At 40.0% G+C, this 922746-nt stretch carries 838 protein-coding genes, 4 tRNA genes, 1 other RNA gene and 41 pseudogenes (2 of these 884 running past the window's edge); 450 read left to right on the top strand and 434 right to left on the bottom strand.

Annotated elements, in window-relative coordinates; translation table 11 throughout:
- The 4 genes in view from ACE1CA_RS18715 to ACE1CA_RS18700 are tightly spaced (at most 46 nt apart) and all read left to right on the top strand, a layout consistent with a single transcriptional unit that may run on beyond the window.
- On the top strand, positions 1-70 hold the final stretch of the coding sequence (locus tag ACE1CA_RS18715; RefSeq protein ID WP_486517442.1) for a hypothetical protein. Its footprint begins 1313 nt before the window's first position; only the last 70 of its 1383 coding nucleotides appear in the window; the start codon falls outside the window, past its left edge; it ends in the stop codon at positions 68-70.
- Positions 71-116: 46 nt separating this feature from the next.
- Entirely contained in the window at positions 117-1463 is a 1347-nt protein-coding gene (locus ACE1CA_RS18710) for a DUF1822 family protein (RefSeq protein WP_413281814.1), read from the top strand.
- Positions 1464-1508: 45 nt separating this feature from the next.
- A complete protein-coding gene (locus tag ACE1CA_RS18705; protein WP_413281815.1) occupies positions 1509-4001 on the top strand; it encodes a CHASE2 domain-containing protein in 2493 nt (830 codons plus the stop codon).
- Positions 3994-4734, top strand: a complete 741-nt coding sequence (locus tag ACE1CA_RS18700; RefSeq protein WP_413281816.1) for a DUF928 domain-containing protein — start codon at positions 3994-3996, stop codon at positions 4732-4734. The genes ACE1CA_RS18705 and ACE1CA_RS18700 overlap by 8 nt, the downstream gene beginning before the upstream one ends.
- 64 nt (positions 4735-4798) lie before the next feature.
- Here ACE1CA_RS18700 and ACE1CA_RS18695 read toward each other — a convergent pair whose 3' ends face one another.
- Entirely contained in the window at positions 4799-5767 is a 969-nt protein-coding gene (locus ACE1CA_RS18695) for a tetratricopeptide repeat protein (protein ID WP_413281817.1), read from the bottom strand.
- Between the two features lie 294 nt (positions 5768-6061).
- Between ACE1CA_RS18695 and ACE1CA_RS18690 the strand changes: the two genes are divergently transcribed.
- The 3 genes from ACE1CA_RS18690 (at position 6062) to ACE1CA_RS18680 (ending at position 11115) form a co-directional block, all read left to right on the top strand.
- The gene (locus tag ACE1CA_RS18690) at positions 6062-7840 is read left to right on the top strand and encodes an alpha/beta hydrolase (RefSeq protein WP_413281818.1); all 1779 of its coding nucleotides are present in this window, start codon (positions 6062-6064) and stop codon (positions 7838-7840) included.
- A 114-nt stretch (positions 7841-7954) separates the two neighbouring features.
- Positions 7955-8524 (top strand): DUF2127 domain-containing protein, encoded by a 570-nt coding sequence (locus ACE1CA_RS18685; RefSeq protein WP_486517441.1) that lies wholly within the window; start codon positions 7955-7957, stop codon positions 8522-8524.
- A 26-nt stretch (positions 8525-8550) separates the two neighbouring features.
- Positions 8551-11115: a CPBP family glutamic-type intramembrane protease gene (locus ACE1CA_RS18680; RefSeq protein WP_486517440.1), complete on the top strand. Its 2565-nt coding sequence runs from the start codon at positions 8551-8553 to the stop codon at positions 11113-11115.
- 16 nt (positions 11116-11131) lie between these two features.
- On the opposite strand, the gene ACE1CA_RS18675 is transcribed toward ACE1CA_RS18680, so the two are convergent.
- The gene (locus tag ACE1CA_RS18675) at positions 11132-11521 is read right to left on the bottom strand and encodes a hypothetical protein (protein ID WP_413281821.1); all 390 of its coding nucleotides are present in this window, start codon (positions 11519-11521) and stop codon (positions 11132-11134) included.
- Positions 11522-11788: 267 nt separating this feature from the next.
- A complete protein-coding gene (locus ACE1CA_RS18670) occupies positions 11789-12415 on the bottom strand; it encodes a DUF938 domain-containing protein (protein WP_413281822.1) in 627 nt (208 codons plus the stop codon).
- A 19-nt stretch (positions 12416-12434) separates the two neighbouring features.
- Here ACE1CA_RS18670 and ACE1CA_RS18665 point away from each other — a divergent pair, with 19 nt between their 5' ends.
- The 4 genes from ACE1CA_RS18665 to ACE1CA_RS18650 all read left to right on the top strand — a co-directional run bounded on the left by ACE1CA_RS18665 (position 12435) and on the right by ACE1CA_RS18650 (position 18074).
- On the top strand, positions 12435-12875 hold the full coding sequence (locus ACE1CA_RS18665; RefSeq protein ID WP_413281823.1) for a response regulator: 441 nt from the start codon (positions 12435-12437) through the stop codon (positions 12873-12875).
- Between the two features lie 357 nt (positions 12876-13232).
- Complete coding sequence (locus ACE1CA_RS18660; protein WP_413281824.1) at positions 13233-15566, top strand: ATP-binding protein; 2334 nt, start codon at positions 13233-13235, stop codon at positions 15564-15566.
- Positions 15520-15966, top strand: a complete 447-nt coding sequence (locus tag ACE1CA_RS18655) for a response regulator (protein ID WP_459563732.1) — start codon at positions 15520-15522, stop codon at positions 15964-15966. The genes ACE1CA_RS18660 and ACE1CA_RS18655 overlap by 47 nt, the downstream gene beginning before the upstream one ends.
- A gap of 11 nt (positions 15967-15977) precedes the next feature.
- Entirely contained in the window at positions 15978-18074 is a 2097-nt protein-coding gene (locus tag ACE1CA_RS18650; protein WP_413281826.1) for a hybrid sensor histidine kinase/response regulator, read from the top strand.
- A gap of 42 nt (positions 18075-18116) precedes the next feature.
- Here ACE1CA_RS18650 and pta read toward each other — a convergent pair whose 3' ends face one another.
- From pta to ACE1CA_RS18630, 4 genes and pseudogenes are all read right to left on the bottom strand, one after another.
- The gene (gene pta, locus ACE1CA_RS18645; protein ID WP_413281827.1) at positions 18117-20207 is read right to left on the bottom strand and encodes a phosphate acetyltransferase; all 2091 of its coding nucleotides are present in this window, start codon (positions 20205-20207) and stop codon (positions 18117-18119) included.
- Positions 20208-20595: 388 nt separating this feature from the next.
- Positions 20596-20952 (bottom strand): phage holin family protein, encoded by a 357-nt coding sequence (locus ACE1CA_RS18640; protein WP_413281828.1) that lies wholly within the window; start codon positions 20950-20952, stop codon positions 20596-20598.
- 308 nt (positions 20953-21260) lie between these two features.
- A complete protein-coding gene (locus ACE1CA_RS18635) occupies positions 21261-21950 on the bottom strand; it encodes an ExbD/TolR family protein (RefSeq protein WP_413281829.1) in 690 nt (229 codons plus the stop codon).
- Positions 21951-22624: 674 nt separating this feature from the next.
- Positions 22625-23240 (bottom strand): annotated as a pseudogene (locus ACE1CA_RS18630) (MotA/TolQ/ExbB proton channel family protein); the annotation flags it as partial.
- A 247-nt stretch (positions 23241-23487) separates the two neighbouring features.
- On the opposite strand from ACE1CA_RS18630, the gene ACE1CA_RS18625 reads away from it, so the two are divergent.
- From ACE1CA_RS18625 to ACE1CA_RS18605, 5 genes are all read left to right on the top strand, one after another.
- The gene (locus ACE1CA_RS18625; protein WP_413281830.1) at positions 23488-23808 is read left to right on the top strand and encodes a YkvA family protein; all 321 of its coding nucleotides are present in this window, start codon (positions 23488-23490) and stop codon (positions 23806-23808) included.
- Between the two features lie 51 nt (positions 23809-23859).
- On the top strand, positions 23860-24054 hold the full coding sequence (locus ACE1CA_RS18620) for a hypothetical protein (RefSeq protein WP_413281831.1): 195 nt from the start codon (positions 23860-23862) through the stop codon (positions 24052-24054).
- Positions 24045-24830, top strand: coding sequence for a hypothetical protein (locus ACE1CA_RS18615; RefSeq protein WP_413281832.1), 786 nt, complete (start codon positions 24045-24047; stop codon positions 24828-24830). Before ACE1CA_RS18620 ends, ACE1CA_RS18615 begins: the two co-directional genes overlap by 10 nt.
- A gap of 222 nt (positions 24831-25052) precedes the next feature.
- Positions 25053-27539 carry an HAD-IC family P-type ATPase gene (locus ACE1CA_RS18610; protein WP_413281833.1) on the top strand — a complete coding sequence of 829 codons (2487 nt, stop codon included), beginning with the start codon at positions 25053-25055 and terminating at the stop codon, positions 27537-27539.
- Between the two features lie 24 nt (positions 27540-27563).
- The gene (locus ACE1CA_RS18605) at positions 27564-28175 is read left to right on the top strand and encodes a hypothetical protein (RefSeq protein ID WP_413281834.1); all 612 of its coding nucleotides are present in this window, start codon (positions 27564-27566) and stop codon (positions 28173-28175) included.
- Between the two features lie 154 nt (positions 28176-28329).
- On the opposite strand, the gene ACE1CA_RS18600 is transcribed toward ACE1CA_RS18605, so the two are convergent.
- The gene (locus ACE1CA_RS18600; RefSeq protein WP_413281835.1) at positions 28330-28719 is read right to left on the bottom strand and encodes a hypothetical protein; all 390 of its coding nucleotides are present in this window, start codon (positions 28717-28719) and stop codon (positions 28330-28332) included.
- A 69-nt stretch (positions 28720-28788) separates the two neighbouring features.
- Complete coding sequence (locus tag ACE1CA_RS18595; RefSeq protein ID WP_413281836.1) at positions 28789-29349, bottom strand: hypothetical protein; 561 nt, start codon at positions 29347-29349, stop codon at positions 28789-28791.
- Positions 29350-29665: 316 nt separating this feature from the next.
- Here ACE1CA_RS18595 and ACE1CA_RS18590 point away from each other — a divergent pair, with 316 nt between their 5' ends.
- Together ACE1CA_RS18590 and ACE1CA_RS18585 are read left to right on the top strand one after the other, a co-directional pair.
- A complete protein-coding gene (locus tag ACE1CA_RS18590) occupies positions 29666-31630 on the top strand; it encodes an FAD-dependent oxidoreductase (RefSeq protein ID WP_413281837.1) in 1965 nt (654 codons plus the stop codon).
- A 252-nt stretch (positions 31631-31882) separates the two neighbouring features.
- Positions 31883-34642 (top strand): PAS domain-containing protein, encoded by a 2760-nt coding sequence (locus ACE1CA_RS18585; RefSeq protein WP_413281838.1) that lies wholly within the window; start codon positions 31883-31885, stop codon positions 34640-34642.
- Here the strand turns inward: ACE1CA_RS18585 and ACE1CA_RS18580 are convergent.
- From ACE1CA_RS18580 to ACE1CA_RS18560, 5 genes are all read right to left on the bottom strand, one after another.
- Complete coding sequence (locus ACE1CA_RS18580; RefSeq protein ID WP_413281839.1) at positions 34575-36368, bottom strand: cyclase family protein; 1794 nt, start codon at positions 36366-36368, stop codon at positions 34575-34577. The two genes, ACE1CA_RS18585 and ACE1CA_RS18580, sit on opposite strands and share 68 nt — an antisense overlap.
- 116 nt (positions 36369-36484) lie before the next feature.
- Positions 36485-36865 carry a hypothetical protein gene (locus tag ACE1CA_RS18575; protein WP_413281840.1) on the bottom strand — a complete coding sequence of 127 codons (381 nt, stop codon included), beginning with the start codon at positions 36863-36865 and terminating at the stop codon, positions 36485-36487.
- Positions 36866-36880: 15 nt separating this feature from the next.
- A protein-coding gene (locus tag ACE1CA_RS18570; protein WP_486517407.1) for an IS630 family transposase occupies positions 36881-37944 on the bottom strand; the annotation gives its coding sequence in 2 pieces (ribosomal slippage) (positions 36881-37488 and positions 37488-37944; 1065 coding nt in all).
- 56 nt (positions 37945-38000) lie between these two features.
- Complete coding sequence (locus ACE1CA_RS18565; RefSeq protein WP_413280101.1) at positions 38001-39464, bottom strand: EcsC family protein; 1464 nt, start codon at positions 39462-39464, stop codon at positions 38001-38003.
- 122 nt (positions 39465-39586) lie between these two features.
- Positions 39587-40456 carry an Rpn family recombination-promoting nuclease/putative transposase gene (locus ACE1CA_RS18560; RefSeq protein WP_486517439.1) on the bottom strand — a complete coding sequence of 290 codons (870 nt, stop codon included), beginning with the start codon at positions 40454-40456 and terminating at the stop codon, positions 39587-39589.
- A 163-nt stretch (positions 40457-40619) separates the two neighbouring features.
- On the opposite strand from ACE1CA_RS18560, the gene gntT reads away from it, so the two are divergent.
- Positions 40620-42026 (top strand): guanitoxin biosynthesis MATE family efflux transporter GntT, encoded by a 1407-nt coding sequence (gene gntT, locus ACE1CA_RS18555; RefSeq protein ID WP_413278076.1) that lies wholly within the window; start codon positions 40620-40622, stop codon positions 42024-42026.
- Between the two features lie 138 nt (positions 42027-42164).
- On the opposite strand, the gene ACE1CA_RS18550 is transcribed toward gntT, so the two are convergent.
- Positions 42165-42773 carry a hypothetical protein gene (locus ACE1CA_RS18550; RefSeq protein ID WP_413278077.1) on the bottom strand — a complete coding sequence of 203 codons (609 nt, stop codon included), beginning with the start codon at positions 42771-42773 and terminating at the stop codon, positions 42165-42167.
- 713 nt (positions 42774-43486) lie between these two features.
- On the opposite strand from ACE1CA_RS18550, the gene ACE1CA_RS18545 reads away from it, so the two are divergent.
- A complete protein-coding gene (locus ACE1CA_RS18545) occupies positions 43487-43888 on the top strand; it encodes a XisI protein (protein WP_413278078.1) in 402 nt (133 codons plus the stop codon).
- Here the strand turns inward: ACE1CA_RS18545 and ACE1CA_RS18540 are convergent.
- The 13 genes from ACE1CA_RS18540 to ACE1CA_RS18480 form a co-directional block, all read right to left on the bottom strand.
- The gene (locus tag ACE1CA_RS18540) at positions 43847-44086 is read right to left on the bottom strand and encodes a hypothetical protein (RefSeq protein WP_413278079.1); all 240 of its coding nucleotides are present in this window, start codon (positions 44084-44086) and stop codon (positions 43847-43849) included. The genes ACE1CA_RS18545 and ACE1CA_RS18540 overlap by 42 nt on opposite strands.
- Positions 44067-44345, bottom strand: coding sequence for a BrnT family toxin (locus ACE1CA_RS18535; protein ID WP_413278080.1), 279 nt, complete (start codon positions 44343-44345; stop codon positions 44067-44069). Before ACE1CA_RS18535 ends, ACE1CA_RS18540 begins: the two co-directional genes overlap by 20 nt.
- Before the next feature lie 41 nt (positions 44346-44386).
- Positions 44387-44515, bottom strand: coding sequence for a hypothetical protein (locus tag ACE1CA_RS18530; protein ID WP_413278081.1), 129 nt, complete (start codon positions 44513-44515; stop codon positions 44387-44389).
- On the bottom strand, positions 44515-44742 hold the full coding sequence (locus ACE1CA_RS18525) for an addiction module protein (protein ID WP_413278082.1): 228 nt from the start codon (positions 44740-44742) through the stop codon (positions 44515-44517). Before ACE1CA_RS18525 ends, ACE1CA_RS18530 begins: the two co-directional genes overlap by 1 nt.
- Before the next feature lie 64 nt (positions 44743-44806).
- The gene (locus tag ACE1CA_RS18520) at positions 44807-45025 is read right to left on the bottom strand and encodes a BrnA antitoxin family protein (RefSeq protein WP_413278083.1); all 219 of its coding nucleotides are present in this window, start codon (positions 45023-45025) and stop codon (positions 44807-44809) included.
- On the bottom strand, positions 45022-45315 hold the full coding sequence (locus ACE1CA_RS18515) for a BrnT family toxin (RefSeq protein ID WP_413278084.1): 294 nt from the start codon (positions 45313-45315) through the stop codon (positions 45022-45024). The genes ACE1CA_RS18520 and ACE1CA_RS18515 overlap by 4 nt, the downstream gene beginning before the upstream one ends.
- 108 nt (positions 45316-45423) lie before the next feature.
- Entirely contained in the window at positions 45424-45642 is a 219-nt protein-coding gene (locus ACE1CA_RS18510) for a hypothetical protein (RefSeq protein WP_413278085.1), read from the bottom strand.
- Positions 45643-45682: 40 nt separating this feature from the next.
- Entirely contained in the window at positions 45683-46018 is a 336-nt protein-coding gene (locus tag ACE1CA_RS18505) for a XisI protein (RefSeq protein ID WP_413278086.1), read from the bottom strand.
- Positions 46019-46138: 120 nt separating this feature from the next.
- Entirely contained in the window at positions 46139-46750 is a 612-nt protein-coding gene (locus ACE1CA_RS18500; RefSeq protein ID WP_413278087.1) for a hypothetical protein, read from the bottom strand.
- 9 nt (positions 46751-46759) lie between these two features.
- Positions 46760-47488 (bottom strand): Tat pathway signal protein, encoded by a 729-nt coding sequence (locus ACE1CA_RS18495; protein WP_413278088.1) that lies wholly within the window; start codon positions 47486-47488, stop codon positions 46760-46762.
- Positions 47489-47490: 2 nt separating this feature from the next.
- A complete protein-coding gene (locus ACE1CA_RS18490) occupies positions 47491-48012 on the bottom strand; it encodes a hypothetical protein (protein WP_413278089.1) in 522 nt (173 codons plus the stop codon).
- Between the two features lie 421 nt (positions 48013-48433).
- Entirely contained in the window at positions 48434-51058 is a 2625-nt protein-coding gene (clpB, locus tag ACE1CA_RS18485) for an ATP-dependent chaperone ClpB (RefSeq protein WP_413278090.1), read from the bottom strand.
- A gap of 120 nt (positions 51059-51178) precedes the next feature.
- Positions 51179-51898, bottom strand: a complete 720-nt coding sequence (locus tag ACE1CA_RS18480) for a Uma2 family endonuclease (protein ID WP_413278091.1) — start codon at positions 51896-51898, stop codon at positions 51179-51181.
- A 225-nt stretch (positions 51899-52123) separates the two neighbouring features.
- Here ACE1CA_RS18480 and ACE1CA_RS18475 point away from each other — a divergent pair, with 225 nt between their 5' ends.
- The 6 genes from ACE1CA_RS18475 to ACE1CA_RS18450 all read left to right on the top strand — a co-directional run bounded on the left by ACE1CA_RS18475 (position 52124) and on the right by ACE1CA_RS18450 (position 58599).
- Positions 52124-53959: a WD40 domain-containing protein gene (locus ACE1CA_RS18475; RefSeq protein WP_486517438.1), complete on the top strand. Its 1836-nt coding sequence runs from the start codon at positions 52124-52126 to the stop codon at positions 53957-53959.
- 604 nt (positions 53960-54563) lie between these two features.
- Complete coding sequence (gene bchL / locus ACE1CA_RS18470; RefSeq protein ID WP_413278093.1) at positions 54564-55430, top strand: ferredoxin:protochlorophyllide reductase (ATP-dependent) iron-sulfur ATP-binding protein; 867 nt, start codon at positions 54564-54566, stop codon at positions 55428-55430.
- A 34-nt stretch (positions 55431-55464) separates the two neighbouring features.
- The gene (locus ACE1CA_RS18465) at positions 55465-56361 is read left to right on the top strand and encodes a DUF5331 domain-containing protein (protein WP_413278094.1); all 897 of its coding nucleotides are present in this window, start codon (positions 55465-55467) and stop codon (positions 56359-56361) included.
- Between the two features lie 193 nt (positions 56362-56554).
- Positions 56555-57955, top strand: a complete 1401-nt coding sequence (locus tag ACE1CA_RS18460; protein WP_413278095.1) for a ferredoxin:protochlorophyllide reductase (ATP-dependent) subunit N — start codon at positions 56555-56557, stop codon at positions 57953-57955.
- A gap of 78 nt (positions 57956-58033) precedes the next feature.
- Entirely contained in the window at positions 58034-58366 is a 333-nt protein-coding gene (locus ACE1CA_RS18455; RefSeq protein ID WP_413278096.1) for a Tse2 family ADP-ribosyltransferase toxin, read from the top strand.
- A gap of 20 nt (positions 58367-58386) precedes the next feature.
- Positions 58387-58599 carry a hypothetical protein gene (locus ACE1CA_RS18450; protein WP_413278097.1) on the top strand — a complete coding sequence of 71 codons (213 nt, stop codon included), beginning with the start codon at positions 58387-58389 and terminating at the stop codon, positions 58597-58599.
- Positions 58600-58659: 60 nt separating this feature from the next.
- On the opposite strand, the gene ACE1CA_RS18445 is transcribed toward ACE1CA_RS18450, so the two are convergent.
- The 3 genes from ACE1CA_RS18445 to ACE1CA_RS18435 form a co-directional block, all read right to left on the bottom strand.
- Positions 58660-58863, bottom strand: coding sequence for a hypothetical protein (locus ACE1CA_RS18445; RefSeq protein ID WP_413278098.1), 204 nt, complete (start codon positions 58861-58863; stop codon positions 58660-58662).
- Positions 58860-59204 carry a hypothetical protein gene (locus tag ACE1CA_RS18440; protein WP_413278099.1) on the bottom strand — a complete coding sequence of 115 codons (345 nt, stop codon included), beginning with the start codon at positions 59202-59204 and terminating at the stop codon, positions 58860-58862. The genes ACE1CA_RS18445 and ACE1CA_RS18440 overlap by 4 nt, the downstream gene beginning before the upstream one ends.
- Positions 59205-59442: 238 nt before the next feature.
- Positions 59443-60042, bottom strand: a complete 600-nt coding sequence (locus ACE1CA_RS18435) for a hypothetical protein (protein WP_413278100.1) — start codon at positions 60040-60042, stop codon at positions 59443-59445.
- 90 nt (positions 60043-60132) lie between these two features.
- On the opposite strand from ACE1CA_RS18435, the gene ACE1CA_RS18430 reads away from it, so the two are divergent.
- Genes ACE1CA_RS18430 through ACE1CA_RS18420 form a run of 3 tightly spaced genes read left to right on the top strand, consistent with a single transcriptional unit; the run spans position 60133 to position 62758 of the window.
- Positions 60133-62091 (top strand): protein kinase domain-containing protein, encoded by a 1959-nt coding sequence (locus ACE1CA_RS18430; RefSeq protein ID WP_413278101.1) that lies wholly within the window; start codon positions 60133-60135, stop codon positions 62089-62091.
- Between the two features lie 24 nt (positions 62092-62115).
- The gene (locus ACE1CA_RS18425) at positions 62116-62463 is read left to right on the top strand and encodes a type II toxin-antitoxin system RelE/ParE family toxin (protein ID WP_413278102.1); all 348 of its coding nucleotides are present in this window, start codon (positions 62116-62118) and stop codon (positions 62461-62463) included.
- Complete coding sequence (locus ACE1CA_RS18420; protein WP_413278103.1) at positions 62435-62758, top strand: helix-turn-helix domain-containing transcriptional regulator; 324 nt, start codon at positions 62435-62437, stop codon at positions 62756-62758. Before ACE1CA_RS18425 ends, ACE1CA_RS18420 begins: the two co-directional genes overlap by 29 nt.
- Positions 62759-62767: 9 nt before the next feature.
- Here the strand turns inward: ACE1CA_RS18420 and dprA are convergent, their stop codons facing one another.
- The 3 genes from dprA to ACE1CA_RS18405 are packed head-to-tail and all read right to left on the bottom strand — an operon-like array spanning position 62768 to position 65448.
- Positions 62768-63895 carry a DNA-processing protein DprA gene (gene dprA / locus ACE1CA_RS18415; RefSeq protein WP_413278104.1) on the bottom strand — a complete coding sequence of 376 codons (1128 nt, stop codon included), beginning with the start codon at positions 63893-63895 and terminating at the stop codon, positions 62768-62770.
- A 56-nt stretch (positions 63896-63951) separates the two neighbouring features.
- Positions 63952-64614: a DUF2301 domain-containing membrane protein gene (locus tag ACE1CA_RS18410; protein ID WP_413278105.1), complete on the bottom strand. Its 663-nt coding sequence runs from the start codon at positions 64612-64614 to the stop codon at positions 63952-63954.
- A gap of 45 nt (positions 64615-64659) precedes the next feature.
- The gene (locus tag ACE1CA_RS18405) at positions 64660-65448 is read right to left on the bottom strand and encodes an SAM hydrolase/SAM-dependent halogenase family protein (RefSeq protein ID WP_413278106.1); all 789 of its coding nucleotides are present in this window, start codon (positions 65446-65448) and stop codon (positions 64660-64662) included.
- Between the two features lie 226 nt (positions 65449-65674).
- Between ACE1CA_RS18405 and pirA the strand changes: the two genes are divergently transcribed.
- Positions 65675-65824: an arginine synthesis PII-interacting regulator PirA gene (pirA, locus tag ACE1CA_RS18400; RefSeq protein WP_413278107.1), complete on the top strand. Its 150-nt coding sequence runs from the start codon at positions 65675-65677 to the stop codon at positions 65822-65824.
- Positions 65825-65921: 97 nt separating this feature from the next.
- Here pirA and ACE1CA_RS18395 read toward each other — a convergent pair whose 3' ends face one another.
- A complete protein-coding gene (locus ACE1CA_RS18395) occupies positions 65922-66125 on the bottom strand; it encodes a hypothetical protein (protein WP_413278108.1) in 204 nt (67 codons plus the stop codon).
- A gap of 161 nt (positions 66126-66286) precedes the next feature.
- Here ACE1CA_RS18395 and ACE1CA_RS18390 point away from each other — a divergent pair, with 161 nt between their 5' ends.
- The 3 genes from ACE1CA_RS18390 (at position 66287) to hetL (ending at position 69374) form a co-directional block, all read left to right on the top strand.
- Positions 66287-67681, top strand: a complete 1395-nt coding sequence (locus tag ACE1CA_RS18390) for an aromatic ring-hydroxylating dioxygenase subunit alpha (RefSeq protein WP_413278109.1) — start codon at positions 66287-66289, stop codon at positions 67679-67681.
- A gap of 90 nt (positions 67682-67771) precedes the next feature.
- The gene (locus ACE1CA_RS18385; protein ID WP_413281000.1) at positions 67772-68626 is read left to right on the top strand and encodes an alpha/beta fold hydrolase; all 855 of its coding nucleotides are present in this window, start codon (positions 67772-67774) and stop codon (positions 68624-68626) included.
- 19 nt (positions 68627-68645) lie between these two features.
- Complete coding sequence (gene hetL, locus ACE1CA_RS18380) at positions 68646-69374, top strand: heterocyst differentiation pentapeptide repeat protein HetL (RefSeq protein ID WP_459563707.1); 729 nt, start codon at positions 68646-68648, stop codon at positions 69372-69374.
- Positions 69375-69499: 125 nt separating this feature from the next.
- Here the strand turns inward: hetL and ACE1CA_RS18375 are convergent, their stop codons facing one another.
- Positions 69500-69769, bottom strand: a complete 270-nt coding sequence (locus ACE1CA_RS18375; protein ID WP_413280998.1) for a hypothetical protein — start codon at positions 69767-69769, stop codon at positions 69500-69502.
- Between the two features lie 199 nt (positions 69770-69968).
- Here ACE1CA_RS18375 and hemN point away from each other — a divergent pair, with 199 nt between their 5' ends.
- Together hemN and hemJ are read left to right on the top strand one after the other, a co-directional pair.
- Positions 69969-71354, top strand: coding sequence for an oxygen-independent coproporphyrinogen III oxidase (gene hemN, locus ACE1CA_RS18370; protein ID WP_413280997.1), 1386 nt, complete (start codon positions 69969-69971; stop codon positions 71352-71354).
- A 252-nt stretch (positions 71355-71606) separates the two neighbouring features.
- Complete coding sequence (gene hemJ, locus ACE1CA_RS18365; RefSeq protein ID WP_413280996.1) at positions 71607-72179, top strand: protoporphyrinogen oxidase HemJ; 573 nt, start codon at positions 71607-71609, stop codon at positions 72177-72179.
- Between the two features lie 110 nt (positions 72180-72289).
- Here hemJ and ACE1CA_RS18360 read toward each other — a convergent pair.
- The 3 genes and pseudogenes from ACE1CA_RS18360 to ACE1CA_RS18350 form a co-directional block, all read right to left on the bottom strand.
- Positions 72290-73088, bottom strand: a pseudogene (locus ACE1CA_RS18360) (DevA family ABC transporter ATP-binding protein).
- 15 nt (positions 73089-73103) lie between these two features.
- Positions 73104-74279 carry an ABC transporter permease DevC gene (devC, locus tag ACE1CA_RS18355; protein ID WP_413280994.1) on the bottom strand — a complete coding sequence of 392 codons (1176 nt, stop codon included), beginning with the start codon at positions 74277-74279 and terminating at the stop codon, positions 73104-73106.
- Positions 74276-75700: an ABC exporter membrane fusion protein gene (locus ACE1CA_RS18350; protein ID WP_413280993.1), complete on the bottom strand. Its 1425-nt coding sequence runs from the start codon at positions 75698-75700 to the stop codon at positions 74276-74278. Before ACE1CA_RS18350 ends, devC begins: the two co-directional genes overlap by 4 nt.
- 160 nt (positions 75701-75860) lie before the next feature.
- Between ACE1CA_RS18350 and ACE1CA_RS18345 the strand changes: the two genes are divergently transcribed.
- Both ACE1CA_RS18345 and ACE1CA_RS18340 read left to right on the top strand, forming a co-directional pair.
- Positions 75861-76487, top strand: a complete 627-nt coding sequence (locus ACE1CA_RS18345) for a TetR/AcrR family transcriptional regulator (RefSeq protein ID WP_413280992.1) — start codon at positions 75861-75863, stop codon at positions 76485-76487.
- A 126-nt stretch (positions 76488-76613) separates the two neighbouring features.
- A complete protein-coding gene (locus tag ACE1CA_RS18340; RefSeq protein ID WP_413280991.1) occupies positions 76614-77270 on the top strand; it encodes a DUF1361 domain-containing protein in 657 nt (218 codons plus the stop codon).
- 18 nt (positions 77271-77288) lie between these two features.
- Here ACE1CA_RS18340 and ACE1CA_RS18335 read toward each other — a convergent pair whose 3' ends face one another.
- From ACE1CA_RS18335 to ACE1CA_RS18310, 6 genes are all read right to left on the bottom strand, one after another.
- The gene (locus tag ACE1CA_RS18335; protein ID WP_413280990.1) at positions 77289-79184 is read right to left on the bottom strand and encodes a sensor histidine kinase; all 1896 of its coding nucleotides are present in this window, start codon (positions 79182-79184) and stop codon (positions 77289-77291) included.
- A complete protein-coding gene (locus ACE1CA_RS18330) occupies positions 79181-80200 on the bottom strand; it encodes an ATP-binding protein (RefSeq protein WP_413280989.1) in 1020 nt (339 codons plus the stop codon). Before ACE1CA_RS18330 ends, ACE1CA_RS18335 begins: the two co-directional genes overlap by 4 nt.
- 45 nt (positions 80201-80245) lie before the next feature.
- A complete protein-coding gene (locus ACE1CA_RS18325; RefSeq protein WP_413280988.1) occupies positions 80246-80659 on the bottom strand; it encodes an anti-sigma regulatory factor in 414 nt (137 codons plus the stop codon).
- Positions 80656-81030 (bottom strand): STAS domain-containing protein, encoded by a 375-nt coding sequence (locus ACE1CA_RS18320; protein WP_413280987.1) that lies wholly within the window; start codon positions 81028-81030, stop codon positions 80656-80658. The genes ACE1CA_RS18325 and ACE1CA_RS18320 overlap by 4 nt, the downstream gene beginning before the upstream one ends.
- A gap of 12 nt (positions 81031-81042) precedes the next feature.
- Complete coding sequence (locus ACE1CA_RS18315) at positions 81043-81954, bottom strand: STAS domain-containing protein (RefSeq protein WP_413280986.1); 912 nt, start codon at positions 81952-81954, stop codon at positions 81043-81045.
- A 239-nt stretch (positions 81955-82193) separates the two neighbouring features.
- The gene (locus tag ACE1CA_RS18310; RefSeq protein WP_413280985.1) at positions 82194-84701 is read right to left on the bottom strand and encodes a putative PEP-binding protein; all 2508 of its coding nucleotides are present in this window, start codon (positions 84699-84701) and stop codon (positions 82194-82196) included.
- Positions 84702-85026: 325 nt separating this feature from the next.
- On the opposite strand from ACE1CA_RS18310, the gene ACE1CA_RS18305 reads away from it, so the two are divergent.
- The 3 genes from ACE1CA_RS18305 to ACE1CA_RS18295 all read left to right on the top strand — a co-directional run bounded on the left by ACE1CA_RS18305 (position 85027) and on the right by ACE1CA_RS18295 (position 87663).
- On the top strand, positions 85027-85419 hold the full coding sequence (locus tag ACE1CA_RS18305; RefSeq protein ID WP_413276648.1) for a lipopolysaccharide assembly protein LapA domain-containing protein: 393 nt from the start codon (positions 85027-85029) through the stop codon (positions 85417-85419).
- A gap of 24 nt (positions 85420-85443) precedes the next feature.
- Entirely contained in the window at positions 85444-86394 is a 951-nt protein-coding gene (locus ACE1CA_RS18300; RefSeq protein WP_413276649.1) for a segregation/condensation protein A, read from the top strand.
- 102 nt (positions 86395-86496) lie between these two features.
- A complete protein-coding gene (locus ACE1CA_RS18295; RefSeq protein ID WP_413276650.1) occupies positions 86497-87663 on the top strand; it encodes a nucleotidyltransferase family protein in 1167 nt (388 codons plus the stop codon).
- Positions 87664-87874: 211 nt separating this feature from the next.
- On the opposite strand, the gene speA is transcribed toward ACE1CA_RS18295, so the two are convergent.
- A complete protein-coding gene (gene speA / locus ACE1CA_RS18290) occupies positions 87875-89875 on the bottom strand; it encodes a biosynthetic arginine decarboxylase (RefSeq protein WP_459563548.1) in 2001 nt (666 codons plus the stop codon).
- Positions 89876-90054: 179 nt separating this feature from the next.
- Here speA and ndk point away from each other — a divergent pair, with 179 nt between their 5' ends.
- From ndk to ACE1CA_RS18270, 4 genes are all read left to right on the top strand, one after another.
- Complete coding sequence (gene ndk / locus ACE1CA_RS18285) at positions 90055-90504, top strand: nucleoside-diphosphate kinase (protein ID WP_413275804.1); 450 nt, start codon at positions 90055-90057, stop codon at positions 90502-90504.
- A 142-nt stretch (positions 90505-90646) separates the two neighbouring features.
- Complete coding sequence (locus ACE1CA_RS18280) at positions 90647-91345, top strand: Uma2 family endonuclease (protein WP_413275802.1); 699 nt, start codon at positions 90647-90649, stop codon at positions 91343-91345.
- 115 nt (positions 91346-91460) lie between these two features.
- Positions 91461-91580 carry a DUF6888 family protein gene (locus ACE1CA_RS18275; protein WP_486517437.1) on the top strand — a complete coding sequence of 40 codons (120 nt, stop codon included), beginning with the start codon at positions 91461-91463 and terminating at the stop codon, positions 91578-91580.
- On the top strand, positions 91577-91789 hold the full coding sequence (locus ACE1CA_RS18270; protein WP_413275801.1) for a DUF6887 family protein: 213 nt from the start codon (positions 91577-91579) through the stop codon (positions 91787-91789). Before ACE1CA_RS18275 ends, ACE1CA_RS18270 begins: the two co-directional genes overlap by 4 nt.
- A gap of 85 nt (positions 91790-91874) precedes the next feature.
- Here the strand turns inward: ACE1CA_RS18270 and ACE1CA_RS18265 are convergent, their stop codons facing one another.
- Complete coding sequence (locus ACE1CA_RS18265; protein ID WP_413275800.1) at positions 91875-92618, bottom strand: TerC family protein; 744 nt, start codon at positions 92616-92618, stop codon at positions 91875-91877.
- A gap of 301 nt (positions 92619-92919) precedes the next feature.
- Between ACE1CA_RS18265 and psaM the strand changes: the two genes are divergently transcribed.
- Both psaM and ACE1CA_RS18255 read left to right on the top strand, forming a co-directional pair.
- Positions 92920-93015, top strand: a complete 96-nt coding sequence (gene psaM, locus ACE1CA_RS18260; protein ID WP_073596774.1) for a photosystem I reaction center subunit XII — start codon at positions 92920-92922, stop codon at positions 93013-93015.
- A gap of 383 nt (positions 93016-93398) precedes the next feature.
- Positions 93399-93800 carry a slr1601 family putative cell division protein gene (locus ACE1CA_RS18255; protein WP_413275799.1) on the top strand — a complete coding sequence of 134 codons (402 nt, stop codon included), beginning with the start codon at positions 93399-93401 and terminating at the stop codon, positions 93798-93800.
- An 82-nt stretch (positions 93801-93882) separates the two neighbouring features.
- On the opposite strand, the gene ACE1CA_RS18250 is transcribed toward ACE1CA_RS18255, so the two are convergent.
- Positions 93883-94617 carry a tetratricopeptide repeat protein gene (locus ACE1CA_RS18250; protein ID WP_413275798.1) on the bottom strand — a complete coding sequence of 245 codons (735 nt, stop codon included), beginning with the start codon at positions 94615-94617 and terminating at the stop codon, positions 93883-93885.
- 358 nt (positions 94618-94975) lie between these two features.
- Here ACE1CA_RS18250 and ACE1CA_RS18245 point away from each other — a divergent pair, with 358 nt between their 5' ends.
- The 3 genes from ACE1CA_RS18245 to galT (ACE1CA_RS18235) all read left to right on the top strand — a co-directional run bounded on the left by ACE1CA_RS18245 (position 94976) and on the right by galT (ACE1CA_RS18235) (position 97315).
- Complete coding sequence (locus tag ACE1CA_RS18245) at positions 94976-95440, top strand: hypothetical protein (RefSeq protein WP_413275797.1); 465 nt, start codon at positions 94976-94978, stop codon at positions 95438-95440.
- 23 nt (positions 95441-95463) lie between these two features.
- Positions 95464-96018: a glutathione S-transferase family protein gene (locus ACE1CA_RS18240; RefSeq protein ID WP_413275796.1), complete on the top strand. Its 555-nt coding sequence runs from the start codon at positions 95464-95466 to the stop codon at positions 96016-96018.
- Positions 96019-96316: 298 nt separating this feature from the next.
- Positions 96317-97315, top strand: coding sequence for a galactose-1-phosphate uridylyltransferase (gene galT, locus ACE1CA_RS18235; protein ID WP_413275795.1), 999 nt, complete (start codon positions 96317-96319; stop codon positions 97313-97315).
- Positions 97316-97341: 26 nt separating this feature from the next.
- On the opposite strand, the gene ACE1CA_RS18230 is transcribed toward galT (ACE1CA_RS18235), so the two are convergent.
- Complete coding sequence (locus ACE1CA_RS18230; RefSeq protein WP_486517436.1) at positions 97342-97725, bottom strand: EAL domain-containing protein; 384 nt, start codon at positions 97723-97725, stop codon at positions 97342-97344.
- 58 nt (positions 97726-97783) lie between these two features.
- Here ACE1CA_RS18230 and ACE1CA_RS18225 point away from each other — a divergent pair.
- Positions 97784-98847, top strand: a protein-coding gene (locus ACE1CA_RS18225) for an IS630 family transposase (RefSeq protein WP_486517407.1) whose coding sequence is annotated in 2 segments (ribosomal slippage) — positions 97784-98240 and positions 98240-98847 — 1065 coding nt in all. Because the reading frame shifts where the segments join, the coding sequence is not laid out codon by codon here.
- On the opposite strand, the gene ACE1CA_RS18220 is transcribed toward ACE1CA_RS18225, so the two are convergent.
- The 4 genes and pseudogenes from ACE1CA_RS18220 to argJ form a co-directional block, all read right to left on the bottom strand.
- Positions 98833-100230, bottom strand: a complete 1398-nt coding sequence (locus ACE1CA_RS18220; RefSeq protein ID WP_413278184.1) for an EAL domain-containing protein — start codon at positions 100228-100230, stop codon at positions 98833-98835. The two genes, ACE1CA_RS18225 and ACE1CA_RS18220, sit on opposite strands and share 15 nt — an antisense overlap.
- A gap of 59 nt (positions 100231-100289) precedes the next feature.
- Positions 100290-101327 (bottom strand): PAS domain-containing sensor histidine kinase, encoded by a 1038-nt coding sequence (locus ACE1CA_RS18215; protein ID WP_486517435.1) that lies wholly within the window; start codon positions 101325-101327, stop codon positions 100290-100292.
- 15 nt (positions 101328-101342) lie between these two features.
- A pseudogene (locus ACE1CA_RS18210) lies at positions 101343-101441 on the bottom strand (hypothetical protein); the annotation flags it as partial.
- Positions 101442-101815: 374 nt separating this feature from the next.
- Positions 101816-103057 carry a bifunctional ornithine acetyltransferase/N-acetylglutamate synthase gene (gene argJ / locus ACE1CA_RS18205; RefSeq protein ID WP_413278186.1) on the bottom strand — a complete coding sequence of 414 codons (1242 nt, stop codon included), beginning with the start codon at positions 103055-103057 and terminating at the stop codon, positions 101816-101818.
- A 60-nt stretch (positions 103058-103117) separates the two neighbouring features.
- Here argJ and ACE1CA_RS18200 point away from each other — a divergent pair, with 60 nt between their 5' ends.
- A complete protein-coding gene (locus ACE1CA_RS18200; RefSeq protein WP_486517434.1) occupies positions 103118-103483 on the top strand; it encodes a hypothetical protein in 366 nt (121 codons plus the stop codon).
- Here the strand turns inward: ACE1CA_RS18200 and ACE1CA_RS18195 are convergent.
- The 6 genes from ACE1CA_RS18195 to alaS form a co-directional block, all read right to left on the bottom strand.
- Positions 103480-103851, bottom strand: coding sequence for a four helix bundle protein (locus ACE1CA_RS18195; RefSeq protein ID WP_486517433.1), 372 nt, complete (start codon positions 103849-103851; stop codon positions 103480-103482). The two genes, ACE1CA_RS18200 and ACE1CA_RS18195, sit on opposite strands and share 4 nt — an antisense overlap.
- Positions 103852-103881: 30 nt before the next feature.
- Positions 103882-104028 carry a hypothetical protein gene (locus ACE1CA_RS18190; protein WP_486517432.1) on the bottom strand — a complete coding sequence of 49 codons (147 nt, stop codon included), beginning with the start codon at positions 104026-104028 and terminating at the stop codon, positions 103882-103884.
- Between the two features lie 180 nt (positions 104029-104208).
- Positions 104209-105687, bottom strand: a complete 1479-nt coding sequence (gatB, locus tag ACE1CA_RS18185) for an Asp-tRNA(Asn)/Glu-tRNA(Gln) amidotransferase subunit GatB (protein ID WP_413276110.1) — start codon at positions 105685-105687, stop codon at positions 104209-104211.
- Positions 105688-105849: 162 nt separating this feature from the next.
- Positions 105850-106266, bottom strand: coding sequence for a TFIIB-type zinc ribbon-containing protein (locus ACE1CA_RS18180; RefSeq protein WP_413276111.1), 417 nt, complete (start codon positions 106264-106266; stop codon positions 105850-105852).
- Between the two features lie 16 nt (positions 106267-106282).
- Positions 106283-106675 carry a VanZ family protein gene (locus ACE1CA_RS18175; RefSeq protein ID WP_413276112.1) on the bottom strand — a complete coding sequence of 131 codons (393 nt, stop codon included), beginning with the start codon at positions 106673-106675 and terminating at the stop codon, positions 106283-106285.
- 362 nt (positions 106676-107037) lie between these two features.
- Positions 107038-109674, bottom strand: coding sequence for an alanine--tRNA ligase (alaS, locus tag ACE1CA_RS18170; RefSeq protein WP_413276113.1), 2637 nt, complete (start codon positions 109672-109674; stop codon positions 107038-107040).
- A 1399-nt stretch (positions 109675-111073) separates the two neighbouring features.
- On the opposite strand from alaS, the gene ACE1CA_RS18165 reads away from it, so the two are divergent.
- On the top strand, positions 111074-111976 hold the full coding sequence (locus ACE1CA_RS18165) for a WGxxGxxG-CTERM domain-containing protein (protein ID WP_486517431.1): 903 nt from the start codon (positions 111074-111076) through the stop codon (positions 111974-111976).
- 50 nt (positions 111977-112026) lie between these two features.
- Entirely contained in the window at positions 112027-112491 is a 465-nt protein-coding gene (locus ACE1CA_RS18160; protein ID WP_413276115.1) for a hypothetical protein, read from the top strand.
- A gap of 281 nt (positions 112492-112772) precedes the next feature.
- Here ACE1CA_RS18160 and ACE1CA_RS18155 read toward each other — a convergent pair whose 3' ends face one another.
- From ACE1CA_RS18155 to ACE1CA_RS18115, 9 genes and pseudogenes are all read right to left on the bottom strand, one after another.
- On the bottom strand, positions 112773-114140 hold the full coding sequence (locus ACE1CA_RS18155) for a cobyrinic acid a,c-diamide synthase CobB (RefSeq protein WP_413276116.1): 1368 nt from the start codon (positions 114138-114140) through the stop codon (positions 112773-112775).
- Between the two features lie 97 nt (positions 114141-114237).
- Positions 114238-115605, bottom strand: coding sequence for a glucose-6-phosphate dehydrogenase assembly protein OpcA (gene opcA / locus ACE1CA_RS18150; RefSeq protein WP_413276117.1), 1368 nt, complete (start codon positions 115603-115605; stop codon positions 114238-114240).
- A 173-nt stretch (positions 115606-115778) separates the two neighbouring features.
- Positions 115779-117308, bottom strand: coding sequence for a glucose-6-phosphate dehydrogenase (gene zwf, locus ACE1CA_RS18145; RefSeq protein WP_413276118.1), 1530 nt, complete (start codon positions 117306-117308; stop codon positions 115779-115781).
- A 342-nt stretch (positions 117309-117650) separates the two neighbouring features.
- Complete coding sequence (tal, locus tag ACE1CA_RS18140) at positions 117651-118796, bottom strand: transaldolase (protein WP_413276119.1); 1146 nt, start codon at positions 118794-118796, stop codon at positions 117651-117653.
- Between the two features lie 86 nt (positions 118797-118882).
- Complete coding sequence (gene fbp / locus ACE1CA_RS18135) at positions 118883-119941, bottom strand: class 1 fructose-bisphosphatase (RefSeq protein WP_413276120.1); 1059 nt, start codon at positions 119939-119941, stop codon at positions 118883-118885.
- 583 nt (positions 119942-120524) lie between these two features.
- Entirely contained in the window at positions 120525-120743 is a 219-nt protein-coding gene (locus tag ACE1CA_RS18130; RefSeq protein ID WP_413276121.1) for a ssl0294 family protein, read from the bottom strand.
- Between the two features lie 101 nt (positions 120744-120844).
- Positions 120845-121139, bottom strand: a pseudogene (locus ACE1CA_RS18125) (hypothetical protein).
- A 440-nt stretch (positions 121140-121579) separates the two neighbouring features.
- Entirely contained in the window at positions 121580-121762 is a 183-nt protein-coding gene (locus ACE1CA_RS18120; RefSeq protein WP_486517430.1) for a DUF6887 family protein, read from the bottom strand.
- Positions 121763-121766: 4 nt separating this feature from the next.
- Positions 121767-121910 (bottom strand): DUF6888 family protein, encoded by a 144-nt coding sequence (locus tag ACE1CA_RS18115; RefSeq protein WP_486517429.1) that lies wholly within the window; start codon positions 121908-121910, stop codon positions 121767-121769.
- A 321-nt stretch (positions 121911-122231) separates the two neighbouring features.
- Between ACE1CA_RS18115 and ACE1CA_RS18110 the strand changes: the two genes are divergently transcribed.
- The 10 genes from ACE1CA_RS18110 to hypB all read left to right on the top strand — a co-directional run bounded on the left by ACE1CA_RS18110 (position 122232) and on the right by hypB (position 132472).
- Complete coding sequence (locus ACE1CA_RS18110; protein WP_413276124.1) at positions 122232-123077, top strand: hypothetical protein; 846 nt, start codon at positions 122232-122234, stop codon at positions 123075-123077.
- 3 nt (positions 123078-123080) lie between these two features.
- Positions 123081-123377, top strand: coding sequence for a hypothetical protein (locus ACE1CA_RS18105; protein ID WP_413276125.1), 297 nt, complete (start codon positions 123081-123083; stop codon positions 123375-123377).
- 86 nt (positions 123378-123463) lie between these two features.
- Positions 123464-125410, top strand: coding sequence for a hypothetical protein (locus ACE1CA_RS18100; RefSeq protein ID WP_413276126.1), 1947 nt, complete (start codon positions 123464-123466; stop codon positions 125408-125410).
- Between the two features lie 412 nt (positions 125411-125822).
- Positions 125823-128177 carry a carbamoyltransferase HypF gene (hypF, locus tag ACE1CA_RS18095; protein ID WP_413276127.1) on the top strand — a complete coding sequence of 785 codons (2355 nt, stop codon included), beginning with the start codon at positions 125823-125825 and terminating at the stop codon, positions 128175-128177.
- Between the two features lie 28 nt (positions 128178-128205).
- Complete coding sequence (locus tag ACE1CA_RS18090; RefSeq protein ID WP_413276128.1) at positions 128206-128385, top strand: type II toxin-antitoxin system HicB family antitoxin; 180 nt, start codon at positions 128206-128208, stop codon at positions 128383-128385.
- Positions 128386-128422: 37 nt separating this feature from the next.
- On the top strand, positions 128423-128689 hold the full coding sequence (locus ACE1CA_RS18085; RefSeq protein WP_413276129.1) for a HypC/HybG/HupF family hydrogenase formation chaperone: 267 nt from the start codon (positions 128423-128425) through the stop codon (positions 128687-128689).
- Positions 128690-128827: 138 nt separating this feature from the next.
- The gene (hypD, locus tag ACE1CA_RS18080; RefSeq protein ID WP_413276130.1) at positions 128828-129964 is read left to right on the top strand and encodes a hydrogenase formation protein HypD; all 1137 of its coding nucleotides are present in this window, start codon (positions 128828-128830) and stop codon (positions 129962-129964) included.
- A gap of 277 nt (positions 129965-130241) precedes the next feature.
- A complete protein-coding gene (hypE, locus tag ACE1CA_RS18075; RefSeq protein WP_413276131.1) occupies positions 130242-131309 on the top strand; it encodes a hydrogenase expression/formation protein HypE in 1068 nt (355 codons plus the stop codon).
- Positions 131310-131654 carry a hydrogenase maturation nickel metallochaperone HypA gene (hypA, locus tag ACE1CA_RS18070; RefSeq protein ID WP_413276132.1) on the top strand — a complete coding sequence of 115 codons (345 nt, stop codon included), beginning with the start codon at positions 131310-131312 and terminating at the stop codon, positions 131652-131654.
- Complete coding sequence (gene hypB, locus ACE1CA_RS18065) at positions 131645-132472, top strand: hydrogenase nickel incorporation protein HypB (protein WP_413276133.1); 828 nt, start codon at positions 131645-131647, stop codon at positions 132470-132472. The genes hypA and hypB overlap by 10 nt, the downstream gene beginning before the upstream one ends.
- A gap of 156 nt (positions 132473-132628) precedes the next feature.
- Here the strand turns inward: hypB and nrdJ are convergent, their stop codons facing one another.
- The gene (gene nrdJ / locus ACE1CA_RS18060; protein WP_413276134.1) at positions 132629-134926 is read right to left on the bottom strand and encodes a ribonucleoside-triphosphate reductase, adenosylcobalamin-dependent; all 2298 of its coding nucleotides are present in this window, start codon (positions 134924-134926) and stop codon (positions 132629-132631) included.
- Positions 134927-135217: 291 nt separating this feature from the next.
- Between nrdJ and ACE1CA_RS18055 the strand changes: the two genes are divergently transcribed.
- A complete protein-coding gene (locus tag ACE1CA_RS18055) occupies positions 135218-135829 on the top strand; it encodes a hypothetical protein (protein ID WP_413266210.1) in 612 nt (203 codons plus the stop codon).
- A gap of 90 nt (positions 135830-135919) precedes the next feature.
- Positions 135920-136501, top strand: coding sequence for an Npun_F5749 family FMN-dependent PPOX-type flavoprotein (locus ACE1CA_RS18050; RefSeq protein WP_413276135.1), 582 nt, complete (start codon positions 135920-135922; stop codon positions 136499-136501).
- A 113-nt stretch (positions 136502-136614) separates the two neighbouring features.
- Here ACE1CA_RS18050 and cysE read toward each other — a convergent pair whose 3' ends face one another.
- The 6 genes and pseudogenes from cysE to ACE1CA_RS18020 all read right to left on the bottom strand — a co-directional run bounded on the left by cysE (position 136615) and on the right by ACE1CA_RS18020 (position 140095).
- Entirely contained in the window at positions 136615-137376 is a 762-nt protein-coding gene (cysE, locus tag ACE1CA_RS18045; RefSeq protein ID WP_413276136.1) for a serine O-acetyltransferase, read from the bottom strand.
- Between the two features lie 42 nt (positions 137377-137418).
- Entirely contained in the window at positions 137419-137595 is a 177-nt protein-coding gene (locus ACE1CA_RS18040; protein ID WP_486517428.1) for a hypothetical protein, read from the bottom strand.
- Between the two features lie 22 nt (positions 137596-137617).
- Positions 137618-138082, bottom strand: coding sequence for a hypothetical protein (locus ACE1CA_RS18035; protein ID WP_413276137.1), 465 nt, complete (start codon positions 138080-138082; stop codon positions 137618-137620).
- A 298-nt stretch (positions 138083-138380) separates the two neighbouring features.
- Positions 138381-139583: a Coenzyme F420 hydrogenase/dehydrogenase, beta subunit C-terminal domain gene (locus ACE1CA_RS18030; protein WP_413276138.1), complete on the bottom strand. Its 1203-nt coding sequence runs from the start codon at positions 139581-139583 to the stop codon at positions 138381-138383.
- 55 nt (positions 139584-139638) lie between these two features.
- Positions 139639-139761 (bottom strand): annotated as a pseudogene (locus ACE1CA_RS18025) (putative toxin-antitoxin system toxin component, PIN family); the annotation flags it as partial.
- Between the two features lie 94 nt (positions 139762-139855).
- Complete coding sequence (locus ACE1CA_RS18020; protein ID WP_413276139.1) at positions 139856-140095, bottom strand: hypothetical protein; 240 nt, start codon at positions 140093-140095, stop codon at positions 139856-139858.
- Between the two features lie 133 nt (positions 140096-140228).
- Here ACE1CA_RS18020 and ACE1CA_RS18015 point away from each other — a divergent pair, with 133 nt between their 5' ends.
- Together ACE1CA_RS18015 and ACE1CA_RS18010 are read left to right on the top strand one after the other, a co-directional pair.
- On the top strand, positions 140229-140435 hold the full coding sequence (locus ACE1CA_RS18015) for a type II toxin-antitoxin system HicB family antitoxin (protein WP_413276140.1): 207 nt from the start codon (positions 140229-140231) through the stop codon (positions 140433-140435).
- On the top strand, positions 140432-140644 hold the full coding sequence (locus ACE1CA_RS18010) for a type II toxin-antitoxin system HicA family toxin (protein WP_413276141.1): 213 nt from the start codon (positions 140432-140434) through the stop codon (positions 140642-140644). Before ACE1CA_RS18015 ends, ACE1CA_RS18010 begins: the two co-directional genes overlap by 4 nt.
- A 46-nt stretch (positions 140645-140690) precedes the next feature.
- Here ACE1CA_RS18010 and ACE1CA_RS18005 read toward each other — a convergent pair whose 3' ends face one another.
- Complete coding sequence (locus ACE1CA_RS18005) at positions 140691-141212, bottom strand: hypothetical protein (RefSeq protein ID WP_413276142.1); 522 nt, start codon at positions 141210-141212, stop codon at positions 140691-140693.
- A 6-nt stretch (positions 141213-141218) separates the two neighbouring features.
- Positions 141219-141791 (bottom strand): hypothetical protein, encoded by a 573-nt coding sequence (locus ACE1CA_RS18000; RefSeq protein ID WP_413276143.1) that lies wholly within the window; start codon positions 141789-141791, stop codon positions 141219-141221.
- Positions 141792-142048: 257 nt separating this feature from the next.
- Between ACE1CA_RS18000 and ACE1CA_RS17995 the strand changes: the two genes are divergently transcribed.
- The 3 genes from ACE1CA_RS17995 to ACE1CA_RS17985 all read left to right on the top strand — a co-directional run bounded on the left by ACE1CA_RS17995 (position 142049) and on the right by ACE1CA_RS17985 (position 144747).
- Positions 142049-142330, top strand: a complete 282-nt coding sequence (locus ACE1CA_RS17995; protein ID WP_413276144.1) for a DUF2281 domain-containing protein — start codon at positions 142049-142051, stop codon at positions 142328-142330.
- Positions 142330-142743 (top strand): type II toxin-antitoxin system VapC family toxin, encoded by a 414-nt coding sequence (locus ACE1CA_RS17990; RefSeq protein ID WP_413276145.1) that lies wholly within the window; start codon positions 142330-142332, stop codon positions 142741-142743. The genes ACE1CA_RS17995 and ACE1CA_RS17990 overlap by 1 nt, the downstream gene beginning before the upstream one ends.
- Positions 142744-142962: 219 nt before the next feature.
- Positions 142963-144747: a WD40 domain-containing protein gene (locus tag ACE1CA_RS17985; protein WP_413276146.1), complete on the top strand. Its 1785-nt coding sequence runs from the start codon at positions 142963-142965 to the stop codon at positions 144745-144747.
- 20 nt (positions 144748-144767) lie between these two features.
- On the opposite strand, the gene ACE1CA_RS17980 is transcribed toward ACE1CA_RS17985, so the two are convergent.
- Both ACE1CA_RS17980 and ACE1CA_RS17975 read right to left on the bottom strand, forming a co-directional pair.
- Positions 144768-145199 (bottom strand): HNH endonuclease, encoded by a 432-nt coding sequence (locus ACE1CA_RS17980; protein ID WP_413276147.1) that lies wholly within the window; start codon positions 145197-145199, stop codon positions 144768-144770.
- A 5-nt stretch (positions 145200-145204) separates the two neighbouring features.
- Complete coding sequence (locus tag ACE1CA_RS17975) at positions 145205-145567, bottom strand: hypothetical protein (protein ID WP_413276148.1); 363 nt, start codon at positions 145565-145567, stop codon at positions 145205-145207.
- A gap of 167 nt (positions 145568-145734) precedes the next feature.
- Here ACE1CA_RS17975 and ACE1CA_RS17970 point away from each other — a divergent pair, with 167 nt between their 5' ends.
- Together ACE1CA_RS17970 and ACE1CA_RS17965 are read left to right on the top strand one after the other, a co-directional pair.
- Positions 145735-147111 carry a 16S rRNA (cytosine(967)-C(5))-methyltransferase gene (locus tag ACE1CA_RS17970; protein ID WP_413276149.1) on the top strand — a complete coding sequence of 459 codons (1377 nt, stop codon included), beginning with the start codon at positions 145735-145737 and terminating at the stop codon, positions 147109-147111.
- Between the two features lie 46 nt (positions 147112-147157).
- A complete protein-coding gene (locus tag ACE1CA_RS17965; protein WP_413276150.1) occupies positions 147158-147580 on the top strand; it encodes a tellurite resistance TerB family protein in 423 nt (140 codons plus the stop codon).
- 110 nt (positions 147581-147690) lie between these two features.
- On the opposite strand, the gene psb35 is transcribed toward ACE1CA_RS17965, so the two are convergent.
- Both psb35 and ACE1CA_RS17955 read right to left on the bottom strand, forming a co-directional pair.
- Positions 147691-147927 carry a photosystem II assembly protein Psb35 gene (gene psb35 / locus ACE1CA_RS17960; protein WP_459563557.1) on the bottom strand — a complete coding sequence of 79 codons (237 nt, stop codon included), beginning with the start codon at positions 147925-147927 and terminating at the stop codon, positions 147691-147693.
- 290 nt (positions 147928-148217) lie between these two features.
- The gene (locus ACE1CA_RS17955) at positions 148218-151064 is read right to left on the bottom strand and encodes a transglycosylase domain-containing protein (protein ID WP_413276152.1); all 2847 of its coding nucleotides are present in this window, start codon (positions 151062-151064) and stop codon (positions 148218-148220) included.
- A gap of 460 nt (positions 151065-151524) precedes the next feature.
- On the opposite strand from ACE1CA_RS17955, the gene ACE1CA_RS17950 reads away from it, so the two are divergent.
- The 7 genes from ACE1CA_RS17950 (at position 151525) to ACE1CA_RS17920 (ending at position 156377) form a co-directional block, all read left to right on the top strand.
- Positions 151525-151944, top strand: a complete 420-nt coding sequence (locus ACE1CA_RS17950) for a hypothetical protein (RefSeq protein WP_413276153.1) — start codon at positions 151525-151527, stop codon at positions 151942-151944.
- A 237-nt stretch (positions 151945-152181) separates the two neighbouring features.
- Positions 152182-152436, top strand: coding sequence for a SemiSWEET transporter (locus tag ACE1CA_RS17945; protein ID WP_413276154.1), 255 nt, complete (start codon positions 152182-152184; stop codon positions 152434-152436).
- A 27-nt stretch (positions 152437-152463) separates the two neighbouring features.
- Positions 152464-154095, top strand: a complete 1632-nt coding sequence (locus ACE1CA_RS17940) for a B12-binding domain-containing radical SAM protein (protein ID WP_413276155.1) — start codon at positions 152464-152466, stop codon at positions 154093-154095.
- A 119-nt stretch (positions 154096-154214) separates the two neighbouring features.
- Positions 154215-154613, top strand: coding sequence for a hypothetical protein (locus tag ACE1CA_RS17935; protein ID WP_413276156.1), 399 nt, complete (start codon positions 154215-154217; stop codon positions 154611-154613).
- Between the two features lie 63 nt (positions 154614-154676).
- On the top strand, positions 154677-155123 hold the full coding sequence (locus ACE1CA_RS17930; RefSeq protein ID WP_413276157.1) for an SRPBCC family protein: 447 nt from the start codon (positions 154677-154679) through the stop codon (positions 155121-155123).
- A gap of 27 nt (positions 155124-155150) precedes the next feature.
- Entirely contained in the window at positions 155151-155339 is a 189-nt protein-coding gene (locus tag ACE1CA_RS17925; RefSeq protein ID WP_413276158.1) for a CPXCG motif-containing cysteine-rich protein, read from the top strand.
- A 321-nt stretch (positions 155340-155660) separates the two neighbouring features.
- Positions 155661-156377, top strand: coding sequence for a hypothetical protein (locus tag ACE1CA_RS17920; RefSeq protein WP_413276159.1), 717 nt, complete (start codon positions 155661-155663; stop codon positions 156375-156377).
- A 241-nt stretch (positions 156378-156618) separates the two neighbouring features.
- On the opposite strand, the gene ACE1CA_RS17915 is transcribed toward ACE1CA_RS17920, so the two are convergent.
- The 5 genes from ACE1CA_RS17915 to ACE1CA_RS17895 form a co-directional block, all read right to left on the bottom strand.
- Positions 156619-157296 carry a DUF2834 domain-containing protein gene (locus ACE1CA_RS17915; RefSeq protein WP_413276160.1) on the bottom strand — a complete coding sequence of 226 codons (678 nt, stop codon included), beginning with the start codon at positions 157294-157296 and terminating at the stop codon, positions 156619-156621.
- Between the two features lie 45 nt (positions 157297-157341).
- The gene (gene hrcA / locus ACE1CA_RS17910; protein ID WP_413276161.1) at positions 157342-158412 is read right to left on the bottom strand and encodes a heat-inducible transcriptional repressor HrcA; all 1071 of its coding nucleotides are present in this window, start codon (positions 158410-158412) and stop codon (positions 157342-157344) included.
- Between the two features lie 215 nt (positions 158413-158627).
- A complete protein-coding gene (locus ACE1CA_RS17905; protein WP_413276162.1) occupies positions 158628-158987 on the bottom strand; it encodes a rhodanese-like domain-containing protein in 360 nt (119 codons plus the stop codon).
- A gap of 36 nt (positions 158988-159023) precedes the next feature.
- The gene (locus ACE1CA_RS17900) at positions 159024-160526 is read right to left on the bottom strand and encodes a dolichyl-phosphate-mannose--protein mannosyltransferase (RefSeq protein ID WP_413276163.1); all 1503 of its coding nucleotides are present in this window, start codon (positions 160524-160526) and stop codon (positions 159024-159026) included.
- Positions 160523-161518, bottom strand: a complete 996-nt coding sequence (locus ACE1CA_RS17895; protein WP_413276164.1) for a Gfo/Idh/MocA family protein — start codon at positions 161516-161518, stop codon at positions 160523-160525. Before ACE1CA_RS17895 ends, ACE1CA_RS17900 begins: the two co-directional genes overlap by 4 nt.
- 301 nt (positions 161519-161819) lie before the next feature.
- Here ACE1CA_RS17895 and ACE1CA_RS17890 point away from each other — a divergent pair, with 301 nt between their 5' ends.
- Both ACE1CA_RS17890 and ACE1CA_RS17885 read left to right on the top strand, forming a co-directional pair.
- Positions 161820-162122: a ferredoxin gene (locus ACE1CA_RS17890; RefSeq protein WP_413276165.1), complete on the top strand. Its 303-nt coding sequence runs from the start codon at positions 161820-161822 to the stop codon at positions 162120-162122.
- 343 nt (positions 162123-162465) lie between these two features.
- Positions 162466-162765: a ferredoxin gene (locus tag ACE1CA_RS17885; protein WP_413276166.1), complete on the top strand. Its 300-nt coding sequence runs from the start codon at positions 162466-162468 to the stop codon at positions 162763-162765.
- Positions 162766-162870: 105 nt separating this feature from the next.
- On the opposite strand, the gene ACE1CA_RS17880 is transcribed toward ACE1CA_RS17885, so the two are convergent.
- The gene (locus ACE1CA_RS17880; protein ID WP_459563559.1) at positions 162871-164421 is read right to left on the bottom strand and encodes a SpoIID/LytB domain-containing protein; all 1551 of its coding nucleotides are present in this window, start codon (positions 164419-164421) and stop codon (positions 162871-162873) included.
- 239 nt (positions 164422-164660) lie between these two features.
- Between ACE1CA_RS17880 and ACE1CA_RS17875 the strand changes: the two genes are divergently transcribed.
- The 5 genes from ACE1CA_RS17875 (at position 164661) to ACE1CA_RS17855 (ending at position 166908) form a co-directional block, all read left to right on the top strand.
- A complete protein-coding gene (locus tag ACE1CA_RS17875; RefSeq protein ID WP_486517427.1) occupies positions 164661-164924 on the top strand; it encodes a ParB N-terminal domain-containing protein in 264 nt (87 codons plus the stop codon).
- A complete protein-coding gene (locus tag ACE1CA_RS17870; RefSeq protein WP_486517426.1) occupies positions 164921-165121 on the top strand; it encodes a hypothetical protein in 201 nt (66 codons plus the stop codon). The genes ACE1CA_RS17875 and ACE1CA_RS17870 overlap by 4 nt, the downstream gene beginning before the upstream one ends.
- 24 nt (positions 165122-165145) lie before the next feature.
- Positions 165146-165640, top strand: coding sequence for a Dps family protein (locus tag ACE1CA_RS17865; RefSeq protein ID WP_413281987.1), 495 nt, complete (start codon positions 165146-165148; stop codon positions 165638-165640).
- A 119-nt stretch (positions 165641-165759) separates the two neighbouring features.
- Positions 165760-166413 (top strand): helix-turn-helix domain-containing protein, encoded by a 654-nt coding sequence (locus ACE1CA_RS17860; protein WP_413281988.1) that lies wholly within the window; start codon positions 165760-165762, stop codon positions 166411-166413.
- Between the two features lie 147 nt (positions 166414-166560).
- Entirely contained in the window at positions 166561-166908 is a 348-nt protein-coding gene (locus tag ACE1CA_RS17855) for an STAS domain-containing protein (RefSeq protein ID WP_413281989.1), read from the top strand.
- Positions 166909-166955: 47 nt separating this feature from the next.
- On the opposite strand, the gene ACE1CA_RS17850 is transcribed toward ACE1CA_RS17855, so the two are convergent.
- Positions 166956-168089 carry a PP2C family protein-serine/threonine phosphatase gene (locus ACE1CA_RS17850; protein WP_413281990.1) on the bottom strand — a complete coding sequence of 378 codons (1134 nt, stop codon included), beginning with the start codon at positions 168087-168089 and terminating at the stop codon, positions 166956-166958.
- A 322-nt stretch (positions 168090-168411) separates the two neighbouring features.
- On the opposite strand from ACE1CA_RS17850, the gene ACE1CA_RS17845 reads away from it, so the two are divergent.
- Positions 168412-168864, top strand: a complete 453-nt coding sequence (locus ACE1CA_RS17845; protein WP_413281991.1) for an ATP-binding protein — start codon at positions 168412-168414, stop codon at positions 168862-168864.
- On the opposite strand, the gene ACE1CA_RS17840 is transcribed toward ACE1CA_RS17845, so the two are convergent.
- The 3 genes from ACE1CA_RS17840 to ACE1CA_RS17830 form a co-directional block, all read right to left on the bottom strand.
- On the bottom strand, positions 168831-169607 hold the full coding sequence (locus tag ACE1CA_RS17840) for a DUF1350 family protein (protein ID WP_413281992.1): 777 nt from the start codon (positions 169605-169607) through the stop codon (positions 168831-168833). The two genes, ACE1CA_RS17845 and ACE1CA_RS17840, sit on opposite strands and share 34 nt — an antisense overlap.
- 133 nt (positions 169608-169740) lie before the next feature.
- Positions 169741-170670 (bottom strand): hypothetical protein, encoded by a 930-nt coding sequence (locus tag ACE1CA_RS17835; protein ID WP_413281993.1) that lies wholly within the window; start codon positions 170668-170670, stop codon positions 169741-169743.
- Positions 170671-170760: 90 nt separating this feature from the next.
- Complete coding sequence (locus tag ACE1CA_RS17830; protein WP_413281994.1) at positions 170761-171444, bottom strand: Uma2 family endonuclease; 684 nt, start codon at positions 171442-171444, stop codon at positions 170761-170763.
- A gap of 563 nt (positions 171445-172007) precedes the next feature.
- Between ACE1CA_RS17830 and ACE1CA_RS17825 the strand changes: the two genes are divergently transcribed.
- The 13 genes from ACE1CA_RS17825 (at position 172008) to ACE1CA_RS17765 (ending at position 188623) form a co-directional block, all read left to right on the top strand.
- The gene (locus tag ACE1CA_RS17825; RefSeq protein ID WP_413281995.1) at positions 172008-172451 is read left to right on the top strand and encodes a hypothetical protein; all 444 of its coding nucleotides are present in this window, start codon (positions 172008-172010) and stop codon (positions 172449-172451) included.
- A gap of 132 nt (positions 172452-172583) precedes the next feature.
- Positions 172584-173678, top strand: a complete 1095-nt coding sequence (locus ACE1CA_RS17820; RefSeq protein WP_413281996.1) for a glycosyltransferase family 47 protein — start codon at positions 172584-172586, stop codon at positions 173676-173678.
- 246 nt (positions 173679-173924) lie between these two features.
- Positions 173925-175037, top strand: coding sequence for an IS630 family transposase (locus ACE1CA_RS17815; RefSeq protein ID WP_486517950.1), 1113 nt, complete (start codon positions 173925-173927; stop codon positions 175035-175037).
- A 26-nt stretch (positions 175038-175063) separates the two neighbouring features.
- The gene (locus ACE1CA_RS17810; RefSeq protein WP_413281997.1) at positions 175064-176422 is read left to right on the top strand and encodes an O-antigen ligase family protein; all 1359 of its coding nucleotides are present in this window, start codon (positions 175064-175066) and stop codon (positions 176420-176422) included.
- 119 nt (positions 176423-176541) lie between these two features.
- Complete coding sequence (locus ACE1CA_RS17805; protein WP_486517425.1) at positions 176542-177807, top strand: flippase; 1266 nt, start codon at positions 176542-176544, stop codon at positions 177805-177807.
- A gap of 44 nt (positions 177808-177851) precedes the next feature.
- Entirely contained in the window at positions 177852-178889 is a 1038-nt protein-coding gene (locus ACE1CA_RS17800) for a hypothetical protein (protein ID WP_413281999.1), read from the top strand.
- 161 nt (positions 178890-179050) lie between these two features.
- Entirely contained in the window at positions 179051-179980 is a 930-nt protein-coding gene (locus ACE1CA_RS17795) for a glycosyltransferase family 2 protein (protein ID WP_413282000.1), read from the top strand.
- 121 nt (positions 179981-180101) lie between these two features.
- Positions 180102-181247, top strand: a complete 1146-nt coding sequence (locus ACE1CA_RS17790) for a hypothetical protein (RefSeq protein WP_413282001.1) — start codon at positions 180102-180104, stop codon at positions 181245-181247.
- Positions 181248-181394: 147 nt separating this feature from the next.
- Positions 181395-182498: a glycosyltransferase family 4 protein gene (locus ACE1CA_RS17785; protein WP_413282002.1), complete on the top strand. Its 1104-nt coding sequence runs from the start codon at positions 181395-181397 to the stop codon at positions 182496-182498.
- Positions 182499-182697: 199 nt separating this feature from the next.
- Positions 182698-183975, top strand: a complete 1278-nt coding sequence (locus ACE1CA_RS17780) for a glycosyltransferase family 4 protein (RefSeq protein ID WP_413282003.1) — start codon at positions 182698-182700, stop codon at positions 183973-183975.
- Between the two features lie 167 nt (positions 183976-184142).
- Positions 184143-185303, top strand: a complete 1161-nt coding sequence (locus tag ACE1CA_RS17775) for a glycosyltransferase (protein WP_413282004.1) — start codon at positions 184143-184145, stop codon at positions 185301-185303.
- Between the two features lie 12 nt (positions 185304-185315).
- The gene (locus tag ACE1CA_RS17770; protein ID WP_413282005.1) at positions 185316-186221 is read left to right on the top strand and encodes a glycosyltransferase family 2 protein; all 906 of its coding nucleotides are present in this window, start codon (positions 185316-185318) and stop codon (positions 186219-186221) included.
- A gap of 212 nt (positions 186222-186433) precedes the next feature.
- Positions 186434-188623 carry a GumC family protein gene (locus ACE1CA_RS17765; RefSeq protein WP_413282006.1) on the top strand — a complete coding sequence of 730 codons (2190 nt, stop codon included), beginning with the start codon at positions 186434-186436 and terminating at the stop codon, positions 188621-188623.
- A 275-nt stretch (positions 188624-188898) separates the two neighbouring features.
- Here ACE1CA_RS17765 and ACE1CA_RS17760 read toward each other — a convergent pair whose 3' ends face one another.
- On the bottom strand, positions 188899-189162 hold the full coding sequence (locus ACE1CA_RS17760) for a hypothetical protein (protein ID WP_413282007.1): 264 nt from the start codon (positions 189160-189162) through the stop codon (positions 188899-188901).
- Between the two features lie 326 nt (positions 189163-189488).
- Between ACE1CA_RS17760 and ACE1CA_RS17755 the strand changes: the two genes are divergently transcribed.
- The 3 genes from ACE1CA_RS17755 to ACE1CA_RS17745 all read left to right on the top strand — a co-directional run bounded on the left by ACE1CA_RS17755 (position 189489) and on the right by ACE1CA_RS17745 (position 193300).
- Positions 189489-191078, top strand: coding sequence for a NupC/NupG family nucleoside CNT transporter (locus ACE1CA_RS17755; RefSeq protein WP_413282008.1), 1590 nt, complete (start codon positions 189489-189491; stop codon positions 191076-191078).
- A 270-nt stretch (positions 191079-191348) separates the two neighbouring features.
- Positions 191349-191957, top strand: coding sequence for a DUF3318 domain-containing protein (locus ACE1CA_RS17750; protein WP_413282009.1), 609 nt, complete (start codon positions 191349-191351; stop codon positions 191955-191957).
- A gap of 23 nt (positions 191958-191980) precedes the next feature.
- Positions 191981-193300, top strand: a complete 1320-nt coding sequence (locus ACE1CA_RS17745; RefSeq protein ID WP_413282022.1) for a NupC/NupG family nucleoside CNT transporter — start codon at positions 191981-191983, stop codon at positions 193298-193300.
- 76 nt (positions 193301-193376) lie between these two features.
- On the opposite strand, the gene ACE1CA_RS17740 is transcribed toward ACE1CA_RS17745, so the two are convergent.
- Entirely contained in the window at positions 193377-194606 is a 1230-nt protein-coding gene (locus tag ACE1CA_RS17740) for a glycosyltransferase (RefSeq protein ID WP_413282010.1), read from the bottom strand.
- 16 nt (positions 194607-194622) lie between these two features.
- Positions 194623-196299 (bottom strand): glycosyltransferase family 39 protein, encoded by a 1677-nt coding sequence (locus ACE1CA_RS17735; RefSeq protein ID WP_413282011.1) that lies wholly within the window; start codon positions 196297-196299, stop codon positions 194623-194625.
- Between the two features lie 181 nt (positions 196300-196480).
- Between ACE1CA_RS17735 and ACE1CA_RS17730 the strand changes: the two genes are divergently transcribed.
- The 4 genes from ACE1CA_RS17730 to ACE1CA_RS17715 all read left to right on the top strand — a co-directional run bounded on the left by ACE1CA_RS17730 (position 196481) and on the right by ACE1CA_RS17715 (position 200118).
- The gene (locus ACE1CA_RS17730; protein ID WP_413282012.1) at positions 196481-197479 is read left to right on the top strand and encodes a glycosyltransferase family 2 protein; all 999 of its coding nucleotides are present in this window, start codon (positions 196481-196483) and stop codon (positions 197477-197479) included.
- Between the two features lie 4 nt (positions 197480-197483).
- Positions 197484-198185: a TVP38/TMEM64 family protein gene (locus ACE1CA_RS17725; protein ID WP_459563741.1), complete on the top strand. Its 702-nt coding sequence runs from the start codon at positions 197484-197486 to the stop codon at positions 198183-198185.
- Positions 198186-198292: 107 nt separating this feature from the next.
- Positions 198293-199432 carry a 7,8-didemethyl-8-hydroxy-5-deazariboflavin synthase subunit CofH gene (cofH, locus tag ACE1CA_RS17720; RefSeq protein WP_413282014.1) on the top strand — a complete coding sequence of 380 codons (1140 nt, stop codon included), beginning with the start codon at positions 198293-198295 and terminating at the stop codon, positions 199430-199432.
- A 173-nt stretch (positions 199433-199605) separates the two neighbouring features.
- Complete coding sequence (locus ACE1CA_RS17715) at positions 199606-200118, top strand: hypothetical protein (protein WP_413282015.1); 513 nt, start codon at positions 199606-199608, stop codon at positions 200116-200118.
- A gap of 206 nt (positions 200119-200324) precedes the next feature.
- On the opposite strand, the gene ACE1CA_RS17710 is transcribed toward ACE1CA_RS17715, so the two are convergent.
- Complete coding sequence (locus tag ACE1CA_RS17710) at positions 200325-200666, bottom strand: DUF29 family protein (RefSeq protein WP_413282016.1); 342 nt, start codon at positions 200664-200666, stop codon at positions 200325-200327.
- Positions 200567-200911: pseudogene (locus tag ACE1CA_RS17705) on the bottom strand (DUF29 domain-containing protein); the annotation flags it as partial. The gene ACE1CA_RS17710 and the pseudogene ACE1CA_RS17705, both read right to left, overlap by 100 nt.
- Before the next feature lie 135 nt (positions 200912-201046).
- Here ACE1CA_RS17705 and ACE1CA_RS17700 point away from each other — a divergent pair.
- From ACE1CA_RS17700 to tilS, 7 genes are all read left to right on the top strand, one after another.
- Positions 201047-202780, top strand: a complete 1734-nt coding sequence (locus ACE1CA_RS17700; RefSeq protein ID WP_486517424.1) for a DUF3352 domain-containing protein — start codon at positions 201047-201049, stop codon at positions 202778-202780.
- Positions 202781-203095: 315 nt separating this feature from the next.
- Complete coding sequence (gene ccsB, locus ACE1CA_RS17695; RefSeq protein ID WP_413282019.1) at positions 203096-204145, top strand: c-type cytochrome biogenesis protein CcsB; 1050 nt, start codon at positions 203096-203098, stop codon at positions 204143-204145.
- 271 nt (positions 204146-204416) lie between these two features.
- Positions 204417-204785 carry a response regulator gene (locus tag ACE1CA_RS17690; protein WP_413282020.1) on the top strand — a complete coding sequence of 123 codons (369 nt, stop codon included), beginning with the start codon at positions 204417-204419 and terminating at the stop codon, positions 204783-204785.
- Positions 204786-204873: 88 nt separating this feature from the next.
- The gene (locus tag ACE1CA_RS17685) at positions 204874-205182 is read left to right on the top strand and encodes a KGK domain-containing protein (RefSeq protein WP_413282021.1); all 309 of its coding nucleotides are present in this window, start codon (positions 204874-204876) and stop codon (positions 205180-205182) included.
- A gap of 137 nt (positions 205183-205319) precedes the next feature.
- The gene (locus ACE1CA_RS17680; protein ID WP_486517980.1) at positions 205320-206432 is read left to right on the top strand and encodes an IS630 family transposase; all 1113 of its coding nucleotides are present in this window, start codon (positions 205320-205322) and stop codon (positions 206430-206432) included.
- An 18-nt stretch (positions 206433-206450) separates the two neighbouring features.
- On the top strand, positions 206451-206780 hold the full coding sequence (locus ACE1CA_RS17675) for a KGK domain-containing protein (RefSeq protein WP_413281092.1): 330 nt from the start codon (positions 206451-206453) through the stop codon (positions 206778-206780).
- Positions 206781-206840: 60 nt separating this feature from the next.
- The gene (gene tilS, locus ACE1CA_RS17670) at positions 206841-207827 is read left to right on the top strand and encodes a tRNA lysidine(34) synthetase TilS (RefSeq protein WP_413281093.1); all 987 of its coding nucleotides are present in this window, start codon (positions 206841-206843) and stop codon (positions 207825-207827) included.
- 60 nt (positions 207828-207887) lie between these two features.
- On the opposite strand, the gene hmpF is transcribed toward tilS, so the two are convergent.
- Complete coding sequence (gene hmpF / locus ACE1CA_RS17665; protein WP_413281094.1) at positions 207888-209654, bottom strand: pilus motility taxis protein HmpF; 1767 nt, start codon at positions 209652-209654, stop codon at positions 207888-207890.
- A 484-nt stretch (positions 209655-210138) separates the two neighbouring features.
- Between hmpF and ACE1CA_RS17660 the strand changes: the two genes are divergently transcribed.
- The 8 genes from ACE1CA_RS17660 (at position 210139) to ACE1CA_RS17625 (ending at position 224287) form a co-directional block, all read left to right on the top strand.
- Positions 210139-211383: a response regulator gene (locus tag ACE1CA_RS17660; RefSeq protein WP_413281095.1), complete on the top strand. Its 1245-nt coding sequence runs from the start codon at positions 210139-210141 to the stop codon at positions 211381-211383.
- A gap of 122 nt (positions 211384-211505) precedes the next feature.
- A complete protein-coding gene (locus ACE1CA_RS17655) occupies positions 211506-211871 on the top strand; it encodes a response regulator transcription factor (protein ID WP_413281096.1) in 366 nt (121 codons plus the stop codon).
- 11 nt (positions 211872-211882) lie between these two features.
- Positions 211883-212416, top strand: coding sequence for a chemotaxis protein CheW (locus ACE1CA_RS17650; protein ID WP_413281097.1), 534 nt, complete (start codon positions 211883-211885; stop codon positions 212414-212416).
- Positions 212417-212667: 251 nt separating this feature from the next.
- Positions 212668-215496, top strand: coding sequence for a methyl-accepting chemotaxis protein (locus ACE1CA_RS17645; RefSeq protein WP_413281098.1), 2829 nt, complete (start codon positions 212668-212670; stop codon positions 215494-215496).
- Between the two features lie 162 nt (positions 215497-215658).
- Positions 215659-220806, top strand: coding sequence for a hybrid sensor histidine kinase/response regulator (locus tag ACE1CA_RS17640; RefSeq protein ID WP_413281099.1), 5148 nt, complete (start codon positions 215659-215661; stop codon positions 220804-220806).
- 163 nt (positions 220807-220969) lie between these two features.
- Positions 220970-223042: a prolyl oligopeptidase family serine peptidase gene (locus ACE1CA_RS17635; protein WP_413281100.1), complete on the top strand. Its 2073-nt coding sequence runs from the start codon at positions 220970-220972 to the stop codon at positions 223040-223042.
- Positions 223043-223045: 3 nt separating this feature from the next.
- The gene (locus tag ACE1CA_RS17630; RefSeq protein WP_486517423.1) at positions 223046-223480 is read left to right on the top strand and encodes an NUDIX hydrolase; all 435 of its coding nucleotides are present in this window, start codon (positions 223046-223048) and stop codon (positions 223478-223480) included.
- 60 nt (positions 223481-223540) lie between these two features.
- Positions 223541-224287, top strand: coding sequence for a sterol desaturase family protein (locus tag ACE1CA_RS17625; protein ID WP_413281102.1), 747 nt, complete (start codon positions 223541-223543; stop codon positions 224285-224287).
- A gap of 8 nt (positions 224288-224295) precedes the next feature.
- Here the strand turns inward: ACE1CA_RS17625 and ACE1CA_RS17620 are convergent, their stop codons facing one another.
- A complete protein-coding gene (locus ACE1CA_RS17620) occupies positions 224296-225159 on the bottom strand; it encodes a DUF6671 family protein (RefSeq protein WP_413281103.1) in 864 nt (287 codons plus the stop codon).
- Between the two features lie 157 nt (positions 225160-225316).
- Here ACE1CA_RS17620 and ACE1CA_RS17615 point away from each other — a divergent pair, with 157 nt between their 5' ends.
- Entirely contained in the window at positions 225317-226669 is a 1353-nt protein-coding gene (locus tag ACE1CA_RS17615) for an AAA-like domain-containing protein (protein WP_413281104.1), read from the top strand.
- Positions 226670-226786: 117 nt separating this feature from the next.
- On the opposite strand, the gene ACE1CA_RS17610 is transcribed toward ACE1CA_RS17615, so the two are convergent.
- The 3 genes from ACE1CA_RS17610 to ACE1CA_RS17600 form a co-directional block, all read right to left on the bottom strand.
- Complete coding sequence (locus ACE1CA_RS17610; RefSeq protein ID WP_413281105.1) at positions 226787-227872, bottom strand: NAD(P)/FAD-dependent oxidoreductase; 1086 nt, start codon at positions 227870-227872, stop codon at positions 226787-226789.
- A 176-nt stretch (positions 227873-228048) separates the two neighbouring features.
- The gene (gene psbQ / locus ACE1CA_RS17605; RefSeq protein WP_413281106.1) at positions 228049-228501 is read right to left on the bottom strand and encodes a photosystem II protein PsbQ; all 453 of its coding nucleotides are present in this window, start codon (positions 228499-228501) and stop codon (positions 228049-228051) included.
- A gap of 37 nt (positions 228502-228538) precedes the next feature.
- Complete coding sequence (locus ACE1CA_RS17600) at positions 228539-229378, bottom strand: alpha/beta fold hydrolase (RefSeq protein WP_413281107.1); 840 nt, start codon at positions 229376-229378, stop codon at positions 228539-228541.
- A 256-nt stretch (positions 229379-229634) separates the two neighbouring features.
- Between ACE1CA_RS17600 and ACE1CA_RS17595 the strand changes: the two genes are divergently transcribed.
- Together ACE1CA_RS17595 and nspC are read left to right on the top strand one after the other, a co-directional pair.
- Positions 229635-230834: a saccharopine dehydrogenase family protein gene (locus ACE1CA_RS17595; RefSeq protein WP_413281108.1), complete on the top strand. Its 1200-nt coding sequence runs from the start codon at positions 229635-229637 to the stop codon at positions 230832-230834.
- Between the two features lie 5 nt (positions 230835-230839).
- Positions 230840-231991, top strand: coding sequence for a carboxynorspermidine decarboxylase (nspC, locus tag ACE1CA_RS17590; RefSeq protein WP_413281109.1), 1152 nt, complete (start codon positions 230840-230842; stop codon positions 231989-231991).
- A gap of 140 nt (positions 231992-232131) precedes the next feature.
- Here nspC and ACE1CA_RS17585 read toward each other — a convergent pair whose 3' ends face one another.
- Positions 232132-232881: a metallophosphoesterase family protein gene (locus ACE1CA_RS17585; protein ID WP_413281110.1), complete on the bottom strand. Its 750-nt coding sequence runs from the start codon at positions 232879-232881 to the stop codon at positions 232132-232134.
- 120 nt (positions 232882-233001) lie between these two features.
- Here ACE1CA_RS17585 and ACE1CA_RS17580 point away from each other — a divergent pair, with 120 nt between their 5' ends.
- Positions 233002-233622: a MiaE family protein gene (locus ACE1CA_RS17580; protein ID WP_413281111.1), complete on the top strand. Its 621-nt coding sequence runs from the start codon at positions 233002-233004 to the stop codon at positions 233620-233622.
- Positions 233622-233873: a hypothetical protein gene (locus ACE1CA_RS17575; protein WP_413281112.1), complete on the top strand. Its 252-nt coding sequence runs from the start codon at positions 233622-233624 to the stop codon at positions 233871-233873. The genes ACE1CA_RS17580 and ACE1CA_RS17575 overlap by 1 nt, the downstream gene beginning before the upstream one ends.
- A gap of 62 nt (positions 233874-233935) precedes the next feature.
- On the opposite strand, the gene ACE1CA_RS17570 is transcribed toward ACE1CA_RS17575, so the two are convergent.
- Together ACE1CA_RS17570 and ACE1CA_RS17565 are read right to left on the bottom strand one after the other, a co-directional pair.
- Complete coding sequence (locus ACE1CA_RS17570) at positions 233936-234124, bottom strand: hypothetical protein (protein WP_413281113.1); 189 nt, start codon at positions 234122-234124, stop codon at positions 233936-233938.
- The gene (locus ACE1CA_RS17565) at positions 234121-234345 is read right to left on the bottom strand and encodes a hypothetical protein (RefSeq protein WP_413281114.1); all 225 of its coding nucleotides are present in this window, start codon (positions 234343-234345) and stop codon (positions 234121-234123) included. Before ACE1CA_RS17565 ends, ACE1CA_RS17570 begins: the two co-directional genes overlap by 4 nt.
- A 150-nt stretch (positions 234346-234495) precedes the next feature.
- On the opposite strand from ACE1CA_RS17565, the gene ACE1CA_RS17560 reads away from it, so the two are divergent.
- Entirely contained in the window at positions 234496-235005 is a 510-nt protein-coding gene (locus ACE1CA_RS17560) for a hypothetical protein (RefSeq protein ID WP_413281115.1), read from the top strand.
- Positions 235006-235047: 42 nt separating this feature from the next.
- On the opposite strand, the gene ACE1CA_RS17555 is transcribed toward ACE1CA_RS17560, so the two are convergent.
- Entirely contained in the window at positions 235048-237411 is a 2364-nt protein-coding gene (locus ACE1CA_RS17555; protein ID WP_413281116.1) for an S-layer homology domain-containing protein, read from the bottom strand.
- A gap of 136 nt (positions 237412-237547) precedes the next feature.
- Between ACE1CA_RS17555 and ACE1CA_RS17550 the strand changes: the two genes are divergently transcribed.
- Entirely contained in the window at positions 237548-238438 is an 891-nt protein-coding gene (locus tag ACE1CA_RS17550; RefSeq protein ID WP_413281117.1) for an alpha/beta fold hydrolase, read from the top strand.
- 159 nt (positions 238439-238597) lie between these two features.
- Here ACE1CA_RS17550 and ebsA read toward each other — a convergent pair whose 3' ends face one another.
- Entirely contained in the window at positions 238598-238990 is a 393-nt protein-coding gene (gene ebsA / locus ACE1CA_RS17545) for a type IV pilus biogenesis protein EbsA (RefSeq protein WP_413281118.1), read from the bottom strand.
- A 243-nt stretch (positions 238991-239233) separates the two neighbouring features.
- Between ebsA and ACE1CA_RS17540 the strand changes: the two genes are divergently transcribed.
- The gene (locus tag ACE1CA_RS17540) at positions 239234-239467 is read left to right on the top strand and encodes a hypothetical protein (protein WP_413281119.1); all 234 of its coding nucleotides are present in this window, start codon (positions 239234-239236) and stop codon (positions 239465-239467) included.
- A 643-nt stretch (positions 239468-240110) separates the two neighbouring features.
- Here the strand turns inward: ACE1CA_RS17540 and ACE1CA_RS17535 are convergent.
- A complete protein-coding gene (locus tag ACE1CA_RS17535) occupies positions 240111-241793 on the bottom strand; it encodes a potassium channel family protein (protein WP_413281120.1) in 1683 nt (560 codons plus the stop codon).
- 290 nt (positions 241794-242083) lie between these two features.
- Between ACE1CA_RS17535 and ACE1CA_RS17530 the strand changes: the two genes are divergently transcribed.
- The 3 genes from ACE1CA_RS17530 to ACE1CA_RS17520 all read left to right on the top strand — a co-directional run bounded on the left by ACE1CA_RS17530 (position 242084) and on the right by ACE1CA_RS17520 (position 243827).
- Entirely contained in the window at positions 242084-242581 is a 498-nt protein-coding gene (locus tag ACE1CA_RS17530; RefSeq protein ID WP_413281121.1) for a hypothetical protein, read from the top strand.
- A 60-nt stretch (positions 242582-242641) separates the two neighbouring features.
- Positions 242642-243136: a hypothetical protein gene (locus tag ACE1CA_RS17525; protein ID WP_413281122.1), complete on the top strand. Its 495-nt coding sequence runs from the start codon at positions 242642-242644 to the stop codon at positions 243134-243136.
- A gap of 283 nt (positions 243137-243419) precedes the next feature.
- Positions 243420-243827, top strand: a complete 408-nt coding sequence (locus ACE1CA_RS17520) for a thiol-disulfide oxidoreductase DCC family protein (RefSeq protein WP_413281123.1) — start codon at positions 243420-243422, stop codon at positions 243825-243827.
- Positions 243828-243944: 117 nt separating this feature from the next.
- On the opposite strand, the gene ACE1CA_RS17515 is transcribed toward ACE1CA_RS17520, so the two are convergent.
- Together ACE1CA_RS17515 and ACE1CA_RS17510 are read right to left on the bottom strand one after the other, a co-directional pair.
- A complete protein-coding gene (locus ACE1CA_RS17515) occupies positions 243945-244370 on the bottom strand; it encodes a hypothetical protein (RefSeq protein ID WP_413281124.1) in 426 nt (141 codons plus the stop codon).
- Between the two features lie 173 nt (positions 244371-244543).
- Complete coding sequence (locus ACE1CA_RS17510; protein ID WP_413281125.1) at positions 244544-245395, bottom strand: M48 family metallopeptidase; 852 nt, start codon at positions 245393-245395, stop codon at positions 244544-244546.
- 325 nt (positions 245396-245720) lie between these two features.
- On the opposite strand from ACE1CA_RS17510, the gene ACE1CA_RS17505 reads away from it, so the two are divergent.
- On the top strand, positions 245721-246248 hold the full coding sequence (locus tag ACE1CA_RS17505; RefSeq protein ID WP_413281126.1) for a DUF4330 domain-containing protein: 528 nt from the start codon (positions 245721-245723) through the stop codon (positions 246246-246248).
- Positions 246249-246458: 210 nt separating this feature from the next.
- Here ACE1CA_RS17505 and ACE1CA_RS17500 read toward each other — a convergent pair whose 3' ends face one another.
- Both ACE1CA_RS17500 and ACE1CA_RS17495 read right to left on the bottom strand, forming a co-directional pair.
- Entirely contained in the window at positions 246459-247088 is a 630-nt protein-coding gene (locus ACE1CA_RS17500; RefSeq protein ID WP_413281127.1) for a chorismate lyase, read from the bottom strand.
- A gap of 156 nt (positions 247089-247244) precedes the next feature.
- Entirely contained in the window at positions 247245-247865 is a 621-nt protein-coding gene (locus ACE1CA_RS17495) for a DUF4351 domain-containing protein (protein WP_413281128.1), read from the bottom strand.
- Positions 247866-248042: 177 nt separating this feature from the next.
- On the opposite strand from ACE1CA_RS17495, the gene ACE1CA_RS17490 reads away from it, so the two are divergent.
- From ACE1CA_RS17490 to ACE1CA_RS17465, 6 genes are all read left to right on the top strand, one after another.
- Positions 248043-249131, top strand: a complete 1089-nt coding sequence (locus tag ACE1CA_RS17490) for a hypothetical protein (protein ID WP_413281129.1) — start codon at positions 248043-248045, stop codon at positions 249129-249131.
- A 63-nt stretch (positions 249132-249194) separates the two neighbouring features.
- Positions 249195-249995 (top strand): hypothetical protein, encoded by an 801-nt coding sequence (locus ACE1CA_RS17485; protein WP_486517422.1) that lies wholly within the window; start codon positions 249195-249197, stop codon positions 249993-249995.
- A 120-nt stretch (positions 249996-250115) separates the two neighbouring features.
- On the top strand, positions 250116-250349 hold the full coding sequence (locus ACE1CA_RS17480) for a hypothetical protein (RefSeq protein WP_413281131.1): 234 nt from the start codon (positions 250116-250118) through the stop codon (positions 250347-250349).
- The gene (locus tag ACE1CA_RS17475; RefSeq protein WP_413281132.1) at positions 250337-250783 is read left to right on the top strand and encodes a type II toxin-antitoxin system VapC family toxin; all 447 of its coding nucleotides are present in this window, start codon (positions 250337-250339) and stop codon (positions 250781-250783) included. The genes ACE1CA_RS17480 and ACE1CA_RS17475 overlap by 13 nt, the downstream gene beginning before the upstream one ends.
- Positions 250784-250988: 205 nt before the next feature.
- Complete coding sequence (locus ACE1CA_RS17470) at positions 250989-251180, top strand: hypothetical protein (protein ID WP_413281133.1); 192 nt, start codon at positions 250989-250991, stop codon at positions 251178-251180.
- A gap of 17 nt (positions 251181-251197) precedes the next feature.
- A complete protein-coding gene (locus ACE1CA_RS17465) occupies positions 251198-251398 on the top strand; it encodes a hypothetical protein (RefSeq protein WP_413281134.1) in 201 nt (66 codons plus the stop codon).
- Positions 251399-251445: 47 nt separating this feature from the next.
- Here ACE1CA_RS17465 and ACE1CA_RS17460 read toward each other — a convergent pair.
- Positions 251446-251526, bottom strand: a tRNA-Leu gene (locus ACE1CA_RS17460).
- A gap of 281 nt (positions 251527-251807) precedes the next feature.
- On the opposite strand from ACE1CA_RS17460, the gene accC reads away from it, so the two are divergent.
- Positions 251808-253163 (top strand): acetyl-CoA carboxylase biotin carboxylase subunit, encoded by a 1356-nt coding sequence (accC, locus tag ACE1CA_RS17455; RefSeq protein ID WP_413281152.1) that lies wholly within the window; start codon positions 251808-251810, stop codon positions 253161-253163.
- A gap of 226 nt (positions 253164-253389) precedes the next feature.
- On the opposite strand, the gene ACE1CA_RS17450 is transcribed toward accC, so the two are convergent.
- Entirely contained in the window at positions 253390-253674 is a 285-nt protein-coding gene (locus ACE1CA_RS17450; RefSeq protein WP_413269119.1) for a YggT family protein, read from the bottom strand.
- Positions 253675-253920: 246 nt separating this feature from the next.
- On the opposite strand from ACE1CA_RS17450, the gene psbX reads away from it, so the two are divergent.
- The 3 genes from psbX to ACE1CA_RS17435 all read left to right on the top strand — a co-directional run bounded on the left by psbX (position 253921) and on the right by ACE1CA_RS17435 (position 256973).
- Positions 253921-254043 carry a photosystem II reaction center protein PsbX gene (psbX, locus tag ACE1CA_RS17445; protein ID WP_413279797.1) on the top strand — a complete coding sequence of 41 codons (123 nt, stop codon included), beginning with the start codon at positions 253921-253923 and terminating at the stop codon, positions 254041-254043.
- Positions 254044-254260: 217 nt separating this feature from the next.
- Entirely contained in the window at positions 254261-255094 is an 834-nt protein-coding gene (locus tag ACE1CA_RS17440; protein ID WP_413279796.1) for a Ycf66 family protein, read from the top strand.
- Between the two features lie 421 nt (positions 255095-255515).
- Positions 255516-256973, top strand: a complete 1458-nt coding sequence (locus ACE1CA_RS17435; RefSeq protein ID WP_413279795.1) for a trypsin-like peptidase domain-containing protein — start codon at positions 255516-255518, stop codon at positions 256971-256973.
- A 100-nt stretch (positions 256974-257073) separates the two neighbouring features.
- On the opposite strand, the gene ACE1CA_RS17430 is transcribed toward ACE1CA_RS17435, so the two are convergent.
- On the bottom strand, positions 257074-258102 hold the full coding sequence (locus ACE1CA_RS17430) for a succinate dehydrogenase/fumarate reductase iron-sulfur subunit (RefSeq protein WP_413279794.1): 1029 nt from the start codon (positions 258100-258102) through the stop codon (positions 257074-257076).
- Positions 258103-258721: 619 nt separating this feature from the next.
- Between ACE1CA_RS17430 and ACE1CA_RS17425 the strand changes: the two genes are divergently transcribed.
- Positions 258722-259177 carry an AbrB family transcriptional regulator gene (locus ACE1CA_RS17425; RefSeq protein ID WP_413279802.1) on the top strand — a complete coding sequence of 152 codons (456 nt, stop codon included), beginning with the start codon at positions 258722-258724 and terminating at the stop codon, positions 259175-259177.
- A 134-nt stretch (positions 259178-259311) separates the two neighbouring features.
- Positions 259312-260142: a CPBP family intramembrane glutamic endopeptidase gene (locus ACE1CA_RS17420; protein ID WP_413279793.1), complete on the top strand. Its 831-nt coding sequence runs from the start codon at positions 259312-259314 to the stop codon at positions 260140-260142.
- 3 nt (positions 260143-260145) lie between these two features.
- Here ACE1CA_RS17420 and cbiE read toward each other — a convergent pair whose 3' ends face one another.
- The 3 genes from cbiE to ACE1CA_RS17405 all read right to left on the bottom strand — a co-directional run bounded on the left by cbiE (position 260146) and on the right by ACE1CA_RS17405 (position 262928).
- A complete protein-coding gene (cbiE, locus tag ACE1CA_RS17415) occupies positions 260146-261396 on the bottom strand; it encodes a precorrin-6y C5,15-methyltransferase (decarboxylating) subunit CbiE (protein ID WP_413279792.1) in 1251 nt (416 codons plus the stop codon).
- A gap of 54 nt (positions 261397-261450) precedes the next feature.
- On the bottom strand, positions 261451-262065 hold the full coding sequence (locus ACE1CA_RS17410; protein WP_413279791.1) for a cobalt-precorrin-8X methylmutase: 615 nt from the start codon (positions 262063-262065) through the stop codon (positions 261451-261453).
- A gap of 77 nt (positions 262066-262142) precedes the next feature.
- Complete coding sequence (locus ACE1CA_RS17405; RefSeq protein WP_413279790.1) at positions 262143-262928, bottom strand: DUF1868 domain-containing protein; 786 nt, start codon at positions 262926-262928, stop codon at positions 262143-262145.
- 169 nt (positions 262929-263097) lie between these two features.
- On the opposite strand from ACE1CA_RS17405, the gene holA reads away from it, so the two are divergent.
- Complete coding sequence (gene holA, locus ACE1CA_RS17400; protein ID WP_413279789.1) at positions 263098-264078, top strand: DNA polymerase III subunit delta; 981 nt, start codon at positions 263098-263100, stop codon at positions 264076-264078.
- A gap of 142 nt (positions 264079-264220) precedes the next feature.
- Positions 264221-264676 (top strand): DUF4168 domain-containing protein, encoded by a 456-nt coding sequence (locus tag ACE1CA_RS17395; protein WP_413279788.1) that lies wholly within the window; start codon positions 264221-264223, stop codon positions 264674-264676.
- A 23-nt stretch (positions 264677-264699) separates the two neighbouring features.
- Here the strand turns inward: ACE1CA_RS17395 and ACE1CA_RS17390 are convergent, their stop codons facing one another.
- Entirely contained in the window at positions 264700-265311 is a 612-nt protein-coding gene (locus tag ACE1CA_RS17390) for a helix-turn-helix transcriptional regulator (RefSeq protein ID WP_413279787.1), read from the bottom strand.
- Between the two features lie 250 nt (positions 265312-265561).
- Between ACE1CA_RS17390 and ureE the strand changes: the two genes are divergently transcribed.
- The 3 genes from ureE to ACE1CA_RS17375 all read left to right on the top strand — a co-directional run bounded on the left by ureE (position 265562) and on the right by ACE1CA_RS17375 (position 267716).
- Positions 265562-265993 carry an urease accessory protein UreE gene (gene ureE, locus ACE1CA_RS17385; RefSeq protein WP_413279801.1) on the top strand — a complete coding sequence of 144 codons (432 nt, stop codon included), beginning with the start codon at positions 265562-265564 and terminating at the stop codon, positions 265991-265993.
- Positions 265980-266816: an urease accessory protein UreF gene (locus tag ACE1CA_RS17380; RefSeq protein ID WP_486517421.1), complete on the top strand. Its 837-nt coding sequence runs from the start codon at positions 265980-265982 to the stop codon at positions 266814-266816. The genes ureE and ACE1CA_RS17380 overlap by 14 nt, the downstream gene beginning before the upstream one ends.
- A 465-nt stretch (positions 266817-267281) precedes the next feature.
- Complete coding sequence (locus ACE1CA_RS17375) at positions 267282-267716, top strand: hypothetical protein (protein WP_413279785.1); 435 nt, start codon at positions 267282-267284, stop codon at positions 267714-267716.
- 44 nt (positions 267717-267760) lie between these two features.
- Here ACE1CA_RS17375 and ACE1CA_RS17370 read toward each other — a convergent pair whose 3' ends face one another.
- Positions 267761-269839: an ABC1 kinase family protein gene (locus tag ACE1CA_RS17370; RefSeq protein WP_413279784.1), complete on the bottom strand. Its 2079-nt coding sequence runs from the start codon at positions 269837-269839 to the stop codon at positions 267761-267763.
- Between the two features lie 242 nt (positions 269840-270081).
- Between ACE1CA_RS17370 and recN the strand changes: the two genes are divergently transcribed.
- Entirely contained in the window at positions 270082-271842 is a 1761-nt protein-coding gene (gene recN, locus ACE1CA_RS17365; protein ID WP_413279783.1) for a DNA repair protein RecN, read from the top strand.
- An 888-nt stretch (positions 271843-272730) separates the two neighbouring features.
- Positions 272731-275373 carry a GAF domain-containing protein gene (locus ACE1CA_RS17360; protein WP_413279800.1) on the top strand — a complete coding sequence of 881 codons (2643 nt, stop codon included), beginning with the start codon at positions 272731-272733 and terminating at the stop codon, positions 275371-275373.
- A gap of 55 nt (positions 275374-275428) precedes the next feature.
- On the opposite strand, the gene dusB is transcribed toward ACE1CA_RS17360, so the two are convergent.
- From dusB to ACE1CA_RS17340, 4 genes are all read right to left on the bottom strand, one after another.
- A complete protein-coding gene (dusB, locus tag ACE1CA_RS17355) occupies positions 275429-276496 on the bottom strand; it encodes a tRNA dihydrouridine synthase DusB (protein ID WP_413279782.1) in 1068 nt (355 codons plus the stop codon).
- Between the two features lies 1 nt (position 276497).
- The gene (locus ACE1CA_RS17350; protein ID WP_413279781.1) at positions 276498-276641 is read right to left on the bottom strand and encodes a hypothetical protein; all 144 of its coding nucleotides are present in this window, start codon (positions 276639-276641) and stop codon (positions 276498-276500) included.
- 55 nt (positions 276642-276696) lie between these two features.
- Positions 276697-277161, bottom strand: a complete 465-nt coding sequence (locus ACE1CA_RS17345; RefSeq protein ID WP_413279780.1) for a DUF29 domain-containing protein — start codon at positions 277159-277161, stop codon at positions 276697-276699.
- A 122-nt stretch (positions 277162-277283) separates the two neighbouring features.
- Entirely contained in the window at positions 277284-279380 is a 2097-nt protein-coding gene (locus ACE1CA_RS17340) for a M3 family metallopeptidase (RefSeq protein ID WP_413279779.1), read from the bottom strand.
- Between the two features lie 242 nt (positions 279381-279622).
- On the opposite strand from ACE1CA_RS17340, the gene ACE1CA_RS17335 reads away from it, so the two are divergent.
- Positions 279623-279958 carry a XisI protein gene (locus tag ACE1CA_RS17335; RefSeq protein WP_413279778.1) on the top strand — a complete coding sequence of 112 codons (336 nt, stop codon included), beginning with the start codon at positions 279623-279625 and terminating at the stop codon, positions 279956-279958.
- A gap of 138 nt (positions 279959-280096) precedes the next feature.
- Here ACE1CA_RS17335 and ACE1CA_RS17330 read toward each other — a convergent pair whose 3' ends face one another.
- Positions 280097-280411, bottom strand: a complete 315-nt coding sequence (locus ACE1CA_RS17330) for a carbon dioxide-concentrating mechanism protein CcmK (protein WP_413279777.1) — start codon at positions 280409-280411, stop codon at positions 280097-280099.
- Between the two features lie 157 nt (positions 280412-280568).
- Here ACE1CA_RS17330 and ACE1CA_RS17325 point away from each other — a divergent pair, with 157 nt between their 5' ends.
- The gene (locus tag ACE1CA_RS17325; protein WP_413279776.1) at positions 280569-281030 is read left to right on the top strand and encodes a DUF29 domain-containing protein; all 462 of its coding nucleotides are present in this window, start codon (positions 280569-280571) and stop codon (positions 281028-281030) included.
- Here ACE1CA_RS17325 and ACE1CA_RS17320 read toward each other — a convergent pair.
- The 6 genes from ACE1CA_RS17320 to ACE1CA_RS17295 form a co-directional block, all read right to left on the bottom strand.
- Positions 281027-281485 (bottom strand): DUF29 domain-containing protein, encoded by a 459-nt coding sequence (locus ACE1CA_RS17320; protein WP_413279775.1) that lies wholly within the window; start codon positions 281483-281485, stop codon positions 281027-281029. The genes ACE1CA_RS17325 and ACE1CA_RS17320 overlap by 4 nt on opposite strands.
- Positions 281486-281488: 3 nt before the next feature.
- Positions 281489-281926: a DUF29 domain-containing protein gene (locus tag ACE1CA_RS17315; protein WP_413279774.1), complete on the bottom strand. Its 438-nt coding sequence runs from the start codon at positions 281924-281926 to the stop codon at positions 281489-281491.
- 47 nt (positions 281927-281973) lie between these two features.
- On the bottom strand, positions 281974-282984 hold the full coding sequence (locus ACE1CA_RS17310) for an NAD-dependent epimerase (RefSeq protein WP_413279773.1): 1011 nt from the start codon (positions 282982-282984) through the stop codon (positions 281974-281976).
- 9 nt (positions 282985-282993) lie between these two features.
- A complete protein-coding gene (locus ACE1CA_RS17305) occupies positions 282994-285171 on the bottom strand; it encodes a Tex family protein (RefSeq protein ID WP_413279772.1) in 2178 nt (725 codons plus the stop codon).
- A gap of 95 nt (positions 285172-285266) precedes the next feature.
- Positions 285267-286013, bottom strand: coding sequence for a DUF3891 family protein (locus tag ACE1CA_RS17300; protein ID WP_413279771.1), 747 nt, complete (start codon positions 286011-286013; stop codon positions 285267-285269).
- Positions 286014-286209: 196 nt separating this feature from the next.
- On the bottom strand, positions 286210-286704 hold the full coding sequence (locus ACE1CA_RS17295; RefSeq protein ID WP_413279770.1) for a DUF4385 domain-containing protein: 495 nt from the start codon (positions 286702-286704) through the stop codon (positions 286210-286212).
- Positions 286705-286868: 164 nt separating this feature from the next.
- Here ACE1CA_RS17295 and ACE1CA_RS17290 point away from each other — a divergent pair, with 164 nt between their 5' ends.
- Both ACE1CA_RS17290 and ACE1CA_RS17285 read left to right on the top strand, forming a co-directional pair.
- The gene (locus ACE1CA_RS17290; protein WP_413279769.1) at positions 286869-287210 is read left to right on the top strand and encodes a DUF433 domain-containing protein; all 342 of its coding nucleotides are present in this window, start codon (positions 286869-286871) and stop codon (positions 287208-287210) included.
- Positions 287179-287514 (top strand): DUF5615 family PIN-like protein, encoded by a 336-nt coding sequence (locus tag ACE1CA_RS17285; RefSeq protein ID WP_413279768.1) that lies wholly within the window; start codon positions 287179-287181, stop codon positions 287512-287514. Before ACE1CA_RS17290 ends, ACE1CA_RS17285 begins: the two co-directional genes overlap by 32 nt.
- Positions 287515-287573: 59 nt before the next feature.
- On the opposite strand, the gene ACE1CA_RS17280 is transcribed toward ACE1CA_RS17285, so the two are convergent.
- Both ACE1CA_RS17280 and ACE1CA_RS17275 read right to left on the bottom strand, forming a co-directional pair.
- Positions 287574-287918, bottom strand: coding sequence for a hypothetical protein (locus ACE1CA_RS17280; protein WP_413279767.1), 345 nt, complete (start codon positions 287916-287918; stop codon positions 287574-287576).
- Between the two features lie 75 nt (positions 287919-287993).
- Positions 287994-289439, bottom strand: a complete 1446-nt coding sequence (locus tag ACE1CA_RS17275; RefSeq protein ID WP_413279766.1) for an alpha/beta hydrolase — start codon at positions 289437-289439, stop codon at positions 287994-287996.
- Positions 289440-289473: 34 nt separating this feature from the next.
- On the opposite strand from ACE1CA_RS17275, the gene ACE1CA_RS17270 reads away from it, so the two are divergent.
- Positions 289474-291648, top strand: a complete 2175-nt coding sequence (locus ACE1CA_RS17270) for a DNA phosphorothioation-associated putative methyltransferase (protein WP_486517420.1) — start codon at positions 289474-289476, stop codon at positions 291646-291648.
- Positions 291649-291967: 319 nt separating this feature from the next.
- Here ACE1CA_RS17270 and ACE1CA_RS17265 read toward each other — a convergent pair whose 3' ends face one another.
- On the bottom strand, positions 291968-292546 hold the full coding sequence (locus tag ACE1CA_RS17265; RefSeq protein WP_413279799.1) for a hypothetical protein: 579 nt from the start codon (positions 292544-292546) through the stop codon (positions 291968-291970).
- 16 nt (positions 292547-292562) lie between these two features.
- On the opposite strand from ACE1CA_RS17265, the gene ACE1CA_RS17260 reads away from it, so the two are divergent.
- The 4 genes from ACE1CA_RS17260 (at position 292563) to ACE1CA_RS17245 (ending at position 296784) form a co-directional block, all read left to right on the top strand.
- Entirely contained in the window at positions 292563-294209 is a 1647-nt protein-coding gene (locus ACE1CA_RS17260; RefSeq protein WP_413279764.1) for an ABC transporter substrate-binding protein, read from the top strand.
- A gap of 67 nt (positions 294210-294276) precedes the next feature.
- The gene (locus ACE1CA_RS17255; protein ID WP_413279763.1) at positions 294277-295287 is read left to right on the top strand and encodes an ABC transporter permease; all 1011 of its coding nucleotides are present in this window, start codon (positions 294277-294279) and stop codon (positions 295285-295287) included.
- Between the two features lie 84 nt (positions 295288-295371).
- Positions 295372-296205 (top strand): ABC transporter permease, encoded by an 834-nt coding sequence (locus ACE1CA_RS17250; protein ID WP_413275913.1) that lies wholly within the window; start codon positions 295372-295374, stop codon positions 296203-296205.
- 174 nt (positions 296206-296379) lie between these two features.
- Entirely contained in the window at positions 296380-296784 is a 405-nt protein-coding gene (locus ACE1CA_RS17245) for a four helix bundle protein (RefSeq protein WP_413275914.1), read from the top strand.
- 78 nt (positions 296785-296862) lie between these two features.
- On the opposite strand, the gene ACE1CA_RS17240 is transcribed toward ACE1CA_RS17245, so the two are convergent.
- Complete coding sequence (locus ACE1CA_RS17240; RefSeq protein ID WP_413275915.1) at positions 296863-297177, bottom strand: slr1957 family protein; 315 nt, start codon at positions 297175-297177, stop codon at positions 296863-296865.
- Between the two features lie 311 nt (positions 297178-297488).
- On the opposite strand from ACE1CA_RS17240, the gene ACE1CA_RS17235 reads away from it, so the two are divergent.
- The 4 genes from ACE1CA_RS17235 to ACE1CA_RS17220 all read left to right on the top strand — a co-directional run bounded on the left by ACE1CA_RS17235 (position 297489) and on the right by ACE1CA_RS17220 (position 302242).
- Positions 297489-299036, top strand: coding sequence for an ABC transporter ATP-binding protein (locus ACE1CA_RS17235; protein WP_413275916.1), 1548 nt, complete (start codon positions 297489-297491; stop codon positions 299034-299036).
- Between the two features lie 528 nt (positions 299037-299564).
- Positions 299565-300479, top strand: a complete 915-nt coding sequence (locus ACE1CA_RS17230; protein WP_413275917.1) for a COX15/CtaA family protein — start codon at positions 299565-299567, stop codon at positions 300477-300479.
- Positions 300480-300575: 96 nt separating this feature from the next.
- Positions 300576-301556: a heme o synthase gene (locus ACE1CA_RS17225; RefSeq protein ID WP_413275918.1), complete on the top strand. Its 981-nt coding sequence runs from the start codon at positions 300576-300578 to the stop codon at positions 301554-301556.
- Positions 301557-301828: 272 nt separating this feature from the next.
- The gene (locus tag ACE1CA_RS17220; RefSeq protein WP_413275919.1) at positions 301829-302242 is read left to right on the top strand and encodes a hypothetical protein; all 414 of its coding nucleotides are present in this window, start codon (positions 301829-301831) and stop codon (positions 302240-302242) included.
- Positions 302243-302339: 97 nt separating this feature from the next.
- On the opposite strand, the gene ACE1CA_RS17215 is transcribed toward ACE1CA_RS17220, so the two are convergent.
- Positions 302340-302540 (bottom strand): type II toxin-antitoxin system HicB family antitoxin, encoded by a 201-nt coding sequence (locus ACE1CA_RS17215; protein WP_413275920.1) that lies wholly within the window; start codon positions 302538-302540, stop codon positions 302340-302342.
- A 77-nt stretch (positions 302541-302617) separates the two neighbouring features.
- Between ACE1CA_RS17215 and ACE1CA_RS17210 the strand changes: the two genes are divergently transcribed.
- Positions 302618-302860, top strand: a complete 243-nt coding sequence (locus ACE1CA_RS17210) for a type II toxin-antitoxin system HicB family antitoxin (RefSeq protein ID WP_413275921.1) — start codon at positions 302618-302620, stop codon at positions 302858-302860.
- A complete protein-coding gene (locus ACE1CA_RS17205) occupies positions 302860-303078 on the top strand; it encodes a type II toxin-antitoxin system HicA family toxin (RefSeq protein ID WP_413272150.1) in 219 nt (72 codons plus the stop codon). The genes ACE1CA_RS17210 and ACE1CA_RS17205 overlap by 1 nt, the downstream gene beginning before the upstream one ends.
- A 68-nt stretch (positions 303079-303146) precedes the next feature.
- On the opposite strand, the gene ACE1CA_RS17200 is transcribed toward ACE1CA_RS17205, so the two are convergent.
- Entirely contained in the window at positions 303147-304784 is a 1638-nt protein-coding gene (locus ACE1CA_RS17200) for a protein kinase domain-containing protein (protein ID WP_413275922.1), read from the bottom strand.
- A 180-nt stretch (positions 304785-304964) separates the two neighbouring features.
- On the opposite strand from ACE1CA_RS17200, the gene ACE1CA_RS17195 reads away from it, so the two are divergent.
- From ACE1CA_RS17195 to ACE1CA_RS17185, 3 genes are read left to right on the top strand one after another with little or no spacing between them, the layout of a single operon-like run.
- Positions 304965-305984 carry an ABC transporter ATP-binding protein gene (locus ACE1CA_RS17195; protein WP_413276043.1) on the top strand — a complete coding sequence of 340 codons (1020 nt, stop codon included), beginning with the start codon at positions 304965-304967 and terminating at the stop codon, positions 305982-305984.
- 57 nt (positions 305985-306041) lie between these two features.
- Positions 306042-306926 (top strand): ABC transporter permease, encoded by an 885-nt coding sequence (locus ACE1CA_RS17190; protein ID WP_413276042.1) that lies wholly within the window; start codon positions 306042-306044, stop codon positions 306924-306926.
- A gap of 34 nt (positions 306927-306960) precedes the next feature.
- Positions 306961-307329 (top strand): hypothetical protein, encoded by a 369-nt coding sequence (locus tag ACE1CA_RS17185; RefSeq protein WP_413276041.1) that lies wholly within the window; start codon positions 306961-306963, stop codon positions 307327-307329.
- Positions 307330-307385: 56 nt separating this feature from the next.
- On the opposite strand, the gene ACE1CA_RS17180 is transcribed toward ACE1CA_RS17185, so the two are convergent.
- Positions 307386-307823 (bottom strand): peroxiredoxin, encoded by a 438-nt coding sequence (locus ACE1CA_RS17180; RefSeq protein WP_413276040.1) that lies wholly within the window; start codon positions 307821-307823, stop codon positions 307386-307388.
- 168 nt (positions 307824-307991) lie between these two features.
- Here ACE1CA_RS17180 and ACE1CA_RS17175 point away from each other — a divergent pair, with 168 nt between their 5' ends.
- From ACE1CA_RS17175 to ACE1CA_RS17160, 4 genes are all read left to right on the top strand, one after another.
- Positions 307992-308402 (top strand): Npun_F0494 family protein, encoded by a 411-nt coding sequence (locus ACE1CA_RS17175; RefSeq protein WP_413276039.1) that lies wholly within the window; start codon positions 307992-307994, stop codon positions 308400-308402.
- 175 nt (positions 308403-308577) lie between these two features.
- Complete coding sequence (gene cobQ / locus ACE1CA_RS17170) at positions 308578-310050, top strand: cobyric acid synthase CobQ (protein ID WP_413276038.1); 1473 nt, start codon at positions 308578-308580, stop codon at positions 310048-310050.
- 20 nt (positions 310051-310070) lie between these two features.
- A complete protein-coding gene (locus tag ACE1CA_RS17165) occupies positions 310071-310307 on the top strand; it encodes a 2Fe-2S iron-sulfur cluster-binding protein (RefSeq protein ID WP_413276037.1) in 237 nt (78 codons plus the stop codon).
- 441 nt (positions 310308-310748) lie between these two features.
- Positions 310749-313268 carry a PAS domain-containing hybrid sensor histidine kinase/response regulator gene (locus tag ACE1CA_RS17160; RefSeq protein WP_413276036.1) on the top strand — a complete coding sequence of 840 codons (2520 nt, stop codon included), beginning with the start codon at positions 310749-310751 and terminating at the stop codon, positions 313266-313268.
- Positions 313269-313307: 39 nt separating this feature from the next.
- On the opposite strand, the gene ACE1CA_RS17155 is transcribed toward ACE1CA_RS17160, so the two are convergent.
- From ACE1CA_RS17155 to ACE1CA_RS17130, 6 genes are all read right to left on the bottom strand, one after another.
- Complete coding sequence (locus tag ACE1CA_RS17155) at positions 313308-314129, bottom strand: hypothetical protein (protein ID WP_413276035.1); 822 nt, start codon at positions 314127-314129, stop codon at positions 313308-313310.
- Between the two features lie 6 nt (positions 314130-314135).
- Positions 314136-315485 (bottom strand): DNA methyltransferase, encoded by a 1350-nt coding sequence (locus ACE1CA_RS17150; RefSeq protein ID WP_413276034.1) that lies wholly within the window; start codon positions 315483-315485, stop codon positions 314136-314138.
- A gap of 115 nt (positions 315486-315600) precedes the next feature.
- Complete coding sequence (locus ACE1CA_RS17145; protein ID WP_413276033.1) at positions 315601-316047, bottom strand: SRPBCC family protein; 447 nt, start codon at positions 316045-316047, stop codon at positions 315601-315603.
- 194 nt (positions 316048-316241) lie between these two features.
- Positions 316242-317678, bottom strand: coding sequence for a 9,9'-di-cis-zeta-carotene desaturase (zds, locus tag ACE1CA_RS17140; protein ID WP_413276032.1), 1437 nt, complete (start codon positions 317676-317678; stop codon positions 316242-316244).
- Positions 317679-317792: 114 nt separating this feature from the next.
- Entirely contained in the window at positions 317793-318809 is a 1017-nt protein-coding gene (locus ACE1CA_RS17135; RefSeq protein WP_413276031.1) for a hypothetical protein, read from the bottom strand.
- Between the two features lie 334 nt (positions 318810-319143).
- Positions 319144-320802 (bottom strand): DUF6930 domain-containing protein, encoded by a 1659-nt coding sequence (locus ACE1CA_RS17130; RefSeq protein ID WP_413276030.1) that lies wholly within the window; start codon positions 320800-320802, stop codon positions 319144-319146.
- A 428-nt stretch (positions 320803-321230) separates the two neighbouring features.
- Here ACE1CA_RS17130 and ACE1CA_RS17125 point away from each other — a divergent pair, with 428 nt between their 5' ends.
- The 3 genes from ACE1CA_RS17125 to ACE1CA_RS17115 all read left to right on the top strand — a co-directional run bounded on the left by ACE1CA_RS17125 (position 321231) and on the right by ACE1CA_RS17115 (position 322381).
- The gene (locus ACE1CA_RS17125; protein WP_413276029.1) at positions 321231-321587 is read left to right on the top strand and encodes a HesB/IscA family protein; all 357 of its coding nucleotides are present in this window, start codon (positions 321231-321233) and stop codon (positions 321585-321587) included.
- 112 nt (positions 321588-321699) lie between these two features.
- On the top strand, positions 321700-322122 hold the full coding sequence (locus tag ACE1CA_RS17120) for a tetratricopeptide repeat protein (RefSeq protein ID WP_413276028.1): 423 nt from the start codon (positions 321700-321702) through the stop codon (positions 322120-322122).
- Between the two features lie 10 nt (positions 322123-322132).
- Positions 322133-322381 carry a hypothetical protein gene (locus ACE1CA_RS17115; protein ID WP_413276027.1) on the top strand — a complete coding sequence of 83 codons (249 nt, stop codon included), beginning with the start codon at positions 322133-322135 and terminating at the stop codon, positions 322379-322381.
- A 90-nt stretch (positions 322382-322471) separates the two neighbouring features.
- Here ACE1CA_RS17115 and thyD read toward each other — a convergent pair whose 3' ends face one another.
- Positions 322472-323392 (bottom strand): thylakoid membrane protein ThyD, encoded by a 921-nt coding sequence (thyD, locus tag ACE1CA_RS17110; RefSeq protein WP_413276026.1) that lies wholly within the window; start codon positions 323390-323392, stop codon positions 322472-322474.
- Positions 323393-323538: 146 nt separating this feature from the next.
- Positions 323539-323910, bottom strand: coding sequence for a photosystem II reaction center protein Psb28 (psb28, locus tag ACE1CA_RS17105; RefSeq protein ID WP_413276025.1), 372 nt, complete (start codon positions 323908-323910; stop codon positions 323539-323541).
- A 226-nt stretch (positions 323911-324136) separates the two neighbouring features.
- Here psb28 and dxs point away from each other — a divergent pair, with 226 nt between their 5' ends.
- On the top strand, positions 324137-326047 hold the full coding sequence (gene dxs, locus ACE1CA_RS17100) for a 1-deoxy-D-xylulose-5-phosphate synthase (protein WP_413276024.1): 1911 nt from the start codon (positions 324137-324139) through the stop codon (positions 326045-326047).
- A 211-nt stretch (positions 326048-326258) separates the two neighbouring features.
- Entirely contained in the window at positions 326259-326384 is a 126-nt protein-coding gene (locus tag ACE1CA_RS17095) for a DUF4351 domain-containing protein (RefSeq protein WP_413276023.1), read from the top strand.
- 198 nt (positions 326385-326582) lie between these two features.
- Here the strand turns inward: ACE1CA_RS17095 and ACE1CA_RS17090 are convergent, their stop codons facing one another.
- Complete coding sequence (locus ACE1CA_RS17090; RefSeq protein WP_413280795.1) at positions 326583-327539, bottom strand: hypothetical protein; 957 nt, start codon at positions 327537-327539, stop codon at positions 326583-326585.
- A 171-nt stretch (positions 327540-327710) separates the two neighbouring features.
- Between ACE1CA_RS17090 and ACE1CA_RS17085 the strand changes: the two genes are divergently transcribed.
- Positions 327711-328331, top strand: coding sequence for a cytochrome b N-terminal domain-containing protein (locus ACE1CA_RS17085; protein ID WP_413280794.1), 621 nt, complete (start codon positions 327711-327713; stop codon positions 328329-328331).
- A gap of 116 nt (positions 328332-328447) precedes the next feature.
- Here ACE1CA_RS17085 and ACE1CA_RS17080 read toward each other — a convergent pair whose 3' ends face one another.
- Positions 328448-328993: a hypothetical protein gene (locus tag ACE1CA_RS17080; RefSeq protein WP_413280793.1), complete on the bottom strand. Its 546-nt coding sequence runs from the start codon at positions 328991-328993 to the stop codon at positions 328448-328450.
- A 152-nt stretch (positions 328994-329145) separates the two neighbouring features.
- On the opposite strand from ACE1CA_RS17080, the gene ACE1CA_RS17075 reads away from it, so the two are divergent.
- Together ACE1CA_RS17075 and ACE1CA_RS17070 are read left to right on the top strand one after the other, a co-directional pair.
- Positions 329146-329652, top strand: coding sequence for a hypothetical protein (locus tag ACE1CA_RS17075; RefSeq protein WP_413280792.1), 507 nt, complete (start codon positions 329146-329148; stop codon positions 329650-329652).
- A 235-nt stretch (positions 329653-329887) separates the two neighbouring features.
- Positions 329888-330766, top strand: a complete 879-nt coding sequence (locus ACE1CA_RS17070; protein WP_413280791.1) for a hypothetical protein — start codon at positions 329888-329890, stop codon at positions 330764-330766.
- A gap of 59 nt (positions 330767-330825) precedes the next feature.
- Here ACE1CA_RS17070 and ACE1CA_RS17065 read toward each other — a convergent pair whose 3' ends face one another.
- Positions 330826-331401: a Uma2 family endonuclease gene (locus tag ACE1CA_RS17065; RefSeq protein WP_413280790.1), complete on the bottom strand. Its 576-nt coding sequence runs from the start codon at positions 331399-331401 to the stop codon at positions 330826-330828.
- 182 nt (positions 331402-331583) lie between these two features.
- The gene (locus ACE1CA_RS17060) at positions 331584-332594 is read right to left on the bottom strand and encodes a phosphoribulokinase (RefSeq protein WP_413280789.1); all 1011 of its coding nucleotides are present in this window, start codon (positions 332592-332594) and stop codon (positions 331584-331586) included.
- Positions 332595-333142: 548 nt separating this feature from the next.
- On the opposite strand from ACE1CA_RS17060, the gene cpcD/petH reads away from it, so the two are divergent.
- The 9 genes from cpcD/petH to ACE1CA_RS17015 all read left to right on the top strand — a co-directional run bounded on the left by cpcD/petH (position 333143) and on the right by ACE1CA_RS17015 (position 341806).
- Complete coding sequence (gene cpcD/petH / locus ACE1CA_RS17055; protein ID WP_413280788.1) at positions 333143-334354, top strand: bifunctional rod-capping linker CpcD/ferredoxin--NADP reductase PetH; 1212 nt, start codon at positions 333143-333145, stop codon at positions 334352-334354.
- Between the two features lie 246 nt (positions 334355-334600).
- Positions 334601-336922: a hypothetical protein gene (locus ACE1CA_RS17050; RefSeq protein ID WP_413280787.1), complete on the top strand. Its 2322-nt coding sequence runs from the start codon at positions 334601-334603 to the stop codon at positions 336920-336922.
- Between the two features lie 23 nt (positions 336923-336945).
- Positions 336946-337641, top strand: a complete 696-nt coding sequence (locus ACE1CA_RS17045) for a hypothetical protein (RefSeq protein ID WP_413280786.1) — start codon at positions 336946-336948, stop codon at positions 337639-337641.
- A gap of 55 nt (positions 337642-337696) precedes the next feature.
- A complete protein-coding gene (locus tag ACE1CA_RS17040) occupies positions 337697-339007 on the top strand; it encodes a homoserine dehydrogenase (protein ID WP_413280785.1) in 1311 nt (436 codons plus the stop codon).
- A gap of 173 nt (positions 339008-339180) precedes the next feature.
- A complete protein-coding gene (locus tag ACE1CA_RS17035; protein WP_413280784.1) occupies positions 339181-339429 on the top strand; it encodes an Asr1405/Asl0597 family protein in 249 nt (82 codons plus the stop codon).
- 59 nt (positions 339430-339488) lie between these two features.
- Entirely contained in the window at positions 339489-340097 is a 609-nt protein-coding gene (locus tag ACE1CA_RS17030) for a (2Fe-2S) ferredoxin domain-containing protein (RefSeq protein ID WP_413280783.1), read from the top strand.
- A gap of 44 nt (positions 340098-340141) precedes the next feature.
- Positions 340142-341239: an S-layer homology domain-containing protein gene (locus ACE1CA_RS17025; protein WP_413280782.1), complete on the top strand. Its 1098-nt coding sequence runs from the start codon at positions 340142-340144 to the stop codon at positions 341237-341239.
- 103 nt (positions 341240-341342) lie between these two features.
- Positions 341343-341480 (top strand): hypothetical protein, encoded by a 138-nt coding sequence (locus ACE1CA_RS17020; protein ID WP_486517419.1) that lies wholly within the window; start codon positions 341343-341345, stop codon positions 341478-341480.
- 35 nt (positions 341481-341515) lie between these two features.
- A complete protein-coding gene (locus tag ACE1CA_RS17015; protein ID WP_413280781.1) occupies positions 341516-341806 on the top strand; it encodes a hypothetical protein in 291 nt (96 codons plus the stop codon).
- A 54-nt stretch (positions 341807-341860) separates the two neighbouring features.
- Here the strand turns inward: ACE1CA_RS17015 and ACE1CA_RS17010 are convergent, their stop codons facing one another.
- From ACE1CA_RS17010 to ACE1CA_RS17000, 3 genes are read right to left on the bottom strand one after another with little or no spacing between them, the layout of a single operon-like run.
- Positions 341861-342064, bottom strand: coding sequence for a DUF6887 family protein (locus ACE1CA_RS17010; protein ID WP_413280780.1), 204 nt, complete (start codon positions 342062-342064; stop codon positions 341861-341863).
- Complete coding sequence (locus tag ACE1CA_RS17005; protein WP_413262991.1) at positions 342061-342240, bottom strand: DUF6888 family protein; 180 nt, start codon at positions 342238-342240, stop codon at positions 342061-342063. Before ACE1CA_RS17005 ends, ACE1CA_RS17010 begins: the two co-directional genes overlap by 4 nt.
- Positions 342216-342497 carry a hypothetical protein gene (locus ACE1CA_RS17000; protein WP_413280779.1) on the bottom strand — a complete coding sequence of 94 codons (282 nt, stop codon included), beginning with the start codon at positions 342495-342497 and terminating at the stop codon, positions 342216-342218. The genes ACE1CA_RS17005 and ACE1CA_RS17000 overlap by 25 nt, the downstream gene beginning before the upstream one ends.
- An 82-nt stretch (positions 342498-342579) precedes the next feature.
- Here ACE1CA_RS17000 and ACE1CA_RS16995 point away from each other — a divergent pair, with 82 nt between their 5' ends.
- The 3 genes from ACE1CA_RS16995 (at position 342580) to ACE1CA_RS16985 (ending at position 343797) form a co-directional block, all read left to right on the top strand.
- On the top strand, positions 342580-342834 hold the full coding sequence (locus tag ACE1CA_RS16995) for a UPF0175 family protein (protein WP_413280778.1): 255 nt from the start codon (positions 342580-342582) through the stop codon (positions 342832-342834).
- 127 nt (positions 342835-342961) lie between these two features.
- The gene (locus tag ACE1CA_RS16990; protein WP_486517418.1) at positions 342962-343126 is read left to right on the top strand and encodes a DUF6887 family protein; all 165 of its coding nucleotides are present in this window, start codon (positions 342962-342964) and stop codon (positions 343124-343126) included.
- Between the two features lie 59 nt (positions 343127-343185).
- Positions 343186-343797, top strand: a complete 612-nt coding sequence (locus tag ACE1CA_RS16985; protein WP_413280776.1) for a Uma2 family endonuclease — start codon at positions 343186-343188, stop codon at positions 343795-343797.
- A 31-nt stretch (positions 343798-343828) separates the two neighbouring features.
- Here ACE1CA_RS16985 and ACE1CA_RS16980 read toward each other — a convergent pair whose 3' ends face one another.
- Both ACE1CA_RS16980 and ACE1CA_RS16975 read right to left on the bottom strand, forming a co-directional pair.
- Positions 343829-344032 carry a PIN domain-containing protein gene (locus tag ACE1CA_RS16980; protein ID WP_413280775.1) on the bottom strand — a complete coding sequence of 68 codons (204 nt, stop codon included), beginning with the start codon at positions 344030-344032 and terminating at the stop codon, positions 343829-343831.
- A complete protein-coding gene (locus tag ACE1CA_RS16975; RefSeq protein ID WP_413280774.1) occupies positions 344022-344246 on the bottom strand; it encodes a hypothetical protein in 225 nt (74 codons plus the stop codon). The genes ACE1CA_RS16980 and ACE1CA_RS16975 overlap by 11 nt, the downstream gene beginning before the upstream one ends.
- Positions 344247-344382: 136 nt before the next feature.
- On the opposite strand from ACE1CA_RS16975, the gene ACE1CA_RS16970 reads away from it, so the two are divergent.
- Together ACE1CA_RS16970 and ACE1CA_RS16965 are read left to right on the top strand one after the other, a co-directional pair.
- Positions 344383-346050, top strand: a complete 1668-nt coding sequence (locus ACE1CA_RS16970) for a YcjF family protein (protein WP_413280773.1) — start codon at positions 344383-344385, stop codon at positions 346048-346050.
- Positions 346051-346183: 133 nt separating this feature from the next.
- Positions 346184-346885 carry a TraX family protein gene (locus ACE1CA_RS16965; RefSeq protein ID WP_413280772.1) on the top strand — a complete coding sequence of 234 codons (702 nt, stop codon included), beginning with the start codon at positions 346184-346186 and terminating at the stop codon, positions 346883-346885.
- A 77-nt stretch (positions 346886-346962) separates the two neighbouring features.
- On the opposite strand, the gene ACE1CA_RS16960 is transcribed toward ACE1CA_RS16965, so the two are convergent.
- Positions 346963-347328 carry a hypothetical protein gene (locus tag ACE1CA_RS16960; RefSeq protein ID WP_413280771.1) on the bottom strand — a complete coding sequence of 122 codons (366 nt, stop codon included), beginning with the start codon at positions 347326-347328 and terminating at the stop codon, positions 346963-346965.
- Positions 347329-347445: 117 nt separating this feature from the next.
- Entirely contained in the window at positions 347446-347973 is a 528-nt protein-coding gene (locus ACE1CA_RS16955) for a peptidoglycan-binding domain-containing protein (protein WP_413280770.1), read from the bottom strand.
- 217 nt (positions 347974-348190) lie between these two features.
- On the opposite strand from ACE1CA_RS16955, the gene ACE1CA_RS16950 reads away from it, so the two are divergent.
- Entirely contained in the window at positions 348191-348781 is a 591-nt protein-coding gene (locus ACE1CA_RS16950; protein ID WP_413280769.1) for a sigma-70 family RNA polymerase sigma factor, read from the top strand.
- 48 nt (positions 348782-348829) lie between these two features.
- Here ACE1CA_RS16950 and ACE1CA_RS16945 read toward each other — a convergent pair.
- Both ACE1CA_RS16945 and ACE1CA_RS16940 read right to left on the bottom strand, forming a co-directional pair.
- Positions 348830-349165, bottom strand: a pseudogene (locus tag ACE1CA_RS16945) (Uma2 family endonuclease); the annotation flags it as partial.
- Between the two features lie 100 nt (positions 349166-349265).
- Positions 349266-350228 (bottom strand): putative 2-dehydropantoate 2-reductase, encoded by a 963-nt coding sequence (locus tag ACE1CA_RS16940; protein ID WP_413280768.1) that lies wholly within the window; start codon positions 350226-350228, stop codon positions 349266-349268.
- Positions 350229-350291: 63 nt separating this feature from the next.
- Here ACE1CA_RS16940 and ACE1CA_RS16935 point away from each other — a divergent pair, with 63 nt between their 5' ends.
- Positions 350292-351236: a phosphoribulokinase gene (locus ACE1CA_RS16935; protein WP_413280767.1), complete on the top strand. Its 945-nt coding sequence runs from the start codon at positions 350292-350294 to the stop codon at positions 351234-351236.
- A 66-nt stretch (positions 351237-351302) separates the two neighbouring features.
- Here the strand turns inward: ACE1CA_RS16935 and ACE1CA_RS16930 are convergent, their stop codons facing one another.
- Positions 351303-351449 carry a hypothetical protein gene (locus tag ACE1CA_RS16930; RefSeq protein ID WP_413280766.1) on the bottom strand — a complete coding sequence of 49 codons (147 nt, stop codon included), beginning with the start codon at positions 351447-351449 and terminating at the stop codon, positions 351303-351305.
- Between the two features lie 80 nt (positions 351450-351529).
- On the opposite strand from ACE1CA_RS16930, the gene ACE1CA_RS16925 reads away from it, so the two are divergent.
- The 3 genes from ACE1CA_RS16925 to ACE1CA_RS16915 all read left to right on the top strand — a co-directional run bounded on the left by ACE1CA_RS16925 (position 351530) and on the right by ACE1CA_RS16915 (position 353622).
- Entirely contained in the window at positions 351530-352531 is a 1002-nt protein-coding gene (locus ACE1CA_RS16925) for an ABC transporter ATP-binding protein (protein WP_413280765.1), read from the top strand.
- Positions 352532-352755: 224 nt separating this feature from the next.
- Positions 352756-353172, top strand: a complete 417-nt coding sequence (locus tag ACE1CA_RS16920) for a fasciclin domain-containing protein (RefSeq protein WP_413280764.1) — start codon at positions 352756-352758, stop codon at positions 353170-353172.
- A gap of 48 nt (positions 353173-353220) precedes the next feature.
- The gene (locus ACE1CA_RS16915; protein WP_413280763.1) at positions 353221-353622 is read left to right on the top strand and encodes a fasciclin domain-containing protein; all 402 of its coding nucleotides are present in this window, start codon (positions 353221-353223) and stop codon (positions 353620-353622) included.
- Between the two features lie 159 nt (positions 353623-353781).
- Here the strand turns inward: ACE1CA_RS16915 and ACE1CA_RS16910 are convergent, their stop codons facing one another.
- Complete coding sequence (locus ACE1CA_RS16910; RefSeq protein WP_413280762.1) at positions 353782-355251, bottom strand: glycoside hydrolase family 13 protein; 1470 nt, start codon at positions 355249-355251, stop codon at positions 353782-353784.
- A gap of 157 nt (positions 355252-355408) precedes the next feature.
- On the opposite strand from ACE1CA_RS16910, the gene ACE1CA_RS16905 reads away from it, so the two are divergent.
- Positions 355409-358402: a hypothetical protein gene (locus tag ACE1CA_RS16905; RefSeq protein ID WP_413280761.1), complete on the top strand. Its 2994-nt coding sequence runs from the start codon at positions 355409-355411 to the stop codon at positions 358400-358402.
- A 17-nt stretch (positions 358403-358419) separates the two neighbouring features.
- Positions 358420-362040 carry a helicase-related protein gene (locus ACE1CA_RS16900; protein ID WP_413280760.1) on the top strand — a complete coding sequence of 1207 codons (3621 nt, stop codon included), beginning with the start codon at positions 358420-358422 and terminating at the stop codon, positions 362038-362040.
- Positions 362041-362044: 4 nt separating this feature from the next.
- Here ACE1CA_RS16900 and ACE1CA_RS16895 read toward each other — a convergent pair whose 3' ends face one another.
- The 6 genes from ACE1CA_RS16895 to ACE1CA_RS16870 all read right to left on the bottom strand — a co-directional run bounded on the left by ACE1CA_RS16895 (position 362045) and on the right by ACE1CA_RS16870 (position 368458).
- Entirely contained in the window at positions 362045-363403 is a 1359-nt protein-coding gene (locus tag ACE1CA_RS16895; protein ID WP_413280759.1) for a hypothetical protein, read from the bottom strand.
- A gap of 7 nt (positions 363404-363410) precedes the next feature.
- A complete protein-coding gene (locus tag ACE1CA_RS16890) occupies positions 363411-363857 on the bottom strand; it encodes a DUF29 family protein (protein WP_413280758.1) in 447 nt (148 codons plus the stop codon).
- A gap of 17 nt (positions 363858-363874) precedes the next feature.
- Positions 363875-364240, bottom strand: a complete 366-nt coding sequence (locus tag ACE1CA_RS16885) for a hypothetical protein (RefSeq protein ID WP_413280757.1) — start codon at positions 364238-364240, stop codon at positions 363875-363877.
- A 3-nt stretch (positions 364241-364243) separates the two neighbouring features.
- Complete coding sequence (locus ACE1CA_RS16880) at positions 364244-367732, bottom strand: CHAT domain-containing protein (RefSeq protein WP_486517417.1); 3489 nt, start codon at positions 367730-367732, stop codon at positions 364244-364246.
- A 97-nt stretch (positions 367733-367829) separates the two neighbouring features.
- Complete coding sequence (locus ACE1CA_RS16875; protein ID WP_413280755.1) at positions 367830-368234, bottom strand: type II toxin-antitoxin system VapC family toxin; 405 nt, start codon at positions 368232-368234, stop codon at positions 367830-367832.
- Positions 368234-368458, bottom strand: coding sequence for a DUF2281 domain-containing protein (locus ACE1CA_RS16870; RefSeq protein ID WP_413280754.1), 225 nt, complete (start codon positions 368456-368458; stop codon positions 368234-368236). The genes ACE1CA_RS16875 and ACE1CA_RS16870 overlap by 1 nt, the downstream gene beginning before the upstream one ends.
- Positions 368459-368689: 231 nt before the next feature.
- Here ACE1CA_RS16870 and ACE1CA_RS16865 point away from each other — a divergent pair, with 231 nt between their 5' ends.
- The 8 genes from ACE1CA_RS16865 to ACE1CA_RS16830 all read left to right on the top strand — a co-directional run bounded on the left by ACE1CA_RS16865 (position 368690) and on the right by ACE1CA_RS16830 (position 370392).
- Complete coding sequence (locus ACE1CA_RS16865) at positions 368690-368824, top strand: hypothetical protein (protein ID WP_413280753.1); 135 nt, start codon at positions 368690-368692, stop codon at positions 368822-368824.
- Positions 368825-368944: 120 nt separating this feature from the next.
- Positions 368945-369088, top strand: a complete 144-nt coding sequence (locus tag ACE1CA_RS16860; RefSeq protein ID WP_486517416.1) for a DUF6888 family protein — start codon at positions 368945-368947, stop codon at positions 369086-369088.
- Positions 369072-369305: a DUF6887 family protein gene (locus tag ACE1CA_RS16855; RefSeq protein ID WP_413280752.1), complete on the top strand. Its 234-nt coding sequence runs from the start codon at positions 369072-369074 to the stop codon at positions 369303-369305. Before ACE1CA_RS16860 ends, ACE1CA_RS16855 begins: the two co-directional genes overlap by 17 nt.
- Entirely contained in the window at positions 369268-369462 is a 195-nt protein-coding gene (locus ACE1CA_RS16850; RefSeq protein WP_413280798.1) for a hypothetical protein, read from the top strand. The genes ACE1CA_RS16855 and ACE1CA_RS16850 overlap by 38 nt, the downstream gene beginning before the upstream one ends.
- Positions 369462-369632 carry a DUF6888 family protein gene (locus ACE1CA_RS16845; RefSeq protein ID WP_413280751.1) on the top strand — a complete coding sequence of 57 codons (171 nt, stop codon included), beginning with the start codon at positions 369462-369464 and terminating at the stop codon, positions 369630-369632. The genes ACE1CA_RS16850 and ACE1CA_RS16845 overlap by 1 nt, the downstream gene beginning before the upstream one ends.
- On the top strand, positions 369616-369861 hold the full coding sequence (locus ACE1CA_RS16840) for a DUF6887 family protein (RefSeq protein ID WP_413280750.1): 246 nt from the start codon (positions 369616-369618) through the stop codon (positions 369859-369861). Before ACE1CA_RS16845 ends, ACE1CA_RS16840 begins: the two co-directional genes overlap by 17 nt.
- 131 nt (positions 369862-369992) lie before the next feature.
- On the top strand, positions 369993-370163 hold the full coding sequence (locus ACE1CA_RS16835) for a DUF6888 family protein (RefSeq protein WP_486517415.1): 171 nt from the start codon (positions 369993-369995) through the stop codon (positions 370161-370163).
- Positions 370147-370392 carry a DUF6887 family protein gene (locus ACE1CA_RS16830; protein ID WP_413280749.1) on the top strand — a complete coding sequence of 82 codons (246 nt, stop codon included), beginning with the start codon at positions 370147-370149 and terminating at the stop codon, positions 370390-370392. Before ACE1CA_RS16835 ends, ACE1CA_RS16830 begins: the two co-directional genes overlap by 17 nt.
- Positions 370393-370519: 127 nt before the next feature.
- Here the strand turns inward: ACE1CA_RS16830 and ACE1CA_RS16825 are convergent, their stop codons facing one another.
- Both ACE1CA_RS16825 and ACE1CA_RS16820 read right to left on the bottom strand, forming a co-directional pair.
- Positions 370520-372268, bottom strand: coding sequence for a phytase (locus ACE1CA_RS16825; RefSeq protein ID WP_413280748.1), 1749 nt, complete (start codon positions 372266-372268; stop codon positions 370520-370522).
- Positions 372269-372468: 200 nt separating this feature from the next.
- Positions 372469-373152, bottom strand: coding sequence for a Uma2 family endonuclease (locus ACE1CA_RS16820; RefSeq protein ID WP_413280747.1), 684 nt, complete (start codon positions 373150-373152; stop codon positions 372469-372471).
- A 241-nt stretch (positions 373153-373393) separates the two neighbouring features.
- Between ACE1CA_RS16820 and ACE1CA_RS16815 the strand changes: the two genes are divergently transcribed.
- The 3 genes from ACE1CA_RS16815 to ACE1CA_RS16805 all read left to right on the top strand — a co-directional run bounded on the left by ACE1CA_RS16815 (position 373394) and on the right by ACE1CA_RS16805 (position 376490).
- Positions 373394-374683: a glucose-1-phosphate adenylyltransferase gene (locus ACE1CA_RS16815; RefSeq protein WP_413280746.1), complete on the top strand. Its 1290-nt coding sequence runs from the start codon at positions 373394-373396 to the stop codon at positions 374681-374683.
- Positions 374684-374729: 46 nt separating this feature from the next.
- Positions 374730-375227, top strand: coding sequence for an AAA family ATPase (locus ACE1CA_RS16810; RefSeq protein WP_413280745.1), 498 nt, complete (start codon positions 374730-374732; stop codon positions 375225-375227).
- 225 nt (positions 375228-375452) lie between these two features.
- Complete coding sequence (locus ACE1CA_RS16805) at positions 375453-376490, top strand: DnaJ C-terminal domain-containing protein (protein ID WP_413280744.1); 1038 nt, start codon at positions 375453-375455, stop codon at positions 376488-376490.
- Positions 376491-376628: 138 nt separating this feature from the next.
- Here ACE1CA_RS16805 and ACE1CA_RS16800 read toward each other — a convergent pair whose 3' ends face one another.
- Entirely contained in the window at positions 376629-377240 is a 612-nt protein-coding gene (locus tag ACE1CA_RS16800; protein ID WP_413280743.1) for a peroxiredoxin, read from the bottom strand.
- 198 nt (positions 377241-377438) lie between these two features.
- Here ACE1CA_RS16800 and ACE1CA_RS16795 point away from each other — a divergent pair, with 198 nt between their 5' ends.
- From ACE1CA_RS16795 to cysW, 5 genes are all read left to right on the top strand, one after another.
- Positions 377439-379493: an amylo-alpha-1,6-glucosidase gene (locus ACE1CA_RS16795; RefSeq protein WP_413280742.1), complete on the top strand. Its 2055-nt coding sequence runs from the start codon at positions 377439-377441 to the stop codon at positions 379491-379493.
- A gap of 393 nt (positions 379494-379886) precedes the next feature.
- Positions 379887-381053: a sulfate ABC transporter substrate-binding protein gene (locus tag ACE1CA_RS16790; protein ID WP_413280741.1), complete on the top strand. Its 1167-nt coding sequence runs from the start codon at positions 379887-379889 to the stop codon at positions 381051-381053.
- 66 nt (positions 381054-381119) lie between these two features.
- The gene (locus ACE1CA_RS16785) at positions 381120-381470 is read left to right on the top strand and encodes an NIL domain-containing protein (RefSeq protein ID WP_413280740.1); all 351 of its coding nucleotides are present in this window, start codon (positions 381120-381122) and stop codon (positions 381468-381470) included.
- 108 nt (positions 381471-381578) lie between these two features.
- Positions 381579-382433 carry a sulfate ABC transporter permease subunit CysT gene (gene cysT / locus ACE1CA_RS16780; protein ID WP_413280739.1) on the top strand — a complete coding sequence of 285 codons (855 nt, stop codon included), beginning with the start codon at positions 381579-381581 and terminating at the stop codon, positions 382431-382433.
- A complete protein-coding gene (cysW, locus tag ACE1CA_RS16775) occupies positions 382426-383253 on the top strand; it encodes a sulfate ABC transporter permease subunit CysW (RefSeq protein ID WP_413280738.1) in 828 nt (275 codons plus the stop codon). Before cysT ends, cysW begins: the two co-directional genes overlap by 8 nt.
- Positions 383254-383374: 121 nt before the next feature.
- Here cysW and ACE1CA_RS16770 read toward each other — a convergent pair whose 3' ends face one another.
- Both ACE1CA_RS16770 and ACE1CA_RS16765 read right to left on the bottom strand, forming a co-directional pair.
- Entirely contained in the window at positions 383375-384022 is a 648-nt protein-coding gene (locus ACE1CA_RS16770; RefSeq protein ID WP_413280737.1) for a response regulator transcription factor, read from the bottom strand.
- 272 nt (positions 384023-384294) lie between these two features.
- Positions 384295-384759 (bottom strand): (2Fe-2S) ferredoxin domain-containing protein, encoded by a 465-nt coding sequence (locus ACE1CA_RS16765; RefSeq protein WP_413280736.1) that lies wholly within the window; start codon positions 384757-384759, stop codon positions 384295-384297.
- Between the two features lie 235 nt (positions 384760-384994).
- On the opposite strand from ACE1CA_RS16765, the gene groES reads away from it, so the two are divergent.
- The 3 genes from groES to ACE1CA_RS16750 all read left to right on the top strand — a co-directional run bounded on the left by groES (position 384995) and on the right by ACE1CA_RS16750 (position 388473).
- Positions 384995-385306 (top strand): co-chaperone GroES, encoded by a 312-nt coding sequence (groES, locus tag ACE1CA_RS16760; protein ID WP_486517414.1) that lies wholly within the window; start codon positions 384995-384997, stop codon positions 385304-385306.
- 115 nt (positions 385307-385421) lie between these two features.
- Positions 385422-387059 (top strand): chaperonin GroEL, encoded by a 1638-nt coding sequence (gene groL, locus ACE1CA_RS16755; protein WP_486517413.1) that lies wholly within the window; start codon positions 385422-385424, stop codon positions 387057-387059.
- A gap of 301 nt (positions 387060-387360) precedes the next feature.
- Positions 387361-388473: an IS630 family transposase gene (locus tag ACE1CA_RS16750; RefSeq protein ID WP_486517970.1), complete on the top strand. Its 1113-nt coding sequence runs from the start codon at positions 387361-387363 to the stop codon at positions 388471-388473.
- A 336-nt stretch (positions 388474-388809) separates the two neighbouring features.
- Here the strand turns inward: ACE1CA_RS16750 and ACE1CA_RS16745 are convergent, their stop codons facing one another.
- Together ACE1CA_RS16745 and ACE1CA_RS16740 are read right to left on the bottom strand one after the other, a co-directional pair.
- Entirely contained in the window at positions 388810-389055 is a 246-nt protein-coding gene (locus ACE1CA_RS16745; protein WP_413281537.1) for a hypothetical protein, read from the bottom strand.
- 7 nt (positions 389056-389062) lie between these two features.
- On the bottom strand, positions 389063-389293 hold the full coding sequence (locus tag ACE1CA_RS16740) for a type II toxin-antitoxin system HicB family antitoxin (RefSeq protein WP_413258216.1): 231 nt from the start codon (positions 389291-389293) through the stop codon (positions 389063-389065).
- Positions 389294-389394: 101 nt separating this feature from the next.
- On the opposite strand from ACE1CA_RS16740, the gene ACE1CA_RS16735 reads away from it, so the two are divergent.
- Both ACE1CA_RS16735 and ACE1CA_RS16730 read left to right on the top strand, forming a co-directional pair.
- Entirely contained in the window at positions 389395-389889 is a 495-nt protein-coding gene (locus ACE1CA_RS16735) for a hypothetical protein (protein ID WP_413281538.1), read from the top strand.
- A gap of 196 nt (positions 389890-390085) precedes the next feature.
- Positions 390086-390202 carry a DUF6887 family protein gene (locus ACE1CA_RS16730; protein WP_486517412.1) on the top strand — a complete coding sequence of 39 codons (117 nt, stop codon included), beginning with the start codon at positions 390086-390088 and terminating at the stop codon, positions 390200-390202.
- Here the strand turns inward: ACE1CA_RS16730 and ACE1CA_RS16725 are convergent.
- The 3 genes from ACE1CA_RS16725 to ACE1CA_RS16715 are packed head-to-tail and all read right to left on the bottom strand — an operon-like array spanning position 390188 to position 392199.
- Positions 390188-391555, bottom strand: a complete 1368-nt coding sequence (locus tag ACE1CA_RS16725; protein ID WP_413281539.1) for a hypothetical protein — start codon at positions 391553-391555, stop codon at positions 390188-390190. The two genes, ACE1CA_RS16730 and ACE1CA_RS16725, sit on opposite strands and share 15 nt — an antisense overlap.
- Before the next feature lie 55 nt (positions 391556-391610).
- Positions 391611-391976, bottom strand: a complete 366-nt coding sequence (mazF, locus tag ACE1CA_RS16720) for an endoribonuclease MazF (protein ID WP_413281540.1) — start codon at positions 391974-391976, stop codon at positions 391611-391613.
- Positions 391963-392199, bottom strand: a complete 237-nt coding sequence (locus ACE1CA_RS16715) for an AbrB/MazE/SpoVT family DNA-binding domain-containing protein (RefSeq protein WP_413281541.1) — start codon at positions 392197-392199, stop codon at positions 391963-391965. The genes mazF and ACE1CA_RS16715 overlap by 14 nt, the downstream gene beginning before the upstream one ends.
- A 138-nt stretch (positions 392200-392337) precedes the next feature.
- On the opposite strand from ACE1CA_RS16715, the gene ACE1CA_RS16710 reads away from it, so the two are divergent.
- Entirely contained in the window at positions 392338-394971 is a 2634-nt protein-coding gene (locus ACE1CA_RS16710) for a dynamin family protein (protein WP_413281542.1), read from the top strand.
- Between the two features lie 89 nt (positions 394972-395060).
- Here the strand turns inward: ACE1CA_RS16710 and ACE1CA_RS16705 are convergent, their stop codons facing one another.
- Both ACE1CA_RS16705 and ACE1CA_RS16700 read right to left on the bottom strand, forming a co-directional pair.
- A complete protein-coding gene (locus ACE1CA_RS16705; protein WP_413281543.1) occupies positions 395061-395246 on the bottom strand; it encodes a hypothetical protein in 186 nt (61 codons plus the stop codon).
- Entirely contained in the window at positions 395243-395587 is a 345-nt protein-coding gene (locus ACE1CA_RS16700; protein ID WP_413266650.1) for a hypothetical protein, read from the bottom strand. The genes ACE1CA_RS16705 and ACE1CA_RS16700 overlap by 4 nt, the downstream gene beginning before the upstream one ends.
- Before the next feature lie 128 nt (positions 395588-395715).
- Between ACE1CA_RS16700 and ACE1CA_RS16695 the strand changes: the two genes are divergently transcribed.
- Positions 395716-396291 (top strand): Uma2 family endonuclease, encoded by a 576-nt coding sequence (locus ACE1CA_RS16695; protein WP_413281544.1) that lies wholly within the window; start codon positions 395716-395718, stop codon positions 396289-396291.
- Positions 396292-396417: 126 nt separating this feature from the next.
- On the opposite strand, the gene ACE1CA_RS16690 is transcribed toward ACE1CA_RS16695, so the two are convergent.
- The 3 genes from ACE1CA_RS16690 to ACE1CA_RS16680 form a co-directional block, all read right to left on the bottom strand.
- Entirely contained in the window at positions 396418-397047 is a 630-nt protein-coding gene (locus ACE1CA_RS16690) for a 4Fe-4S single cluster domain-containing protein (RefSeq protein WP_413281545.1), read from the bottom strand.
- 249 nt (positions 397048-397296) lie between these two features.
- Complete coding sequence (locus ACE1CA_RS16685; protein ID WP_413281546.1) at positions 397297-400707, bottom strand: ATP-binding response regulator; 3411 nt, start codon at positions 400705-400707, stop codon at positions 397297-397299.
- Entirely contained in the window at positions 400646-400882 is a 237-nt protein-coding gene (locus tag ACE1CA_RS16680; RefSeq protein ID WP_413281547.1) for a hypothetical protein, read from the bottom strand. The genes ACE1CA_RS16685 and ACE1CA_RS16680 overlap by 62 nt, the downstream gene beginning before the upstream one ends.
- A gap of 254 nt (positions 400883-401136) precedes the next feature.
- Here ACE1CA_RS16680 and ACE1CA_RS16675 point away from each other — a divergent pair, with 254 nt between their 5' ends.
- From ACE1CA_RS16675 to ACE1CA_RS16655, 5 genes are all read left to right on the top strand, one after another.
- The gene (locus ACE1CA_RS16675; protein ID WP_413281548.1) at positions 401137-402069 is read left to right on the top strand and encodes a circadian clock protein KaiA; all 933 of its coding nucleotides are present in this window, start codon (positions 401137-401139) and stop codon (positions 402067-402069) included.
- 56 nt (positions 402070-402125) lie between these two features.
- Positions 402126-402443 carry a circadian clock protein KaiB gene (kaiB, locus tag ACE1CA_RS16670; protein ID WP_073594531.1) on the top strand — a complete coding sequence of 106 codons (318 nt, stop codon included), beginning with the start codon at positions 402126-402128 and terminating at the stop codon, positions 402441-402443.
- Between the two features lie 81 nt (positions 402444-402524).
- Entirely contained in the window at positions 402525-404090 is a 1566-nt protein-coding gene (kaiC, locus tag ACE1CA_RS16665; protein WP_413281549.1) for a circadian clock protein KaiC, read from the top strand.
- 14 nt (positions 404091-404104) lie between these two features.
- A complete protein-coding gene (locus tag ACE1CA_RS16660) occupies positions 404105-404452 on the top strand; it encodes an STAS-like domain-containing protein (protein WP_413281550.1) in 348 nt (115 codons plus the stop codon).
- Positions 404452-405057, top strand: coding sequence for a hypothetical protein (locus tag ACE1CA_RS16655; protein WP_413281551.1), 606 nt, complete (start codon positions 404452-404454; stop codon positions 405055-405057). The genes ACE1CA_RS16660 and ACE1CA_RS16655 overlap by 1 nt, the downstream gene beginning before the upstream one ends.
- A gap of 66 nt (positions 405058-405123) precedes the next feature.
- Here ACE1CA_RS16655 and ACE1CA_RS16650 read toward each other — a convergent pair whose 3' ends face one another.
- From ACE1CA_RS16650 to ACE1CA_RS16630, 5 genes are all read right to left on the bottom strand, one after another.
- On the bottom strand, positions 405124-406386 hold the full coding sequence (locus ACE1CA_RS16650) for a hypothetical protein (protein WP_413281552.1): 1263 nt from the start codon (positions 406384-406386) through the stop codon (positions 405124-405126).
- A gap of 15 nt (positions 406387-406401) precedes the next feature.
- Complete coding sequence (locus ACE1CA_RS16645; RefSeq protein ID WP_413281553.1) at positions 406402-407277, bottom strand: hypothetical protein; 876 nt, start codon at positions 407275-407277, stop codon at positions 406402-406404.
- A gap of 81 nt (positions 407278-407358) precedes the next feature.
- Entirely contained in the window at positions 407359-409815 is a 2457-nt protein-coding gene (locus ACE1CA_RS16640) for a dynamin family protein (protein WP_413281554.1), read from the bottom strand.
- A gap of 214 nt (positions 409816-410029) precedes the next feature.
- A tRNA-Arg gene (locus ACE1CA_RS16635) sits at positions 410030-410102 on the bottom strand.
- 36 nt (positions 410103-410138) lie between these two features.
- A complete protein-coding gene (locus tag ACE1CA_RS16630) occupies positions 410139-411644 on the bottom strand; it encodes a site-2 protease family protein (protein ID WP_413281555.1) in 1506 nt (501 codons plus the stop codon).
- 3 nt (positions 411645-411647) lie between these two features.
- Between ACE1CA_RS16630 and ACE1CA_RS16625 the strand changes: the two genes are divergently transcribed.
- Complete coding sequence (locus ACE1CA_RS16625) at positions 411648-412304, top strand: MBL fold metallo-hydrolase (RefSeq protein WP_413281556.1); 657 nt, start codon at positions 411648-411650, stop codon at positions 412302-412304.
- A gap of 64 nt (positions 412305-412368) precedes the next feature.
- Here the strand turns inward: ACE1CA_RS16625 and ACE1CA_RS16620 are convergent, their stop codons facing one another.
- Positions 412369-412620 (bottom strand): DUF7219 family protein, encoded by a 252-nt coding sequence (locus tag ACE1CA_RS16620; RefSeq protein WP_413281557.1) that lies wholly within the window; start codon positions 412618-412620, stop codon positions 412369-412371.
- A gap of 170 nt (positions 412621-412790) precedes the next feature.
- A complete protein-coding gene (locus ACE1CA_RS16615; RefSeq protein ID WP_413281559.1) occupies positions 412791-413981 on the bottom strand; it encodes an NAD(P)/FAD-dependent oxidoreductase in 1191 nt (396 codons plus the stop codon).
- A gap of 41 nt (positions 413982-414022) precedes the next feature.
- On the opposite strand from ACE1CA_RS16615, the gene ACE1CA_RS16610 reads away from it, so the two are divergent.
- Complete coding sequence (locus tag ACE1CA_RS16610) at positions 414023-414286, top strand: isopentenyl pyrophosphate isomerase (RefSeq protein ID WP_486517411.1); 264 nt, start codon at positions 414023-414025, stop codon at positions 414284-414286.
- Positions 414287-414289: 3 nt separating this feature from the next.
- Here ACE1CA_RS16610 and ACE1CA_RS16605 read toward each other — a convergent pair whose 3' ends face one another.
- On the bottom strand, positions 414290-415444 hold the full coding sequence (locus ACE1CA_RS16605) for a DUF58 domain-containing protein (RefSeq protein WP_413276756.1): 1155 nt from the start codon (positions 415442-415444) through the stop codon (positions 414290-414292).
- A gap of 463 nt (positions 415445-415907) precedes the next feature.
- Between ACE1CA_RS16605 and ACE1CA_RS16600 the strand changes: the two genes are divergently transcribed.
- The gene (locus ACE1CA_RS16600) at positions 415908-417101 is read left to right on the top strand and encodes a type IV pilus twitching motility protein PilT (protein ID WP_413276770.1); all 1194 of its coding nucleotides are present in this window, start codon (positions 415908-415910) and stop codon (positions 417099-417101) included.
- A 199-nt stretch (positions 417102-417300) separates the two neighbouring features.
- On the top strand, positions 417301-417876 hold the full coding sequence (locus ACE1CA_RS16595; RefSeq protein ID WP_413276757.1) for a Uma2 family endonuclease: 576 nt from the start codon (positions 417301-417303) through the stop codon (positions 417874-417876).
- Between the two features lie 16 nt (positions 417877-417892).
- Here ACE1CA_RS16595 and ACE1CA_RS16590 read toward each other — a convergent pair whose 3' ends face one another.
- Positions 417893-419290 carry a helix-turn-helix domain-containing protein gene (locus ACE1CA_RS16590; protein ID WP_413276758.1) on the bottom strand — a complete coding sequence of 466 codons (1398 nt, stop codon included), beginning with the start codon at positions 419288-419290 and terminating at the stop codon, positions 417893-417895.
- Between the two features lie 172 nt (positions 419291-419462).
- On the opposite strand from ACE1CA_RS16590, the gene ACE1CA_RS16585 reads away from it, so the two are divergent.
- From ACE1CA_RS16585 to ACE1CA_RS16575, 3 genes are all read left to right on the top strand, one after another.
- Positions 419463-420083 carry a GTPase family protein gene (locus ACE1CA_RS16585; protein ID WP_413276759.1) on the top strand — a complete coding sequence of 207 codons (621 nt, stop codon included), beginning with the start codon at positions 419463-419465 and terminating at the stop codon, positions 420081-420083.
- Positions 420038-420928, top strand: coding sequence for a GTPase (locus ACE1CA_RS16580; RefSeq protein WP_486517410.1), 891 nt, complete (start codon positions 420038-420040; stop codon positions 420926-420928). The genes ACE1CA_RS16585 and ACE1CA_RS16580 overlap by 46 nt, the downstream gene beginning before the upstream one ends.
- 465 nt (positions 420929-421393) lie before the next feature.
- Positions 421394-421585: a hypothetical protein gene (locus ACE1CA_RS16575; RefSeq protein WP_413276761.1), complete on the top strand. Its 192-nt coding sequence runs from the start codon at positions 421394-421396 to the stop codon at positions 421583-421585.
- Between the two features lie 16 nt (positions 421586-421601).
- Here ACE1CA_RS16575 and ACE1CA_RS16570 read toward each other — a convergent pair whose 3' ends face one another.
- The 7 genes and pseudogenes from ACE1CA_RS16570 to ACE1CA_RS16540 all read right to left on the bottom strand — a co-directional run bounded on the left by ACE1CA_RS16570 (position 421602) and on the right by ACE1CA_RS16540 (position 424954).
- A complete protein-coding gene (locus tag ACE1CA_RS16570) occupies positions 421602-421787 on the bottom strand; it encodes a hypothetical protein (protein WP_413276762.1) in 186 nt (61 codons plus the stop codon).
- The gene (locus ACE1CA_RS16565) at positions 421784-421948 is read right to left on the bottom strand and encodes a hypothetical protein (RefSeq protein WP_413276763.1); all 165 of its coding nucleotides are present in this window, start codon (positions 421946-421948) and stop codon (positions 421784-421786) included. Before ACE1CA_RS16565 ends, ACE1CA_RS16570 begins: the two co-directional genes overlap by 4 nt.
- Complete coding sequence (locus tag ACE1CA_RS16560; protein ID WP_413276764.1) at positions 421945-422292, bottom strand: hypothetical protein; 348 nt, start codon at positions 422290-422292, stop codon at positions 421945-421947. Before ACE1CA_RS16560 ends, ACE1CA_RS16565 begins: the two co-directional genes overlap by 4 nt.
- 118 nt (positions 422293-422410) lie before the next feature.
- A complete protein-coding gene (locus ACE1CA_RS16555) occupies positions 422411-422836 on the bottom strand; it encodes a hypothetical protein (RefSeq protein ID WP_413276765.1) in 426 nt (141 codons plus the stop codon).
- Positions 422833-423048 (bottom strand): hypothetical protein, encoded by a 216-nt coding sequence (locus ACE1CA_RS16550; protein ID WP_486517409.1) that lies wholly within the window; start codon positions 423046-423048, stop codon positions 422833-422835. Before ACE1CA_RS16550 ends, ACE1CA_RS16555 begins: the two co-directional genes overlap by 4 nt.
- Before the next feature lie 168 nt (positions 423049-423216).
- Positions 423217-423372, bottom strand: coding sequence for a type II toxin-antitoxin system RelE family toxin (locus ACE1CA_RS16545; RefSeq protein ID WP_486517408.1), 156 nt, complete (start codon positions 423370-423372; stop codon positions 423217-423219).
- Between the two features lie 111 nt (positions 423373-423483).
- A pseudogene (locus ACE1CA_RS16540) lies at positions 423484-424954 on the bottom strand (NF041680 family putative transposase).
- 84 nt (positions 424955-425038) lie between these two features.
- Here ACE1CA_RS16540 and ACE1CA_RS16535 point away from each other — a divergent pair.
- Positions 425039-425453, top strand: a pseudogene (locus tag ACE1CA_RS16535) (transposase).
- Positions 425454-425808: 355 nt separating this feature from the next.
- Here the strand turns inward: ACE1CA_RS16535 and ACE1CA_RS16530 are convergent.
- Positions 425809-426168 carry a hypothetical protein gene (locus ACE1CA_RS16530; protein WP_413278350.1) on the bottom strand — a complete coding sequence of 120 codons (360 nt, stop codon included), beginning with the start codon at positions 426166-426168 and terminating at the stop codon, positions 425809-425811.
- 326 nt (positions 426169-426494) lie between these two features.
- Between ACE1CA_RS16530 and ACE1CA_RS16525 the strand changes: the two genes are divergently transcribed.
- Positions 426495-427558 (top strand): IS630 family transposase gene (locus tag ACE1CA_RS16525; RefSeq protein ID WP_486517407.1). Its coding sequence is split into 2 segments (ribosomal slippage): positions 426495-426951 and positions 426951-427558, totalling 1065 coding nucleotides; the frame shifts between segments, so codons are not numbered across the junction.
- A gap of 256 nt (positions 427559-427814) precedes the next feature.
- Here ACE1CA_RS16525 and typA read toward each other — a convergent pair.
- The gene (gene typA / locus ACE1CA_RS16520; RefSeq protein ID WP_413276926.1) at positions 427815-429605 is read right to left on the bottom strand and encodes a translational GTPase TypA; all 1791 of its coding nucleotides are present in this window, start codon (positions 429603-429605) and stop codon (positions 427815-427817) included.
- 216 nt (positions 429606-429821) lie between these two features.
- Here typA and ACE1CA_RS16515 point away from each other — a divergent pair, with 216 nt between their 5' ends.
- From ACE1CA_RS16515 to ACE1CA_RS16490, 6 genes are all read left to right on the top strand, one after another.
- The gene (locus ACE1CA_RS16515) at positions 429822-430268 is read left to right on the top strand and encodes a hypothetical protein (protein ID WP_413276925.1); all 447 of its coding nucleotides are present in this window, start codon (positions 429822-429824) and stop codon (positions 430266-430268) included.
- A 64-nt stretch (positions 430269-430332) separates the two neighbouring features.
- A complete protein-coding gene (locus tag ACE1CA_RS16510; protein ID WP_413276924.1) occupies positions 430333-430620 on the top strand; it encodes a hypothetical protein in 288 nt (95 codons plus the stop codon).
- The gene (locus ACE1CA_RS16505) at positions 430620-430874 is read left to right on the top strand and encodes a hypothetical protein (protein WP_413276923.1); all 255 of its coding nucleotides are present in this window, start codon (positions 430620-430622) and stop codon (positions 430872-430874) included. Before ACE1CA_RS16510 ends, ACE1CA_RS16505 begins: the two co-directional genes overlap by 1 nt.
- A gap of 4 nt (positions 430875-430878) precedes the next feature.
- On the top strand, positions 430879-431154 hold the full coding sequence (locus tag ACE1CA_RS16500; protein WP_413276922.1) for an NUDIX hydrolase: 276 nt from the start codon (positions 430879-430881) through the stop codon (positions 431152-431154).
- 205 nt (positions 431155-431359) lie between these two features.
- Positions 431360-431731, top strand: coding sequence for a hypothetical protein (locus ACE1CA_RS16495; RefSeq protein ID WP_413276921.1), 372 nt, complete (start codon positions 431360-431362; stop codon positions 431729-431731).
- A gap of 147 nt (positions 431732-431878) precedes the next feature.
- Positions 431879-432448 carry an HD domain-containing protein gene (locus ACE1CA_RS16490; RefSeq protein ID WP_413276920.1) on the top strand — a complete coding sequence of 190 codons (570 nt, stop codon included), beginning with the start codon at positions 431879-431881 and terminating at the stop codon, positions 432446-432448.
- Here the strand turns inward: ACE1CA_RS16490 and arsS are convergent, their stop codons facing one another.
- Positions 432449-433459: an arsenosugar biosynthesis radical SAM (seleno)protein ArsS gene (gene arsS, locus ACE1CA_RS16485; RefSeq protein WP_413276919.1), complete on the bottom strand. Its 1011-nt coding sequence runs from the start codon at positions 433457-433459 to the stop codon at positions 432449-432451. It abuts the gene before it with no gap.
- A gap of 116 nt (positions 433460-433575) precedes the next feature.
- Positions 433576-434543 (bottom strand): annotated as a pseudogene (arsM, locus tag ACE1CA_RS16480) (arsenosugar biosynthesis arsenite methyltransferase ArsM).
- Positions 434544-434672: 129 nt separating this feature from the next.
- On the opposite strand from arsM, the gene ACE1CA_RS16475 reads away from it, so the two are divergent.
- The 3 genes from ACE1CA_RS16475 to ACE1CA_RS16465 all read left to right on the top strand — a co-directional run bounded on the left by ACE1CA_RS16475 (position 434673) and on the right by ACE1CA_RS16465 (position 438812).
- Positions 434673-435125, top strand: a complete 453-nt coding sequence (locus tag ACE1CA_RS16475) for a hypothetical protein (RefSeq protein ID WP_413278542.1) — start codon at positions 434673-434675, stop codon at positions 435123-435125.
- A gap of 361 nt (positions 435126-435486) precedes the next feature.
- Positions 435487-437985, top strand: a complete 2499-nt coding sequence (gene ppsA / locus ACE1CA_RS16470; RefSeq protein WP_413278543.1) for a phosphoenolpyruvate synthase — start codon at positions 435487-435489, stop codon at positions 437983-437985.
- 344 nt (positions 437986-438329) lie between these two features.
- Positions 438330-438812, top strand: a complete 483-nt coding sequence (locus tag ACE1CA_RS16465; RefSeq protein ID WP_413278544.1) for a universal stress protein — start codon at positions 438330-438332, stop codon at positions 438810-438812.
- 335 nt (positions 438813-439147) lie between these two features.
- Here the strand turns inward: ACE1CA_RS16465 and ACE1CA_RS16460 are convergent, their stop codons facing one another.
- A complete protein-coding gene (locus ACE1CA_RS16460) occupies positions 439148-440125 on the bottom strand; it encodes an exopolysaccharide biosynthesis polyprenyl glycosylphosphotransferase (RefSeq protein WP_413278545.1) in 978 nt (325 codons plus the stop codon).
- A gap of 274 nt (positions 440126-440399) precedes the next feature.
- Here ACE1CA_RS16460 and ACE1CA_RS16455 point away from each other — a divergent pair, with 274 nt between their 5' ends.
- The 3 genes from ACE1CA_RS16455 (at position 440400) to ACE1CA_RS16445 (ending at position 442985) form a co-directional block, all read left to right on the top strand.
- Positions 440400-440912, top strand: a complete 513-nt coding sequence (locus ACE1CA_RS16455) for a hypothetical protein (RefSeq protein ID WP_413278546.1) — start codon at positions 440400-440402, stop codon at positions 440910-440912.
- A 45-nt stretch (positions 440913-440957) separates the two neighbouring features.
- On the top strand, positions 440958-441845 hold the full coding sequence (locus ACE1CA_RS16450) for a hypothetical protein (protein ID WP_413278547.1): 888 nt from the start codon (positions 440958-440960) through the stop codon (positions 441843-441845).
- A gap of 252 nt (positions 441846-442097) precedes the next feature.
- Positions 442098-442985, top strand: a complete 888-nt coding sequence (locus tag ACE1CA_RS16445) for a hypothetical protein (protein WP_413278548.1) — start codon at positions 442098-442100, stop codon at positions 442983-442985.
- A 227-nt stretch (positions 442986-443212) separates the two neighbouring features.
- Here ACE1CA_RS16445 and ACE1CA_RS16440 read toward each other — a convergent pair whose 3' ends face one another.
- The 3 genes from ACE1CA_RS16440 to pyk (ACE1CA_RS16430) form a co-directional block, all read right to left on the bottom strand.
- Positions 443213-443776 carry a sugar O-acetyltransferase gene (locus ACE1CA_RS16440; RefSeq protein ID WP_413278549.1) on the bottom strand — a complete coding sequence of 188 codons (564 nt, stop codon included), beginning with the start codon at positions 443774-443776 and terminating at the stop codon, positions 443213-443215.
- A gap of 172 nt (positions 443777-443948) precedes the next feature.
- The gene (gene rlmN, locus ACE1CA_RS16435) at positions 443949-445088 is read right to left on the bottom strand and encodes a dual-specificity RNA methyltransferase RlmN (protein ID WP_486517406.1); all 1140 of its coding nucleotides are present in this window, start codon (positions 445086-445088) and stop codon (positions 443949-443951) included.
- A 202-nt stretch (positions 445089-445290) separates the two neighbouring features.
- The gene (gene pyk / locus ACE1CA_RS16430; protein WP_413278551.1) at positions 445291-447084 is read right to left on the bottom strand and encodes a pyruvate kinase; all 1794 of its coding nucleotides are present in this window, start codon (positions 447082-447084) and stop codon (positions 445291-445293) included.
- A 259-nt stretch (positions 447085-447343) separates the two neighbouring features.
- Here pyk (ACE1CA_RS16430) and crtR point away from each other — a divergent pair, with 259 nt between their 5' ends.
- The 4 genes from crtR to ACE1CA_RS16410 all read left to right on the top strand — a co-directional run bounded on the left by crtR (position 447344) and on the right by ACE1CA_RS16410 (position 452422).
- Complete coding sequence (gene crtR / locus ACE1CA_RS16425; RefSeq protein WP_413278557.1) at positions 447344-448249, top strand: beta-carotene hydroxylase; 906 nt, start codon at positions 447344-447346, stop codon at positions 448247-448249.
- Positions 448250-448479: 230 nt separating this feature from the next.
- Positions 448480-451254 (top strand): Vgb family protein, encoded by a 2775-nt coding sequence (locus tag ACE1CA_RS16420; RefSeq protein WP_413278552.1) that lies wholly within the window; start codon positions 448480-448482, stop codon positions 451252-451254.
- Positions 451255-451342: 88 nt separating this feature from the next.
- Positions 451343-452059, top strand: a complete 717-nt coding sequence (locus ACE1CA_RS16415; protein ID WP_413278553.1) for a Uma2 family endonuclease — start codon at positions 451343-451345, stop codon at positions 452057-452059.
- Positions 452060-452239: 180 nt separating this feature from the next.
- Positions 452240-452422, top strand: a complete 183-nt coding sequence (locus ACE1CA_RS16410) for a hypothetical protein (RefSeq protein ID WP_413278554.1) — start codon at positions 452240-452242, stop codon at positions 452420-452422.
- 12 nt (positions 452423-452434) lie between these two features.
- On the opposite strand, the gene ACE1CA_RS16405 is transcribed toward ACE1CA_RS16410, so the two are convergent.
- From ACE1CA_RS16405 to ACE1CA_RS16395, 3 genes are read right to left on the bottom strand one after another with little or no spacing between them, the layout of a single operon-like run.
- Positions 452435-453472, bottom strand: a complete 1038-nt coding sequence (locus tag ACE1CA_RS16405; RefSeq protein WP_413278555.1) for a DNA cytosine methyltransferase — start codon at positions 453470-453472, stop codon at positions 452435-452437.
- Positions 453472-453843 carry a hypothetical protein gene (locus tag ACE1CA_RS16400; RefSeq protein ID WP_486517405.1) on the bottom strand — a complete coding sequence of 124 codons (372 nt, stop codon included), beginning with the start codon at positions 453841-453843 and terminating at the stop codon, positions 453472-453474. The genes ACE1CA_RS16405 and ACE1CA_RS16400 overlap by 1 nt, the downstream gene beginning before the upstream one ends.
- Positions 453844-453870: 27 nt before the next feature.
- A complete protein-coding gene (locus ACE1CA_RS16395) occupies positions 453871-454860 on the bottom strand; it encodes a flagellar assembly protein H (RefSeq protein WP_486517404.1) in 990 nt (329 codons plus the stop codon).
- A gap of 95 nt (positions 454861-454955) precedes the next feature.
- Here ACE1CA_RS16395 and ACE1CA_RS16390 point away from each other — a divergent pair, with 95 nt between their 5' ends.
- Both ACE1CA_RS16390 and ACE1CA_RS16385 read left to right on the top strand, forming a co-directional pair.
- The gene (locus ACE1CA_RS16390) at positions 454956-455261 is read left to right on the top strand and encodes an AbrB/MazE/SpoVT family DNA-binding domain-containing protein (RefSeq protein ID WP_413278795.1); all 306 of its coding nucleotides are present in this window, start codon (positions 454956-454958) and stop codon (positions 455259-455261) included.
- Positions 455254-455685 carry a PIN domain-containing protein gene (locus ACE1CA_RS16385; protein WP_413278794.1) on the top strand — a complete coding sequence of 144 codons (432 nt, stop codon included), beginning with the start codon at positions 455254-455256 and terminating at the stop codon, positions 455683-455685. The genes ACE1CA_RS16390 and ACE1CA_RS16385 overlap by 8 nt, the downstream gene beginning before the upstream one ends.
- 85 nt (positions 455686-455770) lie before the next feature.
- Here ACE1CA_RS16385 and acs read toward each other — a convergent pair whose 3' ends face one another.
- Both acs and ACE1CA_RS16375 read right to left on the bottom strand, forming a co-directional pair.
- Positions 455771-457738 (bottom strand): acetate--CoA ligase, encoded by a 1968-nt coding sequence (acs, locus tag ACE1CA_RS16380; RefSeq protein ID WP_413278793.1) that lies wholly within the window; start codon positions 457736-457738, stop codon positions 455771-455773.
- 204 nt (positions 457739-457942) lie between these two features.
- Positions 457943-458590 (bottom strand): PEP-CTERM sorting domain-containing protein, encoded by a 648-nt coding sequence (locus tag ACE1CA_RS16375; RefSeq protein ID WP_413278792.1) that lies wholly within the window; start codon positions 458588-458590, stop codon positions 457943-457945.
- 273 nt (positions 458591-458863) lie between these two features.
- On the opposite strand from ACE1CA_RS16375, the gene ACE1CA_RS16370 reads away from it, so the two are divergent.
- Positions 458864-459523, top strand: coding sequence for a restriction endonuclease subunit R (locus tag ACE1CA_RS16370; RefSeq protein WP_413278791.1), 660 nt, complete (start codon positions 458864-458866; stop codon positions 459521-459523).
- A gap of 55 nt (positions 459524-459578) precedes the next feature.
- Here ACE1CA_RS16370 and ACE1CA_RS16365 read toward each other — a convergent pair whose 3' ends face one another.
- The 3 genes from ACE1CA_RS16365 to ACE1CA_RS16355 all read right to left on the bottom strand — a co-directional run bounded on the left by ACE1CA_RS16365 (position 459579) and on the right by ACE1CA_RS16355 (position 461803).
- Positions 459579-460169 (bottom strand): Uma2 family endonuclease, encoded by a 591-nt coding sequence (locus tag ACE1CA_RS16365; RefSeq protein ID WP_413278790.1) that lies wholly within the window; start codon positions 460167-460169, stop codon positions 459579-459581.
- A gap of 74 nt (positions 460170-460243) precedes the next feature.
- Positions 460244-461554, bottom strand: a complete 1311-nt coding sequence (locus ACE1CA_RS16360) for an aromatic ring-hydroxylating dioxygenase subunit alpha (protein ID WP_413278789.1) — start codon at positions 461552-461554, stop codon at positions 460244-460246.
- Positions 461555-461599: 45 nt separating this feature from the next.
- Positions 461600-461803 (bottom strand): ChaB family protein, encoded by a 204-nt coding sequence (locus ACE1CA_RS16355; protein ID WP_413278788.1) that lies wholly within the window; start codon positions 461801-461803, stop codon positions 461600-461602.
- Positions 461804-461998: 195 nt separating this feature from the next.
- On the opposite strand from ACE1CA_RS16355, the gene ACE1CA_RS16350 reads away from it, so the two are divergent.
- A complete protein-coding gene (locus tag ACE1CA_RS16350; protein WP_413278787.1) occupies positions 461999-464443 on the top strand; it encodes an alkaline phosphatase D family protein in 2445 nt (814 codons plus the stop codon).
- 160 nt (positions 464444-464603) lie between these two features.
- On the opposite strand, the gene ACE1CA_RS16345 is transcribed toward ACE1CA_RS16350, so the two are convergent.
- On the bottom strand, positions 464604-465002 hold the full coding sequence (locus tag ACE1CA_RS16345) for a type II toxin-antitoxin system VapC family toxin (RefSeq protein WP_459563635.1): 399 nt from the start codon (positions 465000-465002) through the stop codon (positions 464604-464606).
- Positions 464993-465193, bottom strand: coding sequence for a hypothetical protein (locus ACE1CA_RS16340; RefSeq protein WP_249096907.1), 201 nt, complete (start codon positions 465191-465193; stop codon positions 464993-464995). Before ACE1CA_RS16340 ends, ACE1CA_RS16345 begins: the two co-directional genes overlap by 10 nt.
- A 248-nt stretch (positions 465194-465441) precedes the next feature.
- Between ACE1CA_RS16340 and ACE1CA_RS16335 the strand changes: the two genes are divergently transcribed.
- Positions 465442-465840, top strand: a complete 399-nt coding sequence (locus ACE1CA_RS16335; RefSeq protein WP_413278785.1) for a response regulator — start codon at positions 465442-465444, stop codon at positions 465838-465840.
- Between the two features lie 17 nt (positions 465841-465857).
- Positions 465858-466232: a signal peptidase I gene (locus ACE1CA_RS16330; RefSeq protein ID WP_413278784.1), complete on the top strand. Its 375-nt coding sequence runs from the start codon at positions 465858-465860 to the stop codon at positions 466230-466232.
- Here the strand turns inward: ACE1CA_RS16330 and galK are convergent.
- The 11 genes from galK to ACE1CA_RS16275 form a co-directional block, all read right to left on the bottom strand.
- Positions 466229-467299: a galactokinase gene (gene galK / locus ACE1CA_RS16325; RefSeq protein ID WP_413278783.1), complete on the bottom strand. Its 1071-nt coding sequence runs from the start codon at positions 467297-467299 to the stop codon at positions 466229-466231. The genes ACE1CA_RS16330 and galK overlap by 4 nt on opposite strands.
- Before the next feature lie 162 nt (positions 467300-467461).
- Complete coding sequence (locus ACE1CA_RS16320) at positions 467462-468559, bottom strand: M24 family metallopeptidase (protein ID WP_413278782.1); 1098 nt, start codon at positions 468557-468559, stop codon at positions 467462-467464.
- Between the two features lie 230 nt (positions 468560-468789).
- On the bottom strand, positions 468790-469893 hold the full coding sequence (gene galT / locus ACE1CA_RS16315; RefSeq protein ID WP_413278781.1) for a galactose-1-phosphate uridylyltransferase: 1104 nt from the start codon (positions 469891-469893) through the stop codon (positions 468790-468792).
- On the bottom strand, positions 469802-471832 hold the full coding sequence (locus tag ACE1CA_RS16310) for a glycoside hydrolase family 2 protein (protein ID WP_413278780.1): 2031 nt from the start codon (positions 471830-471832) through the stop codon (positions 469802-469804). Before ACE1CA_RS16310 ends, galT (ACE1CA_RS16315) begins: the two co-directional genes overlap by 92 nt.
- Positions 471833-471968: 136 nt before the next feature.
- The gene (locus ACE1CA_RS16305; RefSeq protein WP_413278779.1) at positions 471969-472316 is read right to left on the bottom strand and encodes an STAS domain-containing protein; all 348 of its coding nucleotides are present in this window, start codon (positions 472314-472316) and stop codon (positions 471969-471971) included.
- Positions 472317-472491: 175 nt separating this feature from the next.
- Positions 472492-474771: a family 1 glycosylhydrolase gene (locus ACE1CA_RS16300; protein ID WP_486517979.1), complete on the bottom strand. Its 2280-nt coding sequence runs from the start codon at positions 474769-474771 to the stop codon at positions 472492-472494.
- 265 nt (positions 474772-475036) lie between these two features.
- Complete coding sequence (gene glf / locus ACE1CA_RS16295) at positions 475037-476260, bottom strand: UDP-galactopyranose mutase (protein WP_413278777.1); 1224 nt, start codon at positions 476258-476260, stop codon at positions 475037-475039.
- Between the two features lie 183 nt (positions 476261-476443).
- Complete coding sequence (locus ACE1CA_RS16290; protein ID WP_413278776.1) at positions 476444-477802, bottom strand: glycosyltransferase family 1 protein; 1359 nt, start codon at positions 477800-477802, stop codon at positions 476444-476446.
- A 681-nt stretch (positions 477803-478483) separates the two neighbouring features.
- Entirely contained in the window at positions 478484-480049 is a 1566-nt protein-coding gene (locus ACE1CA_RS16285; protein WP_413278775.1) for a YncE family protein, read from the bottom strand.
- 647 nt (positions 480050-480696) lie between these two features.
- Positions 480697-480954 (bottom strand): ribbon-helix-helix domain-containing protein, encoded by a 258-nt coding sequence (locus ACE1CA_RS16280; RefSeq protein WP_413278774.1) that lies wholly within the window; start codon positions 480952-480954, stop codon positions 480697-480699.
- 39 nt (positions 480955-480993) lie between these two features.
- Positions 480994-481602 carry a molecular chaperone GrpE gene (locus ACE1CA_RS16275; RefSeq protein ID WP_413278773.1) on the bottom strand — a complete coding sequence of 203 codons (609 nt, stop codon included), beginning with the start codon at positions 481600-481602 and terminating at the stop codon, positions 480994-480996.
- Between the two features lie 180 nt (positions 481603-481782).
- Here ACE1CA_RS16275 and ACE1CA_RS16270 point away from each other — a divergent pair, with 180 nt between their 5' ends.
- The 3 genes from ACE1CA_RS16270 to ACE1CA_RS16260 all read left to right on the top strand — a co-directional run bounded on the left by ACE1CA_RS16270 (position 481783) and on the right by ACE1CA_RS16260 (position 483854).
- On the top strand, positions 481783-482199 hold the full coding sequence (locus ACE1CA_RS16270; RefSeq protein ID WP_413278772.1) for a hypothetical protein: 417 nt from the start codon (positions 481783-481785) through the stop codon (positions 482197-482199).
- 122 nt (positions 482200-482321) lie between these two features.
- The gene (locus ACE1CA_RS16265) at positions 482322-483065 is read left to right on the top strand and encodes a hypothetical protein (RefSeq protein WP_413278771.1); all 744 of its coding nucleotides are present in this window, start codon (positions 482322-482324) and stop codon (positions 483063-483065) included.
- A gap of 165 nt (positions 483066-483230) precedes the next feature.
- Positions 483231-483854 (top strand): Uma2 family endonuclease, encoded by a 624-nt coding sequence (locus ACE1CA_RS16260; RefSeq protein ID WP_413278770.1) that lies wholly within the window; start codon positions 483231-483233, stop codon positions 483852-483854.
- Positions 483855-484054: 200 nt separating this feature from the next.
- Here ACE1CA_RS16260 and ACE1CA_RS16255 read toward each other — a convergent pair whose 3' ends face one another.
- The gene (locus ACE1CA_RS16255; RefSeq protein ID WP_486517403.1) at positions 484055-484354 is read right to left on the bottom strand and encodes a 30S ribosomal protein PSRP-3; all 300 of its coding nucleotides are present in this window, start codon (positions 484352-484354) and stop codon (positions 484055-484057) included.
- Between the two features lie 101 nt (positions 484355-484455).
- Between ACE1CA_RS16255 and ACE1CA_RS16250 the strand changes: the two genes are divergently transcribed.
- Entirely contained in the window at positions 484456-485286 is an 831-nt protein-coding gene (locus ACE1CA_RS16250) for a TIGR01548 family HAD-type hydrolase (protein ID WP_459563634.1), read from the top strand.
- 181 nt (positions 485287-485467) lie between these two features.
- On the opposite strand, the gene ACE1CA_RS16245 is transcribed toward ACE1CA_RS16250, so the two are convergent.
- From ACE1CA_RS16245 to ruvB, 3 genes are all read right to left on the bottom strand, one after another.
- A complete protein-coding gene (locus tag ACE1CA_RS16245) occupies positions 485468-485707 on the bottom strand; it encodes a helix-turn-helix domain-containing protein (protein WP_413278769.1) in 240 nt (79 codons plus the stop codon).
- Between the two features lie 159 nt (positions 485708-485866).
- Positions 485867-486745 carry a tetratricopeptide repeat protein gene (locus ACE1CA_RS16240; protein ID WP_413278768.1) on the bottom strand — a complete coding sequence of 293 codons (879 nt, stop codon included), beginning with the start codon at positions 486743-486745 and terminating at the stop codon, positions 485867-485869.
- Between the two features lie 256 nt (positions 486746-487001).
- The gene (gene ruvB, locus ACE1CA_RS16235) at positions 487002-488090 is read right to left on the bottom strand and encodes a Holliday junction branch migration DNA helicase RuvB (RefSeq protein ID WP_413278767.1); all 1089 of its coding nucleotides are present in this window, start codon (positions 488088-488090) and stop codon (positions 487002-487004) included.
- Between the two features lie 71 nt (positions 488091-488161).
- On the opposite strand from ruvB, the gene hisF reads away from it, so the two are divergent.
- The 3 genes from hisF to ACE1CA_RS16220 all read left to right on the top strand — a co-directional run bounded on the left by hisF (position 488162) and on the right by ACE1CA_RS16220 (position 489386).
- Complete coding sequence (gene hisF, locus ACE1CA_RS16230) at positions 488162-488929, top strand: imidazole glycerol phosphate synthase subunit HisF (protein WP_413278766.1); 768 nt, start codon at positions 488162-488164, stop codon at positions 488927-488929.
- Positions 488930-489036: 107 nt separating this feature from the next.
- Complete coding sequence (locus ACE1CA_RS16225) at positions 489037-489249, top strand: hypothetical protein (RefSeq protein ID WP_413278765.1); 213 nt, start codon at positions 489037-489039, stop codon at positions 489247-489249.
- A gap of 64 nt (positions 489250-489313) precedes the next feature.
- Positions 489314-489386, top strand: a tRNA-Ala gene (locus tag ACE1CA_RS16220).
- Between the two features lie 908 nt (positions 489387-490294).
- Here ACE1CA_RS16220 and ACE1CA_RS16215 read toward each other — a convergent pair.
- A pseudogene (locus ACE1CA_RS16215) lies at positions 490295-490709 on the bottom strand (transposase).
- Between the two features lie 84 nt (positions 490710-490793).
- Here ACE1CA_RS16215 and ACE1CA_RS16210 point away from each other — a divergent pair.
- Positions 490794-491393, top strand: a complete 600-nt coding sequence (locus tag ACE1CA_RS16210; RefSeq protein WP_486517402.1) for a hypothetical protein — start codon at positions 490794-490796, stop codon at positions 491391-491393.
- A 194-nt stretch (positions 491394-491587) separates the two neighbouring features.
- Here ACE1CA_RS16210 and ACE1CA_RS16205 read toward each other — a convergent pair whose 3' ends face one another.
- The 17 genes and pseudogenes from ACE1CA_RS16205 to ACE1CA_RS16125 all read right to left on the bottom strand — a co-directional run bounded on the left by ACE1CA_RS16205 (position 491588) and on the right by ACE1CA_RS16125 (position 507437).
- Positions 491588-491914, bottom strand: a complete 327-nt coding sequence (locus ACE1CA_RS16205) for a type II toxin-antitoxin system RelE/ParE family toxin (RefSeq protein ID WP_413281782.1) — start codon at positions 491912-491914, stop codon at positions 491588-491590.
- A complete protein-coding gene (locus tag ACE1CA_RS16200) occupies positions 491911-492162 on the bottom strand; it encodes a ribbon-helix-helix domain-containing protein (RefSeq protein WP_413281781.1) in 252 nt (83 codons plus the stop codon). The genes ACE1CA_RS16205 and ACE1CA_RS16200 overlap by 4 nt, the downstream gene beginning before the upstream one ends.
- A 163-nt stretch (positions 492163-492325) precedes the next feature.
- Positions 492326-492532, bottom strand: a complete 207-nt coding sequence (locus tag ACE1CA_RS16195; protein ID WP_413281780.1) for a type II toxin-antitoxin system HicB family antitoxin — start codon at positions 492530-492532, stop codon at positions 492326-492328.
- Positions 492532-492728 (bottom strand): annotated as a pseudogene (locus ACE1CA_RS16190) (type II toxin-antitoxin system HicA family toxin). The gene ACE1CA_RS16195 and the pseudogene ACE1CA_RS16190 overlap by 1 nt, the downstream one beginning before the upstream one ends.
- The gene (locus ACE1CA_RS16185) at positions 492725-493627 is read right to left on the bottom strand and encodes an HsdM family class I SAM-dependent methyltransferase (RefSeq protein WP_413281778.1); all 903 of its coding nucleotides are present in this window, start codon (positions 493625-493627) and stop codon (positions 492725-492727) included. The pseudogene ACE1CA_RS16190 and the gene ACE1CA_RS16185 overlap by 4 nt, the downstream one beginning before the upstream one ends.
- The gene (locus ACE1CA_RS16180; RefSeq protein ID WP_413281777.1) at positions 493611-494417 is read right to left on the bottom strand and encodes a type I restriction-modification system subunit M; all 807 of its coding nucleotides are present in this window, start codon (positions 494415-494417) and stop codon (positions 493611-493613) included. Before ACE1CA_RS16180 ends, ACE1CA_RS16185 begins: the two co-directional genes overlap by 17 nt.
- Before the next feature lie 187 nt (positions 494418-494604).
- Positions 494605-495717 (bottom strand): IS630 family transposase, encoded by a 1113-nt coding sequence (locus ACE1CA_RS16175; protein ID WP_486517970.1) that lies wholly within the window; start codon positions 495715-495717, stop codon positions 494605-494607.
- Positions 495718-495761: 44 nt separating this feature from the next.
- Positions 495762-496493 (bottom strand): hypothetical protein, encoded by a 732-nt coding sequence (locus tag ACE1CA_RS16170; protein WP_413280847.1) that lies wholly within the window; start codon positions 496491-496493, stop codon positions 495762-495764.
- A gap of 30 nt (positions 496494-496523) precedes the next feature.
- A complete protein-coding gene (locus tag ACE1CA_RS16165; RefSeq protein WP_413280846.1) occupies positions 496524-497489 on the bottom strand; it encodes a hypothetical protein in 966 nt (321 codons plus the stop codon).
- 25 nt (positions 497490-497514) lie between these two features.
- Positions 497515-499005, bottom strand: coding sequence for a type I restriction-modification enzyme R subunit C-terminal domain-containing protein (locus tag ACE1CA_RS16160; protein ID WP_486517401.1), 1491 nt, complete (start codon positions 499003-499005; stop codon positions 497515-497517).
- Between the two features lie 149 nt (positions 499006-499154).
- Positions 499155-500069: a DEAD/DEAH box helicase family protein gene (locus tag ACE1CA_RS16155; RefSeq protein WP_413280845.1), complete on the bottom strand. Its 915-nt coding sequence runs from the start codon at positions 500067-500069 to the stop codon at positions 499155-499157.
- Positions 500070-500132: 63 nt separating this feature from the next.
- A complete protein-coding gene (locus tag ACE1CA_RS16150) occupies positions 500133-501290 on the bottom strand; it encodes an IS4 family transposase (protein WP_413280415.1) in 1158 nt (385 codons plus the stop codon).
- Positions 501291-501560: 270 nt separating this feature from the next.
- Positions 501561-502064: a TniQ family protein gene (locus ACE1CA_RS16145; protein WP_413277430.1), complete on the bottom strand. Its 504-nt coding sequence runs from the start codon at positions 502062-502064 to the stop codon at positions 501561-501563.
- Positions 502064-502897: a TniB family NTP-binding protein gene (locus ACE1CA_RS16140; RefSeq protein ID WP_413277429.1), complete on the bottom strand. Its 834-nt coding sequence runs from the start codon at positions 502895-502897 to the stop codon at positions 502064-502066. The genes ACE1CA_RS16145 and ACE1CA_RS16140 overlap by 1 nt, the downstream gene beginning before the upstream one ends.
- A gap of 89 nt (positions 502898-502986) precedes the next feature.
- On the bottom strand, positions 502987-504015 hold the full coding sequence (locus ACE1CA_RS16135) for a Mu transposase C-terminal domain-containing protein (protein ID WP_413277428.1): 1029 nt from the start codon (positions 504013-504015) through the stop codon (positions 502987-502989).
- Positions 504016-504348: 333 nt separating this feature from the next.
- Positions 504349-506460 (bottom strand): caspase family protein, encoded by a 2112-nt coding sequence (locus ACE1CA_RS16130; RefSeq protein ID WP_413277427.1) that lies wholly within the window; start codon positions 506458-506460, stop codon positions 504349-504351.
- Between the two features lie 89 nt (positions 506461-506549).
- On the bottom strand, positions 506550-507437 hold the full coding sequence (locus tag ACE1CA_RS16125; protein ID WP_486517400.1) for a WD40 repeat domain-containing protein: 888 nt from the start codon (positions 507435-507437) through the stop codon (positions 506550-506552).
- Between the two features lie 510 nt (positions 507438-507947).
- On the opposite strand from ACE1CA_RS16125, the gene ACE1CA_RS16120 reads away from it, so the two are divergent.
- Positions 507948-509939 (top strand): N-6 DNA methylase, encoded by a 1992-nt coding sequence (locus tag ACE1CA_RS16120; protein ID WP_413281985.1) that lies wholly within the window; start codon positions 507948-507950, stop codon positions 509937-509939.
- Here ACE1CA_RS16120 and ACE1CA_RS16115 read toward each other — a convergent pair whose 3' ends face one another.
- Positions 509940-510116: a hypothetical protein gene (locus ACE1CA_RS16115; protein WP_413281984.1), complete on the bottom strand. Its 177-nt coding sequence runs from the start codon at positions 510114-510116 to the stop codon at positions 509940-509942. It lies immediately after the preceding gene.
- 264 nt (positions 510117-510380) lie between these two features.
- Between ACE1CA_RS16115 and ACE1CA_RS16110 the strand changes: the two genes are divergently transcribed.
- Positions 510381-512021, top strand: coding sequence for an RluA family pseudouridine synthase (locus ACE1CA_RS16110; protein ID WP_413281983.1), 1641 nt, complete (start codon positions 510381-510383; stop codon positions 512019-512021).
- Positions 512022-512029: 8 nt separating this feature from the next.
- Here ACE1CA_RS16110 and ACE1CA_RS16105 read toward each other — a convergent pair whose 3' ends face one another.
- Positions 512030-512824 (bottom strand): tryptophan-rich sensory protein, encoded by a 795-nt coding sequence (locus ACE1CA_RS16105; RefSeq protein ID WP_413281982.1) that lies wholly within the window; start codon positions 512822-512824, stop codon positions 512030-512032.
- A 167-nt stretch (positions 512825-512991) separates the two neighbouring features.
- On the opposite strand from ACE1CA_RS16105, the gene ACE1CA_RS16100 reads away from it, so the two are divergent.
- The 6 genes from ACE1CA_RS16100 (at position 512992) to ACE1CA_RS16075 (ending at position 521181) form a co-directional block, all read left to right on the top strand.
- Positions 512992-516051 (top strand): ATP-binding protein, encoded by a 3060-nt coding sequence (locus tag ACE1CA_RS16100; RefSeq protein WP_413281981.1) that lies wholly within the window; start codon positions 512992-512994, stop codon positions 516049-516051.
- Positions 516052-516190: 139 nt separating this feature from the next.
- Positions 516191-517933: an ABC transporter ATP-binding protein gene (locus ACE1CA_RS16095; RefSeq protein WP_459563740.1), complete on the top strand. Its 1743-nt coding sequence runs from the start codon at positions 516191-516193 to the stop codon at positions 517931-517933.
- A gap of 102 nt (positions 517934-518035) precedes the next feature.
- Positions 518036-518299 (top strand): AbrB/MazE/SpoVT family DNA-binding domain-containing protein, encoded by a 264-nt coding sequence (locus ACE1CA_RS16090; RefSeq protein ID WP_413281979.1) that lies wholly within the window; start codon positions 518036-518038, stop codon positions 518297-518299.
- The gene (locus ACE1CA_RS16085; protein WP_413281978.1) at positions 518286-518675 is read left to right on the top strand and encodes a type II toxin-antitoxin system VapC family toxin; all 390 of its coding nucleotides are present in this window, start codon (positions 518286-518288) and stop codon (positions 518673-518675) included. The genes ACE1CA_RS16090 and ACE1CA_RS16085 overlap by 14 nt, the downstream gene beginning before the upstream one ends.
- 9 nt (positions 518676-518684) lie before the next feature.
- Complete coding sequence (locus ACE1CA_RS16080) at positions 518685-520469, top strand: ABC transporter ATP-binding protein (RefSeq protein WP_413281977.1); 1785 nt, start codon at positions 518685-518687, stop codon at positions 520467-520469.
- Positions 520470-520530: 61 nt separating this feature from the next.
- On the top strand, positions 520531-521181 hold the full coding sequence (locus tag ACE1CA_RS16075; protein ID WP_413281976.1) for an NAD(P)H-dependent oxidoreductase: 651 nt from the start codon (positions 520531-520533) through the stop codon (positions 521179-521181).
- Positions 521182-521235: 54 nt separating this feature from the next.
- On the opposite strand, the gene msrB is transcribed toward ACE1CA_RS16075, so the two are convergent.
- Complete coding sequence (gene msrB, locus ACE1CA_RS16070; protein ID WP_413281975.1) at positions 521236-521655, bottom strand: peptide-methionine (R)-S-oxide reductase MsrB; 420 nt, start codon at positions 521653-521655, stop codon at positions 521236-521238.
- A 258-nt stretch (positions 521656-521913) separates the two neighbouring features.
- A complete protein-coding gene (locus ACE1CA_RS16065) occupies positions 521914-522987 on the bottom strand; it encodes a class I SAM-dependent methyltransferase (protein ID WP_413281974.1) in 1074 nt (357 codons plus the stop codon).
- A 310-nt stretch (positions 522988-523297) separates the two neighbouring features.
- On the opposite strand from ACE1CA_RS16065, the gene ACE1CA_RS16060 reads away from it, so the two are divergent.
- The 3 genes and pseudogenes from ACE1CA_RS16060 to ACE1CA_RS16050 form a co-directional block, all read left to right on the top strand.
- Entirely contained in the window at positions 523298-524014 is a 717-nt protein-coding gene (locus ACE1CA_RS16060) for a RibD family protein (RefSeq protein ID WP_413281973.1), read from the top strand.
- Between the two features lie 10 nt (positions 524015-524024).
- On the top strand, positions 524025-524594 hold the full coding sequence (locus tag ACE1CA_RS16055) for a GNAT family N-acetyltransferase (RefSeq protein WP_413281972.1): 570 nt from the start codon (positions 524025-524027) through the stop codon (positions 524592-524594).
- Positions 524579-524695: pseudogene (locus ACE1CA_RS16050) on the top strand (glutathione S-transferase family protein); the annotation flags it as partial. The gene ACE1CA_RS16055 and the pseudogene ACE1CA_RS16050, both read left to right, overlap by 16 nt.
- 140 nt (positions 524696-524835) lie before the next feature.
- Here the strand turns inward: ACE1CA_RS16050 and ACE1CA_RS16045 are convergent.
- Together ACE1CA_RS16045 and ACE1CA_RS16040 are read right to left on the bottom strand one after the other, a co-directional pair.
- Positions 524836-525294 carry a pentapeptide repeat-containing protein gene (locus ACE1CA_RS16045; RefSeq protein WP_459563739.1) on the bottom strand — a complete coding sequence of 153 codons (459 nt, stop codon included), beginning with the start codon at positions 525292-525294 and terminating at the stop codon, positions 524836-524838.
- 227 nt (positions 525295-525521) lie between these two features.
- Positions 525522-526004, bottom strand: a complete 483-nt coding sequence (locus tag ACE1CA_RS16040) for a GNAT family N-acetyltransferase (protein WP_413281969.1) — start codon at positions 526002-526004, stop codon at positions 525522-525524.
- A gap of 79 nt (positions 526005-526083) precedes the next feature.
- Here ACE1CA_RS16040 and ACE1CA_RS16035 point away from each other — a divergent pair, with 79 nt between their 5' ends.
- The 14 genes and pseudogenes from ACE1CA_RS16035 to ACE1CA_RS15970 all read left to right on the top strand — a co-directional run bounded on the left by ACE1CA_RS16035 (position 526084) and on the right by ACE1CA_RS15970 (position 547036).
- Entirely contained in the window at positions 526084-527463 is a 1380-nt protein-coding gene (locus tag ACE1CA_RS16035; RefSeq protein WP_413281968.1) for a glycoside hydrolase 100 family protein, read from the top strand.
- Positions 527464-527486: 23 nt separating this feature from the next.
- The gene (locus ACE1CA_RS16030) at positions 527487-528050 is read left to right on the top strand and encodes a COP23 domain-containing protein (protein WP_413281967.1); all 564 of its coding nucleotides are present in this window, start codon (positions 527487-527489) and stop codon (positions 528048-528050) included.
- A gap of 12 nt (positions 528051-528062) precedes the next feature.
- A complete protein-coding gene (locus ACE1CA_RS16025; RefSeq protein WP_413281966.1) occupies positions 528063-529742 on the top strand; it encodes a WD40 domain-containing protein in 1680 nt (559 codons plus the stop codon).
- Between the two features lie 185 nt (positions 529743-529927).
- Positions 529928-533149: a CHAT domain-containing protein gene (locus ACE1CA_RS16020; RefSeq protein ID WP_413281965.1), complete on the top strand. Its 3222-nt coding sequence runs from the start codon at positions 529928-529930 to the stop codon at positions 533147-533149.
- 57 nt (positions 533150-533206) lie between these two features.
- Positions 533207-534325 (top strand): trans-sulfuration enzyme family protein, encoded by a 1119-nt coding sequence (locus tag ACE1CA_RS16015; protein ID WP_413281964.1) that lies wholly within the window; start codon positions 533207-533209, stop codon positions 534323-534325.
- Positions 534326-534499: 174 nt separating this feature from the next.
- On the top strand, positions 534500-537007 hold the full coding sequence (locus ACE1CA_RS16010) for a two-partner secretion domain-containing protein (protein ID WP_413281963.1): 2508 nt from the start codon (positions 534500-534502) through the stop codon (positions 537005-537007).
- A gap of 4 nt (positions 537008-537011) precedes the next feature.
- A complete protein-coding gene (locus tag ACE1CA_RS16005; RefSeq protein WP_413281962.1) occupies positions 537012-539570 on the top strand; it encodes a CHAT domain-containing protein in 2559 nt (852 codons plus the stop codon).
- 122 nt (positions 539571-539692) lie between these two features.
- Entirely contained in the window at positions 539693-540451 is a 759-nt protein-coding gene (locus ACE1CA_RS16000; protein ID WP_413281961.1) for a DUF928 domain-containing protein, read from the top strand.
- Between the two features lie 341 nt (positions 540452-540792).
- Entirely contained in the window at positions 540793-543432 is a 2640-nt protein-coding gene (locus tag ACE1CA_RS15995; protein WP_413281960.1) for a CHASE2 domain-containing protein, read from the top strand.
- 324 nt (positions 543433-543756) lie between these two features.
- Positions 543757-545919 carry an NACHT domain-containing protein gene (locus tag ACE1CA_RS15990; protein WP_413281959.1) on the top strand — a complete coding sequence of 721 codons (2163 nt, stop codon included), beginning with the start codon at positions 543757-543759 and terminating at the stop codon, positions 545917-545919.
- Between the two features lie 41 nt (positions 545920-545960).
- Positions 545961-546449 carry an Rpn family recombination-promoting nuclease/putative transposase gene (locus tag ACE1CA_RS15985; RefSeq protein ID WP_413281958.1) on the top strand — a complete coding sequence of 163 codons (489 nt, stop codon included), beginning with the start codon at positions 545961-545963 and terminating at the stop codon, positions 546447-546449.
- Positions 546440-546514, top strand: a pseudogene (locus ACE1CA_RS15980) (hypothetical protein); the annotation flags it as partial. The gene ACE1CA_RS15985 and the pseudogene ACE1CA_RS15980, both read left to right, overlap by 10 nt.
- 51 nt (positions 546515-546565) lie before the next feature.
- The gene (locus ACE1CA_RS15975) at positions 546566-546760 is read left to right on the top strand and encodes a hypothetical protein (RefSeq protein ID WP_413281957.1); all 195 of its coding nucleotides are present in this window, start codon (positions 546566-546568) and stop codon (positions 546758-546760) included.
- Positions 546761-546817: 57 nt separating this feature from the next.
- A complete protein-coding gene (locus ACE1CA_RS15970; protein ID WP_413281956.1) occupies positions 546818-547036 on the top strand; it encodes a hypothetical protein in 219 nt (72 codons plus the stop codon).
- 17 nt (positions 547037-547053) lie between these two features.
- Here the strand turns inward: ACE1CA_RS15970 and ACE1CA_RS15965 are convergent, their stop codons facing one another.
- Positions 547054-547944: a mechanosensitive ion channel family protein gene (locus ACE1CA_RS15965; protein ID WP_413281955.1), complete on the bottom strand. Its 891-nt coding sequence runs from the start codon at positions 547942-547944 to the stop codon at positions 547054-547056.
- A gap of 181 nt (positions 547945-548125) precedes the next feature.
- Between ACE1CA_RS15965 and ACE1CA_RS15960 the strand changes: the two genes are divergently transcribed.
- Complete coding sequence (locus ACE1CA_RS15960) at positions 548126-549559, top strand: carotenoid oxygenase family protein (RefSeq protein WP_413281954.1); 1434 nt, start codon at positions 548126-548128, stop codon at positions 549557-549559.
- Positions 549560-549648: 89 nt separating this feature from the next.
- Here ACE1CA_RS15960 and ACE1CA_RS15955 read toward each other — a convergent pair whose 3' ends face one another.
- The 6 genes from ACE1CA_RS15955 to ACE1CA_RS15930 all read right to left on the bottom strand — a co-directional run bounded on the left by ACE1CA_RS15955 (position 549649) and on the right by ACE1CA_RS15930 (position 554964).
- Positions 549649-549828, bottom strand: a complete 180-nt coding sequence (locus tag ACE1CA_RS15955; RefSeq protein WP_486517399.1) for a zinc-binding dehydrogenase — start codon at positions 549826-549828, stop codon at positions 549649-549651.
- Positions 549829-549950: 122 nt separating this feature from the next.
- Entirely contained in the window at positions 549951-550361 is a 411-nt protein-coding gene (locus tag ACE1CA_RS15950; RefSeq protein ID WP_413281953.1) for a peptidoglycan-binding domain-containing protein, read from the bottom strand.
- Positions 550362-550405: 44 nt separating this feature from the next.
- The gene (locus ACE1CA_RS15945) at positions 550406-551719 is read right to left on the bottom strand and encodes a M16 family metallopeptidase (RefSeq protein WP_413281952.1); all 1314 of its coding nucleotides are present in this window, start codon (positions 551717-551719) and stop codon (positions 550406-550408) included.
- A 118-nt stretch (positions 551720-551837) separates the two neighbouring features.
- Positions 551838-553100 carry a M16 family metallopeptidase gene (locus tag ACE1CA_RS15940; protein WP_486517398.1) on the bottom strand — a complete coding sequence of 421 codons (1263 nt, stop codon included), beginning with the start codon at positions 553098-553100 and terminating at the stop codon, positions 551838-551840.
- A 245-nt stretch (positions 553101-553345) separates the two neighbouring features.
- A non-coding RNA gene (gene ssrS, locus ACE1CA_RS15935) (6S RNA) lies at positions 553346-553534 on the bottom strand.
- Between the two features lie 260 nt (positions 553535-553794).
- The gene (locus ACE1CA_RS15930; RefSeq protein WP_459563737.1) at positions 553795-554964 is read right to left on the bottom strand and encodes a 5-(carboxyamino)imidazole ribonucleotide synthase; all 1170 of its coding nucleotides are present in this window, start codon (positions 554962-554964) and stop codon (positions 553795-553797) included.
- A gap of 104 nt (positions 554965-555068) precedes the next feature.
- Between ACE1CA_RS15930 and ACE1CA_RS15925 the strand changes: the two genes are divergently transcribed.
- Positions 555069-555959: an FkbM family methyltransferase gene (locus ACE1CA_RS15925; protein WP_413281949.1), complete on the top strand. Its 891-nt coding sequence runs from the start codon at positions 555069-555071 to the stop codon at positions 555957-555959.
- On the opposite strand, the gene ACE1CA_RS15920 is transcribed toward ACE1CA_RS15925, so the two are convergent.
- Entirely contained in the window at positions 555931-556425 is a 495-nt protein-coding gene (locus ACE1CA_RS15920) for a pentapeptide repeat-containing protein (protein ID WP_413281948.1), read from the bottom strand. The genes ACE1CA_RS15925 and ACE1CA_RS15920 overlap by 29 nt on opposite strands.
- A gap of 272 nt (positions 556426-556697) precedes the next feature.
- Between ACE1CA_RS15920 and ACE1CA_RS15915 the strand changes: the two genes are divergently transcribed.
- The 18 genes from ACE1CA_RS15915 to ACE1CA_RS15830 all read left to right on the top strand — a co-directional run bounded on the left by ACE1CA_RS15915 (position 556698) and on the right by ACE1CA_RS15830 (position 590213).
- Complete coding sequence (locus ACE1CA_RS15915) at positions 556698-557258, top strand: peptidoglycan-binding protein (RefSeq protein ID WP_413281947.1); 561 nt, start codon at positions 556698-556700, stop codon at positions 557256-557258.
- 156 nt (positions 557259-557414) lie between these two features.
- On the top strand, positions 557415-558278 hold the full coding sequence (locus ACE1CA_RS15910; protein WP_413281946.1) for a tetratricopeptide repeat protein: 864 nt from the start codon (positions 557415-557417) through the stop codon (positions 558276-558278).
- Positions 558279-558313: 35 nt separating this feature from the next.
- Positions 558314-559306 carry a protein-methionine-sulfoxide reductase catalytic subunit MsrP gene (gene msrP, locus ACE1CA_RS15905; protein ID WP_413281945.1) on the top strand — a complete coding sequence of 331 codons (993 nt, stop codon included), beginning with the start codon at positions 558314-558316 and terminating at the stop codon, positions 559304-559306.
- A 392-nt stretch (positions 559307-559698) separates the two neighbouring features.
- Positions 559699-561264 carry a cation:proton antiporter gene (locus tag ACE1CA_RS15900; RefSeq protein WP_413281944.1) on the top strand — a complete coding sequence of 522 codons (1566 nt, stop codon included), beginning with the start codon at positions 559699-559701 and terminating at the stop codon, positions 561262-561264.
- 115 nt (positions 561265-561379) lie between these two features.
- A complete protein-coding gene (locus ACE1CA_RS15895; protein WP_413281943.1) occupies positions 561380-562162 on the top strand; it encodes an ABC transporter ATP-binding protein in 783 nt (260 codons plus the stop codon).
- The gene (locus tag ACE1CA_RS15890; protein ID WP_413281942.1) at positions 562159-563706 is read left to right on the top strand and encodes an MlaD family protein; all 1548 of its coding nucleotides are present in this window, start codon (positions 562159-562161) and stop codon (positions 563704-563706) included. Before ACE1CA_RS15895 ends, ACE1CA_RS15890 begins: the two co-directional genes overlap by 4 nt.
- 255 nt (positions 563707-563961) lie before the next feature.
- Complete coding sequence (locus ACE1CA_RS15885; protein WP_486517397.1) at positions 563962-564912, top strand: DUF928 domain-containing protein; 951 nt, start codon at positions 563962-563964, stop codon at positions 564910-564912.
- A gap of 3 nt (positions 564913-564915) precedes the next feature.
- The gene (locus tag ACE1CA_RS15880; protein ID WP_486517396.1) at positions 564916-567681 is read left to right on the top strand and encodes a CHASE2 domain-containing protein; all 2766 of its coding nucleotides are present in this window, start codon (positions 564916-564918) and stop codon (positions 567679-567681) included.
- Positions 567682-567840: 159 nt separating this feature from the next.
- Positions 567841-569706 carry a two-component system response regulator gene (locus ACE1CA_RS15875; protein ID WP_413279676.1) on the top strand — a complete coding sequence of 622 codons (1866 nt, stop codon included), beginning with the start codon at positions 567841-567843 and terminating at the stop codon, positions 569704-569706.
- Between the two features lie 4 nt (positions 569707-569710).
- Positions 569711-571033, top strand: coding sequence for a hybrid sensor histidine kinase/response regulator (locus tag ACE1CA_RS15870; RefSeq protein ID WP_413279675.1), 1323 nt, complete (start codon positions 569711-569713; stop codon positions 571031-571033).
- A gap of 167 nt (positions 571034-571200) precedes the next feature.
- The gene (locus tag ACE1CA_RS15865) at positions 571201-574287 is read left to right on the top strand and encodes an ATP-binding protein (protein ID WP_486517395.1); all 3087 of its coding nucleotides are present in this window, start codon (positions 571201-571203) and stop codon (positions 574285-574287) included.
- A gap of 145 nt (positions 574288-574432) precedes the next feature.
- The gene (locus ACE1CA_RS15860) at positions 574433-576796 is read left to right on the top strand and encodes an ATP-binding protein (protein WP_486517394.1); all 2364 of its coding nucleotides are present in this window, start codon (positions 574433-574435) and stop codon (positions 576794-576796) included.
- A 68-nt stretch (positions 576797-576864) separates the two neighbouring features.
- Positions 576865-579561 (top strand): hybrid sensor histidine kinase/response regulator, encoded by a 2697-nt coding sequence (locus ACE1CA_RS15855; RefSeq protein WP_486517393.1) that lies wholly within the window; start codon positions 576865-576867, stop codon positions 579559-579561.
- Between the two features lie 14 nt (positions 579562-579575).
- Positions 579576-582398, top strand: coding sequence for a hybrid sensor histidine kinase/response regulator (locus ACE1CA_RS15850; protein ID WP_413275792.1), 2823 nt, complete (start codon positions 579576-579578; stop codon positions 582396-582398).
- Positions 582399-582401: 3 nt separating this feature from the next.
- Complete coding sequence (locus ACE1CA_RS15845) at positions 582402-585161, top strand: hybrid sensor histidine kinase/response regulator (RefSeq protein WP_486517392.1); 2760 nt, start codon at positions 582402-582404, stop codon at positions 585159-585161.
- A gap of 35 nt (positions 585162-585196) precedes the next feature.
- Positions 585197-587686: a two-partner secretion domain-containing protein gene (locus ACE1CA_RS15840; RefSeq protein WP_486517391.1), complete on the top strand. Its 2490-nt coding sequence runs from the start codon at positions 585197-585199 to the stop codon at positions 587684-587686.
- Positions 587687-587836: 150 nt separating this feature from the next.
- Positions 587837-589156, top strand: a complete 1320-nt coding sequence (locus ACE1CA_RS15835; RefSeq protein ID WP_486517390.1) for a tetratricopeptide repeat protein — start codon at positions 587837-587839, stop codon at positions 589154-589156.
- Positions 589110-590213, top strand: coding sequence for a CHAT domain-containing protein (locus tag ACE1CA_RS15830; RefSeq protein ID WP_486517389.1), 1104 nt, complete (start codon positions 589110-589112; stop codon positions 590211-590213). Before ACE1CA_RS15835 ends, ACE1CA_RS15830 begins: the two co-directional genes overlap by 47 nt.
- Positions 590214-590259: 46 nt before the next feature.
- On the opposite strand, the pseudogene ACE1CA_RS15825 reads toward ACE1CA_RS15830, so the two are convergent.
- Positions 590260-590457, bottom strand: a pseudogene (locus tag ACE1CA_RS15825) (UvrD-helicase domain-containing protein); the annotation flags it as partial.
- Positions 590458-590710: 253 nt separating this feature from the next.
- On the opposite strand from ACE1CA_RS15825, the gene ACE1CA_RS15820 reads away from it, so the two are divergent.
- Both ACE1CA_RS15820 and ACE1CA_RS15815 read left to right on the top strand, forming a co-directional pair.
- On the top strand, positions 590711-591241 hold the full coding sequence (locus tag ACE1CA_RS15820) for a hypothetical protein (protein WP_413280972.1): 531 nt from the start codon (positions 590711-590713) through the stop codon (positions 591239-591241).
- A gap of 7 nt (positions 591242-591248) precedes the next feature.
- Positions 591249-592007, top strand: a complete 759-nt coding sequence (locus ACE1CA_RS15815; protein WP_413280971.1) for an OmpA family protein — start codon at positions 591249-591251, stop codon at positions 592005-592007.
- Between the two features lie 65 nt (positions 592008-592072).
- Here ACE1CA_RS15815 and ACE1CA_RS15810 read toward each other — a convergent pair whose 3' ends face one another.
- Together ACE1CA_RS15810 and metK are read right to left on the bottom strand one after the other, a co-directional pair.
- Entirely contained in the window at positions 592073-592699 is a 627-nt protein-coding gene (locus ACE1CA_RS15810; protein ID WP_413280970.1) for a restriction endonuclease subunit R, read from the bottom strand.
- Between the two features lie 104 nt (positions 592700-592803).
- On the bottom strand, positions 592804-594066 hold the full coding sequence (gene metK / locus ACE1CA_RS15805; protein WP_413280969.1) for a methionine adenosyltransferase: 1263 nt from the start codon (positions 594064-594066) through the stop codon (positions 592804-592806).
- A 291-nt stretch (positions 594067-594357) separates the two neighbouring features.
- Here metK and ACE1CA_RS15800 point away from each other — a divergent pair, with 291 nt between their 5' ends.
- From ACE1CA_RS15800 to ACE1CA_RS15775, 6 genes are all read left to right on the top strand, one after another.
- Positions 594358-594879 carry an FHA domain-containing protein gene (locus tag ACE1CA_RS15800; protein ID WP_413280968.1) on the top strand — a complete coding sequence of 174 codons (522 nt, stop codon included), beginning with the start codon at positions 594358-594360 and terminating at the stop codon, positions 594877-594879.
- Between the two features lie 13 nt (positions 594880-594892).
- Entirely contained in the window at positions 594893-596866 is a 1974-nt protein-coding gene (locus ACE1CA_RS15795; protein ID WP_413280967.1) for an FHA domain-containing protein, read from the top strand.
- A 164-nt stretch (positions 596867-597030) separates the two neighbouring features.
- Positions 597031-597459 carry a hypothetical protein gene (locus ACE1CA_RS15790; RefSeq protein ID WP_413280966.1) on the top strand — a complete coding sequence of 143 codons (429 nt, stop codon included), beginning with the start codon at positions 597031-597033 and terminating at the stop codon, positions 597457-597459.
- A gap of 149 nt (positions 597460-597608) precedes the next feature.
- Complete coding sequence (locus ACE1CA_RS15785) at positions 597609-599798, top strand: cation:proton antiporter (RefSeq protein WP_413280965.1); 2190 nt, start codon at positions 597609-597611, stop codon at positions 599796-599798.
- Positions 599799-599844: 46 nt separating this feature from the next.
- Positions 599845-600342 carry a hypothetical protein gene (locus tag ACE1CA_RS15780; RefSeq protein WP_413280964.1) on the top strand — a complete coding sequence of 166 codons (498 nt, stop codon included), beginning with the start codon at positions 599845-599847 and terminating at the stop codon, positions 600340-600342.
- A 14-nt stretch (positions 600343-600356) separates the two neighbouring features.
- The gene (locus ACE1CA_RS15775; RefSeq protein WP_413280963.1) at positions 600357-601223 is read left to right on the top strand and encodes a shikimate dehydrogenase; all 867 of its coding nucleotides are present in this window, start codon (positions 600357-600359) and stop codon (positions 601221-601223) included.
- 109 nt (positions 601224-601332) lie between these two features.
- On the opposite strand, the gene ACE1CA_RS15770 is transcribed toward ACE1CA_RS15775, so the two are convergent.
- Positions 601333-601935, bottom strand: a complete 603-nt coding sequence (locus tag ACE1CA_RS15770; RefSeq protein ID WP_413280962.1) for a hypothetical protein — start codon at positions 601933-601935, stop codon at positions 601333-601335.
- A gap of 193 nt (positions 601936-602128) precedes the next feature.
- Here ACE1CA_RS15770 and ACE1CA_RS15765 point away from each other — a divergent pair, with 193 nt between their 5' ends.
- Complete coding sequence (locus tag ACE1CA_RS15765) at positions 602129-602560, top strand: hypothetical protein (protein WP_413280961.1); 432 nt, start codon at positions 602129-602131, stop codon at positions 602558-602560.
- 68 nt (positions 602561-602628) lie between these two features.
- Here ACE1CA_RS15765 and ACE1CA_RS15760 read toward each other — a convergent pair whose 3' ends face one another.
- The 4 genes from ACE1CA_RS15760 to upp all read right to left on the bottom strand — a co-directional run bounded on the left by ACE1CA_RS15760 (position 602629) and on the right by upp (position 604414).
- Entirely contained in the window at positions 602629-602910 is a 282-nt protein-coding gene (locus tag ACE1CA_RS15760; RefSeq protein ID WP_413280960.1) for a YggT family protein, read from the bottom strand.
- A 142-nt stretch (positions 602911-603052) separates the two neighbouring features.
- Positions 603053-603427, bottom strand: coding sequence for a ssl2009 family thylakoid membrane protein (locus ACE1CA_RS15755; RefSeq protein WP_413280959.1), 375 nt, complete (start codon positions 603425-603427; stop codon positions 603053-603055).
- Positions 603428-603513: 86 nt separating this feature from the next.
- A complete protein-coding gene (locus tag ACE1CA_RS15750) occupies positions 603514-603684 on the bottom strand; it encodes a hypothetical protein (RefSeq protein WP_486517388.1) in 171 nt (56 codons plus the stop codon).
- Positions 603685-603760: 76 nt separating this feature from the next.
- On the bottom strand, positions 603761-604414 hold the full coding sequence (gene upp / locus ACE1CA_RS15745) for a uracil phosphoribosyltransferase (RefSeq protein ID WP_413280578.1): 654 nt from the start codon (positions 604412-604414) through the stop codon (positions 603761-603763).
- Positions 604415-604756: 342 nt separating this feature from the next.
- Between upp and crtH the strand changes: the two genes are divergently transcribed.
- On the top strand, positions 604757-606295 hold the full coding sequence (gene crtH, locus ACE1CA_RS15740) for a carotenoid isomerase (protein WP_413280579.1): 1539 nt from the start codon (positions 604757-604759) through the stop codon (positions 606293-606295).
- 134 nt (positions 606296-606429) lie between these two features.
- Here the strand turns inward: crtH and ACE1CA_RS15735 are convergent, their stop codons facing one another.
- A complete protein-coding gene (locus ACE1CA_RS15735; protein ID WP_413280580.1) occupies positions 606430-606867 on the bottom strand; it encodes a hypothetical protein in 438 nt (145 codons plus the stop codon).
- Between the two features lie 8 nt (positions 606868-606875).
- Positions 606876-607502 carry a TetR/AcrR family transcriptional regulator gene (locus ACE1CA_RS15730; protein ID WP_413280581.1) on the bottom strand — a complete coding sequence of 209 codons (627 nt, stop codon included), beginning with the start codon at positions 607500-607502 and terminating at the stop codon, positions 606876-606878.
- Positions 607503-607730: 228 nt separating this feature from the next.
- On the opposite strand from ACE1CA_RS15730, the gene ACE1CA_RS15725 reads away from it, so the two are divergent.
- From ACE1CA_RS15725 to ACE1CA_RS15700, 6 genes are all read left to right on the top strand, one after another.
- Positions 607731-609101: an HlyD family secretion protein gene (locus tag ACE1CA_RS15725; RefSeq protein WP_413280582.1), complete on the top strand. Its 1371-nt coding sequence runs from the start codon at positions 607731-607733 to the stop codon at positions 609099-609101.
- 138 nt (positions 609102-609239) lie between these two features.
- Positions 609240-611195 (top strand): ATP-binding cassette domain-containing protein, encoded by a 1956-nt coding sequence (locus tag ACE1CA_RS15720; RefSeq protein WP_413280583.1) that lies wholly within the window; start codon positions 609240-609242, stop codon positions 611193-611195.
- Between the two features lie 18 nt (positions 611196-611213).
- The gene (locus ACE1CA_RS15715; RefSeq protein ID WP_413280584.1) at positions 611214-612326 is read left to right on the top strand and encodes an ABC transporter permease; all 1113 of its coding nucleotides are present in this window, start codon (positions 611214-611216) and stop codon (positions 612324-612326) included.
- A gap of 21 nt (positions 612327-612347) precedes the next feature.
- Positions 612348-613472, top strand: coding sequence for an ABC transporter permease (locus ACE1CA_RS15710; protein ID WP_413280585.1), 1125 nt, complete (start codon positions 612348-612350; stop codon positions 613470-613472).
- Positions 613473-613538: 66 nt separating this feature from the next.
- On the top strand, positions 613539-614045 hold the full coding sequence (locus tag ACE1CA_RS15705) for a hypothetical protein (RefSeq protein ID WP_413280586.1): 507 nt from the start codon (positions 613539-613541) through the stop codon (positions 614043-614045).
- Positions 614029-614565, top strand: coding sequence for a hypothetical protein (locus tag ACE1CA_RS15700; RefSeq protein WP_486517942.1), 537 nt, complete (start codon positions 614029-614031; stop codon positions 614563-614565). Before ACE1CA_RS15705 ends, ACE1CA_RS15700 begins: the two co-directional genes overlap by 17 nt.
- A 39-nt stretch (positions 614566-614604) precedes the next feature.
- Here the strand turns inward: ACE1CA_RS15700 and ACE1CA_RS15695 are convergent, their stop codons facing one another.
- The 11 genes from ACE1CA_RS15695 to mnmG form a co-directional block, all read right to left on the bottom strand.
- Positions 614605-615264, bottom strand: coding sequence for a Na(+)/H(+) antiporter subunit B (locus tag ACE1CA_RS15695; protein ID WP_486517940.1), 660 nt, complete (start codon positions 615262-615264; stop codon positions 614605-614607).
- Positions 615264-615842 (bottom strand): DUF4040 domain-containing protein, encoded by a 579-nt coding sequence (locus ACE1CA_RS15690; RefSeq protein ID WP_413280589.1) that lies wholly within the window; start codon positions 615840-615842, stop codon positions 615264-615266. Before ACE1CA_RS15690 ends, ACE1CA_RS15695 begins: the two co-directional genes overlap by 1 nt.
- A complete protein-coding gene (locus ACE1CA_RS15685; protein ID WP_413262853.1) occupies positions 615835-616113 on the bottom strand; it encodes a monovalent cation/H(+) antiporter subunit G in 279 nt (92 codons plus the stop codon). The genes ACE1CA_RS15690 and ACE1CA_RS15685 overlap by 8 nt, the downstream gene beginning before the upstream one ends.
- A gap of 11 nt (positions 616114-616124) precedes the next feature.
- Positions 616125-616376 carry a hypothetical protein gene (locus tag ACE1CA_RS15680; RefSeq protein WP_413280590.1) on the bottom strand — a complete coding sequence of 84 codons (252 nt, stop codon included), beginning with the start codon at positions 616374-616376 and terminating at the stop codon, positions 616125-616127.
- Positions 616373-616762, bottom strand: a complete 390-nt coding sequence (locus ACE1CA_RS15675) for a Na+/H+ antiporter subunit E (protein WP_413280591.1) — start codon at positions 616760-616762, stop codon at positions 616373-616375. The genes ACE1CA_RS15680 and ACE1CA_RS15675 overlap by 4 nt, the downstream gene beginning before the upstream one ends.
- Complete coding sequence (locus tag ACE1CA_RS15670; RefSeq protein WP_413280592.1) at positions 616747-618189, bottom strand: cation:proton antiporter; 1443 nt, start codon at positions 618187-618189, stop codon at positions 616747-616749. Before ACE1CA_RS15670 ends, ACE1CA_RS15675 begins: the two co-directional genes overlap by 16 nt.
- Positions 618186-618521 (bottom strand): cation:proton antiporter subunit C, encoded by a 336-nt coding sequence (locus ACE1CA_RS15665; RefSeq protein WP_413280593.1) that lies wholly within the window; start codon positions 618519-618521, stop codon positions 618186-618188. Before ACE1CA_RS15665 ends, ACE1CA_RS15670 begins: the two co-directional genes overlap by 4 nt.
- Before the next feature lie 124 nt (positions 618522-618645).
- Positions 618646-619218 carry a TIGR04376 family protein gene (locus ACE1CA_RS15660; RefSeq protein WP_413280594.1) on the bottom strand — a complete coding sequence of 191 codons (573 nt, stop codon included), beginning with the start codon at positions 619216-619218 and terminating at the stop codon, positions 618646-618648.
- Between the two features lie 81 nt (positions 619219-619299).
- Positions 619300-620592 (bottom strand): hypothetical protein, encoded by a 1293-nt coding sequence (locus ACE1CA_RS15655; protein ID WP_413280595.1) that lies wholly within the window; start codon positions 620590-620592, stop codon positions 619300-619302.
- 233 nt (positions 620593-620825) lie between these two features.
- Positions 620826-621065, bottom strand: a complete 240-nt coding sequence (locus ACE1CA_RS15650; RefSeq protein WP_413280596.1) for a hypothetical protein — start codon at positions 621063-621065, stop codon at positions 620826-620828.
- 163 nt (positions 621066-621228) lie between these two features.
- Positions 621229-623133, bottom strand: coding sequence for a tRNA uridine-5-carboxymethylaminomethyl(34) synthesis enzyme MnmG (mnmG, locus tag ACE1CA_RS15645; protein WP_413280597.1), 1905 nt, complete (start codon positions 623131-623133; stop codon positions 621229-621231).
- Between the two features lie 198 nt (positions 623134-623331).
- Here mnmG and ACE1CA_RS15640 point away from each other — a divergent pair, with 198 nt between their 5' ends.
- The 3 genes from ACE1CA_RS15640 to ACE1CA_RS15630 all read left to right on the top strand — a co-directional run bounded on the left by ACE1CA_RS15640 (position 623332) and on the right by ACE1CA_RS15630 (position 624907).
- Positions 623332-624186, top strand: coding sequence for a hypothetical protein (locus tag ACE1CA_RS15640; RefSeq protein ID WP_413280598.1), 855 nt, complete (start codon positions 623332-623334; stop codon positions 624184-624186).
- A 126-nt stretch (positions 624187-624312) separates the two neighbouring features.
- The gene (locus ACE1CA_RS15635) at positions 624313-624645 is read left to right on the top strand and encodes a DUF6883 domain-containing protein (RefSeq protein ID WP_413280599.1); all 333 of its coding nucleotides are present in this window, start codon (positions 624313-624315) and stop codon (positions 624643-624645) included.
- A 16-nt stretch (positions 624646-624661) separates the two neighbouring features.
- Positions 624662-624907 (top strand): DUF4926 domain-containing protein, encoded by a 246-nt coding sequence (locus tag ACE1CA_RS15630; RefSeq protein ID WP_413280600.1) that lies wholly within the window; start codon positions 624662-624664, stop codon positions 624905-624907.
- Position 624908: 1 nt separating this feature from the next.
- Here ACE1CA_RS15630 and ACE1CA_RS15625 read toward each other — a convergent pair whose 3' ends face one another.
- Positions 624909-625121: a DUF433 domain-containing protein gene (locus ACE1CA_RS15625; protein WP_413280601.1), complete on the bottom strand. Its 213-nt coding sequence runs from the start codon at positions 625119-625121 to the stop codon at positions 624909-624911.
- A 141-nt stretch (positions 625122-625262) separates the two neighbouring features.
- On the opposite strand from ACE1CA_RS15625, the gene ACE1CA_RS15620 reads away from it, so the two are divergent.
- From ACE1CA_RS15620 to ACE1CA_RS15605, 4 genes are all read left to right on the top strand, one after another.
- Positions 625263-625580, top strand: a complete 318-nt coding sequence (locus tag ACE1CA_RS15620; RefSeq protein WP_413280602.1) for a type II toxin-antitoxin system Phd/YefM family antitoxin — start codon at positions 625263-625265, stop codon at positions 625578-625580.
- 9 nt (positions 625581-625589) lie between these two features.
- The gene (locus ACE1CA_RS15615) at positions 625590-625841 is read left to right on the top strand and encodes a UPF0175 family protein (protein WP_413280603.1); all 252 of its coding nucleotides are present in this window, start codon (positions 625590-625592) and stop codon (positions 625839-625841) included.
- Positions 625834-626202, top strand: a complete 369-nt coding sequence (locus tag ACE1CA_RS15610; protein WP_413280604.1) for a PIN domain-containing protein — start codon at positions 625834-625836, stop codon at positions 626200-626202. The genes ACE1CA_RS15615 and ACE1CA_RS15610 overlap by 8 nt, the downstream gene beginning before the upstream one ends.
- A 96-nt stretch (positions 626203-626298) precedes the next feature.
- On the top strand, positions 626299-626796 hold the full coding sequence (locus tag ACE1CA_RS15605; protein WP_413280605.1) for a hypothetical protein: 498 nt from the start codon (positions 626299-626301) through the stop codon (positions 626794-626796).
- 47 nt (positions 626797-626843) lie between these two features.
- On the opposite strand, the gene ACE1CA_RS15600 is transcribed toward ACE1CA_RS15605, so the two are convergent.
- Entirely contained in the window at positions 626844-628154 is a 1311-nt protein-coding gene (locus ACE1CA_RS15600) for a cytochrome-c peroxidase (protein WP_486517936.1), read from the bottom strand.
- Between the two features lie 612 nt (positions 628155-628766).
- Between ACE1CA_RS15600 and ACE1CA_RS15595 the strand changes: the two genes are divergently transcribed.
- The 9 genes from ACE1CA_RS15595 (at position 628767) to ACE1CA_RS15555 (ending at position 638769) form a co-directional block, all read left to right on the top strand.
- The gene (locus ACE1CA_RS15595; RefSeq protein WP_413280607.1) at positions 628767-629102 is read left to right on the top strand and encodes a hypothetical protein; all 336 of its coding nucleotides are present in this window, start codon (positions 628767-628769) and stop codon (positions 629100-629102) included.
- Positions 629103-629380: 278 nt separating this feature from the next.
- Entirely contained in the window at positions 629381-630916 is a 1536-nt protein-coding gene (psbB, locus tag ACE1CA_RS15590) for a photosystem II chlorophyll-binding protein CP47 (RefSeq protein WP_413280608.1), read from the top strand.
- A gap of 130 nt (positions 630917-631046) precedes the next feature.
- Positions 631047-631145: a photosystem II reaction center protein T gene (locus tag ACE1CA_RS15585; RefSeq protein WP_413280609.1), complete on the top strand. Its 99-nt coding sequence runs from the start codon at positions 631047-631049 to the stop codon at positions 631143-631145.
- Positions 631146-631383: 238 nt separating this feature from the next.
- The gene (gene nrdR, locus ACE1CA_RS15580) at positions 631384-631944 is read left to right on the top strand and encodes a transcriptional regulator NrdR (protein WP_413280635.1); all 561 of its coding nucleotides are present in this window, start codon (positions 631384-631386) and stop codon (positions 631942-631944) included.
- Between the two features lie 294 nt (positions 631945-632238).
- Complete coding sequence (locus tag ACE1CA_RS15575; protein WP_486517934.1) at positions 632239-633519, top strand: 30S ribosomal protein S1; 1281 nt, start codon at positions 632239-632241, stop codon at positions 633517-633519.
- An 81-nt stretch (positions 633520-633600) separates the two neighbouring features.
- Complete coding sequence (locus ACE1CA_RS15570) at positions 633601-634341, top strand: HAD family hydrolase (RefSeq protein ID WP_413280611.1); 741 nt, start codon at positions 633601-633603, stop codon at positions 634339-634341.
- 434 nt (positions 634342-634775) lie between these two features.
- A complete protein-coding gene (locus ACE1CA_RS15565) occupies positions 634776-635864 on the top strand; it encodes a glycosyltransferase family 4 protein (RefSeq protein ID WP_413280612.1) in 1089 nt (362 codons plus the stop codon).
- A gap of 115 nt (positions 635865-635979) precedes the next feature.
- The gene (locus ACE1CA_RS15560) at positions 635980-637323 is read left to right on the top strand and encodes a glycosyltransferase family 4 protein (RefSeq protein WP_413280613.1); all 1344 of its coding nucleotides are present in this window, start codon (positions 635980-635982) and stop codon (positions 637321-637323) included.
- A gap of 318 nt (positions 637324-637641) precedes the next feature.
- Complete coding sequence (locus ACE1CA_RS15555; RefSeq protein WP_413280614.1) at positions 637642-638769, top strand: DUF3102 domain-containing protein; 1128 nt, start codon at positions 637642-637644, stop codon at positions 638767-638769.
- A 124-nt stretch (positions 638770-638893) separates the two neighbouring features.
- Here ACE1CA_RS15555 and ACE1CA_RS15550 read toward each other — a convergent pair whose 3' ends face one another.
- Entirely contained in the window at positions 638894-642109 is a 3216-nt protein-coding gene (locus ACE1CA_RS15550; protein ID WP_413280615.1) for a response regulator, read from the bottom strand.
- A 48-nt stretch (positions 642110-642157) separates the two neighbouring features.
- Complete coding sequence (gene nfi / locus ACE1CA_RS15545; RefSeq protein ID WP_413280616.1) at positions 642158-642856, bottom strand: deoxyribonuclease V; 699 nt, start codon at positions 642854-642856, stop codon at positions 642158-642160.
- Between the two features lie 222 nt (positions 642857-643078).
- Here nfi and ACE1CA_RS15540 point away from each other — a divergent pair, with 222 nt between their 5' ends.
- From ACE1CA_RS15540 to ACE1CA_RS15530, 3 genes are all read left to right on the top strand, one after another.
- The gene (locus ACE1CA_RS15540; RefSeq protein WP_486517932.1) at positions 643079-645352 is read left to right on the top strand and encodes a bifunctional serine/threonine-protein kinase/ABC transporter substrate-binding protein; all 2274 of its coding nucleotides are present in this window, start codon (positions 643079-643081) and stop codon (positions 645350-645352) included.
- A gap of 281 nt (positions 645353-645633) precedes the next feature.
- Positions 645634-647628 carry a PAS domain S-box protein gene (locus tag ACE1CA_RS15535; protein WP_413280618.1) on the top strand — a complete coding sequence of 665 codons (1995 nt, stop codon included), beginning with the start codon at positions 645634-645636 and terminating at the stop codon, positions 647626-647628.
- Positions 647629-647660: 32 nt separating this feature from the next.
- Positions 647661-648479, top strand: coding sequence for a prohibitin family protein (locus ACE1CA_RS15530; RefSeq protein WP_413280619.1), 819 nt, complete (start codon positions 647661-647663; stop codon positions 648477-648479).
- A gap of 54 nt (positions 648480-648533) precedes the next feature.
- Here ACE1CA_RS15530 and ACE1CA_RS15525 read toward each other — a convergent pair whose 3' ends face one another.
- Positions 648534-649460, bottom strand: a complete 927-nt coding sequence (locus ACE1CA_RS15525) for an RpnC/YadD family protein (protein ID WP_413280620.1) — start codon at positions 649458-649460, stop codon at positions 648534-648536.
- 59 nt (positions 649461-649519) lie between these two features.
- On the opposite strand from ACE1CA_RS15525, the gene ACE1CA_RS15520 reads away from it, so the two are divergent.
- Entirely contained in the window at positions 649520-650116 is a 597-nt protein-coding gene (locus tag ACE1CA_RS15520; protein WP_413280621.1) for a Uma2 family endonuclease, read from the top strand.
- Positions 650117-650258: 142 nt separating this feature from the next.
- Here ACE1CA_RS15520 and ACE1CA_RS15515 read toward each other — a convergent pair whose 3' ends face one another.
- Positions 650259-650522 carry a ParE family toxin-like protein gene (locus ACE1CA_RS15515; RefSeq protein WP_413280622.1) on the bottom strand — a complete coding sequence of 88 codons (264 nt, stop codon included), beginning with the start codon at positions 650520-650522 and terminating at the stop codon, positions 650259-650261.
- Positions 650519-650749, bottom strand: a complete 231-nt coding sequence (locus ACE1CA_RS15510) for a hypothetical protein (protein WP_413280623.1) — start codon at positions 650747-650749, stop codon at positions 650519-650521. Before ACE1CA_RS15510 ends, ACE1CA_RS15515 begins: the two co-directional genes overlap by 4 nt.
- A 131-nt stretch (positions 650750-650880) precedes the next feature.
- Here ACE1CA_RS15510 and ACE1CA_RS15505 point away from each other — a divergent pair, with 131 nt between their 5' ends.
- Both ACE1CA_RS15505 and ACE1CA_RS15500 read left to right on the top strand, forming a co-directional pair.
- A complete protein-coding gene (locus ACE1CA_RS15505) occupies positions 650881-651207 on the top strand; it encodes a hypothetical protein (protein WP_413280624.1) in 327 nt (108 codons plus the stop codon).
- Between the two features lie 116 nt (positions 651208-651323).
- Positions 651324-651584: a hypothetical protein gene (locus ACE1CA_RS15500; RefSeq protein ID WP_413280625.1), complete on the top strand. Its 261-nt coding sequence runs from the start codon at positions 651324-651326 to the stop codon at positions 651582-651584.
- Positions 651585-651844: 260 nt separating this feature from the next.
- Here ACE1CA_RS15500 and ACE1CA_RS15495 read toward each other — a convergent pair whose 3' ends face one another.
- Both ACE1CA_RS15495 and ACE1CA_RS15490 read right to left on the bottom strand, forming a co-directional pair.
- Positions 651845-652216: a hypothetical protein gene (locus tag ACE1CA_RS15495; protein ID WP_413280626.1), complete on the bottom strand. Its 372-nt coding sequence runs from the start codon at positions 652214-652216 to the stop codon at positions 651845-651847.
- Positions 652197-652481, bottom strand: a complete 285-nt coding sequence (locus ACE1CA_RS15490) for a BrnT family toxin (RefSeq protein ID WP_413280627.1) — start codon at positions 652479-652481, stop codon at positions 652197-652199. The genes ACE1CA_RS15495 and ACE1CA_RS15490 overlap by 20 nt, the downstream gene beginning before the upstream one ends.
- Before the next feature lie 290 nt (positions 652482-652771).
- On the opposite strand from ACE1CA_RS15490, the gene pruA reads away from it, so the two are divergent.
- Positions 652772-655744, top strand: coding sequence for an L-glutamate gamma-semialdehyde dehydrogenase (pruA, locus tag ACE1CA_RS15485; protein ID WP_459563698.1), 2973 nt, complete (start codon positions 652772-652774; stop codon positions 655742-655744).
- Between the two features lie 226 nt (positions 655745-655970).
- Here pruA and ACE1CA_RS15480 read toward each other — a convergent pair whose 3' ends face one another.
- The 6 genes and pseudogenes from ACE1CA_RS15480 to ACE1CA_RS15455 all read right to left on the bottom strand — a co-directional run bounded on the left by ACE1CA_RS15480 (position 655971) and on the right by ACE1CA_RS15455 (position 657785).
- Positions 655971-656534 carry a hypothetical protein gene (locus ACE1CA_RS15480; protein ID WP_413280629.1) on the bottom strand — a complete coding sequence of 188 codons (564 nt, stop codon included), beginning with the start codon at positions 656532-656534 and terminating at the stop codon, positions 655971-655973.
- A 177-nt stretch (positions 656535-656711) separates the two neighbouring features.
- Entirely contained in the window at positions 656712-656942 is a 231-nt protein-coding gene (locus ACE1CA_RS15475) for a DUF6887 family protein (RefSeq protein WP_413280630.1), read from the bottom strand.
- A complete protein-coding gene (locus tag ACE1CA_RS15470; protein WP_459563697.1) occupies positions 656939-657121 on the bottom strand; it encodes a DUF6888 family protein in 183 nt (60 codons plus the stop codon). The genes ACE1CA_RS15475 and ACE1CA_RS15470 overlap by 4 nt, the downstream gene beginning before the upstream one ends.
- Positions 657122-657161: 40 nt before the next feature.
- A pseudogene (locus tag ACE1CA_RS15465) lies at positions 657162-657254 on the bottom strand (type II toxin-antitoxin system HicB family antitoxin); the annotation flags it as partial.
- A 10-nt stretch (positions 657255-657264) separates the two neighbouring features.
- The gene (locus ACE1CA_RS15460) at positions 657265-657543 is read right to left on the bottom strand and encodes a BrnA antitoxin family protein (protein WP_413280632.1); all 279 of its coding nucleotides are present in this window, start codon (positions 657541-657543) and stop codon (positions 657265-657267) included.
- Positions 657506-657785 (bottom strand): annotated as a pseudogene (locus ACE1CA_RS15455) (BrnT family toxin). The gene ACE1CA_RS15460 and the pseudogene ACE1CA_RS15455 overlap by 38 nt, the downstream one beginning before the upstream one ends.
- Before the next feature lie 70 nt (positions 657786-657855).
- On the opposite strand from ACE1CA_RS15455, the gene ACE1CA_RS15450 reads away from it, so the two are divergent.
- Both ACE1CA_RS15450 and ACE1CA_RS15445 read left to right on the top strand, forming a co-directional pair.
- Entirely contained in the window at positions 657856-660366 is a 2511-nt protein-coding gene (locus tag ACE1CA_RS15450) for a phospholipid carrier-dependent glycosyltransferase (RefSeq protein ID WP_413280634.1), read from the top strand.
- Positions 660367-660518: 152 nt separating this feature from the next.
- Positions 660519-661448: a cobalamin-binding protein gene (locus ACE1CA_RS15445; protein ID WP_413280818.1), complete on the top strand. Its 930-nt coding sequence runs from the start codon at positions 660519-660521 to the stop codon at positions 661446-661448.
- A 38-nt stretch (positions 661449-661486) separates the two neighbouring features.
- On the opposite strand, the gene ACE1CA_RS15440 is transcribed toward ACE1CA_RS15445, so the two are convergent.
- From ACE1CA_RS15440 to ACE1CA_RS15395, 10 genes are all read right to left on the bottom strand, one after another.
- Positions 661487-661660: a hypothetical protein gene (locus ACE1CA_RS15440; protein ID WP_413280819.1), complete on the bottom strand. Its 174-nt coding sequence runs from the start codon at positions 661658-661660 to the stop codon at positions 661487-661489.
- Between the two features lie 134 nt (positions 661661-661794).
- Positions 661795-662328 (bottom strand): SH3 domain-containing protein, encoded by a 534-nt coding sequence (locus ACE1CA_RS15435; protein ID WP_413280820.1) that lies wholly within the window; start codon positions 662326-662328, stop codon positions 661795-661797.
- Positions 662329-662458: 130 nt separating this feature from the next.
- On the bottom strand, positions 662459-663973 hold the full coding sequence (locus ACE1CA_RS15430; RefSeq protein WP_413280821.1) for an AAA family ATPase: 1515 nt from the start codon (positions 663971-663973) through the stop codon (positions 662459-662461).
- Positions 663974-664092: 119 nt separating this feature from the next.
- Positions 664093-664608, bottom strand: coding sequence for a YceD family protein (locus ACE1CA_RS15425; RefSeq protein ID WP_413280822.1), 516 nt, complete (start codon positions 664606-664608; stop codon positions 664093-664095).
- Between the two features lie 204 nt (positions 664609-664812).
- Positions 664813-665328 carry a Jag family protein gene (locus ACE1CA_RS15420; protein ID WP_413280823.1) on the bottom strand — a complete coding sequence of 172 codons (516 nt, stop codon included), beginning with the start codon at positions 665326-665328 and terminating at the stop codon, positions 664813-664815.
- Between the two features lie 5 nt (positions 665329-665333).
- Positions 665334-666491: a membrane protein insertase YidC gene (yidC, locus tag ACE1CA_RS15415; RefSeq protein ID WP_413280824.1), complete on the bottom strand. Its 1158-nt coding sequence runs from the start codon at positions 666489-666491 to the stop codon at positions 665334-665336.
- Between the two features lie 112 nt (positions 666492-666603).
- Entirely contained in the window at positions 666604-666984 is a 381-nt protein-coding gene (locus tag ACE1CA_RS15410) for a PH domain-containing protein (protein WP_413280825.1), read from the bottom strand.
- On the bottom strand, positions 666971-667417 hold the full coding sequence (gene rnpA / locus ACE1CA_RS15405; RefSeq protein ID WP_413280826.1) for a ribonuclease P protein component: 447 nt from the start codon (positions 667415-667417) through the stop codon (positions 666971-666973). Before rnpA ends, ACE1CA_RS15410 begins: the two co-directional genes overlap by 14 nt.
- A 5-nt stretch (positions 667418-667422) precedes the next feature.
- Positions 667423-667560, bottom strand: a complete 138-nt coding sequence (gene rpmH / locus ACE1CA_RS15400; protein ID WP_413280827.1) for a 50S ribosomal protein L34 — start codon at positions 667558-667560, stop codon at positions 667423-667425.
- Positions 667561-667637: 77 nt separating this feature from the next.
- Positions 667638-668168 (bottom strand): DUF2808 domain-containing protein, encoded by a 531-nt coding sequence (locus ACE1CA_RS15395; protein WP_413280828.1) that lies wholly within the window; start codon positions 668166-668168, stop codon positions 667638-667640.
- Positions 668169-668748: 580 nt separating this feature from the next.
- On the opposite strand from ACE1CA_RS15395, the gene ACE1CA_RS15390 reads away from it, so the two are divergent.
- The 3 genes from ACE1CA_RS15390 (at position 668749) to ACE1CA_RS15380 (ending at position 671848) form a co-directional block, all read left to right on the top strand.
- On the top strand, positions 668749-669909 hold the full coding sequence (locus ACE1CA_RS15390) for a Re/Si-specific NAD(P)(+) transhydrogenase subunit alpha (protein ID WP_413280829.1): 1161 nt from the start codon (positions 668749-668751) through the stop codon (positions 669907-669909).
- A 102-nt stretch (positions 669910-670011) separates the two neighbouring features.
- Positions 670012-670305: an NAD(P) transhydrogenase subunit alpha part 2 gene (locus tag ACE1CA_RS15385; RefSeq protein ID WP_413267687.1), complete on the top strand. Its 294-nt coding sequence runs from the start codon at positions 670012-670014 to the stop codon at positions 670303-670305.
- A gap of 139 nt (positions 670306-670444) precedes the next feature.
- A complete protein-coding gene (locus ACE1CA_RS15380) occupies positions 670445-671848 on the top strand; it encodes an NAD(P)(+) transhydrogenase (Re/Si-specific) subunit beta (RefSeq protein ID WP_413280830.1) in 1404 nt (467 codons plus the stop codon).
- A 76-nt stretch (positions 671849-671924) separates the two neighbouring features.
- Here the strand turns inward: ACE1CA_RS15380 and ACE1CA_RS15375 are convergent.
- Together ACE1CA_RS15375 and ACE1CA_RS15370 are read right to left on the bottom strand one after the other, a co-directional pair.
- Positions 671925-672047 (bottom strand): annotated as a pseudogene (locus ACE1CA_RS15375) (ATP-binding protein); the annotation flags it as partial.
- A 22-nt stretch (positions 672048-672069) separates the two neighbouring features.
- Entirely contained in the window at positions 672070-673254 is a 1185-nt protein-coding gene (locus tag ACE1CA_RS15370; protein ID WP_413280831.1) for a homospermidine biosynthesis protein, read from the bottom strand.
- A 201-nt stretch (positions 673255-673455) separates the two neighbouring features.
- On the opposite strand from ACE1CA_RS15370, the gene cobO reads away from it, so the two are divergent.
- The gene (gene cobO / locus ACE1CA_RS15365; protein ID WP_413280832.1) at positions 673456-674121 is read left to right on the top strand and encodes a cob(I)yrinic acid a,c-diamide adenosyltransferase; all 666 of its coding nucleotides are present in this window, start codon (positions 673456-673458) and stop codon (positions 674119-674121) included.
- A 21-nt stretch (positions 674122-674142) separates the two neighbouring features.
- On the opposite strand, the gene ACE1CA_RS15360 is transcribed toward cobO, so the two are convergent.
- The 4 genes from ACE1CA_RS15360 to ACE1CA_RS15345 all read right to left on the bottom strand — a co-directional run bounded on the left by ACE1CA_RS15360 (position 674143) and on the right by ACE1CA_RS15345 (position 679912).
- A complete protein-coding gene (locus ACE1CA_RS15360; RefSeq protein ID WP_413280833.1) occupies positions 674143-674730 on the bottom strand; it encodes a hypothetical protein in 588 nt (195 codons plus the stop codon).
- A gap of 725 nt (positions 674731-675455) precedes the next feature.
- Complete coding sequence (locus ACE1CA_RS15355) at positions 675456-676439, bottom strand: RNA polymerase sigma factor, RpoD/SigA family (protein WP_413280834.1); 984 nt, start codon at positions 676437-676439, stop codon at positions 675456-675458.
- A gap of 755 nt (positions 676440-677194) precedes the next feature.
- Positions 677195-678931, bottom strand: a complete 1737-nt coding sequence (locus ACE1CA_RS15350; RefSeq protein ID WP_413280835.1) for a helicase HerA domain-containing protein — start codon at positions 678929-678931, stop codon at positions 677195-677197.
- 189 nt (positions 678932-679120) lie between these two features.
- On the bottom strand, positions 679121-679912 hold the full coding sequence (locus ACE1CA_RS15345) for a glutathione S-transferase family protein (protein ID WP_413280836.1): 792 nt from the start codon (positions 679910-679912) through the stop codon (positions 679121-679123).
- A 244-nt stretch (positions 679913-680156) separates the two neighbouring features.
- On the opposite strand from ACE1CA_RS15345, the gene ACE1CA_RS15340 reads away from it, so the two are divergent.
- The 6 genes and pseudogenes from ACE1CA_RS15340 (at position 680157) to ACE1CA_RS15315 (ending at position 682382) form a co-directional block, all read left to right on the top strand.
- On the top strand, positions 680157-680762 hold the full coding sequence (locus ACE1CA_RS15340; RefSeq protein WP_413280837.1) for a fasciclin domain-containing protein: 606 nt from the start codon (positions 680157-680159) through the stop codon (positions 680760-680762).
- Between the two features lie 103 nt (positions 680763-680865).
- Positions 680866-680955, top strand: a pseudogene (locus ACE1CA_RS15335) (serine protease); the annotation flags it as partial.
- A gap of 296 nt (positions 680956-681251) precedes the next feature.
- Complete coding sequence (locus ACE1CA_RS15330) at positions 681252-681443, top strand: DUF6888 family protein (RefSeq protein WP_413277465.1); 192 nt, start codon at positions 681252-681254, stop codon at positions 681441-681443.
- Positions 681440-681673, top strand: coding sequence for a DUF6887 family protein (locus tag ACE1CA_RS15325; protein ID WP_413277463.1), 234 nt, complete (start codon positions 681440-681442; stop codon positions 681671-681673). The genes ACE1CA_RS15330 and ACE1CA_RS15325 overlap by 4 nt, the downstream gene beginning before the upstream one ends.
- Positions 681674-681760: 87 nt before the next feature.
- Positions 681761-682006 carry an AbrB/MazE/SpoVT family DNA-binding domain-containing protein gene (locus tag ACE1CA_RS15320; RefSeq protein ID WP_413277462.1) on the top strand — a complete coding sequence of 82 codons (246 nt, stop codon included), beginning with the start codon at positions 681761-681763 and terminating at the stop codon, positions 682004-682006.
- Positions 681993-682382 (top strand): type II toxin-antitoxin system VapC family toxin, encoded by a 390-nt coding sequence (locus ACE1CA_RS15315; protein ID WP_413277461.1) that lies wholly within the window; start codon positions 681993-681995, stop codon positions 682380-682382. Before ACE1CA_RS15320 ends, ACE1CA_RS15315 begins: the two co-directional genes overlap by 14 nt.
- A gap of 47 nt (positions 682383-682429) precedes the next feature.
- On the opposite strand, the gene ACE1CA_RS15310 is transcribed toward ACE1CA_RS15315, so the two are convergent.
- The gene (locus tag ACE1CA_RS15310; RefSeq protein ID WP_413277460.1) at positions 682430-682906 is read right to left on the bottom strand and encodes a DUF29 domain-containing protein; all 477 of its coding nucleotides are present in this window, start codon (positions 682904-682906) and stop codon (positions 682430-682432) included.
- Positions 682907-683217: 311 nt separating this feature from the next.
- Between ACE1CA_RS15310 and ACE1CA_RS15305 the strand changes: the two genes are divergently transcribed.
- Entirely contained in the window at positions 683218-684411 is a 1194-nt protein-coding gene (locus ACE1CA_RS15305; RefSeq protein ID WP_413277459.1) for a tetratricopeptide repeat protein, read from the top strand.
- 68 nt (positions 684412-684479) lie between these two features.
- On the opposite strand, the gene ACE1CA_RS15300 is transcribed toward ACE1CA_RS15305, so the two are convergent.
- Positions 684480-685835, bottom strand: a complete 1356-nt coding sequence (locus ACE1CA_RS15300; RefSeq protein ID WP_413277458.1) for a D-alanyl-D-alanine carboxypeptidase — start codon at positions 685833-685835, stop codon at positions 684480-684482.
- 419 nt (positions 685836-686254) lie between these two features.
- On the opposite strand from ACE1CA_RS15300, the gene ACE1CA_RS15295 reads away from it, so the two are divergent.
- Together ACE1CA_RS15295 and ACE1CA_RS15290 are read left to right on the top strand one after the other, a co-directional pair.
- On the top strand, positions 686255-687784 hold the full coding sequence (locus ACE1CA_RS15295; RefSeq protein WP_413277457.1) for an efflux RND transporter periplasmic adaptor subunit: 1530 nt from the start codon (positions 686255-686257) through the stop codon (positions 687782-687784).
- A 114-nt stretch (positions 687785-687898) separates the two neighbouring features.
- A complete protein-coding gene (locus tag ACE1CA_RS15290; protein WP_413277456.1) occupies positions 687899-691234 on the top strand; it encodes an efflux RND transporter permease subunit in 3336 nt (1111 codons plus the stop codon).
- Between the two features lie 67 nt (positions 691235-691301).
- Here ACE1CA_RS15290 and ACE1CA_RS15285 read toward each other — a convergent pair whose 3' ends face one another.
- Positions 691302-692528: an RNA-guided endonuclease InsQ/TnpB family protein gene (locus ACE1CA_RS15285; RefSeq protein ID WP_413277455.1), complete on the bottom strand. Its 1227-nt coding sequence runs from the start codon at positions 692526-692528 to the stop codon at positions 691302-691304.
- A 437-nt stretch (positions 692529-692965) separates the two neighbouring features.
- On the opposite strand from ACE1CA_RS15285, the gene ACE1CA_RS15280 reads away from it, so the two are divergent.
- Entirely contained in the window at positions 692966-694171 is a 1206-nt protein-coding gene (locus tag ACE1CA_RS15280; protein ID WP_413277454.1) for a peptidoglycan-binding domain-containing protein, read from the top strand.
- Positions 694172-694386: 215 nt separating this feature from the next.
- On the opposite strand, the gene ACE1CA_RS15275 is transcribed toward ACE1CA_RS15280, so the two are convergent.
- The 5 genes from ACE1CA_RS15275 to lipA all read right to left on the bottom strand — a co-directional run bounded on the left by ACE1CA_RS15275 (position 694387) and on the right by lipA (position 699561).
- Positions 694387-694842 (bottom strand): Fur family transcriptional regulator, encoded by a 456-nt coding sequence (locus tag ACE1CA_RS15275; protein WP_413277453.1) that lies wholly within the window; start codon positions 694840-694842, stop codon positions 694387-694389.
- 202 nt (positions 694843-695044) lie between these two features.
- Positions 695045-695563 carry a Fur family transcriptional regulator gene (locus ACE1CA_RS15270; RefSeq protein ID WP_413277452.1) on the bottom strand — a complete coding sequence of 173 codons (519 nt, stop codon included), beginning with the start codon at positions 695561-695563 and terminating at the stop codon, positions 695045-695047.
- A gap of 330 nt (positions 695564-695893) precedes the next feature.
- Entirely contained in the window at positions 695894-697132 is a 1239-nt protein-coding gene (gene sigC, locus ACE1CA_RS15265; protein WP_413277464.1) for an RNA polymerase sigma factor SigC, read from the bottom strand.
- 450 nt (positions 697133-697582) lie between these two features.
- Positions 697583-698509, bottom strand: a complete 927-nt coding sequence (locus ACE1CA_RS15260) for an NAD(P)H-dependent glycerol-3-phosphate dehydrogenase (protein WP_413277451.1) — start codon at positions 698507-698509, stop codon at positions 697583-697585.
- Positions 698510-698667: 158 nt separating this feature from the next.
- Positions 698668-699561: a lipoyl synthase gene (lipA, locus tag ACE1CA_RS15255; protein WP_413277450.1), complete on the bottom strand. Its 894-nt coding sequence runs from the start codon at positions 699559-699561 to the stop codon at positions 698668-698670.
- 304 nt (positions 699562-699865) lie between these two features.
- Between lipA and ACE1CA_RS15250 the strand changes: the two genes are divergently transcribed.
- A tRNA-Pro gene (locus tag ACE1CA_RS15250) sits at positions 699866-699939 on the top strand.
- Between the two features lie 166 nt (positions 699940-700105).
- On the opposite strand, the gene ACE1CA_RS15245 is transcribed toward ACE1CA_RS15250, so the two are convergent.
- On the bottom strand, positions 700106-700300 hold the full coding sequence (locus ACE1CA_RS15245; RefSeq protein ID WP_413277449.1) for a hypothetical protein: 195 nt from the start codon (positions 700298-700300) through the stop codon (positions 700106-700108).
- A 122-nt stretch (positions 700301-700422) separates the two neighbouring features.
- On the opposite strand from ACE1CA_RS15245, the gene ACE1CA_RS15240 reads away from it, so the two are divergent.
- From ACE1CA_RS15240 to ACE1CA_RS15190, 11 genes are all read left to right on the top strand, one after another.
- On the top strand, positions 700423-700572 hold the full coding sequence (locus ACE1CA_RS15240) for a hypothetical protein (protein ID WP_413277448.1): 150 nt from the start codon (positions 700423-700425) through the stop codon (positions 700570-700572).
- Positions 700573-700625: 53 nt separating this feature from the next.
- On the top strand, positions 700626-701156 hold the full coding sequence (locus ACE1CA_RS15235; RefSeq protein WP_413277447.1) for a type I restriction-modification system subunit M N-terminal domain-containing protein: 531 nt from the start codon (positions 700626-700628) through the stop codon (positions 701154-701156).
- Positions 701128-701325 carry a hypothetical protein gene (locus tag ACE1CA_RS15230; protein WP_413277446.1) on the top strand — a complete coding sequence of 66 codons (198 nt, stop codon included), beginning with the start codon at positions 701128-701130 and terminating at the stop codon, positions 701323-701325. The genes ACE1CA_RS15235 and ACE1CA_RS15230 overlap by 29 nt, the downstream gene beginning before the upstream one ends.
- Positions 701325-702395 (top strand): hypothetical protein, encoded by a 1071-nt coding sequence (locus ACE1CA_RS15225; RefSeq protein ID WP_413277445.1) that lies wholly within the window; start codon positions 701325-701327, stop codon positions 702393-702395. The genes ACE1CA_RS15230 and ACE1CA_RS15225 overlap by 1 nt, the downstream gene beginning before the upstream one ends.
- 48 nt (positions 702396-702443) lie before the next feature.
- Entirely contained in the window at positions 702444-702728 is a 285-nt protein-coding gene (locus ACE1CA_RS15220; RefSeq protein ID WP_413277444.1) for a CopG family transcriptional regulator, read from the top strand.
- Entirely contained in the window at positions 702715-703083 is a 369-nt protein-coding gene (locus ACE1CA_RS15215; RefSeq protein WP_413277443.1) for a type II toxin-antitoxin system PemK/MazF family toxin, read from the top strand. Before ACE1CA_RS15220 ends, ACE1CA_RS15215 begins: the two co-directional genes overlap by 14 nt.
- Positions 703084-703116: 33 nt before the next feature.
- Positions 703117-704472, top strand: coding sequence for a restriction endonuclease subunit S (locus ACE1CA_RS15210; RefSeq protein WP_413277442.1), 1356 nt, complete (start codon positions 703117-703119; stop codon positions 704470-704472).
- A gap of 21 nt (positions 704473-704493) precedes the next feature.
- Positions 704494-704796: a FitA-like ribbon-helix-helix domain-containing protein gene (locus ACE1CA_RS15205; RefSeq protein WP_413277441.1), complete on the top strand. Its 303-nt coding sequence runs from the start codon at positions 704494-704496 to the stop codon at positions 704794-704796.
- Positions 704793-705245, top strand: a complete 453-nt coding sequence (locus ACE1CA_RS15200) for a type II toxin-antitoxin system VapC family toxin (RefSeq protein ID WP_413277440.1) — start codon at positions 704793-704795, stop codon at positions 705243-705245. Before ACE1CA_RS15205 ends, ACE1CA_RS15200 begins: the two co-directional genes overlap by 4 nt.
- A gap of 3 nt (positions 705246-705248) precedes the next feature.
- Positions 705249-706034 (top strand): type I restriction endonuclease, encoded by a 786-nt coding sequence (locus tag ACE1CA_RS15195; protein ID WP_413277439.1) that lies wholly within the window; start codon positions 705249-705251, stop codon positions 706032-706034.
- Positions 706035-706545: 511 nt separating this feature from the next.
- Positions 706546-707634 carry a HEAT repeat domain-containing protein gene (locus ACE1CA_RS15190; protein ID WP_413275872.1) on the top strand — a complete coding sequence of 363 codons (1089 nt, stop codon included), beginning with the start codon at positions 706546-706548 and terminating at the stop codon, positions 707632-707634.
- A gap of 36 nt (positions 707635-707670) precedes the next feature.
- Here ACE1CA_RS15190 and ACE1CA_RS15185 read toward each other — a convergent pair whose 3' ends face one another.
- Positions 707671-708048, bottom strand: coding sequence for a response regulator (locus ACE1CA_RS15185; protein ID WP_459563550.1), 378 nt, complete (start codon positions 708046-708048; stop codon positions 707671-707673).
- Positions 708049-708406: 358 nt separating this feature from the next.
- Between ACE1CA_RS15185 and ACE1CA_RS15180 the strand changes: the two genes are divergently transcribed.
- A complete protein-coding gene (locus ACE1CA_RS15180) occupies positions 708407-709192 on the top strand; it encodes a calcium-binding protein (protein ID WP_413275870.1) in 786 nt (261 codons plus the stop codon).
- Here the strand turns inward: ACE1CA_RS15180 and ACE1CA_RS15175 are convergent.
- Together ACE1CA_RS15175 and ACE1CA_RS15170 are read right to left on the bottom strand one after the other, a co-directional pair.
- On the bottom strand, positions 709189-710676 hold the full coding sequence (locus ACE1CA_RS15175; RefSeq protein ID WP_413275869.1) for a hybrid sensor histidine kinase/response regulator: 1488 nt from the start codon (positions 710674-710676) through the stop codon (positions 709189-709191). The genes ACE1CA_RS15180 and ACE1CA_RS15175 overlap by 4 nt on opposite strands.
- A gap of 138 nt (positions 710677-710814) precedes the next feature.
- Positions 710815-711672, bottom strand: a complete 858-nt coding sequence (locus ACE1CA_RS15170; RefSeq protein WP_413275868.1) for a PHP domain-containing protein — start codon at positions 711670-711672, stop codon at positions 710815-710817.
- Positions 711673-711801: 129 nt separating this feature from the next.
- Between ACE1CA_RS15170 and ACE1CA_RS15165 the strand changes: the two genes are divergently transcribed.
- The gene (locus tag ACE1CA_RS15165) at positions 711802-713220 is read left to right on the top strand and encodes a BamA/TamA family outer membrane protein (RefSeq protein WP_413275867.1); all 1419 of its coding nucleotides are present in this window, start codon (positions 711802-711804) and stop codon (positions 713218-713220) included.
- 418 nt (positions 713221-713638) lie between these two features.
- On the top strand, positions 713639-715237 hold the full coding sequence (locus tag ACE1CA_RS15160; protein ID WP_413275866.1) for a helix-turn-helix domain-containing protein: 1599 nt from the start codon (positions 713639-713641) through the stop codon (positions 715235-715237).
- A gap of 211 nt (positions 715238-715448) precedes the next feature.
- Here the strand turns inward: ACE1CA_RS15160 and ACE1CA_RS15155 are convergent, their stop codons facing one another.
- The 5 genes from ACE1CA_RS15155 to ACE1CA_RS15135 all read right to left on the bottom strand — a co-directional run bounded on the left by ACE1CA_RS15155 (position 715449) and on the right by ACE1CA_RS15135 (position 722605).
- Entirely contained in the window at positions 715449-715844 is a 396-nt protein-coding gene (locus ACE1CA_RS15155) for a response regulator (protein ID WP_413275865.1), read from the bottom strand.
- Between the two features lie 57 nt (positions 715845-715901).
- Positions 715902-716114, bottom strand: coding sequence for a hypothetical protein (locus ACE1CA_RS15150; RefSeq protein WP_413275864.1), 213 nt, complete (start codon positions 716112-716114; stop codon positions 715902-715904).
- A gap of 105 nt (positions 716115-716219) precedes the next feature.
- Positions 716220-716591: a response regulator gene (locus ACE1CA_RS15145; protein WP_413275863.1), complete on the bottom strand. Its 372-nt coding sequence runs from the start codon at positions 716589-716591 to the stop codon at positions 716220-716222.
- Positions 716588-720169, bottom strand: a complete 3582-nt coding sequence (locus tag ACE1CA_RS15140) for a PAS domain S-box protein (RefSeq protein WP_413275862.1) — start codon at positions 720167-720169, stop codon at positions 716588-716590. Before ACE1CA_RS15140 ends, ACE1CA_RS15145 begins: the two co-directional genes overlap by 4 nt.
- 51 nt (positions 720170-720220) lie before the next feature.
- Positions 720221-722605: a response regulator gene (locus tag ACE1CA_RS15135; protein ID WP_413275861.1), complete on the bottom strand. Its 2385-nt coding sequence runs from the start codon at positions 722603-722605 to the stop codon at positions 720221-720223.
- A 358-nt stretch (positions 722606-722963) separates the two neighbouring features.
- On the opposite strand from ACE1CA_RS15135, the pseudogene ACE1CA_RS15130 reads away from it, so the two are divergent.
- Positions 722964-723221, top strand: a pseudogene (locus ACE1CA_RS15130) (response regulator transcription factor); the annotation flags it as partial.
- A 106-nt stretch (positions 723222-723327) separates the two neighbouring features.
- Positions 723328-724098 carry an aquaporin Z gene (gene aqpZ, locus ACE1CA_RS15125; protein WP_413275860.1) on the top strand — a complete coding sequence of 257 codons (771 nt, stop codon included), beginning with the start codon at positions 723328-723330 and terminating at the stop codon, positions 724096-724098.
- A gap of 171 nt (positions 724099-724269) precedes the next feature.
- Here the strand turns inward: aqpZ and ACE1CA_RS15120 are convergent, their stop codons facing one another.
- The 11 genes from ACE1CA_RS15120 to ACE1CA_RS15070 all read right to left on the bottom strand — a co-directional run bounded on the left by ACE1CA_RS15120 (position 724270) and on the right by ACE1CA_RS15070 (position 744135).
- A complete protein-coding gene (locus tag ACE1CA_RS15120) occupies positions 724270-726084 on the bottom strand; it encodes a hybrid sensor histidine kinase/response regulator (RefSeq protein ID WP_413275859.1) in 1815 nt (604 codons plus the stop codon).
- Between the two features lie 211 nt (positions 726085-726295).
- Positions 726296-729070 carry an ATP-binding protein gene (locus tag ACE1CA_RS15115; RefSeq protein WP_413275858.1) on the bottom strand — a complete coding sequence of 925 codons (2775 nt, stop codon included), beginning with the start codon at positions 729068-729070 and terminating at the stop codon, positions 726296-726298.
- Positions 729071-729164: 94 nt separating this feature from the next.
- A complete protein-coding gene (locus ACE1CA_RS15110) occupies positions 729165-731009 on the bottom strand; it encodes a response regulator (RefSeq protein ID WP_413275857.1) in 1845 nt (614 codons plus the stop codon).
- A 66-nt stretch (positions 731010-731075) separates the two neighbouring features.
- On the bottom strand, positions 731076-732194 hold the full coding sequence (locus ACE1CA_RS15105) for a response regulator (protein WP_413275856.1): 1119 nt from the start codon (positions 732192-732194) through the stop codon (positions 731076-731078).
- 185 nt (positions 732195-732379) lie between these two features.
- Complete coding sequence (locus ACE1CA_RS15100) at positions 732380-734185, bottom strand: ATP-binding protein (RefSeq protein WP_413275855.1); 1806 nt, start codon at positions 734183-734185, stop codon at positions 732380-732382.
- Positions 734115-735983 (bottom strand): response regulator, encoded by a 1869-nt coding sequence (locus ACE1CA_RS15095; RefSeq protein ID WP_413275854.1) that lies wholly within the window; start codon positions 735981-735983, stop codon positions 734115-734117. The genes ACE1CA_RS15100 and ACE1CA_RS15095 overlap by 71 nt, the downstream gene beginning before the upstream one ends.
- 620 nt (positions 735984-736603) lie before the next feature.
- Entirely contained in the window at positions 736604-737044 is a 441-nt protein-coding gene (locus tag ACE1CA_RS15090) for a response regulator (RefSeq protein WP_413275853.1), read from the bottom strand.
- Between the two features lie 11 nt (positions 737045-737055).
- Positions 737056-740352: a PAS domain-containing sensor histidine kinase gene (locus ACE1CA_RS15085; protein WP_486517920.1), complete on the bottom strand. Its 3297-nt coding sequence runs from the start codon at positions 740350-740352 to the stop codon at positions 737056-737058.
- Between the two features lie 98 nt (positions 740353-740450).
- Positions 740451-742400: a hybrid sensor histidine kinase/response regulator gene (locus ACE1CA_RS15080; protein WP_413275851.1), complete on the bottom strand. Its 1950-nt coding sequence runs from the start codon at positions 742398-742400 to the stop codon at positions 740451-740453.
- Between the two features lie 201 nt (positions 742401-742601).
- Positions 742602-743285, bottom strand: a complete 684-nt coding sequence (locus tag ACE1CA_RS15075; RefSeq protein ID WP_486517918.1) for a Uma2 family endonuclease — start codon at positions 743283-743285, stop codon at positions 742602-742604.
- 166 nt (positions 743286-743451) lie between these two features.
- On the bottom strand, positions 743452-744135 hold the full coding sequence (locus tag ACE1CA_RS15070) for a Uma2 family endonuclease (RefSeq protein WP_486517916.1): 684 nt from the start codon (positions 744133-744135) through the stop codon (positions 743452-743454).
- Between the two features lie 184 nt (positions 744136-744319).
- Here ACE1CA_RS15070 and ACE1CA_RS15065 point away from each other — a divergent pair, with 184 nt between their 5' ends.
- Complete coding sequence (locus ACE1CA_RS15065) at positions 744320-744754, top strand: DUF29 domain-containing protein (protein WP_413275370.1); 435 nt, start codon at positions 744320-744322, stop codon at positions 744752-744754.
- A gap of 194 nt (positions 744755-744948) precedes the next feature.
- Positions 744949-745728 carry a DUF4058 family protein gene (locus ACE1CA_RS15060; protein WP_486517914.1) on the top strand — a complete coding sequence of 260 codons (780 nt, stop codon included), beginning with the start codon at positions 744949-744951 and terminating at the stop codon, positions 745726-745728.
- Between the two features lie 79 nt (positions 745729-745807).
- Here ACE1CA_RS15060 and ACE1CA_RS15055 read toward each other — a convergent pair whose 3' ends face one another.
- The 4 genes from ACE1CA_RS15055 to ACE1CA_RS15040 all read right to left on the bottom strand — a co-directional run bounded on the left by ACE1CA_RS15055 (position 745808) and on the right by ACE1CA_RS15040 (position 749118).
- Positions 745808-746488, bottom strand: coding sequence for a Uma2 family endonuclease (locus ACE1CA_RS15055; RefSeq protein WP_413276053.1), 681 nt, complete (start codon positions 746486-746488; stop codon positions 745808-745810).
- Between the two features lie 22 nt (positions 746489-746510).
- Positions 746511-746678 (bottom strand): hypothetical protein, encoded by a 168-nt coding sequence (locus tag ACE1CA_RS15050; RefSeq protein WP_413276052.1) that lies wholly within the window; start codon positions 746676-746678, stop codon positions 746511-746513.
- Positions 746679-746933: 255 nt separating this feature from the next.
- Positions 746934-748046, bottom strand: coding sequence for an IS630 family transposase (locus ACE1CA_RS15045; RefSeq protein ID WP_486517912.1), 1113 nt, complete (start codon positions 748044-748046; stop codon positions 746934-746936).
- 127 nt (positions 748047-748173) lie between these two features.
- Complete coding sequence (locus ACE1CA_RS15040; protein ID WP_413278113.1) at positions 748174-749118, bottom strand: hypothetical protein; 945 nt, start codon at positions 749116-749118, stop codon at positions 748174-748176.
- A gap of 157 nt (positions 749119-749275) precedes the next feature.
- On the opposite strand from ACE1CA_RS15040, the gene ACE1CA_RS15035 reads away from it, so the two are divergent.
- Both ACE1CA_RS15035 and ACE1CA_RS15030 read left to right on the top strand, forming a co-directional pair.
- Positions 749276-749692, top strand: a complete 417-nt coding sequence (locus ACE1CA_RS15035) for an element excision factor XisH family protein (protein ID WP_413278112.1) — start codon at positions 749276-749278, stop codon at positions 749690-749692.
- Positions 749680-750027 (top strand): XisI protein, encoded by a 348-nt coding sequence (locus tag ACE1CA_RS15030; protein ID WP_413278111.1) that lies wholly within the window; start codon positions 749680-749682, stop codon positions 750025-750027. Before ACE1CA_RS15035 ends, ACE1CA_RS15030 begins: the two co-directional genes overlap by 13 nt.
- Before the next feature lie 79 nt (positions 750028-750106).
- Here the strand turns inward: ACE1CA_RS15030 and ACE1CA_RS15025 are convergent, their stop codons facing one another.
- The 6 genes and pseudogenes from ACE1CA_RS15025 to ACE1CA_RS15000 form a co-directional block, all read right to left on the bottom strand.
- Positions 750107-750610, bottom strand: coding sequence for a hypothetical protein (locus ACE1CA_RS15025; protein ID WP_413278110.1), 504 nt, complete (start codon positions 750608-750610; stop codon positions 750107-750109).
- A gap of 147 nt (positions 750611-750757) precedes the next feature.
- Positions 750758-751297, bottom strand: coding sequence for an HARBI1 family protein (locus tag ACE1CA_RS15020; RefSeq protein ID WP_486517658.1), 540 nt, complete (start codon positions 751295-751297; stop codon positions 750758-750760).
- Between the two features lie 115 nt (positions 751298-751412).
- Entirely contained in the window at positions 751413-752201 is a 789-nt protein-coding gene (locus ACE1CA_RS15015) for a DUF4058 family protein (RefSeq protein ID WP_413281002.1), read from the bottom strand.
- Between the two features lie 27 nt (positions 752202-752228).
- Positions 752229-752639 (bottom strand): hypothetical protein, encoded by a 411-nt coding sequence (locus ACE1CA_RS15010; protein ID WP_413281001.1) that lies wholly within the window; start codon positions 752637-752639, stop codon positions 752229-752231.
- Between the two features lie 348 nt (positions 752640-752987).
- Positions 752988-754236 (bottom strand): annotated as a pseudogene (locus ACE1CA_RS15005) (ISNCY family transposase).
- 313 nt (positions 754237-754549) lie between these two features.
- A pseudogene (locus tag ACE1CA_RS15000) lies at positions 754550-755175 on the bottom strand (DISARM system SNF2-like helicase DrmD); the annotation flags it as partial.
- 308 nt (positions 755176-755483) lie between these two features.
- Here ACE1CA_RS15000 and ACE1CA_RS14995 point away from each other — a divergent pair.
- The 5 genes and pseudogenes from ACE1CA_RS14995 (at position 755484) to ACE1CA_RS14975 (ending at position 759571) form a co-directional block, all read left to right on the top strand.
- Positions 755484-755849 carry a hypothetical protein gene (locus ACE1CA_RS14995; protein WP_413279242.1) on the top strand — a complete coding sequence of 122 codons (366 nt, stop codon included), beginning with the start codon at positions 755484-755486 and terminating at the stop codon, positions 755847-755849.
- A 283-nt stretch (positions 755850-756132) separates the two neighbouring features.
- Positions 756133-756804: a hypothetical protein gene (locus ACE1CA_RS14990; protein WP_413279243.1), complete on the top strand. Its 672-nt coding sequence runs from the start codon at positions 756133-756135 to the stop codon at positions 756802-756804.
- A 23-nt stretch (positions 756805-756827) separates the two neighbouring features.
- Positions 756828-758048, top strand: a complete 1221-nt coding sequence (locus ACE1CA_RS14985; RefSeq protein WP_486517910.1) for an ISL3 family transposase — start codon at positions 756828-756830, stop codon at positions 758046-758048.
- A gap of 19 nt (positions 758049-758067) precedes the next feature.
- Positions 758068-758511, top strand: a complete 444-nt coding sequence (locus ACE1CA_RS14980; RefSeq protein WP_413279245.1) for a hypothetical protein — start codon at positions 758068-758070, stop codon at positions 758509-758511.
- 104 nt (positions 758512-758615) lie between these two features.
- Positions 758616-759571 (top strand): annotated as a pseudogene (locus tag ACE1CA_RS14975) (IS630 family transposase).
- Between the two features lie 9 nt (positions 759572-759580).
- On the opposite strand, the pseudogene ACE1CA_RS14970 reads toward ACE1CA_RS14975, so the two are convergent.
- The 9 genes and pseudogenes from ACE1CA_RS14970 to ACE1CA_RS14930 all read right to left on the bottom strand — a co-directional run.
- Positions 759581-759967, bottom strand: a pseudogene (locus tag ACE1CA_RS14970) (AAA family ATPase); the annotation flags it as partial.
- A gap of 11 nt (positions 759968-759978) precedes the next feature.
- Positions 759979-761088: a VMAP-C domain-containing protein gene (locus tag ACE1CA_RS14965; RefSeq protein WP_413279246.1), complete on the bottom strand. Its 1110-nt coding sequence runs from the start codon at positions 761086-761088 to the stop codon at positions 759979-759981.
- Positions 761052-762506: an FAD-dependent oxidoreductase gene (locus ACE1CA_RS14960; protein ID WP_413279247.1), complete on the bottom strand. Its 1455-nt coding sequence runs from the start codon at positions 762504-762506 to the stop codon at positions 761052-761054. The genes ACE1CA_RS14965 and ACE1CA_RS14960 overlap by 37 nt, the downstream gene beginning before the upstream one ends.
- 35 nt (positions 762507-762541) lie before the next feature.
- A complete protein-coding gene (locus ACE1CA_RS14955; RefSeq protein ID WP_486517950.1) occupies positions 762542-763654 on the bottom strand; it encodes an IS630 family transposase in 1113 nt (370 codons plus the stop codon).
- Positions 763655-763715: 61 nt separating this feature from the next.
- Positions 763716-764264 (bottom strand): annotated as a pseudogene (locus ACE1CA_RS14950) (SDR family NAD(P)-dependent oxidoreductase); the annotation flags it as partial.
- A 121-nt stretch (positions 764265-764385) separates the two neighbouring features.
- Positions 764386-764613, bottom strand: coding sequence for a hypothetical protein (locus tag ACE1CA_RS14945; RefSeq protein ID WP_413276022.1), 228 nt, complete (start codon positions 764611-764613; stop codon positions 764386-764388).
- 41 nt (positions 764614-764654) lie between these two features.
- Positions 764655-765239 carry a P-loop NTPase family protein gene (locus ACE1CA_RS14940; RefSeq protein ID WP_486517907.1) on the bottom strand — a complete coding sequence of 195 codons (585 nt, stop codon included), beginning with the start codon at positions 765237-765239 and terminating at the stop codon, positions 764655-764657.
- 113 nt (positions 765240-765352) lie between these two features.
- Positions 765353-765763 carry a type II toxin-antitoxin system VapC family toxin gene (locus ACE1CA_RS14935; protein ID WP_413276020.1) on the bottom strand — a complete coding sequence of 137 codons (411 nt, stop codon included), beginning with the start codon at positions 765761-765763 and terminating at the stop codon, positions 765353-765355.
- Positions 765760-765975 (bottom strand): hypothetical protein, encoded by a 216-nt coding sequence (locus ACE1CA_RS14930; protein ID WP_413273644.1) that lies wholly within the window; start codon positions 765973-765975, stop codon positions 765760-765762. The genes ACE1CA_RS14935 and ACE1CA_RS14930 overlap by 4 nt, the downstream gene beginning before the upstream one ends.
- 122 nt (positions 765976-766097) lie before the next feature.
- On the opposite strand from ACE1CA_RS14930, the gene ACE1CA_RS14925 reads away from it, so the two are divergent.
- The 4 genes and pseudogenes from ACE1CA_RS14925 to ACE1CA_RS14910 all read left to right on the top strand — a co-directional run.
- Complete coding sequence (locus tag ACE1CA_RS14925) at positions 766098-766298, top strand: FitA-like ribbon-helix-helix domain-containing protein (protein ID WP_413276019.1); 201 nt, start codon at positions 766098-766100, stop codon at positions 766296-766298.
- Between the two features lie 77 nt (positions 766299-766375).
- On the top strand, positions 766376-766579 hold the full coding sequence (locus ACE1CA_RS14920) for a transposase domain-containing protein (RefSeq protein ID WP_486517906.1): 204 nt from the start codon (positions 766376-766378) through the stop codon (positions 766577-766579).
- Positions 766560-766705, top strand: a pseudogene (locus ACE1CA_RS14915) (IS4 family transposase); the annotation flags it as partial. The gene ACE1CA_RS14920 and the pseudogene ACE1CA_RS14915, both read left to right, overlap by 20 nt.
- Positions 766698-766865: pseudogene (locus ACE1CA_RS14910) on the top strand (IS4 family transposase); the annotation flags it as partial. The pseudogenes ACE1CA_RS14915 and ACE1CA_RS14910, both read left to right, overlap by 8 nt.
- A 180-nt stretch (positions 766866-767045) precedes the next feature.
- On the opposite strand, the pseudogene ACE1CA_RS14905 reads toward ACE1CA_RS14910, so the two are convergent.
- The 4 genes and pseudogenes from ACE1CA_RS14905 to ACE1CA_RS14890 form a co-directional block, all read right to left on the bottom strand.
- Positions 767046-767480: pseudogene (locus ACE1CA_RS14905) on the bottom strand (Na+-transporting NADH:ubiquinone oxidoreductase, subunit NqrB); the annotation flags it as partial.
- Positions 767481-767513: 33 nt separating this feature from the next.
- On the bottom strand, positions 767514-767789 hold the full coding sequence (locus ACE1CA_RS14900; protein WP_413275713.1) for a hypothetical protein: 276 nt from the start codon (positions 767787-767789) through the stop codon (positions 767514-767516).
- A 115-nt stretch (positions 767790-767904) separates the two neighbouring features.
- Complete coding sequence (locus ACE1CA_RS14895) at positions 767905-768744, bottom strand: cold shock domain-containing protein (RefSeq protein ID WP_413275714.1); 840 nt, start codon at positions 768742-768744, stop codon at positions 767905-767907.
- A 25-nt stretch (positions 768745-768769) separates the two neighbouring features.
- The gene (locus ACE1CA_RS14890) at positions 768770-770146 is read right to left on the bottom strand and encodes a dihydrolipoyl dehydrogenase family protein (protein ID WP_413275715.1); all 1377 of its coding nucleotides are present in this window, start codon (positions 770144-770146) and stop codon (positions 768770-768772) included.
- Between the two features lie 12 nt (positions 770147-770158).
- Between ACE1CA_RS14890 and ACE1CA_RS14885 the strand changes: the two genes are divergently transcribed.
- The 3 genes from ACE1CA_RS14885 to ACE1CA_RS14875 all read left to right on the top strand — a co-directional run bounded on the left by ACE1CA_RS14885 (position 770159) and on the right by ACE1CA_RS14875 (position 772002).
- A complete protein-coding gene (locus tag ACE1CA_RS14885) occupies positions 770159-771487 on the top strand; it encodes a group II intron reverse transcriptase (protein WP_486517905.1) in 1329 nt (442 codons plus the stop codon).
- Between the two features lie 79 nt (positions 771488-771566).
- Positions 771567-771668, top strand: a complete 102-nt coding sequence (locus tag ACE1CA_RS14880; RefSeq protein ID WP_413275717.1) for an HNH endonuclease — start codon at positions 771567-771569, stop codon at positions 771666-771668.
- Positions 771669-771846: 178 nt separating this feature from the next.
- Positions 771847-772002: a hypothetical protein gene (locus ACE1CA_RS14875; protein ID WP_413275718.1), complete on the top strand. Its 156-nt coding sequence runs from the start codon at positions 771847-771849 to the stop codon at positions 772000-772002.
- 71 nt (positions 772003-772073) lie between these two features.
- Here the strand turns inward: ACE1CA_RS14875 and ACE1CA_RS14870 are convergent.
- Positions 772074-772565: pseudogene (locus tag ACE1CA_RS14870) on the bottom strand (MarR family winged helix-turn-helix transcriptional regulator).
- Positions 772566-772764: 199 nt separating this feature from the next.
- Between ACE1CA_RS14870 and ACE1CA_RS14865 the strand changes: the two are divergent.
- The 3 genes from ACE1CA_RS14865 (at position 772765) to ACE1CA_RS14855 (ending at position 778681) form a co-directional block, all read left to right on the top strand.
- Positions 772765-773652, top strand: coding sequence for an EamA family transporter (locus ACE1CA_RS14865; RefSeq protein ID WP_413275721.1), 888 nt, complete (start codon positions 772765-772767; stop codon positions 773650-773652).
- A 78-nt stretch (positions 773653-773730) separates the two neighbouring features.
- Positions 773731-774729, top strand: coding sequence for an IS630 family transposase (locus ACE1CA_RS14860; protein WP_486517814.1), 999 nt, complete (start codon positions 773731-773733; stop codon positions 774727-774729).
- A 466-nt stretch (positions 774730-775195) separates the two neighbouring features.
- Positions 775196-778681 (top strand): two-partner secretion domain-containing protein, encoded by a 3486-nt coding sequence (locus tag ACE1CA_RS14855; RefSeq protein WP_486517903.1) that lies wholly within the window; start codon positions 775196-775198, stop codon positions 778679-778681.
- Positions 778682-778904: 223 nt separating this feature from the next.
- Here ACE1CA_RS14855 and ACE1CA_RS14850 read toward each other — a convergent pair.
- Positions 778905-779309: pseudogene (locus ACE1CA_RS14850) on the bottom strand (IS1634 family transposase); the annotation flags it as partial.
- Between the two features lie 44 nt (positions 779310-779353).
- A pseudogene (locus ACE1CA_RS14845) lies at positions 779354-779506 on the bottom strand (DUF4277 domain-containing protein); the annotation flags it as partial.
- Between the two features lie 147 nt (positions 779507-779653).
- Here ACE1CA_RS14845 and ACE1CA_RS14840 point away from each other — a divergent pair.
- Positions 779654-779902: pseudogene (locus ACE1CA_RS14840) on the top strand (hypothetical protein); the annotation flags it as partial.
- Between the two features lie 47 nt (positions 779903-779949).
- On the opposite strand, the gene ACE1CA_RS14835 reads toward ACE1CA_RS14840, so the two are convergent.
- The gene (locus ACE1CA_RS14835; RefSeq protein WP_486517902.1) at positions 779950-780429 is read right to left on the bottom strand and encodes a DUF29 domain-containing protein; all 480 of its coding nucleotides are present in this window, start codon (positions 780427-780429) and stop codon (positions 779950-779952) included.
- Positions 780430-780535: 106 nt separating this feature from the next.
- Here ACE1CA_RS14835 and ACE1CA_RS14830 point away from each other — a divergent pair, with 106 nt between their 5' ends.
- Both ACE1CA_RS14830 and ACE1CA_RS14825 read left to right on the top strand, forming a co-directional pair.
- Entirely contained in the window at positions 780536-781291 is a 756-nt protein-coding gene (locus ACE1CA_RS14830) for a hypothetical protein (RefSeq protein ID WP_486517900.1), read from the top strand.
- Positions 781292-781351: 60 nt separating this feature from the next.
- Positions 781352-781804 carry a hypothetical protein gene (locus tag ACE1CA_RS14825; protein ID WP_486517899.1) on the top strand — a complete coding sequence of 151 codons (453 nt, stop codon included), beginning with the start codon at positions 781352-781354 and terminating at the stop codon, positions 781802-781804.
- A 1-nt stretch (position 781805) separates the two neighbouring features.
- Here ACE1CA_RS14825 and ACE1CA_RS14820 read toward each other — a convergent pair.
- Positions 781806-782081, bottom strand: a pseudogene (locus ACE1CA_RS14820) (DUF1993 family protein); the annotation flags it as partial.
- Positions 782082-782330: 249 nt separating this feature from the next.
- On the opposite strand from ACE1CA_RS14820, the gene ACE1CA_RS14815 reads away from it, so the two are divergent.
- The gene (locus ACE1CA_RS14815; protein ID WP_486517897.1) at positions 782331-782831 is read left to right on the top strand and encodes a hypothetical protein; all 501 of its coding nucleotides are present in this window, start codon (positions 782331-782333) and stop codon (positions 782829-782831) included.
- Positions 782832-782945: 114 nt separating this feature from the next.
- Here the strand turns inward: ACE1CA_RS14815 and ACE1CA_RS14810 are convergent, their stop codons facing one another.
- Positions 782946-783176, bottom strand: coding sequence for a hypothetical protein (locus tag ACE1CA_RS14810; protein ID WP_413278338.1), 231 nt, complete (start codon positions 783174-783176; stop codon positions 782946-782948).
- A 138-nt stretch (positions 783177-783314) separates the two neighbouring features.
- Positions 783315-783644 carry a hypothetical protein gene (locus ACE1CA_RS14805; protein ID WP_413278339.1) on the bottom strand — a complete coding sequence of 110 codons (330 nt, stop codon included), beginning with the start codon at positions 783642-783644 and terminating at the stop codon, positions 783315-783317.
- A gap of 113 nt (positions 783645-783757) precedes the next feature.
- On the opposite strand from ACE1CA_RS14805, the gene ACE1CA_RS14800 reads away from it, so the two are divergent.
- The 5 genes from ACE1CA_RS14800 to ACE1CA_RS14780 all read left to right on the top strand — a co-directional run bounded on the left by ACE1CA_RS14800 (position 783758) and on the right by ACE1CA_RS14780 (position 792822).
- Positions 783758-783892, top strand: coding sequence for a hypothetical protein (locus ACE1CA_RS14800; protein WP_486517895.1), 135 nt, complete (start codon positions 783758-783760; stop codon positions 783890-783892).
- An 81-nt stretch (positions 783893-783973) separates the two neighbouring features.
- Positions 783974-788695, top strand: a complete 4722-nt coding sequence (locus tag ACE1CA_RS14795; RefSeq protein WP_486517893.1) for a CHAT domain-containing protein — start codon at positions 783974-783976, stop codon at positions 788693-788695.
- A gap of 117 nt (positions 788696-788812) precedes the next feature.
- The gene (locus ACE1CA_RS14790) at positions 788813-789199 is read left to right on the top strand and encodes a hypothetical protein (RefSeq protein ID WP_413279070.1); all 387 of its coding nucleotides are present in this window, start codon (positions 788813-788815) and stop codon (positions 789197-789199) included.
- Between the two features lie 5 nt (positions 789200-789204).
- Complete coding sequence (locus tag ACE1CA_RS14785) at positions 789205-790755, top strand: hypothetical protein (protein ID WP_413279071.1); 1551 nt, start codon at positions 789205-789207, stop codon at positions 790753-790755.
- Positions 790756-791139: 384 nt separating this feature from the next.
- Positions 791140-792822 (top strand): IS1634 family transposase, encoded by a 1683-nt coding sequence (locus ACE1CA_RS14780; RefSeq protein WP_413277490.1) that lies wholly within the window; start codon positions 791140-791142, stop codon positions 792820-792822.
- A 906-nt stretch (positions 792823-793728) separates the two neighbouring features.
- Here ACE1CA_RS14780 and ACE1CA_RS14775 read toward each other — a convergent pair.
- A complete protein-coding gene (locus ACE1CA_RS14775) occupies positions 793729-794562 on the bottom strand; it encodes an Rpn family recombination-promoting nuclease/putative transposase (protein ID WP_486517891.1) in 834 nt (277 codons plus the stop codon).
- Between the two features lie 53 nt (positions 794563-794615).
- Between ACE1CA_RS14775 and ACE1CA_RS14770 the strand changes: the two genes are divergently transcribed.
- Both ACE1CA_RS14770 and ACE1CA_RS14765 read left to right on the top strand, forming a co-directional pair.
- Positions 794616-794999 (top strand): hypothetical protein, encoded by a 384-nt coding sequence (locus ACE1CA_RS14770; RefSeq protein WP_486517889.1) that lies wholly within the window; start codon positions 794616-794618, stop codon positions 794997-794999.
- Positions 794996-796621, top strand: coding sequence for a serine hydrolase domain-containing protein (locus tag ACE1CA_RS14765; protein WP_413275534.1), 1626 nt, complete (start codon positions 794996-794998; stop codon positions 796619-796621). Before ACE1CA_RS14770 ends, ACE1CA_RS14765 begins: the two co-directional genes overlap by 4 nt.
- Here the strand turns inward: ACE1CA_RS14765 and ACE1CA_RS14760 are convergent.
- From ACE1CA_RS14760 to ACE1CA_RS14720, 9 genes are all read right to left on the bottom strand, one after another.
- A complete protein-coding gene (locus ACE1CA_RS14760) occupies positions 796594-796725 on the bottom strand; it encodes a hypothetical protein (RefSeq protein ID WP_413275535.1) in 132 nt (43 codons plus the stop codon). The genes ACE1CA_RS14765 and ACE1CA_RS14760 overlap by 28 nt on opposite strands.
- A 53-nt stretch (positions 796726-796778) precedes the next feature.
- Positions 796779-797966: an MFS transporter gene (locus ACE1CA_RS14755; RefSeq protein ID WP_413275536.1), complete on the bottom strand. Its 1188-nt coding sequence runs from the start codon at positions 797964-797966 to the stop codon at positions 796779-796781.
- A gap of 17 nt (positions 797967-797983) precedes the next feature.
- Entirely contained in the window at positions 797984-800578 is a 2595-nt protein-coding gene (locus tag ACE1CA_RS14750) for a TonB-dependent receptor domain-containing protein (RefSeq protein WP_459563544.1), read from the bottom strand.
- A gap of 151 nt (positions 800579-800729) precedes the next feature.
- The gene (locus tag ACE1CA_RS14745; protein WP_413275538.1) at positions 800730-801086 is read right to left on the bottom strand and encodes a hypothetical protein; all 357 of its coding nucleotides are present in this window, start codon (positions 801084-801086) and stop codon (positions 800730-800732) included.
- Positions 801087-801123: 37 nt separating this feature from the next.
- Positions 801124-801291, bottom strand: coding sequence for a hypothetical protein (locus ACE1CA_RS14740; protein ID WP_413275539.1), 168 nt, complete (start codon positions 801289-801291; stop codon positions 801124-801126).
- A gap of 483 nt (positions 801292-801774) precedes the next feature.
- Complete coding sequence (locus tag ACE1CA_RS14735) at positions 801775-804873, bottom strand: PAS domain-containing protein (RefSeq protein WP_413275540.1); 3099 nt, start codon at positions 804871-804873, stop codon at positions 801775-801777.
- Between the two features lie 97 nt (positions 804874-804970).
- Positions 804971-806824, bottom strand: a complete 1854-nt coding sequence (locus ACE1CA_RS14730; RefSeq protein WP_413281344.1) for an AAA family ATPase — start codon at positions 806822-806824, stop codon at positions 804971-804973.
- Positions 806825-806863: 39 nt separating this feature from the next.
- Positions 806864-808765: an ArsA family ATPase gene (locus ACE1CA_RS14725; protein WP_413281343.1), complete on the bottom strand. Its 1902-nt coding sequence runs from the start codon at positions 808763-808765 to the stop codon at positions 806864-806866.
- 10 nt (positions 808766-808775) lie between these two features.
- The gene (locus ACE1CA_RS14720; RefSeq protein ID WP_459563715.1) at positions 808776-809459 is read right to left on the bottom strand and encodes a GvpL/GvpF family gas vesicle protein; all 684 of its coding nucleotides are present in this window, start codon (positions 809457-809459) and stop codon (positions 808776-808778) included.
- 96 nt (positions 809460-809555) lie between these two features.
- Between ACE1CA_RS14720 and ACE1CA_RS14715 the strand changes: the two genes are divergently transcribed.
- Complete coding sequence (locus ACE1CA_RS14715; protein WP_413281341.1) at positions 809556-809873, top strand: hypothetical protein; 318 nt, start codon at positions 809556-809558, stop codon at positions 809871-809873.
- A 76-nt stretch (positions 809874-809949) separates the two neighbouring features.
- Here the strand turns inward: ACE1CA_RS14715 and ACE1CA_RS14710 are convergent, their stop codons facing one another.
- From ACE1CA_RS14710 to ACE1CA_RS14670, 9 genes are all read right to left on the bottom strand, one after another.
- Positions 809950-810201: a gas vesicle protein GvpG gene (locus ACE1CA_RS14710; protein WP_413281340.1), complete on the bottom strand. Its 252-nt coding sequence runs from the start codon at positions 810199-810201 to the stop codon at positions 809950-809952.
- Positions 810202-810215: 14 nt separating this feature from the next.
- On the bottom strand, positions 810216-810950 hold the full coding sequence (gene gvpF / locus ACE1CA_RS14705) for a gas vesicle protein GvpF (protein ID WP_413281339.1): 735 nt from the start codon (positions 810948-810950) through the stop codon (positions 810216-810218).
- Between the two features lie 15 nt (positions 810951-810965).
- Positions 810966-811439 carry a gas vesicle protein K gene (locus tag ACE1CA_RS14700; RefSeq protein ID WP_413281338.1) on the bottom strand — a complete coding sequence of 158 codons (474 nt, stop codon included), beginning with the start codon at positions 811437-811439 and terminating at the stop codon, positions 810966-810968.
- Positions 811440-811520: 81 nt separating this feature from the next.
- Positions 811521-811964, bottom strand: coding sequence for a gas vesicle protein (locus ACE1CA_RS14695; protein ID WP_413281337.1), 444 nt, complete (start codon positions 811962-811964; stop codon positions 811521-811523).
- Positions 811961-813121, bottom strand: coding sequence for a gas vesicle protein GvpN (gene gvpN, locus ACE1CA_RS14690; RefSeq protein ID WP_413281336.1), 1161 nt, complete (start codon positions 813119-813121; stop codon positions 811961-811963). Before gvpN ends, ACE1CA_RS14695 begins: the two co-directional genes overlap by 4 nt.
- Before the next feature lie 400 nt (positions 813122-813521).
- Complete coding sequence (gene gvpC, locus ACE1CA_RS14685; protein WP_413281335.1) at positions 813522-813932, bottom strand: gas vesicle protein GvpC; 411 nt, start codon at positions 813930-813932, stop codon at positions 813522-813524.
- A gap of 19 nt (positions 813933-813951) precedes the next feature.
- Positions 813952-814101 (bottom strand): hypothetical protein, encoded by a 150-nt coding sequence (locus ACE1CA_RS14680; protein ID WP_413281334.1) that lies wholly within the window; start codon positions 814099-814101, stop codon positions 813952-813954.
- Positions 814102-814150: 49 nt separating this feature from the next.
- Positions 814151-814366 (bottom strand): gas vesicle structural protein GvpA, encoded by a 216-nt coding sequence (gene gvpA, locus ACE1CA_RS14675; protein ID WP_193980327.1) that lies wholly within the window; start codon positions 814364-814366, stop codon positions 814151-814153.
- A gap of 462 nt (positions 814367-814828) precedes the next feature.
- Positions 814829-815332 (bottom strand): helix-turn-helix domain-containing protein, encoded by a 504-nt coding sequence (locus tag ACE1CA_RS14670; protein WP_413281333.1) that lies wholly within the window; start codon positions 815330-815332, stop codon positions 814829-814831.
- Between the two features lie 61 nt (positions 815333-815393).
- Here ACE1CA_RS14670 and ACE1CA_RS14665 point away from each other — a divergent pair, with 61 nt between their 5' ends.
- The gene (locus ACE1CA_RS14665) at positions 815394-815735 is read left to right on the top strand and encodes a hypothetical protein (protein WP_413281332.1); all 342 of its coding nucleotides are present in this window, start codon (positions 815394-815396) and stop codon (positions 815733-815735) included.
- 2 nt (positions 815736-815737) lie between these two features.
- Here the strand turns inward: ACE1CA_RS14665 and ACE1CA_RS14660 are convergent, their stop codons facing one another.
- The 3 genes from ACE1CA_RS14660 to ACE1CA_RS14650 form a co-directional block, all read right to left on the bottom strand.
- Positions 815738-816034 carry a hypothetical protein gene (locus ACE1CA_RS14660; RefSeq protein ID WP_486517886.1) on the bottom strand — a complete coding sequence of 99 codons (297 nt, stop codon included), beginning with the start codon at positions 816032-816034 and terminating at the stop codon, positions 815738-815740.
- Between the two features lie 240 nt (positions 816035-816274).
- Complete coding sequence (locus ACE1CA_RS14655; protein ID WP_413281330.1) at positions 816275-817303, bottom strand: FecCD family ABC transporter permease; 1029 nt, start codon at positions 817301-817303, stop codon at positions 816275-816277.
- Positions 817300-818322 (bottom strand): FecCD family ABC transporter permease, encoded by a 1023-nt coding sequence (locus ACE1CA_RS14650; protein WP_459563714.1) that lies wholly within the window; start codon positions 818320-818322, stop codon positions 817300-817302. The genes ACE1CA_RS14655 and ACE1CA_RS14650 overlap by 4 nt, the downstream gene beginning before the upstream one ends.
- A 102-nt stretch (positions 818323-818424) precedes the next feature.
- Here ACE1CA_RS14650 and ACE1CA_RS14645 point away from each other — a divergent pair, with 102 nt between their 5' ends.
- The gene (locus ACE1CA_RS14645) at positions 818425-818868 is read left to right on the top strand and encodes a DUF4058 family protein (RefSeq protein ID WP_413281328.1); all 444 of its coding nucleotides are present in this window, start codon (positions 818425-818427) and stop codon (positions 818866-818868) included.
- Here the strand turns inward: ACE1CA_RS14645 and ACE1CA_RS14640 are convergent.
- Positions 818865-820628: an ABC transporter ATP-binding protein gene (locus ACE1CA_RS14640; protein ID WP_413281327.1), complete on the bottom strand. Its 1764-nt coding sequence runs from the start codon at positions 820626-820628 to the stop codon at positions 818865-818867. The two genes, ACE1CA_RS14645 and ACE1CA_RS14640, sit on opposite strands and share 4 nt — an antisense overlap.
- Before the next feature lie 49 nt (positions 820629-820677).
- Here ACE1CA_RS14640 and ACE1CA_RS14635 point away from each other — a divergent pair, with 49 nt between their 5' ends.
- Positions 820678-821106, top strand: coding sequence for a PIN domain-containing protein (locus tag ACE1CA_RS14635; RefSeq protein WP_413281326.1), 429 nt, complete (start codon positions 820678-820680; stop codon positions 821104-821106).
- Here the strand turns inward: ACE1CA_RS14635 and ACE1CA_RS14630 are convergent.
- The 6 genes from ACE1CA_RS14630 to ACE1CA_RS14605 form a co-directional block, all read right to left on the bottom strand.
- Positions 821090-822055 carry an iron-siderophore ABC transporter substrate-binding protein gene (locus ACE1CA_RS14630; RefSeq protein WP_486517883.1) on the bottom strand — a complete coding sequence of 322 codons (966 nt, stop codon included), beginning with the start codon at positions 822053-822055 and terminating at the stop codon, positions 821090-821092. The two genes, ACE1CA_RS14635 and ACE1CA_RS14630, sit on opposite strands and share 17 nt — an antisense overlap.
- Before the next feature lie 115 nt (positions 822056-822170).
- Positions 822171-824651, bottom strand: coding sequence for a TonB-dependent siderophore receptor (locus ACE1CA_RS14625; protein WP_413281324.1), 2481 nt, complete (start codon positions 824649-824651; stop codon positions 822171-822173).
- Between the two features lie 184 nt (positions 824652-824835).
- Complete coding sequence (locus tag ACE1CA_RS14620; RefSeq protein WP_413281323.1) at positions 824836-825819, bottom strand: helix-turn-helix domain-containing protein; 984 nt, start codon at positions 825817-825819, stop codon at positions 824836-824838.
- Between the two features lie 128 nt (positions 825820-825947).
- Entirely contained in the window at positions 825948-826754 is an 807-nt protein-coding gene (locus ACE1CA_RS14615; protein WP_413281322.1) for an ABC transporter ATP-binding protein, read from the bottom strand.
- A 3-nt stretch (positions 826755-826757) separates the two neighbouring features.
- Complete coding sequence (locus tag ACE1CA_RS14610) at positions 826758-827792, bottom strand: MORN repeat-containing protein (RefSeq protein ID WP_413281321.1); 1035 nt, start codon at positions 827790-827792, stop codon at positions 826758-826760.
- Between the two features lie 17 nt (positions 827793-827809).
- The gene (locus ACE1CA_RS14605; protein WP_413281320.1) at positions 827810-829435 is read right to left on the bottom strand and encodes an energy transducer TonB; all 1626 of its coding nucleotides are present in this window, start codon (positions 829433-829435) and stop codon (positions 827810-827812) included.
- 392 nt (positions 829436-829827) lie between these two features.
- Between ACE1CA_RS14605 and ACE1CA_RS14600 the strand changes: the two genes are divergently transcribed.
- Together ACE1CA_RS14600 and ACE1CA_RS14595 are read left to right on the top strand one after the other, a co-directional pair.
- Positions 829828-830475, top strand: a complete 648-nt coding sequence (locus ACE1CA_RS14600; protein WP_413281319.1) for a MotA/TolQ/ExbB proton channel family protein — start codon at positions 829828-829830, stop codon at positions 830473-830475.
- Positions 830462-830860 (top strand): ExbD/TolR family protein, encoded by a 399-nt coding sequence (locus ACE1CA_RS14595; protein WP_413281318.1) that lies wholly within the window; start codon positions 830462-830464, stop codon positions 830858-830860. Before ACE1CA_RS14600 ends, ACE1CA_RS14595 begins: the two co-directional genes overlap by 14 nt.
- Positions 830861-830890: 30 nt before the next feature.
- On the opposite strand, the gene ACE1CA_RS14590 is transcribed toward ACE1CA_RS14595, so the two are convergent.
- On the bottom strand, positions 830891-831424 hold the full coding sequence (locus ACE1CA_RS14590; protein ID WP_413281317.1) for a thiolase family protein: 534 nt from the start codon (positions 831422-831424) through the stop codon (positions 830891-830893).
- An 808-nt stretch (positions 831425-832232) separates the two neighbouring features.
- Between ACE1CA_RS14590 and ACE1CA_RS14585 the strand changes: the two are divergent.
- The 7 genes and pseudogenes from ACE1CA_RS14585 to ACE1CA_RS14555 form a co-directional block, all read left to right on the top strand.
- Positions 832233-832559: pseudogene (locus tag ACE1CA_RS14585) on the top strand (chorismate-binding protein); the annotation flags it as partial.
- An 18-nt stretch (positions 832560-832577) separates the two neighbouring features.
- Positions 832578-832997 (top strand): holo-ACP synthase, encoded by a 420-nt coding sequence (locus ACE1CA_RS14580; RefSeq protein WP_413281315.1) that lies wholly within the window; start codon positions 832578-832580, stop codon positions 832995-832997.
- Between the two features lie 41 nt (positions 832998-833038).
- Positions 833039-835513: a TonB-dependent siderophore receptor gene (locus ACE1CA_RS14575; RefSeq protein WP_413281314.1), complete on the top strand. Its 2475-nt coding sequence runs from the start codon at positions 833039-833041 to the stop codon at positions 835511-835513.
- A 26-nt stretch (positions 835514-835539) separates the two neighbouring features.
- Positions 835540-836598 (top strand): ABC transporter substrate-binding protein, encoded by a 1059-nt coding sequence (locus tag ACE1CA_RS14570; protein ID WP_413281313.1) that lies wholly within the window; start codon positions 835540-835542, stop codon positions 836596-836598.
- A 54-nt stretch (positions 836599-836652) separates the two neighbouring features.
- Entirely contained in the window at positions 836653-837843 is a 1191-nt protein-coding gene (locus ACE1CA_RS14565; protein WP_413281312.1) for an MFS transporter, read from the top strand.
- A 104-nt stretch (positions 837844-837947) separates the two neighbouring features.
- Positions 837948-838070: pseudogene (locus ACE1CA_RS14560) on the top strand (IS630 family transposase); the annotation flags it as partial.
- A gap of 148 nt (positions 838071-838218) precedes the next feature.
- The gene (locus ACE1CA_RS14555; protein ID WP_413281311.1) at positions 838219-838872 is read left to right on the top strand and encodes a hypothetical protein; all 654 of its coding nucleotides are present in this window, start codon (positions 838219-838221) and stop codon (positions 838870-838872) included.
- Positions 838873-838993: 121 nt separating this feature from the next.
- Here the strand turns inward: ACE1CA_RS14555 and ACE1CA_RS14550 are convergent, their stop codons facing one another.
- From ACE1CA_RS14550 to ACE1CA_RS14535, 4 genes and pseudogenes are all read right to left on the bottom strand, one after another.
- Positions 838994-839692 (bottom strand): ISL3 family transposase, encoded by a 699-nt coding sequence (locus ACE1CA_RS14550; protein WP_413281310.1) that lies wholly within the window; start codon positions 839690-839692, stop codon positions 838994-838996.
- On the bottom strand, positions 839685-839960 hold the full coding sequence (locus tag ACE1CA_RS14545) for a transposase family protein (RefSeq protein ID WP_486517882.1): 276 nt from the start codon (positions 839958-839960) through the stop codon (positions 839685-839687). Before ACE1CA_RS14545 ends, ACE1CA_RS14550 begins: the two co-directional genes overlap by 8 nt.
- 322 nt (positions 839961-840282) lie before the next feature.
- Positions 840283-840438 (bottom strand): annotated as a pseudogene (locus ACE1CA_RS14540) (IS4 family transposase); the annotation flags it as partial.
- Positions 840439-840684: 246 nt separating this feature from the next.
- Entirely contained in the window at positions 840685-840930 is a 246-nt protein-coding gene (locus ACE1CA_RS14535; RefSeq protein ID WP_486517881.1) for a hypothetical protein, read from the bottom strand.
- Positions 840931-840978: 48 nt separating this feature from the next.
- On the opposite strand from ACE1CA_RS14535, the gene ACE1CA_RS14530 reads away from it, so the two are divergent.
- Positions 840979-842091, top strand: coding sequence for an IS630 family transposase (locus ACE1CA_RS14530; protein ID WP_486517950.1), 1113 nt, complete (start codon positions 840979-840981; stop codon positions 842089-842091).
- A 4-nt stretch (positions 842092-842095) separates the two neighbouring features.
- Here the strand turns inward: ACE1CA_RS14530 and ACE1CA_RS14525 are convergent, their stop codons facing one another.
- Positions 842096-842593, bottom strand: a complete 498-nt coding sequence (locus tag ACE1CA_RS14525; RefSeq protein ID WP_413278724.1) for a hypothetical protein — start codon at positions 842591-842593, stop codon at positions 842096-842098.
- A gap of 242 nt (positions 842594-842835) precedes the next feature.
- On the opposite strand from ACE1CA_RS14525, the pseudogene ACE1CA_RS14520 reads away from it, so the two are divergent.
- Positions 842836-842883, top strand: a pseudogene (locus ACE1CA_RS14520) (4-Cys prefix domain-containing protein); the annotation flags it as partial.
- A gap of 112 nt (positions 842884-842995) precedes the next feature.
- Here ACE1CA_RS14520 and ACE1CA_RS14515 read toward each other — a convergent pair.
- From ACE1CA_RS14515 to ACE1CA_RS14500, 4 genes and pseudogenes are all read right to left on the bottom strand, one after another.
- Positions 842996-843103: pseudogene (locus ACE1CA_RS14515) on the bottom strand (IS701 family transposase); the annotation flags it as partial.
- A gap of 112 nt (positions 843104-843215) precedes the next feature.
- Positions 843216-843695 (bottom strand): ester cyclase, encoded by a 480-nt coding sequence (locus ACE1CA_RS14510; RefSeq protein WP_413278725.1) that lies wholly within the window; start codon positions 843693-843695, stop codon positions 843216-843218.
- A gap of 35 nt (positions 843696-843730) precedes the next feature.
- Positions 843731-845011, bottom strand: a complete 1281-nt coding sequence (locus ACE1CA_RS14505; protein ID WP_413278726.1) for a glycosyltransferase — start codon at positions 845009-845011, stop codon at positions 843731-843733.
- 71 nt (positions 845012-845082) lie between these two features.
- The gene (locus tag ACE1CA_RS14500) at positions 845083-845613 is read right to left on the bottom strand and encodes a hypothetical protein (RefSeq protein WP_413278727.1); all 531 of its coding nucleotides are present in this window, start codon (positions 845611-845613) and stop codon (positions 845083-845085) included.
- Positions 845614-845751: 138 nt separating this feature from the next.
- Between ACE1CA_RS14500 and ACE1CA_RS14495 the strand changes: the two genes are divergently transcribed.
- On the top strand, positions 845752-846105 hold the full coding sequence (locus ACE1CA_RS14495; protein ID WP_413278728.1) for a DUF433 domain-containing protein: 354 nt from the start codon (positions 845752-845754) through the stop codon (positions 846103-846105).
- A complete protein-coding gene (locus ACE1CA_RS14490) occupies positions 846083-846259 on the top strand; it encodes a DUF5615 family PIN-like protein (RefSeq protein WP_413278729.1) in 177 nt (58 codons plus the stop codon). The genes ACE1CA_RS14495 and ACE1CA_RS14490 overlap by 23 nt, the downstream gene beginning before the upstream one ends.
- 57 nt (positions 846260-846316) lie before the next feature.
- Here the strand turns inward: ACE1CA_RS14490 and gltX are convergent, their stop codons facing one another.
- A complete protein-coding gene (gene gltX / locus ACE1CA_RS14485) occupies positions 846317-847825 on the bottom strand; it encodes a glutamate--tRNA ligase (RefSeq protein WP_413278730.1) in 1509 nt (502 codons plus the stop codon).
- 33 nt (positions 847826-847858) lie between these two features.
- Positions 847859-848047: a hypothetical protein gene (locus ACE1CA_RS14480; protein ID WP_413278731.1), complete on the bottom strand. Its 189-nt coding sequence runs from the start codon at positions 848045-848047 to the stop codon at positions 847859-847861.
- A 60-nt stretch (positions 848048-848107) separates the two neighbouring features.
- On the opposite strand from ACE1CA_RS14480, the gene ACE1CA_RS14475 reads away from it, so the two are divergent.
- A complete protein-coding gene (locus tag ACE1CA_RS14475) occupies positions 848108-848221 on the top strand; it encodes a YjbQ family protein (RefSeq protein WP_486517978.1) in 114 nt (37 codons plus the stop codon).
- Between the two features lie 13 nt (positions 848222-848234).
- Positions 848235-848942, top strand: coding sequence for a hypothetical protein (locus tag ACE1CA_RS14470; protein WP_413278733.1), 708 nt, complete (start codon positions 848235-848237; stop codon positions 848940-848942).
- 95 nt (positions 848943-849037) lie between these two features.
- Here the strand turns inward: ACE1CA_RS14470 and ACE1CA_RS14465 are convergent.
- The 4 genes and pseudogenes from ACE1CA_RS14465 to ACE1CA_RS14450 all read right to left on the bottom strand — a co-directional run.
- Positions 849038-849220 (bottom strand): annotated as a pseudogene (locus ACE1CA_RS14465) (DedA family protein); the annotation flags it as partial.
- A gap of 22 nt (positions 849221-849242) precedes the next feature.
- Complete coding sequence (locus tag ACE1CA_RS14460; RefSeq protein WP_413278734.1) at positions 849243-849656, bottom strand: hypothetical protein; 414 nt, start codon at positions 849654-849656, stop codon at positions 849243-849245.
- 27 nt (positions 849657-849683) lie between these two features.
- Positions 849684-849902 (bottom strand): hypothetical protein, encoded by a 219-nt coding sequence (locus ACE1CA_RS14455; protein WP_413278735.1) that lies wholly within the window; start codon positions 849900-849902, stop codon positions 849684-849686.
- Positions 849903-850115: 213 nt separating this feature from the next.
- A complete protein-coding gene (locus tag ACE1CA_RS14450) occupies positions 850116-850586 on the bottom strand; it encodes a CYTH domain-containing protein (protein ID WP_413278736.1) in 471 nt (156 codons plus the stop codon).
- 525 nt (positions 850587-851111) lie between these two features.
- Between ACE1CA_RS14450 and ACE1CA_RS14445 the strand changes: the two genes are divergently transcribed.
- The gene (locus ACE1CA_RS14445) at positions 851112-851381 is read left to right on the top strand and encodes a hypothetical protein (protein ID WP_413278737.1); all 270 of its coding nucleotides are present in this window, start codon (positions 851112-851114) and stop codon (positions 851379-851381) included.
- A 155-nt stretch (positions 851382-851536) separates the two neighbouring features.
- Here ACE1CA_RS14445 and ACE1CA_RS14440 read toward each other — a convergent pair whose 3' ends face one another.
- Positions 851537-852616, bottom strand: a complete 1080-nt coding sequence (locus ACE1CA_RS14440; protein WP_413278738.1) for a YihY/virulence factor BrkB family protein — start codon at positions 852614-852616, stop codon at positions 851537-851539.
- Positions 852617-852801: 185 nt separating this feature from the next.
- On the opposite strand from ACE1CA_RS14440, the gene ACE1CA_RS14435 reads away from it, so the two are divergent.
- On the top strand, positions 852802-853584 hold the full coding sequence (locus ACE1CA_RS14435; RefSeq protein WP_413278739.1) for an SDR family oxidoreductase: 783 nt from the start codon (positions 852802-852804) through the stop codon (positions 853582-853584).
- A 17-nt stretch (positions 853585-853601) separates the two neighbouring features.
- On the opposite strand, the gene ACE1CA_RS14430 is transcribed toward ACE1CA_RS14435, so the two are convergent.
- Positions 853602-854510 (bottom strand): tetratricopeptide repeat protein, encoded by a 909-nt coding sequence (locus ACE1CA_RS14430; RefSeq protein WP_413278740.1) that lies wholly within the window; start codon positions 854508-854510, stop codon positions 853602-853604.
- A 66-nt stretch (positions 854511-854576) separates the two neighbouring features.
- On the bottom strand, positions 854577-854915 hold the full coding sequence (gene petJ / locus ACE1CA_RS14425; protein ID WP_413278741.1) for a cytochrome c6 PetJ: 339 nt from the start codon (positions 854913-854915) through the stop codon (positions 854577-854579).
- 206 nt (positions 854916-855121) lie between these two features.
- Here petJ and ACE1CA_RS14420 point away from each other — a divergent pair, with 206 nt between their 5' ends.
- Both ACE1CA_RS14420 and ACE1CA_RS14415 read left to right on the top strand, forming a co-directional pair.
- Positions 855122-855541, top strand: a complete 420-nt coding sequence (locus ACE1CA_RS14420) for a BlaI/MecI/CopY family transcriptional regulator (protein ID WP_413278742.1) — start codon at positions 855122-855124, stop codon at positions 855539-855541.
- Complete coding sequence (locus ACE1CA_RS14415) at positions 855541-856380, top strand: M56 family metallopeptidase (RefSeq protein WP_413278743.1); 840 nt, start codon at positions 855541-855543, stop codon at positions 856378-856380. Before ACE1CA_RS14420 ends, ACE1CA_RS14415 begins: the two co-directional genes overlap by 1 nt.
- Before the next feature lie 208 nt (positions 856381-856588).
- Here ACE1CA_RS14415 and ACE1CA_RS14410 read toward each other — a convergent pair whose 3' ends face one another.
- Complete coding sequence (locus ACE1CA_RS14410; protein WP_413278744.1) at positions 856589-857191, bottom strand: hypothetical protein; 603 nt, start codon at positions 857189-857191, stop codon at positions 856589-856591.
- A gap of 31 nt (positions 857192-857222) precedes the next feature.
- Positions 857223-857516: a hypothetical protein gene (locus ACE1CA_RS14405; RefSeq protein ID WP_413278745.1), complete on the bottom strand. Its 294-nt coding sequence runs from the start codon at positions 857514-857516 to the stop codon at positions 857223-857225.
- Positions 857517-857743: 227 nt separating this feature from the next.
- On the opposite strand from ACE1CA_RS14405, the gene vapB reads away from it, so the two are divergent.
- Complete coding sequence (gene vapB, locus ACE1CA_RS14400; protein ID WP_413278746.1) at positions 857744-857974, top strand: type II toxin-antitoxin system VapB family antitoxin; 231 nt, start codon at positions 857744-857746, stop codon at positions 857972-857974.
- 407 nt (positions 857975-858381) lie between these two features.
- Here vapB and ACE1CA_RS14395 read toward each other — a convergent pair.
- A pseudogene (locus ACE1CA_RS14395) lies at positions 858382-858621 on the bottom strand (hypothetical protein); the annotation flags it as partial.
- A gap of 93 nt (positions 858622-858714) precedes the next feature.
- Here ACE1CA_RS14395 and ACE1CA_RS14390 point away from each other — a divergent pair.
- Positions 858715-859158, top strand: a complete 444-nt coding sequence (locus ACE1CA_RS14390) for a DUF29 domain-containing protein (protein ID WP_413278749.1) — start codon at positions 858715-858717, stop codon at positions 859156-859158.
- Between the two features lie 33 nt (positions 859159-859191).
- Here the strand turns inward: ACE1CA_RS14390 and ACE1CA_RS14385 are convergent, their stop codons facing one another.
- The gene (locus ACE1CA_RS14385; RefSeq protein WP_413278750.1) at positions 859192-860073 is read right to left on the bottom strand and encodes a leucine-rich repeat domain-containing protein; all 882 of its coding nucleotides are present in this window, start codon (positions 860071-860073) and stop codon (positions 859192-859194) included.
- A gap of 432 nt (positions 860074-860505) precedes the next feature.
- Between ACE1CA_RS14385 and pyk (ACE1CA_RS14380) the strand changes: the two genes are divergently transcribed.
- Entirely contained in the window at positions 860506-861936 is a 1431-nt protein-coding gene (gene pyk, locus ACE1CA_RS14380) for a pyruvate kinase (RefSeq protein ID WP_413278751.1), read from the top strand.
- 81 nt (positions 861937-862017) lie between these two features.
- On the opposite strand, the gene glgA is transcribed toward pyk (ACE1CA_RS14380), so the two are convergent.
- The 6 genes from glgA to ACE1CA_RS14350 form a co-directional block, all read right to left on the bottom strand.
- Complete coding sequence (gene glgA, locus ACE1CA_RS14375) at positions 862018-863493, bottom strand: glycogen synthase GlgA (RefSeq protein ID WP_413278752.1); 1476 nt, start codon at positions 863491-863493, stop codon at positions 862018-862020.
- Positions 863494-863722: 229 nt separating this feature from the next.
- Entirely contained in the window at positions 863723-865444 is a 1722-nt protein-coding gene (locus ACE1CA_RS14370) for a sensor histidine kinase (RefSeq protein ID WP_413278753.1), read from the bottom strand.
- Between the two features lie 75 nt (positions 865445-865519).
- Entirely contained in the window at positions 865520-866095 is a 576-nt protein-coding gene (locus ACE1CA_RS14365) for a chemotaxis protein CheB (RefSeq protein ID WP_413278754.1), read from the bottom strand.
- Positions 866095-866928 (bottom strand): CheR family methyltransferase, encoded by an 834-nt coding sequence (locus ACE1CA_RS14360; RefSeq protein WP_413278755.1) that lies wholly within the window; start codon positions 866926-866928, stop codon positions 866095-866097. The genes ACE1CA_RS14365 and ACE1CA_RS14360 overlap by 1 nt, the downstream gene beginning before the upstream one ends.
- 73 nt (positions 866929-867001) lie before the next feature.
- A complete protein-coding gene (locus tag ACE1CA_RS14355) occupies positions 867002-873121 on the bottom strand; it encodes a HAMP domain-containing protein (RefSeq protein ID WP_413278756.1) in 6120 nt (2039 codons plus the stop codon).
- 221 nt (positions 873122-873342) lie between these two features.
- Positions 873343-874428, bottom strand: coding sequence for a glycosyltransferase family 9 protein (locus ACE1CA_RS14350; protein ID WP_413278757.1), 1086 nt, complete (start codon positions 874426-874428; stop codon positions 873343-873345).
- Between the two features lie 161 nt (positions 874429-874589).
- On the opposite strand from ACE1CA_RS14350, the gene ACE1CA_RS14345 reads away from it, so the two are divergent.
- Both ACE1CA_RS14345 and ACE1CA_RS14340 read left to right on the top strand, forming a co-directional pair.
- Complete coding sequence (locus ACE1CA_RS14345; protein ID WP_413278758.1) at positions 874590-874958, top strand: general stress protein; 369 nt, start codon at positions 874590-874592, stop codon at positions 874956-874958.
- Entirely contained in the window at positions 874931-875140 is a 210-nt protein-coding gene (locus ACE1CA_RS14340; protein WP_413278759.1) for a hypothetical protein, read from the top strand. The genes ACE1CA_RS14345 and ACE1CA_RS14340 overlap by 28 nt, the downstream gene beginning before the upstream one ends.
- A gap of 220 nt (positions 875141-875360) precedes the next feature.
- On the opposite strand, the gene ACE1CA_RS14335 is transcribed toward ACE1CA_RS14340, so the two are convergent.
- From ACE1CA_RS14335 to ACE1CA_RS14320, 4 genes and pseudogenes are all read right to left on the bottom strand, one after another.
- Positions 875361-875693 carry an HdeA/HdeB family chaperone gene (locus ACE1CA_RS14335; protein ID WP_413278760.1) on the bottom strand — a complete coding sequence of 111 codons (333 nt, stop codon included), beginning with the start codon at positions 875691-875693 and terminating at the stop codon, positions 875361-875363.
- A gap of 85 nt (positions 875694-875778) precedes the next feature.
- Positions 875779-876267 (bottom strand): hypothetical protein, encoded by a 489-nt coding sequence (locus ACE1CA_RS14330; protein ID WP_486517878.1) that lies wholly within the window; start codon positions 876265-876267, stop codon positions 875779-875781.
- A gap of 243 nt (positions 876268-876510) precedes the next feature.
- Positions 876511-876570, bottom strand: a pseudogene (locus ACE1CA_RS14325) (hypothetical protein); the annotation flags it as partial.
- Between the two features lie 74 nt (positions 876571-876644).
- Positions 876645-876806 carry a hypothetical protein gene (locus ACE1CA_RS14320; RefSeq protein WP_486517877.1) on the bottom strand — a complete coding sequence of 54 codons (162 nt, stop codon included), beginning with the start codon at positions 876804-876806 and terminating at the stop codon, positions 876645-876647.
- A 336-nt stretch (positions 876807-877142) separates the two neighbouring features.
- On the opposite strand from ACE1CA_RS14320, the gene ACE1CA_RS14315 reads away from it, so the two are divergent.
- The 4 genes from ACE1CA_RS14315 to ACE1CA_RS14300 form a co-directional block, all read left to right on the top strand.
- The gene (locus tag ACE1CA_RS14315) at positions 877143-879284 is read left to right on the top strand and encodes an ABC transporter ATP-binding protein/permease (RefSeq protein ID WP_413278762.1); all 2142 of its coding nucleotides are present in this window, start codon (positions 877143-877145) and stop codon (positions 879282-879284) included.
- A gap of 356 nt (positions 879285-879640) precedes the next feature.
- Positions 879641-893197 carry an SDR family NAD(P)-dependent oxidoreductase gene (locus ACE1CA_RS14310; protein WP_413278763.1) on the top strand — a complete coding sequence of 4519 codons (13557 nt, stop codon included), beginning with the start codon at positions 879641-879643 and terminating at the stop codon, positions 893195-893197.
- Entirely contained in the window at positions 893197-904257 is an 11061-nt protein-coding gene (locus ACE1CA_RS14305) for a MupA/Atu3671 family FMN-dependent luciferase-like monooxygenase (protein WP_486517875.1), read from the top strand. The genes ACE1CA_RS14310 and ACE1CA_RS14305 overlap by 1 nt, the downstream gene beginning before the upstream one ends.
- Positions 904254-922746, top strand: the 5' portion of a protein-coding gene (locus ACE1CA_RS14300; protein WP_486517874.1) for a non-ribosomal peptide synthase/polyketide synthase. The gene runs 6770 nt beyond the window's last position; only the first 18493 of its 25263 coding nucleotides appear in the window; the start codon lies at positions 904254-904256; the stop codon falls past the right edge of the window. The genes ACE1CA_RS14305 and ACE1CA_RS14300 overlap by 4 nt, the downstream gene beginning before the upstream one ends.

Here is a 922746-nt window from a genome sequence, read left to right as displayed (position 1 = left end):
AAATCGGCGAGAACAAAGTTTATTTACTGCTAGACTTTGCCATTATTTGAAGAAAGTTTTGCAGACATGAAGTTTTCATCTTTTCATTTAATCACCAGTTTAACTCAGGGAAAATTATGAGCTATTCACCAAACAATTCTACTGAAATTAGTTTAGATTTTACGACTTTATCTACGGAAGCGATCGAGCTTTTACCGGAACAGATTGAGTCAGCAGTAAGAATCAGTAATGCTATTCAAAATATTGACCAAAGATGGCTAATTTATCTAAATAGTTTAGCTTTATTTGGTTTTGTAGAATGGGTGAGTGAATCCGCTCCCGAACTCTCGATTAATCAAGCAAAATGTTCAATCTTAAACCCAACAATTGCTAATTTAATTCCCGGAGTTTGTAACTTAGAAGTTGGTGATTTTAAAATTTGTTTGGTTGCTCAAGGTAGTTTAGACGATCGAGAAATTCTCCTTCCCAGAGTAGCGATCGAATTACCAGAATTTATTCCCCATTTTTACGTCATTGTAGATGTTAAAGAAGAATACGAACAGGCAATAGTTAAAGGTTTTATCCGTTACGATCGGTTAATTCAACTAATTGCTGAGATAAATTTACAACCTAATTTAGATTGGACTTATAGTATACCAAGTGTCTGGATAGAAGATCGGACAGAACGATTATTATTATATTTGCGCTGTTTAGAATCTACAGCAATTAGTTTACCGAAAATATCGGGCGATCGCTTACAAAACCTAACAAGTATTCAAGCCGAAATTTCCAGTTTATTAAATGGCTTAGAATCTGCCGATATTCCCTTGTGGCAAGTGTTAACTTGGGAGCAATTAACTGCTATTCTCACCTTAGAAATCACTGGAATTGACGATCCAGAAACCGAGGAAGAATCAGCATTAATTAACTTAGATAGTTTATTGCAAATTCTTACTAGACCAGCGTTGAATGTAGGACTTTGGTTACAAGATAAAATGGACGATTTAGCTCAAAATTTATCTTGGATTTTAATGCCAACTTTTGCTAATAGTCCAACAGCTTTACGCAGCAATACAGAAGAATTTGAAGTAATTGTTGCCGATTTATCAAACTTTGGTGTAGAGATTCCTAGTCATGCTAGAGGTGCTTATCAAAAAATCAAATTAAGCGGGCAACAGTTCAATTTATACGCTGTAATTTGGCCTTTTTTATCAGAAGATAACGTTCCTGAATGGATGTTATTACTGATATTAACTGCCAATTCTAGTACTATTCTACCTACTGGTTTAAAACTCCGAGTAAGTGACTCTACAGGGGTTTTAGTTCAACGCAAAGTTAGACCAAATAGTTTTGATAGTTATCTTTATATTCAAATTGCAGGGGCGTGGGATGAAAGATTTCTAGTTACAGTTAGTTTGCCCGATCGGGAAACTGGAAAAAACTTATCTTTAACTTTACCACCATTCACTTTTCGGATGCAATAATAAAAATGTTTAAGTAGTAGGAAATAGGAAAAAATGTAAAATCCAATGATTGCCAATGCAGTTTACCAACTAAAAATTGAACGGTTCGATCGCACCTGTAGATTTGAGTTATCTTGGGGTAAGGGACAGCAACTTTTTGCTACTTTAGAATATCCTGAAACATTGACCAAACTTTATCAGGAATGGCAAAGAATTTATCTCAGTTTCTATAAAACAGGATTGCGGGGACGGGTACAGGGTAGCGGTAGCGGTGTCGTACCCAAAGTTGATTGGCACAATAAATTAATCGAAGCAGAAGCGACATTTTTGCAAGCATTTAATAGGTGGTTACGTAGTGCTGAATTATTCGAGATTCGCCAGGAAATTACGATGAGTAATTCAGGAAGTAATGCTACATCAAACATTATTATTTTACTGACTTGCTATCAACTAGAATTAGAACGTTTACCTTGGGAAGCTTGGGAAATTTTGATTAACTTGGCGCAAGAAAGACCAATACAAATTATTCGTACTCCGCCCAATATTCGAGAAGGAAACTTTTCCGCAGTTCGCTACAAACAACGGCGTAAAAATAGAATTTTAGTAATAGTCGGTGATGATACTGGGTTACATTTTCAAACAGAGTTAACAGCATTAAAATCTCTTTCTCGGTTGACAGAAATTAAGTTTGTTGGTTGGCAACTAGAACAGGAAGAATATATAATTCGGCAAAATGTTTGTCAGGCGATCGCAGATCCCCAAGGTTGGGATTTATTATGTTTTCTGGGACATAGTAATGAAGCGGAAATTACTGGAGGAAAAATTGCGATCGCACCCAATATTCATTTAACAATTAGCGAAATTTCTCCTTACTTAACCCAAGCTAAACAACGGGGTTTGCAATTTGCCATCTTTAATTCTTGTTGCGGTTTAAATATCGCTGCTTCCTTAATTAACTTGGGATTAAGTCAAGTAATAATCATGCGGGAACAAATTCATAACCAAGTAGCACAAGAATTTCTTTTGCAGTTTTTACTCAATTTAACTCAGTTCAAAAACGTTTATGAATGTATGTTTTCTGCTAGTAAATATCTTCAGCAAGAAAAACTGAAATATCCCTCTGCTTATTTAATTCCTTCTATATTTGGACATCCTAAAGCTGAATTATTTCAGTTACAACCAAACAGTATTAGCCATAAATTAAAGCAGTTTTTACCGACTCGAAATGAAGCGATCGTACTTTCTATACTAACAGCCGCTAGTTTATACATACCATTGCAAGACTACTTATTAGATCGACGCATATTTATCCAAGCTGTTTATCGCCAAATCACTCATCAAATTCCCATTCAAAAAACTCCATCACCCACATTATTAGTCCAAATTGATAATGAGTCTATACGACGAGAAAAAGATATTTCTAACCCTAAACCTATGCCAAGACACTATTTGGCAAAATTAGTAGATAAACTCGCAGAATTAGACGCAAAAGTTATTGGAATTGATTATTTATTACATCGACCTAGTGAAATAGAAATTAGAGATCAAAAATTAGCTCAATCTCTGATTAATGCTGTGCAAAAACCTCAACCAGCTTGGATTGTTTTAGTAACAAATGAAGGGATAAATGGCGAAAGATTGACACCTTTACCAGAAATAGTTAGTCCTAACTGGAGTTTACAAGGGGAAATGAATTTAATCGGTGGATATATGCAACTTGCAACACCACAGATTAACGATCCTCATGCTTTGCCTTTTTCTTATTTATTAGCCTTAGCTTATCGATCAAATTTTGAAGTTGAAAATAATACTATTCAACCTAAATTGCAAAATCAGCGAGAGTTTTTAATTCAAATTCAAGAATCTTTAAAATTAGAAAATAAAAGCTTGTTTTCCTCGAAATCCTATCTACAACCTTTTACTGAATTTTCATATATTTTTGGTCAAATGTGGTTGCATCCTGTAATAGATTATTCTATTCCTCCACAACAGGTATACGATCGCATTCCCGCTTGGAAATTACTCAACAATCAAATTAGCGCTTCCCAAAAAAGTCACCTGCAAAAACAAGTAGTAATCATTGCACCTGGAGGTTACAAAGAAGCGGGAGTTGCAGTATCTGGATTAGACTTTTTTCCTAAGCCAGCAGCCATTTGTTATTGGCGCACAGACAACGATTGTTTAAACCAACGACGAGAATTTACAGGTGCAGAAATTCATGCTTATATGGTACATCATCACCTCAACAATAGTATGATTATTCCTATTCCTGATTTATGGACGATCGCAATTGCAGGATTGTTGGGTAAATTTACCCTAATAACTTTAAATAAGCGCGATCGTCAACATAAAAACCAGAAAAACTCCCTTAGTAAAAACACTTTAACCCCAAAACAAAAGGAGTGGATAATTTTAATTATTAGTGGAGCGACTGGTTATGGAATAATTACTTTGCAAACTTATATCACAGTCGGGATTTTGTTACCTTGGTTACTTCCGTCTTTAACATTTTTAACTTATGCTCTGCCAGTATTTGTGAGGGAAAATTTTCATGATTAATCAGAAAAAATTGCTAAATACTTTGCTATTTATTAGCGGATTAATTGTAAGTTTATTTAGTATATTTGGGCAAGTTGCTAGTGCCGATTCTCTCTTATTTGGGCAAGGAAAAAAACCTTTAGGAAATCAATTAGCCCAAAGAAGACGACCTCCACGCCCGCCTATTCCTGGTGGTAGCGATTTGTATCAAGACTTAGTAAACCAAGCGAAAAAAGAGAATCCACTGACAACTCGTGGGGTGAGATTATGCCCACTTTCTCCCGGTGTAGTAGGAATAAATGATACTTTTAGCGATCGCCCCTTATTCCTTTGGAAAGGTGGAAATATTGAACGAATAGAACTACGTCGTCCCGGTGGAGAGGAAATTTTGTGGGAACAAATAGTGCCATCTGGAGAATCAAAAGTTATTTACGAAGCAACACCATTAGAAATTGGTCAAACCTACCAATGGTCTTTATTTAATTCTGCTAATGATTACGTCACTTTTATCTTCCGCATTATGGGTGAAACTGAGCGTCGTGAAGTTGCATCTCAGTTAGCAGAAATAGAAAAATTACTCAAACAACAAAACGCTACTCCCGAACAAATAGCTGTTGCTAAAGCTGAATATTTTGCCGAAAAACGCCTTTGGTCGGATGCTTTACGCGAGATTTATTCAGTAGAAAATCCCTCGCCCGCATTAACTAAAACTGCCCAAGCAATTAATAATCAATTATGCAGAAATAGTATTTAGATTAAAAAGACAGAAGCACCAAAATCTGGCTCTCCCCTACAGAATTTCCCCTTGTCCTCAATCCTCAATCCTCAATTCCATAGACCCATGATAGTAAATCTTGGCGAATATCCATAACTAATTCATACTCATCAAGTCCTCCTTGTCGATCGTAAAGTTCTGCTGCTTTTGTAAAGTCTTCAATTGCTGCTTGATAAGCTACATTATGATCGAAAGCGCAGCTGGCAAGACCGCGATGATAATAAGCGTTAGCATCAGCGGGATTAAGGTTAATTGCTTGATTGTAATCAGCGATCGCCGCTTCACAATCAGTCATTTCTGCCCGGACAATGCCCCGATTTTTGTAAGCTTTTCCATACTTAGGATTCAGCCTTAAACAATGAGTAAAATCTGCCATTGCTGATATTTGATTGCCCAATTTATATTGAATAATACCTCGATTTAGAAAAGCTAAACTATCTTGAGGATTAATTTCTATAACACTGTTGTAATCAGCGATCGCACTCTCAAAATTACCTTGTTTAGCATAAGCATTACCACGATTGTTATAAGCCGAAGAATAGCGAGAATTGAGACGCAAAGATTTATTAAAATCAGCGATCGCTTGCGTCAAATCTCCCAAATAAGAAAGCACTGCCCCTCGACTGTTATAAAATACTGCATCATTTGGATCGAGTTCAATTGCCCGATTATAATCAGCTAACGCTTCCTGATAATTACCCAATGCAGTATTAGCATTGGCTCGGTTATGATAAGCCCCAGCATTATTTGCTTGTAATTCAATGACTCGATCGTAATTGGCGATCGCATCTGGATAATTTTCTATTGCTAAATGGGCAGTACCAAGTTGATAATGAGCAGCAACATTATTCGGCTCATTCTGAATTATCTGATAATAATACTCTAGTTCAGCATTATAATCTCGCACTTCCAAGCGGACAAACCACTGACTTTTATCTGTAACCGTCCTGTTATCTTGAAAATGATTTTCTTGACTATCAGGTGTGCTGAATGAATTTGATTGGTAATACATAACCTGAATAAAACCTGTAATTTACTTAACTCCTAAATTTCCGATAAACTTTCTATACTAGAGTTTTTGAGCTTCTGAATTTTACTCAGAAACCAATATTGCCTGTTAGTACAGACAATAAAGGAGTTAAGCGAAAAGGGAAAGACATCAATCATGGGTTGCTATTGTGACCTTAAAATTAGTTCAGATAAGCGGCTCGTAACAGATCAACCTGATTATCCCACAGCCTGGTGCGATAAATCTGCCTTAACAAGACATATTTCGCGTTTTTAATCTTATTCCACGACTTACTGTATGAATACTGCAAAATTTAACGCTCTTGCTGTCAGTCCCAAGAAATTGAACCGAATTTTTGTCCCATTTTTTCCCAACGCCAGAAAACAGAAAACAGAAGCCATACCTGCGCCAATCCTCTCTAGTATCACCGCTGCTGGGCTAGGATTTTGGATAGTTTCAGCTATTTTGACCGCCCTTCCCGCTAGAAGTGCAGAACAAATCTCGGTCGTTTATGGCCCAATCCAATTTTCTCTTTCTGTCCAATCGTTGGAAGCCTTAGTTAAGGAAGGTAAAGTCTCAGAAGAATTATCTCCCTACATTGGTAATATTAGTCCCAGTGGTTTAGCTGACTTACGGGAAATTATGCAGAGGCGTTTTGAAGCTAACCCCACTGTAATTTCCCAATTTACCAAAGCCCAGTTAGGAAGAACTGTATTAAATAGATTAGGAAGAATTTTGCAGAGGGAAACCGGACAAAATGGGGCGACTTCCTTGCGAACTGCTTTTATTGCTGCGGCTGGCGACCCGGAAGGTTTAAACTTACTAAATATGTTACGCAAGTTTCCCGATCGCGTTGTCCGTGTAGACTTAACTCAAGGTTTACAAATCATCGCTCAATTAGAAAAAGTTCTCCGCGACACAGAAGCCAGCGTTAAGCTAATTCAACAAGCATCAATAACTGAAGCATCTACCAATTACAACGTCAATTTTAGTCAACTTCCAGACTTACGCCAACCCGGTTCTTTTTCTTGGCAAAAAAACACTCTTACTATCAATGATACCCAAAGAAATCGCCCTTTAATGGTCGATCTTTACCTACCGCAAACCAACACACCAGCTAATGTAATTGTGATTAGTCATGGTGCAGCTGGAAATCGCAATACATTATCACTTTTGGCGGAACATTTGGCATCTTATGGATTTGCGATCGTCGTCATGGAACACCCAGGCGACAGCCTAAAAAGATTCCAAGATTTCTTCACTGGATTAGCTGATTCTCCCCAACCCCAAGAATTAATCTATCGTCCACTAGAAATCAAATATGTATTAGATGAACTGCAACGTCGCGAACAAACAGAACCAGCACTCAAAGGGCGATTAAACTTACAACAAGTCGGCGTAATTGGTCAATCTGTCGGTGGTTATACCAGCTTAAGTTTAGCCGGAGCTCAAATTAACTTTGACCTCCTCCGCAAAGATTGCGTAGATAACCAAATTCTCAACCTATCGCTGTTAGTTCAATGTGAAATTTCCCTATTAACTCCCAGCAACTACGATTTAAGAGATGAAAGAGTCAAAGCAGTAATTGCTGTTAATCCTTTGACTAGCAGTGTTTTTGGTGAAACCGGACTTAGCCAAATAAAAATTCCCGTGATGTTTGTTGCAGGTGCTGATGACATTTTCACCCCCGCTTTCCCAGAACAAATAGTTCCTTTTACTTGGCTAACTACACCCAACAAATATTTAGTTGTAATTGAAAAAGCTAGTCACTTTTCTCTATTAGGAGGTAGCCAAGAAGATAACAGTGCTTTACCTCCATTACCTAGAGAATTAGTTGGGCCAGATCCCGCTTTAGCCCGTCCTTACCTGAATGCGTTAAGTGTTGCTTTCTTCAGAACTTATCTAAACAATCAGGTAGAATTTCAACCTTTTCTGAGTGCCAGTTATGCGAGAGCGATTAGTCGATTACCGTTTAATTTGAGCCTCGTACAAAATTTTACAGCAGCGCAACTAGCTGAAGTATTAAATACTAATTCGCCTAGTACTGGAAATCCCCAGAATAATCAGAAAAGGTAAATATTCTCGATCCCTGACTTTCAAAAGAGGTCAGGGATCTATTATGATTTTAAGAACAAATTTTTATAATTGACCAAAAAGATTAGATAGCGATGAAAGCTTCAAAGTGAAACTATGCAAATCAGAAAATTTTGGTTATTAGGTCTATCTAAGGGTAGAAATTTAAGCTATAATCAAAAATTAAAAATCAAAAATTGCATGGCAGTTCAAACTCAACGCTCTTTAAGTACGAAATTAATCGTTGCCTATAAAGGTCTGATAGTATTAATTCTGGCAACGATTAGCATTTTGTCTTTTTTTAGTTGGAAAAATTACGATCGACTAGCAATAATTGCTCAAGATTATCTGGTTGATGGAGAGTTTACATTAAGTGATTGGTTTCTCAATGCTGTGTTGAATATACCTGCTGAAGGGTTGCGGAAGATTGCGCGAGTTGCCGGGATTTATGCAATAGTTATGGGGATTGCGACGATCGGATTTTGGTATGGGAAGAAATGGGCAAATATCTTGATGCTGGTAATGGTTTCTTTACCGCTACCTACAGAAATTTTAAATTGCTGGTATCATTTTTCTGGGAAACATTTAGTGATTCTCTTGCTTAATATCATGGTGGTAATGTTATTGCTGAAGAAAGTGTTAACACCAGCAGCAGAATCAGTTTCCGAATTGTCAGAATCGATTTAAAATTTAGGAATAAAAAATTTGGGGAGATGGCAATGCAGCAATGGTTGAGGATTGGAAAAATGCGAATTATCCTGGTAATATTTAGCGCAATTCTGGCAATTTTACTACACACAGCATTGCTGACAGCAGTCACATCCAATTTGCCTTCCTCCCAATATTCCTCAACAATTAAAGCCCCATTTAATCAACCCAGTTATTATCCCATTACCGCCGAAGTACCCGCTAATTTTCGACCTATAAGTGATTGGGTAGGACGGTTAATTCTGCCCTCTAAAGAGCAATATCAATCTCGTTCCCAGGTTGAACCTGGAAACGAGTGGACAAACCAAGAAACAGATTGGGCATGGTTTCAGGTTGAAGTAGCACCCGCTAACGAGAAAAATTTAATTGGTAAAACTGTGCGGTTGGCATGGAGTAAAGAACCGTTGATACAAGCTTATGTAAATAAAGCTTCCCGCGATACTCGTTTTCCTGATTCTGTGCAAAAATCTTACGAAAATGGGGTAATTCATCCGATGCGACTGAATAATCGCGATCGCGTCGGGCCATTACAATCATTAGCAGGAGCACATTCTATAGATGATGTGACAGTAATTTTGCCTGGAAAAATTGTAGTTCAACCAGCTACAAACGAAAGTAATTCAATTGCAATTTTGCGAATTAATCGAGAACCAATTCAAGAAACTGGCAGATATTATGGATTAGTCAAATTTTTGGAATTAGTGCCACAAAAACCTCAAAATTTGCCGCAACTTTGTCCGGGAAAACCGCCTTGTCCTAGCGATTTAATGCGAGTGCAACACTATAATATTAAAACTGATAAATTCGACGGTGCAATACAAATTGTTCGCATTCCCCAACAACCACCAGATAATCAAGGAATCTTTAATATGACTACTCGCAATCTGGTTAATTCACCAGCGGGTAAAGCGGGTTGGTATATTTACGGCGCGGAGGATGAAAAGGGAGTTTTTACGGTACAAGCAATGCAACCGCGATCGCTAATTCAAGTCAAACCTCAAGAAACAATTAGCGGATTCGATCGAGGTTTAAAATTTATTAATTTCCAAAATTGGCAAGATGTAGAAAAAAAGAAGGGAACAGATGAAAGTATACTTTTAACAGGTAAAACTGACGGCACATATCAAGATTGGAAAATTGGCGATCGGACTTTAGTCATGCACATTTACGGCGGAAAAGGTGGCACATATCCTAATGCAGAAAAATTCGCTTTTGGCACATACACCGGACACTTTTCTTTTGGGGTAGCTGACGTTGTGCGCGACGCTTTTACCAACGAACCAATTTTTAATATTTACTACTTTCAAGTTTATGGTAATGGCGGAGATGGTACATTATCCGGTGTTCAAACTTGGGCAAATTACATGGGCAATTTGCGTCGAGGATTTATGGGAGTTCGCCCGATTTCTGATGTGTTAATTAAGCTGGATACATTGACAAAAGAATACGATTTTGGCGGTACAAAACTCTCCTTGTTTAATGAACTAATGGGCGAATTAAGTTTAGTTGCTGCGCGTTATCGCATTGGCGATGGTACAGGAGATTCTAGCATTACTTCTGCAACTTCTTGCGTGCAAGATTCGGCACAAGCAATATTTCTCACCTTATATCGCTTTCAAGAAAAGATTGATAAAAATCCTGAAATTGTACAATGGATGAAAGATAATCCTCATAATCCAACCACAAAAAGGTTTAAGGATTTGGTAAAATTAGCCAAAGATTTAGCAAAACAACTAACACCAATGGGTGTAGTACGTTGGGATTGGCAATGGAATGCTGATGTGTTGACTGGGGTGCTTTCTGACAAAGAATTTATTAGTATTAGTGATTTTAAACCGAGAAATTTACTCACAGGATTAATTAGTTGGCGAACTGCTCTCCCTCGACAAGCATACGATGAATTTTCCATGTTATTTTTAAATAATGGTGCTGAATTATGGTTTTTACGCACTAATCAAATTGGGGGGAAAGATCCGAATCTTGCACCATTGGAACCAACTTTATTATTAGGTGCTTGGAAACTGCCATTTACTAATATTCCGATATTTTCTTATTTGGTAACTCGCACTTTTGGCGGGGTAACAATTCCTTCAGAAATAGATTGGTTGAAAACTTTAGGTATGTTAGTGGTTTTTGGTGCGATCGCACTCCCCATCTGTTTTACCAAAAACTTCTTTTCCTGGCAACCTTTAGCAACTCCTTGGTATCAACAATTAGGCACAACAATCCGACTGCTATTTGTTCCCGCTTTAGTCCAAGAATACATATTTCGTGTGTTGTTATTACCTTATCCGAAAGATTGGTTTTCGCCTTTAATTTGGTGGAGTTGGGGATTTTTAGGGTTAGGAATTTATGTGGGATTTCATTTGATTTTGGCGAAATGGTTTGGGCGATCGACTTTTGCTAATCCCGTCTTTTTGTTGTTAATAACTCTCTTGGGTTTAGCTTGTACTATTAATTATTACTTTATCGGTTCTCTGTGGACAATTACTTTTATGCACTGGGTAACGGTGACAGTGTGGAGATTGTTTCTACAACCTAATCGGAATCATTACGTTTTCAGGGACTAGTGCTAATATCATCGTTTTAGTTGATTCTACTTTCTTCTGCTATTTTCTCATTAAACACAGGATAACTTTTAATTCCATTCTCGCCATTCTCATCTAAACTTTTATCTCGCTGTTTGAACTCATCCAACAACTTAAAAAACTTTTCAAAACCTATTTTTTCATCATGACAGGAAAGCATAATAATCTTTGCCCAAGAACTCACCGTTTTAATGCCCAACTTTTTTTGTAACCAAGGTTGAAACTCGCCATAAAAATCATCCTCTTCCTCAGTCGGTTCAACTCCCGACTCACCATGCCCATATTCATAACCCACCAAAAACATAAACAAATCACTCACCGAAGGACGACCGATATACATACCCGGTTTAGTTCTAATCTTTTCCAAAAGTTCAAAAACTCCACTCATAGCTTTTTCCCATTAATTACATATATTCACTTAGTCTAACGAATCCAACTCCTCTGTAATAAATCCGCCACGCATTACAGCTTTAGCACAAATATCGCACTCTAATTTTTCAAACTGTGACACAATTTCCCCAACTTCTTGATAAATTATTTCTGGTGATAACTCATATCATGTCCGGTTGATCGCCCATTATTGCAATACCCACCAAACAATAGTTTCAGCCATTTTTATTCAGAGTATTCGACCGGACATGATATCACTCACAATTTATTCCAGTTTTTCAAAGATTACAGAAAGATTATTTGCTGGCATAGAAACAGTTTCGCGCCAGTGCAAATTCTGCATTTTGGCAACTGCAATTACTTCTTCTAAATCTCTTACTCCCCATTCGGGATTTTGACTTTTTAACATTTCATCAAATGCAGCATTACTTGGTGCGGTATGTTGCCCATTTTGTTTAAAAGGGCCATATAAATAAAGGATGCCATTTTGGGGAAGAATGCGTCCTGCACCTGCCATTAATCCTAAACAAGCTGCCCAAGGTGCAATATGAATCATGTTAATACTAACTATGGCAGTTATTTCAGCGGTAAATTGCTTTTCTTGCTCTACAGACCAAATCCGATCGCAAACATCTAATAAAATCGGTGGATAAATGTTATCTGATGGCGAGTATTTTATCCAAGCAGAAATACTCGCAAGTGATAGATAATGAATATCTGTAGGCAACCATTTCCGTCCCGAAAGACGTGGGGCAAAAAAGACGGCGTGTTCACCAGTACCACTTGCTATTTCTAAAATTGTACCAGTGCTTGGTAAAATTCGCTGTAAAACTTCTAAAATTGGCTCACGGTTGCGCTGAGTTGCTGGGGCAAATTGTCGATCGTCGTTCATTGTTTAAAGATTCTCAAATATGGAAAAGTCTCCAACAGAGCGGTTAATTCTAATTTTGGAGGATAACCCGGATCATGCCAGTCTGATCGCTAATGCACTGGCAGAAAGTTCAACAAACTACCGCATTGTGTCGATCGCAGATGGTACAAAAGCAATGGATTTTCTCCACCATCGCGGAGAATATGCCGATGCTACCCGTCCCGACCTAATTTTACTAGATTTGCATTTACCGGGAAAAGATGGCAAGGAAATTCTAACAGAAATTAAGGCCGATTCTCAACTGCACCGCATCCCTATTGTTGTGTTAACTATTTCTCAGAATGAAGAGGATGTTTTTGGGATTTATGCACTGCAAGGCAATTGTTTTGTGATTAAATCTGATGATTTACAACAATTAACTCAAACAGTTAAGCGCATTGAAGAGTTTTGGTTACGAATTGTTACTTTGCCATTAGAGTAGATGCTCGCAAATTTAAGTTGTTTCTTGAAAAAATATTGCTAATTGCTGAGGAGAAATAAACTTTTACATTACTCGTGCAGCTAAAAATTAAACACTATATATTGAGGAAACTTCTACTTTATTTAAGAATTGCATTTAGCCGTAGAGGAATTTTCTGCGGTATGCTGCGAATAGAGATAGAAATTGGAGAGCTAGAAATTCTTAGGTAGGAGAACAGGGAATTTTGTAAATTAATTATTGTGAACTAAAGAGCAGCAAATAACCAATAAGTTTCACACATTAGGAGTAATTCTTTGTAAGATCGGCTGAAGCTAAAACAAAAAATAAATTTTCTACTCTGCTTTGTGGAGGATAATTATGGCAGCAATGAATTTAGAAACGCCAGAGATTAATTTAACTAGTTTAAAACAACCGCAAATCCATACATTGACTCAAATTCAACCGCACGGAGTCTTGTTGGTATTGCAAGAACCAGACTTAACAATTTTGCAAGTTAGTACTAATTGTTCGGCGGCATTTGGGATGCCAGCGGAACAGGTTTTGGGTAAAAGTTTGGAAGATATTTTAGATACTTTCCAACTCGAACAGTTTAAGTCAGGATTAGCGGAAGAAAACTTAGATGTAATCAACCCGACTAAGGTTTGGGTGAGAAGGAAAGGGGATGATTACTTAGTTTTTGATGCGATATTTCATCGCAGTTCCGATGGATTTTTGGTTTTAGAATTAGAACCAGCTTTAACTCAGGAAAATATCCCATTTTTAAGTTTTTATCATCTAGCGAAGGCTTCTATTGGACAGTTGGAAGCTACCTCGAATTTGCCAGATTTTTGTCAGATTATTGTCCGGGAAGTGCGAAAAGTCACGGGATGCGATCGCGTGATGCTCTACAAATTTGATGAAGACGGACATGGCGAAGTTGTAGCTGAAGAAAAAGTTCCCGAAATGGAGCCATATCTAGGCTTGCACTATCCAGAATCGGATATTCCCCAACCAGCGAGAAAAATGTTTCTCTCTAACTGGATTCGGGTAATTCCCAATTCTCAAGCAGAACCAGTAGAACTTTATCCCAGCAACAACCCAATTACAAATCAACCGATCGATCTAACTCTTTCCATTCTCCGCAGTCCTTATTCCTGTCACTTGGAATATTTACACAATATGGGAGTTGGTGCATCCCTGACAATCTCCTTAATGAAAGATCAAAAACTTTGGGGATTGATAGCTTGTCACCATCGCACGCCGAAATATATTCCTTACGAATTGCGGAAAGCTTGCGAATTTTTGGGAAGAGTAATTTTTGCCGAAATTTCCACCCGTGAAGAAGAAGCAGATTACAATTATCGGATGAAATTGGCGCAAGTACAAACAATGTTGATTGAGTATATGTCTCAATCAGATAACTTCATTTCTGGGTTAGTCAATCATCCCACAAACTTGCTAGATTTAGCTGATGCCAAAGGTGCGGCAATTTGTTTTAATGGACATTGGACAACCATCGGACGCACTCCACCGGAAACTGAGTTAAATTACTTAGTTCAATGGTTAGGAAAAACCGTAGAAGAAGAAGTTTTTTATACTGATTCTTTGCCGTTAATTTATTCTGATGCAGAACGATTCAAAGATATTGCCAGCGGGTTGTTAGCGATTCCAATTTCTAAGCGGAGTTACGTTTTATGGTTCCGTCCTGAAGTTTTGCAAACGGTAAATTGGGGGGGAGATCCTAATAACGCTTACGAAGTTAAAGAAACAGAAAATAATCTCAGGTTATGTCCGAGAAAATCTTTTGAATTGTGGAAAGAAACGGTGCGGTTGAAATCTTTGCCTTGGAAACAAGTGGAAGTGAAAGCAGCACTGGAATTACGAAAAGCGATCGTCAATATCGTACTCAGACAAGCGGAAGAATTAGCCTTACTCGCGCAAGATTTGGAACGTTCCAACGCCGAGTTAAAGAAATTTGCTTATGTCGCTTCGCACGACTTGCAAGAACCACTAAATCAAGTGGCAAATTACGTGCAATTGTTGGAAATGCGGTATAACGAAGAATTAGATCAAGATGGCAAAGAATTCATCGACTTTGCTGTTGAAGGTGTAAGCTTAATGCAAACTTTGATTGATGATGTATTAGCTTATTCCAAAGTAGATTTGAAAGGCATTGAATGGGAATTAACTGATTTAGAATTAGCATTGGATCGTGCCTTAAGTAATTTACGGGGCAGAATTGGCGAAACTAATGCTACAATTACTTTTGATTCGATGCCGACAATTGTGGCAGATGGAACTCAATTAATGCAGCTATTTCAAAACTTAATTGGCAATGCAATTAAGTTCCAAAAAATAGATGAACCGCCACAAATTCATATTGGGGTGCAACGTCAAGAAGACGAATGGTTGTTTAGAGTTAAAGATAATGGAATTGGCATCGATCCGCAATTTCGCGATCGCATCTTTGTCATTTTCCAACGTTTGCACACCCGCGATGAATATCCCGGCTCCGGCATGGGATTGGCAATTTGTAAAAAAATAGTAGAATGCCATCGAGGGCGGATCTGGGTCGAATCCGAACTAGGCAAAGGCGCAACCTTCTGCTTTACAATTCCTGTAGGAGGACGCGACTCTGCTAAAGCAACGCTTCGTGAGCGCAATCATGCCAACGGGAACAGGTTACAAAAGAATCTTTTTGATCGAAGATAATCGAGGCGATATCCGGCTAATTCAAGAAGCATTGAAAAGCACTGCTGCTCAATGTGAAGTGATTGTAGCTAGGGATGGCATGGAAGCAATGGCTTATCTCCGACAGGATGGCGAATTTGCAGGAGCAACTCTCCCCGATCTCATCCTGTTGGATCTAAATTTGCCAAAAAAAGACGGACGGGAAGTGTTAGCAGAAATTAAATCAGATCCAGCACTGAAGCACATTCCCGTCATCGTTTTATCTACTTCGCGCAATGAGGAGGATATTTCTAAAAGTTACGATTTGCACGTTAATTGTTATATCTCCAAATCGCGAAATCTCAGTGAATTATTTAAAATTGTGCGGGGGATTGAAGAATTTTGGTTGGAAACTGCAACGCTACCTTCGGAAAGAAAGTAGAAAAATCTTGCGTGAATATTTTGTTGGTTGAAGATAACCTGGCAGAAGCAAGGCTATTAAAAGAAGTATTGAAAGGAGCAATTCTTAGCAGATTTAATTTAGCCCATGTGAAGCGTTTGGGGGAAGCAATTACTACCCTTAAAACGGAAAGTTTTGATGTAGTGTTGCTGGATTTAACTTTACCAGATAGTGAAGGTTTAGCCTCGTTAGATTCATTAATTAAACACGCCCCTAGTTTGCCAATTGTCGTTTTAACTAATACTAATGATGACGAATTGGCGATCGAATCAGTGCGTCATGGGGCGCAAGATTATTTGATGAAACGGCAGATCGATCGAGAGATTTTGGTACGTTCTTTGCGGTATGCGATCGAACGCAAACAAACCGCTGAAGCCCTAAGAGAAGCCAACGAAATTCTCGAAAAGCGGGTACAAGAACGCACCGCTGCCTTAGAAATGGCTAACGAATTATTGCGCCAAGAAATTGAATGGCGACAAAAAATTCAATCCCGTTTAGAACTAGCGCAACAAGCCGGAAAAATTGCCTCTTTTGAATGGTTAATTCAAACTAATGATATTGTTTGGACGGCAGAATTAGAAGCACTTTATGGTTTACCACCGGGCAGTTTTGAGGGACAATATGAAGGTTGGATGCAAACTATCCATCCAGACGATCGCCCAAAAGTAGAACAAGAACTCTGGCAAGCCATAAAAAATGGGCAAGGATTAGATACAGAATTTCGCATTGTTTGTCCTTCAGAAGGCAGAAGGCAGAAGGCAGAAGGCAGAAGGGAAGAAGAATATTTACTATTAAATGAAACTTCTTGTCCGCTAAATTCTAGCTGTTGTAATCCCGGAGAAATTCGCTGGATAGCTGTTAAGAGTAGCTTATTTTGCGATCGAACAGGACAACCTGTGCGAATGATTGGTATCCACATGGATATTACGGAAAAGAAACAGCTAGAAGCGCAATTTTTACGTGCCCAACGTTTGGAAAGTTTGGGAACACTTGCCAGCGGTATTGCTCACGATTTAAATAATATTTTGACTCCGATTTTGGCAGTGGTGCAACTATTACCTCTGAAACTGCCTAACTTAAATGATAATACTCAACAATTACTAAAAACTTTAGAATCTAGCGCTCAAAGAGGGGCAGATTTAATTAAACAAATTTTATCTTTTGCTAGGGGAGTAGAAGGCAAACGAGTTAATTTACAAATTCATCATTTACTGTATGAAATCGAGCAAATAATTCACCAAACCTTGCCGAAATCGATCGATATTCACAGCAATATTCCCTCGAATCTTTGGACAATTTCCGGTGATACCACCCAACTGCATCAAGTGTTTATGAATCTCTGTGTTAACGCCCGCGATGCTATGCCTGAAGGTGGTAATTTGCAGATAATTGCTCAAAATTTTCTCGTGGATGAACACTACGCCAGAATGCACATAGATGCTAAAGTTGGAGCTTATATAATGGTAAGTGTTGCCGACACGGGAATGGGCATTCCACCAGAAATTATTCATCGAGTTTTTGATCCATTTTTTACTACAAAAGAAGTTGGTAAAGGTACGGGATTAGGGCTTTCGGCAGTGTTGGGAATTGTGAAAAGTCACGGCGGATTTATTGACGTGCAAAGTGAGGTAAATAAAGGCAGTTTGTTTAAGGTGTTTTTGCCTGCGATCGAATCACCTGTTAACGAAACTAATGATGATTTAGAATTATTGAATGGTCAACAAGAATTAATTTTAGTTGTTGATGATGAAGTCGCTATTACGGAAATAACCAAAACTACATTAGAAACTTATAATTATCGAGTTTTAACAGCGAGTGATGGGATTGAAGCGATCGCTCTTTATGCAGAATATAAAGACGAAATTGCTGGCGTATTAATGGATATTATGATGCCCGCAATGGATGGTACAACTATCATTGCCTTATTGCGCCGACTGAATACAAATGTATGCGTATTAGCCATGAGTGGACTAAATTCTACAGAAGTAGTCTCTCAACTGCAAAAATTAGGTTTTCAAAGCTTTTTATCTAAACCATTTACCACAAAAGAATTGCTTCAGGCATTGCATAAGGGACTGAGGACGGGGTAACAATTCATGAATTACCTCTACTGCCCACAATCCCAACTATAATCACACTTTTGTTTGTGCTTGAATCGCAGTAATTGCCACCGTGTTGACAATATCGGTGACAGTACAACCGCGACTTAAGTCATTTACAGGTTTTTTCAAACCTTGTAAAACGGGACCGATCGCTACTGCATTTGCCGATCGCTGTACAGCTTTATAAGTGTTATTTCCAGTGTTTAAATCGGGGAAAATAAATACAGTTGCGTGTCCAGCAACTTCACTTTCTGGTAATTTCGTTTTCGCTACAGAAGCATCAATAGCAGCATCATATTGAATCGGGCCTTCTATTTTTAAATCCGGGCGTTTTTCCCTAGCAATACAAGTAGCCTCTTTCACTTTATCTACATCAACTCCGTGACCAGAATCACCTGTAGAATAAGATAACATTGCTACAAAAGGTTCAATCCCAAAAGTCTGGGCGGTAGTTGCCGAACTAATTGCAATATCGGCTAATTGTTCGGGTGAAGGATTAGGATTTACAGCACAATCTCCATAGACTAAAACTTGGTCAGCTAAACACATTAAAAATACACTAGAAACGATCGAACAACCCGGAACAGTCCGAATAAATTCTAATGCCGGACGAATCGTATGGGCAGTAGTATGAACAGCACCAGAAACCATGCCATCAGCGGCTCCTTTGTACACCATCATTGTGCCAAAATAACTAAAATCGTGCATGGCATCTCTGGCAAATTCTTCAGTAATTCCCTTGTGTTTTCGTAACTCCCAATAAGTGTGAACGTAATCATCTTGCCATTCAGATTGCAAAGGATCGAGAATATTTACGGAATTTAAATTTAACCCCATAAAAGAAATTTTTTCTCTAATTTCTTGTTCATTTCCCAAGAGAGTAATATTAACAACTCGACGGCGCAAGAGAATTTCTGTTGCTCGTAAAATTCGTTCATCTGCACCTTCGGGAAACACAATATGTTGCTTTTTCACCTTAGCCCGTTCAATTAATTCATACTCAAACATCAGCGGTGTAATTCGCGTAGAACGAGTTACAGAAATACGTTTTTCAAGTTTGATTAAATCTACATGAGATTCAAACAATCCCAAGGCGGAAGCAATTTTTCTTTGGTTATCTGGGGTAATTTCTGCATGAACTAAACTAACTAATTTAGCAGTTTCGTAAGTATCAGTTTCCACGCTAAAAATAGGTGTATTAAATTTGCGGAAACCTTCTAATAATTTCTTAACTTGGGGAGCCATATCGAACCCACCAGTTAAAATCATTCCAGCAATTTTTGGATAATTTAATGAGAAGGTAGCAGCCAAACATCCTAATATTACATCAGCGCGATCGCCAGCCGTAATAATCAACCCACCTTCCCGCACATGATCGAGAAAGTTAGGTAATTGCATCGCCGCTACTTTATAACTTAAAACTTCCCGATTTAGTTGATTTTCTAACCCATGTATCAGCTTTCCATTAATTGCTTGAGCAACTTCTCTAATTGTTGGTTTACCTAAAGTTTCTTTTTCAGGTAAAACAAATACCGGGTCTTCATAAATCCAAAGATTTTCTAACTGTTGAATGACTGCTTCTAATTGAGTGGGATGTACTAAATTAACCATCGTAGCAGCAATAGTACATCCCTGTTCCATAAAAGCTTCGCGTTCGGTGCGAACTGCATTAATTACTTCCTCTGGGGTTTTACCTTGCCCATTTGCCACAATTAAAACTGGGGCAGCTAAATGATTAGCAATGCTTGTATCAAAATTATCAACAAATGCCGGATCGATTTCTGTAGAATCGACTCCTTCACAAAGGATAAAATCGCAATGTTTTTCTAAAGTTTTGTATTTTTCAATTACCTGTTTGATCAGTTCGTCATAATGCCCATCAGCAACTAAATCTCTTGCTTGTTCATGTGTCAGTCCGTACTGAGATTCATAATCAATTTCTAAATGATAACGCTGACGGATCAAGTTAATATCGTTATCTTGCTTTTGCCCAGCGTGAATAACTGGACGAAAAAAACCGAGTTTACGGATACGCTTTGATAATAATTCCATCAATCCCAGGAGAACAAGGGATTTACCGCTACCTGCTTCAATTGCTGCAATATATAAATTTTGTATCATCTGATTTTATTTAATAACTAACTTCTGAGCTTCCCTGGTTGTTAGTCCCTATTCCTTGAATTACAAATCAAGCTTTTTTCAGGAACCAGAAGGTATTGTATTAATTATCAGCATAGTTAAAGTGTTGTCAAGCCAACAATTAGGTGAATCTTAGCACTTTTTTAACCATAATTAGGAGAAAGTTAAGATTTGACACTCTCACCGTCAAGCTATCGCTGTGACGGGAGATTCTTGTTTCTTAAAGCAAAGTTAAATTTTTTAGTTTACTGCCAGCCATAAGTGCTGTATTGCCTTATATTTTTACCAAAATAACCCGCCTTCGTGACTTTGAACAGACAAAAGCGGGTTATTTTGGTAATTCAAATAGTGAGGTTATTGTTTTTTGAAATTACAAAATGCTGTAAATTAAATTGCTAACTAATGAAAGTGCCAAAGCGCCAATAACTGCACTCCAAATACCTGCACGTAAGCGAAAACCTTGGACTAATGAGGCGGCGATCGCAAAAGTAACAGCCGCAATAATAAAGGTGAAAATTCCCGAAAACAAGTTAAATGTTAGCAAATTAGGAACAAAGAAAAATAGCCCTAAAATTGGTCTAACAATAGCGGCAACTACTCCAATAATTGCTGCTGAAATGTAAGCTTTGGCTGGACTATCAATTTCTACACCAACTGGCAATTTAGTAATAATTAGCAAACTAGAAGCGCTAACTATCCAAGCAATTAACACATCGATAAAATCCATATTAAATTCCCTCCCATCTCATTTGTGGCTAATTAAATTCGCCATAATAATCAAGTTAAATTGCTCGACTCTAAATTTCCTCTACAAATTGGTATAAACATTAATCCATCTGAAGGTACAAAGAAAGTTTGGGGATTGGGGACTGGGGACTGGGGATTGGGGATTGGGGACTGGGGAAAAGGGGACAAGGGCGAGTTATGAGTTTTGAGTTATGAGTTTTAAGTTATTAATTCAAAACTTAAAACTTAAAACTCATAACTAACGAAGGGACAAGGGGAAAATTTATTTCTTCTCTGCACCTCTGCTCCTTAGCGCGATCGCGAACGTTCTGGAGTTACGCCTGGAGTAGTTGCTGGGGGAGTAGTACCGGGAACTTGTGCGCCAGGAGTGGGTAGTGCTTCGGGAGTTATCACACTAGGAGTGGGTAGTGCTCCGGGAAGTTGCGTACCGGGGGTAGGATTGGGGAGAGGTGTGGCAACTCCGGCATCAGGGGTAGCAGTGGGAAGAGTTCCGGGAGTGATGACGGTGGGAACGTTTGTGCTTGGAGTGGGAACGGGAGAAACTGCACCAGGAGTTTGCACTGAAGTTTCCGATTCGGGTAAAGTGGCTAAGGCTACGCGATCGCCTCCCACAGCCTGCATTTTGTCTAAAACTTGCACTACATCATTATAAAAAGCTGTTTTAGAAGCGTACAAAACCATTGTTCCTTCAGGATTTCTTTGATTAAATTCTCGCAATTTCTGTTCTAATTGTTCTGGAGTTACTAACTGATTTTCTACATAAATTTGATTGTAAGGATTGATGCTGACTAATAATCTAGAAGATAATTGAGGTGTCGTAGCGTTACTGACTCTCGGCAAATCAACAGTAATTGCTTGTTGTCTCGTTAACCCCACCGCTGCCAACAAAAAGAAAGTCAATATACAAAATATTACGTCAATTAACGGCAAAATTTCTATTCTGGCTTCATCAGATGAATTATCTAGATTTATTTTCATGGTTGGGAAAATTACTTACTAAAGAGTACTGAAAACATACTTTTGGTTAGTGCCGATTTTAGTTCATGGTTACAGTTTAATAAATCGGCACTCAACTTTTCATCCAGTTTAATCTTTTCTACTGTCCTCAACTATGGTGTCTGAAGGGGAAGACACATCACTTTTATTAACATCTGCGCGATCGTCTGCGTTGACCTTATCTGAAGTTATTGAAACTTCAGTTACATGAGGGACATCTGTATAATTCTCAGTGATTGTTGAAGTTTCAGTTATATGGGGAGAATCTGTATAATTCTCAGTGATTCTTGAGGTGTCATTTACATGAGGGACACCTGTATAATTCTCGGCAATTGTTGCTGTTTCTGGTGTTTCTGTGAAACTACTTTCTTTTCCCTCATAACTATTATTTTGTAACCGATTTCGCAACCGATTAAATAAACCTGTTTTACCCGGCACAGTAGACTGAAGTTCCTCTGTTGAAGTTTCTGTTTCTGACCCAGACGAATCTATTTCTGAAGGTTGAGCAATTGTTTCTGACTGAAATTGAGTTGTTGATTCTGGTTCAGCAAAATCTCCAGTTCTGGGAGGAGAAACAGTCTCTTCTTCCGGTTTAACTACTGGTTCTTGTGCTGGTTTAGTTCTCTTTTTACCCTTACGACCCGAACCAGATTGTGACCAATACTGGCGATAAAGTAACTCTAATTCGCTACCAGATCGATGAAAAATTTTCGTCTGGTTAAATAACAAAATTTGAAATAAACGATAGAAAGCTAAAGTGAAGATAGCTACTACCAATCCAGAAGCTGTACTAATTAAAGCTTCGCCAATTCCTAAAGTTACCCCACTAGTAGAAGGAGTTCCTAAATCGCTAATCCGAATCGATCGCAGCGAAACAATTAAACCCCAAACCGTACCAAACAACCCTAACAAAGGTGCTAAACCAATAATCCCTTCTAAAATTTTGTCTCCACCACGCATCGAGTTCAACTCCTCATGGGCTGAACTTTCTAACGCCAGCTTAAACACCTCTGGATCGGGTTGACCCAAGCGTAACGGTGCATACAAAAATCTGCCGATCGGCTTTTTACTAGCACGTTTAGCAATTTCCGTCGCCGTGTCCCAGTCCTGCACCGCTGCATCCAAAACTCGGTTAACTGTCTCCTTTTCCTTGCTGAGAATTCTTGCCCAGAACCACAGACGTTCCAGGATCACGGTCAATGACAGAATCGATAGACCTAGCAAAGGCCACATTGCTGGTCCACCTAATCTAAAAATTTCTACGATGTTCACAGTCTTGTGTTTCCTCCGTACTTACCTCTTGGCACAAAGTTCTGTCGCCCAGGTCGCTGGTAACAAGTCTTAGCAACTTACAATTGTAAAGAAATAAGGAGCAGCAATGACGGTTATTACCTGAATTAATTTAAAAAAATCTGATGTAATCTTTGAAAAAGGGCAACAAAAGCTAATGACGGATATCCACACCAGTCCCTTATTGAGGCTTTTGCCACAATGAAAGTAACTGGACGGGTGAATAAAAATGAAAAATTTAGTTCAATCATTTTACAACTGGTACCGCAGCACAATTCGTAATCCTAAATATCGCTGGTGGTTAGTTTTAGGAACTTTGGCTTATTTGTTTAGCCCCATTGATCTGGCACCTGATTTTTTGCCGATCGTAGGATGGATTGATGATGCGGCAATTACGGCTCTGTTAGTTTCAGAAGTATCTCAGATCTTCATCGATTATGTCAAATTGCGCCAAGGTCAACAACCGAGCGAAGTTGCTGATAACGTTGCTGAAAGTGCCAAAAGCGTTGACGATACAGTAGTGGAAGTAAAAGCTGTTTCTGTTGAGTAAATAAAAAATCAATAAGCTATAATTGACCCTTTCAAAATTAATCGAAAGGGTTTGTTTGTTTGGATAGCTGATTTAAAAATTTTGATTTCCCGATCGCCTAATCTAACAGCGAAACTTAATCTTTTAGAAACCGATCGGCAATTGACAAAACACCAGGCATTTGTTGATAATGAGAAAGAAATTTATCTCTCAATGGTAAAATTCAATCATATCAACCACAAAGGTTTTGACAAATTATGGAACTAAAAGACTTAGCTGAGTTTTTAGCAGTTTTGACAATTCTGGAACCAGATGCTAAAATCTGCAAAATAACTGCTCGGTTAGCAAGTGCAGGTACGGCAACAGCAGGAGATACAGACACCACTGTTTTAAAAGAAGTCAAGACTTGTTTACCTGAGTTAGAGGCAGAATTAAAAGGAATCGATCCCAAGAAGTTAGCATTAAAAGAAAATATTTTGGTCAGGATTTTAACCCCTGACCAGAAAATTGGCAATATGGAGTTGAAAGACTTAGCTGAGTTTTTAGCAATTTTAACAATTTTAGAGCCAGATGCTAAACTCTGCCAATTGGTTGCTCGGTTAGCAAGTGCAGGTACAGCAACAGCAGGAGATACAGACACCACAGTTTTAAAAGAAGTCAAGACTTGTTTGTCTGAGTTAGAGGCAGAATTAAAAGGAATCGATCCCAAGAAGTTAGCATTAAAAGAAAATATCTTGGTCAAAATTTTAACTCCTGACTTGAAATTGAGAAATATAGAACTGAAAGACTTAGCTGAAGTGTTCGCAATTTTGACAATTCTAGAACCAGACGCTAAAATTTGTCAGTTAACAGCTAGGTTAGCGATCGCAGGTACAGCAACAGCAGGAGAAACTGATACCACAGTTTTAAAAGAAATCAAGAGTTGTTTACCTGAGTTAGAAGCGGAATTGAAAGGAGTCAGCGAGAAAAAATTAGATTTAAAAGAAAAGGTGTTGGTAAAAATTTTGACTCCCGATCCTGAAAAGACTGCTGGTAAGAAATAAGGCTTGTGTATTATATATTTTTTGATAATCCGCTGTTATTCCTACAGCGGATTATTCCTTTATTCGCTTAAGACTACAATTATAATTACTAATTTAGTTAAAAAAACCAACTATTAAAGGCTGGTAAGCATTGCTGATTCTTAGTTTAAGATATCATAGAACAGTTTACCGATTTATCCCAGTAGTAGGGAGTTTTGTGCGGAGTATTATTTATTACATAGTATGACTGAAACAAATATTTCCCAAAATTATGGTCTAACCGGACTGACTGAGGATGAAGCGATCGCTCGCCGTGCGGCTGGACAAGGTAACAATGTTACCCTACAAACCAGCCGTTCTTATAAACAAATTCTCCAAGAAAATCTGTTCACTTTTATTAATTGGATTTTCTTCGCTATTAGTGCGATATTTTTCCTATTAGGTAGAATTGGCGATAGCATCCTGGTAGTAGTGGTAATTTTGGGCGGAATATTAATTAATATCTGCCAGGAAATTTGGGCAAAAAGAAAGTTAGATGAAATTGCATTACTCAATCGACCAAAAGCTACTGTAATTCGTGAAGGTAAAGATAAAAATATCGATCCCGGAGAGATTGTTTTGGGAGATATCCTATTAATTAGGTCTGGAGATCAAATTGTTGTAGATGGAGTGGTAGTTGGCGAAGGTCGCATGGAAGTTGACGAATCTTTGCTAACGGGTGAATCAGATATGATTCTAAAATTTGCCGGAGAATCAGTTTTTTCTGGTACTTTTTGTGTTAGTGGTAGTGCTTGCTATGAAGTACAAAAAGTGGGAGCAGATACATTAGCTTATCAATTAACTATTGGTGCAAGAGCTTTTCGCCAGGTTTTAACACCTCTCCAGAGAGAGATTAATTTAGTAATTCGAGTTTTTATGTTAATTGCTTGCTTTCTCTGGATTTTGGTTAGTATTAGTTTTGTTAGTCGTTCCTATTCTTTATCCGATTTGTTGCAAAGAGCGGCGGTAATTGCAGGTTTAGTACCAGCAGGATTATTATTAGCAATTACCTTAGCTTATGGGCTAGGTGCAGTGAAAATGGTCGGGCAAAATGTATTGATTCAGCAAGCAAATGCGGTGGAATCTTTAAGTAATGTCGATGTGCTTTGTTTGGATAAAACTGGAACTTTAACGACTAATGAAATTAGTTTAGAAAGGATTTATCCTTTAGATATGAATGAAGCGGAACTACGATCGCTTTTAGGAGATTTTGCCGCTTCTACTAAAGTGGGAAATAAAACTAGCGATGCACTTAGTTTAGCTTGTCCGGGAACTGCGCGATCGCTAACTGCTGAAGTACCCTTTTCTTCAAGTCGCAAATGGAGTGCGATCGCATTTGACGACCCATTAAACCCTGGCATTTATATTTTAGGCGCACCAGAAATTTTAACAGCAAATATAGATTTAAATCCTCAAATAACTAAATATATTACAGATGAAACTAACAAAGGTTTACGAGTTGTTTTATTTGCCCACAGTTCCGACCAAGCAACATTAAAAACCTGGCAAGCGGAAACAAACGATCGACAAGTAGAAGTAGAATTACCAGCAGATTTAGTTCCTTTAGCAATTCTGAGTTTTAGCGATCGATTACGCCCAGAAGCTTACGAAACTATCCAAGGTTTTGCTAAAGCTGGAATTGCCATTAAAATCATTTCCGGCGATCATCCCCAAACGGTAGCAGCACTAGCAAAACAAGCGGGTGTAGGGAACGATTTAGCAGTAGTTTCGGGACAAGAATTAGCACAAATGAGTGCAAGTGAATTTACCCAAACTGCTAAAAATGCCACAATTTTTGGTCGAATTACTCCCGAACAAAAAGCTAAATTAGTCGATAGTTTGCGAAAATCAGGACACTATGTAGCGATGATTGGTGATGGAGTAAATGATGTGCTTTCCTTAAAAAGAGCAAATTTAGCGATCGCAATGGAAAGCGGTAGTAAAGCTACGAGAGGCATAGCTGATATTGTCCTACTTAAAGATTCTTTTGGCGTTTTACCTTACACCTTTTTGGAAGGTCAACGGATTCGCAATGGCATTTTCGATGTTTTAAAATTGTTTTTGGTACGGGTATTTTGTGTAACTTTACTTATTTTTGCTACAGCGATCGTTACTGATAGTTTCCCCTTAGAAAACAAACAAAGTGCTTTAGTTTCCTTAATTGGTGTAGGATTACCTACAATTTGTATTCCCATTTGGGCAAAACCAGGAATTTTTCCTAGACGGAGTATGGTACAGTCAATGCTGCATTTTACTATTCCAGCTACTATCACAATTACCTTAACTGCCCTCTTTGTTTATTTATACTATTTAGTCTGGACTGTTTTAGATTTACCGCCTGGTGCAGATTTATCCCTAGTTGATTATTCGATTCCTCGCAGTGCTTTAGCAACAATTTTAATTTTATGTCAATTGTTCTTAATTCTCTTTTTGAAACCACCTACTAATGCTTGGGTGGGCGGGGAAAGATTAAGTGGTGATTGGCGATATACAATAACAGCTTTAATTTTATTGTTGGTATATATTGTAATTATCTCTGTGCCGCCATTACGGAAATTTTTTGAACTTTCGCATTTTGGACTTTTGGATTATTTGTTTATGGGTTTAGTAGCATTAGAATGGTGTTTGGTAGTCCGGTTTATGTGGCGAACTAGGTTTTTGGATAAGTTTTTAGGTGTAGATTTGTATTAAAAAGTTTTAGGTAGCTAATTAATAATGATTAATGAAGATTTAAGACCAAAAGAGCTAGATCGAGTTAAGTTGTTAGATTGGGTGATGATTATTGGTGGTGCAATCGCGATCGGCACTACAGGTATCATTGGATTAGGCATCAAAGCTTATAATAACGCCTTAGATCCCCAACGAGCAGAAGCAGTAGCTAAAACCATGATTAATTATCGCATTCCGGGTGGCTCTCAAGGGAAATTTGGCATCAAATTTGCCGGAATGAAACTTGCCATAGTTCACAGCAAAACCTCGCCGCCTGATGTAGAAATATTTGTGATGCAAACGCCTTTAAACCGCGATACTCAAAACCAAGAAGATATAGAAAGAATTAGAACTCCCTTAGAACCAACACCCATAGAATTTGAAGTTACTTCTTCCTCTATTCAAAAGTTGAAATTCTGCAATATACCAATGGATGTGACGATCGATCAAGGCGATTACACCTTAGAAAAAGACGATCAGACTTCCATTGTACCAGCAGTGCAATATAGCGCTAGTACCATTAAGAACGAGCAAAGATTAATTGTGGAAGTACAAGCATTAGGTAAAAACGCTAAACAAAAAGCTTTAGCTGTTTTTCAATCAATTAAGTGCAAGTAATTGCTTTTTCCCTAACTTACAACTCACAATCTAAAAGTTTTCTCGATCGCCATGTTAACTCAAATCTTGCACTCCTGAGCAGATCCTCGTTCCCAGGTTCAACCTGGGAACGAGGATCTGGGAGGTTCTACCTCCTTTGAGTGCAAGATCTGAGTTAAAGTAAAGTTTGTGGAGAGTAACCTAAATCTTCAATAAATTGAGTACAAAACTCTTCAATTTCTGCCGTAGTTGGGCTACCATGAGCAACTACAGCTACCTGATAATTGGCAATTACACATAAAGGAGATTTCCCAATTTCTAAAGCCCACATTGCCATTTTTACTTGAATTTCTGGCTGGTAGGGAATCCCAAATTCGTTTAATACAGCTAGAAAATCTCCTTCTTCTTCGGAATTTAAATGTCCCAAGAATTTGATTTTAATTATCCAGCCATCTAAATCATGAATCACAGTAATAAAGTTAATTCCTAACCAGGGTCGAGAATTTAAGTAGTTTATCACTCGTAGGGTTAGACTAGCATTGGCAAAATAGTAAACGTATTCCATATAACCTATTTTTCCTCGATCTTTAAATGACTTCTGAAGCTTTCCCATTTACTTGACTATTAACAATGTTTATTGAATTTTAGAAAAATTTTCTGCTAGGGCTATTAACTTTTTCTGGGCTGCAAAAAACAAACGCTTATCCCAAAGTTGAATGTATCTTTCTTCAAGTCTTCCTTTGTACCGATCGCTAAAACAGTCAGAATCTATCACTTCATTTAGAATAAATTTTAAGACTTTAAAGTGTCTGTTCAAATCTTCTTCACTAGCTTTATTGGTAATAATAATTTCTTCTATTAAATTCCAATAATCCAAATAACCGTTGAGTATCCCCAAGTCAAGATCGCGAACAAATTCCCAATAAGGAACAGCATCAGGTTCAGACAAAAATTTTACTTCATCAAAACTAACATCTTGGGCAGAATGATGCAGATTTCGACTGTTAAATTCATCTATGCACAAAGGGACAAATTCTTCATCAGACCGTAACAAGTTACTCAAATAATTGTACACCCATAATAAGTTAGCGTACTTGTCTTTTTGCTCCGCTAACAGATGGGGACGATCCTTAACGGACTTAACATATTTTCGCATTAACAGCTTGACCGTACAATAAGTGTCCTGTCCTGACATATTGGTTCTCCAGGAGATGAGTCGGAATCGGTAAAGGAAAGGGAAGTAACCCTTTTACCCAACTATACTTTTAAAGTAATATTTGTGACTATACTTAGTCTTCACCAAACTAGGTGAATTATTATCACCCAGGTAGGTGAAGGAACAAAAAAATTGACATTGAACAATAGTATCTTTATTAATTGGTGAAGTCGAATGCTTAATTTTCCAGCCTCTCGCCGATCTCTGGCAATAAATCCCGAAGTTAGACGGAGGATATTGGATAATGCGGCTGTCAGATTAACTTTCTCTCACTTTACTATTGGCAACGAAATCAATGTGGAAGCCTCGTTCGGTTCGGCAATTAATCTGGGGAATGTCGATTTGTGGTTCTTTGGCTGTAGTGGTAGCTGTTGCTTCTGGCAATTATAGCCATCGCCCTTTGTTGACTTTGTGGGATTATTTGTTTTCCCAGGAAGAACAGTCGTCGCCCAAGGAAAATACTTCTCCGACGTTATCTCTGCTACCTAATGGTAGACCGCGACTCGATCCTTTGCCTGTGGCGAAAGAGGTTTGGCAATGTGAAGTAGTGGTGGTTGGTGGTTCTTTGGGGGGAGTGGCGGCGGCTTCCCAGGCGATGAAATCTGGGGCGAGGACTTGTTTGATTGAGTTAACGCCTTGGCTTGGGGGACAGATTAGTTCGCAAGGGGTGTCGGCGATCGATGAATCGGACACCATGATCAGGTTGAGTAATTTTTCTAAAAGTTGGAATTCTTTTAAGGAGTTAATAGAACAGCAAAAGTTTAAGTTGCCTAGTTGGGTAAAGCAAAAGCAAAAACTGAGTGTTGATGATGCGAATAGTTGCTGGGTGGGAAAGTTATGTTTTTTGCCAAAGGTGGGCGAACAAGCAGCAAGGCAATTGTTGATTTCCTCTGCTAAGTCTGCGTCTGGGAGTCGTTGGGGGACAGAAATTGCTTTTAAAGGGGCACAATTCGATCGTACAGGTAAGTTGATTACGGCGATTTATGCGGTAAAACGGATTCCGCGCGATCGCAATTACGTACCTAGTGGTCGCCTTTCGGAAGATTTAAATAGTTGGTATTCTTGGTCAAGTACTGATAATTATGAGAAAGTGCCAATTCGTCTGGAAGCACCACCAGGGAAAAGATTGATGGTGATTGATGCTACAGATACAGGCGAATTAGTGGCTTGGGCGAGAATTCCCCATCGTGTAGGTTCGGAGTCGTACACTACTACAGGGGAAGTTAATGCTTCTCTTAAAGATAATCCTGATTGTACGCAAGCTTTTACTTTTACTTTTGTGTTAGCTATAAAAGACGATCGCGGAGTGAGTCGGGCGGTTTTATCTCAGTATCAACCGATATTTTCTCGGAAGGAACATCGAGATCATTTCGATTTAATTGGCTTTCCCATGTTTGAGGGACGTAGCTTTTTTAAATATCGCCGCATTTTTAGTGCTAAGGGTAATCCCAGATTTGAAGGTAATCCATCTTTTGGCGATATGACTCTAGTAAATTGGTTTCATGGTAATAACTGGAATATGATGAATCCACCTTTGTTAATGAGTGAAGCTAGGTTAATTCAAACTGGGCAATATCAAAATTGGATGGGTGGAATGTCTACGAGTACTCTGAAGCATGGCGAGGATCGGGCTTTTCTGTTTGCTGAGTGGTTAATGGAAGTACAAAGTAACGCTAATGCTAAGTTTCCTTTGGCATATTTAATAGGTAAAGATTCGCCGATGGGTACGCTTTCCGGGTTAAGTATGATGCCTTATTTTCGGGAGGGAAGGAGAATTATTGGCAGAAAAGCTTACGGACAAACTAATTTTATGGTTCGCGAACAAGATATTCGCAAAGATATGACTGGGGGGCGAGATTTTCAACCGACTGCGATCGGTGTTACTCATTATGATGTGGATATTCAAGGTTGTATGTATCGCAATTGGGTGCAACCTTGGGAGGCGCAAAGTGCTGGAACGACGGAAGATAAAGTTAAACCTGTAGTTATTCCTTTGGAAAGTTTGATTCCTCAAGGTGTTGATAATTTATTAATTGGTGGTAAAGCGATCGCGGTGACGCATATTGTTAATGGTGTAACCAGGATTCATCAGGGTGAATGGAGTATTGGCGCAGCAGCAGGCGGAACTGCGGGTTGGATTTTGCAACAGAATCAACCAAAATTAACTCCAGCTGCGATCGTTCCTAATAAATTAATGCCGAAGTTACATCAATACTTAAAAAATCAAGGGTTGCGCTTTAATTGGTATAAATCTAGATAAGAATGTTCTTCAGTGTTTTTTCGGTAGCGCTGTCACTTGATAAAAACATATAAATATTAGGAGGTAATCAATTTTTCCTTATAACCTAGTATCTTTGTGTTTTTTGATGTTACTTAGGAAGTTAATCAGGGAATAATAGGGTTGTGAGAGCGAATTCTATATTATCAATGGTTCGATCGCACAAAACTGTATTACTAATAACCTTAACTCGTTAGATAACGTTACAATCCTTTACATTAGCGCTAAAGATCGATGAACATAGCTAAAGAACCCAACATAGTTCTGCGGAAAAATAGCATGAAAGTGCTGCTGATAGAAGACGATTTAGATCATGTGGAATTAATTCGAGAAATCTTGTTAGAAACCTATCCAGAAAGCAATTTAAAGTTAACTAATGTTAATCGTTTATCAGCCGGAATAGAACTTTTAAGTGCCGCAAAGTTTGATGTAGTTTTGTTGGATTTAACGCTAGATGATAACGAGGGATTAGCAGCAGTTACTCAGATAAAAAAGTTTGGCATGAAAACTCCGATTGTAGTGATGTTAGCGAGTAATGACCAAAAATTAGGTTTGTCAGCAATTCATGCAGGCGCACAGTTTTATTTAGTAAAAAGCAGTATTGATAGTCAACTTTTACTTGATTGTTTGGAATATGCTGTGGAACGTCAGTGCATAGAAAATGAAGTTCTAACTAAAGAACGGTTAGATTTAGCGATCGCGGCTAGTAATTTAGGTTTATGGGATTGGAATATAATTACAGGAGAGATATATTTCAACTCATACTGGAAGCAAATGTTAGGGTATGAAGAAATAGAAATAGAAAATAATTATGCAGCTTTTGAAAAACTGGTACACCCAGAAGATTTACCGAGAGTATTGCAAATTTTAAACGACCATTTAGAAGGATTGAATGATTTCTATGAAGTAGAATTTCGGCTACAAAGTAAATTTGGGGAGTGGAAATGGATACTTTCACGAGGGAAACTTTTCCAGCGTGATGAAACGGGAAAACCTTTGCGAATGATGGGAACTCACCAAGATATTAGCGATCGCAAAAAAGTAGAAGAAGCTAACTTAGAACTTACTCGCAAATACCAAGAATCTCAAAAAATTGCCCATATTGGAAATTGGGAATTTGATGTACTGACAGGAAAAATAACTTGGTCAGAAGAACTATTCCGAATTTATGGACTTACAAAAAATTGTCCCCCAACTTTTGAGCAACTTGTACAACAAATTCATCCCGACGATCGAGAAGCATTTTTACAAGTAGTAGAAAAGGCATTAACTGAGGGTACTTCTTATGAAATAGATCATCGAATAATTTATCCTGACGGTCAAATCAGATATATTAACGGTAAAGGACAAGCTTTAAAAACTAACCAGAAATCACCCAAGAATAATAAGTTTAGTTATGTGTTGCGGTTATTTGGTACAGCAATAGACGTTACAGAACGTTGCCAAGCGGAAGTAGCTTTACAACAGCAATTTTTGAGACAGCGTTTATTAGCAGCAATTCTCGATCGGATTCGTCAATCTTTAAATTCGGAGGAAGTTTTACAAACCGCAGTAGAGGAAGTCCGACGCTTTTTGTTAACCGATCGCACAACTATTTACCGATTTAATCCCGATTGGAGTGGGTTGACTATTGTCGAATCAGTAGCTGAAGAATGGATGCCAATTTTAGGAATTGCGATTCAAGATAATTGCTTTATAGAAAAGTATATTCCGCTTTATCAAAAAGGGAGAATTCGGGCTATTGAAGATATTTACAACGGTGAATTACATCAATGTCATGCCGATCAATTAGCGCAATTCCAAATCAAAGCTAATATCGTCGTTCCCATATTACAAGGCGAAAATTTATGGGGATTGTTAATAGCCCATCATTGTAGCAGTCCGAGAAAATGGCAAGATTCAGAGGTTGATTGTTTAAAGCAAATAGGTTTACAACTAGGAATTGCAATTCAGCAATCAACACTTTTTGAACAAGCCCAAATTGAAATTGCCGAACGTCAAAAAGCAGAGTTAGCTTTACGAGAAAGTCAAGCAAAATTAGAGGAGAAAAACCAACAATTAGAAATTACCTTAAAAGACTTAAAACAAACTCAAATTCAATTAATTCAAAGTGAAAAAATGGTGAGTTTGGGTCAAATGGTAGCGGGAATTGCTCATGAAATTAATAATCCAATTAGTTTTATATATGGTAATCTCAATTATGCTAATCAATATGTGCAAAATATGTTTAAATTACTGCAATTATACAATCATTATTATCCTAATCCACCAAATGAAATTCAGCAGCAATTTGCAGAAAATGACTTAGAATTTATTATGGAAGACTTTCCTAAGCTATTGAATTCCATGCAATCAGGCGCGGAAAGAATCGAAAAGATAGTGAAATCATTACGCACTTTTTCTCGCTTGGATGAAGCAGATATGAAGTCTGTGGATATTCATGAAGGGATAGAAAGTACGTTGATGTTGTTACAAAGTCGCCTGAAATGTCCAGAAAAAAATTTAGAAATTCAGGTAATCAAAGATTACAGCGAATTACCATTAGTAGAATGTTATGCAGGACAGCTAAATCAGGTAATTATGAATTTGCTATATAATGCGATCGAAGCGTTAGAAGAAAAGAATCAAAAATGCAACATAGAAGAAATTGCTGCTAATCCTAGTACAATTACTATTCGTACTTATCTTTCTGATACGGGAAATGTAGCAATATCTATTGCTGATAATGGTTGTGGCATACCTAAATCGATTCGCCAAAGAGTATTTGACCCATTTTTTACTACTAAACCTGTAGGTAAAGGAACAGGTTTAGGGCTGTCAGTTTCTCATGCAATTATTGAACGTCACAGTGGTAAAATTACCTGTGAATCTGAATGGGGAAAAGGAACAAAATTTATTGTAGAAATTCCTCTAGAACAGTGTAATACTATGGTAAGAATGCCAGAACAGCAGCCGGAGAACCAGAACCATTTTTCAATCGTAAAATACCAATAACTAAAGTTGTTCCTGTGGCAGGTAACTGTTCTAAATTAGTCAAATTTTCTAAGACAATTCGCGGCTTTTCTAACATCAAACTATTTACTGTAAAAGTAGTATCTTGTCCAGAATCGACTCCATGAGTATCAATTCCCAAACCAGAAATCGATCGTTCTTTGAGTAAAAATAAAACGGCTTCTTTGCTAATTCCGGGAAAGTGCATTTGTCCTGATAAATCTGGATTTAAAAACTGATTATTGTCTAACCATTTTTCTTGCCAACCTGTATAAATTAGGACAACGCTATCAGCAGAAATTTTGCCCTGTTGTTTTTCCCAATCCCAAATATCATTAATAGTTAAGAGATAATCTGGATTAAGTTTTGCTTGGTTACTAATATCGATTACTACCGCAGATTTAACCAAAGATGAAGCTAAATATTGCTCAATTCCAATTCCTGAAGCGTGAAAACTTAGGGGCGCATTAATGTGAGTTGCGCTATGTTCGCCCAAAGAAAAACGCCGCAAATAGTAGCCATCTTTTGCTATTTCGGCAACTGTTTCTAATCCTACAGATGGATCTCCAGGCCACTGAGGAATGTTAGTATCTATAATATGACTTAGGTGAATAACTTGGGAATATTTAATAGTTTTTTGCGAGGTTGTGGAATTAGTTAATCTTTGCAAAGTTGCGGCTTTAATTCCCTCAGTTTGCCCAGAAACAGTAAAAACTAAAGCTTCTCGATAAACTCTTTGTGCGGGATGAGATTTGAGGTTAGCTGCGCCACTAGAAACAGTAATTGCAGCATGAGCACAACGTACTGCTAAGGCGATCGCCCAACTCCGCAATTTATGTTTCTCTGCTAATGCCAAATCTGCGTTTTCTTGCGCTTCTCTAATCGCTTGACGACAATGATTAAATTCCGCATATAAATTCTCGAAACTTTCCTGAATAAAAGGCAAAGATTGAGTTTTAGTCGCAGCTTCTAAAATATCAATTCCCGCCAAAGCACAACCTAAAGCTAAAAAAGTAGTTTGTTTGAGGATGCTTTTGCGATCGTTATCCTGAATCCAACCTTTTGGTTTAATAAAAACCACTTTTTCCTTTGCTAAAAACCATTGTTTCAAATTAGCTGCAACAGTATTAGTAGCTGTCATCGCCGCTAATTTCATCGGTTCATCAAAACTAATTAAACCTTGATTATCTTGCTCAGTTTCTCCTAAAGGAATCACACCAAAAACTGCTTCCCCATTAGGTAAAGTAGCAGCAACAATAAACTCAGAAAATATTTTCCAACCAGTCACCCAAGGTACTTTTCCTTCGATTAAAAAACCGTCAGTAACAGGAATTGCTGTAACTAGTGGTTCGCCATTCCGTCGCAAATGAGAAAAACCAATTCCTAACAAACACTTTCCCTGACTCATCAAAGGCAAATACTCTTGTTTTAAAGCAAAGTTTTCACTTTGAGAAATCATCGCTGCTGCACTTTGATGTTGAGTTTGCAAAAACGCCAAAGCACCAGAATATCTAGCAACTAATTCTTGGTAATCATCAAATGTGTCTTGATTGACAGCTAAACCGCCCCATTCTTGAGGAATTCTTAAGCCTAATAATCCTAATTCTGCAAGTCCGTTAAGCGCTTTTTGCAATTCTTGGAAATCATAATCGATCGCTGCGGCGTTTGGTGCGATCGAATTAATCAAGTAGAATTTAGTTTCCTCAAGCAAAGCGTATAATTGATTCATCTTCAGGATAATTAGTTACAGCTAATTTCCAGTTAATTATAACAGTCCGTTTTAAGGACTTCAGTCCTTGCCATGTCAGCTAGAAGGACTAAAGTCCCTACAACGAACCAATTTGATTACACAGTAAATGCTTCTAGATTGACATTGAGTTTTTTAGTAATTGTTTCTATCACCTGGCGTTCTTCGGGTGTAATTACTCCGTCTAACTGAGCAATTTTTTCACATTGCGCTAACAGAGGAACCGCAAAATCACTATTAATTTGCTCTAGCAAACTTTCTAATGACGGTGGAGAATTACTATTAGTGGCTATTGCATCTAAAGAAACTGGGCTAAGATTTAAAGTTTTTAATTCGGGTAAAATTTGCCTCCAAGTTTTTTCGGGATTTCCAGCTAAATAAACATGAATCAAGATTTGATCCATGACTACTTCTTGGGAAATTGCACTCTTTAAAAACTTCTCACTTTCTAACTGAGTACTTTCTAAAGTCGCTTCCATCGTGATATAGCCAGTCTAAATGAATTGTGAAAAAGCATCGTAGTTTTTAAAGTTAGGAACATTAAAAAGTTTGAAATCAACAAAAAGCTGAAATAACCGCTTCACAATGGCAAAACTTTTACCAAACCGATAAAATCTTCTTAGTAAATTTTTTAACTGTAGCCAAATTGCTTCTACAGGATTTTCTTGGGGAGCGTAAGGCGCAAATCTATGACAAGTAACATTCCATTCTTCGGGAGTCATTTCTTGATTCTGTTGAGTTAAAAATTTTTTCATTTCCTCTCCTCTATGATAACTAGCTCCATCCCAGATCAATAAAATTTTGGCTCCCGGATTTCTTTGTTGTAGTTGAGTGACAAAATTGACAGTGTTTTCTCCATTTCCTTGGGGATAAGGGTCGAGAATAAATTCTTTCGTTAATAGATCTAAAGCTCCATAATAAGTCTGTCTTTCTTTGGGATTCAACAGTGGAATTTTCACTGGTTCTTTGATGAAGTTCCACAGATAACCACAGATATCGTCCCAGAGTAGATGGCATTCATCAATAATATACACCACCAGCTTTCTGGCCTCTATTTCGGTGCGATGTTTTTCGAGAAGTGCGGCAATTTCTTGGTTTTTTTTTTAGTTAATTCTGCATCATATCGAGGATTCACCTGTTCTCCTTTTTGCCAAGAGATTTTCGCTTCTTGAAAAATCTGATAATAGCTTTGTCGCGATTGAAAAACTACATCATATTTGTCAATTAAATAAGTTTCTAATTCGGAAATATCCCAAGCTTTTTGCTGAATTAACCACGCAATTGTTTCCGCTCTTTCTTCTGGGCTTAAATAACTTTCTGTGCCTTTATACCTGGATTTTAAAGCTTCATTACCGCCGACTTTAAAAGCATTAAACCATTTACTGATAAACCCTACTGAGACTGCTAAAATTTCTGTAATTTTCTCATAGCGATATCCCTCTAACGCCAATTTAGCTGCTAATGCTCTCTTCATTTCTGCCGATTTTGGATTACTTTTAATAAAATCTTCGAGAGTCTTTAGCTGTTTTCTAACTTCTGAATCTTCTACTGCTCTCATTTCTACTTCTCGGTTACAAGCCGTTCTTATTTTACCAGATTACCCTTTTACTTCTTTCATGACTCATTTAGACTGGCTATAGTTGGAGTTAGTTTTGCTTCATAAAAACGACAAGCAGCATATCCCACCGCATAAAGCAGTGCTGCATTAGTACTCGCACCAATAGCGGCTCCAGCAAGAGGTATATTTCTCAGAAAACCTAATCCTGCTTTAATTGCATAGCTGCTGCCCAAATTTAAAGCTTGACTACCGCCAATAGACAAACCAAAAATTGTTACAACTTCTCCCTTTCTAGTTGGATCTTTTAAGTCAAAACCGTAAGCACAAGCAATCTGATAAATCATTTCTGCTTGCAATGCTGTAGTTGCGGCTAAATCAACTGCTAATAAAGCTGTGGCAAATCCTGGTAATAGACTAGTAGTAAATCCTGAGCCACCTACATAAATGGATTTTTCCAACATTATGCGATGAGCAGTATCGCTTGGCTTTTCGTTGGGATATTTCTTTTGCAGCTTTTTCACTTGAGTTTCCGCTTTAACTATATCAACTCGGTCTACAAAATTGAGCAATTGATCGATCTTTAAAGCTTTTGTTAGCTCTTGCAACATTGGGCTGCTATCCACAATATCAAGTACAAAGCCTAATCCTTGAGGTGCTTGCATTGCAGCACTTCCAACTGCTCCAGCAGTTCCAACAGCTGCACCAGTAACAGCTTGACCTGCACTAACAGCAGCACTTCCCACACTTCCAGCGGCTCCCGCTACTGCACCTCCAACTGCTCCAGCTGCACCTGCTACTGCTCCTAACCATCCTCCCCAAAACGAGGGTTTATTTTCTACGGTTAATGGACTTGCTGGCTCAACATTAACAATAGCAGCAGAAGATTCATCCTCAACAACTATTTCAGGTGTAATTAAAGTTGAATCTACCTGCTTATTTAACTCAAATTCTTCTTGCCAATCAGGGAAATCATCGCCTGTTTGTTGCCCAAAAATCTTAACTTTTTGGCAAAACTGAATGCTTAAACCAATTAATCCCTCGCGAATAACTGAAACTACAGAATCTTGTTCTGGAACTTGGGCTGATTCTACCTTTATTTGCAAATAATCATTTTTCAGATTCGCTTTTGCAGTAATGCTTTGAGAGTTCAACCACTGATTAATCAGTTTAGTCAAAGCATTTACATCACCTTGTTTTGCAAGTTCTTCAAAGTTCGGCACATTCTGCGCCGAAACTTCAAATTCCTCATTCCAAGCGGGAAATTCTTCACCCGCTTGTCGTCCAAAAACTTTAACTTTTTTAATCGATTCAGCCCCTAAGTTGCTCATCCATTTATTAATTAGTGGGACTAATACCTGTTGATTTGGTACTTGAGCAGCTTCCAGCATTATTTGTAAGCAATCATTTTTCATGCCAGCTTTCGCTGTGATACCTTTGGATTGCAGGGAACGATTCATGAAAGTTGCGATCGCTCCTGCATCTCCCTGTTTAGCAAGTTCCGTTAGATTTACTGGTGCCATAGTCTAAGAGTTGATAAACGAAGCTATCTCTAGTATTCCCAGGTACAACATAGTACTAACACACTCAGCAAATTTCCGTACTATGGCAATCCAGAAGGTTACAGTCGAGGGAATGGATGTATTTAGGGGCGATGAGTTTCTAACCAAACTGGCAAATCAGCAACAGAGTCAAAATCTAAGAGTGCTTCCGCCAAGTCTTCTAACAAAGTAACTGGTAGAGTGGAAAGCTGCGATCGAATTTCCTCATCTATTGTCCCAAACTTTCGAGTCAGAAGACGAAGAACCAAAGCGAAAGCTTCCTCCTGAAGACCTTCTTGGCGACCTTCCTGGCGACCTTCCTGGCGACCTTCTTGGCGACCTTCTTGCAAAATCTCCTGATAAATCACTGACTCGCGCATTGTTTTCTCCCGAAATAATCGACGTAAAACTGTTTGATTAAACTTTAATCCCGCTAATATTTGGATGTAGGCGGATACTTCTCGTTTCTGTTCGATCGATTCTATTCTATCCACTTGCTGTGCTACTTGTGCAAGCAATTGCTCTGGCTGGGATGTCGCCGCTAAAGATGCCAAAGGTAGCAAAGCTATATCAGCTAAAAATATATTAGGGTCTTCTTCCCAAAGCCTGATTACCCGATATTCATGGCGAGTTCTTTCTAACACAAAAGCTGTTTCAATTACCGTTCCTTCTGCGGGAGATAACAATAAAATAATCACTTGGGTAATCGGTTTTCGGTAAAGTCGATATAACCTTGTCCAATAGTCCAGCATTCGGAAAGGTAACGGTGGTTCTGATTCCAGTTTGACCTGAAATTCTAAATGTAATATCCGCTCATAAGTATTCAGAAACGTCACCGAATCTGCTCGAATTGGTTCGATGCTCAATTCGGTTTTTAATACCTGCACGCTGGGAGGTAATTCTCCTAAAATCCAAGCGGCAAAACGGTCTGGATATTTTTCCGATAGAAGCTTGCACAGGTTATCGAAAGACATTAAACTTGGGCGTGACTAGCTTTTTCAATTACAACTATATATTTATTAGGTGTAGTTAGCCAAATAAAAGATTCTATCTTAATGTAGCCAGAATATCAAAATCATATAAATTAGTAATTAAGATAGAATTAGCCATAATCGAAATTCTTATTCAAGTAGAAACATGGTTAATTCTGCCAAACCACCTCTAGAAGGAAGTGAACCCTTTGAAATTAATACACTTGAACAACTAGAGAGTACATCCCCAAAAATTATTAACTTGCCAGAAATTCTCTGGCGCTTTTTTCGACTTGCTGCGATCAATATTCTTTCTAATTTGATGGTACCTCTATCTGGATTATTGAGCGTTGCTTTTTTGGGACATTTAACAGAAATACGCCACCTTACAGGAGTTACCCTTTCGACAATTTTGTTTAACTACATTTACCGCACTTTGGGATTTTTACGCATGGGTACTACCGGAATGACAGCCCAAGCTGTGGGAAGAGATGATCAAGAAACAGTAATATTAATTGGATTACGCAACGGTTTATTAGCTTTAGGAATGGGGCTAATAATTCTACTTTTACAATATCCGGTAGAACAACTAGGATTTGCGATTTTGAGTGGTGCAAAAGAGGTGGAAAGTTCAGGAATTGACTACTACGAAAATAGAATTTGGGCAGCACCAGCTACCTTACTTAATTTTGTTTTAATTGGTTGTTTTTTGGGTCGAGAACAAAGCGGCAAAGTGTTATTAATGTCCATCATTGGCAATGGAGCAAATGTAATTTTCGATTATCTATTTATTGTCTATTTAGGTTGGGAAAGTGCTGGTGCAGGTATGGCAACGGCGATTAGTCAGTATTTAATGTTAATCACTGGAATGATTTTAGTTGCTACAGAAATTAAGTGGCAAGAAGTGCAATTTCTTTTCGGAAAAATCCTCGACACCAACGCCATGAAAGCTGCGGTAACTCTTAACGGTAACATCTTCATTCGTACCTTCGCCTTTCTTTCCGCCTTTGCTATTTTCACCAACCTAAGCGCTGTTTTTGGCACAGATACATTAGCTGAAAATGCTCTGCTTCTCCAAGTAGTTACTTTAGCCATTTATGTAATTGATGGATTAGCATTTGCGACTGAAAGTTTAGCCGGAATATTTTTTGGAAAAAAAGTTTACCAGCAACTAATAGTATTACTAAAAATAGCTTGTATTACCAGTTTATCAACAGGTATTCCTTTAGCTTTAATCTTTATTATATTTCCCAATGTTACCTTTGGATTATTAACTAATCATTTGGAAATAATTCAACTAATACATAGTTATGTTTGGTGGTTATTCCCAGTATTAGGTTTAGGTTCTATTGCTTTCATTTTAGACGGCTATTTTTTGGGTTTAACATCTGGGGCAATTCTTCGTAATGCTGCCTTAATTGCCACATTAGTTGGATTTACTCCCATAGCTTTAATTGCTTGGCATACTCAAAGTAATCATCTTTTGTGGTTAGCTTTAACTTCTTTCATGTTTGTGCGAGTCATTACGCTTTTAAGCCAAGTACCAAAAACTTTTATTAAGGATGAGAACTAAAGTCTTCATCGATCGGGGAAGGTTAATTAGATATTTCCAAAAAAACCTATGTAGAGATGTTATGTATAACGTCTCTACAAGGTTTTTTGGAGATGTCTATTGGGAAAATTCGGTGTGCGATCGAACCTCTTTTTCGAGTTAAACGTTAGAGATCTTCACATCACTTTGAGCAACATACCAAGCATTGCGATTTTGTGGACTAATTTCTGCACAAAGCACAACATAATAGTAATCGCCCTTTTCTTCCGAAGATAACAAGTAATAGGTTTGATTGTTTTCTACTTTAAACCAAGCTGTACCATTACCTTCGGGATCTTCTGCTTGCAAAACAGTTGTCTCCCTCTCATCTATCTTAAATAGTGCGCCTTCAGCGTTAGAAACCTCAACCTTTGCTTTGGCTTCCCAACGTTTTTTAAATTCATCTTGCAACTCTTGAGGAACTTTTTCTTGGATAAAAGCTAGAGCATCTTCTTGATGATTACTTACGGTTTTGTTACCTTTATAGGAACCGGGTAAATTTTCCAAATATAGCGGTGAACTATCAGCATTTGATGAATGAGCTCCCCCACGCCACATTTGATTAAATTGGGGAATGATAGTTGTATCTGCCAGATCCGTTTCAATGTGTAATTGTAACCACTTCAAAGCTTGTCTTTGCACATCCTGCTTTTGCAAATTACTGTATGTTGCAAAAGAAGTGAACGCCTCTTTTAAGAAGCTAATGGTAGTTGCGGATTGATTAGCCATGATGAATTTTCCTTAAGTATTGGACTCGTCTTTGACAATTCAACTCAGGCTAAGTACCTTTGCACCAGTGCTTCTGAGAACAAACAAATAGCACTGTAACTAATAGCAGTTTAGCGGGAGTATCCCTACATTACAAATGGTTTATTGGTGAACTAATTCGGTTGCCCGTAGTTCTATGACTTGATAATTTCTCAAAAATGAGCAAATGAAAACTTCTATAGCAAGCCTAAATCAATAATGAGGACTTCTTTTGCTTCTTTCCTTTGCGTTCTCAAACGCGATTGCTTCTTCTTGATTCCTCAAAAAAGATGTCTTTAGAAATTAAATAGGTCTGCTAAAAGAGTGAATCTAGGATTTAATTTCAAGCCTCTTTAAAGCATTGCTCATTGTTGTATCTGACCAAATCAACACTGAAGTCAGGTTTAAGTAAAGCGTTTAATTGAATTATTTTTTCCCTGACTTTAGGGGGATGTATTAATTAGCCCTACAACTTCACTATACAGTTGATTTCTCTAAGAGAACCTGAGTTTGATTAATATTAATATAACTTTACAATGTTTTGAAACATTGATATTTCCGGCTAAGTTTTATCTAAATACAAAATTCCTCAAAAGTCGCAAATTGTCTGTAACTAAATTTACAAAATACCTGGGTTTTGCGGTTTATCCTTCACTGCTAATCATTTACGAGCCACAGCAGGAGGTAATCATCGAATGGAAAGAATAGAACAGTATCGTCAATTCATTCGTAAATTGTTAACATCTCATGCTGATTCTGATAATACAAATTCAGACATAGAGATTGAATCTCAACTTGTGTTTGATACAGAAAACGACCATTACCAAGTTTTAGATGTTGGTTGGAATGGACTGAAACGAGTTTACAACTGTTTCATTCACATAGATATTAAGGATGGGAAAATCTGGATTCAGCGTAATATGACGGAGGCTGATTTAGCGCAAGAATTAGTAGAAATGGGAGTACCAAAAGAGGATATTGTTTTGGGATTACATCCACCTTATAAACGTCCTTATACGGGATATGGCGTTGCTTATAGGGCGTGCGATCGCTTTTTAAGCTGTCTCACCTTTTTTTTGTGGCATTGTTTCAAGTAACGCCCTAAGTACTTTATTAACTGACTCCGGTGTAGTGAAAACTTCGGCTACATCTTCATCTAAAACCACAACAGTTAACTTCTTTTTTCCACTACGAGAAGCAAAGCGATTAGGTTTTGCTTTCTGATAGTCAAAGTCGTATTCAGGTAAAAGTTCGTTATCAGAATTTGGTGATTCCTCAAAAGGCGTTTTGTTCATAATTTTCTCGCTCTCTTCGAGTAGCTAAACGGGCGCTGATAATACGGATAGCATTTGGGCGATCGGTGAAACAAACCAACAGCAACCGATTAATCTCAGAATGACCTATAATAATTTCTCGCTGTTCTTCTGCTGAGTGTGCCTCATCATCAAAGATAACAGCCAATGGATTATAAAACACAGTTTTAGCTTCTTCAAAGCTGACACCGTGCTTCTTTAGATTGGCAGCTGCTTTCGACTCGTCCCACTCAAACTCCATTTTTAAATAATATCCGAATCTTTCCGCCAAACTTTATTGTATCAAATAAAACTTTCAATTTCTACCTCTTCTAAATATTCCAGTCCTAATCCCTGTCTTTGTTCTTGGTAGTAGGTAGCTGCATCAACTAACTCTTGATTTGCTAATGGATGAAATACAACTGATTTCATTACAAAGACTCGCGAAGTTTTTGAAACACTTGTTCCGCAGGAATACCAGTAACTCGATCTTCATCCATTGCTCGATCGCGTAATTGAGCTTCTTGAACCCAAACATTTGCCACTTCTCGATCGATTTCATCGTTTTGACCTAAGTATGCAAGAAGTCTAGCTAACAGTAATGCTTGAGAGTCTTTTGGTAGCGCCAGAACTTCCGCTTCAAGCTGTTCGATTCTCATGGTGGTTTTAAACTCCTTAGTAACTATTCTTAATTTACCTACTCTTCTGTTTTCTATCTAATGTTTAGGCAGAGGGTATCCATTCTAGCGATAGTTTACGTTGCGATCGCACACAATCCTGTAGATAAAGATTAATCAAAGTTTGATAAGGAATACCAGTTTCTTCAGCAAGTTTCCTGAAGTAATCAACTACATCTTCTTCAAGACGAATTGATACTTGCTTTTTGAGCTTTTTAGTATATGGGTTTTTGACAGATTGGGAGAAATCGTACTCTTCTTTCATGGGGAAAAATCAAGATATTGTTTACGTTCTTGCTTAGTTGCTTTACGCGCTGAAATGATGCGGATTATTTCATCACTCTCTTGATAGAGATGAGACACGATCAGGAGGCGGAATGAACTACTTAAACCAAGTAGAATATAACGATCCTCCTGCTGCGAATGTTCAGAGTCATAAATCAAGCGTGCGTTCTCATCATAGAAAACAGATTGCGCTTCCTCGAATGAGACATCGTGCTTTTGCTGATTAGCCCTAGCTTTCTGCTCGTCCCACTCAAAACTCAACTCGCTCATACATACATTATACTTACGCTGTCAATACAAAGTATCTCATGAATCAAGCAGTATTTCTCTTGTACAGGACTAAATAAGCATAAAAAGCTTTTTGATCCTCGCGCTGAATCAATCAGGAGAGATAGATTGAGATGCTTTATTCTCCTTGGCAATTCTAATTAAAAACCTAAGTGCTTCATTCACTGACTCTGAATTGGGAAACACTTCGGCAACATCGGGGTCTAAACGAATTGTCGTTTCACCAAAACTTTTTCGTCCAGAACCTAATTTTCGGACACGCAAACTATGTAAATCGTATTCAGGACGCAATTCATCTTCAGTTTCCATAGGTATTCACTCCAGCGATAGTTTACATTGCAATTCGCTTTTAAGCAACTCCATACCCACTATAAGGACGCTTATAAGGTGGATGTAATCCTAGTACAATATCCTCCTTCGCTACTCCCATTTCCACTAATTCTTCTGCTAAATCATCTTCCGTCATATTCTGTTGAATCCAAATTTTCCCATCTCGAATATCAAAATGAATCACGCTATGATATACCCGATGTAAGCCTTTCCAACCTACTCGCAGCCATTGATAATGATCGTGAATTGTATCGAAAATCAACTCATTTTCAACTTCATTATTTTGAGGTTTTGTACTACCATACTTGGTGAAAATTGTTTGAATACAATTGCGATAATGCTCTAACTTATCCATTGCCAAATCTCCTCTAAAATTGGATAATCTACTCTTTTAGAAGCAAATGTGTGCGATCGCGCTTTGGAAAATGAGAGAGCGATCGCACACACAAATCCATTACACCTGGCTAAATCAAAGCTATGGCCTCAGTATTGCGCCAATTGCATCAATCCAATCATCATTTTCCTTATATGCTTCTCTATACGCTTGCAAAACTTTAGCAGGGTTATATCTTCTACTGCCAGATCTATTTCCAGGGCGAATTAATTGATTTATTCGCTCGTGAATTCCACCGCTACCTATCTTTCTGCTGTGTTGTTCTTTTGTCAGGAGTACAGAAGGTATATCATTTTCATTCATACCAAATATTCTGGCAAAACGTCTTTCTATTAGATGATGAGCCTGAGCATTTTGCCCTTGGAGTTCTCGCTGTAGCCAAGCTCGTTTTTGTGGATGATTTGCCAGCGAACCGTAAGGGCCAATAATACTACCCCTGTTGGAGCGATAAATACCCTTTTCTTCATCCAGCCATTGCCCTCTACTTCTTGTCGGTACTCTCCCCACCCAAGCTGGCAAGCTTCGGCGAAGTCTCCTGGCTAAGAGAGTTTCCGAGTCTGAAAGTAAGTGCGATTCTGGATGGCTTGTATCTGTGATAGTGCTAAATTTAGCAGCTTGTGTTTCTCTGTCAAATAAAAGGCAGGAAGCTGCTAAGAGTATTACTGTAGTTGAACAAAAGATAGATTTTTTCATCAGTTCCTCTCAAGAGAACTTAACTTCAACGATGATATTTCGGCGAGGCTGACCACCTGCTTCAATAATTAGCTCGACATTGCCACGTCCACCTGGGCCGGGTTGAATTAAATCATAGCGAGAAGTAACTTCTCCCAGGACTGTACGATAGTTTGCCAAACATACATTTCGGTTCCCAGTCGCATCAGGGAAACTATCCCCTTCCCAGCTACACCAATCATCAACCTGAGAAAGTACGGGTAAAATTGAATCTGCAATTTCATTAGGAGAAAGTCCATGTTTAGCTAGTGCTTGAGTGGCAACATGAATGCCTGCCATTGTAGGGCCAGTAATTTTAGCGGTGCTGATTTCACTTTGATACTTCTGAACAAAGCCAAAACCTACATTTGGCCCCCACTTATCTTGTCTTTGCTGCCCCCAAAAAATGTTAGTTTGAGCGCGTGCAAATTCGGTTTTGTTTTCTCTGAATTGACGCTCAACAAAATCCCGATCAGCTAGTTGAATTGCCAAAAGTTCTTTTTCAGAAGGGCCAAATGGCTCGGATATTGCACCTCTAATAATTCTGCCTGCAACAAACCGCACTAAGCTACCAAAAACAGCACGGGATGACAATGCCCGAAGAAAAAGGCTGAAGAAAAACGCTTCTGCTGGTTTAGGAAAAAATATACTAGAGCTAGTCGCCAGAGAAGCGCCACCCAAAATAGCTAATTGACTAAATTTACGTCTGTTGATACTCATAATTATTGCCTCCGACCTGGAGATGAAGAAATAGGCTCAAGAAGAGCTTGAACAAACGAAACTGTCCTCAAGAAAATACTGTTAGGGTCATTATTAGGAACTTCTATTGCAACACTACTTACCCTGCTAACATCCAATAACAAAAGAGATTTTTCGCCCACGGACAACGACCTAGAAGCAGCCAAATTTCCATCAAGATAAACGTTTATATCTACTGGTTTGCTACTACTTTCATTATCAGCAATACCAAAAGCTAGACGGAGAGTTTTAAATCTTGGTTGAGAGCCAGCAGGTCTAATTCTACAGGTAATTAATGAGCCCTCGTTACGCATATAAAAAATTTCGGTAAATGCCACTCTACCTATAGAGACATCCCTCTGACTGCTTCCCATACGTCCGCGCTGAACGCAATCATTTGAAAACAAAGAAGTAGTGCGTTGTTGTCCTTGCGCTACTTGCCAAGCTGACCCCGCAAAAATTAGGCATATCGTACCAAGCGCGGCAACTTTACGAATAAACTTCATTTTTCTCCTACTCTCTACTGCTTGCAACTTGTGACTTAAAATACTGGGATTTTATCCTACTAATAAAATATCAATTCCAAGTTGCTTTTAAAACAGTACATTTACTGAGTCACCTGCTTGCCATTCCATCCATCTACTGTCTAAGCAGAAGCTATCCATTCCAGGGATAGTTTATGTTGCAATTCCACACAATCTCGTAGATAAAGATTAATTCAGAGTTTGATCAGGAATACCAGTTTCTTCAGCGAGATTCCTGAAGTAATCAACTACCTCCCCTTCTGAAGTAATTTCAATCTCTTCTCTTACCTTCGTGTCCTTCGTGTCCTTCGTGTCTTCGCGGTTCAAAAAAAATCTTTATCACAAATCAATAGAATTGCTCTATAAAAAACAGAGGGTGGACTTTTGCCCACCCTCCTAAATATTAACTCGATTTAACCGTCAACAATTCTTGCGGTAAACGCTTAAACGCCAAACGTTCATTTTCCACATCAACAAAGATGGTATCACCATCACTAAATTCACCGCGCAAAATTGATTTAGCAATTTGAGTTTCTAACTCTCTTTGAATTGCTCTCTTTAACGGACGTGCCCCATAAACAGGATCGTATCCCACTTCTGCTAAGAAATCTAATGCAGAATCGGAGAGTTTGAGAGACATTTTGCGATCGCTCAACCGTCGCCCCAACCTTTGCACTTGCAGCTGTACAATTTGCCGCAATTCTTGTTTGTTCAAACCGTGAAAGATGATCAGTTCATCAATACGGTTAAGGAATTCTGGACGGAAACTATTTCGCATTGCTTCCATGACTCTTCCCCGCATTTCATCATAACGGGAATCATCACCAGCAATATCTAAAATGTACTGCGAACCGATATTACTCGTCATAATAATTACAGTATTCTTGAAGTCTACTGTATGACCTTGAGCATCAGTAACTCGTCCATCATCCAAAATTTGCAACATGACATTGAAAACATCTGGATGAGCTTTTTCAATTTCATCAAACAAGATTACTGCATAAGGACGGCGACGAATTGCTTCTGTTAATTGTCCACCTTCGTCATATCCAACATATCCTGGAGGCGCACCAATTAACCGCGAAACGGCGTGTTTCTCCATATATTCAGACATATCAATTCTCACCAAAGCTTCTTCGGTATCGAACAAATATGCTGCTAAAGCTTTCGCTAATTCGGTTTTACCAACACCTGTTGGACCGAGGAAAATAAAGCTTGCAGTAGGACGATTTGGATCTGCTAAACCTGCGCGAGAACGGAGAATTGCATCAGCAACAGCTGTTACTGCTTCATCTTGTCCGACTACTCGTTTGTGCAATTCATCTTCCAAATGTAGCAGTTTTTCCATTTCAGATTCCACTAGTTTACTGATAGGAATTCCTGTCCATTTGGAAATAATTTCCGCGATGTCTGCTTCGGTGACTTCTTCTCGCAAGAGTGATTTTCCACTCTTTTGAGTTTGTGCAAGTCTGGTTTCTGCTGCTTCTAATTTGTGTTGCAGTTCGATTAGTTTACCGTATTTCAACTCAGCAGCGCGGTTTAGATCGTAATTCCGTTCTGCTTGTTGAACTTCTAAGTTAACTTTATCGATCGCTTCCTTAATCCCCTGAATCTCAACAATAACATCTTTTTCAGACTGCCATTGAGCATTTAACGTGCTTTGTTCTTCTTTGAGATCGGCGAGTTCCTTTTCTAATCTTTCCAACCTTTCTCTAGAAGCTGCATTGCTTTCTTTTTGCAATGACAATCTTTCCATTTCTAGTTGTAAGATTTTGCGATCGACTTCATCAAGTTCTTCCGGTTTAGAAGTAATTTCCATCTTCAACCTAGCAGCAGCTTCATCTACTAAGTCGATCGCCTTATCGGGTAAAAAGCGATCGCTAATATAGCGAGTAGAAAGTGTCGCCGCAGCAACTAAAGCACTATCAGAAATCTTAACCCCGTGATGAACTTCGTAACGTTCTTTCAAACCTCGGAGAATAGAAATAGTATCTTCAACTGTTGGTTGATCGACATAAACTTGTTGGAAACGTCGTTCTAACGCCGCATCTTTTTCGATATATTTACGATATTCATCCAAAGTTGTTGCACCAATACAACGCAATTCTCCTCGCGCCAACATTGGTTTCAGCAAGTTACCTGCATCCATCGCGCCTTGAGTTGCACCAGCACCAACAACGGTGTGAATTTCGTCAATAAACAGAATAATATTACCTTGAGAATCGGTAACTTCTTTTAATACTGCTTTCAGACGTTCTTCAAATTCACCCCGATATTTAGCACCAGCAATTAATGCTCCCATATCTAAACCAATTAATTTCCGATCTTGCAAAGATTGGGGAACATCTCCGCTGACAATTCTTTGAGCTAAACCTTCCACAATTGCGGTTTTTCCTACTCCCGGTTCGCCAATTAAAACTGGGTTATTTTTAGTACGACGGGAAAGGATTTGAATTGTCCGGCGAATTTCATCATCGCGTCCAATTACTGGGTCTAGTTTACCAATTTTTGCCAGGTCTGTGAGGTCACGACCGTATTTTTCTAATGATTGATATTTTCCTTCTGGGTTTTGATCGGTCACTTTTTGACTTCCTCGGACTTGTGCGATCGTATTTCTTAGTTTAGCTTCATCGAGTTTAAATTCTTGGAATAAACCTTTGCCAAAACGATCGTCCTGTGCAAAAGCTAAGAACAAATGTTCGATCGAAATGAATTCATCTTGAAATTCTTTCCGATAATTATCTGCTCTATCTAACAAAGTATCAACACTGCGACTCCAATAAACTGAACTACCACCAGAAACTTTCGGTTGGCGACGAATGAAATCATCAGTGTAATCTCTAACTCGCTGTACGTTGATTCCAGCTTTATTCAAAATACTGGAAACTAAACCTTCCTGTTCCAGCAGCGATTTCATCAAATGTTCACTTTCAATATACTGCTGCCCAGTTGTTTTTACAATATCTGGGGTACGCGCTAACGCCTCCCAAGCTTTTTCTGTAAATTGATTAGGGTTATTTGGTTGCATTCTTCTTTATTCCCCTATTTAGCTATACTCACTTTTTCGTCTACAGGTATTGTAGGAAAGTTGACACAATTAGCAGGATCGGTGTTTACACCTTTTTTTATCGGTATTGCCGTAGAAAAATTATACCTCTGGGTCAATGCCTAATTCTCGCAATTTTGCTGCTAAACGTTCTGCTCGTTGCCATTCCCTTTCTGCGCGTTCCGCACCTGTTAACAACAATTTTCCATCTAAATCCCACCAGCGCAACCAAGGCAATTCCATATTTTGATACTGTCCTTGCCAAATACCTAACTCAACCCCTAACGGTGCAATTGGATAATGTCCCCGTTCATTTGCGCTGAGTAATTCAAAGCGATTTTCGATGAAATGATACACTTCAACACTCGCTTTTCTTACTTCATAAATCCCGTAAAACGCCGGACGAATTGTTTGTTCGTAAACCCAAAATTTACCAGTTATTGGTGTTCTATCCCGTTTTTCTGTACCATCCCCAGAAACAAATTCTAAGACAATTAAAGGTGGAATAAATTCTTGCCACATCACGTAAGAACGGCGCGTTTCACCATTCAGCATTGGTGGTACATTTGGCACATAAAACCAATCAGGTGCTTCTGCGCCTCTTTCTGGTGGCTCAGTCATTCGCCAATATATGCCACAATCTTGACCGATGCAGTATTGTCCGTCAGGATGAATTCTTTGCAAAATTGGTTCGATCGAATCAGTTAAGAGTATACTTTGAGGATGTTCTTGGAAATTTTTCACGAAAGTACCATTTGATTCCGGTAACTGTGTATGATCGGGCCAATTACTAACTATTTCTGATGTAAAAGCTGAAGTCATTTGATTTTAGATTTTGTATTTTATTAATTAAAAATTATATCAACTTATTCCGAAATTTTCCCTTGATTTCTGGTTACTTTTGGTACAGCTTTTGTTCCCCGTTCCCCGCTCCCTGTTCCCTGTTCCCTAAAACTAAAAAATTTCCTCAAAAAAACATTTAACTTCTGTTCGCAACTATCCTAGTAGGCATTACCATTATTTCAAGCCGCTTAATTCTTATCAGGTATGAGCTATTGCCTCAACCCTTTCTGTAAAAAGCCGCAAAACCGCGATGAAGCAAAGACTTGTCCCGCTTGTGGGTCAGAATTGTTTCTGAGAAAGCGCTACAGAGCCGTTCGCCCAATTGGTGAAGGGTCTTTTAGTCGGAGCTTTTTGGCTGAAGATACAGACAGGTTAAACTCTCCGTGCGTCATCAAACAGTTTTTGCCATTAGCCCAAATTCAAAACAATAACTCGGCAATGGCGAAAACTACCCAAATGTTTGAACAGGAGGCGCGACAGTTACTACAATTGGGAGAACAACATCCCCAAGTTCCCACGCTCTATGCTTATTTTGAAGAGGATAAACGCCTATATTTGGTGAATCAATATGTTGAAGGGCAAGATTTATCCCAGCTATTGCAAGAACAGGGGGCGTACAACGAACAACAAATTCGGGAATTGTTGCATGATGTTTTACCTGTGTTGCAATTTGTGCATAATCGTCAGGCAATTCATCGAGATATTAAACTGACGAATATTATTAGGAGAAAGAGCGATCGCAAACACATTCTCATCGATTTTGCCATTTCCCGACAATTAACTGATAACAAATTTACCCCGATTCGGTTTAATCTCGCTACCGAAGGATACGCACCTTTAGAACAGTTGCGCGGTGGCAGAATTTATCCCGCTAGCGACCTTTATAGTTTAGGTCTTGTCTGTATTCAACTATTAACTCAAGCTGCTCTTGATGAAATTTATAACCCTATAGAAGGCGGTTGGGTATGGCGAGATTATTTACGGCGTTTGGGTGCAGATATTAGCGATCAACTTTATCAAGTATTAGATAAATTGCTCAAAGATTCTCTCAAAAAACGCTATCAATCGGCAACCGAAGTCCTCAAAGAATTGTACACAGAAAGTTGGAGAAAAGTTGTTCCACCGCCCAATTCTGCACCATTAATTCCGATGCGTAATTGGCGATGTGCGAACAATTTAGTAGAACATTCAGATACAGTTACTTGTCTGACTTTTACCCCTAATGCACTAATGTTGATTAGTGGTAGTGCTGATAAAACGATTAAACTTTGGAAATCAGGTAATGGCAGGCTAATTTCTACAATTAACGCTCACTCTGATACAGTGGCTTGTTTAGCAATGAGTCCAGATGGCAGGATTTTAGCTTCTGGTAGTGCTGACTGCACGATCAAATTATGGCAATTGGGTAATGGTAATTTAATTCGCACTCTCACCGGACATTCTGTAACTATTTTCACCCTAGCTTTTACTCCTGATGGAGAAGTTTTGGTGAGTGGTAGTGGTGACGGAAATATTAAATTGTGGCAGGTGAGTAGTGGTAAATTACTTAATACTTTAACGGGACATTCGGACTTTGTAGAATCGATCGTCATTACCCCTGATGGAAAAACTATTGCTAGTGCAAGTTGGGATAATACCATTAAAATTTGGGATCTCAACAGTGGCAGATTACTAAATACTCTTACTGGTCATTCTGGCTCAATTTGGGCGATCGCACTCAGTCCCGATGGCGAACTTTTAGCCAGTATCAGCGGCGATAACACGATTAAACTCTGGCAGTTAAGCAACGGAAATTTACTCAACACTCTGACAAGTAGTTCCGGCTCTGTTTGGTCGATCGCCTACAGTCCCAACGGCGAAACCATAGCCTGCGATAGTGGCGATAATACCATCAAAATCTGGCAAGTCGAGCAAGGAAAACTCCTCCGCACCCTCAGCGGACATTCCGCCCAAGTTCGCACCCTCGCCTTTAGTCCCGATGGCAAAATTTTAGCCTCTGGCAGCGACGATCGCACCATTAAGTTATGGCGAAATGAGTAGTGTTGGGGACTGGGGACTGGGGACTGGGGACTGGGGACTGGGGACTGGGGACTGGGGACTGGGGACTGGGGGACAAGGGGGCAAGGGAAAGTGTTTAACTCAAAACTCTCCCAATCCTTAGTCCCTAGTCCCCTTCAAGATTTAATAATAATTTACGAAAATTCTCGATAGTTGCGGGAAAGGGTTTGTAGGAGCGATCGATCGCTACTTCCCCATCAAAATTAAACGAACTGATTTCCAGTTACTCCAGCGTAGGGTGCCTTAACGCAGTGTAACCACTATTCCCACTAATTTAGCTTTTCCGAGTTCTGCACTCCTTAAGCAGAGAAATTTTTTGCCTTTTGTACCTAAATACAAAATTTTCAAACATAAATATTGTTTTGAGCTTCTTTGAAAACTTGAAACATCTTGATAGAGATTTTTCACAAAAAAAGAACTATTAGAGCCAGAATAAGCCTGATTACATAGCTATTTGTTGTGAAAGCCTCTTTATTTTGTCGGAAACATCGTCAATAATGCAGTCAAAGAGCTTAAAAAAACGCGCCCTCAAGCAGCGGATAACATTCCCAGACTTTGACAAAGCACCATTTAAGGAGAAACGATCGTGAAACTTGCAGTTTACGGAAAAGGCGGAATCGGCAAATCAACAACAAGTTGTAACATCTCCGTTGCCCTTGCCAAACGAGGTAAAAAAGTCCTACAAATTGGTTGCGACCCCAAACACGACAGCACCTTTACCCTCACAGGCTTTTTAATTCCCACAATCATCGATACACTGCAAGCCAAAGACTACCACTACGAAGACGTTTGGCCCGAAGACGTAATTTACAAAGGTTATGGAGGCGTTGACTGTGTAGAAGCTGGTGGGCCTCCTGCTGGTGCTGGATGTGGTGGCTACGTTGTGGGTGAAACAGTTAAACTACTCAAAGAACTAAACGCCTTTGACGAATACGATGTAATTTTGTTTGACGTTCTCGGTGACGTAGTATGCGGTGGTTTTGCTGCTCCCCTCAACTATGCCGATTACTGCATGATCGTCACAGACAACGGCTTTGATGCCTTGTTTGCCGCTAATCGGATTGCTGCCTCGGTGCGCGAAAAAGCCCGGACTCATCCATTGCGCCTTGCCGGATTAATTGGCAATCGGACTTCTAAGCGAGACTTGATTGAAAAGTACGTAGAAGCAGTGCCGATGCCAGTGTTGGAAGTTTTACCTTTAATTGAAGATATTCGGGTGTCTCGCGTCAAGGGCAAGACTCTGTTTGAAATGGCAGAGAAAGACCCTTCGTTAAATTATGTGTGCGATTATTACCTAAATATTGCAGATCAGATTTTGGCTCGTCCAGAAGGAGTAGTGCCAAATGACGCTCCAGATAGGGATTTGTTCGCTCTGTTATCAGATTTTTACCTGAATCCTACAAAACCACAGATCAAGACGGAGGAAGAAGAACTAGACTTAATGATGGTTTAGAAATGTCTAGCTATCAGGATGAGGGAGAAGATCAGTGGCTTTTTTTGATGACTTCACATCGGCTTTAAAGCAAAAATGGTTGCAGTATTACCAGCTGAATCAATCTTGGCTGGCTCTACAAATGGAAGTAGAAAATGTTAAAACACCAGATGGGGGTCGGCGACCATCTTCTTACCTCATCCTGGGGGTTTTGAATGCGTTGGAGCCAAAACTGGCACAGTTGATGTTGCCGTTTTCCAAGCTCAACTCCGATCCAGATTCTTTGATTGAGGTTTTGGAGTTGAATTTTGACCCGGATGTGGCTTTAGGGAAACGTCCACCTATGAAAGGTGCTGCTACAGCGCCTTCTACTGCAAAACCTGCGACAACTGAAGAAGCTGCTGAATCGGACTTGGATGATTTGTCGGACTTCTCTGAGTCTGAAGGGTCTGATTCTTCTAATGCAGGTGTACTTGGTGTCGCGGCAGTTGGTGTAGCAGCAGCTGGTGCTGGGGTATTTGCTGTTACCGCTTTGACTGAGGAAGAGGAAGTTGGATTAGAGGATCTTGATGATTTGGGAGATGAGTCGAGTCTGGCTGTTGAGGAATCTGCGATCGATGATTTTGGCACGGATGAATCATTGGTAGACTTGAGCGATGATGAAAGCGAAGAAGGCTTTGCTGATATATCGCTAGATACCTTTGGCGATACCGCTGATACTGAAGAACTTACCGACACTTCAGATTCAGAGTTTAGCGGATTAAATGTCTGGGGTAGCGAAACTGAAGAGTTAAGTGAGGAGTCTCTGGCAGACTTTGGCGACCTCTCGCTTGATGATTTTGGCTCTGACACGGAGAAAAAGTCGGACGATGAGGAAGATGCCTTCGGTAGTTTAGATTTCGATCCTTTTGCCGATCCAAATCAAAACAGCTTAGATGATGAGTGGAAATAGTTAAACTGTGGTATTTTCCCAGTTTTGCTTCAGTTTCGCTCCTTAAAAAGGCAGAAGGCAGAAAAAAGGCAGAAGGCAGAAGGCTCCAAGGGAAAAGGTTAAAGGGGTAAATGTCCCCTTGTCTCCTTGTCCCCTTGTCACCCTATCCACACCCATTTCTACTTGACATAACTTGAAGGAAAGAGGTTATTTTATGACTTTGGCTCAACCTGAAGGGCTTAATTTTGATTGTGAAACTGGGAATTACCACACTTTTTGCCCGATTAGCTGTGTGGCTTGGTTATACCAGAAAATCGAAGATAGTTTCTTTTTGGTAATTGGAACTAAGACTTGTGGCTATTTTCTGCAAAATGCGATGGGGGTGATGATTTTTGCTGAGCCTCGTTATGCAATGGCAGAGTTGGAAGAGGGTGATATTTCGGCGCAGTTGAATGATTATGAGGAGTTGAAGCGGCTGTGCGTGCAAATTAAGCGCGATCGCAATCCCAGTGTAATTGTTTGGATCGGCACTTGCACGACCGAAATTATCAAAATGGATTTGGAAGGTTTGGCTCCGAAGTTAGAATCGGAAATTGGAATTCCGATCGTGGTTGCACGCGCTAACGGTTTGGACTACGCTTTTACTCAAGGGGAAGATACGGTTTTGGCGGCTATGGCGGCTCGTTGTCCCGATAAGGCTCCGGTTGTGGAAGCGGAGAAGAGTGAGCGAAATGCGATCGCTAAACTACTGAACTTCGGTAAAAAGAAAGAGGAAGTACAAGCCGAAGAATCAGAATATGTCGATCACCCGCCTTTAGTTTTGTTCGGTTCTTTGCCCGATCCAGTTGTTACTCAACTAACTTTAGAATTGAAGAAACAAGGAATTAAAGTTTCTGGTTGGTTGCCTGCGAAGCGGTTTACTGAATTGCCAACTTTAGAGGAAGGTTATTATGTCGCTGGTGTCAATCCTTTCTTGAGTCGCACTGCTACTACTTTAATGCGTCGTCGTAAGTGTAAACTGATTGGTGCGCCATTTCCGATCGGTCCTGATGGTTCTCGTGCTTGGATTGAAAAGATTTGTTCAGTATTTGGAATTGAGCCAAAAGGTTTGGCAGAAAGAGAACAACAAATTTGGGAAAATTTGGAAGATTATATTAAATTAATTCGCGGCAAATCTGTCTTTTTCATGGGCGATAATTTACTGGAAATTTCTTTAGCTCGTTTCCTAATTCGCTGCGGAATGACTTGTCCTGAAATTGGCATTCCTTACATGGATAAGCGTTATCAAGCAGCTGAGTTGGCAATGTTAGAAAAAACTTGTCAGGAAATGGGTGTTCCTCTACCAAGAATTGTGGAAAAGCCGGATAATTATAATCAAATTCAACGAATTTATGAGTTGAATCCAGATTTAGTAATTACTGGTATGGCTCATGCTAATCCTTTGGAAGCTAGAGGAATTAATACTAAGTGGTCAGTTGAGTTTACTTTCGCTCAAATTCACGGTTTTACCAATGCAAGAGATATTTTGGAATTAGTAACTCGTCCTTTGCGTCGGAATAATAATTTGAAAGATTTGGGTTGGGATAAGTTGGTGAAAGAAGAGGCAAAAGTTTAGGCTTTTCCTCCTAATTAACTTTGATATGAGTTTGGGGCGATCTTTTGCGATCGCTCTTTTTTTATGGAACTTGATAAGATGGCGAAAACACCGATTAACTTATATCGACAAGGTAATGCTAGTTCCCCTAGAATGGATAATGTCCGACCTAACAGAGATATTGCTGTCTACGATGTAGGAGAGGAAGTCTGGGTTAATGCTACTTTAGGCGGTGGAATTTCTACCTTTGCAACTCTAAAATCTGGCAAAAATTGGTGGAAACTGTCGCAAGGTACGGATATTCCCGCTCAGTTAGAGTTAGTCAACGATCATAATGAGCATTGGTTGTGGAAACCTCGCTATAATATGCCGTTAGAAGAGTACAAGGCAGCATTGCGGTTGATTGCTGCTTCTTTTGAAAAGGTGAGTTAATCTTCAGTTTCTAAAATTTTATGCACTTGAGTTTTAAAGATGTTCAATTTATTATTGAAGCGCTTGATTATCGGATCGAGGTTTATCGAGAAGCCCTGAAAAATCAGGAAGATTTAGATGAGGATGAGGTTTCAGATATTACTAATGATTGTGGTTTTTTAGAAGCGTTGCGAAAAGATTTGGCAAAAGCTTTGAGTCAGGGGGAGTTACCTAAAGTGGGTAATATTAAGTAGAAGTTGGAATCGCTCTTTCTTTGTTTGGCGATCGCTCTTTCTTAGTTCAAAATTAGATTATCATTCTTGGGGTTTTGGTGCGATCGCGAACTTCTTTCTTCTCTCCAGCCGTTCTAACTTTTGGCGACGCAAATCTGCTTCCAGCATCGCGTTTAATTCTTCCAGCTTTAAATTCAACATATCCAACTGGTAGATAGTTTGCTGAAAGCGTTCGTGTGTGCGTTTTAATTTTTCTGGATCTGGTACTTTTTTGGGCTGATTCATAGTAAATCCATGTCTCTTTTAGCTTCTTGAATAGTGGCATCTGAAGCTGCTATTGCTGCTTCACTATTTTCAATGGTCTGATATAGTAAATTTAGCATAGCAGCAGAGGCTCTGGGTTGGGATTCTGAAATATTGAGAAAAATAGTAGACAGACGAGTATAAGAATCTCTCAGCCGTTCTCTCACATTGAGTAAGTCATCCAGTGTCGAAATAGTTATCTCTGTCTCCCCGAACTGTTGGGCAATTATTGATTCTGTTGCTGCTGCTTCATCAATTAATTCTGCCAGTTGTCCCAGTAGATTTAAAATGGTGGCTTTTGTTTCACTTGGTAGTTTTGCCATTATTTGCAATTCAGATTATCATAATTTTACATATTAAGGTAAATTAGTTTTTATTGATACTATTTAGTGAGAAATTGAAGTGCGATCGGCCTTTTTTTATGAAAGATTCTGGCGAAGAGTAAATTATTCCTATTTTAATTATAAAAAAATGGCTCTCTCATACTTATGGCGATCGGCAAACCTGACTAATAAGAAATCCCAATCCCCAAAATACCACAAGTACAAAAGAGCCATTCTCTTAAGGTTGATTTATCGAAGTTGGTTTCGGAGTAGCAGCAGGTTCCTCCGTTGGTTGGGTAGCAGGTTCCTCGGTAGGAGTCTGTCTAGTAGCAGGTTTCTCAGTTGTACCACTAGTTCGCGCCTGTTGCTGATAGAAACCCAGCACCCTTTGCACGTAAGTCGCCGTCCCGCCACTGGTACAAGCGTTATCTTTACCAGTCATCCACCAACAAGCAGCACCACGTACAGCAGCAGTTTCATTACCAGTGGCACTATACAACCTATTTAACTCCCGTCGAGCAATACAAGCTACAGTTTCCCTAGCAGCTTTAGCATCAGACTCAAATTCAGCAGGAGTTAGTTGCCTTCCCAAACAGCGTTTAGTCCAATCAGGAATAATACCCGGTAAAACTTGCCAATCACTGTACATCCCATCATTTTCGCGGTTTGGCGGCGCAGCCTTTCGCAAAGCCTCCACCATCGCGTTTACCTGTGCATCAGAAACTTGTCTTGTTGGTCTAGTTTGTTGAGCTATTGCTAAACCACTTCCCAACCAAATACCAGCTAAGATGCTTGTAAGTAGTAGATTTTTGCCCCTATTGATTAACTTGGTATTCATAGCAGATATTTCAGTAATCACTCCAAAATTTCTCCGAGTATCCTGAAAGAAGAATTACCATTGACAGAGAAAGGTGCGTCTGTCAAAAGTATGATTTGTTGTCTTAATCCAGATTGCCATAAGCCGGAAAACCCTGATGGGACTGAGTTTTGCCAAAGTTGTGGGGTATCACTCGCGCCTCTGCGTAACCGTTACCGAATCATTCAGCTACTCGGTGCTGGAGGTTTTGGCAGAACTTTCCTCGCCGAAGACATAGATAAACTCAATGAGCGATGTGTTGTCAAGCAGTTTTTACCACAAGCGCAGGGTAGTTGGGCAACTCAAAAAGCTACCGAACTATTTCAGCAAGAAGCAAGACGACTCCAATTATTAGGAGAACATACCCAAATTCCTACGCTTTTCGCTTACTTTGAAGAAGACAAACTTTTGTATTTAGTGCAGCAATTTATCGAAGGAGATAACTTGTTGCAAGAGTTGGGTAAACAAGGCGCTTTTAGCGAACAGAAAATTCGCGAATTTTTAATTGATGTATTACCAGTATTGCAATTTATACATCAACAAAAAGTAATTCACCGCGATATTAAACCCGATAATATAATTCGTCGTCGCACTGATGGTAAGTTAGTCCTAATTGATTTTGGTATAGCCAAACAGTTAACCGCAACTACCATAAGTCAACCTGGCACTCACATCGGAACTCTCGGCTATGCCCCAGTCGAGCAAATGCAAGATGGCACAGCTTATCCAGTCAGCGATTTATATAGTTTGGGTGTGACTTGTTTTAGATTATTAACTCAAACTAGTCCCCATAATTTGTTTGTTAATAGCGGTTATGAATGGGCAAAAAATTGGCAGCGATATTTGCCTAAACCCATCAACGATAATTTAGGTTACGTGCTAGATAAACTGTTGCAAAAAGATATGCAGCAGCGTTATCAATCAGCAGATGAAGTGTGGCGAGATTTGCATACAGAGAATTTACCAACAACAATCAACCAAAATATTCCCCAACTCACTCAGCCATCAACATCATTCATAGAAAAGCCTGTTGACAAACCGATAGTTGAAAAACCGAAAATTAATCACAAACCTAAAGCTTTAATTGCTGGGTTAGGAATTGTTTTTTTGCTATTAGTAGGGGGTGGTTATTGGTATTGGCAAAAGTCTAATAATCCCCGCACTTTAGTCGGGCATTCTGACGAAGTAAATACTATAGCTGTTAGTAGCGACGGCAAAACAATTGCAAGCGGTAGTGATGATAAAAGCGTTAAGTTGTGGCAACTAAATGAAGGTAAAGAAATTCCTACCCTCAATGGTCATTCTGATTGGATTTATTCAGTTGCTATTAGTCCTGATGGGGAAAGTTTAGTTAGTGGTAGTAAGGATAACACTGTTAAGGTTTGGAATTTAAAAACTGGACAAGAATTACTTAATATAGCAGGTCATAAGAGTTCGATTAATTCTGTAGCAATTAGTCCCGATAATCAAAACATTGCTTCTGGTAGTTATGACAATACTATCAAAATTTGGAATCTAAAAACTGGAGAATTAAGCCGTACTTTTACAGGTCATTCTGCTCCTGTACTTTCTGTTGCTTTTAGCCATAATAATCGCATTCTTGTTAGCGGTAGCGTGGATAAAAATGTGAAAGTTTGGGATTGGCAAACAGGTAAGGAATTACGCAGTTTAAAAGGGCATTCAGGTGATATTAATTCTATTGCTTTGAGTCGGGATGGTCAATTAGTGGCTAGCGGTAGTGATGATAAAACTATTAAGATGTGGAATGTAAATACAGGACGTGAATTACGCACTTTTACCGGAGGACATACGGCTGATATTAATGCTATTGCTTTTAGCCCAAATGGTAAGAGTTTAGCTAGTGGAAGTGATGACAAAACTATTAAATTATGGAATGTGATGACTGGAGAGCAAGTAGCTAATTTTCAGGGACATTCCGCCCCAATTTTTGCTGTTGCTTTCACTCCTGATGGTAAGTTTTTAGTTAGCGGTAGTGGAGATAAAACTATTAAGATTTGGCAAGTACCATAAAATTTTGTAATTTTAAATAAATTTATGGAAGTACAACCAAGGGATGTTCAGCGTTATATTACAAAAGATGGAAGAATTCCTTTCGCTGAATGGCTTGATTCACTGCGCGATCGCAATATTCGAGCTAAAATTAATCAAAGGATTAAGCGTGTTAGCCTCGGTAATTTAGGAAATTATCGTTCTGTTGGAGAAGGAGTCTGTGAGCTTAAAATTGATTATGGCCCAGGCTACAGAGTATATTTTGGGCAAGTAGGTTTAACAATTATTCTTCTACTTTGTGGCGGTGATAAAAGTACTCAAGAACTGGACATTCGTAAAGCACAAGAATACTGGAGAAACTACCATGAAAGATGCGAAGACTCGATTAAGTGATAGTTGGCAAGATGCACTAATCGAATCACTTAAAAACCCTGAAGAAGCTGCTGCTTACTTGAGTGCAGCTTTAGACTCGGAAGATAGTGACTCTCAACTAATTAGGGCAGTTATGCAAGATGTTATTAATGCCAAGTTAAAAATAAATAATGTTTCGGCAGCACCTACAGAATATCCCGAAAAGCTTAATAAACTGCTTTCAGAAATAGAAGGAAAAGAAATTTACACTTTAGTATGTTTACTAAATACTTTGGGTTTTTCTGTTCAGATACAAGTTAAAGAGACTAATGTGTAAAATTTCTGGCTAACATTTCTGATATCTCATTCCTGGCAATTGGGTTACTAATCCCATTAATTCTAATTGCAATAATGCACTAGAAACAACACTCGCCGCTAAACCGCTTTGTTGTACTATTAAATCAAAGGATAAAGCTTCTGTGGTAAGAGTTTGGAAAACTTGTTTTAAGTCTGGTTCTAATTCGGGAATTGGTGGTTCCGGTTGGTTAAATAATGGCAAGGATGAAAAATCTGCTTTGTCTGCTACAGGTTTTGCTCCTAACATGGTTAAAAGTTCATCGAATTCAACGGGAATTGCATTAGCGCCTTTGTTTAATAATTTTAAGCAACCGTGAGAGTTATAGTCATCTAATCGAGCAGTTAATACATAAATATCTCGTTGCAATTCTTTAGCATAATCAGCAGTAATTAAAGCTCCAGATTTGTTGGGTGCTTCCATTATTAATACTGCTCGACTTAAACCTGCAATGATGCGATTTCGTGGGGGAAAATTGGTGCGATTTGGTTGAGTTCCGGCGATATATTCACTTAAGACTAAACCGTTCGCTAATATTTGTTCATATAAATTGCTATTTTGTGGTGGATAAACTACATCTACACCAGTTCCTAACACCGCTAAAGTCCTTCCACCTACTTCTAAACAGGCATCATGTGCTTCGGTATCAATGCCTTCTGCCATACCAGAAACTATAGTAAATCCTTGTTTGGCTAAAGCGGCACTAATTTTTCTAGTCCAACGTTTTCCATATTCAGAAAGGGAACGAGTACCGACAATACTAATAGTGGGAGTGATGCCTTGATTTTCGGAAAGTTGGGGTTTTCCTCGATAATAAAGTACTGGCGGTGGGTTAGATATTTCTAACAACAAACGGGGATATTCGGGGTCAGCTGGTGTCCAAAAGTTAGGGTTTTTTTCTAAGTGCTGTTTGAGGAATTTTTCGGGGTCAATTTTTGCCCTTTTTTCCACCACTGCTTGCACTGTTTTATTACCAAATCCCTCTACTTCTTTAAGTTGATTCGGACTGGCTTCCCAAGCGGCTGACAGCGAGATAAAATGCTGTTGCAGCCGTTTGATTAAAATTGGGCCGATTCCTGAAATTTGCGACCAAGCTAACCAAAATATCCGTTCTTCCACTAGTTAAAATAATTTACTCGCTTCTGATTTGATTATCCCATAAGATTAAAGTTTTCTCAGACTTTAGCTGTACGCTGGTTTTTCAAGTATTCAAAAACGCTTTTATCTCCGATATCTTGGGGAATTTCTTGTAGAATTTTCCTCCCAGCGAATACGACAAACAAAATTGCCCAAATTGCTAATAAAACTTGTTCGATGTCTGGGGGAATTAAGTTAAAGAGATGTCCGACTAATAACAAGGGTACTATTGGTGTCAAGATTTTAGTTTCAAAACGATTGAAACAAAAGGCTTCTTTGAAATAAATTCCTGTTAATGCGGCGAAGAGAAATCCGATTCCTAAAATTGTGAATGGATGCTCATAAATATACAATGTTAGGGGTTGTTTGCTTTGAATAGCTAACACAATGGAAGTTAAAACTCCGATTCCCCAAAAGATTTGCAATGCGCGATGTAAGGATGTCATGTAAATATGAATTGTATATAAGCTTACTCCCAATGCTAAACAGAATATTGCGTACAAAAGAGTAACTGTATTGAGGGTAATTGGATTGTCAATTTGAGTTAGAACTAACCAAGTGGCAGTGGCAAAACTCAATGCTGCTATGATTAAGCTGGCACGATAGACGATTACGCCTGTACGATCGCCCTGAGTAATCGTAAACTCCCCAAATTGTCCCTGATAAATTTTTTGTTCAGATGAATCTAGTACTTGAGTCATGGCTAAATTTCAGAAAACACCTTTAGTAATTGTATCTACAATTGATTAACTTAGTAAAACTTTTATCTTATCTCCATAATTTAGTTGTAACTTTAACTGAGCATTACCATGATTAACGGCAATTTCTACCCATCCATGACTACCAACTAAAGCGATTAAACTTCCAATGGGAATGTCGCTGTAAGTTCGTTTACCGGGGATGTTTACTTGGGCAATTTCTACAGTCCAACTATTGCCTATAACTAAATTACCTGGGATATTGGTAATTAGGTTGCCGAAGCGATCGATATACTGAATACAACCCTCTAAAATTCCCTCTTTTTCTCGGCATTCAGCCATTGGCAATTTTACCAAACTTTCAGGATCGATTACTCTTCCCAAATCCTCAAAAGAAACACCGCTAGCCAGATGTGCCCCCACTGCGGCAAAAATATCTCGACCATGAAAAGTTGTACTAGGCGAATTAGTGCGCCAGTAATTAGAATTAGTTAATTCTACTGCTGAAATAACTGGACTTTGACTAAGAATACCACTAAATAAACCATTATCAGGCCCAACTAAAAAACCGTCAGCAAACTTTATTGCTATTCCTTTCCTATTACTTCCCACCCCTGGATCTACCACAGCAATATGTACAGTATCTTGGGGAAAATAAGAAACCGCATTCATTAAACAAAATCTCGCTGCAATCAAATTTTGTGGCGGAATTTCATGAGTTAAATCAATTACTTTTAATGTGGAATTAATTCCGGCAATTACACCTTTCATCACTCCAACATAGATGTCGCTTAACCCAAAATCAGTTAAAAGAGTCACAATCCTTTGTTGATTCATTGAAGAAGGTAACAGGAAACGGGGAACAGAAAATAAAACTTGGGTTTACCTTTCTCACAGCCTGCTTTGATTGGCATCCTACAACTGGGTGAAAGTTAGCCGAAACAGAACTTACTTTATTAGGAATCAAGTCATAAATTTCTGTAAATTTAGATACCGTTTTCCAAATTTTAGTTATAATGAGGGTATACAAAGTACAGCAGTTAAGTAAAAGAAAGAGTCCAAAATGAACAGAAAACGTGAAGATCTACAAAGAGTCGCTGATGTCCACCGCGCCAACATCCAAAGAAGACTTGAACACCGTCTGGAAGTTGCTAGAGCTAATGGAGACGAAAATTTAGTGCGGATGTTGGAAGCAGAAATGCGCCAACTGTAGTCAAATTAAATAGGGTAGGTTATGCCTACCAAAGATTTCTTTTTATTAAGACCCCGTTACCTTCAGTTACAATGGGGTCTTTTGATTTTAGATTCAATTAATCAGGAACATACATTTTTACATCTTCAGGCATACTCATTCGATAATGTGCTTGCCTGTCACTATCATTATTTTCTAAATCTTTTTCTTGTAAAGTATAACCACAATCAGCACAGGAATAAGAATAGAGTGGTGGAGCATCAACGCGGCGTTTTAATAATTTTACATTAATAATTCCACCACATTTAGGGCATGGATTCATTTGGTATTCCTAAATATTTTTTAGCTTACGTCTTTATATTACTAATTTTTCAACTAATTAAGCATAGGCAACTACAAACTTAGCACTATGGCGACTCGATCGGCAAAAATTTCCAATAAAAGTCACAATTAAGAAGGTGGAAATGAGTAGAGACACAAAGTATGGTGACAACTTCCCCAACACTTGAGAATAAAACAGCAGAAATGCTTGCGGGTGGGAACGATCGCGATCGCTTCGACTGGCAAGAAGCTTGGTATCCTGTATATTATCTGGCAGACTTGTCTAAGTCGCAACCGACACCTTTTACTTTGCTAGGAAGAGATATTGTCATTTGGTGGGATAAAAACACTTCAAGTTGGAGAGTTTTTGATGATAAATGTCCCCATCGTTTGGCACGTCTTTCTGAAGGTAGAGTTGCTGAAGATGGTTTATTAGAATGTCCTTATCACGGTTGGGCTTTTGCGGGAAATGGTAATTGCGATCGCATTCCCCAGCAAGTTGCTGATGGTAAAGCCCAAACTTCTAAAAGGGCTTGTGTTGCTTCTTTACCAACAATTGAAAAACAGGGAATGTTGTTTGTTTATCCAGGAAAACCGGAAAACGCAGCATTAACCAAAGTGCCAATTGTAGACGCAATAGAAGAAAATCCTGATGAATGGATTTGTATTAATACTTTTCGAGATTTGCCTTATGATGCTTTGACACTGTTAGAAAATGTGTTGGATGCGAGTCATGTTCCTTACACTCATCATCGCACGGTGGGGAATCGGAGTTATGCTAGTCCAGTGGAATTAGAAGTTACTGAGTCTGGGAAAAATGGCTTTAAAGGTGTTTGGCAAGAGGGGCCAAGAAAGGGTACTTTAGGAAGACAAGATACTACTTTTATTGCGCCGAATTTAATGTGGCATGACTTAACTTCTAAGCAGTTTGGCAGAACTTTAACGGTGGTTTATGCTACTCCAATTCGTAAAGGTGAATGTCGTTTGTTTGCGATTTTCCCTTTTAAGTTTGCCTCGAAGTTGCCCGGTTTATTTATTAAATTGACTCCCCGTTGGTATTCTCATTTAGGACAAAATAGAGTTTTGGAGGATGACCAAATTTTCTTGCATCATCAAGAACGCTATTTAGAAGAAGTGGGAAGTGAGAATTTTACTAAGGCGTTTTATCTGCCAACAAAAGCAGATAGTTTTGTGTTTGAGTTGCGCCAATGGGTAAATCAATATAGTGTCGATCCCTTTCCTAATACTAGTTTACCTCCGGCTTTGTCTCGTGAAGAGTTGTTAGATAGGTATCACTCTCACACAACTAAATGTAATAGTTGTCGCACTGCTTTGGCGAACATTCAAAAAGTTAGGCTGGGGTTGGGTGTTGGTGTGGCATTTGCTTGGACAATTACACCCATAATCGCAGTTTTACTGAATCAAAAAGCGATTTTACCAACAGCTTTGTTAACGGGATTAAGTCTAAGTTTAGGTGCAGTTTGGTTGTATCTTGGTAAGTTGGAAAAGCGATTTTATCAAGGTGAGAATATACCTCCACGTAATATACTGAAATAGGTACGTTGTTGCGCTTCAGCGCTCTTATTAGCGCTGAAGCGCAACAACGTACTTAAGGTTAATTTGGGAAAATCTACAAAAGTGGGGAAAATGGCTGTACGTCAAAGTTTATCAACTTCGGAGATTCAACTTTCTTATTTAGAATGGAATCAAGGAAAGGAACCTGTTTTATTGTTGCATGGTTTAGCGGATCATGCTTTGGTTTGGTCAATTTTGGGTGATGATTTAGCTGATGAATTTCATGTAGTTGCGCCGGATATGCGGGGACATGGGGAGAGTAGTAAACCGGAAAAGGATTATAGTTTTGAGAGTGCGATCGCAGATTTAGAAGCATTAATGGATAAGTTAGGATGGCAAAGTGCCCATATTTTAGGACATTCTTGGACGGGTAAATTAGCCGCTATTTGGGCGAGAAAAAATCCCCAACGTTTTCGCAGTATGATTTTAGTCGATCCGATTTTTATTTGGAAATTTCCCAGAGTAGTTAAGTTAACTTTTCCATTTTTATATCAAGTTTTACCTTTTTTGAAAGGTATGGGACCATTTGCTAATTACGAACAAGCTGTCGTACAGGCAAAATTATTAAATCAATATCAAGGTTGGACTCCTTTACAACAGCAAATTTTTCAAGAAAGTCTGATACAAAAAGCTGATGGAAGTTGGGTTAGTAAGTTTACAATTGCGGCAAGGGATGGTATTTTTGATGAAGTAATGTTGGAACCTGGGTTTGTGCGTGCGATCGACATTCCCACTTTGTTCATTCAGCCAGAAAAAGGAGTAAATCGCTTCGATTGGCAATTACAACCTTACAAAAAGTATCTGAAAAATTTGCAAGTTACCCAAGTTCCGGGAAATCATTGGGCATTTTTAGTCGAACCAGAAAAGTTTAATCAAACTATTAGAACATTTTTAATAAAATTGTGTCATGATACAAAACGCACATGAAGATAACAGCTTTAAAATTATGGATGTTGATGAACTGCTGAGACGATATGCAGCAGCCGAAAGAGATTTTGCTGAAGTTGATTTAGCTGTAGTTAATTTGCGGGAAGCTAATTTGGTGAGTGCTAATCTTCACGGCGCTAACCTCAGCAATAGTGACTTGCGGGAAGCTAGATTAGGACACTCAAATCTAGTTCAAGCTAACCTCAGTCAAGCAAATTTAAGTGAAATAATTCTCTGGGGTGCAGATTTAACTGAAGCCAATCTTTCTTTAGCACAATTGCGAGAAGCAGATTTAAGTGGCGCAATATTAATTAAAGCAAATTTAGAACAGACAAATTTAGCCAAAGCTTGCTTATGTGGTTGTAATTTAAGTAGTGCAAATTTAGCTAAAGCAATCTTGTTTGAAGCCGATTTTCGCCCTACTTCACATCAACAAACTGATTTAAAAGGTGCAAATTTGAGTCAAGCCGACTTTAGTTATGCTCACTTAAATGGAGTGCAATTAAGTTATGCTAAATTGGATAATGCTAAACTTTGTCGCGCTAATTTATCAGTTTGGAAAAAGGAGCAAGTTTATCAAACAAATCTCAGTGAAGCTAGTTTGCAAGGTGCAGATTTAAGTTATGCTGATTTGACAGGAGCAAATTTACAAAAAGCTAATTTATTAGGCGCAGATTTAACCAGAACTATCTTAACTGATGCTAATTTAAGAGGCGCAATTATGCCAGATGGTTCTGTTCATGAGTGATGGTTTTTTTGTCATTAATCATGATTCAGGAGTTAGGAAATTTAAACTCTCAGAACTATTGACTACAGGGAAATAATTTTTAAAAAAAACTATTTCCCTTTGATAATTAAAGACCTAACAAGAGGTTAACTATGCTCTCCTTCCCGTATCAAGCTGTATGCCTCCTGACCATCTTGCGGCTCAAAACGAAAAACAAAATTACGCGCCCACGTTACTAATTTAGCTTCTTGTGGATCAATTTGACCGTCATCATTCAAGCAAACCGTCTGTACAATCGACCCAAACCCTGGATCTTTGCTTAGTAACTGTCCAAAAACCACAGATGCAGGAAAATTAGCTTGTTTGCACTCTACGCCTAGCTGTTTTAAGTTTTGTTGGTCTTCTTCTGTAAGCATATTCTTTTTCTCGAATCAAAGACAATTTTATTATTTCTAAGAAAAGCTAAATTAGTCAACAGTTAAAATTTAATTTGCTTTTTAGAAAATATTAAGATTCATTAAAAGCCGTATAACTAAATAGCGATGTATGCTTAAATATTAATTCACATTAATTGACAGCAACATCGAACATTGGTCAACTGTGGAGACAAGGTAAATGAGATTCTCTTTGCAAGATGTAAGTTTTGATTTCGACTTAATTAAAAAATACGACAATCCCACACCTCGATATACTAGCTATCCACCTGCAACTGAGTTAAGCAAAGATTTTACAGAGTTGGATTATCGCCAAGCAATTGAAGCTTCTAATTCGCGCCATACGCCTTTATCGCTATATTTTCATTTACCTTTTTGCCAAAGTGCTTGTTATTTCTGCGGTTGCAATGTAGTAGTTTCTAATAACAAGAGAATTGCTGATAAATATTTCGAATATTTATTTAAAGAAATCGAACTTACCTCGAATTTGATTGACTCGCAACGGAAAGTTTTACAATTACATTGGGGAGGTGGTACGCCGAATTATTTATCTTTAGAACAAGTTGAATCACTTTGGGAAAAGATCGATCGCCATTTTAACTTTGATGCTAATGCAGAGGTTTCGATCGAAATTAATCCCAGATACGTAGATAGAAATTATATTTTCTTCTTAAAGTCATTAGGATTTAACCGAATTAGTTTTGGGATTCAAGATTTTAATCCCGAAGTGCAAGAAGCAGTGAATCGGGTACAACCAGAGGAAATGCTTTTTGAAGCGATGGGATGGATTAAAGATGCGGGTTTTGAAAGCGTGAATGTTGACTTGATTTATGGTTTACCTTTCCAAACTTTGTCTAGCTTTAAGGAAACAATTAAAAAGACAGTGCAATTAGATCCTGACAGAATTGCAGTATTTAATTTTGCTTATGTTCCCTGGATGAAACCTGTACAGAAAAACATCCCGGAAGCTGCGTTACCAAAACCGCAAGAAAAGCTGGAAATTTGGCAAATGACGATTCAAGAAATCACCAATAATGGTTATGTATTTATTGGGATGGATCACTTTGCTAAACCGAATGATGAGTTGGCGATCGCACAACAACAAAAATCCTTAAAGCGCAACTTTCAAGGTTATACAACTAAACCAGAAATCGATCTTTTTGGTTTTGGTGCAACTTCAATTAGTATGTTGGAGGATACTTTGGCGCAAAACCAGAAAACTTTGAAGGAATATTACCAAGCAATTGATGCTGGTTCTTTACCAGTAAGTCACGGTTTTAAACTTAGTCAGATTGACATTTTGCGCCGCGATGTGATTATGCAAATTATGTCTAACTTTCAGTTGGAGAAATCAACAATCGAAGCGAAGTATAATATTGATTTCGATAGCTATTTTGCGTCAGAATTAGAAGCACTAAAACCTTTAGAAAAAGATGGTTTACTGGAAATATCCGCTAACCGGATTGAAGTTACATCGATGGGAAGGTTGTTGGTGCGAAATATTGCGATCGTCTTTGATACTCATACTAAACCAAGAACAGAAAACTTGCTTTCTAGAGCAATTTAATCGCAATTTGCTACAGATGCTAGATCCCCCCTAACCCCCCTTATTAAGGGGGGGACAAGACATCCGTTTTAAGTCCCCCTTATTAAGGGGGATTTAGGGGGATCGCAGATATTTGCGATCGCGCAATTTACGGGGAACAAGAATTTGGTTTAAGTCCCCCTTATTAAGGGGGATTTAGGGGGATCTCAATGCGATCGCAACACCTCCCACAATGCTAAAATATTGGGTCGAGACTTTTGCAGGAAATGAGTCATGGCTTATCTTTGGTTTAAAACATTTCACTTAATAGGAATTGTTGTTTGGTTTGCTGGGTTATTTTATATAGTGCGTCTGTTTGTTTACCATGCAGAAGCAGAGGAAAAACCGGAACCTGCAAAAACAATTCTCAAGCAACAATATGAAATCATGGAGAAACGCCTTTACAAAATTATTACTACGCCGGGAATGGTAGTAACAGCAGCAATGGCGATCGCAATTATCTTCACAGAACCCGATGTTTTAAAAAGCCCTTGGTTACATTTTAAATTGCTTTTAGTCGCCGTTTTAATTGGTTATCATTTTTATTGCGGTCGAATTATGAAACAATTAGCGGCAGGAACATCAACTTGGAAAAGCGAACAGTTTCGGATTTTAAATGAAGTTCCGACTGTGTTGTTATTGGCGATCGTTTTGTTAGCAGTTTTCAAACAAAGCTTACCAGTAAATTCAGCTATTGCTAGTCTTGTGGCGTTAACTTTGGTGATTGTGGCGATTTATAAAATTTATGCCAAGATTCGCCAACAAAATGAAAGTAAAATGGATTTAGCAACTAAGTCTGAGGTTTGAGATCTTTTTTTAACCGCAGATGAAAGCAGATAAACGCAGATGAACGCAGATGAAAAAATAATCTTTTCTTTTTCTTCCTTCGCGCTCTTCGCGGTTCAAAAAAATCTCTATTACCCAGCAGTAACTAACTGCAAATTAGAATTAGATAACTGTCCATCTTCCATGTGAACAATGCGATCGGCAATATCCAAAATCCGATTATCATGAGTCACCATTAAGATAGTACAACCTTGTTCTTTGGCGAGTTTTTGCATCAAATTCACCACATCTCGACCAGATTTACTATCTAAAGCAGCAGTCGGTTCATCAGCCAAAACAATTTTCGGATGACTGACTAAAGCCCTTGCAATTGCTACCCGTTGTTTTTGTCCCCCAGACAAATCCTCCGGGTAGTAATCCCTGTTCATCCCTTTTCGGATGACTGACTAAAGCCCTTGCAATTGCTACCCGTTGTTTTTGTCCCCCAGACAAATCCTCCGGGTAGTAATCGATCCGATTTCCTAAACCTACAAATTCCAGCATTTCGGCAGATTTCGATCGCATTTCCCCCACCGAATATTCCCGATGCAATTCCAAACCCATTTGTACATTTTGTTGTGCCGTTAAACTCTTGTGTAAATTGTGTGCTTGGAAAATATAACCAATGCGACGACGTGCTTTTACCAACTCTCCCGGAGAAGCATTACACAACTCTTGGTCTAACAATTTAAGACTACCATGACTGACAGAACGTAGTCCACCAATTAAGGTCAAAAGAGTAGTTTTTCCCGATCCAGAAGGCCCTGTTAAAATGATAACTTCTCCCGCCTGAATCTGCAAATTAATATCGAAAAGCACCTGTTTTTTCAGTTGACCTTGACCGAAGAAATGAGCGAGATCTTTAATATCAATAACTGGCGATCGTAACATTTTTTCAACTCCTAATTAAAACATATCCGCAGGATCGGCAGCTTGTAATTTCCGGGTAGCAATTACCCCAGAAATAGCACACATAATTATCGTTAAAATTAGCACTTGTAAAGCCCTAGCAATGGTCATATACATAGGTAAATTTGTCGCAACTCTGGTTAAACGATACATTCCCAAAGACACAGCTACCCCCGGAACAAATCCGAGAATTGCTAATATTATCGCTTCTTCAAATACCACACCTAAAAAGTAAGCATGACTGTATCCCATTGCTTTAAAAGTGGCGTATTCTCCGATATGATCGTTCACATCAGTCGAAAGTACTTGATAAACAATAATTACCCCTACCAAAAATCCCATTGTTACGCCTAAACTAAAGACAAAACCAATGGCAGTATTTTTAGACCAATAATCTTTTTCAAATTCGACAAATTCTTCTTTAGTTAACACTTTGACATCACCCGGCAAATAAGCTTTTAAAGATGTGGCAACTTGCTGAGGATCGTAGCCTGGTTCTAACTCAATTAAGCCAATGTTAACGCTAGAAGCTGACTTTCTGGGAAACAACATTAAAAAGTTTTGATCGCTAGTCATTAAACTGCCATCAGCAGCGAAAGAAGCGCCAATTTTATACAATCCACTAATGTTAATTTTCCGTCTTTCTAACTCAGTGTTAACCGTTTCACCTTGGGAAACTTTGGCAATTGTTCCTTGATATGTTCCTCTTGCAGCTTCATCGAATAACATCGTATCTGGCATTTTAATTAGATGTAAATTCTGCTGCAATTCGGGTAAGTCAAAAGCTGGTTTATTCGGGTTAAATCCTAATACTAAAACGTTGGTTTCTTTTTGGGTTTCTGGGTTTTTCCAATTCCCCATATTTATATAAAGCGGATCGGCTGATTTTACCCCCTCTACACTCATTGATTGATACAAACGTCGGCGGGGAAATGTAGACATATTAATCAAATTCCGCCCTTGGGGATTGACTAGTACTAAGTCTGTATCTAAATGTTGATGCAATCTGGTGTTACTGTCATACAAAGCGGTTTGAAAACCTAATTGCATCATCATTAAAACGTCGGCAAAAGCTACTCCTGAAATTGCTACCCATAAACGGCTTTTTTGTTTGGTTAATTGTAGCCAACCTAGAGGAATGCGGCGGCGAACTTGTTGGATAAAACCGATCATAGTTGAATCTCCACGTTTACTTGTAAGTTAGTTAGTCCGGCTACTTTTTTACTTGCTGCGTCATCGAGTTTAATTCGCACTTCTACGACTCGGTTATCAATGTTTGCTGAAGGGTCAGTATTAACTACGTTTTGCTTTTTGACTTGTAAGCCAATTCGTTCCACTGTTCCGGGCAATTCTTCGGTTAGGGAGTCACTTTTTACTAACACTTTTTGCCCCAGTTTAACTTTGCTAATATCGCTTTCGTAAACTTCGGCAACTGCATACATTCGATCGGTCTCTCCCAATTCAACAATGCCTTCATTACTAATTAATTCCCCGGCGTTTGTGTGAACTTTTAAGATTTGGGCATCACGGGGCGATCGCACATAAGCAGTCTCTAAATTTGCCTGCGCCCTTTTTACTGCTGCTTCCGCTTGACTCACTTCCGCTTTGGCAATTTGCACATCGACTGGGCGAACTTCGGCTATTCTTTCTAAAGTCGCTTTTGCCTCATTTATTTGTTCTTGTTTCCCCACAGTAATTCGCTGTAAATTAGCTTCTGCTTCCTTCAATTGTTGGGCTTTCGCTGAGGTAATTTTAGTTAAGTTAGCTTCGGCTTCTTTTAATTGTTCAAACTTCGATGCTTCAATCCGATTTAAATTAGCTTGCGCCTCTTTCACTCTCGCTTCAGCAGCAGCTAAAGTTAAACTTTTACTATCTTTAGCTGAAGCCGAAATTGCTCCATCTTTATATAACAATTCATAGCGTTTGTACTCGGTTTGAGCATTGCGAAGTTCCGCTTCTAACCGCGCAATTGTCGCTTTTTGCGCCGCAATTTCGCTCTCTCTTTCAGCATTAATTCTGGCAATTGTTGCTCTTTGCGCTGCAATTTCACTCTCTCTTTCAGCATTAATTCTGGCAATTGTTGCCTTTTGTGCAGCGATTTCATTCTCTCTTTCGGCATTAATTCGGGCAATTGTCGCTTTTTGCGCCTCAACTTCGCCTTTTTTTGCTCCCGCTAACACTTTCTCTAAATTAGCTTGTGTTACTTTTACTTGCTCTTGCGCTTGTAGTAAAGATGCGGCTAGGCGATCGCGACTGTCCAAAATCGCCATCTCCTGTCCCGCCTTCACCCTATCTCCCTGTTTCACCAACATTTGCTCAACCCGGCTACCCTCAGCCGACACAGGCGCAGAAACCGTCAAAACTTCCCCTTGTGGTTCCAAACGTCCCAAAGCCGTCACCGTCTTGATTTGGGGAACTACCACCACTGGCGCTTGGGAAACTTCGGACTCGGAAGACTGAAACCGCCAAATTGTGTAAGCACTAGTCCCAGCGACTAACAGAGTGGCTGCTGTAGCCATCGCCAAAGCATTTTTAGGAAGTAATTTTTCTAGAAAGCCTAATCCAGACTTGGATTTACCTGAATCTACAAGCATTTGGTACCTCTTACCTGCTTTAGAACTAAACCGTTTAGTTTTGCTACTGCTATACTAAACTGTTTAGTATAATATAGTCAAGTGTCCTGGAAAAAATTTCAGATAATAAACAAGGTGGGATGATTTAAGAATGCAAGGAACCAACACCAGTGGGGAAAGGATGAATAAAAGACTGAGTAAAGCCGTACCCATAGAAGAAGTGAACGATAAGAGAGAGCAGATACTTCAAGGAGCGATGCAAGAGTTTTTAGCGCAAGGCTTCACCGCAACAAGCATGGATCGAGTAGCAAAGACAGCGGGAGTTTCCAAAGCGACAGTTTACAGCCACTTTCAGGACAAAGAAGGGTTATTTGTCACCTTAGTAGAGAGATTAGCAAAGAAAAAGTTTCAGCTAATTATGGGAAACTTGACATTATCTGATGAACCAAAAATCCTGTTACGAAAATTAGCCAAAGCATTAATTTATCAGATGTCTAACGATCCAGAGTACATGACTTTTGTGCGATTAGTGATAGGAGAATCAGCGAGATTTCCTAGTTTAGCTAAAACTTTTGCTCAAAATATTGCCAAACCAGGATTAGAAACATTAACGCAATATTTAACCGAGCATCCAGAGTTAAAAATTCCCGATCCCGAAGCCACAGCGAGAATATTTTTAGGCTCATTAATTCACTTTACGCTATCCCAAGAAGTGCTGCATGGAAATGAGATTATGCCAATGGAGAGCGATCGCATAATCGACAGCCTAACCCACTTAATTTCCTGTTGCTCAAACTGTAAAGAGTGAAGGCTCCAAGACAGAATACTTAGACTATAAAATTTACTTATAAGAACCGTTCAGATCTCCGGCTTCTTGCATAAATCGGGGATCTAAAATAAGTTTGGTAAGTAACTTATGGAAACCAGCTGAACCATGAGATCTGCATTTATTAGTCAAATTCATTCTGCGTGGCAACTTTTTTTAGAAAACTTCGATTGGATGGCGTGGAATTTATTTTTAGCTTTGATACCGTTAGTCTTAAGTGTAATTTTATTTATTTTGCCTCGATTTTCAACTGGGCAGTATAAATTAAATTCCTTAGTTTGGGGTGTAGGATTTTTAGTTTTCATGGCTTTTTTACCGAATGCTCCCTACGTTTTAACAGATTTAATTCATTTAATTGAAAACATTAAAGAAAATGATTCAACTTGGATGATTTTTTTAGTTTTGTTTCCTCAATACTTGCTATTTACATTGATTGGTTTTACAGCTTATGTGTTGTCTGTCATTAACTTAGCCAAATTCTTAAAAAGTCAAGGTTGGCAACAACCACAGATTGTTACTGTTGAGTTGGTTATCCATGCTCTTTGTGCGATCGGGGTTTATTTAGGAAGATTTCTCCGATTTAATAGCTGGCACATCATCACTGAATTACCGGATTTAATTAATAGTTTAATCTATGATTTGATTGGTAAAAAACCAATAATAATCATGAGTTTTATGTTTATGATTTTAACAATTTTATATTGGATAATGAAACAAGTAACTTTGGGAATTATCCTGAGAATAAAGCAAGTAAATAATCAGTAATCTCTTTCTAGCCGATAACTAAGAATTAAGAGAAAATTGCAAAACAAAGGAAGTTTGCAGTTGTTCGCTTTCCAACTGGATATTACACTTGAGACGTTCTGCAAGCTTTTTCACTAATGCCAATCCTAAACCAGTTCCCCCATGTTTCCAAGGGTCATTGCTGGGAATGCGATAAAACTTTTCAAAGATCCGATCGCGCTCTTCCAACGGAATCTCCACACCAGTATTAGTAACTCGAATTTGTAGAAATAGCAATTGCCTTGGTGGAGACAAATTAGTTGCTTCATCTGGTGCTACCGTCTCAACTGCGATCGACCTTGCCGAAACAACAATCCGTTCTTCAGGTGGAGTGTATTTGCAGGCATTATTCAACAATTCAGTTAAAATCCGATTTAAATATTTTTCGTAAGTATTCAGAGGAGGCAGATCAGCAGGAATTTCAATAATTAATTGTTGCTGCTGATTGCGGACCCGTTCTTGAAATGATTCTGCAATTACCGGAATATAGATTTGTAACTGAATGGGCATCAATTCCAGAACATCATCATCAGCGTTAACTTCCAAGCGTGCCATATCTAGCAAATCATCAATTAAACTCAATTCTCGATCGCATTCGTACTCCAGAATTTGCATATAACGATGAATATTATCACCCCCATAATTTTCCAAAGCTTGCAATTGCACAGTTAACATCTGAGATGCCATTTGGATATGTGCCATTGGAGTTCGCAACTCATGGGAAACAGTATTCAAAAAATCATCTTTCATTCGATTCAAACGCTCTAATTCTACCACCTGTGCTTGAGAAGTTTGATAAAGTCGAGATTGTCGAAGGGCGATCGCGCATTGATTAGCAACTTGCTGCACCAACTTGATATCCTGTTCGCTAAAACAGTAGGATACCTGATTTACCAACCACAAATCACCCAACACATTTTCATCGTCCGAAATCGGTTGAATTAACATTGCCACCTGACCGCGTTCTGGGTTAGGATTGAGCGAACATAACTGAAAGGTTTGCCCTTGAAGTATTTGCTCGTACAACTCTGGATAGGCATTCATATCCAGCGATCTTCCCCGGTAAGAACAAGGCGATAAAGTGTATTCATAGCCGATAAACGCTACTCTGCGATCGAGATCGTAAATAGAAGCAGTACAACTACTTCCCGGAATTGCTTTTACCAACTCTTCCACAGCCGTTTGCATAATTTGCGCTTCATCCAGACTGTCACGAACTTTATCGGTAATTCGCTTCAAAGTTGCCTCAAAATCATAAGCAAGCTGAAGTTGAGCAGTTCGTTCCTTGATTTTTCGCTCTAGCGATCGATTCAAGTAACAAATTTGAGCATCTGCTTGATGGCGTTCGGTGACATCTCGTATATTAATTACGATCGCATAAGTTGCCGGATCGTTCAGGCGATTACAAGCTACACCAGAAACATATCGCCAATTACCTCTAGCAGACTGCACCCGACAAGACAGGGGAATCTCCACAGCCGGACTTCCCATACAGGTGAAAAAGTCTTGCTGAATTCGCTGCCGATCCGTAGGATGGACGTAAGAAAGGACTCTAAACCCTTCAATATCAGCCGGACGATAGCCCAACACTCGCTCCACAGAAGGACTGATATAAGTACATTTCCCGCGACGATTGAGCAGCATAATTATATCTGAACCTTGCTCCACCAATGCCCGAAACCGAGACTCGCTGGCTAAAAGAACCTTTTCCATCTCGCGACGTTCTGCGATTACCTGCGCCATGTGCTGATTCGCACTTCGCAATTGATCCATATAAGTTTCTAACTCCAGCAATAAGGCGACAAACTCATTGCTGGCAATTGATAATTCTCCTTGCAGTCGATTAATTAGCATTTGAGCACCTGTTAGAGAAGTAAACAACTTATCTCCAGTCATGGTAGAACTCCTTTGACTACGATAACAGTCGCGTCGTCGTTATCTTTTGCCAGCGATCGCAATAATTCCTGAGCGATCCGAGTCGCTGAAAGATGTCCGAACTGCGAAAAACTATCCCATTGCCAATGAGTCACTAATCCGTCGGTGTGGAGTATCAGAATGTAATGATTTCGCCAAGGATGTTCTGTAACATTTGGACTAGGCGCATTATTGCCGATAATTCCTCGACGAATTAGAAACCTAACGGGAGTGGGACTATTAATGACACGAGCTTCAATATTACCCACACTAGCAAAGGTGAGCTTGCTTTGTCCCCAGTCGAAGCGAGCGATCGCCATCACCACCCCACGAGTCGCACGACAGGCACGACCCACTCCCCGAAATAGTTCCGGGATTGGTTGATCGTAATGACGGTTAATGTAATCCTGAGCAGTACGAGCCGCCCGATGAGCATATTGCCCATGTCCCAACCCATCAATTACCGCAACTAGTGTGCTTTGTTCCCAGCGTTTGATCGTAAAAGCATCGCCATTCAAAGTCATACCGGGATAGGGACGAGAGGCAACCCCAAACTCTAAGGGGCAATCTCTAGAAAAAGTTTCCTGCCGCAACCAGCGTTTACATAAAATGTAAGTTCCCGGATTCACAGAGGTCTGGGAAGTGATGTAAAATTCATCCATCAGTCGGTTTACTGTGCCCAATCCGTGCCCCAGATTACCGACGCTAGAGAAACCATCTGCGATCGCCAGTTCAATATCAGGAATGCCACAACCGCGATCGATCGATTCAATCTGGATACCCCGACGGATGCGATCCTCAATCTGCATCAGCACCAGCGTTCCTTCTTTAGCGTGTTGTAACAGGTTAGTTGCCAGTTCGCTGACTACCAGAACGATCTCTTCGCATTGGATCGGCTCAAAACCGATCGCTTGAGCAAGTTCTTTAGCAGCCTGACGTGCCACACTACTATCGCTAGAGTGAGAAACCTGAATTCGCTGAGGTGTTGTCTTTGTCACAGATTTCTCCTATTAACTGCAAGTCCGGCACCAAGGTAAGTGAAATTAATTCCTCAACCATTTCCGAACCACAACTGTAGTTCCTTTCCCTACTTCCGATTTAATTTCCATTTCATCCATCAGTTTCTTGACCCCTGGCAACCCTAAACCCAACAATCCTTTTGTAGAAAAACCCACCTCCATCGCTTCGTCAATGTTGCTAATTCCCGGACCTCGATCGGCAAAGATCAGTTCAATTCCCACCCGACTCCGTTGGCGCAACTCTCGCCAAGTTAAAACTCCTGTTCCGGCATAAAGATAGATATTGCGCGTTAACTCGGAAGCAGCGGTGACAATTCGGGTGACATCGGTGATGCCAAAGCCTAAATCTCTCGCTCGATCGCGAACAAATTGCCGCACAATAATAATGTCACTTTCCCCGGCGATCGGTACTTGTCCAGATTGTTGCTCTATCATCATCTCTCCCCCTGTCCAACCGAGGCATCAAGCAAGTCCAAAGCTCGATCGACATTCAGGGCAGTTATAATTCCGCTAAAGGTCAATCCTAGTTGAGTTGTAGTCATGGCAACTCTAGGACGCATTCCGGCAATGACAGTCGCACCACCCATCAGGCGAATCATTTGTCCCGTTTCCGCAATGGTACGAGCAAAAAAAGAATCCAGTGTTTCGATCGCAGAAATGTCGATAATCAGTCCCTTTGCTTGATGCTGTTCCATTGCATCTAAGACTTGTTCCTGCATTTCATGCAGGGTAAAATCGTCTGGATCGGCAGGGATTGTCACCAGCAAAACATCGCGCACCTTAACAACGGATACCCCTCTTGTTGACATCCAATCGCCTCCTCAAACCCCTTTATCCTGCTGAACGATCTTCAAATTCAGCAAGTTCATTGCCACTCGTAACCCTGCTACTAAGGACGATCGGGTTAAAATATCTGAGAGATCGATTCCCAGTTGCACTACTGTTTGCGCGATCGCGGGGCTGACTCCAGTTAAAATCACTTGCGCCCCTAATAACTTCACAGCACTGATAGATTCGATCAAATGATGTGCCGTTTGCGTGTCAACTGTGGGTACTCCGGTAATATCTACCAATGCTATGTCCGATCGAGTTTCCACCACTCGATCGAGCAACACTTCAGTAAATCTTTGTGCCCGCTGACTGTCTAGCGTCCCGATCAAAGGTGCTACTACAACTCCTGCCATAATTTGCAAAATCGGCGTGGAAATCTCCAAAAGTTCCTGAGACTGACGAGTTAGCCTTTCTTGAGCTCGTTTTTTTTCCGTAACATCCTCCATCGCCAACAGGATTAATTGAGATTGATTTGCTGGACGATAGACTTTGCGAGCGTTCAGCAGTAAGGAGCGCAATCCTAAACTCTCAAACTCATGTTCCACTTCAAAATCATCAAAGGAGGAATTACTGGACAAAATATCTTCCAGCAATTGACGCAGAATCGGAATATCCCACTGACGATTGCCCAATTCGTAGATCTGTCTACCTAGAGTTTCTTCTGCGGTGACTTGAAACAACTCATAAAACGATCGTCCGGCTGAAATTACCTGGAGACTGCCATCAAGAATGACCAATGGTTCTCGCACCGTATCAATAATGTTCTGGAGGTAATCCCGTGATTCTTCCATTTCTCGTTCTGTCTGCAAGTGTATGCTTGCAGCACCTTCTAGTTCTGCAATTCGCTGGCGCAATTGAGCGATTTCTTGCAGCAATTCTGTTGATGTAGAATCGTCCGGCATAATTATTTTGTTACAAATTTATTTTTAATTATTCTAGAACTATGAACTATAATATGTTAAAACTCTATCCTTGGACAGTTTTTTTTTATAAAAAGTTATGTAATTTAAGGCAAATTTATAATTAAGAGAAAATAAAATTACCAAATGAGTTTAGGAACGAGCCAAAGCCTTCTCATTTGGAATCTATGTGCGTAAAGATACAGGCATCCTACGGTAAATAAAAGGGAAAAACTTAAAATTTAAAACGGTTCTTCAGTTGTTCCCAACTGTTGTCTAGCGGCTTCTAAAATTAAGCGTTGTTCCGCCCGGACGATCGCATTATGAGCAAATTCCACCGCATCCAAACTCACAGAAATCGAAGAAATTCCCCAATTCACTAAATTCTCAATTAACTCTGGATATTGAGCAGGTGCTTGACCACAAATAGAGCAGGGAATACCAGCTTTTTTAGCCTGATAAATTAATTGCTGAATTGCTTGCATAACAGCGGGATGACGTTCGTCAAAAGCAGTTGCCATTTCCGCTTTGTCGCGATCGACACCCAGTAAAAGTTGCGTCAAATCATTAGTACCAATAGAAATTCCCATACAACCTGCTTTCACATAATCTGGGATTAAAAACAGCACAGAAGGAACTTCTGCCATGATCCAAAGTTGAAATTGTGTAGTAGAAAACAGACCAAATTCGGTAATGCGACGACGACAAAAAGCAAACTCTTCCACAGTGCGAACAAAAGGCAGAATTAGATTAACATTACTGTAACCTGATTGCAAAACTTTTTGCAACACTTCTAATTCCAAATCAAAAAAAGTTGGGTCTTGCAGATAAGCAAAAGTACCCCGCATTCCTAGCATCGGATTAACTTCTTTATTAGATTGGGGGAAAGCATTTTGGAACTCGTGCGATCGCCAATCTAAAGAACGATAAAAAACCGGACGAGGAGCAAAAGCACTGGCAAACTGACAAACAGTTTCCGTCAATCTTGCTAATAGTTGTTCCTTTTGTCCAGAATTCAGCCACCGATGAGGATGTTGTCCTTCCAAAACTTCCAATAACATCAACTCCGAACGTAACAAACCTACACCATCAACAGGTAAATTAGCTGCACGTTCAATAGTGCTTGGTTGACTCAGATTTACCATCAATTTAGTTGCCATTAGCGATGGTAAATTCATCATTTGGAATCTTTCCCGATCCCCTAAATCCACAATAGATGCTCTGCTCCTATTTTGCTGTTTCTTTAACTTTAATCCCTGTTCCCTGTCTAAATGTATCTCGCCCCGATCGCCATCCACCAGCAAAAACATACCAGTTTCGATTAATCTCGTCGCACCAGACACACCAACAACAGCTGGGATTCCCAATTCTCTAGCAATAATTGCCGCATGGCAAGTCATTCCCCCCTGTTCCGCCACAACTCCAGCTGACTTTCGCAACAAAGGTAGCCAATCTGGACGTAGATGTTTCAAAATTAAAATTTCCCCAGATGGAAAAGTATGCCAATCTTGGGTAGGGAAATCAGTTACTACTTGGGCTTTAGCGATCGCCCTACCCCCAGCCGCCCCTAAACCTTTAAAAACTTGACTAGTAACAGGTTTAGCAGGTAAATCTCGCTCCACAAAAGCCGAATCAGCAGCTAAGAACGAATTTCTGGTTTTTTCCTCCTCTGACAGACTTCCCTGAGAAATAGAAAAACCTTCATTTCGCCGATCGTAACTTTGAATTTGCGTAAGATAAAATTTAGACTCCCTAACCTCAGACTCATTAACTACCAGCATCCAACCCATAGACAAAGCCATCCCTAATTCAGCAGTTAATTGATGTCCCAACTGCACCAAACTTTGCAAATCATTAGCTGACAAAACATACTGTTTTTGTGCTTCCTCACTTGGTAAATAAACCTGTAGAGGCGGATTAACAGCTACTTGATTCCATCTTGCCTCAACTGACGAGTGCGAACTTTCCAGCAACCGATAAGCTAAAGTCTTTACCCCCAGTTTTTGGTTGACGATCGCACTATTTTCTGGTTCGATCTCATAAAAATCCGGTAAAACTTCACCCTTCATTAAAGACATCTCCAACCCCCAAGTAGCCTGAATCTGCCATTTAGAAGACCCATTTCTGGTTGTAGGTTGAGAAAGAAAATTCCCCGTTTGTAGCCAACCACTAGCCAAACAGTTTTGTAGCGGTTGAACTAAGATTGCCATATTAATTTTTGGGAGTTGGATACCGAGACGCTGCCAATATAGTAAACTTCTAGCGCGGAATAACTCCGCCCAAGTTCGTTTTACCGCATTAGCGATCGCCTCTGGCGACAAACCACAAACATGACTTTCCCACAACCCAGAAAAATTCGCTGAAGAATCGCCCACCTGCGCTGGTAAAGCCAAAGAAGGGCGAAAAATCAAGGCATTTCCCGGTAAATTACGACAAACAGCCACCAAATCATCCAACCATTTTTCTGGCAATGCCGTAGCCACAATTTCCCGTCGAATATGTTGAGCGACTAATTGCAATTGTCGCGGATTATCTACATCCAAATGGAGAGCAGAATTGGCTAAATCAGCAAAAAATGGGTCTAACCATTCAATAGAAGCCAGAAATAGACGCAATACGGGAGCCTTAACCACAAAACCAGGAATTACCGGATAACCCCTGTGAGTTAGATGGCTTAAGTAAAACGCCTTTTCGCCTACAGCGAGGCGATCGTCAAATCGAATCCGGTCAAGCCAGAGAAAATCATCCACAGTATAGATAGAAAAATTAGCATAATAATTTATTTTCCCTTTTTCATTGTGCCGTCGTCTGCTCCTGATTTTCTGCTAATTAAGCCAAAACAAAGAGTAAAGTTGAAAGTGGAGACTTGGGGACTGTTAGGACAAGGAGGCAAGGGGACAAGGAGAAAATTTATTTCTTCTCTATTCCTGTGCCCCTCTGCCCCCCTGCTCCCCTGCTCCCCTGCTCCCCTGCTCCCCTGCTCCCCTGCTCCCCTGCCCCCCTGCTCCCCTGCTCCCCTGCCCCCCTGCTCCCCTGCCCGTTATCCTATTTTTTCGTACTACAAGGAGTTGTGCAATGCGATTTATTAGTCTTCTGATTATTTTTACCTTTTCCCTAGCCTTAGTATTATTTAGCTTAGAAAATACTCAGCCTGTAACGATTCATATAGCTCCACAAATCGAACTACAGACAAACTTATGTGTGGCGTTATTTGTGGCGATCGGTGTAGGAGCTTTGTTAGCATTGCTTTCTAGCATTTGGTTTCGCTTGCTTGTGCTACTAGAAAGCCGCAAAACTGCCCGGATGATGCGGGAAAAAGACCAGCGGATTCAAGCATTAGAAAAAGACCTGGAACAATATAAAACTGAAACTCCCAAAGAACCACTCAAGCTACCACCCGCCACCTCACCCGAAGTAGAAACCTCTGACGGAAATGTGGAAACAATGCAGACATCATCTGTAAAGTAGATTAAGAAGTATTTGGGTAAAAGCATGGCAGTTTCTCCAACTTCAGAAACCAAGCCCGTGCGTGAGATTAGCGCCATTTCCCTGTTAATTGACCTCGCAGAACGTGGGGAAATAGACCCTTGGGATGTCCAGGTAATTCAAGTAATTGATTTAGTGTTAAGTCAGTTAGCAGCTATAAGTGATAACCGTTCCGGTTCTTGTGAAGCTGACTTAACACAATCTGGACAAGCGTTTTTAGATGCCTCTTTGTTGGTGTTACTCAAAGCTAAAACACTAGAAGCACTGGAATTATCTGCCGCCGAAGTTGATGCAGAAGAAGAATCAGAAATTGTGGCATTGGATAATTGGGGTAATCCTTTATTACCAAGGAATTTAGAGCGTCAATTACGCCGACGACCGACCCCAGCCCCACCTGCTCGACGGCGGGTAACTCTACAGGAGTTAATCGATCAATTGCGGTTAGTGGCAGCAGCAATTGAGAAAAAACCGCCAAAAGTTCGTTCTCATGCCTTGCGTTCCCAGTCACGCGCTCAAGCTATGCGCGTGGCTATGGATTTGGTGAATGAAGAAAATTCAGTGGAAGTGACGGCGCAATTGGAACATTTACTCGCTACATATTGGTCAGAAGATGGGGAAGATGACAATTGGTTGAATTTAGACCGACTAGTGGAGTTATGGTGGCAAAGAAAACAGGGAGATGTAGAGGTATCTACAGAGATTGCGGCACAGCTTGCTGCTGCGGCTGATGATGGCGATCGATCTGTGGGTTTAAATGGGGAAGCAGCAGAATTGTCTGTGAATTGTCCTTCACCCCAGGAGTTGATCAATGAACGAGTAAACGTTTTCTGGGCTTTGTTGATGCTCTCGGCTCAGTCCAAGGTAGAGTTAGTTCAAGAGGAATTCTACCAAGACTTGAAAATTCGCACTTTGGTAGAGGTTAAAGAGCATGAGTCAACCTCATTGACTGAGGAATAATCCCCAAACAAGTGACAATTGATGAATGAAGCAAGACAATGAATAAATAAGTTCTGACAAGTAACCAATTTATACTGACTGTTGTTTGAGGTAAAGATATTTATGAAAGCCATGATTCTGGCAGCAGGTAAGGGTACTCGCGTTCGTCCGATTACGTATACTATCCCCAAACCTTTAATTCCGATTTTGCAAAAGCCTGTGATGGAGTTTTTAGTTGAGTTGCTGCGGCTGCATGGTTTTAACGAAATAATGGTCAATGTGAGCCATTTGGCGGATGAGATTGAAAACTATTTCCGTGATGGTCAGCGATTTGGGGTACAAATTGGCTATTCTTTTGAAGGAAGAATTGATGATGGTAAGTTAGTGGGAGAGGCGATCGGTTCAGCAGGCGGAATTAAACGCATTCAAGATTTTTACCCTTTCTTTGATGATACTTTTGTGGTATTGTGCGGCGATGCTTTGATCGATTTGGATTTGACGGAAGCGGTGAAATGGCATAGGTCGAAGGGTGCGATCGCTACAGTAGTGATGAAATCTGTACCCAAAGAAGAAGTTATCAGTTACGGTGTTGTTGTTACCGATGAAAATGGCAAAATTAAAGCTTTCCAAGAAAAGCCAAAAGTAGAAGAAGCTCTCAGCACCAATATCAACACAGGTATTTACATTTTTGAACCGGAAGTTTTGCAGTATATCCCTTCAGGTATTGAGTATGATTTGGGTAGTCAATTGTTCCCTAAATTGGTAGAAATGGATGCTCCTTTCTACGCAGTACCAATGGATTTCCAATGGGTAGATATTGGAAAAGTTCCCGACTATTGGCGGGCAATTCGAGATGTATTGTTGGGAAAAGTGAAAAATGTTTCTATTCCCGGACATCAAGTACGCCCTGGTGTTTTCACAGGCTTAAATGTGGCAGCAAATTGGGACAAAATTGATATTAAAGGGCCTGTTTATGTTGGTAGCATGAGTCGCATTGAAGATGGAGCCAAAATTGTTGGCCCAACTATGATCGGCCCTAATTGCTGGGTTTGTAAAGGTGCAACTGTAGATAACAGTATTATTTTTGAATACTCTCGTTTGGGAGAAGGGGTGCAACTAGTAGATAAGCTGGTGTTCGGTCGTTACTGTATTGATAAAACAGGTGCTTCGATCGACGTTCAAGCCGCAGCTTTAGACTGGTTGATTACTGATACTCGTCAAGAACCTCCTTCTATGAGTGCGATCGAACGACAAGCGATCGCAGAAGTTCTGGGAATCGAAACTCGGTAAGGGAGGTAGGGAGGTAGGGAGGTAGGGAGGTAGGGAGGTGGGGAGGTAGGGAGGTAGGGAGGTAGGGAGGTGGGGAGGTAGGGAGGTGGGGAGAATTTCTAGATCCAGATCTCTCCCCATCTCCCCATTCCCCCATCTCCCCATCTCCCCATCTCCCCATTCCCCCATCTCCCCATTCCCCCATCTCCCCATCTCCCCATCTCCCCATCTCTTAATCCACTAAATAAGTGTACCGACTGAGACTGCGTTCGTAATTTTGCAGTAACAGTTGAGATTCTTGCAAGGTGATGCGTTTTTCTTGCAAAGCTTGTTCAGAACGACGGCGAATTTTTTCAACTAAATCTTCTACATCGTACTGGACATAACCGAGAACTTCTTTCATCGTGTCACCCTTAACTACGTGCTCAATTTGGTAGCCTTTGGGGGTGAGTTTGATGTGAACGGCGTTAGTATCGCCGAACAAATTATGTAGAGAACCCATAATTTCTTGGTATGCGCCATTAAGGAACATTCCTAAATAGTAAGGTTCTTCTGATTTTAAGGAATGAAGTTCTAGCACTGATTTTACATCTCGGAGGTCGATAAAGCGATCGATCTTGCCATCACTATCACAAGTCAAATCTGCCAAAATTGCTCTTTCTGTCGGTTCTTCAACTAAACGATGAATCGGCAAAATTGGGAATAATTGATCGATCGCCCAACAATCAGGTGCCGATTGAAAAACTGACATATTCACATAATAGATGGAAGCCATAATTTTTTCCAAGTCTTCCAACTCATCAGGAACGTAATCTTGCTCTCTAGTCAGCTTCACAATTTTTCGACAACAAGCCCAGTACATCCTCTCCACTCTAGCTCTTTCTGCCAGTCGCAAAATGCCTAAATTAAACCGACTAATCGCTTCTTCTTTAAATTGAGTAGCATCGTGATAAGCTTCTTGGTAATTGTCGGAATTAATAGATTGATAGGTTTCCCAAAGATTCCAAATAATTGGCGGTTCTCCTTCTTGGGGTGGTTCTGGTTCATCAACGGGAACATCGCTACTACCAAGAACATCAAAAATCAAAACTGATTGATGAGAAGCGATCGCCCTACCACTTTCACTCACCAAAGTCGGAACAGAAATATTATGTTCGGCGCAAGCGTCCTTCAACTCTGCCACAATATCATAGGCATAGTTTTGCATATTGTAGTTTTTGGACGCATAGAAATTAGTTTGCGAACCGTCATAATCTACTGCCAAACCACCACCGACATCAAGATATTTCATATCTGCACCCAACCGCGCCAACTCCACATAAATTTTGCTGGCTTCTTGGATAGCATCTTTAATTACTTGAATCGCTGAAATTTGCGAACCAATATGAAAGTGTAGCAACTGCAAAGAATTTAACAAATCAGCTTCCCGAAACTTATCTACCACCTGAATAATTTCAGGAATAGTTAAGCCAAATTTAGCTCGATCGCCAGTAGAAGTTCCCCAACGACCAACACCTTGAGTACTCAATTTAGCACGCACTCCGACAATGGGTTGAATCCCCAAATTTTTGGCAGCGTTAATTACCAAATCGACTTCTTCAGTTTGTTCTAAAACAATAATCGGAGTTTGTCCTAAACGCTGGGCTAACATTGCCGTTTCGATGTATTCCCGGTCTTTGTAACCATTGCAAATAATCAAAGCACCTGGAGTATCCAACATCGCTAAAGCAATCATTAATTCCGGCTTAGAACCCGCCTCCAAGCCAAATTGATGCGGTTTGCCAAAAGTAACCAAATCTTCAATTAAGTGGCGTTGTTGGTTGCATTTTACCGGATAGACACCCTTGTAAGTGCCTGGGTAGTTGTAACGTGCGATCGCTTTCGCAAAGCAAGCGTTTAACCGTTCAATCCTATCTTCTAAAATATCCGAAAACCGAATCATTAACGGCAAAGCTAAGTTACGCTGTTTCAGAGCATTTACTAATTCAAATAAATCCAGCGAACCACCACGCTCACCTTTAGGCGAAACTGTAATATGACCAGCCGCATTAATAGAAAAATAAGGCTGACCCCAACCTTCAATTCGATATAATGCTTCGCTATCTTCGATCGTCCACTGTCTAGTTACTTCTCTAGCCACCAGTGGCATACCCTTAGTTTCTAATTGTGCTAACGCTGAAGATTGACCTTTTTCTTCGACAGTGGTATCTTCAGCCCGTGAGTAAGCCCCCATAGTTCTAGCCCCTACAACAACTACCGAATAGACAGTTTAACGTATTGGCTACCAAGTAGTTGGCTAATTTCCTCACCAAGCTTGTCGAGTTATCTCACCAATCCGAAATTAATAAAAATTTAACCTCAGAAAGTTTTACGATACTAAGCGGTAGACAATGTTTGGGAGCAAATATTTTAGTGGAACGCACATTTTTAGCAATCAAACCCGATGGCGTACAGCGAGCACTAGTAGGTGAAATCATCCGTCGCTTAGAAACCAAAGGTTTCACCTTAGTAGGTTTAAAACTGGTCAATGTCAGCCGCGAACTCGCAGAACAACACTACGGCGTACATAAGGAAAGACCATTTTTCCCCAGCTTAGTTGATTTTATTACCTCTGGCCCTGTAGTAGCAATGGTTTGGGAAGGCGAAGGGGTAATTGCTTCTGCACGTAAACTTATTGGTGCTACCAACCCACTAAATGCTGAACCTGGAACAATTCGCGGTGATTTGGGAATTAATGTTGGACGTAATTTAATTCATGGTTCCGATGCGCCAGAAACCGCAACTTACGAAATTGGTCTTTGGTTCAAGGATGAAGAATTGGTAAGTTGGCAACCCACAATTACTCCTTGGTTGCACGAATAATTTTAGTTGATTTTCACTTTTGAGCCATCGAGTTTTCGGTGGCTTTTTTTGTTGTTAAAATTAACAACGTGGTTTGTTGTCAGGACTTTAGTCTTGAAATTTGGCTAAATTTTTATTAATCATTAATTGGGGAGTATATTTTATGTTTCAATACGACCCTAAACTGCATTGGCCTTCGGCGGAAGATTTACCCGATTCTGATGATACTCCTGTGGATAATGAATTACAAGATTTAATTCCGGGTTTACTGAAAGCGATATTAGCTTTAATTTGGGGAAATCGTCAGGATTGGTTTTTCGGTGTTGATATGGGAATTTACTATCATCCTGAACAAAGTGCGATCGTACCTGATGGTTTTCTTAGTTTAGGTGTTGAGCGTTGTATCGATGAAGATTTACGCTTAAGTTACACCCTTTGGGAAGAAAAGCAAGTACCAATTTTCGTCTTAGAAGTTATCTCCCAAACTTACCGAGGTGAGTTAACAACTAAGAAAGATAAGTATGCTGAATTAGGAGTTTTGTACTATGCAGTTTACAATCCTCGACGGCGCAGAAAACCCCGTTTAGAAGTTTTTAAATTAATTAATGGGGTTTATGATTTGTTGCCCGGTAATCCCGTTTGGATGCCTGAAATCGGTTTAGGAATTGGTAGAGAAACGGCAGTTTATCAAGGGATAAATCGAGAATGGTTGTTTTGGTATAATCAACAAGGTGAGAGGTTTTTAACAGCAGAAGAAAGAGCTTTTGTAGCAGAAAATCGTGCAGAACAAGCAGAAAGAAGGGCGGAAATTTTGGCGGAGAGATTGCGATCGCTAGGAATAGATCCAGACACCCTAATATAAAATTAGTCTAGCCATCTTGTATAAAATCAAAAGTACCAAGAGTTAAGGAGTCAAAAATATTCCCACAACCGAACAAATGCTCAGTTGCTTTATTCTGAGCTATTGGGCAACTAAAATGTATCTACCAATTTACATAATCCGCATCGACGAACGCACTAATAATGTGTCCTTCTTAGCAGGTGAAGAAACAATGTTAACGATCAAACCCGATGGGGAATGGAGTCTCGAAACATGAAACCTAACTTTGAAGCTATGAGTCGAAAAGAGTTAAGGGAATATGTACTAGCACATCGAGATGATGATGATGCTTTCTATGCTTTGATGGACAGGATATATCAACAACCCAATAAAACATGGTTTCCCGCACCAAAATCAATTGATGATTTGAAACATTTTCCTGAGTTGTTGGAACAACATCGGCAAAGGAAACAAGAACAAGAATAAGTTATAAAGATAATCAGAAACCCGGTTTTTCAGAGAAACCGGGTTTCTATAATCTTGGCTAAACTACTTGCCACATTCAAATTTATTATTGAGGAATAGTTTCCTGTTCTTTGACTTCAGTAGTTTTATTTTCAACGACAGATTCTTCAGATTCAGTTACTTTGCGCTTAGAAAATCCCCAAATAAATAACAGCGCAATCACACTAATCATTACCCATTCTGGGGGAATTAAATCAGGGTTATATGCTCTTACTAGTAAACGTACCCCTACTATGCCAACGGTGAAATAACCTGCATCTCCTAAATGGAGAAATTCATCTAGCCAGCGAATGAATAAACCCGCCATGAATCGCAATGTGATGATGCCGATCGTAGCACCTGTTAAGACTAACCAAGTTTCTTTGGAAACTGCGATCGCAGTTGTCACGCTATCCAAAGAAAAAGCTAAATCAGTAAAAGCGATCATCGGCACGGCGTGCCAAACCGAAGGAAACCTCGGGCCGTGATGTTGATGTTCTTCATCCTCACTTGAGGTAAAATATTGAAACACTAGCCACAGTAGATAAGCACCACCCAATACTTCAAACTGCCAGTATTTTGTCACCCAGGTAGCTGTTAGAATTAAAGCCATTCTAAGTACATAAGCTATTAGCAAACCTATATTCAAAGCCTGACGTTGTAGTTTGCTATCTTCGAGTCCTTGGGAAATTGCTGCTAAGGCGATCGCATTATCCGCCGATAACACCGCCTCTAAAAATACCAAAATCACCAAAATAAAGAGCGTTTCAATCCCAGCATTAAAAGGAGAGTTAAAAATCTGATCTAGCATTAATTAGTTCTCAAACCTGACAGTTTATCATCAACAGCTAACAGTCCATAATCTCTTACAAAAGAGATCATTTTCTTATCTTATACTGATCTTAACCGAAGAAAGGAGAGAAGGCAGAGGAGCAGAGAAGCAGAGAAGCAGAGAACAAATCAATTTTCACCTTGTCACCTTGCCCCCTTGTCCCCTTGTCCCCTTGTCCCCAGATCCCGATTTATTGCGACTTGTTACAAAGTATTCCAAAAAGGGGGCAGTTTGACGGAAATTGGTGAACGAACAACCCCTAAATCAGGAGATGAGCAATATGTCTATATCTGATACCCAAGTGTTCGTAGCCCTAGTTGTAGCGTTGATTCCTGGAATTCTCGCTTTCCGTCTGGCAACAGAACTCTATAAATAAACAACCCCCGTTTAGGGAAAGGAGGTTTTTGGGAAGCTTCAGATGAGAGTGGGCATACCTTGTCTTTTCTGTTGCCTCTCAAAAACCCTGCTAAGGACGGAATGTTTCTGGGCATTTACATGGAGGAATTGGCAGCAAGGGTGTCTGAGTAATTGATTGTGGAGTTGCTTAGATAGGCTCAAATAGTGCAAACAGTCTGGTACTAGCTGCACTCAACTGCTAGGATATACCGTGCTGCTGAATTCCTACTGTACTGTCAAGATATGCCAGCTTCACTTTGTATTATGGGAATGTCATAATCGTCAGTTAGGTATGAATGGTCAGTTGCCCATTTCCTTAACGACTTAGCTGGTTTTAGTTTAGGAGAAAAGCCTTTCAGGATCATGAACGCAATTCAAACGTCAAGACCACACTTGGAACCCGTACAATCTCCGAAAGTTGTACGGCAAAGAGTGCGAAAGTTACGAACTCAGCGAACAGACGCACGTACTTTAGAGACAACTGTTAAATTAGCAGTTAATGTAATTATTTCTGGGGTAGCAGTTTCTAGCTTGGTAAATTTATTGCCTTATCACCGATCGATACAAACCAAGTTACAAGAAATTAGGTTTGAAGTTAAAGAAACTGAGCAACGGGTCGATCGCTTGCAAGCTGACTACAACCGTATCTCCGATCCGCAGCAAGCAAAAAATATTATGCGCGAACAGAGTCACTTAGTCGATCCGGCACGTCGTCAGATTGTTTTGCTGCAAAAAGATAATTTTGAGACTCAGGAGATAGATTAACTAACAACATCCGAATTAATTTCTCGGAGTTGGTGAGAGTAACAGGGTAAGGGGAGCAATCGAGCGACCCTTCCTCTTTCAGCTAAAACTGAGAGGGGCTGAGGATTTCGTCGATCCAGGTTTGTATTTGCTGTTTTTGGCGACCTTCGGGGAAGAAGGGAAGGGCACGGCGATAGTCGGCGATCGCATAGTTCCAGTCGCCGCGCAGGTGGTGAGTGCGTCCCCGTTCTTTCCAAGCTTGTCCTTGGAGTTGTCCCAATCTTAAGGCGAAGTCGAAGTTTTCTAGGGCGCGATCGTACAGTTTTAATTCTCTAAAGGTAATGCCCCGATTAATTAAGGCGCGAATGTGGAGGGGATTGAGGTCGATCGCTCGGTCATAATCTGCGATCGCTTTAGTTAATTCTTTTTTAGCAGCATAGTAGTTAGCGCGGTTATTGTAAGCAGCTGCTAAGTCAGGATTAATTTGAATTGCTTTGTTATAGTCAGTTAGGGCGGCATCTAATTCGCCGTTTTGATAGTGAATAAATCCGCGATTGTTGTAATCGTTGGCGTTGTCGGGGTGGCGATCGAGCAGACAAGTGATAATTGCGATCGCTTCCGAGTAATCGCCTTGAAGCATTTTGTGTTGAGCTAATTTCCGCAGACTAGTTTCTGGTTCTACTTGAGTGGATGCCAAACTTGGCGTGACGGAAGCGTTACCTTCTTGACTTTGACAATTAATTCGGTTAGGGTAAAAAGCCTGGTTTGCCGATGGAACATTTGAGCAGGCTTGCTGTTTAAAACAGTCTTGGTTATCTACAAAATAGCTTGTGTTCATCTGACCCCTACAATCGCTTAGGCTAAGTTTGGTTCCACACCTTACAATCTAGAAACTTGTGAGTCAAAATCTCTCTATCTCTTGTGTCACTTGTAGATGTGTCTTTAGTAATAAGACTGTCATTAGCAGTGATTAGTTCAGAGAGTAATTAAAACTGTGGTCAATCTCGCAGTTGTCCACTGAGTAAAAACTACAGATTGAACCAGCGAGATTCCTGAAGTAGTTGTAAGTGGTACAATTTCTAACTCCATTAAGCATCTTTACTAGTGTTACTGTATGTAATCGGGAAAGTATTGTTGTTGTCCGATCGCGGTAAGATCCGAAGGTTAGGATATCTTTGTTGCTGAATGTGATTACCATGACAACCGCTTTCCTGAATGCTAAAGCTCCTGATGTGTCAGCTGATGATTATGTGGTTCTAGGACTAGCGACTTGCTTTCTAAAAGCCGATGGAGAAGTACATCAAGTTTCTGTAGTGGAACCGATTCCTTCTGCGGCGCTAGAAGCCTTGATTAAGGGCATTCCTACTTCTTATCAATTCGCTGGTGCGACTACCTTGGGGAAGATTTTACCCAGTGATGTCCCGCAATTACCAGCAGATTTTCCTCCCGATGCTCAGTTTTGTGATGATTTTGCGGAACGGGCGATCGCAGCTGCGCGTACTTACAAAAGTCGTCCGGTTGCTCAATCCCATATTCCCCAAGGTACCACCCGCAATGATTTTAATTATTCTGTAGAACGGAAGCGGGTATTAAATTCTCAGCGCATTGTCCGTACTGAGGATAATGTTAAGCAGCACGAATATACACACAAAACACTTTAGCAGATTTATTGAGTTTATCCAAGATGTTGAAATTATACGGTGGAGCCTTTAGTCGGGCAGGAATTGTTAAATGGTATTTGGAAGAGTTGAACGTTCCTTTTGAGTTCGTATTACTAGATATGAAGAATGGGGAACATAAAAAACCTGAGTTTTTAACAATTAACCCAATAGGAAAAGTTCCGGCAATTGTGGATGGAGATTTTCAACTTTGGGAGTCGGGTGCTATTCTGTTGTATCTAGCAGAAAAGTATGGCGATTTGCCGAATTCCCCAGAGTATAAAGCGACGCTGGCTCAGTGGGTGTTGTTTGCTAATTCTACATTGTCTCTTGGGGTGTTCGTGGAGGCAAATCGCGATCGAGAAATGCCCCGCTTAATGACTGCATTAAACTCCATTTTGGAAAAACAACCTTACCTGTTAGGCAACGAGTTTACTATGGCAGATGTAGCAGTAGGATCGATGTTAGCCTATATTCCAATGATTTTGAAGGAAGTCGATCTCAGTCCCTATCCAGCTGTTTTAGATTATATGAAACGGGTGACAGAACGCCCCGCTTTTCAAAAAGCAATGCAGCCATAACTTAACTCAGATCTTGCACTCAAAGGAGGTAAAACCTCCCAGATCCTCGTTCCCAGGTTCAACCTGGGAACGAAAAATAGAGGCTCTGCCTCTTGGTATAGAAGCTCTGCCTCTTGGTGCAAGATCTGAGTTAAGAAGACAAACTTATCAGGGGAAAAAATCCTAAAATCCAATGTCCCACGATGAATAGTCGTGGGCTTCTCTATTGCCTAAATAAAAATTGAGAGATAATTTAGGTTTGGAGTGTTTTTCTCCGTCACAATACAAATCGCAAATTTAACAAACAAATCTTAAAAATATGCCAGAAATCAGACTTAACCTAATTACTAGAGATTGGGTAATCATTGCTACTGAGAGAGCGAAAAGACCCCATGAGTTAGTTACTCCAAAACCCGCCAAAACAGCGCTGCCATCCTATAGCCCCAGTTGTCCATTTTGTGCGGGAAATGAGGAACGTACACCTATAGAATGTGGTCGAATTAGTGATGCTAATGGTTGGAAAGTGCGCTCTGTTCCTAATAAGTTTCCTGCCTTATCAACTGAAGGTGAACCTACAATGCACCTCCAAGGAATTTATCGTTCTATGGAAGCAGTAGGAGTTCACGAAGTATTAATTGAACATCCTCGTCACGATTTAACTACTGCTTTATTACCTGTGGAAGATGTAGTTAATATTATTTTACTGTATCGTCAACGTTATCAAGAAATTAGTAAAGATCGCAGAGTTAAGGCAATTATTATATTCAAAAATCATGGAGAAAGAGCAGGTACTTCTCTAGAACATCCCCATTCACAAATTGCGGCTACTCCCGTTGTTCCATCACAAATTCGGATTCGTATTGAGGAAGCAATTCGATTTTTTGATGATACGGGAGAATGTTTGTTTTGCCGAAGTTTGCAAGAGGAATTAGTAGCAAATAAAAGAATCGTTTTAAACAGCGAACACTTTGTCGCTTTTATTCCTTATGCGGCGCTTTCTCCTTTCCATATTTGGATTTTTCCCCGTCGTCATAGTTCGTCTTTTGATGAAATTACTGATGCAGAAGTTTTTGATCTTGCCTTTACTTTAAAAACTGTGTTAGCTAAATTATATTATGGTTTAAATAATCCTGATTATAATTATTCTATTCGTTCTCTTCCTACAGATTCGTTTGCCAAAAATTACTTTCATTGGTATATTGCCATTGTGCCTCGGTTGGGAATTACTGCTGGTTTTGAATTAGGCAGTGGAATGTATATTAACCCAGCACTACCGGAAGAAAGTGCCAAGTATTTATCAGAGTTACAAATTCCTTAGAAAGTTTTAATAACAATTTTTTGGAGTTATTTAATAGATAGTATTGCTTTACTTTTAATTAACTTTTTAAAATCGCTAAATGGCACGGGACGACTAAATAAGTAACCTTGCATTTCGTCACATCCGTTTTGGCGAAGAAATTGCAGTTCGCCTTCAGTTTCCACTCCTTCTGCAATTACTTTTAAACCTAGTTGATGAGCCATGTCAATTATTGCTTTAGTAATGGCTTGTTTTTTGCTATTTCGATCGACATCGCGCACGAAGCACTGATCGATTTTTAAAATATCAAATGGTAGTTGTTGTAAATAGTTTAGCGAAGCGTATCTAGTGCCAAAATCGTCGATCGCAATTTTAATCCCCAGTAATTTTAGTACTTTTAATTTATTATATAGCCAGTCTAAATGAGTCATGAAAGAAGTAAAAGGGTAATCTGGTAAAATAAGAACGGCTTGTAACCGAGAAGTAGAAATGAGAGCAGTAGAAGATTCAGAAGTTAGAAAACAGCTAAAGACTCTCGAAGATTTTATTAAAAGTAATCCAAAATCGGCAGAAATGAAGAGAGCATTAGCAGCTAAATTGGCGTTAGAGGGATATCGCTATGAGAAAATTACAGAAATTTTAGCAGTCTCAGTAGGGTTTATCAGTAAATGGTTTAATGCTTTTAAAGTCGGCGGTAATGAAGCTTTAAAATCCAGGTATAAAGGCACAGAAAGTTATTTAAGCCCAGAAGAAAGAGCGGAAACAATTGCGTGGTTAATTCAGCAAAAAGCTTGGGATATTTCCGAATTAGAAACTTATTTAATTGACAAATATGATGTAGTTTTTCAATCGCGACAAAGCTATTATCAGATTTTTCAAGAAGCGAAAATCTCTTGGCAAAAAGGAGAACAGGTGAATCCTCGATATGATGCAGAATTAACTAAAAAAAAAACCAAGAAATTGCCGCACTTCTCGAAAAACATCGCACCGAAATAGAGGCCAGAAAGCTGGTGGTGTATATTATTGATGAATGCCATCTACTCTGGGACGATATCTGTGGTTATCTGTGGAACTTCATCAAAGAACCAGTGAAAATTCCACTGTTGAATCCCAAAGAAAGACAGACTTATTATGGAGCTTTAGATCTATTAACGAAAGAATTTATTCTCGACCCTTATCCCCAAGGAAATGGAGAAAACACTGTCAATTTTGTCACTCAACTACAACAAAGAAATCCGGGAGCCAAAATTTTATTGATCTGGGATGGAGCTAGTTATCATAGAGGAGAGGAAATGAAAAAATTTTTAACTCAACAGAATCAAGAAATGACTCCCGAAGAATGGAATGTTACTTGTCATAGATTTGCGCCTTACGCTCCCCAAGAAAATCCTGTAGAAGCAATTTGGCTACAGTTAAAAAATTTACTAAGAAGATTTTATCGGTTTGGTAAAAGTTTTGCCATTGTGAAGCGGTTATTTCAGCTTTTTGTTGATTTCAAACTTTTTAATGTTCCTAACTTTAAAAACTACGATGCTTTTTCACAATTCATTTAGACTGGCTATAATTGCTAAAGTAAGATCGGCAATTAATAAACTTTCAGTTAATTCAAATTCAAGAAATTTTGGTTCAATTCCAGCATTTAAGGTGATTCTAAGTAACTGTTGCGCTAACTCTTGTTGATTGAACTGATAGCCGGATATATTTACTGCGACGCGGATACATTCTAATCCTTCTTGATGCAGAGCTTTTGTATGTTTACAAGCTGTGTTGAAAACCCAATCACTAATTGATTTAATTAATCCTGTTTCCTCAGCTATAGGAATAAATTTACCTGGAGAAATAAATCCTTTGGCTGGCTGATACCAACGTAAAAGAGCTTCTGCACCGACAATTTTACCTGTTCGTAAATCTACTTTAGGTTGATAGTGAAGTTGCAGTTCTTGACGCTCTATAGCATGACGCAAATCTGCTTCTATCGCTAGTTCATTGTCCCAATCTATACTTAATAATTCCCGATAAAATTCCTGGCGATTTCCTCCCAAATTTTGGGCATAATTCATAGCTTTTTTGCTATTATTGATTAATTCCTCTAATTCATCACCATCTTGTTTAAAGATAGCGATGCCGATGCTGGCGGTGACAAAAATTTCTCGGTAATTAATAAAAAAAGATTCGTTGAATAATTGGAGAATTTGGTGAGCAGCATTGGTAACTTCTTGTTTATTTCTCAGTGAATTGAGGACGATCGCGAATTCCTCATTATTTAACCTAGCTAAAAGTTCGGGATTACCTAAATAAGTAGTTAATCTTTTTACTATTAAATTCCCTAAGTATTTATTGTTTTGATAACTTAATATATTGCTGATTTTTTGTAACCGATCTAACCGCAAGCAAAACACCGGAACAATATTTTCAGTACTTCTTGTTAAATTCAAATGATTAATAATTTGATTAAATTGTTTTTCTAATAATGTTAAGTTGGATACTTGATTTAATAGTTGCAATTTTTCTTGAGCTACTTGAATTTGTGCAGTGTAACGAATTGCCATTGCTTTTTCAGTTTCATATCTTTCTAAAGCAATTTCAATAGTAGTGCGGAGATCCTGCGGTTTAAAAGGTTTCACTAAGTAACCATAAGGTTTGGTATGTTTGGCTTTTTCTAAAGTATCATTATCAGCATAAGCGGTCATGTAAACTATAGGAATTTGCAATTGAGTATAAATTGTATGAGCTGCTTTTACGCCATCAATATCTCCTGGTAACATTATATCCATGAGTACTAAATCGGGATGATTGGCGATCGCTTCTTTAATAGCTTCTTCACCCGTACTAACTACATCTACTACCTCATAACCTTGTTGGTTGAGATTTCTGTATATATTTTCGGCGACAATTAGTTCGTCTTCAACTATTAAAATTTTAATGTTTGTTTTCATGGTTATTCTATTTTCTTCTAGAAATGTTAACATGATTTTTCCCTAAGTAATTAGACATTTTAAATTCTTGGTTTATACGGTAACTGCTTAAAGGTTAATTTGGCAACAGTCCCCGTCTGAAAAGAAAACTCCAAACTAGCTTTCAATTGCTTGGCGAGAATTTGCACTAATTTTAAACCTAAAGATGTAGGATTTTGCAAGTCCACAGTTGCTGGAATACCAATGCCATTATCTGCCACAATCAGATTAAATTGCTGCTCGTCAGATTGAAATAATTGGACTTTTACCTCTCCATCTCGACCGTTAGGAAAGGCGTGTTTATAAACATTTGTGATTAACTCATTGATGATTAAACCGCAGGGGATAGCTGTTTCCAAATTTAATGATAATGGTTCAGCTTCCACCATTAGTTTAATACTTTTGCTACCAATGTAAAAAGAGGTACAAAGATTACCAATTAACCCCTGAATATATTTATCCAATCTCACCTTTCCTAAATCTTCAGATTGATATAATTGTTCGTGAATTAATGCCATTGTGTAGATGCGATTTTGGCTATCATTAAAAATTTCTAAGAGTTTTGGGTCGTTAATATTATGTATTTGTAAATTTAAGAGGCTGATAATTACATGAAGGTTATTTTTGACGCGATGGTGAATCTCTTTGATTAAAATTTCTTTTTCTTCTAGCGCTAAGAGAATCTTCCGTTCTGCTTCTTTGCGCTCTGTAATATCCCGAACTATAATTAATACTTCATCTTGACCACAGGGCGAAATCCGAATTTCTTCATGACAAATTTTGTTACATTTTGGTAGTTGCTGTTCGTAAATTTGAACTTCTTTAGTAGTTAATGCTTGCTCTATATATTCTAACTGCTTTTGTAAAATATCTGGTGTCAGTAATTCGGAAATATGGTTGGCGATCGGTACATATTTTTTAGCAGAAGAGTCTTTAGGAGAAATGAAATTTAGGCAAGTTCCATCTCTTTTTACCCGCAGTAATAAATCGGGAATTCCATCAATAATTGCCCGATTTGTAGCTTCGCTTTGTGATAATGCTGCTTCTGTGATTTTCCGTTTAGTAATGTCAGTTACCATAGTTAATGCACCAATATATTTTCCTGTTTGATTATGAATTGATGAACAAGAAACAATCGCCCATAAATTTGAGCTATCTTTTCTTTTAAATTTAAAATTTTGCTGTTCTCTAATACCTTGACTAGAAAGTTTTAGTTTCTCTTGCTATTGCCTTAATATAAACCAACCTCTATCAATTTGCCTAGAGCAATTTATTTAAATTTAATAAAATTTTCATGATTCAATAATTCTAATTAAACAGTAAGCTCTAAATATACTTAGTCTTCATTGTATATATTTTAATTAAAATGTGAAAAATTTTTGAATTTTCAATAGTTTTACTATATTATTTTTTGATAAAATAAAAAAAGTAACAAATGAGGGATTGACTCAGAGATGAAGGAGGAAAAGTGTTTCTAGACTTTCCCCCTTAGCCTCGCAGCCTGACTTCTGAAAAGGCCCAACTTGAGGAATGATTAGTTAACAAAAAACAAACAAAAAGTGATTAATTAGGTTGTATATTCAGCGTTAATCTTGACATAATCGTAACTTAGGTCACAACCCCAAGCTTTGCCAGAGCCATTCCCATTACCGACGCTAACAGAAATTAACACTGTGTCATCGTGTAAAAAAGCACCCGACGCTGCTTTTTTGAGATATTGATTAGCCGCAGAACGATCGAAAGGTAAAGGCTGACCATTTTCCATTAACAAGAAATTACCCAGAGAAATTTGCAAATCTTTTTGGTCGAAATGTACACCTGCACGACCAGCCGCAGCTGCAATTCTACCCCAATTTGGGTCACGACCGAAGATCGCAGATTTGACCAAAGAGGAGCCAGCGATCGTTCTAGCAATTTGACGCGCCGCGCGATCGTCCGCTGCGCCAGAAACTACCACTTCAATCAAACAAGTAGCCCCTTCACCATCCCGCGCCATTGCCTTAGCCAAATGCTGACAAACAGCAGTTAACATTGCTTCCAACTTCTCTGCATCTGGGCTCATTTCCGTAATTGCCGGAGTGCGGGATTGACCGTTTGCCAAAGCAATTAAACTGTCATTGGTGCTAGTATCGCCATCCACTGTGATTTGGTTAAAAGTTTTGTCAGCGGCGCGAGAGAGCATTTCTTGCCACAGAGAAGGAGAAACAGCGGCATCGCAAGTAACAAAAGATAACATTGTCGCCATGTTAGGATGAATCATCCCTGCACCTTTGGCAATTCCCCCAATTCGCACCGGACGACCATCAATGGTAGTTTCCAAAGCAATACTTTTCGGCACAGTATCCGTAGTCATAATTGCCCTAGCTGCTGTATCTCCGCCAGTGTCCGACAAGGAAGCAACTAATTGAGGAATGGCAGCTTTTAAGATGTCCATTTTAATTCTTTGACCGATCACGCCAGTAGAGGCAAGTAAGATCGAATTCGCAGAAATATTTAAAGCTTCTCCGAGTACTTTAGCGCATTCTTCTGCATCAGCTTTGCCTTGTGCGCCTGTAGCAGCGTTAGCTTGTCCAGAATTGCAAAGAATCGCTCTGGCACTAGGTTTAGTTTGTAATATTTGCCGACAATAGTCCACAGGTGCAGCGCGAACAACCGAGGTAGTGAAAACTCCAGCTGCGATCGCCTCCTCATCCGACACAATCAAAGCCAAATCCGGCAATCCCGAAGCCTTCAATCCCGCCGTAATTCCCGCCGCCCGATACCCTCGCGGTGCCGTAATACTACCATCAATCACTTGCCAATCTGACATTTTTCTTCCTCCTGACAGCATTCTTGTTTGAGAGGCGATTATATCAGGGGAGATGGGGAGGTGGGGAGATGGGGAGGTGGGGAGATGGGGAGATGGGGGGATGGGGAGGTGGGGAGATGGGGAGGTGGGGAGATGGGGAGATGGGGGGATGGGGAGGTGGGGAGATGGGGAGATGGGGAGGTGGGGAGATGGGGAGATGGGGAGATGGGGAGATGGGGAGATGGGGAGATGGGGAGATGGGGAGATGGGGAGATGGGGAGATGGGGAGATGGGGAGATGGGGAGATGGGGAGATGGGGAGATGGGGAGATGGGGAGATGGGGAGATGGGGAGATGGGGAGGTGGGGAGATGGGGAGATGGGGAGATGGGGAGATGGGGAGATGGGGAGATGGGGAGATGGGGAGATGGGGAGATGGGGAGGTTTAGTTGATGATCCAGCGGTGGGAGTTGTTAATTAAATAGACTAAACCACCGAGTATTTGATTATAAGTAGCGTATAATTTTCTGCCTTTTTCTATTTCTAAATATTGGCATTTAACAGCGAACTTAATCCATACTTGGGTTTCCGCAGCTTCTGCTTCACAATCACTGAGTTTAGCAATAAAAGCAGCTTCATATCTTCGCTTTCTCCAAGCTTCTGCAAGATTAGCGCAAACAGATCGAGATGAGCGACGAATTTGATCGGTTAACGAGTATCGTTCTGCTTGGGGAAAAGTTTTAGAAAGTTCAAAAATTTGCATAGCTGCTTCAAATGCAATTTGATAAACCTCTAAATCTTCATGAGTTCTAATCATTTCTTCTCTACCTAAAATATATTCTTACCATTATTGCCCATCTCCCCATCTCCCCACCTCCCCATCCCCCCATCTCCCCATCTCCCCATCTCCCCACCTCCCCATCTCCCCACCTCCCCATCTCCCCACCTCCCCATCCCCCCATCTCCCCACCTCCCCATCCCCCCACCTCCCCATCCCCCCACCTCCCCACCTCCCCTGCTCCCTTGCCAAAAAAAAAGGGGAGCCGCTTGGATAACGACTCTCCCGATCATCAGGGTGCATCTACTTACATCAATATACCATTCAAGGGGTGAGGGGTGACACCCCTTTTTTAAGGTTTTTATGAAGTTTAGGGGTTTTTTCGTAAAGAAGTTATCAAGATTGCAACTTCTTGGTTAGGAGTTGGTTGGTAAGTTGGGGGTCGGCGCGACCAGAGGTTTCTTTCATCATTTGTCCGACGAAGAAGCCGAGTAGTTTGGTTTTGCCTTTGCGGTATTGTTCTAACTCTTTGGGATTGGCGGCGATGATTTTGTCGATTATTTGTTCTAAAACGGCAGGATCGGAAATTAATCCTTTATCTTTGACCATTTCCTGAACTGAACCGCCTTTGGTGAGCAGTTCTGGCAGGATTTCTTTGGCAATCTTGCCGCTAATGGTTTTGTCTTCGATTAAGGAGATGAGTTCAGCCAGTGTATCTGGTTTGAGGGCAATTTCCGTAATACTGAGTTTTTCGTTGTTCAGATATGCCGTAATATCACCCATTACCCAGTTTGCTGCTTGTTTGGGACTAGCACCATTAGTGACTGTGGCTTCAAAATATTCAGCGACGGCGCGATCGTCCGTCAACACCCTCGCGTCGTAAGGGGAAAGTCCTAATTCGCTTTCGTAACGGTGGCGCTTGGCGGCTGGCAATTCGGGTAATTCTTCTTTCCAGTGTTGCTTTTGTTCCGCAGGAACTTCTAAAGGTGCCAAATCGGGTTCGGGGAAGTAGCGATAGTCGCTGGAACCTTCTTTTTTCCGCATACTAATGGTTTTTTGACTCCCTTCTTCCCAAAGGCGAGTTTCTTGAACTATTTTTTCTCCGGCTTCGAGTGCGGAAATTTGCCGATCGATCTCATAATCGATCGCCCTTTGAATCGCACTAAAGGAGTTCATATTTTTAATTTCTACTTTAGTGCCAAATTCTTTTTGCCCCACTGGACGCACAGAAACGTTAACATCACAACGCAAGGAACCTTCTTGCATATTCCCGTCGCTGACTTCAAGATAACGCATGATTCTTCGTAGTTCTTGAGCATATTCCGCTGCTTCTTGTCCCGATCGCATATCTGGTTCGGAAACAATTTCTAACAAAGGAACGCCTGTGCGGTTGAAGTCAACTAAGGAATAGGTAGAACCGGAAAGGCGATCGCTACCTGCATGAACTAACTTACCTGCATCTTCTTCCATGTGCAGACGGGTAATACCAATCTTCTTCCTTGTGGCGTTACCTTCTTCATCTACTAACTCAATTTCTAGCCAACCACGTTCGCAAATTGGCAAGTCATATTGGGAAATTTGATAATTTTTTGGTAAGTCGGGATAAAAATACTGTTTGCGATCGAACTTGCTATAAGGCGCAATTTCCGCATTCAGGGCTAAACCAGCTTTTACTGCATATTCCAGCACCTTTTGATTGAGTACTGGTAACACTCCTGGCATCCCCATACAAATCGGACAAACATTTTCGTTGGGTGCTGCACCAAATTTGGTAGAGCAATTACAGAAAATTTTGGTAGCTGTACTCAGTTGACAATGGGTTTCTAAACCAATGATGGCTTCGTACTTAGTTTTAGCTGGAGCAGCTGTAGTCATGGTTGAATAAATTGCAGCTTTCTTGAGAATGGGCTTCTATTTTAACCTTTGTGTCCTGATAATGATAATCGGTTTACTGCAATTTTTCGTCCTAGATAGCATCACCAATTTTCAGAGGCAACTGAGTAACTGCTGCAAATTTATGACAAAAATTACTTAGTGCTACGTTCCAAGATATTTACCAACAATATCAGCGATATATTGTTCTGTTACGATTTCCTTCTCCATTTCTGAACTAAACTGACTGCGAATTGCCGCTAATTCTCCTGCATCCAACCAAAAACCTGCACAACTTGGACATTCATCGACTAGCACCTGTTTTTTGACACCGTAATAATGTCGCATCATCAGGATGTTTGGACACTTGGGACAATACCTTCTCAAATTATGATTAACTTCCACTTCTGGACTTTTTTGAATATTTAATAGGCTCTCTCCCTCTGTTTCTTCCAGGTTATCAACTTTTTGCAATTCAAAGCGATCGAACCAAATCCCCCCACAACCACCTTCGCAAACATCAACAGTGATATTTCCAGCTAATTTCTCACTTAATTCATTGTCACAAGCAGGACATTTCATACATTTACTCTCCCAACTAACTTTTCAATTTTATCCTTTCTGCCAGAAAGTAAAACAAGATGATTCCAGCTAAGTCAGCCATTAGACCTAGAAGGCTAGAAGTCGCTTTAGGTGAGAATCTTTGCAGTATTTCATCCAACATACAACAGAGGGCTATGATTAACGGAGCTTGGGGAAAAAGTATGCCAAATACCATGACATATCGTTTATTCAACGCTAGGTGACTAAAAAAGGCAGTTAGCCCCAATAATAGAAAGTGCATGAAGGTATCGCTAAAAGGCACCTTCGTAAGTAAAGGTGAGAGGCTTTTTAAATAAGCAGAAGTAGAAATAAAAATTAAAAATCCTAAATATAAGCTACAAGCGAAAATCCAAATTTTGTTTGATGCTTTGATCTTGGAAAAGTTCATAATTGCTGAGTTTGCTACAACATTACAAAACTACAAACGTAACTCAACTAAATCAGATTAGTTGAGTCTCATCCAAACATGAGTGGCAGTTATCTACTTCATTAGGCAGATAGTAGTTAACGCCATACTGGTAAACAACACCCTGTAGTCTTAATTTGCTCTAACTTAGCTCTTGCAGCTAATATATCAAAAGTCGTAAATATTTGGTTAACTCAAAAGTAGTCAAGGATATGGAATAGGCACCAGAGGCAGAGCCTCTATATTTCGTTCCCAGGTTGAACCTGGGAACGAGGACAAACGAGGACAAGGAGAATTTTGGCTTTCTGTCTGTTCCCCCCTTCCCTTTCTTCTCTTATGCCTTCTTATAGCCCTTCTCGTAATTGCTTACGAGCAGTTTCTAGCGCTTCTTTTAATTTTGTAGCATCTCTTCCACCTGCTTGGGCTAAATTTGGTTTGCCACCACCACCACCACCGCAAATTTTGGCAATTTGTCCGATGAATTTGCCAGCTTGTAAACCTTTTTTGTTGACTTTTGGACTAAAAGCTGCTACGAAATTCACCTTTTGGGGTTCGGGACAGGAAGCTAAAATTACTGCTGCTTCGCCTAATTTTTGCTGTAATCTTTCGGCAGCAGTTTTTAATGATTCAGCGTCTACTTCTGGGAGTTCAGCTACTAAGATTTGGTATTCGCCAACTGTTTCTGCTTGAGATAGTAATCGATCGGACTTGGTAATTGCTAACTCTGCTTTTAAGGTTTCTAATTCCTTTTGAGTTGCTTTCAGTTCGTTTTGGAGATTGGTGATTCTTTCGGGAATTTCTTCGGGTTTTGCTTTAAAGCGATCGCTCAATTCCTTCACTACTTTATCCCGCAGATTCAAGTATTCTAAAATAGCTGGCCCTGCGACTGCTTCAATGCGTCTAATTCCGGCAGCAACACCTGTTTCTGAGATAATTTTAAACACGCCAATTTCGGCAGTGTTATTCACATGAGTTCCGCCGCAAAGTTCCATCGAAACGCCAAAATCTAATACTCTTACTTCTGCACCGTATTTTTCGCCAAACATAGCAATCGCACCTTTAGCTTTTGCTTCTGCTAAGGGCAGAACTTCCACAACTCCGGCGTGTGCTTCGGCGATCCAAGTGTTAACTTGTTCTTCAATTTGTTGGATTTCTTCTGGTGTTAAAGCACGGGGACAATTGAAGTCAAAACGTAAGCGATCGAATGCTACCAAAGAACCTGCTTGCGAGATTGAATCATCGACAATTTTCTTCAATGCTGCTTGTAATAAATGAGTAGCACTGTGATTAGCTTGCACCCGACGACGACAAGATCGATCGATTTGCGCGTTGACGCTATCTCCTACTCGTAAATTACCTCTTTCGATGCGTCCAAAATGTACAAAGAAATCTGATTCTTTTTTAACATCGTGAATGCTAACGATCGATCCATAGCCGCTAATTGTGCCGCGATCGCCAATTTGTCCGCCAGATTCCGCATAAAATGGAGTGCAATCCAAAACTATTTGAATTTCCGTTCCCGCTTCTGCTTCTTCTACAGCTTCGCCATTTATCAGAATTGCTTCGATTTTGGCATTGGCTACCGCTTCGGTGTAACCTAAAAACTGGGTAGCGTGGATGTTTTGCGCTAATTTATCCAAGGAACCTTGGACGGTTAAATCAATAGTTTCGTGGGCAGATTGCGATCGCGTTGTTTGTTCCTTCATCGCCGCTTCATAACCCGCCAAATCTACCATTAATCCCTCTTCTTCGGCAATTTCTTGCGTTAGTTCCAAGGGAAAACCGTAAGTATCATAAAGGACAAAAGCATCATTTCCGGGAATTTCCGTTTTTCCAGATTTCTTAACTCGTTCAATAGTTTCTTCTAGCAATTTTTCGCCCCTTGCCAAAGTCTTTAAAAAGCGAGTTTCTTCCCTTTGTAGTTCCGCTTTAATTGTCGCCTCTCTTTGCCGCACGTTGAGATAAGCTGATTCGGAAAGCGCGATCGCAGTTTCCGCAACTTTCGGCGTAAAATCCTCCGAAATTCCAATTAATCTGCCATGACGCACTACCCGACGAATTAACCGCCGCAACACATAACCGCGCCCGATATTTGATGCTCGAATTTCGTCAGCAATCATGTGAACAACTGCCCGGACGTGATCGCCAATTACTTTTAAAGAAACCTTGGTTTTTTCATCAGCTTTAGCGTAATCAATTCCCGCAATTTCCGCTGCCGTTTTGATAATCGGAAAAATCAAATCTGTTTCGTAATTATTGGGAACTCCTTGGAGGATTTGCGCCATCCGTTCCAATCCCATTCCGGTATCAATATTCTTGTTTTGTAGAGGAGTTAAATTACCCTCAGCATCCTGGTTATATTGCATGAAAACCAGGTTATAAAATTCAATAAACCGAGAATCATCATTTAAATCAATCTCGTCATCGCCTCGTTCGGGATGAAAATCATAGTACAATTCCGAACAAGGGCCACAAGGTCCAGTCGGGCCAGAATTCCAAAAGTTATCCTCTGCACCCATGCGTTTAATTCGCTTTTCTGTTACGCCGATTTTGTCTCGCCAAATTGCCAAAGCTTCGTCATCTTCCTCGAAGACACTAACAGCAATGCGTTCTTTAGGTAAACCAAAAATTTTTGTAGAGATTTCCCACGCATAAGCGATCGCAATTTCTTTAAAATAATCCCCAAAGCTAAAATTACCCAGCATCTCAAAAAAAGTATGATGCCTTGCAGTGCGTCCGACATTTTCAATATCGTTAGTACGAATACACTTTTGTGATGTAGTAGCGCGAGGAAATTCGGGAGTTCTTTGTCCCAAAAAAATCGGTTTAAAAGGTAACATCCCAGCAATAGTTAACAAAACTGTGGGATCTTCGGGTACTAAGGAAGCGCTAGGCAAAATTTGATGTCCTTTTTGAGCAAAGAATTCGAGGAATTTTTGCCGAATTTCGCTACCGCTAAGATATGGGAGAGATACAGGCATGAGTCTAATTGATTTGGTGATAGTGGGGACTGGGGACTAGGGACTGGGGACTAGGGACTGGGAAACTTTGACTAGGATTTACCAGATTTCTTGATTAATCCTGTCCCAGAATATAAATCGAGAAATCCCGATCGAGTTTTGCGTTTTCCCGATGCTAGTCAGTCTTCATTCTCCAAACCCCCATTTTAACTATATTTTGCCTTTTGTTTCCAGCTAGGTACAGAGGCAGAGGAGCAAGAAAACTTCTGAACTCAAAACCTTCTCACTCCCCAGTCCCTAGTCCCCAATCCCCAGTCCCCAACCAGTATTAAGGCTATTTGCTAAAAACTTAAGTAGTGTAAAGACAAATCAAATTAAGTAAACAAGTTCTTACCATAAAAGTTATCTGTGCTACTTTAAAGATGGACACCAAAAGGAACAAATCAACAAGAAATAAATGGTTCGGTCGCGGTGTCTCCTGACAGGAACCAGATTGCAGTTTAAATCAAAGGCATAGCTAAAAAAGTGGCATAAAGCTCTTTGTTTAGAGCAGTACCAAACCCAGATCAGGAAAGACCAATCTATGCAAAGGCCGTGGTAATGTAGCTGCAATTATCTTAGTCCACCTTAGTTTTTTATCCTTTATCATCGTCCTAGTTTTTGACGATTAACACTTGAAAATTTTGCTCATTTTTTCCGAACGTGCCTAGTCCCATTGACTAGGCATTGTTGCGTTTGAGGGTTGGTAGGACACTCTCTTTAATTAAAGCTTTAAGTTCCTGAATTTCCATTTCTACTCCCTATCTGTTAAATTTGCTGGCTTTTTACCGAATATATTAACGCTCACATCAATTTTACCGAATAAAATTCGCCATCAGTGAACTCGATCGCACCTCTAACTTACTCAATCTTATTTAGTTATTGCAGAAAACTGCTTCTTCTCTTCTTTCTTTGTGTCCTTCGTGTCTTACGCGCTACGCGAACGTGGTTCAAAAAATCTTTTTCACGAATTATTTAGACTGGCTATAAAAAGCAAAATATACTAAATTCTTATAAATTTTTTTCTATCATTGGACATAGATACAGTTAAGAAGTATACCTGTTCTTTCGATAGAAGTTGAGAAACAAAGTATTAGTTATTCTGCTTAGTAAGGAAACGCAAGGCAATATTCTAGTAGGTTAATAATGGCAGAGGTAGTAAATTAAAATTTCCACCTAATCATCTACCAAAAGTGATAAGTAACTAAGCTTATGAAAGAAAAACCGAGGAATATTAAGTAAGGACATAATTCCTCTGAAGCATAGACAAGTAGCTTGATTAGGTCTGATCAATTCTGGATCAAATTGAACTGATTTAAAAGACACCATTTTTATAAACCAAGAATTTGCAGAGATTTAGGAAATCACAGGAACCTCTTCTATGAAATCTTTGGACTTGACTAAAGTTGTTTGGGCTAGTATTTTTGCCGTGAATTTAGTTACTCTTCCCTTAAGTTTACCTAGTTCTGCCCAAACTGGCGGTACTGGCGGTACTGGTACGAGTGGTACAGGTGCGGGAACTGGTACGAGTGGTACGGGAACGGGAACTGGTACAACTGGTGGTACTGGTACGACTGGTACAGGTGGAACTGGTTCAACTGGCGGAACTGGTTCGGGACTAGGAACTGGTACGACTGGTACGGATAGTGGAACTGGTTCGGGACTAGGAACTGGTACGACTGGTACGGATAGTGGAACTGGTTCGGGACTGGGAACGGGTACTGGTTCAACTGGTGGTACTGGTACGACTGGTACAGGTGGAACTGGTTCAACTGGCGATACTGGTTCGGGATTAGGAACTGGTACGACTGGTACGGATAGTGGAACTGGTTCAGGACTAGGAACTGGTACTGGTTCAACTGGTACAGGTAGTGGAACTGATTCAACTGGCGGAACTGGTTCGGGACTAGGAACTGGTACGACTGGTACGGATAGTGGAACTGGTTCAGGACTGGGAACTGGTACGAGTGGTACGGGAACGGGAACTGATACAACTGGCGGAACTGGTTCAGGACTGGGAACTGGTACGACTGATGGTACTGGTACGACGAGTGGTACGACTGAAGGTACTGGTACAACTGGGACAACTGGTGCGGGTGCAACATCAGATACGACTGGTTCTCAGCAAGTTAGTGCGGCGGAAAGCGATCGCAATTCCTATTCCAACTGGGGCGCACTAGGTTTGCTTGGTCTAGCTGGTTTAGCTGGTTTATTCCGCAAACCTAAAGAACCTGTAAGTTACCGCAACCCCGACCCAGCAAGTACCTCTAGGGACAGATATTAAATCTGTTTGAGATTTGTACAATCTTATTTTTTCTTAATGGATGACACACAATGAATTCAATCAAAAAGTTGGCTGGTTTTTTAGGAGTTCTGGGAATTAGTTCTTTACTTAGTCTTCCCGGATTTGCAGAAGTAAATTTCAACCAATTTGCACAAAATTCTCCTGGTCAATCTACTAGTAATCCCATCAACGATAGAGATTCTTCCAATGACTCTAATACTCCTGGTGGTGTGTCAGGTACAAATGCTGTTGACGATCCTTGCGTTAACCAAGGTACAAGAGGTGATAGGGGAAGTTCTTCTACTAGTGCTAACTCTAGAAACTCTTCGAGAAGTTCATCTTATCCCTCAGCAGACGATCAAAGTTTAACAGCCCAGAATGAGAGATGTCTTGAGCAAGAAGATAACAATTCATCTACTGATTCTAGTACCACTCCTGGGATAAGAAATACACCAGACGGTTCTATTACTAACCCTAGCAGAAGTACAGGCGGTTCTAGAACACCAATTCAGTAATCCCAGAAACCGGGTTTCTTTGACTTGGGGTAACGAAATATTGACTGTGCGAGCGAAAGAAACCCGGTTTCTCATCGCCGACGACAATACTGAATCGATGTTCTAGCACTACCCCTGGTTCCACAACTTCACCATAATCTGGGTTAAAAGCAGTTTTTATAAAGACTTTAGTCCTTGATTCTTACTGAATTGAAGGACTAAGGTCTTTAATTATTTTGAGGTTTTTCAGTTTAATGGTACAAACATGGATGTTTTTTATTATCTGCGTTCATCTGCAATTTTTAAATACAATTTAATCTGCATTGCTGCAAAAATCTTGTGGGAATTTTTGGACGATCGCCAAAGTGCAAGTGAATGTATGAAGCATGAATGTTATACAATTTCCATCCTTCTTCATTTACTAAGTTAGCAGAAAATCCTTTGACTTTAAATAAAGGTTTTTCTGGGGTTTTGGATAAGCTGGAACGATGAAATTCATGTCCCCAGATGGTTGTACCAGCAGGTATAATAGGGCTGTCTTGTAATGCTGTTGCTTGGCGATATCCTAATGTTAAATGGCTACCCATTTCTGCTTTTGTTGGTAAAATCCCTAACATTGGGTAACTGTTTCCTGAAAAATCTATTATTTCCTCACATAAGTACATTAACCCTCCGCATTCTGCATAAGTAGGAGTTCCTGTTAAAATAGCTTTTTTCACTGCTTCTTTAATCAGCAAGTTATCGCTTAATTGTTGAGCAAAAACTTCGGGGAAACCGCCCCCAAAATAAAATCCTTGTACATTTTTGGGTAAAGTTGTATCATTAAGAGGACTCCAAAATACTAATTCTGCACCTAATTTTTGCAGTAAATCTAGATTTTCTTGATAATAGAAATTAAAGGCTTTATCTTGTGCGATCGCAATTCTAACTGGGGACTGGGGACTGGGGACTGGGGACTGGGGTTTTAATTTTACTTCTGGACTTTTCAACATTGGTAAGAGTTTTTCCCAGTTAAAACAGGTTTCTCCTAAATGGGCTAATTTATCAATTACAGCATTCATTTGGGGAAGTTCGACGGTGGGGATTAAACCCAAATGTCGATCGGGAATTGCAATATCATCTTCTCGGCGCAAAACTCCTAAAATTGACAGATTCAAAGGTAACAAAGCATCTGTTAAAAGTTCTAAATGTCGATCGCTTCCTACCCGATTTAATATTAAACCAGCTATCTTAATTCTAGGATCGAAAGTGCTGTAACCTTGTGCGATCGCAGCAACAGAACCCGACAACCGACTACAATCAATTACTAATAATACAGGTAAATCCAATAATCGAGCAATATGTGCAGTACTAGCAAAAAACTTATCTTCCTCCCCAGTCCCCTTCTTCACCCCATCAAACAACCCCATCACCCCTTCAACTAAAGCAAATTCTACCCCTTGAATATGCCGGGAAAAACATTCTTTTACATAACTTTCCGAACTCAGTACCGGATCTAAATTTCGACAAGGTTTTCCAGTAACATAATGATGAAACATTGGGTCAATGTAATCAGGCCCAACCTTAAAAGATTGTACTGCCAAATTGCGATGTTTTAAAGTTGCAAGCAGGGCAAGTGTAACAGTTGTTTTACCTACCCCGCTGCGTTCTCCAGCAATTATTAAACTCATTTTTGGTAATTGGTAGTTGGTAGTTGGTAGTGGGAATTTTCCATTTTATATCTTACAAATTTGTTAGTTTCTTCCTCAACCAACTACCCACTACCCACTACCGATTCACTAACTTGAGAATTTGCGCTGCAACTGCCATACTTTCTTCGTATAACATATCCCGACTCCAGCGTTGTAACTGCTTACTCAACAAGTTTTCTGCTTGTTGATCGAACATTGGTGTTACTTGTTCAATGCGACAATTTTGTGCTCCACCGCCAGATTCCATCCGCATACAACCTGCGATTTGCGAACATAAAATTGTACAGCAATCAGCTTGGGTATTAGTTGACATTAAACGTAAACCAATTAAATCTCCTGGTATTTCTCCAGCTGCGATCGGAATTGCTGCCAATTCTACTTCAATTTGGCGTTGGTCTGCACCGACAAATTTAATCTTTGTAATGTCATATTCGCCGCCTAGACTTTCATAAGCAACTGGATGCCATTGTAACCGACTAGCAAACCAACCTAAAAACATTAAAGCTTGTGCAGGATTGCCCTTTTCATAATCAATTGTTACCAGATCGATTTCCTTGATATAAGGACGACGTTCTGGGGGATCGAATGCTTCTGCGGTTAATTCTTGCCAATTGAACAAACGCCGCCAATTTAAGTCAGCAATATTCAAACCCGACTCAATCAAATCTTGCACAACTAACAAATCTTCTTCGGTAGCATTGAAGTGAGAAGAGTCAATAATAATGCAATCGCTAGACTCAGCAATGCGCTTAAATAAATCGTGATTGGGATCGGGTGTTGCTTTCCACCAAGCAAATTTGGGCAAATCTGCGATCGCCAATTCTGGAATCATCCCACTAATCCGATCTAACGCCGTTTGTGTCCCTCTCAGCGTAATATATTCGCAGCAAATTAACGTAGTGCTAGTGCGTTTTTGTACCGGACAATAAGCAGAAACTTGCGCGTTTACACCTTCATCTTCGCCCACAGTTGGACAGAGTGCAATAATCCGACAAGGGTTAACAGAAGCGATCGCATCAGCAAAACCCGCACCAGAAGTATCTAACGCATATTGGATGCTTTTTAAGCCGTTACCCTCAGCTTTCTTCCCATCATCTTTTTTGGCAACTTCCTCTTTTAACTTTGCCAAAGTTTCTGGGTTAGACTTTCCGGTTACTTCCAATCCCAAAGCTTTCTGGGCAACTTCTAAAGCTGCTTGAGTCCGAGGCCCTTCAATGCCATCAATCGGCCCCATATAATATCCTAAAGCCGCTAAAAGTTGTTGGGTTTCTTCCGGTTCATAAATCACTAAACTAAAAGTTGCAGCCCTAGTTGCAGCTGCAAAAGAACCTTCGCCTTCGCCACCATAACTTTGCCAAATTTGACTTAGTTCGGTTTCAATATCGGCGACAGACACATCTTTCGGTGCTTGTAACGAAACTAATGGTGCAGATGAGGTAGTCATAGTTGATTAGGTAGTTGGTAATTGGTAATTGGTCATTAGTTATTAGTCATTAGTCATTGGTCATTAGTCATTAGTCATTAGTCACTGATTAGTTCTCAGAGTCATTAATTAAAACCCTTTGAATCATTTTTGAAAAAATAACAAATCACAAAAGACTAACGACCAATGAAAAATTAGGGTCTTCGCCAGCGTCTACCATCGCGGTTAATCAGCAATTCTGCTTCTGCGGGTTCCCAAGTTCCAGCTTCATATTGCGGCATTAATGAGGGATCGGTAGGTGTTTCCCATGCTGTAAGTGCGGGAGTAACTACTCGCCAAGCTTCTTCTACTTCATCGGCGCGAGTAAACAAAGTTTGATCGCCCATCATGCAGTCTAACAATAATCGATCGTAAGCGTCGCCACTGGTCTTCCCAAAGGCTGTGCCATAACCAAAGTCCATTTCCACAGTCCGAGTTCGCACCTCTAAACCAGGCATTTTCACTTCAAAACGTAAAGCAATTCCCTCGTTTGGTTGAATCCGCATAATCAGGACATTAGAATTAGCTTGTTGAGCTGCCGACTGAAATAACAAATAAGGCACTTCCCGAAAATGAATGGCTATTTCTGATACTTTTTTTGGCATCCGTTTGCCAGTTCTCAAGTAGAAAGGTACACCTTGCCAACGCCAATTATCAATCATTAATTTCATCGCCACATAAGTTGGCGTAGTGGAATTAAGATCGACTCCTGGTTCCTCACGATACCCCGGCACTTTTTGCCCTTTCATCCAACCAGCTGAATATTGCGCCCGAACTGCTGATTGAGTTAAATCATGGACATTTGCCAACCGAGTAGCTTGCAAAACTTTTACCTTTTCTGTTCGCACAGAATCAGATTCCAAAGAGTTAGGCGGTTCCATTGCCGTCAAGCAAAATACTTGCATTAAATGGTTCTGCACCATATCCCGCAACGCCCCAGAGGTTTCATAATAACCAGCACGGTCTTCTACCCCTACGGTTTCTGCTACAGTAATTTGAACGTGATCGACAAATTGACGATTCCACAAAGGTTCAAAAATCGCATTGGCAAACCGGAATACCAACAAGTTTTGTACGGTTTCTTTGCCTAAATAGTGGTCAATCCGGTAAACTTGTTGTTCTTTGCAATATTGAGTAACAACTCGGTTTAGCGCCCTAGCACTTCCCAAATCTCGACCGAAAGGTTTTTCAATTACTACGCGAGTTTTTGTCGCATCGGCAGTCATTCCTGCATTACCCAACTGTTTAATTGCTTCTCCATACAGTTTGGGCGCAACTGAGAGGTAAAATACCCGATTTCCTCTCGTACCTCTTTTACTATCCAACTCTGCTAAAAATGCTTTAAGTTTTTGATAGCTTTCTGGGTTGTCGATGTCACCGGAACAGTAGAATAAACCTTGAGCAAATTCTTCCCAAAGTTCTTCGTTACCTACACCCTCAGAAAATTCGTCTAATCCTTTCCGCATTTGTTCGCGGAAATATTCATGACTCCAGTCGCGACGTGCCACACCTACGATCGTCGTTTCTGCTGGTAGTCTTCGCTCTCGTCTTAAATGATAAATTGCCGGAATCAATTTACGTTGGGTAAGGTCGCCAGATGCACCGAAGATTACCAGAATTTGTGGTTCGGGCATCTTTTCTTGTTGTAAGCCTACACGCAGGGGATTGGGTAAAAGTGTAACCATTGCTAAGTTTTACTGCTTGTTTTTTCAGTTTTAAGTTTAAAAGCAATTATGTGTTTTGATTTCCAATCCTAAGAAAGGATTAACACTTGCTCCCAGACACATATCTTTTGACGGGAAAATTGCATATTAATACTGTTTAATAGGGATAAAGTGATTATCAACCTATTTTCTCAAGAATTTGCTGAGGATCTAGAATTAATCAGTTTATTGATTAATTGCTAGATCCTCTTTTCCTTAAGGCGATCGAAATATCAAGCCCCGTCTAACTAATACAAGAAGGCAGAAGGTTTTTAATCTTTTTCGACTCCTAGATTATTTTTGCCTTGCTGCGCTAGTCTCATATTAGACAGGTGCTAACTGTTTCACCTTTTCTTCCAAAGATTTCATCAAGGATTGGAAGGGTTGGACGAATTTTTCAATGCCTTCGGTGAGAAGTTCGTCCATAACTCGATCGATGTCGATATTGATATCTGGGTCTTTGAGATTTTCCATTAACTGATAAGCTTGGTCTACATCAGTTTCGATACGATTAGCAACATCACAATGATCGGCACAAGCTTCAATTGTGTTAGGTGGTAAGGTGTTAACGGTATCTGGGCCAATTAATTCATCAACGTACATGACATCGCTATAATTTGGGTCTTTAGTACTTGTAGAAGCCCACAATAACCGTTGAACTTTTGCACCTTTGGCGGCTAATGCTTGCCAACGATCGCTCTGGGTAATCTCCTTATACTTTTGGTAAGCAATCTTGGCATTTGCGATCGCCACTTTTCCTTTCACCGCCCGTAATTTTGCTTCTACATTGATGCTTTCCACACCCGCTTTTAACTTCTCATCAATCCGCTTGTCAATGTTAGAATCAATCCGGCTGAGAAAGAAACTAGCAACCGAAGCAATCTTACTAATATCTTTGCCCTCAGCGGCGCGTTTTTCCAACCCTTTGATGTAAGCCCAAGCAGTATTTACGTAACTGTCTACTGAGAATAATAGCGTCACATTCACATTAATTCCATCGGCAATTACTTGCTCAACTGCTGGTAATCCCGCACTAGTCCCCGGAATTTTAATCATCACGTTTTCCCGACCGATTTCTTGATAGTAACGACGGGCTTCGTTGATAGTTGCTTCGGTGTCGTGAGCAATAGTTGGTGGTACTTCAATGCTGATGTAACCATCTAACCCTTTTGATGCTTCGTAAACTGGGCGGAAGATATCGCAAGCGTGACGAATATCGTCAAAAATCAGAGATTCATAAATCTTGTATGTTTCTAAACCTGCACGAATGCCTTTTTCGATATCGGCATCGTAAATTTTATTGCCTGCGATCGCTTTTTCAAAAATCGCCGGATTAGAAGTAATCCCTTTAATCCCACGATCTTCAATCATTCGTTTGAGTTCGCCCGACTCAATTAAATCACGAGTCAAATTATCCATCCAGATACTTTGCCCGTATTGGGGAATTTCTAAGATATGATTGGTTGTCATGTTCTTGTTCTACTACTATCTACTTGTGAACTGGTTGGTGTAATTTAATCTTTTTCCGAACTGACAATTCCGCACAGCAAATCACTTTAGCGCACTGCTTCTTTCTTACCTTCCCTAACACCTTCACTAATAAAAGATTCTACTAAAGTGACATCTTCTTTACTGCCAATAATTAGCGGAACTCGCTCATGCAATTTCTGAGGTACGACATCCAAAATTTCCTGCATTCCAGTACTAGCACGACCCCCAGCTTGTTCAGCTAAATAAGCTAAAGGTGCTGCTTCATAAAGCAACCGCAATTTACCATCTGGTTTCTTTTGCGTACCGGGATATAAAAATACTCCTCCCTGGAACAGAATGCGGTGGAAATCTCCTACTAATGCCCCGCCATAACGGGCAGTATAACCTTCATGACGATGCACATAACGGATGTAATCCCGAATCGATTCTTCCCACTGCCAAAAGTTACCTTCATTCACACTATAAATCGGCCCATGTTCGGGAATTTGAATGTTTTCATTAGAGAGAATAAACTCTCCTAAACTAGGGTCAAGTGTGAAGGCATGAACACCTTTGCCGATCGAATAAACCAGCATCGTACTCGGCCCATAAAGTATATAACCTGCGGCAATTTGTTTCCGTCCATTTTGTAACAAATCCAAAGCAGAACCATCTTCATCAATGCCTTCTTGTTGGCGAATAGCAAAGATAGAACCAACATTAATATTGATGTCTATGTTGGAGGAACCATCGATCGGATCGTAGAGCAAAGTATAACGTCCAATGGGACAATTTTCGGGGATGTAATAGGGTTTTTCCATTTCCTCGGAAGCCAAGCGACAAACTAATCCGCTTTGCTTAAACACCGAGATAAAAACATCATTAGCGTAAATGTCCATCTTTTTAACGGACTCTCCCTGAACATTTACTTCCCCAGTAAATCCCAGGACATTTTCCATTAAACCTGCTCTACTCATGTGACGAGCAATTAATTTTCCCGCCAAAGCAATCCGATTCATCAAAGCACTTAAATCTTGTGCATCTGCTGAGAAACTTTGTAATTGCTGCAAAACGTGACGGGACAGAGTGGTACAATCCCGGTCTAAGGCACGTTCCTGAGCCATATACCCAGTAGCTTCTGTCATTAGTCTTCCTCCTCTCTACAAAAGCCGCTTTTTGTGTGGGGCAGTTTTGTCAGATATTGCTCCTGCGATTCATGCCCAAGCGTCTCCTACTTAATAATCTTAAAGAGGCTTTTTTCATAGAGCCTCTAACTTTAGACGAACTACAGAAATGCTATTTGCTGTTAAAGCATAAACACTTATTAATCAATATGCCGTAGGTATTATTTTCTAAAAAAAGGTCTACCCAATTGTGAGTAGATCCAGTTTTTTTAATAAGAGATCCCCCAACCCCCTTACTAAGGGGGCTTTCTGAAATTCCCCCCGCTCCCCCAACCCCTTACTAAAGGGGCTTTCTGAAATTCTCCCCGCTTCCCCAACCCCTTACTAAAGGGGCTTTCTGAAATTCCCCCCGCTTCCCCAACCCCTTACTAAAGGGGCTTTCTGAAATTCCCCCCGCTTCCCCAACCCCTTACTAAAGGGGCTTTCTGAAATTCCCCCCGCTTCCCCAACCCCTTACTAAAGGGGCTTTCTGAAATTCCCCCCTTAGTAAGGGGGGCTAGGGGGGATCGAGGTTTAGGCTGAGAGTGCGTAAGTCCTAATGTTATTATTCGATCGAAATAGATTGTGGCCCATTACTTCTACCGTTGTTACCGTCAGTGGTGCTAGAACTAGATGTGGTAACACCTGTTTGTTGATCTAACCAGCTTTTTACAGGGTCATCATTTAAGCTGAGGCGAAGAATACCAGAAACAAATCCACCCACGAAGGAAACAGGGTTTTGGATTAGTTCTTTAAAAACGGGGGTGAGTTCGTCGAGAAACATAAGTTATATACTGGCGCAGTTGTGATTCCTTTGGGATTGTAGCGCGTAAATAGGGGACTGGGGACTGGGGACTGGGGACTGGGGAAGGGATTATTGATAAATCAAGGATAAATTGCTTGTAAAATTTTTGCGGTTACTATATCTACTGCACGCTGAACGGGGAAGCTCAACTCCAAACCAAAGTCTAAATTTTCTGCTTCTATTAAGTAGACTGTTACTTGGTTGGGAAAGTCTTGTTTAAAGATTTTGCGTCCGGCTGCGATCGCATGATGCCAGCGAAAGTCATGTAAAGTATAACTAGCTTCTGGTAACTTGACGTTGCAAACGTTGAGCAACTATTACACCTACACCATCATCACTTCGATTTAAATTACCACAACCAATAATTGTTAGCATAAAATTATTTTCAAGTTAGCCATTGACAGAGCGATCGCCATTTTATATCTCTAAAATTCTGTCAATATTGTTAATTGAATTTACATTTATTTTATCGTGCGATCGCAAAGTATATTAAGAAAGTACGTTGTTGCGCTTTAGCGCTAAAGCGCAACAACGTACCTAGAATTAAGCAGTTCTAAATCTTGCTAATTCCTCCCCAGAAGAAACTCCAAAAATTTGAAACATGATAAAATTTACTAATCGCAAATCTTCGGTTAGCTAATGCGCCAGTTTTAGCCAGTGGAACGCTTGAGGATTTACAAGATCCGAATCTGTTTGGTGAAATCCTTGAAAGAGTTGAGAAAATTAAGAGGGAAAATAGAACGGCTGATGGTTAAGCGATCGCATTTTCTCGCTTTCTATTTCAAGCCTAGCTTTTTATTAAGTTAGTAATGTTCTTAATTTTCTCCATTGATCTTACGTCGAAAAACTTCTTCCATTTGTTGTTGACCTTCTTCAGTATAAGGAAAGTTATACCAAGTTGCCTCAGAATCAGGACTGCGACGATTAATCAAAGCATCAAAAGCTTCTTCATCTTCCCGATGTGCCAAGACATAAGCGATTAGCTCTTTTCTAGGCATAGTTTTAAAGTCCGGCTTCATTTAAAAACCTCCAGTTTCCATCACGAGATATAAAAATTTCCATATTTTCTTGCGCCAGGATGTAGATTGTTCCTGTTTTACTATCAAAACGAAATAGAAGGATGTTTCGATAGTAGTTAGATAACATTTGGCAGACCCTAATACAGGTAAAGCCTTGTTCAACGGTGGGTAAAATAGTCTTTCTCCAATTCTGACATAACTATTTTTGCATTGTGTTGCGCCGTCATATCCAATAATTGAGATTTTTTATTAAAAAAGCTCTACTTTTCACTATTTTTAAGTATATAAGAAAACCTCATCATTGCATTTCAGTACATATGCTGAGGGAGTTTATGTGTTTTTTTTTACAATTGTTTTATATTCCTCATTAAAAGCCATATCAAATAGAGGAATTCTAGTTAGTCAAAACCTGCAATCTGGCTAACTAAAATCAACATAGGAGTTTTACATGGTTTCACTTTATCCTGGTCAAAAAGCTAACCAACTTGCTAACGAAGCCAAAGAGCGCTATGAGCGTAAACTTGAACAATTGAAACAGGCGGAACAAGCCACAAACGTATTTGCCCAAGAGTATGGCGAACTGCAATTAAACGTAATTAGAAGTACTGTTAAACGCTTTGTTACTTTCTTGGAAAATACAGGTCGGAAAGCTTCGGAAAGTGAAAAGCGGCTATTAGAAGGAATGGACTTTTCAGTGCAGCAAATTAAAGAGTATAAAGCTGCGGCTGTAGGAGCAGAAAAGTATTTTATGGCTGGCGTAAAATCTGCGGGAGCAGCCGCCGCAGGATACGGTAGTGCGATCGGCGTTGCTACTTCGATCGGTGCAGCAAGTACAGGAACAGCTATTTCTACTTTGAGTGGAGCAGCTGCTTGGAATGCAACCTTAGCATGGTTTGGTTTTGGATCAGTTGCAGCTGGTGGCGGCGGTATGGCTCTTGGTGTTTGGGTGCTAGGTGGTATTACTGCTGCTCCGGCTTTAGCAATAGGTGGCTTTTTTGCGATGCGAGAAGGTGAAAAAGCCATGACAAAGGCGAAAGAATACGAAGTTAAAGTTAATAAAGCAGTTGCAGAAATGAGAGTTGCTAGAGATTTTTCTCTACAAGTAAGAGAGCGAATTTCTGAATTAAAGCGGGTATTTGAATCTCTTAATTCTCGTGCTATTGAAGGTCTTAATCAATTGGAATCTCAACCTTTTGATGCCAAAAGAGATGCAGAAAAATTTCAACAAGTAGCACTTTTAATGAAACTCCCAATGCACAAACAACAAAACGTCAAATTACATTTGATTTATTGACCTATGGTAGTTTCCTTTGAATTTGTCAACCCAGTTTTCTTGGCAGTGGTAATCTTAATACTTTTGTCTTTGATTGTACCTAGTTTATTTTCTCATGATACAGACGAGGAAGATTTACCTAAGCCTAAGTCTGAAGATGTCAAACAGCCGGAACGTAAAGGAGTTTTAGGATTTGTTGGGAATAGATTATGGTCTAAGTCTCCTCAAGAAAATGTAGCTCAAGCACAAAAAGTTAAAAAGAGAGTTGGTCAAGGTATTTCTTTAGCTAAAAAGCTGGGAAATGCGGTGAATAAAGAGTAGAAAAATAAGTGGCGATCGCATTTTTCGTTTTTGGGGAGAGTGCGATCGTCTTTCATTGTTAAAGTATAACTTTCTAGAGGTGTGTTATGTCTGATTTAGAAACTCTGCTTAACGAACTAGCAACACTTATCGATGAATCAAAACTTACTATTGGAAATTCATCTATAATAAAGCGAGAAATATCTCTATTAAATGATATTCAAATAAAGTTACTTGTCATTTATAATGACCTAAATAGTGACTATGAATTTGAAAAAAATAAAAATATGGCAATGGGTATGCTTAAATTTGTTGCCCCTATTGCTAGTTTTTTTATTCCTGGTGGCTTTTTAATAGACCAACTAGTAAGTGGCGCTTTAAAAGCTGTCGCATATAAGTTTGGCGAAACAGACACCCAACTAACTTTGGAAGATTTACTTGAAAAAATCCCCTACTTTGTAGGTTGGAGTGAAACTTTAAGAGAAATTGCCAAAGATTTATTAAATAATTACGATTTTTTCACAGTTTTAGACCTTGAAATAAAACATCCTATATTGACTGAACAATTCAGACAAATAAATGAAACATTAAACATTCACTTAGAATTTGGAGATGAGTCAATTTTAAAGCAACAGCTTCAGCAAATAAAGACGGCTCAAAAAGACTTAAAACAAATCCAGCTAAAAATCGACAAAATTTTACAAGATTATGAAGACAGCGAAGACATAGTTGAAAGAATAAAAGTTCTATTAATGTTCTTCGGAGACACTGTTTTTGCTATTGATTGGATTGATGATGAAGAAGCGCTAATCATTTCCTTTGGAGAACAGGGAGTACCAAAAGTATCAGAAGTAACTGTTATTGAGGAATGTTTTTCAATCAAAGAAAAAGCTAACTCTTTAGTTTTACAAGCTAATAATCTCAGAGGACAAGCCGAACAGTCAATTAGATATTTAGAAGAAGAACGTCGTCGTCTGGAAGCAGAAGAAAAACGCCGCATAGAAGAAGAACGTCGTCGCTTGGAAGCAGAAGAAAAGCGTCACCAGCAAGAAAAAGAACACCGCCACCAAGCAGAAGAACAAAGACAGAGAGAAACCACACCAATCAGAATTAAAAATGAACAACTAAAACCACCAGTTAAGCGTAGTCGCTTTCCCATAAAAGCTTTATTAGCTGCATCAACAGTCGCAGCTTTAGGTTATGCAGGTTGGACAAGTGGAATTGCAACCCCACAGATTCAGCAATTATTAAATAACTTGCACCTTTCTCAAAATACAGATGAGCAAAAACCGAACTCTCTACCACAAACATCTGCTAATTTAGAAACTGCTCAAAAGCCTAAACCTGAACAACAAACATCGGTAAACTTAGCAGTTGTACAAACACCAAATCCTGAACTACAGACATCTACAAATTTGGAAACTTCCCAAAAACCTAATTCTGAACAACAACCATCCGTAAATTTGGAAGTTGCACAAACACCAAATCATGAAGCACAGACATCTGCTAATTTGCAAACTTCCCAAAAACCAATTTCTGAACAAGAGACATCGGTAAACTTGGAAGCTATCCAAAAACCAAATCCCGAACAACAAGCAGCAGCAAATTTAGAAACGGCTCAAAAACTAGCAATGGAAGCTGCTGTGATGACTCAAAACTCACCTCATCCCCTAGAAATTTGGCAGAAATCACAAGCTAAATGGCAGGAAGCTGTTAATTTATTAGAAGCAATTCCCGAAAATTCTCCTATTTCTGTTAAAGCTAAAGAAAAACTAGCTGTTTATCGAACTAACTACACTGCTATTACTAACAGACTCATCGCTGAAGAAAAAGCATCAACTAATTTGGAAACTGCTAAAAAATTGGCGATGGAAGCTGCTGTTCTTGCACAAAATCCACCTCATCCGGCAGAAGTTTGGCAGCAAGCAAAAGCGAAATGGCAAGAAGCAATTAGTTTGTTAGAAGCTATTCCAAATAATACTTTTGTTTCGGTTCAAGCTAAAGAAAAACTAACGGTTTATCGGACTAATTATGCAGCTGTTAGTCAGAGATAAAGTGTGGTGTTATACTTGCTAGGTAAAGGTTATGCGATCGCATTTCCCTTAGCTAGACAAGTGCGATCGCTCCTCCTCTAAACTAACACTCAACAGGTTTGTGGTGATACAGTTGCGATCGCTGATTCAGGGAACAATCGAGTTATGCTGTGGAACTTGAATAATCCTTGATGGATAGTTGCTAAGAAAGTTTGAAATTTTGGTCAATCTGACTTGCGATCGCTTAAATATAAGTATGGTAAAAAAACGATCGCAATAAACAGTAAAGCTGAATGTACATCTGCGTTCATCCGCGTTCATCTGCTTTCATCTGCGTTCTAAAAAAAGCTATCGCAGTAAACAGTAAAGCTAAATGTACATCTGTGTTCATCTGTGGATATCTGTGATTAAAAAAGATTCTAATTTTAACAAAATGATAACCAATATTAACTTAAAAATAGCTGAAGAAATCCGGGTGCGTGGTACAGTCCAAGGAGTAGGATTTCGCCCAACAGTTTATCGCCTTGCTAAACTTTGTAATTTGCGAGGTGAAGTTTGTAATGATGGGGAAGGTGTACTGATTAAAATTGTGGGAACTGCGGAAGCTGTAGAAAGTTTTGTCGATCGACTTCAAGAAGAATGTCCGCCTTTAGCAAAAATTGAAGCGATCGCACGTTTCCCCCTATCTCAACCACCAAATTATACAGATTTTACCATTACTCAAAGTATTAGTAATAAAGTCAAAACCAGCATTACTCCCGATGCTGCAACTTGTCCTCAATGTAAAGCGGAAATCTTCGATCCTTTTAGCCGTTGGTATCGCTATCCTTTTACTAATTGTACACATTGCGGCCCTCGTTTAAGCATTGTTCGCGCTATTCCTTACGATCGCCGCAACACCAGCATGGCAAATTTTCAAATGTGCTCGGAATGCGCGAAAGAATATGCAGATGTCACAAATCGCCGCTTTCACGCTCAACCTGTCGCCTGTCATTTTTGTGGCCCAAAAGCTTGGTTAGAACGAGCAGATGGTAAACCCATTGTATCAGATATATTCTCCATGTTAGACGATGTGGACGCAGTTTGTACTCTATTACAACGAGGAGAAATTGTTGCGATTAAAGGTATTGGTGGGATTCATCTTGCTTGTGATGCCACGAATGAAACAGCAGTGCAAAAACTGAGAGAACGCAAGCATCGCTATCACAAACCCTTTGCTTTGATGGCAAAGAATTTAGAAATTATCGAGAAGTATTGTGTCATCAATGAGTTAGAAATGGAATTGTTAGAAAGTGCTGCTGCTCCCATTGTACTCTTACAATTAAAAGAACACAATACAGAAATTCCAAAACCTATTGCTGCTTCGGTTGCGCCTAATATTAAATCTCTCGGTTTCATGTTGCCTTACACACCGTTGCATCATCTGATTTTGCGGCGCATGGAACGTCCGATCGTACTCACCAGTGGCAATCTTTCCGATGAACCACAATGTATTAGTAATGAAGTAGCAAAAGAGAAGTTGAGTAAAATCGCTGATTATTTTTTGCTGCACGATCGAGATATTGTCAATCGGGTTGATGATTCGGTAGTCAAAGTAGTAGGAAATCGCCTGCAAATTTTACGCCGTGCGCGTGGGTACGCACCAGCACCAATCCGCTTACCATCAGGATTTGAACAAGCTTTTCCTATTTTAGCAATGGGGAGTGAATTGAAAAATACTTTTTGTTTGTTGCGGGATGGAGAGGCGATTTTATCTCAGCATTTGGGGGATTTAGAAAATGTGGCAGTGCTGACAGCTTATCGGGAAACATTGGAACTTTATTTGCATTTGTTTGAGCATAAACCAGAAGCGATCGCACTAGACCTCCATCCCGAATATCTCTCGACCAAAATAGGTAAAGAATTAGGAATAAATCCAATCTATTCTATTCAACATCATCACGCCCATATTGCAGCTTGCATGGCAGAAAATGGAATAAGTTTAGAGACTAAACCAATTTTAGGAATAGCCTTAGACGGTTTAGGTTATGGTGAAGATGGCACGCTTTGGGGTGGCGAGTTTCTCATAGCAGACTATCGCAGCTATGAGAGATTAGCAACCTTCAAACCAATTGCTATGTTAGGAGGAGAACAAGCAATTTATCAACCTTGGCGGAATACTTACGCTCACCTGATGGCTGGGTTTGATTGGGAGGAATTGGAGGTAAAATATAGAGAGTTAGAAATAGTGGAATTTTTAGACAAACAACCGCGATCGCTCTTAAACCAAATGTTAGCAAAAAAGATTAATTCTCCGTTAGCTTCTTCCGCCGGACGCTTATTTGATGCGGTAGCTGCTGCTTTGGGGATTTGTCGCGATCGTGCGAGTTATGAAGGACAAGGTGCGATTGAATTAGAAGCTTTAGTTGATGATATTGATGAGGAAACAGGATATCCTTTTGAAATCATATCTGCGCCGATTTCCTATTTAGAACCTCGAACAATGTGGAAAGCATTGTTAACAGATTTACAACAAGGAGTTTCCCAGAGAGTGATAGCGACTAGATTTCATTTGGGATTGGCAAAAGCGATCGCATCTATGGTAAATCATTTGCGGGAAACTCACTCTTTTACTCAAGTTGCTTTAACAGGAGGTGTCTTTCAAAATCAAGTGTTATTAGAACAGGTTAGTAAACATCTAAAAGTGATGGATTTAACAGTTTTAACGCATAGTTTAGTACCTGCAAATGATGGCGGATTGTCGTTGGGACAAGTGGCGATCGCAGCAGCGCGATCGATCCATAATTGATTGTAAATTACTTGAAAAAACGGAAAATATGAAAACATTTACTGCAATTATCGAACGAGATCCAAATACAAAACTCTATGTAGGTTATGTCCCTGGATTTCCCGGAGCACATTCCCAAGGAGAAAGTTTAGATGAACTACAAGAGAATCTCCGTGAAGTAATTGAGATGCTTTTAGAAGACGAGAATTTTGTCTTTGAAATGGAATAAAAGAAAATAAATTGCAAATTCCAAAAGGTAACATAAAATGTGTTTAGGAATTCCCGGTCAAATAGTCCAAATAACAGACGTAAAAAATAAACTCGCTACTGTTGATATTAGCGGCGTAAAACGTCAAGTTAACATCGCTTGCATCGTCGATGATACCCATCCCGTCGAATCTTGTTTAGGAGATTGGGTATTAGTTCACGTCGGTTTTGCCATGCAACGAATCGACCCCAAAGAAGCAGCAGAAACCCTAAAATTACTAGAGGAACTAGCAGAAATTCAAGAATCATTAGCTATAAGCAATTAGCTTTTCCTACAAAGCATAAAGTCACCTGTACATCTGCGTTCATCTGCGTTTATCTGCTTTCATCTGCGTTCTAAAAAAACTAACGCAACCAACAGTAAAGCTAAATGTAAATCTGCATTCATCTGCGGTTTAAAAACTATGAAATACATCAACGAATTTCGCGATCCACAAAAAGCGCAAACATTAATCGAACAAATTCGGCAAATAAGCAACCAAATTTCCAGCGAAAAACCGATTAAAATTATGGAAGTTTGCGGCGGACATACCCATGCAATCTTTAAATATGGACTAGAAGATTTGTTACCAAAAACGATCGAACTAGTTCACGGCCCCGGTTGTCCAGTGTGTATAATGCCAAAAGGTAGACTAGATGATGCGATCGCCTTAGCACAACAACCTAACATTATTTTCACAACTTTTGGCGATGCCATGAGAGTTCCCGGATCTAAATATAGCTTGCTGCAAGCTAAAGCGAATGGTGCAGATATTCGCATGGTTTATTCGCCTTTAGATGCGCTACAAATCGCTAAACAAAACCCCGAAAAAGAAGTGGTGTTTTTTGCGATCGGTTTTGAAACAACCGCACCTAGCACTGCTTTAACTGTACTCCAGGCAGAGTGCGATCGCGTAGAAAATTTCAGTTTATTTTGCAATCACGTATTAGTTGTGCCAGCATTAGAAGCATTATTAGCTAATCCCGACTTGCAATTACAAGGATTTGTTGGCCCAGGTCATGTTAGCACAGTAATTGGTACAGAACCTTATCAAGTTATTGCCGAAAGATATCACAAACCTGTCGTAGTTTCCGGGTTTGAACCTTTAGATATTTTGCAATCAATTTGGATGGTTGTTAAACAATTAGCGGAAAAACGTTGCGAGGTGGAAAATCAATATAGTCGCTTAGTGCATTCTCACGGTAACGCCGTTGCTTTGGATGCGATGCAACGAGTTTTTGCGGTGAGAGAGGCGTTTGAGTGGCGTGGATTGGGCGATATTCCGTTGTCTGGGTTGAAAATGCGTCCAGAATATGCGCGTTTTGATGCAGAGGCGAAGTTTTCTTTCCCCGGAAGGCAAGTTGCGGATCACAAAGCTTGTCAGTGTGGGGAGATTTTGAAGGGTGTGCTGAAACCTTGGCAGTGTAAGGTTTTTGGCACTGCTTGTACTCCTGAACATCCCCTTGGCGCTTGTATGGTTTCTTCGGAAGGGGCTTGTGCTGCTTACTATAAGTATGGACGTTTGTCAATAGGTAAGCGAGAAGAGGTGAAGGTTAATTAACCGCAGATGTTAGTGCTATCTTTTGGTGAGGAGATTTAGATTTTTTAGAACGCAGATGAATGCAGATGAACGCAGATGAACGCAGATGTTAACGCAGTCTTTTGGTGGGGAGATTTAGATTTTTTTTAAACGCAGATGAATGCAGATAAACGCAGATGAACGCAGATGTTGGCGCAATCTTTTGATCGGGGGATTTCTTCTTCTCTTCTTTCTTCGCGCTCTTCGCGTCTTCGCGTTTCAAAAAAAATCTTTTTCACAAATCATTTAAACTCTCTATATGAATATTTCTCATCTAAAAATGCCTCAACGTAAGAAAAAATTTCAGGAACGCACTATTACTTTAGCTCATGGTAGCGGTGGTAGTGCGATGCGCGATTTGATTGATGATGTTTTTGTAGGTAGTTTTGATAATCCCACTCTTTCTTTATTGGAAGATCAGGCGCGAATCGATTTAGGAAGTTTAATGTTGTTGGGCGATCGCCTAGCATTCACCACAGATTCTTACGTCGTTACTCCTCTGTTTTTCCCTGGAGGTGATATCGGAACTTTAGCGGTTAATGGTACTGTTAACGACTTATCTGTTAGCGGTGCAAAACCACTTTTTCTCAGTTGTAGCGTGATTCTCGAAGAAGGTTTAGAAATTGACATTCTCCGGCGAGTTGTTGACAGTATGAAAGCTGCTTCTTTAGCAGTTGGCGTACAAATCGTCACCGGAGATACTAAAGTTGTTCCTCGCGGTTCTGCTGATAAGTTATTTATCAATACTACTGGTATTGGTGTAATTAAAACAGGCATTTCTCCCTCTGCTAGAGAGATTCAACCAGGGGATATTGTATTAGTTAATGGTTCTCTGGGCGATCACGGTGCTGCTATTTTAGTAGCAAGGGGTGAGTTATCTTTGGAAACTGATATTAAAAGCGATTGTCAACCTTTAAATGGGTTAGTTGATGCGATCGTATCCGTTTGCCCAAATGTGCGGGCGATGCGCGATGCTACTCGTGGCGGATTAGCAACAGTATTAAATGAATTTGCCCAAAGTGCAAATGTAGGAATTCGTTTACATGAATCAGCTATTCCTGTTAAAAAAGAGGTAGCTGGAATGTGCGAATTGTTGGGTTTCGATCCGCTATATTTGGCAAATGAAGGTAAGTTAGTAGTTGTAGTTCCGCCTGATTCAGCAGATGAAGTTTTGGCGACAATGCGATCGCATCCCACAGGCAAAGATTCTCAAATCGTTGGTGAAGTTATTGCCAATCCTGCGGGAGTTGTATTGCTAAAAACTGAGTTTGGAACAGAGAGAATTGTTGATATGTTAGTAGGCGAACAATTGCCAAGGATTTGTTAAATGCACGAATTAGGAATTACCCAAAATATTGTAGCGATCGCCACTGAAAACGCCAACGGTTCCAGGGTAAAACGAGTATCTCTAGAAATCGGCAAACTATCAGCAATCTTACCTGATTCGATCCGCTTTTGTTTCGATGTTTGTTCTCAAGGAACATTGCTAGAAGGGGCAAAATTAGAAATAATTGAAATTCCTGGTTTAGCCCATTGTCGTCAATGCCAAACAGAAGTATCTTTAGAAGTGCCATTCGGTATTTGTCACGCTTGCGGTAGTAGCGATTTAGAAATTTTCCAAGGTGAAGAACTTAAAATTAAGGAATTAGAGGTAGAAGAATTATGTGTGTAACTTGCGGTTGTTCTGATGATGCCAATGTAACTGTTACCAATCCCCAAACAGGAGAACACACTCATGTTTTAGCCGACGGTACAGTTATTTCCCATTCCCATAATCACGAACATTCTCACGAACATCCTCACAACCATTCTGTTGCCAGCGAAAATGCTCAATTGCACGCAAAAATGCACGGTACAACAGTTACTTTAGAACAAAATATTTTAGCTAAAAATGACCTTTTAGCTGCCCAAAATCGTGGTTGGTTTAAAGGTCGAGATATCTTAGCACTTAACTTAGTTAGTTCTCCCGGATCGGGAAAAACAACATTGTTAGCGAGAACGATTCAAGATTTAAAAGACAAGGTTGTAATAAATGTAATTGAAGGCGATCAAGCAACTACAAATGATGCCGATCGCATTAAAGCCACAGGTTGCAATGTCATCCAAATAAACACAGGTGCAGGTTGTCACCTAGATGCCCAAATGGTAGAACAAGGATTACAACAACTCAATCCACCGCTTAACTCAATTGTGATGATTGAAAATGTCGGAAATTTAGTTTGTCCGGCTTTATTTGACTTAGGAGAAAGTGCCAAAGTTGCGATTTTGTCAGTGACAGAAGGAGAAGATAAACCAATTAAATATCCCTATATGTTTCGTGCTAGTCAGGTAATGATCATCAACAAAATTGACTTGTTACCTTATGTGCAGTTTAATGTCGATCGCTGCATAGAATACGCCCATCAAGTTAATCCTCACCTCAAAATATTTCAAGTATCTGCAACAACCGGAACAGGTTTAGATGATTGGTATCAGTGGTTAGGTTTTTAACACCTCTATCCGTAGGGTGCGTTAGTGTTAACGTAACGCACCTTCTTTATGCTCTCAAAAGAGGCAGAGCCTCTATTTTTCGTTCCCAGGTTCAACCTGGGAACGAGATCTGAGAGGTTCTACCTCCCCCGCTGCGAAATCTGCCTTCTGCCTTTTTTAAGACTCAGGTTTTTGTTCCGGCATTAAACACTTATCAGAATCACAACCTGCTGGTCCTGCTTCTGTCATTTCACCCAAATCATATTGACGCAAAGCAGTATAGAAATTATCAGTTTTCCGCCGCAATTTCACCTCCTTCATTAATTGTTCATACTGTTCTTTAGAAATTGGTTCAAAGGGCAACCGAGGGAAAGTTTGTAAATCATCAAATCTGGCTAAAAGTGCTGCCGAAATGTACCCTTCATCATCACGAATTGCTTCATAAATCCGAGTACCTAAACCTTCGATTTCATTTTCTCGAAGTTCTATAGTGGCACTTGTGTTGTGCCGAACATACCACCGTTGGACCTGCATATAAAAGTCCATTTGAGCTAATGCTGAAAACTTACTAATTTCAATTTCATCAGCACCCGGTAAATCAGCCCAAAGTACAGAAACGGGAATTTCTACCAACCATTCTGAACACCGAGGATCGAAGGGATCGTTTAACAAATTCCCATTTTCATCTTTATCAGATTGAGCCGGAATAACATTGTAGCCGTAGTCAATACAAGCAAGAGCTACAGGGTCATTTTTCCTAAAGGTAATTCGGCGAATAAATCGCTGTGCTTTTGGAGGATGCCATCCCGGAGATGCGCCAGTTAGTAATGATTTGGTTCCCGAAGGTTGAACGGTAGTGCAGCGATTTGGGCGCTTGAGATTATGACGATCGCAATAATCCCAAACCACCCGATGCACAGTTTCTCGCCAACGATTTAAGTACTCCGCTTCCTGTTCTTTAAACTTCAATCCTTGCTCAGTTTCTGGTCTTCCTTCCGTCCACCAATGCAACCAATCAACACCAAAAGCATTCACAAAAAAGTCAAACAAACCTGTAAAAGAAACCCCTACAATTGGGTCTAATTCCCGACTGTATCGATAACGAGGTTCGATAAATTTGTGATTCAAAAGTGTTGCTACAGATAAAGCACCTGCGGTGAAAGCATCCTCCTGTTCTTGGTAGTTTTTTGGGTCGATTTGATTGAGGTGAATTTCCGAAAGGTTGCAATGAAAATTCGCACCTATAATTTCACCACATGGATTTAATCCCAAGCGAGCTAATCGATGTTCTAACTCGTTAATATTAATATTAGGATAGTTTTCTTCTATCCATTCTTTAGCTTTTCCTCGATCGTAAGCCTTAAGAAAATCAACTTTTAATTCAGGTGTTTTTAGTAGATCGCAATTAGCTCTAGCAATAGTTTCTCCAGCCCATTGAATCGCACCTTCACCAGAATAATACTGTTTTCTCACAGCTTCAATTGATTCTTGTAATGTTGGTTTGGAATGGAATACTCTCGTATGATTTGCCATTCGCAAAGCATCTCTTTCTGGATCGATTCTCCAGTTTCCATTTTCATCTTGTTGCCAAAGATTCGATTTAGCATTAGCAAATAATTCATCCTCGCTAATTCCTTGGCGCATTCCAGCGGATCTTCTGACGTTACCCGCGACTACAACTACCGCAGCTTCATCAATTAATAAACAGCATTCAACTGAATTTAATTGTCGCCCTAATGCTTTATTTAAAATTGCCGCACAATGCAGATAAAGTTCAGGTAATTTAATTGGGTTAGCAACTCCACCAAACCCTTTTAATTTTTCCCCAGCAGGACGAACATTACTCAAATTTATGATTACTTTAACTTCTCCAGTAAAGCGTTTATCTGTCGATAATTCCAGTAAACTTTGATAGGATTTTACCCAACCTCTGCGGCTGTCACCAACATAAATTGTGACTTCATTGCCAACAATTGTAACTTCGGTTTCTTCCTGTCTTTGATTGATGGGAATTACGCCAAATTCACCTTGCAAAGTAACTTTTAAATAGTTGTGAATTGCTGGTAATTGATTGATATACTTAGGTTCTAGGACGGCTCCTGTGCCACAGCCCATCATGGCTAAGTCCATCAGCAGTCCAAAGGCTCGCCAGTCACAGATGTTGGTGCTGCTGCAATTGTATCCACCGGAAAAGTTTTCTGGTTGTTCGATCCATTCGGTGCCCCCTACCCACAACCATCGCCCGGAGGAAAGGGCTTTGATTTGCCGTTGCATCCGGTCTAGAATGGTGGCTTCTGCGACACTCAGTTTGCCTAGTTTGGTTAGTCCTTGGATGGTACGATCGCACACCTCATCCCAAGTTTCCCGCCCTTTCTCCGTGCGGCGACTGTAAGTTCTGTAAAATACAGGATTGGCAGCTGGCGCAGTTTCAGGAAACTGACTAGTCTGCTGTAATTTTTCAAGCTCTCGAACCATATTGTTTTTGTCATAGATCAACAGACTCACTAGTGTACACGACTTATATATAGGGCAGAAAGGTTTACAAGTGTGAGTTTTTGCGCTAGATGTGGGCTGTTATTAGAAATAATAATCTGTTGCCTTCTATCACTTGAGTTACCTTGTCCAAGCTCTGTGGAACTTGTTGAGACTCTCCAGACAAAGGCAAAAAAGAATTTAAGTTAGGAGAATAAGTAATGACTTATCTGTAATTCTCATTCCTGTACTTAAGGAAAACTCTTCAAAAATTATTAAATAGGAGTATTCGCTATGTCGAAACTAGTAAATCCCAATCAACCATATACGTTCAGCAAAATTTTTGAACTCCAAATAGATGCTGAAGATTTTGTTATTGAGTTTGGCTACACATTTGAACGAACTAGGCTCAATTTACCTCTGTATTCTGGGGAATTGGATCGTTTAGAAGAACTCCGATCGCGTATTGAAGAGATTTTGCCTTATGTAAGTCTTGGTAGTGAAGCCTCGCGGCGAGAAATTTTGATTTCGCCAGTGGTTTTGGATCTGGTTCACTATACCAAAGCTCAATTACGAATTGAATATCCTCTCAAAGTTACAGAACAACTTCAAGGTTACTTAGATTATCTTTTGAGAACCCAAACAGAGATTTTAGTAATTGAGGCAAAGCGAGAAGATTTAGACTACGGTTTTACACAACTTACAGCTGAAATGATTGCGCTCGATCGCTGGGAGAAAACCTCAGCACAATCTATTCTAATTGGTGCTGTTACAACTGGAAAAATCTGGCAGTTTGGACGGTTAAATCGAGTAACAAAACACATTCAACAAGGCTTAGATATTTATCGAGTTCCAGACGATCTAGATCCTTTGATGCGAATTCTGGTTCAAACACTCATTGCTTAGTTTTTCAAATCACTAAATCTATAGTATTTTAAAATCAGCAGCTTTCTACAGCTTCAATTCCCAGTCCCCAGTACCCAATCCCTAATCCCTGTGTCTCTTGCTCCTTGGCGATCGCATCTCACCCACGCTCTACAACGTAACCGCAGTCTGATTTACTCCCATTATGTACAATTAGCGACTGTGCGGGAAAATAATCGTCCGGCAAATCGAACTGTGGTTTTTCGCGGTTTTTTAGAGAATACTAATCAATTGAAGTTTATTACAGATTCCAGAAGTCCGAAAGTTGAGCAAATAGATTACCAACCTTGGGGCGAAATTTGTTGGTATTTTGCCAATACTCGCGAACAATTTCGGATTTCTGGAAAGTTGATTTTAGTTAAAAATAATGATGCTGATTTAGAGTTACAAAAGGCAAGAACAATAGCTTGGCAAGAACTTTCTGATGCTTCCCGCGTACAATTTACTTGGCCTGAAACTGGTAAATTGAGAGCAGAAGCAACTGCTTTTCAAGCACCGCAACCTAACCCAAATGAGCCTTTAGATAATTTCTATTTGTTGTTATTAGAACCCGATTTTGTGGATCATTTGGAGTTGCGAGGGGAACCACAAAATCGATCGCTCTACAAAATAGATAACGAAGGAAATTGGTTTAAAGAAGAAGTAAATCCATGAGCAGGAGAGACAAATTCAAACTCTATAAGGGCGGGTTTTGTTGTTAATTTTTCTGCTGTGAGTCAAGAATTTTCTGCTAAACCCGCCCCTACAACTCCAAACTCAAAAATTAATTAAATTCCTGCGCCATCTAAGAATTCTTGAATTTTTTTATCGTTGATGCGACAGAAGTATTTGAGATCGCAATCATCTACACCAATTGTTGCACCAACAGGGATAGCAACTGGCTGTTGAGATTGTTGTTTATTTTGTAATTCTTCAAATTTTTGTTCTAAAAAGTCAATGCGATCGACCAAAGCACGAATCACTTCTGCCTCTGAGTCAGGTAAACTTCCGTGTTCCAAAGGATTTACACGCACGCCAGAACGATAAATGATTCTACCAGGAATTCCCACAACCGTACAATCAGAAGGCACATCGCGCAACACTACCGACCCTGCGCCAATGCGAACATTGTTGCCTATGTGGATATTGCCCAAAACTTTGGCACCTGCGCCGACAACAACATTTTCTCCTAAAGTCGGGTGACGCTTACCGCTTTCTTTACCTGTACCCCCAAGGGTAACGCCTTGGTAAATTAGGGCATAATCTCCCACAATTGCAGTTTCTCCAATGACCACACCCATTCCGTGATCGATAAAAACACCATGACCAATTTGTGCGCCTGGGTGAATTTCAATTCCTGTAAGAAAACGAGCAATGTGAGAAATTAAGCGAGGAATTACAGGAAGACCCAGCAGAAAAAGCCAATGAGCGAAGCGGTGCAAGAATAGGGCTTGCAAACCAGGATAGCAGAATAAGACTTCCAGCCAGTTACGAGCGGCAGGATCGCGATCGAAGATAATGCGGAAGTCAGCTACTAAGGCATTTAGCACGAGTAGATACCAACATTTGGCAATAAATAGGTTCTATAGATCTTAGCGTTCAATGTCACACTTTTGAGTGTGGAGAGCAACACTCTGCTTGGTTGGATTATCACGTAAAGCGAGGGGACTGGGGACTGGGAAAGTTTTGAGTTTTGAGTTTTGAGTTTTGAGTTTTGAGTTAATGATTTTCCTCTTTCTCCCCATCTCCCCATCTCCCCATCTCCCCATCTCCCCATCTCCCCAGTCCCAATTATTCCTTAACGAGTAAAGTATAGTTACCTCTTACACCTTCGTCTTTGGAACCTACCCAAATTTCATATTCGCCAGCTTTCCAATTTTTATCTTCAATACTGCCAATACCGCAACGAATTACACCATTTGGGCCTTTAACGACTAATGTTGTAGAGGTACGACCGCTTCTGAGTTCTAACTTGAGGTGAGAGAAGTCTTTTTGCAAAGTTAATACGTGATCGGGTGTAGCGCTGTTGCTGTATCCGATGCAGAAGTTGTTGTCGCGATCGCGATTGGCGATCGAAAATAAGGAGAAAGAACCTGCGGTGGAACCTGTAGCGATCGCACTTGAGGGTTCAAATCCAGGTGATACATTAATAGCACCATAATTAGCAGTTTGGGCGACTACAGACGAAGCGCAAAGGACTGTTACCCAAGCAAGAAATCTAGCGTGTTTGAAGTGCTTCATTGGTTGCTTTAACATAGTACACCCCCCTTTTGATTTATAGAAATAACCATCTTTCATCTCTAAGCTATTTCAGAGAGCAATGGCTGCTTGCTGACGGCATGACAGTTTAATTTCTGCACGCTTTTTCTTAGCTGGGGAGAGAATTATTTAGCAGTTTAGGCCATAAAAAACCCAGTTATTTTAGATATAAACCGGGTAGTTAAAGACATTTCCAGAAATTAAAGGTGCATTACCTGAAAACCTGGTAGAGACGTTACATATAACGTCTCTACCAGGTTTTTTGGAGATGTCTAAAGACATTTAAGGGGTTTACTTATGATGGGGGCAGCTTGTATTGGTTAACGATCTTTTGGGCATATTCTGGAACATGATCGGCTAATTTTTCAGGGTAATTCCGCTTGACATACAAATAGTTACGAGTAAAGTGAGAGTCAATGGAAAATCGGGCATATTCCAAACCTTTGGGGCCAATTTTTTGTATTACTACACCCATTAATTTTGCTGCCCACATTGGGAGAGTTACGCCTTTATCGTAAGCGGGAATGCTTTGCTGGACGGCGTTGCGTCTGTCCCCAGAAGAGTTTACAGGTTGAGTTTCTATCTGGTCTTTGACTAATTCCAGCATTTCCTGACCTGTATCATTTCTAACTACAATCCACTGCCAACCAAAAGGTGCGCCCATGTATCCGACTACTAAATCTGCCAAGCTATTGACGTAATCAAAACAGGTCATGCAGGAAGGGGCAAAAACGTCTTTCAATTCTTTGGTATTTAAACCGAAGAAGGGGACTGTTTCGATCGATCCATCTTCATGTTTAAAATGTACCCGGAAGTCCTGCATAAATTCGTAATACACCACTGTTTCTGGAGATTTGCTGGTAGTGTCGAGGAATTTTTGTAATCCAGCACGAGTCACATTATCGACGCAGGGAGTACCTAAAACGTAGAGCTTTTCTAAACCTAGTTGTTTTTCGACGGCGCGTAATGCTTGAATTTGGCAACCAACGCCAATTACTAATAGCCGTTTCATGCCAGATTGTTCTATTTGTTCTAGCACAGAAAGGTTGGGGGAAAGTGTGGGTTTGTTGACTTTGGCGGCGAGGATTTCTTCTGGAGTTCGGGCGATAATTGGCATTGGTTGAAAGCGGTCTTCTTTGGTGTTTTGCACGCAGACAACGCCTTCGACCATGCCACGATCGAGCATTTCAATTGCGATCGTACTCACAATTCCCGTCCATTGTGCGCCAGGGATTGGCTGTTTTTTGCGTGCAGCCATCATATCTTGGTGAACGCCAAAATACCAATCATCCTGGTTTTCCAGGTTGCGACTGCGCCCATGAGTTTCTGCTTCTAACTCGGCTATTTGCTGATTAATAAAAGCGCAAGCTTCCTTGACATAATGAATGTAATATGTATCGCACAGCCCGCATTCGCTACAAAGTTCTTTAGCGGGGCGGCGACTGGTTGATTTGAGGGCTTTGGCTTTTTTGTGTTTGGGGGAATCTATTGCGGTCATCTAAATTTATTCTGTTATGCAAAAGATAGCTTTTATTAGAATACTTTAATTCTCATTAAATGAGATTGTCGATTAATCGCTTAAACAAAGACACAGAGATAATTGTTATATTTCCCCAAGATTGTACATCCGTCAAATCTCGATCGCCAGTAATCAAAAAATCAACATTTGCAGCTACAGCACAAGCGAGAAATTTAGCATCCTTTCTATCTGTGGTAAAATTCTATCAACAACTGCCGCAGAAACTAAAACATTAGTATCTATAACAACTCTCATTCTCCCCGCCGATATGCTTCTATTTCTGCCTCAATTTCTGCTTCTGTTAGAGGACGATCTGAGTGTAAAGCCTGAGTTTCTTTTAACAACTCTTGCATTTTTTGGGCTAAAGAAGTTTTTTGATTATTTTCAGCTAAAATAATCACTTCTACTCGCTGTCCTGATTGAAATGGAAGGTCGGATAAAATTACCTGCTTTGGGTCTTTTATGGTGATATATGTTTTGTAAGCATTCATGAAAATTTGCTCCTAGTTAATTACTTCTCTCATGGCTGCAAAATTTTGTTAAGTGCGATCTATAATTCTATCTCTTGGCAGGATCTCTCATTGACAAGTTAACATAGCTTTTATTTACTATGCTTTTAAAGTTATGAATTTTGCGATCGAGATTGAACAAGAGGAAGACGGACGCTGGCTGGCTGAAGTGATTGGGATGCCAGGTGTGCTTGCTTATGGAGAAATACGGGAAGAAGCAGTTGCTAAAGTTCAGGCTTTAGCGTTGCGAGTGTTGGCGGATAAGCTGGAACACGGAGAAGTAATGCCTGATTTGTTGAGTGTTTCTTTTGTAGCAGCATGAGTAAATGGTCTAGCACAAAAGCCAAGCGTGTCTTAGCCGCTTTATTACGTATCGGATGGGAGATTAAACGAGTGTCAGGCTCTCATATTATTTTGTCCCGTCCTGATTGGCCTGATGTAGTGTTTGCCTTTCACGATAGTGAAGAAATAGGGCCTCGTATGCTTGCTCGAATTGCTAAAGTCACAGGTTTAACTCCTGAAGATTTGTAATGATGACTTTAATTTGTATTTATTTAAGCGATCGCATTTCTCTTTTCTACAAAACTTTGCTAAGTGCGATCGTCAACTGTTGTAATTGTAACCGCATTTCATCAATCTTTTGTTCTAAACTTACTATATATTGCGCTTGCTGAACCACTTTTTGTTCTAATTGTGTCACTCGTTCTTCTATAGGAAGTTCATCTCCAGTTCCATTAAAAGCAGCAACAACATTTCTCCAGCTAGGAGAATTCAGCTTGATGTTATATGTTTTCTTTAAATACTGATAAGTTTTAGCACAGCTACCAAATCGATCTTTGAGTGTTGCTTCTGTCCAAAATTCTGCTCCATTGAGTTGGTCTTTATCCAAAATGGTAGAAGCGCTTGGTAAAAGAGGATGGCTAAATACCTCTTCAGTTTCAGCTTTAGCATAAGCATAACCTGTCTTAAGTGCTGCTTCTGCTACACGGAAGGTATTTTTTCCCAGTTCTTCCCCTAGCGTTTGCATTTGGTTAATACCATGTTGCACATCGTCTAGTTTTTGAGTAACTGCTTTCAGCGATTTTGTTAATTTGCCCATCTTGCTCTAGTCGTCTAACAGTTTACGATTGATGTTTTCGGGTGTTTCTTCTGCCCAAGATTCCTCTTGAGCAGATGCAGTTTTATTTTTAAATATCAAATCTTGTATATCAGTATTAAGTAGCCTTTTAGCTGCTGTTAATAAAAGATAAAAACGACGACCGATGGAAAGTACACCCTGCTCTTTATTAACTTCCTCATACACAGACTCAAATTCTTCTAGTAACTGATTTGTTGCGTTCATCTGTTCTTTTAAGCCACCAACTTGCTCATTGAGGCTTTCTCCCCAAACCTTTAACTCTTTCTGAACTGCAACACTATGCGCCAGAGATTTTTGTAATTTTTCTCTCTCAGCATTCACTTTTTCTAGTGCTGTTGTTGTCTGCTTTAGATTATTTTGCAGCTTCACAAGATTAGTTTTAGCCTCGCTTTGTCGTCGGACTAATTGAGCGCGACTATTAGTAAGACTGCGGTATGTAGTGCGAATCTCTTGATAAGCTTTTTCGAGTTCCTCGCGACTCAGATTTTGGATATGCAAAGGAAATTCACTAACGCTTTTGTACTCTTTATAATTAGGCATCTTACTTCCCAGTCCATGTACTATTTATTTTAGATTAAATTTTAATTAAAATTATTACGTTTCTAAGATTTAAAATAAACTGTAAAATTACGGAATTTATAAATTTATGGCTACTTCCCGACTACAGAGGTAATACCCGACAAAACTACTTGAATAATTTCTTGCCTTCTCCAAAATTTAACCATTGACTTTTTATGACTTTTAAGCTAAATAAAAGAGTAAATTTAAAACTTAACAATCCCCTTTAATTTAGTAATATGAATTCTGTAACACCCACACGCCAAGAATTAGCCCAAGCTATTGAAGAACTTCCCTCGGAAGTATTGCCTGAATTAGCAAATTTCATTGAATATTTACAGTTTAAGGTTAGTTCAACTCCTGCTTTAAAAAAAGATGAACCCGAAGAAAGTAATTTTTTAATGAGTATAGCTGGTCTAGGAGAGTCTGACGAAACAGATTTATCCGAAAGAGATGAGGAAATTTTAAAGTCAGAATTTGATCCAATTCGAGGCTTTTCTCATCAAGGAGACAAGCAGTAATGACGGCTATTGTAGATACAAGTTTTTTATTGGCAACGGTTAATAGTAAAGATAAAAATTATCGTTCGGTAATCGATGTTATTAGTAATTTAAAGGAACAATTAGTTTTACCGATGACGGTTTTACCAGAAATTAGTTATTTAATTGCTTCTCGCTTAGGACATCATAAGATGAGACAATTTTTAGCTGAATTAGTCAAAAGTAATGTAATTATTGAAGGAATTACTAAACCAGATTTAGAAAGAGTAACGCAGATTTTAAACCAATATTCTGACAGTGAATTAGATTTTGTGGATGCAACAATTATAGCTATAGCTGAAAGAATGAATGTGACAAAAATCCTTACACTAGATCGACGTGATTTCTCAATGGTTCGCCCACAACATTGTACTTATTTTGAAATACTACCTTAGAAAAAGCGATCGCACCTTTCCTCCTCTTTCTTCGTGCCCTTCGTGTCTATGCGCTACGCGCAAGCTACGCTAACGTGGTTCAAATAACTCCCTCTTTCTCTGTGTTCTCTGCGTCTCTGCGGTTCCTAAAAAAAATAATTTCCGTAATTATTCTGAAGCAATAATAAATTATCTTTGCTTAATCTAGGATTGACCAAGTAAGTTTGAGAGCAAAAACAAGTGTCGGACAACTTAACAAAAGGTGCAACGTTTATTTCTACTGGAACTTTTACAGGTGCAGCTGTTTCTACAACTTTTGGCAACATGGGATTAGTCGGAGGTTTTGGCGGAATTGGTATTGGTATGGCACCAGTTGCGGCGGCGGGAGGAGTTGTTGGTGCTGCTGCTTATGGCGCTTTTCAAGCAATAGGAGAAGGTGATGCAATTGCTTTTGGTGCAATAGGAATTGGTGCGGTTTGTGGGGTTGGTTTTTATTCTGCTGTTGGGGGAATGGGATTAAGTGTTGGCGGAACAGCATTTGGTATTGGAATGGGAACAATGGCGGCTGCGGGAGGTGTAATTGGACTTGCTTTTTATGGGATTGCTAAGTTAATTGATAAGTCTGGAAGTGGGGAAAGTGCTGCACAAGCTTTCGCCAGAATGGAAGAAAAAGTTTTGTATATGGAAGCTTATACTCAGGCGCTTTATGAATTAGAATTAATGTCATTGGAGAGCGGTTTAGCTGATTTTATTTGGAAACAAAAGTTGGCGCATCTTGAGGTTGAGGAAGAATTCCAAGCACTCAAGGCTAAACTACATTCTAAAAATCGTGCTTACTGCAATTTTTCCACAGCGAACTTACATAAACAACCTTTTAAGCCGTTTATAAGTAAAGGGAAAATAGTATCGGTGAAAGCTCAAACTTCTCCTACTTGGGAATGTGTAAAAACTCTTAGGGGAGAGGTTGGCGCAATTAATTCGATCGCTATTAGTCCTGATGGTCAAATTATTGCTACTGCAAGCGATGACAAAACAGTTAGTCTTTGGAATTTGCAGAAAGGAAAACAGATTTTCAGCTTTTGTGGTTTTGCAAAAGAAGTTTTCTCGGTGGCAATTAGTCCTGATGGAGAAATGCTAGTTAGTGGTGATTTTGAAAATAAAGTAACTCGCTGGAATCTTCCAAAAAAACAGCTTATTGGTACTTGTTTTTATTCAAATTCTCCTTATAGTCATTTAGGTTTCGTTTACTCCGTTGATTTTAGTCCTAATGGAAATATTTTTGCTAGTGCAAGTGCTGATAAAACTATTAAAATTTGGGGTCGGTTTACTGGAGATTTAAAATATACTTTAAATGGTCATTCTGAGGCGGTTTTTTGTTTGGCTTTTAGTCCAGATGGCAAGTTTTTGATTAGTGGCAGTATTGATAAAACTATTAGGATTTGGGATTTAAGTACTAGACGAGTTATTCGGGTTTTACAAGGTCATTCTGGGTGGGTAAGTGCGATCGCCCTCTCCCCCGACAACAATACTATAATTAGCGGTAGCACCGACACAACTATTAAATTGTGGAATCTGCACACCGGAGAGTTAATTTCTACTTTAGACGGACACTCAACAGCAATTTTTTCTATCGCTATTCATCCAGATAAAGAAACTTTTGCCACTGCAAGCACCAAAGAAATCAAACTGTGGAATTTAAAAACCGGAAAACTTTTACAAACTCTTTCTGGACGCTATCCAGTAGCTTTTACTCCTGATGGAACAACTTTAATTAGTGGTAGCAAATACAAAGAAATTCAAATTTGGCAACAGTCATTTAATCAAAGCGAAACTACATCAGAAATATTACTTTCAGGCGAATGGTGGGAGGTTTTAGGAGTAGCGAAAAATGCTCAACCAAAAGAAGTTAAAATAGCTTATCATCGCCTAGCCAGAAAATATCATCCTGATATTAATAACTCTGTTACTGCGAAAGCAAATATGCAAGCGATCGCCACAGCATACCAAAATTTTAGAAGCAAATGAGTGCGATCGCTATCCACTTTTCACTCTTTTGGAGGATGCCAACCCGCAATTACCCAATAACTCCGAACTTCTAAAACATCGGGATCTTCACTTAATTTTAGTGCTGCAACTGTCGCCCGACCAGTCAGTGTTTTTCCTATAATACGAATACTATCTTCAGCCCACTGGAAATGCTCAGACCAAACTTGAGTACGCGGGTTAAAAAGATTTACTTTCTCACCACTTTCTGGGTCAACCGCAGTAATTTTATCGCTTTTATAGCGATTGCAAATTGGACAGGCTAACCATAAATTAGATTCATCATTGCTGCCACCTTTAGAGACGGGGATAATATGTTCTATCTCCAAACGTGCCATAACCAAATGCTGGGGACTCAAACAGTAACCACAGCGATTTCTAGCAGCAGTACGAACGCGACGTTCTATTTCTACAGGGATGTAAATGCGAGACATTACTATTAATTAATAGCAGGTTTCAATCCACGTTCAACAGCTACCTTAAAAGCCTGGGCTTTCCGCAATAAACCATGTCGATAGACTTTCATTAATTCATCTAGTTGTTTAAATTCTGTATCATTAAGTTGCGCTTCTCTGTTACCTGCTAAAAGCTCACTTAAAGTTTCTTGCTGCTCAGGTTCCATTTGCAGTTCGCAGAGAGCCAAAATCTGTTCATCTGGTAGGGCATCTACAGGTAATTCGCTAATAGCACGATCGATCCACTCTACCAACAGATCTTCAAGTCTCCGATGTGTAAGAGCAGCGATTTCTTTGGCTTTTTTTGCTAAGGATTCAGATAGTTCAAGTGTAACAATTTCCGCCATTTTCTTTATTTCCACATCCCGCATAACATATTTTATATCATTACTCAAGTATAAAGTAGCGATCGCCCCTCTCTTCCTCTTCCTTTGCGTCCTTTGTGGTTCAAAAAATTAACCCTCTTGCATCCCAACAAGATATCCTTAAAAAAGAACCCCATTAACTTGCCAGCATGAACTCCCAAAACGCTAGACAACTGGCATTTCTCACCCTACGAGATATTCACAAAGGCGCTTATGCAGATGTCGCCTTAGATCGCTTTCTGCGTGCATCAAACCTTAACGATATCAACCGAAAATTTGCCACCGAATTAGTTTATGGTAGCGTCAGAAGACAGCGAACTCTTGATGCAATTATTGACCAATTAGGCAAAAAGAAAGCTCATCAACAACCAACCGATCTCCGCACCATTTTACACTTAGGTTTATATCAATTAAGATATCTTACCAACGTTCCCGTTTCAGCTGCTATTAATACTACTGTTGAACTGGCAAAAGAAAATAAATTTGCTGGACTTAGTGGGGTTGTAAATGCTTTGTTGCGCCAGTACGCTTCGCGAAGCGATCCCTTCGGGAATCGCATCTCCACCCTTAACCAAGACCCATTAATTTTACCAGAAAACCCGATTGAAAGATTAGGAATTTTCTACAGTTTTCCTGATTGGATAATTCAATTATGGTTAGAACAATGGGGAGAAACAGAAACCGAACAATTGTGTGATTGGATGAATCAAACTCCGGCGATCGATCTCAGAATTAACCCTTTAAAAACTACCATTGAAGAAGTAGAAACAAGCTTAAAATCAGCAGATATTTTACTTAGAAAAATTCCCCATCTTCCCCAAGCTTTAAGATTAATTAGCAGTACTGGCGCAATTCAAAATTTACCCGGTTTTAAAGAAGGTTGGTGGACTGTACAAGATAGTAGCGCCCAAATGGTAACACATCTTTTAGATCCGCAGCCGGGAGAAGTAATAATTGATGCTTGTGCCGCACCTGGAGGAAAGACGACACATATTGTAGAATTAATGAAGGATGAAGGTAAAGTTTGGGCTTGCGATCGCACTCCCTCCCGCTTAAAAAAACTGCAAGAAAACGCGCAAAGATTGAATTTAAAATCAATTGAAATTTGCACAGGCGATAGTCGCAACTTTCCCCAATTTACCAATGTAGCCGATCGAGTTTTACTTGATGTACCTTGTTCTGGTTTAGGAACTTTGCACCGTCACGCCGATGCACGTTGGCGACAAACTCCCGAAAATATTAAAGAATTAGCAATTTTGCAAAGAGAATTGTTAGATAGTGCCTCTAAATATGTTAAAATAGGAGGGATTTTGGTTTATTCTACCTGCACTTTGCATCCTTTAGAAAACCAACAGGCGATCGAAGATTTTCTCACCACTCATGCAAATTGGCAAATTGAGTTACCTGCTGCTAATTCACCAGTATCCTCTTTCGTTGCACCAGAGGGGTGGATTAAAGTTTTACCACACCGAGAACAGATGGACGGATTTTTTATGGTACGTTTGCGATCGACACCTGTTATTTAGCCGCCAATTCTTGATAATCTAAATAAATAAAATGAAGGAAAAAACAATGGTTTCAGATTCAGATGTCAAAACTCTCTTTAAGATTCTCGTCGGTGTAGCATGGATTGATGGTCAAGTTCAACCAGAAGAACGAGAATATTTACACCGACTGGCGAAAGAAAAGGGTGTAGAGAACGATCCAGAAATTTATCCCTGGCTCTATGAATTCCGCGCAGTACCGTCGGCTGAATGTTATAAATGGATAGAAGAGTATTTAGGCGATCGCCCTTCTTCCGAGAAATGCCAAAATTTAATTGAAGCAATCAGCGCTTTGATTTACAGTGATAGCAATGTCACCACTGAAGAAGCCCAACTGATTAACACTATTCAACAATTAGATCCAGCAAATAACCCACAACAGTCAATTCAAAATAATGTTTTGGGCGCAATTCAAAAACTTTACAAAAATTGGTTGTCCAAACAAAATTAGCGATCGCATCACCCAATTTACAGATTAAGATTTCAGATTTAGCCAGGAATTCTTTCACCAATTAGCAATCTGAAATCTCCAATCTGAAAATATTAGCAGTTCTTGATTAATTAACCTTGCGGAGTACCAATACCAGGAGTTTCTTCTTTTTTCACTTCGGGAACAACTGAGGGACGTTCTTTATCTTCCCAGCCTACTGGACGCTTTGAATTATACCAAGCAATTGAGCCGATCGTCACAGCAGCAATAAATCCCACCACATAAACTAAAATAGCAGACACAGGAAAATGTGGGGCATTAGCTGCATTATTAGCTGCACTAGTTGCAGCTTCCATAAGTAGACTCATCTTCTAACAACTCCTTAAATTTTCACCTAATCTAAAGTATAAAGAATTAAACAAAATAATCATCCTCCAGAAGTTCGAGGCTAAAAGGCAGAGGTAACTTTTGGGACAAGGGGACAAGGGGACTCTTGGGAAATTATTTAACTCAGAACTCCGATCGAGATTTAAGGATTTGCAAGATTTCTTGATTAATTAAAATGAAAATCCCGAAATCTTGTAAATCTGTAAATCCCGATCGGAGTTCTTGATTAATCCTGCTCATCATGTAAATCCATAAATCCTGATCCAGTCCCTTATCTAATTTGGTGAGTATTTAGCTCAAAACTAGGTGAAGGTGCGGGTGCAGGTGCGGGTGCGGGTGCTGCCTGCTGAGTAGTTTGCCTGGAGCGAGGTCTAGAAGCTCGAGAGCCACTAGAATTGTTGTAGGTTCTACGAGAGCGTCGAGGTTGGTAGGCTGCCGTACTGTTGGACTGTTCGACATTCCTGCGTCTCCGACGTACAGGCTGTTGTGTTTCAGAACTGCTATTGTCAGATTGGTAAGAGCGACGACGGGAACGATAGCTGGTAGTAGTGGTACTACTTGAACCACTACTACCAGCCGTGCTTTGAGTATACCGACGACGACGGGGACGGTAGGTGGCTTGGCTGGAGTTAGAATCGTCATTGCTTTGAGTATACCGACGACGACGGGGACGGGGTGTATCTTCGGTTTTACTACTAGAAGAATTAGAGGCAACCGTAGTGTCCTGACGACGACGGGAACGGAAAACTGTGGGCGTACTACTGCTACTGCTGGTTGTATCTGTGCTGACTTGTCTTCGGGACTTGGACTTACTTTCTTGTTCCCTGTTGCTATCCTCTTTTGTATTGGCGATGTCCGTATCCCGAATATTCAAGATTTTTTTCGGTTTGATTGGTTGGAGAGCTACTATACCCTTGCGACCTTCCAGTTTAGGACGTTCAGGGAATTTCTCGATCGGGATATCTTGCACCGCTTTCACCATGAATTTATTCCAAGTGCGGGCTGCGGTAGCACTAGTTCCCCAAGTTGGCGAGTTATCATCGTTTCCTAGCCAAACTCCTGTGACTAACTGGGGAATGTAACCGACAAACCAAAGGTCGCGGGCTTGATCGGAAGTACCTGTTTTGCCTGCAACTTCGCGATCGAACAACTGTGCCGGACGACCTGTACCATCATTAACCACATCTTCCAGCATCCAACTCATAATCGCAGATGTTTCTTCATCCAAAGCTTTTTCCATCTGTGGCTTGGCTTCAAAAACCACTTTACCCTGTTTGTTAATTACCCGCCGAATTCCGTAAACTGGAGAGTGCATCCCTTTAGCCGCAAAAGTGCCATAAGCGGAAGTCAATTCTAAAAGATTAACTTCCGAAGCACCCAAAGCCAGGGAATAAGTAGGCTTAAGTTCTGACTTGATGCCCATTTTGTGGGCAATGTCAATTACAGGTTGAAATCCTGTATTCATTAACACTTTTACAGCCACTGTGTTAATTGATGAAGTGAGGGCATCTCGCATTGAGATCCAACCGCGATGGTCATCGTTATAGTTTTTCGGCGCGTAACCATCTACCTCAAAAGGCGCATCCAAGTAACCCCGATAGGGAGAGATGCCCCCTGCGATCGCCGTAGTATATAAAAATCCTTTAAATGTTGACCCAGGTTGGCGTTGAGCTTGGGTAACGCGATTAAATTGAGTATTGTCAAAATCTGTTCCCCCTACCATTGCTTTAACTTCACCATTGCGGGGGTCGATAGCGACTAAGGCTGCTTGTTGAAAGCCTTGTGCTTTTCCGTTTTCGCTGATTACTCGATCGACCACTTCCTCGGCTACTTTTTGCCACTGAGGATTGAGGCTAGTTTCTACGATTAGACCACCTGCTTCGATCGCATCTTGCGGCACATACTTCGGTAATTCCTGTTGCACGTAGGAAGTAAAATAAGCCGCTTCTGTGGACAGTCGTTTTGGTGCCGCTGGCTTCAGCGCTAAAGGTTCAGCCGCAGCAGCTTTTGCTTGGTCTTTAGTGATATGACCTGCATCAGCCATGCGGCTTAACACGATATTACGTCTTTCTAAAGCTAGTTTAGGATTGGCTAAAGGAGAAAAAGTTGAAGGTGCAGGTGTCACTCCCACGATCGTCGCTATCTCTGGCAAATTCAAATCATTAATCGATTTGCTGAAATAAACCCAAGCCGCATCAGCCACTCCATAAGCGCCTTCACCCAAATAAACTAAATTTAAATAGCGCTCCAGAATCTTTTCTTTCTTCATCTCTTTCTCAATCTTCTGCGCCAGCATCACTTCCTGAACCTTCCGAGAAATGCTGCGTTCTTGATTGAGAAACACAATTCTTGCCAACTGTTGCGTAATGGTACTACCACCTTCCACCACATTTCTCGCACTGATATTGGACACAATAGCCCGTCCCACACCTTGCCAATCTACTCCCCGATGTTGGTAAAAACGGCGGTCTTCCGAAGCAATAAAGGCTTGTACCAATTGTGGCGGCATTTGCTCCAAAGGCAGTTTCTCTCTGGTAGCTGGGCCGATCTGTTGCAGAATTTTGCCATCTTCTGCTTTAATCGTCAGAGTTCCATCGCGGACAAAAGTTAGAACATCATTAGGCGAAGGCAAGTTGCGCTCCAACGTCCACCAAGTAACTCCTATAGCCACTGCGCCACCACTTAATGTAACCGCTGTTCCTGTAATAATCCAGAATTTTTTTGTCCGATACACTGGATTATTGCGGTTTAACCAAGATAAATTCAGAACAGATTCAGGAATATGTAGTTTAGTCGCAATTTCTCTAGTAGTCCGCTCCAACTTACTCAGCAGATTGTTACTACCCTTTTCCCACTCTTGAGTCCCTTTTTCCTCCGCAGCTATTTCTGCTTCCGCCGCCGCCCCCCAACTCCCCAATTCTTCTAAACTGGTCATTTCATTAGGTTCGAGCGGTTCTGAGGAAGTTTCCGGGGAAATTGCAGAATCATCCTTTGTCACCTCTTGATAGGTGGTAGTTTGCTCAATTTCTGTTTCTCTGCTAAAGGTCTGTTCCGGTTCTGATTCAGAACCACTGAACTTGGTCGAAATTTCTTGCAGGTTGGGAATAAATTTGGTCACGATACTGCCTCACACACGACTTAGGCCGAATTTAAACTAATTCGTTTTATTTTCTGTTTATTTATTGAATTTGCGCCCCATACCTCTCCGTACTAGACCATCGGGAATCAGAGCGAGTCACTATATGAGTTAAAATTTTAGCTCATCTCTTCACTTTAAACACTCTTTAGGTTAATTCAGTCTTTGCTTGTGGTCAATTAGCCTACAACCAAATGATAAGCCGATTTTGTTTACTCGTAAGTTCCGATACCTAATCATCGCATGGGTTTGACGATCGGTGTCAGAATCACGATACTTTGCGATCGCGTTGACAGGAATTAGCCAAGCCGAATATTCTATATCTTGCTGCTTTTATCAAGATAATTACAGAGTAGTTTGTCTTGTCAATTTCCACATACCATATTTAAAATCAAAATCTGGTAGGCGAAAGAATACTCATAATTCAAGGAGTTCTCTGAGGATGAACGTTAAAACATTAGCCGCTATTATCGGTACTGCTTCAATGCTAGTTAGTTGTGAATTTAATTTGTGGGGGCCAAGCATTAGCGAAGTGTCAGTCTGCGAAAAGCCCAATCCTTCAGAAGGTTGCGAGAAAAATCAAAATACTTTTCAACCCACCACTCCCCGAATATTTGCTACAGCCAAATTAGATAATGCTGTAGAAGGAACAAAAGTGAAAGTACTGTGGCGCTTAACTCAAAGCCCAACAGCCAAAAATGTTCGGATCTATGAAAAAGAATTTACAACCAAATTAGATCAAAGCCAAATCACCACTGCTTTAGCTCCAGCAAAAACTTGGATACCTGGAACTTATGAAGTTTCCTTCTCATTATCAGAAGATCAATCTAAGCGGGAAACGCAAAAGTTTCAAGTTAAATAATTGAAACTCTTTAATTACTACAAAAAGGCAGAAGGCAGAAAGAAAAAAGATTTGTACAATAATCTTTTTACTTGTTTTTAACTGTATTGTTATTTCTGTCGCTCTGCGCTGGGAAAATTAAATAAATCCTTATGTATCCCAACTTTCTAAGGCTAAAAAAGCTACTTGGATTGTGGGATATTGTTATATTGAAACAGAAACTTTATTTCTCCCTTTTCCCCTAAATCGGGTGCATTCATGAAAAACATTGACCTTTTGGGATTTATTGCTGCCACTTTAACTACAATTGCTTTTGTACCGCAGTTGATAAAAACTTGGCAAACAAAGTCAGCAGGAGATGTTTCTTTCTTAATGTTACTGACCTTTTGTACGGGAGTATTTTTATGGTTACTGTACGGTATTTTCATCCAATCTTGGCCTGTTATTGCGGCTAATTTCCTCACCTTAATTTTTAACCTGCTAATTCTATCGCTTAAGATCAGATATGAGTAAGAATTATTCTGTTGAAATTGATTGCTTGTGAACTCCAATATATTTGCTGCTGAACGGTTGCTATTTACAAAAGCAACACCAAACACTGATGCTATTCCCACTATCTTTGCTTTTCCTAATGAGTATACGGTGGGAATAACTAGCCTTGGCTACCAAATTGTCTGGGCAACTTTGGCAATGCGTTCTGATTTAGAAGTCAACCGATTATTTACTGATATTCACGAACAATTACCCAGAAATCTTGAATTAGTTGGGTTTTCTGTGTCTTGGGAACTTGATTATATTAATATCCTAAATTTACTAGAATTTTTGGAAATTCCCTTGCGTTCATCTAGACGTACTGATTCACATCCGCTAATATTTGGTGGTGGCACTGTTTTAACTGCTAATCCAGAACCTTTTGCTGATTTTTTCGATGTAATCTTGTTAGGAGATGGGGAAAATCTTCTGGATAATTTTATTGATGCTTACCAAGAAGTTCGTCATGCCGATCGATCAACTAAGCTGGAAAAATTAGCCCAAGTTCCAGGGGTTTATGTTCCTAGTTTATATGAAGTTACCTATCGAGATGCTACAGGTTTAATTAAATCAATTCAACCAATTAATGATAAAATTCCTGCCAAAATTGAAAAGCAAACTTATCGGGGAAATACGTTATCTGCTTCTACTGTAGTTACAGAAAAAGCAGCTTGGGAAAATATTTATATGGTGGAAGTTGTCCGCAGTTGTCCTGAAATGTGCCGCTTTTGTTTAGCGAGTTATTTAACTTTGCCTTTTCGTACTGCGAGTTTAGAAGGTTCTTTAATTCCGGCAATTGAGAAAGGTTTAGAAGTAACTGATAGATTAGGATTGCTTGGCGCGTCGGTAACTCAGCATCCAGAGTTTGAAATTTTGTTGGATTATTTAGCAAAACCAAAGTATGATAATGTGCGGTTAAGTATTGCTTCAGTGCGAACCAATACGGTGACGGAAAAGTTGGCGGAAATATTAGCAAAAAGGGATACTCGATCGCTCACCATAGCGGTTGAAAGTGGTTCGGAAAAATTGCGGGAAATTATTAATAAAAAATTGCAAAATGACGAAATCATCCAAGCAGCTATTAATGCGAAAGCTGGTGGTTTAAAAGGAATAAAACTTTATGGCATGGTGGGTGTTCCAGGGGAAGAGGTTGCTGATTTAGATGCAACTGTATCGATGATGCGAGAAATTAAAAAAGCTGCACCTGGATTAAGATTAACTTTAGGTTGTAGCACTTTTGTTCCGAAAGCACACACACCTTTTCAATGGTTTGGGGTGAATAAACAAGCAGAAAAAAGATTGAAGTATTTAGAGAAAAATTTAAAAGCGCAAGGGATAGAATTTCGTCCAGAGAGTTATAATTGGTCGGTAATTCAAGCTTTGATTTCTAGGGGCGATCGCAGACTCTCCCATCTGTTAGAATTAACTCGTGATTATGGCGACTCCTTGGGTAGTTATCGTCGCGCTTTTAAAGAATTGCGGGGAAAATTACCCGAATTAGATTATTATGTTCATGGTAACTGGGATTTAGAGCAAGTGTTGCCTTGGAGTCACTTACAAGGGCCATTGCCAGTAGCAACATTGCAAAAACATCGTAGCATGGCGATCGCCAATTTTCCTCAAACAAAAGTTGAAACTTAATCCTTAACTTTTCAAAGAAATATTAAGAATAATAGGCAACAGCAGAATTAGAAGAGTAGTCTAGTAGTCATCTAAAAGTGTTGAATTTTACTCTTAATCTAATAAGGAGAAAATAATCTATGCCATCTATAAAATTCTTCCGACAAATCTGTATAGGTTTTAGTACATCTTTGTGCTTATTACCAATCTTAGAAATAGCTAAAATTAATCCAGTTCAAGCTAACAGCATAGAAATTGCCCAAGCAGCTTCTGTTTGCGAAAATAGCGGAGGTAGTCAGTTTGTAAGTGCAGAAACTAAAAGTTATTTAGTTTATATTTGTGGTGGTGACAATCCAAATACTTATGTTGGCATGGCAAAAAATGGAGGAAATAGTATTTCTTTACCTTTGCAAACTTATACTAGAGACAGATTTGTAGCGGTTAATGGTGATACCCGTTATACTCTGACTCGGACTGAATTAATAGTTACCCAAAAAGGGCGAGTTATTGCCAGAGAAAGGGCACAATGGAAACGATAATTCATCGTTTGTCCCTACCATTTATGAATTATCCATTGTTCTCTTGACTGATAAAATACTCTCATGCTGCACTTTAAGTACTCCTCATTGATTGATGCACCAGTGGAAGTTGTCTGGAACTTTCACGAAAGATTAGACATTTTACAAATTCTGACTCCCCCTTGGCAACCTGTGGAAATAGTTCGTCGAGAGGGGGGTTTAGATGTGGGTGCAATTACCGAATTTCGCATTTCGATCGGCACATTTCCTGTAAAATGGGTAGCAAGGCATATTGAATGCGAAAAAAATCGTTTCTTTACTGATAGACAAATCAGTGGACCGATGGAAAGTTGGGTACATCGACATTTATTTACAGAAGAAAACGGGAAAACCAGACTCACAGATCAAATAGATTACGAATTGCCAGGTGGATTAATGGCAGAATTACTTTTAGAATGGTGGGTAAAAGCGCGACTAATTGATATGTTTCGTTATCGCCATGAAGTAACGAAACGGGAATGTGAAAAGTAAGTAATTATTTAAAAGATTACAATAAAAATGCAAACAACGGCGGAATATTTTTGTGCTTACTGTGGCGAACCAAACTTAACATTTGTTGATTTGAGTGCAGGTGGACAACAGACATATACTGAAGATTGCCAAGTTTGTTGTCGCCCTAATGTGTTATATATACGAGTAGATGAAGAAACTTTGGATATAGAAATTGATACTGAGTATGAAGGTTAAAAATTTATTGCCCTCTTTTTGGAATTTAATGATACCAAAGTGTATTCACAAGCAATCAAGGATTGGGGAAAATTTAGGAGAGAGAAAGGGAAAAGGGAAATTACCCAATCTTAGAAGGCATCCTTTCTAGGTGCCATTTTCCCTTTTCTTAATCAGCTGTTAGTTATTGCTGAATTAGATTGGATACCTAAGAAAATTTTCAGTAAATTTACGGAAATGGTTTTGGGGAATTTGAATATATAGATTAGTGAGCAATAGCTCATCAATAATTTTTGCAAAATAATCACAAACTCATCCCGAAATTAAGGTAGATTTGAAATTATGCAACTTAAATTAAACAACTCTAAAGTGTTAAAATTAGCTTTGGCGAGTGCAACCACATTGTTGTTTTTAGCTCCGACTTTAGGCGTTAAAGCACTCAGTAATTCCGAGCAAAACGGAACCAAAATTAGAGACTCTTTCTTAGTAGCACAGGCAAATTGTCCGACTCGTCGTTCTACAGTCGATCGCACTTTTGAAACTCCAAATTATTACGTGACAATTTGTTCTGGAGATGCGCGGAATTCTTTAGGTTATTATGTTGGGGCGGCGAAAGATGGTAGCGGTGGAATTACCGTTCCTTTGACACGCAGAAGCGGCGATCGATACATTGCAGCTAACGGAAACACAATTTATGCCATCACTCCTTATGAATTGAGAGTAAGTCAAAATGGGAGAACAATTCTCAATGAAAGAATCTTGGCTGCTAGTGGTGATGACACTGTTGTAACTAGAGGTTGTCGGAACAGAGAAAGCACTTTTGTCACAGCAGAAACAGCAAGTTATGTAATCTCAATTTGTGGTGGCAATTTTCCCGGAACATACATTGGTGAGTCAAAAAATGGTAGTGGGAGAATTAGATTGCCTTTGCAAAGATATGAACGCGATCGCTACGTTGCTGTTAATGGCAACACCCGTTATATCCTGACTCCAAATGAACTGAGAGTTACCCAAAATGGTCAAACTATTCTCAGAGAAACTATTCGGAACTGGAATTAAAGTTTAATCAAACAACACTCTAAAATTAAAAACCCGGTTTCTTGAAGAAACCGGGTTTTTACTCAAAGTGAGAGACTGGGAAGATTACGTCTATCTTTGGTCAGTTGTGTCGATCGCCTGCTGATAAAATTTTTCTAGGGTGGTGATGCAGGTTCGATCGCTATGTTTCGTAATTATTCTGATAAAAATAAGCATCGTCAAAATAAAGATTAGCTTGATTTAGATCTTTTTTGAAATCACTTTAAACTGTAGAATCGAGAACTTTTGTCGATGATTTTTCCTGGTTTTCTAACAGGGTAGGACGCAAACAAAGATAGGCAAGAGGGCCAAACAAAGGCAGGAAAGAAACCGCCCAAAAAATAGCCAAATTACTCATACCTCGCCTTGCCATATCATCTCCCAAAAGTGCGGGGAATAACAAACAAAGCAGACAAAAATCTAAACTCATCACATGAATAAAACGGCTAGTTTGCCACTGTTGAATATAATTTTGCCAATCTCCAGCTATTAAACCAAAAGCAATTAAACCTACAGTAATCAAACTAAGCAAAATTGCTGTCCACCGAGAATCTAATACTTTCAAAAAATTATCTTTGCTGCCAGTAAATTCGGGATTTGGTTCTCGTAAAGCTAAATAAGGCAACAGAGAAAATGCACCTACACCTAAAGAAGCAGTAGCAAAAGGCCAAGCTTTTACCTTTTGTCCTCTGCCATCAAAAAAGAGTAAGCAGCTGTATATCATCGGCCAAACGCCCATAATATAAAACACTGCTATAATCAAAGGATTAATTCCGGCGAATTGACCAATGGAAAGATTTTTAATTAACTCAAAAGTGCCTGGTTGTTGGGGTGGTGCTAAGAAAGAAGCATAACCAATAAACCCTAACCAAATTAACCAAAAACTAATTTTTCTAATCACAATTCCCCTTCTTTTTTCTCTGTGCTTAGAGTAGTTCAAAAAATACTAACTTAACGCTTCTGATAAATAATCTGCTGCTGCTTCTACGACTGCGATCGCATTTTCATACAACATTCTTGTCGGGCCTAAAACACCCACACTTCCCACCGGAACTGAACCATGACAATAATTAGCAGAAATTAGCGTACAAGTACGAATTGGTTCTAATTGATTTTCCGATCCAATTCTCACTGTGACACGCTTTCCAGAATTTTCTGATTCCTTAGTTGCAAAAATTAAAGGCCAAAGTTGGTCTTGTTCTTCTTCCAACAAGTGCATTAACATTTTTACTTGTTGTAACTCCGAAAATTCTGGTTGACGCAATACTTCAGATACGCCACGAATTAAAATTTGGGTAACAGCTGGTGGTTTTGTACGCCGTTTTACTTCCGTGAGTAAATCGCGTAAAAAGTCAGCATATTGTTGAAATTGTCGGTCTAATTGTGTCCAGTCTAATGTAGCTAATTCGGAAAGAGATCGGCCTCTAATTTGCGAATTCAAAAAGTTAGAAAGAATTTGTAATTCGCGATCGATCGCCTCGGCATCTGGTTGATAATTTTCCCTTTGTGGTAACTCCATCAACACCGATTGAGTTTCATAACTATCCGTCACCACAATTAACATTACTCTTCCCGGATCGACCTGCACTAATTGTAAATATCTCACTAAATTTCTGCGTGATTGAGGTAATGTAATTAAAGTAATATAACCGCTAAGAGTGGCAAGAATTTGCGCTGCACCTTGTAACAACGCCTCAAAACTCCAATCATCCCGATTCAATTTATCTTGGAGTACTTGTTCTACCTGTCGCGCCACCGCCTCATCAGGCGTAATCAGTCGATCTACGTAAATTCTATAACCAGAATCAGAAGGAACTCTACCCGCAGAAGTATAAGGTTGATAGAGTAATCCTACCTTTTCCAAAACACCCATTGCATTACGGATAGTTGCTGGGCTAACACTGAGATTATACTCTTCTACTAAAGCTTTCGATCCTACTGGCTCCGCAGTTGCTATATAATGACGAACTGTTGCCCAAAGGATATGCTGTTGTCGGTTAGTTAAATGGATTTGCATAGTTTATTTGAGCAAAAGAGCAATTTAATTTGATTTACAAAAAAAAGCCGCGATTTAAACCATATTTTATTTAATATAACTCGGTTTTAGGTTAATTGTAGTTTTTTTTAGCTGCTAAAATTTCTCAAATAGTGCGGCAGAACTATACTGTTAAAAACAGGTAACAAAGGTTTGGATAAACCTTCTTTACTTCGCCTTCTGCCTGCTGGTAGTTTTTAATATCGAGGGACTTTGCGATCGACTGCTATTGAATAGGCATCAATCCCACCCACAATATTTTTCACATTAGTAAAACCTTGACTAATTAACCATTGGCACATTTGCGCCGATCGAACTCCATGATGACAAAGAACCAGAGTTTCTGCATCTGGATTAAGGCGGTTTTTAATATCTTCTGACCATAAGTTAAATTGACTTAAGGGGAAGTTTTGAAAACCTGCTAAATTGGCGATCGCTATTTCCTGCGGTTCTCGCACATCCACAAGTTGTAATCCCTCTGGAGAATTTGCCAAATAATTAGCTAATTCGTCTACACTAATTTGTCCCGATGATTGATGAGAAGATTGTTCTGGCATGATAGCACCTCAAATTAACTTAACACTAACTTTAAATCATATCCAACTATTTAACCAGATCCGCAGTTGATATTGTGGTAATGACAGAGGTAAACCTAAAAAGATTGGCAAGCAAAATACAAAAGCTGCCAAAATTAGAAAAATTACCGTTACACCCATGATTCTCAAGCGAAGTTGGTAACTTTGCAACCAGCGATCGACCAACCACGCCAAACCCAAAAAAGCAAATACCGCCGCACTCATATAAAGATAAATAAAAGTACAGCGTGTCACTTTTATCCAAGGTAAAAAATGTGCCGACCAATTAACTACCACATAAGTAACTAACCACATTTCCCTATTTTGAGGAAAGTAATCATAATCATTAATTGGCAAAATTCCCCGATTAAACGCAGTTTTACACCAAATCCAAACTCGTTTCACTAACAAACTAATTAACAGCAAAATCGCCAAAGTAGAGAACCACCATAAAACCGGATTTCCCATTCCATAAACAGTGTAAGTAGCCTCTTTAATTCCCGGAGGCAAAGGCGGTAAAGCAGCAGCTTTAGCACTAGTAGCTGACTTTTCAAAAAGATAAACAACTGGACGAATTACTAAAGGCCAAGTATACCAACTAGAACAATAAGGATGCACTTTTGGCCCACTTTTCATATTTTGGTGAAATCCCATCATCTGTTGATGAACTTTCACAAAATTAGTATCTTGATTAATCTCTAAATGGGGAATCCATGTCAAAGCATAAACTATAGCTGGAATTACTGCTAAAAAAAATACGATTTGTAAAAAGTTAATTTCAGTAAGATTTTGTAAAATACTGTCTTTAACAGACTTTCCTATAAATCGCTGACTAGACACTTGGGGCGAATTTTCAGCCCGATTTTTGCAGAAAAGTTGTAAAAAATTAGCCAACAACCATAAAATATAAATTCCTAACAAAAATCCTAATCCATTCCACTTAACCGCTGTCGATGCACCTAAAGCAATCCCGCTAAATAATAACCAAATTTGCCGATTTTTCCCCCGATTAGCTAAAGCTATTAACAAGAATAACTGACCTAAAAGGCCAAACATTACTAAATAAATATTAATCAGTGCATAGCGAGATTCTACTAAAAATAAACCATCCACAGTCATAAATAAACTAGCAATTAAAGTATAGCTGCGTCGGTTACTTAAGAGGTAAGCTATTCCTCCCACAACTAAGGGAAAGAAAGACCCTGTGAAAGCATTCATCCAACGATAAACCCAAGGATAAATTTCTGTACCAGATATATCTAAATCTTTGCCTAAAATGTGACTACCTAGCCACATTCCCACAGCGATCATATATTTTCCTAAAGGAGGATGAGCATCAAAAAGTGGTTGATTAGTCAAATAATTATTGGCATATTTCACATAATAAATTTCATCAAATACTAGCATATTGAATCTGCCAAGTCCCCAAAAATGTAGGGCGAATGACAAACCCATGATTGCTAAAATTCCGAAACTAAACCAAGGCAGAGATAACTGAGAATTTTGTTTAGCCAGTTTCATAAGATTTCGATTATTTTTCCGGTTTCTGACGATCGACGCACCCCATCAGCTACTTTTAAAGTGTACAAACTAACATCTGGTGTTACATATAAAGCTGTGCCTTCAGTTAAACAATCTAATACCATTTTGGTTTCTTTGGCAAATAAGCCACGACGACTACCAACATTTATAGAAGTTTTTTCTTCTCCTTGAATTAGATAACCTTCATCGCCATTAAACATTAAACAACCGTTTTCGCCGTAAACTTCAAAAGGACGACTAGCTTGGGAAAAAACTTCGCCTTTACCATATACTACTTCGGCAATTAACCCGCTGGTAAAGCGTAATTTGGCGGTGCAAAGACAGGCGGTGTAATATTCAGAATCATTTTCCCAGAAGCGACTTTCACAACTAACAGTTGCTACTTTACCGAATAAATCAATTAATCTGTGCAGTCGTGACAAAGCGCCAACGAAAGGAAAACCAAACTGAGTATGATGGTAAGTCCACTTACGTGGTGCGGGTTTTTGCGGATTAATGGTAGTATAACGGGCGTAGAATGGCGTACCGATCGCGTCTAGATTTTCCCGTAATGCTTGGTGCAATCCTCCGAGTAGTTCAATATGTTCGACGTGCAATAGTTTGTTAACATTGGCAGCTAAAGAGATTAGTTCTTCTGCTTCCCAAGGATGGAGAGAGAGGGGGTATTCTACAACTACGTGCTTGCCAGCACAAAGAGCAGCATGAGCGATCGCACCATGCTCACTATTAATAGTAGAGACTATCACTAAATCCACATCAGGACGCTGAATCAGTTGTTGCCAGCCTAACACCGCCTCTGCTTGGTAAGTTTGAGCAAAAGACTCAGTTCTTTCTGGCGTATTACCAGCCACCGCTACCAACTGGGTGCGAGGATCGGATAGCAGAGTTTCGGCTCTCAGTTTAGCAGCATAACCCGTACCGACTAAACCTACCCTCAGAGGTACTGTAACAGAATGGGCAGAAGCACTCATCTTTCAAGACTTAGGACTTAAGTTAGTACAACATGGCAATCTGGTCTAGCATACAAGGAAATTGGCAGAAAAACAGATAGTAAAACCGAAGTTGCCACTTTCTGCAATAAGTATAAGTAATCAGGATAAGATTAGCAGATTTAATTACGAATCCCATTCACTCAAAGTGCTAATTCGCTATCAAAATTCTTGACTTTTCACGTAGTATCAAGAAGGTGATGGAAATCCGAGCGCAGAACCTAGCTAGGACTGCTTAAGGAAAACTTATACTGCCGTTGAGAATACTTGAGAGGATTGATACATGGCAACTACTTACAAGGTTACTTTAGTTAACGAAGCCGAGAATATAAATCAAACCATTGAATGTGACGATGATACTTATATCCTTGACGCAGCAGAAGAAGCTGGTCTTGATTTACCCTATTCTTGTCGCGCAGGCGCTTGCTCTACTTGTGCTGGCAAAATTACCGCTGGTACAGTTGACCAATCCGACCAGTCCTTCCTAGATGACGACCAGATTGAAGCAGGCTATGTTCTCACCTGTGTAGCCTATCCCGCTTCTGACTGTACGATTATAACTCACCAAGAAGAAGAACTGTACTAAATACGGAGAATCCCAGAGGTTATATCGATTCTTTCTAAATTTGGCTACATTGTCTCTATTCAGAGCAACTGCAACATCAGCTATCTATAGCCAACTCAAAGAGAAACGATATAACCTCAAATTTATTGCTTTCTGCAATAAGTATAAGTAATCAGGATAAGATTAGCAGATTTAATTACGAATCCCATTTACTCAAAGTGCTAATTCGCTATCAAAATTCTTGAGTTTTCACGTAGTATCAAGAAGGTGAAAGAGTCCGATCGCATAACCTAGCAAATTCATCCTGCTAGGACTGCTTAAGGAAAACGTATACCGCCGTTTAGAATAGTGAGAGGATTGATATATGGCAACTTACAAGGTTACGTTAATTAACGAAGCCGAAGGTTTAAATACAACAATTGAAGTACCCGAAGATGAATATATCCTTGACATTGCGGAAGAAAAAGGACTTGACCTACCCTACTCTTGTCGTGCAGGCGCTTGCTCTACTTGTGCTGGCAAAATTATCAGTGGTACAGTTGACCAATCCGACCAGTCTTTCTTAGATGATGACCAGATTGAAGCAGGGTATGTTCTCACCTGTGTAGCTTATCCCAAATCGGATTGTACGATCGAAACCCACAAAGAAGAAGATATCTACTAAATTCAGTGAATTCCAGTAGTTAGTTATCAGCTTTCTGATGGCTAACTACTGCTGCTAAATTTATGATTTCAATAGTAGTTCCAAAATCCAAAATCTAAAATTGGATCATGGTTCCTGCCAAAAAACAATTGAGGAATTGAGTCGTTCTAATTGGGTACCAGGATAATAAAAATTGAGAATCCGCTGACTTGACCAACCAAGTCTAGCCAACTCCGAAGCACCCGTTTGACTTAAGCCAACTCCGTGACCAAAACCCGCACCAACAAAAGCATAGCCGATCAATTCTTGGTCTTGATTTTTCAGCGGGTCTAAGTAGAAAAAGCTGCTGCGCGGAGGTTTAAAAGCGCTACGCACTTCTTCTTTATGTAATTCGACAATACCTTTATCGGTGTAGACATTCATTTTCAAAATTCGCCCGCTTTGCGCCCGCTGCGTTACTTCCATTTTTTGAATGCTTTGGAAGTTGGCGAGGGGGTGTTTTTTCGATTCCAAGTATTTTTGCAATTGCTGGGCGATATCGGGTAGTCTACTTTCGTAACGCCAGCGAAATAACGAAACCTGTTCTTCGTTGAAACCTTGTTTTAAGCTAATAAATCGGCGCAAGTTTTGTTCTTTGGCTAAACTGTACCGCGATAAATCCCAAACATTTTTGGTGCTATCGAGTACTGATTGTAAATAAGGTCGATCGGGCCCGTTCCAAACATCATTAAAACCCGCTGTAATTCCACCTGTAGTAGAAGAATATAGTGCATCGACTAACTCATTATTGTAGATGAGGACTAAACCTTTAGTGGCTGCGATCGCGCGATCGGTATTCGCCGTTGCACCTTGCAAACCGAAATAAACTTGGCAATGAACATCAGCAGAAAGTTCATAACCATCAACCGCGAACCGTCGCAAATTCCGCAGCGCATAAGTTCTGGCAATAATCGCTTGCGCTTCTACTGCCGCACTCGGCGCATTCCCTCCAATTTCATAAGGTACGACACCCCGCAAATAAATTTCCAGCGGCACCTGATTTACTAAAGTGTAATTGCCGTAAGAATTAGGCTGAATTTTCAGCGCTCCATAGTACAATCGGGCCGAACGCTCAGTTTTACCTGAATTCACCCGCACTAAGTTTCTTTGGCTCGAAATCTCTACATTTTGGCGATTGTAACCCAACCCATTCACTGCCCAAAATACTTTCGGTACGCGATCGACAACTTTTGTATCTATGTAAGCAGTTCGCACGCCTTGAGCTTGAATAGTTTGCAGCAACAAACGCCGCACTACAGGGCCACTATAAATATCTCGTTTCGCCCAAACTTGCCAACGATTCGTCGGTTGGGCAATTTCTACCTGAATCCCGCGACTGCGCCAAGAATTTGCCGCATCTTCCGCTGTTTCAAAGTTGGGGTGATTGCTTAACACAACCCTTTCGTCTAAAATCGCTTGCGATAAAGGTTGCATGGCAATTTGTAATTGGATTTTGTCTGCTGTTAGGGTGGTGGGTTTCATGTTCCCCGCTAGAAAGCGCAGGGTTAAGCGATCGCCTTGAGTCGCCTCCAAGGTAATTTGATCCTGGGGATCTTCCCCAAATCGCTGTACGATCCCCACTTGTAGTTCCACATCATTATTGACTCCCCGCTGTTGGGTTAGTCCGGGTGTCGCCATCCCCACAACACAAGTTACGGTAACTACGACACGGCAACTGTTAATTAACCACGCCCAAGCTGTTGGCTTAGTGCGCTTCTGCATCTCTCCGACATTACAGGTGCGAGTTTTCATGGCTGTTTTGCGATCGCTCACTTCCGAATAGATTACCCGATACTTGCGGAAAACAAACTACTTGCAATTCAAACTCATAACGACTATGATTTATCTAAGAGAGAAAACAAACAGCAACAAATCCAATGGTAAGAGTACAGGAAATTGCCCTGAAAGACATACGTCGTCCTTTAATTAGGCAAACAGACCCAGCTAAAGTAGAAAATTTAATGAAATCAATCCAAGAGATCGGTCAACAAGAACCGATCGATATCTTGGAAGTAGAAGGAAAATACTACGGCTTCTCCGGCTGTCACCGCTACGAAGCCTGCCAAAAACTAGGTAAAGAAACCATTCTTTGCCGCATTCGTAAAGCACCCGCTTCAGTCTTAAAAATGCACCTAGCTTGAAGAGATGGGGAGATGGGGAGATGGGGAGATGGGGAGATGGGGAGATGGGGAGATGGGGAGATGGGGAGATGGGGAGATGGGGAGATGGGGAGATGGGGAGATGGGGAGATGGGGAGATGGGGAGAAATCTGGAGCTAGAAATTCCCCCCATCCCCCTACCTCTTCCCAATCCCCAGTCCCCAGTCCCCAGTCCCTAATCCATAAAAATAAAGGAGAAAATCATGCAAGTACAATCAAAATCCTTACCTTTAAATATCGGCATTGATGAAGAAGCCCGTCAAGAAATTGCGAACGGACTTTCGCGCCTGTTAGCTGACACCTACTCACTTTACTTAAAAACACATTACTTTCATTGGAACGTCACAGGCCCACTATTCCCCTCACTGCATACCATGTTTGAGATGCAGTACACCGAATTAGCTGCCGCAGTGGATATAATTGCTGAAAGAATCAGATCTTTGGGTGTGTTTGCGCCCGGTTCTTACAGCACCTTTGCTCAGTTAAGCTCAATTCCTGAAACTAAAGATGTACCTAGTGCAGAGGAAATGGTACGCTTGCTGGTAGAAGGTAATGAAGCCGTAGCTAAAACTGCTCGTTCTATTTATCCAGCTGCGGAACGGGGCGACGATCAATCTACTTTAGATATGTTGACCGATCGCCTGCGCGTCCACGAAAAAACAGCTTGGATGCTCCGTAGCATTCTCACTAATCAATAAACTCTGCATAATTGAGAGAAGCTTCAGGGGCAAAGGGGCAGAGGAGATAACTTAAAACTCATAACTTTCTTCCTAACTCAAAACTCAAAACTCAAAACTCAAAACTGTCCCATTCCCCAATGAATCAGTCTCCGCTTCTAGACTACACCGATCGACTGCAAGAACTAATGCAGTCGATCGGTGTTTCCAGTTTCAAAGCACTGAGTCAGAAAGCAGGTGTGTCAGAACGACAAATCAAACGAGTGCGGCGCGGTGAGGTGATGCAAATGCAAGTAGAGACGATTCTTAAGCTGAGTTCTACCTTGCAAATGCCGCTAAAAGACTTTTTAGCCGCTTTTTCGGCTTCGCAGTTCCTATTTACTGAGTCATCAGACAAATCAACAGCACTCGAACAGGAATACCAAAGATTACAAAAGCAACTCGCAGAACAGAAACTTACTTTGCAGCAGGAGTTTCAACAAAAAAGTCTGCAAACTTTGGAATCTTGGCTGATACAATGGCCTACAGCAGCTTATGCTGCTCAACAAAACCCCCAAGCGCCAGCGGTGAAATTGTTGCCGCTGTTACGCCCTGTGGAACAACTTTTGCGAGAATGGGGAGTGGAGGCGATCGCTTCCGTAGGTGCAGAACTACCATTCGATCCCCAACAGCATCAACTCATAGACGGAACAGCACAACCAGGCGATCCTGTCAAGGTAACTCATGTTGGCTACCGTCAAGGCGACAAACTTCTCTACCGCGCTAAAGTGAAGCTGATTTCTTTGACAAAGTAAAAGTTAAATAAGCACTGTTTGTGGTAAAGTCAAATGCTAGTAGTAGCAACATTAACGTTAAGCTAATACAAAAAGCGGCTAAATATTAGAAAAATTTTTAGCTGTGTTAACTCCCAAACATTCAGACAAACCTATTTTATAAGCAATATGAATTCTGATCCTCATTTTAAAATTCTACAACCCATCGGTATTTTAGACGGCGAACAAGGTACTAAATTCCGAGATGAAGTAACTGATTTGATAAAAAAGGGCACTAAAGTTGTCTTGATCGATTTTCAAGATGTGACTTTTATGGATAGTTCGGGATTAGGCTCTTTAGTAATAGCACTAAAAACAGTACGTGCTTCAAAAGCCAAGATATTTATTTGTGCGATTAACGATCAAGTTAGGATGTTATTCGATCTCACCAGTATGAATAAGGTTTTTAAAATCTTCTCCGATCGCAATGAGTTTATCAAGAATTATGATTCAATAATTTCATCAGATTCTGACTAATTCCATCAACTGTTGTGCAGTTAAATGCCGAACAGTTAGTTAGTAATTTAAAAATGAATTTCTAAGATAGATAGGTCATCATCAAACATTGGTTTGGGGTTGATCGATCGCACCGTTTGCAAGATTGACTCTAAATTAGACTGACTAGAATTGCTCGTATTAGCTAACAAATTAATAAATTCATCTAAAGACCAGAGGTTGCCATTTAGTTGATGAATTTCATAAATCCCATCGCTAAAAATATAGAGACTACTAGGAGATTCAATCTTACATATTTTATCAGTAAACATGACATCGGGAAACATTCCAATAGGCATACCAGGCGTTCTTAAAGATTGGACTTGTCTACGATTAGGGGAATTTCCTGAGATGAGAACTGCTGGTGGATGACCTGCACTGGCATAAATTAATTGTTGACTGACTTGATTGTAAACTCCGTACCAAATAGTAAAATATTTGTCATTTTGGTAGGCTAATTGGAAAGTTTGATTTAAAGCGCTTAAAACTTCACTAGGTTGATGATAATTGAGATTAGGAATGGTGCGCGATCGCAAAAGGTTTAATACAGAAATAGAAGGTAGCGTAGCTCTTAATCCATGTCCAGCTGTATCTAACAAATAAATAGCTAAAGAATCCCCATCTAGCCAAAAATAATCAAAACAATCTCCTCCCAAACGTTGAGAAGGAATAAATATAGACTGAATATTTACTGGTTTAGTTAAAGGTTCTGGTAACAGAGAACGGACATATTCGGCAGCTTCCGCCCATTCCGCTTCTAGCATTCGCTTTTGGGTTTGTAAATCGTGACTTAGTTGGTGTAGTCGTAATCCCGCCCTTACCCTAGCTTTTAATTCATTCACTTCTATTGGTTTAGAAATGAAATCATCTGCACCTGCGTCTAATCCTCTGACTCGATCCTCGATCGATCCCAAAGAAGTTAGTAAAATAAAAAACGTAGTGGAAAGTGCTTTGTCAGCTTTCACCCGCCGACAAACCTCAATTCCATCTAAACGAGGCATCATCCAATCACAAATAATTAGGGCTGGATGTAATTGCTTCGCTTGTTCTAAACCAGATTCACCATCGCTGGCTACGGTGACATCATAACCTTGTTTTTTTAGCAACCTTGTCAGGATTAACTGAACAGCAGGATCGTCATCAACTACGAGAATTTGAAACATGGACTAAGTAATGATACTATTGCCTTAATATAGAATCCTCAACCAAAGTTATCCAAAATTTGTGTCTAAGTTGGTGAGATGCAGATTTAAGATAATAGCACTAGCAGGAGTTAAACTAGTGTAAGAAGGCTACCAGGCTACCAGGCAGAAGGTAAACAAAGCTTGTACAAACTTTTTTCACCTTTATTCAACTAATGGATTATTTCTGCCTGGGTGTCCTAGAGCATTCCTTGTAATTATACATAAAATCACAAATGCAATTGGACTCTTGGCTAAGAATCAACTAAATTAGTACCTGGGAATTCTTGAAGGTAAGGGTTTGGTGAAATTGTCAACTTTAAGCAAAAGTCGCATACAACTGAAGACCGATTTAAAAGCGCTAACTGAGGTTCTGACTTGGTTCGATCGGTTATATAATTCAGGAATTCCTAGAGAAGTGTGGTTGCGCTGTCAACTTGCTTTGGCGGAAGCATTTACCAATGCAGTGCGTCATGCTCATAAAAGTAAACCTTCGGAAGTACCAATTGATATTGAAGTTACAGTTACAGAAAACTCTATAGAAATGCGAGTTTGGGATTATGGTTTTCCGTTTGATTTGAAGGAAAAACTCAAACTGATGCCGACGAATCATGAAAATGATTCTGGTGGGGGAAGGGGTTTGCGGCTATTAGAAGCAACTACAGATATTCTGAGTTATACCCGCAGTAGTGACGATCGCAATTGCTTACTAATGGTTAAACATTATGGTAATGAAGATAAGGGGTCAAGCCAATGAGAAATTACAGAATTTAATTGATTGAGTTCCCGATAAATTTCTTGCTTAAACCATTGTCCGATCGCATCAAAAGGAGTAAACACCTGTCCGGTTTGCCAATTAATATCTTGCCCTAAAGGTGTTAAGTGACTACCTTTTAAAGTTTTGGCTAAAACCAGATCGGGAAAGAGTTTTTGTAGCAATTGAGTTAAGGCTGGAGTTTGGTCGATCGTATCATCAGAAAATCTAATTAATAAATTACGTCGAATTTGGTAGCCTCTCAGGATAATATTCTTAGTTTCTAAAGGCGAAGGCGTAAATTCCACGTTAAAAGTGCTACTTAAATTGAATTGTTGGACTAGGGGAATGGCATCTTTAGCAGCATAGTTATTGAAGGAAATTAAAATGTTACCAGCCCTGTCTACGGGGAATAGGCTACCAATTAATAAGTGTAATTTGCAACCCATACTATGCCCAATCCCATAAATAGGCAGATATCCTTGGCGCAGTAATCCTCGACGGCGCAATTGTTCTAAAGTGCGATCGAAATTGAGCAGTACATCTTTAGCGATCGCCGCATGGTCTAAAGTATTGACAAAAGGTGTAGCTATTACTAGATAGCCCTGTTTGCCCAAGTATTCTAATAATAAACGATAGGTAATTTGGGGAGCAGCGGCGACAAAAGCCCCACCTAAGAAATGTACGATCGCGATCGGACGTTTGGGAATCAGCACCCAGTTACCAGAAAATTCTTGCCAGTCCATACCCAGAAAAGGTAATTAACACTTCTTTATATTAATGCTTGTTGGGTGGGATGACATTAGCGCAAACAGAGTGCGATCGGAACTTTAACCATTGTGTCCGAAGACGAAACCCATTTGGAAGACTTTGTACCTATTAACCACCAAACTTAGCTAACAGTTCCTCGCGAGATAATTGCAGCAACAATACTTTGGTAAATTCCTCTGCTGATAATTCCAACAAAGGCTGAATAATTCCCGATAATTCTTCATCCAAAACACCAAATCGCACTCGCAAAAAATTTTCTATTATGCTGCGCCGTTCTGTTCTTGCGCCTCGTTCCAAACCTTGCTGTAAACCTAGTTCTTCTCCTTCATGTACAGCTTCTTCTCGCCATTGTAAAAGTAGTGGTGACAATTCCATAACTAACTCCTGAGCTTCGCGATCGATATTTTGACTTGATTGAATGGTTGCTTTCAAATTAACTAATAATAAAAGAGCGTTTGAACGTAAAGGATGATTCGATGGAAGTGCGCCTATTTCTTTAATAGCTTGTTTTTGCACATCTCCTGTACCTAAAACCCTCAACCATAGCGTTTCCGACGTACTAGGTATCTGGTGAATTGCCACAATTCCTGTTTTGAAGTATTCTCCCAAAAAGTAAACTCCAGCAGGCCAATTACTTAGGTTTTCTTCAGCTTTAAATCCCTTTAAAATCTTAGGTGAAATAGTAGGTGAAAGAATCCACAACCAAGGTAAATTAGCTTCTTCAATATGGTTATTTTCCTGTTGGTGCTGGCGTTGTAAATTATCATGGATGTCAAATAGTTTACCTATACAACTGCGAATTTGATTGGGGTTTACAGCATTGTGGAAAGGTTCAAAGATCGATCGAGTACTTGCCAGTTGTCCCAACAATCCTAATAATTTGGCATCGTCTCTTCGTTCTGATGGGTAAGGAGTGAACCACCGATCTATTTCTCGCGCTTCCCCAAGGACATCTCGGCTAGTTTCCACTTCCCCCAGCAGGGTTAACAATTCTTTTAGGTAATCTTTAGCAAATTGCTCGTAAATAAGTCTCGTCATTTATTTTAAAAGTTAATCAGCGTTAATTTTAGTATTAACTAATTATATATGTTGTTGGGATCGATCGCTAAAAAATTCCATACCCAAACTTCAATTCAAAGAATTAGGATCGATCCCTAATTCCCGCAATTTTTGGGCCAATCTTTCCGCTTTTTGTTCCGCTTGCCAAATCCGTTCTTCAGGAGTGAGTAATTTTTGCCCCTGCTCATCATACCAATAAAGCCACTCTCTTGTTATTCCTTGATAAGTTCCCCTTTCTCTACCTATTCCTAACCCGATTTCTGATAGCCAAATTGGATTGCTCTCAGGTTGTAAAATATACTCTCCGTCCACCAATCGATACACTTCTAATGGTGCTTTGCGGCGACGTAGGGGATTATATACGACATAAAATAACACATCCAATTCCGCATAAAGTGTTTTCTTTTTCGTATATTCTCCGCGACGTTTTTGGGAAACCACTTCTAATACCATGATTGGCGGTATATGATTTTCTTCCCAAAATACGTAACTCAGGCGCAAGTTTTCATCAAAAACTCTTTCTACTCCTAAGCTAAGAAATCCATCTGGAACTACCGCAGGTGCTTCTGGGTTGTAATATATCCCCATATCAACCCCGAAAAACCAATCCATGCGGTTCGCCCAAACTAAAGCTAAGATTGCTTCTAGCAAACCAGGAATTAAATGTTGTAGTTGATTATCCACTGGTGTATCGTCAGAGTCAGGGAGTTCCTCAGAAGCGGGTAAGTAATGCAATGGGTTGTACTTTAACATGATGGAATCTGAGTGAGACGCATAATTTAATTTTAAAGTGCTTTATGGTTTAGATTTTGCTATTGTCCTAAACGAGTCTCGTCATTTACCAGAATGTTAACAACTGGAGTTTATTATTAACCCACACTTCCCAAAACATATAGAACAAATAAGTAGAGAAATTAATGCTGCTGTAAGATCCGGTGTGATGAGCCAGAATTTACAAGTTCGATCGCCCAATCTTCGGGACTATTGGCTTTAAACTCTGAAACGTGGGTTAACACACAGACTCTATACTCGTAAATTATATGAAAGTATGATATATTTTTTTGAAGGTATAATATTATCGTAATATTACTGAAAAATTATGGTATTCTAAAAAAATAGCTTAAGGGAAGCCCTTAAGTTAGCATTAACCAAATTGAGTCAATTCTGCATTGATGAAGTGGAGAGAGCTTCGATGGTCATTTAGATCTCAGTTCCTCCAGGTAGCTTCCGAAATTTTTGCTTCAAACGTAGCAAAGGAGGCTAACGCAAGGAGATCGTGTATCAAAAAATGAAACAACCTAATCAGTAATACTCCAATGCAAAATGACTCATCTTTGTCAACCCTGGATTCCCAACATCGGGAACGACACAAACGGAATCGGAAACGTTCTAAGCGACGCAGTATTTACTGCCCTATCCATGCTTGCTATCTTGATAGTGTGAGCCAAAAATATCGGCTCTTTGCCAGTCAGATTGGTGAACTTCGACAGCGTGGAATTTCTCGAAAAAATGCTTTACAGTTGATTGCTGAAAAAACAGCAGTGCAATTGCAGAATGAGTGGTTAGAAGCTTTTTGGTGTCAGCATTGCCAGGAAACCAAATGGTACTATATTCGCAAAGCAGATACTTCTTATAAGATTTCGATCGCACCTGCTGAATTATGGCAATCAGTAACAGGTGTCATCGATCCCTACGGTAATCCCTCAATTAGCGAATTTACGAAAAGACAATCTCGGATGAGAGATCCATATACAATTTGAATAAGATAAAGTTAAATCAAGACTCAGGTTCCTTCTAAGGAAAATTCGAAACCGATGAACAAATGGTATCAGCCAAAATTAGTAAATCGGGTCATCAAAAACTGAAAACTCCAAGCTTAGGAAGAAAATTTTATGTTTATTGATTTAATAAATCTACACCCTGGCACCTTAAGGGTTAATCTTTGGATATCTGAAGTTTTTAGTCATCCTATTAGAGAGTTTGATGGCTCTCTTAGAAGAGGTACATTTCCTTTATTTGTAGTTCATGGAGATATGGCAGTAGGGGTAAAAGACAGAAGCTTAAACTACAAGTTACTATCTTATTTGAGCCAGCAAGGAATAAGTTTCGGGTTGATCCATGTATATGATGAGAACTACGATCACAATATATCTAGTTACTATTTAGAGGGATGTAAAGTAATCTTTAGAAATCATTTTAGGCCGATGGGGGGAAAAACACAGCTTTTACAGAATTGTGTAAGTTCTTTTTTCTACCCATTTCAGTACGTTGGCAGACATAGAGGAATAAAATTGTTAGCTGCTACAGTTCACAACTACTGTTTCACTTACTATCATGGGTTGCGATTTATGAAAAGGCAATATTTGCCAGTTTTACCTATTGGTAAAGTATTACCCTTGCCATTGGGATATACAGATAAATTCGGAAGAGTTAAGCAACCAAATACTTGTACAGTAGTTGAGCGAAAATATAAGTGGAGTTTTTGTGGTAACACCAATAATGCCGATAGAAAAATAATGCTTAAAACTTTAAGAAGTTGTGAACCTAATTTAATTTATGAGTACCAGGGCTTTATGAGTAAAGAAAGCTTTTCAGGGGAAGATTACTGGAGAATACTTAATCAGTCTATTTTCATTCCTTGCCCGAGGGGTAATGTCAGCGCTGACACTCACCGTTTATTTGAGGCACTTGAAGCAGGTGCAATTCCTATCATCTTAAGGTCTTATCCATTTCAGCCATACGATTACTACACAAAAATATTTTCCGCGCATCCAATACCAGCTTTTTCTTCTTGGATAGAAGTAAAGCATTTTCTGGACAATTCAACTATTGAATCGGCGGAGAAGTTATCTGCAACTATTCGTCAGTGGTATGCCGATTTTAAATTAAAATTTCAACAAAAAATAAGATCAACTCTTTTAGCAATAGCTAAAAAAAATTTACTTATCAACAACATTGACGAACTTGAAAAACATAATATAAATTAAATAAGCGTAGAGCATCCCTTAAATTAAGCAACTTTATTTCTATATGGTTAATATGTTCCATAAATTTGAGATAAAAAGTTCAGGATTAGATACTGATAATATTCATCTATCTAAGACTTCAGAGTTAAGAATATAAAGAAAAATATCTAAAAAAAGCAGCTAAATAAAAAAATTACTGACCTATAAGCTGTTAATCATTTAAATAGGGTAAAATGGAAAAGTCAACCGAGCAAAATGAGTCAGGAAATGCCAGCAAAGAATCATCTGAGCTTAGAACAAGTAGAGAAGCTACAAAAAGCCCTAAAAGAAGAAGAAAATGGAAACATTAGAGAAAGAATTCTGATGTTACTGTTGCTAAATGATGGAAAAACTCAAGCTAAAATAGCGGAATTTCTGGGCTGTTCAATAAATAAAGTATCTTATTGGTGCGTACATGGAGATCCAGATAATCTAGAAAGCCTAGTCGATGAAAGGATGAAGGGTAATCATCAAAAAGCTACAGATAAATATAGAGAAATATTATTAGAGACAGTAGATAAAGAACCCAAAGAATTAGGATACGAATTTGGCAGATGGACGGCACAAAGGTTAGCAACATATTTAGCAGAAACGACAGGAATAAAATTAAGTGGGTCGCAAGTTAGGAGAATATTAGAGCAAAAAAAGTTCGTTTACCTCTGGGCGAAGTACAGCTTAGAGGGAAAGCGAGAGCCGGAAAAAAGAAAAGAATTTAAAAAGAAGATAACCGAATATTTAAAAATAGAAAAAGAGAATCCAGAACGTTTACAAGTATGGTTTTGGGACGAAAGCGGTTTTAGTTTAAGCGTGATAAAAAGAAAGAATTGGTGTAAAAAAGGTAGCCGAAAAGAGGTGAGAGGAGATCGAAGAAAGGGTCGGATTAATGTAATGGGAGGGCTGAGGTATTCCGACAAGAAAAGGTTTGTGGAATTTCTGGATAAAAGCAATTCAGAAAGTTTTTATCAAGTGCTAAAACTGTTTTATCAAGAATTGATTGGTGAATGGGTAGCTGCTGGCAATGAAGCCGATGAATTTGCTGAAAAAGGAGCCAAAATAGTGATAATTCTCGACAATGCTAGTTTTCATAAAAAGGCAGAATATCTCCAGAAAGTTGCCGCTGAAATGCCCAATATTCATTTAGAGTTTCTCCCGAAATATAGCCCGGATTATAACTTAATTGAATTAGTTTGGCATTCAACAAAAGAATTTATTGCTAATCGACTATTTAAATCAATCGAAGAATTAGAATATTTATTACATCAACTTTTAAATGAAGGACAGTTAATTATTAAATGGGAGCGAAAACTTAAAAATAAAGGTAATGCTCTTATCCCTGTTTAAATGCTTAACAGCTTATCGTATTCTCTATGAGAGATTTTGTTCTAAATCCACCAATTCTAATTATCTTAATAGGCATCTTTTTTGTTTACTTTTTATTATTATTTCGTTTGGCTAGGATACAAAAGATAGCCATCATTTTTGAAAAAGTTACTATTGTTTTATTTTTATTACTTTTAATTAAACCCACAATACCTCCTCTTATCTATCTTCAACCGGATGCGCTTGCTGGTCGCGACAAAACTTTTATATCAGCAATTGTTCAGTTAGCTGTCTATGGCTTTTTCATAGTTTTATCTAAACCATTATTTCGTGATTTTTCTCAAAGCTTATTTTATCTCTTTAAAGATAGTTATTTGGGAACTATACTAATACTTTCTTTTTTTTCTAGCCTGTTTTCAGAAACCCCTTTGGTCTGTCTTAGGTTTGCTATAATTCAATTCTTTATCAGTTTGTTTGCTGCTCAAATTGCTCGAAAAAATGACTGGGATAGACTAGAAAAATATGCCCGATCGATGTGCTGTGTTGCAGCAATTCTAAGTATTTTCACTGTTTTAGCAATACCGTCAAAAGGAATCGATATAAGCGATATTCCTCCATTTGATGTACGTTGGATAGGCATTTTCCCATTTCCAATTAAATTAGGAACTGGTATGGCTTTGAGTATTACACTCTGGCTCAATCACTACTTATCTAAAAAGAGCTTAGTTAGCATTGGCGTAATTGCTCTGTCATTTTTTCTATTGGTAAAATCTGCCTCTGCACAAGCATTCTTTACCCTCATTGTACTTTTAGGCTTTCTCTTTGTGCATAATTTTATGCAGAAGTTTAATCCAAAACAATCTTTATTGATAGGAATGCTGCTAATTTTTGTATTTATCTTTGGTTATATAGTACTGACTACAAACTTAGAAGCGATTTTTGGAGCTTTTGGTAAAGATACAACCCTGACAGGTCGAACAGAGTTTTGGCCTCAAATGCTTGATTCGATTGCCAAACGTCCAATATTAGGTTATGGAGTACAAGGATTTTGGCAATCTTGGCGAGGAGAAGAAAATCCTGCTGCACATATTAGAGCAGTTCGGGGATTTATTCCGCCGAATGGTCATAATGGTTTTCTAGATTTAGCTTTGGAAATAGGCTGTATTGGATTAGGACTATTTTTAGTTTCACTGATTCTAAATTTGGTTCGGGCATTTAATTTTTGGGGGCGATCGAAATCAGCTGAATCAGTATTTCCATTACTAATAATTGCATACGTTATCATGTCAAACGTTTCAGAAACTCAACTTTTCGTAGCAAATTACATCTGGTTCTTCTATGTTATTGTTGCAGTTCGATTAAACTTGGGAAGGGCAAAACAGTACTCATTAAGTGCTACTTTATAGCAAGCGATCGTTATAATTGCTTAACTTTTAGCAGAAACTCAATGCTTAATAGGATTATAGAAATTCAGCACAAACTAAGCCCCAATTTTCGTAAGGTCATCGCAAACATATTTTGGTTGATGGCTGATAATGTCCTACGTCTGGGCATTGGGTTGGTTGTAGGGGTTTGGGTAGCTCGCTATTTAGGCCCTCAACAATTTGGACTGCTTAACTACTCAGGTGCTTTTGTGGGATTATTCGGCGTTATTGCCCAATTAGGACTTGGCAGTATTGTAATTCGTGACCTTGTGAGAAATGTTGCCTCTGGAAATGAGATTTTAGGTACAACATTTATCCTAAAGCTGGTCGGAGGGATTATATCCTTTCTGCTGGCAATAGCTACTATTTTTTTAATACGAACTGACGATCAAGAAAGTATATGGATCACCGGGATTATTGCTCTTAGTTTAATTTTTCAGATATTTGATGTTATTGATTTTTGGTTTCAATCCCAAGTTCAATCGAAGTATGTTGTTTATGCTAAGAATGGTGCATATATTCTAGCTAATGCCATTAAAATTTTATTAATTCAGGCAAAAGCACCGTTGATCTTTTTTGCGGTTATAACTTTGGGAGAAATTGCTTTCAGCGCTCTTGGTTTAGTCATTGTTTATCGTCTTACTGGACATTTATTTAAGACCTGGAACTTTAACTTTTCCTTGGCAAGGGATTTATTAAAGGAAAGTTGGCCTAATATTCTCGCTGGTTTTTCGGTCGCAATTTATATGCGAGTTGACCAGTTGATGCTAGGTATCATGGCTGGGGATGAAGCAGTAGGGATTTATTCAGTGGGTGTAAGACTCGCAGAAATTTGGTATTTCGTACCCATTGCAATTTCAAGTTCTGTAAATCCAGCTATTATTCAAGCCAAGCAGAAAGGAGAGGAAAGTTACTATCGCCGCATTCAGAAAGCATTAAATCTTGTAGTAGTGTTGGGTTATGCTCTTAGTATCGGGACAGCATTTTTAGCAAAGCCAATAATTACATTGTTATACGGTTCAAAATTCATTGATGCAAGTACAGTATTAACCATTTATATATGGGCTGGAGTTTTTGTATCTTTAGGGCTAATTAGAGCTATCTGGGTAACAACAGAAGGTATGTTGCGCTTTGGCTCTCTAACAACCTTTATGGGTGCCGGAATGAATATTTTGCTTAATTCTTTTTTGATTCCACGTTATCAAGGAACAGGAGCAGCCATTGCCACCGTTATATCCTATGGTTTTTCTGATTATTTAATTCTTCTAATTTACCCACCGAGTCGAAAAATAGGTATTGCTATGACAAAAGCTTTGGCACTTGATTTTATAATTAGTAAATTACCTTTCTTCAGAAGAGAACACTAAATAGTTCTGTAATTAATACAAATTAGATACTGAGAGGATTTGCCATGAAAATATATACCTTTAATGCACCAGAAAAAACACCTGTAGAGTTTTTATATCCTCTAAGACCCGCAAACAGAAACCCAGAGTTTAGCCAGCTTATAGCTCAGTCAGCATGGGAGGAAGTCACAAACATCAAAGATTGTGATATCGCCATTTTTCCAAACAAAGTATTTGATCCTGGTGATTTTACATTCGACTCTTCGGTTTTTGATGCAGTTCGACTCGCCGAATCTTTTGACAAACCAATAATTATTGATGCAACCTGCGACTATGATAAACCTTTAATAATTCCTCATGCAAGTATTCTTCGATTTGGTTTATTTAAAACATTAAAGCTGGAAAACGAGTTCGAGAGACCTTACTGGACTAAACAAAAGCAGAAAGAAGAATTAGAATCTTTGCCTGTTGATACTTATTCTAGTAAACCATCCGTAGGTTTTTCTGGCACAACAAATTCAGACGGAAAATTGTTTAAAGTTGGTCGAGCATTGCCATTATTTGTAGCAAAAAAGCTTCTGGCAAAAGGTAATATTGCTCGTCCCATAGACCTCAGATTAAAAAAGGGAATGAGTCACAGGTTGCGAGCAGCAGCAATGCAATTTTTAAGCCGTGACGCGAGAATTCAGTGCAACTTTGACATCACAAATAATCTACAAGATTATTACAATTTAGCTAATCCAAACCGCAATTCTATAGAAGCGATATTTAATGAAAATATGTCCAAAAGCGACTATATCCTCTGTGTCCGAGGTGTTGGTAATTACACTGCACGTTTTTATATGACTCTCAATGCTGGGCGTATTCCTCTAATTGTTGATACTGATAAAACCTTTCCTTTTGAAGAAAAGATTCAGATGGTTAAAGTTCCCCCTGAATCTTTAAGTAACATTGCTGATTTTATGATTCAACACTTTGAATCAGTAACCACAAAAGAATTCGCAGAAATGAAACGGGAAAATCGTGAGGTTTACAACCAATTTCTTGCACCACATCGTTATATTCCTTATTTAATTCAAGCTGCTTCTTCCCAATTAAAGTAAGTTCGTAAAAGCTGGTAAAGCTTGCTGCAAAAATGAATATATGAATTAACGCTTTTCACTAATTGATGACTGTACTAATTGTACTGATCTGTAGAGCTTGTTGTAAAAATGAGTATAGGATTTAAGTGTTTTCACCGATTAATTACTGTTGATAAAGCCTTATGAAAACCGCTGTTGCATTTTTAATCTTTAAGCGTCCAGATACAACAAAAAAAGTATTTGAAGCGATTCGGCAAGCTAAACCACCAAAATTATTAGTTGTTGCTGATGGGCCTCGCCCCGATCGACCTGATGAAATGGAAAAGTGTGCTGCGACTCGCAAAATTATTGATTCAATAGATTGGCAATGCGAACTATTGACCAATTATTCAGACAGCAATTTAGGCTGTAAAAATCGCGTCTCTAGTGGACTCGATTGGGTATTTGAAAATGTTGAAGAAGCAATTATTTTAGAAGATGATTGTTTACCCCATCCTACTTTTTTCCCTTTTTGTGAAGAGCTACTTGAATATTATCGTGATGATACGAGAATTATGTCCGTTTGTGGTGATAGCTCTCGTTCAAAGTTGAAGAGAACAAATTACAGCTACTTCTTTTCTTGCACAACCCCTATTTGGGGCTGGGCAACTTGGCGAAGAGCTTGGCAATATTACGATGTAAACATGAAACTCTGGCCGCTGATCAAGGATGGTAATTGGTGCAAGGACATACTGTTTCAGCCTGAAATAATTGAAGCCTGGGAGAATAAATTTCAGAACGTTTACAGTGGTACAATTGACACTTGGGATTATCAGTGGACATTCGCCTGTTGGATTCAAAACGGTTTAAGCGCGATCGCCAATGTTAACCTGATTTCTAATTGTGGTTTCCATGCAGAAGCAACTCATACCAAAGAAATCGATCATCGACTTGCTAATCAACCTACTAAAGCAATGGAGTTCCCTTTAAAGCATCCACCATTTGTAATTCGTGATACCCAAGCAGAGTATTACCACTTTAAGCATGACAATCCAGGCTTGGCTTTTCGAGCTAAAAAGAAAGCTCAGAAAATACTAAATCAATTTATACCTAAATTTTCCTCAAGGAGTTAAAAAATTATTGGTAATTATATTGTTGTTGTGTCAAATCCTCTGGTCATCAATGCAGTTTTTATGCAACCCCCTAAGATGTCTATCAAGAAATTCGTTGTAGTTGTTTACATTTTCAGGGAATATGCAAATATTAAAAATATTGTTTGTTGTTGGTTCTAAAGCACTCCAAAACCCAATGTGTAGTAATTGGATTAATGGATTGAGTAAGGCTGGTCATCAAGTAGCTACCGTATATTGGCAATCAACTCAACCCAGTTTTCAGGAATTAACAGATTGGGGTATTACTGAGCCTACAACTGTCTTTAATTTCTATCAGGAATTACCTGAGTCTACCCGAAATAATTTAGTCAAAATCCTTGGGGGAAGACCAGATATTTTATTCGGTTGGGAAGGAGTACCAACGCTCAAGCCATTACAAGTGGTGAAATCCAGTTTTCCAGAAGCAAAAACTGTTTTTTTGATTGATACTTATCCTAATGCACCACATTTCCTGAGTGAGTTACTACACAACTTACGTTACGGTTTTGCTAGTCACTTGATTGATGCCTATGTTTTTTACTCAAAAGCAATGCGTCAGCTATTTTCTCAGCAGGTCTTCTTCGCTAAGAAAAAACTTTACCTGGCATTAATAGAGCCTTTTTTGGAATCAGCTTTTGATTTAGGAGGAACTGAACTTCCTCAAGAGCTAAAGCTTGAACGAATTGACAATCAACCATATATCGTGTTTACGGGTAATGCTGGAAGCTTATGGAGTAACAATTATAAAGATGCAAGGGATGCGGTTGGAAGTTTTTTGTCACGTTTAGCCGAGCGCGGTGTGCATATCTTTGTCAATGGCAATGCCGACCTAAAAAATATTACTAAACTTCATCATTATCCTGCTTTCTCTAATACCGATTTGTTAGCAGGAAGATTTGCTAAATACATATCTCAGTTCGACGCTCACTTGATTTTCTATAACGAATTGAACAATACTATTAAACGAAGAGTTGCATCGGGTTTATCCACTCGGTTAGCATTTGCTTTAACCTCTACTTGCCCGATCGCAATTAGTCAAACTAGCCAGTTCGTTCATGAATACTGGGGAGAAAAACCCTTTGGTTTCATGTTTAAAGATCTGGATGACCTCGTTGAGTCGTTACATGATTCACAGAAGTTGAGCTTGTTACGCTCCAACATGGAACAGGTTCATCGATCGTTTTCCTTTGAAGCGCAGAGCGATCGCATTCATCAACTGTTTAAAGAGGTTATGGCAATTCACCCGTAGCCATCGTTTCTACTTAGGGGAACTCAAACAGAGTATTCACACTTTGAGTAGGACAACCCAAACCTAACTTTCTATGCAAAAAAAAGCCCGGAAGTTACTGGATCAACTCATACTTCATTCAAGATACAAATTTTTTAGAGATTCAAAATGCCAATTCTTACTTACGATTATCAAATCTTTGGCTCTCAGAAATACGGAGGTATTTCAAGATATTTCTATGAGCTTATAAATCACTTCATCTTAGACGAAGTATTTCAAACTTATGTGGTAGCTCCATTGTACATCAATAGTTATCTTAGAAAAATTCCATCAAAGTCAATTATTGGCTACTCAGTTCCTACTATTCCAAAAACTTGGAGACTTATTGAAAAATCAAACTTACTTTTGTCAAGTATATGGTTTCTAAAACATACACCTAATATCATTCATGAAACTTTTTACCGCCCACAGAAGTTAGCACCAAGCCAAACCAAAACTATAATTACTGTTCACGACATGATTCATGAGAAGTTCAGTCACTTGTCTCGTCCTGGTGACAAAATCTCTTTTGCAAAGAAGGAGGCTGTAAATCGGGCAGATTGGATTATTTGTGTATCTGAGAATACAAAGAAAGATTTAATTGATATTTGGAATATTGATTCAAGTAAAATTTCTGTAATTTATCATGGTTCTTCTTTATTTAATTTTCATACTCAAGAGAGTAGCGAAATTAGCAGCTTGGAACCATATATTTTATATGTAGGTTCTAGGTGGAACTATAAAAATTTTGAAAATTTATTAAGAGCTTATTCTAATTCAACTACCCTAAAAAATAATTTCAACTTGGTTTGTTTTGGAGATCGACCTTTATCAAATCAAGAATTTACACTTATTGAAGAACTCAAAATTCCTCGCAGTAAAGTCGTATCTGTCACAGGTAATGATAGTAAATTAGCGAAATTTTATCAGAGAGCTTCTATTTTTGTTTATCCATCTTTTTATGAAGGCTTTGGAATACCACTTTTAGAAGCAATGTCCATGAAATGTCCCATTGCTTGTAGCAACACAAGTTGCTTCCCTGAGATTGCAGGTAATGCGGCAGAATTTTTTGATCCTTATGATTTTGAAGATATGGCAAACGCAATAGAAAAGGTTGTTTTCTCCAGCAATAGAACCAAAGAACTAATTAAATTGGGAGAAGAAAGAGTCAAAACTTTCTCTTGGTCTGCTTGTATAGAGAAAACAAAACAAGCATATCTATCACTTGCATAAAGTTATAACTGACACAAATTGCTAAAATTTACACTATAAATTTGCTTTTTAAGTTTTAAGCATTTTGTGTATTCATTATTGGGATGCTAAACGTACTGATGCCTTAAACTAAAGATGAGGAAACTGGGTGTAGCAGTATAGTTCGTAAACTTGAAGTGATTTACTTATTATATCAAACCTAAATTTTAGAGGTGCAATAATGTCTTTTAAAAAATTTAAAATATTACTTTCAGCATTTGTCTGTCATCCTGAAAAAGGCTCGGAAGAAGGAATTGGTTGGAATTGGTTGAAGGAGTTATCGAAAGAGCATGAAGTTTATGCTTTAATTTCCTGTTTCTTAGATCAGGAAGAACCTGTGAGAGCAGCAGTTGAGGAATTATCCTATCGAGAAAACATACATCTAATTTTCATTCCAATGCCTCAAGGGTCTAACAAAATCATGTCTCTTTTTCCAATACTTGAATTCTATTATTTATGTGTCGAATGGCAGAAACAGGCATTAGCAGAGGCGAAAAAACTGCTTGAGAAAGTCGATATTGACATTATTCATCATGTTACTTATGGTTCATGGACTATACCGAGTTTTTTATGGCAATTGCCCAAACCTTTTGTCCTGGGGCCTGTTACAGGTAGCCAAAAGGTTCCACTAGTTGGCTATTTATTCTTACCACCTAAAGCGATCGTTCAAGAACTGGTTAGGATTGCTTATTTTCTTTGGGTAAGGATGACATCAGTAGCATCAAGAGAAGCAGTGAAGAAAGCAAAACTTGTTTTATGTGGAAACTTAGAAACTTTAAGCGAAATTAGCTCTATAAAAAAATCAGGTAAAAGTTTGTTTTTCTTAGATGTAGGGGTTTCTTATACATCTGAACTTGCTAAAGCTAGTGAACAAACAACAGGTGGTTGTAATACTTCAACAAGTATTTCTCTGCTTTGGGCAGGCTTGATTGAACCTCGGAAGAATTTTGGACTTTTATTAGAAGCTCTCAAAATTTTACCCTCCGATATTCAATGGAAATTAACTGTTGCTGGTACTGGACCACTTCTTACTTATTGGCAAGATAAAGTTTCTCGGCTAGGCTTGCATGAAAAGATTAATTTTTTAGGGCAGATACCCTATATAGAAATGTCTAAATGTTACCAGACTTCGGATATATTTGTTTTTCCTAGTTTAAGAGAAGGTACTGGTACTGTCATTCTTGAGGCATTAGCTAATCGATTGCCAGTTATTGCTTTAAGGCTAAATGGAGCAGCAACTGTACTAGCTGATGATTGTGGTGTGTTGATAGAAGTAAGGAGTAAAAAGCAAATGATTAATGATTTTGCTGACGCAATTACTAGTCTCTCTAGAGACCGGGATTTACGCAGAAAAATTGGAGAAAAGGGCTACGAAAGAGTGCGGTCTTTCTACACTTGGGAAAAACGAGGAAAACAAATGTCTTCTCTATACCAAAAAGTTCTTGATGGTATTCTATAGTGTTACTTAATTTCTCTCCTGAAATTAAGGCAACCAAGTGGAGTTAATTCTCTAAGTATTGGGTGTTACTTTGGAAACGTTTGCATTTGGCGACTACAATTCGTAGTAAATTTGTCATCAAAGCAAATATCACATACGAACTTGAAAAAAGGATGGTTGAAAATTCCATGAAAATTTTAAACTTGACAACAGCAATTCCCAGTAAATATGGCACAGGAGCAGATATTGCCTCTCAGCATTTTATTAATGCTATGAGAACTTTGGGACATTCTGTTTCTGTGGTTGGCTATCGACGTTGGGGCGATTCTCATCCATATAGCGAGGGTACGATCGAAGTAGGCGAACGCCATATTGAAACAAAAGCAGCAGGTTATTATCCCCTACTTTGGGGTGCGATCGCTCTCCTTCAGCAACTACCTTATACATCTGCTAAGTATTATTCAAAGCAGTATATTCAAAATGTTCGATCGTTGCTATCTAGAGATCGCTATGATGTAGTCATCCTAGAACATTCATCCCAGCTTTACTGGCTGAAATCTGCACTGAAAAATCACACCCAGGTAGCTGTTTTAGCCCATAACTTAGAACATCAAATTTATGAGGAACGGTTCAAAGATTCCTCAAATCCTTTGGGAAAGAAAGTGTATCAGCGAGAGGCACAATTAGTCAAACAGATTGAGGACGATCTTGCCCTCACGAGTAAGGCAATTTGGGCTTTGAGTCCGAGTGATGCAAATTACTTTATGCAGCCAGGTAAAAAAGCTGCTGTACGAGTATTTGAATTACCAAGTAGCGCTACTGTGCCGATCGATCCAAACTATCCGAAAACATACGATATTGGCATGATTGGTAGCTGGATCTGGAAGCCTAATATGGATGGATTAAATTATTTCTTTGAAAAAGTTTACCCTCTTTTACCACCCCATCTGTCAATTCGAGTTGCTGGAAGAGGTGCAGAATGGTTAAAAGACAAATATCCCAATGTCGAGTATTTGGGGTTTGTGGAAGATGCTCAAGAATTTCTCGCCCAAGCGAAAACAATAGCAATTTCTTCGATTCGAGGTAGTGGTGTCCAGATTAAAACTCTAGAAGCGATCGGACTGGGCAAACCCGTTGTAGCAACGCCCTTTGCTCTGCGTGGAATCAAGACTTTCCCGACAACCGTGCAAGCTGCTGAAACACCAAAACTATTTGCCGAATATTTACAATCAGCGATTAATAAGTCTGTCACTTCTGACGATCTAGAATCTGTGAAAGCTTGGGTGCAAAATCGACACAGCCAATTTCTGCATAGTGTAGATACAGCATTAGAGACTCTGGTTCACTAGGATTGAAGAACTATGCAGCCAACAAACATTGCCGTACTCCTGACCTGCTACAATCGGCGCGAAAAAACCTTACAATGCTTGCAAGCTCTATACAAACAGAGTCTTCCTACCGCGATCGAATTGAAACCATACCTGGTTGATGATGCCAGCACTGATGGAACGGCAGAAGCAGTACAGCAGAAATATCCTGACGTTCATTTGATTTGCGGAACTGGAAGTCTATTCTGGAATGGGGGAATGAGATTGGCTTTTGCATCTGCAAAAGTAGAAGACCCTGATTATTACCTCTGGTTAAATGATGATACAGTACTTTACCCCCAGGCGCTGAAAACTTTGCTGGATGTTTCTGCCCAACTTGCTAATCAAGGACAGAGTAAGGCGATCGTAGTTGGCTCCACCCTCGATCCAGAAACCAATATACCTAGCTATGGTGGGTTAATGCAGACTTACTGGTGGCATCCCCTAAAGTTTCACCACATCCATCCAGACCCTAACCAACCACGTCGCTGTGATACTTTACATGGAAACTGTGTCTTGGTTCCTCGTGCCGTTGCCGCCCTGGTGGGAAACTTGAGTCCAGAATACACCCATGATTTAGGGGACTATGATTATGGACTCAGAGCACGCCGGAAAGGTTGCTCTGTATGGATGGCACCCGGTTACATAGGAACTTGCTCTGCCAATCTCCCCAGTAGTCGGATGGTAAAAGCTGAACTGGCTCAAGCTAACTGGGGTCAGGTCGATCGCCCTAAAGGATTGCCTCTAGAAGATGTCACTCTGCATTCATTTCAAGAGTGGAAAGCATTCAGCCGTGAAAATGGCGGAGCTTTCTGGTTTTTCTACTGGTTATTCCCCTACCGTAGATTGTTTTGGTTAATACTAACCAAAAATTTAACCGTGAAAATGCCTACAAATTGACATTCTCAACATCTCTGACAACTGTTATCCGGGAATTTACAGTATTATTGTAATCGAGCGATCGAGCATTGCTAAACTTAGGGATTATTAGGAACTTAATTTCCACCCCAGTTGACAATAATATTTGCTTTATATTTTGAGGCTGTTAGGGTTCTGATTCTATAGAAATATATCTCACCTATTACAGGGAGTTGATTTAACTCAAAACCAAGATGGACAGACAGCCAGACTCTTTGCCAAAACTGACCGAAACCAACGGTAAATCGCCCTATCCTCCATTACAAAATCCCAGTTCTACTGACGCTGAAGAGGAAAAGTGGGACTTAGGTTGGCTGGTAGCCGTCACCCGCCGTCGGGGACTATTGATGGCAGGAGTTGTAGTAGGAACAACCTTGTTAGCTGGAGGACTATTCTTATTTTTGACGAGGTTCACTCGCCCTCAATATGAAGGTGAGTTTCAACTACTAGTCGAACCAATTACTGCCGAAGAACAACTAGCACGTTCTTCTACCCGTGCTCAGGGAGCAGATGTTGACCTACAAAGAATTAATATTGAACAATCCAGCCTGGATTACGAGTCACAAATCCGTATCCTGAAAAGTCCCAAACTACTGGAACCTGTGGTTAGCAAGGTGCGCCAAAAGTATCCAGACATAACCTATGAAAACTTAATCAAAAGCTTAAAGATTGCCCGAATCACAAGCCTATCATCAGACAAGAAAGAACTAGGCACGAAACTAATTGAGGTTCGCTACCAGGACACTGACCCGGAGAAAGTAAAATTTATTCTCGATAAGTTGTCTCAGGCTTATTTGAATTACAGTTTGAAGGAACGACAATCGACAATTCGACGCGGCATTCAATTTATTGACAGCCAGCTTCCCCCACTGCGCCAACGAGTCGATTCCCTGCAACAACAAATTCAAACTCTGAGGCAACGATACAACATTTCCGATCCCGAACAACAGGGTAAACAGTTGATCGAAACCACTGGTCGATTGGATCAGGTGGCGGCGGACAACCAAAGTCGGCTTGCAGAAGCAGAAGCTAAACGCGATGCTCTGGCGCAACAATTACAGAATGCCAACCCTCAAACCGTTTTGGGTACTCAAGCCACTTCTTCGGACAACACTAGCTATTACCAAACCTTATTAAATCAGTACCAGCAAGTTCAGGCTCAAATTGCTTTAGAATCTTCTCGGCTCCAACCAGAACACCCAGCGATGAAGGAGCTAATGGAGAAACGGAAAAATCTGCAAAACCTTTTGAAACAGGAGGCAAGCCGGGTAATAGGAACAGCGACCGACTCTGTTAGCATCGCACAAGCCCGCAGTCAGGCTGTTAACCAAGCGCAGGCTGAGATTAATCAGAGAATTCGACAGTTGTCTACTATTACTCGTCAGTATACAGATTTGCAGCGGGAGTTGCTGCTGGCAACCGATAGTCTCAATAAGTTTGCCAGCCGCAGAGAGGCATTGCAGATTGATGCTGCTCAACAAGAAATTCCCTGGGAGTTAACCATTCCTCCAAGATTAGAAGCCGATGGATCGGGCCAACCTATGAAGGTCAACAGTGTTAGTAAGGTTCGGTTTTTGGCATTAATTTTTGTACTGGCGGTGTTGTTGGGTGTGGGTGTAGGATTTCTGGTGGAGATAACTCAGGATTTGTTGTACAGCACCGATGATGTTAAACGATCGACCAAATTGCCATTGCTGGGAGTGATTCCCCATAACAAATTCCAGTTTCCAGAGGTTTCAATTTCGGTAAAAGAAGCTTTTCGATCGATCGCCAAAAATCTACGCCTACTCAGCAAAAACCACGCTCCACTCCGTTCTCTCACTATTACCTCAGCAGAAGAGGGAGATGGCAAATCGACGATCGCTCTAAAACTGGCAATCACCGCAGCTGCAATGGGGCAAAAGGTGTTACTGGTGGATGCGGATCTTCGCCATCCCAAAATTCACGAACTACTAGACTTGCCCAAGCAGCCAGGATTTAGTAACCTGCTGCAAAGCGACCAGGATATAAAGAACTTACTCCAATTGCCTCCCAACTATACCAATCTGATGGTTTTGACTGCCGGAAATTCTTCCCTTGACCTGGCAGAGCTTTTCACCACTAATCGAGTCGAGTCTCTGTTCCAAAAACTCCACGCAATGTTCGATCTGGTGATTTTCGATACGCCGCCTCTGCTTAGACTCGCGGATAGTGGCTTAGTAGCGGCTCAATGCGATAGTTTAGCTCTGGTGGTACGCTTGGGCAAAACCAGTCGTCCGTCGATTCTGGCAACCTTGGAGGAGTTAAAATTTTCGTCTACGGCTGTACTAGGGATGATTGTCAACGATGCACCGGAAACCGCATCCTCGATCCAAAGCTATTACCATCTCACCCGCAAGTCCTGAGCGGGTTAGGATGCTAATTGAGCAGTTTCTCGATCGCAACGGAATAAGCTGCTCCGAAAAACTTATCCAAATCTAACTAAACTTGAAGATAGATAGTCCAAAAAATTTGCACAACAATGTAGAGAAACTGGGGCAAGACGCGCAAGAAAAGGGTTATCTCTGGCAGCTAGTATCACTGCATCAAGGGCTTTTTACTGTCTACTTCCAGACACAGAAATAGCGAATAAGTTATAAACAATCTAGATCCCCGACTTCTTCAAGAAGTCGGGGATCTATTATTCTGGCATATCAATCCGATCGCGATTAGCAAACTCTGAAGGTGGACGTTCCGTACTCCATGCCCACCAAACTGTACCACAACGGCAGTGATAAAACTCCTGCCATTTTTTCCGATAGTCTTCAGTGTAGACGGGCGATCGACGATTGATCCAAACTCGTTGAGCCTCCATACTGGTAGCTTCACAAGTCGGACAACAGAAATTTTGTGCGTGAGTCGCTTTTTCAGTCCATTCGGGCGGAACAGGGGCAAAAGCTTCCATGATTCATTTATCTAGGGTCTTATCGCCCATTATCAACTTTACCGGACTAGATGTGTTACTGAAAATTGTCTTGCCAAGTAAAAGAGTCAAATTCTAGTCTACAAGATTTAAACGAAAATTTCCCGAATTTAGAAAATTAGCTAAATAACAAATCTATCAATCATACCCTTTTTCCCATTTTCTAAGTAAAAAATTAAAGAGTATAATTTTTCTCCTCTTTCACCTGTCTGATGATGTACCCTCTAAGTTAGGCAATCTCTCTGATAAACTCCTGAATTCCGGTTTCGGGGAATTATCATCAGATTATTCTTAACAAAGGTGTCATCATGTCTTACCTAAACTTAATTTCTTTTTTAGGAATATTCGGATTGTGTGTGGTCGCCTGGATCTTCTCCGAATATCGGAAAATTATTCCGTGGCGAGTCATAATTGGCGGCATACTCTTGCAATTAGTTTTGGGATTTTTAGTATTTCAATTTCCCCTGACTAGAAAAGCCTTAGAAATATTTAGTAGTTTACTAGACAGCGTATTTTTAGCAGCAGATGTAGGGGCAAATTTCGTATTTGGCAAAAATATTGTTCCTATCCCAGGAAGACCAGCAGATGTGAATTTGGGCTACATTTTTGCCTTTCGCGCCTTACCTACAGTAATTTTCTTTTCAGGATTAATGGCGTTATTGTACAACTTAGGAGTTATTCAATTAATTACTAATATTTTTGCCAAAGCTTTCTACAAAACCATGAGGTTAAGTGGGGCAGAATCTCTGAGTGGTGCAGCAAATATCTTTGTAGGAATTGAAGCTGCGATCGCAGTCAAACCCTTCATTGCTAAAATGACTCGTAGTGAAATTTGTGCCATTTTATCTTGTTGTTTTGGAACGGCTGCTTCTTCAACATTAGCAATTTATGTAAATTTTCTCAGACCAGTATTTCCGAATATTTTAGGGCATTTAGTATCAGCATCAATTATGGCGATTCCCGCCTGTTTTGTTCTGTCAAAAATCTTAGTACCAGAAAGACAAGTGCCTGTGACAGCAGGGGGAATACCTGTAGAAGAAAAAGTAGAATTCGACCCGGAAGCAGCACCAACAGAAACAGTAGGCGGAGAACCAATTGAACGAGTTAGTCCGATGGATGCAGCAATTTTGGGAGCACTTGATGGCGTAAAAATGGCGGTTTCTATTGCTGCTGTATTAATTTTAATTCTGGGTTTAGTTTCTTTAGTAAATCAAATATTTGCAGGTTTGGCTACTTTGCCAGGTTTTGTCGGACAAATTTTTACGGTAGTCACTTTACCAAATATTTTGGGTTTTCTCTTTTATCCATTGACATTGTTAACTGGAGTTCCCTTTGATGAAAGTTGGACTGCTTCGGTAATTATCGGACGCAGACTTTTAGAAACAGCAATTCCACCTTATCAAGCATTAGCACAAGCAGCAGCGGAAGGGAAGGTGAGCGATCGCACCGTCCTAATAGTCAGCTACGCTCTTTCCGGTTTTGCTCATATTGCTTCGGTGGGGATTTTCGTTGGTGGTACGATCGCACTAGCACCATCCCGCAGAAAAGATATTTCCGAGTTAGGTTGGAAAGCCTTATTTGCAGGTACTTTAGCAACTTTAATGATTGCTTGTATCGCAGGTTTTTATGACACTGGTAATCGTAGTATTTTAGGCGAAAAACAAGCACCCCCTCCCACTGTCGCCCCAGTGCAAACTCCCACACCCACCACACCAACACCCCAAGCTGCACCCCCAGTCACTCCCCAACCTCAACCTACACCCCAAGGGACAACACCCACACCTACCTCAGTCACCCCCAAACCTCAACCCACACCCCAAGCAGCAACACCCACAGCCACACCTACCCCAGTTACACCCAAACCTCAACCTACTCCTACAGTTAAACCTTCTCCTTGATCGGGTGTTAATCTGTTAAGCAGGGAGCAGAGGGGACTTTTGGGACAATGGGACTGGGGACAGGGGAAAGTTTTGAGTTAGGAAGAAAGTTATGAGTTTTAATTCAGATTTTGCAGCAGGGGAGGTAGAACCTCCCAATACTCGTTCCCAGGTTGAACCTGGGAACGAGAAACAGAGGCTCCGCCTCTTGGTGCAAGATATGAGTTAAGTTATCTCCTCCGCCCCTCCGCCCCTCTGTCTTCTGCCTTCCGTTTTTCTTAAATCGACATTATGGAGCCAAAAACAGAAATTAGTCGCCTTTCGGATATTATGCCAGCCTCCGGTCGGATGATGTGTAAAATCATCAGTAAACCAGAGCAAAAAACAGTCATAGAAAGCCCTTATCCTTTACCTTGGACTGGGACAAGAGAAATTTGGATTAACTTTGATTTGTGGGGTCGTTTACCTCAACAACAACGAGATTTGTTGTTGTTAAGAACTGTTTCTTGGCTAGTAGGAATTAAATGGTTTAAACCTGATGTTTATCAAGGTATGGTAGTAGCTTCACTTTTGGGGGGAGTATTTGAACTGGTGCAGCGAGATGTAGTTGGTGTAGTAGTTGCGGGGGGATTAACTGCATTAGCAAGTACTCAAATTTGGCGGAATAATCGCAGTTACCAAAATCAACTTTCTGCCGATGAAGCTGCTATTAAAGTAGCGATTCGTCGGGGTTATTCGGAAACAGAAGCTACTCAAAGTTTAATCCGTGCGATCGATGCTGTAGCGCAAATAGAAGGGCGTTCTAACTTAGATTTTATCGAATTATTGCGCCGCCAAAATTTAAGAGCGATCGCAGGTCTTTCCCCAGTAGGTGTCCCAGAAACAATTAAAAAAGATTGAATAACATTCTTTTTAACTTTGATATGCCTCATCCGATTTACCTAAATCTAATTTCCTTTTTAGGAATTTGGGTATTTTGTATCATAGTTTGGCTGTTTTCTGAACAACGAAAAATCATTCCTTGGCGAGTCATAATTGGCGGCATATTCTTACAGTTTGTTTTGGGATTCCTTGTATTTCAATTTCCCTTGACTAGAACAGCTTTAGAAATATTTAGCAGTTTATTAGACAGCATATTTTTAGCAGCAGATGTAGGGGCAAACTTTGTATTTGGTAAAAACATTGTCCCTTTACCGGGAAAACCGCCAGATGTGAATTTAGGCTATATTTTTGCTTTTCGCGCCCTCCCATCAATCATTTTTTTCTCAGGTTTAATAGCCTTACTTTATAACCTGGGAATAATTCAAATTATCACCAACTTTTTCGCCAAAGTTTTTTACAAAACTATGAGATTAAGTGGCGCAGAATCTCTAAGTGGTGCAGCCAATATATTTGTTGGAATTGAAGCAGCAATTGCCGTTAAACCCTACATTCCCAAAATGACACGCAGCGAAATTTGTGCGATTTTGTCTTGTTGTTTTGGGACTGTCGCTTCTTCCACATTAGCAATTTATGTGAGTTTCCTTAAACCTGTATTTCCTAACATTTTAGGACACTTGGTATCAGCATCAATTATGGCGATACCTGCCTGTTTTGTCTTATCTAAAATCTTAGTACCAGAAACAGAAACTCCTCTAACAGCCGGAGGAGTACCTGTAGAAAAAAAGTCGGAAAATGAGGCAGAAAATTTACCATTAGAAACAGTAGCCGGAGAACAAATTGAACGAGTTAGTCCAATGGATGCTGCAATTTTGGGCGCACTTGATGGGGTGAAAATGGCTGTTTCTATTGCGGCAATATTAATTTTAATTTTGGGGTTAGTTTCGTTAATTAATCAATTATTAGGTACTAACACTTTACAAACTATTCTCGGAGTTCTATTTTTTCCCTTAACATTATTAACGGGAATTTCCTTAGATGAAGCTTGGATAGCTTCGGTAATTATTGGCAGGAGACTGTTAGAAACAGAAATTCCTTGTTACTTAGCTTTAGCAGAAGCAGCAGAGGCGGGAAAAATTAGCGATCGCACCGTCCTAATTCTCAGCTACGCTTTAAGTGGATTCGCTCATATCGCCTCAGTTGGCATCTTCGTCGGTGGTACAATTGCTTTAGCACCTTCGCGCCGCAAAGACATTTCCTCACTCGCTTGGAAAGCATTATTTGTTGGCACTTTAGCAACTTTAATGATTGCTTGTGTCGCCGGATTTTATGATACAGGAAATCCCAGCATTTTAGGTAAATAAACAATAGGTTTGTTGTGAGGACTTTAGTCCTTCTTCGCCTACTTGGGAAGCACTGAAGTACTCACAACCAACCTGATTATTTATCTACAACTGTCACTCGCCAACTTAATTTTAAGTTAATCCAGAAATTCCAGAAAGTGACAATTCCAATTGCAATTAAATTTGCTGCATATCTACCGTAAGGTAAATGAGCAAATCCTAACACATTAAACAACAAATTCAGCAGCAACACATTTAAAATTAGTCCTGCCAAACAAACCAAATTGAATTTTAAAAACCTTTGGAAACGCTGACGGTTGCCTCGCTGTTTTCGGGAAATATCGCCAAAAGTCCAAGCATCATTCCACAGAAAGTTGTTCACAATTGCCAACTCGGAAGCAATGATTTTACTGCGAGTTAAACCCCAACCTAAAGTAGTTGGGTCGCTCAACAAGTAAAGTACTATCATATCAACAAATACGCCACTAAAACCGACAATGGCGAAGCGCAAAAATCGACTGACAGGCCAAAGCGATAAGCGCAATCTGAGTAAATGTTGAATATATTCTATGTATTGTTTTCCGGTAACTTTACTTTCGCCATGTTGACGTTCTTGGAAAACGTAACCGACTTCAGCTATCCAACGGATTTTTCCTCTACCTAACACTTCAATGAGGATTTTATAACCCAAAGGATTCATTTCCCGACCAACAACACAGGCACGACGTACCAAAAAATAACCTGTCATCGGGTCAGAAACTCGACTTACTACTTCTGGACAAATAACTAATCCTAAAAGTTGTGCGCCACGAGATAAAAACCTTCGAGTAATACTCCATTCACTCACGCCACCGCCTTCTACGTGACGACTGGCGATCGCTAAATCTGCCCCCCCTTCAATTTCTGCCCAAAGCTGCAATAATAACTCTGGGGGATGCTGAAGGTCGCCATCTATCACCCCTAAAACCTGTCCCCTCGCCACTTGCCAGCCACGAATTACCGCCGTTGAAAGTCCCCTTTCCTCCACTCTTCGCATCACTCGCAATTGAGGATACTCCGAAATTAACTCGGCTGCCACTTCCCAAGTACCATCAGGACTATTATCATCCACCACAATTAGCTCATAAAGTCCCGGCATCACCTCATCTAAGAGATGGGACAATTGGCTGATTAACCGCTTAATATTTTTCCTCTCGTTGTAAGTTGGCACAACTAAGGAAAATAACAGCGACTCACTCCCCACATAGACAGGCGCAGGTGGTAAAGCCGGAATTACCAAAGCGCCTGATGGTGCTGACAGCAGTAAATTAAATTGGCTAATATTCATCGAGCCAGATGCTTAACTATTTAGAAGAAAGAGTGTAAACCTTAACGGTAAACTTATCCATACTCATAGTGCCAGAAAGCTGTTTTTGTTTGGTTAGTTGGAAACCTGAGTGTAAAATTTTGTCAATTTTTTGGTTTTCTTGTTCCCTTTCTGCTTCAGTTTTCAGCCTAGACCACACAGGATTGGCACTATCCAACCAAATAATTCGCGGATAAACTGAGGTTTTTGTTTCACTGAGGACTTTTTCCAAGCTAGGAGCAAGTTTAGCTGGGGGTCGAGCTAGTAACCTCACTGGCGTGGTAGGTGGAGTATAGTAAGCTAAACGGAGAACATGACCCCAAGCATTAGAATTTAATACTACTAGAGTAGGCGTTGTTGGTTCCTGTTGAATTAAGTCAGCTATTTGATGAAACATCAAACGGGGTCTGAGACTGAAATCGCTAATGCCAATGCTCAAGTACAATACTAGTAAAGTTAGTGCGATCGGCATTTGCCATTTTCCAGCTACCTTTTCCAACCAAAGAGTAATTAACAATAAGCATCCAGGCAAAATAAAAATCATTGTGCGACCATAGCCAAAACCAACGGTGAATTTGCCATTGATAATGTCTACTGCTGATGCCAGTAATATTGGTAAAATTCCTAACACTAGGGCAATAATTAAGTTGCGACGTACTCCTTGTCGCCAGAGGCTAATTGTACAGGCTGTTAGTAAGAAAATCATTATGCAACCTGTAATTGTCGGGATAGTTGGGGGTAAACTTGTTACCCAATCTCCTAATACTAATTGCGATCCTAAAGTTTGCGCCACATCCCATAAATGTTGTATACCACCTGCGCGATCGAATTGACCACCTAAATTAGGACGATTGCGGAGTTGCTGTTTAGTTCCCCAGAGAATCCAAGGAATTGTTAGCACTACGCCAGCACCTAAACGTAATCCATGCTGCCACCAATGAGACCGATCGCAAATCAGCACCAGGATAGATAATGTGATTAACCAGTAAGCAAAAAGATACTGGGTTAGTAATCCTGCTGCCACTGCACCAATTAACAAGATATTCCACAAAATCAGCTTCAGAAAATCTTTCTTGGGCGCTGTTGTTTTCTCCTGAGTCGGGAATTTAATTAACTCTAACAACGCCCAAACACTTAAAATTGTCCAGAGAACTAAACCCCCATACATCCGAATGTTGAGGGAGTGAGATAAATAATAAGGATTGGTTGCTAATAATGCCGCTAGTAACAATCCCCCGCGATGTCCTAGCAATAACCGTCCTAGTCCATAAGCGGCAAAAATGGCGATTAAACTTAAGAAAACTATTAGACCACGAGTAGCTATCTCACTGTTACCAAACAGCCCGATCCAGAAATGTAGCGAGAGAAAAGAAAGGGGGGGATGAACATCACCAAGCAAACCTTTGAAGACATTTCTAACTGTTGCGATCGCTTCTCCCAAATTGGCTGGCGCTGGTAAACTTAACAAAGCAGTGTAGTCACGCAGCGGTACTGGCGAAGCTCCAGGCCCTTTGTAGTTCACATTTTGCCCAGTAGCAACTATCAGGGATAATACTTCGTCATACCAGAATTCTCGGCTTCCCAGATAAATTAAGCGTAAGACAACACCGATGGCAATGGCTAAAAAAGCTATTAGTTCCAATGCCGGACGCATCATTAGGTTTGGTTTGGTCATAAGATAAATCTAGTTATAGGTGCTAATCACAATTGCTGGTCATTGTTTATTGTTCCCAAATCAGTATCCTGAATTGGTTGTTAAGCTTTAGGTTAAATAAAATTAACTGTGCTAAAAAAGTGCCATCCCCTAGTGATTCTGGGAATTCTGAATTAAGGACTATTTTCTATAGGTTTTTACTATGCCTGATGCCGCAAAACTTCCAGAACTCTCTATAGTTGTGCCTCTTTATAATGAGGAACTAAATATTGATTATCTATTTGAGCGGTTAGAATCCGTATTAGAACGGTTGTCAAGTACATACGAAATTGTTTGTGTGAATGACGGCAGTAAAGACAATACATTGCAATGTTTGGTAGACCATCATTATCGTAACCCTGCGATTAAAGTAGTCAATTTATCCCGCAACTTTGGCAAGGAAATTGCTCTGACTGCTGGCATTGATTATGCTGTTGGTGCAGCAGTAATTCCGATCGATGCTGATTTACAAGATCCACCAGAATTAATTGGAGAATTGGTCGATAAATGGCGATCGGGTTATGATGTGGTTTATGCGACTAGACGATCGCGCCAAGGAGAAAGTTGGTTAAAAAAGATTACTGCTCTAGCTTTTTATAGCACAATTGGTAAGATGAGTCGCGTTCCCATTCCGGCTAATACTGGCGACTTTCGTTTATTAGATCGCAAAGTAGTAGAAGCATTAAAACAATTACCAGAAAGAACGCGATTTATGAAAGGTTTGTTTGCTTGGGTAGGATTTAAGCAGACTTCTGTAATATTCGATCGTCAACCCCGATTAAAAGGCAAAACCACTTGGAATTATTGGCGACTTTGGAACTTCGCCATTGATGGCATTACTTCTTTTAGTTTATTGCCTTTAAAAATTTGGACTTATATAGGTTTCATTATTTCTTTGCTTTCCTTCCTTTACGCCTCATTCTTAGTAATTCGTACCATAATTTATGGAGTTGATTGGCCTGGATATGCTTCATTAATGGTAGCTGTACTTTTCTTAGGTGGAATACAGTTACTAACACTAGGAATAATAGGTGAATATTTAGGTCGAGTTTATGAAGAAGTAAAAAGCCGACCACTTTATTTAGTACGAGAACTATATGGGATTGAATCACAAAATGAAGTAGTTACTTCCCAAACTCATTTATTTAACCCCAAGGAGTAGTAAATTGAATTTGAAAAGCAGTATTTTTTTACTGACCCTAATCTGTCTAATAGCAACAGGTTTAGCAATTTACTTATTAGGTGGAATTAACCCAAATCAATTACAACTTTGGTTAAAACAAGCTGGGATTTGGGCACCAATAATTTATATCGTAATTTATACGATCGCCACAATTTTAGTCATGCCCTCCACAGCATTAAACCTCACAGGTGGCGCAATATTTGGCCCTTGGTTAGGTACACTTTGGACAAGCATTGGTGCAATAGTCGCAGCCATAGTAGCATTTATTTTTGCCCGCACCTCTGGCAGAGAATTTGTCGCCCGCAGACTAGCCGGAAAATGGCAAGCAATGGACGCAGAAATGCAACAAGGCGGCTTATTTTATATGTTCGCCATTCGCTTATTACCAATAATTCCTTACGGATTAGTTAACTTTGCAGCTGGCTTAACTTCAATTCGGTTTCGTGACTATCTTTTAGGGACAATTTTAGGCACAGTACCCGGAATATTACCCTTTGTACTATTAGGAAGTTCAGGATTACGAGCTATTAGAACTGGAGATATTTTGCCTTTAGTCGGTGCATTAGCATTAACCGGAATCTTAGTTGCTGGTGCAACTTGGTATCGACGGCGACGCAGCAACCCCAGAAAAGCTTTAACAGAAATTGAACGAAAATCTAGTAATCATCCAAATACTGAAGATTAAAATTATATTTTATACTAAATTTCGCTGTAGAGACCTTTCATGAAACATCTCTACAATGTTCGTAAAAGTCAATAAAATAAAGAAGTTCCGCTCTCCTGAAATATGCCGTGATTACTAAAACAGTTGATGCAATTCTCGATCGCGCCCTCGCAGGTTACGATATATCAGAAGCAGAAGGAATTTTACTTTTGCAGCAAATAGATGCAGATATTATTGATGCTATTCGCGCCACTGCTGACGAACTGCGAAAACGCCAAGTCGGAGATACAGTAACTTATGTCATTAATCGCAACATTAATTTTACTAACATCTGCGAACAGCATTGTAGTTTTTGCGCTTTTCGTCGTGACGAAGGAGAAACAGGCGCTTATTGGTTAGATTTAACCCAAATTTTAGAAAAAAGTACTGATGCAGTGCAAAGAGGTGCTACCGAAATTTGTATGCAGGGAGGACTCAACCCTAAAGCTAAACTTAATGGCACTTCTTTAGATTACTATCTCAACATAATTAAAGGCATTAAAAACGCATTTCCTGAATTACATTTACACGCTTTTTCCCCGCAAGAAATACAATTTATTGCCAGAGAAGATGGATTGACATACACTGAAGTAATTACCGCTTTAAAAGATGCGGGAGTTGGTTCAGTTCCTGGAACTGCTGCGGAAGTTTTAGATGATGAAATCCGCAAGGTAATTTGTCCTGAAAAAATTGATTCTACGACTTGGTTAGAAATTATTGGTACTGCACATAAATTAGGTTTGCCTACAACAAGTACCATGCTTTCGGGACATATTGAAGCACCCGAACAGCAAATTAAACATTTTAGTTTATTACGAAAACTGCAACAAACTGCTAGAGAAAAGGGATTTGTTGGCTTTACGGAATTTATTCTTTTGCCTTTTGTGGGACAAGAAGCACCGAAGCCGCTACGCCGCCGAGTAGGGAGAGATCAACCAGTTTTATCAGATGCACTTTTGCTGACTGCTGTTGCAAGAATTTTTCTGGGAAATTGGATTATTAATCATCAACCGAGTTGGGTAAAACTTGGTTTGGAAGGTGCGACTACTGCTTTAACTTGGGGTTGTAATGATATTGGCGGAACTTTAATGGAAGAACATATTACAACAATGGCAGGTGCTCAAGGTGGGACTTGCATGGAAGTAGAGACTTTACAAGCTGCAATTAGTTCTTTGGGTCGTAGTTACCAGCAACGAGATACAGTTTACAAACATTTATATTGTACTTAATTAACCCCACCCCAAACCCCTCTCCGTCCACAGGGAGGGGCAATCATTAAGCGCCATTTTACAGAGAATTGGTGATACACTTACCAGCAGTTTTAAGAAGATTTGATGAAGTTGTTAGTGCAGAGATGCAACTGGGAATTCTAGGAGTGTAATACTCTAGGTCGGTTGTTTTTATGTCCAAGTTATTCCAGTTTGCTTTATTAACTCTAGCGCTACAACCTTTACCTGCACTAGCCCAAATTCAAACAGAATATGGTTTTCCCATTGCGGAAACTTCTGCTAAGGATTTACCATGTCACATGGTTACTAATAGGGGAAATACTCTCGACTTGACGAGGTTGTGTAGTGGTAGTTCTAGAACGGTAACAAGGTCTGCAATTCCAGTAGCGCAGCGTGTTCCTGTTCAGAGAAAAAGGCTTGGTTATTCTGGATTTGAAGAACAATATGATAAGTTGGCTAAGACCTATCCAGAAGAAAGGGTGAGAAATATGCTTTCTTCCAGCCGTTCTTATACTGAGTCAGTATGTAAACGATTGGAGGAAGGTAAATCTCTTGAACAAATACGTACTGAGGATGTAGAAAAGTTGAATCAACAACAGTTAAGCAACTTAATGAATAATGTAGGTAAGCAGAATATAGAAATTACTTTGAAAGTAGCTCCTCAATATTATTGTCCAGAAAATTAAGTTTTGGGGAATACGCTACGAATGTAATTTAAGTTCTGGTGAAATGCGAATTCTGGTTTTTTAATTGTAAATAAAAGATTTCGATTTTTGCTGGAGGTTTATCCGATCGCGCAAAGTGTCACTTAGGCTACGGCGCGATCGCTTTTTTTCATCTAATTTGATGTAACGACTTTAGTCGGATTGACGACTGAAGTCGTTACAACAGACTATTGAGGGAAAAATTCCAAATCTAAAATTTGTTCTAAGTCATAAGAACAGTCTGCGGGAAAGTCTTCATAATTTAGAGGGGTTTCTCGAACAGCTAAAGCTAATCCGTATTGATATGGTGTTCCGCATTTAAATTGGATTGTTTGGAAACAGAAAAAAATTCGTCTAATTCTCTCCCCTGCCCCCCTGCCCCCCTGCTCCCCTGCAATCTTAATAAGTGATTTAAATGCGTGACAGCTTATGCTTGTGCGATCGCTTCCGGTAAGTAAGGTTTTAAGCTGGGACTTTCTTCCAGAAGGTTGATAATCCTGTAACGCTGTTCTCGAATTGTCGCTATCCAACTTTTAGAACGATCAGAGGATTGAAACTCCCACTTTAACAGATGTCCTAATAATATTCCTAAACGATTTCTTAACTCCTGTCTTTCTTGTCTCCCCAAAGATTCGATTTCCTCAACTAAATTAGGTATATCTAAGCAATTCCAAATACCTTCTTGGAGAAATTTTACTTGCGCCTGTGTCCAAGCGTAAAAGTCAGTTTGGTATAAATTTGGCAGTTGAGTTACTGATGATTGTTGTTGATTCATTCGATTTGGCTTGGGGATGGTAACATTATCAAGATAAGTCGATTCATTGAAGTTAAAATCCCAGGCTTTCTCAGCTGTGGGAATTTCTAGATAATGAGAAAAAACAAGATATCTTCTCTAATCCTAACTTTAGCTGTGAGCGCTGCCATCATTAATGGTGGTGGTGCTGTTTACTGGGTATTAACTCAGGAAAAATACTCTAATGAGGATTTACCTGTAGGTGCTGCTTTAATTCCCCAAGATGCTTTAATGGCGTTATCTGTCTCGACAGATGAGCGACAATGGCAACAGTTGCGCGAGTTTGGTACGCCTCAAAGTCAAGCTGGTTTTGAGCAGAGTTTGGCGAAATTGCGCGATCGCTTTCTCACCGCCAATGGTTACAATTATCAGCAACATATCCAACCTTGGTTAGGTAAACAAGTAACTTTAGCTTTTTTACCACCTCCGAAAAAAACCTCTGAGGGGAAACTTACTAAACAAATTACCCCTGCAACTCAGTCAGAAAATGCTGATTCAGAAGTGCCGGAAGTAGAAAAACAATCAGTAGTGATGGTGTTACCAATTGATAACCCAATTCAAGCAAAACAAATATTAGAACAATCACAAAGTTCAGTGAATAAAAATCAGTGGACTGAACGCGAATATCAAGGTGTGAAGATTAAAGAAACCAAAGTAAATGAGGATGAAAGTTACTCAACAGCCGTTCTTGATACAAAATTTTTAGTAATTAGTACAGATAGCAGAGGGATCGATCGAGTAATTGATACTTACAACGGCGCGGCATCTTTAGCCAACACTCCCGGTTACAAAGAAGCTTTGCAGAAAATTGCTGACAACCGAGATTTTGCTAAATTATATGTAAATATTCCCGCCGCCGCAGTAGCAGCCAAAACAACTCAACAGCAACTCTCTCCCCAAGGATTAGAACAAATTCAACAACAGCAAGGTTTGGCAGCAAATATTATTTTAGAATCCCAAGGAATTAGATTTAAAAGTATTTCTTGGTTAAAGCCAAATAGCCAACGAAGATACCAAATCAGTAATAATGCAGGAGAGATGCCGCAACTATTACCAGCTAACACTTTAATGATGGTTTCTGGGGGAAATTTAAAACAGTTTTGGCAGGAATATGTCCAAGGTGCAGAATCAAACCCTATGACTCCTTTTAAACCAAAAGAGTTAAGAAGTGCAGTCAAAAGTTTTTCTGGACTAGATTTAGATCGAGATTTAGTTTCTTGGATGGGAGGAGAATTTTCTTTATCATTAATTCCAACAAAGCAATCAAATACTCTATCGACAAATATTGAGCCAGGTATAGTGTTTATGGTGAAAAGTAGCGATCGCCAAACTGCCGAAAAAAATCTGGCACAACTCAATGCAGTAATGAGTAATAAATACAAATTTAAAACAGAAAAAAGTCAATTAGCTAATCAACCAGTAGTCAATTTAATTTCTCCAACATTAGGAGTAAAAATGTCCCAAGGTTGGTTAAATAGCAATGTCGCTTTTTTCACTTTAGGTGCGCCGATCGCAAATGAAATAGTGCCTCGACCTCAAAAAAAATTGACGGAAAACGAATTATTCCGCAGTACAATTCCGTCAGAACTTAAACCTAATAACGGTCACTTTTTCATTAATATTGAACGAATGGGAGTAGATACCACAGCTAACTTACTGAGTTTTTTATTTCGACTTTCACCCGATGCCACTACGCAAAATAACCTCAGAAATCAGCTTTCTCCTATAAAAGCAATTGGCGTTACCGCAGCAGTCAGCGACGATCGCAGTAGCCGCTTCGACATTTTCGTTAAGCTGAAAAAAGTCAAAGAAGGGGGAATTTTGCCTGTGCCTAATGTACCACCGAAGTAGGGGACTGGGAGGTGAGGAGATGGGGGGATGGGGGGATGGGGAGATGGGGAGATCGGGGGATGGGGGGATGGGGAGATGGGGAGATGGGGGGATGGGGAGAGAAATCTGTAGCGTTATTTTTTCGGCTCTCCCGTACTCATGGTGATAAGTAAACCTAATTAATTAGCAAAGTGCCTACTCCATAAGGTTTCCCAGTCCCTAATCCCCAGTCCCCATTCCCTAAAACCAGAATTTTCCACCACAAGTGTTGGAGAGCCATTTTTTCTATTCGATAGAAGGGATTAAACTAATAAAACGATCGGGGAGAACACTTTTATGAATCTGGTTTTACTCCAGAATTGGTTAGATAACACTAGCTTTGCGATTTTATTCATGACGATGCTGATTTACTGGGGTGGCGCAGCATTTCCCAATATTCCAGTATTACCAGCATTGGGAACGGCAGGGATGACGATCGCCAACCTTTGCATCGCCTCCTTACTGGGAGCACGCTGGATAGAAGCGGGATATTTTCCCTTAAGCAACCTCTACGAATCCCTATTTTTTCTGACTTGGGGAATTACTACGATTCATTTAATCGCCGAAAATATGAGTCGTAGTCGGTTGGTAGGAGTCGTCACCGCACCTGTAGCAATGGGGATAACAGCATTTGCCGCATTATCCTTACCCGCGCAAATGCAAACCGCAGAACCACTCGTACCCGCACTCAAATCAAACTGGTTAATGATGCACGTCAGTGTGATGATGTTGAGTTATTCTTGTTTGATGGTTGGGTCTTTGTTAGCGATCGCATTTTTAGTAATTACCAGAGGAAAAAACATCGAATTACGAGGCAGTTCTGTAGGTACAGGAAGCTTTCGGAACCACAATTATCAACTACGTCGTTACGGAGATTTAGTAACACAAACCACCGCTGCTACAGTCGAACAAAATGCTGTCATTCCTCAAGAAGTCGAACATAATGGCAACTCTAAAACAGCTGTTTTAGAAGTGATTAAAACGTCAGCAAAAGAAACCGTAGTCGAACCACTTTCGCCCCAACGTCTCAACTTAGCCGAAATCCTAGATAATATTAGCTATCGAGTCATTGGCTTAGGATTTCCACTATTAACAATTGGGATTATTGCTGGGGCTGTGTGGGCTAATGAAGCATGGGGTTCTTATTGGAGTTGGGACCCCAAAGAAACCTGGGCATTAATTACTTGGTTAGTATTTGCTGCTTACCTGCACGCCCGAATTACTCGTGGTTGGCAAGGGAGAAAACCAGCAATTTTAGCAGCAACAGGGTTTGTTGTAGTCTGGGTTTGTTACTTAGGAGTTAATTTGCTAGGTAAAGGTTTACATAGCTATGGCTGGTTCTTTTAACCTTCAAGTTTAAGCGATCGGCTGACAATAATTCTTAATTGTCAGCTGGTTGCTGACTTTTTGCAAACTTATGCAAAATTACCCAAAAATACACTGTAACTTAAATATTTGTGAGTTATTCTAGAAAGTTGTATATTTAATTTGCTAATTAGCTGTCATTGAGAATTGAGCGTAATTGTCTTCCTTGCGGCAAAAGCCGATCCCTCTTACTGACTAAAGCGTAAATTAAATCTAAAAAGCTGATTAGCGTTCAGCTAAGTGTAAACTCCTTATGATTACAATTCTACTGGTCGATGATAGTCCTACTGTTAGGGCTATGGTTTCAGAACTACTCAGAAGTAAAGGTATAAAAGTTATTGAAGCAGCTGACGGCATTGAAGCAATGGAAAAAATGGAGGCTCAATGTCCAGATTTAGTAATAACTGATATCGTCATGCCCAGAATGAATGGTTATGAACTTTGTCGGTGGATAAAGACACAATTTCAGGAGAAATATATACCAGTAATTATGTGTACCAGTAAAGATCAGCAATTCGATCATTACTGGGGAATTAAACAAGGTGCAGATGCTTATGTTACTAAACCTTTTGAACCTGTGGATTTGATTAGAGCTATTAAAAAGCTTTTAGTTAGGAGTTAATAAAATAATTGCTATTTAACAGGCGAGTAAATTATAATAATCAGTCAAGATAGGAGTTCATTAATTAAATGATTCCAAAGCTATTATTATGGTAAATAAATTTGAACGAATAGACTTAGAAAACGACGTTATATCTGGAATTTCCGAAGAAATTTTCGATGGTTGTTGCACTTTTACAGCTGAAGAATTACTTCAAACCCTTAAAGAAATTTTTAATCCTAGAGAAGAGGAAATCGGTTTCTTTGAAAACGGAGTAACTTGCAAAGTTCTCAAACCTGGCAAAAATTGGCAGAAAGGAAAAATTAGAATAACCCTGGAATTTTGCCCAGACGAACCTAAACAACCAACTTCGCCACTAGACGACATTCGTAAACAAATGAAAGAAACTGAAAAATAACTCCTCTTTTTCCTCTGTGTCCTCTGCGTCTCTGCGGTTCAAAAAAATATTATTCTCAAATTAAATAGGAGTGCTAAGCTGTTAATCATTTAAATAGGGTAAAATGGAAAAGTCAACCGAGCAAAATGAGTCAGGGAATGCCAGCAAAGAATCATCTGAGTTTAGAACAAGTAGAGAAGCTACAAAAAGCCCTAAAAGATGAAGAAAATGGAAACATTAGAGAAAGAATTCTGATGTTACTGTTGCTAAATGATGGAAAAACTCAAGCTAAAATAGCGGAATTTCTGGGCTGTTCAATAAATAAAGTATCTTATTGGTGCGTACATGGAGATCCAGATAATCTGGAAAGCCTAGTGGATGAAAGGATGAAGGGGAATCATCAAAAAGCCACAGATAAATATAGAGAAATATTATTAGAGACAGTAGATAAAGAACCCAAAGAATTAGGATACGAATTTGGCAGATGGACAGCAGAAAGATTAGCAACATATTTAGCAGAAACGACAGGAATAAAATTAAGTGGGTCGCAAGTTAGGAGAATATTAGAGAAAAAAAAGTTCGTTTACCTCTGGGCGAAGTACAGCTTAGAGGGAAAGCGAGAGCCGGAAAAAAGAAAAGAATTTAAAAAGAAGATAACCGAATATTTAAAAATAGAAAAAGATAACCCAGAACGTTTACAAGTATGGTTTTGGGACGAAAGCGGTTTTAGTTTAAGCGTGATAAAAAGAAAGAATTGGTGTAAGAAAGGTAGCCGAAAAGAGGTGAGGGGAGAGCGAAGAAAGGGTCGGATTAATGTAATGGGAGGGCTGAGGTATTCCGACAAGAAAAGGTTTGTGGAGTTTCTGGATAAAAGCAATTCAGAAAGTTTTTATCAAGTGCTAAAACTGTTTTATCAAGAATTGATTGCTGAATGGGTAGCTGCTGGCAATGAAGCCGATGAATTTGCGGAAAAAGGAGCCAAAATAGTGATAATTCTAGATAATGCTAGTTTCCACAAAAAAGCTGAATATCTCCAGAAAATTGCTGCCGAAATGCCCAATATTCATTTAGAGTTTCTCCCCAAATATAGCCCGGATTATAACTTAATTGAATTAGTTTGGCATTCAGCAAAAGAATTTATTGCTAATCGACTATTTAAATCAATCGAAGAATTAGAATATTTATTGCATCAACTTTTAAATGAAGGACAGTTAATTATTAAATGGGAGCGAAAACTTAAAAATAAAGGTAATGCTCTTATCCCTGTTTAAATGCTTAACAGCTTATCTATGAATAATTTCAAGGAACTTAACAGTAAAGATGTGGTAGCTCTTAATAATTTTGACGCATTTAGAGTAAATGCAATTACTCAACAAATGTTAAAAGTGGAGCAATTTCAAGAACAAGCAATAAAATATATCATAGGAAATTCGATAGATCAAAGGGTAGAAAAGTGGCAAAAAGAAGGAGTAAGATGTGAAGTATTACAACCAGGGGGAGATTGGCAACGAGGCAAAGTTAGGATGAAAATAACCCTGGAATTTTGCCCAGACGAACCTAAACAACCACCTTCGCCACTAGACGATATTCGTAAACAAATGAAAGAAACCGAAAACTAAACCTTCCTCTTCTCTCTTCCTCTTTCTTCGTGTCCTTCGCGTCTTCGCGGTTCAATTTAAATGTTTTCTTCCTCACTCTGGACACCCCTCCACGCCCAAATACATCGCACCTTGCGACAACGGGAACTTTTACCCAAAAACCAAAATATATTAATTGCAGTATCTGGGGGACAAGATTCGCTTTGTTTAAGTAAATTACTGTTAGATTTACAATCAAAATGGGGATGGCGACTAGGAATTTGTCATTGCGATCATCGGTGGCGAAGTGACTCAGAAGCTAACGCGAATCATGTAGAAAAACTTGCTCAAAATTGGCAATTACCATTTTATTTGTCAGTCACCGATCGAGAATTAAAAAGTGAAGCGGCGGCGAGAGAATGGCGATATGAAGCATTAATTAAAGTTGCCCAAACTTTTAATTATGGCTATATTGTTACAGGGCATACAGCGAGCGATCGGGCCGAAACCCTACTCTACAACTTAACTCGTGGCAGCGGTGCCGATGGCTTACAAAGTTTAACCTGGCAAAGAAATTTAACCCAAAAAATCCAATTAATTCGCCCACTTTTAGAAATTACCCGCTTAGAAACCGCCCAATTTTGCAGCCAATTTCAACTACTAATTTGGTCAGATTCCACTAACGAAGAATTAAAATATAAGCGAAATCGCATCAGATTAGAATTAATCCCCTACCTCAAACAAAACTTCAATCCCCAAGTGGAAAAAGCCTTAGCACAAACAGCGGAACTTTTGCAAGCAGAAGTAGAATTTTTAGAAAATACTGCTCAAGAAATTCTGCAAAAAGCTACTTATAACTCTCCCATTCCGCAGATAAATCGCTCAATTTTAAGCTCCACACCTTTAGCGATTCAAAGGCGAGTGATGCGACAATTCTTACAGCAAAATTTAGGATTTGCTCCTAGTTTTGAGCAAATAGAAAAAATAACAGCTTTAATTACAGCACCTAATCGTTCTTGTACCGATCCTTTTCCCGGTGGTACGATCGCCCAAGTAGAAAACGACTGGATTCGTTTGAAAAAAGCTTAGTGCAGCAAGACAGAATCCTTCAGTTTAAATTGAAGCTCTTTCCTTCTGCCCTCTGCCTTCCTAAGAAGCTGCTAATTGTTGTAACTCGCTAGGAAGCAAACTATAAATAATTTTCCGCATTTCAGCGATGCCATGAAATTGATAATCGCCAACTTCTTGGATATGATTCAGCAAACCAGCGATCGCTTCTAACTTTTGCCGCACTTCATTAACCTGATCTTGAAGCTGTTGCAAAATCTCCTCGGATAATCGCACTTTACCCCAAGATTCCGCTAAAGAAATCTTTTGAGTTTCGGTATTTTGTTCGCTAGTTTGTAACTCTTGGCGTTGATTTTCCTGTTGCTGAACTTGAGCATCTACCATTGTTTGAGCTTGCCCAATACTAGAGCGCATTTGCTCAATTTCCCGTTCCAATCTTTGTAACTCTTCCGCCTGTTGTTGACGAACCGATTCAATCTCAGATAAAACTGGCCCTAAATCGATTTTTTGCCCTTCTAATACCTCACTATCAGCTACTCCTTGACGACGGCGTAACACCTTCAAATGTTGAGAGTAAATTTCCTCCCGTTCTCGGAGAGTCCGACGTTGACCGACCATAGTTTCTTCTAACATTTGGTAACGGTCTTGTTCATCTGATAATTCCGTTTGTAAACCTTGACGTTCTCGATCGTTAGTTTCTTGAAGCTTTTGTTGTAATTCTGCGATCGCCTGACGTACTAACTCCAACTCTTCTTCTTGATCGCTCACAAAACGCTTCGCCTTATCCAACTCCAACTTTAAATTTTGTACAACTCCTTGTAAATCTCCGATCGCCATCCGTTCTAAAGCTTCCAAATCAATTTCTTGGCTAATCTTCACCTCCGAAGACATCGCTGCCAACCGTTGCACTTGTTGGTACAATTCATCTTGCATTCGCAAGCGAACCGCCAAGCTTTGAGCATATTCTTGCTTCAAAGATAAAGAATTTTGCTGCACCTTTAAAGCTTCCCTTGCTTGATCCACTGAACTCTGAGCTTGGTAAAACTCTTGCCAACGACTTTGCAGATTGCTCGCTTGCCGATCGACTCTTTCTTGAAGTGCAGTCGCCGCTGCTCTTTGTTGCTCCAACTGTTGCCAATGCTGATCTAAAATTGCCTGCTTTTGATTGAGTGCATCAAACGCCCAACCAAGTTGTTCCCTGATTGGTTCTGGAGAAGCGATCGTCTGAGATAATCTCTCTAAAATCTCCTGAATTTGCCTTGCTTGCTGGTCATCCAGAACTGGTTGCGGTTTATACTGAGCTTCCAACTCTTTAACCCGCTCTTGTTCCCCCTTCAAATGCGCCCAAGCACCTTCTAATTCCTGACGATTGCGATCGATCTCCTCCTTTAATCGCTCCGTTTCCTCACGAAAACTAGTAATTTCTTGTCTTTGCTGCTCAAATCGCTCTACCTCCTGCTCCATCTGCGCCAACTCTTCTTGACGCGCTTGAATTTCCATCTCCCGACGATTCAACTCATGAGCTTGGTAAGTTAGCGACTCCTTCCACTGTTCAATTTCTTCTTCCTTCGTTTTATACTTTTCTTGTAATCGCGAAAAATTTTGTAGAATCCCCACCAAATCTCGCCCCGGATTAATGCGCTGCACTTGGCGATTTCCACCCAGTTCAACCAAAACTAGCGCTCCGTCGCCGTACTTGCTTCCTTCTTCAGGAGAAAGAGCAACCACTTCCTCACCAGTGATTGCACTCCAACTTTCGCTTCGCTGACAAGCCAGCAGTTTCAGATCCGTTTTATTGCCCCCGAATGGGCCAGATTTTTTTTGTAATACTTCCGCTAGATACAGCACGCCTATATTCCTCTTGATGTGTCTAGGTTCGAGCTTTGGCTAAACCTTTCCTGGATATTATTTAGTTCTACTAACCCTAGTTTAGGCAGACAACGCTCATAAAACAAATTGACTTGTCTCCAGATTTCCCCAATGTCTTCCACCGAGCCAACCCGATCGAAAGGAATCAACCTTAACCACTGGTTAATTTAACTTGAAACGGCAGATGAAAACAGCTTACCGCCTCAGCAGTGAATTTTACCTATGAAATGCCATGATTATCTGCACTTGCGATCGCTAAGAAAAATTAACAACTCTGAGTCAAGAGCAACAATTTTAAATTTTGTAAACTTGCTACTTGAACTCCATACTTTTTACTTAGAGAGTAACAGTATCAGGAGAATAGAGTTTACCGCTACGTTAAATTCTAACCTAGACTAAAAACATCTACAGTAGTAGCACCAAGTTAGATCGAGACAGTTTATTAGGAGAGCGAAATAGTTCCATGCAGGGAACGTTAAGTGAAATTGATATTCGTAGTATTCTGCAACTTATCGAATTAGGTCAACGAACAGGGTACTTAGAAGTACAAGCGTTTCGTGATGCAAAATTCCGAGTAGCAGAACAGTTTTGGATTGTATTTTTCCTCAACGGACAAATTGCTTATGCCGCAGACAACGACAGCAGTTTGTCTCGCCTACGGGATTATTTACGGCGTTATCGGTTAGATTCAGCAGTAGAGCAACTGTATGTACCAGCGATCGCCACTACCAACGCACCCGAATACGGCTACCTATGGACGTTACTCGAAACTCATGTCCTCACCCCAGCCCAAGGTAGAAGCATCATTCAAAACATGGTCAAGGAAACTTTGTTCGACCTTCTCAGCTTACACCAAGGCTCCTTCGTTTTTGAAATTGGCCCCGCCTTAGCTCCCCAACTCACCACCCTGGAAATTGCTCCTCTGGTGACACAGATTATGAAACAGGTACAAGAGTGGAAACAATTTACTCCTCATATTCAATCCCCAGAACAATGCCCGGTGATTGTAGAATCCTCACTTTTACGGCAAAAATTACCAGAAAATACCTTTAGAATTCTGGAAAGTTGGGCAGATGGACAACACTCCCTGCGGCAAATGGCACGCTATTTAAATCGCCAAATCCTCCCAGTCGCTAAAGCCATTTACCCATACATTAAGAAAGGTTGGGTGCAACTAGTTTATCCTAGTAATTCCAGCACTAATTCGGCAGCCGGAGAATTCCCTGTCGAGGCGAACCCTGGGACACACAGCGTAGTTTTCATTGATGATGGGATTGCCACCTGTAAAGCAGTGGAACAAACACTCAAACAAAATGGTTACGCTGTAGCTGTGATTAGCGACCCTTTGAAAGCACTGAGCTTGGTATTCCAAATTAAACCAGACCTAATTCTTTGTGACATTATTATGCCTGAATTAGATGGATTTGAAATTTGTGCTATGTTGCGACGTTCTACTGCTTTTCGCCAAACTCCGATCGTCATGTTAACAGGTAAAGATGGGTTTATCGATCGCGTCAAAGCCCGAATGGTAGGTGCAACAGACTACCTTACCAAACCCTTTGGTGACAGTGAATTACTGATGTTAGCGGAGAAATATATTGGTAAGAGCGACATCGATGAAGTCAAAGCCACCCAACTATTGATCGATGCGTTAGAAGAGGAAATAGGATTAAGTAATTCTTCCGACTTGAATGTAAGTCGGTCATAGTGGGGAATACTAAACTAGGGTGCTGAATACTTGACTAATATTGATATGTGTTAGCGGCAACCTTGATAGATTTTTAGTTTTATCTTCTCATCTGGTGGAATTAGCAGGTCAGGTAAAAAATTATGAGTACAGTTTTAGTAGTAGAGGATAGCGTCACCCAAAGAGAAATGATCTCCGATCTGTTACGTGGCAGCGGACTAAACGTTAAAGTTGCCACTGATGGAGAAGAAGCACTCCAGTTCATCCAAGGTGTCTGTCCCGATCTAGTAGTCTTAGATATTGTCATGCCCAAAATGAACGGTTATGAGGTTTGCCGTCGCCTCAAAGCCGATCCGAAAACCCAAAATGTACCTGTAGTAATGTGTTCTTCTAAAGGTGAAGAATTCGATCGCTATTGGGGCATGAAACAGGGTGCAGATGCCTACATTGCCAAACCGTTTCAGCCAAAAGAACTGATCGGTACGGTTAAACAACTATTACGAGGATAGGGAAAACTATTATGGTTGGTAGTCCAGACTTTTTAACCGGAAAAGGTCAAGACCAAACTTCCGAATTTCAAGAATTAGAAAGCCCAGAAGGTGAGTTACATCTGCGGTTTTATGTTACACCAACCACAGAACTAGCTTTACCCGCAATGGGTATCAAAGAAGTAATTGAGTCACCACCAGATAGAATTACACCAATCCCTAATGCTTCTCCCTTACTCTTGGGAACGCTCAATTTTCGGGGTAGAGTAATTTGGGTAGCTGATTTAGGTCAGTTTCTAGGAGAATCAACCGGATTAAATACTGACCGTTCAGAAATTCCGGTGATTGCCATAGAAGACCAAGATACTATGCTAGGCTTGGCAGTTGAACAGATTGTCGGCATGGATTGGTTAGATGTAGAAACAGGTTTTCAAATGTCAAATAATGCACCAGATAGTATGGCACCCTTTCTTCGGGGTGAATGGGTATTAGACGCTCAAGCCAATAAAACTCTGCAATTATTAGACCAAGTGGCGATTCTGCGATCGGCACGCTGGGCAGCCTAAAATTGTGGAAGCAGTGTTGAGTGCCTAATAAAAAACAGATATTCTACTCTGGTCTAGAAAGTAAAGAGTCAAGTTAATAACTCTCTTGCCCTTAACGCTCAATTCACTTTCTAAGCGCAAAATCAAGAAAGACAAATTTCGTAAATAATTATTGGGTAACAGCAAATGATTTATGAGTATAAAACCCGCTCTAAATAATTTCCAACTAATTCAAACTCAGCACTCAGTACTCATTTAGCGGGAGGAGGCAAATGCCATTTAGCACACACACGCAGAAATACCAACAAGCTCAAACAGCATATATGCAAGGTAAAGACGAGGAAGCGGCAGAAATTGTCGATCAACTCGTTTCGGAGTTCCCGGAAGAACCAAGTATCCGATTACTCCGAGGTCATATTTATTCCAACCTGGGACAGTATGACACAGCCAGAGAAGAATATGAATATGTGCTCAGACTCACAGATAATCCAGAATATATCGATTATGCTAACAGCGGGTTGGATTACCTGAATAGTAATGAAGGTTACTCAGATGCCAATGGTGCTGCTCCAGAAATGGATTATGAGGAGGACTATCAACAAGAAGGAAATGAAGATTGGAATCAGCACGATCGCGTCACCCTCGCCAATGAATTTGGGCTAGATGACTTAGGGTTAGACGATATTGAAGATATTCCTGCCATGCCTTCTGACTATCAAACTGGCAAAGGAACTGCACAATACGATGATAACCCCTTTGGCAGTAATACCTACAGCAATAGCTACGATAACGGTCATGGTACTGATGCTGGGGAAATGTTTGTCGATCCCTTTGCTGCTGGTTCCTCAGAACAAACATACTTTGACCAAGAATCAACAGATGTTTCCTCTGGATGGTTCGCCCAAGACCCAAATCAGGAAAATAATTATTACCTAGAAGAAGAATCAGAAACCAATAATTACTCATTTACTACTGATTCTGCTGCATATACCCAGGAAGCCGCTTTTGATTCCCCAGATGATGCTTTTGACCAAGAGTACAACAATGCGGAATACGACAATGCGGAGTACAACAACGATGAATACAACCCAGATTTAGCTTATCCTGAAGAAGACTCTGCTGGTTGGTCAAACTCGCAACCAACTTTTCCCGATCGACCTCCAGTTTCCACTAACCAGGGGTCTTCCCGTCCGGCTTATTCTAGAGGTGCGGTTGGTGAAGATGAAACAATTCTGTTGGGAAATGAACTAACTCCCAGTACGGAAGAAATTGATGCCTTTAATGTGGCTTTTGGGGAAGAAAACGACGATGATGCCACTTTTTCCATGCCAGTTTCTGGCTCCCGGCAGCAAGTTCAGAATGATATTCTCCAAGAATTTGACGAATTTGATGATGATTTAGCCAATCTGCCTAATTTTGACAATTTGGAAGATTCAGCTACTTTAGAACCTCATCCGCAAACGGGTTCTTTTGGTTTATCAGGGGGAATTTCGACGGGGGGAATTCGATCGGACTTAACAGATGCAGGCGATCGATCGGCCTTTGGTTATGATGATAATTTCCCCACCACAGAACCACCAATATTTGTTCCCCAATCAGGAACCGGAACTACAGAACCAACTGTTACTGTAGAACAAGGTTTGTTAGCTTTCTTTGAAAATGCTCCTCTAGCTCGCAAACGCACCTATGCAGCCATAACAGTAGGTTTTTTGTCGGCAATTTCCGTTGCTGCGGTGACTTTTGTCACTAGTACATTAAGCACCCAAAATTCCCAACTGTCTTTTCGTGCCCCAACGAGAGAAAGTCTCGCCCAAATGCAGTTTACAGGTTTGGCAATGGCGGGAGTAGCAGGAGTAGTGAGTTTTGGGACTACCATGCTGGTTGGTGGGTTGATGGTACGGCAAATTCGTCGCCAAACAGTAAATTTACACGAGCAGTTTGATTCGGTTTCTCAAGGAAATTTATCAGCCCAAGCTACAGTTTACTCGGAAGATGAACTGGGGAGATTAGCAGCAGCGTTTAACCAAATGACGCGGATTATGCTGACTCAAACCAGCGAAGCACAGCGGAAAGCGGAAGAACAAGAACAAGCAAAAGAAGATTTACAACGACAAGTAATTCGCTTGTTGGATGATGTAGAAGGAGCCGCTAGAGGTGACTTGACTGTTCAAGCTGAAGTAACGGCTGACGTGCTGGGTGCGGTAGCTGACTCCTTTAACTTGACGATTCAAAACCTGCGGGAAATCGTGGTTAAGGTAATTGAGGCGGCTAAACAAGTTAACAAGGGTGCTTCGGAAAACGAGAAATTTGCTCGTCAACTCTCAGCTGATGCTTTGCGCCAAGCGGAAGAATTGGCTGTCACCTTAAATCAGGTGCAGGGGATGACGGAGATGATTGCTAGAGTGGCGGATAGTGCGGCTGAGGCGGAAAAAGTGGGACGCAGTGCTTCGGCAATGGCTCGCAAGGGCGGCGATGCGGTAGAACGGACTGTAGGCAGTATTTTGGGGATTCGGGAAACTGTGGCGGAAACTACCCGCAAAGTGAAACGGTTGGCGGAGTCTTCCCAGGAGATTGCGAAGATTGTGGCTTTGATTGCGGCGATCGCATCCCGTACCAATTTGTTAGCATTAAACGCGAGTATTGAAGCGGCGAGGGCTGGCGAAGCGGGTCGGGGTTTTGCAATTGTGGCTGATGAAGTGCGACAATTGGCGGATCGATCGGCAAAAGCACTCAAAGAAATTGAGCAAATCGTGTTGCAAATTCAAAGCGAAACTGGCTCGGTGATGATGGCAATGGAAGAAGGTACTCAGCAGGTAATTGAGGGGACGAAAGTTGCCGAACAAGCGAAGCGGAGTTTGGATGACATTATTCAAGTGTCTAACCAAATTGACGTTTTGGTGCGATCGATCACTGCCGATACAGTTCAGCAAACTCAAGCGGCTCACAATGTAGCACAGGTAGTGCAATCAGTGGAACTTACCGCCCAAGAAACTTCCCAAGAAGCACAAAGAGTGTCAGGACAATTACAAAATCTAGTTGGTGTGGCACGGAATTTGTTAACTTCTGTAGAGCGTTTCCGGGTGGAAGCGAGCGATCGCTAAACACACAATCTCTAACCTGGCTATATTAAAAAAGTTAATGCTAGGAAAAACTGACAATTATTACTTTGGATAGTTGAGTTTTGCCAAAAATAACAACGGTGTAGGGGCGATTCCTGAATCGTCCCTACAATCAAAACTCATAACTCTTTGAGGAACAGAGCTATGCTGCCAGAACAACAACAGCGCATCCTGGGCTATTTTATTGAGGAAGCTAAAGATCACCTCAATACGATCGAGCAGGGTTTGCTGACTCTCCAAGCGACAATTAATGACCGAGAATTATTAAAGGAAGTTTATCGTGCGGCTCACTCTGTAAAAGGAGGAGCAGGGATGTTGAGCTTGCAAAGTATTCAGAAAACATCCCACCTTTTAGAAGATTGTTTTAAATTACTTGAAGAATCGCCAGTGCAAGTAGACCAAAAATTAGAGTCTCTATTCTGGCAAGTATTTGATGCGCTCAAAGAGCTATTAGAACAGCTGCAAGGGCCTTTTGGTTTAACAGAAGATGTCTCAAATAATGTGATGTCATCGGTAGAGTTAGTTTCTAGCGAACTAAGACAACATTTAGAAAAATTGGTCAGTACTTCTGCTGCTAAAGTAACAGCAACTAAGCAAAAAGACTCGCAGCAAGAGTTGCTAATTTCTGCTTTTAAGCAGGATGTGATGGAACAGTTGCGGCAAATGTTGCAGTTGTTTAAGCCACCTGCTTGGCCTAACAGTCGCACCCAACTGCAAGGTTGCTGCGATACTTTGGCGCAAATGGGCAATAGGTTTGAATTGTCTAGTTGGTGTGGTTTAATTGAAACGGCAAGAAGTGCGATCGGCAATAGCGAAAATACCTGCCAAACTTTAGCTCCAATTGTCATTAAAGAAATTAAAGCCGCTCAAGAATTAGTTTTGTCAGGAAAAGCAGCAGAAATTTGCATTGGCGAACAATTGCAAGCACTTTTGCCTGTGACACCTGCTGAAGAAGAAGATTTAGACTTTGGGGATTTATTCTTAGAAGATTCAGCAACTAGCAGTGAATCAGATATTGTGGCAGCTACTTCAGAAGAAGAAGATGCTGATTTGTTTGCTCAACCATTAGAATTTACAGAACCTGAGCTTCCCACTACATCTAATTTGGGGAGAACAGGAAGACCTGCTAGATCGATCGCAGGCCGTACCCCCCAGGCGGATTCGTCCGAAACACAAACTAATCCTAGATTTGCCGATCGACATGGCCCAGAGGTAGGAGCCGCAGAACTCAATACCTTAGCAGACCTATTTCAAGAAGCAGTAGACCTCGATGACAACTGGCAAGAAGAAGAAACTTTTGGCGATACTACAGTTGAACCAGTAAGTTTAGAAACTGTAACAGATTTAGAAACAAATAGTGAATTTGCCGATCTATTTGATGATATTTCTGCTGAAGAACAAGCAACAAATGACGACATTTTAGATTTTCTCAATGATGACTTTGAAGAGAAAACTTCTCCGGCTAACTCCGCAGATTTAACAGACTTTGATTTAGATGATACTGACGATATTTTCGGTACAGAAAAATCTAGAGAAGCTGAAGATAATCTCACTGAACTATTTGCTGACTTACCTGAAGAATCGGCAACTTGGGATGAAGTTACAGAAATAAATTCTGCAAATTTAACAGCACAAACAGGTCTTGATATTGCAAAAACAAGTAAAGATTTTGCTGCCAATTCTCAATTAGAAGAATTTGATTTAGCAAATTTATTCGATAGCGATGAAGAGCTATTAGATTTTGGTGAGGAAACTGCTCCAAGTAATGAATTAGAAGTAACTGAAGCTGGCTTAACAGATGATTTCGGATTGTTTGATGAGGCAAATGAAGAAGTTACTGAAAATCAAGAAGCAGATACCTTTGATTTTGATGTAAGTAATGATGAATTTTGGAGCGACGAAACTCCAGAAGCGATCGCCACAACAGCACAATTAGACGACAATTGGTTTGCTGAAGCAGCGAATGAAAATAACCAAGAAATACCAACAACAGCACAATTAGACGACAATTGGTTTGCTGAAGCAGCGAATGAAAACAATCAAGAAATACCAACAATAGAAGATTTATCTGATTTATCCTTTGATGCTTTCGATCCTTTTGCTGACGATACTTCAGCGAGTAACCAACAATCAAACGAACAGTTTACTTGGGATGTTAGCGAAACAACAGATAATAACGGAAGTTTAGACGATCTGTTTGCCTTGGGAACAGAAGATTTAGGAAATTTCACTTCCGAGAGCGATTTCGGTGCTGATTTGTTTGGTACAGATACCTTTACCGAAAGCACAAATTTAGCCAGTACCGCAAATGTATCCCCAGTAGATGAATTTACCACCCATATCCAAGAGTTTGATAACGAAATAGGTGCTTTTCTGACAGAAGAACCGGAGATGGAGTGGTTAACAGACAACTCTTCAGAAGCATCTTTAGAGTTGTTTGAATCAACTACACCAACAACTGAAGAAAGTTTTGATTTTGGCAGTTTTGATGAAGAATTAACCACAGATTCAGAATTGGCAACAGATAATTTCCTGGCAGATACCGCTGATGATATGGGTTTTGATTGGGGTGCTGCATTAACAGAGGAAATCCCGGAAACTTCAGAAGCTACTGATTGGCAAGATTTAGCAGAATCGCCCACAGAAGAAAGTTTTGATTTTGATGGATTAACTGCGGAAGAACCAGACAGTTTTGCTGAGTTACCCACAGAAGAAAGTTTTGATTTTGATGGGTTGACTGCGGAAGAATCGGAAGAAGTTAGCGCTTTAGATTTCGATAGTAATAGTTTGGATAGTTTCGATAATTTTGATGCGGAACTACCGGGAGAATTAGATACAGGAGATAGCGCTGGCGATTGGGATTTTACTGCTGATACTGGCGAAACAGACGAATTTGGCGGTTTAGCAGCAATGTTAAATGAGGAAGAAGCACCTGCGGTAAATCAAGGCGAAGAAGTTGCCGAATTTGCTGATTTAGAAGCAATGTTGGATAATGAAGAATTCGCAAGTGCTGCTGCGCCAGATAATAATGATGCAGCTGATGATTTAGATTTTGCTGACTTAGAAGCAATGTTGGGTGATGAATCGCCCAGTATAGCGAGTGTAGCGATTCCGGCAGCAGCGGCGACAGCAGCAGTAGCAGCGGCAGCAGTAGTTAGTCAAAAGTCGGATGATGACATTGACTTTTCTGACTTGGAAAGTCTGGTAGCGGAAATTGATAAAAAACCGGGTTCGCCTGCTGCTAATAAACCTAGACCTAGCCAGTCTAATACACCGAAGCGTTTGACTAGAGGAATTCTAGAACAAACGATGAAAGTGCCAGTTAAGCAGATGGATAATCTGAGTAATTTGGTTGGGGAATTGGTGGTAAATCGGAATACTTTAGAACAAGAACAGGAAAGGTTACGGCAATTTTTGGATAATTTGCTGACGCAGGTGCAGCAACTTAGCGATGTCGGCGCAAGAATGCAAGATTTGTATGAAAGATCTTTGCTAGAAGCTTCGCTGTTGGCTTCTCGACGACGCGATCGCTATTACAGTTCTAATTACAGGAGTTACGATCAAAGCGATTCTGATGATGATTCCTCTAATAAAGAAAATTCCCATCAAAGTGAGCATTCTGTAGATTACGATCCTTTGGAAATGGATCGATTTACTTCGTTCCACACTATTTCCCAAGAAATGATTGAGTTGATTGTTCGGGTAAGAGAATCTACAGCAGACATTGAATTTGTGACTGATGAAACTGAACAAGTTTGTCGTCAGTTCCGCCAAGTTACGACTCAATTACAAGAAGGTTTAACTAGGGCTAGAATGGTGCCATTTGGGGAAATTGAGCGAGTTTTCCCGTTAATTCGTTATGTGCGAGATAAGGCGGCGGAATTTGGTAAACAGGCAGAAATCAAGATTGAAGGGCGAGAAACGCTGATTGATAAATTGATTTTGGAGCATTTTTCCGATCCGTTAAAACATTTGGTAAATAATGCGATCGCGCATGGAATTGAAACCCCAGAAGTGCGCCAAAAAGCTGGTAAATCTCCGACGGGTAAGATTACAATTAAAGCTTTCCACCAAGGGAACCAAACGGTTATTTCTTTCTCGGATGATGGTGGGGGAATTAATGTTGATCGAGTTAAGCAGAAGGCGATCGAAAAACGCTTAATTTCTCGCGCCGATGCTGAAGGTATGACCCGCCAAGAAATTTACCAATTGATTTATCATCCTGGTTTTAGTACTAAGGATGAAGCAGATTTACTCTCTGGTAAAGGCGTGGGAATGGATGTGGTTCTTACCTCGTTAAGCGAAATTCGGGGGACAATTACCACTGATTCTAATCAAGGTAAAGGTACAACTTTCACAATTCGTTTACCGCTAACTTTGAGTATTTGTAAAGCACTTTGTTGTTTGAGTGACAAAGCGAGAATTGCCTTCCCAATGGATGGGGTGGAAGATGCTTTAGATATTCCCAAAGATCGGGTTCAAATTAATGCCGAAGGGAACCCTTGTATTCCTTGGCGCGATACAACTTTACCCTTTAAACCACTCAGCGAATTGTTGACTTATAATCGGCAATTAGGTCGGGCTGGTGTGTATGGTGGGACTAAAGAAGAAGATGTAATTTCGATCGTGGTTTTGCGGAGTCCTAACAATTTAATTGCTTTGCAAGTGGATCAAGTTTTGGGCGAACAAGAAATAGTAATTAAGCAGTTGGAAGGGCCGATTCCTAAACCATTGGGTATTGCTGGTGCTACAGTTCAAGGGGATGGTCGAATTATGCCGATCGCTGACGTATTAGAATTAGTTGATCTGTCACTCGGAGTAATTCGCAATGAAGGCGGAAAATTCTGGGATCAAGATGCAAATGCAACATCAGTACCAGACCAACCCAAGTCAGATCCTACTGTATTAATTGTCGATGATTCGATCACTGTTCGTGAATTGTTATCCATGACATTTAATAAGACTGGCTACCGAGTTGAACAAGCACGCGACGGTCAAGAAGCTTGGGATAAACTAAAATCTGGTCTGCCTTGCGATATCATTTTCTGTGATATTGAAATGCCCAGAATGGATGGTTTAGAATTACTTTCCCGCCTGCAAAAAGACCCAGAATTAAATCATTTGCCAGTGGCAATGTTAACTTCTCGCGGTGCAGATAAACACCGTCAAATGGCAGTTCAATTAGGCGCAAGTGGTTACTTTACTAAGCCTTACCTGGAAGATTCGCTGTTAGATGCAGCCTCAAGAATGTTGAAAGGTGAGAAGTTAGTTACTAGCAATGCTGGTGCTTAATTAAAGTTAAAACTGAGATCTTGCATCTTGAGGCAGAGTCTCTGTTTTTCGTTACCAGGTTGAACCTGGTAACGAGATCTGGGAGGTTCTACCTCCATAAGCTGCAAGATCTGAGTAAAAGGTGCGTTACACTGGCGTTAACGCACCCTACATATTTCATGTTATGACTGATTCAACTTGGTCTTTTAATTATCCGAAAACCACAAAAATCGACGTAGTTGATGATTATCACGGTACGAAAGTTGCCGATCCTTATCGTTGGTTAGAAGATCCTGATTCGGATGAAACTAAAGCTTGGGTAGAAGCACAAAATCAAGTTACTTTTGGCTTTCTTAAGGAAATTCCTGTTAGGGAAAAGTTGAAGGAACGGTTGACTAAACTTTGGGATTATGAAAAATATAGCATTCCTTTTAAAAAGGGCGATCGCTATTTCTACTTTAAAAATGATGGGTTACAAAATCAAAGCGTTCTCTACACTTTAACTTCGCTTGATGGCGAACCTAAAGAACTATTAGATCCGAATAAACTTTCCACAGATGGAACAGTTGCGCTTTCGGGAATTGCTATTACTGAAGATGGCAATTTAATGGCTTATGGGTTGTCTTCTTCCGGTTCAGATTGGCAAGAATGGCAAGTGCGAAATGTGGAAACAGGGGAAGATTTACCAGACAATTTAAAATGGATTAAATTTTCTGGTGCTGCTTGGACTAATGATAATCAAGGGTTTTTCTACAGTCGCTATGATGAACCAAATGAAGCAACTAAATTAGAAGATGTTAACTATTACCAAAAACTCTTTTACCATCGGTTAGGAACTCCTCAATCAGAAGATTTGTTAATTTATCATCGTCCCGACCAAAAAGAATGGGGATTTGATAGCATTGTAACAGAAGATGGCAAATATTTAATTATTAATGTTTGGCTGGGAACCGATCCAAAAAATCTGATTTTTTACAAAGATTTAACCGATCGAAATTCTCAGGTAATCGAATTAATTAGTGAGTTTGAAGCCAGCTACGGTTTTATTGAGAATGATGGCGAAAATTTCTGGTTTCGCACTGATTTAGACGCATCAAAGGGAAAAGTAATTGGGATTAATATTAACAATCCAGCTAAGGAAAATTGGCAAGAAATTATTCCCGAAGTTGAGGAAGTTTTAGAAGGTGTAACTTTACTAAATAATCACTTTGTTGCTGAATATTTAAAAGATGCCCGCATTCAAGTTAAAATTTTTGCATTAAATGGTGAATTTGTCCGAGAAGTCCAATTACCGGGAATTGGTTCTGCGGGTGGTTTCGGTGGTAAACGTTACGACACGGAAACTTTTTACAATTTTACTAGTTTCACTTTTCCCACAATTATCTATCGCTATGACATGGTGACAGGTGAAAGTACTGTTTTTCGCAAACCAAATATTGATTTTAATCCTGAAGATTACGAAACTAAACAGGTATTTTACACCAGCAAAGATGGAACTAGAATACCAATGTTTATTACTCACAAGAAAGGTTTGGAATTAAAGGGAAATTTACCAACTTATCTTTATGGTTATGGTGGTTTTAGCGTACCTTTAACACCGAGTTTTTCTGTGGGTTTATTAGTTTGGTTGGAGTTGGGCGGAGTTTATGCTATGGCTAATTTGCGAGGTGGGGGAGAATATGGCGAAGAATGGCATTTAGCGGGAACTAAATTGCAGAAGCAAAATGTGTTTGATGATTTCATTGCGGCGGCGGAATGGTTAATAGAAAATAAGTATACTTCTTCGGCAAAATTGGCGATCGCAGGTGGTAGCAACGGCGGTTTATTAGTGGGGGCTTGTATGACGCAACGCCCCGATTTATTTGCTGCTGCTTTACCCGCTGTTGGTGTAATGGATATGCTACGTTTCTACAAGTTTACTATTGGTTGGGCGTGGTGTTCTGAGTATGGTTCGCCGGAAAATCCTGATGAGTTTGAAGTACTTTATGGTTATTCTCCGTTGCACAATTTAAAAGCTGGAACTGCTTATCCTGCTACTTTAATTACTACCGCAGATCATGACGATCGCGTAGTTCCCGCCCATAGTTTTAAGTTTGCTGCTGCATTACAAGAAGCACATAATGGCGATCGACCTGTGCTAATTCGCATTGAAACAAAAGCTGGGCATGGTGCAGGAAAACCAACTGCTAAAATAATAGAAGAAATTGCCGATCGCTGGGCTTTTTTAGTGCGAACTTTGGAGATAGAATTAACCTAAAAAATGAAACAATTTATTACACTGATGACAAATATGACTACTCCAACCATTAAGCAGTCAGCAGTAATTCCTTACCGAATTCAAGATGAACAATTAGAAATTTTGTTGGTGACTTCTTCGGGAGGTAAACGTTGGGTTATTCCCAAAGGAGGGATTGAAATGTTTATGAAACCCCACTATTCCGCTGCTAAGGAAGCTTGGGAAGAAGCGGGGGTTGTGGGTGATGTTTCTGCAACTGCAATTGGTACTTACAGTTATCAGAAATCTGGCTGTAATTTCTTAGTAGATGTGTTTTTGTTGCGGGTAACAAAGGAGTTTGATAATTGGCAGGAAGCTAAAACTAGAAAGAGAGAGTGGCTAAGTTTGAAACAGGCGATTAACCGAATTGAGGAAGCAGAATTAAAACAAATCTTGAGGGAAATTCCCTCTTACATTTGAAAAATTCGCAAGTGATTTTATTGGGAAAACTCGATTTTAAACACTAGAGGTAACGGGATAATGAATGGAAAATTGGCAGTGATTTTGGGGAGTATTTTGATTTTTGGAATTCTAGAAAATCTGTTTCCCTTTTTTACTTACAAGCAAGGTTTAATTAACCGAATGGGTACTAATTTTGGTTTGGGTGTGTTAAATGCGATCGCCGCCAGTCTAACCACAATTTGGTTATCTAAATGGTTACAAGAACACAGTTCTTGGCAAGGATTATTTCACGAGATTAAACCTATTTGGTTAGTGGGTATTTTATCAATTTTAATTTTAGATTTGTATATGTATTTTTGGCATAGATTAATGCACACTCTACCCTTAGCTTGGCGTTTTCATGCTGTACATCACACCGAAGAATCAATGAATGTTTCTACAGCTTATCGGTTTCATGCTATAGAAGTAATTGCTTCTTATTTTCCCAAAATTCTCTTGATTTGGTTCTTAGGTATTGCTATTCAACCATTAGTAATTTATGAATTAGCCTTTATTTTTGTGATTGTTTTTCATCATAGCAATTGGGCTTTGAGTTATGAGTGCGATCGGTTTTTAAGCTACTTCATTGTTACCCCTAACTATCACCGAATTCATCACTCCCAAATTGTCGAAGAAACTAACTCAAATTATGCCAGTCTTTTGACTATTTGGGATAGAATTTTTCAATCTTTACAGCATAGAAATGACCCAGAAAATATTAAATTAGGTTTGACAGAAGAACCAAAACAACTAAACTTTATCAGCTTACTTAGCCTACCTTTCTAACATTAAAGCTAAGGATTACAATACATACATTGTGCAGGATCGGCTTGTTTAATGCCATCAGGAAATAGCGTTTCTTTCTGAAAACCGCATTTTTTGCATTGATAAATAGTGGCTAAAGTTAATTGAGTAGGCATATTGCACAAAGCACAAGGTAAACCGGGTTTTCTATCAGTTATACTAAACCCAGGAAAATCACAATTTGGACAAAGGCTATTAATTTTCTCTACTAAATTAAGAGTAGCTTTGGCAATATTATTCATCCTTGTAGGATTATAAAGCGCCCGCATATCCGTTTCCAAATGTACCTTACCATTTGGTGATTTTTTCAAAAACAAACTAACAGCTTCTTCCAGGTTTTCTGGAGTTGTAATTCCCTTAATTATTTGGCTACTATCTTTTGGTATTTCTTCAAACATGACAACTAAACCATGTTCGGGAAATCCAATTTTTTGGGCAAATTCAAAAGCTTCTTCTACACTTTTAACTAATTGATGACTGTGGTTAGTTTCGGTGGAAAAATCTTCACCGATAATTTCTATGTTATGCTTTTTATCTAATAACAGAACAATTTCCCGATCGCAAGATAAATATGGTACAAAAGGATGAGGGCTAAAAGTTCCTTCACTGGCAATGGCTAAAGTTTCACCTGTGATATTTAATGCTTGTTCAGCTTTTAATTTAGCTGCTTCAATTTGAGTTCCTAACCGTTTAACTTCTCTGGTAAATGTGCCAAATTTATCGCTATCAAAGTTTGAGGGAACGATCGCTTTTACTCCCAATTCTCTTTCCAAAATTGGTGAGATTACCTGTTCTTTTTTGTGCATGGTAGCTATTACGGCTGTGCGATCGGCAAACAACGATCCATTCTTCATATTTTTTGCGTATTATTTCACCTAGATTAAAATTTTATTAAATTATATCACTTAACTTAAAGTAAGCAATATGTATCCTTCAAAAGAAAGATTCATTATCTATAATTTAGTTTAAAATGTTGAATTAGTGCGATTTTAGCTGCATCCGGTTAATGTTATGTCATGGAAGAGTTTTTTGAGAGATATAGCCGATCGCTATGGACTTTCTGGAACAGAGAGAGATATTTTTATTGAACGTTTTAATGAATATAATTTCGAGAAAAATGAAACAGAAATTACTGCTGATTTGCAGAGAAATCTTAGAATAAATATAGATGAAGCTGCTTATAAAAAACAGTTACGGGGAATTTATAATAGATTTATTCAAAATCAGGAAAACCCAGAAGGTTGTCCAGATCTTGATTATAAAGGGCCAAACAAATATAAAAAATTACTAGCTTGGCTAGAAGCAAAATACGAACAGGGATCGGTTTCAGAAACTCCTCAACCTTTGCCAAAACCCAACTATCCCAACATAGCAGAACCGCTAAACTCGCCTTTTTATATTGAACGTTTGGCGATCGCAAAACCCATATATCAACAAGTATTGCAACCTGGGGGTTTAATTAGAATTAAAGCAGCTAATCAATTTGGTAAAACATCTTTGTTACTCAGAGTTTTAGGTCATGCTGCGACTAAAGGCTGTCAAACAGTACAATTAAACTTTTGGTCAGACGCAAAAACAAATGATTTTGAAACATTAGATAAATTGCTGCGTTGGCTATGTGTAAATATTAGTCGTCAATTGCATTTAAAACCAAAATTAGATGCTGATTGGAATGAAAATGTTGACAGTAAAACCTACTGTACAGTATATTTACAAAACCATGTTTTATCAGCAATTAATAGTCCTTTGGTTTTAGGTTTAGATGAAATCGATCGCGTTTTCTACCATCGCCAAATTGCCGATGATTTTCTGTCCCTACTGCGAGAATGGTATGAACAATCTCAACAACTACCTATTTGGAAAAAACTACGTTTAGTCTTGACTTACTCCACAGAATTATATATTAGTTTAGATAAGCAAAAATCTCCTTTTGCAGTAGGATTAGAAATAAAAATTACCGAATTTACAGTTAAAGAAGTGCAAACTTTAGCTGATTTACATAATCTTTGTTGGAAACCTAAAGAAGTCAAACAATTAATGACAATAGTGGGAGGACATCCTTATTTAGTACGATTAGCTTTTTACCATTTAACCCGTCAAAAAATTAATTTAGATCAGCTATTATCAGAAACAACTAGTAGAACAGGAATTTACAGCGAACATCTCAAATATTTGTTAGATTATTTAGACGATCGTCCCGAATTAAGAACCGCAATGAGAAAGGTTTTAAAGAGCGATAAAGGAGTACAATTAGACATCACCCGTGCCAATAAATTAGAAGCTTTAGGTTTAGTAAAAATCCAAGGCAGTAAAGTGATTCCTAGCTGTCAATTGTACCGCGATTATTTTCGCGATCGTCTTTAGGGTGCAAGGAAACAATCAGGATTTAATGATTTACATGATAATCAGGATTAATTAAGAAATCTGGTAAATTCTGGCAACTTTCCCAGTCCCCAGTCCCCAGTCCCCAGTCCCCAGTCCCTAATCACTAATAGCAGAACGAATTGCTTGGGCTGTTGCAGGTGCTAATAAAATGCCATTACGATAATGACCAGTTGCTAAAAGAATGTTGTTATAACCGGGTAAATTACCAATAACTGGTGCTGGTCTTCCTTCGGGGCGGGGGCGCAAACCAACCCATGATTTAATAATAGTAGCATTGGCTAAAGCTGGGCAAAGTGCGATCGCCTCCTCTCGCACCAATTCCAATCTACTAGCATCTGGTTCCACCTGATAACCATCAACCGGAAATTCTACCGTTGCACCTACCCAATAATCTCCTCCGCCCAGAGGTACAATATGCACATCATTGCCCGTAATTGCAGGTTGAAAATCGGGATTTCCTACAGGATGATCTAATCTTAAATGTAAAGCTTGACCTAGAACTGGTCTAATATCAATTTGATGTAAAAGCGATTTAGTTAATAACGTAGAACCTAAACCAGATGCTAACACCAACCAATCACATTCTAAATTCCCATTTTGCGTTTTTACCTGCCAACCCGTTGATGTTGATAAAGGTTCTATTCCCGAAACATCAACACCAAACTGAAAATTTACGCCGTTTTTTGTTGCTGCATCTACTAAAGCTAAAGTTAAAGCAGTTGGATCGATTTGTCTATCTTGAGGCGAATAAACTCCAGCAATTACTCTTTCTAAATTCAACTGCGGACAATTAGCTTTTACCTTCTCCAAATCCCAAATTTCTAAACTAAAACCTTGAGAATGACGAATTTCTGCTAACTCTTCCCAACTTGCCAAATTTTCCCCTTCCAAACATAGCAAAAGAATTCCTTGACGATTAAAAGGAATTTTTCGCCCTAAACTTTTTTCTAATTCGGGAATCAAAGTTTCATAACGTTGCATACTACTTTGGCGCAGTTGCCAAGCACTACCTTTAATTTTGTGACTAATAATGCCCATCAACACGCCCAAGGCTGCACTCGTTGCACCTTGCGCTGGTGATTTTTGTTCTAAAACAGTGACATTTAACTCAGGAAATAAACTGAGTTCGTAGGCAATTGTTGCCCCAATAATTCCGCACCCAATGATTGCAACTTTGACCATAACTTTGAAAATTGGTAATTGGTAATACTCAGATTTTGCACCAAGAGGCGGAGCCTCTATTACTCGTTCCCAGGTTGAACCGGGGAACGAGTTTTAGGAGGTTCTACCTCCCCTGCTGTCAGATCTGAAATAGTTGTTCCGACTACCCAGTACTTACTACTCAACTAAACGATCGCTTATGCTTGAGGAGTTAGTTCTAAGAACGATCGCAACTCCCGCTGAACAACACCAAAATTGCGGATAGCCTTTTGGTAATCACGACTATCAGCAGCTTCATCAATTAAGATCAACCCTTCAATTAACTCCTTGGAAGTTTCACGGGCTTTTGTCTTTTCTTGGGGTAGCAAATTGCGTTCCACAAAACTCAATTTTGACCGCAACTCACCCAAAGGCCCCCGAATAAAATTCTTGACAAAAGTCCAATCTTCATCTTGGATTAACTTAGCTAATTCCGGCAGTCGTTCCTGAATTTTTGTCAAGTCAGAAGCATACTGCTGAATTTGCTCAATTTGTGCCGGAGTGTAAGTAGGTGGCTTAGTTGCTGTAGGAGTTCCACCGCAGCTAACGAGAACAGTCGCCACAAACGCCAGAATTATTGCCAGAATAGACCGATGACTTGTCTTGAACATTTTTTTGCAAACTTACCAAAATACATCCTTAAAAATATTAGCGGCGCAGAAACCCAATTAGTACATCACTAACTTTTTCTGACCAATGTTCTTGAGGATAATGCCCCGCTTCCTCTATTGTGACTAATTCTGCATTCGGCATCTCAGCTTTTAGCTGTTCGGCACAAGAAACAGGCAACCAAGGGTCTTTCATTCCCCAAACAATTAAAGTTGGCTGTTGCCACTGCTTTAATCCAGAGGTAATTTCTGCGCCTATTTCGGTTAATTGCAGGTTTCTCACCGTTGCCAACAAACTTCGACCCGCATCGGAACTTTTCAAGAAAGGACGGCGATAGACATCTAAATCTGCGTCTGAGAGGTTATAACAACTGCCACCTTCCAAAGTTCGATCGACCAACAAAGGGTCTTGGGTCAGCATATCACCCAGAAAGGGCAATCCCAACTGTTGCAATTTCCAAGGTAACTTAGCTTCTGGGGAAACAGGAGCACCGACAATTGCCAAACGTTCTATTTTTTCAGGATGACGCAAGGCGTATTGAATGCCCACAGAACCCAAAAATCCTTGGACAACCAAAGAAAATCTTTCTAATTCTAGAGTCTCGATGAATTCAGTTAAAGCTTGAATAAAAGCATCGGGTGTGTAAGCAAAATCTCGACGGTCTGGTTTAGCCGACAAACCAAAACCGATCCAATCTGGGGCAATACTGGGATATCCCTTATCAGCTAATGCTGGCATTACCTCCGTCCAACTATAACTTTGGGACGGTATACCATGTAACAGCAATACTGGCAGTTTATCACTTCTGCCCAAGGGTTTTGCTTCCCGATAAAACCACTTCAGGGAACTTACTTCGATTGTCTCTTCGTTCGTGGTCACTCGATCGATCCTATTGCAGCTAGATGTTGTCTGAGCTTACCTGACAACGGGACAGGGGGACAAGGGGAGTTTTGAGTTTTAAGTTTTGAATTGAGAGATTTTAAGTTAAGAAGTTTTTTTGCTCCCCTTGTCCCCTTGTCCCCCCATCTGTTTAATTTCTTTGATGACAATGAAGTAGCCCTGCCTTCTCCCCTGCTCCGAGACTCATCTAAAATATGGTACGATGAGGCTTGGATTGCGCCAGAGGGACAAAGCTATGGCACGATTGATGATAGTGGGAGCAGGTGGAGTAGGTAACGTTGTGGCACACAAGGCGGCTGTGCAAGAAGAGTTTTCCGAGATTCTTCTGGCGAGTCGAACGATCGAGAAATGCGATCACATTGCCAAACGCATTGGCTCCAAGAAGTTACAAACAGCTACTTTAGATGCAGATGATATAAACAATACTATTAAACTACTTAAAGAATTTCGCCCGGATATTCTCATTAATGTGGCACTTCCTTATCAAGATTTAGTGTTAATGGATGCCTGTCTGGAAGTAGGAGTTAACTATCTCGATACAGCAAATTATGAGCCTCCTGATTTGGCGAAATTTGAGTATAGTTGGCAGTGGAAATATCACGATCGCTACAAGGAAGCTGGACTTACGGCTATTTTAGGATGTGGTTTCGATCCGGGAGTGACGGGAGTTTTTACCGCTTATGCTCTCAAGCACCACTTTGATGAAATTCACTACCTAGATATTGTTGATTGCAATGCGGGAAATCATGGGCAAGCATTTGCTACGAATTTTAACCCAGAGATAAATATACGAGAAATTACTCAAGTCGGTAGGTATTATGAAAATGGTGAATGGATAGAAGTTCCCCCACTTTCGATTCATCGTCCAATTCCTTATCCAGAAATAGGTGAAAAAGAGTCCTATCTTCTTTATCACGAAGAATTAGAATCGTTAGTTAAACATATTCCTACTCTGAAAAGAGCGCGGTTTTGGATGACGTTTTCTCAGAGTTATATTACTCATCTTCAAGTACTGGAAAATCTTGGTCTGACGCGCATCGATCCTGTGGATTATGAAGGAACTAAAATAGTCCCGTTGAAGTTCTTAAAAACTTTGCTTCCCGAACCTTCTTCTTTAGCCGCAAATTATACTGGACAAACTTCGATCGGTTGTCATATTCGGGGATTGAAGAATGGAAAAAATAGAAATTATTACATATATAATAATTGCGATCACAGCAAAGCTTATCAAGAAGTTGGCGGACAGGCAATTTCTTATACTACTGGTGTTCCCGCTGTAATCGGTGCATTAATGGTGGTTAATGGAATTTGGAAAAAACCAGGAGTGTTTAATGTGGAGCAGTGCGATCCCGATCCGTTTATGGAACTGCTTGGATCTCTTGGATTACCTTGGTATGAAATAATCGATCGACCATCACCGTTTGAGGAAAATTAAGGCTTGTGGAGACGAAAGATTCAGTTTTAGCGAGTATCCCATCACCTTGTTTTGTCTTAGAAGAAGCACGTTTGTTGCAGAATCTGGCGATTTTTGAGCGAGTGCAAAAAGAAGCACCTGTAAAAGTGCTTTTGGCACTGAAGGCGTTCTCGCTGTTTCATAGTTTTCCCTCGATCCGCAAGACTCTTCCAGGTGCCTCAGCTAGTTCGGTTTGGGAAGTGCAACTGGCAGCGGAGGAGTTTGGCGGGGAGATTCATGTCTATTCTCCCGCTTATCGGGAAGAGGATTTGCTGAAGATTCTCGGTTATGCTTCTCATGTAACATTTAATTCTATTAGTCAGTGGGAAAGATTTAGAACAGCGATCGATCGATCTCCGTTTTCGCCATCAGTAGGTTTGCGAATTAACCCCCAATATTCACCAGTGCAAACAGCGCTGTATAATCCTTGTCAACCATCAACTCGTCTTGGTGTTTCTTCAGAGCATTTTGGTAATATTTTACCGCCGGGAATAGAGGGTTTTTTGTCTCACAATTTATGTGAAAGCGATTCTTATGCGTTGGAAAAAACGCTTTTACATATAGAAGATTTGTTTGGACATTTGCTACCGCAGCTAAAGTGGTTAAATCTTGGCGGCGGACACTTAATGACTCATAAAAACTATAATGTTGCACACGCGATCGAAGTTTTGCAGTCATTTCACGATCGTTATCCTCATATTGAATTAATCTTAGAACCGGGTTCTGCAATTACTTGGGAAACTGGATTTTTACTCAGTACAGTTCAAGATTTAATTCCCACTTCTGAGGTAATTAATGTAATGTTGGATGTGTCCTTTACTGCTCATACTCCTGATTGTTTGGAAATGCCTTATAAACCTGTAATTCGCGGCGCATCGGAACCAAAACCGGGAGAAAAGGTGTATCGGATGGGTGGTTCAAGTTGTTTAGCAGGGGATTTTCTTGGTGATTACGGATTTGCTGAAGAGTTATCGGTGAGCGATCGAATCATTTTTGAGGATATGATGCACTACACGATGGTAAAAACGACAATGTTTAACGGTGTGGTTCATCCTGCGATCGGTATACTCAAGAAAAACGGCACTTTCGAGATCTGGCGACAGTTTTCTTATCAAGATTATCGATCGAGAATGGGGTAACTCAAATCTTGCACCAAGAGGCAGAGCCTCCGTTTTTCGTTCCCAGGTTCAACCTGGGAACGAGAATCTGTGAGGTTCTACCTCCCCATCTCCCCATCTCCCCATCTCCCCATCTCCCCATCTCCCCATCTCCCCTGCCTTCACTTGCGCGGTAAAACTAATTCTGGTTCTACTTTGGTGATGGCGTTTTCTAGGGGTAGGGTACGGAGAGTTTCGTCAAAGACGTTGACTTGATACACCAGAGAATTGGTAATATCTAATGCTGTTAGCCAGCCGCTTTTGCGGTGATATGCACCTGTGTCGATATCTAACCAACCTTGTCCTTGGGCGATTTTTCCGGGAGGAACGTTGGGTAAGGTAAAGGTGATGGTGTGTCCGGTGATGATTAGTTTGTCGGGAAAATAGGGTTTTGTTGTACTATGAAATTCGTCCCGAATCCAACAAAATTGATCGATCGTTTGTTCCTCTAAGGGCATTTCTGGATGTACGCCTGCATGAACTAACCAAACATCGCCTAAGTCTAAATATGCTGGTAGAGTTCGCATCCATTCTATATGTTCGGATAAAATTGAGATTCCTTCTTGGCGATAACTGGCGATCGTACTATGTCCGCCACTATATAACCAAATTTGCATGATTGCTTGTTGGTTTTCCCGGTTGGCGAAGCTGTCTAGTAATAGTTGCTCATGATTACCCAAAAGGCAATAAAATGGACTAGCTTGAACAAAATCGACTACCTGAAAACTTTGGGGGCCTCGATCGATCAAGTCTCCTAGAAAATATACCTCATCTTCTGAGCTAGGGGCGATCGCCTCTAACAAAGTCATGAGTGCATTATAGTGACCATGAACATCACCGATAACAATCCGACGATAAATACTTGTTTTCATTTAGCTTTCTATAGCAAAATCTTTAACTAAAACTTCAAATTTGCGGTTGAGGCTACCCTGACTGCACAACCAAGAATTTTGTAACTATTACAACACCCTATTACTTTAATTATGCCCCTAATGACTCCTGACTGGCTAGATACTAATTCATTCCCGTTGCCCAGAATTAATGTTTTGAAACAACCGACTCGTGATGAGTGGGTGGAACAAGCAATTAGTAATCTTAATGTAATTTTACTAGATCATTCCCATTGCGAACGGAAAGCTGCTGGAGTAGCGTTAAATTTAATGTTTCGCTATCCTTCTAATACTAAAATGGTTCGGATGCTGACTGCGATCGCCAAGGAAGAACTAGAACACTTTGAGTTAGTCAATCAATGGTTAGAAAGACGGCAAATTCCTTTGCGTCAGTTAGCTTCGCCTCCTTATGGTGCCTCTTTAAATAAGCAAATCCGTAAAGATGAACCTTGGCGCTTTTTGGATTCTTTGTTAGTTTGTGGTTTAATTGAAGCCCGGAGTCACGAAAGATTGGGTTTGTTGGCTACTCACTGTCCCGACCCTGAATTAGCTAAATTTTACCACAGTTTGATGGCTTCGGAAGCAAGACATTACGGAATTTATTGGATTTTAGCGGATACTTATTTCGATCGTTCTCAGGTAAATCAGCGGTTGGAAGAGTTAGCTATTATCGAAAGTGAAATTTTATCAACTTTGCATCCTGAACCAAGAATTCACAGCTAATGAAGGGTTATTATCAAGAGTTTTTAATTCGTGATTGGCAAGAGTGCGATCGCAATAATGCTGCCAATATTCTCCATTCTATTTTAACAGAATACGGTTTACCTTGGCTACCCACAGCAGCGGATAACGATGTAATTCAAGTTGAAGATGTTTTAAAGGAAGCTGTAAAATTGTATGAAAGTAGCGGTTATCAACCTGCTTCCGGTGTGGAAACCCCAAGGTGCGATCGAATTTATGTGAAATATTTATAATAGTAACGAGTTGGTATATCTAGCCTAAATTTCGGTTTTATTTATGGCAAATTTAACTTATTTTAGTTGGCTGAACGTTTATATTTTTCCTGCAAGCGTTCTAATTTTTGCCGACGAATTTCTGCTTCTGTAATAGCAATTAATTCATCAAGCTTTATTCCGAATAAATCGAGTTGACGTTGGCTTTCACGTAATAACTCAATATTCCGCTTTCTTGTCTGTTCATCAGGAATTCTAGATTGTTCATTCATGGCAAATTCCAACTTCTTTTAACTTCATGAATACTTGCTTGGCAAGCGTCACGAGCAGCTTGTCCCTGTTGTATACCTTGTTCTAATAAACTTAACATATCAGCAGGAGCAGTTGGTTGAATTTCCAAAATTCTCAATAACAGCGTGTTTAGGCGAGAATAGCGTGCTGTAAGTTTTTCTCTAGCACTATAAAGTTCTTCTAAATTAGGAATTTTTGCCATATAACTTGAAGTTAACGGTAAATTTATAATATTATATAATAGCCATTAAATGATAGTTATTATAGTCTAACAACATTTTGCAACATTTTTCTCTCTCTTTCTTTCCTCTGCGTCCTCTGTGTCTGAAACGGTTCATAAAAAGGAGTATTTATGTCAACAATCATTTGGGAACAAGGTAGCAACAACCCGGAAAATGCCGATAATTTTGCTATTATCAAACAATGGGTTGCTAATCTCAATGGCAAAGAAATTCTTTGGAAACAGCGATTACTTCCTCCTAATGGTGATGTGCGAGAAATTGACTGGGAAGCGCAACGTTTTGATGAAAAATTTATTATATTTAATTCTGAGATTCGCGGTATTACTTTTTATTGGCAAAAACCTGATTCACCCCAAGAACGCAACACCACACCTGCTAAATTAGAGTTAGATACCCTAAAACAACAATTGTATGTTTATCTGCAATCACAAAAAGATGTGGTGATTCGGTTAGCTTTACTGGAAAGAGTTTATCAAAAATTTCAGATGATTAATCCCCAGGTAGAAGTTAACAGATTGGGTGAAAATTATGTATTGATTATCCGGGATGAGAAACAACAAATAGAAGTGAAAGTGGCTTTGACACCCGAAAAAATTACTCAGTTAAAAGAACAAATTTAGCTTACCGACTTCTTGAAGAAGTCGGTAAGCTGAACAGCAGTTTTAAGACCTAGAATTGTTAGTAGAAGGTTTTACTGCTGGAGTCCTTCTAGTTCGATTAGTATTAGAAGGTTCTACCGTAGTAGTGCGCCTAGTGCGAGAAGTATTACCTTTATCGGGATTTGAATGTCTGAGAGACTGAGTTTGTCTGCCACTATTGTTATTAGCTGGTTGTCTAGTAGGAGCAGCTTGTCTTTTTTGGATAGTAGTTTCTCCAACTACATAAGGTGAAGAGATATCAGCTACTTCTCCGGTACTTACTAAGGCGCGATAAATTAGTGCTGCAACTTCGGCTCTGGTGGCTGCTCGTTGGGGGTTTAAAGAGCGAACAATGGGATAATTTACTACAATATTTCGTTCTGTGACTGCGGCTATTAAAGTACGATCGCCCTTGGGAATACTAGCACCATCGGTGTAGACACGCAAAGTTCTTTCCGTAGCGACAGTCGGAGCATAATTCAACCCTTTAGCTAAAGCTACCAAAACATCTAAGCGAGTAATCTTTTCTTCCGGGCGAAAATTTCCCCGACTATCAGCATCTAAAAAGCCCATTTCGTAAGCTTCTTTAATAGCTGGATATGCCCAATAATTAGCATTCACATCCTTGAGAGCAGCAACTTCCCGCTTTTTATCTTGATTAAAAGCGCCAGTAATAATGATGGCAAACTCTGCCCTAGTTAAAGATGCTGTTGGGCGATATAAACCATCGGGATAACCTTGAATCACTCCTTTTTCAGCCAATTTACTAATAAATTTTCTTGCCCAATAATTTGCAGGTACATCGGGAAAACTTGCTTGAATTTCGGCGTTATTTGGTTGAGTATTAGTGCGAGTTTGTTCGCCAGTTTGGGGAGTTGTCGGTTGAGTGGAACTTGTAGGTTGCTCGGAATTTGTCGGTTGAGTGGAACTTGGGGTTTGAGTGGAACTTGTTGCTGTTTCTGAATTCAAATTAAAAGTAGATTCATTATTACTTGCCACATTGGTAATTGGTTTTTGTGAACCGGGAACAGCAGTAATACTTGCGGGTAAATTAGTCGAAAAAACTTTAATTTCTGTACCTGTACTACCCCTAACTGCGCTGGGAAAAACTCCGGTTTCTGGTGGAATTGGTAATCCAGCAACTTGATACCAAGTTTTGTCGATTCCTTGGGTATTTCTGAGGAAAACTGCACTTTCTTGACTTGGTGTGATGCCAGTGATATTAGTGTAGAAATCGTAAGAATTTGCACCTCGATCGATCGCAGCATTTTCGTCAACATCTAAACCGTAAACAGTGCGAACGATGCGCGAAACTAAGGGACGATTGCCAAGAATAATGTTAACTGAGGATCTTTGGGGTAAAACTTCAAATTCGCTAAACCCAATCAGGCGATTCTGATAATTATACAAGCGAATGACAACGCGATCGCCCGGATTTACCCCCCCAACAAACTTCGCCCTTTGATTCACTTGATAGCGGTAATCTCCCATGTATCTTTCACTGGCAAAATTGCTATCTTTCGACATCACAGAAAGACGGGCAATCACCTCGGATAAATTAGCCGCAGGTTGCCAAATTGCGATGCTAAATTCTCCCGTACCTTTAGCAGAAGTTGGCTGACTTACTGTAGTAGTTTGCCTTGGCGTGCGGGTTTGCGTAGTTGTTTGAGTGGTTCGACGATTGTTGTTAATTGCAGTTTGCCCTTGTGTTGGCGCAGCAGTCTGACGACGTACAGTAGTAGTAGTTTGCCGTTGCGTGCGAGTTGCAGTTCCTCCAGAAGTGCGAGTACTGGTGGTAGTTTGAGTAGTTTGGCGACGGCTACTAGTGTTAGTTTGCCGTTCCGTTGGTGTAGCCGCTGACTCAGATTCTGTAGACGCAGCCTGACTATTGGCAATATTCTGAGTAGCAATGGCATCCAACTTCACCAAAGAACCAGACATATTACTGCGATAAACCCAGCGTTGAGTTGCACTTGCCACTACCACTTCCCAACCCGGAACTTTCCCTTCCGCGCAAGGAACTCCAGGGCTACTAATTCCCAAACAACCATTCGCCCAAGTTTGCTGTTTTGCTTCCACAATCTTTAAAGCAGAAGGTTCTATCCCCGTCTGTTGGGACAAATTTTGAATTACTGCATCGCTAACCGCTGGGGGAACTAGGGATTGATTAATTACCCTTACTCTTCTCCTAGTGGGTTTTTGTCCTAAAATTAATCGATCTGCTGCCGAATTTTCACTAATCCGTTGTTCTTGGTTAATTTTCTCTGCTATTTGATTCCTAACTACTGACAGCCTGCTTTCTTGTGCATTGGCGGCTGTTTGAATAACTACCAAACTGGCAGAAGCAAAAACCAATCTGCCCAGTAAAGCTAAAAAACCTCGATTCATGATTCTCCTCTGCCACACTTAGACAAAACTGGTTGAGTTTAATTCCTTAAGTAAATGTTCCTGAATATAATCACTGGAAATCCAGACATAATATCATATAAGAGATAATACTTTACGAAACTTTATACATATCCAGGTGACAACTCAGCAGTTAACGAAAGCCAACCAGTTAGAAAAACTCTTCTGGGATTGGCAAGGCTACAAAATACAATACACTGTAATGGGAAGCGGTCGTCCGCTGTTACTGTTACATGGTTTTGGTGCTTCTATTGGACATTGGCGACAAAATATTCCCGCATTAGCCGCAGGTGGTTATCGAGTTTTTGCCTTGGATTTATTGGGGTTTGGTGGTTCAGATAAACCAGCACTCAACTACAATTTGGAACTTTGGCAAGATTTAGTGAAAGATTTCCACGCTTCGCATATTCAGGAGCCTACCATTTTTGTAGGAAATTCGATCGGAGCTTTACTCAGCTTAATGGTAGTAGCAAATCATCCCGAAATTGCTGCTGGTGCTGTATTAATTAATTGTGCAGGAGGATTAAATCATCGCCCAGATGAATTAAATTTACCTTTGCGCTTCGTCATGGGAACTTTTACTAAGTTAGTAAGTTCGCCTGTTTTTGGCCCTTTCATATTCAATATGATTCGCCAAAAACATCGAATTCGCAACACTTTAAAGCAGGTTTATATCAACACTGATGCCATCACAGATGAATTAGTTGATATGCTTTACGAACCTTCCTGTGATGTGGGTGCCCAACAGGTTTTTGCTTCAATTTTGACAGCACCTCCCGGCCCAAGTCCTGTAGAATTGTTGCCAAAAGTTCAGCATCCTTTGTTAGTGCTTTGGGGCGAAAAAGACCCTTGGACACCAATCAAAGGGGCAGGAATTTATCAGAAATTAAGTGAAAATGGGCAGACTTTAAAGTTTATTCCCATTCCCAATACGGGGCATTGTCCTCATGATGAAAAGCCAGAACTTGTCAATCAATTAATGTTAGATTGGTTGGCTGAGTTGAAGTAGACAGGGGACTGGGGAAAAGAAGTGCGGGGATGGGGGGAGTTGAAGAGGTGGGGGGGTGGGGAGGTAGGGGGATGGGGGGAATTTCTAGCTCCAGATTTCTCCCCATCTCCCCATCTCCCCATCTCCCCATTGCCTCTACCCCTGGAGCCCCTCTGCCGATTATTTGACTTGTTTAACTTGCAGTAATCTGTAATAAAAGGATTTGGAGAAGTCCTTGATATTATCCCTTTGAAAGTTGAGAATTAGTTCAATTAGACAATTGACGAATTCAAAAGCAGCGATCGTAACTTCATAACTATACTCCGGGTTCCGGTCAAATTGTATCCGGCAACGAGTTAAGTCCGCTGGTAAAATGTGGTCATTCACAGACCAAGTTGCCACAAAAGGAATATTGTCACTGCCCATAATCTGACGTTCTCCTTCCAAGTAACCCCTTTGGTAAAGATTGAGTGCCCAAGGAAGGATGTTACGTTTATTAGTATGGTAGTAAGGAAGAAAAATGTTAACGATATTTGGTTGGGCTGGTTTCAGTTCTTCAAGTAATTGTGTCATGCTCCGTTTTTTGCTCGCTTACAGAGATAAATAACCTGTCGATAAGACTAATTAACAGAAAAGTACTTACCGCAATTTACATTATGTCTGACTTTACAATACTTATGTAGAAATAGAAATAGCATAAAACACTCTACTTAAATACTAAGTGAAAACTGTTCGTACTTTTATCCTCTTTTGGACAGATGAAACACAGTTTTGCTTGAGTCAATGTGGTATTGAAAACGAGTCGAGGTAAAAGTTATGGCTGTTAATAGCGATTCACAAGTCATCAGTAATCTAGAATATGATTTGCTGACTGTATTGCAAAACAAATCGGAAGCGATTAAGGCTTATGAAACATACATAAAAGATGCTGAAAACATCGGATCTCAACCTTGCGCGGAATTGTTTAAGAAGTTGCTAGAGTCAGATATGCAACAGGCGCAGGAAATTCGCCATCACCTCCAAGAAGTCATGCAGAAAGGAAAAATGTAACTTAATATACTGGACTAGTTATGTATAAATAGTCTGACTAGTCCATCGTATTTACTTAAACAAAGTAATTGACAAGTTGATGTTCTGTAGTGGGCAATATTACTGTAATTGAGAGGGAAAAATAATTACTCTCAAAAGAAGTTACAGTTGAGAGATTGACAAAATTCAAAAACTGTGAAACTATCTCTGTTTCTAGAATACAGATAGTTATCGGATTAAGCTAATTGAAAGTTTATTGCAAATTAATCTCAGTAATTAATTATTTTAGGGATTATATTTGAATAGTTAACACGAAAAATGTAGCTGATTTATAAGTTATATGGAAACGCTCTTTGAAAAGTTAGACTACATTTTTGTTACTTTAATCATGGGGACTGAGAGGCAGAAAAAGTATTATGGAATAACGACCCCTAGATGATAGATGCCTTATGAAAGCTGATGGATGGGTAAAATTTTTTTAATCCTAAACCATCAGCTTCCCCTTTTCTAGATAAATTTGGCTATTTTAAAAGGATTTGGTAGAGGAATCATCATCAGGATTAAAAATCAATAGGGTGTGTCGATCGACGCTGAGGCTATGTAAGTGAAGATAAGGTAGCAGCTATATAAAAAGCTGCTTTTTTTATTAATGTTTCTCTGCTGTTTAACTAACTAAAAGTTGAGATGGATGTCGCCATAGCTGTTCTAATTCTGTAGCAGGTATTGTTAAATAGAGAATATCTCCAACGGTTAAGGCTGTTTCTAATAAATTCCATCCATGAATTGTTTGAGTTTTAGTTTCTAGATATAAAGGAACAAAATCAGCTGTCATAGCTGCTTCTTTGACTCGTTTACCGCAAAAAGGATGGGCGGAAGTGATGGTGGTGGCGAGGGCAACCCAGAGAGTATTTCCTGTCATGCCGTTGCCTAAAATTCTGCCTCCTAAAGCGGCAGCAGCAAAGGCAGGGGCAGCTAATTCAGTAGGACTAAATACGGCTTCAAATTCAAATACTTGTTGGACTGTGGAAGCAAATTGAGGGTCTTGATTTCGCACTATTACGGGTAGTTTGGAGTTAATTCCTTTCGCACTTAAGGCAATTTCTAAGTTGGTGATATCGTTGCTGGTGACTGCTAGTAAGGCATTGGCTTTGTTGATGTTAGCTTCTTTTAAACTGGCGGATAAACTACCGTCTCCATGAATTACGGGTACACCTATGGAACGGATGGTATTTAAAAACCGATTGTTGGGGTCTTTTTCAATCACAACAACTTCATGTCCTTGGGAATGGAGTTGATTAGCTATTTGCATTCCAATGTCACCAAGTCCACAAATGATGAAGTGATTTTTGGTGGGAACTTGGGCGGCATCCCAAAATTGTTTGAGGCGAGTTCCTAAGACGAAATCGTTGAGTAGGGCGTAAAATATACCGACGATCGCAGCACCAATTAGCATCATAATTACGGTGAAAAATTTAATCGCTTCTGGGGCGTTTTCGGTGACTTTTTCGTTACCTCCAGCACCTGTAATCATGCCTGCGGAAAAGTACAAGGCATCGGTGAGAGTAATTTTTAAGTCGGTGAAAACGTATGTGGTGGTGGCAAAGAATAGGGTGATGAGGAGGATAAGGGAAACTATGGCTAATGCTTGTCCATGTTGTTGAAATCGACGGAGGTTGGTGAGGAATTTAATTAGTTTTTGAATTTTGGATTGGCGATGGTTGCGGATGCTGGGTTTGGTGCCTATAATTAGTCGATCGCCAACTTGCAAAGTTTGCCCGTAAATTACCGCAGAAACTAAGTCTATTTGACCTTTGATAGGCAAATAATAGATTAACATTCGGGAGCGATCGTCCCAAAGTTCGCTTAATTTCTTGCCTTTCCAATGGTGAAATTCGTGGATACATTCTTCATGAATGGGCCAAGTTTGATTGAAGAGGCGCAGTTGTCCAATGGCACGATTTCCTAATGCGGCAAAGGCAAAGACGGGGGCGACTAAGGCGGCGACGCTAATGGTAAAGTGATCGGGTAAGATTTTGTCTAGGCGATCGCCTAAACTAGTATTGAATAAGCGGTTAATAATCCGAATTTGCGGATTCAAAACTCTGGCTTGGGTGAGAATAGCTAAGTTTAAAGCTTCATCACTTGCAGCTAAAACTAAAGTATCTGCTTCATGTATTCCGGCTGAAATTAAAGTAGAAGCTGCTCGTAAATCTCCAACAATTATTGAGCTTTCATCAGCGATCGGTTGATGATGAACTCCGATTACAGATGATCCTTGTTGCTTTAATAAGGTGTATATTTTATAGCCAGCTGAACTCAAGCCACAGACAATAATCCGGGTTTTCATAGACTTGACCTATTAACAAAGCTTGAAAAGCTATTCTCTAATACAAGAAGGTAGAGGGCTGACAGAAGGCAGAAGGTTCGATCGGCTTTTAAGTTCAGCTTTTTACCTGTTTTTAACTGCTCATCATTATCTGCGACACTCTACTAGATAAAATCTTATTTTCCATCTATGTAGCGCTGGATTTTGTAGCTGAAAACACCATAAACTATTTTTATAACTTAAAATTAATGAAACTTAGCTAAATATTTTGCGTCTATATCATTAACTGAGTGACATACTTAGGAAGATTTATGAGCAAATTAATTCGATTTACTACTAGTTTAGGTATATTTGCGACGTTATTGATGGCAATTCCGGGATTCACACAAAGCCAATCTACGCCGCTAGTGATTCCAAGAACTTTACCGAATGAAAGTTTTATGGTAAATCGTACTTCGGGAACTTGTCCGCAAAGTATTGGTATTTGGACTGCTACGCGCCAATACGAAGGAGGTGGTGAGTTTACTGTAATTGCTAATACTTTGGCGATCGCTAGTCGCGCTAGTTTAGTGCGTTCCAATAAGAAGTCTGCGGAATTTTCTGCACGGTTAAAAAGTAATTTCGCTTCCTGTGTGGGTACAGCTACTTCTCAGGATGAAACTTTAAATCTTTATAGGTTTCGGTTGCAAAATGGAAATGTAATTTTCCGCGTGCAATTGCCTAAAGATACTCCTAGTAATCCTTCGGAAATCATGATGAAAAATGTTATTTCTGGTCAACCTGCGGTGCGCTGGGCGATCGCTGATTAATAGCAGATTATTTTTCAAATTTTTCAGTTCAAAATAATAGATCAAGAGTTAGGAAAGACTATGAAAAGCTTCACAACTTTAACTTTAAGCCTGGGTATTTTATCTGTTTTGTTGGCAGCTAATCCAGGGATTACACAAAATTCCCAAAGTTCTGCACCGAGAATTCCTAGTAATTCGCCAAATACAACTATTAATGTGACTAAGCGATCGGGAAATTGCCCTAGTAACATAAAACTTTGGACTTCGTTTCGGAGTTATGAAGGTGGAGGCGAACATACAGTTATTGCTGATACTGGTGCGATCGCTAATGCTGCTAGATTAAATAACTCTGGGGCTAAGTTTGTGGAATTCACTGCACCTCTAAAATCGGAATTTGCTTCTTGTGTGGGAGAAGCTACTTCTGTTGAAGAACCTATATATAGTTTTCGATTTAACAAGAAAAATGTGATTTTTCGGATGGATCTTTCTCCTGTTCCTGGTGAAAGGTTAACTAGAATTTCTTATAAAGGTGTAGTTTCTTCGCGTCCGGCAATTAAATGGGCGATCTCTGATTAGGGCAGCAGAGGAGACTCAGATATTGCACTAAGAGGCAGAGCCTCCTTTGTTCGTTCCCAGGTTCAACCTGGGAACGAGGATCTGGGAGGTGGAACCTCCAGGAGTGCCAGATCTGAGGAGAGGTACCTATCTTTTGCTGGAGTGACGATCGCTACTGCAACAATGGCGATCGCATGATAAGCATACCAGGAAAGCCTTTGTTGTTTAGTTAGATTACTGTCTAAATTTTTGTTAATCTAAAAAGAGAAAGTTTATTTATGTTAGTAAACAGCTAGTTAATTTAATGAGTTACTACGTTATTTACGACGGCAATTGTAATCTTTGTGTCACGTTGGTACAAGTTTTGGAAAACCTAGATCGGGGTCAGATGTTTCGCTATACTCCAATGCAGGATTTAGAAACCTTAAATCAATTTGGCATTACTTCCCAAGATTGTGAAATGGGAATGATTTTGATAGATGCTAATGCGCCGGAAAGACGCTGGCAAGGAAGTGAGGCAGCGGAAGAAATAGGACGTTTGTTACCTGCGGGAAATGGTTTTGTTGAGGTTTATCGGGCGTTACCAGGAGTGAAGTGGGTGGGCGATCGCATTTACGAACAAGTGCGCGACAACCGTTATACTATTTTTGGCAAACGTGATACTACTTACCAATCTGGATATCCGATCGGTTGTCGGGGACTGAGGGACTAGGGACTGGGGACTGGGGACTGGGGACTGGGGACTGGGGAGATGGGGAGATGGGGAGATGGGGGGATAGGGAGATTTCACCAACTACCCACTACCGACTACCAACCTCAATCTTAGTAATTAACAACTTGAGTTAAATAATTGAAAGGTTTGTCTGCCGAATCGTTTTAATTTTTCTTCCATTTCCGGGACTGGTTGATATTCACCAACGATATTCCAATCTTGTACGGTGGAAAATCGCCAAGCTAACCCTTGATGATTAAAACCTGCAATTTCCAGGCCGATCGCTCGCCGCGAACCTTCCACCGGATCTTGGTGAAACCGAATTTGTACCAGCATACTGCGGCATTGAAACCTGCGACTCCATCCAGGGAGATGAAAACCAATATCGATCGAATCAGGATCGACTAACTCCCTAGTATCAGCATCATTTTGCCAAGGTTTCAAGTCAGCCTTAGCATCGGGAAACTCAGACTTAAAAGCATTAACAACGGCAGCAATTTTACTCGCAACTTCAATACTAGTAGCTTGTTGAGCAGCATTCACTGTTGTAGTTCCCTAGAGTTAAAATATTGCTTTGATTTTGGCGAATTAGTCTAACAATTTATAAATAATTCTGCAACTTGAAGAAAGGGGATAGGGACTAGGAACTGGGATTTTGAGTTAATCAACTTCTCCTTGTCCCCTTGTCCCCTTGTCCCCTTGTCCCCAGTTCCCAATCACCTCAACGGTTGCACAGCCGATCGATAAGCTTGAGCATCTAGACCATAACCAGTGTTAGCATTTTTAGGATCGATCGATTTTTGAATAGCGGTAATGCGATCGCGAGTTGCTGGGTGAGTACTCAAAAAACTTGGAGGAGAAGGTTGATCCAAAAGCTTTTCCAAAAAAGCGATCATCGCTGACTGCGGATAACCCGCCTTCGCCAACATTTCCAAACTTCTTCGATCTGCTTCTAACTCATCGCTGCGGCTACGAGGACGGTTAAGCGCAAATTCTACACCCAAATTAACCAACCTGTTAGTATCAACACCCGCAGCAGTGGCAATACCTCTAGTAATAGCTGCTTGACGCATTTGTTTTAAAGCATGACGTTCCGTAATATGGGCAATTTCGTGACCCAGTACGCTGGCTAACTGCGCTTCATTATCCACCGCTGACAACAAACCAGTAGTTACATAAACATAACCACCCATCGTTGCAAAAGCATTGATACTATCATCCCTGACTACCTGAAAAGTATAGGGAATATCAGGACGATCGCTCACCGCTGCCAACCTTTGACCAACTTGATCCACATAGCGATTAATTCGCGCATTACGGTACAATCTAACCTGAGTACCGACCATCTGATCGTTAATCTGCTGTCCTAGTTGTACCTCTTGGCGATCGGAAATATTAGACAACTGGAAAATCTGAACACCTTGAAATAGCAACCGTTCCCAAGGTAACGCCTGCACAGAATTAGACATGGGTGAGAGCACCAAACCCAAAGCCACTAACAAAGATAGCAAAGGATAAAACCAACGACGACGAGAACGAGAACTCACTACAGACAAATGATTTAACATAACTATATCGCCCTGAGAACAGCCACTAAATCAACAAACTTGACAAAAAACACTCTTTGAATTGAAAGATGATTGCAATGGAGAAATTGCAATATACTATTAAGTTTAAAACTCACTGAAAATTACATCTATCAGCGAATTAACTAGAAAATTGCCACCCCACGTTTAAGAGAGACGCATTTTCCTAAGATTAGGTTGCCTAATTTTTAGTCTTCCCCAAAACTGAGGTTAAAAAATCTGTCGATCTCAAAGCGTGCGCGTAGCGCGATCGTGTTATAACTCCCTTTTAGTTAGTTAGCTGTTTCAAATATCTGGATAACTTCTCATGAAAATTTTAGACTCACAAGGTCGTATATTCGGTAAATTCAGCATCCTCGACATAGGTGCAGCATTAGTCATCCTATTAGTAATAGTCGGAATCTTTTTCTTCCCCGGCACATCCGGTTCCCTAGCACAAATAGGAGTCCCAACCAAACCCGTTGAAATAGATGTAGTAGTAAGAGGATTAAGTATCCGCCAACCACAAGATTTAATCAAGGATTTCCAAAGTAAAAAGAAAACCAACATCATCATCCGTAACCAACCCTACGGACAAGTAGACGTAAAATCAGTGAAAGAACTCCCCAGAAATGTAGTAGTTCCCCAACCTGACGGCACCGTTAAAGCACTCCCAGACCCCAGAAAAGATACCTTTAGCAGCGACATGATCATTACCCTAGCAGGGAAAGCCCAAATCACCAACAACGGCCCCGTTTTAGGTAACAGCAAACTAAAAGTCGGCATCCCACTAGAACTAGAAGGCTTCGACTACAACTTTAACTCCACAGTCATCGACGTGCGAATTAAGAATTAAAAGCAGAAGGCAGTCTATTTGTAGGGTGCGTTAACGCCAGTGTAACGCACCATTCCACTAGCAACGCAGAGGATCGGGGGAGCACAAAGGAAAACTCAAAACTCTCTCCAGGGCGGGTGAAAGTTGTTAATTCTTCTGCTGTGACTACAGATTCTTCTACTAAACCCGCCCCTACAACTCAAAACTCCAAACTTACCCAATCCCCAATCCCTAGTCCCCAGTCCCCAGTCCCTCTACTTCCATTGGCCCCAAATACTTAGTTAAATAAGGCGAAAAAACCTCATAAATCAGCGTCAGAGGTTGCCCATGATGCCAAAACAGGTAATGACGACCCCAAAAAGGCCCCGAAAACCCAAAAGCTGACTCTAACGCCGCCGAATGTCCGTAGTAAATACCCTGAACATCTCGATATAACTCAGTTCGCAACCGTTCCAAACTCGCCCAAATAGGCAAAGAACGATTTTGCAAATACTCATCCACATGACTAGCTTCCCACCAGGAACAAGCATAAGCTAACCTTTGTCCAGAAGCAGTTCTCAGCCAAACCTGTCGCCGAACTCTTGGCCCCGGTACCACCTGCATTTGTTCAGGTGCGTTATCTGGGTGCATCCCAATAGCAGACATATCAATCAAGTCTACTTCTGTCTTTTCACCTGTAAGTAATCTTAGGTGTCTTGTCGGTGAACCATCTCCCAACAAAAACATTTGCCAGGTTGGTGCTAACTGGGAGTGAGGCAACCCATTTTCAATACAAGTTTCTCCTCCCTGCCAAAGCGGGGAAAGTGCGTGCCAAGAGGATGGCGATGTCAGATGTTCTGAGCTTTTGAAAGTAGCAGTCAAGGTTCTTTACATAACTTAACTGTTTATTATCATACCTCTCCTCAGCCGCCCCTGCGACTTTAGTCGCAGGCTATACAAACAAAACCTGCCTCCGCAGGTTCTAAAATACCTTTTTGGAAGTCCGCGTAGGCGGACTTTGTTTGTGTAGTCGCGGTTTTAACCGCCAGACTCTCCTCCAACATTCTCTAACCAAGCAGTTAAATCAGCTGGGGCAGAAAAATCTAACAATGCTTCTGCCAATTCCTCTAACTGCGGTAAGGTTAGAGTTTGAATTCGTTCTTGTTGCTGTGGTTCAACAACACCAATGCGACGGGGTAACAAACGCAGAATTAAAGAGAGGGCTTCTTGTTTTTGCCCTTCTTCCCGCCCTTCTTCCCGTCCTTCGCGGAGAATAGCTTGGTAGGTAACAGATTCTCTCATAAACTCCCTTCTAAATAAGCGACGAATCAGGTTTTCATCGAATCGTAAACCAGCGAGAACGTCTGCACAGGAGAGAATGTTTTGCCGTTCATCGACTGATTCAATCCTAGCGACTTGGGTGGCTACTTGTTGGAGTAATGTTTGGGGTGAGTCGCTGCGGGTTAGGGTGGCAAAGGGTAACAGCGCAGGGTTGGTTAAAAATGGCGCTGGTTCTTGTTCCCAAAGTCGCACGACTCGGTAACTATGTCTGGTGTTTTTGTCTGTATATTCAGATACGAAAACTAGGTCGGAAGTAGTTTCTTTGAGGTAGATTACTACTTGATCGATCGCACAATCATAAACCCGCTTCAACCTCACATAATAATCGTATTGTCGTATGTCAAATGAGATTATTAATTGAACGACTGCTTAAGTTAGTTTAATTTGTTTTAAGAATCAGCAGAGTACAAAAAGATTTTATGAATGGTGTTTATTTCTCTCTTTGTTTGGGAACTCTAATAACGGACAGAATTCTACCCTTTCACAGTTTGAGTTATGACACAACCAAATCTTCTGGAACTTGCTAAACAGGGGCATCCTAGAGCGATCGAATCTCTAATCAACCGCCAAATGCAACCCAAGGGAATCACCGCCAAAGTTGCCCTAAAAAACAACTGCTTACACATCATGTTAGAAGCCGCCCAGCCACCAGATCAAAAAGCATTAGTTCCAGTTATACGTAAAGGCATAACTAACTTAGGTGTCGCTTCTATTGAAATCCTCAAAATTTACGGAAAACAGGCGGGGGAGCAGGTTCCCGCTTGGAGTCAAGAGTTTGAATTAGTTGGACAAAAACTAGAAACACAACAAAAAGAACTGGGTCTTGATGAAAGGGCAAAACAAGGTGATATTGAAGCAATTACAAAACTGTTAAATATTGCTCTAAAAAGTGAAAATATTACAGCCAAAGGGAGCATCAAAAGTAACTGTCTACAGTTGATGTTGGAGTCAAAACAAGCCCCTAATAAGCAAGCCTCAATAAGCATTGTACGCAGAGAATTAATAAATTTGAAAGTGCTAACAATTAAAAAAGTGAATATTTATGGGAGACAAACAGGAGAAGAATTTCCTGCTTGGAATCAACAATTAGGACTAGTCGTTCAACCTAATCCAGCTATTTCATTAGCTAAAAAAGTATCAAATGAATTTGAAAATAAACTAACTGAGTCTATAGAAGAGGATGAGCCAAATATTGCCAAAACTTCATTAGTATTTGCACAAAAAGTTAAATTTTTGCATGAAAAAACACAAATTCGTGTTTTAGATTGTATAGATGCTCTCCGAGAAGCTAACGGTGATAGCAAGTTGGCGCTTTATTATATACAGCAAAATAATTATCAAGAAAATAGCGAGTCTTCTTATCAATTAACTCCACATTCCGTACTGGTTGAATCAGAATTGAGATGTCCAAAGTGTAACTCTTCACAGCTGACTAATAACAAGAAAGGTTTCGGTTTAGGTCAAGCTGCTGCTGGGGCAATTTTACTAGGCCCAATTGGTCTTCTCGGTGGTTTCATGGGAAGTAACAAAGTTGTAGTTACCTGTCTCAAATGTGGTCATTCATGGCAACCTGGACAAGGCTAATTAGTGTATTCATTGGTTAAACAAGTAAATCGTTTTTGTAATTAATAAAGAGAGGCTTTAACTATGGGATGTTTAGCATTGATAGGTCTGCTAATAATCTTAGGACTTATTATACAGTTTTGGTATATAGGAATACCGATGCTTATCATTTTTATTGCTGTTGCCATACACCACGAAACTGTAGTAATACCTGAAAAGATTAAACAACTTAAAAAAAGTAACTTAGTTTTGATTAAAGAAGGTGATAATAGCTACGCCGTACCATTGAAAATAGAAGAAATTCAAGAGGAAGTTCAAGGTAATACATCACTTAATGGAACCCCAGTTAAAATAGGTAAAAAGAAAGTTTTAGTTGCCATACCCATATTAAAAGAAAATGGAGATGTTGATATAGTAAATTCCTGGCATGATTTAGAAAAAGTGGAAATACCCTCTGCTTATTGGATAAGCACAGATAAAAAAACAAGCTGTATTAATGGAATAGCGCCTATGGTTAAAGAGAGCATATCCGTAGATAGAGAGATGCTAAATTTAGAAACGAAATATCTGGAAATAACAGAAGTTGCCACTCTCATTTCATCTTCGGATATTTACTCTTCTAAATTAGATATATATGAAAGAGCATTGGCACAAATAGAAGCTCTCCTAGTTAAAGCTAGAGAACTGAATGAGTTTTATTTACGTATGATTAAAGAAGGGTTGATCGGTAACAAGGTTGCTGAATATAACCTCGATGGCATTTCAGATAACTTGCACATATCTTTTGATTCAAAGTATCGTCAAGTTAAAGAAGAATACCAAACAATCAAGCATACAGCATACACTTATTTTGAATTGATCTCCAAAGATAAAAGAAAAGTTTAATCAATATTTAGCGATCGCACTTTCCCCAAAACCTACAAAAAAGAGCGATCGCACCACCACCCAACCAAAAAACAACTACAATAGTTACAATCTCAAATTATCCAAAAGGCAAAAATAATTATGCTTAATGGACTCAAGCAAAAGGCAATAGTAAAACCTGGTGGTTTAATAGAAATCCATTCGCCAGAACTTCCCACAGGCGCTGCTGTAGAAGTGATTATACTAATAGAATCAACTCAGAACGAACCTCAGAAACCTCTAACAAGTTTCATTGGTGCTGCAAAAGGTGGGTTTAACACACCTGAAGAAGTAGATCAATTTATTCGTCAAGAACGAGAAGCATGGGAATCTTAGATATTATTCAAGGCAACAGAATATACCTTGATGCCAATATTTGGATTTATGCTTTAGAAGGACATCCAGAATTTAGCCAAGATTTAAATCAATTATTTCACAGCATAGATCAGGGTAATTTAACGGCTGTAACCAGTGAAATTTCATTAGCTGAGGCATTAGTAAAAACATTCCAAAACCAAGATTTAGTTCAACAAAATGCCTATAAACAGTTTATAAGATCATCTCAAAATGTATCAGTTATTCCTGTGAGCCGAGAAGTTTTAATAGAAGCGGCTAAACTCCGGGCTAACTCTAATATTAAATTACCTGATGCTATCCATGCAGCAATAGCATTATTAACTCAATGTTCAACTTTTTTGACTAACGATCGACGTTTGCAACAAATTCCTATACTCTCAGTAGTTTTGCTTTCTCAAATCAGTTCACCTTAAATTAGAAAATGTGATAGGTGCTTGGCGATATACACTAACACACACATTTTGCGATCGCACTTTACACTAGTATTAATAGAAAACCCCCTGAACTGAAAATGGAAACAATTCGTCAAACTGTGGAAGTAAAGAGCGATCGCACCACCACCCAATCCAAAAACAACTAAAATAGTTACATCTCAAATCATCCCAAAGGTAAAAATTAATGAACACACAGCCAAAAGCTTCATCATTAATAAAACCCATAACTCCAGAACAAATCGATAAAGTAATTCAACTTTTTGATGAATGGATGGCTGATGAATCAGGATATGATGAAGAGACTTTGCCGGAATTACAAGTAGCGATCGATCCAGAAAGAGATTTAATTTCAGCCCGGAGACTGTTTGATGAGTAAAAACGAGGTGAAAATTAATGAATCCACAACTTATTAAACAAAACAATCTAGAAGATAATCAAACAGAAACTCATCCTAGCCTAAAACCTCCAACTCCAGAACAATTAGAAAATATTATCGAAATGTTAGATTCTTGGTGTAATGTTTCCGAACAAGAAGCACAAGAGCAGAAAGAAACATTGCAATATTTAATGAAAGCACTGGAAATAACAGAATAAATCAAAAAACTATCACCCCCTCCCCGTTTACGGGGAGGGGTTAAATATGCGGATGGCGAGACTCGAACTCGCAAGGCAAAGCCACACGCCCCTCAAACGTGCGCGTATACCAATTCCGCCACATCCGCGTAGAGAACAATGATAGCGCAAATCAATTCCGAAAATCAACTATCCGGCAAAAAATCTCCCCTGCCCTCAGTGCCAAAATGTTGCAATAGATTAAGCCGCAACAGCAGAGAACCCAAACCTGGCACAGATCAACGATAAGTAGTCCCCGACAGCATGGTACGATTAACACCCGAACACAAAAAGCTGCTTTTCCTCCAGGGCTAGGTGTAACCAGAGAGAAGCAGCTGAAGTTGCTTCGATGCTTAACTCGATCGTCACTGCCCTCGCCAAAAGCCGGAAAATGTCTTTTTCAAAGATTCTAATTGCCAACCGGGGAGAAATAGCCCTTCGCATTCTCCGCACCTGCGAAGAGATGGGAATTGCTACCGTTGCCGTTCACTCTACCATTGATTGCCATGCTTTGCACGTCCAACTCGCCGACGAAGCTGTTTGTATAGGTGAACCTCCCAGCGGCAAAAGTTATTTAAACATCCCCAACATTATCGCTGCTGCCTTAACGCGCAACGCTACGGCAATTCATCCGGGATACGGATTTTTAGCCGAAAATGCCCGATTTGCCGAAATTTGCGCCGATCATCACCTAGTATTTATTGGCCCCAGCCCCGAAGCAATCCGGGCGATGGGTGATAAATCCACCGCCAAAGCCACGATGAAACGGGTAGGAGTTCCCACCGTTCCCGGAAGTGAGGGCTTACTCACGGACGAAAAAGAAGCGATGATTATCGCCAAAAAAATTGGCTATCCGGTAATGATTAAAGCCACAGCGGGCGGTGGTGGAAGAGGAATGCGCTTAGTTAAAGATCCCGAAGACTTTTTTAAACTATTTCAAGCCGCCCAAGGGGAAGCGGAAGCCGCTTTTGGCAATCCTGGCGTTTACTTGGAAAAATTCATTGAACGCCCCCGTCACATCGAATTTCAAATCATGGCGGACTCTTACGGCAATGTGATTCACTTGGGAGAACGGGATTGTTCTATTCAACGCCGACACCAAAAACTCTTAGAAGAAGCCCCTAGCCCGGTTCTTACTCCAGAATTACGGGAAAAAATGGGTAAAGCGGCAGTTATGGCAGCTAAATCGATTAATTACGTTGGTGCGGGAACTGTGGAGTTTCTCTTGGATCAATACGGTGATTTTTACTTTATGGAAATGAACACCCGGATTCAAGTAGAACATCCGGTGACGGAAATGATTACCGGATTGGATTTAATCGCGGAACAAATCCGCGTCGCCCAAGGGGAAAGATTGCGTTTAACCCAAGAGGAAGTGGTTTTGCGGGGTCATGCGATCGAATGCCGAATCAACGCCGAAGACCCAGATCATAACTTCCGTCCCTCTCCTGGGCGCATTAGCGGTTACTTACCGCCAGGGGGTACAGGCGTGCGAATGGATTCCCACGTTTACACCGATTACGAGATTCCAGCTTATTATGATTCTCTCATCGGTAAGTTGATTGTTTGGGGGGCCGATCGCCAAAGCGCCATTCAACGCATGAAACGCGCCTTAAGAGAATGTGCCATCACCGGATTACCGACAACAATTAGTTTTCATCAAAAGATTCTGGAAAATCCCGCCTTTCTCAAAGGTGAAGTTTACACTAACTTTGTTGAGCAGATGATGATGCGATCGAATCGGTAGTGGGTAGTGGGTAGTGGGTAGTGGGTAGTAATTTTGCCCATTACCCAAAACAAAAATTCTCCAGTCCCCAGTCCCCAGTCCCCAATCCCCAGTCCCCAATCCCCAGTCCCCAATCCCCAGTCCCCAATCCCCAGTCCCCAATCCCCAGTCCCCAATCCCCAGTCCCCAATCCCCAGTCCCCAATCCCCAGTCCCCAATCCCCAGTCCCCAATCCCCAGTCCCCAACCTACCCCATCATCCGCAATAGCCCTTGCTGACCAACCAAAATTTCTCGTAGTAAACTACAAATTCCTACCCAAATAATCGGGCTAATATCTACACCTCCCAAAGGTGGCACAATCTTTCTTGTCACCACTAAAAAAGGTTCTGTGGGCCAAGCGGCTATATTCCAAGGAAAACTATTCAGGTTGATTTGCGGATACCAAGTCAGCACGATCCTGATAATAAACAGGAAAATCATTACTGCCAACAGCAAACCAAGCCCTAAGCTAACGATGTCAATACCAGTCATAATTCTTTAGGTAAATTGTCAAAATGGATACTTTTTATCAGAGTACGACAATAGGATGGTGCGTTAGTAAGACACCCTACGACTATTTTAAGTTTTGTTAAAATTTTTATCTAGTTCTTTAATTTATGCTTTGACCGGGGAGTGCGATCGAATTGCGATCGTCCTTGACAATTGGACTTTTCAAGGTTGTAGCAGCTAGGTAAAATTAAAAGACGGTATCGTTTTGTAAAACATAGAGGCGCGGATATGACTCCTTCTTTAGCTAACTTTTTGTGGAGCCTGGTTGCAGGTTTTGTAATTGTGGTTGTTCCAGTTGTTGGGGGATTAATCTTTATTAGTCAAAAAGATCGGATTCAGCGCTCTCAATAAAGCTGATTTATTTAGAAACCAGATCTTATTTTCCGGGGACGCTAAAGCCAAATTTAAGTAAAAAGCGTCCCTTCTGTTCTATAAGTTGGGCAGTAAGATCGACTAATTTTCTGAAAAGCCGTTTCCAACTGGTTCAAGCTAAAAACTAGCTTTGTCAAGCTACATTGGAGATGTTAAGCCTGACTCACTGCCGTAGAACTAACTTCGGAGAGATAAAATGCTCAATTTTGGGCAGTCATTTGCCACATTTCTCGGTATTGCACTAGCTGTAGCTGGTGTAGGACTCTATTTTCTCAGGTCACTTCGCCCGGAATTAGCCAGAGATCATGATATTTTCTTTGCTGCCATTAGCTTAGTTTGTGGGTTAATTCTCCTGTTTCAAGGATGGCGCTTAGACCCGATTTTGGCTTTTAGTCAATATCTGTTAGCGGGAACAGCTGTGTTCTTTGTTGTGGATAACTTGCGGTTACGGGGTGTCACAACAGAACAAGCTAAACGTAATACACCGATCGTAGATGAAGAACGACCCGTCAGCAGGGAATATCGAGTATATCAAGACGCTGAATTAGATGAATTAGAACTAGAACCAGACGAAGAATTACCAGTTTCTCGTCGCATCAGAGGTAGCCGTGACTCGCGGAGTTCCCGCAATAGCTATGATGAACCACGTCGCCGTTCCTCCAGTCGCAGCAGTAGTCTAGCAGAACGAGACAGCGATAGATTAAGCTCCAGTGATGCTCCCACACGCAAACGCCGTCCCCGTCCTGAATCTCGTGCCCAGACACCTGTAGATGATTGGGGTGTTAGCGATATGGAAGAAAAACCTGCTCGCAGTTCTTCTCGTCGTCCCCCTAGAAATGAATTCGATAATTCTAGAGATGAATTCGATAATTCGGAAACTATGCCAACTCGTTCTAGAAAACGTCGTCCTCCAGAAGATATTGTTGAAAGGGAAAGACGGGAAAATATACCACCTAAAGCATCAGATGATTATGTAGATTATCAACCGATCGATCCTAAAGACGATGAAACTAGTTCGGGAATTTATTAGATAATTGCTTATCCGATCGCCGAGCGGGGTATTTTGGTGAGGGAAGGAAACTCCCGAACAGGGAATAAATATTTCTCTTACCTTGTCCTAGCTTGGGTTGGTTGGAGAAGAACAACCAGCCCTCCTGGGGCTTCCAGGGGAAAGTAACTAACTGAAGTTAAAAAATTTTTTATTGTTTACTATTTATTGTTGATTGGGAAGTGGGAAATTTTGATGGTGCGGACGATCGACAGTAATAATTTTGTCTCTCCAACGACCAACTACCAATTACCAATAACCGCCCACCAACTAAAATTAGATTGTAAAAACGTTATAAAGGTAGTATCTGGCTGCATCCATTGGGGTGCAACTTTCCTAAGTAAAAAAACTGGCATTAGCCACATAACAAATACCACAACTACTATTAAATCCTCATCTCAGGATGAACACTAAACTTTTAACATTAGCTGCGTCCAGCCTGATAGCTGCCAGAACAACATTAGCTGTTTTTGGCATTAGTTCGTTAGCTGCTACTACTCCGCTGTTGTTGAATGCAACTCCCGCATCAGCACAAGTCTCTGACGAACAAACCAACGTCCGTGTATATCAAAAAGCCAGTCCTGCTGTAGTATCGATCGCTATACCCAATGGTTCTGGCAGTGGTAGTATTATCAGTCCAGATGGCTTAATTTTGACAAATGCTCATGTTGTCCAAAATGCTTCTCGGACTTTAACTGTAACTCTGGCAGATGGTAGACGGTTGCCAGCAGATGTGGTAGCTTTTGGCGATCGCGGTTTAGATTTAGCCGTTTTGAAAATTCGCGGTCAAAATAACTTACCTACTATTCCTTTAGCACGTAATCCCGTACAAGTAGGACAACGAGCCTACGCGATTGGTAATCCCTTCGGTCGCTTTCAGGGTACTTTTACAGTGGGAATTGTCAGCCGGATCGATCGGGAAAGGGGTTTAATTCAAACTGACGCAGCCATTAATCCTGGTAATTCTGGTGGGCCATTACTTAACAGTCAGGGAGAATTAATTGGTGTTAATACGGCTATTTTTACCAATAGCCAAGCGGGAGGGAATATTGGCATTGGATTTGCGATCGCGATCGATCGAATACAGCCTTTCTTAACCTCCGTTCGCCAAGGAACTGCCCCTCGCGTCGCCCAAACCGCCCCCCGCAGCAGACGCTCTACCAACCCCCCGCAAGCATTAACACTCAATGGCGAGCTAATCGCTGACAGATTAGGCCCAGGAGATAACGTCTTACCCACAGATAATAGTTTCTTTAAAGCCTACAGGTTTGAAGGTCGCGCTGGTCAACAAGTCAGAATCGACATGGTAAGTCGAGAAATCGACCCCTTTCTCATCCTGATCGCACCTAATGGTCGAACATTAGCCCAAGACTACAACTCAGGCGGTAACAGAAATGCCCGAATTGTCACAAGTTTACCAATTTCAGGTACTTATCTTTTAATTGCTAACTCCTACCAAGGAGGAGAAGTCGGGTCTTTTGAACTCAGAGCTATGGCATCGCGTACTGGTTTGAGAAATCCCAATATTCCCCAAGGACAAACTAGATCTATCATCCAATTACAAGGTACTCTTGGCCCGGGTGCGCCTAGACTTCCTTCTGATGGCAGTTGGTACAGATCCTACACTTTTGATGGTGTTGCTGGTCAACCCATCAGAATTAGTTTAGAAAGCCCAGATTTCAACACTTATTTGGCACTTCTAGGGCCAGATGGTCGCAAGGTTGCAGAAAATAATAATGTGGGCAGAAATAATCAAAATTCTGCCCTCGATCTGACTTTGCCCTTTTCCGGTACTTATCGCGTAATTGTTAACGCCAGCGAACCGGGTGTGGGTGGTAGATATCGTCTGGTGATTCGTTAGGGGACTGGGGACTGGGGACTGGGGACTGGGGACTGGGGACTGGGGACAAGGGGACAAGGGGAATTTTTACCTTCTGACCTCTGCCCTTCTGCTTTTATTTCTACCCTTTGCCTTCTGTCTTTCTTTCTACTGCTTCAATTAGCGATCGCACTTGAGCAGCGCCTTTTGATGGTTCAAAATCAAAGGGCAATTTTCTGCGTAACAAAGTTCTTAATCCCACTGGCCCTAATTCTAGTAATCCTTTTATGTCCCTAAAGTAATTACCTAAAACTAGTACCGCAAACTTACGTTCATCTACCCAACCACCCTTTTTCACCAAGTCTACTAAAACTTTTCGGTGACGGATCGATCGACTCGCTTGAGCATCCTTTCTTTCCAGAATCTCACCTTTAATTTTACCGATCTGATCCATCGGTGCCACGTCCATTGGACATACACTGTTGCAATAAAAACAACGAGTACATCCCCAGACACCTTTAGTCCCTTCGTTATATTTCTCTAACCTGGTTTCAGTTTGAGCGTCACGAGAATCTGCTAATATTCGGTAAGCTTTTGCTAAAGCATGAGGGCCGACAAAATCTGGGTTAACTTCACGGGCATTACATTCAGAATAACAAGCACCACAAAGAATGCAATTACCTGTCTGATCCAGCTGACTTCGCTCTGAAGGAGTTTGGAGAAATTCTCTTTCTGGTATCTTTCGGGCATTAGTACTTACATAAGGATCGACTGTCTCTAAATTGTTCCAGAAACTTGCCATATCCACTACTAAGTCTCTGATTACTGGCATATTACCCATCGGGGCGATCGTAATTTCTGGAATTGCTTTCACCTCCGATCGATCTACCTCTGAACTAACAACCTCTGTCATCAGTTCTTGAAGTCGTGCCACCTCATTTCCCACATTTTCTTTACAAGCTAAAGCAGAACGACCATTAATCCGCATCCCACAGCTACCACAAATGGTATTGCGGCAGTTTTTCCGAAATGCTAAACTTCCATCCTGCTCCCATTTAATCCGATTCAGACAATCGAGAATTGTATTACCAGACTCAACTTCTAAAGTGTAAGTCTGATACCATGAGCCACTGTTTTGGTCATGTCTGGCAATCTTAAAAATGACTTCCATAATCTTGAACCATTTCTTCAATATCTAAAGTAATAGTGGTAACAGACTAAATTTTCGGCTACTGTACCTGAGCAAAAATTTTTCCCTCTCTGCTGCCTTCTTAAACTACTACTGCTTCTAGTGTAAGCCTCTTAGATCTTAACTTTCGCCAAAACTCAGACTTTCTACCAACTTGGCAAAACTCCATCACTTATATTTATCTGCACTACTTGATACAAAAAAATATCGTTCTACCTCTGGGTAAAACTCCTCAAAGATAGATTTTCCCCCCTGTGATGTCCCATACATCTTACCAGGAAAGCAGACAGACAAGTAAAGCTAATGTATTAGATATCTTTGCTAAGTGTAACAGTTTAACTTTTGTCAGACTTCCGCTGGCAATTAAGCCGCACTATAGATCTGTCTGGATAAAATCCAGGTAAACATCCTTGACGATTAGCACTTACAAGGGTGACGAACCAACCGGAAATTCCAAAATCTAAATTAAGCTTTTTACTCAAGTTAGGGATTGCCAAAAATAGTTGTTAAAAATATGAGATTTAACGATATATTCTTTATAAGGCCAATTTGGGTCTTGACTCTATTAACTAAGTTAAAGATTGAATATTTCACCAAAGCGATGACTGACACAGCAACAACACCTTTAACAGGAAAGGCACTACTTCAAAAAGTAAAAGAACTTTCCAACCTACCCCGTCGTGAAACAGCGAAGCGTTGTGGATACTACACAACCACTAAAAATAACCAGACTCGTGTAAATCTCACGGATTTTTATGATGCTGTATTAGCAGCAAGAGGTATTCCTTTAAGTCCTGAAGGGCCGAAAGATGGACGGGGACGCGAACCTACTTATCGGGTAAGCGTACATAAAAATGGACAAATTGTTATTGGTGCAACCTACACCGAAGCAATGGGTTTAAAGTCTGGTGATGAATTTGAAATCAAACTAGGCTATAAGCATATTCACCTGATTCAGGTTGATGCAGATAAAGCATCATCAAATGGTAAAGCAGAATTAGATGAAGATGATGAAGATGATGAGGATGAGGATGAGGATTCCGAAGAGGAAGAATAATCTCTCAGGTCAGCTGTCAACGGTCAAAACGAGTTGATTTTCCTGTGAATTTTGCTCAGGCTGACTTTTGGCTACTGACTAATCTATCTGCTTTTTGTAGCTATGAACTTCTTTAACAAACATAGCTAGGCTAAATGCTGGTGTTTTATACTGAGGCGACCGCACCTGTTAAGATAATTGCGTTTTTCTTAGCTTGGTTGGGGTGTTGGTTGCCAATAGCTATTCCCATAGCTTACGCCCTCAAATGGTACCCTCCTAAGCCGTTGGGGGCAGCACAAAAAATTCCACTTTTGGCATCCCTTTACCTGATTGCTCCGGTGTTACTTTGGGGATTTGCCAGGGTAGAGGGTGTGTCTTTTTTTGATTACGGAATCTCTAGAGAGGTCACTTTTTTAATCTCTCTGGGGTTAGGATTAGCTATTGGCGTAATTGGCATCATAGTTGTGTTTGCGATCGAGTCCACTTTTGGGTGGATAAATTGGCATTGGCAACCCGATCGAAAGCTCTGGCAAACTCTACTGACAACCCTGCTTTTAGGATTATGGGTAAGCAGTACAGAGGAGTTAATTTTTCGTGGCTTTCTGCTCAATCAATTGCAGCAAAGTTACTCTTTATGGTTAGGGGCTGTAGTTTCTAGCCTAATTTTTGCACTGCTGCACTTGGTTTGGGAATTTAAGGAAACTTTGCCCCAACTCCCAGGTTTATTTTTAATGGGATTGGTGTTAGTTCTGGCGCGTTGGGTGGACGATGGAAATTTAAGTTTAGCGATCGGATTACACGCGGGTTGGATTTGGGGATTAACCACGATCGATTCTGCCCAATTAATTAGCTATACAGGAAAAGGTTCAGCTTGGTTTACAGGATTATCTGGAAAACCTTTAGCTGGTGCAGCGGGAATCTTTTGCTTGCTAATTACAGGGGCGCTCCTGTTCTATACCGCTAGAGAATTTTTCCCATTTCTCTAATCTCTAGCGCTGATTTTGCTTTTTGATGCTTAAAATCGTGACGGGATTGAGGGGCGAAAATCGGGTGAGAGATCCAACCGCGATCGATCGCAACAACTGCGCTTGTAACAAATTGTGTTCCCAACCTTTTTCTTCTACCCACTGCATTGTCAAAGTCAAATGTTCCAAAGTAGCTAAAGCTAAAACCAGAACTCCTTGGGGATGCAACTGAGCACCCGCAAACCGCAAAATTTCTTTTAAGTTACCTCCACTACCGCCAATAAAAATGCGGTCTGGGGGTACGAGGTGATGCAAAATTTCTGGTGCGGTGCCATGAATGGAAACTACATTATTAAGGCGAAATCGCTGACAATTCTGTTCTATTAAAGAGATGCCAGCGGCAGTTTTTTCAATGGCATAAACTGTGGAAGTGGGGAATAAGCGGGCAATTTCGATCGCTACTGAACCCGTACCTGCACCAATATCCCAAATAATTTGTCCTGGCTGTAAGGCTAATTCTCCCAGAATTAACAGCCGAATTTCCCGTTTAGTGATTAACCCCGGACGATCGCTATAACTTAAAAAACTAGAATCTGGTAAACCTAGCAGCGGTAGATTTTGGAAATTCATCTCTTCCCCAGATGAATCAGTGTGGCGCAGTAAAACTACCACATTCAAGGGGGCAAATTTTTGCGCTGGGACAGTAGCTATAGGCCAACAGCCCACTTTCTCATCCATACCCCCTAAATTTTCGCAAATCCAAAACTGATAAGCAGCAGCTAAATCAAGGGATTGGAGTAAAAGAGCGATCGCCGCTGGATTACGATCGTTGTCAGTTAGAATAGCGATTTTCTCGACTCCTTGCTGCAAAGTTTGGGTTAGCTGTTCCCAACAACGCCCATGAACGCTAATCACCCTGGCATCTTGCCAAGGAACTTTAATCCGGTTAAAAGCTAACTGAATGGCGCTTAGATGAGGATGAAAAGTTAACTGTTCTTTAGGCAATTCTGCCAACAACAACCGCCCTAAGCCAAAAAACAAAGGATCGCCTGTCACCAGTACGACAATTACATTATCCGTTTCTAGACGATCGCGAATCTCGCGCAGCGTCCCCTTTAAATCTTTCAGGACGATCCGATCGCCAGAGTAGTCAGGAAAATAATTCAAATGGCGATCGCTTCCTACCAACAAAGTCGCCTGGGCTATAACTTGCCTGACTTCTTCCCTCAGCCCAGATGCCCCATCTAAACCAATGCCTACAACATGAACTGTCATTTGTTATTTGTCATTGGTCATTTGTCATTGGTTATTTGTCCAAAACAAACAACTTTAGACTTCTCCTTCAGTTGCTAAACAAATTAAAGCGTTGAGGATAGCAGCTGCTACTGGCGAACCGCCCTTTCGCCCCTCAACGCGAATTTGAGGTACTTCCGTCGTTGCTAAGGTCATTTTTGACTCTACGACCGAAATAAACCCTACAGGTGCGCCAATTACTAAAGCAGGTAACACAGCAGCTTGCGGGATTTCTTGACAGAGTGCTAACAAGGCAGTGGGCGCATTGCCAAAGACAAAAATTGCTTGGGGAAATTCTTGCCAGCACTTTAATAAGCCCGTTTCCGTGCGAGTTTTTCCTGGTAAAGGTTTTTTAATGCCTTCCACAGCACTAATTACTGGGTTGGCAAAAGTTTCTCCCACTAATCCCACGATACCTTGTTTAACCATCCCCACATCAGTCACAATGGGTACGCGACGACGAATCGCAGCAATGCCAGCATCAATTGCCCCTGGACTAAAGCGAATTAAGTCTTTAAATTCAAAATCAGCCGTACTGTGAATTACTCGTCGGACGATCGCATATTCTTGCGAGCTAAAATTATGAGTGCCAATTTCTCGGTCAATTACCGCGAAACTCTGGGCCATAATTGGGTGGATGGTTAAACTCATAAATTTGGAGATTTCAGATGTTAGATTTTACAGGATTTCTCGTTTAAAATCTAAATCCCAAATCCCAAATCCTAAATCTAAAATTCCAAAACAGGCCAATCAGGTTCGCGGTAGTAGCGAGTCATATCATCAAATTTACGCAATTCTGCCTTTTGTACCCAGAGTTCTTGGGAATTATCCACCCATTGTAAGTTTAAATCTGAAAGAGTTTGACCGATGCGCTCGCCATCTAAATCTGGTGGAATGTCGCCAAAGTAACCTAAAGTAATGTGAGCCGTTAAACCATATTGTTGCTCAATTCCCAACCCGATCAAGTCACCATTTTGGTAAATAGCGCGACGAAACTTAACAATCCGATCGTAAGTTGACTCATCCTTTGGTACTAGAGAGACAGCGATCGCTCTTGGCATAATCATTAATCCTAGCAATTGGAATTTAATTTGCTGACCCCCGCCCACTAAAGGTTGGGTTTGCTCAAAAATTTTACCAATGCGATCGCGCAACTCCTCTTCAAATTGAGGATTTTCTTCTTTAACATGAAGAAAAGCACCAGCCCAAATTAAATCTGCCAGGGTTAAATGAAAACTAGATGGAGGTACTGGCACCATTAAACCCGACTTAAACTCTTGTAAGAGTTGCTCTTGACAAAGCTGCAAATTTGTATAGAAAGTATTATTTGCTGCATCTTCTTCACTGGGAGGAGTAATTACTGTATATCCAGGAAAAGGAACAGGTTTTCTGCCTCCTTCAACAGCAGGCACAAACTTAGGTGATTCCTGAATGTGCTGCACTTGAGATTTGTAACTTTCCGGCAGCGTCATTCTTGCCACTCGATTCAGGTAAGTTTGATAGTTATCGTCCAACCTTGATATCCTCGCCTTTTCACTTGATAGAGTTTAACTAACTTTCTTTGTTTTAACGTTAAGTCCACCTAACGAAATATTGACCTCTAATTTCTGGGATCAAGTCTTTGCCTGTACAGGCAATTCATAAATTGCCCTTACCACAAATTTACTTAATTAGGTGTTCCTTATGCCAATTTACCTCTATTGGGGAGAGGATGATTTCACACTACAAAACGCGGTTGTTAAATTGCGTAAATCTGTACTCGATCCCCACTGGGCTAGTTTCAACTATGACAAAATTTCTGCCGATCAACCAGATGCCATACTTCAAGCATTAAATCAAGCTATGACACCTCCATTTGGTATGGGACAACGTTTAGTTTGGTTGACTGATATCAATATTGGGCAACATTGTCCAGAACAGATATTAGCTGAACTAGAACGTACCCTGCCTTTTCTACCGGAAACTTCAGTACTTTTACTGACTAGCCGGAACAAACCTGACGATCGACTTAAAGCCACAAAATTACTCAAAAAATCTGCTCAAATCTGCGAATTTGCTTTAATTCCACCCTGGAAGACCGACCAAATTATACAGCGAGTTAAGCAAGCGGCACAAGAGGTAGGTGTGAAGTTAACGCCAGACGCTATGGAACTTTTAGCCCAATCTGTTGGTAATGATACAAGGTTACTAAATTCGGAATTGGAAAAATTGCAACTGTTTAGCTCGAATCAGCGACGAGTCCTAGAGGTAGAAACAGTTGCTAAACTGGTAACAGCTAACACGCAAAATAGTTTGCAGCTAGCCGGGGCAATTATTCAGGGAGATGCACCTAAAGCCTTGGTATTAGTGGCAGATTTAATTAATCGCAATGAACCAGCTTTAAGAATTGTTGCTACTTTGATTGGACAATTTCGCACTTGGTTGTGGGTAAAGCTGATGACGCAGGAGGGAGAGAGGGACGAAAAAGAGATTGCCAAAGCCGCAGAAGTTGCCAATCCCAAGCGCATCTACTTTCTCCAACAGGAAATTCGCTCTTTAAATGTGGGACAACTTTCTGCCAGCTTGCCCATACTGCTAGACTTAGAGGTTAGTCTCAAACAAGGGGCAGAGCCAATAACCACTCTGCAAACAAAAGCGATCGAACTCTGCCAACTTTACAAATAACCTCGTTTACACGAGATTATTGACTTTAATTACAATTGACTATTTTGCCAATCATCTACCCCTATGTGGAACTTCACACCCAAAAGTTACTTCAAAATACATAGATGCCATTTAGTGTGCTAGTTCTAAAAACTATCCAATCATGACTAACGTTAATTCTTCCATCTCCTTCCCTTTACTTAACCAAGTAATATCTCACTTTTTACTTGTCACTTCTCTGGCTTCGATTGGTGTACTCTGTGGACTAGCGCCAAATCTATCTTTCCGTTCTCCTCATTTAATCTTCAGTTCTTCTGCCTTTGCTCAGTCAATCAGCGATGATGAGCTAAGAAGATATGTTCGAGCAGCTTATATAATTGAGAAAAAACGTCAAGCTATAGTTCAAGGAATTGTCAGTAGAAATCTTTCGGTTCCTGATACAACTTGTGCTGCTGGTGGTAATGTTACAGCTGAATTAAAAGATTTTTGCGAGTTTTCCCGACAAACAATTGAGGCAAATCAATTAACAGTTGGTCGTTTTGAACAAATCAGAAATGCGATACAATCAGATCCCAATCTTAAACAAAAAGTCGATGCTGAATTACGCCGCTTACAATAAAGAGTTTAACCAACTTAAATTTATTAAATTGCTTCATCATCGATCGCAGATTTACGTTTAGCATGAATATTTTTCATGTGTTTTTTAACTGTATTAATAGTAATGTACAGTTTTTCGGCGATTTCTTTGTAGGAATAGTTAGCTCGATAAAGCAACCAAACTTCCGCTTCTCTGGGTGTTAAATCGTATTGATGAACGTCGCTGATCACTATCTCTCTTAAGGATTGATGTTTATCTTCAATGGTTACTAACAGACATTCTTGGGACATTTGCTCGATCGCAAACCAACGCACTCGCAACCGAAAATTGAAAGTATTATTTTGAGTAATTTCTGATTCTAAAACAAGTTTTTCACTGGGAAACAGCTTTTTACTTTCAATTAATGACTGACAAATCTGCCAAATCTCTTCAGGAATGGATTGAGATTTTTCATGAGATAATTGTTGAAAAATCTGTTTGGCAGTTTGATTGGCGTGCAGTAATTCGCCTGTCTGAGTGATTATTAGAATTCCATCCATAAATCCTTCTAAAATTCCTTGAAAAAGATTGTATGGCTCAAGTTTTTGGGATTGCTTGAGAGATTTTTCTGTTAATACTGGAGCTTCTTGTACTGCAATCATTTTTGGTGAAGTCATGAATATCACTATTACTAAATTTCTACATGACTGTGATATGTTTTCCAGATGCGTCCTAATGATTTATACGTAATGATAGTCTTTTTATAAATGAATTTTTCAAATTTCAAATCACCCTTATTCGTGAATGTACGGACTTTCTTGCTGAAGATTTTGTCATAGGGAATAATTACTGAACTAGCGATCGCAAATCAGGTTAATCTGGAAAATAATCCCATAAATTTAGAAAAAATAGTCATAATTACCGATGATGCTGACTTTGACGCAACGTATACCAGCAAACCCTGATGCTGTAGTCAGCCACACCCTTTCCCTGACAGCAGAGGAACGCACTCGCAGCAACTATCGTTTTGAGACAGAAGCAGGACAAGCGTTGTTGTTGCGACTTCCCAGAGGGATAGTGTTGCGCGATCGTGACTTATTACAATCAGAAAACGGTATCCTAGTCAGAATCATTGCCAAACCCGAACCCGTACTGACAATAACAGCCAAAAATCCCCTAGAGTTATTACGTGCCGCCTATCACTTAGGAAATCGCCACGTAGCTTTAGAAATCGCTCCCACATACTTAAGATTATCCCCAGACCCCGTTTTACAGGCAATGCTAGAACATCTGGGATTAGAAGTAACCGCAGAAATTAAGCCCTTTGAGCCAGAAATGGGAGCTTATGGGCATCATTAGAGGACTGGGGAGATGGGGGGATGGGGGGATGGGGAGATGGGGGGATGGGGGGATGGGGGGATGGGGGGATGGGGGGATGGGGAGACAAGGGGACAAGGGAAAATTATTTAACTCAGAACTCAGAACTCAGAACTCTCTCCAGTCGGCAATGAACAACTTAAGTCTGCTGCATTTATTACAAATTACTAACACAGCCTTGCCAGTGGGGGCTTATAGTTATTCGGAAGGATTAGAAAGTTTGGTGGAAACAAAGGTGATTCATGACCAAACAACGTTGAAACATTGGTTAGAGCAAGAATTGGGCTATGGGGCGATTAGGATAGAAGCAGCAATTATGCTCAGGGGTTACAGAGCTACAGAAAGCGGGGATTTAGAAACTTTAGAGTATTGGAATAATTGGGCAATAGCTGCTAGGGAAACGGCAGAGTTACGGGAACAAAGCTGGCAGATGGGTCATGCTTTGAGGCGATTATGGGAAAACTTAGAACCGCAGCTTAGTAGAGAGTTTAGCAGTTTGAGTCAAAGGACGAGTTTTGCGATCGCCTTTGGTATAATCGCCGCCCACTGGAAAATCGACCCATCAACCGCCATTTTAGGATACTTACATAGTTGGGCTACCAATTTAATCAGTGCCAGCATCAGACTAATCCCATTAGGACAAACCACAGGTCAACAACTATTGTCCAAATTACACAACCCCATCATCGAAAGCAGCAGAGAAGTTTTTACTCTAACAGATGATGACCTAAGCAGTTGTGGCTGGGGATTAGCGTTAGCAAGTATGACTCACGAAATTCAGTACAGCCGATTATTTCGCAGTTGATAGTTCATAGCAATCGATCGCTACAGTTGCATTATTCCCCATTCCCTTGACAGCAAAATTTACCAAGTCCTAACTGATATGCCTGTTGCCTATATAAAACTTTTAGCTTTTTCACCTAGAATTAGGGCAATAATGGCAGATAATGTTAATCAAGGCAAACCCCTGCCAATCCATGCTCTGTCCATTCTCATTCGCTCATTACTCACACAACTCAGTAAAATTTAGAGGAATCCGTCTGCTATTAGGTCAAAAAAGGCATTGACAATTTGGTACATTACCAGGATGAAAGATCTTTGTTGACTTGTGTTGTATCCTCAAGCTGGACTCAGCTGCGGCACAGGTAGCACCAAACCTAAGCGTGCCCACTCTTAAATTAGGCAATATTTTAGCCAATTTTGCTGAGCCACCCCGAAAACATAGGGATATTTGTGATGAATCGAAGAGAGGTAATCAAAAATCAAGCTGATGCTACATTTTGCCCAGGTACAAAAGGAAGCAACTACAGGTGAAACCAAGCTGCGGTTATTAGCCCACCAAGAATCTGAATATACCTGGGCTTTTATTGAAGAAGCTGAGGTGATTCCAATTCCAGCAGCGGAAAATGATTCGTGGAGCAATGGCTCATTAGTTTTGGTGGAACTTTCGCCCACTCGCCAGGTTTTAAGTATTAAAGATGCTACAAATTGGGTGCTAGATTTAGTCAAAAATTATTTGACCAGTGAGATCAATTTAGATTTTTTGCAGCAAGAAAAGGTAAGGGTAGAGGAAGGTTTACAAACTCTGACTCTGGAAAAATTAGACCTCAGCCGTCGTTTACTAGAAGTAGAAGCAAGGCGAGAAGAAATTCAGGAATTAGAAGCCAAGCTACAGCAACAAATGAAAGACTTGGATGGCAACTAGTACAAGAGAGCAGAAGGGAATTTTTCCCTTCTACCCTGCTGGTATTAGCGATTTTCTACTGGCACGGGTAAAGCTAGTCTAGGTGCTGTATCTTCACGGTATTCGGTTTCTGGTTCTGCGATCGACCTGTCCGAGATCAGAAGTTCCCGAATTAAGCGAGCCAATGTACGCTGAGTAAGTCCACCAATCACTTGCTGTCCCATCTGTTGAGTTTCCGGTCTCAGCAACAGTTTAGTAAAAATCGAGATCATTTCTATTGGGTCAAAACCTGGGGTTTCTTGGAGAATTACCCAAATTCTCTGAATATGTTCCAGATTCTTTGGTGTTTCCTTTATGACAGGAACTTCATTTGCTACTAGTCCCAGTTTTTGGCGGAAGGTAAAAGTTAAATTTTCCCAAGTGTTGCGCCCAAAGATGTCTAGACCATTAATTATCTCATTAACTAGTTTTTTCCGAATGAAAGCACCTCTTTCTGAGTAGAGAAAATCAACGGTTTGCTCAAGCGTCTTATTTAAGTCAAAATCTGAGGAATTGCGAGCATTACGGATCAGATTTTCCAAACGATTCCAGCGAAAACCGCCTTCTTTGAAGAGTAAATCTTGTAAAGATGCTCTTAACTCTGGGGCTGGGTCAGTAAGTAAGCGTTTGGCAACATAAGGATAGGCTTTACTTAATACCTTAAAGTTGGGATCGATGTTAATGGCAATTCCTTCTAAAGTTACTAAGGAGCGAATAATTAAGGCGTAGTAGGCAGGTACACGGAAGGGAAATTCATACATTAAAGCCGAAAGCTGGTCAGTAATGCTTTTAAAGTTCATTTCTGCAACTGTGGCAGATAAGGCATCGTTGAAAACGGCAGCGAAGGCGGGGATGATGGGTGTGAGGTCGGTGCCGGGGGCTAAAAATTCGAGTTTAATGTAGTCTTGACCTAAGCCTTCAAAGTCTCGATTTACTAAGTGTACGACGGCTTCAATTAGACCGTAGCGTTGTTGACGCTTAACTTCGCTCATCATGCCAAAGTCGAGGTAGACGAGTTTGCCGTCTGGACTGGCTAAAAGGTTGCCGGGATGGGGGTCGGCGTGGAAAAAGCCGTGTTCTAGTAGTTGTCGGAGGGAACATTGAACGCCAACATCGATCAGGTGGGAAGCGTCTATGCCTTGTCTCTGCATGGCTTCCAGGTTAGTCAGTTTGGTTCCGACGATCCATTCCATTGTAAGGACGCGACGGCGGGTGTATTCCCAGTAAATGCGAGGGATGTAAATATCTGGGATTTGCCCGTAGAGTTGTTCAAAGCGTTCGGCGTTTTTTCCTTCTTGGATGTAGTCCATTTCCTCAAAGATGCGGCTGCCAAATTCGTCGAGGATGGCTACTAGGTCACTCCGCAAATTTTTAAAGGTTTTTTGTGCCCATTTTGCTAGACTACGCATGATGTAGAGGTCGAGGGCAATTTTTTGTTGGAGGTCGGGTCTTTGGACTTTGACTGCGACTGTTTCTCCGGTTTTAAGTTTGCCTTTGTATACTTGCCCTAATGAGGCTGCGGCTAATGGTTGGGGTGAGAGTTCGGCGTAAATTTGGTGGGGAGGGGCTCCTAGTTCTTCTTCAATGAATCTGTAGGCTACTTCGTTGGGGAAGGGGGGTAGTTGGTCTTGGAGATGGGTGAGTTCTTCTAAGTATACTGGAGGTACTAAGTCGGGGCGACTGGATAGGGCTTGTCCTATTTTGATGTAGGCGGGGCCTAAGTTGGTGAGGAGTTGTTTTAGCTGGATGGCGCGTTTTTGTTGGTTTTGGTTGATTTTTCCTAAGCGGCGATCCCACCAGAGGCTGAAGGCAAAGATTGTGGAGGGCCAGACGATCGCAAGACAACGCCGCCAAACTAGGAGGAGTCGTCTGCCATAATGTTGAGCGATCGCTTCTGGATCATATCTTATGGTTTCTGCTTCGAGTTCTGGTGCAACTGTTTGGGCGCGTTTTTGCGGCGCTGGGGAAATAGTTGCTGATTCGGCGATCGCGATGGGTTTTTCCACTGTTGTTGTTTCCTTTATGGTGATGGGATGGGATGTGGTTTGGCGAACGCCTTCAGGATCGTGAGTGGGCGAAACTGGGGATGCCGTCTTAGGATTCATGAGTTTTGATTGCGGGAATAAAGAATAGGGAATAGAAACTAAATATTTTTGTTACTTTGTTAAAACATTGTAACAATTGCCAAGTTAATCAGATAGAAGGCAAAAGGCAGAACTTTTACAGGTGTTGATGAAGGGGGCAAAAAATCTCAGTTCCAGTTTTGGTGGAGTCGGATTAAACTTGACGATGGTAGCTCTTATATGGCGTTTCCTTGAGAAGCCCTGAATTATAGGCTGATTGCCTTATGTTAATAGGATTGCGAATTGAAAATTTTGCGTTGATTGACCGTCTGGAACTGGCTTTTGGGGCTGGTTTAAATGTGTTGACTGGGGAAACTGGGGCGGGAAAGTCAATTATTCTTGATGCTATTGATGCGGCGTTGGGTGGTAAGGTTACTAGTCGATCGATTCGGACTGGATCACAACGGGCTGTGGTGGAGGCGACTTTTCGCTTAAGTTCTCAAGTTGCTGAGTGGCTGAATCAGGAAGAAATTGATTTATTGGATGATTATGCTGTGGTTTGTAGCCGCGAGATGTCTACTAATCAGGAGGGTATCTTACGCAGCAGTCGATCGCGGATTAATGGTGTATTGGTAAATAGACAACAGATGGAACAGCTGCGATCGCGTTTAATAGAAATTACGGCTCAAGGTCAAACTGTTCAAATTGGACAAACGGCTATTCAAAGAGAATATTTGGATAGTTTCGGTGGGGTGAATCTAATTGAGCAACGTCAAAAGGTGAGTGCAGCTTTTCAATCCTGTTCTGGAGCACTTGCGGCTTTGGAAAATCGTCGCCAATCGGAACAAATGCGGTTGCAAAAGTTAGATTTGTTAGAGTTTCAATTGCGGGAATTGAGTGCGGCTAAACTCAACGATCCTGATGAATTGGAATCTCTAGAACAAGAACGTAGCCGATTGGCTCATGTTGTGGAATTACAAAAACAAAGTTACCAGGTTTATCAAGCTTTGTACCAAAATGATGCGGATGCTCAAGCTGCTGCTGATATTTTGGGAGAAGCTGAGGCTACTTTGATCGATATGGTAATTTATGATTCTAGCTTACAGCCAATTTTAGATATGGTGAGTGCGGCTTTGGCTCAGGTGGCGGAAGCTGGAAGACAAATTAATACTTATGGTGAGTCGTTGGAGGCCGATCCGGAAAGGTTAGAATCTGTAGAGCAACGCATTCGTCAGTTAAAGCAAATTTGCCGCAAGTATGGGCCAACTTTACCAGAGGCGATCGCTTATCAACAGGGTGTAGAAGCGGAATTACAAGAACTTAAAGGTGGGGGTCAGTCTTTAGAAACTCTGGAAAAGATTTACCAAGAAAAAAAGGTAATTCTCCAAGAATGTTGTCAAACTTTGACAGAGTTAAGGTTGACTGCGGCGAGAAAATTGGAGGAGCGTTTAATCGAGCAATTAAAGCCTTTAGCGATGGAAAAGGTGAAGTTTCAGGTGGAAATTACTCGGATTTCTCCTACGGCTAATGGCGCAGATAAAATTATCTTTCTTTTTAGTCCTAATCCGGGCGAACCTTTACATCCTTTAACAGAAACGGCTTCTGGGGGTGAGATGAGTCGGTTTCTTTTAGCTTTTAAAACTTGCTTTTCGATGGGTTTGGTAGGGACACTAATTTTTGATGAGATTGATGTGGGTGTTTCTGGTAGAGTGGCAGCAGCGATCGCGCAAAAACTCCATCAAATTTCACATTATCAACAAGTTTTATGCGTGACTCACCAACCTTTGGTGGCAGCTATGGCAGATCGACATTTTCGCGTCGATAAACAAGTAATTGATACTCCAAAAGGAGAAAAAAATGGTCAGGCTACCGATTTTCGGACTGTGGTGCGGGTGAGTTATTTAGATAGTCATTCTACTCGGAGTCAGGAATTAGCTCAATTAGCTGGGGGTGATTCGGCAACTGAGGCGATCGCTTTTGCTGAATCCTTAATAGCTGAAGCGGATCTAAAAAGAAAAGACAAAGGCAGTCGTTACAACTTATAATTCAACCAGAAGAGAGGCTGGAAAAAGTTAAACAAATCTTAATGGTTTCACCAATAATTAAGGAGGTTGACAAGATTCTTAATAAATTTAAGTTATTGAATCCAACAGGTTTAAAGATTGGCAAAAAGTAAGCATTTGACACTTTGAATTATGCCTTATTCTAACTACAATCTACCATTTGTAGAATCGACTACTAATATAATCGATGTCAAACCATACATAGAAAAACAGGGTGTAAATCCAATGCTTGAAGTTAACAAAGATCGGGATATTGAATTGTTAAAAAAGTCAACTCATCGCTCAAGAATAGGGATGTCTGAACCAACATATACCCTCGATTGCGCTCCCTATAAAGACCAATCTCAGAATCATAAAGATGAGGAATTACGAAATAGCAATAATTTGCAGATAGAAGGAAAGGTATTTGAAGAAGATAAAGAAAATATACTCCAAAAAATAGAAAATACTATTAAGGAGGATAGCACTAAGGATATGGAAGATTCCAAAAATCAGAATGGTTATAAAAACTATGGCGATCAAGTAAGTATTTGTCAATCTTTAGAGACGGGAAAAAATCAAAATGGTCATCAAAGTTTAGATACCGATCGAGACTTTATAGATAGTTGTTGGGATGAGCCGGAAAATGGAAATCCTGAAGAAGAAAGTGCGATCGCGCCAGAAAATCATATAGTGGAAATCACCGGAATTGATGGAGTAGAAATTAGAAATGAGATTAATAGGAGAGATAATCAAGTAATAGATGTTATTGCTCGCGAAATAAGTTACGAAATAATTGATGTAGTTAGTAGTGAAATTAATGATACAGCCAGTGAGGAAGTAATTAATATAGTTGATAGCGAAATCAACAATACTATTAATTCAGAAATAATGGGAAATGAATTAGCTGAAGAGGAAAGTAAGCCAATTCAGCCAGAAATTAATGCTAGAAATTCTTCGGAAAATCATCGTAATCCCGGAGGTACATTAGTTACAACTAGAGGCTCATTTTCCACATTTTTAGCTCCTTTAAATAAACAATCTTTTCAGGAAGCAGTTAAAGAAGTTCACCAAAAACTTAGTACAGTAAAAGATACCCTGACAATGGTAATTCATAGTGAGGGTATGGAAAATGTGCTGCAAGAAATGTTGAGTAGTATTACCTTAAAAACAGGAGAATTACTGGCAGCCGATCGCACGACAATATTTTTATTAGATGAAGAAAAAAACGAATTATGGTCAATCTTAGCCAAAGATGATGGCGTTGGCACTTTAGAAATTCGCATACCTGCGGATAAAGGTATTGCAGGCGAGGTAGCTACTTTCAAGAAAGTAGTCAACATCCCTTATGACTTTTTTGACGATCCTCGTTCTGGAGAATCTAAAAAAACCTATGAAAAAACAGGTTATCGGACATATACAATGTTAGCTTTACCGCTGTTAAATGAAAATGGAGATTTAGTTGCAGTTGTCCAATTACTTAATAAATTAAAATCCGCAAATAATCCAGAAGTTCCCTTAAAAGACCGCATCAATCTAGCAGGATTTACCAAAGAAGATGAAATAGTTTTTGAAGAATTTGCTCCTTCAATCCAGTTGATTTTAGAAAGTTCGCGATCGTTCTATGTAGCGACGCAAAAACAACGCGCTGCTGATGCTTTAATGAAAGCTAACCAAGCACTAAGTCAAAGTAGCTTAGACTTAGAAGAAACCCTAAAACGGGTGATGGATGAAGCGAAAAAATTGATGAATGCCGATCGTAGTACCTTATGGTTAATCGATCAAGAAAAAGAACAATTATGGACAAAAATTCTGATTGGTGGTGAATTAAAAGAAGTGCGAATTTCCAGAACAGCAGGTTTTGCAGGAATGGTAGCAGAGTCAGGCGAACCATTAATGATTCCTTTCGATCTTTATAACGATCCTCGTTCCGTAGTTTCCAAAGAAACTGATAAGAAAACAGGTTATCGTACCTGTAGTATGTTGTGTATGCCAGTATTTAATGCTGATGGCGAATTAATAGGTGTTACCCAATTAATTAACAAGAAAAAACAAGGAGACTGGCCGGAATATAATGCTAGTAATTGGCCGGAAGCACCAGAATGTTGGAAAGCGAGTTTTAATCGCACCGACCAAGAATTCATGCAAATTTTTAATATTCAAGCTGGTGTAGCATTACAAAATGCCAAGTTGTTTGATGAAGTAAAACAACAACAGCAAATGCAGCGTGACATTCTCCGCAGCTTGTCAAATGGAGTGCTTTCTACCGATAAAGCAGGTTGTGTAATTGCTGCCAATGAAAGTGCTAAAAAATTGTTAGGCTTGAGTGAAAATGAAAAAGTGGAAGGAAAACCTGCTTGGGAATTAGTGAAAATTTATGGTAATGTTGGGCTACAACAGGAAGTACTAAAACCAGAAGAGGATAATAAATTTCGTTCTTGGTTCCAAGCAGCTTTAGAAGCAGTTGAAGAGAGAAAGCGCCAACAGTATTATCCAGACCAAGTTTTACAGTCAATCAAGGACGAAAAACATAGCGTCAACCTGTCAATAAATACCATTGTAGATGTGAATGATGAGAGTAAAGTTCGTGGCGCTTTAGTGGTGATGGATGATATTAGTCATGAGAAGCGATTGAAGAGTACAATGTATCGTTACATGACTCAAGAAGTAGCGGAACAATTGTTAGCTAGAGGCGATGATTTCAAGATGGGAGGCGATCGCAAAGAAGTTTCCGTTCTCTTCTCAGATATTCGCAGTTACACCACTCTAACAGAAAGTATGCAAGCCGAAGAAGTGGTACAAATGCTGAATGAATATTTCGAGTTAATGGTAGAAGCTGTATTTCTACATAGAGGCACATTAGACAAATACATTGGTGATGCTATCATGGCAGTTTTTGGTGCTTTTGTACCCTTGGAAGATCATGCTTTAATGGCGACAAAAACCGCATTAGAAATGCGTCACCGTTTAGCCGAATTTAATACAACTCGCCGCCAGAACAATTTGCAAGAAATTAAGATTGGTATTGGCATAAATTCCGACGTAGTAATTAGCGGTAATATTGGTTCTTCGCAACGGATGGAACTGACTTCGATCGGAGATGGTGTTAACTTAGGTTCCCGTTTAGAAAGTGCCAGTAAACAATACGGTTGCGATATTATTATCAGTCAATATACCTTTGGAAAATGTGCCTCAGAAATCTATTGCCGAGAATTAGATCTGATTCGTGTCAAAGGCAAAACTCAACCAGTTTCAATTTTTGAATTAGTCTGTTTGACAGAAAATGTAAATTCAGTTCCAGACTGGAAAAAACAACAAATAGACATTTACCACAAAGGAAGAGAATATTACTTGCTGCAAGAATTTAGATTAGCACAAAATGAATTCGGCAAAATTGTTGAAGAAATGAATAGCAGAAAAATGAAAGACAAAGCATCTGAAATGTATTTAGAACGTTGTCAATATTGGTTGACACACGATGAAGAATTAGCAACCAAATGGGATGATGGGGTTTGGAGTTTAACAGAAAAATAGTCATTTAGATCCCCGATTTCTTCAAGAAGTCGGGGATCTAGCGATCTAGATGAGTTTAAATTGCCACTAGCTGGAAGTCTTTTTCTGTTAATTGCCAATTAGCTACATCACCAAGGGTTTGTAGGTAATCAATAGCTTTATTTATCACCTCTAAACCCTGGTCTAAACTTTCAATTACACTCAATTGTCCGCGCAATTCTGAAGCATTGGGAAAACCTTTAGCATACCAAGTCATGTGTTTTCTAGCTTGGCGAATTCCCCTTTCTCCTTTATATTCCCACAGTGCTTGTAAATGATCTTTAGCACATTCTAATCTTTCAATTGCCGTTGGTGGTTCCTTCAATTTTCCCGTTTTCAAAAAGTAATCAACTTCGCCAACTAAAAAAGGATAACCTAGCGTTCCTCTAGAACACATTACCCCATCTGCGCCCGTTTCTTCCAAGCAACGAACGGCAGCTTCCACAGAAAAAATATCGCCATTTCCAATCACCGGAATTGACAAAACTTCCTTAACTTTGCCTATCCATTCCCATTTTGCCGAACCAGTGTAACCTTGGGCGCGAGTCCTACCATGTACGGTAATCATTTGTGCGCCAGCATCTTCCATGCGTTTAGCAAATTCTAAAATAGTAATCTCTTTATCCGACCAACCAATGCGAGTTTTAACTGTTACGGGAACGTTCACAGCTTTCACAACTTCTCGCACAATTGCTTCGGCTACTTCTGGTTGTCTTAATAAGGAAGAACCGCCCCCATTTTTGGTAATTTTATTAACCGGACAACCCATATTAATATCTACCGTATCTGCGCCTTCTTCCACTGCTTTAATAGCTGCTTCAGCTAAAAAATCTGGGCGACAATCAAATAATTGAATACTAATTGGTCGTTCGCCTGGGTCTACTTCCATAATTTGAGGTAGTTGTTTAACATAATGTAAACCTGTGGCGTTAACCATTTCGGTGTACATCATTGAGTCTGGGGCGTAACGACGTACTAAGCGGCGAAATACTAAGTCCGTAACACCGGATAAGGGTGATTGAAGCACCCGACTTTTAACTGCAAAAGTGCCAATTTTTAAAGGTGTTGATAGTCTTGCTTGTAAATTTGGAGATAGAGAAATCATTTTAAATTCGAGGCTGTCTTGTTGTTCTATTGTAATTGTTGTACGTGCGATCGCGCAGCCATCCCATACAGATAATTATACTTTCTGATGCTGGTAATTCGCCGAATCTCTCCCGATATTTAGCCAACAATTCTTCTGCGGTCAAATAGCGATCGCATTTAATTGCTGAACTTTATGAAAACATCGACTTCCCTAACGAATCATAGCTCATCTTCATTTTGCCACAATATTTCTGTTAAAATTGCCTGCAAATCGTTACTAAATTGCCACGTTTGTGGAAACTTAGTTTCGGGATATTCTTCTTCTACTTCGGAAAGCGCTTCTTGATAAATCTCCTCAAATTCTGCTAGTAAATGATTGCGTAAGCTTGGGGCTTTTTTCAAAAGTCGATTTAAATCATTTCGCTGGGTGCGAATGGTAACTTGCCAACCGCGAAAACAATCGGGTAAAGGTACGTAACACCGTTTGAGAATGTGAGTCAAAATTGTTTTTAAACGACTTTCTACTTCATGCTTTTGTGAAATTCCCAAAGCTTCTATTTCCTCAACCAAGTTATCCCAATCTAAGTTGTGAATATCTCGCGCTTTTAATTTTGCTGCGGTGTCTTCTAACCACAGGGCAAAATCGCGATCGTACAATGATGATTGAGTAATTTCAGGTATCATCAGATTTTTCCTTACAAACTTTGTAGAGACGTTATATATAACATCTCTACAAAACATTATGGATAATCAAACGGACATTAGAAAAATCCCAGTCCCCAATCCCTAGTCCCTAGTCCCCAAAACTAGCTTTTCAACCCAGTATGCCGGAGTAAAGCTTCGGTATTTGGTTCTCTACCTCGGAAAGCTTTAAATATTTCCATTGGGTGTTTACTACCACCTAATGCGAGGACTGTTTCGCGGAAAAGTTTGCCTGTTTCGGTGATGGCAGGTTCATTTTCTAACCCTGCTTCTTCAAAGGCGGAGAAGGCATCGGCACTGAGGACTTCTGCCCATTTGTAGCTGTAATATCCAGCAGCGTAACCACCACCAAAGATGTGATTGAAGGCGCACAAAAATGCGTCTTCGGGTAAGGGAGAGATGACTGTGGTGGTTTTGGCGAGGCGGTTTCGGACATCGGTAACTTTTTCTGCGCCTCCGGGTTGATAGCGATCGTGCAATTCAATATCCAAAAGGCTAAAGTGAATTTGGCGCAATGTGGCACTACCACTCATGTAATTGCGTGCTGCCAAGAGTTTTTGGTAATAATGTTCTGGCAAAGGTTCGCCTGTTTCGTAATGCTTTGCCATATTGAATAGGGTGTTGCGATCGTAACACCAATTCTCCATAAATTGACTCGGCAATTCAACCGCATCCCATTCAATATTATTAATTCCAGCTGCTCCCGGATAATCTACTTTGGTGAGCAAATGTTGTAAACCATGACCAAATTCATGGAATAAAGTTTCCACTTCCATAAAAGTCATTAAACTAGGTTTACCATCCACAGGCGGAGTTTGATTGCAAACTAAATAAGCCACTGGCAAACGAGTAGTTTCTGTGCCAGCTTCCCTAATTTTTGCCCGCACAATACACTCATCCATCCAGGCACCACCACGTTTTTCGGCGGGGCGACTGTAGGGGTCTAAATAAAAGTAGGCTATGGGGTTTCCTGTCTCATCAGCTACTTGGAAATAACGCACATCTTCATGCCAAACCGGGGCAGTACCATCAGCAGCAGTAATAGTTACACCAAATAGCCGTTTTGCTAAAGAAAATAACCCATCTAATACTTGCGGTAATGGAAAATAAGGTCGCAATTCTTCAGCGTTGAACGCATATTTTTCTTCCCGTTGCCGTTCTGACCAAAAACTAATATCCCAGTGTTTAAAGTCGTTAGCTTCAGGGGCATTCTTAGAAGCAGCAAAAGCTTTTAATTCTGCCAAATCTTTCACAGCAGCATCGTAACTAGCTAAACGCAATTCTTCCAACAAAGCTTCTACTGCATCAACGTTGGGAGCCATTTTTTTGGCTAAACTTAACTCAGCATAATTGTTAAAGCCAAGGATGCCAGCTTGTTCTTTTCGTAATTCTAAAATGCGTTCAATTAAAGGATAATTGTTTAGTTCGCCACTGGAAGCACGACTAATAAAAGCGCGATAAAGTTGTTCTCGCAAATCGCGTCTAGTGCTATGTTGCATGAACGGAACATAGCTGGGAAAATCTAAAGTAATCCGCCAAGGGCCATTTTCTGGAGTGGCGTTTTCTTCTCCGGCAGCACGGGCAGCTTGAGCAGCTAAACTAAGTAAACTGGGAGGCAAGCCATCAATTTCTTCTTTAGTTTTGAGGGTCAAACTAAAAGCTTTGGTGGCATCTAAAACATGATTAGAAAATTTAGTTCCTAGTTCGGCTAATTCTAATTCAATGGCATTAAAACGCTCTTTTTCTTCACCTTCTAAACCTACGCCAGAAAGTTCAGCATCTTTAATTGCTGATTCTACAATTCGCTGTTGTGCTGGTTGTAATTTATCCCAATCTTCGCTTTGGCGCAAAGCTTTAAATGCTTCGTAGAGGGGTTTACTTTGGCTGAGTTTGTTCCAAAATTGGACAACTTTTGGTTGCACATTTTCGTAGGCTTGGCGCAGTTCGGGGCTATTTTTTACTCCCATTAAATGACCTACTACTCCCCAACTCCATCTTAGAGGGTCGTTCAAATGGTCTAAGGGTTCAACTAAGCCACTCCAAGTGGGCTGAACATTAGCTTCTAATTGAGCGAGTTCTGCTTCTAATTTGGTTAGCAATTCGGCAAATGCAGGTTCTACTTGTTCTGGCTTAATGGCATCGAAGGGAGGTAATCCTTTGCCAATTAAAAGTGGATTATCGGTAATGGTATTGGCAATCATAGTTTAGCTGTTACTAAAGTCTCTTTACTTTAGGTTAACGTAAATTACCATCAAGAGTAAATTTTAGGCAAGAAATTCAGAAACTATTTTTGATATGGTAGCGATGAAACTTTAAATTTACTGGGGATTGTTTCACATTCCGGTTTTTGGATATAATATGGTTAATAATAAATAGACTAAATACAAAGGAATAGCAATATTAAGTTGATTATATTCAACCCAAAAAAAGAGGAGATTGTCCAATGGATAGAGTAGAAGAATATCGGAATATTATTGAACGTATTTTAGACGCACATCATCGCATTTCTTACAGTCATGGAGAACTTGAAAGTAAATTAATTATCGATCGCGATCGCAATAATTTTCTCATCATGGTAGCAGGTTGGGACGGCAAACGTAGAGTTCATGGTTGTGTTGTTCACGTCGAAATCATTAATGATAAAATTTGGATTCAAAGAGACGGAATTGAAGATGGAATTACAAATGAACTTGTTGCCGCAGGCATTCCAAAAGATAAAATTGTTTTGGCTTTTCATGCACCTAATGTGCGACAGTATACAGGATATGCTATAGCTTAATCTCTATTCAATAGACATTTCCAGAAGTTAAAGGTGCATTACCTGAAAACCTTGTAGAGACGTTATATATAACGTCTCTACAAGGTTTTTTGGAAATTCGACTAAAGGCTAACAACTAACAATTAAAAACTAATTTTGTCAAGCCCGAAGGTATGCTTCAACTTCCCGACTGTTGCGAATTAGTACAGTCTCGACATTAGCATCAGGGCGAGGAATTACGTGATAGGAAAGTAATAACTGTTCTTCAGTGTTGACTGAGGCTACTGCCCTTACTCCTGCTTCTACAGATGTTGTTACCTCGGCTACATCTCCTCGGACAATGAGAGTGTAACGGGCGCTACTAACTTTCTCCATACCGACAAGTGTCACACGGGCGGCTTTCACCATCGCATCTGCCACTGCTAAAGCTGGAGGAAGACCCTTGACTTCAACCATACCGACCGCTGCTGGCATCGTAAGACTCCCAAAATAATTAATGGCATACTCGACACTAATTGTACTTTGAATGACCGATTAAATCAGCAAGTAAATTTCTCATAGTAATAAGAAGATTTTGTAAACTGTTACCATTGCTTAAGAAAAATATACTGAATTGAGTGATAAGTTAACGATGTCTAATCTTTATGAAGTAGATTTTTATGCTTGGACACAAGAACAAGCTGAGTTACTGCGCCACCAAGAGTGGCAAAAGTTAGATTTAGCAAATTTAATTGAGGAAGTTGAATCTTTGGGAAAACAACAACGTCAAGAACTACGAAATCGTTTGAGTATTTTGATTGGTCATTTATTAAAGTGGGAATATCAAAGGGAACGGCGTAGTCGGAGTTGGTTGGCAACAATTCGAGTTCAAAGGCGTGATATTTTAAGGTTAATGCGAGATAATCCTAGTTTGAAACCTTACTTGCTAGAAATTTTACCGGAAGCTTATGAAAATGGCAAAGATTTAGCGGTGATGGAAACTAATTTGCCTTACAAAACTTTTCCTTCTGTTTGCGGTTATGTGTGGGAGGATATTTTGAACGATCGCTTTTATCCCGGCGAACCAAGTATTGAGTTAGAGGAAGAGTTTTAGATAGCTTCTGGTAAAAATTCCCAGTCAAGTATTTCATCAATTGAATAAGGACAATCAGCAGGAAAAGTGTTTATTGGTAGTTTAGTTTCATTACTTGCTGCTTTTTTGCCTCGATGGTAAGACTCAGGTAAAACTTCGGTTAAATATGGTTGAAGGCTGGGACTATCTGTTAACAAGTCTAGGATGCGATTTCGTTGTTCGTAAATTGTATTTTGCCAAGAGCTACTTTGTAAATTAGATTGATATTGCCATTTGAGTAAGTGTTGTAATAATACCTCTAAACGGCTTTTTAATTCGCGGCGATCGGACTTTCCCAAGCTTTCAATTTCCTCCACTACTGCTTCCCAATCTACCTGAGAAAATTCTCTAGCATTAATTAACTTTGCTGTCTGTTCAGTCCAGGCGACAAAATCGGTTTTATATAAACTGGTTGTGGTTTTTGGGATGGGATTCATTGGCTAATTTTCTGGGAGAAACTCAGGGTCTAAAATTTCATCAATTAAAAATGGACAATCATTTGGAAAAGTTTCGCAAGATAATTCTGTTTCTGTTGCGGCTAAATCTTTGGCATCTGTATAACACTCATTTAAAATAGTAATTAAATGATTTTTTAAACTGGGACTGTCGGATAAAATTTTGAGGCAACGACGACGATGTTCTTTGATTGAACCTCGCCAACTTCCCGATCGCTTTTCTGGTTGATATTTCCATTTCAAAAGATGAGCTAGTAAAATCCGTAAGTTGCTTTCTAAGGAACGTCGGTCGCTTTTTCCCATTCCTTCTAATTCGGAAATCAAATGGTCAATATCTAACTTTTCTAAAGCTTTAAACTTTAAGTGTTGAATTTGTTCTGCTACCCAGGCATCATAGTCAGAATTATAGAGGTTATTGACCATTTGAAATTCTCCAAAAATTTCATTTTTTGTTAGATTTTCTGGTGAATTTAAACTTTGTAATAAGAGCGATACCATTTCACAAATTTATCAATTCCTATTTCGATCGGTGTGCTGGGTTTAAAGCCTACATCTCTAGCTAAATCATCTACGTCTGCGTAGGTTGCTAACACATCTCCTGGTTGCAAAGGTAACATATTTTTTTCGGCTTTAATCCCTAAACAATCTTCTAAAACTTCAATAAACCGAATTAATTCTACAGGTTGATTGTTGCCTATATTATAAATTTTATAAGGTGCTTTACTTGCACTAGGATCTGGGTTTTCTCCTGACCATTCGGGGTTGGGTTCTGGGATTTTATCTAAAGTGCGAATTACTCCTTCTGCAATATCATCAACATAAGTAAAATCTCGCCGCATTTTTCCATAGTTAAATACATCAATTGGCTTGCCTGATAAAATCGCTTTGGTGAATGTAAATAATGCCATATCTGGACGACCCCAAGGGCCATAAACGGTAAAAAATCTTAGTCCAGTTGTGGGTAAATTAAACAAATGACTGTAAGTGTGAGCCATTAATTCATTAGCTTTTTTTGTAGCAGCATAAAGGCTCACTGGATGGTCTACATTATCGTGAGCGGAGAATGGCATTTTTGTATTTGCACCATAAACAGAACTGCTGGAAGCAAATAGTAAATGTTGGATATTTTGATGGCGACAACCTTCTAATATGTTGATAAAACCAACTAAGTTACTGTTAACATAAACATGGGGATTTTTTAAGGAGTAGCGAACTCCTGCTTGAGCAGCTAAATGCGCTACTTTATCAAATTGATGTTCGACAAAAAGGTTTTCCATACCTTCGCGATCGGCTAAATCTAACTTATAAAATGTAAAGTTAGGTCTGCCTTCTAATTGTGCTAATCTGGCATATTTAAGATTTACATCATAGTAATCATTGATGTTATCTAATCCGATGATTTCATCTCCTCTATCTAACAATTTTTGGGCAACAAAAAAACCCACAAATCCTGCTACTCCAGTAACTAAAATTTTCGCCATATATTCTCCTTATTTTCTGCCAGCACTAGCTTGATTAACGGCTTTCATTGATAAGCTAATTCGCTTCAATTTTTCATTTACTTCCATAACTTGCACTTTCACAACTTGTCCGACTTTGACTATTTCTTTAGGATCTTTGACAAAGCGATCGGCAAGTTGAGAAATATGCACTAAACCGTCTTGATGCACGCCAATATCTACAAATGCGCCAAAGTTAGCAACATTGGTGATAATTCCTTCTAATTCCATTCCAACTTTTAAGTCGGAAATTTCTTTGATTCCTTCTTTAAAGGTAGCATATTTGAATTCCGCACGGGGATCTCTTCCAGGTTTTTCTAACTCGGAAAAAATGTCGCGTAATGTGGGTAATCCAACTGTTTCAGTGACATATTTTTTTAGGTCAGTTGTTTTAAGTTTTTCGGCTATTTGGGTGATATTATTGAGAGGTACGTTGAGGTCTTTAGCGATCGCCTCTACGACTCCATAACTCTCAGGATGTACAGCAGTATTATCTAAAGGATTTTCGCTCCCACGTATTCTTAAAAAACCTGCTGCTTGTTCAAAAGCTTTTGGCCCTAATTTGGGTACTTTTAACAATTGGCGACGATTTTTGAATGCGCCATTTTCGTTCCGGTAACTAACAACATTCTTGGCGACTGTTGGTGTCATTCCAGAAACAAAAGTCAGCAATTCTTTAGATGCGGTATTCAAGTCTACACCAACATAGTTAACGCAACTTTCTACAGTTTCATCTAATTTTTTCTTGAGCAATTTTTGGTCTACATCGTGTTGATATTGTCCGACACCGATCGATTTGGGGTCGATTTTTACTAGTTCTGCTAAAGGGTCTTGTAAACGCCTTCCAATACTAATTGCTCCTCTTACGGTAACATCAAGATCGGGAAATTCTGAGATTGCGACATCGGAAGCAGAATAAATTGATGCGCCTGATTCGTTTACTATAACTTTGATTGGTTGGCGATCGCTATCTTTTAAAACTTCTGCAACAAATTCATCTGTTTCACGGGAAGCTGTACCGTTTCCGATCGCAATTAATTCAATGTTGTACTTTTGAATTAAACTTTTCAAAGTGTTAGCTGCTTGGGTGCGTTGTGCTGCACTTTGATGAGGAAAAATTGCTTGATATTCCAAAAATTTGCCTGTCTCAGAGAGGACTGCAACTTTACAACCTGTGCGAAATCCCGGATCGATCGCTAAAGTTGGTTTCATTCCCGCAGGAGAAGATAACAACAATTCCCGCAAATTACTTTCAAAAGTTTTAATTGATTCTAAATCAGCAAAACCTTTCTTCTCGGTACGAACTTCGGTAATTAAAGAAGTTTTCATTAACCGATTGAACGCATCTTTGAGCATTTCTTGGTAAAATTGTTTTACCTGGAGAATCTTAGTTTTAATGTTTTGATATTCCAGGTAAGACAGAACAACAGACTCGTCAAAAGCTAAGTTTAAATCTAAAATTCCTTCACTTTCACCCCGCAACAATGCCAACATATTGTGAGGCGCAATATTTCTTACCGGAATTTGGTAATTGCGATACATTTCAAATTTGGTGCTTCCTTCGGGATGTTCATCTTTAATTCGCGAAACAAAGACACCTTCTTCTAAAAAGTATTCGCGCAAGTAAGCACGCAATTCTGCTTTTTCTGCCACTTCTTCGGCTAAAATATCAGAAGCACCTTTGAGCGCATCTTCAGCAGTTTTTACTCCCTTTTCTTCGGAAATATATTTTGCTGCTTCTGTTTCTAAAGATGTAGGTTTGGCGTTGCGATCGTTCAAAGATTTAATAAATTCTGCTAAAGGTTCTAAACCTTTTTCTCTAGCAATTGTGGCGCGAGTTCGACGCTTAGGTTTATAAGGTAAATAAAGGTCTTCTAATTCATTTTTTTGTAAACAAGATTCGATTTTAGCTTTTAATTCATCAGTTAGTTTGCCTTGAGAAGCGATCGCATCTAAAATTGTCGTTTTTCTTGCTTCTAATTCTGTGAGGTAGGTAAAGCGATCGGAAATATTGCGAAGTTGAATCTCATCAAGTGTGCCAGTACGTTCTTTACGATAGCGTGCAATGAAGGGAATTGTCGCACCTTCGGCGAGGAGATCCAGTGCATTTTGCACTTGCGAAGGTGCGAGAGAAAGTTCTTGTGCGAGAAGTTGCGGAATGTTCAACATCGAATCTATTCAACCGTTACCAGTCAGATAACTTTAGTCATCTTCTAGAGTAACAAATGTTTGGCAACTTCTAAATTAATTAAGATTGTTTGCGATTAATCTGATGAGTTGGCAAAAGTCCACTCTAGAGTTTTTATTGGTGCAACTTGCAACGCTTGTGTTAAAGCGTTGTTGTTATCAAATACTACTTGATTTAAGTAAGTTGCTTCCACATTAACTGTAAACTTTTCCTCTTCAAAAGGCCAAGGTTTTACATACACAGTTTGATCTTGTTTTTGAATTACATCATAACGTTGACCTTCGGCATCTTTGCCAATTTCTAAAATCCGTTCACCTGCTGGTAATTGATGATTACAAAGGATGAGGGAAAGGCGATCGCACAACTGGAAAAAAGCATAAGTTTGTGTTGCTTCTTCTTTGCTAATTCCTAACTCTTCCTGCCATTGCTTTTGATTTTGTAATTGTTCATCTAAAAAACTATCTAACTCTGATAATTGTCCCCGATTTCCTTCAGTTAAAAAGCTGACGTGCATCGAAATTAACATTGCTACCCAACGTCCGCGATAGCGAGCATTGTTAGTTAATTCTCGCAGTTTTTCTATGTCTACTTTTGTAGGCACTCCTTTAATCAGCGTAAAGTCTAAAGGTGTGCCAACTTCTGTTAAGTGATTGCCTTCCCATTCCTTTTCTAAATCATCGTGATGAGAAATCGCTGCTACTGTTTCTACAATGCGTCTGGGACGATCGCTTTTGCGCCAATTTCCCGCAATTTGCGCCGCCAATAAAGCATGAGCACGATGATAAATTATTTCCCAACCTTTCTCATATTGGTTAGCAATCATAGATTTTCTTAACTCCTTAGTTTATTTAGCAAAATTGCCACTGTAAAATTGTAATTGTTGTATTTTTAGGACAACCTCTGTAGAAAGAATGATTTTTTGTTTACTAAACAACCAGGAAATTTCATATTATATAAAACTCATAACTGAGATCGCATTTTTAGTCAACCTATCCCAGGAAATAGCTATGAATCTTATCTTATTCGTTTTCGTACAACTGCTTATGCTTTTGTAAAAGTTGTAAATATTTTTCATTGGTTTTTGCCAATATCCATTTTTCTTTAAATATTGCCGCAGATTCAGCTTTTATGGGATCGACTTCATTGGGGAGGATATTTTTTCTCGCTGCTAACTGAGCTTCTTTAGTGCTTTCTTTTTGCGGATTTTTCTGATATTTCCTACCACTTTTATGATTAGCATATCGGCGCGATCGCGTGTAACCCATTTGCAGAAACTTTCGCGCCATATCTGCGCCAACAAAATCATTTTGTCCCAAAAATTCAAGAAACATTTGGTAGATTTTTTCGCTAGATTCTTTAGCAATTTCGGGAGTTTTAAAGCGCCAATAGGGAAGAATTTCAGATTTATAAGGTTCGACTAAAAGTACTCCTTGTTCGCCTTTGCCAACTCGGTAAAGTTCGGGTGAGGAGCGAAAATCGAGGTTTTTAAAATCCAAATTGTAATCAAAAGCCATTATTTTCACCTCTTTCAAAAGTTGAATTTTTCTTTATTTGAGGAGTGCGATCGCTATCATTCCCGTAGATCGCAAATCAATGATAACTAAATTTGTTAAAAATCGCCAAAAGTGCCATAATTAAATATGTTTAAAAATTGCCGATCGTCAGGTAATAAGCAAAGATGACTATTCAACCGATAATCTCCGAACATATTGAAATAACTCCTGGTGTTTGTGGCGGTAAACCACGTATTGCCGGACATCGAATTAAAGTGCAGGATATTGTTATTTGGCACGAAAGAATGGGAATGTCTCCCGACGAAATTGTGTATCATTATCCAAGTATTACTTTAGCTGATGTATATGCTGCTTTGGCTTATTATCACGATCATTTACAAGAAATTAGACAACAAATTGAAGAAGGTGAAGCCTTTGCTAGAGAGATGGAGGCTAAAACTCCGTCTTTACTTCGACAAAAATTAAGGGATCGAAATGACACAAACGATTCGATTTCACTTGGATGAAAATGTTAATGGTGCGATTGCAGATGGTTTACGAAGGCGTGAAATTGATGTAACAACTTCGCCAGAAGTAGGACTGATTGGTGCTTCTGATGAGGTACAACTAGCATTTGCCTTGTCCCAAAGTCGGGTAATTTTTACTCAGGACGATGATTTTCTGCGGCTTCATCAAGCTGGAATTGAACATTCTGGCATTACATATTGCAAGCAGAATAGTCGATCGATTGGCGATATTTTGCGGTTTTTAATTTTAATTTGGGAGTGTCTTGAACCGGAGGAAATGAGCGATCGCGTGGAATTTATTTAGGAAATGCGATCGCACTTAGATTAATTCCTAGAAGGCGATCGCTTATGTCATATATTTTTTTAGACAAAAGAAGAAATTTGGGTTGAATTGGTAAAGAGTTGACGACATTTTTCACTGAAGTAGAAAACTTCGTAATTAGGCGCAAGTTCTTGAGAAAGTTGCTGCCAAAGAATGATTCCCTGGCGTTCAAAGTTTTCAGCATCCTGTTCACTTAAAAAACCGGAGTCAGGCGGGTAATCATGGTTTAAAGTAGCATCATATACACTTGACCAAACTTCTAATTGTTTAATGGTTTCCTGACTCAAAGGCAAGTCTGATGGAGCGATCGCTCCCACTTTCTCCGAATCAACCCACCACAATGGATAGCATCCATAGTCTGCCATTAACTTAATTGTTTTTTTCATAGTTAGAATCTATCGAATTAAGTAAAAGATGTCGGATTAGCTCCCACAATAAAACCATTTTTGCTTATTGTATAACTACCCAGCTAAGGGAAAAGCAGCAGCAAGCGTCCAACCAAAAAATAAAGTACTTCCTAAAGCATAAGTCCAAGTATCATTAACTTGAGCCGCAGCAAAAGCAAGCACTCCGAAAACTAGGGGAAATATTGGTAATAACAAATAGATAAAACTGAGTGATGGGACTAGGGAAACTGCGACAATTAAACCTGTAACTAAGAGAATACTTTGGCAAAACCACCAAGCTAATCGTTTGCTTATTCCTGCATTTTGTTGCACGATTTCTGATGCTAAAAACCAAGGTAAACAAGCTAAAGAAAGTATAGGAAAAACTAACAAACGTGAGGGAATTAACCACCATTGTAACCAGACTACTTGTGCCATTGCACCAAAAGCCAGCCAAAGTAATGCAAATAGTCCGAAACCAAAGTATAAGTTTTGAATTTTAGGACGGGGGAAATTCCAAATAGTAATTAGCCAAGTTGTACCTGCCAAAAAGAACCAAATACCCAAAGCGCCGCCTACTAATAAACCGCCTAAACTTTGGAGTTCGATCGCACCCTCCAACCCAGAAAGCAAACCACTAGCCACAAAAGGCGCTACCAACAAACCTGCAAAACTTCTCAACCAAGAAACTCTCTGATTATTAGAATCAAAATTCAATTTCGGAGCAATTGCAGCTAATAAAATCAACCATCCTAATAAGTGTAAACCGTAAAAAATCATTCTGCGATCGAGATATTTACTATTACTTTGCAACCCAAAAGTTGCATTTAACCATTTAATTGCCGCTTGGTGACTCTCATCCCGAAACAAAATTGTAATATGTTCCGCATTAGGAACAATAATTAATTCTCGTCCCTTTCCTGTCGCCAAATTTTGATTTTCTCCCCCCGCTGCTTGCAATAATTTTTCTGCATTCGCCACAAAACCCGGTTCCCAACTACCCGCTTGAAGCTGAAGATTGTGCGGTGTCGCAGATGTCACGCCTTTACCCGTAGGCGAAACCGCAACCGTCGCCGCAAAACTTTGAGAATCTTTAATTGCGGCAGAAATTACTGCGCCGCTACCCATAGAATGACCCAAGGAAGCTAAACGCGACGCATCTATTTGCGGTTGTTCCAACAAAGTAGCAGTTGCAACATCAATATATTCTTGAAGCGAATCAAATTTTAGCGGTGTTGAATTAGCACCATGACCGCCAAAATCCCACAATAATACACCATATCCAGCGTGCGCTAATGTGTGCGCGTAACCCAACATTAACTGTTTTGAACCTGCGAAACCATGCGCCACCAAAACACCGGGAATTTTGTCTTGGTTTTTTGGCGCAACGTATAGCATGGGTACGTTATCGCGGGAAAAAGAACGTACTACCAGTCCATTTTGTGCAGTTGCTACACCCCACCAAGAAAAGGCGATCGATAATATAGCAATTGTTAGTAAAAATATACGTTTGCGAGTCATCTAAATTCCCCAAGTAGAGTTATTCTTATTCAAAATGAGCGATGATCGAGGGAGAGCAATGACTAGTTTTAGTCTCAGCGATGAACTACTTTTTCGCTTGGAAGAACCGGGTGCGATCGAATCTTGCTGTCTGCAAAGTGCGATCGGTAAAAAATTACCCAATGCTCTTTACGTACACATTTCGGCTATTGAAAAACTCGACCCTTTATTGCGTCTTCATTATGACCGTTTCCTCTCAATTGTAGACAGGCAAATTGACCAAGCGAACATAGTTAAATTTCACACCAACGAATCAAAAATATCTTTTCTATTTTATCCCGAATTCGACACAGATCCCCATCCCGCTTTACACGCTAGTATCCAAGTTGACTTAAACGATCGTAGTATTAACTATCGAAATTATTCTACTGCTGATAATCCGCCAATTCTCCATCGCAAAGAAACTTTTGTTACAGAAGAATATCCTAATTACGCAGAATTTGCCGAATTGACTCACCAAGAAGAAATATTAGGACTTCTTGACAAAACCAACTTTATTGGCACGCTCAAAGCTTGGCAACAATGCTTAGACGAAAAAGGTATAGAAATCCGCAATCATCGCATTTTTATCATTACAGAAAATGGCGAAGAAATAGACTTTAAAGAAAACAATTACCAACTACAAACTACCAACTACCAATTACTATTCCCCCAAATTCAACGTCACCGAGCCGCAATGGTGCGCCGAGATATTTCTCGTCCAGTGCGTTTAGCTTTAGAAGCAAATATTTTTCATCAAGATAGCACTTTTTTTGATTATGGTTGCGGTTATGGCGGAGATGTAAAACGCATTGCTGAACAAGGTTTTGTCAGCTATGGATGGGACCCATATTACTTTCCTTATAACCATATTATTGCTGCCGATATTGTCAATATTGGTTACGTAATTAATGTAATTGAATGTCAGAAAGAAAGGCGAGAAGCTTTATTAAAAGCTTGGGAATTAACCAAACAAATTTTAATTGTTTCCGCACAGGTTTTAATTGATGATGAAAGGCGGGGTCAAGTAGCATATAACGATGGATTTGTTACTCGGAGAAATACCTTTCAAAAGTATTACCAACAAGAAGAGTTAAAAGTTTATATTGACCAAGTTTTAGAAGTAGATTCGATTCCCATTGCTTTAGGAATTTATTTTGTTTTCCGCGATCCTACGCAAGCGGAAGCTTTTCGTGCTTCTCGTTGTCGATCGCGCCTCTCCACCCCCAGAGTTAAATACATCGATAAACGCTTTGAAGACTATCAAGAATTACTCCAACCTTTAATGACATTTTTCACCGAAAGAGGTCGTCTTCCCCTACCAGGAGAATTACCCCAAGAAGCGGAAATCAAAGCCGAATTTGGCAGAATTAATCGTGCTTTTCAAGTAATTTTACAAGCGACAGACCAACAGGAGTGGGAAATGATTACCGAAAAACGTTACTCAGATTTACTCCTTTATCTTGCCTTACAAAATTTTAATGAATCTCCGAAATTAAAAGATATTCCTTCAGTTATTCAAAGGGATATCAAAGCACTTTTTGGTAGTTATAGAAACGCCAAAAAATCCGCCGAAGGAATGTTGTTTAGTTTGGGAAATTTAAGCATTATAAATAAATGTTGTGAAGCTAGTAAAATTGGTAGCAAACGTGCTAATGCTCTTTACGTTCATGTTTCCGCTTTGCCAGAACTTGACTATCGTTTGAGAATTTACGAAGGTTGCGCTAGTAGAACTATTGGTCGAATGGATGGCGCAACTTTAATCAAATTCCATACCAAACAACCGAAGATTTCCTATCTATTTTATCCCTATTTTGATACCGATCCTCATCCAGCTTTACACAGGAGTATGCACATTGATTTAAGAGATTTGCACGTCAGTTATCGAGATTATGCTGATTCAATCGATCCCCCACTTTGGCATCGGAAAGAAACAGTTTTAACACCTGATTATCCAGATTATGAAAAGTTCGCCAAACTCAGCCAACAAGAAGAAAACTGGGGATTATTTGATGATTTAAATAGTATTAGAACGCTGAAAGGTTGGCAACGTTGTTTGGATGAACATTGTGCAGAAATCCGCAATTATCGATTGTATTGGCAGAAAAATGCTGACCCTTATCGGTTGAAGTTGGCGCAAGCAGCTAAAGAGTCACGTAATCGAAAAAGCAGGGGAAAGGATGAACTATAAAATCAAATTTGGTTAAAATTTTCCCTATTCAGATCTTGCACTCCTGAGCAGAGCCTCCATTTTTCGTTCCCAGGTTCAACCTGGGAACGAGGATCTGGGAGGTTCTACCTCCTTTGAGTGCAAGATCTGAGCCTACACACCAGTCTGTTGTGCTAACAGCTAATGCAAGAAGGCAGAAGAAATATTGCTTGTACAGTCCTTAGATTTAAACATGATTTTATTACTCTTCTGGATTTCATGGGGACTGGTAACTATTGAATTATACCTCAAAATACTTGACGAAGTAACAGATATAGTTACATAAGTAGTTAAAATATATTTAATTCTTAGTTTGTTTAATTAACTCTAACCAATGTTCAATTCCCTTTCTTGTCGGTTGTCCTGATGCAGTAAAAGTCCAAATTTCTTTTTTATTTTGCGGGCCATAACTAATGTGAATTGGTCGATCGACACCGTAAAAATAAAGTGAATCAAATGGCAATTTTTGTGCTAAAATCCAGTCGATAACGCGATCGCTCCCCACCCCCAAAATCAAAAAATCACAAGCAGCACCCAACCTTTGACAGTAATACTTGCCATTTTTATTAATTTCATGAGCTAAATGCTGGTCAATTTCTGGCGCAACTCTACCATTTTTTAATCCGGTTTCTGGGTCTTTCTTGGCTAAATATTTCTTCAAATCTTTAGAGCAAAAGCCGTAAGTTAGCCGAAATTTATCAATTCCAAAATAGTTAATTATTGGCTCTAAAATAAACTGTGTTAAAGCTTCTATTGCTGGTAATGTTTCTGCTAAGTTTTCGGGAAAAGGATTGATTTTATCGGTGTACTTCTGATAAGTTTGAGTACAAGTACAAAACTCTTCGAGAGTGAGGTATTTTCCTAGTTTAAGTTCTTTCATATCTTTAGAAATTAACATGAGCAATTATAAAAGACGACGGTTATTTTTTTTAACGGCAGTTTGCGCGATCGCTCTCATTATCACAAACTGTAAAAGTACGCCGAATAGCGATCGAACTATCCCCACCACTTCCACAGGAAATCAACAAGTATTAGTTTACGGTTCCGGGGGTTCTCCAGTAAACCTAGAACCGGGAAATGTTACTGATGGTAACTCGTTAATTGTACAACAACAAATTTACGATCGCCTATTAAAATTTAAACCAAGTACGGCTGATTTGCAACCGAGTTTAGCTACCTCTTGGTCAGTTTCCGCTGATGGGAAAACCTGGACTTTTAAACTGCGTCCAGGTGTAAAATTTCACGATGGCACAAATTTTGATGCGGAAGCTGTGAAATTTAATGTGGAACGATGGTGGGATGCGAAAAACCCGAATAGTTATCGCAATGCTGGCAAAAGTTATGAAATTTGGCAGCAAATATTTGGCGGATTTAAAGGCGATCCAAACTCATTATTACAAGATTTCAAAGTAGTAGATAAATCAACAATTCAATTTGTTTTAAAACAACCTTTTGCAGCTTTTCCTGCGGCGATCGGATCGGGATTTTTTGGCATAGCTAGTCCGACAGCAATTAAAAAAGCTGGCGCTAATTATGGTACTCCCAATTCTTTAGCAGTGGGAACAGGGCCATTTATATTTAAAGAATGGCGAACTGGCGATCGCGTCACCTTGGCAAACAACCCTAATTACTGGCAAAAAGGTTTTCCCAAAACTAATCAATTAGTAATTCGTTTTATCACCGATCCCGCAGCCAGATTAGCCCAACTTCGCGCCGGACAAATTGATTTTACCGTCGATCTTGCGCCAGATCAAATTAAAGAAATTCAAAGCGATCGCAATTTAGATGCTGTTCCCCGTCCCTCATTTAATGTAGGCTATCTTGCACTAAATACCAGTTACAAACCTTTGTCAGATGTGAGGGTGAGACAGGCGATCGACCTTGCCATTGACAAACAACAAATTGTTCAAGCATTTTGGGGAGACTTAGGTGAAAATTCCCCTCATTTTATCCCCTCCATATTAAGTTGGGCGCAATCAAAAAACCTGACCAAAACCCAACCTAATCCCCAAAAAGCCAAACAATTACTAACACAAGCGGGCTATCCAAACGGATTTGATTTAGAACTTTGGTATATGCCCGTTTCTCGTCCTTATTTTCCCACACCTAAACCAATTGCTGAAGCTTTTGCTGCTGATTTGAGTGCGATCGGAATTCGAGTTAAACTTAACACCAAAGATTGGGCAGCTTATATTGCCGATCGCAAAAAATCCCCTGGATTTCAAGCATTTATGTTAGGTTGGACTGCTGATTATGGCGATCCTGATAGTTTTTATTATCCGCATTTTGGCCCTGGTGGAACTGTAGATATTGGAGGTTGGAAAAACGACAAAGTTATCCAACTTTTAAACCAAGGAAGGGCGACTGGAGATAAAGCAGCAAGGGCGAAAATTTATGCCCAAATTGATGAAATTTTATCTCAAGAAGTTGTGCGTTTACCAATAGTACATTCTCAACCACTTTTAGCTAAAAGAAAAAACGTTCAAGGTTGGATTCCCAGTCCTTTAGGTACTGAAGATTTTGCTGGAATTCAAAAACAATAATTAATCAGGTACGTTGTTGCGCTTTAGCGCTAAAATGTAGCGCTGAAGCGCAACAACGTACCAAATCATGTTTAAATACATTTTAAAACGCTTACTAAGTCTCCTCCCAGTCCTCATCGGAATCACCCTTTTAGTATTCACATTGCTGCATTTAATTCCCGGCGATCCAGCAGTGGTATTATTAGGAGAAAGAGCTACACCAGAACAGGTAGAATCCTTAAGACAGCAATTAGGATTAAACCAACCATTACCAATTCAGTATTTTAACTTTTTGTTCAATGTAATTCGCTTCGACTTTGGCAAAAGTATCATCAGCGGAATTCCCATTATTGATGAAATTTCAACTCGTTGGCCTGCGACATTTGAATTATCAGTAGCAGCAATGTTAATTGCTTTAATTTTGGGAATTCCTGCGGGGATTTTTGCCGCAATTCGGAAAAATAGCTGGTTGGATAACCTGCTAATGAGTAGTTCTTTAATAGGTGTTTCTTTGCCAGTTTATTGGTTAGGATTATTGTTAATTTATTTATTTGCCGTCAACTTGCAATTGTTACCTCCTAGCGGCAGAATTAGCGTTGAAGCTGGGTTTAACTTTAAACCAATCACAGGTTTTTTTGTTCTTGATTCTCTCCTCAAATTAGATATTAAAACTTTACAAGATGTCCTATCTCATTTAATTTTACCAGCCATAACATTAGGAACTATTCCTTTAGCAATTCTCGCTAGAATTACTAGAAGTTCGATGTTAGAAGTATTATCTCAAGATTATATTCGCACGGCGAAAGCAAAGGGAGTTCCTGAATATTTGGTTATCTTAAAACACGCTTTAAAAAATGCCTTTTTGCCAATTAGTACCACTGTTGGGCTACAATTTGGGACGTTACTTGGTGGGGCAATTCTAACCGAAACAATTTTCTCATGGCCTGGAATTGGTTCGTGGATTTATGATGGAATTTTAGCGCGAGATTATCCAGTTGTTCAGGGAGGAGTAATTTTTGTATCTGTAACTTTTGTGTTAATTAACTTATTGGTGGATTTATCTTATACTTTTTTAGATCCCCGAATTCAGTATAAGTAAATAAAGTACGTTGTTGCGCTTCAGCGCTAAAATGTAGCGCTGAAGCGCAACAACGTACATATATGTTTATTTGTGGTAAAAAAAATGGGAAAATTTTGGGAACGCTTTCTGCAATCTACTTCGGGTAAAATTGGGTTGATTTTAACCATTTCGATCGTACTATTGTCCGTTTTAGCACCTATACTTCATCCTTACGATCCGGCGACAGATCGCAATTTTACCGCACGTTTAAAACCTCCTAGCGTTGAACATTGGTTTGGTACAGATGGGTTAGGAAGAGATATTTTAGTATTAGTTTGGTATGGAATGCGAACTTCTCTGACTGTCGGGTTAATTTCCGTAGGGATAGGATTAATAATTGGCTTAACTTTAGGATTAATTGCTGGTTATTTTCGAGGGAAAGTTGATACTTTCATTAGTTGGGTAACGGATATACTTTTGGCTTTTCCTTCTATTTTGTTAGCGATCGCGATCGTCACCGTCACAGGCCCAAGTTTACCCAGCGTCATGTTAGCAGTAGGAATCGTCCAAATTCCGATTTATATTCGCTTAACTCGCAGCATGGTCTTATCATTAAGAGAACAAGAATTTATTCAAGCAGTAAAAGCTTTAGGCGCATCTCCCGATCGAATTATTTTCAATCATATTTTACCCAGTACACTTTCACCTTTAATCGTCCAAGCAACACTATCAATTGGTACAGCAACCTTAGAAGCAGCGGGATTAGGATTTTTAGGATTAGGAGCACAACCACCAACACCGGAATTAGGCACAATGTTAGCCGATGCTTTCAAAGGTGGCTATTCTTTAACCTATCCTTGGACAACCATTTTCCCCGGTTTATTTATTACTATCTCTGTCTTAGCATTTAACCTTTTAGGCGACGGTTTAAGAGATAGTTTAGATCCTCGTTCTTAGGGACTGGGGACTGGGGACTGGGGACTGGGGACTGGGGATTAAGTAGTGAAAACTGGTTTTTAGGGATAATTTTATACAATAAATTGGGAATAATTATTAAAGCTAAATTTTTAGCTTCCGATCATAGTCCCCAGTCCCCAATCCCCAATCCCCAGTCCCCAATCCCCAAATATCATGGAAGAAAGAGGCTTTGAATCCCTAGAGTTTTACCAAGATAGTTTAAAGTTAGTCAAAGCTGCTTATAGATTGGCAAATAGTTTACCTGTTTATGAACGCTATAATCTCAGCGATCAATTGCGACGATGTGCTTGTAGTATTGTGTTAAATATTGCCGAGGGATATGCACGTTATCATTATTTAGACCGCTTGCGTTTTCTCTACATAGCTCGCGGTTCATTGGGAGAAACTGTTAGTGCTTTTATTGTTGCTGAAAATGTGGGATATTGCACCAAAGAACAATTAAATTGGGTGATTCAACTTAAAGAGCAAATCGAAAAAAAGCTTAACGGTTACTGTCGCTTTATCCGTTCTCAAAAACAAGGAAGGGACGAATATGGAAATAAGTATATAGATGATTAACTATCTGTCATCATGGATTAGCAAGGAATCGTTAAAAAACATCTTCCCACTCCCCAGTCCCCAGTCCCCAGTCCCTAATTAATCCAAATCAAATTGACCAACTGTAACCGCACAAAAGGCAAAAGCTAACACAATTGGAATTGGGCATTTCATCACAGCACTAGCAATTGTCGCACTAATTGTTACTAGCACAGCAGCGATCGCCCAAACTCTTTCTTGTGGACTCAAACCTTGTTTATCTTTAATTACTCTTAATTCTCCGCTAGGAATTGGTTCTGGCATTACTGCGCCAGGGGGAAAAGCCCAATAGGTATTGTTACCAGCAATTACTAAATCTGTCCAACCGTTGTCTTCACACCATTGGTTAACCCATTCATCAGCAAAATGTTTCATTTCAATTTCTCCCGGCAATAAAGTTAAGCTAAAAGCACAGCACCATTAGCGAACAAAAAATCAGAAATGTTTACTTCCTTAAATAGTGAGAAAACTGTTACAACGCTGTCTACCAGCGGTGTGTTCTGAATAGGTTAGCAAAAGCTAGGCTTATATAAAAGTAAAAGATACCAAATGTAATGAACAGATTACCGAACTTTAAGAAAAATTGAGAACTGCGATGACTCAGGTTAAGAAAAGTTACCGCTGAACAGACTAAAATTAAGACAAAATGAAATACTAATTACTTCTGCTCAGATTGAGGTGCCCCCATGACTGCCACTACTTCCAATGTCACGATCGAAACAACCAAGCCACCAAAGTTAGAAGTAATTGGTATGACCAAGCGGTTTGGTAATATGACGGCATTAGATAATGTTTCAATTACTCTCAAACCGGGAACATTCCATGCTTTACTCGGAGAGAACGGTGCAGGAAAAAGTACTTTGGTTAAGTGTATTATGGGCTTTTACACTGCTGATAGTGGGCAGGTATTAATTAATCAAAAACCCCAGAAAATCACCAGTCCTCGTGATGCCCATAAATATGGTATTGGCATGGTATATCAGCATTTCACCTCCATTCCGGCAATGACGGTAGCAGAAAATTTGGTACTTTCTTCTTTTGAAGGCTCCAATATTATTAATTGGGATGCAGAATACGATCGCCTCCTCTTATTCATGAACTCCGCACCTTTTCATCTTGACCTACATACACCAATTAGCCAATTAGCCGCCGGACAGAAACAGAAATTAGAAATACTTAAACAGCTGTATCTCAAAAGTAAGATTTTAATTTTGGATGAACCTACCTCAGTCTTAACTCCCCAAGAAGCGGATGAAATTTTAGGCTTATTGCGACAAGAAGTAATCGCCGAAAAATTAACTGTGTTGATGATTAGTCATAAATTCCGCGAAGTCACCGCTTTTGCTGATGAAGTAACAGTATTGCGTAAAGGAAAATTTGCAGGTTCCGGCAAAGTAAAAAATCTCTCAGTTTCCGATATGGCTGAGATGATGATGGGAGAAAAACGCGAATCTCAACCACTGGAAAAACAAGCAACTGTCGCCAAAGTTCCGGTATTAGAAGTTAGAAATTTACATACTAATAAAGATAATGGATTAGAAGCTATTTCGGGAGTAAATTTACTTGTTCATGCTGGCGAAATTGTCGGAATTGCAGGGGTTTCCGGGAATGGGCAAAAGGAATTAGTCGAAGTATTAGCAGGGCAACGTCCGGCAACTGAAGGAGAGATTTTAGTAAATGGGGAAAAGTACAAAGCGACTCGCGCCGAAATGTACAAATATCAAATTTACTCTTTGCCGGAAGAACCGTTAAAAAATGCTTGCGTTCCTAACATGAGTGTGGCAGAAAATTTAGCTTTACGCACGTTCGATCGCCCTCCCCAAGCTGTAGGCGGTTGGTTATTAATTAACCAAATTATTCGCCAAGTTGCCCAAGTTTTAATTAAGCAATTTTCCATTAAAACGCCATCAGCAGAAACCCCAATAGTTAACCTTTCCGGTGGCAACGTCCAGCGCACAGTTTTAGCCAGAGAACTATCATCAGAAAAAGTCAAATTATTGATTGCTGCTAATCCCTGTTTTGGCTTAGATTTTGCCGCAGTAAGTTTCATTCACGATCGAATTGTAGAAGCGAGAAATCGTGGCGTAGCTGTGTTATTAGTCAGCGAAGATTTAGACGAAATCTTAAAAATTGCCGATCGCGTCCTCGTGATCAGCGAAGGTAAATTTGGCTACGAAAGTGCGATCGTCGATGCCGATGTTGTAGAGATCGGTAAACGCATGGCAGGGCACTAGGGACTGGGGACTGGGGATTGGGGACTGGGGATTGGGGACTGGGGATTGGGGACTGGGGATTGGGGACTGGGGATTGGGGACTGGGGATTGGGGAGATGGGGGGATAATTTATTTACATCTTCTTATTCTCCCTACTGAGATTATTTTCCCTACTGAGATCTTGCACCTGCGCTTGCGAGCCCGCCCGGAAATCAATTTCCGGGCTAATAGCTCAAGTCCATTAAAATGGACTAAAAACTTTGTATTTAGTCCTCTTTAGAGGACTTTAGCTATAAGAAAAGCGAATTGATTCGCAGGCGGATTTTTGGACTTGTGCAAGATCTCAGCCCACCTCCCCAGTCCCCAGTCCCCAGTCCCCAATCCCCAATCCCTACATTAAGAAATATAAACACTGAGAACTGAAAATTACCTAAAGCTTTTGGGCAAAACTCGATCCCGTAAGTAAAGTGTTAACTAGTGCCTTAGTTGGCTATCGGCTGAGTGAACACTCAGCAGTAACTTAACACTTAGAGTTGGAAGGTACAGATTATGACTGAATCTGTGTTGCAGCAGGATCGAAGTAATTCCGCGATCGTCCCTGTAGACATTATCCGTCGTTTGGTGTGGAAAATTGCGATCGCCACCTTCCTGTTAATGGCAGTAGGAAGTGCGACAAGGGTAATGAACGCCGGATTAGCTTGCCCCGATTGGCCTTTGTGCTATGGTCAATTAGTGCCCAGTCAACAAATGAACCTGCAAGTTTTCTTAGAATGGTTTCATCGATTGGATGCGGCGTTAGTGGGGATTAGTGCGATCGTCCTAGTAGGATTATCTTGGTGGTATCGCCAACAGTTACCAAAATGGTTGCCTTGGGCATCATTATTCGCCCTTTTCTTAATAGTTTTCCAAGGCATTCTCGGCGGTTTAACTGTTACTCAACTATTACGATTCGATATCGTCACCGCACACTTGGGAACGGCTCTATTATTTTTTGTTACCCTGTTAGTAATTGGCACCTCACTATTGCCATACAAAGGCACAAATACCGCAAAAAAATTAGCTTGGATCGGCTTAATTGCTGCCTTTTTGATTTATCTCCAAAGTCTTTTAGGCGCGTTAGTAGGTTCACAATGGGCGCTACACCAATGCTTATCCGATTCTAATTTATGCAGAGTAATGAATAGTCACATTGCTGGGGTTGTTCCCGCAACTTTGGGAGTTTTAGCAGTAGTAATTATGGCGTGGCGAACGGCAGGACTGCACCCAAATTTGCGCTTTTTAGCTAACATTTCCGGCGCTTTGTTAGTCTGCCAAATTGTTTTAGGAGTGGCGACTTTCCGCTTGCGTTTGCAAGTCGAACCATTAACAGTAAGTCACCAAGCGATCGGCGCAGCTTTACTGGCAACTCTGGTAATTTTCACTGTTTTAGCATGGCGCGATCGCCAGTTAGTAGCAAATGGATAATTGGCAATTAGAAGTTGGGAAAAAGTTACTATTTATACTTTCCCAATTACCCATTACCTGTTAGTAATTAGTCATTATCAAAGGACAATAGAATTCATGCAAGAACTTATTGCAACTGGGGTTTCTCGTCAGCATCAAAACTTTAAAGAAGTAATGCAAAGTTATTACCAATTGACGAAACCTCGGATTATTCCACTACTACTTATTACCACATCAGCTAGTATGTGGATGGCATCAAATGGCAGAGTCGATCCCTTTTTGTTAATAGTAACTTTATTGGGTGGAACTCTGGCAGCAGCATCAGCCCAAACCTTAAATTGCATTTACGATCGCGACATTGATTATACAATGGAACGCACTCGCAAGCGTCCAATTCCTTCGGGAAAAGTTCAAACTCGCCACGCACTTATTTTTGCGATCGTCCTTGGGGTTTTATCCTTCAGTTTGCTAACAGTTTTCGCCAATTTATTAGCCGCTTTGTTAGCAATGTCCGGCATAGTTTTCTACATGGGAGTTTACACCCATTTACTCAAACGTCATACTACCCAAAATATCGTTATTGGTGGTGCAGCTGGCGCAATTCCCGCTTTAGTTGGATGGGCAGCGGTAACGGGTGATTTAAGTTGGTCAGCGTGGATGTTATTCGCCATAGTTTTCCTGTGGACACCCCCACATTTTTGGGCATTAGCATTAATGATTCGGGAAGATTACGCCAAAGTTGGCATTCCCATGTTACCCGTAATTGTAGGAGAAGAAGAGACAACCAGGCAAATTTGGGTTTACACTTTAATCATGGTCGGATCGACATTTCTGCTAATTTATCCTTTGGGAAATGTGGGGATAGTTTATGGTGCGATCGCAACTATTTTAGGATGGAAATTCATTCAAAAATCTTGGCAATTATTACACAATCCCAGTGATATTCCCTTAGCGCGATCGACCTTCAAATATTCCATCATCTACATGATGTTGTTGTGTTTAGGAATTGTCGTTGACACCTTACCTGAAACTCATTCCTTAACCGCAATTTTGGTAGAGAATCTGCAAACCATAATCAGCGCCATCCCAATTTCCTAACTATTTGTAGGGTGCGTTACGCTTTCGCTAACGCACCACTTTTTCTAGCAACTGAAAACCTTGTAGAGACGTTATATATTTTGGAGATGTCTAATAGTAACTGACTTAGGCAAAAAAAACGAGAATAATTACAAAACGTTCCTTAAAGCTATCTACCAAAAGAAGTAATTTAAATAATAACTTGCGACAAAAGAATCTCCATCTAGAGAACGGTTTACTCAGGTGTCAGATCAAGTACAAGTAAGATATTAAAACTCATGGAGTTGTGTTCTATGAAACTGAATTATTTTACAAAAGTAGCACGGAAAATCGCTACAGTTCTGTTTTGTGTGTGTGCGATCGCCTTCACTTGGCAAGGTGCATTTTTCAGCAACAACGCCGCTGTAGCCGCACCCCAAACAAACTTGATTGCAGTAGCAGATAATCCCAGTGAATTTGCTGAAGCACATAAGGATTTTGTCAGAGATGCAGCTGACAAAGTTAAGAAAACAGCCAACGAAAATGCTAGAAAAGTTGATGACGCAACAGACAGTGGTAATTTCGTTGAGCGCAAAGCCAAGAGAGATCGTAATCGCATCGAACGAACAGCTGACGAACACGCAGCTAAAACTGAAGAAGCGATCGACAAATCAACCAACGTTTTTGAACGCACAGTTGAAGGTATCAAGGATACTTTTAGCAAGTAGAAACCAGTAGTTAAAAAGCTCAATAAACCTATCTCAAAATTAGAGTCGCCATTCATCCTCACCTAGTTTATAGCTAAGGATGAATGGCGACATTTTATTAAACATTAACCTCTGCAACGATCGCCTCTGCTGGTAAGTCGATCGCATCATGTTGTAAATAAAGTTCAATAGCTTCACGAATATTTTCTAAAGCTTCTTGTTGGCTTTCTCCTGCGGAAGTACAACCAGGTAATTCTGGACACCAAACCGCATAATCTCCTGTTTCTGGATCTGGTTCAATGATCACACGCCATTTCATTAGTTTGGTTCCTTAGTGCGATCGCACTCTCTTAAATTCCGATAAACTAGATACTAAATATAATCAAAACACTAACAATGCTAACTAACTATATTCGTGTTGCCATGCAAAAAGCAACTTATGAATTGCTAGAAGATGAAACTTTCTACGGCGAAATTCCTGAATGTCCAGGTGTACTAGCAAATGCTGCTACATTGGAAGCTTGTCGGGAAGAATTGCAAGATGTTTTGGAAGGATGGATTATTTTAGGATTGCGTTTGGGTCATAATTTGCCAGTAATAGATGATATTGACCTGAATAACACCAAAGAGGTTGCCTAATGCCAGTATTTGGGCCAATTAGTCGCCGGGATTTAATTTATTATTTACGACAAGCAGGGTTTGATGGGCCTTACCCTGGTGGCAAACATCAGTATATGGTAAAAGAAGAGTTAAAATTGACAATTCCTAACCCGCATAAGGGAGATATTAGCAGAGGTTTAGTAGCTAAGATTTTACGTCAAGCAAACATCAGTATAGATGAATGGGAGTTACTGTAAATTGGATAGAGTGCGATCGCATCATTTTCAAACACTAACCTCTGCATAAACTTTAGGACTTTTTACTATTAAATGGTAGAAGACTTAAGTTTTGATATGAGAGTAGATATTCTTTTCCTTCTTCCATCTACTCTAATGCTCCATACTGCTCTGGGTAATTGTCCAATTGGAGCAGTCAAAGTGAATGTGAGTTCTTCATAAGGCTTCCAATGACCTTTAACACGCCATCCAACGCGCTCTCCAAAATTTTTCCAATTTTTATTATCTAGATTAGGATTCCCACCCACGCTCTGCCAAATTTGATTTGTCACACTAAATCCAAAGCGCCCGTTGCTATATTTTACCCATAATTGATCTATAGTGTGTAAGTCTACAGATGGAAAAGTTAACAGGTCTTTATCTCTGAGGTAGCGTTCTTTTTCACGACCAGCTATTTTGAGCATGACAATCCAAGTTTCCTGATCAGCTTCTTTCCATTTTCCAGTTGCCAATAAATCTCGTAATTTTGTGTAATCTATACCTACTTCTGAACTTAAGTTATCAGGTTGCGGAGCATTCCCTCTTTCTAGTTCTTTAATGCGCTGCGATACCTCTTGATATTCATTTGTTTTTCCTTGTTTTAAGTATAAATTTGCAGCTTCTTGAAAATCCTCAATAGCTTCCTGATTCTTTCCAAGCCTACAGTAAGCAATACCACGAAATTTGTAAGCTTCAGTATTATCAGGATTAATGCGAATTACCTTATTGAAACAGTCTATTGCTTCTCTGTACTTGCCTCGTTGTCCATTCTCTAGCCCTTGCTTGTAATAAATGTTGCTTTCTAGGTCTTGAAGTACTTCCTGAGCAGATTGATATCGCTCTTTCACAGAATCTTGAATCAATTTATCTAAAACTTGCTCCAATTGATTGCTGACATTATTAGTACTTGGCAAATACTTTTTCCATAACCAACTACGGTTTAGAGCATCATAGAGGTTATCATAAATGTCTGGCAAACAATTAGTTAACAACCTAATACAAGTTACACCCAAACTATATAAATCACTAGCGGGAAAAACTTGACCCCGCATTTGTTCCATCGGCGCATATCCAGGCGTACCAACCATCGTTCCAACTTTAGTTAAAACCGTTCCCGTCGCCTGTTTAGAAACACCAAAATCAATTAACATTAACTTGCCATCTTGACGACGCATAATATTTTCTGGTTTAATATCTCGGTGAATTACGCCTCGTTCATGAACAAACTGCAAAACAGGTAACAATTCATGCAATAATTGGGTAATCTTTTCCTCGCTAAAAGCTCCTTGTTGATGCAATTCTTGTAATAAATTTTGCCCTTGAATAAACTCTTGTACCAAATACAAACGTTTATTATCTTCAAAATAAGCAATCAATCTGGGAATTTGGGGATGTTCGCCTAAATCAAATAATCGTTTGGCTTCTTGTTTAAAAAGTTCTGTTGCTTTTTCTAGTGCTGCTGTTCCTTCAACTTGGGGGACAAATTGTTTAATTACACAAGCATCATTCATTTTATGAGTATCTATAGCCTCATAAGTCCTACCAAATCCCCCTTCGCCCAAAAGTTGCAACACACGAAAGCGATTTATAAATAAAGAATTGAGAGATTGCGAACCGCAACTTTGGCAAAACTTATTACTATCAGGATTGAACGGATTCGAGCAACTGGGATTAGAACAGTAAAGCATATTTAAGAATTAGCTGAGTACGCCTAAACTTATTTTTCCCAGAAACTCCTGAAAATTTGACTTAGGTACGTTGTTGCGCTTCAGCGCTAAAATCTAGCGCTGAAGCGCAACAACGTACCATCTCCCGTCCCCGCTACAATAAAATTAAACATTGTTGCGAATTATTAAATTGGGACAACTATGGCTCCCGCAGTGATTATCCAAAATCTCCAAAAAAGCTACGGCAACACCAAAGCCGTGAAGGATGTATCCTTTCAAGTAGAACCGGGAGAAATCTTTGGTCTTTTGGGGCCAAACGGTGCAGGCAAAACTACTACAATTAGATGTCTCTGTACCTTGGCGATGCCAGATGCAGGCAAAATCGAGGTTTCGGGCATTTCCGTAATTAACAACCCTAAGCTGGCGCGTCAACGTATCGGTTATGTCGCCCAAGAAGTCGCTCTCGACAAGATTCTCACGGGAAGAGAACTGCTGCAACTGCAAGCCGCTCTCTACCATTTACCGGGTAAGTTCGCCAAAGAACGGATCGACGCAATGATCGATACTTTGGGTTTGCAGGAATACGCTGATAAAAAATCTGGCACCTATTCCGGTGGTATCCGCAAGCGGTTAGACTTGGCAGCAGGGTTATTGCACAAACCGGATCTTTTGGTTTTGGACGAACCAACGGTAGGATTAGATATCGAAAGTCGGGTGGTAATGTGGGATATTCTGCGTCAGTTGCGCGATGCGGGAACTACAGTTTTACTCACTAGCCACTATTTGGAAGAGGTTGATGCTTTAGCCGATCGCGTCGCTATCATCGATAAAGGTGTGGTCATCGCTTCCGGTACTCCTTCCCAGTTGAAGGATCGCGTGGGTGGCGATCGCGTTACTCTCCGCATCCGCGAGTTTTCCCCAATGGAAGAAGCCGAAAAAGCTAAAGATATGTTGAAATCTCTGCCTTTTGTGCAAGAGGTGATTATTAATAACGCTCAGGGTAATTCCTTGAATTTGGTGGTAACTCCGCAAAATGATGCTTTAATTGTGATTCAGCAAGCTTTACAAGCGGCAGGTTTACCTACTTTTGGTATTGCTCAATCTCGCCCTAGTTTGGATGATGTTTATCTGGCGGCTACTGGTAAAACTTTGATGGATGCTGAGTTGGCGGCTGTCAGTAGTCGAGATTTGAAGGCTGAGAAAAAGCAAAGTATGAAATAAGATTTTTTTTTGAACCGCAGAGACGCAGAGGACACAGAGAGAAAAAAGAGGAAGAAAATGAGTAGTACTTTAAGTCCAAAGTCTAATGTTAGTTTTGAGTCGGGTCAGGTTTCTGAGGTAGGTTCTTCTGGGTTTTTGGGAGAGTTTGTTCAGGAAACTTTGGCTTTGACTCGTCGGTTGTTTATTCAGCTGCAAAGGCGACCTTCTACTTTGATTGCTGGGGTGATTCAACCTCTGATTTGGTTGATTTTGTTTGGGGCTTTGTTTCAAAATGCTCCCAAAGGTTTGTTTGGTAATGATACTAATTACGGTCAATTTTTGGCGGCAGGTGTGATTGTTTTTACTGCTTTTAGTGGGGCGCTAAATGCAGGTTTGCCTGTGATGTTCGATCGCGAATTTGGCTTTTTGAACCGTTTGTTAGTTGCGCCTTTGGCTAGTCGGTATTCGATCGTTCTCGCTTCCGCAATCTTTATCATTACTCTTAGTGCTGTTCAGACGATCGCCATCATTGCCACTAGCGCTTTTTTAGGTGCAGGTTTACCTGATATCCTGGATTTAAGCGTCATTGCAGCAATCATTCTTTTGTTAGTATTGGGTGTCACTGCTTTAAGTTTGGGTTTGGCTTTCGCTTTACCCGGACACATTGAATTAATTGCCGTGATTTTTGTTACTAACTTACCTTTATTGTTTGCTAGTACCGCTTTGGCTCCTCTCTCTTTTATGCCAAAATGGTTGCAGTTTATCTCCTCTCTCAATCCCCTAAGTTTTGCTATTGAACCCATTCGTTATCTTTACTTGCACAGCGATTGGAGTCTTGGTAGTGTGGTGATGCAAGCTCCTTGGGGTAATGTATCATTAGGTGGTACGCTCCTAATACTTTTACTACTTGATGTAGTAGCATTCTTGAGCATTCAGCCATTGTTACGCCGGAGATTTGCTTAAACTAATTTATTAAATAGTGAGGAGGAAAATTACAATGCAATTTCAGTCTCTCACCAAAATAGCTTTCGGTTTATTAGCAGGAACAAGTTTCTCAATTTCGCTATTGCCAGAAGCAACTTTGGCTCAAACTTTGAATACCGATCCTAGTCAAGACTTTCAAAGACAAGGAGATGCAATTAACGGTGGAACAGGTCAAACTTTCGACCCTCTTAATTTAATCCATAACAATAATTTGCGTCCTAGTCAATCGATCGAAGAATTCAATCAGGAACAAAAGCAAAATGTCGATGAAGCTGCTACTCAGTTCCGCGCTATACAACGCCAACGTTTGCAAATTCCTGACAGATTGATCGATCGCTTAAACTCCAACAGTCCCACTGAAAACACAACTACTACACAGTGAACCACAAAGATCCCCGACTTCTTGAAGAAGTCGGGGATCTCGCACTAGAAAAATTACTACAAACCTAATGCTGCTAAAATATCTTGAGCATGAGTCTCAGTTTTTACAGAAGCGTCAACATGAATGATTTTGCCATCGGGACTAATTACATAACTAACTCGCTTGGCATAACCACCACCATCAACATCGTAAGCTTGAATTAGCTCTTTATTAGTGTCAGCTAAAAGGGGAAAATTTAAATTGTATTTCTGTGTAAATGCTTGGTGCGAAGCTTCATCATCTGCGCTGACTCCTAATACAACCACATCTTTGCTTTGGTAATCTTCTTGAGCATCACGAAAACTACAAGCTTGTTTGGTACAGCCAGGAGTATCGTCTTTGGGATAAAAATATAACACCACTGTTTTACCTGCTAAGTCAGATAGCGAAACAGTATTACCATTGGTGTCTTTGGCTGTAAATGCTGGTGCATCCGTACCGACTGCTAAAGTCATGATTTCAGCTTCCTTTTGAGTAATCAATTGTTTCTCAATCTGGATTTTACATTATTTTACATTTCCCATGAGCAGGAAATTTTGTAGTCCCGGTCACTGCTTTAGACAAAAAAGACTTATGATAATAAATAAACCTTGAGTGTTCGATCCTCAATTCCTTTCTTATCAATGAACTTGGTAAAACAAACAGCAACTAATTCCCTTTCCTATTCCCAAAAAACCATCGAACGTGCAGAGCGATCGCTCCGTGTATCCCCGTTCCGAATGCTATTATTCACCATCATGCGATCGCGAAGCGTAGACTTTCAAGAAATTGCTGGTGTTAATGGCAGCAAAAATCAATTTACCAAACGCCAACTCTCAGAATTAATTACAGATAACTCTTTGTTGTGGCTGATTCAAGTCGGAGTTTTACGTCGCGAAGTCGATGGACAAGGCATTACTAATAGCTTTCGTCTCACACCTCTAGGACATGAAATCATTGGTAAATTGTCTAGTCAAGGTGTCGAAATACCTCCAGCTTCTTGGCGCGATCGAATCTATCAGTTTTTAACTAAATGGTTAAGATTGCCCCTTTAGATAACAAAAAGTTTTTAATTAAACCCTCTCCTAATTTACGGTGCCAAGAAAACTTAATTAATTTCTGAAACACTTAACTAACATATTAAAAAATTCCAGTCCCCAATCGTAGGGGCAATTCATGAATTGCCCCAATCCCCAATCCCCAGTCCCCAATCCCCAATCCCCAAAAATTATGAAAGCAATTATGGTTGTGGGTACTACCTCCCACGCAGGAAAATCACTCATCACCGCTGCACTCTGTCGCATCCTCTCCAAGCGAGGTTGGCGTTTAGCACCCTTCAAAGGTCAAAATATGGCTCTCAACGCCTACGTCACCACTAATGGGGGAGAAATCGGACACGCACAAGCAGTCCAAGCTTGGGCAGCTGGCATTACTCCCGCTGTGGAAATGAATCCCATTTTACTCAAGCCCCAAGGCGATATGACCTCACAGGTAATTATTAAAGGCAGACCTGTAGGCAGAGCCACAGCTTTAGAATATTATGAACAATATTTTCAACCAGGTTGGCAAGCAATTACTGACTCTTTACAAGCTTTAAGCGCAGAATACGATTTAGTAATTTGTGAAGGTGCGGGAAGTCCGGCAGAAATTAATTTGAAACATCGCGATTTAACTAATATGCGGGTAGCTCGTCACTTGAATGCTAATACAATTTTAGTTGTGGATATCGATCGCGGTGGAGCTTTCGCTCACATAATTGGAACATTACAATTATTAGACCCAGAAGAACGAGCTTTAATTAAAGGCATAGTTATCAACAAATTTCGCGGACAACGCAGCCTTTTACAACCAGGAATAGAATGGTTAGAAAAATATACAGGCATTCCGGTTATTGGTGTAATTCCTTGGATCGAACATGATTTTCCCGCAGAAGATTCTTTAGATTTATTTGAACGTCCTACCAAAAAAACTAAAGGTGATATTACAATTGCCGTAATTCGTCTGCCGAGAATTTCTAACTTTACTGATTTCGATCCTTTAGAAGCAGAATCTACAGTTAATCTCAGATACGTCAGTCCAAAGCAAGATTTAGGTCATCCTGATGCGGTAATTATTCCTGGTACAAAAGCCACGATCGCAGACTATACCATTCTGCAACAAACAGGAATGGCAGAAGCAATTAAAGAATATGTCGCTTCCGGTGGTACAGTGTTGGGAATTTGCGGTGGTTATCAAATGTTAGGAAAAATTATTGCCGATCCTGAAGGACTTGAAGGTAACGATTCTCAACGTTGTGAAGCTTTGGGATTATTACCTTTAACCACTTTAATTACTCCCCAAAAAGTTGTCCGTCAACGGCAAGTTACATCTAATTATCCTCAAGTCGGTTTACCGATTTCTGGTTACGAAATACATCAAGGTCGCTCTCGTCAACTGGAAAGTCAAGGTATAAAACCTTTATTTGATGACCCTTATTTGGGTATGGTTGACTCTACAGAATCGGTTTTAGGAACTTATCTACATGGGATTTTTGATAATGGCCCTTGGCGGCGTGCTTGGTTAAATTTATTGCGCCAACAACGGGGTTTGCATTCCTTACCTACCGGAATTTCTAATTACCGAGAACAAAGAGAAGCTGTGCTAGATGCGATCGCCGATGTAGTCCAAAGTAATCTTGATTTAAAACCCATTCTACCCAATTAATTAACACCAACAAATAACCAATGACCAAAATTCGTTTCCTCCCCGATAATATCACCGTAGAAGCTGAAGTAGGAGAACCCTTACTAAAAGTAGCAAACCGTGCTGGAGTAATGATTCCCACAGGTTGTTTAATGGGTTCCTGTCACGCCTGCGAAGTCGAATTAGAAGATGGTAATTGTATTCGTGCTTGCATCACCGCAGTTCCCCCAGGAAAGGAAGAATTAATAATTAACTTATTTGTCGATCCCGCTTGGTAATATCTAATTTTGCTCTGAGTTTAATCGAGTAAAAATAAAATAGTGCATAGCTATAATTAAAGAGCCGCTTTTACCGAATGGAATAGAGGTAGAACCTCCCACACCTCTTTCCCAGGTTCAACCTGTGAACGAGAAACTCCAGGCTCCGCCTCGTGGTACAAAATTTCAAATCTGGCAGCAATGGAGGTAGAACCTCCCATATCTCGTTCCCAGGTTGAACCTGGGAACGAGAAACAGAGGCTCTGCCTCGTGGTACAAAATTTAAGTGTGATACGTAGCTTTAGTCCTAAAACACTCTGTCTTAAGAGAGATTTTTAATTCAGAAAAAATAAGTTTCAATGGTAAGAAAAAGCACATATATCTTTTAAATATGTTGATATAGCTTATTAACTTTGTCGGGTTCTCAAAGATTATTTTCCTCTTAGACTGCTCTTTTATTTTATGCACGACGTTATCATCAACTTATTCGGGTCTGGATCGTTCATTCCTCATGGTCACTGTTATCTTTGGAAACCGAGTTTAGTTTGGTTGCATTTGATTTCCGATGCCATTATTGCGTTTGCTTACTATTCCATTCCCTTGACGTTATTTTATTTCGTTCGCAAGCGACAAGATTTACCTTTTCACTGGATATTTTTGTTATTTGCCGCTTTCATTATTTCCTGTGGTACAACCCATATTGCCGAAATTTGGACGCTTTGGTATCCTACCTACTGGTTATCTGGGGCGATTAAGGCGGGAACTGCTATAGTCTCAATGTATACAGCTTTAGAGCTTGTGCCTCTGGTGCCAAAAGCGTTAGCATTGCCCAGTCCTGCTCAAATGGAGCAAGCGAATCAGGCATTACAGGCACAAATCAAGGAAAGTCAGCGAATTGAAGCTGAATTAAGGCATTTTCAAAACGATTTGGAAGCAAGAGTTCAGTTACGGACGATCGAACTGCTAGAACTCAATCAGCAACTACAACAGGAGATTGAGGAACGTCACTGTGCAGAAGCAGCCCTACAAGAACAAAGGTTTTTGTTGGAAACAATTCTGAAATATACTGCTGATGCGATAATTGTCTGCGACGCTGAAGGAAAATTAACTTTTGCTAATCCCCAAGCTAGACGACTGGCACAACAAGACCCAAACGGTACTATTCTTGATTTCGATCTGCTGAACTGGGGAACGGCTTATGATACAGATGGAAATTTGATTCTTTTAGAAGATTATGCCATTTCCAAAGCCCTCAAGGGAGAGGAAAGTTATGCGATCGAGTCACGCATGGTTAGAAACGATGGCAGCTACTATGATATTTTAGTGAGCGCTGCACCCTTACTCAACAACGGACAAATTGTGGGGGCGGTAGCGAGTTTCATTAACATTAGCGATCGCAAACGTGCCGAAGAAGCTTTGCGTACTAGTGAAGAACGTCTCCGCTTGGCTTTGATGGCAGCAAATCAAGGGCTTTATGACTTGAATGTGCAAACGGGTGATGCGATCGTTTCTCCAGAATATGCTCTGATGTTAGGCTATGAACCGGAAGAGTTTCAGGAAACAAATGCTTTTTGGCGCGATCGTCTACATCCCGATGATGTAGCTTTGGTTTATCAAGTCTACCAAGATTACATTGCAGGTAAGTGCGATACATACCGAGTAGAATTCAGACAGCAAACTAAATTAAACGATTGGAAATGGATTCTTTCGGTTGGTAGGATTGTCTCTTGGGATAGTGAAGATAAACCGCTGCGGATGTTGGGAACTCATACCGATATTACCGATCGCAAACAAGCAGAAGCGGAACGGGAACAACTATTGGCGCGAGAAAAAGTAGCTAGGGAACAAGCAGAAGCCGCAAACCGAATTAAAGATGAGTTTTTAGCAGTATTGTCTCATGAATTGCGATCGCCTCTCAATCCCATTCTCGGTTGGGCAAAACTTCTGCAATCACGTAGTTTCGACGAGCAAAAGACTATGGCAGCTTTAGCAACTATTGAACGCAATGCCAAGTTACAAACTCAACTAATTGACGATTTGCTCGATGTTTCCCGTATTTTGCAAGGTAAGTTGGGGTTGTATCCCAATCCAGTTCAGCTAGTTAACATTGTGGAAGCTGCGATCGAAACTGTCAGACTCGCCGCTCAAGCAAAGGGGATTCAGATTTACACCATTTTCGCTCCTAGTGTCGGACAAGTGATAGGTGATTCTGCCCGTTTGCAACAGGTACTTTGGAACTTGCTTTCCAATGCTGTAAAATTTACGCCTTCTGGAGGAAAGGTAGAAATTGAGTTAAAACAAATCGATAATTACGCTCAAATTCAAGTCAGAGATACAGGTAAAGGCATCGATCCACAGTTTTTACCTTACGTATTTGAGTATTTCCGGCAAGAAGATGGTACCACAACGCGCCGATTTGGGGGTTTAGGATTGGGGTTGGCGATCGTCCATCATCTAGTTGAATTACATGGGGGAACCGTTCAAGCCGAAAGTCCAGGTCAAGGGTTAGGAGCTACTTTTACGATTAATTTACCATTAATGCCCGTTCCCTCTGCAACTTTACAGGATAATCCACAAAATCCCCAAATTACTTGTCTGTCTCAATTAAAAATTTTGGTTGTGGATGACGAGCCAGATATCAAAGACATTGTATCGTTCATTTTAGAGCAAGCGGGAGCATCTGTAAGAACTGCTCAAACAGCAGTGGAAGCTCTCTTGCAAATCGAGCAATCTTTACCAGATATTTTAGTCTGCGATATTGGAATGCCAGACATAGATGGTTATATGCTCATGCGCCAGATCAGAGAATTGCCACCAGAACGCGGGGGACAAATTTCCGCAATTGCTCTGACTGCTTATGCTAGAGAAGTCGATCGACAACAAGCTTTAACCGCAGGATTTCAACAGCATATCTCAAAACCCGTTGAACCTGAAGTTTTGGTGAGTGCGATCGCCTCACTCATCACAAAAAAAAGTACTTAAGGTTACAAATACTAAGGATGGCTAGGATCGAAGCTCTTGTTAACTACTCAAATTAGGAGGTGGCTCGAATAAAGTTATGGAATCAGTAGTCAGAAATGCGTCAGTTAAATCATCCATATTTAAAAATGAAATAGCCTCATTAATATTGGGAAATTCATATCTTTTTACTTCTCCTAGATTGGAATGGATCTCCATAGAAATTTTATCAACTTCTCTAGTTATAGAATTATCCAAAATATGCAAAACGCTTTCTGACAAATTATTTCTTATCGGAGCAATCATTTCTTCCCCGATTATAGTTTTCTCCTCTAAACTCAATTGTTGATATTTAAACCAAGCTTGAGAAGCTACATTTCTATCTTTTTCTCGCCAATTAAATTCAATATGGTGTTTATTTAGTAGTTCGCAAATTAATGAAAAACTAATCATAAAGACATTAATATCATAACTGCTCATCATAGCCAAAGAAGTTCTTGTCCAGTTTCCTGCTAATACAGCAATTGAACTTCTGATACTAGAATATCTTCTTCTTAAGGCGGAATGAGCATTACAAATCCAACTGCCTTTATCACGATTATGCTTAGTATAGCGAAGATATTTTGATTCAAATAAAATAATAGGCTGCATTGCTTGATTAGCAATAACAGCATCAATTTTATACTCTGTACCAAATCGATCGTACATAACTAATATTTTTCTTTGCTTTCCTTGCTTTGTTGTTCCTACTCCTTTACTAATGAAGTGATATCCTTCCTGTTCTACAATCTCTTTGAGGAAATTATTTAGGGCTTTTTCTAGCTCAGAGCCAATTGCTTCACCTAAAGCACTACCGGGGTTTTGTACCTCCTCTGGATCATTCATCACTTTTCACTCTTTAGTTAAAGTAACAATCGATTCTCTTAATTTTTCAGTATGTCGTTGAGGATTTTTTTTCCACTTCTCACCTCTTGTCCTTAAAACATCAATTTTGTAGCTGGAAAAGCCTACCGCAATTCCTAATTCTCCGATCAATTCATCTGTTGGTAAATAAACTCCATAAGGTGCAGAATCTCCTAATACAAAAATAGCTTTCTTCCCCAGTTTTAAAACTCGATAGCAATCTTGCAAGACTTCAAATATATCATTAAAATAGCCAGCTACAACCAAATCATAATTTTTTTTCCCTCCTTTAGTTAACCTAATTTTTCCTAAGTCTTCTATGGCTGAATCAAGGATATTATAGATTTTAGGTGCATAGCATTGTAGTTTTTGGGAAAGAATATATCGAGTATCACCCCTCAATGTTTGTGTGGTAGCCGAAGTCATTAGTTTTTTTCTCACTTTTTGAGTAATATCTGCCCAATTTTTTGCATAACCAAAAAAATACATTTCTAAACGAGTTCTATCTGCATAATCATAATTATTTAAATATGGAGGAGATGTAAATATGTGATCTACGCTATTATCCTCAATATATTCTTTGGTGTTTCTCGAATCTATATTAAACAAATTATGTTTAGCTAAAAAATAGCTTTCTTCAGCTTCTCTAATCACTAGTTCTATATCTTTTACCATTTTGAACGTAACAATCTGAAATTCTGAAAATACATCTTTGGTTGAAGATTTTATTTTGGTTTTATTAGGAGCAATATAAGGCCAGCCTGTCGCAGCAGTAGAAACTTCTCTCAGCAAATAAGTTAAAGATACCATCAAAAATTGTTTCATTTCCTGGCTTATATCGGAACCAAACAAGCTATCTCGAATTAACAATAACTTAAATAAATTTTCTGATTCATAACATTTTAAAACTAATTCTGGAAAGATATCTTCTAAAACAACTTTCCCATTCAATTGATTTTGAGTTTCATCAATTAGAGCAAAAAGTTTTTTAATTGCTGTCGAAACATCTGAGAGCTTAATATCCCAATTTAATTTAGTTTGTGCTATTTTAAAAACAAAAGGATGAGCATCACAGCCATAAGAACTAATGCCTAATTTCTTAGCTACAACATTAGTTGTACCCGATCCCATGAAAGGATCATATATAAATTCTAATGGCTTAATTTCATATTGTGTAATACTGGATTCAACAGCTTTATAAGAAAATCCAGCTGGATAAGTAAACCAACTATGAATAGGAGCTTTTAAGCTATCTTTAAATGTTCCCCAATCACATATATCAATAGACTCATTTTCAAGTTCCTCTCCCTCTTCAGGAAATAATGAAAGTTGTTTCATATTTTTTATTCACAAAAGTAGAGCCATATCATAATCTATTCTTTCTCTTCTAACTCTAGCATTAAACAAAGAGCGGATCTAGATTAAGGCAATACTCCTACCCCCAGCACCTCACTTAAGATTTACCATAAGCTGCTAGTGCATATTCCTTAAATCTTTCCATATCTGCTTGAATTGTTGACTCGACAACTCTACCTAAAAACAAATTATCCATTAATTTACCCAACCAACCGGGAATGCCGTAAGCTACTGTTAATTTAACAATGCTGCTACCATGTCGATCGTAAAATCTCACCGCACCTCTATTCGGTAAACCATCAACAGATTCCCATTGAATAATTTGATGGGGAATTATTTTTAAAATCCGTGATAACCAAGTAAAATTCAGGTTTCCTGTTGCCAATTTCCACCGTGATAAATCGGGATTTTCTTCTAAAACATGAACCGATTCAATCCATTTCATCCACCGGGGCATTTGTTCCAAATCTGACCACAAATTCCAGGCGAATTCGATCGGCACTGCTACTTCTACTTGTACACTATGTTCTAACCAGTCTGTCATTTTAATAATTGCTAATTGGTAATGGGTAGTTGGTAATTGGTGTTCGATCCCCCCTAACCCCCCTTAAGAAGGGGGGAACTGGATTCCAATTCATTTTTGTTAAGGAGAGAACCGAATTCAAAGTCCCCCTTATTAAGGGGGATTTAGGGGGATCAAAAACACTTAAATTCATAACTAGCAACTTGAATTATCATCTATTGTTTCTGATCTAAAATTACTTTCGCCGCCTGTCTTCCCGAAATCGTTGCACCTTCCATACTATCAATGTAATCTTGTTGGGTGTAACTACCTGCTAGGAAAAAGTTGGGAATTGGGGTTTTTTGATTTGGACGATAAAGATCCATTCCTGGTGCTTCTCGATAGAGAGATTGGGCGAGTTTCACTACACTATACCAGGTCATGTTTAATTTGCGGGAAGAGGGGAAAAGGTCATGTACTTGTTTAAGGACGTGATTTGCGATCGCTTCATTACTCTCTTTAATAAAAGGATCGCCCGGAGTCAACACTAATTGCATTAAAGAACCTTGTCCTTCTCGATAATAATCCTCTGGACTAGTTAATGCTAAATCAGCAAAACAGGAAAAATCTGCATCTGCGGTATAAAGTAAATTATCAATCCCAGAAGCGTGCTCGAACTTTTGACTAGCTGGGTTATTCTCTAATTCTGTCACCCATCCATCAAAGCGCATTTGCACTGTCGCCACAGGTACAGCTTCTAACTTATAAATATTGTCGAACTCTTGCCATTTGCGCCATTCTTGCGGTAAAAGTCTTTGAATTCCGGGAACATCGCAAGCACAAACATAAGCATCAGCAGTAATAGTTTCTTCGCTTTCTCCGTTCGCAACTACTAACCCTGTAACTTTGGTTTTTCCCGCTTCTTCTGCAAACAAAATTTCTCTGGTACGACGACGAGTATAAATTTTTCCGCCTCGTTCTTCTATATAGTTAACGATTGGTTTGTGTAGGTATTCATTAGGTGAACCTGACAACATTCTTAATACGGAAGCTTCCGTTTTTGCAGCGAAAAACTGGAAGATTGTCAGCATACAACGGGCGGAAATATTTTCTGTATCGATGAATCCTAACGCATAAGCGATCGGATTCCACATTCTTTTTAAACTACCATTCGATCCCCCGTGACTTCTAAACCAATCCGCAAAGCTAATTCTATCAAGATCACGGATCGTTTTCATCGCTCCCTCGAAGTCGATTAAACCACGAACTAGGGGACTTGTACCTAGCGCGATCGCATTTTGCACTTTATCCTGTAAAGAAAGTTGCGAAGTCGTAAAAAATGCCTTTAAACCATTAAAAGGCGCACCAGTAATAAACCGAAAATCTAACGCACCTGTCACGCCACCTCTGTTAACAAAAGTGTGGGTATGTTCTTTCAGAAGTAAATTTTCCGCTGCTCCCACTTTCCGCATTAACTCGAATAGATTATAGTAGCAACCGAAGAAGACGTGCAAACCCATCTCGATATGGTTGCCTTCCGCGTCTACCCAGCTACCAACTTTACCCCCGACAAAGGGACGAGATTCAAAAATTTCCACTTCGCATCCAGCATCGACTAGATCGATCGCTGTCGCCATTCCCGCTAATCCCGCACCAACAATTGCAACTCGCATTCAGTCTTCCCTGCTCAGTTTCTTCACATATTTTAATATCACACTGTCTTTTTTCCCACACTGGCAGGCAAGATTAGGTAACTGATTAAATCACTACACTGTTATTCTCTTTTTTCAGACTCTTTCTGTTAAACTTTCCGGGAATACTTCCGGGGAAAACATCTCTCGCAAAGCTTGAAAATATGGTATAAATAACTGCTGTTGTTCTCTTCCTAAACGACTACTTATTTCCTTACCTAACAAATTAATCATTTGTCTGACTAATTCCCAGCGGACTTTTAAAGTGGGATAAATCATGACACATAAAGGAAATAACTCTTGTTGAATTGCCGCAACACTATTTTCGAGAACGCACACCCACAAGTATACTTGAAACATTTCTACATCGCGGATAGTGGCAGTTTTTACCACAGGATTTTTCAAACTACCTGAGTAAGTTGAATAGTTTGGATATAACTCTATAACTCTTTCACAAATATTTCTAGCAATTTCTGTACTTGCTGGTAATAGTTGTTGCACGACCATCAAACTTTGCGAGTTATAATCTTGATTAGCTGCGGCATCGTATGCACGTTGCAACGGCATATACAAATGATCGTCAATCACTTTTAAATAAGTTAATAACTCATTTTTATTTCGCATTGAAAGGTCTTCTGTTAGCATTAATCCGGTGTAATGGAACTGCATACTCACAAAACCAATTACTCTCGGATCGATCGCCGTGTGTTTCTTACGAATTGCTCCTAAATAGGGACTGATAATTCTTGATAAATACTGCGGTGACAACGTTTGAGCATATATTTCCAAAGTTTTTTCAAATATATTAAAAACCTCTTCGGAAATTTGCCAAGGATCTATTAGTTTAGGATTAATTTGATGTCTTTCTATCTCTTGACCAATCAAGTATTCAGTTTTATTCCAAGCTTGTAAGCTAATATTTCGCAGCGAGTAGCGTAGTTTTTCCGCTATTGATAAACGCTGATTTTTAGTAGATAGTTCTCTATTTTCATCTAAACTGTCTGTATGCTCTTCTAATTTCCGAACATATTTTTTAGCCCATTGTTTAGCTAGAGATTCAATTTCTCTATCTTTAGATAGATTGACACTTTGATATTCTAGTTGCGGTTTCATTGGATTCTTATAACTTCCATAACTAAAAGTAATTGACTCTAGATTATTCTACTTTCTGTTACTAAACTTTACATTAGAGAAAACACCTATATATATTAACTTATGTTAGACAAAACACCTAACAATATTTAAGATTAAATTAACTATCGAAATAGTTTTTTTTAGTAGCTTTAAATACAGTTTTTATTCGATCGCCCCAAGCTCAATACGATTAAAAATTTAGAGGTTATACTATTTAAACAGGAATAATTAAATGCTAAAAAATCAAAATATTAAAATTTAAAAGAGAAAGGAATAATCACACCTTTCTCCTTTAACCAAACGGTAACGGAAATTATTCTAACTGGAATTGAGTTATTGTTATCTTTTCTAAAGTTCCTAAACCTGCTTCTTCGTGGGATATGTATTTAGCAGAAAACAAAGCCATCATATCTGGTAATTTCGGATTTCCTCTAGAAGCACCTTTTAATCCTCTAGCAATCAATAAACCACAAGTGCCTTTAGTTTTCTTGATGCGAGAATCCCATTTTTTCAAAGCTTCTTTATGTATAGGATCGTTTTGATTAAACTCACCAAACAGGTACATTTCCCCATCTTTAGTTTGCAAAATACCTAAGTCATAAACATCGTCCTCAAAAGGGTCTTCCCCAGGATTAAAGAACATAGTTTGTAAACCACCTGCGGCTTCAATTTCTTGAATTAAAGTTAATGCTTTGGGGCGAGAAGTTTGGATTAAAATTACTGGGAAACCATCCCCTGTTTTGGACAGAGTTTCATTTATTTGATTGCTATGTAAATGAGAACGCAAATCATCCATCATTTCCCATGTAACCATGCCAATACTGACAAAAGAATCTGGCGGAATTAAATCATCACGTAATGCAGGCGAGAAAACATCATCTTCATCTTCGAGGTCATCTAAATCTTGGGAATTAGCCATTTCCCACAATTCTTCTGTTACCTCTGGTAAAGTTGCTACTTTAACAGATATTACTTGATTTGTTTCCGATACTTGGGGCAGAGTAATGCGGTAGTTACTATTAATTTTCGGGATATCATCTATGTCATCTACAGAGAGTTGACGACGATGTTGGCGCAAAAACCGATTTAAAGCTGTGAGGGCGACAAAAACTGTTAATGCTTCTTCTTCAAATAAAGAAGCTCTTAAACCTTCTAAAGGATGAATATTACCAAAATTGGGTTCGACTTCTGACAATGATAAATCTGCTAGGTCAAGGTCTTCTTCGTCGTATTCTTCAAATAAATCTTCGGTTCTTTCAAAGGTGATAAATAAACAATCTTGTTTGAGAAAAGCTTCTTCTAGTTGTTCGATCGAACTATCTTGCTGTTGTAATACGGAAGCGCGAAATTGTTTCAAAGAATCCAAAGAACGGTATAGCAAAATACCGTATTCTTTGCCTAACATTCCTAAGATCGAGATATATAAAGTTTGAATGTCCCATTTATTAATCTCGATCGCAATTATCTGATGTTCTTCTAAAATTTCCCAAGGAGCATTGTGCCAAATTTCTTCAGCTACTTCCATTAATTGTGCGGCGTACTGAGGAGGCAAAATTGGCGGTTGCGAGTTTTGATCTTCTTCAAATTCCCGAAATAGTTCATCAATTAACGGTAAATTAGGGACATATTCAATAGCAATGCCTAAATCTTGCAATATGCCTCTTAAGTAAAATTGAATTTCCCGATCGCGTACTACAATTTTTTGTGGTCTACCCGGTTTCACAGGCCCTTGCGGATACTCCATCGCCCGTAACAAAGTCCGTACAATCGCTTCCGGGCCTACTTCCGAGCTTACCACATCCATCGCCCGGACAACTCCCTGACTACCATCCACCCAGACAATACATTCTTTTTGCCCGTCATAGTCAGACTCGACATTAGCAGAAAAATGTCGGCGATCGCCCTCCCAAACGCTGGGAATTTGATTTAAATTATTTAACCGACGATAGGTAGAGCGATTAAAAGTTGTCATAGAACAAGGCAAAAGAAGAAACTATATTGTCTGAGAAATTGTCTGAGAATTTATGCTCAGGGACTTAACGTGAGAAGCAGTTGAGTTTTTGGATGAATCTATCTGCTCAAGTTACAGAAGAAAAACTCCCTTTCTCTACACACTACACCCAAAACCCCTGATTGTGTTTGGACTTTACTTTTGTTTCGGTAGGGTAGCGGACAGTTGCATAATTTTACATCTCCTACACCTCCCACTACCAATTATTACCAACCTCAATGGATATAACTAGCAACTTTAGGTTATTACTACCCTAGAAATCTTTGATGTTTAGAAAATTTATCCTAAAATCCAAGATTCATTCACCAATTCTACTAAGCCGGATAAAATGTAATGATAGGCAAATACAGTCGATGCGATCTGGCATTTTTAAGGAGTAGCACAAACCCATGTCTACAGCAACTCAATCTCAACAAAAAGGTCTACAAGTAACCGATAGCGCCCTCGCGCAACTAAAACTTCTAAGGGATAAACAAGGTAAAGACCTCTGTCTAAGGGTAGGTGTGCGCCAAGGCGGTTGCTCTGGAATGTCCTACACAATGGACTTTATTGAGCCTAGCACTATTCGGGAAGAGGATGACGTTTTCGATTATGATGGCTTCCAGTTGGTGTGCGATCGCAAAAGTTTACTTTACATCTACGGTCTGATGCTTGACTTCAGCGATTCTATGATCGGTGGCGGTTTCCAATTTACTAACCCCAATGCCAGTCAAACCTGTGGTTGTGGAAAATCTTTTGCTGTTTAATAATAGGCAACGGAGCAATTTTAGATTTTAGCTCTCTATTTTGGTCTGAAATCTAAAATTCTCCCTCAGACCCAAATTTATTCTCTAGATCAATTCAAAATCCCAAATCGGCATGACTCAATCTGTAGAATCTTTATTTGAATCGGCTATAGAACGTTACAAAGCTGGAGAGGAACCAAAAGCATTAATTCCAGTGTTTAAGGATCTTTGCGATCGCACTCCTAAAAGTAGCGCTTCTTGGACTTGTTTAGCTTGGTTATACTTACTAGAAAATCAACCAAACAACGCTTTAAAAGCTGCTAAAACCGCAGTAAAATTAAACCCCCAAGACCCCCAAGCTAGAGTAAATTTAGCTTCAGCAATGTTAGAATCTGGGCAAACTGGAGTACGTCAACATATCGAAATTGTACAACAAATAATGGTGTTAGATACAGAAATTCGCCAAGAAATTATAGATAATATCCAAGATGGTTTAACTAGAAAACCAGATTGGAAAAGTTTAATTCGCATTCAAAAATGGTTGTTGGGTAATTAATTGATTAATCATGAAAGAGAAATTGCTTAATTGGCTGAATTTGGCTTTGATGTGCAATTTATTCCTAGTTTTGCTGAGTTTTTTTTGGTTAGCGATCGCAGTAGTTGGCGAAACAACAGGCGTTCATCTAGGTTGGAAACTCTGGCAAAAACTCTGGGAACCTGTATTCACCCCAGCCATTGGTATTTTAATGGCTGGAGCAATAATTAGCGGCATTACTAGCTGGATCTCCAAAAAATTAGACTCCAAAGCCAGTTAAAGTGTTGAGTTTTGATTTTTGATTTTTGAGTTAGGGAGAGTTTTCAGTTACTAAACTTCCCCTTTTCCCCAGTCCCCAGTCCCTAGTCCCTCATCTCAAAAAAGACTCCAAAGCTGGCTTTAAATCGGGGTATTTATAAGTAAAACCGGACTCCAAAGTGCGTTTTGGTGAAACTTTTTGACCTTCCAAGACTACCATTGCCGCATCACCCATGAGCAATTCTAAAGCAAAAGCGGGGACGGGCAACCAAGAAGGTCGATGTAAAACATCTCCTAAAGTGTTACAAAACTGAGTCATTCTTACAGGATTAGGAGCAGTAGCATTATAAACTCCTTCCATTTCTTGGCGTTTTAAAGCGGCGACAATTAAGTTAACTAAATCATCGACTTCTACCCAAGAAAACCACTGTTTTCCAGTTCCAATTGTACCTCCGGCAAATAATTTGAATACTGGTAGCATTTTGGCGATCGCACCACCCATACCCAAAACTACCCCAAAGCGCAAAATAACCAATCTCAACCCCAAATCTTTTACCCTTTGCGCCTCTGCTTCCCAAGCAATACAAACTTGCGCTAAAAAGTCATCACCAGGAGGACTATTTTCCTCATAAGTAGCAGTTTCGCTAGTGCCATAATAACCAATAGCCGAAGCATTTACTAATACTGAAGGTTTTTGTTCTGCTTTCGCAATAGCCTCAACTAACTTTTGGGTGCCAATTTTTCGGCTATTAATAATTTCCTGTTTTCGTTCCGTCGTCCACCGACCTTCACCAATGGAAGCACCAGCCAAATTTACCACACCATCGCAACCAGAAATTACCTTTTGCCAATCTCCAGATTCTAAGGGATTGTAGGTGACAATTTCCAAATTTGGGAAAGCAGTTTTCGGAAAAACTCGATTAGCACGATCGACACTGCGAGTTAAGATGAGAATGCGATCGCCCGACTCTTGCAACCTTTTCACCAAATAACTGCCCACAAATCCCGTACCACCAGTAATCGCTATTTTCATTTTCACCTCCGATATTTAAATCTTGGCTTTCTCATACATAAAGTGATAAGTAAACCTGTTTAATTTGACTGTATTTCTAAAAAATCCCAGTCCCTAGTCCCCAGTACCCAGTCCCTAAAACCAAGATTTAGACTTCCGCAATCAGCTTATTTATTCTCTCCATAAGCCATGCCATTAGCCTCAGCATAACGATTCATAAACCGGATAAATCTTTCCCAGTGGTCATCGCGATCGATCTCAAACTTGCATTCTACCCGCTTTAAATCATCACCTTCCGGCCCGCCAAAAATAAACTTTACATCGCTAGGCGTAACCGTAATTTCTCCTTCCGAATCGACCAAACGCAACGAATTAGAAAACCTATTTGTAAAGCTATTAAATCTTTCCACAGCCTTCAACTGCCTAAAAGTCATCAGTACAGACTTAACACCCGTAGCACGATCGCGACGTAAACTCACATCAGCCAACTCTTCAGAAATACCTTCAAAAAACTCAATGGTCGGAACTTGTACTGTCATGAAATAAAAATAAAGAAACTTAACAATTAGTATACATGGGGACTGGGGATCGGGGACTGGGGACTGGGAGACAAGGGAACTCTTCGGACAAGGGGAAGTTGATTAACTTAAAACTTTCTCTTTAACTCAAAACTCAAAACTCAAAACTTAAAACTCTCTCCAGTTCCCCAAATCCTCTAAAGTGAAGAATGTAAATAAAATCCAATAGTCGAGAGAGTAGGCCAGTATGCACTTGAGTGAAATCACTCATCCAAATCAGTTGCACGGTCTGTCAATACACCAACTCAAGCAAATTGCTCAACAAATTCGGGAAAAGCATTTGCAAACCGTAGCGACCAGTGGAGGACACTTGGGGCCTGGTTTGGGTGTAGTGGAACTGACTCTGGGACTTTACCAAACCCTAGACTTAGATCGGGATAAAGTCATTTGGGATGTGGGACACCAAGCTTACCCGCACAAGATGGTTACAGGAAGATATAACAACTTCCACACCTTGCGCCAAAAAGATGGTGTTGCCGGATACCTCAAACGGTGCGAAAGCAAGTTCGATCATTTCGGCGCAGGTCACGCTTCCACAAGTATTTCAGCTGCCTTGGGGATGGCCTTGGCGCGAGATCTCAAAGGCGAAAACTTTAAAGTGGTGGCAATAATTGGCGATGGTGCGTTAACAGGAGGCATGGCATTAGAAGCAATCAACCATGCTGGACATTTGCCAAAAACCAATCTGTTAATCGTGCTTAATGATAACGAGATGTCGATTTCTCCCAATGTGGGGGCAATTTCTCGTTATTTGAACAAGATGCGTCTGAGCGATCCGGTACAGTTTTTTACAGATAACTTAGAAGAGCAATTTAAGCATTTGCCTTTTGTTGGTGAGTCTTTGTCTCCAGAGATCGATCGCATCAAAGAAGGAATGAAGCGTCTAGCTGTGCCGAAAGTCGGTGCAGTTTGCGAAGAGTTGGGCTTAACCTATATGGGACCAGTGGATGGTCACGACCTGGAAGAGTTGATTTCCACATTCAAGCAAGCACACAAACATTCTGGCCCCGTGCTGGTTCATGTGGCAACTGTGAAAGGTAAGGGTTACGAGATGGCTGAAAAAGACCAAGTTGGCTATCATGCTCAAAATCCCTTTAACTTGGCAACTGGTAAACCCATTCCTTCCAGTAAACCCAAACCCCCTGCTTACTCGAAAGTTTTTGCCCATACTTTAGTCAAGTTAGCCGAAAACAACCCGAAAATTGTCGGGATTACGGCAGCAATGGCAACGGGAACTGGGTTAGATAAACTGCAAGCTAAATTACCCAAACAATATATTGATGTGGGTATTGCCGAACAACACGCGGTTACTATGGCAGCTGGTTTAGCTTGTGAGGGAATGCGCCCTGTCGCGGCGATTTATTCTACTTTCTTGCAACGGGGCTACGATCAAGTAGTTCATGATGTCTGCATTCAAAAATTGCCCGTGTTCTTCTGTATGGATAGGGCGGGAATTGTGGGTGCTGATGGCCCGACTCACCAAGGAATGTATGATATTGCTTATCTGCGTTGTTTGCCGAATATCGTGCTGATGGCTCCGAAAGATGAGGCAGAATTACAGCAGATGATCGTGACGGGAATTGATTATACTGATGGGCCGATCGCCATGCGTTATCCTCGTGGTAACGGCTACGGCGTACCTTTAATGGAAGAAGGTTGGGAATCTTTGCCCATTGGTAAAGCTGAAGTGTTGCGCCAAGGCGATGATGTGTTGTTGTTGGGCTACGGTTCAATGGTTTACCCAGCAATGCAAGCAGCCGAAATCCTCAGCGAACATGGCATTGAAGCAACTGTGGTAAATGCCCGCTTTGTCAAACCTTTGGACAGAGAATTAATTTTGCCCTTGGCGAAACAAATTGGTCGAGTGGTGACTTTGGAAGAAGGTTGCGTTATGGGCGGTTTTGGTTCAGCTGTGGCAGAAGCAATGCTAGATCATAACGTTTTGGTGCCTGTGATTCGGGTTGGTGTGCCTGATATTTTGGTAGATCATGCTACACCAAATGAATCTATGGCTGAGTTGGGTTTAACTCCACCGCAAATTGCCGAAAGAGTGCGTTTGGCTTTTTTCAGTCAAAAAGCATCGGCTACTGTTAGTTAGCTAAAAAACTTTTTTGATAATCCCCGCCGCTTTATCGCCGGGGATTTTTGCATATATTTAAGTAGAGTGGGACAACTCCCTGAGTCAGTCATAAGCTGTTCCGCATTTAAATTGGATTGTTTGGAAACAGAAGAAAATTCGTCTAATTCTCTCCCCTGCCCCCCTGCCCCCCTGCCCCCCTGCTCCCCTGCAATCTTAATAAGTGATTTAAATGCGTAACAGCTTATTACAAATTAATACCTTATCTATCACTCAATTAGAATTGCTGGGGGAAGCGTTGTTGGATTTCTCTAATCTGTCTGATTTAGAGGTATGGTTGACCCAACAGGAACAATAGGTTAGCGCTATATTGTGGGATGGTGCGTTACACTGGCATTAACGCACCCTACATATAGGGGGTTTGCGTAAGTCCTAGTTAAGGGGAGTGCGAGCATCTTGCTCGTTTGTATATATCCGTAGCGAGCAAGATGCTCGCACTACAATAATCAGTAAAAACCTCTTAACTGAAACGTATTGCCCTAAATGCTAATTCCAATTAACTCGCAGTTCGATTAGCAACTGGATTTTTACTCTTAGCTACTTCAGCTTTTATCACCTGAGTAATTTTATCGGCTACTTGTTTGCTTTGCCAATAACTACCATGAGCCTTACCACCATGTATTAAAGCTAAAGTTTGTTGACTTAACTGCTGAAATATTATATCAGTTAAACCCTCATTCTTATTCAGAAAATCAAGCAAATCCAAATACTTTTTTTGTTCTTCTATTGAATCGAATAATATTGTTTCTAAAGGCCAAGCAACCGGATCGCCTGGATGAATAAAGTTAGTCCAAGGTAACTGTCTTCCTCGAATATTGTATAAATTCTTTAGCAATTCTTCAAGGATAGGTTTAAAATTGTGACTACTGCCTTCGACATTAATTAAATTAAAAAGTGCGATCGGTGAACCCATTGTATTAATACTTGCCAGCCGAATTCCTGAAGTAGGACTAGGTTGTAATCCAAACAGAAAATTACGAATAGCCATCACATCTTGATGACCTGGAACATTATCAAATGTCCAACGTTCAGCAAACAGAATGTCAAATAAAATTACCGTTCCCCAACTATGAGTAATCAGGTGCAAACGGTCTTCTTGAGGATTGTAACCTTGAATTTCTTGCAAAGCTTGTTCTTTTAAACGCTGCACTACTTGAGAACCTACTGTACGACTGAGGTAAAGCGCTGCATCCCCAGCAAATTGCAGAAGTTGATTTGTACGAAAATCTTTAAACCACAATTGATTCCAAACACTTGATTGTTTAAAACTTCTGACAAGTTCATCTTGCGCTGTTTGGTTGATATCACCCCAGTATAGGGCAATTTTTTTTAGGTTTATGGATGAGCCTACTCCTTGTTGAATTAAGCGAAACAGCTGGTCAGCATAAGTATACTGTTCCTGCTTTTCACGGGTGTTAACACCATGTACAAATAGAATATAGTCGGTTGCCATAATTCATTTTGCTTTGTAAAGAATACTGTATTAATACAGAATCATTCTTCTAAAATCCAGAATATTTACTATTTTTACTAATCGCCAGAGTAGTTTATGGTGAATAACTTCAAAAAACTTAATATAATTAGATAGAACCTCTATAACAGATTATCAAAGCTGGAGTTCGCCATGAGAAATATATCGTACTCTTTTATACTGCGGCGATTGGCTACGATTTTGTCTGTGGCAATTATTTCATTGAGTTTAATTGCAGCGATTACGGGAATTTTGCTGTCTTTTTATTACGAACCTACTGCGGGTGGGGCGTATAATTCATTGCAAAGTATCAAATCAGAAATTCCCAATGGTTGGTTAATTCAACGCCTGCATGAAATTGCGGGTAATGGATTAATTGGTGTGTCTTTGATTCAGATTGTAGTGATGTTTTTGGGTGAAAAATTTCGCCCTAGTTGGTTAACTGCTTGGATTAGCGGAATTTTATTAACTTTAACAGCGATCGCGCTCAGTTGGACGGCAATGTTACTAGACTGGACGCAGTTAGGATATTGGCGTTTTAACATTGAATTGGGAACCATCGAAGCAATTCCGGTAGTTGGTTCTTGGTTGCGGGAATTTCTCACAGGTGGAGGCGCAGTAAACACGATGACAGTGATGCGTCTTTACACTTTGCATAGTTATGTTTTGTCGATGGGTGCGATCGTTTTAGCGATCGTTCATTTAATCGGATTATTGCGGCAAGAGCAAGAAGAAAAAAAAGAATCGAACGAAATCACAAATACAGTTTATTAGCTGTGGGGTTCTCTCGTACTTTTGGTGTAAAACCCTAGTTTTGGGGACTAGGGATTAGGAACTGGGATTTTTTTTGAACTAATCAGGTTTATCGATCGCCACAAGAATGTATTTCCTTAGATGAGTCGAAAAGAATCGAGAAATTTTTGGAGATTACCAGGTTGAATTGCCATACCTACAACTATATAAAGCCGTTTTTTCACTAAAAAAACTCGACCTTTACCATTAATACCTTCACTCAAAATAAACTCAAATTCTTTACCAGGATGACCATCTAAAGAAACAGTTTTTGCGGTAACTAACTTAGCGTTAGCACCCTTAACAAAATCGCTTGGTGCATTATCTAATAATTTAGTAATTTCTGCCTTACTCAACTTTTCAATATCAGGAATATCAGAATAGTGAATTAGGAAAGCAGAGTTATCAGAAGTTAAGGAGAAAGAGTGTTCTGTAGAACCATCTTGATTAGTTTCCGTCTCTTCCTTGGGAGTTCCTGGCATTGAGACAGCAAACCTTCCTTGCTCAGAGGAAAACTCATTCCAAGATGCTTCTTGTGTTAGTAGAACTGGTTGTTGGAGTTGTACTATACTTTCTGCTCGTAAAGGGTTTAAAAACCAGAGAGGAGTAGCAAGAGTAATAATAGAGAGGGTTTTGAGTTTCATGTTCCAGCGAGCTCCAAGTGGTAAATCACCTTTTTTAGAGGATACACTGGAAGGAGTTTTCGATCCGTATTTTGTGAATTTTCTCAACCATTAGGTCAAACTATGGGTACATTTCGGTTTTTAATGGGTAAGGGAAGATATTAAGTGCTGCCATGTTAAAATTGCCAGTTATAGCGATCGCTTCTAATGATGTAATTGAGTGGTTGAATAGTAACCCCAATGTTCTTCGCTTACTCGATTTGCTTTTCTGGGGAACTAATCACCCAATTTGGGGTTTAATTATATTATTGACTATATTGGTGTTGCTCTGGAATTTATTTAAAGGTTTCAGTTATCTGGTGACAATACTCGCTAGAGAATTAGTGCAAGCACCAATGAAATTATTACGATTTTCTTGGAGAGTTAGTGCTAAATCTATACAGCAAGTCGGCAATTTAGCCATTAAACAATTGACAGGCAAAAAAAATACTGAACTTCCGGCTTTACCTCCTGCAAGTTCTCAACCAGTACAAATAGATAAACAGCAAAGATTAACGGAAATTTCTAGTAGATTAGAAGAAATTCAAAAAGAACAAAATGAGCTTTTACAAGAAGTCTCATCGTTATTAGGAGGAGAAAAAATTACTGTAGAAGTTACCCAAGATTTAAGGCAGGTTTAATTCACAACTCTTTAACATTCGGCTCCGCATTGCTGAGATTCAACCAAATGTTCCCAGTGATATGCTAAGTTTATTAGAACGAGCTATAAACCAGAGTCAATTGAGAATTCCAGCCTTTTGTTAAGCCTAGTAAAACTTATGTTGCCAAAGTTATAGATATACTAATTTTTCTGGTTGAATTAACTGAAGTTTCCTTAAATGATATGATAAATTAAACTATTTCAGTTGATGAAATATGGAAATTTTACTTTTGGAAAGACTTTCCCAAGACTGGCAAAAGAGCAAAGATTTTTTCGGTCAAAAGACGGGAAGTACAATTGATAGTATAACAGCATTTAGCGAACAAACGAAAGATTCTCTCTCGCAAACTACTGAGCAAGCGAAAGAAGTGATTATACAAGGAACAAGCAAACTTTTAAATAATTTCAGTCAAGAGACGAGTCAAGCTGTTAGTACAGTCACACAAGCAACAGAAAAAGCCAAAAATTCATTAAGTCAAGCTACGAGTCACGCTGTTACTAGCATAAATGAAACTAGTAAAAATGCAGTGGGATCGATCGCCCAAACCGCCCAAAAAGCCAAAGAAACAATTTCCCAAACTTCTGTGCAAGCTGTTGATAGTATTCAGCAAGTAACAGAACAAGCAAAAGCATCTTTAGAAGAGACAATCCAAAAAACCGAAGGTTTAAGTCATACCTTAACTGAAGGGATAGAAAAAGGGATTAATAGTTATGTTACTGATTGGATGAATCACCATGTAGTTCTAGGTTGGTTTTTCAGTCATCCGCTGTTTGCGATCGCACTTTTCCCTCTATCTATTGTATTAATTTGGGGATTTTTTCAAGCTGTAGGTGGTTTAATTGTCAAAGGTTGGATGTCGGTTTTGTTGTCTCCGATGTTGTTGGTGCGATCGCTTCTACCCAAAGGTAATCAATCAACAGCAAATGCCATCAACAATCGATTTTCATCACCAAAACTAGACAGCGAAAATCCCAAACAAAGATTCAATACAATTTTGCAAAGATTGAATGAAATTAAACAAGAACAAGATACTCTTTTACAAGAATTAGCTAAAATGTTAGAAACAACAGATTTCAATTTGAAAGTTAAGTAATTTAGTCCGCGTAGGCGGACTTTGTGCGTGTAGCCGCGATTTCAATCGCCCGGTTTCTTTCAATAAACATCTAACCTCAAACTAAATCCCAGTAATACATCTTCTCCTAACAATTCAGTTGGCAAATTTCGCACTTCTACCTCTTTTCCTAAGCGATAGATTTCTACCTGTTGCTGTTGAGGATTAATCAACCAACCCAATCTTACTCTCGCATCCAAATATTCCCGCATCTTCTCTTGTAAAATTGACAAATTATCTGTTTCTGACCTTAATTCAATTACAAAATCTGGTGCAATGGGGGGAAATTTCCGTCTTTGTTCTGGTGTTAAAGCTTCCCAACGTTCGCGCCTAATCCAAGCAGCATCAGGAGATCTGTCGCCACCATTTGGTAACTTAAAAACAGTAGAAGAACTGAAAGTGTAACCGAGTCGAGTTTGCCGATTCCAAATCAGCAAATCACCATTCAATTCTGATTCACGATTACCACTTTCTCCGCCAACTGGAGGCATAATAATTAGTTCTCCTTTTGCATTGCGTTCAAAGTTAAACTCGCGGTTATTTTGGCAAAGTTGATAGAATTGTTCATCTGTTAAATGAACTGAATTTAGGTTTAATTTTAGGGGTATTAGTACCATAAATTTGACTAAAACTACTTCCAAAGTTTGATGTTTGTGAGCAAAAAAGTTTTAAGTTTTGAATTAATAACTTAAAACTCAAAACTCAAAACTCGCCCTTGTCCCCTTGTCCCCAGCCCCCCAGTCCCCAGAAAAAAAAGGGGGACACTTCTGCCCCCAAAACCTGTAACTAGTTCTACATCCTAGCGATTAGCAGTCGCAGCAATTTTTGCTTCTTGAGCAGTTAACCGTTCATAAGTAGCACGCATCTTCAAACCTGTCAATACTTGGAATAAACCAGTTCCATTGTTAGAACCAGGATATTCCTTGTGTTGTAACAACAGATGAGTTAACTCACCGTGATACTTGGTAGAAGTTTTGCTCAAATGGTTTTCGATGTAGATTACCTGTTCCAAATTCTCGAATTGTCCATCAACTTCCAGAATTTCTGCCGCATGACCATAATAAGCATCTGGCCCATAGTGCATTCTAATTCCGGGGTAGGAACAAGTCAGCTTATTGCCACAGGGAATCCAATCAATAGTGGAACCTTCATCAAATAGGTAAGCAGGTTCAAAACCTTCTACACCAACTTTCTGAATCAAACGCACCCGGAGAATTTTATTTTCCTTATCGTCCTTAAGCAACTGAGTAGGCAATACTTGAATTACCACATCAGCAAACTCTCTTTGCGGCTCGATATAAGCACTAAAATCAGGGCGACGAGAATTAATCGCAGCTAACACATCCTCATAAGTGTGACCCCGTTCCGACATATCGCGCTGAATTTTCCAGTTAATCTTGACTTCTTCGCTAATGTCGAGGTATACACTGAAGTCGATGAGCGATCGCACCCGTTCATCATACAGAGGATGCAGCCCCTCAATCACCACAACATGATTTGGCTCAACTAACTCTGGTGGATCAATCTTGCCGGTTTCGTGATTGTAAATCGGCTTATTGATTGTTTCGCCATTCTTGAGCGCCTCGATCTGCTCGTACATCAGAGCGAAATTATTGGCTCTCGGATCTAGTGCAGTAATCCCCGTCTCCTTGCGCTGCTTTCTATCCAAAGAATGATAATCATCCAGACAGATCACAGTGACAAACTCTTTGCCAAACAAATCAGTGATCCGGCGCAAAAATGTTGACTTCCCACACCCGGAGTCCCCGGCGACACCAATTAGCACCACGCGATCCGGCTTTTTGGTCATAGCTTCCCTCTTTCGATTTAAGATTCTTTACTAACTGGGTCAAAACTTCGAGCTAAATTCACAGCTGATGAGTCATCCCGATTGACCGAAAAAGCTACTTAAAAAAAGCAGCTCTTACCAATCCAACAGGAGCAGTCTGGCATCTGCCCCCAAGGGAAAACTCAAGCCTTCAAGTAAGTATTTAATACTACTATTACTGGAATATATTACCAGAGTGGGATTACCTCTACAAGGCATAAACAAAGTGGAATCATTTAGCTCAGTATTAATGCTAAGGTTTGTTGTGCATCTTTTATAAAAAAAATGTGAAATTGATTCGCTAGTCACACTCTCTTAGAGATTTACCTTGTACGGTGGAGGAGAATCTGGAGCCGGATTTTTCTCTGCCTTTGGTTTTAGAACTGTGATCCTAGCCTTAAACTATAAATTACTGCAATTTCTTAGATCTAGTTCACACCAAAAAAAATTGGTGGTTGGAACTGTCATGTGGTGCGAAGGGCACTTTGCAGCAGCAGCAAATTTATTTTCAGTTCGGAGAGATCGAAGCAATGTACAATCCAAGCGCAGCTGGTGGTGCTGCCAATACACAATCTGGTAGCCGCGTCTTTGTTTACGAAGTGGTAGGTTTACGGCAGAACGAGGCAACTGACCAAAACAACTATCCAATTCGTCGCAGTGGCAGCGTGTTTATCACTGTGCCCTACAACCGCATGAATGAAGAAATGCGGCGGATCGCTCGCCTGGGGGGTCAAATTGTTAGCATTCGACCTTTAAGCGCTAATCACCAAGGGAATGGAACTTCCGCACCGGAGACAACCAATGGACTCCAGCAAGAGAAGAAAGAAGAAACCAAGCCAATGACTCAAGCGAAAGAAAAAGAAAAGGACGTTCCAGTTAATATTTACCGTCCCAATGCTCCTTTTATCGGCAAATGTCTGTCTAATGAAGAGTTAGTCCGCGAGGGTGGAGAAGGAACAGTTCGTCACCTGAAGTTTGACTTGACAGGAAGCGAGTTGCGCTATCTCGAAGGTCAAAGTATTGGGATTATCCCAGCGGGAACCGATAAAGACGGCAAGCCGCACAAAATTAGACTATACTCGATCGCCTCCACTCGTCACGGCGATGACCTCAACGATCAAACTGTCTCCCTCTGCGTGCGCCGACTAGAGTACAAGCACCCAGAAACCGGAGAAATGGTTTACGGCGTTTGCTCTACTTACCTCACAGGCTTGAATGTCGGTGATGATGTGAAAATTACAGGGCCAGTGGGTAAGGAAATGCTCTTACCTGATGACCCAAAAGCCAATGTTATCATGATGGCTACTGGTACAGGTATTGCTCCTTTCCGTGCTTTCCTGTGGCGGATGTTTAAGGAACAGCACGCAGATTATAAATTTGAGGGTCTAGCTTGGCTGTTCTTTGGTTGCGCTTACACTCCCAACATCCTCTACAAGGATGAGTTGGAAGAATTACAAGCCAAATTCCCAGATAACTTCCGTTTAACTTATGCCATCAGTAGGGAACAAAAGAACCCCCAAGGTGGCAAGATGTACATCCAAGACCGGATTGCTGAACACGCCGATCAACTTTGGGAGTTGGTGCAAAAATCCAACACCCACACCTACATTTGTGGTTTGAAAGGTATGGAAGGCGGTATCGATGCAGGTATGTCCGGTGCAGCTGAAAAGTTCGGTGTAGTTTGGGCAGATTACCAAAAAGGTCTGAAGAAAGAAAAGCGCTGGCACGTAGAAACCTACTAATTTTTAGTTTTTTACTCTCAGCTTTTTCCGGGTGGGCGTTGCCTACCCTTTTTTTTAACAATTTTACTCAGATTGCAGAGTATGGAGGTAGAACCTCCCAATACTCGTTCCCAGGTTGAACCTGGGAACGAGAAACTCTAGACTCCGCTCAGGATTGCCAGACCTGAGTTTATAAAGTTTTATTACGAAGTATGTCTTTAATTTTTTGGCAGGGAACTTTATTAAAGAAATGCAAGTTTTCTCTATATGCCAGTCAAAATTATTCGGGGGGCTTTCCGGGAAATTCAAAAACTTTCCCATGAAAATTTCCGCAAAGTCTGCAAAATCATTAGCCGTTTAAACTTAGATCCAATTGACCCCAATCATACTAAAAGCTTGCAGGGATATCCCCATTGGCGGCGAACTCACTTGGGAGATGTGCGGGTGATTTGGGAACGAGTCGATCGAGATAACATTTTAGTGATTAAGGCGGGGTTGCGGAGAGATATTTATGATAATTTATTTGACAATCCCAATTGCGACGATCCTTTAGCAATAGAAGAACTTCTCAAGCCTGATGGAATTGAAGTAGAAAATAGCCCTACATATCAAGTTCCATCAATAAATGTTACTGATTCTGAGTGTAAGCAAGAAGTAGATGATACTTGGTACAAATTTATTTATGGTGGTGGCTATCGATATTCGCCTTTACTAACACCTCACCAGCAAGAAGTTCTCTCTGGATTAACCCCTGATTCGACAAATACTAAAGCATGGATTGTTCAAAGTGCGCCGGGAACAGGTAAAACAGTTTGTGCTGCTTTAAAAGCTTGTGAAATGCACCGGGAATATGATTGGAATACCATGCTAATTGTACCAGAAGCACTGCGCCAAGATGTAGCACAATTCTCGGAAATTAAGCAGACATTAGAGCGAAATTCAGAGGGTTTTTGGCTGGGAACTTTTGATGATTTTTTGGCAAAGGTAGCTCCATATTTGCATTCTCATCTCGCTAAACCAGAAGAAGAAGCAGAGATTTTATGGAAGTTAGAAAATCCTTTTCTACCGAAAGCACAGTCTATTAGCGCTGAGGAAATTATATCATATTCAGATGATGTTTTATTGTATCAAGCTTTCGCTTTAAATGATAAAAATCCTCAGAGAACTGGCAGTCCAATCTATAAAGCCAACCAAGAACGTATTCAAGAGCTTGCGAACCAGATCAAACCAAATAAATGGAAACAAAATTTAGGTGATAAGCTTTGTCGCTTGGATGTTGCTTATGAGATGAAATCAAACCCACCATCACCGCCTTTTACTAATAAAAAACCTATAGTTTTGATTGTGGATGAAGCGCAAGATTTTCTGTTAGCTGAATTGCAAGCTTTGGTAGCTTTACGGGAAACTTGGGAAAGTCAAGGATATTCGACTTATCTCTGGTTTTTGGGAGATTTGAATCAAAAGATTAAACCGACAGATTTATATATTTGGGGTCATTTAGAACTGGGAGATCCAGTGAAACTTTCGTATAATTACCGAAATTCTCAACCTATTTTGAAGTTTGCTAATCAATTTTTGAATTTTGCTAAACCCTTTATCAATAGACATAGAGAAATTCCCGAACCTTCCGATCCCGAAACTGCTTTTGAGAAGGGTGAACTAGTTAGTTTGGTGGAGTTTTCTTCAAAACAGCAAGCTTTAGAGTTTTTGGAGTTGTTGAATTCTTCGGCGCAACAGGAAGAGAGAGAAAGGTATTTTTTAAGGTTATCAGCTAATCGGGTGAAGGTGCTTTGTTGCGATCGCCATTTGCCCACCTTTAATAACCTAGAAATTTTCCCTGCTGAACAAGCAAAGGGGCGAGAATTTGAAGCTTGTGTAGCTTTTGGAATCTTCAACGGTACTGGTACACCTACATTGCAAGAAAGTTTACAATGGTACACTTTACTTACTCGTCCTCGTTCTCGTTTATTAGTAGTTGCAACTACCCAAGAATTAGAGCGTGTGGGTAATGAATATTTTAAATGTTGCAAAATTATTGATGCTCAATCTGCCGCTGCTTGGATAGCAGAAATAGCCAGCGATATTGATATTAGTGAATTTCGCAATAATGCCGAAACTAAAAAGCAAGAATTACTGGCAAGTTGTGCCAAAAGTTTGCCTTTTTTTGACACTTACTTAGTTCTAGAATTGGCTGGGATTCAGAGGGAAAAAGTTTCGCAGTGGGAACAAGAAGCTATTGCTAAATTGAGAAAGAATTCGTCTAATTTGCTGAAAGAATTAGAGCAAATTCCTAGTAATAATATTTCGCTACGTTGTTTGTTGTTAAGGGCGATGCACCGTTCTTGGGAAGCAGTTGATTTAGCATTTGAATTACATGAAACCGATCGAGAAGAATATCAACGTTTACTTGCTGCTATTGCTCAAGATTTGGAAAACAAAAATCTTCTTTACGAAGCAGCAAGAGTGCGGATAAAATTAGGGCAATCTTTGCCTAATAATTATCCATTTCCTGAAATAGCAGAAAAGTCTGGCTCTTTGTTATCTCTATTATGTCAGGCTTTTATTGAGCGTCCTTTTTCCAATGTTTAATCAAAAAATGCAGAGGTGCTATTGTGAAAAACAGCGATTTGGATACTATTAATGATTTGGAAAAACTCAGGCAGAAAATTGGTGAGGGAATCACAAAAGCTGATGAAATTCTCAACCAAGCTAGAGAGGTAAAAGCAGAAGTGTCTGAGGTTTTAAATCTCAAGTCAGAGGTGGAAAATTTGCTACGAAATGCTCAAACTCAGTTGAAGCGATCGCAAAAATTGAATGGTACCCTAGAGATTAGGCTCAAAGATTTAGAACTTCTGAAAACAGAAGTCGAATCAACAATATATGAAGTGGGCGATTTTGAAAAATTATCAGCTTTAAAGACAGAGATTGAAACTGCTACAAAAGCTTTAGCTGAAGCTAATGAATCCAATTTGAAACTAGAAAAAATCGCTGAGGAAAGACAAAAATTTACCGAGGAGCAAATTAAAAAATCTGAAGAATTAGTGGCTACAATACAAACAAAATTGCTTGAACAAGTCCTGGAACGAGTGCAACTTAAAGAAGCGGAAGTTTTGCATCAATTAGAATCTCTGGGAGACACTATTCGCCAACAAGATCTCCTGAAACTAAAGCTAGAAAATATGGAAAAAGAGCAACAACGTCAAAGCAAGTTGCTGAAAAGGGGAATCTGGACAATTTTAGTAATTTTAGGAGTAATTGCAATTTTGCTTGGTTCAGTTGTTGTGAAACTAACTGCATTCATTAAATGATAAAATTTAATGTCACAATGGTTTTGGAAAGGTTTAGTCAGAATAGGTTGGAAGCGTGAGTTTTAAAATCGGGTTACTGGGACTAGGAACGGTGGGAACGGGAACGGCGGAAATTTTGCTCTCTCCAGAAGGTCGTCACCCGTTGGTGCAAGAATTGGAAATCTATCGGGTGGGAGTGCGCGACATCTCTAAACCCCGCGACGTGCAAATATCTAAGGAAATTCTGACTACTGATTTGGAAGCGATCGTCACTGACCCAGAAGTTGATATCGTGGTAGAATTGTTGGGTGGATTGGAACCTGCGCGCTCGCTCATCCTCAAAGCTATTGCTCACAGGAAGCACGTCGTTACCGCAAACAAAGCCGTAATCTCCCGTTTTGCCGAAGAAATCTACGATGCTGCAAACGAAAAAGGCGTTTATGTGATGTTAGAAGCAGCAGTCGGCGGCGGTATCCCAATTATTCAACCTTTAAAACAAACTCTAGGCGTTAACCGCATTCAAGCAATCACAGGCATTGTCAACGGTACGACTAACTACATCCTCACCCGGATGCAAAATGAAGGTGCTGATTTTGCTGATGTTCTAGCCGACGCGCAAAAGTTAGGTTATGCTGAAGCCGATCCGACCGCTGATGTCGAAGGATTTGATGCTGCTGATAAAATTGCCATTCTCGCTTCATTAGCTTTTGGCGGACGCATCAAACTTGAAGAAGTTTATCACGAAGGAATTACCAAAGTTGGTGCGGCAGATATTTCTTATGCTGAAAAGTTGGGTTTTGTAATTAAACTACTCGCCGTTGCCAAACAGATGCCTGTTGCATCCAATCAACCAGAACAGCTACAAGTCAGAGTTCATCCCACTTTAGTCCCGAAACAACATCCTTTAGCCAGTGTCAGCGGCGTTTACAATGCCATTTTCGTGGAAGGCGATCCGATCGGTCAAGTCATGTTCTACGGTAGAGGTGCAGGTGCAGGCCCAACCGCCAGCGCCGTAGTTTCCGATATTCTAAACATAGCCTCTATCCTCAAAACAGTTTCCCAACCCCCAACCCCCAACCTCCATCCTCTCTTAGCTTGCACCCATCAGCATTATTGCCAAATTGCCCCAATGGATGAGTTAGTGACTCGGTTTTACGCTCGTTTCTTGACAAATGACTCTCCTGGTGTTATAGGACATCTGGGAACTTCCTTTGGAAATCAGGGTGTGAGTTTGGAATCAGTTGTGCAAACAGGTTTTCAAGGAGAGTTAGCCGAAATTGTGGTGGTGACTCACGATGTTCGAGAAGGTAATTTCCGTCAAGCTTTGGCAGAAATTCGCTCTCTTGATGCTGTTGATAGTATTGCCAGCTTACTCCGAGTTTTGTAAAGGCTGTTTGAAGATTCCCAACTCAAACCTAGTCCCCAGTCCCCAGTCCCCAGTCCCCAATTTAAAGATTATTTGAAAAGTTCTGTCAATTACGTGACAAAAATGCAGAAACAGTATATAAATAAAATCAGATTCAATATTGAGAATTAATTTCATTTAGGTGAGAAGCTCAAATGGAGCAATCGAGTGTAAATTCTATAGATTCACAGGTAGTGGCGGTGTGTCGTTGCGATCGCTGGCAAGTCTACCACCGACTGCAAGCTTTAGATATTCCCTGCTGTTGTAACGGCAATGGTAGACTAGAAGTCGAGATAAATAGCCCATTAGCGGCAATTCAATTATGGTGCGTAGTTAAGCAATTGACAGCACCTCGCAGCGAGTTAGTAGCACAGTTGAACCGTTGCTGGGAGTTAAAATCATAATCAAAAACTGATATTTTTTTGCAATTGTCTGGTTGTTAAAGTTATCGGGTAATCAAAAAATGGGTAAAAAAAATTGTCAAATAACTGAGTTTTGCCTCACCGGACGGTTTCTAGGCTTTGTGCTGGAGGATGGTTACAAAATTAAGTTGTTGCGAGTGGAGACAACTGAGGGCGAATCTTGGATTAAACTTTCTAAAGAATCCAGGGCTGGGGTAGGACAGGTTTTGCTACCTGGAGATTCGATCGAAGTCTGGGGAGAGCGAAAACTGGATATAGAGACGGGCGCAGTGAAGCTGAAAGCTTATAAAATTAAGCTGAAGGCTAGAGAACCAATGGAAGTATTGCCCGTAGAGACACCAGCTTTACAGCCAAAGAAAAAGTCAGCTTGTATTTTAGTTTGTCAGAAGTCGGATTGCTGCAAGCGGGGGGCGATGGAAGTTAGTCAGGCGTTGGCCCAGGGGTTGCGCGATCGCAATTTGGAACAAGAAGTAATGATTCGAGGCACAGGCTGTATGAAACAATGTAAGGCTGGGCCAAATATTGTCATGCCAGATAAAACAGCTTATCGTCAAATTAAAGCTAGTGAAGTGCCGGAAATTTTAGATAAACATTTTGTTACCGAAAATCAATCTAAAGATGCGGTTCTAGAATTGCTAAGTGTGGTTTAATTTAAATCAAAGTTGCCTGTTGCTGTTGAGAGGGTAATCATAAGATGACAGAATCACGCCGCCCAGAACCTGAATCTTCCAAAAGAGAGCCTTTAGGGTTTGATGAATTTGTGGCTGTCTTGGTTGCCTTATTATCGATCGGCAGTATTTTCTTTTGGAGTTTAAGTAGAAAGCCAAATGAGAATTTAACAACGACAACGCCTGCTCAAGTTTCTCCTAGCCCAAAAAGTTCTTTGCTGACACCAAGAATGGTTGTACCTTGGTTAGCGAATCGTGCAGGCGATCGGCAAAGGAGAGAAGTTAGAGAAGGAAATAATGCCACAACTGAAAACAGGGTTGTACCTGTTACTCCCCAGAAAAATGAAAATCGGGTAGGTGTAGCGCCAGTTGCAGAACCTACGGTACCTGGGGGAGTGGCGATCGTTCCTGTACCTCTACCTCAAGCCACAGAAACGCCAGTTGCAACAGCAACTCCAGTAATTCCATTGCAACCAAAAGTTGTTCCTGTAGTTCCCGCACCAGTAGCACCAGTAACCAACGTAGTGCGATCGATTCAATTAGTAGATATTACTGATAATTATTGGGCGGCTCCTTATATTTTAGGATTGCAAAAACAAGGAGTAGTTAGTGCTTTTCCCGGTGGATATTTTCGACCCGAACAACCAGTGACTCGTGCAGAATTCGCCGCAATTATCGAAAAAGGTTTAGGGACGAAAACTACCCAGGAAACTTTAGTATATAAAGATGTGAGTAATGATTTTTGGGCGACTCCAGCGATTAAAAAAGCAACTGGAAGCCAGTTTATTGCAGGTTATCCAGACCAAACTTTCCGACCAAAATTACAAATTCCGAGAGTGCAAGCGATCGTCGCTTTAGCGAGTGGCTTGAATTTACCAGAACCCGCTAATCCAGATCAAATTTTAAAACAAAAATATAAAGATGCAGACCAAATTCCTAGCTATGCGAAGAAGAAAGTTGCAGCTGCTACCCAAGCAGGAATTGTGGTAAATCATCCGAATACAAACGTATTAAACCCAAATCAAAATGCGACTCGTGCAGAAATAGCAGCTTTGGTTTATCTAGCAAGAGTGAAGCAAGGTAAAGCAGAGAATGTTAATGGTAAGTATGTGGTGAAGCCTTAGTTGAGTTAAAGTTATTGGTTAATCGGCAAAAATCTACTAAAGACGACTAAAGAACATTTTTTAGTTTGCTTTAGTGGATTTTAGTTATAAATTATGAAATACTTTGCCTCATACTTCTAGAGAAATTTTGATGGGAAGGTCAAAAGCTTTTTTAAAGGCTGATTCAATTTCGGGTGCTTTTTCGGTAGCTAATCGAAAAATTGGCAGTGTTGATAGTTTAATTGTTGCTTTTCCATCATAAAATACGCTAAAGCAATCGAAAGCTACAAGCAAAGTTTGACAAAAGCAGAAAAACTAAAAGACTTAGAGGGACAAGAGAAAAATTTAAGATACTTAGTTAGATCTTACTGGGAATGTGGAGATTATACTAAAGCGATCGAATGTAACCAGCAGCATTTAGCAATAGTAAATCTGAATCAAGCAAAACTATACTGTAAATTAGCCGATCGCACACTCTCTCTTGAGTATTGCGATCGCGCCCTATCAATTGCCAAAAAATTAGGCATAGCACTAGCAAAAGAATGTCAAGAGTTGAAAGAAAAATTACTAAGTCAGGAGCCACTGTAATTTTGTAGTGCGATCGCCCAATCGAGAATAAAACCATGAAACCAGAATATGAGGTTATTTCTTTCTAATTTGCTCAATCTTTTCGCTAATAACTTGCCCAATTTCTTCGGTAGACATATCGGCTGGATAACGTTGGCGATCGGGATTACGACTCAAAAGTTCTCCCAAAGCTTCACTAAACATTTCATTATCATTTCTATGGGCTGAAAGAAATTCTTTTAATTGAACAACCGTCATCTCTTGAAAATTAGACATCATAGAAACTCCCATTCCCCATTAGCATAAATTACAATAGCGATCTCTTCGGATGTGCCAGCTTGAAGATAGATCGTTTTATACTTATTATCGTATCGAAATACATTAATTGGCTGAAATCCGTTGGAAAGCCATTGACATAAAATTACAGCTTTTAACGACTGAGCTTCTGTTGGCAATTTTCACTCCTTTTTTCACCATAGTTACTGATGATTTTACCTTGTTTATCTTGACCAACAGTATACTCTGCTTCTGGCTCAACAACTTGAAAAGTGCCACACAATTTCCAAGTCAGAGTTTTGGTAATATTAAAAGTAGTATCCTCAGACTCAACATAACGTTCTAGAGCCTTAAGAACAATATCTTGCAATGGGTATCCTGTACCCTCTAACTGAGAGATTAACTGCTCAGGAATTTCAATAGTAACTTTGGTCATTGCGAGACTAAATGGTTATTTACACAATTTTAAAATAGCATATATGATCTGATTAAGTGACCAAAGCCAAGATCAGATAATTATGAGCGTCATCATTTCAGATGAAATTTTACAAGCAACTCAGATGTCCGAATCCGAGTTTAAGCAAGAAATAGCCATAATACTTTTTCAAACAGGAAAACTCACTCTTGGACACGCCAGCAATTTAGCAGGAATGGATAAAACGCTATTCCAGCAGTTACTAAAAGAGCGCCAAATTCCCCTCTATTATTATGATGTTGAAGATTACGAACAAGACCTCAAAAACTTAAGAGAACTGGGGAATTCCTGTACTTGATGAGTTAATTATCACCGCAGAATTTAGAGTTGCCGATCAACTTTATTTTCGGATTTTACAAGATGTGGGCGAGTAACCAAACAAAGACAGTGGAGATATGATATCACCTCAGCCTAATTTTAAAGAAATGAGTCTTCAGGAACTAAGACGTTATGTTTTAGCACACAGAGACGATCGAGAAGCTTGGCAGGAATTTACCGATCGTGAACGACCAAATGCCATCTATTTTGATATAGATATGCCTCTAGCGGAACAGGAAAGAAAACTGCAAGAACTTCTTCAAGACATATAATGACGGGAGTGGGTAAATGAAACCGAAACAATGTCCCAATCTTTTAGAGTGCGATCGCCATGATCATAACCCCAGTACCACTAACCTTTAAGCAATTCCTTGATTTTAACGATGGTAACGAACTCAATGAATATGAGTTGGTTGCTGGGAGATTAGTGTTAATGCCAGAACCCAGCGAACTGCATGAAGAAATACTTGAATTCCTATCCTTTATGTTTGAAGTTGCTTACCGTAGGCGTAAATTGAAATACTCAGTTCGGAAGAGAAACGCACTACAAATTAATGAGACACAAAGCCGAAGACCTGATATTGCTATTATTGAACGCCCGCAATTTTTCGCCGACGCTCAACCCAGAATGGGCATCCAAACCAGACCATTTATGATTGTGGAGATTGCCTCATTTAACTGGTCAACTGACCTCATAGATAAGCAAGAAGAATATCTTGTTTTAGGAGTACCTGAATATTGGATTATCGATTATCGTGGGCAAATTCCTGCCAAGTATTGTCAGCGAGGGAAAGGAAAAAAGGCGATCGTACTGACTCTAGAAAATGGTGAGTATCAACGTTCTGAGTATCTTGAAGGAGAAATAATTCCTTGTCAAACTTTTCCAGATTTAAAATTAACCCTTGACCAAATTTTAGCGGCTGATGCTGAGGATGTAGTTTAGGACGATTGCCGGATTTTGAAAAGTGCGATCGCTACCAGGTAATTACCGTTAAAGGGGTTATCTTGGCAAACTCTCGATCGGCTTCAGTCAGTCCAGAAAACACCAGAAATTCAATCTGGCTAATCACCGAAATCCCAATCCAATTGGCATCCTGAAGTAATTGAACAAGTTGGACATTTCCTTGTAATAGTGCGACGATCGCGTTCGTATCCAACACATAGCGATTACCACTCATCTCGTAACGCCCTTTGCGTTGCTACTGCATCTCCTTCCCAAGTTAACTGCCCTGCCAAGTCAGAAAAATTATAATTGGGGTTTTGAGTTTTGGATGCCACAACGGGATTGAGTACCAACACAACGTTCACCTGTCCTGGTGCAAGTTGCGTGGGAATATCAAGCAACAATCGTCCTGAAGCATCGACGGTTGTTGTGAGTTGAAGGACTTCCATCTGAATTTCAACCTTGGATTACTGATTGATTTTATTGTATCGATCGATTTACGGGAATTCCTTCTACCTTCTTAAAACCCACAGATAAACTTTGTCGGTGTAGGCTAGTGTTTAGAAGCAAATACCCGTTTCTATCATGTCACTGCCTAAACTTCTCGCTTTAGTAGCTGCCCTCACTGTAGTCTTGGGGCTGATGATTTGGTTAGTTAACTCCATTTATCAGCTTTATATTAATATTGCTTGGTCTGCGCCGCCTTTGTTGGCTAATGTGGTGGTTTTGTTGCTAATAGTTTTGCTGGCGTTGCTGATTACGGTTTTTATTTATTATGGGTTGATGTTTTGGCGATTCCCGAAGGGATCGCTTCGCGAATCGCAAAATCAGCCAAAGCGCCGCAAACCACAAATTAAAATTCCTGAAGCCAAGACAGAAGCAGCAGCAGAAAATCTCCGCGCCGTCAGAAAACAAGTCAAACAAATTGAAGACGAAGTTTCTCGACAAGCTTTACTCAGTCGTTCTCGTGAAATTGAAACTAATTTATCCAGAGGGAATCTACAAGTTGTTATATTTGGTACAGGTTCATCGGGCAAAACTTCATTAATAAATGCCTTAATGGGCAGAATGGTAGGCAAAGTTAGTGCGCCAATGGGAACGACAGAAGTTGGCGAAACCTACGAGTTAAAATTAAAAGGTTTAGAACGGGAAATTTTAATTACTGATACCCCTGGAATTTTAGAAGCGGGAGTTGCAGGAACAGAACGAGAACAGTTAGCAAGGCAATTAGCAACCGAGGCAGATTTGTTATTATTCGTAGTCGATAACGATCTGCTGCAATCAGAATTTATCCCCTTAAAAGCCTTGGCAGAAATTGGTAAACGCAGTATTTTAGTCCTGAACAAAATTGACCTTTTCATCGACGAAGATAAAGAGAAGATTTTGGCGCGACTTCGGGAAAGAATCAGAAATTTTATTTCTACTTCCGATGTCGTTAGCGTATCAGCAAATCCCCGAACAGTGAAATTAGAAACCGGAGAAATTATTCAACCTGAACCTGATGTTATGCCATTAATTCGCCGTTTAGCAAACATTTTACGGGCAGAAGGCGATGATTTAATGGCTGATAATATTTTATTACAATCCCAACGTTTGGGAGAGGAAGCTAGAAAATTAATTGATGCTCAACGTCGCCGTCAAGCTGAGAAAGTAATAGAACGTTTTCAATGGATAGGTGCGGGAGTAATTGCAGTCACACCTTTGCCAGTGGTAGATTTGTTGGCGACAGTGGCAGTAAATGCTCAAATGGTAGTAGAAATTGGCAAGATTTATGGCTGTGATTTGAATATGGAACGGGGGAGAGAGTTGGCGCTTTCTTTAGGCAAAACTCTCGCTAGTTTGGGTATTGTTAAAGGTGCGATCGAATTGGTTTCTAGAGCATTACAATTAAATGTTGCTACTTATTTAGTTGGAAAGGCAATTCAAGGGGTAAGTGCTGCTTATTTAACGCGCATTGCTGGAAAAAGTTTTATTGAGTATTTTCGGCATAATCAAGATTGGGGTGATGGGGGAATTTCGGAAGTTGTGCAACAGCAATTTCAGTTGAATAAGAAAGATGAATTTGTTAAAGCTTTCGTACAAGAAGCGATCGCTAAAGTTGTCCAACCATTAACACAAAATTCGCCGCCAGAAGCGGAATTAGAAGCAGAGGAAGAAGACGAAGAAGAAGCAGAAGTAGAGGAAACCAAAATCCCTCCTTATGAATATGTAGATGATTGGACTAACTCATCTCCAAAGCGGGATGATTGGTGATTAATGCAAGCTGTTAGTTTTATTCCGAAAAATGTAGAGACGTTGTATACAACGTCTCTACAATCTTAAAACTGTAGTATCTGAAGTACTTCTCTCTGCGTGTGAAGCAGTTAAAAAAATAGGATTGCTATATATGTCTGATACTGTTAGTAAATTCAACATTCCAAAACTCACTGCTTTTGATATCAAAGTAATAGCTTTTTCCCTCATGATTATCGATCATGTAGGGAGATTGTTTTTCCCCCAAGTCGCTATTTTCGTTATCTTAGGAAGGCTGAGTTTTCCCTTGTTTGCATGGTTAGCAGCACAAGGAGAGAAATATACATCTGATATTAAAAAATATCTATTTAGATTAATATGTTGGGGAATTATTACTCAACCAATTTATAGCCAAGTTTACTATTTGGTTTTTTCTGCACCTAGCGAACTTAATATTTTATTTACTCTTGCTTTAGGAGTAATAACTATTCGCTGCACGAAATTAGTTGAATCAAAATTACTCAAATTTTTGATTGTTATAGGTTTCATGATAATTGCAGAATTGTTGCGTGTTGAGGGAAGAATGTCTTCATTAATTACCATCTATTTGATGTCAATTATTGATTTAGGAAGTGCTAAATGGTGGTTATTTTTTGTTGGCTATCGTTTATTATTTATTTACATTAATCAATGGAGTTATGTAGAACTATTTGCGATCGCTTCTGTAGCAATAATAGCTTTATACAACGGCGAACAAGGCGCAAGGAGTAAATGGTTTTATCCTTTATACCCACTGCATTTAGGAATTTTACTTTTAATTAAATTGTGGTTATCAACAGATATGAATTTACCGTGAAAATCCACTATTGAAAACGGAAAAAGAAGAGGAGGAATCAGGAAAAAACATTAAAATTCCTCCTGATGAGTAGTTGTTCACAAGCGAGATGATTGGTAGCTGTTGTCAGCAGGTATTACTAACAAAGTTAATTCATGTTTAGCTGTTACCAAAACAGGTTGCTCTTTGGTAATTTTTATTTGTTCCTCACAACAGGCTTTCCACGATCTACCTTGATAGAAAACTCGACCAAAAGCACCAGGAAGAATGTCTGTTTCTGCTATTGCTTCCATTGGTTCTTCAAATGATGAAAGCTTGATTTTTTGAATAGCGACTAGCTTTTTGTTGTGGTCGTACTTAAACTGAAGACGTTCATTTTCTTGCAGACGACTGACATCTAAAACAAATAAGCGATCGCCAACGGGATAGAATAAACTATCCAAGGTTTTAAAGAATCTAAACATTATTTAATTTGGTAAATTAGCAGTTCTACTATTTAATGATTAAAATAAGCTTTTTGTGACAATTAAAAGAAAGATCCCTAACTTGTTGCAGCAGTTGGGGATCTGTGTAAGATTTGGTTAATGTAATAACAAAGCCAAAGTTTCTGGCAACTCAACTCCCTTGGAATCAAGCTTTTTGGCGTGATTAAATTTTTTTAAAGCCTCTTGTGTACGAGGGCCATAAACACCATCGATCGGGCCGGGGTCAAAACCTTCTTGTTTTAACTCTTGTTGGAGCCTTTTAGAAAGATTGTAAATTCCGTCGCTTAAATCTTGATCCCAAACTAGAGAAGTGTCAGAACCTTCATTGCTGGGACTAATAAGGAACTCCAGCAACTTAACTTCCAACTTAGCCTGCTCATTTTTGATGAAACTTTTGTCAATCAAATCTAAATGATGAGCTAAGAAATGGTCAGCTTCATTAATCAGAAAGTCCAGAAAACTATCCGATAGAGCTAATTCTAAAATTTCTGCCATGCGATCGGCTTCTGGTTCAGATAATGTCGAGCGACTTGCTAATCGACAATATTCTAACACCTTTTTAATGTGAAATTCACTTATTTTTATTTGGTGAATTTGGATTAATTTATTTAGTAAGTCCTTCATTCTTCTACGTTCCCAAGTATTGATGCCATTAGCTGTTTCTTAAAAACAGATTCTCTGCTATGCACAAAAATATAGTGAAAATTAAAGCTATAATGTGACAGGCGGCTGGGTAGAGCTTTAAAAAAGTTTACAAAGATAATTAGTACAGTATTGTCACAAGTTATCCGGATTTCTCACTATAAGGTATATAGCGGTGAGATTCCGGGAATAGCCTGCCATGCAACTAAAAAACTCCGATCGTCATCAAAGCTTTAAAGCGGAGATCCAAGCCTTGCTAAAATCCGATAACCCTGATGCTTACTCGATATTGACCTATATTCAACGCTGCCTTAATCAGTTTAATTTGAGTCAGCGTTACCATCCAAATGACATTTTTCATGATGCTTATCTTCGTGCAATTGACGGTCTTCAGGCTGGAAAAAAAATTGAAAATTGTTTAGCTTGGATTAGAGGTACAGCTCTCAATATTATTCGAGAGTATCATCGTGATGCTCAAAAATCCCACTTAGTCGAACCTAATTCTGCATGGCTAGAAACTGCTTTGCAATCTGCACAAGGTAATTTTATAACGGAAATTGAAATTCAAGAAGATTTAGAGAATGTGTTGCGGGCATTAGAGGCAATGAATCCAGAAGATTTTAAGATTATTCGTCTTAAATACGTGGAAGGAATGTCTTGGAAGCAAATCAGTAAATTGTTATTTGAGCAAGGAGAAGAGTTACAAACAGAGGAGACATTAAGGCAGCGTGCCAGTCGTGCTAAGAAAAAATTGCGAGGAAATTTTCATTTCTTTAAAGAGTGTACTTGAGCAATTCCTCAGTCATGAATTAAAAATCAGGGTGCTACTAATTGGTTTTTAGGTAAATATTTTCGCTACTAAACAACTAAAATTTGGTAAAAGAGGAGAAGTTAATTCATCATTAGCAAACAAAGTAGCGACTAAATTTAAAGCAGTTTGTTCCCGTCGATAAATCTGTATTTCTTGTTTTTGCCAATCAGCAATCCAATATTCTTGAACTCCTCTAATTGAATATAGTTTTAATTTTAATTCCCTGTCGCGTCGTTCATTTTCTTTGCCAGGGGAAAGTATTTCTATGATTAATTCTGGTGCAGCAGTCAAATGTCCGGCTTCATCTAATAAAGTAGCTAATCTTTCATTACTAGCCCAAACTACATCGGGGATGACGTTATCAGGAAATAATTCTAAGTCAGAGGTAGTCCAGCTTACTCGCTTGTGTGTAATTTGGCTCATAACCAAAGCTCGTAAAAAAGTGATATATCTATCTTAAATGCTAATTACAATTTCGGCTATCTAAAAACTTTAACTGTTGGTAAAGCATGGTAATATTGGGTAAATTTGCGCCTTTTTCTTGGGCGAAACGTAAGGGATTTCCAAACATAGTTTCTACTTCTAAAGGGCGTTTTTCATCGTAGTCAATTTTCATGCTGGTGCGGTAAGGTTTCATTTTGTTGGTGTAGTGTAGCATGGTTTCTACGAAATTTTGGGGGATTATGCGATCGCAACTTTTTGCACCATTTACAACTTCCCACATTAACTCTTCAACTAAACTGCGAGTATCAGGATTACTCATTAACTCATCAGTTCTCGCATCCAAAACTACAGAAAGTCCATTGTAAGGAATATTCCAAACTAATTTTTGCCAACGTGCTAATAGCAAATCTTCTGCTAATTCCATCTTAATTCCCGCAAGTTCAAAATCAGCAGCGATTTGCTGCATTCTATTAGTAATTCCAGCAGCTTGATAATTAGCAGCATATTCCCCAATTTTAATTTCACCATAATCTAAGTGGCGAATATGTCCTGGTGCTACTTTATTAGAACAAAGAAAACATAATCCTCCCATTACCCTTTCTGCACCGACAATTTTGGCAACTTCATCTTCTACACCGAGTCCATTTTGTAATACTAAAACCACCCCATTATCTTTCACTACATGGGGTAACATTTGCGGTAATAAATGATTTTGGGTGGTTTTTAACGCCAGAATTACTACATCACAAGCTGGCATTTTGTTAGCTTCTGGGTAAGCTTGAACCTGGGTTAAAGTGAAATCACCATTTTTTGATTCAACTACTAAACCATGCTTCTTAACATATTCATAGTCGCTGTGTAGTAAAAAATTAACATTTAAACCAGCTTTTTGCAAACAAGCACCGTAATATCCACCAAGGGCACCTGTTCCCAAGATGGCATAGCTATGTTGAAAAGAATTGTAAATAAATTGATTAGCCATTGATCCGATCTCCATTCCCTCTTAAAATTAAACCTATTCAGAAGTTTTAATATATCAAGAACTATGAGCAATCGTCCTATTATCCTTGGCATTGTTGGTGATAGCGCAGCGGGAAAAACGACTTTAACTAGAGGAATTGCCCAAGTTTTGGGCGACGAAAATGTTACAGTTATCTGTACTGATGATTATCACCGTTACGATCGCACACAACGAGCAGAATTAGGCATTACAGCCCTGCATCCAGATTGCAACTACTTAGATATTATGCAGCAGCATTTATCGCTGTTGCGAACAGGTCAGCCAATCCTGAAACCAGTTTACAGCCACAAAACAGGAACTTTTGAACCACCACAATATATTAAACCAAGTAAATTTGTGATTGTGGAAGGATTGTTGGGTTATTTTACTCGCGGTTGTCGAGATTCTTTTGATGTAAAAGTTTACTTAGCACCTCCAGAATCTTTGCGTGCCAAGTGGAAAATTAAGCGAGATACAATGAAACGAAGTTACTCGCCAGAACAAGTTTTAGCAGAATTAGAAAAACGCGAACCAGACTCGGAAAGTTTTATCCGTCCTCAGCGAAAATGGGCAGATGTGGTGGTAAGTTTTTATCCGCCAAGTGATGAGATTGAGGAGGATAATTCACACTTAAATGTACGTTTGGTACTCAGACCTACTATCCCTCATCCTGATTTTATAAAAATTCTAGAACTCAGCGATGGTGGTACTGAATCGGCTGTTCGTTTAGGATTAGATCGGGATATGGGTAAACCAGTTGATGTGCTAGAAATTGATAGTCATGCAACTGCGGAACAAGTGAGTAAATTAGAAAAGGTTTTGTGTCAGGAAATGCCTGATTTATTCCCCCATTGCAGTTTGGGAGGAAATTTAGAATTGGGCAAAATTACGGGGACAACGGATGAAATTTTGCAAAGTTATCCTCTGGCTTTGACGCAGTTATTAATTTCTTTTCATACGCTCAAAGCTACTCATGTGCATCATTTTTAAAATGGGAAAAGTTTTGGGTAATGAATCGATCGCACAGATGATCAACAATTCATTACCCAAATTTACTTACCAAATTCCTAAATTGAACATTGACATGGGTGCAGGTATCATTTCGCCACGAAAATCTAGCAGTTGCACTAAGAGTAAATAACCGATCGCTAGAATTAGAGAAATTACCCCGGTAATAATTGCCACAATTTTCCCTCTTTCCATAGTTTCCTTGCTACTAAATGATGTTATTTACTTAATATAGGTAATAATCAAACTCAGTGGTCGTCGATAGCTAAACTAATATGAATTCTGCTACAGATTCTCTAGAGGGAGCAATTACAATTGCACGGCAGCCAGTTGTGCAAACCTACGAATTAGGAAAAATTTACCGCACGGGCTTTTGGCTGAATCAGAAAATTGAATCGTTAAAAAATTGTACCCTGACGGTTTATGAAGGAGAAACCTTTGGTTTGTTGGGGCAGAATGGCGCAGGAAAAACGACTTTATTGAAGACACTGCTAGGTATTGCCCGTCCTACTTCTGGTAGGGGGTTAATACTAGGAAAACCTTTGGGCGATCGCGCTGTCAAGCAACGCATTGGTTATCTGCCCGAAAATGCCTACTATTACGACTTTTTAACAGGTTGGGAATTTTTGCAAATGATTGCCGGACTTTTTCAGATTCCTAAAGAAATTCAGCGAGTACGCATTCCCCAACTTTTAGAAATGGTAGGACTCGCCCAGTCAGCAGCGAAAAAAAAGCAACTGCGACAATATTCTAAAGGAATGTTGCAACGAATTGGCATGGCACAAGCGTTAATTAATGACCCGGAATTGGTGTTTTTAGATGAACCAATGTCGGGTTTAGATCCAATGGGACGCTACCAAATTCGAGAGATTATTTTATCTTTAAAACAGGCTGGAAAAACTATCTTTTTTAACAGTCACGTATTGTCGGATGTGGAGAAGATTTGCGATCGGATCGCCATATTAGCTCAAGGTGAAATAATTTGCCTCGGCTCTTTGGATGAACTTTTGGGAACTGCTGACACATACTACATTAAAGGCAAAGGCGGCAAGCAAGAAATCTTAAAAAAATGGCTACCAGATTTAGAATTTGTATCTGAAGGAATAGGTAGCACAGATGAAGCTTGGCAAGGTCATGTAAAAGGCGATATAAACGATTTTCTCTCTAGTTTGCGTCTCATGCAAGCCCAAATTATTACCTTAAATCTAGCACGTCCTACTTTAGAAGAGTTTTTCATGGAACAATTGCAAAAAAGAGGTATAACAGCCAGCAGTTAAAAGATGTTTGCAGAGGTTTTGGCGGTTAAAACCGCAACTATACAAACCAAGTCCGCCTTCGCGGACTTCTAATTTTGAAACCTGCGGAGGCAGGTTTTGTTTGTATAGCCGCGACTTTAGTCGTAGAGGCTTTCAATTAAATATCTGCTACTCTTGAAAGATGCAGTTTAGCTCGTTAGTTTGTATTACTTGAAACAGGAAAAGTTAACAACTAAGGAAAAATTATGGCTGACATTGTAGAAACCGCTACTCAAGCTGAATCTTTCAAAACTTTACTAACTTTAGTAGAAGCAGCAGGATTAGTAGATGTACTCAAAAATCCTGAAACCAAGACAGTTTTTGCCCCCACTGATGAGGCATTTGCTAAAATTCCCGCTACTACTGTAGCCTCTTTGATGGATGACACTGAGAAACTGAAGCGAATTCTCATGTATCACGTTGTTGCTGGAGATGTGAGATCTGACGATCTTATCCAAATAGATGAAGCGCCTACATTTGAAGGTTCAGTATTAGCTATTGATTCTTCAGATGGCGTAAAAGTGAATGATGCCAAGGTTTTAAAACAAGATATTTTGGCAGATAATGGCGTGATTCATGTAATTGATACAGTATTAATGCCAGCATTAGTAGCTGTTGAATAGGTTGCCATAATTTGTGCAAGTAAATCAAATTAAAAAGAGGTAAAACAGATGGCAAACATATTAGACACGGCTACTAAATCTGGTTTCAAAACTTTAGTAGAAGCGGTGAAAGTTACTGGTTTAACTGATACTTTACAAGGTGCTGGCCCTTTTACTATTTTTGCTCCAACCGATGAAGCTTTTGACAAATTGCCCACAGGAACTATCGATAAATTGTTGGGCGATATTCCGCAGTTAACCAAGATTCTCACATATCATATAATCGCAGGCAAAGTGATGTCAGAAGATGTGGTAAAACTAGATAAAACTGCCACATTTGAAGGTTCAGATTTGAAAATTCATAGCAATGGTAGCGTGATGGTGGGTGATGCTGCGATCGTTCAGTCAGATTTAGAAGCTGATAACGGTGTCATTCATGCGATCGATACTGTTTTAATCCCGCAATATTAGGGATTAAAAAGACTTTCTTAGCCCCCCTTACTAAGGGGGGTTGGGGGGATCAAAACCTAGTAATCAGAGCGTTAGATCCCCCATAACCCCCCTTGCAAAAGGGGGGAACAAGGAACAAGAAATAATTAATAACTAGCAACTTGAGTTACTAGAAAAACTCTACTCAATTGGGCCTAAAATAGAAGCCGATCGAGCAGGGAAATTTAAGCTTAATTGCTTAGATTTCCCTGCTTCTTCACTCCAAGAAATCTCGGCTTCACCGTATAATAATTGGTTTGGTTGAGATTGCAAAGCAGTTACTTCAAAGCTGATATTTGCGTCAGAAGTACCGACATTTACAGCAACAATTAATTCCTCATTTCCCAAAATTCTCGCAAATACATAAACTGTTCCTTCTGCACACAAAATCTGATAGGAACCTGTGCGAAGTGCGGGATATTTATGCCGTAAAGCAATGAGTTTTTGGTGATATTTGAGAACGTAAACATCCCAATGAGCTTCCATTGGAAAACCGCGCCGTGAGTCGGGGTCTAATTTTCCAGGTAAGCCAACTTCATCGCCGTAATAAATGCTGGGTGCGCCGGGAAATGTTAATAGTAAAACTGTTGCTAGTTCTACGCTGGCTTTGTCACCTTGGGCAATGGAAATTAATCTGGCTGTGTCGTGACTGGCTAATAAATTAAGTTGGGTTAGTTGAATTTCCCAAGGGTAAAGTTGCAGCAAATATTGGATTTTTTCGCCGTATTCTTTAGCGAATAAAGGTGGGTAAGGATCGTAAGAACGATCTTGTACTTGTGTGATATCTACGCGATCGCCAGCCGTAAATGCAATAGTTGGTGCCGCAAATAAGTAATTCATTACTCCATCGAATTGAGTACCATCCAACCATTCGCGGGAGTCTCCCCAAACTTCGCCAACAATGTAAGCTTCGGGATTGATGGATTTGACGCGATCGCGAAATTCTTGCCAAAAACCAGGAGTTTTTATTTCAAAAGGTACATCCAATCGCCAGCCATCAATGCCAAATTTAATCCAATATTCGGCAATTTCCATGATATATTCGCGCACTTCAGGATTATCATGATTAAATACTGGTAAAGCCCGATTTCCTGCCCAACCAACATAATTTGCCGGATACTCTCCATTGTAAGCAGAAACAGGCCAACCTTCAACTTTAAACCAATCCAACCAAGGTGAATAAGGGCCATTTTCTAACACATCATGAAAGAAGAAAAAGCCCCGACTAGAATGATTAAATACTCCATCCAAAACAACTTTAATATTCCGTTTGTGGGCGGCATCTAATAATTCTTGAAAAGCTGGATTTCCCCCCAACATTGGATCTACTTGATAGTAATCATGAGTATGGTATCGGTGATTACTGGCAGATTGAAAAATTGGGGTAAAATATACAGCATTGATGCCCAAATCCTGCAAGTAATCGAACTGTTCCATCACCCCCCACAAATCGCCGCCTTTGTATCCTTGGAGTGTTGGCATATCGTCCCAAGCTTCCCAAGAGGCGTTTGTCAAAATTCGTTTGCGGGGTTGTTTGCTACGAGCAAATCGATCTGGAAAAATCTGATAAAAAACCGCGTGTTTAACCCAATCTGGCGTATGAATCTGCATAATTAATCTGTTAGCTCTCCATTTTAAGTTACAGCTAATTTTATTTCTCTAGTTCTTACTTTTGATAGAAAACTTTTATAGTTAATCGATGTCCAAGTGATTGACTGGAGTCTGTCAGTAATGCTTGAATAAAATTAAGTGTAAAATCATACAAACAATGGTTAACGTTTTAAATCAGGGTGACGATAGCTTAGTTACGTTAGATTATAGCGATTTATTAGAAAAAATTTCCCAAACTTTAAGAGGGAAAAATGTTTTTAGATTATCGGAAAATAGCGATCGCTTATTAATCGACATCGACGAAGTAGCGAATGAAGTAGCTAATTTACCAATCCAAAATCCGCTGACATCTGCGATCGGAGTGCGCTCTGCCACCATTAATTTTACCCCACAATTTAGAGATAAATTTCCCAAATTAATCCGCAACATTAGAGATTATTTGCGGCAATCACTAGAATCTAATTTAGGGAAAAATACATCTATTAACGAATTTGTAAATAGCTTAATTACTCCTTTAGAAAGGTTTCAAGGCAATCCGAATAAAAAATTAAGCTTCACTTTTGCATTTAACAAACCAATTCCCAATTTACAGAAGCAAAAACTCAGTTTAGATCGCCAAAGTTCTGGTAGTGCTTCCTTACTGAAATTCCACAAACTTACTATTAGAGTACAGAATACCAATCAATTTGCTCAACAACTCCGCCAAGGTTTAGAAAATTATATCGAAAAAATTGCAGAAAGTGAAACTGAAAGCGAAGATTTAAACGAAATTCTTGCCGGAATGGTGAGAAGCGATCGATCGGACTTTCACCGACTTCAGAGAATAGTAGATACAGAAACTTTAGGCAAACTCAAAAAAGAAGCAAAAATCAGATATTTGGAATATCTCAGAGATAACTGTGAAACTACAGATAAGGCGGGACGAATTTACTTACAAGACTTAATTCGTCGTCTTAGACTAATAGAAACTTACATTAACGATCCCAGCAAAGCAGACGATCATTACGAAGTAAATTATGCTGATACAAAGATAAATTATCGAGAAGTTTTTTCCCGTTCCGAAGTATTAGACGCTTTACCAATCATTACCATTGTTACAGGTAATTTGGGAGAAAGTACAGACAAAAACCAAGGCGGACGTGAGTTTGTTTTTGGATTAAAAATGAAGTTTAACAATGCAGTACAAGCACTAGGCGGAGACGAGGTTTTTGAATATAATTTGAAGTTGATTAATCCAACTAGTAAAGAGCATCAAGAAGAACTGCAAAATAAACCTAATTTTGGTGCAAAAGTATTAAAAATAGCTTTTTTATACTACTTTGCTTTTGCTTCTCGCAGCAATCCCGAAGCAGAAGATTATAACCCTGATTCCGAATTAGAATACGATCCAGTAAGCGTATTCGATCGCAGAGTGTTGCCAACTCTACGCAGTTCTGATGACGGAGAAAAAAACGAACTTTTCTTGAAGCTTTTAGAAGGTTTTGAAAAATACAAAGCTAAATCAAAAATCAATAAACTTAAACAATTTTTGAAAGACATCATCGAAAGGCAAGCAATTCTACCAACGCGAAACTATCCGATTCAAATAGGTGTGAGAAATGGCATTTTAGAACGAGACATAGACAGCATTTTTAGCAAACAAAGTTTCTTTCAAGATGTAGTAGCTAATAATCCCAAAGAATGCTTGAGATATATATCGATCGATGAGTCACACATTGATGAAACAGCACTTTGCCAATTACCTGCTAACATCACCATAGAAGATATTCGCTATTTTCCCACTCAAGAAAGCCAAGAATTCAAAATGGGATATGAAATTACAAACCTTGGCACATTACCAATATTATGGGTTCCCGAAACTTGCATGGAAATTTACAAAAAAGCTTTCATGCAGCATAAATTAATATTATTTCGTTACAATAATCGACGTTTAGATGATGGCAATAAAGGATTAGATTCAACCAAAGCTTTTATTTACCGTTTCACCTTTTCATTACTGGGGTATCTTTGCTTAAACATTTTGCTTGAATCTATTCCAAATAATTCATTCATTCCGATGGTACGACTGCACGAAGGAGATACTAAAAACCCTGCACCATCAGAAAAATTTGTCGCTCACTTTGCCAAATCATTATCCCATTTATTAAGTGAAAAACACCGAGTTAGTTCCCAAGGTTTTCGGATTCATAACTTGAATGAACATAGCATAAATAATGGGCTATCTTCCCTCTATTCTGTATTACCCAAAAAATTTCGCTTTAGCGATGCTTCTAACACTCCCGATTTAAAAAAACTGGCGATAATTGTGGTTTCCAGTTTAGAAAGTGATGCAATGAAAAGCAACAAAAATCGCTTCAACAGAATATCAAATTTACAGGGCGAAGTAATTGGAATCAATCGCAGAGAAAATGGCGTTATTGACTTAGAAATTCTCAAAACTCTTTCAGACAACTATCACAATGAACGTTTATATCGAGATCCACCGATTCTTTTAGACACAGTAAACAACCTCTATGAAGATGGATATCGGCATTTTTTGTATATCGCCCAAGCACCTTATACAAGTACCTTAAACATCACCCAAACTGATGAAAATGAGGGATTATATTTCATGTCGCCAAAACTAATTGAAGAATTGAAAGGGAACCGCCAAGATATTAAGATTTACCCGATATTTTTTGATAAATACTATGTCAGAAGATCGCGTAATTTGCATTTAAATTCATTTTACATTCAAGACACAAGACAACTATATGATTTAGCAACAGATCCAAGTCAAAAAGTTGTGATGTTTTTCAATTTATTTAATGGAATAACAGTCGGGAAAAAGGAAGAACGCTTTTACAACGGTGTGATTTCCTACTCAACTTTACTGAAAGTTTATTCCGATATTTTGAACGACACCGATATTATGATGGGGTTAATTAATGATGACAGCACTCTGAAAAACGACATTTTGCAATATCTAACCCTTTTTCATTTTTCCCGATTTGAGAAAGACAGCAATGTTAGTTTAAAACTTGACCCTTACCAAAACATTATCGGTGAAGAAGCATTTAGCAAATTATCAGTTTTTAACCACATAAGAGGGGAAATAGGCTTTAATTCCTTGGCATTTTTAACCGAAGTTAAGCAAGTTTTAAATGTTTAATTGGAAAGGAAAATTTCATGATTGCAGCAAATTTAGGTCGATTGTTTGAAGTAGGGTTTAATATTGGTATTCTTGCCTATATTGAACAACATAAATTAAAGCATAATTTTGGTGAGTTGTATCAACAAGATTTGCAGCGTTTGAAATACTCAGAAATGCTCAAACGAATTCTGCATAAAAAAGATGTAATTAGTCCTGAAAGTATCCAGAATATTGAAAAATGGAGTCTATTTTTACTGCAAAAGGGTTTTCTATCAGGACTCAACTTTTTTGGCGAATACATTCAGTCAACTGATTGGAGAAAAGCACAATTAGCAGACCTGAAAATTCTGTATTATCAATGCAGTTTTTGTGAAGAAAACAGCATGAAAACTTATTCTAAAACTGAACAGCAAGAGTACCGGGAATTATTATCTCAGTTTGCAGAAATAGAAACCCAAAAGCTAGGTTACTGGATTGATAAATACAAACAGAAAGGCGAGTTTCTTAAAGCAGATACCTTGATTTTATTACAAACTAACAAGGAATTGAGAATTATTACCGTTGACTTGTCTATTTTTTCGGTCAAATCAGCCCAAGATTTGTTAAATTTAGAAGATGAAAATCTACAAAATCAGCGGCGGTTATTGCGGCGAGAACTTAGCTATTTACGTTCAAAAAGTGTGTTTTCTAAATTGCGGATTGATACGGGTAACAAGGATGATTTAGGTTTTGGCTTTTCCCCACATTTAACGAGGTATTTCACTGCTTTTAAACGGGAAGATAAGGAAAGTGCTAAGTTAATTCAAGCTGCTTCATATACTGAGAGTTTTTATCGATTTTTACAAGAAACTGGGATTTTAAAAGATGAGTTTTCTGTAGTGTTTAATGTGGTGGGGTATAGCGATCGCACAATCAGCGCCATTTCCCTCCGTCCAGAAAACATAGATTTATTAAAAACCTGTTCCCAAATTTACAAAAACGAACCAGAAGAACAAGACATTATTCAAGCACGTCAACAAGTTTTAGAATTAATTAAACTCAACGCTGTTCGCAGTTTTGCTGATGGCAGAAAATTTGTTAATCAGTTATTGGAAATATCCCCAGACACCAGCAAAATTATCACCCATACAGAAAAAATAGAGGGGTTTAGTTCTACTTTTGAACTGAGAAAACCCCACGCCGAACTAATTAAACAAACGCTTTATTCTGACAAAACTTATATATTTTTAACAGGAAATCCGGGAATTGGCAAAACTACCGCTATAGTCGATTTTTTAACCGAAAATATTAACGAAGGTTTTCTATTTTTCTACGTCAGTCCTCGCACACAAGTAAATTTAGATATTATCGAAAAATTCAAAGATGCAGAAACAGGTAAATTAGTTGACGATCGCCTATTTTGCATGAACACCAACTCCCAAATTATTAAGGATAACTTCCCTCATTGCGTCGTCAATTACTACTCTAATCAATATCAAAACTATTTTCAAGAAAACGCCGTCCACTTTCTTGATGTTACTCAGGAGATCGATCGCAAAGCATTTCCCCAACGCCTACTTAAAAGAATTGCTGAAGACGAAATTCGCGCTACTAATCAAAAAAATAAAGGAGTTTTATCCTGTCTTTGCGAAGCAATACATACCGTTATTACTCGCCAGATTTCTAATCATCTTGTCGCTACCGCTTGTATTCAATCTTTGCGAATTACCGCCAACGGTACTAACACCCTAACTCATTTTGACAATATCTTTAAAAGTGCTATTCACAAAAGAGATGGTCAAATTATTCCCGGCGAAATGAGGAAAATTTCTCAACGCATTAAACATTTATTTATCATGATTGATGAAATTACAGGTGATGATAGCGGCGTTGAATTTTTAAACAGAATTAGCATCATTTTAAATCGCTACAATTTGACAAATCCTTTATATGGTTTTAACACCAAAGTTATTGTAGCAGATGCCTCGATCGTCGATCCAAATGTAATCCAGCAACATTTATCTGAAACCTCACCAGAACCAGATAAAATATTTTTTAGACCTGCTTACGAACAGTCAGAATTACCACTTTCCCAGCTTGAATTTGAGTTTAAACGCAAGTTAGCGATCGCCATAAACGCTAACTCTTACCCAGCTAAAAGCTTAACAATCAATTATAAAGTATTTGTCGAATCAGTGAAATTTGATGAAGATACTTTTGCCGAACAAAGAGATAAATTAACCAAAGCAATCCAAGCACAAATTGTGCAAGACTTAACACAACTTTGGTCAAATTCAGGTCAAATACTAGTTTACATCCAAGATAAACGCCGCTTGCAAGAGTTAATTGAAAAAATTAAACAACAAAGAGAGTTTATTAAAAATCAAGATTATTTGGAAATCCACGCAAACCTTTCTGATAATGACCAACAAGAAATTCAGCAATACAAAAATCAGGTGAAAGTTGTATTTATGACTTCTTCCGCCAGTCGGGGTTTATCCTTTCCCAAAGCGAAACATATTTTAGTGGAAATTCCTCGATTTCGAGTAGAAAGTAACTTAATGGAAGTAATTCAAGTAATTTACCGAGGTAGAGGTTGGTATGCAGAAAACGGGGAAATTAAAACTCTGGATAATGACGATAAAGAACTGACTTTTTATTTGTGCGATCGCGCAGTCTATTACAGCGAAGACAAAGAACTTTCCCTGAAAGAAAGCATTATTAATATATTGAATATCCTCCTAATTGTCAAAACTTGTGTATTAACTAGAATTCAAGGTTATGGACAACTTGGACGGGGAAAATTCTTGATGATTCCGATCGGAGGAAAATCAATTTCCTCTGCTACTCAAAGCTTTAGCGGACAAATTTCTCATCTAATCAAAGATTTAAAAAATGAGTACAACAGACGACCCGACCATCAAATACTCAAAGAAGTTTCTACCAGTTTAGAAAACTTACTCAGTCGCGCCGAATTTATCTTAAATCCCAAAAATTCGGTTACTGGAGTTGCTGGAATCTCCACCTATTTAGAGTTACGAGAACGTTTTAACCTGAATTTTTTGCATTTGCTCAAAAATGATTTTACCAGATTACTAAAATTTGGCAACATAGAACCAGGAATTATCAATGGAAGCTTACTAATAGTACCAATTTGCGATCAAAAATTAACCGAAACTTATGAAATAAGATTGATGGATATCTTGACTCATGGGAATGATGAAATAGTCAAAAAAATGCTGACTATCAGCCATAGTTTAGTTTATCCGGGAAGACTGCGATCGGCAATCAAAAATGCTATAGAATTGTTAGACAAACTGCGAAATAATAACGGCAAAACTCAGTTTTTTCATCAACAAGATAGCCAACACTTTGACCAATATTACGCCTTACCATTATTTAGCTTTATTACTGCTGAAACAATGAGCAAATATTTTGCCAGCGAACCACAAGAAGCAGAAGACGAAAGATTTCGGGATATTTTAGCCACCTATATTCATCATCTTTACCCAACAGACAAAACTTTACCAATTGGTTACAAATATAAACATTTTCCCTTCATAGTTTTTAGCAGTTACAGCTTAGAACAAATGCGAGAAAAAATTTATACAGATAGATATTTATTAACTTCTAATGAATTAAATGTGCTGAATTTGATCTTGTCGAAAACAGAATAATAAATTATTGCGGCTGTGAATTGCCTAAAATGAAATTAACAATCCGAGCAATTCGACTTTTTTGATGTTTCTGAATATATCTGATTACTCTGGCGGCGATCGCAACTCCCACTATACCAGCGCCTAAGCTGAATAGCACCGAAAGCGTTAAATTATGTGGCGGATTTAAACCGAAAGATGGTTGGAAGTGAACCGGAATTAGGGTAAGTTTTTGGTCTGGAATTTGTTTAATTAAATAGGGTGACGCAGTTGCAGCAACTCCAGCAAATCCTATTCCGACAGCGACGACGGCTATTGTAGTTTGTAGGTTGCGATCGCTTTTCACTTGCTCAATTTCTACTATAGTTTGGATAGATGCAGTGAGTTGTTGTCCTAGTTCTTTGCGGGGACTCATGTAATTGAGCCAGTACTGGATTTGTTTGAGAAAAATGTCTCTTGTACGATCGCTAAATTTTTGCCATGAATCTAGTTGAGAACCTTCACTTAATAGTTTTTGGAGGTAGTTTTTATAAATTTGGTGATTGATTTCAATAGTAGTAAGAGAAAATTCTAATTCCCCGCAGTAATTAGAATGCTTCAAGGCTAACAATGGCAATTTGTCTAGCATTTCACTAAGCTTATCTAAGTTATTATTTTTATCTGCAACATAAAGTACAAAGTTGTCAATTTCCTTTGCTATTTCCTGAGAAACTTTCACAGCAGCTTGATAGCTAACATCGGCTTGTTGATAAACAAATTTTATTTTGTGGTAGCTACAGAGTAGTTCAACTATATCTTTATAGCAATCTACTAATTTTTTTACAGCCTTTTTATCCTCATAATTTAGCAAAACTAGAATATGACAGACTGGTTCTTGGGTGTTTGAAATTGCAGGAGTATGACAAAAATATTCAAATAGAGGAATGCCTAACAAATTGCTCTCATTAGATGCTGTGATTTTATCATTTTTATATGGGGTGTCTTTTAAGAAATTTCTCACATAACTATCTGCTAAATCTCGGTTAGCCTCGATTTTATAGGCAACTTTGACATAAATAAAGATGGTTTGACCGATCGAAGTAGTTTGACCGATCGCAGCATTAATATTTTGAATATTTTGAGGTAAAAATTGACTGGGATTAAATCGATCGATTTCGTCCGGTATCAAATCTATTTTGTCTGGTGAAGAGAAAGTTAAATCGGTAAAATAGGTATCGTGAAGTAGTCGAGTTATTAGTTCATTGTTTAGGCTAATTTGTTGAGTTAATCTGGTTTGGAGTTCTTCCCCAAAAATTTTAGCTTTCTCTTCACTAACTCGATCGAGTGGATCGTTGAAAGTACGAGCGAGGTGAAAAGTGTAAAGACTAATTGTACCATTTTTCATAGCTAATTTATTGAGAGTTTTCAGTAGATTCAGTAAAAGTAATCAAAGCTAAAGCATTAGCTATAATGTCATCTTCTTTGACCATTGTTTTTAGTTCCCGCACTTCATAAATTCCTTCACAAACTTCTAAAGCAGCATCATCAAGAGCAGCAGAATATGCTTCAACAAGAGTTTCTTGTAATTCTTCCAAATTCAGATAGAATCCATTAGATTTGAGACGTTTATTGAGTCGTCTGATGTTTCTAACTGAGTTTCTAATTGAAGTATCCCAAGAGCGAGTTGTTCGATTTTCTACCTTTTGTTTGATTAGGTGCAATAGCAGAACTACCGCAAAACTGTAAATGTTATTAATAATATCTTTTTTGCTCATTTCTGCAATTTCTTCGGCAATTACTAGAGCGCCTTTAATATCGCCTTGGAGTAAAAGCTGTTTCAGTTCTAGAATTTCTTCCATTGGTTAAAAAAGGGAAATTAGGAGGGTGATTGTTTCGGTAGATCGAGGGGTTTGTGTAGATGAATTTCGTTTTTCAATTTTTCTAGGAGTGCAGGATCGCCAGTGGGTTGATCTGGACTTTCTTTGGGTTGGGAACCACCAGGACCGAGATGTTTATCCAGGGATGTTGCGGGAGTTGATGTAGTCTCTAATTTAGTTTTATAGACTGCTTTAATCTCAGAATGAAATTCCATCCAATCGGAGATTGCTTGCCAAATTTCTGCACTATCTTCTGACAGTTGATTGACTATTTCTGCCAACTCAATCCAGTCTGTCGCTGTAAAAAGATCGGGTTGAGTTTTTATAACTTCGATAAAACAATTAACTCTTTTTTGATAAGGCATAATTTAAAATCCTTTGCCAATGGCACAAAAAGCTGACCAATAAAAAGGCGAGTTGAGTGGCTGATAATTAGCGCCAATAGGATTTTTTTCCCATTCTTTGAGAGTGGCTGCTAGTTCTTCTTTCCAAACATCTTCTAGTTGAGAGTTGGGGAGCCAATCTCGCAGTCCTTTGATTGTAACATCTCGGAGCCATTTCTGGGACTTATTGAGGGCGAGAGCGATGTTATTAGATAGTTGAAGTTCTTCGTGGAATTTTGTCATCAGTAGGGAAGTAGCGAGGGCGCTGACTGTCCATAAACTACCAATAATATTATGACTTCCTGCTAACATGAAACCACTGGGTAAACCGATGTATTCGTCACTATTATTGGTGAAGTCGGTAAAACTTGTTTCACAGGCGGACATGGTGACAAGTCGGCAATTTTTTAGGTCAAAGTGAGCGATAATATCAGCGAGGGTGAGATTGTCATCGGCTAACTGTAAGCCGGAATCTAAGGGAGAATTAGAGTTGAAGTAACCATGACAGTAGAAAAATAAACTGTTGGTTGTTTGTAGTTGGGGAATTGCATCGGTTTTTCCCGATTCATTGAGTTTTAGTAGGGCTGATTTTTTCGCTTGATTTTTTTTGATAACTACCGGAGTCTTAAATTGTTGTTTGATTGCCTCAACAACTCCATAATCTTTGTCATACAAGTCTTTAGTAGGAGTTTGAATAGCTAGTAAGCTATCGAATAATCGCTCTGGTTGTTGTTGGACTTTGTGGAGTAGTTGACAACTGGGGGTATACCGAACTCCATCATCGAAGCAGTCAATCAGATAGGGATTTGGGGGACAATTTGGGTGATTGGGGTGAAAGCGTTGCCAATTTTCCCTGCTGACAGGTAAAGCGTGGAGAGGGAAAAGGTGTAGGTAGCGGTGGGGAATCAGGATTAGTTTATCGCAGGTTTCAGGGATTGATTTGAGTATTTCATCAATGTGGAGAATTTTCGCTAAAATGCGTAAACCTTGAGCTAACTGTTCGCGCCATTTGTTGCTGTCTTCGTAATATTTAGTTAAATAGGTAACAGCCCATTTTGCCAGTCTTTGTAAATCTTGTGGTGATGATTGCCAAACTGCGATCCCCCCTGCCCCCCTTAACAAGGGGGGTTCTGAGGTTTGCTGTTCTTCATTGAGAGATGACTGTGCAAGTTCTAATTCATTATCTCCCATTTTTAAGAGTAATTCTGAGTCCTCTTGCTCCCCCCTTATTAAGGGGGGTTGGGGGGGATCTTTCGTGATGATGAAAACACAAAAGCTACTGCCCAAAATGTACCATTCTATAATTGCTGTTTTTTCATCGGTTAACTGCTTAATTTCACCAAAATTCAGGGGGGTATAGGGATATTTTGCGGCTAAATCTTGGCGTAGTTGGTTGATTAAGTCGTAATTTTTTGATTCAGCTTGTTTTAACCGTTGATTTTCTTGGGCAATTCTCAGTCTTAACTGTTGCAACTCTTGGCGCACTTGCGGGGGGATTTCTCCTTTGGGATACAAATCTTTCACCGATAACAACTCGATTAAGTTTTGCGCTTTGGAACGTTCGGCATATTCCACTGCTTCGGTGTAGCGTTCCATTTGGATGCAAACTTCTACCATACGCAGATAGAGTTTATTCCATTCTTCGGCTAATTTCTGTTTGCTTTCATCCCCAGATTGAATTTCACCTCGTAAAAATTCCACTGTCTCAATCGCTGGGGAAAATGTATCATAAGCAAGTTGCCATTGCTGGTTGCTTTGATAAAGATTACCTAAATTAAATAAAGTTTCTGTATAATTTTGCGGGAAAGCCTCACGAGTTCTGATAGTTAAAGCATTTTCATAATATTCGATCGCCCTCTCGATATTCTCTGCCCTCTCTCCCCTGATTCTGGAATAGTAGGCAAGTCCCAGATTATTTTGCGTATCTGCCCAATATTCGGGAAAAGCTTCGCGGGTGCGAATGGTGAGGGCGGCGGTGTATGATGCGATCGCACTTTCGATATTCTCTGCCCTCTCTCCCCTGATTCTGTCAAGGTAAGCATTTCCCAGATTATTTTGCGTCGTTGCCCAATCTTGAGGAAAAGCTTCGCGAGTGTAAACTTCGAGGGCGGCAGTGTAAAATTTGATCGCTTGTTCGATATTCTCTGCCCTGTCTCCCCTAATTCTGTCTGAGTAGGCAAGTCCCAGATTATTTTGCGTACCTGCCCAATATTCGGGAAAAGCATCGCGGGTGCGAACGGTGAGGGCGGCGGTGCAATATTCGATCGCTTGTTCGAGATTCTCTGCCCTCTCTCCCCTGATTCTGTATAAGTAGGCAGTTGCCAGATTATTTTGCGTCATTGCCCAATTTTTGGGAAAAGCTTCGCGGGTGTAAACGGTGAGGGCGGCGGTGTATGATGCGATCGCACGTTCCAGATTTTCTGCCCTCTCTCCCCTGATTCTGACACTGTAGGCATTTGCCAGATTATTTTGCGTACCTGCCCATTTTTCGGGAAAAGCATCGCGGGTGCGAACGGTGAGGGCGGCGGTGTAATATTCGATCGCTTGTTCGAGATTTTCTGCCCTCTCTCCCCTGGTTCTGTATAAGTAGGCAGTTGCCAGATTATGTTGCGCCATTGCCCAATCTTGGGGAAAAGCATCGCGGGTGCGAACGGTGAGGGCGGCAGCGTAATATTCGATCGCACGTTCGAGATTTTCTGCCCTCTCTCCCCTGATTCTGTCAAGGTAAGCATTTCCCAGATTATTTTGCGTACCTGCCCATTCTTCGGGAAAAGCATCGCGGGTGTAAACGGTGAGGGCGGCAGTGTAATATTCGATCGCACGTTCGAGATTTTCTGCCCTCTCTCCGATGATTCTGTATAAGTAGGCAGTTGCCAGATTATTTTGCGTTCCCGCCCAGTCTTCACTTTCCAGTTCCCAATAGCTTAAAACTATTTGATAACCAGCGATCGCAATTTCAATATTATTCGCTCTGTTACCACGCGGAAAGTCACTAATATGAATACTCAAATTTTCAATAAAGCCAACAATCCCTCTAGTTGCTTCTGGATGTTCGGCAATAAAATTCGCAGCCACTTGCTGTAAAATTTCCGCAAAACGGTCATTGAGGAGATTATTTCCTCTGTCTAGAATCGGGTAAACTACCGCCACACCGCTATTGCTTGCTTCTGCCTGCCATAATTCTCGAATAAACTCTACATACTTTCGGGGATTTTCATCTTCAGAATTATCGCCATCTTCCTCATCATTCATCCCCAATAATTCCCCTAACTGACTAGCAAGATTTCGCAAAAAATCTGCTTCATTTTGATTTCCTGACTCTACCAACTGTCCCGATACTGCCTCGCAAACTTGCACAAACCCCAAATCTACCAATTCCGAATTATCCTGTAAAATCTGCCGTTCCTCACCGTTAGGACAACTCAGCAGTTGTTGAATCAAATTGAGATAATTTTGAATACGATTTTCATCCATTAGTTGTCACCTTCAATATCCTTTTTAGGTACGTAGTTGCGCTTTAGCGCCCTCTTTGGTTGAGTTTCATGCTTCAACAAAATTACTAAACTCATCCTCACCAAATTGTCTGAATATTAGTTAAGGCTTGAATTTGCGCGTCGCGGGTGACTAACGGAAGACTCAATGATAAAGCAGTCGCGGCAATAATTCTGTCTGGCATATCAGGAACAGTTGCCCTGTCAATTTGTTGAATAGTTGCCGAGATATTGCGATCCAAAGGTGCTAGCAGAATCCCCACATTTGGATCGTCCGCAGCATTTAAAACTCGTGTCAGCACCTCTCCTGCCAAACGCCCTCGCTCAATTAAGTAAGAAATTTCTACAATTGTAATTGCGGAAAAGTAGATAAAATTTCCCTCATTAACCGCTTGTTCTAATGCTGTTAATGCTGTTGCCGACAATCTTGGCAGTTCAAAAATGTACCAAATCAGGGTATGAGTATCTGCTACGACTGAGGGCATCAAACAATCTCCCTGGGAAAATTTCCCCACATTTCTTGTCGGGCTTGGGCGATGTCTTCTTCCGTAATATCTACTTTTAAGTCAGCACACAACCCTTTGACACTCTTTAGCGGTTTTTTAGTCAGAGTTTTTTGTTGAAGAAACTCAGCAAAATCTAAAACTTCTTGCTGCTTATCTAGGGGCAATTTCCGCAATTTATCTAAAACTGCTTGTTCTAAATTCATGGTTAATTTTCCTCCGTAATTACTCTCAAACAATTTTCATATTTCTGTCGATATATTTATTAAGCTAGTAGACTTCTGGGCTCTCCCGTACTTGTGGTGGAAAACCCTGGTTTTAGGGACTGGGGACTGGGGACTAGGGACTGGGAAACCTTGTGGAGTAAGCACTTTGCTAATTAATTAGGTTGTACTTATCACCATGAGTAAGGGAAAGCCAGTCTTTTTCATAAGAAGATGCCTATACCCGATCGAACAAAATACATACGTAATACATTTTACACGATCTCTGCTGGCACAGGAGAAGCGATCGAATTGAAACCAAAAAGCGATAATGCTAGGCATCGCTACGGGAATGCACCTAATTTTTGACAGCTTTTAAGTTGTGCGATCGCCCTTAATTCGTAGTATTTTAACCTCTATGCCACAATTGAGGAAACAACAATTAACCCAACTAACGAACAAGCTCAAGCCTGTCTGAGAGTGTGTCAGATGTTATCCAACGGCTACCGGAACATAGAACTATTCCGTTTTAATCCGCAAACGGGAATTGTCTTCATTTTTGCCAGCGAAGAACTTCAAATTATCATACCACCTAACGGAATTTGGAGGTTTTTAAATGAAACCGAACTTTGAAAAAATGACTAGAAAAGAGTTGAGAGAATATGCGATCGCCCATCGTGGCGATGAAGATATTGATGAAGTTTTGAACATTTTATATAGTCGCCGCAGTCCTGATTCAGAAGCAATCTGGTTTCACCCACCAAAAACTAAAGAAGAAGAACAAGAACAGTTTGAATTATTCAAGCGCATAGTTGACGAAAAAACAAGGAAGAAAGAGGCGGAAAGTTGAGATTTTAGGAAGTGCGATCGGGCTACGCATCGCTACACGATCGCCCCTAATTTTTGGTAGGTTTTCAGTTGTGCGATCGCCCCTAATTCCTAGTAGTCTAATTTCTATGTCACAATTGAGCAAACAACCATCTACCCAACAACCAGACAAGCACTGATGTGCTTAATACTTTGCCAATCATTGTCCGACTTACACCAAGATATCCACCTATTTCGGTTTAATGTAGAAACAGGAGAAGTATATATTTTGGCAGGCGCAAATGATGAGATTGAAATTATCGTACCCCAAAATGGAGCTTGGAGGTTTTTAGATGAAACCCAACTTTGAAAATATGAGTAAAGCAGAACTAAAAGCATATATTCTCGCACATCGCAATGATAATGAAGCAATTCATGCTTTGTTTAGTCGCCGCACTCCCGACTCAGAAGCAACAATTTACCCATGTATATTTACGGAAGAAGGTTTGCCAATTGAAGAAAATATCCGCATAGCAGAAGAAGCAATTCGTCAACGAGTGGAAGCAGAAAATAATAGGAAAAAAGATAGTCATAGTTGAGAAAAAAAAGTGCAAACCTGCCTAATTTTTGGTAGGTTTTAAATTGTGCGATCGTACCTAATTTGTAGTAGTCTAAATTCCATGCCACAATTGAGGAAACAACCATCTACCCAACAACCAAACAAGCACTGATGTGCTTAATCCTTTGCCAGTCATTTTCTAACTTACAGCGAGATATCCAAATCTTTCGGTTTAACCCAGAACCAGAAAAAGGATATGTATTTATTATGGCAGGCGAAAAACTGCAAATTCTTGTATTTGGCGATGGCAATTGGAGGTTTATAAATGAAACCGAACTTTAAAGAAATGTCCACAAAAGATCTAAGAGCATATCTTCTCGCACATCGAGACGATTTGGAAGCTTTAGATACCCTAGTTAGTCGCCGCACTCCCGACTCAGAAGCAACAATTTACCCATGTATATTTACGGAAGAAGGTTTGCCAATTGAAGAAAATATTCGCATAGCAGAAGAAGCAATTCGTCAGCGAGTCGAGGCAGAAAATAATCGGAATAAAGATAGTCATAGTTGAGGAGAAAAAAGTGCAAACCTGCCAAAAATTAGGCAGGTTTTAAGTTGTGCGATCGCCCTTTCACCCACATTATAAGTTACTGCATTTTAAGTACCTTATCACCATAAGTGCTGGAGATCCGAAGTACTTAACCGATCGCTAGAGGAAAAGCATTCGCCACATTTTCCCAAGGAATAAACTTGAAGTTACTAGTAACATTTTCTAGCTCACCCTCATCTTCAACTAACAAAAGAGGATCGTCAAAACCATCTTGAACAACTAACAAACCATAAGGATATTGCGACCCTACAGGTACGCTAACGACATCCGCACCATCGGATTCTTGAACGCTGTCAATGTTACCGGACTTGGCGATCGCAAAACTCCCCAAATAACTATTATTTCCTTGGCGATCGTAGATAGCAAAAGTATTATTTCCCTGACTAGAAGCAAGCAAATAACCCGTACCATTTTTCCCGTAATAAATAGTCAAACCTTCCACATCTGCTTCCAAAGTATTGCCATTCGGTTTCACTGGATAAATCAGTGTCCCCGTATTGCTACCCCCCACTTCAGCAGCAAACTTCCAAATCCCCACATTTTCTTGACCGACATAGAGAAAACCGAGGTCGCGGTCTGCTACCATACCTTCAACTTGAGCATCTTCTAGTTCTCCACCTGAAGGAGTCGGAAGGTTCAGAGTTCGTACCTTGGTAGCAATAATTTGACCCGAACCATTGTCGGATAATTCGATTTGTGCAACTTCCCCGGTTTCTCGCCGACTGACAAAAACGTAGGTTTTGCCGGAAATCGGACTACGATAAGTACCAAGACCGTAAGCGGTAGTTTCGCCATTGGAGCTTTGCCCAACCGGGGTAAAAATGGTATTAGTAACGGTGAGATTTTCTAAGCGTCTAGTATCGGGATTAATTCTAAAGATCGCCAGAGTGTCGTTTCTGCGATCGGACGCAACCGCCAAATCCACACTTCTACCACCCAAACTAAAACCAGTCAATAAATCCACGTTGTTATAACGCACCCTTCCCGGTAAAATACTCTGCAACAATTGACCGTTCAAGTCATAAACGTGCATACCTCCATCTTTTAAGGTCGTAATCACCAAGCTAAGAGATGAGTTGCTAGGGTGAACATAAATAGCAGGATCGTCCGCATCTCCCGGTATAGTACCAGTAGGAGGTTCGTCCAAATCAAGTATTTGCACCGTTTCTAACGCTGACTGAATCTGGGGAGTAAATGGACGTTTCTCTGCGGCTCCAAATTTAATATAGTGTTGAATACCAGTGATTTCATCTCTAGCAACCGCAGCTGCCACATCTGAGTTTTTCCCTAAGTAGTCGCTGTTATCGTACAAGGAAGTGGGATTGCGACCTTCAAGTTGACCGAATCTGACAAAATGTTGAAATCCGCTGATTGCATTGCGGTTTACCGCAGCTGCCACATCTGGATTGTTTGCTAAATAATAACTATTATTAAAAAAAGCACTGGGGTTGCGACCCTCTCTTTGTCCTAACTTAACAAAATGTTCGATTCCTGTTAGTTCGTCTCGTTCAACAAAAGTTCGTAAATCTGAATTCTTTTGTAAATAATAATTTTCATTGAATAGCAAGCTGGCGTTGCGACCTTCAAATTGACCGAATTTGATATAGTGTTCGATTCCTGTTATCTGTCGGTTAGAAACTGCGGCGGCGACATCTGCATAAGCACTTAAATAATAGAGTTCATTATACAAAGCACTAGGTTGACGACCCTCCAATTGACCAATTTGCCTGTAGTGTTCAAATCCGCTACTAAACACACCTCTAGATATTGCAGATGCAACATCTCGATTTTGGGATAGATAAAATGCTTCATCAAACAGCGAGTTGAGGTCTAGCATAAGTCAAAATTTGAATTAAGTATATATAACAAGAAAATAAATTATACTAAGTAGATTATCGGCTGATTATCAAAACATTAAGTTTTTACTTGACCTGAAAACCTTGTAGAGAAGTTAGATCTAACTTCTCTACAAGGTTTTTTGGAGATATCTTTTGATTTTAGTTAATAATTGCGATCGCCATCTCCAAAACTACCTCTTTACAACGCATTCGGATCGATTCCTCTCTCCTCTAACTTAGCTAAAAGATCCTGAAGTTGTTGTTGACTTTCTCTGGCTATTTCTTCTGGCGTTTTATATCTATTTCCATTTTCGTCATACCAATACAACCACTCCCTTGTAAAAGCTTGATAAGTTCCCCTTTCTCTACCAATTCCCAAACCAATTTCCGGCATCCAAATTATATCGCCAGATTGCAAAACATATTCACCATTAACCAAGCGGTGAACTTCTAAACGTTGACGACGGCGACGTTGGCGAGTTGGCGCATAAACAACATAATACAAAACACCCATTTGGGCATAATCAAATTTTTTCTGTTCGTATTCAGCATTGTAAGTTTTAGAAACAATTTCCCATACCAAAGAAGGAACTACACCATCTTCATCCCAAAGCACATAACATAACCTTCCCTGTTCCCCAACAAAACGTTCCACCCCCAAACTTAAAAAACCATCAGGGACGATCGCAGGTTTAGCCAAATCATAATAAATTCCCATATTAATCCCAAAAAACCAATCCTCCCGGTCTTGCCAAATCAAAGCCAAAACCGCAAACAACAAACTGGGAATTAAAACTTGCAACTCATTATCCACAGGGGTATCATCCGAACTGGGTAACTCTTCCGAAGATGGCAAGCAACCTAACGGATTGTACTTCAACATAAATACCTCAAATTAATATTTTGCCAAACAGCCTTAAATATTGCGATCGACATATCAATCACTAAAATAAAACATAAAAACCTTCTTGACTCCTACTTTTGCCCCTCTGCCCCTACCTTTCTTCACCTTCCTTCTCCAGATAGAGTTAAAAAATCTCCGAGTTCCTCCTTTACCCCCTTGCCAACTGTTCCCCACAGTCCGACACTGGACTTGGGAACGTTCGGCAGTGAGAGGTTTTTTTGTGAAAAGAGTTCTTTCCATTATTCTCGGCGGCGGCGCAGGGACTCGCCTTTACCCCTTAACCAAACTACGCGCCAAGCCAGCAGTACCCTTAGCAGGGAAATATCGTCTGATTGATATCCCCGTAAGTAACTGCATCAACTCAGAAATTTTCAAAATCTACGTCCTGACTCAATTTAACTCTGCCTCACTCAACCGTCATATTGCCCGCGCATACAACTTTGCTGGCTTTACTGAAGGATTTGTGGAAGTACTAGCTGCCCAGCAAACACCGGAAAACCCCAACTGGTTCCAAGGTACAGCTGACGCAGTTCGCCAGTATATGTGGCTATTCCATGAGTGGGACATTGATGAATATTTAATCCTTTCGGGAGATCACCTCTACCGGATGGACTATCGTTTGTTCGTGCAACGTCACCGGGAAACCAACGCCGATATCACTATCTCTGTAGTACCGATGGACGAGAAACGCGCCTCGGACTTCGGTTTAATGAAAATTAACGACGATGGTAGGGTAATTGACTTTAGCGAAAAACCCAAAGGTGAAGCCTTAAAACAAATGCAGGTTGACACCACTGTTTTGGGACTGACAGGAGAAGAAGCCCAGAAAATGCCTTACATTGCTTCTATGGGCATTTATGTCTTCAAAAAAGATGTTCTGTTCGACCTGCTGAACTCATATCCAGATAGTACAGACTTCGGTAAAGAAATCATCCCCGCCTCATCGAAGAACCATAACATTCAAGCCTACTTATTTGGTGGTTACTGGGAAGATATTGGAACTATTGAAGCCTTCTATGAAGCTAATTTAGCTTTGACAAGGCAACCCCGTCCGCCCTTTAGCTTCTACGATGAAGCTGCCCCCATTTACACTCGCGCTCGTTACTTGCCACCAACTAAATTGTTAGATTGCCAAGTTACGGAATCAATGATTGGAGAAGGCTGTATTCTTAAAGAGTGTCGGATCAACCATTCGGTTTTGGGAGTGCGAAGTCGTGTAGAGTCAGGTTGTTTAGTGGAAGATGCCCTACTGATGGGGGCAGACTTCTATCAACCTTTTAGCGAAAGGGGATCTAATTGCGAGAACCGGGAAATTCCTTTAGGCATTGGTGCAAATACTACTGTTCGGCGTGCCATCATTGACAAAAATGCCCGCATCGGTTGTGATGTCCAAATTATCAATAAAGACAATGTACAAGAAGCCGATCGCGAAAAACTCGGATTCTATATCCGTAGCGGCATCGTCGTTGTCTTGAAAAATGCCATTATTCCTGATGGCACAATCATTTAATCTTTCTCTAGATCCCCAACTTCTTCAAGAAGTCGGGGATCTGAGCATGACTAAACTAATTCTTTCGATCGGGCTTCCTGGTAGCGGTAAATCTACCCTAGCCCAAAAGCTAATTGCAGAAACTCCCGGAAGTTTGTTAATTTCTACAGACAGAATTCGGGGTCAACTGTTTGGAGATGAAGCTATCCAGGGGCCTTGGTTACTAGTTTGGCAAGAGTTAGAACGACAACTGCAACAAGCTGCCCTAGCCATTGCCCAAGGACAAGCCACCCTTGCCATTTTCGATGCTACCAATGCTGCCCGTCGCCAACGCAAAGATGCGATCGCCCTTTGTCGCGCCACAGGCTTTACCCACATCACTGGATTATGGTTAGATACCCCCATCTGGCTTTGCCTTTCCCGTAACCGTCGTCGCCAGCGGCGAGTACCCGAAGAAGTCATTTTCCGAATGTACCGTCAATTAAGGGATGCACCACCAGCTTTGGTTGATGGATTCGATCGCCTAATTCGCTACCATCTTGACGAATTTATAATTGTGGAATAACCGTACCAAACCGAACTTGCAGTCATAATCTATTTAAATGCACAATAAAAATGAGTTGATGTATACACCTATTCCTGACCTTTTTTTATTATCACTGACTCCCTGAACCACACTTAACCTTAGAGTCTAAAATTAAAAAACAGTGACTAAACAAATGATGTCTAGCACATAATAAATTAAGAGAAAATAACAACTAAATCTTTGCTTTATAGGAGACAAACTAAAATGGCTACCACTGACTTTAAAGATTATTATGCCGTCCTGGGAGTAAGTAAAACCGCTAGCGCCGACGAAATCAAAAAAGTTTACCGTCGCCTAGCACGTAAATATCACCCAGACATGAACCCCGGTGACAAACAAGCCGAAGCCCATTTCAAAGAAGTTACCGAAGCCTACGAAGTACTTTCCGACCCCGATAAACGCAAAAAATACGACCAATTCGGTCAATACTGGAAACAAGCCGATCAAGCATGGTCAGGTGCTGGTGGCGCAGGCGCACCCGGAGTTGATTTTAACGGCTTTGACTTCAGTCAGTACGGTAGTTTTGACGAATTCATTAACGAATTGCTAGGTCGCTACAGTACAGGAACTACTGGAACTGGTGCTGCTGGTAGACGTTCCACTAACCGCAACTACGGCTATCGCACCAGCCCAGGTGGACCAACTGGCTTTGGTGGTTTTAGCGGCTTTGACGGCTTTGATAATCAAACAACGTCAAATGTTAGCAGTGCTGATAGAGAAGCTAACCTCAGTCTGACATTTTCCGAAGCTTTTCATGGCGTACAAAAACGTTTAGATTTAGGGACAGAAGTAGTAGATGCGAAAATTCCCGCAGGTGCTAAAAAAGGTACTCGCATTCGTTTAAAAGGTAAAGGTTCTTTCAATTCTTTAAATCAACAACGAGGCGATTTGTACCTTAATGTAGAACTACAACCACACAATTTCTTCCAATTTGATGGCGATAATTTAGTTTGTGAAGTGCCAATTACTCCCGATGAAGCTGTTTTAGGCGCACAAATAGAAGTTCCGACTCCTGATGGTTTGGTAACTGTTAATGTTCCCGCTGGTGTACGTTCCGGTCAATCTCTGCGACTGAAGGGAAAAGGTTGGCCTAATCCTAAAGGGGGACGTAGCGATTTAATGGTGAAAATTTCTATTGTTCCGCCAAAAGAACTCAGCCAAAGTGAGCGGGAATATTATGAAAAAATTCGGGCCGATCGCACTTTCAATCCCCGCAGCAACCTCAAACAAATTAAATTGTAATTGGGTTGTCAGTTAATCATTATGATTAACTTTCATCCTTAACTTTAAGTTAATATTAACCCCAACATTACAAGCTGACAATTGCAGTTGCAGTGTTGGGGTTAAAAATTTATCCTACCAAAGTGCTATTTGCCCAAATTAAACAGCAGCAAAGTAAACTTTTGACTTGACAGGATCGGGTGTCATGGTTTTTTCGCCCGGTTGCCAACCAGCGGGACAAACTTCATCCGGGTGAGTTTGTACGTATTGAATTGCTTGGAGAGTCCGCAATGTTTCATCAACGCTGCGACCAAAAGATAGGTTGTTGATGGTGGCGTGTTGAATTACACCTTCTTTGTCAATGATGAACAGACCGCGCAAAGCTACGCCTGCTTCTGGGTCGAGGACATTGTAAGCGGCGCTGATGTCTTTTTTGATGTCAGACACTAAAGGATAAGCTAGGTTGCCCAATCCACCAGATTTACGATCGGTATTAATCCAAGCTAGGTGGGAGAATTCGCTATCTACCGAAACGCCCAGAATTTCTGTGTTGAGGGCTTTGAATTCTTCGTAGCGATCGCTAAATGCTGTAATCTCAGTTGGGCAAACAAAGGTAAAATCCAACGGATAGAAGAACAACACTACATACTTACCACGATAGTCGGACAGCTTGATGCTCTTGAATTCTTGATCTACTACAGCTGTCGCAGAAAAGTCAGGAGCAGATTGACCAACGCGCAAACATCCTTCTGATGCGTAACTTAGAGGCATGAACTTTTCTCCTTAAAAAATTATGCTTCGACTTGTGTTCTTCTTGTAGGTAATGTAGTAAAGACGGGGTTTACTTTGGGTTTTTTGGGCTAACGCAAAATTCTCGTTTCACCCACCTCGTCTCGCCCACAGGGGCAACTACTGTTTATTTACGAACTGTAACAACTATATCATACTCATAACGATTTTGAGTAAACAATGGAAAGTCTAGATCGGCGAGAGTGGTTATTGACTAATGGGCTAGGTAGTTTTGCTTGTGGTACCTTGTGTGATGCCCGCACCCGCACTTATCACGGGTGGTTAATTGCGGCATTAAACCCCCCTAGCGAACGCACGTTACTACTATCTCACGTAGAAGCAACTCTAGAAATAGGGGTAAAATCTTGGGAATTAGGCACAAATTTCTGGTCGGGTGGTAAAGTTGCGCCTTCGGGTTATCGATTGTTGCGATCGTTCACCATCGATCCGATTCCCACTTGGGTTTGGAGTGAGGAAAATTGGCAATTAACTCGACAAATAGTAATGCCTAATGGGTATCCTAAAGAAGGAGAAGAATTATTGCCCAACCAATTCGAGCAGAGAACTTGGATCGAATATGTTTATCAAGGGAAAGAAACAGCAATTTTGCGATTAAAACCATTAATTGCCGATCGCAATTTTCACCACCAACAAACGGCAATACCAGAATTAAAATTCTCGCAAAAAGTTAGCGAAAACTCCGTTTTTTTCCAAGCAATTAGTCAAGGTTGGCAAGGTACGCCTTGGCAGTTAACTTGGAGTAAAGGAAATTATCAAACATCTGGTTATTGGTATTGGAATTATTACTATCCTGAAGAGAAATTGCGAGGATTAGGCGATCGCGAAGACCTTTGGAACCCAGGCGAATTAACTGTAATTTTACAACCAGGCGATCGCCTTACCTTAGAAGCGAAATTAGGCTGGACAGAGGAGATGAGGAGATGGGGAGATGGGGAGATGGGGAGAGATCTAGATCTAGAAACTCCCCCCATCCCCCTACCTCCCCACCCCCCCACCTCTTTAACTCCCCCCATCCCCCTACCTCCCCACCCCCCCACCTCTTCTTCCCAGTCCCCAATCCCCAACCAACTACTTCGCGCCGCAGATCAATTTATTGTTTATCGTCATTCCATTTCTGGGCCAACTGTAATTGCGGGTTATCCTTGGTTTAATGATTGGGGTAGAGATACATTAATCGCCTTACCCGGTTTAGCACTTACAACAGGTCGATTTGAAATTGCTAAAGGCTTATTAGAAACTTTCGGTTCCTATTGTAAATATGGTTTAATTCCTAACACCTTTCCCGATCAAGGAAATGAACCATTTTATAATAGCATAGATGCTTCTTTGTGGTGGATTGAAACATTAGGACTTTACTTAGAAGCAACCGAAGATTGGGACTTTTTAGTTACACAATATCTCGTCTTTCGCCAAATTTATAAAGCTTTTTCTGCTGGTACTCTGTTCAATATTCATATTGATGCCACAGATGGTTTACTAACTTGGGATGCGCCTAATGTAGCTATTACTTGGATGGATGCAGTAATCGGTGGGAAACCGATTACTCCTCGTTGTGGTAAACCAGTTGAAATTAATGCTTTGTGGTACTCGGCTTTATGTTGGGCAACTAAATGGGCAGAAAAACTGGCAACTAATCCGTCTGCTAATGTTGAGAAATTGTGTACTCAGCGCGATCGCTATTTCCAACAAGCAGAACAAGTAAAAAAATCATTGCAAAAATACTGGAATCCTCACCAACAATACTTCTACGATACTATTACTCCAGATGACAAACTTGATGCAAAAATTCGACCCAACGCAGTCTTAGCTTTATCTTTATATCATTGTGGATTTCCCCCAGAACAAGCCCGTCAGGTATTACAAATAGCCAGAGATAAACTCTTAACACCCTACGGTTTACGCAGTCTCGCACCAGACGATCCAGATTATATTGGTTCCTATACTGGAGATTCAATTCATCGAGATAGTGCTTATCATCAAGGTACAGTTTGGAGTTGGTTAATTGGCTGTTTTATTAATGCTTGGCAACGGTTTTATGATACTGAATCATTACCTTTTGATTGGCAACCAATGTTAGAACATTTTCAAAATCAAGCCTGTTTAGGTTCAGTTTCAGAAATTTTTGATGGCGACCCTCCGCACACCCCGCAAGGTGCATTTGCTCAAGCTTGGTCAGTAGCAGAAATTCTCCGTTATTTTGCCAAACATAAATGATAGTAGTCTGATAAAGCTACTTTTTGAGGGCGCAGAGGAGCAGAAGAGAGAATTAGACCAGCTTTCTTCTGTTTCTAAATAAGTTTAGGAAATAATCATGACGATCGAACCACTCAACGCAAATTTTTGCGTAGCTCTGGGGTTTATCTTAACCGAACAAATTTATCAATCACTCTGGTAAATATTTACAGTTGACAAAGGAATTTCTCACGTTGGTTTTTAGTATTCCCAAGCTCAATATGAGAAACTTTCTTCTCAAGTTTTCTGCTTTTTTTATTAAATCTTGAAAATACTGATTGCATTTTTGTCTTTCCCTCTATATGATAGAGTCTTGAGTTAAACAAATACAGTATTCCGACCGACTAACCGTACTTTTGCTAGAGGGTAAAGAGAATGGGTCAGTGGCACAGCACCACAAAACAAGGGCGATCGTCGTCACATACGATAATGGCTCGTGCAGCTTCTCTGGTAGGACAGTGGTGCCAAAAGCGGCTGAACTTTCAGAGTAAAACAAGTGGACTCAAGAGTTTAGTCAGTTTATTTTTAGTAGGAGTAAGTTTAAGTTTTGCGATCGCTTCCTGTGGTGGAGATTCCAACACACCAAATGGTACAACTTCAGGAACTCAAGGCGACCTTAAAGTAACTTTAGTTTCCTATGCCGTGACTCGCGCCGCTTACGACAAAATTATCCCTCAATTCATTGCCAAATGGAAACAAGAACATAATCAAACTGTAACTTTCACCCAAAGTTATGGCGGTTCTGGTTCTCAAAGCCGTGCAGTAATTGATGGTTTAGAAGCTGATGTTGTGGCATTAGCCTTAGAACTGGATATCCAAAAGATTGAGCAAGCAGGATTAATTCAACCAGGTTGGCAAAGCGAAGCTCCTAACAATTCTATTGTTACTAGATCTGTAGCAGCCTTAGTTACTCGTGAGGGAAATCCTCAAGGAATTAAAGGTTGGGAACAACTGGCAAATTCAGGCATACAAGTAATTACCGCTAACCCGAAAACTTCCGGTGGTGCTAGGTGGAATTTCTTAGGTTTGTGGGGTTCAGTTACGCAAACCGGAGGTGATGAAGCTAAAGCTTTGGATTACACCACTAAAGTATTTAAAAATGTTCCTGTATTACCCAGAGATGCTAGGGAAGCTAGCGATGTCTTTTTCAAACAAGGTCAAGGAAATGTATTGATCAACTATGAAAATGAAGTAATTTTGGCAGCATTGAATGGTCAAAAACTTCCTTATGTCATACCTGAAGTGAATATCTCTATTGATGCTCCTGTAGCAGTAATAGATCAAAACGTTGATAAACATGGAACTAGAGAAGTTAGCGAAGCTTTTGTGAAATTCTTGTTCACACCAGAAGCGCAACGGGAATTTGCTAAAGTTGGTTTTCGATCGATCGATCCAACTGTAGAAAAAGAGTTTGTTAAGGAATACGCTCCAATTAAAAAACTGTTTACTGCCAAAGATTTTGGTGGATGGAGTGAAATTCAGAAAAACTTCTTTGCTGATGGCGCTATTTTCGACCAAATTCTGACTAAAAGCGGCAAATGATGAATAAGCTAAAAAAACCTAATCCAGACAGCGATGCTTGGTAAATTCATTTACGAGGATAATTAAATGCCAACCTCTAATCAAATCGAATCCGCATTTCAACCAATTCATCCCAAAAGAGATGCAACAGAAGCATCTAACATCGTCCCGGACGATCGACCAACCCAAACCAGGATTCGCATTAAAATTCCCCAAAAATATCATCAAGAACCAGTAATTTCTCGATTGATTTCCGATCACAAATTAACCGTAAATTTAAATCAAGCTTTACTAGGAGCAAATGCCAGCAATGACGGTTGGTTTGATTTAGATTTACAAGGTTCAAATCGGCAGATTCAAAGCGCCTTGATTTACTTAGCAGAAATGGACATCGAAATCTGGAGTAAATCCACCGATCCAGAAGAAGAAATTTGGTAATCGAAATAGCAAAATTACCAGTCAAAAATGGGATAATTCCCTTATTCGACAACCAATTTAATTACCCAAAAATACAGACAAATACAAACCGAAGGAAAATCTCATTCTATGACTGTATCTTCTCCTCCTGAGCAGCTGAATCGTGGGGCAAAAAACCAGATTCAGCGATTTAATTTCTCTTTGCCTTGGACAATTATGTTTGGGTATCTTACCCTCATGTTATTTGTGCCAATCGCAGCTTTATTTTTAAAAGCAAGTACAGTCGGCCCTGCTGAATTCTGGAGAATTGCTACTAGTCCAGTTGCCCTTTCCGCTTATGATGTAACCTTCACCACAGCATTAATTGCCTCATTAATTAATGGCGTATTTGGCGTAGTAATTGCCTGGGTTTTAGTCAGGTACGACTTTCCTTTCAAGCGTCTTGTAGATGCAATAATTGACTTACCTTTTGCCTTACCAACCTCAGTAGCAGGTTTAACATTAGCCACAGTTTACAGCGATAATGGTTGGATTGGTTCTTTACTAGCACCCTTCGGAATCAAAGTAGCATTTACTCGCCTTGGTGTCGGAGTAGCAATGTTATTTATTTCTCTACCTTTTGTAGTGCGAACATTGCAGCCAGTTTTACAAGAAATGGAAAAGGAAGTTGAAGAAGCAGCTTGGAGTTTAGGTGCTTCCCATGCTCAAACATTTTGGAAAGTCCTTTTACCACCATTAATTCCCGCAATTTTAACCGGAATTGCCTTGGGTTTTTCCCGTGCAGTAGGAGAATATGGTTCAATTGTGATTATTTCTTCAAGTATTCCGTTTAAAGATTTAATTGCTGCGGTGTTAGTTTTCCAAAGATTGGAACAGTTTGATTATGCAGGTGCAACTGTGATTGGTACAGTTTTGTTGCTCATTTCTTTAGTTATGTTGTTAGCAATTAATATTTTACAAGCATGGGGGCGGCGTTATGAATAGAAAAGAAGCTATATGGGTGAAGCCAACTTTAGTAGCTATTGCCCTTGGTTACTTAGGCTTACTAATATTAATTCCCGCAGTTAATGTCTTTTACCAAGCTTTTAAAGACGGCGTAGGCCCATTTTTAAACAACCTCACCCAACACGACTTTTTAAATGCAGTTTGGTTAACGATTTTAATTGCCGCAATTGTAGTACCAGTGAATGCAATTTTTGGATTGTGTACTGCTTGGGCGATCGCACGCAACAAAAACTTCCCCGGTCGTACCCTACTATTAAGTATCATCGACCTACCCTTTGCCATCTCACCAGTAGTCGCAGGTTTAATGATAGTCTTACTCTATGGTCGCAATGGTTGGTTTGGCCCTTGGTTAGAATCTGCTGATATTAAAATCATCTTCGCCCTTCCCGGAATGATTCTCGCCACCGCTTTTGTCACCCTACCATTCGTCGCCCGCGAAGTAATTCCCGTACTTGAAGAATTAGGTTTAGACCAAGAAGAAGCAGCTAGAACACTAGGCGCAAAAGACTGGCAAATCTTTTGGCGCGTCACCTTACCCGGTATTCGTTGGGGTTTACTTTACGGCTTGATTTTAACTAATGCCAGAGCTATGGGAGAATTTGGTGCAGTCTCAGTTGTTTCCGGTAATATTGTCGGTAAAACCCAAACCTTACCCCTATTTGTTGAAGAAGCCTACAAACAATACCAAACACCAGCTGCTTTTTCCGCCGCCGTGTTGTTAGCATTCTTAGCAGTAGTCACCCTGGTACTAAAAGAAATCCTAGAGCGTAAAACTCGGATTAAAGAAGTTGACGAATAGTCAGAGGATTTCAGATTAAACAAATTCAAATTTTCAGTAATAGGTTTAGCTTCACTCGGCAATTTGAAAAATGTAATCTGAAATCACCACCTCCGAATAGCATTTAGCATTTAGTATTTGCTCAAGCCATATTGTTTTCAATTGACCAACGTGCCAGTTCTGTGCGATTATGCAGTCCAGTTTTACCCAGCATATTCGACACATGACTTTCTACTGTTCGTTGACTGACATTTAGTTCCTCTGCTATTTCCCGATTAGCTAACCCTCGTGCTACGTGCTGTACTACCTTCAGTTCTGTTGGAGTTAACTGCACATCAAAGGGAACGGTAATTCTCTGATTGTTATCTCCATTAACCGTGCGATTGCGTAGCCGTTCGGTATGCTTAAGTGAAGACTCCACCTGCGCCACAAGTTCTTCTGGCTCAAATGGTTTGACCATGTATACATCTGCTCCTGTGTTTAAGCCTTTCACCTTATCTTGGCTTTGGCCTTTAGCAGAAAGAAACAACACCGGAATCCAATTAGTTAGAGGATTTTCTCTAACGTTCTTGACAAAGGTATATCCATCCATTTCCGGCATCATTACATCGCAGATAATTAAATCTGGAATTTCGTTTTCCAGTACTTCTAACGCTTCACGACCGTTTTCTGCCGTGATAACTTCATAACCCCGAAATTCTAGGTAATCTTTAACTAGTAAGATTAGGTTAGGGTCATCATCAATTAGCAGTAGTTTTTTTGTATCTCTCACACGAGTTTCCTTAACCATGCTTTACCACTTGCCTATACTGGCGGCAATTACGTTTGCAATTGGTTCCCCAGTATTATCTACATTGTACTGAACAAGCTGTTGAGTGGGACTTGTTAACTAAGTAACAGTCAGTATACGTTACTGGAAATCAGCGGTTTGGACAAAACCAAGGGAAACCTAGTAGTAATACTGAGTCATACTGTTTAATTGCAATGATAGTATCTGTGCTGAGCAAAAGCATCCCCTTGGCAAATAAATGCGATCGCAGTATAATTTTCAGGGTTTAAAATTTAATTGCTATTGGTAGATATACCTAAAGTAGTATCTGGTAAGGGATGAGTTACAAAAGCGTACTCCCGCACAACTTGATTGCCAATTAAATGTTCTTGAATAATCCTTTCAATCACCTCTGGGGTAGCACTGTGGTACCAAACCCCATCAGGGTAAACTACTAGAATTGGCCCAGAACAACAAACTCGTAGGCAATTTGCCTTAGTCCGAAAGAGGCAATTAGGTCGATTAGTCGTTGGTTTATCTAATTTTAATTCTTTTAAACGCTTTTTTAAGTAATTCCACGCTTGTAAACTTACTTCTTTAGAACAACACTCCGGTACAGTTTGATCGGCACAAAGAAAAATATGCCGTTGAATTTGGTTGATGCCTAAGTTTTGAACACAAATGGCTAAGGCATCATTTTCTGAAGACTCACAAACATTACAAGTTTCATCATCTGGCACAATTGCTGAGTTTTCCATATTTGTTATTTGTTGCCTTTAAATCATGCCTCACCAATTTTAGTTCGGGAACCCGTACACAAAAATTTATTGTCATTGGGGCACCCGTCGTTTTAAATTAGCACTCAGGAGGTGAGAGTGCTAATTGCGATCGCAAAGGTAATGACTGATAAAGAAGTTATACCTAATTAAGACGCACTTGCCAACTCATCTCTGCTGTAAAAAAACAGAAAAGCTCTGGAGATTGGAATAAACTATGGCTGCTGTATCATTGAGCGTTTCCACCGTTAAACCTTTAGGTGAACGAGTGTTTATCAAGGTAAGTGCTGCTGAAGAAAAGACTGCTGGTGGTCTCTATTTGCCTGACAATGCGAAAGAAAAACCCCAAGTTGGAGAAGTTGTGCAAGTAGGCCCCGGCAAGCGCAATGAAGATGGTACTCGTCAAGAGTTAGAAGTAAAAGTTGGCGACAAAGTTCTCTACTCCAAGTATGCTGGCACCGACATTAAACTCGGTACTGATGAGTACGTTTTACTCTCTGAAAAAGACATTCTTGCCATTGTTAGCTAATCGCGTCATTAGTCATTAGTCATTGGGAAAAAACCCACATCAACAACAAATGACAAATGACAAACATCCAAACTCTAAATTACACAATCACTGAAATCACTGAAACAGAAAAACTATGGCTAAGCGCATTATCTACAACGAAAACGCTCGTCGTGCCCTTGAAAAGGGAATGGATATTCTAGCAGAAGCAGTTGCGGTAACATTAGGCCCCAAAGGTCGCAACGTAGTGTTAGAAAAGAAATTTGGCGCACCCCAAATTGTTAACGACGGTGTAACAATTGCTAAAGAAATTGAACTGGAAGATCATGTTGAAAACACTGGCGTTGCTTTGATTCGTCAAGCTGCTTCCAAGACTAATGATGCTGCTGGTGACGGTACCACCACTGCGACAGTTTTAGCTCATGCAATGGTAAAAGAAGGGTTGCGGAACGTTGCTGCTGGTGCAAATGCGATCGCCCTAAAACGCGGTATTGACAAAGCTACCAACTTCTTGGTAGATAAAATTAAAGAACACGCTCGTCAAGTTGAAGAAACCAAAGCTATTGCTCAAGTTGGTACCATCTCTGCTGGTAACGATGAAGAAGTCGGCAACATGATCGCCCAAGCAATGGATAAAGTTGGTAAGGAAGGCGTGATTTCCCTGGAAGAAGGTAAGTCTATGACTACCGAGTTGGAAATCACCGAAGGGATGCGTTTTGATAAAGGTTACATCTCTCCTTACTTTGTAACTGATGCAGAACGGATGGAAGCGGTTTTAGATGAGCCTTTCATTCTGTTGACTGACAAGAAGATTGCTTTGGTACAAGACTTAGTACCAATTCTGGAGCAAGTTGCGCGTGCTGGTAGGCCATTGTTGATTATCGCTGAAGATATTGAAAAAGAAGCTTTGGCGACTTTGGTAGTTAACCGCTTGCGTGGTGTGTTGAACGTAGCTTCTGTGAAGGCTCCTGGTTTTGGCGATCGGCGCAAAGCTATGCTAGAAGATATCGCAGTCTTAACTGGTGGTCAAGTAATCACCGAAGATGCAGGTCTGAAGTTGGAAAGCACCAAGCTGGATATGCTGGGTAAAGCTCGCCGCATTACCATTACCAAGGACAATACTACGATCGTTGCAGAAGGTAACGAAAAAGCAGTTAAAACTCGCTGCGATCAAATCCGTCGTCAAATGGAAGAAACTGAATCTTCTTACGACAAGGAAAAACTGCAAGAACGTTTGGCTAAACTAGCTGGTGGCGTTGCAGTTGTGAAAGTCGGTGCAGCTACCGAAACTGAAATGAAAGACCGCAAACTGCGCTTAGAAGATGCGATTAACGCTACTAAAGCTGCTGTCGAAGAAGGTATCGTTCCCGGTGGTGGTACAACTTTAGCTCACTTGGCTCCCCAAGTTGAAGAATGGGCTAACGGCAACCTGACTGGTGAAGAGTTGACTGGCGCTTTAATTGTAGCTCGTGCTTTGACCGCTCCGCTGAAGAGAATTGCCGAAAATGCTGGTCAAAACGGCGCAGTAATCGCTGAAAGAGTTAAGGAAAAAGACTTCAACGTTGGTTTCGATGCGGCTAAGAACGAATATGTTGATATGTTTGAAGCTGGTATCGTTGACCCCGCTAAAGTAACTCGTTCTGCTCTGCAAAACGCTGCTTCTATTGCCGGAATGGTGTTAACCACCGAATGTATCGTGGTTGACAAGCCAGAACCCAAGGACAATGCTCCTGCTGGTGCTGGCGCTGGCATGGGTGGCGATTTCGATTACTAATCATATCTTGTGGGGTGGGCATCTTGCCCGCCCTTTTATATGTAATATGGCTGTCTTAAAGACAAAACCAAATTACTATTTATTCAAGCTGCTTCTATAATAGAAACAGCTTTTTATTTAGCTATTTTTTGTAATCATTGCTCCAAATATGTGAGTCTGCGCTTTCAATCTAGAAAAATTTATTTTCAGGATATCAATATTTATTGCAGTTCATACAACAATGACAATACGTAATCACTAAGCTGTTAATCATTTAAATAGGGTAAAATGGAAAAGTCAACCGAGCAAAATGAGTCAGGGAATGCCAGCAAAGAATCATCTGAGTTTAGAACAAGTAGAGAAGCTACAAAAAGCCCTAAAAGATGAAGAAAATGGAAACATTAGAGAAAGAATTCTGATGTTACTGTTGCTAAATGATGGAAAAACTCAAGGTAAAATAGCGGAATTTCTGGGCTGTTCAATAAATAAAGTATCTTATTGGTGCGTACATGGAGATCCAGATAATCTGGAAAGCCTAGTGGATGAAAGGATGAAGGGGAATCATCAAAAAGCCACAGATAAATATAGAGAAATATTATTAGAGACAGTAGATAAAGAACCCAAAGAATTAGGATACGAATTTGGCAGATGGACAGCAGAAAGATTAGCAACATATTTAGCAGAAACGACAGGAATAAAATTAAGTGGGTCGCAAGTTAGGAGAATATTAGAGAAAAAAAAGTTCGTTTACCTCTGGGCGAAGTACAGCTTAGAGGGAAAGCGAGAGCCGGAAAAAAGAAAAGAATTTAAAAAGAAGATAACCGAATATTTAAAAATAGAAAAAGATAACCCAGAACGTTTACAAGTATGGTTTTGGGACGAAAGCGGTTTTAGTTTAAGCGTGATAAAAAGAAAGAATTGGTGTAAGAAAGGTAGCCGAAAAGAGGTGAGGGGAGAGCGAAGAAAGGGTCGGATTAATGTAATGGGAGGGCTGAGGTATTCCGACAAGAAAAGGTTTGTGGAGTTTCTGGATAAAAGCAATTCAGAAAGTTTTTATCAAGTGCTAAAACTGTTTTATCAAGAATTGATTGCTGAATGGGTAGCTGCTGGCAATGAAGCCGATGAATTTGCGGAAAAAGGAGCCAAAATAGTGATAATTCTAGATAATGCTAGTTTCCACAAAAAAGCTGAATATCTCCAGAAAATTGCTGCCGAAATGCCCAATATTCATTTAGAGTTTCTCCCCAAATATAGCCCGGATTATAACTTAATTGAATTAGTTTGGCATTCAGCAAAAGAATTTATTGCTAATCGACTATTTAAATCAATCGAAGAATTAGAATATTTATTGCATCAACTTTTAAATGAAGGACAGTTAATTATTAAATGGGAGCGAAAACTTAAAAATAAAGGTAATGCTCTTATCCCTGTTTAAATGCTTAACAGCTTATCGTCCACGTACACTTCAATTCACCAGAGGTTTTGTTGAGAAAATTATAGAAATAACTTGGCTGGATCAAAAATATGAATCGTTTGTGAAGTTTAATCGCATTGGAACCTATGATGGCGACCCTCCAAATTGGCCTGAGTGGGCGCGAATGAATAAAAATCCTAGCTAACAAGAATCCTGTATAGCTCAATCATGTTCTGTTCCGCAATTACACCTTGAATTTTACTTTCTACAGCCATTTTAAGCAGTTCTGCGGAGTTGGTGTGATAGCTGGCAGATTTATCATGAGCATATACCAAGACATTTGTATCGAAGAATATCTTAATCTGACTCATACATTTTTTCTCTGTTAAGATATTCATCTTTGATTTCTAGGTCAAAGGTAGGAAAAGGATAATTTTTTTGAGGAACGACAGAAAGAGATACTTCTACCTCATCTCCATCTTGGATATTTTCTGGTAAGGGTTGTGTCAGAATAATGCTTTGTCCTTTGATATAACCTTTCATAATTTTTAGGTCTCCTGTTTTAATAAATCTTAGTTTAGCTTCTGTAGCTAATCTACCCATAATCTGACTACCCAGCCACCACTAAGGGATAATCAAATTCATCAGCTACAGGTTGCAAAAAATCTGGTTGATTTCGCTCAGATCTTGCTTCTAGTAACTTTTGGGCTACATCACGCGCAATTTCTAATGTTTCAGCAATTGTTTTTCCTTGCGCTACTAACCCTGGGAGATCTTCGGATGTTGCTAAATAAACTCCTTCTGGTAGTTTTTCAATATGCAGGTTAAGCAGTTTTTCCACTTTTAGCAATCCTTTGTTGAGTTTGATTAATTGTCTAATGGCGTAACTTTAGCATATCAATTGACGAGCAGTGCTAAAGTGAATATCAGGAGGTAAGTTAAATGTTTGCTACTATCACAGATAACCCATCGGAAATTCGGCAAATTTTTCAGCTTAGCACTTCTAGTTCTTCAAAGCTTTGGGAACTGGCGCAAAAAGCAAATGAATTGGCTTTAATGGTGGAAGAGCGTTGGGAAATGTTCTCTGATAAAGAAAGAGAATTACTCATCACTTTTGCCTACGCAATTATTGAACCACCCAAAGGAATATTAGATACTATTGGTGAGTTTGTCAGCCGTTTTCTTTTAGCTTTGGTTTTAGCCACAATTGCTATTAAAGGAGAACAAGACGCTTTTATTGCCTATTCTAGTAACTCCAAGCGCCTTATTAATGCAATTTTGGGTAAAGTTGAGCAGGAAAATCTTGCTTATCAAAAAGCATTATCTGAAGCTATTGAAGAGGCTTTTAGCAATTCAGAAAATAGGAAATCTATGACTGCGGAGGAAGCTTGTGAACGAATCAGGGGAATTTCAGATCGAGTTATCAGAGAACTTTGAAAAATCCTATCAAAAATTGATTCGCGATCGCTATCGGAAAAATCGCAACGCTGCCGCAGAGTTCAGTAAACTAATTGAGCAATTCATCAACTATTACAGGAAGTTATAGAATCTTCAACTATATCAGATGAAACTAAAAATACTGAAAGGATTAATGATAGTGATACAGAAACAGAAGAAGCCTAATTTTAATAAGATGACTCGTCAAGAATTGAGATCTTATATTTTAATTCATCGAGGAGATGATGATGCGATCGAAGTTTTAATTAACCGCAGAAATTCCCATAGGAATAATTTTTCAAATTTGCTCTAATGCTGGTGTTTGTTCTCTGTGTTTGAAGTACCAATAGAGGTTTGCAACGGCTAAATTTGAAGCTTGTTGTAAGTTGGGTTGGGTGAGGGTTTTGTGTTGGGCGATCGCACTTTGCTGACTCACATATAATTCATATTGTCGCCGTAATTCTGGCTGCATCATCAATCTCATTTGGTCTAATAATGATTGATAATGAGATTTTTGTTTTAAGCTTTCATATAGTTGGATTTCTGGTGGGATTTCTAAAGCTGTGGTTGAGTTGGTGTCGGAAATTTGGGCAATTTCTGTAGGGTTGAATTCGGCACTTTCCAGCAGTTTTAGTTCTGATTCTGGTAAGGTGCGTAGCCAATCAATATGATTTTGCCAAGATTCTAATACGGCTAAGTCGTGATCGTGAATGCGGGTGATTTCTGGGAAGAGAAAATCTAATTCTTCTTCTGTTTCGCAGCTATCAATAACTTTTCGGGTATCTTGACGGATTTTAGTTTGGAGTTGGGAAAGGCGATCGCTAACTGCTGCTGGTTCATTTTGTAATTGGTAGGATAAGACTATGGTTTGATCGATCGCCCAAGCACACTCATATCTACGCAATTGTCCAGCCGCACAAGTTTCTGATAATAATTGCGGACTATTGTAAATTGATAATGCTTCACCTAAACTTTGCCGTACATTTGCCAATTCAAGTTTTCTATCGCTTAAATCTTGAAATGACATAGCCGTTCTCATTAACTTAGTTGCTTCTAAAAACTTCCCATAAGCTTTAATAAATTCCAATCGATGTTGTTGAAACATAATATCTTGGGCAACTTCATCGATTCGTTGAATAATTTCTTTTCCTTGGTCTTTCAAGGCTTTTTTGAGATCGATAAAACCGTCTTTTACTTCCAATCGCAATTGTTTTACATCTTCTCTCAGCTTCATTGTTTGCCACAAATTAACTGCTGATAACACAACTCCAGTAGCTACGCCAACACCGATCACAGATGTAGTTGCTTGTAAAACTCCTACACTAGCTTGAAGAGATTGTATACCAGCTTTCACAATATCAATTTCTGCATAAGTCTTTTGAAATCCCCTATGAACTTGAAACATTTGCAATCCACTTAATAAGGGTGAAACAGGATTGCCATTTATTACATTACCAATAATATCTTTACCCGCTCCGTTAATGATATTAATAAATGGAGAACGGTCATCCATTACAATAGCCTGAATTGCATTACCTGCAAACCTACCTGTTAATTTATCCCTGACTGTACCAATTAATTGACCTGTAGCATTATTACGTACAACCTCATAAACACCAGCGTCTATTAGAGCTTGAATTTCAGGAGTAAAAACAAACTGTAGCATATTACCTCATTCACATTGAAAGTTACAAATTTATTGATATTTAGACAAACTAAAATCATCGTCGAGGTGCTGGGGGAAGTAAGTTTGTTAACACAGTAACTACTTCAGCTATTACTGAGAGAGGCATTTTATCGGCAAATTCTGCACCTCTAGCTTGCCAATCTAAAGATTTAATTTGATCTGCCAGAATCACTCCCGATACTGCTAATCCTTCCGGGATTGTCACTTCACCAGGATAACCCTTTGCTCTGCTAGTAATTGGACAAATTAAAGCTAATCCAACCCGACGATTATACATAATTGGTGTTAGTACCAAAGCAGGACGGCGACCCGCTTGTTCGCGCCCCGCTTGCGGCGTGAAATTTGTCCATATAATATCCCCTTGTTCAGGGATGTATAAGTCAGAACTACCAGATTTCACGTCCTACAGGTTCCCCAAAGTCAATTTCACCATGCAGATTTTCCGGCGTGACTCCTTCGAGCATTTTGTTAAGTTCTTCAGCTTTTCTAGTCAAGATAGGAAGACTGGCAAGAATGCTCCATATCGCAGTCTGTTCAATAGATTCTTCGTTCAACTCGGCTAAGTAAGCCAATTTTTCATAAATCGATTCCTCAATGTCTAAGGTCAGCTTCTTGGTGTTCATCTTTCACCTGCCTTAATTATTCCCCTGCTTTTGAGGTTAACTCACATTGTCAAGAAAAATAACCGTATTTACCCTATGTTTATTTTCGGCTGAGACAGGGAATACTAATTATGGGAAATCTATTTGATTGTAAAGTTTATGGATACTAAACTGGTTGATTCTCAGGCTGTTGACTTGTTATCTAACATTACTGGACAGAAACTCAGTCAAGAAGATGTGACACCTTCCGTAATTTTCCTCGCAGCTTTAGTAACATTACTGCTAGGTGTAATATATGCTGATAGCCAGGTGACAGAAGAGGAAAAGCAAAAGTTATATAAAACGTTGAATAAATTTATTCCTGCTGAAGGTGGTGTGTGTGCATTAACTAAATTGATGGTTAAGGGAGTGAAGGAAAATTTAGATTATACTAAGTCTACTAACTTATTAAAATTAACAAGTTCTTTTTCTAAATCCCAAAAGCTTCTGTTACTCAGCTTTGGCTATGAAATGTCAGCCGCAGATGGAACAATTGAGGCGCGAGAAAAGCGTTATTTAGAAGTAATTGCTGATTGGTTAGGTGTTAAATCTGCTCATTTGGCAGTATTAGAAGCTGGTTTTAGTCGTCAGGGAAATGTGAATGTAGCAGCATTGTCAGAAATTAAATCTTTACTTGATCCGGCTCATTTTCGTGAGTTAGATACTATTTTCGTTAAGGCGGCTAATGATATTTTAGAATCTTTATCTCCCCAATCTGAAAATCAAAAGCCTCAACAGCAGGAAGTTACTAAAACTAATAGTAGTGAAGAAAAGACTGTTTCTGCACCATCTCAAACACCGCCAAGTCAACAAAATCAAACGACTTCTTATCAAGAGTTAGCCAAGTTTAATCAGCAGAAGCGGAAATTAGATAATCTTTGTGGTCAACTATATAATGTAATTCGGGATTGTTGCGATCGCAATCTCTTACCCCCAACTCTAACCACAGAAATAGAAAAAATCTCTCAAAAACTGCAATCTCAGCGTTTTAGATTAGCAGTAGTCGGAGAATTTAGCCAAGGTAAATCCACCTTATTAAATGCTTTATTGCGAGAAGAAATTCAACCTGTGAGAGCAATTCCTTGTAGCGGTACAATTACTGTTTTGAAATATGGAACGCAAAAGCGGGTTGTTTGTCGTTATAAAGATGGACGTGAAGAAGAAATTCCATTTGAGCAATATAAAGAAAAAGCAGCTATTCCGAAAAAAGCTGCTCAAGAACATCGCAATGATGAACATTTTTGTTCTGATATTGATGAAATTATTTTTGAGCATCCCGATTTAGATTTATGTCGAAATGGTGTAGAAATCCTTGATTCTCCGGGATTAAATGAACACCCTGCTCGGACTGCAATTACTCAAAAACTTCTCCAAGATACCGACGCAGCTATTTTCCTCACAAATGCTAGTCGTCTGCTTCCAGAAAAAGAAAAAGAATTGATTCAAGATGTCAGAAATCAATTAAATGGTGGTAAGGAAAATCAACCTGCGGAAAATCTTTTTGTGTTAGTTAATTTCATGGATTTATTGGAAGAGGAAGAAGATCGTCAAGATGTGAAACATCGGCTCGAAAGTTTTGTTAAAGATAATAGTTTACTAACTGCAAATGATAGCCGCATTCACTACATTTCGGCTAAAGCTACTCTGAAGTCAATTTTGCATAAAACTGAAGATGAACACTTAAAGAATTTCCAAAAGTTTACTCAATCTGTGGAAAATTTCCTAACAGTAGACAGGGGAAATCTGAAAATTAAGCAATCTGTAGAAGCGATTCAGTTAGTGATTCAAGAAAGCTTAACCACTTTACAACAAGCTGAAGCTGCGCTAGATGGAAAAATTAACCTTTCGGAAGCTGAAAGGCGCAAAATATTAGAACAAATTGGCGAATCTAGCGGTAGAGATGTAAAAATTCGGTTGCTGGCTGATAAACTATTAGATGAAGTCAGAGAACCAGTTGATAAATCTTGGAATCAATGGGTTAATTCTTTAGAGGATAGGTTAAGGAAAAAGTCTGACAAATGGACTTCGGAAAATTCGCCTATTTGGAGTAGAGACGCATTAGCTAGAGATTTTGCTAGTCAATTTAATGATGATTTAGCAGCAGAATTAGATATTTGGATTACGCATCAACTTCAAGCAAGGATTCTCAAGGAACCATTAGAAACGCTGGATAGTGATATCGATCAACATTTAACAACAATTCTATCTGGACTTCAATCATTAAATCGACAAATTAACTCTTCATCTCGAAATTTGGCTTATTTTAATGAAAAAATCGCAACAGGTGCTACCGCAGAAGAATGGTTTTTTAGTAGTTTAGGAGTAGCTGGATTAGCTGTAGCTTTGATTCCAGTGATAGTGCTTGCTGGGCCACTTATGACCATAATAGCTAGTGTCGGTGCTGTAGTTTCTGGAGGCGCTGGTTTAGGTATGATGTTTGTTGGAGTTACAAATATTATTAAGGGCAATGTTTTTGATTTTGGTTATCAGGAATTTCTCAAATCTAAACAAAATGTCTTTGAAAAGATCGAAAAGATGATTAATTCTGTATTTGAGCAAAGGGTGACAGAAGCATCAGATACTATTGCCAAGGTTATTACATATTATGAAACCTTGTTAGAGCAACAAGAAAAAGCCCACCAACAAAACTTACAAGAACGGGAATTAGACAAAATATCGATCGCCCAAAAACGCCAAGAACTTGAGCAAGTGCAAAAGGAAATTGCAGCACTGTTAACTCAAGCTACTGCTTAAATAATGAGGGAAAAGATCGATCGCAGTTTTACAAATAGCAAAGGAAAAACTACTTAAGAAAAAAGTCAAATCTTGTAATTTCAATTGACTTACTTCAGTTTTTGCTTTGCTTTCTCTATCCGCTGTAACTTTTGCTCACGAATCTGTTTTTCTAATCCCGCAATAACTTCCTCTAGTTGTAAACCAAACTCTTCCAATTCCAAGCGAGTTTGGCGCAAAGAACTAAGGAGACGTGCGCGTGTTTCTGGATTTGGAATGCGTGGTTGATTAGTCATGGCAGGTTCCATTCAAGTTTCACCTCTTGGATACTACGCTCCCAAGCAGGAATCCTCTGTTGGGTTTGGGCAATTCCCTGTGCTAGTAACTCTAATATATCAGCAGAGGCATTGGGTTGAGCTTCTCCAATCCGAAGTTGTAGCGCTGAGAGTTGAGAAAACCTGGATGTTGCTTGTTCTGCTACACTTTTCATCTCATCTAAGAATGGGAGAGTTTCATCTGTCTCTCCAAAACTTTCAAAGATAACAAACTCTGTTGCTGTAGCTTCATCAAGAATATCTATTAATTGTCGTTTCAGGTTTAATACTGTTTCCGTTGTTTCTCTAGGTAACTTTGCCATAATTGAATTGTTAAACTTTATTAGCCATTTTCCTTTGCGCTACATCACAAGTAATTCTCTAATATGGTAATTTTAGCATATCAACGAGTGTTGCAAGCTATGAAATTTAGTGATGTATTCGAGGCAATATGATACTCACAACCCTAAAATTAAACCTAAATACAGTTGATTTAACTGATGAACAATTCTATCAACTTTGCCAAAATAACCGCGAGTTGAATTTTGAACGCAATGCAAAAGGAGAATTAATTATTATGCCACCAGTTGGCGGAGAAAGTGGTAATCGAGAAGCTGATTTAATTATTGATTTAGGAAATTGGAATCGGCAAACTCAACTCGGTTACACTTTCAGTTCTTCTACTGTTTTTAAGTTACCAAATGGTGCTGACAGATCTCCTGATGCTGCTTGGATTAGGCGCGAACGTTGGGAAGCTTTGACACCAGAACAAAGGCGGAAATTTCCCCCTATTGCACCAGATTTTGTACTTGAATTAAGGTCAGCAACAGATAATTTGTCAACGTTGCAAGAGAAAATGTTGGAATATTTGGATGCTGGAGTAAAATTGGGTTGGTTGATTAATCCCCAACAGCAACAGGTGGAAATTTATCGTTTAGGACAAGCGGTAGAAGTGCGAAATTTACCAACTGAATTGTTAGGAGAAGATGTATTACCGGGATTTAGTTTGAGTTTAAATATTTATTGAAAGTGATATTAATTCTCTATAAAATTGCTTTTAATCATTGCCCCTCCCTGTGGACGGGGAGGGGTTTGGGGTGGGGTTAATTCGCTCTATAATCAACTATACGATCGCCCTTTCTCCCACTTTCCCTCACGCCTCATCCAACTGCAACTGACCATAATAACCAGTTACAATTCGACTCCCATCTTTCAAAATGTGAATTTCAATTTGGTCACTCGCCCAAGAAATTTTATCTTTTAAAGCTGGATTAAAAACGTGAACTTTTTGATTACTAGAAGCTACCGGACAATCAGGAGAATGCACAGCCAAATGTTGCACATAAGGGCCATCAATTAGTATATCTAATTGTTCCAGCAATTCATGAGCACCAGCGGGGGCATATTCCGATCGCAATTGTTCTAAAGTAAAACCAGTAAACGACATGACATTTAACCCTTCCGCCCGCACCTGTTTTGCTACACTAGCTAAAGCCGAAGCTTGCCAAAAAGGTTCCCCACCAGAAAAAGTTACGCCAGTATTTTTTGGATTACTTAAAATTCGGTGAACCAAACTATCAATAGATACTAAATCATTAATTTCAAAAGACCAAGAAGCCGGATTAAAACAACCCGGACATTCCCGCAAACATCCCTGTACCCAAATTACCGCACGACAGCCAGGGCCATTAACTTCTGATTCATCCACATAGCCCATAATATTTACATATCCTGGGGGAATTTCCAGAAGTTCCATGTATTGGTTAGCTTTTTGTTCTTTCATCACTGCTGCTCCTTATACTCGGAAGCTTAAGAAACTTCCTCTGTGTTAAATAGTGCCATTGAATTCTCAAATTTGGGCGAGTTTGTGATGAACTGAAACAATTTCCCCACAAAGTTAAAGAAGAATTAAGTTTGAAAATAGTTTGGCGGTTAAAACCGCAACTACACAAACAAAGTCCGTCGGCGCGGACTATTTAGAAATAACCATTTTTGAAACCTGCGGAGGCACGGTTTTAACCGCAGGGCGAGTTTATGAAAAATCGATCGATCGGGTTTGCTGATAAGTTCTCACTAATTTATTTACACATAGTTGAGGATTAGCTCTAGAAGAGTTCGCCTGCAATAATGTATGTCTAATTTGATTCAACAAATCCTCCATTGAAATTGAACTAGGTAAAATACTAGTTGCTACATCACCCAAAGTAGAAGCCCAAAAATCTAAGTGGTAAGCTGCTGTCTCTCCAGCAGAATTAGTTAAACCTTGGGAAGGATTTTCACTATTACTTATCCTTTCATTTTGAGGTTTTCCACCTTGTCTAACTAACACTATTGTCGGAGGTCTTTGGGCTACTTGACGTAAATCGCTTAACGCTTTTACTAAAGTTGAATTCGCTGTACTATTACCAAAATCAATTAATAGTAAATCTACGCTGTAATGTTGCGCTTGTTGTAAAACTTCTGCCCAAGATTGACCTGTTACAACTTTTAAACCAGCCGTTTGTAAATATTGAATTAAAGCTTGCAACCATTCTGTACGTTTTTTAGAATTACCTGCTGGCGATCGATTTTCCGACGGTTCATTAGTAAAACTCTTGCCTAAATCTGGCATCGTGGAAATATCAACCACCAAAATAGTAAATTTGCAGCTAATACCCGCAGCAACTTGAATTGCTTGTAGCAAAATATTAGCTTCCGGCAAAGCTCCATTAATGCCCAAACAAGGATACACTTGTAAAGTCGTATTCTCCTCTTTATTTCCTACTTGTAACGCAGCGTGGGTAGTTGCTTCATCCATCGTCACTAACGGGAGACTAGCTAAAGCTTGGTACTCAATTAATTGCTCTAAATAACTTTGCGGTTCGACGATTTTACCCTCTAATAAAACTACTTGAGGTTGCCAAATTCTTGCTAACAATTCTGCTTGCACTAAATCATCAGCTTCTAAGACTCGATAATTATGTTGATGTAATAAGTTACTCAAATCAGAATCAGAATTAGGGGGATAATTAGGACTGCGAATTCGCGATTCTAGATTTTTATCCCCCGCATTTAGGCGGAGAATTGTCAAGCTAATATTGCTTGATTGTTGTTGGGATTTGACTGGGTGAGTGATTTTTTCTAAACTTTGTTTCAGGCTATCTTGTTGCACTGGTAAAGATAAAAAGCCATCTGCACGTTTGCTATACGCATATTCTTTTTCTCCTCGGCTAGCAGTCACAACTACGGGTATATGTTGAGTTTGGGGAGATGCTTTTAATAAAGTTAAGACATCCCAACCAGAAAGCAAAGGTAATAGGGGATTTAAGAAAATAGCATAAGGCTGTAATCTGCGGGCTTTTTCTAATGCTTCAGTTCCCGATCGCGCAATTACCACTCGATAACCTAAACTAGAAAGTTGTTGGCTTAAATCTTCAATTAATCTGGGAATTGATTCCACCACTAAAACTAAACGAGAGGAAATACTGGTAATCGATAAGTTAGCTGTAGTGTTAATTCCAGTTGCATTAAAAGAGAACTTTTCACCCTTTCCTTCCGCTTCCATTTCCCAGTGACTATTGGGAGGACTAGGAGGTAATAATAATGTAAATTCACTCCCGCTTCCAGGTTTAGATGTAAAGCTAACATCTCCACCATGTAACCTGGCTAAACGTTGGGTTAAAACTAACCCTAATCCCGTTCCTTCAAACTGGCGAGTTAGGGGATTTTCCAATTGTTGAAACTTCTGAAAAATCAAGTGTTGTTTGTCTTCGGGAATGCCAATCCCTGTATCCCAAACTGTAAAAGCAATCCAACCTTCCCAGTAACTCACTCTTAAGCCAATTTGTCCGGTTACTTCGGTAAATTTTAAGGCGTTAGATAATAGGTGAACTAACATTTGTCGCAGACGCATTTCATCGGCAACTAAGCTATCTAATCTGGATTCAATTGTTAATGTAAATTTAGTTTCTGGTTCGTTAGAATTTATGTCGTCAGGATCGCCACTTTTTCTGCTTAAATGGATTTGGCGAGATTGCTGATAAGCCCGATCGCACACCGCCTGAATATCCACTGGTGCTAACATTAACTCTAGCTGTCCCGTTTCCATCCGAGTCAGGTCTAAAATATCATTAACAATAGTCATTAAATGACGACCGCTTTGATGAATTAATCTGGTATAACGGGCTTGGCGATCGTTCAATTCTCCTAATACTTGATCCTTCAACAAACTCGACAAACCTAAAATCGCCGTTAACGGTGTTTTTAGTTCGTGACTAATACAAGCTAAAAACTCATCCTTCAACCGATTTAATTGCATTAAATCCGCATTTTTAGCCGCCAACTCCTTAGCTACTTGGTGCGACTCAGTAACATCCTGCGCCAACACTAACCACAAATCATTATGTGACAAACTTTTCTGTGCTGCTGAAGTCGTATTATCCTCTGTTTCCCCCAATATATTCCGCGAAATTAAGTTAGCTAATCGAAACTCATTTGCCTGCGAAAAATCTATTGATAAATTTGCTTCCCTCAGCGACAACTCTGTATCAGCTAACACATTACCCAAAGGTATTTTCACAAACTGCCAAACTCTTTCTGTCCCATTTTGCATCGGACAAACACAAGTGCAGCTATCAGGATTATTCCCTAACTCGCACAATTTAGGCAAAGAAACAGGTGCAGCAAATCTTTCCTGTTCGTTATCATACCAATTATTGGCTTTTTCCGGGCAATAATGAAATTCCCTTGGCAATTTTCCTTGTTCTTCCGAAGGCAAAAACTCTAATAATTCGGCAATCTCTTGTCGCAACCAATCAGCATCTTGCAAGGAATCAAAATATTGTCGCCAAGCCAAATTTTGTTTGACTGATTGCCCTTTTCCAGTTTGCAACATTAAAGGCAGAGGTAATCTTTCCAAAAGTTGCATTAGAGAATTTAATGCTGCTACTTCGTCAGGTAAATTTCGCTGATTTGTCAGTGCTACTTTAGCTAAATTAAGTGAGTCCTGATTTAATTGCAAATCTGATAAATTAGTTGCAATAAATTCTAACAAAGTTTTTATATCCAACAATCCCAAAAATTTACCAGCCAAATTAACTAAACCCAAATCTTGAGTTTTTTCTAAGCGGGAAATTTCATTTTGCAGATAGGGCCAAAATTCCCGCAAACTAAATTCAGCAGGTAAAGTAATCAACGGGGTGATGACTGATAAATCTAATTCTGATAAAGGCTGGAGTAAACTTGATTTGCTTGCTGTTCTGTGAGAACGAGAGGAAGCAGTTTTTCCTTGAGTCTCCGGTTTTGCAGTTGTTGACGAAACAGAAGAGGATTTCTTTGCTTTTCTTTCTCGCAGGTAAGGCAGTAGACTATACAGATGTAATACTCCTAAAGGAGTATCTTCTTCACTTATTACCACAATGCGATCGCACTCGTTCTGCTGGAAAATATCCAGTATCGTCCCCAAAACAGTCTTCTGGGTACAACTGGGAACCAATGCGATAAATTCTTTGACACAGGGGCTTGGCATAGCGTAAGCTTTCTCGCTGACCGGGTAAAACAGCTGAAATTGCCTCCCTCACTGAAAATTCTCTGGTTCGTTTCTCTCTTCCCGACTTAATGGCTACAGCGAGGGTAGGCACTGCCTCTAATTTAGAATCGAAGCAAAACTGTAGCAGGGGCAAAGCGAATCAGTATAGTTAAGCACGTTTTTATTGAGCCTATATCAATTATGACCCCAGCTTTAAAATTACTTATGTCTGGGCAATTACAATTAATGACAATTCAATAAATGTTAGCTTAATGTTAAAGATTGTGTTGATTTATTCACGCAAGCGCCATCCTGAATTCAGGTCGGCATTATACAACAATTTTACCTTTATAGCGCAAAACAAGAGTGCGATTGTCACTTACTATCTGTACATTACTGTATTCCGAAACTCTAGCTCGATCGCTCCAAGAATATTTGAGCGACGAACGGTATATGCTGAGTCAACATCGATTGCCAACAGAGTTTTTACAATTTGTAGAGCAGGAAAAGCAAGTCTTAGACTGCCTGATTCTGGAGGATACCCCAGATTTACTCTCATTGGTTAATCAGTTATACTCTCAGGGAACTCTCCTCCCATTGGTCGTCTTAAAATCAGATTCCCCAGCCACAGAGAATAGTTCCCTTGCCCAGAAAAGCGATGAAAACCAAGATGCTACCCCCGCGCCAAAAACCCCTGGCAAAGAGCTAACATCAAGAGAAGGGAGCTTTTTTTATTACAATGCTGCTGTCCTGGTTTACCATAGCCAACTTAACCACATAAAACATTATATTGACGAAGCGATCGCTAACTTCCTCAAGCTCTCTTCAGTAGCCCCTTGGCGGGAAACTAACTCCGACATTGATACCATCCCAGAGGAAGAAAATCTTCTGCTTCAGCAGCAACGCCGACTAGCTGAAAAACTGAAGGAACGATTAGGATACTTAGGTGTGTATTACAAGCGAAACTCCCAAAACTTTTTCCGCAACCTTCCTTCAGCAGAAAGACAAGAGTTTATCGATAACTTAAAAGCTGCATATCGGCAAATCGTTTTAGAATACTTTGTCAGCAATAGCAATCTTAATCAAAAAATAGATGAATTCGTAAATGTAGCCTTTTTTGCAGATATTTCCGTTACTTATATCGTAGAGATTCACATGGAATTAATGGATGAAATTTCTAAACAACTAAAACTGGAAGGGCGCGGTGATGAAATTCTCCTAGATTACCGCCTCACCTTAATCGATGTTATCGCTCATCTTTGTGAAATGTATCGTCGATCGTTACCAAAAGACTCTTGAAAACCAACTTGTTTAAGTTTAGTCTATACCTCGTATCATTTTAAGCAAAACTCGTCATGAATCCGCTCAAAAAAACCTACGTTCTCAAACTTTATGTGGCTGGAAATACCCCAAACTCAGTCAGAGCTTTAAAAACACTAAAGAACATTCTTGAAGAAGAATTTCAAGGTGTCTACGCCCTGAAAGTTATTGATGTATTAAAAAATCCTCAACTAGCAGAAGAAGATAAAATTTTAGCCACTCCCACCCTTGCTAAAATCCTGCCTCCACCAGTACGGAAAATTATCGGCGACTTGTCCGATCGAGAAAAAGTATTAATTGGGTTAGATTTACTTTATGAAGAACTGCGAGAAGAAGAACAACTAGAACTATAGAGTTCTCTATACCATTTTATGGTAAGCTATAATACCGCCCTTGGTTTATAGTAAAATATTTTATCTCTTACGAGCCAAACAATGAGTAAAAGTAGTCAAAATAAACAACCGAATCGAATCAAAATAGGAGTCGAAAAAATTCGTACCCTCATCGAGGGATTTGATGACATTAGTCACGGAGGTTTACCAGTCGGTAGAACCACATTAGTTAGCGGTACATCGGGAACTGGCAAAACCTTACTCGCAATTCAATTTCTTTATCATGGCATCATTAATTTCGATGAAGCAGGCGTATTTGTCACCTTTGAAGAATCCCCAACAGATATTATCAAAAATGCCTCCAGCTTTGGTTGGGATTTACAACAATTAATAGACGACGGCAAACTATTTATATTAGACGCTTCTCCCGACCCAGAAGGACAAGATGTAGTCGGCAGTTTTGACCTTTCCGCCCTAATTGAAAGACTACAATATGCCATTCGTAAATATAAAGCTAGAAGAGTTTCTATTGATTCCGTAACCGCCGTATTTCAACAATATGATGCCGCCTCTGTAGTCCGCCGAGAAATCTTTCGCCTAGTCGCCAGATTAAAGCAAGTAGGTGTTACTACAATCATGACCACAGAACGCGAACAAGAATATGGTCCAGTAGCGCGTTTTGGAGTAGAAGAATTCGTTTCCGATAACGTAGTAATTGTTCGCAACGTATTAGAAGGAGAACGCCGTCGCCGCACAATTGAAATTTTAAAATTGCGCGGTACTACTCACATGAAAGGCGAATATCCCTTCACAATTACAGGCGAAGGAATTAACATCTTCCCATTAGGAGCAATGCGCCTAACTCAACGTTCATCTAATGCCAGAGTATCTTCCGGCGTGAAAACATTAGACGAAATGTGTGGAGGCGGTTTCTTCAAAGATTCAATTATCCTCGCAACCGGAGCTACAGGTACAGGTAAAACCCTCCTAGTTAGTAAATTTTTACAAGACGCTTGTATGCGTGGCGAAAGAGCAATTCTTTTCGCTTATGAAGAATCTCGCGCCCAACTTTCCCGCAACGCCTATTCTTGGGGAATTGATTTTGAAGATTTAGAACAAAAAGGTTTATTAAAAATCATTTGTGCTTACCCAGAATCAGCCGGATTAGAAGACCATTTACAAATTATCAAATTAGAAATCGCTCAATTTAAACCTTCCAGAATTGCCATTGATTCCTTATCAGCTTTAGCTAGAGGAGTTAGTAACAACGCCTTTCGGCAATTTGTAATTGGTGTAACTGGATTTGCCAAACAAGAAGAAATAACAGGCTTTTTCACCAACACCACCGATCAATTTATGGGTTCACATTCCATTACAGATTCCCATATTTCCACCATTACAGACACCATTTTAATGCTGCAATATGTAGAAATTCGCGGCGAAATGTCCCGTGCAATTAACGTCTTTAAAATGCGCGGTTCCTGGCATGACAAAGGCATTCGAGAATATACTATCAGTGAAAAAGGCCCAGAAATTAAAGATACTTTCCGCAACTTTGAAAGAATTATTAGTGGTTCACCTTCTCGAATTAGCGTTGATGAAAAAAGCGAACTTTCTCGGATTCTCAAAGGAGTGCAAGGTAAAACAAGTACGGATACAGAAACTTAATGGGAGCCTAAAACATGAAACACAACATATACGACCTAATAGGCAAAGCTTGTATGACCCCCGAAGAAGGTCAGAAGGTGTACAATCTAATTTATCCTGAACTGATGGCAAATCGTCCTGTAGAGCTTGACTTTGCTGGCGTAGATATTTTTGCATCTCCTTTCTTCAACTTTGCTATTGGACAGTTACTTAAGGATATTTCCTCAGATACCTTAAATCGTCTGCTAAAATTTTCTCACCTTAATGCGATCGGTAAACAAGTACTCCAGCGAGTTATGGAAAATTCCCAGCAGTATTACTCAAATGAAAAGATTCGCAAAGCAATAGACGAAGTTGTTAGCGAACTGGCAAATAGTCTCTAATGGCAGTCAACTATATAGTTCAAGCTGAAGTCGTTAATATTCAGTCTGACCAACCAAAGAAGGATGATATTTTTTTAGTGGATACAAATGTTTGGTATTGGTTGACTTATACCAAAGCTAGTACTTCAGCAAACTACTATCAAATTACAGACTATCCCACTTATATAGCAAAAGCTCTCGCGGCTCAATCACTGCTTTTATACTGTGGTCTTTCTTTATCTGAGTTAGCCCATAATATAGAGCAAACAGAAAAACAAATCTTTTCTTCTACCTTAAAACCAAAGGAATACCGTCATAATTATCCAGCAGAAAGAGCTAATATGGTAGCTGAAATTCAAGCAGCTTGGAGTCAGGTTATATCTATAGCTGTCTCCACTGATATAACAGTTGATGAAGCTATTACAAACAATGCCTTAACTAGATTTTCCACTCAACCGCTTGATGGCTACGATTTGCTCATTTTAGAAGCAATGGATAAAGCAGGAATCGTTCAAATAATCACAGATGATGGTGATTATGTAACCGTTCCTGGTATTAGGGTTTTTACTGCGAATCGGAATGTGCTTACAGCAGCAGGAACCCAAAGTAAGCTTTTAATTCGCTAACTGAAGGTGCGATCGATAAATGGCGAAAAGAAAGATTTCCATAGAAGATAGTGATGATTGAAAGCATTATTGTTTCGCAGGTAAAATATATAATCCAGATTCAGCATTAGCGTCAGGTAAAATTTCCTTACTGCTTTTAACATTTAGACTTTCACATAAAGCGGCAAAATTCTGTAAACTGTCTAATCTTGCTGAAAGTTCGCTGAGAGTATCTAAATATTCAGCTACAGCTATTTGGCGATGTGTCCAAACTTCATCAAATTTAGAAGAACTATAGGACATTTCCAACTCTACATCAACATTGGTTTTTTTGCGGCGAATTTGTTCAGGAGATAAGGCGCGATCGCTTGAATAAATCTCGGTAATTCTTTCTACCCTTTCGGAAGTAATATATTTATTAAATCGAGAATGGGTAAACCGATAAGCCGTTGATAAATAAGAGTTTTCTTCATTGATTAATTCTGTTCCCCATTGTTGGGCGACTTGTTGAAACTTGGGTACTTCCACAGCTAGTAATTCTTTTGCTTCTTGATGTTGACCAATTTCTAGAAGCAGATTTACTTCTGTGGCTGTTGCTACCGCCCAACCTTGAATAGAAACATCACTATTAAGCATAATTTCTGCATCTAATTCTGGAGTAGATTGCATGGCTTGATTAGATAAAAATAATCGAACTCTGGAAGCAACTTTTAAAGATTCTCTCACTGATTCATTGGGAAAGCGTTTGCGATCGTCAAGTTCAGCAGTTAAAGCAGCAATTTCTTGAATTAACATTGCTTGATGCAGATGAGAAATCGCTTTAGCAAGGCTTTGTTGTTTTTGGCGGCTATCTTCTACTAATAAATAAAGATAAGCGAGTTGTCCTGAGATAGTATCTAAGCGATTTTCAACTCGATTTAACCCCGCTTCAACTCGGTTAAATCCTTCTTCCATCGACTGTTGAAGAACGCCTAAAGATTTTTGAATTTGGTGCAATTTATAGCCCATATAGGCGAAGCCAGCAATATTGACACCGAGATTTAAAACACTCGCACCCGCAGCAATTTGAGTTAATCCCATGACTGAGGATAAGGTTTGTTCAATGCCAATTAATTTATGATAAGTCATTCCATGACCGATAATATCAATTCCTCCTAAGATGGGAGAAAATGGAAGGGTCGTTATTTTATCAGTTAAACCAGGAGTTTCAGCTAGATGGCGGATAATTTGACCTGCATTTTCTGTACCCGGAGCCCAGCGAATTACGCTTCCGTATCGTTTCATTGAGCCATCTAATAAACCTTTAATAATTTCTGGACAGTTAACTAAAAGAGTGGTATCAATCAGCATTTTAATTACTCCTTTTTAACGATTATAAACTCCGATATTTTCGTATGCTTCCATTTGCAATCTAGAAGATATTTTAAGATCAACTGCTAAATCAGCTAACTTACGGAAAGCATCATATCTATCTAGTTGATTGACATTGGATCTGAATCTTTCATCAGCTTGATTTAGCTCGATATAGACTAGATAAATATCATATTCTGATTCTTTTCCTTTTGAGACTGCATAGCGATCGATATTAGCTACTCTTTGAGAGAATTCATTTTCAGATCCTAACCACAAATATTTAGTGATTTCATAAAGTGATTCCCCATCCTTAAAATCAATGCGTCCTTTTGCTGCTAGCGATTCAACAAAATCTGTTTGTGAAGCAGAAACTACTAAAACTAAAAACTGTTTATTAATTATTTGAATTGAAGAGTTTTGAACTGTAGAAGCGCCAGAAGCCAAATAATTAGAATTATCTTTTACTGAATCTTCTCTATAAGTTGTTTGTTGTCTTTTTTGTTGATTGAGTTTATAAATAAAATAACCAATTGCCGTAACACAGAAAGCAATAATTATAATAAATCTCACGTTTTCATTCCTCCCTTTTATTAGATTAAAAACTGCCAAACTATATAATTGACTTATTTTACGATTTCCTTTAAACCATCCAAGCAAATCTTTTTCTTCTTCCTGTTTTTGTTCCCATTCTTGATAAATATAATTTGTTAATTCCGTGATTTCATGCTGACGATAACCTCTTAGAATATAGTCAGCCACATCTTTGTTTATATCAAGCTCTTCGCACCAAATCCTAGTAGAGTAAGACAAATATAAATCAAGAGAATTACTACCTTGTAATTCTCTTCGTACTCGTTCAGTTACTCGGTTTAATTGTTCAGCAAACATATAAAATCTTAATCCCCAAAAACAGATTGTTTAGAGTGGGAGCATCTTGCTCCCTAAAACTATGTAACAGTCGGCTTAAGATTAATGACAATCATCTTTTAACCTTTGACAGACTTCTGTAGCTTTATCTTTTTGCTCTTCAAAATTATGCCAAAACTGCTTTTCATATTCAAAGTTTTCCTCAATTATAGTTAATTGCTGTTGCAAAGCACGTTCCGCTAGATTAGTAATTTCATCAACTGATTCTTCAAACACACTAGTTACATAATCTAATCGTTTGAGAATCCACTCAAGTAAAATATCCCACAAACTTTCTCTTCCTTTCTCAATTCCACTTGACCATTGTTTGCCCATTAAATCTGGAGAAGGGAGAAAAAGTTCAACATACTCAATATCCTCGTAAATGTCACGAGTTACAGATCGTGTTTTTGTTCTCGATTTTGTACTAGAAAAACAAGAACCATCTTGATAATACTCTGTATAGTTCTCATTTTCTGTTTTTGTACCAACAACTTCTGTTTTTTTGGAACGCTCTTGTTTAATGGTATCTGGAAGTTCAAAAAACTTCTCAGGTAAAGCTGGCAAATTTTGAGCTAAATTTTTGCGTAAATTACTGATTGCTGCTTGCTCAAGGTTAACGGACGAAAAATTTTCGTCAGATAAACAAACTTGTAATCTTTTAACTTGTTCATCAACCAGTAATTGTAAAGTTTTTTCAAATTGTTGGGCTTTCGATTGAAGAACAAACTCCGCTCTGACGGATATAGCTTGTCTTATGATGTGATATAAGAGGCGAACATAGCGTTCATCATGCTCAAGTTCTTTTTTCCCTTTATCATTATCAGCCCGTACACGCTTAATCAAGTATTCTGAATCAGTAGCAAATTTACTGAGTCTTCGACTAACATTATCGTAAGCTTTAGCAATGTCATCAGCTAATGAAGGTGATGTAACTTCTCCTAGTTTATCTTTGAGTTCAAAAGCTCCTTCGTTATTCTTAAGAGCATCACGAACTGGAGCAATTAAAACTTTAGTCAAGTCTCCTTCTACATCGTTAACAACATCAAAAATTAGGGAAAAGCCATCAAATCCTTTTTTTTCAACTGTTTCTTTAAACTTAATCAGGTCATTCGGATCATCGCTTTTCAACCATTCTATTAGTTGTTCAATTTCGCCCTTAAATTCTTGCCCAATCTTTTTTATGTTTTTCTGCAAATCTTGACGGATTCTAGCAATATTCTCTCTTTCTTGTTGAACTTGCTCTTGATTGTAAATCTTTCGCGTTTGAATCAGAATATCCAGAGATTCTGCTAAAGCATTATAGTTATCGAATACTTCGACTAACGCCGGAAGTATTACCAGTTCAGCAAAAGATTTTTGAACGCGCAGACGGAAGCGAGTCCAAAGTTCTCTACCACCACTCCATTCTAGGGCATGGCGAAGAATTTGCCGCATGATTTCATCATCAATAGGTTCATTATCTTCTACCTGATCTTCAAGATTGCGAAACCAATTTTTTAAGCTTCGGTTTTCTTTAGTATTTAACTTAATAACCCCTGCACAATCTTGGAACATATATTTCAGAAGTTCTAGCCGTACCTCCTGATTTATCAGAGATGGTTCGTTCAAAGCTCCTGAACCCCAAGCACACTGAGCATAATATAAAAGACGAGCATTAAAAGGGAGAACATCAGGAAGTTCTGGAAGTGATAATACCTCTTTAATTTCTTCTCTTAACTTATCAATTCGCACTGACAGAGGTAAATCATCTGCTCCTCGCTGATCGACTCGATTTAAAATAAAAATCATCGAATCTGTGCGACCTTGTAGGTATTCGACAACTTTCTTTAACTCTTCTAATAAGCGTTGTCTGTGCTTATCATCGACTTGCAAATAATCCAAGGCTACCAAGCTAAAAGCTTTATTAACTTGCTCTTGGATAGTTGCTAAATTAGTCCGATCTTGAACAGATTTTAGTCCAGGTAAATCAATCAATTCAATTCCTATACCTTTCGGTAAACCTAGAAAAGAGCGATCGCAACCTGGTAAAAGAGGAACATAAGCGGCTATTTGTGGAGCAACATACTCCCGTTTTTTACGTGCATCATGATAGCAGTGCATAACTGCGCGAATCCGCTGGTATAAATCCTCATCATTTAATCCCGTCCATTCACCCGTATCCCAAGCAGCATCCTCTGTTTGTTCAATAATTAATCTTTGTTCTTGAGAATGTTTGAGGGTTAGTACTCCACCACTCATTTCCCCTGCTTCAATCGGGGCAATTTTTCGACCAATGAGTGCATTAACGATCGTTAATTTTCCAGAAGATGTTGTCCCAATAGTAGCAATCCGAAAACTAGGATTCTCTAGTCGTTGGACTGCTTCTTGATAAACATTTAAAAAATCTCTTAGGCAAGATTTAATGCTTTGATCTTCAAAAACATCAGGGGATGAATTGACTAAACTAGAGACTGAGTTACCTAATTCTTGTAAAAGGTTGCGAGTGTTGTTTAACTGAGTTTCTGTATCAAGTTCCATTTGGTTTTCTCTCTAAATTACTCTCAAGTTCGATCGATCGCCACCACTTCCAATACATATATAACAGTATAAACCGCTTCATTGGTTATGATCGCACTAACTACCCAAACAGCCAAAACGCCCTAAATTCAATAGTTTCTCAAACTTCCCAATAAAAATACACAGGTCACTAACCTGTGTCCAACAATCAAATAATTAACACTAAAAAATAAAACGAGCACGGAGGGATTTGAACCCCCGACACCCAGGACCGGAACCTGGTGCTCTATCCACTGAGCTACGTGCCCACACAATATTACTCATTATAGCACTTTGCTGGCTTATCAATTCAACAATTGGATTAAGAATTGAGGTGCGGGCAAAATGATTAACAACAGTAGTGCTAAGGAAAGTAACCCGAACAAGTCTCGCTTGTTGTCTAATTCTGTTACATCATTGAGTGCTGGTTCGTCGTACACAGGCATCAAAAACAGGAATACTGCCCATAATAGAAAGTCTCTGGGAATTAGCGTCACTTGGAAAAGTATCGGTATTAAAGAGACAAATAGCAACAGCAAGCGAGCAAGTTGACCAATGGCAGCTGCTCTTTTTTGTCCGAACATGGCATGGACGATGTGACCACCGTCGAGTTGTCCCACTGGCATTAAGTTTAAGGCTGTGACGATTAAACCTATGTAACCAGCTACGGCTACTGGATGAAGATTAATGGCGGTTTTGGCGGTGAGTTCGTTACCTAGAGCTAGTTTACTTAAGGTAGCTAACAAAATTGAAAAGTTGGGAATCAAGGCATTAAATTGTAATATTCCTGTCCTTTCTGGCAGTGGTACAACGCTAGAATTAGCCAAACCCCAAAATAGCAGGGGTAATGTAACGATAAAACCTGCTAATGGGCCTGCAATTCCGATATCGAATAAAGCTTTGCGGTTGGGTACGGGACTTCGCATTTGGATAAATGCGCCAAAAGTTCCCAGGAAAAAGGGGATGGGAATGAAATAGGGCAATGTGGTGAGAATTTTGTAGCGTTTCGCCATGAGGTAATGACCCATTTCGTGAACACCCAAAATGGTCATTAGTGCTAATGAATATGGTAAGCCTTTGAGTAATAAACTGGGGTCGGATTGGAGAGCTTTGACGGTAACGCCTGCGATTTCTGTGCCAATGACTGTGGTGGTAAAGAGGGTAATTAACAACAATGTTAAGGCTAGTCCGGGGCGGTATAAGTTGGCGTTTCGACGTTTAGCTTCGGGGTGGGCTTGGGGGTTGGGAACTAGGGCAAAGAAGGGTTGGTCGTTGAAACTATTTTGAAAGATGACTAGGAAGCGATCGCCAAACCTAGCCTCAATATTACCGCGAATCGTTTGATAAGCTTCCTCAGATTTAGCTCGCAAATGTCCCCGACAAATTACCGCTTGGGGATGGTACTCTAAGTCTTGCAGGTAGTACACTGACCAAGGGAAACAATCTCGCAGTTGTGCTTCCTCTTCTTTATTGATGGGGCGTACTTTTGCAGCTTCGGCATCAGCTGGCTTCGCTGTTTCTGGTGTCTTGGAGTTATTTGTTGTCTGATTTGCTTTCGCTTGCGGTTGTATTCTTCCCTTTTGAATCAGGTAAGTGTACAAAATTAACGAAGCAAAGAACACACCAAGTAACAAAAATGCTGGCATTGGTTGATTTCTGCCATAAGCTAAAATCCAGCCAGTCCAAACGAACGGTGGTGCCATCATTACCAACCACAATAACCAAACAGGCGTTGTGGTGATGCCAGCGACGCTACGCTTCACGATAAAGTAAGTAGCTATTCCCAGTAATACGAGCAATATGAGAATCATGTTATGTCCAAACTAGCAAGGGCTGTCTTGGACACTATTTCTGCCTTTCCACCCAATCGTGATACGTTGGGAGCAACAGCCTACCTTATTGTAGAAAACCAAACCAACTTTTTGATCGATTGTCCGGCTTGGGATAAAGAAAATCAACAATTTTTGCAAGAACAGGGTGGTGTTTCTTGGTTAATCCTCACTCACCGAGGCGGTATTGGTAAGGTAAAGGAGATTCAAGCAGCTTTCGATTGTCAAGTTTTAATTCAAGAACAGGAAGCTTATCTTTTGCCTGATTTAGAGGTAACGACTTTTGAACAAGATTTTCACCTGACTCCGCAGATTCAAGTTATCTGGACACCTGGACATTCTCCTGGTTCTTCCTGTGTTTATTCGATCGCTCAAGGAGGTGTATTATTTTCTGGTCGTCACCTGTTGCCCAATCAGCAAGGTTTACCTGTGCCTTTGCGAACTTCTAAGACTTTTCATTGGCGGCGACAATTGCGGAGTGTGGCTTGGTTGCGCGATCGCTTTTCCCCAAACACGCTAAACTACCTTTGTCCCGGTGCCAACACAGGCTTTCTCCGAGGCAAACGAGTCATCGAACAAGCTTATCACCACATAGCAGCTTTGGATTTGGAGGCAATGCTGGAAACACAACCTTCGATCTAAAGGCTTTAGGGACTGGGGACTGGGGATTGGGAAACTTTGTGGATTTCAATCAAAAATTTATCTTTTAATCTTCATCATCTGATTCTTCCGGTTCGTCGATACCTAGTTGTTGCTTTGAGCTTTTTAGCTGTTGCCAAAGACTCTTAATTTGTTGGTAAGCTTCCTCAGCAGAGATTTTACCGTTAGTTTGCAGAGCGCAAATGTAACTTATTCGTTGGGCAAACTCTTGCAAATTTGCATCAAACGCCAAGTACTCTGGGTTGAATTTGCCGTAATAACGACCTCTGGGGTAAAGAAAATCTTTGGAATCTGTCATCTTTTTTTACCCAGTTTCCTCATGGTGACAACTTAGCATTTGGTTTAATTAACCCAATCTTAATCTAAAGTTAATCTTAAAAAATTAAACTAAATCGTTTTACAAGCTAAAAGTGCGGAGTAGCGATCGAGAATCTCTACTCAGCACTATAGCCAATGGATTCAATGTTTTTAGGTGAATAATTCCAAGATTGGGTTAGCTATCCAATTCACACCGACGCGCAATTGGTGATTTAAACTAGGCATTCGGTAAAGATAAATCAGACGACGTAAAGTATAAGCTAACTGACCGCTTAATTGCAAACCCATACTACTGAGAGTGGCATCTTGAGTGCCTAAAATGAGGATTTCGCCTGTATTTTGATAGCGGAAAGAGAGTAAGGGTCGATCGCTTAAAGCCGCCCAAATATTCCAAGCCACAAAATCCGATTGTTGAAAAGCTGCTTGGGCAGAAGCGGGTACTTGTTCACCTTCAACATCCCGACAATCTGCTAAATCTCCTAAAACAAAGATTTCTGGACGATCGATCGCTTGCAGAGTTGATGTAGTAGTTAACTGGCTGCGTTGGTTTTGTTGCAAGGGTAAAATTTTCACTAGATTAGACCCCCGCATTCCTGCCGTCCAAATTACTAATTCAGCGGGAATTGTATCTATTTGTCCTTTATAAAGTAAAGAAATACTATCAGGTGTAATCGAATCAACTGTAGTTTCTAAATCAATCCAAATATCCTTAGTATTTAATACTTTAAGTGCAGTTTCCCGGTTAAACTCTGGGGATGTTCGCAGGATTTTATCGGCTTGTTCGATCAGTCGAAAGCGCCCTCTGTCGCCCAAGCGATCGGCTAATTTGCAAGCTAACTCCACACCACAATAACCTGCACCGACGATCGCCACGCGAATTTTATCTTTGTCCGAAGCTTCTAAAACTCGCAATCTTTCTTCGAGACGATTAACATCTGCTAAGGAACGGAAGGGAAAAGCATAAGCAGAAGCGCCCGGTACTATATCCAAAGGAGACTCCCCACCCAAAGCCAAAACTAGCTTGTCATAAGGTATTTCTGGGCTATCCTGCAATTGAACTCGTTGCTGTTCGATATCGATTCCCGAAACAATCCCTTGACAAAAACGAATATTTGTGGTTCTGAGAATTTCACTAAAACTGGGTGCAACTTCCCAAGCTTGTAATTCTTCAGTAATCAGTTCGTAGAGTAGGGGAGTGAAGACGAAGCGATCGCTGCGATCGACCAGGACAATTTCCGGTTTTTCCTCTCCTTCCCAAGGTAGCGAATCCAAACGTAAAGCCGTGTAGAGACCACCAAAGCCTCCACCTAATATACAAATACGCGCAGGTTGTTTGCTCATGGTTGAAGTCTTAGCAGGGGGACTCCTTTCAGGATAGCAAGGTGATTGGGGACTGGGGACTGGGGACTGGGGACTGGGGACTGGGGGAGATGGGGAGATGGGGAGATGGGGGGATGGGGAGATGGGGAGATGGGGAGATGGGGAGATGGGGAGATGGGGAGATGGGGAGATGGGGAGATGGGGAGATGGGGAGATGGGGAGATGGGGAGATGGGGAGAGATCTAGAACTAGAAACTCCCCCCATCCCCCTACCTCCCCACCCCCCCACCTCTTCATCTCCCCAGTCCCTAACCCCTAACCCCTAACCCCTACCCCCTGATCCCTGACTGTAGTTGAGTTTGCAATTGTTGTTCTGGTTGAATTAGGATGCCTGGGCGTTCCTTGACTATTGTTTTTGGTGAGGTGGCGCGATCGGGCCATAATAGCCAGCGACTACCAGCGGGTAATGAGTTAAGACTTAGAGAATTGGGAGTTAACCAAACAATTGGTTGATTTGGTGGAGGGGTGTTACCAGGGGTTTCGCTAAAGTTAACTGATGCTAGTGCTTCTAAAACTACGCGATGACCTTGGACTAAACCAGTGCTGGCTGTCCAAAGTTTAGCGCTTAGTTGCGTGCGTGTGGCGTAAAAATATAAGGAAGCAGCGGCAATTACTGCTTGTTCAAAGTTTTCGGCATTCCAAGGACTGGCGCTGTCTAAACAAATAACTACTTCTTGACCGCCTGTAAATACTTCTAATTCTCGGACGCGCAACTCGCCGTAGCGGGCACTAGTGCGCCAGTGAACGAAGCGGAAGGGATCTCCCCAACGGTAGGGACGAAGCGATCGCGTTAAGTCCTGATTTGCTAGTTGGGAACGACGATCGCGACTAAAATATTGCGGACTATCTTCTTGCCCGATTTCATCTATCAAAGGGCAGATAGTTAAGGGTAAAACAGTAGGATAAACGATCGCTGTCGTGGGAAGTTGACGTTCTCGCCGACACCAGAATAAACCTAAAGGCGTAGCAGTGCGTAATTGAATCGTATGCCAGCGGTAAACTCCACGTTGTTGGGTTGGTTGGTAATAAACCCAACGATGAGTTTGTCCCGGCAAAATTGTTTCGATAACGCCAGAGATAGGTTGACCGAGAATAAAAGGTATTAAATCTTTAATTTGCAGTAAAGTTTTTGGTTGAGAACTGTGATTGTGTAATTCTATTTCTACACTCAGTTCGTCGCCAGCACTAATTGGTTGAATGGGGAGTCGTTGGACTTGAATGCCTTTGAGCGATCGGACTGGCAAAGTTGCCGCTATAACCAGTAAAGCAAAACTGATGCCACTAATTACATACAGCCATCCAGCCATAGTATTTATAGCTGCTGCTAAAAAACAGATGGAAAAACCCCCTAACACCCAACCACTATAAGCAGGTACAACCCAACGACGTTCTAACCAATCTGCAAGACGATGCGCTATTCTCATATAGATTACCTTTTAGCTCAGGAAACTTAGAGGCAATTCATGAATTGCCCGTACTTAAAACAATGATTTAGTAGAGTTAGCAATGATGGCGATCGAACATCCACCGTTAAATTGACTCAATAGAATTTTTGTATATTTGCTGCACCAAAAGCAGCTACTTCACTTATTTTTCCCGATTGTCTTCCAGATTGCTAATGATACTTCTATCTTGATTCAAGTTGCTACATTTTCGTTAATTAATTTACAAAAGGAAGATAAAATGAACAGTTCAAACAGGTCTGCAATTACCTCAATGGATAACGCTACGGAATTTATCGCCGAAATAGCGGAAAATCAAACACCTGCAATCAACTCCCCGACTCGTCTACAACAAGAAACTATTTCCCCAGAACTTCCAGTACACGAACATGAAGGCAAAGCAGAAGTAGATGAAGCAACTAGGTTGAAAACAGGTTTACAAGAAATGCCTGTTCCGCCTCGTCGAGAAAAAAAGGGTGGGGAACATGAACCAAAACCTCGCCATGCTTCGGTATTTCCTTCTATTGAACGCATGGTAAAACACGCCCACACTCAACAAGCATCGGATATTCATATTCGGGTGGGAGAAGTTCCGAGATATCGCATTCGGGGACAAATTGTACCTGTGGGAAATCACGATCGCATTACCTCAGAACTGTTTCGCCAGTACCTTAATGAAATCCTAGCGCCAGATCAAATGAAGAGATTCCAAGAGTCTAAGGAATTAGATACGGCGATTTATTATCCTGGTTTGGTACGCTGTCGGGTAAATTGCTTTGAGTCACTGCTAGGCGGCGCGATGGTGTTGCGGTTAATTCCTCTGGAAGTACCTTCTCTTGATAGTTTGGGATTACCGCCTGTATTGAAAACTTTGGTCAAACGTCCTCAAGGTTTAATTCTAGTGACAGGGCCTACAGGTTCGGGGAAATCAACGACTTTGGCGGCGATGATTCGCTATATGAACGAGACGCAGCAGAAGCATATTATCACGATCGAAGACCCGATCGAATTCGTTCACACTTCCCACAAGTCTTTAGTTAGTCAAAGGGAAGTTGGGTTACATACTTATGAGTTCCACGACGCATTAAGGGCGGCTTTACGGGAAGACCCAGATGCGATATTAATTGGGGAGATGCGCGATCGCTTAACCGTAGATACAGCCATCAAAGCAGCCCAAACAGGTCACTTAGTTTTCGGAACTCTCCACACCCGTAGCGCTTTAAATACCATCAACCGTTTGTTGGGTATTTACAACCCAGATGAACAAGGCCCCGTGCGAATTCAACTGGTAGACTCTTTAGTAGCTGTAATTGCTCAAGCTTTGCTCCAAACTACAGATGGTAGACGCACCGCAGCACACGAAATTCTGATTAACACCCCCGCAATGCAAGATTACCTAGCTAAAGGTAATGAAGAAGAAGCTTATCACTTGTTAGAAAATGGTATTGATGAAGGTATGCAAGTACTCAACCAAGCTTTGTGTGACTTGTTGCTAATGGGCAAAATCAGCGGTGATGAAGCTTTGAAAATTTCTCCCGATGTGGGCGACTTGCGCCGTCGGGTACGTAATGAAGGTGTCGATCCTGCACGCGCTGCACGCGAGTTCCAAGATCAAAATAGTGGTTATAGTCCTATTTAGGGATTGGGGATTGGGGATTGGGGACTGGGGACTGGGAAAGTTTTGAGTTGATTTTTCCCTTGTCCCTTTGTCGTTTTTTCCGAGAGTGTTGGCGTAGCTTGCCTTTTGCATTTACATTATTTCTGAAGTTAGTGTGTATATATTTGCGATCGTGCTACGCGATCGCACAAACCAGAAATTACCAGAATAAAATCTCAACATGAATGCTCTCACCGTTAACTTCAATTCGATAATTAAACTGACAGATGAGCAATTTTTCCAACTTTGTCAGGATAACCGCAATTTGAGATTTGAACGCAATGCTAATGGAGAATTAATTATCATGCCACCGACGGGAGGAGAAACGGGAAATCGAAATGGTAGATTGACGCAACAATTATTTAATTGGACAGATGTTGATGGTACTGGTATTGCTTTCGATTCTTCCACAGGGTTTAAATTACCAAATGGTGCAGACCGTTCTCCTGATGTTGCTTGGATACCTTTAGAACGTTGGGATGGTTTAACTACTGAACAAAAAAGACGATTTCTGCCTCTTTGTCCCGATTTTGTAGTTGAATTACTTTCTCCCAGTGATAGTTTAACTGCAACTCAAGAGAAAATGCGCGAGTATTTAGCAAATGGCACTCGTTTGGGTTGGTTGATTGTGCGAGATTCCCGAAGAGTAGAAATTTACCGACAAGGTAGAGATGTTGAAGTTTTAGAATCTCCAGTTAGTTTGTCAGGAGAAGATGTTTTACCGAGATTTGTTCTGAATCTTGAACCGATTTGGTAAACTGCAATATTGCCTTTTAAAAAGTGCCTAAACTAATTTTGAACTGAGAATAGCGATTTTTAACATACTGTTTCAACACTGGATTTAAACTAAAAAACCTTGTTCGATCGCATTCTTTCACATCCAATAACAAACGCATTCCCAGTGATTGCATTGCATTGAGTAATTCTGAAGTTGGTAAATCTAAGTTTTTGATGAGATGTGCTAAACAAACAGGTTCATTTTCCTTAGCCAACTGAATCATTACAGCGATTTCTTGTGGTGTTAGACGCTGAAATTGTTGGTCTAGTTGTGCTTGCAAAGATTCGCTTAAAATCAGTGTATCACATTGCAAAAACTCAGAAACTTTCCCAGCAAATAACTCTTTAATTAGGTTAGCAGTAAATTCTAACCAAAGGGGATTACCTTGATATCGATCGATCAAACTTTGCCAACAGTCTTCATCTAATAATTCTTGTTCTCTAATAATTTCCTTAGCTGCTTCTCCTAAACCTTCTAACAATAAGCAATGTATGGCATTATTTTCTTTTTTTAATTGCGTCACTTCTCTAGGTTTTTCCCAAGAATTTACTATCAAACAACTCTGATGAGTAACTTGGGTAATTAATTGAAAAAATAAGTGATAATTTTCATAACCAGTTTGATATTGTCCGGCAAGTTGTTTACTGCTAAAAAGGGTATGTATATCATCAAGGATAATTAAACAACGATGCTGGCGGAGGTAGTTGATAAGTTGGGAAAGTTGGGTTTCAATATTTTGGGGAGTTTCTGATTTTGGCGCGAAGATTTGTAGTAGGTTGGTGAGGGTTGTTTCTATGGTTGGGGAAAAGCGCAGACTGCGATAAATTATGTATTCAAAGTTGTGTTTGATTTGTTCAATTAGTTGTAGTGAAAGGGTGGTTTTGCCGATTCCACTAATGCCTAAAATGGCGATGAGGCGTGTGTTTTGTTGTAAGATCCAGGTTTCTAGGGTGGTAAGTTGGGTTGTGCGATCGAAAAAACTAAAAATTTCCGGTGCGTCGCCTAAGTCAATGTGCGGTTTTGGGGTTTGTTGGGGTTGTTGTGTGGGGGTTTGCGATCGCGCTTCATCTGCAAAAATATTAATATTATTGAATGTTGAATTGGTTTGGCAAACATTTGAACCAATAAAATTATTATTTTTTAAATTTATAAATATACCTCGAAAATTAGCCTTAGTAACTTTTTCACCTAATGCTTGTGATAGATTATTCCATAATTCATGTCCGACATTTTTAACATGACTTTCACTAAAACCATTATCTTGAGCAATTTCTGAGTAGGTTTGACCTTGAATAGTGCCTTTTAATACAGTCTTTTGTAAATGATCTAAATGTTTTCCGGTTTTGGCAAAGACTAGAGCCTCTGCCAATTGTAAGACTTCCGCAATATCCATATATTCAATAAATAGTGACTTGAAAGATATTATACCAAAATTTTAGTACTTTTCGTACTTTGACTAGATGACGAAATACAGTACTTTTCATACGGCAACCTAGCGATCTCATTCTTTAGGATAGAGTTGTTTAACTGATATAGTTCCGAAAAAAGAAAGTACAGGTGTAACTTTGCTTAAATCAGACACACTCACGGTTTTATTTTTTGGTAAAACGGGTGTTGGCAAAAGTAGCACTCTAAATTCTCTGTTTGGATTAAACTGGGCTACAGATGATGCCATTGCTTGTACTAAAGCACCTCAGTTTACTTATTTGGATCGTTCTCACTATCTAGATTTACCATACCAGCAAGTACGACTTGTTGATATGCCTGGAATTGGTGAAAGCGTGACTGATGATGAAAAGTATATGCCATTTTATGAAGAATGGATACCTCAAACCCATTCTTTAGTGTGGGTAACTCAAGCAGATACCAGAGCCTACAAACGGGATGAAATTTTTCTGACTAAGTTGATGCCGTTATTCCAACCTTCTCTTTTCTTAACTGTTGCTCTTAACAAAATAGATTGTCTAGGAGTTGATGAAGGTGAAAAAGCCTTTAATTTTGAAACAGGAGAGCCTTCTGAAGCTCAACTTAGGCAAATACCTGAGAAAGTAGATGATGTCTATGGAATTTTCAAAAGTGTTATCAATGGAAAAGTAATTTTTGAAAAAAGTCAAATTATCCCGTATACATCTATTCATCAATGGGGTTTACAAAACCTCAAAAACAAAGTTTTTCAAAGGAATTGAATATCATGCTAGGTTCTTTATTTGGTAAAAGTAGCAAAACTCCACTTCGCCTTGTCATTGGTTTAAATCAAGTTGATAAAATGGTTCCAGATGGCTGGGATCTGCGTTTAAATATGCCCACTGATAAAGCAGAAAAAGAAATTCAGCGTCGTTCCAATGACATTGTTCATAGATTGACAAAATATGCTGACATATCCCCTGCAAACATAGAATATTACTCAGCTTTAAAGCGGTATCGTTTGATACCTTTACTAACTAAAATAATCAAGAATGCCTATGCAGGATTCAAGCTGGATAACGTGCAACCTGCTGACCTTTTTGAATTAGCAGATCCAGAAGTGAAAGCATTTGCAGATGAGGAACGTAAAAGACGCGCAAAAAGCAAGGGCAAGGAAGTTACATCGAAAGACATAATGTTCGATGAAATGAAAAAGATTCTATCAGAAGATGAGCTTAATTTGGTGTTAAATAAGTTTAAACGGGAGCGCCAATTACCACCAAAAGTAGCGATTTTGGGCAAAGCAGGTGTTGGTAAAACAACAACTATTAATAGTGTATTTAATGCCCAGTGGAAGACAAGTCATACCATTGTTGGTACGACTAAGGCACAGATGAAAGAATTTGAACTGTCAACAGGTGGAACATTAAATGTTGTTGACTTACCGGGTTATGGGCGGAGTGTAGCTGAAGATCGAGAGTACGAAAAAATATATCAAGAAATGATTCCTTCTTGTGATTTGGTATTCTTAGTTTTGCAAGCAAATACCAGAGATTTGGCAGACGATGAGGAGATGATTTTAAAAATTACAGAATGGCTAAAAGATTTTCCTACACCACAAAGGTAATAAGGCTGTAACATGGCACTAACTGAAGATGATATGAGAAAGATCCAGAGGATATTCGATCAGTTAGATTATTACGATCAACAAAGGGTTTTATCCTCTCGACAAGCTTTTGAAAATTGGCTGTATAATACAGCTTACTCAATTTATTGTAAGGTGAGAGATTGGTTAAATGATCTTTGGAACTGGCTATTTAGATAGTTATTACACAGCGAGATAGAGGGAGTTTTAGAGGCAACACTAACATGGCAATGACAGCAGCAGAAAAACAGCGCGTTATGCAGATGCTCGATGAAATTGATAGAAGCCAGTTAGATAGAATTTTGGCTTCGGTAGAAGCTTTTGGAAATTGGTTATATAACCAAGCCTACTCAATTTACTGTAAAGTCAGAGACTCATTGAGGAGCTTGTGGCAATCAATTTGTAATTTTTTCAGTTAGTCTGTTGTTAATTTAGAAGGATATTTATATGGCATTAAGTGATTACGAAAAGCAGCTAATAATTGATGAACTCGATCTGTTAGAGGCGGCAACAAGAGCATTAGTCCTAGCGTCGCTTGATGCTTTTGCAGATTGGTTGGCAGGTGTACTTTATGCAATTTATCTCAAAGTCAAAGATGCACTAATCAGGTTATGGAATTGGCTGCGTTCAAAATTCTAAGATGAATTTTAATTTACTAAACTCTTTGAGCTAAAGCTGGCTGTTTCGCGATCGCACATCTCCATCTTGTCTGGAAAAAGCGATCGCACTCTAATTTTCTGCTTTTATGCGATCGCACACTCCCATCTTTTCCCAAAAGCGATCGCACTTTCCCATCTTTTCTGGAAAAAGCGATCGCATTTTTAATCTCTTTAACAGTCAACAAGTCTTCTGAACATTTGATTCACTGATTTTACCGATTTCTTTTTCACATCGATCGTAGATTACCTTAGCTTGTTCGCACTGTTCTCTAATTTGCTGCTCAAAAGTTCTCGCCATTTCCAGCAGTTCCAGCAATTCCCGTTCATCTGGTAATTTTTTCATTGCAATCTTTCCAAGCGATCAATAATTTTTTCTAACCCTATTTTAGATTCCAAAGCACGTCCTAGCAAATCTCCTAGTTCTTCGCCAGCATTTTGCACTATTTCCGCTGCTACATTTTCTGGCAACAGTAGCTCTACAATAGAATTAAGCCGCCTTTTGTAGATTTCTACAAGAAATAAGGAATTATTAAGAGAAGCAAAAAAACTAACGAGAATATCATTGTTTGGAAAAAGCTCTAACAAAGGTCTAATTAGATTCATCCCTCGTGTCGCTTCTTGCTCAATTTGCCTGAGTTCTCCATTGAGTCTGTCAATAATATCCTGAATTTCTGAAGGGATAGACATGGAAGTTCACAATGATTATTATGATTGCTCAACTTATCATTTTTTCTGCTTTTATGCGTTGGCGAAGCCTGCCGTAAGCATATCGCCTAATACACTTAACTACCAAAGAAAAAGCAACTTACCAAATCACATTTACTGGATATTGGGCAACAATTGGATCGCAACTAACTAAGGCAGCATTTGAAGATATTCCGCGATCGCGTCCCGCCAAATAATCTTGCCAAGCTGCTTCGCTTTCGGCTATTTCTTCAGCTCGAATCACTTCCGAATCGCCTTCAACTTCCACCCCCTGATTAAGTATGTTTTTTAATTCTTCTGATAACCGCAATTTCTCGGATATAGAAAGTTGTTGAACTTGATTGAGTACTTCGTTATAAGTAGACATAAATTCGCTCTTTAAACATTTAATTTTTGGTCTATTACTCACAACATATACACTTCTGGCAAGTAAACTATAAAGCCATTCTTTACATTCTTTCGCTTCACCAGTATTATTTGGCGAGGCAACTAGCCCAAGTACTCCCGTATCTAAAAAAACAATCATTCTTTGCTGTAAAGCTTATGTCCTGGCATTCGCGCACTATCGACTATTTTTTTGAAAGATTCAAAGTAGCTTTCTCTTTGCTTTGATTCCTCTTCAGTAACTTCTTCTTCTAACCAACTTTTTAGAAGTTGCATTGCTGCCTGATTCTTTTGCAGCTGTTCTGCTTCCGTTTTTCCTTTATGCTTCAAAAAAGGTGTTAAAGAGTTACCCATTATTTTAAATAGTTCCATAAAATCCAGCTATAATAACTAGAATAGCATTTATCATCTTTATTAGCTAGTGACCCAAAAGTGCGTAGGTGTAGCCTGAAAAAATTGCATATCGCACTCTCTGATCTTTTCCTTTCAAGCGATAATGCTACGCATCGCTGCGCGATCGCACTATTTATACGCATCACCACGCGGACTAATTTTAGTCAATATATATACTTTGTTTTCATCATCTATCAGAAACATTATGCGGTAGTCACCCACCCGTAGCCGCCATTCAGGACGACCTTTAAGTGGTTTTATATCTACCATTTGTCGGTCTGCCAATAATATTTTCAAAGCCCGGACAATACGTTTTGGACTTTGGACAAAAGAAAAGTTGCTTCGCGATGTTATAACGCGAAGTAATTATAATTAATAATGAAGAATTAGGTTGATTTAAGCAGCAGTCGGTGTCGAAGACGGGTTCTTTTTCATCTTTTTCCCCTTTTTGACCACAGGATATCGTTTTCTTTTCTCTTTGGAGTCACCTTGTACCCGCCCGCTCGAAAAACCACGAGGTTTGGGAGAAACTGCCGGAGTACCAATCGTGCGAATAATTCGGTAGAAGTCTCTTTGCACTAAACTAGGTGTTATAGAATGATGAGTTTTTTTGTGATAAGATTTTTCTTTTCGGGCGAGGAAGAGCTGACACCAATTCTCTGGCTGCCCATAATTGGATATAAGCCAGCTGCGTTAGTTGAACCCAATTTTCTTCATGCTCTACATCTGGGGTTTGAAAAGAATTCATCAACAAACGTTGTTTGTTAAAGCGCAAAGTATGTTCCATATCAAATCGTTGTCGGTAAGATAAATAGCAGTCCATAATAGTTAATTCATTTCGCCTAGTACCAAGCACAATTAACCACATCGGATGCCATAATTGCTGACCAAATTCATCAGTAACCCTCACCTGTAATAAAGTAAAAGGATGTTGGTGCATCGGATATTCTTTCGTTCCCCGCATCAACATTTGATGCCAAGCAGAGATGTTTAATTGCAGACAACGCCCACGACGAGTAGTGAAATTTGTCTGTACTGTTTCATCAGGTTGATGCCAAGTAGTTTCATCTTTTAAATCAAATCGTTCTCCATACCACAGTCGGTGTCCCCGACCGGAATTAGCTGTTTCACTACTGGATGGTTGACGATAGAAAACTCGATTGCTACGTACTCTCGTGATTAGCACCAAATTAGACTCTTTGGAGAGTGCATCTAGAAATTGACGTTGGGAGTAATAACTATCAGCTACCAGCACAGATAATTGTTCTTGTTCAAAGGCGGGACAATGATGGAGTGTTGTATCTATCTGCTCTACTCCCACAGCTATACTATTAGTATTAGATCTGACTCTTTGGGTGCTTAAAGGAATTGACCAAGGGATATTTTGAGTGCCTTCTGACTCTGGCAGAAATGATAATAAAGAGTACTGATGCCCGATGTTAATCGGTTTATTACCTTTAATAGTATTCGGTTGATGGATGTATGTCCGGTCTGGTAATGTAGGAGAAAATGGGCGTGGGATGGGGGTTGTGTCCAAACCAAATAAATGAAAATTTCGCTTAGTCGGTGCTTTAATTAATGGAGAAAGCGTTTTTAGTAGAGATTTTTGAAGTTGTTTTCTTTCGGCAACTGCTGTGTTGGGGCTACTCGGTACAAAAAATTGTCTAATTGCTTTATATAAAGCACTATAACCGCGACGGAAAGAAGGATGCTCACATAATTCTACTGGGGTTTGAGCCGTGATATTTCCCGTAATAGCATCCAATAAATCCATTACACTGTCACGATTAAGAGGGAAGTTAGCGTAAACATTTTGGCGAAATTGCTGAAATTGAGCGAGTTGGTCTTCACAGGATATGGTAGACATCAAAAAATGGTAAAAGAGAGTTTTTGTTAACAATAGTCGCGAAGTATTTTACCATTTAATTACACATTTGTTTTCTATCTAGTTATGAAGCACGCCAAACCAAAACTGGCTCCCAACTTAGCTAAAAGAGCAGAACGCTTAACTGCTACTATCGCGACTTTAAAAGTTAAAATTCAACAAATTTACGATGAAGGTGAGGTATCTCCCAAGGGGTGCTACGTGGCCCGTTATCAGGTACGACAACAACAGAAAATTTATTGGTACTACAAATTACAGGCGACTGAACCGATTTTTGAGCAAGCATTCATATCCCCAAAAGAAGAGTAAGTATAGACATTTGGGACGCGCTGGTAGTGAGGAGCATATTACCGCAGTAGTCCAGGTGGTTAGACGTAACCAAATTGATGAACTTGAACGGACGATTAATTCTTTAACTAATAGTTTACTTGACTTATATTATGACGGTGAAAGTGAGATTGTTCCCGATAAATTCGATTGATTAGTGTATAAATTTCTCACCCCACCTCTTGACATTAAAGCTTGTTAAACAACAATTTACTTCGCGCTCGTTAGTCGCGAAACGCTTTTCTTCTTTGTCCAAAGTCCAATTAAAAGTGATTGCACAGTTTCCAATGTTTTTCTTCAGACATGATATCAGACATTTTGCTTACAGAAGGAAGCAAGGGACTGAGGACTGGGAAGTTTTGAATTTTGAGTACATTCTTCCCTTGTCCCCTTATCTCCTTATCTGTGAGGTTTTGGTGGTGCAATCGCTATTTCCCAAATAGTTCCCTTGACAATGACTAGAACACACTCTCTAAAACTAAAGAGAGTGTGTAGCCTAGAAATTAGATTTATCCACGTTTACGGCAAACTTGCTGAATTAAATAAGACACTTGCCGGGAAGTGAGAGGTTGTCCAGGACTGTTCACACGAGCATTTCGACAATCAACAGTAATAGAGACAACGCCTGCGGTTGTTGCAATCGTAACTAAGAAAGTTTGGCCAGCTCTATTATACATTCCTAGTATTTTTGGCAACTGCCTTACTATAGCAGCTTGTGAATAAGCTGGAGAAGACGCTAAAACAGTAGTAGCTACAAGAGCCAAAGATATAGATTTCTTCATTGGTTTTTGATTCGGTTGAAAAGTTGATTTGTAGTAAACACACTTTTCCAAAGTTCTATTTTGATAAACATTAGTATTTTGAAGCAAACGAATCTCTGCCTTATACGCTGCTTAACAGACATCATTAATCACAATAATTCTGTAAGTGCGTCAAGAGCAAAGTTGCACCCTTAAAAATTATTTTAAAGAGTTTTTGACAAACTTAAGATTGACTACTCTCAGAATGAGAAATAATCTTTTGGGGCTGGTATTTTGTCAGGGAAGATGCACAGCACCCTTTATTTAGAACTATGGAAAGCTTTTACTTGAGTTAATTATACTCTTGAAATATATATAGCCAGTCTAAATGAGTCATGAAAGAAGTAAAAGGGTAATCTGGTAAAATAAGAACGGCTTGTAACCGAGAAGTAGAAATGAGAGCAGTAGAAGATTCAGAAGTTAGAAAACAGCTAAAGACTCTCGAAGATTTTATTAAAAGTAATCCAAAATCGGCAGAAATGAAGAGAGCATTAGCAGCTAAATTGGCGTTAGAGGGATATCGCTATGAGAAAATTACAGAAATTTTAGCAGTCTCAGTAGGGTTTATCAGTAAATGGTTTAATGCTTTTAAAGTCGGCGGTAATGAAGCTTTAAAATCCAGGTATAAAGGCACAGAAAGTTATTTAAGCCCAGAAGAAAGAGCGGAAACAATTGCGTGGTTAATTCAGCAAAAAGCTTGGGATATTTCCGAATTAGAAACTTATTTAATTGACAAATATGATGTAGTTTTTCAATCGCGACAAAGCTATTATCAGATTTTTCAAGAAGCGAAAATCTCTTGGCAAAAAGGAGAACAGGTGAATCCTCGATATGATGCAGAATTAACTAAAAAAAAAACCAAGAAATTGCCGCACTTCTCGAAAAACATCGCACCGAAATAGAGGCCAGAAAGCTGGTGGTGTATATTATTGATGAATGCCATCTACTCTGGGACGATATCTGTGGTTATCTGTGGAACTTCATCAAAGAACCAGTGAAAATTCCACTGTTGAATCCCAAAGAAAGACAGACTTATTATGGAGCTTTAGATCTATTAACGAAAGAATTTATTCTCGACCCTTATCCCCAAGGAAATGGAGAAAACACTGTCAATTTTGTCACTCAACTACAACAAAGAAATCCGGGAGCCAAAATTTTATTGATCTGGGATGGAGCTAGTTATCATAGAGGAGAGGAAATGAAAAAATTTTTAACTCAACAGAATCAAGAAATGACTCCCGAAGAATGGAATGTTACTTGTCATAGATTTGCGCCTTACGCTCCCCAAGAAAATCCTGTAGAAGCAATTTGGCTACAGTTAAAAAATTTACTAAGAAGATTTTATCGGTTTGGTAAAAGTTTTGCCATTGTGAAGCGGTTATTTCAGCTTTTTGTTGATTTCAAACTTTTTAATGTTCCTAACTTTAAAAACTACGATGCTTTTTCACAATTCATTTAGACTGGCTATAGTTATGTCAACCTTTTACTAAAGTCTTTTGTAGACATTAACAAAATATTTATATGCAGTAAGAATATTATTATTACTGTACTTAAAATCCTGGTAAGGTTATTATTTCCTAGAATAAGTGTTAATGCCTTTTATTTCACTCTCTAACAACATGGAGGAGCATAATTGTATTCAAGCAAAAAAGCCCGCTTAAGTAAGCGGACTTTATAAATTATTAAATCAATTTATGTTAACGATAAGGCATTATTTATCGTTTTACCAATTTCTTGCTTAACTTCCGCAAGCGAATTGATTTTGGTGTCACTTCTACCAATTCATCGGGGCCGATGTATTCCAAAGCACGTTCCAAACTCATATCTACTGGTGCTTGCAATTGAACCAATTCATCACCACTAGCGGCGCGGTGGTTGGTTAATTGCTTGGTTTTGCAAACGTTGAGTTCTAAGTCTTGGGGTCGGTTGTGTTCGCCCACAATCATGCCTTTGTAAACTTTAATGCTAGGAGTGATAAAGAAAACTCCTCGGTCTTCGGCGTTTTTCATGGCGTAGAAAGTAGCGACACCTTCTTCAAAGGAAATTAAGACTCCGTTGCGACGCAGTTCCACATCTCCGCTAAAGTTACGGTATTCTAAGAAGCTGTGGTTCATGATCCCTTCGCCGCGAGTTAGGCGCATGAATTCTCCTCGGAAACCAATTAAACCACGAGCGGGAATCACAAATTCTAGTTGAGTGCGTCCATTTGAGCCAACTTGCATATCCTGCATTTCGCCTTTGCGTTGTCCTAAGCGTTCGATGCAACCACCAACGCTTTCTTCGGGAACATCTAATACTAATGTCTCGAAGGGTTCGCAGGGTTGTCCGTTGATTTCCCGGTAAATAACTTGGGGTTGGGATACTTGGAATTCGTAACCTTCACGGCGCATGGTTTCGATTAAGATACCCAGGTGTAATTCACCGCGTCCAGAAACTAGGAATTTGTCGGGGGAGTCGGTTTCTTCGACGCGCAAGGCGACGTTGGTTTCTAATTCTCGCATTAAGCGATCGCGCAATTGCCGCGAAGTGACAAATGTTCCTTCTTGTCCGGCAAAAGGTGAATCGTTAACAGAAAATGTCATCTGTAAAGTAGGTTCATCTACTTTAATTAATGGTAAGGCTTGAGGATTATCAGGAATAGTAATTGTTTCCCCAATATTGGCATCACCAAATCCAGCAACAGCGACAATATTTCCAGCGGAAGCTTCTTCAATTTCGATGCGTTTTAGACCTTCAAACCCCAGCAATTTAGTAATTTTGGATTTGACAATATCGCCATTTTCTTTGACTAAAGCTGCTTGTTGACCTGCTTTAATTACGCCGTTGTGAATCCGACCGATGACAATCCGACCTAAATATTCGGAATAATCTAATGTGGTAACTTGCAGTTGTAATGGTTTATCGATGTCGCCTACTGGTGGTGGTACGTGGCGCAAAATTGCTTCAAATAATGGTTGCATATCTGTGCCATCGTCTTCAAGTTTGTCTTTGGCGTAACCTGATAAACCGGAGGCAAATAGATAGGGAAAATCACATTGATCGTCGTCTGCACCTAATTCTAAGAATAGGTCTAATACTTTATCAATTGCGCCGTGAGGGTCGGCTTGGGGGCGATCGATTTTGTTTACAATGACGATCGGACGCAATCCTTTTTCTAAAGCTTTTTTTAACACAAATCTGGTCTGCGGCATGGGGCCTTCGTTGGCATCGACAATCAAAAGGCAACCATCAACCATTCCCAACACCCGTTCGACTTCGCCACCAAAGTCGGCGTGTCCGGGTGTGTCCACGATGTTAACCAGAGTGTCTTTGTAGTGAACTGCGGTATTTTTGGAAAGAATGGTGATTCCGCGTTCCCGTTCAATGGCGTTGGAGTCCATCACGCAGTCAGGTACTTCTTCCCCTTCGCGGAAGATGCCTGATTGTCTGAGTAAAGCATCTACTAGGGTCGTTTTGCCGTGATCTACGTGGGCAATAATAGCTACGTTGCGAATGGGAAGAGTCATATTGATGAGCGTACAGGACTTTTTTGAGGTTTACATAGACAGTTTTGCGGTTCTCTAACAGATTTGTTTGCTAAATTACATTTCTGTAAAGATTCCTTAATAATTTTAGCTTACGGAGTGTCCTTTTGTGTCAGAGATTTGGTGGTGGGTTGGCGTTGGCGTAGCCTGACGTAGTAAAATGTCTGGCACTGAGTCAATCTATTAACTCGCAAAAGTATGCAAATTAAACCAGAAACAGATAGGATTATTTTGACATTTAAAGCTTGTGTAGATTATCAAAGTTCAAATGCAGGAAAATTAATTCACAACTACTGGAATGCTTCATGGCACTATTACATTACTATCTCTGATACCCATGTTTTTAACTTTGGTGGTAATGGATTTGCTGTGTTTCCAATTCCATCGAATACTAAGCAGGTAACACAAGTAAAGTTATTAAATAAAAAAGAAGTGCTTGACAGGTGTTTGATTGCTTTCCAACTCTTCAAAGACTGGCATTATGGGTTATTAGGATGGAATTGCGAACATTTTGCTAGGCTGGTAACAACCAGTGAAGCTGTTAGTTATCAGGTAAAAGAGTCTCCTTTAGCTTGGTTAAATCACAATGGTTATCATCCCTTAGCAATGAAAATAATGAATGAAGCTTATCTAAGTTACAGTTAAATTGAATTGCAAGCAAAATGTTATAATAGTTTATCGTTTCTGACAAATTAGGGCAAATTATCAAGTGTCAAATCCTTTTGAGATAGCTAAAGCGGGAGGGAAACATTCGGGATTTTATAATCAATATGTCAATAAACCAGATCTGGAAATACAAAAAGCTATTCGTTCTCTAGAAAAGCGCATTGCAGAACACCAAAGCTGGATTGAAAACCCAGAATTACATATCCCTAACTTTAGCAGTCTTGACCCTAGACAACAACGCGCACTGATCGAAAATAAATGGTTAAGTGATATTGCGCGTCAGCAAGAACAAAAATTTATTCTCGAAGGTATTCTTCAGGAGAGAAGATAATGACTCAAGAACTGCAAAACTTTATCCAAGACTACGTTACCTTATTGCAAGAAAAATACAACCAATCTTTAATTAAGGTTGAAAAATCTGAAACGGAAGCTGATGCAGCCTTTTACCAAGGAGCAAGCTTTACCTATTATGATGCCCTTGATTTGTTAAAAGCACAATTAGAGGCTTTTGGATATGAAATAGAAAATACTGAAACAATTGTACCTGAATTAGGTAAACCAAAGAAGTTACAGGAAAATATTTAGTCAAATGAATGAACCACAAGATATCAAAGATGAATCTTTGCTTGAGGAAGTTTCCTTTTCTGAAAGTTACATTTTTACACGCCAAGGGGAAACTTTTGCTAAAACAGTAACTTACTTTTTGGCATTAGTGAAGTCAGCGACAGTTGTACATCAATTAGAGGAAATTCAAACTTATACTTGGGCTAATTACGAAACAGCGATTAATCTCATAAGTTATGCACAAAGTAAGCAAATCCTCCAAGATGTGAATCAGTATTTAAGCTGTTGGAATAGAATTTAGTGTCTATAACTATGTTTTTGGGGATTTCATCAATCAATGGTTAGAAATTGGTGCAGAGATCCCCGACTTCTTGAAGAAGTCGGGGATCTAGCTGGCAGTAATTTTAATTTACTTCCTATGGGAGATTGCGCTACATCCAGAAGCAAGGAATATGAGTTGTATAAAGTGAAATCAAAAGTAGCGACAATCAGTTCAGGAGTATTGCATGATTAGTTTGATTGCGAACACCATTGCTTTTATCAGTTCCTTGGTTAAAAGAGTTCAAGTTCAGCGTTTTTTAGCTGTTGTTTTAGTAGGGTTTTTATTCCTCACAACAAACGTTGATTCTGGAGTTAATAACAAAGGTTTGGACAAGAAAATTGATGAAATAGCGCACGATCGCGATTCTGTCAGACCAAAAACTACCAGAGAATGGTATCAAGAAGGACGGGAAACTGAAAATTCTCCTGGTGAAAGACTGGAAAGAATTGGCAAAGAATCAGCAAAAGCTTTTGAAGAATTTGGTTCAGGTTACGTAGAAGGTGCTAAACAAACCGCGAATCAAGCTAAAGAAGCAGCTAAAGATGTCATTCCCTAACTACTAAATCGTCGGATTTGGAAAAAAGACAAAAGACAAATTTGTAGAGCGTGTTAAAGTAAACTTAACATTCTCTACAAAATTTTCTAGATAACATTAAATTTTAATAGTAAACTGGTATTTAACTAAAATATAGTTAAAATATCAATGTTTCTTACAGAACGATTTACAGAAGCACTGGTTTTTGCTACTGAATTACACGCTACCCAAGTTAGGAAGGGAAGTGGTGTTCCCTACATCACACATTTACTCGGTGTTACTAGTATTGCTTTGGAATATGGCGCAAATGAAGACGAAGCAATCGCGGCGCTTTTGCATGATGCCATAGAAGATCAAGGAGGTGCTAAAACTAGGGAAGAAATTCGGCGGCGTTTTGGTGATAATGTAACAGCTATTGTTGATGGTTGTACAGATTCAGAAATTACTCCGAAACCACCTTGGCGGGAAAGGAAGCAAGTTTTTATTGATAGTATTGCGACTGCTTCTCCTTCAGTTTTGTTAGTTTCGGCGGCAGATAAATTGCATAATTCGCGATCGATCTTAAAAGATTACCGAGAATTAGGCGAAGCAGTTTGGAAACATTTTAAAGGAGGCAGAGAAGGCAGTCTTTGGTATTATAAAAGTTTAGTCGCAGCATATCGCAAAGTTTATTTTTCGCCACTAATTGACGAATTGGAACGAGTTGTTACAGAATTAGATTGTTTGGTTAATGGTTAATTATTGGTTTTCTACTAAAGCGCCTCCACAACTAGAACCACAACCAGCTGTACAAGCATAGCAATAATTAGCTGTCTGCACTTGTGGAATTAAATCTAAACTTCCCGCTTCTAATAACTTTGCCACTGTCAAAGTTTCGCCATTGGGGGTTTTTGCTGGCAAGTTTTCCATTTGGTTAAAGTCACAGTCGTAAACATTACCCAAATAGTCAATAGATAACTCATCTCGGCACATCAAATGGGCGATCGTACCTGGGTTAAAATTTGACTCCAAGAAATTTAGATAAGGAGTGTATAGTTTTTGTCGTTCTAAATTTAGCTTGGTTCTGCCGATCGGTAAATTAGTAATGGTGAACAGGTTATTAAAACAAATCTCAAAATGTTCTTGTAAGAACATTTTGTAATCTCTTTCTAATAGTACCTGACTCGGAGTTAAGGAAAACTTCTCCGTACTAGGAACTTGGGGATTATACACTAAATCCAGAATTAAATGCGGCTCTCTACCATAACCCAACTTATTTAACCATTGCAGCGCTTGAATTGAAGCATCATAAACACCATTACCACGCATTTTGTCCACATTATCTTGTAAATAGCAAGGTAAGGAAGCAACAATCTTCAGTTGATTTTTAGCGCAATATTCGGGAATATCAGTAAAACCTTCGACAAAATAAATAGTGAGGTTAGACCTCACAATTACTTGTTTTCCGGTTTCTTTAGCTGCCGCTACCAAAGACTTAAAACCATAATTCATTTCCGGCGCACCGCCAGTTAAATCAACAATCTTAATTTGAGGAAACTTATAAATTAACTCAATTAACTGTTGACAAATTTCTGGAGAAAGTTCTTCAGTTCGTTTTGGCCCAGCTTCTACATGACAATGAGTGCAAGCAAGATTACAACGCTTACCTAAATCAATTTGTAAAACGCTAATTTGATTTTTAGTTAATGGCGCAGTTAATTTTTTACTAAAATTGGTGAGAGTTAATTTTTCAGAACTCGATCGAAGCATTTTTATTTCCTATGAATTATCCGAATTGAAGTCTAGATTAAGTACGTTGTTGCGCTTTAGCGCTTTAGTAGCGCTAAAGCGCAACAACGTACCTAAAAGTTTACTGTAACGAACAATTAACAACAACCGCCACCAGTATAATGCCAAGTTGAATCAGTAATTAAAATTTCCTTACCGGGTAACGAACCTAACTTTTTCGCAGTTTTATCACAAACTACTGCGGGTACACCTCGTTGTAATAAATGTCCTGCTAAGTCATCAAAAAACTCTTCCTTACCAACATAAATGGCTGCTCTACCTGTAAAAATGCAAGCGCCATCTTCAGGAATTAACACTTTAAAAGCCACCGAATCAAGACTTTCTAAAAGTAACGGTTCTGGAAGATTATAACTTTGGCAATCTAAAACTCGGTAGGGACGCTTGGCGCGAATTTCCACTTGTCCAAATCCCACATTAACTAAATGTTGAATATACTCTTCATAAGTTAAGGCACCGGACAAACACATAGCCCGCAAACGTTCATCTTGCCGCAAATGTTCGGGAATTGGACTGGTAGCAATGGGGTCGCTCATAATTAAGCGTCCGCCCGGTTTTAAAACCCGATAAGCTTCTTGGAGAGCTTTAGTTAAATCGGCTGGTTCAAAAATATTAAACAGACAATTTTGTGCTACTACATCCACAGAAGCATCGGCAATTGGAAGATTGAAAGCATCACCTGTACGAATTTCGACAAAACTAACATCAAACCAGGGATTTACTTGAGCCGCAATTTCTAAATTTCGAGTTGCTGCTTGGCGCATTGCTTCTACAGGATCATCGCCATTACTGCACCGGGACGACGACAAAAATAAGCAAATTGCAAAGCCTCTAATCCACCGCCAACACCTACATAAAGTACAGTTGGTTCACCTGCTAATTCTGTGGGATGAACTGTAGTACCACAACCATAGTTCATTTCCTGCATTTGCTTGGGAATTCTTAATCCGGGGAATTGCAGGGGACTACTTTGTACGCAACATAGACCAACTTGTGGTTGTTCTGCTACTTCGGTGTAAAATTTGGCAGTCGTTTCTAAATAGCTCATTTTTAGTCAAAACAAAAAGGACATTTATAACTGTAGAATTTAAAACTTTAATGTGGCAAATTGGTCATGAACTTGATTGTTATTATAATTGCTTTTGCTTAGAGTGAAATCATGGGGAGAAGTTGGCTAATGAGTAGATTTCGGAAAACAGCAATTTTTTTGACTAGTTTAGTTTTTCCTTGGCTGGGAGGACAGGTAAACCAAGTGGGTATCTCTGTTTCTGAAACTCTCCCTGTTGTAGCACAGAATTCGGCGCTGCATTTGATTCAGAAGGGTAGGGGGAGACTAAATATTGGCGGACGTGGCAGAGGTATTGCGGTTGCGTCGGTGATACTTAGACCAATAGGAACTGTTGATTTAGGTTTAACTTATGCCGATGGTAGTGGAACGCTACGGTTTGGCGGTCAGCTAATTTCCCAAACGGAAAATACTCTAACTATTGCGCTGACTAATTCTGGTAATGCTGATGCTTCGGGGGAGGTAACAGTTTCTTATGGCCTTTTTAGTTCTATCAGTTCGATTTCGGGTAACGGTCGTGTGGATGGTAAATCTTTAAATTTCCAATTTAGTGGGGGTTCTTAAGGAAATTATTGCTCAGAACTCAGATCCCCGGCTTCTTGAAGAAGTCGGGGATCTGGGAATTTAGGGAGCTAAAAAGCCCGATCGCAAATTGAAGATAGAGATAATTCAATACATATCCTAATAGAGTCTCAATGATATATTAACAATTCTCAAAGCAATAGCTGATTTTCATGAAGTTATGTATAGGTGATTTTTGCTGAGTAAACAGGTTGAAACCCGGGGAAAAATAATTTTTTTCCTTTAGGTAATCAAGGGGAAAAAAGTAGATAACAGGAGAAGATTCTAAAGAATTTCTGCATTTGGTGCCAAACGAGAAAGTGATGTTTATCCTGATAATTAAGGAGCGCGAAGGAAATGAATTATGATTACTGCTCTACAACAAAAAACATCACCTGAATCTAAAGATAAAGCATTAGTTCTGTGGTTTGAAGAAGTAGGAATTGCTGATATTCCCTTAGTAGGTGGAAAGAATGCCTCGCTGGGAGAAATGATTCAAGAATTGACACCGAAAGGAATAAATGTTCCCACGGGTTTTGCGACAACTGCCTATGCTTATCGGTACTTTATTAAAGGCGCTGGACTAGAAGAAAAGCTACGGCAAATTTTCTCTGATTTAGATGTTGAAGATGTTAATAATTTAAGAGAACGTGGCAAACAAGCACGGGCTTTAATCCTCGATACACCGTTCCCTCCAGATTTGCAAGCGGCGATCGCATCAGCATATCAAAAACTCTGCGATCGCTACGGTTACAATAAAGATATATGCGATCGATTTCAAGGCGCAGCCAAAGAACAGTGCGAAATCCAAAGTCAAGACGTAGACGTAGCTGTGCGTTCGTCGGCGACTGCTGAAGACCTACCAGATGCGAGTTTTGCAGGTCAACAAGAAACTTATTTGAACGTACATGGAGTTAGGTCAGTTTTAGAAGCTTGTCATCGATGTTTTGCTTCTATATTTACCGATCGGGCTATCTCTTATCGGACAATTAAAGGCTTCGATCATTTTGAAGTTGCATTGTCAGTTGGCGTACAAAAAATGGTGCGTTCTGACCTAGCTGCTTCTGGTGTTATGTTCTCCATTGACACCGAAACCGGATTCAAGAATGCCGCTTTAGTTACAGCCGCTTACGGTTTAGGTGAAAACGTAGTTCAAGGTGCCGTAAACCCAGACGAATATTTCGTTTTCAAACCAACTTTAAAAGACGGATATCGCCCAATTTTGGAAAAACGTCTCGGCACAAAAGAGATCAAAATGATCTACGATGTCGGCGGTACTAAACTGACGAAAAACGTCTCAGTAGCGCAATCAGAAAGAGTCAAATATGCTCTCAATGATGACGAAATTCTCACACTGGTCAAATGGGCTTGCATAATTGAAGACCACTATTCAGCAGTTCGCGGTACTTATACACCGATGGACATTGAATGGGCAAAAGATGGTTTAAATGGTGGACTTTATATTGTTCAAGCTCGTCCAGAAACCGTGCAATCACAAAAATCTGGTAGCATCCTGCGTAACTTCAAACTGAATGGCACAGGTAATGTATTGACTACGGGACGTGCAGTGGGAGAAATGATTGGTCAAGGTAAAGCTAATGTCATTCTCGACGTGCATAAGATTGATGAATTCCAACCCGGTCAAGTTTTAGTTACCAACAAGACAGACCCGGATTGGGAACCTATCATGAAGAAAGCTAGTGCGATCGTTACTAACCAAGGTGGACGCACTTGCCACGCAGCGATTATCGCACGGGAAATGGGTATTCCGGCGATCGTCGGTTGCGGCAATGCTACAGGTCTACTCAAAACTGGTCAAGAAGTAACAGTATCTTGTGCAGAAGGTGAAGAAGGACGGGTTTACGAAGGTTTAGTACCTTTTGAAATTCAAGAAACCCAACTCGATAACCTACCGCAAATCAAGACCAAGATTTTGATGAACGTTGGTAATCCTGAAGAAGCTTTTGGTTTATCCTCGATTCCTTGCGACGGTGTTGGTCTAGCACGCTTAGAATTCATTATCGCCAACCACATTAAATGTCACCCATTGGCATTGTTGAAGTTTGACGAATTAGAAGACAAAGCAGCGAAGTGGGAAATTCAACAATTGACCGCTCTCTACGAAAATAAAGCTGACTTCTTCGTAGACAAACTAGCTCATGGTATCGGTATGATTGCGGCAGCATTCTATCCAAAACCTGTGGTGCTGCGGATGTCCGACTTCAAGAGCAATGAATATGCTAACTTGCTCGGTGGACGAGAATTCGAGCCCAAAGAAGAAAACCCGATGATTGGTTGGCGTGGTGCTTCTCGTTACTACGATCCAAATTATCGCGAAGCCTACGGCTTGGAATGTATTGCCTTGAAACGGGTACGCGACGAAATGGGTTTAACCAACGTGATTCCGATGATTCCGTTCTGCCGCACTCCTGATGAAGGACGCAAAGTATTGGCAGAAATGGAAAAATATGGCTTGAAACGTGGCGAAAACGGCTTGCAAGTCTACGTGATGTGCGAAATTCCGAATAACGTGATCATGGCAGACGAGTTTAGCCAAGTGTTTGACGGTTTCTCGATCGGTTCAAACGACCTCACCCAGTTAACATTGGGATTAGACCGTGACTCCGCTTTAGTTGCTCACATCTTCGACGAACGCAACCCTGGCGTTAAAGAAATGGTACGGTTGGTGATTGAAAAAGCCAAGAAGAACGATCGCAAGATTGGTATTTGTGGTCAAGCACCTTCTGACTATCCAGAATTTGCCCGCTTCTTAGTAGAACAAGGAATTGATTCGATCAGCTTGAACCCCGACTCAGTAATCAAGACCCTGCTCGACATTGCCAAAATGGAAAGTGGCAGCTAATAACTAAAGCTTGGTTATAGAGACTTGCGTCTCTACAGTCTCTACTCAGATCTTGCATCAGGGGAGGTAGAACCTCCCAGATCCTCGTTCCCAGGTTCAACCTGGGAACGAAAAATGGAGGCTCTGCTCAGGAATGCAAGATCTGAGTCTACAAAGGCATGGCTCTAGCGGGTATTTCTGCTAGAGCTTTTCTTATTAAGGATATAAGACAAATTGATTGATAGTTACTCTTACAAAAGTCAATAATCTTTTCTTTTATCCTTAAATACTTAATTTTTGCCTTATGCTTGTAATTCGGTAAAAAACCTCTGCCCTAAAAAACCCGTCAAAACCCGCAAAAAGTTATGTTTAAAAAGATTCTGGTGGCAATAGATTCTTTGGAAACGAGCAATAATATTCTGGCAGCAGCTTTGTTTATGGCTAAAACCAGTAATGCAGAATTAATGCTGTTGCACGTCCTCAGTCCTTATGAAAAAGGTTATCCTAACATGAGGATTCAGATAATTAACAACTCCCAAACTTTTACCCATCAGGAAAGTATTACTAGTTATTTAAAACAGAGGGAGAAGTTTGAAGAAAAAAGCTTGGAGTTGTTGCGATCGCATTTGATGCAAGCTATCTCAATGGGGATTAAAGCTGAGATGACGCAAAATTTTGGCGACCCCAAATGGAATATTTGTGACCTAGCTCGAACTTGGGGTGCTGATTTAATAGTCATGGGACGACGAGCTAACTATGGCCTTAAAGATGCCATTCATGGCAGCGTGAGTAACTATGTGCTACATAATTCTCACTGTGCTGTACTTACCTTACAACATCAAGATTAAGTAGGGAAAAGGGAAATTATATATTAACAAAATCCGCGTTTTTTCAATCGATCAACTACCTCATGTAGTCTGGTTAAATTTTTTTGAGATAGGACTTTTCACTCTATTAGGATGGTTTGCGCCGACAAGTCGATCGCATTTTCTACAATAGATCAGAACTAGCACTTTCAAGGTGACTAACAGGAATACATCTTCAATCCTTCGCCCATACTTTAGTATTTTGTGAAGGTTACAAAATCCATCTTCCTGCCATTCACTATCTTGAAAAGGCTAGTCCTAGTTTTGAGTTAGAAAGAGTTGGGTAATTTTTGAATTTTCCCTGGCTTCTCTGCTTTCTAATAAGCACCGCTATTTTTGTTAAATAAAATGAAGACAGTTTTGAAAATCAATTTTATGTCATACATCAGACTCCAATTCTCTTGATATTGCAAATCCAAACGAATCACATCTTCAAAATTGCGAATTTGTGACCTGCCGTTTACTTGCCATTCTCCAGTCATCCCTGGTTTAACATCTAAACGCTGCCATTCAGGAACTTCATATTTTTCCACTTCATCGGGTGTAGGTGGTCTAGTTCCTACTAAACTCATTTCCCCAATTAATACATTCCAAAATTGGGGAATTTCATCTAAACTGGTTTTTCGCAAAAACCGTCCTACTTTGGTAATTCGTGGGTCATTATCGTTTTTAAATAATGGTCCAGCAATTTGGTTTTGCACTTGTGATTTCATCTGTTCAGCATTAGCGCACATAGAACGGAATTTCCACATCCGAAATTTTTTGCCCATCCAACCGCAACGAATTTGACCAAAGAAAATTGGCCCCGGACTGTCTAATTTAATAGCAATGGCGATGGGAACAAATAAAACCGCTGTAATTACTAATCCTACGATTGCTCCTAGAACATCTATCGATCGCTTAATCCAAGAATAGATCGAAGGATGTGTAGGAGGTGGTACAATCTCACTTTTACTGGTAGATTTTTCTGTTTCTGTATTGGTTGTTTGCTCCAGCGGCAAAACTTCATTCAGTCCAGTCAGAGATAAAACTGCCATTACTTGGGGACGCACATCTTTTAATAGTAATTCAATGCCTTTGTCTTTGGTGAGCTTAAAATTGCTAACTAAGGCACCTAAACCACTACTATCCATAAAAGTAGTATCGCTAAAATCGAAAATAATCTTGCCAGGTGGAGTGTCTGCTTGACAAAGTTCCTGACAGTTTTTCCTAAATTCCACCGCTTCTAATACAGTTAAGCGTGGGGGTACTTGAATCAAGGTAGGTTCTTTCAACTCAATCGCCTCAGAATACATAATTTCAACGGTTTAAGTAACTATGTTAGCTAACAGCAAAATTCAGACTTTAATGTTAGTTTGCCTAAAATTCGGGAATTTTTCCAGATCGATCGTTAAGCTTTATGAAAAATTTTTATTTCTTTTGAAAGTATCTTCACAATTGATGGTGACATAAGCCTTGAGTAGATATCTAACAGAATAGGGGGCAAGTTGATTTTACTAAAAGTTATGACAATTTGCCAAAATATAAGCGACAATATGGAACGTGCCGCCTATAGTTAGGTCAAAAGCGATGAATTTCGGAAAAATCCAGAGAATTTTGGCTCCATTTTTACTTGGCTTGTTGTTGTTAGTGTCTTCCTGTGCAACACAAGCTCCTTCGCGCTACGAGCAAGCCCAAAATGCGAGTACGGGTAGAAATGCTACTCCTGCGGTAGTGAAAGTATCTACCCAAGGCTCGCTGTTTAATAAATATTTTCCTAAATCTGGTGGTGGGTATCAAGTAGTACCAGCACAGGAGAAAAAAGGTTTTGCCGAATACAAATTAAAAAAAGATGGTAAAGATGTGGCTGTGCTTTCGGTTTCTGATACGGTGAATAACCCTTCAGCAAAGCAGAAATTTCAAGGTAGTGGAAAAACAATTGCTGGTTATCCAGCGGCTAATATTGGTAATAATGGAACGGCTGTGTTAGTTGCCGATCGCTATCAAGTAAAAGTGCAATCCCGCGATTCATCTTTTACACAAAGCGATCGAGAAGCTTGGCTACAAAAATTCAATCTGCGTGGTATTGCAGCACTGAAATAAACTGTTGGCATCAAATTAAAAACCTAGTGAAACAAGGAAGTTGTTGTGAGTAAACCTATTTACGAGTTGGTTGATGAACTCCCCAAAGGTGGGTTAACAGTATCATCGCTCCATGCCTTAGATTTTGTCATTCCCGGAGAGTGGCAAAATTTAGTCGGTTTTGATAATACGATTCGCACAGTGACAGGGGAAACAGACGAGAGTATAATTCAACAAATTGGCGATCGGGCTGTTACTTTATATAACGACAAATCCCAAGGATATCAAAACGCATTATGGTTGTACCAAACTGTTACCAGTGGCTCAAAATTATTGGGTACGGCTGCATTAGCAAATAAACTGGGTGAAAAGATTTCCTTGCTGGGTTTTTTAGATAAAATCACTCCGAAAGCCGAAAAAGCACAAACCATTGACTTAGGAGTAAAATTAGTCGTGGAATTAGTAGCTTTTTGCCAAATAAACGGAATTCCTGGTGATAGCATTGGTGACTTTTTAGCAGCTTTAGGAGATTATAGCGGCGAGTCTTTAATGCGGATGGCAGCGCTAGTTTGTTTTGATGGATTAATTCCATTGGGGCCAGATTTTATCCAAAAAGTGCTATCTGGTTTTAATAACACAAGTCCTCAAGAACTAGAACAAAATCAAAGCTTTAATAGCGTCAAAGATTTGATTCCCGGTGGTAATCCTGAAGGGCAAAAGAATTTCATTCAGGAAAGCTTTGGTTCAGTTTCCGGGTGGATGAGTAGTTTTGTCAGTTCTCGTGATTTAACACCACAAAAAGTCGCTAAAAATCTCTCAAGTTTTATTGACGTTGCTGATGATAAATTAGATTACCTTGCAGCTTTCTTGGATGTTTCAACTAACTATTATGAACATACAGGAATTCAAACTTTAGCACGGCGTTTAGTTGAAAGAGCATCGGCGGAAATTTAAGAAGAGACTCACATCTTGCAGCAGGGGAGGTAGAACCTCCCAGATCCTCGTTCCCAGGTTGAACCTGGGAACGAAAAATGGAGGCTCTGCTCAGGAGTGCAAGATGTGAGGAGAGGGAACAGGGAATAGGATAAATTTGTTTAACTGAACTGGTGCGACATCTGAGTTAATTGTCTTCTCTGTTCCTTTAGGAAATTTGAACCTTTGTCAAGATTGGGCTGTCTAAATAGAGAGTTGAATGAGATATAAATTATGCCGCAAACTAAAGCGATCGATGAATTAGTTGATAATTTACCGACGAAAAGTACAACTGTTTATTTGTTGCAAGGATTAGATTTTGTTGTGCCTGGGGAGTGGGAAAATATCGTAGGTTTTGATAATATGATTCGGGCGGTGACTGGTAAGAAGGACAAAGATAAAATTAAGAAAATACGCGATCGCGCCCTAAAAATCTACAACGAGCCATCAGAAGGTTATCAAAGAGCGATTTGGTTGTATCAGATTGCGGATACAGCGGATAGTGCGATGGGGGCGATGGCGATCGCAAATAAACTAAGTGAAAAAGTTAGCTTTTTGTCATTCCTAAATAAATTAACGCCCAAATCTGACGTAATTCAAAGCGTCGATCTCGGTTTAAAATTAGTAATTGAATTATTAGCTTTCTCTGCGATTCATCAAATCCCCGTTACCAACTTTGGTGCTTTTGCCAACGGCTTAAGTAAGTATAGCGGACAATCATTAATGCGAATGGCTGCATTAATTTCCGTTGATGCTTTAGTTCCCCTTGGCCCTGATTTTATCAGAAAAGTACATACAAACTTGACTAGTATTAACCCAGCCACTTTACAACAAAACCCAACTTTTCAAAGTATTAGTGGCATGATTCCGGGAAATAGTACAACCGAAAAGTTAGGATTTATGGAACAAAATTTTGCTGCCGTACAAGGGTGGATGAATAACTTTGTGCAATCCCATCAATTAACACCACAAAATGTAGTTAGTCACTTAAAACAATACATTGATTTTGCCGATGATAAATTAGATTACGTTGCCGCATTTTTAGACGTAGCAACCAATTATTATCAGCATACAGGAACACAAAGCGTAGCAAGGCATTTAATTGAAAAAGCCGCTAATTAACTGCCGAAAAACTTATACCAATTCTCTGAAAAATTGCGCTTAATCATAGCCCCTCCCTGTGGACGGGGAGGGGTTTGGGGAGGGGTTTTGCTTCCCCAAAAGCGATTATGGAATACGATAACATTGATTTAATCAATCATTGGGTCAGAATCGATCGTGGCTCTCTTTGGCACTATTGATTACGACGAAGACTACGACTACAAAAAACAACGTCACTAGCTTTAAAATTATAACTCTCGAATAACTCTACAAGGATTTCCCACAGCAACCACGTTTTCAGGAATATTTTTTGTGACTACACTTCCGGCACCAATAGTAGTATTATCGCCGATCGCCACACCCGGACAAATAATTGCCCCACCACCAATCCAAACATTATTACCGATTTTTATTGGTGCAGCGAGTTCTTTTCCTGTTAAACGAATTTTCGGGTCTACTGGATGATAAGCGGTGTAAATTTGCACATAAGGCGCACACAAAACATTGTCGCCAATATGCACAGTATTGCAATCTAAAATTACACAACCATAATTCATGTAAAAGTTGTCACCGACATAAATATGACAACCATAATCGCAATAGAAATGGGGAGTAACTTGGGGGTTTTTTCCGACTTTAGCGAATAGTTGGTGGAGGAGTTGCGATCGCAAATCCCCATCCTCCTCCCCCGTATTATTATACAAACGAGTAAGTTTAGCAGCATTTAAACGCAAAGCTTGTAACTCCGCATCAGCAGCAACATACAACTCACCAGCAAGCATTTTTTCTCTTTCTGTTTTCAATTGTTCCATAATTAGGCAGGGGGGCAGGGGGGCAGAGGGGCAGAGGGGCAAGAAAACTCTGTACGGGCGGGTTTTGTTGTTAAATCTTGTGCTATGAACACAAATTTATCTGCTAAACCCGCCCCTACAAACTCAAAACTTTCCCAGTCCCCAGTCCCCAGTCCCCAGTCCCTAATCCCCTTCATACCTTACTTGCCCGTAATTGTCCACAAGCGGCATCAGCTTCCAAACCTCTAGAATAACGCACGCTGACCGCAATATGTTTATTCTGTAAAACATTCATAAAAGCTTGAATTCGCTTTGCATTTGGGCGTTGATAATCTGCTTCCTGAATCGGATTATAAGGAATTAAATTCACATGACTTTGGAAACCACGCAAATGTTTAGCTAACTCTTCTGCCTGTTCTGGTAAATCATTCACCCCTGCCAACAGGATATATTCAAAGGTTACTCTTCGCCCAGTAACTTGCACATATTCTCGACACTCATCCAGCAAATTTTCCAAAGTGTAATTCTTGGCAGTAGGAATCAATTTTTCCCGCAAACTTTGGTTAGAAGCGTGCAAACTTACTGCCAAAGTAACTTGTAAATGATATTGGGCTAATTGGCGAATTTTTCCCGGAATACCAACAGTAGAAAGCGTAATATTTCGCTGTCCAATACCCACATCTTCATTCAGCGATTTGATTGCCCCGACTACATTTTCTAGATTGATTAAAGGTTCGCCCATGCCCATAAACACAATGTTGCTGACGCGCCTTTGAAAATCTTCTTGCACAGTCAAAACTTGGTCAATAATTTCATGTTTGGCGAGGTTACGTTTAAAACCACCTTTACCAGTGGCGCAAAAATCGCACGCCATCGGACAACCAACTTGGGAAGAAACGCAAACAGTCAGGCGTTTTTCTGTGGGAATACCAACTGTTTCTACAATTTGATTATCGGCTAATCGCAACAAATATTTAACTGTTTCATCTGGGGCAACAGAACGATAATGAACAGTTGACCTACCAATAGAAATATCCGCCAAATTATCACGCCATTGTTTCGGAAAAACTGTAATTTCCGCTAAACTTCTTGCGCCTTTTTCGTATATCCATTGATGCAGCTGTTTTCCTCGATAAGCTGGTTGCCCTTGCTGCTGCACCCAATCGGTTAATTCTGCCACAGAAACACCCAGGAGGGCAGGGGAGGTGGGGAGGTGGGGAGATGGGGAGGTGGGGAGATGGGGGGAATTAAATTTTTCCTTTATCCTTTCTCCTTCTTTCCCTTCTGCCTTTCTTCCGACTTCTGTTCGCTTAGTTAATTTACTTTGCACCATAATTTTTGCCAATACAACCCCAAACCTCTAGCCTAGCTAAAATCATTTGTCATTGGTCATTTGTTCAATCTTGAGGCGGAGCCTCTGTTTCTCGTTCCCAGGTTCAACCTGGGAACGAGGTGAAAGGAGGTTCTACCTTCATTGCAACCATTACCAATGATTAACGACCAACGACCAACTACCAACAACCAATGACTAATGACTAAACTGTAACTACGGTATCTGCCTGAGTGATGCCGATCGCACCAGAATAAATCAATCCTCGCTGCATATCCAGAGTTAAAATTGCCCCATCGCGGATGCAATGAGTAGCGTTTTTCACGCCAACAATTACCGGGATACCCAAACGCAAACCGATAACGGCAGCGTGACTGGTGAGACTTTCGTCTTCGGTGACAATTCCTGCGGCTTTGCGAATGGCATCGACAAATTCAGCATTGGTACGGGAGGCAACTAAAATTTCTCCGGGGTTAAAGTTAGAAACATTTTTATAGTTAGCTGCAACTCTTGCCCTACCGCTGACAGAACCAGTACCCAAAGCTGTTCCTTTGCCAAGTACTGCTGTAACTACTTCCACTTTAATCAAATCTGTAGAACCGGATACGCCTTGCAGGGTTCCCGCAGTCATTACTACTAAGTCACCTTCGGTAACTAGATGATTTTCCCTGGCTACGTTGATGGCAGCTTGGAAGGTTTGACTGGTGGAAGGTAAATCTAAAACCAACAAGGGTTTAACGCCCCAAACTAGTTGTAGTTGTCGGGCAACATCGACGTGGGGTGTAATTGCCAAAATCGGGGTTTTTGGGCGGAATTTGGAGACGTTTCTGGCTGTTGCCCCTGATTTAGTCAAACTCATGATTGCCGTAGCGTCTAGCTGTTCGGCGATATGTCCGACTGCTTGGCTGATGGCGTTGGGAATGGAAGGGCTGGTGTGGGCAATGGTGGCGACGGTTGGTTGTTGGGCTTGTTCTTGTTCGATTCTGACGGCGATGCGTGCCATTGTCGCTACGGCTTCGATGGGGTATTTACCCACAGCAGTTTCGTTGGAAAGCATCACTGCATCGGTTCCATCGAGGATAGCATTGGCTACGTCGGAGATTTCGGCGCGAGTGGGACGGGGACTACCCACCATGCTATCTAGCATTTGGGTGGCAGTGATGATCGGTATGCCTAAACGGTTGGCGAGGACGATTAATCGCTTTTGTAAGATGGGTACCTCTTCTGCGGGTAGTTCTACGCCTAAGTCGCCTCTGGCAACCATTACGCCATCACACAGGGGGAGGATGGCTTCCATTTGTTCGATCGCTTCATGCTTTTCTATTTTCGCAATTACTGGCACTTGTTTTCCAGCGCTGAAAATCAATTCTTTGATTTCTAACACATCTTGAGGGTTTCGCACGAAGCTTAATGCTACCCAGTCTACTCCTTGGTCTAACCCAAACATTAGGTCTTTGCGGTCTTTGTCGGTAAGGGCTTTGATGGAAAGGTAGACTCCGGGGAAGTTTACGCCTTTGTTGTTAGAAAGCACTCCACCGACGACGACGCAGCAAAGTAGTTCTTGGGTGGTGCGATCGACTTTTTCTACAACCATCTCTACTTTACCGTCGTCTAGGAGGATGGTAGCGCCTTCGGGTACTTCTTCCGCTAGTCGATCGTAGGTGACAGAACTAATTTCTTCGTTGCCTAACACCGGACGATTGGTTAAAGTAAAGCGATCGCCTTTTTTCACCACTACAGACCCTTGTTCAAATTGCCCTAATCTAATCTTCGGGCCTTGTAAGTCTTGCAGTATCCCCACAGGCTGATTAAGCTCAAAGGAAGTTTGCCGAATCAAGCGAATACTCCTTTGGTGGTCTTCGTGAGTACCGTGAGAAAAGTTTAGCCGTAAAGTGGTGGCACCAGCTTCGATTAAAGCACGCAAAACTTCAGGACTGCGCGTGGCAGGGCCAATAGTGGCTACTATTTTTGTTCTTCTTAGGTATTTTTCTGATGGCATTTTGACTTATCCACAAAGGTAGAAGGAGTCTGGGGACTGGGAAAGATTGACCAAGATTTACAGAATCCTGCTTATCATGTAAATCCATAAATCTCGATCGAGTTTGAGTTATGAGTTACAAGTTAAAGAAAATTCTATAATCTAACACTTCCCTACTCACAACTTTTCACTCTACCTCAATCAGCAATCAACAAGCTTTATTGTTTGAGTGACAGTATCGTATACTACGCGATGGAAGTTAACAGGAGTTATGATACTGATGTCGGAGGCAAAAAAGCCGCTGACAGTACCAAAGGAGTTGTTGCAACCTCCCGGCGATTTTAACCCTACGCTGCTGATGTTTTGTGTCGCAGTCGGAATGGTCATACTTTCCACTTGCGGGTATTGGTGCTGGGAATGGCCTGATTGGTGCTGTTTTTCGATTAATGTAATTGCTTTGCACATGGTCGGGACTGTGATTCATGATGCGTCTCACAATGCTGCCCATCGCGATCGGGTTATCAATGCTATGTTAGGGCATGGTAGCGCCCTAATGTTAGGTTTTGCTTTTCCAGTTTTTACCCGGGTACATATTCAACATCACGCCCATGTGAACGACCCGGATAATGACCCCGACCATTTTGTTTCTACTGGTGGGCCATTATGGTTAATTGCGGCAAGATTTTTCTATCACGAAGTTTACTTTTTCAAACGGCGTTTATGGCGCAAATATGAGTTGTGGGAATGGTTTTTCAGCCGATTGTTTGTCGCCACAATTGTCTATTTTGCTTGCCAACATGGATTTTTGGGCTATATTTTGAATTTCTGGTTTTCCCCTGCTTTAGTAGTAGGTTTGGCGTTAGGGTTGTTTTTTGATTATCTCCCCCATCGTCCTTTTCAGGAGCGCGATCGCTGGAAAAATGCTAGAGTCTACCCTAGCCCCATTCTTAACATCCTGATTTTAGGTCAAAACTATCACCTAATTCATCATTTGTGGCCTTCTATTCCCTGGTATAATTACCAAACTGCCTATCGTGCCACTCAGCCTCTTTTAGATGAAAAGGGCTGTTATCAAACTTTGGGATTGTTACAGGGTAAAGATTTTTGGAGTTTTGTTTACGACATCTTTTTAGGAATTCGTTTTCATGGTAAAAAGAATTCTCCCCAGCCGTTGGAAGAAGCTTAACAAAATTTCTTGAACATATCTATAAATTGATTGAAACTTAAATAACTCACCAGAAGCAAGAATCAACCTTGCTTCTTTTTTTATCACTAGGTTCGTTGTAAGCACTTTAGTGCTTTTGTTGAGGAATGCACGACTAAAGTCGTCACAACGAACTTAATTTTAATTTAATTAACCGAACAAACATTACAGTGTAGAATTTTTTCTTAATAAGTTAGACCAAGAGATCGAATATGCTCGCTGACAATCAACTGTATAATGAGACTTACTACCTAGATAACAACTTAGACCTTTCTGTAGCTTTAAGTAATGGCGTTATTAGTAGTGGTTTGGCTCACTTTAACGGCATTGGAAAATTTGAAAATCGCAGTCCTAGTGCTTTCTTTGATAGCGAATTTTATTTACAAACTTATGCTGATGTAGCTGCGGCTGTTCAGAGTCGGAGAATTACTGCTTTTGACCACTTTATTTTATCCGGTCAATTTGAAGGTCGCAATCCTAATTCGGCATTCAATACCGCACGTTATTTACAACAAAATCCAGATGTAGCATCGGTTGTGCGGAGAGGTGATATTACAGCCTTTGAACATTTTGTCGAAAATGGGATCGCAGAAGGTCGTTCTCCCGCTAATATTTTCAATCAACCAGAACCGGAGAAATGGGCTTTTTCTTTACCGAATTATACCATTCAACACCAAGGAATCAATAACCTAAATATCAATGTCGCGTATACTTTTAAAGAGGGAACTACTTATTCACAATACCCAGATTTTGTGCCGATTTATCAAAGTGTCGATCGCTTTTTAACTAACTATCCCAACGAAACCGATTTCTGGGAGATTATCAACAAAAATCTGACGCAAAAACTTTTGGATGAAAATCCAGTAATGCAATCTGTGACTGTTGATATTGATGTTTTACCAAGTATTTCCCTACCTTATCAACGTTCTAGTACAGTTACCCGTGACAGGCAAGGAAAATTAGAGGAAAAATGGGATTTCCAAATTCCTCAATATACTATTCAACACCAAGGGTTAAACACTTTAAACCTTGATGTTAGTTATACTTTTAAACCAGGAATAAGTAATAGAGAGTATCCTGATTTTGTGCCGATTTATAACCGGATCAATAACTTTTTGATTAACTATCCCAACGAAACGGATTTCTGGGAAATCCTAAATAAAAACTTAACTCAGCAAATCCTTTCGGAAAATCCCGAATTTGCTGACTTCAAAGTTAATTTAGAAGTGCTGCCAACCAACAATTTACCATATACTAGAAGCAGCACTGTTACTCGAACTCAACCGCAGTCATTAAACGTGCCGGAAACCTTTTTAGTAGGAAATACTAGAGGTAACAATGTAGTCAGATTTGATGCTAAAACAGGTAATTTTTTAGGTGAATTTATTACTGCTGGTAGTGGAGGATTATTCGCACCCGATAACATTATTGTAGGGCCTGATGGTAATAATGATGGGATTAGCGACCTTTACATTACTAGCGGTGATAAACCTGCAACTTCTACAGAACAAGGTGCTTCGGGAATTTTGCGTTTTGATGGAAGAACGGGGGCATTTATCGATCGCTTTGTCACCGACAATCCCAACACTCCCAACATAGATGAAACCGGGGGTTTATTGCGTCCTTACGGTTCCGCATTTGGCCCCGATGGTAAACTCTATGTTAGCAGTTTCTTAACTGACCAAATTTTACGTTATGACGGCACAACTGGGCAATTTATTGATGTTTTTGCTAGAGGAAATCAACAAGCTGGGGGATTAAATGGTCCGAATGGAATAATTTTTAGTCCTGATGGTTTTCTCTACGTTACTACCCAAGGAAGTGTAGCCATAAACGGTCAACCAGACTTCAGTGCTGGCTTACCTAGTCAGGTGTTGCGTTATGATATTAAAACAGGTGAATCAAGAGTATTTGCTTCTCCTGAAGCTACACCTAATGGCAATGGTTTTGTCAGTCTTTTAGGGTTAGCTTTTGGCCCTAATGATGGTTTCCTTTACGTTAGTGATTTCGCCAATGATATCCGCAAATATAACGCGCAAACAGGGCAATTGTTGAATATATTTTCAACAAATTACACGGGAACAAATGCAACTAATAACTTCACAGGTGGGTTAACTTTTGCGGAAGATGGTAATCTTTATACTGTGGGGTTTGACTATCGACAAGGTGCGAATAATATTGGAGCAATTTTAGGAGTCGATCCGGTTACTGGGGCAAAAATTCCGGCACCAAACAATCCAAATAGTAATACTTTTGTACCGCCAAATTCTAACTTGAATCGTCCAGTGGGAATTCTTTCTTATATTCCCACAACTACAGGAGATTTACGCGAAGAATGGTCGTTTAAATTCCAAAATTACCCAATTCAACATCAAGGTTTGAATAATTTGAATATTGATGTTGATTACGTCTACAAAAAGGGAATCAAAAATAATGAATACCCGGATTTTGTACCAATTTATCAGGGAGTAGATCAGTATTTGAAGAATTACCCAAATGAAAGTGATTTTTGGGAAATCTTGAATAAGAATGTGACCCAGAAAGTTTTAGCAGAAAATTCGGCAATTGATGCTATAATTATTAACTGGAACGTGCTGCCATCGGTGGCTTTGCCTTACGATCGCTCTAGTATTGTAACGCGGAATCGCCAAGGTTTACTAGAAGAGAAATGGAATTTCAAAATTCCTAATTATCCCATTGTACATCAGGGCTTAAACACCTTGAATTTAGATGTAAATTACACCTTCAAACAAGGGATAACTAATGCAGAATATCCTGATTTTGTACCGATTTACAAGCGGGTAGATCAAGTGTTGCGGAATTACCCAGATGAAAATCAATTCTGGGAAATTCTGAACCGAAATTTGACTAGCTTAGTATTAGATGAAAATCCGGTATTGGCAGATGCTACTATTCAGGTAGCTGTTTTACCAACGGAAAGATTGCCGTATAATCGGGCTAGTTTGGTAACGCGATCGCAATTCTAAATAAAAAGTAAGTTGTTGCGCTTTAGCGCTGAAGCGCAACAACTTACCTTTTTGTTAAAATTATTAATTATTGACGAAGGTAGCTGATATGTCTCAAAGCGTTACCTCCGAACCAATTTTAGAACCAATTGTAGAGGAGATTCAGTTTCCCCCTGGTGATTTGTGGAGTGATGAACCGCCGTTGGAAAGTGATTTACATCGGGATCAAATTGAGTTGCTGATTCGCCTGTTAAAGTGGTGGTGGCGCGATCGTCAGGACTTCTACGTTACTGGCAACCTAACAATTTATTATAGTCCCAATCAGCGCAAATCAGAATATTTTCGTGGCCCTGATTTTTTCGTGGTATTGGGAACGGAAAAAAAAGACCGCAGAAGTTGGGTAGTTTGGCAAGAAGATGGCAAATATCCCCATGTCATTGTCGAACTTTTATCTAATTCAACTGCTGCGGTTGATAAAGGTCTAAAAAAGCAAATTTACCAAGATAACTTTCGCACTTTAGATTACTTTTGGTTCCATCCAGACACCTTGGAATTCAAAGGTTTTCATTTAGTAGAAGGTGAATATCAGGAAATTGCACCAAACGAGCAAGGTTGGTTGTGGAGTCAGCAGTTACAATTATTCTTAGGAATTCATCAGAGAAAACTGCGATTTTTCACAGCTGAAGGTAATTTAATTCCTTTACCAGAGGAGGAAATGCAGCAAGAAGCAGATCAGGAACGCCAACGTGCGGAACAAGCGGAACAAGAATTAGAAAGGTTGAGGACATTATTACGTTCCCAAGGAGTTGAGCCAGAAAATTTGTAAGATCGTTTTCTGATTAAAAGTTATTTCTCAACAAAAAACTGCTATTTGTTTGTGTAAAGATAGCAGTTTTTTATTTTGAATCAGTCATTAATTGTTACAAACTGCTGACACCAAAAAGCGATCGCTACACTATTCTCCTCTTTGCATCAGCAGCATTTCGCTTGACTCCTTCTATCACCCTTGCTGGTTCATTCACCTACATCTTTACCGACTTGGTGCGAGTCAACGCCTCAACTAAGTGCTGCTGCTGTATATTGGTTAGGTACAGATGATTCTACAATGATGAACTCACCTACAAGCGCTCCATTTCTACAAGAAGTAGTTAATAATTACCGACGCTTACGTTCTGCTTCTAAGGGTTAGTTTAGATCGGTTTCAGTAATTGAAAAGTACGAGTTGTTTATATTCTGGAGTTTTTGTTTGTGGTTCATCGGGTTGATTTGATAGGAGGCTTTGATTTAGGATGGATTTAGCGATCGCTTCTACCATCGGCACGCAAACTGAATTACCAATTTGTTTGTAACTTTCTCCTACACTAGGATGAATTTTAAAAGTTTCGGGAAATCCCATAATTCGGTAGCATTCTGCGATCGTTAATTTTCTTACAATATCTTTTTCAGGAATGTAGATAAAAAATCTCCCGGAAGTTTCTTGAGATGGAAGTGTGGGATGAACGCCATCGATCGAATAAATCCTGTTAGGTTGTCGATGCACTCTTGATAAATGTTCTGTATTAGGTCTAACTCCGGTTTTCCAAGTACCTTTATTGCGATAACCAACAAACAAAAGTGCCGATTCTTGTAACTTTGGACTTTCAATTAAAGTATATTCTGACTTATCTAAAATTTCAAAATTCCCTGTTTCATCTAAAAAATCTCTGAGTCGAGGCGGAAATTGTCTTTTGATTAGGGAAAAGTTGAATTCTTTACCTTTGCTGGCAATAATAATAATTCTTTCTCGATGTTGGGGAACGCCGAAATTTCTGGCATTAAGAATTTGATAGGTTACATTGTAGCCTAAGTTCCGCAAACTAACTAAAATAACATTGAGGGTGTTGGTGCGATCGTGATGAATTAAATGCTTAACATTCTCCAACACAATTACTTTCGGTTGTTTAGCTTCGATAATTTTACAAATCTCAAAAAATAATGTCCCTCTCGTATCTTCAAATCCCTGCTTTTTTCCGCAAATGCTAAAAGGTTGACAAGGAAAACCTGCAATCAAAACATCAAAGTCTTCTAAAGCATTTGCCTCAATTTTGGCAACATCATCAAAAGGATTTTCGCCGAAATTATTGCGGTATACTTCTTGACAATTTTTGTCGATTTCGCTGGAAAAAACACATTGAAATCCAGCTTGTTCAAAACCTAATCTAAACCCACCAATCCCGGCAAATAAATCTATAAATTTCATCAATTTTGTTCCTGAAAGCGACTTAATAACTCTTCACGATCGGATTGCATAATCAATTGAGTTACTTCTTTAGTTGGTAGTTGAATCAAAGCTTCAATAATTTGGGATAACTCAGGATCGATTATGCCAAATTTTACTTCTAGCATACTCTCAATTGTCAGACGCTTTCCTTGCTGTATTCCTTGCTGTATTCCTTGCTGTATTCCTTGTTGTATCCCTTGTTCTTCCCCTCTTTTTAAAGCGTCTTGTTCCCATTCAATGTACAAAGGTGATAATTTCATAATTAAACTCCGTTCTTCTGAGTCTAAAGTTTCTGTGGTTTGTAAGTTGGCTTGGAAATTGGTTAGTAAGGTGAGAATATTCGATCGCAATGGATAATTTACTGGTAATTGCTGGATTTAATTTGGTGATTGAAATCTATTTAATAACTCTTCGCGATTCGATTGCATAATCAATTGAGTTACTTCTTTAGTTGGTAATTGAATCAAAGCTTCAATAATTTGGGATAACTCAGGATCGATTATGCCAAATTTTACTTCTAGCATACTCTCAATTGTCAGACGCTTTCCTTGCTGTATTCCTTGCTGTATTCCTTGCTGTATTCCTTGCTGTATTCCTTGCTGTATTCCTTGCTGTATTCCTTGTTGTATTCCTTGTTGTATTCCTTGTTGTATCCCTTGTTCTTCCCCTCTTTTTAAAGCGTCTTGTTCCCATTCAATGTACAAAGGTGATAATTTCATAATTAAACTCCGTTCTTCTGAGTCTAAAGTTTCTGTGGTTTGTAAGTTGGCTTGGAAATTGGTTAGTAAGGTGAGAATATTCGATCGCAAAGGATGGTTCACTGGTAATTGTCGTATTTCATCAATTGCTTCCTCTTGCACTTTCCCTTTCCCTAAAAGTCTTAGCCAAAGGGTAGTTTCGGTTTTCGGTAATTGATGAATTACCACAATTGCCGTCCTGAGATATTCTGGAAACAAATAAATTCCTTGTTCCCAATTCTCTGCATCCATTTTAGCACCAAAACCATTGAGAATCGAGTCACCTGACGTGGGAGAAAGAATCCATAGTCGGGGTAAACTTTCCTCTAACAACCGTTCTTTTTTTCGGGTAGCTTCTCTTTGTAACTCTCCCCGTAATGTGAATAATTTTAACAGGCAATTACAGATATCTGTGGGAGTTGCTGGATTACGAAATGGTTCAAAGATGGCAGGATTAGCCGCTAATTTGCCTAATAATCCTAACACTTCTGGATATGTATTCGGAGAAAACCAAACATCGATTTCTCGCACTTCTCCGGGTACGCGACGAGGTGCTTTTACTTCGCCAAAAGGTGCTAATAGTTCTTCTAAATAATCTTTGGCGAATTGATCGTGGACAAATCTGGTCATATTGATTTTATTTTAATTTTAGAGCATCTGGCATTGGAAGTTGACAATAGTTTTGCCTAAAATAAGAAAAACAATCACCAAAGAAACTTAAGCTTGTGACATCCACCTCACAAAACGCAAACATAGAGATCAAAACCTTTCCCATTCGTTTAGGAGAACAAGGACAGATTATTGTTCCGCAGGTGGTACAAGATCACCTCAACTTGACGGAGGGAGATATGCTGACGATGATTCAAGTAGGTGAGTTAGTATTGCTTACCCCTAGACAACCTCAAGTTCCCCAATTGGCAGACAAAATTACAGCCATTATGGAAGATGAAGGTGTAAATTTGGCTGATTTGCTGACAGGTTTACAAGCAGAACGGGAAGCTATTTGGCAAGAACAACAGAAAGATGCGTAGAGTTTTTGCCGATTCTAGTATACTAATTGCTGGAGCAGGATCGCGCACTGGCGCTAGTCGTGCTGTGCTGACAATGGCTGAAATTGGACTTTTTAAACTTGTTGTTTCTCAGCAAGTTTTGGAAGAATGCGATCGCAACCTCAACAAAAAATTACCTGCTGCTTTACCTATTTTTACCCAACTGTTAGCTGCGATCGATCCAGAAATTGTCCCAAACCCATCATTATCAGAATCAGAACGTTGGACAACTATTATTGAAGCTAAAGATACACCTATTTTGGCTGCTGCTGTATTGGCTAAAGTAGACCGAATGTTGAGTTTAAATACTAAAGACTTTACTCCTGCCACGCAGAGTAATTTAATTATTCAAACTCCCGCAGATTTTGTTAGAGAAATTCGTGCAATTGTAGAAAGAGGAATGTAAGGAGTTTTTTCGCCTTTCATTCCCATGCAAAGGATTTTAGATTTTAGATTGATAATCTGTCTAAAATCTAAAATCCAAAATTGCATTACGCACCTTCGCGCAATTTATCTAAAACTCCGCGATCTTCTAAGGTGGAAGTATCACCAGAAACTTCTTGTCCGGCGGCTAAATTTCGCAGTAAGCGACGCATAATTTTACCGGAACGAGTTTTTGGTAAGGCATCGGTAAAGCGAATTTCTCCGGGACGTGCGATCGCACCAATTTCCCCAACAACGTGCTTTTTCAATTCCTTACTCAGTTCATCAGAAGCAGTAAAACTACTTTCTAAAGTTACAAAAGCCACAATTTCTTCGCCTTTTAATTCATCGGGTTTTCCCACAACTGCTGCTTCGGCAACTGCGGGGTGAGACACCAAAGCTGACTCAATTTCCATTGTGCCTAAACGGTGTCCGGCAACGTTAATTACATCATCAACCCGACCCATTACCCAATAGTAACCGTCTTCATCTCTGCGAGCACCATCGCCAGCAAAATAGATGTAATTCCCATCTTTTGGCGGAATATGTTCCCAATAAGTTCTACGGAAGCGATCGGGATCTCCATACACAGTTCGCATCATTCCAGGCCAAGGATATTTTATCGAAAGATAACCACCTTCATTATCTGCAACGCCATTACCATCTAAGTCCAAAATATCAGCAATAATTCCGGGGAAAGGACGAGTTGCAGAACCGGGTTTTGTGGGAATTGCACCAGGTAATGCGGTAATCATAATTCCGCCTGTTTCCGTTTGCCACCAAGTATCTACAATTGGACAACGTTCGCCACCAATTATTCGGTAATACCACATCCAAGCTTCAGGATTAATTGGTTCTCCCACAGTTCCTAATAATCTTAAAGATGAGAGATTTCTGGATTTTGGATGATGTTCTCCCATCTTAATAAATGACCGAATTGCTGTTGGCGCGGTGTAAAAAATGGTGACTCCATACTTTTCAATTACATCCCAAAAACAACCGGGGTTGGAAGTACGAGGCGCACCTTCATACATGACTGTTGTGGCACCGTTGGATAGAGGGCCATAAACTATGTAACTATGTCCGGTGATCCAACCCACATCAGCAGTACACCAATAAACGTCGGTGTCTTGCAAGTCGAAGATCCATTTGGTTGTAATGTGGGTGTAAAGGTTGTAACCGCCTGTGGTGTGGACTACGCCTTTGGGTTTTCCGGTACTGCCGCTAGTGTAAAGGATGAATAGCAGATCTTCGCTATCCATTGGTTCGGCGGGACAGTTGGCGGAAACTCCCTGTTGTAGATCGTGCCACCAATGGTCGCGTCCGGGTTCCATGTGAATTTGTTGTCCGGTACGCTTGACGACTAAGACATCTGTAACGGTGGGTACGCCTTCTGCTAATGCTTTGTCTACTTGGTCTTTCAGGGGTACGATCGCATCTTTGCGCCAACCACCATCTGCGGTGACTACCAGTTTAGCTTGTCCGTCGATTAACCGATCGCGCAATGCCTCCGCACTAAACCCGCCAAATACTACGGTATGCGCTGCACCAATTCGGGCACAAGCTAACATGGCGATCGCTGCTTCCGGTATCATGGGCATATAAATGCCGACGCGATCGCCTTTTTGCACACCTAGCTGTTTGAGCACATTGGCGAATTGACAAACTTCCCGGTGTAACTGTGCATAAGTCAAAGTGCGCGAGTCTCCCGGTTCGCCTTCCCAAATTAACGCTGCTTTATTCTTGCGCCAAGTGGTTAAATGACGGTCTAAGCAGTTGTAGGAAATGTTGATTTTCCCGTTGACAAACCATTTAGCGAAAGGTGGTTGCCAGTCTAACACCTGATCCCACTTTTGAAACCAGTGTAACTCTTGTTCTGCCAAATCTGCCCAAAATTTGAGCGGATCGGCTTGGGCGCGATCGTATAATTGCTGATACTCTGCCAAACTCTTGATATGAGCATTTTGGGAAAATTCGGCTGAAGGATGAAATAAACGTTTTTCTTGTAGGATTGATTCGATCGTTGATTGAGGCATTGTTGGTGTTGTTACATTTACTCCTGAATTCTCATCTTGCCGCAGATCCGTACCAAAGTACTTTGAGTTTTTTTAAGAGGGACTTACGCAAAATCTAAGCAACCATGTTTCTGTTTAATTATTGAAGGGGAAAATGCGATGCACCTTCGCCAGCGGCGACTGCTTCGAGCGAAATTGGGAAAGCGATCGCATCAGAAATTGAAATTAGTTAATCGCCCACTTTCGCCGCAGCAACCAACCACCACCCAATAATAAAAACGCAGATGCAGAAGAAGGTTCTGGAACTGAATTTGTTGGCAAAGGAGTGGTAGGAATCGAAGTACCAGTGGGGTTCCATGCAGTTACTTGGATCTGTCCACTATACCCAACCCAAGAGTACAAACGATCCGTACCGGAATCAGTAAAAGACATATTTAGCGATATTCCACCGGAATCACCTAAACAATCGGAGTCAGAATGACAGAACAAGCTGATACTTAAAGTCGAATTGATGCTAGCCAAAACAGACGGGAGAGGAGGAAGATCGGATGGCATACTATTGGCAAGCTGTGTGTTAGAAAAAATGCTTCCTGCTGGTACCATCCCTGCCATTCCAAACCGTTGAAACCATCGATTTTCACCACTTACAACCCACATCCCTGACAAAGCTAATGAACCAGAAAAACTCCCCCCTAGTCCAGTGAGGAACAAAGTAGATATCCCAATCCCATTATCTGGACTAATTATGTTACCTGCTAAAGTTCTATCAGTTGATTGAAAGCTCAAAGTGAACGCTTGTGCAGGTGAAACCGCTACTGTTTCTAACAGTATTAACGTGGCAATGTCAAGTAATAAATGTTTTATAATTAGCATATCTTTACCTATCTTGAATGTAGGAAATTAGCTTGGGCATCAAGCTGTATAGATGAGAAAGTTTTAGCCCAATACTTTTTTAACTGAAACTTATGAACATGAACACTTAAGTTGCTCAAATTACTTAAATTTTTACAAATTTTACTTTTTGATATGGGGGTTGCTTCTGATAAAATAAAGCATTTGTAACATTAAAATTAGGAATCCTCTTTATTAAGGGAACACGAAACAAAAATTGTACATAATTATAGTATGAGTAATCGAGGAAAATTTATGGTAGCAATTCGAGAAGCCAGTCAACTATCGTTAAATGATGTTCATCGTCTTCTGAAACTGGAAGAACAGTTAGGGGGTTCATTTACCGATTTTTTCTCTCTGGAAGTTCTGACAGAGTTTGAACAGCAGGAAATTGCCAAAATTAGCAGTGATTTTCGTCGCTATATCAACGCCAAAAAACTTGCTGAGGGTTTAATTAAATTTGTCACTCTTTCCCCTTTAATGCGCTTAGCGGGTTTCTTCGATCTTCCGATTAAATTAACGATGGAAGATAGTATTGCGATCGAAGTAGAAGACGAAGATACAAAAATTACCGGACGCTTAGATATTTTAGCAGTTAATAGACCCCAAGCAGAGGTCACAGCTACACCTTTTTGGGTACTATTGGTAGAAGCAAAAAATAGCGCAGTTGATGTATATGAAGGCTTACCACAATTATTGACTTATGCTTTTAAAAGCTTACAAAATCAAGCATTTGTCTGGGGATTGGTAAGCAATGGGAGGCGTTATCTTTTTGTGAATATCAGGCAAGGTACACCCCCAATTTATCAGATAATGCCAGAACTCAACATAGTTGAGCCTGAAAGTGCAAGCAAGCTATTACAAGTTTTGAAAGCTATTAGCAAACAAGAGTATTTTCAATTGCAATCTGCATGATAATTAGGTAATAAATAAACTGTGTACGTAGTTGCGCTTCAGCGCTAAAGCTCAACTACGTACCTGTTTCTTGTTCTTCAGTTTCTAAAACAACATCCTCATACAAAAGTTCGATCGCACAGCGAAAATCAATGCTATTCAAAAAAATCTCTTCTCCTTCTATATAAGGATAAAGTTCCCAGATTCCTCGATCGTTTAATCTAAAAACTTCCACAGTTATCTGTTCTGCACTGATTAAAACGTATTCTCTGAGAGTGGAAATGCGGCGATAATGTTGGAATTTTTTACCTCGATCGAAACTCTCCGTACTCGGAGAAAGAACTTCCACAATTATCGAAGGATGATAGATAACTTTCTTGGCGTTTCTGTCTCTTTCGTCGCAAGTTACCATTACATCAGGATAGTGAAAAGGGCCATTTTCCGATACACCCAGTTTGGCTTCAAAGACGAAGGGACGGCAAGAACCTCCTCGCAAATGATTTTTCAACTGATAAAATAAGTTAGCAGCAATAGTAGCATGGGCAAGTGTTCCCCCAGTCATGGCATACACTTCGCCGTTGATATATTCGTATTTAATTGGTTGTTGTTCTTCCCAATCTAAATATTCTTGGGGATTCATGTATTTAGGTTGAGAATTAGCTACCATAGTCAACCTCCTGGTTGGTTTAATTGATAAATCAGATTTTTCTACCGTCAATTATACAACTTGATTAATCATAATTACCTTTTTGCGTGTACGTAATCAACAAAATAAAACCTTGGTTCTAACCAAAATTTCAGCCAACTATAAATTCCTAAACTTAACAAAACTAGCACTATCAAAGGCAATCCAATTTTAATTCTAACTGCATCCGGCAATACAGCTACTATCGGAACGCTAACTGCCACATATCCTAACAACAAACTTTGCAAAAGTTTCACCTTTGAAAGTGTTGTGCGACAACTTTGACAATGTTGTGTATGCTGTTTATAACGGTCTAACATAAATTGACGATCGTCCGAAATTTCCGGTGTTTCTTTGCCAGCAATTCCTACTTCACTCCAAGGTAATTTTCCCCCAGTATATTTGTCATACCATTTACGAAACTCGATTACTAAGCGATCGGCACTTGTTGGCATTTTATAAGCAGTTTGCCAGTTCTCTTTTTGTTTGGTAAAACACTCTTGCTGTTGGAGTAAAATCATATCTCCATCTAATAGAGGATTGCGGTTTTCAATATGATCCCACCAACGCGGCGTTAATCTAAATATAGTTTTGCCAAAATTACGAGGAAACTGACCAACTATTCTCGATTTACCAGGAGTTGTAGGTATACAATAAAAAACTAAACCAAATTGCTTTTTTTCATCAATTTTAGTTGTATATTCTAATCTACAAGGCGGTTCAAAGATAATTGAACTGATACCAGTTGTAGCAGTAATTAAGTTAGGAGTAGATTCTTGAATTTTCATCGGAATTGGTCTAGCTTTTTCTCGATTTCCCTGTACTCCGTGATGGGCAAAAGGAACGTGACTAGGGTCGCAAACATTCTCAACTAATGTCTGCCAATCATACTCTAAATCGCGGACAAAAGAAGACCAAACAAATCCTTTACTTGCATCTACTTGGGGCGATAAGGGTAATGGAACTGATGCAGATATTGCAGCTGAATTAACATCAAGCCATACCCATAATAAATCTTGTTCTTGACGACTTGGTAGGGTTACTGCACAGAGAAATTTGGATTTTTGGGTTACTAATTCGGGGTTTTCTGCTTGGGGAATGTGGGTACAAATTCCCTCGCCATCAAATTGCCAACCGTGATAACTGCACATTAAATTACCCGTTTTTTCGTCTACTTTTCCTTCACTTAATGGGGCTAGACGATGGGGACATTGGTCTAAAAATACCCGAAAAGTTTCAGATAATTTAGGCTGCCAAATTACTAAACGCAATCCTAAAACCGTTACTGGTGTTGGTTGATTTGGATCGAGGTCTTCGATCGGTGAAAGCGGATACCATTGTTGAAAAAAGTTAAACTCTGATGTCATTTTGCAGCTAATTTTAAAAGGGATTCATTTTTTAGTATAACTTGATTATTCAGCTTTTTTATGCCAATCACCATCTGCGCCTTTTTCGTATTGATGTTTCACTGCACTCCAAGCAACTTTAAAAGCGGTTTCTTCTTCGTCATATTCTTCGGTTGCACTATTAAATGCGGCTAAAAAAATTTCTTGGGCGTGCTTGGGTAAGTGATTTCTTACAGAGTCTGGTAAATCGGCAATTTGTTGGTATGGCATAAGTTTAGACTGAGAAAAGTTAATCTCAGATTGCCATGAAAGTAGGGGAAATACATGATTCTCAAGAATGATTTTTGCAGACAAACTAATTTGTTTATTAAGAAAAATCTGGAAAAAGGACTATCTATGGGTAAATATATTAAAGTAGTTTAGAAATTAGGCAGCTTGGTGATTAAGTTGAGAGATAGATTGATTATGTCATGGACACCTTTGTGCGATCGCATCGATCGTCTACCCCTAATTCTCGCTGGCCCAATTTTGCGGCGTACAGAACCAAATGCCGTAACTGTTTGGGTAGCTTTAAAAGCACCTTGCAATGTAACTTTGAAAGTCTACTCTACAGTTCGTGGTAATGGTGAAATTATCGATCGATTATTGTTGCTTGGTAAACATTATACAATACCATTAGGTCAATTTCTTCATGTAGTTGCTGTTACCGCTAAACCTCTTATAGCAGAAGAAAGTCAACTCCAACCGGGAGAAATCTATGCTTATGATTTAGAATTTGGTAATAATAACTTAGTTGAAGCTGTAAATTTTGAAAGTGGTTTTCCCGAAGTAATCATTAGTTATTTTTCCCATCAATTACCTACTTTTGCCATGCCACCTGATGACTTAAATTATTTACGAATTGTGCATGGTTCTTGTCGAAAACCTCATGGTGGAGGACGGGATGCTTTAACAATATTGGATGATTTAATTTATCAGTCTGCTAATCAACCTTTAAATCGTCCCCAACAACTATTTTTAACAGGCGATCAAATCTACGGCGATGATGTTGCAGACCCCTTACTTTGGGCGGTGACAGATGCAGGTAATACTTTGTTGGGTTGGGAAGAAAAATTACCTTTACAACATCTAGAAAATGACGAAATTGAGTATATAAAAATTAGTGATTTATTACCAGGAAAACGTAGTGATATTGCTAGAGACTATGGCGGTTTTACTGCTATGTTTGTGAATAAACCAAAAAAGGCAAAGAGTCATCTTTTTGGTTTGGGCGAATATTTTGCTATGTATTTGTTTGCTTGGTCGCCTATTGTTTGGCCTAATCGTTTTCCGACGGGCGAAAGAGTGAGAAAAGACCGGAAAAATGCTAAACTTTGGGATGAAGAAGCGGCAGTTGTTTTAGAATTTGCTAATGATATTTGGAAAGTAAGACGATCGCTTGCCAACATCTCTACTTACATGATTTGTGACGATCACGATGTCACGGATGATTGGTTTTTAAATCGGGAATGGTGCGATCGAGTTTTAAGCAAACCCCTGGGAAAGCGTGCAGTGCAAAATGCCATGTTAGCTTATGCGATATTTCAAGCTTGGGGAAATACTCCCGAACAATTTCGATCGGAACAACCAGGAGAGAAATTATTAATAGCAGCAAAAGATTGGTCAATGTCAGGAGGAAAAAACAATATTGCCTGGGAAAATGTCGCTAAATATTTAGGAATCCCTGTCGATACTTCGCTAAATTCTCGTTACCAAGAAGATGAAAATACCCTGATTTTAAATCGGCAATATTCTGATGAAACCCAGAGTTTAATTTGGTACTATAGTATCAGAAGTTTTAAACATGAAGTTATTGTACTCGATACACGCACTTGGCGCGGTTATATCAAGGGTGAAAATAAAACAACTGAACCGCCAATGCTGTTAAGTCCAACTGCATTTAAACAGCAAATTCAACAACCACTTAAAGAAACTAATAATTCCCAAATAGAAGCTACTTTTGTGGTGATTCCCACCAATTTAGTTAGTTTGTCATTTGTGGATAGTTTTCAAAATTGGGATTGGGAACGCCATCAAGTTGATAATATGGATCGGATTTTTAACAGCGATGTGGGCGATTCTTGGAATTTTAATAAAGTGGGTTTCGGTAATTTACTTACTTATTTGCTTGAACAGCGCGATCGCGTCATAATTTTAACAGGCGATATTCATTATTCTGGCGCAGTCATCCTCAATTATTGTGCGCGTAGTCTCGATAAAACTTTTCCTAAAATTTTAGCACAATTAACTGCAAGTGCCTTTAAAAATGAAGAGTTTACTACTAAATTAGTGCATACAAAAGTCTCATCTTTAGCACTCCAACAACCGGAAGTTTGGGCTGGTTGGAATCAACAACCAAAACTATTTGAAGTCCAAAGAATTCAAGAACTAATCCAAGTTTTCCAGTTAGAAAATTCATCAGAAATTCCCTTATTGCGCGAAATTAAGTCAGGTAGTTGGCAAAATCATGATGTTTCTTGGGCGATCGCAGTTGACAACCCCAAATCTCTCCCAGATTGGTGGTATCGCACCGAATGGATCGAACGACAAAAATCCCAGCCAGCTGCTTGGGAAAAAGCCAAAAATTCTGCTTCAGATTCTCAGAAGAAAAGCTCGAATTTAGCATCTTGGTTATGGCAACGCTGGCTTCAAGAAGGAAAAGAAGTTGTAGGATTGGCGAATATTGGTTTAGTTTCCTTCAATTGGTCAACTGAAAATGACGATGCTAAAGCAGTAATTCAAGATATTTATTGGCGATCGAGTTGGGACAATCAGAGCATAGTTTATAGTAGATATTTTGTGTCCCTAAAATTAAAAACCTTGCCTTTACCAGTCCATGTAATTCCCCTGCACAGATCCCCCACTTCTTGAAGCAGTCGGGGATCTGAGATTGCTTTTAGAATATTTGGCTGATACGATAAGAGGCCGTAGAATATAATTCCTGTATTAATTTTCAGTTTAGTGTTATTAACTTTGATCGCGATCGCTCTTTGATTTTAGAGAAAGCGATCGCATTCTTTCATAGTTGTTACTAGGGGGAGGGAATTACCTGAATTAACCCAGTCTGGAAAGCATTATCGTAAGTAATAATAGCCAAGTTTTCTAGTTCTGCCTGAGCCATCAGCATCCGATCGAAGGGATCTCGATGCGAAATAGGCAAGCTTCCTGCTCTCAATGCGTGAGAATTAGTGATGGTTAGCTCGTTAAACTTCGCTTTCTGTAATATGTACTGATAATTATCAACCAAAGGGTTAGCTTCAGGTAGTTTGCCGATCCGGTATTTGGTAGTAATTTCCCAAGCAGAGGCACTGCTAACTAAAATGCTATGGTTGGGGTTGCCAATGATGTCTCGGCACTCTTGATTAAGTTTCGGGTCATTAAAAAGCCACCAGAGCAGAATATGAGTGTCAAGCAGGTAGCTCATTCCCATTGCTGAAGTTCCTCTTCTGGTAGAGGTTCAAAAAATGCCTCTCCCAGTTGTCCTATCAGTAGTCCAGGGGTACGAGGTTGGGTGTCTTCTTGATTTAAGCCTAAACGGAAGTCGTGAATTAAATCATAAATTTCTGTAAGCTTCTCTTCTGGTATATCTTTTAGTTCTTGGATGATTTTCTGGATTAACATAAATCCTCTAGGGTTGAATTATTCATGCAGTAAATTCTTTACTGGCTTAATCCTATCGCACTAGGAGAGCAATAGTCTAAACTCCAGTAATTAACTCAAAAGTACAAACTTTTTCTTTCTTTCCTTCTGCTATCTTGCAAAATCTACTTTAGGTATGAGGTAAGAAGGATAAATAATAGCAATTATGGATTTATAAGAGTTCTAATCTGGAAATTTTATTCAGTTTTTTATAAATTGAAGGGATAATTATGATTTCTTCTCCGACTAAAGCTCAACTTAAACGGATCTTAATTGTTGATGATATACAGGACAACATATCTCTATTAGAAGCGATTTTAGTAGAAGAGGGATATGTAGTTGATACTGCTAATAATGGTAAAGTAGCCTTAGAGAAGATACAATCTATACCACCAGATTTAATTTTACTGGATGCAATGATGCCCGGAATGGATGGTTATGAATTAACTCGCAAAATTCGAGAACAAAAAGATTTGCCTTTTATTCCGATCGTACTAATCACTGCTTATGAGAATATGAATGCAGCCCAAGCTTTAGATTTAGGGGCTAATGACTTTGTGCGTAAGCCGATCGAGTATGATGAATTAATGGCAAGAGTCAGAGCTTCTTTGAGGCTGAAAGCAACGTAGAAAGTTAGAGTTGATGAATGCAATCTAAAATTGTATTTGGAAATGCCCAAAAAGATGGAACAGAGCATCGGGGTTGGTTTATCGGTTATTTTATGCCAGATAATGACCCTCGTTTTACCTCTGAGGTAGAAGTGAAATGGACTGTTCATCAAGCAGGAGAAGGTAGGCGCGAATGGGCGATAAATGCAGAAGCGACTACAGTTTCGATTTTGATTGCCGGAAGATTTCGCGTACAATTTCCAGACTCAGAAATTGTTTTATCTAATCAGGGAGATTATGTGTTTTGGTGTCCCGGTGTAGCGCATACTTGGGTAGCAGAATCTGATTCTACTATTCTAACAGTGAGATGGCCTTCAAAATCGGGGGATAGTGTGGGAATGAGTAAGGGTTAATCAACTTGAGGAACTAAAATTTTTCCGGTATGACCTGCTTGATTATAACTTTCTAGGGTGGATTGTGCGATCGCTTTTCCCCTCCCTTCTTCCACCAAAGCAACACAAGCACCCCCAAAACCTGCACCTGTCAAACGTGCGCCAAAAACACCAGGAGTTTCCTGCAAAATTGTCACTAAAGTATCCAAAGCTGGGACAGAAACTTCGTAATCATCGCGTAAACTAGCATGGGAAGCATTCATTAATTCGCCAAAACGTTGGGGAGAAATTCCTTGAATTGCTTCTAAAACTCGGTTATTTTCAGTAATAACATGACGGGCGCGACGACGTAAAGGTTCTGGTAAAGATTCTACTATTTCCGGGTCGCCAATATCTCTTAATGCTTTGACTCCCAAAATTCGCGCCGCTTCTTCACATTCTGCGCGTCGTTTGTTGTAACCGCTTCCTGCTAAAGTACGAGGTACACCACTATCGATGATGACAATTTCTGCGTTTTTAGGGAAGGGGAGAATTTGCCGATCGAGCGTTCTAGTATCTAAGAATAGCATGGAATGGCGATCGGCTAAACTCGAAGCCATTTGATCCATAATTCCGCATTGTACCCCAGCATAATTAATTTCTGCTTGTTGGGCAATTTGGGCAATTTGCACGTCATTAATAGGTAAATTCAAAAGCGATTTTAACCCGCGCAAAGTGCTAACTTCTAAAGCAGCACTACTAGACAAACCCGAACCCATTGGAACGGAAGATGTAACATATAAATTTAGTGGTGGAACTGAAAATCTGGCTTTTTCTAACAAATCAATGCAGCCAAAAACATAACTAGCAAAACCTTGTGAGGGAGGATCATTTTTGGCAATACTAACTTTTTCGTCAAGTTCTGCTGAATAAAAATGGTGTTGTTCATCATGACTAAAACCAAACTGCACAGTTGTTTTTTGGGGAATTGCAGTAGGGAGAACAAAACCATCATTATAATCAGTATGTTCGCCCAACAAATTCACTCTTCCAGGGGCGCTGGCTTCTATTTCAGGAGATTGATTGAAAATATCTTGAAAGGTTTTCATGATTAATATATCTCTAAACTAACAGAATTTGCCTGGGCGATTAAAATCGCGGCTACACAAACGAAGTCCGCCTTCGCGGACTAAGTAAGATTCAATTTTTCTTGAAACCTGCGAAGGCAGGTTTTGTCTGTGTAGCTGCGAATTCCATTCGCCCAGGCATTCTCAAATCTCCAAAGGAACAGCACGCAACCTTCCTTCTACTTCAATACTAGGCCAATTCGGATCAAAAGTCAGATTTTCCAACTTTCCATCCTCAAGAATCACAAAAGTATCTTCAATTTTAGCTCCCGGTAAACTGGGATTCCAAGCCATAGCCATATTTGCTTCTAAAGTATCAGTAGTAGTTGGATTTGCTACAACTTCTCGCGCCAAATAACCTGTAGTTCCCCCTTGATGATGTTCGCGAATCGCATTAGGAAACCCGTGCTTTTCATAAGCATTTGCTAAAACATCATAAACCGCAATTAAAGATGTTCTAGGTTGACAAGAATTCAACACTTGGGCTTCAATTTCTCTAACATGACGATGCAAATTTGCGTCTTCATCTTTCAACCCACCAACAACCACAAATCGGGTAAGATTAGCAAATAAACCATAACCCCTAGCGCAAAAAACCAACATCGCTTGTCGCCCAATCTTTTCCCCAGTTGGTGTAGCATGACGATAAAGCGGTAAACGCCTTTCGCCAGCAACCAAAGTTAAAGCAGGATGTAAACCTTTCGCCCATAAAACCTCTGCACCCGCCCCCGCAAGTTGGTATTCTGTCCAATTAGAATTAGCAGCTTTTAACACTTCCGTCATCGCCTCACTCGCCTTACGCCCGACTTGACGATAACGTTCTAATTCATTGGGCATCATCACTCGTTTATGCAGTTGTAAAGATGCAGGTAATCGCTTTTCTACGTGGGGAATTGGTCGATCGCTCAACACCTTCCCCCCATTAGTAACTTCCTTTATAAAATTTTCCCACTGAGAATCATCTGCCCAAGGATAGATAAAAAACTGAAAATTGGCGGGAATTTCTTCATCTTTGAAGCGCTGGGCTTCTATTTCATTTGTTAATATCCAGGCATTTTCTTGAGTTACTAAAACTTCCGCAACTCCGGTTTCTGCTGTTAATAAAACTGTGGGGGAAGCGCCAGCAGTCGCCCAGGAAAACCAGTCTGTTCCTTTGAGGCGAATTCCTTGGGCTTCTGTTTCGGTTAAAGCGTTGCGGATTAAATTTAGTTTTTGGGCAACTTCTTCACTGTGTTGATTCATGGTATTTTTAGTACGCAGATGAAAGCAGATAAACGCAGATGAACGCAGATGTAGATGAAGGTTAATTAGCTGATATTGGAATTATTTTAAAACCGCTCCAGACGCAGAGAGCGCAGAGAAAGAGAGCACAGAGAAAAAATTCCTCAGTTTCATCCTCAATAAATTGTAAACTCCTCTCTTCTCTCTGCGTCCTCTGCGTCTGTGCGGTTCAAAAAAATATTTCTAACTTCTCACACTTGTACAGGGGTTTCTAAGTTTACAATTACTGCTTGTAATTCTTTTGCTTTCTCTTCAGGAAGCGCATCGTTAGCAAACATTCCTGCTGCTAATTCGGTTCCTGCGAGATATTTTAAACGGTCTTTTGTGCGGTAAGGTGGGTAAAATTGGGCGTGTAAATGGGCTTCGGGATGGGGTTTTCCGTCCGTTGGTGCTTGATACCACGCCATTAAATAAGGGAAGGAACGATTCCACAAACCATCATATTTTAATGTGACGGTTTTTAAGGCTCTGGCTAAGGATTTTATTTGTGGTTCGGAAAGGTCGATAAAAGTAGCTACTGGTTCAATTGTTGCCAGCCAAACTTCGTAAGGGTAACGCGCACAAACGGGCACGAAAGCTACAGCATTTTCATCTAAATAAATAATGCGTTGGTTGTCTTCTATCTCTTTTTGAATTAAATCTTGTAGCAATCCTTTTTGATGTTCTTGGTAAAATGCTTGCTGTCTTGACAACATTTTCGCCGGAACTGGGGGAATGAAAGGATAAGCGTAAATTTGTCCGTGCGGATGTTCTAAAGTTACCCCCATTTCTACGCCTTTATTTTCAAAGGGTAAGACATATTGAATGTGGGGATGTTCGCCTATTTTGCGCGTGCGATCGCCCCACACCTGCAACAATAATTCTAAATGTGACAATTCTAATTCACCTAACGAGGCGTTCGGGTCTTGGGTAAATACCACTACCTCGCACGCCCCATTCGCTGGCAAAGTTTCCACAATGTTGACTGGTGGGTTATTTGCTGCCACAGTCATCGAGGGAAAGCGGTTATCAAATACCGCTATGTCGTAACGTCCTTGGGGAAGTTCAGTGGGAAAATTCGGGTCTTTCGTGGGGGCTAACGGGTTATACTCTGGGGGCGGCATGAATGTGCGCCCCTGTCGATGACTCGCGTAAGCCACCCACTCGCCTCGCAATGGATGCCAGCGCAAGTGGGGGTTTGCGGCTATTGGTTCATTGCTGGGACTAGGCGGGATGATTCCCTCCGCAATGGGGTATCTGCTGTAGAGTGTCAGCTGGCGACCATCCGGTTTCTGAGCTTCCTGGGAATACAACATTATGGTTTTTTGCCCACGCAGCTTTTACTTTAGTGAGCATAGCGTCTTCTTCCTCTTCGATTCCCCTACCTAGAGTCGCAGATGCGATTTGTTCGATCGGGAATTTCGGAGTACGGTCAGCATACAACAAACCGTTCGCTTCTTGGAAGGTGTCGGTTAATTGGGTATAACAGAAACCGCTGAACATTTCTGTTTTGTTCACTACATCCAATAATGCTGTATATCTGATTTGCAGTTCCGAGAGATCCTGAGAACGGACATATCCCCAAGCTTTCCGATCGTCCCTTCCCGCATAAGCAATTCCGCCAAATTCGGTTAGCATGATCGGTTGTCCTTGGTGCGGATAACCATCAAGGGTGAGAACTCTACCTCCGGGACGTTGGCGATCGAGCAATTCTGCTAACTTAACTTCAGGGCCGTAACGGTTAGCTAACCTTGTCGGTCTATTATCATAATCGTGAATCGCCAAAATATCCGTAGCCGTACTTTCCCATCCGTCATTACCCACAACCGGACGAGTCGGATCTAAGGTTTTGGTTAGGTGGTACAGTGTTTGCACTAAATGAAGATGTGCGTCTGTCGCCGTTAAGTCGGGAACTCCCCAAGATTCGTTGAACGGTACCCAAACCACAATACAAGGATGGGAAGCATCTCGTAGAATCACTTCCGTCCATTCTTTGGTGAGGCGTTCCACTGCTTTCGGGGTAAAGCGATAGGCAGAAGGCATTTCTTCCCAAACCATTAACCCTAGCACGTCCGCCCAATACAAGAAGCGGGGGTCTTCAATTTTTTGGTGTTTGCGAACGCCATTGAAACCCATTGCTTTGATTAGTTCTACATCTCGCCGCAATGCTTCATCGGATGGGGCGGTCATTAAGCTGTCGGGCCAGTATCCTTGGTCTAGAACTAGGCGCAGATAGTAGGGTCTTCCGTTGAGCATAAAGCGATCGCGTTGTGTCCCCACTGTCCGCATTGCTGTATAAGATTTAACTTGATCCAGCAATTCGCCATCAGACCATAATTCCACTTCCGCGTTAATTAAGGTCGGTTTTTCAGGACTCCACAGCAATTCGTTCCGGTAGTCATCGATACCCGGATCGGAAAGGGCGATCCGGCGATGAATTTCCCCGTTAATGACTTCGTAAGTATCGTTAGCTAACAAAGTACAACCAACGGACAATCTCACCTTGATTTCAATACCATTGCGCTTTTCACCTGCAACGAACGCTTCAAAACCAATTTCCCAACGTTCAAAATGCGGTGTCCAACGAATTTTTTCAATGTAGGTAGAAGGAACAACTTCTGCCCAAACCGTCTGCCAAATCCCACTAGTACGCGGATACCAGATACTATGAGGTTCTAACTGCCAATCTTGCTTTCCGCGAGGTTTAGCTAAATCTTGCGGGTCATCTTCTGCCCAAACCGTAATCCGTTGCGGCCCATGATGATTTAATACCGGGGTAATATCAATACTAAATGGGGTATGTCCGCCTTCGCGATCGACCATCAACTGACCATTCACCCACACGCGAGCACGATAATCTACCGCCCCGAAGTGCAACAACACCCTGCTGGATTTTAAATATTCGATTTTAGATTTTAGATTAACGGATTGGCAATCTTCAGTTAACTGCGGCAGGTCAAATTCTCTCTCATACCAACAGTTCGGGTGAAAACCAGTATCGCCAATGCCGCTTTTTTTCGATTCTGGCGCAAAGGGAACTTGAATGGTTTTACCCCACTCGGAAATATCACTCGGTTGAGTGAATTTTCCATCGTCGTCAAAAGTAAATTTCCACGAACCGTTCAGACAAATCCAATGAGAGCGTTGCAGTTGAGGTCGCGGATACGTTCGTTCATTCTGATAGAAACTAAAGGTCGCGCCGGGATTGCTTGACCCGTTGTAACAGTTTTCTAACCACTTACCCAAAGAGTACATATTAGTCTTCTTCCCAAGGACAGATCTCTATATCTAGATTACCCATAAGTAGGAAACTATTAACTCTTTAAGGGTTTTTTATCAAAAAATTTTCCCGATCGGACTGAGCTAGAACTTGCCACAACTTCCGCTTTTATTATTTGCTCAGAACGGCTGTTTTAGCTGTCTGAATTAAATCTTCCATTGAGGAATTAAAGTCTGGTAAAACCTCAAAAGCTCGATCTAACCCCGTCAGTTCTAACAGCATCTTAACTTGATGGCTACTCGATTTTAGCAATAATTTACAATTAGCAGCCTTAGCACTTCTAAAAATGGAAATTAAAGCCATTAACCCGGAATTACTAATAAAAGTGACGTTGTGTAATTCCAGGTAGAAAATCTTGACACCTGCCGCAATTAAGCTCTCGATTTCTTGACTGAATTGAATGGCATAATGACTATCTAAAATTTCGGGAGATTGAATGGTTTTAACGAAAATACTCATGATTTTAACCTTCTTTTGTAAATAAAAATGTTTGGGAAGGGGATTGGGGACTGGGTACTGGGTACTGGGAAGAAGAGGTAGGGAGGTAGGGAGAGTTGAAGAGGTAGTTAAATATTTTCCCCATCCCCTTGTCCCCTTGTCCCCTTGTCCCCAGTCCCCAGTCCCCAGTCCCTAATCACCTCAAAATCTGACATTCGCGGAAGTAGCGATCGATCGCATTTTCCCAAGGCGGCAGCAACACACCCCTTTCACTCCCCAAAACGCTGTAAGATGGACGGCGTGCGAGTAGACTGAGCGCTTGCATCGAACAAGCTTCAATTCTGCTAACATCCAAACCCCTTTGTTTGGCGGCAAATTTCGCCAAATCTGCCCAAGAAATTTGACCAGGGTTGGCTAAATGCCACAAACCACACTCACCATCAATTAATAAATCCAAGCTGGCATTTACTAAGTCTGGGACGTAAGTCGGTGAAACCAGACTATCGGCAGCTGCTAAGAACGGTTGTCCTGATGCCAGAGTGCGAAGGGCAATGGTGACAAAATTGTATTCATCCCAAGGGCCGAAAAAGGCACTGGTACGCACCACTAACGATGTCGGATGAGCTTTCAGAACTCGTGCTTCTGCCTCAGCTTTGCTACGTCCATAGACACTTAGGGGAGAGACAATATCGCTTTCTACATAAGGAACAGCATGAGTTCCGTTAAAGACGAGATCGGATGAAAAAGTTAACAGTTCTATTCCCCTCATGGCGCAAGCATCGGCTAAAATTGCCGGACCGATCGCATTGACTCGCAAACAAGCATCAGGTTCCCGTTCCGCATCATCTACCCGCACATACCCCGCAGCATTAATCACCGCCCAAGGTTTTAAGTCTGTTAAAGTGCGATCGACCAACATCGGATCGGTAATATCCATCTTTTGCCGACACAGCAGATGATAAGAAATTCCCCGCATCTCGCAAATTCGCGCAAATGCTTGCCCTAACGTGCCTCTTGCGCCAACAATCACCAGGAAACGGGGAGTAGAAGAGGTGGGGAGATGGGGGGGTAGGGGGATGGGGGGAGAGGAAGAAGTGGGGGGATGGGGGGGTAGGGGGATGGGGGGAGTTTCTAGCGCTAGATCTCTCCCCATCTCCCCATCTCCCCATCTCCCCATCTCCCCATCTCCCCACCTCCGTACAGAAACGGGCGAATAAATCAACCTCTGGGGACGATGCCACCATCCGGGAACATCTAAAACGGGATGATCGTAAGTTCGTTTAGTTGCTAAGTCGCGCAGCATTCGGGCTAAGGCGGTGGGGCGGGGTTTGGGAGAACGTAAATCAAATACGCCTGACTCGTAGCAACCTTCACTCTTTGTTACTAAACTGTTCCAATCATAAGAACCTAAAAGCGACCAAGCGGTAATTGCCCGGATATCTACGCCTTCTTTACGCACGCTATTAGCGGCATCCCAAACTTCTTTTAACCAGCGCAACTGTTCTTCACGGGTGCAACCATGATGTACTTCGGTAACGGCAATGGGCAGTTGGTAACGTTCCCAGGTTTCTTTGATTAATGTACTTGGCCCTGCGATGCCTTCGGCACAAACTCGCACTGCTTCCACATCGGCGTATTGGTGTTTTCCGTTGCCACCGTGAGTCCAATGAGGATAATGTTCTAGACGTTCGTCTAAAAAGCGATCGCTAGTCAAGTAATGGTTCATCCCAATCATGTCCGGTGGACAGGGATTTGCTAAAAACCACTCTAGTTCAGCAATGCTTACTCCACTCCAACACAAATAACCCCACAAAGGATGTTTGCGATTAACTTTTCCGCACAGTAAATCCAAACTCAACCAACGGCGTTCATTTTCAAATTCTGCTTGATACGCCATAAATGGTGTGCTGAAAATTTTGCACAAATCCTCGGTTTGCAATAGTTTTGCAGTTGGGTTAACCTGACGAATCGCTTGCATTGACAAAACAATGGCGCGACATTGATTTAACAATGCACAGATAAAGGTGGCGTTGTCCCGTCCGTGTGGATACCAATGCCCGTACAAACCGCTAAAACGGGCAGTAGTTAAGGGTTCGTTGACTGGTGTAAATAGCTCTACCCAAGGGTAACGCTCTTGCACAGCTTGGGCAAATTGGGCGAGTTCCGGCGCAAAGTTGCGATCGATCAAGCTAGTATGACTTGGGCCGCTACCGTGATGCACTAAACCAACTATCGGACGAATATCTAATTCTTGCAAGTATTCTAAGCGTCGGTCTGCCCAAGACCAATCAGCATTTTGTAAACCATTGGGGGCAATTAATTCCCAAAGTATCGGGTAACGGATGGTGCGGATGCCAAGTTCTGCAAATAAGTTTAGGTCGTCTAAGCGTATTCCGTGACCGTTGCGTTCTAGTTGGTTGAAAAAGCGATCGCCAACTCGGTTCACAGTGCACTCCACACCCGCCCACATTTCCATTTTTAAACTTTGAATTTCTGAAGAATTATTCAGCAATAATTCCCGACTTAATGCCGCCGTTACCATTAAATACACCTCGATCGATTGTGGATTTTAGATTTAGATTTTCGATTTTTTGATGAATTAAGCGATCGGAAAATCGGCAATCTAAAATTATTGTCTATCCCATGCTTAAGGTGAATAACCAAACCCAGTCGTAGAGGCGATTCATGAATTGCCCCTACTGTAGGGGTAATTCATGAATCGCCCTTACCTCAATTCCCAATTAATTTTTACTGTTACCATCTGTAGTGACGGATTGAATAGGAGAAGGTTCCACAATCATTTCCTTAGCAGATTCATTTTGAATGTAATTGTTTCTGCGATCTATTGGTTGTAAAACCAGCGGTTTTTCTTCTTCTTTGGTGCGAATTTCTTTGAAAATTGTTAGCGCTTGAGCTACACATTGATCCATGTTGTAATACTTGTAAGTTGCCAACCTTCCTACAAAATATACTTCGGGAATAGCATCAGCTAATTCTTTATATTTCTTGTAAAGTTCGGCATTTTCTGGACGGGGTACAGGGTAGTAAGGATCTCCTTCAGCTTGGGGGAATTCGTAGACAATGCTAGTTTTAGAATGTTCCTGTCCAGTCAGGTATTTAAATTCAGTGCAACGGGTGTATAAATGTTCGTTGGGATAGTTAACTACGGGCGCTGGTTGATGCACTGGTTTGTTATGAGTTTCATGTTTGAATTCTAGCGAACGATAAGGTAATTTACCGTAACGATAATCGAAGAAAGCATCAATTGGCCCGGTATAAATCATCTGACGATAGGGGATAACATTTTGGATTTCCCGATAATCAGTATTGAGCATTATTTTAATGTTCGGATGCGATAACATTTTATCGAACATCACTGTAAAACCATGCAATGGCATTGCTTGGTAAGTGTCGGTAAAATAGCGATCGTCCCGATTAGTCCGAGTTGGCACCCTTGCCGTAACTGATTTATCTAATTCTGATGGGTCCATATCCCATTGTTTCCGAGTGTAATTACGGAAGAATTTCTCATAAAGTTCTCTTCCTACTTTACTGACAACTACATCTTCGCTAGTGCGGATATAGTCTTTTTTCTCGGCAACTTTGGCAAAGAATTCTTCTAGTTCAAATGAGGTAAGATTCAATCCGTAAAGTTTGTTAATCGTATCCAAATTGATGGGAATTGGTACTAATTGACCATCAACACTAGCACGTACTCGGTGTTCGTAAGACCGCCATTCAGTAAACTGGGAAAGATACTCAAAAACTTCACGAGAATTAGTATGAAAAATATGTGGGCCATATTTATGTACTAATACTCCAGCTTCATTGTAGTGGTCGTAAGCATTACCAGCAATATGGTTACGCTTATCAACAATTAACACCTTTTTTCCTAACTGACTCGCTAGCCTTTCAGCCAGCACGCTGCCAGCAAATCCTGCACCTACGATTAAATAATCAAACATTTCCAAATACCTCTTTTTCGGTTACAAAATCGTGCAGGAAGTTTCTATTCCTAATGAGTTAGTAAGGAACAAAATGCTACTTCACGACAGAGAATGAAGAACTTGGCTACTAAGTAATTAGCAATGAGATTGGGCATTAACAAGTTACTTAGGTTTTCCACTTAAGGAAATTTGCCAAGAAGTTTAAACACTAGAAATATGTGATTCATAGGATTTATTTTTGACTGGAATTGATTGATAAATGTTAGTTGGTTGCTTTTTGTTAGAGAAAGTCGATCGCTCATTTAACTTTCCTTTTATTAGCTGCATCATTCTTTGCCAAGTGTTATCCCAAGAATTGTTAGCCAGAAAAGTATCGACTCTTTCTAACCAAGCAGATAAAAAGTGAAAATTTTGATTCATTAATGCTTCAGCTGCGGCAACAAAGTCTGTCGCATTGTCGGCAATTTTTACTAAATCATTCTCACCATAAGGACGAACAACATCGCGAATGGAAGTAGAAATAACTGGTTTACCTGCGGCGAGATATTCAGGGGTTTTAGTAGGACTAATAAACCGAGTTGATTCGTTACGTGCAAAAGGCAACATAGCTATATCCCACCCAGCAATATATTTCGGTAATTCTTGATAGGATTTACCGCCCAAGTAATGAATATTTTCGTAGCTTGGTAATGTTGCTGGCTCTATTTTAACTACTGGGCCGATCATGATGAAATGCCAATCAGGTTTTGCTTGGGCAATTTCGCCTAATAGTTCAATATCCATGCGTTCATCTATTACCCCAAAAAATCCCAAACGGGGATGAACAATATTGATTTGATCGGCTGGTTCTGTCGTTAAATTTCTGGCTTTGCCAAAGTGAACTTTATCAATGCTGCTGGGAAAAGCGTAGATGTGGGGATGGCGATCGCGTTTAGCTTCGTAAAGGCTTTGTCCCCCTGTAAATACTAAATCTGCACGGCTAAATAGTTCAATCTCTAGAGATTTTAAAGTAGGACTTGCTCCCTTAAATGCTGATAGTTCATCCATACAATCATAGACAACTAAAAGCGGTTTTAAATGGCGAGTAAAACTTAACGCCATTGGCGTGTAATACCAAAGAATATAATCTTCAATCTGCTTTTCAGTAAACAAATCATCGAGCATTTTTGCCAAGGTAATAGTAATCTCTGTTTCACTCATTCCTTCCTTAAGATGCGGTACTACAACTACAACTCCACAGTCACTAGTACTTAGATCTAACCAAGGAGAAGTATCAGCACTAAAAATAGGTTCTTCAATAAAAAATACTGTTCTTTCTCTAGCGCAGCGACTTAAAAGATGTTGCGGTCTTTGATAAACAAAATTCCATCGTAAATGTGAAAGACAAATTAAAGTAAAATTTTCTGGTAGCGATTTTTGGGAATCCTTTGTAAGTGACTTGGATAACGATGTTTTTGTTGAAAATGTTGACCTTGATGTAGTGTTTTCTGAAGAAAATTTTATATCCCGTGTTTCTATATCGCTTACGTGAACATCGGTGAAATTTTCATCTTTAGACATAATAAACCTCTAGTTTTAAAATTTTTTCTTACTTTTAATAACTTCAACTATTAATAAAAGTAAGAAATGAACATTTACTAACGAAAAAAATGTAATTTAGCAGGAATCAGCGAAATTCACGTCTCTTTAACCTCCTTAGTTAGTTGTAATTAAGGTGTTTATGGAGAACGCAGAAAAAATTTGCTATGCCAGTAAATTTAAAGGGTATTTTCTTAGCTTGCTTCTTCCATAAGGCTGAATTTTCTATTCTACCAAAACATATTTTTGCTACTTACTGCTTCCACTAGACTGGCTGATTTTGTTATTGTTACTAAAAAGAAAAAACATTTGATAATTATGGTCAGAATCTATAACCCTAACTTCTTAAATCAGTCGGAGTTTTGAGTAGGAGTTTTTCTGTTGAGAGTATTCCATTTCAGTTACTCAACTACAGATACAAAAACAGAATTAACTAATGCTTAACTTGCTAAAAATACAAGTATATTCAATACTTTACTGCTTGTTTTACAATGGCATTAATAGTTTTTGTCTACACTTATATCTTAAGAATTGAGTAATTAACAAGCATCAGCCAAAATGATGGTCTTTTGGCTAACTCTGCGGTAATAAAAGTCCTAGAGTAATAATTACTTAGAGATATAATTAATTACTTAATACAAAAAAATATACTAGGATACATAGTTAATCTTGAAATACCATGATTTGACCTGAATAACAAGCTACCCAAACTTCTCTGTTCTTGGGATCGTAAGTAATTCCAATTGGGTTAGCACCGACTCCGACTGTTTGTAAAACTTTCATGTCTTGGGTACGAACTTTACTCACAGTATTATTGTTGTAGTTGACTACATAAAGTATTTGACCATCATCTGATAAAACCATGCTGCGTGGTGCTGCACCTGTGTAAACTCTGGAGACTACTACAGGTTTTGTTAAGTCAATTTTGGCAATTTTTCCTTCACTATTTAAAGAGGCGTAGAGATATCTTCCCGTTTTATCAAGGTTTAAATGACGTGGCGATCGCCCAATATTTCGCAACCAATTAACCCAGTATTCTTGTAAGTCTACTTGAGCAATATCAGAAGAACCCATCACAGCAATATAAGCTCTTTGAGAGCGGCGATCGACAACGATTCCTCTCGGATAAGCGCCAATTTTCACTCGTTTAATCTCCTGATTTTTTTGGGTATCAATAATGCTTAAATCCCAACTACACCAGTTACTTACTAATACTAAACGGTTGTCAGGAGAAGTGGCGACGAACTTAGGAACGGAACCAACTTGAATTACTTTTTCAATTTGCAAAGTTTCGGTATTGATGCGATACAAGAAACTATTATCTGTTCCTTGGGAGGGAGAACAGCGATCGCTTCCCGGATTATTAAACCCTGCACCATACATTTGGTAATTAGAAACCCAAGCATATTTGCCATTGTGGGAAAAACTAACTTCTACAGGTGCGCCGTTGTAATCGCCTGGAAAATTAGCGTAACCAAACTTCGCTAAATTTACGCGATCGGGAATAGTTTTTACTAATTTATGCTCTCGGTTATACACAGTAATCGTGTGACTGTACATCATATTTTGAGCAAAAAACAACCCATTTCCTGAATGCACAATTGATTTCGGACTAATTTTACCAGTAATTGTTTTTTTCAAAGACATTGGTGCAGTGCGACGCTTAGTTGGTGGTGTGGCAGGTTTTTTCATTACTTTGACAACTGGTTTGGGTTTAGTTGTGACTTTTGCTGTAGGTTGTGCTTGAGGAGTGAGTTTTTGAGTTGGGATGATTTGTCTATTTTCCAGTTGATTTTTCAGGAAGAAACTGCCCAAAATTAATAAAATCCCGATCGCTCCACCGAGTAGCCACAGCAAGGGAATTTTAAATTTTCGTTCTTGGGGAATTACAACTGTTTCCCGTATTATTTGAGATTGAGCAGCATATAATTCAAATTCCTGAATCCAATTAGGTGGGACTTTGTGAATTTGTTGCCCAATTACTCGTACAGATTTAAAAGCTTTACATCTTAGTCTATTCATCCCATCTTTGACAAAACCAACCCAGAAATTTTGCTCTAGTGATTGGTGAGATAGTAATGTTATTTGCAGACAACTACCTTCAGAATTGACTATTGCTGTGATTCTTGCTGTGGATAACGCTTGATTAATCAGGATAGCAATGGCTTGGGTATCGCCTTGTTGTGCTTGAATTAAAATGTCTTGCAGACTTACTGCTTGCGGGTTCACGATTCATTTCCTCACACCAACTTTAAAATAACTATCCCTTAATTAGGCATTTTCCACAATTCCAAACTCCTAAGTAGAGACTCTACAAGGTTTTGGATTGAGGATACGATCTGACTCCGGTAACTGCTGAGTAAATTCTCTTTTGTCTAAAGACCAAATGTAAGCAAAAATACAAATAATTACCAATTGCCAGCTTCAACTATAACTAATGATACCTATTGGTTTAGCTAAAGTAATTTTGATTTAGCGATAAGAAAGCTTAATTAAATTAATGCAGAATTTTTCAGGAAAACTAGTTGGCTAGGTTGAATTAATAGATAGAAGCAAAGCACTGGGGCAGAGAACAGCAAACAAACGCTACTTTCTAACCAGTTGGCAAATAAAACGATGTGATTATTTGATTGACTGCTTTGTTTGAATTGCCAAGTCGATCGCCCCTTATAACCAAAACTATACCGAAAGACTTAATAGCAATAAGGTGGGTAATTCCCACCTTATTGTTTTATGTAGTCCAAAAATCCTTGTACATCTTTTACGAATAGAATCAAATAGTTTGCTGGCAGCTTTTACATTAGTTTTTCCAATAAATTCACATATTTCATTTAAGTCTTTAACTGCTAGTTCAGAAAAAGTGTAGCTACCCATATTTAGCCTTTTTCCATTTGCTCTAGCTTTTCTCGTAATTGTTGAAAAACTAATTCCCCATCAACAACTTTTCCTTGACGAATTTGTTCTGTTCCTTCGGCAATCTTTTCTCTTAGCTCTAGCAGTTGTTTTTCCTTATAATCATGTTCCTCCAAAAGCTGAAATGCTAGTGCTAATAACTCATCAATACTTTGATACTTACCTTGCTTTAATTTTTCGACGATAAACTTTTCTTGCTCTGGCTTTAAAGAAATTTGCATTTTTCCTCCTTTTGGCGGTATTTCTTGTCAAAGAATCCGTTAAGTAAAGTTAACCGCATAACTTTTAGTTGAGTTAGGAATTGGTGGTAAGTTGCGGCTAACGATCGCAGGTGAAATAATATGTTCCAATTTACTATCCTGATATCCCACAAACCAAATATAAACCTTTTCGCCAACGGTAATATCTCGATCGTCGGTTTGATGTAATTGCGGATTGTAGGGAACTTGTGCTAAAGGTGAGCCGATCGCTTCATATCCCCAATGAGCTAAAATTTTATCCAAAGATTTGAACAAAGGTAAAATATTTTTTGCAGGTAAATCTGGGTGTTCTCGAACAACTTTACAAACCGTAGGATAATTAGTTAACAGAGTTTCTAATTGATAAAAAGTATTATATTGAAAATCTTCCCTTAATTTTTGCGATTGTTGCTGCAATTTTTGGCGGAGTCGCGCACATTCTTGCCGCAACTGAGCAATTTCTTTCTCTTCATCTGTATTAATCACATAAGCGTACTTGATAGGATGCACCTGTTTCTGAGTCGCTGCAACCTTCTTTGGCAGATGAGAGTAAACTAAGTTGAAAATAACTAAAACGCTGACTAACCAAAGAACGCACCCAAACCAAAATAAATTAGGATCTTGGCTCATTTCCCATTACTCCAGCCTTGATTTAACTGCTTTAGATGATTGTATTCCTAGAAGGGTGCAACAGAAATCCTTTTTAGTTTAAATTTAGTGAAGTCAGATGCTGTTCCTGGTTAACTATATTTTCCGCACAGTTGTTTGTATAATTAAAAACCGAATAATTTTAGCTATTCACCAAATACCATGCCAAACAACCGCTTCATTTTGTACCACAAGCATCCTACAAGTGCGAAACTCCTGTTTTTACGCCTCAATAATACGGTTTGCCAATTTGATGGCTTACCTTCAGAATCGCAAGTTGTCGAAAGTTCGCTAGAAGGTGTAGTGGCTACAGGTTTGGATGAGGCGATCGCACATATTGAACAAAAATTAACTTTATCCGCTGGTACTCTGAAAATTGAACCAGAATTTTGGGCAAAAGTAGATTCAGTAGCAGACACTATTAATGTTTATTTAGTAGAGTTTACAACCACCGATCCCCCCGGTGAAAAAATGGAAGAATTGGAAGGAAAATTTATTGCGCTTGCAGAAGGTCGGAGGTTAGGCCCTATAGAATTAGAACTATTGCGATTAGTTTATTCCTTTTTGATGGATGGATAAAAAGTTGGAGGGTAAGTAAAAAAATTGCTACCCTCCCCAAAAACTCCAAGTTTAAGTATAAAAAATAACGAACAAATCTCTGTGTTTTTAGATTAGGGATAAAAGCAAATTAATAATTTATTTTGTATTTAATAGACAGACAAACTCAACGCTGTTATATTGTTAGCGAATTGCTCAGTAGAAATTTCATCGAAGGAGACACGACAATGCGATCGATGATTCTTTTTGCCACTTCATCACTCATGGTTGTTATGGCATTCGCTCCCGTTTCTGCCCAAGTTGCAGAACGCGATCTTGCCGAGCTTTGCTCGAAATCTCCTATGAATTCTCGTTGTACTGACTACTCTACGGAGGTGGCATTAGAAAAACGTCCCGGCGAAGCTGGAGGCTGTATAGTAACCATCAATGGCGTAGATACTGATACTGTATGCAAACTATCGATCGTTGGACAAACGATCGTAGCCTACTACGAATTTGGCGACAAAGTTTCAACATTAGATAATGAAAAAGCAACTAAGGAAATTCAAATCTCGCCCAGCAATATCAAAGCAATTCGTTATCGAGAAACGACAAAAGATAACTCAACTGCACGAGCAGTTAATACATTCGTTTTTGGGCTACCAGGTCTACTTATGACCCGCGATAAAAAAGTCTCGGAAATTGAGATTGAGTACAATTCTGACTCAGAAACAGCATCTCAAACAACTCCACAGAAAACTGAACCTGAAACATTGCCAGCATCCTCATCAGAACAGAAGAAAAATAGAATACGGATTGTAGTAAAGCGGAAAACTGGAGAGAATTTGCTCTCCCAGATTCAGGAGTTGACAGGACTAAAAGCAGAAGCTTTGCTAGGACCCCGCTAAGTATCAAAGGTGTGAATGAACTATCCATACTTACCCTACGGGTAAGTGTGGGCTTCCTGCCCAACAGAAAGCAAAGAAACCTTAATGTGAAATGGTATAAGGCAATTAGTGATTGCCTTATACCTCTAATCTTTAAAATGAAGTTAATCACTAGGGTTAATCGCAATGGTTGCCATCATTAAAAATACCCTTACCTTCGAGGAATTTCTGAACTGGGATGATCGATCGGGCAGATCGTTCGAGCTAATTAACGGAGTTGCCATGCCTCTGAGCGAACCCACTGCCAAACATGAAGATGTCGTTGATGGGCTATGTCGCCTCCTGATTGACCATTGCCAATCCTTAAATCTTCCCTACATTCCCCGACAGAGTAAACAAGTCAGATTGAACACTGCTGCTTTAGAAAATGAATCAAGTCGCAAAGCCGATATTGTGGTATTTGCCAAAAAAGAATGGGAAAGAATGCGCCAAAGTTCTGCCGCTGCTGCGGCATACATTCCACCGCCCTTAGTGATTGAAGTCGTGAGTACCAATTGGCGGGATGATTACCGGATCAAATTGAATGAGTACGAGAACTTAGGAGTATTGGAGTATTGGATTGTTGATTATGCCGGGTTGGGAGGAGTTCAGTATATTGGCTCTCCCAAACAGCCGACTGTAACGGTTAATCGCCTCATTAATGGTGAATACCAGGCACAGTGTTATCAAGGAGAAGCCAGCATTATTTCTCCAACGTTTCCTCAATTAAAATTAACAACCGTTCAAATAGTTGCTATGACAGAAGCATAGCCATAAAGCGATGGGATGCGATCGATAAACCTAACAATTTTCCTTAAAGATTAGACTTCACAGGTATTGGTTTGGGTTTCCGGCAAAGAGTGCGTAAGTCCTATAAAATTCAAAGACACTTTCCCAGATTTCAACTAGGAAAGTGTCTTTGCTAACTTTAGAAATGACCAAAACATTAACTTGTGGCGACTTAGATACAATCAGGCGCTACCAGTAAAGGCAACTTCTGGAAATTTACCTTGCGCTTCTGACATCGGACGGCGCTTGCCTTCTTCTTGCCAATAGTTAATTACTTCTGTAGCCTTATTAAGAAGTTCAACTCGGTCTGTTTCCGAAATCCAGTGCTTGGATTCTAGCTCTTTTTTTAACTCTTCCCAAGCATCATTGCGAGGCCAAAAAAAGTATTTCGTCAAAGGACTTGTACCTTTGCCCACCACCTGATCGACTGCGATCGCTACATCCTTGTCTAACCAAAGAACTTTTAAAATAAACTTCGACAAACCCACCTCCGGGTTCAACCCAGACTTTTCGCAACTTTACAACCTTTCTATAGTAACCTAATTATTTAGCCTTTGTTCCTTAAATTTTGAGGTAATTCAAATTGATAGCATCTAACCTAAACAAGAGTGTAAGTCGGACTTTGGCGATCGTAGTTTTCGACATTGATGGGGTCGTGCGCGATGTCGGCGGCTCCTATCGCCGCGCCCTTGCCGATACAGTAGAACAATATACAAGCGGCGCTTATCGCCCTTCCCAACTAGACATCGATGCCCTAAAATCCGAAGGCGTATGGAACAATGATTGGGAAGCCTCCCAAGAATTAGTTTATCGGTACTTTGAAAAACAGGGCAAAAATCGCACAGAAATAGCCTTAGATTACAATACCCTAGTCGCCTTCTTTCAATCTCGTTATCGTGGCCCTAACCCCGAAAATTGGACAGGTTACATTTGCACAGAACCGTTACTTTTAGCACCAAACTATTTAGAAAGTTTGACAACAGCGGGAATACCTTGGGGTTTTTTCAGTGGTGCAACCAGAGGTTCCGCAGAATATGTTTTATGTAAACGTTTAGGTTTAAAAACTCCCGTTTTAATCGCAATGGAAGACGCACCAGGTAAACCAGATCCTACCGGACTTTTCGCAACTGTGCAATTACTAGAACAGCAATTTTCCACCTCTGAAACCACACCAATTATTTATGTAGGAGACACCGTTGCTGATATGTATACCGTAGAAAAAGCTAAGTTGTTACAACCGAATCGTTTATGGATCGGCGTAGGAATTTTACCACCTCATGTTTTACAAGAAACTACTCAACAACTTGAAGCTTATACAGCGAATTTAAAACAAGCTGGTGCTAAGATAATTCTGCCAAATGTCCAAGAGTTAACTGCTGGAAAAATTCAGGAATTAATTGCAGGGGAAAAATAGTTTAGAAACTGAGAAATTAAGTGAGAAATTAGTAGGTTTTTAAACCTATATTATATCTCAATAGGATGCGTCATATTAAATTAACGCATTCTATTGTAATTAGCATTAAGTAAGCGTTGAATGTTGTAACCAAATATATTTAATGAATCCTTATGAAGCAATCGCTACTTCACTATCTTCCTTATCTGTCAAATTTGACCCCTAAATCAACACCTAGAACTGCTTCAATTTTACGGACAATTTCTTCTGTTGCAGGTGCTCTCAAGTCTTCAGCTTCTAATTGGTACCAATAAGCGCGACTAATACCAGCCTCACGACAAATCTGGGTGAGCGATCGTTCATCTTTCTCCCTCACCTGCTTGATTCGCTTTCCAAGTTCTGGAAAGTCTTGTATCACTTCCACCACACGCTTAACTTGCACTGCTATGGACTCAAATTTATAAATTTAGATCATTATTCTACTGTATATTGTCTACAGATAATTGACAAATGTCTGTAGACAGTAGACAATTTAATTATGAAGTGTTCCTGATTTCATCTGATTAATGGACAGGCAAGATGCCTGTCCTACAAGATAAAATTATTCCAATTTCAAAAATTTATCTAATGCTGCTACTAGAGAAGAGGGCCAACGACGGATGGTTTTCACCCATTCAATATCTTTGTAACGATCGTCCAATCCCACCACAGCAACCCAGTTACTTTCTGCTTCTCCATGTTGTCCTTGTTCCCATAGCGCAGCTGTTAAAGCAGCACGCATATCGGGAAATTGGGGATATTTCCGAATCAAGCTTCTCATGGTGCGAATTGCCACTTCTTTCTGCCCAGTTTCATACAATGCTAGGGCATAATTGGCACGAGCAAAGGCAAATTCGGGAGCGATTTGAAAGGCTTTTTGGTAATCTGCGATCGCACTATCCCATTCCCCTAATCCTGCTTCGGCATTCCCTCGGTTATTATAACCCATTGCATCATTTGGAGCAATTTCTAGTAACTTATTGTAATCTGCGATCGCTTCTTCAAATTTCCCCAATCCTTCTAAAGCTAAACCTCGGTTAAGATAAGGATCGGGTGCATCTGGGGCGAGTTCCATTGATTTATTGTAATCTGCGATCGCATCTTCCAGCTTATTTTGCGCCGCCTTACTATTTCCCAAATTAGACCACAAAGCTGGATTTTCCGGGAACATTTCTACTAACTCGTTCCAATAAGTTTCTGCTGCTACAAAGTCGCCTTTTTGTGTTGCATCAACAGCTTTTTGTCCAATCTCATTAGCCTTTTTTAATTTTTCTTCATCAATACTAGGAGAAGGCGCAGTTTCCGGTGTTTCAACTTTCGGTATTTCGGTTTCATTAATGCTAGGAGTTGTTGTCTCCGTTTGCGCCATCACTGGCGGAGTATTAAACCCAGCAAAAAACAAAATTATTACAGTTAGGAGAGTTAAAATTAAGCGAATCATCTCTATATTTTGGTAGTTAGTGGTTGGCTAATTTCGCAGTCTTAAAAAGATTTTTTTTGAACCACGTTCGCGTAGCGGTGCGTAGCACTTAGACACGAAGAACACGAAGAAAGAGGAGAAGAAGTTTTATTTTTTGAAACCGCAGAGGGAAGAGAGAGGAGAAGTTCATCAGTAAAATTCCAATCTAAAATCTAAAATCTAAAATCTAAAATTTCCCAGTCCCTAGTCCCTAGTCCCCAGTCCCCAGTCCCAAAAATTAATCATAACCTAAATGTTTCCAAGCGGCAGGTGTTACTGTTCTCCCTCGATGTGTTCTCTGCATTAAACCTATTTGCATTAAGTAAGGTTCGTAGACTTCTTCTATAGTTTGGGAGTCTTCTCCTGTTGCAGATGCGATCGTTTCTAATCCGACTGGCCCTCCGTTAAAATTTTCAATCATACTCTTTAATATTAGGCGGTCTGTCCAATCTAATCCCAATGGGTCTACATTAAATAATGTTAATGCGTCAGTGGCAATTTGTTGGGTGATTTCGCCAGAAGCTTTTACTTGACTGTAATCCCTAACTCTTTTTAACAAACGATTGGCAATTCTGGGTGTACCGCGAGCACGCCTCGCTATTTCTGCTGCACCTTCGTCAGTGATGGGAGTTTTCAAGATTTCGGCGGTTCGCAGTACAATTTGACTTAGTTCTTCGGGTTCGTAAAAGCGTAATCTGTGAATGATACCAAAGCGATCGCGCAAAGGTGAAGTCAAAGAACCAATCCTGGTTGTCGCTCCTACTAATGTAAAGGGTAACAAACTGAAACTGCGGGTTTTGGCAGATTGACCTTTTCCGATCGTAATATCCACCCGAAAATCTTCCATCGCCGGATAAAGTAACTCTTCCGCCATCCGCGACAACCGATGAATTTCGTCAATAAACAGAATATCTCCCTGTTTCATGCTCATTAATAACCCCACAATATCACGAGGTCGTTCTAAAGCGGGCGCAGTCGTAATTTTGCAACTTACCTCCATTTCTGCCGCTAAAATTAACGACATGGTGGTTTTCCCTAAACCCGGAGGGCCATAAAGTAAGAGATGATCTAAAGGTTCACCTCGGTTTTTTGCAGCTTGAATGGCGATCGTCAGGACTTCCTTCAACTCCTTTTGTCCGATATAATCAGCAAGTCGCGGAGGTCTAAGACTTTCTTCCTGCTTTTCCTGTTCGTCAACAGCAGCGGTAGGTTGCAATAAGTTCTCCTCTGGCGCTTTCCGAGTCTGGCGCTTGCGGGTTGACTCTTGCCGTTGTTTGGGTTTACGCTCTGGTTCGGTAGGTTGTTGCTGGGAAGAAACGATCGCCATAGTTCAAAATATGGGTAGATTTTCCGCTAGTCTCTTAATAATTCATCACTTCGAGGACATGAGACATTGCTATGTTAGCTAAACGAATCTTACCTTGCTTAGATGTCAAAGCTGGGCGAGTCGTTAAAGGTATCAATTTTGTAGATCTTAAGGATGCAGGCGATCCGGTAGAACTGGCACAGGTTTATAATGACGCTGGCGCAGATGAATTGGTGTTTCTTGATATTACTGCCACTCACGAAGACCGCGAAATTATCATCGATGTGGTATACCGCACCGCAGAACAGGTGTTCATCCCTTTGACTGTCGGCGGTGGGATTCAATCCTTAGAAATGATTAAACAATTGTTAAGAGCAGGAGCAGACAAGGTTAGCATTAATTCAGCAGCGGTAAGAGATCCTGATTTTATTGATAAGGCAAGCGATCGCTTCGGAAATCAGTGTATCGTAGTAGCAATTGATGCCAGACGCAGGAGCGATCGTACTAACCCAGGTTGGGATGTTTACGTGCGTGGCGGCAGAGAAAATACTGGTATAGATGCGCTCTGGTGGGCAAAAGAAGCCGAAAAACGCGGCGCAGGAGAATTACTAATTACCAGCATGGATGCAGACGGAACCCAAGCAGGGTACGACTTAGAGCTTACCAGAACAATCGCCGACTCCGTAGAAATCCCCGTTATTGCCTCCGGGGGTGCTGGTAACTGCGAACACATCCATGAAGCTTTAACCAAAGGCAGAGCAGAAGCCGCACTCTTAGCATCTTTGTTACATTACGGTCAACTCAGCGTTGCAGAAATTAAAAATTACTTAACAGATCGTCAAGTGCCAATTCGAGGGTAAAAATCCTCGGAAAGGTATATCTTAAGGAAGATTCCGGTTTTTGACTGGCAATCTACGACTTGTGTTGAGTATATTAAAATAGACGAAGTGTTACGATTCGTAAAAATATGTTGGTTGCTATTCTAATTTTTGATGTGGCTCTGGTAGCTTGGTCACTGCATCTGATGCAGGAAGCGTTCGATCAGCAAGAGTTCTCCTTAATGTTGGCAGGTACTTTAGTCGCCCTGTCAGCAGCAGCAATGTTGGTGGTATATTTCCTGATGAACAGTTACATGGGCTACTTATCAGAAATGGCTCAACGTCCTTGTCTAGTCTACTAAAAAATTTGTCGCTAAACCCTTGACAAGGAAATCCAAATTAAGGCATTATAGAAAAGCGTCAAACGGGGCTATAGCTCAGTTGGTAGAGTGCTTCAATGGCATTGAAGATGTCAGCGGTTCGAGTCCGCTTAGCTCCATAAGTTGTCGAATAACACATTATTTGTCGTCGTTAACAGATTGATGTCGTCATTAACAAATTAATGTCGCTATTAACAGATTAATGTCGCTCAACTGTTTTCTGCAACCGTTAACAAATTAATGTCTTCCAGTGCTTTTTAGATCAGATCTTACCTAAAACTTAAAGCCATTGAAGCACTCCTTTCAACCCTCCACTTAATATTTTATCCAGAATCTCCTATCCTAATAAATATTTTGGACAAACAGATAACGTTAATTATGCCGTGTCCCTACTCCTAATTATGGGTAATCGACCGGACATGATATCAAAATGCCTTTCAACCCACCCATAGCCGGGAAGGTTATTGAAAGTCTTCCCGATTGTCAATTGCGAAAGTGGTTTTCCTTTCAACCCACCTATAGCCGGGAAGGTTATTGAAAGTCCGCCCGTCTAGAACCTTGTCTGGATAGGCTTTGAGACAGAAATTCGTGAATCTCTTTCAAAGCCTGTTGAATCTTGCCTAAAATTAAGGTATTCACTACCCACTTCAGGCATCAAATCCATACTGGATCTGCATTCGTGAAACCCCTGGACTTTTCGCCTCCACTTAGGTTCACGAAAAAAAGGTTAGGAGGGTTCCCCCGATGAAGGGGGTGATTACAGTAGCCACCACTGCGATAAACCGCACCCTAAACAGGGCTGAGGCTTCGGACTATGTACCTCGTCCTTGTGCCTGACTCAATATCGCTGGGAGCGCACCTTTCCTGTGTATCATATAAATAGGTATAGGCACACAGTACTTATCCCATCTATAGTGATTGGACTTTGGACAAAGAAGAAAAGCGTTTCGCGACTAACGAGAGCGAAGTAAATTGTTGTTTAACAAGCTTTAATGTCAAGAGGTGGGGTGAGAAATTTATACACTAATCAATCGAGTTTATCGGGAACAATCTCACTTTCACCGTCATAATATAAGTCAAGTAAACTATTAGTTAAAGAATTAATTGTCCGTTCAAGTTCATCAATTTGGTTACGTCTAACCACCTGGACTACTGCGGTAATATGCTCCTCACTACCAGCGCGTCCCAAATGTCTATACTTACTCTTCTTTTGGGGATATGAATGCTTGCTCAAAAATCGGTTCAGTCGCCTGTAATTTGTAGTACCAATAAATTTTCTGTTGTTGTCGTACCTGATAACGGGCCACGTAGCACCCCTTGGGAGATACCTCACCTTCATCGTAAATTTGTTGAATTTTAACTTTTAAAGTCGCGATAGTAGCAGTTAAGCGTTCTGCTCTTTTAGCTAAGTTGGGAGCCAGTTTTGGTTTGGCGTGCTTCATAACTAGATAGAAAACAAATGTGTAATTAAATGGTAAAATACTTCGCCACTATTTAAAACGAAAACTCTCTTTTACCATTTTTTGATGTCTACCATATCCTGTGAAGACCAACTCGCTCAATTTCAGCAATTTCGCCAAAATTGGCATCAAATGTTAATGCGCGGAACCAGAGAATATCCGATGCACCAACATCCTTTTACTTTATTACAGGTGCAAGTTACTGATGAATTTGGACAGCAATTATGGTATCCGATGTGGTTAATTGTACTCGGCCAACGGCGAAATGAATTAACTATTATGGACTGCTATCTCTCTTACCGACAACGATTTGATATGGAGCATACTTTGCGTTTTAGCAAACAACGTTTGTTGATGAATTCTTTTCAAACCCCAGATGTAGAACATGAAGAAAATTGGGTTCAACTAACGCAGTTGGCTTATATCCAATTATGGGCAGCTAGAAATTTGGTGTCAGCCCTTCCTCGCCCGAAAAGAAAAATCTTATCACAAAAAAAAGATGAAAAAGAATCCATCTCCTACACAGACTGCTGCTTAAATCAGCCCTATTCTTCATTATTAATTATAATTACTTCGCGTTTTAATCTCGCGAAGCAGTTTTTCTTTGTCCAAAGTCCAATTCAGAAATATATTCGTGATTATCATCTAAAATATATCCATCTTTGATTACTTTAGCTGTAATCAATTTAATTCCTTCTTTGGTTTTAAGAGGTGTTTTACCTCGGTAATCAATTACCTCTTCGGTGACTTCTTCAATCGTTTTCTTTTCTAATAATGATATAGCCATTTTAATTTTTTTGAAGACGAGACTTTTGTAAATTTTCTAGATGAAATGCGATCGCCTCGCGGAAATGTCATATTTATTCGCCTTCTTCTTGTTCCAAAATTGTCTCAATATCCCGTACAGCGTGAAGAATTCGCACAATTTCAATATACTCCTCAAAGGTTAAATAAAAAATTAAATAGTTTTCAAATCCCTTAACTGACCATTTCCGCAAACCTTCCAAACGGGGATTATTTACTGGATATAGGCGACCCATACCAGACATTTGAGCTAATCTAGCTAATGTCTGACGTACTGCGTCAAAAAACCGCAAAGCTGCATCAGAGTTATTTTGGGCAATGTAAGCAAAGATTTTATCTATATCCTGACTTGCCTTTGGTGTGATGAAAATCCTCTTCGTCATTCCTGTGTATCCTGTATTCCTTGAACTAATTGAGAGCGTTTTGTCTCCCACCACTCATCTGTTAGTTCGATCGATTCACCACTATCCAATCCTTCTAATAATAGGGACTCGACTCGCGCAATCTTTGCTTGTTCTTGACTAATTAAATGCAGGATATAGTCATTAACTGTACCATAGTTTCCTTTTGCCACTTGTTGCTCAATAAAAGCTTGGATTGATTCAGGCAGCGAAATATTTAGCGTGTTCATAACTCATTTACCAATTCAATATTTTTTTACTAACTCTTTTCACAAAAACAACAGCATAACGCTACTTTTCATCTATAAAACTCATCAACTCCCGCACTTCCAACCCCATAATATGCTCTAACTTCAGCAACCTCTCCATAGTAACTTCTGGCGAATCATAATTTTATGCTTCCACATATTCGCAAATAGAGACAGGTTCGGGAATAGAAAAACCATCCTCTTGTAAACCTTCGAGATGAAATGCGATCGCCTCTTTAATTAAATTCCTTACCTCTGCTAAACTTTCAGCTACAGCTACACATCCAGGTAAATCGGGAACATAAGCGCCGTAACTAGTTTCACCTTTTTCAATTACAACCGCATAACGCATTACTCTTCCTCCTCTTCCAGTTGAGCTTGCCGCAAAACATTTTTTAGCGTACCAATGGCATATCAACGCCTAAATTACCTGACACTGTGACCGTTCCAGTTTTTTCTGGGTGTTTAAATTGACGATGACTGCCCTTTGTTCTGGCTAAATACCAACCATCATCTTCTAACATTTTAATAACTTCTCTAACTTTCATTTTTCATCTATAAAACTCATCAACTCCCTCACTTCCAACCCCATGATATGCTCTAACTTCAGCAACCTTTCCATCGTCACCTGTGGCAACTCATAAAAGGCTTCATCCTGTTCTATCTGACGATAGCGACTCGCTGAAAGGTCGTATTTATTGGTTTTTACCTGTGCCTTTGTCACCCAAAACTGACGATTTAATTGATTGATTTCCGCCTGCAAAGGAGCCATTTGTTCATGCAGTTGATTCAACCGATTTTGATCCGTTTCCAAAGCGAGGCGAGTTAATTCATCATCGGCGGGTGCAATGGCATTTTCAAACGTCAAACGATTCACCTCTTTCAACAGCTTCAACCGTTCCGCCTTCAAGGGTGCAATCTCTGCCTTCAATTCTGCCAAACGCTGCTCTCTTTTAGCAGTAAACTCCTGATTAAACCGATTTTTCCAACAGTTCAAAATATCCGGGATATCATTTTCTGCCACAGGTTGCCGCTTATCATCCAGCGAAAACCCATCATGCTCCATATCATAAAACCAAATCCGGTCAGTCGTTCCCCCACGAGTGAACAACAACACCGCCGTCGAAACCCCGGCATAAGGTTTAAACACCCCGGAAGGCATCGACACCACCCCATCGAGGCGATTATCTTCGATGATCTTTTTGCGAATTTCCTGGTGTTGCTTACTCGAACCAAACAGCACCCCATCCGGTACAATGACGGCACAGCGTCCCCCCATATCCAACACCCGCAAAATTAAGTGCAAAAATAGCAATTCCGTCTTCTTGCACTTGGTTGGCAAAGTGGGGTTAATATCCGACTCATCCATCTTGCCCTTAAACGGGGGATTCATCAGCACCACATCCAAACTTTTCTCATCTTGAAACGCCTTAGAAAGCGTATCCATATAGAAAAATCGGGTGCTTAATGCCGTGTAGCATCAGGTTCATCGAACCAATCCGCAACATCGTCATCCCGGCATCATTATCGTAAGCAGTAAACGCCTCCTTTTGTAAAAATTCCCGTTCTTCATCACCCAGTAAATCGCCAATTAACTGCGGTTTTCCCCGTTCATCCGGTTCGCTATGCTGCTGTAAAATGTACTCAAAAGCATTCACCAAAAACCCGCAAGTACCCGCCGCTAAATCCCCAATTCTATCTTGAGGTTTGGGGTCAACCATCTGCACCATCATCTTAATAATATGGCGAGGGGTGCGAAACTGTCCGTTACGTCCAGCAGTGTTTAATTTACTTAGCAAATACTCATACAAATCTCCCTGAACATCCTGATTTTGTTCCGAGATTTTCAGTGCATCAATCAGGTTACAAACTTCGATAAGCGTCCCCGCTTTGCTGATTTTAAACTCAGCATTCTGCATATATCGCTCAAAAGAACTCCCCTCAGTTCCCGCAGTTCGCAACCAAGGAAAAACTCGATCTCGAACGTGCTTAAGTGCCTCGTCTGCTTTAAAATTAATCCAATGCGACCAGCGCAATTCTGGTTTAATTTGCGGTTCAAATTCTTTTTTACGCAGCTTTGCCTGTTTCTCTCGTTTATTCTCTGCATCATCCAGACGTTTGAGAAATAGGAGATAGGAGAATTGTTCAATAGAATCCATCGGGTTAGACAGTCCCGAAGACCATAATCTATCCCAAATTGTATCAACTTTCGATTTTAGTTCCGGGTCAGTGAGCATTAGCAGTTTTAATTAGAAGTAGATTGAGCTAATTTAAGTTTACAAAGTGTGAAACACTTAACTATTAAATCAACAGCAGTTTTTTGGGATCTTATAAAATATTCTTTTCCAATACCAAGAAAATCATTATTATCGGGGGTTCCACCCAAGTCCAATACTTTTTCTTTGTAGATAAGCTGTTAAGCATTTAAACAGGGATAAGAGCATTACCTTTATTTTTAAGTTTTCGCTCCCATTTAATAATTAACTGTCCTTCATTTAAAAGTTGATGCAATAAATATTCTAATTCTTCGATTGATTTAAATAGTCGATTAGCAATAAATTCTTTTGCTGAATGCCAAACTAATTCAATTAAGTTATAATCCGGGCTATATTTGGGGAGAAACTCTAAATGAATATTGGGCATTTCGGCAGCAATTTTCTGGAGATATTCAGCTTTTTTGTGGAAACTAGCATTATCTAGAATTATCACTATTTTGGCTCCTTTTTCCGCAAATTCATCGGCTTCATTGCCAGCAGCTACCCATTCAGCAATCAATTCTTGATAAAACAGTTTTAGCACTTGATAAAAACTTTCTGAATTGCTTTTATCCAGAAACTCCACAAACCTTTTCTTGTCGGAATACCTCAGCCCTCCCATTACATTAATCCGACCCTTTCTTCGCTCTCCCCTCACCTCTTTTCGGCTACCTTTCTTACACCAATTCTTTCTTTTTATCACGCTTAAACTAAAACCGCTTTCGTCCCAAAACCATACTTGTAAACGTTCTGGGTTATCTTTTTCTATTTTTAAATATTCGGTTATCTTCTTTTTAAATTCTTTTCTTTTTTCCGGCTCTCGCTTTCCCTCTAAGCTGTACTTCGCCCAGAGGTAAACGAACTTTTTTTTCTCTAATATTCTCCTAACTTGCGACCCACTTAATTTTATTCCTGTCGTTTCTGCTAAATATGTTGCTAATCTTTCTGCTGTCCATCTGCCAAATTCGTATCCTAATTCTTTGGGTTCTTTATCTACTGTCTCTAATAATATTTCTCTATATTTATCTGTGGCTTTTTGATGATTCCCCTTCATCCTTTCATCCACTAGGCTTTCCAGATTATCTGGATCTCCATGTACGCACCAATAAGATACTTTATTTATTGAACAGCCCAGAAATTCCGCTATTTTACCTTGAGTTTTTCCATCATTTAGCAACAGTAACATCAGAATTCTTTCTCTAATGTTTCCATTTTCTTCATCTTTTAGGGCTTTTTGTAGCTTCTCTACTTGTTCTAAACTCAGATGATTCTTTGCTGGCATTCCCTGACTCATTTTGCTCGGTTGACTTTTCCATTTTACCCTATTTAAATGATTAACAGCTTATCGTTCTTTACCCAATTGTTATGTATTCCTGCATCTCTTCTAGCTTTCATTTCTCCATATTCTACTATAAGTGAATCTAATGCTAACTTACTCTTTTGTTGCTTACTTGGTTCTTTATTGTATATTTTTTGTTCATTCAATAACGTTTCTAATGTTGTTTCCTCGTCCAAAGTTGTCTTAATGAAATTCAAATAGTTCCTTGGCTTTTCATACATTTTCTTTCTGATTTTATTATTAATTTTTTCCTCAATTAAAACTAAAGCATTCTCTTGTTTAAGAATTTGAGCTACATCAAAGTGAGCGCTTTGTAGTTTTTCAGGATATGCAAGCAATATTAACTTCAATAGCTGGCTAAAGTAGTCTTCCAGTTCTGCTATCAAAGCAATGAATAATTGACTCCTTATATATCCGTTCATTCTTTTACATTGAGGAAAACTTTCGATAGCATCATTAGAATCATCTAAATGTTCAAATTCTTCTGGGATTAAGTTATTTCCTTGTACCGCAATCCGCTCCATTGGTAAACTTTGGTAAAAGTCCGGTTTATACTCATTTATAACTTTGGAAGGATCAAAACTATTGATAGAGCTTTCTATAAAGCTGATACAATATACTAATGAGTTAACGCTTGCAAGTTTCTTATCAGTTAATTCTTCGATAGCCTCAAATAAAGCTTGTTTTCTTGCTTCTAATACTTCTGTAATTGTATCCATGATTTTATCCTCTCAAAAGTTATCTTTAAGCTAGAGATGCAATTTCATTTCACCTGTTTCTAACAGTTCTTTAATTGATAGTATATGAACGTAAGGCTTTTCATTGCCCCAATTATTGTTCCAGCATATAATCATTTCGCAGGACTTATTTGGATCTCGATGGTGTTTATGTTCTAAATATTCCCGGCTTTCATATTCTAATTCAACTGATAGTGGGTATCCTCCTATCTCCTTACCATTTTTATCACACCTGACACACTCAATTTCCATATCAGGAAACGGTTTCTGGATAGTTATAATTCTATAAAAATACATTGTCTCACGTTTTAAAGTGAATTTGAATTCTTTGTTGGCTATCAAATAAAAAATCGTACAAAAAAAACCTAAAAAATCATGCTCTTGCGTTGGTTCATAAGGGTGAAGTAAAGGTGGAAATTTATTAGTTTTAATTAGGTTCCCTTGCTTTTTATTTTTTAATTTTCCTTTGTCTAATTTTTCTCTAACTTGAGGAGCTATAAGTTCGTTCACTATATATGCTTCAATCTGTTCTGGGGTTTGGAATTTTGATGAGTAGTGACTGCGAAGATTATTAATTATCGTGATATGATTAACTTGATAATAATCTGTTAGGTTTAAGTTTTGCTTTTTGATATATTCATTATTTTCAACTAAAATTAAAGCTCTTAAAAAAAGTTCTCTTTCTTCTTTAGGCATCTTAATCAATTCATAGAGATGACCAAGTAGTATGCTTTTTACTGCTTTAATCACCTCTAAAGAAAAAATATTATAAATTTCATAATACTTTTTCGCTACGTCTTCCGAGTAAGGAATTTTTTCAGCAATAGATTTAAAAAATTTATTTCTAGATTTTTGTTTGGACAAGTTATATAGCTTGGATATTTGCTCTCCTATTTTCCAGGCTAAAACTGTACGTTCTCCTTTATGAAGCTCATTAATTGCATCAATTGTTTTTTCAAATTCTTTATCAGGTTCCATAACTAGAATAGCCCTAAATATAATCCTAAGCCACCAATTGCTCGGTAAACTCAATCAACTCATCCACCTGTTCCTCACTAAACCATCGTTCCACAGCATCCTCACCAAATCGATCCAATGGTTCTTCATACAAATCTGCTACCTCCAAACGCCGCTTTTTCAAAAACACATTTTCCACCGCCCTTAAAAACCGAATTTGATTTGCATTAAACTGACGTTGAGCAATAAATTCCTCAAAATTCCGCCTGACGATTTCTTGATAATCTGGTAAACCTTCAATCTCCAATAACTCTCGCAAAAACGCCAATAAACTCTCAACTTTCAAATTAAACGCTTTGCGAATATTCGACTCGGATAACTGGACATTTCCCCCACCCAATTCTTGCCGCAAAGTTCGTTCTAACGCCACCAGTTGCAAGTCTGTCACCGCTTCCCCGTTGCGAATAGCGGCGATAGTGGGATGAGTTTCCACAATTTCTGACACTTTCCCCTCAACGCGCTGACGGTATTCCTCAATATAAACCTGTTCTCCCCCTTCTCCCAAAGTAATATAACCGCTAACGGCAATGCGATCGCGCAAGTCAATCTCGACAAACGAACTAGGACGCGATCGCCGATTCCTCATCTGACTCGCCAAATCTGCGATAATGCGGTTTAACTGTTCCGGTGTCGCCGTTCTTAGCTTAGAGGACAAACAGAGATCCATCGAACCTCGACACTGGGAATCTTGATAGACGAAATCTGGTAGATAACTTACATCATCTGCGATCGATTGCACCGTCCCTGCATTGACATCACCTGTAACAATTTCCAGCTTCAACCGTTCCACCTTATTCGTAAACGTCGCCGCCGCCACATCTACCCCCGCCACAAACCGGAGTAACGGCGCAACCTGAGTGCGGAGAAAATCTATTTTAACCTTAGTCAGATATCGCCAGAAACTATCTTGCCAAGCTTCCTCAACTTGAGAATAAACCTGCTGAACGCTAAAAGTATCTAAGGGAATCTGTCCAATCTGTTGCCGCAAATCTCGAATTACCTGCTGAGAGTCTATTGATTCTTGATTATTTAGGTAAAACTCCAGCAACTTCAAGCGAGTGTTAAAAATCTTTACCGTAACAGGCAAGTTTTGGGCAACCGTTTCCTCACTGGGGTCTTTATCAAACTGATTTTCCCAGAAATCGATGATTAAAAACTCATTTTTCCGCCCGTTGGGGAGGCGATGAGAATACCGACAAGCGTCATTATTGCGAGTTCCCCTACCAATCATCTGTTGCATTTTAATAATCGAATGGACGGGTTTCATAAACACCAAATTAACGACTTCTGGCACATCTATCCCGGTATCAAGCAAATCGACCGAAATGGCAATCCGAGGCATTTCCTCCTTCTTAAAACGGTCAATTAAATCATCAGTACGTTCCATTTTCGAGGTAATTACCTGCACCATATCGGGATATTGAGGATACATTTGCTCAAACACTTCTGCCAACCGCATGGCATGGGGTTGAGTCACAGCAAATACAATAGTTTTACCAGGATAAGCTGTTCCGCATTTAAATTGGATTGTTTGGAAACAGAAGAAAATTCGTCTAATTCTCTCCCCTGCCCCCCTGCCCCCCTGCTCCCCTGCAATCTTAATAAGTGATTTAAATGCGTAACAGCTTACTGCCCCGATTCATCTTTGTGGCAAACATCCATGATTTCCGCCCACTGTCGCCGCAATGTATCACGATTGCTAACAGAACGTTCTAATTCAGTCCCCTCGTAATCAATATCATCAGGATCTAAACCTTGTTGAATTAATGTATTGCGATCTTCTTCCGAAAGATTTGCCCCACGAATCCCTTCTCTTTGAAAATGAGTTTGTGCCTGATAAAGACTGTAATCAACAAGATAACCTTCAGCAACAGCATCACGATAGGGGTAATTAAAACTAGGGATATTATCGAAGCCGTGAAAAACCTGGAAGGTATTGCGATCGATAAAATCTGCTGGTGTCGCTGTCAGTCCAATAATTCGCCCATCGAAATATTCCACCACTTCCCGAAACTGGTTATAAATCGATCGATGACACTCATCAAAAATCACTAAATCAAAAAAGCCAGGAGTAAACTTTTTGTGACACTTAATTAGTGTTTGCAGCATTCCCACATACAGCCGCTTACTGTAATCAATATTGTAAGTACGAATGCGATCGCGTGGCTCACTGGGCAAATAAACCTTAAAATTCTCATCTAATGCCTGCTTTACCAAAGCATCTCTATCTGCCACAAATAGCACCGTCCGCGCTTGATTTGCTCTCAGAAACAATTCAATCAACGCCATAATGGTGCGCGTTTTTCCTGTTCCCGTTGCCATCACTATCAGCGCCCGTCGATGTCCATTGTCAAACCGTTCGCTGACTCGTTGAATCCCTTCTTGTTGGTAGGTACGATTTGCGATCGCTAAATTAACACTTAACTCTTTTAGTGGAACTTTATTCTGGCGGATGTAGAGTAAATTTTGTAAGTCTCGCAGGGAAAAGAAACCCGCTACCTGGCGCTTATTTTCAATCCCGACATCCCAGAAAAACGTCATATCCCCATTACTCATAAAAGCAAAAGGGCGAAAATTCTGGTGTTTCTCCTGAAGGGGCGACAACTAAAGCGCAAAGGTAGATTTGATAAGCTTTTCGGCTCTTCGACCTCGTTGATAATATGGCAATTTATGTGGGCTTAAAGACATTAATTGAGCAGTTTGTTGGGCAAAGAATGTTAAAGATTCAGTCCATTCATAGCCGTGAATACCAATATAAAAGTTGCTATGGCGACGGTGTTTCCTGCCTGGTTCTCTCACTCTACCTACATATTTAGCTACACCTTTATTGGTGATTTTTTCCCCAGACATAATGGCGCTACTGTAAGCCAAAGTAATCAAGATAATTAGAGAAATTAAGCGATTTCCAGTCACACCTGTTGATTCAAGATTATAACCGCCACTTTTATAATCACGAAACATTTCTTCAATACCAAAGCGTTTTTGATAAGCTGATAAAGCTTGCTTTAAATCTGGAAAATTAGTCAAGATAAACCAAGCTTCCTCAACTGACCATCCCCGGTATTTACGTTTCCATTTTCCCGCAATATTAGCTGGGTTAAATCCTTTATTTTTAGTGACTTTAACTCCTTTTAAATAAATAGAAACTCCCGGAGCTACACCCAATTCTTGTAGTTGAACCCAATTATCTGGAGTCAATTCAACATATTCATTTTTTCGTAAGCGCAGACAAAAGTACGTTTGTGATTGGCTTTGTAACCATTGGCCTAAGTCTACACCGCAAAATTCTCTATCACCTAAAACTACTTTTGTGTAATTCTCTAATAAGGGCAAGACTTTAGACAGTGTTGCTATCTGTTTTTCTACATTTGAATTCCCTAATTTTGGTAGAGCTTCAAAATATATAGGTATGGCTCTTTTCTGATAAATTAGACTCACTACTATTAAATTAACAACTCCCCATTGTGTCCGATCAATAGCCAGATATAATACTGACTTTGATGGAAAATTATTATTTAGCCAATAACTAAACAACGGCCACCAAATCCTTTCTATTGTTAGGTGCGGTAACGAGAGGAATCTTTGTAATTTTTTCCGACGGCTCTCAAATAGAATTTTTTGCGGAAATAGACTTGCTAATTCTTCTAACCTCACCCATCTTTGTTTTTGTAAAATTACAACTAAGATCAACAAAATTAAAAATTCGGCTTTTTTTAGTTGGGTTTTTAAGTGTTGGGTGTAAAATTCAGGTAATAAGTTCATTTTTTTCATTAGTTAGGTCTTGTTGAGAATAACAGACCTATCTTTTTTTGACAACTCTCTGTCAAACCCGCACGCAGTAAGGGTTTGACAGAGAGTTGTCACCCCTTCAGGTTTGCTGACCTAATTTTTAGCGTGTGGGCGATTTCTTACAACGGCACGCTGCGCGATCGCTCTACCTTTCTAGTTTTCCCTACAACAGGTCGTAAATATCATCTAGCCCCTTTGAAGCCACAATCTAGGAGAGAAGCGCGATGCAATCTTTCAGTTCTGTCAAACGAGTTTCTGACGTTTCGCCATTGTTGTAAACGGTAAAAAACAATGTTGACATTCCCCTTGTACCCAGTTTGCTGGTACAGGAAAAGGAGTCTCGCAGTTAGTGCATATCGCTAATAAGCGGAGGTTATGACGATCGCATCCCAATCTATCCTTAAACTGCCACTCAATCCGATGCCAAGGAAACTCGCTATAACAGGCAGCACACAATAAAATCGGTCTGTGTTTAATCCCCACGCCCTTTGGTGGCAGCATTTCGGCAAGTCTCGCAACATCAATCCCAACCACATTAGCCAACGCTTCCAACTCTTGCTGCGTCGGAAACGGATTAAGAAGCAACTTTTCCCATCTGGAGATCACTGCGCCTAATCCCGTCAGCTTACCCAGTCCAGTGGTAGTTAAATAATTAGCCCGACGAAAGCGCCCTAAAAAATGGCTTAAACTTTCACCTTCTAGTGGTTCGATTTCAATCAATCGCGGTTGCTTATCCACTGTTTCCATTACTCAAACCACTCCAAAACTTCATCTAAGGTTTGTTTGTTGATATGATTTAAACCTTTCCTCAAAGAAAGAAGACCAGCTTTTCTAACTACGCGATCAAGCAAACCAATCTTACCTCCAGTTTTTTGATACAAAGGCATTAGAGTTTCTTTTTTAGTCAAGTTAGAAGGGACTGGTAGATTGACAATTTGTTCTTCCCAGATTTCGACTACCTGGGGAAATTGGTTTTCTGACAATACCTTTAAGTGGTAACATTCTATAAAGCGATCGTGAATATACTCTTCTCTTTTAATCAAACTATCTAAGCTATCAGTCCCCACTAAAACAATCGAAATTTTGTACAAATCATAAATCCGGGCAATCTCACTAAAAGTTTTCAATGTGAGGAAGTTAGCCTCATCAATAATAATTATTTCAACTTTCGCTTCCTTAATCAGCCTTAATGCCCGTCGTCGAAGTTGACTAAGATTCCCGGAAGTTTCATCGTACCCAAGTAACTCAAGAATTAAAGTTAATAACTCTCCTGCGGAACAATCTCCCGGCGCTTGCATATACAAAACCGGAACTAAATCGCGCCGTCCGGGTCTTTTTTTTGGCTTATTCAGCAGTCTATAGACATCGCAAGTCACCGACTTACCAGTTCTCGGAGGTGCAATAATTCGACCGCATTGCTTAGTTAAACGAAGGGTATCTAACCACTGATGTATTTTTTGGAAATGATCGAGTTCAATAACTTTGGCAGCAATTAATCTCTCAATTTCTGATTTTATTTCCTTGGGAATTGGTTCTTCTCCCCATAAACTCTGCACCCATCTTTGTAACTCATCCGTCATTAAATTTATCCCTCTTCTTATGATGAAAAATTTGCGATCGCACGAGAAAGCCAATTTCCTAGTAACAAAACCTCACTTGGTTTTGAAACCTAATCATCGTAATCTCTTCTAAGCTGTTCGTAATCAAAAACTCTAGGTTTTTTAGGTGGTACTGGAGTCTTTTCTGATAAAGGTTCAGCTAGCTCTGAATTAACGGTTTTCGGTGCTTCATAAACTGGATGTACTTGAGCTTGTTCTGTTTTCTTCCGCTCTTGAACGCTTTTTTTCTTTTGCTTAATGAAAGAGTCGCGATCGCGCACCTCTGCCAAAATAGATTTATTACTAATTTCCTTCCCTGCCTTACGCAGTTTACGACTAGCAGCTTTATTATCTTCAAAAGAAAGTTGCTCCGTCTCTAAATCCATTGCATGAGCAGCAGCAAGAAACTCCTCTTTTCCCGTTGTCCCCAAGACATATACCCAAACAGTTGTAATGTCTCTAGGATCAAATCTGAGAATGACGCTTTCGCCAGCGTAAGCCGCTAAACTATCACCTCGATACATGAGATTTTCAAAACTTAAATACCCACCTTTGTAGATAGTGCGGCGAGTTTTTTTCATCAAACAAATATCTAATTCCCTTTCCTCAACTAAACTTGGTAGAGCAGGCAATCCTGCTTCCCACCGTTCAAAGCGAGTCTGGTCTTTAGTTCTAGCATCAAGACGTTGATTGTAATTATCAACAATATATCGCACCAGTAATAGATGTAATTCCCGGAGTGTAATACAAGCTTCCGATTCTGCTTTCTCAGAACGTTGTTGAATATTTGAACCTAAATAACCGTACAATCCTGCGAGAAAATCAGTATTAATTGTTCCAAATCCGCGTTTTTCTATGCCGCCTTCAGGAGGGCGATCGCGTAAATGCAAATCAATTCCCAGTTGCACAGCAATCTGCTTCAAATGTTCTGAGCGGAATTCCTTTCCCCCATCTGTAAAAATATTTTCGGGTACGCCATAAGTTCCCCACTCAAAATGGAGTTTGAATTGAGCATCGTACTTCTTCGGTAAAATTGCATGGCGCAATGCTAAAGCAACTACTTGAGAACTTGGTGCATCAAAGCCTAAATGAATTCCCATAATGCAAATGATTATAAACTCTTTTTCTAAAAAAGCGACATTAATTTGTTAAGTTAAATTAAAATTCGATTTCGGTAAGTAGTAGGGGCGAGTTTAGCTATAGTAAGTCAATTTTTACCATTAATACTTAATATCAAAACCCGCCCTGATTTACTATGGAAGATTAGCGATCGTAATCTTCCACCAACTGCCAAATTAATAGAAAAATTTGCCAAAATGTAGTGGTAAGTAAACCTGATAAAGTCGGAGAATGCTTGATTTATCAGGAATCTTAGTCACCAGTGCCCAAAACCAGAGTTTTCCACCAGGAGTACGAGAAAGCCTGTTTTTTCATTAATCTACACTGTTTTTCACCACCACTTCCACCTTTTCCGTCGTCCATTTCTTACTAGCAGAAGTTACAACCTTCATATTCCTTTGGGGCGAATTTTCATCCACAACAGCTGCCAATAATTCCTCCAAGGCATTAGTCGGTTTTTGATTACCAAAACCTTTTCGAGATTGGTCTAATGCTGGCAATTCTAACAATTGAAAATTGGTTCCATCCAAAGTAGCAAATACTTTAATTATATCTACCCCTTCCTCATAATTTTCTGGCAGTGAGAGTTCTATTTCAGCTTCTCTGTATTGTCCAGGTTCTACAACTTCGTATGGCGCAAATTCGGGATACAATTTTTGAATACTCAAATCTGGCTGAAGGATCAATGCGGTAATATTTACAGTTAGATTAGATTGGTTAGAAATTCGCAGTACAACCGAGTCGTCTATTTCCAATACTGGAACATTATCCCCAGTATTCACAACTACAAGTTGCCGTTTGACAGATTTCAGTAATTCAACTTTGATTTTACCATTTAAGGGAGCAAAAGCGTCCTCATTATCCAAATCTAAAATACTCTGATATCTAGCAACATGGACTAATCGATTAATTAGTCTTTTCGGTGCTTCAGGTTCATTGATTTTGATAGGGGAACGAACATTTTTGATTGTTTTTTTTTGAACATCTAAAATCAGATATTCCCCTTCACAATTAAGAGAAATAAAATAATCAAGGTTTTCATCTTTTTCTGTTTCCGAACAGAATTCTATCCAGCGATGACCTTCAACTTCTTCTTTTTTAGTTTGGAGGATAGCCGGAAGTAATGCTAGATTTATACCAGAAAATTGCGGTAACGAATCAGGGATAAGGACGCGAACTTTGCGAATTTGTTTCACCCCTGGCGATGAATATACAGCAGGTGAACCTATTTCAATCATTCCTTCTGCTAATTTATTATTGATAGTTCTGAAACCAAATAGTTGTGTTACTTCTGCCCAACAGTCCGATGCTCCCAATTCTACTACTTTAACCGTTGCAATGCGGCTTTCACTGTCTTTAAAATCCCTGGTGCCGAATTTAAAAATCTCGAATTCTGCCCCTTTTTTGATACCGCTAGCTTCACCCATTTGCAGTTGAACTCGGTTTTTGGTAATATCTACTTTCATTACCGGAGCATTACGGTTAACAACGATCGATCGACCGCCAAAGAAAGTGCGTTCTGTCTCTCCTATCAACATTGGCGTTTGTCGTTGGTTAAAGCGATCGTAAACTAAATTAGAGATATGATTATATAGGTCTTCTACAGAAAGTCTTGTGCCAAATTCTCGCAAAGCTTTTAGTAAAAAATAAGTTAAAGCGCCGTTGCGTTCGGTTCCTTCAAAAACATCTTCATAAGCGAATTCATTATCCCGACAAGCTGCTATTAAGGTATAACCTTGGGGTGTTGGTAACAAACCATTGACGACGGTCATGTTACGGCTATTTCCAGTGGAAGTTTGCCAATTTTGAGCTAATTCGTGAAGCGGTGCAACTAAACTATCAGTTGGTCGGGGAGTGTTGTCAATAAAACCTTCGCCGCGAATTCTGGAATCTCCGCTCATTTCTCTGGTTGCGCCACCGGAATGACAGCTGTCGAGTACGAGGGTGATAACTAATTCTTTTTTCACCATTTCTGCGAGGAGTTTGGCAAATTCTATGTCGCGCAAATAGCGGGAATTTGGTTGACCGATATCTGTGGGAACTAAGGCTTCATCTAAAGCACCAAAACCTTTGATATTCTCAAAAATTGTTTTCGCCCGTCCGCCGTGACCGGAGTAGTGAATATATACTTGATCTTTCGATTGTGCTTTGGCGGTTAGTTCTTTGAATTTGGCAACGATATTCTCATAAGTGGGTAAGAGTTCTGGGGGTTCTTTGGGTTGATTGGGATTGTCGGAAGCTGTAGCGGTGAGTTTTATAATTTGGTCGGGGGTGAGGTTGAAGGTATTTTTTAAATAGGTTTCGACGTGGTTAATATCTTGGACGCATCCCCGCAGGTTTTTGTAATGTCCATCGGGTAACTCATGGGGGAAATAGAAATCGATACCGATGAGGAGGGCGTAGAAGTTGGGGGTTTGGTTTGTCATGGTTGATGGTGGATAAGGGGTTTGGGAAAGGTTTGATTGTTATATAGGAGTAAACAGGGGGTTTTTATGCAGTTTTCCCTCTAAAAATATCAAAGCTTCTTGCATAAATCTCTGTTAATTTCCTGGGCTTCTTCATCATTAGGATTAGGTATGAGGTAATTGTCTATGTAATTGCAACCTTCTTTGACTAAATAATCAAAATCTAACCGCCACAGTCTCACTGTGTTGTCACCACTGGTAGTAGCCAGCAGCTTGCCATTGGGGCTGAAACTGACACCATAAACCCAGTTTGTATGTCCGGTGAGGGTTTTAATTTCTTTGCCAGTGGAGGTATCCCACAGTTTCACGGTGTTGTCAGCACTGCCAGTAGCCAGCAGCTTGCCATCGGGGCTGAAACTGACGGCCCTAACCCAGTTTGTATGTCCGGTGAGAGTTTTAATTTCTTTGCCAGTGGAGGTATCCCACAGTTTCACGGTGTTGTTAGCACTGCCAGTAGCCAGTAGCTTGCCATCGGGGCTGAAACTGACACCCCAAACTGTGTCTATATGTCCGGTGAGGGTTTTAATTTCTTTGCCAGTGGAGGTATCCCACAGTTTGGCGGTTTTGTCAGCACTGCCAGTGGCCAGCAACTTCCCATTGGGACTGAAACTGACTCCATAAACCCAGTTTGTATGTCCGGTGAGGGTTTTAATTTCTTTGCCAGTGGAGGTATCCCACAGTTTGGCGGTTTTGTCAGCACTGCCAGTGGCCAGCAACTTCCCATTGGGACTGAAACTGACTCCATAAACCCAGTTTGTATGTCTGGTGAGGGTTTTAATTTGCTGGCCAGTGGAGGTATCCCATAGTTTGACGGTTTTGTCAGCACTGCCAGTAGCCAGCAACTTCCCATTGGGACTGAAACTGACTCCATAAACCCAGTTTGTATGTCCGGTGAGGGTTTTAATTTCCTTTCCAGTGGAGGTATCCCACAGTTTCACGGTTTTGTCAGCACTAACTAGGCGCATTGATTACTGTAAGCGCCGGGCGAATTTTAGTTGCGATTACTAGCTCTTGTCCGTACAAACATATCTTTGCTGCTGCTTACAGATGCTTAAAAATGCTCCCAAATACCGCTTAATCTAAAGTCAAGGTGCATTTTCTAAGTCTCTAATTAATGATGCTTTGGCTTGGTTTTATCTAAGCCCGGTTTTGTAATGTTTAATTTTATATGTAAATTGATTTTTTATTGTTTGTGAGAAATGCGGGTAAAGTGTTACTTTGCTAAAAAAGGACAATTAAAATGTTAAATCTCCCACATGAAGCCGAATAGTGTTAAAATGGCTGAAAGCGTTATTTTGCAAGGGTTACAAGCTTGTAAACTTGGACGACATTAATTAGTTAAGACGACAAATAATTTGTTAACCGACAGTTGTTGTCGAATAACACATTATTTGTCGTCGTTAACAGATTGATGTTATTAAAATCGATCATGTAAATGTAAATAAACTATGCCAAAACGTTCAGTCAAAGCCGATGTGAGGCAATTATCATTATTTCTGGGAATAGGCACACCTAAAGAAATATTCAGAAACCTTCGTAATTATTTAGCTGGGCAGTTTGTTGGCGCAACTCGTGATGAAACTCTTTTAGATGAGCTTCTGAAATGTTTATTCTGCAAGCTTTACATCGAGTTAGGGCTTGCTTGTGCGCCTCAAGCTGAGATGAATTCCGTAGATTATGTAAACACAATTCGGGCTGTTTTTACCCAAGTTCGCGAAGATTTTCCCGATATTTATGACTCAAATTCGGAAATTATTTTAGATACGGAAGCAATTTATAGAGTTGTTAGCGATTGTTCTTTTTCGTTGATTGATGGAACAAGTGATGCGATCGCTGATGCCTTTGAAGTTTTTGTCGGAAGTGAATCACGAAGTCGTTCCGGTCAATTTTTTACCCCTCGTTCTGTTACTGATTTACTAGTAAAAGCAGTCGCTCCAAAACCAGGAGAATCAATCATCGATCCTGCTTGTGGTGCTGGAGGTTTTTTGACTTCAGTCGCTCGTTACTGGTATCAACAAGGAATGTCTACATCAGAAATTTCTCACTTTGCTACTGAGAATTTTTGGGGAATTGATAAAGACGAATATTTAGTTAATCTGGCAAAACTTCACATCTCCCTATTAACAGGCGGACATCCAAATATTTTATGTGGAGACAGTCTGGCATTACAAAACGGTCTTTCTCTAATTCGGAACAAAGCAGAAAGTGAAGGTTTTGATGTGGTTTTAGCTAATCCACCTTTTGGGGTTCGCATTGTTGCCGCTAAACCTGAAGTATTAGAAGAATTTCAATTAGCTCGGAAATGGAAATTCTATTCCCAACTGGACAAATGGTGTCCGACAACAGAAGTTAGAAGCCAAGTACCTCCACAGGTTTTGTTTGTGGAAAGATGTCTGTCTTTGTTGAAAGAAGGGGGAAGAATGGGTATAGTTCTTCCTGAAAGCATTTTGTCTAATAAGTCTTACAGATACGTGGTTGAGTATATTTTAGAAAAGAGTAATATTCAAGCTGTAATTGGGATGCCTGAAGCATTATTTAAAACTTCAGGTAAAGGAGGTACACATACAAAAACTTGTCTTTTAGTTGCTGAAAAAAAGGGTAAAGATTCACAGCAAAATAATTTGATTTTTATGGCTGAGGCTAAGTGGTGTGGTCAAGATTCTCGCGCCAGAACTATTCCTAATAATGATTTACCTAAAATTGCGGAAAATCTGAAACTTTTGCAAGAAAATCAACCTTTTACTAAATCTCCTCTGGGTTTTTTGGTCGATGCTGATTCAGTTCAATCAAATGTATTATGTCCGAGATATTACGATCCCCAAGTTAATGAAAATTTAGCATCTTTAGAAAACACTCATACCTTATTGACCTTTGGGCAACTTGTGAAAGATGGAATTTTAAAGGTGTCTACAGGTGATGAACTGGGTAAACTTTCTTATGGTACTGGCGATATTCCATTTATCAGAACTTCTGACATTAGTAACTGGGAGTTAAAGGCAGATCCTAAGCATGGAGTTGACCGAAAAATATTTGAATCTTTTAAAAGAAAGCAAGATGTTCAAGTGAATGATATTTTGATGGTTAAAGATGGTAGTTATTTGATTGGGACTTGTGCGATCGTCACTGAGTACGATCGAGAAATAATTTATCAAAGTCATTTATATAAAATTCGGACAATGGCGAATAATTTAGGTTTAAATCCATTTCTATTGTTAGCTATTCTGAGTTCGCCAGTTGTGCAACGTCAAATAAAGTCTAAGCAATTCACACAAGACATTATTGATAGTCTTGGGGAAAGAATTAATGAACTTATTCTACCAATTCCTAAATCTGAGGAATTGTGTCATGAAATTACAGAAATGGTGAAGAAAGTTATTAGCGATCGTGTAGAAGCAAGAGAACTTGCCAAAAAAGCTAGGTTAGCTGTTGCAGGTTTGTAATTATACCAAGCCTTCATTCTCATAGTTTTGAGCAATTCGCTTTAGTAAATTTCGGACTTCTTCCAAGCTCATACTGCCTTGAATCCTGTGTTCTTGAGTGAGTCCAGCACGCTCTCGTGCTTCACGCAGTAAATTCAGAAAGCATTTGTAATCTTCTGAAAAGAGAGATTTTTTCATCCCCCCTCCTGTTTCTCTAGAAGAAGGGTATAGTCGATTTTAGAATAGTCCAAAATCGACTATTTGACTATCTTGATTTTGTGCGAAGATGCGATCGCTACAAACAAACATTGTCAAGGTTGGAAACGCAAACAATTGAGCGATCGCACCCTCATAAATCCTCTAAGTTAGCTTCTATTAAATTTTGCCGTTGTTTAACATTTTTGATCGCTTTCCCTACCACCCGATCTAAACTATTATTACTTAGCTGTCACACACTGTTATATGGTAATTCTTCATCAACTTGCCGATTTTACACATAGCAATTTCGCTGTCAGTGATTCATCTATTAGTTATTGGTATCAAGGATATTGTTCTCAAACTGGGGATTTATTGAAGTTACCTCGCACGCCGTTAGCGGAAGCGATCGCCAAAAGTTTAATGCAACAATTGAAGACAGACGATCGCTTTTCTCGTGAAGGCAAAATGTATGGCATATTAATCGTAGAATTATCCAATAACAAACTAGGAGTTTTAAAAGCTTTTTCGGGACTTCTTAATGGTTGTAGTCTGGTAGAAGGTTGGGTTCCACCTATTCCGGGAAGGGAGGAATTATTATTAGAAGAAAGTTGCACTTTAGAGCAATTGTCAGAAATTAAAAATGAATTAATTAGGCTGAAGCAACTCCCGGAAAGACAAGAGTATGAAAGGTTGTTTGGTGAATTTGAGGGGAAGTTGGGGGAAATGTGCGATCGTCACCAACAAACTAAACAACAACGCCAAGAAAAACGCCAACTTCTCTGCCAAACTCTCACCGGAGAAGCACTAAACCAAGCTCTAGAAGAACTCAATAATCAAAGTCGTTTAGAAGGAATTGAAAAACGACAATTCAAACACCAAAGAGATGCTGTTTTACAACCAATTAAACAGTTAATTACTCAAGCTGATGCCCAAATTCGGGAATTAAAAAAGCAGCGTCAAGAACTATCTCGTCAATTACAAACACAAATGCACGCTGTTTACTCCTTAACTAATTTTTCGGGAAAATCTCTCACTTTACAACAATTAATACCGGGAGGTTTACCCACTGGAACGGGTGATTGTTGCGCCCCAAAACTTTTACATTATGCTGCAACACATAATCTAAAACCTTTGGCAATGGCTGAGTTTTGGTGGGGGAAAAGTTCTGTGAATGGGGATAAAATTGCTGGGGAATTTTATGGTGCTTGTTTAGAACGCTGTCAGCCATTAATGGGTTTTTTGCTATCGGGAATGACTCCCGGAAAAGCAAGGGAAAATTTAGAGATTCTTTACGAAGATGAATGGTTAATTGTTGTAAATAAACCTGCGGGATTACTTTCTGTACCAGGACGTTACAGCTATAACCAAGATAGTGTAATTAGTCGGTTGCGTCAACTGTTACTAGATGGAATGATGCTGACTGCTGTGCATCGTTTAGATCGAGAAACTTCGGGAGTTTTGTTGTTAGCACGTTACCGAGAAAGTTATCGCCTTTTGAGTCAACAGTTTGAGCAAAGACAAGTTCGGAAAGTTTATGAAGCTGTGCTTTCTGGTGTTTTGTTAATTGACAAAGGTGCGATCGAGTTACCGCTTTGGGGAGATCCAGAAAATCGCCCGTTTCAGACAGTTAATTGGCAATATGGTAAAGCGAGTGTAACTCATTTTCAGGTGATTTCTAGGGAAGGGAATTACACTCGCATCGAGTTTTTTCCGGTGACAGGACGTACTCATCAAATTAGGGTTCATGCTGCTGATTCTCAGGGGTTAGGAATGGCGATTTTAGGCGATCGACTTTATGGCTGTAATGCTAATGTAAATCGTTTACATTTACACGCCAAAGAAATTTGTTTTCAGCATCCCCATTTAAGAAAGAGTTTATCTATTCAAACAAAAACTCCTTTTTGAAATATTATTTATGAACTAACTTCCATAGAATTTGGAAGTTCTTTGAAGGTAATTAGTAGCGCTACTAAGATCATCGCACTGACTAACGCAGTAATCCAAATTACAGGATTAGCAAAATTACGCACAGCAATTGCTACATAAGCCCAAACATACACTAATATAAAAGCAATATCTCCTCTTTGGATAGCAACAATAGCAGCAATAACTGTACCGATAATCAGCATAATTGCAGTCCATCCAGTATCATTAATCCCCCATCTGTCCCAATCTGAAATGTAAAGCGATGAAGCAATATTTACAATTGTTGCTACAGAAATCCAAGCTAGATAAATACTAAAGGGAATTTGGGCAAACCATCTTCTTTCGCGTGATACTTGAAATCTGCTACTTCTTAATAGCAAATAAATTCTAATTAATGGCAAGAGAATAATTAACATTGCCACTACGGAAAGCCAAAACAACTGCAAAGTAAACAAATATACCCAAAAAATTTGCGCTAAACTGGCAAGAATTACTAAAGCATTAACTTGTTGGATGGTAGATCTCCAACGCTGGGAAGGACGAAATTGATAAAAACTGTAAGCGATTAATCCTAAGTAAATTAATCCCCAAATGGCAAAGGCATAATTGGCAGGAATTATGAGTACACCTTGTAAAATTGTGTTGGCAATTTCCCCAATATTTTTGCCTTCTGGAGGGAAGAAGTTTGATAGGATGTTAACAATCAAGGTGGCAAAGATGGCGATTAGAGTGGCGATCGCTAATCCCAACCCCGAATTAGTTTCTTGTCTCGATGCGTTCATAAGTTTGATTTACTAATTAGACTAGGAATATTTTAGTTTAGCAAATTGGCGATCGTCCCATTATCTGGCAAACAACCGCTTAATTTTCTGGTACGATTAGCTAAGTATTAATTATGATAAGCCCAATGTCACAATAGAACAGGTAAAGTATATTTGTAAGCAGGAATATGAAATTACAGCTACGCTCAATCTTAATTGTTCCTTTTGTATTGCAAATCTTTGCCGCAGTGGGATTAACGGGATGGCTTTCCTTACGCAACGGACAAAGGGCAGTGAATGATTTGGCAACCCAGCTACGGGGTGAATTAGCCAAACGTATTCAACAAACTATGAATACTTATTTAGAAACTCCCCATCTAGTGACAAAGATTAATGCCGATGCGCTACGTCTTGGGGTATTGAATGTTAATGATTTTCCTAGTTTAGAACGTTACTTTTTTTCCCAAATACAGCAGTTTAATAAAGTTAGTAATGTTGCCTTGGCGACGGAACAGGGAGAATATGTTGGAGTGACAAGACAGGCAAATAATTCTTTTATTTTAGAAGTATCCGATCGCAGAACAGGTTACAACTACAACACTTGGAGAGTAGATAAACAAGGTAAACGTTTAAAACAATTAGAACGAGTGCCAAATTATGACCCTCGACAACGTGATTGGTATAAAACAGGCGCTAAAGCAAGAAAACCAATTTGGACGGACATATACACATATATTGAAAACCAACAATTAGCAATCACAGCCGATCGTCCCCTTTATAATTCCCAAGGAAAGTTAGTGGGAATTATGACAGCAGATCTTATTTTGTCGCAGATAAGTGATTTTTTAAGAAGTTTGCAGATTGGCGAAACTGGACAAGCTTTTATTATGGAACGTTCAGGTTTATTGGTGGGAACTTCCAGCAATGAAAAGCCGTTTCGCAAGCATCAGGGGAAAGTCGAACGTTTAAAGGCATGGGAAAGTCGCGATCCTTTAACCAAAGGAACTGCTCAATATTTACTAAAAAACTTTGCAGACTTGAAACAAATTCAAGGGATACAACAATTGGATTTTAAAATGGGGAGCGATCGTCTATTTTTAGAAGTCCTACCCTACAAAGATAAATTTGGTTTAGATTGGCTAATCGTAATTGTTGTGCCAGAAAAAGACTTCATGGCTCACATTAACGCCAATACCCGCATCACAATCTTACTTTGTTTCGCTGCTTTGGTTATTGCTACTATGCTAGGAATTTACACCTCACGTTGGATTTCTAAACCAATTTTATGTCTCGTCCAATCCGCAGAAGCAATGTCCAAAGGAGATTTAGATCAACAAGTTTCAGGGGGAAAAATTGCGGAACTTAACACTCTTGCTAGTGCCTTTAATCAAATGGCAATTCAACTAAATGAATTGTTTCATACCCTAGAGCAGCGAGTACAAGAACGCACAGAAGCTTTGCGTATTAGTCAAGAACGTTTGCAATTAGTCAATAAAAGTGTCAATGATGGTATTTGGGATTGGGATATTTCCACCAATCAAGTTTATTTAGCTCCTCAGTGGAAAATGATGTTAGGCTACTCAGACAGCGAAATTCCTAACGAATTTTACAGTTGGGAAAATTTAGTTCATCCCGATGATTTACCAGAGGCAAAAAGCGCAATTCAAGACCATCTAGAGGGTAGAACAGAAAACTTTCATATTGAATTTCGGATGCGTCATAAACAGGGTCATTATCTGTGGATTTTGTCCCGTGCCAAAGTAGTAGTGCGAGATAATAGCACAGGTAAACCGATACGTATGGTAGGGTCACATACGGATATTAGCGATCGCAAACAAACCGATCTAGAATTGCAAAAAGCCAAAGAAGCCGCAGATAAAGCCAATCAAGCCAAAAGCGAATTTTTAGCCAATATGAGCCACGAATTACGCACACCTTTAAACAGTATTCTTGGCTATGCTCAAATCATGCAAAGATCTGATAATCTGAATCAACATTACAAAGGAATTAAAGTAATTGAACAAGCAGGAAATCATTTACTGACTTTAATTAACGATATTCTTGATTTGGCGAAAATCGAAGCTCGAAAAATGGAATTACTTCCCAAAAATTTGCATTTTCATTCTTTTTTATTTGGGGTAGTTGAAATCGCTAAAATTAGGGCGGATAACAAAAATATTGTTTTCCATTTTGTGGAAGTAGAAAACTTGCCAAATGGGGTAATTGCTGATGAAAAACGACTGCGGCAAGTCTTACTTAACTTATTAGGAAATGCGATTAAATTTACTGATAGCGGTAGCGTTACTTTTAAAGTGGAAGTTTTAAAGCAACAAGCAAATACTAGTAAAATCCGCTTTACTATTCAAGATACAGGCATCGGTATGAGTCCTGAACAATTAGCTAAAATCTTTTTGCCATTTGAACAAGTTGGTTCTCAATATCGACGCGCCGAAGGAACAGGATTAGGGCTAACTATCTGTAGTCAAATTGTTGCCATGATGGGCAGTAAAATTCAAGTCAGCAGTCAATTAGGAGTGGGAAGTATTTTCTGGTTTGACGTAGATTTACCTTTGTCTAATGAATGGATAAATACTGCTGCTTCATCGGAAAAAGGTAAGATTATTAATTACGAAGGTGAACGGAAGAAAATTTTAATTGTTGATGATAAAGAAGTGAATCGAATGGTGATAGTAGAATTTTTAAAGCCTTTGGGATTTTTGATAGCAGAAGCGGAAAATGGACGAGAGGGGTTAACAAAACTCGCAGAATTTGCAGCAGATTTAATTATCACCGATATTGCCATGCCGGAAATGAATGGTTATGAATTTGTGCGAGAAATCCGTCAATTATATCCGCAAAAATTACCAGTGATAGCATCGAGTGCCAGTGTATCGCAGTCAGATCAAAGTTTAGCGATCGCCTCTGGATGCAATGACTTTTTGGAAAAGCCTATTGACCTAGAAAAATTACTCATTTTTTTGCAAAAATATCTGAATTTGCAGTGGATTTATGAAAATAAAGAAACCGAAACTCAACCGGAACAACAAGAGATTATTTTCCCGACTTCAGAGGAGTTGAAAACTCTTTATAAAGCAATTAAAATTGGGGATATTACGGCAGTGGAAGAGGAAGCAAAACGATTGGCACAAATGAATTCACAGTATCAAGATTTTCGCGCTCGCATCCTGAGTTTAGCCGCCGAGTTTGATGAGTCTGGTATTATCAAATTAATCGAGTTTAGGAGATAGCTTATTTTTTGAATGAATTAAGAAAAGGAGCAACAATAAGTTTGAAATTTGAGTTTCGCTGTTGTTTAATAATTAAACTATAAATAAGGTTACAAAGGTGACTCCATTGCAGCAACCAGAAATTCAGGATAATTCTTCAATGCTACCACTCCAGCGAGTGCTAGGAAGGCTCAGCAATTATCGTTGGACTGCATTAGCAGCATTACTTAGTTCGTTACTTTTAACAGGTGCTTATGCGGTAACTCCGCAACTATTTCGCTGGGCGATCGATGAGGGCATTACCAAAACCAACCTGAAAGTTATATTTTACAGTGCGGCATGGATGGTTGTGGCAGCGATCGCGCGCGGTTTGTTTAATTTCGGGCAAAGTTTTTGGGCAGAAATGGCATCTCAGGGAGTTGTTTACGATTTGCGAAATCAGATTTTTAGTAAAATTCAAAACCTGAGTTTTAGCTATCACGATCGAGCGCAAACTTCTCAATTATTAACTCGTGTTACCAGCGATATTGAACAAATTCGCAGTTTTTTAAGTACCAGCTTAATGCAGGTAATTAGTGGTTTAGTCACCTTAGTTACTATTGCTATAATCTTGTTATTAATGAATTGGGAATTAGCATTAATTACTTTAACAGTTATCCCCATGTCAGGATGGCTGATGGTGCGATTTCTATTAATAAATAGCAAATTGTTCGGACAAATACAACAACAATTGGGAAATCTTAACACCGTATTGCAAGAAAATTTATTCGGTGTGCGAGTGGTGAAAGCATTTGTTAGGGAATCAGCAGAAACTCAGCGTTATACAACGCTCAACAATGTTTTGCTGAAAACCAATATGAAAACTATTTTCGCCATTCGTAATACTTTCCCATTCATCTTTTTGTTGAGTAATTTAGTTTCAGTAGTGGTGATTGGTTACGGCGGGATAGCAGTAATTAAAGATAGATTTTCTATTGGCGAATTAGTGGCATTTAACTCTTATTTACTGTTAATTTTGCAACCAGTTTTGTTAATTGGTTTTGCGGCTCCAGCGATCGCCGGAGCAGCTGCATCTGCTCAAAGAGTTTATGAAGTAGTAGATGCAAAAATTGAAATTCGCGACCGCCCCAACGCCATACCATTTGAAACTTGTGGTGGCAGAATTACCTTTGAAAATGTTTCTTTCCGCTACCCTGGAGCGACTACAGAAGCTTTAAAAGGTATTTCTTTTGAAACCAAACCTAAAGAATTAATCGCTATTTTAGGCATGACTGGTTCGGGGAAAAGTACAATTATTAACTTAATTCCTCGATTTTATGATGTAACTTCCGGTGCAATTCGCATTGATGGGCGAGATGTGCGAGATTTTAGTTTAGTCAGTTTGCGATCGCACATTGGTATTGTCTTTCAAGAAACCACATTATTTTCTGGTACGATTCGGGAAAATATTACTTATGCTAATCCTCATGCCACAATGGAACAAGTAATTGAGGTGGCGAAAACTGCTCAAATTCACGATTTTATTGTGAGTTTACCTGATGATTATGAGACAATTGTTGGCGAAAGAGGTGTAGGTTTATCGGGTGGACAAAAGCAGAGAATTGCGATCGCTCGTACCTTACTAACAAATTACAGCATTCTGATTTTAGATGACAGCACTTCGGCGGTTGACGCAAAAACTGCGGCGCAAATTCAAGAAGAACTCGATTATTTAATGCGGAAAAAAACCTGTACAGCTTTTGTCATTGCTCAAAGAATTAGTACCGTGAAAAATGCCGATCGCATTTTATTAATGGATAAAGGAAGATTAGTAGCACAGGGAACTCATGAAGAATTAATGAGAACTAGTCCGTTATATGGAGCAATTTTAGAATCTCAGGTGAAGCTACCAATAAAAACATAAATTCTTTCAAAGAAAGTCTTTTTAGGCATATCATAGAAAAGTGCGAAATCAAGAATGTTAAAATCTGGACATCTACATTGAAAGTTTGAGGCTTCTATTTACATGGAAACGACCGAATTATCAGCAGAAGGAAAAGTGTTAATTCCCCAATCTTTACGGGAAGCCCATCAATGGAAATCAGGACAAGAACTGATTGCAATTAAAATTGGAGATGGAATTTTACTCAAACCTAAAAAGCCATTTCCAGAAACATCATTGCATGATGTTGCAGGCTGTTTAAAGTATCAAGGATTACCTAAAAGTTTGGAAGATATGGAAAATGCCGTAGCTCAAGGAATAGAGGAGTTATGGCATGATCGCAGTTGATACTAATGTTGTGATTAGGCTGTTAACTCAGGATGATGAATCACAGTTCAATAAAAGTGTAGAACTTTTCAATTCTCAGGATATCTTTATTCCTGATACCGTAATTTTGGAAATTGAATGGGTACTACGTTTTGCTTACAAATTTAAACCATCTGAAATTTGTACAGCTTTGAGAAACTTGTTTAGTTTGCCAAATGTTTATGTGACAGATGCAAATTTGATTGTACAAGTTTTAAAATGGCATGAAAATGGTTTAGATTTTGCTGATGCTTTTCATTTAGCTCATACTCAGAATTACCCTGAATTCTACACATTTGATGAGAACTTTGTGAAAAAAGCAGTAGGATTGACGCAGTGTGTTGTTAAAAACTTATGAGGAATTAGGATGAGAAGTCCCAGTCCAATTGTTGCATCCGAGCAAAAAGCAACTGAGCAATCAAAAACGTTAAAGCGTTTTTTGCAGTACTTCCGACCCTACAGTAGAGATATTACCATTGCACTAATTTTTGTATCGATCGGTGCGTCAACACAATCAATTGGCCCTTTCTTAATTGGTTGGTCAATCGATAATTTAATTGCCAAAGGAAATGTACGCGGATTGTTCTTAACATTAGGAATATTGGTATTTATTTACATTTTAGGTATCGCTGCAATTCGAGAGCAAATTATCAGAGTAGGCTGGACTATGCAACGACTACTCGCGCAATTGAGACAAGATATTTTCCTGAAAATTCAGAGTTTACCAGTGAGTTTTTTCGATCGCAGCGAAGCAGGCGATTTAATGAGTCGTTTGCTCAATGATGTCAACACAGTTAATCAGGCATTTGGGGCAACAGTTGCTCAAATGTTGGGCAACTTATTGAGCTTACTTGGCATTATTATTGCCATGTTTGCTATTAACTGGAGACTGGCATTGTTGAGTAATTTAGTTGTACCTTTAATGATTTTCACTACAGGGTTTTTCTCCCGTTGGGCAAGAAGCAAATTTCGCACCACCAGAGAAACAATTGGCGAACTTTCTACTAAATTAGAAGAAGGAATTACCAGTGTTCGAGAAGCTCAAGCTTTCAATCGCATTAACCTAAATATTAAGGAATTTGCCGAATTAAATGCAGCTAATCGTGATGCCAATATTCAAGCAGTAGCAATTACCTCTGCCTTTTTACCTTCAATTGATTTTCTAAACACTTTAGCCACTGCCGCAGTGTTAGCTTATGGTGGTTATTTAGCGTTAACTGGTGCTGCTACTGTGGGAGTTGTAACTGCTTTTTTAATCTACGTGCAGCAGTTTTTTCGCCCCATTCAAATACTCAGTCAATTTTACACTCAAGCTCAATCTGCAATGGCAGGATTGGAGCGAATTTTCTTTTTGTTAGACGAACCAGCACAACTTCAAGATGCCCTTAATGCTGGGGAAATGCCAGCAATTAAAGGTGATGTTAAATTTACAGATGTCACTTTTGGTTATACCCCTAATCAACTAGTCCTTAAAGGAGTCAATTTACAGGCTAAACCGGGAGAAACGATCGCTCTAGTTGGGCCAACAGGAGCCGGAAAAACCACAATTATTAACTTAATTTTGCGGTTTTATGATGTTACTGATGGAGCCGTAAAAATTGATGATATTGATGTCAGAAGCGTGACTCAGGCGAGTTTACGCCGTCAAATGGGGATTGTTTTACAAGATAATATTTTGTTTAGCGGTACTGTGGCAGAAAATATCGCTTTTGGTTGTCCGAATGCCACGCAAGCTGACATTGAAGCTGCTGCACAATTAGCCAACGTGCATGAATTTATTACCTCATTATCTCAGGGATATATGACACAATTGGGCGAAAGAGGTGCGCCTTTAAGTCAGGGACAAAGACAGTTAGTTAGTATTGCTCGTGCGGTATTAATTAATCCGCGAATTCTGATTTTAGATGAAGCTACTAGTAGTATTGATACTAGAACCGAAGCGCTGGTGCAAGATGCGATCGCACGCCTACTAAAAGGACGTACCAGCTTTGTCATTGCTCACCGTTTGAGTACCGTAACTAACGCAGATCAAGTATTAGTAATTCAACAAGGAGAAATTGTCGAACGGGGAACTCACCAAGAACTCATAGCGCAACAGGGAGTTTACGCTAATCTCTATGCTTTGCAATTGGGGGCAAATTCTAATCGATAGCTCTTGCTTTTTTAGGGGGGTTATCTACTATAATCTAGTTAACTTTACAAAACTAAACATCATGATTAGTACTGTAGTTGCTCCCGATCAGGTAATCCAACAACTAAATTGGCGTTACGCTACCAAAAAATTCGATCCGAACAAAAAAATTCCTGCTGAAATTTGGAAAACCCTGGAACAAAGCTTAGTACTAGCACCTTCCTCTTTTGGGTTACAACCTTGGAAGTTTTTCGTAGTAAATAATCCCGAACTTCGCCAACAATTAGTCGAACATTCTTGGGGGCAAACACAGGTTGTTGATGCTTCTCATTTGGTAGTATTGGCAATTAAAAAAGATATAATTGCTGCTGATGTAGACCATTACATAGAACGCATGGCTGAAGTCCGTCAAGTGCCTGTAGATTCTTTGCAAGGGTTCAGCAATGTAGTTAAAAATTTCCTGAATAATCCTCCTGTTGGTCTTAATGAATGGTCTGCTAGACAAGTTTACATTGCGTTAGGTCAATTAATGACTTCTGCGGCAATCTTGGAAATTGATACTTGTCCGATGGAAGGATTTAATCCTGCTAAATACGATGAATTGTTAGGATTAAACGAGCAGGGATATTCAGCAGTTGTAGTTTGTCCGTTGGGTTATCGTGCAGCAGATGATAAATATGCTGTCATGCCAAAAGTGCGTTTTCCTACTGAAGAAGTAGTGCAGTATATTTAAGCAAAAAATATTGTAGAGACGTTTCATGAAACGTCTCTACGATTTTCAATTATTCTAGTCAGAACTTTGTTCGGGAATGAATTTTAATGATACTCCATTCATGCAGTAACGCAGACCTGTAGGCTTTGGGCCATCATTAAATACGTGACCTAAATGCCCACCGCAGCGGCGACAATGAACTTCAGTTCTGGTCATGAAAAGTGAGCGATCGGTAGATGTTTCGATCGCACCATCGATCGGAGCAAAAAAGCTAGGCCAACCAGTACCACTGTTGAATTTAGTATCGGAAGTAAACAGGGGTAACTCACAACCAGCACAGACAAAAGTACCTTTCTCATAAACTTTATCTAATGGACTGGTGCCTGCTCTTTCCGTGCCATGTTTCCGCAACACATTAAACTGTTCGGGCGTTAAGATTTCCCGCCATTCTTGTTCGGTTTTAGTAACTTCAAATTCTTGGTTGGATGTGGTCATGGTATTTAGGGCAAAGTTAGTAAATTAAGCACTTGGCTTATGTTTCTATCTTCACTTTACCTTAAATTTAATAAAATTTCAGGAGCTAATTTTACCCTCAGACTGATTCAATTGGGGAATTTGAGAGGAGAAATTTTTGAGATCTGTTAGGGAAAAAACTTGGCTACTATTTAAGAGTTGAGATTGACTTTTATTCAAACTCTGACGGCGCAGTGCCAAGGTACAAACTTTGCACATTGTAGGAAAACTCAGTAAATTTCAATCCTTTCTGACTATGTAGTAGTCGTTTTGCAAGTCATGTTCTAATTGTTTGATTTCTACAAGAGTAAATCCCGCATCAGCTAACATTTGCAAAGCTTTTTGTTGACCCCAAACTGTGCCTAATCCCATGCCACCCTCTGCCAAAGAAACTGTCATGCAGTGCATACAGGAAATAGTGTAAAGAAATGGGGCAATTGGATGCTCTAAGTTATCGTTTACTTCGGTTGCTGCGTGGATATCTTGCATCAAATAAACGCCATCAGGACGCAAGGCTTTTTGGATGTTACGCAAAACTAGATCGGGTCTTGCTTGGTCGTGAATTGCGTCAAATGTGGTAATTAAATGATAGCGATCGCTTTCGTCAAAAGTAGCAGCATCTTTAATTTCAAAGCGAACATTAGTCAAATTTTGTTGTTGAGCTTCGGCGGTAGCAATGGCGATCGCTTCTGCCGAAAAATCATATCCCCAAAATCGACTATTAGGGAATCTCTGCGCCAATTTATTCATCGCTCGACCGCTACCACAACCAACATCTAACACATTAATTCCCTTTTCCAAATCTTCCACTAACCCAGGAATTAACGGCAAAATATAATCTTCTAAAGCAGCTACCACCGTTTGTCCGCTTTCTTCCGCCATGACTTCATGAAAGCGTTTATATTCCGAATAGGGTACACCACCACCTTTGGAAAAACAATCTACAATTTTGTCCTCTACTGCTCCTAATACAGAAATAAATTGGGTAATCGGAGCCATATTATTTCCGCCTGCCGATCTAGTTAGAAATGCTGAGTGTTCTGGAGGCAAAAAATAAGTCTGATTAACAGGATTGTAATCAATTAATTTTCCTGTCACCATTGCGCCTAACCATTCGCGCACATACCTTTCATTTAATCCTGCCGCATCAGCAATTTCTTGACTAGTAGCAGGTCTTAATTCTGCTAAAGTATCAAACAATTTGGTACGATGACCGATCGAAATCATCAGCGCCAGTGCGCTATCATTGAGGACATTAAGTATGCGATCGGTAAATATTTCTGCTTTCGTTTCGTCAAAAGTTTGTGTTGCCATAATTATTTAGTCCTGTTTCCCGCAACATTGACAAATGGAATTAAGCGATCGATAATCGCTAGGAAGAGAAGTAATTAATGGTGATTTTTGACTATTGTTATTACTTCGCTCTGGAGATTCCTAAAGGTTAGGTAACAGTCGGGAAGAAGTAGGGAAGATGTAAAGTTAAAAATAGCGATCGTATTGGATAAACACTGAGTTAATTAAGTAACAATTATCACTTAAATATTTTTTTACCCCCTCTACATTTTAGGCATAAATTTTAGATAATCAATTTAATACTGATGGAATTACAAATTAATACATAGCTATGGCATTAGAAGATAACACAACTGAGAATTCACTGTTAATTCACCGACCCCATACAGTAGTGGTCTTAGCGATGAGTGCTGATGGAAAAATTTCCGATGTAGCTCGGTCTCCAGCGGGTTTTGGTTCGCCCGCAGACCAAAAGCATTTGATGGAGCAGGTGGCTCAAGCAGATGGTCTTTTGTGGGGTGCAAGGACTCTCCGCGTCGATGGAAATGCTGAATCGGATGTCAATTCTACCGAACTTGGACAACAGCAAAATCAGAAAAAATCTTCCTCCCCAGTGCAAATTATTTGCACTAGATCTGGTGAAATCGATCCAAAACTAAAGTTCTTTCAACAGCCGGAAAAACGCTGGCTGCTTACTACTAGTCAAGGTGCGAAAAACTGGCAAAATCGCTCAGAATTTGAGCGCATTCTAGTAGCAGAAACAGAAACCGGAGCGATCGATCTAGTCAAAGGTTTAGAAGAGTTAGCCAGCCTGAATATAAAATCCCTAGTCGTATTGGGTGGAGGCGAATTGATTGCATCTTTGTTAAAAGTAGACTTAATTGATGAGTTTTGGTTAACTGTTTGTCCTTTTATTTTTGGCGGTGCAAAGGCACCTACTCCGGTAGATGGTGAAGGATTTTCTTTGCAAACATCTCCCCGTTTAGAGTTATTGAGTGTGGAAAGAGTTGCCGAAGAAATTTTTATTCACTACCGTGTAAAACGCTAATAGCAATTGGATGTCAAATCAAGAAAAACAACAGCCAACTATTCACACAGAACGATTAGTTTTGCGCCCTTTTCAGCTAACTGATGCACCAGAAGTACAAAGGTTAGCAGGCGATCGCGTGATCGCATCTTTTACCCTATCAATTCCCCATCCTTATGAAGATGGGATGGCTGAAGATTGGATTAAAACCCATCCAAAAAATTTGGCAGAGGGGAAAGAAGTTGTTTTTGCGATCGCATTTCCTGAAACTAATATGTTATGCGGCACAATTGGTTTAGCAATAAATCGAGAGCATAATCGTGCTGAATTAGGTTATTGGATTGGTAAACCTTTTTGGGGAAATGGTTATTGCACAGAAGCAGCTTTAGCTGTAGTAAAATACGGCTTTGAATCTTTGGGATTACATCGCATTCATTCTGCCCATTTTTCTAGTAATCCGGCTTCTGGTAGAGTGATGCAAAAAATTGGAATGCGTTACGAAGGTTGTCTGCGTCAACATATTTTGAAATGGGGAAATTTTGAATATCTTGTAAAATATGGGATTCTTAAAAATGAGTGGAAAAACTTTTGGATTATTTAGAAGCGAAATATCCCACACCATCTTTGATGCCGCAAGAAGCTCAAGCATTAGCTAAAGTTCGCATGGTAGAAATGATTACTGTCAATGAAATTCAACCCGCAACTCCAAGCCGCACTTCCCCGAATCAAAAAGATTTTAGCAACTCGCTAATTGAAAAGTCTGTTGTAACGACTTTAGTCGTTTCTTTAATTAAACAGAATCACTAAAGTCATCACAACGGACTTAGGAATTTAATTGTATTTTAAGGCCAACCTTGATAATCTTCTAAATCTTCTCCACCAACACCGATCGCTGTGTTAAAGATAGTGGCATCAGTAATGTTCAAATCATTCATAGAAGCGCCAAAAACATTCGCGTCATTAATGGTAGCTTGGGCAAAGTTTACACCATCAAGATTAGTTTGGCGCATATCGGCATTGGTAAGAAAAGCCTGAGTCAAGTTAGCGCCCATTAAATTAGCGCCAGATAAGTCGGCTCCTTCTAAATTAGCACCTTTGAGATTAGCACCTTTAAGATTAGCTTCTCTTAAATCAGCACCAATTAAATAAGCGTTACTCAAATCTGCTCCTGACAAATCGCAACCGGAACACTCCCTAGTTGACAGTAATTGTTGGACATGAAGCGGATTAAAAGCCAGCACAGGGCCAGTCAAAAATAGGGGTGCGAGTAGGTTTAAAGTCGCTAAATGAAAGAGTCTCATCATCTTCCCCCTTAATCCAAAATAGGGTTTACTAAATTTCCTCACTCTTCTATTCTGTCACTAAATCGATTTGTGGTGTTGATCTTTCTCACAAATTTAATGTGACAGCAGAAGGACTGTACCATTGATCTATTACACTAGGTTTGTGTGTGTTAGATCGCTATTAATTTTAGATTTTAGATTTGATTCCAAACATCTATCTGGTTGCTTAGACTAGTAAAAGGATATTAACGTCGAGAGGCAGATGGTAGGATAGTTTTTTCCATTTTGAATCGTTCAAATTGTGTATTTTTGCGATCGACTATTTCCATTTCAATCACCCAGAAACCCATTTTTAAGAAGAAATGTTTCGAGATGTGACTAGCTTCGGTGTGTAGACGTTCTACATTTTGAGCGATCGCATAATCTTCTAATTGCTGATAAATCTTTGTGGCATAACCTTTTCGGGCAACACGAGTAGCTGTATAAATAAAAGCAATATGATTTAATGGATTTAATTGCCCAAAAGCTACCAATTCTTCTTCATCAAGTCCCACTATGGTTAAACCTTGACCCAGCAAATGGCGAAATTCTTCTAAGTCTTCGGGGTATGATGACCACACTTCGATTTGTTTGGCATTATAAGCTGTTGCACCGATGCCAATTACAGCATCTCGATAGATTTTTACTAAGCTTTCTGCATCTGATGGCTGATATTCTCGAATTAACATTGTAGTTACCTAGTTTGTTGTCAGCACTTCATAAACTTCTATAATGATTTTAATTATGTAATTTAGTGAGGGATGAGAATTGAGCGACAAAACTTTAGTAGAAGAAGCATGGATAGCGTTGGAAAAGTCAATTATTTATTATCAAGGACGACCAATTGGTACGATCGCAGCTTGCGATCCAGATATTGCTGCATTAAATTACGACCAATGTTTTATTCGTGATTTTATTTCTTCCGCATTGCTTTTTTTAATTAAAGGCAGAGGTGATATTGTACGTAATTTCTTAGAAGAAACTTTGAAATTACAGCCGAAAACAACGCAGTTAGATTCCTCAAAACCTAGTCGGGGTTTAATGCCAGCTAGTTTTAAAATTGTTGTAGCTAATGGGAAAGAATATTTAAAACCTGATTTTGGCGAACACGCGATCGGTCGAGTTGCACCCGCTGATGCTTGTTTGTGGTGGATTATTTTATTACGGGCTTATGTAATTGCTACTGATGATGTTTCTTTAGCTAAAAGAGAGGATTTTCAAGAGGGAATTCGCTTAATTTTGCAAATTTGTTTAGTGACTCGATTTGATATGTATCCTATGGTATTAGTTCCTGATGGCGCTAGTATGATCGATCGGCGCATGGGATTATACGGGCATCCTTTAGATATCCAATCATTATTTTATGCTGCACTTCGCGCCAGTTTGGAACTTCTAATTCCTCATGAAGAGAATCAGACAATTATTAAAGCAATCCATTCTCGTTTACCTGCTTTACTAAAGCAATTGCGAGAAAATTATTGGTTAGATATCGATAGATTGAATGTAATTTATCGCTATCAAGTTGAAGAATACGGAGAACAAGCCCTCAATCAATTTAATATTTATTCTGACTCAATTCCCTTTTATAAATTAGCCAAATGGTTGCCGGAAGCAGGGGGTTATTTAGCTGGAAATTTAGGCCCTTCGCAATTGGACAGTCGGTTCTTTGCTTTGGGCAATTTAATGGCAATTATTGTTTCTTTAACTGATGAAGAACAATCACAGAAAATTTTGAATTTGATTGAAATACGCTGGACTGATTTAATAGGTAATATGCCGATGAAAATATGTTATCCAGCTTTGGAGGATATAGAGTGGAGAATTGTTACTGGTGCCGATCCAAAAAATCGTCCTTGGTCATATCATAATGGTGGAAGTTGGCCTGTTTTACTTTGGATGTTAACAGCAGCAGCGAAAAAAATGGATCGAGGTGAATTAGCGCATCACGCGATCGCGATCGCGGAACGCCGCCTCTTGAAAGATCATTGGCCTGAATATTACGATGGTCAAGATGGTAGATTAATTGGTAAAGAAGCGAGGAAATTCCAAACTTGGACGATCGCAGGTTATTTACTAGCTAAGGAGTTGATTGCTAATCCCGATCACCTAAAATTAGTAACTTTTCCCTTTGAAAATGTATCAATCTAACAAGTTTACTGCTGTTTTAACTTATGAAAAATCTATCTTGGTTACAATTATCTACAGCGATCGCTTTTGTTAGTGCGATCGCTACACCTCAACCTAGCTTGGCACAAAATGTTACTTTTTTCTGCGGCACTAGCAATGGTTCTCCTGCTACTATTGCCCGGACTTCCACAGGAGAAGTACCGCTAATTATCTGGGATATTACTAACTCAGGTCAAGGAAGTAGTCCACAACAACGCTGCGAAGAAGTTGCCAGAAATTTTCAAAATTCTCGCTCTCAAGGCAACCTTAATTACATTACTACAGAGCGAAGAGATGGGCAATTAGTTGTCTGTTTTGCACCCCAAGAAAATGCACCTTGCAGTGGTGTATTATTTCCTTTAAATCCTACCGAGACGAATCCCAGAAACGCCTTACAAAGAATTTTTCGGATTCGGGTTGTTTCTAGTAAGCCAATTAATGAAACAGGCGATCGCGTTTACATTAGTTTAGATAAGTTTCTCAGCGGCGGATATCCCAGTTCAACTCCTAACAATAGACAAAATTCTCGCCCCCAATCTACTCCTAATTCTACTCCTACTCCCAAATGACGGTCAAAAATAATGAAACTTTATTATCAATTATCAGCAGCATTAGTTGGGGCAGCAATTGTAATTTCGCAGCCATTAATCGTAGTTTCGCAAAGTTCAGTAGACGAACAAGCGATCGCTAACATGGCGAAAGAAATTACAGTAGTAATTAACGGACAAAATCCCGGTTCCGGCGTAATTATTGCCAAACAAGGTAATACTTATTATGTACTCACTGCCAAGCACGTTATCGCCACTCAAGATGAATATGAAATTGTCACTTCTGATGCTGTTAAACACCCTTTAAATTACAGCAAAGTGCAAAAACTTTCTGGTGTTGACTTAGCTTTGGTGCAATTTACTAGTGATAAAAATTACCAAGTTGCTCAATTGGGAAATTCTACAAATATCACAGAAGGCGCAACAGTTTATATATCAGGTTGGCCTCATCCTGGGCCTGCAATGACCGCCAGAATTTATCAGATGACTAAAGGTAATGTTTCCGGTCGTCCGTTGGCAACTTTAGAAGATGGCTATGAATTGGTTTACACTAATGTTACTCGTTCTGGCATGAGTGGCGGCCCTGTTTTAGATACCCAAGGGCGCGTGGTTGGTATTCACGGTAGGGCGGAAGGAGAGGAGATTTTTAATCCTGACACTGGGCGAACAATTGATGTGAAATCAGGATTTAATTTAGCAATTTCAATTAACACATTCTTAAAAAGTGCTGCTCAAAATAAAATTAACCTAACTTATTTAGGAGATAATTTTACTTTAGTAAATACTTTGCTTGATACTAAAAAAGTTTTAGCAGTTGCTATTAGTTCAGATGGACAAACGATCGCCAGTGGTTTAGCAGATGGCAACATCAAATTATGGAACAAAAACACTGGTAAAGAATTGGGTACTTTCACAGGACATTCCGGTAGTATTCACTCCTTAGCTATTAGCGATGATGGTCAAATACTTGCTAGTGGTAGTCGGGATAAAACCATTAAAATTTGGAATATTCAAACCGGAAAACTGCTGCATACTTTAACAGAAACTTCCGGTTTAATTGTATCAGTTGCGATTAGTCCCGATGGACAAATGATTGCTAGTGGTAGCGTGGAAGATAAAGTGATTAGAGTTTGGAATTTGCGATCGGGGAAATTATTACACAGTTTAACCGGACATTCTTATCCAATTTGGTCGATCGCTTTTACTCCAGACAGTCAAACTCTTGTTAGCAGCGGTGTAGATCGAACTATTAAAATTTGGGACGTAAGCAAAGGTCAATTACTGCGTACTCTCACCGGACATTTAAACATTATTAGATCTGTCGCTGTTAGTCCTTACGGAACAGTTATTGCTAGTGGAACTTATAGTAATAAAGACGTTACTGGAGGAGTAAGTAGTACTGAAGATGACTCTACTATTAGAATTTGGAATCGCAATACTGGGGAATTATTACGGACTTTAAAAGGACATTCGGGAACTGTTTCTGCTTTGGCGATCGATCCCTTTGGACATATTCTTGCTAGTGGCAGTTATGATGGTACTATCAAAATTTGGAGCTTGCATACTGGACAATTATTACATACTTTAGAGGTTCGGAATCGCCAAGGATCTCCTGTGGAAGTGTTATCGATCGCTTTTGGCGGAGATGGGCAAACTTTGATTAGTGGTGGTACAGATGGAACAGTAAAAATTTGGCAATTAGCTAAACCTTAAAGAATATTTCGATATTACATCGTTGTTTTATTGGATTAAAATTTGGCGATCGCCCGGAGGTTAAATTTATCATTAAACTGCTTGCAAAAGTCTAAAATCTTGTTTTTTTACCACAAATATCCACAGATGAACACAGATGAACACAGATGAATACTAGAGATTTTCTATATTTTGCAAGAGTTATAATGCAGATAAAAAAAGACTGGAAAAAACTTTTTTTATCTGTAATTCTTTTGGTTGTACTACCTTTAACAACAAATCATTTAGTACAAGCGCAACAAACCGAAGTAAATCGATTATTTCAACAAGCGATCGAACAATATCAAACAGGTCAATTTTCAACCGCTTTACAAACTTACCAACAGGTTTTGCAATTGCAAACAAAATTGAATAATCAGGCGGGTATCGCTGACACTCTTGATAACATAGGTGAAGTTTATACAAGTTTAAGTGAATATAATCAAGCTTTAGATGTTTTACAACAAGCTTTATTAATTCGGAAAGAAATTAATGATAAAACTGGGATTGGCGAAACTTTAAATAATCTTGGTTTAGTTTATCGCTTGTTAGGTGAATATCCCAAAGCTTTAGAATTACATCAACAAAGTTTAGGCATTGCCAAACAAATTAGAAAACCTGCAATTGAAGGAGAAGCATTACACAATATTGCTGCTGTTTATGCGGCGCAAGGTGACTACAATCAAGCTTTAGAATTATATCAGCAGGCTTTAACTATTCGGCAACAAATTGGAGATAAACGAGACGAAGGACGTACTCTTAATAATATTGGCGCTGTATATTTTAGTTTAGGGGAATATCAGAAAGCAATTAATTACTATGAACAAGCTTTAGCGATTCGTAGAACGATTAAAGATCGTGCAGGTATTGGGCGAATCGTGAGTAATTTAGCTTTAGTTTATCGTCAGTTAGGTGAGAATGAAAAAGCTTTAGAATTTTATCAACAAGCTTTGCCAATTTTGCGGGAAATAGGTGATAAAGCTAGTGTTGGTAGTACCTTAAATGGGATGGGAATTATTTATGAAAATCAGGGAAATTATGAACAAGCTTTAGCAACTTATCAACAATCTTTAAAAATTGCTCAAGAAATTGGCGATCGCCCCCAAATAGGCAATACTTTAGATAACATTGGCGGAATCTTATATAGTCAGGGAAAGTATCCTCAAGCCTTGAAATCCTATCAGGAAGCCTTAACAATCAGACAGCAAATTGGTGATAGATCGGGTTTAGGAAATTCCTTAAATAATCTGGGTGGAGTGTACTTTAACTTGGGACAATATCCCGAAGCATTAAGGTTTTTGCAACAAGCTTTAACTATACGTCAGCAAATTGGGGATAAAGCGGGGGAAGGAAAGAATTTAGATGCGATCGGCAATATTTACGAACAACAAAAACAGTATAATCAAGCCTTAGAATATTATCGTCAAGCCTTAGCCATTTCTCAACAAATCCGCGACAAAGCAGCCGAAGCTAACACATTAGAAAATATAGGTAGTATCTACGCAGACTTAGGAAAATATTCCCAAGCAGAAAAACTTTTATCACAATCATTATCTCTGCATCAAACTATTGGTAACAAGGCTGGAGAAGGGCGAAATTTAAACAGTATCGCCAACGTTAAATTCAAATTAAAACAATATCCTCAATCTTTAGATAACTTACAAAAAGCATTAATTATTTTCCAAGAAGTAGGCGAAAAAAGCAGCGAAAGTATTACTTTAAGCAATATTGGCTATGTATTAGAACAACAAAATCAACCGACGTTAGCAATTGTTTTTTACAAACAAGCGGTTAATATTATAGAAGCAATTCGCAAAGATTTAAAAATATTATCAATTGAACAACAACAAGCATTTACCAACACAATTACTGACACCTATCGCAACTTAGCCAACTTATTGCTTAAACAAGATAGAATTCTCGAAGCACAACAGATTTTAGACTTACTCAAAGTGCAAGAATTAAATGATTATTTGCGAAACGTGCGCGGAAATGAACAAACAGCCAAAGGTGTTGATTTATTATCTCAAGAACAACAGATTACAGAAAAGTATAACCAAGCGGTAAAGCTGGGTAAAGAACTTATCCAATTACGCAACATTCCAGATAATCAAAGAACGCCACAACAACAACAAAGAATAGCTGAATTAGAGAAAATTCAACAACAAATTCGCGCCAATTTTAACGAGTTCATTCGTTCCCCAGAAATAGTTAACCTATCCCAAGAACTTAGTCGCACATCTAAAAGTCAAAATCTAGATTTACCAAATTTGAATCGATTACAACGTTCCTTACAACAATTACCCCAATCAACAGCAATTCTTTATCCGCTTATTTTAGACGATCGCATAGAATTAGTATTAGTTACAGCTTATTCTCCCCCAATTCGGCGTTCAATTCCTGTTAAACGTACACAATTAAATCAAGCACTTTTCGAGTTTCGCGGCGCATTACAAAACCCGGAAGTAGATCCTAAAATCTTAGCCAAACAGTTTTATGATTGGTTAATTAAACCAATAGAAACCCAACTTATTCAAGCCGAAACAAAAACCATTCTTTACGCCCCCGATGGACAGTTACGTTATATTCCTTTAGCCGCCCTTTTCGACGGAAAACAATGGTTAGTTCAGCGCTATCAAATTAGCAATATCACCGCCGCAAGTTTGAGTAACTTTAATGTTAAACCTAAACCTAATCCACGAGTTTTAGCAGCAGCTTTTAGCCAAGGAAACTATACAGTAAAGGCGGGAAATCGACAATTAGCTTTTTCAGGATTACCCTTTGCTGCACGGGAAGTAAAAAATTTAGCCGAAACCGTTCCTAATACTACTCAATTATTAGATAATAACTTTAGTCCCGCAACAGTAATTCCTCGTTTAAATGAATATAACATCGTCCATTTAGCGACTCACGCCGCCTTTTTAACAGGTTCGCCAGAAGACTCATTTATCTTATTTGGAAATGGTGAATTTGTGACTCTCAGAGATGTGGAAACTTGGTCACTTTCTAATGTAGATTTAGTAGTGTTGAGTGCTTGTGAAACTGCTGTGGGTGGAAAATTAGGAAATGGCGAAGAAATTTTAGGTTTTGGCTATCAAATGCAAATAGCAGGTGCTTTAGCTTCTATCTCCTCATTGTGGGCTGTTTCCGATGGCGGAACCCAAGCTTTAATGGACACATTTTATCATACATTAAAAACAGGAAATATTAGCAAAGCAGAGGCTTTAAGACGATCGCAAATTGCCCTAATTACTGGTACCTATCAACCATCAGTAAAACAACAATTACCGATCCAACCAGCCACCCCCAGCAACTTTGCCTCACAAAATATGGAACGCTTAAAACACCCTTATTATTGGGCAGCTTTTATTCTAATTGGCAACAATTAAAAAGGTCTGTTATAACGAGTTTAATCACTATCTTGTTAATATTCAGCATCAGTTACCATGCACATTGAAACATTAGCAATTCACGCCGGACATCAGATAGACTCAGCTACAGGCGCAGTAGTCACACCAATTTATCTTTCTACTACATTTGAGCGATCGTCAGATGGAACTTATCCCCAAGGTTATGATTATATTCGTAGCAATAATCCCAATCGAGAAGCTTTAGAAAAATGTGTTTCTCAGTTAGAAAATGGAGCAGTTGCAGCGGCTTTTGCTTCCGGTTCTGCGGCGACAATGAGCGTATTTCAAGCCCTTTCTCCGGGCGATCATGTCATCGCACCAAATGATATTTATTCTGGTACATATTTGCTGTTAAAAGATATCTTAGCACCTTGGGGATTAGCAGTAACTTTTACCGATTTAACTAATCCTAATTTAGTTGCCGAAGCAATTCAACCAAACACCAAATTAATTTGGATTGAAACTCCTTCCAATCCTTTACTAAAAATTACCGATATTCGCCAAATTGCTGAAATTGCTCATCAAACAAATGCTTTATGTGTTTGTGATAATACTTGGGCTTCTCCTATGGGGCAAACTCCTTTAAATTTGGGTGCAGATTTGGTGGTTCATGCTACTACTAAATATCTTGGTGGACATAGTGATGTTTTGGGAGGTGTAGTTATTAGTAAAACGGAAAATGAATTTTTTCAGAAAATTAGAAAAATTCAAAAAGTTGGCGGTGCGGTAGCTGCGCCCTTTGATTGTTGGTTAGTTATGCGGGGAATTCAAACTTTACCTTATCGAATGCGTGCCCATTCTGAAAATGCTCTCAAAGTGGCAGAATTTTTAACTAATCATCCCCAAGTAGAACAAGTTTATTATCCTGGTTTAAAACATCATTTAGGACATGAAATCGCCCTTAAGCAAATGCAACTTTTTGGGGGAATGATTTCTTGTCAAGTGAAAGGGGGAAAGGAAAAAGCTTTTGCTGTCGCTGCTAAGGTGAAAATTTTTACTAGGGCTACTAGTTTGGGCGGTGTGGAAAGTTTAATTGAACATCGCGCCTCGATCGAAGGAAAAGGCACAAAAACACCGGAAAATTTATTACGCTTATCTATCGGTTTAGAACATCCCGATGATTTAATTAACGATCTTGCTCAAGCTATGGAATGATTTTTAAACATGAGTAAAAAATATACATTCTGTCATAGACTTTTGATTAAGATTCATTTTTTCAATTGAAAGCTGAACATAGAAGAGGTTAGAATAATAGCAAGGGGGGTGCTTGATACCAAAAACAATTATTGGCGCTCTAGGCGCTTTTTGCGACCTTAACCTCCGAAAAAAATGAACTACCTGGATCGATCGCTCTGTTTAGCAATTGCCCTGTCCAGTTTATGGACTCTTCACCCCAACGTCACCACTGCACAGATTATCCCAGATACCACGCTACCGAATAATAGCACTGCCATCCCCAACGGCAACAGCATCCGCATTGAAGGCGGTACAACTTCTGGGGGCAATTTATTTCACAGTTTCCAAGAATTTTCTCTTCCCACTGGAGGGGAAGCATTTTTTAATAACGCTCTCACTATCCAAAATATTTTCAGTCGCGTGACTGGTGGCAAAATCTCGAATATTGATGGATTAATAAGAGCTAATGGCAGAGCTAACTTATTTTTTATTAATCCTAATGGGATTATTTTTGGCCCAAATGCTCAATTAAATATTGGTGGTTCATTCATTGGTAGTACAGCAAATAGCATTAAGTTTAATGATGGGAGTATTTTTAGCGCTACTAATCCAAATCCAACGCCTTTACTAACAGTGAATGTGCCGATCGGTTTACAATTCGGGCCAAATTTACCTGGAAAAATTGAAGTACAAGGCTCTAATTTAGCTGTACAAACTGGGCAAACTTTGGCACTCGTAGGCGGAGATTTAACCATTTCTGGTAGCACTAATCCCCTAGCAACTGGTCTTACTGCTGGCGGAATTCCTATTGTATTATTTCAAGGCAATTTGGTACCCACTACACCAGGGGGAAGAATTGAATTAGGCAGCGTAATTCAAGGTGATGTTAGCCTCAAACCTAGCGATAAAGGTTTTGTTTTTAATTATTTAAGCGCCCAAAACTTTGGCGATATTCAACTTTTAGGTAATGCGAAAGTTGATACTAGTGGGACGGGAGGAGGTGAAATGCAAATCCAAGCGAGAAATTTACGCCTCAGCGAAAATTCCCGTCTCTCTTCTTTTACTTTGGGTGATTTGCCGGGAGGCGTTATAGCGGTAAATACTTCCGAATCAGTAGAAATTGTTGGCACTGGCAACTATGAACAAAATGTCCTCAAATTTGTTACAGGAACTATTACTAATAGTGACTTAATTAACGGCTTTTTTAGTTTAAGTTTTGGGTCAGGAAAAACTGGAGATATCATCATTAATACTCGGGATTTTACGGCTCGCAATGGAGCTTATGTTTCTGCTTCTACATTTGGAGGTGAGGGTGGAAATATTATCATCAATGCCTCAGATTTATTACAATTAAATTCGGCTTTTATTGCTACAGGAACAGGTATAAATGCGGTAGGAAATGCAGGGGAAATAACGATAAACACGCGAAGATTGTTAGCACGAGATAATGGTCTGATTTCAACTTCTAGTTTTGGCGTGGGAAAAGGGGGAAATTTAACTGTAAATGCGGCTGATTCGATCGAAATAAGTAGTGGTAATCCTATTCCTCTTTCCCCGACTGCTAGGGCTTTTGGTGGCATTTTTACTAGCGGTTTAGCTGTGGGAGATGCAGGAGAATTGCGGATTAATACAAGACAATTAACTCTTCGCAGCGGTGCAGCATTAGCAGCTAGTTCCTATGGTCAAGGACAGGGAGGAAATATTACAATTAAAGTAGCGGAATTTTTAAAATTGGAAGGTAGTTCTCTTGATGGTCAACTGTTAACTGCAATTACTTCTGTAACAGAACCGGGTTCTATAGGTAGAGGAGGAAATTTAACTATAGAAACTAATCAATTAATTTTACGAGATGGGGGAAGAGTTAGTATTCGATCGCGCGGAACGGGAAATGCTGGTAACTTAATTATCGAAGCTAACTCGATTTTAATGAATAATGATGCGGGTTTAGAGGGAACTTCCGCATCGGGAGAAGGTGGCAATTTCACCGTGCGATCGCGCATCATACAAATGCGTAACAATAGTTTTATTTCCGCAACTGCGGGCACAGAAGGCGGAGCCGGAAATGGGGGTAATATTAATATCAATACCGATACTTTAGTTGCTTTAAACAATAGCGATATCACTGCTAATTCTGTTGCTAGTCAAGGCGGCAAAGTTACTATTAATGCTCAAGGTATTTTTGGCTTTCAATATCGTTTAGAACTTACTCCCAATAGCGATATTACTGCTACTGGAGGTACACCAGCTTTAAGCGGTACTGTCCAAGTAAATACGCCAGATGTCGGGACTACAAATGCGTTAGTTCAATTACCAGAAAACTTTACCGACATTAGCGATGGAATTGTTGCTGGTTGTTCAGCTTCTCAAGGTAACAGCTTTGTCATCACCGGAAGAGGCGGTTTACCCGAAGATCCCAATCAAACTCTCAGAGGTAGTACAGTTTGGCGTGATTTACGTGCTTTTGGCGAACCAGGGCGCAGAGAGACAGAGGTGCAGAGGGATGGAGATACAGAGAAACACAGTAGAATTCAAAATCCCAGTTCCCAGTTTCCGGTTGAGGCAACTGGTTGGGTGAAAAATGCTGATGGTCAAGTGCAGTTGGTAACTCAATCTCCACCGCAAAATAGTTGGTACAGACCTTTACAATGCCCTGGTTTTTGAAGTAATGATTAGAATTCGATCGCTCTTAAAATCTGTTCATAAAAATGTTTGTTTAGGGCTGTTAACTCTGTTTTTAGTGACAGTAATTTTTCCTGCTTTAGCCAAATCTGATGGGAAATTATCTTTAACAAACCGGGAAATTATTGCTATTAATCAGCAAAATAATTCTAAGACAATTTTGTTAGAACAAGGGCGAATGCTGTTTGTCAATGGCAGATTTGCAGAAGCGGTGACATTTTGGCAACAGGCGATCGAAGAGTTGCAAGGAGAGAGCGATCCCACTCAACTTGCTTTAACTTTAAATTACCTCGCTAATGCTTATCAAGAATTAGGACAATGGCAACAAGCTAAAGATGCTATTACTCAAAGTTTAACTCTTTTAAAAGTTCAATCTACACCAAATATTTTGGCTCAAGTTTTAAATACTCAAGGCAATATCCTCTTCGCGATCGGACAAACAGAAGCAGCTTTAAGTAGTTGGCAACAAGCAGAAAAAGCTTACTCCCAAGCTGGCGATGAAACCGGAGTTATCGGTAGTAAAATTAATCAAGCTCAAGCTTTACAAAATTTAGGACTTTACCGCAGAGCTAAACTCAATTTACAAGAATTAAATACTAAATTACAGAGTTTACCAGATACCGTTTTAAAAGCAATGGGATTGCGTAGCTTAGGTGTAGCTTTGCAAGTTGTGGGAGATTTAACCAAATCTCAAGAAGTATTAAACCAAAGTTTAGTAATTTCTCAAAAGTTAAATTACGATTCGGAAACTAGCGTAACTTTATTGAATTTGGCAAATACACTCAGAGCATTACAGAAACCTCAAGAAGCTTTAGGGAATTATCAAAAAGCAGCTGAAACAGCAACTAATCCTTTAGTAAAAGTGGCAGCAAACCTCAATGAATTGAGCCTTTTAGTAGAAACTAAAAACCTCGAATTAGCTAAAAAATTAGTGCCACAAATAGAATTTCAAATTGAAAAGATTCCGCCAAATCGAGAAAGTATTTACGCTCAAGTGAATTTTGCCCATAGTTTAATAAAAATTGAGCATAATCCCCAAGTAATTGCTCAAATATTAGCAACAGCTATTAAGAACTCGCAGCAACTTCGAGATTTAAGAGCAGAATCTTTTGCTCGTGGAGAATTAGGAAAACTCTATCAAAAAAACCAACAATGGCAAGAAGCACAAAATTTAACTAAGCAAGCTTTAACTATTGCTCAACAGTTAAATGCCTCTGATATTGTGGCTCGGTTACAATCCCAAATGGGTGAAATTTTGTACCAAAAAGGTGATATTGGGAGTGCAATTTCTGCTTATACCGAATCTGTTAATACTCTAAAATCTTTGCGGACTGATTTAGTTACTATTAATCCCGATATACAATTCTCTTTTCAAGAAAGTGTTGAACCTGTCTATCGGCAATTAGTTAGTTTATTGTTGAAAAACGATCCCGATCAAAACCATCTGAAACAAGCTCGTGAGGTAATTGAATCTTTACAAATCGCCGAGTTAGATAACTTTTTCCGCGAAGCTTGTTTAGATGCTAAACCGCAGCAAATCGATCGCTTAGATCCGCAAGCAGTAGTAATTTATCCAATTATTTTACCAGACCGTTTGGAGGTAATTGTCTCCCAACCAGGAAAAGCTTTACGGCAATACACAACTAATTTGCCCCAAACTGAAGTAGAAAAAATATTGGGGCAGTTGTTAGAATCTCTCAATCCTTTCTTTTCGAGTGAAGACAGATTGCGCTTTTCTCAACAAGTTTATGATTGGTTAATTCGACCTATGGAAACCGAATTAGCCACCAATCGAGTAAAAACTTTAGTTTTTGTCCAAGATGGATTATTACGTAATTTACCAATGTCAGCCCTTTATGATGGCAAAAGTTATTTATTAGAAAAATACAATATTGCTGTAGCTCCGGGTTTATCTTTAGTTGCACCTCGATCGCTAACTCAAAAGAAAATCAAAGTTTTAACAGGTGGAATTACTGAATCTCGCCAAGGCTTTTCGGCACTTCCCGGAGTAGAAATTGAAGTAAATAAAATTGCTCAAGAAGTTCCGAGTAAAGTTTTTTTAAACCAAAAATTTACTGAGGCAAATTTACAATCAGAAATCGCTGGAACGGCTTTTCCTATTGTTCATTTAGCTACTCACGGTCAGTTTAGCTCTAATCCAGAAGAGACTTTTATTCTCACTTGGGATGAGAAAGTTAAGGTGAAAGAATTTGAAAATTTATTGCGCTTTCGGGAACAAGGTAATGCTACTCCGATCGAACTATTGGTCTTAAGTGCTTGTCAAACTGCTGCTGGCGATAAACGGGCAGCTTTGGGTTTAGCAGGTGTGGCAGTGCGATCGGGTGCGCGTAGCACTTTGGCAACTCTTTGGTCGGTAAGAGATGAATCTACTGCTGAATTAATGACTGAATTTTACCAGTTGTTATCTCAGGGAATTAATAAATCTGAAGCACTACAAAAAGCACAGTTAAAGCTACTGAATGAATCTCAGTATAGCCACCCTTTTTACTGGGCTCCTTTCATTATCGTGGGTAACTGGTTGTAAAATTGAAGAAATTTTAAATAATTGGTAAAGTTGCTGAAAAAAACTTTACATTGAAGGTAAAAATGCGGTTTGATAGAATTAGGCAATCATCTACTACAAGTAAATTTAATGTTGGAGTGATTATGAACAAAAAACTTTCGGTTCTATTTGCGATCGCCCTGGCTCTAGAAACAGTAATTCCTAGCCTTTTATTCAGCGTCAAGGCAGAGACAAGCTCAAAAAATCAATCTCAAGCCGTACAGAGTAGTGTAAAGCCACAGGTAAGTTTCGATCCTCCGGGAAGCGGTAAACCAGATGACTCAGCTGGTGGCGCATCTCGTGGTGGTGGATGTCCGCAAGAGGTAATATCTACGGGTGGGTGCGTAATTCCACTGATACCTAGTAATAGAGAAGGATTAACAACAACAGGTCATCCTACTTTCTTTATTTATCTGCCGCAAAACTCGGCACAAGAAGTATTTTTTAGCCTGGTAGATGAGAATAACAAGAATATTTACCAGACAAAAATTCCGCTGACTGGTAAATCAGGAATTATTCAGTTTACGCTTCCAGAAAATGCGCCAGCTTTAGAAATTGGCAAGAATTATCAATGGGCTTTTGTGGCGATCAGACAACAAGGACTTAGACCAGATAGCCCCGGTATTCAAGGGAGAATTCGGCGCATTGAAACTGACTCAATATTAATGACTCAGCTACAAAATATCACACCCTTAGAGCGTGCAGCTTTGTATGGTAAAAAGGGGATATGGTACGAAACTTTAGCGAGTTTAGCTGAAGCAAGAAAGTTGCAACCAACAGATGCTGATTTGGTCAGTCAGTGGGAACAATTGTTAAAATCTGTAGGGCTAGAAGCGATCGCCTCCCAGCCATTATTAAACTAGCCTGCATCTATTTTAGAACGTTGAAAACTTAATTTGGTTAAAACTCAAAAAAGCAACTTTAACAATGGGGCAGTTTTAATTACTGCCCCTATTGTTGTAGTATAGGCAGTACGGTTCCTGATTTAACAATTTTTATCAACCAATTAATTAACAATGCTGACAAAGCTCTCGATGTTGCGAAACAAAAAGTACGCAATCAGATTATTGTCGCTATAATAATCCAAGACAAAAAATATTAACTTAAGGTTACTCAATTCGAGATTTAGTCAGTCCATTGGGGGTACTTCATTAAAATTTTGTTAAAAGTGACGATCGCATTCACGTTTTAATACCAAGAATCCATGAGATTAAAACTTAACAAAATTATTTACCAATGGCGCAGTGTATTATTTATTGCCCCCAGTGTTGCTGGATTGGTAGTTGTTGCGAATTATTTAGGTTTATTCCAACTCTTGGAATGGACGACTTTAGATCAATTTTTTCGCTTGCGTCCCCAAGAATCTGTAGATTCTCGGATTGTGATTGTTACTGTTAATGAATCAGATATTAAGTATACTAATCAATGGCCGATTTCCGACGCAGTTTTAACTAAATTAATTAATAAATTAAAAGCCCAACAGCCAAAAGCTATTGGTTTAGATATTTATCGGGATTTACCAATACCGCCAGGTAACTCTGAATTAGTTAAATTATTTGCATCTACACCTAACTTAATTGGGGTAGAAAAAGTAGTGGGAAATCCTGTTGCACCCCCACCAACTCTAAGCAAATTAGGACAAGTAGGAATTGCAGATTTAGTATTAGATGCTGATGGAAAAGTGCGACGAGGTTTACTATCTATAAGAACTGCTGAAGGGAAAACAAAATTAAGTTTAGGAACTAGCTTGGCTTTAATGTATCTGGAAAATCTCGGCGTGAAACTTCAATCGATCGATCCGAAACAGAAAATTTTAGGATTAGGTAAAGCTAGGTTTGTGCCTTTTACGGGAAATGAAGGTGCGTATATTAGGACTAACTCTGGTGGGTATCAAATTATATTGAATTATCGAGGCAATTTAGAAAACTTTCAAACTATATCATTGCGTGATGTTTTGGAAGATCGGATTCCGACAAATAGTATGCGCGATCGCATTGTTTTAATCGGTGTTATTGGTTCTAGTTTCAATGATTTATTCTTTACTCCTTACAGTAGTAATCCCTTCGGTAGCCCCAAAAGAACACCAGGAGTAGTAATTCATGCTAACTTAGCCAGCCAAATTTTAAGTGGGGCATTAGATGGCAGACCTTTTATTAAATATTGGTCAGAACCAATAGAAATTTTATGGATTTTTGTTTGGTCTTTTATAGGTGCTATAGTAAGTAATAAGTTTCTTATTGCTGAAGGATTTAATAATAGGTTTGCCCTAAAATGGATAATTTTTAGTATGCTAATTTTGGGGGCCGGGGGTAGTTTAATTGGAGTGAGTTATTTAGCTTTTTTAGCTAGTTGGTGGCTACCTGTAATTTCCCCATTAGCAGCGTTAATTACTTCAGCAATTGCGATCGCTGGATACCAAGCTCTAGAATTACAACGACAAAAAACTGACTTAGAAATTTTATTAGAAACCACTACCGCACATTACGATACAGTTACCGCTGAACTAGAACATAAAGCTGAAGAAACAGTAAGGGAAAGTGAAAGAAAATTAGCTCAATTTTTAGAAGCAGTACCCATTGGAGTTGCAGTTATTGATGCCAATGGTAAAGTTTATTATGTAAACAATGCTGCACAACAACTGCTTGGTAAGGAAATTATCCCTCATAGTACAATTGAGGATTTTACAGCAGTTTACCAACTGTACATTGCGGGAACCAGTCAATTATACCCTTATGTAAATTTACCAATTACCCGCGCTTTACAAGGTGAATCTTACACAGTAGATGATTTAGAGATTCATTTACAAGATAAGATTATTCCCCTAGAAAGTTGGGCAACTCCTATTTATGATAATTCTGGAAAAATTACTTATGCACTGCTAGTTATCCGGGATATAACCGAACGCAAAAAAGCCGAAGCGGAACGCTTAAAATTAACCGAACAGTTACTTGCACTTAACCTATCTTACTCACGGTTTGTCCCCCATCAATTTCTTCAGTTGTTAAACAAAGAAAGTATTACTGATGTTCAATTAGGCGACCAAGTACAAAAAGAAATGTCAGTATTATTTTCTGATATTCGGGATTTTACCGCTTTATCGGAGAGAATGACTCCGGCTGATAATTTCAAGTTTATTAATGCTTATCTCAGTCGCATGGAACCTGCAATTATTGAAAATCAAGGGTTTATTGATAAATACATTGGTGATGCAATTATGGCACTATTTAGCGGTGAAGCAGATAATGCCGTTAAAGCTGGAATTGCCATGCTAAACGCCCTTCATGAATTTAATGAAGAACGCCAAAGAATTGATTGTTCACCTATTCAAATTGGGATTGGAATTAATACAGGTACAATGATGCTAGGTACTGTGGGCGGGCGATCGCGCATAGAAAGTACAGTAGTTAGTGATGCTGTTAACTTAGCATCTCGACTTGAAGGTTTAACCAAAAATTATGGCATACCTTTATTGATTTCTCACTATACTTTTTTAGCTTTAAATGATGCCAATGATTATCATATCCGACTGATTGATAAAGTAAAAATTAAAGGTAAATCAGAATTGGTGACAGTTTATGAAATATTTGATGCCGATCCTCTCGAAATTAAACAAGCTAAACAATCAACTAAAACTGGATTTGAACAAGCAGTTTTACTTTACAATTTAGGCAGATTTGAACAAGCCGCAGAAACGTTTACTAAATGTCTTTCTGTTAATCCTCAAGATAAAATTGCTCAAATTTATTGGCAACGCTGTCAGAAAGAAAGGCAAGATGGCAAGATGGAAAATATAAATTTGCCAAGCTTCAATATCCCAGATAATAACTCGAATGAGCCAATCTAAATTTGCGATCGTAAACTTGGAGATCGCTAACTCCCGATCGCTCTCCTCCCTTCTCCTAAAAAATATGGCTCTCCTCTAAGCTCTGTGATAAATATTTCTAATCAGAAAAGCTACCTAAAAGGCAAGCACGAAAACTTTCAAAATTTGTAAAACCGTAACCTTGACGCTCCCATTAGTTTAGCTTTGAGGAGGGGGCGCAAGTTTGTATTTTCGAGTTTGGGTAATGTTAATCAGGTTAATTTTTACAAAATTTAATATGGCGATGATCTTGATTCATCAGCTATATTCGTATCAATAGATTTTTATTGATTCACCATTCATCTTATGACAGGATTTGAACCTTTTGCGGAACAAGCTATTAGTGGCATAGCAGTTCCGATTTTCCAAGCAATTTTGGCAGTAGGCGGAAAGACTTTAGAAGAAGTTAGCCAAATCATAGAGGAAAAAATTTTCACAGCATCAAAGCAATATGCCCAGAATTATAAAAAACGTCACGGAATTTTAAAAGTCTTGGGAATGCGTGAATTTGTAGAGTTGGAATCTGTCTATACATCTGTACAGTTTTTAGGTGAGGCGGATATTGGTAGTTTTGAATCTATTGAAACATTAGAAGAAGCATATCGCAAAGCTAAAAGCCGAAGATTTGGAAATAAAGAATGTCCCAAACAAGAGGGAATTAAAGTCGCTAATGATAAACAATATCTTATGGTACTTGGTGATCCAGGTGCAGGAAAGTCTACATTTTTGCGAAAGATGGGATTAGAAGCACTGAAGGGTAAAAAAGGAGAATTTAAACATGACTGCATTCCTGTTTTTATTGAATTGAAATTATTTAATTCTGAGAATATCAACATTGAGCAAGTTATTATCGAAGAATTTCGGATATGTGGTTTTCCAGATCCAGATAAATTTACAGTTAAGGCATTAGAAGAAGGCAAATTATTGATTTTATTAGATGGACTTGATGAAATACCAACAAATAACTTGAATCAGGCAATTACCGAAATTCAAAATTTAGTTGATCGCTACGATAAAAACCGCTTTATTGCCTCCTGTCGCACAGCCGCTTACCGTAGCGGTTTTCGCCGCTTTAGCGATGTTGCAATGGCTGATTTTGATGATACTCAAATTCAGCAATTCATTCTAAATTGGTTTCAATCAGATTTTGACAAACAAGCAAAAACCGGAGAAAAGTGTTGGGAGTTGCTACAAAAACCAGAGAATCAAGCAGCGAAAGAGTTAGCGCATACACCTTTATTATTGACGTTTCTTTGTTTAGTTTATGACCGTTCGCAAAACTTTCCTGATAATCGCAGTGTTCTTTACCGCAAAGCACTGCGAATTTTGCTAGAAGAATGGGCATCAGAAAAACGGATTCTGCAAGATGAAATTTACCAAGGGCTGCATACAGAATTAGAAGAAATACTACTATCCGAAATTGCTTATACAGGTTTTGAAGCAGATAGGTTGTTCTTTCCTCAGCGAGACATAGTGCAGCAAATCAAAACCTTTTTAGCTGGTAATTTGAATGCACCTCAGCATTTAAATGGTGAGAAAGTTTTGAATGCCATTGCTATTCAACAAGGAATTTTGGTAGAACGAGCAGAGGATGTTTTTTCCTTCTCCCATTTAACGCTACAAGAATATTTAACTGCTCAGTATATTGATGACCATCGATTGATTAATCAACTGGTTAGTCAACACCTAAAATATGAACGCTGGAAAGAAGTATTTTTGCTCGTGGCTGGGTTAATGCGTGGTGGTGCAGATGAGTTGCTGTTGTTAATGGAAAAGGAAGCACAAAATTACATTGTTAGTCCGAAGTTGAAAGATTTATTGAGTTGGGCAGAACAGGCAACAAATGGTTCACAAGGAGATTTAAAGCCTGTGGCTAAACGTGCGATCGCTTATGCCTACGCCTACGCCTATGCCTACGCCTATGCCTACGCCTATGCTAATATCAACGCCTACCGCATCGCCTACGTTAACACCATTGCCATTGCCAACGTCATCGCCAACGCCAATACTAATGCCATTGCCAACGCTATCGCTAACGCCAATGCCATTGCCAATGCCAACGCTAACACTAAAGCCAAAGGCAACGTCATCGGTAACGCCTACGCTATCACTAACGCTATTAATCAAGCTATTGTCTTTGCCGAAAAATTAGAAGGAATAGAAATTTTTAGTGCTGTAAATTTTACTAAATTAATTGCTAGGTTGAAAGCCCTAAAAATGCAAATTCCTAATGATAATGAACCATCTAAAGTACGTGAAACATTTGTTAAACGCATTCAAGATATCTGGTTAAATGCTCTAAATCTTAGTCCTGAAGTGATAAATTTATCTGAAGAAGAAGCAAAGGCGGTCGAAAATTACTTCTATGCGAATAAGCTGATTTTACAATGCAAACAAGCAGCAGTGCGAGTCTCACCAAAAACCTGGGAAGGAATTGAAGAAAGAATGTTGTTACCGCCAAACAACTAAAATACTAAAATTCCACCTCAACACCAAAAAGCAAAACCAACGTGAAAACAGACTCCATATTCTACCGCTTATTCAAAACCTTCCCCCGCATCTTTTTTGAATTAATAGGACAACCAAACATCGATATCAACACCTATCAATTCGTCTCAGTTGAAATCAAACAAACCGCCTTCCGAATAGATGGCGTATTTATCCCCGTTCCCAACACCAACGCAGAAACAGTATATTTCACTGAAGTCCAATTCCAACCAGATACAACATTTTACCGCCGCTTATTCTCCGAAATCTTCCTTTATCTCCGCCAAAACGAAACCGTAAATCTTTGGCGTGCGGTAGTAGTTTATCCCACTCGCAGAATAGAAACAGCAGACACAATACCATATCAAAGTTTGCTTTCCACTCCCCAAGTACAACGCATCTATTTAGATGAATTAGGAGAAGCAGCAAACAACACTTTCGGATTGAGAATTGTACAATTAATAATTGAAAGGGAGGAAACAGCAGTTACCAGCGCCAGAGAATTAAATTAATCTCTCAAGCGCGAGAACAAATTACAGATGCCACAACCAAGCGAGAAATTCTAGAATTAATAGAAACAATCTTAGTTTACAAATTCACTCAATTAAGCAGGGAGGAAATCCGCCAAATGTTTAACTTCACCGAAACCGAATTTAAACAAACAAGAATCTATCAAAGCATCCAAGAAGAGGGTGAAATGAAAGCCAAATTTGCAGCAGTACCCCGTTTACTAGCATTGGGTTTAACTGTAGAACAAATAGCCCAAGCACTTGAATTGACAGTGGAACAAGTGCAGCAAGTAACTGAGAATCAATCTAACTGATATTCGTCAGATTTGTTAAACAAGTTTAATCAATTAGGCAGGGAGGAAATTCGCTAAATGTTTAACTTCACCGAAACCGAGTTCAAACAAACCAGGGTTTATCAAAGTATTAAGAAAGAAATTAAGGAAGAAATTGAACAAGAGGTTGAACTAGTAACTAAGTTAGAAACAGTTCCGCGTTTACTAGCTTTGGGTTTAACTGTGGAACAAATCGCCCAAGCACTTGAATTAACTGTGGAACAAGTACAGCAAGCAACTGAGAATCAAACTAACTAATGTTACTCAGTAATTGTTCACTCGCCAGCTTTTCTCCCATTGGAAATAGCAGCGTTATCGTTATATTTTTCTTGGTCATAATAGTAAAGCGTGCGGATAGGATAGGGAATATTAATTCCTGCTTTATCGCACGCTTCTTTTAAGGCAATTATTACTTTGGTTCTAGTGCGGCGAACGTGGATTTTTTGGGGTAAAGTCCAATAACGTACTACAAAATCAATGGAACTTTCCCCAAATCCCATTCCATCAACTTCTGGTTTTGGTTCAGCTAAAACGCCCTCGATTTCTAATACAGCTTGTAGCAAAACATCTACAGCTAACAGTAAATCAGTATTGTAATCTACGCCTATTCCTAAATCTGTCCGACGCTGACGTTGGGCGGTTAATACTTGTACTGGGTTAGTAAATAAAATAGCATTTGGGATTACGACTATTTCCCCTTGATAGGTGACAATTTGTGTAGAACGAATTGCTATATCTTCTACTGTTCCTTCATAATTTTGGACAATTATTTGATCGCCAATGCGAAAAGGTTCTTGCAATAATAGCAATATTCCTGCTAAAAAGTTTTTGAATATATCTTGAAAAGCAAAACCAAATGCAACCGAACTTAACCCTAATAAACCAATTAAATCTCCTAAGCGTAAATCAGGGAAAGCAATGACGCAAGCAACCAGAATACCAATTGCCCAAACTGTAACATAGCTGGTTTGGATGAGGAGCGATCGCAACGATAAATTCTTAATCGCCCGTCTACCAATTCTCCTGACAATATTCCGTACTAAATTAGCAACATAGCAAGTTAAAAACAAGATAACAATTGCCGCTATCATTGCGGGCAGTGCTTCAACACTATAACCAATTAACTTCAATAGGCTTGCTTTTACTTGTTGATAAAAGGCATTCATAGAAACACGAACAAACACATCTGATCTGGATATATTTTAACCATGAGGTTGTTATCTAGTCATACCTCTCTAGGTACTTTTTAGTTAAAATTTAAATACAGTTGCATTGCCGAAAAAAGCAATGTAAAACCAGAAAAGACTATTTTTTCTCTCCTATCTCAGTGTCTCCTACTTCAGAAAGATGACAACAATTACTAAACCCTCAACTCATAAAGCTTGGGCAAATTGTATTTCCCAACCAGCAAAAGAATTTCCCCTCACTACCTTGCCAATTATTGCTGGAAAAATTCCCGAAAGTTTGCGTGGTACACTCTATCGTAATGGCCCTGCTAGATTAGAACGTGGTGGCAAAAAAGTTGGGCATTGGTTTGATGGCGATGGGGCAATTCTGGCTGTAAAATTCAGCGATAATGGTGCTACAGGGACTTATCGCTATGTGCAAACTACGGGATATTTAGAAGAATCAAAAGCAGGTCAATACCTCTATGGTAATTATGGCATGACTGCGCCTGGGATGTTTTGGAATCAATGGATTAGATCAGTCAAAAATGCTGCTAATACTTCAGTTTTAGCGCTACCAGATAAACTTTTAGCACTTTGGGAAGGCGGAAACCCTCATGCTTTGGATTTAGAAACTTTGCAAACTCAAGGATTAGATGATTTATCGGGATTAAGTAATAATTTACCTTATTCTGCCCATCCAAAATGTGATGCTAAAACCGGAGAGATTTTCAATTTTGGTATGACTCCGGGAAAGAATTCAACCCTGAATATTTATCGGAGTGATTCTACTGGTAAAATCTTACAAAAGTCTAGTTACACTGTAATTGGACTGCCTTTAATTCATGATTTTGTCATGGCAGGACAATATTTAATATTTTTTGTTTCCCCGGTAAGAGTAAAGTTGTTACCAGTGCTTTTTGGGTTGCAAAGTTACAGCGATGCAATGGAATGGAAACCACAGTTAGGAACGGAGATTTTAGTTTTCGATCGCACCACCCTATCCTTAGTCAGTAAAAGCGAAACTGAACCTTGGTATCAATGGCATTTTAGCAACGGTTATGTAGATAATAACGGAGAAATTGCGATCGATTTCTTTCGTTATAATGATTTTCAAACTAATCAACGTTTGAAAAATTTCCCAACAGGAGAACATTCAATTCCTGCTAAATCAACTTTATGGCAAGTGCGTCTCGATCCCGAAACTGCTAAGGTAAAATCTAGTGAAGAATTGCTCGATCGAGATGGTGAATTTCCCATTGTACCCCAAGAGAATGTCGGGCAATTTTCCCGCTACACTTTCATGTCTTTGCATGGCAAGAATTCAGATACTACTAGGGAGATATATAGTACGATCGCACGTTTTGACCATCAAACAAACAACCTCCAAGAAGCAAACTTAGGCGAAAATCACTATCCCACAGAACCAATTTATGCCCCAGATTCCCTAAATCCTAATCAAGCTTGGGTGTTAACAGTTGTCTATGATGGTAACAAGAATCAAAGCGAAGTTTGGGTATTCGATAGCGAAAGATTGGACGATGAACCTGTGTGTAAATTAGGATTACCTAGTGTTATACCGATGGGATTTCATGGTACTTGGAAAGCAGGGTAATGGGGACTGGGGACTGGTGATTGGGGACTGGGAGGGTAATGGGGACTGGGGACTGGTGATTGGGGACTGGGGAAGATTAAAAAACCAAATTACTCGAATGTCAGACAAATTTTCCCAAAGTGCGCCCCACTTGCCAAATATTCTAAAGCTTCCCTGGCTTCTGTAAAGTGGAAAGTGCGATCGACAATTGGTTTAATTTGATGTAATTCGATCGCCCGATTCATCTGGTCAAACATCTCACGGGAACCAACATAAACTTTTTCCACCATTGTTCTAATGAAATGTATTCGCCTGTTATTTCATTTTGTTATACCAATTCTCTGTAAAATTGCACTTAATCATTGCCCCTCCTTGTGAACGGGGAGGGGTTTGGGGTGGGATTATTTAGAAGTTACGGTAAAATTGCTTGCCAAGTAGCAGCACCGACAATTCCATCAGGTTTTAGTCCGTAGTTTTCTTGTGCAGCTATCACCGCAGCTTGGGTATCTTTACCAAAAAAGCCATTTACAGAACCTTGAAAAAATCCGATCGCTTGCAATCGTTTTTGTAACCAAAATACTTCGGGTTTTCGCATCCCAATTTTTAAGGTTGGTAAATTCACCGTTGGTATTTCAGAATTTTCGGTGTTGTTACTATCAGTTGGAGATGCTTTTGGGGTGGATTGTTTCTCTGAAAATGTTATGCTCATTTCGGAATTAGAGCTATGAGCTACTTTTCCCTGTGCGATCGCAACTGAATTAGAATAACACATCAACAGGGAAACCGGAACTAAAAACATGGAAATTTTAGCCAATTCTGACATTTGCAATTTTCACTCCTCAATGCTGATAAAAGCTATTTTTGAGATTAATTTTCCCAACTAGATTCTATCAGTCCTGCTACCGCAGATTCCGGGCCAACTAGAGAAATGTAAGGCTCAATAAAATACCGATTTGCCACTTCCTGAATTTCTTCAGTAGTCACAACTGAGACTGTTTTGGGAAAAGTGCGATCGAATCCTACACCCAAACCTAAAGTTTCATACCAACCAAAAACTTGAGCAATTTGAGCATTAGTTTGTTTACCCAAAGCATATTGACCTAAAAGTTTATTTTTCGCCGCTTGCAGTTCATCAGCTTTAAGTGAAACTTTGCACAAACGTTCTATTTCTGTCCTTAAACTATATAAAGCTACTTCCGTATTTTCCGGCGCAGTTCCCATATAAACCGCAAATTGAGAAGCATCTAACCGAGTCGGATAAAAAGCGGAAACTTCGTAAGCTAAACCCCGTTTTTCGCGCAATTCCACAAACAAACGGCTGGAAAGACCATTTCCCAAATAAGTATTAATTAACTTTAAAGCTGCATAATCAGCACTATTTACAGATGGAGTTAAATAACCCAACATCACAATAGATTGCTTCGTGGGAATTGGTGTAATTCTATGGTGAGGAAAAGCCAGAATTTCTGGTAATTCCAAACTAGGAATCGCTGGATCTGGAATTTTCCAATCACCAAATACTTTTTCTATTTGATTGACTATTTCTTCAAGAATAATTCGACCAACAACGCAAATTATGGTATTATCGGGACGAAAGTAAGTATGATGAAATCTATCTAATTCACCTCGACCCAAATTAGCGACAGTTTCTACTGTTCCTAAAGTTGACAAAGCATAAGGATGAGCTTGATACATTGCTTGTCGCAGTTGTTCAAAAGCTACAGTAAAAGGTTGTTCTTGTTGCGATTTAATGGCTTGCAAAGTCATGCGCCGTTCTAATTCTACTTCAGCTTCAGGGAAAGTAGGCGATCGCAACAACTCCCCTGCCAACTCCAACATTTCGGGAAAATCAGCCGAAACAGTCTTCATGCTGAGTAAAAAATAATCCGTAGTTGTATCTGCGCCTAAACTCGCACCCAAAGATTCCACCCGTTCGGCAATTTCAGCAGCAGAAAATTGCTCAGTTCCTTTAGTAATTACCGATGATAATAAATGAGACAAACCTGCTTGATATCTAGGTTCGCAACGACTACCAGCTTTTATAAAAATGCGTGTTGCAATAATATCTGCTGCTGGATTTTCTAACGCCAGTACGACAATACCATTATTAGTTACTATTCGCTGCAATGTTCGCTCTGGTAACGACGAATTGCTGACATTTGGATTAAAAGAATCTTCCATTCTAACTTCAGGATTCATTAGCTAATTATAATAATGTGGTAATGGAGCAATTTCAGAAGCAGCTTTCCCAGGAAAACGTAGGGAAAAAGATTTATCGACTAATGAGATATCTTCTATCTTACATTTCCGCTTCCCCGTAAGGTTTTAACTCTGTTACTACATAATGGTGAGGCGACAAAAATTCCGTTGCTATTTGTTGCACGTCTTCCACAGTTATGCCTTGAATTTGGTGCGGATAGGTTACTGCTACTTCTGCTTGTGCGATCGTATTATAGTAACCATACAAACCAGCTAACTGACCGGGCGACTCCGTAGAAAAAGCAAAATCATTACACAACAACCGTTTACACCTTGCCAATTCTATCTCTGAAATTGGTTCTGTTTGTAAATCCAACAAATATTTACTGATGAACGCTTCCACCTTTTCTATATTTTCCGCTTCCAAATGAGCAGTAATAGTAAACAAACTCGAATCCTGCTGTAGCGAAAAATTACTACACACCCCATGCACTAACTGTTCTTCTTCCCGTAACTTATTTACCAAACGAGAACAGCGTCCTTCTGCCAGCAGCACCGAAATTAAATCCAATCCATAAGCAGTGCGAACTTGGTCTACTCCTGGGCCTGTCCACGCCATCAACAAGCGAGACTCTTCTATTCTGTCTAAAAACAGTTCTTGGCGACGAACTTCTTTAATCGGTGACAGAATCTTTGTTGAGAGTGGTGGACAACTAGACCTTGCCTTAAAACCACTAAACGAGTTATTCACCAACTCTAAAGCCATTCCTTGCGGCACACCACCCACAATTACCACCGTCATATTTTCCGGTTGATAATGGCAAGCATGAAAACAGCGCATTGCCTCTGGCGAATGCTGTAATAATAGCTCTTCTGTACCTAAAACCGATCGACCGTAAGGATGGTTTTGGTAAACACTTTCCATCATTACTTGGAAAGCCAACCAATCAGGATTATCCTGAGATTGATGAATTTCCTCTAAAACTACATCTCTTTCTCTAAAAAATTCCTCATCAGGAATAGCCGCATTGAGTAACAATTCTGCCAGATAAGGCAGAGTATCTTCCAAATAAGAAACAGCCGTAGTGATGTAGAAATGAGCATAATCGTGACTAGTAGCAGCATTGGTAGCGCCGCCCCAGTATTCTACCACTTGGTCGAACATTCCCGGAGGAACTCGTTCGGTGCCTTTAAAAATCATGTGTTCCAGAAAGTGCGCCATTCCAGACCATTGTTCCGGCTCTCTAGTCGCACCCGCTCGCACCCAAACATCTACGACAGCTACAGGTGTAGCCGGAATGTACTGATGAATCACCGTCAGCCCATTATTTAGCCTGAATACATCAGCTGTGAAGTCTGACACTTTCGGCAATTGAGAAGTCGCGCTTAATCTCAAATCCGGTATACCATTCGTTTTCACTTAATGGTAACTCTTTCTGAAGGAGTAGAAGGCACTAATTTGTACAAATTTCCTGACAATTTTTGGAACAAGGTGACAAGGAGAAGTTCATTAACTCAAAACTTTCTTCCTAACTCAAAACTTAAAACTTCACCCAGTCCCCAAAAAACAAATTACCCCTGCCTACTGACAGAGGTAATTGATTCTTATGGGTTTCCGCAACGCCGTCTTGCCTCAGTTTTTGACCTGGACTAAATCCAGGTGGGTGTCTTTGGCTCTAGCTTAAAAGTTTCCGAGTAACAAAGCTCGGTCTACTGCCGCTAAGCTCTCAAAACTCCCTTATCGAAAAAGCATAGATCACAAAACATTATTGGCAGTCACCAACGCCGCAGAGTAACCTGTCTCTTATTCTATACTCTATTTTCAAAATCGGTAGTGGGGTACTGGGGACTGAGTGAAGTTTTAAGTTTTGAGTTCTGAGTTTTGAGTTAGGAAGAAAGTTTTGAGTTAAATAATTTCCCAATAGTCCCCTTGTCCCTTCGTTAGTGATGAGTTTTAAGTTTTAAGTTTTGAATTAATAACTTAAAACTCATAACTCAAAACTCATAACTCGCCTTTGTCCCCTAGTCCCCAGTCCCCAGTCCCCAGTCCCCAGTCCCTAACTGCTGTACCAGATGGATTCTACTTGTTGGGCGAGTTGTTGGAGTTTTTGGGTGTTGAGGATCGATCGCTCGCTACGATCTAAAAGTATGGTAACGTGACCGAGTTTGCGACCGGGGCGAGATTCGGTTTTTCCATACCACAGAACGTGACAGTTGGGGATTTGGGCGAGTTTTTGGCGTTTTTCTTGGTAGTCGCTGTGGGAATGTTCGTATCCCAAAAGGTTGATCATTACTGCTGCGTCGCATTTTAAGGCGGGATTGCCTAAAGGTAAACCGCTGACGCTTCTTAGGTGCATTTCAAATTGGGAGGTGTAGCTGGCATCGATGGTGAAGTGCCCGGAGTTATGTGTTCGGGGGGCGATTTCGTTGACTAAGACTTTGCCGTTGGGGGTGAGGAAGAGTTCGATGCCGAATAGACCGATGACTTGTAAGCTGTTTAGGAGGGTGCGTGCGATCGCTTCCACCTGCAATTGTACTGCCTCATCAACATCCGCTGGCACTAACACCCGCCGACAAACTTGGTCTTCTTGTTGCGTTTCTACAACTGGGTAAGTAACAATTTCTCCATCAACAGAACGTGCTGCAATTACAGCTAATTCTTGACTAAAAGGAACAAACTCTTCCAATAAAACCGGAGTTTCCCCCATTTTCTCCAAAGTCGCATCTAAAGACTTTCGCTCTTTTAAAATAAAAGTTCCCTGACCATCATACCCATGTCGTCGCGCCTTCAAAACCACCGGAAATTGTTGTAAAAAATCCTCTCCGAATCCCCAATCCCCAGTCCCCAGTCCCCAGTCCCCCTCAACTGCCACAAATTTCGGAACTGGCAATCCAATATCTTTGAGATAGCAACGTTGATGGTATTTGTCGAGTAAAGGTGCTAAAACTTCTAACCTGGGACGAAAGCAAATACCTTGTGATTGTAGAGGCATCAAAGCTTCTAAGTTGATAAACTCATTCTCGAAGGTGATTACATCACATTTTTTTGCCAATAATGCGGTAGCAGCAGCATCGTCTATTGGTGCCAAAATGGTTTCTGATGCTATTGCGGCAGCTGGGTCTGTAGCTTGGGGAGTTTGCACTATTAGTTCAATATCTAATGCTTTGGCTGCATCTCCCATCATCCAAGCTAACTGCCCTCCACCAATTACGCCAACCCGTTTTATCCTGTTCATTGGTAATATTTTTCTCGATCGCCTTGCGTGTGCGTAGCACGTATCGCCAACCATCGGTCTTTGGTAATTCCATCACCCAACACCTAATCACTATTATGAAACAATTTTGGCTATTTATAGTTAGTAATATTTACCGCTTCATTGTTAAAATAATTTTTTGGTTAACTGGTAGAGGTGCGGGAAAATTCGCCACTATTTTACCGAAAAGTCAAACTTATTTAGTGAAAAATTATTGCGGTCTTTATAATTTTTATGTCGATACTACTTATCCGATCGAATCTTCCATTTGGCTTTGTGGTATTTATGACATGGTAACAACTAAGTTTTTACGTAAAGTTGTCCGTCCTAATGATGTTTTTTTAGATGTTGGTGCTAATTGTGGCGCTTTAACTTTAGTTGCTGCAAGTTTAATTACTAATGGCAAAATTTATGCTTTTGAACCGGGTGCAGCAATTCGTTCTCGCTTACAAGCAAATATAGATGCCAATTCACAATTAAAGGATAGAGTTAAAGTTGTACCTTTAGGATTAGGATTAACTAAAAGTGAACTTTTTTATCATGAAGACCAAAATTATAGAGGTAATGGTTCGCTGCATATTAGTTATGGTGTTCCAGTAGAAATCATCTCTTTAGACGAATGGGTATCGCAGGAAAATATTAATCAAATCGATGTCATTAAAATTGATGTCGAAGGGATGGAATATGAGGTGCTTTTGGGTGGTAAGGTAACTTTAGAAAGGTTTCACCCGCTAATTTATTTTGAAACAATTGAGTTATTTTATCGGGAAACTCAGCATAAAATTCCAGATATTTACGAATTTCTCGTTAATTTGGGGTATATGATTGTTAGACCGACATCACCTCACTTAGAAGTAAATTTTTCTGGTCTTTATCCGGCAAATTCTGTTGCAGTTCCGGCAAGTAAATTAGACCGTTTACAAATTAAATCAGCCAGTGTCAACGACAACCTAAAGACTCACGGGTAGATACACCAGTTTGAGAATTTACACCTGTTGCTATTTGGCAAAGTTCTCTAATTTGTCCGCCATCTAAAAGTGCATCTGTGAAGTCTGCGCCAGCGATATTTGTATTTTGAAAATTGGAACGTAACAGAATTGATTCAACTAATACAGCATCGCTTAAATCAGCATCGGTAAGATTAGCTTGATCGAGCATTGCATTAGTTAAGTCGGCAGCGTGTAAATTTGCTTTAGTCATCACGGACGCACTCATCACTGCGCCACGTAAGTCAGCATTAGCAAAGTTTGTTTGGATGAGATTGGCGTTAGAAAATTCTGCTGTTGGTAATGTTTGCCTGGAAAAGTCTCGCCCGGAAAGTTGAGCATTACTAAATGATAAGGGAGGGGCGTATTTTGTTGCTGCTTGTGCTGGTAAAGCAGACAAATAGAGAGTTAACGCCAGTAGAAATGTTACCAAGTGCCGCAAAATCATAAAAAAATACTTCCATTAACGAGGTTTTCTTTCTCATTTATAAAATATAGCATTTTAGCTCATCTTTAATTGCGAGTTATTTTATTTTACCAGTTGAAATACCGATTCATCTATCAAATTGCTGAAACTAAATATATTTCTTTCTTAAGTAACATTAATTGGTAATAAAGATCTCTAACTTCGGCGTTACGATCTGCTTTTTAGACTTACTTAAACTGGAAGCATAGCAAAAGCAAATGTCTGAAAATAAGTCAGCAAGGAGCATTTAAATCATGGCTAATAAACTGTTGAAATCTAATCTTGTTTCCATTGGTGTAATATCTGCAATTTCTGCGGCGGGTCTTTTGTTTGGTGGATTAGAAGCCAAGGCACAATCTACTGATTCCAATCAAATGAATCAGTCACAAACTCAGCCATATCAAAATGATTCTACACCCGCTGGATCTAATTCTCCATCTACGATTCAACCATCACAAAATAGCTCTCCTTCGACAAATACTTTACCCGCTACACCTTCAACAAATACTTTACCCGCTACACCTTCGACAAATAGTACCCCTTCTCTGGGTCAATATTCTCCAAATCAAGCTCCTATCTTGAGAGTAGGTAGCCAAGGTCAAGCTGTAAGAGATGTACAGGCTTTGTTGAATCAACAAGGTTTGTATAGAAATGCACCTGATGGTATTTATGGGCCGCAAACTAGGGCTGCTGTGAGACAATTCCAACAATCACAAAACTTGGCTGTAGATGGTATTGTTGGGCCACAAACTTGGGGCGCAATGCTTAACAGTGGTAACGCTGGCAATCTTGGTGGCAGTGGTCAGTCTCAGTAATTTCAGTAAGAGATTTGGTAACTGATTTTTAAGTGTTGTGAATAGGTTGGAAGTTGGCGAAACGCTGACTTCTGACTTTTTATTTTTTGTTGATTATATTAATTAAAAATTTCGTATACTCAAGTATGGAGTGTTTTACTTGCTTTAGTGTTTATTATGATTTCCTTGAGCGCATTTGATGAAGTTATTGGTCGTCATAATAAAGCTTTAGAATGTAGGCCAGATGACTATCGCTCATGGTATAGGCGAGGTAATAAGTTGCGGATTATGGGCAAATATTATGATGCAGTTGCCAGCTATGAAAGGGCTATAGAGCGGCAACCGAGAGATTATCGAGCATGGTATCAGCGGGGAAATGCTTTGGATGATTTGGGTCGTTATGAAGAGGCGATCGCATCTTATAATGAAGCGTTGAATTTATATGCTAAAGATTATTGGGTTTGGTATTGGCGGGGTCATTCTCTAATAAAAATCGAGCGTTTTGCAGAGGCGGTTGATTCTTTTGACCAAGCTTTAGAATTGAAATCAAATGATTATTGGGCTTGTTATAATCGCGGTCATGCTTTGCGAAGGTTAGAGAGGTTTGAAGAGGCGATCGCATCTTATGATCGAGCAATGAAAATCAGGGAAAATGATTATTGGTGTTGGTATTGGCGGGGCGATTGTTTGCGAAATTTGGGGCGGGATAAAGAGGCGATCGCATCTTACAATAAAGCTTTGAAAACTAAACCGCAAGATTTTTGGTGTTGGTTGCGTCGGGGAGATGTGTTGCGTTGTTTGGGAAGGTATCAAAGTGCGATCGCATCTTACAATAAAGCGTTGGAAATGCAACCAAAAGATGCTAGTGCGTTGTACTATAAAGCTTGTTGTTGTGCCAAACTAAGAGAGGTTGAGTTAGCAGTGGAAAGTTTGGGAAGGGCGATCGACCTTTACCCCAAAAAATATCTAAAGTTAGCTCAAACTGATACTTATTTTGACTCGATTCGCGGTTATCAAGAATTTGAAGCTTTGCTTCAATAAAACTTAGAAAATTCAACATTTGGAGTTAATTTCAGATGCCGATTATTCGCGTACCAAAATCCTGGGAAATTCCTGAAAATGAAGTAACGCCAGAAACCGCTTTTTATAATCGGCGACGCTTTCTCAAAACTCTTGTAGGTACTGGGTTAGGCGCAAGTATTTTACCGATCGTTGGTTGTCAAGAGTCTTCATCATCAGAAAATGTTGAGTTGAATAAAACTTTGGATAAACCCAAGTTAATGGGAGTGAAGTTAAATCCGGCTTTTGCTCAGGTCGATCGACCAATTACTAATGAAAAATTAGCCGGACAGTACAACAATTTCTATGAGTTTGGCAGCACTAAATCTATTTGGCAAGCCGCCCAAGCTATACCTACAGATACTTGGAAAGTTGAAGTAACAGGATTAGTTAAAAATCCCCGCACTTATGACTTGGATGATTTACAGAAAAAGTTTAATTTACAAGAAAGAATTTACCGTTTCCGCTGTGTAGAAGCTTGGTCAATGGTAATTCCTTGGATTGGTTTCCCTATGCGGGAAATTATTGCCGCAGTTGAACCAACTTCCCAAGCAAAATTTGTCCGGTTTACTTCTTATTACGATCCAAAAGTTACTTACGGCCCGCTTTTAAGTTTTGTGAAAAAACTACCTTGGCCTTATCAAGAAGGTTTGCGAATTGAAGAAATGGCGAATGATTTGGCATTTTTTGCTGTAGGAATTTACGGTCATTTATTGCCCGATCAACATGGTGCGCCAATTCGGGCGGTGTTGCCTTGGAAGTACGGTTTTAAGGGTGCAAAATCGATCGTCAAAGTTGAATTTTTGGAGAAGCAACCTGCTACTTATTGGAATACTTTAGTACCAGATGAATATGATTTTGAGGCGAATGTAAATCCGACCAAACCCCATCCTCGTTGGTCACAAGCAACGGAGAAATTTGTGGGGAAAGGGCCGGGTTTTTCTTGGGAAAGAAAGGAAACTCTTCCTTATAATGGTTATGGGGAATATGTGGCGAGTTTGTATGTTTGATGTTTTTGTAATGTGATTTTATCCCCCTATGCCCTTAAAAGGGGGACTTTGAAAACAGTTCCCCCTTTTTAAGCTGTTCCGCATTTAAATCAGATTGTTTGGAAGCAAATAAATACAATTAAGATGTCTGTCCTACGATTATTGATTTACTTTTGCCCAAATTTCTAGCAAAAAAGCATAGTTAGTTATTTAAATTACTAAATTAGAGAATAGGTTGCATTGTTTTTAATCTGGCAGTAATATAAAATGGTTCATCGATCGGAGAGCGATCGCTTTTGCCTTCTTGCTAAATTTCTGATATTTACTAAGTAATATTTGGCATGAAAGTAGCTTTCTTATCTTGAGTCTATGAACAATTTTTCAATATTACACTTTTAGTGAGACATAATTTCATGGCAATAGAAAACGTTGGACATTCAGCTATTGAACAGAATCTGGAACAGTTTCTTTTAGTGCTTTCAGTTTCCTTAAGCGTTGCTACAATATCACGAGTTTTTAGCTGGTTTCGGCAAATTCCTTACACGCTTTTGCTAGTTATTGTCGGTTTATGTTTAGCCTTTGTCGATGTGCGCTTGGTCAATCTTTCTCCGGGATTAATTTTAGAAATTTTCTTGCCACCTTTATTATTTGAAGCTGCTTGGAATTTAAAGTGGAAAGATTTGCTAAAATATTTTGTTCCGGTTGTGCTTTATGCCATTATTGGTGTAATAATTTCGGTGGTTGGTATTGGTTTAGCACTCAATCAATTTGCCGCCATTCCTTTAGCAACGGCTTTATTAGCTGGGGCAACTTTAGCCGCAACCGATCCGGTTTCTGTGATTGCTTTGTTTAAGGAATTAGGTGCAGGAAAGAAATTAAAAACCATCATGGAAGGAGAGAGTTTATTTAATGATGGTGTAGCAGTTGTTGCCTTTAGTTTATTAGTAGGAATTCCTTTGGGAATTGAACAATTTGATTTGCCTGTAAGTGTGGCGCGATTTTTTGTTTTTGTCGGTGTAGGGGTGGGAGTTGGCAGTTTAATTGGTTTTGGAATTTCTTACTTAACGCAACGGTTTGATTTACCACTAGTCGAACAATCTTTGACTTTAGTTTCTGCTTATGGAACTTATATAATTACCGAGAAATTGGGAGGTTCTGGGGTAATTGCTGTAGTGACTGTTGCCTTAATTTTGGGAAATTTTGGTTCGCGAATTGGTATGAATCCCCGCACTAGATTGCTAGTAACTGAATTCTGGGATTTTTTAGCTTTTTTTGTCAATTCAATTGTGTTTTTGTTGATTGGCGATCAAGTTCGTTATGATAGCTTGATAGATAATTTCTGGTTGATAATGTTGGCGATCGCAGCAGTATTATTAACTCGATTGGTATCTATTTTTCTTTTAGGATTTATCAGCAATTTAATTACTAAAGTTGATGTCAGTTGGCAAGAACAATTGGTACTTTGGTGGGGAGGTTTAAGAGGATCGGTTTCTATTGCCTTGGCTTTGAGTTTGCCAGTTGCTTTAGCTGGTCGGGAAGAAATTACTGATATTGTGTTTGGTGTGGTTTTATTTACCCTATTGGTGCAGGGTTTAACTATTCAATTTGTTTTGGAAAAATTGGGGTTAATTGGCGATCGCCAATTGCAGCAAGAATACTCGGAAATGGTGGCACGTCGCATTGCTTTAACTAGAGTAAAAAACTATCTTTCTGAAGAAAAAGATTTCCGTCAAATCGATCCAGAATTTTATGGTTTACAAGCAAAATTAGTGGAGGGTGAATTAGAATCTTTGTCTGAAGAAACTTACCAAATGATAGTCAACCACCCGCAATTAAGAGATTACGTTAATGAACAAATGCGCGACAAACTGCTAGATATTGAAGCGGATACTTATGCAGAATTGATTCGCACTGGTTTGTTGGATGAAAGACTTTCGCCAATGTTACAAGAAGTCCTGGGTAGAGAAGAGGATGTTTAATAGCGATCGCTAAAAATTTTCCTAAAAATGTAGAGACATTTCAAGAAATGTCTCTACATTAAATAAGCAAAATAGCGAGCTACAATACATACTAGTGAATTAAGTCGGGACTTCTATGGCTGAACCGATTATTGAGTTAAAAAAAATTTCTAAAACTTTTGGTGACAATAAGGTTTTGGACAAAGTAGACCTGGCAATTAAACAAGGTGAAGCTTTAGGTATTATTGGCCCTTCTGGTACGGGAAAATCAACAATTTTGCGAATAATTGCTGGATTACTTGCACCAGATTCGGGGGAAATTTATATTCGGGGAAGGAAGCGAGAAGGGTTAATTGAAGATGGAGAAAATCCACTAGGAATTGGTTTAGTTTTTCAGCAAGCAGCTTTATTTGATTCTTTGACAGTAGAAGAAAACGTGGGTTTTTTACTGTATCAACATAGTAATTTATCACGGCAAAAAATCCGGGAACTTGTGGAAGAGAAATTGGAGATGGTAGGATTGCCAGGAATAGGCGATCGCTATCCCGCAGAATTATCCGGGGGAATGCGAAAACGAGTCAGTTTTGCACGGGCGATTATGGCAAATCCCGAAAACATAAAGGATAATCCCGAAGTTTTGTTGTACGATGAACCTACAGCAGGTTTAGATCCGATCGCCTCTACCGTCATTGAAAATTTAATTCGAGATTTAAAAGCAAAAACAGGAGGTTGTGGCACTTACGCGATCGTCACTCACCAAGATAGTACTATTCGCCGCACTAGCGACCGGATTGTGTTTCTTTATCACGGTAAAGTGCAATGGGATGGTAAAGTTAATGAGATTGATACAGTGGAAAATGAAATGGTACGGCAGTTTTTTAGCGGTAGTGTAGCAGGACCAATTCAAGTAATTGGTTGAGGAAAACTTTGCAAGGAAGTGGAAGAGGAAATATGCGATCGCATAGTATGAGAGAAGGTTCGGTTGGCTTATTATTATTGTCAGGAATAGGGCTGTTCATTTGGTTAATTTTGTGGTTGCAAGGTATCTATTTTGGCAGACGTAGCTATCAATTTACCGTCACTTTTAAGAATGCCGGAGGAATGCAAATAGGAACACCTGTGCGCTATCGTGGTGCTACAGTTGGTAGGGTTCTGACAGTTGACCCAAAAGTTAATTATGTAGATGTATTAGTAGAAATTACCAAACCAGATTTAATCATACCTCGTGATGCAAAAATTCAAGCGCAACAATCAGGTTTAATAGGAGAAAATAGCATTGATATTATTCCCAATATAAATCTAACTGCTAATGTAAAAAATACTGAACCATTTGAGCAAAACTGTAATGAAAGGCAGCTAATTGTTTGTAACAATGCTCGTTTAGAAGGACAAACTGGTGCTAGTATTGACCAATTCATTAATGCTGCTGTTAGATTTGCCGATCTTTATGCAGATCCGCAATTTTATAATAATATTAATTTAGCTATTACTAATACATCAAGAGCAGCTGAAGGAGTGGCTAGTTTAACTCGTGATTTATCGGGGTTATCCCAATCAGTTAAACAGGATTTGGGGAATATTTCCAACGCAACTCTCGCGATTGGTCGCACCGTCGATAAATTTGGTACAACAGCAGATAAACTGAGTGTAACAGCCGATCGATTTAACACAACCGCTGGGCAAATAGGTCGAACTGCTGAACAAGTTTCTAATCAATTTGGCGTGACTGCAAATAGGATTGGTCGAACTGCCGATCAAGTCACTTTGACTACTAATCAATTAGGTTCTTCCTTTAACCAAACTGCTGGAAAGGTGAATAGAACTTTAGACGAATTTCGGTCTACAACTGGTCAAGTTAATAGTTTAGTGAGTAATTTAAATGGTTTAATTACTAATAACCAAGGGGCGCTAATTGGTACTTTGAATAATTTGAAAGAAACTAGCGATGATTTGCGGGTTGCTGTGCGGAAATTGAGTCCTGCGATCGATCGCGTTGCCCAAGGAAAAATCATCGAAAACTTAGAAACCCTTTCTGCTAATGCAGCACAAGCATCAACAAACTTACGCAACGTTTCCAATGCTTTAAGTAACCCGATCGTTCTTTTATCCCTACAACAAACCTTAGATTCAGCTAGAGTAACCTTTCAAAATGCCCAAAAAATTACCTCTGATTTAGATGAATTATTAGGCGATCCCAAATTACGCCAAAATCTCCGTAATTTAATTAATGGATTAAGCGGTTTAGTTTCTTCTACCGAACAATTACAACAACAGGTAGAAGTAGCCCAATTTTTACAACCCATGAAAGCAGCAACAAATTTATCAATACCTAATAGTATCGGTCACTCCATTACTGATAATTTACCCACAGAAAACAAGCCGAATATTGCCACACCGGAAACAACAGTTAGCAGAAAAGATAGCAAATCATACATCCAAAAATCATCCCATAATGCTAATTAACTGATCCTTTGTAACGACTTCAGTCTGATTATTATAGTGCGAGCATCTTGCTCGCTTATATATATCCCTAGAATACCGATTCAGTAATAGCTTAGTTAAGTAGAAATGCTATCGTAATAAATTGCTAAAATATCTGATAAAATATCAAATATAACAAGAGAGAAAAATTGGTTTATGCGGAATCGAAAAAAAAACAGAAAAGGCACAAGAATAAAGCACCAATTAAGTTTAGTGGCCCTCGCCTCATTAATTGTTATGGCAGCTACAGTCAGTTGGGCTTTAGAACCAGTTAATAACAATACTCCTGTATCAGTTAATATTGAGTTCCAACCGCCTGGTAGCGAAGTTCCTCGTCGCGCATTGGGGGGAGGTTCTCGCGGCAATATCAACTTTATGCCTAGCGATGATAAAGCTCCTGCTAATTCAAAGGGAGGGGGTTCTCGCGGTAATATCAACTTTATGCCTAGCGATGATAAAGCTCCGACAACTGCAAGGGGAGGAGGTGCTCGCGGCGATATTAGTTTTATCCCTAATGATGATAAAGTTCCCACCAGCGCCAAAGGGGGAGGTTCTCGTGAAGGAGTAGGTTTTGTACCTTCAGGAGATACACCACCTGAAAATACGAAAGGGGGTGGTTCTCGGAACGATTCAAACTTGCTCCAACCAGCAGCTTTATTGCCAACTACTAATATAGGTTGGACTGTATCGGAACGTCCCACATTCTTTGTTTACATTCCTCCCACGTCTGAATCGGAAGTTTTCTTTAGCTTGTACAGCGAAGATCGTCAGCAACACTATCAAACAACTTTTCAATTAAAGAAAACAGGTGGTATTGTTGCTATAAAATTACCAGCAGAAGCACCAGCTTTGTCAATGAATAAACCCTATCAATGGTCGGTGATTTTGTTAAAACCAGGGGAAATTTTACGTCCAGATGCTTACAGTATTTCAGGATGGGTGAAGTGGGTTTCTGCTCCGGTAACACCAGAAAGTTTGAAGGGAAGAAATGCTGGGGAATCCCAAAGAGCGATCGCACTAGCAGCCTGGTATGCTAAATCAGGAATTTGGTACGATACGCTCAATGTTTTAAGTGCTGCTCGTATGGCTCAACCAAAAAATTTCTCTCTAGAGAAAGAGTGGGCTGATTTATTAAAGCAAGTAGGATTAGAACATCTAGCTCAAGAAACTTTGACAGAACAGCTGTAATTAATGAAGCTTCAAATTAGAAATTCGATCCAGGGATGGCGAGAAGTTTTGGTCATTGCTGTGAGTGTGGCTGGAATAATTTTAATCGGCAGCACTACAGGAGCTTTTCAACTGTTTGAATGGGTAACAATTGACCAATTTTTTTGGTTACGTCCAGCCGAACCATCCGAGCCTCGCATTGTAATTGTTACTGTAGGAGAATCTGATATAAAAGCGGTAGGGCGATGGCCGATGTCCGATCGGCAACTAACCCAAGTACTGAAAAATATCAAAGCACAAAAACCAGCAGTAATAGGCTTAGATTTATATCGCGATCTGCCAGTAGAACCGGGACATCAAGAATTAATTGATTTGTATAAATCTACGCCCAATCTGATCGGATTAGAAAAAGTTTTGCCAGAAGCGATCGCCCCACCGCCAGTTTTAGCCAAACGAAATCAAGTAGGAGCCGCCGATATACTAATCGATAGCGATGGCAAAGTGCGGCGAGGTTTATTGTCAGTCCGTTCTGCTTCAGGTCAAGCAAAACAAGGATTAGGAGTAAGGGTGGCACTAGATTACCTGAAACGAAAAGGTATAGAACTAAAACTGCTCGATGAAAAACAGAAAAAATTTGGTTTAGGTCAAGGTGTTTTTCTGCCATTGCAAGGAGATGAAGGAGGTTATGTTGCCAAAGATAGCGGAGGATATCAAATTTTACTTAATTATCGAGGGCAGCTAAATCACTTTCTAAATATATCAATGGAAGAGGTATTAAATAATCAGATTCCAGCGAATTTAATGCGCGATCGGATCGTATTAATTGGCGCTACAGCTGCTAGCCTTAACGATATTGTCCAAACACCTCACAGCAACGCTTTATTTGGTAAAACCGACTTTACTCCAGGTGTAGTTATTCATGCTAACTTGAGCAGTCAAATTATTAGCACCGCCTTAGAAGGACGCACCAACTTACAACCTGCGAATAAAATCCTGAATCAACTATGGATTGTGCTCTGTTCTGTAATTAGCGCTGCTGGGACTTGGAGCATTTTGCATAGGAAATTTTTCGGGAGTAACAGCTTTTTTCTCAGTACAATTTTTACTATCACTGTTGCCGGAATATTAGTTTGGGGAATCAGCTACATAGCCTTTTTACAAGGTTGGGTAGTCCCGGTTTTTTCTCCCTTTTTAGTCATTACTATCTCAGCAATTTTAACCAACAATTACTACAACCAATGGCAGTTAAAAAAAACCAACCAACAGTTAGCTAAAGCCAACGAAGAATTAGCTCAATATTCCCAAAACTTAGAATTAAAAGTTAAAGAAAGAACTGAAGAATTAAAATTGGCTAAAGAGGCAGCGGACGCAGCCAATCAAGCCAAAAGTGAATTTCTCGCTTCTATGAGTCACGAATTAAGAACTCCTTTAAATGGAATTTTAGGTTATACCCAAATTTTAGAACGTTCTAAAACTTTAAGTAGAGAAGACCGCAAAGGTCTTAACGTAATCTATGAAAGTGGTTCCCATTTGTTAAATCTGATTAACGATTTATTAGACTTAGCTAAAATTGAAGCCAGAAGGTTAGAGATTTATGTTCACGACTTATATTTACCAAACTTACTAGTAGGTGTAGCCGAAATTTGTCGGATTAAAGCTGAAGCCAAAGATTTAATTTTTAATTGTGAATTTTCACCAGATTTACCGCAGCAAGTCCGTACTGATGAAAAGCGACTGCGGCAAGTGTTAATAAATTTATTAAGCAATGCTATAAAATTTACAGATACAGGTTCAGTTACCTTTAAAGTAATGGTAGTAGACGATCGCTTGGCAGAGATGGGAGAAAAACCAACTACTAAAATTCACTTTGAAGTAGAAGATACTGGGGTAGGAATTTTGCCAGAGCAAATAGATAAAATATTTTTGCCCTTTGAGCAAGTAGGAGAAAACCAACGGAAAGCAGAAGGAACGGGTTTAGGATTAGCGATTAGTCAAAAGATTTTACAAATGATGGGTTCAACCTTACAAGTTTCTTCGGAGTTGGGTGTAGGAAGTAAATTTTATTTTGCTCTAAATTTGGAAGTAGGGGGAGGAGAAATAACAGTAGTTAAGCTTATTAAGCCGGAAGCGATCGCTGGTTTTACAGGGAAAGAGTCGGTAAAATTATTAGTAGTAGACGATCGCACCGAAAGCCGTAGTTTAATCGTTGATTTACTTAAACCTTACGGTTTTGAATTGATTGAAGCTAGTGATGGAGTTGAGGGATTAAAGCAAGCTGCGATCGCCAAACCCGATTTAATCCTCACTGATTTAGTCATGCCAAAAATGGATGGTTTTGAAATGATTCGCCAGATCAGAAACACCCCAGAATTGCAGAAAATTCCCATTATCGCCATGTCTGCTAACACCTTTGGTATCAACAAACAACAAACACCTCTTGTCAGTAGTGACGAATTTCTGAGTAAACCAATACAAATACCAGACCTTTTAGAAAAATTGAGAGTTCGTTTAGGGATAGAATGGGTGATCGATCGCCATATCACAGAATCCAAAACTCAAACTAAACCAACCCAAAAAATTGTCTTACCTTCCGATCGGGAATTAGAAACTTTGCACCACGCCGCCCGCATCGGTGATATTGAAAAAATAGAACAAGAAGCCGAGCGACTCCAAAAACTTAACTCTCAATATACTCCCTTCTGTCAGCACATCCTAGAGCTAGCACAAGAATTTGATGATGCAGGAATTTTGCAATGGATCGAGCAGCACACCAAATCGAAAGCTTATTGATTTATTCTTAATCTATCATTAACCTAAAATTGTTAGATTTTAGATATTATTTAATAAATATATACTCTAAACCAAGGAATTAAGTAGTAAAATCACTTAGATTTAATTATTCAATTGAAGTAAATTTTTCAGTAAAAGTCCTTGAAAAAGGTTAAAAAAATGCACGAGCCATCCTTAATCTTGATTGTTGATGATAATCCAAATAATATTAAAGTAATATTTAATTTCCTCAAACAATCAGGATTTAAGGTTTTAGTGGCAAACAACGGTCAAGATGCACTAAAAAAACTAGAACAAGTTTCGCCGGACTTAATTCTTTTAGATGTAATGATGCCAATAATTAACGGCTTTGAAGTTTGTCGCCGCTTGAAATTAAATCCAGCCACCCAAGATATTCCCATAATTTTTATGACGGCTCTTTCCGAAGTAACAGATAAAGTTAAAGGACTAACTTTAGGAGCAGTAGATTACATCACCAAACCTATTGAACAAGAAGAACTTCTCAGTCGCGTTCGGTTACATTTAAAATTACGCTCTTTAACTCTTACCCTGCAAATAAAAAATTCCCACCTCACCCAAGAAATAGCAGCACGTCAAGCAGCTGAAGCTAAATTACAACAACTAAATCAGGAATTAGAACAACGAGTCGCACAACGCACTCAAGAACTAGAAAAAGCCTTAAAAGAGTTGCAAATACGGGAAGAAAAACTCAGTTATGAAGCCTCTCACGATATGCTAACAGGTCTATTCAACCGCTCTTGGTTAGTAGAATATCTAACTAGAATTATTAAAGTGAATCAATTGAATCCCCAAAATGATTGCACGGTGTTTTTTTTAGACTTGGATGGCTTCAAAAACATTAATGACTCTTTTGGACATTTAATCGGAGATGAAGTACTTAAATGCGTAACTAATCGATTGCAAACTCACTTAGGAAGTCAGGCAAAAATCGCTCGATTAGGAGGAGATGAGTTTTTTATTAGTCTAGAAAAACCTGGGAAAATGACAGAAATAACAGAGCTTGCTCAATCACTCCTGAAATTTCTGCAAAATCCATTGAAAATTAATAACTATAGAATTTCTCTGAGTGGTAGTATTGGCATCATTCCGTCAATAGTAGGTTATGAAAAGCCAAGTAATATTCTCAGAGATGTAGATATAGCAATGTATCAAGCCAAACAAGCAGGGAAAGGTTGCTATACTATATTAACTTCACAAATGCAGTTTCAAGCTTTAGAACGGATGCAAATTGAAGTTGAACTGCAAGAAGCTTTAGAGAGAGAAGAATTTTGTCTTTATTATCAACCAATTTTCTCATTAAAAACCGAGGAATTAGTTGGTTTTGAAGCTTTAGTTCGTTGGCAACATCCAAAAAAAGGCTTTCTCCAACCATCTGCTTTTATTACAGTAGCAGAAGAAACGGGGCTAATTGAAGCGATCGATTTTCAGTCATTGAAAATAGCTTGTCAGCAAATAGAAGAATGGAAAAACACAGTAAAAGTTAATTTTCCTTTGGTTGTAAATGTTAATTTCTCGGCTCGACAATTTCATAAGCAAGAGGTAGTGGAACAAATTAAAGAAATTTACTGTCAAGCTAAATTAGACCCAGGAGTTATTAAAATAGAAATTACAGAAACAGCTTTTTTGGAGGCGATTAGTACTGCCAAACATATTTTAGAACAAATTCACAGTGATGGCATTCAAATTTGTGTTGACGATTTTGGAACTGGCTATTCTTCCTTAAGTCGATTGCATACATTTCCGGCTGAAACTCTCAAAATCGATCGCTCTTTCATAAATCTTTTAGATGACAAGGTAGAAGGCATAACAATTGTATCAACAATAATTTCTTTAGCTCACAATTTAGGTATGGATGTAGTAGCAGAAGGGATAGAGACAAAAAAACAGTTAGAAAAACTGAAAGAATTAGGATGTGAATTTGGTCAAGGTTTTCTCTTTTCTCAACCCTTACCTAGTAAAGAAGCTACTGAACTTTTAGCTAAGTATGTTCCCATAAGAATCTAAAACTATGATGACTCTTGAACCACATAAATTATTGATCGTTGATGATAACCCTACTAACATAAAAGTGCTTTTTGATTTTTTAAAAAATTATGGATTTAAGGTTTTAATTGCCAAAAATGGGGAAAATGCTCTTACTAAGTTAGAAGAAATTACTCCCGATTTAATTTTACTAGATATAATGATGCCAGGAATCAATGGCTTTGAAACTTGCGAACGAATTAAAGAAAATCCTAGTAACAGAGATGTCCCAATCATCTTTATGACAGCCTTAGCGGATACAGAAAATAAAGTTAAGGGTCTTTCTTTAGGTGCAGTAGATTACATTACTAAACCTTTCCAACAAGAAGAGGTTTTAGCCCGGATTAATTTACATCTTAAACTGCGTAGCTTAACCAAAGAATTAGCTGAGAAAAATCAGCAATTAAGTCAAATGAATGAGTTGTTAGAACATAAAGTTGAAGAAAGAACTTTAGAACTTAAAAAAGCTCAATCCCAACTAATTATAAGTGAAAAAATGTCTTCTTTGGGGCAATTAGTAGCGGGAATTGCTCACGAAATTAATAATCCAGTTGGGTTTATTTCGGGAAATTTGCAACATATTCGGCAATACACAGAAGACCTAATGAATTTAATTAATCTTTATCAAACAAATTATCCCAATCCAGTTCCAGAAATTGCAGAAGAAATTACCAATATTGAACTTGATTACTTGGTAGAAGATTTGCCTCAACTAATTGATTCTATGCAATCAGGAACCAAACGCATTGCTGATATTAGCCAGTCAATGCGGATCTTTTCTCGTGCAGATTCAAATAACAAAATTCGGTTCAATATTCATGAAGGAATTGATAGCACTTTGTTAATTCTTAAATACCGATTAAAGGCTAATGATAAACGTCCAGCAATTGAAGTAGTGAAAAATTATGGTAATCTACCTGAAATAGAGTGCTACCCCAGTCAATTAAATCAGGTTTTTATGAATTTAATTGTGAATGGGATCGAAGCTTTAGAAGAATTAAGTACTAAAGAAAATTTGGCAGAAAATAAAGTACGTAATCGTACAATCAATATTAACACTGAACACATTCAAAATGAGCAAATTGTAAAAATTATCATTCGAGATAATGGAATTGGTATTGAACCAGCAGTGCAAAAGAAGATTTTTGAATACTTATTTACTACTAAAGCTGTGGGTAAAGGAACGGGATTAGGGTTGTCAATTTCGCGTCAAATTGTTGAAGATAATCATCAGGGATCTTTGACCTTTAATTCTGTGTTTGGAGAAGGAACTGAATTTATCATTACATTACCGCTTTTGTCTTCTTAGAACTCTATTAAAATTTAAAAAATTACGATCGCTCTTCCCCGGCAAAGAGTGATTTTTATTTATTTTACTTACCTATTAAAAAACCACTAAATAATCTACGGTTTCACTACAACAGTGATAATATAACTGTGTCAAAGGCTATTTGAAAGCATTCTGTCAGCGGGAATATGAAGTTACATCTACGCTCAATATTAATTGCTCCTTTTGTATTACAAATCTTTGCAGCAGTAGGATTAACGGGATGGCTTTCCTTACGCAATGGACAAAAGGCAGTAGAAAATCTTGCCACTCAATTGCAGAGGGAAATAGGCGATCGCATCGAACAACACCTAAATAATTATTTAGAAAAACCCTATATTGTCAATCAAAACATTTTGAATGTAATAAATCTAGAATATGTCAATCCAAGAGAACCTCGAAGTATGGAAAGATACTTTTTGCAGCAAATGCAACTGTTTCACAAAGTAAGTTTGGTTCAAATAGGTAACGAGGAGAAAGAATATTATGGAATCGAACGTCGTAATAAGGGAACTTTTGTCGTATGGATTAGCGATCGCGCCACTGGTTACAATCTAAACATTTATGCTACTGACAAGCAAGGCAACCTGACGCAAAAGTTACTATATACCAAACCAAACTACGATCCCCGTAGCCGTCCTTGGTATAGCCCTTCTGCTACTAAAGGAAGATCGGTGTGGAGCGATATTTATGCTTATGCTAACAATTCTCAGCTTGCCATAACTCTGGGAGTTCCAGTTTACACTCAAGGCAGCAAGCTTGTTGGGGTTGTTGCTACAGATCTGATTCTATTAGATATTAATAAATTTCTTAGTCAGTTGAAAATTGGCACTTCAGGACAAATTTTTATTGTAGAACGTTCCGGGTTATTAGTTGCCAGTTCCACAAACGAAACTCCTTTTTTCTTGACAGGTAAAGACAAAAAATTCCAACGCTTACCAGCTGCTAATAGTCAAAATCAGTTAACACGAGTTACAGCGAAATTTTTACAGCAACACTTTGGTAATTTCACCAAAATTGGCAAGGCAGAACAAATTATATTTAAGATACATAGTGAACGACAATTTTTAAAAGTATTTCCTTATAAAGATAAGTTTGGTTTAGATTGGCTGATTGTAATTGTGGTGCCAGAAAAAGATTTTATGGCAGAAATCAACGCCAATACAAGGGTCACAATTTGGTTGTGTATAGCTGCATTAGGCATTGCTATAGTGTTAGGAATTTACACTTCCCGTTGGATTAGTCAACCAATTTTACGCCTCGCTCAATCCGCAGAAGCGATGTCTAAAGGGGATTTAAGTCAACAAGTAGCAGGAGGTGCGATCGCTGAAGTCAAAACTCTTGCCAGTGCCTTTAATCGCATGGCAATTCAATTAAAAGAGTTATTTTCAACTTTAGAGCAACGAGTACAAGAACGCACAGAAGCTTTGCGTGTCAGTCAAGAACGATTGCAGTTAGTTAATGAAAGCGTCAATGATGGAATTTGGGATTGGAATATCTGCACCAATCAAGTCTATTTTGCTCCTCAGTGGAAAAAAATATTAGGCTACTCAGACAGCGAAATTCCTCATCAACTTTTCAGTTGGGAAAATTTAGTCCATCCCGACGATTTACCAGAGGCGAAAAGGTCTGTGCAAGCTCACCTGGAGGGAAGAATAGAAACCTTTCACATCGAATTTCGGATGCGTCATAAACAGGGTCATTATCTTTGGATTTTGTCCCGTGCGAAAGTAGTAGAGCGAGATAATGAAGGTAAACCAATTCGTATGGTGGGATCGCATACGGATATTAGCGATCGCAAACAAACCGATCTAGAATTGCAAAAAGCCAAAGAAACCGCAGAAGTTGCCAACCAAGCTAAAAGCGAATTCTTAGCCAACATGAGCCACGAATTACGCACACCTTTAAACGGCATTCTCGGTTACGCACAAATTATGCAACGCTCTGATGACCTTAATCAACACCGCCAAGGAATTAAAGTAATTGAACAAGCAGGAAATCATTTACTAACTTTAATCAACGATATCCTTGATTTGGCAAAAATTGAAGCCAGAAAAATGGAATTACTCCCCAAAGATTTATATTTTCCTTCCTTTCTAGTTGGGGTAGCAGAAATCGCCAGAGTCAGGGCAGACAACAAAGGTATTCTTTTCAATTTTATTGAACCAGAAAATTTGCCTAATGGGATAATTGCTGATGAAAAACGGTTGCGGCAAGTCTTACTGAACTTGTTAGGAAATGCGATTAAATTTACCGACAAAGGCAGCGTCACCTTTCAAGTAGAAGTCTTAGCCATCCACAATAATACCAACCAAATTCGGTTTACTATTCAAGATACTGGAATCGGCATGACAACTGAACAATTGGAAAAAATATTCTTACCATTTGAACAAGTTGGCTCGAAATTCCGGCGTGCAGAAGGAACGGGATTAGGACTAGCTATTTGCCGTCAAATCGTCACCATGATGGGGAGCGAAATTCAAGTAATGAGTAACGTCGGATATGGTAGCACTTTCTGGTTTGAAATAAATTTGCCTTTGTCAAATGAATGGGTAAATGCTGCGGCTGTATCAGACAAAGGGAAGATAATTGGTTATCAGGGAGAACCGAAGAAAATTTTGATTGTAGATGATAAAGAAGTGAATCGAATAGTGATAGCTGAAGTGTTAAAACCTTTAGGGTTTTTAATAACAGAAGCGGAAAATGGACGAGAAGGGTTAGCAAAAATGGCAGAATTATCTGCCGATTTAATTATCAGTGATATTGCGATGCCAGAAATGGACGGCTATGAGTTTGTCAAAGAAATTCGGCAATTGTACTCGCCAGAATTACCAGTGTTAGCAGCGAGTGCTAGTGTCTCGCACTCAGATCAAAATTTAGCAATTACTGCGGGATATAATGACTTTTTAGAAAAGCCTTTAGACTTGGAAAAGTTACTGGTATTTGTGCAAAAATATTTGAACTTGCAATGGATTTATGAAGCAAAGAAATTCGAGGCTCAACCGTTACAATCACCGGAAGAAGAACAGATGATTTTCCCGACTCTTGAAGAGTTAACCACGCTCTATCAAGCAGTGAGAATAGGTGACATTATGGTGGTGGAAGAGGAAGCAAAACGACTGGCAAAAATCAATTTTCAATACCAGGCATTTTGCGATCGCATCCTCACCTTAGCTGCTGAATTTGATGAACCTGAGATTCGGAAGTTGATAGAATTAATAATCCCTCCGTCTTAGCTCCAATTTTTAATATCAAAGTTGTACAATCACTACAAAAGATTTCTCTAGAAAATTGCAAACTATTTCATTAAACATAAAATTTACATCAATTAGGGAAATTAAAACTGATTAATAATATGAAATTCAGCAAGGAAGATGAGAAATGAAAATAAAACTTTTACCTTATATTGCTTCGCTTGCCGCTTTTATTGTCGTAATCGGCGGAGTTGCCATTTTCGATCGAGCAGAGAGCGAACGATTTCGCCAAGAAGAACGAGCCAGAGTTTTAGCACAAACAAGTACTGTACGAGCCAAATTAGAAGGTTTTCTCAATGCGCGTCTTTTGCTGACGCGAGGTTTAGTCGCACTTATATCTACTAACCCTAATCTGGAAACCGAAAAATTTAACCAAATAGCCCGTATTCTTCTCATCCAAGAAACAGGAATCGATCGCATTTCTGCGGTGGAAGGCACCATTATTCGTTACACCTACCCCGATATGCAACGCGATCGGATTATGGGCGCAGATTTAAGCAAAATTCCCGGACAAATCGAAGTTATTGAACGGATGAAGCAGACCGGAGAAACCCAAATTGCCGGACCAGTAGAATTGGTGGAAGGGGGATCGGCTTTAATTAATTTTACCCCTGTATTTCTAGTAGATTCCTCAGAAAAAGGCAAATTTTGGGGTTCAGTAACCTTGTTGATTCGCGATCGCGTCCTGTTTGAGCAAGTAGGACTAACAGACCCTCATGCTCCCTTAAAGTACGCTCTCCGGGGTCGGGATGGTTTAGGATCGCAAGGAGAAGTCTTTTTCGGCGATCGCACTCTATTTGAGAAAAATCCCATTATTCTCAATATTTCCCTCCCTAGCGGTTCCTGGCAACTAGCCGCCCTGCCCAAGGAGGGTTGGCAAAACTCATCAACTAGTGCTTGGTGGTGGCGTTTGGGAGGCTTGATTGCCTCCCTTTCTTTTGCTACCGGAGTTTTTATTTTAGTCAGAGAACCCACACGCTTGCGGGTAGCGATCGCGCAAACGCGAAGTGCCAATGCTCTACTTAAAGCAGAGATTTTGGAACGAGAACGCATCGCACAAGCACTTCGAGAATCAGAAAGCCATCTTAAATTAGCCAAAGAAGCCGCAGAAGTTGCCAACCAAGCCAAAAGTGAATTCTTAGCCAACATGAGCCACGAATTACGCACACCTTTAAACGGCATTCTCGGTTACGCACAAATTATGCAACGTGCTGCTGACCTTAATCAATACCGCCAAGGGATTCAAGTAATTGAACAAGCAGGCTCTCATTTACTAACTTTAATTAACGATATCTTAGATTTGGCAAAAATTGAAGCCAGAAAAATGGAATTACTCCCCAAAGATTTGCATTTTCCTTCCTTTCTAGTTGGGGTAGCAGAAATTGCCAGAGTCAGGGCAGACAACAAAGGTATTCTTTTCAATTTTATTGAACCAGAAAATTTGCCTAATGGGATAATTGCTGATGAAAAACGGTTGCGGCAAGTCTTACTGAACTTGTTAGGAAATGCGATTAAATTTACCGACAAAGGCAGCGTCACCTTTCAAGTAGAAGTGTTAGCCATCCACAATAATACCAGCCAAATTCGGTTTACCATCCAAGATACTGGAATCGGCATGACAACCGAACAATTGGAAAAAATATTTTTGCCTTTTGAACAAGTTGGCTCGAAATTCCGGCGTGCAGAAGGAACGGGATTAGGACTAGCTATTTGCCGTCAAATCGTCACCATGATGGGGAGCGAAATTCAAGTAATGAGTAACGTCGGATATGGTAGCACTTTCTGGTTTGAAATAAATTTGCCTTTGTCAAATGAATGGGTAAATGCTGCGGCTGTATCAGACAAAGGGAAGATAATTGGTTATCAGGGAGAACCGAAGAAAATTTTGATTGTAGATGATAAAGAAGTGAATCGAATAGTGATAGCTGAAGTGTTAAAACCTTTAGGGTTTTTAATAACAGAAGCAGAAAATGGACGAGAAGGGTTAGCAAAAATGAGGGAATTATCTGCCGATTTAATTATCAGTGATATTGCGATGCCAGAAATGGACGGTTATGAGTTTGTCAAAGAAATTCGGCAATTGTACTCGCGAGAATTACCAGTGTTAGCAGCGAGTGCTAGTGTCTCGCACTCAGATCAAAGTTTAGCAATTACTGCGGGATATAATGACTTTTTAGAAAAGCCTTTAGACTTGGAGAAGTTATTGGTATTTGTGCAAAAATATTTGAACTTGCAATGGATTTATGAAGCAAAGAAATTCGAGTTTCAATCAGAACAACAACCAGAAAAAAACATAATTTCCCCGACTTTCGAGGAGTTAATTACACTCTACAAAGCAGTGAAAATAGGTGACATTATGGTGGTGGAAGAGGAAGCAAAACGACTGGCAAAAATCAATTCTCAATATCAGGCATTTTGCGATCGCATCCTCACCCTAGCCTCCGAATTTGACGAGCGGGGTATTGTGGAATTGGTTGAGCGCTGCAAATGAAGAAGCGATCGCTAATCTTAACCTTGCTACTACATACTTTAAGAAGAGAATGTTTTTATGAGTCTCTTATGAAAAAATTTCATTTATTCAACCAAATTCCACTCCGTTTATTACTAATTGTTCCTTTTTTAATCCAAGTTACCGGAGCAGTGGGTCTTGTAGGGTGGGTTTCCTTTCAGAATAGCCATAAAGTTGTAGAAGAGTTTGTCAAGCAGCTTACCCTTGAAGCAGGCTCAAAAGTTGAACAACATTTAAAGTCATTTCTCGAAAAGTCTCATGAAATAAATCGCAATCATCTGCGCCTAATCAAATCGAATTTTTTAAATTTAAACAATTTAACTCCTTGGGAATATTATTTGTGGCAAACCGTTCAACAAATGCCAGAACTAGCATTTACCAACGTTTCTAACAACGCCGGGGCACAACGTACTGGCGAACGGTTGGGAGATGGGAGTTTAACAATTAATAGAATTATTCCCGAAGAAAACTTTGTTTTCCGCGTTTATAACACGGATAGTCGCGGGAATATTACCACCATCGCCAAAGAATTAAAAAATCGCGATCCACGCCAAAGACCCTGGCGCAAAGCGGCGATCGCTGCTGGTCGGACAATTTGGAGCGAAACTCATGTCTCTTTTACCGAACCTGTGCTATTAATTTCAGCAGTGCAACCAATTGATGTCAATGATGATGGTATTTTTGAAGGAGTGTTAGCCACAAGCCTCAAACTTAATTATTTAGGAGCGTTTTTAAGCAAAATACAAGTTGGTAAAAAAGGTCAAGTACTGATTGTCGATCGTCAAGGAAATATTATTGCCAGTTCCACCAAAGAAACTCCTTTCGATCCTAAACACCAAACACTTTTACCTGCTACAAAAAGTAAAAACCTAATGATTCGCCAAATAGCGACAGAATTACAAAATCAATTTGGCTCTTTGGCAAAAATTAATCAAACAACTATAACGCAGGTATCGATCGATAACGAACACTATTTTATCAATGTCATTCCCTACCGAGACAATTATGGATTGGATTGGTCGATTATCATCTATGTTCCTGAATCTGACTTCACTGCTGAAATTGAAGCTAGCACCCGTCAAACCTTCTTTTTGTGTCTTCTTTCCCTGGTAGTTGCTACAGCACTTGGCATTTACACTTCCCGTTGGATTAATCAACCAATTTTACACCTCGCTCAATCTACAGAAGCTATGTCTAAAGGGGATTTAAACCAACAAGTTGCCGGAGGAAAAATTGCCGAACTTAATGTTCTTGCTAGTGCCTTCAATCGCATGGCAAAACAACTGAAAACTGCCTTCAACAATCTCGAACAAAAAGTTCAAGAACGTACTAATCAACTCACTGAAGCTAAAGAAGCCGCAGAAGTTGCCAACCAAGCCAAAAGTGAATTCTTAGCCAACATGAGCCACGAATTACGCACACCTTTAAACGGCATTCTCGGTTACGCACAAATTATGCAACGTGCTGCTGACCTTAATCAATACCGCCAAGGGATTCAAGTAATTGAACAAGCAGGTTCTCATTTATTGACTTTAATTAACGATATCCTTGATTTGGCAAAAATTGAAGCCAGAAAAATGGAATTACTCCCCAAAGATTTGCATTTTCCTTCCTTTCTAGTTGGGGTAGCAGAAATTGCCAGAGTCAGGGCAGACAACAAAGGTATTCTTTTCAATTTTATTGAACCAGAAAATTTGCCTAATGGGATAATTGCTGATGAAAAACGGTTGCGGCAAGTCTTACTGAACTTGTTAGGAAATGCGATTAAATTTACCGACAAAGGCAGCGTCACCTTTCAAGTAGAAGTGTTAGCCATCCACAATAATACCAGCCAAATTCGGTTTACCATCCAAGATACTGGAATCGGCATGACAACCGAACAATTGGAAAAAATATTTTTGCCTTTTGAACAAGTTGGCTCGAAATTCCGGCGTGCAGAAGGAACGGGATTAGGACTAGCTATTTGCCGTCAAATCGTCACCATGATGGGGAGCGAAATTCAAGTAATGAGTAACGTCGGATATGGTAGCACTTTCTGGTTTGAAATAAATTTGCCTTTGTCAAATGAATGGGTAAATGCTGCGGCTGTATCAGACAAAGGGAAGATAATTGGTTATCAGGGAGAACCGAAGAAAATTTTGATTGTAGATGATAAAGAAGTGAATCGAATAGTGATAGCTGAAGTGTTAAAACCTTTAGGGTTTTTAATAACAGAAGCGGAAAATGGACGAGAAGGGTTAGCAAAAATGGCGGAATTATCTGCCGATTTAATTATCAGTGATATTGCGATGCCAGAAATGGACGGTTATGAGTTTGTCAAAGAAATTCGGCAATTGTACTCGCGAGAATTACCAGTGTTAGCAGCGAGTGCTAGTGTCTCGCACTCAGATCAAAGTTTAGCAATTACTGCGGGATATAATGACTTTTTAGAAAAGCCTTTAGACTTGGAAAAGTTACTGGTATTTGTGCAAAAGTATTTGAACTTACAATGGATTTATGAAGAAAATAAAACTAAATTTCAACCGGAACAATCACCGGAAGAAGAACAGATGATTTTCCCAACTTCTGAGGAGTTAATCACGCTATATCAAGCAGTGAAAATAGGTGATATTATGGTGGTGGAAGAGGAAGCAAAACGACTGGCAAAAATCAATTCTCAATATCAGGCATTTTGCGATCGCGTCCTCACCCTAGCCTCTGAATTTGATGAAAATGGCATCATCAAATTGGTAGAACATAAAATATAAAAAACTAGAAATTTATGATCGATCAATCTACTCAATTAAATCTACTTAATGCTAATACATCTCGCTGGTATCGTTCCCTGAATTTTAGATTAATGCTGGGAATTGGAATGTTAACTTGCGGCTTAATGGGCAGTTTAATGATAGTAACAAATACTTTCGGTAAGCAGATGATTTTAGCAGAATCATCTCGATTTATAGAGCAAACTGGAGAAACAACCATCGCTAAGTTAAGCGCTCGATCGCGAGAAATTGCTGCTTTAACAAATACGATCGCCGAAATTTCGCTAAATTTGCCCAAAAGTGAAGCAAATTTTCAAAAAGTTTTACCCAAATTATTTAATTTTAATCGAGATTTAAGCGTTGCTGGTGGAGGAATTTGGCCTGAACCTTATAAATTTTCTTCTCAAATTGAGCGACGCAGTTTTTTCTGGGGTAGAGAACTTGATGGCAAACTCAAATATTATGATAATTACAATAATCCCACAGGTGGATATCATCAAGAAGAATGGTATTTAGTTGCTCGCTATTTAAAACCCGGACGTTGTTTTTGGAGTCGTGCTTATATCGATCCTTACTCACGACAACCGATGGTAACTTGCACTGTAGCTATGCGAGAGAAAAATCAATTATGGGGTGCTGCTACTATTGACTTAAAATTAGAGGGTTTGCAAGAATTACTTAACATAATTCAAAAAAAAACAGGTGGTTATATTTTTATAGTCGATCGCCACAATCGGTTTATTACCATACCACACCTGTTACCCAAAAAAGTACATTTACATTTAAATCAATATCACTTACTAGATGCTCGTGAACTAAGTAGAATTCAGCCAGAATTTACCGAAATTTATCGCGCTTTAGAAGCAATAAATCAACAATTTGTCAGCAATGTAAACCAAACTGATAAAAAGTATCAACGAATTCTGCAAACTTTGCGCCAAGCAAAAAACAATATTCCCATTGAAGAGAGCAAATTAATTACTGCTACTATTATCAACCCTTTGGACGATCGTAACAATCATTTACTCAGTAGTTTTGTAGTAAAAAAAGATTGGCTGTTAGGAGAATCTAGCACAGTTTACATTTTCTATATTCCTAACTCCAATTGGAAATTAACGATCGTTAAACCAATCTCCGAAGCTACAGCACCATACACTAAAATAATCTATCAATTCATGCAAATTATGTTAACAATTCTCTTGTTAGCATTTGCGATCAGTGCGTTCGTCATTCGCTGTACCATAGTAAGACCGATCGATCATCTCAGTAATGCCAGCCAACTAATTGCTAATGGCGATCTCAATCAAAAAGTTAACATTAAAGGCATTAAAGAATTAGAAATTTTAGCTAATTCTTTTAATCGCATGGCAAACCAACTCAAAACCGCCTTCAACAATCTCGAACAAAAAGTTGCCGAACGTACCGCCCAACTAGCTGAAGCTAAAGAAGCCGCAGAAGTTGCCAACCAAGCCAAAAGCGAATTCTTAGCCAACATGAGCCACGAATTACGCACACCTTTGAACGGCATTCTTGGTTACGCACAAATTATGCAACGTGCTGCTGACCTCAATCAACACCGCAAAGGAATTCAAGTAATTGAACAAGCAGGAAATCATTTATTGACCTTAATTAACGACATTCTTGATTTGGCAAAAATCGAAGCCAGAAAAATGGAATTACTCCCCAAAGATTTACATTTTCCTTCCTTTCTGATTGGGGTAGCAGAAATTGCTAGAGTCAGAGCCGAAAACAAAAATATTATTTTCAATTTTGTAGAGCCAGAAAACTTACCAACCGGAGTAGTTGTCGATGAAAAAAGGTTGCGGCAAGTCTTATTGAACTTGTTAGGAAATGCGATTAAATTTACCGACAAAGGCAGCGTCACCTTTAAAGTAGAAGTCTTAGCCATCCACAATAATACCAGCCAAATTCGGTTTACTATTCAAGATACAGGAATTGGCATGACTACCGAACAATTAGAAAAAATATTCTTACCATTTGAACAAGTTGGCTCAAGATTTCGGCGTGCAGAAGGAACGGGATTAGGACTAACTATTTGCCGTCAAATCGTCACCATGATGGGAAGTGAAATTCAAGTAATTAGTAACGTCGGATATGGCAGTACTTTCTGGTTTGAAGTCAATTTGCCTTTGTCTAATGAATGGGTAAATGCTGCGGCTGTTTCAGACAAAGGTAAGATAATTGGCTACCAGGGAGAACCGAAGAAAATTTTAATAGTTGATGATAAAGAAGTGAATCGAATAGTGATAGCTGAAGTGTTAAAACCTTTAGGGTTCTTGATAACGGAAGCCGAAAATGGACGGGAAGGGTTAGCAAAAATGACAGAGGTTTCGGCGGATTTAATTATCAGCGATATTGCGATGCCAGAAATGAACGGTTATGAGTTTGTCAAAGAATTGCGTCAATTGTACTCGCTAGAATTACCGACCGTAGCAGCCAGTGCCAGTGTCTCAGAATCCGATCAAAGTTTAGCAATTACTGCGGGATACAATGACTTTTTAGAAAAGCCTTTAGACTTGGAAAAGTTACTGGTATTTGTGCAAAAGTATTTGAACTTGCAATGGATTTATGAAGCAAAGAAAATGGAGGTTCAACCGGAACAACAACCGGAAGAACAAATAATTTCTCCAACTTTTGAGGAGTTAACCACACTCTACCAAGCAGTGAGAATAGGTGACATTATGGTTGTGGAAGAGGAAGCAAAAAGATTGGCACAAATGAATCCTTTGTATCAAGAATTTTGCGATCGCATCCTCACCCTAGCCGCTGATTTTGATGACGGTGGTATTATCAAATTGATCGAACACAGAAAATAAAAAATGAACATGAAATATTTTAATTTTACATCAATTAAGCGAGAACTATCTCCCAATTCCCGCTCTTTTTCTTTACGCTTAGTCCTCATTGTTCCTTTTCTAATAGAAATTTTTGCAACAGTAGGATTAATTGGTTATCTTTCCTTTCGTAATGGGCAAAAAGCAGTTAATGATTTAGCAAGTCAATTACGTAATGAAGTAACAAATCGGATTCAAGATCACCTCGAAACGTTTATTACCACACCTCAATTAATTAATCAGATTAATATCGATGCAGCTAAACTCAAGCAAATTAATTTTCAAGATTTAAATTCTTTAGAGCATCATTTCTGGCAACAATCTCGGCGTTTTGATACTGCAACGATTATTGCTTATGCTAATCAAGAAGGTCAATATGTGTGGTCAGGAAAGCAATTTTCTTTAACTGGGGAAAGTGATATCGTAGTTGGTCAAGTAGAAAATCCAGTTAAAGGAAACTATACTTACAATGTAGATATTCAAGGAAATCGTAAAAACATAATTTCTCTAACTCCAAACTTTGATGCGCGGAGTCGTCCTTGGTATAAGAAAGCTGTGCAAGTAAATAAATCCGCTTGGAGTAACATTTTTGTTTGGCAGTTACCACCCCACGATGTAGTTCTCCCTGCTGTGCAACCAGTATTAGATGATAGTAATCAATTAATAGGTGTGTTGCGAGTAGATGTGAGTTTATTAAGAATTAGCAAATTCCTTCAGCAATTGAAAGTTAGTCGTTCAGGAAAAACTTTTATAATTGAGCGCAGTGGAGAGTTAGTTGCTACTTCAATAGCCGAGAAACCATTCTTATTTGATAAAAATCAAAAGCCCGTTAGACTAAAAGCCACTAATAGTAAAGACCCTCTAATTCGAGCTACATCCGAGTATTTAGTCACTTCTGTTCCCTATTTTCAACAAATATCAACTACCCAAAGTTTAGATTTTAAATTTAACGGAGAACGTCAATTTTTACAAATCACTCCTTTCCAAGATGCCAGAGGTTTAGATTGGTTAATTGTAGTAGTGGTTCCAGAAAGTGATTTTACGCAGCAGATTAAAACTAATAACTACGTTACGATTATATTGTGTTTTTTAGCTTTACTAATAGCCATAGTTATTGGAATTTTAACGTCTAATTGGATTGTTTTACCAATTCAGAGGTTAAGTCAAGCCAGTAAAGCGATCGCAGATGGCAAATTAGAACAAAATATCCCCTCTTTTGCTATTAAAGAATTAGGTATATTAGCTACAGCTTTCAATTACATGAGTAAGCAATTAAAAGAATCTTACAAATCTTTAGAACAAAAAGTCACCGAACGCACCGCCCAACTCGCCGAAGCTAAAGAAACCGCAGAAGTTGCTAACCAAGCTAAAAGCGAATTCTTAGCCAACATGAGCCACGAATTACGCACACCTTTAAACGGCATTCTCGGTTATGCACAAATTATGCAACGTGCTGATGACCTTAACGAACATCGCAAAGGAATTCAGGTAATTGAACAAGCAGGTTCTCATTTACTAACTTTAATTAACGATATCTTAGATTTGGCAAAAATTGAAGCCAGAAAAATGGAATTACTCCCCAAAGATTTGCATTTTCCTTCCTTTCTAGTTGGGGTAGCAGAAATTGCTAGAGTCAGGGCAGACAACAAAGGTATTCTTTTCAATTTTATTGAACCAGAAAATTTGCCTAATGGGATAATTGCTGATGAAAAACGGTTGCGGCAAGTCTTACTGAACTTGTTAGGAAATGCGATTAAATTTACCGACAAAGGCAGCGTCACCTTTCAAGTAGAAGTGTTAGCCATCCACAATAATACCAGCCAAATTCGGTTTACCATCCAAGATACTGGAATCGGCATGACAACCGAACAATTGGAAAAAATATTTTTGCCATTTGAACAAGTTGGCTCAAAATTCCGGCGTGCAGAAGGAACGGGATTAGGACTAGCTATTTGCCGTCAAATCGTCACCATGATGGGGAGCGAAATTCAAGTAATGAGTAACGTCGGATATGGTAGCACTTTCTGGTTTGAAATAAATTTGCCTTTGTCAAATGAATGGGTAAATGCTGCGGCTTTATCAGACAAAGGGAAGATAATCGGTTATCAGGGAGAACCGAAGAAAATTTTGATTGTAGATGATAAAGAAGTGAATCGAATAGTGATAGCTGAAGTGTTAAAACCTTTAGGGTTTTTAATAACAGAAGCGGAAAATGGACGAGAAGGGTTAGCAAAAATGGCAGAATTATCTGCCGATTTAATTATCAGTGATATTGCGATGCCAGAAATGGACGGTTATGAATTTGTCAAAGAAATTCGGCAATTGTACTCGCCAGAATTACCAGTGTTAGCAGCCAGTGCCAGTGTCTCACACTCAGATCAAAGTTTAGCAATTACTGCGGGATATAATGACTTTTTAGAAAAGCCTTTAGACTTGGAAAAGTTACTGGTATTTGTGCAAAAGTATTTGAACTTACAATGGATTTATGAAGAAAATAAAACTAAATTTCAACCGGAACAATCACCGGAAGAAGAACAGATGATTTTCCCAACTTCTGAGGAGTTAATCACGCTATATCAAGCAGTGAAAATAGGTGATATTATGGTGGTGGAAGAGGAAGCAAAACGACTGGCAAAAATCAATTCTCAATATCAGGCATTTTGCGATCGCGTCCTCACCCTAGCCTCTGATTTTGACGAATCTGGGATTCTAAAGTTAATAAAATCAGCTGTTTCTATTGATTAAGTTAATTGTCCAAATATCAAGACAACTTTCCTGTTATGTCAAAATTAAAAACATCCATGCACACAAATAAACCGAGTAAAATTCAGTGGGTAATGTCTTTTACTAGTCTACTATTATTTCTGGATTCAGTAAGCATAGTACAAGCCCAAATTGTTCCTGATACCACATTGCCTAATCGATCGATCGTTATCCAGCAAGGAAATACTTTTAACATTGAAGGAGGAACCACATTAAATAACAATCTTTTCCACAGTTTTCGAGAATTTTCTGTTCCTACTGCTACAGAAGCTTTTTTTAATAATAATAGCAATATTCAAAATATTTTCACTCGCGTAACTGGTCAAAATATTTCCAATATTGATGGGTTAATTAGAGCCAATGGAAATGCTAACCTATTTTTAATCAATCCCAACGGGATTATATTCGGAGCCAATGCCAAACTAAATATTGGCGGTTCATTTTTGGGAACTACTGCTCAGAGCATGATCTTTCAAAACGGACAAGAATTTAGTGCTACCAATCCGAATACTCCCCCATTGCTCACAGTTAATGTTCCTGTAGGACTACAATTTGGAGCAAATCCAGGCAATATTCAAGTAGCAGGAAATGGATACGATATTCAAGTTAGAATTACCAGTTTTACCCCTATAAGTGGTGCAGGACAAAGTAAGCAAGGACTGCGAGTACAACCAGCAAGAACCTTAGCTTTATTAGGGGGAAATTTAATTATAAATGGTGGTATATTGACGGCACCAGGAGGTAGAATTGAATTGGGATCGGTTAGCAATTCTCTAGTTAATATTGAACCAGATGTTAATGGTTGGCAGTTTAATTATCAAGCAGTACAAAACTGGAATGACATTCAAATGTCTAGTCACGCTTTAGCAGATGCTAGTGGTGTGGGAAGCAGTACAGTACAAGTGCAAGCCAGAAATTTGGTATTAAGAGATGGTTCGTTAATTTTAATTCAAAACCAAGGCTCTCAACCAACTGGAATTATTCATATTAATGCTGTAGAATCAATAAAACTCAGCGGGATAAGCCAAAATGCTAACTTTGGTGGTGGGTTACGTACAGAAACAGTTACTGTTGGAGAAAGTGCTGATATTTCCATTGCAACAAAAAGGTTGTTAATTGAACAAGGAGCAGCTATTTTGTCTCGCACTTTCAGTCAAGGTAGAAGTGCTAATATTACGATCGATGCTACATTATCAACAGATATAACTGAACCTTCCTCAGCTAATTTGAATTTAGGTAGCGCCATTAGTAATAATTCTTTAAATTCAGGATTTATCGGAAATACAACGCTCAATACAGGAAATTTAAGGCTTGTAAATTCAGGAGCGATAATCTCTAGCGTTCTTGGTAGTGGTGGAGGCGGAACGATTAAAGTTAATGCTACTGGATCTATAGAAATAATTGGTGTAACACCTAATATCGGCAGTTTTCCTAGTGCTATTTCTAGTAGTTCTTTTAATATTGGAAATGCGGGTGCGGTGGAGATCGCTACTCCTAAATTAGTAGCCAGGAATGGCGGAGTTATAGCCAGTTCTGGTTTGAGTAGTGGGAATGCGGGAAACATTACGATCGATGCTTCTGTGATAGATTTTCGTGGGAGAAGTCGGGATTTTAATAGTGGAGCCAGTTCATCTGTTGCCATCCCTAGTCCACAGGTACAACAAGCTTTTAGACTGACAAATCAACCTACTGGCAACGCTGGACAAGTGACAATAAATGCTTCTGTAGTGAGAATTTCCGATCGCGCTGAAGTTACAGTTCTTAATCAAGGTACAGGAGATGGTGGTCAACTTTCAATTAATGCCAACCAATTTTTTCTCAACTCTGGTGGATTAATTGCTGCTTCTACAAACATAGGAAATGGCGGTAATATTGACCTGAAAATTAATGATTCTCTGCAACTGCGATCGGGAAATCAAATTTCTGCTCAAGCAGGTGAAATTGGTAACGGTGGTAATCTCACAATTCATGCCAATACAATTACCATTTTAGAAAATAGCAGTGTTAATGCTAATGCTGTTGCCGGAAAAGGTGGCAATATTCAAATCGTTACACAAGGTTTATTTCTTGCTCCTAAAAGCAGCATTACTGCTTCTTCGCAATTCGGAGTTTCTGGTACTGTTTCTGTTAACTCTCCTGATGTCCAACCCAGTGCGGAATTAATCGAATTACCAAATCAATTACCAGACCCTTCTGCACAAATTATTGTCGGTTGCGCTAGACCGGGGGAAAATACTTTTACCGTCACCGGACGTGGTGGTTTACCTGAATCTCCTTCCATGCCATTTAGCAGCGAGGAAATCTGGCAAGATATGACTGATTATAGCAGTCAACTTTCTTGGCAGAATTCTACTACTAATTCACCCATAGAGGCAAAGGAAAAGGAACCGGAATTGATCGAGGCTACAGGTTGGCAGGTAAATGAACAAGGGGAAGTGGTTTTAGTAGCTACTAACTCGAATTCTCTTCCGATATTCGATCGCCTATCCCGTTGTCAAAAACTTTAAACATAATTATTGTCAATAAGTCAATAGTAAGGCTTAAGATAACCTTAATCTTATAGTTATTTGTCTCGTGATACTATTCCATTGAATAGAAAAATTACCATTGCGTAATAAGACAAGCAGCACAAAAAAATGTTTAAATAACTATTACTTATGTACAGATTTTTAACCAAAACTGTTTCCCAGTTGAGCAAAAATTGCAAAAAGCTTTTATGGCGGTCTTATTTATACATTGCGGTAGGGTTTTTCACAGTATTGTTATTATTAGTTCTACCTATTTTCGCTGGTTCTCCTTACAATATGGTAGTAATGGAACAAGCGTCAGCATCCGAACGATCGCCAGAAATAGGAATAAAATTGTATGAAGAGGGACGTTACCAAGAGGCGATCGAACTCTGGCAACAACAACTGCGGAATTTGACAGCACAAGGGCTGATTTTACCCCAAGCTGTAGTGTTAAATTATTTATCTTCCGCTTATCAAGATTTGGCAGAATGGCAGCTTGCTAATACAAGTATCGAGCGCAGCATTAAATTATTAGAAACTCAAAATAATCAAGAGCGAAGTAGGTTGTCTGCACTGGCACAAGCTTTAAATACCAAAGGAAGATTGCAACTGAAATTGGGGAATACAGAGTTAGCTTTATTAACTTGGAGAACATCTCAATCTTTATATCAAAAAGCAGAAAATCAAAGGGGTGTATTAGGAAGTCAAATTAATCAAGTGCAAGCATTACGGATTATGGGACAGTACCGCAATGCTTACTATTTGGTTAGAGAAATAGCCTCACAACTTCAGGAATTAAAAGATGTAAAATTCAAAGCATCTGGATTGCGAAGTTTAGGAAATGTATTGCAATTAATAGGTGATTCCGAACAAGCGATCGCAGTTTTACAACAAAGTTTCACGCTCAAAGATCCAGAAATCACCAATAACGATCGCGCTGCTACCTTACTAAATTTAGGTAACATAGCCAGAAACTTACAAGCAACCAAAGAAGCGCTGAATTTGTATCAAAAAGCCATAGAACTTGCCAGCGAGCCCTTGTTAAAAACTAAAGCACAACTAAATCAATTAAGCTTAATTGTAGAAGAAAAAAGCTCCCAAATACCCCTTAGCTTAATTCCCCAAATCAAAGCGCAAATTGCTAATCTTTCACCCAGTCGCGCCTCTGTTTACCTTCGAGTCAATTTGGCGGAAAGTTTAACTCAATTAGCAATTCAAAATCCTGGTAATTCCTCAATTCCTAATTGGCAAGAAATTGCTGATGATTTAGCTACAGCAATCAAAATTTCTCGCTCGCTTTCCGACGAACTAGCCCAAGCTTACGCACTCAATCAACTGAGTCAAATTTACGAATACCAAAAACAGAATCAAGAAGCTAAACGCCTTGCCCAACAAGCTTTGCAAATAGCCCAAAATCAAAATGGCACGGGAAGTAATCCAGGCTTTACAATTAGCAGAATTAGATAATTTCTTCAAAGATACTTGCTTAAATGTTAGCCCAGTACGAATTGACAATGTAGACCCGACAGCGGCGATAATTTATCCGATTTTTTTGAGCGATCGCTTAGAAGTAATAGTATCTATTCCTCAACAACCCCTACAACATTATGCTACTCGATTACCTAAAACAGAAATCGATCGCACTTTACAAAAACTCTACTCCTCATTCAATTTAGAATATTCCGACAAAGAACGCCTCCGCTATTCCCAAGAAGTGTATAATTGGCTAATTAAACCAATCAAAGCACAGTTAGACAGTAACGGAATCAAAACTTTAGTCTTTGTTTTAGATGGATTTTTACGAAATATACCGCTCGCAGCACTCCATGATGGTAAACAATATTTAATCGAACAGTATGCAGTTGCTCTTAGTTCGGGATTACATCTTCTCAGTCCGCAAACTTTACCAAAAGGAAACATTAACTTACTAACAGCTGGATTAACCGAAGGACTTCAAGGTTTTGCTCCTTTACCAGCTGTAGCTTACGAAATGAAAGAAATCGCTGATGAAATTAATTCACATCCAACAATTTTACTGAATAATAAATTTACTCGTTTACATTTTAAAACTTATGTAAAAAAAGAAGATTTTAATGTGATTCACCTAGCTACTCACGGTCAATTTAGTTCTAATCCCGAAGAAACTTTTCTCCTGACATGGGATGGCAGAATTAATGTTAAGGAATTAGATGAACTCTTGCAAGTGCGGAATCGAAATTTGCCCAATCCACTGCAACTTTTAGTTTTAAGTGCTTGTCAAACAGCCCAAGGCGATCGCCGTGCTGCATTAGGTTTAGCTGGGATGGCTTTGCGATCGGGTGCCCGCAGTACCCTAGCTACCTTGTGGTCTGTACGTGACGAATCAACCGCTCAATTAATGATCGATTTTTATCGTCAACTCACTAAAGATAGTGTTACAAAAGCCGAAGCATTACGTCAAGCTCAGTTAACTTTACTGAGTAATTCCGAATACAAACATCCTTTTTTCTGGGCTCCTTTTGTTTTAATTGGTAATTGGTTGTAGTCGGTACTACTACAGATAATCTCGCTCAACTTAGGCAGAAGAGGGGTTGGGTGTTAAAAGTGACAGCGAGGATATTTTCGGGATCGATTTTATGCTTAAGGATGAGGTTGGCAATGCGATAAGTCAAAGCTCTAGTTTTACCGGAACCTGCACCAGCAACAACCAACAGAGAACCGCAGTGATGTTCCACTGCGCGACGTTGACTAGGGTTAAGATGGCTGAGAAAATCAGAAATTGTCGTCATAATTGCTAAGAGTGCTATGCTGCTAAAACCGCAGAATATGCTTTTTCATAGTACGTCATTCTCAATGGGTTTGCTCAAGAAAACAGAAATTTTACTGAAACTAAAACTGTGGAGAAAATGCGATCGCCATTTTTTTAGATAAATCCTCTGTAATTTCCGCATGAAAAACCTCAGCAATTTCCGTATTTTTCAGGAATCTAAATAGTGAGAGTTAGTCATAAAATAAACAAGAAAAGCGAAATAGAATCCTATTATGAAACCTGCTATTCTACCCATATTAACCGCAATATCCCTGGCGTGCATCGCCTGTCAATCCAACCCACTGACACAGCAATCTTCTACCGCTACAACACCCGTTTCTCAAACCTCTGTTAGCACTTCTGCGCCCACTGCTAAAACTTCTTTGCCACCAACGCAAACTTATGATTTGCAAGTAAACGATAACCAAGTTGTAGCAAGATTAACTCAAATTGCCTTTACCGATGACAGCATTGTTGTCAGTATGGCATTTACTAATGTTAGTCAGGAACCAATACAGTTAAATTCTAAAGATGATTTTGTTCTCAGAGATGATACATATAAAAGTACTTACCCTTTAGCAATTCCACCAGATAATCCCAAGATTCAAATCCAACCTGGAACTACCCTTAAAGGACAATTTGTTTTCATTGGTAGAGTTTCACCCAAAGCAACTAACTTAAGTATTGCCACGAATTCTAATCAATATTTTGGCTTGAAAAATTTTCCTCTCGTAAGCTTTAGTAATATATTAATTCAAAGATAACAGAAAAATGATTAAGCTAATTAGACAGCTAAATTTGCTGTTTGCCTTATTTGTTGTAGTGGGTTTTTCCTATTTGGACTTTCGCCGGAATAATACATATTCCAAAGTTACCACATTAGAAATAGTACCTGTTGCCGCTTCCAAATTAGAAGTTGTATCTGCGACTTCCACAAGTGTAGAAACAGCAAATCAAACTACTTCTACTACTCAATTACAAACAGAAAATCAAACTGTTACTACAACAAAATTAGAAGTTGAATCTTCTAGTTCTAATTTAGAAGCAACAACTTCTCCAACTCCCACAACTAAAGTAGAAGTTGAAACACCACCACCGACAAAAATTACAGCGGCGACAGTGGAAAAGACTATGACTGAGTTAAAAGCCGAAAAAACCAAATTAGGAATTAAAATTAACCTTCCCGAACATATCTTATTTGACTTTGACAAATATCATGTTCGCGCCACAGCAAAACCCACCTTAACCAAACTAAATCAACTTTTGACTTACTACGGCAAATCAGAAATTTTAATTAACGGACATACTGATGATAAAGGCGATGACGCTTACAACGAAAAACTTTCTCGACTTAGATCCGCAGCAGTAAAGTATTATTTTATTAATGTGTTTAAAGTACCAGCAAAGCGACTACAAACTAAAGGATTGGGGGAAAGTCAACCAATAGCACCTAATAATAAAACTGATGGTTCAGATAATCCAGAAGGTAGACAGAAAAATCGTCGCGTAGAAGTAATTATCAAAACTTAACGTTTCCAAATTTTTCCAATCTAAATTGCTATTAATATTCCTACTAAGAACCAAATAGTAACAATTTATTCAGCTAATTGAACCAGGCGTTTTAATATCCGCAGCACGGAATATAAATCATTGCCACGATTGCGAATTGCTAAAAGATTTGACGTTGCATAACGCACCGGATTTCCCGGAATTAATTTAATAAAGATAAAAGTGCTACCTGTGGTTATCATGCCAAATTTAGGTCGTTCTGAATTAGGATTAGCTAACATATAAGCTAGGATTTGAGCTAATCCAGCTTCAATAGAAAAAGTGACTCTTTTGGATTCAATAATCATCAGCCAAATTTGGTCTTTTAGAACTAAGGTATCAAAATTACCTTTAACAATTACTCCTTCATACTCTGCGGTAATTTCGATGCTGGTTTCTGCTTTAATATAAAAAGGAGCTAAATAAAATTCTCCGATGAATAGAATCGGAGAGACGATAGTGATGTTAATCGGTTTTTCGAGAAACGGGGGTTTTTTAATCAGGTTAAAATAACCCGCTTTCACTTGATCTAAGAGTTGTTTTTGTAAATCCGTAATTTCTGGTAAATCCTCTAGCCATTCCCGAAAAAAGTCTTCATCTTCAACTAATTCAAGATTGAAGAGTCTTTCTAATTCTTCTAGACTAATATCTTTAGCTGAGATAGTTTGTACCATAATAAGTTTGTAAATAGCATTATTAATCTAAATGCTTGTAGAGACGTTATATATAACGTCTCTACAATATGGGTAATCAAGCGGACTATTATCCCTTTTGTGGTTTAACTTACGGGAACAGAAAGTTCTTGCTTGAGTGCTTGTTGCAACAAAGGTGCTTTATCGGTTTTTTCCCAAGGTAAGTCTAAATCTGTGCGTCCTAAATGTCCATAAGCGGCGACATCTTGATAGAAACGACCGTTTCTTTCTGCGGGTAAATTGCGTAAATTAAAAGCGGCGATGATTCCGGCTGGACGTAATTCAAAATTTTCTTTGACTAAACTTAGTAAAGTTTCATCGTCTACCTTGCCAGTTCCGAAAGTATCGATCATCATACTTACAGGACGAGCTACACCGATCGCATAACTAAGCTGCACCTCGCACTTCTCCGCCAAACCAGCAGCCACAATATTTTTCGCCACATAACGGCAAGCATAAGCAGCGCTACGGTCTACTTTTGTGGGGTCTTTACCGGAAAACGCACCGCCACCATGACGGGAATAACCGCCATAAGTATCAACAATAATTTTCCGACCAGTCAACCCAGAATCACCTTGCGGGCCACCAATCACAAATTTACCTGTAGGATTGACTAAAAAGCGAGTTTCTGCATCCGGTTTCACATCGATGTCAGCAAAAACTGGAATCACCACTTTTTCCCAGAGGTCTTCTTTGATTTTGGCTTGGACTGCGCTTTCGTCAGTAATATCGCCAATGGTAGGAGTATGCTGAGTGGAAATCAGGATGGTGTCAATACCTACGGGTTTTCCGTCTTCGTAAGCTACTGTAACTTGAGTTTTGCCATCTGGACGCAGGTAAGTCAACTCTCCAGTTTTGCGGACTGCGGCTAATCTGCGAGCAATCCGGTGCGCTAAACTAATCGGCAAGGGCATTAACTCAGGGGTTTCGTTGCAAGCAAAACCGAACATTAAACCCTGATCTCCCGCACCAATGGCATCAAAAGCATCAGAGTCATTTTGTTGGCGAGTTTCTTGGGCGGTGTTTACCCCTTGGGCGATGTCAGGGGATTGTTCGTCTAAAGCCACTAAAACGGTGCAACTATGGGCTGCAAAGCCGTTATCGGAGTCAGTGTAACCAATTTCGGCGATTTTCTTGCGGACGACATCGACGTAATTAACGTGCGCTTTGGTGGTAATTTCTCCGGTGATTAGCACTAAGCCTGTGTTAACTACCACTTCTGCGGCTACACGGCTATAAGGGTCTTCTGCGAGTAGCGTGTCTAAAATAGAATCAGAAATTTGATCGCAAATTTTATCAGGATGACCTTCGGTGACAGATTCGGAGGTGAATAGGTAGCGACGAGTCAAAGGTAGCTCCTCCTTAAGAATGTGGGCTAGTAATTACTGAACTATCTGGGCTGAATTCAACCACTGTAAACAGTCATCATAACAATATTTCTCCCTTAAGCAGACACAAGTTTTACTTAAATTTTGTAATTGGTAGAGTCATCAAGGTTTTATTGGTGAAACGATCGCACCAGCACAGGCTACACCAAGGCGATACTATGAGAAATTAGGAAGTAATTGCCATCAGGAAATTTTAGAGTCAGAAGTTGAAGTAATTTGTAGATATATTTAAGACTAAGAGAGAAGTGTGTGATGAACGAAATTATTCTGGAATGGCAAGAAGCAGGTCAAATTAGAAAAGAGGTGATTGGCGATCGACAAGTTAGTAAAAATCCTGGTACGATGCGATTAGGTCGCGACCCTCTTAAATGTGACATTGTATTAACTCATCCTACTGTTTCCGGGCTGCACGTAGAGATATTTTTTAACCAAAATTGCAATTGTTTTCAGGTACGAAACTTGCGCCAAAGTAATCCTCCAGTAGTGGATGGCAAAATTTTAATTCAAGGTGAGGCGGCTTTAAGCCAAGATAGTATTATTTGTTTAGGTCAAACAGAAATTAAAGTTGTGGCGGTGACTTTGGCTGGGAGTAGCGTTCCTCCTACTGTTTTGATGCCGCCTCAGCCAGGTAATTCGGTGAATCAAGTTTATGGTTTAAAATGTCCGAAGTGCGATCGCATTTCTCCTTTTGAACAGTTAGACTTAGGTTGTCCTTGGTGCGGTACTTCTTTAGCAGCCGCTTCCAGTGTATTAATTACTCCTAACAATAACTAATTTATCGGCAATTATGAATCCTCAATCTCTAAAAATTCGGCTAAGTTGGCAAGACCCTGTTACCGGAGAACTGCGAGAACCTTTGTTAAATCTTCCCGTTGCTTTAGGAAGAGAATTTGCCCAAATGCCTGCCGAAATTAGAGGTTTGCGTGTCTCTCGCATTGTGTTAAATACTCCGGGAATTTCTCGCTTTCATGCTTTAATCGATCTGGAAGCAAGCGGTTTAGTTGTTATTGACCAAAATACGGTTAATGGGATTTTTGTTAACGGTCAACGTCAGATGCGATCGTTATTAGTTAATGGTGATATTTTACAAATTGCTGATTATCAAATTACTGTTTCTTTTACTGCTATTCCAGCACCAGTAGTTTCTTCAGTTCCGCCCACAATTAATTTTAACCCAGATACAGATTTACCTGAGTCATTAATTATTCCCCCTGCTGTTTCTTCAGGACAAACTTTTCCGCCAAATTTCTTTCAATCACCCCAAGTAAATGTGCAAGATTTATATGCTACTGGTAATGCAGTTGATGAAGTTGATTATACAGCAGTTGGGGCAGGTTTGGGAAGCTTTGTCTGGGTAGATTTATTGCGAATTTGTGGAGTAAAAACTAATCAAATTATGGCTTTAGGTTTGGAGGGAAAACCTTATGCTCGCTATCAGCGTTTGTGCCTGAATTCCCAAATTCCTCCTCATGAAAGATTGCGTTCTAATTCTGATTCTTGTCCTGATAATATTTGGGGTTGGCCCAGTTATGCTTTAAGGGAAGTTTGGCACGATCTAACTAAGGGAAAATTGAGCGATGCTTTGGGTTATTTATGGCAGGTTTTTGCGGAACCAAGTTTTGCTCAAACTTACACGCCTCGATCGCAAAATGTGTTTGATTCTATCGATCGCGAAACCCAAAGAATTGGTTGGGATAAAATATTTTGTAATGGCAGTGTTAGGGCAATTCGCAAAACAACTGATGGGCGTTATGCGATCGCATATTCGCGCCGTCGTTCCAGCACAGCGCCCCCAGATCGCGCTTTTTTAGTCACCCAATTTGTCCATTTAGCTACAGGTTATCCTGCTATTCAATTTTTACCAGATTTGCAAGCTTACCGTCAACAAACTAGGGATTTTAAATCAGTAGTTAATGCTTATGAAGACCATCATCATGTTTACAAACACCTAGAAAATCAAGGTGGTACAGTTTTAATTCGCGGTCGAGGAATAGTTGCTTCGCGCATTGTGCAAAGGATTTATGAAGCGAGAGAACATAATAAATTGATTTCGATTTTGCATTTAATGCGATCGCCAAAACCCCAAGGTAACAAATTTGGTTTAGCTCAACGTCAAGTAGAAAATCATTACGAATTTCAACCTTTTAACTGGCCGAAAGCTTGTTGGGGTGGCGACTTAAGACAAATATTAGAAAAAGCCGATCCTGCGACCAGAAAAGAGTTATTGAAACAGTGGGGAGGGACTACGACTGCCGATCGTAAAGATTGGAAACGTATAGTTAATCAAGGATTAAAAGAAGGTTGGTATCAAATCACCTTTGGCGAAGTAGAAAAAGTAGAAAAAGATATCCATAATAAAACTGTTACTTATATTAAAGAGCAAAGTTTAAAAGGACAGATCCGCCTAGAGGCAGATTTTATTATTGACGCTACAGGATTAGATGCTCAAGTCATAGCCAGTCCTTTATTAGATGACCTAGTAAAACAGTATAATTTGCCATTACTTGACAATGGCAGGTTAGCTGTCACCAATGACTTTGAAATAGTAGAAATGCGAAATCAACGAGGTAGAATATATGCCAGTGGTGCGATAACTTTAGGTAATTCTTATGCCGCAGTTGATAGCTTTTTGGGTTTACAATATACCGCCCTTTGCGCTGTGGATAGTTTAGCCGCAATTAAAGCCCCAAAATTACATAAACTAAATGCGATTACTTCTTTAATTCAATGGTTAAAATGGGTTGCTAATCAGTCTCCTTAATCTGGGATTTTTAACCACAGATAAACACGGATGTAGACGTAACCTTTCAGGGGAGGTAGAACCTCCCAAATCCTCGTTCCCAGGTTGAACCTGGGAACGAAAAATGGAGGCTCTGCCTCTTGGAGCAAGATCTGAGTTAAGAAAAATCTAAAATTTAAAATCTCATGACTCCTACACTTTTTGGTAGATGGCAAACTCGTTTATTATTACTGGCAACAGTCGGCGTATTAGTAACTTTACCTTTTGCATTGGGAATTACTAGTCCACACTCCAGTTCTGTTTATTTTTCGGTATTGGGATATATTGCCATTTTCGGTCTTTTTTGGGATATCCTTTATAATTATTGGCAAAAATTTCGCTGGGATCGAGATTGGCCTGGAATATTTCAATTATTGGCTGGGATTTGGGAAGCAATTTTCTTAATAATAGTTATTAAATTGTTGCAATTGCCTTTACCTGGAATTCAAAACTTAGATGTAAACTTGTTTATTCGCCATTATAGTTTAGTTTGGCTAGGTGTTTATTTAGCATCTCAAAGTATGATGCGAATTATATTTCCTCGCTGGCGGTTTCGTGGCGGTCAGTGGTTGTAAAGTCTTACGAAGATAGGTTAGGAGATTTGCCAGAAGCTAATTCAAATAGATTTGATATGATACAAACGGCTCAGAAAATTTGTTGTACACTTTTTTAGTCCAATATCTGAAGTTAAACTAGGTCAAGTTTAACTGTCTTTGAGGAAATTATGCAGACAGTAGTTTTAGTTTTAATTCAAGTCCTAATTGTCATCGGACTTTCCCGACTTGTAGGTTTAGGATTTCGCTTGCTTAAGCAACCTTTGGTGATTGGAGAAATCGTCGCCGGAATCATGCTTGGGCCATCTTTATTAGGATTAGTTGCACCTGGAATCGCTGCAACTTTATTCCCAGTTGAAACTATTCCTTTCTTGAATGTTCTCTCTCAGGTAGGATTAATATTTTTCATGTTTTTAATTGGCTTAGAATTAGATCCTAAATATGTTAAAGGTAATTTAGATATTGCTATTTTAACTTCTAATGTCAGTATTTTAGTGCCTTTTTCTTTAGCTAGTTTATTATCTCTTTGGCTTTATCCGCTACTTTCTAATTCCAGTGTTTCTTTCAGTGCTTTTGCCCTATTTTTAGGGGCAGCAATGTCGATTACAGCCTTTCCGGTTTTGGCACGAATTATTACAGAAAATAATTTACAAGGTACGAGGTTAGGAACTTTAGCTTTGACTTGTGCGGCAGTTGATGATGTGACAGCTTGGTGTTTGTTGGCTTTGGCGATCGCAGTCACTCGCAGCAACAGTATGATAGAAGCTGTACCAACAATTATTGAAGCTTTAATTTACATTGCATTGATGGTAACATTGGGGCGATCGTTCCTCCAAAGACTTGCTACTCATTACGATCGCAAAAATCGCCTCAGTCAAATTGAATTAGCCGGAATTTATATGGCTGTGGTAGCTTCCGCTTTAATCACAGAATTAATCGGCATTCACCTGATTTTTGGCGCATTTTTGTTAGGCGCAATCATGCCGAAACACCCAGCTATGACTAGAGAAATAGCAGAAAAAACTGAAGATTTCGTTTTAATATTCTTATTGCCAATTTTCTTTGCTTATAGCGGATTACGTACAGAAATAGGCTTACTAAATCGAGCCGAATTATGGTTACTTTGTGCCGCAGTCGTCGCTGTTGCCATTGTGGGTAAATACGCTGGAACTTACGTAGCTGCAAGAGTTTCTGGTATTAATAAACGCGAAGCTTCGGCACTTGGTTGGTTAATGAATACTCGCGGTTTAACTGAATTAATCGTCCTCAATATTGGCTTAAGTTTAGGAGTAATTTCTCCTTTGTTATTCACCATGTTAGTAATCATGGCATTGGTGACTACATTCATGACTTCGCCGTTACTGGAATGGACTTATCCAAAACGATTAATTCAACTCGATGTTTTAGAGTCAATTGATGAACAACCAGAAGGAATTGTAGAATCTAAACCTCCTGCCAATTCTAGTTTATCAACGCAAAACTATCGAATTTTAGTACCTGTAGCTAATCCCCGAACTCAAAAAGGTTTACTACAATTGGCAGTGGCAATTGCTGGGATGAGATTAGAATCAACTGTGGTACATCCCCTCAGTTTAATTGAATTAGAAGAGGATTATTTATTCCAAAGTACTCCCTTAGAAGCTAATAGATTGATTCAAGAACGTCGGCAACGTTTAGAAGAATTAATTCAGAGTTTAGAACCTCCAGCAATTCGGCAACTGGTGCATCCAATTATTAGAATTTCGCAAGATGTAGCTAAAGAAACAGCAGAAATTGCTTTACTCGATCGCACTGATTTAATATTAGTAGGTTGGCATCGTCCAGCTTTTAGTACTAACCGTTTGGGAGGCAGAGTTGGTCAAATTCTTACTATTGCACCCGCAGATGTAGCAGTATTTGTCGATCGAGGCAAAGAAAGGTTAGAAAATTTATTAGTGCCATACTCTACTAATATTCACGATGATTTAGCTTTGGAAATTGCTTTAAGGTTACTTTTTAATCGTGATACTTGTTGTTTAACTGTCTTACAAGTGGCGGAAAATGAACTAAGTCAAAATGAATTAAGTCATGAATTTCGCAGCGTATTAGAACGTTTACCAAAGAGCATACGCGATCGCATTGACATTATTTTTGTAGACGCGATCGAACCTATCGAAGCAGTAGTAACAGCATCCGAAACTGTCGATCTCACTATTGCTGGTACTAGTCGCGCTTGGGGAATTGAACGTCAAACTTTAGGGCGCTATACTGATTTATTAGCTACAGAATGTCGTTCTTCTCTGTTAATTACTCGTCGGTATAATCAAGTAACTTCTCACCTTTCTTCCCTATTAGAACCGGAAACAATTTACGATCGATGATTCTAAATTTTTGCGGCAAATCAATTTGATTTAAAATTGGAGCAAAATGAGTTATTTAAGTGTGAAATCTTTGGCTTTTTATGGGTTGGCGATCGGTTTAGTTGTACTATTGTTTAAAGGTGTCACAACTTATGGTACAACTATAAAAGCACCTCCTGCAATTGATGGAAGTTATCGCATTACCACGCAAAATTTACCAGGATGTCTAAATGCAGAAAAATTGTTATTAATTATTCAACAGTCTGGAGTTTACTTAAATGGTTCTTTAGTCTCTATGAAGACAGAAGAAGAGTTAGCCAGATCGATAGAAGAAAAACCTTCGCTTACAGGTAAGTGGAACAATCAAAATAAAACTCAACCTTTGAGTTTAATAGGGTCATTAAATAAAATTAAAGAATGTCAGAATCAATCAATTTCAATTCGTGGAGTAGTAAATGGTAAAACTCTTAAAGGTCAAATTAAGCTGGAGACAATTCCCCAAATAGTTGGCTTTACAGCTGTAAAAGAAAACTCAGAAAAATCTCAAAAACAGTTAGGACATTAGATGATAAAATTACAATGATTACAGGTAAAACTAAACTATTAGGCGTAATAGGCGATCCGATCGAGCATTCCCTTTCCCCAGTCATGCACAATGCAGCGATCGCAGAATTACAATTAGACTACGTTTATCTACCTTTTCCCATAAAATCAGAAAATTTATCCGCAGCAATATCCGGTTTTACCGCAATTGGTTTAACAGGTTTTAATGTGACAATTCCCCACAAACAAACTATCATTCATCTATTAACAGAAGTATCACCAATTGCCAAAGAAATAGGCGCAGTTAACACAGTTTGGCGTACAGAAATAGGATGGAATGGCACAAATACAGATGTAGAAGGTTTTCTCGCACCTTTGAAAAATTACAAGCAAAATTGGCATCAAACTACAGCATTAATTTTAGGTTATGGCGGCGCAGCGAGAGCAGTAGTAGCAGGTTGTGTTCAATTAAATTGTGGCAAAATTCAAGTTTTAGGTAGAGATTCGCAAAAGTTAAAAGCTTTTCAAGATAGTTGGCATTCACAACTAGGAGTTAATTTAAGCGTTCATTCTTGGCAAGAATTACCAGATTTAATTGCAGAATCAAACTTACTGATAAATACAACTCCAGTAGGAATGTATCCTCGCGTTGATGAATCTCCTGTAAGTGCAGAATTGATGGCAAAATTGCCGGAAAAAGCGATCGCCTACGACCTAATTTACACGCCCAATCCTACCAAATTTTTGCAACTAGCTAAACAACAGGGTGCAGATGCGATCGACGGTTTAGAAATGCTAATTCAACAAGGCGCAGCAGCTTTACAAATTTGGCTAAAACAACAAGCACCAGTAGAAGTAATGCGCCAATCTTTACGCCAATATTTACAGCGCCCCTGCGACTGAAGTCGCGGGCTATACAAACAAAACCTGCCGACGCAGGTTAAAAGTCCGCGCAGGCGGACTTCGTTTGTGTAGACGCGGTTTTAACCGCCAAAACCTTTTCCAAAAACCTCTAAGAAAGCCAACGCCAATTATAACGATTCCAATCATAAATTCCTTGAATTTCGTATTCAGTACCGTTATCAAAACGGATGATACAACTACTAAAATCATCCTGCCTTTCTGCAACACTAATTACTGTGCAAGGAACCCACATTTGACTACAAGGGCCATCTTCTTGTATCCATTCCCACAAACCATTTGATACTTCAATGCGATCGCCAGCTTTCAATTTAATCTCATCTTCAAAACGCTCAAAATACTCGGCTAAATGTGCAGGTTCCACCGTGTTTAACCATTGTAAACCGTATCGATCGCGAATAAATTGCACCGATCCAGAATTAGTATTATTCAACCAATCATTTAATAACTGCATCTTCCAAGGTTGATTTAAACTTTCCTGTTCTCTCACGAACTCTAACAAAGCTAAACGTTCCTCAGCACTCAATTCATCCAGAGGATTTCCCTCTGAATTTACCATTTCCCCCGAAGTACTAGAAAGCCTCTGGGCTACTTGCAGCAAAATCTGTTTCTGCACTTCAGTTAATGGACAGTTAGCAGCATTACACTGGTCAAACGCAGCTTTTAAAGCAGCTTCGATCTCAGCCTTGGACATAGCACACTATTGAAAAATAAGACTAAATACCACACAATTCTTAAAGCATCGGAATATTGAGTGGTTGTTTTCCTGTGACAGCACAGAGCAAGGGTGATTTTTTAATTATTACAAAACTTTTCCAGAATTTAACTTAACTCGTTTGTTTACAATTCGGGATATGCTGAGGTTTAGGTAGTTCGCGGTATATTTTATGAGGTTTCCAGCCTTAAAACTTTTTCTAGTCTCTTGCTTGATGGTAATTTTGAGTTGGGCAATTACTCCACCCGCAGAAGCCCTAGTTCAAATTAAGCTAACCGACATCTCATACAAAGATTGTCCTCCAGAAATAGCAGCAGGAGCCGTTACTAGTGGTACAACAATGGCTGCTAACTGCTTTCTGATCACTGGCAAAGCCAATAACACTTCTGGTAAATATGTCTATAATGCCGATGTGTTTGGACGAATCTACGATGCTAAGGGTAATTCTGTAATGGAAAATCGCAACCGAGTTGGGCTAATTGAGGAAGTACCGCCCGGAGTTAGCAACTTTGAATTTAGAATTTCCGTAGCAGCTAATCAACCCACACCTTTACAGCTAGAAAAGTTCAAAGCGTCTGGTTTTACGGGCAAGGTGCGGCGTTAAACCTGCATGGCGATTAATAGAGAGTTCAAGAGCGTGGTTTTGTTAATTAACACGCTCTGACCAAGAGTTTAGTACAAAAATTGCGATCGCAGACCAGTCAGTAAACCAGCTGCTAACTGCAATACTAAAATCGCGATCGTCGGAGAAATAAAATCAATCCCTCCGATCGGCGGAATAAATGAACGGAAGAAATTGATGTAAGGATCGGTAAGTTGGCTGAGAATAGAAAGTGGTGGATCGTACCAGTTGAGATTCGGAAACCAACTCAACAGGAACCGAATAATCAACAGCACCATGTAAATATTGAGAAAGGTGGCAAGTGTAGTTAGCAGGAGAGCAACAGGACTCATAATTATTGTGGTTTTTCGCTAAATTTACCAGATTATCTACGTTTCAATTTAATTTAACCGATCTTGGCTGATTCCGCATCGGTTAAATAAATAGTTCTTACACAGATATCTATACTTTGGATCTTAAAGCCAAGAAACAGATTCAGGGATTGTCTGGCAGGATCGATCGCGATGGCGAATCAGTGCCAGTACGTTCCCCCTTTTCAGAAGTAACATTTCCATTCACATTGCCCAAAGAAAGCCGAACTTCATCAATTGTCTGATTCAATTGAGCAATTTTATCCTCTAAGCTACGCCTAGCCATTTCAATCCGAGGCTCAGAGGCAGATTCCATTTGACGCTTTTTACTTTTCTCAGCTTTCGCTTCTGATTGATTAGCATTTAGTGTTGGTGTTTCTGTTTCTGATGCTTGGTTACTGATTCGAGAAGCTAACAAAGCTCCCAGTACACCACCAACTACACCACCAACTACAGATCCTGCTAGAAACCCGACTGCAAAACCATCTCGCTGACTCATATCGATCTTAGATTTTAGATTTTCGATGTTAGATTTTAGATTTTCGATCGCGCACAAATTACAACTGTCTTCAGCTTACCTGTTGCTCATGATAAATGCCTACCAAGGGGACTGAGGAAGTTTTGAGTTTTGAGTTTTGAGTTAAGGAAAAAGTTGTAAGTTAAATAATTTCCCCATCTCCCCATCTCCCCATCTCCCCATCTCCCCATCTCCCCATCTCCCCATCTCCCCATCTCCCCATCTCCCCATCTCCCCATCTCCCCATCTCCCCATCTCCCCATCTCCCCATCTCCCCATCTCCCCATCTCCCCATCTCCCCATCCCCCCCTACACTCACTCAGTCCCAAAGGTGCGATCGCCTGCGTCCCCTAAACCAGGCACAATAAAACCATGTTCGTTCACTACTTCGTCTATGGTGGCAGTGTAAATATTCAATGCCGGATAAGCCACGCTGAGTTTTTGTAAGGCTGGAGGAGCCGCTACTACAGAAATAATTCTAATTAACTCAGGCTGGGCACCACGAGCCGTTAATTCTCCCATTGCTGTCATAATTGAACCCCCTGTAGCTAACATGGGTTCGCTGATTAGTATCCTAGTTTGTTCTTTAAACTGGGTTGGCAATTTATTCAAATAACAACTCGGTTCTAAAGTTTTCTCATCTCGTACTAAACCAAGGTGATAAACCGAAGCTAACGGTAACACGCTTTGCGCCCCTTCCAACAGTGCTAAACCTGCCCGTAAAATTGGCACCACCACTACGGGAACTTCTGGGTTAACGAAGGTAGCAGGACATTCAGCTAAAGGTGTTTGCACTGTGGTTTCCATTGTCGGCAACCATTCTCGCGCCGCTTCGTAAGTTAGCCATCGTCCTAATTCTGTCATGGCGCTGCGAAATAAAGGTGTTGGGGTTGTCTCGCTCCGGGCAACACCTAGCCAATGTTTAATTAATGGATGGGGCGGTACATAAACTCGTAACTGGAAAGTCATAATAATTTTGCATTTATTACCTTAGTTTTGGGGAGGAAACCTCCCTACCTGGACAGAAGCTGATTCTCAACCCTGAACAATCATAAGCTGTTTTCGCTACTTTACTAAATCTGTTGGCGATCGAGATTACATCAATTAATTGCAAATAATTTTCAATAGTATTGACATTAGTTTGCAATAAGTTTATATTAGCGTTTAAGTGTTCTCCTCTCTCGTGTTCTCCTCTTTGAGGTACGGCAGACGGGCTCAGTCAGCAGTAGCAGATAGAGTCCGTATTTTTTTTGGTAGCAATAACGTTAGACTCTAATACGTTAATCAATAGGTTTCTGGATTACTAACCCCATGCCTTCGGTGAAAAAATCCCTAAATTTGGCTGCAAATGGTAACTTAATGGAATTGGATGCGATCGTAATTGGTTCTGGTATTGGCGGGTTGGTGACAGCAACTCAGCTAGCGGCTAAGGGCGCTAAAGTACTAGTACTAGAGCGCTACCTGATTCCTGGTGGTAGCGCTGGCTACTTTGAAAGAGAAGGTTACAGATTTGATGTTGGTGCATCGATGATCTTTGGCTTTGGTGACAAAGGCACCACCAATCTCCTAACTCGCGCTTTGCAAGCAGTAAACGTCAACTTGGAAACAATTCCCGATCCCGTGCAGATTCATTACCACTTACCAGAGGATTTAAATATTAGAGTACACCGCGATTATGAGAAATTTTTGCAAGAACTAATAGAACATTTTCCGCAAGAACGGCACGGTATTCGTCAGTTTTATGACGAGTGTTGGCAGGTTTTTAATTGTTTGAATGCAATGGATTTGCTATCGCTAGAAGAACCCAGGTATTTGACGCGAGTGTTTTTCCAGCATCCAATGGCTTGTTTAGGGTTGGTGAAGTACTTACCCTTGAATGCTGGTGATATTGCCCGCAAGTACATTACAGACCCGACTTTGCTAAAGTTTATTGATATTGAGTGCTATTGTTGGTCGGTTGTCCCGGCAGACATGACACCGATGATTAATGCTGGGATGGTGTTTTCCGATCGCCATTATGGAGGTATTAACTATCCCAAAGGCGGAGTTGGTCAAATTGCCTTAAAACTGGTGGAAGGTTTGGAAAAAGCTGGTGGTGAAATTAAGTACAAAGCCAGAGTAACCAAGATTATCAGGGAAGATGGCAATGCTGTAGGTGTGAAATTAGCTACAGGGGAAGAATTTCGGGCAAAACGGATTATTTCTAACGCGACTCGCTGGGATACTTTTGAGCAATTATTACCTGTGGAGGAAATGCCCCAAACTGAGAAAAAATGGCAACAACGATATCAAAAATCTCCGAGTTTTTTAAGTTTACACTTGGGCGTAGAAGCAGATGTTTTACCTTTTGGTACGGAATGCCATCATATTGTTTTGGAAGATTGGCAAAAAATGGAATTACCAGAAGGCACAATTTTTGTTTCTATTCCCACATTACTCGACCCCAGTTTAGCACCGGAAGGTTATCACATTCTGCACGTTTTCACGCCGAGTTGGTTTGAAGATTGGCAGGGAATTTCTGAGAATGAATATGAAGAGAAAAAGGAAGAAGCAGCTGGCAGAATAATTGAACGTTTAGAAAAGATTTTTCCTGGTTTAGACGCTGGTTTAGATTATATGGAAGTAGGAACTCCCCGCAGTCATCGCCGCTTTTTGGGTCGAGATGATGGTACTTATGGCCCGATTCCCCGACGCAAGTTAGCGGGATTATTAGGAATGCCTTTTAATCGCACTGCTATTCCTGGTTTGTATTGTGTAGGAGATAGTACTTTTCCCGGTCAAGGTTTAAATGCGGTGGCTTTTTCCGGTTTCGCCTGTGCTCATCGCGTGGCTGTAGATTTGGGACTGTAAGAAAGTTTTAAGTTTTGAGTTATGAGTTTTGAATTAGATTTAAGAGTCATAACACAGAGGGACAAGGGAAAGTTTTTTAACCTAAAACTGTATTCTTAACTTAAAACTCAAAACTTAAAACTCAAAACTCCCTTCTACCTTGCGGGAAAGATGCTTCCAAATAAGGGTAAATAAGCTCTTAGGGATTGTTTGTGTCTGGCTCTTACATCTGTGTCTAGGGAGCGTTCTAAGGCTTGAGCATTTGCGGTTCCTTGGGGTGTTTTTTCGGACATGATGACTAAGGCTTGGGCTAAACGAATGGCAGCTTCATTTTTGTCGCCTTTGGCAATAGCTTCGTCGGCTAATTTAATCGCTACGCTTTCGTCTGTTACTCCTGAAGGACGGCGTATAATACCGCTGGCTATTGCTTGTTCATATTTTTGTCTGTAGGGGGTGCAAGTTTGGGGGGGGCAGCGTCTTGTTTGTTTGGTGAAGTGTTTGCTATTGGTTTGTGCGGTGGTTGTTTGGGGGAAAGTGGTGCAAGTTGCGATCGCAGCCAGGATAACTGTTATTTTGATGAGAATTGTTAGCATACTCTTTTCTATTCTGTTAAATTTCCAGCAGCAGTTTCTCCTAAAATACAACGAATTAAGCTTTTAATTAAACGCTCTTTTTCCATTGGCATTGTATGTTTTCCTTGTAATACTTCTTGAGATAGGATAAATCCGACAATTGTTCCTATAAAAATGCGGGTTGTTGCTTCTGGATCGGAGATGTTTAGTTCAGGATGAGACTGGAAGTAAGCACTCAAATTGCGATAACCATATTGCACAACGGTATTACTATAAAGTTCGGCTAATTCGGGAAATCTTCCTGATTCTGCAATTACTAATCTAATCAAAGCAATATACTCTGGATCTTCCATTCGCTGTAGTATAGTGTTTGCCAGTCTAATTAACACCGTCACAGGTTCCCCTTGAAACAATTCTGATTCTGTTTGGTATTCTGCTCGCAAGCGCCGAATTGTAACTCGATCTATTAATGCTCTAAACAGTCCTTCTTTGTCTTGAAAGTGACTGTAAATTGTTTGCTTGGATACACCCGCTTCAGCTGCTACTCGATCCATGCTAGTTGCAGCGTATCCATGATGTAAAAAAATTCTCATGGCTCCTTGTAAAATTTGCTCCCGCTTGTTATTTATTGCTAAGGTTGCTCTTTTTTCATTCATTGATTTTCTCAGTCTAAAGTTATAGTTAGTAGATTTTTTGTAAATTTTTGTAAGTTTTTTTTGCTCGAGCATACTGCAAGGTATACTATAACAAATATGTAATCATACTAGACAGTCTAGTTTAGAAAAGATTAGTTTAGTTAGTAAGCGGTAGCAATTGAAGATTCTGCTTGATAAAACCTGATAATTTTTGCGATTCCCCAGAGCTAAAACCAGGGAGTATAAACTATGACGCAAATAAGTTCACACTCGAAAAAATTTGTTCCAGATGCTCCAGAAAAAACTAAATCAGAGCATAAATTTAAACCTGGTTTATTACGAATTCCTCTAGCTTTGTTAATAGTTGGTGGGTTGAGTTTTTTCGCATGGAATTATTTTGCTCGTCCCGAGAAAGAAGCTTTAGAATTGAGTGGTAGAATTGAGGGGTATCCGACAGATATTGGTGCAAAGGTAGGCGGAAGAATTAGTTTAGTGACGGTGAGAGAAGGCGATCGCGTAAATCAAGGCGATATAATTGTGAGATTGGACGATGCAGAGATTCAAGCACAATTAAGAGGAGCAGCGGCAAGAATTACGGCAGCGGAACAACAAAAACAACAAGCATTATCACAAATTGAGGTAATAAATAGTCAAATTCAAGAAGCACAATTAAATATGCAGCAGGCGATGGGAGATGCGAAAGGAAAAATCTTTCAAGCAGAATCAAATTTAGCTGCTGCACAGGCGCAAACCAGTCAAGCGGAAGCGATAGTTAATCAAGCACAAGCGGAAGTTATTCGAGCGCAAACGCAGGTGGATCAAGCGAAATCGCAGTTAAAATTAGCGAGGGTGAATCGCGATCGCTACGCACAACTTTACAAAGAAGGTGCATTTTCCAAACAAGTATTAGATCAAGCACAAACTACCTTTGAAACTGCTCAAGCAACTTATGAAAATGCTTTAGCGGGGTTAGAAACTAACAAGGCAACTTTAGCAAGTAGAATAGCGGGTGTTGATGCGGCGAAAAGACAAGTAAATGCTGCTCAAGGTGCGTTATTGCAAGCACAAACTACGAGTATTAATCCTGAAATTCGCAATGCTCAAGTCAATGCTTTACGTAGACAATTAAATGTTGCCAAAGCGCAGTTAGCGGCGGCGGAAGCAGAAGTAAAAAATGCTCAAGCAGCACAACAGCAAATTCAAGCACAATTGTCTTATTTAAATGTAGTTAGTCCGATTACTGGAGTAGTAATTACTCGCAGCGTTGAACCGGGAGAAGTGGTAGCAACTGGTAAAACTTTATTAACCGTTCTTAACCCAAATTCTGTTTATTTACGAGGGTTCATTCCTGAAGGTAAAATTGGCGAAGTTCGGGTGGGACAAAACGCTAAAGTTTTCTTAGATTCGGCACCAAATCAACCTTTAAGTGCTAGTGTTGCTGCGATCGACACTCAAGCATCTTTCACCCCAGAAAATATCTATTTTAAAGACGATCGAGTTAAACAAGTTTTTGGTGTCAAACTTGCTCTTGACAACCCCCAAGGTTTTGCCAAACCAGGAATGCCTGCGGATGCAGAAATCCTCCCAGAACAAAAATCCTCTGCCAATACTACTCAGTAAAATCTCTTTCTTCTCTTTCTTCGTGTCCTTCGTGTCTTCGTGGTTCCCAAAAAAATAATTTTTAAACCACGAAGACACGAAGAAAACGAAGAGAAAGACTAAAAAGGTAATAGTAATAATGTAAATGAAGTTGGGAAAATGAGTCAGTCTATTATCGAAAATGCTGATTTTAGGATGCAACAACCCTCGAATAATTTAGTTATTGAGGTGGCAGAACTTTATAAAAGATATGGTAAGTTAACAGCAGTTCGGGGGGTTAATTTTGCGGTTCGACGGGGGGAAATTTTTGGTTTAATTGGGCCAGATGGTGCGGGAAAAACGACGACTTTTCATATTTTGGCGGGAGTGATGGAAGCATCGGCGGGGGATGTTTGGGTTTTGGGTAAAATTCCTCGCAATGCTAGGTTGGGAATTGGTTATTTAACACAACAATTTTCGCTTTATTTGGATTTGAGTATTGATGAAAATCTCCGCTATAGTGCGGGTTTAAGAGACGTTACAAATGAGTTATTTATGCAGCGTCGTGCTAAGTATTTGGGGTTAATGGGATTGGAGAAATTTGGCGATCGCCTAGCTGGACAACTTTCGGGAGGAATGAAGCAGAAATTGGCGCTTTGTTGTGCATTAGTTTCGCAACCGGAAATTCTACTTTTGGATGAACCAACAACAGGTGTCGATCCGGTTTCCCGAAGAGAATTTTGGGATATTTTGGCGACTTTAGCTAATGAGGGAACTACTATTGTTGTGGCGACTCCTTATTTAGATGAAGCGGAAAGATGTAACAGAATTGCTTTAATGTATGATGGGGAAATTCATCAAGTTGGGACGTTAAAAGAGTTAAGGGAAAGTTTGGGTTTAGAACGTTTAGAAGTTCGCACGAATGATTTACAAACTGCGGAGAAAGTTTTGTTAAAGGCGATCGCCAATTCCCAAAACATCGCTGATGTGCAAACTTTTGGCGACAGATTAGATGTTTTAGTGAAAAATGCTGCCAAGGGTAAATCGCAAGTTGAGGAAATTTTCCATCATTATGATTTAGCAATTAATTCTCTTGAAAGTGCAGAAGCGACGTTAGAAAATGTTTTTGTAACTCGCTTGCGTCAAGAAGGTTCAGATCCTCCTTTTGTGACTTTTCCTAAATCAAAAGCTTCTCGTTCTCAGTCCGATATTGCGATCGGTGCTTACAATTTACAAAAGATTTTCGGAAATTTTGCAGCAGTTAAAGGCGTAACGTTAGAAATTAAATATGGGGAGATTTATGGATTATTAGGCGCAAATGGTGCGGGGAAAACGACGACAATTAAAATGCTTTGCGGGTTGTTGGAAGCTAGTAATGGAGAAATTTATTTAGGCGGACAAACTAGCAATTTACGTAGTAAGGAATTGCGCCGACGTATTGGTTATATGAGTCAGAAATTTACGCTTTATGATGACTTATCCATCTTGCAAAATTTGCAATTTTATTGCGGCGTTTATGGCGTACCAAGGCGATCGCGTCAAGAGAAAATCGACTGGGTTTTAGAAACCTGTGGTTTAGCGGGACAAGAAAATTTGATTACCGGACAATTACCCGGAGGATGGAAGCAAAGAGTTGCTTTTGGCGCTTCGGTAATGCACGAACCAGATATATTATTTTTGGATGAACCTACTTCTGGTGTCGATCCTTTAGCAAGGCGACAATTTTGGCGATTTATTAATGAATTTGCGCGTCAAGGAACGGCAATTTTAGTTACAACTCACTATTTGGAAGAAGCAGAACAATGTAATCGCATGGGTTTTATGGTAGCAGGTGAAGTTGTAACGCAAGGTTCACCAAGCGAAATTAAAGCAGAACAACCGGGAGAATTAATTGAGTTAGTTACTAACAACACTCAAGCTGCTTCTGACTTACTAAAAACTGAATTGGAATCTTGGCGAGTTTCGATTTTTGGCGATCGCTTACACATCGTTCTCGATCGTCCAAAAACCGAACTTCCCGAAATTCGTTCATTTTTACAAAATGCGGAAATAAACGTGCAATCTTTACGCAAAATTCCCTTTTCTTTAGAAGATGCTTTTATTGGAACAGTGCAACGCGCACAACAAAAAGTTTAGTTATCGGCGTGATTGAAAATGAAAAGAATCATCTCCCAATGTATTAAAGAATTAGCACAGTTTCGGCGCGATCGCTTAACTCTTGCCTTAGCGATTTTACTACCAATAGCTACACTATTTATTTACGGTTATGCGATTCGTTTAGAAACTAGAGATATTCCCATAGTTATTCAAGATTTTAGCATGACTCCCTTAAGTCGCAGTTATATAGAACAGCTATTTGCGACTAACAAATTTGCACCTACACCTGGGATAGGGAACGGTAATGCTGCTGGTGCGATCGATCGCGGAATTGCCAAAGCAGCAATTATTATTCCCCCTGACTTTGACAGAGAAATAAAAGCTAATAAACCTAGTACAATTCAAGTTTTAATTGATGGTACAGATGCCAATAATGCCAGAGTAATTCAAAATAGTATTAAAGCAACAACTCAAGCATTTGTTAGAAGTTCTCAGTTGCAACCAAGTAATAATAACAATAATATTGTAACTCGAACTCGTCTTTGGTTCAATCCCGGAAGGAAAGAATCACTGTATATTGTACCGGGAGTTTTTGGGGTAATTTTGTGGATTTTTCCTTCTTTGTTAGCTGCGATCGCAATGGTAAGAGAAAAAGAAAGAGGCACAATTTTACAAGTTTATGCTTCCAGTTTAACTGCTGCTGAACTATTACTTGGTAAACTATTAGCTTACTTTTTAGTAGGTGTTGCTGAAGCTATATTTGTCATTATTTTAGGTGCGATATTATTTCAAATTCATTTAGCTGTAGAACCAACACCTTTAATAGTTGGAACTTTGGTTTTTTTAATGACTAGCGTCATGTTTGGGTTAATGATTGGTACGAGAGCAAGCAATCAAAACGCCGCCGTTCAAGGAGTAGCTTTTGCTGGTTTTACCACAGCATTATTACTTTCGGGTTTTATCTATCCCTTAACTAATATTCCCTTTCCTTTATCGTTAATTTCTAACGTTATCCCGGCAAGATATTACATTGAATTAAGTCGAGATGCTTTTGTTAGAGGTTCTGGTTGGTTAGGTGTTTGGTATGTACCAATAGTTTTGTTTTTAATCTTTCTCTTCTTCTTTAATGTTGCTAGACGGAACTTAAGCAAAATGCAATTACCAGATTAATTAATCAAGGGGTAAGAAACTATGAAGTTTATAAATTGGTTGTTAGAAACTCCCTTAATTGCTTTGATTATCAAAGAGATTAACCAAATTTTACGCAATAAACAGTTAATGTTTTTGCTCCTATTCCCGCCAACAGTACAATTGTTAGTTTTCGGTTTCTCTCTTAACCCAGATGTGCAACATTTAAAACTAGGAATTATTGATTATGCTAACACTTATGAAAGTCGAGAATTAATTGCCTCTTTTACCGAAAATGACCTTTTTGAACCGAAGATTTATACTTACAGTCAATCAGAATTAAGTCAAGAAGTAAGAACTGGAAGAATTACTGCTGGGTTAGTCATTCCGCCTGACTTTGATCGCAATTTATCCCAAAACAAACCCGCAGAAATTCAAGTTTTGATTGATGGTGTTGACGCAAACACCGCCGGAATTGCCAATGGATATATTAACCAAATTGTCAATCAATATAGTCGCAGTTTAAACGAAAATCGATCGCCGCCATTAGTGCAAGCGCAAAGCGTTTTTCTCTATAATCCTGGGTTACTAAGTACTTGGTTTATTGTCCCTGGAGTCATGGGATTAGTGTTAAATTTAACTAGCACTTTGGTTTCCGCAACCACAGTAGTTAAAGAAAAAGATTCCGGGACTTTAGAACAATTATTAATGACTCCCGCCGATGCTTGGGAAATTTTATTAGCCAAAATTGTGCCGCTTTTTGTTCTGTTAATGGGAGATGTTTTACTAGCTTTAAGTATTGCTAAATTTATGTTTAAAGTACCAGTTAGAGGTAATGTAATTCTCTTTTTTGCCTTTGCGGGACTTTACGTATTTGTGGGAATTGGTATTGGGATCATGTTGGCAACTTTAGCAAAGAGTCAGCAACAAGTAATTTTGATTTCTTTCTTTATTAATTTACCAGTAATTCAGCTTTCAGGAGCGATCGCACCCATTGAAAGTATGCCAACAATCTTTCAAGACCTTTCTTGGTTTAATCCTTTACGCCATTTTGTCACCATTACCAGAGGTTTATTACTCAAAGGCGTAGGAATAGAAGTACTTTGGCCTAACGTATTAATGTTAGCAATTTTCGCCGTAGTTCTGCTCACAATTAGTATTAATCGGTTTCGTTCTCAGTTAAGTTAAAATAACTAAAGTAGCAAAGGTACGTAGTAAAATATTTTTTAGTTAGAAACTTTATAGGCAAATAATGTGTGCAGTGACCCAGAAAAAAGGAGTCAATCTAGCAATTACCCAACCAACGAAACAATAGCAGGTGAAACACCTAGTACCAAGCTAGGGAAAGAAATTCACGCTGAACGAGCAGCGCAAAGACGGGCTTCGGGTCAGTACGATTTAGTAAATGAAGCCATACCCGATAAAGCAGGAAATCCTATTTTTGTTCCCAAGGAAATTGATATGAAGACCGGAAAACCAAAACCCGATACTCCGCTTCAAAAAGCAGTTCCAGATGCAGTAAATTTTACGCAAGCACTTATCATTGATGATAAGCCATTGGGACGACCAATAATGAAAGATCGCCAGGAAATTATTCGTTTTATTAACGCATATAAAGAAAGAGAAGGTGTGTTGCCTCAAACCATTGAAATTCATCGCTATGATGAAAATGGACAGACGGCTAGGATTGAATCTTATCAACCAGAATACTTTTTACCCAAAACCACTAGTGGAGGTACAGAAAATGTCGATGGAACATAAAGCATTTGTGTTCGATTATGATGCTTTTACAAGCGAATTTAGCAGTACCTTAGAAACTGCTTTAATAACCAATAATACAGAGAAACTAGTCAGCTTTATAGAGCAGAACATTGATTTCTTAAAAGATCCTTACGAAGGTGAACCACTAGATAATAATTGGCAAAGTATGTTGGAAATAGATGATCCTCAACAATGCGGCGACTTTGCAATTACAAAATTTTACGATCCTCAAAATGACGTAGGTCTTGGCTATAGCTGGGAAAAAATCCAAAACATTCTTAAAGAGGAATTTGGTATACCTTGGATTATTTTTGGCGATAGTTTTGTAGCAAATAAAAATTATTTCGATCCAGGAAAAATGGGATCGTACTTTCAATCACCTACTCTAGTCAAACAAAATTTAAGCTTGATAAAAGATTTACTTGAACAGAAACCACAGTATTTTTCTGTTCTAGAAGGGGTAATTAAAATGCTTCAGAACGCTTTAGCACAAAATCTAGGACTTTACGTAGCATTCTAAATTAATGTTGAAGCTAAAACATTTCCTGCCCTCTGGTACCTATAACAATCCTCGATAACGAATAAAAACTAACACAGCTGCCCAAGAACCTAATGCCACTTTTATTGCAACCAAAATATTGAGAATGGGGATAATACCACCGCTGAAAAGATCGCCTAATTCTCCGTGTGGTAATTCTATTCCGATCAAAGTAATCGCTGCTAGGACAACGAACACCAGAACCGAAATTTTCTCTAAAATAGCAGCTTTCCAACGTTGGTAAATCGCTTGCATCCACTCTGGAGATGAGGTGATCGCCACCAGTCCGATCGCAGTTCCTAAAGCCACCCCAGCCGCAAATCCACCACCCGGACTCAAGTGCCCTCTAATTGCCAATTCAATTCCCACTAACGCCGAAATTGTAGCTCCCAAACGTGCCAAAATAATCGAGGGTTCATCTGTAAATTGATAAACCTGACTTTGGGTTTTTTCATTCGCCATTAGATAATAACAACCCATGATCGCGATCGTAAAAACTACCACTTCAAAGATCGTGTCATAGAGGCGATTCATTAAAATAATTCCCGTAACGGCATTAGGTATGCCAGTATCTTTGACGATCGCTTCCACGATCGGCAATGATGAAACCAGATTAGGATTAGGTACAGCTAAAACTTTGAGAAACAGTGCTATTCCCGCTACAATATAGACCCAATTCATCAATGCTTCTCCCCTGAATCTGGTATGTTTACATAAGTCAAGCTAGTTTCTTCTGAGGACAGTTCACTTTCCATAATCTCGTAGATGCGTTTAACCCTAATTGCAGTCTGATATGGTTGTTTTTCTGCTTCCGCATCGTCCGATTCCGATCGCACAAATGGAACACAAGTTGCATGAATTTCCCTTTCCTTTAAAGCCTGTTGTAAGTCTTCTGTATCTTTAAAAGGAACGAGTTCCAGACGCATATAACGTTTATTAAAAATTCTGCGTAACTCTTTTCTAAGTCGTTCAAAATTCAGGTTTTCCTCTGACTCGATCGCCATATCTTTGAGCACACCCAGACGCATTACCAAGGACGATCGCACTGCCACCGCATACAAAGTAATCGCCAGCATTGTACCCACCAATGCTTCCGTCAAAGCCACATCTGCTGCGCCCAAAATCGCATATAGCATTGCCGCTATTGCTCCCAGGATGCCACGAATCACCAGCGCATGATACGGATTAGCCTCACATACCACCATGCCAGCAGCCAAGGGAAGCAAGGGGACGAGTGCATAAATATAATTATCATTCATGGCTTCCCTCGCTACCGGAACTGTATGCCAACACATAACCGAGCACTGTATTCCAAATTGCTAAACAAATGAGTGCCAGGAGTAGCAAAGGCCATTCGTTTGGTCTGACTAATATTAACCCGACGACGATCGCCATCGATCCCAAAGTATCAGCAACCGAAAGACTATGTAGCTTAAATAATACCGATCGCTTCCTCAGTAGATGAGAAGTTCCCCAAAACCAAAAGACGAGTCCTAAACCAATCAAAATGTAACTTAATAAGTCGATCATAAATGAATAATTTACACCTCATTTAATCGTTTGAGAATCTGAGCCAACAACATGAATCCCGCATTTCCCACACTTAAAATGATCACTCCAGCGACACCAACCATCCAATCATCGCGGATAACAGAGACGACCAAAATGATAATTGATGTCTTACTCGCCACACTGGTAAGTGATAACATCTTTTGCCAAATATTATCATCTTTCAATGCTTGGTAAATGGGTATGAGCAGGGCTAAAATCATTGCCAATAGCACCACATTCATTGGTTTTTCCTCCTCCGTACCCAGTGAACTTCGTACCAGCCATCTTCGTGATATTTCATAACAATAGTCTTTGGCGTAAAAGTGATTAAGAAGATATCTATAAATATCAATGTTGGAGTCCGTTGCGGTTTGACTCGCTCCATTGTGATATCTTCTTCGTTATGTGGACGAAGCATGATTTGAAATGCTTCCATGTATGCTTGGGGAATCGCCACCAGAATTTCACGGAATACCCGCAGCCAGTCTTTCAATACTACTGGAGTTTTCTGAAGACCGGGCAATAGAAATGCCACAATGATGCCAATTATGATATTTTGCCAACTAAAATTAGCGGTGAGCAAAAACCAAATTGACAATCGCAATATCAGATTTAAATACCCAACCATGCAAACCCCTTCCAGAACAAAAAGACTAAAATCAAAGTCATTACACCAATCAGATGATCGAACTTTTCAAGGGTACGAGGCAGCTTGATTACTAAATGTTTGAAAATCAAAAGGTACGCCAACCATCCAATGCCGATCGTTGCCAGGGGTTTGATGATATTTTCCCAGGTATAAGCTTCGTAATAGGCAACATTGGCGATAAACAGCCCACCGATTAACGTGATTACTGCCACCCAGAAACCTGGCTTTGTATTATTTTCTGTTCCCCCTCGCGGCAAAAAGATGAATTTGGCAAATGAGATTGCTGTACCCAAGGCGGCAACGTTCATGACGATCGCTTGCCAAGGCAAAAAATTCTTCGATGTCAACACCTTTGCCCCAAAGCCAGACAACAAGGGAAATCCAGAGATTGAGAAACTAGCTATCACTAAGGCAATCCAAATCGGCGTACTAATCGGCTGATGTTGCAGTTCCTTAAAGTTGCGACTTGGTAAGTTACCCGCAATTAAAAACAGTGCCGATTTAACCAATCCATGTGTCAGCGCATAAAAGCCCCCAACAATCGGGGCGGCGAGGATAAAGCCTAACTGGGAAACGGTGTGAAACGCCAACATTCGCTTAGTGTCTTTTTCAAAGACGGCATAGAACACTCCTAAAAGTGCCGTCCCCACGCCGAAAACTCTGACGATCGTCTCAACCTCTGGCACCATCAGCGCACAACGCACCAGTGGATAAACCCCAGCTTTTACCACAACTCCCGACATCAGCGCCGACACAGGCGTTTCCGATTCTGAGTGAGTCAAAGGCAACCATAATCCCGATACAAAAATTCCCCCTTTTGTCAAGAGTCCCAGAAAAATCAAGGCTAGGGCTTCGGGGGGTGCATCGCGCAAACCTGCAAAACTAAAGGAATTATGGGCTTGATAGACTAATACTGCGCCGATCAGATAAAAAAGTAATGCGACGTTGCTGACGCAGAGATAGCGCAAGCCCACCCAGATCGATCGATCCGTCCGAGGATAAACTATTAAGAGAAACGCGGCAATTCCTAATACTTCTAACGCCACGTATAAAGTTACAAAATCCGCACAGATAAAAGCGGAATTAATGCTGCCATGTAAAATAATGGCTTGGGTATAAAAAAAAGTCGTCTTTCCGCTGTTCCAACAATAGAAGATTACTGCTGCCGTTACCAGCGCATTTGTCAATATGAAGAAAGCACTTAATTGGTCGGCATATAATCTAACACCGAAATTATCGAGTAATAGAAGTGAGACAGGAGATTTTTCCGTGAATAGGAGTGAGGCAAATCCAGCCGAAGCTAAGGCGACTCCTAGTGCTAAAAAGCGATCGAGTAATGGGAATAGATAGATGAAGAACCCGACAAAAAATGGGAGTGTAACCCATGCGATCGTAATAGTATTCATGGTGTATTATTTTTCTCGATCTCGTTGCTTTCCAACGTTGGATTATTCCGCGCCAGTTTCATGGCACCAACCAGCATTAATGCTTGAATCGAAAAGCCGATCACGATCGCTGTTAATATGACTGCTTGAGGGACTGGATCGGCGTAAGCACCTTTTTTAACGGTACCCAAAATTGGTGTGAACAAACCCTCTCGTGACGCGATTACCACATAATAGGCGATCGCCCCGGTACTCATAACATCCATAGAGATGATCTTCATCATCAGGTTTTTTTTCAGGATAATGCCGAAAAATCCGCAAAATATCGTTGCTAATACGCACGCTTCTATCACGAGAATTGGTTGGTTGGTAAAGGAGCGATCGCAACTATCTTATCAAAGCTACACTTACAGAACACAAAAAACTCAGAGCCAGACCATAACGATTTCAAACTATAACCATTGCAAATCTCAATCATTAACGTCCCATATTTTTCTTCATTTGGTCTAACTCTTCTTGCGCTTCCCAGCGGTTAAATTCCGCTTCTAAAGAATCCATCCCACCAGTAGGTTTAAAAGTACTCCCTTGACTCCAACCCACATTTTGCGCCCCCGCTTTTGCACTAGCCCTCGCCGCTTCTGCTTGCGCCGCTTTTGCCCGCACTTCCTGTCTTCGCACCTGAATTTGTTGATACAATTCCTGAGTTTTCGTAATCCGTTCTTTCACCCCTTTCATGTGTCCCCAAAGCTGATTTCCTTGGCGCAACAAAGCCGCTTCGTGTTCCTGTGCAGGTTTGACTAAATCCATTCTATTTGCCGCTTTCGCCTTCTCAATGCGAATATGCCAGCGTTGCACTTCTTGTGCAGCGTTCAAAATTTGTTCTTCGACCTTTTTTTCTTGCAAATTCAAATCAGCAATTAACCGCTTCGTATCTTCTTCTTGTTCCCGTAATTGTTCTTCTAAAGCTTGCAATTCCAAATGTGGATTATTGCGAAGGTATTCTTCTAAGCGACTTTCTAAAAAACGACTTAAATCTTCAAATAAACCCACTGCCTAAACTCCTTTTTATAAATTATAAGTTTTGAATTTTAAATTTTGAATTTAAAACTCAAAACTCAAAACTCAAAACTTCTAAAACTGTTGTCCGACAAAGATCGATCGAACTTCGCCATTTTTGCGGATCACAGCTTCCGAATTTTCGTTATTAATTTCTACCAAAGTCCAACCACTTGAACCAATGCTTTCCCCAACATAAATCCGTCGGGAAACACCACCTACTTCAAAGATAGCCGCTGACCTGTCTCCCAGAACTAAAACTCCGCGCAAACTATATTGATTACCAGGAGTAGAAGCGGTAGCCTGGGGAGACCGATTTCTAAAAGTAGGTTGTTCTGTAGCTGAAGGAGGAACTGCTACCACTCTCGGAGATTCTGATGCTGCTTGGGTTGGAGAAGGAGTTGGTTTTGTAGCAGCAGTTGTTGGTTTTACAGCAGCAGTTGTTGGTTTTGTAGCAGTAGTTGTTGGTTTTACAGTGGATGAAGCTGTTTGAGTTGTTAAAGCAGCATTAAGTTTGGGAACAGTAGGCGCTTTTTCCACAGGACGAACAGCTTGTCTAGCTTCAGGTTTAGGACTTGCTGCTGGTTTTGGGGAAACTTGCGCTGTCGCAGTTGCTTTTGGTGTGGGAGAAGCAGAAGCTGCTGGACTTGGGGTAGCAGCTTGGGGGGGAGGCGTGGCTGCCGGAGAAGCTGGATTTGTATAAACTATTCTAGGTTGGGGATAAACTGGGATGTAAACTCGTTCTAAAACATTAGGACGACTTGGATTTTGAGGTAAATTACCTGGAGACAACACGGGTAATTGTGTTTGAGTTGGTGGAGGTGCAGGTGGAATTACAGGAACTTGCTGGCGATTTTCTGCTTTTTCATCGATACTTTCTAGCGATCGCTGCATATAATCTACAAAAGCTAAATCCCTTTGTGTTGCTTGTGTCGCTTTCGTAGTCGAAACTGAATTATTCCCCAATAACGAATTCAATCTACCTTGACCTAAAACCCACAATAGCAAAGTAATTCCCAAGGAAGTACAAGCCGCAATCAATAACCATTTTTCCAGGGATTTTCCAGACTGCTGACGCTTTGGAGTTGTTTCTGGTTTAGTAGTTGGTTCTACTTCTGTTACTTTGGAACGAGTGGTAATTTCGGCTGGAATGGTTACAGATGGAACAGCCATTTTTTGGAAAGAAATGTATTCTGCGGGCTCAGGTGGTACGATCGGTGTTTCGCTACCAGATTCAAGTACTCTTTCCACATCTGCGAAAATATCATCCATCAAACGATTGGCGTTCGCATCCATCGACCAAGGTTGGTCTGATTTTCCTTCTAAAGACTTAACCGCAATCTGGTTAGTACTAACTTCCTGTGGCATAAATGGCTCATTCACTCCTTGCTGATTTTAACGATAGCGTTTAAAGGTGGGGATGACGCGAAGTGCGAAGCTAAAGTTTCTATACAAAATATTGCTACAACCCTAACAATTATAAGCTTCTAATCAGCTATAGCTTACAGCAGATTTTTCTGTGTTGGTAGTTGGTGATGGGAAAGTTCACCATTCCTGCTTCTAATACCAAGTCAAATTGGTAAAAACCATCACCTACACTTTCACACTTTATCACTGCCATAAAAAGAACATTGCGCTTGTGCGTCTATTCCTTTCCCCGATGGTTGGTACAGAAACACTCTTTCTACTTGAAACCATTCTCCATCCTTAAATACACAATCTCCCACTCTCGGAATAATGCGATAAGCTTTCACCCACTCTTTATCTTCAATAGGTGCGCTTCCAGTGTTGGGATGTTCAAAAGATGCGTAATAGACGAATTGAATTAAGTATGTCTCCATAAAATAATGCTGGATAAAACCCCAGACATTATACGCAACTGGTGAAATTCTTGCCGGAAAATTTCTATCAATTAGTACGTTGTTGCGCTTTAGCGCTCTTATTACCAAATAAAATAAGAGCGCTGAAGCGCAACAACGTACCTAATTTTGATCTTAATGAGGTTTATTCGACACCCGCTGTACTCAACTGACGGGAACGAAGTTCTAAATACACTAACAAAGCGTTAATATCTGCTGGGTTAACTCCGCCAATTCTAGCAGCTTGTCCGATGGTTAACGGTTTGACTTTTGCCAGTTTTTCGCGAGATTCTTTGGAAAGAGTTTCGATTACAGAGTAATCTAAATCTGGGGGAAGTTTGCGGTGTTCGTGTTTGGCGATTTGGTCGATTTGATGTTGTTGACGTTGCAAGTATCCTGAATATTTCAGGTCAATTTCTACGCCTTCTCTTTCTGCTTGGTTTAAGTCGGGGTTTGCCAATCCGTATTTGTTTAAATCAAGATAATGAAATCCGGGACGACGCAATAAGTCTGCTAAGGTAATGGAACCTTTGATTGCTTGCTGGGTGTCATTTACGATCGCTTTTCCCACTTCATCATTTTCTTTAATCCGCTGACTGTACAATCGCTCTTTTTCCGCTGTAATATTCCCTTGTTTCCAATTAAACAATTCCCAACGACGGTCATCAATTAACCCAATTTCTCTTCCTAATGGTGTGAGTCTTTGGTCAGCGTTGTCCGATCGCAATATTAACCGATATTCCGATCGACTTGTCAACATCCGATAAGGTTCGCGCAAATCTTTTGTACACAAATCATCCACCAAAGTCCCAATGTAACTTTGTTCGCGAGGGAAAACAATCATCTCTTGATTTCTCACAAATCTCGCCGCATTCACACCCGCAACAAAACCCTGCGCTGCTGCTTCTTCATAACCCGTTGTTCCATTAATTTGTCCCGCACAAAACAACCCTTGAATTTTCTTGGTCATCAAAGTTGGGTAACACTGAGTTGCGGGTAAATAATCATATTCCACCGCATAAGCAGGACGCAACATTTCGCAGTTTTCCAAACCGGGAAGACTCCGCAACATTAATAATTGTAGATCTTCTGGCAACCCAGTAGAAAATCCTTGAATATACAATTCTGGAATATCTCGACCTTCTGGTTCGATAAAAATCTGATGACTTTCCTTATCAGCAAATCGGACAATCTTATCTTCAATACTAGGGCAATATCTCGGCCCTTTAGCATCAACCCAACCACCATAAACGGGAGACAAATGTAAATTTTCCCGAATTAAACGATGAGTTTCTGCGGTTGTCCTTGTCATATAACAAGGCATTTGTTCTCTTTCTACCCAAACTTCCGGGTCAAAACTAAACCAGCGAACTTCTGCATCTCCCGGTTGTGGTTCCATTTTAGTATAATCGACCGATCGCTTATCAACTCTTGCCGGAGTTCCTGTCTTTAACCTTCCCGTTTCAAAACCTAACCGATTCAAAGTTTCTGTCAATCCAACTGCGGCAAATTCTCCCGCACGTCCGGCGGACATTGACTTATTTCCCACCCAAATTTTCCCACCCAAAAATGTGCCAGTGGTGAGAATTACTGCTTTACATCCAAACGCTACACCGAAGTAAGTTTCAACACCAATTATTTCTTCGTTTTTCCCCAAAACTAAATCTGTCACCATGCCTTCGCGGACTGTCAAATTGGGTTGATTTTCGACAATTCGCTTCATTACCGCTGCATATTCTCGCTTATCTGTTTGAGCACGTAAAGCCCAAACTGCTGGCCCTCTAGAAGAGTTTAGCACTCGTTTTTGCAGGTAAGTGCGATCGGTCATTTTGCCGATTTCGCCCCCAAGTGCATCGATTTCATGTGTTAATTGAGACTTCGCTGGCCCACCCACTGCGGGGTTACAAGGTTGCCAAGCGATTTTATCAAGATTAAGAGTTAAAAGTAAGGTACTACAACCGAGTCGTGCGGTAGCAAGTGCAGCTTCACAACCGGAGTGTCCTGCACCAACAACAACAATATCAAATTCTTTTTGGAATTGTACAGACATAGGGGGTTAAGCGTGCGATCGGAGTCAAGGTTTGAGTAGCAAGGACTCATTGGTTTATTGTAGCGGTTAGTTTAGCAGCCTGTGTTAACTAAGCAAATGCACTATTGACAAACAAAGTTTTATTGTGTCAATATTAACTATGCCTGTACATACTAAAAAATAACAAAATCTCATTGTAATAAAGAAGAGGTATCATAAATGGTCTTTAATTGCTTTCGTGATGCTAAGATTAAAGGGAAAAAAGATAAGTGTGAATGGGAAGAAGGTAATCTTCGGGATTTTGTAGCCCAGTTTAATCAGACATTCGGAAGTAAATATCTTTTGGTGGAATGTTTAGATAAGGACACTACCCAGAAGCAACCAGAAGTTTTGCTTCAATGGGAAGGTCATCAAAATATGGTCATTGAGCGTAAAACAATTGTATACCCTCCCAATTATTACGATTTACATCAGCGATGGCATAAATTCTTTGATGAATTTAAAAAATTTTACGATGAGAGATTAAAATCGGTACTTCCTGAAGACGTTTGGCAACTTGAACTTAAAGTAGAAAATTTGCCTAATAAAGATGAGGAAATTGAGGAAGTAGCAAAAAAAGTAGTAGATATTATTTTAGAAAAATGGAACAAAGGTCAGTACCTTGGTAAAATTAGATCACTTGTACCAATGCCTTGGTGTTTTCAGAGTTTACCAGTAATTGAAAGGGATGAAAATACCCCTAATTCAGGTATTTTTATATGCGAATGGCGAACACCCATATTGGATCTTGAAGATGAGAATATCGATCCATTTTCTAAAGCTGCAAAATATGTAGAAAATGAAATCAGTAGGCTAATCAAAAAAGCTGAACCAAAATTTATAAATTATGCTGATTGTCTACGTATTTTGATTTTAGAACCTTGTGGTGATATTGATTTAATACCTGATCCTTGGGCTATCGCAGAAAGTATTCATAAGGCTCCTAAACCAGCTAATATAGACCAAATATGGATTGCCGAAGGGGGATACAACGATGATTCAGATTTGCAAATAGAGTATATAAGAGCCTGCTGAATTAATAAAGTACAGATAATGATGCGATCGCTTCATCTGCAAGGATAATTACAGAGGAGCGATCGCACTTTTAAAATACGAATTCCTTGCTAAACTCAGAGTATTAAGATAAAGCAAAACATTATTGTGAAACTGCCAAATAGCGATCGCGCAGTTATTGAACCAGCCAAGCTTACCCAGTATTTACTAAACCTTGAACATCGACGAGGCAGTGCTAAGGCGCGTTTGTTGCTAAGATTTGGTTATAGCCCAGAAAATTGGCAACAATTAGAAGCAGATATCCGCCAATATCATCTGGATGCAGATGTAGAATTAACAAAACAGAATCCTTACGGAATTCGGTATGAAATTAGTGCAATCTTACAAACACCTACAGGGGAATCACTTCTTTTAAGAACAGTTTGGCAAGTAGATATAGGTACAGATTTTCCTCGATTAATTACAATGATTCCAGATTAGAACAAAGGGAGGTAATATGGATTTCCAACTCTATACAGATGTTGTACTTGTGCGCGATGTAGTGGAAGAACACCTTCGTCTAGGAGATGTGGGTACAGTAGTTGAACGTCATGATGTTTTCGGACTAGAAACAGGTTACAGTGTGGAATTTTTTGATATGTTAGGTTCTACAATTGCTGTGGTAACTTTGCCAGGGAGTATGCTACGCGCACCTACTCATGGAGATATACCTTCTGTGCGATCGGAAGCAGTTACTATTTAATTTAGAAATTTATTTTGGCTACCAATTCTGCTGCATACGCTAGTGCTGCGTCTATTTGTTCTTTTGTTAGTTCATATTCTTGCATTACTTCCTCAAAATTCATTCCCCCAGCTAAAGAACCGATGACAATAGATACAGGTACTCGCGTTCCCGTAATTACAACCGCACCATGATGGATATCAGGGTTTATAGTTATGTAGGGTGCAATTTCCATTAATTTATTTGCTAATTTGACTTAACTTCATTATATAAGGAAGAAGCTATGGGCTTCCAAATATACAAATAATAATTAGAGGAGAGCGATCGCACTAGATAATCCCATCTGTTAAAATTGATTATCTAACGAGGTGTAAGTATGACAAAAGTAGATGCAAACCAAGCCCAAAATCGATTAACAGAGATTATTAATAGTGTAGGCGATCGCGGCGACAGAGTTGTAATCGAACAAGAAGGTAAAGCAGTAGCAGCGATTATTAGCTATGAGGATTTAAAGCGATTAGAAGCTTTAGAAGATGTCAGAGATGCGGAAATGATGCGGCGTACTTTGGCGGAACATCAAGAATTTGTTACGCTGGAAGAAGTTATAGCCAATTACAATAAATTGCACGGCACAGACTTTACCATAGAAAGCATTCTCAATGACAGTAATGATGAAGTTTATCAAAATTTGTAGGTGTTAAAAATGTACCAAGTTACCCTATTTTTAGCAGAGGAAACTTTGTCAGCACTCCAACTGACACCCGAACAAATGCGCGATGAGATGCGTTTGGCAGCGGCGGTTAAGTTTTATGAGTTAGGTAGACTTTCCTCTGGTGCAGCAGCAGTTATGGCAGGAATACCAAAACCAGTATTTTTAAGTAAGTTAGCAGAATATGGAGTAGATACTTTTCGGCTAAATGAAGCAGAATTGATAGAGGATTTAGAGCGTGCCTAATCTGATTAGTAACACATCGCCAATACAATACCTTTATCAAACAGAATTGCTTGATTTACTGCCAATGTTGTACGGTGAAATTCTATCACCTGTAGCAGATATTCTTGGTGCTGGAGAACAAGAAGCGATCGCTTTAGCAGTAGAAATTCCTGATTCTTTAGTTATTTTGGATGATGGACTTGCCAGACGCTATGCTAAGACTTTGGGAGTGCAGTTAACGGGAACTCTCGGTGTTATTTTGAAGGGTAAACAATCGGGATATTTGAGTGAGATAATGCCAGTTCTCGATCGACTTGATTCTCTCGGCTTTCGGCTAGATTCATCTACTCGTGCTTCTGTGCTGAGACTTGCTGGAGAATAGAGATAGCTTCACAAAACAAAATTATAGAAAAGCGATCGCATTAGGGTGGATAAGCGTAATGATGATGAAGTTTATCAGAATTTGTAGGTATTAAATATGAAATATCTGTTGGCTATTTTATTAGCGTTCAGTTTGGTAATTATAAACGCAGAAATCGGCAGATCGGAGTTTAAACAACCCGCAGATATTTCGAGAATGTTTCCCCCAGAATTAACTAAATCCATTACCTTGTCAGGAAGTTTATCTGCCTATCAATTTAACACTGCTAGAGAACCTACAGTTGCCATCTATTCAAAAAAAGTGGAGTTGAATATGGTTTACAATGGCATCGATGATGAAACCTGGCCTTATACAAGAATTTTAGCTACACTTTTAAACAATGTTTGCCAAATCAAAGATGCCAGCTTTTCGAGAAATTTAATTGAGCAAACTTATCGTTCTCGATCGCTCACTCCTCCTGTAAATTTGGGTGGTAATGCGGGAACTAGTGTTTTACAGAGGAAAAGTGTGACTCGGAATGGTTGCTTGGTGACAGTTGAAGTTAAAGGCGCTCGGTGGCATACAATTACAACTACGATCGCCCCAGCTAGATAGTACAAATAACTGCGTTGTTTGAAAAAGAGCGATCGCACCTTATCATCCTAATTAGAAACGTTATAACCATCAGTGAGGGTTTTCATAAAAGCAACAATCGCATCTTCTTCAGCGTCAGTTAAACGCAGATCTCCTAGTTCGTCTTTATTCACATTTTCCTTCACTTCTGGAGCAGGCCAACAATTTTTTGCTAGCGCTTCTGCCTCAGTCATTCTACTTGGACAAGTTGGTATAGTGTCCCTGGTATTGTAAAAATGAACGACGGATTTTAACGATTTGAAATAGCCATTGTGGGTGTAAGCTTTTTTAAATTCACTTGAGGGGCGCATATCTACATTACGCAGAGTTGGTACTTTTTGTTTACCCATGTTGGCATTAGCATAAAACTTATACCAACGATTTGTGGCGAGAAATTCACCTAATCCTTTGTCAACCCAATTTTTGCCATCGGGGTTGATTTTACTAGGCATAGTATACCAGGGATTTTCCGGGTTGGGTGGTGTTCCCAAATTGTCGTAGGTGAAGTCGGTAAACAGGGGGCGTTCTCCATGTAAACCTGGTTTAGAGATATGACATTCGGCACATTTGCCTTTATCATTAAACAGTTCTAATCCTTTGGTTTCTTGGGGTGTAAGTTGTACTTTACCTGCTAAGTAGTAATCATATTTAGAAGTAAAGGCGCTGACTTCGGGGGATGCTTCGTAAGCTGCTATGGATTGAGCGATCGCATCGTAAGCTTTCTCAACTTTACTTCTCTCTTCTGAAGATAAAACCACTTCTTTATCCCCAGCTTTTGAGTCCATTTTAGACCAGGAAATATTGCAAATCTCCTTCCCCCAAATATCTGTTAAGGAAACGGGATATTTGTTTTCACAAACTCGATGCACAATATAAGCACTATCCACAAGTCCTTGTTCCACATTCTGCATAAAAGGCCCTTGAGCTTGATCGGCAGCCGGATTTCCTAGTTTTTCGCCTGTTGCCCGCCCATCATAAAAGTTGCCACCTACAAATAATGGCTGTTCCTCGTCAATTATAAAATGAAGAATCGGGCTAAAAGTGGCATAAGCGACAGTGGGTGGCTTACGGTTGCCAAATAAAGTTTTGACTGAACCTTCGTAAACCGATCCTTTGACATTGATTAATTCATCATCTCCCGTCCAGCCTATCTGGGGGACATGACAAGTTGCACAGGATTGATTTTTGTTGAGGGAAAGGGTCTTATCAAAAAAGATCGATTTTCCCAATTTTTGTTCGTTACTCAGCGGCATAGAACTCGATGCAGGTATGGGAGTGAAGACACCTCCCATCACGCAGAAAAAATGATTACTGTGCATATTAACAAGATAAATTTGCACATTTTTTGGTTCAACATTCTGTTTTTCTCCTACACAATGGATTGAAAAACAACCGATTGATTGTTTTTTTGGTTATGATTACCTTATTCGGGTGTAAAATGGTAAAAATAAAAGCTTCACAGATCGGGGGTTTATCTGGAAAACGGAAATATAGACAACAAATATTTCCCAATATCCCCTTGACATTCTTACTCCAATCCTCTATTTAGTTTTTCGCTCCATACATGACTCTATAACTTTAATTTTTGTAAATTGTCTATTTTTATTAGAAAAATACAATTCTTGATTTTGTGGTTACAATTCTTTGATTTAATTTACTAATTTAAGCGAGCATTATCAAGAGATTATTTAACAGTTTAGTCCTACAGAAACTTATCTTGATAGAGCAATTCATTTCCTGTTACATCCATCAGGATTAACGGCGAGAGTGTGAATAGGATTCTCTGATTATTGTGGTGCGAGCATCTTGCTGGCTTATATATCCCTAGCGAGCAAGATGCTGGCACTACCCTTAACTGAACCGTATTAACATATAATCTAATCGCCTTCTGTAGGAATCACTCCTGCGATCGGGCTTTGATCAACTTAAGTTAACTCATACAAAGAATATCAGTGAAATATTTTTTTCTTTCTGATGGTTGGACTTATGGGCGCGTGTGGTCGTCCGACGGACTGTGGAACGATGCAACTTGGCGGCGCAAACCCCACATTCAACGCTTAAACCTTTATTTTTTGGAGCAAAACGAACAATTGTGGCTGTATCGGGTTGAAGATGCCATTTTAACCGTAGAAGTAAAACCTATAGCCCCAGAACAAATTGAACGGGCAGCTGGTGCGATCGGTCAAGTAGTACTCAAACGACTAATTAGTGGCGACCAAGTGCTAGAACGGCTGAGTGCCGCCGAAACAGTTTGTCAAGTAAAAAATATTCAATCCGTCGTATTGTAACTTAAACTTAAAACTGTAACTTGGGGAGTGCAGCTGATGGTGAGATCGAGTGCTGTCAACAATACAGCGCTTAAATCTTCTTGCAATAGGCGCAATCAAAAGTTACACTTCTTTAAATACTCTCATTTTGTTAAACTCATTGTTAAACTGCCCAAGGTATCTTAATTAAAGGCAACTTTAGGAAGATTTCCTGGACAGCCGCAGCAAACAAAACCTTAACAAACTGCACAAAAGTTCGTCGATCCGACATCACTCATCATCGAGGAGGAGCGTAGTCAATGGGACTACCCTGGTACCGAGTACATACAGTCGTCCTGAATGACCCAGGCAGATTAATATCTGTACACCTGATGCACACTGCCCTCGTGGCAGGTTGGGCTGGTTCGATGGCCCTGTACGAATTAGCGATTTACGACCCCAGCGACCCCGTTCTCAATCCTATGTGGCGGCAGGGTATGTTCGTCATGCCCTTCATGGCACGCTTAGGTGTAACGGACTCTTGGGGCGGTTGGAGCATCATCCCTGACAAAGTAAATATTAATCCAGGTATCTGGAGCTTTGAAGGTGTTGCTGCCGCTCACATCATTCTGTCTGGTTTGCTGTTCCTAGCTGCCGTATGGCACTGGGTTTACTGGGATTTGGAACTATTCAGAGATCCCCGTACTGGCGAACCAGCACTGGACTTGCCAAAAATGTTTGGCATTCACTTGTTCTTATCTGGTTTACTTTGCTTTGGTTTCGGTGCTTTCCACCTCACAGGTCTGTTTGGCCCTGGAATGTGGGTTTCCGATCCTTATGGCTTAACCGGGCACATTCAACCCGTAGCCCCTGAATGGGGACCAGCCGGATTTAACCCCTTCAACCCTGGTGGCGTTGTGGCACACCACATTGCCGCAGGTATTGTGGGGATTATTGCTGGTTTGTTCCACTTGTCAGTGCGACCACCGGAAAGACTCTACAAAGCTTTGCGGATGGGGAACATTGAAACCGTGCTTTCTAGTAGTATTGCAGCGGTGTTCTTTGCTGCCTTTGTGGTCGCTGGTACTATGTGGTACGGCAGTGCGACTACTCCGATCGAACTATTCGGCCCCACCCGTTATCAGTGGGATAAAGGTTACTTCCAACAAGAAATCCAACGCCGCGTACAAGCAAGCGTAGCCAATGGTGCAACTTTGGCTCAAGCTTACGAACAAATCCCGGAAAAACTGGCTTTCTACGATTATGTAGGTAACAGCCCCGCTAAAGGTGGTTTGTTCCGCGTTGGCCCAATGAACAACGGAGATGGTCTAGCTCAAGGTTGGTTAGGTCATCCAGTATTCAAAGATGCAGAAGGTCGGGAATTAACCGTTCGTCGCTTGCCTAACTTCTTTGAAAACTTCCCTGTAGTTCTGACTGACAAGGATGGCATCGTTCGTGCTGACATTCCTTTCCGTCGTGCTGAATCTAGATACAGCTTCGAGCAAGTTGGCGTGAGTGTTAGCTTCTTCGGTGGCGCACTCGATGGCAAAACTTTCACCGATGCTGGTGATGTGAAGCAATATGCGCGGAAAGCTCAATTGGGCGAACCTTTTGAGTTCGATCGCGAAACCTTAAACTCTGACGGTGTGTTCCGTACCAGCACTCGCGGTTGGTTCACCTTCGGACACGCAGTATTTGCCCTACTATTCTTCTTCGGTCACATTTGGCACGGTTCTCGTACCATCTACCGTGACGTATTTGCGGGGATCGATCCCGACCTGTCTGAAGAACAAGTAGAATGGGGCTTCTATCAGAAAGTGGGTGACAAAACTACCCGCCGCGATCAACCGATCTAATCTCTGGTTTGAAGACTTTTTGCTGAAGGTCTAGCGACTAACTAATTTAATTTATTTTGTTAGGGCGTTAGACCTTTGTGTGAAAGTAATTGGTAAAATCTTAATTGGCAGGATAGTCAGGATTTTTGATATGGAAAGTATTGCTTACGTTCTGATCTTAGCCCTTACATTGGGTGTGCTGTTCTTTGCGATCGCTTTTCGGGAACCTCCCCGCATCGAGAAGAAATAACCCGCTTGTTTCATAACGGTTACAATTTAAAACTGGCAACAGCTGTTACCATTGGTAACAGCTGTATTTGCTGTTTTTACTAAAAAGTTAGGTTTTGTGTCAAAATCTCGATAGAAGGGCGATCGGCTCGGCTCAGGATTTAGCTTGCATTTTTCCCTCTCTGACCAAGATATCGAAGATGCAGCTTAAACCACGATTAGCTTACCAAGCTTATTTAAGTATAAAAGGATTTTACAAAATGCGCTGTCCTTTCTGTAATAACCCAGATAACCGTGTGCTGGAGTCACGTTCAGCAGAAGGCGGACAAAGTATTCGCCGTCGTCGAGAATGTCTCAGGTGTAAGCGTCGCTTTACCACTTACGAACAAATTGAATTTGTCCCGGTGACAGTGATTAAGCGAGATGGCAGACGAGAAGGTTTCGATCGCTCTAAACTCTTAAGAGGAATCGTCAGAGCTTGCGAAAAAACTGGCATACCCCAAATGCGTTTAGAAGAAATTACAGATGAGGTAGAAGCAGAACTGCAACAAAGGGAAGTCCGCGAAGTTACCAGCAATGAAATAGGAGAATTAGTATTGCAAAAACTCCGCTATTTAAGTGAAGTAGCTTACGTCCGCTTTGCCTCAGTCTATCGTCAGTTTCGTGGGATTGCTGATTTTATTCATACCTTAAATCAACTCCGCAATGACAATAGCACAACACATAGAGAAGGAAGATCCCCAACTAATACTTCCATCGGGGATTCTAGCTTAGAAACAGAGGAAACTGAAAAAACTGTAACTTTGAGCGCCCATTCTTAAAATTTAGTAAATTCTTATCCAGCCAATATTCTGTACTGCTGCATACCTCAGCCAGAGAAACTATTGTGCCATGTTTGCCATGTTTAGGCGTAAAACCAAGAAGATCGGAAAAACTAGTTTCAGAGGTGCTAGTTAAGATAGAATGATATGTCTGGACTCTAAATCCACTTAGCTGGAACTGCTAAAATATGAGATTTGGAGGGTTGAAGGTGTAAACGGCACATTAAAAACGTGCGTATACATCGACAGGAGGCGTAATTTTCCAAAAACTAACAAGGACAAGGTTCGATTCGCATGGTCAATCAGAAAACTACAACTGCCGATATTGGTTTTACTCTCGACGATTTTGCTGCTCTACTCGACAAATACGATTATCACTTCAATCCTGGTGATATTGTAGCTGGTACTGTATTTAGTATAGAGCCGAGGGGCGCTCTGATTGACATTGGTGCTAAAACAGCAGCTTACATTCCCATTCAGGAAATGTCGATTAACCGGGTAGATACTCCTGAAGAAGTGCTGCAATCTAACGAAACTCGGGAATTCTTCATTCTCACTGATGAAAATGAAGACGGACAGTTAACTCTTTCGATTCGTCGCATTGAGTATATGCGTGCTTGGGAACGGGTGCGCCAGTTGCAAGCTGAAGATGCAACCGTTCGTTCTCAGGTTTTTGCTACTAATCGTGGTGGAGCATTAGTCAGAATTGAAGGTTTACGTGGTTTTATTCCAGGTTCTCATATTAGTACCCGGAAGCCTAAAGAAGATTTGGTAGGGGAAGAATTACCACTAAAATTTTTAGAAGTAGATGAAGATAGAAATCGTTTAGTTCTGAGCCATAGACGCGCATTAGTTGAGCGCAAGATGAACCGTTTAGAAGTAGGTGAAGTGGTAATTGGTTCGGTACGTGGGATCAAGCCTTATGGTGCGTTCATCGATATTGGTGGTGTGAGTGGGTTGCTACACATTTCGGAAATTTCCCACGAGCATATCGATACACCGCATAGCGTGTTCAATGTCAATGATGAAATTAAGGTGATGATCATTGATTTGGATGCGGAAAGAGGAAGAATTTCGCTTTCTACTAAGCAATTGGAACCCGAACCTGGGGATATGATTCGGAATCGCGATCGCGTTTACGAAATGGCGGAAGAAATGGCGGCGAAGTATCGCGAACAGCAACGAGCCAAGTTGCTGGGTGAAGTTCCACCAGCAGTAGAAACAGTGGTAACTGAGGAAGCGGTTGTTCCGGCTGAGGAAGCGGTTGTTCCGGCTGAGGAAGCGCCTGTTCCGGTTGAGGAAGCGGTTGAGGAAGCGCCTGTTTCGGTGGCTCCGGTAGCTCCATCGGCTCCAGCGGCTCCAGCGGCTCCGGTAGCTCCGGTAGCTCCGGTGGCTCCGGCTGAGATGGCTGAAGCTGAGGAAGCAGAAGTGGAAGCGTTAAGTGTTGGAGAGGAAGTGGCTCCGGTTGTTGAGGAAGAAGAGGAGAAACCTGTTCCGGTTGGGGTTGGTGCTGCGGCGACAACTGAACCGGAAGCAGTTAATGAACAGGACTTTTCTTCAGCTGAAGAGGAATAATTGATTTAAAAAACTAACCAAAAACTGAGAGGGAAAAACCCTCTTTTTTTTGTTTTTATTATGATTTTGGGGGGGAATATTGTGGTGACTATTCGCTGTGGAGAAGTGATTTTTCCTGAGATTCAGGGAATTATCTTTGATAAAGACGGGACTTTAGAAAATTCTGCGGAGTTTTTGCGAAATTTAGCCCAAAAACGATCGCGCTTGTTAGACGCGCAAATTCCTGGAATTGGCGATCCTTTGTTGATGGCGTTTGGTGTTGATGGGAATAAAATCGATCGAACTGGTTTAATGGCGGTGGGGAGTCGGCGGGAAAATGAAATTGCAGCGGCGGCTTATGTGGCGGAAACTGGTAGGGGATGGATGGAAGCTTTGGCGATCGCTCGTCAGGCTTTTTCAGAAGCCGATCGATACTTTCAAAATGCTGCACCTTCACCTTTGTTTGAGGGAAGTTCAGAAGTTTTACAATTACTTTCCCAAGCTGGGTTAAAGTTAGGAATTCTTTCGGCTGATACTACCCTAAAAGTGCAAGCATTTGTCCAAAGATATCGACTAACTGATTATATTCAATTAGCGATGGGAGTTGATGACGGCCCCAGTAAACCAGACCCGATTTTATTTTGGCAGGCTTGTGAAAAATTAGGAATAGAACCTAGTGCGGCTTTGATGGTAGGTGATGCTGTTAGCGATATAGAAATGGCGCGTCAAGCTGGTGCGGCTGGTTGTATTGGTATTTGTTGGGGAAATTCTTCAGCTGCTGATTTGGCGATCGCAGATGTCACAATTGGACAACTAAATGAAATTGAAGCGATCGGTTACTAATAGGTTTTTGTCTAGTTCCTCCACTTCTCCAAAAAGTCGGGGAGCTAGATTCTCTTTCTTTAAGTTAGCTGATTTGCCGTTATGGTTTGAAGTGATTTAGGATAATTTTTTGATAACTGGTTGATAAACAAAATTCGCTAATCATAACGGAGAAGAGGTTTTTTCCTGCGTCAATTCTCGTCAATCTATCTCTTAAGATAGTGAAACAACTAAAGAATATTTGGCTTATTTTCCGTCTTGAGATGGAGTAAAAACTATTTTAAACAAGGATAATATTTGCGTAACAGTTAGACAAGCTAAAGGAAATTTCATTTGTCAGGCAAAAGTCTGAAGATTCTTATTAGATAAGCATTCTGCTCGCTAAAACCTGCAATTTATCTCCAACTTAGCTTGAACTACATAATTAAATTTGCTGTTAAATACCAGGAGAAAAAATGCGAATTGCTCAAATAGCACCTTTATGGGAAACAGTTCCACCTCCTGCTTATGGGGGTATTGAATTAGTAGTAGGACTACTTTGTAATGAACTAGTCAAAAGAGGTCATGAAGTTACTTTGTTTGCTTCTGGAGACTCAGTTAGTTTAGCTAAATTAGAATCAGTTCATCCTCGTGCTTTACGCTTAGATGAAGCGGTCAAAGAGTATAACATTTATGAGATGTTAAATCTCAGTCGTGTTTATGAAAAAGCTTCAGAATTTGATGTGATTCACTCCCACATGGGTTGTTCAGCTTTACCTTTTGCTCAGTTAGTAAAAACGCCAACAATTCACACATTACATGGAATTTTTACCCCTGATAATGAGAAATTGTTTGCTCATGCTAAACAGCAACCTTATGTGAGTATTTCTGATGCTCAAAGGGAGGCTCGGTTGAATCTAAATTGTGTGGCAACAGTTTATAATGGCATTGATGTTAGCACTTATAACTTTTACGAAAAACCTCAAGATTCGCCTTATTTAGCATTTTTGGGGCGAGTTTCTCCTGAAAAAGGAACGCATTTAGCGATCGAAATTGCCAAACGTTCTGGTTGGCAATTAAAGATTGCGGGTAAAGTGGATGTGGTCGATCGCCAATACTTTGAGCAAGAAGTCAAACCTCACATTGATGGCGAACAAATTCAGTTTCTTGGTGAAGCTAATCACGCTCAAAAAAGTAAATTAATGGGTAATGCAGCAATTACACTATTCCCAATTACTTGGCGAGAACCTTTCGGATTAGTCATGATTGAATCAATGGTAACAGGAACACCTGTAATTGCCATGAATATGGGTTCAACTCCCGAAATTATTGCTCATGGTAAGACAGGTTTTCTCTGTAATAGTGTAGAGGAATGCGTAGCAGCAATTGAGCCAGCTATCAAACTCGATCGCCGCACTTGTCGTCAGCACGTCATTGACAATTTTAGCGTCCAGAAAATGACTTCAGGTTACGAAGCAGTTTATCAAAAGATTTTGGCAGAAAAGTTTGCCCTAAATGGTAATTCTCGATCGACAAGCTCAACAAAAAGAATCCAATTGATATAAAATTCAACATTACATAACCACCTAATCTTTAGGTGGATTTTTTAATTCCACAAAGCATTACCATAACAAATTATCGCCAGGATTAATTTACTTGAAAATTGCAGGAGAAAAGGATATGTCACAGATGAATAGACAACCGATCGCTATAATTTCCGATCGCGCCGACCCAGCAGCAGAAGTGGTAAACCAAGATGTTGGGGGACAAAATGTTTATGTGCGAAATGTGGGAGAAACATTGGCAAAATTGGGTTGGCAAGTTGATATGTTTACTCGCAAAGTTCATCCCGACGATGCCAAAATTGTCCAACATTCACCTCATTGTCGCACGATTCGCTTGTCAGCAGGGCCAGAAGAATTTATCCCAAAAAATGATTTGTTTGCGTATATGCCGCAATTTTTAGAAGCTTTTCTCAAATTTCAAAGTAAAGAAGGGACAAATTATCCTTTAGTGCATACAAACTACTGGCTTTCTGGTTGGGTTGGCTTACAATTGCAAGAATTACGCAATATTCAACTGGTGCATACTTATCACTCTTTAGGAATTGTCAAATATCAAGCAGCTGGTTATCAACCGCCAATTGGTGAAACTAGATTAGCAATAGAAAAGCAAATTTTGGAACAAGCAAACTGTGTAGTTGCTACTAGTCCTCAAGAACAAGAAGCGTTGCGAAAGTTAGTTTCGGAAACTGGAGAAATTAGGGTGATTTCTGGCGGTACAGATATTAGTAACTTTCGCTTATTATCAAAGACAGAAGCTAGATTAAAGTTAGGATTTAACCCAACTGAACGTATAGTTTTGTATGTCGGCAGATTCGATCCTAGTAAAGGGCTAGAAACATTGTTGCAGGCTGGTGCAAATTGTCAAGCAAGAAGTCAAGGAAACTTTCGGTTAGTAATTGCCGGGGGAGAAGATCCTGACTTGGAAGGCGATCGGGAAGAAGAAAGAATTAGAATTTTAGCTCAAGAACTAGAATTGACGGAAAATATCCTATTTACAGGTCGCTTAGCTCATGATATTTTACCTTTCTACTACGCAGCAGCCGACGTTTGTGTAGTGCCTAGCTACTATGAACCCTTTGGTTTAGTGGCGATCGAAGCTATGGCTTGCGGTACGCCTGTAGTAGCTTCCAATGTTGGTGGTTTGAAGTTTACTGTCATTCCTGAAGAAACAGGTTTGTTAGTGCCACCTCATGATATTGCTGGTTTTGCTGCGGCGATCGATCGAGTTTTAACCGACGATGTTTGGGCAAGAAAAATGCGGAAGCAAGCTTCACTGCGAGTCAGACAAAACTTTAGTTGGGCGTGGGTAGCCGGACAGTTGAGCGATCTTTATCGTTGCTTATTAGCTAAGTCGATCATGAACGAACAACTGTGGCATTTACATCTACCAAAGTCAACTAATGCCTCTCATGTAGAAGTTTCTGCAACAGAATCAGCAAAATTAGGTAAAGTTTCTTAAAAGCATTAAACTTTAAGAGATCGAGAGTCGGGAAGAGACAGGAGAAATGTCTGCTCTCGACTCCATTACGATTGACTAATCAAGAGTTGATCGATCGCCTTTTTCGGATTATGCCTGTTTTGTGGAATTAATCGATCGCTTTATTCCAGTTTTGTCTATTTTGTGATATTTTGTGATATATCTAACAACTCACTGACTCAGTTAATGAGACTCTTGTGGTAGATATCCAACTCTAGACAGAGGTAAATACTGTGTTAGATGTGCTACAAGAGAATTTGATACATAACATCAGCCAATTAACGTTATTTAGAGTAGCCAATGCCAGCCTCAGCGCCTTCTTCACTGCAAAAAGTGTTTGATTACACCATGCTTGATGCAGAAACCAGTTTGTTTATTCAACAACAAACTGGAGAAATTCGAGCGCTCATGAAGCGCACTGCACAAGACATCATCGAGATCGGACAAAAGTTGATTTTGGTTAAAGAGAAACTTGCTCACGGCAGGTTCTTAGATTGGATAGCAGCAGAATTTGAATGGAGCTATCCCACTGCGGCAAGATTCATGCAGGTAGCTAATTCGTTTAAAAAAACTTATCAAATTGACAAATTTGCTGCTTCTGCCTTATATGTCCTAGCAGCACCTTCAACGCCAGCGAGTGCGCGTTCGGAAGCGATCGCTCGTGCGGAAGCCGGGGAGCCAATAACTTATACGATCGCCAAAGAAATCAGGCAAAAACATAGTTCGCCCGGTAATAAATCTAAAACAGAATCGGCTCAACCAGTTCAAACAGTCCAACCAGTTCAACCATTAAAGCCAGTTCCGGTTCTGTTACCCGCAAATGAATCACGCCCTAAAGTAGAAATTGTAGCTACTCGTCCAGCCAAAGAAGCAATTTCGATTCCAAAGAAAGAAAAAGAAGTCGAATTGTCAGGAATTAAAGGAGTAATACCCATTTCTGCAACAACAACAACAATATCAACTCAGCCTATTGTTCATCAACCATCCCCATCTCCATCTGCTGTCAAACGCGAAGCAACCGGAATTTGGTGGCAGTTAGGTAGGAGACATTTACTCTATTGTGGCGATCCTAACTCCTTAGAATTTACTCAAAAAGTTCCTCGTAATACCGGACTATTATTAGGATTTCCTTCTGGGAAAGATTGGCATTCTACAATTCCAGCCGATAATCGGATTATTGTCACGAAAAACCTACCCCAATCAAAAGATCTTCGGCTCTTTGAAGACACCCTAGAGTCAATAATTCTGCTTTACACAGAATTGGGAGAAACAGTAGTTGTTTGTTACTTACCCTATCCAGAAATTCTCTCAATCATTAATCGTTTAGATCGGCTGGCAATTTTTGCTGAACCTGACCCTAAACAAGTCAATGAAATTATTTCCGATTGGAAAGCTGGAGGATTGAAGGCAGAAAAAATTGATTTATAAAAATTTTCCTCAAGGGTGCATTCGCTAACTTAGTACCGCAATGCGTCAATCAACTAAGCAATCAAAATCCTGACTAATACAAGGATACTCCCGTTAACCTGTCGGTATAACGGGAAAGTAATTTTCAGGGTAAAGCATCTTCTTCTCTAAGGCATAGTTCAGTTATTTTTAAAATAATATCCAACCGAAAATTCTCTACTAATTTTGTGAGAATATTTGCCAAATTAATGTAAGTTTCTGGGATTTCTTCAAGCAATTCTATAACTAATTGATCGTCAACTGCGGCAGCGGCTTGATGTAAATTAGCAATCCATTCTAGAGACATTACCTGTAAATCTTCTGATGTCAATAAGGGAGCCTGACAATGCTCTGGAACTGGCTGCGAATTTTCTGCATAAATGTAACGTACACCCAAATACTTAGCGATTTTTTCTAATAAAATTTCTGAGCGAAAAGGTTTAGGTATAAAGTCATCACATCCCGCTTTTAAAATAGCTGGTTGTTGTTCTTCAAAAACACTAGCAGTAAGAGCAATAATGACTGTGTTTTTTCCTTGAGCATGAGCTTTGATCTGTCGAGTAGCTTTATAGCCATCCATGATAGGCATTCGCATATCCATCAGTATCAAATGGGGTTGCCAACTTTCCCAAATTGTAACGGCTTCTTGACCATTTTCTGCTTCTCGCACCTCGAATCCTAAAGGTGCTAATAATTTTACTAGTAATTGCCGATTCTCTTTGATATCTTCAACGACTAAGATCCGATAAGTTGGTTGATTTGGTTCTAAACATATAACTTCTTGAGTATTTAAACTAATATTTTTTTCGGTATTAGATACTAACTTGGCGGAGATATTAAAGGTAAAAATAGAACCGATACCTAATTGGCTTTCTACAACAATTTCTCCGCCCATTAGTTTAGCAAATTGTTGACCGATCGCTAAACCTAAACCAGTTCCTTGACCAGTTTGGCGACCTGTTTGGGTTTGAGAAAATGGTTGAAATAAGGTGGTAATTTCATCGGGAGCGATTCCTGGGCCAGTATCTTGAACTGTAAAAATTATCTGCACATATTCTGTTGCTGGGGTTGCTAATGGTGCTAAACAAACTGTTAAGGTTACATAACCAGTGTGAGTAAATTTAATAGCGTTGCCTAATAAATTCAGCAAGATTTGGCGCAATTTGCTTTCATCTGCTTGGATATTTTGGGGGACTTCGGGAGCAATTATAAAGTTCAGTTCTAAGCCTTTGTGTTCAGCTTTTAACTGGAACATATCTTTGAGCAGTTCCAACATTTGATATAAATCAAAACAAGCTTCATTTAAGGAAATTTGTCCTGATTCAATTTTAGCCATTGACAAAATATCATTGATTAAGTTGAGTAAATGTTCGCCGCTACGGTTGATAATTTCTAGGTTTTTTCTGTGTTCTGAGGAAATAGATTTATGCCCGACCATAATTTGACTAAATCCTAAAATTGCATTTAAGGGTGTACGCAGTTCATGACTCATTTTGGCAAGAAATTGACTCTTAGCATAGTTGGCAGCGTCAGCGGCTTCTTTGGCTTTCATCAGTTCTAAAGATTGGCTTTGAGTTTGGGAAAGTAGTTCGGCTTGTTGTAAAGCAACTGCTAATTGATCGCCTATTTGAAGTACTACATTAATTTCTGATTCTTGCCATTGTCTGGGATGGGAATTTTGATAAGTTGCTAGTAATCCCCAGAATCGATCGCCACAAAAAATTGGGACTATTAAGAAAGCTTTGGCTGCAAATTGTTTGATAACTTGAAAGGGACAATTAGTAAGTTTGGATTGCTCAATGTTTGCTACAACTAGATAATTAGCGGTGCGTTTTTCTAGATTACTTTGACTTAATTTTTTGATGATACATTCTTCTTGATTTAAGATACAATCTGTTAGTTGAGGATTGATATGTTGTGCTTCTAAGAAGGAAATCCAGCCATCTGCTACTGATTCAGCAACAAATTCTCCTTTCCAATCATTATGAAAGCGATAAATGGTGACGCGATCGCAATCTAAAAGTTGCCGTAATTCAGTGGTTGTAGCGTTAAAAATTTCCGGCAATTCTAAGGTTTGGCGAATTTTTTGAATTACTTGGGTGAGTGTTTGTTCTCGTTTGGCGCTTTCTTGTAAAGCTTTTTCGGCTCGTTTACGTTCGGTAACTTCAAGCACAACCGATCCGACGTTGAGAGAATGTCCATCTTCTCCTGGTATGGGAAATAAAGAGAATATCCAATCACGTAAAACCCCAGGTTGACTGGGTAATTCTCCCCTAATTTCTAAGTTAAGGGTTGGCTTATCTTTGGTTAAAACTTGCTGATATAAAGGAATTAAAGTAGAGGAGATTTCCGGTAAGATTTGATTGAAGGGTTTACCGATATGTTCTGATGCAGGTAAGCCATTAATTTCTGCTAATTGTTGGTTGATTTTTACATATCGTAATTCTTCATCTACGATCGATAATCCTACTGGCGCTGAGGAGAAAAAGGCATTGAGTAAAGCTTCTCTTAAGGCGAGTTTTTTCTCTAAAGCTTTGCGATCGCTAATATCTCTTCCTTCAGAAATTAATAAAGTTACTTGTCCTTGTTGATTACAAATTGGATGTAGGGAAAAATCAATGGTGGTTATCTGATTATTTGTACCAATCACATTTACTTCGTAACGCATCAAAGCTCCTGCTGCTGCTGCTGCGATCGCCAATTTTAACTCTGACTGAGTTTCAGGAGAAATTGTCCAACATTTAGTTTCCCATAATGGTTTACCTATTACTTTTTCTCTAGTGCTTCCCACAAAATCTAGGGCTGTTTGATTAATCTCTAAAATTGTTCCATCGGGTTGCAACAAACTGATAAATTGAATTGCTTGATTGAATATGACACGAAATTTTTCTTCACTTTCCCGCAAAGCTATTTCTGCTTGCTTTGTTTCTAGCAAGCGGTCTTGAATACTTTGGCGAGTGGTTACACCTATAAGATTACCTGTTTTTCCCAATATAGGTAGGTATTTAATTTGATGTTGACGCAGTAAAGCATTGAGGGCGAACAAGTTTTCTAATGCGCTTTCATTGATGGTGATTAGCTTTTTATTAATTACAGATGCTAGAGATAATTGATTTAATGGATTGCCGGAAGCGATCGATTGTATAACTTCCCGTTCGGTAAATAAGCCAACTACAGGACTATCTGGTTCAGCATTAGCTAATACTACTAAATAATTAGCAGAATTTTGGCTGATTAAGGCGATCGCTACATCTACAGTCGTCTCTGCTGTAGCAGTCAAGGGATGGTAATTTATTAGTGAGTTATTTTCCTGATTAGGCATAACAAGAATATAGGGTAAAGTTGATTGTTTGCTTTTAAATTTTGGATTTTAAGTTTCAGATTTGAGATCTTCTGGCAATATTGACCCACGATTTGAGGCTAATTTATCAGCCCAGCGAGTCGTTTCTGGGAGACGATATTTGGTAGTACAACGCAAAACATAATCAATAGCTGTAGGTAAACTAATGCGATGTCCGCTGGAAACATAAACAGGATTTACTCCTGTGCGTGTCCGCAAAACCGCACCTATTGTCTCGTTACGATGCACCAAAGGTTGCCAAGCTCCCTTTTGCTCTGATAGTTCAGCGTGCTTGCCAACTAATAAAGATTTTGCCACTCCGATCGCCGGAATGTCCGTAAGTAAGCCTAAGTGACAAGCAATACCAAATCTCCGGGGATGTGCGATTCCCTGACCATCGCATAAGATCAAATCGGGTGCAACACTGAGTTTTTCCAGTGCTTCTATTACTGCGGGAACTTCTCTAAAGGAGAGAAATCCGGGAACATAAGGAAAAGTCGTAGGACGGTAGGCGATCGCATACTCTTGCAACCGCAAGTCAGGAAAACTTAAAACTGCTACTGCGGCTCGCGTCATGCTTCCAGATTCCGTAAATCCTACATCGACCCCTGCAACATACTGTACAGTAGTCAATCGATCCGAAGTAATCACCTCTGAGGCTAACTGCTGCTGTATAATAATTGCTTCTTCCGCTGTCAAAGGCCAATCATGACGTTGATTTATCTTCATCTTTAGATACCTTTTATTTATAAGTGTAACTAGGTAAACATGACTAAAACCAAAGAGCAATACATCCCAAATCCTAAATTCCAAATGTAGAATCCTCTGGATAATTATCGCTCTTAAAATAAAGCTCAATATATTGTAATTCTCTAAAGTTTCTGACTTTAAGAAGCACCCAAGAGAAGCACTATATTCCGCAAATTTACCAATTAAACTAAACTATAAGCTATGTTAGGAAAACTTTTAGGGGCAAGATATCAAATAATGGAAGTTCTTGGTGCTGGAGGATTCGGCGAAACCTATATAGCTGAAGATCGGCAGCGTCCAGGTCATCCGAAATGTGTGGTGAAACGTTTTCGTCCTACCAATCAGAATACCAGTTTTTTAACTGTAGCTAGACGACTTTTTTATACAGAAGCAGAAACCTTAGAAAAGTTGGGGCGACATGACCAAATTCCCCGATTATTGGCTTACTTTGAAGAAGAAAAAGAATTCTATTTAGTCCAAGAGTTTATCGAAGGGCGTTCCCTAAGTGATGAGTTAAGAACGAATCAAAAACAATCCGAAGCTTATGTAATAAATTTGCTAGAAGATGTTTTAGGAATTCTTAGTTACGTGCATAATCAAGGTGTAATTCACCGCGATATTAAGCCGAGTAATTTAATTCGTCGTAAGTCTGATGGTAAGTTAGTTTTAATTGATTTCGGGGCGGTGAAATCGATCGAAACTCAAATGGCAGATGAACCAAAAGATCGGATGGAATTAACGGTGGGAATTGGTACTCAAGGTTATATGCCTTGCGAACAATTGGCGGGAAAACCCAAGTTTAATAGTGATATTTATGCTTTGGGAATGATTGCAGTTAAAGCTTTAACAGGACTTCAGCCTTTACAATTACCAAGTAGTCCGCAAACTAATGAACTTATTTGGCAAAATCACGCCCAAGTCAGCCCAAATTTAGCAGCTATTATCGATAGAATGATCCGTTATCACTGGAGCGATCGCTATCAGTCAGTTTTCCAAGTTTTAGAAGCTTTGGGACAAATTTCTAGCCCCGTACCTCATACAGAATTACCTTCTGAAGTTAAACAAACTCAAAGAAAAGCAAAGCGATTATTGGTTTTTAGTATAGGAGTAGCAGCAGTTATTACCTTAGTTATCTTAGCCGGAAAAGTTTTAATTCCCTTATTTAGCAATCGCCATGCTACTAACTCTTTATTTAAGACAAATAATCCATCGGATGCTGCTGGCGATCGAATTAGTTTCGGCACTAAAAGTTTAACTCCTTGGCAAATTAACTCTTATAAGCAAGAAGGAATAGATTTGATTAAGTCTGGATCTTATCAGCAAGCTATTTCAGCTTTTAAAAGAGCTAGAGAAGTTAATCGTAGCGATCCTGAAACTTTGATTTATTTGAATAATGCTCGAATTGGTAATGCTAAAACTTACAGTATTGCGGTAATTTTCCCATTAGTTAATAGTCCTCAGAGTGCTTTGGAAATGCTCCGAGGTGTAGCCCAAGTACAGGAAGAAATTAATGCTGGTGGTGGAATTAATGGAATTCCGCTGAAAGTGGGTATTGCTAATGATGATAATCAACCAAAAATTGCTCAATCTGTAGCCCAAGAATTGGTAAAAAATCCCGAAATTTTAGGTGTAGTCGGGCATGGAATTAGCGATACAACTTTAGCAGCTGCTTCAGTTTACCAAGAAACAGAATTAGTGGCAATTTCTCCGATTAGTTCGGCGGTGCAATTGTCGGGATTTGGAGGTTATATTTTCCGCACTATGCCGAGCGATCGCTTCACTGCTAGAGCTTTAAGTAATTATATGTTAACTCGGTTAAATAAACAAAAGGTAGTAGTATTTTATAATTCGGCTAGCCTGTATAGTAAATCTTTAAAAGATGAATTTAAAAATGCTTTATTCTATGCGGAAAAAGGTAAAATTTTAACAGAAGTTGATTTAGCTAAACCTGATTTTAATCCTAGAGCCAGCGTTGAACAAGCAATCAAAAAAGGTGCAGAAGCGATCATGTTAGTACCTAGTAGTGATGTAGCCGATCGCGCTTTACAAGTTGTAAATATCAACCGTCGCCGCTTAAATTTGTTAGCTGGGGAAGCTTTTTACAGCGATAAAACTTTACAAATTGGGGCGGAAGATGCCGAGGGAATGGTGTTAGCAATTCCGGGCAATATTACGGGAGAAAAGGGGAAATTATTTCAAAATAAAGGCTTAGAAATTTGGGGCGGAAATGTCAATTGGCGCACGGCGCTTGCTTATGATGCTACCCAAGCTTTAATTGCTGCGATCGGTAAAAATCCTACCCGTCAAGGCGTACAGCGATCGCTTTCTGCGCCAGATTTTACCATTTCTGGAGCTACGGGAGATGTGAGTTTTCGTTCTACAGGCGATCGGGAAGCCCCAGTACAGCTAGTAATAATTACTCCTAAAACTCCCGGAAAATCAGACAATGGTTATCAATTTACTCCATTAAAGTAACCACTCAAAAAATTAACAAATAAGTTAATATTAAAATTTGTGTGGTTATATGATTTATGAATAAATATTTTCTTAAGAATAAATATTTGTCAGCAAGTCAAAATAACATTTTTGGCGTTTTTTCTTTGATTGGTTTTATTAAATTAAACAAAGAATATTTACGAAGCGTGACAAAAGTAAATTTTTGCAAAATTGTCTGCATTTATACCGATAGACAGATGAATAAAAAAATCTTAAGATTGGATTAAGTTTAATAAAATTCCGGTACTCAATATAAATAAATGGCTTTTGATGCAGAAATAGGAACAGTAAATAGTTGCTTGTTAATAAATTGTCCTAGTAGCACACAGAAAAGCTCAAGCTCTTCTGAAGAAATCTTGCGAATCTACCAAAGGGCAATGGGAGCAGCAAGCAATGGAATAGTAATTGTTGATGCAAATCAGCCTAATTTACCAATTGTTTACTGTAATCCTGCTTTTGCAAAAATCACAGGTTATACTGCTGATGAAGTATTAGGAAAAAACTGCCGATTTTTACAAGGAAAAGACACCGATCCAGGTGCGATCGAGCAAATTCGCCAAGCTATCCGTCAAGGGCAAGAATGCTGCGTAATCTTAAAAAATTATCGTAAAGATAGCGTAGCATTTTGGAATGAATTAACTATTTCGCCCGTACAAGATTCTCACGGAAAAATCACTCATTTTATCGGTATTCAAAATGATATTACCAAACGCAAAGAAGCGGAAGATTCACTACAAAAAGCTTACGAAGAATTAGAAAAAAGAGTAGACAAACGTACAGCAACTTTAAAAAAAATCAATAAAAAGCTGCGAGTAGAAATAGTTGAGCGACAAAAAGTTGAAGCCGCATTACGGGAAAGCGAAGCGAGATTTCGAGCAATATTTGAAAGAGCAGCTATTGGTATTGCTTTAATTAATATGGAAGGGCAAACTGTTGTGAGCAATCCCGCCTTACAAAAAATGCTTGGTTATAGCAATGAAGAACTTCGCCAAATGAAGTTCACTGATTTTACATATCCCGATGATATTAATAAAAACCTGCAACTTTATCATAAAATGATTGCTGGGGAAATCGATCATTATCAAATGGAGAAGCGTTACTATCACAAAGATGGACAAATTGTTTGGGCAAATTTGATAGTTTCCTTAGTGCGAGATGCTCATGGGAAACCACTATTTTCTGTGAGTATGGTGAAGAATATTAGCGATCGCAAACAAGCAGAAACAGAACTAAAACTGTCCCAAGAAAGACTAAACTTTTTACTTTCCTCTAATCCCGTTGTTATTTATAGTTGCAAAGCTTTTGGCGACTACGGCGCGACATTTATGAGCGAAAATGTTCGCTCTTTATTTGGTTATGAACCAGAAGAATTTGTTAGCGACTCCGGTTTTTGGGCAAATCATATTCACCCAGAAGATACTCCTCGTGTATTTGCTAATTTAGTTCATTTATTTGAGCATGATTATCACAACCATGAATATCGTTTTCTGCATAAAAACGGCAAATATGTCTGGGTGTACGATCAGACAAAATTAATTCGAGATAATCAAGGAAATCCTTTAGAAATTTTGGGTTATTGGGCAGATATTAGCGATCGTAAAGAAACAGAAGATAAACTCAAAATATCGTTAAAAGAAAAAGAAGTATTACTCAAAGAAATCCACCACCGAGTTAAAAACAACTTGCAGGTAATTTCTAGCTTATTGAAACTGCAATCAGGATATATTAACGATCCCCAAACCTTAGCATTATTTAGCGACAGTCAAAACCGTGTCAAAGCTATGGCTTTAATCCATGAAAAATTATATCAATCTGCGGATTTAGCTAAAATTTCCCTAGCAGAATACATTCATCAATTAGCAGATAACTTAATTAACTCTTATGCTTTAAAAGCCAATAATATTAAACTAAACATTTCTGTAGATAATTTATTTTTAGACGTTGATACAGCAATTCCTTGTGGTTTAATAGTTAACGAACTACTTTCCAACTCCCTAAAATATGCCTTTCCTGATGGTCGATCGGGAAAAATTGAAATAAATTTTAAGTTACTAGAGGAACAGAAATTATACTTAAAAATTAGCGATAATGGAATTGGTTTACCAGCAGATTTTCAACTGGAAGAAGCAGAATCATTAGGTTTACAGTTAGTTTATAACTTAACTGAACAGCTTGGCGGTAATCTCACCATAGATTCTGGCAATGGGACATCTTTTAAAATCATCTTTCGACCTAGCATTTCTTCGCTATATTAGCAGTAACAACTAAAAACTCAGGTCAATAACTAATGAAATCTTCTAACAGTTCTTACATCTTGGCAGTTATCGCAATATTACTTTTAATCGGGGCAATTTTTTTCAAACCTTTTGTAATTATCAATGCTGGCGAACGGGGCGTTATCATGAACTTCGGGCAAGTCCAAGAACGGGTATTAACTGAAGGAATACACCCTATTATCCCAGTAGTTAACACTGTAAAAACTCTCAGCGTTCGCGTCCAAAAACATCAAATTCCCGGTCAAGCTTCCTCCAAAGATTTGCAAGATGTATTTACAGATGTGGCGCTGAACTGGCATATCGATCCAAACAAATCTAATCTTGTATTTCAGCAAATTGGTGATGAAAATGAAGTGGTGCAACGAATTATTAACCCAGCAGTTGAAGAAATTTTAAAAGCAGTAATGGCGCTTTATACAGCAGAACAAATTATTACTAAACGCGGAGAAGTTAAAGCGGGAATTGACGAACAATTGAAATCAAGATTAGCTCAATATAATGTGGCGGTTGATGATATTTCTTTGGTAAATATTCGCTTTTCTCAAAGGTTTAGCGAAGCAGTGGAAGCAAAACAAATTGCCGAACAAGAAGCCAAAAGAGCGGAGTTTTTAGCCCTAAAAGCTACCCAAGAAGCACAAGCAGAAATTAACCGTGCTAAAGGACAAGCAGAAGCGCAAAGATTACTTCGAGAAAATTTAACAGCGGAGATTTTGCAAAAAAGAGCGATCGACAAATGGGACGGACACTTCCCCACTGTTTTAGGTGGCAATGGTGCGCTACCATTTATTAATATTGCCCCCAATGAATTACCACCCACAGTTCAAAAATGAATGCACCAAATCACGCCCTAACTAATCTTTTTCTGTCTTTAAATAGGCTTCATATTAATTACTGCTAATCCCAAACCTAGCCAACAATTCTTTACGGGATAATTGAAGTATCAAGCGCGAATACTCTTCTGGAGGTAACTGTAGTAAAGGTTCAATCACCTTTGACAGTTCCTCATCCACAGAATCAAATCGCAGTCTCAGCAAGTTTCCTACAACTAAGCGACGTTCCTGTAAACTTCCTTCTCTTATTCCTTCCTGTATTCCTTCGCGCATTCCTTCTCGTAAAGTAATTTCTCGCCATTCCAAATAAGCTGGTGTTAAATTCATGATTAATTCCCTCTCATCTTCAGTTAAATTTTCTTTCCTTTCCACATTGATTCGCCAGGTAGAAATCAATTCTAAAATGTTTCTGCGTAATGGATTTTCGGGAGAAAGTGCAGTAATCTCATTAATAGCTTGCTGCTGGGTTGTTCCTTTTCCTAGAATTCTCAGCCAAAGTGTTTCAGAATTAACAGATAGTTGATTTATTGCTACTACTGCTGTCTTCAGAGATTCGGCTAGAAAGTAAACACCAACAGGCCAATTGTTTGAATCTAGTTTAGCACCAAAGCTATCGACTAGGGCTGTAGAAGCAGAAGTTGCTAAAATCCACAAGGTTGGTAATTCATTTTCAGCAATTTCCTCATCTTCACGCCTAGCTCGGCGCTGTAACTCGCTGTGAAGGGAAAATAGTTTGAGGATACAATTGCGAATCTCTGTTTTGCTAGGTTGATTGCGAAATGGTTCGAGCAAGCAGGGAGTTGCTACCATTTTACCCAACAATCCTAATACATTACGATCGCTTGTAGGATTAGGTACAAAGGAAATATCCACTAGTCGAACTTCTCCGGCAATTTCCCGACTAATTTCCACATTACCTATAGTTGATAGGAGTTCTTCTAAATATTGTTTGGCAAATTGATCGTGTGGTTGTCGAGTCATTAGATTTTAAATTTTGGGAACGAGTTAAACTGGAAATGCGATCGCAAAAGGTGACTTAGATGTTTGTCGCAACTTCTCAATTAGGATTGGTTACAAGTGGAGCTTTGCTCTCAAATGTAACATGGGAAACTCTCTTAAAGCTGGATGCAGATTTAACAGGAACAGGCGCACGTTTAACTTATTTAGATGGGTGTTTAGAAATTATGTCTCCCTTATCTGATGATCATGAAGAACCTAAAAAAACTTTAGGTCAACTTTTAGAGATTTATCTGCGGATGAAAAACATTCGTTTTTATGCACGAGGGAGTACAACGATCGGAAAAAAGGAGTTAGGCGCAAGAAAAGAACCAGATGAATCTTATTGTTTAGGTACGCGCAAAGCAGTCCCAGATTTAGCAATTGAAGTAATAGTAACTAGTGGGGGAATTGACGTTTTAGAAATTTATCGTCGCGTGGGAGTTCGGGAAGTTTGGTTTTGGCAAGATGGCGTAATTTCGGTTTATTGTTTGCGGGAAAAGGGATATGAATTAGTGAGTAATAGTGAAGTTTTGCCGGAGTTGGATTTGCGATCGCTAGAGTTCTATTCCCGCATGGCAGATCAATATGATGCGGTGAATGCTTTTATGAATTTTCTAACCGCAGATGAACGCAGATGAACGCAGATTTAGAGGGAGATTTGGGAGGAGATGCGATCGCATTTCCCAAAAAACTACAAAACACCATTGAAAAGTCATAATAATTAGAATATCTTAAATCTACGCTTCCCTTTCCTCCGAAGAAATTGAAGAATTAAATAGTCTAAGAGAAAGACTGCTCGTAATCATCGTGACTACCAATCCAAAACCAGGTGACTGTATTCTTACTCAAGATTCCAACAGCGCGATAATTACGCGATATTCTTACAGACCAGATATCTTCTTCATCGTTAATACATTTAAAATGTAAGGATGGATGAAAAGGATTTTCTGACCACAAGCGATAAGCTTTTCTGGCTCTTTGTTTAATCTCGGTATCGAGAGAAGCGTAAGCAGTCCAAAAAGAAGGAAGAGTTGCAGAATTCATAGCTGTTCGTAATCTAATAAATTGGCTTTTCCTTCTGCAATTTCCTGTTTGGCGCGTCGTGCTGCTTTAATTAGTTGCTGTTGCGTTTTCTGAAAAGATTTATCCCATTTAATTTCATCTTCCAAATCGGCAATATATTCTCGTAAATGTTCTGCAACTTGCTCTTGCAAAGCTTCCGGTAAAGACTCCATCATGGCTATTACAGTAGTAATTGCTGGGGATGACATAGTATAATCCTCCAATTCTCTTACGAAAATTATCACCTCTATTTTCCCAGGTAGAACGTGGGAACGAGCAGAACCCGGTTTCTGTGCTATACAATCAGAATATCTCAAAATTTATCCGTCCCTTTACTCGAATGACAGAATCAACCCAGAAACGCCAAGTTCGTCGAGGTCGCATTTTTCCCGAATACCAAAGTACTCCAGAAATTCGCGCTAAACGCATTGCCCAAAGGGAAGAATTAGGTAAGCAATGTCGCCAAATTTTTGAGCAAATTCGCCCACAATTAATGTCAACTCATTACAATTGGTTCATCGCTATTGATGCAGAAACGGGGAACTATTTGCTGGATGCAAAATTTGATGGTTTAATGCAAAAAGTAAAAGCTAATTATCCGTCTAATGGTAAAGTGAGGTTAACCACTTTTCGCCTGAATGAAGATGGTTATTGTGGGTTAATATGATTTTGGGTAGGTTTGAGGAACAGGGCTAACTGATTTTTGAGATTGAATTAGTCACAGCTAACGGAGAAGAAATTGCTGTTGATGGGTTACTGGATACGGGATTTACAACAGGTTTTTTGGCTGTTCATGCGGATGATATCGAAGCTTTAGGTTGGGTTATTTTAGCTTCTGAAATTGAAATGCAAACAGCAAGAGGAACTGAATATTTTGATATTTATGAAGGTCGGGTAATTGTGGATGGCAGAGAATTTATTGTCCCCGTTCATGTGGGTTCAGAGTTACCGGAAATTCTCTTAGGTCGTCAATGGTTAAGTTTAATGAAGCTGGTTATTGATGAAAGAAACGGTATTTTGACTTTGGAATATGTGGGAGAGTAATTTTGCGATCGCATCCCCCATTAATTTATATCATGTCCGGTCGAATAACCCGAATAAAAATGGCTGAAACTATTGTTTTGAGGGCATCGCAATGATGGGCGATCAACCGGACATGATATTACCTGTTTGCGATCGCACTTTGAAAAAGAAAGCTACACGGATGAGATCCCCCTAAATCCCCCAAAACACAAGGGGGGCTAAGAAAGAGCCAGACTTGTAACCAGCAACTTGAGTTAATACATAGACGACTTAGATAGAAACTAAACTAGCTGTTCAGCAATTAGATTATCGTATATACTTTCCCAAAGTTTTAGGTGTTCCTTAAAGTCAAGCATTACCGCAGTTTTCTGTCCATGTTCATCAATTAAAAACTGAAAAGTGTTAGCATGACTCTGGCTTTCTTCTAAAGCATTTAACCAAAGGTGATGATGCTTTTGGATGTCAAGAAGTACACCAGTTTTTCTACCTTTACTGTCAATTAAAAATTGGATACCTGTTAAGGTATCTAGGTTATTATTTTGATATTTTTGGAAATATTTTCCTCTCACACCTTGGCTGAAATCATATTCATCCAGCATTTCTGAATCATCTGTTATTTCAGAATAGTTTTGATTACTCAATTCCTTCTTCATATACTTTCCTTTCCCGGTTGGTTGCAATCCGAGCACTAATTATACGAACATTATCACCTCTATCTGTGTAAACAACAACTAATAGCCGTTGTCTATCAGAGTAACCCAAAATTAAAAATCGCTCTTCTTCTATAGAATTTAATGCGTCATTTCTGGTGATAGAAAAGGGGTCGCTAAATATGGTAGCAGCTTCTACAAAGGAAATTCCATGCTTGTTTAAGTTTGTTTTTGCTTTTTCTCTATCCCACTCAAACTTTAGTGACATTCAGGATTTTTTAATCGGAGTTGCCTTCATTTTACAAATCTATATTAGTTTATCGTTGAGGACAAAGGCGATCGCTTTTTTAACCACAGATGAACACAGATGGTATATGTAGGTTATCTGTTTTTGCCTGAGTTCTTTTTTTAGTACGCAGATGAATGCAGATAAACGCAGATGAACGCAGATTTAGAGGGAGATTTGGGAGGGGATGCGATCGCAAAGTCACCCCAAAACGTAAGAATAGAGGATACGGGATTTTTATCCCTATTTTTGCCGATAATTAGGAGTCCACAATTGTGGTTGCACAAAATAATAACACTTACGAACCTAAAACCCAAGAGATTGCTAAACAACTTTTAGCAGCAACTAAGGAAAATCGATCGTTTTTTGCCCATGTGTTCGACCAAATGCGCTGGGATGATAAACTGCTGGCATGGGCGATGAGTAACCCCGGTTTGCGCGTGCAGCTGTTTCGCTTCATTGACTGTCTTCCGGCACTGCGTAGCAAGTCTGAAGTTGCTCGTCATTTACAAGAATACCTTAGTGATGAGTCGGTGGAACTTCCCAGCGCACTGAAGGGAATGTTAAATTTTGCTTCTGCTGATTCTATGCCGGGACAGGTGGCGGCGACAACTGTTTCGACGGCGGTGGAAGCTTTGGCGCATAAGTACATTGCTGGGGAAAATGTTCAGCAGGTAATTAAGACGATCGAACGTCTCAGAAAGGATAAAATGGCTTTTACCATCGACCTTCTTGGTGAGGCGGTAATTGCTGAGTCGGAAGCACAGCTTTATCTGAAAAAGTATTTGGAATTGATGCAGCAGTTGACGGAAGCTTCTCAGAATTGGAAAACTATTCCTCAAATTGATGAAGCTGACGGACAAGCAATTCCGAAAGTACAAGTTTCGGTGAAGTTAACTGCATTTTACTCCCAGTTTGATCCTTTGGATGATAAGGGAAGTGAGGAGAAAGTTAGCGATCGCATTCGTATTTTACTCCGTCGTGCTCAAGAGTTGGGAGCGGCTGTTCATTTTGATATGGAACAGTATGCTTACAAAGATTTAACACTCGCCATTTTAAAACGAGTTTTGTTAGAAGAAGAGTTTCGTTCGCGTACCGATATTGGTGTTACCATTCAAGGTTACTTGCGCGATAGTGAAAAAGACCTGAAAGATTTAATCGAATGGGCTAAACTCAGAGGATATCCGGTAACTGTTCGTTTGGTAAAAGGCGCATATTGGGATCAAGAAACCATCAAAGCTGCTCAAAGAGATTGGCAACAACCTGTTTATAATGATAAAGCGGCGACTGATGCTAATTATGAGAAACTTACTCAACTGCTGTTGGAAAACTATCAATATATATATACAGCAATTGGTAGTCATAACGTCAGAACTCAATCGCGTGCAATGGCAATTGCCGAAACTCTCAATGTTCCCAAGCGTTGCTTTGAAATGCAAGTTCTGTACGGAATGGGAGATAAGTTAGCTAAAGCTTTAGCTGATAAAGGTTATCGCGTTAGAGTATATTGTCCTTATGGGGAATTACTTCCGGGAATGGCGTATTTGATTCGCCGTTTGTTGGAAAATACTGCTAACAGTTCATTCCTCAGACAAAACTTAGAAGACCGTCCAATTGAAGAACTCTTAGCTGCGCCTTCTGCTAATAATACTGTATCAGATTTGGCGGCAAAACGCGCATTTCCCAATGTGGCAGATACGGATTATGCTGACAAGGAAAAGCGGGAGAAAGCACAAGAAGCATTCCGCATTGTTAGAGGACAATTGGGTAAAACTTATTTACCTTTAGTTAATGGGAAGTACGAAAATACTTCCGAAACTTTTGATTCGGTTAACCCTTCCAATCCCAAAGAAGTTGTTGGTAAAATCGGTTTATTATCAGTTGAACAAGCAGAACAAGCACTGAAAGCTGCAAAAGCAGCATTTCCGCAATGGCGCAAAAAATCTGCCAAAGAACGCGCCGACATTCTGCGGAAAGCAGCTGATTTAATGGAACAACGTCGCGCCGAACTTTGTGCTTGGATTGTATTAGAAGTTGGCAAACCTTTACAAGAAGCAGATGGAGAAGTTTCCGAAGCGATCGATTTTTGTCGTTACAATGCCAACGAAATCGAACGTTTAGATCAAGGATACAACTACGACCTCGCTGGCGAAACTAACCGTTACATTTATCAACCTTTGGGAATTGCATTGGTAATTTCTCCTTGGAATTTCCCCTTTGCAATTGCAACGGGAATGACTGTAGCAGCGTTAGTTGCGGGAAATTGCACGCTTTTGAAACCTGCGGAAGTTTCTTCCGTAATTGCTGCTAAACTAGCAGAAATCCTCGTCGATGCGGGAATGCCTCCCGGAGTTTTCCAATTCGTACCCGGAAGAGGTTCAATTGTTGGCGAGTACATGGTGAAGCATCCCGATGTGAATATGATAGCTTTCACAGGTTCGCAAGAAGTCGGATGTCGCATTTACGCCAATGCTGCCATTTTACAACCCGGTCAGAAACATCTCAAACGGGTAATTGCGGAAATGGGTGGCAAGAATGCCATCATTGTCGATGAAAGTGCGGATTTAGATCAAGCCGTTGCCGGAGTTGTGCATTCCGCTTTCGGATACAGCGGGCAAAAATGTTCCGCTTGTTCGCGGGTAATTGCCGTCGATTCGGTGTACGATACCTTTGTCGATCGCTTAGTAGAAGTTACCCGCAGTTTAAACGTCGGTAATGCTGAAGATCCTAGTACAAAAGTCGGCCCTGTAGTTGATTCTAAGGCACGCGATCGCATTCGGGAATACATCGCCAAAGGCAAAGAAGAAAGTAAACTAGTTTTAGAAATGCCTTCTTCAGAAGCGGGTTATTTCATCGGCCCCGTAATCTTCAGCGAAGTCTCCCCAACTGCTACAATTGCCCAAGAGGAAATTTTCGGCCCTGTACTCGCCTGCATTCGCGCCAAAGATTTCCAGGAAGCTTTGCAAATTGCCAATGGTACGAACTTTGCCTTAACTGGCGGTTTGTACTCGCGCACACCTTCGCACATCGAACAAGCAACCGCAGAGTTTGAGGTGGGTAATCTTTATATTAACCGAGGAATTACAGGTGCGATCGTCTCTCGTCAGCCTTTCGGAGGATTTAAACTTTCTGGTGTCGGATCTAAAGCCGGAGGGCCCGATTATCTGCTACAATTCCTTGAACCCCGCGTGGTGACGGAAAATATCCAACGTCAAGGTTTCGCACCAATCGAAGGGGCAGAATAATCTAAGTTTCCCTTGCTAGTCTATCAACTCCGTAGGGGTGGGCAATGCTCACCCTGTTTTTTTGCTCTTTCTTCCCTTCGCGTTCTTTGCGTCCTTTGCGGTTTAATAAAAAATAACTTGACTTGTACCAAAAATCTTTTAATTAGAACGCAGATGAATGCAGATGAACGCAGATGTAGTAGATAAATTGTCGATTTTCGCCAGAACTTTTTGGTGATATGGTGCGTTATTTAAGGATTTCTAATGCTTGCAAAATTCGTGTTTTTGTTTCGGAATACGGTTCGTTATTATAAGCCATTTCAAGTTCATACTGTGCTTGTAAATTACAGTTTTTAATTCCGTGAATTAACCCATAAATATGATGATGTCTTGCCCAAGTATTATTCACAGAAGCAGCTATGCGTAATGCCCCAAATGCAAAATCATCAGAACCTACAATACCATGACAAATCGCACTACGACAACAAGAATTATATTTATCTTGTTCAGAGCGAACTGTGGCAATAATATCAGATATAGACCTAAAAATCAGCGTGGTATGTCGCTTGGCAATTAACCAATTGATTACTTCTTTAATCACATCAGAGGGAATAGGCAAGCCAACATGGGTTACAATTAACAAATGTAAAATAGTAGCGGCTTGGTCTGAAAAGTTTAATGCTAACTCAGAAAAATTCTCCGGTATCCCAAACTCTCGGCGCAAATTAGGTTCTAAGATAAATTCTTCTAGCAATAAGCCTTGAAAAGACGTATTAGCAATATTTGACTGTAAATTAATACCTGACTGCATAGTAATATTGATTAAGCCGCTCCTACGGTATAACACGCTTATTGATAATTTTATCCGATACATCACAAATTTGCTCACTATGCTTATAAAGAGTGACGTTTGTGGGGTGAAGTGCGATCGCGTTTATTAAATTTCCCCTGCTAGTCTATTAACTCCGCAGGGGTGGACAACACTTACTTACTCTGTTTTTTTTGCTCGTTCAATTTGCTCAAGCTTTTCCTTAAAAATAGCTTCCATTTCTCCTTCAGGATCGGTAAGATCAATAGGGCAAGGATAAAATGGAGCATTAGGATCGCGACGATTCATTAACTCTTGCAATGCTGCATGAAAGGCTTCTTCATCATTTCTATGTTCTGAAATATGCTGCTTTAGTTCAGCGTTTGTCATTTCTTTTAGGTTTGCTGTCATAGAACAAAGTCCCAATTTCCATCCTCTTTTATTATCAGCGCAATTTCATCCCTTATCCCAGCCTGGATGTAGATTGTTTTTAACTTTTGGTCATAACGAAAAACTTGAATTGGTTGATACAGATTAGAAAGTAACTGACAAACAAATATTGCCGTGTAGCACTGGCTTTGTGTCGGCAAGTTGTAGCTCCTAAATATAATATATGACAAATTTAGCTTATCAAAATTTCAAAACCTCTACTTGATGAGTTTCTATTGTAAGTGGCATACCACGTTCTGCACAGACTTGAAGACAAGCAGCGATCGCATTTTTGAATATGTTTTTAACCCATTTCTCGATCACTATTACTCTCAATATATCGACGCAAAATTGAATTAATCAAAGTTTTGTAATCCACATCTTGAGACTCAAACCATGCCATGATGTCGGGATCGAGTTTTACTAAGTCACGCGCTTGATCTGCTGGAAGTTGCAACGTCGCCTTAGCAAAAAATTCCTCGGTTAATGGCGGAATGTCAGAGTAATCAATCTCTTCATCCGTCATCGCATCTAGTGCATCCCAGTTAGTACGAGAGGTATTGCTCAAATCTTTTGCGCTCATATCGGTTAGCCCTTCGTGCTGAAATAATTCGGATTACATTACCTTGTCGTTCTGTCCAAACAACAACGGCTACACCATTTCTCAAAAATCCAATTCCAATCCACCGATCTTCGCCGTAATCAATCCGATCGTCAACCTCGATTAACATAGGACTTTCAAACATTTCTGGGACATCTGCAAAGTCTATATTGATGTTTGCGAATGTTTTGCAAATTTTTCGCTTCGTCCCACTCGAACTGCATGAAGGTCTAATAAATGCTAATCTGGCTACTGCTTATTATCGCGCATTGCTGTAATCGCGTTGGTTAACTCATGATTAATTCTAAGCCTGCGATCGAGGAAAAAAAAGACAAGAAGTTCCAAGGGTTAATTGCTCTGGCAGTTATCTGGCTGTTGGGTGCTCTGTGCGATCGCCTTTGGTTCGCTCTCGACCATTCTACCCCAGCCTGGGATCAGGCAGAATATCTCACAGGTACTCTAAACTATGGGCAAGCTTTACGCAATCCTCAGATCTTTTCTGGGGAATGGTGGGTTAATTTTTGGCACATTTCGTCCAAAATACCACCTTTGGTTTATATTTTAGCAGGGTTTGTCCAAAATGTCTTCGGTACGGGGTTCGATCGGGCAACTATTATTAATCTATTTTTTAGCGCTATCCTGTTATTTTCGGTTTATGGTTTGGGGGTTTATCTATTTAGTATAGAAGTGGGTTTGTTGGCGGCTGTTATCTGTCAGCTTTTGCCTGGTTTGTATCGGTTTCGCTTGGATTTTTTGTTGGATTATCCTCTAACGGCTGTTGTTACTTTTAGTTTTTTCTGTTTGACGGTTTGGAGTTTTTTGGGAACCACGAAGACACGAAGAACACGAAGGAAAGAATGGTTTTGGGCAATTATTTTTGGGCTTTCTTTAGGAGGAAGCCTGATGGTGAAGCAAACTGCTTTGTTCTTTTTGGTGACTCCGATTTTATGGGTTTTTGTGGGAACGATTAAGGCGAAAAAATGGGAAAGGTTAGCACAGCTTTTTACTGCTTTTTTAGTATCGATTTTGGTGTTTGGTTTTTGGTATCGGATTAATTGGTTATTGATTTTTACTTCGGGGAAAAGGGCGACTGTGGATTCTGCGATCGCAGAAGGCGACCCCCCTCTCAATACCCTAGCTGCTTGGACTTTTTATTGGCAAGATTTACCTTATGTGGTTTCTTGGGTTTTATTATTAGTGCCAATTGTCGGTTTATTGATTTATAAAGTAAAAAATCCGCAAGCTAAGGTTTTAAATCCGAATTTGTCATGGTTGGCGGTTTTTTGGATTGGTTCTTATCTGCTTTGTTCTTTGAATATCAATAAAGATACTCGTTATATTTTGCCCTATTTACCAGTTTTGGCTGTCTTTTTAGCTTATTGTTTAACTCTCTGGAAAGGTCGCTTTGCTCAATCGATTCGTTGGGGTACAATTGGTTTAGCATTTCTCTTAATGTTGTTCAATCTTTACCCTTTGGGTGGTGCTTGGTTAACTCAATTTTTGAGTCCTCGATTTCAACATTATATTTACACTGGTGCGGAATTACCCCAGCAAGAAGTTATCGCAGAAATTATCCAAACTGAACCTTATTTACGCTCAAATTTAGGGGTTTTACCTTCCACTCCCAAGCTGAATCAACATAATTTTAATTACTTCGGTGCTTTGCAAAATTTCCAAGTTTACGGTCGGCAAGTGGGAACTCGGAAAAAGTTTGTTCCCCAAGATGCGAGGAGTCTTTCTTGGTTTGTGACTAAAACAGGCGATCAAGGTTCTGTTCCCTCGGAAGCGCAAAGTCAAATAACCCAAATTGTCGAACAGGGAAATGATTTTAAATTACAGAAAAGTTGGAAGTTACCCGATGAAAGTAATTTGAATCTTTACCGCAGTAAACAACCACCTGTCATAGTTCAACCTTTGGCGAAACCTTTGGGAAAAGTTACTTTAAATAAAGTTATTGTCCCGGAAAAAGTTGCACCGGGAAATCCTGTTCCGGTAATCTATGATTGGTCTGGTTCTTGGGAACAATTGCAGTCAGGAGTTGTGTTACTAACTTGGTATAATACTGCTAATCCTAAGCAATCTCGCTGGTTACACGATCGCGCTTTGGCTATGGGAAATTTATATCCATCAAATCTGCCAAATAATAATTCAGGATTTCGCGTTGTGGAAAAAATGGCAATGCTTCCCCCCGCAGAATTAACACCGGGAACTTACACTTTGTCCGCAACTTATGTAAATCGCAAAACTGGTGAAAGTTACCCAATTCAAACACCAAAGGTTACTGTAACAATTGACCCTAATGCTAACAAAATTCCTGCGCCAGAATTGGATTTAATTACTCAATTACGCAGTTTAGCAATTTCTTTACCCGAAGGGCTAAAAGCACTTACTCCGGTATTCGATGAAATTGGTAGAATTAATCAATATGACCCAACTCAAGATTATTTGCAACAAGCAGAAACAGCTTTGAAATTTCGCTTAAAACAAGAACCAAGCAATTGGGAATTAGCTTATAATTTGGCATTAGCAGAAGTTTTGCAAAGAGATGTTAATGGCGCGATCGCAGCCCTACAAAAAGTCACTCAGCTAGACTCCCAAAACCCCTACGCCTACGCCTATCTCGCCTTCGTACACCTATACAACTGGAACCCAAAAGCCGCCCAAATCGCCCTCCAGCCAGCCTTAACAATCAATCCTAACTCGCCAGAATTACAAGCCCTTAGCGGTGTCGCTTCCGCAATGCAAGGTAATCTTATAAAAGCTTGGCGACAACTTCAGCCAATTCTTAACAAGGGTTCACAATAAACTCTTAATTTCTGAGGTACGTTGTTGCGCTTCAGCGCTAATTGTAGCGCTGAAGCGCAACAACGTACTTTTTTTGGTATAACGTAGGGAGGATTAACAATTCTAGAGACAGAGGTAAATTGAGAGAAACTACAATTCTATGGGCATAAATTATGAATAATAGCGAACAACTCAGAATAGTTTCTTTACTTCCCAGTGCGACAGAAATTGTGGCTTGTTTGGGTTTAACTGATGCTTTGGTGGGACGATCGCACGAATGCGACTACCCCCCCGAAGTCCAAAACTTACCTATTTGCACCCAAGCAAAAATTAATTCGGAAAAACCTAGCGCCGCTATTCATCAAGATGTTACCGAATTAGTGCGATCGGCATTGAGCATTTATGAAGTCAAACTTGATGCTTTAGAACAATTACAACCAACTCATATTTTGACACAAGACCAATGCGATGTTTGCGCGGTTAGCGTTGCAGAAGTTGAAAAAGCTGTAGCTAAACTTACCAACTCTCAACCCCAAATTATTTCCTTAAAACCGCAACATTTAGCAGATGTTTGGACGGATATTCAAAACGTAGGTAAAGCCCTTAACCTATCTCCAGAATCAGTAATTGAAAACTTAAAAGCGCGAGTCAAAATTTGCGAACAAAAAACTCAATCTCTAACTTCAGAAGACCGCCCCAAAGTGCTTTGTATTGAATGGACAGACCCTTTAATGGTTGCGGCTAATTGGATTCCTGAAATGGTAAAAATTGCTGGAGGAGAACCGCTGTTTAGCGTGTTCGGTCAACCTTCACCCCAATTAACTTGGGAATCAATAATTAACGCCAATCCAGACATTATTATTTTTATGCCTTGCGGTTTCAATTTAGACCGCACTCATCAAGAAGCTATGCCTCTAACTCAAAGACCGGAATGGCAAAATTTACGTGCTGTTCAAAGCGGAAGAGTTTACATTACAGATGGTAATGCTTATTTTAATCGTCCGGGGCCAAGATTAGCCGAATCAGTAGAAATTTTAGCAGATATTCTGCATCCAGAAATTTTTCAATATGGCTACAAAGATCGTGCTTGGAAACCTTTATAAACTCCTTTTCTGAGACTTTTTCTCGAAAGTTTGTTTGATTAAATTAACCCTAAGCGATCGCACAGCAAAGCCACCAAAACCGCAAAAATGGTAATCTGTAGCGCTACAAGGGGATGTTGTCCCTGACTGACTGCAAAAGAGGTAACAATACCAGCACCTAAACCAGCAGTAACCACAGCACTTACCAAATCTCTATTCGATCTGTTGTACATAAATTCATCCCAGGAATTAGCTCTATTTACTGTTTTCCACACTACCATCCTAGTCTGAATTGGTTAAGCGGTTGTCTAAATATTGCAACCAAGTTTAAAATTTTGCTACTTTTCTTAACACATCAATTGAGTTTTTATTGATTAGCCGCTTGTGTTTGTTCTCCATCTTCTACCCGCCTAATATTTCGCACTTTTACCCAACCTTCATTACTACCATCTTCCGATCGAATTTTTACCCAACGTTTGTCATCGCTTTCAGACAAAACTATCACCTCTTCGTTATAAGCTACACCACCAATTCTTTCCGAATCAGAACTCGGATTATCCCGCACACTCAAACCAGTTGACCAAATTACCCGTCCTCTGTATGCGCCAGGTTCTAATGGTTTTTCCTTAGCTTCATTAGTTGGGGTTGGGGTTGGGGTTGGAGTATTGGTATTAGTACTAACCTCCGTAGCTTTAGGAGTATTCGCCACTGCTACTGATGGCTGAGGTTTAGCTACTGGTTTCACCTTATTAAAATTTCTTTCATTGGCAAATATGGGTTTTTCTGGAGGTGCAGTTAATTTAGTAATAAAATACAGCGCACCCGCAACACCAGCACCCGCTAATAAACCAATAGCAATGACAAAACCAATCAAAAATTTAACTATTCCAGAAAAGCTCATACTTAAATCACCCATTCTCACGCCAATTCGATCAATGCAAGTATATATCGAGTTTAGGTACGTAGTTGCGCTTTAGCGCCCTTCTAACAACTGGGATAATAGCGCTGAAGCGCAACAACATACTATGATATTATCGGAATTGGTTTTTGATCCGATCGCTCAAACTGCTATGTTTAGAAGCTAAACGCGCCTTACCCGCAGCCGCCCAATCTTGTAAAAACTCGATTTGTTCTTGAGCAGTTCTGGCTAAAGGTACAATTTGACTAGCCGCTTCTAAAACATCATCAGTGTTAAAATCTCGATTTTGACTAAAGCCAATGTGCATCGCTTCTGTCAAAGCTTGCTCAATTTCTGCACCCGAAAAATCAGGTGTTTCGTAAGCTAAACGATCGAGATCGTAACTATTCAAATTATGGGGACGTAGCCGAGTTAAATGTACCCCAAAAATTGCCCTCCTTTCTTCTTGCGTCGGTAAACCGACAAAAAAGATTTCATCAAACCTCCCTTTTCGTAACATTTCCGCTGGTAAAGTTTGAATATTATTTGCTGTCGCTACCACAAAAACCGGGCTAGTTTTCTCAGCTAACCAAGTAATAAATGTACCAAAAACCCGGTTACTCGTACCCGCATCACCTTTGCCATCCATCCCGGAAAAAGCTTTATCAATTTCATCGATCCATAAGACGCAAGGTGCTAAAGCTTCGGCTAATTGAATCATTTGTCTGGTGCGAGATTCTGATTCTCCCACTAAACCCCCAAACAATCTACCTACATCTAATCTTAGTAAAGGTAAATGCCAATGGTGTGCGATCGCTTTTGCCATTAAAGATTTACCCGTTCCCTGAATTCCTACTAACAATAAACCTCTCGGATGGGGTAAACCATATTGTCTCGCCCGTTCCGAAAAAGCACCACCCCGACGCAATAACCATTCTTTTAAATTATCCAATCCTCCCACATCAGAAATATTTTCTGTGGTTGGATAGAACTCTAAAATTTGTGTTTGGCGAATCGTTTGGCGCTTTTCTTCTAATACTAAATCTACATCTTCCGGGCGTAATTCGCCATGTGTTGCGATCGCTCTCGCCAACACCCGCCTAATTCTTTCTAAAGAAAGTCCTTGACACGATCGCACAACTTGATCTAAAATTCGACCTTCCAAAGATTGTCCCGTAGCCGCCAATAAACGTTCCACTTCCACCTTAATTTCCGGCGCAGTTGGTAACTGAAACTCCAAAACAGTTAGCACTTCGCTCAACTCTTCAGGAATAGCCAATCTAGGCGACAAAATTACCACATTTTTCGGTTGTGACTTTAACAAACGAGCCAAATTTTTCAACTTTCGCGCCACACCCACATCTTCTAAAAAGCGGTGAAAATCCCGTAAAATAAAAATAGCTGCCGCAGAATTGGGCAGCTTTTCCACAAATTCTAAAGCTTGTAAAGGATTGCGTTTTCCGAATCCTGCATCATTGGGATTACCCTGATAACCATCAACAAAATCCCAAATATAAACCCCACGATTACCCTGATTTTTGGCGATGTTAGCGATCGTACTTTCCACTCGCTCTTCTTCGCAAGTCGGAATATAAATCAACGGGTAGCGGGCACGCAATAGCAGTTCAAACTCATCACTAAAACTCATATTTTTTGCTGATTTGGTAAAAGGTAATAGTCAATTGTTAGATTTTTAAATTTAGCTTTTACAATTAAGTGCCTTGTCCATCACAAATCCCAGTCCCCAGTCCCCAGTCCCCAAAACCGTTATTTCCCATTATTAAGTCTTTCCTTCAAAGATTCAAGACTTGCCCAACGGCTATCGATCGCTCCCCCTCCAGAACTGTTACTATTTTCTAATTGAATGCCTTGGCAATTTCGATCGCACAATTGTCTTTGAGGAATCGCCAAACACATTTGTTGATACAACCAATCATCAGGATAAAAATAACCATTTGGCGGCAAACTTTCCACCAAATCCTCTAAAGCCGTTTCCCTTTCTAAAGCACCATCATCAAGTTGATTCGCCGCTTCATCTAACCAAATCATCTCCGAAGTTTTCACCACCAACCGATGATTGTATTGTTGCAAACAGCGATGACAAGTCAAAGTAACAATTGCTTCTGCTTGACCAGAAACATCCAGATAATTTCCTTTGTGAACCACCTTTATTTTGCCCCTGACTGGCGTTAAAGTTTCCAAATCAGGCAGAAACTCATCTACTTCAATTACTTCAGATTGCTGGGGTGCTTTCGTCAGACGGGGAATATAAATTGCTTCCATAGTCTGTTACCTATTTTTTTCCATCCTAGTACAAGAAGGCTGCAAGGGAGGTAGGGAGGTGGGGAGGTGGGGAGGTAGGGAGGTGGGGAGGTAGGGAGGTAAGGGGGAGTTTTAGATATAGTTAAAAAATTTCCCCCCATCTCCCCATCTCCCCATCTCCCCATCTCCCCATCTCCCCATCTCCCCACCTCCCTTGTCACCGACTTAGCGCCGTCGCACCACCAAACGACGGTCTGGTTCTTTACCCCGACTATAGCTTTCTACATCGGCGAACTCTTTTAAAAACGTATGAATTTGTCGTCTTTCTGCCGCAGAAAGAGACTTCATTTCAAACTCTTGACCATTGGTGCGTACTTGCTGAATGGCGTACTCAGCCAAAGCCAAAAGTTCTGCTTGTCGGCGAACGCGGTAGCCATCTAACTCAACAGTGTAAGCAGCTTGTTCATCATGCTCTTTACCCATATTGAGAATGGCATTAACTAAGTATTGAATGGCATCTAAAGTATGACCTTCTTCACCAATCAATGCTTGAATTTGCGTCTGTGACAGGTGGGTTTCATCGATCGTCAACCAGTAGCTAGCTGGCTCTTCCGGTTCCTCTGGATCTGCTATTTCGATTTGTGCTTCAGCCTTTTCAGCTTTAACCATAGCTGGAACTTTCATCAGTTTTAGCAGTTCTTCCAGCCATTTTTGACCACGTTGTATGCGAGTATCCGTCATGAAAACTAACCCGAGGCTTTTTTCTTAGAACGACCTGGTTCAAATGGGAGTGCCTCTCTTCCCTTACCTTCCTTAGTAGCCGCTTCTTTTTCTTGAGCTTCCACTAATTTTTGGAGATTTTCTGGCAATGGTTCCCTGGACAAAATAAATGTCTGAGCAGTTTGAAAAATATTAGCTATCACCATGTACATCAATACACCAGCAGGCAAGGGGAAGAATAAAAACATTCCCGAAAAAATCACTGGCGTAATCTTATTTACCGTATCCTGTTGAGGATTGGAAGTAGCACCTGGCTGTTGTCCTGAGAGTAGCTGGTTGATATATAAACTAATCCCAAAAAACAGCACCATCCCCACAATATCCCAGTGAATAGCTCCATCTTGATCGAACGCGCCAACTCTTCCCAGAGCGTCGATAAATAGAAATCCTTTATCAGATGCTAAACCTGGAATAGTTCCCTGAATAGTGACATCACCTGGTTGTAAGGCTTCTATATTCCCATTGGCATCTATTTTTATCCGCTCCTCGCCTTTGGTAATCTTCCAAGTTGGAGTCAGTTTTGTTTCTGGATGTTCTGCTACTAAAGCCTCTAAAGGTTTACCTGCTGGAGTTTGAAATTCTAATTGACTTTTCTCACCCACTGCTAGTTTATTGCCACCAGGTAATAAGGCAATTACTGGAGCATGAGCACTCTCAGCAAAATAGATATTTTGAGGTGCTGTAGCAAAAGATTGTCTTTGAACTTGCTCGATTTGTTCCTTGGGTAGAACTTGAACATTCACGGTGTAGTTTACATCCGAGAATGGTGAACCACGCAAGGTAGCAAACAAGGCAAATAACACAGGCATTTGTACTACTACAGGTAAGCAACCTGCCAATGGGTTGCCAAACTCTTTGTAGAGTTTGCCCATTTCTTCCTGTTGCTTCGCTGGGTCTTCTTTATATCGTTCCTGAATTTCCTTAACCCGCTTTTGCATTAGCGGTTGGGTGATTCGCGTCTGGCGCATACTGCGAATTGATTTAGCGCTCAGGGGATAGAGTGCGAAACGAATCACTAGAGTTAGCGCTACGATAGCCAACCCATAGCTGGGTACGATCCCGTAGAAGAAATCCAGGATCGGCAGCATCACGTTGTTGGAAAGAAAACTTACACCAAAATCCATGCTTATGAAGTCTACCTAAAAGCGCTGTATTGTCTTTATCTAATCTATCTTGTGCAGCAGCATTATCAGTGGATAGTGCTGAAAGTATGAGTCGTAGCAGAGAACGATTTAACTACCTGGTAGTTTTTACTGTGTTAATTTTGGCTTTTTCGGTAATGTAATCGTAAATTTCGCGGAATTTAGGAATTGCTCTAAGTTCTAGGCGGCTACCGTCTTTGAGTACTACTACCATGTCTCCCCATAGACCTATGCCACGCGGAACTTTTTTCACATCGACTATTTCTGAGTAAATGATGTCGGTGCGGTCTTGACCGCGAAAGCCGCCTGTGACGGAGATCCGCCGATCGGTAATTCGATAACGTAGCCACAGGGCACGCGCGATCGCACCTACGGTTAACGGCAAGCCAATCACCGTCAGTCCGATGAGAATGTTGATAATTAAATCTCCAATATGAGGGCCGCCCTCATAGTAAACTTCTTCACGAATGCCCATTGAATACCTCAGCTTCTACCAACAACTGCTCTAATTCTTGCAGAAATTGATGATAATCGCACTGCGTAGCTTCAGGTTTTACCACTATTACTAGTAACCAACCAGGAGCAACTTTGGGTAATAGTTGCCGAAAGGCTGCTTTTAGCTGCCTCTTAATCCGGTTTCGCACTACGGCTCGCTTGCTGACTTTTTGGCTGATGGAAATGCCCAGGAGGGAGGGAAGTTTGGACTGCGCGATCGCTACATCACTCCCCTGAACGGCAGTAGCAACTGGAGTTGGCAATCTAGAATTAGACTGCTTCCCTGATTCCAGTTTGGCTGACTGCCGCAAGGCTCTTAGAGTGAGATGGGGCGTACTGCAACGCATCCCCTTACGGAATAAGGCAGAGAAGTCCTGCCGATTTTTCAGGCGATGTGCTTTTGGCAAAGCCACAGCTGTTAAATTGCTAGACGATAGCGACCCTTTTTCCGACGGGCTTTCAACACTAATTTTCCATTTTTGGTTCGCATCCGGGCGCGAAAACCAGATGTTCTCTTTCTCTTGCGGCTAGTGCCGTGTAACGTGCGCTGGGTCATTACGGGTTCTCCAAGCTGGCGAGTTTTAAATCAATTCAAAAAGTCACAATCTCTAATTTTATACCAATCTCCGATACTTAATCAATACTCACCAACCAAGTCCCGATATAACGCAGCAACGGTACATCTCCCGGAGTCATGATGCTGCAATTGAAGTAAAACATTCCCCCAGAAGAAGGGTTTTTGACATTTGAGAGAATCAATTCTACTTGGTTTCCGGCTGGTACTGGTTCTCTAGGAAAAATCTGAATAGTCCGATTTTCCTTATCCCATGTTACTTCATCCAGCTTTACAGCTTTGCCTTTGACTCTCACCTGAACGTCTTTAGTATCAAACGTGCCTCTGTAATAGTCAGGATAAGAAATGGAAAACTGCGAAACAGCCAAATTCATCTTTTTAGCTGGAATTTTGAGGCGATAGCGATCCCAAGTGTTAATTCTCCCACCAAAGTCTAAGCGAAACGGTAGTTGAGTGTCGCGTGGTGGCCCACCAAATAGGGTGAATCCAGGGAGACTATCTGCCCAGACAATGCTAGAAGTTCCAGTGAGTAAGCAACTGGTGATTGCTAAGGCTGAAAGGATACGTTGAAAGGAAAGTTGCAAAGACATAGCGGTGTTTCTGTTATCACTCCAGAGTAAATGTTTGTTACCAAACTTAACTTACACTCAATTTAAGATATCAAAGATGTTTTACAAGTGTTAGCGGTTCCCAAAAAGCAATTTCGATTATAGGCGATCGAGGCAGAAAGTTGGGTCAGGAGGAGAAAAATATTCCCAAAAATCTTAGTTAACTCTTGTCTGGATAAATAACAGTTTTGAGAATTCGGTAATTAAAGTAACATTATTTGCTAAAAATTATATTTATAAATGTGTCTAATTGTATATAAATTTTGTCTAAATATTAAGAAAGTGGAGATAAATAGGCGAATCAAGTAAAAAATAGGTAATTTCTCATTAGCCAGATAATGAATGTATAAAATAAGTTAAAGAGAATGCCCTAAATATTGGGGATCAATTTAGGATGAAAAAGTAGAAGAGTTGACAGTGCGGATGGGATTAAATTGCGGCAGCGCTATCAACAAACTGAATCATGAGAATGCTCAAATAACCAAGTTGGAACGAAAAACTAGCCACTAACTAAATTTGTAGTTTGGCTACATAGAATTACTGAAACTAGCCAGGAGGTTCAATGAAATTAGCAGTTGCCAAAGAAATTGAAATGGGTGAAAATCGTGTAGCCCTAATACCTGACACTGTGGCTCGGTTGGTTAAACAAGGAATAGAAGTGTGGGTAGAAGCTGGTGCTGGTGAGCGGGCGTTTTTTGCGGATGAAGCATATACAGCAGCGGGAGCAAAAATTATTTCCGATCCTTATACTTTATGGGGCGAAGCTGACATTTTGGTAAAAGTTAGCCCACCACAAGAACGGGAAGGTCGGCATGAAGCTGATATGCTGCGAGAAGGTGCGGTTTTAGTCGGTTTTACTAATCCTTTGGGAAATCCTGCTTTAGCGCAAAGATTAGCGCAACGTCACATCACTACTTTGAGCATGGAATTAATTCCCCGCACTACCAGGGCGCAAAGCATGGATGCGCTTTCTTCCCAAGCTTCTGTAGCGGGATACCAAGCGGCGTTGATTGCAGCTGCGGCAGCACCGAAGTTTTTCCCCATGTTAACAACTGCGGCGGGAACGATCGCACCTGCCAAAGTATTCATTATCGGTGCGGGAGTTGCGGGTTTGCAAGCGATCGCAACCGCCCGGAGACTGGGTGCAGTGGTGGAAGCTTTCGACATTCGCCCTGCGGTAAAAGAAGAAGTGCAAAGTTTGGGTGCCAAATTCGTAGAAGTAAAATTAGACGAAGAAACAGTAGCTGAAGGCGGTTACGCGAAAGAAATTTCTGAGGTTGCTAAACAAAAAACTCAGGAAACGATCGCCGAGCACGTCAAAATGTCTGATGTAGTAATTACCACTGCCCAAGTTCCTGGGAAGAAAGCACCACTACTAGTTACTGAAGAAATGGTAGCGCAAATGAAGCCCGGTTCAGTAATAGTTGATATGGCTGCCGAACAAGGGGGAAATTGTGCCTGCACTCAACCCGGTAAAGATGTTCGCTACAACGGTGTGACAATTATTGGCTCAATTAATTTGCCTTCTTCTACCCCAATTCACTCTTCGCAAATGTATGCGAAAAATATTCTCACTCTCCTGCAATACATGATTAATAAAGAGGGAGAATTAATGCTCAACTTTGAGGATGATATTGTGAAGAATACTTGCGTGACTCACGCTGGAGAAATTCGCAATCAAAAAGTTCAAGAAGCATTGGATCAATTGCGGGTAAATGCTTAATAAAGGGGACTGGGGATTAGGGACTGGGGACTGGGAATTTTGACAATTACCCAATCCCTAATTACCAGTCACTAATCAGCAATTTTTAGGAGTTTTAAATCGATGACAGAAGCATTATTAGCGGCTTTGTTTGTGTTCGTTCTTGCCTCTTTTACTGGTTTTGAGGTGATTAATAAAGTGCCGCCAACTTTACACACGCCTTTGATGTCTGGTTCAAATGCAATTTCGGGTATTGCTGTACTAGGTGCGATCGTAGTTTCTGGCGAACGTAATACTAGTTTGACAGTAATTTTGGGTTTAATTGCAGTAATTTTGGCAACGGTTAACGTTGTGGGCGGTTTCTTGGTGACAGACAGAATGCTGCAAATGTTTAAGAAGAAGGAAGCTAAGGCGTAGTTCGGAGTTTTTGATTGGTGGGAAGGATCTTTTTTTGAACCACGTTCGCGTAGCGGTGCGTAGCACTTAGACACGAAGGACACGAAGGAAGAGAAGAAGAAAGAAAAGTTTTCACTGAAACTAAGAAGAAAGAAGGAATATGACTGACTTTTTGCCGACTGGAATTCAGCTGACTTATTTAGTAGCAGCATCTCTGTTTATTTTGGGTTTGAAAAAGTTGGGATCTCCAGCAACCGCCCGTGCAGGTAATGTTTGGGCAGCAGTGGGGATGTTTTTGGCTATTGTGGCGACTTTGCTCGATCGCCAAGTCCTCAACTATGAAATGATTTTAATTGCGATCGCCATTGGTAGCGTCATCGGTGCCGTTGTTGCCTATAAAGTGGCAATGACGGAAATGCCTCAGATGGTGGGTTTATTGAACGGTTTAGGCGGTGCAGCTTCCGCACTCGTCGCCCTTGGGGAATTTTGGCGACTTTTGGGCACTGGCGAACATATCCCTTTGGATTCTAATATTTCCATGCTGCTAGATGTGTTAATTGGCGGTGTCACTTTCACGGGCAGTTTTATCGCCTTTGCTAAACTGCAAGGGATTATGAGTGGTTCTCCCATCACTTTTCCCTTGCAACAGCCGTTTAATGCTTTACTTTTAATCGGTTATGTGGTTGGTAGCGCCTTTTTGATTGTAAATCCAGGGAATTTACCCATCTTTTTAGGAATTGTAGTAATTTCCTTGATTTTAGGGGTAATGTTCGTCATCCCCATTGGTGGTGGCGATATGCCAGTGGTAATTTCGCTGTTGAACTCCTTTTCTGGTTTAGCTGCTGCTGCCGCTGGTTTCGTGGTGATGAACAATATGTTAATCATCGCTGGTGCTTTGGTGGGCGCTTCCGGTTTAATTCTCACCGAAATTATGTGTAAAGCGATGAACCGTTCGCTGGCAAACGTGCTGTTTAGTGCTTTCGGTACTGGTGGCAGTTCCGGTACAGTTGCAGCAAGTGGCGCGAAAGATCAAACTGTTCGCAGCATCGGTGCGGAAGAAGGCGCGATGATGTTGGGTTATGCGCGTTCTGTAGTCATTGTTCCTGGTTATGGAATGGCGGTGGCGCAAGCACAACACGCAGTTCGGGAATTGGCAGATCAATTAGATAGATTGGGTGTGGAAGTAAAATATGCCATTCACCCAGTTGCGGGAAGAATGCCGGGGCACATGAATGTGTTGTTAGCAGAGGCGAATGTGCCTTATCCTCAGCTGTACGATATGGATGATATTAATCCTCAGTTTGAACAAACTGATGTAGCTTTGGTAATTGGGGCGAATGATGTGGTGAACCCAGCGGCGCGTCATGATAGTGCCAGTCCTATTTATGGTATGCCGATTTTAGATGTCGATCGCGCCAAACATACGATCGTCATTAAACGCGGTATGAGTACTGGTTTCGCTGGCGTGGAAAATGAGTTGTTTTATAAAGATAAAACAATGATGCTTTTTGGAAGCGCTAAAGATATGGTGGCAAAATTGGTTTCTGAGGTGAAACAGCTTTAACTCAGATCTTGCACTCCTGAGCAGAGCCTCCATTTTTCGTTCCCAGGTTCAACCTGGGAACGAGGATTTGGGAGGTTTACAAAGGAATTTCAATTACAAATTCTGTACCAACTCCCGGTTCGGAAAAACAAGTTAATCTACCACCATGTTTTTCTACAACTATTTGATAGCTAATTGATAAACCAAGTCCGGTGCCTTTTTCTGCGGTTAATAATCAACAATTAGGGCATTAATCTGCCAGTAGGATAGGTTGCTGGTTCTTCATCAGGAGTGGATGCAGCTACAGTTGAAGGAACTTTTTCTGGTGAATCAGTTTTCACTTCGTTGTAATCAGTAATTAGTTTTTCCATCATTTCATTGCGCCGATCGTACAATCGTTTTAAAGGTCGAGGTTGGCATTGATTAATTATGTAAGCAGTGATGAGGGGAAGCGCGATCGTACTATCGGTATAACAAACAATTGTGTCAGGTAATTCTTCAGGATCAACCTTTCCCCAACTCACAGCTTCAGCCGGAGTTGCGCCAGATAAACCGCCTGTATCTGGACGTGCATCAGTAATTTGGACAAAGAAATCATGACCTCTTTCTTCTAATCCTAAAACCTCATGTAATTGGGGTTGAGTTTGTAATAGGAAATTCTTCGGACTACCACCGCCAATAATTACCGCAGCGCTTTTACCTTCAGTTTGTGAATTACCAAATTCACGGGCACAATAGGCGATCGCAGCCGTCTCATTCACATCTATTGCCGGATCGAGTACCAACTGAGAACCTTCCAAAGCCATCGCTGCCACATTCATCCCAATTGAACTATCTCCCGGCGAAGAAGTATAGATGGGAACACCACATTCATAAGCAGTAGCTAACAAGCAAGAATCTTTCACACCCACTTGCTTTTCCACTTCCCACACATACTTACCCAAAAGATAGTGAAATTCCGCAGTTCCCATCCGCTTTTGAAAAGGTTCAGCTTGCAAAACTTTCCGCACAAAAGCATCAGTTTCCAACAAAACATCGTAGCCAAAAGTAATATCGTAGATGCGAATAGTTCCTTCCTCGCGCAACTTCACATCATCTAAAAATGGGCTACTAGAGTATAAATCAAAACCCAAACCAAAGTGAATATCGTGATAAAGATTCGCCCCAGTACTAATCATCCAATCAATAAAACCATTGCGAATCAAAGGTGACAAAGCTGCCACTCCCATTCCCGCAGGAGTCATTGCACCAGAAAGACTAACTGCCACCGTTACATCCTCGCGCAATACTTCCCGACTCAATAATTGACAAATTTCCCGCAACCGAGCCGAGTTATAAGCAGTAAAGTAATTATTGATCAAATCGACTACACTAACATCCTTTGGAATTGGCGCAGGTGTAATTTTCCGACCACGTTTTTTCGACATTTTGACACTCCTAAACAATAAATACTCAATACGCCAATATCAATGCTACCTATATTTGCTCAACTTCCCTCATAACCTAAAGATAAACAAACTCTTCTCTTTTTCTTTCCTTTGCGTCCTTTGCGGTTCAATAAAAAACCTCTCGCACCAAACAAATAATACTGCTATACAATTTGAAAGGTTCTCCGATCGACAAAGCTAATGGAACTAGACAACTCACCAGACTTAACAGCAGAACGCTTAAACGAAGAAGCAACCTCATCAGCCTTAAGTGAAGAACAATACAAGCGCAAAATGGAGAGGCGCAAAGAAGTTCAAGAACAACGCCTCGGTCAACGTAACCTAGAAAAAGGATTAATCATCGTTCATACTGGCAATGGTAAAGGAAAAACCACCGCTGCTTTAGGTATGGTACTCCGATCGCTCGGTCATGGTTATCGAGTGGCGATCGTACAATTTATTAAAGGCGCTTGGGAACCCGCAGAAAAAAAGGTCTTGAGTCACTGGCCCGATCTGCTAGAATTTCATGCAATGGGCGAAGGCTTTACCTGGGAAACTCAAGACCGCCAAAGAGATATTCAAAAAGCCGAACAAGCATGGGAAAAAGCCCTAACTTTTATCCGTAACCCAGAATTTAAATTAATCTTACTCGATGAAATAAACGTAGCTCTAAAATTAGGCTATTTAAAAGTAGAAAACATTCTCGCTGGATTAACAGAAAAACTGGAAAATTCTCACATTATTCTCACTGGTAGAGGCGCACCCCAAGCATTAATCGACCAAGCAGATCTAGTCACTGAAATGACACTAATTAAGCATCCATTTCGGGAACAAGGAGTCAAAGCTCAACCAGGAATTGAATTTTAAACTAACCGAAATTCAGCAGTTTTATCTGCCCCAAACTCGTTCCTGATAATCAGCTTTACACATCCCTAAAATCCGCTTGTCATTTTCGCTCACATTAGCAATTGGGCGATAATCTTGCAGTGTTACAGAATAGGGAACAGAAACTTGGTCAATACCTTGATAGTTACCTACAGCAGCTACTCGATCGGTAGGTTGTTTTTCTGGAGGAGTCGAGTCAGCAGTTTCCATCATCGGATCGACCATCGTTACATTTAAGCGTTGCGCCTGAACCGTACCATGAAAACAGTTAAACTCCGAGCGAGGGTAATAAACTGCACCAATCACCCGTCCGTTACGTACCTCAAAGACTACGTACTCTTTTCCCATCACTTCTGGCTTCGCAGACTGACCATAAAGATATACGCCATTTTTTAGATTAGCTGAAGCAGCAGTACTATTTCTACTTTGGGCTACTTGCGTTCTGGCTGTCGTTGGTGTATCCTTTCTTGACATGGCGTTAACTTCACCAGTGCTAAAACCTGTCATCAGCATTAAGGCAGCCAAAGAGATTTCTATGCCTTTGAATTTTTTACCTAATTGTAAAGATGTATGAATAGTATGTTTAATCATGGTTATTGCCCCTGATGAACTTAATTTACTTCTGAATTCGCCAATACGGGACTAATACAGCACCTATTACAGGTAGCTCTTGGAGATTCAATCTGCCTAAATCTTGTATTTCCAATTTAAGGGAAAATACAAGTTTTACACTTCACTCTACTGGTTGATTGCGCTTATCCCAGCGGAGGGTATTTCCTCACAACTATCTAAAATAGCGGCGTGGCATCTCCAATATAGGGATTCACTGAGGTTGTAAACGATTTCCGATATTCTTTACAAAACTTTATAAAAGTATTCAGAAAGATCCGATCGCAATCAATCAGTTTCATAATTTGCTTACTCCTGAGAGTTGTTCTGGTTTTCTTTCCGACTCACATTTTTAATAATGCCGCGATCGCTAGGACAATCTAGTGAGGAAAATCTGTACTTTTCGTGATATTACTCAGCTTTTTCTGTGATGCAAAACCGCAAAACCAGTGACTCAACTCAATCTAATTTGAGGTCTCGATCGGCACGATCGTTGACTTGGATCGCTTATGAACTTAGGTCTTGCAGCTTGTGAGGTAGAACCTCCCAATACTCGTTCCCAGGTTCAACCTGGGAACGAGAAACAGAGGCTCTGCCTCTTGATCCAAGATCTGAGATGTAAAGTTGTTAGCCACAATAATTAAAGGACAAGTAGCAATACACTACCTGTCCTTTAATTCTGAAACTAACCTAACTAAGGCTTTTGCTTAACTTGCCAGATATTCGCGAACGTTAGCACGGTGACGGCGTAGGTGATCTAAAGCTTGGCGTTCTAGTTGACGGACTCTTTCGCGGCTGAGATTGAGTTGTTCGCCTACTTTAGCCAAAGAGAGAGCATTTCCATCAGCTAAACCAAAACGTAAGCTCAAGACTTGCCGTTGTTGGGGTGTTAGTTCTGCCAAAAGATCTTCGAGGTCTTGACGCAAAGACTCTTGGGTGATGAAGTTTTCTGGAGATGGACCATCATCTTCCAAAAGATCGGAAAGTTCGGTATCTTGGTTATCGCCAACGCGCACATCTAAAGAAATTGGCTGACGCGCAATAGTTAAGTATTCACGGATCTGACTGGTGTCGAGTTCCAGAGATGCAGCAATTTCTGCGGGAGTAGCGCTGCGACCAAGTTGTTGGGAAAGTTCCCGTTGCACTTTCTTGATCTTATTCAGTTTTTCGGTAATGTGAATGGGAAGACGAATGGCGCGTCCTTGTTGGGCGATCGCTCTCGTAATCGCTTGTCTGATCCACCAGTAAGCGTAGGTGGAAAACTTATAACCGCGCATCGGGTCAAACTTTTCCACACCTCTTTCTAAACCTAGAGTACCTTCTTGGATTAAATCCAAAAATTCTAAGTTTCGCTTTTGGTACTTTTTGGCGATCGCTACTACCAAGCGCAAGTTAGCTTCAATCATCTTTTGCTTGGCTCGCTGTCCCCGCCGAATCGCATCAGAAACCTCTGCTTCACTCATTTGGACATGATCTGCCCATTCCTTACGAGTGGGTTCCCGTTTTAAACTGGTTGCTAAGGCTTCCTTCGCTTCCAGCAGGGTCATCATTTGTTGTACTTGCTTACCATAAACGATTTCTTGTTCGCGGGTGAGCAAAGGTACACGACCAATTTCACGCAGATAGGTACGAACCATATCGGCAGTGAATTTGGGGTTGGCATTAGTTTTTTCGTTCTTTACAGTGGGCATGGGTGCTTAATGAACTCTCTTAGACAAACAATGAACTGGTGGCTGGGATGGAGCGGAAGCGATATCAGGAAACTTACTCAACAAAAGCTTAGTCTGATAGGTAAAAAAACTTCATCTTGCCATAGATGTAAGGGTTATTATCTTTTTTCTCAATACCAGAGAATTGGAATCAGGCTATCTGGGATAAGAAAATTTTTAATTTTTAGCTTTTCCCAGGTATTTCCTCCCATCATTTGGCAAATAAAGAGGTAAGCTGTTTATTAGGGGTTTACTAGATGCCTCAACTCCTGATTTTGGGGAGCAGGTAAAGATAGTAAATTGGCTGGAACAAGAAATACATCATGATACCTGCTCCTGTAGACTCTTGGTTATAAATTTTTTCAACTTGAACTCGTTATAGAACTGCCCTAGCCTTGCTTTGTAGTAAGTTTAGACAGCGATCGGGGACTTTTGGTTCATCCTTACGTTTAATATTCCCCAATTCTCCGCAAAAGTTTCGTTGTAAAAATAATCATTGCTTTATGCCTCTTCTATTTTTTTAGGCATTCTCTCTACTGCTCTATATATAAGGATGCCTCATTAACCTTGCCCTGAAAAGCTTTTGGCTTGTGCAATAACCGTACTTTCTTAGGTGAGAAACACGATCATAGCAAATACTGTAGGTTTTGTGTAGGGGTTTCTGGGAATTGGGGAGATGGGGAGATCGGACAAATGATAACTCAAAACTCTCCCTAACTCAAAACTCAAAACTTATTCTAAAAGCCTAAGTCTGCTTTAGCGGCTTCAGCTGCGGCAAAAACTGCTTCGTCTGGCTCTTCTTCCCAGATGGTGTCGCCGATTTCTTGATAGAACTTTTCATCATAAGGACGAGTTCGCACGACTACTGGCATGGGGACGGCGTGACCTAAAATTAAAGCTTGTTGCTTGGAATCTAGTTTAGCTAAGACCGATCGCAAACTGCCAGCCCCAGAAACTCCTGTAAAAATTGCATCGATATCTTTTTCATCGTTGAGCAAGGCAGTGATGCGAGTACCAATTTGGGACATGACTTCATTATCAATTCCCGAAGGTCGCTGATCCACTATTAATAGTGTAACAAAATATTTCCGCATTTCACGGGCGATAATACCGAAAATTGTACTGCCAACGATCGCCGGATCGAGGAAACGATGAGCTTCTTCAATAGTAATTACTAATTGTTGGGGTCGGTCAATAGGATTTTTAGTTTGCAGAAACATTTCTGCTTTACGGACATACTCTCTATGAATCCTTCTGGTGATCATATTTGTCACCAACATATAAGAAAGCATATCTGACTGGGAACCAAATTCTATAACTACATTCTTACCTGCTTCTAAACATTGCAAAATTCCATTAACATAATTTTTAGGACAAGTATTTCGCATATATTTTAGGTTTTCCAAACGCATTAATTTGCGCTGTAAAGCCATAATCGAACCTTTATGTCCTTTCTTTTCTTCGCAAAAACCTTGAATATCTTCATTAGTCATATTTAATAAGGTAATAATCCAAGATTTTCCGAATTCATTATGCAAAATTGTTGCATTATCTAACGCAGCATCAGAAAGACCTAGATCGCTTGCTACTAATTTAATATCTTCTATTTCGATTTGGTCGTAAGCTAAATATAACTCTTGAGCATCCCGAACTCCGCGTCTTTTGGTTGATTGTGGATCGAGAGTAAACATTTGTACTTGTCCGGGAAATAGTTGGCGCAAACCTTTAACTGTGCTGAAAGATTTTCCTTCCCGCACTGCTTCCCAACCATATTCCGAGTGCATATCAAAAATTAAATTAACTGCGGCTTGTCTGCGAATAATCCCGGATAATAACAATCTAGTTAAAAAAGATTTACCAGTTCCCGACTTTCCAAAAACGCCGTTACTGCGTTCGACAAATCTTTCTAAATCTAGACAAACTGGTACATCCATATCTAATGGTTGACCGATCGCAAAATTACACCTTTGTGGGTCATCTTCCCAGCCAAAAACGGTGCGAAAATCTCTTTCTTCTGCGTCGTAAACTTGGCTAAAGTGACTGGGAATTGTTTTGACTGGTCGTAATTCTATTTCTTCACTATTAGTATTGGCTTGAAAGGAAGCTAAATTTTTCGCTGCTTCTGGTAAAGCTTTACGGGATTTACCGTTGAGGGGGAAAAAAGCTGGAGGATCGGGAATTGGTGTAAACATTAACATGGGAGTGAGTTCGATCGTCCCATAAGTACTACTCCCAGCCAGAATTTCTCTTAATAAATCATCGCCAAAATCAGGAGGATTAGCCGCAATTCTTTGGCTAGAAGTGCCTAATGCCACATCGGTTAGCATACAAAAAAAACGCGATCGTACACCTTGCACCACCAAAAATTTCCCCACCCGCATATCCTCTACCGAAACATCTGGGTGCAGACGTACTTCTAAACCTTCACTCAGAGAACCTTGAATAACTGAACCTAACGGTTTGCCTAAAGTCATTGCTAATAATTATTAGTCAATTGTCATTGGTCATTGGCAAAATTTTACTTTTGTTTCATGGTATTTGACAATTAAATTTATGTTCTAATTCGCAATTACAGATAAGCAACTAATAATTTTCAACAAAATATATGTATGTTGTTGCGCTTCAGCGCTATAGTTTAGCGCTAAAGCGCAACAACGTACCTATTAATCTATCTGAATTGATGTCGGGCCGGAAGTGGGAGAACTAGTAGCAGTCAAAGGCTTTCGATAGTCAGCGTAAAGTTTATCTCGCCAGCTAAAGAATGCGTCAAAAGCTATGCTATCTGCAATTCCAGGGACTCCTTTTCCTCTGAGATTAGGGGGAATATCTAAATAAGGGCCATCAGGGAATTTGACATACATACTCAAACCCGCTACGGCAAAGTCAGCTAAAGTTGGTTGGTCTCCAACTAAATAAGGTCTATTCAAAACTAGTGTTGACAAGGATTCTAAAACTTGTTTCAGGTCATCCAAAGCTGATTGAATCACATCTGGACTCAAACCCATGCCAAAACCCAAAGCATTTAACAAGTCGCTGGGTACTGCTCCTACCAGCTGTTTGAGAAAGTCTGGCGTTGTGGTGGGCAAAAGTGCAGTGCGGAAATTTTGACTTTGACTGAAACCGCTAAATAATGCCTTACGACTTTTCTGCCCAATAGACTCATCGGCTAATTCTTCAAGCAGGAAACAAAGCGCACTTTGTTGGGGGTCAGTGGGAATAATTGGTCTTTCTGGGTACTTGCGCTCTAGGTATTTGGCGATCGCAGTTGAGTCAGCTATGATTTCACTACCATCTTTGAGTACAGGTACTTTTCGCTGACCAGACATTCTGTAGAGGTCGATTTGACCAATTCCCGGTGTAACCTCGATTTTTTTATAGGTTAAACCTTTGTAGTCTAGAATTAGTCGAACTTTCTCGCAGTAATGCGACATTTCAAATTGGTAAAGCTCCAGCATTTCGCCTTTCCTTGAGCATTTTTTGTAACTCTGAAAGTTTATCCGATCGCGCCGCTAGATTCATCTGACTTCAGCAAAAGGGTAATGGGATTCCTGCTACCTATTGGTTCTATTAAAAGAAAAATTAATCAAAACTATGGTGTAAGCTAAGTATTGCTTATACCGAATTCTTTACAAAATGTTATAAATTAATATGTAGCTTTACAATTTCTTTACAAAACGACGCAAACGCTGGAGCGACATTATGAAAGCAGTAAACAGCCGGAATCGGAGCGAAAAGTTAAGAGGTATTGTTGCAGTAGCGGGAGTTAGCGCCTTAATTTCTCTGCCAGTATTAGTCCAAGCTCAATCTGGAACACACTCTGGTGCGATGTCCACAACCTCACAACCCACTGTTGCGCCAGCATCGGCAGGCACAAGTGTTGCACAAAACCAGACCATTGTGGCAGTTGCTTCCGGTAACAACAATTTTTCTACCTTAACAGCGGCTTTAAAAGCTGCTGGACTAATAGAAACTCTATCTGAAAAAGGGCCATTCACAGTTTTTGCTCCTACAAATGCTGCATTTGACGCATTAGGTAAAGACAAAGTACAAGCTTTGTTGAAGCCAGAAAACAAAAGCAAACTGGTCAAAGTTTTGACTTATCATGTAGTTCCTGGTCAAGTTCTGTCTACTCAAATAAAGCCTGGAGCAGCCAAAACTGTAGAAGGCGGTACAGTTAATTTGGCGGTGAAAGATGGCAAAGTGAAAGTCAATAATGCTCAAGTAACCCAAGCCGATCTCAAGGCTAGTAATGGTGTAATTCACGTAATTGATACAGTACTTTTACCTCCTGACTTGAAATTGTAATTTCGGTTTTTTAGTGTAGAAAGTTCTGAAGATTTACCCTGTTCTCAGTGTGTTGAGGCAGGGTTTTTTTATTGATACCAATTCTGTATGAAGATGCGCTTTTGGCAAGGTTTCTATGTTGTTAGAGAAAGCTTTGGAAGGTGGTTATCAAATTGGTTACACCAATGATATCGAAAAGGGCATGAGTGGAGGTAAGTTTGCAGGAAAAAATTAATAGTTTGAGTTGGGCGATTCCGGTAGCGAAGGTGTTGGAGAGGGGGCGACTTAAGTCGCAGCTATACAAACTAAGTCCGCCTGCGCGGACTGATTAAAAAGGTATGTAGTTGCGCTTTAGCGCTAAAGCGCAACTACTGGTCTGTGCGATCGCTCTTTGCAAAAAAAATATGCGTTCAATTTTCTTAAATGCGATCGCTCTTTTTGGGAAATATGCGAGCGGTTTTCCCCAGCGCGATCGCACCTAATTTGTAGTATTTTAATCTCTGTGTCACAATTGAGGAAAAAAATATTAACCCAACGAATGAACAAGCTCAAGCCTGTCTACGAGTCTGTGAATGGTTATCTAACGGCTATAGAAATATTCAACTATTCCGTTTCGATTATCAGACAGGAGATGTTTATATTTTGGCAGGCGACGAATTACAAATAATTGTACCTTCCAGTGGATTTTGGTATTTTCTATGAAACCGAACTTTGAAGCAATGACTAACGCCGAATTGAAAGCTTATGCACTTGCAAATCGCGGCGGTGATGACGATCTTGAAGCTTTGCGCGTGCTGTTTAGTCGCCGTAAACCAGACTCAGAAACGATCGTATTTCATCCCCCAAAAACCAAAGAAGAAGAACAAGAGCAATTTGAGTTATTTAAGCGAATAATTGATGAAAAAACCAGAAAGAAAGATTCTGATAGTTGAGGATATGGGGAGGGCGAATGTGCTAACGCACACGCTTCGCTAACGCGCTAAAATATTCGCAAAACCAGATTTACCATAATTCTTACCATGCTTAGTGCTACTGTCACAGAAAGCGGACAAATTACTCTTCCTCAAGAAATTCGCGATCGCTTAAAACTAGTGAGCGGCAGTAAAATCAGTTTCATTATTGATGAAGACGGGCAAGTTAAACTCTTTCCCTTGAATGTTCCTGTGGAAGAACTATCAGGAATTCTACATCGATCGGGAATGAAGAAAACAAGCATCGAAGAAATGGATATGGCTATTTATGAGGGCGCGAATGATTGGACTTGATACAAATATCCTCGTTCGCTATCTCACCCAAGATGATGAACAACAGTGGCAGCAAGCAGTTACACTTATTCAACAAAACCAACCCTGCTTTATTGCCAATATTGTTTTGTGCGAATTAGTTTGGGTTCTCAGAGGTGGAAATTACGGGTTTAGTAAAGATGAAATTATCCATATCCTAGAAGCAATGTTACACAGTGCAGCTTTTGAATTTGAAAGCCGTTCTATTGTTGACCAAGCCCTACAAATTTATAAACAGGTTAGAGCCGATTTTTCTGATTATTTAATCGGAGTAATTGCCCGCCAAGCAGGTTGTACAGAAACCGTTAGTTTTGATAGCAAACTAAAGGAAGAAAAAGGGTTCCGTTGCTTAGAGTAGCGATCGCTCTTTGCAAAAGTATGAGCTAGGTTTTCCCAAGCGTAGCATCAATTAAGCAAGTCTTCATCTGAATCAAGTTGGATTCCTGGTAAGAATTCAGTGTTTTCTATTTCTTCCCAAGCGTAAGAATTACTAGAGGGAAATGTTTTAAATGGCATTTCTGTTTCTCTAACAGCTAAAGCTAATGCAGATTGGTAAGCTTGAGCGATCGCTTCTGATAGATAAGGTTTTAAACTAGGATTTTCTTCTAGAAGTTTGAGAAGTTTGTAACGTTGTTCTCGAATTGTTGCCACCCAACTCCTAGACCTTTTGTTAGGTTGATATTCCCATTTTAATAAATGTCCAAGTAGAATTCCCAAACGATTCACTAATTCTCGTTTTTCCTGTTTACCCAAAGAATCTATTTCCTCAATCAAATTCTCAATATCAAGATTGTTTAGGTCACGCTTACGCAACAAATCTACTTGTCTTTGTGTCCAAGCATAAAAGTCAGTTTCGTATAAGTTGACTATTGAAAGGTTCATATTTTCTTCCTTAGCCTTAGATAGTTTTATTCAGGTTTAATTTTTCCCTAACTTTAGATTCATACGGTACTAAAGAATCTAAACCAAGTAACTTTCTAATTTCTGGTAGATATACACTTACCAAAATGCCCGCTACTGCAAGTGTTACTGTTATTACAATATTTATTGTGTTAAATTTATGATTACGAAATCAGTTCTTCATTTGCATCCTACCTTATTCACTTAATTCCGGGTTAACTATACTTGATACTGATTTTGCCATAAAATTTCTATTAAAGACAGAAGAAAAACTTAAACTTTCTCGGTGTAATATGAAACTTAGCCTTTGCGCGATCGCTAAAAATGAATCAACCTCCCTACCAAATTGTCTCAAAAGCGTCCAAAATGTAGTAGATGAAATCATAGTTTTAGATACTGGTTCTACCGATAAAACACCGGAAATTGCTCAAGAATTTGGCGCAAAAGTTTATCATTTTCAATGGTGTAATGACTTTTCGGTGGCGCGGAATGAAGCTTTAAAATATGTGCAAGGTGACTGGGTTTTAGTTTTGGATGCAGATGAAGTTTTAAAACTAGAAATTGTGGCACATTTAAAACAGCTAATTCAACAACCTAACCTTTTAGTTGTGAATTTGGTAAGATTAGAAATCGGCGCAAAACAAGCACCTTATTCTTTAGTTTCTCGGTTATTCCGCAAACATCCAGAGGTTTATTTTTCTCGTCCTTATCATGCAATGATTGATGATAGTGTAAGTTTGCTTTTGCAGAAGGAACCGCAATGGCAAATTGCTAATTTATCAGATGTGGCTATTTTACATTATGGCTATGAACCTGGAGCGATCGCATCGCGCAACAAATTTCAAACCGCAAAAATCACAATGGAGGGTTATTTAAAGCAGCATCCCAACGATCCTTATGTTTGCAACAAATTGGGAGCATTATATACAGAAATTGGTGAAAATTACGCAGGAATAGAACTTTTACAACGTGGGTTAACTGCTAATTCAATAGATGCAGGTGTACTTTACGAATTACATTATCACTTGGGTATTGCTTACGAGTCTTTGGAACAGTTAAATTTAGCTCAATTGCATTATCAAACTGCTACTAAGATATCGATTTTACCAGAATTAAAATTAGGCGCTTGGGTTAATTTAGGGAATGTTCTTAAAGCAACTAATCAACTAAAAGAAGCGCAAAAAGCTTACGAAACTGCGATCGCAATTGACCCAAATTTTGATGTAGGTTATTATAATTTGGGGATGTTATTAAAGCAAATCGGAAGATTTTCAGATGCGATCGATCTTTATCAGTACGCAATTAAGCTAAATCCCAATTATGCCGATGCTTACCAAAATTTAGGAGTTGTTTTCCTAAAAATTGGTAAGGTTTCGGAGAGTTTAGTAGCTTTTAAAAGAGCGATCGAACTTCACCAAAATAACAACCCCAATGAAGCAGCAAGACTACGCCAAGGATTACAAGAAATGGGATTTAGGGATTTATGAATTTTGCGTTATGAGTTTTAAGTTTTATATTAATTCAACACTCAAAACTTAAAACTCGAAACTTTCTTTCACTCCTTTACAACCTCGTTTCGAGACATTTGATCTTCGGGTTTTTGAGTTGGTGTTAACTCGGCAGGTAGAGAATCAACTACTCCCCATTGATTAACTAAATTGTTCAAAAGTGACTCTTGTTGAGTGCGGAAACCTGTTAAATTTGTTCCGCCATTCATAATTGCAAACCACACAATTCCCTTATCTTTTGTAGGTAAAGCACCCGCTAAAGCACTCACATTATTCAAACTACCTGATTTCACCACTGACATCCGAGGAATTTGGCGTTCATCCAAAATACTTTTATCCTGTCCTACTACTGTTAGCACATCTCCAACAGTCATGTTTAATGGTTTTAAATAGCGATCGATCGCCAAAAACAAAGCTACTGCTGCACGAGGAGAAATTTTGTTTAACTCACTCAAACCCGAACCATTAATTAATTGAATTTCGGTTTGAGAAACATCAGCAATAGTAGCAGCTTTTTTCGCCACTTGTTTAGCACCGCCAACAGAATCAGCAATCATTTCTGCCATTTTATTATTACTATACCGATTCATTTTTTTCAACAAATCGGCAAGAGTTGGCGAATAGTGACGCACCAAAGGTTTAGTATTACTCGGTGCTTTCGGAACTACTTTCACTGCACCATCAATTATTATTTGTGGTCGAGGAGTACCAGGAGGCAAAGTTTGATATTGAGTTAACGCTTCGGGTGTCCAAATTCGGGAATTAATCCCAACTTTTAACAAATTTCCCGATTTTAAAGGACTATTTTCATAATTCATGTAAAACTTGCCACTAATCAGCAAGTTTCCCTTAACTCGCTTGATGCCTAACTGATTTAAAAAATTACCTAAAGCAAATGCTTCTTCCCAAATAAAGAACGGGTCTTGGTTTCCTTGAATGATTAAGTCACCCTCTAAGATACCATTCTTAACCGGGCCATTTTTGCTGATTGTAGTTACAAAACAATGATTTGGGCCAAAGGTAGAAAGCGCTACCAAACTTGTGGCTACCTTAGTAATTGAAGCAGCGGGTAAAGGTACTGTACCTTGATGATTTGCTAACAATTTATCACCTGATTGTACCCATACTCCTTGGCTTTTTTTGGTAAAACCTTTAGCTGCTAAACCACTGAGATATTGATTGATTTTCAGTTGTTCTACGGGATTGGGATTAATAGCAGCTAGAGTTAATTTGGCAACTGAAATAGCTGGTTGAGCAGCATTTGTCGTGGCATCTTTTAAGGAGTTAACTTGCGGCACAGAAGTATTAGATTCAGCTGGAGAAGAGATATTAGAGGAACATCCAGCAACCGCAGTCAGCAGAGTTATAGCTAGGGTAGCAGTCAAACGTCGGGTTTCTAGCATTTATTGTCTCAACAGGAAATCTGCTAAGCATATCATTAAACTTTTTTGGCTGTAGGTCAAGTTTATAGAGATTAAATTAATTTAAAGTTAAAAATTTCCCAATTTAGTTCTATTTAAGATTCCAAAGTTCCCCTAAATTAAATTCTTTTTAAACTAAATTTAATGGAATATTTTAGAGAAAAGAGAAAAAAGTAGTACAAAATATGGAATATTGTTAGTCCCTAGATCTTCACGATCGATGATTACTAATAAATCAGAAGCTAAATTTAAACACTGTAATTTACAACTGTGTTACAATGCAGATTTTGTAATCATTTCTAGTCTCGATCTGAAAGTATCTCTTTCGACTGTCGCAAAGTACTAGTTAGGAGTACTACAATTTTCTAGCGGTATAGTATGTTAATTCTCTAGAGGGGCAGATGAATACCGAAAATACACAACAGCGCAGCAGTGGTGAACAGTTGCCAAATATCACAGTACTGCCTGTAGAAAAAAAAGACGATCGCGAACCTATCTTAGAAAATTACCAAGAAGAAGATATTTCTACCCTCGATACTTCTGCCTCTAAACCCAGCAAAAAATTTCTGCGAATCTTAGCAATTCTGTTCATGCTGTTGTTAGTTGGTGGTGGTGGATGGTTTGCTTACAATCGATTTTTCCAACCTAGCGGGCAACAACAAGCAGGCCCAGGTGGGCCGGGTGGCCCAGGCGGTCCAGGTGGGCCAATGGCAACGCCAGTGAGGATGGGAGAAGTGCAACCGAAAACGATCGAGGAAAGTTCGGAATATGTGGCGCGATTGGAATCTCGGCAGTCTGTAAGACCAAAACCGCAAGTTTCCGGTCAGATTACTAATATATTTGTTAAGCCAGGGGATCGCGTCCAAACAGGCGCACCGATCATCCAAATTAACCCTGCCGAACAAGCCGCATCTTTGCAAAGTCAAATAGCGGCAGTAGAATCAGCGCGATCGGAATTGAAATTAGCACAGGCAGATGTTGCCAATGCTAAACAAACCCTGGCATCTAGACAAGCAGAAAGAGAGTCTAACCTCTCGAATCTGGCATTTCAACAGGGAGAATTTCGCCGATTTTCGCAACTGCAAGGTCAAGGTGCAGTGACTAGACAAGCACTGGATCAAAGACGACTAGATTTGCAAAAAGCCCAAGCTGATTTAGCGCAAGTTGAAGCTGACATTCGCGCTCAACAAGCAGTCATTGCCAGAGCCGAAGCTAATATTACTAAACAAAACAGAATAATTCAACAACAAGCAGCGGTCGCGACCGAACAACGAGTCAGGCTAAATTATTACAGCATTAATGCTCCTTTTGCGGGTGTAATTGGAGATATTCCGGTCAAAGTCGGTGATTACGTGAGTCCTTCAACTGAACTTTATACGATCGCAGACAACAACATCCTACTAACCCAAATCAACGTCCCCGTAGAACTAGCCCCCAGACTCCGCATGGGAATGCCAGTACAAATCATCGACAATCAAGGTAAACCCATACAAACCGGACAAATATCCTTCATCGCACCCAATATTAACCCCCAAACCCAATCAATCCTGGTTAAAGCCAGCTTCGACAACTCCAATGGCTTGCTGCGAACCGATCAATATGTAGAAACGAGAATTATTTGGGACACTCGTCCCGGAGTAGTTGTACCAGTTACCGCAATTTCCCGGTTAGGGGGACAAAACTTCGTGTTTGTGGTGGAAAAAGCACCTACACCTGACAAACCAGAAAATACGATCGCTCGTCAAGTACCTGTCGAACTAGGCAAAATCACTGGTAATCAACAGGAAATCCTTAAAGGTTTACAACCAGGACAACAAATAGTCGTTGCCGGAATTTTGCAACTGCAAGACGGTGCTGCAATTGTGCCTGAAACCCAAGCACCGGGAGCAGGTAAACCTGGGGAACAAGCTAATCAACAACCATCAAACTAGTCATTAGTCATTAGTCATTAGTGAGTGTAATTGATAAGTAACTAAAAAATTACTTTTACCCAATGGCAAATGACCAATGCCAAATGACCAATGACAAAAACCTGATTAAACTTCATGATTTTTTCTATATCCGATTTCTTCATCAGGCGACCAGTATTTGCCACAGTTTGCTCCATCATTATTACGATGGTTGGAGCAGCTTGTATTTTCCTCTTACCCGTCGCTCAATATCCCGAAATTACCCCGCCTCAAGTAACAGTTACTTCTAATTACATTGGTGCTAATGCCTCAGTTGTTGAGTCTACTGTCACTAATATTTTGGAAAGAGAACTCAACGGTATTGAAGGAGTGAAATACATTAAATCTACTAGTGCTAATGATGGTACTAGTAGTGTTTCTTTGACCTTTGAATTAGAAAGAGACCAAGACATTGCAGCGGTAGATGTTCAAAACCGGGTTTCTTCTGTTTTATCCAGATTACCAGGGCCAGTACAACAAACGGGAGTCAGGGTAAATAAAGAAACTAGTGGCTTTTTATTAGCGATCGGACTCTATGCCGAAAATAATCGATATAGCGACCTATATCTGAGTAACTATGCCGATCTTTACATTACCGACGCTTTAAAAAGAATTAAAGGTGTCGCTAATGTCCAAATATTTGGGGAACGCACTTATGCGATGCGTTTGTGGTTAGATCCTAATCGTTTAGCGAGTCGGAATTTAACTCCCCAAGATGTAGTAACTGCCTTACAAAGACAAAACTTGCAAGTCGGTGCTGGACAAATTGGACAACAACCTGCACCACCAGATCAACAATATCAACTCGCTGTCCAAGCGATGGGAAGATTTCAAGATGCCGATGAATTTGCTGAATTGGTAATTCAAACTGGTGAGGATGGCAGTTTAATTAAATTAAAAGATGTCGGTAGAGCCGAATTAGGTGCAGAAAATTACAGTTCCATTTTGCGATTTGACGGACGCAGAGGAGTTGGTTTAGGAATTAGTCAATTAACAGGTAGTAATGCTTTAACGGTGGCACGCGCTGTCAAAAAAACTATGGCAGAATTAGCGCCAAGTTTTCCTCCGGGGATTAAGTATCAAGTTGCTTACGATACCACTTTATTTATTGAAGCTGGAGCCGAGGAAGTTGTAATTTCCTTGCTCATGGCGGTGGGGTTGGTAATCTTAATTATCTTTCTGTTTCTACAGAATTGGCGATCGACTTTAATTCCCACTATTGCGATTCCTGTAGCTTTAATTGGTACTTTTATCTTCGTCAAATTACTGGGATTTAATATTAATACCCTGACTTTGTTTGGGTTGACTTTAGCATCAGGGTTGGTGGTGGATGATGCGATCGTCATTGTCGAAGATGTCACTCGCAGAATTCAAGATGAGGGAGAAAATCCCGTAGAAGCAGCGATTCATTCTATGAATGAATTACTGGGAGCGGTTATTGCCACTTCATTAGTACTAATTGTGCTATTTGTACCAGTGGCATTTTTCCCTGGTACTACCGGACAGTTATACAAACAATTCGCATTGACGATCGCTTTTTCCATCACAATTTCTACCTTCAACGCGATTACTCTTACGCCAACTCTTTCAGCTTTGTTACTGAGAAGGTCCTCAACAACAAATAACTGGTTTTTCAGGCCAATAAACTGGGTTATTGATGAAGTCAGACAACTCTATGCTTGGATTTTAGGGTTTGTCACCAAACTGCGGTATCTCGTCCTCATCTTATTTGTTGCCGCTTTAGCTGGTACTTATTGGCTGTTTACAATCGTACCGGGAGGATTTTTACCCCAAGAAGACCAAGGATACTTTATCACTATTGTTCAAGGCCCAGAAGGAACTTCTTTAAACTACACTGAAAAAGTGTTAGAAAAAGCTGAAAGTATTCTCAGAAAACAACCAGATGTCATGAATGTGTTTGCTGTTGGAGGCTTCAGTTTTAGTGGCTCAACTCCCAACAACGGCTTGATTTTTACAACCTTAAAACCTTGGGAAGAACGGAAAAGACCTGACCAATCAGCACAAGCAATTATTGGTAGTCTTTTCCCTCAATTACTTGGCATTAAAGAAGCAACAGTTATCCCATTTGCACCACCTGCAATTCAAGGTTTAGGTAACTTTGGCGGGTTTGAATTTCAACTCCAAGACAGAAACAATCTTGGGTTTAGAGTTATGGAGCAAGTTTTGGGTCAATTCTTAGGTAGAGCCAGCACTTATCCTGGTACTCCTAATAACCCAGCACCGCCAACATTAGTTGGTTTGCGACCAAATTTTAATGGGAATACACCGCAGTTAACTGTAGAAGTCGATCGCAATCAAGCCAACGCTCTCCAAGTTTCTTTAGAAGACATCTTCAGCACTTTGCAAATTTTCTTAGGCTCGCAATATGTAAATGACTTCAATCAATTTAACCGCAGTTATCGAGTTTATGTCCAAGCTGATACCCAGTTTCGTTCTAATCCAGAAGACATCAATAAATTGTACGTGCGATCGGCAACTAACCAAATGGTTCCGCTGAGTAATTTAGTCAAAGTTTCGGAAACAACAGCACCATCAGTTATCTCGCATTACAACTTATTACGCTCTGTAGAAATTAACGGTTCGGGAGCACCAGGAGTCAGTTCTGGACAAGCAATTGCTGCAATGCAAAACATAGCCAAAGAAGTCTTACCTAGAGGTTTTGGTTATGAATGGTCTGGGTTAACTTTAGAGGAAATTCAGGCAGGAGGACAAGCAATTTTCATCTTTGCCTTTGGATTTATTTTGGTATTTTTGGTACTGGCAGCACAGTACGAAAATTATGTTGACCCATTCATTATCATGTTGAGCGTTCCCTTAGCAATTTTAGGGGCGCTGATAGCAGTGTTACTCAGAGGATTTGCCAACGATGTTTACACTCAAATTGGTTTAGTAATGTTGATTGGGATGGCAAGTAAAAACTCGATTCTAATTGTCGAATTTGCCAACCAATTAAGAGAAAGGGGTTTATCAACTGTCAAGGCTGCTATTGAAGCTTCTCAACAACGGTTACGCCCAATTCTAATGACAGCTTTTTCCACGATTATTGGTACTTTACCATTGGCGATCGCTACAGGCGCAGGTGCAGCTGCACGTCAGTCTTTGGGTACTGCTGTAATTGGGGGAATGTGTATCGCTACAGTTTTGAGTTTGTTAATAGTACCTGTGTTGTTTATTGTGGTTAAAAGTATCGAAGATGCCTTCCGCAAACGGACTCACAAACCAACTGAAACCACAGTTAAAAAGCCAACTCAAAAACCAAAAGCTCAGACTCTAATCTATTACCGTCATGGGGGAAATTTAGACGGGCATAATGGATCTAATGGTAATGGTAATGGTTCTGAACCCCATGATGGCTCTCAAGCAACTCAACAGTCTCCGAAAAGCGATCGGCATAATTCGCCATCAAACTAACCTGCTCTGAAAAACCTATCCAAACCTAACTAAACTTGTTAATTTGATGTGGTGTTTTCTTCCTGCTTCAACCAAGGGTGTCGGCACCAACTTGTCCACAGGCGTTAAGTTCAGGTCGAGCCGACCTTACTTTTTCAGGTGGGGCATTTTCCAGGTTAATTGAGGCATTTAAGTCTCTGTCTATTACGCTGTCACATTTCTGGCAATTAAACACTCTATCTGAGAGTTTCATTTCCTGAATGTGACCACAGCAAGAACAGGTCTTGGATGAAGGAAACCATCGGTCAACTAGCTCAACTTTGGTTCCATAGTGGTTTTGTTTATAAACCAATTGACGACGCACTTCATAGAAGCAATTATCACTAACCGCCGTAGCAAGTTTGCGGTTCGCCATCATCCCTGAGACGTTCAAATCCTCAATCCGAATGCAGTAAGCGCTACGACTCAAATCCGTTGTCATTTTATGAACCGTGTCGCGACGAATATTGCCAATCCTGGCATGATGCCTTGCTAATTCAACATAATAATACTTGGCGTTTTTGGATGCCTTAACTCCTAATTTCTTGCTACCCAAAACCTTGTTACGATTGCACCATTGCAGTTTACTGAGCTTGGTTTTCGCCTTTTTAATAGAAACTGGCATGGCGTAACAAGTTCCATTACTAACGGTTGCCAAAGTTTTCACCCCTAAGTCAACTCCAACTCGTTCAATTGGGTGATAAATAGGAGGAACTTTCTGGGCATCCAGAGTAAAGGAAACAAACCATTTATCCGCAGTCCGAGTAACAGTAAAGGTTTGCGAACTGCAAATAAAACCTATCTTTTCCTTAAGTCTAAACTCTTTTAATCCAGGGAGTTGAATTCTTTTATCTGCTTTGATGACTACTCGGTTAGTAAAAGGGATTGGTGGTTTACCTTTTTCTGGATAAATACCAGACGTTTTGTAAACTGTAAACGAATCACCTTTCTTTTTGGTTTTCTTCTTAGGGAAACCACTTAATCCTTGTCGCCATCTCTTAAATGCCTTTTTCAGATCGATAAAAGCTGATTGATACACAGTAGACGGGTATTGCTTCGTCCACGCATATTCAGGCATCTTCATAATTACTTGGGTGAAGACTTGCTTGATAATATCAATCATGAAGGAGTCCCTGAGATTAACACCCTCAAAACTCCAACTGGCGACTAACATCTCTAGCCCAAAGTTGTAGACAAATCTCCGAAAGCCAGCAATGCCACGCATTAAAGAGGTTTCTTTATTATTTAGCTGCAACTCTCTTTTGATTGCGTACATTGCCAAACCTATTTATACTTATTTAATTAGTCAAGTATATCTTCAATCAGAGCAAGGATCAACCCCAATACTGCTCGGTTAAGGGTAGGGGCGAAGCTCGGGGAACAATTTATGACTCAAACTCTAGATTTTTTGTCCTAATGCTTTGCCCCTACAGACAACAAATTTGCTTAACCGAGCAGTATTGCTTTACATCCCTCTTAATGAGGAAATTTTTATAAATTTCCGAAAAAGTTTCCTGATTTAACAACAATCTAAGAGAAGATTATTAATTTGACTAGATTTGCCTAACCTTTTGTTAAACCTGACAGAGTAATACGTCACATTATTTATTAATTGACTTATTGAATAGAGAATAACTGTAAATTAAAATTTTGATAGCCTACTTCTTAACTTGGAGTGGGAAGAAGTTTTGTAGAAAGCTGGATTGGGAAATTATGGAAAACCTTATTTACATACATCAGGCAAGTTCACAAACAGAAGATTCAGAGGAGAACTTTAGTACTAATTTAGAATATCTCAAACTCTTCCAGAGTGTAAATTGGAAAAAAGTCAGCACAAAAACCTGTATTCATTTGTTTAGCTTGGCGATCGCTCTGAGTACCATCGGTATTGCTACTCAAGCAATGGCTCAAATGACTCAAGGTAGCAGAGGCCCAGAAGTCGCACAACTCCAAGAAAAATTACAAAAATTAGGTTACTTCGATCGTCGTCCCACCGGACACTTTGGCCCATTAACCAAAAAAGCTGTAATTCGCTTTCAGCAAGACCAAGGCATAACAGCAAATGGGATTGTTGAAACCACTACTATCACTGCTTTAGAACAGAAACTTCAAGAAAACACAGCAGTAACTCCAAACAGTCCCGAAGTAGCTCAAAGCACTCCAGAAGTAGCACCAACCACCCCGACACCAGAAACCAGAAAAACCCCAGAAATAGCGATCGATCCCAGTAAAGAACCAATCTTACGCAGAGGTGCGATCGATCCAGAAGTCAAAACCTTACAACAACTTTTAATTAATGCAGGTGCTTACAATGGGGAGGTCAATGGCAAGTTCGACATCACCACTTCCATAGCAGTTAAACAATTTCAACGCACTAACGGTCTAACAGTTGATGGCATTGTCGGCTTTAACACTTGGACAGCTTTAGCTAAAAATAATACCCCTCAAGCTCAAGCACCAGACCCCACCTTTAATAATTCTCCTTTTACTAATGGTTCCCTAACTAATAACTCAGACAAACCAGAAAGTAATAACAGAACCATTATTCAAGCCACTTTACAGCAAGGCGATCGCGGTCAGGATGTCAAAGCCCTACAAGAACGCCTCCAAGCGTTAGGCTATTACAGAGGCAATACCACAGGCAACTTTGGCCCCTTAACCAAAGAAGCTGTAATTCGGTTTCAAAAACAAGCCGGACTCACACCTAACGGAATTGTCGATAGCAGCACCAAAACCGCTTTAATAACTTCACCCAGTATCCGTAACACTTCTGTCTCACAGATTCAAGCCAGACTCAAAGAAAGAGGATTTTATCAGGGGCCAGTCAATGGAATTTTTAGCGAAGAAACGAAAACTGCACTCAAAGCAGCCCAAAAAGCTTACGGAGTCAGTGAGAGCGATCTTCTTACTCAACCATAGTGCGACACCACAGAATGCAGCAGCCTCCAAGGGAATAAAGCTTCTCTATTCAGCTTTTATGCTGTCCTGCACTAGTTTTTGGCTCTCAGACTAAAATATCTGAGAGCCTGAGCGATCGCGCAGCGTTGCGTAGCAGTATCGCGCCAGCGTGTGCGTATAGCCCTGTCGGGCATTCAAGAAAAGCACGTATCGCCATACCGTTGAAGTAACTTTTTCTAAATCGGTAGCAAAGCCCGTTGGCAAGAAGGACAAATTGCATGAATTGTAAGTTGACAGTCAAGTAATTGATACCCTTCCTTTTCTGCGGTTTTGGTTCCTATTTTCAAAATTGCATCATTTTTAAATTCCACAGTCTTATTACAACGCACGCAAATTAGGTGGTCGTGATGGTGGGGATAGGGCTGATTTAGTTCATAATGTTTATGTCCTTCGCCCAACTCCAACTCACGCAAGATACCCATTCTCGCCATTAATTTCAGACTGCGGTAAATCGTAGATAAGCTAATTGGTTCCCCTTGGCTTTCGAGTCGCTGATAAAGATCCTCAGCACTCAAATGATCCCCCTTGGGCAATTCTTGGAACAGGTGCAAAATTGTTTCCCTTTGGGGTGTTAAACGCCAACCTCTTTCATTTAGCTCAGCTTTCAGTGAGGATGCTGTATAGACTGGCATAATCTCATTCTCAAGAAAGGTACAGTTATTGAAAATGATAACTAATTAGCGATTTATTTTCAAGAAACTTAGATTATTGAGAATTTATCTTAATTAAGGACTCTGGTTCTCTCGTACTTGTGGTAATAAGTAAACCTGATTGGTTCTGGGAATGCACAATTTGGAAGGAATCCAAGTCGTAGGGGCAATTCATGAATTGCCCCTACGACTTGGATTCCTCAGCTGATGGAGTGTGGGAGCGCAAACAAGACCAATTACTTGGTAGCACAGAAGGCCATCCTTGGCGTAAAGCTTCTGGACAAACTGTGTGAATAGTCAGTTGACAGTCCAACAAATGCAGTCCCGCTTTTTCCGTTTGTTTCAAGCCCACTTTTAAAATCGAATTATCTTTAAATTCGATCGTCTTGTTGCACTGAATACAGACTAGATGATGATGGTGATTGGGATAGGGCTGATTAATTTCGTAATGCTTGTGACCTTCTGCTAGTTCTAATTCTCGCAGAATGCCCATTCTTGCCATTAACTTCAGAGTCCGATAAACCGTAGATAAGCTGATTTTCTCGCCTTGACCTTGGAGTACAGAATAAAGTTCTTCCGCACTCAAATGCTTCCCTTCGGGAAGGTCTTGAAAGACTTGCAAAATAGTTTGTCTTTGGGGAGTTAAACGCCAACCTTTTTCATTCAGTTCAGCTTTAAACGAGCCTGCTGTGTAGGTAGTCATATTGACGTTCTCAGAAAGCCTTCTATTCAGGAAGGATACACAATATCGCTACTTATTTTCAAGAACTTTTACTTATTGAAAATAACTTTCTAAAAGGATCTAATAAAACTAAGATTATTGAGAAAAATTTTGATTAGATAAACATAAGCAAAAACTCAAACCATTGCTAGGAAAGGTTTCTGGCGTGAGGAATAATTTTCAACCTGATATTAAAAAAATTATTATTATTGATAATCTGCTCTAAAACCAAGAGTTCACTTGCCAAAAAAATATGACCGAGAACAGCAATCTCGGTCAACGGAGACAAACACAATGAACTAACTGAAAAATTTAACCAAAAGACTCCAGATAATCACGGACACGATTACGGCGTTTCGGTTGGCGTAATTTTTGTAAAGCTTTCGCTTCAATTTGTCGAACTCGTTCGCGAGATAGGTCTAAGGCGCGACCAATTTCTGCTAAAGAGTAGGAGCGACCATCTTCTAAACCAAAGCGCATGAGAATGACATCTCTTTCTCTGGTGGTTAAGTCAGCTAAAAGCTGTTGTAAGTCACGGTAGAGAGCTTCCCGCATTAAAGTATCTTCGGGAGAAACTTCTTCGGTGGGTAGCAAGTCGCCTAGTTCGGTATCTTTTTCTTTCCCGACTTTAGTTTCAAAGGAAACAGAGCGAGGAACGCGGAAGAGAACTTCTCGGACTTGCAAAGGTGTCATTTCCAGTTCCTTTGCTAAATCTTCTAAGGTAGCGGTGCGACCTTTTTCTTGGGAGATTTTGCGCTGGGCTTTTTTAATTTTGTTGAGTTTTTCGGTAATGTGGACTGGGAGACGAATGGTGCGGCTTTGAGTAGCGATCGCGCGGGTGATGCCTTGCCGAATCCACCAGTAAGCATAAGTGCTGAAGCGATAACCTTTGGTGGGATCGAACTTCTCAACTGCTCGTTCCAATCCCAAAGTACCTTCTTGGATCAAATCCAACAATTCCAAACCCCGATTTTGGTATTTTTTGGCGACAGACACGACTAAGCGCAAGTTTGCCTTAATCATGTGATCTTTCGCTCTAATCCCCTCAGTTTGAATTTGTTCTAGTTCTTCAATAGTTAAATTGACTATTTCTGCCCAACGGCGTTTTCCGCTAGCTAAAATTGGCTTGATATCTGCTACTGCGATTCCTGCTGTATTAGCCCATCTTTCAAATGAGGGACGATGACCTAGATTAGCTGCTAGGCGATCGTGAATTTCAATCAACTCTACATATTGCCGGAGTACCCCATCTTCCTCTTGGGCAGCTTGATCTCGTAATTCCAGCAACCGCATATAGCGCTGGACTTGTTGGGCTTCGGAAACTTCTTCATCTCGCCCTAACAAACGTACTCGACCTATATCTTGCAGATATAAGCGAACTAAGTCGTTGGTACGACGGTTAGGAGTTTTCGCTAAGTTGGCAGTTTCTTCTTCCTCCATCTCTAGATCAACTAGATCCCTAACTGTTGGTTCCATTTCATCTAATTGAAAGCTAGGGGCTTCTGATTGACTATTGTAGGTGGCATCAGTGGTATGAAAGGTTGCTGGCATAGTGATTGCCTCAACTGCTCCAGATGACAAAGGGGCTGTTAAAATTCGGCTATTAGTTACTACTTTGGGCATCTTTCCAGAGAAAATAAATTTATGGTAGGTACCCTACTCGTAGACTTCCAGTGATGCACTCTTCTGGCTAGATGACTACCGTCTTTAGTAGCACTAAATTTAGCTTTCCCAAAATAGACGCAATAGATAACAATCTTGCTCCAGATTCTAGGAAAATTCTTAGACGGTTGAGAGGCTGTTATCCTGTATCGTTAGCTAGTATAAAGCGATATCACTTTGGTCTTTGGTGACTTCTATCAAAGAACAAGTTAATCTACATCACTAGGTAGATGAGTTCCCGATCGCTTTTTGATTATTGATAATAAGTTTATTGAAGATATATTACGGAAAGCTCTAAAACATAATTAACTATGATAAACAAAGGAACTCAAGAGATAGTTATAAGGATAGATCTGTTTCTGGTTTGACATCTCGCAGCATGAGCGAGTTTACGGCTGCTTGTGGGGTGACTTCTCCTTTGAGTAAGCGATCGACTTGGGCGGAGATAGGTATATAAATTCCTTGTTCATTGGCTAACTGAACTAGGACTTGGGAGGTGTTTACTCCTTCGGCTGTTCCTTCTAGGTGGGTTAAAATTTCTGTGAGGTTTTTCCCGATCGCTAATCCATAACCAACTTGATAGTTCCGACTTAAAGGGCTGTTGCAGGTGGCGAGGAGGTCGCCTAATCCTGACAAACCATAGAATGTATCAGTTTTTGCTCCCCAGTGATTGCCGATACGGATAATTTCTGCGAGTCCGCGAGTCACGAGTGCTGCTTTGGCGTTAGTTCCCAATTGTAAACCGTCACAAGTACCAGCTGCGATCGCCATCACATTTTTTAACGTACCACCCAACTCCACACCCAAAGGGTCATCATTAGTGTAAACCCGAAACCGAGTGGAATTAAACAGTATTTGTACCAGTTTAGCCGCTGTCAAGTCTTTACTGCCAACTACTGTAGCTGCGGGTAGTCCCGCTTGAATTTCTTTAGATAAATTTGGCCCAGCCAGAACTACTACCGAATTTGCCGGAAACGCCGCCTGCCAAATTTGCGAAGGAGTACAGGTAGTCGAGGGATCTAAACCTTTGGTAGCAGTCACAAAAATTACTTCCTTCCTCTGTAAAAACCGTAATTGTTCTACTACAGGTCTAACACCCTTCATGGAAACAGCAGAAACTATGATGTCTGCATCTGCTGAGACATCCGCAAGAGTTGCCGAACTTTGGCGCGACCATAAACGCACTTGATGACCATTCGCTTTAGCCAAAGAAGCCAAAGTCGTACCCCAAGCACCAGCACCAATAACTGTAATTTTAGTTTCCATCTAAGTTTTGAGTTTTCATTGGGGACTGGGGATTGGGGACGTTCGGCTGAGCGCTCACGTCGAAGCCTGGGGATTGGGGATTGGGAGAGTTTTTAGCTCCATTTTTTGAGTTTTGAGTTAATAAAATTCTCCTTGTCCCAAGAGTCCCAAGAGTCCCTCTACCGAGGGTATCTTTCCATTAAAGCTCTAACTTGTTCTGCGTGGTAAGAACTCCGAGTTAAGGGAGAGGAGACAACTTGTAAAAATCCGATGCTTTCGCCAAATTTTTGCCAAGCGGCGAACTGTTCGGGGGTGACAAAACCTGCAACTTGGAGGTGTTTTTGACTGGGTTGTAGGTATTGACCTATGGTGAGGATATCGCAATCTACTGCGCGTAAGTCTTGCATAACTTGGCGAACTTCCTCGTCAGTTTCTCCCAGTCCTACCATGATGCCGGATTTAGTGTAAACTTTGGGGGCTAGTTGGCGCGTTAGCGAAGCTCTTCCGAAGGAAGCTCGCTTCAGTAACTCCAGAGTCCTTTGATATTCCCCTTGGGGACGTACCCGACGATATAAACGGGGTACTGTTTCTGTATTGTGATTCAAAACTTCTGGCGCAGCTTGTAAAATTTGAGCAAGTGCTTCCCAATTTCCACACAAATCAGGAATTAATACTTCAATTGTGGTACCTGGAGAAGTGGCGCGGATTTCCGAAATACAACGAACAAACTGAGATGCGCCACCATCAGGTAAATCATCTCGGTTAACCGAAGTAATCACAACATGATTTAACTTTAGCCGTCGCACCGCCTCTGCCAATCTTTTTGGTTCTGTAGGGTCGAGAGGTTTCGGCTTTTTCTCAAAATCAATGTCACAGTAAGGACAAGCTCTCGTACAGGCTGGCCCCATAATTAAGAATGTTGCCGTACCATTGTGGAAACATTCGCCAATATTCGGACAAGATGCTTCTTCACAAACAGTATTGAGGGATAAATCCCGCAAAATCTCCTTAACGCTGCCAACACGCTCCCACTGTGGCGCTTTTACTCGCAACCATTCTGGCTTGACTACCACAATTGCCTCTTACTGTCGATCGCTTTAATCAGAATTCATCATAGCAGAAGGGAGATAGGGAGATGGGGAGATGGGGGGATGGGGAGATGGGGGAAAATAATTTAACTATCTAAATTCTTTTATATTACTCCCCCTACCTCCCAGGGCTAATTCATGGTCAACAGAGAAATTGATTTGTGTAGGAGAGATAATGCAAACAAAGGAAAAATCATCGCTTCTCTTTCTCCCCTTGTCTCCTTGTCCCCTTGTCCCCAGTCCCCAGTCCCCTAACTGTGATATGATAAAAAAGCCGATTTGTTAATTTCGGGATGTAGCGCAGCTTGGTAGCGCACCTCGTTCGGGACGAGGGGGCCGCAGGTTCAAATCCTGTCATCCCGATTGTTGTTGTCGATTGCCACTTTATTTGTCCGCGTTGACAAATTCGTGTCCGCATTGACAAATTAATGACCGCTTTGCCAGATTAAAGTCCTTAAAAAAAGTGTGCTGACAATATGTAACGAAGGTGTTAAACACTTTTCCAAACTTCAAACTAAAGGCTAAGAGGTTACTCTAATTGTATCTCTTCTTCGTTAGTTTCATAACTGACTGGAAATGGCACAGTGGCGGATTTTCTTAAAAGTTTGTTTTGCCATGACTTTGCTTCTGTTTCATTTTCAGGGGCATTTTCAGTAGCGATCGCTAATATCTCTAACCACTTAGCATTAGTTAAATCCCGTCCTTTGGGAATTCTGGCAGACAACTGTTCTATTAAGCGTTGAATTTGAATTTCTGTTTCCCGGCTTTGACACGGCGGCGATGACTGTAATGCAGTTGCACCAGAAGCAGCCAGAGTTTACTCATCCGGCTTCACGAGAGCGGTTTATGTTGTCGTGGGATCAGCAAGAGCGATCGCTCCAACTGGTAGAGTTTGATTTGGAGAAGGCGATCGCTTCTTTAAAATCTGGTCAGCCTGTGATTCCGTTGTGGTTAGATCGAATACATCAGCAGGTTGCTAGTAGGCTGGGTAGGTAAGTGCGATCGCATTTATCGGAAATATTTTGTATTTAAGTTTAAGTATCTTTATTATGGGTAAGTTGACTCTGCCACAACTGGAACGACATCTGTTTGCTGCTGCTGATATCCTGCGGGGCAAGATGGATGCGTCGGAGTTCAAAGAGTATATTTTTGGGATGCTATTCCTCAAACGTGCTTCCGATGTGTTTGAGCAACGTTATGAGCAGATTATTCAAGAAAATCTGAATAAGAAGGGACGCACGCCGGAAGAGGCGAAAATGAGGGCGGAAGATCCCATTAGTTACCAAGAGGCTTTTTTTGTCCCGGAAAAAGCGCGATGGGCTTATCTTCGGGATGAACTACATGAAAAAGTAGCTAATGGATTGAATAAAGCTTTAGGAGATTTGGAAGATAAAAACCAAGCTTTATCGGGAGTATTAAGCCACATTAATTTTAATCGTCAGGTGGGAAAAAGTCGGATTCCCGATCAGAAACTAGGCGAATTAATTCGACATTTTAATAAGTATCGGTTGCGAAATGAAGATTTTGTTTTTCCCGATTTGTTCGGCTGTGGTGACAAAGCAGGAATTGGCAGAAAATGATTATAACTGCAATATTCGCCGCTATGCGGATAACGCGCCACCGCCAGAACCGCAGGATGTGAAGGCTCATTTATTGGGGGGAATTCCTAAAGTTGAAATAGAGGCAAAGCGTCCATTGTTAGAGGCGCATGGATTCGCTCCAACTAGGATTTTAGTGGAGCATTGTTAATGGATTATTTAAATTTTATTGCCTCAATTACGGAAAGAGGGCAGATTAAAAATTTTATTGAATCTGATGCTGGCGTTCAACAACAAGAAGGCAAACTTTATAGTGTTTTTGCAGCTTGGTGGCAACTTCATTCACCAAGTTTGGGCGAGTTGCCAAAAACTAAGAAAGTGATGGAGTTACGGGGGGAGTTTTTACGCTCTTTTGTTGATAGTTTGGAACCTGTAGGATTGCTCGATCGCTTCAAAGTTGCGGGGGTAGTGGCGAGTTGGTGGGATGAGGTGAAGTATGAACTCAGAACCTTATCAGAATCGGATTTTGGCGGATTAGTTGATAGTTGGGTGGATACGATTCGGGATGCTTTGGAAGAGGATGAAGAAGAGCAGAAAAATCAGACGAAATTCGACCCACTTAATCATAAGTTGGTGGTGCGGTTGATGCCGGATTATTTGCAGGAAATTGCCGATGCTGAGGCGAGAATTGCGGAGTTAGAGCAGCAAAAAGAAGCCTTTGAACGGGGGGAAGATGCAGAAGTTGATGAGGCAGAAGCCAGTGAAGATGATGCAGAAGCGGTTAATTTTGTCAAGGAATTGGAGACAAGATTAAAGACGCTGAAAGCGACGATTAAGGAACCGAAAAAGGAACTAAAAACTTTGAAAAAATCGTCTTTGTTGTATATGGATAAAATTGCCGAGATTGAGCAATCTTTGGGGTTGGCTGAAGCGGAAATTGCCGAAATTGAGGAACAATTGAAACCTTATAATGAGATGAAAAAGCAGTTAGCGGCAGCGAAGGGAAAACTGCGGACACTAAAGAAGGAATTGGTGAAACGTTTGGAGGCTAAACGGGCGACTTTGACGGATGAAGATTGTCAGAGGTTGGTGTTAGCGACTTTCGAGGATGGGTTAACGGCTGAATTAGAGCGATATGTCACGGCGCACCGTCAGCAGGTGATTGCGACGGTAGAGAATTGGTGGGATAAGTATCGGGTGACTTTGCAGGATATTGAAACGGAACGGGATGCAGCGGCGAAGCATTTGAGTGAGTTTTTGAGTGGGTTGGGGTATGCTTAAACTAATGCCGTCACCAAAACATAGTTGAAAATTTAGTGAATGTAAATTATGGAAAACTTAATTATTCTCAATGATGTGGCGTTACCATTTCAGCTTTTGGAAGCAACTGAGAAGGTTGTAAAAGCAGGAAAAGCTAAGAGTAGAAATGAACTGATTGCTAGGGCTTTGCGTAAAGAATTGGCAGCAATAAAACGTGCTGAAATTGATGCAGAGTTAGCAGAAATGGCTAACGATCCTGAATATCAGACGGAAGTATTACAAATGGAAGCTGAATTTGCTAATGCTAGTTGGGAAGCATGGCAAATAGGAGAGTCTGAATATGAAAAGGGGTGATGTTTATGATGCTCGTTTAGAACCGACAGAAGGTTCGGAACAGGGAGGAATTCGCCCAGTGATTATCGTCAGTCGCGATGTTATTAATACTAACAGTCCGGTAGTGTTGGCTGTTCCCTGTACTAGCTATACACAGCTAAAACGAGTTTTTTCAACTCAGGTCTTAATTCAAGCACCTGATGGCGGATTAACTAGAGATTCAATTGCAATGGCAGATCAAATAAGGGTACTGTCAAAATCTCGCTTATTGCGATTTCGGGGAAGTCTTTCAGAGGCAGCGATCGCACAACTAAATAAAGCTTTATTAATTGCGATCGATTTACCTGGACAGTTTGATGATGACATTGAGATTTAGCAGCATCGCTTAAGTTTGTTAGTGGGTTGGGGTATGCGTGAGACTTTGGTTAAAACTGAGGAGTTTAAGGATTCACCAGTTGGGAGAATTCCGCATGACTGGAATTATTTAACCATCAATGATTGTCTACAAAATGGTTTGATTGTCGATGTACAGGATGGTAATCATGGAGAAGCTCATCCTAAAAATGATGACTTCGTAAGTGAAGGAATTCCCTTTGTTATGGCAAAGGATTTAGTAAATGGACAAATTAATATAGCAGATTGCCATAAGATTACTTGGGAGAAATATCAATCATTAAGAGTAGGATTTGCACGTCCTGGCGATGTTCTAGTAAGCCACAAAGGAACCATTGGTTTAACAGCTATTGTTCCTAATTGGCTTCAACATCTTATGCTAACTCCTCAAGTTACATATTATCGAATACCTGAAGGCGAGAAGTTATCAGAAAAGTTTCTATTTTGGTTTTTCCAATCGCCTCTATTTCAGCATAGGCTTGAAGTACTCTCTGCTCAATCAACGCGCTCATATATTGGTATTACTTTACAAAAGACTTTATCAATATTAGTACCGCCTTTTGACGAACAAAAAAGAATTGCTGAGATCTTAGACACGATCGACTCAACGATCGCACAAACCACCACCCTAATCGCCAAGCTCAAGCAGATGCAAGCTGGACTCCTGCACGACTTACTCACACGGGGGTTAGATGAGAATGGGGAATTGAGGGATGCGACACAACACCCCGAACAATTCAAAGACTCACCACTGGGACGAATTCCTAAAGATTGGGAAGTAAAAGATTTAAAGAGTATTACTTCCAAAGTTATTGACGGTACGCATTTTACACCGAATTACTTGGAAGAAGGCGTTCCTTTTTTGCGTGTTACCGACATACAATCTATTAAAATTGATTTTGATAATGTCAAGAAAATTTCTTCCCAAGAACACCGTACTATAAATACAAGATGTAACCCTGAATTGGGAGATATACTTTATTCTAAAAATGGTACTATCGGGGTCACAAAAGTTATCGACTGGGAGCAAAAGTTCAGTATATTTGTTAGTTTGTGTTTAATCAAGCCGATCGCAACTTTAGTAAATTGTTGGTATTTAGTTGAAATGTTGCAATCTCCTGTAGTTATAGAGCAAATTAGAATTCGCTCTAAACAAATGACTGTTGTCAACTTACATCTCGAAGAAATTAGAGAATTTTTAATTCCTTTGCCACCAATTGATGAGCAGAAGCGAATTATTAAAGCTTTAAGAATTTACAACAATCGTCTTTATGCAGAAGAAGCCTACCGCGATAAGCTTAAGCTCCAAAAACAAGGACTAATGCACGACCTATTAACCGGAAAAATGCGAGTCAATCAAATCAAAAACTAACCCAAACCAAAGAGGTAAATTATGGCAACACTCACCATTGAAAACCTACCCGAAGACTTAATGGCACAACTGCAACAACTTGCCAGCCAAAACAATCAAACCATCAACGAACAAATCATCAACCTATTAAAACAAGCAGTACAAAAACCCCAACCTCCCCTAAAATTTCTCATCTCTCCCGAAACAGATCCCACCTGGGAAGAACGCCGCCAAGCAGTCCCTAAACTGCAAGCAGAAATCGACCAAAGACTAGAAAAACGTCGTGCTGCAAATCTTGAATGGCTTGATAGTAACGCTTTACTCAGAGAGGATCGAGATAGATGACAACGCCCTTACGATGCGTTATTGATGCGAGTGTGGGAATTAAGCGATTTGTACCCGATCCTTTAACCCCAAAAGTTTATCAACTGTTCGCCCACCTCGCTATTCCTCAAACAGAATTCTTCATTCCAGATCTGTTTTATATTGAAATCGCAAATATCTTTTGGAAATATGTTCGCGCCGGACTTTACGCTGCTGCGGATGTTCCCCCAGACTTAGCTACCCTGAAAACTTTCCCTCTGCAACTTGTTTCTATGGCTGAACTAATGGAAGAAGCCGTTAATATTGCCATAGCTTACGGAATTTCCGCTTATGATGCTTCTTATGTTGCGCTTTCTCACCGAGTCAGCGCCCCTTTACTCACATTAGATCAAAAATTAGTCAATACTCTCGCCACCGCACCTTATAACGTGCAGTTATTTACCAACTTTTCCGTTCCACCCTTGCCTTAAGCAATGTACAAAGAAACCCCCGAATATATCCACTCTGAAAAACCGACTATTGACCAACTCACACTAAAAAGCATGGGTTGGCAACACATCGAAGGGGATTGGAACGACCCCAAAATCACAGAACGAGAAAGCTTTAAACAAATCCTGATAATTAACCGCCTCAAAGCCGCAATCAAACGCATCAACCTAGACGAAAACGGCAACGAATGGCTTGACGAAACCCAAGTAAACGCCGCAGCCAGTCAATTAGAACGCCTCGCTTCCCAGAAACTAATGGAAGCCAACCAAGCCGCTACAGAATTATTAGTAAAAGGCACAGTTGTAGAAGGGCAAAATGGCAAAGATGTCACCATTCAATTTATCGATTTTGACCCCGCACATCTTCACCTTAACGATTTTTTAGTTATCAATCAATATCGAGTAGACCCCCCTTGGGCAGAAGGCGACAGAGGTTTTATCGTCCCCGACATCGTGCTATTTGTTAATGGTATTCCCCTGGTAGTTATCGAGTGTAAAAGCCCCAACTTGGATAACCCGATCACCGAAGCAATAGGCGACCTGTTAAAATATTCCAACCAACGAGATGCTAGCCAACCCGAAGGCGCAGAAAAGCTATTTTATTACAACCAATTAATGATAGCTGCATCCAGGGCACGAGCAGCAGCAGGATCGATCGGCGCAAACTACGAACATTATGTCGAGTGGAAAGATGTGAGATCCCCCCAACCCCCCTTATCAAGGCAGGGCTGTTTCACGCTAATTTTTTCCAGTTCTCTAACCCTTCCGTAGTGAGGTGTTTAGCGGATAATTTCTAGTAAAAATGCTGAAATTATTCAAAAAGCCTGTTTTGCCCATTGGGAGAGAGTTTGAAAACAAAACGAGCCAAAATTAAACCTTAGCGTGAAACAGCCCTGCCTATAAGGGAGATATTTTCTCCTAAAACGAGGTTTCGTCGAAGTTGTATGCTCCAATCATGTCACAGTTGGCGCTCAATGAAAATGAATTTGTCCAGTACAGGTGATTTCATTTAGCTCCTTATTGCCATTCTGCGTGATCGAGATGATTCAGATTAGCTCTGCTAACAAGGCATCTCGGCATAACGAGCTTCCAAGTTTCCAGGCGAATCTTCTGCAATTGCTCAATCCTAATTTGCGAAATCTGTACAAACTTGGAGAAATTGTTATAAGCTAAGGCAACCAGAATGTGTTTCTGGTGAGATGGCAGATTAGGATTGAACTAGCTTAAAGTCGTTTACGTTAATGACTGATGTTAGCTGCCCTTTCTAACCCGAAGTTAGTTTATGATGCCCTCACGTCTGGCTTTTGTTTTGCTCTCCTGTACTTCTTGCTTTAGCCTTGTTTCTGGCGCTACGGTAGCGTCAGCAGCACCCCGATTTCCTTTAGAAACTATCCAAGTTCAAAATAATACGCCGAAGCCTGGAGGAGACTCGGCTCCTATTGAGTTATTGCAGAATCTTGGGGAAACGAAGTCTACTCCTACTCCTAAACCCAAAACAAATTCTGGGAAAAAATCATCGTCGAAGTGGCCTTTGTTTTGGATGGGTTCTGGGGTATTTTTAGTGATTATTGCGGGAGGCTTGCTTTATATTCTCAAACATTGGGAAGTTCCGCCTGAAGAAGCTTCCGAGACAGAAAGTTCTGAGATTGAAGCTGAGGAAAGTGAGCAGGAGACTATAGCAGAAATAGGGGAAAATCAGCAAATTCCTGTTTATGAGCCTGGGAATTCTGCGATCGAGGTTCTGGAAATAAAACCAACGGAAGCAGATAAAAATGGTCACGCTAACCATATATTAACTGCCGGGGAAGATGAACCTAAATCGGAGCCTAAATTGGAATCTACAACAGAATCTAAATCGGTGGCGACAGATAGTGATTTAGAGGTACAAGAAACTACTCGTCTGCCTAAAATTAATATTGTTGATGAGTTAATTAAAGATTTACAAAGTCCAGACCCTACGAAGCGACGTAAGGCAATTTGGGAGTTGGCGCAAAGGGGAGATTCTAGGGCAATTCAACCATTAGTTAATTCTTTAATTGATGCTGATTCTAAACAGCGTTGTTTAATTTTAGAAGCTATTTCTCAAATTGGGCATCGGACGCTAAAACCTTTGCAGCGTGCTTTGGTGATTTCGTTACAAGATGAAAATGCAGAAGTGCGGAAGAATGCGATTCGGGATGTGACGAGAATTTATGAATTAATGACGCAAGTTAGTCAATTGTTACGTCATGCTATTGACGATCCTGATGCTGAAGTGCAAGAAACGGCTCGCTGGGCTATGACTCAAATGAATCGAATGCGAGGGGTTTCTAGTGTGGATAATTTTCCGTCTTTTACTAATCAGGGAAATTGGGACAAACCACCAAATTAATTAGTTATTTTATATCTAAAAAATGAGCGAAAAAAGTTAGTCATTCCAGCCGAGTGCTTCGCTAATTTGTTCAGCTAATTTTAAGGGACGGAAAGGTTTAGCAAAAATAGCAGCTACTGGCATATTAGCAAAAATTTCTTGATGACCATTCTGGGCTTTAGCTGTGACTAAAATAACGGGAATTGGTTGAGTTGCTGGATTAGCTTTTAACTGTTGTAATGTAGTTCTGCCATCCATATCTGGCATCATCATATCTAATAGAATAACATCTGGTTTTTGGTCTGCGGCAATTTCTAAAGCTTCTTTTCCCGAACTTGCAGTTACGACACTCCAACCTGCACCCATTTCTAATCCCATTTGAGCGATCGCACGCACATCTTCTTCATCGTCAACTATGAGGATATTTTTGCTCATTAAATTGTCCTCTACTAATAGGGTGTTCATACTTTTGATAGTTGTTGGCATTGGATTATTTGCTAATCTAAATCTAAATCGGGAAGAACTAGGGTAAATTTAAATTTATTTTTGACTAAATTACCTCGTAAAAGATTATTTTATATTTAAATTATCCACTCGCGTAGCGGTTTTTAAAGGAGTCGTGTCTGGATTGCTAAATGCTAAAACTCTGTTATACTTACTATCTAGTGAAAACTACGGAAACTAATAAGGGATTTTACTGAACGCTCTGTATTAAGTTACTAGATAATAGGTTATATGCCTCAATAATGAATTAGCGATCGAAATCAGTTAAACTAACAAAAAGGATATTACTATGCCAGCATCTGAATTTGGTTACTATTTTCTAACTCCAGGCGATGATTTTTTGCAAATGACTCCTGGGTTACTTGCAGGTTTACCGATCGGATTAGTTGCTTTGGAAGGGAATGATTTTGTCATCGGTTCAACCGACGCAGAAATTGTTAACGGTAATCAAGGTGATGATACTATTCAAGGCGGAGGAGGCAATGATTTAGTATTAGGAGGAAAAGGTAGAGATCGAGTTTTCGGTGGTATTGGTAACGACCAAGTAAATGGTAATTTAGGTGAAGATTTAGTGTTTGGAGGTGCTGGAGATGATGTGGTTCGAGGTGGTAAAGATGCAGATTTAGTAAGTGGAGAAGATGGCAATGATGTGGTAGTTGGAGATTTGGGTACAGATGTGTTAGTAGGTGGACAAGGTGCTGATTTATTTGCTTTACGAACTGATATTGTTTTAACCGATCCTAACAATTTGGATATTATTTTAGACTTTGATAATTCTAGTGACATTATAGGTGTGACGGGTGGATTTACAGAAGCAAATTTCACTCTTAGACCTCTGGATATTTCTTTAAGCTTAATAACCACTATTCCGGGTATTGCTAATATTCCTGAGATAACTCCAACGACAATTAGACAGAGTTTAATTGATTTAACTGGTGTAGATATTGACCCAAATAGAGATGGTATTGTTAAGGGTACCTCTATTGAATTTAATAATGGTACGATTCTCGCTTATGCGGTGAATGTATTACCATCTGATATTGCGGGAAAAATTATTCCGATCGGTGATATTTAAGTTTTTTCACAGGGTAATAAAATGTGAAATGTACTACCTTCACCTAAAACACTTTCTGCCCAAATTTTGCCTTCGTGTTGTTCGACGATATGGCGACAAATAGCTAGTCCTAATCCTGTTCCACCTTTTTTGCGAGAGTCGGAGGCATCTACTTGTTGAAAACGTTCAAAAATTAGATGTAATTTATCAGCAGGGATGCCTCTACCTTGGTCTTTAACTGTAAATAAAATGAAGTCAAATTGAGGATTTTCTGTTTTTTTCAGTTCGGTATTAATCCAAACATTGCTACCAGATTCAGAAAATTTAATGGCATTGCTGAGTAGGTTGGTGAAGGTTTGTAATAAGCGATCGGGATCTGCCCACATTTCTACTTCTAAAGTTTGTGCGATTAATTTGATTTGCGCTCGATCGGCTAATGCTTGCATTGATTCTACTGCTTGATTGAGGATTTTCGCCGCACTACATTTAATTTTTTGCATGGCAATTTTGCCCGATTTCATCCTTTCTAAATCGAGGATGTCATTAATTAACCGAATCAATCTTTCAGTATTAGTAATCGCAATTCTTAAAACATTTTGTCCTTGGGCTGTTAGAGTTCCTAATTTCCCGGCGCAGAGAATGTCTAAGGAACCCATTAAAGAAGTTAAGGGCGTGCGGAGTTCGTGACTGACTAAAGAGATAAACTCATTTTCCAATCGTTTCCGTTCGGTGATATCATTGACTATATTTAAAGTGCAGGGAATTCCGCTTAAATCGATTAATTCTACTGATAATAATACAGATCTAATTTCTCCATTTTTGGTGCGAAATTCGCATTCTTGATTTTGCAAAGATCCGGTTTCTGATAATTGTTGTAAAGCTTGTTCGTAAATTTCTTGAGGAATCCCTAAATTTAATTCAGCAGAGGTATGTCCAATTACTTCTTTTTGGCAATAACCACTCATTCTTAAAAAGCTGGGATTGATATCAATAAATTTACCTTCTTCTAATGTAGCGATCGCGATCGGGTTAGGGCTAGAACGAAATGCTTTACTAAATTTTTCTTCGGCTTTTTCTCGCTCTCTAATTTCCTGTTCTAATAGCGAATTTTGAGTTTTTAGTTCTTTTTGTAACTTACAAATTGTTAGGTGAGTTTCAATTCTGGCTAAAACTTCTTCTACTTGAAAAGGTTTAGTAATGTAATCTACTCCACCAACCGCAAAGGCTTTGACTTTATCTAAAACATCTCCTAAAGCACTAATAAAAATTACTGGTATTTCACGAGTGCGATCGTCTTTTTTTAACTGTTCGCACACTTCATAACCGTTCATTTGCGGCATATTTACATCCAACAAAATTAAGTCGGGTGGCGCAGCTTGTGCCCCTCTTAATCCTGTAGAACCTTTAGTCACGCTGCGAACTTTGTAACCTTGTTCTGTCAGCATGGCAGACAAAAGATTTAAGTTTTCTGGCGTATCATCAATTACCAAAATATCAGCTTTCATAGACTTAAAGGCAGAGTGGCTTCAGGGGCGAAGGGACGTTCAATAAGTTATTTACTTCTTAACTCAAAACTTTATCAGGATTTCCAAGATTAAAACATTTCAGGATTTTCTGTAGTCTTAAAAATCTGTAAATCCCGATCAAAAATCTTGAAATCCTTTCATCCTTAAATCCTGATATAAAGTTGCTGCGGCTGTTTTGACAGGTGTTAGTAATTCTATCGGTAAATGCAAATGATTAAGCGATCGATCCTCTTCTCTAGATTCCAGATTTGGGCCATGATAATCGCTGCCACCAGTTACCAATAAACCATATTCAGCACATAATTCTAACAGCATCTTTTGCTCTCTGGAATTTTGGTTCGGATGATAAACTTCCACTCCCATTAAACCTGCCTCAACTAATTCTTTGAGGACTTCAGAAATTACGCCACCACGAAATAAACAGGGGTGTGCCCATACGGGTACAGCGCCACATTCCCGCAATAAAGAAACGCCTTCTTGGATGGAAAATTTCTCGTAATGTACGTAAGCAGGTTTGTCATCTCCTAACCAGCGATCGAATGCTTCCTGAGATGATTTTACTATTCCCGCTCTCACTAGTGCCGCTGCAATATGTGGTCTTCCGGGTGCCATTTCTGCACCCAGTTCTGGCATTTCAATGTGATAACCCAGTGCAGCTAAACTCGCTACCATTTGAGCAGCACGGCGTTTTCTTCCTGCTAAACGTTCTTGTAATGCGGGACGGATTAAATCTGGGTTAGGATAAAAACCCAAAATATGTAAAGAGCGATCGTTGTGTACGGTACTCAGTTCGATACCTGGAACTATTTCTATTTCGTAGTTAATCGCTGTAGCAATTGCTTCATCCCAACCAGAAACGGTATCGTGATCGGTAATTGCCAGCACTTTTACACCAGTTTGGGCAGCTTTTTTTACGAGTTCAGCTGGTGTAAGAGTGCCGTCGGAATAAGTTGTGTGACAATGAAGTTCTAGCATTCTTCTATCTTATAAAAAATTATAAAAATAACGCTGAAAATCCTTGAGTTTAAACCCCGGAGTGTAAATAATAACTCACTTTAGCGTTGGTGAATGTTATTCTATTTGGCAAGTGTGAGGAAAAACTCAATGCCTAAGTCAAACCAGTCTTTTATACAACCATTATTCCTGTTTTTAGGTACTGCCTCTGCCAACCTATTGTTTACAACTGCAAGCTGGAGTCAAGATTTGTCTTGGACAGATTTGTTGGTAGAAGCAAGTTATTTCGATGGGTTAGTTCATCCCCGATTAGAAAAATTCTCGACTACTGCTGTCGATTTGTTGCCTAATAGTCCCGAATCACAAACTGGAGAAACTGCACAGGATACTCCCGGTAATAATGCTCAACCTGGAACTACGGAGCGCAGATTTAATGTACCTCTTTTTCCAGGAGATAGAGCTTTCAGTTTCGGTTTTGGTTCAGTTATCGGAGAACCAACAGCGTTAAAAGGGCCAACTCGTCAAACAGTTGTAGCTGCTGAATCAACCGTTTTACCAAGTATTTCGATCGCAGGATACGTACAGCAAAAAATTGGCGACAATCAAAGGTTGCTACTCGAAGCAGTTGGTGGTTTTCAATTAATTGGTGCTGACATCAGTTACAGTATTGCACCGGGAACTTTACCGGGGATTTTTTCTATTAATTTTTTTAGTCAACAATCGCGAGTTCCGGCGTTTGAAGAGGGAGAACGGGAGGTAGAATTACGGGGGGGAGATGAACCTTGGGTCGATCGCTTGGGTGGAGGTATCGAGTATTTCCAAAGTATATTCCCTCAACTGAAAATTGCGGCAGGATTCAATTATCAACGAGTAGCAATTCGAGATGGAGCTTTTACTTCTGATGTCTTCTCGCGAGATGAATTAGGTAACAAGTTATCTTTTAGTAATGATGGAATTGATGTTTTAGTAACTTTGAACTTTGCTGGTTTGTATGATAACACTGATGTGCCTAGTTATCCTACTAAGGGTACTCGAATCAAATTTGGCTTCGATCAATCTTTCCCTGTGGGAGATTCCAATATTAATTATACCAGATTTGCTGGTAATTTCTCGCAATTTTTCCCCGTGAGGTTGTTGAATTTTAAACAAGGCCCGCAAACTTTCATTTTAAATTTCCAAACAGGTACTATGTTAGGTGATGTTCCACCTTATGAAGCTTTTATTTTAGGTGGTTCATCTTCAGTACGCGGTTACAGTAAAGGCGAAGTTACTACTAGTCGCAGTTTCGTTCAAGCTACAGCTGAATACCGCTTCCCAATCTTTTCTTTTAGCGCTTTTCGTCAACCTTTTGATGTGTCGGGAAGTCTGTTTGTAGACTACGGTTCTGATTTGGGTACTGCTGATGATGTCACGGGTAAACCTGCGGTAGTCCGAGATAAACCTGGGGATGGTTTGGGTTACGGTTTTGGTTTACACGCTCGCAGTCCTTTTGGTTTGATCCGGTTTGAGTTCGGTTGGAACGATCGCGGTGGTAATGAAGTGTTTGTAGTCATTGGCGATCGCTTCTAATTTTCACATTAATTCTCTATAAAAACCTCGGTTTCTTATTGTAAAAAATTTGACAGAAACCGAGGTGCCAAATATTTTTTTATCTTAATCAGGAATTATTATCAAGTTTAAAATCGATGCTGAAACCTTTAGTTACTATGTAAATTTTTGTAATCTTTGGCGGAAATGTTCTTTATGAACAAAACATAAAAGATAGTTAGCTTACTTTTTATATGTAAAAGCATTGAAATAGTTCATAATGCTCAAAACCTGAAGTTATTAATAGTTGTTAAACATTTATTAAATAGCTTGTGATGAACAAACATAAAATTTTAGTTCGATATCTTTATAGGAAATAACTAAATAAAACTTCAGGTGAGATCAGTCGATAAAAAGTTGATATTGTCGGTGTCTTGCTGAGAAGAAATGTGATTGGCTTATGGCATACAAAATCCCTGGTTCTTGTGTGAAATGTGATAGTTGTCGAACTCACTGCCCAACTGATGCAATTAAAGTGGTGAGTGACGATTATTGGATTGACCCTAGTCTTTGCAATAATTGTGAAGGATACTATCCAGAAGCCCAATGTCTAACTTATTGCCCAATTGACTGTCCTTTACCGTCAGAACCGAAGAAGGGCAGGTACAAAGCGGAAACTAGACCGATAACTAACCCGGACTTATTTGCTAATGGAAGAAATAATCCCTTTGCTTCTTCGATTTTAATTTGGGAACTCTGTAATTTATTAGCGCAAAGGCAATCTTTACCTTGGAAAGTAGAAGCTTCGGGAGAGCCATGTTACGAGCGATCGATCAATGGAGGCAGAGGAGGAATATCATTAAAAATTACCGAAGGCTTTTCTGATGAAGCAACAATATTAACGGGGAAAGAAGCAGTTAAAGCGATCGAATCCCTAGACATTCGCGCCGCTTGTATGCACCTAATATATGCCGCTCATGCCACCGCCTTAGAAAAACCCTGGCAGCAAGAATTTCTGATTAATGACAGACAAATAGAAGAATACTTAGGTTTGGATAAACGCAAAGACTTAAGTAAAGCTTTCAAACTCGCATTAATCAGAGAAATTGCCATTCAACCTTGCTTAATTACCGCTTCCATAGATTGGCCTAAACAAGGAAAAATCAATGGGTTTTCTGTTAACGGAACTCGATTATGGCACTTACTAGAAATTCAGCATCACTTCCAAGAAGATGAATTAGGATGCAAATATCTAGTAGGATTAACCTTCAAAATTCGGGCGGGAATTTGGGCACAATATTTCCTCAACAAACAAGGTTGTAAAGAACGCACCGCTTTTTATCAATACGGCATTTTGCCCAAATCTCTGTTAACCAACGTTATGAGTATTTGGCAGCAACATGAAGGTGCGGCAAGAATGATGTTATGGCTGTTGTTTAAAGCCAAAATGGGCAAAGAACAACGAATCACTGTACCCACATTAATGCGGATTGCCTATGGAGAAGAAAAAGTCGCTTTAGCAACCCAAATGCGGGAAGAAAGAAAGAGGTTATTGAAAACATTTGAAAGCGACTTAGAATGTCTGAATCATTATGGAATTAAACCCGTATTCGATCCGGTAACTTATCCCCCAGAGATTCAACCACTTTGGGCGAAATTATCAGACCTTCCTGATGATGCCGATGATGCTTTAGACTTTTGGATTAATGATGGAGGAAGCGATTCTCGGATTACTGATATTGGCCCTCGTGGTAAATGGAATTCCTTGATGAATGCGCGAATTTTGTGGTTTGAATTGCCTGTAGGTTGGGAACAAAAAAACAGCGAGGATGACAAGAAAAAGCGTACCAACCGAATTAAAAGAACCAAACAAAATGAGCAAGTAGTTTTGTCTGCCGAACAAATTTTAGCAGCCAGAAAACGTCAAGGTATGTCTCAAAGAGATTTGGCAAAAATGACTGGAAAAAGCCAAAGTTGGATCAGAGATTTAGAAAAAGGACGCTTATCTGCTAAGTTGGAAGATCAAGCTTTGTTACGCAAGGTTTTGGGTTTAGCTTAAAGGCAGAGGGCAAGGGGAGCAGGGGAGCAGGGGAGCAGGGAGCAGGGAGCAGGGGAGCAGGGGAGCAGGGGAGCAGGGGAGCAAAAAAACTTCTTAACTTAAAACTCTCTCAATTCAAAACTTAAAACTCAAAACTCTCCTAGTCCCCAGTCCCCAGTCCCCTTGTCCCCAGTCCCCAGTCCCCAGTCCCCTTGAGTCTCAAGAAAGTTTCTCATGATATGACAGAGGAATTCCAGCCAAGTAGTTGGGAGATTTGTACTGGTAGGTGGACTGGATCGAAGGGTTTGGCGATCGCACCGACAAAATTCATATCTCGTAAATTTTGCGGGGTATACCAACTTGCTTTATAGGTAATCAACAAAATTGGGATTGATTGGGTTAAAGGATTTTCTTTTAGTTTTTGAACAAATATTATGCTGGCTCTTTTTGCTCGATCGTTATCCATGATAACGGCATCAAGTTTTCGAGTTGACAATAATGCTAATCCTTCTTCAAAAGAAGCAGCGGCTATTACATTCCAACCGCCAATTTCACTCAAACAAGTGTGAAGCACTGCGCGGACGCTTGCTTCATAATCAATGAGCAAAATAGATTTAGCATTATTCATAATGCAAAAAGATTTAACAGCTAACGATGACTCAGGATCGCTACAAATTCACAGATGCTAGGATTTCAAAACGTCTTTCAAAATTCTTTGGATGGTTAAATAATGTTCTAGGTCGGTTTGCACTTCATCTAGTAAATGTTTGGCAACTCCCACCATCACTTGAGCAGAAACATAATCGCTCTCGTGTATTTTATTAATGGCTTGATTGAGAATATTAATAGTATTCTGAACTGCTAAGGCTTGAGATGAATCACTTCTAATTTCTGTCATTGGAATGATTTCCGTACTAGACTTCTACTGTAAAATTAATAGACTCCATACTTTTCAAATTAGGGTAAAAAAGTAAGAAAGTTATAAGACTTCTTGGTAAAATATTTACCAATTGAGAAGTTCTGCTACCTGATTCCATATAGTCAGCGGGTTGAAAGGTTTGATAATCACCCCGGCGACACCCATTTCAGCGAAGCGACGACGATCGCTAGGTAAAACTTTTGCTGTGAGCAGTACTACTGGTATATTTCTAGTTACTGGATTAGCTTGCAACTGCTCAAACACTGATAATCCGTCGAGATCGGGCATTGATACGTCTAAAAGAATGGCATCCCACTTGCCAGTTGTTACTTTTTGTAAACCTTCTTGGCCCGATCCTGCTGTTTCCACCTGCCACCCGGCAAATTCTTTTAAAGCAACTTGAACTACATCCCGAATGTCTTGTTCATCATCAATCACCAGGAGATGTCTACTCATAGTTCGGTGTTATTGATTGGTAACGTAAAATAAAATGCACTACCCTGACCTAATGTACTTTCAGCCCAAATTTTGCCTCCGTGCTGTTGTACGATGCTTTTGCAAATAGCCAAACCTAAACCAGTACCTCCTTTTTGCCGCGAGTCAGAAATATCAACTTGTTGAAATCTGCCAAAAATTGTTTCCAGCTTATCAGCAGGGATGCCTCGGCCTTGGTCTTTAACTTGAAATAAGATATGGGGTGAGCGATCGCCATTCTGATTTTCCTCTGTTTGCGGTTTGCCTGGTCTGAGTTCGGCACTTAACCAAATAGTACTATGAGGCGGAGAAAATTTAATCGCATTGCTAAGTAAGTTAGTTAAGGCTTGAATAATTGCATCAGTTGAAGCTAAAATTTCTGCGGCTAGGGGTGTAACTTTGATGTTAATTTGTACTTGCTGAGCGATCGCTTGTACGGATTCTACTGCCTGTTGCATTAGGTCTTCAACCTGACAGTTTTCCGTCACTAATTGAACTTTCCCAGACTGCAATCTTTCCAAATCTAGGATATCATTAACCAACTGCACTAAGCGTTCGCTATTTTTTACTGCTAATTTAAGCATATATTTAGCTTTTTCCGGGCGATCGTCTAAAACTCCTGTTTCCAGAATTCCTAGAGAACCACGAATTGCTGTTAGGGGAGTTCGCAATTCATGACTGACGATCGAAATAAATTCATCTTTAATTTTATCAATTTTTCGCCGTTCGCTAATATCTTGAATTTGAGATACAAAGTAAAGAGAATTTCCCTGTCGATCCTTGACTATGGAAACACTCAAAACGCACCAAACAAAATGCCCAGATTTATGGATGTAACGTTTTTCCATTTGGAAAGTCCGACGTTCTCCTGCTAATACCTGACGCACATATTCCAAATCTGCTTCTAAGTCATCTGGGTGAGTAATATTTTGGAAAAAACTGCCTAAAATTTCGACTTCGCTGTATCCTGTAATTTCACAAATGGCACGATTTACTTGTAAAAATCTGCCATCTAAAGCAACTAATGCCATGCCAATAGCGGCATCATCAAAGGCGCGACGGAACCTTTCTTCACTTTCTCGTAAGGCGGCTTCCATGCGTTTGCGATCGCTCACATCACGTACAATTAGTAAAACATCATCCACGCCACAGGGAACAATTCGCGCTTCTTCATAATTAATTTCTCCTGCTATTTCCAATGTATATTCTTGAATTTGTATTTGTCCAGTTGTTAATGTATTTTGAATTAGAGCGAACCTTTCTTGAGCAATTTCTGGAGGTAGCAAGTCAAAAACCTTGGCTCCTGGTTGAACTTTTAAAGCATTAAATAATTTAACTTCTTCAGAGTTTCGTATATCCAAGTATGTACCATCTCGACTCATGCGAATTAATAGATCTGGAATTGACTGCACTAAGGCTCGATTTGTTTGTTCGCTTTCTTGCAAAGCTGCTTCAACTTTTTTGCGATCGGTAATATCTAAAGAAACAGCTGTCACAATCCAACAATTCAAATTTTCATCCCATCGTGAAGTATTAGTTTGAGAAATCCAAAGTAATCTGCCATTTTTATGATAAAACCGATACTCGTAAGTGCCAGTTTGCTGGTTAAAAATGTCAGTATATACTTGAGATTCGATCGCTTCCCAATCTCCCGGAAAAATCTGCAACACCCAAATATTTTTATCTGCTTGTAATTCACTGGAAGTATAACCGGAAATCAATTCACAACCAGCAGAAATATAGTTAATTTGCCAATTTTTATCAGTTGTTACACGAAAGCTGCTAATTGCGGCGATCGCACTATTAAGCACGTCATTAAGTTGAGTTTTAGAAGCTTGTAATGCTAGTTCTAGTTGTTTGCGATCGGTAATATCTTTGGCTATAGTCAAAACTCGTTGTTGACCTTCTAATTCTACAAGTTCGATCGATAATAAAGAAATTCCCGATTTACCGAATTTAGTGCGGTAATGAAATTCAAATCCCTCTATTCGCCCATATTTTTGTAACTGTTCCAAGAGAATTAAATTCTGTTGTAAATCAGCACTAATATTTAATTCTTCTGGGGTTTTGCCAATCACTTCTTCCCGGCTATACTGACTAAATTGCAGAAAACTATCATTAACTTCGATATATTTTCCGCCATCTCCTAATTCATTAATCGAAATCGGATCTGGACTAGTGCGAAATACTTTGGTAAATCTTGCTTCTGATTCTTGCAATGCTGTTTTAATCTGCTCAAAAGACTGTTGCAGCTGTTGAGCAGTGCGGTTGAAAGATTCCGTCAGTACGGAAATTTCCTGAATTAGGCTGTCCTCTAGCTTAAAATTTTGCCAATTTCCTGCTGCTAATTCTTGACTACTTTGACTTAGTTTTCTGATTGGTTTAATGATATAATAAGCACTAATAATTCCCAAAATAATTGTACCTAAAAAAGTCAATCCACACAGCCAAATTGTGCGCCAAACATTTTCGTTAATCTGACTCATAAAATCAGAATGGGGCACAACTACCACAATCAGCCAATCCAGACCATATTGATCGCGGTAGGGAGTCACTTGGACAAAGTGTTGTTGATTATTGGCTACTAAATTCAATTGTTTAATATTTTTTAAGTTGGCAAAGCTACCAAATCGCTTGATTAATTGTTGGTTAATTTCTCTAGTTTTGGTATTTTGACTATTTAGGGCTGATAATCTTTTTGGTTTTCCTTTTGCTGACTTGACATAGAGTTTTTCTAAAGTAGAAGTAGCGATTAAATTTCCCGATCGCTCAAGAATAAAAACCTGCCCTGATGGAGAAAAATCTTCTTTGTTCAGGAAATTACTGATATCTGACAACAAATATAAAGCATTAAAAACTCCTTGAAATTTCCCTGCGTCATCATAAATAGGAGTCACTGCCTGTAATTGTAAAAACGGTAAAATTCGATTAAGAAAAACCGATGACCAAATTTGCTTTCTGGCAGCTTTCGCTTGACGATACCAAGGCAACTGACGAAAATCTATATCAACTGCCGAATAGATTTGTTTTTTTGGCTTACCTTGTAAATCGTCAACAGTATAATACAGGCGCTGAGTCGGATTGCGTTTGTTGATTCTCAGTAGGTAATTTTTACCCAGAATTAAATTCTTGCCAGTTACTTTGTTAGCAAAATCACGTTCTTCTTGTGTTAAAAAACGTAAATAAGCAATAGATTCTCCCTGCTCGCTCCAAAAACTAACGTATGGAAGTAAGGGATTAAAATTCATTTGTTGCCAGAAATTTTGTCGCAGTTGCTCAAAGTTGTTGATTTTGAGATTTCCTTGCTTTACTGCTAGAAAGTTAGTTTTTACTATATGTTGAGGAGTTTGTAAATATCTGTCGAGGCGATCGCTAACTCGTTCCGATACCTGCGCCAACAACCGTTTTGCTAAATCTTCAACTGCCTCTTGTCCACTTCGATAAGAAAAATAACCAACTAATCCCACTGCTCCCACAGTTTGCAATACAAAAGGTACAATCAGCACCCAATGTAACGGAACTTTTATAACAGAGTTTTGAGCTTTAATTTGCCTTTTCATTTCTTCTATGCCTTTGCCCTTCTGCCTCCTTTACTCCTCTGCCTCCAGAAACTACAAAGGATATAAACAATAAGTATTTCTTCCTCTTTTTTTGGCAGTATATAATGCTTCATCTGCGATCGCAATCAGGGAATCAGGGCTTTGATCTGGTGGAGGAATTTTCCCTGTAATTCCCATACTAATAGTCACATAATTTGTAAGCTTCGAGCCTTCATGGAGAATTTGTAATATAGCGATTTTTTGTTGAATTCGTTGAGCAACACGCAAGGCACCGTCGAGGCTAGTTTTAGGTAGAATAACGGCAAATTCTTCTCCTCCATAACGAGCAGCTAAATCACTGGAATTGATCGATTCTTGAATTGCGGTAGCTATTTGTTTTAAACAGATATCACCTGCTGGATGTCCGTATAAATCGTTGTAAGATTTGAAATGGTCTACATCGCAAAAAATTAAGCATAAATTTTCCTGTTCTTGGCTTAATTGTTGCCATTGTTGTTGCAGATATTCTTCAAAAGCTCGACGATTAGGAATTTGAGTTAAAGGGTCGATTCTGGCTTGTTGTCGCCAGATTACTGCTTGTTGTTGATGTAAATAATTTAGCTGTTGGCGCAAACGCGATCGCTCAATACGGCTAATTACTCTTGTCACTAATTCTGGCCCTATAATCGGTTTACTAATCATATCATCGGCTCCAGCGGCAAACACTCTTTGAGTTGATTCCCGATCGGTATGAGCAGTTACTATTAAAATTGGTAAATCTCCATATTTTGGATCTTGACGTACCACTTGACAAAGTTCGATGCCGCTAAAAGTTGGCAGTTCTAAATCCAATAACAACAAATCTGGCTGAGTACTTTTGAGTACATCCCAAAATTGATGGGGGTCATCCAAACAAGTAACTTGCACTCCCCAAGGTTGCAACAGATTGGTAAAAATTTGCAGCATTGTTGGATCGTCATCTACTGCCATTACTTTGGCTTCTTTTTCTTGAGTTGGCATTAGTAATTGAGAAATTGCTTCAAATACTTGTGTAGGAGTAACTGGTTGTACCAGGTATCGTTCGCTACCTAAACGAGCAACTTGTATCCGACTATCTAAGTTATCCTGTTCGCCTAAAGTAATCAAAGGAATAGAGGGAAATTCTTGCTTTAATTCCCATAACAGGGAAAGTTGTTCTGGATTTGGTGACGGGGTGTTAAGTAGTAGTACGATCGCGATCGGTGTAGCTTCACCTATTTGCTCAAATACTTTTGATTTATCTGATACTAACTGAATTTGCCATCCCCAAACTGAAATTTCTGCAATTAAATTTTCCACCAACTCGGTTTTTTCACCAATCAGTAATACCTGTGGAGCTAAATTTGGTGGTATATCTTCTAACAGTTGAGGTGGATTACTTAATTCCTGTTTTAATTTCATTAACAGTTGGGAAAACTCAGAAACTTCTTGCTCCTCTAACGTTTTTCTGATTAACAGTTGTTCGATCGCACTTGCTATTTGCGATCCTCTCGGATACCCAAACGTTCCTAAACTTCCCGCCAATCTATGCGCTTCTTCCTTAGCTTTTTTCTGCTGTTCTAGATTAACACTTTTCCCTCCTTCAGTAACTACCTCCGCCAACACTTTCAGTCGCTCTTCCAAAGTAGAATGAAAATGTTCAAAAATTCGATTAATTGCTACCGACTCAGTTGTTACTTGATTAATTTGGTTTTTGTCTCTTTTGTCAGCCTTGCCTTTCTTTACTTTTTCTTCTTGAGAAGGTTGGGCTTTGACACGATACCCTAATCCATATACTGTTTCTATAAATTCCTCTTTCATTCCTGCTGCCTTCAATTGACGACGTAAATCTTTAATCAAATTAGTGACAGCGTGTTCCGATGGACAATTATCTATTTTCCATAAATGATCGATAATTGCATTGCGGCTAAATATCCTTTGCGGATGGCGCAAAAACAATTCTAAAAGGCTGTATTCTTTAGATCTCAAGTTAACAATTTGCTCCTCATACTTCACCTGCGCTAAAGCCGGATCTAAACCCAAATTTCCGTAAGTTAAAACAGTTGATTCACACTTCACGCTTCCACGCCGTAATAAGGCTCGGATACGTGCTAATAATTGGTTTGGCTCGAAAGGTTTAGCGACATAATCATCGGCTCCAGCATCCAAACCTATTACAATATCATTATCTGAATCTTTCGCTGTTAAAATTAAAATTGGGGTGCTAGATCCAGAGGAACGTAATTGGCGACAGAGACTAATCCCATCTAGTTTGGGAATTTGCACGTCAAGAATTATCAAGTCATAATTATATATATTTGCTAATTCCAGCCCCATTTGACCATCCGTTGCTAGTTCCACTATGTAGCGATGAGACTTCAGTGTTGCTGAGATTAGTTCGCCTGTAACCGAATCGTCCTCCACTAAGAGAATTTTCATACTAAACAGGAGATTATTTTTAAGACATGAACCAAAACAGAGAATTATCTATTTTATATATTTATACTACGAATTTATAAGAAAATTATATTATTGGATGGCGTATATTGTTTTCTTATGATTTCTTTATTTTTAGGTTCTATAGTATAAAAATAATCAGCAATAATTAGACTGCCTTTCAGTAAATTTGCTTATTTAACCGAGAAATACCATTTGAGAATTTATGAAAGTAGACAGCAGTATCTCTTCACTAGCGATCGATCCTTTAATAGACAACTCCCAGGTTGAACTCTGCCAAACAACATGGCAGATATCCAAGCGCATCAACTCTAATATGCAATCAGATAAGCCGCTCATCAGTAACAGCAAAACAGTGGAAATTCGGGGAATAGTCGCTGAGTATCATTTATATTTGCAAGAACACCCCTTAACTAAACGGGAACTAGAAATTTTGCAGTTAATAGTTGAAGGAAACACTAATTGCGAAATAGCTAACAAACTGTACCTGACAATAGGAACAGTCAAAACTCATTTGCGAAATATTTTCAATAAATTAAATGTAGACGATCGCACCCAAGCCGCAGTAATAGCTCTCCGTGCTGGTCTAGTAGATTAAGATAGATTCTTAACAATCTTATTATAATTCTCTTATTTTCCTACTAGTATAATAAATACCAAAAAAGGGTTGTAGTAAAAATACTGAACCAAGGAGAGATATACTAATGACCTTGATAAAACGGTGTGTTGCTGAGTTGCTCGGTACATTTTGGTTGGTGTTGGGTGGTTGTGGTAGTGCGGTATTAGCCGCCAGTTTCACCGCATCGGGTGCCAAAATAGGTGATAATACTTTGTTTCCTTTGGGACTTGGTTTTGTTGGTGTTGCCTTAGCCTTTGGACTAACTGTGTTGACAATGGCTTACGCGATCGGTCATATTTCTGGCTGTCACCTCAATCCCGCAGTATCCTTTGGATTATGGGCAGGTAAGCGTTTTCCTGGTTCCGAACTTTTACCATATATTGCCTCTCAAGTGATTGGCGCAACGATCGCTGCTGGACTACTTTATTTAATTGCTACTGGGAAAGAAGGCTTCGTCCTTTCGGGTTCCAATCCCTTGGCTACCAATGGTTTTGCAGAACACTCACCTGGAGGATATAGTCTGTTAGCTGCTTTCATCACCGAAGTAGTAATGACCTTCATGTTTTTGATAATAATCCTTGGTGCTACCGATCACCGCGCCCCTGCTGGTTTTGCTCCGATCGCCATTGGTTTAGGGCTGACTTTAATCCACTTAATTAGTATTCCAGTTACCAATACTTCCGTCAACCCCGCTCGGAGTACTGGTGTAGCAATATTTGCTGGCTCAGAATTATTAGCTCAAACTTGGTTATTCTGGGTAGCACCAATTTTAGGCGCAGTATTAGCCGGATTTTTCTATAACCAATTCTTTAGTGAGCCTACGATCGTAAGGCAACGCATAAAAGAAACCGTTTAAGAATAGGAACAGAGAACAGGATAAATTTTAGGACTTACGCACTCAGATCCCCCAACCCCCTTAAAAAGGGGGCTTCAGAGTTTCCCCCCTTTTTTAAGGGGGGCAAGGGGGGATCTAGGTTTCCAGCTTCAGTGCGTAAGTCCTAAATTTTTCAATTGTCCCCTCTGCTTCTTAACAAATGAGTGGACTTTGAACGATAAATTGAGTGAGATTGTTAGCGCTTTTTGCGATGATATTTCCGCCCATTTGTTCGATCAACTTTTTTACTAGTGCCAACCCTAAACCAGTGCCGCCATGTTTCCAGGGATCGTTTTGGGGGACGCGATAAAATTTATCAAAGATCCGGGGAAGTTCTGCTGGGGGAATTTCAACTCCTGTGTTGGTAACAATAATGCTTAGCCAAGAGGATTTATTAGTTAAAGAAATACTAGCTTCTTGTTGCGTTGTTTCTTCTTGAAAGGTGTTAAGTTCGATCGCAATATTACCACCTGCGGGAGTATATTTACAAGCGTTATTCAGTAGTTCTGTCACTACTCGACTGAGACTAAATGAATCGCAATTCACTGTTGGCAAGTTGGCAGGGAGATTAACTTGAAAAGTTTGTTGATGGTTTTGAGTACGAATTTCAAATGGCTCAATTACATGGAGAATCCAATCCTTGAGAGTTATTTTTGAGAGTTGTTGATAATAAGTTCCGGCTTCGAGATGTTGTAAATTTAATAAGTCTTCTAGTAAATGAAGTTCTCGATCGCATTCCTCCTGCAAAATTTTCACATACTTGAGAATTTGGGGTTTTGGGTTTATTAATTGAGAATTTACATCTATTAAATCATCTTCTTGATTAAACAAAGTTGCTAATAGTTGAATCACCATTTTCATATTAGCAATGGGAGAACGCAGTTCGTGAGAAATGGTATTGAGAAAATCATTCTTAAGTTGATTAAGCCGTTTTAGTTCTTGGACTTGAGCTTGTGCTGCTTCATAAAGACGAGCTTGGCGGAGAGCGATCGCGCATTGATTTGCCACCTGTTCTACCAAATTCACCTCCACTTCCCCAAAACTAGAAGCAGCATTTCTGTACAACCATAAATCACCTAAAATACCTATATCCTCCACCTGATTATCAAAAATTGGACAGGCAAGAATTGCTGCTTGCTTCCCAGTTGTATATGATTCAATTTGACAGAAAGCAAAGCAATATCTCAAATTTAACTGCTGATAAACTTCAGGAAAATTTACGGCATAAAATGATTGTTCTTGAGTTAGATTCAACCCTGGCTGTACCCATTGATATTGCATCATCGAATTCAAGCGATCGGGATGATAAAGAATTGCATCACAACAATTTACCTCTAAAGCCGATCCTAATGCTTCCACAACCATTTGCAAAATTTGATGTTGATCCAAACAATCCCGTATTCTATCAGAAATTTGCTTTAAGGTAGCAGCAAAATTTAAAGATTGTTGTAATTGTAATGTGCGAACTTGTACTTCTCGCTCTAAATTAGTATTTAGTTGGCGAACCTCTGCTTCTACCAGTTGACGCTCATAAACTTCTCGTTCCAATTTTTGATTTTGTTCAATTAGAAGTTGCTGTTGTTGTTGAATTAATAATTGATTTTTAATTCTGGCTAATACTTCCATTTCTTGAAAAGGTTTACTAATATAATCTTGTGCGCCGATTTCAAATCCCCGAACTTTATTACTTACATCATGCAAACCACTAATAAAAATTACCGGAATCTGTTGAGTAAATTCTGAGGATTTCAAATTTTGGCAAACTTCATAACCATTCATTTCTGGCATATTAATATCGAGCAAAATTAGATCGGGTCGATTGCGATATACACCTTGTAACGCCAATTTACCACTAAGGGATTTACGAACAACATAACCTTGTAACTCCAGCATTTTGGCTAACAACCGCAAATTGTCCGGGTTATCATCTACGATTAAAATATTGGTTTTAGATGGAGGTTTAAGCATACTAGAATTTATGTTGAACTATTGAATACTGGAAAGTGCGAAGAAGATGCGCTTCCAGACAAGATAATTTGGCTCTCCAGCACTCATGATGATAAGTAAACCTAATTAATTAGCTGAGGGCTTACTCCACAAGGTTTCCCAGTCCCTAATCCCCAGTCCCCAGTCCCTAAAACCAGGGTTTTCCACCACAAGTACGGAAGAACCGAATTAACTAGTTAGAAGCAGAAAGAGTTGAGAGTGATTCAATAATTTGTTCAAACTGGTAGTTATCTACCAATTTGGTTAGGTAAATGGCAAGTTTAGAGAGATCTGGCGGAATTTGATCAATGAGTTTTCTAATGGCAACATCGTCTCCACACACGGCAGAATTTTCCATTTCAGTGAACCATTCTTTTTTTAATAAATATAATAGTTTAGGATCGTATTCAGTAAACTGATTTACTAAGGAAACAGAGGAATCTGGTTGCTGCTTTACTGTAAGTTTAGGTTCGGCATAGATGTATTCTACACCTAAATATTCTTTCATAGTGATAAATAAAGTCTTTTCTTGAAATGGTTTACTGATATAATAGTTACAGCCTGCGTTTAGAGCAAGTAAGCGATCGCCTTCCGAAGCTTGAGCGCTCAGGGCAATAATAATGGTAGTTGGTTCGGTTTCCATCGCCCGAATTTGCCTGGTTGCTTCACATCCATCTAATATCGGCATCCGAATATCCATAAAAATTAAATCAGGTTGCCATTCTTGCCAAAGTTGTATGGCTTCTTGTCCGTTGCCAGCTTCTCGGACTACAAAACCCGATCGCAGGAGTAGTTTAACTAACAACAAGCGATTTTCTTTTCGATCGTCAACTACTAAAATTCGTGGCTGAGGTCGATCGGAAACTATGCCGATAATTGGGCGATCGTTCTGCTCTGGCTCAATATTAATTGCATTAGTTATAGTTACGGGAAGCGTAAAAGTAAATGTACTTCCTTGTCCCAAAGTACTACGTACAGAAATTTCTCCTCCTATTAATTCCAGTAACTTGCGGCTAATCGTCAAACCTAAACCAGTGCCATTAACAGACTCTTTCCCCGCTTGCGCCTGAACAAAAGCATCAAAAATTGTTTCTAGTTCTTCAGTTGCAATCCCTACTCCCGTGTCTTTCACTTGAAACTGAAGGCGAGTAGAGGAAGATGGGATTATGGTAGTAGTTTCTGTGACTTGCAAAATTACACTACCTTGATTGGTAAATTTAATGGCATTACTGAGGAGGTTGAGCAGAATTTGACGTAGTTTTTGAGCATCGGTAATGATAAATTGCGGTACTTTAGGGGAAATATCAAAAATTAATTGCAATTTTTTAGAACTGGCTCGTTCAGATAACATACTCTTGAGAGAGTGGAGTAGAGCAATTAAATCAAAAGCGGTTTCTTCGAGAGTGTAATGCCCGGTTTCTATTTTTGAAAGGTCTAAGATATCGTTAATTAAGCTGAGTAAATGATCGCCACTGCGCCGAATTGTTTCTAAGTCTTCTCTTTGATTAGGAGTTAATAATCGATCGCGTTCCATTACTTGAGTAAAGCCGAGAATTATATTTAATGGAGTGCGTAATTCATGACTCATGTTGGCTAAGAAAATGCTTTTAGCTAAGTTGGCGGCTTCTGCTTCTTCCTTTGCTTGTCGTAGTTCGATTTCGCTGCGTTTGCGATCGGTAATATCGCGCAGAAATGTAGTAAAAATCATCTCACCGTTAATATTCAGCTTAGAAATTGAAGCTTCCGCAGGAAATTCTGTCCCATCTTTGCGCCGTCCAAAAATTTCTCCTCGTTCAGCCATTTGCCTAGTTTCTCCTGAAGTGCGACTATAATTTTGCACGTAGTTTTCATGAGATTTAGCAAAGCGTTCTGGCAATAATAAGCTTAAAGGTTTTCCTAAAATTTCTTGGCTTTTATAGCCAAAAATTCTCTCTGCTCCTTGATTAAACAAGGTAATGATATAATTTTCATCAATTGAGATAATAGCATCACTGGCAATGTCTAAAATTCCGGCAAATCGAGATTGAGAAATTGCTAAGGCTGTTTCTATTTCTTTTCTTTGATTGATTTCCCATTTTAATTGTCGATTTGTTTGCTTAAATTTACGAATTCGGTGATAACTTAGTTGTACTAAATACACTACTATTGCCAATAACCAAGCAGAAATTAATCCAGCTACAAGTACGACATTTGGCAATAAGGATTTTGTCTCTGCTAATAATGCTAAATTTGGGTAAACTTCTATTTGCCAATTAACTCCGTAAGCTTGAAATACAGATGTTTGTTTTAAGTTTGATAGAGATGATGAACCTTGGCTGTAAATTAGTTGGTTGCGATCGTAAATTTGAATTTTGTAACCTTTAGATATGGGTAAAATTCCCTCAAATAGAACGGGAAATTGAAAAACTCCTAAAATAAAACCGTCGAAGCGATCGCCAACAAACAAAGGAACACTTACTAAAAAACCTTTGCCTCCTTGAACTAAGGAAATAGTTCCCGTAACAATTGGTTGACGCAGTTCTTGAGCGATTTTTAATGTGATTTGGCGACGAGGTTCTTGACTAAGATCTAAATTTTGTGCTGCTTCATTTCCCGCTAATGGTACTATCCAACTCACATGATATGAAGGATCGATATATTCGATCGCTCGATATCCATAAAAATCATTTATGTAAGTATCTGCATCTTTTTCCCAAAGTTCTCTGGGTGTTCCATTGCTATTTTCCCATCGTTTTGCCATGCGCTGAAGGGCGCGAATTCGATTAGTCAGTTCATGGCTCAGATTTATTTCAATTGTGGTTGCTTCGCTACGAGTCAAGGCTGCAATATTTAGTTGTTCTTGTACCGAAAGCTGATACCATAGAAATAAAACAGCAATAGACGCTACCACACCCAGTAATATTGGCAAACTTTTTCTCATCAGTGTATGGGTAATAGGTGGAATACAAGATAACCAGATTTTATTCATAAGGCATCTACCAATTAAAATATGTCAAATTCATGGTTATTTCTCCTGTCTTTCAACAATTTGCAATATTAAATTTTTGATATTGAAATTAGGGTTACTGATTTCTCGATAATAATCGATTTCGCTCTATGCGACTTAGTATTCTGGTTACTAATTCTGGCCCTAATACTGGCTTAGTAATAAAATCATCGGCTCCAGCTGCGAAAGCTTGTTGCAGAGACTCAGCATCCGTATGGGCGGTAACAACCAAAATTGGCAAATCTCCCCATTGAGAATCCTGTCGAATCACTTGACACAATTCTAACCCACTAACTAAGGGCATTTCTAGGTCTAAAACTACTAAATTTGGCATAGTGGCAATTAAAACTTCCCAAAAATTTTGCGGTTCACTTAAAGTAAATACTTCTAAACCCCAAGGTTGCAATAATGCTTTTAAGTTAGTTAATACAGTTGGATCGTCATCGACTATTAATACTTTAGCTTCTGTATTTGCAGTTTGCAAACCCCGACAAATTGCCCGAAAAATTTGCTCAGTTGTGGCAGGTTTGTGTAAAAATTGCCTTGCGCCTAAACGAGAAACTGTTAAGCGATCGCTTAAACTGTTTCTATCAGTAAATACAATTACTGGAATTCGTGGCGATTTTTCATTCAATTCTCGCAATAATGTTAACCCCTCTGCTTCGCTATCAGAAAAACTCAAATCTAGAAGCACTAAATCAGGTGGTGTGAAAGTAATTTGCGATCGCGCTGTTGACAAATCCCTTGCCACTTTAATTTCAATTCCCCAAGCATCAGCTTCTATTAATAACTGTTCCATAAGTAAGACATCATTATCGATCGCTAAAACTCGCTGGTTTTTCTGCTGAGGCTCAGTTGTTACAACTAGAGGAATAGGCGCTTTACTTAATTCCTCCCGCAAAGCTGTTACTAATTCCGAAAACCGATAAATTTCCTCAGTAGTTAAACGATTCCGCTTAGATAAAAGATGTTCTATTGTTCTTGCCACTTTCGAGCCTTCGGGATAACCAAATGAACCCAAAGAACCCGCTAATTTATGCGCTTCATACTTAGCTTTTTGGTATAAATCATCATCTATATTTCCCGCCAAAAAAGCAGTTTTCGCCGCAGCTAATACAGAAATTTGTTCTTGCAATAAATCTCGAAACTGTTCAATTACCTGATTAATAGCAGCCATCCCCTTGATTTTAGGCTTTGTCTCTCCTACCTGACTAACAACAGTGTTTTTCGGGTAAGGTTTCAGTCGATAACCCATACCATGAATAGTTTCGATAATTTCTTCAATTAAACCTCCCGCTTTCAGTTTTTTTCGCACCTCTTTAATATGAGTATTAATCGCTCGTTCCGTAGGTGCATTTTCAAATCCCCACAAACGATCTAAAATAGCACTGCGGTTGAAAATGCGATCGGGATTTTGCAAAAACAACTCCAACAATTTATATTCCGTCGCTGTCAAAGGAATAACTTGCTCGCCAAAAGTTACCCTTCCAGAATGTAAATCTAAACAAAGATCTCCCCAAGATAACTGAGAAGATGCGTTAAAATCATAACCAACAATTGCTCCACTTCGTCTCAATAACGCCCGAATTCTTGCCAGCAATGCTTCCGGCGCATAAGGTTTAATTACATATTCATCTGCCCCTGCATCCAACCCAGCTACAATGTCAGCATCAGAGCCTTTGACTGTTAGTAAAAGAATTGGCTTACTGTAACCTTGACTTCGCAACTCCCGACATAAGCTAATTCCATCAAGTTTGGGAATCTGCAAATCTAACACAATTAAGTCATACTCCCCGGTTTTAGCTAAGTTTAGTCCGGTTTGCCCATCAGTCGCCAGATCGGTGATGTACTGATTCGCCGCTAACATCTTTTCTAGCGCCGTACTCACTAATGTATCGTCTTCTACTAAAAGTATTTTCATTAGGCTAACTTTTTCTGTACTACAAAGTATAGATTAATTTCGGTAAGTTATTAAGTTAAAATTGTGTCAGTTTTCTAAACCCAAAGTAAAATAAAAACTCGTGCCTAAATTCAACTCAGATTCAACCCAAATTTGTCCCTGATGATTTTCCACAATCTTCTTACAAGTTGCCAATCCAATACCATTTCCGGGAAATTTCCCGACTGAATGAACTCGGTGAAACGCTTCAAAGATGCGCTCAAAATTTGCTGAAGCTATCCCAATTCCATTATCATCAATTCTAAAACACCACTTTTTTTCCTGCTTGGTAGCTGAAATCTTTATTTCCGGTGAAACTTCAGGATTAGTAAATTTAATTGCATTACTAATCAGATTTTGGAACAGTTGAATCAATTGAGTCTCATTTCCTATTACTTTTGGTAAAGAACCATAAAATATATTTGCTTTTTTTTCTAAAATTGCAGTCTGTAAGTTTTCTATGACTTGCTCTATAATCAGATTACAATCAATTAATTCAAATGTTTGATTTGGTTTACCTATCTGAGCATAAGCCAATAAATCTTGGATTAAGAGTTGCATTCGTTCGCCGGAATCAAGTATCCGATTTAGATAATCTATCACTGTGCGATCGAGAGAATTTTGGTATTTTATAGCAATTATTTTGGCAAAACCTGTAATCCCTTGCAAAGGTTGTTGTAAATCGTGAGAAACAATACTAGCAAATTGCTCTAATTCCCGGTTAGAGCGAGCTAATTCTTGATTCTGCTCTATGAGTTGTTTCTGTAGTCTTTGAATCTGAAGTTGGCTTTCAATTCTGGCTAAAACTTCCGCTTCCTGAAATGGTTTTGTCACATAGTCAATACCACCCGATGCAAATGCTCTAACTTTGTCCATCACATCATCAAGAGTACTAATAAAAATTACCGGAATATCGCAAGTTTTGGAGTCTGCTTTCAAGTGTTGGCAAACTTCATAACCCTCCATGTCTGGCATTTTAATATCTAGTAAAATTAAGTCAGGTATAGCTGCTTGTGCTGATGCGATCGCTGTTCGACCATTCAAAGCTTTTCGCACCTTAAATCCTTTCTTATTCAACATAACAGACAAAAGGCGCAGATTATCTGGTGTATCGTCAACTATAAGAATTTCTCCATTAGATTTAGCATTCTTTGAATATTCGCTCATAATTTCATCTGTTGAATGAGACTAAAATTTCCTTAAATTGCAAATTATCAACCGTTAAAGCATCAGTTAAAAGCATCTATTTTCCGAGAATTTGTTCAACAAGCAAAATATTCACCTTAGAAAGGTCAGTTTTATATAGGTTCATCTATTTTCCAAGGGAATGGAGAACAGGGTAAAGTTTTGAGTTAAGAGATATTCTTGCCCCTCTGCTTCTCTGTCTTTTTATCCTTTGTTTGAATGAAATTTAGCAGATTATCAAATTGGAAATTAATCACCCAATTATTTAATATATCAGTTAATTCAGGATGAGCCGCAGGAATTTCCTCAATCAGTTGATACAGTTCCTCATCCGAACCTGTCATTGCGGCTATTTTCACTTTTTCAATCCACTGCTTTGGCATTTCTTCAAGAGATTTAGAAGCAAAAGTAGGGTCAAAGGATTTGGATGATGTTGCCGCATTTATTTTAATTTCTGTTTCTTGGGCATAGATATACTGCACTCCCAAATGCTGAGTCATTTTTTGGAGAATAATGTTTTGTCGGAAAGGTTTGCTCACAAAGTCATCACAACCTGTTGCCAAAACCTTTACCCGGTCTTCTTTAAAGGCGCTAGCAGTGAGAGCAATTATTTTGGTTGGTTGTGGAGGGAATGTTGTTACTAATGTCTTCTCTATAGCTCTAATTTGTCTGGTTGCTTCATACCCATCCATCACAGGCATTCGCATATCCATCCAAATTAAATCAGGGTGCCAGGTTTGCCAGAGAAATAGCGCTTCTTGACCGTTGATTGCTTCTTGGACTTCAAACTGTAGCGATCGCAACAAAGTCATCAACAACTGACGATTTTCTCGATTATCTTCTACCACCAAAATCCGGTAATGGGTTTGTCCGGGAACCAACCCAATCACTTTCTGACTAAATACTTGAGAGTCTTGATTAGCACTTGTTGCCAACTCTACTTGCACCTCAAACTGAACGAGAGTACCTTTACCGGGCACACTATCCACTCTGATATCGCCCCCCATTAACTGCACAAATTTGCGGCTAATGGGTAAACCCAAACCTGTCCCTTCCTGAGTATTCGGCGTATTTTGTTTCTGCACAAACGGCTCAAATAATAATTCCACTTCTTCCGGTTCAATACCAATCCCGGTATCTTCAACTTCAAAATAAAGTGTAGAGTGAGATTGGGGAATTGGATCTTTCTCCCTACCCTTCACGCGCAAAATTACCCCTCCTTGACTGGTAAATTTAATCGCATTGCCTAGCAGGTTGATTAAAACTTGCCTCAGTTTCCCTTCATCAGTTTTTACATACTTAGGCACATTAGGATCGCAATCAAAAATGAGTTGTAATCTTTTTGACTCTGCCTTTAGCCGGAGCATTTTTTCCAAGCTATTTAGTAGGTCATGTAAATTAAAATCAGTGGTATTTAAAGAAGTTCTACCCGCTTCAATTTTGGACATTTCTAGGACATCATTAATCAAATTCAGTAAATGTTGACCGCTGCGATTAATGATCTCTAAATATTCACTTGCAGAATTTTCTAAAGAACAATCCTGCATAATCACTTGGGTAAAACCCAGGATTGCATTGAGGGGTGTTCGCAGTTCGTGACTCATGTTTGCGAGAAATTCACTTTTTGTCTTGTTGGCAATTTCTGCGGCTTCTTTGGCTTTAGCCAGGGCGTTTTCTGCTCGCTGACGTTCTTTTTCGATGCGTTTGCGATCGCTAATATCGCGCACAATTAGCAATACTTCATTTGCCCCAACTACAGAAATTCGCACTTCCTCACACAAGACTTTGCCATTAACTTCAAATTCCTGCTCAAACACTTGTAATTCTTTGGTTAACAAAGCTTTTTTAATAAAATTTAGATGCCGTTCTGCTAATTCCAATGGCAAAACTTGAGACAAATGTTTACCTATAATATAAAGTACCAAATACTGCATCAAAGCCTGGTGGAACAACATAATCCAGATAGTAACCATCTCCATTCACCCGAATTAATAAATCAGGAATCGCTTCTAACAATGCTCGATTATGCGCTTCGCTATTTCGCAAAGCTTCCTCAATTTCTTTGCGGTTGGTGATGTCCCTTGCCACGATAATTACTGAATCTTCCGATAGAGGAGAAATCCGCGTAGATAACCACATATTGCGCCCTCGAATCGGTAGACTATATTCTAGGTCGATCGTCTCCTTATTGGATAAACTGGCACGTATTCCTTCGAGTAAAAGATCGGCAACAGCAAGTGGTAATGTGTCGTGTAATGTTTTGCCAATCATTTCATCCGCTGATTTATACAAATTAGGACTAGGTGAGGCAATTTTCAAACATTTTCCATTTACATCTCTAACAATGACAAGATCGGTCATTGCTGCAAATAAAATATGTAATTCTGCTTCTGTCTGACGGGCACTGATAAATTTTCCTATGCTTTGAGCCATTAGCTCAATGATTTCTTTCTCATGGTTTTCAAAACCATCAAGTCTTGGCAGAGTAGAAAAGAAACAAAGAGTACCGTAGAGTTCTCCGTTAACAAAAATAGGTGTACCAATATAAGATTCTATTTTTAAGTTTTCATAGAGAGGATGGCATCGCATTTCCTCCATTTTACCAACATGAGAAAAAGTTATTGTTGTGCCGCTCTCTACTACCTTGTCACAGTAAGCATCTGATAAATTAATTGTCAAATTGGGAACTAAGCTTTTAATTTCTGATTTAACTGCTAAAAAGCTGTAGCTATCATTTTGCACTCGACCTACTGCACCTGCTGTAAAATTAAGTACTTCACATCCGGTTTGGATATAATCAGCAAATAGTGCTTCTATATTATCAAAATTAGTTACATTCAAACGGTGCAACTGTTTCAAACTATTACTGAAAGCTATCAACGCCTGGGATTGTTTGAATAACTGAAATTCTTCTGCTTTCTGTGCTGTAATATCGCGATATTGCCACAGGTGTCCTTGGTAATCTTGGTCGCAGAAAATCGGAATATAATCTCGTTCAAAGATGCGATCGTCTGCTAAGAAAATATATTCACCTACTACTACTTGTTTTTGCTGTAAAATTTGTTCAACTCGTTGTACAAATCGATCGGGTTCCTTAAACAATATCTTATTTTGTTCTGCTGCTTGGGAACAGTCAGCACCAATGAGCATCTGCGGTGGAACGGCAATGTTAAATTGGTCGCAGAATGTTTGGTTAATTAAAACAATCCGCCGATTTTCATCTTCTAGTAAAATCCCAGCTTGCAGATTTTCAATCAGTGTAGCTAGTCGGGGGGTGGTTTTGCGTAATTCTTTCTCTATGCGTTTGCGATCGCTAATTTCCTGTTCTAACAGATAATTTTGCCGGATTAGTTGTTCCTTTTGCTGAAATATTTCTTTTTGCAACTTGGCAATCTTTAACTGGTACTCAATGCGAACAAGTATTTCCTTTACTGAATATGGTTTATTAATAAAGTCTGCCCCTCCCACAGAAAAAGCGCAAACCTTATCGGGTACTTCTGACAAAGCACTAATAAAAATCACTGGAATGTTACAAGTCTGCTCGTTAGACTTAAGTTTTTGGCAAACTTCATACCCGTTCATTGTTGGCATCATGATATCCAACAAAATTAGATCGGGTATGAGTGTAAATGTTTTCTCTAATGCTTCTGAACCATTGGTTGCTAAATATACTTCATAACCTGCCTTGGATAAGAGCTTGGCTAATAACTCCAAGCTCTCTATATTATCATCGACAACCAGAATTTGACTTTTTGATTCTACCGATTCCATACTCGTTATTTAGAAAAATTCCCAAGTTTACCATAACTTTAATTTTACTTATTTGAGTAGGTGACAATTGTAGGGCATGGGTAGAAAACTTGACTTTGCTAGGGCGATCGATTATTCAACCCAGAACAGGTGGTTAGCTCGCACAGTTTACATAGTTGTAGAAGTTAATACTACAAAAGATAAATAGATATTAAATGAGAATCGCTAAAATCTAGCAGCGCAAGGCAACAGCCTTTTTCTCTGCCCAAAGTGAGATAAGAGGGATAAAGGCATCCTGGAAATGGAAGGAGAAACAAACCCAAACAGAGAGTTTGGAGCAACAGGCAAAAAATCTGTACGCAGTCGGCAAATATTCGGAAGCGGCACAGTTGTTTGAGCAAGCACTCAAGGGTTCTGCACAGAAGTTACTATGATTTTTATTAATTTTATCAGGTTATTGGATTTTCTAGAAATATGTGCAGGCTCTTTTCTCTGACTTATCAATTAATATTTTGTTCGGTCTGTAGGGACAGGGCTACAGAGAAATAAGGCAGGAGTTGCAAATATTAATGATGCCGTGTCCCTAATGCCTTTGACGGGGAGGGGTGCAGGAATTATGGACAATTAAACGGACTTTTAATTTATTCAAAGGGAAGTTCAACCAAGGCAAGCCAGAAATGTTCAATTGACTTAACTACTTCAATAAAACTTTCTAACTCAGTGGGTTTGACTAGGTAGCAATTGACGCGGAGTTGATAGCTTTTCAAAATATCAACTTCATCCGAGGAAGTGGTGAGAACGACAACGGGGATAGTCATTAACTTCTCATCGGCTTTGATTTCAGCTAGTAGCTCTCGACCATTTTTCTTCGGCAAATTTAAGTCTAGCAAGATGATGTCAGGATGGGGAGCGTTTGCATACTTTCCTCTTTTATAAAGAAAATCAGTTGCTTCCACTCCATCACGAACGATATACAATTCGTTCAAAAACTTACTTTCGCTTAATGTTTCCTGAATCAGAACTGCGTCACTTTTAGAATCTTCAATTAGTAAAATTGTGAGTAATTTAGGCTGGATTGTCATCTTCAGTCCTCTTAAGAAATTGGTATAGTGAAGAAGAAGGTGGCTCCTGCTCCTAGTTGAGACTCAACCCAAATTCGTCCTTCGTGTCTTTCAATTATTTTCCTACAAATTGCCAATCCTAAACCTGTGCCAGAGTATTCGTCAATGGTATGCAGACGTTGAAAGATGCCGAAAATTCGATCGGCATATTGAGGTTCGATACCAATGCCATTATCTTGGATGGAAAACAGCCATTCTTGAACTGAAGTTGTTAGGGGTGGAGAGCAATTTTGCACCGAAGCACTACTTGCTTCTAAGGTAATTATTTTGGCTGAGAAGTGAATTCGGGGAGCTATTTCACTTCGGTATTTTAAGGAATTGCCGAGCAAATTTCGCAGCAGATTTGCCATTTGGTTAGGGTCAGCTGTAATGGTGGGTAAAGTATCTGCGGTGATGATAGCTTCATTTTCAGCGATCGCCACCTGTAAATCTTTCTTCACTCGCTCCCATAAAGCATTAAAATCAACAGGTTGCAGTTGCAATTCATAACGACCTACTCTAGAGTAAGCCAGCAAGTCTTTGATTAGTTGCTGCATCCGGGTGGCACCATCGACAATAAACTCAATGTAAGTATCAGCTTTAGCATCAATTTGTCCTCGATACCGCTTTGCCAGCATTTGGGTAAAACTGGTAATTGCCCTTAAAGGTTCTTGCAAGTCATGAGAGGCGATATATGCAAACTGTTCTAACTCTTGATTGGAACGTTGTAAATCTTCGGCTAATTTGCGAGCAGATTCTTCTGCCTGTTTTAGGGCAGTAATGTCTCGTCCGATCGTCATAACTGAAACGATCGCATTATTGGCATCTCGTTCTGGAACCACTTTAACTTGAAAACTCCTGGGTTCATTCAAGGTTGTTATAGTAAATTCATCAATCCGCATTTCTCCCGTAACAAACACGCTTTCTAGGGAAGCTTCCCAGAATTGAGTCAGTTCGTTAGCATAGCTTAATTCAGATGGTTTTTTTCCCAAGTAAAACTCAAAGGGAAAGTTAGCGAGTTGGATTCTGGCTGGATTGACATAGAGGTAACGGTATTGGCGATCGTGCCGAGTAATTATATCAGGTGTATTTTCCACCAACGTCCTAAACTCTCGCTCGCGTTGTTGCAGCATTTCTAATGCTGCTTGCAGTTCCCTGGTACGTTCTTGTACTTGACGTTCTAACTCATCCCGCGATGTCCGCAGGATTTGTTCGGCTCGTTTGCGATCGGTAATGTCCAGAAATGCTCCTACACTACCTCTCGGCTGTCCGTATTTATCAAATAATGGAGCAGCATATTCCAACAGCGTTACGGTTTTACCATTCTGCCAAACAACCTCGACTTCTAAATCTCGGACTGCAACACCATGTTTGGCTGCGTATTGCAAGGGTAATTCTTCGGCTGCCATTTCCCGCTCGTTTTGATAAACTTTGAAGTTCGGGCGTTCTGCTTCGGGCGCACTCAGAGAAGCATTGATTGTCGGTGGGATACCCAATAACTCAGCAAAGGCTGGATTAACTCGAATGTGGCGACATTCTGGATCTTCTGCAATGCCAATACCGATCGGAATCACGTCCAACAAAGTTTGCAATTCGGTTACTTTCTGCTGGAGTTCCTGATTCAATTGCAGAATTGATAACTGTGCCTGTTTGTTCTGAGTGATATCTTCAGCGAAGATAATAATTCCACCAATTTCATCGCTGGCTTTGTACCAAGGGCGAACCTCCCAGCGCGTCCATTGCTGCGTGCCATCTGCCCTCTCAAACAAATCTTCATCACATTTCTCGATCGCTCCTGCCAAACAGCGTTGATGGATCTGTCGCCATCGTTCTGGAATTTCAGGAAACACTTCGTATTGCCATCGACCAATCAGCAACTCTACAGAGTCGTGATAGTAATCATCTGCCCACCTTTGACTTGCCATTAAATAACGCATTTCCTTGTCAAACATGGCAATACCCGCTGGGGCATATTGAGCAAATAAGTGGAGGAGAGATTCGCTTTGTTGCAATGTTTGTTCGGCTTGTTTGCGTTGCGTTATATCTTCGGAAAATACAATAATTCCACCAATTTCATGATTTGCTTTGTACCAAGGACGAACCTCCCAACGTATCCATTGCTGCGTCCCATCTGCCCTGATAAATAAATCTTCATTACAGGTTTCCGTTGCCCCAGCCAAACAGCGTTGATGAATCTGTCGCCACCGTTCCGGGATTTCAGGAAAAATCTCGTAGTGCGATCGACCAATAATTAATTCAGACGAACCAATATTATAGTCATCTGCCCATCTTTGACTTGCCATTAAATAACGCATTTCCCTGTCAAACATGGCAATACCAGCAGGGACATACTTGGCAAATAAGCGGAGTAAACCTTCCCTTTCTTGCAGTGTTGCTTCTGTGCATTTGCGATCGGTAATCTCTTCACAAACTGTACTGATGCCAATAATGCGATCGCCATCCTTCAAAGGTAAAAAACTCTCTAACCAAATTCTTTTTACCCCCGGTTGTGCTGGAGTTTCTCCGGTAATTTCCACTTTTAGGAGTGGTTCTCCTGTTTCTAAAATAGGTCGCAATAATTGTTCGGCAGTATCAGCTAGTTCAGGTAGTAACTCGCGGACTGTGCGACCGATATGTGCTTCAACCGGAAGTCCATTAATTTCTGCCAATTGCTGATTAATACGAACAAAACGAAGTTCTGTGTCCAAAACGTTCAACCCAATGGGAGCAGACTGGTAAATAGTTTCAATCTCAGCCAATTGGCGTTGAATCTGGCTTTTTTGGTTCCGTAACTCTATTTCTGCCCGTTTGCGATCGGAAATATCCCTTGCCGCTGAGACTCGCACTGTTCGCCCCTGATAACGAGCTTGCTTACCAACTACCTCCAAGTGAATAAGCGTACCATCTTTTCTGATCCCAGTGAGTTCGTATGGCTGTTCGTATTGGCTTTCCATCTTACTCAGCAATATTTCTAGAGATTCTGGTGTAAGAAAGTCAACGGCTGATTTACCGATTACTTCTTCTAAAGAATAGCCAAATATCTCAGCAAATCCTGGGTTGGCATCAATAATTTTCCCTTTTTCTTGAATGATAATCCCTTCAAATGCGGCTTCTACTAGGGCGTGAAATCGCATCTCACTTTCTTTTAGTGCCTGTTCTGCTTTTTGACGTTCGGCAATTTCCCGCTGAAGAGACTGATTGAGAGTAGTTAACTCTTCGATCGAATTTTCCACAATCTTATTCAAGAAATTTATCTGTTTTGAAAGTAAGGCGTTCTCGATATTTACCATGATGCTACTTCTATCAGGATTTCTAGAATTATAGGATTTCAGGATTTTCGATCGGGATTTCAGGATGAAATGCTTAAATCCTGGTCAAAACTCAAAATTCATGACTTTCTTATGAGCAGTTCTGCAATTGCAGAAACTAAGGCATCTGGTTCGATCGGTTTAGCTAAATGCTGTTGATATCCAGAGTTCAGGGCAGTTTGGCGATTTATTTCTCCTGCATAAGCGGTAAGTGCGATCGCAGGTAGTACTTCAGCTGATGCAAGAAGACGAACCTGTTGCAATAAGCGATACCCATCCATATCAGGTAAACCAATATCACTGACTAGAACATCAAAGGAAGTTTGGGACAGGACATTCAGCGCTGCATTAGCTGAGGTAACAGCAATTAGTTTGGCACCTGCTTCTTTTAATATCCAAGCCATCAGTTCTCGCGAATCAAGCTCATCTTCAACTAGAAGTATTTTTGTGCCTTGTAAATTTGCGGTCTGATTGCTATCTAATAAATCGGGTTTTACAGGTTGAGGTTCTGAGAGTAACGGTAGTCGTACAGTAAATGTAGCACCTTGTCCTTCCCCTGGACTTTGGGCAGTAATGGTTCCTCCATGAGCTTCTACGAGTTGTCGCACTAATGCCAGTCCCAGTCCTAAACCGCCAAATTCTCTGGTTGTGGAACTATCCTGTTGCCGAAATCGATCGAACACGAAGGGCAGAAAATCCGATCTAATTCCTTTACCAGTGTCCCTAACGGTAATTTGTGCTTCCCGATCGATTCGCTGTAGTTGCACCATAATCTTGCCACTGTTAGGAGTAAATTTAACAGCATTGGAAAGTAAATTCCAGACGAGTTGTTGCAGTCGAACGATGTCACCCCTGACATAGCCTACTTCCGGGTCAAGCTCTATTTCAATCTCAATATTTTTCGCTTCGGCTGCCAGTCTCACTGTTTCGATCGCGCCTTGAACAGGTTCGCTCAACAAAACTGTTGCTAGATTCAGCTTGAGTTGTCCTCGAATCATCTGCGACACATCCAGTAAGTCTTCCACTAGTTGTGCTTGGCGTTGTGCGTTACGTTCGATCGTTTCTAAGGCTGTTTGAGTCTGATCGCCCGAAAATGGACGAGTTCGCAGCAACTTAGTCCATCCCAAAATTGGGTTAAGGGGTGTTCTCAGTTCGTGGGACAGCGTTGCCAAAAATTCATCTTTCATTCGGTTAGCTGTCTGAGCTTCAGCAAAGGCGATTTCTGTTTGTCGTAGTTGGGTGATATCACGAGCGATCGTCAAAACAGTTTCGATCGAACCATCTGCTCTAAACTCTGGCACCACATAAGTTTGGTAGGTTTTCCACTCATCCTGATACCTAACGCGAAATTCATCAATTTCTAACTGTCCATTGACAAATACTCTCTCCAAAGCATTCTCTAGAAACTGAGCCATTTCTTGAGGATATCCCAATTCTGAAGGAGTTTTACCTGAGTAACTTGTGGAAATTCCCAGTTGGTTGGTACTAGCAGGATTGGTGTAGAGACAGCGAAATTGGCGATCGTACCGAGCAATGATATCAGGTGTATTTTCCACTAACGTTCTAAACTCTCGTTCCCGTTGTTGTAGAATTTCGTTAGTGGCAACTAATTGCTGCGTCTTATCTCGAAGCTTTTTGACAATTTGGGCTCGCTCGATCGCATATTCAACCGTTTTTACCAATAATTCAGGCGATAGCTGTCCTTTAACCAAATAATCCTGCGCCCCCTGAGCAACTGCTCGCCGAGCCAGGTTTTTATCTGGCAATCCTGTTAAAACCACAATGGGAATGTGTGGAACTGCTGTCTGAAGTTGAACAACTGTGTCTATTCCCTGAGAGTCAGGTAGGGATAAATCCAAGAGAATTACATCAAAAGCAGTTCGCTGTAGCTGTTCCAAGGCAAGTTTCAGTCTTTTGCAATGAGAAATTTGCCAAGATTGACCATCGCTATCCTGTAGCAACTCCATCAACAGGACAATATCAGCTGGGTTATCTTCCACGAGTATAACAGCAATCTCTTTACGAGCCATTAATTCCCTCGATTAGTTGCAGCCTTTAGCATTAAGATTATAGTAGCAACAAATTGCGAGTATTCAGCCTGTGAAATTAGACAAGTGTAATCTTAAAATAAAGTCGTAATGCAGTTAAAAAGGCGTTGGATAAATTTATCTTGGGGAATTTGCGATCGGATTGGGAATCAAAATTATCTTGGGGAAAGTGCGATCGTGCTTCTAACCCTTAGCCAATTGTTGCACAAAATCTTGATGTTCTTGACTTGCCAAACCCTGTTGCAAAACCTCTAAAACTTTCGCTAAATTTCCCACTAATAACGCTGCTTTATCTAACCACAATCCAGGGAAAACTTGCGAATAAATAATCCCATTGCTATCAGATTCCAGTTTAATATATTCTCCGGCATTTAATCTAAACCAATCAAATTCACTATCATCAACTCGCCAGACTAAATATTCTTGTACCCCATTACGACGATAAACCTTGAGTTTTTGGTTAAAATCAATTGACACAGTGCTGGCAGCAATTTCTACGATTAATTCTGGCGCACCTTCGACATAGCCATCCTGACTAATAGTAGATTGTCCACCGACTTCAATTCTCAGTAGTGCATCAGGTTGAGGTTCGTTATCTAAATCGAGACGTACTGTAGTATTATCCCCCAATTCAATTCCTGGTGTACCCGACCAATAATATCCTAACCACGTCATGATTCGAGCGTGAGGGTTTCCATGATTGGTGATTCGCAAAGGCGATGCCATATAAACTACTCCTTCAATTAATTCTGCTTTTTTCCGATCGGGCATAGCAGAATAGCGACGCTCAAATTCAACACGGGTTAGTTGATCTCCGTTTTCTAAGGGAGGAATAGTTAATTTAGGAGAAATTGTTGCTGATATCATGTTTGATTTTTCTCCCGAAGTTAGGCAATAATCATACTTTATAAATGATAGCAAATCTAACTTCAGCTTTCTGCTACGAAATTCATCCAATCTTGATCGGATTGGGAATCAAAGTTATCTTGGGGAATGTGCGATCTGTTGCATCGGATATTCTGGCGATCGCCATCTATTCCTTAGCCAATTGTTGCACAAAATCTTGATGTTCTTGACTTGCCAAACCTTGTTGTAATACTTCTAAAACTTTCGCTAAATTTCCCGCTAATAAAGCCGCTTTATCTAACCACAATCCAGGGAAAACTTGCGAATAAATTATCCCATTACTATCAGATTCCAGTTTAATATATTCTCCGGCATTTAATCTAAACCAATCAAATTCATTATCTAAAACTCGCCAAACTAAATATTCTTGTACTTGATTACGACGATAAACCTTGAGCTTTTGATTTACATCAATGGAAACACTGCTAGCAGCAATTTCTGCGATTAGTTCTGGCGCACCTTCGACATAATCATCTTCGCTAATTGTTGATTGTCCACCTATCTTAATTCTTAATAGTGCATCTGGTTGGGGTTCATTATCAGGATCAAGACGGACAGTGGTATTATCAGCAGACATTAATCCTGGTGTTGCGGCTTTATAAACTCCCAGCCAAGTCATAATATCAGAATGGGGTTCTCCATGACCTTGCACTCGCAAAGGCGATGCCATATAAACTACTCCTTCAATTAATTCTGCTTTTTTCCGATCGGGCATAGCAGAATAGCGACGCTCAAATTCAACACGGGTTAGTTGATCTCCGTTTTCTAAGGGAGGAATAGTTAATTTAGGAGAAATTGTTGCTGATATCATGTTTGATTTTTCTCCTGAAGTTAGGCAATAATCATACTTTATAAATGATAGCACCAGGGGGAGTCAGGTTAAATTTGGTAACAATTCATTGTCAGCAGTTGGGAAAGAACCAGTTTTTCTGGCAGTCCAAGTGTTAGAATTAGGGTAACTCTTTCAGTGTCGTCGCCTGCAAAAGGAACTAAAAATGACGATCGCAGACTATCAAGAATGGATTAAAGAAACGGTCAACCAATTACGCGAACGGAATTTTGATCGGGTTGATTGGGATAGTTTAATTGAAGAGTTAGAAAGTATGGGGAAAAGTGATAGACGGGCGATGTTGAGTCTTTTAACCCGTTTATTAGAACATCTGCTTAAATTATCCTATTGGCAAGATGAAAAAGAGCGCTCTGGGAAACACTGGGCTGCTGAAATTGTCAATTTTCGGGCTCAAATTCAACATCGTTTAGAAGATAGTCCTAGTTTAAAGCCGGAACTGGAAGCGATGTATGCCAAAGCTTATCCTGTAGCGGTTAAGTCTGTTTCTCAGTTGTTTTCACTACCGAAAGATGCTCATATTTCTCTAGAACAAGCATTGGATGAGGATTGGTTTTTTGTTGATGAATCTAAAGAATCTTGAATAGATATCTCCAAAAAAGATTGTAGAGGTAGAGACGTTGTATACAACGTCTCTACAATGGTTCGGTGGTAACGCACCTTACAAATAGTGCGATCGCATTCTGATAAAAATAATCTTGGGGAAAATGCGATCGCTTAAGATAAAAGATAGATGAAAGCAGCCCTGATTAATTGCACTAGCAGAGAGTGTCGATCGTGCCTTCACCCTTTCTCGGAATGAATCCTTATTTAGAGCATCCCTCACTTTGGGCAGGAATTCATCATCGATTGATTAGTGCGATCGCAAATTACCTGGCTCCGAAGATTCGCCCAAAATATATTGTGGCGATCGAAGAGCGGGTATATGAAGCTAATGGGGATACCGCTTTGTTGGTAGGTGTGCCAGATGTCTCGCTACAAAATTCGCTTTCTTTAGCGCGATCGAATGAATCCAATCTAGCAGTTGCTCCCTCAACCGAGCCAGTCGAAGTGATCCTGCCTTTACCAGAGATTCTTACCGAAGCATACTTAGAAATTCGGGCTGTAGAAACAGAAGAAGTAGTCACCATTATTGAAGTACTTTCTCCCAAAAATAAACAACTAGGCATTGGACGGCTACAATACGAAACCAAAAGGCTGAAAATTTTAGCTAGTGCGACTCATTTGGTGGAAATTGATTTGCTACGTCAGGGAAACCCGATGTCAATGATCGGACAACCTCAAAGTCATTATCGAATTATGGTCAGTCATAGCGAAATTCGTCCCAAAGCTTCTCTATATGGATTTAATTTGCCAGATTCGATTCCTCAATTTCCTGTACCCTTGAAAGCTGGTGAACCTGAACCAGCGATCGACTTAAAGCTATTACTAGATGAAATTTATGACCAGGGAAGTTATGACTTAAGGATTGATTACCGCCGCCCCCCCATTCCTGCTTTATCAGAACCGGATTTGGCTTGGGTAAACGAGAGATTGCAACAGCAAGGATTGAGGTAAGTTGCCATAAAAGCCAGAAGATTTAAGTCATCGGCAAGGGAGAGCCTCAAAGTTATCTTGGGGAATGTGCGATCGCCATCTACTCCTGAGCTAATTGTTGCACAAAATCTTGATGTTCTTGACTTGCCAAACCTTGTTGCAAAACCTCTAAAACTTTCGCTAAATTTCCGGCTAATAACGCTGCTTTATCTAACCACAAACCAGGGAAAACTTGTGAATAAATTATGTGATTACTATCAGGTTCAAGTTTAATGTATTCTCCGGCATTTAATCTAAACCAATCAAATTCACTATCTAAAACTCGCCAAATTAAATATTCTTGGACTTGATTGCGACGATAAACTTTCAATTTTTGGTTAAAATCAATTGACACAGTGCTGGCAGCAATTTCTACGATTAATTCTGGCGCACCTTCGACATAATCATCTTCACTAATCGTTGATTGTCCCCCCTGTTCAATTCTCAGTAAACCATCAGGTTGCGGTTCATTATCCGCATCAAGACGCACTGTAGAATTGTCCCCAAATTCTACACCTGGAGTAGCAGCTTCATAAGTACCCAGCCATGTCATCATGTAACCATGAGGTTTCCCATGACTTTTAAATCTTAAGGCTGATGCCATGTAGACAACTCCTTCAATTAATTCCGCTTTTTTTATATGTGGCATTGCATTATAACGGCGTTCAAATTCTACACGGGTTAGTTGATCTCCGTTCTCTAAAGGAGGAATCGTTAAGTTAGGAGAAATTACTGCTGACATGATTTTTGTTTTTCTCCCGCAGTTAGGCAATATTCATACTTTTAAATAATAGCAAAGATAACTTTAGTTTTCTGCCATTCGTATAAATATTGTTCACACCAGTTGGATTGAGCAAAGTATTGCCACTGATTCCATCACCTTGCCAAACTTGAGTATTGATATTAGTTCCTGATGATTGTTCTACTAACACCCTCAAGTTAGCGGATTCTTTTTTCGTTATCCACCTAATCTTCAAACTTATTCACCGATTTCTCGTCGCAAGATGGCTTACACCTGGCGCTATTTGCGTTCTTAAAAGATGGGTGGACAATAACTGACGAGTTTTTCCGGCTGGCGATCGGATTCCTTACAGTCATGGGGAAATTGAAAGTAAATTGATTATCGATCGCGATCGCAACAATTTTGTCTTGATGGTATCAGGTTGGGACGGTAAGCTGTTAAGCATTTAAATAGTGATAAGAGCATTACCTTTATTTTTAAGTTTTCGCCCCCATTTAATAATTAATTCTCCTTCATTTAAAAGTTTATGCAATAAATATTCTAATTCTTCTATTGATTTAAATAATCGATGGGCAATAAATTCTTTGGCTGAATGCCAAACTAATTCAATTAAGTTATAATCCGGGCTATATTTCGGGAGGAATTCTAAATGAATATTGGGCATTTCGGCGGCAATTTTCTGGAGATATTCTGCCTTTTTGGGAAAACTAGCATTGTCCAGAATTATCACTATTTTGGCTCCTTTTTCCGCAAATTCCTTGGCTTCATTGCCAGCGGCTACCCATTCAGCAATCAATTCTTGATAAAACAGTTTTAGCACTTGATAAAAACTTTCCGAATTGCTTTTATCGAGAAATTCTACAAACCTTTTCTTGTCGGAATACCTCAGTCCTCCCATTACATTAATCCGACCCTTTCTTCGCTCTCCTCTCACCTCTTTTCGTCTACCTTTCTTACACCAATTCTTTCTTCTCATCACTCTTAAACTAAAACCGCTTTCGTCCCAAAACCATACCTGTAAACGTTCTGGATGCTCTTTTTCGATTTTTAAATATTCGGCTATTTTCTTTTTAAATGCTTTTCTTTTTTCCGGTTCTCGCTTTCCCTCCAAGCTGTACTTTGCCCAGAGGTAAACGAACTTTTTTTGCTCTAATATTCTCCTAACTTGCGAACCACTTAATTTTATTCCTGTCGTTTCTGCTAAATATGTCGCTAACCTTTGTGCCGTCCATCTGCCAAATTCGTATCCTAATTCTTTGGGTTCTTTATCTACTGTCTCTAATAATATTTCTCTATATTTATCTGTGGCTTTTTGATGATTCCCCTTCATCCTTTCATCGACTAGGCTTTCTAGATTATCTGGGTCTCCATGTACACACCAATAAGATACTTTATTTATTGAACAGCCCACAAATTCCGCTATTTTAGCTTGAGTTTTTCCATCATTTAGCAACAGTAATATCAAGATTCTTTCTCTAATATTTCCATCTTCTTCTTCTTTCAGGGCTTTTTGTAGCTTCTCTACTTGTTCTAAGTTCAGATGATTCTTTGCTGGCATTTCCCCACCCACTTGGCTCTATTGGCTTTTCCATTTTACCCTATTTAAATGCTTAACAGCTTATCCAATCTTCCCCTTGTTTGCGAATTTGACCTTGGACAAATACTTCTTTTTCTGGATTTATTTGTCAAGGATCGATCGCACCCACCTGCAAATTAATATTTGGTGATACACCTTTAATTGGATAGCGCCGCCAAAGGGTTTTTGCTTCCCCTGTGGGAGTTTGCACAGATTCACTTTTGTCTTTTTCGTATTGTCCCCATCCTGCTGTAACTTTAATTGCTTTGGCATTTCCCTCAACACAAAATGTCATTCCCAATGCCGAAGGAAACATTTTATCAGCAAGAGGAATATTATTTTCTGTTGTTCCTTCTTCTAAAGTACCGCTACCAGAAACCGCTAATTCATCCATTTGTTCTGGCGTTTCTTCTCGTTCTTCCGGGGTAATTTGACGTTGTGTAGGTGCAACTAATCCGACTAAATAGCGATCGCTAACTCGCATTTCATCTATTTCTTCATATTCTCCCCCCGCAGGCCCAAGTAAATCATCTAGTACTGCTTGTTCTAATTCTGCCCGAATTTGATAATAGCTTTGTGGAGGTAGGATAGAAGGTTGAGGAGGTTCTAGATTGGGTGTTATAGACTGGGATTCTTCTACATTGTCGTGACTAATGACAGGAACAAATTGCATTTCTAAAAGTTTTCCCTGTCCTTCTGTTTCCTGAGTTTCAGAAGGAACGAATTGAGTTTCAAAAAGATTGCCTTGTTTGGCACTTATAGGATTACTTTGAGAAGGTTTTTGACGGTTAAGTTTTTTAGTTTTTTTCTGTTGGTTATTAAAAAAGCGGATAATTTCCGCAGCGATCGTATCGGACATAGTGCTGGTTTCTAAATCTAGCACTTCCGCATCGTTTACTAAATTTAATCCTTCTAGTAAGATGGCGAGATGTCGTTCTGGTGCAGAAACTACGCTACTCCAATCTAATTGAGCAGTCTTATTTTTTAACTGTTGGTTAATAGCAGCAAGATCTAAATCACCAGGGAGTACAGCAGGAAGTAGAATAATATTCATATATAGCAATGTTTCGTAATATTTGAATAATTTAGCAATAGTCTTTTAGTATAATACCACATTTAAATATGTAGGGTGCGTTAGGCATAGCCGTAACGCACCATCTTTCAGTAAATGTGATAGTTTTAAATTGCACCTCTAGATCGAATCGTCTATTGTGGCTAAAGATCGTTTTCATCAAGTTGTTAAAACTGCTCTTACTAAGGATGGGTGGAATGTTACTCATGATCCACTTAAAATAAAAGTAGGTGGTGTAGACATGGAAATTGACTTGGGGGCAGAACGATTACTGGCAGCAGAGCGAGGAAATGAGAAAATTGCGGTAGAAGTCAAAAGTTTTTTGGCTAGTGCATCGGCAATTTCCGAGTTTCATACAGCACTGGGGCAATTTATTAACTATCGGGCTGCATTACGTCGTGAAGAACCCGATCGCATTCTCTATCTAGCCATACCCGATCTAGTTTATAATAGCTTCTTTCAACTTGATTTTCCAGCATCAATGCTGCAAGAAAATTCCGTAAAAATAATTATTTACGATATTGAATTGGAGCAAATTTTACAATGGAAGGACTAACAGATAAATTAACCAGCTATCAGCAAATTGTCCAGCAATTATTGATGGATTATGCAGAAGTTAAGCCAGCTTATGGTGATATTGAAGTTGAAACTATCTTTGATACACAGCGAAACCACTATCAAATTGTGCATCTGGGTTGGCAACATAAACGCTGGGTGCATGATTGTATAATACATCTTGATATTCGCAATGAGAAAATCTGGATTTTTTACAATTCAACAGAACATGATATTGCAGCGGATTTAGTTAATTTAGGTGTACCAAAACAAGATATTGTATTAGGTTTTTATCCTCCTTTCATGCGGGAAATGAGTGATTATGGAGTGGGCTAAAAGCAGCAGGATGAAAGAGACGACGCTCGATCGACCATTAAATTAATTTATTAAAGTGAAAGTTGGTTTGTGGGTTAATTCAAAGGGCATTTTTATTTGATAAGTAATAGTTGAATGGTGCTGATAGTATTCCTAATATTTTATCAATTTCTTTAATAAAATAATCATTTAAGTCGATAAAGACCGTTTGGTTTTCTAGTTTAAGAAATTTCCAAACCATTCCTGTTGTTACTGCTCCATAAATCGTGTTAATTGAAGTTTCTTTTTGTTGGTTAAAACGTTGAGCAGCAACCATTTCAGCAATACATTGTCCCAATCCACTTTTAATATTTTCGTTTTTTGCTTCTACTAGGGTAATAACTGGGGCAGAAATTTCGTATATTTCTTGAGAAGCGGTGAGAATATAATCACAGTAACCGCTGAGTCCAAGGGTTGAATCTACATTAAATTCTGTACCGCTAAAAAAGCCAACTTGGAAGTTAAAATGTCGTCGTACTTCTAGTAAAACCGGGGCAATAATTAACTCAGAACGGGCTTTTTCAGTGTTGATAGCATTGGCGAGAGGAACAAGTTCATTAGACATCTCCAAAAATTACGAAAGCATTAGCCAGGAAGGATTTGGCAGTTCCCAAGCCATGAAGAAATTGCTGCCGCTTAATTTGAATTTATCAGGCTTTGAGTTAGTTTGAGTTAGTTTAGACCTCAAAGATAAAGATAGTTGCACTACTATTCATCCGCTGCTAATCGCTGATTTTATTGGTAGTATTATTGTGCCAAGTCGTAAACGAACTAAGCCACACACTGTCAAAATTACTTGTTCATAATGTGACGGCCTCAACCGAAATCTTTCCTGTGCAATTCGGAAGATTTTGATTAATCTAATTGCGTGTTCTACGACAATACGTTGGCTGGATAATTTTTTATTTTCTTGTTTTTGTTCTGGGGTTAATTCTTGTTTCTTCTTTCTTTTATGTGGAGTTTTTATTTGTTTTTCGCCTACGTAACCTTTGTCGCCTTTAAACTTTTGATTTTCGGCGAATTGTGACTGTCTCTGTCTAAAGAGGTTTATATCACTATCTGGCCCTGGTTTTCCCACTATTACATCTACAATTTCCGACTTTTTTCCTGGTACAATTATCTGATTTTTTCGGGTATGGCTTTTCTTCTTTCCTGAGTAATACTTTTTCTGCTCTTCATACTCTTGAGGTCTTTCTCTGACTTGTTCCCAGCTATCTACTACTAATTCCCATTCTTGCAGTATCTCCTGCACCCAAATGTTGGTAAATGATGTAGGTAAACTAAGGTTAACAATATTTGCTCTGCTACTGGTAGGGAAGGTTTTCTGCCCCCGCCTTTTTTGATTATTCTTGTTTTTTCGGCTATCTTTAATTGTTTCGCAGTCTTTGTTCTCGCAAGAGTGTATCTGCCCAAACTGCGTCCTCTTCCTTCAAGGGTGGGACTGGCTCTTGGCTATAATCTATGGCTAAGTTGTATCTTGCACGTTCATATACGCCACTTAACAAAGCTTGCAAATCCACGAGAGGTTCCGTATCCTCTGACTGCAACGGTAAGGGAAAGGAGGGAATCGCTTCTCGCACACTAAAATTATATAATTGGGCTAGAGGACGGCGATCGCCTCGACTAACCAAAATTCGATAATCTAAGAGAGGTACTTCGCCTAAAAATAGCATCGGCTTCCCCCCTCGCAGCAAATCAATTTCTACTAAGTGGGTGGTACTCGCTAACACTTGTTTTCGCTTCCGTTCGTAAGCTTTTCTCCCCTCACCTGCACGTTTATTCTTAGGAGATAGAATTTCTACTGCTGTCACGACATAACTGGTGGCGACTTCTCGGATTTCTAAATAACTTTCCTTGACATTTTCAGGTACAGGCATTCTCACTGTTACCACTTCAGAGGTAGAAGCAAAAGTTACTGTTGATGAGGTTGGTTTAGTTACCTTATTTTGAGAAAATACAGCAACATCAGGAATTCCTACTAAAACGGAATCTGACTCATCGCTTAAATAAGTGCGCTGCTCAATAGCCACCCGATACTGAGGAGGAATTAGGGGTGCTAAGGAGTCGGCTAGATTCACAATTAATCGATTATGTACTTCTGACCAAAATATAGGATTTTCTAAATAAGGATTCATACCTGGAAATGGAGAAGACATAAAATACTCCTAAATAAAGGATGTGAATTAACGCACCAACTTTTGAGGAATGAGGTAAGTTACTGCTAAGGGGAATAAACGGGGAGTTGGGTCTTTAAACCTAGCTCGAATCACCGCAGTTTCCTGTTCAATCTCTCCTGGTATTTGCTCAAGTCTCAACCTCAAACTATTGACATTTCGCTCAAACTGTGATTTCTCTTCTGTATTAAATAACTCCAATTGTTTAAATTCCGGTTCTGCCAATTCTCTTTCAATACTACGCTGCAATTCAGTTAAAATAGCCGTAATATCCGCTACTTCTTTATCAGCACGGTTTTGTAAATCTTTCTGCAAACTAGCAGTTCTCTCACTCATTCGCACCTGCAAACTCTTCAGTAATTCATCTTTGTAACTAGGCCAAAGTTTTACCGCTTTTTCGATTATATCTTCTGGTGGCACTTTCGGTAAAATTGAACTTAACGCCCAGCAATTCTCATTTTGAAAGAAAATCAGAGAAAATTCCCTTACTTAAATAGAGAACTTCTGTCGAAGCATTGTTTTTTGACAGATAATTATCATCCGATGCTGAAGATAGACAGATTTTCAGAAATTTGTCCATAAAAAATCGATTTCAACTGATAAATCCCGATGAAATTCTCAACAACTTTTTAGTTTTTTTTCATAAATAACTTTCAGTTCCTCTTTCAATATATTGACATTTTTAACTAGAATTTACTTTTTTTAATGGGACATATTCGGTGAGAATAAATGAGAACAACTCCACCCAACTCGGAAACCAAATAAATTTTAATAGGGTACGAATATCATTAAAGAAAGAAGTCCGAGTTACTAATAGCTCACGAATCTTTTGATAGGTGTAATTAACTAAATCCAAAACAGTATGAAATAAAAAAGCTAGTAAATTCAAAGACAATAAGAACTCGCACAAATGATTTTGACCATGACCAAAGTTATGCTCTAAATTATAGCCGTGATTTTTCAGAACGTTATTGCCTTCGTTCTCAACTTTCCATCTGCTGCGCCCAGCTTTGACAATTTCTTCAACATTATTTTCAGTGATTTTATGATTAGTGATCCAATTATTTTGGTAGATAATTTTCTGTGTTTTCTCCTCAATAACAGTCACTTCGCACCAATTAACTTCCAGACTTGAGTCTTCATCTTTTAAGGGAACTCTAGAAGCATAACGATAACGATAAATTAGATTTTTTCGCCCAGACCATTGTTTCTTTTCAACGGTGGTAACTTCTCCACTTCTTTCTAAAAACTCTAGCCATTCATATAAAGTTTTATGTGAATTTTCCAGACAAACAAAAATAAAATTATACCCTTGTTTTAGAGCTAATTCACAAATAGGTTGGTGAGAATATAAGTCATCCCCTAAAAGGGTTACAGGATAACCATACTTATTTTGATTATTTTTATTTAACCATCTTTTTACCGCCGCATTTTCACAATCTTGCTTTTGATATCCATCGGGTTTTTTAATAAATTCTGGTTCTAAATTAATTACTTGTTTTTGATTAGGAGAAACCACTATAGGTGTGACACAGCCATGAAAATAAGTTGTCGTTCCATTTCGATGATTACGACAATTACAATGAGGGCAATTAATTTTTGATGATGAAAAATATTCTGTGCCATCTAACGCCACTAAAATTCCTCCATTTAAGTAGAGGAACTTGTTCAAAACTCCCTTTGACTCTAACCATTGATAGACTTTTTGAAAAGTCATAGACAGAGTAGTTGCTGGCACTGGATCTAACAGGTTTCTTATTTGATTATCTCCGGGAATTTTCCCAATTGAAAATAAACTTTCAGCATTATCTTTTCCCTTATTGCTTTTCATTAAACGTTGATGGTCTAAAAAAGATGGTGACTGCGTAAAAAACACTGAAAACGCCGCCATCACTGCATCTTCTACCCGATATTTGGTATTATTTCCCGGCTTCCTTTCATCGGGTAAGTCATGTAATTCTTCACGGAGAAATTGGATTAATTCAGAAATTTCAAGGGTCGCTGCTTTTTGGGTCATCTTGGAATAATTTGACGCGAGTTGAGGATGCTAGCTCACCAATTTTACCTTAGCTGACAATAATTATAAATTTTTATTTCCGTTGAATTTTCTTTTCTCAAAACCGAACTATTTTCCTGACTTTCCCCCTTCGTTGTTAGCCAATTCCCGCCAATAAATTGAGTATTTATACTTGATTTATTGGGTCAAATGTTTTTTAGCCATAGCTTCGCTCGCCGCAAGCATCGCCTCTCTCTAAAAAACTAGTTATTTTGTACTATATTTTGAATTTCAAAATGGAGGTTAATACTCTGTTTATTTCAAAATGAGAATTGCTGCTTAACGCCGCTTGCAATTGCATCACTTTCAATCGAGTAAATCTCCCATCTTTCAACACTCCACCCGCTGTAATTACTTCTTCATGTAACCGCTGTTGGTCGCTTCCTAAAATCACCAATCTACCATAAGCAACGACAGCAGGTGTTTCTAATCCAGAACTAGCAGAAACTAACCTCGCCGTAACTCGATTTAAACCTTTTCTTCCCTCCTCAGACCATACTTCTGCACGCAACAAACGCAAACACATTTGTACTAAGCGATGGTTTAAATGCGCCAAGACGATATCATCTCTACCTTGACATAATTCTGGGTCAAATGCGATCGCACGAATCTCTTTTGTATGGGGATTGCTTCAATATTATCTGGAGTTAACCGCAAATTTTGCCGAGTTTCGTTTAACTGTTCCCGCAGTTTATCAATTTGTTCTCTTACCTTTCGCTCAAATTTCAACATTCGCCGCACAGGTTCCGATTCTCGTTCTGCTTTGCTAGTATCTAAATTTGTGCGATATCCTAACATCGCCTCTTCTACCTGTTGGGCAATCACTGGGCCAACTTTACCCAAATCTTCTCTAATATTATTAACTTTTAATGCCGCACGCATTAAAAATTCGGCTCTCCCCTACTTGAAGTGATAAAAAAACCTAATAAATGATTCCTAAAGATTGTGGTATTTGGACTTTAGCTTTATCAGAGGTACAAAAACTAACTTATTAACCTCAGATCGTTGAGATCCCCACTAATCAAGCTAAAACCCAAACTGATTAGCAAAATTTATCACCGTAAGTACGGGAGAGCCAGGGTTTGATCAAGCCAATATTGCCGCTAAATGGAAACGAAACTATCGCGGCATTTCCGCGGAAGAAGCTTGGTTTATCTTGACGAATTTCGCAGATTTGAAACTAGCTTTATCGGCTTACCAAAGACGATTTGGAATCGAAGAAATGTGAGCGAGATTATAAAAGCGGTGGCTACAATTTAGAATCAACAGGTATCTCTGGTGACCGCTTAATTGCCTTAATTATATTGATTACTTTAGCTTACACCACTTCGATTATGTCAGGAGAAAAAATCAAAAATAAGGGAGTAGTTAAATACGTCGGTCGCGTTAAAGAAAAACGTCGGACTCAGCGCCGTCATAGCAGCTTTTATATTGGTATACACGGCTATGCTTGGGTGGAATCTTTGGCTTTCTTGAATGAACAAACTACTCAATTAATGTCATTAAGTCCGTATAAACGACCTTTTTATCAGCGAGGTCGAAGAGCCGAAATCCTTATCCGTTCTACCTTTTAGCCATAGTTGTCACCCCTTCAGGGAAAAAAGGAAAAAATTTTTTTATTGACAGTTTCAGGAATAGAAGCAAGTTTTATTTATTGCATAGCTCAGAATTCTCCAGAACTATAAAACGGTAATAACATCTCAGTAAGATTGCCTTATGCTAGTGAATTTGATACCAACTGGAAAAAGATTTAATACTTAATTTACCGATCTTCCCTGCTTAATTATGTACGTAGCAGCTAAAAAATAAAGTGTATGTTCTTAAATAGGGTTTAATCTAAAGACAGGAAAAATTAGTATGAGTAGTACTTCCAAGTACTGGTTACTGATCCGGCTAGATGTAACAGGAAATAGCAAGATTGAAAAAATAGCTGCTGCTAAAGCATTTTTCGCATCTATGTTTCCCGATGTAATTACAACTGAAAATTTAATAGATGCTCACATCCAACGCCAGTTAGTAGTAAATCAAGCTAGTGAAGTTTCTACTAACAACATAACAGTACATCCTGCTGAGTTATGCTTGCGTTGCTTTATTTCCAGCGTTATTGAGCAAGTTTGTATTCAATTAGAAATCAATTTTGGCAACAATTATGGTTTTACTCGCCGTGATTTATTTCCTTTAGTTCTTAATGATGTAATTGAACGTTCAACTAAGCAGCAACAAAGTTTTTATACTTCGGTAGCTTGCGAGATTTTACAAAGTTACAATCCAGAACGAGGAAACTTATCTACTTGGACAAGCAAACTTGTTAAACAGCATCGGGAACTAAAAGTTTTCTTAATAGAGCATGGCATATACTTAGTTACTGATTGGGCTATTCTTAATGATACAAATTCGGAGCAATTACAGCGAATTTTTCAAGAGTTTCATCATCTTACTCAATCGGAAATTAGGTTGGCTGCTATTTTATTAGAAAGTTACCATCGGATTTATCGGGGTTCTTCCGTACTTACTGTGCTAAATTATTAGGGAAGTGCGAAAAGAGCTAGGATATGAAGAATAGATTATTGACTAAGTTACTAAATTTACCAGGAGTTATAGTAGAAGAGAGTCAAGAAACAGAAGATACATTAATTTTATTTGTCAAAGCAGAGAATAAAACGGCAGATTGTCCTAGATGTGGTCAAACAAGTCGTCGGTTGCATCAAAATCAAAGGTATTTAGTAAAAGATTTACCAATAGGTAATAGAGAGGTAATTCTTAGTGTAAATCGCCGCCGATTACGTTTAGAACATTGCCAAAAACCTTTTAGCGAAAGTTTAGATTTTGTACCAAGAAAGAAAAGTTTTACACATAGATATGCAGAAAGTATCACGCAACAGGTGGTACATAGTGATATTAAGAATGTGGCTAATAACAATGGATTAACTGCGGAAGAAGTAGAGTCAATGGTGATTTATTTTACTAAATCTATGCTGCCTATTGACATGAGCAATTTACGTTTTTTAGGAATAGATGAAATTAGTTTGGTTAAAGGCCAAGGCAAGTTTATTGTAGTTTTAGTAGACTTAGCAACCCATAAATTGATCGGGTTAGTGCCAGCACGTAAACAGACAGAGATAGAAAGAGTTATGCGACAGTGGGGAGAAAAAGTTTTGGCACAAATAGAAGAAGTAAGTATAGATATGACCGGAAACTATAAATCTTTAATTCACAAAATTTGCCCCAATGCAGAAGTAACAGTAGACAGATTTCATGTCGTAAAAATGGTTCATGAAGAATTAAATCAAGCCAGAATTGACCAAAAGAAGACCGCAGAAGAATTAAATATTAAAGCCAGAGCTAAGTTATTTAGTAGCTTAAAAGGTAGTAAATATACATTATTAAAAGCTGAAAATAAATTGTCTCCCAAGCAAAAAGAGAAATTAGAACAAGTCAAAGGAGCTTCGCCTTTAGTTGAAATAATGCACTCATTAAAGGAAGAATTACATCAAATATTTGAAGAAAGTGAAAATTTAGGAGAAGGAACATTAAAATTACTTGATTGGTTAGCCATAGCTCAAAATTACTATCGAAAAAGCGTCCCCACGATCAAGCGGTGGTTCGCCGAAATAGTGGGATATTTTGAAAATCGCACAACCAACGGAATAGTGGAAGAGATTAATAATAAGTTGAAATTGCTCAAGCGTTGTGGATTTGGCTTTAGGAATTTCCGTAATTTTGAATTAAGAGCTTTATTGTTTTGGCACTTCCCTAACAATTTAGCACAGTAAGTACGGAAGAACCGAATTTATGAATTCCTTAGATTTAGCATTAAAAACTATCATTGAACACCGCCTCTCCACTTTGGAAAAGCAAAGTAATTCTCTGGTAAATCAGTATACTACTGCACTGCATCTTTATCATTGTCAAGGACAAACTATGGTAGAAATTGCTCAAAGAATAGGATTAAAAGCTCAATACCAAGTGACACGGTTACTGAAGCTCAAACAACTACGAACTGAGGTAAGACAATTAATGTTAAAAAAATTACTAGCTTCCATTTTAAACAAAGCTTTATCTTATACTAACCTTAATGAAGCTAAGAATTTAGAAGAAAAAATTGAACAAATACTCTCTCAACAAATTGAAGATATAATGCAGGAAGCAGAAGCAGAAAGTACAGTTACTAAAAAACGTCCATTGCCAAGTTTGTTGGCTCGAAGAATATGTTATATGTTAAGGCAAAGACGATAGAAAGTAGTTCTTTAAAACATAAAGAACTAAATTTGCATAAGTCTTCTATAGCGGTTCTCGAATAGATGAGGTATATTAATAGAAAAATATTTTCTGGGAAGACAATGAAAGCTTATTCAGTGGATTTAAGGCAAAAAATCATCGATAGTTACCACACAAAGCCAATCTCACAACGGCAACTGGCAGAGCAATTTTCTGTAGCTTTGAGTTTCGTACAAAAATTGCTCAAACAATATCGTCAAACCGGAAACATTAGCCCTAAACCATATAGAGGTGGCGCTCAACTAAAATTGTCCCCAGAACAGCTAGCAATACTAGCGGAGTTAATCGAAAACAATAATGATGCGACACTCGAAGAACTCTGTAGAATGCTCAAAGAAAAAACTGGAGTAGAAGTGAGCCGAGCCACAATGGGAAGAATGACCCAAAGGTTGAACATCACAGTCAAAAAAAAACGCTCTATCCCCCAGAAAAAGAAACGGAAAGAGTACAACTTAAAAGAGTAGAGTTCTGGGAAAAAGTCCGCCATGTCAAAGTGGAAGACCTGATATTTATTGATGAATCTGGGGTGAATCTGGCGATGGTCAGGTTGTACGCTCGGTGATTACGTGGTCGGAGAGCCAGAGGAATTAGACCGCATAAACGGGGCAAAAATGTTTCGATAATTGGTGCTATATCAGTCAAAGAAGTGGTAGCATCAGTAAATTTAATCGGCCCGATAGATGGAATTACATTTGAGGCATTTATTCACAGGAAATTAGTGCCAAAACTGTGGAAAGGTGCTTGTGTATTAATGGATAACTACAGCATTCATCTGGGCAAAGAAGTCGAAAAAGCCATTGAATCAGTGGGAGCGAAACTGATCTATTTACCACCTTATTCTCCTGATTTTTCCCCCATAGAGAACTTCTGGTCTAAAGTGAAAACTGTCCTTCGCTCTCTCGGTGCCAGAACTTATCAAGCATTAGATTTAGCAATTGCCACTGCTTTTAGTCTCGTTGATGAAACTGATTTTTTTAACTGGTTTACCCATTGCTGTTACTGTACCTCATCTACTTGAGAAACGCTATAATGGCCCCAAACGGATATACTTACCAATATTTTCTAAATTATCTTTGCCTTGTTCTTGTAATCGACCGATCGCATCGTAACTATATAATCCATCTTTCAAAGTAGTGCGGGTACTAATTGACCAAGTAAGAACTTCTCCTAATTTTAACTCACGAGCAACTGCATAAGCAAGGGATGTTTTTCCTGTTCCCGGTTTTCCAGTTACTAACAAAGGTCGCCGTAAATATAAAGCTGCATTTACTAGATCGATCGCTTCTTTTCGCGCCTGAAAAGTTGCTCCCCGATCCTGTTTTTGGTCAAATTTTCGCCAACTTGGAGGAGCAGGTAAACTGTCAATATCGTCGTGAGGTTCTTTAGTTCCTTGAAAAATTTTCCAGTCATTCATAAGATAGAATTTTATGGCATTAATAACGGTGTAACATCAGGCGGTAAGCGGTGCGGATCTTCCCAAAGTAATGCTAAGTGTGTGCCAATATGAGGTTCACCGCTAGATATAAACGCTTCTGTGCGACAGCTTTGGACTGAATTTGGTAGTTCGGCAATTTTGCAATTAAGTACTTGATTTAAAGCATTTTGACAATCAATTTCCAAATTCTGTCTCAACCATACCGCAACAGGTGCTGCCGATTGCAAAATTGCATTAAATACATTACCTTGAGCAGATAGATTGGGTACAGCACTCATCTGACATCCCAAAATATTTTCGCTATTTTTGTCTGTCAATCTTACATAAAGCTCTCTCCAGTGACAATCTCCAGATATAAACAATTCGGTACAAGGTGAGCAACTTAATTTGTTAAGTTGAAGCCACTTTTTCTCCCATTCTTTACGTTTCCGAAGATAGGGTAAAGAAAGACGTTCTTCGGAACGAACAACCACTCTGTATTCTACTCCGATCGGCAATTCTAGCGATTCTTTAATTAGCCATTGATCTACTTCATGGTTAAACAGGTTGTGAGGTAAAAAGAATTCAATTATTAAATCGCTTTGAGCGCAACGATTTTCCCCACATTCTCTGAGTAATGTTGGCAAAACTTCATCGGAAATTTGACCTAATGTAAAAGTTAAATTTTCTAACTTTGGCAGTAAAAGCGGCTCTTTTTCCCAATTTATACCCGGTTGTCCAGATCTTTGAGTCGCAAACCAAGCTCGGACGAAGTAACGATTTATTTCTTGAGGCGCTGTTTTCAGCCAAATCATCAAGTAAAAATTTTTAGACTCTGGCTGAGGGTTAACTCGATCTAAAAGTTTTTGAATGTTAAGAACTTTAGAATTAAGCCAAGCTTCCAGGTTTTGCTGCATTGATGAGGGAATATCTGAATCTACTATCAACCGAGCCACAAATTGAAAGATAGACTCATAGCCAATTTCACCAGGCGGTATGTCCTGTAAATCTATCAAAATCTCCGATAATTCAGTAACAGCAGGACGAATCCATCCAGGCGGAAGACAAGCATGATAAGCAGCAATCAGTTTTTCGGGTGGGCAAGTAAGCCATCCAACCAATCGGTTTTGGGACTGGCACCGATGAAGATAAACAGCGATCGCGCAGGTAAAGTTTCAACTTCTCCGGTCTTAGCATGAGAAATTACAATGGTTTCCAGATGTTCCTCGCCCTTTACTTCCACTACACTGCAACAGGTGCAAACTTGAATGTTTTGGGTTGCCGCAATCTGGTCAATCAAATATTGGGACATACTAGTAGCCAGCGATTCTCCACGCACCAGCATGATTACTTTGCTGGCATATTTTGAGAAGTACATCGCTGCTTGTCCAGCGGAGTTTGCCCCACCCACTAGGTAAACGTCCTCATTGGTACAGGCGATCGCCTCGGTCATAGCAGCACCATAATATACACCTGCCCCAGTCAATTTATCGGCTCCTGGCACATTGAGCCAACGATAGGAAACGCCCGTTGCCACCAGGAGAGCATGACAGCTAATCTCGCTATTGTCTGCAAGTTGCAAAATCCGGTAGGAGTCTTGCAGTCGCACGCCTTTAACTTCTTGAGGCGTGAGAATCTCCACCCCAAATCGTCGTGCCTGAGTAACGGCTCGTCTTGCCAAATCGCTACCACTCAAGCCTACAGGAAATCCCAGATAATTCTCAATCCGGGAACTGGAGCCTGCCTGTCCGCCTGGTGCTTCTCGCTCAATCAAAACAGTACTCAATCCTTCAGATGCGCCATAGACCGCTGCTGCCAATCCCGCAGGCCCACCACCGACGATCGCTAAATCGTAAAAAGGGCGTTGTGCTTGGGTTTTCAGTCCGAGCTTCTCTGCGATCGCTAAATTAGAAGGTTGTATTAGTCGAGAACCATCAGGAAATAATACCAAAGGCAGATGTTGTCTACCTTCAGCTTCGGCGTATTCTACCAATTTAGCTGCCTCTGGCTCTAGCTCAATATCCAACCACTGATAGGGAATTTGGTTTCGTGCCAAAAAGTCCTTCACCTGATGGGAAAAAGGCGACCAACGATTACCCACAACGCGAATACCTTCAAAAGGTGGACGGAATGCTGCTATCCAGTCATCCAGCAAATCATCCAAAATTGGGTAAAGCCGCTCTTCGGGTGGGTCCCAAGGCTTAAGCAAATAGTAATCCAGGCGGGCGCTATTAATCGATTGAATAGCTGCATCCGTGTCTGCATAGGCTGTTAGCAGAACTCGTTTCGCAACCGGAAAAACGTCTTTTGCCTGTTCAATGAACTCTACACCTCCCATTTGCGGCATTCGTTGATCGACCAAAAATAGAGCAACGGTTTCATTTCGCAATTTGAGTTGCTGAACTACCTCAAGTGCCGCAATGCCAGATTCTGCTCGCACAATGCGAAAGCGATCGCCATATTGATGTCGCAAGTCCCGTGACACCGCTTGTAGAACCTCTGGATCGTCATCGACGGTTAGAACTACGGGTTTTGCCATAATTACCTCAACATAACGATTAAGCTGTTAAGCATTTAAACAGGGATAAGAGCATTACCTTTATTTTTAAGTTTTCGCTCCCATTTAATAATTAACTGTCCTTCATTTAAAAGTTGATGTAATAAATATTCTAATTCTTCGATTGATTTAAATAGTCGATTAGCAATAAATTCTTTTGTTGAATGCCAAACTAATTCAATTAAGTTATAATCCGGGCTATATTTCGGGAGAAACTCTAAATGAATATTGGGCATTTCAGCGGCAACTTTCTGGAGATATTCTGCCTTTTTATGAAAACTAGCATTGTCGAGAATTATCACTATTTTGGCTCCTTTTTCAGCAAATTCATCGGCTTCATTGCCAGCAGCTACCCATTCACCAATCAATTCTTGATAAAACAGTTTTAGCACTTGATAAAAACTTTCTGAATTGCTTTTATCCAGAAATTCCACAAACCTTTTCTTGTCGGAATACCTCAGCCCTCCCATTACATTAATCCGACCCTTTCTTCGATCTCCTCTCACCTCTTTTCGGCTACCTTTTTTACACCAATTCTTTCTTTTTATCACGCTTAAACTAAAACCGCTTTCGTCCCAAAACCATACTTGTAAACGTTCTGGATTCTCTTTTTCTATTTTTAAATATTCGGTTATCTTCTTTTTAAATTCTTTTCTTTTTTCCGGCTCTCGCTTTCCCTCTAAGCTGTACTTCGCCCAGAGGTAAACGAACTTTTTTTGCTCTAATATTCTCCTAACTTGCGACCCACTTAATTTTATTCCTGTCGTTTCTGCTAAATATGTTGCTAACCTTTGTGCCGTCCATCTGCCAAATTCGTATCCTAATTCTTTGGGTTCTTTATCTACTGTCTCTAATAATATTTCTCTATATTTATCTGTAGCTTTTTGATGATTACCCTTCATCCTTTCATCGACTAGGCTTTCTAGATTATCTGGATCTCCATGTACGCACCAATAAGATACTTTATTTATTGAACAGCCCAGAAATTCCGCTATTTTAGCTTGAGTTTTTCCATCATTTAGCAACAGTAACATCAGAATTCTTTCTCTAATGTTTCCATTTTCTTCTTCTTTTAGGGCTTTTTGTAGCTTCTCTACTTGTTCTAAGCTCAGATGATTCTTTGCTGGCATTTCCTGACTCATTTTGCTCGGTTGACTTTTCCATTTTACCCTATTTAAATGATTAACAGCTTAGTTCCACTGCTAGGTTTCGCATCATCATTTTCAAACCACCCTTACTGGCACAATAAGCAGTGAAGTGAGGAAAGGGTAATTCTTCGTGAACCGAACTAATATTAATTACTTTACCGGGACGGTTTGTTGTCTTAAGATGCTTAACAAAGGCTTGTGTTGTAAAGAAAACCCCTTTTAAGTTGAGGTCTAATACTTTGTCGTAATTCGTTTCTGAAACATCTAGAAAGTCTTCATTTTTCTCTACTCCAGCATTGTTTACTAAGATGTCTAATTTGCCAAATTGCTCAATACTTTCCTGTACTAATTTCTATGCTTCACTAACGCTGGACAAATCCGCTTGAATGGTAGCCCCTAGCTTTGGACATTGTGCCAAGTGACAGTTTCCACCTGCTGCCTGTACTTTTTGTAGGGTTTCTTCAGCACCTTCAGGGTGAGACCGATAGTTGATTACTACACTTGCTCCCTCTTGAGCTAAACGAATAGCGATCGCTTGTCCGATGCCCTGACTACTACCTGTCACTAAGGCAATTTTGTTTTCGAGTTTCATAACTTGAATATTAGTGTTTAAACTATCGACCAGTAGATGTTCTCAAAGTGAAGCATTCTCTGACAATTCCGGTCAAATCTGCCTTTGAGCAGACGTACTTTTAGTTTTTCCACGTTCATTGTTATTGATTTAACGAATCTGTCCCATCAGCAACTCGATAAAGGCGATCGCCAATTTTTTCTACTAAGTAACCTTTATCACGAGGAATAGCTGGCCCTTGTGCTGCTGGTGGTAATGGAGAACGGTTAATATTTTGACTAAATAGCGGTGAGCTAATTCCCATAATTATTAACATCACCAGTAAAGTAAAGAAAATAAATCTGGGAAATGCCAACAATTTCAACCTCACAACTAAACTCCTAAAGTGAACTGTAATTATTTATTACTAAACTAAAGCATTAGTGCATTACTGCAATTGAGAAATGCGGGTAAAACATGAGCAATCCTTTTCTCAAAATGCTGTACCGATTTTAAAAATAACTGCACGCTATCGTAACCGCCAGTGCAAATAAACCATTTACAAAAACTGATTTTTGATTGTTTGCCTAACTCAATCAAATTATTCTTTTCAATCCAATTCGTGACTAATGGATAAACCTGAGCAGGTAAATTCACAATCACGCTATTCTCAAATGCCCATTCAAAAATTTTATCAGCCTCGAAAAACTTCTTTTCGTCCTCACTAAAAAGCGCCGAGCGACAGACACTTTCATAAATCCGAGACACATCCGGGTTAGACCTATCCGCATCTACAGCCAAAAAAGGATATTTCTTATCTAGGAAATACTGAATCAAAACCCTAGCAAATAAACTCTTCCCCACACCTCCCTTTTCCCCATCAATTAAATGAATCTTTGTTGCGTGTTTATCAACACTTTCAAATCCATTTAGACTCAAATGACTGGGAGCTTTTATCGTTGCTGTCATTGATGATTCTCCTGTTTCTTCAGCTGCTTTGTTCACTGAATCTGCCACTTTGGTTTTCCTAGCACTAATCGCCATTTCGCTATCCCATAATTGAGAATCCGAACATACTTATTACTTATTACCCCTACTCACGCGCTGCTGCAAGAAAAGGTTAACTTCCATCAACTCGGTTTGGTAGTTATCGACGAACAACGATGATTGCGAGTTAACAGAATCAATCCACGAGATAGCGCAATTGCCGCAATTCTTGCATCCATCTTTGCTAGTTGAATCCGTTGTGAATTTAATTGCTCAAATGTTGTAGCTGCACCCGCATCAAATGGTAGTATGGGTAACACTTTAAAGTTATTAACCAGCCGCGCCATCATCTCATATCCTTTCACTACATCATTGAGGCTGTGATCGCGATTAATATAAGCGTGACAGCCAAGCATTTGTTCGTGAAAGGTGACAATTGACACGGCAAAATCTGATAGTGGGTACTGAGCCATGCGTGTCGAAAGGTTGCTATAATCCCTCCCAGTTTGACGTTGAAGAATACTCAGATGGTCTGTGTCCAATAAATATTTCATAGCTCGTCTTGCGCTTCTAGTACAGACTCATCTCCTTGGCGAATCGCTCGTCCTAATGCTAGTACTTCCTCAAAAGCTGGTTCATCTTTGAAAGACCCTGTAATTTGTTGTAGCCAATTTGTCGGTTGAGTATTTGCCACTTGTTTCTGCAATTCGGTAATTGCTGCTTCTACTGCTGCTATTCGTTCTTCTAAAGAGGTGTTGGTTGCCATTGGAGTTTCTCCTAATGAAAGGTAATTTGTGCGGCGTTGAAATCTATCGCAAGTCAAACAATAATACCATGTTAACCTGATATTAAACTTCAAAAAATGTAGCTTTAGCAATTGAATCTATTATGAGCAATATCACGATTCAAAACTTTGATGATGACCTGAAAAATCGCCTACAAAAGCGAGCCGAATATTATGGGCGTTCTCTCGAAGAAGAAGCTAAAGAAATCCTCCGCGCTTTTGGCTCTCCTCTAAGCTCTGTGATAAATATTTCTAATCAGAAAAGCTACCTAAAAGGCGGGCACGAAAGCTCTCAAAATTTGTAAAACCATAAGCCAATACGGTTCAGTTAAGGCTAAAAGTGGTGTAAATTAAGCATTGTCCCAAGAATGGAAATGAGTGCGTGGTGCATCTCAAAGATTTCTCATGGGTGTCTCCAGAGATACAAAGTAGTGACGTACTCAAAGCAATCGAGACAGCGATTCCAGCTTTGGCCATCGAAGAGGCGATCGCTAATACCAAAACCGAAGAGGAACGTAGGCGATCGTTACCAGCACAATTAGTGGTGAGCCTGGTAATAGCAATGAGTTTTTGGTCGCCCCAGTAGTCGTCCAGGTACACAAGCAGCGTTTCCCTTGCGTTAGATTAGTCATATTGGTAGAAGCAGGAACGCACTTAATATTTGATGCAATAAGAGTGTCCATATCGCATCGGAGAACGAGTGCGGGCATTGGTCAGTTAGGGTATTAATGTTTCAAGCTGCAACCACTGCTGGGGTTCCACCATTACGCCTGGGTTTTACAGGCACATTACGAGTCATCCGTCGTGCCATTCCTAAGTTTCAACGCTTACAACCAGAAGAATTCCCTTTTTTTTCGATTGGCTCACCCTAGAGATTTTAGATACGTTATTACCCGAAGGAGTTTCACGTAATAACCCCTGAGTTGTGAAAAAACCTGTATCAAAGTTTCGTTCTAAAAAGCCAAAACACAGAGGTACTGGACAACGAGTTAAATTTCCTAAATTTCATATCACTATTCACTCTTTCAGCCTTAACTGAACCGTATTGGGATATACAACCAATCTTCTCCCCATTGTCCAGGCGAAACCCAGGCATCATTTGTGAAGGTGATGGCTACAATAATGCCAAAATTAGCGGGATTAAAAAAATGTTTATGGCGAAATTGCAGCAAAAATTTACTTAAAATAGCTAAAGATGCTGCTAAAATCATAGTCTCGTAATGCTCAGAACGTAAAAGTAAACAAAGGCTTAAAGCTGTAATAGCCGCACTGCGGAGGGAAGTGAACTTTTCGGGATTACTGATAGTTGCTTTGATGCGGGTTTCTTGAGAGATTGCCAGTTCTGCTAACCATTGGGTAATTAGACAAGTAAGAATTACGACTAAGATCGTGGCAGGTCTTAGTGTCCAGTCTCGGTTGCTAATGCCTAAAATTAAGAAAAGAGATAGAAACAAAATTTGATAGTCTCGGATATCTTTTAGTAGCATTGGCTGTTCAGGTAAAAATTGCTTTTTCTCAATTTAGATAAACCCAGCAGAGAATAATTGCTCTGCAACAAAATTGTTACAATAAGGATCTAATTCAGGAATACCAAAGATAAAATTAGCATCACCATAAAGAATTTCTCCCCTGCCAGAATAGATTGCCATGCTTTTTGATGCGATCGCACAATCTCTATATTCCCAAAACCAAATGTTTCCCAAATGTCTGCAAACGTATGGGATTACGACCTTCCACGGCATTAAAGTTTGGCAAACACAATATTTATGCAACTGCTGAATAATTTTTTTTAACATCTAAGTGAGTACTCTGTTGCAAATTTTTCAGAATTTCAAACCCACCAGAGCCAAATAAGTGCAATACTTCCTGTACCCTGGTCATCGAAATATAAAGTTCTCGGAGTGCATTACATCAATTCTCTTTCTGTGGTTGAAGATTCCGTGCTGTCAAACCAAACTTGCCTTCGACTAACTCAAATTTCACAGGGGTACCAGCCTTAACAGTACGGTAGCCTTCACCAGGAATGGCAGTGAAGTTGAAGAACACATCAGCTCCTCCATTATTCTGGGCTATCATGCCACTACCTGCTTTGAGGTCAAACCAGCGCACGACACCTTGAGCGATGGGTAATCCGTTTGCCCCTAAAGCGGGCGCACCATTCAACCACTCCTGTTGCGGAATGCGAATTTGCTTTACTGCGGGTGTATCGTATGCCTGGTAACGGTAATCGGAGCGAGTTTCCATGATGGCTCGCAAGTCGTGCCGCAGTTCCTCAACGGTAGGGCGACCCACAAAAAACCATCCGTTGTAAATTTTGTAAATCGTCAAGTCCGATCGCAGTACAAAGGTATAGGGTTGAGCGCGATAGGCATACTCGCCTTCGGTTTCATCGAGAATATGAATTTGTTGGCTCAATTCCCGTTTTTCATCACAGAGAAACGTCCACTGTGCTCCCAAGCCTGCCCTAAATGCGGCTTGCACCAGGGGCGGATCGACTCCAATCGTCACCAATTTACTATAATTAACCGCTAATTCGTTCTGAAATTGCACCAGTTGGAGAAGTTGCTGGCGATCGCGCGGACAGAAGAACCCACGATAAAAAACTACAATTAACGGATATCCATCGGTGAAGCCCAGATACCGATCCATCAAACTGGGTTGAGTGAAGCTGGATAGTTTGACTACCTGATTCTCATGATTGGGTAGTTCCGCATCTGGAAAGCGATCGCCAACTTGCAAGCTGGTGGTCATAGTTAAAATCCTCACGGTTGAGTTCTCACATATTTGGGCAAGATGGCATCTCATTACCAACTAACAATCGTGCCAGACTGGGCAGTGCTTCGCCATAAGTGGGATGAATGTGAACTGATTGCTCCAATAGCTGCCAGGTTGCCCCAGCCTCCATTAACGACAGGAAGACATGGACTAGTTCAGCCGTTTCGTAGCCCACTAGCGTGGCACCAAGAATTTTGTCGGTATCGTTGTCGATTACCATGCGGTAAAACCCAAGGTCTTGTCCCCACTCAATTGCACGAGCTATATGTGCCATCGGTAGCGTAACGCATCGGGCATTAATCCCTTTTTTCTGTGCGCTTTCAATAGTCATTCCCACTCGCCCAACCTGCGGTTCGGTGTAAACGGCGTATCCCAAAACGCGATCGCTACGAGTGCGATTCTCTCCACAGAGGATGGCTTTCAAACGGCGATAGTCTTCCCAGGAGACGTGGGTAAATGCTGGTTGGTCGGCAACATCCCCGATCGCATACACCCCTTCACAGGTAGTGCGGAACTGCTGGTCAATTTTAATGAATCCTTTCTCGTCTAATTCTACTCCTGTTGCGGCGACATTTAACGCTTGAGTGTTTGGTTTACGTCCAACTACAATCAACAGTGCTTCGCCCTGGAGTTCCTGTCCGTTGTCCAAATTCAGGGTGAATATACCATCAGCGTGCATGACTTTTTCTGTATTGACATGAAAGTGGAGATGAATCCCATCTCGCTGCAACGCTTGTACGAGCACCTCACTGACATCGGGTTCTTCGTGATTCAGGACGCGATCGCCTCGCACAATCAAGTGTGTGTCACTGCCCAAACGTGCTAATCCTTGCCCCAGTTCTAGCCCAATATAACCCGCCCCAATCACTAACAGACGAGGTGGTAACTCCTTTAGGTCAAAGAAATTACGGTTAGTCAGGTAAGGGGTGTCTGCTAACCCAGGAATATTGGGAATCAGTGAAGACGTACCCGTGTTAATCACTACCAACGGAGCTTGAACCGTCCGCTCGCCCCCGGTTACAGTTCGTTCTCCAGTAAACGAGGCTTCGGCACAAACGACAGTAACTCCTGCATCGTGAAGTCCTTTTTGAACTCCTTGATTGAAGGAATTCCGGATGCTTCGGACTCGCTTCATTACCTCTGGAAAATCCACCTGCACATCCGCATGAATGCCTAACGCCTTCGCCTGACGAGCACGACCTGCTGCATGAGCCGCTGCTAGAAAAGCTTTGGAAGGTGTACAACCATAGTTGACGCAACTCCCACCCAGCGCATCTCGCTCAAAGACAACCACTCTACGTCCTTCTTTGGCAAAATCTTTGGCAAGGGGAACGCCACCCTGACCGCTGCCGATAATAATTACATCTGCTGTTTCCATACTCTTCTCCCCTTGCTAATATACTGCTTGTGCGATCGCTGCCATAGCTTACCCACCGTAAGAGATAGAGTCACACAAGCAATAGTCAAAAATGCACTAGAACCCGAATGGGAAACCATCTTTGAGCCTAATTCCTATGGTTTCCGAGGTGGTAGAAGCTGTCACGACGCAATCGGGCAGTGTTTCAACAAGTTAGTTTACAGTCCGAGAGGTTGTAATCATAAATGGGTTTTAGACGCTGATATTTCAGGTTTCTTTGATAATATTGCCCATGAATCCATTCTAAGTAGTATAGGTTCAATGCCATCTGGTGAACTCATCAAAGAATGGTTAAAAGCGGGGTATATCGACAAGGGAATATATAACCCTAGCGAGACAGGTACTCCACAGGGTGGCGTTATAAGTCCACTACTAGCAAATATAGGACTGCATGGGTTAGAAATATTCATCAACTCCATTAACCCAAAGCTAGGCGTTATCCGATACGCAGATGACTTCGTTGTCACATCCAAAGACAAGGAATCTCTAGAAAAAGTGCTTACCCTGATAAAGCAATGGTTATTACAAAGAGGATTGGAAATCAGCCAAGAGAAGACAAGGATTGTTCACATTAATGACGGATTCAACTTCTTAGGTTTTAATCTACGCCATTACAACGGCAAATTATTGATTAAACCACAAAAAGAAAAAGTTCTAGCCTTCTGTAAAAAGATAGGCAAGATGCTCTCAGAAATGAAAGCACGAACTCAAGAAGATGTCATTACAACCCTCAATCCCCTTCTCAGAGGCTTTGCGAATTACTACAAAGGTGTAGTTAGTAAACAAACCTTTTCATACATAAATTATCGTGTATGGCAATACCTTTGGCGTTGGGCTAAAAGACGACATCCCAACAAATCAAAAGGATGGGTGAAAGCTAAATACTTTCATCGATTAAAAGGGAGAGATTGGACTTTTATGTGTAAAGGGACTGGTAGAGAAGGAAAAGAGGCAACTCACATCCTTTATGACATCAGTAGCACACCCATAATAAGACATATCAAAGTCAAAGGAAATTCAAGTCCTGACGACCCCTCACTCGGAGAATACTGGGAACAACGACAGAATAAACAGGGTAAAAACTACTGGGCAAAAGGCTCGAAATACGAACGAGTAGCCAAAGAACAAAATTGGAAATGCCCTATCTGTGGGGACTCACTACTCAATGGTGAACAAATCGAAACCCACCACATAGTTCCAGTTAGGAATGGGGGAACAGATGACCCTGATAACCTCATTCACCTACACAAAGCGTGTCATAAACAGGAACACTCCAAATCCAAGTTTACTGGCTTGAAATAAGGCTTGAGCCGTGTGATTGGTAACAGTCACGCACGGTTCTTAGGGGAGGGAAGAGGGGCGACTCTCAACCCTTACCCGCTTGGCTAAAGGCGGTTCAGACGACACTGACAACCTACAGCACTTGCACGTAGCGTGCCACAAACAGGTACACTCAAAATCCAAGTTGAAAGGCTTGAAGTAAGGCTTGAGCCGGATGATGGGAAACTGTCAAGTCCGGTTCTTAGGGGAGGTACGGGCAGTATGCCCAATCCTTACCCGACAGGGTGATACTACTATTAATTTGCGAATAAATTCTTCACACTATCCGCATCATAAGTTAACATAGAATCACAGAAATTACCAGATTAGAAAATAGAAGAATGAGTAGCGAATGCAATTTAGGTTGGGAAGGCGATCGCTTTCTAATATTACATGGAAAAAACTTGCACATGGCTCAATCACGCTACCTAACTAAGTATAAAGTAATAATTCCTTTAGTAATTGTGGGAATTCTCCGGTTTGAGGATTCAATTTAAAGACACAGTTTTGGTCAGGTTTGGATAGCCGCTCCAGGTACTGCATTGCCGCCTCCAGAGAAAATTCAACTTTATTTCTCAAACGAAATTAACAGTTTACGTAGCAACTGAGCCAGTGTTTCGCGCTCCGCTTGCTCTAAACCACCCAAGAGATGGTGCATATTGGCAACATGGGCTTCAATAGCTTTTTCAATCACAGTAAACCCTTTAGGAGTCAACTGAATCAGCGTTCCTCACCGATCGCCTGGATCGGGGATGCGTTGCACCAGACCCGCCTGCTCTAAGCGATCGATGCGGTGGGTCATGGTACCCGATGAAATCATCAAGGTATTGAACAACATGGTTGGTGAAAGTTGGTAAGGCTGACTAGAACGCCGCAAGGTCGCCAGTACATCAAATTCTCCCCCTTGCAGGTCAAAGTCTGAAAATACCGCTTGTAGCGCTCGTTCCAGGTGTTTGGTTAAGCGTCCCATTCTGCCAATGATGCCCATAGGTGACACATCCAGATCGGGGCGTTCTGTTTGCCATTGAGCCAAAATTGTATCGACTGGATCGGTATTCATAAAACTGCGACTCACTTGACTAAAAATTAGCTTTTTCAGGAATTAAAAATAGAACGCAGTCCATGCCAACAAGCTGCACGCACCAACAAAATCTCCGAACAGATTGAACAAGCAACTTAAAATCTTGACATCAATTATCTTAACATCAAGTTAATTACTAGAATCTTAGTATCAAGTATCTTGATGTAGAGATAAAAGCATGAAGACAGCACCCGCCCGCCTGTCCGATATTCTACTAACGGCTCTGGCACCCATAGCTTGGGGTACAACTTATATCGTGGCAACTGAACTGTTGCCCCCTGGTCATCCACTCCTGGTTGCCAGCCTGCGCTCCTTGCCCGTTGGTTTGTTGCTGCTTTTGTGGTTAAAACAACTGCCAGAGGGCATCTGGTGGTGGCGAATTTTGCTCTTAGGCAGCCTGAATATTGGTATTTTTCAAGCATTGTTATTTGTGGCAGCCTATCGACTTCCAGGAGGCGTTGCTGCAACCGCAGGAGCGCTCCAGCCCCTACTGGTCGTCCTGTTTTCCTGGGGCATACTGCACGAAAAACCCTCCCAGCTATCGATTGGTGCGACGATCGCAGGCTTTGTTGGGGTCGGCTTATTGGTACTGAGTCCGGCGGCAAGTCTTGATGGAATCGGCGTTCTGGCGGCGATTGCTGGAGCCGCAATCATGGGACTGGGTACAGTATTGGTCAAACGCTGGAAACGTCCTGTGTCGCTACTGGTCTTTACTGCATGGCAATTAGTCATTGGCGGAATGTTGCTACTGCCGCTGGCGCTCACCCTAGAAGAACCGATTACACAGCTCTCAACAATGAATCTGCTCGGTTTTGTCTACCTGGGTTTAATTGGTACTGGGCTTGCCTATTCCCTCTGGTTTCGCGGCATCGATAAGCTTAAACCAGTGGCAGTTTCATACCTGGGGTTGTTGAGTCCCGTCGTTGCAACCCTGATGGGATTTGTTGTACTCCACCAAACCTTTACTCCCCTGCAATGGATTGGCATTGCGCTCGTGTTGGTCAGTGTTTTACTCGGACAGCGCACAACTCAATTACGCCACAAATTCAGTAGACCGAAAAGTTAAGTACCTATGCAAAAATAATTGTATATTACAAAGATAATTGTATATAGTAAAGCTAGGAACAGTAAAGGGAAGAGGGAAATGCGATTTATTAGAGACTTGACACCAGAAACAATCAAACTGCTCCAGAGAATATATAAACAGAGCGCACATTATCAAGTGAGAGAGAGAGCGCATTGTATTCTATTAAGTTATCAAGGAAAAAGAATTGAGGAATTAACCGAAATATTTCAAGTAAGTAGAAATACGATATATAACTGGATGAACGATTGGGAAGAACACAGATTAGTAGGATTATATAATCGCCCAGGTCGGGGGAGAAAGCCAACATTTACAGAAGAACAAAAGCAACAAATAAAAGCCTGGGTAAAACAATCGCCTAAAAATTTAAAAAAAGTAATAGCAGAGATAAAAGAAGAATGGGAAATCACCGTGAGCAAGGATACAGTTAAACGAGTGATAAAAAGTCTAATCATGTGCTGGAAAAGATTTAAAAGAGGATTAGCAGGTCAGCCAGACCCCTTAGAATATGAAGAAAAGAAGCAAGAGCTTACCTTATTAAAACAACGGGAAGAAGCGGGAGAGATCGAACTAAGATATTTGGATGAAACTGGATTTTGCTTAACACCTTATGTGCCTTATGGATGGCAAGAAAAAGGCGAAATAAATTCCCTAAAAAGTAGCCGAAGTCGGCGGCTAAATGTCCTGGGGATAATGAGTCGCTCTCAAGAATTATCTGCTTATATATTTGAAGGGAGAATCACTAGTGAAGTCGTCATATCTTGTCTGGATAAATTTGCGGAAACTCTGACAAAAAAAACGTTTGTTGTTCTGGATAAAGCCTCATTTCATCGAAGTCAAAAAATTGCGGAGAAAATCAGTGAATGGCCACAGAAAAATTTAGAGATATTTTGGCTCTCATCCTACTCTCCACAACTTAACTTAATCGAAATTCTCTGGCGATTCATGAAATATGAATGGATAGAAATAGATGCTTATTCTAGCTGGCAAAATTTAGTTGATTATGTGGAAAAAGTCATTCGAGACTTTGGCAAAGAATATACAATTAATTTTGCATAAGTACTTAGTAGGTGGTTCACTTCCTGCTTCATCGACTTTAGGAACTTCCCCCGCTAAAGCCTGCTTCTGCTGTTTCTTCAATTCCAGCGCTTCTGCCTTCAATGCCTTACCAGGTTTGAAGGGGTAAATAAGCGCGAGCGTGTTATGAGGGGCAAAGTAGTACAAAATCTTAGCTTATAATGTTGAAGTAACATAAACGAAAACCCTATTCTTTCGTGACGACGCTGTAATAACTTTGGTTAATTGAACGCGAATTGGACAAAAAAAGATCTAATCAACCGATAGCTGAAAAGCACATAAATCAAGACTTCGGGATTACTTTGCCCTTCATAACACACTCGCGCTTATTTACCCCTCCATGCACGTTTTCTGGTGAGTCAAAATTTTATTTCTTAATTATTATTTAATTTCTGGTTAATCTTTAACAGGTAATATTTATCAAATACTCCCTATATTAATTGTAAAAATGAATAAGATGGAGAATTTTCTGATAAATACGGCTAAAGCTAAGTTACGTCAAAGTTTAGTTATTTATATTACAGCAAACTTGCTATTATTTTTTAGTTGGGCTAAATTAGCACAATCTCAAATTGTTCCCGATAGTACCCTGCCCAATTCTTCTAATGTACTCAACCAAGGCAATAGATTTACTATTGAAGGGGGAACGGCTGTAGGTAATAATTTATTTCACAGCTTTCAACAATTTAATATTGAAAATGGACTGGCAGCTTATTTCAAAAATCCTCAAGGGATACTGAATATTTTTAGTAGAGTAACAGGTAAAAACTCGTCAAATATTAATGGTGTTTTGGGCGTGTTAGGTAATGCTAACTTATTTTTTCTTAATCCCAACGGAATTATTTTTGGCCCCAATGCTAGATTAGATATTAAAGGTGCTTTTGTGGCTAGTACGGTCGATCGCTTTTTGTTCAACAACAATCAAAGTTTCAGCGCCACTAATCCCCAAGCACCACCACTGTTAACTATTAATGTGCCAATTGGTTTACAACAAGGTATGGCTCAAAGTGCAATCCAAATTCAAGGAGCCAACTTAAACTTACCCAATACTTTATCATTAGTCGGCACAGATATCAACCTGCAAAACGCACAAATTCAAGCCAATGAAATCAACATTAATAGTAATAATTTAAACTTAACAGGCAGTCAACTACAAAGTGTTAGTGGGGCAATTAGAATTAATACAAATCAAGCCACAACTTTGGGACAACAAAGCTTAATTAGCAACGAATTAAATCCAATTTTTATCAATACAGCTTCGCTGAATTTACAAGCAGGTTCGCGGATTCAAACAGTTACTCAGACAAGTGTTGCATCGGGAAATATTGAAATTAATGCTACTGGAAACATCGAGGTTTCTGGGTTTACTGCTGATGGATTATTTAGTGGAATCTTGACATATTCAGCAACAAAGAATAGTGGAGAAAGCGGGAAAATTACAATTAACAACCCTAGTGGAAGTTTAAATTTAGCCGATCGCGGATTTATCGCCACAGTCACAAACAGTAACAGCAATAGCGGAGAAATTCAAGTCAACGCCGCTAATTTACAATTCCGATCGGGCGGACAAATTCTCACCTTAACCACAGGCGCAGGAAAAGCCGGAGATATTACAGTTGCAGTGCGAGAAACCGCCAATTTAAACGGCATTAGTACAGATTTTGTCACTAATCCATTTACCGGAATTACTACTTATCAAATTAGTGCAGATAACTTTACCAACACCGCAAATCCAAATGTAGAATCAGCCGAAACAATTCCTTATATATCAGTGTCGAGAACGCCAACGCAAATTGTTTTAGGGGCGACAGTTTTCGGAGCAGCAATAGCAGCGTATGATTACTATGAATTTGCTACAAATCAACCAGATACGCAAGTAATTTTCGATATTGATGGCGGTCGAAAAACTGATTTTCGTTTCGATCCAGGTAACATTGATACACAGATTTTTTTGTTCGATCGCACTACCGGAGCCGCGATCGCAAATAACGACGACTCTCCCACTACCAACGGTGCGGGTGGTAGCACATCTCGCCAAGATTCTTATATTTCTACCACCTTAAAAGAACCTGGAACTTACATTTTGGGAGTAGGGGCTTTTCGCACCACTTTAGGAGATGACGCACCCTTAGAAGGAAAACCTGCACAACTAGGAGATAGTTACACTTTAAATATTTCTGTAGCGAATCCGGGAAATCCTTCCGCAATCAATTCAACTAACAACTTTAATCCTAGCAACTTTAATCCCAATCAACAAGTAAATAGCGGCATTTTTAGCTTGTCTCAAAGTGCAGGAAATACAGGTAATTTGTACTTAAATACTCATAGTTTAAACCTGAGTAACGGCGCTCGAATTGCCACCAATATTTATGGGTCTGGCAATATTGGCAATATGAATATTGTGGCATCGCAAATTGATTTAGTTGGTGTTTCTACAAATGGTCGCTTCAGTAGTGGTATATTTTCCCAAGTACGACCGGGAGCTTCTGGAAATGGGGGATTGTTGACGATCGAAACTGACTCTTTGGGCGTGCGCGATCGGGCAGAAATTAATGCTAACACCTTCGGTTCTAAACCAGAAAGCACTGGCAGTAACTTACTGATCGATGCTTCCCAAAACATTGAATTAGTCAATACTAGTCCGGGAGGAATCATTGCTCGAATTAACGATCGGGGTAATGGCGGTCAGTTAACTCTCAATACCCGTCGCTTACTAATCCAAGAAGCTACCATTTCTAACGATACCCAAAGTAGCGGTCGGACAGGAGAAATTACCATCAACGCTTCCGAACGAGTAGAATTACGAGGAGCAAGCAGTCGCAACACCAATATCCCAACAGCGGGAATTTTTTCTCTTTCCCGCCTTATGGGTGATTCAGGCGATATCACCGTGAATACGGGTGAATTATTAATGCGGTCGGGAGTAGGCGTTCGGATCGCCAACGCCAATACTGGAACCGGAAAAGGTGGAAACATTACAATAAATGCCAGAAATCAGATTGAAATTGCAGGTGGCGACAGCTTTGAGGGTAATGGTTTATTTGCCAATTCCAGTAGTGGGCTTGGCGATGCAGGTAATATTAGAATTACCACCAATAAGTTAATCCTTCGAGATGGTGGACTACTCACAGCCAATAACTTTCAAATCGGTAGTTCTGTTTCCACCCAAGCAGGTAGAGGAAATTCTCAAGCGGGAAATGTGGACATTCAAGCAAACTCGGTGTTGCTCGATCGCAACGCACAAATCGCAGTAGCCGCAATTTCCGGGGAACGGGGCAATTTAACCATCAACGCACAAACAGTTCGGTTACAGAATCGCAGTCAGATTACAGTAGAAGCCCAAGGAACCGCTAGTGGTGGTAACATTAACATCAACAGCAATATCTTAGCCGCTTTGCAAAACAGCATCATCACCGCCAATGCCTTGCAAGGACAAGGCGGTAACATTCAAATTACTACCCAAGGAATCTTTCTCTCCCCCAACAGTCAAATTACCGCTTCCTCTCAATTAGGCGTTTCCGGCATCGTCTCGATTAACTCTCCTGAAGTACAACCGAGTACCACATTAGTCGAATTAACCAGTCAACTACCAGACCTGGCGGGGAAGATTATTGTCGGTTGTGCCAGACCGGGGGAAAATACTTTTACCGTCACCGGACGTGGTGGTTTACCTGAATCTCCTTCCATGCCGTTTCGGAGTGAAGAAATTTGGCAAGACCTGACCGATTATAGCGCCGGACTGTCGCCCAGAGAATCAGAACCCCAAAAACCAGCCCCCTGGAGTCGAGAAGAACGAAAACCACAGATTATCGTAGAAGCGACAAATTGGCGCAAAAATTCCCAAGGTCAAATAGAACTGTTCAGCAACACTCGTGAAGGCGAGAATAATTATACGCAAAACTTACCTTCTTCTTGCGTGATTCAGAACAATTGATTACCTAAAACCCACATTCCGCACTTCAAAATGTAGCATCAGATAATACGGAGAAATCTTTTGCTTGCTGGAGAGTGGTTGCAGTGAAAATCTGCCGGATATAGAGAGAATCAGAGTGAAAGTAGAACAAATAAAAATGAGCCAGTAGGACTAGACAATGAAGAGTCAAGTCCGGGAAAAAATGATTAATTTGTCAAATTGTTCAGAGCATAAAATCAGGGACTTAAGCAGTGGAAATTAGATAATAGCGTTGACATGATTCAGGAAAGAAATGAAGGATATTAATCAATTCTTCAGTTAAATTATTGACTTGTTTTATGGATGAGAAAGTTAAGAGATGGATACCTTGAAATAGCTGAAAAATCCAGCGTAAAGTTGGATTCTTAACTGGCTTACCCAGCTGATTCTTCACAGTTGATTTCCTGAATTGAAGCTGGTTACGTAAATATCGTTGAGCCAAGGAATAAACTAATAAAGCTAACCCCATTAACATCGCCATTGCTGGAATTCGACGCGGGGATTTGAGAAATACACTATCAGCAAAAAAAAGTGGATCTTTGAGAAAGCGGAAGCCTCTTTCGTCTGATTGTTGAGCTTTGTAATTAGAGAAGATTTCTGCCGATGAAAGTAATTGAATAAATATAAAGGCTTGGTCACAAACCCTAAATTATTCAGCAAAATAGCTTTGACAACTTTCCCGGCACTTACTTTTTCTCTCACATCACAATCCAGAATTTCATTGATTTTCTGTTCGATTCCGATTTCATCAATTATTCCGGCTACTATTCCTAAGTGATCTAAATTTTTACTCAACAACTCTTGCATCTTTCCTCACTTTTTTGGCGCTTGATGATTTCTCTAATAATTTTCCTACTTTTTGTTAAAGGAGGTAGTTGAGTATTTCTACTTGATTTTCTCGCAGCTTCTTGTATTATTACTATGCTTCATTTTGAAGTGCGGAATGTGGGATATACGATCGAAATACTTTGTTCAACTGCTCATGAAGGCGAGGTATTGACGGAATGTTCGGCTACTTGTATCAATTACAAAGATTTTGAAAGTAAACTAATTCGGCGTTCGTTTACCTGCCAATTTCATCCCGAATTATTATCAGATTTGCGAGTAGTGGGTTTTCGACAACCTCCCGCTTACGGCGAACTGAAAAAAGATGATGGTGCGCGATTATTTGCCCGATTGTTATACGAAGGGATGCAGGAATAAGCTGGAAACAGCAGTGAAGTTTATATGATTAATTCCGTCCTCAACTGTTAATCAAGCAAATCTTCATCAGAATCGAGGTGAATTCCGGGTAAAAAGTCAGAGTTTTCTATTGCTTCCCAGGTATAGTGAACGAGAGAAGGAAATTCTCGAAGTTTCATGCCTGTTTCTTTAGCCGCTAAAGTTATCGCACGTTTGTAAGCTTTTTCAATTGCTTCTGACAGATAAGGTTTTAAACTAGGACTTCTTTCTAAAAGGTCTTCAATCTCTTCGCGTTGTTCACGAATTGTAAATACCCAGCTTCTAGATCTATGGGTAGGTTGAAATTCCCACTTTAGTAAGTGGGCAATCAAAATTTTTAAATGACTTACTAATTCTCGTTTATCTTGTTTACCCAAAGATTCTATTTCCTCAATCAAATTTTCAAGATCAAGATTATTTAGGTCACGTTGACGCAATAAGTCAGCTTGTTTTTGTGTCCAAGCGTAAAAGTCGGTTTCATATAGATCGGTGAGTGGAAGGTTCATCATGTCTTCCTCGGATGGCTTTATACATATTTAATCTTACTGCTGTTACCAAGGGGTAACTATTTAGTTATGATTTAATAAAATTGTCAATACTGATTAGCGTTTATTTATGAAATCCGATCGATATTTAATTACCACGTTAACTGGAGAAGCACAGCAGCCAGTCAGAATATATTATCAGGTGTTCAACCAGAAAACTGTGATAGGAGCTTTCCAAAAGCTGAAATGTGTATATTTTGAATCTCAACTAAATCGGTGGCGATGGGAGTACGAACATGAAGCCAAAAAACTAAGATTTGAAATTTCATATAATCAACTTTCTAAAGAACATCGCCCGATCGTAATGGGAGATTTTTTCTTTAGAGATAACGAAATGTTGTTAGATGTTCGTTCTTTTGAGCGGGCAGTAAAAGCTATTGACTTTTTCGATAAAAGAATTAATAGACGAGCAGCTAAAGTCACTAAGATTAGAATAGTTAATAGATTATTTGATGGAAACGATCCATCAAATAAAGAGTTATTACAACCTCCTTACGACTATTTTTTCGATCGAGATGATATATTAATTCCCGACCCAAATGAAACGGCTAAGTTGATGGCTGAAATTAGCAGTCAACACTCTGACTTGGAAGGTAGATTAGCTGCGTTGCAGGCTTGCTGGTCAGAAAAAGCGAAACAACCGCTACCAGAGATAGAAGAAATTCCGCTCTACATTTATGAGGAAGGAATAGGTCGCTTAAAGGCGGTATTAACTTTTAGAAATATCGAGGCACTTCAGCATTGGCAGGGTAATAAGAATGCCAATCAATTTGATTTGATGGAAAGTGTTATAGATTCTTTTCTGAAAGATAACTACGAAATTTAATATAAACTGTTGGCTTTAGAAAAATAGTATCCTCAAGTCAATACTTGTTAACCTATACTCATGAAAAACCCAGCATTCTTTCGTGTTTGTGTAGTTGTAATCGTGGCTTTATTGTTGTTACTCCCAACTCCTGCTAAAGCGCAAACTCTAGGATATTGCAGTTGGGGGGAACCCGCCATCTCGCCGTGCTTGAGAGATACTGATGGCACTGACGGTCTTTATTGCCATAGTGGTTACGCCTGCGATCCAACAGCCGGAAATGATGGTCGAGGGAGATGTTGTGCGCGTAATGCGCTTTCTCCTACGTGCGACTCGGCAAACCCTTGTCCAACAGGCTATACCTGTGTGGAAGGTTCTTGCCAACTGTTAAGCAGTTTGAAATGTTCCAACGGCAGCGTGCCAACTGGTTCCTGCGTTAATAACCAATGTCCACAGTGGACGAGTTCTGGTGAAGTCATTGATTTTGATGGTAAGTTCCAATTTTCCTGCTACTGCCATAGTTATTTCCTTTGATAGTGTTTGCTATGTGTTCGTATGCCTGCGAGAGAGATGTCACATCTGGATCTAGATTATTCGCTGGTTTGCCATCACACCAGAGGGCAAAGTTGCGTGGTTGATTACAGGTGAAAGCAATCTGTGTACCGAAGGGCAACATATCAGCCGCAATGCGCTTATTTAGGAACGACTCGTCATCACAAAAATGAGTCTTCGCTGACTTCAAGAGATGCTCAAGAGTCGCTAAGCGGCTTTGGAAGAGGATTCGGATTAAATCTATATTCTGACTTGGCATTTTCTGAGTCCTCAAGACTTACTCTATGAATCCAAAGGTAAGTTGATTTGTAGACTGTTTGCAGAATTGTGGGTTAGCGGGTGAACACCTAAAGCCGGGGATGAGAACACCACTGCCTTATGCTCGTGTTCCCCTATTGCATACTTTACCATGTCATTCTGTATGTTATGTAACAAATTGTTTAATTAGCAGCAATTATGCAATTAGCTCTGATATTGTATAAGAGTAGACAGAACGCGGGAGGGAGTTGTGAGTCAAAGAGTTACCATAGCAGTTCCAGAGTCACTGTTTGCCCGACTTCAACCCGTCAAGCAACGCTTCAATATTTCCGCCCTTTGCCAGGAGGCATTAGAGATGGCTATTACAATCGAAGAACTCAAAACCCAAGTTGCCGAAGACGAAAATTTAGTCCAACGCCTTCAGTCAGAAAAGAAAGTACTCCTCAACAAAGTTCGTCAAGAAGGATTTGAATTAGGAATTCGTTCCAGTGCTAAGTTATCCTACAAAGATTTCCGCCATTTTGAACGAGTTCAGTCTCTCGCAACTGCCCTCGATGAAGATGTGCTCGACTATCTATTTTCTTACCTGGATTTGAAAGACTGTCCCCAACAAGCACGTCAATTGGATGCGGACTTCGCTTACTTACTAGAAGTAGATCCCCCTTGCCGGATTACTTTTGCACAGGGATGGATGGATGGAGTGTTATCTGTTTGGCAAACGATTAAAACTCAAGTAGAAAACCCACAATAGCCACATTTGCTGAACTTAGGCTTTGTCTATAAGCTTCGACTATTCGCGATCGATCCCAAATAATGTGACAAAGCCAAAAGCTTATCCAGGGTTAGGTTTTGATTATTTCTGCAATTATCTAATGGCGGTAGCCATATAAAAAACGCCATTGACTCGAAAGCACAACTCGATACCAGAAAGCTGGAGGATGGAGCGGAGTTCCCATAACTTAGTTGCATCTTCAAGAGTTTGACAACAAACGATTAAACTCCCCAGATGGAAGCGGAGGGACAGAGAGTGTGCGGCTATTCCAGACTGTTGAATCCAAGACAAGAGAGAGTAGTCGGCAGCAGTTAAGTCAAACATAAATTGGTTCCGGGTCAGGGGATAAGGGGAGACTACAGTTATTAACTCATTAAATTTGTTACAAAACATACAGTTTTGTAACTTTATGCAAATATAAGCATAAAAAGATGAAGTTATCTAAACTGAACGCTGCTTGTACTATCGAGAAGACAAATATTTGAATGCAAGAAAAGCTCCGCAACCAGAGCCAATCCAACCAAATATCACCATAAAAACCAGCGTGACAATGCTTCTACCTAGACCTGCACCGATCGCACCTGACTCTGGTGGTCCAGTTTGGCGATCCTCCCACTGTATCTGTAGTGTGTAGAATACGGCACCTGCGATCGCAAATAGCAAACCACCCATTATTGAGCCTGCCAATATCCAAAGTAAACTCCAAACCAAGCCAAACTTACTCAACGCGATCGACAAAATAATCAAAGTTGGACTAATAAACAGAATGAGAGCTAGGATAAAGCCAATCATGATGACCGATCGCCAAGGTTAACAGCTGAACTTCAGCATAACGAGTTAGAAACAATTACAGACAGTCATGCGATCCAGTGGCTATGGTGGAACACAGTGGACTGGTGCAACAGATGGATCGAGATCAACCCAAAAGTAATGCGCGAGCTTTATCAGAAGAGTCCGTTCCACTGATTTTGCAGGATTTTGGGCAGTATCGAGAAAACTGGGTTGAGGAACCGCTTTACTTTGCATCAACTCATCAATAGTTAAAGAAATTTGGGATTTTGAGGAAGTTAGCAGTGTTTTTAGTTACACTCGAACAGTAGGAGTGCTCAAGGTAACACTCAATGGATGAAAATCGTATTCAAAATTATCTCAATCTGATTCAACAACTGCTAAATTGTCCTAGTGGGGAAGAACCAGAGATTTTACAGGCAAACTCGGATTTGTTGGATTTGGAGTTTTTGCAAGTTTGCGAGGCAGTAGCGGCACAGTTGGCGGAGGCGGGAAACGAAAATGAAGCTAATTTTTTGCGAAATCTTGCTAGTCAGCTGGGGGAATTTTTGGGTTTTACATCCGATGCGGGTAATGAGGTGGAGAATAACTCGCTAAATGATTATTTAACATTTTTACAATTGCTGGTACAGACAGAAGTTGAGAATTTTGGCGGAGATTCGCGGCACATTTATGGAGTATTGCAAGCAAATTTAGATAAGCTGAATCTTAATTTTATTCCAGTTCTGCAACAAACAATGACTGGATTCTTGGGGGGAATAGATAACCCAGAAGAAGCGGAAGGATATGCTGCTTTAATTGAAAATATCGGTATTAAAATTAGTGAGTTTCCTAGAGGCAGAAGGGCTGATAATTTAGAAATTGCCATCGCTGCCTACGAAATTGTACTTTCCGTTCGTACTGTTGAAAATAACCCAGAAAAATGGGCGCAAACGCAAAATAATCTGGCAAATGCTTACTCTGACAGAATCAGGGGAGACAGGGGAGAAAATCTGGAGAGTGCGATCGCATTTTACACCAATGCCCTCACAGTCTACACCCGTGAAGCTTTTCCCCAAGATTGGGCAATGACGCAAAATAATCTGGCAATTGCTTACCGTAACAGAATCAGGGGAGACAGGGGAGAAAATCTGGAGAGTGCGATCGCATTTTACACCAATGCCCTCACAGTCTACACCCCTGAAGCTTTTCCCCAACAATGGGCAACGACGCAAAATAATCTGGCAATTGCTTACTTATACAGAATCAGGGGAGACAGGGGAGAAAATCTGGAGAGTGCGATCGCATTTTACACCAATGCCCTCACAGTCTACACCCGTGAAGCTTTTCCCCAAGATTGGGCAATGACGCAAAATAATCTGGCAAATGCTTACTCTGACAGAATCAGGGGAGACAGGGGAGAAAATCTGGAGAGTGCGATCGCATTTTACACCAATGCCCTCACAGTCTACACCCGTGAAGCTTTTCCCCAAGATTGGGCAATGACGCAAAATAATCTGGCAAATGCTTACTCTGACAGAATCAGGGGAGACAGGGGAGAAAATCTGGAGAGTGCGATCGCATTTTACACCAAAGCCCTCACAGTCTACACCCGTGAAGCTTTTCCCCAACAATGGGCAACGACGCAAAATAATCTGGCAATTGCTTACCGTAACAGAATCAGGGGAGACAGGGGAGAAAATCTGGAGAGTGCGATCGCATTTTACACCAATGCCCTCACAGTCTACACCCGTGAAGCTTTTCCCCAACAATGGGCAACGACGCAAAATAATCTGGCAATTGCTTACTTATACAGAATCAGGGGAGACAGGGGAGAAAATCTGGAGAGTGCGATCGCATTTTACACCAATGCCCTCACTGTCCGCACCCGTGAAGCTTTTCCCCAAGATTGGGCAATGACGCAAAATAATCTGGCAAATGCTTACTGTGACAGAATCAGGGGAGACAGGGGAGAAAATCTGGAGAGTGCGATCGCATTTTACACCAATGCCCTCACAGTCTACACCCCTGAAGCTTTTCCCCAAGATTGGGCAACGACGCAAAATAATCTGGCAACTGCTTACTCTGACAGAATCAGGGGAGACAGGGGAGAAAATCTGGAGAGTGCGATCGCATTTTACACCAATGCCCTCACAGTCCGCACCCGTGAAGCTTTTCCCCAACAATGGGCAACGACGCAAAATAATCTGGCAAATGCTTACTTATACAGAATCAGGGGAGACAGGGGAGAAAATCTGGAGAGTGCGATCGCATTTTACACCAATGCCCTCACAGTCTACACCCGTGAAGCTTTTCCCCAAGATTGGGCAATGACGCAAAATAATCTGGCAAATGCTTACTCTGACAGAATCAGGGGAGACAGGGGAGAAAATCTGGAGAGTGCGATCGCATTTTACACCAATGCCCTCACAGTCCTCACCCGTGAAGCTTTTCCCCAAGATTGGGCAACGACGCAAAATAATCTGGCAAATGCTTACTCTGACAGAATCAGGGGAGACAGGGGAGAAAATCTGGAGAGTGCGATCGCATTTTACACCAATGCCCTCACTGTCCGCACCCGTGAAGCTTTTCCCCAAGATTGGGCAATGACGCAAAATAATCTGGCAAATGCTTACTTATACAGAATCAGGGGAGACAGGGGAGAAAATCTGGAGAGTGCGATCGCATTTTACACCAATGCCCTCACTGTCTACACCCGTGAAGCTTTTCCCCAAGATTGGGCAATGACGCAAAATAATCTGGCAACTGCTTACTCTGACAGAATCAGGGGAGAGAGAACTGATAATATTAAGCAAGCAATTAAGTGTTATCGAGAAGCCTTAGAAATTCGGACACCTTCAGCTTATCCCCTTGACTGTCTGCAAACAGGACGCAACCTTGGCGACCTCGCATTTGAACTCCAAGACTGGGAAAACGCCATTTACGGATATGAAAACGCCATATCTGCCGTCGAACAAAGTCGGGAGTGGGCGACATCCCAACGCAGCAAACGAGAAATCCTCGAAAACGCCCTGAACATTTACGAAAACATGGTGCAAAGCTGCATCAATGCCCAACACTACGAAACCGCCCTCCTCACCATCGAACGCAGCAAATCTCGCACCCTAATCGAACTCCTCGACAACACCAACCTTTACCCCAAAAACGCCACCCCCGACCAAAAACAACGCCTCCACCAACTCCGTCGCCAAATCTTCCGAGTTCAACAAGAACTCGACAACAACGAATCCCCAACAGAAACCGAAACAGACACCAACAGCAAAACTCAGGGACGAAATATTTCCCCCACAGCATCTTCCCCATCACCCATTTCTAACCTAGAAACCCAACTAAAAACCCTACAACAGCAACTCTCAGAACTAGTAACAGAAATCAACGACCCCGACTTCACCCTCACCCAAAAAGTCAAACCCGAACTACCCGACTTTACCCAACTACTCGACCACCAAACCGCCCTCATCCAGTGGTACCTTCCCCCATTTTCCGAATCAGGGTTTTATACCTTTATAGTAACCACCTCAGCAGAAGATCCCCCTAAATCCCCCTTCACAAGGGGGACTTTGAACGATCTTGTCCCCCCCTTAACAAAAGATGAAAATCCTGTCCCCCCCTTATTAAGGGGGGTTAGGGGGGATCAAATCCAAATTCCACCAGCAGAAGATCCCCCTAAATCCCCCTTCACAAGGGGGACTTTGAACGATCCTGTCCCCCCCTTAACAAAAGATGAAAATCCTGTCCCCCCCTTATTAAGGGGGGTTAGGGGGGATCAAATCCAAATTCCACCAGCAGAAGATCCCCCTAAATCCCCCTTCACAAGGGGGACTTTGAACGATCCTGTCCCCCCCTTAACAAAAGATGAAAATCCTGTCCCCCCCTTATTAAGGGGGGTTAGGGGGGATCAAATCCAAATCCAACCCCTTTACTTTCCCCCCGAAAACCGCCAACAACTCGACATCGCCATCGCCAACTACCTCAGCGACTACCGCCAAAAAACCTGGGGCGACACCCTCAGCAGTCGCCTCACCACCCTCGCCACCTCACTCCACCTCAACGAAATCCTCGACCAAATCCCCGAAACAATCGAAAAACTAATCCTCATCCCCCACTGCGACTTACACCTCTTACCACTTCACGCCTTAGAAGGCAAAAGACAGAAAGCAGACAACACAGAAAAAACCGGATATCTCATCGATTTATTTACCAACGGCATACAATACGCCCCCAGTTGCCAATTTTTGCAACGCCTCCACCAACGCCAACGCCAAACACCCCCAAAAACACCCCTGTTCGCCATCCAAAACCCCACCAAAGACCTACGTTACACAGAAATCGAAGTCGAAACAATTTCCCGCAAGTTCAACCCCGACACCCACATCCTCAAAAATGAAAAAGCAACCAAAAACGCCTTCAACTCCCCAGAAAACTTAGCCCAACTAAGTACAGCTTACTACGCCCACTTCTCCTGTCACGGCAGTTTCAACTCCAACAATCCTCTCAACTCTGCCCTATTTTTGGCAAATCCCACCGCCACCCCAGAAATTGCAGAAGATAAAGACAATAAAGATAGATATATTATCCTCCGAAGCGATCGTCGCCTTGATACCCTCACCCAAGGATTAACCCTCAAAGAAATCTTCACCAATCTCAACCTACCAACTTGTCGCCTCGTCACCCTTTCCGCCTGCGAAACTGGATTAGTCGGTAGAGTTCTCACCGACGAATATCTCGGATTACCCAGCGGTTTTCTCTATGCTGGCGCAATAAACGTCGTCAGCAGTTTATGGTCAGTCAGCGATTTTTCCACCGCCTTTTTAATGATTCGTTTCTATCAAGAATTAGAGAACATCTCCAACATTCCCCTAGCTTTGCAAGCTGCCCAAAAATGGCTAAAAAGCGTTTCCCGCCCAGACTTTTTAACTTGGTTGCAAAAGGAAGTTAAAATAAATGAAACCCAACTCATTCAAATAGAAATGATCCTACTTTGCGACTTTCCCAAAACTCAACCCTTTGTCGAACCTCAATATTGGGCTGCTTTTTGCCCGATTGGTTTATAACCAAGACAAAGAGACAAAGTAAACATCTGCGTTTATCTGCGTTCATCTGCATTCATCTGCGTTAAAAAAAGAATAGCGCTGAAGCGCAACAACCTACCTTGAGAAAAAGTTAAAGTTATGGAACCATTATTTAATTCACAGCAAAAGATTCTCGACTTCCGCACCTTGCTGGAACTAGAACAAGCTAAGGAAAGCAGCGATTTATTTAATCCTACAATTTGGCAAGACCTAAATCAACTCGCTGAAGATTTAAATTCCGTTGATACACCTGATAAAATTGCCTTGACAATTCTCCGATGGTGTAGCAAATATCCCCAAATCAATCAAATATTAAACCAAACTAATTGGGCTAAAGTTCGCTGTGATATGGATGATGAAAGTGAGACAGACGATGAAACAAATACAGACAACCCGCCTATAGATATTTTGGAAAATAAATACGAAATCCAAAGGATAATTAAGGATAATCAACCTAATAACCCAGAAAACAATTCGCCATCTTAACCACAATGTCCGATCAAGCTGATCTAGTTTATTACGCCGTAAATGTTAATTTATTCGCTTTCACTCTGCAATCTGGCACAGATTTAGATTCGCAAACTCCCATTAACGAACCCCCGCAAACCTTCAAAGACAAATATGAAAGCTTGCTAAAAAATCATTATAATCAAATATTTGATTTCGATCGTAATCCATTCCCGGAATTTCGGCAAAAGTTCCCCGAATCAAATAAGTATGAATTACTAAATGTTAAGAAATCAGGCAAACAATTTTTCAGCTTGTCCAGTCAAGAGAAAAACCTCAATCCTAACAAACCTAAACCTTTATACCGTCTTTTGCTATACCCCCAAAAGATTAGCGATAGCTACGCTTTGTTAATTAATATTTTTCGTCCTGAAGATCCCAGTTTTGATAATGTCAACTTAACAGAAATACCTTCATTTAACCCAAATCAATGCCTAAGTTTAGCCGATGAAAAACATTTTCTCGGTCAAACTTTCCTGATTACTGCTTATTTAAATATCCCTAAACCTGATAAACCCGAAAAATTAATCCCTCACGCTGAAAAGCTGCTAAATAAGTTACTTGATGACAAATATCCTGATTTTTATGAAGCTGAGAAGTTTTTAGATGGTTACATTTTAGAGTTTAGCAGATCCAGAACTTCTCAAACTCGCGTTCTCGTGCTGTTCTATTTTACTAATACCACTTCAGAACAACTGCGAAAAATCTATTTTGATTTACCAGAACTGTTTTTATATTATCATAAAATCACTCATGTTTTCCAAATGAGTCGTCAACATTACCACCAACTTGATAAATTAGTCCAAAACCAAATTACTAGTAAGTCGCAATTACCAGATTCACTTGATTTAGAGCTTTTAAAAACCAATTTAAAAGAACTCTTGAAAACTGCGCCGCAATATACTTTCCAATTTCGCACGCTAGAAAATGCGGGAAATACGATTAATATTCACAGTGGAAATTATCAGCGAACTTTGAAACGCTTGCAAGAGGAAGTAAATGATAATCTGGAGTTCTTTAATCGATTTGTAGAACGAGAAAGCCAAACCTTTGCATTGCAAATTCAAGCGGATTTAAATTATTCAAAGCCTGGTGCTCAATTGTTAGACCAAGCTATTGCTAGTATAAGGGGTTTGGTGGAGATTGAGCAGGCAGAGCGCGATCGCAACCTACAAAAGACCATCCAAGCAGTAGGCTTTAGCATAGGCGCAGCAGGAATTGTAGCAACTAGTGTCCCCTATTGGATCAAGCAAAATCCAGGAGAAATACTTATTAATAAACCTTTTACTTCTCATTCTCTAAACACTTTTACCTTAGTACTCCTCCTCAGCTTCTTTACAGGGTTAGCTACGTGGGTAATTATTTCTGTGATGATCAATGGTAAAAACTGGATTGCCGGAGTAAAACATTGGTTTTCATCCAAAATTGGCAATAAGAAAAACCAAGCCAGCCTACCCAGTTCTGCAAATCAACCAGTGCAAATCACCTCTGGACAAAAAGAACCAGAGCAAAAATCTATTTCACAAAATAACTAATTTCCACTAGTAAAAATCAGCCCAAATTAGAATCTTTTTTAACATCTAAAATGTGCCAATTTTTGTGACACTTTTTGAGCAAAACATCCCTATACTATGTTGACAATATAGATAATTTAGTTACTAAAGAAGCCATTGCTACCTTATTACCCACATTCCGCACCCAAAACTGTCACACGGAGTCCCAAAGCCAGAAGAAGTAAGTTGGCACTAATACTCTGAGTAAAAATGCTTAAAGATTTCTGTCATTTAGTCCCGTAGAGTGAGATGGCGATGGTTCCATCGCCGATGGAAAAATTTACTATTTTTAGCCTCCCTTTCTGGGGTTAAAAATAATTAACCAGCATGGTAAAAATAAAGCAGTTTTCTTTTTCAAAGAAGCAGATGAATAATCCATTAGAGATAGAGACGACCATAGAAGACCTCGACCATCTAGGGCTAGTAGCCGGGTTAATTGATGAAATAGGAATAGTAGAGAAAATCAACGAAATAGTGGGAGAACAACCAGGAGAAATAGTCAGTCCAGGTCAAGTAGTAAAGGCGATGTTGCTCAATGGACTGGGATTAGTATCAGCACCATTATATTTATTTTCTAAGTTTTTTTCAGGAAAAGCAACTGAACATTTAATCGGCGAAGGAGTAAGACCAGAACATCTTAATGATTACCGATTAGGAAGAGTTTTAGATAAATTATACGTCGCTGGAACCAGTCTAATTTTCGCCATAATTGCCTTAGCTGCTGCCAAAAAGTTTCAGGTAAACCTGGAAACAGGACATTTAGATTCCTCTTCATTTCATCTGCATGGAGAATATAAATTATTATCGCCAGTATGCCATGTTTCTTCAGCAGAAATAGACCCAGATAACTCTGACAAATCAAATACCAATCAGGAAACCACACCTGTACCAATAAAAATTACTTACGGCTACTCGCGTGACCATCGTCCTGACTTAAAACAATTTATGGTAGACCTAATTTGTAGTGGGGATGGCGATGTCCCATTATTTTTCCGAGTCGGGGACGGTAATGAATCAGATTCAGCTGTATTTGCTCAAATTATGCAAGAGTTTAAACAGCAATTCAATCTGGATACTTTAATGGTAGCTGATAGTGCATTATATACCGCACCTAATTTAGAAATGCTGACCAATATTAAATGGTTAAGCCGAGTACCAAAAAGCTTGAAACAAGCGCAGCAGTTAGTATCTCAACTAAAACTAACAGATTTTACTCCGAGTTGTTTGGTGGGTTATACTTGGTCAGAACATCACAGTAATTATGGCGGAGTAGCGCAAAGATGGTTAGTGGTAGAAAGCGATTCTCGTCGGGAATCTGACCAAAGGAAGTTAACCAAAAATATAGTCAAAAATAAACAAGAATCTGAGCGAAAGTTGCGAGATTTATCAACTATTCTATTTGCTTGTGAAGCTGATGCAATATCGGCAGCTAAACGGTTAGATAAACAATTAAAATATTACAGCTTAACCGTCATTAAAGTTGTTCCATTTACTACCAAAGTCAGAACTAATTCTAGTGATGATACTAACAGTCTAACCCCGAAATTTAAAGTCACAGCACAACTAGAACTAAATAGTAGTGTAGTCCACCAAGAAACTCTAGCTTGCGGCAGATTTATTCTGGCGACTAATGTCATGGATGTTAGTCAGCTAAGTCCTGACGAAATGATTATTAAATATAAGGAACAACAGTCTGCAGAAAGGGGTTTTGGTTTTCTGAAAGACCCATTGTTTTTTACTGACAGTGTATTTCTCAAATCTCCTGAACGGATTGAGGCTTTAGCTTTGGTCATGGGATTATGTTTGTTGGTCTATACTTTGGGGCAAAGATTACTTCGACAAAGCTTGAAACAGACTAATTCTACTGTAAATAATCAGTTAGGTAAGCCGACAAATCGCCCGACTTTACGATGGATTTTTCAATGCTTTCAATCTATTCATTGTTGCTCTCAGAGAGGTCTTAAATACATCTCTAATTTAACTGACGAGCGACTTCATATTTTGAGTTTTTTCCCTCAACCATGTCGTTCTTATTACTTATTAATTTAACTAGGATTCTACTCGTGATTAATTAATTGACTAATTTACCTCCAATTCATTGATGAGCCACAGCTTTTGTTTAGGATATTGGCGGTGATATTCTGCTGCATTCATTGCTGAATTTATGCTCAACAATTACTCCTTTTTCGGCTCATTCTTGATGTTATTACTCCCTGATTCCATTTTTTCGGTTATTAGCTTGACTTTCATTGTGTTTCCACAAAGCCATTCCTCCCTTCATCCCCCTTGTGACAGTTGAGGGTGCGGAATGTGGGTTATTAGCTGCTACCGATCGCTTGCAGGATTATGCGATCGCAGACTTTTGGACACCAGAAGATTGCGACCAATTTTAAACATCTGTAACAGCTAAAAAATACTATTTATTACTTCTTTTTTTTAGAAATAATTATTGACAATTTTCGTTTATAGCTTATATAGTAGGAAACTCAATATAAACCTACGTCTAACTAATTTTCTTTGTTTTTCATTTATGCCCAATTCACAATACAGCTATGCGTCTCTATCACCTTTATCTTCATCAGCGTTCAATGACATCAAGTTAGCTTCACCATTTATCTGGACTTGGGGCAAATTTGCCACTAGTTCTTACTATTTATCAGATCGGACTTACGCTTTGACTTATCGACAAATGGCAGTGAAAGTTAAGCTGCAAAAAGAAACTGCGGAAAACTTTATTAAACACGCAGGTCTAACTACAATAAAGGTGCAAATTAACCAACACTTTGCGGGAATTGTTTGCCCTTTAACTGCCGTTGCTGCTTACTGGAAATATGTGGATTTAGCAGGCATAGGAAACACAAATATAGCCCGTGCTGGATGGATGGCGATCTTGTTTTCCTTCTGGGAAAATTCTTTGATAAACAACCGATTGCCGCATAATCATTCATCCTACATCTATTCACGAGGATATCCTAACCAAGCTTCTAAATCTGCTAACTCAGAAAATTCAAATAAATCTTCTGCTAAATCCTCTAACTGTTGGGTTGACAAACCTTCAATTCGGTTCACAATTATTTCAGGTAATTCCCCAAAAACATATCTCAATAGACGCAATACAATAGAAAGTGCTTCTTCCTTTTTACCTTCTTGTTTTCCTTCTTGTAAAATTCTTTGATAAACAACCGATTGACGCATAATATCCTCCCGAAAAAATTGACTGATTATATCATTATTCAACCGCAAACCAGCTAAAATACTTGTACAGGTAGCAATACCTTGTTGCTGTTCGCTATCTTCGATTCTATCAACCCTTTGAGCAACCTGTTCCAGCAAACTTTCCGGGTCATCACTCCTCGCCAATACCGCCAAAGGTAACAAACCAGGATTATCTAAAAATATAGCCGGGTCTTGTTCCCATAAACGAATTACCCCATAGCGGTGAGTTGTAGTTCTATCTTGATACTCTGTGGTAAAAACAATCTCGTTAGAAGTCTGCTGCAAAAAGATAACGAACTGTTCTATATCTCGACGATATTTTCGTTTCAATCTCACCGAATAATCTAACATTCGGAAAGGAATAGGCGGTTGAGAATAAGCATCAGTTTCAAATTCTAAATGTAAAATTCGGTTAGCTACTCGCAAAAAGCTAACTGAATCCGCACGAATTGGTTCTACATCCAGTTCAGTTTTTAATACTCTGATTCTAGTCGCTTCTATTCCTAAAAGCCAGCGAATAAAATCACCCGGAAACCTTTCTGCTAAATATTTACAAGCGTTATCGTAACTCATTTTATTTTTCTTTGTAGTACACTTATACTATAATGATTATTGTTGAGTAAAATATGACTCAATTACAGATGTCTAACCCTAACTTGCATTCCCTACTTCTCCAGTGGACAACTCTTGAACCTCAACGTTGTCGCCAACAAGATGATACACACTTTCAGATACAGTATTTGGGTTATTGGCTAACCATTACTGACCAACCTGTTAGTCACGGAAATATTATTGCAGCTGTACTGGCTGGTTGCCAAGAAAATCAAATTTACTGCACAATTGACTACACCCCACGCTATGAAAATATAGCAGCTACCATAGAAGTTGGTTGTATTCCCAAGATGTTTCGCTACCGAGACGGCGATGAGGTAATCTCATCCATTCCCACGCTATTGCTAATGGAATATTTATCAAGATTAGAAAGAAGGAATGATAATACAAACGAATGAATAAGTTTCACAAAGCACTTCATCAACTCGACCATTTCATTGGTCAAAAAATGCAGGAGTATCATACTCCAGGTCTAGCTATTGCAATTACAGATCGAGAACAATTGTTGCATATTTGCACTTACGGTAAAGCCGACATTACCGCCGATATTCCTGTCACCACCGAAACTTTATTTCCTATTGCCTCAATTAGTAAATCTTTCACTAGCATTGCCTTACTTCAACTTTACCAAGCTGGACAATTAGACTTACACGCACCCGTCACTCAATACCTACCTTGGTTTGGAGTAAAATCTATCTACAAACCGATTACTATTCATCATTTACTTTCCCATACTGCGGGTATTATTACTGGTAGAGACTTTACGCCTAATTCTCATTATGAAGTTGTCGCTTTAGCACAAAGTTCAGCTACTTCACCACCGGGAGAATATTTTCATTATTCTAATGTTGGTTATAAAGCTCTTGGTTGTGTTTTAGAACATTTAATCAGTCAAAGTTACGCAGAGATTTTGCGCCAACGTATTCTTCAACCTTTAGGTATGATTAATACCGAACCTGCGATTACCAATGCTATAAGAAACCGATTAGCTGTTGGTTATCAACGCTTTTATGATGACCGTCCTTACTCGCAAAATTACCCTCTTGTACCAGCACCTTGGTTGGAATATGGTGCTGCTGATGGTAGTATTGCTTCTACACCTTTGGATATGGCAATTTACCTGCGCTTTTTATTAAATAAAGGACGTACATCGTCAAGGCAAATTATTTCGGAAAATAGTTTTAATTTGATGGTTCAGCCAGTAATTAAAGTTAATCAAACTGAAGAAGTTTTTTATGGATATGGTTTAGCGATCGAGAAATCTAATAACCACAATTACATCCTTCATCATGGGGGAACGATCGGTCATCTTTCCAATATTACATTTGATTTGGATAATGGACTGGGAGTTGTTGTCTTGTGCAACAGACCAGGGAATCCTGGGGAAATATCTAGAGTAGCACTCCAGTTGATTACAGCTGAACTTTCAGGTCAAGAATTACCTTCATTACCTGCAATTAATCATCCGACAGTCATTGAGAATGCTAATGATTATGCAGGTACTTACTTGGGAGATAACAAACAACTTACTTTTATTGTCCAAAATCAACATTTAATTTTAGAATACCAGGATACGCAAATTATTTTAGAACGGCGTTATGGGGATAGTTTTTATGTTAATCATACCGAATTTGCGCTTTTTCTTTTAACTTTTAAGCGGTCGGATAATCAAGTAGTAGAAGTGTTTTATGGAGAGCAATGGTATGCGATCGCTCGCTACACCCAAACCAAAACATTTGACTATCCTCCTCAATGGTTAGCTTATACAGGACATTACCGTTCTCATAATCCCTGGTACTCCAATTTTTGGATTATTTTACGTCAAGATAAGTTGTGGATAATCTACCCAGTTTGGGGAGATGGAGAAGTATTAGTACCGCAAGGAAATGGTGTTTTCCGAATTGGAGAAGATGAGCGGTCGCCAGAAAGAATCAAATTTGATAGTATGATTAGCGATCGCGCATTACGTGCTACTATTTCCGGTTGTGATTACTATCGGACTTTTTCTTCTAATAGCTGATTTTTGGCAACTTGATTTGGCAACTGAAGTTGTTGATTCCAAGTTGATTCTGAAGGGAAAACTCTAGAAGAATTAGGCAACAATTTTACCATTTCATAACCCATTTGCTTTTCCTTGACTGCAACTCTCCCAGGATTGGCAAGAAACCCAATTAAAATTAGTGACTGTCTTTGTATACTTTGGGAATCAACAGCATACTTGATAAACTCACAACGGCACCGATGATTAACGTGAGTGTATATCCGATCGCATCAGCCACCATTCCACCCAGAACTGTAGTAGCAACCACACCCACAAACGCGACTGAAATTTGAGTTGTATAATCAGTACCTGCGGTAGTAGGATTGCTGCGATCCATCATCGCGGTGAGAAGGGCGGTGTATGCCATACTTTGTAACCCACTCACGAGAATGCACACCGCGTAGAGGATCGACGGACTCGCAACACCAGCAGCAGGTAAGATGTACAACAGCGCAGCAACGTTGGCAATAACGCCAAAGGTAATGAGCGAACGCTTACGCCCCCACTGTCCGATCAGCACTCCTGCCATCAACGCAGCGATAATTCTAGAAACGTAGCTGACTACACCCAGTAACCAACCAATGTCAGATAAAGACAAGCCGCGATCGACTAACAGGGGACGAATTAACGTACCCGAAACATTTTCGCTAATCATATACAGCAGCACCACCAGTAGCCATAACCCCATCTTTGGACGAGAGAAGAAGCGAATAAACGGCTGAAGGTAGGATTTGAGAGTGGTAGATTTGGCGACTGAAATTAGATGTTCTTGATGAAACAGGATGGGGACTAAACACAGCAGCAAGGCGATCGCCATTGTCAGCAGCGTAGTCCGAAATCCGGCTTTCTCTAGTAAAATCAAAGCTGCACCACCACCAATAATAGCTCCCAAAAAATTGCCACTCGCTTGAATCGCGTTGCCAATCCCACGCTCTTGAGGTAGAAGTAAGTTAACCGCTAAAGCATCCGTAGCAATATCCTGGCTGGAAGAAAATAAGAAAGCTAAAAACATACAGACAAGTAATCCGGTAATATTTGTCTGCACATCCAGAAAAGCTGTCACCAGCAGCGTAACGATCGACAAACTTTGAAAACCAATAATCCAACCCCGATAATGTCCTAACCCAGGCAGGCGGTAGCGATCGACCAGCGGCGACCAGAGAAACTTCAAGGCAGACGGAACGATCAGGAAACCCAAAAAGCCGATCGCGCCGAGTGACATATTCTGTTGTCGCATCAACACCGGAACAGTCTGGATAAAAAACGTGGTTGGAATGTACTGGGAGATATAAAGGCTGGCAAGCAGAATTAATTTCGTTTTCATAAAAATAGCCAGTTTTCCTAGAAATTTGCCCGAACTTGAAAACCATAAGTAACTGGTTCACCAAATCCTGCTGTTACATTGGGCGGTGGGAATTGGAATCCAGAAGTAATGTAGCGAGTATCGAATAAATTGTTAGCAAAGACATAAATACCATAATTGCGCCATTCATAACCTAGACGCAAATTGACGATCGCGAAAGGGTCTTGCTTCACCTGATTAGCATCATCAAAATACGTTGTGCCATAGCCCCGCAACTCGGCACGGGCAAAAATACCGATGGGACTGCGATACTGCAACGCTAAGTTGTAAGTAATATCTGGTGCAAAGGGAACGCGATTATCGCTGAAGTCGCTTCCTAGCAGGGGATTTTTGTACCTTGTGAATTGGCTATTTACGTAACCAAATCCAGCAGTAATATCCAATCCTTTTATCACTTTTGCGCCCAGTTCAAATTCCAGCCCAGTTGCACTCACATCAGCACTGGCAATATTTCTAAAGAAGCCAAATTCATCAACCAGCAACACTTGATAGCCGTTGACATCATTGTGAAACACAGACAAGTTTGCGATTAAGCGATCGCCAAACCAGGAAGATTTCACCCCAACTTCGTAAGTCCAAGTCTTTTCTTCCTGATAGCGCCGGATGTCTTCCGTATCGGCGCGATAGTTGAAACCACTCGGTCGGTAGCCTTTGGCGATCGTGGCATACGCCATTACATTCCGGCTAAAGCGGTATTGCAGCCCAAACCGAGGGATGACTTCACTGCTACTATCTTCTGTTTGAATTCTTGGATTTAAGACTGTCACGCTGTCTGCCGCTGCAAAAATGCGACGGCGATCCAGGTCATAATTAGATGTCTCATAGCGCAACCCAACAAATAAAGTCAGGGGTTCGATCGGCTTGTAGTCAATCTGTCCAAACACCGCATAAGTATTGCGATCCTGTTCGGCAATTACTCGATTCTGTCCGGCAGAAGGCAAGCCAAACCGGGCAGCGCCAAGAGCGGTATATTCAAAGGCATCATTGTCAACATTAAACCCTCTTCGCTCGTAATATCCACCGATTAACCACTTGAAGCGTTCGCATAGCGTGCGCGTAGCGCAATCGGCATTTGCAGGTGACTGAAATCGAATTTCTTGCGTCCATACTGTCGAGTTGAAGTCAATGACTGAGCGGGCAAGATCGAGCGGTGGAGCGAAACTATCACCCGCCAAAACTTCTTGATTGCTAAAGCGCCGTGCGGTAATCGAGGTAGCCCGAAAGCCAGTGCCATTGTAGCCAACTCTCAATGCTTGAGTATTGCTGTTGAGTCGAACGAATCCATCAACCGCTTTAAAGGTTTCAAAGGGATCGTCAGCATCCTGTCGGGTAAATACAGGATCGCCGTCGTTAGTGTTATTGACATAAGTGTTGAAGGAAACACTCCATTCCCGTGAGGGAGTCCACAACAGTTGTGCCCGTCCCAAGATTTGTTCGCGTTCGCCCACTGTGCGATCGAGGGTTTCATTTGAGAATACACCATCCCGTGCTTGATAGGCTCCGGCTAATCGAAATGCCAGTCGATCGCGAATAATCGCATTACTGTAAGAGAGTTGTGCTTCCCGGAAGTTATAGTTACCATAACCTCCTGCGATGCGAAGTTCTGGAAAATTGGTTGGCCCACGAGAAACAATGTTGACAACCCCAGCAGGGCTACTTCTGCCATACAAGGTACTCTGGGGGCCTCGCAGCACCTCAACTCGCTCCAAGTCCAGCAATCCCAAGTTTAAGAAAGCACCGAAATCAAAAGGGACATCATCAATGTAGAAGCCAGCACTATCTTGACTAACTAAAAAGTTAAAGTTGTTCAGACCACGAATGCTGTAGTAACTAAAGTCAGAGCCTCCAGCATTGGTTGGGAAAAAGCTGAAGTTGGGCGTGTTGTTAGCAATTTCTTGAAGCGAATTAATTTGGGCATCTTCCAAGGTTTGTTGAGGAATTACCGTTAGGCTAATGGGTACTTCTTGAGCAGGTTCAGGTCGTTTCTGTGCTGTTACAACGATTTCTATTTCTTCAGGCTGTGTCAGACTCAAAATCAACCCTTGTTGGCCCGAAACCACTTTACCCACTGGTGTTCCCTTGCTTCCAGTGACTATGACTCGCACGCTGTTAGGTGTAGCATTAGTCACATCGATTGAGGTAATGCCCTCAACAGGGTTTTCCTGACGAAATTCCTTGCCTTCTGGCAACTGCAACTGAGCGTTGGGAATGTCAACAATTAAGTTGTTTCCTTCTTTGGAGGTAGAACCTTGAAGTGCTTTACCTCCTACAGTTTCTAGGATGACATCAATGCCATTAGCTGTTGAATTGAGTCGCACACCCGTTATTTGAATTGGGGATGGGGAATCGAGAACGGGAGTTGAAGACTGAGACAGCCACTCTTTAATAGTGGTGGCTGGGCGATATGCTTCCGGCACGCTGTCGCGATCGATTTCGTTGGGTCGGGGAATTTGAGTTATGAAAGATTGAGAGTTAGAAGTATTGGGCTGCTTTAGTCTCTCTTGGCTCTCTTGTAACACATCAGCCTTGGCGGGGAAAGCTACAAAAACTGATACGGCAAAACTCAACCTCATCCAATGGTATAATTTGTGTTTGTTCACTCAAATTCCTCACACCCTTAATCGCAGACTGTATCCAGTACGCAGTCCTTGAAAATACTTACGTGAAGATACGTTAATTAACTGTTCGCGTCAAGCGACAAACTGTCAAACTTTTACAGCCTTCTTAAGTAGACATCGACATCAATTTAGATAAGAAATAAACGTTTTTACTGAGATCTTGCACCTGTCGAGCAAAGGTCGTGATTGTCCAAGGATACTGACGAAAGCCAAATCCTAATACTTGATTGACTAGCCAAACAGTCATTACTGTAGCTAAGGCGCGACGACGGGGAAGAGTCGATCCGGCGATCGCACCAAATCCCACCAAGGGAACGGTACAAGTATAGACAACATTACTTGCGGTTGCTAAAGCTAAGAGGAGGAAAAACCAAAATTGACTTTTTGCGATCGCTTTACATCCCCGAAACCAATCTTGAGTTAGATTTGGTTTTAATGTCAGATTCGATTCAATGTAACTCATACTATTGTCTCCTGTGAATTAATCAAAATTGCCAACTTTAACATTCCACCTTGACTGGTGGATAAAGATGATCTTTAATCGGTTGACCTTGTACCAAATGTTCTCGGACAATCCGATGGGCAAGATCGGGATTAACGCGGGTATACCAGGTGCGATCGCGTAGCGCGTGCGGCGACAGCTTTAAATAATAAAATTCTGCTGCCATTCAAATAAATTGCTATCAATAAGTCGATCGCTCCAATCATCGCAACTTCCTTGCCAAAGATCATTTGGAAATATCATGAATTTCCTCCTACATAATTCTTGTTGCTTCTCCCATAGAAAAATTACTCGGCTGTTTAGGAATACTGACAAATCCTATAGCCGTACAACTGATTGACAAAGCAAATCAGTAGCGCACTCAAAACTACTTGCTGGCGTTTTATTGTTCTGCAACTGCGGCAAACTGACTAGCAAAAATACCAGGCGATTAGAAATCGCAGCTACACAAACAAAGCCTGCCTAGATCTATTAGTCCGCGCAGGCGGACTTTGTTTGTATAGCCCCAGACTTCCAGTCTGAGGGGCAATTTGCTCGACAAGAAATAATATATTTTGGAGCGAAAAAAGCTTGTGTTAGACACGATTTCTATATCTATTTTGTGTTAACCTGCTGCCTTAACTCTTTCTCTCACTGCGTTGGTGATTAGTCAAAATGTAATGATAAAAGAAGTGCCATTAGTAAAATCAATCTCAAGTTTTCCACCCAGTTGTTCGGTGAGATTAACGACTAACTGCAATCCTAGTGATTGAATCTGTTCAATATCAAAATCAGGAGGTAATCCCACCCCATCGTCGCTGATTTTTAAATAAAGAGTGTTGTTATCCTGTTGCAAAAATGTAATACATATTTGCCCTTTTTGTCTACCAATAAATGCGTATTTGAGCGAGTTAGTCACGAGTTCATTAATGATTAAACCGCAAGGTATTGCGGTATCAATATCTAGCTTTAAATCATCTATTGTGATTCTTAAATCTATAAAATTGCCGGAAATATTGTAAGAACTGAATAAATTTTTGGTTAAATTAGAAATGTAATCGTCAGCATTGATTCTAGCTAAATCCAGAGAGTGATACAACTTTTCGTGGAGCAGTGCCATTGACCTTACGCGGTTGTAGCTTTCTGCGAATAAAGCGATAACTTCTTCATCTTTAATATAACTAGATTGCAGCTTGAGTAAGCTAGAAATTATTTGCAAATTGTTCTTAACTCGGTGATGGATTTCTTTGAGTAGTACTTCTTTCTCTTTCAGGGATGTCAAGAGTGCTTTTTCTGCCAGCTTCCGTTCGTTGATGTCGATAATTACCCCGGTCATGCGAATGGGAATTCCTGCTCGATCGCAAATCACATTACCCATACAAGCTATCCAATGAATAGTACCATCAGGCCAAATAATTCGAGTTTCAGAATTGTGAGGAATTTTGTTTAAAAGAGTCTGTTGGATACTTTGTCCGACAGCAGGACGATCTTCTGGATGGATACAGTTAATAAAAGCTTCTTGAGTGCCAGGAAAAGAACCAGGAGCCAAGCCAAAAATAGATTCAGTTCTGGGAGACCACTTAACCTGATTGGTTTGAAGATTCCAGTCCCAAGTTCCCATTAATGCTGCTTCTAAAGCAATAGTCAACTGGGTTTCTGTGTGGCAACGTTTGACTATTTCTTCTGCCAATCTTTCTACAGTTTGCTGTAATTCTTGGGTGCGCTCTTGAACTTTAATTTCTAATTCTTCATTGAGTTTTTGTAGTTTGACTTCAACTTGTTTTTGCTGGGTAATGTCGATGCAGGAGCCTATATAACCGAGAAGCTCACCGTTAGGAGTCAGGCGAGGTACACCTTTTTCTAAAATCCAACGATATTCTCCATCTCTACGGCGCAGACGATATTCTAAGGAAAACTGTTTTCTGGCTTTAATGGTATTGATGCGGCGATCGAGATATTGTTCCAGGTCAGCGGGTAGGATACTTTCTGTCCAACTTCCCTGAAGTTCTTGCGTTAGGGAGCGTCCAGTGAATTTCAGCCAAGTTTTGTTAAAAAACGTGGACTCTCCTTCAGCATCGGCTAACCAAATCAACACAGGGGCGCTGTCTGCCATCAAGCGAAATCTGGCTTCACTCTCACGCAGAAAAGTTTCCGCCTGGATGCGGTCTGCCAGTTCATGTTGTACCTGTTGATAAAGTTGTGCTTGCTGGATGGCGATCGCTACTTGGTCTGCCACTTGTTTGAGCAGTTCGGTTTCCGCAATCGACCATTGTCGGGAATCGGCGCAGTGATGGACAATCAGCAAGCCCCAAAGATGATCGTTCTGGATGATGGGAACGACTAAGTTAGCTCGGACATCAAAATGTCTTAAAAAATCGGCATGGCAGGATTGAATGCTACCATCGTCAATATCTGCGATCGCTCGGACTCGTCCCTGACGATAGGGTTCGATATAACTGGGAAAACAGGAATCGAAAATCAACTGTCCCTGAACACTTTGCCAACCATCACCTACAGATTCTTCTACCACCACACCCGAACCATCCGGCTCGACTTGAAATACGATTACCCGGTCGGTTTGCAGGAGATGCCGTACCTCCGCAACAGTGGTTGTGAGAATCTCATCCAAATTTAGAGATTGGCGAATTCGTTGGGTGACGATTCGGACAAGCCGTTCTCGCTCCGCTTGTTGGTGCAAGTTCCACTCAGCAGTTTTCCGCTCGGTAATGTCTTCTACAATACCAGTAACCCGGTAAACTTCGCCTTGGTCATCTTTCAGGGGAAAACTACCAGTACTCACCCAGCGGATTTCGCCATCTGGTCTGATAATGCGATATTCGCAGTAGTGAGGTTGCCCGGATTTCTGGGAGTCAAGCGCAGTTATCGCCCGCTTGCGGTCTTCTGGATGAACTGGATTGAAAAAAGCTCTGTTTTTACCTGCTACTGGGGAACTGTAACCCCAAATTTCTTTAAAGGTAGGACTGGCGTAAAGTAATTTGTCCTGTTGGGGGTCTCTGACGAAAAAACCTTGTTGAATATTTTCGGTTAACTGTTGGAATAATTCATTACTTTCCCTGAGTGCGAAATCCGCTTTTTGACGTTCTTGGAGTTCCGTTTGTGCTTGTTGGTAAAGTTCGGCTTGATGAATGGCGATCGCGCAATGGTCAGCAATACTCTTGACAAATTCCACTTCCTCTGCTGTCCAATCTCGTTCCTTTCGGCATTCACTTAAGTTAATTCCGCCAATAAAGTGTTGCTGGTAAATCAGTGGTACAATCATCAGCGCACGGATATTGCAGTTTTCTACAGCTTTGAGAATTTCCCTTGGTTCACTTGCCTCGATGCGAGGTAAAACCAGAGGTTCGCCACTCATCAACTGTGTTTGGTAATAACAATAAAAATCACACTGCAAACCAATTAAACAGTTTCCTTCAGAGGTAGACTCAGAAACATAGCGAATTTCCAACTGATTATCAGCATCTGGTCGAAAAATCAGGCAACGACTCACATTTAGTGCAGAATGTAGCTGATTAGCTGCAATTTGCAAAATTTCATCCAGAACCAGCGTTTCTCGCATCGCATGGACAATTTGATTCAGCAAAGCTGCTTGTATCTCTTGTCTCTCAACAGCAGCTTTGACTTCTTGAAGTTGAGAAGTGCTATGTTGCAACTGCTGTTCCAGTTCCGCAATACGCTGACGCAGCAGTTCAATTTCCTTGATTTTGAACTGGCAAACCGATTGGAAAGCCAGTTTTAGTCGTTTATACATTGGCAAGGATTCCAGCAAACATCACCATTCGATTTTTGGAAGTGGGATTTGAGAAAAGCTTTTCTCAAATCCCACTTCCGTTTATTAGCTGAGGGTGTCAAACCGGACGCTGTTCTACTAAAACTTGATAAGCGTAATTAAAATCATCACTTGTAATCCGAATAGCACTCGGGTCTGTCATCCCTTCACGACGATAGCGACGCACCGCTTCTAGAGCCGCCTGATTACATAGTAACGCCAAATCAGCACCATTCCACCCTGCTGTCGCTTCGGCCCAAGCCACCAAATCGACATCATCTAAAGGACGGTCTTGATTGTGTACTTGTAAAATTGCTAACCGACTGTTCTGGTCTGGTAAATCCACCTTTAACTGTAAATCCAATCTTCCCGCCCGCATTAAAGCTGGGTCTAAAGTATCGGGACGATTAGTAGCACCAATTACTAAGATAGTTGCCCCAACCTGCAATCCATCCAGTTCTGTAAGTAATTGTCCCACAACCCGATCGCTCACCCCAGAATCACCACTATAACGCCCCCGGGCTGGCGCTAAAGTATCGATTTCATCAATAAACACCACACAAGGCGCAGCTTGTCGGGCTTTAGTAAACAATTCTCGCACTGCTTGTTCGCTAGCACCCACCCACTTACTCAGTAATTCTGGCCCATTGACACAGATAAAATTCGCTCGCGCGTTCGTTGCAACTGCCTTCGCCAGTAAAGTTTTCCCAGTTCCCGGAGGTCCCCAGAGTAAAATCCCTTTCGGTGCTTGCGCTTTCGTTTGGGAATACAATTCGGGATGCAGCAGCGCCCCTTCTACTGATTCTTGTAAAGTTTGTTTGATATTTTCCAGTCCGCCAATGTCATCCCAAACAATATTAGGAGACTCAACTTCCACAGAACGCAGCACAGCAGGTTTAACTTCTTTAAGTGCTCTATCAAAGTCCGACTGGCAAACCGTCATCTGATCTGGAATGATCGACTCTATAGAAGGAACTTGACGGCGCAAAGCACTATAAGCTGCTTTTTGACAAACTGCTTTTAAATCAGACCCAACAAATCCGACCGCACTATCAGCAACTACTTCTAAGGATACGGACTCATCCAACGGCATGGAACGAGTGAGAATTTGCAAGATTTCCAAACGTCCATTGCGGTCAGGAACGCGAAATTGCACTTCGCGATCGAATCTTCCCGGACGACGCAACGCTGGGTCAAGATGATCTGGGCGATTAGTCGCCGCCAACACAATCACACCCTTAGTTTGAGCAAACCCATCCATTAAACTCAACAATTGGGCAACCAGTCGTTTCTCCACTTCCCCTTCCACCTTACTGCGGTCTGGGGCGAGACTATCAATTTCATCAATAAACACAATACACGGAGCATTTTTCGCCGCCTTCTCAAAGATTCCACGTAACCTTTGTTCCGCTTCTCCGTAATACTTACTAATGACTTCTGGCCCAACTAAGGCAATGTAATTAACTCCCAACTCTTCCGCCAGAGCACGGGCGGTCAGGGTTTTGCCAGTCCCCGGTGGGCCAACCAAAAGCACGCCCCTGGTTGGTTCCAATCCCAATTTAGCTAACAAATCAGGGCGTTTTAAAGGAATCGCAATCAGTTCTTTCAGTTCTTTGAGAACTTCACCTAACCCACCAATATCTTTCAAAGAAGCATCCTCCGGCGGACTCACTGAGTCTGACTCTCCACCAACATCGCCTGTACCGGAATCCGATGGTGGTTGGGTACGAATTCGACTTGTCCCAATATCGCTACCTGGATTCCCAGGACGGGGAATTCCACCAGGACGGGGAATCCCTCCTGAACGGGGAATATTACTCAACGGACGAGTATTAAACTGCATCTCCGTCTTAATTTCTCCCTTGTCAATTTTTTCTTCTAAGACTTTGGCTAATTCTACTAATTGTTCAAAGCCTTTGAATAAATCGCTCATAAAATTCCTCCTGATATTTACTCCACTGACTTGACTAACCTAAAATAGGAGATTGGCTGCTCCTTTAATTCGGTCTATTGGGGGAACAGACCGAGGTAAATTGGGTAAGCGAACAATAGTTTGTTCGGCAAACAATTGCGGATGAATTTCCACATCTGGGCTATAGCGGTTATGCACTACATAACGCTGTGAAATTCCCATTTTTTGTAAGGAAGCTGTGAGTCGCACTTGTTCAGCAATAATTGCTGTTTGCGCTTGCACAACCCCAATAAATTCTGTGTGTTGGGGGTCTTTTAATTTCTTCTGCGCTTGCATTACTTGCTGTCTTAAATTTCGCAACCGCCCCATTAAATCTACGCGACCTAACACATTTTGATATTTCATCCACAATTTGAAGATCCAAGCTAACCAATCTCCCAAGGCAGTTGGCATTTCTAAAAAGCGGAGTAGATGACCTGTTGGGGCAGTATCTAAAATAATTAAGTCTTGCTGTTTTTGATCTAACAAATCCATCACTGTTACCAAGGATAACATTTCATCAATACCGGGTAAAGCTTGGGCAACAATTTGTCGCCAAGCTTCTGGACTGTAAGCAAGTTTTATTGACCCTGATTCAGTTCGTTCACCACTAATCATTTCGGCTAATTCCCACAAATAATCATTGCGAAATTGTTCTAAAACGATGTCGGCATTCACTTCTTGACCGCTTAAGTTATGAGTTAATTGAGTTGGTTCGTGGTGCAATTTTTCGCCAAAGGCATCTCCTAAAGAATGGGCAGGGTCTATGGAAATCATCCGAATATTTTTCTCAGGATAGCGATTCGCTAATGCCCAACCGATAGCGGCGGCAACGGTGGTTTTTCCGACTCCACCTTTACCACCAATTAAAATTAATTGTCGTCCTTCGGCAATAAAATCATTAAAACTGGGGGGGATTTTTTGGGGCCATTCTATCGACGGCAGTGCGGCTAATTCTACGCGATCGATCTTCTGAATTTGATTGATAATATTATCTAAAGCTGTCCCTCCCAAAGGTTCTACTGCTTGTTGGGGAACCGTAAAAATCGGCTTGTGTCCCGCCAGTTTGAGAAATTTATCCAGTAAAATCTGTTGTTCGCTGTAGCGGTCTGAATCTAAATTGAATTCAGGTAAAATTCGGTTAATTAACAATCCACCACAAGGAATTTCTAAGGTTTGCAAACTGTCGATAAATCTAGCGGTTTCTAGGAGACTCATTGGTTCGGCGATCGCCACTACCAAACAAGTAGTACAATTCTTATCTTGGAGCAATTTCTTTCCTTCGGTTAACTCAGATTTCATCTGAATTAAAAAATTATCCACTTCATCTGCATTGTAACTTCCCTTAAAAGTTTGGGTAATCACCCGATGTTTTTCTTGGAACAATTCCAGAGATTTTAAAATCACATCTAAAAAATCTTTAATGCCCAATAAGTTTAGAGTATGACCGGAAGGAGCCATATCAACCACTACTCTATCCACCACTCTTTCTGTTAGCAAGCGTTGGATTTCTAACAAACCCATTAGTTCGTCTAACCCCGGCCATTCTAAATCCCAAACAGGTGTTAAATCTTCTCCTTCAACAAAACTACCCCGTTCAACTAACAATTCTAAAAACTTCCCATATTTAGCCTTAAAATCTAACAGTAATTTTCCCGCATTTAAGGCTCTAACACTCAAATTTGGTAAATCATCTAAAGGTAAAGCTTTATCTTCAACCTTCACTTGCAACACATCTCCCAAAGAATGAGCGGGGTCAGTGGATATCAATAATATTTGCTCATTGGGAAATAATTTAGCCCAACGTCTGGCAAACCCACAGGAAAGAGTAGTTTTTCCCACTCCACCTTTACCGCTGAACATCGCTAAGTGCAGCGAGTCGTATTGGTTTATTTGGTGATTTAAAAAGCTCTGAGTTGTCATAATTAATTGGTTAGATAAAGTGATAAGGAGGTAAAGCTTCACCTAGTTGTAATTCCCAACGGGGACAAGCTCTCTGCCAATTGCGAAACTGGGTTTTTAGTAAGTTTTCTTCAGTTTGATTGACTAAAAGAAAAATCCGTGCATCTTCACCCTGAGCGGGGAAAATAATTGCTGATTTATGGATATCGGTAATTAGATGAACGACATTCTCCCATTCTGCTGTTTGCAAGATGTAAAAATCTTGCTGGTTTTGGTAACGCTGTTTCTTGGCTAAAAAATACTGTTTTCCCCCGACTTCAGAAGGGATAGCTGGTTCCTCTAACTTTCGAGGTGTAAATTTTAAAATATATTCAGCTTTACCCTTTAGTTCGTGAATCTTTTCTAAATATTCATTTTGGTGAGCTTCTAAATGAAGCAGCAATTTTTCTTGAGAAACAAAAGATGTCCCGAAGCGTAAGGGTAAAATAGTTGTTTGACGGAAGATCTCACAAATAACGCGATCGTGGGATAAAACCGCTGAAATTAATTGTTGATCATCGTTTTGTAGCGATGACAAAGATACTTCCGCTTCCACTAAAGCTGAAATGTTACCACCATTAATTAGGAATACCTCACCCGCGATGCCTATGGGAATTTCTAGAGCAGCGGTAGGGGTTTTCAAAAAAGCATAACTATAGAAATTATACAGTTCCATCATCAGTAATCCGTATAAAATTGGAGGATTTATGTCAATTATCTTGGCAGCTAAGAATTAGTAGTTATAATATTATAAACCATCTCTAAAACAGTTATGTCAAATATTCGAGTTCGCGGAAATATTCGTCCTAAAATTAGCACCATGCCCCGCAATAATTCGCAGGCATCTAAACAGCTTGAGCTTTATAAGTTAGTGACAGAACAACAGCGTATCCAGCAAGAGTTAATCTTTATGGAACAGCGAGTTCAACAGTTGAAACAAAGGCTAATTGTCTTAGATAGCCAAAGAAACAGTACTGAAAAAGCGATTCAAGATTTACGTAATGTTGTGACTAATTCTCCGAAAAATCCCGGCAGTTCTGAACCTGTTGTCGAGGTAAGTAAATTTCAAACTTACTACTTGGAATACTAAATATGGAAGAAACCCGCTGTGGCGGGTTTCTTAATCCTAGCGGGAATAACAAAGTAGAGAACCAAGAGCTAAAGTTTTACTGATCTTCTAATTGTGCTGCCTCCTCTTCTAGAGTTTGAATCAAGCGTAATAATTCTTCTTCTTGAATTTCAAATTCCTCTTCGGAAATTTCACCAAGATCGAAAGCCAGTTGTAAAGCTAATAGCTGTTTGTGCAAATTTTCGGTAGCATCATATTCTGTATTAGCACGTTCTTGAATTTGCTGTCCTATCCATACTAGACCAGTAATCGGCCCCGTAATTGGAAATAGTAAAAGTTTCAGAGACATAACTCTGACTCCTGTTAAACAAGTTGCGCGAATGTATAAGGAGCGGTAAGATTGTTGTAGCGAATTCGCAAGCGATCGGCAAATTTTTGGTCAATAGCTTCGACGCGATCGCTAAATTCAGCTTCCCCATTCCAAGGAATCAAATAAGCCGCATTATAAATCATTCCTTCAGTCATTGGGTCATTTTCTACCACTTCCAAAGCCAAAGAATTTAACTCATCTCGGAAAGCTTGAATTACCTCTTGTTTGCGAACCGACAAACCATTTTCAATCATTTGACCAATATCAATCACCTCCTCCATACTCAAATTTTTACCTGACATTGCATCACGCTTTTGTTTCAATTCTTGATTTACAGAAAGTAGTGCTTGCAATTCGGAGTTCCCATCCCAAAAAATTTTCACACTAACTTCGCGCCTTCCAGCTAACTTAGCGAACAAATTTTTGAGCTTATCTTGATAGGGTTTAGTTAGTTGTTCTGTCACCGTTTCCCAAGTCTTAACTACCATGCCAAACCGCAAAGGTAAAAGCGTGCGGAACCCTTCATTCATTACTTCTTCTAAAACTTTTTCATGGCAAATTAAATTGCGTCGCGAAGCTAAATATTTTTCCTGTTTAGCTACCGAATACAAAAAGCTAAACCCCTCAATAAGTGCGCTATGTACTGGTTGTTTATCCATTCCTTCTAACGCTACTTCTGCGGGAAGAACTTCAGGAAAAATGCCGTATAAGTAAAGACCAAAATCCATAGTTTTTCAAAAAAATTAATCAGGCTTTGATGTTAAAACTAACCGTAGCTGTGCGTGGATTAAATTCAGTTTCGCCAACCCTAAATCCACATCACCTTCTACCACGATTCCAGTATTTAAAAGTCGGTCTAAGAGTTCCAAAATCGAGGGATTAGTACCACTTTTTCCAGGATAGTAACTTCCTGGTGGCGGTAAAAGCGTCCCGAATTCTCCAAGATTGACATTCAAATCAGCAGGATTAACTTCAAAAATTTCACACAAATGGAGAACTTGTGCTTCCAATTGTTGTAAACTTTCCGCCGCTCGATTCAAATCTGATTCGCTGAGAATTCCTGCTTCCATCCGTCGAATTACTTGTGCTTCTAGCAGTTGGCGTACTAGTTCGACAACAGTTAACAGTAAAGGAGCTAAACCCGCTTTACTGTCAACTTTGTCAGCAGCGGAGAAAACTTGGGGAGAATTTTCACAAGGCGTGCAAGTTAATACCATGATCGCAGTTATTTAATTAGCTTTTGGCGACGAGGTTCAATAGCTGAAAGTCGCACATGAGGAGCGCATACCAGAAACTTACTATTGTGCAAGTTGGGAATTTCCTGACTGCTCGGAATGTCCTTCATTGTTTTGATGGTAATCATTTAATTCTCTTGCTCCTAATTCAAGTTGATTGTTAGTTGAAGATTTCAGCGCTTGGAGTTCGGTTTCCAAATTTTGCAATCGAGCCAGAAGTTGTTGATTTTCTGCTAGTAAAGCTTGCGATTTACTGCTGAGATAGGGGTCATTCTCCCACCAATTTATGCCCATCTCCTTCGCTTTATCAACTGAAGAAATCAACAAACGAATTCGGATATGTAGCAGTTCAGTACTAGCAACAGATACTGAAATATCGCCAGCAATCACAATTCCCTTATCTAAAACTCGTTCGAGAATATCCGCTAAAGTAGAACCTTGAGTGGATGTAGTAATAGCTCGATTAGAGTTGGTTTGAGGGCGTGTCGGTAGAATAGAGGAAGTCACGATTCGTTTAACTCAAAAAGGGTGAAAAAACTGTCTTGCTCATTCAGCAATTTCTTTTGAACCAGAGAATTTAGGGCAACTTTTGTCTCGCTCAAGCTCAGATTTAAAGCTTGGTGAATTTCATTAAAGTCAGCTTTTTGTTTCTCTTGCAAATACTTGTGAATTTGTTGTTCGTGGTCAAGTAAATTTTCCAGAGAAACAGGTTCCTCTACTACAGAAATTGGTGGTTCAGCCAAAAATTTTAACGTTTCTGCCTCGATTTGGTGAAGCAGTTCCCAGAAAATACTGCTTGATTCGCTCAAGGATAAATTAGTGCGCGAGAATAGCACATCAGCACAAATATCGCGGAAATCAGCGTTGGATGGTTTAGCGACTATTTCGTGTTCTCCACAAACTTTGCCAATCATCAAACAAGAGCGTAAACCGGAAGTTTTTTCCGCGCCAGTTTGGAGACGAAATGTTTTTACTAGACGCACAATTAATAAAGCATCTTCGCGGCTAATTCCCGTTTTCTGCACCAGAATTTCGGTTTGGGTCAACTCATCCGGTTCGGGCATATTAATAGTTACTAATCTATCCATTAAGGCATCCTGAGTTGAGTGGACACCGCAATATTCTTCGGGATTAGAGGTGAAAATCGCTCGGAATTGGGGATGAACTTGGAGATAATCTGGTTGATTACTACTGGGTGGCAAAGTGAGAATTTTTTCCTCTAATGCTGAAAGTAAAACGTTGTTTACTTCCGGTCGAGAACGGTTAAATTCGTCATAAACTAAGGTGAATCCTTCCCGACAAGCCATCGTCAATCGAGAATCAACCCAGTTTTGTTTCAGTTCGTCCTCAACTTTGAGAACATTATGGATATAATTATCAAGTAGTTTTTTGTGCGTATAGCCAGATTGACTGCCAATTAAGTCTGAACTTGTAAAGTCGTCATCTCCGAAAATGAGCATGATTGGTCGGGCTAGGCAGTTGGCTAGGTGCATCGCCAGGGTGGTTTTACCCGTTCCAGCAGGTCCGCGCAGATGAACGGAGAAACCGGATTGCAGGTAACGCAGCGCACGGGTAGTTACTTGCTGGATGGATGGTGTAGCTACAAATTGACCGGGACGGACGCGCAGAACTGCTCTTCTGTTATTGGTTTCGGCAACAGTCATATTTTAGGTGGTGTTGATTAGATAGTTTTTTCGTAGTAAAGTTTACGGATTGTAAAGTTTACGTGCTATGATCTAGAGAAAGTTACTTAGTAACTGGCTCTACAGTTTTTGGTAAGGTTGAGATGGCGGTGAGACTAATCGCCTCTGCCTGCTGAGGGCAAAGAAGTGTTTCGCCCTTGGAAGCAGGAAGCCCTATCCGTGAGGTCGGGAACTCTGTTGCCAGACTGTGTTTTAGGTACTCAGTAGCAGCAGAGAAGGTCACAATAAAAAACCTAAAACTCATTTGTTGTTTTTGTTTATTAACCCCCAGTCTAAGGAGCAAAAGTTGCTAGCAGACTGGGGGAATTTATTTTTTAGCTCAAGACTGAGCCGTAGTTGGCTGTTTTGATAAAGTCTTGGGCTATTTTGCGGAAGGGCTAGAGCTAGGAGTTCCAAAAATACTAATGAACAGTTCCCGACGGAATTGACGTAGGCGTTGGCTTTGTTCCTGAGCTTTAGTTATCCGTTGTTGTTCGGTTGCTGTTAAAAATTCGCGATTTTCTTGTTCTAAATTCTGGTGAAATTTAAACAGTTCTTCCGCTTGTTTTTTGGCTTGCTCTGTCCGTTGTTGTTCGGTTGCTGCTAAAAATTCGCGATTTTCTTGTTGTAAATTCTGGTGAAATTTAAACAGTTCTTCCGCTTGCTTTTTAGCTTGCTTTTGTCTTTCTACTGTGATTTCCGACAGAAAGATTTGCGTTTCTTTAAATAGTTGAGATACTTCCTCAGCTATCGATCGATGCTCCTGCCGGAATTTTTCCATTAAGGCCGTCATGAGGTTCTCCTCAATAACATTAAGTATCCGTCATTAAACCACTCTTGCTCGGACAAATTTGGCGAGCAAAAGTAGTAAAATTAAACTTCTGCTTTCCTTGTTCCTCGTTCGTATAACGCGGCATTGACGAATTTCGGAAAGCTTGAAAAAGCAGAAGTTTATTCAGCATTTAAGTGTCCTAAATTCCCAATCCGTAGATTGTAGAACTATTTATGCTATTACGCAGGCATTGCAGCTGATTGAGTTAAACCAACAGCTTCAGCATACTTCAAATAAGTTTCCACAGAAGCAATCACCACACGGGCTTCGATCGCTAACAATTCGATACCAACCAACGAAACGCGAGCCCATGCGTCAATCACAATACCTTTGTCTAAAATGCGATCGATAACTTCAGCCAAGCTAGAAGAAGAATTTGTTTTTTCAACTGCCATTGTTTTGTACCTTTACTCATTTGTTGTTTTTGTTGTTATCGGTGCGAGGCGTGTGCCTTGGCTTCCGACAATATGAATGTATCAATTTTATTTTGGCTTGTAAAGGGGTAAAACCTATTTTTTTTGATAACAAATGTAAACTAAATCAATTTAACACTTATATTCTTGCTTTAAGAAAATTTATCTAAGTCGTACTATTACCGAACGAAAATGTTCAGGGTATGTGTGTATTTATAAACACACACATACCACTAATTGACTTAAGATAAGAAATATGCTTCTTGCGACAAAGCAAGCTTTTTGAGCGGATAATCAAACTTACTCTAAATGATTTATGAACAACGCGCTTACCTATTCAAATTAGGATATTTTCTTTTTAATCATTAGCAAATGCCTTAGATATCAAAACAAATAGGTTTCCTTTTCTCAAGGAAACCTATTTGGGAAAAAACCATCTGTTTCTTACTTAGTCAATGAAATGCTGGAGTTTTTCTCTCTTGTCTCGTTTTTTATCCTCTCTGACTTAGACTGGTGATTGACTTTCGGTGATTTCTTTCTAGCAATATTGGCAGCTGAGAACAACGCATAGTAACTTTGCAAGGATTGATAAGTCACACCGTATTGTTTAGCCAGGTAATTCGCTAGTTCTCCCAATGTGCAATAGTTATTCGTCTGCAACCAAGTTAGTGTTTCTTTCCTTTGTTCGCTTGTTAAATAACCAGATGAACCTTGATAACCTAACTTGATACCCTCTAGACCTTGAGCTTCAAATTTTTGCTTCCAAGTACTGATACTTGACTTCTTCATCCCCAGTAAATTGCTAATTTTAGCGTATGGTTCGCCTTCTAAAGCCATTTTGACGGCTAAAGCTCTTTTGAGCTCCCTTACCTCTGGATTGCTTTGAATAAAATTGGTTAATGTTATTATTCTTGCTAATTTTTGTTGTTCTAGTAACAAATCATTCATGGATATAGTCCCTGAGTACACTTAGCGGAGAAAAAAGCGATCTGTTTAGATTTCAAAAAGAATGGCTATATTGTTATTTAGTTATGTCAAGACAAAATTTCCCAAACAGTTGATTTACAAGGCTTTTGCCTGGGGACACCAACCATTATTGAGAGTAGGGAAATTTTTGACAGCGTTAACTAAAGCTTTTTGTCTGCAAAATAAAAAAGCTTTCCACAGGCGATCGCCCGTTATGGATCTAGGAAAAAAGAAACGTTTCTTTACATTGAAATATTATGAGCAACTTAAAGTTGCTGGTTATCAAAGTTTGATTCCAAGGGAAAGCTTTAAATCAGGTTTGTTGGATTTGAGAGTCGCTGGTTACTCAACTGTACTTCCTAGCGGCTTTGCACAAAAGCTTTAGAATCAACCTTCTATAACCCGATGTTCAAATTCAGCCCGGGTTTTTTCGACGATCTTCAACGCCAACTCATGGATATCGCTATAATCCTGCTTGAGCCAAGATAAGAGGCGAGAGAGTTGGGCATTTCGCAAATCCAAGTCTGTTTGAAAAATAGCAGAAGCCGCAAGCGCTGGTGCGTATTTATCGGGACAACCTTGCTCGATCATTTTAGCCGTTAAAGCAGTTAGCGCTTCCTTCCGAACCGGATCTGATGTGGTTTCTGAATACATAGCTTTTTGAAAGAAAAAAACTATCCCCATCTTATTTCAGAACCTTTGTTATCTGGTATTAGGGATTTCACCCAAATTCTTCCAAACAGATATAAGTAATTAGAACGCCAGTCCATTCAAAGGGGTTGACAAAAAGTACAAAGTCTGGTATGCAAATTCAGCTTGATTGACTATTGATTTTCAGAAATATCCCAGGAGAGTACCCTAAAATCCTTGGAATCAAGATGCCACCAACTGTCCCGGCGATAGTTGGTAGCCATTAAAGGTGGATTAATTGCGAATTAGCAGATAAAGAAAGAATGGTGCGCCGATCGCAGCTGTAATCACACCACAGGGAAGTTCGATCGGTGCAAAGAGAATTCTACTCACCAGATCGGCAAGAGTCACTAACAATCCTCCCAAAAGAGCGGTTACAGGCAGCAAATTTTGATGATTAGTTCCAATTATTTGCCGTCCTGCGTGAGGTGCAATTAGTCCGACAAAGGCGATCGTACCTGCGGTAGCAACAGCCGATCCAGCAAGAGCAACTGCAACTAAAACGAGTAATCCTCGCTGCCATTCCACTCGACTACCTAAACCTTTTGCTACTTCATCGCCTAAATTTAACAGATTAATTTGACGGGATAGGGAAAGTGCGATCGGAACACCAACTATAATCCAAGGAAGCAAGGAAAAAAACTGTTCCCAAGTTGCTCCATACAAACTTCCGGCTAACCAAACTAATGCTTGAGTGACATCATAAATAGAGCCAAAGGTAATCATTAAACTGGTAAAGGCACTGGCGATCGCAGACAAACCAATACCCAACAAAATTAGTAATGTGGGAGAGGTTCCCCCATTCCATGCCAAACCATAAATTAACATGGCAATGAATGATGCACCGACGAAGGAAGCGATCGGTAATGTGTAAACAGGTGCTGATGGAAATAACACAATTACCGCAACAGCTACCAAACTCGCTCCGGCATTAATTCCGATAATACTTGGATCGGCTAAAACATTGCGCGTTAAACCTTGAAAAATTGCCCCGGATAAGGCAAGTGCTACTCCCACCATAAAGGCAATTAATGTTCTCGGTAATCGCAGAGTGTAAATCACAAAAGCGCGATCGGGATTACCTGTATCAATACCCAACAAAGTTTTGATAATGTCGATCGTTGCGATCGGATATTCTCCTTGGTACAGATTCAAAACAATCGCAACCAAAGAAAACATTACCAAAATTAGTAATAGCAAAGGTAAACGTCGATCGACCCAAAATGAAATTATTGGGGAGCGAACTAGCAAGGGATCTTTCATCGTTTCACCTTGGATTTTGCCAGATAAACAAACACAGGCGCACCAACGAGTGCTGTCATCACACCTACTGGAAGTTCTTGCGGTTTAAGTAATGTTCGCGCTGCAATATCCGACACTAATAACAGAATTGCTCCTAACAATGCCGAGTAAGGTAAAATCCAGCGATAATCAGTTTTGATGAAGAAGCGCACTATATGGGGTACTACTAAGCCAATAAAACCGATAGGTCCGGCGATCGCTACAGAACTACCTGCTAATAATACTACACTAATTGCAGTTAATATTTTAATCCAAACTGTTTGTTGACCTAAACCTTTGGCGACATCTTCTCCTAAACTTAGAATTGTGATTTGTTTACCTAGCAGAAATGCTAACAACAACCCGATCGCCATAAACGGCAAAACTTGAAGAAATAAATTAATATCTCTTCCAGCAAGAGATCCTGCTAACCAAAATCGAACTTCTTCTAAAGTGCGTTGACTCACAATTAAAATTCCAGTGGTAATGGAAGAAATAAATGCTGTCATTGCGGCACCTGCCACTGTCAGGTTTAATGGTGAGCATCCTCCACGCGCTAATGTTCCCAATCCATATACTGATAATGCTGCGATCGCTGCACCCAAAAATGCCACTGTTGCATATAAAGTTAGCGATGAACTGCCAAAGATAAATAACACGATTACAACCGCTAAAGCACCTCCCGCTTCAATTCCTAAAATGCCTGTTTCAGCTAAAGGATTACGAGTTAAACCTTGCATTAATGCTCCTGATACTGCTAGTGCTGATCCTACGGAAATTGCTATTAGCGATCGCGGTAATCGCATAGTTTGAATTATCAGACGATCGAAGGAATTGTCATCTTTAATAAAGGATTCGAGAATAGTTGGCAGCGGAATATCTTTGGCACCCAAAGTAATACTGTAGACTAAACAAATCAGCAAGGCGATCGCGCTCAAAATTAAGCCAAACCAGCGCGATCCTCTCAGAGATTTCCGGGAAATCGATGGAATTGAAGTCATCATCCAAAATTACCCAGCGGTTAAAACCGCGACTACATAAACTAAGTTGGAGCTTAATGAGAATTAATCCCAACTATTATACAATAATGAGAATTTTCTTATTTGGCAATTAACAAAACCAGTTTAGTTACCGATCGCACCATCAATTCAGTGGACTCCGCGATCGAACTGGTGAGTCCTGCCAATAAAGACCGCCCAACCCATCGCAATGCTTTTATTTCCAAGTGCCAAACTTACTTGCAACAAAACATTGGACTGTTGATTGTCGATGTTGTTACAACGCTGTCTGCCAATCTCCATAACGAACTGATGCAACGGCTAGAGTTACAAACAGAACCATTTGAATCAGACTTGTATGCCGTCGCCTATCGAGTGGCCCAAACTGATGGAGCATCCCATCTCAGCATTTGGCAAGAACCGTTGGCTGTTGGCGAACCCCTCCCAGTGGTTCCTCTGTTCTTAAAAACTGGGATTTTCTTGCCCCTCGATCTAAAACAAATTTATAGTTACACTTGCTCCAGACAACGGATTCCTAATTCTGTTTAGGAAATGCCTGACTGCACTCGCCAGAGATTGGCATACAAACCATTGATCGCCAGCAACTCTTCATGGGTTCCTGCTTCCACAAATGCCCCTTTGTCCATGACATAAATACAATCTGCATTACGAATGGTGGAAAGACGATGGGCGATCGCGATCGTTGTCCGATTTTGAGTAATCTTAGCTAAGGATTTCTGAATCGCTGCCTCAGTCTCGTTATCCACCGCAGACGTTGCCTCATCTAGAATCAAAATTGGTGGGTCTTTGAGGATAGCACGGGCGATCGCCAGTCGTTGTCGCTGTCCACCAGAAAGCTTTTGTCCTCGCTCTCCAATAATGGTGTCATAGCCTTGCGGGAGTTCTTGGATAAACTCGTGAGCTTCAGCTAATTTTGCCGCCTGAATAATTTCCTCAACAGTGGCGTTAAAGCTGCCATAGGCAATGTTTTCCGCCACAGTACCATGAAATAAAAACACATCCTGACTTACCCAACCGATACATTGTCGTAAATCCAATAACTTTAAATCTCGAATGTCTATATCATCAACCAAGACTCGTCCACGTTGTACTTCATAAAAGCGCAATAAGAGTTTAACGAGTGTACTTTTGCCTGAACCTGTTGCACCTACAATGCCAACCGTTGCTTTAGCTGGGATATATAAGGAAAGGTTTTTGAGAATTGGATTACGATTGTTGTAAGCAAACGTTATGTTTTCAAATTGCACTTCACCTCGAATTGTGGTAAGTGGAAGTCGATGATGACCTGAAGGCATCGCAGCAGGTGTGTCTAACAATCCCATCACCCGACGAACAGAAGCCATCGCTCGTTGATATTCGTCCATGATTTCGCTCAGTTCTGTGAAAGGCCACAGCAAATCCTGAACGATGAATACCATGAAACCATAGGTTCCCACGCTTAGCTGTCCCTGGAGTACTTCTCGACCACCCAAATACAGTGTCAGCACAAACCCCAACAGGATAAAGAATCGCAGCAATGGCTGGAAAGCAACACTGAGGGCGATCGCCCGCCCATTACTGCGACGATACGCCTCACTTTCTTGATACACGCGATCGCTTTCGTAGGCTTCAGCGGTAAAACTTTTAATCGTGGCAATACCAGAGAGATTATTGGAGAGGCGATCGCTAATCAATCCTGCCTGGTCACGCACTGTGTCATACCGGGGAGCCAACCGCAACTGAAATAGAAACGTTCCCCACAGAATGAATGGAATTGGCATCATGGCAAACCAGGCAATACCCGGAACCAGCAACACAAAGCTAATCCCAACCGCGAATACTCGTGTGAAGAAGCTAATCAGATCTTGAGCACCAAAGTTGAGGAACCGCTCAAGTTGGTTGATGTCATCGTTGAGGATGGATAGCAGGGTTCCTGTGCTACGGTCTTCAAAGTAGGTAAGTTCCAATCCTTGTAGGTGATTGTAGGTATCAACCCGCAGTTCATGTTGCAGGGTTTGTGCCAGGTTACGCCAGAGTTTGTCTGCTCCATACTGGCTGAGGGATTCTAGTCCCCAAGTGGCGATCGTCAGAATGGACAGCACCAACAATTGAGTCAACGGATCTTGAATGCCGAGTCGAGCAATCAACGAGGCTTCTTGCTCAACCACTACATCCACTGCAACCCCAATCAAATACGGGGGAGCCAGGTCAAATAGGGTGCGAAAGGTGGAGCAGATTATTGCTCCCAAAATTTGTACCTGATAGGGCTTACCGTAGCGGAGTAGACGCACCAGGGGAGTTTGAGTCATAGTTCGTTTACGATCCAGACTATGACTATAAGCAACAACGGCAGCAAGCATGAAGGTTGTTGTTGATACTTCTGTTTGGTCGTTGGCTCTGCGGCGAAATCGAACCCCGGAGGAGACACCCAAAATTCTGAGGCTGCGTGAGTTGATTGCCGATCACAGAGTTGCTCTGTTGGGAGTGATTCGGCAAGAAGTGCTCTCAGGAATTCGGGCGGTTGAACAATTTGTTCGTTTGAGAGAGTATTTACGAGCATTTCCTAACCTTGAATTGACGATCGAAGATTATGAATTGGCTGCTGAATTTTACAACACTTGCCGTCGCAATGGGATTCAGGGAAGCAACACAGACTTTTACCCACAAGAGATTTGCAGATGTTGGGTTACCCTACGGGAAGCAAGCTACGTTGCCTCAACTCAACCTACAGCAAGAGCGATCGTACTAAACCTCCCCCCTTCCTTGACAATTAAAAACTCTGTATAGCTTCTGACAGATACTTAGAAATGTCATCTAGTAACCTGTTCATCCCCAAGGGACCGTATACATACCATATAGATGGATCGACGACATAAGCGCGATTGTTTTGAACGGCTTTGAGTAAAGATATAAGAGGGTTTTGGAAAAGAGAAGAAGCCGATTTTTCGCTAATAATAAACAGAATATCAGCGTCAAACTGGCTTATGCTTTCAATGCTGAAGGATGCCCACTCATTTCGTTCGGTGAAGATTGGCTTTAAGGACACACCAATATCACTCAAAATCTGAAAATAGTTTGCATTTTTATTTTCAATCCAAATATTAGAAGAACCATCAGTAGAAGTATGGATGACAGAGATTTCTTTTCCCTGCAACCGTTTGCCCACGCTCTCTCGTAATACATCCACTCGATTCTGGTACTGGGCGAGAATATCTTCTGCTGTCTCCTCCTGTGCAACGACTTGAGCGATCGATCGCAGGTTCTCTTTGAAGGAAGTGTTTATCGTTTCAAATTCTCTGAGTACAGTTGGTGCGATCGCAGATAGTTGCTGATAGTTTTGCTCATCGTGAACGTCAAGTGACAAGATTAAATCAGGTTTAAGCGCCAAGATTTTTTCAAGAGAAGCACTCCCTGTAAACCCAACACGCTCAATTCCTTCAATCTCGTCCGGTAACAAGCCGCTGAGACCGTAGGGCGCATAGTCATGAATTGCTGTACCGACAGGTTTGATACCAAGCGCTAGTAACGGATCGAGTGTCCAGGGAACATCCAGAGAAATAATGCGTTGGGAATTAACCGGAATACAGACTTCACCCAGCGCATGTTGCACTACTCGACAATCTGCTGAAGTATTCTTTGTTGGTGTGATTGAGCGTTGGCAAGCAGTGAGGACTACAAGGAAGGAACAAACCATAAACAGGAATAGCTTGACCAAACGAGATGGTGGAGGTTTCATTGTTGTTTTTTTGTGATCTACATAAACAACGACTGGGAGAGCAATTTAGCAAATCAACTTCGTAACCAAGATGTGTGTATATATTTAGTCTTCTCAAGGAAATGGGGCTATGCAATTAAAACTCCCAACTGATAGAGCCTGTAATTGTAAAGGGTTTCGCTCTTTGAACAAGTGTTCTGTCGTAAGAAAAATCAGCATAGTCCATATCAAATAAGTTTCGGACATTGATTGCTGCCTTAAAACCACCTCTGCGGTAGTAAAGCACTGCATCCGTCCGCAAGTAATCCTTCAGTTGAAAGGTGTTTGCCAAATTGCCTTGCCGTTCGCCGACATAAAACAGACCTAAACCAAATCCTAACCCTTTCAAGTCGCCCGTTTGAATCTCATAGGTAGTCCAGAGGCTGACTTGATTCTCTGGTACGTTTGGCAGGCGATTGCCGACAGGCGTGACATTATCTCCCGTGACTTTGGCATCTGTATAGGTGTAGGAACCAATTACCTTCCAACCGGGCAAGATCTCACCAGCAGCATCCAATTCTATTCCTTGACTCCGCTGTTCCCCAGTCTGAACAGAAAACAAGGGGTTATTTGGATCGGGTGTAGTCACATTGGTTTTAGTCAGATGATAGGCAGCTAGGGTGGTTGAAAGTTTTCCGTCCAGGAAATCTGTTTTAATCCCGACTTCATACTGCGTTCCTCTGCTCGGTTCAAACGCCCTCCCGTCCGGGTTGAATCCAATAGTCTGTCTGAAAGAACGACTGTAGCTGGCATAGAGAGCAACCGTTTTGCTAGGCTGATACACTAAGCCAATGCGAGGGCTAAAAGCGCCGTCTTTTTGGGACGACTGATCAATGCCATCTTCTCTGACTTCATTTTCGTAGGACACCCAGTCATAGCGACCCCCAATCAGGAGTTTCAGGTTATTGCTCAAGGCGATTTGATCCTGGAAGTAGACCCCATACGATTGATTCGTGATCAGGTAGTCAAAACCAATAGACGGAGCAAATTCGGGTCTTGGAACATCGTAATTTGGGTTGAGGATATCGAGATCGGGCAGAGCAGTAGTACCGATAGGGAATACAGCATCCTCGACATAGCGGTTGAAATCAAAGCCGACTAAAAGTTGGTGCGAAATTGATCCAGTGTTAAATTTTCCCAGCGCGTCGATTTGTCCAAAATAGTTGTTTTGTGTATAATCACCCTCAAATGTAAAAAAGTTTGTAAAAAAGCGATCGTCCACAATTGCGAGAGGAGTAGCTTCGTTGCGGATATTATTACGATGAAGCGTGATTGCAACATTATTACGAAGCTGCCAATTGTCGTTGAATTCGTGCTTCAGTGTGTAGCCAATTTTTTGAGTGGTAACATCGAGCAACTGTAAATCAGGATAGCTTGCGTAGAAACTTCTGGGGGTTAAGCTACCATCACTAAGCACCGCTGCAAAACTTCTTGCTGGGTCACTAAAGAAGTGAATGTATTCGTAGTACAGATTCAGGGTTGTGCGATCGCCAAAGTTCAATGTAATGGAGGGTGCGATCGTGGTCAATTCACTGTTGACAAACTCTTGAAAATAGTTCGTGCTTTGATAACTGGCAATGAAGCGATAAAGCAGGGTTTTATCAGCCGTTAAGGGACCAGATAAATCAATACTGGGCTGATAAAAGCTGTAATTTCCTGCTTCAAATGCGAACTTGTAATAGGGTTCACTCAAAGGTTGCCGCGTAATAGTGTTGACAATTCCACCGAGTTCTACGGCTCCAAACAGCACCGAGGCGGGTCCTTTCAGAACTTCCACTTGTTCAATGGTTCCAACTGGTTCCAAGACGTTGAAAGTTGCGCCTTGTGGAAAGCCATTGCGGAAACTTCCTTCCACAAAAAAACCCCTGATGATTCTGCCGCCACCCGTCGCACCAAAGTAGTCTCCACCGTTCGCAACGCCACTGACCGTTTCCACTGCCTCATTGAGATTTCTCACATTCCGGTCTTCAATTACCTGTCGCGGTACCACCTGAATTGACTGGGGAACATCTCGCAATGGCGTATCCGTCCGCGTTGCTGTACTCGCATTCGGCACCCGATAGGTTCTCCGCCCTTCCCTAGTCACTACAATTTCTTGATCCAGTTCAATCCCTTCCGGGTTGAGGCTGTAGGCAAAGGCTCCCGTTCTCAGAGTCACTTTTTGTTGGGGTACAGCATTCCTTCCGGTGACAATCACCCGAATACTGTTTACATTCTGCTGCACCACCTGCACGGTGGCAATCTCCTCTGTTGGATTGTCCGCTGTGAAGGGTTGTCCCTCTGGCAACGCCAGCACCGCATTGGGGATGTCAGCAATCAGGCTGTTGCCCTCAGTGCGAAACTTCGTTGCATCGATCTGTAAGGGTTTGCTCTCGGCGGTTTCCAGCACAACATCAAGTCCAGTGTCGGTGCGTTTCAATTTTACTTCAGTAACTTGCACCGTTGCCGCTTCAATTTGGGCAATCCACTCTTTCACAGAAGTCGCCGCTGTCGGCAAATCCCTTACAGTGCCCACCTGCGGTTGTACAGCAGCACTTCCTGGCACAGTCTTCTCTGTTACCTGCGGTTCTGCTGCCACCGCGATCGCCGACCATCCACCCACCAGCAACAAACTTAGCACCAAACTGCTCCGGTAATTCAACTTGCTCATCTGCCTCACACAAGATACTTGAGAATAAGTATCAAGAAATTAACAACATCACTCAGGCAAGACAAGCAAAAAGAACGTTAGCCGAAATTATTTTTGAACCCTAGACGACATCCTACCCCTGCCAAAACCGCTGCTGATACTGCTTCGGATTCTGCCCAAACTTACGCCGAAACGCCGCCGCAAAATAGCTGCGATTTTTCAGACCGACTGCCATCATTACCTCTGACACTTGCATTGCTCCCCGCTCCAGCATCTCCCTTGCCTGCTCCATGCGGTAATCTAACAAATAATCAAACACCGTCATCCCAAACTCCTGCTTAAACCCCCGCTTTAGCGTACTTTCGTTCAACTGCGATCGCCGCGCCAATTCTTCCAGACTCAGCGGCTCATGCAGATGTTGCAACACCAATTCCCGCGCATAATACACCCGCTCCCTGGTTCCCAGCGATAAACTTGGCTCTGACGATCGCTCCAGCATCGCCTGCTCCATCTGAACCACAATCCCCAATACTTCCAATGCCTTCCCTTCCAGAAACAAGCGTTTCGGCAACCCCTGAAACGGGCAACGCATAATCTCCCACAGCAGCCGCTCCAGTTCTGGTGTCACCTTACTCACTCGTGCATAGCGCAATTCGTTTTCTGAACGCAGCCAATTTGCCAATTTTTGAGGTAGTTCCCCCGCACCGTTGGCAAACATCGATCGCAACACGGTTTTATCTAACCACAACGACACCTCCAATGCTCGCTGCTCCGCCGCATAGTATCGATGATTTGAATGCACCCCACTCCCCCGGATACAAAACTCGCGCTCGCCCACCTTGGTCAGCCCATCGTCATGGTGTCCCTGGATGTGGAAATGGAACTCGACCCCATCATGAACCTCTTCCGTCACCCTGGTTGAACTCTCATACAAAAGCGGTGCATCCAGTATCAACAGTTCCAATCCAGATCGCAGTTGAATTGAGCGATTAATCCCTCGCCCCTCTTCCCTGGAATAGCACTTCACCACATCCAACGGATCATCCGGGTCACACTGCACCGTCATACCGACTTGCGCTTGAAGCTCATGCCAATCGTGCTGTGGGTAGGAAATCATAATGCAAATTATTGCTAGTTATTCTCATTTAAGCATAGCGTACCATCCTTTCCCGATCGACACCAAATTTTCTGTAACAAATTTCTCCCTGAAACGGGTACGGGAATATGATTACTGTTATACCCACGTTATGGACGCGATCGCCGACTTAGCGGAATACACAAAGGAGTTCCGGTTACTGGATCGCTGATTATTTTACTTTCTAAACCAAACACTTCTTTAATGGTTGTTTCAGTAATTACTACTTCGGGAATACCTTGAGTATAAACTTCTCCATTTCGGATTACTACTAAATAATCTGCATAGCGGCAAGCTTGATTTAAATCATGTAATACCATAACAATAGTACGTCCTCTAGTTTGGTTTAGTTCACAAAGTAAATCTAATAACTCGACTTGATGAGCCAGATCGAGAAAAGTTGTTGGTTCATCTAATAGTAAAATATCCGTATTCTGAGCTAAAGCCATTGCAATCCAAGCTCGTTGTCGTTGTCCTCCAGAAAGGGTATTTAATGCACGATCGGCAAATTCTAACATCCCCGTAGTTAACAAAGCTTGTTCTGTTATCTGTTCATCTTCAGAAGACCATTGTTGCAGCCAAGTTTGATGAGGATAGCGTCCTTGCGCGACTAATTCTCGGACAGTTAAACCTTCTGGAGGAATGGGATTTTGGGGGAGAATTCCTAAGTTTTTGGCAATCTTTTTTGTGGGTAATTTGGCGATCGAAACACTATTTAAATAAACTGTTCCGATTTTTGGTTTTAGTAATCTTGCCAACCCTTTCAACAAAGTAGATTTACCACATCCATTTGGGCCGATAAGTACTGTAACTTTTCCCGATGGAATTGCTAAATCTAATTCATTAACGATCGAGTTTCCTTGATATGCCAGGGTTAATTTTCTTGCCGTTAATATAGGAAGTGAAGTTTCTTTCATATTCTAATTCTGAAACTTACCCTCCTGCCAATTACCTTGTAACTTTGTCCCGTCAGCATAAATATAAACCCCTGTTCCGTGTTTATCTCCGTTACGAAATTCGCCATCATAACTATCACCATTGGCGTATTTACAGACAGCTTTACCATTTAAATTCCCGGCACTAAATTGTCCTTCACATCGATCGCCATTAGCAAACACATAAATTCCCCTACCATGAAACTTCCCTTGCTGAAAATCGCCTTCATAACGGTTATTATTAGCAAAGGTGAAAACTCCCTTGCCATTAAATTGACCTTCTTTAAATTCCCCTTTGTAAGTACCTTCTTTGGCGATCGCAAAAGTTCCTTGTCCTTCCGGTTTACCATTGCGAAAACTTCCTTCATAACGATTCCCATTGGGATATTCTCTTACTCCTGTACCATTGAACTGTCCATTAGTAAATTCCCCTTTGTAACTACCACCATCGGCAAAAGTATAAACTCCTTTACCACTTGGTTGGTTATTACTTAATTCACCTTCGTAACGGTTGCCATTGGCATAAATACAGCTGCCAGTACCGCTAATTTGACCATTAGCAACATTTCCCGAACATTTGTTTCCATTTGGAAAAATGTAAGTTCCTTTACCATCAGGAACACCATCTTTAAATTGTCCTTCGTAACGACCACCATTGGCTGTAATATAAACTCCGTTACCATTCGGTTTGCCATTACTAAATTCGCCTTCATAGCGATCGCCATCTGGATATTCCCAAACTCCTTTTCCATTAATTTGATCGTCTTTAAATTCTCCGGTATAACGGCTTTTATCTGCGAAAGTATAAACTCCTTTACCTTCTTTTTTCCCGTTGACGAAAGTACCCTCGTAGCGATCGCCATTTCCATACTGACAAACACTTTTCCCATTCAATTGACCGTTAGTAATTTCTCCCTCACAACGACCGCCATCAGGCAAATTAATCACCGCTGCTTGACCAACTAAAGGAGAAGCAATTACAGTACAAGCAATGAGAAATCCCATTCCAAATTTTGACATTAATTTCACCCTAAAAATTAGTTTTCCCTATTTAAGTTTTCTTGACGTTGGCGTTCTCTTTCTCGTCGCAAACGCTCATTTTCTTCTCGACGTTGACGAGCTTGGCGCTCAAATTCAGAACCACTTGTAGCAAAATTAATTGCGAAACTTACAGTTTTACTTCCTTCATTTGAAGGCGCAAATCGCATTTTTTGCACGGCTTCCATAGCTGCTCGATCTAATTGGCTATTCCCACTAGATTCAACTAGTTGCGGATTCATTGTGCTACCATCTGCTTGCACCACAAACAAAACTACTGGTCTACCTTCCACAAACTCTAAATCTGATGGATATTCAGGTTCGCACCCACTAACGCAACGCAATGTTCCACCTCTTGCACCTCTTCTCGTTGCAGTTCGATCGCCCCTTTGATTTTCTTGATTTTCTCCTTGTTGTCTGGTATTCCTTTTCGCAGGTGGTTGATTTACTGCTACTCCTGTGGAAGTTCCCGGTGTTGTCGGAGAAATTTGAGTATTATTCATGCTAGAAGGAGAACTATTATTATTAGTAAAACTGTCTTTAAAACTTCGGTTACTATTAGCTGTTTGCAGCGGTTGACTTCTAGTTACTGGTTGATTCGGGATTTGGCGATTTGCGGTTACTTGTCCGGGAACTCCGGGAGTAGTATTTGAAAGATCGTTGCTGGGACTAATAGTTGTGGGTGAATTATTGCTATTAGCAAAACTATCTCTAAATCTTCGATTTCCGCTGCTACTTGATTGCAAAGGCTGACTGGTAATAGGCACGTTGTTAACTTGCGATCGGGGAATTGTTCCTGGTAATGTGGGATTGGTCAGCGTTTCATTGTCAGCGGGATTAGTTTCAGTAGCAGAGTTATTTGTGGCGGCAATGCGATCGCGAAATGTCCGATTCTCTGTTACAGATGATTGTAGCGGTTGACTAGTGACAGGCGAATTATTAACTGGTTGTTGATTTGGAGTTAATCCTCTTGGTAAAGTTGGTGTTTCTTCAGTTCTTGTGTCAGTTTCCACAGGCGGCGATTCGGTAAATTGATTCCGAAAATTCCTCGCACTAGCTAAAGGACTTTGCAAAGCTTGGGGAGTTTGCGGTTGTTCTGGTTCTGGTTTTGACAAATCTTCTGTTCGGGCAATTTTAGGCGGTGGTAATGTTTCAGCGCTTCTGTCGGGTGTTGGTGCGCTGGGAGTTTCGTTCGGTTCATTCACTGGCTGTGGTTTTGCAGGTAATTCCGGTATTGGGGGTTTCGCTATTTCAACTTTTGTCAGTGGTGGAGTAATTATTTTTGGTTCGGGAGTCGGTTCTGGTTTTGGTTCGGGAGTCGGTTCCGGTTTTGGTTCGGGGGTAATTTTGGCAATCGGTTTTTCCGGCGTTGGTGTAACAACTGGTTGCGGAGTTGGTTTTGGTGTTTCTGGTTCCGGCTTTTTAACTTCCGGTTCTGGTGCATCCAACACAACTATTTCTATTGGATCGTCTAACAATGATGGCTCTTTTGACCACAATAGGGCAATCCCGAAAGCTAGTACCAGATGCAATACTGCCGAACCTACAAAGCTGTACGCCAGAATGCTTTTAAATACTGCTTTCTCTTTCTCTCGTTGTTCTAAACAAAAGCTGGAAATACTCATCCCCTAAACTTTTCCCCAAAATGCACAAATGATGACAAGTGGGTAATCTGTGCGATCGCTCTTAGCAATGCACTTTTGTCTCCCACAGTTGCAAATTATTATCACCTAATTGGATAACTTAGAACGATTGTCTCTAAATGTCAATACCAATTTTTCTGGAGAGTGGATTTAGTCTTTTATTGCTCTAATCATTGATTGAGAAGGGTTATAGTTAGCAGATTGAAAAGGGTTGCAGCTAACGAACTCAACATTTTAAATACCGAATTTGAGACTACTTATTTTGCATTAAAATTTAACTATTGCAAATATTTAGTTATTATTCAGTAATTTTATTGCAAATATTTTTAGATTATCCAGTACAATACTTCAGAGCAACAGTTAAACAAACAAGTATGAGAGCAGTTGAGTATTTCTTGGCTGGCGGAATAGTCGCTTGGCCTTTGTTAGGATTTTCCATAGTTGCGATCGCGCTAGTTACAGAGCGTACCTGGTTTTGGCTCAAGGTGCATCGTCGCCAGAATCGAATAGTGCGAGAGGCGTTGAAATTGTATCCATTAAAACCAAGTACAGCAATCAAATTACTTAAGGAAAATGGTGATTTACCGATCGCCCGAATTTTCCTAGAAGCTTTAGAGTTAGATAATCCTAAACCTGAAGAATTTCGCCTAGCTTTAGAAACTGCTGCACAGGCAGAAATTCCAACCTTAAAGCGATTTAATAATGCTTTTGAAACCATTGTTGCCTTAGCTCCTTTACTAGGTTTATTAGGAACTGTTTTAGGCTTAATGACCGCTTTTTCTTCCTTAAGACTCGGTGATGTTGCGGGAACTCAAAGTACTGGTGTAACTGGTGGAATTAGTGAAGCATTAATTTCCACAGTTATGGGATTAGTAGTAGCAATTGTAACCTTAATATTTGCTAACACATTTCGCAGTTTTTACTTACGACAATTGGCAATGATTCAAGAATATGGTGGTCAATTGGAATTGTTATATCGTCGGCATTACGAACAAGGAAAAGAATATTATGCGTCTACCTGATGAATCAGAAAGAAGTGTGGGAATTAATATTACGCCGATGATTGACGTAATCTTCTCAATCTTAGCTTACTTTATTATTTCCTCTTTATCTTTAACTCGCTCGGAAGGTTTGCCTGTAAATTTACCCCAAGCTTCTACAGCAAAAGTGCAAAAGACAGAGCAAATTAATATTTCGATTTTATCGGATGGTGCGATCGCGCTGAATCGTCAACCAATCGAATTAGAAAAGTTAGAAGCTGAAGTAAAAACTAAAATTGCTCCTAACACTGAATCTTATGTAATTTTAAATGCAGATAAAGCAGTTAATCATGGTCGTGTAGTAGAAGTAATGGATCGATTACGTCGGGTAAAAGGAGTTAAATTAGCGATCGCCGCTCAAAAATAATTGATTATTTTAACTTGGCGATCGCCATTTCTAAACTCGATTTGAATCAGTAGGGTGCGTCAGAAGTTCAACTTTGATAGTGTCGATCAGCGATCGAGCATTTTGCAATGCAACTAACGCACTCGAACAAGTTGTTTCCAAGTTCCAAGCTGGACAATGCAAGTTGAGTTGACGAGCGAGTAAAGAAGCATTACCAAATCCGATCGATTCCGAAAAAAGTGAGGTGACGATCGCCAGTTCCACTTCTTCAGGAGCGAGATTTGCACAAGCGATCGCTTCTTTAGCTGCCTGAAACTCCAATGTCAGCGCCGATTCATCTTGACTAACAACTCGTCGTTCCACATTTCCGCGAAATGGATCGTTTAAATATGGTGCTACCTCTTGCGACCAAATCTCAAGTCCATCTTGGTTGGAAATGGGTTGAGAAGTTACAGGCAACCGAACTCGCTTTAACTTTTGTGCATCAGCTAACTTTGGGAACTTGTCGTACCAGTAATCATTAGTACGAATTAGTTTCGGAAAGCTTACAGCAACAGAACGAATACCAATGGAGTGTCTCGACACTACACAACTCCTAAACTTCGGTAAGTTTCACCTGGAATGCACATAACTCTACTTTTGGGCGGCATCTCAGGTAGTAATTCCGTTTGATTTATGCCTACGGTTGCTAAATAAGAATCTTTAGCAACTAATTGACTTAATAATCTTAAGTAGTTGACAGCGGATTAGCAAGTGTTTCATGAACATTTATTCTTATTTACAAATATTTTTCAATAAGTATTGGTTATCAATTGATTTATATTGTCCTTAAGGTCGGGTTTGATATCATCTCCGGCAAACCCTGTAGAGACGTTATACATAACGTCTCTACAGGGTTTGCGATCGAAATCTTATTGGTTGCTCAACCAGACTATGCAATTAACCTCCACGCTTACTGAGATCCTTGTCTTGCCTTGAGAGTAGTGCGATCGCCTTAAATTCAGAAAATTCCTTAAAAACTTATTGCAAATAAATTCTAATTAGCCTATTGTAATTTTGGATAAACAGATTATTGCAGTCTAATAGGCTAACAATAAAGTTTTTCATTAAGGAGTACCGACATCACAGCGATAGTTGGATTGAGATATCTATGGATAGTTCAAAACCGATCGATACCCTCAAAGCAATACTGATTGATTTAGGTATTCCCAAAGAATCGCTTCACCAGGGCGTATTACTACAGGAGGATTTACAACTTGATTCGACTGAGATTGTAGAAATTGCTTTGGGACTGAAGCGCAGGCTAGGTGTGAGTGTTAAGCTTGAAGGTCGGCAAGATATGACGCTAGATCAAGTTTGCCAAAAAGTCGAAGCAGCGATATCCGTTCGTTCTGAACACGCGCTTTCTATTTGGTTGGCACAAAGCGAACTAAGTTCATTTTGTTTGCCAGAAACAGTGCGAGTTTTTAACTTTATGGAGGTGAAAAAATATCGGTGTGTGCAACATCTTTCTTCAATATATGCGGGTGGTATTGGTTGGGTCGATAGTAACGGAGAATCAGATTTAGCGATCGCAATTCGCTCTGTTTACCAATACGATAATGAAATTTATCTTAATGCTGGGGCAGGTATTGTTGCCGAGTCAGTACCAAGAAATGAGTACATTGAATCGGTCAATAAAATGAAGACGATGCTAACTAATTTGGTTTTGGAATTTTGAGAAAAATGAGATGTTTGGATGAGTATCATCAGTCATGGAATTGACATTGTAGATGTCAGAAATATCGCAGCACTTGTAAAACAAAAGGAAGAAGGTTTTGAAAAGCAATATCTTACGGTTGCCGAACGCAATGTTTCTGGATTTAACACTAACCGATGGCAATATTTCGCCAGTCGTCTTGCTGCTAAAAAAGCAGTTCTGAAAGTACTTGGTAGAGAGTATCAACAGTCTGATTTATGGCTGGAGATTGAGATTCAAAAGCGATCGACAGGTGAACCATTTGTAGTGTTGTATGCGACTGCTTTGGAAATAGCAACAAAATTTGGCATTAATAAATGGTTGTTAAGTATTAGCCATACTCCATTTTATGCTGCTGGTTGTGCGATCGCATTCTCCACAACAAATAAAAGTCAACAGCACACTCATTTACCGCAATAAAGTTGACATCACAAACAAACTTAAATTTTAGGCATAAGGGAGTGAACACTAGATTGAGACTACAACAATTAGTTCCTAGTTTTTTATTAACTAGCACAATTTCTATATTGGTAGCAGTTCCAGCTTTTGCACAAGTAATAGAAGTAACAGGCGTGCGTGTAATTAGCACACAAAATGGAGTTGATGTAATTTTAGAAACCGATTCACAAACAATTCCCCAAGTGTCTACAACTAGTTCGGAAAAAACTTTAGTAACTGATATTTTCAATACCCAACTGCGTTTACCTAATAATGAAGAATTCCGTCAAGAAAAACCAGCAGAAGGAATTGAATCAGTTACAGTAACACAGTTATCTCCGAATACTATTCGAGTCACGGTAACAGGAACTCAACAAATACCAAAAGTTCAAATTAATCCTAGTTCATTAGGAATAGTCCTCAGTCTTAACACCCCAAAAACTACACCTAAACCAGATGAAGAAATCGAAATTTTGGTTAGAAGAGAGATACAAAATGAATATGTAGTTCCCAATACGACTACCGGGATGCTGACGGATATACCACTACGGGATATCCCCCAATCAATTCAAGTTATTCCTCAACGAGTTATTCAAGACCAACAAGCTATAAGCATTGAGGAAGTGGTAGGAAATGTCAGTGCAGTCACTTTTTTGGGTGAAACAGATGGCAGAGGTCCTCGCTTTTCCATTCGAGGATTTGATGATGCTCCCATCCTGCGCGATGGATTTCTATTTCGGTCTGGGTCGGGTGGTTTATTAGAAGTACAAAATTTGTCACGAGTTGAGGTACTTAAAGGGCCTTCTTCTATTTTATCTGGCGATATCGAACCTGGAGGAATAATTAATGTAGTCAGAAAACGACCGCTATCAGAACCATTTTATAATCTGCAATTTCAAGTTGGAAATCGCAACTTTGTTCGCCCTTCCTTAGATATTTCGGGGCCTTTGACCGCAGATCGTAGCCTTCTCTATCGCTTGAATGCTTTGTATTTAAATGAAGGTAGTTTCCGAGATTTTGATAGTAGTTATAATCGTTTTTCTATTGCTCCAGTTTTAACTTGGAAGATTGGCGATCGCACTGAGATCAACTTTATTTTTGAATATATAAAGGATGATAATCCAGCTGATTTTGGCACGGTGGCTTTTGGTAACAGTATTGCTAACATTCCGCGAGGGCGGGTTACGAACGATCCTAGTGATGTTATTCAAAATACCTTCTCAGATTTGGGTTATGATTTAGAACATCGCTTTAGCGATAACTGGAAATTGCGAAATGCGTTTCGCTTTACTCATTCATCATTTAATTATGGACGTAATAAAAATGATGTGATTGTGCTTCCGGCTTTCTTAGATGAAGAAACGGGAATTTTAACTCGATTTTTTGCCGATCAGTTTGGTGATACCCAAAACTATAATTTGCTCACAAATATCCAAGGAAATTTCTCCACTGGTTCAATTCGGCACACAGTTATATTTGGATTTGATTTAGGCAGAGTTAACACTTATTTTGAGACAACTGTTGATTTCAATAACCCGTCACCTCTGAATATTTTTAATCCAGTTTATGGAACTATTCCGAAACCGAATGCAAATACTCTTTCTCCATTTGACGATCAAAGAACGCAGCAAGATCGTTTAGGAATTTATGTGCAAGATCAAGTTAAATTACTAGACAATTTAATTGTTTTAGCAGGTATCCGTTATGATACTGTGAAACAAACTATAACTAGTAATATTTCTGAGTCGCGGGAAACTCAATATAATGATGCTTTTACTCCTCGTATTGGTATTGTCTATCAACCTATTGAAGCTATCTCTCTTTATGGCAGTTATTCTCGATCGTTTGCTCCTAACTCAGTAAGTACTGTTGAAGGAGATCTCCTTAACCCCGAAGAGGGAGAAGGATTTGAAGTTGGAATTAAAGCTCAGTTAATGGAGAATCGTTTATTTGCAACTTTAGCTTACTTCGATATTACCAAGCAAAATGTTGCTGTCCCCGATCCAAATGAAGATTTACCAGGGTTTTTCATTGCTACAGGAAAAGAACGAAGTCGAGGAGTAGAATTCGATTTAACTGGAAGAATTTTACCAGGTTGGAACATCATTGCTTCCTATGCGTTTGTTAATGCCAAAGTAACAGCAGACACCGATTCAGAAATTGTGGGTAATCGACTAGTAGGTATTCCTCAACATAGTGCAAGTTTATGGACAACCTACGAAATTCAAACTGGTAGTTTACAAGGTTTAGGGTTTGGTATGGGATTTAATTTTGTTGGGGAACGGGAAGGAGATATAACCAATACTTTTCAGGCGGATAGTTTTTTCTTGATGAATGCAGCTATCTTTTATCGACGCAATAATTGGCGAGCACAAATCAATTTCAATAATTTATTTAATGCCAATTATATTGAGGCGATCGGCAGAAGTAGCCGAGTCAGAGAAATTACTCCGGGTGAACCTTTCACTGTCCGAGCTTTAGTTTCAGTAGAATTTTGATCTTTCTCGATCGCAAATGGAGGGAAATGAGGACTAAGCAATCAGTAAAATTTGTTGCCTATATTTGGCTTTTGGTGTTAGTGATATTAACAGCACTTGTAATCGTTACTATTCAGGGAATAAGAAATAATTTCTCTGCTAATGGCGATCGCTCTCTGTCACCCGTTAGCTCGGCAAATTGTCGAACTATTAAGCATGAAATGGGAGAAACTAAAGTTTGTGGGCAACCTAAAAAAATTGTAGTATTCGGTTCACCCATTCTAGAATCATTACTAACTTTAGATATTCAACCATCTGGATTTGCTGATTATTTCATGTTTCATAAAGGAAATTTTGATAAACCCAGTCAACAAATCCCGTATTTAGGCAATCGAATTACTACTCAGCCAGCAAATTTAGGTTTGCTTTCCTCACCCTCTATTGAAGCTATTCTCAAAGGTCAACCAGATTTAATTTTAGGTACTCAATACAATGCCAGCCAGTACAAAATATTATCTAAAATTGCTCCAACCCTACTACTTGATTGGAATAATGCAGAAAAAAACCTGAAGACGATCGCTGAAGCTATCGGAAGTTCCAAAAAAGCAGAACCACTTTTAGCAGAAACAAAACAGCAAATTAAAACTGCTCGTGATTCCTTTGCGCCTATAGTTGCTAAATCCCCGAAAATGCTGTTACTCCATTCAGGAAAATTACAGGATATTTACTTGGGTGATGATGCTTTTGGTCTTTGCAGTTCCCTGATTAAAAAATTAGGGTTTCAGTTAATTTTGCCCCCTGAATTAAATAAAAATTATCCTGTTTCTGTTTCAATTGAAACTTTATCTCAATTCAATGATGCAGATTCGATTATTTTATTAGGCAGCAATTTTAGCAAGCTTGACAACGAAAATAGCTTTAAAGAACACCAATTGTTAAATCTAAAACAGGCATGGGAAAAAAATGCGATCGCTCAATCTCTCAAAGCCAGTAAAAATGGAAGAGTTTACTTCATTCCATACTATATGTGTGCGGGCTTACCCGGTTCCATCGGTACAAAACTTTATCTCAGAGAACTGAAAAAGCAGTTGCTATCAGCAAGTTAAGCTTTGTTGCTTAGGTAAATTTCATTAAGTCCAATTAATTACTACTAATTTATTGTGCGTACTTTCTTAATTATCTGGAGCGGTCAATTCGTATCTGCTATTGGCAGTGCCATGACTCAGTTTGCACTAACCATTTGGGTTTGGCAAATTACTGAGCAAGCAACAGCGATCGCCTTATTCAGTTTCTTTTTTCATTTCCCACAATTCTTTGTAGCCCTATTTAGTGGAATTCTTGTAGACAAATTTAACCGAAAACATTTAATGATTTTGGGTGATACCTGTGTAGCTTTATGCACCATTACAATTGCACTACTTTATTCAACTAACAACTTACTTATCTGGCATCTCTACGGTTTAGCTGCTATTTATGGTTGCTTCGGACATATCCAAAATCTTGCTTATTCTACTTCAATTACTTTAATGGTGCCAAAACAGCATTACACTCGTGCTAGCAGTATGAACACTTTGGTACTTCAAGCACCAGCAATTATTGCTCCAGCCCTAGCAGGTATCCTCTATTCTGTTAATGGTTTATTCCTAATTATCGCCGTTGATGTAACTACGTTTCTGATTGCTATTGGGGCGTTATTATTAGTTGAAATTCCTCAATCTTCTCCAGATAAAACAGATACAAATAACTCTGAAAATGAGACAATTTGGCAGAAGATAGCAATGGGGTTTCGCTATATTTTTTTCACACCAAGTTTACGAGCAATGACTATTGCTTTTTCCTTATTTTGGCTTTTTCATCAAATAGGAGAAGTTTTATATGAACCGATGATTCTTGCCCGTACAGATGGTAATGCTCAAGTTTTAGGTGTTGTCGTTACTGCTGCTGGAATAGGTGGTGCGATCGGAGCATTAATCTTAAGTATTTGGGGCGGTTTTAAGCGTCGCATTCACGGAATGTTAATTGGATTTATTGGTAGTGGTTTAGGTAAAATTGGATTAGGTTTAGGTCAAAAACAATTAACTTGGATAATCGCTCAGTTGTACTCTTATGCAAATGTACCTTTGTTATTAAGTTCTAGTAATGCGATCTGGTATGCCAAAGTATCACCAGCTATTCAGGGACGAGTTTTTGCTGCGGATCATGCGATCGGAATGATAATTGGAACAATAGCTAGCTTAATTTCTGGACCCTTAGCTGACAGAGTTTTTGAACCAGCAATGAAATCAAGAGGAATTTTGGCATCCATTTTTGGTTCAGTTTTTGGGCTCTCCCGTACTCATGGTGATAAGTAAACCTAATTAATTAACAAAGTGCTTACTCCACAAGGTTTCCCAGTCCCTAGTCCCCAGTCCCCAGTCCCCAAAACCAGGGTTTTCCACCACAAGTACGGGAGAGCCGATTTTATCGGTTTGGTAAAAGTTTTGCCATTGTGAAGCGGTTATTTCAGCTTTTTGTTGATTTCAAACTTTTTAATGTTCCTAATTTTAAAAAATATGATGCTTTTTCACAATTTATTTAGACTGGCTATATCTTTTAACCTAACTGTGCCATCTAAAACTAAACTTAAGTATAGCTGCGAAAAAACAAATATGTTTATAATGTTTATTAACTATGCCCAAAAAAGCTGAAACTTTTAAGCAAAATACTTTAATAAAAAGGAGACTTCCATGAAAAAACGGGAAGATATTGTTCAAAAGTTCTCAACTTTCCTCAGCTTTGGCGATTATAATAGTAGGGGAAAATCCTTCTGGCAAGCAGATCCGCAATTAGAACGCCAAATAAAACGCTTAAGTCAGTCAGATCCAGAAGCTAAAGAAGAATTTTGGGCCAAATATTTCCTAAAAACGCTCAGAGAGTTATCTCAGACAGAAAGTAGTAAAGCAGCAAGTATTTCGTCACTCCGATTTTCTGTTGCTTCTCTCCCCCTTCCTTCTCTGTGTGAAACAATCACGAGTCCCCAAAGTTTAAAAATCCCTCCTTTAATAACAGCAAGACATTTATCAGCTTATTTACAAGAAGCTTGCCTTTGGGCAGCCCAAAAAAGCCATCTTAAATATCAATTTCTCCGTTACAAATATCCTATGGAAGAATATTTTCAGATAGCTTCTTCATTTGCTAACCTACCAGACAAGCTCCTGAAAAGTTTTAATCTCGATCACCCGCGTTCCAATATTGAAGGCTATGCTAAAATAGCAATATTTCGTTTTATAAGAGATAAAATTTACCAACATGATGTAGAAGCAAAAAGCAGAAAATTTAGCGATTATGGTTTATTAAAAGATTTGAATGCTAAAGCCCACATTCCGCACTTCAAAATGTAGTACGGTAACAATACAAGAAGCCGAGAGAAAATTAAGTAGAAATACTCAACTACCTCCTTTAACAAAAAGTAGGAAAATTATTAGAGAAATGGCTCTCCTCTAAGCTCTGTGATAAATATTTCTAATCAGAAAAGCTACCTAAAAGGCGGGCACGAAAGCTCTCAAAATTTGTAAAACCATAACCCTGACGCATAATTAGTTTAGCTTTATTGTTGATTCCTTCCATTACACCGCTGGTTGTGCGGCTGATAAAGTAATTACATATTCCATCTTTATGAGTACTAATTGTGCGAGCAACTTTACTATAAAATACCTGGGCTTGGGCTAACCATTTCTTCATTCTAATTACACCAGTTTTGACGGTGGTACTAGTTTGGTAAATTTCGCGAAGTTCTTCTTTCATAGAGTAAGCTATCCTCAAGCAAGGTGATTGCTCCCAAATCTCTTGTAGCTTTTGGTTTTCCTCTGGACTTAAATCCTCCGAATTTTTTAGCAAAAGAAATCGGCTACCTTGAACTTTGATTCCCACTATTTGTCGCAACTTATTTAACCGTTGATTAACTAACTTCATTACATGAAATCTGTCAATAACTACAGCCGCATTCGGAAAAACTTCTGCAATGACTTTTGGGAAACCTCCCCACATATCTACACTGACTTCTTCTACTTGCTCTCTCACCTCTAACGGCTGCTGCTTCAAGGCTTCTATAATCTCTTCCTGTTTATGGCTATCAATAACTTCTAATAAATTTCCCGTCTCGGCATTGGCAACCATTGTGATAAAATCTCTATAACCTTTTCTTTGACTGATTTCATCCATTGTCAGCCTTCTTACTTGTCCCCAGTCTTTTTTTTTCGCTACTAATCCGCCGGGGTACTCGTAAGTATACTGGTTTACCGAAGCTGGACAAATCTCTGACTAAGATCTGAGTTGTTTGATGTAATTCTGCTGTGTAATAATTGCAGTGAGGGCAGTGAGTTCCGCGATTTAATAGCTTTAAGTGAAGGCAAACGTAACCTTCTACTTCTTGATAACCTTCGACCGTAGTTTCAGCTAAATCCAGTAAATTATCTAGTAAAGAGGTCATCTTTTTCCAGAGCTTTTGAATAGTTTAATATTTAATGTACCAGTTGTGGTACTTTTACAGATCATTTTTCTACAGAAACTCTGGCAAACCCTCCCTTAAAGAGGGTTTGCCAGAGTTTCTGTCTGACATGAAGAGTTGTTGATAAGTTAGGTTTATCACAGAGTTTAGGGGAGAGCCATAGTGATATGAAATTTAGGAGAATCAACTCGTTGTCCAGTACCTCTGTGTTTTGGCTTTTTAGAACGAAACTTTGATACAGGTTTTTTCACAACTCTGGGGTTATTACGTGAAACTCGTTCGGGTAATAAAGTATCTAAAATCTCTAGGGTGAGCCAATCGAAAAAAAAGGGAATTCTTCTGGTTGTAAGCGTTGAAACTTAGGAATGGCACGACGGATGACTCGTAATGTGCCTGTAAAACCCAGGCGTAATGGTGGAACCCCAGCAGTGGTTGCAGCTTGAAACATTAATACCCTGACAGCCAAAGCTGGAATCGCTGTCTCGATTGCTTTGAGTACGTCACTACTTTGTATCTCTGGAGACACCCATGAGAAATCTTTGAGATGCACCACGCGCTCATTTCCATTCTTGGGACAATGCTTAATTTACACCACTTTTAGCCTTAACTGAACCGTATTGTTTTATAGGTAGGGGCGGGTTTAGCCAACAGGTGAGAATTCCCAGCCTAAAAACTCAAAAATCAAAACCTGCCCTTTACCATTTTGTTAATTTCTAAATCTGTTTACCAATTCCTCACGAGACAATTGCACCAACAAAGGAGTAAATTCTTCGGGCGGAAAAGTCAAGATAGAGTCAATTAAAGCCGATAACTCGGCATCTAATTCTCCAAATCTCAACCTTAATAAATTTTCCACTATTAAACGCTCTCCTTGTTGGATACCTTGTTGGATACCTTGTTGTTCAACTTGTGCTAGCTTTTCTTGCAGCAAAGGTTGTAAGCTGTTAATCATTTAAATAGGGTAAAATGGAAAAGTCAACCGAGCAAAATGAGTCAGGAAATGCCAGCAAAGAATCATCTGAGCTTAGAACAAGTAGAGAAGCTACAAAAAGCCCTAAAAGAAGAAGAAAATGGAAACATTAGAGAAAGAATTCTGATGTTACTGTTGCTAAATGATGGAAAAACTCAAGCTAAAATAGCGGAATTTCTGGGCTGTTCAATAAATAAAGTATCTTATTGGTGCGTACATGGAGATCCAGATAATCTAGAAAGCCTAGTCGATGAAAGGATGAAGGGTAATCATCAAAAAGCTACAGATAAATATAGAGAAATATTATTAGAGACAGTAGATAAAGAACCCAAAGAATTAGGATACGAATTTGGCAGATGGACGGCACAAAGGTTAGCAACATATTTAGCAGAAACGACAGGAATAAAATTAAGTGGGTCGCAAGTTAGGAGAATATTAGAGCAAAAAAAGTTCGTTTACCTCTGGGCGAAGTACAGCTTAGAGGGAAAGCGAGAGCCGGAAAAAAGAAAAGAATTTAAAAAGAAGATAACCGAATATTTAAAAATAGAAAAAGAGAATCCAGAACGTTTACAAGTATGGTTTTGGGACGAAAGCGGTTTTAGTTTAAGCGTGATAAAAAGAAAGAATTGGTGTAAAAAAGGTAGCCGAAAAGAGGTGAGAGGAGATCGAAGAAAGGGTCGGATTAATGTAATGGGAGGGCTGAGGTATTCCGACAAGAAAAGGTTTGTGGAATTTCTGGATAAAAGCAATTCAGAAAGTTTTTATCAAGTGCTAAAACTGTTTTATCAAGAATTGATTGGTGAATGGGTAGCTGCTGGCAATGAAGCCGATGAATTTGCTGAAAAAGGAGCCAAAATAGTGATAATTCTCGACAATGCTAGTTTTCATAAAAAGGCAGAATATCTCCAGAAAGTTGCCGCTGAAATGCCCAATATTCATTTAGAGTTTCTCCCGAAATATAGCCCGGATTATAACTTAATTGAATTAGTTTGGCATTCAACAAAAGAATTTATTGCTAATCGACTATTTAAATCAATCGAAGAATTAGAATATTTATTACATCAACTTTTAAATGAAGGACAGTTAATTATTAAATGGGAGCGAAAACTTAAAAATAAAGGTAATGCTCTTATCCCTGTTTAAATGCTTAACAGCTTAATCTCATCACTAACTCCCGATCGTCTGATTCTAAATTTTGATTGGTGTTTAAGTTTTCTCGTAATTGATAGAACAATTCCAAAATTTTGGATCGCCATACATTGTCGGGTGGCAGTGCCTCCAATTCATCAATTGCTTGTGCTTGTACTTTCTTCCTTCCGAATATTCTTAGCCAAAGTGTTTCTGGGGTTTTGGGTAATTGATGAATTACGACAATGGCTGTTTTCAAATAATAGGGAAGGAAATAAACTCCCGCGCCCCAATCGTCCTTTAGTATAGCGCAGAATCCTTCTAAGATGGAGGCTGAGGCAGTTGGGGTGAGAATCCATAAGAAGGGTAAACTGATGGGTTCATCGGGTGCATTTTTGCGCTTTGCTTGTCGTTGAATGCTTTCTCGGACTTCTAGCGCTTTCAGCAGGCAAGTACAAATTTCATCTGGGTCAACGGGATTGCGAAAGGGTTCAAAGATGGCGGTTGTTTCTCCCAATTTTCCTAATAAGCCTAAATCTTGTGATAGGATTTCGGGGGAAGCATTGGGAATGAATATGACATCGATTTCTCTGGTTTCCGATGTGACTTTTCGATCGGACTTGACTTGTCCGTAGGGTGTTAGTAGTTCTTCTAGGCAATCTTTGGCGAATTGATCGTGATCGAGCTAATGCACAGCTTTATGTTAATCCAGTGGGTTGCTGGGTATAATAACTAAAACCGCAAGTAGATGTTGCCAGTATGAGATATTGCCTAAATCCCGATTGTCCCCAGCCGCAAAATTTGAGCGCAACTGAAAACTGTCAAGCTTGTGGTTCTTCGCTGACTTTGCAAGAGCGGTTTGATATTCTGGTTCAGCTGGGACGGGGTGGGTATGGTGCAGCATTTTTAGCCATCGATCGATCTCAGCTAAACGTTGGCAGCCTGGATACTTTGATTCTGCCAGTAAAAACCGAGTGTAAGTGTTGAGGTCACACTTGGCTGTGGATGGCTTGGTAGTTACTCTGATTGCCCATACCCTCACTCAAAGACCGGGTAAATTATCCCTCTTTCCAGTCCCCTACGGACTAGCAATCGCCTCTATTTTTGGTTTTTTTCTACTGCATTTATTGTCTCATTTGTCAATGTGTAAGTTCTGACAATTTAGATAAAATACCTTTCAAAATGTGTGGCAACAATTTTGGCCCCGGCAAAAAGATGATTCCTAACTGCTGCATCAGTCCAAGTACATCACCTTGCCCCCAATGCTCAACAATTTTCCCGTTCTCGACTCTATCAATGTGCATGATTGACAAGTTGATTTGCTTGCCTGTTGGCGGAATGCCTTGAAATTCTCCTAAGTGCATTGCTGTAAATGTTCCGTATGTCACAACTTTGTCGCCGGAAATAATGACTTGATCAAAAGTGTGTTGTCCTTGGCTAAAGGCTAAATAAAACGACATTCCAAACTGCTTGAATTCTTCCCTATTTAGTGGCTTTGGAATACCTGCTAAATGAGCGATAAAATCGGGAGCCAAAAGCTCTAAAGCTTGCTCGATTTTGCGATCGTCAAAGGCTTTGTAGAACTGGAGAACTAGGGCTTTGTTTTGTTCAATCAGCATAAGGAATTTCGTTTTGAACCAAATTGTACACTTTCCTATTGTGAGAAAGTTGGGACTGTTGGAAGTTGTTTTTCGATCGCATCACAAGCCACAGCAACCCCATTTTCTGCTTGAATAATTCGCCCGATTTCTGTTGCTTTAGCTTCATAATTGGGATTTTCTAACAATTCACCTAACTTTTTGGCTACTCTCGGCGCTGAATACTGCTTACGGGAAATAGTGCTGGAAGTTCCCAAGCGTTCAACTCTTGCCGCATTGTCGGGTTGGTCGTGGCTGTAGGGCATTATAAGCGTTGGACGACCCGCCCGTAAAGCTTGTGCGGTTGTGCCAATGCCGCCTTGATGAACGATCGCACAAGCACGCGGAAAAATTTGCGAATATGGAGTATAACCTACGGCGATCATTTCTTCCGAAAGATTTTTTGGAGGTGCATTTTTACCAATCAATAAAACTGCACGACGATTTAACAATTTTGCAGCTTGAATACTTTCTTGAAAAAAGTTACCAGGTGCCATAACTGCGGCTGAACCAAGGGTAAAAACGATCGGTGGTTCTCCTACTTCTAAAAATTGCTTAAGTTCTGGTGTAAGTTCCGCTTTTTCGTCGCTACCATCGTAAAAAGTAAAACCTGTAATCACCGTATTTTTTGCCCAATCAGGTTGAGGTTTGGCAAATGCTGAGGAGAACATTGCCAACACAAGAAAAGGAGAATATTTATCCTCAATAAAGGGATTGCCAACAAGGGGAGGCAAACCGAGTTCTTTTCGTAGTTGATGAATCGGTTCCGCCCAAGATTTAGTCATTATTTTTGATAATTGAATCACGCCTCGGTTGGCGATCAAACCAAGTCCACGCAGTTTAGCTAAAAATGGAAACACAGGGATTACTGATGGGTCGTAAACTGATAGAAATGCGGCAGGTTGTAGAACAGTATTCGCCCAACGAATCCCTAATTTTTCGGCAACAAATCGCGCCGCAACAACTCCTTCACCCATAATAATAAAATCTGCATCTTTGGCACAGTTCATTAAATCCGTGTAAGTTTCCCGTAAATTCGCACAAACCCAATTGCGGATAATATATTCGGTACTTGTTTTCAAATCCATCATTCGCGCCATTTCTTCAGGATCGTTCAAAGCAGTATTATCAGGGCGCATTCGATGAAACTCAAACCCCAAAGCTTCAATTTTGCTTTGATATTCTTTGTGAGTGGCAAACACTACATCATGACCGCGTTTTTTTAATTCTTGTGCGATCGCAATTTTCGGATGCAAATCGCCAAAAGAACCGATCGTAGTTAAAACAATTCGACTCACTATTTTACCTCATCAATAACTTCTCTTTTCTTCCTCTGCGTTCTCTGCGTCTGGAGCAGTTGAAAAAAATATTACTCGATTTCTGAGAACAAAATTTTGTAAGGCGCATATCTATCTTTCCGATAAGAACCAACCCAAATGCTATAAGTTCCAGGCAACCATTGACCAGCAATACCCGCATTTTTTCCTTGATAATCATCATTGCACCAAGTCCCACCAGGGCCACTAATTATTAATGTTGTATCGGCGGGACTAATAACTTGAACTCGCAAATAATTTAAAGGCGAAGTTATTAGTAATGTGTGATTAGGATTGCGATCAACAAAACCCGTACAAGGCCCAATTTCTGTATCTCTCCGACCAGCAATTTCCCTAGCAAATTCCATTCCCCCACTAATCCCCCGCACAATTTGTGGGTCTGGGCGAAACTGCGGGTTAATAGTAACGCCTTGGAAAATAGGAATATTGGGATTAGGAGTTAATTGCCCTAGAGTTTTTGCAGTTAAGAGTAAGTTACAAGATAAAAGAATTAATAAACTTATAAACGAGTTAAGAGTACTGAAACGAGAATTATTTAGAACTTGCAAAATCGGCTTGGACATGATGATTTGTGCAGGGAGAGTAAATAATATTTATTATTTTATCATGGTTGGTTGGGCGATCGCACATTAAATTAATCTTAAGTGGCAGGCTGGGAAAACTCAATGCTATAATTTTGGTTGAGCTATAAACAAAGACTTATGAATGTTAAATTAGTTGATTCTTTAGTGCAGTTAATCGAGTCTCTGGATGTAGAAGAGTATGCTTTATTACAAGATAAATTACAAAATAGAATGATTCAAAAAACAGCAGGAGTCTGTGGGGGTCATGCTTGCATACGTCATACGAGAATACCTGTCTGGACAGTGATTTCTTTACAACAGCAAGGAGCAGATTATCAAGAAATTTTGCGAAATTTTCCCATGTTAACTTTATCTGATTTGAGCGCAGTACAGGCTTATTATGAAAAGAATAAATTAGAAATTGATCGAGTTATTGCTTCCCACCAAGATGATGCTGATATAGAAACCAATGATGAGATTTTACTCAAATGAAAATTTTCCTTTAGAGATGGTGAAGGCTTTACGCAACTTCGGTTATGATGTGCTAACTTCTTATGAGTCTGGACGAGCTAATCAAGGGATTTCAGATGATGAAGTTTGGGTAATTTTGAAGGTACAGAAATCTCGACTCCCAAAGACTTTTTAGATAAATTAATTTTGACCCGATGTAGAGACGTTTCATGAAACGCCTCTACAGCAGGTCTTATTGTGCCTGAGATAATGCTTCTTGTAAGCGGGATTTATCCAGTTCTTTTTGATGTAAAATTACCCAAGATTCGGTTAAATCAGGGCCATGAACATCGCCAGTTAAAGCGGCTCTTAAACTCCGCATTACTACACCTTTTTTTAGGTTTTGTTCTTTTGTTACCTGTTTAATAATTCCTTGGGCTAATTCTGCGGTTAATTCCTGATTATTCAGGGCATTTTGAATTGCTTCTAAGGCAGTTTTAGCGCCTTCTTGTTGTAGTTGTGCTTTGCCTTCTTCGGTGAATTCTACTTGAGATACGAAGAAATAGCGGCTCATTTCTACTGGATCGGGAACGGCAGTAATGTCAGGAATGTTAGTTAACATTTCATTTAACCAAGCTCGATCGCTAACTGGTAAACGAATCAAACTAGGGCCAATTAAAGCGGCGATTTTTTCTAGCCAAGGGCGATCGCTAACTGGATCAAAATTAAACCCTGCTTCTTGCCAGTAAGGAATTAGTAAATTTGTTAATTCACTGACAGGCAATTTATGTAAGTATTGACTATTAATCCAGTTCAATTTATCCCAGTCAAATTTGGCTCCCGCTTTGTTAACTCGATCGAAACTAAATTCGGTTGCAGCTTGTTCTAAAGTGAAGATTTCTTTAGTAGAATCTGGCGGCGACCAACCCAACAAAGTCATGTAATTTGCTAAAGCTTCGGGGGTAAATCCTAACTTTTTAAAGTCAAAAATTGAGGTTACACCTTTGCGTTTAGAAAGCTTTTGTCCTTGCTTATTCAAAATCAAAGGTGTGTGAGAAAATTCAGGAATGGCTGCACCCAAAGCTTCATAAAGAAGAATTTGTTTCGCAGTATTGGCAATGTGATCTTCGCCCCGGATGACATGAGTAATTTTCATGTCAATGTCATCTACAACTACAGCCAAATTGTACAAAGGTTGACCGAAATCTTCAGTTTGAGAACGACGGGCAATCACCATATCACCGCCTAAATCGCTGCCTTTCCAGGTGATTTTGCCCCTGACCATATCATCCCAAGAAATTTCGCGATTATCATCAATTTTGAAGCGAATTACTGGTCTTCTTCCCTCAGCTTCAAAAGCAGCTTGTTGTTCCGGTGTTAAATTTCGATGGCGGTTATCATAGCGGGGGGCTTCTTTTCTTGCTGCTTGCGCCGCCCGCATTTGTTCGAGTTCTTCTTCAGTACAATAACACCGATAAGCCAAGCCTTTATCTAATAAATTTTGGATTACTTGGCGATACAAATCCAATCTTTTTGTTTGAAAAAATGGCCCTTCATCCCAATTTAATCCTAGCCATTTTAGACCTTCAAGGATATTTTCTGTGTATTCTGGGCGCGATCGTTCTAAGTCTGTATCTTCAATTCGCAAAATAAATGTTCCACTTTGATGACGGGCAAACAGCCAGTTAAATACAGCTGTTCTTGCCGTACCGATGTGTAAATTTCCTGTGGGACTTGGGGCGATTCTAACTCTTACTGTCACAATAGATTCTCCGACATGGCATGATCGCTGCTTTCAGGTCTTAATTTCAATTTTTAGACCTATTTTTTCTGTTAATAGCGTTATTGGCGATCGATAAATTTGCGATCGGGCAATTGAGTCTTTTCTTACTCTTTTGCCTCTTCCTCTGGTAAGGTAACGCTTTTTAATTGTAACCGCAAATGTGTATTTGGTGAGTGGCGATCGATATTTTTTTTGAACCACGTTAGCGCAGCGATTCCATAAAATCTTTTATAATAAACTTGGCTTAGCCCTTCTTTGACTGTGCCGATCGCTAACGGTAAATTAGTTTTGGGAACTTGGCAACAAATTTTTCACATTGATTGTGATAATAAAGCGCGTCAAAAAAAGGTTATGATTACTATTTATGGTGAGTAAGTTGTGTTAAACAATGAATTTAGCAGATAGATATCAACAAATAAAAAGCAGATTGGATGGGTTGACTGATTTTCCTGAAGAGGAGTTGGCTAAATCGCGATCGCTTTTTCACTTAGATCGAGTTCCACTAATTCCTAAACATTTTGTTGTCTGGACTTGTTTGGTAGGGTTGCCTTTACCGGAATCTTTGACTAATAAGTTCCAACAAATTGTCCAAAGTGTAGCTGAAATATTACCAGCGAAAACCAGATTTTACAAAGTAATTCCGGCAAATTATCATTGGGAAGTTTTTATTATTAAACGACCTAATGAATCGGTAGATATTGACCAACTTAATGAAGCCGCAATCCTGTTTCGCCAAATATTCAGTCAACATCCACCTTTGACTATTAAATATCAAGGTTTTTTGGTAACAACTGAGGGGACAATCATAGTTAAAGGTTTCGGTAATTTTGACCATTTGCGTCAGGAATTAAAAGAAAAGATTCCCTTTGCTTCTAGCCAACAATCCCCGTTAGGTCATGTTTCCCTTGGTCGCATACTTGACCCAATTGGAAAAGACAATTTTACCAGATTAAAACAGCTAGTTGATAGCAGCCAGAATCAGTTTTTTGGAGAGTTAAAGGTCAGTGAAGCAAAGTATGTGCATGAAACACAATGGTACATGGAAGAAAGAGAAATTATTGCCACACTGCCTTTTTTGAAAAGTAGTTTGTTATAGTCAATCTTTGGGCATATTGTAATATTTTTCTTTTTCGCCTTACGATCGCGAAGACAAATGCCACAATTAAAGCAATTATTACAAAGCTAGAAAAAAGAACCTAGCGTTCCCGCTAATATTACAAAAGTAACATTTAGCTTTGCTTGGGTAGTTGTAAACCCCGCCAAAGGCATGATCACTTCTGAAGGGATAGGAGGGAATAAGTTCTCTAAAAACATTAAGAAAACTATTCCCCAATATCCTAAATAGTTAATGCTACCTACAATGCAATCGAGCATTGATTAAGTGATGAAGAGTTAATTATGATTCGTTTGCTTTGTCTAAACGTTCTGGGTTTTCCACACCGATCAATTTGTTCCAAAGTGGATAGGCAACTTCTGTTTTGGGAACGTAATAATTATCAGTTCCAGCCTCCATATTAGCCATAGCTGTAAACTCTTCCCATTGTGGATCGTTAAGGTCAATATACTTCGCACCTTGTTGCAAACGAGTACCAGGTTCTAACACAATAATTTGTTTTAATTCTTCACTGGAAAAGTCTGGCATTCGGCTATGCAATGCTTTAATTTCAAAAGCATTTAAAGCTGAGGTTACTGGTGGGTGTTGTCCAGCCATTCCGTGATTTTGACCCGCCTCTCGGTTGGGATGTAAATCTTTATCCCACTCATCTGCTTTGGCATCATTTGGTGTGCCAACTTTTTGTTGTTGTGCCATTTTTATTTCTCCCTATTTCTAGAGTTTTTATCCCTGTTCGCCTTCGATCGCATTCTCTTCAGGACGTTCCAGTGCAGGCGGAAAATCTACATATTCCTCGGCTCTATGCACTTCACTATTAAGAACTTCTTCCCGTAAAATATCATCGGGATCTACTGAATCATCAGCAGCAGAAACAAACACATCATTTGCATTTGTGTTGGGTTTATTACTAGTGCTTTTGTGACTTGCATGACCACTGGGCATGATTTTTACCTCTAGTAGTGATAAGTGAATATATTACTCACATACTCACAGTAAAGACAAAAGTTTTGCGATTAAACTATCTTAGGGTGTAGGGAATAGGAAATTTTTACTTTTAATGGACTAATGAAGCCCGCTGATGTTGTAAAAACCATTCATATAATGTGTCAAGGGGAAGAAGCTTTGTCTCAACAAGTAAGTTACATTACTAACACCTTACTCTGTCCATTTACTAAACGGATATTTAATTAAGTTGGCGTTAAAGTATCTCGGATCGTGGGAAACTTCCATTCCTACCCATTCAGGTAATTCTATCACTTGATTTTCTGCTGTCAGTTCTACTTCAGCAATAATTAATCCGGCATTCTCTCCAAAAAATTCGTCTACTTCCCAAGTTAATTCCCCATGTTTAATTAGATATCGGTTTTTTTCAATTAATGGCTTTTCACACATTGTTTCTAACATGGTTTGAGCGTCGCTTAGGGGAATTGAGTACTCAAATTCTGCTCTGGAATTACCAACACTTAAACCTTTAATCGTTAAATAACCTCGATCGCCTACCACACGCACCCGAACCACAGCTTCTTTCTTAGTACAGATGTATCCTTGGCGGTAGATGATGCCAGTAGCAAGCGATCGCCATTTGTCGCCATTTACGAGGAACTTGCGCTCAATTTCAATACCCATGATAGCTAAATTTAATCAAACCTTAGTGGAACTCAGTTTCACTCAATTGTAATTGGTTATCTGTGTCAAAGATTAAACCTCTAGCTGGATATTTTCTAAATCCAAAAGTTATGAGGATTTGACAATTCAAGCTAATACTGTATACTGAATAACTAATGTTCCAGCAAATGTAACATATTAACTTAGCAAAATCATGCTAGAATATGACAATAAAGTAAACTGCTATACATTTCTACAGACTTAACTACTTGTATCTTTTTTTACTGGAGAATTGATAGTAGGCTCTATCTGCTAGTTAATCTTTACCAAACATTATGAGAAAGGAGACAAACTTGACAAGGTTATAGAAACGCACTGGCTGAAAGAAAGATAGCATTCTCTTTAACAATGGGTAAACTCATATTCTGTAAATCTACCTAAAGCAGAATACCAGAGTTGCCAAAATTACCTCCTTAAGGGAATGTGTATTAGCCAAAACTTTACTATTTTTTAGAGGGTTAGTGTTCTTTACATTGTTGACTTTTTATGAGCGCACATATTTCACAACGTTACCGAAAATCATTACAACCTTACGTCGATCCAGAAATCCTTGAAGGAGTAGATTACTTACCTGAAATACCCGAAACCACAGTAAAAGCTCCCGGCGGTACTGCACAGCAAAATCGGCAAGGAACAAACTTCTTGATTTTATTATTAACAGGGTTGTGTTTGATTGGACTTATCTACAATCAGGCATCTAATTTTGCACAAAAGTTGCCTTTGTTTCCGATTATGACTCATGCAGTTAGCGAGTAAAATTATTGAGTAAAAGTGAATTTTGGTATAGATAAATTTCTGATGTAATTAAGTTTTTAATCCATCAAGTAAAGACGATCGCAGCTTGTAAATAAAGCGCTTGATTTTGCAGTATTTTTGCTTCAGCAGGAGTCAAACCCCAGTGTTGCTGCTTATTAACGGCTTCTTCTTTCACCACCTAAATGTCTGATTAATCTTTGTAATGCTGATTTTTTAGAACGCCGTCGATCTACCCTGACATTCTGTTCTGATTGAGCAGCTGCATTTATATCTTCTTGACGGGGAATTCCTTGTTGAATGCGATCGTCCCTAGTCAGAGAAACCGCGCTTTCATCAGGCGTAATTTGCGAACCATACCTTCTAGCATAAACCTGGGTAAATTCTGCACCAAAAAACAATATTTGCGCCGCATAATAAACCCAAGCTAGGATAATAATGAGTGAACCAGCTGCACCATAAGTAGAACCAAAGCTACCATTTCCCAAATACCAACCGAGTAAAAATCTGCCAATACTGAATAGTAGAGAAGTAATCAAAGCTCCGATCCAAACATCTTCCCAAGCAATTTTTGCATTAGGAAGAAATTTAAAAATCATAGCAAATAAAAAAGTAGTTATACCAAAAGCAACGAGAAAATTAACTACTTGCCAAAGTACATCAAAGCCTGGTATTAAGTAACTGAAATAAGCGCTAACTGCTGATAAAGTAGCACTCAGAATCAGAGATACTAGCAATAGAAAGCCTATTCCTAACACCATTGTAAAAGATAAAAAGTTGCGCCGCACAAAACCTTTAACTGGACGATCGGGTTTTGGTTGAACTTCCCAAATCGTATTTAGCGAATCTTGGAGTTGAGCAAATACACCAAGCGCACCAAATAATAAAGCACCAATACTAATAAGAGAAGCAACTGTTCCGGTTGCTGGTTGATTGGCGTTTTGAATTGCTGTTTCTATTACTTCTGCACCACTTCTACCAACTAAACCTTGTATTTGGGCAACAATTTCGCCTCTAGCGGCTTCTTCTCCAAATACTACTCCTGCGATCGCAATTACAATTACCAACAAAGGTGCAATAGAAAAAATCGTATAATAAGCTAAAGCTGCTGCCAAACGCGAAGCTTTATCTTCATTCCATTCATCAAAAGTTTGTTTCAGTAATTGCCAAATCGTTCCTAAATTTAGCGGCTTTACTTTAGACCTAGAACGTGATTGTCGATTAACAATTTGTGGCATTTTAAATAATATTTTATAACTTAACTACATAACTTCATATTTACTGATTACAAGGAAAAACTACATCTATCTAACGAGCTAAATTTTATATTCTTAATTCCTAAACCATTCAGCTTCTATCTTTAGGCTGAGTGACAATATGTAAGAATATAGAGTTTACTAAAGTTAGAGCTAAAAATGGGAATATGCAACTTACAGAAAAAGTGGCGCTAATTACAGGCGCAGGATCAGGAATTGGCAAAGCTGCCGCCCATTTGTTGGCAAGAGAAGGTGCTAAAATTGCGGCATTGGGTGTAACTGAAGAAGAAGTAGCCGAAACGGTTAGCAAGATTCACAGCAATGGTGGGGAAGCAATTATTTTAATTGCTGATATTTCCCAACCCGAACCAATGCAAAAGGCAATTCAACAAATTGTCGATAAATGGGGCAGAATTGATATTGTTTTTGCTAATGCGGGAATTAATGGAGTTTGGGCACCAATTGAAGAATTGCAACCGGAAGAGTGGGACAAAACTTTAGATGTAAATTTGAAAGGAACTTTTTTAACAGTTAAATATGCCGTGCCTTATTTAAAAAGACAAGGCGGTTCGGTAATTGTTACTTCTTCTGTGAACGGTACAAGAATTTTTAGTAATACTGGTGCAACGGCTTATTCTTGTTCCAAAGCGGCGCAAGTTGCCTTTACTAAAATGATTGCTTTGGAGTTAGCAGAACATCGAGTGCGGGTGAATGTAATTTGTCCGGGAGCAATTGAAACTAACATTAATGAAAGCACCCAAAAACGTCATTTAGAACAGATAAAAGAACCTGTGGAATTTCCCGAAGGAGAGATTCCTTTAACTGATGGCGCACCTGGAAAATCAGAACAAGTAGCGCAGTTAGTATTATTTTTAGCTAGTGATGCTTCTAGCCATATTAGCGGCACAGAAATTTGGATTGATGGAGCGCAATCTTTGTTACAAGGATAATGAATTTACTCGGTTAATTAAGCAATTACTGTTTCTTCTCCTTTTAACTGTTTGAGCAAATCTAATGTTTGCTGATAAGCAGTAATATTTTCTTGAAATAGGAAGTTGTTTGCTGCTTTTTGTAAGTCGAGTAATGCTTGTTGTTCGTTTCCTAATTGATAGTAAGCAATGCCTCGGTTAGCGTAAGCTTCGGCATAATTTGGGTTAAGTTTTAAGGCTAGGGTTAGGTCTTCAATAGCTGCGGTATAATTTGAAAGGCGTTGATTGGCGCAAGCGCGATTAAAGTAAGTTCGATAGTCTTGTTGATTTAAGTAAATTGATTGGCTAAAATCTACGATCGCTCCCAGATTATCATTTAACATTAAGCGAGTTGTACCTCGATCATTATAAACTGTGGCTAATTGAAAAGTGTCCTGTATAGGCATTAAACTTAAAGTTTGATTGTAATCGCTAAGTGCTTCTTGATAATGTTGTAAATCACTTTTTGCTAAAGCTCGATTGTAATAAGCCCGAAAATCGATCGGTTTTAATTTAAGTACTTGGTTATAATCTGCGATCGCACTTGCATAATTTCCTTGTCTATAATAAGCTAAACCCCGATTCAAAAAAGATTCTGTATTTTGTGAATTTAACTCAACTGCTTGGCTACAATCTGCGATCGCACTTTCATATTCTTCTAATTGCAAATAAGCCAAACAGCGATTACTGAAAGCCGCAGCAGAGTCAGCTTTTAAATCAATTACCGCAGTAAAATCTTTAACTGCTTCCTGGTAATTTTGCCTTTGTAGTTGTTGTACGCCTACTCGAAAAAATTCATCTGCGCTCATCTCCATATTTATGAGAGTGAGCGCAGCAGCAGCAGCAGGGAAAATCAACAATGCTAAAGTAATGCTCAAGCTGACCAAAATTTCCCTAAAATATTTCATAATTAAGATCTCCTTGGCATTCCTATTAGCAAAGTTTTAAATCTGAATTCTATAAAAAATTTAAATTTATTTCGCCCAGTCTTTTTCTGCTTGTGCTAATACATAAGCAGCAACATCTTCGATTTGTGTATCGGTGAGTCTACCTTTAAAAGCAGGCATAGCAGCTTTACCCTTTGTTACCTGAGCGATTATCGCGTCAGCTGTATTCATTTTGTATTTTTCCAAATCGCTCTTTTTTAAAGTCTTGGCAGCGTTAACAACATTTTTTCCTCCCAAGTGACAAGCATTACAATTGCCAGTAAAAACTTTGGCACCGTTAGTTAAATCAGCGGCAAAAGCGGGATGAGCGAATGTAAAAGTGAATACCAAGCTCAAAATTGCGATAATTGAAAGAATTTTTTTCACGAGTTCTCCTCTTTGAGATCCGATGCGTTCAGGCAGATATACCTGGATCATTGTGAGCAAAGCCGCTTCCTTTGTCAAAAGACAGGCTGTAAAACTTCCCGGAGAACACTTATAATCAACAAATCTGGATTTTACGACCTTAGTCTAAACTCCCAGATTTATCTGTGGTATCAATCCAAAATCGAAAATCAAAAATTTAAAATCCGATGACACCTTTACCAAATTATCGTCCTAAACAGTTATCTCTTGGCCCTTTAGAAAGGGAAATTTTACAGATTATTTGGGAATTAGGAGAGGTTACTGTTAAGGATGTTCACGATCGCATTTTAGCCGATCCAGACCGCGAGTTAGCTTATGCGTCAGTAACGACAGTGTTAAAACGTTTAACCGAAAAAGGTTGGTTAACTTGTGATAAAAGAAGCAGAATATTTTTATGGCGACCTTTAGTTTCCCAATCTCAAGCACAAGCGATCGAAGCTTACGAAAAATTACAAGGGTTTTTAGCAGTAGGTAATCCAGATATTGTAGCAGCTTTTGCTGATAGTTTAGATACTGCTAGTGTAGAACAATTAAAAGCGATCGCTCAAAGAATTCAAGCCGCACGTCGCGTCAGGGAGGAACAATAATGCACTTAATTATGATTTTGATAGTGTTAGCTTTTGCTTGGTTGCTGCGAACAATTGACTTACCAAAAACCGGAAATTGGACAACTCGCACCTACCAAACTTTACTATTATTTTTGTTTCCTCCCTTACTCTTGCTAACTACCTCATTCGCCCTTATTTGTATGGGTTCATCAGGACAAATGATGGGGTTACAAGTTGGCTGGTTGGGTTATTTGTTAGCGTTAAGTTTTTTGGGTTTTTCAGGGGTAAAATTTTGGCAATTAATTGGCGAAGGTTTGCATACAGTAAGTGAGATTCGCAGCTATCCCGTACAAAAACTTAAAGGTAAAAATTGTCGGATTTTTGCTAGTGAAATTCCTTACAGTGCTTTAATCGGTTTTTGGCAACCGGAATTAGTAGTAAGTCAAGGTTTATTAAACAGTTTGACACCCGATCGATTAGATGCGGTAATTGCCCATGAAGAGGCACATTATTATTATCGGGATACTTTTTGGTTTTTTTGGTTGGGGTGGTTGCGATCGATAACCTTTTGGCTACCAAACACCGAAAAGCTATGGCAAGAATTGCTAATCTTGCGCGAACTCCGGGCGGATAATTGGGCAGCAAAAATTGTCGATCCTTTAACCTTAGCTGAATCTTTATTACTAGTAGTCAGTCAGCCTGTTATGTCCCTGAATTTCGCCGTAGAATTCAGCGCCGTAGCACCTTTAAACCGTTTAAATGAGCGAATCGAAGCATTGTTAACCACAGATAAAATCAAATATAAAATTAATTGGTGGTCTTGGATTTGGTTAGTTTTTGTGTTGCTACCTTTAGCAGTAATTCCTTTGCATAATTGATGGATTGGGGACTAGTGATTGGGGATTGGGGATTGGGGATTGGGGACTGGGGACTGGGGATTGGGGACTGGGTAATAACTCAAAATCAGGATTGGGATTTATGGATTTACATGATAATCAGGATTAATCAAGAAATCTGGTAAATCTGTAAATCCTGGTTAAATTTTCCCAATCCCCAATCCCCAGTCCCCAGTCCCCAGCCCCAACATTAGCCATTTTGTACCATCCAAAGCAGAAAGCCCAAAATTTGCTCAACTGGTGGTAGCGGATAATCGTTTAGGTCGATCGCAACTGTTTGCCCTTCTAGTTTGAGAAACCGCCAAACTGTACCGCTTGTCACAGTTCCGTAGATCGTTGAAATTGGCTGCTGTTTCTGTTGATTAAAGCGTTGCGCTGCTACCATCTCAGCTAAACATTGTCCCAATGCTGGTTTCAAGTCTTCTTTTTTTGCTTCCACCAAAACAACTACTGGGGCTTTAATAAACAACTGTTCAGGAGAACGACTAATCAAAAAATCGACATAACCTGTTAAATCAATCTCTGGTTGTACGGAGAATTCTTCACCGGAAAAGACGCTAATTTGTCCTTTAAGCTGACGTTTTACTTCTAACAAAACTGGATTAATAATACCTTCAGAACGAGCTTTTTTTGTGCTAACTGCGATCGCCCAAGGCAGGGTTTCTTTCAAGGTATCTTTGAGTAAAGAACTGGGATTGATTGGGGAAATTTCCGGCAAAAAGCGATCGCCTTCAACAATAGTAAGTTGAAAATCCTCTACAGCTTTACTCAAAGTAAATTTACTATAAGGCATAAAGATTTCCCCAATCCGGTTTTCAATTTGCTCAATCCGCGACGTAGCGCCACCCTTCCGGCTCATATTCGCGTTGAATGCGAATCACCCAATTACCTTGGGGAATAGCTATTTTTTGATGTTCTTCATGAGTTAGTAATGCTGTGGGTGACAATACTTTTAAATACAGAGTTCCATTCCGTTCATATAATTCTGCTTCCCCTTCGCTAATGCGGTGTTTGTGTCCGGTGACTTCTCCTTCTGCTAGTGCCAGGTGAGGCAGTTGTTCACCTTCAATAGATTGAGTAGGAATTAAAATTACGTCGCCTTGTCTGATTGGTTGCATAACAAATTTCCTCTCTATAAATATCTCTAAACTACATTTATTTTTCGTTCAATTCCAACTGTTGATGTATTGCTACTATACTACATTGGCAGTATCGAATGTAGGATCGCTATCCCCCAAAACACCACAACCTAACAACCATTCAAGTCTCGACAGCAAAAGCTTCCGGGTCAACTATCAAAAAATTAATATACAATCAGAAAATTGAGCAAATATGTATACACTCTATGACTTCTAAATCTTCATATTCAGCCAGAAACTTTCTCATCAAGCTACAAACCCTGCCACCAGAACAACAACAGCAAGTAGCTGATTTTGTGGAATTTCTCGCCCAAAAGTATAGCTATACTCCTCAACAAAAATCAGGTCGTGTGCTGGGCTTACACAAGGATATGGGTTGGATGAGCGAGGACTTCGATGCTCCCTTAGCGGACGAATTTTGGCTTGGGGAACTATGAATCTGCTCTTAGACACGCACTTTTTATTTGGCTGTCGCTCACTCCAGAACGGCTTTCAGAACGAGTTACAGATTTGTTGATGGATGAAACGAACCTCTGGTTTTTGAGTCTTGTCAGTGTCTGGGAAATGCAAAACATTTCACTAAACTTTACAAAAAAAAAAATTCACTTCTTAATTAATCTAAAAACCAGAACCCTTTATGATGCTATAGCAAGAACAAAGTACCCCTCTTGAGCATGATACAGTGACATTACCCCTTCCAGCGACTTTGGTAAGCAATACAAACGATCGCCTCTGATAGTTCGTCGCCAAACTACCCACAAATTAACGTAACACATTTATACTTCAAATGTAGTATAAATGTGGAATCGATCGCCCCTCCAAAAAACCACAACCTAACAACCTTTCAAGTCTCGATCGCAAAAGCTTCCGGGTCAATATCCCACTTTACCCAGCGAATCGCATCTCTGGCAGATGTGAGAGTAGGTGGTACGCGCAAAACGTGAATATTTCCCGTACTCGGACAAGTCATTTTTAACAAATGGATTGGTTCGATGTCGATGTTTGCATCTATTTTAAGTAGGGTGTATTCGCGGTAATTATCGATCGCACTTGCCCCCAACTCTTGAAAAATGCGATAACACCCAACATTGTGGATTTGGTTTGAGGAATTTCCGCCGAAACTTAAGAGAGCTATACTTTAGGGATGTTAAGCCATTTCACTTAGAGGTACTCAGTAGTGCAAAATCCCTCTGCACTGTACAACTTGGATTTTTATGGATGGACTCAAGAACAGGTAAAGCTGCTCAAAGAGGAAAAATGGAGTTGCTTAGACATTCCCAATTTGATTGAGGAGATTGATTCTTTGGGTAGGCGAGAAAGACAAGAGTTAGAGAACCGTTTGGGAGTTCTACTGGGGCATTTATTAAAATGGGAATTTCAACCGGAACACAGATCAAAAAGTTGGGTAGCAACAATTAAAGAACAACGTCGCCGAATTTTGAGACTTCTGAAAGAAAACCCTAGCTTACAACCTTTCCTACCGGAAGCTTTAGAAAATGCTTACAAAGATGGTTTGGATTTAGCTGTTAGAGAGACTTTTCTCGATTACGAACATTTCCCTGAAGAATCTCCTTACCTTTTCGAGCAAGTGCTAGATAATGAATTTTTCCCAGAAAGATGATCGCCCCCCAAAACACCACAAACTAACAACCTTTCAAGTCTCCACAGCAAAAGCTTCCGGGTCAATATCCCAGTTTACCCAACGAATCGCATCTCTGGCAGAAGTGAGATTAGGTGGTACGCGCAAGACGTGAATGTGTCCCGTACTCGGACAAGTCATTTTTAGCAAATGGATCGGTTCGATGTCGATATTTGCATCTATCTTTAGTAGGGTGTATTCGCGGTAATGATCGATCGCACTCGCCCCCAACTCTTGCATAATGCGATAACACCCAATTTGTTGAATCAAAACTCGCCGCACTTCCGCATTCTCTTCTGTCAGTAACCATTCAGCTTTCCACTGATTCAAATCTGTCCAATAACGTCGCGGAAGTTCAATTTCAAAACAGTAAACACTCAAATTCTGATTGGGATGATTGGCTAAAGCAGACAAATCTTGAATCGGATTGTCGTCCAGATTGAGTTCTTTCAAAGAATGCAGTTCTTCAATTTCTGCTGGTAAATTATTTAATTTATTGTTGAATAAATAGAGTTCTTTTAAAGAATGCAATTGTCCAATATCTGGTGGCAAATTTGTTAGTTGATTGTAACTTAGATCGAGTTCCGCCAAAGAATATAGTTGTCCTATTTCTACAGGCAAACTTGTCAATTGATTGCAACTTAGATTGAGTACTACCAAAGAATTTAGTTGTCCTATTTCTGCTGGTAAACTTGTCAATTGATTGTAACTTAGATTGAGTACTACCAAAGAATTTAGTTGTCCTATTTCTGCTGGTAAACTTGTCAGTTGGTTTTGGCTCAGATCGATCCATATCAAAGAATGAAGTTGTCCTATTTGGGCTGGCAAACTTGTCAGTTGCTTGAAACTCAGATGGAGTTCTGTTGCTTTCTGTCGCACTTCTTCAAAGTCTAACATCGTTTCTTCCTTTGCCTTTCCGCCAGAAATCAATTACTTGTATTCTGGATAACAAGATTTTGGATAAGTATCGTAATATTATTTTCATATAATTTTGGGTCAAAGTATCCTATATTAAATTTCGTGATTGCTCCGAATTGGAATTAGTAATGCTGTTAACCAAATCTCTTTGTAGAAACGTTGTATATAACGTCTCTAAGGGTTTCTGAGGAAATCTGGTTGCAGAGTTGATGGCAAAACTTTGTGAACTCCATTCCTAGAAACTCTAGATAATGGTTTTTTACTGGTTTAAATTGCTCGAAGATTTTGTAGCTGGTTGAATTGATTTTGTGAAATCCTAAAGAGTTCAAATCATCACCTAGCTGGGATTTTTGTCTATTACAGAGATTCGATTTATTTTACAGCTTAATTGTCAAAAAAGGAAGGATTAGTATGAAACCATTGATTCATCGCACCAAAATTGTAGCAACGATCGGACCAGCCAGCGATTCTCCTGAAATGCTGCGAAAAATGATGCTGGCAGGAATGAATGTAGCACGGCTTAACTTCTCTCATGGCAGTTACGAAGAACACGCCGCCCGAATCAAGCGCCTACGTTCTGTTTCTGCGGAACTGGACTTGCCATTGATGTTGCTGCAAGATTTACAGGGGCCAAAAATCCGGGTGGGAAACTTACCAAGCGAAGGGATAATGCTTCATGAAGGCGCGAGTCTGACTTTGGTGCCAAGTGCCGACTACACTGAACAACCAGATACAGTTGATATTGACTATCCTTATGTCGCAGAGGAAGCAACACCGGGAACTCTCGTTCTCCTCGATGATGGCTTGCTGGAACTGGAAGTGGAAAAGGTGGAAGGAACTGCCGTTCAATGTAAAGTGGTGACAGGTGGTATCTTGAAAAGCCACAAGGGAGTTAACTTTCCCACCTTAAATCTGCGCCTACCTTCGATGACGGAAAAAGACGAAGAAGACCTCAATTTTGGCATCGAACAAGGTGTTGACATTATTTCCCTGAGTTTTGTCCGCAAACCTGAAGATATTCAAGCTTTAAAAGACTTGCTGAAACAGAAAGGGGCTGATATTCCCGTGTTGGCGAAGTTGGAGAAGCCCCAAGCGATCGCCAATCTGGAAGCGATCGTCGATCTGTGCGATGCGATCATGGTAGCACGAGGCGACCTGGGCGTAGAAATGAACCCGGAAAAAGTACCCCTAATTCAAAAGCAGATCGTTCAAATGTGCAACCAAAAAGGGATTCCCGTAATCACGGCAACTCAAATGTTGGATAGCATGATTCACAATCCCCGTCCGACTCGCGCCGAAGCTAGCGACGTTGCCAATGCAATTATCGACGGTACAGATGCGGTAATGCTGTCTGCTGAATCCGCAGTGGGCGACTATCCGGTAGAATCCGTCACCATGTTGGCACGCATCGCCACTGAAATCGAGCGAACCGTTAAGTTCGTCAACTATCCTCCCAATCAGATTACTGATGCTTATGCGCTGAGTGAAGCGTTGAACGAGATCGATCGCATCCTCGATTTACAGTGCATCGTAGCCCTAACAGAAACAGGCTTCGCTGCCAAACTCGCATCGAAAGAACGACCGAGAGCCCCGATCGTCGCCTACACTCCTAATGAGAGAATTTATCAACGTTTAAGTTTGAACTGGGGAGTAAGACCAATCTTACTCAACTCCTCATTTAGCGACAATCCAATTGAAGTGGTAAATCAAGTAGAAGCTGATTTAATTCAACGCAACTTTGCCGTTGCTGGAGACAAAGTATTAATTTTGGGTGGCATTCCCTTTGGCAAATCAGGTAGTACCAATTTCCTCAATATTCACACGATCGGCTCTAACAATTAGATAAAAGTAGAGACGTTGTATACAACGTCTCTACTTTTATTTGAACTTAGAAAAGCCAAAACTCAAAACTTACCTAATCTCCTACTTGTGCCGAATATGATCGTAAATTCCGATATATTGAGCGCCGGGATGATTCCAAGAGTAGTCATATTCCATGCCTTGAATCATCAATTGGCGGAATATTTCTGGAGATTTATACCACAAGTCAATGGCTCGATCGATCGCCGATTCAATAGCCCCATTATCTGTCTGATAAAACACAAAACCATTGCGTTCTTCTTGGGGTTTATTTTCATCATAATCCCAATCAAAAACTGTGTTTACCAAACCGCCAACACCTCGGACGATCGGCACAGTCCCATATTTTAACCCGATCATTTGCGTCAGTCCGCAGGGTTCGTAATTACTTGGCACGATAATCATATCTGCACCAGCATAAATTAAATGGGATAATTCCTCATTAAAACCCAGTTCTATGTGACAATCAGGATTACTATTGAGGTGATTTTTTTCATGCCAAAACCAAGAATTAATTCCCGGTTCTGTTGCTGCTCCCAGTAACACAAATTGCGCTTTTTTATGTAAAGCGTAATAAATCGCATGATGGACTAAATGCACGCCTTTTTGCTCGTCTAATCTGCCGATGTAGCAAATAATTGGTTTGTCACAATGTTTGAGCCAAAGTCGTTCTCGGAGAGCTTTTTTATTCAGGGTTTTGCCTTGCAAATCCTCGCTACTGTAATGATCCGAGAGGTAGCGATCGACCACCGGATTCCACACCTCATAATCAATCCCATTCAACACCCCACCAAACTTATGTTGATGAACGTGCAAAATATTACCTAACCCGCAACCAACCGCAGTAAATCTTGCTTCCCAAGCATGGTGCGGCGAAACTGTATTCACAAAATTTGAATAAACAATTCCCCCTTTCATAAAATTGATCGCCGTTGAATGGGTATCATCCATCAAACGATCTTTACTAAAATAATAAGGCTCATTATTTAATCCCGTTGCCCAAAGAACATTAGCACCTGCTACTCCTTGATGTTTAAAATTGTGAATTGTGTAGCAGACTCGCTGATTTGGCATCCCATGATATTTGTAAATTTCAAATAGCATGACTGGAACCAAACCAGTTTGCCAATCGTGACAATGAATTACATCGGGGCGTTTATTAGTGATTAAGAGAAATTCTAAAGCTGCCTTGCTAAAAAAGGCAAAGCGCAAATGATCGTCTAAACAACCGTAATAGCAACCCCGATTAAAGAAATTATCCTCAGAAAGAGGTTCGATAAAAAAGCATAACCGCCCATGCACCCAACCACAATAAACATGACAGCGAATTGCGCCGTCAAACCAAGGCACCATTAAATCGCGGTAGGCATCATGGAGTCCCCAAATATGGTCATACCGCATACAATCGTACTTTGGCAGAATTAATTCTACCCCATGCCCCCGAATCTCTAGCTCTCTACTGAGTCCATAAACTACATCGCCTAAGCCCCCTGCCTTAATCACAGGAGCGCATTCAGAGGCAATTTGTACAATGTACATCGTTAATCCTCACAGACTACAATCCCCGTCCTTAGAAAAGGATAATCTGTTTTGAGTACAGGTAAGTTTTGAGTTTTGAGTTTTGAGTTTTGAGTTTTGAGTTAAGGAGAGAGTTTTGAGTTTTAAGTTATGAGTTAATCAACTTCCCCTTGTCTCCCCATCCCCCCATCTCCCCATCTCCCCATCTCCCCATCTCCCCATCTCCCCATCCCCCCATCTCCTCTACAGCTTATTCGCTAGTGTTGGCATGATTTTCCACTAATAAAAGTTGAGTTCGATCGCGCTTTATCTGACAATCTAATTCTTCATTTTCATATTCATTCCCCGAAGTTTTCATTATTTTTTTTTGCTCTATTTCAGTTTCCGGGATGCTACTGTTTAGGGGTAGATCGATCGTAAAAGTTGCGCCTTTCCCTTCGCCTTCGCTTTCGGCTCTAATAGTTCCCCCATGTAATTCTACTAAGTGACGAGCGATCGCTAATCCTAAACCTAATCCCCCGTAAGGTCGGTTAATGCTGCTATTTCCTTGTCGGAAACTATCGAAAACATGAGGTAAAAAATCTGGACTTATACCAATACCTTGGTCAATTACTTGTAACTGAGCGTACTGACTGCTTATAGGTGTTTCTGTTGTTTCTATTAATTTCAATCTAACTTCTATTTCTCCTGATTCGGGAGTGAACTTTATGGCATTAGAAAGCAAATTTGCCAAAATTTGTCTTAACCGTTCTGAATCTCCAGAAACTCTAAGTGCGGTGGGATATAAATTAGTTTTAATTTCCACAGATTTTTCCTCAGCTTGGAGGCGCATTGTTTCCACAGTTACTTCAATCAAATTTTGTAAATTAACTGTTTGAATACTTAACCTTAAGTTGCCTTGAATAATTTGAGAAACATCAAGAATATCATTTACTAATCGAGCTTGCGATCGGGCATTACGTTCAATTGTTTCTAAAGCTTTTATTCTCGTTTTTTCATCAAATTTTTTCGTAACTAACAACCGCGACCAACCTAAAATTGAGTTTAATGGAGTGCGAAGTTCATGAGAAAGAATTGCTAAAAATTCGTCTTTCATCCGGTTAGCTTCTTCCGCTTGCTGTCTAGCAGCGTGTTCGCGGATAAATTGTTCCCGTACTGCTTCAGTTTGTTTGCGTTCTGTAATGTCTTCAATCGTGCCCACATGACCTAACAAGTTGCCACTATCGGAAAGCATTGGTGCAGTGCGAATATGTACCCAACGCAGAGATTTATCGGGTTGATAAATGCGAAATTCCCCAGAATAAGGTTGTCCTTGGTGAATAGAATTAGGCCATTCAATTAATAATAAATCTCGGTCTTCTGGTAAGGTTATATTCGCGAATTCTCCGTACCAACTTTCGGCAGTAATAAACCCACAAATTGCTTGAAATCGAGGGTTGCTATAAGTACATCTGCCAAAGGTATCAGTAAGAAATATGCCTACTGGAGAACAAGCACTCAAGGTACGAAATCTCTCTTCGCTTTGTTTAAGTTCGGCATTCATTGCTGCTAGTTGTGCTGCTTGATGTTGGACTTCCAGATTTTTTTTGAATAGGTCAACAAATACGGATACTTTAGAACTTAATATAACGGGATCGATCGGTTTTAATAAATAATCTACCGCACCTAAAGAATAACCTTTAAACATTAAGTTATCGTTAGTACTAAAAGCTGTCAGAAAAATAATTGGTGTGTTGCGTGACCTTTCCCTCTGGCGAATCAAAGTAGCAGTTTCAAAACCATCCATTCGCGGCATTTGTACATCTAATAAAATAACTGCAAAATCTTGATTCAGCAAACATCGTAAAGCTTCTTCTCCCGAACTTGCTTTGACTAAATTTTGTCCTAATCCATCTAATATTGCTTCTAAAGCAATTAGATTTTCCGAGTGATCGTCTACTAACAGGACATTTACTTTGGGGTCAGATTCCATATACTTATTTCAACTTGGTACAGATGGCATAAATTTTCACTGAGAAAGATGAAATTTGAGCGATCGATTTTCGATTCAAATTAAAACCTGAAATTTGATCTGGGAATTCAAAAAAGGAACTATTTCAGCTAAAGGTAAAATTTGCGGTTTTTTTACTGCTTTAATTGCTGCTTCTGGCATAACTGGACATTCAGCTGTATCTGGTTTTTGGACAATTGCTGTTCCTCCGTAAGCTTGAATTTTGGCTAATCCTTTAGCACCATCATTGTTAGCTCCTGTTAGAATTATACCAATAACTTGCTCCTCATAAGCATCAGCAGCCGACTCAAATAATACATCAATTGATGGTCTGGCATAAGTGACGGGTGCATCTTTAGAAAGAGCAAAATACCCTGGTTCTATTAACAAATGATAGTCGGCGGGTGCTAAGAAAACTATTCCGGGAATAATTGGTTGTTTGTCTTCTGCTTCTCTCACTGGTAATACACTTGTTTCTTGCAAATAGTTAACTAATTCTCCATTAGAAGATCGATGACGGTGTTGAGCGATCGCCACTGCCACAGGTAAATTTTTCGGTAATGCTGATAAAATTACTTGTAAAGCATTAAACCCGCCCAAAGATGTACCTATAACTACTATTTTAAAATCCATTAAGCGATCCTCCGATAAATTTTTTCCTGGCTATCCAACTCTTCATAATAGTTTTCGTAAGCGGTTGTTTTCAGTGTTTCATGTTTCCCCAATCCTAAAATGCCAAAATGACGTAAGCTTTCGTATAGTAACTTATGTACTCGTTCTTGGAGCGTGCGATCGAAGTAAATTAAAACATTACGGCAGAGAATTACATTGAATTCATTAAAAGAAGCATCCGTCACTAAATTATGAGGAGAAAAGACAATGTTTTCTCTCAGGAAAGAACGAATAATTGCGCTATTATAAGCGGCTGTATAATACTCGGAAAACTCACTTTTACCACCTGCCTGAAGATAGAGTTGAGTGTATTCTTTCATCAAATCCAGCGGAATAATCCCCGCTTTCGCTTGACGCAGCACAGCTTCATTCATGTCTGTAGCATAGATGCGACAACGATGATATAAACCTTCTTCAAACATCAGTATTGCTAGAGAATAAACCTCCTCACCCGTAGAACAACCAGCGTGCCAAATCCGAATAAAAGGATAAGTTCGTAGTAAAGGAATTGCTTTATCTCTAAAGGCAATATAAAAACTCGGATCGCGGAACATTGAGGTTACATTTACCGACAAACCTAACAGAAACCGTTCCATACAAGCAGGATCGTGTAACACCTTTTCTTGTAATCCTGAGACGGTGTTGAGGTTTTCGGAGTGAATTATGTTCCAGATTCGACGTTTTAAGGATGCCATAGCGTAGTTACGAAAATCAAAACCATAGTACAGATAAATGCCTTCGAGTAGTAATTTAATTTCGATTTCTTCCAATTCATTCCGGTGTCTAGGGGACATAAAACTGGGACAAGCGATAAAGTATGAAATTTTCTATCTACTTTTCATACTTTATCTTCATTTCCCTTAGTTTCTATCGATATAACCACACCCGCAATAATGAGATTAATTGGTCATTATCGACAGGTTTGGTAATGTAATCGGAAGCACCTGCTTCGATACATTTTTCGCGATCGCCTTTCATTGCTTTAGCAGTTAAAGCAATCATTGGCAGATTTTGGAATTGTGCATTTTGCCTGATTGCTTGCATAGTTTCATAACCATCCATTTCCGGCATCATAATATCCATAAGCACTAAATCAATGTCTGGGTGATTTTGTAAAACAGAAATGCCATCTCTGCCGTTTTCAGCATAAAGTACCTGCATTTTATGACTTTCCAACATACTGGTGAGGGCGAAAATATTCCGCACATCATCATCAACAATTAAAACTTTTTTCCCTGCTAAAATTGGTTCGTTTTGTTGTAATTGTTCCAACATTAAACGTTTGGGTGTAGGCAAATTAGCTTGAACTCGATGCAGGAATAAAGTTGTTTCATCTAACAACCGTTCTGGCGATCGCACTCCCTTCACAATAATTGTGTCAGAAATGCGGCGCAATTCGGTTTCTTCTTGGGTTGAAAGTTCTTTTCCGGTATAAACAATGATGGGTAAATAACCTAAACTTGGTTCTAGTTTGATTTGTTCAATTAGTTCTAAACCAGTCATATCTGGCAATCCCAAATCTAGCACCAAACAATCAAAATGTCCTGATTTAAGTGTAGCTAAAGCTTCTGCACCCGTAGCAACACCAGTGCTAACAACATCAGTGTTACCGATTAATTCGATAATGCTTTGGCGTTGCACTTCGTCATCTTCTACGATTAGTAAATTTTTGACTGGACGTTCTACAAATTCCTTAATTTTGGCAAAAGCATTACCTAATGCTTCGCTACTAATTGGTTTTTGTAAATAAGCGATCGCACCTTGTTGTAAACTCCTCTGTTTCCCTTCTTCCACTGACATAATGTGAACCGGAATATGGCGAGTATTGGGGTCATGTTTTAAGCGATCGAGCACTGTCCAACCATCCATAATTGGCAGACGAATATCGAGGATAATTGCTGTTGGTTTGAATTCCCTCGCCATCGCTAAACCTTGATCGCCTCTGGTTGCTACTAATACTTTAAAACCTTGTTCTTTGACCATATCTCGTAAAATTTTGGCAAATTTCAGGTCATCTTCAACTATTAGCAGAGTGCGATCGCCAGGTTGGATGTCGTCGCGATCGTCCTCAATTTCTCGCACCTGCATATTTACAACTGGAGGTCCAGAAGCACTCACTTTTTCCCCAGTTCCATTATTTTTGGGAGTCCGAGAAAGTAAAGGAGTAGTTTCTTCCTTATTCTTTCGATCTTCGCTATCTCGTCGATTTTTTACTCCCTCTTGAGATAGGTATGTTTGTGGCAGATAAAGTGTAAAAGTACTACCCTTGCCAACTTCACTGATCAGCTTGATTTCGCCACCCAATAACCGGGCAATTTCTCGACTAATAGATAATCCTAAACCCGTTCCACCATACTTCCGACTGGTAGTACCATCTGCTTGTTGAAACGCTTCAAAAATGATTTGTTGTTTTTCTGGCGGAATGCCAATTCCGGTGTCAATTACAGCAAAAGCAATTACCATGTTGGCATGGTTAAGATTTGACTGTTCGGGACTCCAACCTTCTGTTGCTATTCTTACATTTAAGATAACTTGACCTCTTTCCGTAAACTTAAAGGCGTTAGCTAAGAGGTTTTTCAATATTTGTTGAAGTCGCTTAGAATCGGTGTAAATTGCTCTCGGTAATCCTGAGTCAAATTGCAGGGCAAAGTCGAGTTTTTTATCTTGCGCTACTTGGCGGAAATTCCTTTCAACGTGACTTTGTAAATCGATGAATAAAGTTTGGTCTACTTCAACGGACATTGTGCCAGACTCAATTTTGGCTAAGTCGAGAATATCGTTAATCAATCCCAATAAATCATTACCAGCAGAATAAATTGTCCGGGCATATTCCACTTGTTTTTCCGAAAGATTGCGATCGCTGTTGTCTGTTAACAGTCGGGCTAAAATTAACAAACTGTTTAACGGTGTCCGTAATTCGTGAGACATATTTGCCAAAAATTCGGACTTGTAACGAGAAGTTAAAGCTAATTGTTCGGCTTTTTCTTCTAAGGAAATTCTCGCTTGTTCGATTTCCCGGTTTTTTCGTTCCACTTCCCGTTTTTGGACTGCTAACAATTCGGCTTTTTCTTCTAATTCTTCATTAGTTTGTTGCAGTTGTTCTTGCTGGCGCTTGAGTAATTCTTCGGAAGCTTGGAGAGTTTTCGCTTGTTGTTCGAGACGTTGGTTAGTTTCGGTGAGTTCTTTCTGCTGACTGCGTAGTTCTTCCGCCAAAGATTGCGATTGTTTGAGTAATTCTTCTGTCCGCATACTGGCGGCGATCGTATTCAGTACAATAGCAATACTTTCCGTCAGTTGATCGAAGAAAGTTAAGTGTATTTCGCTAAAGCGGCGGAAAGATGCGAGTTCAATTACCGCTGTAACTTGTCCCTCAAACAACACTGGTAAAACTACGGCATTTAACGGAGGTGATTCACCCAAACCGGAACTTATCTTAATATAATCTCCGGGAACTTCCGTGATTAAAATTCGTTCTTTTTCTAGGGCACATTGTCCAACTAAACCTTCGCCTAAATGGAAACGGTTTGCTAAATGTTTGCGTTCCCGATAAGCGTAAGTGCTGAGTAATTTTAAGAATGCTGGGTGATTTTCGCCATTTTCCATCAAGTAAAATACGCCATGTTGGGCGGAAACTAACGGCGCGAGTTCCGATAAAATCAGCTTAGAAACTGTTTCCAAATCTCGCTGACCTTGCAACATTCTGGTAAATTTGGCGAGATTAGTTTTCAACCAATCTTGTTCGGTATTCTTTTGAGTAGTTTCGCGCAAGTTGGCGATCATTTGGTTGATGTTATCTTTCAAAGCGGCGACTTCACCTTGGGCGGCGACAGCAATAGAACGAGTCAAGTCACCTTTTGTTACTGCTGTGGCAACTTCTGCGATCGCTCTCACCTGCGTAGTAAGATTAGCTGCAAGTTCGTTCACATTATCCGTTAACGCCCGCCAAGTTCCCGAAGCGCCAGGTACTTTCGCTTGTCCTCCCAGTTTTCCTTCAATTCCCACTTCTCGCGCAACTGTGGTAACTTGATCCGCAAAAGTCGCCAACGTATCGATCATTTCGTTGATCGTATCTGCCAGAGTTTCAATTTCTCCCTTCGCCTCCAGCATTAACTTGCGTTTCAAGTCGCCATTCGCCACCGCCGTCACGACTTTGGCGATACCCCGAACTTGGGCGGTTAAATTTCCCGCCATCGAATTCACACTATCCGTTAAGTCTTTCCAAGTTCCCGCAACTCCTTTCACATCCGCTTGTCCGCCCAAAATTCCGTCCGTTCCCACTTCCCTCGCTACCCGCGTTACTTCCGAAGCGAACGAGTTAAGTTGATCTACCATCACGTTGATCGTGTTTTTCAGATCGAGAATTTCCCCTTTCACATCAACGGTAATTTTCTTCGACAAGTCGCCATTCGCCACCGCCTTAGTAACTTCGGCAATATTTCGGACTTGCGCGGTTAAATTTCCCGCCATCGAGTTTACATTGTCCGTCAGGTCTTTCCAAATTCCCGCCACCCCTCGCACATAAGCTTGAACTCCCAGTTTTCCTTCGCTTCCCACCTCTCTGGCGACTCTTGTTACTTCCGACGCAAAGGCAGAAAGTTGATCCACCATCGTATTAATAGTGTTTTTCAACTCTAAAATTTCGCCTTTCACATCTACAGTAATTTTCTTCGACAAGTCGCCATTCGCCACCGCCGTCGTTACTTCCGCAATGTTTCGCACTTGGGCGGTAAGACTACTTGCCATGAAGTTTACGCTATCCGTTAAATCTTTCCAAGTTCCCGCAACTCCGCGAACTTCTGCTTGTACTCCCAGTTTTCCTTCCGTTCCCACTTCCCTCGCAACTCTCGTTACTTCCGAAGCGAAGGAGTTAAGTTGATCCACCATTGTATTGACGGTGTTTTTCAACTCTAAAATTTCGCCTTTCACATCAACGGTAATTTTCTTGGATAAGTCGCCGTTCGCTACCGCCGTTGTCACAGCTGCGATGTTCCGAACTTGGGCGGTTAAACTTCCCGCCATAAAGTTTACGCTATCGGTTAAGTCTTTCCAAGATCCAGCAACGCCGCGAACATCTGCTTGAACGCCGAGTTTCCCTTCGCTTCCCACTTCCCTGGCAACTTTGGTGACTTCGGAAACAAATCCCGAAAGTTGATCGACCATTGTATTAACGGTGTTTTTCAACTCCAGAATTTCGCCTTTAACTGCTACAGTAATTTTCTTAGAAAGGTCGCCTTTTGCGATCGCAGTTGCCACCTCAGCAATGTTCCGAACTTGCGCGGTTAAATTTCCCGCCATCGAGTTCACGTTATCCGTTAAGTCTTTCCAAGTTCCCGCAACTCCCTTAACTTCCGCTTGAACTCCCAGTTTTCCTTCCGTTCCTACTTCTCTGGCAACTCTGGTAACTTCCGATGCAAAGGAACTTAACTGATCCACCATTGTATTTATGGTGTTTTTCAGTTCGAGAATTTCACCTTTAACATCTACAGTAATTTTCTTAGATAAGTCGCCACCTGCGATCGCAGTCGCCACCTCAGCAATGTTCCTCACTTGCGCGGTTAAATTATCCGCCATCGAGTTCACATTATCCGTTAAGTCTTTCCAAGTTCCCGCAACTCCCTTAACTTCCGCTTGAACTCCCAGTTTTCCTTCCGTTCCCACTTCCCTCGCAACTCTGGTAACTTCACTTGCAAAGGAATTAAGTTGATCCACCATTACATTAATAGTGTTCTTCAACTCCAAAATTTCGCCTTTCACATCAACGGTAATTTTCTTCGACAAGTCGCCATTCGCTACCGCCGTCGTCACTTCCGCAATGTTCCGAACTTGGGCGGTTAAACTTCCCGCCATAAAGTTCACGCTGTCTGTTAAATCTTTCCAAGTTCCCGCAACTCCCGGAACTTGCGCTTGTCCGCCCAGTTTCCCTTCTGCGCCAACTTCCCTCGCAACTCTGGTAACTTCACTTGCAAAGGAGTTAAGCTGATCCACCATTATATTAATAGTGCTCTTTAACTCGAAAATTTCCCCTTTAACATCAACTGTAATTTTCTTAGAAAGGTCGCCGTTTGCTACCGCCGTTGTTACTTCTGCAATGTTCCGAACTTGGGCGGTTAAATTTCCCGCCATCGAGTTGACGCTATCCGTCAAATCTTTCCAAGTTCCCGCAACTCCCTTAACTTCCGCTTGAACTCCCAGTTTTCCTTCCGTTCCCACTTCCCTGGCAACTCTGGTAACTTCACTCGCAAAGGAGTTAAGTTGATCCACCATTACGTTAATCGTATTTTTTAGTTCTAAAATTTCGCCTTTAACATTTACTGTAATTTTCTTAGAAAGGTCGCCGTTTGCTACTGCCGTTGTCACTTCCGCAATGTTGCGAACTTGGGCGGTTAAATTTCCCGCCATCGAGTTTACCGAGTCAGTTAAATCTTTCCAAGTTCCCGCAACTCCCCGAACTTCCGCTTGAACTCCGAGTTTTCCTTCCGTTCCCACATCCTTGGCAACTCTGGTAACTTCACCCGCAAAGGAGTTAAGCTGGTCTACCATTGTGTTAACGATTTGGGCAGTTTGGAGAAATTCTCCGCGCAAAGGTCGATTTTCGATTTCTGTAGGAATTGTTTGCGATAAGTCGCCGTTTGCAACTGCCCGAATTACTCTAGCAGTTTCAGCTGTCGGTTGTACTAAATCAGTGATTAAAGTATTGAGTGATTCGATCGAACTTTGCCAAGCACCTTTAACACTTCCCCCCAAAGAAGCACGTTCGTAAATTTTCCCATCTTTGCCGACGACATTGCTAATGCGATCGAGTTCCGCCGCCATGCGTTCGTTCATCTCAATAATATCATTGAGAGTGTCGGCAATTTTCCCCGCCATGCCTGTTTGATCGATCGGCATTCGCGCCCCAAAATTCCCCTTTTTGACTTCGGTTAAAGTTCTTAAAAGCTGTTTGAGGTCAAGTTCATCGCTATCTATATTTGCTTGTGTTGTTGTCATAGTTTTTTCTTTAATCTGCGCTTTTATTCATGGTTATTCCTTTAGACTTCCGCCTTCTTGCCGTAGCGAAATAACCAAAGTTACGTCTGGCACAATTATCCAGCCCAATCCGGGATCAATGCTCTCTATCGCAGGGTAGATGTAGGATCAATTCTTGAATTTTTGTTACTAAAGGTGGCAATTGTAACCAAAAATGTAAATAGATCGCGGTAAGTAAATGCTCAAATTTTTCCTTTGATTGGTACATTCTGGATAAGTGTCTTTGCTGTTTCTAAAACCTGTGTAACTGTTGTACCTTCCAAACAGAGATAACCTACGGAACAGGTGGCGCGATCGCAAGGATGGCATGATACTTTGTGTAATAAAAACTTGTGAATATCCGTATTTAAAGAACCCCAAACTTGGGGATCTGTCCCACCAAATATAGTAATTGTCGGGGTAGAAAGGGCATAAGCAATATGTGCTGGGCCTGAATCATTAGTAATTAAAATTGCCGATCGCGCCAAAATAGCACCTAATTCTGGCAGCGAAGTTTTCCCCGCTAAATTCAAGGTTTCCTGACCAATATTTACCGCAATTAACTCAGCAATTTCTCTTTCTTCTTCACCACCTAATAATATAATTGTGCCGCCGAATTCCTTTTGTAATGCCTTTCCCACCGCAATAAACTTATCTGCTGACCATCTTTTAGTAGCTTCCCTCGCCCCTGGATGCAGTCCAATTAAAGGTTTTGTAGCTGTGATAGTCAGCATATCTGCTGCGTCTAAATCTTCTATCCAAAGAGGGAATTCAGTTGTTTCGCCCTGTGATTCAATACCTAAAAATCTAACCAAAGATAGAACTTTTTGTACCTCGTTTTGTGTTGCAGAGATCGGCAAAGCAGCATCTAATTTTCCTGCCAAATCTCCAGGTCTAACAAACCCAGCAGTTGTTTTTGCACCTAACATTAAAGTAAATGGATTAGAATAAACTCCAGAACCGTGCATTTGGATGGCTAAATCGAATTGTTCTGCTTGCATTTCCTGGAAAAATGCCACCACTTTTCGAGGGTCAAAAAACTGTTCTGCCATCCCTAAAAAGCCGGGGAAAGGAATGAAGCGATCGATCTGTGGCGATCGTTCAACTAATTCCCCCAAAAAAGGCATAGCAATTAAACTAATCTCAGCCAAAGGAAAAGCATTTCTAATAGCCCGAAAAGCCGGAGTAGCACAAACAAAATCACCAATTCGAGAAGCCCGAACTATAGCAATTTTGCACGGAGTTTCCGGTAAACGAAATAGTAGCCCAGGTAAAAAAGGATCGAACATTGCAATTTTAAATGTTAGGTTGTCTAGATCCCCGACTTCTTCAAGAAGTCGGGGATCTGAAGATAATTTTCCCCCTCTTTAGGTTGATGAAAAATGTAACTACAATCACAAAAATGGGAAGAGAAAATAACCAAAAGATTTAAATTAAAGCGGGGGAAAAAATGGCTATCAGCGCTAAAACTCGTGCTTTCGGAGTATTTTCTAACCGAGAAGCAGCAGAAATAGGACTTACTGAATTAAAAAAATCCGGCTTTCCAATGGAGAAAGTTTCTATAATTGCTAAAGATTTAGAAAAAGGCGATCGCGTAGGTGGTGCAAAAACCACCCATAGCGTAGGCGAACAAAACGTAAATTCTCCTACAGCCGTTGTTTCCGACCTTGCTACAGGTAGCACTTGGGGAACATTATTAGTAGGACTTAGCGGTTTAGCATTGCCCGGTATTGGCCCCGTTTTAGCAGCAGGAAGCTTGGGAGTAGCCTTGCTGACTTGGGAGGCGTGGCAATGGGAACAGTCGTCAGTAATAATTTAATATCATCTCTAATAGATTTAGGCATTCCCGAAGAACAGGCGAGAGTGTATAGCGATCGACTTCTAGCAGGCAATTATTTTGTAATAGTTGATGGTTCAGAAGCAGAGATCGATCGCGCTCAAAGCATCCTGAGTAAGCAGGATATTGAATATTGGGGAATTTATCCTCCTTCTAATGGTTGATTGTAGCTAAATCATTAGATTTCCTAAAGAAATTAGTTAGGTTATGGTGAGTCTGTGAACCAAGAATCCTCGCACTTATAGGGCGAGGAGTGTCAAAGGTGTGCAGGGCAGCGATCGCTGCCCATTAAACCAAAAACCCAAACCGTTCGGCAGAAGCTCACGGCTGAAGCCTCGATACTTTTACAGTTTAGTTTGCCCCTGGTAACAGCTACACAGAACACTACTTTGTTCGGTGGCGCTGGAATGCCAACATTACAGAAGCATTCGGATTATCAATACAGAACTCCGCAATTTTGCTGGTTGCTTCGGTCAAGTTTGCTACATTAATTACTGTTTCGTTGTTTCTTCCACTCATATAACCATGCAGAAACATCACCATTGCATCCCGGTCTTCTCCATCCATTTTTAGGAGCGATCGACAGTCCACTTTTGTTAGATCAACCGTTGTATCCCTATTGCTATTCCTGGGAGTTGTTTGACTGGATGCGGCACTAATTGAAAGTTCACCCACCATCGTAATTGTTAACACAAAGGCACACAGGATTTTCTTCATGATTTATCGATATCCTCCTTAACACCATACAACCGTGCAAATTCGTTAAAAGCAAGCAGCGTTGGGCAGTTATCACAAATGAACCTTAGCGTATAATTCCCCGACGGCACTCGTTATATGCAATTTGAAATAAGCTATTGAAATCTGTCGCTTTTTGCGGTGTGTTATTGATCGCGCCCAAGGTGGCACCCACAGCCGCACCTGTTCCGGCACCGCGCCAGCCACCTGCGATCCCTCCAACCGTCGAACCCACTGCTGCTCCCTGTCCGGCCTTTTGTGCAGTGCTGGTCGCGCCCAGGGTGGCACCTACAGCCGCACCTGTTCCGGCACCACGCCAGCCACCTGTGATCCCACCAACTAACGCCCCCGCTGCTGCTCCCTGTGCCGCCCCCTGTACAGGCCCGCCCCTGGCGTTTCGTTCTGCGAAGTCTCTTGCATAAGCTTGACAGAATACGGAGGAATAGCCAGAACCATCTGATTGGGCTTGAGCCAAGACTCTCCTTCCAGAGACGGCAAGCAAATCCAGTAGGACAACACCGAGCAGGGGGAACCAGAATCTCATGCTTCTGTTCATGGTTCTATTCACTGTCCTCCAAACACAGCAATTTTCCTAATTATTTTACACCATTGAAGAGAAATTTCTTCACAAACGAGAAATAACCAATGATTAACCCTGAGCGATCAACTTCGATTCTCGCCCTCAGAGAAAAGTCAATTTAGTAAGACTTCTATTAGCAAAAACCTCAGTTCTTAGGCTGAGGCTGATATTGAGAAGATTTTTTATGTTAGGGGCTATTCACTTTAATTGATATTTTTCTTAGCTAACTGCAAAAGCTGTCAAAATCAACGAGCTAACGAGCAGAACCGAAAGAACACCTTGGAATAGATAACTTTGCTGTTGGTCAACTGATGGATATTCAGCAAAGTATTATAAGCTGTTTCGCATTTAAATTAGATTGTTTGGAAACAGAAAAAAATTCGTCTAATTCTCTCCCCTGCCCCCCTGCCCCCCTGCTCCCCTGCAATCTTAATAAGTGATTTAAATGTGTGACAGCTTACGGGGGGTTCAACAGCGTAGTTATTTAAAATGCCTTCTTCATTAGTGGTGTACATTTGTGGTATCCAGAAGGGACGGGATGCCAGTACGAACTACGCAGCAGAGAAATTGTCGAGATGCCTATGTAATTAATAAGTTGCGGATGGTAAAAATTATTACTTACGCACAGTTCGGTACAAGCTGTTGCAGCTGGAGGCGAGGGTTTCGGCATCTAGGCTACCCTCTTGCTTTAACAACTGTATGATCGTCCGCCTTGTCCAAGTATCAGAGTACTCAAGGCCACGAATCTGGTATCCATGTTAATTCTTTATTTTCTGATCCTAACTGCTATGCAATATTCCCGTATAATACGATCGAAGTCAATTTCCCTAGTCTAAATTTGAACTTAAGATATGCAATCTACAATTTCTATCGATCAAAACTCACCGAATAATTCTACATTAAGTTCTACAGGATTTTGGCAAAATGTTAGAGCGATATTAGCACCTTACTGGTATCCAACACAGCCAGGAGGAAGAGCATTTTCAGCCGTAATGCGTTCCTGGGCAATGCTTGTTCTCCTAATAGTATTAATCGCCCTGCTTGTGGGTATAAATGCTTTTAATTCCTTCGTTTATCGCTATTTAATAGATGTCATTATTAAAGATAAAGATGTCAATAAATTTATTGATACGTTATGGCTTTTCGTTGCTGTTCTAGTCGGTATAACTTTATTAGTAGGATTTTCTAAATTTGTTAGAAAACAAATCGCTCTTGATTGGTATCAATGGTTAAATAATCATATTTTAGAAAAATATTTGAGCAATCGTGCTTATTATAAAATCAACTTTAAATCCGATGTTGATAACCCAGATCAAAGGATATCCCAAGAACTCTCACCCCTGACAAAGAATGCTCTTAGCTTTTCAGCTGTTTTCCTAGAAAAAGTGCTGGAAATGTCCGTTTTTCTAGTAATTCTTTGGTCGCTTTCCCGATGGGTGGCAGTTATAGTGGTTATTTATACTGTAGTAGGCAATTTAATTGCTCTTTACTTGACTCAAGAATTGAATAAGATTAATAAAGATCAAATTGGATTTGAAGCAGACTATACTTACAGCCTAACTCATATTCGTAATCATGCAGAGTCAATAGCTTTTTTTCAGGGAGAAGACAAAGAATTAAATATAGTAATGCGAAGATTTAAGAATATTTTTCAAACTACCCAACGCAAAATTAATTGGGAGAGAAATCAGGATTTTTTCAACAGAGGATATCAAGCAGTTCTCCAAATCTTTCCCCTGATCATATTCGGGTCATTACACCTAAAAGGTGAAATTGATTTTGGCGAAATTAGTCAGGCTAGTATAGCTTGCAATTTTTTTTCAGGTGCTGTGGCAGAATTAATTGCCGAATTTGGTACTTCAGGAAGACTTAATAGTTATATCGATCGTTTAGCTGAGTTTACAAATGCGTTGGACGCAGTGATTAAACAGCCAGAGAATGTCAGTACTATTAAAACAATCGAAGATAACCGTTTGGCTTTTGAAAATGTCACCCTAGAAACGCCTGACTACGAACAGGTGATCGTGGAAAAGTTATCACTCACGGTACAGCCAGGAGAAGGTTTATTAATTGTTGGGCCTAGTGGACGAGGGAAAAGTTCTTTATTGCGTGCGATCGCAGGTCTGTGGAATGCTGGAACAGGTCGTTTAGTTCGACCTCCTTTAGAAGATATGTTATTTTTACCGCAACGTCCTTATATTATTTTGGGCAGTTTGCGCGATCAGTTACTTTATCCTCACACTACTCGTGAAATGAGCGATCGAGAACTCGAAGCAGTTTTAGAAGAAGTTAATTTGCAAAATTTACTGCCACGAATCCAAGGTTTTGATAAAGAAGTTCCTTGGGAAAATATCTTATCTTTGGGAGAACAACAACGCCTTGCTTTTGCACGATTGGTAGTGAGTCGTCCCCGTTTCACCATATTAGATGAAGCCACTAGTGCTTTAGATTTAAAAAATGAAGGAAATTTATATGAACAATTACAACAAAGTCAGGCAACTTTTATCAGTGTAGGACATCGAGAAAGCCTGTTTAATTATCATAGCTGGGTATTGGAATTAACTGACAATTCTAAATGGCGACTCGTCTCCATGTCTGATTATCAGCGGCAAAAAGCGATCGTCATTCCTCCCCCAGAAAATTCTCAAAACACCATAAATAATCCTCCTGAAATTTCCACTCAAAATATGGCAAAAAAATCTGAAGAAATTAGCTCAGATAATCCTCCTGAAATTCCAGCCCAAAACATTGTTGAAATCTCAGTCATTAGCCCAGCAAATTCTCCTCAAATTTCCTCTCAAAATATCGGCGAAATCTCAGCAGAAGTTAGCTCAAATGCAGGCTTGTCCCATAAGGAAATGCAGCAATTAACAGATTATCAAATCAGTAGTATTAGAAGTATGGCAAGTCAACGTAAAACTGTGACAACTAAAGATGGCGTAGTCTACTACTACAACAAAGATCCCAAAGTGTTGAAATGGTTAAGACTGTAGAATTCAGGCTAAAAAATTGTTTAAATTCTCAAGGTGCATCCCATGAAAAATATAAATCTATTACAAAATCAATGTGGATTCTCGATCGTTCATAAAGCAGAGCAAAGAGTGACTGTTGAATGTGATCTAGATCACCAAAAAAAATTTATAACCATTTATTAACAATAATACAATTTTTTTTTAGTTTTGTTGTATTGACTAATTCACTAAACTGATCGACAATCTAATTTAGAAAACTATGTTGCGCGAAAAAATATTAATTTCCCCAAATTATAGTTAAGATTGGGGACACAAATTAGTGCATTTTTCGGTTACTTCTTAAACTTCTGGAAAAACTAAAGAAAAGTGAGAAGCTCATGCAGTTAAATAATAATAAGTATTCTGCTAATACAAATCAAAGAAAAATCAATCATCAGGAAACAGCCTTAGCTATTCAAGCAAGTGAGATGGTAGAAGATTGTATAGTACTAGAGTGGCAGACAGAAAAAAGCCCACAAGACTTAGTGGCTTACGTAGTTCCAACAGGTTTATTTACAACTGAATCACTATTAAATCACCTAAAAACAATCCTGCCAAAGGAAGAGGTACCAAAAGCGATCGTCCCCATCTCAACGTTACCATTAACCCCATCAGGAGAGATCGATCGAAACATACTCAATCAACTAGAAATAACAGACAATGAATTAGAAGAAAGATGGAGAGAAAAAATCCAGACTATACCAGAAGTTGAGCAAGTAGCAGTAGTAAGACAAGCCCAAATCAAACCCCAAGAAACACTGCAACTATCAGACATACTTCCTACCTGGAAAAATATTACAACTCAAGAAACCCCAACCCGAATTGACCAGACAACTAAATCTAGCAACAGCCAACCATCAATCAGTCATGGAGGACAACTCAAGCGAGAAAAGAACGCCTCAGCAACACTATCACAAGCTCTAGAAAAAACCGCCGCTCAATGGCCCGAAAAACAGCTAATTTATATTAATGTCGATGGTTCAGAGACGATTCAAACATATAAAAATTTATTATTAGATGCCCAAAAAATCTTAGCAGGATTAAGAAAATTAGGAGTTAAACCCCAAGATAAAATAATATTTCAAATTGATAGAAGTCAAGACTTTATTCCCGCCTTTTGGGGCTGCATACTAGGTGGATTTATTCCGGTACCGATTTCTATAGCCCCCACCTACGAACAAGTGAACAACGCCGTCAGTAAATTACACAATGGGTGGAAAATGTTACAGCACCCCCTAATTCTGACCAGTACCAAATTAGCTCCCAGTATTCAAGGATTGCCAAAATTATTAAATGAAAACAACTTTTCCATTGAAACCATAGATAATTTACGCCAGAACGAACCAGATAATCAAATTCATCAAAGTCAGCCAGAAGATTTGGCACTGCTATTACTAACATCAGGTAGCACAGGCACTCCAAAAGCAGTCATGCTAAATCATCGCAATCTGTTAAGCATGACTGCTGGCACAGCCCAAAACAACCTTGCGAGTCAAGATATCTTCTTTAACTGGATGCCACTAGAGCACGTGGGTGCAATAGTGCTTCTGGGATTGATGGCAGTTGATATCGGTTGTCAGCAAATCCATGTATCCACACAATATATTCTGCAAAATCCCCTGCGATGGTTGGAGTTGATTCAACGCTATAAAGCCTCGATTTCCTGGTCTCCAAACTTTGCTTTTTCGCTGATTAATGAGCGAGCAAGTGAGATTAACCAACGGTCTTATGATTTATCTTCTTTGAGATTTTTAGTAAATGGTGGTGAGCAAATAGTTCCCAAAGCAGCACGCAATTTTCTCAAACTGCTCCAGCCTCATGGTCTGCCAGCTAATGCTATTCGTCCAGCTTTTGGGATGTCAGAAACTAGCTCAGTAATAACATGGTCTGATAGTTTTTCCTTAGAAAATTCATCAGATGAAATGTCATTTGTAGAACTAGGGCAACCAATTCCGGGAGCCTCAATCAGGATTGTCGATGAAAATAATCAAATAGTTGGCGAAGGAGTAATTGGGAAATTTCAAGTCAAAGGGCCTTCAGTAACTTCAGGGTACTATCAAAATCCGCAAAAAAATCAAGAAGCATTTACCTCAGACGGATGGTTTAATACTGGAGATCTCGGCTATATAAAATCAGGAAGAATTATTTTAACAGGCAGAGATAAAGACGACATTATTATTAATGGAATTAACTATTATAGCCATGAAATCGAATCGGTGGTTGAAGAAATCGAAGGTGTAGAAGTTTCCTATACAGCCGCTTGTGCCGTGCAAATTTCTGGAAATAATGCCGATCAATTAGCCATCTTTTTTAATTCTCAAGACTCCGATCGAACCAAACTAAAAAACTTATTAAAGAAGATTCGGGGTGCAGTAGTCAAAAATGTGGGAGTAAATCCAAATTATATTATTCCGGTTAGCAAAGAAGCAATTCCCAAGACAGATATAGGCAAGATTCAGCGATCGCAATTAGCCAAACGCTTTGCCGCAGGTGAATTTGATAGTATAATTCAACAACTAGGAATTAACTTAGAAAATCCTCACCTACTACCAAATTGGTTTTATCGTCGGACTTGGCGATCGAAACAACCAACAAACCTCATACCCGCCATCAAACCAGGCAACATTCTCATCTTTTTAGACCAGTTGGGATTAGGAGAATGTTTAGCTAAACAATTAGAAAAAATAGGTCATACTTATGTAGGAATAGAAGCCGGAATAGACTGGGAACAAATCGATTCTAACCATTATAAAATCGACCCAAACAATCCCGAACACTATCAGGAATTACTATCTGAATTAACTGCCCAAAACCGGGAAATCAATCAAATTTTCCATCTTTGGACTTATGACAATTGTTTGGAAGAAATTACCAGCTTAGAATCATTAGAAAAAGCTCAAAGTTCCGGGGTTTACAGTCTACTTCACTTGATAAAAGCCTTAGCTAAAACCCAAAAAAATCACCAAAATATTCAGTTATTAGTAGCTTCAAGTCATAGTCAATTCATCTCACCGGATGATCAAATTGCCTATCAAAAAACGCCTGTAATTGGCTTAATCAAAGCCATTGAACCAGAAATTCCCAATTTAAGGACTCGCCAGATAGATTTAACAATAGATGAACCGATCGTAAACGCCGATCGCCTGCTCCAAGAAATCCAGGTATTATCCAAAGAAACGGAAGTAGCATATCGCCAAGGAAAAAGATGGGTTCCCCGCTTAGAAACAGTGGAATTCTCCTCAGAAAATCACCAAGAAATTACCTTTAAACCAGGAGGAATGTATTTAATTAGCGGCGGTTTAGGAGGCGTGGGAGGAGAAATTGCTAAAAATTTACTCAAACAGTATAAAGCCAAACTTTTATTAATTGGTAGAACCCCCATTACAGAGGCAACATCACCAAAAATTGCTACCTATCAAGAACTAACGCAACTGGGAGGAGAAATTAGTTATGAAGCAGTTGATGTCTGTGATTTACCTCGGTTGCAAGAAATAATTCAAGAAGCCAAAAGTCGTTGGAATTGTCAACTAGATGGTATACTCCATTTAGCTGGGAGTTATCAAGAGCGATCGCTGCTGGAAGAAACCCCCCAAACTTGGTCAACAGCCTTAAAAGCCAAAGTTAGCGGAACTTGGGTACTTAATCAACTAATCAAAGACAACCCGGAAGCAATATTCATCAACTTCGCTTCTGTAATTAGCTTCTTAGGCGGTGCAACGGTAGGCGCGTATGTGGCAGCCAATCAATTTTTAGAGAGTTTTACACATTATCAGCGAACTAAGTGTGGAGTAAAAAGCTATTGTTTTAGTTGGAGTCTTTGGGACGGCATTGGGATTAGCCAAGACTATCAACGAGGAAAGTTAGCGCAAACTAAAGGCTACTGCGCCATAAGTACACAACAAGCATGGTACTCCTTGCTCATTGGGTTACGCCATAATCAGACCATTATGTTAATCGGATTAGATGGGAGTAACCGACATATTCGTAAATATGTAGAATCCACTTATTCATTAGAGAAACTAACAGGCTATTTTACGGCAAAAAGTAAAATTTCCCTAGAGATTACCTCTGATTGGGTAATCAACGATCGCTTGGGTAGACCCACAACTTGTAGCTTGGTACAATTACCGCAAATGCCGTTAACTAAAACTGGCATAATTGACCGAGAAAAACTGATTAAAGGTGATTTAAATCAACAGACAAACCAAGCTACATTACCCGTAACCGAAATAGAAACTCAAATCGCCAAAATTTGGCAAGAAATTTTAAAATTACCAGAAATCAGCATTCATGAAAACTTCTTTGAGCTAGGCGGATACTCAATACTTTTGGTGCAAGTTCAAAGTAAGTTACAGGAATTATTCTCGATTCCACTGTCGATAGTGGATCTGTTTAACTACCCTAGTATCAGCACTTTAGCCAAATACTGTAGAGACGTTATATATAACGTTTCTACATCAAATCAACAAACCGAATCATCATCAGTAAAACAAGGTCAAAAACGCGCTCAATTTCGCAATTCTCGCCACAGTGTTGGTAATTCAGATATTGCCGTAATTGGAATGTCCTGTCGTTTTCCCGGTGCGAACAACGTTAATGAATTTTGGCAAAATTTAGTCAATGGTGTAGAATCGATTTCCTTTTTCAGCGATGAAGAAGTAATTGCTGCTGGGATAGATCCAAAAGTAGTGAAAAACCCCAACTACGTCAAAGCCAAACCAATATTATCAGACATAGAAACCTTTGATGCTGACTTTTTTGGTTATAGTAGCAGAGAAGCCGAATTAATGGACCCGCAACAACGTCTTTTGCTGGAATGTGCCTGGGAAAGTTTAGAAGATGCGGGGTATAATCCTTTTAAATATGATGGCGCGATCGGCATTTATGCAGGTGCCCTCATGAACACCTACTTACTAAATAATATTTATCCCAACCGCCACAATCTCGATATTAATGATAACTTGCAAGTCACCACAGTAGACTCAATGGGTGGTTTGCAAATGATGGTAGGCAATGATAAAGATTACCTCACCACCAGAATTTCTTACAAACTCAACCTTACAGGCCCAAGTGTAAATGTGCAAACTGCTTGCTCAACATCTTTAGTAACAGTTCATATAGCGTGCGCCAGCTTACTGAGTGGCGAAAGTGACATGGCTTTAGCAGGTGGAGTGTCAGTTGATGTACCACAAAAAGTTGGTCATTTGTATCAAGAGGGAATGATAGTTACACCAGACGGGCATTGTCGGGCGTTTGATGCCCGTGCTCAGGGGACTATTTTTGGTAGTGGTGCGGGAATGGTGCTCTTGAAACGATTGGATGATGCACTAGCAGATGGCGATCGCATCTATGCAGTTATCAAAAGTTCCGCTATTAATAACGATGGGGCATCAAAAGTTAGCTACATGGCTCCCAATAGCGATGGGCAAACATCTGTGGTGACACAAGCAATTTCAATAGCCCAAATTGACCCCGAAACTATAGGATACATCGAAGCACACGGAACCGGAACCCCACTGGGAGATCCCATTGAAATTGCAGGATTAACTCAAGCATTTCGTGCCAGCACCCAAGCAAAAAACTTTTGTGGTATAGGTTCAGTTAAAACCAACATCGGTCATTTGAAAAACGCCGCTGGCATCGCCGGATTTATCAAAACCGTTCTCTCACTCTACCATAAACAAATTCCCCCCAGCCTACATTTTGAACAACCAAATCCGCAGTTAGATTTACCCAACACACCTTTTTACGTCAACACTACTTTAAAAGATTGGCAAACTTCCGATCGTCCGCGACGTGCAGGGGTAAACTCTTTAGGAATTGGGGGAACAAATGCTCACGTAATTTTAGAAGAAGCACCAGAAACCGCACCAGTAAAAAGTCAAGTTGAGCATCCAGTTCACTTACTCGCTCTCTCCGCAAAAAATGACCAAGCATTAACCGAATTACAACAACGTTATCGAGAATATCTCATATCAAATCCTGAAGTTTCTTTAGCAGATATTTGCTACACAGCGAATACAGGACGGGAACATTTTGATCGCCGTTTAGCATTTATTGCCGAGTCTAAAAAACAATTAATCGAGCAACTAACTGATGTAAAAACTCCAAATCAGCCCCAGAACAAAGCCGCAAAAATAGCATTTTTGTTCACCGGACAAGGCTCACAATACATAAATATGGGTCGTCAACTTTACGACACCCAACCGATTTTCCGCCAAACCTTAGAACAATGCAATGAAATTCTGCTTCCTTATCTTGAAAAGTCATTGTTAGACATAATTTATGCCCCGGAGAATGAAGCAGAAACTTTAAATCAAACCGCTTATACACAACCTGCTTTATTTGCGATCGAATACGCCCTATATCAATTGTGGAAATCATGGGGTATTGTACCAAACATAGTCATGGGGCATAGCGTTGGTGAATATGTAGCAGCTTGTGTAGCCGGAGTATTTAGCTTAGAAGAAGCATTAAAACTGATTGCCCATCGCGGAAAATTAATGCAACAATTGCCTTCAGGTGGTGAGATGGTTTCAGTGATGGCATCTGTTGAAAAAGTTAAATCAATAATTGCAGATTATGGCGATCGCTACTCGATCGCCGCCATCAACAGCCCACACAGCATCGTCATTTCAGGAAACAGCAAAGACATCAAAGCTATCGTCGAAGCACTGACAAAAGAAGGAATAAAAACCAAACAACTACAAGTTTCTCACGCCTTTCACTCCCCATTAATGAAACCAATGTTGGCAGAATTTGAGCTTCTTGCTAACAGTATCACCTACAATCAACCCCTGATTCCGATAATTTCCAACATCACCGGAAACCTAGCAGAAGAAAATATCGCCACAGCACAATATTGGGTAAATCATATTATTCAACCAGTGCAGTTTGCCAAGAGTATCACCACATTACAGGAATTAAAATATGAAATATTTGTCGAAATCGGGCCGAAACCAATATTATTAGGAATGGGGCGAGAGTGTTTACCAGAAAATACAGGTTTGTGGTTGGCTTCAGTGCGATCTTCTACTCCAGAATGGCAACAAATACTCAGCAGTTTAGCCGCATTATATGAAGCAGGAGCCACAATAGATTGGTCAGGATTTTATCGGGACTATCCTGGAAACAAAGTAACTTTACCCAACTATCCCTTCCAAAGAGAACGTTATTGGATTGAAAGTGTAGCAACTCCCTATCAAATAGATGAATTTGGTTTACTAGAAAATCAAAAATGGTGCTACGAATTAGTATGGCAAGAGCAAGAAAGAACAGAACAAAACTCGCGCAAACAAACCAAAACCAAACCAGAAAACTGGCTAATTTTTGCTGACAATCAAGGAATTAGTCAACAATTAAGTAAATTATCTCATTCGGCAGCCAAAACTTGTATCTTAGTTTTCCCAGGAGCAGAATATAAACAAATATCAAAACAAGAATTCACCATCAATCCAAGTAATTCCCAAGACTATAAACGGCTACTACAGGAAAACCAAATTCCCATTAAAGGAATCGTTTATCTCTGGAGCTCAAATGCGATTGAACCCAAAAACATAACTTTAACAGAATTAGAAATAGCCTCACAAATTGGATGTGGAGGAGTTTTATATTTAGTTCAATCAATAGCTAATCAGGGATTTTCCCATCCTCCACAATTATGGCTAGTAACCAAAGGAGCGCAACCAGTAAATCCAGGAGAAAAACTAGCTGGAGTAGCCCAATCAACTATCTGGGGATTAGGAAGAGTAATTAGCAACGAGCATCCAGAACTTAACTGTAGATTGATAGATTTAGACATAGAAGAAAATTACAATGTACAGAACCTCTTTGGAGAAATTTATTCCCAGCAGTCAACCAGTAGTGAAAATCAGATCGCTTTTCGCAGTGGAAAACGGTATGTAAACCGAATAGCACAGCAGCAGAAAATTGTCAAACGATCGCTACCTGTAAAAGCCGATCGCACCTACCTGATTACAGGCGGATTGGGAGGAGTAGGATTATTAGTAGCGCAATGGCTGGTAGAGCAGGGAGCAAAAAACCTAGTATTAGTAGGGCGTAGCCTACCCAAGGAAACAGCAAAAGCCACCATCAACCAACTCGAAGCCTTGGGAGCACAGGTGGTAGCGCTGCAAGCAGATATATCAATAGAAGCGGAAGTCGCCTCATTGCTGAATCAAATTAATACCACCATGCCACCGCTAAAAGGTATTATTCATGCGGCTGGTGTATTTGACGATCGACTGCTATTAGACCACCAATGGGAACTATTTGCTAAAGTATTTGCACCCAAGGTCAGCGGCGCTTGGAATTTGCATCGCCTTACCCAAGACTTAGATTTGGACTTCTTCGTGTTGTTTTCTTCGGTTGCAACCATACTTGGTTATGCGGGTACAGCAAATTATGCAGCGGCTAATGCCTTTCTCGATACTCTGGCTCATTATCGCAGGTCATTAAATTTACCAGGGTTGAGTATTAACTGGGGCCCTTGGTCACAAGTAGGGATGGTAGCACAATTGAATAGTCGAGAAGTAGAGCGAATGCAAACAATGGGTATTAATCCAATAGCTCCCAAACAAGCATTGGCAACACTCCAACAATTATTAAACCAATCTTCTGCTCAAGTGACAGTCTTAGCTATGGATTGGTCAAAATATATTAGCCGCTTAACTAATGTATCGCCATTTTTCGCTAATTTTATAGATAATTATGCGAAAAAAGTGCCACAATCTGAGTTTAGCGCCCAATTAGAAGCAACTAATGTTGGTCAGCGCTACCAATTAGTAATCGATCGCGTAACCGAGCAAGTAAGTCAAGTATTGGGTCGAAAACTATCAACACCAGAACTCGAACAAGGATTTTTTGACTTAGGGATGGATTCACTGACGGCTGTAGAATTACGCAACCGTCTGCAAAAGTCCTTTGCTTGCTCTTTACCCGCTACTTTGAGTTTTGATTATCCATGCGTCAAAGTGTTGGCTGATTATATCGCCAAAGATGTCCTTTCCATTGAAACCGCCCTTGATGAAGGGGTTGGGGGTTGGGGGTTGGGGGTTGGGGAAACTTCCTCCCTAACACCTAACCCCTATCCCCTAACCCCTTCAGCAGGGTTTAATGCGATCGAAAAGAGCCAAAAAGAACCGCTGGCTATTGTCGGTATGGCTTGCCGATTTCCCGGAGGTGCTAACTCTCCAGAAGCTTTCTGGGAATTATTATGTAATGGCGTAGATGCGATTTCCGAAGTTCCTCCAAATCGCTGGGATATCAACGCTTACTATGACCCAGATCCAGACGCTCCGGGAAAAATGTATGCTCGCTATGGCGGGTTTGTCAATCAAATAGAGGAATTTGATGCTCAGTTTTTCGGCATTTCACCCAGAGAAGCTCTCTCGCTCGATCCGCAACAACGTCTACTATTGGAAGTAAGTTGGGAGGCTCTGGAAAATGCTGCGATCGAACCCAAGACCCTAGTTGGTAGTCAAACTGGTGTGTTCGTTGGTATGACTACTAATGATTATTTACATCGGTTGTTTAACAGAAGAACAACCCAGATAGATGCTTACGAAGGTACAGGTAATATTCATTGTGTCGCCGCTGGGCGGTTGTCTTATATTCTCGGTTTAACCGGGCCTAGCATGGCAGTGGATACAGCTTGTTCTTCTTCGTTGGTTACAGTTCATTTGGCTCTAGCCAGTCTCCGCAACCATGAATGTAATCTAGCTCTAGTTGGCGGAGTTAACCTGCTACTTGCACCAGAATTTAGCATTAACTTATCAAAAGCCCGAATGCTTGCACCTGATGGTCATTGCAAAGCATTTGATGCTTCCGCTGATGGCTATGTCCGTGCTGAGGGGTGTGGGATGATTGTAATCAAACGGCTCTCAGATGCGATTAAAGACAAAGACCGGATTTTGGCTACCATTCGAGGTAGTGCGGTTAACCAAGATGGTCGCAGCAGTGGTCTGACTGTTCCTAATGGGCCATCACAACAAAAGGTAATTCGTCAAGCTTTGGAAAATAGCGGCGTAGAACCGCATCAAATCAGCTATATTGAGGCTCATGGTACGGGTACTTCTTTGGGAGATCCTATAGAAGTGCGATCGCTGGCTCAGGTATTTGGTAATTATCGTTCTAAAGACCAACCCCTAACTATTGCTTCGGTGAAGACTAATATTGGACACTTAGAATCGGCTGCGGGAATAGCTGGGTTGATCAAGGTAGTGTTGCAATTGCAGCACCAAGAAATCGCGCCACATTTGCACTTTCAAAAACCCAATCCCCATATTGATTGGGAAAATTTGCCTGTGATGGTGCCTCAAAATAAAATGTCTTGGGCTACTACAGAAAATTCCCGATTAGCAGGAGTTAGTTCTTTTGGTATTAGCGGTACTAATGCTCATATAGTGTTGGAGTCAGCCCCAAAACTTGAACCTCTCACCCCATCAGTTGAACGTTCCTTACATCTTTTTACCCTATCGGCAAAGACAGCATCAGCTTTAGAGGAGTTAGTTTCTCGCTATCAAAATTACATTCAAACTAACTCAGATTTGCTACTAGCAGATATTTGCTACACAGCCAACACAGGTAGGGAACATTTTCCATATCGTCTAGCGTTGATTGCTGAGTCAAAAGAACAATTAATCGAGCAATTAAGAGATTTAAAACCTGGAGATAACCTGCCCAAAAAACCATCGAAAATAGCCTTTTTATTCACCGGACAAGGTTCGCAATACATCAATATGGGTCGTCAACTTTACGACACCCAACCGATTTTCCGCCAAACCTTAGAACAATGCAATGAAATTCTGCTGACCTATCTAGAAAAGTCATTATTAGACATAATTTATGCCCCGGAAAATGAAGCGGAAAGGTTAAATCAAACCGCTTATACTCAACCTGCATTATTTGCGATCGAATATGCCCTATATCAACTATGGAAATCTTGGGGTATTGCACCAAACATAGTCATGGGACACAGCGTTGGTGAATATGTAGCAGCTTGTGTAGCCGGAGTATTTAGCTTAGAAGAAGGATTAAAACTGATTGCTCATCGCGGAAAATTAATGCAACAATTGCCTTCAGGTGGTGAGATGGTTTCAGTGATGGCATCAGTTGAAAAAGTTAAATCAATAATTGCAGATTATGGCGATAAAGTAGCGATCGCAGCCATCAACAGCCCGCAAAGCACGGTGATATCAGGAGCAAGCTCTGCGATCGAAGCCATAGTTGAGCAATTTACAAAAGCAGGAATCAAAACCAAACAATTACAAGTTTCTCACGCCTTCCATTCCCCATTAATGAAACCAATGCTCAAAGAATTTGAGCAAATAGCTAATAGTATTACTTACAATCAACCCCAAATTCCGATAATTTCCAACGTCACCGGACAACTAGCTTCAATAAACATCGCCACAGCACAATATTGGGTAAATCATATTATTCAACCAGTGCAGTTTGCCAAGAGTATGGAAACATTGGATGAGTTGGAATATGAAATATTTGTCGAAATTGGGCCAAAACCAATATTATTAGGAATGGGGCGAGAGTGTTTACCAGAAAACACAGGTTTGTGGTTGGCTTCAGTGCGATCGCAAACCCCCGAATGGCAACAGTTACTAACAAGTTTAGCCTCATTATATGAAGCAGGAATCACAATAGATTGGTCAGGATTTCACCGAGACTACCCCGGAAAGAAAGTTATCTTACCCAACTATCCCTTTCAAAGAGAACGTTATTGGATTGAAAATACAGCAACTCAATATCAGCAAGCTGAATTTGGCTCACCAGAAAATAGCCAAACTCCTATTACCAACTTTTTAGCTAAAGGAAATACAGAAGAATTAATCGAGATATTGCAAAAAGCCGGAAAATTCTCAGCCGAACAGATGAAATTATTACCGGAAATATTAACAGCTTTAGTCAAAGAACATCAGCAACATCTAGTACCACAAGAAAATCAAGAATGGTGCTACGAATTAGTATGGCAACAGCAAGAAAAAATACAAGAAATCGCGCCCAAAGACAGCCAAAATTCACTGGAAAATTGGCTAATATTTGCAGACGATCGAGGCATTGCTCAGGAATTAACTAAGTTATGGAGTTCGCTTTTCAAAACCTGTATCCTAGTTTTCCCAGGAACAGAATATAAACAAATATCAGAACAAGAAATTACCATCAACCCAAGTAATTTTCAAGACTATAAACGGCTACTACAGGAAAACCAAATTCCCATTAACGGAATAGTTTATCTCTGGAGCTTAAATGCAATTGAACCCAAAAACCTAACTCTAAGAGAATTAGAAATAGCCTCACAAATCGGATGTGAAGGAGTTTTATATTTGGTTCAATCAATAGCTAATCAAGGATTTTCTCATCCCCCAAACTTATGGCTAGTAACCAAAGGAGTACAAGCAATAGGTGAAACATCTAAGATAACTGGAGTAGCTCAATCAACCTTATGGGGATTAGGAAGAGTAATTAACAATGAGCATCCAGAACTTAATTGTAGATTAGTGGATTTAGACCCAGAAGACGATCGCAATGTAGAAAACCTCTTCAGAGAAATTGGTTTTCAACCGTCAACAAGTAATGAAAATCAGATTGCTTTTCGCAATGGAAAACGGTATGTGAACCGAATCATAAAACAGGAGAAAATTGTCAAACAATCTCTAAATATTAAAGCCGATGCTACCTACTTAATCACAGGAGGAATGGGAGGAATTGGTTTATTAGTTGCACAATGGCTAGTAGAGCAGGGAGCCAAACATTTGGTATTAATAGGACGTAGCCATCCCAAGGAAACAACAAGAGCTACTATCAACCAACTTGAAGAGATGGGAACTCAGGTGATGGTGATTCAAGCAGATATATCAATAGAAGCGGAAGTCGCCGCTTTAATCAGTCAAATTAACAGCACCATGCCACCGCTAAAGGGTATTATTCATGCGGCTGGTGTGGTAGATAACCGACGGATATTAGAGCAACAATGGCAACTATTTGCTAAAGTGTTTGCACCCAAGGTCAGCGGAACCTGGAATTTGCATCGCCTTACCCAAGACTTAGCTTTAGATTTCTTCGTGTTGTTCTCTTCAATATCATGTATTTTGGGTTCTGCGGGGACGGCAAATTATGCAGCGGCTAATGCTTTTCTGGATGCAATGGCTCATTATCGCTCCTCATTAAATTTACCAGGGTTAAGTATTAACTGGGGAGCTTGGTCAGAGGTAGGAATGATAGAAAAAGTCGATCGTCGGGAGGTAGAGCGACTGCAAACAATGGGTATTAGTTTGATTGCTCCCCAACAAGGATTAGTTGTGTTAAAGCAATTATTGACTCAAACTTCTAGACAGGTGACAGTCTTACCTATAAAATGGTCAGAATTTATTAAGCAATCAACTAACTTATCGCCATTCTATGCTAATTTCAACTTAGCTAAACCGATTCAAAAATCCGAATTTCTGGCTCAATTAGAAGCAACTAAAATCGATCGACGTTACCAATTAGTAATCGATCGCATAACCAAGGAAGTAGGTCAAGTGTTGGGTCGGAAACTATCAACACTAGAACTCGAACAAGGGTTTTTTGAGTTAGGGATGGATTCGTTGATGGCTGTAGAGTTACGCAACCGTTTGCAAAAATCTTTAGCTTGTTCTTTACCCGCTACCTTGAGTTTTGATTATCCATGCGTCAAAGTATTGGCTGATTATTTAGCTAAAGACATCCTTTCTATTGAACTAGCAAGCGATACTGCTTACGCAACGCTGCGCGATCGCACTAACCAAGATCCTAGCCAACCAAGTTCTGATTTATTAACCGATCTTGATGAACTATCGGAAAGTGAAATCGAACAGTTGCTTGCAGAAGAATTAGCCCTTATTGATGAAGGTAAGAAGTAATGAATACCAACACAGACCGTCAAACTTTAATGAAGAAGGCACTCCTAGAACTCAAGGAGATGAAGTCTCAGCTTGAGGCGATGGAAAAGTCCAAAAAAGAACCGCTGGCTATTGTCGGTATGGGTTGCAGATTTCCGGGAGGTGCTAATTCTCCAGAAGCTTTCTGGGAACTCTTAAGCAATGGTGTAGATGCTATTAGCGAAATTCCCCCAAATCGCTGGGATATTGAGGCTTTCTACGACCCGGACCCAAATGCTCCGGGAAAAATGTATGCTCGCTATGGCGGGTTTATCGATCGATTAGAGGAGTTTGATGCTCAGTTTTTTGGCATTTCACCCAGAGAAGCTCTTACCCTCGATCCGCAACAACGTCTGCTGTTGGAGGTAAGTTGGGAAGCTCTGGAAAATGCGGCGATTAAACCGGATACTTTGGTTGGTAGTCAAACTAGTGTGTTTGTTGGGGTAACTGGTAATGATTATTTACATCGGTTGTTGAAGAGAGAAATAGCAGAGATTGATGCTTACCAGGGTACAGGTAATACAAGTAATGCGGCGGCTGGAAGGTTGTCTTATTTTCTTGGTTTAACGGGGCCTAGTTTGGCGGTGGATACGGCTTGTTCTTCTTCGTTGGTTGCAGTTCATTTAGCTCTAGCCAGTCTCCGCAACCATGAGTGTAATTTAGCTCTGGTTGGCGGCGTTAATCTACAGGCTTTGCCAGAGGTTAATGTTATTCTATCGAAAGCCCGAATGCTTGCACCTGATGGTCGTTGTAAGACTTTTGATGCTTCGGCTGATGGCTATGTCCGTGCTGAAGGGTGCGGGGTGGTTGTCCTCAAGCGGCTATCAGATGCGATTAAAGACAAAGACCGGATTTTGGCTACCCTTCGTGGTAGTGCGGTTAACCAAGATGGTCGCAGCAGCGGTCTAACTGCTCCTAATGGCCTAGCACAACAAAGGGTGATTCGCCAAGCTCTGGAAAATAGCGGCGTAGAACCGAATCAAATCAGCTATATTGAGGTTCATGGTACGGGTACGGCTTTGGGCGATCCGATAGAGGTGGGAGCTTTAGCGGCAGTATTTGGTCATCATCGCTCTAAAGACCAACCTCTAATTATTGGTTCGGTGAAGACCAATATTGGACACTCAGAAGCGGCAGCGGGAATGTCTGGGTTGATGAAGGTAGTGTTGCAAATGCAGCACCAAGAAATTGTGCCACATTTGCACTATAAACAACCCAGTCCCCATATTGACTGGGAAAATTTGCCGATTATGGTGCCAATATCTAAAACCAACTGGCAAACAATAGAAAATTCTCGCCTAGCAGGTGTTAGTTCTTTCAGCGTTAGCGGTACTAATGCTCATATAGTGTTGGAGGAGGCTCCAAAACTTGAGTCTGTCACTTCATCAGTTGAACGTTCCACACATCTGCTTACTCTATCAGCAAAAACCGATCAAGCTTTGCGAGACTTAGCCGAGAAGTATGCCAGCTATCTGCAATTGCATCCTGAAGTTAGTATTGCAGACATTAGCTACACGGCGAACTGCGGTCGATCGCACTTTTCCCATCGTCTCGCTGTAGTAACTCCATCATCTAACCACTTAAGAGAGCAACTCATCAATTTTGCCAGTGGTAAAGAAACATCTGGACTAACATCCAGACAACTTCCTACCCAACAAAAGCCAACCAACATCGCCTTTTTATTTGCAGGTCAAGGTTCACAATATGTAGGTATGGGTCGCCAACTTTATCAAACTCAGCCTACTTTCCGTAAAGTATTCGATCGCTGTGACGAAATCCTGCAACCTTATTTAAAAAAATCTCTGGTTGAAATACTTTATCCCTCTTCAACGGAAGAAGGGGATAGGGTTTTGAGTGTTGGGGGTAGGGAAGAAAAGAATTCCCCACACCCCACACCCCAACCCCTAACCCCTGTTTTAGATGAAACTGCATATACCCAACCCGCTTTATTTGCTATAGAGTATGCCCTATATGAATTGTGGCGTTCCTGGGGAATCGAACCCACAGCAGTAATTGGTCATAGTGTAGGGGAGTATGTTGCTGCTACGGTTGCTGGAGCTTTGAGCCTGGAAGATGGACTAAGGTTGATTGCTCAACGGGGACAACTGATGCAGTCTTTGCCTGAAAATGGCGCAATGGCGGCTGTTTTTGCGCCGGAAAGTCAGGTGAGAGAAGCGATTGGAGGTTTTGATGCTGGAGAGATTGCGATCGCAGGCATCAACAGTCCCAACAATACCGTAATTTCTGGAAAACACGAAATAATCCAGAAAGTTACAGCCCACCTGCAAGCACAACTCATAGAAGTCCGTAACCTCAAAGTCTCCCATGCCTTTCATTCTCCCCTCATAGAGCCAATCCTAGACTCTTTAGAGCAAGCAGCCAGTCAAATCTCCTACCAACCTCTGAAAATTGGTTTGATTTCCAACCTCACAGGGCAGATGTTACAACCAGGAGAAACACTAAATGCCCGCTACTGGCGAAATCATGCTCGAGAACCCGTACAGTTTATGGCGGGAGTCAACACACTTTTAGAGGAAGGCTTAAATATCTTTTTGGAAATGGGTGCCAAACCAACTTTATCCCGATTGGGGCGGCAATGCCAGCCAGAAACTAGTGCTATTTGGCTCTCTTCCCTGACAGGGCAACAAGAAGATTGGTCATCATTGCTCAATGTTCTATCTACCTTATATTTGCAGGGAGTTGAGATTAACTGGCGCGGATTTGACCAAGACTACTCGCGCAGTTTATTGTCCCTGCCTACATACCCCTTCCAACGCCAAAGCTATTGGATTGAACTCGTAAATACTACTACAAATGGGAAAGATATGGTTGTAAATGGTAATCTTGCAAAGACACAAACGGATGTTGTGACTGGGGATGACAGGCAAGATGCCTGTCCTACCCGTAGCGAAGAAATTATCGGCACTTTGCAAACTTTAGTTGCTAATTTATTGCAAGTCTCCCCAACAGATGTGAACATTCATGCTCCTTTTCTAGAAATGGGTGCTGACTCTATCATGATGGTTGAGGCTGTACAAAAAATTGAAAGAACTTATGGGATAAAAATTGCCCTTCGTCAGTTATTTGAAGAATTGGCTACTCTAGAAGCTTTAGCAATTTATTTAGACGAACGTCTCCCCGCTTCAGGTGTTAGGGGTCAGGGGTTAGGGGTTAGGGAAGAAGAAAATTTCCCCAACCCCCAACCCCCAACCCCCAACCCCTATCATTCCCCAACCCCCAACCCCCAACCCCTAACCCCTTGTTCCACCCCAACCTCCCCTCAACCCATTCTTCAAACCCTAACCCCTAACCCCCAACCCCCAACCCCTACTTTTGCTCAACGCCAAAGTTTTCCACAACAGCCACAGCCAGTAGAAGCAACGGCGTTACAAAGTATCATGGCGCAGCAACTCCAGTATCAATTCCAATTAATGTCTAGACAGTTGGAGGTATTGCAAAACAATGTGGGGACTTTGCCTGCAACGTCTTTACAGTCGCCAGAAGTTGTGGTAGGGAATGGAATGTCTGGGATGCCTAACCCATATACCTCAGATCTTGCATCAGGAGGCAGAGCCTCTATTCTTCGTTCCCAGGTTCAACCTGGGAACGAGGACGCTGGAGGTTCTACTTCTAAGAGTGGAAGATCTGAGTATACCCCTCCACAGCCTGTGCCTGCTCCTCAACAACCAAAGTGTCAGACGGCTTCTTTGAGTAAGCAAGTGCCACCAGCACCAGTTTCTACACCTTGGGGGCCGAAAAAACCTCCGACTAGTGGGCTGACTCAACAGCAGCAGCAACACTTAGACGCTTTAATAGCACGTTTTACCCAGCGCACTAAAACCTCAAAAAAACTGGTGGAAACTGCTCGTCCGGTGTTAGCTGATAGTAGGGCTTCTGTGGGTTTTCGCTTGTCGATTAAGGAAATGCTTTATCCGATCGTTGCCGATCGCTCTCAAGGCTCTAGAATTTGGGACGTAGATGGCAACGAATACATTGACATGACTATGGGCCAAGGGGTAACTCTATTCGGACACAAACCCCCATTCATTATGGAAGCCCTAGAAGCACAGCTGAAAAAAGGCATTCATCTCAATCCTCGCTACGAACTAGTTGGCGAAGTCGCTCAACTATTCACTGAGCTTACAGGCACCGAACGCGCTTGTTTCTGTAACTCTGGGACAGAAGCAGTGATGGCAGCAATCAGAATCGCCCGGGCTGCTACTGGTCGCTCTAAGATTGCTTTGTTTGAAGGTTCTTATCATGGACATAGTGATGGAACTTTAGTCAGACGGCAACTGATTGATAACCAATGGGAGTTTTTCCCTCTAGCTTCTGGCGTACCAGAGGGTGTGGTGGCAGATGTCGTAGTTCTTGAGTATGGCAGTGAGCAAGCTTTAGAATATCTGCAAAGCCACGCTCATGAACTGGCGGCGGTACTTGTGGAGGCTGTACAAAGCAATCAACCTACTTTGCTACCCAAGGAATTTTTGCGCTCCTTACGGCAAATTACCGATCGAACAGGAACGGCATTAATATTTGATGAAATGATTACAGGGTTTCGATCGCACCCTGGAGGAGCACAAGCTTTATTTGGCGTTCAAGCTGACATTGCGACTTATGGCAAAGTAGTTGCAGGAGGTCTACCGATAGGTGTGGTTGCAGGTAAAGCCAAGTATCTAGATTGTATTGACGGAGGAATGTGGAACTATGGAGATAATTCCTATCCGCAAACAGAAAGAACCTTCTTCGGCGGCACTTTTTGTCAGCATCCCCTGGCAATGGTAGCAGCAAAGGCTGTACTCCAACATTTCAAAGAACAAGGCCCAAGTCTTCAACAACAATTAAACGATCGCACCACCAAATTAGTCACTACCCTGAATACCTATTTTCAAGAAAATGAAGTTCCGATCAAAATTGAGCATTTTAGCTCTTTCTTCCGCTTTGCCTTAACTGGAAATTTAGATCTGCTTTTCTATCACATGGTAGAAAAAGGGATTTATGTTTGGGAATGGCGCAAACATTTTCTGTCAACGGCGCATACCGATGAGGATCTTTCTCGATTTGTCGAAGTAATCAAGGATAGCGTTGCCCAACTGCGTCAAGGAGGCTTTATACCCGCAAAAAAGCAACCTGTGTCCTCTGAACCTACTAGTGACAGAGGACACAACAGGGCAACTTTAGGGGTTAGGGGTCAGGGGTTAGGGGATAGGGAGAAATTAGGTGATAGGGGTCAGGTGATAGGGGTTAGGGAAGAAGGAAATTTCCCTAACACCCAACCCCTACCCCCCAACCCCCATAAGGCTCAAAAATCCCTAGAATTTAGCTTGTACTATTTCGGTAGTTACGAAGCAGAATTTAGGACAAATAAGTATAATTTGTTGTTTGAAGGGGCTAAGTTTGGCGATCGACACGGATTTACAGCAATTTGGATTCCCGAACGTCACTTTCATGAATTTGGTGGATTTTCGCCAAATCCTTCCGTAATTGCAGCTGCCCTAGCCAGAGAAACTCAAACCATTCAAATACGTTCCGGTAGCGTCGTTTTACCCCTGCATCACCCAATTCGGGTAGCCGAAGAATGGGCAGTGGTTGATAATCTTTCTCAAGGCAGAGTTGGTATTGCTTTCGCCTCCGGTTGGCATCCCAATGATTTTGTCTTTGCTCCCCAATCTTTTGGCAAACATCGGGAACTAATGTACCAAGAAATTGCCACTGTCCAGAAACTTTGGCAAGGCGAATCTGTTGAGGTGCTTGATGGGACTGGAAAACAGATTAGGGTCAAGACTTACCCACAGCCGATGCAGCCTAAGTTACCGATTTGGATTACCATTGTCAAGAATCCAAATAACTACATCAAAGCTGGTGAAATTGGTGCAGGCATTTTAACTAATTTTTTGGGGCAATCTATTGAAGATTTAGCCCACAATATAGCTCTTTACCGGGAATCTTTGACTAAGCATGGTTACAAAGCAGAAGCGGGAAAGGTGACTGTATTACTGCATACCTTCGTTGGTGCTGATTTGGAGCAAGTTCGATCGCAAGCAAAAGAACCCTTCTTAAATTACCTGAAAACCTCTATGGGGCTTTTGCAGAATATGTTTCAAAGCCAAGGTATGCCAGCTGATTTCGATCGACTCACGGAGGAAGATAGGGACTTTCTTTTATCCACGACTTATAAACGTTATGTACAGACAGGTACGTTGATTGGTACTCCTGATTCTTGTCGCCAAGTAATTGAGGATTTGCGATCGATCGGAGTAGACGAAATCGCCTGTTTTATCGACTTCGGTGTAGATGAGAAATTAGTACTAGAAAACTTACCCCACCTCAACACCCTCAAAGAGATCTGTCAACAAGGAAATGGGGAGATGGGGAGATGGGGAGATGGGGAGATGGGGGGAATCCCAAATCTACATCAACAACTCTCCCCACCCCCCTACCTCCCCACCCCCCTACCTCTTCTGATTCCCCTAACTGAAGCCCAAAAGCAACTCTGGACATTAGCCCAGATGGGTGAAGATAGCTCAGTTGCCTATAATGAACATTCAACGGTGCTATTGCGAGGTGCTTTGAACCTAAAGGCAATGAGCAAAGCAATACAGAAAGTAGTCGATCGTCACGAGGCTTTACGAACAAAAATCAGTCCAGAAGGGGATGTGCAAGAAATTCTACCTTCAGTCGAAATCGATTGTCCTGTATTAGACTTCAGTGATGGAGATATTGCACGCGATGAGCAAGTAGCCGCATTCTTTCGCGAGGAAAGCCAAAAACTCTTCGACCTCGAAAAGGGTCCGCTAGTACGTCTGTATATCCTGAAGTTAGAACCAGAACTCCATATATTAGTTTTGAGCGCCCATCACATCGTAGTTGATGGCTGGTCATTAGGAGTTATTTTCCGAGAGTTAATGCAGCTGTATTCAGATGAGTGTCAAGGGGTAGTTTGCGATTACGATCGCCCTACACAATTTCGAGAATTTATCAACTGGCAAAATCAGCTGATGCAGACGCAGGAGATGAAAGCTCATGAATCATACTGGTTGGATAAACTAAGCTTACCTCCTGTATTAGAATTACCCACCGATCGCATTCGTCCACCGATTAAAACCTATAATGGCGATCGAGAAACCATTAAGTTTGATACTGAAGTAACTAAAAGCCTCAAACTGTTCGGTCGCCAACAGGGTTGCACTCTGTTAATGACTCTGCTATCAGTGTATGCAACGTTATTTCATCGACTAACGGGACAAGACGACATCATCATAGGGGTTCCTACTTCTGGTCGATCGATGAATGGCAGTGAAGGAATAGTTGGCTACTGCACCCATATCTTACCAATTCGGAGTCAGTTGTCAGGTAATCCTACATTTGCAGAATATATCAAACAAATGCGGGGTACTTTATTGCAGGCTTACGAACACCAAGATTACCCCTTTGCTCAATTATTAAATAAACTGAATCTACCCAGAGACAACAGTCGCCTACTGAATCTACCCAGAGACAACAGTCGCCTTCCCTTAGTTAGTGTCAGCTTTAATTTAGAGCCACACATTACAGCACCAGAGGTTTTTGGTTTGGAGGTTAGTTTATATCCTCAAGCCATTAACTTTAAAGACCGGGATCTGCATTTAAATGTGACAGAGATAGCGGGTGAGCTATTGATTGAATGCGATTACAATACCGACTTATTTAATGCAGACACCATTGAAGGTTGGCTAAGTCATTTCCAAACTTTGCTCCAAGCAGTTGTCAGCGATCCAAAACAAAATTTGAGAGAATTACCTCTACTTAATAGTGACCAATTGCATCAGTTGTTAGTCGAGTGGAACGATACTCAAACCAATTATCCAGTTGATAAATGTCTGCATCAGTTGTTTGAGGAGCAGGTAGAGAAAACACCGGATGCAGTAGCAGTAGTGTTTGAAAATCAACAATTAACTTATTCACAATTGAATAATCGCGCCAATCAATTAGCACATTATTTACGCTCTTTAGGTGTGGGTGCAGATGTGCTAGTGGGAATTTGTGTAGAACGCTCAATAGAAATGGTAGTGGGAATACTTGGTATTCTCAAAGCAGGTGGGGCTTATGTTCCCCTCGACCCAAATTATCCTAGTGAGCGTTTAAGCTTCATGTTAGAAGATGCTCAACTATCAGTCTTATTAACTCAAGAAAAACTAGTTCACCTACTACCTGCTGACAACATTGGTGTAATTTGTTTAGACACAGATTGGAATAAGATTAATCAACAACCAGAACAAAACCCCACTACTAACATCAGGGCTGATAACCTAGCTTATGTAATGTACACAAGTGGTTCTACAGGTCAACCCAAAGGTGTGAGCATTATCCATCACGGTGTAGTTCGATTAGTCAAACAAACCGACTACGCGAACTTTTCTGACAAAGAAGTATTTTTACAATTTGCTCCAATTTCCTTTGACGCGGCAACTTTTGAAATTTGGGGTAGCTTACTCAACGGTGGAAAACTGGTAATATTTCCAGCGAAAAAAGCATCTTTAGAGGAATTAGGACAAGTTATTGAGCAATATCAAATTACCACCCTTTGGCTAACGGCTGGTCTATTTCATCTGATGGTAGATGAAAAGATTGATGCCTTGAAACCCTTGCATCAACTGTTAGCAGGTGGTGATATTTTATCTGTGTCCCATGTCCAGAAATTTCTCCAAACTGTGGAGAATTGCCAACTAATTAACGGTTACGGGCCTACCGAAAATACTACTTTTACTTGCTGTTATCAAATTCCTAAATCACTCAGTCCAGCTTTTTCTGTTCCGATCGGTCGTCCCATAGCCAACACCCTAATCTACATCCTTGACCAATATCTACAACCTGTCCCAGTAGGAGTCCCAGGGGAATTACACATCGGCGGTGCTGGATTAGCACGAGGCTACCTGAATCGACCAGAATTAACTAATGAGAAATTCATCCCCCATCCCTTCAGCCATGAACCAAATGCCCGACTCTACAAAACCGGGGATTTAGCTCGTTATTTACCTGATGGCAACATCGAATACCTGGGAAGGATAGACAATCAAGTGAAAATCCGAGGTTTTCGCATCGAATTGGGCGAAATCGAAGCTATCCTTAGTCAACATCCTCAAGTCCAAACTGCGGTGGCGCTCGTCCGCGAAGACACACCCGGAGATAAACGCCTAGTAGCATACATCGTAGCGCCAGCCCAAGCAACACCTGCAACCAACGAACTACGGCAATACTTGAAAGCCAAACTCCCAGAATACATGGTGCCCAGTGTCTTCGTAATTCTCGAAGTATTACCACTCACACCAAACGGGAAAATTGACCGACGGGCTTTACCTAAACCAGAATCTCGCTCAGGAATCGAAGTCAACCTAGTAGCCCCCCGCACCTCAGAAGAAGAAACACTCACACAGATTTGGACACAAGTCCTGGGGGTAGAGGAAATCGGCATCTACGATAACTTCTTTGAACTAGGTGGCGATTCGATCCTTGGCATTCAAATTATTAGCAAAGCAAGGCAAAAGGGATTACAACTGAGTGTCAAACAACTATTTACCAATCAGACAATTGCTGAATTAGCCGCAGTTGCAAGTACCAGCAAAGTAACTCAAATCGAACAAGGATTAGTCACAGGAAAAGTAGAATTAACGCCGATTCAACAATGGTTTTTTGAGCAAAACTTGGAAGAACCGCACCACTTTAATCAAGCATTTTTGCTCACAACACCGTCTAACTTCCAACCCGAACTTTTAGAATCAATCTGGCAACAATTGCTGATACATCACGATGGGTTGCGCTTACGCTTTACCCAATCGGAATCAGGTTGGCAACAGATTAATGCCAGTCCAACTGATAAGATAGCCATCTCCTATTTTGACTTATCCAATCTTCCAGAAAGCGAGATTACTGTAACCATTGAAAGCACTGCTAACTCCTTACAAGCGAGTTTAAATCTGGCAGAAAATCTCGTCCAAGTCGCCTATTTCAAAGGGGGAGAAAACAAAGAAGGAAGATTACTAATAGTAATTCACCATTTAGTAGTCGATGGTGTATCTTGGCGGATATTGTTAGAAGACTTGCAGACAGCTTACCAACAACTAAGTCAGGGTCAACCAATTCAATTACCACCGAAAACCACCTCTTTTCAAAATTGGGCGCAACAGTTAACCAACTATGCTCAATCGGAGGTTTTAAAATCGGAATTATCTTATTGGTTGCGCGAATCTTATACCTCTGTTTCTCCTATTCCTGTAGACTATAACCAAGGAGAAAACACAATTGTTTCGGCTCAGAACATATCTGTATCGTTAAATGAAACTGAAACTCGATCGCTCTTACAAGATGTCCCGAAAGCTTACTCTACCCAGATTAATGATGTCTTATTGACAGCTTTAGTCTTGGTTATGAGTAAATGGACTAACTCAAACTCTGTGTTATTCAACTTAGAAGGACATGGAAGGGAAGATATTATTGAAGGTGTAGATTTATCCCGAACGGTGGGTTGGTTTACGACTATTTTCCCGGTTTGCGTGCAACTTGAAAACACCAATAAACCGAATTTAGGAGAGGTTTTAAAATCAGTCAAGGAACAATTACGCACAGTTCCCAACAAAGGAATTGGCTATGGACTATTGCGTTATTTATCTGACGATCGAGACATCCAAAGCCAAATCAAGAACCTAAAAGAAGCCGAAATTTGCTTCAATTATTTGGGTCAATTTAGTCAGTTGTTCAATCAATCTTTTCTGCTACAATTGGCAAAGGAATCGAGTGGAAACAGCCAAGGTTTACAAAGTAAGCGCTCTAATTTGCTCGAAATCAATGCTATTATTACCAACGACCAGCTGCAAATAAATTGGACATACAGTAGCAATATTCATAACTCAAGCACGATCGAGAAAATTGCCCAAGAATTTGTCTCCACTTTACAAGAGTTAATCGCTCATTGTTTATCACCGGAAAACGCTGGTTTTACTCCTAGTGATTTCCCCTTAGTACAACTTAGCCAACTAGAACTAGATCAAATTTTAGAAAATCTATGAAACCAGAAACTAACAAAACTAACAAGCAAAATATTGAGGACATTTATCCCTTATCACCAATGCAACAGGGGATGCTCTTTGAAAGTTTGTATGCGCCTAACTCTGGTGTATATATTGAGCATCTGAGTTGCATTTTAACCGGAAACCTAGATGTGTCAGCGTTTAAACAAGCTTGGCAGCAAGTAGTAGCAAGACATTCGGTTTTCCGTACAGCTTTCTTATGGGAGCGTGTCAGCCAGCCGACACAAGTAGTATATCGACAAGTGAATGTGGCAATCGAAACTTATGATTGGCGAGAGTTATCTGCTAATGAGCAGCAACAGCAATTAGAAACATTTCTTGATTCAGAACGCCAGCAAGGTTTCTCCTTTTCCCAAGCGCCATTAATGCGTTTATATCTGATTCAAAAGTCGGAAAATACTTACCAATTTGTTTGGAGCTTTCATCATATATTGCTTGATGGTTGGTCTTTATCCTTGGTGTTTAAAGATTTATTGAACTTTTACCAAGCAATCTCTCAAGGAAAAACTTTAAATTATCAACCTGCACTCAACTACCGAAATTATATTGCTTGGATACAAAAACAAAATCAAAAGTTGGCTGAAGATTATTGGCGAGAAAGACTTCAAGGTTTTAGTGCTTCGACTCCTTTAATGGTGGATAAACCTTTATCCAGTCGGGAAAATGGATCGCCTAGTTATAAAGAACAAGAAATCCGCTTAAGTCGTGAAGCAACAGCTTATGCTAATAATTTTGTCCGAGAACATCAATTAACACTTTCTAATTTAGCGCAGGCAACTTGGGCTTTGTTGCTGTCTCGTTATTCTCAAGAAAATGATGTGGTATTTGGTGCGACTGTTTCAGGTCGTCCGCCTGCGATCGCAGGAGTCGAGTCAATGGTAGGGTTATTTATTAATACCTTACCCGTCCGCGTTCAAATCTCAGACAAAACCGAACTTTTGCATCTGTTGAAAGATTTACAGGTACAACTTGTAGAATCAGAACAATTTTCCTATAGTTCCTTAGTGGAAATTCAGGGATTTAGTAATGTACCTAGAGGTACTTCTTTGTTCGACAGTATTGTGATCTTCGAGAATTATTTGGTAGATAGTACTGTCCTCGAAGACAAAGGTGATTTTTCACTTAAGAATGTTCAGGTTATTGAAAAAACTAATTATCCGCTAACACTTTTTGTTGAGCCTGGGGAACAATTGTTAGTCAGGTTGAGTTACAATGCAAATCGTTTTGATGATAGTGCAATCAGCCGAATGTTGGGTCATTTTGTGACTTTGTTTGAGGCTATTGTCGCTAATCCTCAAATGCCAATTTCCCAACTGCCAATGTTAACCGCAGTTGAACAACAACAACTTTTAATAGAATGGAATAATACAGAAACTAATTATCCGATCGATAAATCTGTCCATCAATTGTTTGAAGAACAAGTAGAAAAAACACCAGATGCAATAGCGGTGGTGTTTGAAAATCAACAATTGACTTACCAGGAATTGAATAGTCGATCGAATCAACTAGCACATTATTTGCGCTCATTAGGTGTAGGTGCAGATGTGCTAGTCGGGATTTGTGTAGAACGTTCTCTCTTAATGCTCGTGGGACTTTTGGGAATTCTTAAAGCAGGTGGAGCTTATGTTCCCCTTGACCCAGAATATCCCACAGAACGTATAGCTTTTATGTTATCTAATTCCCAAGTGTCAGTACTTTTGACACAGGAAAAATTGATAACTCAACTACCTAAAATTGACCTTCATTTGATCAGTTTAGATGCAGATTGGGAAATCATCGCCCAACAAAATCAAAATAATATTGTTACTCAAGTTTGTCTAGAAAACTTAGCTTATGTAATCTATACATCTGGATCGACAGGACAGCCCAAAGGCGTTCAAATTTCACATTTTAGTCTGACAAACTTTCTCTACTCGATGAAACAGGAGGTAGGCATTACTGCCAAAGACATTCTTCCAGCAGTTACTACCATCTGTTTTGACATTGCCGGATTAGAATTTTACTTACCATTAATTGTCGGTGCCCAAGTTGTTTTGCTCCCCCGCGAACAAAGTGCTGATGGCACAAAATTATCCGAGAAGTTGCTGCAATCTAGTGCGACAATTATGCAAGCAACGCCAGCGACTTGGCGATTACTTTTAGGAAGTGGATGGCAAGGCAATCAACAGTTAAAAATTCTTTGTGGTGGTGAAGCGTTAACTCATGAGTTAGCTGTGGCACTTTTGCAGAGAAGTCAGTGTTTGTGGAATGTTTATGGCCCAACAGAAACTACTATTTGGTCAACGATTTCCAGAGTGGAAGCGGTTGGCAAAGTTGCTGGTGTTCAAGATAGTTTAGAATCTATTGGTCGTCCGATCGCTAATACTCAAATCTACATTCTCGATCGATCTCTCCAGCCAACACCCATTGGAGTCCCTGGAGAATTACATATAGGCGGTGCTGGATTAGCCAAAGGCTACCTTAACAGACCAGAATTAACTAATGAAAAATTCATCGCCAATCCTTTTGAAAATTCAAAATTATTATATAAAACCGGAGATTTAGCACGGTATTTACCGAATGGAAATATCGAATACTTGGGACGGATTGACAATCAAGTAAAAATTCGGGGTTTCCGCATTGAATTGGGTGAAATCGAAGCAATTTTAAGTCAATATCCTCAAGTCCAAACCGCTGTCGTGATAGCGCGAGAGGATATACCAGGAGATAAACGCCTAGTTGCTTACATCACAACCGAAATCGAAGCAACACCCACAAGCAACGAACTGCGGCAATATCTGAAATCTAAGCTTCCAGAATACATGGTGCCGAGTGCTTTCGTGATTCTCGAAGCCCTCCCCTTAACACCAAACGGCAAAATCGATCGTCGCGCCCTACCCGCACCAGATTTCCACACTCAACAACAAAACAAATATCAAGCCCCCCGCACCCCAGTAGAAGAAATCCTGGCACAAGCTTGGAAACAAATCCTCAAACTAAACCAAGTTGGCATTCACGACAACTTCTTTGAACTAGGAGGACATTCACTCCTTGCCACTCAATTGATATCCCGAATTCGCAGCAACTTGCAAGTAGAACTACCTTTGCGGAGTCTCTTTGGCGCACCCACTATAGCCGAATTAGCCCCAGCAATTCAACAGTTACAGCAACAAGATTTACAGCTTAGTGCGCCACCAATTGTTAAACAAAACAACAATAACGATTTACCACTGTCTTATGCCCAAACGCGGTTATGGTTTATCGACCAATTTGAAAGCAATAGTGGTTTATACAACATACCTTTTGCAATACATTTAGAAGGAAATCTCGAAGTAGTCACTTTAGAACAAAGTTTACAAGAAATTGTGATGCGCCATGAAGCATTACGCACCAATTTCCTGACAGTTGATGGACAACCAAATCAAATTATTCAGGGTCAAACAAACTGGAGATTATCTGTTGTTGACTTTAAACATTTATCTCCAAATCAACAAGAAATTGTCGCATTAGAATTACTGCAACAACAAGCAATTGAACCGTTTGATTTAGCAAATGGTAGCTTATTCAGGGCAACATTAGTCAAGCTGTCTGACACCGAACATATTTTGCTGTTATGTATGCACCATATTGTGTCTGATGGTTGGTCGATCGGTGTATTGCTTGCAGAACTGGCAGCACTGTACAATGCTTACGCTCAAAGTTTGCCCTCACCTTTAAGCCCGCTACCAATTCAGTACGCTGACTTTGCCTTATGGCAGCGACAATGGTTACAGGGTGAAGTGTTGCAAACCCAATTAAGTTACTGGCAAAATCAACTGGCTGATGCACCAGCTTTATTATCACTCCCGACCGATCGCCCCAGACCAGCAGTGCAAACCTTCGTCGGCGGACATCAAAAATTTGCCTTGTCTGCCCAACTCACCGAGAAATTGAACCAACTAAGTCAAGAACAAGGGGTAACTTTGTTTATGACGCTGTTGGCAGCATTTAATACCTTACTCTACCGCTACAGCGGACAAACAGATATTGTGGTAGGTACACCTATTGCCAACCGCAATCACCAAGAAATTGAAGGGTTAATTGGCTTTTTTGTCAATACTTTAGTAATCAGGACAGATCTATCTAATAATCAGAGTTTCACCAAATTACTCGATCGAGTGCGAGAGGTGTCTTTAGGAGCATACACCCATCAGGATTTGCCATTTGAGATGCTGGTGGAAGCATTGCAGCCAGAACGGAATCTTAGCTATTCACCTCTGTTTCAGGTGATGTTTGCGCTTCAGAATGCACCTGTATCTTTGGTAGATTTGGATGGATTAAAGCTAACTCCGGTAGAAGTAGAAAATGCGATCGCCAAATTTGATTTAGGTTTGGGAATGGAAAGTACACCGACTGGACTAGTAGGCTGGTGGGAGTACAACACCGACTTGTTTGATAGTAGTACAATTCTTCGGATGACAGGTCATTTTGTCACACTGCTAGAAGCAATTGTCGCCAATCCCCAAACACAAATCTCTCAATTACCAATCTTAACTGCCACTGAACAACAGCAATTAATTGAATGGAATCAAACTCAAACAGATTATCCAGTTGATAAATGTCTACATCAATTATTTGAACAACAAGTAGAAAAGACACCCGATGCAGTAGCAGTAATATTTGAAGACCAACAATTGACTTATTCACAATTGAACGATCGCGCCAATCAACTAGCCCATTATTTACGCACTTTGGGTGTGGATGCAGATGTACCCGTTGGGATTTGTGTAGAACGTTCCCTAGAAATGGTAATCGGATTATTAGGGATTCTCAAAGCCGGAGGAGCATATCTTCCTCTTGACCCAGAATATCCCCAAGAACGTCTACAATTCATGCTCGCAGATGCTCAAGTTTCAACACTTCTGACCCAACAACGACTCTTGAAGAGCCTAAGCCCAACCAAAGCCAACCTTGTCTGTTTGGATACTGACTGGCAAGTTATTAGTCAGTGCGATCGAGATAATCCGATTCTGAATGTGCAACCAGAAAACTTGGCTTATGTAATTTATACATCGGGTTCTACTGGTCAACCGAAGGGAGTAATGCTTTGTCACAATAACATTTGCAACCACATGAACTGGATGCAAGCCACATTCCCCTTGACAGAAAAAGACAAAGTGTTGCAAAAAACGCCTTTTGGCTTTGATGCTTCCGTATGGGAATTCTACGCTCCATTATTGGTGGGCGGACAGTTAATCATAGCTCAACCTGGAGGTCATACTGACCCAGCTTACCTGTTAAAATTAATTGCCCAAGAGCAGGTAAATAGGGTGCAATTTGTACCATCTTTGCTGCAAATGGTTTTAGAGCAGGGAGGAATCGAAACTTGTCAATCCCTCAAAGATATATTTTGTGGCGGTGAAGTCTTGCCAGCGGCTTTGCAAGAAAGTTTGTTGAGTAAGCTAGAAGTGAATTTGCACAATCTCTATGGCCCTACAGAAGCTTGTATCGATTCAACTTTCTGGACTTGCCAACCGCAGATTTACAAACAATGTATTATCGGTCGCCCCATTTCTAACACCCAGGTATACATACTCGACCAATATCTGCAACCACTACCCATTGGAGTTCCAGGAGAATTACACATTGGAGGTGCCGGATTAGGCAGAGGCTACCTGAATCGACCAGAATTAACTAATGAGAAGTTTATTGTCAATCCCTTTGACAATTCAAAATTATATAAAACCGGGGACTTAGCCCGCTACTTACCCGACGGCAACATCGAATACTTAGGACGCATCGACCACCAAGTAAAAATTCGCGGCTTCCGCATCGAGTTAGGGGAAATCGAAGCAGTATTAAGCCAACATCCCCAAATCCAAACCAGTGTTGTCATCGCCCTTGTTGACAACAGTAGAGAAAAACGCCTAGTTGCTTATCTAGTTTCCGATTCCGAAGTCTCACCCACCACCAACGAACTACGAGAATACTTAAAAGCGAAATTGCCAGAATACATGATACCGAGTGCCTTTGTATTCTTAGAAACCTTACCACTCACACCCAACGGAAAAATAGACAGAAAAGCCCTACCAGCACCTGATTTAAATAACGCACCCACAGAGAACTATGTAGCACCAAGAACCCCAATAGAAGAAATCCTTTGTCATCTGTTTTCCCAAGTTCTCAAACTAAATCAAATCGGAATTAACGATAACTTCTTTGAAATCGGGGGACACTCACTACTAGCGACCCAACTAATATCCCGAATTCGCACACACTTACAAATAGAACTACCACTAAGGACACTGTTTAGCGCACCCACAGTTGCCGAACTAGCTTCATTAATTCAAGCCATAAAACAACAAAACCTCCAACTGAATTTCCCCCCAATTGTTAAGCGAGAAAACCAGAATGAATTACCACTATCTTATGCTCAAACGCGATTGTGGTTTATCGACCAACTTCAACCCAATAGTGCCTTATACAACATACCTTCGGCATTGCGAATAGCCGGAAGATTGCCAATAGCCACCTTAGAAAAAAGCTTAAGAGAAATAATTCAGCGACATGAAGTATTAAGGACTAATTTCATCACGATTGACGGGGAAGCAAATCAAATCATTCACCCCGAAAACAACGGGTTTTTATCATTAATTGACTTGCAGCATTTAGGAACAAAAGAACAAGAAATAACAGTCCAAGAATTAATCCAAGAACAAACAATTAAACCCTTTGACTTAGCCAAAGATTCCTTAATCAGAATCACATTAATCAACAAGAGTGAAACCGAACATATTCTGATTATCTGTATGCACCATATCATCAGTGATGGCTGGTCAATAGGTGTATTTGTTCAAGAACTGGCAGCACTTTACAATGCTGATATTCAAAATCAACCATCACCATTAACACCGCTACCGATTCAGTACGCTGACTTTGCAATTTGGCAGCGAGAATGGTTGTCAGGGGAAGTTCTGGAAACTCAATTAAGTTATTGGAAACAACAATTAGCTGATACTCCAGCTTTATTATCGCTACCTACAGACCGTCCCAGACCAGCAATACAAACTTATACAGGTGCTCATCAAAAATTTTCCCTCTCATCAGACCTGACTGAGAAATTAACACAACTAAGTCAAGAACAAGGAGTAACTTTGTTTATGACTTTGTTGGCAGGATTTAATACTTTACTTTACCGTTATACGGGACAATCAGATATTGTGGTTGGTTCACCTATTGCTAACCGCAACCACAGCGAAATAGAAGGGTTAATAGGCTTTTTTGTCAATACATTGGTATTGAGAACTGATTTAGCAGAAAATCCCAGTTTTACCGAATTAATTCATCGGGTAAAAGAGGTATCATTGGCGGCATACGCCCATCAAGATTTGCCGTTTGAAATGTTAGTAGAAGCTGTTGCACCATCACGAGATTTGAGTTATAGTCCGTTGTTTCAAGTGATGTTTGTGCTTCAGAATGCGCCGCTATCAGAATTAGAGTTATCTGGGCTAACTCTGAGTCCTCAAGAATTGGAAATGCCGATCGCCAAATTTGATTTAACTCTCTCAATGGAAAGTACTCCAGATGGACTGATGGGCTGGTGGGAGTACAACACCGACTTGTTTGATGGCAGTACTATTGAGCGGATGACGGGTCATTTTCTCACCTTGCTTGAAGCAATTGTCGCCCATCCCGAAACACCAATTTCCCAAATACCAATGTTAACCACAGTTGAACAACATCAACTGTTAACTGAGTGGAACTATACTCAAACAGATTATCCGGCTGATAAATGTCTGCATCAGTTGTTTGAAGAACAAGTAGAAAAAACACCAGATGCAGTAGCAGTAGTATTTGATTTTCAACAACTGACTTACTCTGAATTGAACGATCGATCGAATCAGTTAGCACATTATTTACACTCATTAGGTGTGGGTGCAGATGTGCTAGTGGGAATTTGTGTGGAACGTTCCCTGGAGATGATCGTGGGAATACTTGGTATTCTCAAAGCAGGTGGGGCTTATGTTCCGCTCGATCCAGAATATCCTAGTGAGCGTTTAGGCTTCATGTTAGAAGATGCTCAACTATCAGTCTTATTAACTCAAGAAAAACTAGTTCACCTACTACCTGCTGACAACATTGGTGTAATTTGTTTAGACACAGATTGGAATAACATTAATCAACAACCAGAACAAAACCCCACTACTAACATCAGGGCTGATAACCTAGCTTATGTAATGTACACAAGTGGTTCTACAGGTCAACCCAAAGGTGTGAGCATTATCCATCACGGTGTAGTTCGATTAGTCAAACAAACCGACTACGCGAACTTTTCTGACAAAGAAGTATTTTTACAATTTGCTCCAATTTCCTTTGACGCAGCAACTTTTGAAATTTGGGGCAGCTTACTCAACGGTGGAAAACTGGTAATATTTCCAGGGAAAAAAGCATCTTTAGAGGAATTAGGACAAGTTATTGAGCAATATCAAATTACCACCCTTTGGCTAACGGCTGGTCTATTTCATCTGATGGTAGATGAAAAGATTGATGCCTTGAAACCCTTGCATCAACTGTTAGCAGGTGGTGATATTTTATCTGTGTCCCATGTCCAGAAATTTCTCCAAACTGTGGAGAATTGCCAACTAATTAACGGTTACGGGCCTACCGAAAATACTACTTTTACTTGCTGTTATCAAATTCCTAAATCACTCAGTCCAGCTTTTTCTGTTCCGATCGGTCGTCCCATAGCTAACACCCAAGTTTACATCCTCGACACCCATTTACAACCAGTACCAGTAGGAGTACCAGGAGAATTACACATCGGAGGAGCAGGACTAGCCAGAGGCTACCTGAATCGACCAGAATTAACTAATGAAAAATTCATCCTCCATCCCTTTAGCAATGAACCAAATGCCCGACTCTACAAAACTGGAGACTTAGCTCGCTATTTACCTGATGGCAATATCGAATACTTGGGACGAATTGACAATCAAGTGAAGATTCGCGGTTTTCGCATCGAATTGGGGGAAATTGAAGCAGTTTTAAGTCAACATCCTCAAGCTCAAGGTGCAGTTGTGATGGCGCGAGAGGATATTCCGGGAGATAAACGTTTAGTTGCTTACATTACAACCGAAACTGAGGCGACACCGACGAGCGATGAATTGCGGCAATATTTGAAAGGGAAACTGCCAGAATACATGGTGCCGAGTGCAATAGTATTTTTGGAAACTTTCCCTCTGACACCAAATGGTAAAGTCGATCGTCGCGCTTTACCCTGTCCCGACTTCCAGAGTAGCCAAACAGACAAATACGCCGCCCCCCGCACCCCAATTGAAGAAATTCTTACTTACCTGTGGGGACAAATTCTCAAACTAAATCAAGTTGGGATTCATGACAACTTCTTTGAACTAGGGGGACATTCCTTACTCGCTACGCAACTGATTTCCCGCATTCGTAGCCACTTCCAAGTAGAACTGCCACTAAGGAGTCTGTTTGGCGCACCCACAGTGGCAGAATTAGCACCAATAATTGGGCAGTTACAGCAACAAAATTTACAGCTTAGTGTGTCACCAATTGTCAAGCGAGACAATGATAACGATTTACCTCTGTCTTATGCCCAAACGCGGTTGTGGTTTATTGACCAGTTTCAACCCAGTAGTTCCTTATACAATATCCCAGCCGCATTACGGTTGGTCGGAAGCTTAGACGTAGCCGCCTTAGAACAAAGCTTCCGAGAAATTGTCCAGCGTCATGAGGCATTACGCACCAATTTCCTTACAGTTGATGGGCAACCTACACAAATCATTCACTCCCAAACGAGTTGGACTTTATCAATAGTAGATCGGAGAGATTTATCAACTACACAACCAGCACAATTATTACAACAACAAGCCCTTGCACCATTTGACCTGGCAAATGATTGCTTACTCAGAACTACATTAGTTGTGTTGTCAGAAACAGAGCATATCTTGTTGATATGTATGCACCACATAGTTTCTGATGGTTGGTCGATCGGTGTATTTGTTGAAGAACTAACGGCACTGTACAATGCTTATGCTCAAGGTCAGCCATCACCATTAAGTCCACTACCAATTCAATACACTGATTTTGCTATCTGGCAAAGAAATTGGTTGCAAGGGGAAGTGTTGCAAAGCCAATTAAGCTACTGGCAAAATCAATTGGCTGATGCACCAGCAATATTATCACTGCCCACAGACCGACCTAGACCAGCAGTGCAAACTTATCAAGGCGCTCATCAAGAATTTGGCCTGTCTGCGGAATTAACCCAAAAATTGACAATCTTGAGTCAAGAACAAGGGGTAACTTTGTTTATGACGCTGTTGGCAGCGTTTAATACTTTACTCTACCGCTACAGCGGACAAACCGATATTGTGGTAGGTTCGCCCATTGCCAACCGCAACCAAAGTGAAATTGAAGGGTTAATTGGCTTTTTTGTCAACACTTTAGTTCTTAGGACAGATTTATCAGCCAATCCCAGTTTTGCTCAACTGCTCGATCGAGTGCGAGAGGTGTCGTTAGGGGCTTACGCTCATCAAGATTTGCCCTTTGAAATGTTAGTAGAAGCTGTTGCACCATCACGAGATTTGAGTTATAGTCCGTTGTTTCAAGTGATGTTTGTGCTTCAGAATGCACCAATATCCCAATTAGAGTTATCTGGGCTAACTCTGAGTCCTCAAGAATTGGAAATGCCGATCGCCAAATTTGATTTAACTCTCTCAATGGAAAGTACTCCAGATGGACTGATGGGCTGGTGGGAGTACAACACCGACTTGTTTGATGGCAGTACTATTGAGCGGATGACGGGTCATTTTCTCACCTTGCTTGAAGCAATTGTCGCCCATCCCGAAACACCAATTTCCCAAATACCAATGTTAACCACAGTTGAACAACATCAACTGTTAACTGAGTGGAACAATACTCAAACTGATTATCCGGCTGATAAATGTCTGCATCAGTTGTTTGAAGAACAGGTAGAAAAAACACCAGATGCAGTAGCAGTAGTGTTTGAGAATCAACAATTGACATATCGGGAATTGAACCAGAGAGCGAATCAGTTAGCACATTATTTGCGCTCATTAGGTGTGGGTGCAGATGTGCTAGTGGGGATTTGTGTGGAACGTTCCCTGGAGATGATCGTGGGAATACTTGGTATTCTCAAAGCAGGTGGGGCTTATGTCCCCCTCGACCCAACCTATCCCCAAGACCGCTTAAGCTTTATGCTTAATGATACTGGGGTAAAAGTTCTTTTGACCCAAGAGAACTTAGTAAATTCTCTTCCCAAACATGAAGCCCTTATCGTCTGCTTGGATAGCGATTGGCAAACCATGAACCAAGCAAGTCAAGAGAATCTCCACAGTAGAGTCAGTGCAGAAAACCTAGCTTATGTGATTTATACCTCTGGTTCTACAGGAACTCCCAAGGGAGTCGTAGTTACTCATCAGGCGGTGAATCGGCTAGTCAAAAATACCAATTATATCCAGATAACAGCTGATGACCGAATTGCTCAAGCATCGAATATTGCTTTTGATGCTGCAACCTTTGAAATTTGGGGAGCATTGCTCAACGGAGCCAAGTTAGTCATTATTACTAAATCAGTCTTGCTGTCTCCGCCAGAATTAGCAATTAGTCTGAGAGAAAATCAGATCGGTATCTTATTTTTAACCACAGCCCTGTTCAATCAGTTAGCCAGAGAAGTACCACAAGCATTTAGCGGGTTACGATGCCTACTATTTGGAGGAGAAGCGGTAGATCCGTTCTGGGTACGAGAGGTGCTGGACAAAGGTACACCTCAACAACTGCTTCATGTCTATGGGCCAACGGAAAATACTACCTTTTCCTCATGGTACTTGGTAGAAGATTTACCCCTAAGTGCAACAACTGTAGCAATTGGTCGTCCCATAGCCAACACCCTAATCTACATCCTTGACCAATATCTACAACCTGTCCCAGTAGGTGTACCAGGAGAATTACACATCGGAGGAGCAGGACTAGCCAGAGGCTACCTGAATCGACCAGAATTAACTAATGAAAAATTCATCCTCCATCCCTTTAGCAATGAACCAAATGCCCGACTCTACAAAACTGGAGACTTAGCTCGTTACTTGCCTGATGGTAATATCGAATACTTGGGACGGATTGACAATCAAGTGAAAATTCGCGGTTTCCGCATTGAATTGGGCGAAATCGAAGCTATCCTTGGTCAACATCCTCAAGTCCAAGGCGCAGTTGCGATCGTCCGCGAAGACACACCCGGAGATAAACGCTTAGTAGCATACATCGTAGCGCCAGCCCAAGCCATACCTGCAACCAACGAACTAAGGCAATATCTGAAAGCCAAACTCCCAGAATACATGGTGCCGAGTGCTTTTGTAATTTTAGAAGCGCTACCACTTACACCAAACGGGAAAATTGACCGACGGGCTTTACCCAAACCAGAATCTCGCACAGGAATCGAAGTCAACCTAGTTGCGCCTCGCACCCCAACAGAAGAAACACTGGCAACTATTTGGCAACAAGTCTTGGGAGTAGAACAAATCGGCATCCACGACAACTTCTTTCAACTCGGTGGCGATTCGATTTTGAGTATTCAAATCATCACCAGAGCAAGGCAAGCAGGATTAGAACTAAGTGTCAAACAACTATTTACCAATCAAACGATCGCCGAATTAGCCACAGTCGCAAGTGTTACTAAAGCCATTGAAATTTCTCAAGGATTAGTCACAGGTCAAGTAGAATTAACACCAATTCAACAGTGGTTTTTGCAGCAAAACTGGATTGAACCACACCACTTTAATCAATCATTTTTACTCACAACACCATCCAATTTCCAGCCGGAATTATTAAAACCAATCTGGCAGCAATTACTGCTCCATCATGATGCGTTGCGCTTACGTTTTACCCAAACAGAATCAGGTTGGGAACAGATTCACGCTACGCCAAATGATAACATTGCCATATCCTGTTTGGATTTATCAAGTCTCCCAGAAAATGAAATTGCCCTTACCATTGAAAACACTGCCAACTCCTTACAAGCGAGTTTAAATTTAGCAGAAAATCTCGTTCGAGTTGCCTATTTCAAAGGGGGAGAAAACAAAGAAGGAAGATTACTAATAGTAATTCACCATTTAGTAGTCGATGGAGTTTCTTGGCGAATTTTATTAGAAGACTTGCAGACAGCTTACCAGCAATTAAGTCAAGGTCAACCGATTCAACTACCACCAAAAACTACTTCCTTCCAAGATTGGGCAAAACATTTGCAAGAATACGCTCGATACGCCTACGGCACGCTGACGCGAACGGAAGTTTTAAAATCCGAATTATCTTATTGGTTGTCCGATTACACCTCTGTTTCCCGCATTCCTGTAGACTATCCCGGAGGAGAAAACACAGTTGCTTCAGCTAACTATATCTCTGTGTCGTTAAATGAAACCGAAACTCGCTCGCTCTTACAAGATGTCCCCAAAGCATATAAAACGCAAATTAATGATGTCTTATTGACAGCTTTAGTCTTGGTTTTAAGCAAATGGACAAATTCCCAAACGGTGTTATTCAACTTAGAAGGTCATGGACGGGAAGATATTATTGAGGGGGTAGATTTATCCCGAACTGTGGGTTGGTTTACTACAATTTTCCCAGTGGCGATCTTCCTGGAAACAACAGATAATCTGGGAGAAGCTTTAAAATCAGTAAAAGAACAATTACGGGCGATTCCTAATAAAGGAATTGGCTACGGACTCTTGCGTTATTTATCTGGCGATCGAGATATCCAAAACCAGCTTCAAACTAAAGAAACAGCAGAAATTAGCTTTAATTATCTAGGTCAATTTAGCCAAGTTATCAATCAAACTTCGCTGCTTCAATTGGCAAATGAGTCGAGTGGAAATAGCCAAAGTTTACAAGGTCAACGCTCTAATTTACTCGATATTAACGCCATAATTACTAACGAACAGTTGCACATAGATTGGATATACAGCACTCATGTTCATCAGCCAAGTACGATTGAGCAGATTGCCCAAGAATTTATTGCTTTGCTTAGAGAGCTAATTAGTCATTGTTTATCACCAGAAAATGGTGGTTATACTCCCAGTGATTTCCCGTTAGCCAAACTGAGTCAAATAGAGATCGATCGCGTTTTAGCAAATTCAGCGATCGCAGCAGAACAAAAGACAACTAATTGGCAAAATATTGAGGATATTTACCCCTTATCCCCAATGCAACAGGGGATGTTATTTGAAAGTTTGTATGCTCCCGAATCAGGAGTATATTTTGAGCAAATTACTTTCTCGATTACCGGAAATTTAAATGTGTCAGCGTTTGAGCAAGCTTGGCAACAAATAGTAGCCCAGCATTCAATTTTCCGCACCGCCTTTGTCTGGGAGTCTTTAGAGCAACCAGTGCAAGTTGTCTTTCGACAAGTTAATGTTAATATCACCAATTATGATTGGCGCAATTTATCTGCGGTGGAGCAGCAACAGCAATTAGAGATATTTCTTGAATCAGATCGCCAGCTCGGTTTCTCATTTTCGCCAGCGCCATTAATGCGTTTATATCTAATTCAAACCCAGGAGAATACTTACCAATTTGTTTGGAGTTTTCATCATATATTGCTAGATGGTTGGTCTTTACCTTTGGTATTGAAAGACCTCTGGGATTTCTATGAAGTTATTTTGACGGACAAATCTTTCGATCGTCAACCCTCACTCAACTACCGACAGTATATTGCTTGGCTACAACAACAAGATGTGGCTCAATCTGAAGCTTTTTGGCGAGAAAAACTTGCCAGTTTTAGTGCGCCAACTCCTTTGATGGTTGATAAACCTTTATCGCATCGGGAAAATGGCTTGGCTAGTTATGGGGAACAACATATTGAGTTAAGTTTATCAGCAACAACAAAGGCTAATTCTTTTGTCCGAGAACATCAATTAACCCTTTCTAATTTGGTACAAGCGACTTGGGCTTTGTTGCTGTATCGCTATTCTCAAGAGTCTGATGTAGTGTTTGGTGCGACTGTTTCTGGTCGTCCGCCTGTTATTAATGGAGTTGAGTCGATGGTAGGGTTATTTATTAATACTTTACCGATGCGGGTTCGATTCAATGAAAATACTAAACTTTTGGGACTGTTAAAGGATTTACAAGTGCAGCTTGTAGAATCGGAACAATTTTCTTATAGTTCCTTGATGGAGATTCAGGGATTTAGTAATGTACCTAGAGGTACTTATCTGTTCGATAGCATTGTGGTGTTTGAGAATTATCCAATTGATAGCGATCTTTTAGAAGACAATAGTAACTTTTCGTTCTCTAATTTCCGAGCGATCGAACATACGAATTATCCTTTAACGATTCTAGTAGGTCCTAGCGAACAATTGTTTCTGAAGGTGAGCTATGATACGAACCGTTTTGATAATGACACAATCAGCCGAATGTTGGGTCATTTTGTCACTCTGCTAGAAGCAATTGTCGCCAATCCCGAAACGCCAATTTCCCATTTGCCGATGTTAACCGCAGCGGAACAGCAGCAGATATTAACCGAATGGAACAATACTCAAACTGATTTTCCGATCGATCAATCTCTGCATCAGTTGTTTGAAGAACAGGTAGAGAAAACACCAAATGCCATAGCAATAGTGTTGGAAAATCAACAACTAACTTATCGGGAATTGAACGATCGCGCCAATCAATTAGCAAATTATTTGCGCTCATTAGGTGTAGGTGCAGATACACCTGTAGGGATTTGTGTAGAACGTTCTTTAGAAATGGTAATCGGACTACTGGGGATTCTCAAAGCAGGTGGCGCTTACGTTCCACTCGATCCAGAATATCCAACAGATCGTTTACGCTTTATGCTCGCTGACTCATCTGTAGAAGTGCTGCTGACACAACAGAAATTACTGAACTCTCTACCCGAACATAACTCCCAAATCTTTTGTCTCGATACCGACTGGCAAGCAATTTCTCAGTTCAGTCAGGAAAATCTACCCTTGAACGTGCAACCAGAAAACTTGGCTTATATCATTTATACCTCTGGTTCCACAGGTCAACCCAAAGGTGCGATGAATACTCACAAGGGAATTTGCAATCGTCTGTTGTGGATGCAAGAAGCTTACCAATTGACAACAGATGATGTGGTGTTGCAGAAAACACCCTTTAGCTTTGATGTCTCGGTGTGGGAATTCTTCTGGACTCTGCTTAATGGTAGTCGTTTAGTGGTCGCTAAACCAGGGGGACATCGTGATTCTGAGTATTTGGTGAATCTGATCTCTCAACAGCAAGTGACTACCTTGCATTTTGTCCCTTCAATGCTACAAGTATTTTTGGAGAGTCCAAACTTGGCATTATGTGAGAGTTTGCGGCGCGTGATTTGTAGTGGGGAAGCGTTGAATGTGGACTTGCAAACCAAATTCTTTGCTCGTTTGGGATGTGAGTTACACAACCTGTATGGGCCGACAGAGGCAGCGATCGATGTGACATACTGGGAATGTGTGGAGCAAACGCAACTGGACACAGTGCCGATCGGAAAACCAATTGCCAATACCCAAATTTACATTCTCGATCAATATCTGCAACCAGTACCAGTAGGAGTCCCAGGAGAATTGCACATTGGCGGTGTAGGATTAGCAAGAGGCTACCTGAACCGTGCAGAATTAACCACAGAAAAGTTCATCACCAATCCCTTCGGGGATAGGGGTCAGGTGTTAGGGTGTAGGGAAGAAGAATTTCCCCAACCCCCAAGACTTTACAAAACGGGAGACTTAGCCCGTTACTTGCCAGATGGCAACATTGAATATTTAGGAAGAATTGACAATCAAGTAAAAATTCGGGGTTTCCGCATTGAATTGGGCGAAATTGAAGCAGTTTTAAGCCAATATCCTGAAGTCCAAGCCGCTGTTGTGATAGCGCGTGAGGATAATCCCGGAGATAAACGCCTAGTTGCTTACCTTACCACTGAAACTGGGGCGACACTAACAATTGATGAACTGCGACAATACTTGAAAGCAAAGTTACCAGAATACATGGTACCGAATGCTTTTGTGATTCTCGAAACCTTGCCCTTAACACCAAATGGTAAAGTCGATCGTCGTTCTCTACCCACGCCAGACTTACAGACTGAACAAAAAGATAAATATCAAGCACCCCGTACCCCAATAGAAGAAATTCTCGCTCAAGAGTGGGCACAAATCCTCAAATTAAATACTGTTGGCATTTATGATAACTTCTTTGAATTAGGGGGACATTCATTACTTGCCACTCAACTGATTTCTCGCATTCGTAGTCACTTGCAAGTAGAACTGCCTTTGCGAAGTCTGTTTGGCGCACCCACAGTTGCAGAGTTAGCACCAATTATTCAACAGTTACAACAACAAAATTTACAACTGATTGCGCCACCAATTGTTAAACGAGACAACGATAACGATTTACCTCTGTCCTTTGCCCAGAAAAGGTTATGGTTTATCGACCAATTTGAACCCAATAGCGCTTTATACAACATCCCAGCGGCTTTGCGTTTGTCGGGAACTCTTTCCGTAACTGCTTTAGAACAAAGCTTCAAAGAAATTGTGCAGCGTCACGAAGCATTACGCACCAATTTTATTACCGTTGATGGGCAACCGAGTCAAATCATTCACACCCTGTCGAATTGGACTTTATCGATCGTTGATGGGAAACATTTATCAGAAAGCGAATCGGAAATTGCTGCACAACAATTAGTACAACAACAAGCGATTCAACCATTTAATTTAGCAAGTGACTCATTACTCAGAGCTACATTAGTCACGCTGTCAGAAACCGAACATATCTTGCTGATATGTATGCACCATATTGTGTCTGATGGTTGGTCGATCGGTCTATTTGTGGCAGAACTAACGGCACTATACAATGCTTATGCTCAAGGTCTGCCATCACCATTAAGCCCACTGCCAATTCAATACACTGATTTTGCCATCTGGCAAAGAAATTGGTTGCAAGGTGAAGTTCTGCAAACCCAATTAAGTTACTGGCTTGCATCACTGGCTGATGCACCAGCTTTATTATCACTCCCGACCGATCGACCCAGAAAAGCAAAACAAACTTATCAAGGCGCACATCAACAATTTGCCCTGTCAGAGGAACTAACCCAAAAATTAACACTCCTGAGTCAAGAGGAGGGAGTAACTCTGTTTATGACATTGTTGGCAGCGTTTAATACCTTACTCTACCGCTACAGTGGACAAACAGATATTGTGGTAGGTTCACCCATTGCCAACCGGAACCAGAGTGAAATCGAAGGGTTAATTGGCTTTTTTGTCAATACTTTAGTGTTGCGGACAGATTTATCAGCCAATCCCAGTTTTGCTCAACTGCTCAATCAAGTGCGGGAGGTGTCGTTAGGAGCATACACTCATCAGGATTTACCATTTGAGATGTTGGTAGAGGCTTTGCAACCAGAACGCAATCTTAGCTATACACCTCTGTTCCAGGTGATGTTTGTCCTCCAGAATGCGCCGTTGTCTTCCG

The organism is Floridaenema evergladense BLCC-F167 (assembly GCF_041929205.2).
GTDB classification, from domain to species: Bacteria; Cyanobacteriota; Cyanobacteriia; order Cyanobacteriales; family Aerosakkonemataceae; genus Floridanema; species Floridanema evergladense.
The sequence above is the reverse complement of the archived record's forward strand: the minus strand, read 5'-3'. Positions and strand labels throughout refer to the sequence as shown.

Coding starts and splice junctions, on each gene's coding strand:
- ACE1CA_RS16955 (WP_413280770.1), bottom strand. CDS start 347,973: ATGAAGGACTTACTAAATAAATTAATCCAAATTCACCAAATAAAAATA.
- ACE1CA_RS17560 (WP_413281115.1), top strand. CDS start 234,496: ATGTCAACAATCATTTGGGAACAAGGTAGCAACAACCCGGAAAATGCC.
- ACE1CA_RS17815 (WP_486517950.1), top strand. CDS start 173,925: ATGCCAGCAAAGAATCATCTGAGCTTAGAACAAGTAGAGAAGCTACAA.
- ACE1CA_RS14980 (WP_413279245.1), top strand. CDS start 758,068: ATGAATTCCTTAGATTTAGCATTAAAAACTATCATTGAACACCGCCTC.
- ACE1CA_RS16910 (WP_413280762.1), bottom strand. CDS start 355,251: ATGCAGATTCATACGCCAGATTGGGTTAAACACGCGGTTTTTTATCAG.
- ACE1CA_RS16590 (WP_413276758.1), bottom strand. CDS start 419,290: ATGGATATTGCGGAAGTCTTACAATTGGCAGAGGCTCTAGTCTTTGCC.
- ACE1CA_RS15225 (WP_413277445.1), top strand. CDS start 701,325: ATGGATTATTTAAATTTTATTGCCTCAATTACGGAAAGAGGGCAGATT.
- ACE1CA_RS15735 (WP_413280580.1), bottom strand. CDS start 606,867: ATGCTAACAATTCTCATCAAAATAACAGTTATCCTGGCTGCGATCGCA.
- ACE1CA_RS14835 (WP_486517902.1), bottom strand. CDS start 780,429: ATGATGAACCTTCCACTCACCGATCTATATGAAACCGACTTTTACGCT.
- ACE1CA_RS17595 (WP_413281108.1), top strand. CDS start 229,635: ATGGCACGATTGATGATAGTGGGAGCAGGTGGAGTAGGTAACGTTGTG.
- yidC (WP_413280824.1), bottom strand. CDS start 666,491: ATGGATTTTGGTGTAAGTTTTCTTTCCAACAACGTGATGCTGCCGATC.
- ACE1CA_RS18455 (WP_413278096.1), top strand. CDS start 58,034: ATGGCGAAAACACCGATTAACTTATATCGACAAGGTAATGCTAGTTCC.
- ACE1CA_RS14385 (WP_413278750.1), bottom strand. CDS start 860,073: ATGTTAGACTTTGAAGAAGTGCGACAGAAAGCAACAGAACTCCATCTG.
- ACE1CA_RS17995 (WP_413276144.1), top strand. CDS start 142,049: ATGAATTCTGTAACACCCACACGCCAAGAATTAGCCCAAGCTATTGAA.
- ACE1CA_RS16260 (WP_413278770.1), top strand. CDS start 483,231: ATGGTTGCCATCATTAAAAATACCCTTACCTTCGAGGAATTTCTGAAC.
- ACE1CA_RS14360 (WP_413278755.1), bottom strand. CDS start 866,928: ATGTCCCCTAGACACCGGAATGAATTGGAAGAAATCGAAATTAAATTA.
- hypF (WP_413276127.1), top strand. CDS start 125,823: ATGATAACCAATATTAACTTAAAAATAGCTGAAGAAATCCGGGTGCGT.
- ACE1CA_RS18090 (WP_413276128.1), top strand. CDS start 128,206: ATGAAAACATTTACTGCAATTATCGAACGAGATCCAAATACAAAACTC.
- ACE1CA_RS14750 (WP_459563544.1), bottom strand. CDS start 800,578: ATGAGGTTGAGTTTTGCCGTATCAGTTTTTGTAGCTTTCCCCGCCAAG.
- hypB (WP_413276133.1), top strand. CDS start 131,645: ATGTGTGTAACTTGCGGTTGTTCTGATGATGCCAATGTAACTGTTACC.
- ACE1CA_RS17240 (WP_413275915.1), bottom strand. CDS start 297,177: ATGAAACATTTTGCTGATGAATGGGTTAACCAATGGTGTGAAGACAAC.
- ACE1CA_RS15990 (WP_413281959.1), top strand. CDS start 543,757: ATGACAGGATTTGAACCTTTTGCGGAACAAGCTATTAGTGGCATAGCA.
- ACE1CA_RS15045 (WP_486517912.1), bottom strand. CDS start 748,046: ATGCCAGCAAAGAATCATCTGAACTTAGAACAAGTAGAGAAGCTACAA.
- ACE1CA_RS15435 (WP_413280820.1), bottom strand. CDS start 662,328: ATGAGCTTTTCTGGAATAGTTAAATTTTTGATTGGTTTTGTCATTGCT.
- ACE1CA_RS14860 (WP_486517814.1), top strand. CDS start 773,731: ATGCGATTTATTAGAGACTTGACACCAGAAACAATCAAACTGCTCCAG.
- ACE1CA_RS14460 (WP_413278734.1), bottom strand. CDS start 849,656: ATGGCACAACAACAAAAAGTTGGCACACCAAATGATGCCAAAGCAGAT.
- ACE1CA_RS15885 (WP_486517397.1), top strand. CDS start 563,962: ATGGCAGCTACAGTCAGTTGGGCTTTAGAACCAGTTAATAACAATACT.
- ACE1CA_RS15815 (WP_413280971.1), top strand. CDS start 591,249: ATGATTAAGCTAATTAGACAGCTAAATTTGCTGTTTGCCTTATTTGTT.
- ACE1CA_RS14930 (WP_413273644.1), bottom strand. CDS start 765,975: ATGGCAACCAACACCTCTTTAGAAGAACGAATAGCAGCAGTAGAAGCA.
- ACE1CA_RS14775 (WP_486517891.1), bottom strand. CDS start 794,562: ATGAGTTACGATAACGCTTGTAAATATTTAGCAGAAAGGTTTCCGGGT.
- ACE1CA_RS14310 (WP_413278763.1), top strand. CDS start 879,641: ATGCAGTTAAATAATAATAAGTATTCTGCTAATACAAATCAAAGAAAA.
- ACE1CA_RS18600 (WP_413281835.1), bottom strand. CDS start 28,719: ATGGAATACGTTTACTATTTTGCCAATGCTAGTCTAACCCTACGAGTG.
- ACE1CA_RS18535 (WP_413278080.1), bottom strand. CDS start 44,345: ATGGAGTTTGAGTGGGACGAGTCGAAAGCAGCTGCCAATCTAAAGAAG.
- ACE1CA_RS16330 (WP_413278784.1), top strand. CDS start 465,858: ATGCAATCTAAAATTGTATTTGGAAATGCCCAAAAAGATGGAACAGAG.
- ACE1CA_RS16750 (WP_486517970.1), top strand. CDS start 387,361: ATGCCAGCAAAGAATCATCTGAGTTTAGAACAAGTAGAGAAGCTACAA.
- ACE1CA_RS16045 (WP_459563739.1), bottom strand. CDS start 525,294: ATGAGACTCTTTCATTTAGCGACTTTAAACCTACTCGCACCCCTATTT.
- ACE1CA_RS17905 (WP_413276162.1), bottom strand. CDS start 158,987: ATGCCAGAACAATCTTCTCATCAATCATCGGGACAAATTAGTGTAGAC.
- ACE1CA_RS14825 (WP_486517899.1), top strand. CDS start 781,352: ATGAAAAACCCAGCATTCTTTCGTGTTTGTGTAGTTGTAATCGTGGCT.
- ACE1CA_RS17160 (WP_413276036.1), top strand. CDS start 310,749: ATGCACGACGTTATCATCAACTTATTCGGGTCTGGATCGTTCATTCCT.
- ACE1CA_RS14365 (WP_413278754.1), bottom strand. CDS start 866,095: ATGGATTTTAAAATAGTAGTTATAGGTACATCTTTGGGCGGGTTTAAT.
- ACE1CA_RS17730 (WP_413282012.1), top strand. CDS start 196,481: ATGCCTGATGCCGCAAAACTTCCAGAACTCTCTATAGTTGTGCCTCTT.
- ACE1CA_RS16555 (WP_413276765.1), bottom strand. CDS start 422,836: ATGATTGTTTTTTTAGATACGGGAGTACTTGGGCTAGTTGCCTCGCCA.
- ACE1CA_RS18675 (WP_413281821.1), bottom strand. CDS start 11,521: ATGAGTGGAGTTTTTGAACTTTTGGAAAAGATTAGAACTAAACCGGGT.
- ACE1CA_RS17330 (WP_413279777.1), bottom strand. CDS start 280,411: ATGCCAGCAGCGGTCGGTATGGTTGAAGTCAAGGGTCTTCCTCCAGCT.
- ACE1CA_RS16440 (WP_413278549.1), bottom strand. CDS start 443,776: ATGGAACAATTGAAAACAGAAAGAGAAAAAATGCTTGCTGGTGAGTTG.
- ACE1CA_RS17810 (WP_413281997.1), top strand. CDS start 175,064: ATGAGAGATTTTGTTCTAAATCCACCAATTCTAATTATCTTAATAGGC.
- hemN (WP_413280997.1), top strand. CDS start 69,969: ATGAGATTCTCTTTGCAAGATGTAAGTTTTGATTTCGACTTAATTAAA.
- ACE1CA_RS18425 (WP_413278102.1), top strand. CDS start 62,116: ATGGAAGTACAACCAAGGGATGTTCAGCGTTATATTACAAAAGATGGA.
- ACE1CA_RS16915 (WP_413280763.1), top strand. CDS start 353,221: ATGGCAAACATATTAGACACGGCTACTAAATCTGGTTTCAAAACTTTA.
- thyD (WP_413276026.1), bottom strand. CDS start 323,392: ATGAAAATAGCGATTACTGGTGGTACGGGATTTGTGGGCAGTTATTTG.
- ACE1CA_RS17750 (WP_413282009.1), top strand. CDS start 191,349: ATGGAGCCAAAAACAGAAATTAGTCGCCTTTCGGATATTATGCCAGCC.
- ACE1CA_RS17555 (WP_413281116.1), bottom strand. CDS start 237,411: ATGAATCGAGGTTTTTTAGCTTTACTGGGCAGATTGGTTTTTGCTTCT.
- ACE1CA_RS16940 (WP_413280768.1), bottom strand. CDS start 350,228: ATGGCTAATCAATTTATTTACAATTCTTTTCAACATAGCTATGCCATC.
- ACE1CA_RS14470 (WP_413278733.1), top strand. CDS start 848,235: ATGAATTTAGCAGATAGATATCAACAAATAAAAAGCAGATTGGATGGG.
- ACE1CA_RS17205 (WP_413272150.1), top strand. CDS start 302,860: ATGCCAGTATTTGGGCCAATTAGTCGCCGGGATTTAATTTATTATTTA.
- gntT (WP_413278076.1), top strand. CDS start 40,620: ATGGTTAATTCTGCCAAACCACCTCTAGAAGGAAGTGAACCCTTTGAA.
- ACE1CA_RS17475 (WP_413281132.1), top strand. CDS start 250,337: ATGGGAATCTTAGATATTATTCAAGGCAACAGAATATACCTTGATGCC.
- ACE1CA_RS14530 (WP_486517950.1), top strand. CDS start 840,979: ATGCCAGCAAAGAATCATCTGAGCTTAGAACAAGTAGAGAAGCTACAA.
- ACE1CA_RS15900 (WP_413281944.1), top strand. CDS start 559,699: ATGGCAATAGAAAACGTTGGACATTCAGCTATTGAACAGAATCTGGAA.
- ACE1CA_RS15785 (WP_413280965.1), top strand. CDS start 597,609: ATGCAGACAGTAGTTTTAGTTTTAATTCAAGTCCTAATTGTCATCGGA.
- ACE1CA_RS17220 (WP_413275919.1), top strand. CDS start 301,829: ATGAAACTGAATTATTTTACAAAAGTAGCACGGAAAATCGCTACAGTT.
- ACE1CA_RS16770 (WP_413280737.1), bottom strand. CDS start 384,022: ATGGTTAAGGAAACTCGTGTGAGAGATACAAAAAAACTACTGCTAATT.
- hisF (WP_413278766.1), top strand. CDS start 488,162: ATGTTAGCTAAACGAATCTTACCTTGCTTAGATGTCAAAGCTGGGCGA.
- ACE1CA_RS18190 (WP_486517432.1), bottom strand. CDS start 104,028: ATGGGGAGGTGGGGGGATGGGGAGGTGGGGAGATGGGGGGATGGGGAG.
- ACE1CA_RS17925 (WP_413276158.1), top strand. CDS start 155,151: ATGCAAACAACGGCGGAATATTTTTGTGCTTACTGTGGCGAACCAAAC.
- ACE1CA_RS18705 (WP_413281815.1), top strand. CDS start 1,509: ATGATTGCCAATGCAGTTTACCAACTAAAAATTGAACGGTTCGATCGC.
- argJ (WP_413278186.1), bottom strand. CDS start 103,057: ATGTCAGATTGGCAAGTGATTGATGGTAGTATTACGGCACCGCGAGGG.
- ACE1CA_RS18305 (WP_413276648.1), top strand. CDS start 85,027: ATGCGATTTATTAGTCTTCTGATTATTTTTACCTTTTCCCTAGCCTTA.
- ACE1CA_RS18395 (WP_413278108.1), bottom strand. CDS start 66,125: ATGAATCCATGCCCTAAATGTGGTGGAATTATTAATGTAAAATTATTA.
- ACE1CA_RS15725 (WP_413280582.1), top strand. CDS start 607,731: ATGACGCAAATAAGTTCACACTCGAAAAAATTTGTTCCAGATGCTCCA.
- ACE1CA_RS16005 (WP_413281962.1), top strand. CDS start 537,012: ATGATTAGAATTCGATCGCTCTTAAAATCTGTTCATAAAAATGTTTGT.
- ACE1CA_RS15220 (WP_413277444.1), top strand. CDS start 702,444: ATGGAAAACTTAATTATTCTCAATGATGTGGCGTTACCATTTCAGCTT.
- ACE1CA_RS15870 (WP_413279675.1), top strand. CDS start 569,711: ATGATGACTCTTGAACCACATAAATTATTGATCGTTGATGATAACCCT.
- ACE1CA_RS14770 (WP_486517889.1), top strand. CDS start 794,616: ATGACTCAATTACAGATGTCTAACCCTAACTTGCATTCCCTACTTCTC.
- ACE1CA_RS14555 (WP_413281311.1), top strand. CDS start 838,219: ATGAAAAAACGGGAAGATATTGTTCAAAAGTTCTCAACTTTCCTCAGC.
- ACE1CA_RS17025 (WP_413280782.1), top strand. CDS start 340,142: ATGACAGAATCACGCCGCCCAGAACCTGAATCTTCCAAAAGAGAGCCT.
- ACE1CA_RS16695 (WP_413281544.1), top strand. CDS start 395,716: ATGATACTCACAACCCTAAAATTAAACCTAAATACAGTTGATTTAACT.
- ACE1CA_RS17510 (WP_413281125.1), bottom strand. CDS start 245,395: ATGTTAAATCATTTGTCTGTAGTGAGTTCTCGTTCTCGTCGTCGTTGG.
- ACE1CA_RS17625 (WP_413281102.1), top strand. CDS start 223,541: ATGAATGGAAAATTGGCAGTGATTTTGGGGAGTATTTTGATTTTTGGA.
- hypD (WP_413276130.1), top strand. CDS start 128,828: ATGAAATACATCAACGAATTTCGCGATCCACAAAAAGCGCAAACATTA.
- ACE1CA_RS14765 (WP_413275534.1), top strand. CDS start 794,996: ATGAATAAGTTTCACAAAGCACTTCATCAACTCGACCATTTCATTGGT.
- ACE1CA_RS16015 (WP_413281964.1), top strand. CDS start 533,207: ATGCACATTGAAACATTAGCAATTCACGCCGGACATCAGATAGACTCA.
- ACE1CA_RS18385 (WP_413281000.1), top strand. CDS start 67,772: ATGGCTGTACGTCAAAGTTTATCAACTTCGGAGATTCAACTTTCTTAT.
- ACE1CA_RS16935 (WP_413280767.1), top strand. CDS start 350,292: ATGAGCAATCGTCCTATTATCCTTGGCATTGTTGGTGATAGCGCAGCG.
- ACE1CA_RS14655 (WP_413281330.1), bottom strand. CDS start 817,303: ATGAAAGATCCCTTGCTAGTTCGCTCCCCAATAATTTCATTTTGGGTC.
- ACE1CA_RS17805 (WP_486517425.1), top strand. CDS start 176,542: ATGGCTGATAATGTCCTACGTCTGGGCATTGGGTTGGTTGTAGGGGTT.
- ACE1CA_RS18390 (WP_413278109.1), top strand. CDS start 66,287: ATGGTGACAACTTCCCCAACACTTGAGAATAAAACAGCAGAAATGCTT.
- ACE1CA_RS17085 (WP_413280794.1), top strand. CDS start 327,711: ATGAGAAATATATCGTACTCTTTTATACTGCGGCGATTGGCTACGATT.
- ACE1CA_RS15920 (WP_413281948.1), bottom strand. CDS start 556,425: ATGATTTTGCGGCACTTGGTAACATTTCTACTGGCGTTAACTCTCTAT.
- ACE1CA_RS18530 (WP_413278081.1), bottom strand. CDS start 44,515: ATGAAATCAGTTGTATTTCATCCATTAGCAAATCAAGAGTTAGTTGAT.
- ACE1CA_RS15450 (WP_413280634.1), top strand. CDS start 657,856: ATGATTAATTCTAAGCCTGCGATCGAGGAAAAAAAAGACAAGAAGTTC.
- ACE1CA_RS18575 (WP_413281840.1), bottom strand. CDS start 36,865: ATGGAAGCGACTTTAGAAAGTACTCAGTTAGAAAGTGAGAAGTTTTTA.
- ACE1CA_RS15575 (WP_486517934.1), top strand. CDS start 632,239: ATGGTCAATCAGAAAACTACAACTGCCGATATTGGTTTTACTCTCGAC.
- ACE1CA_RS15160 (WP_413275866.1), top strand. CDS start 713,639: ATGGCATACAAAATCCCTGGTTCTTGTGTGAAATGTGATAGTTGTCGA.
- ACE1CA_RS17070 (WP_413280791.1), top strand. CDS start 329,888: ATGGAAATTTTACTTTTGGAAAGACTTTCCCAAGACTGGCAAAAGAGC.
- ACE1CA_RS18495 (WP_413278088.1), bottom strand. CDS start 47,488: ATGAGTATCAACAGACGTAAATTTAGTCAATTAGCTATTTTGGGTGGC.
- ACE1CA_RS17135 (WP_413276031.1), bottom strand. CDS start 318,809: ATGAAACCGCAACTAGAATATCAAAGTGTCAATCTATCTAAAGATAGA.
- ACE1CA_RS14595 (WP_413281318.1), top strand. CDS start 830,462: ATGCGTCTACCTGATGAATCAGAAAGAAGTGTGGGAATTAATATTACG.
- ACE1CA_RS15510 (WP_413280623.1), bottom strand. CDS start 650,749: ATGTCATCCCCAGCAATTACTACTGTAATAGCCATGATGGAGTCTTTA.
- ACE1CA_RS18695 (WP_413281817.1), bottom strand. CDS start 5,767: ATGTATTACCAATCAAATTCATTCAGCACACCTGATAGTCAAGAAAAT.
- ACE1CA_RS15630 (WP_413280600.1), top strand. CDS start 624,662: ATGGATTTCCAACTCTATACAGATGTTGTACTTGTGCGCGATGTAGTG.
- ACE1CA_RS14710 (WP_413281340.1), bottom strand. CDS start 810,201: ATGTCTCTGAAACTTTTACTATTTCCAATTACGGGGCCGATTACTGGT.
- ACE1CA_RS15015 (WP_413281002.1), bottom strand. CDS start 752,201: ATGTCTTCTCCATTTCCAGGTATGAATCCTTATTTAGAAAATCCTATA.
- ACE1CA_RS14895 (WP_413275714.1), bottom strand. CDS start 768,744: ATGACCACCAGCTTGCAAGTTGGCGATCGCTTTCCAGATGCGGAACTA.
- ACE1CA_RS17755 (WP_413282008.1), top strand. CDS start 189,489: ATGTCTTACCTAAACTTAATTTCTTTTTTAGGAATATTCGGATTGTGT.
- ACE1CA_RS16845 (WP_413280751.1), top strand. CDS start 369,462: ATGTGCTTAATACTTTGCCAATCATTGTCCGACTTACACCAAGATATC.
- ACE1CA_RS18270 (WP_413275801.1), top strand. CDS start 91,577: ATGAAACCTAACTTTGAAGCTATGAGTCGAAAAGAGTTAAGGGAATAT.
- vapB (WP_413278746.1), top strand. CDS start 857,744: ATGACTTCTAAATCTTCATATTCAGCCAGAAACTTTCTCATCAAGCTA.
- fbp (WP_413276120.1), bottom strand. CDS start 119,941: ATGACAGAAGCTACTGGGTATATGGCTCAGGAACGTGCCTTAGACCGG.
- ACE1CA_RS17280 (WP_413279767.1), bottom strand. CDS start 287,918: ATGAAAAAAACAATTAAGTTAATGGCAGACTATGGATGCTATCCATTG.
- ACE1CA_RS15310 (WP_413277460.1), bottom strand. CDS start 682,906: ATGAACCTTTCAATAGTCAACTTATACGAAACTGACTTTTATGCTTGG.
- ACE1CA_RS16490 (WP_413276920.1), top strand. CDS start 431,879: ATGTTTCTTACAGAACGATTTACAGAAGCACTGGTTTTTGCTACTGAA.
- nrdR (WP_413280635.1), top strand. CDS start 631,384: ATGCGCTGTCCTTTCTGTAATAACCCAGATAACCGTGTGCTGGAGTCA.
- gatB (WP_413276110.1), bottom strand. CDS start 105,687: ATGACTACAGCTGCTCCAGCTAAAACTAAGTACGAAGCCATCATTGGT.
- ACE1CA_RS16825 (WP_413280748.1), bottom strand. CDS start 372,268: ATGCTAGACCTCAACTCGCTGTTTGATGAAGCATTTTATCTATCCCAA.
- gvpN (WP_413281336.1), bottom strand. CDS start 813,121: ATGACTGTTGCCGAAACCAATAACAGAAGAGCAGTTCTGCGCGTCCGT.
- ACE1CA_RS16155 (WP_413280845.1), bottom strand. CDS start 500,069: ATGACGTTTTTCTGGGATGTCGGGATTGAAAATAAGCGCCAGGTAGCG.
- ACE1CA_RS18335 (WP_413280990.1), bottom strand. CDS start 79,184: ATGACTGGAGATAAGTTGTTTACTTCTCTAACAGGTGCTCAAATGCTA.
- ACE1CA_RS16460 (WP_413278545.1), bottom strand. CDS start 440,125: ATGTATTCTGAGGCGATTGAGTTGAAAGAACCTACCTTGATTCAAGTA.
- ACE1CA_RS18550 (WP_413278077.1), bottom strand. CDS start 42,773: ATGGCTAATCAATCCGCAACTACCATTAGCTTCTTAAAAGAGGCGTTC.
- ACE1CA_RS16580 (WP_486517410.1), top strand. CDS start 420,038: ATGGGGTTTACAAAACCTCAAAAACAAAGTTTTTCAAAGGAATTGAAT.
- ACE1CA_RS16860 (WP_486517416.1), top strand. CDS start 368,945: ATGTTATCCAACGGCTACCGGAACATAGAACTATTCCGTTTTAATCCG.
- ACE1CA_RS17380 (WP_486517421.1), top strand. CDS start 265,980: ATGGGCATCATTAGAGGACTGGGGAGATGGGGGGATGGGGGGATGGGG.
- ACE1CA_RS15550 (WP_413280615.1), bottom strand. CDS start 642,109: ATGCCTAATCAGGAAAATAACTCACTAATAAATTACCATCCCTTGACT.
- ACE1CA_RS17360 (WP_413279800.1), top strand. CDS start 272,731: ATGGGAAATGAATTAGCTGAAGAGGAAAGTAAGCCAATTCAGCCAGAA.
- ACE1CA_RS17865 (WP_413281987.1), top strand. CDS start 165,146: ATGCAAGTACAATCAAAATCCTTACCTTTAAATATCGGCATTGATGAA.
- ACE1CA_RS15480 (WP_413280629.1), bottom strand. CDS start 656,534: ATGCAGTCAGGTATTAATTTACAGTCAAATATTGCTAATACGTCTTTT.
- ACE1CA_RS14500 (WP_413278727.1), bottom strand. CDS start 845,613: ATGTCCAAGCCGATTTTGCAAGTTCTAAATAATTCTCGTTTCAGTACT.
- ACE1CA_RS16995 (WP_413280778.1), top strand. CDS start 342,580: ATGAGCGTCATCATTTCAGATGAAATTTTACAAGCAACTCAGATGTCC.
- ACE1CA_RS16855 (WP_413280752.1), top strand. CDS start 369,072: ATGAAACCGAACTTTGAAAAAATGACTAGAAAAGAGTTGAGAGAATAT.
- ACE1CA_RS14615 (WP_413281322.1), bottom strand. CDS start 826,754: ATGAAAGAAACTTCACTTCCTATATTAACGGCAAGAAAATTAACCCTG.
- ACE1CA_RS17990 (WP_413276145.1), top strand. CDS start 142,330: ATGACGGCTATTGTAGATACAAGTTTTTTATTGGCAACGGTTAATAGT.
- ACE1CA_RS14700 (WP_413281338.1), bottom strand. CDS start 811,439: ATGGTATTAACTTGCACGCCTTGTGAAAATTCTCCCCAAGTTTTCTCC.
- hemJ (WP_413280996.1), top strand. CDS start 71,607: ATGGCTTATCTTTGGTTTAAAACATTTCACTTAATAGGAATTGTTGTT.
- ebsA (WP_413281118.1), bottom strand. CDS start 238,990: ATGACACAATTACTTGAAGAACTGAAACCAGCCCAACCAAATATCGTT.
- ACE1CA_RS15650 (WP_413280596.1), bottom strand. CDS start 621,065: ATGGAGACATACTTAATTCAATTCGTCTATTACGCATCTTTTGAACAT.
- ACE1CA_RS17340 (WP_413279779.1), bottom strand. CDS start 279,380: ATGATTGCCAATACCATTACCGATAATCCACTTTTAATTGGCAAAGGA.
- psbB (WP_413280608.1), top strand. CDS start 629,381: ATGGGACTACCCTGGTACCGAGTACATACAGTCGTCCTGAATGACCCA.
- ACE1CA_RS16180 (WP_413281777.1), bottom strand. CDS start 494,417: ATGCTCACTGACCCGGAACTAAAATCGAAAGTTGATACAATTTGGGAT.
- ACE1CA_RS18115 (WP_486517429.1), bottom strand. CDS start 121,910: ATGTTATCTAACTACTATCGAAACATCCTTCTATTTCGTTTTGATAGT.
- ACE1CA_RS18610 (WP_413281833.1), top strand. CDS start 25,053: ATGACTGAAACAAATATTTCCCAAAATTATGGTCTAACCGGACTGACT.
- speA (WP_459563548.1), bottom strand. CDS start 89,875: ATGGGGGCTTACTCACGGGCTGAAGATACCACTGTCGAAGAAAAAGGT.
- ACE1CA_RS15360 (WP_413280833.1), bottom strand. CDS start 674,730: ATGATTAAACATACTATTCATACATCTTTACAATTAGGTAAAAAATTC.
- hypE (WP_413276131.1), top strand. CDS start 130,242: ATGAATATTTCTCATCTAAAAATGCCTCAACGTAAGAAAAAATTTCAG.
- ACE1CA_RS15425 (WP_413280822.1), bottom strand. CDS start 664,608: ATGGAAGCAATTTATATTCCCCGTCTGACGAAAGCACCCCAGCAATCT.
- ACE1CA_RS18450 (WP_413278097.1), top strand. CDS start 58,387: ATGCACTTGAGTTTTAAAGATGTTCAATTTATTATTGAAGCGCTTGAT.
- ACE1CA_RS16095 (WP_459563740.1), top strand. CDS start 516,191: ATGCTACCACTCCAGCGAGTGCTAGGAAGGCTCAGCAATTATCGTTGG.
- ACE1CA_RS18565 (WP_413280101.1), bottom strand. CDS start 39,464: ATGGCACCAGTAAATCTAACGGAACTTGCTAAACAGGGAGATGCAGGA.
- ACE1CA_RS18685 (WP_486517441.1), top strand. CDS start 7,955: ATGCAAATCAGAAAATTTTGGTTATTAGGTCTATCTAAGGGTAGAAAT.
- ACE1CA_RS16145 (WP_413277430.1), bottom strand. CDS start 502,064: ATGGAAACAGTGGATAAGCAACCGCGATTGATTGAAATCGAACCACTA.
- ACE1CA_RS18295 (WP_413276650.1), top strand. CDS start 86,497: ATGAAAGCCATGATTCTGGCAGCAGGTAAGGGTACTCGCGTTCGTCCG.
- ACE1CA_RS17740 (WP_413282010.1), bottom strand. CDS start 194,606: ATGAATATTAGCCAATTTAATTTACTGCTGTCAGCACCATCAGGCGCT.
- ACE1CA_RS15615 (WP_413280603.1), top strand. CDS start 625,590: ATGTACCAAGTTACCCTATTTTTAGCAGAGGAAACTTTGTCAGCACTC.
- ACE1CA_RS15530 (WP_413280619.1), top strand. CDS start 647,661: ATGAAATCTTCTAACAGTTCTTACATCTTGGCAGTTATCGCAATATTA.
- ACE1CA_RS14345 (WP_413278758.1), top strand. CDS start 874,590: ATGGCTATCAGCGCTAAAACTCGTGCTTTCGGAGTATTTTCTAACCGA.
- ACE1CA_RS17345 (WP_413279780.1), bottom strand. CDS start 277,161: ATGATACCTGAAATTACTCAATCATCATTGTACGATCGCGATTTTGCC.
- ACE1CA_RS15315 (WP_413277461.1), top strand. CDS start 681,993: ATGATTGGACTTGATACAAATATCCTCGTTCGCTATCTCACCCAAGAT.
- psbQ (WP_413281106.1), bottom strand. CDS start 228,501: ATGTTCAAGACAAGTCATCGGTCTATTCTGGCAATAATTCTGGCGTTT.
- ACE1CA_RS15055 (WP_413276053.1), bottom strand. CDS start 746,488: ATGTCAGCAGTAATTTCTCCTAACTTAACGATTCCTCCTTTAGAGAAC.
- ACE1CA_RS18435 (WP_413278100.1), bottom strand. CDS start 60,042: ATGAATACCAAGTTAATCAATAGGGGCAAAAATCTACTACTTACAAGC.
- ACE1CA_RS17880 (WP_459563559.1), bottom strand. CDS start 164,421: ATGGCGACACCCGGACTAACCCAACAGCGGGGAGTCAATAATGATGTG.
- ACE1CA_RS18230 (WP_486517436.1), bottom strand. CDS start 97,725: ATGACTCATTTAGACTGGCTATATAATAAATTAAAAGTACTAAAATTA.
- clpB (WP_413278090.1), bottom strand. CDS start 51,058: ATGCAACCAAATAACCCTAATCAATTTACAGAAAAAGCTTGGGAGGCG.
- ACE1CA_RS17175 (WP_413276039.1), top strand. CDS start 307,992: ATGAACTTGGTAAAACAAACAGCAACTAATTCCCTTTCCTATTCCCAA.
- ACE1CA_RS15535 (WP_413280618.1), top strand. CDS start 645,634: ATGGCTTTTGATGCAGAAATAGGAACAGTAAATAGTTGCTTGTTAATA.
- ACE1CA_RS15030 (WP_413278111.1), top strand. CDS start 749,680: ATGGAAGGACTAACAGATAAATTAACCAGCTATCAGCAAATTGTCCAG.
- ACE1CA_RS16120 (WP_413281985.1), top strand. CDS start 507,948: ATGCCAAAACGTTCAGTCAAAGCCGATGTGAGGCAATTATCATTATTT.
- ACE1CA_RS16830 (WP_413280749.1), top strand. CDS start 370,147: ATGAAACCGAACTTTAAAGAAATGTCCACAAAAGATCTAAGAGCATAT.
- ACE1CA_RS18440 (WP_413278099.1), bottom strand. CDS start 59,204: ATGGCAAAACTACCAAGTGAAACAAAAGCCACCATTTTAAATCTACTG.
- ACE1CA_RS17320 (WP_413279775.1), bottom strand. CDS start 281,485: ATGAATCCCATCCCAAAAACCACAACCAGTTTATATAAAACCGATTTT.
- ACE1CA_RS17640 (WP_413281099.1), top strand. CDS start 215,659: ATGCTGCCAGAACAACAACAGCGCATCCTGGGCTATTTTATTGAGGAA.
- ACE1CA_RS17450 (WP_413269119.1), bottom strand. CDS start 253,674: ATGACTGGTATTGACATCGTTAGCTTAGGGCTTGGTTTGCTGTTGGCA.
- ACE1CA_RS17650 (WP_413281097.1), top strand. CDS start 211,883: ATGGTTGGTAGTCCAGACTTTTTAACCGGAAAAGGTCAAGACCAAACT.
- ACE1CA_RS16730 (WP_486517412.1), top strand. CDS start 390,086: ATGACTCGTCAAGAATTGAGATCTTATATTTTAATTCATCGAGGAGAT.
- ACE1CA_RS15475 (WP_413280630.1), bottom strand. CDS start 656,942: ATGACAGCAAACCTAAAAGAAATGACAAACGCTGAACTAAAGCAGCAT.
- recN (WP_413279783.1), top strand. CDS start 270,082: ATGTTAATAGGATTGCGAATTGAAAATTTTGCGTTGATTGACCGTCTG.
- ACE1CA_RS15505 (WP_413280624.1), top strand. CDS start 650,881: ATGACAGAATCAACCCAGAAACGCCAAGTTCGTCGAGGTCGCATTTTT.
- ACE1CA_RS14740 (WP_413275539.1), bottom strand. CDS start 801,291: ATGGCAGCAGAATTTTATTATTTAAAGCTGTCGCCGCACGCGCTACGC.
- ACE1CA_RS15105 (WP_413275856.1), bottom strand. CDS start 732,194: ATGAGCGAATATTCAAAGAATGCTAAATCTAATGGAGAAATTCTTATA.
- ACE1CA_RS14745 (WP_413275538.1), bottom strand. CDS start 801,086: ATGAGTTACATTGAATCGAATCTGACATTAAAACCAAATCTAACTCAA.
- ACE1CA_RS16075 (WP_413281976.1), top strand. CDS start 520,531: ATGATTAGTACTGTAGTTGCTCCCGATCAGGTAATCCAACAACTAAAT.
- ACE1CA_RS14755 (WP_413275536.1), bottom strand. CDS start 797,966: ATGAAAACGAAATTAATTCTGCTTGCCAGCCTTTATATCTCCCAGTAC.
- ACE1CA_RS15790 (WP_413280966.1), top strand. CDS start 597,031: ATGACTCCTACACTTTTTGGTAGATGGCAAACTCGTTTATTATTACTG.
- upp (WP_413280578.1), bottom strand. CDS start 604,414: ATGACTTTCCAGTTACGAGTTTATGTACCGCCCCATCCATTAATTAAA.
- ACE1CA_RS15100 (WP_413275855.1), bottom strand. CDS start 734,185: ATGGTTACTATCTGGATTATGTTGTTCCACCAGGCTTTGATGCAGTAT.
- ACE1CA_RS15770 (WP_413280962.1), bottom strand. CDS start 601,935: ATGTCCAAGGCTGAGATCGAAGCTGCTTTAAAAGCTGCGTTTGACCAG.
- ACE1CA_RS17225 (WP_413275918.1), top strand. CDS start 300,576: ATGCAAGAACTTATTGCAACTGGGGTTTCTCGTCAGCATCAAAACTTT.
- ACE1CA_RS17245 (WP_413275914.1), top strand. CDS start 296,380: ATGGAAGAAAGAGGCTTTGAATCCCTAGAGTTTTACCAAGATAGTTTA.
- ACE1CA_RS18710 (WP_413281814.1), top strand. CDS start 117: ATGAGCTATTCACCAAACAATTCTACTGAAATTAGTTTAGATTTTACG.
- ACE1CA_RS18410 (WP_413278105.1), bottom strand. CDS start 64,614: ATGACTCAAGTACTAGATTCATCTGAACAAAAAATTTATCAGGGACAA.
- ACE1CA_RS15180 (WP_413275870.1), top strand. CDS start 708,407: ATGCCAGCATCTGAATTTGGTTACTATTTTCTAACTCCAGGCGATGAT.
- ACE1CA_RS17265 (WP_413279799.1), bottom strand. CDS start 292,546: ATGAAAGAACTTAAACTAGGAAAATACCTCACTCTCGAAGAGTTTTGT.
- ACE1CA_RS15135 (WP_413275861.1), bottom strand. CDS start 722,605: ATGAAAATTCTCTTAGTGGAGGACGATTCGGTTACAGGCGAACTAATC.
- ACE1CA_RS16370 (WP_413278791.1), top strand. CDS start 458,864: ATGGTAGCAATTCGAGAAGCCAGTCAACTATCGTTAAATGATGTTCAT.
- ACE1CA_RS15875 (WP_413279676.1), top strand. CDS start 567,841: ATGCACGAGCCATCCTTAATCTTGATTGTTGATGATAATCCAAATAAT.
- ACE1CA_RS15810 (WP_413280970.1), bottom strand. CDS start 592,699: ATGGTACAAACTATCTCAGCTAAAGATATTAGTCTAGAAGAATTAGAA.
- ACE1CA_RS14830 (WP_486517900.1), top strand. CDS start 780,536: ATGAAATCCGATCGATATTTAATTACCACGTTAACTGGAGAAGCACAG.
- ACE1CA_RS14805 (WP_413278339.1), bottom strand. CDS start 783,644: ATGATTGGCTTTATCCTAGCTCTCATTCTGTTTATTAGTCCAACTTTG.
- gvpF (WP_413281339.1), bottom strand. CDS start 810,950: ATGGATTTTGGTCTTTACTTATACGGCATTTTTCCTGAAGTTCTTCCC.
- ACE1CA_RS17965 (WP_413276150.1), top strand. CDS start 147,158: ATGGTTTCAGATTCAGATGTCAAAACTCTCTTTAAGATTCTCGTCGGT.
- ACE1CA_RS18320 (WP_413280987.1), bottom strand. CDS start 81,030: ATGTCAACAAGAGGGGTATCCGTTGTTAAGGTGCGCGATGTTTTGCTG.
- ACE1CA_RS15110 (WP_413275857.1), bottom strand. CDS start 731,009: ATGAAAATACTTTTAGTAGAAGACGATACATTAGTGAGTACGGCGCTA.
- ACE1CA_RS14420 (WP_413278742.1), top strand. CDS start 855,122: ATGACACCTTTACCAAATTATCGTCCTAAACAGTTATCTCTTGGCCCT.
- ACE1CA_RS15860 (WP_486517394.1), top strand. CDS start 574,433: ATGAAAATAAAACTTTTACCTTATATTGCTTCGCTTGCCGCTTTTATT.
- ACE1CA_RS17315 (WP_413279774.1), bottom strand. CDS start 281,926: ATGGTCAATAACCTCTATAATTCTGACTATGATGCCTGGGTAGCAGAA.
- ACE1CA_RS14490 (WP_413278729.1), top strand. CDS start 846,083: ATGATGAGATTTTACTCAAATGAAAATTTTCCTTTAGAGATGGTGAAG.
- ACE1CA_RS14350 (WP_413278757.1), bottom strand. CDS start 874,428: ATGTTCGATCCTTTTTTACCTGGGCTACTATTTCGTTTACCGGAAACT.
- ACE1CA_RS15140 (WP_413275862.1), bottom strand. CDS start 720,169: ATGAAAAGGCAAATTAAAGCTCAAAACTCTGTTATAAAAGTTCCGTTA.
- ACE1CA_RS15765 (WP_413280961.1), top strand. CDS start 602,129: ATGAGGTTTCCAGCCTTAAAACTTTTTCTAGTCTCTTGCTTGATGGTA.
- ACE1CA_RS15560 (WP_413280613.1), top strand. CDS start 635,980: ATGTCACAGATGAATAGACAACCGATCGCTATAATTTCCGATCGCGCC.
- ACE1CA_RS17800 (WP_413281999.1), top strand. CDS start 177,852: ATGAAAATATATACCTTTAATGCACCAGAAAAAACACCTGTAGAGTTT.
- ureE (WP_413279801.1), top strand. CDS start 265,562: ATGCTGACTTTGACGCAACGTATACCAGCAAACCCTGATGCTGTAGTC.
- ACE1CA_RS14335 (WP_413278760.1), bottom strand. CDS start 875,693: ATGAAGAAAATCCTGTGTGCCTTTGTGTTAACAATTACGATGGTGGGT.
- ACE1CA_RS18690 (WP_413281818.1), top strand. CDS start 6,062: ATGAATACTGCAAAATTTAACGCTCTTGCTGTCAGTCCCAAGAAATTG.
- ACE1CA_RS16040 (WP_413281969.1), bottom strand. CDS start 526,004: ATGTTAATTCGAGAATATCAGCCATCAGATGCAGAAAGCTTAGTAAAA.
- ACE1CA_RS17950 (WP_413276153.1), top strand. CDS start 151,525: ATGAACGTTAAAACATTAGCCGCTATTATCGGTACTGCTTCAATGCTA.
- ACE1CA_RS16645 (WP_413281553.1), bottom strand. CDS start 407,277: ATGTTTGCTGAACAATTAAACCGAGTAACTGAACGAGTACGAAGAGAA.
- ACE1CA_RS17470 (WP_413281133.1), top strand. CDS start 250,989: ATGAACACACAGCCAAAAGCTTCATCATTAATAAAACCCATAACTCCA.
- ACE1CA_RS16000 (WP_413281961.1), top strand. CDS start 539,693: ATGAACAAAAAACTTTCGGTTCTATTTGCGATCGCCCTGGCTCTAGAA.
- ACE1CA_RS17790 (WP_413282001.1), top strand. CDS start 180,102: ATGCAAATATTAAAAATATTGTTTGTTGTTGGTTCTAAAGCACTCCAA.
- ACE1CA_RS14715 (WP_413281341.1), top strand. CDS start 809,556: ATGTCAAATATTCGAGTTCGCGGAAATATTCGTCCTAAAATTAGCACC.
- ACE1CA_RS18240 (WP_413275796.1), top strand. CDS start 95,464: ATGTTGAAATTATACGGTGGAGCCTTTAGTCGGGCAGGAATTGTTAAA.
- ACE1CA_RS16960 (WP_413280771.1), bottom strand. CDS start 347,328: ATGTTTAGATTCTTTAAAACCTTGGATAGTTTATTCTATCCCGTTGGC.
- ACE1CA_RS18030 (WP_413276138.1), bottom strand. CDS start 139,583: ATGACCGCAATAGATTCCCCCAAACACAAAAAAGCCAAAGCCCTCAAA.
- ACE1CA_RS15235 (WP_413277447.1), top strand. CDS start 700,626: ATGGGTAAGTTGACTCTGCCACAACTGGAACGACATCTGTTTGCTGCT.
- ACE1CA_RS16715 (WP_413281541.1), bottom strand. CDS start 392,199: ATGAACACCAAGAAGCTGACCTTAGACATTGAGGAATCGATTTATGAA.
- ACE1CA_RS17310 (WP_413279773.1), bottom strand. CDS start 282,984: ATGGCGAAAATTTTAGTTACTGGAGTAGCAGGATTTGTGGGTTTTTTT.
- ACE1CA_RS18315 (WP_413280986.1), bottom strand. CDS start 81,954: ATGCCGGACGATTCTACATCAACAGAATTGCTGCAAGAAATCGCTCAA.
- ACE1CA_RS14735 (WP_413275540.1), bottom strand. CDS start 804,873: ATGTATAAACGACTAAAACTGGCTTTCCAATCGGTTTGCCAGTTCAAA.
- cysT (WP_413280739.1), top strand. CDS start 381,579: ATGACTGTATCTTCTCCTCCTGAGCAGCTGAATCGTGGGGCAAAAAAC.
- ACE1CA_RS16900 (WP_413280760.1), top strand. CDS start 358,420: ATGATTGCAGCAAATTTAGGTCGATTGTTTGAAGTAGGGTTTAATATT.
- ACE1CA_RS16110 (WP_413281983.1), top strand. CDS start 510,381: ATGGTAATTCTTCATCAACTTGCCGATTTTACACATAGCAATTTCGCT.
- ACE1CA_RS17535 (WP_413281120.1), bottom strand. CDS start 241,793: ATGAAAACCCGGATTATTGTCTGTGGCTTGAGTTCAGCTGGCTATAAA.
- nrdJ (WP_413276134.1), bottom strand. CDS start 134,926: ATGGTTCGAGAGCTTGAAAAATTACAGCAGACTAGTCAGTTTCCTGAA.
- ACE1CA_RS16225 (WP_413278765.1), top strand. CDS start 489,037: ATGTTGGTTGCTATTCTAATTTTTGATGTGGCTCTGGTAGCTTGGTCA.
- hypA (WP_413276132.1), top strand. CDS start 131,310: ATGCACGAATTAGGAATTACCCAAAATATTGTAGCGATCGCCACTGAA.
- ACE1CA_RS15730 (WP_413280581.1), bottom strand. CDS start 607,502: ATGAATGAAAAAAGAGCAACCTTAGCAATAAATAACAAGCGGGAGCAA.
- ACE1CA_RS15710 (WP_413280585.1), top strand. CDS start 612,348: ATGAAGTTTATAAATTGGTTGTTAGAAACTCCCTTAATTGCTTTGATT.
- ACE1CA_RS17570 (WP_413281113.1), bottom strand. CDS start 234,124: ATGAATGAACAATCTAGAATTCCTGATGAACAGACAAGAAAGCGGAAT.
- nfi (WP_413280616.1), bottom strand. CDS start 642,856: ATGAAGATAAATCAACGTCATGATTGGCCTTTGACAGCGGAAGAAGCA.
- ACE1CA_RS17375 (WP_413279785.1), top strand. CDS start 267,282: ATGCTACATTTTGCCCAGGTACAAAAGGAAGCAACTACAGGTGAAACC.
- ACE1CA_RS17610 (WP_413281105.1), bottom strand. CDS start 227,872: ATGGTCAAAGTTGCAATCATTGGGTGCGGAATTATTGGGGCAACAATT.
- ACE1CA_RS15085 (WP_486517920.1), bottom strand. CDS start 740,352: ATGGTAAATATCGAGAACGCCTTACTTTCAAAACAGATAAATTTCTTG.
- ACE1CA_RS15975 (WP_413281957.1), top strand. CDS start 546,566: ATGTTTAACTTCACCGAAACCGAATTTAAACAAACAAGAATCTATCAA.
- ACE1CA_RS16205 (WP_413281782.1), bottom strand. CDS start 491,914: ATGACGAAGAGGATTTTCATCACACCAAAGGCAAGTCAGGATATAGAT.
- ACE1CA_RS15895 (WP_413281943.1), top strand. CDS start 561,380: ATGGCTGAACCGATTATTGAGTTAAAAAAAATTTCTAAAACTTTTGGT.
- ACE1CA_RS15175 (WP_413275869.1), bottom strand. CDS start 710,676: ATGAAAGCTGATATTTTGGTAATTGATGATACGCCAGAAAACTTAAAT.
- ACE1CA_RS14925 (WP_413276019.1), top strand. CDS start 766,098: ATGAGCAATATCACGATTCAAAACTTTGATGATGACCTGAAAAATCGC.
- ACE1CA_RS16805 (WP_413280744.1), top strand. CDS start 375,453: ATGGCTACCACTGACTTTAAAGATTATTATGCCGTCCTGGGAGTAAGT.
- ACE1CA_RS16790 (WP_413280741.1), top strand. CDS start 379,887: ATGGGTCAGTGGCACAGCACCACAAAACAAGGGCGATCGTCGTCACAT.
- cobO (WP_413280832.1), top strand. CDS start 673,456: ATGGAACTAGACAACTCACCAGACTTAACAGCAGAACGCTTAAACGAA.
- ACE1CA_RS16820 (WP_413280747.1), bottom strand. CDS start 373,152: ATGTTGAAGTACAATCCGTTAGGTTGCTTGCCATCTTCGGAAGAGTTA.
- ACE1CA_RS15995 (WP_413281960.1), top strand. CDS start 540,793: ATGAGATTAAAACTTAACAAAATTATTTACCAATGGCGCAGTGTATTA.
- ACE1CA_RS16200 (WP_413281781.1), bottom strand. CDS start 492,162: ATGAACACGCTAAATATTTCGCTGCCTGAATCAATCCAAGCTTTTATT.
- alaS (WP_413276113.1), bottom strand. CDS start 109,674: ATGCCTGTATCTCTCCCATATCTTAGCGGTAGCGAAATTCGGCAAAAA.
- ACE1CA_RS16745 (WP_413281537.1), bottom strand. CDS start 389,055: ATGGGTAGATTAGCTACAGAAGCTAAACTAAGATTTATTAAAACAGGA.
- ACE1CA_RS17655 (WP_413281096.1), top strand. CDS start 211,506: ATGAGTACAGTTTTAGTAGTAGAGGATAGCGTCACCCAAAGAGAAATG.
- ACE1CA_RS15260 (WP_413277451.1), bottom strand. CDS start 698,509: ATGGAAACTAAAATTACAGTTATTGGTGCTGGTGCTTGGGGTACGACT.
- ACE1CA_RS18505 (WP_413278086.1), bottom strand. CDS start 46,018: ATGGATAAGTTAGAGCATTATCGCAATTGTATTCAAACAATTTTCACC.
- ACE1CA_RS15200 (WP_413277440.1), top strand. CDS start 704,793: ATGACAACGCCCTTACGATGCGTTATTGATGCGAGTGTGGGAATTAAG.
- ACE1CA_RS17890 (WP_413276165.1), top strand. CDS start 161,820: ATGGCAACTACTTACAAGGTTACTTTAGTTAACGAAGCCGAGAATATA.
- ACE1CA_RS16240 (WP_413278768.1), bottom strand. CDS start 486,745: ATGATTCGCTTAATTTTAACTCTCCTAACTGTAATAATTTTGTTTTTT.
- ACE1CA_RS17675 (WP_413281092.1), top strand. CDS start 206,451: ATGAATAATTTCAAGGAACTTAACAGTAAAGATGTGGTAGCTCTTAAT.
- ACE1CA_RS17155 (WP_413276035.1), bottom strand. CDS start 314,129: ATGAATGATCCAGAGGAGGTACAAAACCCCGGTAGTGCTTTAGGTGAA.
- ACE1CA_RS15565 (WP_413280612.1), top strand. CDS start 634,776: ATGCGAATTGCTCAAATAGCACCTTTATGGGAAACAGTTCCACCTCCT.
- ACE1CA_RS16840 (WP_413280750.1), top strand. CDS start 369,616: ATGAAACCCAACTTTGAAAATATGAGTAAAGCAGAACTAAAAGCATAT.
- accC (WP_413281152.1), top strand. CDS start 251,808: ATGTCTTTTTCAAAGATTCTAATTGCCAACCGGGGAGAAATAGCCCTT.
- ACE1CA_RS16270 (WP_413278772.1), top strand. CDS start 481,783: ATGCCAAACAACCGCTTCATTTTGTACCACAAGCATCCTACAAGTGCG.
- ACE1CA_RS16290 (WP_413278776.1), bottom strand. CDS start 477,802: ATGTCTAAAGATGAAAATTTCACCGATGTTCACGTAAGCGATATAGAA.
- ACE1CA_RS14720 (WP_459563715.1), bottom strand. CDS start 809,459: ATGGAACTGTATAATTTCTATAGTTATGCTTTTTTGAAAACCCCTACC.
- ACE1CA_RS14545 (WP_486517882.1), bottom strand. CDS start 839,960: ATGACCTCTTTACTAGATAATTTACTGGATTTAGCTGAAACTACGGTC.
- ACE1CA_RS16795 (WP_413280742.1), top strand. CDS start 377,439: ATGGAAAGTCTAGATCGGCGAGAGTGGTTATTGACTAATGGGCTAGGT.
- ACE1CA_RS17660 (WP_413281095.1), top strand. CDS start 210,139: ATGCAGGGAACGTTAAGTGAAATTGATATTCGTAGTATTCTGCAACTT.
- ACE1CA_RS16175 (WP_486517970.1), bottom strand. CDS start 495,717: ATGCCAGCAAAGAATCATCTGAGTTTAGAACAAGTAGAGAAGCTACAA.
- ACE1CA_RS15910 (WP_413281946.1), top strand. CDS start 557,415: ATGATTTCCTTGAGCGCATTTGATGAAGTTATTGGTCGTCATAATAAA.
- ACE1CA_RS16140 (WP_413277429.1), bottom strand. CDS start 502,897: ATGACGGATGAGTTACAAAGATGGGTGCAGAGTTTATGGGGAGAAGAA.
- ACE1CA_RS14410 (WP_413278744.1), bottom strand. CDS start 857,191: ATGCCTTATAGTAAATTTACTTTGAGTAAAGCTGTAGAGGATTTTCAA.
- pyk (WP_413278751.1), top strand. CDS start 860,506: ATGAAACCATTGATTCATCGCACCAAAATTGTAGCAACGATCGGACCA.
- ACE1CA_RS14865 (WP_413275721.1), top strand. CDS start 772,765: ATGAAGACAGCACCCGCCCGCCTGTCCGATATTCTACTAACGGCTCTG.
- ACE1CA_RS15270 (WP_413277452.1), bottom strand. CDS start 695,563: ATGACTACCTACACAGCAGGCTCGTTTAAAGCTGAACTGAATGAAAAA.
- ACE1CA_RS18005 (WP_413276142.1), bottom strand. CDS start 141,212: ATGGGCAAATTAACAAAATCGCTGAAAGCAGTTACTCAAAAACTAGAC.
- ACE1CA_RS15145 (WP_413275863.1), bottom strand. CDS start 716,591: ATGAGTAGACATCTCCTGGTGATTGATGATGAACAAGACATTCGGGAT.
- ACE1CA_RS14535 (WP_486517881.1), bottom strand. CDS start 840,930: ATGATTAACAGCTTACAACCTTTGCTGCAAGAAAAGCTAGCACAAGTT.
- ACE1CA_RS17885 (WP_413276166.1), top strand. CDS start 162,466: ATGGCAACTTACAAGGTTACGTTAATTAACGAAGCCGAAGGTTTAAAT.
- ACE1CA_RS15205 (WP_413277441.1), top strand. CDS start 704,494: ATGGCAACACTCACCATTGAAAACCTACCCGAAGACTTAATGGCACAA.
- ACE1CA_RS17065 (WP_413280790.1), bottom strand. CDS start 331,401: ATGGTACTAATACCCCTAAAATTAAACCTAAATTCAGTTCATTTAACA.
- ACE1CA_RS14665 (WP_413281332.1), top strand. CDS start 815,394: ATGGCTATATTGTTATTTAGTTATGTCAAGACAAAATTTCCCAAACAG.
- ACE1CA_RS15325 (WP_413277463.1), top strand. CDS start 681,440: ATGAAACCGAACTTTGAAGCAATGACTAACGCCGAATTGAAAGCTTAT.
- ACE1CA_RS15165 (WP_413275867.1), top strand. CDS start 711,802: ATGCCTAAGTCAAACCAGTCTTTTATACAACCATTATTCCTGTTTTTA.
- ACE1CA_RS15830 (WP_486517389.1), top strand. CDS start 589,110: ATGGCACGGGAAGTAATCCAGGCTTTACAATTAGCAGAATTAGATAAT.
- ACE1CA_RS16105 (WP_413281982.1), bottom strand. CDS start 512,824: ATGAACGCATCGAGACAAGAAACTAATTCGGGGTTGGGATTAGCGATC.
- ACE1CA_RS14510 (WP_413278725.1), bottom strand. CDS start 843,695: ATGCTGATTGAACAAAACAAAGCCCTAGTTCTCCAGTTCTACAAAGCC.
- ACE1CA_RS18155 (WP_413276116.1), bottom strand. CDS start 114,140: ATGAGTTTAATAATTGCTGGAGAACGCAGCGGGGTAGGTAAAACAACT.
- ACE1CA_RS14305 (WP_486517875.1), top strand. CDS start 893,197: ATGAATACCAACACAGACCGTCAAACTTTAATGAAGAAGGCACTCCTA.
- ACE1CA_RS16785 (WP_413280740.1), top strand. CDS start 381,120: ATGCCAACCTCTAATCAAATCGAATCCGCATTTCAACCAATTCATCCC.
- ACE1CA_RS16980 (WP_413280775.1), bottom strand. CDS start 344,032: ATGAGTGGTAATCGCTATGTGTTGGATACGAACGCGATCGTCGCACTA.
- ACE1CA_RS18040 (WP_486517428.1), bottom strand. CDS start 137,595: ATGGGGAGATGGGGAGATGGGGAGATGGGGAGAAAGAGGAAAATCATT.
- ACE1CA_RS16835 (WP_486517415.1), top strand. CDS start 369,993: ATGTGCTTAATCCTTTGCCAGTCATTTTCTAACTTACAGCGAGATATC.
- ACE1CA_RS17165 (WP_413276037.1), top strand. CDS start 310,071: ATGACCAAAATTCGTTTCCTCCCCGATAATATCACCGTAGAAGCTGAA.
- ACE1CA_RS17760 (WP_413282007.1), bottom strand. CDS start 189,162: ATGGAAGCTTTTGCCCCTGTTCCGCCCGAATGGACTGAAAAAGCGACT.
- ACE1CA_RS18130 (WP_413276121.1), bottom strand. CDS start 120,743: ATGTTTCTCGACGAACTCACCCCCGTTTTTAAAGAACTAATCCAAAAC.
- ACE1CA_RS16920 (WP_413280764.1), top strand. CDS start 352,756: ATGGCTGACATTGTAGAAACCGCTACTCAAGCTGAATCTTTCAAAACT.
- ACE1CA_RS15540 (WP_486517932.1), top strand. CDS start 643,079: ATGTTAGGAAAACTTTTAGGGGCAAGATATCAAATAATGGAAGTTCTT.
- ACE1CA_RS15215 (WP_413277443.1), top strand. CDS start 702,715: ATGAAAAGGGGTGATGTTTATGATGCTCGTTTAGAACCGACAGAAGGT.
- ACE1CA_RS15780 (WP_413280964.1), top strand. CDS start 599,845: ATGAGTTATTTAAGTGTGAAATCTTTGGCTTTTTATGGGTTGGCGATC.
- ACE1CA_RS17440 (WP_413279796.1), top strand. CDS start 254,261: ATGCTCAATTTTGGGCAGTCATTTGCCACATTTCTCGGTATTGCACTA.
- ACE1CA_RS15755 (WP_413280959.1), bottom strand. CDS start 603,427: ATGAGTCAGCGAGATGGTTTTGCAGTCGGGTTTCTAGCAGGATCTGTA.
- ACE1CA_RS14495 (WP_413278728.1), top strand. CDS start 845,752: ATGAATGTTAAATTAGTTGATTCTTTAGTGCAGTTAATCGAGTCTCTG.
- ACE1CA_RS17575 (WP_413281112.1), top strand. CDS start 233,622: ATGAAGGGTTATTATCAAGAGTTTTTAATTCGTGATTGGCAAGAGTGC.
- ACE1CA_RS15760 (WP_413280960.1), bottom strand. CDS start 602,910: ATGAGTCCTGTTGCTCTCCTGCTAACTACACTTGCCACCTTTCTCAAT.
- ACE1CA_RS15025 (WP_413278110.1), bottom strand. CDS start 750,610: ATGTCTAATGAACTTGTTCCTCTCGCCAATGCTATCAACACTGAAAAA.
- ACE1CA_RS16605 (WP_413276756.1), bottom strand. CDS start 415,444: ATGAGAATAGCGCATCGTCTTGCAGATTGGTTAGAACGTCGTTGGGTT.
- ACE1CA_RS17150 (WP_413276034.1), bottom strand. CDS start 315,485: ATGAAACAACTTTCATTATTTCCTGAAGAGGGAGAGGAACTTGAAAAT.
- ACE1CA_RS18015 (WP_413276140.1), top strand. CDS start 140,229: ATGAATTTTGCGATCGAGATTGAACAAGAGGAAGACGGACGCTGGCTG.
- ACE1CA_RS14660 (WP_486517886.1), bottom strand. CDS start 816,034: ATGGGGATAGTTTTTTTCTTTCAAAAAGCTATGTATTCAGAAACCACA.
- ACE1CA_RS17685 (WP_413282021.1), top strand. CDS start 204,874: ATGGTAAATAAATTTGAACGAATAGACTTAGAAAACGACGTTATATCT.
- ACE1CA_RS17565 (WP_413281114.1), bottom strand. CDS start 234,345: ATGGCAAAAATTCCTAATTTAGAAGAACTTTATAGTGCTAGAGAAAAA.
- ACE1CA_RS14580 (WP_413281315.1), top strand. CDS start 832,578: ATGAGTATCATCAGTCATGGAATTGACATTGTAGATGTCAGAAATATC.
- ACE1CA_RS17485 (WP_486517422.1), top strand. CDS start 249,195: ATGGGATGTTTAGCATTGATAGGTCTGCTAATAATCTTAGGACTTATT.
- cbiE (WP_413279792.1), bottom strand. CDS start 261,396: ATGACAGTTCATGTTGTAGGCATTGGTTTAGATGGGGCATCTGGGCTG.
- ACE1CA_RS17630 (WP_486517423.1), top strand. CDS start 223,046: ATGAAACAATTTATTACACTGATGACAAATATGACTACTCCAACCATT.
- ACE1CA_RS15300 (WP_413277458.1), bottom strand. CDS start 685,835: ATGCTAGAAACCCGACGTTTGACTGCTACCCTAGCTATAACTCTGCTG.
- ACE1CA_RS15855 (WP_486517393.1), top strand. CDS start 576,865: ATGAAAAAATTTCATTTATTCAACCAAATTCCACTCCGTTTATTACTA.
- cobQ (WP_413276038.1), top strand. CDS start 308,578: ATGAAAGCAATTATGGTTGTGGGTACTACCTCCCACGCAGGAAAATCA.
- ACE1CA_RS18640 (WP_413281828.1), bottom strand. CDS start 20,952: ATGGATTTTATCGATGTGTTAATTGCTTGGATAGTTAGCGCTTCTAGT.
- ACE1CA_RS16735 (WP_413281538.1), top strand. CDS start 389,395: ATGTTTGCTACTATCACAGATAACCCATCGGAAATTCGGCAAATTTTT.
- ACE1CA_RS15355 (WP_413280834.1), bottom strand. CDS start 676,439: ATGCCCACTGTAAAGAACGAAAAAACTAATGCCAACCCCAAATTCACT.
- ACE1CA_RS14960 (WP_413279247.1), bottom strand. CDS start 762,506: ATGGCAAAACCCGTAGTTCTAACCGTCGATGACGATCCAGAGGTTCTA.
- ACE1CA_RS17050 (WP_413280787.1), top strand. CDS start 334,601: ATGCCAGTCAAAATTATTCGGGGGGCTTTCCGGGAAATTCAAAAACTT.
- ACE1CA_RS16880 (WP_486517417.1), bottom strand. CDS start 367,732: ATGGATGAAAATCGTATTCAAAATTATCTCAATTTGATTCAACAACTG.
- ACE1CA_RS18010 (WP_413276141.1), top strand. CDS start 140,432: ATGAGTAAATGGTCTAGCACAAAAGCCAAGCGTGTCTTAGCCGCTTTA.
- ACE1CA_RS17945 (WP_413276154.1), top strand. CDS start 152,182: ATGAAAAACATTGACCTTTTGGGATTTATTGCTGCCACTTTAACTACA.
- ACE1CA_RS16360 (WP_413278789.1), bottom strand. CDS start 461,554: ATGACATCAGAGTTTAACTTTTTTCAACAATGGTATCCGCTTTCACCG.
- ACE1CA_RS16010 (WP_413281963.1), top strand. CDS start 534,500: ATGAACTACCTGGATCGATCGCTCTGTTTAGCAATTGCCCTGTCCAGT.
- ACE1CA_RS14855 (WP_486517903.1), top strand. CDS start 775,196: ATGAATAAGATGGAGAATTTTCTGATAAATACGGCTAAAGCTAAGTTA.
- ACE1CA_RS18195 (WP_486517433.1), bottom strand. CDS start 103,851: ATGATTAGAACTCATGAAGATTTAGAGGTTTATCAAATTGCATTTGAA.
- ACE1CA_RS17210 (WP_413275921.1), top strand. CDS start 302,618: ATGCTAACTAACTATATTCGTGTTGCCATGCAAAAAGCAACTTATGAA.
- ACE1CA_RS17125 (WP_413276029.1), top strand. CDS start 321,231: ATGTCTACAGCAACTCAATCTCAACAAAAAGGTCTACAAGTAACCGAT.
- galK (WP_413278783.1), bottom strand. CDS start 467,299: ATGAAAACCTTTCAAGATATTTTCAATCAATCTCCTGAAATAGAAGCC.
- ACE1CA_RS14620 (WP_413281323.1), bottom strand. CDS start 825,819: ATGATTTCCTACCCACAGCACGATTGGCATGAGCTTCAAGCGCAAGTC.
- ACE1CA_RS18515 (WP_413278084.1), bottom strand. CDS start 45,315: ATGAGCGAGTTGAGTTTTGAGTGGGACGAGCAGAAAGCTAGGGCTAAT.
- ACE1CA_RS17775 (WP_413282004.1), top strand. CDS start 184,143: ATGAAAATTTTAAACTTGACAACAGCAATTCCCAGTAAATATGGCACA.
- ruvB (WP_413278767.1), bottom strand. CDS start 488,090: ATGGCGATCGTTTCTTCCCAGCAACAACCTACCGAACCAGAGCGTAAA.
- ACE1CA_RS17255 (WP_413279763.1), top strand. CDS start 294,277: ATGTTTAAATACATTTTAAAACGCTTACTAAGTCTCCTCCCAGTCCTC.
- ACE1CA_RS18540 (WP_413278079.1), bottom strand. CDS start 44,086: ATGAACAAAACGCCTTTTGAGGAATCACCAAATTCTGATAACGAACTT.
- ACE1CA_RS14890 (WP_413275715.1), bottom strand. CDS start 770,146: ATGGAAACAGCAGATGTAATTATTATCGGCAGCGGTCAGGGTGGCGTT.
- ACE1CA_RS15305 (WP_413277459.1), top strand. CDS start 683,218: ATGAAACTTAGCCTTTGCGCGATCGCTAAAAATGAATCAACCTCCCTA.
- psb35 (WP_459563557.1), bottom strand. CDS start 147,927: ATGAGTCTACTTATGGAAGCTGCAACTAGTGCAGCTAATAATGCAGCT.
- ACE1CA_RS14985 (WP_486517910.1), top strand. CDS start 756,828: ATGAAGAATAGATTATTGACTAAGTTACTAAATTTACCAGGAGTTATA.
- ACE1CA_RS16640 (WP_413281554.1), bottom strand. CDS start 409,815: ATGGAACTTGATACAGAAACTCAGTTAAACAACACTCGCAACCTTTTA.
- ACE1CA_RS14730 (WP_413281344.1), bottom strand. CDS start 806,824: ATGAGCGATTTATTCAAAGGCTTTGAACAATTAGTAGAATTAGCCAAA.
- ACE1CA_RS16355 (WP_413278788.1), bottom strand. CDS start 461,803: ATGCCATACCAACAAATTGCCGATTTACCAGACTCTGTAAGAAATCAC.
- ACE1CA_RS15675 (WP_413280591.1), bottom strand. CDS start 616,762: ATGGTTGGGTATTTAAATCTGATATTGCGATTGTCAATTTGGTTTTTG.
- ACE1CA_RS17215 (WP_413275920.1), bottom strand. CDS start 302,540: ATGAAATGGCGTGTGATCATTGAACCAGATCCAGAAACAGGAGATTAT.
- glgA (WP_413278752.1), bottom strand. CDS start 863,493: ATGTACATTGTACAAATTGCCTCTGAATGCGCTCCTGTGATTAAGGCA.
- ACE1CA_RS17250 (WP_413275913.1), top strand. CDS start 295,372: ATGGGAAAATTTTGGGAACGCTTTCTGCAATCTACTTCGGGTAAAATT.
- ACE1CA_RS14455 (WP_413278735.1), bottom strand. CDS start 849,902: ATGCCCAGTGGTCATGCAAGTCACAAAAGCACTAGTAATAAACCCAAC.
- ACE1CA_RS15840 (WP_486517391.1), top strand. CDS start 585,197: ATGTCAAAATTAAAAACATCCATGCACACAAATAAACCGAGTAAAATT.
- ACE1CA_RS18250 (WP_413275798.1), bottom strand. CDS start 94,617: ATGAACACAAGCTATTTTGTAGATAACCAAGACTGTTTTAAACAGCAA.
- ACE1CA_RS17035 (WP_413280784.1), top strand. CDS start 339,181: ATGGAGCAATCGAGTGTAAATTCTATAGATTCACAGGTAGTGGCGGTG.
- ACE1CA_RS18275 (WP_486517437.1), top strand. CDS start 91,461: ATGTATCTACCAATTTACATAATCCGCATCGACGAACGCACTAATAAT.
- ACE1CA_RS17765 (WP_413282006.1), top strand. CDS start 186,434: ATGGACAGACAGCCAGACTCTTTGCCAAAACTGACCGAAACCAACGGT.
- ACE1CA_RS16705 (WP_413281543.1), bottom strand. CDS start 395,246: ATGACTAATCAACCACGCATTCCAAATCCAGAAACACGCGCACGTCTC.
- ACE1CA_RS14795 (WP_486517893.1), top strand. CDS start 783,974: ATGGATGAAAATCGTATTCAAAATTATCTCAATCTGATTCAACAACTG.
- ACE1CA_RS16090 (WP_413281979.1), top strand. CDS start 518,036: ATGGAAACGACCGAATTATCAGCAGAAGGAAAAGTGTTAATTCCCCAA.
- ACE1CA_RS17735 (WP_413282011.1), bottom strand. CDS start 196,299: ATGACCAAACCAAACCTAATGATGCGTCCGGCATTGGAACTAATAGCT.
- ACE1CA_RS17395 (WP_413279788.1), top strand. CDS start 264,221: ATGACTAACGTTAATTCTTCCATCTCCTTCCCTTTACTTAACCAAGTA.
- ACE1CA_RS16335 (WP_413278785.1), top strand. CDS start 465,442: ATGATTTCTTCTCCGACTAAAGCTCAACTTAAACGGATCTTAATTGTT.
- ACE1CA_RS16080 (WP_413281977.1), top strand. CDS start 518,685: ATGAGAAGTCCCAGTCCAATTGTTGCATCCGAGCAAAAAGCAACTGAG.
- ACE1CA_RS16660 (WP_413281550.1), top strand. CDS start 404,105: ATGAAACACAACATATACGACCTAATAGGCAAAGCTTGTATGACCCCC.
- ACE1CA_RS18350 (WP_413280993.1), bottom strand. CDS start 75,700: ATGCTTGTAGATTCAGGTAAATCCAAGTCTGGATTAGGCTTTCTAGAA.
- ACE1CA_RS16415 (WP_413278553.1), top strand. CDS start 451,343: ATGTCTCAAAGCGTTACCTCCGAACCAATTTTAGAACCAATTGTAGAG.
- ACE1CA_RS15495 (WP_413280626.1), bottom strand. CDS start 652,216: ATGAAGAAGGAATTGAGTAATCAAAACTATTCTGAAATAACAGATGAT.
- ACE1CA_RS17145 (WP_413276033.1), bottom strand. CDS start 316,047: ATGACAGACTGGTTAGAACATAGTGTACAAGTAGAAGTAGCAGTGCCG.
- ACE1CA_RS18625 (WP_413281830.1), top strand. CDS start 23,488: ATGAAAAATTTAGTTCAATCATTTTACAACTGGTACCGCAGCACAATT.
- ACE1CA_RS14610 (WP_413281321.1), bottom strand. CDS start 827,792: ATGTCAAAATTTGGAATGGGATTTCTCATTGCTTGTACTGTAATTGCT.
- ACE1CA_RS17520 (WP_413281123.1), top strand. CDS start 243,420: ATGAGTTACTACGTTATTTACGACGGCAATTGTAATCTTTGTGTCACG.
- ACE1CA_RS16500 (WP_413276922.1), top strand. CDS start 430,879: ATGAATGAACCACAAGATATCAAAGATGAATCTTTGCTTGAGGAAGTT.
- ACE1CA_RS15715 (WP_413280584.1), top strand. CDS start 611,214: ATGAAAAGAATCATCTCCCAATGTATTAAAGAATTAGCACAGTTTCGG.
- ACE1CA_RS17195 (WP_413276043.1), top strand. CDS start 304,965: ATGGCTCCCGCAGTGATTATCCAAAATCTCCAAAAAAGCTACGGCAAC.
- ACE1CA_RS17370 (WP_413279784.1), bottom strand. CDS start 269,839: ATGAATCCTAAGACGGCATCCCCAGTTTCGCCCACTCACGATCCTGAA.
- ACE1CA_RS16350 (WP_413278787.1), top strand. CDS start 461,999: ATGTCATGGACACCTTTGTGCGATCGCATCGATCGTCTACCCCTAATT.
- ACE1CA_RS15700 (WP_486517942.1), top strand. CDS start 614,029: ATGTCGATGGAACATAAAGCATTTGTGTTCGATTATGATGCTTTTACA.
- pta (WP_413281827.1), bottom strand. CDS start 20,207: ATGATACAAAATTTATATATTGCAGCAATTGAAGCAGGTAGCGGTAAA.
- ACE1CA_RS15280 (WP_413277454.1), top strand. CDS start 692,966: ATGGAAAACCTTATTTACATACATCAGGCAAGTTCACAAACAGAAGAT.
- ACE1CA_RS18635 (WP_413281829.1), bottom strand. CDS start 21,950: ATGAAAATAAATCTAGATAATTCATCTGATGAAGCCAGAATAGAAATT.
- ACE1CA_RS15850 (WP_413275792.1), top strand. CDS start 579,576: ATGATCGATCAATCTACTCAATTAAATCTACTTAATGCTAATACATCT.
- galT (WP_413275795.1), top strand. CDS start 96,317: ATGCCAGAAATCAGACTTAACCTAATTACTAGAGATTGGGTAATCATT.
- ACE1CA_RS18180 (WP_413276111.1), bottom strand. CDS start 106,266: ATGAAATGTCCTGCTTGTGACAATGAATTAAGTGAGAAATTAGCTGGA.
- ACE1CA_RS15720 (WP_413280583.1), top strand. CDS start 609,240: ATGAGTCAGTCTATTATCGAAAATGCTGATTTTAGGATGCAACAACCC.
- ACE1CA_RS16395 (WP_486517404.1), bottom strand. CDS start 454,860: ATGACCAGATTTGTCCACGATCAATTCGCCAAAGATTATTTAGAAGAA.
- ACE1CA_RS15490 (WP_413280627.1), bottom strand. CDS start 652,481: ATGTCACTAAAGTTTGAGTGGGATAGAGAAAAAGCAAAAACAAACTTA.
- ACE1CA_RS18520 (WP_413278083.1), bottom strand. CDS start 45,025: ATGAAAGAAGAGTACGATTTCTCCCAATCTGTCAAAAACCCATATACT.
- ACE1CA_RS18255 (WP_413275799.1), top strand. CDS start 93,399: ATGAACGCAATTCAAACGTCAAGACCACACTTGGAACCCGTACAATCT.
- ACE1CA_RS18405 (WP_413278106.1), bottom strand. CDS start 65,448: ATGAATCAACAAAGGATTGTGACTCTTTTAACTGATTTTGGGTTAAGC.
- ACE1CA_RS18020 (WP_413276139.1), bottom strand. CDS start 140,095: ATGAATGCTTACAAAACATATATCACCATAAAAGACCCAAAGCAGGTA.
- ACE1CA_RS15945 (WP_413281952.1), bottom strand. CDS start 551,719: ATGGAAGATTCTTTTAATCCAAATGTCAGCAATTCGTCGTTACCAGAG.
- ACE1CA_RS18560 (WP_486517439.1), bottom strand. CDS start 40,456: ATGTCTTTCGATAACCTGTGCAAGCTTCTATCGGAAAAATATCCAGAC.
- ACE1CA_RS15410 (WP_413280825.1), bottom strand. CDS start 666,984: ATGGGCATTCGTGAAGAAGTTTACTATGAGGGCGGCCCTCATATTGGA.
- ACE1CA_RS17505 (WP_413281126.1), top strand. CDS start 245,721: ATGAAAATTTTAGACTCACAAGGTCGTATATTCGGTAAATTCAGCATC.
- glf (WP_413278777.1), bottom strand. CDS start 476,260: ATGTTTGATTATTTAATCGTAGGTGCAGGATTTGCTGGCAGCGTGCTG.
- ACE1CA_RS14650 (WP_459563714.1), bottom strand. CDS start 818,322: ATGACTTCAATTCCATCGATTTCCCGGAAATCTCTGAGAGGATCGCGC.
- ACE1CA_RS17580 (WP_413281111.1), top strand. CDS start 233,002: ATGACTCCTGACTGGCTAGATACTAATTCATTCCCGTTGCCCAGAATT.
- ACE1CA_RS17275 (WP_413279766.1), bottom strand. CDS start 289,439: ATGACTCGCAAACGTATATTTTTACTAACAATTGCTATATTATCGATC.
- ACE1CA_RS18510 (WP_413278085.1), bottom strand. CDS start 45,642: ATGGAAACTGAAGATGAATTGCGTCCTGAATACGATTTACATAGTTTG.
- ACE1CA_RS17115 (WP_413276027.1), top strand. CDS start 322,133: ATGAAAGAGAAATTGCTTAATTGGCTGAATTTGGCTTTGATGTGCAAT.
- ACE1CA_RS16060 (WP_413281973.1), top strand. CDS start 523,298: ATGGCATTAGAAGATAACACAACTGAGAATTCACTGTTAATTCACCGA.
- ACE1CA_RS14570 (WP_413281313.1), top strand. CDS start 835,540: ATGAGGACTAAGCAATCAGTAAAATTTGTTGCCTATATTTGGCTTTTG.
- psb28 (WP_413276025.1), bottom strand. CDS start 323,910: ATGACAGTACAAGTTCCGACCATTGAGTTTTTTGAAGGTATTTCTGAA.
- ACE1CA_RS18660 (WP_413281824.1), top strand. CDS start 13,233: ATGGCAGCAATGAATTTAGAAACGCCAGAGATTAATTTAACTAGTTTA.
- ACE1CA_RS16365 (WP_413278790.1), bottom strand. CDS start 460,169: ATGGTAGCTAATTCTCAACCTAAATACATGAATCCCCAAGAATATTTA.
- ACE1CA_RS15800 (WP_413280968.1), top strand. CDS start 594,358: ATGAACGAAATTATTCTGGAATGGCAAGAAGCAGGTCAAATTAGAAAA.
- ACE1CA_RS18460 (WP_413278095.1), top strand. CDS start 56,555: ATGACTTTGGCTCAACCTGAAGGGCTTAATTTTGATTGTGAAACTGGG.
- ACE1CA_RS16700 (WP_413266650.1), bottom strand. CDS start 395,587: ATGGCAAAGTTACCTAGAGAAACAACGGAAACAGTATTAAACCTGAAA.
- ACE1CA_RS16165 (WP_413280846.1), bottom strand. CDS start 497,489: ATGGAACCTGATAAAGAATTTGAAAAAACAATTGATGCAATTAATGAG.
- ACE1CA_RS16650 (WP_413281552.1), bottom strand. CDS start 406,386: ATGCTGATTGATACCACTCTTTTAGTTAACTGTCCAGAAATTATTAAA.
- ACE1CA_RS16560 (WP_413276764.1), bottom strand. CDS start 422,292: ATGTCTATCCCTTCAGAAATTCAGGATATTATTGACAGACTCAATGGA.
- groES (WP_486517414.1), top strand. CDS start 384,995: ATGGCTGCTGTATCATTGAGCGTTTCCACCGTTAAACCTTTAGGTGAA.
- ACE1CA_RS16385 (WP_413278794.1), top strand. CDS start 455,254: ATGCGTAGAGTTTTTGCCGATTCTAGTATACTAATTGCTGGAGCAGGA.
- ACE1CA_RS16655 (WP_413281551.1), top strand. CDS start 404,452: ATGGCAGTCAACTATATAGTTCAAGCTGAAGTCGTTAATATTCAGTCT.
- ACE1CA_RS17615 (WP_413281104.1), top strand. CDS start 225,317: ATGTCATGGAAGAGTTTTTTGAGAGATATAGCCGATCGCTATGGACTT.
- ACE1CA_RS18345 (WP_413280992.1), top strand. CDS start 75,861: ATGAATAAAAGACTGAGTAAAGCCGTACCCATAGAAGAAGTGAACGAT.
- ACE1CA_RS14670 (WP_413281333.1), bottom strand. CDS start 815,332: ATGAATGATTTGTTACTAGAACAACAAAAATTAGCAAGAATAATAACA.
- ACE1CA_RS17525 (WP_413281122.1), top strand. CDS start 242,642: ATGAAAAGCTTCACAACTTTAACTTTAAGCCTGGGTATTTTATCTGTT.
- ACE1CA_RS15690 (WP_413280589.1), bottom strand. CDS start 615,842: ATGAATGATAATTATATTTATGCACTCGTCCCCTTGCTTCCCTTGGCT.
- ACE1CA_RS18500 (WP_413278087.1), bottom strand. CDS start 46,750: ATGAAAAAATCTATCTTTTGTTCAACTACAGTAATACTCTTAGCAGCT.
- ACE1CA_RS16465 (WP_413278544.1), top strand. CDS start 438,330: ATGTTTAAAAAGATTCTGGTGGCAATAGATTCTTTGGAAACGAGCAAT.
- ACE1CA_RS16495 (WP_413276921.1), top strand. CDS start 431,360: ATGATTAGTTTGATTGCGAACACCATTGCTTTTATCAGTTCCTTGGTT.
- ACE1CA_RS15345 (WP_413280836.1), bottom strand. CDS start 679,912: ATGCTGGAGCTTTACCAATTTGAAATGTCGCATTACTGCGAGAAAGTT.
- ACE1CA_RS15185 (WP_459563550.1), bottom strand. CDS start 708,048: ATGAGCAAAAATATCCTCATAGTTGACGATGAAGAAGATGTGCGTGCG.
- cpcD/petH (WP_413280788.1), top strand. CDS start 333,143: ATGTACAATCCAAGCGCAGCTGGTGGTGCTGCCAATACACAATCTGGT.
- ACE1CA_RS16965 (WP_413280772.1), top strand. CDS start 346,184: ATGTCTGATACTGTTAGTAAATTCAACATTCCAAAACTCACTGCTTTT.
- ACE1CA_RS14935 (WP_413276020.1), bottom strand. CDS start 765,763: ATGAAATATTTATTGGACACAGACCATCTGAGTATTCTTCAACGTCAA.
- ACE1CA_RS16185 (WP_413281778.1), bottom strand. CDS start 493,627: ATGGATACGCTTTCTAAGGCGTTTCAAGATGAGAAAAGTTTGGATGTG.
- ACE1CA_RS14955 (WP_486517950.1), bottom strand. CDS start 763,654: ATGCCAGCAAAGAATCATCTGAGCTTAGAACAAGTAGAGAAGCTACAA.
- ACE1CA_RS14725 (WP_413281343.1), bottom strand. CDS start 808,765: ATGACAACTCAGAGCTTTTTAAATCACCAAATAAACCAATACGACTCG.
- ACE1CA_RS17785 (WP_413282002.1), top strand. CDS start 181,395: ATGCCAATTCTTACTTACGATTATCAAATCTTTGGCTCTCAGAAATAC.
- ACE1CA_RS16970 (WP_413280773.1), top strand. CDS start 344,383: ATGTCACTGCCTAAACTTCTCGCTTTAGTAGCTGCCCTCACTGTAGTC.
- ACE1CA_RS17090 (WP_413280795.1), bottom strand. CDS start 327,539: ATGGCAACCGACTATATTCTATTTGTACATGGTGTTAACACCCGTGAA.
- ACE1CA_RS14450 (WP_413278736.1), bottom strand. CDS start 850,586: ATGGGTATTGAAATTGAGCGCAAGTTCCTCGTAAATGGCGACAAATGG.
- gvpA (WP_193980327.1), bottom strand. CDS start 814,366: ATGGCAGTTGAAAAAACAAATTCTTCTTCTAGCTTGGCTGAAGTTATC.
- ACE1CA_RS14370 (WP_413278753.1), bottom strand. CDS start 865,444: ATGGAATCTGACCCCAAAGTAAATGTCCTGTTAGTAGACGATCACTCG.
- ACE1CA_RS17305 (WP_413279772.1), bottom strand. CDS start 285,171: ATGTTGAACATTCCGCAACTTCTCGCACAAGAACTTTCTCTCGCACCT.
- ACE1CA_RS18615 (WP_413281832.1), top strand. CDS start 24,045: ATGGAACTAAAAGACTTAGCTGAGTTTTTAGCAGTTTTGACAATTCTG.
- ACE1CA_RS16905 (WP_413280761.1), top strand. CDS start 355,409: ATGGTTAACGTTTTAAATCAGGGTGACGATAGCTTAGTTACGTTAGAT.
- ACE1CA_RS16030 (WP_413281967.1), top strand. CDS start 527,487: ATGAAAAATCTATCTTGGTTACAATTATCTACAGCGATCGCTTTTGTT.
- mnmG (WP_413280597.1), bottom strand. CDS start 623,133: ATGTCTGTACAATTCCAAAAAGAATTTGATATTGTTGTTGTTGGTGCA.
- ACE1CA_RS16595 (WP_413276757.1), top strand. CDS start 417,301: ATGAATGCTCTCACCGTTAACTTCAATTCGATAATTAAACTGACAGAT.
- ACE1CA_RS16505 (WP_413276923.1), top strand. CDS start 430,620: ATGACTCAAGAACTGCAAAACTTTATCCAAGACTACGTTACCTTATTG.
- ACE1CA_RS18120 (WP_486517430.1), bottom strand. CDS start 121,762: ATGCCTAGAAAAGAGCTAATCGCTTATGTCTTGGCACATCGGGAAGAT.
- ACE1CA_RS15605 (WP_413280605.1), top strand. CDS start 626,299: ATGAAATATCTGTTGGCTATTTTATTAGCGTTCAGTTTGGTAATTATA.
- ACE1CA_RS16975 (WP_413280774.1), bottom strand. CDS start 344,246: ATGGAAGTCCTTCAACTCACAACAACCGTCGATGCTTCAGGACGATTG.
- crtR (WP_413278557.1), top strand. CDS start 447,344: ATGTCGGAGGCAAAAAAGCCGCTGACAGTACCAAAGGAGTTGTTGCAA.
- ACE1CA_RS16630 (WP_413281555.1), bottom strand. CDS start 411,644: ATGATTCTCATATTGCTCGTATTACTGGGAATAGCTACTTACTTTATC.
- ACE1CA_RS17130 (WP_413276030.1), bottom strand. CDS start 320,802: ATGACAACTTTTAATCGCTCTACCTATCGTCGGTTAAATAATTTAAAT.
- ACE1CA_RS18580 (WP_413281839.1), bottom strand. CDS start 36,368: ATGAATCAATTATACGCTTTGCTTGAGGAAACTAAATTCTACTTGATT.
- ACE1CA_RS14760 (WP_413275535.1), bottom strand. CDS start 796,725: ATGGGTTATGAAATGGTAAAATTGTTGCCTAATTCTTCTAGAGTTTTC.
- ACE1CA_RS18175 (WP_413276112.1), bottom strand. CDS start 106,675: ATGAACTTTTCCAAGATCAAAGCATCAAACAAAATTTGGATTTTCGCT.
- ACE1CA_RS16320 (WP_413278782.1), bottom strand. CDS start 468,559: ATGAATCAACACAGTGAAGAAGTTGCCCAAAAACTAAATTTAATCCGC.
- ACE1CA_RS15290 (WP_413277456.1), top strand. CDS start 687,899: ATGATTTTTTCTATATCCGATTTCTTCATCAGGCGACCAGTATTTGCC.
- cysW (WP_413280738.1), top strand. CDS start 382,426: ATGAATAGAAAAGAAGCTATATGGGTGAAGCCAACTTTAGTAGCTATT.
- hetL (WP_459563707.1), top strand. CDS start 68,646: ATGGATGTTGATGAACTGCTGAGACGATATGCAGCAGCCGAAAGAGAT.
- ACE1CA_RS16210 (WP_486517402.1), top strand. CDS start 490,794: ATGTCTACCATATCCTGTGAAGACCAACTCGCTCAATTTCAGCAATTT.
- ACE1CA_RS17825 (WP_413281995.1), top strand. CDS start 172,008: ATGCAAAATGACTCATCTTTGTCAACCCTGGATTCCCAACATCGGGAA.
- ACE1CA_RS16765 (WP_413280736.1), bottom strand. CDS start 384,759: ATGGAAAACTCAGCAATTGTGCCAGATGATGAAACTTGTAATGTTTGT.
- ACE1CA_RS15955 (WP_486517399.1), bottom strand. CDS start 549,828: ATGGTGGAAAAAGTTTATGTTGGTTCCCGTGAGATGTTTGACCAGATG.
- ACE1CA_RS14430 (WP_413278740.1), bottom strand. CDS start 854,510: ATGAAATATTTTAGGGAAATTTTGGTCAGCTTGAGCATTACTTTAGCA.
- ACE1CA_RS16625 (WP_413281556.1), top strand. CDS start 411,648: ATGTCCAAACTAGCAAGGGCTGTCTTGGACACTATTTCTGCCTTTCCA.
- ACE1CA_RS16620 (WP_413281557.1), bottom strand. CDS start 412,620: ATGACAGATTCCAAAGATTTTCTTTACCCCAGAGGTCGTTATTACGGC.
- msrB (WP_413281975.1), bottom strand. CDS start 521,655: ATGACCACATCCAACCAAGAATTTGAAGTTACTAAAACCGAACAAGAA.
- ACE1CA_RS14435 (WP_413278739.1), top strand. CDS start 852,802: ATGCAACTTACAGAAAAAGTGGCGCTAATTACAGGCGCAGGATCAGGA.
- ACE1CA_RS17490 (WP_413281129.1), top strand. CDS start 248,043: ATGACACAACCAAATCTTCTGGAACTTGCTAAACAGGGGCATCCTAGA.
- ACE1CA_RS17855 (WP_413281989.1), top strand. CDS start 166,561: ATGAATTCTGATCCTCATTTTAAAATTCTACAACCCATCGGTATTTTA.
- ACE1CA_RS18105 (WP_413276125.1), top strand. CDS start 123,081: ATGGTAGTTTCCTTTGAATTTGTCAACCCAGTTTTCTTGGCAGTGGTA.
- ACE1CA_RS17260 (WP_413279764.1), top strand. CDS start 292,563: ATGAGCAATTATAAAAGACGACGGTTATTTTTTTTAACGGCAGTTTGC.
- ACE1CA_RS16375 (WP_413278792.1), bottom strand. CDS start 458,590: ATGCTAATTATAAAACATTTATTACTTGACATTGCCACGTTAATACTG.
- ACE1CA_RS17620 (WP_413281103.1), bottom strand. CDS start 225,159: ATGAAGAATGGATCGTTGTTTGCCGATCGCACAGCCGTAATAGCTACC.
- ACE1CA_RS14680 (WP_413281334.1), bottom strand. CDS start 814,101: ATGCTGAATAAACTTCTGCTTTTTCAAGCTTTCCGAAATTCGTCAATG.
- ACE1CA_RS15420 (WP_413280823.1), bottom strand. CDS start 665,328: ATGACGGATACTCGCATACAACGTGGTCAAAAATGGCTGGAAGAACTG.
- ACE1CA_RS17830 (WP_413281994.1), bottom strand. CDS start 171,444: ATGTTAAAGTACAACCCATTGCATTACTTACCCGCTTCTGAGGAACTC.
- ACE1CA_RS18325 (WP_413280988.1), bottom strand. CDS start 80,659: ATGATGATAGAGCAACAATCTGGACAAGTACCGATCGCCGGGGAAAGT.
- psbX (WP_413279797.1), top strand. CDS start 253,921: ATGACTCCTTCTTTAGCTAACTTTTTGTGGAGCCTGGTTGCAGGTTTT.
- ACE1CA_RS15065 (WP_413275370.1), top strand. CDS start 744,320: ATGACGATCGCAGACTATCAAGAATGGATTAAAGAAACGGTCAACCAA.
- ACE1CA_RS17780 (WP_413282003.1), top strand. CDS start 182,698: ATGTCTTTTAAAAAATTTAAAATATTACTTTCAGCATTTGTCTGTCAT.
- ACE1CA_RS18165 (WP_486517431.1), top strand. CDS start 111,074: ATGAAATCTTTGGACTTGACTAAAGTTGTTTGGGCTAGTATTTTTGCC.
- ACE1CA_RS18445 (WP_413278098.1), bottom strand. CDS start 58,863: ATGAATCAGCCCAAAAAAGTACCAGATCCAGAAAAATTAAAACGCACA.
- galT (WP_413278781.1), bottom strand. CDS start 469,893: ATGTTGTATTCCCAGGAAGCTCAGAAACCGGATGGTCGCCAGCTGACA.
- ACE1CA_RS15775 (WP_413280963.1), top strand. CDS start 600,357: ATGATTACAGGTAAAACTAAACTATTAGGCGTAATAGGCGATCCGATC.
- ACE1CA_RS18340 (WP_413280991.1), top strand. CDS start 76,614: ATGAGATCTGCATTTATTAGTCAAATTCATTCTGCGTGGCAACTTTTT.
- ACE1CA_RS14445 (WP_413278737.1), top strand. CDS start 851,112: ATGAGCGCACATATTTCACAACGTTACCGAAAATCATTACAACCTTAC.
- ACE1CA_RS15685 (WP_413262853.1), bottom strand. CDS start 616,113: ATGATCGACTTATTAAGTTACATTTTGATTGGTTTAGGACTCGTCTTT.
- ACE1CA_RS16565 (WP_413276763.1), bottom strand. CDS start 421,948: ATGAAAAAATTACCAGATGAACGGGAATTGCTGGAACTGCTGGAAATG.
- ACE1CA_RS16135 (WP_413277428.1), bottom strand. CDS start 504,015: ATGGGAATTCATTTAGGCTTTGATGCACCAAGTTCTCAAGTAGTTGCT.
- ACE1CA_RS16895 (WP_413280759.1), bottom strand. CDS start 363,403: ATGAAAAATGGTACAATTAGTCTTTACACTTTTCACCTCGCTCGTACT.
- ACE1CA_RS16340 (WP_249096907.1), bottom strand. CDS start 465,193: ATGTTAATCCAGAAAATCATCCAAGAACTAAAAGATATACCAGAAGAG.
- ACE1CA_RS15695 (WP_486517940.1), bottom strand. CDS start 615,264: ATGAATTGGGTCTATATTGTAGCGGGAATAGCACTGTTTCTCAAAGTT.
- ACE1CA_RS17840 (WP_413281992.1), bottom strand. CDS start 169,607: ATGGACTGGCAAGAATTTTCTGGTAACTGGGTGCTGATTCCCAAACGT.
- ACE1CA_RS16550 (WP_486517409.1), bottom strand. CDS start 423,048: ATGGGTAACTCTTTAACACCTTTTTTGAAGCATAAAGGAAAAACGGAA.
- ACE1CA_RS17080 (WP_413280793.1), bottom strand. CDS start 328,993: ATGAAACTCAAAACCCTCTCTATTATTACTCTTGCTACTCCTCTCTGG.
- ACE1CA_RS17235 (WP_413275916.1), top strand. CDS start 297,489: ATGACTGCCACTACTTCCAATGTCACGATCGAAACAACCAAGCCACCA.
- ACE1CA_RS16870 (WP_413280754.1), bottom strand. CDS start 368,458: ATGAATTTAGAACAAGCAGTTTTAGATAAATTGCGGAAATTGCCCCTA.
- pirA (WP_413278107.1), top strand. CDS start 65,675: ATGAACAGAAAACGTGAAGATCTACAAAGAGTCGCTGATGTCCACCGC.
- ccsB (WP_413282019.1), top strand. CDS start 203,096: ATGAATCTGGTTTTACTCCAGAATTGGTTAGATAACACTAGCTTTGCG.
- ACE1CA_RS17425 (WP_413279802.1), top strand. CDS start 258,722: ATGACTGACACAGCAACAACACCTTTAACAGGAAAGGCACTACTTCAA.
- ACE1CA_RS16575 (WP_413276761.1), top strand. CDS start 421,394: ATGGCATTAAGTGATTACGAAAAGCAGCTAATAATTGATGAACTCGAT.
- ACE1CA_RS15190 (WP_413275872.1), top strand. CDS start 706,546: ATGATGCCCTCACGTCTGGCTTTTGTTTTGCTCTCCTGTACTTCTTGC.
- ACE1CA_RS17285 (WP_413279768.1), top strand. CDS start 287,179: ATGACACAAACGATTCGATTTCACTTGGATGAAAATGTTAATGGTGCG.
- ACE1CA_RS16875 (WP_413280755.1), bottom strand. CDS start 368,234: ATGCCCTCAGTCGTAGCAGATACTCATACCCTGATTTGGTACATTTTT.
- ppsA (WP_413278543.1), top strand. CDS start 435,487: ATGATTACTGCTCTACAACAAAAAACATCACCTGAATCTAAAGATAAA.
- zds (WP_413276032.1), bottom strand. CDS start 317,678: ATGCGAGTTGCAATTGTTGGTGCGGGATTAGCGGGAATGGCGACAGCG.
- ACE1CA_RS14900 (WP_413275713.1), bottom strand. CDS start 767,789: ATGTTAAAAAAAATTATTCAGCAGTTGCATAAATATTGTGTTTGCCAA.
- ACE1CA_RS15625 (WP_413280601.1), bottom strand. CDS start 625,121: ATGGAAATTGCACCCTACATAACTATAAACCCTGATATCCATCATGGT.
- ACE1CA_RS16615 (WP_413281559.1), bottom strand. CDS start 413,981: ATGAGCAAACAACCTGCGCGTATTTGTATATTAGGTGGAGGCTTTGGT.
- ACE1CA_RS16985 (WP_413280776.1), top strand. CDS start 343,186: ATGATCATAACCCCAGTACCACTAACCTTTAAGCAATTCCTTGATTTT.
- ACE1CA_RS14800 (WP_486517895.1), top strand. CDS start 783,758: ATGGATCGAGATCAACCCAAAAGTAATGCGCGAGCTTTATCAGAAGAG.
- ACE1CA_RS18590 (WP_413281837.1), top strand. CDS start 29,666: ATGTGGAAGCCTCGTTCGGTTCGGCAATTAATCTGGGGAATGTCGATT.
- ACE1CA_RS17200 (WP_413275922.1), bottom strand. CDS start 304,784: ATGCTTTACTGTTCTAATCCCAGTTGCTCGAATCCGTTCAATCCTGAT.
- ACE1CA_RS16065 (WP_413281974.1), bottom strand. CDS start 522,987: ATGGCAACACAAACTTTTGACGAAACGAAAGCAGAAATATTTACCGAT.
- ACE1CA_RS17635 (WP_413281100.1), top strand. CDS start 220,970: ATGACTGATTCAACTTGGTCTTTTAATTATCCGAAAACCACAAAAATC.
- ACE1CA_RS18280 (WP_413275802.1), top strand. CDS start 90,647: ATGTTTCAATACGACCCTAAACTGCATTGGCCTTCGGCGGAAGATTTA.
- ACE1CA_RS15960 (WP_413281954.1), top strand. CDS start 548,126: ATGACAACAATTACTAAACCCTCAACTCATAAAGCTTGGGCAAATTGT.
- ACE1CA_RS16405 (WP_413278555.1), bottom strand. CDS start 453,472: ATGAAATTTATAGATTTATTTGCCGGGATTGGTGGGTTTAGATTAGGT.
- ACE1CA_RS17095 (WP_413276023.1), top strand. CDS start 326,259: ATGCGTAACAGCTTATTACAAATTAATACCTTATCTATCACTCAATTA.
- ACE1CA_RS17430 (WP_413279794.1), bottom strand. CDS start 258,102: ATGGAAGTCATTTTTAAGATTGCCAGACATGACCAAAACAGTGGCTCA.
- ACE1CA_RS16930 (WP_413280766.1), bottom strand. CDS start 351,449: ATGGAAAGAGGGAAAATTGTGGCAATTATTACCGGGGTAATTTCTCTA.
- acs (WP_413278793.1), bottom strand. CDS start 457,738: ATGCCTCAATCAACGATCGAATCAATCCTACAAGAAAAACGTTTATTT.
- ACE1CA_RS15075 (WP_486517918.1), bottom strand. CDS start 743,285: ATGATATCAGCAACAATTTCTCCTAAATTAACTATTCCTCCCTTAGAA.
- rlmN (WP_486517406.1), bottom strand. CDS start 445,088: ATGGTGCAAAGTAAATTAACTAAGCGAACAGAAGTCGGAAGAAAGGCA.
- ACE1CA_RS17680 (WP_486517980.1), top strand. CDS start 205,320: ATGCCAGCAAAGAATCATCTGAGTTTAGAACAAGTAGAGAAGCTACAA.
- ACE1CA_RS14780 (WP_413277490.1), top strand. CDS start 791,140: ATGAATAATCCATTAGAGATAGAGACGACCATAGAAGACCTCGACCAT.
- ACE1CA_RS15370 (WP_413280831.1), bottom strand. CDS start 673,254: ATGTCGAAAAAACGTGGTCGGAAAATTACACCTGCGCCAATTCCAAAG.
- ACE1CA_RS16810 (WP_413280745.1), top strand. CDS start 374,730: ATGACTAAACTAATTCTTTCGATCGGGCTTCCTGGTAGCGGTAAATCT.
- ACE1CA_RS15070 (WP_486517916.1), bottom strand. CDS start 744,135: ATGATATCAGCAACAATTTCTCCTAAATTAACTATTCCTCCCTTAGAA.
- ACE1CA_RS14600 (WP_413281319.1), top strand. CDS start 829,828: ATGAGAGCAGTTGAGTATTTCTTGGCTGGCGGAATAGTCGCTTGGCCT.
- ACE1CA_RS16025 (WP_413281966.1), top strand. CDS start 528,063: ATGAAACTTTATTATCAATTATCAGCAGCATTAGTTGGGGCAGCAATT.
- ACE1CA_RS18035 (WP_413276137.1), bottom strand. CDS start 138,082: ATGTTAAAGCAACCAATGAAGCACTTCAAACACGCTAGATTTCTTGCT.
- ACE1CA_RS16345 (WP_459563635.1), bottom strand. CDS start 465,002: ATGGGAATGAGCTACCTGCTTGACACTCATATTCTGCTCTGGTGGCTT.
- ACE1CA_RS18160 (WP_413276115.1), top strand. CDS start 112,027: ATGAATTCAATCAAAAAGTTGGCTGGTTTTTTAGGAGTTCTGGGAATT.
- ACE1CA_RS15620 (WP_413280602.1), top strand. CDS start 625,263: ATGACAAAAGTAGATGCAAACCAAGCCCAAAATCGATTAACAGAGATT.
- ACE1CA_RS17930 (WP_413276157.1), top strand. CDS start 154,677: ATGCTGCACTTTAAGTACTCCTCATTGATTGATGCACCAGTGGAAGTT.
- ACE1CA_RS15845 (WP_486517392.1), top strand. CDS start 582,402: ATGAACATGAAATATTTTAATTTTACATCAATTAAGCGAGAACTATCT.
- ACE1CA_RS16885 (WP_413280757.1), bottom strand. CDS start 364,240: ATGCCTTATCAAAAAAGAGTTAATTGTTTTATCGAAGTTATAAAAACT.
- ACE1CA_RS16085 (WP_413281978.1), top strand. CDS start 518,286: ATGATCGCAGTTGATACTAATGTTGTGATTAGGCTGTTAACTCAGGAT.
- ACE1CA_RS15040 (WP_413278113.1), bottom strand. CDS start 749,118: ATGAATATTATTCTACTTCCTGCTGTACTCCCTGGTGATTTAGATCTT.
- ACE1CA_RS16130 (WP_413277427.1), bottom strand. CDS start 506,460: ATGACAAACCAAACCCCCAACTTCTACGCCCTCCTCATCGGTATCGAT.
- psaM (WP_073596774.1), top strand. CDS start 92,920: ATGTCTATATCTGATACCCAAGTGTTCGTAGCCCTAGTTGTAGCGTTG.
- ACE1CA_RS17795 (WP_413282000.1), top strand. CDS start 179,051: ATGAAAACCGCTGTTGCATTTTTAATCTTTAAGCGTCCAGATACAACA.
- ACE1CA_RS16020 (WP_413281965.1), top strand. CDS start 529,928: ATGCAGATAAAAAAAGACTGGAAAAAACTTTTTTTATCTGTAATTCTT.
- ACE1CA_RS17480 (WP_413281131.1), top strand. CDS start 250,116: ATGCTTAATGGACTCAAGCAAAAGGCAATAGTAAAACCTGGTGGTTTA.
- ACE1CA_RS16310 (WP_413278780.1), bottom strand. CDS start 471,832: ATGTACTCTTTGGGTAAGTGGTTAGAAAACTGTTACAACGGGTCAAGC.
- ACE1CA_RS16115 (WP_413281984.1), bottom strand. CDS start 510,116: ATGAAAAAATCTCTCTTTTCAGAAGATTACAAATGCTTTCTGAATTTA.
- ACE1CA_RS17465 (WP_413281134.1), top strand. CDS start 251,198: ATGAATCCACAACTTATTAAACAAAACAATCTAGAAGATAATCAAACA.
- ACE1CA_RS16455 (WP_413278546.1), top strand. CDS start 440,400: ATGAATTTCGGAAAAATCCAGAGAATTTTGGCTCCATTTTTACTTGGC.
- ACE1CA_RS18490 (WP_413278089.1), bottom strand. CDS start 48,012: ATGAAGTTTATTCGTAAAGTTGCCGCGCTTGGTACGATATGCCTAATT.
- ACE1CA_RS17295 (WP_413279770.1), bottom strand. CDS start 286,704: ATGGCTTTTGATTACAATTTGGATTTTAAAAACCTCGATTTTCGCTCC.
- ACE1CA_RS17030 (WP_413280783.1), top strand. CDS start 339,489: ATGGGTAAAAAAAATTGTCAAATAACTGAGTTTTGCCTCACCGGACGG.
- ACE1CA_RS16280 (WP_413278774.1), bottom strand. CDS start 480,954: ATGCAAATTTCTTTAAAGCCAGAGCAAGAAAAGTTTATCGTCGAAAAA.
- ACE1CA_RS14605 (WP_413281320.1), bottom strand. CDS start 829,435: ATGAGTATTTCCAGCTTTTGTTTAGAACAACGAGAGAAAGAGAAAGCA.
- ACE1CA_RS15820 (WP_413280972.1), top strand. CDS start 590,711: ATGAAACCTGCTATTCTACCCATATTAACCGCAATATCCCTGGCGTGC.
- ACE1CA_RS16600 (WP_413276770.1), top strand. CDS start 415,908: ATGCCTGTTCCGCCTCGTCGAGAAAAAAAGGGTGGGGAACATGAACCA.
- ACE1CA_RS16420 (WP_413278552.1), top strand. CDS start 448,480: ATGCTCGCTGACAATCAACTGTATAATGAGACTTACTACCTAGATAAC.
- ACE1CA_RS15275 (WP_413277453.1), bottom strand. CDS start 694,842: ATGCCAGTCTATACAGCATCCTCACTGAAAGCTGAGCTAAATGAAAGA.
- ACE1CA_RS15965 (WP_413281955.1), bottom strand. CDS start 547,944: ATGAATGCCTTTTATCAACAAGTAAAAGCAAGCCTATTGAAGTTAATT.
- arsS (WP_413276919.1), bottom strand. CDS start 433,459: ATGCTTCGATCGAGTTCTGAAAAATTAACTCTCACCAATTTTAGTAAA.
- ACE1CA_RS15445 (WP_413280818.1), top strand. CDS start 660,519: ATGAATAATAGCGAACAACTCAGAATAGTTTCTTTACTTCCCAGTGCG.
- ACE1CA_RS16925 (WP_413280765.1), top strand. CDS start 351,530: ATGAATTCTGCTACAGATTCTCTAGAGGGAGCAATTACAATTGCACGG.
- ACE1CA_RS15430 (WP_413280821.1), bottom strand. CDS start 663,973: ATGAGTTTTAGTGATGAGTTTGAACTGCTATTGCGTGCCCGCTACCCG.
- ACE1CA_RS16305 (WP_413278779.1), bottom strand. CDS start 472,316: ATGAGTATTTTCGTTAAAACCATTCAATCTCCCGAAATTTTAGATAGT.
- ACE1CA_RS17980 (WP_413276147.1), bottom strand. CDS start 145,199: ATGTCTCGCATTTACATCCCTGTAGAAATAGAACGTCGCGTTCGTACT.
- crtH (WP_413280579.1), top strand. CDS start 604,757: ATGCCTTCGGTGAAAAAATCCCTAAATTTGGCTGCAAATGGTAACTTA.
- ACE1CA_RS15970 (WP_413281956.1), top strand. CDS start 546,818: ATGTTTAACTTCACCGAAACCGAGTTCAAACAAACCAGGGTTTATCAA.
- ACE1CA_RS17120 (WP_413276028.1), top strand. CDS start 321,700: ATGACTCAATCTGTAGAATCTTTATTTGAATCGGCTATAGAACGTTAC.
- gvpC (WP_413281335.1), bottom strand. CDS start 813,932: ATGACGGCCTTAATGGAAAAATTCCGGCAGGAGCATCGATCGATAGCT.
- ACE1CA_RS17860 (WP_413281988.1), top strand. CDS start 165,760: ATGAATCAGTCTCCGCTTCTAGACTACACCGATCGACTGCAAGAACTA.
- ACE1CA_RS15670 (WP_413280592.1), bottom strand. CDS start 618,189: ATGAATACTATTACGATCGCATGGGTTACACTCCCATTTTTTGTCGGG.
- ACE1CA_RS15295 (WP_413277457.1), top strand. CDS start 686,255: ATGAATACCGAAAATACACAACAGCGCAGCAGTGGTGAACAGTTGCCA.
- ACE1CA_RS14640 (WP_413281327.1), bottom strand. CDS start 820,628: ATGACTCAAACTCCCCTGGTGCGTCTACTCCGCTACGGTAAGCCCTAT.
- devC (WP_413280994.1), bottom strand. CDS start 74,279: ATGATCGGTTTTATCCAACAAGTTCGCCGCCGCATTCCTCTAGGTTGG.
- ACE1CA_RS15585 (WP_413280609.1), top strand. CDS start 631,047: ATGGAAAGTATTGCTTACGTTCTGATCTTAGCCCTTACATTGGGTGTG.
- dxs (WP_413276024.1), top strand. CDS start 324,137: ATGCACTTGAGTGAAATCACTCATCCAAATCAGTTGCACGGTCTGTCA.
- ACE1CA_RS18700 (WP_413281816.1), top strand. CDS start 3,994: ATGATTAATCAGAAAAAATTGCTAAATACTTTGCTATTTATTAGCGGA.
- ACE1CA_RS18055 (WP_413266210.1), top strand. CDS start 135,218: ATGTCGAAACTAGTAAATCCCAATCAACCATATACGTTCAGCAAAATT.
- ACE1CA_RS14320 (WP_486517877.1), bottom strand. CDS start 876,806: ATGTACACCACTAATGAAGAAGGCATTTTAAATAACTACGCTGTTGAA.
- ACE1CA_RS17390 (WP_413279787.1), bottom strand. CDS start 265,311: ATGACTTCACCAAAAATGATTGCAGTACAAGAAGCTCCAGTATTAACA.
- ACE1CA_RS18585 (WP_413281838.1), top strand. CDS start 31,883: ATGAACATAGCTAAAGAACCCAACATAGTTCTGCGGAAAAATAGCATG.
- ACE1CA_RS15655 (WP_413280595.1), bottom strand. CDS start 620,592: ATGCCACAGGAAGTTAGTACTAACCAGATTGCGGTTAAGTCTTTAGAA.
- ACE1CA_RS17420 (WP_413279793.1), top strand. CDS start 259,312: ATGCTGGTGTTTTATACTGAGGCGACCGCACCTGTTAAGATAATTGCG.
- ACE1CA_RS15515 (WP_413280622.1), bottom strand. CDS start 650,522: ATGAATTCTGCAACTCTTCCTTCTTTTTGGACTGCTTACGCTTCTCTC.
- ACE1CA_RS17270 (WP_486517420.1), top strand. CDS start 289,474: ATGAGCGATGATCGAGGGAGAGCAATGACTAGTTTTAGTCTCAGCGAT.
- typA (WP_413276926.1), bottom strand. CDS start 429,605: ATGACTCTTCCCATTCGCAACGTAGCTATTATTGCCCACGTAGATCAC.
- ACE1CA_RS15925 (WP_413281949.1), top strand. CDS start 555,069: ATGAAACAATTTTGGCTATTTATAGTTAGTAATATTTACCGCTTCATT.
- tilS (WP_413281093.1), top strand. CDS start 206,841: ATGTTTTCTTCCTCACTCTGGACACCCCTCCACGCCCAAATACATCGC.
- ACE1CA_RS17010 (WP_413280780.1), bottom strand. CDS start 342,064: ATGATGTCTAATTTTCAAGAGATGACGGTTGTTCAATTAAAAGAATTT.
- ACE1CA_RS18245 (WP_413275797.1), top strand. CDS start 94,976: ATGACAACCGCTTTCCTGAATGCTAAAGCTCCTGATGTGTCAGCTGAT.
- ACE1CA_RS18605 (WP_413281834.1), top strand. CDS start 27,564: ATGATTAATGAAGATTTAAGACCAAAAGAGCTAGATCGAGTTAAGTTG.
- ACE1CA_RS15340 (WP_413280837.1), top strand. CDS start 680,157: ATGAAAGCAGTAAACAGCCGGAATCGGAGCGAAAAGTTAAGAGGTATT.
- ACE1CA_RS18480 (WP_413278091.1), bottom strand. CDS start 51,898: ATGACTTCAGCTTTTACATCAGAAATAGTTAGTAATTGGCCCGATCAT.
- ACE1CA_RS18265 (WP_413275800.1), bottom strand. CDS start 92,618: ATGCTAGATCAGATTTTTAACTCTCCTTTTAATGCTGGGATTGAAACG.
- ACE1CA_RS15460 (WP_413280632.1), bottom strand. CDS start 657,543: ATGAGCGCAAAAGATTTGAGCAATACCTCTCGTACTAACTGGGATGCA.
- ACE1CA_RS14550 (WP_413281310.1), bottom strand. CDS start 839,692: ATGGATGAAATCAGTCAAAGAAAAGGTTATAGAGATTTTATCACAATG.
- ACE1CA_RS17820 (WP_413281996.1), top strand. CDS start 172,584: ATGTTTATTGATTTAATAAATCTACACCCTGGCACCTTAAGGGTTAAT.
- ACE1CA_RS17770 (WP_413282005.1), top strand. CDS start 185,316: ATGCAGCCAACAAACATTGCCGTACTCCTGACCTGCTACAATCGGCGC.
- ACE1CA_RS17435 (WP_413279795.1), top strand. CDS start 255,516: ATGAACACTAAACTTTTAACATTAGCTGCGTCCAGCCTGATAGCTGCC.
- ACE1CA_RS18420 (WP_413278103.1), top strand. CDS start 62,435: ATGAAAGATGCGAAGACTCGATTAAGTGATAGTTGGCAAGATGCACTA.
- ACE1CA_RS15080 (WP_413275851.1), bottom strand. CDS start 742,400: ATGGCTCGTAAAGAGATTGCTGTTATACTCGTGGAAGATAACCCAGCT.
- ACE1CA_RS17060 (WP_413280789.1), bottom strand. CDS start 332,594: ATGACCAAAAAGCCGGATCGCGTGGTGCTAATTGGTGTCGCCGGGGAC.
- ACE1CA_RS15865 (WP_486517395.1), top strand. CDS start 571,201: ATGAAGTTACATCTACGCTCAATATTAATTGCTCCTTTTGTATTACAA.
- ACE1CA_RS17645 (WP_413281098.1), top strand. CDS start 212,668: ATGCCATTTAGCACACACACGCAGAAATACCAACAAGCTCAAACAGCA.
- ACE1CA_RS14330 (WP_486517878.1), bottom strand. CDS start 876,267: ATGAACAGAAGCATGAGATTCTGGTTCCCCCTGCTCGGTGTTGTCCTA.
- ACE1CA_RS17180 (WP_413276040.1), bottom strand. CDS start 307,823: ATGACTTTAGCAGTCGGTACGGATGCACCAGCATTTACAGCCAAAGAC.
- kaiC (WP_413281549.1), top strand. CDS start 402,525: ATGAGTAAAAGTAGTCAAAATAAACAACCGAATCGAATCAAAATAGGA.
- holA (WP_413279789.1), top strand. CDS start 263,098: ATGCCAATTTACCTCTATTGGGGAGAGGATGATTTCACACTACAAAAC.
- ACE1CA_RS17290 (WP_413279769.1), top strand. CDS start 286,869: ATGACTATTCAACCGATAATCTCCGAACATATTGAAATAACTCCTGGT.
- ACE1CA_RS15350 (WP_413280835.1), bottom strand. CDS start 678,931: ATGACTTTAGGCAAACCGTTAGGTTCAGTTATTCAAGGTTCTCTGAGT.
- ACE1CA_RS17300 (WP_413279771.1), bottom strand. CDS start 286,013: ATGATTGCTAACCAATATGAGAAAGGTTGGGAAATAATTTATCATCGT.
- ACE1CA_RS16300 (WP_486517979.1), bottom strand. CDS start 474,771: ATGGAAATGTGGGCGGGTGTGGAGTGCACTGTGAACCGAGTTGGCGAT.
- ACE1CA_RS16100 (WP_413281981.1), top strand. CDS start 512,992: ATGAAATTACAGCTACGCTCAATCTTAATTGTTCCTTTTGTATTGCAA.
- ACE1CA_RS15210 (WP_413277442.1), top strand. CDS start 703,117: ATGCGTGAGACTTTGGTTAAAACTGAGGAGTTTAAGGATTCACCAGTT.
- dusB (WP_413279782.1), bottom strand. CDS start 276,496: ATGATTTCTCTATCTCCAAATTTACAAGCAAGACTATCAACACCTTTA.
- ACE1CA_RS14355 (WP_413278756.1), bottom strand. CDS start 873,121: ATGACAACAACACAAGCAAATATAGATAGCGATGAACTTGACCTCAAA.
- ACE1CA_RS16275 (WP_413278773.1), bottom strand. CDS start 481,602: ATGAGCCAAGATCCTAATTTATTTTGGTTTGGGTGCGTTCTTTGGTTA.
- ACE1CA_RS15120 (WP_413275859.1), bottom strand. CDS start 726,084: ATGCTTAAACCTCCATCTAAAACCAATATTTTAATCGTAGATGATAAC.
- tal (WP_413276119.1), bottom strand. CDS start 118,796: ATGACAACCAATCATATCTTAGAAATTCCCCAATACGGGCAAAGTATC.
- ACE1CA_RS16690 (WP_413281545.1), bottom strand. CDS start 397,047: ATGAAAGAACAAAAAGCTAACCAATACATGGAACTTCTGGAAATTCCC.
- ACE1CA_RS17000 (WP_413280779.1), bottom strand. CDS start 342,497: ATGACCAAAGTTACTATTGAAATTCCTGAGCAGTTAATCTCTCAGTTA.
- ACE1CA_RS14785 (WP_413279071.1), top strand. CDS start 789,205: ATGTCCGATCAAGCTGATCTAGTTTATTACGCCGTAAATGTTAATTTA.
- rpmH (WP_413280827.1), bottom strand. CDS start 667,560: ATGACCCAGCGCACGTTACACGGCACTAGCCGCAAGAGAAAGAGAACA.
- ACE1CA_RS15150 (WP_413275864.1), bottom strand. CDS start 716,114: ATGACAGAAATTAGAAGTGATTCATCTCAAGCCTTAGCAGTTCAGAAT.
- ACE1CA_RS15520 (WP_413280621.1), top strand. CDS start 649,520: ATGTTTGTCGCAACTTCTCAATTAGGATTGGTTACAAGTGGAGCTTTG.
- ACE1CA_RS16710 (WP_413281542.1), top strand. CDS start 392,338: ATGGATACTAAACTGGTTGATTCTCAGGCTGTTGACTTGTTATCTAAC.
- ACE1CA_RS18220 (WP_413278184.1), bottom strand. CDS start 100,230: ATGAAAACAAACATTAAAATTTTAATAGTTGAAGACGAACTAATTGTC.
- ACE1CA_RS18430 (WP_413278101.1), top strand. CDS start 60,133: ATGATTTGTTGTCTTAATCCAGATTGCCATAAGCCGGAAAACCCTGAT.
- ACE1CA_RS18655 (WP_459563732.1), top strand. CDS start 15,520: ATGCCAACGGGAACAGGTTACAAAAGAATCTTTTTGATCGAAGATAAT.
- zwf (WP_413276118.1), bottom strand. CDS start 117,308: ATGGTTACACTTTTACCCAATCCCCTGCGTGTAGGCTTACAACAAGAA.
- ACE1CA_RS16800 (WP_413280743.1), bottom strand. CDS start 377,240: ATGCCTCTAAGTTACGCATCAGAAGGATGTTTGCGCGTTGGTCAATCT.
- ACE1CA_RS18525 (WP_413278082.1), bottom strand. CDS start 44,742: ATGAGAATCGAACAGCTTGAAGCGGAAGTTCTGGCGCTACCAAAAGAC.
- ACE1CA_RS15320 (WP_413277462.1), top strand. CDS start 681,761: ATGCTTAGTGCTACTGTCACAGAAAGCGGACAAATTACTCTTCCTCAA.
- ACE1CA_RS17230 (WP_413275917.1), top strand. CDS start 299,565: ATGACTGAATCTGTGTTGCAGCAGGATCGAAGTAATTCCGCGATCGTC.
- ACE1CA_RS17410 (WP_413279791.1), bottom strand. CDS start 262,065: ATGAGTTTAACCATCCACCCAATTATGGCCCAGAGTTTCGCGGTAATT.
- ACE1CA_RS17075 (WP_413280792.1), top strand. CDS start 329,146: ATGTTAAAATTGCCAGTTATAGCGATCGCTTCTAATGATGTAATTGAG.
- ACE1CA_RS15795 (WP_413280967.1), top strand. CDS start 594,893: ATGAATCCTCAATCTCTAAAAATTCGGCTAAGTTGGCAAGACCCTGTT.
- pyk (WP_413278551.1), bottom strand. CDS start 447,084: ATGCCATCAGAAAAATACCTAAGAAGAACAAAAATAGTAGCCACTATT.
- ACE1CA_RS16475 (WP_413278542.1), top strand. CDS start 434,673: ATGAGTAGATTTCGGAAAACAGCAATTTTTTTGACTAGTTTAGTTTTT.
- ACE1CA_RS17690 (WP_413282020.1), top strand. CDS start 204,417: ATGATTACAATTCTACTGGTCGATGATAGTCCTACTGTTAGGGCTATG.
- ACE1CA_RS16150 (WP_413280415.1), bottom strand. CDS start 501,290: ATGAACTTATTACCTGAATTTTACACCCAACACTTAAAAACCCAACTA.
- ACE1CA_RS17745 (WP_413282022.1), top strand. CDS start 191,981: ATGCCTCATCCGATTTACCTAAATCTAATTTCCTTTTTAGGAATTTGG.
- ACE1CA_RS14630 (WP_486517883.1), bottom strand. CDS start 822,055: ATGAAACCTCCACCATCTCGTTTGGTCAAGCTATTCCTGTTTATGGTT.
- ACE1CA_RS14990 (WP_413279243.1), top strand. CDS start 756,133: ATGAGTAGTACTTCCAAGTACTGGTTACTGATCCGGCTAGATGTAACA.
- ACE1CA_RS17835 (WP_413281993.1), bottom strand. CDS start 170,670: ATGACGAGACTTATTTACGAGCAATTTGCTAAAGATTACCTAAAAGAA.
- msrP (WP_413281945.1), top strand. CDS start 558,314: ATGCCGATTATTCGCGTACCAAAATCCTGGGAAATTCCTGAAAATGAA.
- ACE1CA_RS14340 (WP_413278759.1), top strand. CDS start 874,931: ATGGGAACAGTCGTCAGTAATAATTTAATATCATCTCTAATAGATTTA.
- kaiB (WP_073594531.1), top strand. CDS start 402,126: ATGAATCCGCTCAAAAAAACCTACGTTCTCAAACTTTATGTGGCTGGA.
- ACE1CA_RS17715 (WP_413282015.1), top strand. CDS start 199,606: ATGTCCAAGTTATTCCAGTTTGCTTTATTAACTCTAGCGCTACAACCT.
- ACE1CA_RS17920 (WP_413276159.1), top strand. CDS start 155,661: ATGCAACTTAAATTAAACAACTCTAAAGTGTTAAAATTAGCTTTGGCG.
- ACE1CA_RS15170 (WP_413275868.1), bottom strand. CDS start 711,672: ATGCTAGAACTTCATTGTCACACAACTTATTCCGACGGCACTCTTACA.
- ACE1CA_RS14790 (WP_413279070.1), top strand. CDS start 788,813: ATGGAACCATTATTTAATTCACAGCAAAAGATTCTCGACTTCCGCACC.
- ACE1CA_RS18375 (WP_413280998.1), bottom strand. CDS start 69,769: ATGCTTACAGAAGAAGACCAACAAAACTTAAAACAGCTAGGCGTAGAG.
- opcA (WP_413276117.1), bottom strand. CDS start 115,605: ATGACTACCTCATCTGCACCATTAGTTTCGTTACAAGCACCGAAAGAT.
- ACE1CA_RS18110 (WP_413276124.1), top strand. CDS start 122,232: ATGGTTTCACTTTATCCTGGTCAAAAAGCTAACCAACTTGCTAACGAA.
- ACE1CA_RS15090 (WP_413275853.1), bottom strand. CDS start 737,044: ATGACAATCCAGCCTAAATTACTCACAATTTTACTAATTGAAGATTCT.
- ACE1CA_RS17190 (WP_413276042.1), top strand. CDS start 306,042: ATGAGTAGTACTTTAAGTCCAAAGTCTAATGTTAGTTTTGAGTCGGGT.
- ACE1CA_RS18085 (WP_413276129.1), top strand. CDS start 128,423: ATGTGTTTAGGAATTCCCGGTCAAATAGTCCAAATAACAGACGTAAAA.
- ACE1CA_RS15115 (WP_413275858.1), bottom strand. CDS start 729,070: ATGAATAAAATCTGGTTATCTTGTATTCCACCTATTACCCATACACTG.
- ACE1CA_RS15680 (WP_413280590.1), bottom strand. CDS start 616,376: ATGAATGTGGTGCTATTGGCAATGATTTTAGCCCTGCTCATACCCATT.
- ACE1CA_RS17530 (WP_413281121.1), top strand. CDS start 242,084: ATGAGCAAATTAATTCGATTTACTACTAGTTTAGGTATATTTGCGACG.
- ACE1CA_RS15095 (WP_413275854.1), bottom strand. CDS start 735,983: ATGGAATCGGTAGAATCAAAAAGTCAAATTCTGGTTGTCGATGATAAT.
- ACE1CA_RS17975 (WP_413276148.1), bottom strand. CDS start 145,567: ATGGCGGAAATTGTTACACTTGAACTATCTGAATCCTTAGCAAAAAAA.
- ACE1CA_RS17935 (WP_413276156.1), top strand. CDS start 154,215: ATGCCATCTATAAAATTCTTCCGACAAATCTGTATAGGTTTTAGTACA.
- ACE1CA_RS16990 (WP_486517418.1), top strand. CDS start 342,962: ATGAGTCTTCAGGAACTAAGACGTTATGTTTTAGCACACAGAGACGAT.
- ACE1CA_RS15880 (WP_486517396.1), top strand. CDS start 564,916: ATGAAGCTTCAAATTAGAAATTCGATCCAGGGATGGCGAGAAGTTTTG.
- ACE1CA_RS16515 (WP_413276925.1), top strand. CDS start 429,822: ATGCAAATTAAACCAGAAACAGATAGGATTATTTTGACATTTAAAGCT.
- ACE1CA_RS17895 (WP_413276164.1), bottom strand. CDS start 161,518: ATGAGTGCTTCTGCCCATTCTGTTACAGTACCTCTGAGGGTAGGTTTA.
- ACE1CA_RS16445 (WP_413278548.1), top strand. CDS start 442,098: ATGCCGCAAACTAAAGCGATCGATGAATTAGTTGATAATTTACCGACG.
- ACE1CA_RS15915 (WP_413281947.1), top strand. CDS start 556,698: ATGGCTAATAAACTGTTGAAATCTAATCTTGTTTCCATTGGTGTAATA.
- ACE1CA_RS15835 (WP_486517390.1), top strand. CDS start 587,837: ATGTACAGATTTTTAACCAAAACTGTTTCCCAGTTGAGCAAAAATTGC.
- ACE1CA_RS18595 (WP_413281836.1), bottom strand. CDS start 29,349: ATGTCAGGACAGGACACTTATTGTACGGTCAAGCTGTTAATGCGAAAA.
- hrcA (WP_413276161.1), bottom strand. CDS start 158,412: ATGCAAATCCATTTAACTAACCGACAACAGCATATCCTTTGGGCAACA.
- ACE1CA_RS18300 (WP_413276649.1), top strand. CDS start 85,444: ATGGCAGTTTCTCCAACTTCAGAAACCAAGCCCGTGCGTGAGATTAGC.
- ACE1CA_RS17335 (WP_413279778.1), top strand. CDS start 279,623: ATGGATAGAGTAGAAGAATATCGGAATATTATTGAACGTATTTTAGAC.
- ACE1CA_RS17875 (WP_486517427.1), top strand. CDS start 164,661: ATGGTAAGAGTACAGGAAATTGCCCTGAAAGACATACGTCGTCCTTTA.
- ACE1CA_RS18000 (WP_413276143.1), bottom strand. CDS start 141,791: ATGCCTAATTATAAAGAGTACAAAAGCGTTAGTGAATTTCCTTTGCAT.
- ACE1CA_RS18215 (WP_486517435.1), bottom strand. CDS start 101,327: ATGGTAACTGACATTACTAAACGGAAAATCACAGAAGCAGCATTATCA.
- ACE1CA_RS15440 (WP_413280819.1), bottom strand. CDS start 661,660: ATGTACAACAGATCGAATAGAGATTTGGTAAGTGCTGTGGTTACTGCT.
- ACE1CA_RS17540 (WP_413281119.1), top strand. CDS start 239,234: ATGGCTGTTAATAGCGATTCACAAGTCATCAGTAATCTAGAATATGAT.
- ACE1CA_RS15385 (WP_413267687.1), top strand. CDS start 670,012: ATGACAGAAGCATTATTAGCGGCTTTGTTTGTGTTCGTTCTTGCCTCT.
- sigC (WP_413277464.1), bottom strand. CDS start 697,132: ATGCCAGCAACCTTTCATACCACTGATGCCACCTACAATAGTCAATCA.
- ACE1CA_RS16865 (WP_413280753.1), top strand. CDS start 368,690: ATGCCTATACCCGATCGAACAAAATACATACGTAATACATTTTACACG.
- ACE1CA_RS14315 (WP_413278762.1), top strand. CDS start 877,143: ATGCAATCTACAATTTCTATCGATCAAAACTCACCGAATAATTCTACA.
- ACE1CA_RS16890 (WP_413280758.1), bottom strand. CDS start 363,857: ATGGAAGAAATTCTAGAACTGAAACAGCTTTTACTCCAAGGCGATATT.
- ACE1CA_RS18475 (WP_486517438.1), top strand. CDS start 52,124: ATGAGCTATTGCCTCAACCCTTTCTGTAAAAAGCCGCAAAACCGCGAT.
- ACE1CA_RS15390 (WP_413280829.1), top strand. CDS start 668,749: ATGAAATTAGCAGTTGCCAAAGAAATTGAAATGGGTGAAAATCGTGTA.
- ACE1CA_RS15285 (WP_413277455.1), bottom strand. CDS start 692,528: ATGTACGCAATCAAAAGAGAGTTGCAGCTAAATAATAAAGAAACCTCT.
- ACE1CA_RS15395 (WP_413280828.1), bottom strand. CDS start 668,168: ATGTCTTTGCAACTTTCCTTTCAACGTATCCTTTCAGCCTTAGCAATC.
- groL (WP_486517413.1), top strand. CDS start 385,422: ATGGCTAAGCGCATTATCTACAACGAAAACGCTCGTCGTGCCCTTGAA.
- ACE1CA_RS15640 (WP_413280598.1), top strand. CDS start 623,332: ATGGTCTTTAATTGCTTTCGTGATGCTAAGATTAAAGGGAAAAAAGAT.
- ACE1CA_RS14415 (WP_413278743.1), top strand. CDS start 855,541: ATGCACTTAATTATGATTTTGATAGTGTTAGCTTTTGCTTGGTTGCTG.
- ACE1CA_RS17850 (WP_413281990.1), bottom strand. CDS start 168,089: ATGTTTCAAATTCTCGTAGTTGATGACGATCCTGCTGTTCAGTTAATC.
- ACE1CA_RS15525 (WP_413280620.1), bottom strand. CDS start 649,460: ATGACTCGACAACCACACGATCAATTTGCCAAACAATATTTAGAAGAA.
- ACE1CA_RS16170 (WP_413280847.1), bottom strand. CDS start 496,493: ATGGATACAATTACAGAAGTATTAGAAGCAAGAAAACAAGCTTTATTT.
- ACE1CA_RS16195 (WP_413281780.1), bottom strand. CDS start 492,532: ATGCGTTATGCGGTTGTAATTGAAAAAGGTGAAACTAGTTACGGCGCT.
- ACE1CA_RS17585 (WP_413281110.1), bottom strand. CDS start 232,881: ATGAAAACAAGTATTTATCGTCGGATTGTTATCGGTGATGTTCATGGT.
- ACE1CA_RS14875 (WP_413275718.1), top strand. CDS start 771,847: ATGAGTAGCGAATGCAATTTAGGTTGGGAAGGCGATCGCTTTCTAATA.
- ACE1CA_RS15195 (WP_413277439.1), top strand. CDS start 705,249: ATGTACAAAGAAACCCCCGAATATATCCACTCTGAAAAACCGACTATT.
- ACE1CA_RS14405 (WP_413278745.1), bottom strand. CDS start 857,516: ATGCAACCAATCAGACAAGGCGACGTAATTTTAATTCCTACTCAATCT.
- ACE1CA_RS17185 (WP_413276041.1), top strand. CDS start 306,961: ATGCAATTTCAGTCTCTCACCAAAATAGCTTTCGGTTTATTAGCAGGA.
- ACE1CA_RS17970 (WP_413276149.1), top strand. CDS start 145,735: ATGAACTCCCAAAACGCTAGACAACTGGCATTTCTCACCCTACGAGAT.
- ACE1CA_RS18545 (WP_413278078.1), top strand. CDS start 43,487: ATGGAAAGAATAGAACAGTATCGTCAATTCATTCGTAAATTGTTAACA.
- ACE1CA_RS18100 (WP_413276126.1), top strand. CDS start 123,464: ATGTCTGATTTAGAAACTCTGCTTAACGAACTAGCAACACTTATCGAT.
- ACE1CA_RS17900 (WP_413276163.1), bottom strand. CDS start 160,526: ATGAAACTGGCTAAACAAAATTCTCAGTTATCTCTGCCTTGGTTTAGT.
- ACE1CA_RS15380 (WP_413280830.1), top strand. CDS start 670,445: ATGACTGACTTTTTGCCGACTGGAATTCAGCTGACTTATTTAGTAGCA.
- ACE1CA_RS15950 (WP_413281953.1), bottom strand. CDS start 550,361: ATGTCAGAATTGGCTAAAATTTCCATGTTTTTAGTTCCGGTTTCCCTG.
- ACE1CA_RS14440 (WP_413278738.1), bottom strand. CDS start 852,616: ATGCCACAAATTGTTAATCGACAATCACGTTCTAGGTCTAAAGTAAAG.
- ACE1CA_RS14635 (WP_413281326.1), top strand. CDS start 820,678: ATGAAGGTTGTTGTTGATACTTCTGTTTGGTCGTTGGCTCTGCGGCGA.
- ACE1CA_RS16950 (WP_413280769.1), top strand. CDS start 348,191: ATGCAACTAAAAAACTCCGATCGTCATCAAAGCTTTAAAGCGGAGATC.
- ACE1CA_RS15155 (WP_413275865.1), bottom strand. CDS start 715,844: ATGAATAATGCTAAATCTATTTTGCTCATTGATTATGAAGCAAGCGTC.
- ACE1CA_RS18665 (WP_413281823.1), top strand. CDS start 12,435: ATGGAAAAGTCTCCAACAGAGCGGTTAATTCTAATTTTGGAGGATAAC.
- ACE1CA_RS14810 (WP_413278338.1), bottom strand. CDS start 783,176: ATGTTTGACTTAACTGCTGCCGACTACTCTCTCTTGTCTTGGATTCAA.
- ACE1CA_RS18670 (WP_413281822.1), bottom strand. CDS start 12,415: ATGAACGACGATCGACAATTTGCCCCAGCAACTCAGCGCAACCGTGAG.
- ACE1CA_RS16055 (WP_413281972.1), top strand. CDS start 524,025: ATGTCAAATCAAGAAAAACAACAGCCAACTATTCACACAGAACGATTA.
- ACE1CA_RS18680 (WP_486517440.1), top strand. CDS start 8,551: ATGGCAATGCAGCAATGGTTGAGGATTGGAAAAATGCGAATTATCCTG.
- ACE1CA_RS15240 (WP_413277448.1), top strand. CDS start 700,423: ATGTTGTCGTGGGATCAGCAAGAGCGATCGCTCCAACTGGTAGAGTTT.
- ACE1CA_RS15555 (WP_413280614.1), top strand. CDS start 637,642: ATGCCAGCCTCAGCGCCTTCTTCACTGCAAAAAGTGTTTGATTACACC.
- ACE1CA_RS17325 (WP_413279776.1), top strand. CDS start 280,569: ATGTCTAATCTTTATGAAGTAGATTTTTATGCTTGGACACAAGAACAA.
- ACE1CA_RS15750 (WP_486517388.1), bottom strand. CDS start 603,684: ATGGGGAGATGGGGAGATGGGGAGATGGGGAGATGGGGAGATGGGGAG.
- aqpZ (WP_413275860.1), top strand. CDS start 723,328: ATGACCTTGATAAAACGGTGTGTTGCTGAGTTGCTCGGTACATTTTGG.
- ACE1CA_RS16725 (WP_413281539.1), bottom strand. CDS start 391,555: ATGCTACAGTTTGTTTTTACTCCTGAAATTCAAGCTCTAATAGACGCT.